The sequence below is a fragment of the Pseudidiomarina aestuarii genome (assembly GCF_003987355.1).
GTDB lineage: Bacteria > Pseudomonadota > Gammaproteobacteria > Enterobacterales > Alteromonadaceae > Pseudidiomarina > Pseudidiomarina aestuarii.
In genome coordinates this window covers 1,037,308-1,928,469 of sequence record NZ_PIPR01000001.1, presented here as the reverse complement: position 1 = coordinate 1,928,469, position 891,162 = coordinate 1,037,308, and the positions used below count along the sequence as shown (strand labels likewise).

The window sequence follows — 891,162 nt, the reverse complement described above, 5'->3', positions numbered from 1 at the left end:
TGTTAAGCACTTTTCCAATCAGTCAGGTGGTTCATTTAAGAACCTTTGTTGTATCCGAAGATACGTTTCTCTGCCTGAATCCGGTAAGTGCCCACACAGTTTGCTTGGCTTGGTATATTGTTAAAGAACATACTGCTTTCCTAAAAAGCAGGCTTGCGTTGCAGCAAGCAAGGCGGCGTATTCTACAGCCTAAGCAGTTTCTGTCAACCCTTACGGGATAATTTTTTATGACGGTAAACTGCTGCTTTTGGCGACTTCATCGTCTGCCTCAAGCGTGGGGCGCATTTTAGAGATTTAACTGCGCCCGTCAAGCGCCTTTTGAGCATTTTGATATGTTTTTTTGCTGACTGCTGCTTTTCTCAACAATGTGATTAAAATTCGTATCATTCGCACGCCACGCAAGCATCTGCTAGGATAATTGACGATGAGTTTTGATCAAAAAGCTAACAATTTAAGAGGTATTGGATCATGAATGGCGATATTCGGAGTTATCGCGGCGTCGAGCCTCAGTTCGGGGAACACGTCTATGTTGATCAAAGTACGGTCATTGTCGGTGATGTACGTGTGGGTGAGCACTGCTCGTTCTGGCCCTTCGTGTCAGCTCGCGGCGATGTGAATACAATTACTATAGGTGCACGTACTAATATCCAAGACAATACAACGTTACATGTGAGTCGAGTCAGTGAGCGAAACCCTGAAGGGCATCCGTTGATTATCGGAGAAGATGTTACGGTTGGACATCAAGTCATGCTCCACGGTTGCGAAATTGGTAATCGCGTTCTGATTGGTATGTCAGCCATTATTATGGACGGTGCAGTTGTCGAAGATGACGTCATTATTGGTGCGGGTAGCTTAGTTCCACCAGGCAAACGTTTAAAAAGTGGACATTTGTACGTTGGTAGCCCAGTCAAAGAGCAACGCCCATTAACTCAGGCAGAGTTAGATTTTCTGCCGGAATCAGCGGCCAACTATGTGTTGCTAAAAGAAGACTACCTCCTCCACGTTTCTCCGGTGTAGGTCAGTTAATGAAAATCTCGCGAGCGATTACTCCGCAATCCAAATGCGCTTAATCGCTCCGTTTCATCTATTAAGTGTCCCGCAATAACATGGATGACCTCACCGTGAATTTCGACGATACCTTTGACCTTTAATAATTGCGCTGTCAGATAAGCTTGTCGAAACTTTCGAGCTGTAGCTAACCAAATCACAATATTCATGTTACCCGTTTCATCTTCAAGCGTGAGGAAGGTGACACCGCTACTGGTTCCTGGACGCTGTCGACAGGTTACAAAACCAGCCACTTGAACAACCTGTTGATGACGACATAAAGCCAATTCACTGGCACGCTTGCAGCCTTTCAGTACACCTTGTTCACGTAATAAAGCCAGCGGGTGTCGTCTAACACTGACGCCCATGGTTCGATAGTCGGCAGCAATATCTGCACACTCTAGCGGTGCGGCTAGCGTATCTATGTCGGTGGTCACCTCATCGACACCGACAAATAATGGCAACTGCTCCACTTGTAAGGTAAGACTTTGCCACTGACTTTGATAGCGATGTCCACTGATGGTTTGTAACGCATCAGCAGCAGCGAGTTCTTGTAATGATGTAGCGGACAAGCCTAACTCACGGACTTGCTCCAACGAGCGGAAGCCTGTTATCGGTCGCTGCTGTAGTAATGCGCGCAGTTCTTCTTCACGTAAGCCTTTAATGAGTCGCAAACCTAAACGCAGGCCTAATTGCTGTTGCATGGGGATCAATTGGTGATCCCAGTCACTCTTTTGAATATCAACCGGTAGTACCGCAATATCATGCCGCCGCGCATCTTGAATCAGTTGATCTGCCGAGTAAAAGCCCATCGGCAAACTATTCAATAGAGCGCAATAAAATGCTGCCGGATAATAATACTTCAGCCACGCTGAAGCATAGGCAAGGTTAGCGAAACTAGCTGAATGTGACTCGGGAAATCCATACTCGCCGAAACCGCAAATTTGATGATAAATGCGCTGCGCGAACTCGCGGTCATAGCCGCGTTGTAACATCCCGTCGATTAACTTATCTTCGAACTGTTTTAACTTACCACTACGCTTCCAATTGGCCATAGCTCGACGCAAACTATCCGCTTCGCCACCAGAAAAGCCCGCAGCAACCATAGCCAGCTTGATGACTTGCTCCTGAAAAATCGGAACCCCCATAGTGCGCTCAAGGACCTGCTGCACAGCTGGGCTGGGGTAGGTAACTGGTTCGATGCCAGCACGACGACGTAAATAAGGATGCACCATGTCACCCTGAATGGGTCCGGGCCGAACAATAGCAATTTGTACGACCAAGTCGTAGAAGGTTCGCGGTTTTAATCGTGGCAACATATTCATTTGCGCACGGGACTCTATCTGAAAAACACCAATGGAGTCGGCTTTTTGAAGCATTTTATAGACTTTAGGATCTTCAGTTGGAATAGTCGCTAGCTGATAAGATTTGCCGTGATGTTGATGTATCAATTGCAGCATTTTACGAATGGCTGTCAGCATTCCCAGCGCTAGAATATCGACTTTAATTAGCTTTAAAGCTTCGATATCGTCTTTATCCCATTGAATCACCGTACGCTCAGGCATACTCGCATTCTCAATAGGTACCAATTCAGATAACGCTCGCGAAGCAATCACAAACCCACCCACATGCTGTGATAAGTGACGGGGGAAACCACGGATCTGCTCAATCAACTCGAGTAGCCAACGTCCTCGAGGTGTTTCTGTCAAACCTGGAATTTGCTCCTGTAATTGTTGCTGCCATGGTGTGTCATGATCACGGCGATCGATACGACTCAAATAGTGGCGTAATTCCTGCTCGCTGTAGCCGAGAGCTTTACCAACATCTCTCACAGCACTGCGTAAGCGATAACAAATAACGGTTGCAGCCAACGCTGCACGATCACGACCATACTTCTGATAGATATACTGGATAATTTCTTCACGCCGCTCGTGTTCAAAGTCCACATCAATATCAGGTGGCTCATCACGTTCTACAGAAACAAAACGCTCAAACAAAACATCGATCTGATCAGGGTTCACCGCCGTGATATGAAGGCAGTAACACACGACTGAGTTGGCTGCCGAACCTCGACCTTGATAAAGAATGCCTCGCTGCTGCGCATACTGAACAATGTCATGAATGGTTAAGAAGAAATATTCATAACGCAGTTGCGCAATGAGCGAGAGCTCCTTTTCAAGCTTATCTTTGACATCATCACGCAGCCCTTTGGGAAAGCGTTGCGCAGCGCCAGCATAGGTTAACTCACGTAAATAGTCAGTCGCGGTACGGCCCGCAGGAACTAACTCGGCTGGATACTCATAACGCAATTCACTCAGTTCAAAGCGACACTGATTCATGACGTTAACAGCCGCTTGACGCCAGGCTAGAGGATAGCAGTGTGCTAACTCCTGTTGGTCACGCAAACGAAATTCTTGGTTGGGTAGGAGCTCCTGACGCACCGTCGCTAGAGGCTTTTGTAAACGTATAGCTGTGAGTACATCGTGCAATGGCTGCCGTTCAGCAATGTGATAGCTCACCTCACAAGCAGCCACGATAGGCAGCCCAGTTTGTTGCTGATACTGTTGATAGCAACGATAGCGCTCCACATCATCGGCTTGATAGTGACGGCTAAATGCCAACCATAAACCATGCTTCTGGAATTGTTGCTGTAGCGGCTTACTATAAAGTTGTACTGCGTTAGTATCGAGCGGACGCCACAAGCATAAGCACTCCTCGAGATGCTGCATGAAATCACTCGCATGCACTTCATAGTGCCCTTTCGGGCAGCGTCCTCGCGCCGTGGTGATTAACTGACATAACTGCGCGTAACCACGCCGATTGCATGCAATCAGAATGCAAATTCCAAGCTCTGGTACATGAAACTCACTGCCAAATAGCAGCTTTAATGGTGTGTCCCGCGCCGCAACATAAGCGCGCACAATACCCGCTACCGAGCATTCATCGGTAATGGCTAACGCTTGATAACCCAACTGGACTGCCGTTTCAATTAACTCATGAGGGTGTGCGGCGCCGCGTAGAAAGCTGTAATTGGTGAGACAATTCAGCGCAATAGGCGGCGTCCGATCAACTGAACCAACCATGCAAAAACCACCCTTGAGGATCATGGTAAATCCAACCTTGACGTTGGAATTCATCAACGGCAATAAAGTAATCACGAACGCACGGCTGGTCATCCCACCAGCCGCTTTGCAAACGCTCAGGCCCCCAATGGAGTTGCCATTGCCGCCGATCAATGGGTTGCGCCTGCGGTAATAGCCAGACTGGCCGACGTTGTGATGGATTTAATGCTGGTGCGGCGGCTTGACTACGGCTCCATGTGGCCAAGCAATGCGCATGCTCAGGACGCCAGTCGGCCTGCACTTGCGGAACCTGAATAGCATGCTCGCCCAGACGAGCTTGCAAGCGACTCACCAAGGCAGCGACCGCAGGCAACTCTTGTTGCACTGGCAGTAAACTATTCGCATGCGCCTGACGGTTTTCTAGCTCACGGACTCGAATACTCAGTTCCAACGCAGGGAAAGGAAGCACTTGCCGCTCGAGATGTAATTGGCACAACTGCAACATGTCGCGCTGCTGCCAAACAGCATGCGCAAACTGAATCACCACCACGGTTGGCGCTTGATCGCGATGATACGCCTGCAAACGTAAGTTACGCGTACTAAGTTGCCGCCCCTGTAAAAACACTTCTAATTGCTGTAACAAGCGTTTTAATGCAAAGACGAGTTGGGGCCAGCTTTCTACCTCGCTAAGTAAGTCAATACGCTGATAAAATTGTGCTGGTGGTCGGTAATAACGCTGTGGTGGCGAAAAATCACCGCGCAGCTCCGCTAAATAATGTGTGATGTCCTTACCAAAGCGTGCACCTAAAGCGCTATTGCTTCGCTGTAACAAGCTTCCTAAGGTGGTCATGCCAACATCCAGTAAGCGTTGCTGCGCACGAGTCTCTAAGCCACTCGCCTGAATAGGTAACTGTGCCAACGCTGCGGTGGTCACTTGTGGATCAGCGCTAAGCACACTGACTTCTGCTTGCGCCAACAGACGTGCAGCCAACGGGCTATACCCACTCGCCCAATAGTAGCGAATAGGAGCCTCTTGTAAGCGTTGTTGCAGTTGCTTCTGCAATGCCTGCCAACCGCCATACAAACGCAACAAGCTACGCACTTCAAACAACAGCCCTTGGGGTGGCTGCAAGGCAATTTGTGCCACATCTTGATACAACAACTGCGCCAGCTGCTGCAGTAACCATTGTTCACGGTTGTGCTGATAATCACGACAAATAAGGTCTGGCACTAAAGTGGTCGCGGTAACCATAGCCATGCCACGCTGAATACCCGCCGTTTGCGCTGCTGCATTTAACTGAACCACACGCGGACCTGTAGAGCCCTGTTGCTGCAATAATACTTGAGGTTGTTCGCGTTCGTTTTCGGCCTGCGCGGCTAACTGCTCATCTAACAACAAGTAGGGGGCATGCACATACAACCAGCCATTTACTCGCGCACTCATAATGTCAACCGGGTAGTCCCTGTGACCGCATGAGAAGTATTGTTATGCGCTGACTTCTTAACTAGCCGCCGTTCTGGAAGTAAGCGTTGTAAAGCACAAGGGAAAGGCGGTAGTGGCCAGCCAAAACGGCGCTTCAATACTTCTATCTGCAACTCATCTTGCCAATGTAACCGGAGTCGATTCACATAAGCTCTCGCCTCAGGCTCTTGCTGGCAATCCGTAAAAATAAACACCAGCTGTTGTGCTTGCTCCGTGACTTGCTGCAACCGACGCACTTGCGCTGCATTAAGCTGCGGCAACCACGCCAGTATCAGTCCAACACTTTGCGACTGAATACATTGCTCTATAGCCCACAGTGCCTTGGTGTGATCAGCTTCTTGAATACACCATTGTTGTTGCGGCACTAAGCCTTGGCTTTGTAAACCAGGGGCGTAAGGCTGGGCAGGTGGATTCACCCAAACATGTGGGCGCTCATTCGAACGTTGCAGCAGGGGCAATACCAAACCTAACTCGCCACGAAAGCCAACTTCAATTTGAATTTCATTCACACTCCCCCGCAGCCAACCACCACCGAGTTGTGCGTTAAGCTCTGGCCAGCCGCTATCTAAAAAATCGGTAGAGGTTTTCTGTAATGGCGTTTGTTGCCCTTGCCAGACCCAGCCTTTTTGCACCAATTGCTGCAGGTTTGTTGCAGTTGCGACCATAGCGATTCACCCCCTCAAAATACTGTATATATATACAGTATAAATTAGCTGTTTTTTTCTCTACTGGCAAGTAAACACGAATGAAGTATCATAGAAATTCATGTCATCTGTGCAAGGAAAGCTATGGGAACCAAGCTCTTACTTCCATTTCGTCTGATCATAAATTTTTGTTTCGGTGCCGTAGCCACAGCGATTATCGGCAGCGCCATTATTGTGATTGGTATTCCGAAGTTGCTGCTCCCTATCCCTGTGGTTCAACGCAGTATTTCGACGGCGGCAAATACACTCTTCCGGGTGTGGGGATATGCGATGTCACTGATGTTTCGTTTGACGCAGCCGATGCGTTGGCACATTGAAGGGGATACGCTGCTGCATCGTGATCGCTGGTACATGATTCTGTGCAACCACCGCAGTTGGGTCGATATTCTGGTATTAATGCACTTAGCCTGTCGCTATATGCCCATGCCGCGCTTTTTCTTGAAGCAACAATTATTTTGGGTACCCGTGATTGGGCTCGGCTGCTGGACGCTGGATATGCCATTTATGCGACGCTACAGCCGCGACGTTATTGCTCGCAAACCGCATCTGCAAGGCAAGGATATTGAAACCACACAGCGCAAATGCGAGAAGTTTCGCCACATTCCCACTACTGTGATCAACTTCTGTGAGGGCACTCGATTTACCCCTGAGAAACATCGCGAGAAGCAGTCGCCTTACCAATATTTATTACCGCCCAAAGCAGGCGGTACTGCTTTCACGCTACAAACAATGGGGCAGCAATTTGATGCTATTTTAGACATCACTATTGTGTATCCGCCAAGTGACCGTCCAACCGTGTGGAACTTGCTTACTGGGCAGCTGCGGGATGTCTACGTGCATGTTGAAACCTTGCCGGTTGAGCAAAGCTTAATTGGTGACTACTTTCAGGATGCAGCCTATAAGAAGCATTTTCAGGACTGGTTGAATAGGCGCTGGGAAGTGAAGGACGAGAAAATAAAAACGACGCTCGCTAAAATAGCAGAGCGCCGTTCATGATAACTATAGGTGTCTGTTACTGATCGAGTTCGAGCAAATAACCGGCTAAACGCAAAAAGTCACCTTGGAAATCTTCAGTACCCTGAAACCCTTGTGGGTTCATTTTGTACTTGCCGTTGACAATAAAGGTTGGCGTTGCGTTCACACGCAGGTTACCCGCATCACGGTCCATTTTATTGGCCATACCGCGTACTGAGAAGCTGTTCATTGCTTTCTCAAGTTCCTCAGCCGACATGTCGATAGCCGCGAATACTTCCGCCAGATCTTCTTTGCTATTGATCATGTCTTGTTGCACAAAGTTGCGATTGAAAATGGCTTGCCCAATTTGATCTTCTTTGCCTAACTGCTTCGCCACTACATAAGCGCGCGACATATCAACACCCATACCGGCGTAATTGATGAAAGACACATGCGCTTTGTCGAAAGCATCAGGGAATTCTGCTTTCATTGCTTGTGCAATTGGCTCAAATCGATAGCAGTGCACGCAGAAATAAGAGAAAAACTCACGAATTTCTGGTTTATCCGTCGCCTTTTCGGAGACGATGTCATAATGCACACCTTCTTCAAATTGTTGCGCTGCCACGGGAAACATCATCAAGGCAACTACCGCAAACAATAACTTTTTCATAAGGATACTTCCTGTTCTTAAGCGTTAACGATTAAAGTTCGGCTGTGCGCCAATTGGCTCATCTTGCAATACGGCGAACTGCTCTTTTAAGGTTAAAATCTGTTGTTCCCAATAGCGTTGCTCAGCAAACCATGGGAATGCCCGACGAAAAGCTGAGTCATCCCAGCGCCGAGCCAACCAAGCCATGTAGTGTAAGATACGAAAAGTGCGTAAGGGTTCAATTAAAGCTGCTTCATTTTCATCAAACTCACAAAACATTTCATAACCACTCAGCAGGGCATCCAACTGCAGGGCCCGCTGATGACGATCATCGCCAGCCAACATCATCCACAAATCTTGCACCGCTGGACCTGTTCTTGCGTCATCAAAATCGACGAACGTCAGCTCTTGGTCGCGTATGAGCATATTGCCTAAATGACAGTCCCCGTGCAATCGTTGCTGTGCAAATGCCTTAAAATCAACGTCGTGCACTGCGGCTGCCAGTGGTTCAGCAATCGCAAAAAAGGCTTCATGTAGGTTCTCGGGTAACAAAGGTGACTGTCGCAAAGTAACGAGAGCATCCGTGACATACTCTTGCCGATTGATACTCAAACGTTCCTTAAACGTGCCTTGCTGAGCCACCGCATGTAAACGTCCAATTTGCTGCCCAATACGCTCGAGCTGCTCTAAGTCACCCGGTTCAACCGCACGGCCACCAATACTGGGGAACACGGTAAAACGATAACCGGCGTACTCATGCAAGGTTTTGCCGTGCAATTGCAGTGGTGTGACTACCGGTACTTCTGCTTCAGCTAGCTCGGCTGTGAACAAATGCTCTTCTAAAATCTGCGCGGTGGTCCAGCGAGCCGGACGATAGAATTTGGCGACATAACGACGCTGATCATCGGCAATAAACTGATACACCCGATTTTCATAGCTGTTCAGCGCCAGTAGCCCCGACATAGGGTCAACCCCGACACTTTCTAGAGCATTGGCGATAACATCAGGCGTCAGCCCACTGAAACTAAAATCTTCATTTTCATTATTCATAAATGAAACTCGTGGTGTGCTCTTGCTGCACGGTTCCATCTGGATTTGTGACTTTAAACGTCACCGACTGCACCCGTTCAGTCACCTCATCTGGATTCACGGCTAAGGTAACTGGAACGGTTGCAACCTCACCGCCTGAAATAGTCAGTTGCGTTTGACCCGTTAACGAGAAGTCGCTGAAACCGCTGACTGTCACGGTAAAGCTTTCTGGCAATTGTGATTTGTTCAAAATCTTTAAGGTGTAAACGTTCTCAACCCAACCATCCATGTTGATAGAGTAGAGTTGATTGCGGTCACGCAAGGTATCGAGCTCAAGCGGCACCCGGGTGGCAATATCCCAGATGAGGAGGGCGGTCATCGCAATCATCACAGTAAAATAGCCAATGGCTTTCGGCCGCAACTTCCGCGTGCGCCCACCTTGTAGGTTGCGCTCTGTGGTAAAACGAATCAGCCCGCGTGCGTAATTCATTTTGTCCATCACACCGTTGCAGGCGTCTACACAGGCACCGCAATTAATACACTCATACTGCAAGCCGTTACGAATATCGATGCCGGTTGGGCACACTTGCACGCACAAGTTACAGTCAATGCAATCACCTAACCCAACGGCTTTCGGATCGACCTTGCGAGCGCGGCCACCCCGCGGCTCACCGCGATTCGCGTCATAACTGACGGTCACCGTATCGCGGTCAAACATAGCCGATTGGAACCGAGCATAAGGACAAATATGCGTGCACATAATTTCACGCATCCAGCCCGCATTACCATAGGTACAAAAAGTGAAGAACAGCACCGAAAACGTTGCCCAAAAACCCGTTTCCAAAGTGAAGAATTCAGCGAACAGCTGGCGGATATCGGTGAAGTAGCCGACAAAAATAAGTGCGGTCAACAGTGCTACCACCAACCACGAGGTGTGTTTCGCTACTTTTCGCACAACCTTATTGGCATCCCAAGGACGACGATCCAGGGTCATGCGCTGATTGCGGCTGCCTTCAATTTTTTTCTCGAACCACATAAAGATGAAGGTCCACGTGGTTTGTGGACACATGAAACCGCACCATACGCGGCCATATAAGGTGGTCACAAAGAACAATGCGAATGCGGCGACAATGGCGATCCACGCAAGAATGGTCAGATCTTGTGGCCACAACGTCATGCCGAAAATACGAAAACGCTGATTACCGATGTCCAGCAATACAGCTTGCTCGCCGTTAAATTGGAGCCATGGGATAAGAATAAAAAGCGCGAGCAGAATAAAACCAAAGCTGCGCCGAAACCATTCAAGGCTACCTTTGACGTCTCGCACATAGATGCGATTACGCGGCGCATAATGATTATCACGCTCGTTTGGATCGGGCCGATGAATTTTAACCTGGTCGGCAGCCAGCACCTTCACTTTCTGTTCCATCGTACAACTCTCATGACAGGACACTATCGCCATTATACCAAACTCTTGGCTCAAATTGGGGGGAAACCCCTATATCAGTGCATGCATGTACTTGTGACGATAAAGGCCGTTTAAATAATACACAATACCGAACGGTAGGGATTCAAGATGAAAAAATTCACTCTCTCGACTATTGCCGCATTGACACTCGCAATTGCACCCGGCCAAGCAGCCGCGGAAGCCGCAATCGGCGAACAACTGCAAGCTAAGTTACCGAGTTTGTCCACGACTGAACAAGTTATGGTGGTAGTTACTTATAACCAACTTGAGCCTGTTTCAGAAGCTCAGTTAACTGAGCTACTGGACCTTGACATTACAGAAGGTGTTCAGTTTTCCTCACTTCCCATTATTGGGGTTCTCGCAACACCACAACAAATCGAGCAAATCGCTAAAAAATCTGACGTCCGCTCAATATGGTTAAATCGCCCGCTGAAATACTTTAACGCGGATGCGCGCCAAATTACTGGCGTAGATCAATTACAAAGCAACGAATTTTTTCAACGCAATAATACGACTTTTGATGGAACAGGGGTCACCATTGTAGTCAATGACTCCGGTATCGATGCAGCACATCAAGATCTTCTGTTTGGCGATACGGTAGTTGAGAATGCGCAGGGTCTAACTCATGCTCAGGCGTTGAGTATAGTTCCCGTAACTGATGGGATCGTTCTCGAAAGCCAAATCAATACCGATACAAACAGTGGGCATGGAACCCACTGCGCGGGAACTATCGCGGGGTCCGGAGTGATGTCTGATGGTAAGTACATGGGTGCAGCTCCAGGTGCAGATTTAGTTGGCTATGGCTCGGGTGCTGCCATCGCTATTCTCGATGCTGTCGGGGGCTATGATTATGCGATCAACAATGTATTTTCTTTCAACTCTCCGATTCGAATTATGAGTAACTCTTGGGGCTCAAGCGGTAAATTTAGTCCAGATGATCCGGTTAGTATCGCATCATATAAGGCATACAAACTCGGGATAATGTCTGTCTTTGCAGCCGGAAACTCTGGCCCTGGTGAGGACAGTCACAATCCTTATGCTCAAATTCCTTGGGGTATGTCGGTTGGCGCAGGAGATAAGTTTGGTAACTTAGCAGGCTTTTCATCTCGCGGATTAAAGGGCGAAAGCGGAAGCTTTACCATGCCTGATAATACCGAATGGACTTATAACAATGAAGTCAGCATTGTTGCTCCTGGCGTGAATATTATCTCTACGCGCGCCAGCACAAACTTAGTCGCAAATGGCGGCGATGCTGACATTGAGGCTATTGAAACAGAGTACTTACCGTTTTATACCATGATCTCGGGAACATCCATGGCTACGCCTCACGTCGCTGGCATTATTGCGTTGATGATGGAAGCAAACCCAGATCTCTCCATTCTTGAAATCAAACAGTTGATACAAGAAACCGCGACTAATATGCCGGGGTTCGAGAAATGGGAAGTTGGTGGTGGATATATTAACGCAAAAGCAGCTGTAGCAGCAGCTCTTGGCGAGAATTTGGACTATGCGTCTAGTGTAAACAACCTGAATACGTTCAATGCCAATGCTATAACAATCAGCTCAGATCGCGTGGAACCATTTGAAGTTCTTTACAGCCCCGTTGGCGAGCCAGAAACGTTTAGTTTTGAAGTCGGCAACGATGTGACATGGGTCAAGGCGAGCGCCGAGAATCTTGCTAATACGACTAAACTCGTACTAGTCGCACCGGATGGAACAGAATTTTCTGGCAATTTAACCTTACCGGCTCTAGATACCGGCATGCGGGTAGCGGCACCTGGTCAATCAGGTACTTGGCAACTCTATGTATTTGGCCTCACATCCTTATCTGGCGTAAATCCTGACCCGCTCGGATTAACGAACGGTCCGGGCGTACCTGAGGTAGTTAGTGGTCAAGTATCATTCGAGCTTGGCGGCGGATACGAAGGAGTCGATGATATTGAGGGACACCCGCTACAAAATGCAATCGAGTTTGCAGTAAGCGAGCGTTTGGTTGATGGTTTAAATAACGGTAAGTTTCAGCCAGACAGAGCGATCTTGCGACAAGACCTTTCGCAATATCTAGTGATGGGCGCGGCGATTCGCCAGTATCGCGATCTACTGAACGAGGATCAACTTGAGCTCTTTAATGTACCCAGAGAGTACACGGCCGTTGCTAAAGCTGTAAGTGCAACTGGCGGGGCACTGAAGGATAATGCGCAAACGCAAGCGCCTGTGTTAGAGAGCACAAATGGCAACTTTGAGCCTCGCGGTACGGTATCCAAACTGGATTTAGCTTATACACTTGTTCAAGTACTTGGATTAGAGGATGTCGCTCGCAGTTTTGACCCTGAGCAAGACATTGTAGTGAATTATCGCGATGACTCTATCGTGCTTGCCGACCAAGATGAAATTCCAGCTGACCGAAAAGGCTATGTGCAGCTTGCAATTCAACTATCACTCTTAAATGTTGACTTTACAGTCGAACAAGGGCCTTTTGACTTGCAGCCGCGACTCACGGCAAGCTTTTCTCCGGGACAAGAGATGACACGAGCAGGGTATGCTTTGACGGCGGGACGATTATATTCGCAATACTTGGGAAGTTTGTAGGGTTGTAAGTCCCTTTGAGGCTCCAATCTGGAGCCTCTTTTTTCTGTTTTATTGAACATGAATAGGTGACTTTTTCACCAAGTAACGCTAAATTGTTTCAAAATATTACAAACGTAACTTTGCAGAATAACTGAATTGAGGTGTCATTATGTCGTTTATAAGACAAATTCTTTTGAAAGTCCGTTTGCCTCTAATCGCATTGCCGCTGCTTTTTTCAGCAAATGCTTTGGCGAATGTTGAATTAACATTTAATCAAGCAGCAAATCAGGTACGCGCTGATATTGAATTGTCATCAACGGTCTCTTTAGATTTTTCAATCAAATTTGATAATGCTATCGGCTTAACACCAGATAACTTTCAGATCACAGCAGAGCTTCTGAGTTTAAACGATCCCAGTTTACTCAGCCGTCTACCTGACAGTTTATTAACTACGTTGCCGGGCACTTTCCCAGTGTTGATTTCGGTTGAACCCGACCCTAACAAAGGATTTGCATTTAGTGGCACCGCAAACATTGAACTGTACACGAAAACGCTGCATTACACAGAGGGAACACCATTACGTTTGTTCCACTCCCATGGAACTGAAGTGTTCGAAGATATTACCACGATGACTGGTTCAGGTAGCTACCGCGTTCGTGGTACAGGTGGGCAGTTTTCCGATTTTATTATCCTCGCTGACCTGCGTTCCGCGGCGACAGTTATCAATGAGAAAGTGAATCGTTTAGATAGTTTCAGCCAGAACGTTGCGGGCTTACTCGATGTCCAAGTGGCAGGACAATTGAGTTCAGCCGTGAGCGCCATCAGTTCTGCTGTTGCGCAGGGTAACACGAATGTTGCGCTACAGGAGGTCACCGCGCTCATTGATGTGCTCGAGGCCGACAATGGAACTTTGTATCCCGATGTTTGGCGCTCATCAGCTGACATCATTAATGTCCGCGGTAGACTTTTGAGTATGACCAGAACGCTACGTTTTAGCTTACGGACGCTACCCTGAGTTATGCCATTAACGTGTCGAATCTTATATCAGGACCGATTTGCAGATCAGCGTTCTCTCTTTGAGCAGCGTTTGTATCTTATCGGTCGCGATAAACACTGCGATATCGTTGTTGATGATCGCAGTGTCTCACGTCGACATGCACATGTTCGTTATCACGATGGCGATTGGTTGATAACTGATTTGAATAGCACTAATGGCTGCTTTTTCGATGAGCGTAAAATATCCGAGCAAATCATTCACGAGCGTTCGGTGATTAAAATCGGCTCCGTCTCACTTGAACTGCAGCCATTAACACATAAACAGCTGACAACCGACTTGCAGCACCGCGCTTGGCAACACAGACAACTGCGAACTATTCGTCAAGATTGTATTCAGTCGCACGACCTGAAAAGACTTCTGACGCAAGCCCAGCAAGGAGCTCAAAATATCTTACATAGTGAACGAGCTGCACTGATTTTACTCAACGACAAGTCACGAATTGATCAATGCATTGGTTTTCCAGATTGGTTGGAGCCGGGACACTTCTCTGGGAGTAAAACACTCATCAAGCAAGCGATCAATTCAAGATCCGTAGTCGCGGTCAATAATGCTCAAACACACCAACACTTACGTGATCAAAGGAGCGTTATTGAGCACTCTATTAAAGCCGCAATAGCGGTTCCTATATCGTATTCGAACTGCATTATTGGCGTTTTCTACGCCGATAATGTGCACCAGCACCACTACTTTACCGACCATGATGTATCGGTTCTCAGCTTATTTGCGCAGCAACTTAGTTCGCAACTAGCTTTTGCACAAATTGACCTGCAACTTCAATGGGTGGAAGAACGCCTCCAACAGCTGCTGGCCGGATAACTAGACTTTCGAAGAGAATTACTGCCGCATCACTATGAACTATGTTATGTTGAAAGTCCCAGACTGCCATTGCCGCCAGCAAGTACCGTGGAGATTCGCATATGTCCGAGAAAACTCAGCAACTCACGAGCGCTGAACAATCGGGTGTAGGCCAAGTACTTGTCGATCGCTTTGAGTTGCTTGCTCTCCTCGGTGAAGGAGGTCAAGCGAGAGTTTACAAAGCTCATGACCGAATACTCGATATTACCGTTGCAATTAAACTCATCCCTCAAGCCAACGTCTTATCATCAAACGCAATTGAGAACTTGCGTAACGAAGTATTGATGGCCCGTCAGTTAAACCATAACCACATTGTGAATGTTTATGAATTTTATCAAACGGCCCATTTAGTATTTTATACCATGGCCTTTGTCAACGGCACACCTTTGCAGACCGCACTAAGTAATAAGCCCGACCAAAATGATGCCGCGCAGTGGATAACACAACTTGTGGACGCATTAAAAACCTGTCATGACAATGATATTATCCACGGCGATATCAAGTTAGATAATATCTTAATAGATACGAGTGGACGCTTAGTACTTCTTGATTTCGGTATTAGTAAATATTTGACCGCTCCTCATCAAGAGCAAGGCTCAATAACTTGGATTGCTCCCGAAGTTCGGAAGCACAGACAAATTTCGGCAGCGAGCGATCTATACAGTCTCGGTAAAGTGATCGAAGCCATATGTTCAACAATGACTCATTCGGATCGCAGCTGGCGACGTAAAATGAGTTCACTTAGCGTCGCACTTCAAGCCATCGATCCTGCGCAGCGCCCTCCTCTCGCTCAAGTACGAAAAGAACTAGATACTTCAATCTCGCACAATCCACAGGGACGAGTTTTAGTCGGAGTTGCGGTGCTTGTTGCGTGTTTAATCGGTGGTATATGGCTGAATGAAACCGACAGTGACTTGACTATTTCAGAGAGTACTCAGACTGATCAACTAAAAACCATCACTATTATCACCGATTATCAGCAACCATCAATGGTCGACTTCGCTCGTTTGATTCATCTTGGTTTACAATCTCACAGTAGTGTTTATTCAATTGACCCACAGCAAGTCCGTCTTGTTGAGGAAAATCTTGGTCTCTCGCCGCTGAGCGATACCTCCGATCGTGCTCGTATTACGCAATTACTAGAGTCAGAGTTTTTGCTGATTATTGAAAGGTACAAGCTCGAGCAAGACAATGTTATTCGCATTTCATTACGAGGTATGCCGGGAGAACGCGATTGGTTTACGCAGACTTATTCTCTCGCGGAATATCGATTAAGCGATATTATTGAGCCGGTGTTGCAAAACATTACAGAGGTTTTGCAAGACGACCCCATATCAGCTCCACTCAACAGTGCTGCAAGTTTTGATTTACAAGAATTACAAAAGGCATTCCGAGAAGATTCCGAAAAAGCTATCGAGGAACAACTCCTTGCATTGCAAACCAGTAGTAAGACTCAGCCTGAAGTTTGGTATTACGTTGCGCAAATAGCTCTTGATTTCGATGCTTCTACAATTGCTTCGGATGCATTGAGTCGGCTGATTGAAAGCCCAACAATAAATAATCTCTGGTTACTCCGCGGACAAGCTTTATTAGCGCAATTAAACGATGACTACGAAACTGCAGCAGCACGTCTTGATGCATTACTTGAACGCACAGAACCTCGTCCTGACCTACTTGCCGAGCGTGCCAACCTAGCATTTTTAATGAACGATTTAACGCAAGCTAAAAACCTCTATCAACAAGCACTTGAGGTCGATGCGAACCAACCTTATTGGTGGTTTGAACTTGCTAGAATTAAGATTATCCAGAGTGAAACGAAATCGGCCATTGAAAATGAGCTCACCCAATCACTCGTTCGATTTCGACAACTACAGGATGATTATGGCCAAGGTCTCGTTCTAAATGCATTTGGCGTTGCTCACCTACGCATGTCCGAATTCTCTACTGCTGGTCGCTACTTTACAGAATCTCTCGAATTCCGCGATGCCACTACGCACCCCCGAGATAGAGCCACTACGCTGGCAAACTTAGCAACAGTTCGGGCTATAGAGGCAAATTACCAAGAGGCTGATGATCTACTTCGCGAAGCCCGAACTGTTCTTGAACAATTGAACGACAAGCTGGCAATAGCACACATTGAGAATGAGCGAGGCTTATTACTCGAAGAACAGGGGCTTTATGTCGCAGCGCTCAAACACTACAAAACATCTTTAGATATACGATTGCAGGAGAGCGATGATTATTTACAAGCGCAAAGCGTCAATAATGTTGCTTTTATGCACTTTCTCTTAGGAGACTTTAGCTTAGCTGAGGTGTATTGGCGCCAAGCAATTCAAGTTTTCAATGAAGTCAAAGATTTAGCTACACTGCACAGTACTCAATTGAGCTATACGCAACTATTATTATTGCGCGGGCAATATCGACAAGCTGAACAAATACTTGTAGACATTCTGCAAAATAAAGAACGCACACCTGAAGCAGAGATTGCCACCTACTTGCTTTTAAGCAGACTGCAGTTTGCTCAAAGTCAACTCAAGGTCGCACGCCAACACATTGATGATGCGATTGCGAGCGCTCGTCAAATTGATGACTCACGAGGACTCGTAGAGGCGCTGTTGTGGGCTGCAGAAATGAGTATCGACTTAGCTGACAAAGAATCGGCTGAGCCCTTTGTTGCAGAACTGATGCAACTTAGTAAACAACTAAACCATGAACAACGGATTGCCCAGCAATGGCTGCAAGCGCGATTAAATCACATCGAAAACACTCAAGAAAAAGGTCCATTAGAGGACGTTTTGACAAGGCTGCTTGACGGTCCTTACAGTCAAGTACTAAAAGCTCGAATTGCTGCTGATATAATCTCTCGTATTGGCATTCCAACCACTCATCCTGCCTGGGATTTTCTAGCTGATTTCGTCTCGCCAACGATGTACGCGACTCGCATGGATTACTTAATTGCGCTCATTCATCAAGATGATACAGCGCTCGCTGAACTTCTTATGCTTTTAAAGCGCTATCCTCTATACTGGCGAAATGCTGAATATTATCAGCGCATCTCAACACACTCGGAACGTGCTATTTTAGAAACCGCGGCCATGGAGGCTCAACAGCGACTTTTTGAGCAAATGACCGATGGACAACAACAACAATATCAAAATTTCCTCAGACAACAATGAACTCCTTTCTCTGCTTACCGAGCTTCGACAGCAGCAGGCAGACTTACGCAAACAATTGATTGGTGAAGAGGAACAATTAAATCAAATAGCTCAGCGCTTATGGTTACAGCAAGAACATGAGCGTGCTCAATTATCAAGAGAACTTCATGATGGTTTAGGCCAAGTTTTAACGAGCCTAAAAACTCAATTACAGCACCTAAACTCCAACGAGCCTCTTCGTGAATCGCTCATTGAAACCGCAACACTTGCCGTCGATTCCGCGCGCGATATCGCGCGCATGCTTCACCCTACCATTCTCAGTGATTTGGGATTGAGTGCTGCAGTTTCTTGGTTGGCTCGACAATTACTCGAGCCAGCAGGAATCACTTATCAAGTTAATGTTGAGTTACCAGAGCGGTTATCCAAAGATCTTGAATTATTCGTGTTTCGACTACTACAAGAAATCTGTGTTAATACAGTCAAACATGCCCACGCAAAAACTATGCAGGTGATCATTCAACGGCAAGCAGGGGGCATTCAAGTGGTTGTTGCTGATGACGGTATCGGGTTTGAGGTTTCATCACACTCAGGTCTCGGATTGCATAGCTTGGCAGATCGATGCCGAGCATTTGGTGCAGAGTTAGATATGCGTTCTGCCCCAGAACAAGGGACTGAGTACTATATTCGCATACCTGGCGAAGGACACTCAGTATGATTCGCATCATCATTGCCGATGATCACACGATGGTACGGCAAGCTATCGCAAGTGCGCTCGAACACAGTGGAGAGTTCAAAGTACTCGCCGAATGCTCCAATGGAGTCGAACTGAGCTTAGCAGTTTTAAGAACCGCTGCTGATGTTGTTCTCCTTGATATTTCTATGCCGGTGATGAATGGTTTCGTAGCGCTCGATAAAATATTGCAACAACGCCCAGATACAAAAATTATTGCTCTCAGTATGCATAGTGAACAAGAGTATGTTGACGCGATGCAACAAGCTGGCGCCTATGGATATGTGCTCAAAGATGCACCTACATCTGAACTTATAAAGGATATTAAGCTCGTAGCAGCAGGTAAAAAAGTCTTTCCTAAAAGCAGTCATAGCGCTTCAAACTTAAGTCACTCTGGGGCTACCGTCATCAATGGACTAACACGACGGGAGCGAGAGGTGTTTCATCTTATGATTGAGGGGCGCTCGACTCGAGATATTGCTGAGTTGCTAGCCATGTCGACTAAAACTGCCGAAAATCACCGTGGTAAAGTCCTAAAGAAAGTCGGTGTAAACAATACCGCCGAACTGATTCACTTTGCTGCTAAACATAAACTACTTAAGTCGTAACCCATTACTTCCTCTCAAATAATTACTAGGCTTTACTAATAGCCTGCACAGTGTCGAGGAGAATATTTGCTCCGGCCTCGACATCACGCCAATGTGACCATTCATCAGGGGCGTGACTGACGCCATTAATGGAGGGGATAAAAATGAGCCCGGCATCCGTCACCTCAGACATAAACTGCGTGTCATGACCGGCACCACTGGGCATGCGTAAATAGCTGTAACCACGATGTTGGGTTTGCTGTTCAATTAAGTCAACCAGGCGCGAAGAACAAGGTTTGGGTGCTAACCAGCTCACTTGCTCATATTCAAACATCAGTCGATGTTTTCGAGCGATTGCCGATAACGCGCGTCGACACGCATTCGCAAGATCAGTCATGATGTCGTTGTCCATATCACGACCGACTATCGTAAAAATAGCTTCACCCGGCACTGTGTGCGGATGCCCTGGCTTTAACTCAACTTTGCCTACAGTAATACGCGACTTGTCGGTGCCATTTTCAGCGATAATTCGCTCGATTTCATGAGCAAAATCAGCCAAACCCATGAACGCGTCACTGCGCATATCCATCGGTGCAGTTCCCGCATGATCCGCTTTGCCTTTTAAATGAACAATCCATTTAAAGACTCCGGAAATCCCCTCAACCACGCCAATTTGTAAGTCTTTTTGAAAGAGAACGGGGCCTTGTTCGATATGTAGCTCCACAAACGCCTTGAGCCGTTCCGGCGGAATTGCAGCTTCGAGCGCCTTCATCACGTCGAGTCCTTGCGCTGCCATTGCGTCTTTTAAATATACGCCGTCTGCGTCATGCGCCTCTTGCAACCAATCAGGGGTCAGCTTGCCGCTCATCGCTTGCGCACCTAACATTCCACCGAACCGACCTTCTTCCTCGGCGGTAGCTACTCCCCAGATGGGGGTATCGAGCTGCGGATAGTGCTCACGCATGGTTTCGATGACTTCCAATGCAGCCATCGCGCCTAACGAGCCATCGAAATAGCCGCCCGCCGGCACAGTATCAATGTGAGAACCCATTAAAATCATTGGTTGGTCACGCGCACCCGTGCCGAAGAAGACGTTGCCTGCGCCATCCATGTAAGTATCGAGCTCAAGACTACGCGCACGCTCCATAAGCCACTGACGACCCTGCATGTCTGCATCGGAAAAGCCGATGCGATAGAACCCTCGATCTTCCGGGTTGTAGCCTATTTCATTGAGGTCGTGGAGGTTTTGCTGGAGTCGTTCGAGGTTGATTTGCATAAGTTTCCTTGACTGAGCTAGCAATAGCAAGAATGCCTCTAGCCTAGCAAAAAAAACCCGTGCTCGCAGGCACGGGTCCAAGGTAACAACCAGATCTCAGGGAAGTCGAGACACACTATAACGGCCAGATGTGACAGCGATGTGACAATGACTAGACAAAAAACAGCCAAAAAACAGGTAAAAAAAAGGTGCCGTATGTAACGACACCAGAGGGCACTATCAGTGTGGGGGAGTGCCTAAATTCAGGGATAAGAACAACATGGATTTCAACAAGGCGCTAAGTATAGAGCGCCGCTTTGATTTGTGAAAACGAATAAAGGGGATTATGATAATCGGAATTATCAATTCATTTTTTTCATCCGATCACGCGAGAGTAACTATGAGTAAATTACCCAGCTTAAAAAACCTCAGCTACTTGCTCGCACTGCATCAGCACCAAAATTTTAATCGTGCGGCGCAAGCCTGTCATGTCAGTCAGTCAACACTGAGCAGCGGCATTCAGAATTTAGAAGAGCAATTAGGCTGCCAGCTCATTGAACGTGATCATAAGTCATTTTTATTTACCGGAATGGGTGAGGAAGTAGTCGATCAGGCTCGCCGAATCTTGACCGCGACCGAAGAATTGCTTTATTTCGCACAAAGCCAAGGCAAAATTATGGAAGGCCCCTTACGGATGGGCTGTATTCCAACCATAGCGCCATTTATTCTCGGCGACTTAAGCAAGAGTTTGCAGCGCAACTACAATAAGTTGAGTTTGAATATTCGTGAAGATACAACGGCAAATTTGCTGCACTTACTTCGAAACGGTGAGCTCGATGTAGTCGTTCTCGCACTACCCATGGATATCCAAGGAAATCAATCTTATGTGCTCGGACGCGACCCGTTTAAATTGGTGATGCACAAACAGCTCGCTGAGTCGTTAGCAGAGCCCATCGATTACTCACAACTACCCGACCAGTCAATCTTTCTGCTGGAACGCGAACATTGTTTAACTGGGCATGCTGTTGCCGCTTGTGAACTCGCCGAGTCGGTGAAAATCAATCCATTTACAGCAACGAGTTTACATAGCCTAGTGCAAATGGCTGACGCCGGCCGAGGTGCCACCTTTATTCCGCAAATGGCCATAGACCGCGGTATCTTGAATGGGACTGATTTGGTCGCCCTGCAGCCCAAAGGACAGCAAGCGAGTCGGGAAATCGGTTTGGTTTATCGGCCGACGACTAATCGCCGTCAAACGTTCAGAAAGCTCGCGGAGTGTATCGCGGATTTGCTACCGGAGCGGTTGCTCCAGTAGCAATAAGCCCAGTTACGGAGCAGTACGAGTGTTTAACTCTTGTTGAATACTCGCTTGATCTGGAGCAGTGCGCGATTCCACTTGCGCTTTACTCAAATCAACCGGTTCACCAACTTCCTTTTCGATAATTTCTTGCAGTTCATTCGGCGTTAAATTCGGATGCGCTTGAACGACGCGTAAACCGTCATCTTCGCCATCCACACTCGTCGAATTTGGCAAGTAAATGGTGCCGTTATTAAAGTCCACGGCAAACGCAATCACGCCCGGTACCAGGAAAAATAACAAGCCGATACCATTTAGCGCAGCGACACCAGCGTCAATCTTTCCACTAACTTGTCCCTTACGTTCTGGATAGAGGATGGTTCCGCAAGCGGCTAGATGCGTAGCGATAACTGCTACGGCGATACTTTTTGCAATACGATTTTGCATGGTCGTGCTCCTTTCTTGTGATAAGAAAATACGAACGTCGAACCGAAACAAAACGACTGAATCGATAAGTCGTCTACCTTACATACTCGGACATTGGACGAATTTATGCCAAGTATTACGTAAAAAATTTAATCCAATTAGGGATTTGCTCTATATTTACAATCACACTTATGACTGTATTCAGCAAGGAGTACCTATGAAGACCATACCAATTCTCAGTAGTTTATTGGCAGCGGCGGTAGCAGCATCAATCGGCACGACGCAAGCAGCCACTCTCGAGACCGAGCGCTATTCTATTGAAGTGAATGCATTAGTTGATGGTTTGGCTAATCCTTGGGGCATGGCTTTTTTGCCTGACAGCAGCTTGCTCATCACCGAAAAAGGTGGCGCACTGAAACACGTGAAACTCGACGGCACGACACGCACTTTAACCGGTGTTCCGGAAGTTGTGGCGGTCGGCCAAGGCGGCTTACTTGATGTCGCGATAGATCCTGACTTCGCCGAAAACCAATTGGTCTATTTAAGCTACTCTGAGGCAGACCCTGCTGGCGGTGACGGCAACAGCACAGCCGTTGCACGCGGCGAACTCGGTGATAATGGTCTCGAAAATGTTGAAGTTATTTTTCGCGGAGCCCCGAAATACAACAGTCGCCAGCATTTCGGCTCGCGCCTCGTGTTCTCACCCGAAGGACACCTCTACATTACCTTAGGTGACCGTGGCTCGCGCATGCAAGATGCGCAAACGCTGGATAATCACCACGGCAAAGTAGTCCGTATATGGCCGGATGGCGGCGTCCCAGAAGATAATCCATTTGTTGATACCGATGGTGCGTTACCTGAAATTTGGTCGTACGGGCATCGGAACGTACAAGGTGCAGCGTTGCACCCGGATAGCGGGGAGTTATGGACAGTCGAACACGGTCCGAAAGGCGGTGATGAGATCAACATCCCTGAGGCTGGCAGTAACTATGGTTGGCCAGTAGTGACCTATGGCGTCAATTATGACAACAGCATCATTACTCGCGAAACGCACAAAGACGGAACCGAACAACCGTTTTATTACTGGGTGCCGTCAATCGCTACCTCAAACATGATGTTCTACACCGGCGACGCGTTCCCGCAATGGCAAGGCGACCTATTTGTTGGTGCGTTACGCGGCCAGCAAGTAGCGCGCTTAGATATGGAAGACGGGCGGATCATGCACGAAGAGGCGCTGCTGACTGACCGCGTCGGTCGTATTCGCGACATTGAGCAAGGTCCCGATGGCTATATTTACGTCATTACCGATGACCGTAATGGCTCATTAGTTCAAATCAAGCCTGCGGAGTAATTATGCGACATGTCCTGATAGCACTGGCTGTTGCCGGTGCTAGTAGTTCTGGATACGCCCAACAACAAGCCGATGAAGTGATTGTGGTGACCGAAGCGGCGCCACAATCACAACGTGATACGGCAGCGGCAGTCAGTAATCTTAGTACTGACGAACAATTGCCCGGATTACGCATTGATGCTGGCGAGCTGCTGCAAGGTATCGCCGGAGTACAGAGTGACCAGCGCGCAAACTATGCGCAAGACACCCGCATTACACTACGCGGTTTTGGCGCCCGTTCTGCGTTTGGCGTACGAGGCGTATTATTGCGTCTGGATGGTATTCCATTATCAATGCCAGATGGGCAAGCACAGACATCCAGCATCTTACTCGACGAAGCCAATAACGTGCAGGTATTACGCGGACCGCTAGCGAGTATCTACGGCAATGCTGCAGGCGGCGTTATTGATTGGCGCAGTCAGACTCCTGAAATAAGCCAACTGCGTGTTGACGCATTAGCTGGCGCAAACTCTACGTCACGCTGGCTGGTACAAAATGATTGGGTAGGTGAGCGCGACGCGATACGTGTGGTTGGCGCTCGACTGCGGACCGATGGTCCGCGTGACCAGAATAGCGCTGAGCGCGATCAGTTAGCACTGCGTTGGTATCGACAACTTACCGACGACATGCGGCTCATTGTCCGCGCTGATGACAATGATGCACCGTTACTCCAAGATCCTGGTTCACTCACCCCAACAGACTGGCGTGCTGACCCTGAGCAAACTTTCGGTGGTGCGAGTCGCTTCAATACCCGTAAATCCATTCATCACCAGCAAGTTTCCGCTACAGTCCTTGGCACTGGTGCAGAGCAACAGTGGCATGTCAGCGCTTGGCGCGGTTGGCGGGACATCGAACAATATCTTCCATTTCCCGGCAGTGACCTCACCAGTTCAGGGGCAGTCATTGATTTGCGGCGTGCGTTTACAGGAATTGATGCGGCAATGACCATGCCGCTCGCGAACACCATTAAGTTAACCATTGGTGGAGCTTGGGCCGACCAAGATGATCGTCGCTTTGGTTATGTAAATGACTTTGGTAGCCGTGGCGATGTGCGTCGCGATGAATTGGGTACTGTTACCAGTCAATCACTGTTTACCCTTGCCGAGTGGCAACAGACCGAAGCTCTTAGCTGGCAAGCAGGGGTGCGCTACAACGAAGTCGACTTCAGTGTTGACGATTATTTTGTGGTGCCTGGTGTGAACCCGGAAGATAGCGGCGCATTGTCGATGCAAGCCACCAGTTGGAGTCTCGGTGCGAGTTACCAGCTCAATGATGACTGGAGTCTATTCATTGCTCGCGGACGCGGGTTCGAAACTCCAACATTGACAGAACTGGCTTACCAAAATGATGCCACTGGTATTAATGAAGACTTAGGTCCCGCCAAGAATCAGCAGTGGGAAGCGGGCATTGAATGGCAGCGTCCCGAATTGCGCGGACAACTCAGTGCCTTTCAAATCGATACCAGCGACGAAATTGTGGTGGATCAGAGCAACGACGGTCGGACGACGTATGTGAATGCTGAACGTACGGAGCGCCGCGGCGTTGAGCTGCAAACCGATTGGACCTTGAGTGACACGCTCGATGCACGTTTCTCCGCCACGTGGTTGGATGCGACCTACAGTGACGGCAATCGTTTACCGGGTATTGCCGAGCAGCAAGCTTATGGGCAGTTGAACTGGCAACCATTGCCGCACCCCCTCCGAGTGCAATTAGCCATGGACTACCGCGGGGATGTTGTTGCAACTGATGATAATGCGGTCATTGCACCCAGTCATGTGCTTTGGCACTTTGCTGTGCAGTACGAGCATGTGGGACAGCAGTGGTCCATATCCCCATGGCTCAAGTTACACAATGTTGGGGATCGAGATTACGTCGGTTCGGTGGTAGTAAATCAGGGCAGTGGCCGCGCTTTCGAGCCCGGTGTCGGGCGCGAACTGCGGGCGGGTGTATCCGTCACCCGCCGCTACTAGCCGAGGTGTTTAGCTGCGGAGTTGTTTGATCAACTCTGCAGCGACAGCCTCCGATGACGCAGGATTTTGGCCTGTGATCAAGCGTCCATCAACAACCGCCAATGGCTGCCAATCCGCAACTTTTTGGTAGTCACCACCTAAGTCACGTAAGCGATTCTCCAGTAAAAACGGCACGACATTTGCCAGTCCAACCGCTTCTTCCTCAGAGTTGGTAAAGCCACTCACTTTTCTGCCCTTCACCAGAGGTTCGCCCGATGAAGCCTTGGCATTCACCAGCACCGCTGGGGCATGACATACCGCTGCAACTGGCTTGTCCTGCTGCCAGAAGTTTTCGATCAAGCGAATTGATTCCTTATTGTCGACTAAGTCCCACAGCGGACCATGTCCACCTGGGTAAAACACGGCATCAAATTCTTTTGCATCCACTTCAGAGAGCTTGAGAGTGGTCGCTAATTGATCCAATGCGGCCTCATCTTCAAATAAACGAACGGTTGCATTGGTCTGTGCATCCGCCTGCTGACTGTTTGGATCAATGGGTGGTTGACCGCCTGTTGGTGAGGCTAATGTAATTTCTGCTCCGGCGTCCTTAAAGGCGTAATAAGGCGCCGCAAACTCTTCTGCCCAAAACCCCGTTTTATGTCCACTGTCGCCTAGTTCAGAATGCGAAGTCAAAATCATTAAGATTTTCATGGGTTACTCCTATCGGTCAGTGATTAAATTGCAGTATGCTCTCTACTACATATGGACGTTCAATAGCGATTCAACCGAGGAAGAGATCAAAATGACGATTGCCTGGCGACATGTTGAGCCTGCTTACCAAAAACAATTACAACTTTTAAGCCTCATTGACATGGTGCTGATCAGTGCCATTTTCCTACCGATTTACTATTTTAATCGCACTGCGAGTTGGTTTGATTCGCTTTGGATAGTTGGCATTATTTGGACTCTGGTCACGCTCTTCTTCACCTTTTTCTGGGCTCCTCGGCGCTATCGCTTTACCGGTTACGCTGAAACTTCTGAAGCCTTGCACCTGCGCCGTGGCGCCTTGTGGCGCAACTCCCGCGCGGTGCCGTTAAACCGCATCCAACACGCCGAAGTTCGACAGGGGCTTACTGACCGATTCTTTGGTTTAGGTCGCGTGGCGGTATTTACAGCCGGTAGCGGCGGTGCCGACTTAAGCATTCCAGGACTCGCACTCGCCGAAGCAGAACGAATCAAAGCGGAATTGATGCAAACTATTGCTCATGAGCCTGAGCCTATCGCAGATGTTGACGAGGCACAGAATGACTGAGCTTGTTTGGCAACGGACACCGCTGGTCACCGTGGTGTTCTTCTTGCTCAAAGCCTTTAAGCAGTTGGTGACAAATTTCTCGAATTTTATTCCGCTACTGACGGTTATCTTAGTTAGTGAACAAAAATGGCTGCCCTACGCGCTAGCTGGTGGCTATATTGTGTTTACCATCATCAATGCTATTTTGACGCATCGCTTTTTCTTGTTTGCAGTAACGGATGACGCTGTGCACATCCGCATGGGGGTATTTAGTAAGAAGAACCTCACCCTTAAGTATGACCGTATTCAGCAAGCGGAATTGCATGAGACTTGGTATTTTCGACCACTTGGCCGCACAGTTCTGCGGGTCGATAGCGCTGGCTCAGCGGGTAAAGAAGTCGAAATCCCCGGGCTGAAAGTCGCGTATGCCCTAGAGTTGCGCCAGCAGATGTTGGCTCAGACCCTTCGCACTGAGACTAGCGAGCAGGGCGAGCAGGTTGATCTCGCTGATAGTGAACAACAGACGTTCAGCGTCGGCGAGCTGATTCGCGCCGGCATTATTGATAACCGTGTGTTCCTATTGCTGGCGCTGTTACTGTACCCGCTTAGTCAACTCGACGACTTTTATGACCAAGCCGGTGACTGGTTGGTGGCTAACTTTAGCTTTTTACAAGAAGGCAATTGGTGGATCTACGGCGGCATAGTAACTGGCTTTATTGCACTGCTCTTTATTGCTGCAATATTTCTCAGTGTCGTTCAGTACCATAATCTTACGGTGTCGGTTCGCGATAATCGCTTTCAGGCACGTGGCGGACTACTGAGTATTCGGACGTTAAGTTTTCGCTACCATAAACTGCAGAAAGTGCGTTTTCATCAGAATTTGCGGGCTCGCTTGTTGGAGCGTTCAACCCTACGAGTAGGACAATTACAGCCCATGGCTGCAGGACAAGGGCAAGCCAAAACACAGTTCACCATTCCGGTTTTGAGACCAGAGCAAGTGCAGCAATGGCGTGATTGGTTGCGCTTACCGGATAGCAACCAGGCAACGTTCCATCGTTTCTCACAACTGAGCCTTATTTCGCCGGCGTTATGGTTGGCCATTCTCTTTGCGGTGGCTGCGGTTATTTTTTACTTCCAAGCGGACTCTTTTGTCCTGGCGCTGACTGTAATTACTGCGGTATGGCTGTTACTACAAGCCTATGCAATAGCGCGCTGGCACTACAAAACCTACGCTGAAATCGATGGCTGGCTGGTGGTTCGCCGCGGAGTGTTTGGCCGCCGTGAAACGTGGTATCCACTTTATAAAGCACAGCATATTGATGTTGCCGAGTCACCTTGGTTACGTCTGCTTGGCTTTGCGGATGTCAAAGTTCATACGGCGGCAGGCTCGGAAACATTGGAGTACTACCCATTGAATCAAGCACTCGAGTTACAAGCTCGGTACGTACATGCTGTTGCTAGCGACCGGCGGCGCTGGATGTAACTCGTCTAATCGGCATCGCGACACAATTCGTCGGGCAATTCAAACTCAATGGTGGTATGCGCCAGCTCAAAAGGTTTAAGCTGGTCCGCCACGTCCTGTTTCAACGCCAGTTGCTGAGCTGCAGTCAGCTCGCTGCGCAGCACCAAGTGTGCGGTACAGACGTGATGTTCACCGTCAAGAGACCAAATGTGCAAGTGATGTACATCAGCGACTGGTTCTAACGCTCGCAACCGTTCCTCAATGGCTGGATACAAAGCTGGATCTGGTGTAGCTTGCAGGAAAATTTTTATCGTCGAGCCCAAAGCCCTTACTACATTGACCAGAATAAACAGGGTAAACGCAATGGATAGAATTGGGTCCAGTATCGGCAGGTCCACAAACATCAATACAATAGACACGACAAGCACAGCGGCCCAACCCAGCACATCTTCAATAAGATGCCAGTTCATGACCCGCTCATTCAGTGTTTTACCTGCGCTGAGCCTATAGGCCGCATAACCATTAACCAGCATGCCTAACACTGCCAGCCACAACATTCCTTGTACATGTGGCATGACCGGATCCCACAGCCGAGGAATCGCAATCGTTAGAATAACGATAGAGCCAACCACCAGCACCACCGCATTAATGAATGCAGCTACTAATGAGAGTCGGCGGTAGCCATATGTGAGTGATTGGTTCGCGTCTTTTTGCCCAAGCTTTTGCAATAACCATGCACTGCCCAGCGCTAGGCTGTCGCCTAAGTCGTGAATGGCATCGGCCATAATTGCAGTGGAGTTGGTTAAGATGCCTCCAATAAACTCAATAATGGTGAAGCACAGGTTTATGACAAAGGCCCAGCCAATGCGTCCGCTAGCAGCATCATGATGATGATGATGATGCCCACCATGATGATGGTGATGATGTGAGCTCATAGGTCTCCTTGCCGCAGCTTGGCCTAGTCAAAAAAGATGCAATAGTTTGTTACGCTTACTATTCGCAGATATGAAACATTCGTGCCAGTATAAAACTGACAGTGGGTATTCGTACATGGCTATGTACCTACCTTATTAGGAGTAAGTATATGTATACCGAAGACGACTTATCCAATGCAGTGCGCGAGGGTGTTGTGCCGGAGGCGACTGCGAGCGCTTTTCGACATTATGTGGAAAAAAATCGCTCAACCTCCATTGCGGATGAAGAGCACTTTCGACTGATCACAGGCTTTAACGATATCTTTGTTGTGATTGCCGCGGTGCTTGCACTCGCCGCATTGTGGACCTTAGGGAATACTGCCGCGCCTTGGCTAGGCGGTCTCTTTGTGCTGGTTGCGGGTTGGGGTATGGCGGAGTATTTCACGCGCATTCGCCGCATGGCACTCCCCTCCATTGTATTCTTGGGCGCCTGTTTAACTGGCGCGTTTTTCGGCACCTTAATGAGCCTGATGCCAGTATTTAGTCAAGAGGGACCTCAAGCACCGCTGGTTGCCTTTATTGTTGCCGCGCTTGTGGCCACTGCACATTGGTTTCGCTTTCAAGTACCCATCACGCTCGCAGCCGGAATTGCTGCCGTCATTGGCGTCATTATGTCTCTATTGGCAATGACTTTTGCGTTTTCCGACACGTTATTGAAGGGAGCACTCTTTGTCTCAGGACTCTTGGTGTTTGCCCTTGCGTTAAAATGGGATCGCTCCGATCTTGAGCGACAAACGCGCCGCTCTGACGTGGCTTTTTGGCTTCACTTACTTGCGGCTCCGCTACTAGTGCACCCAATCTTTAGCACGCTGGCTCAGGGAGACTTCTCTATTGGTGTCACCCAAGCGTTGATCACGATTGCGCTGTATTTGGTGATTGGTTGTGTTTCATTGGTCATTGACCGCCGAGCGCTGATGGTTTCAGCACTGGCTTATGTGATTTACGTATTCAGTAACGTTTTGAATAGCTTTGGTATTGTTGACCTCGGCACCGCGATTATCGGGTTGGTTATTGGTACGGGCCTATTGTTGCTCTCGGTGTTTTGGCATCATGTTCGCGCTGGACTTGTGAACGTTCTGCCACAGCGGCTAACGCTTCAACTACCACCTGCATAAATAGTCAGTCTACTTTCACGCAGCCGCGCCTCCCACTCAACTGGGGAGGCCGGTCTGCCGAAATGAAATCCTTGGTATTTCGCACAACCCATTTCGTTTAAACGCCGAGCTTGTTGAGCCGTTTCGACCCCCTCTGCAATCACCTCCAGCCCCATACTCCGACCTAAGCCAAGAATAGTGCTGACAATAATTTCATCGTTGGTGTCTGTGAGAATGTCACGAATGAATGATTGGTCGATCTTCAATTGGTAAATCGGTAATTGCTTCAAGTAGGACAATGATGCATAGCCTGTGCCAAAATCGTCCAACGAGAAACGCACGCCCCACTCATTGAGTTTGGAAATACGACGAACCGTGTTTTGCACATCCTCGATCAACATGCTCTCCGTGATTTCCAACTCAAGCAATGAAGCATTCACATTAGGTTGCTGAATCAGGCGTTTGATCATGTCGACAAAGCCGGCATGGCGGAACTGCTTCGCACTAATATTCACCGCAACGGTGAGATCACGTAGGAGCGGATCTTCTTGCCAGCGCTGCATGAGGCGTGCAGCCTCACTCAACAACCACTCGCCCATAGGCACAATCAAACCAGTTGCCTCAGCCACTGGAATAAATTCGCTGGGTGGCACATAGCCCAACTCTGCATCAGACCAACGCATTAATAGCTCAACACCAGTGACATGGTGCTGGCTGTCGACCTGGGGTTGCACAAAGAAGTGAAAATGGTTGTTTTCAAGAGCATTGCGCATGGCTGACTCTAAATGCAGGCGTCGACTCACATTTTCTTGCATGGACGGGTTAAAGAACCGAATGGTATGCGGTCCCTCGAGCTTGGCATCGGCTAACGCTAAATCAGCATTTCTCAGTAATACCTCAACGCCGCCTTCGGTGTCTGAAAACATAGCGACGCCAATGCTGACTGACGTGACATATTGTTTGCCCTTTATCTCAATGGGTTCACGTAACAGCTCGATGAGCGCATGAGCCCATTGCCGAGCATCCAGTATCGCTTGCTCGCGATCACCATTGAGATTCTCAAGCACCACCACATAATCATCGGCACCGAGTCGTGCAGCCGTATCTGCCTCGTCAATCAGGCGCTCTATTCGGCGCGCCACTTCTTGCAACAATTGGTCACCGAATTGATGTCCGAAAGCATCGTTCACCACTGAAAAATCATGTAAATCGATCGCTAACAAAGCGCCCTCATAGTGAGTTCGCTGCGCATTTGCTAGCGCATGCTCCAGTCGGTCTAATAGGAGTCGCCGATTCGCTAAGCCTGTAACAGTATCGTAGAAGCGAGCATGATTGAGCTGCTCTTGAATATGCAAATGCTGCGTAATATCGGTTGAGATACCGCTTAATGCGTAAACATTGCCACGGGCATCCATTAACGGAATTTTAGTGGACAAAAATCTACGCTTTTCACCCGTAGCCGTTACGCTTGTCTCTTCGTCAGAGACTCGTTCGCCTTTCTTAATGACCCGCAAATCATTGGCTCGTAAATTGGCGCACGTCTTTTCGTCGAAGAAATCGTTATCTGTCTTACCAATAATATCGGTTTCGGTGGTTTGCAATAGATCAGCTACCATACGATTCGCATATTGGTACCGCAAATCTCGATCTTTGATATAGATGTAGGCCTCGACACTGTTGAGTATGGTGCTGAAGCGGTTTTCCGAAAGCTGAAGCTGAGTGGATTTCACATGCACTCGGCCTCTCAATGTAAACACAAACGCTAACGCACCGATCAGCGCAAGACCAAAAGCGATCAACGCTACAATGACATAGTCTGGAATTGCCGCCGGAGGTGCATACAGTCCCCATTTCTCCAGAGATTGATTGAGGGGTGAACTCGGGTCTTGCTGCCACGCTTCCAAATAACTGTCGATTATGGGTAACAACGGTTCTGCGGGACCACCGCGCGAGGCAGCAAAATAAAGCCTCGACGGCTGAAAAATAACGGGCGTAGCAAATAGATCAAGTTGTCGAGCTCGCATGTCACCGAAATGATGGTTGGCGGCCACTAAGTCGGCACGCCCCTCAACAACAGCTTGAAAGCCTGCTTCAAAACTTGTGACACTGACCCAAATGGTACTTAAATCAAAGCTCTCGGTTAAATTCCGCAAGTACAAGTCTTGGACCGAGTCTTTTAATACCGCAATGCGTAAGTCATCTAAATCGAGCAAGTTACGAACGTTCACATCATCAGAGCCATACAACTGGGACCAACTGCGTAGCACGGGCACCCGATGAAATGCGAACCGACGACTACGCAATTGGTCAATCGCAACATCAGGCATCAGATCAATCTGGCCTTGTTCCAGCATTTCCAAACATTGCTGCCAATCACACGAAACCGGCTCAAGTTGAAAACCCTCGCGCTCAGCCACTGCGAAGATGACATCGCCAAAAATACCGGTCATTTGAAAGTCGGTGTAACTTAATTTAGGTGGGTTTTCATAAACCCCAATACGAATCAAAGGCGTTGATTGTGCTTGCACTGTGCCTGTCAAAAGCAGCACTATGACTATCCAAACTAGACATTTAATTTGGTATAAAAAATAACCGCGCAAGCATAGGTCCTTTCGCTGAATCATGTAGAACTAAGTTATAGCATATGTTGACTTTTTTGCTGCTCAATTTAAGTAAATAGACTAGTCTAAATCAGCACTTAATTACTCTCGGAGATCTATACATGTGGAAGTGGGCACTCGGTATTATCGTTCTAGTGATCCTGTACTTACTCACATGGCCTGTTGCCATTCAACCACAAGCATGGAATGCGCCACAGAACAAAGGCTACACCGGCGCTTTCGAACGAAACTCGGAGCTCACCTCCATTGAGCTCGAGTCTCTTGGTGGCGAGTCGGGGCCGGAGGATTTGGCGCTGGATAGCGACGGAAATCTCTACATTACGGTTAAAAGCGGCGCCATTTTACGTCGCGCTATGAACACCAATGAATGGGAGCTTTTTGCGCAAACCCATGGCCGTCCGCTCGGTATTGAATTTGATCGTAACCAGAGACTGCTGGTGGCAGACGCCTATCGTGGGCTCTTACGGATCACCAACGACCGCGTGGTAGAAACACTGACTAATGAGGCGGAAGGCAGCCCTATTCGCTACGCGGATGATGTGGATGTAGATGCCGAAGGGATGATTTACTTTTCCGATGCTTCGACTAAATTTGGTGCTGAAGAGTTCGGTGGAACTTATGAAGCTAGTTTGCTCGATATCATGGAACACGGCGGGAATGGTCGTTTGCTCCGCTACAATCCGGCCACCAACCAGACAGACGTACTATTGGATGGATTGCAGTTTGCCAATGGTGTGGCGGTAAGCCATGATAGTAACTACTTACTTCTGGTCGAAACCGGACAATACAGGATACTTAAGTATTGGCTGAATGGTCCGCAGCAAGGAACCATGGAGATCATTCTTGATAACCTGCCAGGTTTTCCCGACAACGTGAATCGCGGTAACGACGGTCGCTATTGGGTCGGCTTGGTATCACCACGGAACGATTTCCTCGACAACATGGCGGCATACCCTGGCGTGCGTAAAATTGCACAGCGCTTACCGGCTTTTTTGCGCCCTAAAGCTACAGATTATGCGCACGTGATTGCCATTGATGGCGATGGCCGAGTACTAGAGAACTTGCAAGATCCGGCTACTAACTATCCGCAAACCACGGGGGCAATTGAAGTGGGTGAGCACTTGTATTTGACTAGCTTGACCGCGCCAGCATTAGCTCGCTGGCGCATTGTTGAATCATTAAAACCAGCGTCGGACTGAGTTACAATAGTCAACGTAAGACTCACCAAATAGTTTGGTCATAGCCCGTTCTTCCGGCTCAATTTGAAAGCGGTTGATGAATAGAATAAAGCCAATAAGCCATGGCCATGCGCCAATGTGCTGAAGGTGAATAGCCCAACCAACCAGAATGAGTAACATACCTAAATACATTGGGTTGCGAGTAAAACGATAAATGCCACCCGAAACCAACTGCGTAGATTTGTCGAGATTCAGTGGGTTTACGGTAGTCTTGGCGCGCCGAAACTCCACCACTCCAGCAACAGCAACCAAGGCACCAACCGCCCAAAAGGCGCTCGCAGCACCCTGCAAATCGGTAAAGTGCCAGGCCTCCATCGGGAACCAATGTGCAGTGAGCCACATCAGTAATCCAACAATGACCATAACTATTGGGGGTGGTATTTTATGTTCCATTGCGCTGCCTCGTTTGGTTACACCTTATGCACTTTCGTTCACTGAACCGCGTGCTACCTCATGTTATACTCAGTGCCATTATGTCGCACAATACTATTGAGCAAAATCAACAAGCTCAGCCACTCGATCACCTCGATTCCGTGTGGCTATTCGGCTATGGCTCGTTGATCTACAAAGCCGATTTTCCTTACCTACAGCGACGACCCGCCCGTATTCATGGGTGGGAGCGACGCTTTTGGCAGGGGTCTCATGACCACCGTGGAACACCCGTGTCACCCGGTCGTGTTGCGACTTTAATAGAAGCACCTGAAGCCAACTGTATTGGAATGGCCTATGAAGTCACACCAGCGGTGTTTGCTCATCTCGACCATCGTGAAAAAAATGGCTACCTCAGGTTTTTCACAGAGTTTGAATGGCTTGACGATGGCCAGTCGGTAGAAGGACTTGTTTATGTAGCAGGTCCCGATAATGAGGCATACTTAGGCGCTGCAACGGAAGCGGAAATCGCGGCGCATATTGCACACTCTGAAGGTCCGAGTGGACCCAACAGTGAGTATTTACTGAAACTTGCTGAGGCGCTGCGCGAGCTCGAGGCGCATGATGCGCACGTGTTTGCCATTGAAAGCGAACTCCGTGCGCTGCTTGAGTGAACCTAAGCTTTCTTCACAAATTCGGTTTTCAGTTTCATTGGACCAATGCCATCCACTTTACAGTCAATGTCATGATCACCCTCTTCAGTCAGACGAATATTCTTCACCTTAGTGCCGACCTTTACCACCAAAGACGAGCCTTTTACTTTTAGATCTTTGATCACGGTCACGGTGTCGCCATCCTGCAATTCATTGCCATTGGCATCGCGAAATACCTTTCCTTGAGCAAGAGGCTCGCTCGCATTCCACTCATGTCCACACTCCGGACAAATGAGTAACGCGCCGTCTTCGTAAGCGTACTCAGATCCACATTGGGGGCACGCGGGTAATGCACTCATGACGACTTCCTTGCTGGCTTTTCCGAAATATAAATAGTGATAGTACCGGTAATAACAGTCGTTCCATCTTGCCGATAACCATTCACTGCCACATCGAGATCACCTACTTTCCAGCCATTTGGATCAGCTTCAGCAGTAATACGAATATCACTGTCGGCTTTCGCGGTGTAATTCACAGTCATGCCTTTTGGGATCCAGCGTAAGTGCTTCGGAATACTGGCTTCGGCAACCGCACCCATCGCCATTTCTAGGCCATTACACAGCGCGATAGCATGAACGGTACCAATATGATTTTGAACCGCTTTGCGTTTCGGTATAGTGAGCTCACAGAAATTTGGCCGTAACTCAATAATGAGCGGCTTAATGCTTTTGAAATAGGGCGCTTTACTGGCGAACAGACGCGAAAACAATTGCCGCCCAAAGGGCCATTTCAAGACCTTGTGATAGAGCTTCAATAAGTAATTGTCAGTCATACTGTCACTTATATATTGAGAAGTAGAAATCCAAAACCAATTCGGTTTTGACGGTGATTATAGTCCAGCAAAGATTCGCCATAACCTGAGAATATTTGGATATAAAAACGTAAACCGTCGGGATTCTTTGAACTCACCGGACGCGTGTAATCAACTTGCCAAGAACCACGACTAAAGCTCAAATATGGCGACGTGCGCTTGAGGCTATATGTGCTGGTGCCATTGATCCACGAAAAGGTATTTTCGAAGTTACCTCGGTAGTTCACTAAATCGGGATTATCGTCATCATCACCCGTTTCATTCACTCGCAGCTTGTAAGAGCTCTCCCAGATGACATCACCATATTCCGCGACGCCGCCGAAATGAAAGTAGTTCCAACTGCGACTATCGGGCTTACGCTGACCATTTGATTGATGCGCAAAGCCAAACTTAGCCATCCGCACTTGTGCTTTACCCGGCAAGAAATCGAATTCTTGCGTTACGGGAAGCACATAAAACACATCGGGATTGTAGTCGGTGCTGCGAAACGGCGATGAATCATCCGAGTTATACATTTGCCAGAGTGAGGTCTGTGAATAAGCCACCCAAATATCGCCATTTGGTAGAAAGATATCCTCAAAAATCTTCGTCCGAAGCGATAACTGCAGTTTTACTTCGTTCGGTTTGTAGTTCTCAATGCGTTCTGAGTCACCGCGTGTGGGTGAGGTCGGCTGCTTATTAATATCTGAGCTATGGTGCACCGGCAGGATGAAGTTGGGGCGGTAAGTGCGCAGCTCATAGACACCTCGCTTTTGTTCGGCTCCAAGCTCCCAGAATGTACCAATTAGATCGACCACACTGATTTCTTCTTCGAGTTCTTCAACGCCATCGAACTCCTCTTCAGCAGTATCTTGTGCATGAACGAGTGACGCGTTACCGATGATACCGGCAACCAGTAATCCCAGCAAAAAAGAACGTTTCATAAGAATTCCTTTTTCTTCAATCCTTTATTCTATCGGTCGACGACATAGCGGTTAACTAACTGAGCGCCACAAAGCTTCGACGGTGTATAAAATCCGCCGGTAGGTTGATTGCCAAGCACATGCATTGCGACATCAACGGCTCCACGACTCGTTAGCTTATAGCCGTTCAATACTTCTAGACGCAATGTCTCAACTTGGCCAGCCTGATTGCGAACTTCACCCCAAACGTGGGTGGTCGCATTTTCGAGCTGCTTTTGATCAGGACCTGCGGGTTGTTGTTCAATTTTTTTCTCAAGCCAGCGTTGTACCGGTTTCATGCGCAGCAACCAGCGAAACCAATTCATTCGCTGCAAACGTTTCACCAGCCGCGGTGAGGCTGGAATATACACCTCAATGTTCGGAATAGAAGTCGTATGATAAGCCGTCGATACATCGCCCCACGGAATGGTCATTGCCAATTTTTCGCCACCACCAAAATCAATTTTTCGGGTGCGATAAGCCAATGGCACCGACATGATCTTGCCATCCTTTCGAACGGCGCCGCCGTCACCGAGCTTACGCGCACTGGTTTTTGCTGTGCCTCGGCTCATGCGTGACGCGGAATCAAAACCTAGCGTCAGATGCGTTGCATCAGGCATCTTTTCTTTCAGCTGGGCGGCAACACAATCCGTTGGAATAACATCGAAGCCAACACCGGGACACAGGACAATACCCGCGCGCACTGCATCATCATGACGACTATGCGCGTATTCGAACACATTCAGCTCACCGGTAATATCTAGGTAGTGTGTTTTGGTTTGTAAGCAAGCCTCAATCATCGGTTTGGCGGTGACATCAAAAGGCCCCGCACAGTGAACAACTAAATCAACATCGGTTAAAGCCTTTTGCAGTGCTGCGGTATCGGCTAAGTCAACAACGCACGCTGGTAACTGATGTTGTTCCGCCAGCGCTTCAATAGCTGCGCGATTACGGCCAGCTAATACCGGCTGTTCGCCCAGGGTCTTGGCATATTGCAACACCAGTTCACCCGTGTAGCCATTGGCTCCGTATATCATCCATTTCATGGTAGCGCCCTTTGTTGTTCAGTGAAGGTTCATTGAAGTGCTTATCTTAGCAGGAAATATCTCACTCATAACTTATAACGCGAAGATCCAAAGGATTTTTACGCAGTAAGTTACACTAATCATCTGTCAGTTTGAGTTTGGAGTACGAATACATGCGTCCAATTGTGATCATGCATGAAAATGAAGAATGGGTTGTGCCTCTTCATGCTGCGTTTAAAGCACGCGGCGTGGAAGCCAAAGAATGGTTTTTAGATAGCGGTGTGATTGCGTATGACAGTGTTCCTGACGATGCTGTTTATTACAACCGCATGAGTGCCTCATCACACACTCGTGGCCATAGGTTCGCGCCGGAGTTAACTCGTATGGCGCTCACTTGGTTGGAAAAATATGGTCGAACGGTTGTTAATGGCACCCCAGCATTGGCACTCGAAACCTGTAAGTTGTCGCAATATCGTGCGTTAGAAGCAGCAGGTCTCAAGGTTCCCGCAACGCGCGCCGTAGTTGGGCGCGACCAAATTGTTGCCGCTGCAACTGCATTTAATCAGTGGCCACTCATCTTAAAACCAAACCGTGGCGGAAAGGGCCTTGGCGTTGCACGTTACGACTCATTAGCTGCACTTGAGCAATTTGTCAGTGGCACCGACTACGCCGAACCACTCGATGGAATTTGGTTGTTGCAAGCATACGTACGCCCGCAAGCGCCTTACATCACTCGCGCCGAATTTGTTGGTCGTCAGTTCATTTACACGGTGCAAGTGAATACCGAAGACGGATTTGAATTGTGCCCTGCAGATGTCTGCGATATTGGTGATTCATTCTGTCCGACAACAGAGGAACCTGTAGCCAATGAGCATAAATTTACCCTGACTGATCGCTACAATACCCATGACGTGATCGAGAAGCTCAAAACCTTTATGCAGCAAGCACATGTGGATGTCGCCGGTATAGAGTTTATAGAAGATGAAGCGGGTCAACTGTATGTGTACGACGTCAACACGAATACCAACTACAACAGTGGCGCTGAACAGCGCGCTGGCGGTGAACGAACTGGCATGGGCGCACTTGCAGATTATCTGATTCGTCTGGCGAATACAGCTAAGTAAACGTGAGCGACCGCAAAGAATGGGTAAATATGCTATGACCGAGAGTGGAGTGTCTATACTAAGTAGTAACGTTTTTGATGAACGTGCTTCAAACACAGGAGGTTAGTGATGCAATTTACAAGAATGATCATGATAGTCGGCGCCGTGACCCTCGGTTCATTGGCCCTTGCGGGTTGCAGTGAGGAAGACTCGCAACGCGTGCAAGATACGACCAATGATGCTGCTGAGCAAATTCAGGAAGCAGGTAAAGCTGCTGCTGAATACGCACGTGGCAGTGCAGAAAAAGCCGGTGATTACATGAGTGATGCTGCGATTACCGCTCGGATTAAAACTGCACTCGCAGAAGCTGAACAAGTGAGCGCATTAGATATTAATGTTGAAACCATTAATGGGAATGTGGTTCTAAGCGGTGTTGTCATGAGTGATGCGGAACGTGACTTAGCCGAGCAACTTGCTGAGGGTATCAAAGGTGTCGAGTCAATCTCGAACGATATCGAAGTTCGAAACTAAGAGTTCTCCCTGGAAGCCCGCTTCGGCGGGCTTTTTTATGGGCGCTCTTCGAGTGTTGGCATCGCATATAAAATCAATACGACGACTTGCCCAAACGGTACAATTAATAACAACTGCCACCACGGGCTATGACCACCATCGCGCAAACGCCTCGTCCCCACTGCTAGCAATGGCAATGCCAGTAATAAAGTGACTACGCTGGCTAGCACCACGTTAATCAAATCCGCCACACCTACGGTTATCAACACAAACAAAAAGAACCACCAATACTGCGAGCGACTGCTGCTTCCATTGAACTCAGCATAGTGAGTGAATGCATGCTCAATCGCCTTGCGAAACGCTGCAGGCTTGGTCGCTTGCTCTTCGTCTACAATGAGTGTCGATAAATCGACTTCGAAAACCGCTGCTAGAGCTCGACCTGACTCCAGAGCTGCCACACCACCTTTTTCCAAACGCTGAATCGTCCGCAAGTTGAGTCCGCTCGCTTCGCTCAGCTGCTCTTGTGACCATCCCTTTGCCATACGCAGAGATTTGATCTTATCGCCGTTTAGTCTCATCTGCTTGTTCTCAATAACCCATCAATGCGCTTATGGTATGCCATGAGCTGACCCGTGCGTGACGACTTTATTGCGTCACGCTGCCGACTCGAGCCAGTCTTTCATTGGCTAATTCAGGTAAAAATAGATTTCGCTTGGCACCGATGAAAATATAATTTCTGAAAAATCATCTTCTCGAACTGACTCTATGGGAAGGAGTAATTGCGAGTCTTTTCCCTCGATAGTTTCACCTGCAAAAGTCGCAGTAGGAGCTTCGTCGTTATCAAACATAACAATAAAGCCTGCTAAATCGGGTGCTACTAATCGCGCAAAAAAGCCAAGCTGGTCTCTGATTTCTTGAAACTCCTCGATACTGCCGACGACATCATCTCGTGACCATGTTTCGGTTAATTCAAGTTCGAGTTGATATACCAATATGAATCCTAGAGTTCCGGACGGAGCATTGGTGAGAACCTTGCTACCAATTAGAGTCTTATCAATAGGAAAGTTCGAGGCACCAAGTGCGGGCTCAATTTCCACATCAATGCGCTCACCCTGTGGAGTCTCAATAATCACTGTCAACGTCGATAAATCAAGCTCAGTATCTCTCACGGTAAAGCCTGGCGTTGCTTTGACATACTTACCTTGTTCAGCTCTCGCGACAAACTGCTCGTACATTGCCTCGTATTCAATTGCTCGCATTTCCTCGGCAATCGCCGCAACTCCGAAAGCTAAGGCTGCTAGAAATATCCCCATTTTCCGTAACATGATGCTTTCCCTTTTACTGTTCACTGTTCACTGTTCACTGTTCACTGTTCACTACTAACTTAGCACACAATCCTATTTGCATACCTAGAGCTACTATGTATACTTGCTCTATACATAACAGTGCTAGGTATAAATAATGAATCTATCAAAAGACTTAATGGCCGCATCCTCTACACCTCTAGTGTTGGCCATTATTGCTGAGGGTGAAACGTACGGCTACGAGATTGTGAAGCGAGTAGAAGAGCTTTCGGGCGGAGCGCTCACCTGGACGGATGGCATGATGTATCCACTGCTGCACCGACTTGAACATCAAGGCTACTTACGCTCGCTCTGGCGCGTGGCTGATACGGGCCGCAAACGCAAATACTATGCAATTACCCCAGCGGGAAAGCAGGTCATTGTTGAACAGCGCCAACAATGGGAGCTCGTCAATGAAGCGCTGAATAAAGTTTGGAAAGAGTTTAACGACAAGATGCAAGGAAGTGATGATCATGGCTACCAACCCGCTTAATGCTGATGCTTTTGACCTTGAAACAAAAATTTCCGAGTGGAAGAACTTTTTAGCGCAACGGGCCGTCATTAATGCGCAAGACATTGATGAACTGGAAGACCACTTACGAGGCCAGATTGAACATTTGGGAAACTCCGGTCTCGATGACGATGAAGCGTTCTTGATAGCGGTGAAACGGGTCGGTGATATTGAATCGGTTTCTCGTGAATATGCCGAGGTGCACTCTGGACGCTTATGGCGCAATTTAGTTCTGGCGCCTCAGGAAACTGGGGCGAACTGGTTCAATCTGGAACTTATTGTGGTGCTGATGCTGGCGGTTGGCGCTGCCATCGCTTTTAAGTTGCCTGCTGCTTTTGGAGTGGTTTTTGAAGACCCTTCGACACCACTTTATGCGCACAATTTGCCACTGTTCTGTCTGCCATTTTTAGCGCTTTATTTTGTTTGGAAGCGCCAGCTAGGCAAACAAGGAATAGTGATTTTGGCCGGTATTGTTACCGTGCTAGCGTTAGCCATGAACGGCTTTCCGTTTGAGCCACAAGGCTCGACCGAAATTTTGGCAATATTACACTTGCCAATTGTGATGTGGTTTGCGGTAGGGGTGATGTACAGCGGAGATTGGTGGTGCACGCAATCAAGGCGCATGGACTTTATCCGCTTCTCTGGTGAGTTTGTTATCTATTACGTGCTGATGGCGTTGGGTGGCGGTGTTCTCACGGCGTTTACCATTGGTATGTTTAGTTTCATTGGGTTCGACGTGGAGTGGTTCGCGCAGGAATGGATTCTGCCCGCTGGCGCTATGGGCGCGATTATTGTCGCGGGCTGGCTGGTTGAGTCGAAGCAGGCTGCCATTGAGAATATGGCCCCGGTACTAACGCGAGTGTTTACACCACTCTTTACGCTGCTTTTAGTTGCCTTCTTGGTCACCATGCTAGCCACCGGAAAAGGCTTTGATGTGCAACGTGATGTGCTCATCGGACTCGATTTGTTACTCATTTTAGTTTTGGGTTTAGTGCTTTATGCCGTATCGTCTCGGGATCCGGGTGAACCCACTGGCTACTTTGATGTCCTACTTCTGGCATTAATTATATCGGCTCTGTTGGTCGATGTGCTGGCGCTCCTTGCAATTGCAGGACGAATATTCGATATGGGTTACACCCCGAATCGGGTTGCCGCATTGGGCGAGAATTTGATTTTACTGGTTAGTTTAAGTGGCTATGCATGGCATTACGTACGCTTTTTACGCCATGAGAGTGGGTTCAATTCCATTGAACGTTGGCAAACCAACTACATACCCGTATATGCCATTTGGGCAGCCATTGTGGTATTTGCATTCCCACCATTGTTCGGGTTTGCGTAGGTTAAAACCGGCTTTTAGTAGGATTCTTTGGATTAGGTCTTGAGGGAGAACAGCCAGGGAGATTCTGCTAGAAGATAGGGGCATCGCTTGCGGTGCCCCTATTTTTTTGCTTATTTTTACAGCATTTATTCAGGTGTTTGGCTCATCTTACGACGACGCTTATTTTCATACATTCGCTGATCAGCCACTTCAAGCAACTGGTTAAAGTCGATACCATCGGAAGGCAGCTCAGCGCTCCCAATACTTGCCTGGATCGAAATTAATCGGTCGTTATAGGCTAACGGCTTAGCAAGTGCTTCATGAATGCGAGCGGTAAACGCGGTGAGCTGATCGCTCTTATCGAATGGCAGCAGTAACACCGCGAACTCGTCACCACCAATTCGAGCGACCGTGTCCGTGCTGCGAGTTGCACCCTTCAAGCGTTTGGAGAACTCTAAGATCATGGCATCACCGGCTTGGTGACCTAGCTCGTCATTGACCTGCTTTAAACCGTCCAAATCAAGCATCAACAACCCCAAAGAGGTGTAACCTAGTTCGGTTTGTTGATGACTATTTTTAAGGTTATCCATAAATAGCGAACGATTTGCTAGGCCAGTTAATGAATCGTGGGTAGCGCGGTAAACTAATTTATCAATATCGTATTTCACCGAATAATACATACTGGCTGCGACTAAATCACACAGCATGCCAATGGCTTCGATATCATCCTCTGAAAACTTATCAACACTCGTCGACATCGCTTTTAACACACCCACCGTGGTGTCTTGAAAGGTAAGCGGTAATACAATCATTGAACGCAAATTCATCCGCGCGCAGGCTGCTTTGTCAACACGATCATCGCTTAAGCAATCTGAACAATGCAGGATCTCTCCAGTTTGTACGCAGTGACCCGACAAACTAGTTTCCATGTTGAGACGCAACCCCAAGTGCGGCTCTGCAATTCCAGATGCGGCACGATAGACCATTTGCCCATCTTCGGCTAATTCGATGGCAGCGCCCTCAGCACCGACCAAAGGCAGCGTTTCTTCAACCACGAATTGCATGACTCGACCAAGGTCGAGCCCAAGCTTAGCGGTTTCAGATTGAATTTTGATAACTTGCTTAAGTTGCTGTCGTGAAGGCATAGTCCTGCACTTTTAATGATAATCAGGCGAATTCGATGCTATTGATCTTAGTCACTATGAGACACGAAATTGAGATCTGCAAGTCATACCAGCTAATCTCGTCCTGTCTTTCTTAACTATCAATGTTGGCAACAATATCAGTCACAATATCAATTGCGTTTTGAGCGTTTTCATAAGCAGCATCTAAGTTTGCGCGTTGCTCGTCATCAAGATTGCCATAACGCCGTAAAATTTCAATTTGGTCGAGGTTGTTCTGCAATCGCGCAATCGCCATGTCCGCGGCAATTTGCTCGGTGCCCTCTTCGGCATTTCCGAGGTTTTCGACTAACTTTTCGCGGCTTACTGATTCCAAACTTTTGAGTTGCGCCATGACCATCTTGACTGGAAATTCTTCAAACTCGAGTTGATCTAATTCGCCATTTTTCTCCTGCATAATCATCTCTGTTAGCGCAGCATTTCCCATCACCAGCCCACCACTTAGCATCTCTTTGTGGTCTTCAGGCCCATAACCCAACTCTTTGTACCAAACACTCATAACCTCGGGTTGATCGACCATTGCAATAAAAGTTGAATTCATATCATCGCGATAAAGTTCCGCGCCAGCCGCTAGGAATCGATCAAAATGCTCTACTGTTAAGTTCCCTTGTGTCAGCATGACTGCCATCCCCATCGGGGTCAGTGCTCGATTCCCCCCAAACTCAAAGAGCCGCTCGTCAACACTGATTAAGCCAGCTTCAATCAACAATAAAACATTTTCAACGGTCGACTGAACGTCACCACTGTACTTCATCAGTTCCGACATTAATTCCTGTCCGCTCAACTCCGCAATGGCGGCGAGCTCATCAGGTATTTTTGCTGACGGAGTGGGCTCAGGCGCCACTTTGCTATCACCAGACGCGGTAGATTCAGTTGGCGACTGCTTGACTTGTTCAGCTGTTCCACTTGGAGTCAACGGTTTAAGCTCTGGCGAGGCTACTAACGTGGGTTGCGCAGCATCATTGGTCAGAGATATGTAGATACCGACTGCCAACATCAATGCTAGTACAACACCTATTACAGCTTTCATGATCAAAAATTCCTTCGGTGAAAGTCGAGTTCTGATTGTTGCGAACTTGTTGAAATGTGACCATACCTGATTCCACCGGCCAAAAGCCAGTGGAAACCAGGAATAATTAGGAATATTGGGGAATAATTAGGAATTATTGGGCGGCGTAAGCAACCATGACTTCATTGCGGCGGAAAAAGGGCAATGTCCACGGAGGATCATAACGGGCTAGCTCTGGAGCCGACAATGGCTCAAGTTCACGTTCGGCAAGAAAGGCCATCAACTCTGCCGTTTTCTTCGCGACTTTCTCCTCACCAGCGAAGCCAGAAAACTGAATCACGGCATAATATTTTTCCGGGATTTCGCGCAATTTAACGGCGTCATTGTTCGGTGCAGGTAATGTTTCCATGGTGTACAAACTTGGCATGACAAAATGTACGCGCCAGCGACCCTCTTGCTCTTCCATGGTTACCGGAGCTGTCATGCTAATTTTTTTCGATTCGGGTTCCATAGTAACCGGTGCGGTCATTGGAATTTCGCGTGAACCACCTGCAACAGCTGTATTATTGCCAAAGATATAGTCAGCAATCAGGCGAAAGCCGCGACCGGAAGCGTCATCCATTGAACCGTCAACCCAGGTTTCAGCGACGATCATGGGCTCATACAAACGCAGCTCAATATCACCAAACTTGCCGACCACTTCGTATTTCGGCTCTTCTGTAGCCATTGCCGTGCCCACCATAGTTAGCGTTATCAATGCCATCAACCAACGTATCAGCATACCTTTACCTATTGCTTCAATTGTTCATTGCAATTAATACGCTACATGTTGGATCTTAGCTCAACTCAGTCTTGAGCTTTCGCTTGCTCTGCAAAATGCTCTCGGGCTTTTGCCAGAATTCTCCGCATGATATCGAGGTCACTGAGCATTACAGATTCGGAATGTTCAAGTTGTTCTCTCTGAGACGAGTTCAAATTGCCATAATCTTTCAGCAGTTCAATCCGAGCAATCTTATTCAAATGACGTGTGATAATGGCTTCGAATATTACATCCCCGTATGTCGTTCCCTTTACCAAGTCTGCCAGCTTTTCCTCGTTTAGAGGTTGAACACCTTGATAGTCGTTCATGAAATTCTGCACTGACTCTTTTGAAAGTTGCACTTGATCAAAGCGACCACCCTTATCTACCCAAACTAATTCCGCTAACTCCGCATTTCCCCGTAGTAGCGCCAGGTCAAACATGTATTGATGATCTTCCGGCCCAAGGCCCGCTTCATCGTACCAGGTCGACAGAATATCCTTATTCATCACATACCCGATCTCGTCTTCGTAGAAATCATTGCGCTGCAGTGTTGCACCTAAGTCCAAAAACCGTTGAAACTGTGCTGTTGTAATGTTGCCGCGACTGATCTCAAATGCCACCCAAATGGGTGTAATTGTCTCGTTGCCGACTATCCAGTCTATCGTTTCATTAACGTTTAAATGTTGCTCTTCTATCAGAGCTAACAACAACTCCACACGCTTATGAAAATCAGGTGTCGACCGAACTAGTGCAAGACCTAGATCGGGACCTCGAACATCGATAAATTGCGTCAAATCCAGTTCTTGGGATGGGGGCTTTGGGGACTCGACGGATTTTGGCTCGGCCAGTGTTGGTTGTTCTTCTTGCACAACCGGCTGCGCAATCTGCGCGGTACTAACCGCTGGCTCTTCTGGCGCGCCAAACCACCAACCATAAGCAGCCACTCCAATGACCAACACAATTAGTACAACAATCCATTGTTTCATAGGCATCCTTAACCAAATCTCATCACTATCCGAAATCTTTTCACATTAGATTACATCAACATTAATCAGCTTGCAGTGGGCGTTGATGAACCGCGGTATCCGTATATTGTTGGAACGAAGTGACTTTACCGTCTTTGAACTTCCAGACATGAGCGAATGGCGCTTTGAAACTTTTCCCCGTCGCTTTGTAGGTGCCGCTATATTCGCCTAGCGCGATGACTGTTGCGCCTTCGGTCACAAACTCATTCGGTACGGCTGCGAATCCATCCCACTCACCACCAAGCTTCATAAAGACGTTGTCGAGAACCGCATCTGGACCCACAAAAATGCCACCATAAGGACCACCTTCAGCTTCTACCCAACGAATATCGGCTGCAAAGCCTGCTAACACGGCGGGGATATCGCCCTTCGCGAATGCTTTATAGACATTCTGTGCTAATTCCAAGTTACTAGTCATATCGGTTCCTTTATCTGTCTTCCATCCTATCGCCTATCGAGAGCAATGCACCTCTAATTCAATCTCGACCATGAACTCAGGTAATGCCAGTCCTTTCACTTCAAGCCAAGATCCGGTTGGAAAATGAGTCGTATAGAGCCCACTCCGATAAGCGGACGCCTCTAAAAATTTAGCCATATTCGTAGTAAAGACGTTTTCAACGGTGACATCGTCGAAGGTACAACCAAAGTGCTCCAGAATTTTCTGCAAGTCGGCGTAGACATTCTTCATTTGTTGTTCGATGTCACCAACAGCCGTAGGGTTTCCCTGGTCGTCCATGCTGACGGCACCAGAAATTTTGATGTCATTTCCAATGCGCAACGCATGGGTATACCCGTAAGCTTTCTCCACCTCAGGACGTAAGTGAAAATATTCTCTAGCAACCGCCATAACTGTTTCTCCGACAGGGTGAGCCACGCAAACCGAGGACCGGTTGCAGCCGTTTGATTGACTCTAGCACTAATTGAGGGATTTACATCATTTCAACGACAGGAGTCGAGAGAGGTCTATGAATTGGAAGCCTTGTCAACAGCCAGCACCACGCGATTGCGCCCGTCGCGTTTGCCGGTATAGAGCAGGTCATCAGCACGTTTGATGAGGGCTTCGAGGTCGGTTTCACCGTCTTGTGCGACGGCAATACCTACGGTGATACTGAGCATCAGTTCGCCCATTTCATCTTGCAGAGCTAATGAAGCTATATTCTTGCGCAAGCATTCCGCAAGGAGTTGAGCGTCATCGGCAGCTGTGTCAGGAAGCGCAACCACGAACTCTTCGCCACCAAAGCGACAAATAATATCGGTGGGGCGCATCGAATCAGCGAGGGTTTCAGCAATTTGTTTTAACACGCGATCACCGTGAGTATGACCTAGGGTATCGTTGATTTTTTTGAAGTGATCGACATCGACCATGAACAAGCTGAACGGAATTTTTTCAGCTGCAGCTAGCTGCAGCAGTTCGCCAGCTCGCTGCATAAAATGACTGCGGTTATTCAATCCTGTTAACGCATCTTTCTCAGCTAGCTGTCGCAACTGTGCTTCAAGTGATTTTCTACGCGCTATTTCGGTCAGCAGATGGTCATTCTGCTCGCGCTCTTCTTGCAACAAAGCAAACTGTTTGCGCTGCAGATTTTCCAGTCGTAGCAACGCTGAGAAGCCAACTAAATTGGCCATAACCATAAGTAAACCGATCCGCAAAGTGACCGCAGGAGTGATACCCGCGAATTCGACGGCAGCAACCAAGAAGCCAACACATAAAAACAGACTTGCTGAAGTGGCAACGGTTAATAAGTTGGGGATCAGTAGATAAAACGCCATGGTTGCCACTGCAACCGCCGTAACTTGCGAGCCCAAACTCTCTGGCCGCAACGGCACAATCAGAATAATACCTATGGCGATAATCCATAGGGGCAGCGCATGCAACCATGGACGCTCCGAGTAACTACCCCACCGAGCAATAATGAAGGCGAGAATTACACTTAAGCTGACCACCGTAATACGCATGGCAACCAACAGATAATATTCTCGGGTCAGGCCCAATAAAAAGTAGTCGGTAATTGCGAACATGCCAAAAATACAAGCAGCAAGGATGAGAGCCAAACACGTCTCAAAGCGCACTTGCGCTTGAATAGAGTCGCGGTAATAGCGTTCTTTCTGAGCGTCCCGAAATTGCCCCGTTAACCAGTGCACATTCTCAGGTCTTTTGGGTAGCACCAAAGCGTCATGCTTCCTTTCTACTTATTCTTATTTCGCTATCCTAATCCAGAAACCGCGCAGATGCATCTATATCCTCGTGCCGCAAAAATCAGTGTGACCTTGCATGCTGGAGATTTCATTTTTTCTCTTTCCCTGGGGGTCTAAAATGAATTTCCTTTTTAGGATTCGGTTTTAAATCCGCAAAGTCACTTGAACAATTCGTATCACTATGTGCTCTCCCGGCTAAAGCTGACAATCCAAACATCATCAATATGCCCACAAATAATCCGAAAAATAAGGACTCAATCAGAACTGATAAAATTCCAGATATCTTATCCTGAACAATAAATGACTCGTTGATAAGGTAACTCAAAAAGCCAATTACCGATCCAAAGTAAAACCCATTCGCTCGTTTCATAAAACTTATTTTTCTCTGTGGTGGGAAGAAGTTAGTTGAGACGTTCGGACGGATTACCAGGTGAACTCATCCTCAGCAGTTCAGCCTGCGCAATTTTTTGATCTGATTCGTCTTTCGTCAATGCGCCTTGCTCAACTAACCATTTGAACTTATTGACTTCCTGTTGCAGTTCATTGTTTGGATTTAGGTCGCCATACCACCGAAGTAACTGAGCTTTTCGACGAGAATTAATTTCGTCGATGATTGAATCGTGAAGACCATCTTGAATAACAAATATATTGCCGCTTTCCGCTCGAAATACAGAGTATTTTATTTTTGTTCGTAATTACCACAGCACGCAAGCCGCTCCAACGACTAACCAGAAACCTTTTCCTGACAGCGAGCCATCCGAGTAAATTGCGTAACCGATTTGAAAAATGCCAAGCAAAACCCACAGATAACCAACGTTACGAAGCCATTCGTTTTGTTCGATCTGAACGGATGACTTCTGCGGAAAATCGGCATACTCAACATCAGTATCACCTGAGCCTAACTTCTCTTGATAAGCAAAATTGAAGTGCTCATCGTGAAAAGAAAAGGTGTGCTTAATTGAGTCTTTCTTTTGTATAAGTTCCATCTTCTCTCTCTTTCGTCCAAATAACTCTCTGTCATGCGGAACAGGCGTATATGTTGAGCAATTTCTGCTTTCAAGGTCACAACGAGCTCAATACTTGTATGGTCATAATTATCCGCAGTGTGTTAAAACACCAGCTTTTATATATCCGAAGCCCTCAGTGAAATAGTCTCTACACAGGCGTCAAACATAGCAATCGGAACATCGATTTGATCCGCGCTGACGGGAACACGCTGAGTAATCTGCTGATCAATCACGTGAGTTACCGGTTAATCATGTTGCGTGTGATTCATCCGAAGTTTCCTAAACACACGCATTACACATGCGCTCGCCAGTGCGACGACAAAAAACTGTCCCAGCAAGAGCAGCAAGAGCTTTGGCCAAAAATTTATTTCCTCGGTGAAGAGAGGATGCCAAATGTAGATCAGTGTCAGGTTGCCGGGAGCTAACACAAATTCATAACCGGGTAATGGACCGTCAATTACATCCCACAGATACCAGCTAACCGAAAACATCAAAAGACCCACCATCGCAGCCGCTAACCCCGCATAAATACCAATGGGTAAGACTTTGAGTTGTTTCATTCTTTTTCTAAGCAAAGTCTACCGCTTTTAACAAACAGCGTACCCAAGCCATCTCGCTCAGAGAGAAGAGCCCAATCCGGCTGTCCCGAGTCCGTCATAAAGGAAAGTATACGCAAGCCATTGGACAAACTAATTTGGATCTCAGGAAGAGCGCCAAAAGTATCGACCTCTTGAACAATACCGCCTAATAGCTTTGATATTATTTTCGGCCATCGTCGCTCCGAGCTGCAGCTGCCGCCGAGAATAGAGCGTGGCTTTTCGATACGCCAACTCCATTCAATCATCAACGTAAATTCGCCAACTGGATTTCCGTCAGTACCATCGCGTCTGACTCTGGTTGTCAGCGAACCAAACTCGACAAATAACGCACTCCCGTATCCCACCCAAACGTGAGATACAGGTTTGCCAAGCAAAGCATTTCGGAAGGGGTCAATGAGCAACTTGGGTACTCCGCACCTGGAGACTATTCGTTGTTTGCGGCCGTTGGGCGTAAGTGACTTTCAGCTTTGTGCTATTGCGCCCATTTGGATTGATACTTCGGACTTTTTGTAAGCTAGACACGCTGATCTCGAGCTCATTGTCGCTGATCCATTTTACTTCCAGACCGCTCTCCCGTGGGTGACCGGAAAAACCAAACAGTTTGTCGCCCTGCAGTTCAGGGTTTCCACTAACCACATTCACCGAGCCAAAGAAATCAGTCGTAGCCCCACCGCAATCACCAATAGTAATCTCAGCCACCTGCTCACCATTCGGAGATGCCACACGCTCCACCACCTCGTCATAACAAACTGCGCTGCACCCTTCTAATAACAGCACGAAGAGCCCCCAGATAATCACAATTGAATAGAACGCCCAGGCACCAATCAGAATCAGCGCTTTCTTAAGTTTTATGATCATTTCACTCTCTTCCTTGATGCGTACTTAAATCGGCGAAATACCCAAAAACCCTAGCGTTCTATACAAACATCTAGTCATATTAATGGATTGGTTAATAATTATTCGCCACGTTCATATCGACGAAGCTTGAACTCGTAGTCGTCGCTAACGGCGAGCCTTAGGACGCGCTTCGTGTTGTTGGGTTTGTACTTGCGCCAATCCCATTCGCCGTCGATAAGAACGATATTCGATAACCCGAATCGCTTCATATCTTCGAGCGAATAGTCATATCCAACCGTTGAACCAAAACCGTTCTTAAAGGTGTGAACAATAACGTCCAGAAATCCAATTTCATGCTGACCATAAACGGGAAGCGCATTATCCACATTTAGCTCGGCGTAGAATTGCGTCTCTCGATCTCGCATCGGATCGAGATATTCGTGAAATCCTTTTTCTGCTTCCTCATCCAACCCCCAAACCTCTTGCCACGCACTACCATGCCATAGCAATACAGAGTCCTTTCGCAGATATTTTGTTTTAGCTGCAGGGAAAATATAGTTCGCACAAGACGAGGCGCACACGTCCATAACCTCAACATCAAGATTATTGTCCTTGACCCAGTTGCCGAGCTCTAATCCTAGACCGATTTCTCCACCTCGGCTCGAGACTAATAGGCGCTCAGGTTTATCGGCGGCATTCTCGTATGCCTCAAATAGCGCTTGATTCGCCTCTTTAGAGATGCCACTTCGATACACTAGGTGACCATCTCTAACACCAACAAAGTCAGGTTCAGGCTCGACAGCAGGCTTATCTATTGCTGTAGCGCAGCCACCCAGCAGGAGGAGTGAGATAAAAACAATGAGAAGCTTCATAAGATTAATGTCATCCGTGATTTTGCTTGAACACAATTTTGTTTAAATTATGTAGACAAAAGTACGGTACATTAACTCGCGTTGCAAGGGATTTCACAAGCGGGATTTAGATAGTAAAAGGGGCTCCTTAGAGCCCCTTCAACGTAAATAGTGTTATTCCACGGTGACAGATTTTGCCAGGTTGCGCGGCTGGTCGACGTCGGTGCCTTTGATGATGGCGACGAAGTAGGAAAGCAGTTGCAGCGGGATGGTGTAGACAATCGGTGCAATCAGCTCGTCGCAGTGAGTAACGTTGATGACGCGCATGCTGTCATCACTGGCGAAGTGGGCGTCTTTGTCGGCGAATACGTACATGATGCCGCCACGAGCGCGAACTTCTTCAACATTAGACTTCAACTTCTCGAGCAGTTCGTCATTCGGCGCGACGACAATAACTGGCATGTCTGCATCAATCAGCGCTAATGGGCCATGTTTGAGCTCACCTGCTGCATAGGCTTCGGCGTGAATGTACGAGATTTCCTTCAGCTTTAGTGCGCCTTCCATTGCGATAGGATATTGCGAGCCACGACCTAAGAATAAGCTGTGAAATTTGTCTGCGAATTCAGGCGCAAGGGCTTCAATTTTGTCAGACAGCAACAAGGCTTCTTCGAGTTTGGCTGGCAGCGCTTGCAGCGCATTGACAATGGCGACGCGATGTTCGTCACGCATGCCACGCGTCTGACCTAAAGCAAGCACCAGCATCAAGAAACCAACTAACTGTGTGGTAAAAGCTTTGGTTGAGGCAACGCCAATCTCGGTGCCGGCACGGGTCATGTAGGCGAGGTCGGATTCGCGGACCATCGATGATGTTGGTACGTTACAGATGGTTAAGCTGCCTTTGTAGCCGAGCTGTTTGGATAAGCGCAATGCGGCCAAAGTGTCGGCGGTTTCGCCTGACTGCGAAATGGTGACCAACAGGCTATTCGGATGCACGTATGACTGGCGATAACGGAATTCTGAGGCGATTTCGACATTACACGACACGCCTGCCATAGCTTCCAGCCAATAACGCGCGACCATACCGGCATGATATGAAGTACCACACGCCACAATTTGGACGTGCTTAATGTCTTTCAGCAGTTCCAATGAGCCATGCCCAAAGGCATCTTCGCTTACCGTGCCATCGACAAGGCGCCCGTCTAGTGCATTACGCACTGCAACCGGTTGTTCATGAATTTCTTTCAGCATAAAGTGGCGATAGTTACCTTTGCCACCAGCATCATAGTTACCATCCGACTCAATTACTTCGCGCTCAACACGCTCGCCAGCTTGGTCGTATACTTTAACGTCCGTGCGCGTTACATCAGCCATGTCACCTTCTTCAAGGTACATAAACTTGCGTGTAACCGGCAGCAAAGCCAATTGATCAGACGCAATAAAGTTCTCGCCAATGCCAAGACCAATAACCAAAGGGCTGCCTGAGCGCGCCACGACCAAGCGACCTGGCTCGCGACAATCCATGACTACCGTGCCATAAGCGCCGTCGAGCTGACGCACAGCGGCTTGAACAGCAGCAAAGAGATCTTTATGGGATTTCTGTTCATGATGTACCAAGTGACAAATCACTTCAGTGTCAGTATCCGACACAAAGGTATAACCCAAGCCGCGCAATTTCTCGCGGAGCTTGTCATGGTTTTCAATAATGCCGTTATGGACTACTGCAATGCAGTCCGAAGAAATATGTGGGTGCGCGTTGGCTTCAGTAACACCGCCGTGGGTTGCCCAGCGCGTATGAGCGATACCAGTAGTGCCATCCAGTGGCGAGTCGCCAACCGCATCACGCAATGCCTGTACTTTACCCGTCCGACGAATCGTCTCAATATCACCATCCGCATTGAGGACGGCTAAGCCCGCAGAATCGTAACCTCGATACTCTAAGCGTTTTAGGCCTTCCAGCAAGATATCACTGATCCGGCGTTCTGAGGTTGCGCCAACAATTCCACACATAGAGGTCTTATCCTTTTTTCTGAGGCCGTTGCCAGCCACTTATATTCCGTTGTTTACCACGAGCAATACCTAGCTCGCTATCTTCAATATCTTTAGTCACGGTTGAGCCTGCACCCACGGTCGCGTTTTTACCTATCCGAACCGGTGCCACCAATGAACTGTTGGAGCCAATGAAGGCGCCATCATCAATTTGAGTCACAGACTTATTCACGCCATCGTAATTACAGGTAATGGTACCCGCGCCAACGTTTACGCCTTCACCTATTTCGGCATCACCCAAATACGTCAAATGATTGGCTTTCGAGCCTTTACCCATGCGGGTCTTTTTCATTTCGACGAAGTTGCCCACCTTGGCTCCCTCGGCTAATACTGACCCCGGGCGCAAACGCGCATAAGGACCAACCTCACAGCGTTCGGCAAGCTCGGCCTCTTCAACAATGCTATGGGATTTCACCCGCGAATGAGCACCAATGCGACAGTTACGCAGGATACAATGGCTTTCGATAATCACGCCTTCGCCAAGTTCCACTTCGCCTTCAAAAATAACGTTCACATCAATAACGACGTCATTGGCAATGCTGACGTTTCCGCGCACATCTACGCGAGCTGGATCAAGCAACGTTGCGCCGTTTAGCATGAGCGCTTCTGCCTGGCGCTGTTGGTAAGCGCGCTCTAAAGCTGCCAGTTGCAAACGGTTGTTTGCGCCTTCAACTTCATGAATATCTTGTGGTTGCGTAGAGGCAATCGACACGCCTTCTGCGGCAGCCATAGCAACAATATCAGTGAGGTAATATTCGCCTTGAGCATTGTCATTCGAGAGCTGACTCAGCCATCGCTTGAGCGCCTTACCCTGAGCAACCATCATCCCGGTGTTCGCTTCGTTGACTCTTAATTGTTCAGGATTAGCGTCTTTTTGCTCAACAATGCCGGTAATGTTGCCTGTTGCATCACGCAAAATACGACCATAACCGGTTGGATCCGGTAGGGTGACAGTCAACAGTGCGAGTTCAGTTTGCGCACCTGCTTCAATCAGCGCTTCAAGGGTTTCAACTCGGGTCAGGGGAACGTCACCATAGAGAATAAGCACTTGCTCGTCATCATTGAGATGCGGTAGCACTTGCTGCACCGCATGCCCGGTGCCGAGTTGCTGAGCTTGTTCAACAAAATTGAGTTGTTGATTTTGTAGACGCTCTAACAGTGCGTCAGCACCATGACCGTAAATCACATGAATGGCGTCCGATGCCAAGTGTCGAGCGGCATCAATCACATGTTGCACCATAGCTTTATGAGCAACAGGATGTAACACCTTGGGTAGCGCTGAACGCATACGCGTGCCCTTGCCAGCGGCGAGAACCACTACACTCAATGCCATGAATCCTTCCATCAATCAGTTGTGAATCAGAATGCCCTATTCTAGCGGGATTACAGAAAATTAACAGGCGAAAAAAAGACCCGCAAGCGTGAACTTACGAGTCTTTTCATATTTTTAGCGTTTCACCGATTATTTTTTGATTTTACGAATAATCTGCAACTGCGCCAACGCTCGTGCCAGTTCTGCTGCCGCTTCTGCGTAACTCAGATCAGAACTAGAATCTGCAATTGCTTCTTCAGCATGTTTCTTAGCTTCCAGAGCTTTCTGTTCATCCAGCTCATCACCACGAACTGCTGAGTCAGCAAGCACCGAGACGTTGTGAGGCTGCACTTCCAGCACACCACCAGCAACGTAGATGATTTGCTCCTCGCCACCTTCTTTCACAATACGGACCATACCTGGTTTGATTGTGGTTAGAAGAGGGGCGTGGCCTGGGTAGATACCCAGTTCACCTTCGCTACCGGTCACTTGCACGGTCTCTACTGCACCAGAGAACAAACGTTCTTCGGCACTGACCACGTCAAGCTGTACAGTTTTAGCTGCCATTTAAACCTCCCGGTTCTTACATTTTCTTGGCTTTTTCGGCCGCTTCTTCGATGCTACCAACCATGTAGAACGCTTGCTCTGGCAGGTCGTCGTAGTCACCGTTTAAGATACCTTTAAAACCAGCAATGGTGTCTTTCAGCGACACATACTTACCTGGTGAGCCTGTAAATACTTCAGCAACGAAGAATGGCTGCGATAAGAAACGCTGAATTTTACGAGCACGTGATACGGTCATTTTGTCTTCTTCTGACAACTCGTCCATACCCAAAATAGCGATGATATCTTTCAGTTCTTTGTAACGCTGAAGAACTGACTGAACGCCACGCGCTGTTTCGTAATGCTCTTTACCAATAACCAGTGGGTCCAACTGACGTGAAGTTGAATCCAGAGGGTCAACCGCAGGGTAGATACCCAGAGACGCGATATCACGTGACAATACAACCGTCGCATCCAAGTGGGCGAAGGTGGTTGCTGGTGATGGATCGGTCAAGTCATCCGCAGGTACATAGACCGCTTGGATTGACGTGATTGAACCGGTTTTGGTTGAAGTGATACGTTCTTGCAGTACACCCATCTCTTCAGCAAGAGTTGGCTGATAACCTACTGCTGATGGCATCCGACCCAACAATGCAGATACTTCCGTACCGGCTAGGGTGTAACGATAGATGTTATCAACGAAGAACAGAACATCTCGGCCTTCATCACGGAATTTCTCCGCCATGGTCAAACCGGTCAAAGCCACGCGCAAACGGTTACCCGGAGGCTCGTTCATCTGACCATATACGAGAGCTACTTTGTCCAATACGTTGGAATCTTTCATCTCGTGATAGAAGTCGTTACCCTCACGAGTACGCTCACCAACACCAGCGAATACTGAGTAACCGCTGTGCTCGATAGCGATGTTACGGATAAGCTCCATCATGTTTACGGTTTTACCTACACCGGCACCACCGAACAGACCAACCTTACCGCCCTTCGCGAACGGACAAATCAAATCGATAACTTTGATACCCGTTTCGAGTAGCTCAGTTGCGTTTGATTGCTCTTCGTACGAAGGTGCTGCGCGGTGAATAGACATACGCTCTTCTTCACCAATGGCGCCTGCTTCATCAATTGGCTCGCCCAAGACGTCCATGATACGACCCAGTGTTTGCTTACCCACTGGAACCATAATTGGCTCACCAGTATTTTCAATAGTAATTCCACGACGCAGACCGTCAGTAGTACCCAATGCGATTGTACGCACGATACCGCCACCCAGCTGCTGCTGCACTTCGAGGGTCAAACCCTTGAGGTCACCGTCGGTCACCTTCAGCGCGTCGTAGACCTTTGGCACGCTTGATTGTGGAAATTCGATATCCACAACCGCGCCAATTATTTGCACGACCTTACCTTGACTCATGACATTTCCTCTAACTCTAAAATTCTTGCAAGCTTCGCCTTAAACCGCTTCGGCGCCCGATACAATTTCCGAAATTTCTTGGGTAATTGCTGCCTGACGTGCTTTGTTGTACACCAGTTGCAATTGATCGATCAGGTCTTCGGCGTTGTCGGTAGCGGCCTTCATTGCCACCATCCGTGCTGCCTGTTCACTGGCGATGTTGTCCACTACACCTTGATACACGGTCGCTTCAACGAAACGACGGATCAATAACTCTAAAATTGGCTGTGGATCTGGCTCGTACAAGTAGTCCCAGCTACCTGACTGCACCTCATCGCGAGACTCGGCTTTTGGCAACGGTAGCATTTGCGCTATCGTTGGCTCTTGCCGCATGGTGTTCACAAACTTGTTGTACACCAAGTACAGGCGGTCAATTTTGCCTTCATCGAAAGCATCTAACATTACCTGCACAGTCCCGAGCACATCGTTCACGGTTGGTTTATCACCAAGACCTGAAGTTTGCGCCAGTAAACGGCCACCAAAGCGTTTAAAGAAACCCGTTGCCTTGTTGCCAATAGCTGCAAAGTCAACTTCAACACCATTGTCTTGTTGTGATTTAGCATGCTTTACGACCGCTTTGAATTCGTTCGTATTCAAGCCACCACACAAGCCTCGGTCGGTTGAAATGACAATGTAACCCACTCGTTTCACGTCCCGTTCGTTTAGGTACGGATGACGATATTCCAAGTTTGCATGGGCAACATGGCCGATCACCTTGTAGATGCTGTCCGCGTACGGGCGGCTCGAAGCCATCCGTTCTTGCGCCTTTTTCATCTTAGACGCCGCGACCATTTCCATCGCACTGGTGATCTTCTGAGTATTGTTAATACTCCCGATCTTGGTTTTTATCTCTTTCCCGCCGGCCATGATAAATCTCCTGTTAACTCAACGACGTGTGGCCTCAGCAAGCTGAAGCCACGTTGCGCTTACCAAGACTGCGTTTTCTTGAAGGTTTTCAGGCCTTCATGCAGTTTGGCTTCGATGTCGTCGTTATAGTTGCCAGTTTTATCAATATCAGCCATTAGGTCAGCGTGCTCGCTACGCATGTACGAAATTAACGCACTTTCGAAGTCGAGGATTTTGTCCTGTGCCACATCTTTCAGGTAGCCTTTTTCGGCAGAGAAGATAGACACAGCCATATCAGCCACGCTCATAGGCTCATATTGGTTCTGTTTCATCAGTTCGGTGACGCGCTGACCATGCTCTAACTGAGCACGTGTTGCTTCGTCAAGATCAGATGCGAACTGGGCGAATGCTGCCAACTCACGATACTGAGCCAATGCCAAACGAATACCACCACCCAATTTCTTGATGATTTTCGTCTGTGCTGCACCACCTACACGTGATACCGATACACCAGCGTTCACGGCAGGGCGAATACCCGCGTTGAACAAGTCAGTTTCTAAGAAGATCTGACCATCGGTAATCGAAATTACGTTAGTTGGTACGAAGGCCGATACGTCACCCGCTTGGGTTTCGATAATTGGCAGAGCGGTTAGTGAACCGGTTTTACCTTTCACTTCACCATTTGTAAATTTCTCTACGTAGTCCGCATTTACGCGAGCTGCACGCTCAAGCAAACGAGAATGTAGATAGAAAACGTCACCTGGGTAGGCTTCACGACCTGGCGGACGACGTAATAGCAATGAGATTTGACGATAAGCAACAGCTTGCTTAGACAAATCATCATACACGATTAGTGCATCTTCACCGCGGTCACGGAAGTATTCACCCATGGTACAGCCTGAATAGGCTGCCAAGTATTGAAGTGCTGCAGACTCAGAAGCAGAAGCCGCTACAACAATGGTGTTTTCCATTGCGCCATGCTCTTCTAGCTTACGTACAACGGCTGCGATAGTAGACGCTTTCTGACCGATAGCGACGTACACACACTTAATACCAGAGTCTTTCTGGTTGATAATGGCATCGACAGCCAACGCAGTTTTACCTGTTTGACGGTCACCGATAACCAGCTCACGCTGACCACGGCCGATTGGAATCATCGCATCGATAGATTTATAACCAGTTTGCACTGGCTGGTCGACCGATTGACGTTCAATAACGCCTGGTGCGATTTTCTCAACTGGCTCAAAGCCGTCAGCATCAATTGGGCCTTTACCGTCGATAGGAGCACCCAAGGTGTTCACGACGCGGCCTAACAATGCGCGACCCACCGGAACTTCTAAGATCCGGCCAGTTGATTTAACTTTAACGCCTTCTTGCAGGTCCGCATAAGGACCCATAACCACGGCGCCAACAGAGTCGCGCTCAAGGTTCAAAGCGATAGCGTAACGATTTCCAGGAAGCTCGACCATCTCACCCTGCATACAGTCAGCTAAGCCGTGGATGCGGATGATACCGTCGGTAACCGAGATAATGGTACCTTCGTTACGAGCTTCGCTGACCACTTCGAATTTCTCAATTCGTTTTTTGATCAGCTCTGCGATTTCATTTGAATTCAGTTGCATGCTCAAGTCCCCAATTAGGATTGCAGTGCGTGTGCAAGGCGATCGATCTTGCCGCGCACCGTACCGTCGATGACGGTGTCACCGGCTTTGATATATAAGCCGCCAACAATGTTTTCATCGACAGTGCAATTCAGCTTAACTTTGCGTGAAAAACGTTTCTCTAACGCTTTTACGAGTTCATCCTGCTGCTTTTTCAATAATTTAGTTGCTGAAGTAACCTCTACAACAACTTCTTTTTCGTAATCAGCACGTAACTCACCAAATAAGGCAAGTACCGCAGGTAACGCTTTCAGACGACCATTTTCAGCCATCAAACGGACAAAGTTCTGACCATTTTCATCAAGTTGCTCACCGCAAACCTGAACATAAACGTCAGTTTTCTTCTCCAGCGTTTCAGCGCTGCTCAAAAAAGTAGCCATAGTTGCGTCTGTTGCAACCGCAGCTGCAAACGCAATCATGTCGTTCCACTTTTCTAACGCGCCGTTCTCTACTGCAAAATCAAAAGCTGCTTTTGCATAGGGGCGAGCAACCGTAGTCAATTCTGACATTTGCACAAACCCCTTTGGTTAGAGTTCAGCGACCAGTTTTTCAACAATGTCACTGTGGGCGTTTTTATCAATTTCGCGCCCGATAATTTTGCTTGCACCTGCAACAGCTAAAACAGCCACTTGCTTGCGCAATTCTTCACGTAAGCGATTCCGCTCTGCTTCGACTTCTGCGTGACCTGCAGCAACGACTTTCTCGCGCTCCTGCTCACCACGTTTTTTGCCGTCTTCGATGGTCTCGTCCGCGCGTTTTTTCGCTTGGGCGATGATATCGGCAGCTTGCGCTTTCGCTTCTTTCAGTTCGTCAGCAATTTTGGCTTGCGCCAACTCGAGGTCCTTCTCGGCACGTTCGCCCGCAGCAAGACCGTCAGCAATTTTCTTTTGACGAGCTTCAATCGCATTGTTCAGCGGTGGCCAAACAAACTTCATGCAGAACAGCACAAAGACGATAAACGCGATTAATTCACCGATCAGGGTCATATTAATGTTCATAGACCCACCCTCCTATTCGTTCATTGTTCGAAAATGTGTATCGAGCCTTACAGAACGAACAACAGGACCATGGCGATACCAACACCGATCATTGCTACCGCATCGATCAGACCTGCCAAGATGAACATTTTAACTTGCAGTGAAGGAGCTAATTCTGGCTGACGTGCACACGCTTCCAGGAATTTACCACCCATGTTACCGAAGCCGATAGCAGTACCGATTGCACCGAAACCGATCAACAGAGCAACTGCGATAAATTTAAGACCTAACATTAGTTCCATTGTTTTCTCCAATAAAAGTTAAGAGCTAAAAGTAAAAGTTAAAACACGTAAAACAAAAAACTTAGTGGCTTTCCGAGCTAGCCATGCTCAAGTACACAATCGTCAACATCATGAAGACGAAGGCTTGGAGCACGATGACCAGAATATGGAATACCGCCCAAATGAAGTGCAATGGCAACTGCATTAGGCCGACCGCACCAATCAAAATAAAGATTAACTCACCTGCATAGAGGTTACCGAACAAACGCAGTGCCAGTGAGAACGGCTTCGCGATGAGGGCAATGACTTCCAGCAAGAAGTTAAATGGAATCAGTAAAATTTGTACCGCAATATTATTCGAGCTAAATGGGTGCAACGTTAACTCTTTGATAAAGCCAACTACGCCTTTGAAGCGAATGTTGTAGCCAATCATCAGCAAGAAAACACCAATAGCCAGAGCGGCTGTCATATTAATGTCCGTGGTCGGTACAATCTTCATATAGACATCATGTGAGTCCATACCGAAGAAGGTCGATCCGATCCAACCGGCAAATGACGGTAAGAAGTCAACTGGAATCAAATCCATCAAGTTCATCAAGAAAACCCAGACGAAGATGGTCAATGCCAGTGGGGCAATGAGTTTACTTTTGCCATGGAAGGTGTCGCGTACGTTACCGGCAACAAATTCGACAATGATTTCGATGAAACATTGGAATTTACCAGGCACGCCCATGTCGGCCTTTTTCGCCGCACTACGGAACAACATTAAGAATAAGATACCCAGTCCAATTGACCAGGCGAGGGTGTCAATGTGCCATGCCCAAAACCCTGCATTTTCACATGCCTTATTGAATACAAAGCTGCCGTCATCAGCGACACACATCTTTGCGTTCGTTAAGTGGTGTTGGATATGACTCGTGAGTGTTACCTCTTCTGCAGCCATCTTAATTTCCCACAATTTTAAGTTGATTTTAAAAACAAAATCGGTGCTAGCCACTGCACAAACAGGGTGATGATGTAACCGCTCAAAACCGCACTATACGGGAGCGTGGTAAACACCAACAAAGCCACTAGCAGGGCTACGGCAAGGGTCAGTTTAATCGCCTCACCTGCAAAAAAGTTCGACACAACTTGTTGTGCTGCACGCGCGCCGCCTGAAGCAAATGCACGCCATGCGAAGAGTGCGGTTGGGATCATCACGGCAATGCCGCCGCCAACCACGCCCCAAAAATAAAGATAGCCATTTATTGGCTGCACCAGAGAAAACACACACGCCAATAAAAAAATCGCTCCAGCCTGCACACGAAGCAAGCGAGCAGCGAGTTGTTTTCCAGTGCTATTAATTGTATTCGTCACGGGCCTAAAACCTCGCTGAAAAGCCCGCGATAGTATAAAGATTTGCGGTTTAATTGCAAACTTGTTAGCTGTCGGAAAGCTGCAAATGCTGCAAAATTCCGTCAAGCTCATCCAAATTGCTGTAATTAATCACAACTTTACCTTTACCTTTACGCCCATGGTTGATTGCAACGGCGGCGCCAAGATGTTCACTTAAGCGCTGTTCGAGACGCTGTATGTCGGCATCTGGTTGTTTCGGTTCAGGCTTAGGTTTGCCCGGCTCTAACAAGCTACGGACCAATTTTTCTGCTTCTCTTACGGTCATTGCTTTGGCCGCGATCACACGAGCGGCATCACTCTGTGCATCACCTTGTAAAGCCAATAATAATTTAGCGTGACCCAATTCAATGTCGCCACGTTCAAGCAGAGTTTTACTCTCTTTTTCGAGATTATTCAGACGCAACAAATTGGTTACCGTGGCGCGTGATTTACCCACTGCGTCGGCAACTTCTTGATGGGTCAAACGAAACTCATCCAACAGTCGCTGCAATGCGGTGGCTTCTTCCATCGCGTTCAGATCTTCGCGTTGAATATTCTCAATCAGTGCAATAGCCACTGCCGCTTCATCAGGCACTTGTTTGATGAGCACTGGAACTTCACTTAACCGCGCTAACTGAGCCGCACGCCAACGTCGCTCTCCAGCAATGATTTCAAACCGTTCATGGCTGATTTCGCGCACAACAATAGGCTGAATAATGCCTTGTGCTTTGACTGATGCAGCAAGATCTTCGAGTGCTTCGGGTGACATATCTTTACGGGGCTGATACTTGCCAGGTTGCAGCCATTCGATGGGAAGCTTGCGTAAATCACTTTGTACCGGTGATTCGGTTTGTGGTGCTTCGCTGGACTCAGCATCCCGTGATTGTTTATTGTTGGTTAGCAGGGCATCCAAGCCGCGCCCTAGTCCTCGTTTTTTCACAGACATAGCACTGTTCTTCCTCAGGCTTCAGCCGTTGATTCGGCTTTCTTTTGTTGTTCTGCGCGGCGAATCAATTCGCCAGCCAACGATAAATAGGCTTTGGCACCCGTTGATGATTTATCGTAATACATGGCCGGAGCACCAAAACTTGGCGCTTCTGCTAAGCGCACGTTACGCGGGATTACAGTTCGGTACACTTTATCACCGAAATGCGTTTTCAATTGTTCAGACACGTCATTCGCGAGGCGATTACGCGGGTCATACATAGTCCGTAAAATGCCCTCAATGGTCAGTCGTGGATTCACTGCTGATGCGAGACGCTCGATGGTATCCATCAAGGCCGTTAACCCCTCTAACGCGTAATACTCACATTGCATCGGTACCAACACTGAATCGGCAGCGGCCATGGCGTTAACGGTTAACATTGAGAGCGAGGGCGGACAATCAATAAAAATAAAGTCGTACTGGTCTTGTACGGGTTTCAACGCATTGGTGAGGCGTTGTTCACGGGCAAATGCCTGCATCAATTTGATATCGGCAGCGGTGACATCACCATTGGCAGCAATCAAATGATACTTACCGTTGGTTTCTTTGATGATCACTTCGCTGGCGGGCTTTTCGTCGACCAGTAATTCGTAGGCAGTGTTTTCGACATCGTATTTATCGATGCCACTACCCATGGTGGCATTGCCTTGCGGGTCAAGATCAATCAATAGCACTTTGCGCCGAGTGGCGGCCATGGAGGCAGCCAAATTTACTGCTGTGGTCGTTTTACCGACCCCACCTTTTTGATTGGCTATGGCTATGATTCTTCCCACCGGTATAACCTCTTAGTTTACTTGGCTTGCTTTAGTTCGCAGCTCTAATCAATACCAAATGACGTTCGCCATCGGCTTCGGGAACTTGCAGTTTTTCTATCTGCTCGACCACAAACCCAGTCGGCAATTGAGCCAGTTCTGCGGTTGGGTATTGTCCCTTCAAGGCGTAAAAGCGCCCTTGTTCGGTTGGTAATTGATGACACCAAGTGAGCATATCATTAAGCGAGGCAAAGGCTCTACTTATCACGCCATCAAATTTCTGTTCAGGCTCAAAATCTTCTACTCGGCTTTGTACTGCCGTAACGTTAGTTATTTGATTTTCATGACAAAACTGGCGAATAAAACGGATGCGCTTACCCAGTGAATCTAACAATGTAAAATGGCAATTTGGCATGATAATGGCGAGCGGTAATCCGGGTAAACCCGGGCCAGTGCCGACGTCAATAAACCGCTCTCCTTGGAGGTAAGGTTTGATCACAATACTGTCGACAATATGCCTGCTCAGCATCTGCCGAGGATCACGCACCGACGTTAGATTGTAAGCCTTATTCCACTTGTTCAATTGCTCAACTAAAGTCAGCAGCATCTTGGTTTGTTGCGGCGTCGCTGCCACCCCTGATTGCTCAATCAAGCGGGTTAAAATTTCTAGCATAAGTTTTCTTTTATGCGCTGCGGCGCAACAATCCTTGTTTTTTTAGATGGACCAACAGCATCGAAATCGCAGCAGGTGTAATACCTGAAATTCGAGCGGCTTTACCCACCGTTTCCGGCTGATGCTGATTCAGTTTGGCCACTACTTCATTCGACAAACCTTTGATGGATTTGTAGTCAAAATCAAGCGGAAGTTTAGTATTTTCATGACGTTGCTGCTTGGCTATTTCATCTTGTTGGCGGTGAATGTAACCAGCGTATTTGGTTTGAATTTCCACTTGTTCAGCAGCTTGCTGATCCGTTAAGCCAGGGCCCAAGGCTGGAATAGACATCATGACTGCATAGGTCATTTCAGGGCGACGCAGCAAATCTTCACCGTTTACTTCACGAGTGATTGGCGTTTTGACATGTTCATTCACGGCATCCACCGCTGGATGATCCTTATGGATCCACAAACTGCGCAACCGTTGTTGCTCTTGTTCGATAGCTTCCATTTTCTCGCTAAAGCGTGCCCAGCGAGCATCATCAACCAAGCCCAGTTGTCGACCCTGTTCAGTTAAACGCATATCGGCGTTGTCTTCGCGCAATAACAAGCGATACTCGGCACGTGAAGTAAACATCCGATACGGCTCTTTGGTACCCAGTGTCGATAGATCGTCGATCAACACGCCCATGTAGGCTTGGTCACGCCGCGGCGCCCATGATTCTTTATCTTGCGCTTGCAATGCCGCATTTAAACCCGCCACTAAACCTTGCGCACCGGCTTCTTCGTAGCCAGTAGTGCCGTTAATTTGGCCAGCAAAAAACAGTCCATGAATATATTTGGTTTCGAGTGACTGCTTCAGATCACGAGGATCAAAATAATCATATTCGATGGCATAACCAGGACGGGTAATGTGCGCATTTTCAAATCCTTTTATGGAACGAACCAATTGAACTTGCACATCAAATGGCAGACTGGTTGAAATGCCATTTGGATAGACTTCGTTGGTGGTTAAACCTTCTGGCTCTACAAAGATTTGATGCGAATTCTTGTCGGCAAAACGCATTACTTTGTCTTCAATTGACGGACAATAACGCGGACCAATACCTTCGATCACGCCAGAATACATCGGTGAACGGTCTAATCCACCTTTGATAATGTCGTGGGTTTTTTCGTTGGTATGCGTGATGTAACACGAAATTTGTTGTGGATGATCGGAGCCATCACCCATAAACGAAAATACAGGTGTTGGAGAATCACCCGGTTGCTCTTGCATGACTGAGAAATCGATCGTCTTTGCATCGACCCGTGGTGGTGTACCTGTTTTGAGTCGATCAACACGCAGTGGTAACTCACGCAGACGTTTGGCTAAAGCATTCGCTGGTGGGTCACCAGCTCGACCACCTTGATAATTGTCGAGACCAATATGTATTTGACCACCAAGGAAAGTACCTACGGTTAAAACAACTGTTTTTGCTGAAAACTTTAATCCCATTTGTGTAACGACACCGATTACACGATCGTTTTCTACAACGAGATCATCACAGGCTTGTTGAAACAAACTTAAGTTTTCGTGGTTCTCGAGTTGTTCACGAATAGCTGCTCGATACAGAACTCGATCAGCCTGAGCCCGCGTAGCACGTACTGCCGGACCTTTGGAAGAATTGAGCGTCCGAAATTGAATACCAGCGCGATCGGCTGCAATTGCCATTGCACCGCCTAACGCATCGATCTCTTTGACTAAATGACCTTTACCAATGCCACCAATAGCTGGATTGCAGGACATTTGTCCTAATGTTTCGATGTTGTGCGTGAGCAGCAATGTTTGACAACCCATGCGAGCTGCAGCCAATGCGGCTTCAGTTCCTGCATGACCACCGCCAATGACAATGACGTCATAGTGTTGGTGAAAGTTGTGCTGGTTACTCATAATGGTCCGTCTCAATGTCTTAAAAAATTTGGGATCCCAGAGAGGATCGCAGAGCCGTGTATTTTAGCGTGAATTGATCCAGATCAAAACGCTTAAATGCTGCGGGATTGTAGTGGGTTAGATCTTATAAAAGGTTTTGATCTTGTTTTTGATCTTTTATTACTACTACTACTAGGGAAAGAATTTCTGTGGATAAGCGTTTGTAGCGCATATTCAACAAGGATCACAACGATCTCATTCCCTGTGATCAGATGATGATCGTTCCCGTGATCAAACGGTGGATAAGATCGGTAGTTATCCACAATGACAGTTATACACAGAGTTATCACAGGGGAGTAAACAGAGCTTAGGGGATCTTAAACAGAGGTTATACACATTTACGACTGTTTATTATTTAACCATGTGATTAGTTTTGGAAGCCATTCAGCGGCTTTTTCTTCTGGATCTTCCGTAGCCATATCTATTTCAAGGCGTTCAATTGCGCGTTTCGCATGCAGCTTATCTAACAACGCATCACAATCCCGACCAGCTGAACAAAACGTGTCATAGCAGCTATCGCCAACAGCAATAACCGTAAAATTAAGTTCATCCAGTTGCGGCTTTTCGGCATGCATTTGTTCGGCAAAGTCCAACATTGAGTCGGCATATTCTCCCGCACCATGACTCGCTATACAGCATAACCAGAAGGTTTCTTCGTTGCTTTGCCGCAACGCCTCAAGTAGGTCACTGTAGTCGGGTTCATAATGAAGGCTAGTGGTAAACCCTGCGTGTTGCAGTTGTTCAGCGATTTGATCGGCAAGGTATTCGGTATTGCCGGAGGTGGTGGCGACTAGGATGTCGATATTCATGGTGCTGTAGCTACCTTATTGCGACCGAGATGTTTTGCTCTGCGTAAAGCGTCGTCAGCCCGAATGAGTGCCTGTTGAACTTGTTCATGTGCTTGAAACTCAATCACTCCAAAACTTGCTGTTAGGGGTAATTGTAGCCCATTGACTTCAATAGTAGGTAGGTCACGTTTCAATCGCTGTGCGGTAGCTTCAGCTTCGCTTAAATTCTGGTTGGGCAGTAGAACTAGAAATTCGTCGCCACCAAAGCGACCGACTAAGTCACCTTCGCGAATCAGTTTCTTGATTGCTTGGGCTGCGGAAACGAGCGCTTCATCACCAATCGAGTGCCCATACGTATCATTGATGGTTTTGAAGTGATCGAGGTCGAAAATCAATAAACTTACAGGCTGTCGATTGAGAATCTGTCGTTTCAGCACTTTTTCGGTGCATTCAATAAAATGTTGGCGAGTGATAATACCGGTCAATCCATCGGTAATATTTTGCTGATAGAGCACTTGATTTTGTTGGGCAAGGTTGGGAACTGCCATGCCAAAATAGGCGTTTGCCGCTATCACGCACAGCGCAAATTGATAGGTGATAGCCGAGTCGCTCATACCTAAAAGGCCTACCCACAATGCTATTGCAAGGCTGGTTAAGGCCAAGCTTACTATGGCGCGCCAAGAGCTCTCCGAGTAAACAATCCACATTTGCGGCAAGCTCAAAAAGAAGACTGCAAATGCGAGAGCGGGATTTGCGAGGGAGTTATCTGCAATCATCACCACCGCGAGTAACAATTGCAACACCAAGAGTTTGACTACGAACTGATTTTTGGATGTTACTTTCGGCGCTTTTGTTTGTTGATAAATACCCGTCCAATCGGTCAGTTGTGGCCAGATTTTCATAATGACGATAATAAAGATTGGTGCCATCACAAAAGTGCCAGCTAAATCACCAATCCACCAAGGCAACCAGGTTGTCATGAAATTGATCTGTAGCTGCGGGTCGGCTAAATGAAGAGCAATAATGCCAGAGAATGTCGCCAGTAGAGTGGTTGCTCCTCCGAATAATAGAAAAATATAGATTTGCTTGGGGAAGTTCTGTCGCTGCTCACGTTGTAAAAAGTAGCCGCATAATGTGCCACCGAAACCATAGGCAATAATATGTGCAAATCCGAACCAAATTGCGCTGGTCATTTGTTGCTGAATTGAAACGATGTTGCTGTCTAGCCAATACATCCAAAGTGTTGATAAAAACGAGGCAATAAAGACGGGTAGAAGTGCACGCCAACCGAGTAGCAAAAAAGCAGCGAAACTGAGTCCAGCGGGCGGAAACCAGAGACTCGCATGGGGCTGATATTCCATGAGTACAGAAAGTCGCCAAACCAATAACCACAGAGCGATGAATAAGCTGTAACGTGCAAGCGATTGGGGAGTTAGTGTCATGGGTACGTATAAGTTGTTGTTAAAAAGGTCTAACTCTCGACAAAGTGTCACTTTTTTATGGTTAACGCAATAGTAGGTATGCCATTGAATTGTTATGCTCCAAATTAATAAATTTTTTGTATTACCTACAGGTTTCTTTCATGAACAATTCGACTATTTGGATTGGCGCAAGTGTGCTGATCAGCGCTTTAGTAATGCCGTTTACGGCTGTTGCTGAGTCCGCTATTCAACAAACCAAAGGCAGTTATCAGGATAAGTTTCGCCAGTTGGATGAAACGTTACCAACTCCGAATGTTTATCGCAGTGCGGCGGGTGAACCTGGGGAAAATTACTGGCAACAGCGAGCAGACTACGACATTGATGTCACACTCAATGAAGCGGCACGCAGAATTGATGCTTCGGAAACCATTACGTACCACAACAACTCACCTTACACATTGCGCTATATCTGGATTCAATTAGACCAGAATATCTTTCGCAATGATTCCATGGCAGAGCGCAGCAGTACATTCTCAAGCAGACCAGAGCAGAATTTGAATGGCATTGATAAGCCTGCGCGGATCAGTTTAGGGCAATTGCGTCGGCAGCAGTTTATGGCCGACAACGAGCTCGGCTTCGAAATCAAAAAAATCAGTGATAGCCGTGGTCAAGGTATGGATTTTGTCGTGGTGGGTACCAAGCTTCGACTGGATTTACCACAGCCGTTAAAGCCAGGCCAAAAAACAGAGTTTGGAATTGATTTCGGTTTTAATATCGTTGAGTCCGATGCAGTTGGTGCGCGCTCAGGTTATGAGCATTTTCCGGATGACGAACGCGAAGGTGGAAACGACATTTTCTTAATGGCGCAGTGGTATCCGCGAGTAACCGCATTTACTGACTATGAAGCGTGGACCAATAAAGAATTCTTAGGCAGTGGCGAGTTCACCATGGAATTCGGTGATTTTGAAGTAGAAATCACTGTGCCGGCTGATCATATTGTGTCGGCTTCAGGTGTCTTACAAAATCCACGAGACGTGCTCACGGCAACGCAGCGTCAACGTTTAGACAATGCGAAAGGCGCTGAACGCCCAGTGTTTGTGGTGACGCCGGAAGAAGCACTCGAAAACGAGAAAGAAGCCACTGACGAAATGAAAACGTGGCGCTTTGTGGCCGAGAATGTCCGTGATTTTGCTTGGGCTTCGTCACGTCAATTCATTTGGGACGCACAAGTGTATGAGCAAGGCGGCAAGGTGATGCCGGAAGTATTGGCGATGTCGTTTTATCCCAAAGAAGGGGGTGAGTTATGGGAGAAATATTCGACTGCTTCAGTGATTCACACCATGGAAGTGTATTCTCGCTTCTCATTTGATTATCCCTATCCAACCGCCCAGTCAGTGAACGGCCCCGTCGGCGGTATGGAATACCCAATGATCACCTTTAATGGCCCGCGCACGGAACTTCAAGATGACGGTAGTCGCACCTATTCGTTGGCAGAAAAGCGCTTTTTGATCGGTGTAGTTATTCATGAAATTGGACACATTTACTTTCCAATGATTGTGAATTCCGACGAGCGGCAATGGACCTGGATGGATGAAGGTTTAAACAGCTATTTAGATGCTGTTGCCGGGCGTGAATGGGACCCGGATATTCCTTGGGGCGTTGAAGCGCGTGGCATCATTGATTATATGAAGTCGACTAATCAAGTCCCCATCATGACGCAGTCAGATAGCGTTCTAAATTTGGGCCCCAACGCCTACACCAAGCCCGCAGTTGCGTTGAATATTTTACGTGAAGTGATTATGGGCCGTGAGCTATTCGATTACGCATTTAAAGAATACGCTCGCCGGTGGATGTTCAAACGACCTACACCAGCGGATTTCTTTCGGACTATGGAAGAAGCTTCAGGTGTGGACTTAGATTGGTTCTGGCGCGGCTGGTTCTACTCAACAGACCATGTCGATATCAGTTTGGACCGTGTCTACAAATTACGGATGGATACGAAAGATCCGGATATCGATTGGGAGCGCCGTCGCCAAGAAGAAGCAAATAAACCGACGTCACTTTTCGTGGAACGCAATCAAGCGGAAGGACGTAAAACCTGGGTTGAGTTAAACCCAGATGTAACCGACTTCTACGATGAGAATGACGAGTTTACAGTGACCAACAAGCAGCGGAATGCGTATCAGAGTTTCCTGGAGAAACTTGAGCCGTGGGAACGTCGCGTATTTGATCGAGCTGTGAGCGAAGATAAAAACTATTATGTTCTGGATTTCAGCAATTTGGGCGGACTGGTAATGCCTATCCTACTGGAATGGACCTATGCCGATGGCACCAAAGATTCCATGCACATTCCGGCTGAGATTTGGCGTCGGAACGCGAAGAATGTCAGTAAACTGATTGTGACCGACAAAGAAGTGACTGATTTTGCTGTGGATCCACAATGGGAAACGGCTGATGTGGATATTGTAAATAATTACTATCCGCGCCGAATTATTCCATCGCGCATTGAGGCATTTAAAAGTAATCGTCAGGCTGATCACATTCGTCGCGACTTGATGCAAGAGTCAAAATCAAAGCTGAAGACTGCTGATGATGACGACAAAGATGAAATAGAGAACGACGATCAATGAAGTATTTGATTGAGACCGTGCTCGCTGTAGTGTTGATGGGCAGCGCATCTGCCCATCAACTAAAAACCGCAGTGACAACGGTCTTATTCAACGAACGAACCGGCAACATTGAGGTAATGCATCGCTTCAACCTGCACGATGCCGAGCATGCGGTGAGTGTGCTGTTTGATGCCAAAGGTGCTGATATTCATGATAGTGCAGAAACGCGAGAGCAATTTGCCGGTTATGTGATGGAGCGTTTCCAGCTGGCTACCCTCGCGGGTGAGCGCTTGAATTTGGAACCGGTTGGGCAGCAAATTGATGGCGCTAATATCTGGGTTTATCAAGAGGTTGCTATGCCGAAGTCGCTGGCAGGTCTCAAGTTAAAACACCAAGCACTGCAAGATATCTGGGCGTCGCAGCAAAATCTGGTTAATATTGAAGGACGTGGACCCCTTCAAAGTCTGACATTTCAAGCTGCGGATGACTGGCTGGAAGTGTCATTTTAGGCTGACACATGGGGCGTAGCTTAAATGGGTCCCATCTTTCATTCGAACTCGGAGTCAGCAGTATGATACGAATTGCTCTCGCTTTTCTGGTTGCTTTAGTGGTTGCCAGCATCACCGCTGCAATTATCCAAACCCAATTTAATATTGCAGCGCTGCAGGATTGGTCCGTGGAGATTGACTGGGCGCTCCGAAAAGAAGCCACGTTTCACGATATTATCAACTTTTCGCCGACATTCGCGATTATTCTCGGAACTTCGCTGCTTGTTTCTCTCCCCGTAGCCTATTTTATTGATCGGCGCCGCCCCAATCCTGAACCGATTTGGTTCCTAGTCGGTGGAGCGGTTGGGTTGTGGGTAGCCTTTTTGATTGTCGATGCACTGCTCCCGATGCCCACACTGATAGCCGTGAACCGAACACTTCCGGGCTTAGTGAGTATGGTGGCATGTGGTGGCCTCGCAGGTTATCTATTTGCCAGAGTTAGTAAGATCAGCAGTTATTCAAGCCACCAGAGTGAGGGAGCAGCAGCATGAAGGCACTAGCACTAAGCGTGTTGAGTCTCGCGTTGTACGCTGGCGCAACATTCGCGGACGAAGAGATTACCTTGTCAGTTATTGCGGATGATTTGAACCAACCGTGGGGTCTGGCGCAGCTACCGGACCAAAGTTGGTTGGTGACCGAGCGTGGCGGACGACTCCTACATATCGATGCCAACTCCAATGCGACACAAACTGTCGCGTTAAACCTGCCTAACTTATTTGCTGAAGCTCAGGCCGGACTTTTCGAGGTGTTATTAGCGCCAGACTTTGAGCAAAGTCGAAAAGTGTATTTAAGCTATGCCTGCGGAGTCGCGTCACGTAACACCACCTGTGTGAGTGTTGGAATGTTGAATCAAGAAGCTACAGAAGTGAGCAATCTTGAAGTGATTTTTAGTGGCACTGATAAGAAGGGAGCCGCACATTATGGTGGACGAATGACGTGGCTTCCTGACGCCACGTTACTGCTGACACTTGGTGACGGTTTTGACTATCGGGAGCAAGCACAAAATCTGGATAGTTACTTAGGCAAAATAGTGCGCATGAATGCCGATGGCAGCGTACCTGAAGATAATCCATTTCGGCATAAAGAAGCACCGTTAATCTACAGTTACGGACATCGGAATGTGCAAGGCATTGTTTATGACGCTGAGCGTGATGCGATATGGCAGCATGAACATGGTCCTCGCGGTGGCGATGAACTCAACAAGATTGAGGCGGGCAAAAACTACGGCTGGCCGTTGGTCACTTATGGCATTGATTACACGGGTGCTTATGTAAGTCCCTTGCAAAAATTGCCGGGGACAGTTCAACCGCTATTACAATGGACGCCATCATTAGCGCCTGCGGGTTTAGCCCTGCATAACGGTGATTTATGGGTGGCACATTTGGCTGGTCAGCGCTTGCAACGTTTTCGTTTTGTGGATGGGAAATGGCAACAGTCACAAGACTTTTTACAAGAGCGTGAGACGCGCTACCGCGCTGTGGCGAGCGGCAGCGATGGGCGACTCTACATCCTAGAAGATTCACCAAACGCCAAATTATTAGCTATTAGCTATTAGTTACTTGCTATTAGAAAACCCTGGTTTCGCTCGTTGCGAATAGCCATTAGCCAATAGCCAGTAGCTGTATTGAGGAGTAGTCATGCGACTGATTTTGATTCTTTTGAGTTTGCTTGCATTCAGTCCTGCCGCACAAAGTTATGGTGGTGTTGGGCATGTCGTGTTCTGTCAGATGACCTATGAGTTAGTGTCGCCGGCAACGCGTCAACGCCTCGATGCTATGGTAGCTGAACATCCAGATTATGACTCTTTCGGGGCCATTTGCAGTTGGGCTGACGATATTAAAAGCAATGATAAGTGGGACTGGGCAAAACCTCACCATTACGTCAATTTCGAGCGTACTCAAGCACAAGTGAAAGCAGATGCATGTCCGCCACAGGGCTGCGTTTTGTCGGCTATTCAGCATCATTACAGCGTCCTAAAGAACAACCCAGAAAGTTGGGTTGCGTTGGCATTTTTGGCGCATTTTGTTGGTGATTTACATCAACCTATGCACGTAAGTTTTGCGGATGACTTAGGCGGAAACCGCGCCAATTTATATTACTTCGACGAAGAACGTAATTTGCACTGGTTGTGGGATACCGGCATGTTATTGCGGCGCAATGGTGAGCCACCACACGCTAAAGCCGAGAGCTTGGGTCAAGAGTTAGAGCCGCTAGCGCCTTTGCAGTACAGCGAATCATTGGTGTTGGGATGGGCCAACGAATCGGCTGCAATTACCCGTCGAATCTATTCCGACTACGCACCGCAGCAACGCTTAGGTGAAAACTACACGGCGCAATATGGACCCATTTTAGAGCAACGGATGCAAATGGGCGCGCAGCGTTTAGCGGCGCTCCTCGATGGTATTTATCAGCATTAAGCTTTGGAGTTAATACGCTGAGGGCGAGTCGGTTGATTACCGTCAGAGCCATACAGTTGGCCGCCGCCACTGGCATCACGCAGAATATTGAGCATGTGCTGATTGTGGTGTAGGCGGTGTTGAATAAGCTCGCCGTTTAACTGGTTCATTTTTGCTACGCGTTCGGCCGCCTGCAGCAAAGTTTCCCAAGTATCTAAACAACCGGCCTGATCAGCTGCCTTACGAGCGCCTTTGCTGTCAGTTGCAAATCCGAGTTTCTGTTGAGCGGTGCGGCGCTGTTGCTCAGCGGCTTCGATTTCTTGTTGCAACGCGGTTTTGGCTTGTGCGATACGCTCCAATTCAGCGCCATCGATAGTGCCGGCACTCAACATAGATTGCTCTTGCTCAAGCAATTGCTGCAAATTAGTCAATCGGGTAATTTGTGCGTCTAAATGCGTCTGTAGTCCCATAAATCCTAATCAGAGTTGCTGGATGATTCAGTTAAACTTTGCAACATAGATTCGGCTATTTGGTCAGCACGCATCGTCAGTTGGCCGTCACGAATAGCTTGTCGAATGGATTCGACTTTAGCGGTATCGATATCTTGGCTTTGATCTTGCGGGAGTTGACTAAAATGAGTGACGACGTCCGCTGAACTAGCTGCTTGACTAGCTTCAGTCGAAGGCGCACCCGTTTTCGCCGAACGGTTCGATTCCGTTTGGTTGGTACCGGGCAGTGGCTGAAATCCATTCACTTTCACAGGAAATACCTCACTCATTTATGTCTACCTGAGTTATCGGCAGAGCACCGCCAAACTTTAACCGAATGTGCAAAAAATTCATAGTAATCTATAGAGAAGGTCATGATGCGGGTACCGCACGTCCGGGACCTGTGACTTTGACCGACAGTAAGTTTTTGTTTTCTAAACGGACGCGAATAATCTCATTCACGCCTCCTGCATCAAGCGCTTGTCCCTCTTGGCGCAGCTCAAATCCAGCACCTGAGGCAATCACCGTCACATTTTGGCCTCGTTCTACAACAACAGGCACTTGCAAAAAGCTTTCTTGAATGACCGTGTCAGCAACCAGAGATCGCCGCGTTTGCTGACCAATAATCTGTTCAGGATCGCGTAATGCTTGGTGTGGTAAACGCGTCAGGTCACCTTGCATAGTTTTAATATGCTCGGCTGTGATGCGCGTACCTGCTGAAACTGAATCGGCGAGAACATAATAAGTTCCCAAAAGTTGAATGGTCACGGGCACATAATGCGGACGTGGTGAGTCTTCACAGGTAACCGGTATCAGTGCGCGACCGCGACGCAACTGGGTATCCTCTGGAACTGAGAGACTCGCAACGACACAGTCGTTCAACTGCTGTTTGCGTGTTTCGGACCAACTTAATGTCAATTCGTAGTCGTCCGCTAACCGTTGCAACGGCATCGCGAGCTCCGAGCGCAGTTGACGCTCCCACTGCGGCATGGCTGGTGTGCTCGCTAACAGCGCAGCGCTGTGCAAGCTCAAACCAATCAGTAGTAGTTGGCATAACCTCATGATCACGGATCTCTACTCATACCTCAGTGAAAGGCCAGTATAACGACCTCAAATTTTCTCTAATCGCAGAATTAGGGGTAAAAAAGGCGCTTTTTTGTCCCTTTGTCTTGTCAACAGCAGGTCTAGTCTAGACCGTGAGAAAAAAGCGATCGAAATGAGGATCGCGAGGATCGAGGATACCGGGATGATCGATAAACTGAGTCAGTCTCTGCAGTTTCACCAACAAGCGCTGTCGCTTCGGCAACAGCGGCAGGAAGTGATCGCGAATAATATCGCCAACGCAGATACGCCCAATTTCAAAGCGCGGGATATTAATTTTAGTGCCGAGTTGCAACGGGCGAGTGCGTCACTTCAAGGCACTACTCAACCGACTAAAACGCATGCAGGGCACCTGCAGCTCGGGGCGAGTAACAGCGTGACGGCACAGCTTCAATATCGGACACCAACGCAGTCTCGGCTGGATGGGAATACTGTCGATATGGATATCGAACGCACTCAGTTCCTCGACAATTCACTGCGCTATCAAGCCGATATTCAGTTCCTTGATGATCGCACCAGTGGCTTACGCAAAGCCATGCAACCTGAACAATAACGGAGCATATGATGGCGACTAATTTCTCCATTCTCGATATTGCCGGCTCAGCACTAACAGCGCAGTCACAGCGCATGAACGTGTCGGCGAGCAATATGGCAAACGCCAATAGTGTCGCAGGACCAAATGGCGATCCTTATAAAGCAAAGCAGGTGATCTTCGAACAGCAACTGCAGAACCAAGGTGTGGGTGGTGTGCAGGTTAAGCAAGTGGTTGAATCGGAAGCGCCAGCGCGGCGCGAGTATCAGCCAGGACACCCGCTGGCAGACGACCAAGGTTATGTAACCTTACCCAATGTCGACCCCGTTGCTGAAATGGTCAATATGATTTCAGCGGCGCGGTCTTATCAGGCCAACGTAGAAGTGCTCAATACCAGTAAAGAATTACTGATGCGCACGCTCTCCATCGGCCGCAGTTAAGGAGTAAAACATGTTTGGCAATACTATTGACGCCAGTGTTGTGACTCAAGCCAACCGCGGTGGTGGACAAGTCGCTTCGAATGGCGAAGAGATGCGCAATAACTTTATGACGTTATTGGTTGCTCAATTGAATAACCAAGATCCATTGAACCCAATGGAAAACAATGAAATGACTGCGCAGCTAGCCCAGATCAATACCGTCAGTGGAATTGAGTCGTTAAATGACACGATGCAGAACATCAATGGCCAAATTGATGCGCAGCGTTCATTGCAGGCAGCTGGACTCATCGGCAAAGCGGTGTTGGTTCCAGGTGATCGTTTGTTGGTGGGTGAAGCGGGCGATACTACGCCATTCGGTCTGGAGTTACAGTCACCCGTTGGCGAAATGACAGCCAAAGTATTCAACGAAAGCGGCATGCTCATACGGACTTTTGACTTAGGTCCTGCCAACAGTGGTTCTCACTCTTACACCTGGGATGGCTTGATGGACGACGGCACTGCTGCTCCTCCAGGTTCTTATCGATTTAGTGTTGAAGCCGTCAATGACGGTAAGTCAGTCAGTGTTGAGCAACTGAATTACGCTCAAGTACTGGCAGTCAGTAACTACAAAGACGGTCCACGGCTTGATCTCGGCGGTATTCTCGATCCAGTCCGACTCGAAGATATTCGTCAAATTATTTAAGGAGCTCATTATGGGTTTTTCACAAGCACTTTCAGGTTTACGCGCTGCGGCCATTAATCTTGATGTGATTAGTAACAACGTTGCCAACTCACAAATTGTTGGTTTTAAAAGCTCACGCGCACAGTTTGCAGACATTTACGCCAATGCCGAGGTCGGTTTGGGTACGCGTCTAGCCGGTGTCGTGCAGGATTTCAGTGACGGTAATATTGAGACTACCGATCGTGGTTTGGACTTAGCGGTATCGGGTAAAGGTTTTTTCCGCTTTGAAAGCGCAGGCGAAATTATCTACTCGCGAAATGGTCAGTTGACGATGGATCGCAGTGGCTACTTAACCAACGCATCAGGTGCACGCTTGACGGGTTATCCTGCAGGTATCGACTTCGGTGGTCAGCCACAAGTTATGCAAATACCATCCGTTGGTTTGCCTGCGTATGCGACTAATTCGATCCAAGCCACGTTTAATATGGATACGCGTTCGGCCATTGTTAACCGCGGAGCGGTTCCTTTTGACCCAGCCAATGCCAACTCTTATTCCTACACCAACAGTGTCACGTTATATGACTCGTTAGGTACGCCACATCAAAGTCAGATGTACTTTACGAAAACCGCAATCAATACCTGGGAAGTGCGGCTTGTACGTGACAATGAAGTAGCTCCTGAAATTGGCCAATTGACCTTTGACGGAAATGGCTTATTGGATTCGACGAGTGGTCTTGATGCATTTACGTTTGCTCCACCTAATGGTTCAGACCCAATGACTGTAAGTATGGAGCTCGAAGGTTCGACTCAGTTCGCCAACGAATTCGAACTTGCTGAAATTTTCCAAGATGGTTACGTCTCTGGAACACTCATGCAGGTCAATATCAATGAATTAGGTGAGATTGTCGGTACTTACTCGAATGAGCAGGAGCGGGTACTGGGCACTATTGCTTTGGCGAACTTCCAAAGCCTAGAAGGCCTGCAGCCGGCTGGTGACAACGGTTGGCGCGAAACTACTGAATCAGGACAGCCGATTGTATCGGTGCCTGGGCAAGGTCAGTTCGGCAACATTATGGCCGGTGCAGTAGAAGCTTCGAACGTCGATCTGACACAAGAGCTTGTCGCGATGATCATTGCCCAACGTAACTACCAAGCGAACGCACAAAGCATCAAGTCTCAGGATGAAGCCCTGCAGACCACCATGCAGTTACGTTAATCGTTAACCAGTAAACGTTAAGAGGAACAGCTCATGGATGCCATTTTATATACAGCCATGAATGGTGCGCGGCAAACGTTGGACGAACAGGCGGTGGTGACGAATAACCTCGCCAATGTATCGACCAGTGGCTTTCGGGCTCAGCTCGCTGCCGCGCGCGCTGTTCCGATAAATGGTGCTGGTGTGCACGACACTCGCGTGGCTGCGGTATCGGCAACGGGTCTATTTGATACCAGCTCTGGAACGGTGCAAACCACCGAGCGTGATTTGGATGTCGCGATGCAAGGAAACGCGTGGTTGGCGGTGCAAACCCCAGCTGGCGAGGCCTACACCAAGCGTGGTGATTTACAGGTGAACGCAGAAGGTCAAATGACGGTCGGCGGCATGCCTGTACTCGGTCAAGGTGGCCCCATTCAGGTGCCGTTGGGTACTTCGGTTTCCATTGGTAATGACGGTACGATTTCTGGCATTGGCATGGGTGGTAATCCAACAGAGCTGGTACCGTTGGATCGTTTGAAATTGGTCGATGTCACGGAACCGCAGCAATTGATGCGCAGCGAAGATGGTTGGTTTCGTAGTCCGGTAAATGCACCTTTGGCAGCATCAGAAACAGCACAAGTGCGCTCTGGTGCGCTAGAAGGCAGTAATGTAAACGCTATTGATGCGATGGTTGCGATGATCGATAACCAACGCCGCTATGAACTCAATATGAGTGTAATAAATAAAGCTGACGAGACGGCGCAACAGGCGAATAGCTTGCTGTCTGTGCGTGGCTAACGGGAGAAAGCCATTATGATTAAGTCATTGTGGATTGCAAAAACAGGCCTGACTGGGCAACAGCAACAATTAGACGTAATTACCAACAACCTGGCAAACGTGAATACGACAGGCTTCAAACGTTCACGCGCTGTGTTTGAAGATTTGCTGTATCAAAATATGCGCCAACCCGGTGCTATGAATAATGCGCAAGACGCGCTGCCGTCCGGTTTGCAGGTCGGTACCGGTGTTCGTGCTGCAGCAACCGAACGCTTGCACACACAAGGCAATTTAAGCAATACAGAAAACTCCAATGACTTGGCGATTAACGGCAAAGGCTTTTTCCAAGTTTTACTGCCAGATGGCAACATCGCTTACACCCGTGACGGTAGCTTTCAGATCAACCAAGATGGACAAATGGTGACCGCCAGTGGGCAACCACTCGAGCCTGCTATTTTTCTGCCCGCCAATGCATTGAGTGTGACCATTGGTGAGGACGGTATTGTCTCGGTCAAACAACCGGGTATTGCACAAAACCAGCAAGTGGGACAAATCAGCCTCGCCACCTTTATGAACGACGCGGGCTTGGAGGCTATTGGCGGTAACTTATATATTGAGACGGCCTCATCTGGTGCACCAACCGAAGCGCTACCTGGTGTCAACGGTGCAGGACGCTTGTATCAGGGGTTTGTTGAAGCCTCCAACGTGAACGTGGTTGAGGAAATGGTCAACATGATTCAGACCCAGCGCGCTTATGAAATCAATAGTCGTGCCGTTCAAACTAGCGATGAAATGCTGGCGCGGTTAGGACAACTCTAAGATGAAAGCGGTAGCGGTGGGTATTCTCGCACTCGGATTGGCAGCATGCAGTAGCGTGCCCGATCCGGTTGTTGTCGAGCCCTATGAAGAGGTTTCGATTCCGGATCTGCCGCAAGGCGAAGCGAATGGTTCTATTTACCAAGCGCAACAGGGTTACGTTCCTTTGTTTGAAGATCAACGGCCACGCCGCATTGGTGACATTCTGACAGTTGTGTTGGAAGAGCAAGTCAGCGCGACCAAAAGTGCTTCATCGAATGCATCCAGAACCAGCAACGTGGGGGTTGACCTAGAGGGATTGCCTGACGCTTTAGAAGAACTCGCAGAATACGGTTTTGCCGTTGGCAGCAACAACGACTTTACCGGTAGCGGTGGGTCTAGTGCCAATAACCGATTTTCAGGAACGATTACCGTGACGGTTTTACAAGTGCTCCGTAATGGCAACTTACGGATCCGCGGTGAAAAGCAAATCGCCATCAACCAGGGTACGGAAGTTATTCGTTTCTCGGGCATTGTGAATCCGCGGCAAATCAATCGTAGCAATACAGTGATGTCGACTGCCGTTGCTGATGCTCGCTTGGAATATATGGGTGACGGTTATATCAGCGATGCGCAGCGCATGGGTTGGTTGCAGCGCTTTTTCAATAAAATCGCACCGTTTTAAGAGGATAGATTTGTGCCGAACTTACAATGGACTCGTTTGATTGGAATAGCACTTTTACTCAGTGTGCTAAGCATGCCTGCTACGGCAGAGCGGCTCAAAGATATTGCGAGTTTTGCCGGTGTGCGCAGCAATGATCTGGTGGGTTATGGCTTGGTTGTTGGACTCGACGGTTCGGGTGACCAAACCATGCAGGCGCCGTTTACCGGTCAGAGCATGACGAATATGTTGAACCAGCTTGGTGTCACTATTCCTGCAGGAACCAACATGCAGTTGCGTAACGTCGCGGCCGTGATGGTCACCGCAAAACTGCCAGCTTTCGCACAACCGGGCCAACAGGTCGATGTCGTTGTGAGTTCAATAGGTAATGCGCGCAGTTTACGTGGCGGCACCTTGCTGATGACACCGCTGAAAGGTGCAGACGGAAATGTGTATGCACTCGCGCAAGGCAACTTATTGATTAATGGCATCAGCGCTGAAGCTCAGGGCTCGTCAGCGGTGGTCAACCATCAAGCTGCGGGGCGTATTAGCGCTGGCGCCACCATTGAGCGTAGTGTTGAGCTTGATTTAGGTCGAGATAACGGACTGCTGACGTTGCAACTTGATGAGGCTGATTTCACGACGGCTTTGCGTGTTGTTGAGCGAGTGAATGAGTCGTTTGGCTTTAAGGTAGCGAATGCAATCAATGCGGGCGTGATTCAGCTGCAAGGTCCGCGAGACCCGAATAATCGGGTCGCGTTTATGGCGCAGGTTGAAAACATTGAGGTCAATCCAGGTCAGTCGACCGCCCGTGTGGTATTGAATTCGCGTACGGGTTCCATTGTGTTAACTGGCAACGTCACATTACGTGAGGCTGCGGTTGCTCATGGCAATTTAGCGGTAACAATTCGGTCGCAGCCGTTGGTAAGTCAGCCAGCTCCCTTTAGCCAAGGCGAGACGGTTACAGCGAATGCAGCAGATATCGACATTATTGAAGAAGAAGCTTCGTTGCTTGCGGTCGAGGGGACACAACTCATGGATGTGGTGCAAGCGCTGAATAGTTTGGGCGCCACTCCAGCGGACTTGATGGCTATTTTGCAAGCTCTGAAAGCATCGGGCTCGTTACGTGCCGATTTGGAGATTATCTAATGAGTAGCATCCCCGGCTTAGCCTTTGATTCACAGCAGCTCAATGATTTGAAAACCGCCAGCTCGAAACGGCCCGATCAAGCCGCAGAAGCGGCGGCAAAGCAATTTGAAGCGCTCTTTGTTGGACAGATGATGAAGTCGATGCGCGCGGCAGGTGGCGAGTCCGTATTTTTCGATAGTAATGCCATGAAAACCTACACCGAAATGTTCGACGCACAGTTATCCAACGAATTAGCGAGTAAGGGAATCGGCTTGGCCGATACACTGCTGCAGCAGTTACAGAAAACCCCAAGTAAATAAGCATTTCGCGTGAAATTATACTTAAGTTTTGGCGGTTGATGCCGATAGCTAAAGGTATCAGCAGAAGGATCAGAAATGAGCATTTTTTCGATTGGATTGAGCGGGTTGTCGACAGCACAACAAGCGCTTTACACCACCAGTAACAACATCACCAATGTTTATACGCCCGGCTATAATCGCGAGATCGTGATGATGACCGAGAGTAACGGGAATGGTGTGCGAGTTACGGATGTCCAACGTCAATTTAACCAGTTTGTCGCGACGCGCCTGAATGCCGCTTCCGGAACCCTGTCCTCATTACAAGCGTATCAAAATGAACTTGGACAAATTGATAACTTGCTTTCCGATGAGGCCGCTGGTCTTGCTCCAATGATGCAAAAGTTCTTCTCTAGCATGAGCCAGATGGCCAGTAGTCCCTCTGATCCGGCTTCGCGTGAGGGTGTGATGGGCGCAGCACGCACTATGGTTGCGCAGTTTCGCTCGTTAGATCAGTATGCGGAAGACATCGGGCGTAGCGTCAACCAGCAGTTAGAAGCTGAAGTCGAATTGGTCAACACCTACACGCAGCAAATCGCTGACTTAAACCGAGAGATCGTGTTAGCTCGCGGTTTCGATGGCAAAACTCCGAACAATTTAGCGAATCAACGCGATCAATTGGTGCATGAACTGAGTCAGCGCATCGATATTCGCGTCAATGAAAATAGCTCTGGAGCATATAGTGTCTCTTTGTCCAGCGGCTTACCTCTGGTCAGCGGTGAAAATACATATCAGCTCACCGCGCGCCCTGGGGCCAATGACCCTACTCAAGTAATGGTTGGTTATACCGATCCAGCCGGCAACTTCAGTGAATTACAAGAGCGCAACTTTCAACGCGGAACTTTGGGTGGTTTGATGGAGTTTCGGCGCGACTCGCTCGATAAACTTCAAAACCAGCTGGGGCAATTAGCTTATAGTTTTGCGACTGCTATGAACGAGCAACACACTCAAGGGCTTGATTTGAACCAGCAACCGGGCGCAGAGATGTTTAGCATTGGTTCGCCGCAGGTGTTTATGAATGCCAATAATACCAGCACGGTCACCGCCGCTGCGACAATTACGGATAGCGATGCGTTGCTGGCGACGGGCTTTAATGTGCGCACCAACGACGATGGTTCTTTTACAGTGACGCGAGCTGATAACGGGCGTGAAGTTGCAGCTGCTTTTGACGTAGGGACCAATACTTTGAGTTTCGCGGGTGTGGAAATGACGTTAAGCGGCACCCCCAATACCAACGATGCATTTCGCGTTGAGCCCGTGAAAGGACTGGCGAGCACCTTCTCTTTCGAACTGAATGATGGTGCCGAAATAGCTGCTGCGCAGTCTACTGGCAGCGGTGACAACCGTAATGCGCTCGCGATGTTGGAATTACAGAATCAGAAAACAATTGGTGGTACTGCTACGTTTAACCAAGCCTATGCAGGCATGGTCAGCACGGTTGGCAACAAAATGAGTGTTGTAAAAGCCAATTTAGCTGCGCAAGAGGGGCTGACGTCCCAGCTTGAGGCTCTGCAGCAGTCGGAATCCGGTGTCAACTTAGATGAGGAAGCCGCAAATTTAGTCCGCTTCCAACAATATTATCAAGCTAACGCCAAAGTGATTGAAACGGGCACCACGTTGCTCGATACCATTTTAAGCCTTCGCTAAGTGAAGCACGGAGTGTGACATGCGCATCAGTACGTTAACTATCTACAACCAAAACACTCAGGCCATGAATCGGCAGCAGGCTGACTTCATGAAAGTAGGGCAACAAATTGCCAGTGGTAAGCGCGTGGTAAATATCTCTGATGATCCGCAAGCCATGGCGCAAGCGCTAAATGTCGGTCAATCGAAAGCTGTGACACAACAATATACGGATGCGCGAATTGGCGTGCGTAATGCTCTGGGCCAGGAAGAAAGCGTATTGAATAGTGTGAGCGACATTTACTCGCGAGCCAAAACGCTGATGGTACAAGCATCGAATGGTACTTTGAGTGACGGCGATCGCGATGCCGTAGCGAGTGAGATGCGGGGGTTGTACGAATCGTTAGTGGGTCTCGGTAATAGTCGTGACGGGAATGGGCTCTACTTGTTTGGAGGTTATGAAGATGGCTCTGCGCCATTTATTCGCAACCCAGATGAGACGGTCCAATTTGTCGGTAGCACTGATGTTCGTCAGCAACGCATTGACGGTGACCGTACTATGCCGATTGGGCACAGCGCGGATGACGTGTTTCGCAGTGTACGCGGTGGAACCAATTACTTAGCGGCTGCGGCGGCAACCAACCAAGGCTCGTTGACTTATAGCAGTGTGAATGTGATTGATTCTACTGATCCAAACTACGGTGATACATTTACCGTTGATTTTGGTGGTACTGCGGCAGCACCGACCTATTCCATCAATGGTGGTGCTGCGGTTGCTTATACAGACCCGACCGACCTACAAGTGGGAGGGCTTCAAATCGAGTTGACGGGTGCACCCGAACCGGGTGACCAAGTTACGATTAGTCCGGCTGCAGCAGGCAATACCGACGTATTCCGCACCTTTGAAAAGGCGATTGCTGCCTTAGAAGCTCCGCTGGACACACCGCAAGCCGGTGCAGCACTGCGCAATACGTTAAACACTGTGATGAACGAGTTTGATAACAGTATGGACAACGTATTGACGGTTCGTGCAGAAGTGGGGGCACGTCTCAACGAACTTGATACTTTGGAAACTATCGCCTCAAACCGAATGCTGGCATATGAGCAAACGTTATCGTCACTGGTTGATTTAGATTATGTGGAAGCAGCATCAGAATACAGTATGCGCATGGTTGGATTACAGGCAGCGCAAAAAGCGTTCGTCGATATGAAAGATCTCAGTCTGTTCAATATGCTTCGTTAAATCCAGTCTTTACAGAGTGGCGACGGTCTGCTCGACCATCGCCAATCCCATCCGAAATAGTTTCTGCATATAACCACCTAAATCGGTCATCAACACCATCAGCAAGACTAAACCTAGTAGCAGCGACATTGGAAAGCCCACAGAGAAAACAGTGAGCTGCGGTGCAGAGCGGTTGAGAATGCCCAAGGTCAAATTCACGATCAATAACGCTCCGAATACGGGCAGCGCAAGTAAAATCCCCGAACTAAAAATGACGGTTCCAAAGCGCGCTATTAATTCGAATGCGCCAGCGTTCAGACCTAGACTGCCAATTGGTAGAGTGAAAAACGAGTTGGTGAGGATTTCGATGAGGATCAGGTGGCCATCAATGGCTAAAAACATCAGCATCGAGAACACGTACAGCAAACGCGACAGAATCATCGTATTGGCGCCGCTGTCAGGCGAAAAGAAGGTTGCAAAGGCAAGACCCATCTGCAGGCCGATAAACTCACCAGCAGCCTGTATAGCAGCAAAGATAACCTGCATCACAAAGCCGATGGCCACACCGATGATGATTTGTTCCAACATGATGCCAAAACTGGCCCACGAAAACAGCGGGACATCAGGTAATGCAGGTAATAATGGCCCTATGATGATGGTAAAAATGGCGGCCAGACCCAGCTTTGTCATATTAGGTAGACTACTGTGGCTTAACACTGGCGCAATGAGCAACAACCCACTAAAGCGGCAGAAAGGCCATAAAAACAGACTAATCCAGGCCTCAAGTTGTGCGAAGGTTACGGATACCATCACCGCGACCTACTGAATCATCATGGGAATGTTCGTGAACAGCCGCCGAGTGAAATCGATAATAAGTTGCAAAAGATAAGGTCCGATAGCGACGAGAACCACCACGACCCCTAAAATTTTGGGGATGAATGACAAGGTCATTTCGTTAATTTGTGTCGCTGCTTGGAACAGGCTGATTAGGAGACCTAGTAGCAAAGCTGTGAGCAATAAAGGCCCTGCCAAGTACAACGTCACTTGCATCGCTTGATAGGCAATTGTCATGACCGTTTCTGGTGTCATGTTGCCCCCTACACGTAAAAGCTATTGGCGAGTGAGCCAATCAGCAATTGCCAGCCATCAACCAACACAAACAGCATAAGCTTGAATGGCAGCGAGATAGTTGCAGGTGGAACCATCATCATACCGAGTGCCATAAGTACGCTGGCAACCACGAGATCGATAATGAGAAACGGGATGAAAATGGTGAAGCCGATTTGAAATGCTGTTTTCAATTCACTGGTCACGAATGAAGGCACCAATACATGGAAGGGCACTTCTTCGGGGCTGGCGATTGGACCGACATCAGCAAGGCCAGCGAATAAGGCGAGATCTGGCTCGCGTGTTTGTGCCAACATAAACTCACGCATGGGGCCGGACGCAAGTTCGATAAAAGTCTCAAAATCAATCGCGTCGGTACTGAAAGGCACCCAAGCTGTATCATAAATTTGTCCGAATACCGGCGCCATGATGAAAAACGTGAGAAATAACGCGAGACCGAGCAATACCTGATTCGGTGGCGCAGATTGTGTTCCCATAGCTGTGCGGAGCAAACTCATCACAATAATGATGCGAACAAAGGACGTCATCATCAGCAGCATCGCTGGCAAAAAAGCGAGGCTGGTCAGAAATAGTAATGTTTGCAGCGACAGCGACCATTGTTGGCCGCCATCTTCAGTAGGGGTGGTCACGACACCAGGAATACTTTGTGCCAGTGCATCCAACGGGAGTAACAGCAGTACACAGACAAGCAACAACCATCGCATCATGAGTGCGAATCCTTGCGGTTGCCGGTTTGTTGGCGGAAGGCTTGTTGTAGGCGTGATTTGAAATCACCGGTTGTTACTTCGGGAGTCGCTTGCGGTGGCATTTCATGAAGTTTATTGACACTGCCGTTTGCGACGCCGAGCACCAGCCAAGTATCACCGGCCGCTACAATCACCACACGTTCACGACTACCTACGGCTACACTGCCGACCACTTTCAGTTGCCCTTGAACCCCTTGATACTGCCCGCTGAGTTTGCGAAATAGCCACGCGCAGAGCAAGATCAAACCAATCACGAACAGCAGTACGAGCATGACTTGGCCGGCGTAGGCCATGCCATCGGTACTCAGTTCAGCAGCTTGTGTCGCAGCGCTTGTGCTCATAGCGAATAGCTCTTATCGATTGAGTTTTTGCACACGCTCAGACGGCGTGACGATTTCGGTAATACGAATACCGTACTTGTCATCCAGAACAACGACTTCACCTTGTGCAATCAGGTAGCCGTTAATCAAGATATCCATGGGTTCGCCGGCGAGACCGTCGAGTTCCACTACAGAGCCTTGTGCAAGTTCTAAGAGCTGCTTGATCGTTATACGGGTTCGTCCAAGCTCAACACTCAGCTTGACCGGTATATCCATAATGATATCGAGATCATTGAGCGAGCCCGCTTTAGCTGATGAATCGAGAGGCTTAAAGACATTGCCTGCATCGCCTTCGAGTGGCTGTGTTTGCTCTTCTTCGGCCAGTGCATCAGCCCAAGGATCTTGCTCGTTTGGCTGTTCGCCAATAGGTTCATTAGAATCGTTTGTCATGATCGGACTCCTGCGACTGGAACGGGCTGGAGAACTTTTGATTCTCAAGCACTTTGGTCACTTTCAGGGCACGGTGTGAATTGACGCTACCGAACTCGCACTCGAGAACGGGTAGGTTATTCACCGTAGCGGTGACCTTTTTCGGTAATTCAATGGGAATAACATCCCCTGGTTTAAGCGACATCACTTGCGGTAAGCGCAGCGGAATATCGACGAAATCAGCAACCAAATCAATGGATGAGGATTGCAATTCTTGGCTGATACGCTGACGCCACAGTTTGTCATTACCGCCACCGGCATCAGCTCTTAAATTGGTGAGCTTATCGCGTAGCGGCTCGATCATTGAGTACGGCATGCATATTTTGAAGTTGCTCTCCAAGTTGCCGACTTCGAGGTGAAAGGTGGTGTTGACCACAATTTCACTGGGCGAGCTAGTGATGGCCGCGAATTTTGGCTGCATTTCACTGCGTATAAAGTTGATATCAAGCGGATACACAGAGCGCCAGGATTCTTGATAAGCATCAATTGCAAGGTTTAGGACACGCTGAATAATGCGCTGCTCAGTACCTGTAAACTCACGCGAATCATTGCGCGTAATAAAGCGGCCGTCCCCGCCAAACAGGTTTTCGACAATCATCGAGACCATTGCGTGCGGAAACACGACCAAACCGGTGCCACGCAGAGGTTTCATGGCGATAATGTTGAGGTTGGTTGGTGTCGGAATGGCATCCGCAAAGTCGCTAAAGCGCTGATAACGAACAGACTCGACGGTAATGTCGGCATTGCGTCGTAATAGGTTAAACAAGTTCATGCGAAACTGCCGCGCAAACCGCTCGTTGATAACCTCAAGGGTATGCAGCCGTTCGCGGACAACACGATTCTGGGAACCAGGATCAAAGGGACGTTGTTCTTTCCGATCGCGAGTGTGCACTTCACCGCCGGGACGAGGTTTCGGTGAATCAACCACGACATCATCGTCGGCGTCGCGTTGGCGCGCCTTGCTAGGCTTCTCATCCGGTTGCCCGGCAAGAAGCGCGTCGAGTTCGTCTTGAGTTAAGTCGTGGTCTGCCATAAGTCCTTACTGCACAATAAATTCGGTAAATAACACATCATTAATGGCAATTTCTTCGTCACCTTTGTAAGGCGCCTGTAGCGTCGATTGAATAGAGGCTGCTAGGGTCTTTTTGCCATCGGAATTCACTATTTTCTCTGCATCTTGTCCCGATAAGAGCACCAACAAGCGGTTTCGAACTTGTGGCATATTGGTCAACAGTAACTGTTTCACCTTCTCATCTGGTACTTCTAGCGTTAGGCCTGCGTAGAGCAAACGTGGGCCAAACTGGTCGCTGCGCAAATTCACAGTAAACGGTGAAATGCTGACAAATACCGGTTCAAAAGCTTCTTGCTCTTTTTCCATGACTTCGCCGTTGGCCGCGGCCAGAGCAATGTTTCGTGTATCCATTAACAAGTAGGTATTGGCTCCAGCTACCGCGATAGCGAGAAACAATAAAACATAGATCACTAAGTTGTTGCTGCCGCTTGCTGGAGCGGGAGTATCCGATTTACGCGCCATTGTTACTTATCCTCTGCATAATTGTTCAGCGTATTAGGTGCTAGGCGTAGAGATCCAAAGTTCCCGCTGGCGCTTTTGAGGGAGCCACGGGAGTCGGATCATTATCGGTGTTATCGGCCGCAATCAGCGAATCTGAAGCATTTTCGTGCTGACCTGCCGTATGGCGCTCAGATTGCTGTCCAAAGTCACGAGCAGACTGGCTGCCAACATGGGTTTGGCCTAAGTCGATACCTTGGTTAGCTAATGCATCCCGAAGTTGCGGTAACGCTTGCTCGAGCGCTTGCCGAACTTGTGCGTTGCCGGACTGAATGGAGAGTTGCGCTGCGCCATCTTCAACTTTCATTTGTACCATCAATGAGCCAAGTTCAGCAGGGTGTAACCGCAGTGCCACAGACTGGTCGTTCTGAAGCACCAGTTGCGAGACTTGTTGACTGAGTTGCTGTTGCCACGCTTGAGTTCCTAACTTTGCTGTTAGCTGTGGTGCGGTTCCAGCGGTGTCAGCAATAACGGGTTGCTGTCCGACTGGGGGATTTTGCGCGACAGATTGTGTCGCATTCAAGCTATTTGGATTCGCTGCCTCACCTAAGCTAAATTTGGCGGCCTCAGCTGGTATGGCTTCTTTGGTGACCTGGGCGGCAAGCAACTGTTCCTGAGGAGTTGCAGCCGTTGCATTTTGCCGCATGAGCTCTGGGGTATCGTTCAGTTCAAATGCTAAATCTGCACTCTGTGGCGTCGGTTGAACAGGGGTTGGTGACTGCTGCTGGGTGTTGTTACTCTGCCCAGTTTGCGCTGCAATTGCGGGTTGTTGAGCAGTCGTTTTTAATGGCGTGGCTTCAACTGCAGCGACTTGCGGTGCTGTGGACGCTGTCGAAACAACTTGTTCGAACGAACCAGGTTGATTTGGTTTAAGCGCGGCTTGATTCGTCTGCTTCAACTCAGCATCTGTTAGCGTTGTTAACGCTCGAGCAGCCAATTGCGCAGCCTGAGCTGCAGAATTATGGGGGCTCGACTGCGTCGCAATGGTCGCTGCTGAGGTGACTTGCTCTGCCGTCAATTTCTGCGCTGCAGCATTGGGTTGTTGGGTTGCGTGCTCTTTTTCAACCGGTTGCTCAGCACCGGGTTTGGTTGTGGCGACTGGCGCCGCTTGAATGGGATTCGATACGGCGGTTTTAAGGTCTACCGGAGTCTTATCAGTTGAGCTGGTATTGATCGGTTGCTCGGTCATCGTCGGTTGGCCACTCACCGGTTTGTTAGCCGCGGTTGCCGCTAATTGGGGTGCGGCTGCAGCAATAGCCTGTATTGTTGGCGCAGCGTCGGTTTGGGTCGGATCAATAGGCTGTTCAGTCAACAAAGGTGCCGCTGCTGCAATTGGTGCTGACGTCTGTTGCGAGTCAACCATCGGTGCCTGGCCATTAAACAATGCGAGCCACTTCGGACGATTCTGGTCTTTTGGCGACGAGTCTACCGAGCGTTCAGACGCAGCAGTTGCAGCCTGCTTTGGCGTTTCAGGTTTTGCGGCTTGTGACGCTGCCTGAGCATAGGTTTCAGCAAAGCCTGAAGTAGTCGCCGTGTTGCCAGACGCTGGCGCGGGTTCACGTTGTAGTAATTGTTGAATGCTGGTCATAGAAATCATGCCTCCCACTCCTCAACCATTGCCAGCGCCGACAATGCGGCGAGCGGTTAGGTTGGTTGTAAATTCATCGGCGAGACGTTGCTCCGCGCGAATCCGATCACGCAGCGCCCGACTCGACTGGCGACTTTGCAGCGTGTTAAAGGATTGCAACTTCTGCTGTTGCTGCTGCCAATGATTTTGTGATTTGTCGAGGCGCTGGTCTTGCTGCATTAATGTCGCCTCAGCGCGCTCAATAGCATCCTCAAGACTGGTTAAAAAGGCCCGAAAAGTTGCCACTGTTGCTGGTGCTAAGCCATCTAAAAGTTGTCGTTGCAATTCTCTCGCATAGTCGTTGCGATAGGTTTTAAGCATCTCAAGCTGTTGCGCGATCCGCTGTTTGTTGTGCCGTTCCGTCGCCAGTAATTTGGCTGCATCATCGCGGGCTGTTTTTGCCTGTTCAGTTAAGTAGCTGAGGGTAGACTGGTTCATCATTGACCTCCGATCACTGTAGCCAGTGCTTGTTGCGACTGGCTCAGTTGACATTGTTCTTGCATGCCTTGCTGCAAATAACGCTCGAGTTTCGGAAAGAATTGCACCGCTTTATCGAGCAGAGGGTCGTGTCCCGGGCTATAAGCGCCGACGCTGATTAAATCCCGATTGCGTTGATAAGTTGAAAAGAGCTTCTTTAATTGTTGGGCATGGAGTATTTGTTCCTGACTGACAATCGACGGCATGACTCGACTGATCGAGGCCTCGATATCAATAGCCGGGTAATGCCCGGATTCTGCCAATTCGCGTGAAAGCACAATGTGACCGTCGAGGATCGCCCGAGATGAGTCGGCAATCGGATCTTGTTGGTCATCACCCTCAGTTAAGACGGTATAAAATGCAGTAATCGAACCACCGTTTAGTTCGCCATTGCCGGCGCGTTCCACCAAAGCCGGTAATTTGGCAAACACCGACGGCGGATAACCCTTGGTTGCGGGTGGTTCGCCGATGGCCAAAGCAATTTCTCGCTGGGCCATGGCATAGCGTGTCAGTGAATCCATGATCAGCAACACATGTTGGCCTTGGTCACGGAAATCTTCCGCAAGACGAGTTGCATACGCGGCGCCTTGCAACCTTTGCAATGGAGTCGAGTCGGCAGGTGCAGCCACGACGATAGAGCGAGCCATACCCTCAGTACCGAGGATGTGATCAATAAATTCTTGTACTTCGCGACCACGTTCACCAATCAGACCAACGACAATCACGTCCGCTTTGGTAAAACGACCCATCATGCCAAGTAACACGGATTTACCGACACCTGAGCCGGCAAACAATCCCATTCGTTGTCCACGACCGACGCTCAGTAACCCATTGATAGCGCGAATACCGACATCAATAGGAGTATCGATAGCTGCACGTTTAAGTGGATTAATAGTGGCACCATGCAAGTTACCAAACTCACAACGCTCAGGAAGCGGCTTCCCATCCAGTGGCCGACCAGAGCCATCGAGCACGCGGCCGAGCAGTGCCTTACCGAGCGGGAATCGGCGGTGGTGATCATCGCCACTGTTTAAAGGTAAAACGCGCGCACCGGGCGTGAGACCTTGCACACTATCAATGGGCATCAAAAATGTTTTATCGCCGGCAAAACCGACCACTTCGGCTTCTATGCGTTGCTGGTCAGTTACAATCATACACGCACTACCTACAGCCAATTGCACACCGACAGCTTCAAGTACCATTCCCGTTGCCCGCACCAAGCGTCCGCTGGCTTGCCACGGCGCAACGTGACCCACCCGATCAGATACACTGCGCAGAGCAGCTTGCCAGTTTTCGTGGAGTGATTGAGAGGCGCTCGAGGTCGTCATGTTAGCTGCGGCCTCGTAGTTGTTGTTGAATCAACTGCCAACGAGTTTCCATGCTGGCATCGAGTTCGCCGGCTTTGCTGACCACGCGACAGCCACCACGGGAAAGACGCGGATCAGCCTGAACTTGCCATCGAGCACGTTCTAAGTCAGTAGTCATGTGGGTTTTGACTAAATCTAAATCGTCCGGATGCAAATAAATAATGGCAGGGCTGTATAACGTCTCGTCTTGTTGCAGGAGCTCGCGGACCACCTCCAGAACTGCTTCTGGCTTGGCCTCTAATGCCTCTCCAGCAAGTTGACGACCTGCTTGCAAGGCTAGATGCACAAGATGTTCTGCTACCGCCGTATCGACTTCACGCAATGCTTCTTCAAATGTCTGCACAAGTGCTTGTAGTGGTGCTACGTTCGTTTCTAACTGCTGTTGTAGTTCATGCTGGGCTTGTTCTTGGCCCTCGGCATAGCCATGCTCGAACCCTTCTTTATGACCGGCTTCGCGACCTGCGGTCAAACCTTTACTGTAAGCCTCTTGGTATGCTTGTTCGCGGAGCACGCGCAATTCAGATTGCTGTTCAAACTCAATATCGGTGGCATCTACGTGGACACGCGGAGACTGTGTTTTACGCGTCGTCAAAGCGCCGAGACGCCAACTTTGCCATTGCTCTGGATCGTCGGCTAGTTGCGGAGCGGCCGCTTTATCATCTTGCGCGGTTGCAGTAACGCTGAACGGCTTAAACATAGGTATCGTCTCCGCTGTTGAGCATCACTTCGCCACTGTCCGCTAACCGGCGTACCACCGCCAGAATTGCTTTTTGCTCGGCTTCAACCTGTGACAAGCGAATTGGACCACGCGTCTCCATTTCTTCGCGGATAAGTTGAGCCGCGCGCTGTGACATATTGCGCAAGAACTTCTCGACCAGCGGTTCCTCGGCGCCCTTGAGTGCAACCACCAAAGCGGTCGTTTCGACTTGACGGAGAACCACCTGAATACTGCGGTCATCGAGATCCAGAAGGTTCTCGAAGAGGAACATTTCGTCGACAATTTTCTGGGCGAGCTCATCGTTGTAGGCACGAATATTTTCAAGTGCAGTGTCTTCTTGACCGGCACTCAGCAAGTTCAGGATTTCGGCTGCGGTCCGAACGCCACCCATTTTGCTGCGCTTCAAGTTTTGACCGTCCAACATGCCGCCGAGAACTTCAGTGAGCTCTTGCAAGGCAGCCGGTTGCACGCCAGTAAACGTTGCTATTCTGAGCACCACATCATTGCGTAACCGCTCATCAAATAGCTCAAGAACACCTGCTGCTTGCGAGCGGTCAAGGTGAATCAAAATGGTCGCGATGATTTGTGGGTGCTCATCACGAATCATTTCAGCAACTTCTGGCGTATCCATCAAATTGAGAGCATCAATACCAACGCCGCCATGGCGCTGGTCTAGTACATCTTCAATCAAACTGCTGGCGCGCTCATTGCCCAATGCTTTGGTTAAAACAGAACGAATATAGTCGTCGTAGCGATCCATCGAGGGACTATTGGTCACTTCAGTATGGAAGTCATCTAGAATCATCTTAATGTCCTGATGTGACAAATCACCCAAGCGCGTCATTTCCTTACTGACCTTTTGAATCAGGGTCGGTGGAAAGTGCTTAAACACCTCTGATGCAGCCTCTTCTTCGAGCATAAGGAGCATCACGGCGGCGCGGCGCAAGCCAGTCATTGGTGCTGCGTTAGGAGTTGCCATGTGCGTCATCCTTACTAATCCAATTCTGCAAGATTCGAGCGACTTGCTTGGGGTTTTCTGCTGCGTGCTGCTTGGCTTTGTTTAATGCTCGGGTGTAGTTTGGCTGACTGGTTTTGTCAGGCCAATCCAACTCTTCTTCTTCGCTCGATTCGTTGCTACTGGAGCCATGGCCGGTGCGTCGCTGTCCATCGTTATTATCGTCATCGTCGCCGACGACAGCCCGTAAGTTGCCGCGGCCACTGGCACGAGCGGTACCGGTGCTATCTACTGGTGATTGAATAGGCGATTGCACATGACGATTGAGCAGTGGACGCATGATCAATAAGTAGAACAATAAAATGCCGAGTCCGGCTGCAACATACTTACCAATGGTAAAAGCAAGTTGCTGAGTAGCAGGGTCTTGCCAACCCGACACTTCCACTTCAGTCTCGTCGGCGACAGGCATAAAGCGACTATTTACAACTTCAATTTGATCACCGCGTTCCACGTTAAAGCCGACGGCTTGACGTACCAGGCGATTGATATAGTCCAGTTCTTCTTCACTGCGAGGCACCCAACTGACGATGCCTTCTTCATCAGTGGTTTGACGATGGTTAACTACTACGGCTATTGAAATACGTTCAAGCTCACCGCGCTCATGTTGAACGTGTTCAACTAGACGATCGACCTCATAGTTGACGACTTGGTCCTGTTGCATCGTGTTATTTACAGCGTTGCCATTGGCTACGGTACCTGCGCTGTTCTCGGCTCCAGTTGGATCCGTTTCAATGGGCGATGCTGCAACACCCGGGGGCGTATTCGACAAGGCGCCAGGTACACCGGCTGCCCCATCAGTCATGCCTTGCATTGATAAGTTACGTTGAATACTGCGAATGGCAGCGGTTTCAGGAGTTTGATTCGGACTGTAGCGCTCTGCAGTGGCTTCACGCGTGGCAAAATTGATGCTCGCGGCTACTTGTGCCTGAATATTTTCGCGCCCTAAGAACGGTGCCAAAATACCTTCAATCCGTTCTTGATATGACTTTTCAACTTGCTGGATATAGCTCAGTTTGGTGCCGCTAAGTGCATCATCCCGATTATTGTCGGATAGCAAATTACCATGTTGGTCGACTACGGTGACACTGTCAGGAGTGAGTTCAGGAACGCTGCTCGATACCATGTGAATAATAGCATTTACCTGACCATCACCCATGCTACGACCGGTGTGCAGAGTGAGTACTACAGATGCTTTCGCTGGCTCACGCTCACGCACGAAAACGGATGCTTTGGCCATGGCTAAGTGGACGCGAGCTTTAGCGACTGGTCCTAATGACTCCATTGAGCTGGCTAACTCACCTTCGAGCGCGCGTTGGAAATTGACTTGCTCCGCGAACTGGCTGATACCGAAGGCTTGATTATCCATTAGCGAAAAGCCTGCATTCCCGCCTTGAGGAAGACCTTGCTCGGCCAGTTGTAAACGCAAGCGATGGACTTGATCAGCGGGTACCAGCAACGTATTGGTGCCGTTTAGTTGATAGGGGATCTGGCGTGTTTCAAGTTCATTGACGATGCGACCGCCGTCAGCTTCACTCAAGTTGCTGTAGAGCACGCGGTAGTCCGGTGCGCTGACCCATAACGACAGTGCGATAATAAGCCCAAGAAAGGCAGCGCCGCCTAATAGCAATGGTACCAGGCTGCTCGCTTTGAGCTTCCCGAACCATTGGTTGACGTTGTTGCCAACGCCTGCTGTAGCTGTCTGTGTTGCTTCCATAATCGCTTCTTGCAGAGACTTTTCTGATTGCTATTATGCTTAAGCGGGGTCAAGTCAAAGGGTAGAAAAAGCAACTTTTAGGGCGTTATTTAATCCATTCGCTTTATTGCTGGGCTGTTAAATTAAGCTGCGATAAAAGTGGAGAAAACCCATGAGTGTACCGGCAATTCAAACTGCAATAGCGCAAATGCAGAGCCTGCAAGCGCAAACGAGATCTGAGCCTGTAGCTTCGCCAGCGACCGTTGAAAAGGGCGGATTTGCAGGTGAGTTAAAGCAATCCATCGAACGCATTAACGAACTACAACAAACCGCAGCCGCAAAAACCACGGCATTTCAGTTAGGCGATCCTAATGTATCGTTGAATGATGTCATGATTGACAAGCAAAAGGCTTCTTTAGCCTTTGAAATGGGCGTTCAAGTGCGTAATCGTTTGGTTGGCGCATACAAAGAAATTATGAATATGCAGGTATAAAAAAAGCTGCTTACCTTGTTAAAGAGTAAGCAGCTGAGATGCGTGTTACGGACGCATGGGAGAGGATAGAATTTATCCCAACAGTGACAGCACGCCCTGCGGAACCTGGTTCGCCTGAGCCAATACTGAAGTACCCGCCTGTTGCAAAATCTGTGAGCGCGTCATGTTGCTGACTTCAACCGCGTAATCGGCATCTTCAATACGTGAACGCGCAGCGGACAAGTTAGCGACCGTGGTGCTGATGTTGTCGATAGCAGATTCAAGACGGTTTTGCACCGCACCTAAATTTGAGCGCGTGCTATCCACTGAGCCGATGGCGGTATCAAGTGAAGCTAAGGTGCCAGTGGCAACGTCAAACGTACCGAGGTCAAACGCAGTTGAGGCGAGAGTCGCCGCAGCAATAGTAATGACCTGACCATCTTTTGCGCCCACTTGAATATTGAAATCAGCGGCTGGGTCGAACAGTGCGTTGCCGTTAAATTCTGATTCGCCAACAACTCGAGTAATTTCTGCTAAACGCTCATCGACTTCAGCCTGAATCGACGCAACGTCGTCTGCTGAGTTGGTGCCGTTTTGAGCTTGCACAGTCAACTCACGAATACGCTGCAAGTTGTCGTTGATTTGGTTCAAAGAACCTTCAGCGGTTTGTGCTAGTGAAATACCATCGTTGGCATTTCGTTGAGCTTGCGAGAGACCACGGATTTGGGCGGTCATTTTGTTGGCGATGGCTTGACCAGCAGCATCGTCTTTGGCGCTATTAATACGCAGGCCTGAAGACAGACGCTCCATCGAAGTTTGCAGCGATGACTGCGACTTCTGCAGATTCTGCTGACCAATCAGCGAGGTAATGTTGGTATTGATGACTGACATAGTTACGTTCCTCTTGAACCATTGTTCTGTTGTTAACAATGATTATCGGCACGCTTTCAGACAACTTTAGAATATTTTTTGAAAAAGAAAAAAATCAGCCACCCACGAGTGGATGGCTGATGATGAAGGTCGAATATCAAATGATTGGAATTAACCCAATAGTGACAATACGCCCTGTGGTACCTGGTTAGCCTGAGCTAATACTGAGGTACCCGCCTGTTGCAAGATCTGTGAACGAGTCATGTTGCTGACTTCTACAGCGTAGTCAGCATCTTCGATACGTGAGCGCGCAGCAGACAAGTTAGCTACTGTGGTGCTGATGTTGTCAATCGCTGATTCCATCCGGTTTTGAATCGCACCCAGGTTTGAGCGCGTGCTATCTACCGCTGCGATAGCTGTGTCCAGCGTTGCTAGGGTATCGGTACCCACAGCAAATGCGCCAAGGTCATAGCCTGCTGAGTCACCGACTACAACATCAATCGTTTGTGCATCTTTTGCACCTACTTGGATTGTGAATGTAGTGGCCGCGCCGTTAGTAAATAGCGCATTACCATTGAACTCAGACTCAGTCACAACGCGCGAAATTTCAGCTAAACGCTCATCAACTTCTGCTTGAATCGATGCAACGTCGTCTACCGAGTTCGTACCGTTTTCAGCCTGAACCGCTAACTCACGAATACGTTGTAAGTTATCGTTGATTTGGTTCAATGAACCTTCAGCCGTTTGAGCGAGTGAAATACCGTCGTTGGCATTACGCTGCGCTTGAGTTAAGCCACGAATTTGTGACGTCATCTTGTTCGCGATGGCTTGGCCCGCTGCATCATCTTTGGCACTGTTAATGCGCAAACCTGATGACAAGCGCTCCATAGAAGTCTGCAGAGCTGACTGCGATTTCTGCAGGTTCTGCTGACCAATCAACGAAGTGATGTTGGTATTAATAACTGACATAGTAATGTCCTCTTAGTAAAAGAAGCGCATCACTGTTGGGATTAACCCAACAGTGATAATACGCCCTGTGGAACCTGGTTAGCTTGCGCTAATACCGAAGTACCTGCTTGTTGCAAAATCTGTGAGCGCGTCATGTTGCTGACTTCAACCGCGTAATCGGCATCTTCAATACGTGAACGCGCAGCTGACAAGTTAGCGACCGTGGTGCTGATGTTGTCGATAGCAGACTCAAGACGGTTTTGCACCGCACCTAAATTTGAGCGCGTGCTATCCACTGAGCCGATGGCGGTATCAAGTGAAGCCAAGGTGCCAGTGGCGACGTCAAACGTACCGAGATCAAACGCAGTTGAGGCGAGAGTCGCCGCAGCAATAGTAATGACCTGACCATCTTTTGCACCGACTTGAATATTGAAATCAGCGGCTGGGTCGAACAGTGCGTTGCCGTTAAATTCTGATTCGCCAACAACCCGAGTAATTTCTGCTAAACGCTCATCGACTTCAGCTTGAATCGACGCAACGTCGTCTGCTGAGTTGGTGCCGTTTTGAGCTTGCACAGTCAACTCACGAATACGCTGCAGGTTGTCGTTGATTTGGTTCAAAGAGCCTTCAGCGGTTTGTGCTAATGAAATACCATCGTTGGCATTTCGTTGTGCTTGCGAGAGACCACGGATTTGAGCGGTCATTTTGTTGGCGATGGCTTGACCAGCAGCATCGTCTTTGGCGCTATTAATACGCAGGCCTGAAGACAGACGCTCCATCGAAGTTTGCAGCGATGACTGCGACTTCTGCAGATTCTGCTGACCAATCAGCGAGGTAATGTTGGTATTGATGACTGACATAGTCGTTTCCTTTTGTTTCGAAAAGAGGGCCGCCATAATGGCCTGCCGTCACCTGCTGTTATCGGTCTGCCAAAAAAAACCTTTAATTAATTTTCTGCAACAGGTTAAATCGACCGGCTTTCTAAAGTTTCTGCGCTGTTGGTCGATAATTCGATCGCTACTCTGAATGGATAAGAACTGTGACCGAAATTGAATTTACACCCGTCAATAGTGTGGTAGAGCTTGCGACTTATTATGAGGCGCTGAGTCAACCTGGTGTGGCTTCTATCCAACTGACCACGCAAGGCTCGGATGAACATCCGGTCATTTTGTTGGAGCAGGAAGAAGAGGATTACCTGCTATTCGATCTCACCGCGGTTCGTGACTTAGCACCACCTCTGCGCCGCGGTGTGACCTTCTTATTAAAAGGTTACACACCGGGTGGACTGGTTCGTTCTAATCCAATAAAAATGCGCGAGCTAACTACTGTCGAAGGACGGTTGTTTGCCTATGCCGATTGGCCAACGGAAATCAATGTTCAACAGCGTCGAGCGAGTTTCCGCGCAACCCTACGTATGGGGATGGATGTTGGCGTTATCCTGCGCAGTAGTGACAACGAGCAAGGTGAAGAAGTTGAGTTGCAGGGTGATTTGAAGGACCTATCCGCCACGGGTTGTTTAGCTGAGTTCTTCGCACAAGATGGTGTATCCAAAGTGCTACCGAATTTAGAGACCGGGATTGAACTCTATTTTCCGAATGGAACCCGATTTGAAGTGAAGTCGGTGGTGAAGCACATTCGTACCGACAATGACCGACAAGTGCTAGCGGTTGGCTTCGAGTTCGATAACATCAGTAAAGTGGATGAAAGGCAACTGTGGGATTTCGTTCGTGAGATTGAGCGTGAAGCTAGTCGCAACGCAATCGAGGGCGACAATAACCGGCAACCGTCTGAACTCTTTCAAGTAAAAAATGGTGATGAAAATAAGCTCGGTCGGCGCCAGGGGCATGCGTACGCCACGCCAATGGCGCGACGGCTTGCGCGTATTGCCGGGTATCTCGATAGCCAGATGGTATCGTTGCGTCAGGGACAGCCTGTGAACTCAGGTCAATTGTCGCAGCACGCAGATCGACTGCTCGATATGCTTGATGATAGTCGTGAAGAGACGCTCTTCGCTGTGCATTGTATTCACCGCGAATCGCGATGGATTCGTCATGGTCTGGCAGTCGCGGTTCGTTTGGTTGACCTCCTGAGTTCTACCAAGGTTCCCCGGGATGTGCGCAAAGCGGTAGCTGCGTGCGCAATGATTCACGATATCGGTAAAGGCTTGTTACCCGCTGAAATTTGGCGAGCAACGACACTCAGTACCGAAGTTTATGAGCAAATGCAGACCCATGTTGCCCTGATAATGGACAAGCTTGAAAATTGTAAATGGTTGTCACCAGTCATTCAAAATAATGTGATTGAACAAATCAACGAGCGTTTAAATGGCTCCGGCTACCCCAGTGAGTGTCGCGCAGACAAATTAGGGCAATTGGCTCGCGCTGCGGCGGTAGTCGACGCTATTGATGCAATGCAACGTGGACGTCCAGATCGCAAAGGCTTATCAACCGTTTCAGCGTGGAAGTTCGTGGAAGCGCGCCCTGAAGAATATGATCAAGTTTGGGTCTACAAGTACCAACAACATTTTGGTGGTATTCCAATTGGCACTTTGGTTAAGTTTGAACATGGGCAGTTTGCGTGGGTTGTGGGGTTGGACAAACAACGACGCATTTCCCATGTCCGCGTTGCGCCTCATAAAAGCGCTCCTGACGATAAGCTTGGCGATGTTGTTGAGTTAAGCTCACTCCAAGATGTCGGTCGTATCGTCGACGTGATAGCACCCGATTATTAGTTTTGAATAGTATTTTTACGAGACGGACTTCGCATTTCGAAAAAATTTCTAAAGTTTTGTCCCCGCGTGGTCGATAACTTGAAATGCGTATTTTTAACGCGGTTTTTATTGGCTTTGCTTGATGCAAAAGTCGGGCATCATCAGGTCAGTTAAACAGGAATATGAATTATGGCTTCAATTTCATCACTGGGAGTAGGTTCGGGGTTAGACCTGAACGGATTGCTGAATCAGCTCGAAGCAGCTGAGCGGCAACGCTTACAGCCGATTACTCAACAAAAGCGTAGTGTCGAAGCGCAGATTTCGGCCTACGGCAAGCTTGAAAGTGCACTCTCCGCTTTTCAAGAAGCCGCAACCACGCTCAGCGCTTCTGAGACCTTTGCGGCGACCACCAGTAACTCGTCATTTGATGGAATTACAGTAGCCGCAAACAATACCGCTGCACCGGGTAGTTACGCGGTCACGGTCAATAATCTCGCGCGGAACTACAGTGTTGCAAGCTTTGGTGTTGCCGACGATACCGCTGAGTTGGGCGCTGGCTCGGTTGACGTTGCCTTGGGTAATGGAACCTCATTCAGCGTTGCAGTTGATGCAGCGTCGAGTTCACTCGCTGATGTTCGCGATGCCATTAACGCCCAACAATCCGATGTCCGTGCCTCGATCGTCAACGATGGTTCTGGGACTCCTTATCGTCTGGTTTTAAGTTCGGCACAGACAGGAACAGATTCCGCCATTACCAGTTTGTCTTATACCGGTGACTTGGCCTTATCGATGGGCACTGACGCAAGTACTGAAATTACTGCCCAAAATGCCTCGCTCAGCGTCAACGGCATCACTATTTCCAGCCAAACCAATCAGGTTGAGGGCGCTATTGAGGGTGTCGCACTGAGTTTAACGTCAACCGGTTCAGGCAACGTTAATGTCGTGCGTGATCAAGAGACCATTCAAGGTTCAATCAGTGCATTTGTCGACGCATACAACGAACTTCAAGACACCATCGGTTCATTAAATAACTTTGATGTGGAGACTGGTGTTGCTGGTCAGTTATTGGGTGATAGTGGGCTGCGTTCAGTAGAGAGTGCTTTGCGCTCAATCCTTGGCAACCAGGTTGCGGAAGGTGATTTTAACCGATTGAGTGATTTGGGTATTTCCCGTCAATTGGGTGGCAAGTTAGAAGTCGATGAAGCGCGTTTAGCGGAGCTGAGCTCAACGGATCTAACTAAGGTGACCACCTTTTTTGCTGGTACCGCGACCACCGATGGATTTGCTAAGCAAACATCAACAGCGCTTGAACAATTACTGGACGAAAACGGTCCCATAGCCACACGTACCGAAGGTTTTAAGAGTCAGATTGATCGGCTCGATGACCGTTTTGTGCGCGAGGAAGATTTGATCGCAACCACTGTAGAGCGGTATCGCAAACAGTTTGCGCAGTTGGATAGTTTGATAGCGAGCATGAATTCAACCAGCAATTATTTGGGCCAACAGTTTGCTGCAATGAATGCGCAGCTGGGCGATAGTTAATAGAGAGGACTTCTCATGTACGGAATGCGTGGAGCAGCTGCATACGGTCGAGTTGGTGTCGAGAGTCATGTGCTTTCAGCAAGCCCGCACAAGTTGATTGCGTTGTTATTTGAAGGTGCACAAAAGCAAATCAAAGCAGCCCAACTGCATCTCGAAAATGGCAATATCAGTGAAAAAGGTAAGGCAATTGGTAAAGCCTTAGATATTGTCAATCAAGGCCTACTCGCTGCATTAGATAAAGAAAAGGGTGGCGACATTGCCCTACAACTCGAACAGCTCTATCACTATGTCAGTGACTTATTGCTACGAGCAAACTTGCACAATAATGCGCAATTTTTAGAGGAGGCGGCGCGCCTCTTAAACGATATCGGTTCCGCCTGGCAAGAGATCGGATCCGAGGTAGATGGCGCGTAAGTTCATGAATGCGCAGCCGCAAGTCAAATGTGAATATATGACGCCAATGGAGGTTGTTATGTCGTATCAGGCTCTCTTAGAACATTCCAATCAAATGCTTGCGAACGTTCGCAACGAAGATTGGGATGCGCTGATAGAAACGGAAGTCAACTACGTTCGTGAAGTAGAACGTTTGAGCCAACATGAACCTCATGTCCAGTTGGACGATGATCAGCAACTTCAAAAATTACAGTTGCTACATAAAATAATGGATCAAGACCGTGAAATTCGCGAACGCTTGATTGCCCGTCGTGCAAAACTAGAAGAGACTCTGCTCAGCATGCAGAAAAAGCAAAAGCTCGAGCATAGTTATCGCAATTGAGTAGTATTACACCACTTTTAGATACGCTGGTTCACCAGGTGATGAAGCAGCGTACTGAAGTCGTACTAATGCCTCGCCAAATGCTGCCGGTTCAGGCTGCTGTGCCAACCGGAACTGCAACAGAATTCAGTGCTACTGGTCAACAACTCGCTCGCTTCTTGACGCTCGTCCAACATCATCAACATCAACCCTCCTCTGGATCAGCGCGCGCTCAGCAACCGCAAGGACCACTATTTCCGGGTAGCGAAAATCTTGATGCACCGCGACTATCCTCGCAATTGCGCCAATCCATGGAAAAATCAGGTTTGTTTTATGAACGTGCGGTACAGCAATGGCAGCAAGGTAAGTTACCCATGCCGCAGTTGATGCGACAACCGCAAATGCAGCAACCCGCTGCGCAGAATCAACCATTGCTGCAACAGCAGCTTGAGCTGGTGCAACACGGCGTATTGCGTTGGGATGTTGAACCCTGGCCCCAGGCTCTACTGCAGTTGGCGGTTCAAGTAGATCCGCATCCACTGGTCAAGCGCTGGCGTGAACAAAATGAAACCAGTGCAGAAGTCGAAACACCGACGTGGTCGACACAATTGAAGATTACCCTCCCGCAGTTGGGTGAAGTTCGCGCATCTATCCGCTGGCAACCGCAACACTTGCAATTAAAGTTACAAGTGGCTGATGAGCATGTCAGCGCATTGCGAACTGAACTTGAGTCATTGGAACAGCGACTAAAAACCCTCGGGCTCCAGTTGGAACCTATTGTTGTTGCGGGTTCAACCCAGCGTTCTGGAGACGAGCATGAGTGATTCGGAAAACCGCAAACAACGTGCTATCGCTTTACGCTATCAAGCCTTTGACCAAGCACCAAAGGTTATTGCAAAAGGTGAAGGGGAGCTCGCGAAAAAAATTATCGAAACCGCGCAGGCGCACGGAGTTTTTATTCATGACGATCCGCAGTTAGTCGATTTATTATGTCAATTGGACTTAGATGACTATGTACCGCAAATGCTTTGGGATGTTGTTTCTGAATTGTTAGTTTGGGTACGAAATATCGATAAGAATCAAACCTCTCTCCCAGAATAACCGCAATAATCAACAAATTAGATCAGAATCAGTATGATTAGGATCTTAGAAATCTTTTCTCTTTACGGTTGACCAACATTGTAATTGTTTGGTAAAAGTCACCCTGTATGATCTCGTAATTGTCTAATTGTAGGAATTTTAACCAATGTCTCAGAGTAGAACCCTAGAAGAACTCCAAGATCTGAATCTGAGCTACTTGCTATTAGTGCAAAAACTGATCTTAGAAGATCGTGAGACCGCGATTTTCCGACTCAAAATTGATGCTGATCTGGCGGATCTGCTTGCTAATCTTACCGTTCGTGAGATGACATTATTGGCTCGCCAGCAACAGAGCGTATTGCGACCTCAGTTAGCTTCAGCCCAGCAATTACGTGCTGTATTTGAGAATAAACGTGACACTGGTTTACAGGAAACCCATTTGGCAATGTTGATGGCAACGGCGTAGTAATGACAAGTCAATCTTCCACCAAACTTCTGGACGAATTGAACCAAGTCCAATTAGCTATCGAGCTAATTGAACTGGGTGCTCGTTTACAAGTTCTCGAATCTGAAGTTGCATTAAACCGTGGCCGTTTGGTCAGGTTGTATAAAGAAGTTGCTGGAAAATCACCACCCAAAGGAATGTTGCCGTTTTCTACGGATTGGTTCTTAACCTGGATGCCGAATATACACGCATCGTTTTTCTATACGATTTATGATCGCTTCCACAATCAGCAAGGGTTAGAGCGCATGCAAGCCTTTATTAAGGCCTATCGCATGTACCAAGAACACTTGCGTGGCACGGGTAGTGAAGAAGTTCTAGCACTGACTCGCGCGTGGACATTGGTTCGCTTTTTTGAAAGCGACATGTTTCAACTGTCCACTTGTACCAGTTGTAAGCTCAACTTTGTAAATCATGCGCATACGCCGGATAGCGATTACGTCTGTGGTGTCTGCCAACCGCCCTCTCGAGCAGGCAAGCCGCTTATCAAAGACTGCGAAAAATCTGTAAAAGAAGCTCAAGTTTCTCGCTAGCACGCCGATATAAACAGCATAGAAGACGTTTCATTACTGAAGGAAGACGCTCGTGCTGATACCGATAGGTTTTATCATCGTTATATTTTCGGTGTTTGGTGGTTTTGCGATGGCAGGCGGCAGCTTAGGTCCCCTGTTTCAGCCGCTAGAACTACTTATCATAGGTGGTGCAGGAGTTGGCGCTTTCGTTGCGGCAAACAATGGCAAAGCTATTAAAGCTACATTTAAAGCCTTTGGCCGTTTGAAGCGGGTATCTAAATACAACAGCGAAACCTACCTCGAGTTATTAGCAGTTCTCTACAAGCTCCTCAATAAAATGCGTCGTGACGGCATGTTGGCCGTTGAGCGCGACATCGAGAACCCACAGGAAAGCACCGTTTTTTCTGAGCATCCGGATATTCTTGAAGACGATATGATGCTCAATTTCATCAACGATTATTTACGGTTGATGATTTCCGGCAATATGAACCCACAAGAACTCGATGAGCTCATGTTGCATGAAATTGAGACCTTTGAGCAAGAGGCAGAAATTCCAGCTGAGGCACTCACTAAAGTCGGTGATGCGATGCCAGCGTTTGGTATCGTTGCCGCCGTACTCGGTGTGGTTCGAGCGCTCAGTGCTGCCGATGTTCCACCTGATGTCATGGGCACCATGATCGCGCACGCATTGGTTGGAACTTTCCTCGGTATTTTATTGGGTTACGGATTTATCAACCCAGCTGCGAGTCGACTCGAACACCAAATTGCAGAGGCTGTGAAGGCGCTGCAAACCATTCGCGTCACATTGCTTGCAAGCATGCATGGCTATGCACCTCAACTCGCTGTCGAGTTTGGTCGGAAGGCACTTCACACTGCTGAACGACCAACGTTCAACGAGCTTGAAGATCATGTACGCGGAGCGAAAGCGGAAGCCTAATCATGTCCGATGACAAACGCCCGATAATTATTCGACGCAAAAAGATCGTCAAGAAACACCACGGCGGTAGTTGGAAGATTGCGCTAGCAGACTTCATGACTGCGTTGATGGCATTGTTTTTGACGATGTGGATTTTGTCGATGTCGAGCGAGAAAGATCGACAGAGTATTTCGGAGTATTTTCGGACGCCTTTAGTCGTCGCATTAAGCAGTGGTGACAGAAACTCAGCAGCTGCATCAGCCATCCAAGGGGGTGGTGCAGATCCGTCTCATGCCGAGGGCGAGCAAGCTCGAATCGATTTGCGTCGTGAGACGCGGCCGTCTGACGTTCGCCGTCACTTTCAAAATCTGCGACAGCGCGTTGAGCGCGCCGTAGACGCCGATCCAGAGCTACGCAATATCCGCGATCAGCTGCGCTTTGATATCACCCGAGAAGGGCTAAGAATAATGGTCGTCGACACAGCGCAAAGACCGATGTTCGAGCTAGGAAGCGATGACGTGGCTCCATACATGCGTCAACTGTTGCGAACGATGGCACCATTACTCAATGAAATTCCAAATGAAGTCACAATTAGTGGTCATACCGACAGTATTCCCTATTCTGGTGGTGAAGTTGGCTATAGTAATTGGGAGTTGTCTTCAGACCGCGCAAACGCCTCACGTATCGAGTTAGTGCAGGGTGGCCTCAATTCTGAGAAATTGCTGCTCGTGATGGGCGTAGCGGATCGGATCCCGATGGAGGACGTCGCGTCGGACGACCCGATGAACCGCCGGATTACCCTTGTAGTGCATACGTCTGAGTCGGCAGATTTCATCAAGCAACAGGGTCTTTTCAAAGGTGATCAGTTTGATATCCTCAGCGAGCCTACTGAAGGTGCCGGACCGACCATGACAGCGCCAACTGGGAACAACTAGAAAGCTTGAAATAAGCGACCAAAACAGCCTTATTCCACCATTCATTTTTAATTGCTATGCGGCACACTAGCCAACAGAGTCCCGAATTGTCCCTGTTGGAAAAGTGAGATGGCCGAGCAACAGCAAAGCGATCAGGAAAAAACAGAAGACCCCACACCCCGACGAATTCAAAAGTCGAGGGATGAAGGTCAGGTTGCGCGATCGCGCGAGCTGACCACTTTTGTGTTGCTGTTCGGTGGCCTTATTGCTCTGTGGGGAATGAGTTCCGATATTTATGCACGACTCGGCACGGTCATGGAGCAAGCCTTTCTATTTGAGCGCTTGGCGGTAACAGAACCCGGTCCAATGCTGACGAATACCTTGGGTCTTGCGGAGCAAGCATTATTTGCTCTATTGCCATTATTCGTTGTGATGGTGGTTTTAGCTTTAGTTGCTCCGGCTCTTCTAGGTGGCTGGTTGATCTCTGCCAAATCAATGCAGCCGAAACTCGACAAGCTTAGCCTGGCGAAGGGCCTTAAACGTATCTTCTCAAGCCAGTCGCTTGCCGAGTTAGGTAAGGCTATTGCCAAGACCATTCTGGTCGGAGGCGTGTTATGCCTCTTCTTGTGGTCGAATCGTGAAACCTTCATGGGATTAATGACCTTACCGACCCGAGAGGCGCTCTACAGTGCGCTGGAGCTGGCAGCACTTGCGTGTTTACTGATGGTTATGGTTCTGGTCGTGGTGGTGTTATTCGACGTTCCGTATCAAATTTTTACGCACAACAAAAAGCTGCGAATGACGAAGGACGAAGTAAAGCGTGAGAACAAAGAAACCGAGGGTGATCCCCACTTAAAAGCGAAAATTCGCCAGCAACAACAAGCCATGGCACGACGCCGTATGATGGTCGATGTGCCTACTGCGGACGTGATTGTGACCAACCCGACACATTATGCTGTGGCGCTCAAATATGACGAAATTGGCAGTGGCGCACCCAAAGTGGTAGCCAAAGGAACGGATCTAATCGCACAGCGTATTCGTGAAATCGCCACTGAGCATGACGTGCCATTGTTAGAAGCTGCGCCACTCGCTCGGGCCTTGAATCGTCATGTCGATATTGGGCGTGAAATTCCAGCTGATCTCTACACCGCTGTTGCCGAAGTCTTGGCGTGGGCGTTCCAGTTGAAGAAGGCGACGCGAGGCGATGGTGTATTCCCTCCCACGCCACGAAACATCTTAGTACCTGAAAACATGCAAGTGGAGGCCTCATGAACCTCCTGACGAGCATGGGCAAAATCAATGGGACTCAACTGCAGGTTCTGGTTGGCCCAGTACTGATATTAATGATTTTGGCGATGATGGTTCTGCCATTACCGCCGTTCATTCTCGATTTCCTATTCACCTTCAACATTGCCTTGTCATTGATGGTGCTTTTGGTCAGCATGTTTACCGAAAAGCCGCTCGAATTTGCGGCGTTCCCAGCCATTTTGCTCTTTACTACTTTGCTGCGTCTGTCACTCAACGTCGCCTCAACGCGTGTTGTATTGATGGAAGGACATAATGGCGGTGATGCAGCCGGTAAAGTGATTGAAGCCTTTGGTGAGTTTCTCGTTGGCGGTAACTTTGCAGTCGGTTTAGTTGTCTTCCTGATTCTCGTGATCATCAATTTTATGGTTATTACCAAAGGTGCGGGCCGGATTGCGGAAGTTGGTGCACGGTTTACTTTGGATGCCATGCCGGGCAAACAAATGGCTATTGATGCCGATTTGAATGCTGGGTTGATTGGTGAAGATGAGGCGCGCCGTCGGCGTCAAGAAGTAGGTCAGGAAGCCGAGTTTTATGGATCGATGGACGGTGCTAGCAAGTTCGTCCGCGGCGATGCTGTAGCCGGTATGATCATCATGATTGTTAACATCATCGGTGGCTTGTTGATTGGGACCATGCAGCACGGAATGGGTTTTGGTGATGCGGCTCAAGTCTATATTTTGTTGACCATAGGTGATGGTCTCGTCGCGCAAATTCCAGCATTGATTATCTCCACGGCGGCCGGTGTCACGGTCTCTCGAGTGAATACCGACCAAGACGTCGGGCAACAGCTATTGAAACAGCTGTTTGTGAGTCCGAAGGTATTGTGGCTAGCAGCAGGCGTTATTGGATTACTCGGTGCCATCCCGGGCATGCCAAACTTTATTTTCTTGCTATTCGCTGCGCTGTTGGGCGGTATCGGTTGGTATCTGCATAAAAATCAAACACAACAAGCATTGGTACAAGCGGCTGAAGCAGCTACGCCAGCGCCAAGTTTTAGTTCGCCAGAGGCAAGTTGGCAGGATGTACAATTGGTCGATACGCTGGGCATGGAAGTCGGCCATCGCCTCATCACTTTAGTCGATGATACCCAGCATGGTGAATTACTGGGTCGGATCAAAAGTGTTCGTAAGAAATTTGCGCAAGAAGTCGGATTCTTGCCGCCTGTGGTGCACATTCGCGATAACTTGGAATTGCCACCCACAACGTACTGCATCACCTTGAAAGGCGGTGAAGTCGGGCGCGCTGATATTCAACCAGACCGCTGGTTGGCCATCAACCCGGGTCAAGTTACCGGTTCTGTGGAAGGTATTGCCACCAAAGATCCCGCATTCGGCCTACCGGCGCTGTGGATTCAGTCCGATCAGCGTGAGCATGCGCAAATTTATGGCTACACAGTGGTTGATGCGAGTACCGTTGTTGCCACCCATTTGAATCATCTGTTACAACGCTACGCTGCTGATTTGCTCGGCCGCCAAGAAGTGCAGCAGTTGGTTGATAAGCTGGCTGAAGAGAACAAAGCGCTAGTGGAAGATGTGGTCCCGAAATGTGTGACTGTGACCACGTTACAACGGCTCCTACAGAATTTGTTGAATGAAGATGTATCCATTCGCGATTTACGCACTATTTTCGACACGCTCGCCGAGTTTGAAGGCCAGCAAACCGATGTACACGACCTTACTGCACGTGTGCGTTTGGCGTTAGGACGAGCCATTACGCAGAAATGGTTTGGCGGTACTTCTGAACTTCAAGTGATTGGTTTGGATGTCCAGCTGGAGCAAATGTTGACTCAGGCATTGAATCAAAACAGTTCGTTGGAACCTGGCCTCGCGCATACGTTGGCGCAGCAAACACAACAAGCGATGCAACGACTCGAAACCATGGGGCTCCCAACTGTTCTTGTAGCACCCCATCATTTACGTGGCTTGTTAGCCCATTTCTTGCGCCGTCAATTACCTGATCTGGCGGTGTTATCTCAAGCGGAGATCCCAGACGACCGCACTATTAAGGTCATTAGTGTGATTGGTGCGCAGGCGAATCAAGGTGGTGGTCAATAATGGCTTTGGTGCAAAAGTTTATCGCTGCCAACCAGCGCGAAGCCATGCGGCAAGTTCGCGAGAAGCTCGGTGACGATGCGGTTATTCTCAGCACGCGCCCGAATAGTCAGGGAGTGCTTGTACTCGCTGCTCTTGAGGCAGATTTAGATCAGCTCGCTCCTGAGACCGCGGCTACCTCTGTGGATGTTACTAAGGTCACGCAGCAACTACTCACTGAGATGCAGGCGTTGCGAGCCGAAGTAGCCGAATTACGCTCAACAACAACTGCAGGAACTCAAGACAAAGCACTCGCAGAAGATCAGAAAAGCCGTTTATATCGCCGTTTGCGCATAGGTGGTTTCAGTCATGAGTTATCGCGACAGATTGTGTCGCATATGCCCGGTTCATTGAATGTAGCGTCTGCTAGTCAGGCTGATATCGAGCGTTGGGTTCGTGAACAAATTAGTGCGCGAATAGCCGTGGCTGAGGTGAATTGGCCTATTCTCGATGCTACAGGTGTTGTGGCGTTAGTAGGTCCGACCGGTGTAGGCAAAACGACGACCACGGCGAAGTTGGCAGCTCAATACGTGATGCGCCACGGTGCCGATAGTTTGCTATTGGTCACCACAGATAGTTATCGTGTCGGTGCACAGCAGCAGTTAGAGGTGTACGCAGATATTTTGAATGTCGACATGCATCCGCTGCGCGACGGTGACTCGCTCTCAGCGTTGGCTGAACCGATGAAAGGCAAGCGATTAATCTTGGTGGACACAGTCGGTATGAGCCAGCGCGATCAGCGGTTACCAAGCAAAATAGCGGCGTTACAGCAATCGCAGTCTTCTCAGTTAGTGCTATTGCTCAACGCTGCCGCGCAACCGACAACGCTCGATGAAGTAGCGCGAATATACCGGCGCATAGCGCAAGAAAGTGACCTTCAAATTAACGACTGCATTATTACGAAAGTGGACGAGTGTACGCACAGCGGTGGTGTCCTCGACGTGATTTGTCGGCATCAGTTTCAAGTACAAGCTATTTCCAGCGGCCAGCGTGTGCCAGAAGATTTCGAACCGCCCCATATTGAGAGCTTGCTGAATTGCGCGTTAGGCGATGCAACTCAAGCCAGTGCGCAAGAGCAACAAGCATGGCAGTTGGAGTTGCCGCAGCAGTTCAATGCAAGTCGGCTGGTCGACCAAGGACAAAGTTTGCAATTTGCTTTTGCCAGTTTACAGCAACTGATCCCCGATTTTGCTTTAGTGACCCAAGCATACCAACTCGGACAAGTGCCGCCACCACGTACCGAACGCACGCCGCCAGCGGTTCGATGGGCTGCACCACAGCCACTGCAAGGCTGGTCGCAACGCACGGCTACCGTGGCACTGTCGCAAGGTGGTTTGCCGATGTTGAGTGCGAGCTGGTGCGACGTACCGGAGTTTCAGTCAGCGGAATTGCAACTATTTGATTATTTGCCGGATGTGACAGAGTTGTCCTCCTTAACCAGTCGCGGTTGCGGTTGGCTGGCTACAGTGAATGTAAATCATCGTTTGGCTCAGCAGGGACAAGTAAGATCTGCCAGTGAAATTATTAAGCGCGATGGCGTACCACTGCAGCAAGGCGCCGAAAAATTAGTCTATCGAGGCGAAACGCGGACGTTAAGGCTCAAAATTGCAGCGGTTGATGGCGTTGCTAGCGACGCTCCGTGGCAGCTGTGTTACGGTGAATTACAGGGTGGCAAGGGCAAAGCAGCCGTACAACGCCGTTATTGGATTCTCGACGCGAATGCCAGTGTGGATGACTTGGTCGCGCGGACTACGTATAGTTTACAACTAGAAGAGCTGGGCCGGTTGCAGCGGTTTGCGTGGCAACAGCTCGACGGAGCGCCAAGCGAGCTACGTCAGTGGTTAGCAGCGGCAATCGCTGCAAGTGCCATCCATTTGGAGTATTCGTTGCAGCCCCAAGCGGCTCGATTGCGAGCCGATTTACTTGCTTTAAGTGGTAAACGGGGTCGCGTCGATGGCAGTAAACTAGTGAGTGGAATGATTCGAGTATTATCTGCGCATCAGGCATTGCGTGAAGTATCAGCAGGCATTCAAGCGGAATCAACAAGGGGTTGGTCTCAACATGACTGATCAAGCGGCAGGGTTACGACAGTGGGCACAGGAGCGGGATGACGGTTCCGCGCTTCTGACTGAGCCAGAAGACCTTGTCGTGATTGGCTTACCACAGCTTGGACCTGGACAACTGCAACGAGTTGAAGGCGTGCTAGAACGCTGGCAGCAAGTGGGCAAACGTTGGGTTGGCGATGCCAGTCGGTGGCGAATTATACCAGTAGCCACTGACTATCCTCAGTTGGATAAAGTGGTACAAAGTTACCCTAGATTAGGGCTGTGGATTGATACTGACCTTGATAGCTTTTATCGCGCTTATCAAGCATTGCGCGCACTCTCTGCAGCGGGTGTCCGCAACCAACGAGTATTAGCAGTGCACCCTGCAATGGCGTCTCGCAGAGGGTTATTAAGCAACGTACAACACATTGCGCAAACCTATTTTGATATTGAATTATTGATTATTCGTGAACCGCAGGACGGGTAGGCAAAGGACGATATGTATACGTCTCAAGGCAAAATAAACCGCAACACCATTGTTGAACAATATTACCCTATGGTGCGCCGCCAAGCGTTGGCGTTACAGGTGAGATTGCCGGCTGGAGTTGATACCGACGATTTAATTCAGGCCGGTCTGGAAGGCCTGCTAAATTGTGTCGACCGGTTTGATCCTGAAGCAGGTGTGGCGTTTTCGACCTTTGCTCATCAACGCGTGCGCGGTGCAATGATTGATGAACTGCGCAGTCGCGATTGGATACCACGCAGTGTCCGCCGCAGTGGGCGCGAACTTGAACAAGCAATGCGTCGTTTAGAGCAACGACTTGGTCGTAGCCCTGAAGAGCGTGAAATAGCCGCTGAACTTGAGATGTCTATAGAGGACTATCATCAGTTGCTGCAAGATACGAATAGTGGCTTAGTGCTGTCCTACGACGAAGTTGTGCTAGAAGCTCCGGGCGGCGAAACCACGACTGAAGAGGGCGTGGATACTCCCGCTGAGCAGGTTACCGAAGCTCAGCTGAAGCAATTACTGATTAATGCCATCGAAACTCTCCCAGAGCGAGAGCAACTGGTCATCACTTTGTACTACCAAGAAGAGCTCAACTTGAAGGAAATTGGTGCCGTACTCGACGTGACGGAATCGCGCGTTTCGCAATTACACAGCCAAGCTATTAAGCGGATTCAATCACGAGTACGCAATTTGTAGTTTTTGGCTATACTCAAGCTCGAATCTCCTCTAATAACAACAAGAAGCGAGTATTGAGTCATGAAAAACTATGCTTTAGAAATCAAATGGGGCGTCCTCTTTATGGTCGCCATGCTGCTTTGGATGCTGCTTGAGCGCCTAGCAGGTCTGCACAGCACCCACATCGACCAACACCCTTTCTGGACCAACTTATTTGCCATTATCGCGATATCTATTTATGTGCTCGCTCTGCGACAAAAGCGCAGTCAATTAAACGGAGTGATGACGTGGCAGCAAGGGTTCCTGTCTGGTCTAGTAATCACCATAGTAGTAACGCTATTGACGCCGTTGGGACAGTACCTGACCCATACATTCATTACACCGCACTTTTTTACCAATGCTATTGATTACGCGGTAGCAAACGACAAAATGAGCCAAGCAGATGCTGTCGCTTACTTTTCGTTAGACAGTTATCTCTTGCAAGCCGTTGTTGGCGCCTTCGTTATGGGAATCATCACGTCTGCGGTAGTGGCTTGGTTTGTTCGCAAGCCGCCAGTACAAGAATAGTTGCGAATGTTTGCATCCAAAAGCGCGAGTTATACGAATATTTATATAACCGCAGCAACAAGGATCCCCTGTTATGACGACACCACAAACACTCGAGCGTGATTTACAACAAATCGCGCTCGGCGATACCGCCGCGTTTCGGCGTGTTTACGAGGCCACCTCGGCGAAGTTGTACTCCGTCAGTTTGACAATTGTGCGACGAACCGATTGGGCGGAAGAGGCACTCCAAGACACATTTATTAAGGTCTGGCATCGAGCGGGGGATTATACCGTAGCCAAAGGCTCAGTGATGAGCTGGCTGATTAGCATGGTGCGTTATCGGTCGATCGACCTATTACGTAATCGCGCTAACCAAGAGCTTTCAACTGACGACTTTGATGAGATACCGGCTACCGATACCTTGGATTCCTCCCTAGATTCCCTTGCCGACAGTAAGCAACTTCGGGTGTGTATGGACGAGCTGCAACCGACCACTCGACAGGCCATTCAACTGGCCTTCGTGTATGGGTTAAGCCACCAAGAAGTGAGTGATCACTTACGTGAAGCGCTCGGCTCAGTAAAGAGTTGGATCCGTAGAGGTCTGGAAAGTCTGAAGAGGTGCTTACAACGATGAACTATCAATCAACAGAATTACAGCACCAGCTAGCCGCCCGCTTTGTGGTAGGAAGTATGCGTGGCCTTGCGCGCAGACGTTTTCAACGACTCATGATGGATATTCCGAAACTTCGTGACGAAGTCGCATTTTGGGAAGAGCACCTGCATGAGCTCACCGATACGATTCCCATTCAACAACCTAGTGAGCGTGTGTGGCAACGCATTCAATCGCGTCTAGGATGGGTTCAATCGAAAACTGAAACCACATCGAAGTGGCCTTGGTTCTTTGGCGCGTTCGCCAGCTTATTGCTGATTGTGAATCTGGTTATGTTGATTCCAGCCGATCCGGTTATCGCTCCGTCTATTGAGCGAGTGGCCGTGATTCAAAGCAGTGAAGCACGTACTTTATGGTTAATCGAACAGCGTGAACAGCGTCTTGAGGTAGCCGCAGTGGGTGCTATTGAACGGCTGCCGAATGAGGATTATCAATTATGGATGCTTCCAGTTGATGGTACGCCGCCTATTTCTCTCGGTTTATTGCCACAACAAGGCGATGTTATATTAGATTTGGGTACGCGGATTGATTTAGCGCAAGTAGCCGCATTGGCTGTAAGCCGCGAGCCACTTGGGGGTTCACCTGAACCAGTACCAACGGGTCCAGTGCTCTATACTACTGATCTGATAAGAATGTAAAATTTTTTGCATCCAATATGCCCTCTTGTTCGTTTATAGGTTAGACCCGCCTGAAATTGTCGGGTTTTGACCAATAACCGAAAACGATTAAGAGGGCATTCAGATGAACAAGAAAACTGTTATTGCGACAGCTATAGTTGCAGCCATTGCTAGTGCGACTACTGCGTTTGCATCAAGTCACCGTGAAGCGCCGAATGTTGCGCGCTTCCCTACCGTCGATTCGACGGACTTTTATATCTTTAATAGTTATGAGCCAGGTCGTGAAGACTATGTCACGATCATCGCTAACTATATTCCTTTGCAAGACAGCTACGGCGGTCCAAACTATTTTGCGATGGATCCTGCTGCAGTTTATGCGTTACACGTTGATTCCGATGGTGACGCCGTTGAGGATGTGACTTTTGAATTTCGCTTTAATAATCAAGTAGGCGGCGTCAAGCTTCCCGTTGGTCCTGATGGCGTTGAAGTCAGCGTGCCACTGAAGCATGTTGGTCCTATCGCAGCCGGTAGTAACGGTGCGTTAAACTTCAGCGAAACCTACACGATTGACGTTGTCTCTGGTCCGCAGGATTCGGGTACTAGCAGTGACGTTATGGGCGCGAATGGTGAAAGTGAGTTCGTAAAACCATACGCTTATGTTGGCGAGAAGACCTTCGGTTCAACTGCTGATTATGCGGCCTATGCAGACCAGTATGTCTATGACGTATCGATTCCAAATTGTAGTGCGCCCGGTCGCGTGTTTGTTGGTCAACGCAAAGACCCATTCACCGTAAACTTGGGTGAGACATTCGACTTGGTGAATTATGTGCCGGTTGAAGGCGACAGTACTCCTGGTGCCGGCGACGGTGCTGGATTCCCAGGTGGTATTACGCAGTCGACGGCCAATGACGACTTGAATGATAAAAACGTCAACACTATTGCATTAGAAGTACCGAAATCATGCCTTACGGGTGATGGTAACGGTGTTATTGGTGCATGGACTACCGCGAGCTTACCGCAAGCGCGCATCCTGAATCCAAATGCAACCTTCGACAAACCTGAAGTGAACGGCGGTGCATTGGTACAAGTATCACGGTTAGGTTCACCGCTGGTAAACGAATTGGTAATTGGTATTGATGACAAAGATCGATTCTCATCTGCGCATCCTTCAGAAGACGGGCAGTTCGCAACTTATGTGACCAATCCAACTTTACCAATCATCTTGGACCTCCTGTTCAAAGATGCGGTAAACGCGACTTTGGGTACCGACTTCGAGACTATCGCACCGACTAATTATCCGCGTACGGATTTGGTTGCGGCTTTCTTGACGGGATTTGCAGGTGTGAACCAGCAAGCCACAGTGACACCGTCAGAAATGTTGCGCTTGAATACAGCTATTCCAGCTACCCCGGCTGATTTACAGTCAAACTTTGGTGTTGCCGGTAATGACCTTGCAGGTTTCCCGAATGGTCGCCGTCCTGGTGATGACGTCGTTGATATCGCTTTGCGCGTCGTGATGGGTGCGTTGTGTCATGACATTCCTGTCAATGGCGAGCCAACGAATCTCGGCTTCTGCACGCCTGCGGATGCGAATGTAGGTTTCGCTCCATTTACCGATGGCGCTCCACTTGATGCGAGCTTTGTGGATACAGGGTTCCCATACTTGGTCGCACCATTAGCCGGTTCACCACAGTAAGGAGTTAGACCCATGAATAGCAGCAAAACTCGTATAGCTTTGCTCATTAGTTCGATGCTGGTACTCAGTGCCTGCGGTGGATCGAGTGATGACGAGCCAACTCCGAATAGCACCCCACGTGCGGTTTCGGAAAGTGTAACCACAACTACTGATACGCCTTTGATGGGGCAGTTATCGGCCACAGATCGTGATGGTGATACGCTCACCTTTAGTCTTGGCGATGAACCCATGAACGGTACTGTGACCGTCAGTTCTACCGGTGCATTCACTTATACTCCCGCAGCGGAGTACACCGGTGACGACAGCTTTAGTTTCTCCGTCTCCGACGGTGAGCTGAGCGCCGCGGGCACTATTAGTATTACGGTTAATGTCTTGCAAGTCTCGTTTCGCAGCGCAGTACGTGAAGCCTATGCGCAGGACGCTCAGTCTACACCGTTAGCCGTCAATGGTCGTGAATATGACCAAGACGTCATGGATACCGCTGAGTTTGACGATTTAGTTGCTGCCGGAGAGGTATCTGGCAATGACTAAAAGCACCCTAAGGCTCCTCGTCCTTTTGGTGTTGGCCCCTTGGGGTTGCGGCATTGCCGCAACCCCCTTTTCTGGTGCTGAACGCTACGCTGCGTATGTCGTAGCAGGCAAGGACGAAGCACAACACGAACTGCATGATCGTGCCGCATCGTTATGGAATGACATACAACCGCAACTCACCACATTATCTAATCGAGAGCAGGCCCGCTGGTGGTTAGCACGGGCGGACTTACTTCAATTTGAACATCGTTTTGATGAATCATTGGCTGCTATCGAGACGGTTTTAAAACTTGGCTATGAACAAGAAAACGCTTATTTAATGCAAGCACGAATTGCCTTAACGCGAAATGAACTCGCTGTTGCTGAACGCTCGTGCCAAGCGCTTAGCCAATATTCACCGATGGATGTGGTGGCAACGTGTTTATTAGAGGTGAAAGGACGTGCTGGTGATCTGACGATGAGTTACCCGGCCCTTGTGCGCCTTGAAGAACGCAATCAAGATCCGAGTTCAGCCTTAACTCGCTGGCGCCGACAAATCCTCGCTGAGCAGGCCCAGTTGCTGGGACTTTACAACGATGCTTTACGTTGGTTGGACTACCCGAACTACGCGGAGCAGCCCGTTGTTGCGCAGAAACAAATGATTGATGTACTCATTGCTACCAACCGCCTTGCAGATGTTTTTGCTGTTGTTGGCGAGTGTCCGGCAGTAAACGCAATACCTGTTGATAGTCTATTGGTTCGAATTGCCCATGCAGAGACGCTACAAGGCGCTCAATCCTGCTGGCGCGATGTCACGGCTGAGCGTATTGAGATGCGTGTGCTGCGTGCCGATAAGCTCCACACATCGGATTTGGCTTACTTCTTTACCCATGTTGAGCCAGATGCAGACCAAGCAATGCACTGGGCTGAATTGAACATCGCGGTAGCCCGCGAACCTTTTGATCGCCAACTTTTGGCTGCCGCTGAGGAACTACAACCATGAAGAACTTCTTATTGATTGCCTGTTGTTTACTGTTAGCCACAAGCGCGGAAGCACATCGCTTCAGCACGAGTTTTATCCAAATCGAAAGCGGTGAAGATCACCCGCAGGAGTTCGATTGGAGCTGGCGCATTGTCGAGCATGATTTAGCCGCTTTGGCGCCATTTCTAGTTAACGACGAAGGTCGGCTATTGCCGCTGGATGCTCTAGAAGCGCAGCAACCAAAATTTATGAAATTGATTTCGAGTGCCCTGCAGTTCAATGCGGAGTGCGCGGTTGAAGTGTTGCCGGTGGTGTACGCTACCCGTGAAGTTTACGCAGGCCAAGAATCCGTGCGCATATATGGCCATGGTAGCTGCCCACTGGCGACACTGAATGAAGTGCGCGTGAGCGATTTCTTCAGTGTCATTAAGGACCATAAGGTTATCGTTGAAATCGGCGAGGCCGAACAGCGCGGCGTGCTGAGCGCAGCCGAACCCAACTGGCCAATGCGTTAAATTATTTGCCGATGCAGAAGCTGCTGAAGATTTTGCCGAGCAGGTCGTCGGAGGTGAATTCGCCAGTGATTTCGTTGAGGTGCTGCTGAGTAAGCCGCAGCTCTTCAGCGAGCAATTCTCCGGCAAGAGAGAGCTCGAGATGTTCTTGGCCGGTCAACAAGTGTTGTAAGGCGCGTTGCAGCGCATCAAGATGGCGCCGCCGCGCCATAAAGCTGCCTTCGCTGGTGGCTTGGTAGCCAACGCAATGCTTGAGATGTTCGCGCAGCAGTTCAATGCCGTGGCCGGTTTTAGCGGACAAATGCAGTACGGGAATACCACTGATGTCCTCCAGTGCCACGGGTTCTGCGTTTAAATCCACTTTATTGCGGATAACGGTGTAGGGCAGGTCATCAGGGAGTTGCTCAAAAAACTCAGGCCAAATGTCCGCTGGATGGATGGCTTCTGTTTCGGTGGCGTCGACCATAAACAGCACGCGATCCGCTTGACGAATTTCGTCCCAGGCACGCTGAATACCAATTTGCTCAACCTCATCGGGACTTTCCCTAAGTCCTGCAGTATCAATAATATGCAGCGGCATGCCATCAATTTGAATATGTTCCCGCAAGACATCCCGCGTGGTGCCGGCAATAGCAGTAACAATCGCCGATTCGCGACCTGCCAAAGCGTTTAGCAGACTTGATTTCCCCGCATTGGGTCTGCCCGCGATAACGACTTTCATACCTTCCCGCAACAATGAACCTTGCTTGGCTTGGCGCATTACTTCATGGGTGCGGTCAATAATAGCTTCGAGATCGCTTGCTACTTTGCCATCGCTTAGGAAGTCGACTTCTTCGTCGGGAAAGTCGATGGCAGCTTCAACATACATCCGTAGATGAATTACTGCGTCGACGAGCTGATCAATTTCGTACGAGAAGCCACCCTGCAAGCTCTGTAAGGCCGCTTTTGCGGCTTGCTCTGACGTTGTATCAATCAGGTCAGCAATCGCCTCTGCTTGCGTTAAATCAAGCTTGTCATTGAGGAAGGCGCGTTCGCTGAATTCTCCCGGTCGCGCTGGACGAATATCAGGGAAATCCAGAATAGCTTTGATGATCATGTCGATGAGTACTGGCCCACCATGGCCCTGTAGCTCTAGGACATCTTCACCGGTAAACGAGTTGGGAGCTTGGAAGAAGAGGGCGATACCCTCATCAAGCAGCTCACCATCTAAATTCCGAAACGGTAGGTATTCAGCTTTGCGAGCCGGCGGACAGTGTCCGAGGAGTTGTTCAGCTACTTGTCGTGCCGCAGGGCCGCTAACACGAACAATGCCGACGCCACCACGCCCGGGAGGCGTGGCTTGGGCAACAATAGTGTCGTTGTTGCTAAAGGCGTCGTCCATAGCTTACTTCTTACGGCGTTCCATCATGCCTTTCTTTTCCAATCCTGAGTATATCCACTGCATTTGTGCAATGGTGATCAGGTTGCTCGCCAACCAGTACAGTACCAGACCGGATGGGAACCACAGGAAGAAGAAAGTAAAGATAACCGGCATGTATTGCAGCAACTTCTGCTGCATTGGATCCGTTGCAGGTGTCGGTTGCAGGCGCTGCATGAAGAACATTGATACACCCATCAGTATTGGCAGGATGTAGTACGGGTCTTTCGCCGATAAATCTTCAATCCAGAGGAATAGCGGCGCATGGCGCAATTCCACACTTTCGAGCAGTACCCAGTACAGCGCCAAGAAAATAGGCAATTGCAGCAACATCGGTAAGCAACCGCCCAGAGGGTTCACTTTTTCCTCTTTGTACAGCTTCATCATGGCTTGCGACATCTTCTGACGGTCATCGCCATGACGCTCACGCAGGGCCGTCATTTTCGGCTGAATCATCCGCATTTTCGCCATCGACACGTATTGTGCTTTGGTTAACGGATACAACAGCGCTTTGATGATGACGGTCACGACTATGATTGCTAGACCCCAATTGATCACTAAACTTTGAACCAACTGAAGTAATTTAAAGATGGGTTGTGCTAACCACCATAAGAAGCCGTAATCGACAGTTAGATCAAGGTCTTCGGCCACCAGTGCCATCGCGTCTTGGTCTTTTGGACCAATAAAGAGCGTCGAGGTGATTTCAGCTGTGGCACCAGGTGCAACCATAGTGCTTGGATACAACATACCCATAATCGCTTGGTTACCGCCAATAACCCGCGAGAACAATTGCTTAGTGCCTTCAGTACGAGGTATCCAAGCGGAGACAAAATAGTGCTCCAACATCGCAACCCAGCCCGTGTCAGTGGCACGATTAAGGCGCTGATCTTGCATATCGTCAAAAGCATATTTTTCATAACGGTCTTCATCCCACGAGTAAGCGCCACCGCGATAGGTCGGCATCATCATGTTGCCTGAACCTTCGATAATCACTTGCTTTAACTGAGCATAAAACTGCATTTGCTGGTGTGCATCAGTGTTGTTTTGAATACGGTACGATACTTCGACAGCGTAAGAACCCGGAGTAAAGGTGAATACTTTCTCAAAGACGGTTCCGTCATCAGCGGTGTAGGTCATGGGCACTTCAAGTGTACCGTCAGTCAATTCGTATTGATCTTGTTCCACGTAGAACACAGGACGACCGTCAGCGGAATCGGTACCATTACTTCCCACTAACCCTGACTGCGCAACATAAAGCTCAGCGGGATTCGCGTGTAATAACTGGAAACGCGCTGCAGAGTCTTGAGTTCGGGCAAATTGGGTCAATTCGGCACTGACGATGTCACCTCCACGGGTGTCAATCATCACATCGAGCACGTCAGTTACTACGCGCACTTGGCGCGAGGTCACTTCAGCAGTTTCGGGAGTTGCAGTGCTGGCATTTGCCGCTGGAACCGAATCATCGATCATAGCTTCAGGAACGGCTGCATCTGATGATGTTGCTGCAGGAGTATCCGTGGACGTTTGCTGCTGGGTTTGCTGTGGTTGCTGAATTCCGGCTGGAGCCGTCTCAACTAACCAACTTTGGTAGAGGAAAAAACTCACTACCAAAAATGCAATAAACAAAATGGAACGTGGCGAATTCATAAGTCCTTCGTCTCTGTTTTACTTCGTCTTGTTTTTGTCCGATACAGGTTCGGTACCTGGAACCGGGTCGAAACCGCCGGGATGACCCGGGTGGCACTTTGCTATCCGTTTACTGGCAAGCCAGAAGCCTCGCATCATACCATGCTTTTGGATAGCTTCTATGGCGTACTGCGAACAGGTTGGCGAAAACCGACAACGCGGGCCAATCAGCGGACTGATGACGAGCTGGTAGAGTCGGATGCAGCCAATAGGTATTGCGCGCAACGCTTTGCTAAGGTACGCCATAAATAATCCAAACGCTGTTGCAGAATGTCGTTGTCGATATCGGTGATACCGCTTTTCGCAATAACGATGATGTCGAACGCGGGTATTTTATGCTGTTTCAGTCGAAAATTCTCGCGAATCTTACGTTTCAGTCGATTTCTATCAACTGCTCGTTTCGCGCGCTTTTTAGAAACAGTAATACCTAGCCGAGGGTGGCCAAGTGAGTTGGGTTTTGCAAGCATGGTGAGTTCGGCCGTGACGGCTTTCACCGGGGGATTTTCGAAGACGTACTGAAACTGACTGGGAGTTAACAGTCGTAACTCCCGTCCGTATGCAAGCTGCTTCAATGCAAGCTGCTTTGATTAAGCAGACAGGCTATGACGGCCCTTGGCACGACGACGAGCCAAAACTTGGCGGCCGTTTTTAGTTGCCATACGAGCACGGAAACCGTGAGTGCGCTTGCGCTTTAATACGCTTGGTTGAAATGTTCTTTTCATGACGTTAATCCGTAATCGGGTTGCCTAAAATTAAGAGCGCGAATTCTATCTGTTGTTGGGACTAAAGTCAACGCAAAAAGCTATCCACATTTTGTTCTTGAGAATGATTCTTAGTGTGGATAAATAGTCAGCAGACTGTCGCATATTTTTGTCCGAAAGCTAGCGATCGCGTGCTATTTTCAGTAGAATCGAGAGAACTAAAACAATGGATCTAGACGTTGTTGTGACTCACTTTCAGTGGGCGTTTAGAGACCTAATACCAAGCAGATAATGATAACGATTAAAGCAGGGAGACAGGTGTGAATAAATCGCTTTGGCAACAGTGCGCCGATCGGCTGCAAGGCGAATTGTCGACACAGCATTTCAATACCTGGATTCGCCCTTTGCAGGCGGACCTCAAGGATGACACGCTTACGCTATTTGCTCCCAACATGTATGTTGTTGATTGGGTCAAGGATAAGTACCTGAATCTGATCAATGACTACCTGAGTGACCTTGTGAAAGATAAGGGTGGACGGACACCTAATGTTGCCTTCTCGGTAGGTGGCGTTGAAGGTAATAGCAATAATAATGCGAAGCCGACTCCTGTTCGTCGTTCCTCGACGGTGGGTTCATCACCTATCCCGTCACGTCGTCAACCATGGGATCAAGAAGATTCGCCGGCGCCGGCATTCGAGTGCAATATCCATCCTGAATATACCTTTGATAACTTCGTTGAAGGTAAGTCGAATCAACTTGCACGTGCTGCCGCTTTGCAGGTCGCTGAGAATCCCGGGGGCGTTTACAACCCACTGTTTGTCTATGGCGGCACTGGTTTGGGTAAAACTCACCTATTGCATGCGGTCGGTAACGCCATCATGACGCATAAAAAGGACGCTAAGGTGTTCTACATGCGTGCTGAACGTTTTGTGCAAGACATGGTAAATGCAATTAAGAATAATTCGATTAATGAATTCAAACGGTACTACCGCTCCGTTGATGCATTATTGATAGATGACATCCACTTCTTCGCGAACAAAAAGGGTTCTCAAGAGGAATTCTTCCATACTTTCAATGCGTTACTCGAAGGTAATCAGCAAATCATCATGACCAGCGACTTATACCCTAAGGAAATTGAAGGGGTAGAAGATCGATTACGTTCACGATTTGGTTGGGGTTTGACTATTGCGATAGAGCCGCCTGAGTTAGAAACGCGGGTGGCGATTTTGATTCGGAAAGCGCAAGAGCGTGGTATCACCTTACCTCATGAAGTCGCGTTTTTTATTGCGAAGCGCTTACGCTCGAACGTTCGTGAGTTGGAAGGTGCATTAAACCGGTTGGCTGCAAACGTCAACTTGACCGGCCGACAAATCACTATCGACTTTGTTCGTGAGGCGTTGCGAGACCTGATTGCCGCGCAAGAAAAGTTGGTTACCATAGAGAATATCCAGAAGACAGTGGCGGAGTATTACAATATTAAAATGGCTGACCTACTATCGAAACGCCGCAGTCGTTCTGTTGCGAGGCCTCGCCAGTTAGCGATGGCTTTGTCGAAGGAGTTAACGAACCATAGCTTACCGGAAATTGGTGATGCATTTGGTGGTCGTGATCACACGACGGTTTTGCATGCGTGTCGAAAAATACAAGAGTTGAAAGACGCGCAACATGATATAAAAGAAGACTATCGTAATTTAATTCGGACGCTATCAGCATAAGCCGAGCGAATGAGCTAAATAGCATTCAATAAGATTAAAACGACTCCAAAGAGAGCAATGAATCGACCAACAGGGGAATGTGGGGATGAAATTTACCATCAGCCGTGATGCTTTTTTAAAGCCACTTCAAGTTGTAAGCGGAGCCGTTGAGCGCCGCCATACCATTCCGATTCTATCGAACGTACTGATTCAGGTACGCGATGGTCATGCGCGATTAACAGGGACTGACTTGGAAGTTGAGTTAGTGTCGACCTGTGACATTGCTACCGGCGACGAAGGTGAAGTCACTGTTCCCGCTAAGAAGTTAGTAGATATTGTTCGAAGCCTGCCTGATGGTGCCATGGTTGAGTTTAGCGCGTCAGCGGACAAGGCAACGATTAAATCGAGCCGAAGCAAGTTTACGTTGGCGACACTTCCTGCTGAAGATTTCCCGAATATCGACGACTGGGATAGCGATATTCAACTCGTTACTAGCCAGTCGATATTGAAAGATTTGATGGACAGAACTCATTTTTCAATGGCAAATCAAGACGTTCGTTACTACTTGAACGGTATGTTGTTTGAAACGGATACGAATATTTTGCGCACGGTGGCAACTGATGGTCACCGCCTTGCGATGAGCAGTTGTGAAATTGCGCAACCGAATCTAACGGGTCGACAAGTGATCGTCCCGCGCAAAGGTGTGATGGAACTGCTGCGATTACTCGAAGATGACGACAGTGAAGTGAAAGTCGCTATCGGTAATAATCACATTCGCGTTGAGACTCGCGGCATTTGCTTTACCAGTAAATTAGTCGATGGTCGCTTCCCAGACTATCGCCGAGTATTGCCGCAAGGCGGCGATAAAGTGGTTGTTGCCGACCGCGATATTCTGAAGCAAGCATGTATGCGCGCGTCCATTTTATCAAATGAGAAATATCGTGGCGTACGGGTTAATTTGAGCTCTGGTGAAATGTGCTTAACGGCTAACAATCCAGAGCAAGAGTCCGCTGAAGAAGTCATCGAGGTCGATTATCAAGGTGACAGCCTAGAGATTGGTTTCAACGTGAGTTATTTGATTGACGTTCTGAATACAGTACAAGGCTCACAAGTGAAGTTAACTTTGAGCAATCCTGATGCAAGCGGGCTAGTTGAAGATAACGAAGATGACTCGGCGCTGTATGTCGTAATGCCGATGCGTTTGTAATCGGGTTTATTCGGAATTCAGATGTACTTAGAGGCCCTGGCGCTCACACAATTTAGAAATTTCGCTCAAGCGAAAATTGAGCCCGGCCAAACCATCAATCTAATTACAGGTGATAATGGTAGCGGCAAGACAAGTCTACTTGAGTCGATTTACTGTTTAGGTTTTGGAAGATCGTTTCGGCCAGGGAGTTATCGGCAGCTCATTCAGCACGATCAAAGTCGGTTTACTGTGTTTGCTCGAGTAGTAGAGCAATCAGGTCAAAAGCATACAGTAGGCTATCAGCGTGACGACGTTGGTGAAGTTCAACTTCGTATCGATAGTGAAAAGGAAAAGAAGTTTGCTGCGCTGGCACGAATGGTACCTGTGCAATTGATGACTCCGGAGAGTACGGAGTTGGTATTAGGTGGACCGAAACAGCGTCGTCAGTTTATCGATTGGGGTGTGTTCCACGTGGAACATTCCTTTTATAGTGACTGGGTGAACTTTAGTAAGATACTCAAACAACGAAATAGCCTGCTGAAAATGCGGCGATTCAAAAATGAACATGCGTACTGGGATGAACAGCTCGCAAGTCATGGTGAAAGGATTGCAGATTATCGTGAATCCTACATCGAGGGTTTGAGTGACTATTTATCCGAGCGGTTGAAGACATTTCTCCCTCAATACGAATTTACGGCTGTGTTGAAGGCAGGTTGGGATCGCTCAGGAACGTTGCTTGATGCTTTGAATAAACATCAAGAACAAGATTTACGTTACGGGCACACTACGGTGGGTCCTCATAAGGCCGAGTTGCGAATTCAAGCAAATGGCGATGATGTGAAAAATATACTGTCGAGAGGACAGTTAAAGCTGTTAGTTGCCGCTCTGAAACTTGTTCAGGGTGAATACTTACAGAGGCAAACTGGCGTACAATGTATCTATCTCGTTGATGATATTGCAGCTGAGTTAGATGAACACAGCCAGAAGAAATTTTGTGATGCCTTAATGGCATCCAATTCACAGGTTTTTGTATCAGCGATAGATGTCGGAATTCTGGCAGAACTATTTTCTAGCGCAGATATCAAAATGTTCCACGTGGAACATGGAACCGTCAAGGAACAATAGAGAAGCTTTTTATGGCAGAAAACACTTACGATTCGTCCAGTATCAAAGTCCTGAAGGGACTCGATGCAGTTCGCAAACGCCCAGGCATGTATATCGGTGACACCGATGACGGTACTGGTTTACACCATATGGTATTCGAGGTTGTCGATAACTCGATCGATGAAGCGTTAGCAGGACACTGCAAAGATATACTCGTCACCATACATTCCGATGGTTCGGTATCGGTACGCGACGACGGCCGAGGCATCCCAGTTGATATGCACGAAGAAGAGGGCGTTTCTGCTGCCCAGGTCATCATGACCGTTCTGCACGCTGGTGGTAAGTTCGACGATAACTCCTATAAAGTGTCGGGCGGCTTACATGGTGTTGGTGTATCTGTAGTCAACGCGTTATCTGAAAAGCTTCAACTGACTATACGTCGCCAAGGTCATGTCTATGAGCAGTTCTATAGCTTAGGTGACCCTGATAGCCCATTAAAGCAAATTGGCGATACCGATAAGACGGGTACCGAAATTCGCTTTTGGCCAAGTCCTAAGATCTTTGCAGACATTGAGTATCACTACGATATCTTAGCGAAACGTCTTCGCGAGCTTTCATTCTTGAACTCTGGCGTGTCGATCATTTTGCGTGATGAGCGTTCTGATCGTTCTGACCACTTTAAGTATGAAGGTGGTATTGGTGCTTTCATCGAGTATTTGAATAAGAACAAGACACCTATTCATCAGCAAGTATTCCACTTCGCACAAGAGCGAGATGATGGCATAACTGTTGAAGTTTCCATGCAATGGAACGATTCGTTTAATGAGAATATCTTCTGTTATACGAATAACATTCCTCAGCGTGATGGCGGTACTCACTTAGCTGGTTTCCGAGCAGCCTTGACCCGTACGCTCAACTCGTACATGGAAAAGGAAGGTCTGAATAAAAAGTATAAGACGAACGCTACTGGTGATGATGCTCGTGAAGGTTTAACTGCTGTCATCTCCGTCAAGGTCCCTGATCCTAAATTCTCCTCGCAGACCAAAGACAAGCTTGTTTCTTCAGAAGTGAAGAGTGCAGTTGAACAGTCGATGAATGAGAAGTTAGCTGACTACTTACTTGAGCATCCGAACGAAGCAAAGATCATTGTTGGCAAGATTATCGATGCGGCACGCGCGCGTGAGGCGGCTCGCAAAGCGCGAGATATGACTCGCCGTAAAGGTGCATTGGATCTTGCTGGTTTGCCAGGAAAGCTAGCAGACTGCCAAGAGAAAGATCCGGCGTTATCTGAACTCTACATAGTGGAGGGTGACTCTGCAGGTGGCTCTGCAAAGCAGGGCCGCAACCGTAAGTTCCAAGCGATTTTGCCGTTGAAAGGTAAGATCCTAAACGTCGAAAAAGCACGTTTTGATAAAATGTTGGGCTCGCAAGAGGTCGCGACATTAATCACTGCATTAGGCTGTGGAATTGGCCGTGATGAGTACAACCCAGACAAAACACGGTATCACCGCATCATCATCATGACCGATGCTGACGTCGACGGCTCGCACATTCGAACGTTGCTGTTGACCTTCTTCTATCGTCAAATGCCAGAACTTATTGAACGTGGATACATGTATATTGCTCAACCACCACTTTATAAAGTGAAGAAAGGTAAGCAAGAACAATACATCAAAGACGAAGCTGGCTTAGTGCAATATTTAACGAGCTTGGCTCTAGATGGTGCTTCGTTGCATGTGAATGCCGACGCTCCGGGAATAAGTGGGGCTCACCTTGAAACTTTGGTTACCGACTATCAATTGGCGCAGAACAGCATCAAATTGAGATTATCGCGACGGATGCCAGAGGCGTTCTTGCAGCGCCTCGTCTATGCTCCACGATTGACTGAAGAAATGCTTAAAAATCAAGCATCTATGAATACGTGGGCAGAAACGTTACAAGGTGACCTGACTACTCGTGAAATCAATTCAGCAACCTACACCTTGCGGATTGAACATGACGCAGAACGAAATTTATATCTGCCTGTTGTCGTGGTTCGTCAGCATGGCGTCGATACCGATTATCCAATGAATTACGAGTTCCTGATGGGTCGTGATTACGATCAGCTGGTTTCTATTGGTGAGAAGATCGATGGCCTGGTTGAGGCGGGTGGTTTTGTCCGTCGCGGTGAGAAAGAGAAGCCAGTAGATGATTTTGTTGAAGCTGTTGAATGGCTCATCAACGAATCAAAACGTGGTATCTATGTTCAGCGCTACAAAGGTTTGGGTGAAATGAATCCAGACCAATTGTGGGAAACGACTATGGATCCAGCAACACGTCGTATGCTTCGAGTCACTATTGAAGATGCTATCGCAGCTGACCAGTTGTTCACTACGCTTATGGGTGATGACGTAGAACCACGTCGGAACTTCATCGAGACCAATGCACTGAAGGTAGCGAACTTAGACGTCTAACTCGAAAATCGTTAATGGTTACTGGCAAGTAGCTATTAGAACGGCGTAAATACAAAAAAGCCCTCGCTCTTCGAGGGCTTTCTTTTTGCTAGTAGCGAGTAACCAGTAGCTAAAGGCGCTTTCTGCAGTTAGCCGTTGAGTAGTGATATATCCGCGATTTGTAGGAATTGCTCGCGTAATTGCGCTAACAGTGCTTGACGATTGCTGCGTACAGCCGCATCGTCGGCATTTACCATTACATTGTCAAAAAAGGTATCTACCGGTTGCTGTAAGGCTGCCAAAGCAGTTAATGCAGCAGTGTAGTCATTGTCCGCTAGCGAAGCTTGTGCTTGTGCTGACGCGCTTGTTAGCGCATCGAAAAGCTCGAGCTCTGCAGATTCTGTCAATAACGCCTTATCAACCGTGGACGGGATGGAACCGTCGACCTTGGCGAGTATGTTTCCAACGCGTTTGTTTGCTGCTGCCAGAGCATCTGCCGCGGGAAGCTTGCGGAACTCTGTCACGGCATTTACGCGACGATCAAAATCAAGCGGACGCGTTGGTCGGCGTGCGAGGACCGCTTGAATCACATCGACGCTAATACCTTGCTCCTGATACCACGACCGGAAGCGACCGAGCAGGAAATCAACTACATCACTTTCGACCGAGGCTGAAGTCAGTAAATTGCCAAAACTATCTTTAGCAATGCTAACTAACTCAGCTAAATCCAACGATAGCTTTTTCTCGACAATGATTCGCAACAAGCCAATAGCTGCACGACGCAAAGCGAACGGGTCACGGTCACCTTTAGGAATCATGCCAATACCGAATATACCAACCAAGGTGTCGAGCTTATCAGCAAGTGCGACTGCTGCACCTTCAATGGACTCTGGTAATGCATCACCGGAAAAACGCGGCAAATAATGCTCATAAATCGCTTCAGCAACACCCGCAGCTTCGCCATCGTTGCGAGCGTAGTGCATACCCATCACGCCCTGTGTTTCTGGGAATTCCAGAACCATTTGTGAGCCAAGGTCTGCTTTACACAGCAAGCCGGCACGCTCGGCAACGTCACTCTTACCGTTTAAGCGAGCAGCAATCGCAGCCGCCACATGGGCAATCCGATCACTTTTAGCTTTTATGGACCCAAGGTCCTTTTGGAATAGAACATTATCAAGTGCTGACAGTCGACTCTCTAACGTAACCTTCTTATCGGTTTCGAAGAAGAACTGCGCATCGGCCAGGCGAGGGCGCACGACTTTCTCATTGCCAGAGATAATCTGTTGTGGATCTTTGCTTTCAATATTCGTGATGAAAATAAACTTCGACAGCAAGTTACCTTCTGCATCATGCAGTGGAAAGTAACGTTGGTCGTCTTTCATGGTGACAATCAACGGCTCTTTTGGCACTGCCAAAAATGATTCATTAAAAGATGCTGACAGCGCAACAGGCCATTCAACCAGAGCTGTGACTTCATCCACCAAATCATCATCAGCAATAACATGGCCACCAAGCTCCGACGCTAAGGCTTCAATTTTTGAACTGACGATAGCACGACGCTTCGCAAAGTCGGCGATGACCCACGCTTTCTCCAACACTGCTTCATAGTCATCGGCCTGACTAATCGACGTGCCTTCTGGGCAATGGAATCGGTGCCCCTGTAATTGCGTGCCAGACTGTATTTCCAGAACTTCACCGGCAATAAGTGCGTCGCCATAAAGCATGGTAAGTGTATGTACTGGGCGAATGAATTGCGCATCACTACTTCCCCAGCGCATCGGCTTTGGAATCGGGAGCTGCTTTAAAGCTTGTGCTACCAAACCGGGCAATACCGCCGCTAGGCTTTGGCCTTTTTGTTCCGCTTTGTAGAGCAGCCACTCACCTTTATCAGTAACTAGACGCTCTGCGTCCTTCACATCGATACCATTCCCACGTGCCCAACCTTGGGCTGCTTTGGTCGGTTGACCATCGGCGTCAAACGCCATTTCGACTGCCGGTCCACGCTTCTCAACAACTTTATCAGGTTGTTGCGCGGCGACATTCTTGATCTGCACTGCCAAGCGACGAGCTGACGCAAAAGGGCGCACATCACCAAACGCAAAGTCATTGGACTTTAGTAATTCGGTGAGTCCAGAAGTAAACGCTTCGCTTAGCCCTTTCAGTGCTTTCGGTGGCAGTTCTTCAGTTCCAATTTCTACAAGAAGAGTGTCATGTTGCACGGGTTAAGCTCCTTGCTCAACAAGAGGAAATCCAAGCGCTTCGCGCGCTGCGTAATAAGCTTCGGCACAGCCTTTTGCCATAGTGCGCACACGCAAAATGTAGCGCTGTCGTTCAGTTACCGAAATCGCATGACGCGCGTCTAGTAAGTTAAACGCATGCGATGCACGCATCACTTGCTCGTAGGCGGGTAATGGGAGATTGTTTTCCAGTAGCAACTGGCATTCCGACTCGGCTGCATCAAAACGGTCAAACAATACTTTCGTATCTGCGAACTCAAAGTTGTAGGTCGACTGTTCGACTTCATTTTGATGGAACACGTCGCCGTAGGTTATTTTGCCACGTGGGCCGTCGGTCCAAACCAGGTCATATATACTATCGACTCCTTGAATGTACATGGCTAGACGCTCTAAACCATAGGTGATTTCACCGGCAACTGGCTTACATTCGAGACCACCGACCTGTTGGAAGTAGGTAAATTGAGTCACTTCCATACCATTGAGCCAAACTTCCCAACCAAGACCCCAAGCGCCTAGCGTGGGCGATTCCCAGTTATCTTCAACAAACCGGATATCATGTACCAATGGGTCGAAGCCCAGCAGCTTTAATGAGCCTAAATATAAATCTTGAATGTTGCTCGGCGACGGCTTCAAAATCACTTGAAACTGATAGTAGTGCTGGAGTCGATTCGGGTTTTCACCGTAGCGGCCATCGGTCGGACGGCGGCATGGCTGCACATACGCAAAACTCGCTGGCTCTGGGCCAACGGCACGCAAAAAGGTCATGGGATGAAAGGTACCGGCACCCACTTCCATATCCAGGGGTTGTACTACTGCACATCCTTGTTGCGCCCAATAATCTTGGAGCGCTAGGATGAGCCCTTGAAAGGTTTTTACATCGTAGCTGGCCATGCGGTGATCTCGCGCTGTTTTTTCTAATAAAGTGGCGTAAATTATACCCTGTGTTGACGCTCGGTTACAGGATACCATGCAAATGACAAAACCCAACGACCACGATAACAAGACCCGCTGCAGTTGGTGTGGCTCTGACCCGCAATATGTGGCTTATCACGATGAGGTGTGGGGGCGGCCGGTTGCCGACTCTCGCGAACTCTTTGAAAAGCTCTGTCTTGATGGTCAGCAAGCTGGTTTGAGCTGGATCACAATCCTCAAGAAACAAGCGAACTATCAACGCGCTTTTGCCGACTTTGTTCCCGAGCGAATTGTCGAGTTACCCGAGTCGTACAAGCTGGAATTGATGGAAAATGCAGGCATCGTCCGTAATCGTCTGAAAATAGAATCGATCTTTCGCAATGCTCGAGCGTATCTTGCCATGCAAGAGAAAGGGCAGGATTTTGCCGAGTTCTTATGGCAATTTAGCGATGGAACGCCGCGTATTTTCGCTCGACAGGGGCATGACATACCGACATCAGATGCGGTTTCTGATAGCATGGCCAAAGCGTTAAAAAAGGCGGGCTTCAATTTTGTCGGCACGACTATTTGTTACGCATTTATGCAAGCGGTAGGCATGGTGAACGACCATCGTGTGGACTGCCATTGTTACGAACCTGTGTGCAGGGAAATGCGTAATTTCTCACTGTGAGAAAGCCATTATTCGTATAACTAACGAGAACTCGAAACATTGCTTATGTTAGAAATTACTTTAGCTGATTATCAAAACCCGAAGCATCGCCAAGCTGTTGTTGCCATGCTCGACGATTACGCACGTGACCCCATGGGCGGCGGCGAAGCGCTTCCGGAAACAACCAAAGAAAATCTAGTCGATGAAATGGCGAAGCGAGACTACGTGTTCTCAATTCTGGCATTTGATGACGGCGAGCCAGTTGGCATTGCCAACTGCGTTGAAGGGTTTTCCACCTTTGCCGCGCGTCCAGTCATGAACATCCATGATATTGCTGTTATCGAGTCTCATCGTGGCAAAGGTATTGCTAAGCGGCTTCTCAATGAAGTGGCAACGCTGGCGGAATTCCGTGGCTGCGTGAAGCTCACACTCGAGGTTCTACAAGGCAACGAACCAGCGAAACTGGCCTACGAAAAATTCGGCTTTAAACCTTATCAACTCGACGCATCGATGGGCAAAGCAGAATTCTGGCAGAAGTACCTGTAAATAACTAAAAGCGTGACTGGCTGCTGGATATTAGCTACTAGACAAGAGCCAATCGTGGTTTGCGAGTAACTAGTAGCCAATAGCTAGTAGCGTGTTTCTAGTTGGATCGAGGCGAGATGAGCGACAGCACCTTACCGAAACAAGATATAGCTTCAACGTTGGATACGCTCGGCTTGCGTTGTCCAGAGCCGGTGATGCTGGTGCGTGTCGCTATTCGTAAGCTGCAAGTGGGTGATGTGCTAGAAGTCGTTGCTGACGACCCAGCCACCACGCGTGATATTCCAAGCTTCTGCCGCTTTATGGATCATGAGCTGTTAGCGGCGGAGACGTCTGCTGCTCCTTATCGTTACCTCATCCGGAAGCAGTAACCAACTCCGAAAACGCTATTGGCTATTGGCTACTAGTTACTCGCAAAACCCGATCTGTATTTTCCAGTAACCAATAGCCAGTAACCACTTACGCTTTTAATGTTTTAGCTAGTAGCTTCATTTGGCGAAAAAGCGGCGTTCGATTGCGATGCTGATAATTCCGCCGACGAACAGAAATAAGCCGAGAGCTTGCAGAATGCCATTGATCGGCCTTATTTGTTCAACATTACCAGAACGGTAATAAGTGCGCTGAAAGTCTGGGTTATTTGCTTCTTTTGCTGGAATTGTGAATTGTATGCCGCGATTTTCAGGCAATATTAAGGTGTCAGGATTTTCTCGTTTTGCCATCTCCTTTTGCATCTCGATGACTTCATCGTGCATATAATGCATTTCCCGCCAATTCTTAAATAAATTTGGGTTGTCTCCTGGTAATAGAATTCCGGGGGAGATGTATTGGTAGGCTTGCTCCGGGAATAGAAGCTTGGTGTAGCCGAGATAGAAAAGGGGCACGGAGAGTGCGACCAGTAGACTACACGTCAATAACCATGAGCGGCGATGGCGATGATGGGATGAGGTTTGCTCACGCAGATAGGCATCTACGCTGGGTATCTGTCGGAGTCGGCCTTGCACATAACTGGGGTCAAACTGGGCGATGACAAATTCTAGTGTGATATCCAGAGCGCCGAGCCAAGCATTCAGAATTTCCGTCGAGGGTAGTGAGCGGTCGCTCTCGAGCTTGGATAGATACGATTGTTCAATTCCCATCTGTTCAGCGAGTTCTGCCTGACTGCGATCCAGTTCGATACGTTTTTCTTTGAGGAGTTCACCAAGGGTCATTGCTTCCATTCCTTCTGGTTGATTATTCCAGTTTAGTCTTGGCTATTCTTAGAGACATAAAAACAGGAATATTCAGGAATAGGAAGGAATATTTGAGGAAAAGACTGAAAGCGCTATTAGCTATTAGTTATTGGCTACTAGAAGTGCTTAGATCGAGATTTTCTAGTAGCCAGACATAAAAAGAGCCCAATTCTGAGCTCTTCCAGTAACGAGTAACCAATAGCCAGTAGCGAGTGACCAGTGAACGGTAAATAGAGAACAGAAGACCCACTTACTCTGTTTTCCTATTACCTGTTCACCATTCACTGTTTACTCGAGGAACTAGACCCGCTCGTAGACGGTTGCGATGCCTTGGCCGAGACCAATACACATGGTCGCGAGACCCAGTGTTGCATCTTTGTCTTCCATCAGGTTGATGAGCGTAGTGGAAATCCGCGCGCCTGAGCAACCCAGTGGGTGACCGAGAGCAATGGCACCGCCATTCAGGTTCACTTGGTCTTCCATGATATCGAGAATGCCAAGACCTTTGAGTACTGGCAGCGATTGTGCTGCAAAAGCCTCGTTCAACTCGAATAAATCGATATCTTTAATGCTAAGACCCGCACGCTTCAACGCTTTTTGCGTGGCTGGAACTGGACCGTAACCCATAATGGATGGATCACAACCTGCTACTGCCATAGAGCGAATTTTCACCCGTGGCGTTAAGCCTAATGCTTTTGCTTTATCGGCTGACATAATCAGTACCGCAGCAGCACCATCAGACAAGGCTGATGACGTACCGGCAGTCACGGTACCATTGACCGGATCAAATACCGGACGCAAGGCCGCTAAGCTTTCAGCGGTGGTTTCTGGGCGAATGACTTCATCGTTCTTAATCATGCGCAGAATACCGTCCGCGTCATGGCCTTCAATCGGCAGGATCTCTTTGGCAAAGCGACCTTCGACGGTGGCTGCATGAGCGCGTTGATGCGAACGCGCACCAAATGCGTCTTGCGCAGCGCGGTCAACTTCAAATTTGCGTGCTAGCAGTTCTGCGGTCATGCCCATCATCCCAGCAGCACGAGCAACTGATTTGTTCATGCCCGGATGGAAATCGATACCGTGATCCATCGGTACATGACCCATGTGTTCAACACCACCGGCAATAAAGATTTCGCCGTCGCCAGCCATAATTGCGCGGGTCGCATCGTGAATAGCCTGCATGGACGAACCACACAGACGGTTCACGGTAACTGCAGCAACTGAATGTGGAATACCTGCAATCAGCGCAGCGTTACGCGCCACATTGAAGCCTTGCTCCAAGGTTTGCTGAACACAGCCCCAGTAGATGTCTTCAAGCTCATTAACATCGACCTGCGGATTACGCTCTAGTAAACCTTTCATCAAATGTGCAGAAAGATCTTCTGCACGAACATTGCGGAATACACCGCCTTTCGAACGCCCCATGGGCGTCCGGATACAATCGACAATCACTACGTCTTTCATAATTAACTCCGTAAGCCTGTGTTAGCCCGCAAGGTACGATTTACCTGACTTCGCCATTTCGCGTAAGCCATCGGTCACTTGATACATTTCACCTAAGTGCGCATAACTATCGGCTAATTCAACGAATTTGGCTAAGCCCATGGTCTCGAGATACCGGAATGGACCACCACGGAATGGCGGGAAGCCAAGACCGTACAGCAGCGACATATCGCATTCGGCAGCAGAAGCGACGATACCTTCTTCAAGGCAACGCACGCATTCATTGACCATTGGTACCATGCAGCGCGCAATAATTTCGTCGGCGCTGAGCTCTTTACCACTGATTCCAAGCGTTTCGTAAACTTCTGGGGCTTTCTCTTTGGTGGGGCGACCTTTCTTGTCCACACCATAATTGTAGAAGCCTTTGCCATTCTTCTGACCGTAGCGTTCGGCAGCTGCCAATTTCGCAATCGCGCTGTTTTCACCACGAGGCATCCGTGATGGGAAGCCGTCTGCCATGACCACGGTACAGTGGTCTGCAGTATCAATGCCGACTACGTCTGACAGATACGCTGGACCCATGGGCCAACCATACTGACGCTCCATGACCTTATCGATACCGGCAAAGTCGACGCCTTCGTCAACTATGCCAGCGAAGCCAGCTAGGTATGGGAACAAGACGCGGTTGACCAAAAAGCCTGGGCAGTCGTTGACAACAATAGCGGTTTTACCCATGCGCGACGCATAAGCAACCACTGCAGCAACAGTTTCATCAGACGTTTTTTCGCCACGAATGACTTCAACCAATGGCATTTTGTGCACTGGGTTAAAGAAGTGCATGCCGCAGAAACGCGATGGGTCTTTCAAGTTTTTCGCGAGGCGGTCAATCGAGATAGTTGACGTGTTCGAAACGATAATCGTGTCCGCATCGACCACACTTTCCATCTGTGCCAGAACTTTGCCTTTTACATCCGGATTTTCAACCACAGCTTCAACCACAATATCGACATCCTTCACGCTCTCATCAAGCAACGTGGGGGTAATCGATGACAATACCTGCGCCATTTTCTTATGGTCAACTTTGCCGCGCTGGACCAGCTTCCCGAGAATTTTGCTCGCCTCGTTCATACCTAAATCAAGAGCATCTTGGCGAATATCTTTCATGACGACAGGAACGCCTTTATAGGCAGACTGGTAAGCAATACCGCCACCCATAATGCCCGCACCAAGAACGGCAGCGCGCTTAATTTCCTTAGTCGCAACTTTGGCAGCTTTCTTAGCTTTACCTTTGACCATTTGGTCCGCCATGAAGATACCGACTTGCGCGCGGCAGGCATCAGTCTGCGTCAAGCCAACAAACGCTTCATTTTCAGCATTCAGGGCTTCTTCACGATGGTGGCGTGCACCTTGCTCAATGGCTTTGATAGCTGCATGAGGAGCAGGGTAGTGTTTACCCGCTTTGGCTGCGACCATCGCTTTTGCGGTGACAAACGTCATCGTTAATTCGGTATCGTTGGCTTTTAACGGCTCGAGTTTTGGCTGGCGCTTCGCCTGCCAATTCAAGTCACCGTCAGCCGCTTGTTTAGCAATGGCTAAAGCGGCATCACGGAGTTTCTCTGGTGCCACAACGGAGTCGACTAAACCAAGCTTCAATGCGTCATCGGCACGATTATTTTTGCCCGTGGTGATGCACTCAAGAGCGTTGTCTGGACCAATGATGCGCGGTAAACGCATGGTGCCACCAAACCCTGGGATTAAACCCAACTTCACTTCTGGTAGGCCAATAGTTGCAGTAGTGTCAGCAACACGGTAGTCACAGGCGAGGGTCGCTTCACACCCACCGCCCAAAGCGAAGCCGGTTACGGCAGCAACAGTAGGTACTGGCAGATCTTCAAGTTGATCGAAGACCCGCGAGGCCATGGCAACCCATTTCTTGGTTTGCTCAAGGTCGGCAAAAAGCGTTAGAAATTCGGTAATGTCGGCACCAACAATAAAGGTTGGTTTGCTACTGGTGACAATCACACCGCGTAAATCTTTGGTGTTCGCAAGCGCTGTCAGCGCATTACTGAATTCTTCCAAGGTTTTCTGGTCAAACTTATTAACCGAACCGGCCGCCGCGAATTGCAAATCCGCGATGCCGTCTTCGATAAAGTCGACCCGAATGCTATCACCCTGATAAATCATATTGTTCTCCTACTGATTCTCAGATTGCTTTCGGCTATGCTGTTCTAAAGGTTTGACAGAGTTTGGCCCGAATAGGTCAATTTTTCAATGATTTTTTAAACGAGCGTTTGAAAGTTATGCAGAAGCATCCAGTTGTTTTCGGTCGTACGCTCCTCATGGTATCGCTTGTTAGTACGGCTTTGAGTCTTGTAAGTTCAATTGCGGTAGCGGAGCCTAGAATTAAAGATCCAATCCGAGCTGAATTTCCGCAGCGCGAGCAGCAGCGGGAATGGTTCGTGCAAGCCGAGTATGCGGCAAAGCGCGGGCGCTTGGCGGAATATCAACAACTCCTCGACCAACTCGGCGACTATCCACTGGTTCCGTATTTGGAGCTAACTCGATTACAGCAAGTGGGTTACCTCGCTAACGAAGACCGAGTGTTAGCCTTCCTCGAAGCTTATCGTGACAGCCCAATGGATTGGCAGTTGCGCCAACCGTGGCTTGATTACCTCGCTCGCAAAGGTGAAAAGCAGCGGTTTGTTCGTGATTTTAAGGCGCCGGGCTCTACCGAAAATCAATGTCGGTACTTGCGTTATCAACATGACCTCAAGCTAATCCCGACTGATGCCCTTTATCGCGCTGTCGATCAATTGTGGTTGACCGGCTCATCACTGCCGAAAGCTTGTGATTCTTTATTGAAGCAATGGGCCGATGCAGGGCAACGCTCCACCGATAAAGTTTGGGCGCGACTACAACTTGCTGCTGAAGATGGTAAACATACGCTAGTCCCCTATTTAGGTGGGCTCTTGCCCAAAGATATGGGCTATTTGGCCGAACATTATCACCGTGTTCGTCGTGACCCTTCGCAGGTCACTCGATTCGATTATTTAGCCGGAAAACATCCGGGCCACGAAGCCCAAATTGTGACCTATGGGTTTAGCCGATTGATTTGGCGCGATCCGGATCGAGCACTCAGGTTCATCGAACAGTTACCGAAACATGTCACCTTGTCGGAAGAACAATGGTCCTTTCTCGAGCAGCGATTTGCGGTAGCATTGAGTTCTAAAGATCACAAATACGCTGGCGCTTGGCTGGCACGACTCGATGCCAGTGAGCACACTGACCAAACATTACAGTGGCAACTTGGCGATTGGGTTCGTGAAGGGCAGTGGCAGGCACTTCTGGATTTCACCCAATCAGCCGTAGTCACAGCAGAACAACCCGAATGGCAATATTGGGCAGCCCGCGCAGCAGCAGAGTTAGGGCAAGAAGAGCAAGCGAAAGCGCGCTACCAAAAGCTTGCTGCACAGCGCAATTACTACGGATTTATGGCAGCCGCGCGGCTACAAACGCCGTTCTCACTTGCTGCGGAGCCTGTCGATCTCAGTGCGGACGAAATCGCTTCAGTACGGAATCTCCCAGCCGTTCAGCGTGCCTATGAATTCTTGCAGATGCAGCGCTATATCGATGCTCGGCGCGAATGGTTCAGTTTGCTCGGACACCTGTCCGGTCGCGAACAAATTGCGATGGCGGTATTAGCTGATCAGTGGGGCTGGCACGACCAAGTAATCTATACCTTAGGTCAATTGGGTGAATTCGACGCGGTGGAGCTGCGTTTCCCTGAAGCCTACTTAGATATCCATCAGAATTATGCCGATCGAGTCGGAATTGATATCAACTGGGCGCTTGCGATCTCGCGTCGCGAGAGTGCGTTCCGACATGATGCTGCGTCCGGTGCTGGCGCGCACGGACTGATGCAAATATTACCGAGTACCGCGCGTTACCTTGAGCGTAAGTCACTGTCGGTTTCTGAACTCCATCATGCGCCGACCAATGTGCGCTTGGGTACGCAGTATCTGGCAGAGTTAAAGGGGCGCCTCGGCAACAACTGGATGCTTGGCACAGCAGCCTATAATGCCGGTATATATCGGGTGTTTGAATGGCTTCCAGATGATCCTATCGACGCCGATCGCTGGATAGAAACGATTCCTTTCAAGGAAACTCGCGACTACGTGAAGAATGTGTTGGTCTATCAACAAATCTACCGAACTCTGCGGCAAGACAATGACGAGGCTATTTTCCCTCAAGTTGCTGCCATGCAAATCAGCAAAGCGGGCGCAGGTCGCGATTAATGCAAAAATACTGGGTTCCAGCGCAAGCAGCTGAATCTGAATTGATAGTGAAGAATAGCCGCTTCATTACGTCAGTCGCTCCTGTGCAGTCGGCGGCCGACTGTAAGCAACATCTTCTGGACTGTCAGGCGCGGTGGCCAGGTGCCAGTCATTATTGTAGTGCGGCTATTTATGGGGCGCCTGATGCCAGTCAAACCTACGCCATGAGTGATGACGGCGAACCTAGTGGTACCGCTGGGCGGCCCATGTTGAATGTCTTGTTAGCCAGCGAGCTGGGCAATGTGTCCGCTATTGTAGTGCGCTATTTTGGCGGCGTGAAGCTGGGTACAGGTGGGTTACAGCGAGCGTATACTCAAGGTTTGGTAGAGACGCTCGACATTTTACCAAAAGCAGAAAAATTGATTCGCAATCAAGCTATTATCGACTACGCTTATGCAGATCAAAAAGCGGTTCAGCATTTACTCGAACGCTTTGATGTAACGGTTGAAGAGCAACAATTTGGTGAGCGGATCAGGCTTTCGCTTGAGGTTATAGCGGAAACCCAACATACTTTGGCAAGTGAACTCAAAAATGCGACGCAGGGACGAGTCATCCTGCAGAGCCAACAACAAAAATAAAGAGGACACGCGGTGCATTTTCGCGGCATTCTTCGCATATTAGGGCTACTGATTTGTTTGTTCAGTATCACCTTATTGCCCCCAGCAGCTATTGCGCTTATCTATGAAGATGGCGGTGGTGTAGCCTTTATGCTCGCCTTTGCCGTGTCCATATTTATTGGCTTTATGGTCTGGTATCCCAATCGCAGTGAACGCTCGGACCTGAAAGCCCGTGATGGCTTTTTGTTGACGGTTCTCTTTTGGACGGTGCTCGGCGCTGTCGGTGTTCTCCCCTTCCTATTTACCGAAGAAGTCCCATTATCCATTACCGATGCAGCATTTGAGTCATTCTCGGGATTAACTACTACCGGTGCTACGATTCTTACCGGTATTGAGCATTTACCCCACAGCGTGCTGTATTATCGCCAGCAACTCCAATGGTTAGGTGGTATGGGTATTATCGTGCTGGCCGTCGCCATTCTGCCAATGCTCGGCATCGGTGGTATGCAGTTGTATCGCGCTGAAATACCAGGGCCGTTAAAAGACGCTAAAATGACCCCGCGTATCGCCGACACCGCTAAGCATCTGTGGTACATCTATGTGGCTTTAACCGTTGCGTGTGCCGTTGCATACAAAATAGCTGGTATGAATTGGTTTGATGCGGTCAGCCATTCATTTTCAACCATAGCCGTGGGCGGCTTTAGTACTTACGATGCCAGCATGGGCTATTTTGGTAGCTCCACGATTAATATCATCTGCGTTGTGTTCTTGCTCTTATCTTCACTGAATTTCGCGGTACATTACGCAGCGATTACAGGCCGTACGTTGCGTAGTTACTTTGTCGACCCTGAAGTTCGCGCATTCTTGCTCATTCAACTTGCATTACTATTCATTGTATTTGCCACAGTCCTGACGCATAAGATTTTTGCCGATACCGGCACCGCGTTTAATCAAGCTTTGTTTCAATCCGTATCTATCAGCACCACAGCAGGCTTCGCGACGACTGATTTCTCCGCGTGGCCATTGTTCTTGCCGATATTACTAATCTTTGCCAGTTTCATTGGTGGCTGCGCGAGTTCGACTGCGGGTGGTTTGAAAGTGGTGCGCGTGGTCTTGTTATATCGTCAAGGTATGCGTGAATTGCATCGCCTAGTGCATCCAGCCGGTGTGTTTTCCGTGAAACTCGGTGACCGAGTGCTGCCACCGCGAATTGTCGAAGCCGTTTGGGGCTTCTTCGCCGCTTATGCTCTGGTGTTTGTGGTGATCATGCTGGGGTTGTTGGCTACTGGTTTAGACGACATCACGGCGTTTTCTGCCACTGCAGCTTGCTTGAATAACTTAGGTCCAGGCTTGGGTGAAGTTGCTGCAAACTACGAATCAATTCCAGACGCTGCTAAGTGGCTACTCATTATTGCCATGCTATTTGGGCGTCTGGAAGTGTTCACTATTCTGGTTCTATTGACACCAACCTTCTGGCGTTCTTAGAAGAACAACGCCGAAGGTTGGAACATCCGCTCCACTTCCCGAATGTATTTCTTGTCCACTAAAAACAGAATTACGTGGTCATCTGCATTGATTATGGTGTCATCGTGCGCAATCAAGACTTCATGTCCGCGAACAATAGCACCAATCGTGGTGCCAGGTGGAAGTTTGATCTCGTTAATAGCTTTGCCAATCACTTTGGAGGTTTTTTCATCGCCGTGTGCAACCGCTTCAATAGCTTCAGCGGCACCTTTACGTAGCGAGTAAGCATTGACAATATCGCCACGGCGGATCAAAGAGAGTAACGCTGATACGGTAGCGCGTTGGGGTGAAATCGCAATATCGATCGGTCCGTCTTGCACCAAATCAACGTACGCTTGGCGCTGAATTAATACCATGGTCTTCTTCGCGCCTAGCTTCTTCGCCAGCATGGCGGACATGATATTGGCTTCATCATCGTTAGTGACCGCAATGAACAAATCGACATCTTCGATGTGTTCTTCAATCAGCAAGTTTTGCTCGGATGCGTCGCCCTCAAGAATGGTCGCATGACGAATAGACGCGTTAAGTTCTTCAGCACGCTTCTTATCGCGTTCAATCAGCTTCACGCGATGATTTTCTTCGAGAATTCGCGCTAGGCCAGCGCCGATGTTACCGCCTCCCGCAATCATTACGCGGCGATAATGATGCTCAAGCTTCTGCATCTCTTCCATGACCATGCTGACATAGCGAGTATCGGCAATAAAAAATACTTCGTCGCCGGCTTCAATAATGGTTGTGCCCATCGGCTTGATCGCCTGGCCTTGACGGAATATCGCGGCAACACGCGTGTCGACATTGGGCATGTGGTCTTTGAGAGTCGAGATAGCATGTCCGACTAACTTACCGCCGTAATAGGCTTTGACCGCAACTAAACTGGCTCGACCGCCAGCAAATTCCATCACCTGTAAAGCGCCCGGATAACGCACCAATCGCGCAATATATTCAGTAACTTGCTGTTCTGGAGAGATAACATGATCGACTGGCATATCATCTTTATGGAACAGTTTATCCCCATAACTGGTGTACTCCTCAGAGCGAATTCGGGCAATTCGCTTCGGCGTACGGAATAGTGTGTAGGCAATTTGACACGCCAACATATTCACTTCATCACTGGGTGTTACCGCAATCAACATGTCGGCATTTTCACAACCGGCGTCGCGCAGTATACGAGGGTGGGATGCATGTCCGAGAATGGTGCGGACGTCATTGCGATCGGAAATATAGTCGATACGATCGGGGTCGTTATCTACTACGGTGATATCGTTATCTTCACCCGAGAGGTTTTCTGCGAGTGTTGCGCCAACCTGACCACCACCGAGAATGATTATTTTCATGCACGCTTTTCCAATTTTGCGTAATAGAAGCCATCGCCGGCATGCTCGCCGGGCAACCATTGCCAGTCTACGCTGCCATCGGGATGTGTCGCAAGTCGAATGGCATCCGGATGACGCGCACAGAAATCCTTGATTTGCTCCGCGTTTTCTTGTGGCAGTATAGAACACGTTGCGTACAAAAGAGTGCCACCGACGCGCAAATGTGGCCACAACGCCTCGAGAATCTGACTTTGCAATTGCGCTAGTTCGGCAATATCGCTCGCTCGGCGTAACCATTTGATATCCGGATGGCGACGAATAACACCGGTCGCTGAACACGGTGCGTCGAGCAAAATCCGATCAAAAGGTTCTTTTGGTGCCCATGTAGAGGGCTGACTGGCATCGCCTTGCTGCACGCGAACGTCGAGTTCAGCCAGTTGCAGGCGTTGCAGGTTCTCATGAACACGGGTTAGACGTTGGGCATCGCTATCAATGGCCAGTACTCGCGCTGATGGGGTGCGTTCCAATATATGGGCTGTTTTGCCTCCCGGAGCGGCACAGCAATCAAGAATGGACTCACCAGGTTGAGCATCGAGCAGCCATGCTGCATGCTGAGCTGCTATGTCCTGCACCGATACTGCGCCACTACCAAAGTCAGGAAGTGTGGTGACATCTTGCGCCTCGTCAAGCTGTATTGCCGTGGGTAGGGGGCTATCAGGCGCGTAAGAAATAGCTGCATTATCAAGCTGTTGCCGATAATTGTCGCCCGTGGTTTGGTGTTGATTCACGCGCAACCACAGCGGAGCTTGGTTATTGTTAGCAGCCATGATACTGGATGCTTGGTCCGGATACGCTTGGCTGATTGCATCGGCTAACCAGCGAGGGTGGTTATGCTTGAGGTCTTCACGTTGCGCAAGTTGAGCCAATAATTCATCACGGCGGCGCAGTAAGTTGCGTAATACGCCATTCACTAATCCTGCCAGTGACTTATGCTTTAATAATTTGGCGGCTTCAACGGTCGCGGATACGGCACCATGCTCCGCCACTCGCATCGATACCAGTTGGTAAGTGCCCACTAACATGAGCCATTGGATGATACTGGTTTTATTCTTCAGCGGTTTATCGAGTAGCTGGCTGACTAAAAAATTCAATTCAGGAAGTTGTCGCAGCACGCCAAAACAGAGTTGTTGGCAGAGGGCTTTATCACGTGGTGCTAAATTGCGGGTGACTTGTGGCAGTGCTTGATTCAGTGAACGGCCTTGCTCAAGAACTTGCTGAATGGCCAATGCAGCGGCGGCGCGACTTGCTGCGCCTTGTCCTTCCTTATGACTCATGGGTTGCGCTCGGCGGTAATACGGACCCTACGGTGAACCAATCACTGCGACCATTGAGGAAATCCACTGCTGCCATTGGCTTTTTGCCTGCTGGTTGCAAGGTTTCGAGCACTAGCAGCCCGTGTTTCGTCTGAATCGCGATTCCGTGTTTGTCCGCACGAACGACTGTGCCGGGTGACTTATTCGTCTGCTCATCGAGTACGTGAGAGGCCCATATTTTCACAACTTCGCCGGCTGCCGTCGTCAACCAAGCTATCGGCCATGGATTAAATGCACGAACCCACCGTTCCAGTTCTAGCGCCGTGAGCTGCCAATTTAGTTGGGCTTCTTCTTTGGTCAACTTGTGGGCATAAGTTGCAGCAGAGTCTTGCTGGGGAACAGCGGTTGCCTGTAGCGAATTGAGATTTTGCAACGTGTGGACAAGTGCCGGCGGCCCGAGCTCAGCTAACCGCTGATACAATGTGGCGGATGTCTCGTCGGTTCGAATTGGAGTTGAAACAGCGTAGAGAACTGGACCAGTATCTAGTCCTGCGGCCATTTGCATGACCGCGACGCCTGACTCCGAGTCACCTGCCCAAATGGCACGTTGAATTGGGGCAGCACCACGCCACTTCGGTAATAACGACCCGTGTACGTTAATACAGCCAAATCGCGGCATGTCGAGCACTGCTTGGGGGAGTATCAGTCCGTAAGCCACGACAACCATGACATCGGCTTCATAGCGAGCCAGCTGTGCTTGCGCTTCTTCATTACGCAGCGACAGCGGTTGCTCTACCACCAGTCCGTGTTTCAGCGCGAGCTGTTTGACCGCACTTGCGTGCAGCTTATTGCCGCGGCCAGCAGGGCGATCGGGTTGCGTGTAAACACCCACAATCTCGAACTCGGGCGCGTCGAGCAGTGCTTGCAGATGCTCTGCGGCAAACTCTGGAGTGCCCGCAAACAATACCCGCATCTTAGTTAGCTGCCGCGAGACGTGCTTCTTTTTCAAGCTTTTTACGAATTCGATCACGCTTCAGCGGTGACAAGTAGTCGACAAAAAGCTTGCCATTCAAATGGTCGAGTTCGTGTTGAATGCAGATTGCTAGAAGGCCATCAGTGGTCAGAGTGAACTCAGCACCATTGCGGTCTAATGCTTTTACAGTAATCGTACCCGCGCGTTCTACTTTGGCGTAGACGCCTGGAAAAGAGAGGCAGCCTTCCTCATTGGTGAAAAGGCCTTCTTTCTCTGTAATCTCTGGGTTGATAAACACCAGAGGTTCATTCTGATCTTCACTGCAGTCAGCAACAAACAACCGCTTGTGAAAATTCACCTGGGTTGCCGCTAAGCCAACGCCGTTCGACTCATACATGGTTTCTAACATGTCATCGATTTGTTTGCGCAAGGCATCGTCAACTTCAGTTACGGGCTCTGCCACGGTACGCAAACGCTCGTCAGGATATTTTAAAATTGTTAATTTATGCATAACCTTTCATTCGCTAGTTTCATCTTTGCTAATTTTAACGTAATTTGAGGATGAACACACGGGTTTACAACGGAGGTCATCATGGCCAGTTGGCGATTATCCACGATTGCGGTTATCGGTTTTTTGCTGCTTGCCAGTGCAGGCTCGGCAATGTCAGCCTATGCTCAGTCGACAAGCAGCGGCGACATCTTGCGTTTAAAAGAAGATGCACCCGCTGAGTACGTGGTGAAGAAAGGCGATACATTGTGGGACATCGCTGGTTTTTATCTTGATGATCCATGGTTGTGGACCGAGTTATGGCGCGTCAATGAGTCGGTTGATAATCCACACCTCATATATCCAGGTGACAAACTTTACCTTAGTTGGGTTGACGGCCGTCCTACACTCTCGCGCAAAGTAACAAGAACCGTATTACCTGAAGGTGTTATTGAACCAAAGGGTAATGCATTACGCATGTTCCCCAGCGAGTTAATTGAGCCGTTTATTACTGCACATAGCGTTTATAGTGAGTCGCAATATGAACAAGCACCTCAAGTATTAGGGGATAATCGTGCGGCGCCCCGAGTGAATGGCATGACGCCAGTTTTCGTGACAGGTCAAATGCCTGATGTGAAATACCAAATTTTGACGCCAGTGAAACGACTCGATGATGCTGTATTACTCCGCCACGTTGCCGATGCGCGAGTCCTCATGCAGCAACGCGATATGACGGAGATGGAAATTATCCGTCCACAACGCGAAATTCGACGTGGAGATCGGGTTGTTGAAGCTCAGCAGTTCGAAATGCCTGAACTGCTAGTCCCTGCATCTGGACAAGCAACCGGCGCTATCGTTGCGTCACTCAATGAGCGTCAGCAGCAGGGCAAGTGGGATATCGTGGTACTGAACATTGGCGAACAAGATGGCGTTGAGGCAGGGCAAATGTATCGAGCGATTCGCCCAGGAACGGAAATCTTCATGGATGGTGAGAATCCAGAGGCGGTTCGCGAAACCAAAGCCAGTGATGCGTTATCGCGCTATTGGCGCGCCACAATGGAGCTGCCAGCACATACCACATCAGAACTTATGGTCATCAATACTCAAGCAAAAACGAGTTTTGCCATAGTGCTACGTTCAAATGAATGGTTAAGCATTGGCGCTGAAGTGCTGCCGATGCAGTTGTAGGAATGTCAGTGAATTAAGTAGGACCGACAGGATGTCAGCCCAACCGTTGAGGCCAACTATGAAACGGAAATTGCATGGATGCAGCTCTATTAGCGTTGCTGATGACGGTCAGTATCAGTAAGAAAGCGCTTCAAAAAAGACTTCGCTTACTCAGCACTCTCGCCGCGGTTGAAGCCGCAGTTCGCGAAATTGAGCCACCCCCTCCAGCTTACCAACGGCATGCACAGCAATGGCTGGCGCGTGAAGACCATCATTTATTACACTGGTGGCAACCAAACTATCCTGAGTCACTCCGTAATATCGCCGACCCACCACTGGTTCTGTATTTGCATGGTGATTGTGAGCTCCTCGAACAACCGCAAGTGGCTGTGATCGGCAGTCGCATGGCGAGTGAGGCTGGCGTGCAAGCTGCGACGTTATTTGCAGCCGATTTAACGCGCAACGGCATTCTGGTTTCCAGTGGCTTAGCCGGTGGTATTGACGGAGCCGCACACAAGTCGGCGTTAGAGCACGGCAACACGCTCGCAGTGCTGGGCTGTGGGCCAGATATTGTGTATCCGCCCAAGCATCGACAATTGCAGCAACGGATTGCTCAACAGGGGCTGTTAGTCTCGGAATTTGCCCCGGGCGTGAAAGTCCGTAGTAATCATTTTCCGCGGCGCAACCGTATACTTAGTGGATTAAGTCGCGGCGTGCTTGTTATTGAAGCGAAATTACGTAGCGGCACCCTAATTACTGCGCGCCAAGGCTTAGAGCAAAATCGGAGTGTCATGGCATTGCCAGGATCCATTTGGGACGTCAGCTGCAGCGGTAATCTTAAGGTAATTCAAGAGGGTGCAGCACTGGTGACCTCCGTCGATGATATTTTGAGCGAGTTGAATATCCAACGCAGCATCCCCACATTAATGAATATGGGCGAAAATAACTCGACGGGAAGCTTGGCAAACCTAGAATTGTTGGCTAATGTGGGAAATGAGGTCACACCAATCGACACCATAGTAGCTCGCAGTGGACTACCGGCTGCAATTGTTACCGAGCAGTTGGTGTTATTAGAATTAGAAGGGTGGGTGACTTCAGTTTCTGGTGGTTATATGAAAATGGGGAGGCGCTAACGATGTTTGATATCCTCATGTACCTGTTCGAGAACTACATTCACTCGGATATGGAAGTGGTTGTTAATCACGACGAGCTAACGGATGAGTTAACTCGCGCCGGTTTCCATCGGCAAGAGATCCATAAAGCTTTGGCGTGGTTAGAACGTCTTGCTGACTTACAAGAAAGCGAGACTAAACCTTATCTGAATCGTTCGCCGAATAGTGCTACACGTGTGTACACGACCGAAGAAGTGGCGCGACTGGATGTGCAGAGTCGCGGTTTTCTCTTGTATCTAGAAAATCTTGGTGTCCTCGATTTCACTACGCGTGAAATGGTCGTCGACCGCGTCATGGAACTAGATACTCCGCAATTCTCTCTGGATGATTTGAAATGGGTAATTTTGATGGTCTTGTTTAATGTACCAGGCCATGAAGATGCTTACGATCAAATGGAGGGATTGTTGTTTGAGGAGCCGGAAGGTCTACTGCATTAAATGACCACCGACACACACTTCGAACCACAACCACTGGGCGTTCCTTGCCCCCGGTGTCAAAAAGAACTGCAACTCAAAAAGGGGCGCTACGGCCTATTTGTGGGCTGTAGCGGCTATCCTAACTGTGATTACATGACTGCCGCGGACTTCGATCCAGGCACGGACGTGCATTGTCCTGTATGTGAAGACGGCAAACTCGTACAGAAAACGAGCCGCTTTGGTAATTCATTTTATGCCTGTGATCAGTACCCACTCTGCAAATTTTCCGTTAATCTTCCGCCTGTGGCACAATCTTGCCCCGATTGCGGTTTTGCGTTGCTTTTAAAGAAGCGAACGGCAGCCGGCGAGCGTTTGGTTTGTGCGAGTGAATCGTGCTCATATAAATCGTCCATTCAATAAGCGAATTCAAACAGTGAATTCAGGGAGTATCGAGCTGTGGATACCAATTGGGAAGCTGCGCGCGAGGCTTTTCGTGCAGGCGAAATATTAGCTTATCCAACAGAAGCGGTGTACGGACTCGGTTGTGATCCGCGTAATCAAGCCGCGGTCGAGAAGTTGTTGGCATTGAAGCAACGTCCACAAGACAAAGGCCTCATTATACTTGCTGCGGATTACAGTCAAGCCGTTGCGTTTGTTGACGACAGAGCCATACCACAAGACAAACGGTTTAGTGTCTTTTCGCACTGGCCTGGCCCCATTACTTTATTGCTCCCCGCTGCCGCTAACGTACCTGAATGGTTACGAGGTCAATATCAACAAATAGCGGTGCGAGTCACTGCGTTTGAACCGGCGCGACAGCTCTGCAAAGCGCTCGGCAGCGCGATAGTCTCCACCAGTGCCAATATCTCGGGCCAACCCACATTAACTTCCGCACAAGCTATTCGTGATCAGTTTGGTGATAGGGTCGCGTGGGTCATGGACGCACCACTGGGTGGCGCAACCAAACCATCGAAGATTATTGATCCCATAACAGGCACCGTGATTCGGGATTGATGACTGTTTCAGCCAAAATATCTAGTAGTACCTTATGAGAGAGGGACCCCAGCCACTATGCAAAACGAGATGCTTACTCAAGTAAACGCGTATCTGATGGATCTTCAAGACCGTATCTGTGCAGGTTTAGCCGCCGCCGACGGTGGTGCTGACTTTGCCGAGGAGAGTTGGCAGCGTCCTGGTGGCGGCGGTGGTCGCTCGCGAGTACTTCGTGATGGCGCAGTACTCGAGCAAGGTGGTGTTGGCTATTCCCATGTGTTCGGCGAACAAATGCCAGCATCAGCAACGGCTCATCGACCTGAACTTGCTGGACGCAACTTTAACGCCTGTGGTGTGTCATTGGTGCAACATCCTCGGAATCCGTATATCCCGACCAGTCATGCTAACGTACGCTTTTTTATTGCTGAGAAAGAGAATGCAGATCCGGTCTGGTGGTTTGGTGGTGGGTTCGATCTAACGCCATTTTATCCGATTGATGACGACATTAAGCATTGGCATCAAGTGGCGAAAGCGGCACTCGATCCATTTGGTTCAGAACTTTACCCAGCTTATAAAACCTGGTGCGATGAATATTTCTATCTCAAGCATCGGGGCGAAACCAGAGGTATTGGTGGTCTTTTCTTTGACGACCTCAATGATCGCAGTTTTGAGGAATGCTTCGCTATTACCCGTGCTGTGGGCGATGCATATCTCGACGCCTATCTTCCGATCATTGAACGTCGTAAAAATATGACCTACGGCGAACGCGAGCGAGAGTTCCAGCTCTATCGTCGTGGGCGCTATGTCGAGTTCAATTTGGTTTGGGATCGCGGTACTTTGTTTGGCTTACAGACGGGCGGTAGAACAGAATCGATTTTAATGTCAATGCCGCCCTTGGCGCGCTGGGAATATGGATATGCACCTGAACCCGGGACACCTGAGGCAAAACTCTACTCGGACTACTTGCATGCGCGCGATTGGCTGAAGGAGTTATAGGTTAGTCGCTATTGATCATATGGTGCGCCAGAGCAGTAAATTGCTGGCGCAACTGCATTTTCAACAGTGAATCATTTACCTTCTCTTCGAGTACTTGGTACATACAAAGTAGCCATTGATCACGCATCTTGATGTCAATTTGAAATGGCAAGTGGCGCGCGCGCAGGCGCGGATGGCCATACTTCTCCTCAAATAACGCGGGGCCACCAAACCAGCCGCTTAAGAATTCGAAGAATTTTTGCCGAATAGTGTCGAGCGGTTGAGGATGTAAGGCCAGTAAATCTGCCGCACGCGGATCGGTTTCCATGATATCGTAGAAACGTTCAGCGATAGCTCGGACGGCTGGTTCGCCTCCCAACTGATCGTACAAACTACGCGGCCCTTGCGGAGCGTTCGACTTTTTGAGAAATGACAACATGGCTCGCTTCACCGTTTTCGGAAACCCAGTTCAACACAGTCTATCTCCTTTCATTCATAGCTTGTTTGCACAACAGCTGCATGTGAAGGATTTAGAGTACACGCGCAGTTTAACATCGCCAGCGCAGTTTGCCGCTGCAGTCGCAGAATTTTTTCGCTGCGGCGGTGCTGGCGCGAACGTCACGGTTCCCTTTAAAACAGCGGCTGCACAGTTAGTGACGCATCAAACCGACCGAGCAGCCCGTGCTGGCGCAGTGAATACATTAATACCTCTCGGTCATGGCCAAATTTTGGGCGATAACACAGATGGTTACGGTCTGGTCGCTGATCTGAAGCGCCAGTTGGAATTGTCATCTTTGATCGGCATACATGCCGTTATTCTCGGCGCGGGTGGAGCAGCACGTGGCGTGTTGGGGCCTTTGTGCGAGGCTGGTGTTGAACGAATCATCTTAGCTAATCGGACGCTACCGAAAGCGCAAGAGTTAGTGCGAGCGAATTCCGACTTGCCGCTTGCTTACGCGAGTTGGCAAGACCTCGATGGGTTGTCGGCGCATGATTATATTGTCATCAACGCAACATCAGCATCCCTTCACAAAGCCTCATTACCCTTGTCAAATGCTTTGCTGAGTAAAAGTCGGCTCTGTTATGACATGATGTATGCGAAAACGCCGACGCAGTTTATTCAGCAGGCTCGGACTGCGGGCGCGACGGCATGCGCAGACGGATTGGGGATGTTGGTAGAGCAAGCGGCGCTAGCGTTTGCACTATGGCATACCGGGCAGTTGCCGGAAACTGATGAGGTATTACGAACGGTACGAGCTAAATTATTGAGTAGTTAGTCGCGGATGACTATATCAGGACTGAGATCAACATCGCCTTCGCTATTCACCGTTGCAAATTCATGCCCACGCCGAACCACCGCAATGGGACCGACTTCGGCATTGTTGCGAATAAAGGCTAAGTCGTATCCAAACTTTTGCAGTTGATAGACCCCAAACTTTTGATCCATGGATAGACGTTCCCACCATTCGGACTGGTTCAACGCAATTCGGCGTCGCTCGTAATCCTCTAGTTGTTGTAGCTCATCTTTCGTCAGCTTCATGACCGTCGATTCCATAGGTGCACAATACTCTCTGCTTTCAGCGTAGGTGATATTGCCACTTTTACCAGATAGTTATGACATGCAGTATATAGTAGTTTGCTTCAATTGTTGATTCCTTTTGCGTCTATTGAATCGACAAATTGCGCAAAAATCGTTCTAAAAAATCTGACGAACGGACTAGCTTTCAGCTCCCATTGTGATAGTCTTACTTACCGACTCGAACAGTCTTAGCTGTTAGCAAGAACACTTTCCGAGTCGGATGCAGTAAATCAGTTTCCACAACTGAACCATAAGAAAAATAAAGCTGTTTGGGGTTATCGTAAATACTCGCAACCCCTTGTTTTTCAAAATAATTCAAATCAATTCACATCAGAGATCTTTGATCTTCAGCTGATGCGTGAAGTCGTTCATGCACAGACTTATCCACATGATACCCACAATTCTATTTGAACGCTGACTAGCACCAAACTGCTGCCTATGGCATGCTAGCGCCACGTACTTTAATCCCTCGAATAACAACGAGTAGCAAGAGAATCCTATGGCCGCACAAGTGCCCGAAAATCCCTTTATTTTGGTCGATGGGTCGTCCTATTTATTCCGCGCCTTTTATGCGCCACCGCATTTGACCAACTCAGCTGGCGAACCAACCGGTGCTATTTACGGTGTCGTAAATATGCTGCGGAGTCTAATCAAAAAGTATCACCCGACCCATATGGCCGTTGTTTTTGATGCCAAGGGGTCGACGTTTCGCAATGAAATTTATGCGGACTATAAAGGTAATCGACCGCCGATGCCGGATGACTTACGCAGTCAAATAAAGCCATTGCATGCCATTGTTGAAGCTTTGGGCTTACCGCTGCTATGCATCGACGGCGTTGAAGCAGATGATGTGATTGGCACACTTGCCCAACAGGCTGGCGACGAGGGTCGATTTACACTAATTAGCACGAGCGACAAAGATATGGCTCAGCTCGTGAATGATCATGTGATGCTGATCAACACTATGACCGATACATTGCTTGATGCCGATGGCGTAGTCGGTAAATACGGTATCAAGCCAGAGCAAATGATTGATCTGCTGTCGCTGATGGGTGATAGCTCCGATAACATTCCGGGACTACCAAAAGTGGGGGAAAAGACCGCGTTAGCGATGCTCCAGGGTATGGGCTCGATCGATGCGATGTTGGCCAATCCCGAAAAGATTGCCGATCTAAATTTTCGTGGCGCCAAAACGATGCCAGAAAAGCTTAAAGAGCATGCCGATATTCTCGCTATGTCGAAGGAGCTCGCCACGATTAAGTTAGATGTCGAGCTGGCATTGAAACCAGATGAACTTTCAATTCAAGAACCGAATATCGAGAAGCTGCAAGAGCTTTATACCTACTGTGAGTTTCGGCGTTGGCTAGCAGAATTGGCGGAACAAGGTCCAGTCACTGCACGGTCATCTTCTGCTTCCAATAGTCAGCCAAGTCAGGGGTCGTTGCTCGAACAACCCATTAAGCATGACGATTACATTACGATTCTTGATAAAGAAACGTTTGAAAGTTGGATTGATGAGCTGAAGCAGGCAGATGCTTTTGCATTTGATACCGAAACCACCAGCCTCAATTATATGGAAGCTGAATTGGTCGGCCTGTCGTTTGCAATAGAAGCCGGTAAGGCTGCGTATGTGCCTGTTGCGCATGACTATGCTGGCGCACCGGAACAACTATCACGTGAGTTTGTGCTCAAGCAATTAAAGCCAATTCTCGAAGCTGATAAACCAGGCAAAATTGGTCAGAACCTGAAATATGATGGACATATTTTGCGCCGCTACGGAATCCGTTTGGCGGGTATTGCTAATGACACCATGCTAGCGTCGTATGTTTTTAATAGCGTTGGCTCGCGGCACGATATGGATACGTTGAGCTTGCAGTATCTCGGACACAATCCGATTAAGTTTGAGGATATTGCTGGCAAGGGCGCAAAACAAATCACATTTAATCAAATCGCTCTGGAAGAAGCGGCCCCGTATGCCGCAGAAGATGCTGATGTGACCTTGCAGTTACATCAGCGCTTGTGGGAGGAAGTGTCAGCAGTACCCAGTCTTGAACGAGTTCTTACTGAAATTGAACTCCCACTGGTCCCCATTTTGACCGATATGGAACAGCACGGGGTTCAAATTGACGCTAAATTGCTGGCTGCACAAAGCAAAGAAATCGCGGCAAAGCTGAAAGAGCTTGAAGATAAAGCCTTCACTATAGCTGGACGCGAGTTCAATTTGGGCTCACCAAAACAGCTACAAGAAATTCTATTTGATGAGCTGCAATTGCCGGTGATCAAGAAAACTCCGAAGGGCGCTCCATCAACAGCGGAAGAGGTGTTGCAAGAACTTGCGCACGACTATCCGTTACCTGATGTAATTATGCAGCACCGTGGTCTGAGCAAGCTCAAGTCGACCTACACGGATAAGTTACCCAAGATGATGAATGCTGAAACTCATCGTGTGCACACGTCCTATCATCAGGCGGTAACGGCTACTGGGCGCTTATCATCCAGTGATCCGAACTTACAAAATATCCCGATCCGAACCGCTGAAGGACGCCGTGTTCGGCAGGCTTTCACTGCGCCGCAGGGCTATAAGATTATGGCCATCGATTACAGTCAAATTGAGCTACGAATCATGGCCCATTTGTCGTCCGACCCACAGCTGGTAGATGCGTTTAGTAAAGGTCGCGATATTCATGCCGCGACTGCCGCTGAGGTATTTGGTGTGCAGCTTGATCAAGTGACTACCGAGCAACGTCGTCGAGCTAAAGCGGTCAATTTTGGTCTGATTTACGGCATGAGCGCCTTTGGTTTGTCGCGGCAACTCGATATTCCGCGCCATGAAGCGCAACAGTACATGGATAAGTATTTCGAACGCTTCCCCGGAGTTCTCGAGTATATGGAAAAGACGCGACAACAAGCCAAACGTGATGGCTTTGTTGAAACTATCTTTGGGCGGCGTCTGCATTTACCCGAAATACGTGCACAGAATGGTGCCCGCCGCAAAGCGGCAGAGCGCGCGGCTATCAACGCGCCCATGCAAGGTTCTGCGGCAGACATTATTAAGCGCGCTATGATTGATGTTGCCGGCTACCTAGCGACAGCTGCCAAAGACGGCGAAGCTTATATGATTATGCAGGTTCACGATGAATTGGTATTTGAAATTCGTGAAGACCTTCTGGAGTCCTTTCAACGGAAGCTAGTAGAGGTCATGGAGCAGGCGGTAACGTTGAAAGTTCCTCTTATTGCCGAGGCTGGAGTCGGAAATAATTGGGATGAAGCACATTAAATAGCTCTATAAATCAAATAGATAAAAAGTTAGCAAAAAAAAGAACAGGGATTTCTGAACTTTTGTAAAGACCGCAAGTCTGATTTTATGAAAGGCGCATTAAACGAGTGTTTTGTCCGTTTAACCTTTCGAAGAGATGTTCTCTCTCCCTGGATTGTAAGATGTATTTTCGCCCGGCTTTATGCCGGGCTTTTTCTTTTCCGGTTCGCAATCCACACCCCACTCAGTATGGCGACCATACCTAAAGCATGTTGTAGAAAGAAAGACTCACCATCAGCGACCCCGAGTAAGAGTGCAACAATCGGAATTAAATAGGTCACGGAACTGGTAAAAGTGGTATCAGACATTTTGACAACGGTGTTAAAAATAATGAGCGCACCGGCTGTCCCAATAATACCCAATGCCAGCACAGCCGTGAGCGCGAAGGCGAATTGCGGGTCACCGGTTTGCTCTAGGAATGGTGTCCCAAAGAACAAGTAGACTGCTGCAGGGGGAGCGACAAGAAATAGCGAAACCCCGGTGATGGTAAGTGCTCCGAGGTCAGATATTTTATGCTTGATCAGATTGAGATTTAATCCATAACAAACGGTTGCTGCGATGATTAGTAATCCGTAGGCGTTGAAATCAAGCTCACCGCTTGCAGAAGCAGTAACCAGCAAAATGGTTCCTGCCATACCAATAACAATTCCCAGCCATTGCTGTAACCGCGATGTTTGTTTGAATAACAAAACGCCGATAATCAGCGTTGCCAACGGTGTAAATGTATTGAGTACACCGGTAACTCCGCTAGCGATTTGAGTTTGCGCAAATGCGAACAAGAAAGCAGGGATAAAACTACCCACCATGCCGACGGTGATCAGCTTCGGCCAGTGTTGCCGTTGTACTGTGCGAAATCGGCGTAGAATAAAAGGTAGCAACACAAAACCAGCGGAGGCTATTCGAATAGCCGCAAGTTGATCAGGCCGGAAGGCTAGCAAACCTTTCTTAATCAATAAAAAAGAAGCACCCCAAATCAGGGCCAATAAACCCAGTAACAACCATGCTCGCAGCGGCGGCGCATCGTTACTCGAGGTCATCGCCTTCCTGCTCGCCCGCTTCGGGCTCAGCAATCGGTTGAGTAAACCAATGAGTGAGGTGATCCTCGAGTTCGGAAAGACCAATTTTGGTCAAAGAAGAGAAGACTTCAACGGTCACCTCGCCACCAAACACCATAGCTGCCTCGCGCGCTTTTAAGAGCGTTGATTTGCGGATGCCCGGCTTGAGTTTGTCGGCTTTGGTAAGGAGTATCAGCACTGGAATACCAGACTCGGCGGCCCAATACAGCAATTCTTGATCGACGTCGCGATAAGGATGACGAATATCCATGAGTAGCACTAAGCCACGCAAAGATTCTCTTCGTTGAAGGTACTCACTCAGAGCCATCTGCCATTTTTCTTTAACCGCAATAGGCACTTTGGCGTAACCATAACCTGGTAAGTCAATGAGACGACGCTCTGGCGACACTTCAAATACGTTGATTAACTGGGTGCGACCAGGAGTTTTTGACGTACGAGCTAAACTTTTCTGCCGAGTTAGCGTATTAAGAGCACTGGATTTTCCGGCATTCGAACGCCCCGCAAACGCGATTTCGACTCCCGTGTCGGCTGGAAGTTGGCGAATATCGGCTGCGCTGATAAGAAAAGATGTCGGTTGGAAGTTGATGCGTTCGTTCATGATTTTTCGTTACCGTTCAAGAAAGCGCATAGTAACATGATTAGGCATTTAATCCTTAGTAGTTTTGTGTAAAATAGCGTCTGTTAAAGATTCCAGAGCAGAGATATCGATCATGAAAAAAATCGCATTGTTCGTTGGGCTATATGTAGGACTCACAAGCTTTGCTATGGCTCAGCAAGGTAGTGTCGAAGCGGGTCAAGAAAAGGCAGGTGTCTGTGCAGCCTGTCATGGACCGAACGGCAATTCGCCTTCTGATATGTATCCAAAGATTGCGGGCCAGCACGCTGAATACTTGGCGAAGCAGTTAATGGATTATCGCCTTGCCGCCGAAACCAACGGTGAGCAGGGTCGAGCCAATGCAATCATGCAAGGCCAAGCCATGAATTTGAGCGATCAAGATATTGCAGATTTATCTGCCTACTTTGCCGCCCAAGATGCAGAATTAGGTGAAACACCAGAAGACGTTGTTGCAGCTGGCTCAGCTTTATATCGCGGTGGTGACGAGGCTCGCGGTCTAACAGCATGTACTGCATGTCACGGCCCACGCGGTGACGGTATGGGTTTGGCTAAGTTTCCCGATATTTCTGGCAATCATGTTGCTTACGTGAAACAGCAATTGGAAATGTTCCGTAGCGGTGAACGAGCGAATGACCCGAACGGAATGATGCGCGATGTAGCAGCAAAATTGACTGATAAAGATATCGAAATTTTGGCGAACTACCTCGCCGGATTGTACTAAAACCGCGCTGAAGCGCGACAAAAAGCAGCTTTCGAGCTGCTTTTTTTGTCTCTTAAAGCTGAACTTTACACAAAAAAAACCATGTAAAACCAAGGTATAAAAGAAAAAGTAATAAAAAAGCCTTCTCTTAGATCATAAAAATCATTGATTATAATTTTCGATTCAGTAGTCTGAATGCCATTGCAAATCAGGTAGAACGCTGGGATGGCGCACTACTGAAGCAAATAATAATAATAATCCAGGGAATAATGACTCGGCCAGGAGGCCATTTTTAACCAAGCGAACAACAATAATAAAATGCTCGGTTAATGCGCTTAACGAATAACAATAATAATAAAAAAGCACACGGACGGTATAATTAATAACATGGAAGGCGTTGACAACCGTTCTCGAAGATCGCACGTGCGCTGTGTGACAGTTTGAGAATAAATTAGGCGATGATTTTCATCGCCTTTTTTATTTCCCCACCCAAATCTTGCTCTTAATCTCTCAGTCCACGTTTATTTCTGAAGAAATTCTCTAAATCGGTTAAACTAGCAACATTATCTTTGGTCGTTTATTCAGCATGGAAAGTTTATGACTCGTCGCAAAAAAACGCGCACAACGGGACCTTTGGCGCCCAGTAAAAAGCCACTTGAGCCAAAATCAAAAAAAGCACCAGCAACGCGTACAGGCCCACACAAAGGGCATAAGCCAGGTAGTCGGTTCAATGTTGCGGCTGCGAAGCCAAATACACCGAGTTCTGCGAAGTCTTCAACAGACCCTCGGCATGGTAGCAAGAAGCCGATTAAACTCGTTGATCCGAATCAAGTTACTCCAACACCAGCACGGCAGAAGTTGTTTGACCGGGCTGCGGCATTGGCAGAATTGAATGCGCTGCAAAACGATGCACGTTTACAAAAGCTGCTGGCTAAGTTAGAAGCAGATCAAGAGCTGACGCCAAGTGAACTTGAGTACGTTGATTTACGTACCGACAGGTTCAACCAATTGGCAGAGCAACTCGGCATCGAGATTGATGATGAAGACGATGAAGACTTTGATGGTGAGTATGCTGACGACGAAGATGATTGGGAGTTAGATGAGGATGAGCGAGATTAATCTACCTATGTGGGCTTGGCTTTTAGCCCTTGTTGGTATCGTGATTATTGCGGTACTCGCCTTTTACGCAGGCCGAATGTTGGGGCAGTTGCGCAGACAGAACACACGTCAGCAAGAGCTTATCACTAAACGTAATGAGCGCTTGCACGAGAGCATTGTGACTATTGCGAAGGCGATGGAACAAGATCAATGCCCGTTATCTGAAGGAGCTCTGCGTATTGTGGTATTACTGGACCACCGAGTCGACCAAGAGAAGCTGGATTACGCTGCGAAGTATCCAGCGTTGCATGATATGTACGAGCGCATCAAACACATGCCTACTCACGAAGCACGGAAGCAATATCCGAAGACAGAAATTAAAAAGTTAGACAAAGAGCGCGAAGGCTATGAAAAAGAACTGGCGGAGGTCATTCTTAATGACGTCCGCCAGCTATTACGAGATTTTGCTTAAGCGTTAGTGATGCTATTGCTTATAAACGACACCGTCTTTAAGAACTAAATTGATATCGGCAAGGATGCTAATATCTTCAAGTGGGTCACCGTTTACTGCTACCACGTCAGCACGTTTACCCACTTCAATGGTGCCGATATCATCAACGCCTAATAATTGCGCTGCTTCGTAGGTTGCACTGCGAATGGCTTCGAGAGGCGGCATACCTGCTTCGACCATGTACACAAATTCACGATAGTTTTCGCCATGGTCAAACACACCTGCATCGGTTCCAAAAGCAATCTTTACACCCGCTTTGTAAGCGCGACCAAAAGTGCCCTGAATCAATGGACCAATCTCAGCTGCCTTCGGACGCACTACTTCAGGGAAGTAACCATCAATTTTGGCGCGATCAGCGACCGATCGACCTGCAGTAATGGTCGGTACGTAATAGACGCCTTTTTCTTTCATCGCCGCCATTACTTCTTCGTCCATGTAAGTGCCGTGTTCGATTGAAGCTACGCCAGCCTCGATTGCGCGTAACATGCCTTCTTTACCGTGGGCATGAACAGTCACCTTCATGTCGTAGTCTTTGGCTGTGGCCACTACGGCTTCTAACTCATCCGCCATAAATTGTGGATTACGACCACTCTTAGCTACACTCAATACGCCACCGGTAACGGTAAGCTTGATTAAGTCTGAACCATCTTGATACCGCGCACGCACGGCCTCGCGAGCTTCATAGGGACCGTTCGCAACTCCATCTGCAGGCGTAGGTGATTCATACAATCCCTTTCGCGCACCATTGGTTGGGTCGGCATGACCGCCGGTGGTCGCGATAGACTTACCTGAGGTGTAGATACGTGGACCGGTCACTTTGCCTGCATTAACCGCGTTCCGAAGCGCAATACTGGCATTGAAGGAATCGCCAAGGTCGCGCACGGTGGTAAAGCCTGCCATCAGCGTCGTATTTGCGTAGCGGACAGCATCGAGTGTCACGTCAGGTGCAGATTTCGTGAATCGTTCAATGTAACTACTGGGGCTGCTTTGCGACGTCAAATGCGTGTGCATATCAATAAACCCAGGCATAACTGTACCATTGCGGCGATCAATTACGACATCGCCATCAGCGGCTCGACGGAATCCGCTCTCAATAGCTGTTATTTTTCCGTCATCAATGACCACAGTCATATTTGACTTCGGTTCTGCCTGAGTGCCGTCAATCAGAGTTCCGGCGTACACTAAGGTGTCAGCTAGTGCTGTTTGGCTGCACGCAGCGATAATTGCTAACGCTAAATACTTACGCATAAATAGTCCTTAAAGCGAGGTTTAGGGTGTCTTCCAAGATAGTCCTCAGTTGTAGACATGGTCAATAACAACTGCGACCAAGTACCCGACCAGCAGGTTGATTAACGCACAGCCGTTGAAGTTGATATACTATGACGCTACAGACGCAGTTAGACGATGGACGAAGCCAATCAATGTTTGCACGTATGCGCGAAGATATTCAAAGCGTTTTCAAACGCGACCCAGCCGCTCGCAATAGCTTTGAGGTACTGACAACGTACCCGGGCTTGCATGCCATTTGGTGGCACCGTTTAAGCTATCGCTTGTGGCAGTGGCGTTGGTACTGGTTAGCGCGGATGATTTCACATCTATCGCGTTGGTTGACAGGTATTGAGATTCATCCTGGTGCTCGTATTGGACGTCGATTTTTTATCGACCATGGCATGGGAGTAGTGATTGGTGAGACGGCTGAAATCGGTGATGATGTCACAATTTATCATGGTGTAACGCTGGGCGGTACTAGCTGGGCTCGCGGCAAGCGCCACCCAACCCTTCATAACGGTGTAGTGATTGGTGCGGGCGCCAAGATACTTGGACCTATTGAAGTAGGCCAGAATGCTCGTATAGGCTCCAATGCAGTAGTTGTGAAGAATGTGCCTGCGGATACGACGGTCATGGGCATTCCTGCTCGCGTTGCAAGTTCACCAGAAGATAAAGAAGTCGTAAAACGCCGTGAAGAGATTGCGAAAGAGTATGGGTTTGATGCTTACGCAATTTCCGCCGACAATCCAGACCCAGTAGCTACCGCAATCGGGCGGATGCTCGACCACGTGCACATTCTCGACCAGAAAGTTGCCGATCTATGTCAGGCGGTCAATCAATTAGGTGGTAATGTCTGCGATGAAATTCCAGAGGTCGAGATGGATGATGTGGATTTCATTCATGCCGAGAAAGAAGCAGCCAAACGGCGTAAGCAACCGGAACAGGACTAATAAAAAGGCCGCTCAATGAGCGGCCTTTCTAATTTGAATTCGTTGGCTAAAATCGCGAAGCGATTTCGGCTATTCCTTACATAGGAACAACGTTTTCAGCTTGAGGACCTTTAGGACCTTGAGCGATAGTGAACTGAACGGTTTGGCCTTCAGCCAAAGTTTTGAAACCGTCAGATTGAATCGCGCTGAAATGTACGAATACGTCTGCGCCTTGTTCTTGCTCGATGAAACCAAAGCCTTTAGCTTCGTTGAAGAACTTAACTTTACCAGTAACTGTTGCCATGCTGAAAATCCTCGTAGTGCATGTTAAAACCTAGGGTAATGCTAAAAAATCGTGCATAACTGGGGTCTTACAAAACGAGGTACATTCAGTAGACTTCGTAACAGGCCACAATGAGACAGCCGAATTTATTTAGCGGGAGCAAGTATACGCTGATCTTAGGCACTGTCAAATAAAGAATAATTAACGGTTGATGACAACTTAGCCACGAATCCAATTCTTGGTGATATGCCGGAAGGTATCGGTACCCGAACGGTGTAACCATTCGTAAGCAGCCATCTCTGATGTAATGATAGTCACTCCAGCTTGCTGCAGGCGCCTTAATGCTGTTTGCTTATCAGAGTCGCGCCGCGAGCCCACCGCATCCTCAACCACAAAAACTTCAAATCCTTGTTCGGCCATATCCATAGCTGTTTGCAATACACATACGTGCGCCTCCATGCCGACTAAGAGGATTTGTTTGCGTTCAATTTCGTTGATCGCGTCAACAAAATGAGGTTCCTGCCAGGCACTAAAATGCATTTTCTCAACCACTCGAGCATTCTCGATAACTTTTGCTAAGTCATCTACGCTGATGCCTAAGCCTTTGGGATATTGCTCAGAGACGACAATCGGAACATTTAATTCATTGGCGATTTCACCAAGCCAGCGGATCCGCGCAATAATTTGATCGCGCTGATGAATTACCGGGGCGAGTTTTTCCTGAACGTCTATAATAACAACGGCACTTTGATCGAGCTGAAGAAGCATGGTCTAGCCTACTTTGAATAAAATTTGATAATAGAAACAGTAGCAAAGCTCATTACTGCTGCGCAACGCATTATCTTGCGCAGAGAGAGCTATGCTTTTCAACATTATTCAGGTTAAAGTGTAATCATTCTGTTTCGTACGGAGACACATTATGGATTGGGCCAACGCCTCCAATCTGCCGCAATCGGCAGCGCAATTAAATCTTTGGCAGCATTTTCGATTGCTCGCGATGCGAATCATCTATATCGGTGTTGGCTTGGTTCTTCTCGCTTTCTCCGTCGTATCTATTCTGCAAAGCGCTTGGCTAAATAGCGGCGCACTTGCTCTGGTTGGAGCGGCCTTCTTATTGGTCGGTGTCGTGTATCGGCATGAACTGGCTCCGCAGTGGATTAACTTTCTCTTTATTTGTGCGCTTGGCACATTAGTCAGTATTTCGATGAAATCGAGTGGCATCCTAGGTGTGTATTGGATGTACCCTGTTCTGGCTATGGTCTTTTTCATGTTCGACAAGGCAATATTTGTCCTTGTCATCATGCTGATTTATGCCGCCTTCGCATTTGTTACTTATAAATTTTTGCCATTTGAGTACGCCTGGCGCATTGCTATATCTATGTTGGTATTGATTGGAGTGGGTGCAACATTTCTCGTGCTGATGGCGCGGATGCAAAAGAACTTGTCACGAATTTCAGCAACAGATGCTTTGACGGGTTTCTACAAGCGCGATCAAGTGACCGATATTTTGCAGCAACAAATTGCGGTCGCTCAGAAGCACAAAACGCCCCTTAGTTTGGTCATCCTGGATTTGGACGCGTTTAAAAGTGTGAATGACAAATATGGCTACATGGTCGGTGACCAAGTGCTCCAAGAGACCGCACAACGTGTCAAACGTATAGCGCGACCTCAAGATATATTAGTGCGCAGTAATGGCGCCGCTTTGATGGTTATTTTCCCGAACACACCGTTAAAGCTCGCCGCTGAATTAACCAGCGGCATGTTGGATGTCATGCGGAATGAACCGTTTGCGATTAAATCATTGATGATGACTATTACGGCTAGTGCTGGGGTAGCACAGTGGCAGGTTGGACAAAGTTGGGGGCAATGGCTGGAACAAGCAGATTCTGCCATGGATCGGGCGAAAAGCGGTGGCCGTAATCGGATGAAAGTTGCGCGATAAATTTGCACCTTTTCCTGCACCTGTTTACAATTCGCACCTTTCTAAAAGGAGCAGATGATGGCCCCCGTACTGATTTTGATGGGCTCGCAATCCGACTGGCCCGTAATGCAACACGCCGCCCAAATGCTAAAAGACTTGGGTGTAGAGTGGCGCGCGCAAGTTGTCTCTGCGCATCGCACTCCTGATTTACTTCAAACGACGATGACTCAAGCTGAAGCAGACGGCGTTCCAGTCGTCATTGCTGGTGCCGGTGGCGCAGCACATCTACCTGGTATGCTTGCGGCATTTACCGCTATCCCTGTTTTAGGTGTACCTGTTCCGAGCAAGCAACTGAAAGGACTCGACAGTTTGTTGTCTATTGTGCAGATGCCTAAGGGTGTTGCCGTAGGAACGCTCGCTATTGGTTCTGCTGGTGCAGCCAACGCCGGTTTGTTAGCGGCACAAATTGTCGCCAATCAAGACGCGGGAGTGCGTGAGCGTGTGCAAGCGTTCCGCCAGGCTCAGCGCGACAAAGTAATGAATGGTCCTGACCTCGAACTTCCAGAAGCATGAAGATACTCTTTATCGGTGATGGCCAACTCGGCCAAATGTTAGGCGGCAGCGCCATTAGTCATGGACACGAATGCCTGCTCTACAGCACACGCAGCGAGAAAGTGAAGCCATTGAGTGCGCAAATTGAACTCAGTCGCTCTTTAGCTGAAGCCATTGATTGGGCTGATGTGGTGAGTTGGGAACATGAAGATATTCCCGCTGATGTGATTGCTGCTGCGAACGATAAGTTTTTGATGGACCCAGCGCGCATCAAAGCGCTCACCGATCGTCGCACCGAGAAGAAGTTATTTGATGATTGCCGCGTTGCAACCTCGCCATGGCGCAGTTTCAATACTGCCGATGAACTCGAAAAGTACCTGGCGGACGCTGATCAGCCGCAAGTGATCAAAGCGGCTCGAGGTGGTTATGACGGCAAAGGTCAATGGCGTTTCAAATTGACCGACAATCCCGCAAGTGTTGCACAAGAAGCTGGGCAGCAGCCGGGTATTGTGGAAGCTATGATCCCGTTTAGTAAGGAAGTATCGCTCGTTGGTGCTCGAGCAAAAGACGGCAGTCTGTGCTGTTTCCCGCTCATTACGAACGTTCATGACCGCGGTATTTTAAGTTACAGCTTGGGTGCTATTGATGCAGTCCCAGCTAGTTGGCAAAGCCGCGCGGAAGAGGCCTTTCGAAGCATTACTAACGCACTGAATTATGTGGGTGTTCTCGCCATCGAGTTTTTTGTCGTCGGTGAGGGTGATGCGGCGGATTTGCTCGTGAATGAAATTGCTCCGCGAGTGCACAACTCGGGACATTGGACCATGACTGGCGCCAACTGCAGTCAGTTTGATCTCCACATCCGTGCTTTGACCGGGATGCCTTTGCCTCAACTACGCGTTGAACCCACCTTGATGATCAATGTCATCGGTGCCGAGCAAATTCCAGCCGGCCTTTGGCATCATGCCGATACGCAATGTCATTGGTACAACAAAGATCCGCGACCAGGCCGTAAAGTAGGCCATGTCAATATTCGCACCGCGAATCGTGACACAGCCTTACAATGGGTCGGTTTGTGGGCTGAGAAGCTACAGGTGTTGAGCTAGCCAAGCATTGATGGCGGCAACTTGTTCGCCACAAACTTGATGCTGCATGGCAAAGGTCTGATACGTAACCGGATAACCTCGTTGCTGCAGCCAGTCCCGTGCTTGCTGACCTAAAGATTCAGGTACCACTGGGTCTTGTGAGCCATGCTGAATCAGTATTGGGAGGTCGGCGTTTGCTGGCGCTGTTTGAATGGACGCATGAGTAGCCAGATAGGTAGACAAAGCGAGTAATCCACAGAGCTTTTGTGGATAAGTCAAAGCTGCTTCATAGGCAACTGCGCCCCCCTGTGAGAAACCAGCCAACAATATATGTTCAGGCTTAATACCACGCTCAATTTCACGTTCTATCAATTTATTGACTTCAGCAGCTGATTGGCGTAGTTGTGTCTCGTCTACACGCCTATCAATCGACATTTCTAAAATGTCGTACCATGCAGGCATCCGCATACCACCATTTACTGTGACAGGTATCTGCGGCGCATGAGGAAAAATAAAACGCACATGAGCATGGCTCGGCAGTTGAAGATGTGGCACGAGTGGCGCGAAATCATTGCCGTCAGCCCCCAGTCCGTGCAACCAAATTACACTACGATTTGCAGCTCCGCTGGAGGGTTCAATTTCTACGCAAGGCAAATAGGGCATGTCTACTTCTCTTTTCTGGGTGAACTGGGAAAGTTTCGACTTTTTCCGATACCAGCGCTGATGGTTAGCTGCATCGCGTCAGCTGGTGACATATCGACAGGTTCAACAGAACTGGTCGGAACCATAATCATATAACCACCGACGTTGTATGCCATCGGCAGAAATACAGCAATCTCCTCGTCTCTCAGTAAGTTCGAAAGTCGGTCATCTTTATCGCCAGATTTTTTGGTCACTATGCCCAACAAGCGCAGCTCGCTGCCTGGTAACGTCACCAGCACAACGGATTCTTCCGCAAAGTGTTCACCGCCCATCAAGTCGAAGATATCCGTGATAGTCCCGTAAAGACTGCGCAGTAATGGCATTTGCTCCATAATTTTGCCGGGCAACATCCAGAACTGATTGATAAAAGTCCAACGAGCACTAAAGCCAATGATGGCAGCAATGACAAGAAAGCTGACGAAGGCGAGACCAGGGAAGTAAAATTGATCTCCCAAAATTGCGACCCAGAGCGGTCGCAACCAAGTCTCGATAGTCACGAGCAGCCAGTGAACCACGGCGATTGTTACGACAATCGGCAATAAGATCGCAAGACCCTTTAGTAAGTGCTGTATGGCGTTTTTCATTGTGCTAATCTCTTTGGCAACAAGTGCCTTAGCTTAACGTGTTTTGGGAGTAGGTATGAAGCTTTACGGAAGTTATACATCACCGTTCGTCCGTCATTGTCGCATTGTACTGGCGCTAAATCAGCAGGAGTTTGAATTTATTCCAACAGACCGCGCCGGAGCCGCAACGGGCTCACCCACGCAGCGTGTCCCGTTTTTTCGGCATGACGACGTGAAACTGCACGATTCTGCTGCTATTTTACGATATCTTCGAGAGCGCGCGGAGCAACCTTTTTGCACCGACAGCTCGGATTTTGATTTGTTTTGCTTAGTGAACACGGCGCTTGATACGACCGTAAATCTATTTTTATTAGAGATGGACGGGTTGACTGGCGAACAAAGTAGTTATTTAAAACGGCAAGAGAGCCGAGTGGAAACGGTACTGGCAGAGCTTGAGAAGTATGCGTTGCCAGATGCTGGACCCTACACGGATGGTCAATTACGACTCGCGTGTTATTTGAGTTGGGCGGTATTTCGCAAACGAATCGATATACAGCAGTATCCACGACTGCAACAGTTTTTAGCCGCAATTGATGGGCATGCGTGGTTTGCAAACACTCACCCGGCGCTGAGCTAACGGCCAGCAAAAAGTGAAGAGTAAACAGTAAAGAAAACAATAAAAAATAGTGACGAGGAGCAGAGTGAATTTTCATTTCACTAGTTACTGTTCACTGGTCACCCGGCATTTAATAAGAGGGAATATTATGAAAAAAGTCATTGGTGTTCTCGCCGTAGCCGTATTGGCTGCGTGCTCACCACAACCAGAGGACGAAGCCACTGTGAAGCAGTCAGAGGGCCAAGCCATTACTTATCCAACTACTTACCAAGGTGACGTAGTTGATACCTATTTCGGTACGCAAGTACCTGATCCATATCGGTGGTTAGAAGACGATCGCAGTACCGAAACCGAAGCTTGGGTTAAAGCCCAAAACGAAGTGACGTTTGGTTACCTAGAACAGATTCCTTATCGCCAGGCTATTGAGGATCGCCTGAGCGCGCTATGGAACTACGAGAAGGTGAGCGCGCCATTTAAAGAAGGTGATTACACCTACTTCTACAAGAATGATGGTCTACAGAACCAATCGGTTGTGTATCGCACAGATGCCGATGGCAACACCGAAGTGTTCCTAGACCCGAACACCTTTAGTGAAGATGGAACAACGTCACTGGCAACATTAAGTTTTTCCCGTGACGGCTCATTGGCAGCCTACGCAATTTCAGAAGGTGGTAGTGATTGGCGTAAGATCATCATTATTGATGCTGAGACCAAAGAACAACTTGAGCCTGAACTCATCGATGTAAAATTTAGCGGGATTTCATGGAAGGGCAATGATGGCTTCTTCTATTCAAGCTATGACAAGCCTGAGGGCAGCGAACTATCAGCTAAGACTGATCAGCATAAACTTTACTACCATAAACTAGGCACTGCGCAAGCTGACGATGCGGTTATCTTTGGCGGAACTGAAGAGCAGAAGCACCGTTATGTCGGTGGTTCTGTGAGTGAAGATGATCAGTATCTATTCATTTCGGCTGCAGTATCAACTTCCGGCAACAAGTTGTTCATGAAAGATTTGAGCAAGCCGGACAGCGAATTAGTGACTGTATTAGGTGATACGAATTCAGATACTTATGTTCTCGATAATGTGGGCTCTAAGCTGTATTTGGTGACCGACCTCGACGCACCTAATCGTCGTGTCGTGACCGTTGATGCAAGTGCCCCGCAGCCGGATAACTGGGTCGACTTTATTCCGGAAAGTGAGAATGTGTTGAGTCCGTCAACCGGTGCAGGCTATATCTATGCCGAATACATGGTCGATGCCATTGCTCGTATCGAGCAATACAACTATGACGGCGATAAGGTTCGCGATATCGAATTGCCAGGTGTCGGTAGCATTGGTGGTTTTAGTGGCAAAGATGAAGCTGAAACCATTTACTACACTTTCGCCAACTACAATACGCCAAGCACCATTTATGCGTACGACCCCGATAGCGGTGAGTCGTCTGTGTACGAGGCGTCTAAAGCAGATTTTGATAGCTCAGCCTACGAGTCGAAGCAAGTGTTCTATATGTCGAAAGATGGCACACGAGTACCGATGATTATCACGCATAAGAAAGGTCTTGAGCTTGATGGCACAAACCCAACCATTCTGTATGGTTATGGTGGCTTCAATATCAGCCTGACGCCTTCGTTTAGCATGATTCGAGCTATGTGGCTTGAGCTTGGCGGTGTCTATGCAGTTGCCAACTTACGCGGCGGCGGTGAGTACGGTAAAGAGTGGCACATTGCTGGTACGCAAATGCAGAAACAAAATGTATTTGATGACTTTATCGCCGCTGGTGAATATCTGATTGCGGAAAAATATACCTCCAGCGAACGCCTGGCTATTAATGGTGGTTCTAACGGCGGATTATTGGTCGGTGCTGTCATGACTCAGCGTCCTGACTTAGCTCAAGTGGCATTGCCAGCAGTTGGTGTACTCGATATGTTGCGTTACCACACCTTCACTGCAGGTGCAGGTTGGGCGTATGACTACGGTACCGCTGAAGACAGCCCTGAGATGTTCGAGTATCTGTTAGGTTACTCACCAGTGCACAATGTTGAGGAAGGTGTGAACTATCCGGCTACGTTAATCACCACGGGTGACCATGATGATCGTGTAGTTCCTGCGCATTCCTTTAAGTTTGCTGCGGAGTTGCAAGCGAAGGATGGTGGTAAGAACCCACAATTGATCCGCATTGAAACCAACGCGGGTCACGGTGCGGGTACGCCAGTATCGAAGACTATTGAGCAGTACGCTGATATTTATGGCTTCACGCTCTGGAACATGGGCTTTAAAGAGCTACCGAAACAGTAAAACGAGTTCGTTTTGAATGACAGCCGCGCCTTAAAAAGCGCGGCTTTTTTATTGCTAAACGACTCGTTTGAATGTTAAATTCATGTATCACATTTGAGTAGAATAAGCGAAAACTTCGTTATGAAAGGAAAGATATTGGCTGGTCAGTGGCACTCAGTGTCGGTTTACTTTTGAGTTCTGGAGCCTGGGCACAAGATGCAAAACAAGCATTTCAGCAAGCCTATGCAGATTACCAAGCCATGTTAGATGTATCGGAAACTCCGAGTACCGAGTTATCCGCAGCTGCTTTCGAAGCTTACCAAACGGGTCGAAATTACTTCGGCGACGATTCGATCAATTCGGCCAATCTCGCCATAAATTATTTAAAATCTCCTCATTCAGCCGGACAAGATCGAGACATACTGAAGTCTATGGGCGACCTTATTCTAAGCGTCTACGAAGCGGAGTTAAGCAAGACTGATGCGCGTTGGTTAGATGCGTACGACGCTGCCATGTCGATACCGTATTCGAGTTATAGAAAGCAGGAGCTCCGTGAACGGTATTTAGCATTGATAGCGCCATTACAAAAAGCCAATCCGCAACTCTATGCAGCAACCTTAGTCGATGGTGCTAAATATTGGCATCGCGAAGATATTCCTTTAGCACCTATTCTTGAGCCGGCTCTGGAACAGCTTGAAAGTGAATTGCCCGCCTCAGACCTGAGTGTGCTCACATTACAACTGTACCTAGCGCATAACCATTTTTCGAAGAATCGTCGTAATTCGGCTATTGAACTCTACGAATCGGTTATTGCGAGCGCTAATGCCGACGAAGCTGCAGGTAGACGGTTGAAGCTATTATCCCATGCCGCCCTAGTGGAACTCTATGAGAGGAAGGGCGAGAGCGAACAAGCAACCGAGCATTGTGTTGCTATTGGCGCAGCGCAGCCATGGTCCGAGAATAACGAGCCAGAGCCTTTGTTCCGTGTGAATCCGGTTTATCCAATAAGTTACGCAACGAAGAAGTTATCAGGCAGTGTTACGGTGCAGTTCGATATTGATGAGTCCGGATTTGTAATGAATGCAGAGCCAATTCATTCGGAAGACACGCCGCCAGAGTTTGTCAGAAGTTCAATAGAAGCGGTTGAGAGCTGGCGCTATGCACCCAAGTTTGAGAATGGCGAAGCGGTTGTAGCAACTGATCAGACCGTTCAATTGGATTTTAGTATTCAGTAGGAACGGATTCAAAACGAAAGCGATGGCCCTGCTAGCTCGTTGGAGCTTCAGGGCCTTCTATTGTGGTCACCGAGATAATGTTGCGCGCAATCGCACCCGGCAGGTCGCGCTCAAGTGTCGGTTTGGCTTCTTCAAACGGAATGTTTAACTCCATGACCCCCCAGGCTTGATTGCGTCCATGCACTTTGCCTGCATACAACGCCAAGTCAGCTAACTGGAGAGTCTGCTCCCAGTCCATTTCATTGTTATTCAAATCGGCAAACGGGAAACTAATAAAGCCGGCGGTTGCGGTCACCCGTAGTGGTGTACCCTCACAATCGATGGGTTTCGCACCGATAGCATCGAGAACACGCTTCGTTAAGCGCGGTAGTGCGTCATGCTCAGCCTCTGTGAGGTAGATCAGAAACTCTTCACCGCCCCAGCGAATAATTTTGTCCGTATCGCGTGATATTTCTCGCAGTCGGTTCGCCACTTCAACCAACACTACGTCTCCTGCGGCATGGCCATAATGGTCATTAATACGTTTAAAGTGATCGACGTCGAGTAAGATCATCGCGTCTTCGGTTGTATTGTCTTTGCTACGACGCTGCTTCTGCTGAAGCTCTTGCTGCAACGCGCGACGATTCAATAAACCTGTTAATGGGTCACGGATGGATTGGTCAGCTAATTGCGTGTTCGCTTCAGCAAGTTTGAGGTTAGCGCGGCGCGCAGACCGGTACAGCATAAAAACAATCACGATAGCGAATGCGGCAACCAAAACAAATAAGCCCAGAATCAGTTGTCGCTGCTTCTCGTTTGCTAGCAATTGCTCTCGTAGTTCGTTTTGTTGCTTGAGTAGTTTAATTTGTTGCTCTTTGTCTTTGGTGTCGTATAGGCTCTGCATGTCAGCGATATGGCGTTGTTGTTCCGTATCATAAATAATCTCACGGAGCTCACGTTGCTCTAGCAAAGCCTCGGCTTGCTGCTGATATAAACCCGCTGTACCGTATGCGTCAGCTAACTCACCTAAAGTCTCAGCAACTTCTATACGAATCGCATTTTCACGGAAATAATCCATGGCTTCGGTCATTTTTGGGAAACCTTCTTCAAAGCGCCCTTGTTTGACATCAACCATGCCTAGATTAAATTGCAATAGTTGCAGGGTGTATTCGTCGCCTAACTCTTCAGCAATAAGGTTTGCTCGCATAAGAACATCACGAGCATCCTCATAATCCCCGGTGCGGATATCGATGTCGCCAATGTTATTGAGCACGATCACCAACAGCTCGTTGGAATCAGTGCGCGAAGCATATTGCTCTAAATTGGTGTAAGTGGTGAGTGCGGCTTCGTAGCGGTTCAATGAAGTCTCCACAAAGCCCTTTAACAGCATAAAGTTGCCGTAGTACATATGATTAAGGTTCTGCTCTGCCGTCTCCGTCAAGCCCTCTGAGATGACCTCCAAAGCAGCATCATATTTCTTCAGCTCGGTATACATGGTAGCAATGCTTTGCTTCAAATATAATCGGCGAATAGGTGTACGGTCGTTGTTAGTTTCACCAACGGCCTCATTGGCTGCGATGTAATATTCAAGCGCTCGCTGATACTGGTTACGATCAGCGTAAATACGAGCCAACAAATTATTTGCGTAATAGCGAATTCTGGGCGTCACGGCGTTAACGAGCACTAAATCAATGTCGTTAAGCAAGGCAAAGGCTTTATTGCGCTCACCAGCGAGCAGGTGTATCTCGATACGGCTGGCAATGACTTCCGATTTGATATCAGCCAGAGTTGTGTCATTGATCTGTGCTTCTGCCATTTCAATGTAATTCCACGCCGCCTGAAAATTCTCAGCATAGGCTTCTTCAAAGGCGAGGTATGAATACAGACGAACGCGAGTGGCTAACGGCGTCGATTCGTTTACTCGAGCAAGCAGATTTAAATATTCTGCTTCAAGTGGCTGGGCATTCGTTTCGCTGAGGAGGGCGTCTAATTCTTGCTCAATACGCTCATCAATGGGGGGTATCATTTGTGCACTAGCTGGCGTCAGGCTGCCCAAGCTAAGTGTCAACACTAACATCAAGCAAGTGAAAGAAGCATAGACTCGGCTACAACGAGACTTAGTAGATGAGTGGATGACTTCTGACATGTTTTCTCCGCCGCTAGCTCCGTTCGCGGTATCGCTATCCAAGCGAACAGCAAGCGAACAGAAAACAATCTTTATTTGTACTTATATTGACCCTGAACTATACATCCAAGCAAGTAAAGGTGTAAAGCGATTGTTGAGCTGTGTTATCAAGCTTCGCTTGCTGTTTTGGCGTATATTCTTTACATTTATTACAAGAAGTTAATCGACTCGGGAAGTCTTCAATGAAACCTCTAAATCACATTATTTATCTTGTGGTGATCGCCGCATTGGCTGTTTTTGCTTGGTTTCAATCCAGTTCCAAGGATACCAATGAACCTATAACTCAGGCCGCAATGAGCGACGCTGTCGAAGGGGCTCCAGTCGCTGAGTTATCTCCAGAAGTTGCCGAGTATATCGAACAGCTTGAATTTGAAGTAAATGGTTTACGCCGTGCATTACAAAAAGAAATAGCCGCGCGCGAAGAACGTGAGCAAATGGAACGCGAGGTAAATCCTGGCAGTAGCACCTCATCCACAGTGATGTCCGCGCCAAGCGGGATTTCTGATGGTGCACGCCCCTTTTTGGAAGCCCGCGATGTCCATGCCCAGTTTAAAGACGAGGAAGTCGATCCTGTGTGGTCTGTTGAGCATGAGCAGCGCTTAATAGATTTAATGATTACTGATGAAGGGTTGCGGAAATTCTCAGTTGGTAATGTTGAATGTAAAACAGATACCTGCCGACTCACCTTTGTTGACGATATCGAAGATCCATCGGTGTTTACTCGAGAACTCAGTCGAGCTGTATTCCAAGCAAACTGGGATGACCAACGTTTCGTCACTATTATGCAACAAGTTGAGGGCGAAGAAGATTCATTAAATATTTATTTGAAGAGGATGGAGTAGCTCGGTTGCAAAGTCAGGTTGTCTGCGTCTACGCAAACCTAACAGAGGTTGATGATCAGCTAGGTCGTTATTGTTACGACAGTGATAACCAACCGCAACTGTTGCGTCCGCAATCTCAAGTAACTCGAGCTCTAGTGCGTTGGTGTCTCGAAAAATATTGGTCGGTGTCAGCCGAAGATGTGAATTTTAGTCGTGATCAGCATGGCGCTGTCGAACTCTGGGTTAACAACGAGCAATGGAGTGTATCGGTGAGTCATACCGACCAATGTTGCGCGGTTGCGATTGCTCGTTCGGGAGAGTTGGGGATTGACTGTGAACGTATTCGCGAGCGCCGCCAACGTGAACGCTTACAGCAACGCTTTGCTAAGGGTTATATGCAGGGTGTTAGTTCGTTGGTGCAATTCTTTGAGCGTTGGACGGCAGCAGAAGCAGTGACGAAGGCGAAACGAGGGTCACTGATGCCAACGTTGGCACTATCGTTTGCTGACAAGGAACCTGAGCTCCATTGGCATCGCCATCAAGACTGGCAGATTTGTTGTTACTCGACAGCATCGAACAACCCACCGCAATGGATTGATTTTTCAAAGAACAATCACCTATCTTAGTGTAAGTTAATGTATGAACAGCAAACCTTTGGTCCGTTCGTCCCACAGTTCAACAAGAGAATAATAATGATGAAAACCATGGTATCCCGGAAACTTTATCTACACGCGCTCCTCGGTGGCTTATTGCTTACCGTCAGCGCATGTTCGCCGCAGCCCGAGCAAAAAACAACAGAATCGGTCGAGTCAAAAGCACCGGTTGCGAAACAGATCCCCTATGTTGTCGAGGCCGAATTTGGTAGCCGCCAGGACGAATATTATTGGTTACGTGACGACGAACGCAAAGCACCGGAAGTACTGGCCTATCTAGAAGAGGAAAATGCTTATTACGATGCATACCGTGAAGATTACAGTGCGTTAACCGGTGAGCTTGAACAGGAGATTATTGGTCGCATCAAGCAAGACGATGCGTCAGTGCCGTATACCAAAGGTGACTATCGCTACTCAACCCGTTATGAAGAAGGGAAAGAATATCCAATTCATACACGAACGCATATAGAGACTGGCGAAGAGCAAATTTTACTTGATGTAAATGTGCTCGCCGAAGGCCAGCCGTATATGGCGGTGTCTAATATGCAGGTGAGCCCAGATCAGAACTTGCTCGCTTATGTTGTCGATAACAATGGTCGGCGCCAATACGAATTGCGTATTCGTGATTTAACCACTGGTGAAGATTTACCAGACCGATTAACTGGCTTATCAGCCTCGATTGCATGGGCTCAAGACAATGAAACGCTGTTTGTTATTGAGAATGACCCGCAAACATTGCTTTCGACTCGCGTCCTCAAGCATAAGCTCGGTGAGCCTGCAGAAAACGCTGAGCTCGTATACGAAGAGCAAGACAAAACGTTTTACATGTCGGTCTATAACACCACCGACGATGAGTACGTTGTTATCAATTTGAACCAAACGGTCTCTACTGAGATGCGCGTGCTAGACGCGAGTAAGCCAGACGGTGATTTTGTCGTGATGGCGCCGCGCGAGCGCGATTTCCAATACAGCGCTGACCATATTGATGGGCGTTGGATTATCTCGACTGATTGGAATGCTCCAAACTATCAAATCATGCAAGTTGCAGCAGACCAGATTGGTGATAAGAACAACTGGCAGCCACTCATCCCTCATAATCCAGATGTATTCATCAATGATTTCACGGTATTTCAAAACTATTTAGCATTGAATGAGCGCAGCAATGGACTGCGTCATATTCGCATAGTGCCGTGGAATGACCTCGATAATTCAACCGTCATTGCATCCGATGAAGCGGCGTACGTGACTCGCTTTGAACGCAACGTTGAGCAAGACACCGACGTATTGCGGTATGCCTACACGAGCTTAACCACGCCAAACACTGTTTATGCTTACAATATGGCTACGCAAGAGCGGGAGACATTGAAAGCAACAGAAGTACCGAATTACGATGCATCGCAGTACGAAACTGCGCGTACGTGGGCAACGGCTCGCGATGGTGTCAAAGTGCCCGTGACTTTGCTGTATAAGAAAGGCTTCCAGCAGGATGGTACTGCACCATTATATCAATATGCATATGGCTCTTATGGTTCCTCTTCAGACCCGTATTTCCGCTCTACCGTTTTCTCTTTAGTCGATCGCGGCTTTGTATATGCAATTGCGCATATTCGTGGTGGTCAAGAGATGGGTCGTGCTTGGTACGAAGACGGTAAAATGATGAATAAGAAGAATACCTTTACCGACTATATTGATGTGACTGAGCATTTAGTGAATGAGAAATATGCGCATCCAGATAAAGTCTTCGGCATGGGTGGTAGCGCCGGCGGTCTATTGATGGGCGCCGTAGCCAATATGGCACCAGAGAAATACCGTGGATTGGTGGCTCATGTTCCGTTTGTTGACGTGGTCACGACTATGTTAGATCCAAGTATTCCATTGACCACGAATGAGTGGGATGAGTGGGGTAATCCAATCACCACCAAAGAGTCTTACGAATACATGTTGTCGTATTCTCCTTATGACCAAGTTGCCGAGCAAGACTATCCAGCCTTATTGGTGACGACTGGTTTGCATGACTCACAGGTGCAGTATTTTGAGCCCGCTAAGTGGGTAGCGCGCTTACGTGCGAATAAAACAGATGCAAACCCGTTGATGTTTAAAACGAATATGAGTGCCGGTCATGGTGGTAGTTCAGGTCGTTTTTCACGCTTGAAGGAAGTAGCCGAAGAATATGCTTTCATTCTCGACCTACTCGAAGAGCCTGAGCAATCTGAATAATTGTGACTATGGCACGAACGCTTAGCACACAGTTGCTATCACGTATTACCCTGTGGTCGGCGCTATTGGTGACGCTGACCACAGGTTTTGCGTTCTGGAATACGTATCAGCGCGAAAGCGCAGAACAGGTTGCTGAGCTAGTCGATTCTGCGGAGCAGCGAGTGAGCGCTGGCTCAGCAGTCTTTATTGAGGCAGAAAAAACGACACAAGTATTTGCTGACCGATTTCTAACGCGTTACCAAAAACAAGTAAATCAACCCCATCTGATTGAGCGGTTCGACGCTTGGTTTGAAGAACGCGAACCCGGTGTTTGGCGTTTGCGTACCCCATACTTTGACGGTGCCTTTGCGTTTGAACGATGGTGGCAGTATTTATCTGGATTTGTCGGTCGTTCCGATGCGCCGTTAGATGCTGAGCGCAAAAGCCGAATTATGATGAGCTTGTCGGTTTTGCAAGAATTCGGACCAGCGTGGGAGCATAATTTTGCCAACACACATGTCAGCATGCCTGAAAACGTGTTGTTGAATTACTGGCCGCAAAGCAATTGGGGACAAAGCGCGCGAGCTGACCTCGATATGACCGCATATTCGGTGGTGGGTTCGACCTTACAACAAAACAATCCTGAACGACGGCCCAATTGGACTGGTTTGTATTTTGATGAAACCGCACTAGATTGGGTGATTACTTTTCAGCGTCCCATAGACTGGAACGGGCGACATTTGTTGACTCCCTCCCATGATGTGTTTCTGACTTCAGTCATAGAAACATTCATAGCTAATTCAACCGCTGATCATTTTGTTTTTAACCAAAAAAAGCAATTGGTAGCGGGCTCGCCAGAATTCACTAAGAATAAAGAATATGTGGGTGTAATTGAGCTTGAAGAGACTGAAATCGACGAGTTAGTGACCGTTTATCAGGTTGTTGAACAAGCTGCACCGACCGCGGCGGATCCAGTTAAAATCTATCTCAATGAATTAGCCGATCACATTCTGATAGCTGTTTATGTGCCAGGTACTCAATGGTGGCATGTGACCAGAACGTCAAAAAAATCCTTGCAGGCCGAAGCTGTTGTCGCATCGTTATGGGTAGCTGCTCTGGGCGCTTTTATATTGCTGACGACGGTACTGATTGCTTGGATCTTTATTCGAAATCAAATTACTAAACCGATTCGACAGCTCGAGAAGGCCGCTAACTACATCAAACAAGGTAAGTACGAGAGTATTGCCAATCGCGAAATTCAATTGCCGTTGCAAACTGATAATGAAATTGGCTTGCTAGCGAATACTGTGGTGGACATGTCCAGTCACATAAGCGCGGAACAGGAGTTCCTTGAGCGCGAAGTGAAAAAGCGCACCGCGGAACTCGAGCAAGCGAATCAAAAACTGGCCATGATGGCGCATGCGGATGGACTTACTGCGCTTTTAAACCGCCGTGCTTTGGACCGCGACTTACAGGCTATTTGCCGCGCAGGTGTCGCGCAGAAAACCGCGGTAATCATGGCGGATGTCGACTTCTTTAAACTCTATAACGATACCTACGGGCATGAAGCAGGCGACATTGCGCTGCAGCGTATTGCCGGCGTCTTTATGAATCTAATTGTTGGTGGGCGGGTTTATCGCTACGGTGGTGAAGAGATAGTCGCGCTTGCCACGGTAACCAGCGTCGATGCTGCACTGAAGCGCGCGGAGAAACTCAGAGCTGCAATACAGAATCTGACCATTCCACACTCAACCAGCAGCTATGCAACGATTACCGTCAGCATTGGCGTCACGTTGATTGAAACTGATGACACGCCGGAGACGGTGCTCAGACGCGTTGATAAATCACTGTATGAGGCGAAGAAGGCAGGGCGTAATACGGTTAAAAGTCAATAACAGTGGGAGCTAGTGGCTAGCTCCCACGGCATGATTACCATTGTGCGTTGTGGTAGATGTTTTGTACGTCATCGCAGTCATTTAGCATATTCAAGAACTTCTCCATTACAGCAATATCGTCGCCGCTTAGGTCAGTATGCATTTGCGGTAAGTACTGAATTTCATCTACTTCGAACTCGAGGTCTGGATAGGCCTCCAGCAACGCTAATTTAGCTTTGTGCGACTCGGTATGCGGCGCAAACACCGTGATTTTTCCATCATCACTTTCAATGTCGGTCACTTCCACGTCGGCCATCAGCAGTGCTTCTAATACAGCATCTTCATCATCACCGGCAAAGACAAAAATAGCGCAATGATCGAACATGTGCGCGACACTGCCGGGTGCACCGATTTTGCACTTAGTTTTAGTAAAACAATTACGTACTTCGGTAATGGTGCGATTTGGGTTATCCGTTAATGCTTCTATCATGACCATGCAGTTACCCGGACCATAGCCTTCGTATACTGCTGGCGAGTAATCCTCACCGGCGCCGCCTTTGGCTTTATCGATTGCTTTTTCGATAACGTGGGCGGGAACTTGATCCCGCTTAGCGGCATCAATCATGCTGCGTAATGCCAAGTTGCCAGCGGGATCGATGCCACCCTGCTTGGCAATTACATACAGCTGGCGGCCATATTTACTGTAAACTTTGCTTTTACTGGCGGCTGTTTTCGCCATGGACTCTTTACGGTTTTGGTAGGCACGACCCATACATTACTCTCGATATCTGATTCAGAAAGGCGCAATTTTATACGCAAGCGATGACTGAGGTAAACTTTTCTCGCATTTCAGTTTCCGCTAAAGTACAGCATATGTGTTGAATGATCGAGCAAGGACCCATAAATGAGCGAAACCGATATACAAGTTGAAGCATTTCTCGATAGTGATAGCGAGACTTTTAGCTACGTGGTGTATGAAGCTAAAGACAAACATGCGGTGATTATTGATCCGGTGCTCGACTTTGATATCAAGTCAGGACGAACCGCTACTACTGGTTCCGATAAAATAATTGCGTTTGTTCGTTCGCATCAACTGCAGGTGGAGTGGATTTTAGAGACGCATGCGCATGCTGACCACTTGTCTGCTGCACCCTACCTGCGCGAGCAGTTAGGAGCCAAAATCGGGATTGGTGAGCACATTAAAGATGTGCAGAAAATCTTTAAGACCATCTTCAACCTAGAGAAAGAGTTTCTACCCAATGGTCATCAGTTTGACCGTCTGTTCCAAGACGATGATACCTTTGTTGTGGGGAACATGAAGTTTCGCGTCATGCATACGCCAGGCCATACTCCCGCGGACTTAGCGTATATCGTTAATGAGTCGAAGGCGTTTGTCGGTGACACCTTATTTTTACCAGATGTCGGCACTGCTCGCTGTGACTTCCCTGGAGGCAGCGCTAAAACTTTGTATCAATCGATTCAAAAGTTACTGGCGTTGCCGGATGCCACAGAAATCTATATTTGTCACGACTACCCGCCGGCTGGACGTGACCATGAGTATTGCACCACAGTTGCAGCGCAACGCGCTCATAGTAAGCATGTGCGCGACGGCATCACTGAAGCCGAATTCGTGACTATGCGTGAAGAACGCGATGCGACCTTAGCCATGCCGCGGCTAATTCTACCCTCCATTCAGGTGAATATTCGTGCAGGTGAAATGCCGCCCCCTGAAGCGAATGGGACGGTTTACTTAAAGATCCCCATTAATCAACTCTAAGCAAGGATTCGCGATGAACAAGCCATTGGCTCATCTATTGTTTTGGCTGTTCGGCGCGCTTTGCTTTACGCCTTGGCTATCAGCTCCTGTTGCAATGCTATTGGGCATGGTTGTAGCAGCAACTACTGGTGTTCCAACGGGCATTGATACCAGCGCTTGGGTAAAACGACTCCTCGGCATCGCAATTGTTGCGCTTGGGTTCGGTATGCAAGTCGATAGCGCGTTGCAAGTAACGGGAGACTATCTTGGTCTGATTATCGTCTCTATTGTGGCTACGTTATTGGCGGCATGGGGACTGTGGCGCTGGCTTGGGTTGGATGCAAAAACAGGTGTGCTAATTGGCTCGGGCACGGCTATTTGCGGCGGCAGTGCCATTGCGGCGGTCGCGCCTGCCATCCGTGCGCGTAACGACCAAATAGCTATCGCTATTGGCTGCGTATTCACGCTCAATGCCGTTGCATTGTTAGTGTTCCCAGTGCTGGGCCGACTGTTTGGGCTCAGTCCAGAAATCTTTGGGGTGTGGGCGGCGGTAGCTATCCATGATACCTCTTCGGTGGTTGGTGCGGCCGAGGCATTTCATGATGATGCCCTCGTTACCGCAACCACGTTAAAGCTGGCGCGGGCACTGTGGATTATTCCACTCGCTTTCGGCGCGGCTTGGTTGTATCAGCGTCACCAATCTGTCGCCGAGCGCGCCGTTCGTAAAACATCTGTGCCGTGGTTCTTGGTTGGCTATGTCATTTCCATGCTGATCGCCACTTATCTACCGCAAGGTGAGGTGGTTTATGGGTTCCTATTTAGTGGCGGTAAGCTCATATTAGTTTTTTGCTTGTTCTTGGTTGGCACGCATTTAACCCTCGCTAAAATCCGGCAAGCCGCAGGGAAACCTATGTTACTGGCAACTTTGTTGTGGCTCTTGATTGCCGGTGGTTCCTTGTTGTGGTTGCTGCGCTGAGTAGACACCGCAAATGTCATCAAACCGTCATACTTTTGAGACTGGAAACAGCTAGGATGCTAGCAGGCAAACGATGAGGTCTGCGGTGTCATGAAGTTTTTTGAAAAAGAGCTGAGCTGGTTAGCGTTTAATGAGCGGGTACTGCAAGAAGCTGCTGATGACCATGTTCCAGTGATTGAACGCATTCGGTTCCTCGGCATTTTCTCCAGTAATATGGATGAATTTTTTCAGGTTCGAGTGGCCGATGTCAGACGTCGTATTCATTTCGAAAAACTCGCGGAAGATCGCGACCACGCCAGTTCACTGCTGACCCAAATTCAACAAAAAGTCATTACCCTGCAAGAGCAGTTTGATCGCATTCAAGTACAGGTTATGTCTGCGCTTGCGAAGAAGAATATCTATGTTATCGACGAAGGACAGGTAAAGCCCAATCAGCAGAAATGGTTGCTGCAATACTTCCATGACAAGATTAAACGCCACATCGTCCCGCTACTCATTACCGACCGCACCAATTTGGTCGAGGTCTTGAAAGAAGACCACATCTACTTCTGCGTTCAGTTAGAACAAAATGGCACCACGCACTATGCCGCTGTGGAAGTGCCTACCGATGAACTGAGTCGGTTTATTTTACTACCCTATCACGGCAGTAAGCGGCGCAAAGATGTGATTTTGCTGGATAACATCATCTTGATGTTCATGAGCGAGCTATTTCGCGGCATTATCGCGTTCGATAAAATTCGTGCCTTCTCGTTTAAAATGACTCGGGATGCGGACTACCGTCTTACCTACGACATCGAACAAAGTGTTCTGGAGCGCATGGAAGAGGGTTTAAAGCAGCGTGTAAAAGCTGACCCAGTGCGCTTGGTGTTTGATAAGGCCATGCCAGGAGCGATGCTTCGCTTCCTCTGTGACAAGCTCGATATGGATGCCTACGACTCGCTGGTGGGTGGCGGACGGTATCGAAATACGCGTGACTTTGCCAAGTTTCCCAATATCGGTCGCAAGTCGCTCGAGAATGAATTGTTGCCGCCTATTGAGCATGCCAGTTTCGCCAAATTTGACAACATTTTCGATGCGATTGCTGAACGCGATATTCTGTTGTATTACCCCTATCACAAGTTTGCGCACGTGTCGGAGTTAGTGCGCCAGGCAGCTTATGATCCTGCTGTCAGAACTATACACATATGCATATATCGTGTAGCTCGTTATTCTCGGCTTATTCACTCATTGATGGATGCCGTGCACAACGGCAAACAGGTTGTGGTAATGGTGGAGTTGCAGGCTCGATTCGACGAGGAGGCAAATATCGAATGGGCCAAAGACATGACCGACGCCGGTATTCGTGTCATTTTTGGTATTCAGGGTATCAAAGTTCATTCCAAGCTCTTATTGGTGCATCGCTCCGAAGGTCAGCTTGCGCGGCGCTACGCTTATATCGGAACCGGTAACTTTCACGAGCAAACCGCGCAGGTATATACGGATTTTGGATTAATGACGTGTGCGCCAACCATTTGCCAAGAAGTGGAGCAAGTCTTTCAGTACCTTGAGCAACCTTATCGTCGCTATGAGTTTCGCGAGTTAATGGTGTCACCCTTAAATACGCGTGATCGGCTGGTCAGTCTAATTGAAGATGAGATCAAAGCTGTTCACGAGGGTGGCAAGGGTGAAATCTTCCTGAAGCTCAATAACCTAGTCGATGAAGCCATTATTGTTCAGCTCTATCGAGCCAGTCGCGCTGGTGTGAAAGTTCGCGCCATTGTGCGCGGTATGTGCGCGTTAAGGCCTGGTTTGAGTGGCTTGAGCGAAACGATTCAGGTTCGAAGTATCGTAGATAGGTTCCTTGAGCACCCTCGTGTTTATGTGTTCCATAACCAAGGAAAGCCAAAAGTCTTTATTTCCTCTGCTGATATCATGACCCGAAATATTGATCATCGGGTTGAGGCAACATGCCCTATTCACGATGATGCGGCAAAGCAAATGATTCTTGATATTCTCGAGTTGCAATGGAAGGATAATCAAAAGGCACGCATCATCGACTCGGAACAAATCAATCGTTATGTGAAGCGCGGGAATCGCAAGAAGCTGCGTTCACAAGTTGAGATCTACAAATATCTGCAAGCGGAGCAAAAAGCCAAATGAATGACCCGCACCTAGCGCCCGTCTCAGAATCGGACCTGCCTCAATTTGCCGCGCTGGATTTAGGTTCAAATAGCTTTCATTTGCTCATTGCGCGGGTTGACAATCACAGTTTGCAGCCGCTGCTTCGATTTAAACAGAAAGTTCGTTTAGCGGCGGGTCTCAAGCAAGGCAAACTGAGTAATAAAGCTATGCAGCGAGGTCTTGAAGCGCTCGCTATTTGTGCACAAAAGCTCCAAGGTTTCCGTCCTGACCAAGTACGCGTGGTGGCAACGCACACCTTGCGAGAAGCAGAAAATAGTGACATTTTCCTCGCCAAAGCAGCAAGTATTTTGCCGTTTCCTATCGAAATCATTTCTGGCCATGAAGAGGCGCGCCTGATTTACGCTGGGGTAGCACAAACTACGGCGGGCGAGGGTAAGCGGTTGGTGATTGATATCGGCGGCGGCAGTACCGAATTTGCTGGCGGTACCGATTTACAGACGCAACAGCTCGTATCATTGAGCATGGGGTGTATTAGTTACACCGAGGGATTCTTCAAAAAAGGTGCGATTTCAGCCAAGCGCTTCGACAAAGCAGTGGTAGCAACCAAACGCGAACTGGAGTCTGTTGCCAAGGGTTTGCGAAAATATACGCAAACACAAATATATGGCACTTCGGGTACAATAAAAGCGATTGCGAATTGGGTGCAACATAAAACCCAATCGGCTTTACCGATAATTTCCTTACACCACCTCTATGAGTGCAAAGCGGAGCTCCTGCAGTTTAAAACCATTCAACAACTGCAAATACCTGGATTAGATGAAGAGCGTGCGCCTATCGTTGCAGGTGGCCTCGCCATTTTGATTGGATTAATGGAAGAGCTTAATATAGAGCAATTAGAGGCTCATGATGCCGCGCTGCGCGAGGGCGTTCTCTATGAGCTTGCTGAGCAAGTGCTATACCATGACGACGTACGTCAACGCACCATTGAAAGTATTGCTATTCGCTACAGTATTGATCGCGAGCAAGCTACTCGGGTTCAACAAACCGTCCTCGATTTATATGAGCAGGTAGCTCTTGAGTGGGGATTGCTTGATCCAGAATGGCGTCTACTGCTGAGTTGGGCGGCACTGTTGCATGAGGTTGGTTTACATATCAACTTCAGCTCTCGTCAGCGCCACGCTGGATATATTTTGCAGCATACGGACATGCCGGGCTTCAATAAGGAGCAACAAAAGCTGTTAGCTGCTGTAGTACGGCATTTCCGCAAGAAAGTTTTTATTGAAGATATCCCACCATTACAGCTCTATCATCAGTTTGATGTTGTTCGCGTGCTAGCGCTGTTGCGACTCGCTGTGTTGTTTAATACCGATCGTCAAACGTCCCAACTCCTATTAAAGACCCAGGCTAGTAAAGATGTGTTATTACTCACCCTGACACCGCAGGGCAGAGCGAACCCAACATTGCTTGCGGATCTTGCCAGCGAGGCCTATCACCAGCTGCGGATGGGAATTACATTAAGGTTTGAGTGATCTTTTTGCTAAAGTATGACGTGTTTATGACGATAACCTTATTCTGGTTTCTATAATTATGAGCACTACATGGACTTTCCAGAGTCGATCAAACAACAAACCTGCCGTGACTGCCTGAGCGGTAAGTCATTAGGCTTTGAAATTAAGATGGCGTTCCAGCCAATTATTGACTGGGACCGTAAAACTATTGTGGCGTATGAAGCATTGGTACGTGGTCCCGAAGGGCAAGGCGCCGGTTGGGTTTTTGAGCGTATTAATGACGACAATCGTTACTACTTTGACCAAGCTTGTCGTGTCAAAGCCATCGAAACAGCAGCTCGTTTAGGTTGCAATACTTACCTCAATATCAATTTCTTGCCCAATGCGGTGTATACCCCTGAGAGCTGCATTCGCGCGACGATAGAAGCTGCAGACCTATACGGATTTGATCTCACTAAATTAGTTTTTGAAGTGACCGAAGGTGAGCAGATTATTGATAAGAACCATCTCCAACGTATTTTTAGTAGCTACTCGAAGCGCGGTTTCAAAACAGCAATTGACGACTACGGTGCTGGCTATGCTCGTATGGACTGGTTGACTGATTTACGGCCTGATATTTTGAAACTGGATATGGATTTAATCCGCGATATTCCACAACATCCAGAGAAACAGGCGATTGTCGCCAAAGCGCTCAAGCAATGTCAGTTGCAAGGAACTCAAGTGCTTGCTGAAGGTATTGAGACGAGAGAGGAATTCAACTTCTTGGTGGGACTAGGCATTCGCCTCTTCCAAGGGTACTATTTAGCAAAGCCTGCGTTTGAGGCGCTAGTGCCGGTTCCGTTTGCCGATATTGAAGCGAATGCTATGGCCGGATAGATAACTCTGACTGCTGAATACAATGGGGTAGAACGGATGCGAAATGATGGCATTGGATGGCTTGCGCTTAGCGTAGCTCTATTCCTCATTTCCGTTCCTGCTCCACTATTTGCTCAGTCTTCGGACATTCCAGAAGACACTGTATCGAACTCCTCGCCACTCGTTACCTCGGTGGCATCCAAACCACTGAATCAGCACGCCCTGCGCTCTTGGAGCACACGCGATGGGTTACCGCATAATTCTGTTAATCGCATTGCGCAATCGAATGAAGGCTATCTGTGGCTAGCAACCTGGGAAGGCCCCGTTCGTTATAACGGCCGCGAGTTTGTTGTCTTCGATAATATAGACATCACAAAAATGCCAGAGCAAGGCGCATTAGACCTTGCCATTGATAAGAATACGAATACCGTGATTGTCGGCGGTCCACGCGGTGGTTGGGTTACGTTTGACGGCAAAGAATGGCAACCGAATAACCTGGATAGTGGCTATGTGTTTGAGACCGTCATCAATGATTTAGGCGAGCGTTGGGCAGCAACAGCCAATGGCGTGTTTAGAATTGCTGCAGATGGCTCGCATACCCATTACACCACTGCACATGGACTTCCCGCAGACTTTTCATTTCGACTCTATGCTGCGCCTGACCTTGGCAAACGCCAACCGCGACTGTGGGTGGGAACGGAGAGTGGCGTTGCCTATTACGACGGTGTTTCCGACCAATTTATTCCTGAGCGCTCGATTCCCAGCGTGCAAATTCGCGCACTACGCCTACTTTCCAATGGCATGATGGTTATCGCATCAGATGATGGGATGTTCTTTCAGAATCAACCCGATCAGCCGTTTCGACCATGGCCGTACCCAGTGAATGGCCCCATCACCGCAATTGAAGAAGGACCTGAAGGCTGTTTGTGGGTGGGTACTTTTGAATATGGGCTAGGACGTCTCTGCTCAGATTCACAGGACTGGATTAGTGTCGCTGATGGCTTACCTAATTCGCACGTGCTGGATATTTTCAAAGACCGCGAAAACAACATGTGGGTATCAACACACGGTGGATTTGCGCAACTCAGAGATTCGCTCTTTACCAGCTTCACGCCGAATCAGGGGTTGAAAGGTTCCTATGTGCGCAGTATTAATGTTGATGACAGCGGTCTGCTTTGGGTAGGCACCAACGATGGTGTGAGTCGTCGCGCAGCGCGCGGTTTTGAGGCGGTTGAGAATGATCCACTCCTGGAAGCTTTATCGGTATTATCGATTGAGCCTGTGGGTGAAGATATTGTTTATGTGGGTACATATACCGAGGGCGTATTACAACTCACTAATGGTAAGGTGACTGCTCAGTTGGGACGTCAGCAAGGTCTCACGCATAGCGAAGTTCGGGTAGTGAAAAGTATTCCCGGGACGAGCTTGTTACTGCTGGGGACGCCCAATGGTTTAATTTTGGCTGAGGGAATGCCGGGCAGTATTCGTCCACTGAAACGTTACACGGTTGCCGATGGCATGGCGTCGGATTTTGTGACGTCAATTACCATTGATGGCGAAGGCTCGTTATGGGTCACCTCGACTTCCTCAATGACTTACTTTGCCCTTACCGAGCAACCCTACTCGTGGATTCCCAAGCCTGTTGACCTGGCCTCATTTACCAACGCTCGCAATACCTTTGCCGGTGTATTCCACCAAGATAGCGTCTGGTTTGCAACCGACCAAGGTTTACTAACGCGGTCAATCGAAACGCCCAACTGGCGCTGGTTATCACGCCGCGATGGGCTGCCATTTGACAAGAGTTTCACGATTAACTTTGATGCAAACGAGAATCTTTGGTTGGGCGGCTCTCGAGGTATTTTACGAATTCCTGCCGATGACTTGCAGGCGTGGTTGAAGAAAGAAGTTGATACCGTAGGTTACCAGTTATTTACCGAGGCAGATGGCATGATCACGCGTCAGCTGACCACCGGTGGACCAGCATCCGTTGTTGACCGTGATGGACACATTTGGTTTGCGGCTGCACTGGGAGCGGTAGCAGTTGACCCAACCCAGGTTGAAGATCATGGTGTGCAGTCGCCACCAGCCGTGATTGAGTCAGTGCGAACCGACATGGGTATTCTGGCTAATGGTGGTGAGCTCGATCCGAATAGCAGTCGCGTTGAATTTCGCTATGTTGGCTTAGGTTATTACATGCCTGAACACATTTTGTACCAGGTGCGTTTACGTGGTTTTGACGACAACTGGATAGATCGCGGACGTATTTTAAACACGGAATACACCGCTTTACCTGCGGGTGAATATACATTCTCAGTGCGCACTAAATATCCGGGAGGGCAGTGGTCTTTGCCCACTGATTTCCATTTCCATAAACCGGCGTATTTTTATCAGCAGCCGTGGTTCTGGTTTGTGTTGGTAATGGGCGCACTGACTATTACCGCAAGCTCGGTGCATTGGCGAATTAGGGCGCTAGAGAACACTCGTAAGCGTCTGCAAAAAATGGTCCGAGAGCAAACTCAAGAGCTGGAAACGTTAGCGCTTCAAGACGCGTTAACTGGATTAGCAAACCGCCGTGCATTCGACCAACGATTGGGCGAAGAAGTACGTCGTGGCAAGCGACATCAGACAAGTCTAACGATTGGTTTGCTCGATCTGGACCACTTTAAAGCCATTAACGACCGTTATTTGCATGCCGGCGGAGACCAAATATTGAAGCAAATCTCGCGAATCATCCAAGCGACCGTGCGTGATATCGATGTGGTAGCACGCTGGGGTGGTGAAGAATTTGCGGTGATACTGCCCCATACCAATGTCTATGAGGCACGCCGGATTTTAGAGCGCGTTAGGATTGCCGTTGAGGAAGCACAATTCGAAGATTTTGGTCGTGACGCACAGGTCACAGTCAGTATCGGCATTGCTGAATTGCAGCGCAACGAATCTGCTGAAGAACTGCTGATTCGAGCCGATCGCGCGCTGTATCATGCGAAAGGTGATGGCCGCAATTGCCTGGTTATCGACACTGCGGCACTCAATAGCTGAATTAGACTTTTGCGGATGGACGGCTGTTAATACGGTCGAACCAAGCCTTTAAGTTTGCTTGATCGTCACCGATGCGAATTTTCACCACACGGGCAAATGCAATGGTAGTGTAGGCATTAATGTCGGCTGCGGTGAAGCGGTCGCAACAAATATAGTCTTTGCCTTCCAAATGCTTGTCGAGAAATTTCATGAACTCGCGCACTTGATTTAGACATTCGGCACCGTAATCAGGAAATACCTTCATGCGGTCTTTGAAGTAACCACTGGTGTGCTGAAAGCCCATACCTGTTGGAGTCATAAAATAGAACTCTATCCACCGCAACCACTGCTCAATTAGCGCTTGCTCTTTGGCATCGTTACCAAGCAAGGGCGTTGTTTCGGGATGAGACGCCTCTATATAACGACAAATCGCCATGGTTTCCGCTAAGCAGGTACCATCGTCCAATTGTGCAACGGGTACCTTTTTCATTGGGTTCATAGCAACGAAATCGGGAGTGAGGTTCTCACCCTTCGCGATATCAACTTGAATGCACTCAACCTGATCCAATAATCCTTTTTCTGCTAAAAACATGCGCACCCGACGTGGATTTGGTGCGGTAGCCGTTTCATAGAGTTTCATAGTGAATCCTTGTGTATGTAGTACTGCGATAATCGTTTCGTTTACTATACGCGTAATGTCAGTAAAGCTATCACAAGGTTTCAGCAGTTTCGATGTCGATTATGACCCGTGAGTACTTTCGCAACGGTCCGCCTCACCGCGCGGGTGCAGACGTATCCTTCCAAGATATCCGTTCTATCTTTGGATTCTACTCCATTCGTATCGGACGTTGGGTGACGGCTGCCGAACAGCAACATGCGGCAAACCTGTTTTTTGATGCCTTTTGTGACTTACAAGATATTCTGCAGGTACCGTCACCGGTGATCTCATGCCGCGGTGCCTTAGCTTTGCACTTTGGTATTGGTGGTCGTCCGGGAGCGAGTGCTCACTATCTCTCTAATGGCCGCGTATTAGCACTTGCTAAGAATGCGGGTGGTGGTAGCTTAGCGCATGAATGGTTTCATGCTTTTGATCATTATATTGCGGGCAAGTTATTCGAGAGGCCGCCAGCAACCTCTGTATTTGCAAGCCGTCATTGGCTCACCCATGCACCATTGCATGGTCATCCGTTGAACCAAATTCTGCATCTGGCCTATCGCTGCTTATTTCTGGCGTCGAATGGGCGCGAGCCCAGTGCATTCTTCAAGCATTGCGCAGCCTATGACTTGGCGGCAGGAACTCAGTATTATTCCCAACCGGAAGAAATGGCTGCGCGTGCCTTCGAATGTGTCATTCAGCGCCAATCACTGAAAAATCACTTTCTCGCTTCCGGTACCTTACAGAGTTCCACAGCAAAGGCCGGCTTGTATCCTGACCGAGAATTGGCTGACAAATTAGCAACGCTCTTTCTATCTTACTTCACTAAACTTGGACAAGCCTTTCGTTAAGGCCGCTGATATTGCACGAATTCAGTAAATGACTGTTCGAGTGCAGCGGCAGAGCTGAAGCCAAGAGCTTCGGCTTGCTGATCTGGGTTGCTACCTGCAGTCACAAATTGACTCAGCCATTGCGCGCTGAATGACTCTGTCTTCTGAGAGCTAATAAAGTCGGACATCCAAGCAGACTGTCGATAGAAATGACGTGGTGCATCGTCATCAAGTTGCATGGAAAATACGGCCTGACCCGATTTTTTCTCAGCGTCAGAGCGAGCTGCTAGTTGAGCTTGGATCTGCGCCTTTATCTGTGCATAGACAGGGTGGATCTGAGTCATGTACGTGTGCATTGGGACTAGTTCAAAATCCATAGTGCGGCGCATATTTGCCATTTCAGTTCCTTCACAACCCACTGCAACCACTTCGTCAAACCAATCGGGAATAGCTGAATGTCCATATGCTGGGAGCGGTTGTAAACGCTCCTGTTCAAACCCTTGAGACTTAACCCACTCGATGAACCAAAGATGGCAGACCTCATGTGCCAACACACTTCCCAACGTTTGATTATCGCGCTGTTTCGCAGCTAATACTTGTCGAGCAAAAACCAGCCGCAGCGGAGCCAGTTTAGTTACATCAACGGCTTGCATTGCTTCGATATCTTCGGTGAGCACAACATCAATTAGCTCTGGCTCTCCAAACCATTGAGCGAAACGCTTTTGTGCCGTTGTAAGTGCGCTATCAATTTCAGTTTGGTACGCTTCGGGAGCAATCAAATTGAAGCGTTGGTTATCCTCGTTAGCGAGTGCTTGGGCGCTCAATAAACTCATACCAAATAGGATGCTAGAGATACGCATTTTAACCTCCGTGTTGTAATTCGTGCAGCTATTAGAGCTCACTAGTGACGCTCCAAACCACCAAAAAGTTTAGCTTTTTTGCAAATTAAAAAGGGCGCTCACTGAGCGCCCTTTGTTAGAACATGAAGACCAAGTTTCTATTAGAAACGATCTGCGTCCATAACCTTCGCGAAGGCTTTGGCGAAGTCTTTAGCGAACTTCTCACCTGCATCACTTGAGCCATAGACTTCGGCTAAGGCACGCAGTTCAGAGTTTGAACCGAAGACTAAGTCAACGCGTGTACCGGTGTATTTCACTTCACCCGTTTTACGGTCGCGGCCTTCAAATACTTCTTCTTGATCATCAACAGGTGACCATACAGTACCCATGTCGAGTAAGTTCACGAAGAAATCGTTCGTTAATTGGCCAACACGTGACGTGAATACACCATGCTTAGAGCCTTGGTAGTTCGCACCCAGTGCGCGCATACCACCGACCAGCACAGTCATTTCTGGAGCGGTTAAGCCCAGCAATTGTGCCTTATCAACCAACATTTCTTCGGTTGCTACGGTGAACTTCGCTTTCTGGAAGTTGCGGAAACCATCTGCTTCAGGCTCCATGTACTCGAATGACTCAACATCAGTTTGCTCTTGCGTTGCGTCAGTGCGACCTGGAGTAAATGGTACTTCGACATTGTAGCCAGCGTCTTTCGCGGCTTTCTCAACAGCAGCAACACCACCTAAAACAATCAAGTCCGCTAATGAAACGCGCTTGTTGCCACCCGCTGAGCTATTGAACTCAGACTGAATGCCTTCAAACACTTTCAACGCTTCAGCTAAATGAGCTGGCTCGTTCACTGTCCAATCTTTCTGTGGTGCTAAACGAATACGTGCTCCGTTTGCGCCGCCACGGAAGTCTGAACCACGGAAAGTTGATGCAGAAGCCCACGCAGTATTTACTAAGCGGCTCACTGACAGGCCTGATGCCAAAATCTTGTCTTTCAAAGATTTGATATCTGCAGCGTTCACTAACTCATGATTAACCGCAGGTACCGGATCTTGCCAGACGAAATCTTGTGCAGGGACGTCTTTACCCAAATAACGTGCTTTTGGACCCATGTCACGGTGCAGCAGTTTGAACCATGCATTTGCATACGCTTCCGCAAACTCCGCAGGATTTTCCATGAAGTGACGAGAGATCGGCTCGTAAATAGGGTCATAACGTAGCGCCATGTCAGCAGTAGACATAGTTGGAGCGTAGGTGACACCTTTCTCATGTGCACTTGGCACTGAGTCTGAACCTGCGCCATCTTTTGGCTTCCAAATATGGGCACCAGCTGGGCTCTTTGTTAATTCCCACTCATAGCCGAACAAGGTTTCCCAGTAGCTGTTATCCCACTGAGTTGGAGTCGGCGTCCAAGCACCTTCGAGGCCAGAAGTAATCGTATCTTCTGAATGACCTTTACCGAACTTGTTCTTCCAACCTAAGCCTTGTTCTTGAATTGGCGCGCCTTCAGGCTCTGGCCCTAAGTTTGAATCAGGCGCAGCACCATGCATTTTACCGAAGGTGTGACCACCTGCGACTAGTGCAACGGTCTCATAGTCATTCATGGCCATGCGCTTGAAGGTTTCGCGAATGTCGCGACCTGAAGCAACTGGATCTGGGTTACCGTTTGGACCTTCTGGGTTGACGTAAATCAGACCCATTTGCACAGCCGCCAATGGCATTTCGAGTTCACGATCGCCGCTGTAACGCTTATCGCCCAGCCATTCAGATTCGGTACCCCAGTAAATGTCTTCTTCTGGATGCCAAATGTCAGCACGACCGCCACCAAATCCGACCATTTTCAGGCCCATCGATTCGTGCGCAACAATACCGGTCAGGATGAACAAGTCAGCCCATGATAGTGCTTTGCCGTATTTTTGCTTGATTGGCCATAATAAACGGCGAGCTTTGTCCAAGTTGCCGTTGTCTGGCCAGCTGTTTAACGGAGCAAAGCGTTGGTTACCCGTACCGCCACCCCCACGGCCGTCAGCTACGCGATAAGTACCCGCAGCGTGCCAAGTCATCCGAATAAAGAACGGACCATAGTGACCGTAATCTGCTGGCCACCAGTCTTGCGAGTCTGTCATCAACGCGTGTAGGTCAGCTTTGACTGCATCCAGATCGAGCTTTTTGAATTCTTCCGCGTAGTTAAAATCTTCACCCATAGGGTCAGCTTTGCTTGAATGCTGACGCAGGATGTTAAGGTTTAATTGGTTTGGCCACCAATCCGCATTGGTGGCACCGTTGCCACTCTTTTTGGTTTGTGCGCCGTGCATGACGGGGCAGCCACCCATACCTTTCTTTTCCATAGATCACTCCAGTTGACTGTAGTTGATGATAGGTTCGAACGAATCTGACAAACTACTATTTGTAGCTTTAGAGCATAGACTATAGACAGACTTTGCGCTTATTTGCAGTGTCTTTTTCCGAATAGCTTAATAGATTTTATCTATCAGTGTGCTTGCTTACGATTTAAAACTGCGATTGGTGCAGGGTTGAGAGACGCTTAGACAGCTACAAACAGTACTCCAAAAATCAGTGTAATTCAGGTATTCTTCTATTCTTCAACGTCACCGATTATGCAGGGGCATCATGACACCAGAGCAAGCGCAACAACTCGTCCGTATGCAAATCGCTTTTAACCAAGTGATTGATCCTGACTACCCAGAGAATCCGCAAGTGCAGCGGGACGATGTCAAAGCTATCTTGGTGGAGTTAGGGGAGTACTTCGAACACACCGCCTATAAGTGGTGGAAAAAGCAGACTCCTGACTGGAGCCAAGCCAATATGGAGCTAATCGACATTCTCCATTTTGCGATATCTGATGCAGTTGAAAATGCATGTGATGCCGGTGACAGTACTGAACATGCCTCGCGTTACGTTGCGAGTCTGATTGTAGATGGCGCCAAAGCTAAAAAAGTAGTTACTGATGGCAAAGAGTTGATTTCGGCTTTGGCAGTCGATGGCTCGGGCGGCAAACCTCTGCAATGCGGTCGTGAGTTCTTCAATTCGTTGATGGCGCTTTTGGTGAACGCGTACGGTGATGCTAATACTGTGTATTTAACCTACATCGGTAAAAACGCATTGAACAACTTGCGTCAGCAACGTGGTTATAAGCAGGGAACCTACATTAAAATCTGGAATGGTGAAGAAGACAATGAGGTGATGATGCGTCTGCTTGAACAGCATGAGCATGACATCACATCAGCAGATGAACCACTGACTCACGCGCAGCTTCTACTCATTAGTCATTATGATCAGCGTGTCGCGCTCTGATTTCATGAGAACTAAACGGCAACAGGATTGTCGTACCTCAAACTATTCTTCAAGGGAACTGTAACATGATGACAAATTATCGTTGGCACATTGCTACAGTTCTCGCTGTGATGTTACTGACCATTTGGGCGTTCAGTGCAGAGGATAGCGGCGACACCCAAAATGTTGCGAAGATACCCCAAGCGTTAGCGCCGTTTGATGCGATGTTGGTGTTACCAGAACCCAACACAACGTTTCGCCATGTGGAAGCTCAACGCAAGGTTGTCGAGCCTACAGTAATGGGCAAACTCATTACCCTTAGGGCTGGGCAAAACTTATCGACTTTGCTTGGCCAACAGGGCGTGACCTCCCGACAAGTCACCTTATTGGCGCAGGCTTTAAGACCTCTGCTTAACGTGGGTAAGTTGCAGGCCGGTATTGTGATTGATTTTCATCAGGCAAACGACGAGCAACCGCTCAAACTCCGATTAGCACGGGAATATGGTGAAGTTGTCGAAGCCGTATACAAAGATGACAGTTGGTCGGTTGCTTTAACCGAGGTACCTACATATCAAGAAGTCGATGAGCGAGGATTTACCATCCGTCATAGCTTGTATCGTGATGCTGATGCGGTTGGTGTGCCGCTTGATATTATTAGCAGCGCGATTATGGCGCTGTCTCATTTCATCGACTTTCAACGCCAAGTGCAAGCGAATGATGTAATGGAAGTACGTTATCAACGTACGTTGGTTCAAGCTGATCACGCCTTGTTCAATCATCTGCAAACGCCACTAGAATTAACCTATTTGCGCTTCACTAATGAAGGTGAAGATCACCGATTAATCCGCTTTAACGATTCCTTTTACAGTCCTGATGGCAAGCTGGCCGAAAGCTTCTTATTGAAGACTCCGTTAAATGGTGCGCGTTTGTCGTCCTATTTTGGTAATCGTCGTCATCCCGTTTTAGGTTACAACCGTGCTCACAAAGGTATCGACTTCAGCGCGCCAGTAGGTACTCCAATCATGGCCGCTGGGCGGGGCGTGGTGAAGCGAGCAAACCGCTTTAGTAGTTTCGGCAATACCGTGATCATCGACCACGGTAATGGCTATGAAACTCTCTATGCGCATTTGAATGGCTTTAAAAAAGGCCTACGGGTGGGTGACAAAGTGAAACAAGGTGACGTCATCGGATACCTTGGCAATACTGGTTTGTCTGCAGGTCGTCACTTGCATTACGAAGTGCATAAAGACGGTCGGGCTATTAATCCTCTTAATTTGAAAGCTCCATCAAGCCTGCAATTAAGTGGCGATGAACTGATTGCTTTCGAGCAACACGTCGAACGTCTCTACTCAGTCGGTAGTCGACTAGCGAGTCTTACACCGGACGATGAGCACGCTCAAGGTGCTTCCAGTCGTCTCGCCAAATAGCGCGACCAGTTCCAATTCTGGTCGATAATTTAAGTAGTGACGTACAATTGTGACAAGTCAGTCTTCAATGGTCATAGAGGTACGTTAATGCTGAATATGGATTTCTCGAAACGGGTGGTGGTCCGCACCAACGACGAAGACTGGGTTCCAAGTCCGTCTGCTGGAGTCGACAGAAAATTGTTAGAGCGGGAGGAAGCCGAGCGCGGTCGCGCCACTAGTTTGGTGCGTTATGCGCAGAACTCGCATTTTAAAACGCATCAACATCCTGCTGGCGAAGAGATTTTCGTCCTAGATGGCGTATTTTCTGATGAAAATGGCAACTATCCCGCTGGTACCTATATTCGCAATCCACCTGACTCTAAACATGCGCCCTTTAGTGAAAATGGCTGCGTTTTGTTCGTTAAATTACATCAATTCGATCCAGCCGATACAGCGACTGTCCGCATCAATACCAATGAGGCCGAGTGGTTGCCAGGTTATGGTGGTCTTCAAGTGATGCCGTTGCATAGCTTTGAGGGCGAGCACGTGGCTCTAGTAAAATGGCCAGCCGGTGAAGTTTTCAAACCACATCGCCATTTTGGTGGCGAGGAAATCTTTGTGTTATCCGGTGAATTCATCGACGAGCACGGGCGTTATCCAGCAGGCTCATGGTTGCGCAGTCCCCATGCCAGTGAGCATCATCCCCGCGTTGAACAAGAGACCATCATCTACGTCAAAACCGGCCACCTATTTGGCGCAGCTTGAGCCAAAAAAGCTCCGCAGCATCAATTTAAACAGCCACTTGCCGGCTATTGCTCATTGCTTTGGTCTACGGTTTGAGCTCGGCCAGCGAAGCAATAGTTTGCGTGGGCTGAATCTCCCAAGGGTCGAATAGGGCAGCTTTGGAACGCCGCAACCAAGCGGTGTTCCAACCTGCAGCGGCTGCGCCCAAAACATCAAAGCTGTTACTGGAAATGAGCCAAGTATCTTCAGCGCGGGCGCTAGCCTGATTTAAGAAGTGCTGATACACGTCTGGATTCGGTTTGAAGCTCTCGATATCTTTACAACTGATAACTCCCTCGAACCACTGTGTGATGTTCGCGCTATCGAGTAGTTGAACCACAGCTTCAGCGCTGCCATTAGAAAACGCATAGCAACAAAAGCCGGACGACTGCAGCTTTTGTAGGGTTGCAGATACATCATCAAATGCGGGCAGTTTTGAGTATTGTTCTAGCAATTGCGATTTTTGCTGTGGCGATAGCGCCCGGCCGTGTTTCTGTGTGAATTCAGCATCGGTAAAATCTAGCGCCGCTTTCGTGCAGTATGAGAAGTCACGATACCGACGCATCAAACCAAGCCGAAAGGAATATTCCAATTGCTTGTCGCGCCAGCGATTTGAAAAACCAATCGCTTGCTCATCACCCATAAATTCGGTTAGCAAATCCACCACGCCGTGAGTATCAATTAGGGTTCCGTAAACGTCGAATGCGAGTGTCGTCATGGTGTCCTCGAAATTGTCGCTATGAGCTTTTCACCCTATCGAAGCGTCGAGCCAAATAAAAGGCTATCAAGCCGACGAGTAGCCCCCAAAAGGAACTGTTAATTCCCAAAAGATCAACACCGGAACTGGTTACGATAAACGCCAAAACAGGTGCAACGGCACCTTGTTGATCGGAGCTAAAGGCTTTAAACAAATTGGCGGTAAGCACCGGTAGCAATGCCAAACCAGCGAGAGTTGCGGTGGCTGCGGCTGGCAGCATTAAAAATAATCCGACAATGAGCGAGCTTGCGAGACCAGCAATAAGATAAAAAACTCCGCCTGCCATTGCAGCTTTATAGCGTTGACTCGGATCAGGGTCGACATCAGTAGACTGACAAATTGAAGCCGTGATGGCGGCAAGATTCAATGCAAAAGCACCTAGTGGTGCGAGTATGAGTCCGGTTAAACCGGTTGTGGTCAAGAGAGGAGAAAAGCGCGGTGCATACCCATTGCTTCTCAGCATCATAATACCCGGCAAATTTTGTGAGACCATAGTGACAACGTACAACGGTATTCCTACGCCAATCAGGAGGGTTAGATTAAATTCCGGCCATATCCAAACCCAATGTGGTGCGCTAACACTCAATTGACTTAATTCCAAATCTTTCAGCAATGCTGGTAGGGCGATCGCCGCCAACAAAACCCAAAAGAACACCAAGCGCGGAGTCAAATGACGGAAGACAAAGTAGATGACCACTAAGATGCCTGCAATCAAAGGCTCCTGATTCAGCGCGGGCACTACAGCGAGAACAAATTTAATGAGAATTCCAGCGAGTATTGCTGCGGCAATCGGAATTGGTATGTAGCGAATAATTCGGTCGGATACTCCGCTCAAACCACTCAACACAATAAGTGCGGAAGAGAACACAAAAATGCCCACTGCTTGGGGAATGGAGACCCCATTGAGCGCAACAATAAGTAGCGCAATACCCGGCGTGGACCACGCTGTCAGAATGGGCGCTTTATACTTAAAGGATAAGAAGAGCGAACTAAGCCCCATTCCTAGGCCAAGCGCTAACAACCAAGAACTCTGCAACTCTGGTGAGCCATTCAATGTTTTGACTGCCTCGAGAATGAGTACGACAGCACTGCTGTAACCAACGAATACCGCTGTAGCTCCAGCGCTGATGTGCGAGAACGATATAGCCATAACGAGTTCCAAGGTGGCCTCATGCAGATGATTAAAATATTTACCTATTTTTGAACAAACGACAATGCATAAATTTAGACGTCCAGACGTTCTGATATAGCTAATTGGACTATCTAAGTGAAATCAAATCCTAAGCGGATGCGTGATCGCAGCTTATGATGTAGTCACATTCTTTTCTTTGAATTGATATCAGCTATGGGTCCAGCACAAACGAACTTGTCATTACCGGTATTGAAGCTCTCGCAATGGTTTGCGGGGGGAAGTGCGCGTGATGCATTTATTGAGGAGCTCGGTAAAGCAGCTCGCGAGATAGGCTTTTTCTACCTAACTGATCACGGTATTTCGCATGAGCAGCAACAACAAGTGATGATGCTTGCCAAGCGGTTCTTCCAACTACCTGCTGCAGCTAAAGAGTCGGTGCAAATGCTCAATTCACCACATTTCCGCGGCTACACCAAGCTGCAGGGTGAATTGACGGGTGGGCAGCCTGACTTTCGCGAGCAGTTCGATATCATGCGTGAGCAACTGGCTATCGAGGCACCGCAACTTGAAGCGGACTGGCAGCAGATTATCGGTCCGAATCAGTGGCCAGATGCATTGCCCGAAATGCGTTCAACGTTGCTTGATTGGCAGCAACAACTCACCGATTTGACCGTAATCCTATTGGAAGCTTTTGCGTTAGCATTAAAGCAGCCAGCGGACGCACTTCAGGCAACTATCAAAGATGGTCCTTATACGCATATGAAGCTGATTCGTTATCCACGCCGAACGAACACTCAGCAAACTCAAGGAGTCGGCGCACACAAAGATCCGGGGTATTTAACCTTGGTCTTGCAGGACGACCAGTCGGGCTTAGAAGTAGAAACCGCAGACGGTTGGGTTTCAGCGCAACCTCTTGCTGGCGCTTTTGTTGTTAACATTGGTGAGTTACTCGAGTTAGCTTCAGATGGATACCTGAAAGCAACCTACCATCGAGTAGTGAGCCCACCGGTTGCCGAAGAGCGGCTTTCATGTGCCTTTTTCATGGCTGCACAATTGGATGCTGAGGTTCCGTTATTAGAATTACCACCGGAGCTCGCAGAACTCGCGCAGGGACCGGCTAGCGATCCCGCGAATCCGCTGTTCTATCAAGTTGGCGAGAATGTTTTGAAGGGGCGCTTACGTTCTCACCGCGATGTAGCACAAGCGCATTATCAGCGCCATCACGCTGCCTAGGTCTTATTCGTCATCTGTGCGGGCGATGATAGTAAAGTCGCCCATACTATCTTCCTCAACCCATACTTCAATGGGCTGACAGCAAATCTGGCAATCAACAATTTGCTGCTGGCCGACGTCATTCGCAGCATCAATTTCAATAGAGTTTGGAGCCATGCAGTATGGACAACCAAACTCCGCTTCATAAGTCAGTGACATAGGTTACCTCGCGAAAGTCAGACCATAATTACGTGCTCAGAGTCCGAAATGATCGTATTTAAGCATGATTTCTTTGATCTAACGGGTGTGATTCACGCTATTGCCATTTATAGTAGATAGACTCAAGAACACCAGCTCGGAGATTAGGAACAGTCATGCGCGCACAACTGGCAGTGATAGTACTTTTGGGACTTGGACTCAGTGCCTGTAGTCCTGCGCTCGAGCAACAAAATCAAGATGACGCGAGACCTGTGCGTGTGGTCAATCCGCTGGCGAATGCGCCGCGACCTATGCTGCTCTCCGGTATTGTGAAATCACGCACCGAACTACCTTTGGCGTTTGAGGTGAATGGTCGAGTGGGCGAGCGACTCGTCAACGCGGGTGCAATAGTTACGAAGGGACAACCACTTATGCGGCTGGTGGAGTCCGATCTCGAACAACAAGTACGAGCCGAGCAAGCAACTTTAACGGCTGCTACTGCCGCAGAATCAAATGCAGAAGCCGAGCTACAGCGAGTTCAAGAACTCATCGATGCCAACCTTGTCAGTGAGCAACAACGTGATCAAGCGCAATTGGCGTTGACGCAAGCTCAGCAACAGAGAGCTGCGCAGCAGGCTCGCTTGCAGTTGGCGCGAAAGGCACTTGCTGATGCCCAGTTGTTAGCACCGGCTGACGGTATTCTGATTGAATTTACTGCCGAACGCGGGCAAGTAGTAAGCCGCGGTCAAGCTGTGGCAAGTTTTGCGGTTGCTGACCAAACCGAAATTGAAGTGTTGCTCCCACCGCAGCAATCTCAGCCTATCGACAATTTACAAACGGCAGAGTTGCTGTTGGCAGACGGATCCGTGGTTCCGCTTCAATTGCGTGAGGCAGCTGGAGCATTAGATGCTTCCGGACGCACCTTGCGTGCCCGTTATGCACTTAAGTCAGCGGCCAATTTACCACTCAACAGCGTTGTCAAAGTTCGCTTCGCTGAGTCTACAGCAGCGAATGGCAAGGTACCTATTTCCGCTGTTGATGGACGCTGTAGTGACGAATCACAAAGTTGCACAACCGCACAAGTGTGGGAAGTCCGTGATGGTAAAGTCTATCCACTGCCAGTAACGGTTGTTGCCGTTGATGGTGAATATGCGTTTATCCGAGGAGACCTGACTGAGCAGACTAGGGTTGTCGCTGCGGGCACGCATGTACTGACAGCAGAAGCGGCTGTGCGAGTTCTGCCTCAATGAGTTTCCCAAATTTATCCGCCATTGCCGTTCGCGAGCGCTCCATTACGCTATTTTTCCTGATTCTGTCGGTGTTGGCTGGTGTTATTGCTTTCACATCTATGGGACGCGCTGAGGATCCCGCCTTTACCGTGCGCGCCATGAGTGTGCAGGCGATTTGGCCGGGTGCTACCACGCAGCAATTGCAGGACCAAGTGGTCGATAAGCTCGAAAAAAGTATTCAGGAAGTCGAGTACGTGTACCGGTTAGATACCACGATTCGGCCGGGGTTTGCGTCGATCATCATCGAATTTCAGGAATATTCGCCAGCAGAGATGGTGGATGAACTGTTTTATGAAGTTCGTAAACGGATGATTGATGAACAACGGACCTTACCTGCCGGAGTAATTGGTCCGATTGTGTTAGATGATTTTAATGATGTCTATTTTAGCCTGATTGCGGTGACCGGAGGGCCAACTGAATCAGCGCTACCCATGCGAGAACTCACGCGCGAAACAGAGCGAATCCGTGATCGTCTGCAGCGAGTACCAGGGGTACATAAAGCATTGGTGTTGGCTGAGCGAGCAGAGCGTGTTTATGTCGAGTTCGATCCTGCTGGACTGGTGAATCTGGGCGTCAATCCGCAAGACATATTTGCTGCCATTCAACAACAAAACGAGGTGACCCCAGCAGGTAGAATTGAGACCCGCGGCCCCCGTTTGTATATCCGCGTTGATAGCGTGCTCGAGAATCCTGAGGAACTTGCGCAGGTTCCGATCCCGACCGCTAATGGTGTTGTTCCATTGGGCGATGTCGCTACCATTCGGCGTGGTTACGAAGACCCACCTAGCTATTTTGTGCGCTCACGCGGTGATGATGCCTTATTGCTCGGAGTGGTCATGCAAGCGGGCTTTAATGGGCAAGAATTAGGCGCCAATTTAGCTGAATTTATTGCTGCGGAAACACAACAGATACCAGCCGGTGTGCAGCTTGAGGTGCTCACCAATCAAAGCGATGCCATTAATAAAGCTGTTGGACTGTTCCAGATTAAGTTCCTGATGGCGGTCGCGGTCGTCATGCTGGTGAGTATTATTGCCATCGGTTTTCGTGCTGGTTTGATTGTAGGTCTAGCCGTACCCCTGACCCTTGGTATTACTTTCCTCGTTATGCTGTTAATGGGCATTAATCTTGACCGTATAACGCTAGGTGCGCTGATCCTATCGCTCGGTTTGTTGGTGGATGATGCCATTATCTCGGTGGAGATGATGCTAGTTAAAATTCACGAAGGTTGGGAAAGTACTAAAGCGGCAGCACACGCGTGGACTGTCACCGCTGCGCCCATGTTGTTCGGTACTTTGGTAACCATAGCAGGCTTTTTCCCGATTGGCTTTGCTCAATCTGGCGTCGGCGAATATGCGGGTAATATATTCTGGGTAACGGGAATCGCACTCATCGTATCTTGGTTGGTAGCGGTCATATTTGTGCCTTATTTGGGTGTGCGCCTGATCGGGAATTCGAAGCCGAGCAGGGGTGGGCACGATGACGGTGAGGGTGCTTACAACTCGCGCCTGTATCAGCGTTTGCGCAGGACTGTGCAATGGTGTGTGGTGCACCGGAAGAAAGTTGTTCTCGGGACGGTTGGTTTGCTCGTGCTAAGCGGTGTGGGCATGGCCACTCTGGTACAGAAGCAGTTCTTCCCGAGCTCTGATCGCACGGAAGTGTTGGTGAGTGTGTACATGCCGCAGGGAACTGCCATTGCAGAAACAGATGCTGTCGTCAGGCGCTTAGAATCCTTTATTAATCAACAAGAGCAAGTGAAGTCGCTTGCGAGTTATGTCGGCGGCGGACCGCCACGATTCTTTATTAGTTTAGCGCCCGAGCCCCAAGACCCTGCCTTCGCCAAAGTGGTTGCCGTTATGGAGGATCAGGTCAGCCGTGACGCGTTAATGGCTGCGTTAGAGCAAGAAGTGGCTGCGGGCCAATATCCTGAAGCGCGAGTGCGTGTTTACCGATTACTCTATGGACCACCGGTAAATTGGCCGATCACCTTCCGTATTTTGGGACCCGATATGGACCAGTTGCGTGACATTGGGCATCAAGTGCGTGACCTGATGGCTGTACATCCCAACACGCATAATTCGCACTTAGAATGGGATGAAAAAACACCCATTTATCAGCTCGATATTGACCATAGTGCGCTGCAATTGCAGGGACTGACGCCGACTCTGCTGGCTGATCAGCTGCAACTGCTTCTCGAGGGCGCTCCAATTAGTGCTATGTACGAGGATATTCGTTCGGTCAGTATTACGGTTCGTGGCCGTGAGGCTGGGCAAGCACTTACTCCCCAACGTTTTAAAAGCTTGGAGGTGCTGAATAATCGTGGCGAGAAAGTGTCGCTGGCGCAGCTAGCCACGCTCCAAATCGCTTACGAGGAGCCTGTCATACGACGGTACAATCGCGACAACTATCTGAACGTTATCGCCGATATTCGTGGCGCACAACCCAACACCGTCACCGCCGAATTGTGGGATGAAATGGCAGAAATTCGAGAAAATCTGCCGGTGGAATATCGGATAGAAATTGGTGGCTCGGTTGAACAGTCGAGTCGTGGGGAAGGTTCGTTGCAGAAGTTACAGCCGGTGATGGTAGCGCTGATGCTCATCTTCATCATGCTGCAAATGCGCTCGTTCAGTGGCACCTTCATGGTCTTTGCTACAGCACCGTTGGGATTGATTGGGGCAGTGCTTGCGCTACTTGTATTCAACCAACCCTTTGGCTTTGTGGCATTGCTTGGTTTGACTGGCCTCGCGGGAATACTCATGCGCAATACCCTGATTTTGACGCAGCAAGTGTCTGATAACCTCAAAGACGGGATGGAAACATCGGGTGCTGTCGTTGAAGCCGCGGTGCAACGTGCGCGCCCAGTTATTCTCACTGCGCTTGCTGCCATGCTCGCATTTGTGCCGCTCACTCAAGATAGCTTTTGGGGACCACTTGCCTATGTTCTTATTGGTGGGGTTGGCGTGGGTACTGTGATCACTTTATTGTTTGTGCCCGCGCTGTATGCCTTGTGGTACCGCATTCGGGAATAAATTTGCCGCGCCCTTATTCACCTGTCTAATTTATATTTCATGCAATATGTCGAATATTCATGATCCTTATACTGCGAACTTTACTAAGTAAATGTGTTGTAAGTGCAAATTTTGTTCAATTTGCAGTTACAACCATTCCTACCCACCCTATTGGCTGATGAGTAGTAAATGCCGGGGTGCTTTTTCTTTTATTTAGTTGAGGTGCTTTATGAGCGCAATACTTAAGAAATGGCAAGTTGCTGTCGCTCCGGCGCTACTGATGTTACTGCCGGGAACCGCACACGCTGCAAACCTGCAGCCTGATGACTTTGTTGGTATCAGCTTTTGGTTGATTTCAATGGCGTTAGCAGCTGCGACCGTATTCTTCTTATGGGAAACGCAATGTGTTTCAGGTAAGTGGAAAACATCATTAACCGTATCTGCTTTGGTAACTTTTATCGCAGCATTCCATTACTTCTACATGCGAGATGTATGGGTTGCTACAGGCGAAACGCCAACGGTCTATCGTTATATCGATTGGCTATTGACCGTCCCGTTACTGATGATTGAGTTTTACCTAATTCTACGTGCTATCGGTGCTGCAAGTGCAGGCATCTTCTGGCGCTTACTGATTGGTACGTTAGTGATGCTGATTCCTGGCTACTTAGGTGAAGCAGGTTATATCAACATAACCTTGGGCTTTATTATCGGTATGTTGGGTTGGTTCTACATTCTGTATGAAATCTTCTTTGGTGAAGCAGGTAAAGCTGCAGCAACCAAGGCAAGCCCAGCTGTAAAATATGCTTATTCAGCAATGCGTTGGATCGTAACCATTGGTTGGGCAATCTACCCACTCGGTTATGTCCTCGGTTATATGACCGGAACTGCAGACCAAGATACGTTGAACATCGTCTATAACTTAGCTGACGTGGTTAACAAAATCGCCTTTGGTCTGATGATTTGGTACGCCGCTACCAATGAAAGCAGCCTAAAAGATAACTAAAAAGAAGCGCTGGTAGGGTGAGCATTTCGGTGCTCACCCTCAACGCAATCAGGTCGACTAACGGAGGCTTTATGACGAGCCTAGCACCGGTTGTAGAAACAACAGTAAATCGTTTGGTTGAGTCGTGCGAGAAGATACTACAAGGCTGCATTAGCGCTGACAGGGCATCGTTGTCTTCGGCGTGGAGGCATCAGCTGTCGGCACGCGGCAAACGCCTGCGAATGAAACTTGCTCTACATATTAGTTTGTCTCTCTGTTTATCCGAAGTGCAAGCCGTACAAATTGCAACTGCTTGCGAACTCGTGCATCAAGCTTCCTTGGTACACGATGATTTAATGGATTCTGATCCCTCTCGAAATGGGAAGCCAACGGTATGGCGAGAATATGGCAGTGAGACTGCTGTGTGTTTGGGTGATGCTCTCATTGTTGAGGCCATGTTCCAAGCGCAGTGCATTCCAGTTGACTCCACAGAGCACCATCGTGCCATTGCGCAATTATTTAAAGATTCCATTCAAGCGGCCGCTGAAGGTCAGATAGAGGATTGTGATACGACTGAATTGGCGAATCGCACTTATCAAGATTACTGCTTATCAGTGAAGAATAAGTCTGGAGCGTTGTTCGGGTTACCTGTTCTGGCCGCCATGATTTTGAGTAATTACAAAGCGAATCAGATTCAGCAGGTGAGAAAAGCATTTGCTGAATTCGGTGTCGCGTATCAACTACTCGATGATTTAAATGATCGCCACTTTGATCGGAACCGTCGGCTCAACGGCTACTGGGTTCTGGCTGAGAACAACAGTGATGACACATCGCAAGCTTTGCATTTCGCCGTATCAGACCATTTGAATAATGCGGATTCCATGGTCCAGCGTTTGCCCGAGTCCGTGCAAATGAGCTTTAAGTTCATTCGCGATGCGGTTATGGCAAAGCGACCTAAATTAGAGGCCGTAACTTAATGCGTACTGTCGTCATTGGAGGCGGGTTTGGCGGTATTGCTGCTGCTTTAAGAGCCAGAGCAAAAGGGCATACAGTCACTCTATTAGAAAAAAATGACCAGCTAGGTGGCCGCGCCCGCGTCTTCAAAAGCGATGGGTATACCTTTGATGCAGGGCCGACAGTTATTACAGCGCCCTTTCTATTTGACGAGTTGTTCGAATTGTTTGGTAAAAAACGTTCGGACTACGTGGAATTCGTACCGCTGAATCCTTGGTATCAATTCTATTTTAGTGAAGACGGAACGCGTTTTAACTATGGTGGTACCGTCGAGGATACGCTTGCGGAAATTGCTAAATTTGAACCGAGCGATCAAGAGAACTACTTAAAACTGATCGAACACAGCCGCAAAATATATAAAGTAGGTTTTGAAGACCTAGCCGACCAGCCTTTTCATTCTTTTTGGACCATGCTCAAGCAAATTCCACATCTCGCTCGATTGCGTTCGGATCGAACCGTTTGGCAAATGGTCAGTCGTTATTTGCGGAATGACAAATTGCGCCAAGCGTTCTCCATTCAACCCTTATTAGTAGGTGGTAATCCATTTGATACCACCAGTATCTACGGTTTGATTCACTATCTTGAGCGTGAATTTGGTATTCACTTCGCGATGGGTGGTACTGGAGCCATCGTTGTGGCACTCACCAAACTCATGGTCGAAGAGGGTATTGAGGTGATCACAGAGGCAGAAGTGATTGGTTTCAAACAGTCTGGGCGCCAACTCGACAGTGTGATCACAGCAAATGCCGACAATATCGCTGCAGATTACTTTATTTTCAACGGCGATCCCTTGTTCTTGTATAAGCATTTATTGCCCGAAAGCTATGGCAGTACGCAAGTAAAATTGAAAGTCGAGCATAGTAAGCGGTCGATGGGTCTTTATGTGCTATTTTTTGGTACCAAGAAGCAATATTCAGACGTTGAGCACCACACCATCTGGCTCGGGAAGCGCTACCAAGAGTTGTTAAAGGAAATATTTGCTGAGCGTGATTTGCCGCAGGACTTTTCTCTTTATTTGCATCGCCCAACTGCTACCGATACATCATTCGCTCCAGAGGGCTGCGACAGCTTTTATGTGCTGGCACCGGTACCAAATTTGCGAGGCAACATTGACTGGCAAGTTGAAGAGCCAAAACTCAGAGCGAAAATTATTCGTGCATTGAGTGAAACCTTACTGCCTGATTTAGAAGACAACATTGAAACTATCTTTGCGATGACCCCTGAGGATTTTCAGACTGATTACCTCAGTGTTGATGGCGCAGGCTTCTCTATTGCCCCTAAGTTCACGCAATCCGCCTGGTTCCGTTTCCACAATCGCTCGGAGTACTTCAGTAATTTATTGCTAGCGGGTGCGGGAACGCATCCCGGCGCTGGTATGCCTGGCGTGTTGAGTTCGGCGAAAGTCGTTGACCGGTTGCTTCCCGAGGCTGCCACGGAGGTCTAATGCGCATCGCAATTGAGCCCGCTGACCAAAGTTCCACCCTGAAAGCCAATGGTAAAAGCTTCTATTTGGCGGGTTGGTTTTTGGGCAAAGAGGATTTCAAGCGCGCCACAGCATTGTATGCCTATCTACGTGATATTGATGATCAAATAGACGAGGCTGCAGATAGTGAGACTGCGGCGGGAAACTTGCGAGCAATTTTAGCGGGACTTGATACTCCACTAGATAATCGACAAAGCTATTTGGAGATAGATACTGCAACTATGCATGCCTTTTTGCGCGGCATGGCTTATGACATTGGTGAAGTGGCGGTTCATGATCAGTCGGAGCTGGAAGACTATTGCTATTGTGTAGCGGGGACGGTTGGCGAAATGATGTGTCAAGCGCTTCGCTGCGATGATCCGCGAGCGATTAGCCATGCTATTGACATGGGAGTAGCCATGCAAATGACTAATATCGCGCGCGATGTTTATGAAGACGCCGAACGCGGGCGTATCTATGTGCCGAAAGTATGGCTCGGCGACATTAGCCTTGAGGACATTCTGCAACCTTCAGCTGCTGCGGGACCACAAATTCGCGGCGCAATTCTGCGTCTCATTGCGCTGTCTGAAGAGCGTTACCAAACCGCGCGGCACGGTATTGCGCTCTTGCCACTAAGATCGCGCTTGGCAATTTTGGCAGCCAGCTATATTTATGGAGGTATTGGTCGCGCCATTCGCAAAGAACAAGCTCAGAATTGGCAATCTCGTATGGTGTTATCAAAGCCTCAAAAAATGAAGCTTGCTGTGGTTTCAATTGCAAAATTTATGACCAGTCCCAGCTTGTGGAACTATCGTGACAGTCCCAGTGTTGGTAAACCAGAACAGACGTTGAGGACTATACTCGATGGCTAGCTCGGTACCGTCAACATGGCTAACTATCATCGGTGGTGGATTAGCCGGGTTATCATTGTGTGTTGAGCTTATGAATGTTTATTCGGCGAGAGGCAAACGTCTGCCAGGTCGAATAGTAATCATTGAGCGCCGCGAACAGTATGCAAATGAACAAACCTTCAGTTTCTTCGCGAAGCAGCCAGCGGTTGGTTTGCCCTACACTGAGTATGTATCTTGGACATTCGGGCGCCACAACACGCCTATTCAAGTTCAGCAACAGGGAAATGCATATCGCTATTACCGCCTCGCCGGAGCCGACGTTTTCGCTGAATTACTCGAACAAATCACAAGCCATCCAGCCGTTGAATTAGTGCTGGGTGCTGATGCTGATGCGATGGACCTCCATGGTGATGTTGTCGTAGATACGCGGCCCTGTGCAACATCGGACATCTGGATTCAACAACGCTTTGTTGGTGCTGAAGTTGAATTGGGCGAGGATATTAACCCGAGCCAAGCGCAACTGATGACCAACATGCGACTGCTCGATAATCGCTTTACCTTTGACTATATCCTCCCTTTGGACAAGCGACGTGCGTTAGTTGAAGTGACTCAGTTTGCGGTATCGCCAGCAACCCATGACGAGCTATCCCAAATACTAAGTGATCGCCTTAGTGAACTTGGCGTTTCTGAACCGCCATTGCGGCAAGAATCTGCCACTATCCCGATGGGACTCAAGGTGCGCCCCAATGATCGGCTGGCGTCGCAACAAATTCGCAGTGCAACGGGGTATGGATATTTAGAGACGAAGCGTTGGGCACGTCAAACCGCGCTCAATATATTTATGGATCGAGCACCACAATTTTCTTCTTTTTCTGCTGGGTTGCGTTGGTTTGATGAGCGGATGCTCAGCGTGATTGAGCGAGATCCCGACCAACTCCCAACCATTTTCATGGCGATGGCGGAGAAACTGACCGGTGATGAATTTGCGTCGTTTATGTCGGAGCCCTCAGCGGTCGACTTGTTCAAGGTCATGATGGCAGTGCCGAAACGGACCTTTATGAGGACGTTGTATGGTTGAGTTATCACCATTCGTTGTCATCGCTTTAGTCGCCGCTGTGATTGCTGGTTTACCGCATGGTGCGTTTGATATTTTCATTGCACGGCGGCATGGACTTTGGCAAACACCCAAGCAATTGGGTTGGTGGGTGAGTCAGTATCTTGCCGTGGGCGGACTGACTATAGCGTTGTGGTGGCTGTCACCCGTTGTTGGTTTAGCGCTGTTTCTGTTGGTCTCAGCACTGCATTTTGGTCGTGACTATTTCCCACGCAACGCACTGCAAGCAACCGGTACCGGAACTATTATTCTTGGTTTGCCGATGTTGTTTCATCCACAAGACGTGGAATGGGTGTTTCAGCAATTATTCTTAACCGAGGCTGGAGCAAACGGGTTGGTGTTGCTGTTGAGTGGATTAGCGCTGCTGGGCTTGTTCCAAAGACTTTACTCTGTCGGTCGAAACCTAAGAGCAAATATGAAATGGATAGCGTGGCTACTGATATTTAGTAGTGGCGCATTCATTTTTCATCCACTGATCTACTTCGCATTGTTTTTCGCGTTTTCACACAGCCCAACACACCTCCGCAATCAATGGCGAAGGCTTGAGGCTGAGCATCGAAAGTATGCTATTTGGGTGCTCCTTGGCTTAACCGTTGCGCCTGTTGTTGCGGCGATCTTAATAGGAACTCAGCTCACATTTGACTGGAGCCAATCGGCTCTTGCTCTGGTTTTTATTGGTTTAGCGGCGTTGACGATGCCACACATGATATTGCTGGAGCGTGATTATGGCTCAGCCAAGTGAGGCGCAGTATGGATAGAAAAAAGTCACACATTGATTTAGCCGCAGCACAGCAGAGCAGTCAGTCGACCTTTGACTCGATACAGTTGCAACACTGCGCATTACCAACAATAAACTTCACCGATATTGACCTCAGCACCTCGTTTTTAGGCTTTCAGCTGGCGGCCCCTATTATGATCAGCTCAATGACTGGAGGTACTCGTGAATCCATCGCGATCAACCGTAACCTCGCTGAAGCTAGTCGTGAGTGTGGCATTGCGATGGGCGTTGGATCGCAGCGAATCAGTCTCGAGGGTGTCAGCGATGAAGGGTTGCAGCGAGAGTTGAGAAAGTGGATTGGTTCAGCACCATTATTTGGTAACGTCGGCTTGGCCAATCTCATCAAATGGCGCCAACCAAACTGCCTCAATCAGCTTGCTGAGAGCATTCAAGCAGATGCCATGATCATTCACCTGAATCCGATGCAGGAAATCTTTCAAGACCATGGTGATACAGATTGGTCGGGAAGCTTGGATTGTTTAGCCGCCTGCATTGCCAAGTGTGACATACCAGTCATTGTGAAAGAAGTCGGTATGGGAATCACACCAAGCGTCGCAAAGCTGTGCCAGCAAGCTGGTGCCGCGGCCATCGATATTGCTGGCAGCGGTGGCACCAGCTTCATTGATATCGAAGGGGCCTTGGCACAGGACCCACGCCGTCAGCATGCGGCTCAAGTATTTAGGGAGTGGGGCCATACGACCGCTGAGCTGTTGCGGCATCGCGACTATCAATCTATCAATCTACCTATCATTGCCTCGGGTGGTATTCGTCACGGTTTGGATATCGCTAAAGCTTTGGCTCTAGGCGCCAATCTTACCGGTATCGCCGGGCTCATACTAAATTCGGCACGAGTTTCGACTACTGAATGCATCAACACCATTGAGCAATTGAAGTTTGAGTTGCAGATCGCCTGCTGGGGCACCGGATGTCAGCGCCCCAGCGAGCTAAAAAAGGTACATTTGAGTTAACGAATGCGGTAGCCATTCTTCCAAATCATTGCGGGTGTGAGCAACGATTCTAGGCTGTCGAGTGGTGACTCGGTGAGCACCAGCAAATCAGCTTTGTTTCCTACCTGAATGCGGCCGCGGTCGGTCAATTTGAATGCATCCGCAGGACCAGCTGTCGCTGCAGTAAGCACTGCTTCAGCGGACATACCTGCTTGCTGTAAAAGCAGCATCTCGACTACCAGTGACCAACCATGTGCCGTGTTCGGATTAGGTGCGTCGCTGCCAGCTAGAACTCGGACGCCAGCGTCATGCATGCGTTGCGTCGTCTCCATTAAATTCTCATAGTAGTGCTCAGGAAATCGATTGGTATCTGGGAACGATTGGTTGAGTGTTGATTGAGCCGCTCGGCTAATATCCAGTTGGGATTCGTTAAAAAGAACTTCGTCATTAATCTCACCACGCAACATGCCCTCATAAACCACAGTGGTTGGAATCACAAAGACATCGTTTGCCTGCATCATCGTTAGTAGTTCGTCGGTTATCGGTTGGTTAAAGAAACTATGCACCAGTCCGTCTGCACCTGCCGCCACCGCATCAACCGCGGAGTTATAATCGGCAATGTGAACCACGGCTAATCGTTTCTGCTGGTGAGCAGCAGCAATTGCAGCTTCCAAACCAGCTTTAGAAATAGAAGGCGCATGTTGGTAACCAGCACCCTCAGCCGTGTAGACAATTTTGATGAAGTCCGAGCCCGCATCAATACGTTGTTGAACCAGCTGAGCAGCTTGCTCAGGCGAATCTAGGGTCGATACATCAATGCCGTATTGAGTGCCGTGACCATCGGGCGCGGTCATCAGTAAACCCGCACCATACATATCCGCAGCTGTGGTAAATTCGGTTGTTGCTCGCTGAGCCTGGCTTTGCGCCAAGAAGTTTGGGTCACCAAACATATCAATAACGGTGGTCACGCCCCGTTCGACCGATTGCTCCAGGGCATCACCCCAAGCATGCACATGTGAGTCGATCAGGCCCGGTATAACCCATTGATTGGCGCCATCAACCCAACGCAGCGAAAGGTCGGGCTTGTTGCTGTGTAGCGCGACAATGATGCCTTCGTTGATTTCAATATAGTTTGCTTCAATAACTCGTTCGCCATCAAAAATTCGTACTGGACCCAATACAAAGCTATTGTCGTTGCTCGCATTAGGTTGTTGGGGCGTCGGTAGCAGCAGTAACGTGGCGACAATCAACGTGATGACAGCAAGAATGATGAGTTTCGTTTTCATTGTGTTCATCCTATCGAGAAAGCTTTTGATAGCGCCAGTAAATCACACCAAACATGGCGACACAGAATAGCACCAGATAGGCAATATGAAGCCAAAGGCTTTGCCCTTGGCTAGTACCTATAACCGCATGCGCAAGTTGTGAGTAGTGGTAAGAGGGTAATGCAAAGGCAATATAGCGCACCGTGTCGGGCAAAAACTGAATGGGTACCCACAAACCAGATAGAAACGCCATGGGTAAATAGATTAGATTCACCATCGCCGGTGCTGCTTTGTCGGACAAACACAGCCCCATCAGCAAGCCAATGAGCGCGAACGGTAAAGTGCCGAGCAAAAGAATGACTGACAACGTTCCCCATTGCCATAGGTGCATTTCGACATCTGCAAATAGAGCACCGGTAACGAACAATAGCAGTGCAATACACAATGCAAACACTTGGCTGCTATAAAATTTTGAGGCAACGTATGCGCCTAATGGCATGGGTGAAACCCGTTTGAGTGTCAACCAACCATGGGCGCGGTCACTGGCAACGGCAGTGGCATAGTTAAAGAAGGCTGGACCCATCATGCCAAAGCAAGCATAGGAAACCAGCATGTATTCGCCTTGGGCCGCGCTGAAATTAAAAACAATACCGAAAAAAATATAGAACACGACTGGAAACAATATCGCCGGCAGGAAAAAGCCTGGCGTACGCCATAAACTGACCAAATCATAATGACTTTCTTTGAGGTATATAGCAGTTGCGTTACGCATGGGCTGGCTCCTGAGATGGGACCTGTTTAATGTGGTGTAAGTATGCCGCCTCAAGCGATGGGTGTCCGGCGATGACCTCCGCCAACGTTCCGTAGGCAACAATCTCACCCTCACGCAAAATAGCGACTCGATCAGCAAGTCGTTCGGCTTCTTCAATGTAGTGAGTCGTGAAGACAATGGCGCAGCCAAGTTGGCGACGTTGCTGAATTTGCTCCCAGAGCGCATGGCGGGCCTCAACATCCATCCCTACTGTGGGCTCATCGAGAAATAGTAACTCTGGCTTACCCGCAACGGCGATAGCGAACAGCACCTGTTGGCGTTGCCCACCTGAGAGTTTACCGAATCGTTGTTTGGCGATTTTTGTCAGGCCAAATTGTTCGAGCAAGTCCGCAACCTGTTCGCCATGAGGGTAGTAGCTGCAGAACAAATCCAACTGTTCATAGACGGTTAAGTTGGCGTTCAGTGCTCCAACTTGCATCATGACTCCTACGCGCTGTCGAATATCGAGCGAACGTGATTGCCCGGACATTCGTTCGCCGAGTATCTCGACAACATCTGCTTTATAGCTCTGCAAGCCGAGCACGCTATGAATGAAAGTCGTCTTACCTGCGCCATTTTTGCCGAGCACCGCCAGCACTTCACCAGCATATGCATCCAAATTCAGGCAATGCAGCGCTTGGTTTGAATCGTAACTTTTGCTGAGTCCTTGAACTTTTAAACTGAGTTGACTCATAATTGGTATCCTTGCAGTGTTGATGTATGGGCTTCAGTCTAGGCGTCACGTTGCAATAGCTGCAGTAGCGTTTGTCATGAATATCGAGTTACATTTGTCACTGGTTTGTCTGGCTTGTTGTGCTCATAATGGCGTCATGATTAGGCCAGTATGGGATGAGATAGCGATATGTCAGAATCGCCCTCTAACGATCAAAAGCACGCATGGATCTACCTTTTTAACTTAGGGTTCTATATCCTTCCCATTGTGCTCTTTCCCTACTCAATAACCGAAGTTGTCGTCATGTTGGCGGCAATGTTGGTGTTTATTGGGATCTACTTTTATTGCTTCTCACTGCCGACGGACCGCATGGCATTACCGATACTTGGTATGTTTGCTATTGGTTGTGCAATGACACCGCTGAATCCAGGGTCGGTGGCATTATTCAGTTATGTCGGTTTCTTTGTCGGTTTTGCGTATCGATGGCCAATTGCCTTAGCCTGTGTTGCTGGCGTTGTAGCAACTTTGGCATGGTTCCAATTTGTCCCTGGAACGAGTTGGGATTTTTTTTTTCATTATGGCGCGGTGATAGTCATCACCGTAGCTATATTTGGCCGTGTTGAACGACTGCGGCAGCGTCACGCTCGGGAAAGAGAAAAGAGTGCAGTAGAAATCGAACGTCTTGCTAGAAGTGTCGAACGCGAACGAATTGCACGCGATTTGCACGATATCCTTGGTCATACACTGTCCAGCATTATTCTGAAATCGGATTTAGCCAAGGCGCAGTTAGGCAAACAGCAATACGCTGACGCTGAAAAGCAGTTGGCTGAACTTAGTAACATCGCGCGCAGCAGTTTGTCTCAAGTACGGCAGAGTGTCTCTGGATATAAACATGGTGGCTTGCAACTGGAGCTGAGACGCTTAGAACAACGGCTTCAGGACGCGGGATTTAGCACGACTATTTCAGGCACGCCACCGCTCATGGATTCGCAGCGTGAAACGGCTCTAGTACTCGCCATAACCGAATTGGTGACTAATGTTATACGACATAGCCACGGCGAACGCTGTGTGATTCAGTTCGATGAATCCGCAGACACCTACCGAGTGTCTATTGCTGACGACGGCAACGCCAATCCTATCCAGGATGGCAACGGATTAACCGGCGTTAAACTGCGTATGCAGGAGCTCGGTGGTGAGGTTTCGATTACGACGCAAACAGGGTATGAAGTTGCCCTGATGATCCCGAAACAGATGGAATCAAACGCATGAAGATATTGCTTGCCGAAGATCAGACCATGGTTCGCACAGCACTGGCGAGCTTATTGCGATTAGAAGCGGATTATCAGGTTGATGAAGCGGTCGATGGTGCAGATGCACAACGTAAACTCCAAAACGATTCTTACGATGTATTGCTGAGCGATATCGAAATGCCCAACATAACAGGCCTCGAACTGGTGCAATGGGTGCACGAGCACCAACCTAACGTGCGTTCCGTGATTATAACCACCTTCAACCGAGCAGGTTATATCAAGCGCGCTTTAGATGCTGGGGTACGTGGGTTTCTTCTGAAAGACTCCCCGATCGATGTACTTATCAGTTCATTGCAACAAGTGTGTGCCGGTGAGCAGGTGATCAGCAATGAATTGTTAATCCAAGCGCTTGGCCAGCAGGATCCGCTAACCGATAAAGAACGCAAAGCACTGCGCTTGGCGGGTCAAGGACTCAGTACCCAGGCGATTGCCAAAGCGTTATTTATCGCCGAGGGTACTGCGCGTAATTATCTGTCTGAGGCTATCAGTAAATTGCATGCCAGCAACCGCACCGAAGCTGCACGGATTGCCCATCAAAAGGGTTGGTTATAAGCCTTTATCGCAGCCACAATTTTAGCTAAGTCGCCGTCGTGGTCTTGGTTAAGCTCGAGTTCGATGTCCGGTACAACGCCACCAGCTTTTAAGTCGCCATTTGGACGAATAATATGCGCTTTAGGAAAGCCAACGCTGATACCGCTATGGTCTAATCGAAAAGACTCCATAGACGCATAAGTGGTTGCGAAATCGGCCGTCGTTTCTCCAATCACAGTGGCGAAGCCATAATCTTGTGCGATGGCAGCGACCGAGACCGCATTGCTATATGAGGAGCGATCAATAGCGATATAAACGTCTATGTCATGCCCTAATATGCTTCGGTTGGATGGATTGGGCTGAGCTTCTTCCAGCGGAAACGAGATAATCTCGCCGGGTTCATGGGCCGCATAAAACTTTGCGAGTTTATGGCTAATCGTATTATCAGTGTTCTCATTCTCCAGTCGTGCTTGATTTGCGCGTTTGGCTAGTTCTGACACCTTGACTCGGAAATCAGATGCGAATTTGAATGGACGATCTGCAAACCAAGCAATCATAGGGTCACTAAAACTATTCGTGCCACCTGGGTTATTGCGAACATCGATTAAGATCGTATCGACACCTTCGGCTAAAAAGTGCTGGTAGGCCTCATCGATAAATCTAACGTACTCTTCGGTATCCCATATTTCCTTATCGGACTCTGCGAAAACATTGTAGAACGGTCCTGGCTTCAAATAGCCAATTGCTGAATCAATGATGTCATAGTCGCGTGGTAGTGAAGCAGCATCGGCCTCTGCATTCGAGACCGGTTGTTGCTGGGAATAGGCCAATGTGGGTTGACGTACCTCGTAAACCTCTCCACTTTGCGCAGACCGAGCGCGCAGTAAATAGGAGTCTCGCTCGCCATCATGTAACCAGGTATACGCACCCACTTGCCCACCGAGTAAGCTATTTAAAATGAACTGATCATCCGCGGCAATGTACGCTCCGAGTTGCGCGAGCCACTGGCGAACGTTGGTACCATCTACCGCTATCAGGTGGTCACCAGATTGAATGTTTTCATGCTGACCGAGGTAATCATCAATAACTACAGAAGTATCGGTGATAGTTAGCGTCAGCGGCAGCGTTTTCCCGTCATTGGTCATGAAACCGCGATAATCATCAACGGGAAAATCGATCCGAGTGTGAGCGATGTCAGCCAACGCGGTAAAGCGCATAAATAGCTTCTGTACCTCGAGTGAAGTCATCGGCTCCTGAATAGAATCCAACATCCGCTGATAATCTTGATCGTAAGCGCGTTTTGGATGATTTACGTAAAGGTCATAGCTGCCAGCTTGAAGACCCAGGTATAACTGCTCAAAATCTGCCTTCACTTGCGCTACTGATAATTTTTCTTGAGGCTTTTTCGTGTCAGCTGCGGCTGTATGCAGTATGCTCAATATGCAATACAGCAAGCCAATAAAAATAAGACGAATCATAAAATACTCTCCAGTTTAGTAAGTAACGCATGAGAGGATATTCATGAGTGCTGTAGTCGTCCTGACGAACTCACATGAAATAACGGACAAAAAGCTGACAATTTATAACTAATTGATGATGAACGAATTAACGAACAAAAAAATCCGCATTGGTGAATGGATCGTGGATCTTAATTCTGGTCTTTGTGAGTTTAGCGACTCCACATCAACTGCGCCAGTCGAGACGGCAGAGGTTCGGTTAGAGCCTCGTAGTTGTGATGTGTTGAGAGTTTTGGTCGCACACCATGGGGAGGTTGTGAGTAAAGATGACCTCATCACTTCAGTCTGGACTGGGACTTACGCGAGCGATGATTCACTGTTGCGTACCATCTCGAGATTACGAACAAGTTTAGGTGATAACGCTAAGCAACCTCGTTACATCGAAACTATACCTAAACGCGGATATCGATTGATAGCGCAAGTTTCTGAAATCGTTGTTGAGAGCTCAAAGCTAGCCAAATTAGAGTCTAAGAACTCGAGCAGAAGCCGTTTCGGAACGATAGCAGTGGTGTCGACGGTAATTTTGGCTGCAGCCATATATTTTTATATGCAAACAAATATAAATATCGATACTGAGTCCAATCTGTTACTCGAGCGCGCTGACGATTACTATCATCAAATGCGGTTAGCCGATAACGAGCGTGCCATTGTGCTGTACGAGCAAATAATAGAGGCGAAGCCGAAAACTGCAGAGGCTTATGCAGGTATGGCTAACGCACTAGTGCAGCGGGCTATCCGTTACTCAACGGAAATAACGGGCGACGTTGATGAACCGATTACGCTCACCGACCGAGTCGCCTCAGGACAGCTCGATTCGAACAATGCGAGAGCTGTATTGGCGCGCGCTCAAAGCTTTGCCGATAAGGCCGTTGCTTTAGAACCACAAAACCCAGTCGCATTAAAGGCTTTAGGTTTTGTTTTGTCCGCGCAGGGTAATTATGAAGAAGCCATACAGGTCTATCATAGCGCTCTAGTGAATGACCCCAGCGCTTGGCAGGTGTTGCTGAATCTGGGTGAGTTGTACGAAGAAGAAGGTGACTCTCAGTCAGCGCTCGAAATGTATTCGAGCGCATTTGCTGCGATGGGCGAGCGTTACGAAGAAAATACGGTTCAAATTCGGCCTTGGTATGCGGCGGTTGCGAGGATGCTCGGTGACATTCACTTCGAACAAAACAGGTATTTGGAAGCTGAAACTTGGTACCGCCAGGCGTTGGTCATCGAGCCATTGCATGAAAAGGCTTCGCTGGGTTTAGTGAATGTTTTGATCCGAACCGGTGAAACCATGCGGGCCCGGCAAGTGTGCCAAGAACTGAACGCACGCCTGCAAAGCGCTGTCTGCAATTACACGAATATCTAGCCCTATTAATGTGACATATCGGAACTCACCATGAATGAAAAAGCGATAACTGATGTGCTGCGTATTGCCTATACAAGTGCTGTAAGAGAAGCTGAACACTCTATTCTCAGACACCCAGCTGAGTCTATTGGCACTACCTTGCAAAAACTGGCTAAGCGAGCTGAGGGCCAGCATGCGGATGTGTATGGCTCTGGCGAACTGATTGAAACCTTTGAGCGAGAAGTTGCTGACTTACTCGGTAAACCGGCGGCATTATTCCTGCCCAGTGGGACCTTAGCACAGCCGCTGGCGCTAAAAATTCATAGTGAGCAGTTCGGTAAGTCTGTTGTAGGTTTGCACCCGACCTCTCATCTGGTTCTGCATGAGCAAGACGGCTATCAAAAGCTGTGGGGATTGTCTGGGAAGATGCTAGGGCAGCCGGATAAGGTTTTAGAATATGGAGACTTCGCGCGGCTGTCGGGTGATGAGCTAGCAGCAATCGTTTTAGAATTACCAATGCGTGAAATTGGTGGACAGCTACCCAGCTGGGACGACTTAAATAAACAAGTAGATTGGGCGAAGGAGCGGAATGTCGCTGTGCATTTTGACGGCGCAAGATTGTGGCAGTGCCCGAACTTCTATCAACGCAGTTTGGCTGAAATCAGTGCATTAGCCGATTCGGTTTATGTCAGTTTTTATAAAGATATCGGTGGTATTGCTGGCGCTATATTAGCGGGCGAGGAGGATTTTATCGCAGCAGCGCGTGTCTGGAATCGCCGCGCCGGTGGCAATCTGATATCGATGTATCCTTATGTTCTTGCGGCTCAACATGGCTTGGCAGAAAACTTGGAAAGTGTGACAGAGGCGGCTCGTTATGCCAAACAGCTCGCACCTTTGTTCGCTATGATTGAAGGTGTAACAGTGAACCCAACGACACCTCAAGCTGCCATGTTTCACCTTCACATCGCTCGCGATCAGAACGAGCTTATTGAAGCCGTGACACAGTACGCAGAGCAACACGGCATCGTCGTCTTGTCGCTGCCCCGAGTCTACGACAAGGGTATTAGTATTTGCGAAATTAGCCTCGGTAGAAGTGCGCTCCAGCATTCCCCGGAATTCTGGGCGCAGCACCTACAAGCTTGCTTGAGCGCGAATAATTAAACCTTGGTGAGCCAGCCGTGTGTATCTGCTGCCTTGCCCCATTGAATAGCGTTCAAAGCTCCACGTAACTTGGTGATAGTAGGCGTCTCAGTGCCGCTTCCAACTCGATGCTCTGTGCCGTTATGGATCAGTGTTCCGACTGGAGTCATGACTGCTGCGGTGCCCGATAGGGCCGCTTCGGTTGTCGGCTTTTGAACACGCTCTAATAATTCGTCCACACTGAGTTCGCGTTCGCTAACCTTCATGCCCATATCTCTCGCGAGCGTCAGCAGGGAATCTCGGGTGATACCGTGCAGGAAGCTGGTATCGAGTGCTTTGGTTATGATCTCATCGCCATCAATCAGCAGGAAGTTCGCAGCGCCAGTTTCTTGCACGTCGCCACCCGGACAAAACAACACTTGATCAGCGTTAACCGCAGCTCGTGCTTGTAAAATAGGCTGCAAGGCACTGGCATAATTACCACCACTTTTTACCATCCCCATATGTGGCGCACAGCGACTTCCATTCTCTTCGAGCAATAAGCGCAGAGGGCGAGCACCGCCACTAAAATAATCACCTACGGGGGACAATAATATATACAACATGGATGTTTTACTGGGTGACGCAGCTTTGCCGATAGCCGGTTCGGTACCGATATGCGTTGGCCGAATGTACATCGAACCGGGAGGTACGGGAACCTCATTCGCATAGTGGCGAACAATTCCCGTGATCATAGTTTCAAGCATGTCTGCCGAAAAACTCGGTAACGACAGCAAGCGACTGCTCTGCGATAGACGTTTGATGTTCGCGTCCATCCGAAAAATATGGACGCTACCATCCTCGTGCCGAAAGGCTTTTAGCCCTTCAAAACAGGTACTTGCGTAGTGCAATACATGGGCACCAGGATGTAGACTCAATTGATCCGCAGCAACATGGGTAATGTTACTCCAGCCTTCACCATCAAAAGTGCTCAGCGCCATTTGCGGCATAAACACGCTACCAAAAGCGGCCATAATACTTCTCGATTTGTTGCTTGATTGGTTGTAGCAAGAGTTTACTGGTCACAAGTCCGAACCGCAAAGTTAATTGGGCACTTGTTAAATGTCGGTGAAAAAAATCAACAATTACGTATAATAAACGACATTTGTTAGTTGTCTAGAATCGGGCTATAACTTTGCCCACGTAGCTGAAACATTTAGTTACAACGAGTGGTAACTGGTTGAAGTGCTGAAAGTTGTTTATGGATGTGACTTGCATGGAATGCAGACACTGAGAATCAGAATAATCACTCCTTCGACAACTTATTAATCAAGGCAAGACCATGTTAAAAACAACAAAAATGCTCTCGGTCGCTCTTGCTGTTAGCGCCTGCTTATCCACTGCTCATGCAGAAACATTAGTTTATACAAGTAACTCCTCCGTCACGGCATATGATGAAATTTTACCTGCTGTTGCTTATGCTGACTGGCCAACCCAAGCCTGTAAAATTAATCCAGATGTGACGTTAGACAGCAACTGGCAAAACCCACATCCAAGTTTCGATTTTGGCTTGAATGCGCATCCATGGCAGCCTGGAGCTGGTCTCAGCGCTTCGTGGATTAATGCGTGGAGCGACTTAAATTCACGTGGACCTAGCGGTCATAACTGGACGCGCTATTCAACGGAAGTATCGGGCAATGGACAGTTCGTTTTGAACTTGCTCGCGGACAACTGCTCATGGATTTACGTTGACGGCCAATTGGTTGGTTATCAAGGTTTAACCAGTACCGCATCATCGTATCCAGTCACTCTTGATGGCGACCATACCCTCGACTTCCTCATCTTTGATGGTGGTGGTTTAGCCGGTGGTATGTTCCGTCTGGAGACCAACGTTAATGTTGTATTCGAAGATACCGACAACGATGGTCTCACGGATGCTGAAGAAGTGTTGACTGAAACCGATCCAACCAACCCAGATTCAGATGGTGATGGTTTCTTGGACGGTGAAGAAGTTGACGCTGGTACGAACCCGAACGACGATAGCGACTTCCCGAATGCTGATGCTGACGGTGACGGCGTAAATGATTCTGGTGATCAGTGTTCAGACACTGCTGCTGGTGCAAGCGTTGACCAATTCGGTTGTTCAGGTGCGCAGAATGTAGCTGCTGCATGTGATTGTGCAGGCCCTGCGGAAGATACCGCATGGAAAAACCACGGTGAGTACGTGAGCTGTGTTGCTCATGCGCAAAACGACGCTGTGAACAGCGGCTTGTTGACTGAAGCTGAAGGTTCAGCAATGGTCAGCGCAGCTGGTCAAAGTAGTTGTGGTAAGCCTGCGAAAGCAAAAGGCAAAGGTAAGTAAATAAAACCATTAGTTACTCTAGAAAGCCGAGCATATTGCTCGGCTTTTTTATGTGCTTAAGTACTCACTGAATGAAACATTTCAATACAGATTCGCTGCTGTGATTCTTGCTATGTGCGCACAAATCTAAGGTAAGGTAAGAGCTACTTTGCAAATAGCCTTTGACTAGGGAACAAGTATGCGGATTGAAGTACAGCAGGTCGTGAAGGATTATGCGACCGTAAGAGCGGTTGATGGCGTCAGTTTGACCTCGACAGGTGGAGAGATTTTGGCATTGTTGGGTCCCAATGGTGCTGGTAAATCGTCTCTAGTACGCATGATGGTAGGGCTTACTCGCCCCGATAGTGGCACTATCCAGTATTTCTACAATGACCAAGCAGCTGCGAGTCAACTGGACACAGCTGCGTTCGGTTACCTACCCGAAGACCGCGGTCTCTATCAAGATAGAACCCTCATCGACAACTTACGTTATATCGCCAATTTACGCGGGATGCCGAAACAAGAGGCTGGACAAAGTATCGAGCAGTGGCTGGCCCGATTTTTCTTAACTGATCGTGCAAAGGAGCCGATGCGTCAGCTCTCGAAGGGTAATCAACAGAAAGTACAATTGATTGCCACTTTGCTCCATTCGCCGCAATTAGTCGTGCTTGATGAACCATTCTCAGGACTAGATCCAGTCAACCAAGAGTTTGTCCTTACCGTTCTCGAGGAACTACGTCAGCGCGGTTGTACTGTCATACTTAGCGCACATCAAATGGCGTTAGTTGAGCGCATGGCGGACAAGCTCGTGCTGATGAATAAAGGCCAAGTGATAGCACAAGGCAGTCTTGCGGATGTTCGTGAGCAGTTACAGCAAAAATCTGTTCTGTTTGTCGAATTTGCAGACACTGTGGATTCCGAGCAGTTGTCTCAACTTAGCGGCGTTACAGCCTGTAAAAGCCTCAGTGCGCGTGAATTTGAAATTGTTTGTAGTGAACATAGCCAAGGAGCCGGTCTGCTTGAGCAACTCCAAAACATAGGCGCAGTGAATCAATTCAGTCGGCAACAGCAAAATCTTCATGAACTTTATCTTCAGGCGGTGCAATCATGACTCGTTGGCAACAAGTTATTCGCATTGGTGGCTTCGAGTTCCGCCGGTTTTTCAAATGGAAACAAGAGTTGTTTTCGTTGGTTCTTATGGGCGTGCTCTTCGGAGTTTCTATGGGGTGGGGCCATCTTAAAACAGCGCTTGAAGAAACCCATACTGTCGCCGTTGTTGCACCTTTCGAACTACCAACCTTACCGAATATTGAGTGGCAATTTGTCGATGACCGCGAACAAGCTCTGACAGGTATTGGCGATGAGTTCTCCGGAGTTTTGCGCATTGTTGATGATGCGACTACCGGTTATCGTTCTGATCTTGTGGTGAAAAGTAATGCAGGTTGGCAATCTCGAGTTGAAGCATCCATTCAAGGCTACTTGCAACAACGAAAGCTCGGCGATTTAGAGCTCACTGCAGAACAAATTCAGGTGTTAAATAATCCACCATCATTTGCCATTACTCTGCAAAATGAGGAAGACGAGCGGAGTTCTGCAACCAAGGCCCTTCCGACCATGATTTTAGTCAGTATTATGGTCGCTGTATTTGGCAGTTTTGGCTTAATGATGACCGCAATTACTCAAGAGAAACAACAGCGAGTTACAGAGCAATTATTGACGTTAATCACGCCAAGTCAGTGGATGGACGGAAAGATCTTAGGGGTTACTCTGCACTGCCTGAAAAGCATGGCCACCATTCTCATCTTGATTGTACTTGTAGTTTTAGTGATGAGCGTAGCCAGCGGTGATGAGATGACCTATCCAGCATTTGGCGCTGAGTTAATTATCGTCACGTTGCTTTTTGCCGTATTTGGCTTGGGTATGATTAATGCCATGATGGCTGGATTTGCGGCAACTATCGACGATCCGAATCATTCTGGACGTAGCGCCATGATGTTGTTACCGGCCCTATTTGTCGGAGCTGGTTTTGGCGTAATGGATAGTCCTCAAGGTCTGCTCGCACAAATTTTAAGTTGGTTCCCGCTGACTTCATTCGCGGTCATGCCGATTCGAGTCGCCGATGGCGGCGTTGCTTGGTGGGAATGGTTAGGAAGCTTCGGTGTCTTGCTGCTGACAGTCTATTTCATCCGCTCGGCAGCAGTACGGCTATTCAGCTTGGGCATTACGATGTACGGCAAGGAGCCCACGTGGGGTTCGATGGGCCGCGCATTGATTGGTCGCAAGCAAGTCGATTAGGAAATCCATTGCCGTGGCTTTGCACGTTCGGGCTCCATACGCTATCTTAAACAAATGTTATGGAATCAATCGCTGAATAGAATCAATTGACACATAAACGCTCGTATTCATTTTGGCAGCATATTTCTTTGCGAGCGCAAGTTCTTGCGGGCTTTGTGGTGCCGATTGTCATTGTCGCAGGACTCTCTTGGATTGTATCTGTCAACATGGAAAGTGTCCGCAAACTCTCTGATCGATCTGAATTGTTGATGCAAGAAATAGCGATTCGCAATGGTGTTCTGAAGACAATTATCAATGCGGAAACCGGTGAACGTGGTTTTGTGATAACGGGCAATGAGGAATTCCTAGAGCCCTATCGAGAAGCGCAGATCCAGTTTTTAAGATTCACTAACGAGTGGAACGATGTAGCAGATTCAACTGAGGAAGCCAGCGAATTAAAAAGAATCGAGAATCTATTTCAGCAATGGTTAGACGAAGTTGCTGAACCCGCCGTTTCTGCCCGATCAGAATTTCCACGTGATAAATACGATTACACCTTTCAAGCATTTTATCATTTGAATCGGCTTGAAGATTTTCTATTGGCGGGCGGAATGTTAGACGCTGTAGAGTACGAACATCAGCAATACCAATCTGCATTACAAAGTCTTATTGCAAAATCATCCAGTAAGGAAGTTCGTTCAACTTGGGGCACCATAATTACCTCAAGTGAGCAACTTGAACAGGACATAAACGACTTAGTGGCGACCAATCTACCGTCGAGTTTAGTAAATAATATTAGCGCCCGAGTGCGGCAATTAGAGGCAATGTGGCGGGAAATCACTTTAGATTACCGCACCGCTGAAGGCGTTAGCGTTGCACTCGTTGCATCAGGGCACGGCAAAGCGCTGGTCGATGAGATGCGCGACATTATTCAGGCATCTCTAGCCGAGAAAAACGTGTTGTACGCGCAAGTCAACGCTGAAGTTGAAGAACGCATGCGGTTGCTGGAGTGGTTATCAATGTATTTACCCGTAGTGGGAGTAGGTATAGGGTTGGCGCTCCTTTTGTTTATGCAACTAGGGGTTATCTCTAGTATTGCTAAGCTGCAGGTAACTGCGCGGCGCTTAGAAAGCGGGGATTTGTCCGCTCGAGTTACGGAAGCACGTTCAGATGAGCTTGGTATTCTAGCCAACGATTTTAATCGGATGGCCGAAAAATTAGAAATGACTCAGCGTGAGGGGGTTGTCCTAGCCGGTTTTCAAGCCATGCTGGTCTCTTCAAATAATGAAGATGAGGCTTATGTTGCGACTGCGCGGGCATTGTCAAAATTACTGCCACCCAGCGCCGGTGCGTTGTATCTAATGGCCGCATCCCGCGACTATGTCGAGCTGGCAACCAGTTGGGGTTATGACCAAGATCCAACCGAACGCTTTCACCCTGAGAGTTGCCGAGCATTGCGATTGGGTCGCACCTACCGAGCATCTAAAGACAGTGCCGAGATTTTCTGTGCGCACACGCAATCTGATGCCTTGAAGTACTCCATCTGTATTCCATTGATCACGCGCGATGAAGTGCTTGGTACGATCGTTTTAGCTGGAGTTTCCGAAGCACATGAAGAACTTGACGAGCATAGCTTTGCTCTCGCTAAAACGGTTGCAGAACGTTTGTCTTTGGCGTTAAGTAATATTCGCCTGACTGAGAAATTGCGCAGTGAATCAGTGCGCGACCCACTGACTGGGTTATATAATCGTCGCTATCTGGAAGAGACGCTCGAACGTGAGATGCAGCGTGCCTCTCGAGCTCGATTACCGTTATCGGTTATTACGGCAGACGTTGACCATTTCAAACGATTCAACGACACCTTTGGCCACGAGGCCGGTGACCGAGTGCTCGAAGAACTGGCAACTCAGATGGTTAACATTGCTCGCCCTGGTGACGTTGTCTGTCGCTTCGGCGGTGAGGAGTTTGTCATTATTCTGCCCGAAGCAAGCACTGAAGTTGCAAGTGCTCGTGCAGAAGAGTTGCGGCGCCGAATTGAAACGTTAGATCTTAGTTATGGCGGAAAATCTTTGGGCCGTGTGACGATCTCGCTAGGTATTGCCTCATTCCCCGATCATGCCACGAAAAAAGAAGAGTTATTGCGGCTTGCAGATAACGCTTTGTACGAAGCCAAAAATAAAGGTCGAAACCAAGTTTCGATTCATTCTCTAAATAAACCCTAAGTTACAACAAACTTCCTTTGTGTTTTGCCGCCGAAACACGTAGATTACGCGCCTAATTTTTGTTCGGGTGCTCTAACGTGATTTCTGCTGCAAACATCACCATGCAATTTGGTGCTAAACCTCTTTTTGAAAACATTTCTGTGAAATTTGGCAGTGGCAATCGCTACGGCTTAATTGGCGCAAACGGCTGTGGGAAATCCACATTTATGCGTATTTTAAGTGGTGAATTGGAGCCGTCTGCCGGCAATGTTTCCATAGAGCCCAACATGCGCGTCGGTAAATTACGCCAGGACCAGTTTGCATATGAACAATTTAGTGTGGTGGACACGGTGATCATGGGCCATGAGGAATTATGGCAAGTGAAGTCGGAACGTGACCGTATTTATGGCTTGACGGACATGAGCGAAGACGACGGCATGCGCGTGGCTGATCTCGAAGTCGAGTTTGCCGAAATGGATGGCTACACCGCAGAATCCCGCGCTGGCGAGTTATTGCTGGGCGTGGGTATTCCGGTCGAGGCACATTACGGCTTAATGAGTGAAATTGCGCCTGGCCTCAAGTTGCGCGTCTTGCTGGCACAGGTGTTGTTTTCAGAGCCTGACATCATGCTGCTCGATGAACCGACCAACAACTTGGATATCAATACCATTCGTTGGCTCGAAGACACTCTCAACGAAAGCCAAGCCACGATGATTATCATTTCGCACGATCGCCACTTTCTGAATAGCGTGTGTACGCATATGGCTGACATTGATTACGGCGAACTGCGCGTGTATCCGGGGAACTATGATCAATACATGTTTGCGGCTACTCAAGCGCGCGAACAGTTGCTTAATGAGAATACAAAAAAGAAAGAGAAGATTGCCGAACTGCAGCAGTTCGTGAGTCGTTTCTCGGCTAACGCATCAAAGGCTAAACAGGCCACTTCGCGTGCCCGCCAAATTGAAAAAATTCAATTAGCGGAAGTCAAAGCGTCAAGTCGGGTCAGTCCATTTATTCGCTTTGAGCAAGAAAAGAAGCTCTATCGTTTAGCTCTAGAAATGGAAAAGGTGAATAAGTCCTTTGATGACAACCAAGTACTCAAAAATATCAGCGCGATGATCGAAGTCGGTGAGAAAGTCGCCATTTTGGGTACCAATGGTATTGGTAAATCGACCTTATTGAAGTGTCTGATGGGGCAATATGTACCCAATGGTGGTGTCATTAAATGGTCGGAGAATGTGAATATTGGCTACTACGCACAGGATCATGCGGATTGGTTTAAAGACAAAATCAGCGTGTTTGACTGGATGAGCCAATGGAAGCAGCCGCATCATGACGAGCAAGCCATTCGTGGTGTGCTTGGGCGCATGTTGTTTTCACAAGACGACATCAAAAAGCCAGTCACCATTTTATCTGGTGGCGAGAAAGGTCGCATGATCTTCGGTAAGCTGATTATGCAACGGCCGAACGTGCTGATTATGGATGAGCCAACCAACCATTTGGACATGGAATCTATTGAGGCACTTAACCTTGCGCTCGAAAACTACGACGGCACTATCTTGTTTGTCAGCCATGACCGCGAGTTTGTGTCGTCCGTTGCCACTCGTATTATCGAGCTGACCGACCAAGGTATGCGCGACTTCTCCGGCACCTACGACGATTACCTAAGGCAGCAAATCCAAGCCTAACTAATCAGTAGTTCAGAGCTGCGGGGCATTGAATTGCAGTCCCGCAGCGCTGAGCAGTTTGCCGATATGCAACAACAGTCCTTCCTGATGATGTTTCGCAGCAATCGAAATACCCACCGGTAACCCATTTACATCGTTGCCTGTGGGAACTGTGAGAACCGGTTGCCCACTCAAATTGTATAGCGCGACAAAGGCGAAGCAGTAATCCATATAGGGGATCTGCTGTCCGTCCAGTGCGATGCGTTGATGCTGATGATTGTGTGGGAATGCAGGGCCCATCGACGTGGGACTCAACACTGCATCACACCCGTCAAAAACGCGCATCAATTCAGTGACCACTTCTCGGCGCTCATACAGCGCATGACTGAAGGTTTTGAAATCAAGGTTCAAACCTCGCTTTAAAGATGGAATTAAGTTCATGCTGCTGTCACGCAAAGTCCCACGAAACTTCCAATAAAATAGTTTGCGAATCAACCAAGGTAAGTTCTGCGCGATGGAATAACCGAATAATTCGGCCCAGAGTTGCATGGCTCGTGCGGCTAGTTTGGGATCGATAGTGATTGGTTTTAAGCTGGCGCCTTGAGCGGATGCTAGTTGTTTTAACTTCTCCAGTCCGCTTGAGACCGATTCACCGGCCTGCAGATTATGAAAAGTCTCAAAGTAGCCAAGGGTGTAACCACTCAACGGCTTACTGAACTTCGCTAACTTTTGCTCGGGATATAGAACACGATAGGCAAGCTCTAAATCCTCAACACTGCGTGCCAGCGGTCCCGTGCAATTCATTACACTCATTCCCAACTGATGTTCGGGTAGCGGTGGCACGTGGCCGTCATGGCTGTGACCATTCTCCGTTGGTTTCAAGCCAAATAGACCGCAAAAGCTCGATGGGTTGCGGATGGAGCCGCCGATATCACTGCCAAGCTCCAAAGCGCATAAATCAGCCGCTAGAGCTGCCGCACCACCGCCCGTGCTGCCGCCAGGTGTGCGGGTCGGGTCGAAAGGATTATTAGCCGTTGGATACAAAGGACCAAAGGTTTGCCCATCCGCGAGGAGTTGCGGCACATTGGTCTTGCCGAGAATAACTGCACCAGCATCCACTAAACGTTGCACCAATGGTGAGGTTTGTTTGCCGATATAGTTCTTCAACGGCGGGTAATTAATGGTCGTGGCTGTGCCTTCCAGCAGGTAGCACTCTTTAATCGAAATCGGCACGCCATGCAGCGGACCGCGCTTTGTTTTAACGCTATCAAGCGTTCTGGCTCGCTCTCTTGCCTGTTCCACATAAATCTGTACATAGGCATTGTAGTGAGGATTCAACCTATCAATTCGTTGCAGGTAGTGCTCAGTTATTTGTTCTGAGCTGAGCTCTCCGGCAGCAATGGCGCGGGCTATTTCAGTGGCAGTAAGATAATTCATGCGGCTTCCTTAGTTGATACATCATCGTTGCCGAAGCTGTAAGAAAAGTAAAGATTGCCTCACGAAAGCAGGATGTTAACACCTGAAAAGGTGAGAAATGAAAACGATTGATACCTTAGGGTTGCAAATTGATACCTGTAGGTTATATTATGAGACCTATAGGTATCATATCGATGCCCAAATTGAGGATAATCTTATGTCTAAATGGTCAGCTGAAGCGCAGGCGAAATCGCTTAAATATGGCGCATATGTATCGTTAATTAGTGGTGTCTACTTCGCCATTATGTTGACGGCAAAATGGCTGGAACTCGCTGGTATTAATGCTGGAGAATGGCCCAATATTCTCATGGTTCTGGTCGCCTTACTGTTTATTGGTGTGGTTGCGCGCATGAGTGTTGGTAATCACAAGTTAGTCGGCGGTTGGCGTGAAATGTTCGGCATCTACAATGACGAATTTACACGTGAAACCAGTCGTAAAGCCAATGCGCGAGCATTTGTGGGACTCATTGTGGTGCTAATTCCTGGTGTATTGATCGGTGAGAACTTAGCCGACACAGCTATTGGTAGCTACGTAACGGTGAGCACTTACAGCTTGTCACTGATTGTTGTCGGAACCTTCGTTTGGTCGCTTTCAGTATTGTGGGAAATGCGTGATCAAGGAGACGATGCGAATGGATGATCAAGTGCTAAACACCTTGCCGGCATTCCGTGCCCAACACGGTTTGTCGCAGCAAGAACTAGCCGACGCCATTGGTGTGTCACGCAAAACCATCAGTACGGTTGAAACGCGGCGCTTCACGCCATCGGTTGTTATTGCATTAAAGCTCGCGAGCTACTTTAATGTGCCGGTAGAGGAGCTTTTTTCCTTGGCTTCGGATTCAGCAAGCTGAGATATGGACGGAGGTGAACATGGCAGATCCACAACAAGCATTACAAACGCAGATGAAGAATATTGAAACTCGCACGGGCAAAACCGTAGACGAGCTCAAAGCCCTCGTCCAAAACAGTGGCCTGAGCAAGCACGGTGAAATTGTGAAGATGCTCAAGTCTGATCTAGGCATGGGTCATGGTGACGCCAATACCATTGCGCATTTAGCCAAGAATGATGGGGTCCAGTCACCGTCTGCTACGGATAATCCATTGGATACACTCTATGTTGGCGCCAAGGCAGAATTGCGGCCAATTCATGAACGCCTGCTGGCACAATTGGAGGCACTCAGTGCTTATGAAATGGCGCCAAAGCAAAAATACGTTAGTTATCGCCGGAGTAAGCAGTTTGCCATGATTGGCCCTGCAACCAACACGCGGGTCGAGCTTGGGTTGAATATAAAAGCGTTACCGGAATCACCACGGTTAGAGCCACAAGGTGCGGGTAAAATGTGCAATTATGTCGTTAAATTCACCGATCCTGCGCAAGTTGATGCTGAAGTTGCAGCTTGGCTGAAAGCCGCATACGACTCCGCAGGCTAAGCGCCTGCGGCTGACTACAGCGGCCAGACGATGAGTAGCAGTGGCATGGAGACAACGACTACGAGGATTTGCACGGGTAGCCCGAGTTTCCAGTAATCGCCGAATCGGAATCCGCCAGGGCCGAGTATCAACGTATTATTTTGATGGCCAATCGGCGTGAGGAATGCACAGGAAGCACCAATGGCAACGGCCATCAAGAACGAATCTGGGTTGACGTTCAGTACCGATGCAATGCTGATGGCTATTGGACACATCACCGCAGCAGTCGCGGCATTATTCATCAAGTCAGATAAGAACATGGTCACCAACAAAATAGCCAGTAACCCGACAATAGCGTTGCCTTGCGCAACACTATCCACTATGAATGTGGCGATAAGCGCAGCGGTGCCTGTTGATTCCATAGCTCCTGCAACCGGAATTAATGCCCCTAATAGCACAATAACTGGCCAGTCGACTGCCTCATAGACTTTGCGCAGCGACACCGTTCCCACTGCCATCGAGGCTAATACGCCCAATGTAAACGATACCGCCGCTGGCAGCCAACCCAGCGCAGCAACAGCAATTGCACCGAGCATGATTAAGCTGGCTTGCCAAACCTTGGTTTTGTTCGGAATTCGAAGTTCGCGCTGAGCTAACGGTACGCAGCCATTGTCTGCAGCGAACTCGGCAATGGCCTCCAGAGGTCCTTGCATGAGTAGCAAATCACCAGATTGGAATGTGGTCGCCCGTAGTCGTTTCATGGAACGTTTACCCTCGCGAGAAAATGCGAGCAGGTTAATGCCATAACGGGTGCGCAGCAGAATGTCTTTTGCCGACTGGCCTACTAGCTGCGAGTTCGGTTGTACGACTAACTCCAAGAGAGTAATTTCGCTTTGTTTGCTCTCTTCTTGGTCGTCCTCGCTCTTCTCGTCTTTCGATTCAGCTTGCTCGTCGTTGTTTTCAACCGACTCCTCAAGTTTGAGCCCCAGTATGGAGAGCACATCCTTGAGTGCGTCTGCTTCCGCTTCGAGCATCAATATATCGCCCGCATGAACACGGCGACCCGGGTTTGCGGCAATGATTTTTACTTCACGCTGCACAATTCCGATAATCTGTGCATCAACATCTTTTAGTTCTATTTCAATGTCATGTAATGACAAGCCGTCAGACTTACTGCCTTCTTCCACTCGAACTTCGGTGATGTATGCGCCTGATTCAAACCCCTCGACGCCGGACTGCTTTCGCGCCGGCACCAACCGCCAGCCTATGAGTGCTATGAATAAGACGCCAACAGCCGCGACTGCAAGCCCAATCGGCGTAAAGTCGAACATGCCGAAGCCACCTAAACCAGCCTCGGCTCGAAAGCCAGAAACAATGATATTCGGTGGCGTTCCCACCAGCGTTGTCATGCCGCCCAAAATGGTACCGAAGGCTAACGGCATCAGCACTTGGCCAGCTGTGAGGTCAAGTCGTCGTGATACATGTACCGCAACTGGCATCAACAAAGCCATAGCGCCCACGTTATTCATAAAGCCGGAAAGCAGGGCACCTAACCCGACCAACGCACTGATGCTTACAATTATGCCTGCATTGGCCGGCAGTGCGACTCGTGTCAAAGCATCGACAGCGCCGGAGTTTTGTAGACCTTGGCTCAGTATTAATACACAGGCCACAGTAATAACAGCGGGGTGACCGAAGCCACTAAATGCAGTTGAGCTATCTACGACGCCAACAACAACGCACGCTAACAGTGCTGCTAATGCAACCATGTCGTGGCGCCAGCGGCCAAGCAAAAACATCACTACGGTTGCTAGAAGAATGGCGAGAATAAGCCACTGATCGAACGTCATGAGTCGGTGACTGCCTCTGCTTCAAGTGGATATGCGCCGTCCGGCCCATGTGTTTCTTTGCCGTTCAGCGGCGGGTTGAATACACACGCCAATTGTAATTCTGACTTGGCCTTTAGAATGTGATCGTCATTGTTGTTTAGCATATACACAGTGCCAGGCTGGATCGGGTGTTCAATACCCGTTGCCAAATCGAGAATGGATCCCTCACCACTGATGCAATAAACGGTTTCTAGGTGGTTCTTATAATGAATAGGGGTTTCTGTATCGGCATAGATAGTGGTGATATGAAAGGAGTAGCCCATGTTGTCGTCTTTGAGTGACATTCTGACACTATTCCAGGTTTCACCGTCTACTTTGCGATCTGAGTTTCGGCAATCCTCTAAGGTTCGGACAATCATATGGTTTGCTCCTTGTATGGCCTGTTGGCGTTCATTTCATTAGTTAAAACTAACGCGCTTTCGACCGGGTGTATACAACCAAAGACGTTTATTGAACTTGAAGCAGTGTGTGAGTAAACCTTTCGCAATTTCTTTGCGTCTACTCTCAATCTGACCATAATAATTAAAGTGAACTAGCAAAAGGTAATCAGAATGAAAATAGCAGCATTAGCAGTAGTCGCCGGAACCATGTTGACCGGCTGCGTGGTCTATGCAGATGTTTCAGACGATGGCGGCTTATGGGGCGATAGTGACTTGCAGCATGAAACGCGTAGCTTGTCGTTAGATACAGCGGGTATTGACGAGCTCAAAGCAGACACCGGTGCAGGTAGCTTAGAAATTATCGGTGAATCGGGACGGACAAGCATTGATGTGGTTGCAGAAGTCTACTACCGTGATGCCGACGATATTCGCCTATCACTCGAACAATCAGGTGATGACGCCGTGTTAATCGCTGACTTTGACAACCACTCGTTTCGCGGTGAGAGTCCGTATATTAATCTAGTTGTCCGTGTACCCGCCGAGCTTGAAGTGAAAGTAAATGATGGTTCTGGTTCAATTGTGATGCGCGATATTAGCGGTGATATCGATATTGAAGACGGTTCTGGCAGTATCCATGTCGAGAACGCTGGCAACGTCGAAATCGATGACGGCTCAGGTTCGATTACTGTGCGCAATCTTAGTGGGAACTTGAACGTTGATGATGGTTCCGGTTCTATGGATATTGAAAACGTGATCGGCAAGGTTACTATTGACGACGGTTCGGGCGGCATCGTTGTCCGTAACGTTGGAGAACTCAATATTATCGATGCGGGCTCGGGCAGTGTGCGTACCGAAGGTGTGCGTAGCTCCTCGCAAATGTGACCTTTAGGCTCGAAGTCTACACCTCGAAGTCTTCAAGCAATGCTGAAAGCCGCGCTAACTCCGCGGCTTTATCTTTGCTTCGCTCTGCAAATAATAAGTGCTTACAGCGTGAGCACTGTATCTTAATCTAACGCAAAAGGGAGATAGATTAATCATGAGTCATTTCGGGGCGTGTTTGTGCGGTACCGTAACTTTTGAAGTGAATGGCAATTTCGACAGTTTTTATCTGTGTCATTGCAAGCACTGTCAAAAAGATACTGGTTCGAGCTATGCAGCAAATTTATTCTCCCAAGCTGCAAAAATACATTGGAAGTCGGGGCATGATCATGTGACGTCGTTCATGCTGCCTGACTCTCGTCATAACAAAAGCTTTTGCAATTTGTGCGGCTCTGCTGTGCCGAGCACTCAGATTCCGGGTTTACTGGTTGTGCCTGCAGGTTGCCTGGACTCTGAAGTAGATGTGTTGCCGACTGCGCAAATTTTCACGTCGAGTCGAGCAATTTGGGAAGCCGCGATAGATAAATTACCCAAGTTCGATTTATTGCCTGATTGAGTTGGCGGGCAATATTCGGCTGGATACTGGTAGTTGCTTTCAAACAGGCAGTGCGAGCTGGTATTTGATCCAATCTCAAAAATCCCACGTTGTGCTAATCTAATTTAGGAAGTGCTCAATTACTGAGACTGAATCGTGTGGGGTCTATATGAAAAAGTTCACTGGCTTATTGTTGGCATTGTGCGTAAATGGGTTTGCTGTTCAAACAGCGCTTGCGCAAGACGAAGGAACAGCGCTGGTCCCCTTACCTTCGCTCGACGACTTCACAAAGGGTAAGGACGGCTGGGCTTTTGCTCTAGGTGGTGGGATTGAGTATGAGTCTGCCTATGAAGGGTCGGATGAATTCGGTTTCGAAGTCGATCCTGCTGGCGCGATTCAATGGCGCAAAGGCGACAACATTTTTTACTTTGCTGGTGAGGCACTCGGTTGGCGTGGACGTCGTGATGATGTCTGGTTATTCGAAGCTACCTTGGGTTTCGATGAGGGCCGTGAAGAAGCAGATTCTGATGACGGTCGTTTAGATGGTCTCGGTGACTCAGAAGAAGGTACTGAATTTGTGCTGCAAGCACGCCGAGCGTTCAATTCCGATTGGCGCTATTGGCTTGATGGCCGAGTCGTCACCGGAGATAACGGGTCGCTTGGTATTTTCGGCGTCGGTCGTCGCTTCGGCGAGCAAATGGATGGCACTGGATCCGAATTAGCTCTCGTTGCGGTTTTCCACGACAGCGACCGGGCCAATCAAGACTTCGGTATCACCGCAGCGCAGTCAGCGGCTTCAGGATTGAACCAGACCAACATGAGCAGCGGCCTTCGCTCGTTTGGACTCCACTACAATTACCGCCAGTATTTGAACGAGAATTGGCTACTCTTCGTGGAAGGTCTCTACGAGCGCTACAGCAGCGACGTCTCAGACAGCCCAATTACCCGCAACGATTATGAAGCGGAGCTCGGCATCGGCGTTATCTACATTTTCTAATTTAGGTTCGAAGAAGGTGAGCATTAATACATCTCAAAGGATCCGCTTGCGGGTCCTTTTTGTTTGCCTGAAATTTTTCGTGATTTATTCAGAGTGTGATTAACAAGCCACTGAAGATGATGGTATGCCAAGCATTAGACCATTGCTTGAATTTGTTATAAATGTTACAAATTTAGTGAATCATAACATGGTATTTACATGCGATCCGCGTAACCTACTCGACAAGCTTGAGAAATTTAAGAATGAAAAGTTGCCTCCTATTGCTGTTCTTCACTGTAACCACCTGTGCTTATGCACAAGATGGTCTCAGTGATTTCAAAGTTGATGACCACGGCAAACTGACAGAGTGGACGGTTTCACCAGATGGTGCGGTTTCTTTAGATCCTCAAATGCTCTATGACGGGCGACCAAGCGTCAAATTTGACCGGCGAGACATTACCGTCAATACCGCAAGCTCAATTCTACGCAGGATTCCGATAAATTTTGACGCTCAAGTGGTTGAGTTACGAGCAGCGCTTCGAGCAAAAAATTCAGGTCCATACGCTGGGGCGAATATCGTTCTCAGACAAGACATGAATAAGAAGCCCATAGAATTTATCAACAGCCAGCCATTTGTCACCAGCACGCGTGACACCGACTGGCAGCAAGTTCGGATTTCGCACAAGCTCAATCCGCGCGTTGACTCTCTGGTGATCGGTTCCGTATTGCTAGGCCCTGGCGAAGCGTGGGTGAATGATATTCAGCTATGGGTTGACGGTGAACTGCTGACTACACTGACCGAGATCAGTGATCCTCAAGTCACGAGTGTTGCGAACAATCGAAACGAAATTCCAAGCATTGATATTGATTGGTCCGCCATCACTGAGCATACGGCTAAAGACCTCAGCGCCTTTATTCAGGTGTGGGGCTTTTTGAAGTACTTTCATCCAGACATCGCAATAGGTTCTTACGATTGGGATCGCGAGTTTGTGAAAGCAACGCAAACTCTGGTGATGGGCAGCGAGCTTAACGATGTCTTGATGACCTTGCTCGAGAAAGTCGGCGTGCTCGGCAAACAGACCGATATCGAACGAACTGAGCAAGGTAAAGTGATTGCGACGACGAACTCGCGTTGGTACCTAGATGACAAGGTCTTTAGTCCAGAGGTGATTGCCGCGCTGACCACAATCCAATCACAGAGACATTCTTTCAAAGAGAGTAAATATGCTGTTTCCGATGATCTAGCAATGGCTTCATTTACCGAAGAGGATTATTTTCAAATAGGCCATTTAGAGCAAGAAACTCGGCTACTCGCATTAGCACGCTTATGGAATATTATCGAATACTGGTTTCCGTGGGATGAATTACCAACATCCTGGTACACCGAGCTTCCGGACTTGACTAAACAAGTCATTCAGAGCACTGACCGCTCAGAGTTCTTTTATGTTCTGCAGCGTGTTCTGGGACAGATCAACGACGGGCATGCCCGATTAACTGACTCAGTATTTCGCCAAGGGGCCTGCCGGCTTCCTTTTACGGTTCGTTATATAGAACATCAAGTGGTGATTAACCGGCTGTACAAGGATTTATCCGAACAAGATGTAAAAGTAGGGGACAAAATTGTAGCGCTGGACGGCGAAAGTTTTGACGACTTATTCGAGCGCTGGTTACCGCTATACTCCGCGAGTAATGAACCCGCACGATACTATGGCCTTGGCAACGAGTTACTTTACCGCAGCTGCGAAGAGGCAACGGTAGTCACAATAGATCGACATACAAATCAGCGCGAAGTGAGCATCTCCGAGTACGAAACGATTGCTAGCCCAGACCATAGTCTACCGGGTGATGTCGTCCAGACTTTAGACGATGACGTGACCTACCTTAAAGTCGCAGGTGTTGACTTTGCTGCTGTCGATGAAGCCCTCGAAAGCGCGCAGCAATCGGGAAAACTCATTATTGACGTGCGCGGGTACCCCAGCGAATTTATCCTCTATTACTTGGGGGGCCGACTCACTCAAGAGCCTTTGCCATTTGCGCAGTTAGCGCGAGTTCATCCGCAGTTCCCTGGAAGCGTTACTCTTATCGACTATCTACCGACATTAGAGCCATACGATCCTGTCTTGTTAAACGGTATCGCCATACTTGTGGATGAAACCACACTCAGTCAGTCTGAATTCAGTGTACTGGCGTGGCGTGAGTTACCCAATGCTCAGGTCATTGGAAGCACCACAGCAGGCGCAGTTGGAAACGTGAGCAGAGTCCCATTGCCGAATGGTATGCAAGCTTACTTCACTGGATTAAGAGTGCTCGATAAAGAGGGCCGCGACGTTCAATACACAGGAATTGTTCCAGACATTTATATCAAACCCACAATCGCTGATTTGCAAAATGGACGTGACGTAGTGATTGATAAAGCAATCGAATGGTTGGGTTCAGTAACGAAGTGAAACGCAAGAAACGCCGGATAAATTGAATTACTGTTGCAGTCTGTAACTTAAGGAACGGGATTATATATTATGAATAAAATCATTTTGTTGCTGTTAGCAATTAGCTTCGTCATTGGACTTATTGTGTTTCGCCCGTTTCAACAAGCTTCCACAGACGCAAAACCAATACAGGTTGCCGACGAGTTAGAAATTAGCAGCTCACAATTAGCAGAGTTAGATGAGCGATCATCTCAACCACAATTGGAAGATGAACATATATCAGATCCAGTCGATCGCGGGAACAATCAATCGAACAAGAACGAGGATTCGCCTCGTTTAAGTTCATTAATTGATGACTTATCGGCTGAAGGCGGCCTATCGGATGCGTCAGCCCAAACGGCGTTTAAACTAGAGGATTTTGACGCTCTCGTGTATCAACTTGAAAGTGATCTACCATTTGAACAAACATTGATAGGAGCAGTGAATGAGGTTGCGGGAACCACTAATGGTATGGTTCCGCGGAGCGTCGGTTGTAATGATGAAATATGTGCTGTCGTCGTTGATTATCTTGACCCAGATTCTATTGAACAATTCGCGCAAACGCTCATGGCAGACATCCAGCATCCGGTAAGTTTAGTAACGCAACCCGTTACGGTTCAGGGCATTACTGAGCTACGTTTACTACTCAGTTACAAGAGTGCAAAAATTGTAGCTGATTAGTAGGGTGTAAGTGCCCTGGTGAGCTATAAAGATGGCGTTTCTGTTCGTTACTAGCAAAAGTGGTCGCTTTAATATCGGAGTCTTAACAGTGCTTAACAAACGGTACTTAATAACATTAACTATTTTTAGTTTGTGTTCAGTTACTGCGGCGACAGCAGAGATTGAACCGAGTCAGTTGTTGTCCACAGATACGTGCTTTCGCTCTCCGTTTGGCTCCTATTCAGAGTGGTTGTCAATGATTTCGGCTAACACATCACGGCGCGTCACCGATGAAGCGAAGATTCAAGAATCCCTTAGCAATTTCAAGAGCCTATTCCCTGAGGAAGAATTTGAACATTATCAACAAACGCTCGAATGCCAAACTTTCAGATATCGGTCTGGTGATGCGTTGGTAAATGGGTATGTCATTCACCCGAAAAATTCAGATAGGAAGTTGCCTGTCATTATCTACAACCGTGGTGGGAATGGTAACTACGGTAGTGTGAACATGGCTCGTATGGTGGGTGACTTATTTCCGCTGGCGGCAGAAAATTATATCGTAGTCGGCACGCAATATAGGGGTACTTTTGAAAGGAACCCTGAGCACCAAGACGAGTTTGGTGGAGCTGATGTCAGAGACGTCACCCGCTTGTTCGAGCTTTTGCCTGAAATACCCCTCGCCGCTATAGATCGGATAGGCATGGTAGGTACAAGCCGTGGAGCCATGCAATCGTATCTGGCTCTCAGAAACGATATACCAGTCAAAGCACTAGCGACAATTGCCGGTAACGTTGATCTGTTGAAAGATTTGGAAACGAGACCTGCCATGGAAAAAGTCTATGCCAATCGAATTCCCAATTATGAAAAGAACAAAAAGAATGAGCTGAGAAACCGGTCCGCTATTCATTGGATTTCTGAAATTAGCCCGGAAGTTCCTATTTTATTAATTCATGGAGAAAACGATGAGCGAGTGAATGCAGCCAACTCAATTGCTATGGCTGAAGAGCTCGAGCGGTTAGAGAGGGAGTACAAGTTGGTTATTTACCCCCAAGACGGTCATGATTTGCGTGCTAACAAAGAAGCAGCCTTCAAAGAACTGGTGGAGTGGTTCGATACGCACCTGTAATCGTCTAAGTTAGCCATAGCTCGTTCTTCACGAATCCGTGATCGCAAACTTCTGTGGTGAACTCGTTAGAGATCCGGTCAACCCGCACAAAGTTATTTACAAGCGGATAAGTTTTCACCTATCTTTGCAAAAAAGCCTCGAGCTTAGAAAACGAAAATAAGAGAATGTGACGATGACATCAAAACTTTCCTTTATCTGGCAACAACGCTTCGCACGCTTGCACACCAAGCTATTTCCGAAGCTTATCGGCTTCTTGAGTGCTCAAGTACCGAAGCAAGAAGCTGAAGAAATTGCGCAAGAAGCCTTACTCAAGGTGTATCAGCGTTTGCAGGACGCGCTGGAAAAAAATGAAAAATTGTCAGATGAAAACCTAGCGGCACTGACTTACACCATTGCCAAGAACTTGGTTATTTCTCGCGCGCGGCATTTGAAAATTCGCTGGCAATATCATGAAGAGCAGCGCACGCAGCTCAGTTTGGAAGCTTCGCATAACGCCGAACAAAGTGTTATCAATGATGATATGAATCGTCATTTGCTAGCCGCCATCAATCGGTTACCAGCTATTTGCCGTAACGTGTTTATCTTGCGAAAAATCCATAACAAGCGCTATCAAGATATCGCCACAGAACTAAATATATCGGTGAAGACTGTTGAGAATCATCTCTCGAAGGGTATGAAGCTTTGTCGTCAGTATATGATTGAGTCGGTCAACGAGGAGTCGAAGCAAAGCAGTATGGATTCAACACTATGCAAATAGAAGATTGGATTGTTCACGACATACCCGATGAAATTATCGGACAAGCATCTGACTGGATTGTGCAGTTAGACAAGCTAGAGCACGATGACAGTCAGATAGTGTCACCAGCCATGGCGACGCAAATTCGCCGTGACTTTGATTCATGGTTAAATCACGATCATCTACATCAACTCGCGTTCTTGCAGCTATCCGAAATGTGGGCGAAATCATCGATGCTCCGTCACGTGGAACATTTGATCGATAAATCAGAAGTCATTCACTTCCCGAACTTGCCTTTAACACCTTCTTTTGATGTTGAACCGAGTCCAGTTCTGATTGACCATAACGACACCATTTCTGCGCCAGCGTGGATGTACAACGTCGTTATTGGACTGGTGGTAGTCGGTACTCTTATCCCCTTCTTGCTGTAAGCTTTTCAGAAATTCGGCAACTCCCTCGTGAAAAAAGATTCATTTACGGGTAGGGGTATTTCCGATCTCGTGCGTTTATTACTTGAACTACAGAACTCAGTTAATAAACATACGAGAGACTGCTCATGAATAAATATAATAAATCAGTATCAACCCAGGCTAAGTTAACCAAAGTCGCAGCTGCCGTGGCATTGGTCTTATCCTCACAAGCTTTTGCACAACAAGTTGAAGACGACGCCGAGGCGGCGCAACCAGACAAATCTGTTGAACGCATTACGGTAGTGGGTTCCAACATTAAGAACGCACAGGTATCAGACGCCCTTGCCGTGTCGGTGATCAGTGCCGAAGAAATCGGTGAGTTAGGCGTAGAGTCACTGGACGATTTACTGCAACTTATTCCAGAAAACGGCCAGAACTTCATGAGTGAAGCTGAGAATATTTCTGGTGGTGTAAACTCCGCGCGTGGCGACGTTGGTTCATACAACCTGCGTAATTTGGGTACCGGTAATACGCTCATCTTGTTAAACGGTCGCCGCATGGTGAACTCTGCAACCTATCAAACCGAAGAGGTCGGTGGTAGCTTCGTGCCGGTGAACTCCGCCAACGTCAATATGATTCCAGTGTTTGGTTTGGACCAAGTAGAAGTGTTGCGAGATGGCGCTTCAGCCATTTATGGAGCTGACGCCGTTGCCGGTGTGGTCAACCATGTGGTGAAAAGCGATTTCGTTGGCTTTAACGTGTCTGCGCGCTACTCAGATTTTGAGAATTTCTCCAGCCCGGCACAACAATTACAGGTTGAGTGGGGCGAAGACTTTAATGATGGCCGCACAAATGTCAGTTTCTTTGGTGGCTTCTATAAGCGCGACCGCATTAACTCACAAGATGATGAGCGATGGGCTGATTCTGATTTCCGCAGACTGATTCCAGAGGGTTCTCCGTGGGCTGGTGACACCCGCTTCCGTAACGACAGCGCGAACTCGCTGTATGGACAATATGACTTGATCACCCGCGCGTCTGGAGTAGGCGTCAATGGCTCCATTACTGATAACGCTGGTGAATTCGAAACCTATCCAGTCGGCGACCCCCGTTGTGAATATGATATCAACGAGTACATTTGTGGTGCGGTCGACGGCCAAGGTGTTTATCGCTATAACTTAAACGCTGACCGTGATTTACGCTCGAAAATGGATCGCACCAACTTGTTCCTCTTCGTCAATCACGAATTCGATAATGGCCTCGAGAGCTTCAGTGAAGTCTCGTACTATGCATCGAACACGAACCTACGTCGCCATCCGACATCTCCGTTTAGCGCAGTTAAACTTCGTGTGGGTGCTGAAAACTACTACAACCCATTGGGCCCATGTGGATCGCCTAATCGTCTCCCAGATGAACTGATTCCAGACGTGCCATGTAGTGGCCTAGAGCTAGAAATCGATAACTACCGGTTCGCGGAAATTCCGCGAATCGTCAATAACGATGGTGACTCTTACCGCTTCTTACAAGGTTTCCGAGGAGTTTGGGGTATGTGGGATTGGGAGGGTGCTGTCACGCACTCGAAAGCCACAAAGGATGATGTCACTTCAAACCGAGTATCAAACAACCTGATGGCCGAAGCGCTTTTCGATCCAACACCCAACGCTTATAACCCATTTAGTGGCGGGGTAAACAGCAACATTGAACGCGCTTTAATCGATGTTTATCGCTCGAGTGAAACCGAGCTAACCATGTTTGATTTCAAAATGGCGAACCCAGCAATTTACGAGCTTCCGGCTGGACCTGTTGGCTTTGTTGCGGGTGTCGAGTATCGCGAGGAATCGTTTAAAGATGACCGTGATCCGCGCTTAGACGGTACCATTCAATTTACGAGCTACGACGGGGAGACGTACCCGTTTGTGTCAGATGTGGTGAACTCAAGTCCTACACCTGATAGCAGCGGTGAGCGAGATGTCACGTCGTTTTTCACCGAGCTCCAAATTCCAGTGCTTGAAACGCTCGATGTGCAAGCCGCGATTCGTTACGAAGACTTTTCAGATACTATCAGCACGACAGTCGGCAAAGTCGCCTTCGGTTGGTCTCCGAACGACATGTTTATGTTACGTGGTTCTTGGTCAGAAGCATTCCGTGCACCGAACCTAGTCACCATCAACGAGAGCATTGTTGCCCGAAACAACACGCGCACCGACTACACATGTTTGTACGCAGCAGAATTCGGTGGTGATCCGAATCAGGATGAATTGGATTGCCGTAATTCGGTTCAACGAGTCGCACAAGGTAGTGATCAACTGGTGCCTGAGGAATCAGTAAACACCAACCTTGGTATTGTGTTTAATCCAATGGATGATCTGACGCTAACAGTCGACTATTGGACCATTGAAAAAGAAAACACTATCGGCTTGTTTGGTGAAGAAAACCACACCTTACTCGATTTAGTCATGCGCTTAGAAAACGGTCTAAGCAACTGTGACAGCGCATCATTCAATGCAGCCGTTGCGCGTGGTGACATTGACCCTGGGACCGCTGGCTTCTACGAGGCTGCTGGTATTTGTCCGGCTGGTGAAATCTCACAAATCACAGACCAATATGCCAACCTCGACACGCGGACATTGGCAGGCTTCGACGTCGGCGTCTATTACAGCGTCAATTCTGATTACGGCCGTTTTAGCTTCAAATACAACGGTTCATTCCTAGAAAAATTTGAACAAAGCGCTGGTGGTGATGCGAAGGTATTGGTCGAAGCTCAAGAAAGTGGTTTGCTGCCAGCTTCGTTCCCTGTGACTGGCTTTGCCGATTTGATTGGACGTGATGGCAACCAAGAGCAGCGTCATTCTGCTCGTCTATCTTGGCGTAAAGAGGCATATGCCGCATCGTTGACTGGAAATCGCATTGGTAGCTTCTACCAAAGTGATTTGACTCTCGACGATGGCACGCGATACGTCATTCCTGCTATGACTACGTTCAATGCAACCTTTGATTACACCGTATTATTGAACAATGTCGACACTCGCTTCCGCGTTGGTGTGGTCAACTTGTTTGATGAGCGCGCGCCACTCGCGGATGGCTACTTCGGCTTCTTCTCAGATGCTCACCGTGACTATGGCCGGCAGTTCTATATCGACGTCAGTGCACGATTTTAATTGAACTGAATAATTAGGATGTAATCATGCACGCAACTGAAACACGCGCCCCTGAGCGGGCGCGTTATCAAAACATTGGCCTGTTACTCGGGCCAATCATTTTTTTCGTAATGATGTTGTTCGACCGCACCCAGACCACGATGGATCCAGCCGCATGGCGGGTTGCCGCTGTAGGTTTGTGGATGGCAGCATGGTGGGCGACCGAGGCGGTCTCTGTGCCAGTCACTGCATTTTTACCGATGATCATGTTCCCGTTCTTGGACGTGACCACTATTGCAGATGCGAGTCGGCACTACGCAAATCCCACTATCTACTTGTATTTGGGTGGCTTTATTTTGGCCATTGCCATCGAAAAATGGCAGCTACACAAGCGTATCGCCTTATCGATCTTGTCGGTAACAGGCACTGACGGCAAATTCCTGATTGCTGGTTTTATGGTGGTCGCAGCGTTGTTGTCAATGTGGATGACCAATACCTCAACCACCATGATGCTGATGCCGATAGCATTGTCGGTCGCCAATATGATCGCCGAAGAAAACAGTCATCTCCATCCTGGCGAGCTGAAGTCGTTTCAAAAAGCGATGTTATTGGGCTTGGCCTATGCTGCGACCATTGGTGGCTTGGCAACGCTCATTGGCACACCGCCGAATGCTTTGTTGGCTGCATTTTTGATCGAAAACTACGATATCCAGATCACCTTTGCGAGTTGGATGCTGGTTGGTGTGCCGGTCATGTTGTTCATGTTACCACTTGCTTGGTACTCGCTGACACACTTCACCTACAAGGTAAATATTCCTGCGAACCCTGAGGTCAACGACCACATTAAAAATATGGTGTCCGATCTCGGCCCCATGACCAAAGCCGAAGCTCGAGTTGGTGCGGTCTTTTTGCTAGTAATCACCTTTTGGATTTTGCGCCGTCCTATTTCAGCTTGGCTAGGTATCGACTTTCTTACCGACACGGGCATTGTCATGGCGGCAGCGTTATTGCTGTTCTTGCTACCGAGTGGTTCACAAAAACAAGCACAACTGCTGACATGGGAAAACGTACAAGGACTACCATGGGGCGTGTTAATCCTATTTGGTGGCGGTTTAAGTCTCGCAGCGTCTGTTTCTGACTCGGGTTTAGCCGAATGGCTCGGAGGCAACTTGATGCCGCTTGGCGCGTTTGGTGTGATTGCTCTGGTATTGGCTGCCACCGGTTTGGTTATTTTCTTAACCGAACTGACCAGCAATGTTGCCACCGCTGCAACCTTCTTGCCAGTGGTTGGTGCGGTAGCGTTAGAGCTAGGTGTGTCACCTCTAGTGCTGTGTATTCCAGTCACCCTAGCGGCAAGCTGCGCCTTTATGCTGCCGGTAGCGACGCCGCCGAATGCTATTGTGTTTGCCTCGGGTAAGCTGACCATTCCTGACATGGTCCGCGCTGGCTTAGTACTCAACGTTATCGGCATGGCCTTGCTAACCGTGGTCTCAATTTGGTTAGCGCCCATGGTGTTCCCGACGTAACAAGGAGTCTCTCATGCTGAGGAAACTGTTGGTTGGTTGGATTGTTGCACTGGCTCTGGTCGCGCCAGTGCAGGCTGCGGACAACCCAGAGCGAGTTCTATTTGTTGGCAATAGCTTCAGCTTTTATAGCAACGGCATCCACAATCACTTCGCTAATTTGCTGCGCGCTGAGGGCGCGTGGCAAGCCGGCGAAAACCGAGTGCGATTGCTGACGCTGTCCGGTGGTCATATTCATGAAACTGGTCGCTTGCTCAATAGTTACTTGAGCGCTGGCGACGACAACTGGCATGCAGTGGTTTTGCAAGGGCACAGTAACGAACCGTTGGATAAGAAGAAGTCAGCACGATTCGAAAAGGCCATGGAGCTGATGATTCAGGCTTTGCGCGACCGCGATATACAGCCTGTGCTGTTTATGACGTGGGGGTATCAAAACGAACCTTCGATGAGTCGCAAGCTGCAAGCTGCTTATGAACGCGTTGGCAAACGACATGATGCTTTGGTCGTGCCGGTTGGCGTAGCCTTTGCGGCAGCAGCTGAGCGTCATCCTGAAATCAACTTATTTATGAAAGATGTGCGTGGTGCGGCCGACGAACAGTTACTGTATCGGCGTGATATCAAACACCCAAGTATGGCCGGCACCTATTTAGCTGCATGCGTTATGTATGCAAGCTTGTATCAACGGAGCCCCGAGGGTAACCTCTTTACCGCCGATTTAGATACTGATACTGCGCTAGCTTTGCAACGCTTGAGTTGGCAGGTAGTCGCTGATTATTTTGCATTGACGACAACGGAGCAGGAGTAAAGTCGATGACGATACGTTGGTGGTTGGCGCTCGGACTTTGCTTACCGTCGTTAGCAAGTGCTTGTGACTTTGAAGAAGTAGCGTTTAGTGCTGAATTTGAAGGTGGCAAACTCAGTCAATGTGAGCAGCTTGGTGATGGACATTTTCGTCTGACCACTGTCGCAGAGAACTATCCGATCAATCCTAGCCCTTGGTACGCGTTCACCGTGGTTTCGAAAACTGGAGCGCGAGAGATTGAAATTGAGCTTGTTGCAGAGCAGAGCCGCGCACGCTACATGCCGAAAATCAGTACTGACGGTGATACCTGGGAAACGGTGCCGTTTACTGTTGTCGACCAGCAGTTTCAATTCTCGCTCAAAATTAGTGATCAGCCACTGTACGTTGCCGGTCAAGAATTATGGACCGCCGAAGATTACCAGCAATGGATGACCACGGGCGCGCGTGCTCAACGGTTTAACACCACGGTTATTGGCCAGTCTGTACAAGGCCGCGACATTGTTGCCATGCAAGCGGTTGCCGAAAACAATAAAGAATGGTTATTAGTCATTGGCCGCCAGCACCCGCCCGAGTTAACTGGGGCGATTGGTCTCCTATCTTTTGTGGATTATCTTGCCGCTGATGCGGACTTACAAAATGCATTTTATAACCGTTACAACGTTTTAGTCGTACCCATGGTTAACCCAGATGGCGTCGCCAACGGCCACTGGCGCCATAATGCAGGTGGTAAAGACCTCAACCGCGATTGGGGCGAATTCAGCCAGCCGGAAACTAAGGCTGTAATAGACTATTTGAATCAACAACTCGGTGAGGACGAACGCTTGGCCTTCGCGTTAGATTTTCATTCTACTCAGCAGGATATCTTCTACACGCTTGCGCCTGAATCCGGTGCTCAGCCCACAGATTTTGTGACGCGCTGGCTTGACGCTCTGAAAGCGAGTCGGCTGAGCTCCTTCACCGTCCGCGAGCGAGCCAGCTATCGCGAAGAATCACATGTGTTCACCCATTATATTGGTCGTACTTACGGCGTACATGCCGTAACCTTCGAATTCGGTGACAACACGCCTCGCGAGCTAGTCAGGCACATTGGCCAGCAAAGCGCCCACGAACTGATGCTATTGATGAAAGATTAGTCACAGAGTACCGAATTGAACCTGATACACTCAATTAGTGTCTGAAGTTAAGGCCCAAGTGACAAAATAAGGGTGCGGATTCTTAACAAGGCGGAAGTGTGCTCAAACCCAAGGTCGTGATTCCTCAGCAATTCATCCATGAGCATCCAATTGTTCATGGTGAAGCGTTTGGTGTGCTGTGCTGGAATACTCAGAAATTGACCGAAACGACCCAGTTTCAGCGCACTTTAGCGCGTGTTTTAGCTGACTTCCCTTGTTTATTTTTATTGCTCCAAGAGGCGAAGCTGAGTGCGAAAGATAATTGGTTGTCGCCGCACTGGTCGTACGCGGTTGCGCCCAATATGCAAACACGTCGTTCGACTTATGGCGTGCTTACCGCTAGCCAGTATGCTTTCACAGAGGCTCAAGCTCGACTGAGTAGAAAGCGCGAAGGCATGTTTGCCACACATAAAAGTTATATGCTCTCGTACCATGCACTCGCAGTGGGCGGAACTTTGTTAGTCGTCAACGTCCACGCGATCAACTTTGTTCGCGCCCAGCAGTTTTCACAAGAAATAGACATCATTAAAGAGGAGATTTTAGGTCATAAAGGACCGCTCATTGTGGCGGGTGATTTTAATGTGTGGAGCCGACGCCGGCGCTTACGTTTACTGCAATTCTGTCGCAGCGTAGGTCTCAAGAAAGCTATTATGGCCGACCCCCATCATGTCAAAACCTACCGACAGCACCCGCTGGATTTCATCTTCTACCGTGATCTTTCACTGCAACAAGCGTCCGCGATTGACACCAGCACCGTGTCTGATCACAACCCACTTTATGCGCGGTTTAAGCTGCTGACATAAGTGTCATAAGACGAGGATTTACACATAGCTTTTCTTTGCCTGAAGTTGTTGCTTTTAAGCTCCCGTCTGTTTCAACTTGGCAAGCGTAACGCTAACGAAAATGCACACTCTCGATGCATCGCGCGTTTCGATGAGCCCCAGTTTCGGTGGTAAAACCAGAAAATCCTTACTGAGTTGGTTAGCTTGCAAACTCTGAAAGGCGGTTGTCTGGCTACCACAGGTCAGCCAAGTCAGCTTTGAATGATTTACCAATCGGAACCTTGCGCCCGCTTTTCAGCGTCAGACTGATTGTGTCCCTCGCGATAATATGAGCTTTGTTCACCAAAACAGACTTATGTACCTGCATAAAATCTTCGGACGGAAGTTTTTCTGCAAGAGCCTTGAGAGGCCCGTTAGTGAGACAGCATTGCTGATCCTGCCAGACTTTGACAAAGTTACCGTAACTCTCAAAGCATTCAATACTATCGAGCCACAGTTTTCGGTCTTCACGATCGACGCGGAGGATTAAGCTTTGACGCTCGCTTGCAGACGAAGCGCTGAGAATGCGTTGTCGCACTTTTTCGATTGCCTGCGCAAAGCGCTCCGCACGCACAGGTTTGAGTAAATAGTCAGTCACATCTAGCTCAAAACCTTCGATTGCATACTCCTGAAAGGCTGTACATAGGATAACTTGTGGCTTATTTGCCATCACGCGGAGCATATCGAGGCCTGACAGGCCCGGCATCTTAATATCTACGAACATCAAATCCACTTGATGGTGGGCAAGGTAAGTTAACGCTTCGGTAGCGCTATAGCACTGGCCCACCACAGCGATTTCTTGGTGTTCTTTAATGTAATGTAAGAGCACATCGTGCGCCAGCGGCTCGTCATCGACAATTAGGACTTTCACAATAAAATCCTCAACTCAGCGTGCCATAGTGAGCCGGTTTGTTGGCTCGTTAAATTGTGTTGTCCGGGGTAGGTCAGTTGCAGCCGGCGCTGCAGATTTTCCAACCCAATTCCAGCTTCGTGAGAAGCGTTGGGAATGTCGGCTAGGCTATTGGTGCAGGTAAATACAAACTCGCCGTTTTCGAGGCTGGAATGAATGTCAATCTTTCCAGCAGCAGAAGTCGGTTCTATACCGTGCTTGAAAGCATTTTCGACCAACATAACCAACAATAAGGGAGCGATTTTAGCCTGCGAGTCGTTAATATTAGCCAGCCAAGAAAGCTTGCAGCGATCGCCCAGGCGCATGCGTTGCAATTCAATATAGTTCTTCAAATAGTCCAAGTCCTCTGAGAGTAAAACACGAGACTTTTGCCCCTCATAGACAACATAGCGCAGCAAGTCAGATAAATTTAATAGCATAGTTGCCGCATTCGCAGCGCCGGTTAAACATAACGCGTAGATACTATTTAAGGTATTGAAAAGAAAGTGAGGGTTCACCTGCTGCTGCAGCATTTTAAGCTCAGCCTGAACTTGTTGCTGCTTGATTTCAGCGACTTCTTTTGCGCCTTGTTGTCGCTCAAAAGCCAGAATGAAAGGTGCTGTCAATGCCCAAATAGATCCCGCTGCGAGCAGGTTCATGGCGGCAAAGATATTATGGTCTTCGGACGGTAATAGTGACTGGTCGGGGATGGTAAGCGGTAATTGTAATACCAACCACGCAAATACCGGGTAAGTCAGTAGCAACCATAGCGTGCTACTGAGCACGTAAACGTAAACACCATGCTGCGCAAGAATCTTGCGAATAAAGTGGTAGCGATTCATCCAATAGTAAAAAAAGATAACCGCAGCCATCACACCGAACTGCCAAAAGTAATAGAGCGAGAGCTGCCACTCTTGCAACATAAGAACGGGGTCAAAGACCGGCTCAAGTGGCTGGTTACGCATCGGGTCTGGGTTATAGACAAATAGACTCGTCATAAACAAGGCCCAGACCAGAAGCAACACAACGAGAGCAGCGTCGAGAGAGGCCAAAGAGCGGAGCCAGCCTACCGAAGCATCTGATTGGCTTGATTGTTGCAAAATAAGATGCAGCCAATAGAGAGAAATCAAAACGCCTGTGAGCAAGGAGAAGCGTACCCAACTGAATGCGCCAAGAGCTGATCCGTTCGTCGTTTGCAATGACAGAAAGACTTCAATAGCTAGAGCCGTCAGCAGGGGAAGTAAGACGGCTAAACGATAGTGTTTTAGTCTAGTGAAATTCAGCTCGCTCATGCTTTTGCTCATAAGATTTATTTCTAATCACTTTACTTAGTCTATGCGAAAGTCTCACTTTTTGTCTGACAAAGGCTTCAATTTTAATGACGAAAGGCACCGTTGTCATGAAATCCAGTACCTTCAACACCCTTTACTTTCATCACACCAGGTTGCGCTCTAGTCTCTTGCCCAACAGATAGGAGCGACTATGTTACAACTTGACTCAATCTCGAAAACCTACGCTGACGGAACCCAAGCTTTAAAGCAGATTTCTATGGAGCTAGGCACCGGCATGGTAGGCTTGCTGGGCCCTAATGGTGCAGGTAAATCAAGCTTGATGCGAACGATTGCCACGCTGCAAGACGCTGATAGCGGCTTAATTACAATGAACGGTGTATGTGTGCGTTCCAATCCATTATTTTTGCGCAGTCAACTGGGGTATCTACCGCAGCATTTTGGTGTGTATCCACACATTTCGTGCCGCGCATTGCTTGAGCACATTGCAATCCTCAAAGGGCTTAATGACACGGAGCAACGCCAAGCACAAATTGAGAGCTTGCTGGAGCTTACCAATCTAACAAAAGTCGCTGAACGTCAGGTGCGTCATTTTTCCGGTGGTATGTTGCAGCGTTTTGGGATCGCCCAAGCGCTACTGGGTAATCCGCAAGTGTTGATATTAGATGAACCTACATCAGGGCTGGATCCTGCCGAACGGTTGCGGCTGCATAAAGTGCTACATGAAGTAGCGAAAACCAGATTGTTATTACTCTCTACCCATATCGTTGAAGATATTGAACACCTTTGTGCCAATACCTATATCTTGATTGCAGGTGAGGTTGTTGCCAGTGGTTCCACTGATTCGTTGTTTAAATCGCTGGATGGTAAGGTTTGGCAAGGTGCTATCGATATCGAACAGCTGCCTGCTGACGCTCATGTTTTGACTGAGAACTTGTATTATGGTCGGCAAGTCTATCGTGTGTTCGCTGAGTCGCAGCCGCACCCAGCGATGACACCAGTTAAACCATGCTTACAAGACCGCTACTTTCTCCATTTAAATGGTATTGAATGGGGAGAGTGCTAATGTCTCGTCAGATTCTTAGCTCAGAACTGTACTTGCAATGGCGACAGCCGCTCTTTCTCGTCTTGCTGTTAATCGCGCCTTTGTTCGGTTACTTTGTCGGGCATGGAATTAGCGCCTCCCAAGTAGAATTGTTTCAGCGCTTCCACCTGCAGCAAGTGACCGGAGCGTTGAGTATGATGGCGCTCCCATGGGTGACGGCAATACTGGGCGTCGCAGTGCTCTATCGTGACCAATCGAGCGGTATGACCGAGCTGACCCAAGCTCTGCCCGTCGAGCGAGTGAAGCTGCAAGGCACAGTCGTTGTCGGACTTGTGCTATCGATTTACGCGCTTTGTTTTATCGCCGTGTGTGGATTGTTCGGCGGTATTCTTATGCAAGCTCAAGTGCTACCGTCATTGATGGAGTTAGTGCACGTATTCCTTCATATGCAAGGATTGCTCCTAGTACTAGCGATGCCTGCGCTTGTGCTATTTCTTGCCATGTATTGGTTTTCAACAAATCTGGCAGCGCCGGCTATCGTTATTTATCTATTAGCGCTTATCGTGTTTGTGGCCTATATGGCGTTGTCGAGTGCCAGTGGTTCTCCGCTAATGGCCGGTGCGCAAGCTCCCGATGCTATCTTCAAAGCGGTTTGGAGCTATCTTGATTGGTTTGGTCTGACTGCGTTGTTCGAGAAAGACATTGACTGGCAGGTGTTGTTACTGAATCGAGTATTCATTTTTACGCTTGCCGGAATTTTTGTGGTTTTAGCGTTACGCACGGCAAGCCTGTCGCCTTCGGCGCCTCAAAAAGCGACTGCAAGAGGTAGTGACAAAGCGCAATTGAAGCCGGTAAAAAGGGGATCATCGAAGCTCGGTTTTGTGGCGACTACACCGTATATTACCAAGCAATTCATGACAATAGTGCGCTTCAATTGCGGCCAATTACTGTTGCATCCAGGCGCTTTATTTCTCGGCTTGCTATGGATCATGATTCTGTTTGCTGAAGTGTATCCTGCGCTGGATTTTGCCGAAGTTGGTGCGACCTTGCATGGTTTAAGTATCGATGCCATCAATCGAATTATGTGGGACTTGGTGCCTTTGTTCGGTTCGGTAGTCATGCTTTACGTGAGTTACACACTTACTTGGCGCGATCACCAGTACAATTTTGCCCTTGTCAGCGAAGCACTGCCGGTATCGGAGATAGTGCGATTTGTGAGTCGTCTGGTGATTCTCTTTACAGTTTTAGGTTACTTCTTGGTTTTAACGATTGCAGCTGCAGTTATCAGCCAAGTAATGCAAGGCAGCTCTATACAGTGGTTTGAATACGGGTATTTTATTGTGTTCGCAGGTATACCTTTGGCGCTGAAGGGCATCACGTTTCTTGCGATCTTAGGGGTGATTCAGCAGCGGGTAATTGCGCTTGGCCTTAGCCTGTTGATTTTACTCTTCGAGTTTACGCCGTTACCGACGTTGTTGGGACTTACATACCCGTTATTTGGGTTATTTACTACTCCGCTCAGCAGTGCAGACATGGTGCTGGGTTATGCGGCGAACGAGACTGGATTTTGGGCGTTTAGCATGTTTTGGTTATTGGTAAGTGTTTCCTTGGTGGCTTTGGTGTTAATGCGAAATGTTCCTCCTGCGTCCAAGCAGCGTTGGGTGTCACTAGCCGTGATGGCAATGCTTCTAACGCTCATCAGCTTAAAAGGGTACTCCATTGACCGTGAGCTGGAAAAAGACGGTAAGATGTTGGCCTCGGCTGAGTTGCTGCAGCTACTCGCTGATTATGAGCGCAATTACAAGTCGTTCGCGGGCATGCCAATGCCCAGCATTGAGCACGTCAACACCAAGGTAGATGTTTACCCCCAACAACGCCGTGTGTTGGTCAGTGGCAGCTATACCTTATTAAATCTGCACGACGAACCACTTGATACGATTCTTGTTGGAGAAAATTGGCGTTCTCCGTTACAAGAGCTGGAACTGTTGGCGCCAAGTCAGATGACCTACGACCAAGAACAAGGGCAATATGTTTTTAAATTAGAGGCCGCGCTGGCACCTGGGCAACGAACAACTTTGCGCTTTTCTTTGCAGCTACAACAAAGCGGCTATCAAGCTTTACCGAACCATAAAATAGTGACCTCCGAGTTCGTATATTTGCGAGCTATTCCATACTTCCCTGAGATCGGCTATTTACCTATTCGAGAAATCGCCAATAATGATTTTCGGCGTGACTATGGCTTACCGCCACACATCGAGTTGTCGACTGAGGCAAAACTGCGAGCGCGTGATGCTAGCAAAGATCGCTATGATTGGTCGCAATTGACGACATTGATGAGCGCCCCGCAGGGCTATCAAACCTTTAGTCAGGGCGAACTGGTCGCTGAATGGCAAGAGGGTGAGCGCTTGTATCGAAAGTACACCACGCAAGAACCAGTGCGCCGAGTACAAGCCTTTATCGCAACGCGAGCAGAAATTAGCAAGCAGTCGTTCGATGACCAGATCTTGCAAGTTGCGCACATACCCCAACACCGTGGCAACGTCGCTATGACGCTTGCAGCGATGGAACACACCACAGCGTTCCTTGCTAAGCCGATGGGAAGTTTTCCAGGGAAAACGCTGACCCTTATCGAAACGCCGGATTTGGGGCCTTCTGGTTATGCGCTACCGCAGCTCGTTCTCATTGGTAGTCGTATTGGTTTTCGTGCGCGACAAGATGATGGTCAGCCGTTCAGTCATGCGTATCGCCGCGCCGTGCACGAGACCGCACACCAATGGTTTGGCCACATGCTGGGAAACGGCGTGAAAGAGGACAACTCGTTCCTTATTGAATCGATGGCCAAGTATGTTGAGCTCGCTATGTTGGAGCGCCACTATGGCATAGATGCCATGCAAGCACTTGTCGATTATGAGCGCGAGCGCTATACCCATGCTGAGAATTTGAATAACCAACCGATGGTTAGCCTAGTTAGTGCGGAAAGCCCACATGATAGGTATTCGCGTGCGACCTTAGTTTTTGCGCAGCTGCGCGCGGGAATCGGTGATGAGCCAATACTGGCCGCGCTTGCCGAAGTTGTCAAAAAGCACCGTTATCCGCAGCCACCTGCCAGCTCACTCGATTTTGTTGATGCGTTAGTGGCGCAGGCGCCCAAGTACCGAGCACTCATCGAACGCTTGCTCGTCGAGCCGCAACCTCTTTTAGTGCTGGGCTCAAAAATGTAAACACATGCTTTTTTTCGTTGTTTGATATCGACTTTAATCATTTTTTTCTTTGTCCACAAAGCACTAACCTTATACCGGTCAAAATACTGAATGAGGTTAGCTGTGACTACGATAGAGTTTTTTCATGATGCGGTGTGTGGATGGTGTTACTTGCTGTCACCGCGGTTACGCAAAATCGCTGCGAAATACCCAGTGAAGGTTGTGCATCGCGCTTTCGTGCTGCAGAGCAATCAACTAGAAATGATTGCACGTTTTGGCTCGCTGGCGCAAGCCAAGCGAGAAATCTTGCAACATTGGGAGCAATGTCAGCGCTACGCTGAACACCCAGAACTGATCAATATTGAGCGTATGCGTGCTGCCCCCTTTAATTATCCGACCGGTTATTTAGCGGCGCTTTACGCAAAAGCGATTGAAAAGTTGGGTGGCCAACAAGCGCACTGGGACTTTTTTGATGTGGTGCAACGTGCGCATTTGTATGAAGCGCGTAATATAGCTGACGTTAAAGTGCTTAACGACATTGCCAAAGCCCATGGATTTACTTACCCCGAATTGTTGGCGACTTTGTATTCGCCAGAAGTCAAAAAAGCTGTCATGCACGACAAATTGCGTGCTGAGAACTTTGGTATCCGCACCATTCCCTCATTAGTTATTGATGGCACGAAAGTTGTTTCGCAAACGCTTTCACTCGATCAACTTGAACAACTCATTGCTACGCATGTTGAACGCCAACATGTGGAGGAGGAATCATGAATATTCTATTAAGCGCATTACTTGCTGTCGCTATGCAAGCGACACCAGCACAACAGTATGTGGGCACCAGTCCATGGGGCGAAAATGACGAAATCGGTCGTCTCAATATGATGACGCCGGAGAGCCAAGCAGCAGTCATGGCTAACATTGATGCCCGAAACGTTTACGACCTGTCTGTCGAATATTTTGTCGGCATGCCGAGCTGGCAAGCCGCTGGCGATCCACACTATCAATTCTGGATGACCCATACCCCGCGTGGTGCTGTGGTTGATAACGTGCTCGGTATGGGCGAACAGATCAACCAGCATGTCAGCTACTCTGGTAGCGCCGTGTCTATGTATACGCACACCGGAACGCATATTGATGCTTTCAGTCACTTTGGCTTGGATGGTGAAATCTACAACCATTTCAGCGCTGATGAATACCTTGGCGACAAGGGCTGGCAACGTAGTGGTGCGGAAACCATTCCGCCATTAGTCGCGCGTGGGGTGCTCATTGACCTACCTAAAGCAAAAGGTCTCGACATGCTGCCCGATAACTATCGAGTAACTGTTGCAGATATTGAGCAAGCTCTTGAACAGCAGCAGGTGAAATTGCAGCCGGGTGATGTCGTTTTATTGCGCACTGGACGCATGCATAATTACGAGCAAGCAGCGCAATTCATGGCCAATTCACCGGGTTTAGGTATGGCAGCAGCGACGTATTTAGCTGAAGAGGGTGAGGCGATGATCATCGGTGCCGATAATCTCAGTTTTGAGGCGTTTCCATCAGAGGTCGAAGGCAACTATGTGCCGGTTCACACGTACCTGTTGACCCAAGTAGGGGTGCCTATTATGGAGCTAGTGAATCTGGAAGAACTTGCCGCAGCGGAAGTTTATGAGTTCGCTTTTGTCGGTGGCTCATTGAAGTTACGTGGCGCAGATGCAGCACCGCTGCGACCGCTTGCCTTCCCATTCAAAACGTCGACCACAGAGACTAACGAGGATTAAATCATGGCTATTTTAGAAGCATTGAACTGGCGTTACGCCGTGCGTGAATTTAGCGATAAGCAATTATCGGACGAAACCATAGCTGAACTTGTCGAAGCGACCCGATTAAGCCCCTCTGCTTATGGTCTGCAACCCTATAAGCTGCTGGTGGTTAAGTCACCAGAAATCAAAAACGAGCTATTACCTTATGCGATGGGTCAAACTAAAGTTCGCGACTGTTCTCATCTGTTTATCCTAACGGTGAATACAACGATTGATGCGGATTTTATTGAACAACATTTTGCTCATGTAGAGCGCGAGCGCGGTCTTGAGGCAGGAGCATTGGCTGGTTTCACGCAACACGTAAAAGACGTGATGTTGTCAATGTCTGCTGAGCAACTTCAGCAGTGGGCCGAAAATCAAGTGCATATTGCACTGGGCAACTTATTAACGACTGCTGCACTGAAGCAAGTCGATGCTTGCCCGATGGCTGGCTTTGAAAATCAGGGCTTTGACGAGGTGTTAGGCCTTGCAGAGCTGGGGCTCCGAAGTGCGGTAATTTGCGCTTTAGGTGAGCGCGCGGACACTGATGTGAGCAGCGCTGAACGTAAAGTGCGCCTACCGATTAACGATTTTAGTTTGGAGATCTAGGACATGTTATTGCTAATGGCGTTTTTCGCTGGCGCACTCATTGCACTGCAAGCGGGAATCAACAGTCAGCTAGGTGTTTTGTTGAAGAACTCTTTGATGGCCACCGTGGTTGCATTTGCCTTGAGTGTTTTGGTCAGCGGTCTTGCGCTCATTAGCTTTACTAGTCAATGGCCGAACTGGAGTGATGTTCGTGCGGTGCCTTGGTATCTATGGTTAGGCGGGATTATGAGCGCCACCGGTGTCGGTCTGTTCTACTTTTTGATCCCCAAAATGGGCGTAGGGGCAATGATGTCCTATGCACTTACTGGACAACTCGTTCTGGCGGTAGTCGCGAGTCACTTTGGTTGGTTTGGTTTACCGCAAGTGGCGTTAAACCAAACTAAATTAATCGGGTTAAGTGCAATGGTCGTTGGCCTAGTCTTATTAAATAGGTAATCAAATGAAGACGTACCTTAAGAAAAACTACATGAACTTGCTCGATCTTTGGCGTTGTTATGGTGCGAAGGCACAGAACGGTTTATGGTTTTCGACGAGTTGGCCGCATCGGGTATGGCATGAGTCGCTGGATACGCAACAGACACTGCTGAGTTTGCGACAAAACGAGCTAAACTCAAAGCAGCAGCTAGTATTGATATCCGCGCCGGAAAGTGGCCTGGAAGGGCTGCAAGCAGACGTCAGTCTAACCTTTATGCATTTACTAATCCCGCAGGAACACCAAGCTATTGCTGAGGGAACCGATCTGGAATTACTCGATAGTCATGACGAGGCTGGGATTGGCGCCTTCAAGCAAATGTGCAGTGATGGTTTTGGTTATCCTATGGAAGTTGCTCCTTTGCAACGCGCCGCTCAAGAAGATGGCGTGAAATTAGGTTTTTTACGAGTGCATGGCGAACGGGTGGCGACCGTGCTCCTTTATCGGCAGGGCAAAACCATAGGTGTATTCCAAGTGGCTGTGCCTAGCGCTTTCAGAGGTAAAGGTTACGCGACTGAAGTGATGCTGCATTGCATCAAGTGGGCGCAACAGCAGGGCGCAGAAGTCATGACTTTACAGGCCTCGGAGATGGGGCTCAATCTCTACCGACGTTTGGGCTTTGAGGAAACAGGTTCGATAACCTTTTGGAGAAAGTAATGCATCGTATATCCCTAGAACAGTGGCGTATGTTTATTGCTGTCGTCGATAATGGTGGCTTTGCACAAGCTGGAGATGCGCTTTATAAAACGCAGTCAACGATAAGTCATAGCATCAAAAAGCTCGAGCAAACGGTAGGCAAACCCCTGTTTGAGGTGGTCGGGCGAAAAGCAGTACTTACTCCTTATGGCGAAAGCCTGCTGGCGGCGGCGCGTACGTTGGTAAGTCACGCCGACGCTCTTGAACACGACGCTATCTCTCAGCACACGGAAATTCGCACCACCTTCAATCTGGCCGTGGATATCCTATTTCCTCAACCGCAACTATGGAGAGCCCTGGCTCGACTAGCCGGTGACTTCCCTGAACTAAATGTTCAGCTCCATGAAACCGCACTATCGCGCTGCGGCGAGTTACTTGACGACGGCACTGTTGATGTTGGTATTGCGAGCTCGATCCCGAAAGGTTATGTGTCGCATCTGGCGACGACAGTTGACCTCTGCGCAGTTGCCCATGAAGAACACCCTTTGGTTGATGGTAAAACGCACTCTCTAACTGAGCTAGAACAGCATCGGCAATTGGTCATTCGAGATGCTGGCTTACGCAGTAATGTTAACTCTGGCTGGCTTGGTTCCGTGAGTCGCATGACCGTGAGTCATTTCCAACAGACTTGGCAGGGGGTTGTGCACAAGGTTGGTTTTGCTTGGCTTCCGCTATGGTTTCTAGAACAGAAAGACAACTCTGAGGTCGTTGAGTTGAAGCTTGATAATGGCCACATGCGTACCGTTGCATTGCAGCTTGCTGTTCGTCCTGAGCTTGCGTCGAGTAAAGTGGTTAAAGCGTTTGTAGCGTACTTAACGGAAGAATAAGAGCATGAGCAGTAAAATTTCTCGTTGGCAAGGCGCAGGACTGGTTGCCACAACCTTATTGGGTACCGGTGTTTTTATTTTGCCACAGCTAACAGTTGCCAGTTCGGGCAACGACAGTGCGACAGTTTGGCTGCTCCTGACCATGATGATTATTCCTATAGCATTGGTGATGGGTAAACTTGCCGCGAGCTTTCCTCACGCTGGAGGTCCTGCGCATTACGTCGAAAAGGCTTTTGGGACGCGATTAGGTCGTAGTTTAGGGCTCTTGTTTATTTGTGTGGTGCCTTTTGGGGCACCTGCAGCCATGTTGCTCACTTTTGCTTTCTTTACTGGCTTAACTGGGATCACTGGACCTTCGCTATTGATATGTGAGCTAGTTACGCTGCTAGGTTTGTTCCTGATTAATCGACGCGGGTTAAAGTTATCCGCCGTTGTGCAACTTGGTATTACCTTAACTGTGGTTGCGCTGATTCTAGCTCTAATCTTGGTACCAAACGCAACAGTGAGTGCGCCCTGGCATCCGACTATTCCCGAGCTGGGGCCTCTATTAAAAGGGGTGGGAATTGCCTTCTGGAGTTTCCTTGGACTCGAGGCGATTACCCATCTTGTTGAGGACTTTCGCAGGCCCCAGCGAGATGTCATGCCGGCAATGGTATACGGCTGCCTACTGGTAGGTGGTATCTATGTGGCGACAACCGTTCTGTTATTACTTTATCCGAGCGTAGCTGAAGTCGCGATAATGGGAATTGCCGAATTAAAGTTGGGCAAAGCAGGAGCAGCGCTTATCGGCATACTTGGTGTAGCCGGTGGCTTGGCTACGGTTAACGTCTATCTTGCGAGCCTATCGCGTTTGCTCGCAAGTTTTGCGGAGCAAGGAGTCCTTCCTGCTGCGTTGGGCAGAAAAAATAAGCACACTATGCCGACCTGGGCCATCACTTTTATTTTATCCATCATCGCTGTAATGCTCGTTCTTACCTTTGTTACCAGACTTGATTTGGAGGTTTTGATTACGGCCACAAATGGCGTCTTTGTGCTTATTTATATCGCCACAATGTTCGCAGCATGGCGTTTATTAGCCAAAAAGTATCGTTTGCTGGTTGGAATTGGTTTGCTTCTTCTAACGGGTATTATGTGGAGTATCGGAGTACATATGATTTACGCAGTCATTTGTTTTTTTTCCATCGTTAGTGGCCTTGGAGCATGCGAATGGTATGTTGCAAGAGATAGGAAAATATCATGATTAAATTGGGCATCATCTATTTTAGTGCAACCGGAGCAACTGAAACGTTAGCGCAGCAAATTGAGCAAGGCGCTCTTGCTGTTGATGACGTTGAAGTTATGCGTTTTCGCATCGACAAAAAGAAGCTCGTTGATGGTCGGTTTGTCGAACAGGATGTCCTGACACAATTGGGTACGTGCGACGCAATTATTTTTGGCTCACCAACATACATGGGGGGTGTCGCCAGTCAATTTAAAGCGTTTGCGGATGCGACCAGTGAATTGTGGTGCGAGCAGTTATGGGCAAATAAGCTCGCGGCAGGATTTACCTGCGGCAGTGCCCCGAACGGTGATCAATCAGGCGCCTTACACTATATGTTTACACTGGCCTGTCAGCAGGGCATGTTGTGGGTCAGTATTGACGCAGCGCATGGCTACACCAAGCAAAACGTTAACCGCCTAGGTAGTCAGCTTGGCGTGGTCGCGCACGTCAATGGCGAGGGCGTGCATGAAACAGATAAATCTACCGCCAACTATTTAGGGCAGCGTGTTGCGGTATTGGCAAAAAAATTCAATGAAAGCGAGTCACGATGAAAAAAATAGCGGTTTTCGGTAAGCCAGGAAGTGGGAAGTCGACATTCAGTAAAATATTATCAGCGAGCACTGGCATCGCACTCTACCAGCTGGACTCTATTGTCTACAAAAGTAATGGTGAGTTCGTAGATCGTGAGACATTTGATGAAAAACATAAAAAGATACTTTCATCCGATAATTGGATACTCGATGGGCTGGGTCCGATAAGCGCATTTACAGAGCGTCTAAAAGCTGCCGATACTCTGATTTACCTAAACTTACCTTATCCGGTGAGCTACTGGTTGGTTACGAAACGACTTTTAAAGGGACTCTTTGTGAAGCCAGAAGGTTGGCCTGATGAAAGCTCCGTTATTAAAGGAACTATTGCCAGTTATAAGGCCCTTAAAATGAGTCCGAAATTCTGGAATAACGACTTCGAACATCGATTGAAAACAGAATATTCAGATAAGTCTGTTCATATCATTCGCAGCATCAAGGAGTTAGATAGCTTTATTGAAGAGGCTGGTTCGAAGTGCTGAGGTAAGTGTATGAGCCGAGGGAAGCTGAAATGAAAGTTTTGCTTATCGAAGATAATGCAGTCTTAGCTCGCCAAGTTTCCGAATTTCTTGGGGATAACGGTGTAGTTGTGGACTATGCGATGACGGCTCGGCATGGCACGCAACTTGCTTTAAATGAAACGTATGACTTAGTTATTGTGGATGTCATGCTACCCGACTCGAATGGCTTTGAGGTGACTAAATCAATCAGGGAAAAGTCAGCTATCTACATACCGATTCTTATGCTCACAGCGCGGGATGCGATTGCTGATAAAACCGAGGGCTTTACGTCTGGTGCAGACGATTATTTAACCAAGCCTTTCGACTTACATGAACTGTTGCTGAGATGCCAATCACTGTGTCGGCGGCATCAGTTATATCAGCCAAAAGTCCTGAAAGTCGGGCCGCTTACGCTGGATAGTGTAGCGCGCGTCGCTCATCGAAATGGTCGCCTCCTTCATCTTGGACAAATCCCATTCCAAATACTGGAAACCTTAGTTGAAGCGTATCCTCAGCCCGCGAGTCGGGCTTTACTGATCCATCGAATATGGGGTGATGAGCCCCCTGAAACTGATGCGCTGAAGTCGCATATTTATCAATTACGGCACATTCTCGACAAAGGTTTTGATTATCCAATGTTGAAAACTGTGACAAGCTTAGGTTATCGACTGGATTTGGGAGCGGCTGATGAAGCGTAGCATTCGGCGTAAGGTATTTGTCCTATTGCTAGCTTTTAGCTGCTTTATATCGGTGATGTTCGCTGGTATTGCTTTCGTTGTGAGCTTCGCCACAGAAGATAAAGTTATTGAAAACGTGCTCAATGATGAAGTTGATTATTTACGAGAGCGTTATAAAGACGGGCTGAGTTTGACGCCAAGACTTTCCCACGTTGCGGTATTCACGTCGAATCAACCAATGCCATTGGAGTATCAGGAACTATTGGCTTCTGCATCGTCTGCAGATCAGGAGGTCACCGACAAGCAACAGCGACATTGGCACATTAAGACGTTGACTCTGTCTGAGGATATGACGGCTTATGTCTTTCTTAATGCGACGTCTTGGCTTGCGCTTCCTTCAATCCTGAACGAGGTGTCGCTACTATTATTCCTGCTACTGGTAGCTTCACTAACTATCGCCTTTGCAATAGCCTACGGATTAACGCGCAAAATCACTAGGCCACTGATTCATTTATCTGAACTAGTGACGACTCAGCCAGAGGCAATCTCGTCTTCGCTGGAGGTTGAGCGGCAGGACGAAATAGGAAACTTGGCAAGGTCATTCCAAAGAACACTTTCTTCTTTACAGGGCGCTCTTACACGTGAGAGTGACTTTACTCGCGATGCAGGCCATGAGCTCCGTACGCCGATAGCAGTAATTAAAAACTATCTGACACTTCAGCAGCGTCGGCCGTTAACGCCCGATGAACTGTCGGAGCAGGAAAAGCAAATTAACTACGTGAGCACCTGTGTCGATTCCTTGATGGCCTTGGCAAGAGCTGAAGTGGTCGAGAAGCAAACCTTTTATTTACGGGCGTTGATTGAAGAGACATTGATGAACACGCTTAGTGAGGAGCAACTTGAACGCTTCGACTTTAGAATTGACGTTCCCTATGATCTAAAAATCACTGCGCATAAGGCTTTATGCATTGTTTTGATCCGAAACTTGATAAGCAATGCTGTCAACTATGCGCAAAGTCCCGAGATCAGCATAGAAGCTACGCAAAGTTATTGGCGATTTAGCAATTCAGCAGACTCCGTACCAGAGACTCCGTTGTCGCGTCAGAGCAAAGGCAAGACGAGTGAGGGGATAGGGCAAGGTCTCTACTTGGTCGAGCGCATTGCCGCAGCGCAAGAGTGGAAATGTGACTGTTCTTTGGTTTCGCATAAGTTCTCGATTACTTTTTACTGGTCAATCTAACACCTTCTCCCGTTTTTTGACTTCACCTGTTTTTTACCTCTTTAGCAATAGACTTCATTATTGGTTTCCTTCGATTATTTGAGTAACAGTTATGAAGAAGATATTTGCAGTGATTTTGCTACTCCAGCTGTCGGGCTGTAGTTTAGTTAACGTCTTTAAAATGCGTGCAGAAAATGACGATATTCAACCTGTGTGGCAGGGAGAACAGCAGCAATATGCGTTCGACACCAAGTACATAGGCGTAAAACCTCATGTGCTGATATCGATTGATGGTGAAACGCAGTTCCTTATGCACATTGATACCGGACTTTCGTTCTCCATGTTATTTGACACAGAAAAAGTCCGAAACATGGCCTTCGAGCGCGATTATGAATTGCCAGTTTTTGGTTGGGGTAATGATGAATCTTCGGTGGGATACAAAACCGAGGTTGCCGAGGTAAATATTGGCCCCGTAAGCGTTAAGAATTTTAGTTTTGCCGTGGTCCCAGTAAGCCAAAGTCAATATTTCCTTTCTGGCCAAGAAATGATTTTTGACGGAGTCATCGGTAACGATTTCTTGCAACATTTTGCATGGGTTTTCGATTATCAGGCGGAGCAAGTCACCATTTCAAATGTTCCGTTAGTCCAAAGCCCAGAATCGACAGTTCTTGGATTCGAAACTGGCTCTCGAAAGATCAGTATTCCGGTTACGCTTGATTTTGGCGACCAGAAACAGAACGAAATCGATGTCAAAATCGATACGGGTAGCCGTCACTATTTGAAGATAAACACTGCTTATGTCGAGAACCGAGAGATTCAGTTGCCTTCGCCATTGGTGGAAGCTGCAGACTTTGGTTTGAGTGGTAAAGCGGCGCATCAGCGGTTTCGTCTTCCTAAGTTAAGTATCGGCGACCTTGAACTTGAGGGCGTCAAAACGAACCTCATTGTTGCTGAAGACGAGGATGATCTGAATGTTATCGGGAGCGCACTGTTTGCGCATTATCGAGTTAGCATTGATTATCTAAATCAAACCATTAGCTTTACGCCCTATTCCGAGCAACCTTTCTCAAGTCGCTTTAATCTTTCGGGCCTTGAATTAAGAGAGCAAATCGACGGAAGCTTTATTGTCAGAAACGTTGCCAACGGTTTTCCCACTGAAGGTTCGCCTATTGCAGTTGGTGATGTCATCGAAAGTATGAATGACATTGCTACCAGCGAGATCAGCACATCTCGTTGGTTAGATACGGCAAACACCCCAGGTGAGCTAAAGCTTTGTATTCGCGATAAGCAATGTCACGTCGTTGTGCTTCAACCGATCCCTGGTTTCTCAACACCTTAGCGTTTCACTATTTTTTTACTTCATTGAGGTTACTCTCCTGCTTTATTTAGTAGGAGAGTATCTATGATCAAAAAGTTGATCGTCAGTCTAATCGTTATCATTAGTGTCTTATTCGCTAGCTTTTTGGGGTTACAAAGCTGGATCAAAGGTTTCGTGCCGGACAAAGCGCATATTGAATCAGTAAAGAGCACGCAAAAAAGCGAGCTTGATTACCTCAATTCGGAACGACCAGAGTATCGAGGAAAAATACTCGCGGTGGTGACCAATGTTGGAGAGGCAAACGATGAGATAGAAGCCGGCTTTGAGTTCACCGAACTGGCTCGAGCCTACTGGGTGTTTACGGCGAATGGATTTGAGGTTGATATCGCAAGCCCTGTCGGGGGAAACCCTCCTGCGGTCATGGATAATGACGATATGGACATCTATGACTATGCATTCTTGAATGACCCTGATTCTCAGCACAAATTAAGAAACTCTCTTGCCTTGGCCGATATTGATGCAACTGATTACCAGGCGGTCTATTTCGTTGGCGGCAAAGGCACCATGTTTGACTTCCCAGAAAATACTGACATACAAAGAATCGTCAAAACAATGTACGAAAGTGACCGTGTCGTGAGCGCAGTATGTCATGGCCCCGCCGCACTTTTAAATGCACGGTTAGACGATGGAGGTTACTTGTTGTCTGGCAAAGATGTTAGTGGGTTTACCAATGAAGAAGAGTTATTCATTATTCCAAATGCGAGTGAAGTCTTTCCGTTTCTCTTAGAAGACATGCTGGAAGAGAGAGGTGCCAACTTTATCGAGGGTGCACGCTATCTTGAAAATGTGGCCCAAGACGGAAAGCTTATAACAGGCCAGAACCCCTGGTCGGTCTGGAAAGTCGCTGAGTTAGTGGTAGAAGAGCTTGGCTATACCCCGAAACATCGTCCTCGAACCGAGGAAGAGCGTGCGATTGACGTGTTGATGATCTATGAAGCAAAGGGCTACGAGTTGGCTAGAGGCGAGTTGTTAAACTCTGAACACCGCGTTAAAAGTTTAACAGTTCTTACCCATGCTTTAGTTGCCATGATCGATTTTGAAATCAGCAAAGGAATCGATTTATTGCGCTTGGCGAATGTTTCAAAAAGTCGATAGGTTGAAAACTAGGAGCTTGGCTTTTAGCAGCCAAGCTCTCTGGTTTGACTAAGTTATAAGCCGCTTCTGAATACGTCTTCAACATGGTGGATGGTATAAGTTACGAACTCGTCGTAGCGCTCCAGTCCTTGCAACAGAGATTTGATGTCCTGATGGTCAGCGATCGCGTTAGCAGATAAACCCTCGTGAGCGAGTTTCTGAGACAACTCGCTGAAGCCTTCATAGATGCCAATGATTTTGTTGAGTTCAGCAGCGGAAGTGCTGACCTTTTGTCCTCTATTACTTGGAACAAAGATTGTTGAGTCTGCTTGCTCAAAAGCTATCTCGCGCAAGGCAGAAATGTGCGCCGGCCAGCCGTTGGGACCAGCATAAATAAGCCAGTCGTTACGTAGAGCATCCCCAGCGAAAACGACGTTACTTTTTTCTAAAGTAATGAAGGCGTGATCGAGCGTGTGGGCCGCTGAATGGGTCATGCGAATGGTCTCTGTGCCAGCATCGATAAGAAGCTCCTCTGAGAAGCTAATATCTATCGTTACTCCCTGCGTAGTGAGGTTTTCATGACCAATAATCGTAGCGCCTCGGTCTCGAAAATAGGAGCTGCCATGATGGTGGAAAGGATCCGAATCAATAACTAAAACTTTGGTAATTGGTTTGCCGCTGACGTGCCGCACCAGCTCTTCTACAGACTGAGCATTGCGCCGCATCATGGATGAGATCAACACCACTTCATCGGAACCGACCACTATACCGAAGTTAATTCGCGTTGTACCAAACGCTTGGCTGGCAATAACTACATGTTGGTTAATGCGATTAACTTCGAATAGTTCACCGTCGATTTCGATTTCTATGGCCCAAGAACTCGGGCAGGTGATCATATATGTCAGTACGACCCAAAGAGTCCTGAAATTTTTTTTGAAAGTCATTTTTTTCCATTTTCAATTGTGCGAATTCTAAAGATCTAGCCTTTGACTTAAGGATTTTGCCCGCGCAGCCCACTCTGTTTGATTATTGCGTTCGAACTCTGCAATTATCTGCGTCATGAAGTAAGATTTATGCTCGGATTCTGTGAAGCGCCAGTGTTGCTCAGCTAATTCAAACTTGCCCAACTGAGTGTAGGTTTCGGCTGCTGCGAGTGTTAGCTCTGAAAGCAAAGATGACTCGGGTGCCGCGCCATAGTCGATGGTCCGCTGCTTTAGGATCTCCATTAAGTCTTGAACTTTATAATCGCGTTGCGTGAACTGTTTGTAGCTGGGTAGCTGGTAATCTGAGTGTGCTTGTAAAAGGGCCGCACGCAATCCCGGAATGAGAGCTGATTGGTGGTTTTCTTGTGGTAGAGAAATGATGGATAAGTCGGCGTTGCTCTGAGAATCCAGTAGCGGTTTGTAGAATTGCATAAGTCGGTGACTCTCATTGCCAAACACCACGAAATGTTGACGTAACATATTGTCGTTTGCTAATTCCTCAGGTATATCGCTGATGGAATCAAAAACCGGTGACAAACTAATAATGGTGGTGAAAGGACTTTCGCGAAGTGCGAGAGAGTTCATTAGTCCGCCTGCCGTATACGAAAAACCGACAATACTATTACGCTTGAGAGTTCGGTATTGCTTCGCAATAAGCGGAGCTAGTTCAGAACTGAGCCACTCGCTTAGCATGTTTCGGTCACGTGTGACGTGGCGCCAGAGCTGTTTAACTTCGACATCCACAATAATCGTTTGTGGGAATTCATGAAATTCTTCAAGTCGCCGAATTGCTTCAACGGCTTCATTGAAGTAATCGCCTTTATAGAAAGGGCCGCTATCGACAAGAAAAATTACAGGGTAGCTGCGATTAGAGTCGTTATACGACTGCGGAAGATTTACTGAGTAATGAAAGGGTTCATCGGTGGGCTTTTCCTCGGCGGCACTTGGACTGGATAGGATGCTTAACGCAAATAGAGCCACGGAATACATTAAAAAACTAAATTTATTGTTCATTTTACAGGCCTCGGCTTTCAAGCTCGGCGAAGCAACAGTTGGCTGTAACCAGAGCGTTATTGTTTTCGATGGTCATTTCGACACTGCATTGCTGCGCTTGGCGTACCATTAGAACGCCTAAGTCATCAGTTTGTACCGATAGTATTGAGGCGAGTGCAATGCATGAATTGCCATTCACTGGGTCTTCGCTGATGCCAAGTTGTGGTGCAAACATTCGCCCAATAAAGGCATTGGGTAGATCGGTTGCGGCATAGGCAAAGAATGATTCAATATCAGGAAAAGCGTCGGCGATATCCGTGAAAGAAGAAGCTTGAATCGCTCTGATAGACCGTTCATCGGCGTATTCGATCATCAAACGTAACTTTTGACTGGCTGTTGCTACAGGCCATAGCGACGAGGCGTTTATAAAGTGTTTGCGTAAAACGAGTGCGGTCGTTTGCTCGATGGCTGCTTTTGGGAGCAAAGGGATGCGTAGAGCTAACTCATCATTGACATATTGAGGTTTTAAAATGCCACCTCCAAAATGCAATTCACAATTGAGCCCTTCGTGATGCATGACGTAGCAAGCCGCGAGAGTCGCGTGTAAACACGATTGCATCTCGCATAAAGGCGAAAAAATCCGCAGGGTTGCCTTGTTACCCAATAAGTGAATAAACGCTGTTTCAGAAAGCCCGTTTTCTGCAGCTGCCGATTGCATCTCGCGCTTAGTGAGTTCTTTGCTTACTAAGAAAACAAGACAATGATTGCCAGCATTAGGGGCGCTTGAAAATACGGCGATACGATAGTTTTTCAATATCTTTTTCTCGTAATGTGGCAGTTAGTAAGATGACAGCAGCACCGATGTATGTACTCAGGGTCATCGATTGGTTTAAAAAAACGAACCCTAAAACGCTTGAAAAGATAATCCTCGAGTAGTCGACAGGAAGGACCTTCGCTGCGGGAGCTAGGGAGAACGCTTTCGCCATAAAAATTTGGGCCAAATAGAATGCTGTACCGATAGCTAGTAGCCAAAGTAGCTGTGTGTTCGTCGGGGTAACCCAGCCATCAATTGCCAGCAGGGCAGAGATAGGGACCATCACAAGGTAAGAAACGTACAAAATCGTTTGTGGCGACTCGGTGTCCGACAAACTTTTTACCGAAACGTATGCTACGGCAGTCATAAAGGCGCCAAATAATGCCGCGGCATAGCCAATCGCGTCGCCCTCAGCACTAAAGCCCGTAATAATAAAAACACCAATAAAGCCAACCACTAATTTGAATAGAGTTGCTTTTGTTAGCTTTTCTCCAAGATAGAAAATGCTCAAAACTGTACCAAAAATCGGCGCCAAGAACGTAATCGCAACTGAGTCGGCAACAGGAATTTTGGTAACTGAATAAAAAATACTTAAACCGCCAAGAAGAGTTGCACTCGCACGGAAAAAATGTGCCTTCCATCGTTTAAATGAGGCCAACGGTAGAGCCTTGTTAGCCGAAAATAGAAAAGTAAGCAAAAAGCCCACCAAGTTGCGAGCGAGGAACATGACTGTCACCGCAACGGATTGACTGAGATAGGACACTAAAATCCAGACAATTGTTTGGGATAGTCCGTATCCGACCATGTATAAGTAAGGTTTCACTTGTTCCTCTTTATAATCGGGTAATTAAATTTTAATTACAGCTTTTCGTGCGATTAAAAAGACGCTGGCTTTGTCAGGCATCCAAGCCTGAACTAGCTCAAAGCCAGCATCGGTGACTCGTTTTAAATAGTCGTCTTTAGTTAAAAAATTAATATGGGGAGCACGACCAAGGGCTTGCATCATTTTAATGATCCAACGAACAAAAATAGATTCATTTTTTAAAAGTGGGGTGCTAGATATAAATATCCCATCTGCTTTTAAAACCCGATAAACCTCATTGAGAGTATCTGCGGGGCTATGTATCAAATGCATGATATTGAGACCCAAAACAGCGTCATAGCTATCGGGTTTAAATTTAAAGTCCTCTAATTCACCTACCTTAAACGAGACATTTGAAATATTGGCGGCTTGCGCGCGCTCTTTTGCGATAGTAATCATCCTGGGGGAGATATCCGTTGCGTCAATGCGCTCGACTTTTGGCGCGTGTAGAATTGCAGTGCTACCAGTGCCGCAACCAAACTCGAGTACCACGTCGCTGGCAGATAGGTAATGTTGCGTAAGTTGAATTTTGCGCTGATACACGGCTTCATCAGGCACAGGCTTTTTAGCATACTTGGCTGCTAACTTGTCCCAGAAGAGCGCGGCTGTATATTTTTTGTTCATGTTAATGGTTGCACATGGCACTTAATTTGTTTGGTGAATTGCAAAATACCACTAGCCAAACAGAGGTTCTTCTTTTTTCATTGTTTGCTGGCTATACAAAAATGTATACTGAAATTCATTTTTGGTGACAGAGAATTAGAGTGGACTTCGACTGGGACGATGCAAAAGCTTTTTTAGTGACGGCTGAAACAGGGTCATTAACCGCTGCTGCTAAGTTATTGCGCACAAGTCAACCTACGGTGGGGCGGCGCGTTGCCGCACTGGAAGAAAGCCTAGGTGTGGTGCTATTCGAGCGTAGTAAGAATAGTCTGTTCCTCACCCCGCAGGGGGAGCGTATTCTTGAGGCGTTGCAGGGAATGGAACAGGTTGCCAATAATGTGATATTGGTAGCCAAAGGGGCCACCGAATCCTTAGCGGGAACCGTTACTGTGGCCGTCAGTCAAGTTGATGCCTGCTTCACCATGCCGGCATTAATTAATGAATTAAAACAGCTTGAGCAGACACTCCAGGTTAAGTTAGAGGTTTCCAACGATAGCGCCGATCTCATTCACCGAAACGCCGATATCGCTATTCGAAATTTTAGGCCAACTGAAGAAAACTTAATCATTCGGAAGCTTGGTGATGCAAAAGTGAATCTATTTGGCACACCAGAGTTATGCGCTATCCATTCGGAACGAGATAACGCAGCGTCAACCTTGCCTATAATTGGCTTTCTCGAGACCGATTATTTGACAAAAATTTTGGTCGATGGCGGCATTGCGAAAGAGCGAATTAATTACGTGTGCTTGAGCGACTTCCAGCTCAGTCACATCGAATTAGCCAAACTAGGTCTTGGTTTTGCATTGTTGCCGACCAAACTTGGCAAAAAAGTTCCTGAACTCAATTGTCTATTCCCAAAAGATCACTCCGTTTACGACTACAGCACGTGGCTTGTGTGTCATTCTGAGTTGCGGCATAACCAACGTATACGCTTCGTCTACGACTTTTTGGCGGAACGTCTCAGCCGCTGAATTCGCACGTTGATCACGACATCGTCTCTTTTCATCATACTTTTCTTGAGCAACAGACCGAGCCAACCAAGTATAGACGCACCCAAGGAACGAATTATACGAGGTGCGTAGATGAGGTTTGCTATTCCATTGTGCTGGTTAGGTTTGCTATATGTTTCTATGTCTCAATCCGCAGCGGCAAGTAGTTATAAAGAAGCCGGGGAGGCCCTACTTGAGGGTGAGACGAATACTGCTAAAAGCTTGATCCAAAATCCAGGTTGCGCGGCGTCTCCTAAATGTAATGAGCTCGCGGTTCTATTCCATATATATACTGACGATAGCGATACTGGAATTGAACGGCTTAGCGCTTACGAAGTTAAGTACGCAGACGAAGCCCGAACTCATGCATTTGCCGCAGAGGCTTGGCGAAGTATTGCACACCAAGTTAATATTTTTCGTAAAAGGACCTATTACAATAAGGCACTTCAAGCGAAGTTCCGTGCTGGGGCTGCAGACTCCGCTTTGCCCAGATATAAAGTGCTGCGAGCGTCAGCATTTGGCCAAGAAGGTGACATAGCTGCGCAAAGAAAATTAACTGCTGACATTGTCGTTAATGACGATAAGTGGGGGCGTATCGCGCAACTTAATTTGGCCCAAAATACCGATGATTTTGAGTGGGGGGCTAGTGTGGCTGCAGAAGCAATCGCGAGCTATCCCGATGACTTTTTTATTAATGAACGAGTCGCTCAGTTTTACTGGACATTAGGTAACATTGATAAAGCGCAACAGCACTTTTTAGTTGCCTGTAAGTCAGCTCCTGAAGTGGATTGGTTTGACCGCAAGAAGTGGCTTGATTCGTGCTTTTTGGTTGCTCAGTTTGCTGACCAAGATGGAATGAACCGAGAGGCAGCAGTGGCTGCACTCCGTTTTGTTCTTGCAGAACACCAACTACTGACCAGTGATAATCTTGAATACGCAAAACTTTTGCTCAAAATTGCTGGTGAGAACGAAAGAGCACCGGCGAACGCATTTCTTGAACGAGTGATACGGCAATCGGACGATGAGACATTGGTTGATGCAGCCATCAAAACCCTTAAAACTTATGATTTGAGCCATTAGAGGGATCGTGTTGCGGAATCATGCAAAAATGAATGGTCTTAATGCTCCTCACGAATTAGGAAGCCTGTGGTATAAGCATTTAGCAGTTTGTTTGGCTAGTATAATTAAATAATACGAACTAAAGCGGAATGAACCTCGATGGGCAGACTTAACGATAAAATTATAATCATTACGGGCGCTGCTCGCGGTATTGGTGAGGGTGTAGCGCGTGCTTATCATGAGGAAGGTGCAATTGTCATTTTGACCGACATTTTAGTCGATGAAGTCAACGCAGTGGCGAAAGAATTAGGTGATCGTGCCTATGCTCTTGAATTAGATGTGAGAGAAGAAAACCAATGGCAGGACATAATGCGTTGGGTCGAGAGTAAATTCGGTCGCTTAAATGGCTTATTTAATAATGCTGGCATTACGGGCCTAGAAGCAGCAACAGGCCCTCACGATCCCGAACACGTCTCATTGGAAGATTGGCACCATGTACATGCAGTAAACTTAGACGGCACCTTTTTAGGTTGCAAGCACGCTATCCAGCTCATGCGTCGAACCCAAAGTGCAGGCAGCATCGTCAACATGTCATCACGCTCCGGTCTTGTCGGCATACCGGGCGCTGCCGCATATGCCTCATCGAAAGCCGCCATTCGCAACCACACCAAAACCGTAGCTTTATATTGTGCCCAAGAAGGCTTGCCCATCCGCTGCAACTCAATTCATCCAGCCGCTATCCTGACTCCGATCTGGGACCCCATGCTTGGAGAGGGCCCTCAGCGCGAAAAGAACATTAAAAAAATTGTCGCCGATTGCCCAATGCATCGCTTTGGTGAAGTGAGCGAAGTGGCTGCCGTCTGCGTTTTGCTTGCCTCTGACGAGGCTAACTATATAAATGCCTCAGAGATCATGATCGATGGTGGAGTGCTCGCTGGCAGTTTCAATGCCAGCGCTGGCGAATAAAAGCAGGGGCAGCTCGAAGTCAGAACAGTGCTTCAAGTTTGCTAAGGTTCGAATGCCCCGCAAACTTAACTTTAAACTCTTCGAAAATACCGAGTGCCTGTTCGCGCTGACCTTGCTCAAGTAAGTTAAGAATGAGCTGCGTGTCGTACTCCGGATGCGAGAAGTACTTGCGAATAGTATGCATGAGCTCCAACTCGCGCGCTTTATTTTGCTCATCAGCTAGGCGATAGGCATAAAAACCGTAGAGTGCGAGATAATTCATATCGTAGCTGTCGGCCTCACGAGCAAGCGCAAGATCGAGCATTGTCGAACCCGTTTCGCGAGCCGCTGAAATCAATGCCATGGTCGCTTCATCAGAGAACGGTTGACGCTCTTGCAGTGGCAAGCCAAGAGCTAACACTGTGGCTTCAGCTGCTTTGGCGACAGAGCCGGGATTTTGCGCGGTGATTAGATTTCCATCTATAGAAACATAAGGCAACATTGGTGCATTATTGACGAAGATAGCACCACGTTCTCTTAATTTATCTTCGAGTAAGAATGGGAAGTGTTCGATATGCTCGGCTGAAAACGCATGTTCTTCGGTATTGGTGAAGCTATTCATACGCTTTCCTCCGACGAACCACGAACCGTCTTCGTTTTGCAGATTTACCAGCGCAGCCGGACCGTGACAGACCGCGACAATAGTCATATCTCCATTGACCGCTGAGCTGAGTAGTGCTTGCGTTGCGTCATCTGCAGGCAGGTCAATCATTGCGCCTGAGCCACCAATAACAAAGACGGCATGGTAATCGCTGAGATCTACATCTGTCGGTGCTAGAGTATTCCCGAGTTGCTTCAAAGCGAGCTTTTTGAATCGTTGAATATATGCTAAGTCGTCTTTGTTATTCTTCACCAACACCGCGCCACCTTTGGGGCTCATGATATCGATCCGAATACCATTGTCGTACAGCACCAAATAGGCTTGGGCGAGCTCTTCAAGATCATAACTGAGTTCTGGCGCCTGTTCGGTTCCGTTGCTCGAAATCAGCATGAGTACGCGTTTACCACTGGATTCTTTGCTGACGGTTTGTGCCATGGCACTGCTAAGGCAACAACTGCCCAGTATCAATGCTATTCCGATTAAAAATAAGATTACATTTTTCATTAAAGGTCTCCCGATTAAGATTCTCGAGCATCTTAGTTGGGGAGTCGTCGTGAGAATGTGAAGAAAATTTGGACAGTCTCGACAAAGTCTTCACAAACGTTTGTGTAGCTTATGCACCAAGCTACAGGAGACAACCATGAACACATGTAAAGCGATACTATTTCTCACAATTTTTCTGCTTGGTGGCTGCGCGCAGTCTCATTTGGATATTTTTCCGGAGCTAGAAGACCCAAGCCTGATGGACCGAAAAATCTCGGTCACAGAGCTTCATCAAGATATTGATGCATTCGTCGCTGGCGTTCAGGCACGGCATCCTGACTTCGACGGCTATGCTAACCAGCAAGAGCTACAGCAGAGTGTGCTTAAACTTAAGCAACACATCGATCAACCACTGACTCGTGTGGAGTTTTTTCGTTATGTCGGGCAACTGTCGCATTTGTTCAATGATGGTCACAGTTTTTTAATTTGGCCTTATCAAGAATACGCTGCAGCAGTCGACGCCGGAACGGCGCCATTTCCTTTTGCGGTGAAGGAGCAAGATGGTTCTTTGTATCTGGCTCGTGACTATAATTTAAGTACAGATAGTGAATCTAAAACACTTGTAGCTGGAAGCCGAATTATCTCTATTAATGGCGTTTCAGCTGAACAAATCATAGAACAAGGTCAGCACTTCGTCGGCGGTGAGACGCAACGCCTTCGAGAAGCTTTTGTAGCAGCACGCTTTCCCTATATTTTATGGGCAGTGTTCGGCATGATTGGCAACTTCGAACTGGAAGTGCAACACGAAACCCAAGTAGACTCGATTAAATTGAACAGTACTCAACAATGGCAGTCGCAAACCGCGCAAGTTGCCCACTCAGAATTAGAACTGCAAATTTTAGAGCCTGGCCTCGGCTATTTGCGCGTGAGTTCATTCGATGTCGATCCAGAGCAATTCGCTGATGATATTGCAGAATACTTTTCGACTATCAAGCAGCAAAACATTCAGCATTTGATCATCGATATTCGCGATAACACAGGTGGTAATACTGATACTGCCACGGAGCTTGCAAGCTACCTTGCCGACAAACCTTTTCAGCTAGTGTCGCACGTGACCGAACGACTCAACGAGGACAATCGCGGTTGGTTCGGCTATAAAGGGAGTGTAGGCGACATAATCCGTACGCCATGGACCGACGAAGTGAACCCAAAAAGCGAAGCAAGACGCTTTACCGGCAATGTCTACGTACTGATTGGACCGGTAACCTATTCAGCAGCCATTGTTTTCGCAACGACAGTGCAGGACAACGAAATGGGTACACTCGTTGGTGAGTCAACCGGCGGTTATGCGAATCAAACCGCACAAGGGAATTTATTTAATCTGCCGCACTCGCAGCTGCGCGCTTATGTTGCCACTCGGCTGTTGGTGCGTCCAAACGGTGCGAGAGAGGTAACGACTGTTGTCCCTGACGTTATAGTTCAGCCCGACGTCGCAAGTGGCAGTGACACCGCGCTGACAAAAATTAAGGAGCTGCTGCAATGACCTCATTATCGGTCCTGTTGGTTGAGGATACGCTAGCTATTGCGACTGAGGTTTGTGACTTTCTAGAAGAGCAGGGCGTACAAATCGACTTCGCCGCGACCGGTCGGCACGGCCTGCAGTTAGCGCAAGAGCAGAATTACGACGTTGTGATTCTGGATGTCATGCTGCCTGACATGACCGGTATTCAGGTGTGCGAGAGTATCAAGCTAAGCTGTGACCCAATACCGCCTGTGCTGCTGCTCACGGCGCGCGACAGTATTGCTGATAAATCTGTCGGCTTTGCTGCAGGCGCGGATGACTATTTAACGAAGCCATTTGATTTACAAGAGCTCTACCTGCGTTGCCAAGCGTTGGCTCGTCGCCAGCAGCTGCATCAAGCACAAACGGTGAAGATCGGTGACCTCGAGGTCAATGAGCGTCAGCAGTGGGCGCAGCGCAACGGGCAAGCACTCAAGTTAAGTAGCACGGACTTTGCTATTTTACTGTTACTGGTTCGGGCGTATCCAAATGCTGTCAGTCGGCAGGAGGTCATCAACAAGTTCTGGGGAGATGATATGCCTGATAGCGATGTGTTGCGCTCGCATATTTACACCTTGCGACAAGCCCTGGATAAACCATTTGCCACTCCCATGTTAGCAACCTTACATGGGGTCGGGTTCCGGCTGCATTCCAGTGAGTCGAAATAACACAGTGAAAGCGCAAATGAACGGCACCAATTCGAGTATTAAAAAGACACTACAGATCGCGGTCGTGAGTTTTGCACTGGCGCTCGCAGTTTGCTTAGTGAGCTTGCTCATCGCATATGCCTACGTGGTTGAGGATAATGTCTTTAATCGTCTGGTGAGCAGTGAGGCGAACTATCTTGAGCGAGTTTATGCCGAACAGTCGCAAGTGGTTCAGCCACGCTTTCCGTTTATGACGATTTATTCCAATTGGCAAGAACTGCCAAAGCAGGTCCAAGAATTACGTCAACTCTCATCTGAACGCGTTGAGTTTCCGACAGCAAATGGTGGTACTTTACATCTGCAAACGTTGCAACTAGGCGGCGACGAATGGATTCTGACAGCCGATGTCACTGGCTTAGAAGTTTCGCGCGATTATTTACCGCGCTTGGTGCCATGGATCGGTTTGATCTTTGCCATTGTGATGGGTGCAGCTTGGTTACTTAGTTTTTATTTGGGGCGCAGCATTACCCAGCCACTCACTCGATTAGCGACCCGATTCAAACAATCAAGCGACAGCAGCAGATCTATAGAATTGCCCTCGCAATTACCGCAGAACGAAATTGGCTACCTTGCCGATGTGGTTAAGAACAGTGTCGATAAATTGCAGATCGCTTTGCAACGTGAGGCAGATTTCACTCGCGATATCAGTCACGAACTGCGCACGCCGACCACTGTTTTAAAGTTTCTGGTTGAGCGTCTTGATGACGCGAAAGGGCTGAGTAAACAGCAGAGCAAGCAACTCAAAGAAATGGTTGCGCGAATTGAAGAAACCACGACTGTGTTGCTTGCACTAGCGCGTGAAGAATCGGTCCATACTGAATCATTAGGGCTATTGGCTGAGCTGGAATCCTGCGTTGTGAACCACCGAAAATTAGCTGATCTCGAAGAGTTTGAGCTGCATATTGATGTGCCTAGCAACTATCGAATCAACGCTAATCAGAATCTTCTTCAGTTAATGTTGACCAACCTGATCAATAACGCACTAGAACATGCGAGCAAGCCCAGCTTGCAAATTAAATTACAGAGTAACGCTTTACACTTTACGAATCCAATCGCCGAAACGACACCTGCCGATCTGACAACCGCAAGCGTGCGTGGACCTGCTAGCCAAGGACTCGGACAGGGATTGCATTTGGTGAAGCGGATCTGCCAGTTGAATCAGTGGCAGCTCGAGATCAATTCTATGCCACCACAATTTCAGCTCGAGATCCGTTTTAAGAGTAATTAATAAAGAAAGGCCACCGATTACCTTCTTGACCGCTGTAGCTTTGGGCAAGCTGTTGGTAGACGAGGTCAGCAGTGAGCGCTTCATGAAACGGCAGTAATTCCTCAATACGATAATCGCGCACAATATCTGACTGCGCATTAGAGCGGGCAATAAGCACCATCGAGAACACCAAAACTAAGCCGACGTTCACCTCGATCTTTGCGGTGTTAACCACTAGATGGTCAAGCAGAATATCAACGCTTTTTTGGTAGGTCGCTACGCCGGCCTCACGCATGAAGTTGCTTTCTTGGCTGCGGCCGTACTTATGCGCCAATAGGTTTGCACGGAACAAAAAGATTAGCGTCGCTTCAAAGTCGCAATCACCAAGGCGAAACAGCTGGGCGTCAACAGTGCGGTGCCAGTCGTGTCCTAATAACCGCAATATGATCAGCAGCGAATCGGTGAGTGTTTCGTCGTCAGCAATCAGAGTGGGAACCTGTAGCTTGGGATTGCACTCAGCCAGCCTGGGGTCGTTTGCTAGACTGTCCCAAGTTAGCAAGTGCTCACTATGTTTCATTCCCGTCTTCAACAATAACCACTTAACCGCTCGCGAGAATGGCGAATCGATCACCCATATTAATGTGTTCACAACTGCTCCTCAGGAGTTACAGGTGAGAACTCTAACCAACTCAAGCCCCAGCGATCAAAGTTTTCTCGGAGTATAGTTAGCTCTAATGCGTGACGCCCGGCATCTAAATACACTTTGTGTCTGTTTGAAACCGAGTCATCGATGCCGCGCTCAAAGTCGGCACTGCCGGCAAGTTTGTTGCCCTGCCAGAGCTTAAAAAATTCGCCAGTCTGAAAGCTGCTGCCTTTGTAATTCAGTAGATACCAGCCAGCTTGAGCAACCTGTGTATCAAACCTTAGTGTCACCATATTTTGCTCCGTTAATTTATTGGTTTTAAACACCAAGTAACGCTCAGGTTTATCCTCCTCGGCAGGGAAATAATATAAGGATGCATTATGCAATTGGGTCAGTTGTTGCATATCCAAACGCCCCGGAATAGCAGAGACTGAAGCGGGCGCTGCCTTTACAACGGTTGCAGATGGGAATCCGAACATCTGACCTGCGCGCGCAATAACAATAAAGCTGCCAGCGCTGTCCGGTAAAGTCACTTCCAGTTGGGTGTTATCAGCATCGACAGCATAGGCTTTTTCATAATGCTTCTGGTAAAAGCCGCCAAGCAAATGTGCCTGCTTTATCGTTGAGCGGTAGATGTCATAGCCGGTTACCCGATTATCCGCTGATGGCAGCCAACTCAGTATCAGTTTGCCTTCATCGTTCTCGACCAGTCTCAGCTGAGTTACAGCAGGCAACAATCGTTCACGTTGCGTCAGTCGCTTTTGTTGTGCTTGGTGTAGTTGCTGTTCAAACGTTTGGCTAGAGGGTGCAACGACATCTGAATGTCCATCCATTGCCAGGCGAAAGCCGATACCGGCTGCGACATTCCAACCTTCACGTTTAAAGCGACCGCGGTTGCTATGTGGTTGTGCTGGATAGTGCCAATTGCCGCCGCGGGTAGCTATAAATTCGCATGATTTGGCATCCTGAGAGTTGCGGTCGGTTTGATAACCACTTGGGTCAAAGCACGAATTCAGATACTGGCTGACATTACCTGCCATGTCATACAACCCAAACGGATTGGGCCGATATAGACCGACTATGGCATTGTAGGCCTCACCATCATCACAATTTAAATGTTCGATAAAGCCTTTGTTGCTGTACCCATAAAGTTGGTTATTAACTTGTTCGCCGGTTAGATCTGCAAAGTTACCATACTTGCAGGCCTCTGTTTGCAACGGGTCATCCCCCCAAAAATAGCGACTACGGGTATTGGCTTTGGCGGCATATTCCCATTCCTGCTCGGTGGGTAGTCGATAATGCTGGCCCGTTTGTTCAGACAACCATGTAGCGTAAGCATTGGCATCTTGCCATGAAATACAGGTTACTGGTTGATAGTCGCTGTAGCTGTATCGGTGTTGATCCCAGCGACCGCTGCCGATGTGTTCGGGGCCTCTTAAACCCTCAGAATCAAGAAAATCGTTGCAGGTACTTTCCGTGGTATAACCCGTGGCGGCCGCAAATTTTCGAAACTCAGCGACGGTTACCGTATATTTACCTAGCTGAAATGCGTCCAACTGGACTTTATGCACTGGCCTAGCTTGTCGTTCACCGCCAGTCGTACCCATCATAAACTCACCAGCCGGAATATTAACCATTGGCGGTACAATGTGGTCAACTTGAGCGTGAACCGCTGGCAACAAACCGACCATAGGCATTAACAGAACAAGTATTGTTCGCATCATATGTTCCTTAACCATCTGCACAAATCTCATAACCTGGCGGGCAGGTTTTTGGCGTAAAGTCACGTGTCCATTGCGTGAATTCGTCCATACTGAATTGACGCCAACCACGAATATCTACCAGCTTCTCTACTGCAAGATTGAGCTCGGCAAGTGCGTCAGCGAAGCGCACCATGTCATGATAGATTCGTGGTTTTGCGGCTTTCAAATCAGTGACGAAATGGTCTTCTGCAAGCACCATCTGGGCTGCAGGTAAATAGGCTAATAAATAATGACGGGAGTGTGCGGTAGCAATATCAAATAGCTCTAAATTGCCCAACGCAAATGTTGCTCGTGGTGGGACCGAAATGATCTTGTTGTCGGCCTCGTCGACAGTGATATGGCTTAGAATAGAGTCTCTATGCTGTTCAGCAACCACTAAAGTAGCACCTAAGGTTAAGGCGTTATCTAAGCCTCGCACATTGGCATTGTGATGATGCGTGACGACAAAGTAGTTGAGCGGCTTATCTTGCTGAGACAGCTTTTTTATTTCAGCAAAATTGTCTGCTAGGGCATCCGCCGCTCCCAGTCCTATGTAATGGTCTGACTGCTCAATAAACACCGTAAGTGAGCGACCGGTGCCGGCTTGATACACGCCATCGGAAATCTCTTTGACAGTTAGCTCAGAAGCGTCAATTGTTTCACCCCAAGGAGTAAAATTCTTAAAGCCTTGAAATGCGGCCACGAGATCTGGGTCGAGTTCAATTGCACGGTGTACTGAGGTTAAGCGCAGCTCGCCATTAACAAAGAAGTTCATGTCGCGGGCAAAGGCGACCTTGCTGTCGGTACTATGATTGGAAAAAACATAAAGCAGATCGCCAGCGCGAGGGTGTTGGCGCAATAGCTTGTGGATAAGCCCATTTGCCTTGTCAACGAAGTAGGTATAGCGCTCGCCGGAGTCGGTTTCGTAAGTCAACTTGTGTTGCAGACGGCCACGGAAATAGTCATCGCCAATATAGTCTAGCTGGCCTGTTAGATTCGCCAAGTGCCGAGCATGCAACGTATCGCTGCTGCGTTCAAGTGACGCACCGAGACGTGCAAAGGTAGCCCAGTTTTGCTCGGAGTATTTCTCATGCAGGATGTCATACGCGATAGTTTGTTCACCCTGCTGAATCCACTTTTCCAAGTCGATGGTGGTTCGCGGCACGCGGTAAGACAGCAAACTTTTGCGCTGTCCCACGAAGTCTATCGTCAGTTCTTCATTGATTCGCCATAACTCGGGAATAGTGGGCGTTTCACCCTCGCCAGGCCATGGGCCTTTGTTGTAATCAATTACTCTAATGCTGTCGGCTTGTAAGAGCACATCACCGCCATAGGTCGCGATCACTTTATCGACAATCGCTTGTGTAACAGAATCAGTTGTAGTGTTTGTTTGGGCGGCTGTTGGCGTCAGACTAGCCGAGCTTGATGCAGCGTAGAAACTAAGCGTAGCGAACAGGATGACTACTATTACCTTTTTCATGAATGATCCATTGAAGTTTAGCGAGCCCGTGAGTGTGGCATGCTAAATGTCAGCTTTTTGTGAAGATGAGTGCGGCGATAGTAAGGAGTGCAAACAGGCATTTCGTCCTTCCCACCTAGGAAGGACAGTTAGCATTAGGGGCAATTCGCTCGGTATTCGCTTGGGGTCTGATTTAGGTAGTTTTTAAACGCTTTATAAAAAGCCGAGCGCGAGTTAAAACCGGTCGCATAGGCAATATCTAGTACGGAGTGGTCCGTCGTGGCTAATAACTGTCGTGCATCGTCGATTCTTGCTTTATTGATAAAATCAAAGAAGGTGGTATTGAGGTGCTGTGACAATGTTTGGGAAATATACTGGGGCGGCTCAGCAATATGTTTCGCCAGTTTGACGAGATTCAGGTCTGATTCTAGATGAATCTGGTCTTGCGCTACAGCGGTTTCTATTTTCGCTGCAATTCTTTGCAAATCTTTCTTGCGCAGTGCCGAGCGTTCATAGGCTTGTGCTTTTATCACGTGCGCTATTTCTGTATTCGCCTCTGTTGTCTCACCGAATCCAGTCTGTTGTTTGATGCCGTTGTGAGCCACTAACCACACGATAAGCGACAACAACCCGAGTACTCCCGTCTCTGAAATACCCAAGTGAGCAAGTCTGTTTTCTAGCGCGAGCACAACGAGGGCGTAGACCCACGTCAAGATCATTAGGGCGGACGTAATAATGACCCAGTTCAGTTTACGTCCTGATTCATCCGCGTATATGAGTCGGATGTTTTTGTGATAAGCCAATGTACGACGAAAAATACTGAATACGTAGCCGCAACTGAGCAGGAACCAGACCACTAAGAAGAAAGCAAACGCCATAGCTAACGTGATAAGCCATGGTGTATCGACTGGTTCTGACGCGAAAAACATCTGCTGAAAGTCTTTCGCCGGAAGCAGCGCGAGCGCAATACTCAGGCATAACACAACCGGCACGATGGCAAAGTGCTTCAACATCGATGGTTTCCAACACCATAAATCAGTTGTGATAGTTGCATCGTGGTAAAGCCAAAACGCTGGCAGAAATAGAAAAAATACAACCGGAATAAAACTTACATAAAGGTGTACGAGGTTTGGTGCTAACTCAAACACCACTGCACCCGAGGACAAGTAAAGGAGACAACTTAAAAGCAGCAGCAGAGGTCCCCTCGACCGACGTTTAGGAATATGAAAAATAGCAAAGCCGGCCACTGCCATGGCGAGCGAAGAAAAGAAGATAGCTAACATAGATGTCGATGCACTTACCCTAAAAAATCAGCATAGCACACGGATCGCCAAAACAGTCCTTCCTACGTGGCAAGGACGATTCGTCTTTTGGCGGCAGCTAAGGTCGCACTTCAGCCTTCACGAGATCCTCTAAGTGAGCGTAATAGGCTGGTCTAAATTGCCAAATTACCGACATTTATTGGAGATGAATATGTTTAGTCGTCACGTTGTTTTAAAGCTACTTTTATTAGTATCGGTGTTCTTCTGCAGTGCGGCGGCGTATGCAACTCAGTCGCAGCAAGCACAAAATCGGACTGCTATCACCCAAACGCTTGAGCTGTATTTTTATGGCTCATCACACAGTGACGCTGAAAAGTTGGCGCAGGCCTTTCATCCTGATGCATTGCTTTATTTAGAAAAGGCAGATGCCGCGGTTTGGCAAGTCTCCATCGATGAGTATCTAAGTTGGCATAAAGACGAGAACAAGGGTGTTGATAACGGTCGCATCGGTCGTATTTTGCAGATTGATGTGGAGGGCAACCTAGCGATTGCAAAAGCTGAAATTTTAATGCCGCAAAGGAAACAGCGATTCGTCGATCGCTTTCTCCTTAAAAAAGTAGCAGATAAATGGCAAATTATTAGCAAATCTGCTGCTGGATCCAGCAGTAATGTTAATGGTCAGCGCATTCTTTTTATTCTTTCTAGCGCACACTTTCACGGTGCTTCAAATCTTCCTACTGGGGTGAGCTTTTCTGAAATCGTTAATGCCTACGATGAGTTTATTCGTGCGGGTTACAGCGTTGACTTTGTGAGTCCAGACGGAGGTGCTTTGCCACTAGCGTATATCAATACATCGGATCCGATGCACAAGAAATACTTGTACGACGCCGATTTTATGTATGCGATTGGTAATACCATGAATCCGACTCAGGTTGTTCCGGACGACTACCGCGCAGTCCACTATGTAGGCGGTACCAACGCTATGTATGGCGTGGCTGACAACGCTGAGTTACAACGCATTTCGATGACAATCTATGAGCAACACAACGGCATCATTTCTGCCGTATGCCACGGTACTGCTGGTATTGCGCATTTGCGACTCACGAACGGCGAATACTTGGTCAAAGGTAAACGTATCAGCGGTTATCCAGACGAATATGAGAATCCTGACCGACCGTATTTCAAAGAGTTTCCGTTTCACATCACTAAAACCATCGAAGCGCGCGGCGGTGACTTCTTGTATAGCCCGCGCGGTCAAGAGCATGTAGAGGTTGATGGCCGCATAGTAACGGGGCAAAACTACCAATCATCAGCAGGCGTAGCGAAGGCAATGATTGCGATACTTGAAAGTCAATCTTGATTCGAATACAAAAATACGGAGCTTACTCATGCGTTACTTTCTTATTTTTCAACATGCAGTCTTTGTGGTCGCTTTGCTTGCAATGCCTTGGGCGGGTGCAGAACCTAGCAAAGCACCTTCACAACAGCGACTTTATCCGAATGAGCAGCCTATTACGTTTACTACTATGGATGGGCAAACCACCGATGCGTTTAGCGGTTTTATTAGCGTTCCCGAGAATAGAAACAATGCAACAAGTCGAATAATTAAGGTTCATTATGTTCGCTTCCCAGCAACAACGAGAGAATCAACAACGCCCATTATCTATCTCGCTGGAGGGCCTGGCGGTTCAGGAATTAACACTGCTAAATACCCCAACTTTCGTTTTCCACTCTTTATGGCGATGCGCGAATTTGGGGATGTGATCGCGCTTGATCAAAGAGGGACTGGATTATCTGATGACATGCCAGAGTGCCGCTCGCGGCAACACCTTGAGGGTACGACCGAACAAACCGAGGCGGAGGTTACGCGACTGTATCGTGCCGCGGCACTTGAGTGCGCCGATTTCTGGGCGCAGCATGGCATTGATATCAAAGGCTACAACACGCTAGAAAGTGCCCATGACTTGAATGACTTACGCGAACACCTTAACGCGCCCCAAATGACCTTATGGGGAATATCTTATGGGAGCCATCTTGCCTTCGCAGCTATGAAAGCATATCCCGAGAAAATTCAGCAAGTGGTCATTGCGAGTGCGGAGGGCTTGGACCAAACCGTTAAACTACCGGCGCGAACCGACGCCTACTTCGCGCGGCTTCAAGCAGCAATTAATACGCAAGAAAAGGCGCGTGAATTATATCCTGACATTGTCACTATGATGCATAGCGTGCATGAGAAGTTGGCAAAAGAACCGCTACCAGTCACTTACGAAAATGATTCGGGTAAGCGGACCTTATTGTTTCAGAAACAACACTTGCAGTTTTTGGCGGCAGGTATGATCTCTGATCCGCATCGCGGCGTGCCGTTATTATTACATTTGTATCGAACTCTAGATCGAGAAAACGTTGCCGCTCAAACGAACTTGCTTAGTGATGTTTTAAAGCGCGGCTATTTCGATGATACGCAAATAAGCTTTCGTGCAATGCCTATGGCAATGGACATTGCTTCTGGAATCTCTCAAGAGCGCTTGCAGTTGGTAAAAGACCAGTCAAAAACCAGCTTGCTTGGTTTGTCACTAAACTTTCCAATGCCACAAATGAATGAAGCTATTCCAGAACTTACGCTTGGGGACGACTTTAGAGTCAATCCAACCAGCGCAATTCCAACACTCCTGCTCACGGGGACTTTGGATGGAAGAACTTATCCAGAGGGGCAACTAGAAGCTACTTCGGGACTGAGTCGACTTACACATGTTACGGTCGTCAATGCCGGCCATAACTTATTTATGCGCTCACCCAAGGTGACTGAGGTTATTAGGTCATTTCTTGCAAGTGAGGTGGTTTCCGAAACAGAAATTGTGATTGACCTGCCAGATTTTGCGCGTTGGTAACACGTTGTTGCGCGTCAGAAAGGACGGTTGTTAGCTTGAAAATGGAAGCCACTCGCCCACTTGTTGGGCGGGTGTCCACACTGTCCTTCTTACGTGGCAAGGACGATCGCGCCGAAACCGTCCCGTATTATTGCCTCATAATCATTGGTTCTAGTAACACATTTGAGGTTTGGTATGTCGATTGATCAGTTGAGTGACTCGAAACTATCGCGCTTGGGAGCGCTGGCATTTCTTCTAATGCCCGTTTGCTATCTCGGTATGTTTATTATTTTTGGCGCTTTGCTGGCCATTCCCCAAGGGGCAGATATCAACGAGAGAATTGGTTATGTCGTTGCCGAACAGGGCTTAATTCAATTTGCTTATCTGTTGGGCTATCTAATTTTTGGAGTTTTATTACTGGTATCAGTCCAAGCTATTCATAATAGGTTCTTGGGTGTAAGTCGGCATTTGCTGAATAGTGCCAGCTTATTTGGCTTTATCTGGGTCGTACTCATGATGTGTGCAGGAATGATTGCTTTGGTGGGTATGAACACCATGATCATGCTGTACTCAAAAGATCCGCAAGCAGCAGCAATACTATTTTATAGCTACACCATGGTTGTGAACGCGCTTGGTGGTGGAATTGAACTTGTCGGAGGCATGTGGGTGCTTCTGTTAAGTATTGTTGGTCTGCGGTCTCACATCTTTCCAAGATTGCTATGTTGGGTCGGCTTTTTGGTTGGTGCTTTTGGTGTTCTCACGGTTATTCCAAGTTTGCCATTTATCAAAGAAGTCTTTGGATTAACTCAAATCGTCTGGTTCATATGGGTCGGAACCGTGTTATGTGGCCACAAGGATAGTTAAACATGCGTCATCTGATTTTTTTGCTGACCACTTTGGTCACTGGTGAAGATCTCAACCTCGATTATGACATCCACATCACCAATGGCGGTTCTAATGTGAATTTGTCTGTTATGAACAATGAGTTAGGTGAGCCAATAGTTCGTGTTATCAATGCAGATAACGTCAGCTTCCGGGATGAAATTCAAAGTCTAATACATAACGATAAAGCCGGAGCGTTTGGCAACGTAGACTGTGATCACTTCAAAAAAATGATTCCTGCCAATATTGGCGCGATTAGCGATACCGAGGGCACAAAAACTTTCGCATTTCGGCCGATTCCAACGGCAGATGATGACGCCGACATTTATGAAAATTTGCACGGCATCGCAAAAGTATCAAGTTCAACCGAAAAACTAATAAGCATAACGCTCACGAACGACAGCGCGTTTTCGCCCTCGTTCGGTTCCAAAATTCACCAATTGAGTTTTGCAATTGAGTGCTTTCCCCTGACTGAGCAAACCATGGTTCTTAAAAACTATGAACTTATCGTGCAAGGCTCGGCATTTCTCATGCCTTTTGAGGAGCGGATGAAGCGAACCTACACCAATTACCGATTGTCCAATCCGAGCGCTGCTGATCATGACGATGAAATCTTCACACCTGCTCATTAAACAAGTTGTTTTCAATGTGTTTGTGATGTTGCGGCATACAGCTGTCATCACTGATCGGACAGCGAGACTCTCAACAATGAAGTTACGCAAGATCTTTACGCTTTTGTCATGCTCAACGCTGTTGCTTACGTCAATAGCCTCAGAGGCAGTCGTGATTCGTCATGACAAAGCGGATAGTGCCTATCAGCAACATGCAACCAAGTTTGCACCCTACATTGCATTTTTAGACCGTTGCACCGCGACTGTAATCAATGATTATTGGCTAGTTACAGCCGCTCATTGTGTAAACCCAGAAGAGCAATACCCAGTTAAAATTCAGCACTTAGATCACGACTACTCTGTGGTTAAAATTATCAGGCACCCTGACTTTACCAAAACCGGTGAACCCGACCTGGCATTATTACAATTACGTTGGCCGCTCGAACAGGCAATGCAAGCACCACTGTATGGTAAAAGTGACGAACTGAATAAAGCGATTGCTATTGCCGGTAAAGGAGCGACAGGCAATGGAATTACCGGTGATGCTACGCACGACAATCTGTTGCGAGCAGCGACCAATACCATCACTTCGGTAGATGGAAAGTGGATAACGTTTGACTTTAATCAAGGCAATAGCGCAACAAATTTGGAGGGGGTTAGCGGTTCTGGTGATAGCGGCGGTCCCGCATTCATTCTGGAAAACGGTACTCCTTATCTTGCGGGGGTTAGTTGTTGCCAGGAATCTGAAAAGCCAGGGACTTATGGCGCCACAGAGTACTATTCTCGAATTTCAACTGAAGTGAATTGGCTGGAACAGCAAATTGCTTCTAATGAAGTGCAACCAGCGCCAACATATCCTCTCGTCTCTCTGTTGCGCTCAGACAGTCACAGCGAAGCAGTGGCGTTGATACAACAGGATTCAACTTGGTACCAATCAACAGAAGTACGAGAGGAGGTACTCACATACACCTTCATCAACAATAATTTAGACCTGTTCAAAACATTAATTGCTGCTCAACCGGCTCTATTAGGCACCAAGTTACAAGGGGTACCATTGCTTGATTACGCGCTTAAGCAAGGTAATAGTCCGTTTTTTAACTATTTGATCGGTGCCGGTGCAGACGTCAATCATCTTGGATTTAGAAAGCAGCATTATTTAAGTCGGTTGATGTGGCAGTATTTTCATGACGATGCCAATACGCTCGCAGCTGCGCTGCTGCAGGCGGGATTAGACATCAATCAGCAAGATGAACGCGGTGACTCAGCATTGCATATGGCCGGATTTTACGGCTCGTTGGAACGTATCAAATTCCTGGTCGAACAAGGCGCAGATATCAATTTGCGCGACAAGCAGGGAAATACGGTATTGATGACTGCCAAAAAACGGGAGCAGAAGGATATTGTTGAGTATTTACTGGCAAAAGGCGCTGAACAGACAGATTAAATTTTCGCTCATACGTGTTGAACAAATTCCGAAGTGCGCGCACCAAATACGCAAATACTATTTTTACCTCAAATCACAAGCAAGGAGTTGCATATGAATAAAAGTTTTAAAAGAACAGCTGCATACATCGCTCTAGTTTTAGTCATTGGATGTGTCGCATTTTACGCATCAATGGAAGATTACCAGAAAGAGAACTTTTCTAAGTTAGTCAGCCAAACCTTTTCAAGGTAGATCTTTTACGAAATTAACCTATCGTGACTTTTAAGTGTTGAGCTCTTGGTCAAATGGCCGCAATGCGCGGCCATTCTTCGTCCAACACTAATCACTGAACTTCGATGGGTTGTTCTTCACGACCGATATTTGTAACAAACGGTCGCGTAAACCATGATAACGATGCTTAACATTAGTCTTGGCGCTTACCGACTACTTGGTTACCGTTGATGTTGATCGTCATAGACATTTCATCGACTTTAATCATTACTTCGTCGGTATAAGTGAGACCAAGAAAACCGTTTTCTTTGTCAGCTAATAGCTCATCGTTTAGAAAAAGTCGTCCGTCGATTTCTTGCAGAGTCATGCTGTCGCTGTCAGCCATCAAATGCTTTTTGAGCAAAATAGGATCAAACCGATAAATACCGAGAAAATCTTCATAATGGCTCGGCTTGGCTAGTACTTTTTGATCTGGCAGATCGTAGTCAAGGTCATTAATAATCAAGAATAGCCCGGCCATCAGTTGCAATATCGGTGTGTTGCCCCAGTTCGAGGTCACAGCGATAAAATCATCTGTTGCCGATTGTCTGACCATAACACTTTTGGTGCCGTAGCCACTGCCTGACGCAAACACTAGGGTCTGATTGCCAAATGGTTTGAGTGTCCAGCCATAACTGGCAGCGTCACCACCATCTATTTCAATCTGCGGCTTGAACATTAACTGTGTAGTTTCTGCGGAAAGTAGGCGGTTGTTTTCGAGGGCGACTACAAAGCGATATAAATCATTCACAGTTGAATACATCCCACCCCCTGCATTCTGGCCCAAATGCTTGGCGCGCTGGGCACTGGCAACACCATTGGTGGTAATGCGGTAGGGCACAGCCTGCCTTGGTACTAGCTTACGTCCCTCATACATACCAGTATCGGGAAGTTCGAGCGGCTTTATAATCCGGTTATTGATGTAATTAAAAAAACTCTGACCTGAGACGTTCTCAATAATTCGTCCCAACAGTGTGATGCCAGAGTTCGAATACTCATAGCGAGTGCCCGGAGCAAACAACAAAGTCTGCTTATTGATTAAGTGCTCGACTTGCTGCTCGAGGGTTAGTTCGTCATACCACTGAATTCCGGATTCTCGAGGTAGTCCGCTGCTATGCGTTAATAAGTGATGAACGGTAACTTCATCTTTCCAATCAGCTTTCAGCTCTGGAAGGTAGGCTCCAATACTTTGGTCAAGACTAATGTCGCCGGACTCAACCAACTGCATAACAGCTGTTGCGGTAAAAGTTTTCGATATGGAGTTGATGGAGAATCGATGGTTGATGGCATTGTCGATATTGAAACTTCTATCTGCTAGTCCGTAGCTGCTCTCAACTATCGGCAGACCGTCTTTGACGACCTTAATAGAGCCGGAGAAGCCGTAAACCGACTGATAGGCCCGCGCCAACTCTTCTATTTGCTCCCGATATTGCTGCTTGTCACTTGCTGGTTCCGCAACCGTCATTAAAGGCTGACAAAAGACAACTATTGCCAAAATTTTCATCACTAATTTATTGATCATGCTCATTCCTATTGGTCATCAATTCGAGTACAGTGTACCAAAATATATCTTTGCATGAAGATATAATTGTAACTAGGGATTACAGGTTGATGTTTCGCCAGCGCTAATATTTGGTAATTTCAAAAATCGTTTGGAACTTCGTTATGAGATATTTTTTTGTTTGGTTTCTACTTACTGCTTCATCCTTTGCAGCAGCGACCACTCATCAGCAGCATTTAGAACTTCAAATTGGTACTGAACCGCATAGTGGCAGCGCATTAGTTAATATCACCTTTCAAGGCGATGCTGACGGAACCACAGAGTTGGAGTTTAGTCGCTGGGCGGGTTTAGAAAACCTCTCTGATCATCTGCGGGGCGTTCAGGCTAGTTATTTGGACGGGTCGATTATCGAGCTAAATCAGGATGGCGATGATGGGTGGTTGGTAGATCACGATCCAAACGCCACCATCAGCTTTCAATACCAGATAGCATCTAATAGCCTGCAGCGGGAGGGGGAAGGCCAAGCCTACTTTCGTCCGTTGGTTTCTGCAGAAATGATTCACCTGATTGGCCACTCGGCGTTATTACTACCGAGTCATTACAAACAAGATTTTTCACTCAAGTTCACATGGCTGCCTCATTCGCATACCGCCGCTTTCAACTCTTTTGTCGGCGCTAATGATTTCAAAAAAGATTCAGTTAGTATGAGCGAACTGCGAGGCGCACTTTTTGTTATGGGGGATATTCAAATTGAGCAAAGAGAAGTCGCTGGGCAGCCCCTGTACATCACATTACAACGGAGGCCCGACGAGGGCTTGGATTGGAATTTTAATATCGCGCTTTTAGCAGATCTCGCTGCGTCGATAACACAGGCTGAGCGTGATTTTTTTGGTGACTACGATTTTCCGTTCTACTGGGTCAGTGCAATTTCAGCAGGACAAGCAATGAGTGAAGGCTATATGTTTAGTGGGACACTGCTGCATAATAACTTTGCATTGTTCCTCAATCCATCGACGATATTTGAATTGAATGAACCTAATGGCAGTCCAATCGTGAATCTACTGGCACATGAAATGATGCATGTATGGATTGGAAGTCGCATTTCTCCAGAGCTCAGTACCCCTGTTGGAGAATTAGCATGGTTCACAGAAGGGTTCACCAACTATCTGACAAATAAAGTTTTAGTGCATGCCGAAATTCTGTCGCAGGAGCAATATGTGACGGTCATGAATGAAGCATTTACAGCACTCATTGAAAACCCAGCAAAGAATGCGAGCAACGAAGATATAGCAGAGAAATTCTGGAGCGACTTTGACCATCAAATGCTTCCTTATCAACGAGGGCATTTAGTGGCGTTTTATCTGGATCATAGCCTCCGCTCTACAAACCTTGAGTCACTTATTAAGACCTGGTTAGCCGATGGAACGTGGAATCAAGCCTTTACCTTGGAGCGATTTTTGGCATCAGTGAAACCTCACCTAGCGCCTGCTAATTTAGAGCAGCTTAAAAACTTCATTGAGCAAGGGAGTTTACCGAGTTGGACGTCTCTTCAAACCAGCTGTTTCAAACCTGATGGAGAGAAAAAATTAATCCAAAGCGCACAAGAAAACTGCTTTTAGAGATAAGCCGGCTACTTGTTAGCTTTTTCGATACTCGATAACTGAAACTTGCAAGAGTCGTTCGTCGATAGCGGTTCCTTTCATATTGAGAGTTTTGATTGCGTGTTCATCTTTATCAACAGAGACTTAATGTTTATCGATGTCTTAGCCCCAGGTGGAGGAAAAAATCACCTCCTCAAATACAGAACGGCGACTTGCTTACCGAAGTAAAACTCCTTGGCGCAAGGAGAACATGGAACAACTCTCTCGTTATCGACCTGAAAGTAATATCTTATCTCATTCGACGTTGGTGTGATTAATACACTCCATCCTTTGTCTGTTCTTCTTAGTGGTAACGAGAAGCGATGCCAATTGTTCAGGTCTGCTCTTAAGAATACCGACCTAGCATCTTTATATCCATCGAGGGAGATTTCGATAAGATTGTCATTATTCGGCTGGATCAGACCTTCATGTATTTTTCTCGCATTTTCGGCATTCGGGTTGATGTTTAATACTTGCTCTAGATAGCTTTTCGCGAGTTCAAATTCGCCAATTCTTAGATGAGCAATTGACTTTCCATATAGAACTTCAATTTTAGATAAACCTTTTTCACCTAATGCATCAAATAAGTTAACCGCAAGATCGTGCTCTCCAAACTCCGCAAACATATGAGCAATATTGGCTTGTTCTTCGAGAGGTAAGCTTTCATGATCTATGAAAGATTGATCTTTGATTGCTTTGATAAACTCTGATTTTTCTCCGCATTGATTACACTCGAGCCATGCAAAGAGATTGCTTTCAATAGGCAGAGATGTAAGGCGATGAGTTAGATGTTGATCTAGAGCACTTCCATTTTCGGAGTTTGATAGATAGACCAAGCCGGAGGAATTATTTCCCGCAACTAGCGCTAGAGCTCGAAATCCAGGATTTGATCCTGTATGAGAAACAAACACCGGACTCACTGTATTGTCAATCATCAACCCGAGTCCCCATCCTATAGAAATACTTCCATCAAACTCTTGATTTTGAACGGTAATCATTTGGTTCAACGATTCAACCGAAATTATAGTTCCCGCAATAAGGGCTCTCAAAAATTTTAGATATTCTGAGGAGGTAGTCAAAAGTGAATATGCGGCGGATCCTTGAGTATAAAATGAAGAGGGTAGATCATAGCCGATTACGTTCATGCCGGAGATGGGGGTTACCGAATGGGATGTAAAGCTCGTATGTTTTAGACCTAACGGTCGAAAAATATAATCGGCAGCTAATTCTTCAAGTTCTTTTCCCGAGTAGTTTTCTACGATGAACTGCAATAATTCATAAGCTTCACCAGAATATGAAAATGTCTCTCCTGGCTTTGCCCTAAAATCCAATTCACCGTCGCGCCAGTTAGGCAATCCTGAACTATGATTTAGAATATTTCGAACGGTTAGAAGCTCGAAATACGGATGAGAGTAAATAGAATTATAACGTGGTGGTAGTTCGGCTGGGCTGAAGAGTTTGATTATTTGATCATCGAGGTTTAGATGCTCCTCTTCGATCAATTTAATAACGATGGTGGCAAATACTAATTTGCTCAGTGAGGCTGCTTCAAAAGTAGCTTGTTCGTCAGCTCCAGTAGAGTAACAAGATGAAACCTCTGAATCGGAATTGATCCAGGAAATCGAATAATCGAAAGGAGTGCCCGGATGTGATTGCTTCAATAAGTTCTCACAATATGTGGAATCACTGACTATTGAACAGCTCGTCAGGAGGCTTACGAATAGAAAAAGTTTACAGGACTCTTTAATGATCATTTTTAGGACTCTTAGCTTGAGATGACTATCTGAGGCTGAGTCTTTCTTGACTATTTTTCCATTAAATAAAGATGAAGTTTTCTGAACTTAATGTAAGTGAGACTTCTTCATAAATCATTATCTTTATTTAAAGGACAAATCTCTTTCATTGAAGAAGAATTGGGTTGAAACCACTAACCAATAAGGTATTCCAATGAAAGTTAAAGTGATGTGTATGACGGTTTGTTCATTGATCGTATGCGGTGCCGCCAATGCCAATAGTTTGGATAATATAAGTGCTGCGATTGACATGCTACAACCACAACAACTGAGTAGTGTTCTAGTGATGCGAGATAATGAGCTTGTATATGAGAATTATTACAACGGAACTCTAGCTAATGATCTCCATGATGTTCGTTCGTTAAGTAAATCGCTGACAGGATTAATGTTTGGTAAAGCTATCTCGGATGGTTATTTCGAGTCTGAATTTGCAAGAGTCTTACCGATTTTCGACAACGCAACCGTACTAAATCCGAGTACACATAAAGACGAAATGACTTTTTTCGATCTATTGTCGATGACGAACCCTCTTGAGTGTGACGATATGAACAACCTCTCAGACGGTCATGAGGAAAAAATGTATCTAACCAGAGATTGGGTAAGCTTTTTCTTGAGCCTTCCTGCCCGAGCAAACCCACCATGGGAGGTTCCAATGGACGAACAACCGTATGGAAGAGATTTTGCTTACTGCACCGCGGGTATATCAGTATCCGCAGCCGCTATTGAGGTGGTTACGGGGGAAAAATTCTCTACTTACACAAATACTGCTCTATTCCAACCGTTGGGAATCACAGAGAGTTCATGGCTTTATAACGAGGAAGGCATTACTCAAGGAGGGGGAGGCTTGAAAATAAAGCCTAGAGATTTAATTAAGATCGGGCAGCTAGTGTTAAACAACGGATCATGGTCCGGAAAGCAAATTATTGAATCCGATTGGATTGAGAAGAGCCTTCAATCATACTCAGTATCAATGCCGGAAATGAATGCGACTTACGGACTTACGTGGTGGCACTTTCCGTTTGAGATTGATGGTCGAGTAATAGAGACACATGCTGCGGCTGGCAATGGTGGAAACTACCTGTTTGTTATTCCCGAATTAAATGCAACAGCTGTCATTACGGCGACAGCCTATAATACTCGCTACATGCATCAACAAACACATGCGATTCTCTCAACTGCTATATTGCCTGCTCTATTAAATTAGGGTCAGGTAATGTCGACGTGTTAATTTTGATACGCTCTGTGCTTACAGAGCGTATCATTTGATTGACTAAAGACTCGAAGTCAGGGTCGCCAATTAATGGAGAAAAGACAGGCATTAGCTTTAGATAATCATAATCAAGATAGCCCTCAGAGATAGCTGAAGCTATCGATCTTTTGGCAGCAACGTAATCTGTATCAGCAATTTCTGCAACACTTCTGGCGATATACCAATTTGGCCATACATTACCGCTATTTTTTAGTGGCGGTAGAGGAACAGTATCTTCTGCATAACCTTTTTTGAACAACCAATAATGAAGTGTTTGAGAATAAAAATAATCTTGATCAAGGTTTCTCGCTATTTGAAGCGAGTGGTCCGCCAATTCCCATCGTTCGTCTTTGATCGCTAATTCAGCCAGGGTGGTGTAACTAAAAGCTGTCCCCAAATTAAAGCTATGCAATTTTTCAAGAGCTAAGTAAGCCTCTTCTCGACTCCCCCTAGCATGAAAGTCTTTAGCATATTGCGTGACAACAAATGCGTCGTTTGGAGCTAACTTATAGGCTAATTGGACCCAACGTTTTGACAGTTCATTTGACTGAGATAAATAAAGGATTTCTGCGATCTGCAAAACTGTATAGCCTTGCTGCGCATCGAGTACTGTAAGGTTCAGCTGTAAGCTCTCATATAATCTACCTTTTCGTACATAAAGATATGCTAATGATGCTGCGATTTGATGCACTTCTTCCTCGTTTTGTTCCAGCGATTTTTCATAGTAAAAAATCGCTTGGTCAATCTCTCCTTTGGCATCGTGATAATAAGCCTTTAGTCTCGAGATTTGCCATTCGGGAGCTTCCATCTCAACCAGCTTATCAATGAGCTCTGCAGCAAAATCGAGGAATAGCTCTTCACCTTGAAACTTAACAAATCGCTCTATATAAGCTGTTGCGAGTCCAATATGCGCATCTATATTATCGGGCTCTTTGGTAAGAAATTCCGTGAATAAATCGGTCGCAATAGTATTGCTGGTTGCATTATTTTGTTCGGCGAACTCAAATGCTTTTTGAAGTAAGAGTGGATGTTCATTCAATACGTTATGTTGAGATTCCTGAGGTGTATTCGATTTAACAAACCAAACAAATAACGCTACTAGTATGGTGAGAGTGGCAAATACAACGAATAGTCTTTTGCGCTCTGAATGGATACTCGATAATGAAGCTTTCGCAGCCGCGGGCTCACAATTTAGCTCTACCGGTGCGAGCCATCGATATCCTTCGCTTCTTACTGATTCAATTAGGTCTGACCCCATTGGGGAAAGGGATTTTCGAAGTAATGATATTCTTTGCGCTATAGTCTCATCACTCACATAACTTTTTTTCCAGACACGCTCAGCTAGTTCGGATGTGCTCAAGACTCTTCGCTCTGAGAGTAAGAATTCAATGAGTAACTTGTAGGTTAACCCCCTGATGGCCAAAGTGCGGCCCGCGAACGTGACCTTTTGCATTTGGATATCAACGACCAGACCTGCGGATCTGCACTCCACTACCTCAGTTGAATCTGCTTCTATTGATAAACCATCCATTTTGTTCACTGTTCATAACCGGGCCAAGTTTGTGTAGATAGTATTGCAAAACTTAACCCCAGTTAAAGACGAAGTACAAAGTTCTTTAGAATTCTTTAGAAACCTTCATCGCCGATAACAGATAGACGACATTGATAAATTTGTCATTGTCTCCCCCATATTAAGTAGCATCTATTCGTAGAACTCATGACCGGCTGTGCTAATTGTGTTGGCAGAATGCCTCCGATGGCCGCGTTAAACCGTTGTTTGTTACAAAGCCAAAGCCAAAGCGATTGAGTGGCAACTTCTAGTAAATCTTCGACGCTTTCAACTAGGTGTAAATCGAGCCATTCATGCCGTATTGCTCGATTAAATCGTTCAATATAGGCATTAGTTTGAGTTAAACGGAATTTTCTACTTATAACTACTGCGACTTTTGGAAGGATTACAAATCGAAATTGGATGATGAAGGATTCAATTATCTTCAGATATCTTTAATTTTACGTATACCCAGTAGTTGAGATGATAGCTAACTGAATTGCTAATTCCTTAGTCTGAAAATATTCCAATGGAGAAGAGTATAATGAGGTCACGTATTGGTATAGTCGCTATGCTGTTAACGATTATTTCGACGGCTCAGTCCTATGCCGTTGAAACTAGCTTAGCCTGCAAAGAGGAATTATTTTTTTCAATTGGACATCGCTTTCATGGGTCTGAAAATTATTATAATTCACTGGATTTCATAAAGCAGTGCTTTGAGGCTGAGGGGATTGAAGGATACTGGGTTGAGTCCTTTACCACCAAATTGGGTAATTGGGAAAAGGGCGAAACATATTTAACGTTTAAAGGAAACACCGTTCCAGTAGAGCCGTACCCATATACACCTAATTTTCATTTACTAAACCATGAAAAGTTTTACGTCCTAGACAGTGCTAGTCAACTTGACCAACCCAGCGTCGAACTCTCTGAAAAGCTACATGGATCGATTGTTTTATTAGCAAACACACACAGAGAGCAAAAGTACCCTCAAGTTGAGGGGGAAGGGAAACTAACGAACGAAACTCTCGCTCTAGCTGCTTTAAACACCGATCCTAATAATAGGTTGATTGGTTATCACTCTAGACGCTCGTTGAGATCTGTACTACGTCTCAGACGCGAAGCCAGAGAAGAATTTGAACGCTTTCAGAAACTGGCTAAATCGCTAGGGATTGTTGCTCTTATTCAGTCCTCTAACATTAATGGCGACGTTATTCGAGTTGATGAAAGTAATTTTGTAGCGCTTCCTGACGATAGTAGCTTTAAGCGTTTACCTGTCTTAGTAGTCCCTCATTCTCATTTCGCCCTTATGAAAAGTGATATAGAGCAGGGAAAAATGCTAACTGCCAATTTATCGAGTAAATCTGAAAAGGCCAATTTGGAGATTGAGCCTAATTACTCTTTGTTGGTCCGGATTGATCCTAAACAGGCTAAGTACAAGCAAGAACCCGCGATTCTTGTCGGCGCTCATTTAGATAGCTGGTCTGTTGGGCAGGGAGCCACAGACAATGGTTTAAGCGTTATCAGTTTAATGAACTTAGCAATAACATTAAATAGAAATAATGCTGACTTGCGGCAACCAATAATATTGGCATTTTGGGGAGGACATGAAGTTGGGTTTGAAGGTAGTAAGTCATTTGTCGAACGGCATATAGGGCAATTATTTGGGAAAAGTAAAGCTGAAAAGCAACTAAATATCGCTCTATATTTGAACTTGGACAATGGAGCAGGAAAGATCAGGGGAATATATACAAATGGCAATAAACAGGCAGCTGAAATTTTTAAGGCCATTAGCAACGATATTCCGAAGGGTTTTGTCGTCACAGAGCAGAGCGTTGATCAGACGGAGCATATACTTTTTGAGCATATGGGAATACCTGCTTTTCAATTTATTCAGGATCCAGAAAAGTATATACATCTAACCCATCATACAAATTACGATGTGCTCTCACCGGAACTCCTCCAAAACTCCATTTACAATCAGGAGTTGCTTCAGACGATTCTAATTAAACTTGGGGATAAGGCTAAAGATTTCTCAACGTTAAAGCACAAGTATAACTATCCTCCACTGACAGGAAACGTTAATTTCACTCTTCGTGGATATACTGAGGTTAATGAAGTTTATGTAGTTGGTGACTTCAATAATTGGGATATGTTTGGTATTCCACTGAAAAGAGGTGAAGGTGGTTGGGAAGCAAGGATTAAATTGCCTCAAGGTAGGTATTTATACAAATTTATTGTAGATGGGCGCTGGATTGCAGATCCCCAAACTGACTTAAATAATCTTTATTCAGATGGTAAAGGGCATTCAGGTTTAACGGAGATAATTGTTAGGTAAACTCTTGTAATTGCCGGTTATATAATTTTGCTCAAGCTAAGTCTTAGGCGCGACAAGCTTCCTTCCGCTCGTCGGGTCATACAAAATATAAATCTGGCTATATCGTGGGAGGTCTCGTTAAATATGGCGCACCCGGCAGGAGTCGAACCTGCGACCTCTGCCTCCGGAGGGCAGCGCTCTATCCAGCTGAGCTACGGGTGCGTGTTGTGGGGCTGCTGATGAGCAGGCGGGAATTCTAGGGAAAATCAGGCGCAATGTCCAGCCATAAAAGCCCATCACCGCTGTCGCAAAAACTTCATCAAGTGGTCAAGGCAATTTCACATTGAACGCGGAACATAGACGAAACCCACAGCGGGAGAAGGTTATGCCCCAAGCTCGTCTGCAAGCGCGTACATTGTTTATTTCTGATGTTCATCTCGGCTCGAAGGATTGCAAGGCCGAGTTTCTTCTCCACCTCCTGAAACGAATCGAAGTCGAGCGGCTGTATTTGGTCGGCGACATTGTCGATTTCTGGGCGATGAAAAAGCAGATGTTTTGGCCGGCTGAACACCATCAGGTGTTGCAGCAATTGCTGAAAATGGCGAAGCAGGGTGTCGAGGTTATCTACATACCAGGCAACCATGATGAGGTGATGCGCAAGTATCGGCATCCGGATGTGGCCAGCATTCGCATTCAGAAGCAAGCCATCCACACCACCGCGAAGAATCAACGTCTATTGGTTATGCATGGTGACGCCTTTGACGCCGAAACTTGCCATAGCCAATGGCTGAGTTTGATTGGTGATCACCTTTACGATGTAGTGATGTTTCTGAATCGGCAAACCCATAAGCTGCGTAAGAAATTCGGTCACAACTATTGGTCATTAGCGGCATATGTGAAAAGCCAAGTGGGTAAAGTGGAGCAGGTGATTGGCCACTATCGGACGGCAGCGGTTCGTGAAGCGACGAAACGTAAGCTAGACGGCATTATCTGCGGTCATATCCACCGTCCTGAAATTACGAAAACGGACGGTAAACTCTACGTGAACACCGGTGACTGGGTTGAGAATTGTACAGCTATTTTGGAAAGTGCGGATGGCGAGCTACATCTGCTTCGCTACACCGATGCGACAATGACCAAGTCGGCCGAGGAAGCACAGGTACTGAATCGCGGCCGTGAACAGCAACACGCGACATAACGCCCCAACCATGCGATAAAGCCCGCCACATCGACTTGTCTAATTCAGGTCGTTCAGGCATCTTGTGGTGCAAGTTTTTGATTATCCACAAGAGGGGTTCTTACGTGAAAGCCATCACAACGTTACTGACAGCGTCGATTCTAACGCTGAGCATGCTCGCTACTGCGCCCGCCAAAGCAGCGTCAGCGTGGCAAGACTATCTGCAAACGACCATCAGTTTTGCGGAACAAGCGCCTACCAACCCAGATGTGATGGTAGTATTCGTGCCCGAAGCAGAGACCCTGCAACTGCCATCACGGTTCTCAACGGATGCGCGGAATCAGGTCAGCCGTGTTGCCGATGTCGCCGAGTTTACTGGGAAGTCAGGCCAAGTGGTTGAACTGATTGCACCGGCGGGGCTAGACGCCAAGCGCTTATGGTTAATGGGTACCGGCACTGAAATTGAAGCTACGAAAGCCGAAGAGTTGGGCGCGACTATCGCCGCTAAATTGAGTGACAAAATGACAACGGTGGTGCTAAATGCCAATGGCTTAGATGCACAACAAGTCGCGCATATTGCACACGGCATGGATTTACGTAACTACCGCTTTGACCGCTATAAGAAAGAGCCAAAACCTCGCCCAAACTACGCCGTGACGTGGCAGGTGACTGACGCCAAAGCGACCGAGCAAGCCTACGCGCAAACGCAACCGCTTGCACATGGTGTGTTTGTCGCCCGTGACATTATTAACCTACCCGGCAGCGACGGCTATCCGAAAGCTATTGCGGAACTCGCAAAGGCTGCTGCTGAACCTTACGGCATCAAGGCAACCATTCTTACGCCAGAGCAAGTGAAAGAACTGGGTATGGGCTCGTTGTATGGCGTCAGCCAAGGCAGTCAGCATAAAGCACATATGTTGATTCTCGAGTGGCAAGGTGCCGGCAACGATGAAGCCCCGATCGCTTTGGTCGGTAAAGGCAACACGTTTGATACCGGTGGCTACAACCTCAAGACCAGTGGTGGCTCGATTCTGCGTATGCAGACGGACAAAGCCGGCGGTGCTGCGGTTATTGGTGCCGTGATGGCATTGGCAGGACAAAAAGCTGACGTAAACGTGGCTGGTGTAGTGCCGTTATCGCACAACCTAATTTCTGGCTCAGCAACCTTGCCAGGCGATGTATTGATTGCCGGTGACGGTACCCGCATTGAGGTGACCAGCACCGATGCTGAAGGTCGTTTGATTCTCGCGGATGGCATTTGGTATGCACGGGAGAAACTCAGTGCCCGCGCGATTGCTGATATCGCGACGCTGACCGGCTCAAAAGTGGGCGCGCTCGGCACAGAATACTCAGCAGTTTTCACTCCGGATGAGACCATACTTAACGCCATCAAAGCCGCCGGTGATGAAACTGCGGAACACGTCTGGCAACTGCCATTAGGGCCCTATGACGGCATTATTGATAGTTGGTTAGCGGACATCAAAAATACCGGTAGCCCAGGTGCGCAAGCAGGCGCGCGCTTCCTTCAGCATTTTGCGCAAGATACGCCATGGGTGCATATCGATATGGCGGGCAATGCCTACAGCGAGAGCGCCAAAGGCATTCATCCAGCAGGCGGCAATGGTTACGGCGTGCGCTTACTCACGGAGTGGGTGAAGCAGTACGACGCAGCCACCAGCGCCGACTAACCTTTTACAGAATTACCGCACGAATGGCGAGGCCGACCAGCGTGATCACGATCACGCCGGCGGCCCATAAGCCAATAAACCACGCCAACTGACGCCACTTAGAATCACCCTTAGTCATGGTAACCACTATCAGCGTCAACCTTGCCGCGGAACACCCAGTAGGTGTAGCCCGTGTAGGCAAATATAATCGGAATCAAGACGACCGCCCCTACTAATAAGAACTTCAAGCTGTTATCTGGTGCTGCCGCCTCCCAAATGGTGATTTCGAAGGGCACCAAGTATGGGAAAATACTCACCGCGAAGCCGGCAAATGAGAGCAGAAATAGTCCCAATGCCCACAAATAAGGACGGCCCTCTTGTTGCTTAAACAGCGAGCGCAACAAACCGAAAGTCACACCGGCCAGAACTATCGGCAATACCCACAACCATACCGAGGCAGGGAAGCTAAACCAGCGATCGGCAATGGCGGGATCGTGCCAAGGCAGATACAAACTCACCGCCGCAATTGCTGCAACCAAGAGCAAGGCCGCCTTGCGCGCCAGTGCGTAGCTGCGAGTTTGTAAGTCACCAGTCGTTTTCATCACCAGCCAGCTCGCACCTAACAAGGCGTAGCCCACCACGACCGCCAATCCGCAGAAAATGCTGAACGGCGTAAGCCAATCAAACCAGCCACCGGCATAAGCGCGACCTTCCACCTCAATCCCCTGCAGCATAGCGCCCAGCATAATGCCTTGGCTTAAGGCGGCAACCAGCGAGCCGACAATAAAGGAGATATCCCAAATGGGCTTCGCGCGCTTGGTTTTGAAGCGAAACTCGAACGCGACCCCGCGGAAAATCAGTCCCAACAGCATAGCGATGACCGGCATATATAAGGCAGGCATCAACACGGCGTAAGCAAGCGGGAATACTGCCAACAAGCCACCGCCACCGAGTACGAGCCAGGTTTCATTGCCGTCCCATACCGGCGCGACGGTGTTCATCATAATGTCGCGGTCTTGCTCTTTCTTAAACCAAGGGAAGAGCAGCGCAACACCAAGGTCAAAGCCGTCCAATGCCACGTACGCAAACACCGCAACAGCGATTAAAATGGCCCAAATCAGTGCGTAATCCATTACTTATCCTCCCCTTTAGCCAGCGACTGGTCATCGTCGTCGTAGAACATCCGCTCGACTGCCATGGCATGCTGGCGCTTGGCGTAGTCTGGAATATTCACATGGTCCGGAGAGCCCGCCATTTTGCGAATGATGTAGAAGGTTCCCGCACCAAACACGAGGAAATAAACCACAATAAATGCCAGCAGACTGCCTGCAATGCCTTCCAATGCAATCGGTGAGGCGGCATCGGCGGTACGTAACAGCCCATACACCACCCAAGGTTGACGGCCCACTTCGGTGACTATCCAACCGGCAACTACGGCCACAAAGCCCATCGGTCCCATGAACAGAGCGGCGCGATGCAATAACGGCGAGTCATAAAGCTTGCCACGCCAGCGCTGAATGCCTGACCACACGCCAATCAATACCATCAACAGACCAATCCCGACCATGACTCGGAACGCCCAGAACACAATGGCAACTGGCGGCCACTCATCCCGTGGGAAAGCATCTAGGCCAGTGACTTCGGCGTCAAAATCGTGCTTGAGAATAAAGCTCGCAAGCCCCGGAATTTTCACTGCGTAGTCGACGCTCGCTGTGTCCTCATTCGGTATTCCAAATAGGTACAGTGGCGCTTGGCGCTGGGTCTCGAAATGACCCTCCATAGCGGCCACTTTGGCAGGTTGATGCTCTTGTGTATTCAAACCATGCAAATCACCTACGAACACTTGCAACGGAGCGACGATCAATGCCATCCACATTGCCATGGAGAACATTTTGCGGGCACCCGCATTGGTTTTATCTTTCAGTAAATGCCAAGCAGCAACAGCCCCGACCACAAAGGCCGTGGTCAAATACGCTGCTAGTAGCATATGCGCTAATCGATAAGGGAACGACGGATTAAACACAACTTCAAACCAATCCACGACCACAAATTGGCCGACGTCATTCATGGCAAAACCAGTTGGCGTTTGCATCCAACTATTGACCGACAAAATCCAGAAAGCACTGATGGCGGTACCAATAGCGACCATCAAAGTTGCAAAAAAGTGGAGCTTTTCGCCGACTTTGTTCATCCCAAACAGCATAACGCCGAGGAAACCCGCCTCGAGGAAGAAGGCGGTCAAGACTTCGTAGCCCATCAAGGGGCCAATGACAGGTCCTGCTTTGTCTGAAAACACCGACCAATTGGTACCAAACTGGTAGCTCATGACGATGCCAGAAACGACCCCCATCCCGAATGCAACTGCAAAGATCTTCACCCAATAGCGAAAGAGCTTTTGGTAAACCGGATTGCGTGTCTTCAGGTAAAGACCTTCAAGTACTGCTAGATAGCTGGCAAGACCAATCGTAAATGCAGGAAAAATAATGTGAAAAGCGACGGTGAAAGCAAACTGAAAGCGTGCCAACAGCAAGGCGGTTGGGTCTTGGATAAAACCGCTAGTGATAGCACTAGTTGCGACGAGCGTAAGCATAAACACCTCGAACAGCAATGGGTGTATTTACTATACGCCTCTGGTCACGAAATGTTCAGTGAATGACCGAGACCATTTCTAATGCTCGCCATACTTTAACTAATAGCTATTAGTTACTGGCTATTAGTTATTAGTTACTAGCAATTCGTTTTTCGTTGGTCGTTGGTCGTTGGTCGATAAATATTGCAGGCTTCGACTAACGACTAACGACTAACGACCAACGAGTAACCAGTAGCTAGTAGCCATTAGCTCCTTTTATCTCTGCGAGGCGGGAGTCAATAGCGGCTCGTGAGAGCCATTGCCCGCGAACCATTACACCCTGCGTGTCGCTCAGTCGAGTCATGTCCTCGAGTGGATTGCCATTTACAATCATAAAGTCGGCACGTTGTCCGGCTGCAATCAAGCCAAAGGAGTCTTTCTCGACAAAATATTCGCCGGCGGCAACGGTGGCGGAGCGAATAATCGCATCAGCTGGAATTCCTGCGTCTTGCATAAAGCGAATTTCATGATGCATAGAGAATCCGGGCACACTAAAGAGCTGTGGCGCATCGGTGCCGAAAATAATATCAACACCACCGTCGTACAATGCTTTTAGTAGTTGCTGACGATTAGCGTGTTGCACGGCAGCAGTGGATTCATTGAAGTAGGACGTCGACGGATTTTCGAGAAAGCCTCGCCAACCATCACTGACTTGCTGCGGAACATAAGCCAACTCAGGGTAGGCTAGCAATTCTTCAGAGTTGCCAGCGCCAATGAGGGTAGCCCACAGCGCTTGCGTTGGAACCACGGCGACATCAGCGGCGAGACTCATGTCGACCAGTTGCTGCAGTTCTTCTGTGGTAATGGGACGGTTCATGGCATCGACGAATTCTAAGTATCCATCTAAGTGATCAATTGTGCGTTGCCCTTCATTCAGAGCGTTCGCGAGGCCGACTTCGCTGGGTACATGGCCACCAAATTCCATGTCCGCGTCGCGGGCGGTGCGCGCCATCGCTTGATACTCGGCTAACGTCAATCCGGGATGCACTTTGAGCAAATCCCAACCTTCGTCGCGCTGGTCAATCACGCGTTGGGTGGCCGCTTCGGGCGACTCAATCGAATTGCCGTTGAAGCTAGGTCCAGCCAAGTACAGGGTTGGACCGACCATCTCGCCAGCGGCGATAGATGCTTTGAGATCCAATTGGTGCGGGTAGCCCAACATGCCGCGCACGGTCGTGACACCATTAGCAACATAGAGGAACAACACGTCTTCAAGATAACGCTCAGGTAACTGTCCAAAGCTACTGGCAGGTGGCACATGCCCATGCATCTCAGCAAAACCTGCAACCACATAGCCACCAGCGCCATCAATCACGGTTGCGCCAACAGGAGTCGCAGCGTCAGCCGGCAAAACTGCGGAAATACGGTCATTTTCGATGAATATAGTGCGATCTTCTCCGATTTTCGGAGAAGTTCCTGAAACGTCCACAATGTGTACATTACGTATGACCGTGTCGGCAACGACATCAGAAGCCGCAGCCTTGTCGTTTTGACAACCAGTAAGAAAGAGAATGGATACCAGAAAGAAACTGACCATAAAAGAGAATTGACGCATAGAAACCTCCGTTAAGAGGCGAGCACGACTTGGTTGCGCCCCTGTTTTTTCGCGGTATAAAGAGCAGTATCGGCGTCGATCAGTAAAGCTTGCAAGGCCTCGTGCCGAGATTTGCGATGAATGACCCCAATACTGACGGTCAAATGTATTGGTTGGCTTTGGTATTCAAAAGGTTCGCCACCAATGGCTTCTAGCAACCGGTCAGCGATTGCGATTGCAGCTCTTTCATCGGTTTGCGGCAGTGCTATAGCGAATTCTTCACCACCCACCCGCGCAGCGACATCTTGTTCACGAAGCTGTGAACGAATTTGGCGAGCCACCCAGCGCAAGCAGGCGTCTCCTGCAGCATGACCATACTGATCATTGATTCCTTTGAAATGATCGAGGTCGAGCATTAAAGCGCTAAAGTCCTGCTCATCGAGTTCACTTGCAGCAAAGTAATCTTCAGCCTGTTGGTAGAATGCACGTCGATTAAACAGCTTGGTGAGGTCATCGTAGTTCGCTAATTGAGTCAGTCGATTTTCATTACTCACAAAGACGAGCAATGGGAACACCATCGCAGTGGCGGTGGTAAGCAATAGGTGATTCACCAGTATCCATTCAAGCAAAGGTGCGAAGCTAGGCATCGGACCCTCGCGGAACGAGGTAAAAAGTATACTCGACTGTATGATCATGATCAGAGCATGAGCACCAAAAAGCAGCGCGAGTACCAGTTTAGGTAACGGCGAGCGCGTTGGTACTCGAACCAGCAATAAGGTTGCATAACCGAAAGCTCCTGCGAGTACGATAGAGGTGACAAGTTGAGCGAGAAGCGGCTGGGTATGTAATGGAGCGAGCAATATTGCGCAACAGGCCCAGAGTGCTCGTAAATACACGAAACTACGTGTGTAATGCAGGTATTCTCGCAGCCCTGCTATGGCGAGTAGCGGCGCCAAAATAATCAGTAGATCCGCGCAGTAAACGGTCAGTAGTGGGGCATCAATAAAAGCGCGAAGACTTGCAGTAATAGCTGCAGCGGCGAAGACAAAACAAGCGACTGACCAATAGACAAAACAACGTTGTTGCTGGCGTAATCGAAAGATTACCAACATCAGGATTCCGAGCAGTATGTTCATGACGATACTGACGGCAATGAGAGTCGGAAGATGCAACATCAGACGTCTGCTTCACCCGTAAATGGCAGTAAACAGAAAGCAGCATACGGAATTTACAGAAAATAAACAATCCATTTGTCGATGTCTCATAGTGCTTGGTCGGAAATGTATTGCACACCACACAAGCACTGTTAATCTGATGGCAACCAGCTACTAGTTATCGGTTACTGGTTACTCGGAAACAGAGATCTGTGTTTGCGAGTAGCTAGTAACTAATAGCCAATGACGCTTTCATCTTTAAAAGGATACCGCATGCAGAAATACATATTGATTGGTGCCGCGTTGCTGAGTCTCGGACTCAGTGCCACCGCGTTAGCTGACACGCTTAGTGACACCACAGATACCGCGACCATCCCCGAGGTTAAGCCGACGCTTAGCGCCGAGGACGTGTTTGCGTTGGAGTGGGCGAATAATGTGCAGGTCAGCCCTAATGGTCAGCATGTGGTTTATGTGAGATCTCATTACGACATTATGACCGACGGTACCCGCAACGAATTGTGGCTGATTGATGTCGAGACGGGTGCGCATACGCCGTTGTTTGCCGATCAGTATCAATATGGCAATCCAACTTGGTCACCGGATGGCACCCGACTGGCTTTTACTTCCAATCGAGCCGGTAAAAATCAAATTCATGTGTATTGGTTGGCGCAGCAAAAGCTAACAGCAGTGACCAGCGTGCAGCAAAGCCCAGGTAATTTAAGTTGGTCGCCGAATGGCAAGCAGCTCGCGTTTATGATGAATGAGCCTGCACCCAAAACCGATTTCGCCAAATCCGTGAAGTCTGCCACCAAGCCCAAAGACGCAAAATGGGCGCCTGCGCCAGTTGTAGTTGAGCGAACTTTCTATCAGCGCGATGGGCAAGGCGTTGTGCCATCGGCGTATCGCCAAGTATTTGTGGTTCCAAGTGATGGCGGTACTGCTCGACAGCTAACAGCAGGTGCGTTTGATCACGGTGGTCCTTTAGTCTGGCGCGACAATCAGCACATTATTTTCGGCGCAACCCGTGCGGAAAGCTGGGAATATCAAACCGGTGAGCAAGACTTGTGGCAGGTCAACACCCAGTCGCTGAAACTGACTCAGCTCACTAATCAACCGGGTGGCGAATATTCGGCTAGCCTCTCGCCAGATGGCTCTCAGCTCGCTTTTTTGAGTCGCTCAAGTGCACCCGAGCCGTATCATAACGCCAAGCTTCAGGTCATGAACCTGGGCAATGGCACTATTCAATCGTTGCAAGCTGACTTGGATCGCTCTATTGAGAGCCCACAGTGGCTCGATAATAAGACACTTGCAGTGCAATATGCGGACCGTGGACGCTACAAATTAGCCACAGTGACATTGAATGATCGTCGCACTGATTTGACCGATAAAATCGGTGGAACCAGCATCAGTCGTCCATATTTATTTGGGATGTTCTCCGCAGCGGCTGATTCTGATGTCATTGCGTTTACCTACGGCAGTGAGTCCAGACCAGCCGATGTGGCAGTTTATAACCTCAAGCAGCGTGATGAAGCAAAACGCAAACGTGTTTTGACTGCACTGAACGAGGATGTACTGGGCCATCGCGACTTGGCTCAATTAAATGAATTTACTTATTCATCAAGCTTTGACGGTACTGAAATTCACGGCTGGTATTTAACCCCGCCCAACTACGACCCCAGTAAGGCCTATCCAACCATGGTCGAAATTCATGGTGGCCCGCATTTAGCTTATGGTCCATTTTTCAGCGCCGAACATCAGCGTTATGCGGCGGAAGGCTTTGTCGTGTTCTATAACAATTACCGCGGCAGTACTTCCTATGGCAAAGATTTCGCGATGTTGCTGGATGGCTTTTATTCGTCTGACAACGATTTAGCTGACCATTTGTCGGGCCTTGATGCATTGATTGAGAAAGGTGTCGCAGATCCCAATAACCTCTTTATTGCAGGTGGTTCTGCCGGCGGTATCGCAACCGCATTTGCAGTGGGAACCACCGATCGGTTTAATGCGGCGGCAGCCACGAATCCAGTTATCAACTGGGTAAGCAAAACGCTGACAGCCGATAGCTCGATTGGCCAAATCACCAACCAGTTCCCGGCATTGCCGTGGGAAGACCCGAATCATTACTGGGCTCGTTCGCCATTGTCGCGAGTCGGGAATGTGAAGACGCCGGTACTGATGTTCACCGGTGAAAAAGATCGCCGTACACCTATAGCGGAAACCGAACAGTTTTATCAGGCTTTGAAAATTCGCCAGGTTCCAACTGTGATGGTACGAATTCCGGACGCCTACCATGGCGTCACGGCGCGACCTTCACGCATCAATGCAAAAGTGGACTATACGGTGGCGTGGTTTAAGCGCTATCTCAAGTCAGCGGATGGTGAATAAGCTCTCGCCATGTATCTGAGCATTTTTCTGACTGCATTGCTGGCAGCGACAATCCTGCCCGTGCAGTCAGAAATACTGGTCGTGGCTGCTCAGCAGCAGGGTTATAACCTGTGGTGGTTATGGGTAGTCGCCTCCGCGGGCAACACACTAGGTTCCGTAATCAATTACGTGCTGGGACGATACCTGCTGCAGTTTCAAGATCGACGCTGGTTTCCCTTCAAAGCTAATACCCTAGAAAAAGGCCATTGGTGGTTTGAGCGCTATGGTAAATGGTCGCTGTTACTGGCTTGGACACCGTTTTTGGGCGATCCATTGACCTTCATTGCGGGCATGTTGCGCTTGAGATTCTGGCAATTTCTCATTTTAGTTTTTGTCAGTAAAGCTGGTCGCTATGCGGTGTTGCTTGGTATCATGCAGCTATTCTGGCCGCAGTAGCGAACGAATGAGGAGAATCATGGAACGCTTTTTTGAAAATTTGATGTATAGCTTACGCTGGCTGCTTGCACCCATTTATTTGGGGCTGAGTTTAGCTGTGCTATTGCTCGCAATTAAGTTTTTTCAAGAATTGGTGCATGCGTTTCCGCTGATTCTCAGTACACCGGAAGTCGATTTAATTCTCATGGTCCTGACGCTCATCGACATTGCTTTGGTGGGTGGTTTGCTGGTGATGGTGATGCTGAGTGGTTACGAAAATTTCGTCTCGACGCTGAATATCAACGGCAATACCGAGAAACTGGCTTGGCTAGGTAAAATCGATTCCGGCGGTTTGAAGAATAAGGTAGCCGCCTCTATTGTGGCTATTTCGTCCATTCATTTGCTGAAAGTCTTCATGAACGCTGAAAACTTAGCTGACGACAAGATCAAATGGTACGTCATTATGCACCTGACCTTTGTCGGCTCGGCTTTTGCCATGGGTTACTTGGATAAATTGACGCGGGATAAGTCAGACACCAGCGGTGACTAAATTTCAACTCGCGGTACCCGCGCCGATACCCGGCAGAACAACTCATAACTAATAGTGCCAGCGGCCTCAGCAATGCGGTCGACTGGTAGATTCGGTCCCCATAGCTCAACTTCATCTCCCACTTGAACCGCGTCCAAATCGGTTATATCGATGGTGATCATATCCATCGATACTGTACCTATGAGCGGCACTTCAGTTCCATGAACATATACCGGTGTGCCATCAGGGCAATGGCGGGGATAACCATCCGCGTACCCAATGGCTACGGTCGCGATACGGCTCTTGCGTTTGGCCTGCCAACGACTGCCGTACCCGACGCTGTCGCCCACTGGAATTTCCCGAACAGCAATAACCGGGGCAACCAAACGCATAACCGGACGTAGTGGTATTTTGATGTTTTGATCCGGTGTTCTCGGTGCAACCCCATACAGGGTTAAGCCAGTACGAACCCAATGACCATCGAGCGTACTGAAGTCTTTCGACGAGCTCAAAAGGGCGGCTGAATTGGCAATACTTAAAGATTCAGTAATTGCCGTCTCTGCACATACAGCACTAAATAAATCATTTTGCCGTTGGGTCAGTGGATGCTCACTATCACCGGAATTCGCGTAATGAGACATCAACGTAATCGCGCCGACATTGGGGCTGGCTTCAAGCTCGCGATACACCCGCGCAACGTCTTGCGGATGCCAGCCAAGGCGATGCATCCCGGTGTCGACTTTCAGCCACACGGCAAGCGGACGCACCAGTCGCGACGTGAGTATCGCATCTAACTGAGAAGGCTCATGCACCACCGGTTGTAGATTATGGTGCGCACAAATGGGGAGCTCGGCGGCAGATAAACAGCCCTCGAGTAGAACAATCGGTAAACTAAAACCCGCTTCACGAAGCTGCAACGCCTCGTCAATAAAAGCTACGGCAAAGGCATCCACATGAGCTGCAATAGCATTCGCGGTGCTAATAACTCCATGCCCATACCCATCGGCTTTGATCACACCCAGCACTTTGGCTCCGGCTGCGCTATCGCGGATGAGTTGAGCGTTATGCGCGAATGCATCACGATCGATCTCTGCTCGTGTTGCGCGAAAATGAATCCCGTTCCCCATGTCTTTCCCATGTGTTCGCTGTCGCGAACAGTTACTCGTTACTTGTTATTTGTTACTTGCGTCTTTGTTTTAGTCTTGGCTTTCGCCAGTAGCTAATGGCTAGTAACGATTAGCATGTTTCATTTACCCAATCATCACGAAACTAGCGATAACATAGAGCACAATGGTGATACCGCCGCCAACCAATGCGTAAGGTAATTGCGTTTGTACGTGCTCTAACAAATCACAGCCGGATGCGAGCGATGATACCGCGGTCGTGTCCGATATCGGTGAACAATGGTCGCCGAATACACCACCACCCAATACTGCCGCCAGAAGTAATGGTGCAGGTAAATCGAGCGCGATAATCAATGGCGCAGCAATCGGAATTAGGATTGCGAAGGTACCCCATGAAGTACCGGTCGTAAAAGAAATCAGTGCACCGGCGACAAACAGCATCGGCGCAATAAGTACCAGTGGCAAATAATCACCGACTAAGCCCGCCAAGAAGACACCAGTCCCCAGTTCACGCAAGCTGCTTCCAAGGGCAAGCGACAACAACACGATGGTCACCAGCGGCAGCAGTTCGCCCATACCCTTAAATCCAATATTCACCAAGTTTTGATGGGTTTCACGTTTACTGAGTAACAACATGAGGTATGCAACCAAACAGGCAAGAGCAGTCGCATATAAAACTGCTTTCGAGCCATCGCCTTGGGTAATATCGCCACCGCCGGTACCAATCATAAAGGCAATCATGCCACCGACCATCACCACGAGAGGCACCACCATGTATCGCGCTTTGCTATTGCTTGGCACATGCTCTGGCAAGTCTTGCGTGGGCTGCGGTTGCGCTTCGAGGCGCCGCATGGGGCCATGAACCCGCGTCGAAATAGCGGTATAGAACACCAGCACTAACGTCACCAGCGCATAGAAGTTAAATGGAATAGTACTCCACAGCGTCACCACCGATGAACCCGGTAATTCCTGTTGCTCGAGCATGCTTAACACGTATGCCCCCCAACCATTCAACAGAATTAAGATACAAATTGGCGCGCTGGTGCTATCAATTAAATAAGCCAATCGAGCGCGGCTCATGCCTAATTTTTCAAACAGGCCGCGCGATAAAATACCTGCGGTCAACACACTTAAATTCGATTCAATGAAGATAAAAATACCGGTGAAAACGGTCAACAAACTGGCACTGCGTTTGGTTTTACCCATACCGCGTTTCAGCAAGCCTTCAACCATTGCGGCAACGCCGCCCGACTCGCGAATATAGGCAAGCAACGCGCCGACTAATAAGCTAAATACCAAAATCCGAGTATTTCCCGGTGATTCAAATACGCTGACAATACGTTCTAGTGTGGCAATAAAGGCATAACCAAGCGAGAGCTCAGGCGCCTGCAGGGTCAGCAACAACTCAGAGGTAAAGACCGCGAGTAAGAGTGCGACAATTACTTCCTTGCGCCAAAACACGACAATAATCGCCACCAGAGGCGGTAATATCGATAGCCACGTCATGTTCATTCCTTCACTGATAAGTTGCTGATTCACTCAATGCGATAGTGTGCCAAGAAAACGAGGGGGATGGAAACACAATCCAAAAATCAGTCCTAAATAAAAATTATTCTCATTTAGACTTGATCTATAAATGCGAATCGTTATCATTAGCGCACTTTCAAATTATTCCGTTGTAGGAGCGCTCAGAATGATGGCAACGCAGTTCAAACGAACACTCACCGCAATAGCAATTACCAGTTCTTTAGTTGGCGTTTCATACGCACAAGACTCAACTTCAGTTGAGCCTGATGAGCGTATCGAAATCACCGCAACTCGCACCAATCAACAAGTGAGTGCCATTCCAGCAACAGTGACAGTTATTGATGGTGAAGAGCTGCGCCAACAGCTAGCCGTTGCGGATTCATTGTCTGATGTACTGGGTAATTTGGCGCCATCATTCTCGCCATCTCGACAAAAATTATCGAGTGCGGGTGAAACCTTGCGCGGCCGTGACCCGCTGTACCTGATCGATGGCGTGCCACAATCGAATCCGTTACGAAACGGCTCGCGTGCCGCCTATACCATTGACCCGCTGATGATCGAACGCGTCGAAATTATCCATGGTGCGAGTGCTATTCAAGGTATGGGTGCAAGTGGCGGTATCATTAATATCATCACCAAATCAGCGACCGAAGGCGCTGTTCATGAAGTGACTGCTGGACTCTCCGCACCAACTAGTGAGGTGGGTGACGGACTCTCTTATCGCACCGGCTATTTGTTCCGCGGCGCATCGGGTGACTGGAGCGTCGTGACCGGCGTGCAATTACGCAGCACCGGCATGTATGTGGATGGCAATGGCGACTTTATTGGAACCGACGTCACCCAAGGTGACACTCAAGATTCAGAAAGCTATGACGTATTCGCTAAAATAAAGCGTGACATTGCGCGAGGCGAATCGGTTGAACTCATGGTGAACCATTTCAATATGGAAGGGAACGGCGACTATTCACCGGTTGCTGGTGATCGTGAGGCAGGTATCCCGACCATTGCGGTTGAGCAAGCTTCGGAGGGTGACCCGGCCACCAACAAAGTCACGACAGCACAAATGACCTACCTGAACGCAGACGTTTTAGGTGCAGCTCTAAATTGGCAGTTATTCCTGCAAGACTTCTATGCTTTATATGGCGGTGGACGGTTTGGCGTATTCCAAGATCCCGCGCTCGGTGAAAATTTATTCGATCAGTCACGTAATGATTCACGTAAATACGGTTCACGCTTTACCTTGAACTGGAATGATGTTGCGGATTCTCCAGTAGATGTAACTGCGGGTTTGGATTACCTCAATGACACGACATTCCAAGAGCTTGCCCAAACCGGCCGCAAATGGGTTCCAGAAACCACTTTCAATAACTGGGCGCCATTCGCTCAGGCACGTTACCAACAGGGTGCTCTGACCTTAAGTGGTGGCTTGCGTTACGAATATGGGCAATTGGAGGTCGATGATTTCACTACACTTGGAGGCTACAACAGCACTTTTGTGAAAGGTGGAGAACCGTCATTTAACGAATTACTACCCAATGTGGGTGCTGTATACGCCTTCAACCAAGAGTGGCGTGCCTTTGTCAGCTACTCGGAAGGCTTTAGCATGCCCGACGTTGGACGCGTGTTGCGTGGTATTAGCACGCCGAATCAAGAGATTGATTCGTTTCTCGATTTGCAGCCAGTCATTGCCGACAACCAAGAGATCGGTATTGAGTATCGTGCCCAAGCTTTACAGGTCAGCTTGAGCTACTTCCGTTCGGACTCCGATTTAGGTGCCCGTTTGCAAGCCGATGCAGATGGTATTTTCTCAGTTTTACGTGAGCGCACTGAGATTGATGGTTATGAATTGGCTGCAACCTATAGCCCGAGTTCAAACACCAGTTTTGGTTTGAACTATGCTGACACTGACGGTGAATTTGATAGTGATGGTGACCAACAGGTCGACACGCAACTCGGTGGCCGCAATATTGCCCCGCGTCGTCTAAACCTGCATTGGGAGCAACAATGGAATGGTTGGGTTTCATCACGCCTACAGTGGAATCAATTGTTTGATCGCGATATCTACACAGGTGCCGCCGCAATTAATAACTTTGATGGCTACAACACTTTAGATCTCCAAGTGAGCTTCGAGACCATGGATTATGGTTTATTCTCGGTCGGTGTCGAGAACCTGCTGGATGAATTCTACCTCTCGTATTACGCGCAAACCGCTGGTTCGAATACCAGTAACTTCGCGGGTCGTGGTCGTACGCTGAGCTTGAACTGGCAGTACAGCTTTTAAGGAGCTCTATGCGACAGTGGATGGGTCGGCTACATCGTTGGCTGGGGATTCTAGTTAGCTTATGGTTGGTGCTTGTCGCTTTGACAGGCACCTTTTTGCTTTATAAAACCGAGCTACTGCAGTGGCAATACCCACAGTTGCAACTTGCTGAACTACCCTCTACAGCTACTGCTGGCGCTGTGTTTGATCTATATGACACAGGCTATGCTTACCTACCGCGTGTCGACAAGCCTTGGGTTGAGGTGATCGATGGTGACGGGAATAGTCATTATCACGGCGTGGCCGGCGAACATCTGTTGACTCGTCCAGCACTGGGCGATTGGATTGATATTGCCGTGCAATTTCATCATCACCTATTGCTGCATGACTTGGGTAAGGATGTGATGGGCGTTCTCAGCCTCATCACCTTATTTATTTTGATCTCTGGTATTGTTCGCTGGTGGCCGCGCCGCTGGAGCGTCCGATTGTGGTCGGTGCGTTGGCATTGGCCTTGGCAAACTGGCTTTCAAATGACTCTGTATCAATTCCATAAAACCTTCGGGATCATTCTGTTACCTGGCATTTTGTTGGGTGCCGTGACCGGCACGGCAATTATGTATGCTGCCTCGGTATCGGGAAGTTTGACCACATTACTTCCGCAGCAAGATCAACGTTGGCAGCCAGCAACCACAGCTGTGCAAGCACTCAATTGGAACGAGCGTCTGCAGGCAGCGGAAAAGATCTTCCCAGATATGACACCCGCACTAGTGTCCTTGCCGGTCAAACCCGATGGCACGGTCTCGATGCGCCTGCGCTACGACGGTGAGTGGCACCCAAATGGCCGCAGCTCGCTTAGCTTTTCGACGACAACTGGCGAGCTTGCTACTTGGAGCGATACTCGCAATAGCGCACTCGGCTATCAACTGTCCCAAACCATTTATCCGTTGCATGTTGCGGCGGTGGGTGGCTTGCCGCTGTTTATCCTATTACTGGCAGGTGGCATTATGCTCATTTTATTGCCCGTCACCGGCGTCTGGTTTTGGCTCTGGCGTCAGCGTCGAAAAACCAGTACCGTTAGGGTCTAGCGCCGACTTTAATGAGATTTAATGTGACTGCCACATCTAACGACACAACCCACTACCCTCGCATTGCGACTTTAGGGCCAACCGGTACCTTTTCAGAGCGTGCCGCTCAGCATTGGCTCACAGCTGATTCAAGTAACAAAAATGCGCTGCATTTTTATCCGTCGCTGGCGCGAACGTTGGCGGCAGTGCCCGAGAATTGTGAATTGGCAATAGTGCCAATTGAGAACATCGTCGAAGGCATCGTATCACCAGTAGTGGACTCGTTTGTGAGGCGCCCGTTGCAGATTATCGGTGAGGTGATGGTGCCAATTCAGTTTGCGTATGTCGCCAACCACTCCCAACCCGAGCGGATTTTTGCGCAGTTTGTAGCGCAAGGGCAGTGTAGTGAATTCTTGGCAGGACAGTCGGCACCAGTGCTGACCACGGCCAGCAACAGCGAATCACTGCAACAATTGCTCGACAGTAAACAGCCCGCTGGTGCCATAGTGCCGGCGCATGCGCTGGCGGAACATCACTTCGCTCGTGTGCAGCAAGACGTCACTGATGTGGCGCACAATGAGACACGTTTTATTGCGGTGCGTGAGCCGCGAGAGTTAGAGGCTGCGCAGCCCAGCATCGACTACAAAACGGCCATTCTTATCATTGATGACGCTGACCATCCAGGGCTATTGGTTGAACATCTGCAGGTATTTGCGGCGTATCGTGTCAACTTAACCGCTCTCGTATCGCGGCCTACCGGTCGTCGCTTTGGTCACTACCATTTCTACATTGAGTGCGAGGGTCACGCGCACGATTCGTCGATTCAAGCGGCACTGACTTTGATTCAATTACGCAACCGAGTAACCGTGTTGGGCAGCTTTCCGAAAGCAGAGCAAACCTAAACGTTTATTCTAAATCGAGTTCGAGTTGCAACTGATCATCGGGATCAGGCAAGGCAACGCTGAGTCCAATCAGCCGCACACCGCGGCCTTTACGGCGCTCCCAAGCTTCCCTAACCAGTTGGTAAAACAGGCTAGGCGATGCTTTAGAGCCAGTGCGCGAAACCGTGGTTTGCTGAAAGTCAGCAAATTTCAGTTTCACCGTCTGACTTTTAATGTGGGTGGCTTGCCAGCGTTGAACGCCAAGTCGTTTCAGGAGCTGTGGAAGTAGCACTTGGTCCGCAAACTGTTCGACTTGGCGCAGCGACGTAAAGTCGGTACTCAAGGTTTCCTCTACTCCCACACTTTTACGAACGCGTTCTGTCACGATCTCGCGTGGGTCATTACCTAAACAGCGTTGGTACAAGAGCCAGCCAGATTTCTCTCCTAAGATCGCTTGCACGGTCTCAATGTCACTGCGCTGAATATCAGCACCAGTAAATAAACTGGCATCATGTAGCCGCTCTAAACTCTTCGGGCCGACCCCAGGAATCCGTTTCAAAGGTAACGACGCGATATATGGTACGACTTGTTCGGGTGCGACAACACGTTGGCCATCGGGCTTGTTGTCATCGCTGGCTATTTTGGCAACCATTTTCTGATTCGATATACCCGCTGAACCGGTAATACCGAGCGCCCGAATATCCGCTCGAACCGCTTCCATGATACGAGTCGCACTGCCTTGATGGGTTTCGACGGCGGACAAGTCGAGATAGAACTCGTCTATGGAGGCTGGCTCAATACGGTCGGTGACCGATTGCAAAATAGCGTAGACTTGACGACTTAATAGGCGATAATAGCCATGATCCGGTGACACGAAATGCAAGTGCGGACAAAGACGGCGAGCATGAGAGCCTGACATCGCGCTACGCACGCCAAACTCGCGAGCTAAATAATTGCAGGTTGCGACCACACCACGAGCCCCACCACCGCCCACCGCGAAGGGACGGTTCTTGAGACTGGGGTCGCGCAAGACCTCGGCACTAGCAAAAAAAGCATCGAGATCCAAAAGCGCTATTTTGCGCGTATTTACAGACATGCAACGGAAGTGTTTAATCGTGGCCGAAATCTGGCTATAATCGCAACAACTAAGTGAGCACGCAAGCTCATCAGCTCAGACAGGAGTAAACTGTGAACGTACTGAAAGTAGTAAAATCGAGCCGTGTATTCGTTGCTGTTCTCGCCCTCGTCGTTGGTGGTGCGAGCGCTGCAATGGTGCCTCAAGACAATAGTGCAATTAAAGATCGCATTGCCCCAATTGGTAAGGTGAAGTTAGCGGGTGCGACCCCTGATACCGGCGGCAGCAGTGCTGGAGCCAGCGGCCCACGCTCAGGCGAAGCTGTTTACAATCGTTTTTGTGCAGCTTGCCACACCAGTGGCGTATTAGGTTCACCTAAAATCAATAACGCAGCAGATTGGGAACCGCGCTTAGCGCAAGGTATGGACACAGTATTGAAACATGCGATTGAAGGTTACAACGCAATGCCAGCTCGAGGCACCTGTAACGATTGTAGCGATGAAGAAATTCAAGCGGCAATCGACTACATGACGGCTGAAATTTAAACGTCCAAAAATTCTAAAAACCGCTTCGGCGGTTTTTTTGTGCCTGTTTTTTGATCGCAACGCTTTCAAGTCAAAGAATGTAAAGATATACTCGGGGCAATAATTACAAAAACAAAACACCTGAATGTCACCAATGTCTAGTCGAGATACGTCGGAGAAGAGTACTGAAAAAAGTACTGAAAAAGAGATTGCGCGATTGCGTAAGGCTCTGTCTCGACTACAAAAACTGACATTAAAGTATCGCCAGTCTGAAGTCATCCAGAAAGCCCTTTTCAAAATTTCCGAACTCGCCGCATCGGTGCAAGACATGCAGGAATTCTATTCTGCTGTGCATGCCATTATCGGTGAGTTGATGAATGCAAAGAACTTTTTCATCTGTTTAGCCGATCACGATAACGATACCGTTAAGTTTGTTTACTTTGTTGACGAATATGATGAGATCCCAACCGAAGACAACTTCCCGATGGAGTTGCTGCGTCAGGGCATGACGGGTTATGTGATGCGTACCGGCCGCCCGTTCTTGTACAACGAGAAAGTATTTAAAGAGCTTCTTGCCAGTGGTGAAATTAAGGATTTAGGCTCGCCTCCTGTGGATTGGTTAGGCGTGCCATTGCAGTCAGAAAATCGCATTATCGGCGCCATGGTCGTGCAGAGTTACAACGAAGATCAACGGTATACAGAAGCGGACAAAGACCTTTTTATGTTCGTCTCGCAGCATATTGTGAACGCGCTTGAACGGGTTCGCCAGCGCGAGTTCATGCAAGCGGAGATTGCTCGGCAAACAGCTGCACTGCGTGAAATCAACGATAACCTGACTTTAGAAGTAGGAGAGCGCAAACGCGCTGAAAAGGTGTCCGCCGTCCTCTTCGCCATATCTGAGGTCACCAACACCTCAGATAGCATGGAAAGCTTCTATCACCAATTACATGAGCAAATTGGTCGCTTAATCAATAATGAAAACTTCTTTGTCGCGTTGGTTGATGAAGACAAGCGCAATTTGACTTTCCCTTATTATGTTGATGCCTTCGATACACATCTGCGCAAATTGCGACCGGTAGGTCGCGGTATGACAGAGTTTGTTATCCGGCACAAACAACCGGTGTTCATAAACGCAGAAAAATATGCCGAGCTGATTGCCGCGGGAGAGATTGAAAAGGCTTCTTCGTATTATGGAACGCAGCCGAAGCAATGGTTAGGTTCTCCGCTACTGATTGATGATGAGGTGATTGGAGTTTTGTCGGTGCAAACGTATACCGATGAAGTCACCTACAAACAAGACGATTTAGAACTGTTGAACTTCGTATCGCAGCACGTTGCCGTCGCCATTGAACGCCGCCGTAACGCCGAAGAGGTGCGCCGCGTAAATGCCTACCTTGAGCGCAAAGTTGCCGAACGTACTGAAGAGCTCGTTAACGAAATTGAGCGGCGTAAAAAGATTGAAGAGAAACTCTTCCACGACGCGCATCATGACGCGTTGACAGGATTACCCAACCGCTCCATGTTTACTGAACGTCTCCAACAGACGCTGAAACACAAGCGGCGCTTCCCGCAACACAATTTTGCCGTGCTGTTTGTAGATTTGGATCGGTTCAAAGATATAAACGATACTCTCGGTCATAGCGCAGGCGATGAATTTCTATTGGAAGCCAGTAGGCGTATCGGCGAATGTGTGCGAGATAACGACACCGTTGCTCGCCTCGGTGGAGATGAATTCGTCATTCTGCTCGACATGATTAACCATGTTGAAGACGCCAAAGAAGTCGCAGGGCGTATTATTGAAAAAATGCAGCGACCTTTTGTCTTTGGCGAGAGCGAACATTATTCAGGCGCGAGCGTTGGTATCGCCGAATGTCGTGCGCGCAACGATTCTGCAGAACGACTGTTACGCGATGCTGACGCAGCTATGTACCAAGCGAAGAGCATGGGCCGCGGCCGTTTTGTAGTCTTTGACGAAAGTATTCACAAAGACTTAGTTGCCTCTTTGCACCGCGAATCCGAGCTACGGCACGCGCAGTTCGACCAAGATTTTATTGTGCATCGCTATGATGTGGTCGATATGAATACCGGCGCCGAGCATGCGGCAGAATGGTTATTGCGTTGGCAGCGCGATAATACGCTGTTGCCAGCTGACCGATTCCTCGCTGTCGCTGAAAAAACCGGGATGATCATCACGCTGGATCACTGGATGCTCAAGCGTTGTTGTAGTCAGTTGGCGCAAGAGCCGGAGCATCCGCCCTTATTTGTCTCGCTGTCCACTAAACACCTTTATAAACTTGCGGATGTCCGGGTGTTGATGCAGATCATTAAAGATTCCAAAATCAAAGCGAATCGTTTGATCCTTGAATTTAGCGAAGTGGAGCTCAACTACAGCTCGAAGCGTCAATTGAGTTCACTACGCCAACTCGCCGAATTTGGTGTGGGCTTAGCACTCAACGAGTTTGGTCGCAGCGCCGGTGCGTTGCAATTTATTTTAAGTTACCCGTTCACTCACGTGAAACTCGATCCCAACTTTGTTGCGGACATTGCCAATAGTGACCGTGCCCAGAAGATGGTGCGTAACGTCGTTAATCTCTGCACCGAGCTCGAAATCCAAGTCGTGGCGGCCGGTGTCAATGCACAAGAGCAGCAAGATGCCTTGCTTGCGGTGGGCGTGGTAACTGGTCAAGGTAAACAATTCGGTGAGCCAGTGCGTGTCAGTTTTGATGATGCGGGCGCAGAGCCAACAATAGCTGGCACCAAGTCGGCAAGCGCTTAGTTTTTTTCCAACGCCTTCCTGAGTAGATCCATTCCCGATTGTCGCTGTTGTTCTTTGGCTTCCTCATTGGCAGCGCGTTGTTCTTCCCACTCAATATCGTCTTGCGGTAACTCAAACAAGAAACGACTGGGCTCGGGCTTCATCACATCGCCATACTGGCGGCGTTCTCGTGCCATGGTAAAGGTTAGCGTTTGCTGGGCGCGGGTAATCCCCACGTAAGCGAGACGACGTTCCTCTTCGACATTGCCTTCGTCGATACTGGATTGATGCGGCAGCAAACCTTCTTCCATTCCCACCATAAACACGTGTGGGAATTCTAGGCCTTTGGATGCATGCAGTGTCATCAGTTGCACTTGGTCGGCTTGGTCTTCCTCTTCGTTGCGCGAGAGCATGTCTCTTAAGCAGAGTTTGGCAACGGATTGTTCAAGTGTCAGTGGTTCGTTTTCCGTGTCACCTTTCACCATCTCAGTAACCCAGCGCAGCAGCTCATTGATGTTTTTGTAGCGCATTTCCGCGGCTGCCTGGCTAGGACTGACTTCATACAGCCACTCTTCATAGCCAATTTCTTTCACTAATCCGTACAGCGTACTGGCGACTTCCGGTGGATGGTCACAGCGCCGCGCAGCTTGGCTAATCAGTTGCACAAACTCCTGAACCTGAGCGTACTCGCGTGTCCCAAGTCGCGTTTCGAGTTGGTGGTGCTGTGCTGCCTCATACAATCCGACGTGCAACTCATGCGCCAACTCACCGATTCGCTCGACGGTTTGCGGGCCAATGCCGCGCTTGGGTAAATTGACGATACGAATAAACGCGGTGTCATCACTTGGATTCACCAACAGTCGCAAATACGCCATGATGTCTTTGACTTCGGCACGTGCGAAGAAGCTTTGTCCACCGGTCATGCGGTATGGGATGCGCTGATTCAGCAGAGCCTTTTCAAACACCCGCGATTGGTGATTTCCGCGGTACAGAATGGCGAAAAAGTGGTAGGGCGTGCGTGCTAAAAAGCGTTGCCGAACAATCTCCGCAACCACACGATCTGCTTCATGTTCCTCGTTGCGACCTTTAATCACCCGCAATGGTTCACCTTCGTCCATTTCCGAGAACAGCTTTTTGTCAAACACGTGTGGGTTATTCTCAATGAGAATGTTCGCCGCCTTGAGAATGCGCTTGCAGGAGCGGTAGTTCTGCTCCAACTTAATGACTTGTAGTTGGGGGAAGTCGCGCTGCAGCAGCGCTAGGTTTTGCGGCTGCGCACCGCGCCATGAATAGATTGATTGGTCATCGTCACCCACCACCGTGAAGTTTGCGTCCTTGCCGACCAACAGCCGCACCAGTTCGTACTGACTGGTGTTGGTGTCTTGATACTCATCCACTAATAAATACTGGAATTTCTTCTGCCAGCGTTCACGCGCCGACTCATTAGTCTTGAGCAGCATGGTAGGTAGTAGAATCAGATCATCAAAATCAAGCGCGTTGCAGGCCTGCATGTTTTGCTGATAGCGACGGTAGAATTCGGCAAACATCTGTTCGTCGGGCAATTTGGCTTGCTCGAGGGCTTGCTGCGGCTGCAACATCGCGTTTTTCCAATTGCTGATTTGGCTTTGCAGCAATTTGAGCATCGCTTTATCGGCGTCAATTTCGTCTTCGGTGAGCGCTTTTAATAATGCGAAGCTATCCTGGTCATCAAATAGCGAAAAGCCCGACTTCATACCGAGATTTTTGACTTCTTTGCGAATAATCGTGAGACCGAGCGTGTGGAATGTCGATACGGTTAAGCCACGGGTGTATTCGCGGCCAAGCGTTTGGCCAACGCGCTCTTTCATTTCGCGCGCGGCCTTGTTGGTAAAGGTAACGGCACCTATGTGACGAGCCGGGATAGCGCAGCGGGTAATCAAATGTGCAATTTTTTCGGTAATCACTCGGGTCTTGCCACTACCGGCACCCGCCAACACCAAAACCGGACCGCGGATGGCGTGAACTGCTTCTTGTTGGCTCGGGTTTAACTGCATGGTGACCTTGTTGGACGTGAGAGAAGTCGATCGAGAACAGGGATTTTACCGTAAACTCCTGTTAAGCTAAACGACAATAAGGTCAACGGAGAGAAGCAAATGGATAGCAACAAATTCGATGCATCAAAATTGGAAGAAATTGCCCGTCAAATCAACGATAGCATCCCTGCAGGTGTGAAGGATTTTGCTGGCTCGATGGAAGGCCGAATCAAGACCATCCTTCAGCAGCAGTTGGGCAAACTAGACATGGTCACGCGTGAAGAGTTGGATGTGCAGCAGCAATTATTATTACGCCTACGCCAGCGTGTTGAACAGCTCGAACAACAAGTGGCAAGTCTGCAAAAAGCGCAAGACGACGAATAAGTTTTAGTAGCGAAGAGAGGAGTTGGGCATGGCATTGTGGTTAGACGGTGAAGTCATCGAAAATTACGCGTGGAACCAAGAGTTGTTTAGTCTGCGTGTACGCACCGAGCAACCCTTTGAATTTATTGCCGGACAATTTGTACGTCTCGGATTAGCGCACGAAGATGGACGGGTACAGCGCGCCTATTCCTTAGTCAATGGTCCGGATGATTCGGTCTTAGATTTTCTGGTAAATCGCGTCCACGATGGCTTATTTTCACCCATGTTGCACGGTCTAAAAGCCGGGCAGAAAATTCAAGTATCGCAGCCACCGTCCGGCTTTTTCACGTTGAATGAAGTGCCTGACGGAGATAGCTTGTGGTTGATTGCCACAGGCACCGGCATTGGTCCGTACCTCTCCATGCTGACGACTGACATTCCCTACGAGCGCTTCAAACGTATTCATTTGATTCATGCTGTGCGTTACAGTGCTGACTTAGCTTACCGTGACCTCATTCAGAGCTGGGTCGATAAACACCTTGGTCAATTGCAATACCAACCGATTGTATCCCGTGAAGACTTCGCTGGCGCTTTGCGTGGGCGCGTTCCGGCGTTGATCGAAAGCGGTGCGCTGCAAGCAGCCTGCAAGGATGAGCTGAATGATCGCGCGCAAGTGATGCTCTGTGGTAATCCAGAAATGATTCGCGACGCGAAAGTGTTGCTCGACAGTATGGGCCTACCGAAAAATCTCCGTCGTAAACCGGGTAACGTTACCGTCGAACATTACTGGTAAAGGATTAATTCCATGGCAAGGTGCAAATGGATTGGGACTATCATGATATTGCTGCCATTTACTGTCTTGGCGTTAATGGCGCTGAATGAACTGACGTTCTTTTGGTACTTCTCGGAGCACTACCTCTGGTATAACCTAGCGCTCTCATTTGTTGGGTTGATGTACGTGAACTTCGGTGTTTACATGTTGTTTCCTCGCAGTAAATACTTTGTCATGCTCGGTTTATTTTTGAGCTTCACGTTTTATCAAACCTTCCAATTCGGTTGGCAATCGCCGCGCTTTATCGACAAACATGCCGTCTCTTCGGAATCGACGCTCGTACTTGTAAATACCGCAGTAGGCGGCGCGACTTCGTCTAACCTCAGCGTGAATTTAGTGCAATTCAAATCCGCTGCACTCTTTTTGAAAGAGGAATATCTTAAAAGCTACAGCGATATCCGAAATCTTCGATTTGTTTCGACGAAAGAAGATCTATGGGTAAAGGGAGTCGGAAGCGGCAACGAGCCATTTACAGATCATATTTCGGAGTTGGCTCAGTAACTGAAGCCTAGTTTATGATTTTGAATTCGCCTCTTCCTCGAGCTCTTTCTGTTTGAGGTAGCGCACCCAACTGAAGAAGGCCTCAGCGCAGGCAAACACAATACCGTACCAGAGAGCCATCTCGAGACATCGGATAAACTCAGGATATGTCGCAGGTCCTTTAAATTCGCCGTCTATTAGCATATAGACAGCGCTAATGGCATATAACGTAACCATAATTAATAGCGTCATCGACACCATAGTTTTCAAAAACAAATAGACCTGCCGCAACATCATTCCCCTCCGCTACATTCCCTGAGCTTTCTCAATTCTTCATACTTAGCATAACCATTCCAGATATTTTGATGTGATGCAATCGCACGTGAGAATACGATTTTGGCGTCTTGTGGTTGGTGCTGCTGAGGACTAGGCTGACTCTTGCTGTGTGAACAAGACAGGGAGAGTTGGGATGTCAGCGGAGTTAGCGATTGCGCGGGTTTATACTCGCGCGCTGCAGGGAATTGATGCGCCGCTGGTGACAGTGGAAGTATGTTTGGCGGGTGGACTGCCCGCATTTGCCATCGTGGGATTGCCGCAGACGGGCGTTAAAGAAGCGCGGGACCGAGTGCGTTCGGCGTTGATGGCTAGCGGGTATGATTTTCCTCGCGCGAAGAAAATTACAGTGAATTTAGCACCTGCAGATTTACCCAAGTATGGCGCTCGCTATGACTTGGCGATTGCCGTTGGCATTTTGATTGCGGATGGGCAACTACCGGAGTCGGCAGCGGCCAGTCGTGAGTTCTATGGCGAGCTGAATCTTACCGGTGAATTGTGTGGTGTAAATGGCATTTTGCCGGCTGTACTGGCCTGTCGAAATGAAGGTCGTGAAGCGGTTATCCCACAACAAAACCAAGTGGAAGCAGGGCTGTTAAAACAGCAGCAGTGTGTTGCCGGGATTCATTTACGTGACGTGGTGGAGCATCTGCAAGGACCGCAACGACTGCCGAATATTGCGACACAGAACAATCCTCAAACCGACGACAATCAGCTTCCTACTGGTGTTGGCGATATCTCGGATGTGATTGGCCAAGATCAAGCGAAGCGGGCTTTGCTCCTAGCGGCAGCAGGTGGTCATCATGTACTTTTCGTCGGTCCGCCAGGCACGGGCAAAACCATGTTAGCGCAGCGGCTACTTGGTTTACTGCCGGCACTCGATGAGGAGGAAGCCCTCGAAGTTGCGGCGATTCGCTCGATTTCCGGCACCGCTGAACCGCATCACTGGTTGCAACGACGGCTACGCTCGCCCCATCATTCTTGTTCTGCCGCTGCGCTCGTCGGTGGAGGCAATCCGCCGCAACCGGGGGAGATTTCATTAGCGCACAGGGGGCTCTTGTTCTTGGATGAGATGGCGGAATTTACGCGCTCGGTTTTGGACTGTTTGAGGGAGCCGCTCGAATCAGGCGAAGTCACCATCAGTCGTGCAGCACATCAATTAACATTTCCGGCTCGGTTTCAGATGGTCTGTGCGCTAAACCCATCTCCCTGCGGTAATTTCGACGGTACATTGGCGAGTATCCGCGCCTCGCCAGAACAAGTGAACAAGTATCTTGGACGTATATCGGGACCACTGCTTGATCGTATTGATATGCAGGTGGAGGTTCTACGCCAACCAGACGCATTGCGGCAGCAACGTGAAACGATTCCCGAACCCGAAACACCAAAATGGCGACAACAAGTCACCGAAGCACGATCGTTACAAATAAAGCGCCAAGGCTGCCTGAATACGGATTTACAAGCCAATCAACTTAGTACGTATTGCCGACTCAGCGCTGAGCATCATAAATTCTTAGTCACGGCCATCGAGCGCTTCAATCTGTCGCATAGGGCTTACCATCGCTTGCTCCGACTAGCTCGCACTATCGCGGATATTGAAGGAACAGAGTCCATTCAGCGCGGGCACCTAGCCGAGGCGCTCGGCTACCGCGCCCTCGACCGTCTCCTCAGCCATCTCAAGAGCCTCTAAAGACTGTGACTATATATCGGCCTTGCATCACAATAATTTATTCGCTATTGTTTACCAATAGTAAACTTTAACGATATGCATGTAATCTCAAAACAAGTTTTCCTCGATGCGATGCGGTTACATCCCCAGCAAGGGCAGGCTATTTTAGATTGCTACACCGTATTGAAACGGGGCAGTTTCAATACACCAGCGCAAATGAAACAGGTTTTTAAGTCGCTGGACAACTTTAAATATCGCGACAAGTGGTGGGTCATTAACATCGCAGGAAACCATCTGCGATTGATCGCATTCATATCGTTTAGTGACAATCGAATTTTTGTGAAGCATATCGTCGGACACGCGGCATATGAAAAAATTATCGAGCAACATCGGCGGAGAAGCTCATGAACTCCATTACAGCATCGTCTCCTGTTATCAATGAAGTCATCAATTCGATGAACTCAACAATGCCTTGGTTGCGAGGTATATCATCTGGTGAAGAGCGAGATGAAGCGCTGCTTCTCCTCGAAGAATTGCTCGATGATTATGATAAAAATATCATTCTCATCGATGCAATTACTCATGCAGTTGAACGATATGAAACGAAGCAAGTTGAACTCAAACGTCTGGAATACATGCAGGAACAGAATGATCCGGCAATTGCGACGTTGCGTGTGCTGATGGATCAACACCAACTAAATACAACTGATTTTGAAAATGAAATTGGTAAGCGCAGTATGGTCTCTCAGGTTCTAAATGGTCAAAAGCGCCTCACTTTTGACCATATCAAGAAGCTTTCTAAGCGCTTTGAAATCAGTCCCGCTTATTTTTTCTAGTCATCGCGGACTAGCGCTTGAGGGCTGCGGAGAACGCGGTAATGGTTCGCTCGACATCGGCAGGGCTAATGTTGAGGTGTGTCACCAATCGCATCCGCTGAGCACTGGATGTAAGAATGCCTTGTGAACGCAGACCATCGCTGACGCGCTTGGCAGTGTCAGCCGATTCAAAGTTCACGTACACCATATTAGTGTGCTGAGGCTCGAGCCGGATGCCCGGCAAATCGTGTAAGCCTTCCCATAAATCGCGCGCGTTCGCATGGTCATCGGCAAGCCGATCAATGTGATGGTCGAGTGCGTGATCCATGGCCGCTGCAATAATACCGGCTTGGCGCATACCGCCACCAACCATTTTGCGCCACCGATGTGCGCGCGCAATCAACTTTTTCGAGCCAACCAGTACTGAACCAATCGGCGTACCAAGACCTTTTGAAAAGCAAATGGAAACGCTATCAAATGGACGGCAGAGTTCTTGGGCGCTCAAACCAGTCGCCACGACTGCATTAAAGACGCGTGCACCATCGAGATGCAACTTCAAGCCATGCTTATCAACCAAACGTCGCGCGCGCAGCACGTATTCTTGCGGGATGACCTTACCGGTGTGGGTATTCTCAAGTGCCAATAATCGCGTGATCGGAAAGTGTGGGTCATCGGGTTTGATGCGCTTTTCCACTTGAGCCAAATTCAGCGTGCCATCGGACTCAATTTCGAATGGCTGTGGCACAATACCCCCCAACACTGCAGCACCGCCGGCTTCATAACGATAAGTATGATATTCCTGTCCGACCAAATACTCTTCACCGCGCTGACAATGGGACAGCAAGGCTAACAAATTGGTTTGGGTGCCACTGGCGGCAATCAACGCGGCCTCTTTGCCAAAGAGCTTCGCGACGCGCTCTTGTAAGGCGTTGACCGTGGGGTCATCACCAAATACATCATCACCCACCGGCGCTGCCGCCATAGCGGCGCGCATGGCTTCGGTTGGTTGCGTGACGGTATCACTACGCAGGTCGATCAAGCCCTTACTCACCGCTGTAACCCCAAGCTGGAGGTGGCTCATCTATAGGCTGACTTAAATCAACGTGGACGCGGAAAATACGCCCTGGACGGCGCAACTCATATGCCATGGTTTCGGCGTCGACAAACTCAATAGTCCACGTGTTAGTGACCGATACATCCAGTCCGTTTTCCATGAATAAGGTTTTGCTGGCTTCATCGACAGGAAAAGACTGCATCGTCGATGTTCCCGCATTCGTGGTTTGCCCACCATACGGAGAAACGTCATCGGGTGAGCCATCTTCGTGTAAATGGATATGTTGGAAATCGATGTAATTATCGTGCTTGGTGAGTACCCAGGTGCGTGAGCGATCGTCGCCCACATGGAGCGGCATCCGAATGACATCGTCTTCGCAATCACGAATGTGGACAACAAGAGGATGATCCCAAGCGTCGCTCGGCGCGTTATCTTCGACAATCTCAGCCGCAAAGCTTTGTCCGCAAAAAGGTTCGAATGCAGCAAAGAACTCAGCTTGTGGATTCACCGCGGGCCGCGGATTACAGGCTGCGAGTAGGGTCAGCGTTGCTGCTGACAAAAGAAATGTACGCATAAATGATGAACCTCGTTACTAGAGAATGTGAAACGAATGGCCTACATGATGCCATAGAATAAGTCAGTGTACATTTGTCTAACGGCAAATTGGCATCTAAACGGCGCATCATGGATAATAGCCGCACAGAAATGACTCAAATCCTGATTCAGCAACAAAATTGGACACACCATGAAGGTTTATCAAAACGTGCTTGAAATGATTGGCAATACGCCGATGGTCAAAGTTTCTACTATCGATACGGGACCCTGTGAACTCTATCTGAAAATGGAGTTGATGAATCCGGGTGGCTCGATCAAAGACCGGATTGCGGTGAGCATGATCGAAGCTGCAGAGCGTGAAGGCAAACTGAAGCCGGGCATGACCATTATTGAGGCTACCGCCGGTAATACTGGTTTGGGCTTAGCGCTGGTGGCTGCGAGCAAAGGGTATCCGCTAAAAATTGTGATGCCTGATAAAATGTCGTCTGAAAAGGTCAACAACTTGCGTGCGATGGGTGCCGAAGTTGTACAAACCCGTTCAGACGTGCAAAAAGGTCACCCAGAATACTATCAAGATATGGCAGCGCGAATGGCGCAAGAGCACGGCTATTTCTACGTGAACCAATTTGCTAACCCTGCCAACGTTGCGGCGCATTACAACACCACCGGTCCAGAAATTTGGAAACAAATGGACGGCAAGCTCGATGCGTTCGTCTGTGGTGTCGGTTCTGGTGGTACCTTGAGCGGCATCGGGAGATTCCTCAGAGAAAAAAACAGCGATGTGGATTTAGTATTAGCCGATCCTGAAGGCTCTATTTTGGAGCCGTTGGTCAACCGTAATGAAACCGTCGATGCTGGAAGTTGGTTGGTTGAAGGCATTGGCGAAGACTTTATTCCAGATATTTGTGATATCGACTTGGCATCAAGCGCATACGCGATCAGCGACAAAGAAGCCTTTGCAACCGCCCGCGAATTACTCGTGAAGGAGGGGGTCATGGTGGGCTCTTCCAGCGGTACTTTAATTGCGGCGGCATTGCGTTATTGTCGCGAACAAACAACCCCTAAACGTGTGGTCACATTGGCTTGTGATACCGGTAATCGTTACTTGTCGAAACTTTACAACGACGAGTGGATGAACGAACGTGGTCTATTGGAGAAGTAATCATGGCTGACAGCAAGAAGCAGTTAAAATTTGCGACCCGCACTATTCATGGCGGACAAGCACCGGAGCCGGCCACTGGCGCGGTCATGCCGCCCATTTTCACCAGCTCTACTTATATTCAAGAGAGCCCAGGTGTCCATAAAGGTTTTGAGTACTCGCGTTCACACAACCCAACGCGCTTTGCTTGGGAGCGCTCAGTTGCCAATCTAGAAAGTGGCCGCAAAGGGTATGCCTTCGCCTCCGGTATGGCTGCAACCGCTACCATCATGGAGCTACTCAATGCAGGTGATCACGTGATTGCCATGGATGATTTATACGGCGGCACATTCCGTTTGTTCGACAAGGTTCGTGGTCGCTCTGCAGGCCTCGAGTTCTCGTATGTCGATTTGGTTGATCTAGCAGCTGTTGAGGCCGCAATAACCGCCAAGACACGGATGATTTGGGTCGAAACACCCAGTAACCCCATGCTGAAACTGGTCGACATTGAAGCCATTGTCGCGATTGCCAAACAGCACAACATTATTGTGGTAGTCGATAATACGTTTGCGACACCATTTAACCAGCGTCCAATTGAGCAAGGTGCTGATATCGTCATGCACTCTGCCACTAAGTATCTCAATGGTCATTCAGACATAGTGGGCGGTATCGTGGTTGTCGGTGATAACGACGAACTCGAAGAGCAATTGACCTTCTTGCAGAACGCGGTGGGATCCATTGCCGGTCCTTTCGATTCGTACTTGGCACTGCGTGGTGTTAAAACGCTCGCGTTGCGTATGCAGCATCACAACCAAGCAGCAATGAAACTCGCCGAATGGTTGGATCAGCACCCACAAGTTGAGAAAGTCATTTACCCAGGCTTGCCAAGCCATCCTCAGCATGAACTTGCCAAACGGCAGATGTCAGGCTTTGGCGGCATGATTTCGATTTTGCTCAAAGGTGATATCAACAAAGCGCGTCGCTTCCTCGAATCGGTTGAGATTTTTGCGTTAGCCGAAAGCCTCGGTGGCGTAGAAAGTTTGATTGAACATCCTGCGATTATGACGCATGCGTCGATACCAAAAGAGAACCGGGAAAAGCTCGGAATTTTGGACAACTTTGTTCGTATCTCGGTTGGAATTGAAGATTTGGATGATCTCATCGCTGACCTCGATCGTGCGCTAAGTGCTTAATAATTATTAAATAAGTGATGGCTGTTACACACTTGTGTGACAGCCTTATTTACACTCTTTTACAATTCAAAGAAGATGTTGTAGGCTTAGTCCACAATTAAAAACAGAACAATACAGGACTTTTTTATGCCTCTTAGCCTCTTTATTTTGCAAGGGTTAGTGGCGGCGCTGTTGTTTTATGTGCTGGTCGGTCAACACCACCGTCAGCCGCTGTGGAATATGCTTGCCATGTTAGTTGTAGGAATGTTGCCGCCGGTCAATTGGGCAATTTTATTGGTTGCCGTGGGTGTGCGCATGTGGCGCAAACCAGTCAACATGGTCACTGTCAAAAACTAATTCTTGTGAGGTTGTACGCGTAGTATGCGTTCTCAAATTCAGCCTTTTCATCTGGCGGTACCCGTTAAGGATATCGCCCAAGCGCGCGCCTTTTACGGTGACGTTCTCGGTTTAAGCGAAGGTCGTAGTGCACCTGAATGGGTGGATTGGGATTTCTTCGGGCATCAATTTGTTACCCACCTTGCTCCTGATCAAGTGCCCCAACTGCATCACAATGCGGTCGATGGACATGCCGTGCCGGTGCCACATTTTGGCGTAGTCTTAACTATGGCGGATTGGGAAGCGTTGGCTGAGCGGCTGCGTCAACACAATATTCAGTTTGTGATTGAGCCGCACATTCGCTTTAAGGGAAAGCCCGGCGAGCAGGCCACCATGTTCTTCCACGATTTTTGCGGCAACGCCCTAGAATTCAAAGCGTTTAACGATATGAGTCAGTTGTTCGCTACCTAATTCTTGATCACGTTCCCACCGGAAATAATGACGCCCACGCGTTGCCCTTTAAAGTGCTCCGGGTAACGCTGTAGCGCAGCCAACGCGACTGCCGACGACGGTTCAATCCATAACTCAGTATGCTCAAAACAGAGTTGTTGCGCAGCAGCGGCCTCCTCATCACTCACTAGCAAAATCGCTTCCAGATGTTGTTGCAGCAGTGGGAAAGTGACTGAACCTAAACTCGTTAGCAAGCCGTCACAGATACTTGTGGGCGGCATCGCTGGTTGAATGGCTCCCGCTTTCAGCGACGCGAATCCATCCGCAGCTAATTCCGGCTCGACACCAAACACAGTCATTCCGTGCTGGCGCGCCACAATGCTGGTGCCACTCAAAAGCCCACCGCCGCCTAAGGGTGCCACCAAAACATCCAGTTGCGGTTGTGCCTGCACCAGTTCAAGTGCCGCAGTACCTTGTCCGGCGATAATCCAATCATGATTATAAGGTGGTATAAAAACGCGTCCGTTGCCTTGTTGGGAAGCGACAAAGGCCTCGCGAGCAGCCATCCCAGGTTCGATGGTAACCAGTTCCGCGGCATACTTTTCCATGTTGGCGCGTTTGACCGCAGAGGCATTGCTAGCAACGCCGACACGAACGGGAATGTCCAGTAGCTGACCGGCAGCTGCGAGAGCAGCTCCATGATTACCGCTCGAGACTGTGTATACGCCGGCTGTGCGTTCGGCTTCTGACAGTTGCAAAAGGGCATGCATGGCACCACGAAACTTGAACGCTCCGGTATGCTGCTCTTGTTCACATTTCAGCCAGACGGCGCAGCCCACAGCAGCATCTAATCCAAGCGAATGAATCACAGGCGTGCGTTTAACCCGGTCGCCCAAGCACTTGGCGGCAGCTTTGACCGCGCTGAACTGCTCATCCAAGGTGTTTTGCATGTATACTATTCCGTAACGAAATGAATCGGTTCAGTTTAACAGGAATTTTATGCCAGTTTTGAATACCTTTGAACGCATTCGTGCATTGCCCATGCCATATCAAACCGTGCTTGCTTTGTACTTGTGTGAGCGCATGGTGCCAAACTATGACTTGTTTTACCAAGTCACCGGCTTTGGCGATCCGAAACCGCTGCACAGTGCGTTGAATGCCTGCTGGGACTGGGTATGGCAAGGTAAGAAAGTAAAGGTCAATTTTTCTCGCTGGCAAGAAAAGATCGACGACGTGACGCCAAGTGAACACGGCCACGACATGCTGGGCGTATATCCAGCTATGGATGCGTGCACTGCCGTCAGCACCTTATTGCAAGGGCTCATCGACAGTAGCAGCGCTGAACTTGTTAGCGTGGCAAAAATCTCTCAGGCGAGTGTCGCAAAGTTTCTCGAGCTCACCGAAGGTGCCGAATTGGAGGCGCAAGAGCGGCGGAAATTATTGCGTGAGCATGAACTTACCCAGTATGAAATTGAGGTTCAACAAGCCGTACTGAATTATCTCGAGACAATTTCCAGTGCGCACCCGAAACCATCCAAAGAGTTAGTACAGCAAGTGCGCGGAATGGCTCGTGATGAGGGTATCTCAAACATTGGTGTGAGCGTCGAAGAGTTGGAAGAGCGCGTCAAAGATTAACGCTTGAGCTCTTGTTCGCGTTGCGGTTGAGCATTCAGAATCGCGAACCAGCCGACAATACCAAAAACTACAATTTGCCAGTAATCGCCGCGTCGCCATTGCACGAAGTGGCGATAAGCACTGGCGAACATCAATAATTGCAGCAAGTGAATAGCTAGTAACACAAACAGCAAGATTAAAAAGAGCGCGAAGCCTTTACCAGGGAATGGCCAAACCAAATTCGCCAATAAAGCACCCCAGACCAGCGCAAATAAAAATCGACCTAACCAAATTGCTGCGCTCATTGCTGAACTCCTACTTCAAATAATCGAAACGCCACTTGTCCGGCAACTTTTTCGCGATGCAATCGCCAATGCAACGGGACGTCACCCCGCCAATCATGTTCGGTCTCAATATAGACCCAGCTGCCTTCGTGCACCCATTGGTTTTGGTCCAGTAATGCGACCGTTCGGTCGACCAAATCAAGTCGAAACGGCGGATCCACAAACACAATATCCATGGGTTCAGCTGGTGGTGTAGTCAAGAAGTCTAAAACATCACCGGGCTGAACCAATGCTCGACCTGAGCAAGCCGCACTCAAGGTGCGCGCATGGTCATTTAATAGCTGAGTCGCTTGCCGATCTTGCTCGACTAAGATAACGAGCTGCGCGCCGCGCGATAATGCCTCAAAGCCCAGCGCACCGCTCCCGGCAAAACAATCCAACACTTGTGCATCGGTAAACTCAAATTGGAGCCAATTAAACACCGTTTCTCGAATCCGATCGGTGGTCGGTCGCAAGCCTGGAACGTTGGCAATACTGAGCTTACGACCACGCAACTGCCCACCGATGATACGGAGGCTGCCGGCATTTTTATCTTGCGTTGACTTGTGCGGCTTTCGGGGCATGCTACAGTAGCGCCTAATAAGGTAAACTAGTGTCAATAGATGGGCGCTAGTGTAGCGTAATGTGACTAAGAGTTGTAGAAGAGGCGAGTGTCGGCATGGTGTTTTCGTTGTTCAAGAAAAAGTCCGAGAAGAAGCAGGATTCTGAGCCCGCAGACTTGGAGCAGAAGCAAGAAGAGCAGGTGTCTGAGTCAGCTCCTACAGTTGAATCTGAGCAGCCAACTGCGCAACCTGAGATCTCACCACCCGAGCCGAGCCCCGATGCGACTGAAATTTGCGCACAAGTGACTGCCGAATCCCGAGCTAAGCAACCAGCGAAGCCGACCCAGCAGAGTTTTTGGCAGCGCTTAACCAGTGGTTTAAAGAAGACATCGACGGCCATTGGCGATGGTTTGTGGGGATTATTTAAAGATAAAAAGATTGATGACGAACTATTTGAAGAGCTCGAAACCCAGCTACTCACAGCCGATATTGGCGTGCCGACTACATTGAAAATTGTCGAGCGCTTGACCGCACAAGCCGACCGCCGTCAATTGCAAGATGCGAGCGCACTTTATCAGCTGCTGCAGGACGACATGACGGAAATTCTGACGGCGGTGGAGCAGCCTCTGCAAACCGCAACAGCGAGTCCTTATGTGATTTTGATGGTGGGCGTAAATGGCGTAGGAAAAACCACGACTATTGGGAAACTCGCACAGCAATTTAAACGTGAAGGGAAGTCGGTGATGCTAGCTGCGGGCGACACGTTCCGTGCGGCTGCGGTTGAGCAATTGCAAGTGTGGGGCGAGCGTAACGATATCCCGGTGGTGGCGCAGCATACCGGGGCAGATAGTGCGTCAGTGATTTATGACGCCGTTGAAGCAGCGAAAGCGCGCGGTGTGGATGTGTTAATCGCGGATACGGCGGGGCGCTTGCAGAACAAGGCTCATTTGATGGACGAACTTAAGAAAGTTGTCCGCGTCATGAAAAAGGTCGATCCTGAAGCGCCTCATGAAGTCATGCTGACATTGGATGCGGGCACTGGCCAGAATGCGATTAGCCAAGCCAAGTTATTTACCGAGGCGGTTGGCGTGACCGGAATTACCTTAACGAAGTTGGATGGCACCGCGAAAGGTGGTGTGATATTTGCGATTGCCGATCAGTTCCAAATCCCGATCCGCTACATTGGTGTGGGTGAAGGAATTGATGACTTACGTCCTTTTGTCGCGAAAGATTTTGTAGAGGCCTTGTTTCAAAGAGAAATTCAACGAGAGATCCAAAAAGAGACGCAACCCTAATGATCAAGTTCGAGCAGGTCAGTAAAACCTATCCTGGAGGCTTCCAAGCGCTCAATCAAGTGAGCTTTCATGTGGAACCCGGTGAAATGGCGTTTTTAACGGGTCACTCCGGTGCCGGTAAAAGTACCTTACTGAAGCTGATTGGGATGATGGAACGGCCTACCGCTGGTCGCGTGTTAATCAACGGTCACGACTTGCGTCGCGTCACCGCCAAGCAAATTCCCTATGTGCGCCGCGATATTGGCATGATTTTCCAAGACCATCGGTTATTAATGGACAAAACGGTGCTCGACAATGTCGCTTTGCCACTCTTGATCGAAGGCTATAGCATGCAAGAAGCGCGGAAACGTGTGCAAGCATCGCTGGAAAAAGTCGGCCTCGGTGACAAACTGAAGCATTACCCAATGATGTTATCTGGTGGTGAGCAACAGCGGGTGGGTATCGCTCGAGCTGTCGTAAACAAGCCGCCGCTATTGTTGGCGGATGAGCCAACCGGGAATCTCGATCCTAAATTATCGGCGGAAATCATCAAACTGTTCGAAGATTTTAACCGGGTCGGCGTATCCGTTCTGATCGCAACTCATGATTTAGGTCTCATCGCGCGCTTACGCTATCGTACGTTGTCGTTAAGAGATGGGCGCATGATCAATGACGGTTTGCAGGAGGCTTAATCGATGAGTCTACTGTTTCGTCAGCGCAGCAGCGGCGCTTCCCAAGTAAAAATCTCCGGCTTTCGTCGTTTTGTCATGTTCTTTGTGCACAATGCACAGCAATGTATTGCCAGCCTCGGTGAATTAGCGCGTTATCCGCTCGCCAGTCTAATGACAATGGCGGTACTCGGATTGAGCCTAACCTTACCGGCCACCCTGTATGTGGTCGTAAAAAACACGGAGAAAGTGGGTGGAGATTGGGATCAAGCTGCAGAAATGACGTTATTTTTACGTAATGGTCTGTCTCAGCAAGAGATTGCGACCTTCACCAAGCGTTTGAATCTCTCGGATGACATTGAGTCGGTGCGTTGGATTCCAAAAGATGAAGCGCTCGCTGAATTTCGTGAAGGTTCTGGATTTGGTGATGCGCTGGATGCCTTGCCGGAGAATCCGTTACCCGATGTTTTAGTCGTAGTGCCGGCTGCAGAACGACGCAGTGCTCAAGCTGCACAAGCGTTGTTGTTGGAGCTACAAAAAGAACGAGAAGTGGCTGAAGCTCGGCTCGATTTAACCTGGCTGGAGCGCTTGCAAGCGCTACTAAATCTAGTCCGCGACGGGTTCTTGGCGCTGGCTATTTTATTGTGTCTATCGGTGGTTTTGATCGTCGGGAACACCATTCGCTTGAACATCAATAGCAAGCGTGACGAAATCATCGTGATGAAACTGGTGGGGGCAACAAACAGTTACATCCAGCGCCCGTTTTTATATACCGGAGTATGGTATGGTGTGATTGGTGGAGTGATCGCATGGTTTGCCACCGCCGTACTCATTTGGTGGATTCAAGATGCTGTAGTCGGGATTAGTGAGTTGTACGATTCACAATTTTCTCTCGAAGGCTTGAGCGTCAGTGAAATGGGTATATTGTGGCTGCTAGCAATACTGTTTGGACTGTTTGGTTCGTACCTGGCGGTAAGAAAACACGTCAGTAGTATTGAACCACAATAAATCGTCCTTATATCGAAGGTATAGGCAGCGCTATTGCAACCCTATTTAGCTTTGCTAGAATAACGGAACTTTTCGGACCATTACTGGTCTGATGTGTGTCTGGTAAGCGACTCGGATGGAGCGCTTCAAAGAGGTTCCAGACACAAATTAAAGAGGATGTAATTGCATGAGTGCTGAAATGACAAATATGGCGTTAATGGTTCCCCAGAGCGGAAGCCTGGAGGCCTATGTTCAGTCGGTCAATCGCATTCCTATGCTGAGCGCTGAAGAAGAACGCGAGTTAGCGGAACGTTTAGTTGAAGAAAATGACCTGGAATCAGCTCGTCAGCTGATTATGTCGCACTTGCGCTTTGTTGTGCATGTAGCGCGCGGTTATTCGGGTTATGGTCTGCCACAAGCTGATTTGATTCAAGAAGGTAACATTGGCCTGATGAAAGCGGTTCGTCGCTTTGATCCAAAGGTCGGTGTGCGCTTGGTGTCATTTGCTGTGCATTGGATTAAAGCAGAAATTCATGAATATGTATTGAAGAACTGGCGCATGGTGAAAGTAGCAACCACCAAAGCACAACGTAAATTGTTCTTCAATCTGCGTAAAATGAAAAAGCGTTTGGGCTGGTTTACTCAAGAAGAAGTGAACACAGTAGCCGAGACGTTGGGGGTAAGCACCTCCGAAGTATTGGAAATGGAAGCGCGCATGAGTGCCCATGACCAAGCCTTTGAGTTAAGTTCTGACGACGATGATTCACGTGACGGCACTGCTTACTCACCGGCTCAATATCTGGAAGACAAGCGCTCTGACTTAGCTGAAGAAGTTGAAACTGAGCAGTGGGAAGCGCATACGCAACAACGTTTGTTTGCTGCGATTCGCACGCTTGATGAGCGGAGCCAAGATATCGTTCGAGCGCGTTGGTTGGATGAAGAAAACAAAACCACCTTGCAAGAACTGGCGGACAAATATCAGGTATCGGCGGAACGGGTACGACAACTCGAAGCCAATGCCATGAAAAAACTCCGAATGGCGATGAATTAATAAAAAAGCCGACATCACGTCGGCTTTTTTGTGCCTGCAAGACACTACTAGCTACTAGCTATTAGCGATTAGTTACTAGAGATAAGAGCAGTTCATGGTTAGGGTGTCATTAGTAGCCAGTAGCCAGTAGCCAGTAGCCAGTAGCCAGTAACGCTTTTCGGTTTATCGAGTTAGCTCTGATGCTGGTACTAGCCTGATTCCTCGCTGATCGAGCTCCCCCAGATGTTCCCGCAGAAAGTCGTAAGTCAGATCATGTGGATGTGCGATTGCCACAGCAAAACCACGAGCCACAGCTTGCTTCAGTAGTTCTTCCCAAGCCTTCGATAAACCCTCAGGTGTACGTTCGTGGTCCAGAAATACGTGCCGTCGAGCGGTAGGTACTCCGATTGAACGTGCAGTTGCCTCAGCGACAGTCTCAGCAGTGGTGCGGCTATCGATAAAAAAGAGTTCGCGGTTCGCGAGCTCATTCATCACGGATTTCATGGCTGCGACATTGGTCGTCAACAGGCTGCCCATATGGTTGTTGACGCCACGAGCCTGCGGGATTCTAGCGAGCGCAGCGTTCATGCGTGCTACTAGCTCTTCTTGTGACTCATTCAGCTGTAATGCATCGATACCCGCATCATGGTGTGGACCTGAAGCCATCGGTAAATGCAACATGACTTCATAACCTGCAGTTGCTGCTTGCTGAGCTTGCTCAGCCGCATAAGCAGTGTAGGGCAAAAAAGAAAAAGTGAGCGGCGCAGCAGGTGCAGATAGTTCAATGAAACGCTGGTTGCTACGATGATGACCCATGTCGTCAATAATAATAGCCACTTGCGCTGCCCATGCGCTGGCACTGCTTATGCACATCAGCAATGCAATGACGAATGTTCGCATCAACGCATCCATTGAGTCGGATTCACTGCGTCACCTTTGACGCGTATCTCAAAATAGACACCCGGCTCATTGCGGCCCCCGGACTGACCAACCAAGGCAATAGTGGAACCTTGGCGAACGAGCTCTCCGACTTGAGGAATAATCGTTTGGTTGTGGCCGTACAGACTTAAATAGCCGTCGCCATGATCGAGCACAATCACCAAGCCGAATCCGCGCAGCCAATTTGCGAAGAGTACTCGACCATCAGCTATTGCACGTACAGGTTGTCCTTCACTGCCATTAATAATGACGCCCTTCCAAGTAACTCCGCCACTGCGAGCGACGCCAAATAAACGTTGCACATTTCCGTCTGCAGGCCAAGCTAACTTGCCCTTCAGCTTCCCTAAACCATCGAGGCGTGGCTCGTCCTGCATCGCCGCAATAATGGCTGCAAGCACTTGTTCAAGTGCCTCTTGGTCTTTGCGCAATTGCGAAATGCGTTGCTGATCAGCGGATTGTTCGCGCGCTAATTTGGTGGCGATATTTTGTTGTTCTTTCTGCTGTGACTGCAACACGCCTTGCTGTTGCCGTTGCTCGCGTGCTTGGTTTTCGAGAATTTGCTGTTCGGTGACAATATCCGCTTTGACACTTTCAAGCTGATTCTGTGTTTCGCGCAGCTCTGCAACTTGTTCAAGTCGCGCGCGGTTAAAGTAGCCATAGTAACCGAGCAAACGTTCGAACTTAGCGGGATCTTCTTGGTTCAACACTAACTTCAAATAGTCATGCTCTCCAATACGGTAGGCGGCATCCAGTTGCTTCGCCAGTAATGCTAATTGCTGTGCTTGTTGCTGTTCCAATTCGCTCTGTTGCTGTTGCAGGCTAGCAAGTCGAGCTTCAGTGGCTGCGATGGCGTCCCGTGTTGCATTCAATTCTCCGGCTACCGCGCTCATCTGCAGTTCCAATTGACGCAGCTCATTCTCGGTAATAGACAGCTCTTTGGCGCGCTGTTGAATGGCAGCTTCACGACGTTCTAGCTCTTTTGCTAGGGCTTCCAATCGTGCTTCGGTCGCTGCCTTTTCTTCTGCTGTTGCATTCTCTATCGCATTCTGTTGCCAAGCGTAACTTGGCGCGATCAGCAGTAATAAAAGGACAGCGAACAGAATACGCATTAGTGTTTCAACGTCATGATGGGGGTACCAGTCATGTCGGCTGGTTGCGGTAGCCCGAGCAAATGCAGCATGGTGGGTGCGACATCTGACAAGCGTGCACCATCACGCGGGGTGGCATCGCGCCCTACGTATATAAACGGCACCAACTCGCTCGTGTGAGCGGTATGTGACTGGCCGGTGTCATGGTCATGCATTTGCTCAGCATTGCCGTGATCTGCAGTAATTAAGCACTCACCACCCACGTCTTTGAGAGCGGCAACGACACGACCGATGCTGGTATCAACGGCTTCGATAGCTTTCACAGCTGCATCAAAGTTACCCGTATGACCAACCATATCGCCGTTTGGATAATTGCAGACAATCACGTCAAACTCACCGCCATGAATCGCGTCAACGAGTGCGTCTGTAAGTTGCTCAGAACTCATTTCTGGTTGCAAATCATAAGTCGCAACATTCGGTGATGGAATCAACACACGCTTCTCGCCAGCGAATTCTTGCTCACGGCCACCGCTGAAAAAGAAAGTTACATGCGCATACTTCTCGGTTTCCGAAATGCGGAGTTGCGACTTGTTGTGCTGCGCCAACCAATCACCAAGCACGTTATTGAGTGGCTCTGGCGGATAGGCGATCGGCCCCTGAAGATCTTTAGAATACTCGGTCAACATAACATATGAGCTCAGTTTCGGCTGTCTTGAGCGCGTGAAACCGTTGAAATCACTATCAAGGAACGCGTGTGACAATTCTCGTGCACGGTCGGCACGGAAGTTCATAAAGAACACCGCATCGCCATCTTGCATCGGAGCCGCATCGCCAATGACGGTAGGTTTCACAAATTCATCGTTTTCATTGCGTTCATAGGCGTCAGCCAAACCATCCACCGCGGTCTCAGCTTGGAAGGCACCGTGACCGTCTACAAGTAACTGCCATGCTTGCTCGACGCGATCCCAACGCTTATCACGGTCCATCGCAAAGTAGCGACCGCAAAGGCTAGCAAAACGACCCACGCCCAGCTCCGCAAAGCGACGTTCAAAACGCTCAATGCTCGCTTGTGCCGAGCGCGGCGGTGTATCCCGACCGTCTAAAAATGCATGCACATAAATCTTGCTCGCACCTTGCTGGGCGGCTAATTCAACCATTGCCAGTAAATGCTCTTCGTGGCTATGCACGCCACCTGGTGACAACAATCCCATGATATGCACTGCTCCACCGGCTTGCTGCGCAGCTGTTAACGCGTCAAGAAATACCGAGTTCTGTGAAAACTCACCATCCTGAATGGCTTTACTAATCCGCGTGAAGTCTTGATACACAATACGGCCAGCGCCTAAATTGACGTGGCCTACTTCTGAATTACCCATTTGTCCGTCGGGTAAACCCACCGCCATACCTGAGCCGTCCACTAGCGTGTGCGGATATTCGGCCCAGAGCTTGTCCATGTTCGGCGTGTGCGCCGCAGCAATGGCGTTGTCCTGAGTTTCTTCGCGATATCCCCAGCCATCTAAAATGAGCAGGGCGAGTGGCGCTTTCGCTTGAGTCATAACTGCCTCGACGGTTTCTAGTAATTTCAGAATGTTGCAGCTATTTTATGCGATTTTGCTCTAAATCGCATCCATTGAAAGCTATGAATAGCCGCAAAAATGGGGCAAATTTTACTGGCAACTGCCATTTCAGTAGGTATACTCTGTGGCTTGATTTTTTAGTAGGAGATAACGTCGTATGGAAGACATTCTGGCTTTCGCTGCCAATCACCCCATTATGAGTACGCTCTGGGTGGTGTTATTGATCGCCATTATTGTAACTTCGGTGCAAGCTGCCACGTCAAATATTCAGCAGTTGACGGCTCAGCAAGCGACGTTACTCGTAAACCGCAACGACGGCGTATTTGTCGATATTCGTTCTATGGATGATTATCGCAAAGGCCATATCGCAGATGCGGTGCACCTCACTGCTGAACGAATTCGGAAAAATGAGTTGGGTTCACTTGAGAAATACAAATCTGTCCCCATCGTGTTGGTATGTGCAACAGGGATGACCGCAAAAGGCGTCGCCAGCAACCTCAGTAAAGCTGGGTTTGAGAAGGTTGCCGTACTCCAAGGTGGGATCTCAAGCTGGCAAGCCGCTAGTTTTCCGCTGATAAAGAAATAACCTCAATTTAATAGGAAGTAATGACCATGGCTGACGAGCAGCAAGTAAACGGCGCGGCACAAGACCAAGCGCAAGCGCAACAACAATTCGCAATTCAACGCATTTATGTGAAAGATGTTTCATTTGAAGCGCCAAACACACCTGCTATTTTCCGTAAAGAATGGCAACCAGAGTTGAGCCTCGACTTAAACGTCAAGAACACCAAAATTGAAGACAACACCTACGAAGTCGTTTTGAAAATTACTGCGACCAATAAAGTAGGTGGCGACGTTGCTTTCTTGGCTGAAGTACACCAAGCCGGTATCTTCACAATTGCTGATTCCATCGAAGAAGCACAACGTGCGCACTTAGTTGGTGCATTCTGCCCGAACATTTTGTTCCCATACGCGCGTGAAGTTTTAGCAAGCATGGTAAGCCGTGCTTCGTTCCCGCAATTGAACTTGGCTCCGGTAAACTTTGACGCAGTGTTTGCACAACATTTGCAACAGCGTCAACAGCAAGCCGAAGCGCAAGCTGACGCGTAAGTCGACGACACAGAAACTAGGAACTCTTCTTGAGTAACCATAGTTCGTGTGCCCACTCGCAAGTAACAGTGCTAGGTGCCGGTTCCTACGGAACTGCCCTAGCACTTTGCTTTTCGCGCAAGGGTACCCCCACCTGTTTATGGGGTCGTGACAGCAAACAAATCGCAACCATGCAACACCGGCGCGAGAATCCTCGTTATTTGCCGGGCATTCGTTTGCCTGACTCACTGACACTGACCGATGACCTCACGGCCGCGGTTAAAAACGCTCGCAATATTGTGGTGGTGGTGCCGAGTAATGGCTTTGCGCAACTGCTGCGAGATATTAAGCCCTTGATGCGTGCTGATGCTCGTATTGCTTGGGCTACGAAGGGCCTGGAACCGGAAACCGGTCGTTTATTGTTCGAGGTTGCCGAAGAAATTCTCGGTAGTGATCACACCCTCGCAGTATTGTCGGGTCCAACATTCGCAATGGAAATGGCGAAGGGCTTGCCGACGGCTATTTCGATGTCATCAACGGAGCCGGCGTTCGTTGAAGAACTGTCCGAATTATTGCACTGCGATAAGAGTTTCCGCGTCTACACCAACGATGACTTCATCGGTGTGCAGCTCGGTGGAGCGGTGAAGAATGTTATCGCCATTGGTGCCGGTATGGCCGATGGGATTGGCTTTGGTGCCAATGCACGTACTGCTTTGATCACTCGTGGTTTAGCCGAGCTAACACGACTAGGTCTGAAGCTTGGTGCACGTCCGGAAACCTTTACCGGAATGGCTGGTTTGGGCGACCTCATCCTCACTTGTACCGATAATCAATCGCGGAATCGCCGACTTGGGCTTGCGTTAGGGCAAGGTAAATCGGTTGAACAAGCAATGGCAGAAATTGGGCAGGCGGTAGAAGGTTATCGCAATACGCGCGAAGTGGTTGCGTTGGCTCGTCGCCATGGAGTCGAAATGCCGATTTGTGAGCAACTATACGAAGTGCTCTACGGTGACACCTCGCCACAACAAGCGGCAATCAACCTGTTAAGTCGTGCCCGCACGTCCGAATAGCCGCGCGGGTTCTCTCTTTTAGACGCAACTAGCTCAACAGTTGCTGTGCTATCGTTTCCCATTGCTCATCAAAATGCTCGGTCGGTGCACGTTTAAATTCAGACCGTACGAACTGCGAAATTTTTCCATCCGCATACGCCATCAGCAAATTCGCTAGAATGCCCTCATCGAGTCGAGTCCGCACATTTTCACGTAACCGACGCTCGCGAATCGCTTGCTTTAGATTCGCTTCAATTTTATCAAAGATACCGGTGACACGGCTGCGCAGACGCTCATGTTCACCCATCAGTGCATCGCCGGTTAATACTCGAGTAATACCAGGATTACGTTCGACGAAAGTGAGCACGACTCGAAGCATCATCTGACAACGAACAAGCGTATCTTTCTCGACTTCGAGTACTTGATTGATGCGCGATAGCACTGCGTCTTCGGTAAATTCGATTAAACCTTCAAACATCCGCGCCTTCGATGGGAAGTGTCTATACAACGCGGCTTCTGAAACGCCTAACTCAGCGGCTAAGCGCGCGGTAGTAATGCGCTGTCCAGGGCTGGTCTCGAGCATCGCCGCAAGCGTGGCAAGGATTTGTTCTTTTCTATTCGGCTTGGTCATCAAATATCCTCGTTACTGGCTAATTGCTATTAGCTACTAGCTAGTAGCGTTATTCAGCAGTTGGTTGGCTTGGGTGAGAATGGCTTCGGCGATCGCCGTTTTGCTATCTCGTCCCAGCGCCCGTTGTTGAAGTTCATTATTTTTGTCATGCCAGAGCAACGTCATGGCGTTGTCATCGCTATTGAACCCAATTTGGGTATCGCTGACGTCATTGGCTGCAATGAGGTTTAACTTTTTGCGTGTCAATTTGCCGGCTGCGTAGTTCACTACATCGTTGGTTTCTGCCGCAAAGCCAATCGTAAAGGGTGGCTTTTTGCGAGCGGCAACGGTGGCGAGAATATCTGGATTGCGAGTGAACTCCAGCACCAGACTCTCTGAATTTTTCTTTATTTTGGTCGACCCGACCTTCTGTGGGCGGTAATCCGCAACAGCCGCACAACCGATGAAAATATCCGCCGCATCAATCACAGCTTCAACAGCTTGCAGCATATCGTCGGCACTGATCACATCCACGCGTTCAACGCCGTAAGGTGTGCTGAGTTGACAAGGACCGGCTACTAAAGTGACCGTCGCCCCCAATTGCTGCGCAACTGTGGCGAGCGCAAATCCCATTTTGCCTGAGCTGTGATTACTGATGTAGCGCACCGGGTCTATCGCTTCGCGCGTGGGCCCAGCGGTAATGACAACTTGTTTACCGCTGAGAATCTGCGGCTTTGGGCGCAGCAGAGCGACCACCGCCTCACGTAATTCTGCGGGTTCTGGCATGCGCCCAGCACCGACATCACCACAAGCCTGCGCTCCGCTTGCTGGTTCAATAATATGAACTCCATGGCGGCGCAGTAGTGCCATGTTGTCTTGGACAGCTGGCGCCGCCCACATTTGTTGATTCATTGCCGGAGCAACAGCAATGGGAGCCGGCGTTGCAAGACAGACGGTACTTAACAAATCATCAGCTAAGCCATGCGCTAACCGCCCCAGGGTGCTGGCGCTGGCAGGTGCAATCAATACCAAGTCTGCCCACTTTGCTAACTCAATGTGACCCATCGCAGCTTCAGCCGCCGGATCCAATAAATCATCGTGAACTGGATTACCCGACACCGCCTGCAGGGTGAGTGGCGTGATAAACGCTTTGCCACCTTGGGTCATGACCACACGTACGTCGGCACCAAGATCTTTCAAGCGGCGCACCAGTTCTGGAATTTTATAGGCGGCAATACCACCACTGATTCCAATCAGAACTTTGCTGCCAGACAACGGCAATTCGGGGCTTGTGGTCATAGTAAGTCCTTACCTTTTACGTGATCTTAACCTTATCACGGGAACAGGAACTTGGCGATATAGGAAATGTTACATTTCTGTATTTGCAACGTTCATTTAAACGCGCTAGGTTGGTGAAGTGGTTAGAAAACCACCTTTTTACACAACATATGGAAGATGACATGTACAAAATAGCCTTAGCAGCCGCCGCTGCTCTCTTGTTAGCAGGTTGCCAATCAACGACAGAAGAAGACATGGGCAGTGGTTATGTTCGTGTTGTGAACGACGAAGGTGTCGTCACTCACATCTGTCGTAATGAACAAACTGTAGGAACTAACTTCAAGAAACGCGTGTGTCGTACACCTGCGCAAATGAAAGAAGAGCAAGAAACGGCTCAACGTGAACTGCAAAGAAACCAGCGCGGTCCACTACGTCCTGTCGGAATGAATTAAACTAACTCCGGCAGTGAAATCCGAAGAGCCACCGTCAGGTGGCTTTTTTATGTCTGCCATTTTTTCAGCGAAACCAAGGAGTAGGTTTATGACGATGGTAGCAATTAAAAATATGGCGGCCGAGGAACGTCCGCGTGAACGTATGGCTGCATTGGGAGTGGGTACACTAACTGATGCTGAATTACTGGCGATTCTGTTGGGTACAGGTACGCGCGGACGCGATGTGGTTCAGTTTGCCCGAGAACTATTAGAACAGTTTAATGGAATTGGTGGATTGCTTACTGCATCAGCGGAAGATCTGCTGCAACAACCGGGTGTGGGTCCGGCTCGAGTCATGCAGTTGCAAGTGATCATGGAATTGTCGCGCCGTTATTTAAGTTGGCAACTGCAACGTGATGATGGTTTTACGCAACCTGCTATGGTCCGGGATTATTTAACCGCACAACTGCGCCATCAGGAACGAGAAGTTTTTGTGGTGTTGCTGCTGGATAGTCAGCATCGGTTGCTGAAGTACGTTGAGCTATTTCATGGCACCATTAACGCCGCGCCGGTTTACCCGCGCGAGATTATAAAATTAGTGATGCAACACAACGCGGCGGCAGTCATTTTGGCGCACAATCACCCCTCTGGAGTAGCCGAACCAAGCCAGGCGGATCAGCGTGTGACCGAGCGGCTTAAGAAGGCTCTGAGCTTGATCGACGTGGCGCTACTGGATCACTTTGTTATTGGCTCAGGATCGCCAGTTTCATTTGCCGAACGCGGGTTATTGTAGTAGAGTAGCGCGGCTTCGTTGCGACACTCTCAAGAAAGGTTCAAAAATTCATGAGAGGACGATCGAACGATCTAGAAACGATCAAAAAAACACTGCGATCACTTGATTGCCGGGCTAATTTGCTGTATAAAATGCGCCCTCGGATTCAAGGCAAGGCCGCGATGGGCGACAGGCGAGCTTGAAGCAAATTTTGGAGTAAAAAACGATGTCACGAGTATGTCAAGTTACAGGAAAGCGTCCGGTAGTGGGTAACAACCGCTCGCACGCGAACAATGCGACCAAGCGTCGTTTCCTGCCGAACCTGCAATCTCACCGCTTCTGGGTTGAATCAGAAAAGCGTTGGGTAAAATTGCGCATTACTACTAAAGCAATGCGTATCATTGATAAAAACGGAATCGACTCTGTGCTTGCAGAAATGCGCGCACGCGGCGAGAAAGTGTAAGGAGATAAACCATGCGTGATAAGATTCGTTTAGTTTCTTCTGCCGGTACTGGTTTCTTCTACACTACCGATAAGAACAAGCGCACTATGCCTGAAAAAATGGAAATCAAAAAATTCGATCCAGTGGTTCGTAAGCACGTGATTTTCAAAGAAGCCAAAATTAAGTAATTTTTGCTTCGGCAGACCTGCCGCAAATGCTTTATAAAAAACCCGACTTCGCGTCGGGTTTTTTGTGCCTAGTGATCAAGCTTAGCGGGTGGGATCAATGACGCCGCCAATACTGGCATTGTGCCGATACCAACCGGTAATGCTAAAGCGGTCACGCTGGCCTGGAAGCACTTCATGGACAAACACATCACTTAAAAATAGAACGAGCTTGCCCGCTTCAGGCAATACCTTCTCCAGCACATCACCTTGAGCGTCGTACATGACCAACTCACCGCCATCATTCGTGTCCCACTCCGGATTGAGGTAGAACACGCTGGTCAAAATGCGATTACTACGACCTTTGAATGCATCCAGATGTTTACGATAAAAAGCGCCAGGAGGGTAATGGGCGAGATGACATTCATAGTCGAAGAGCCCCATAAAGAGTTCACGATTAATCTGCACACGTAGCGCATCCATTAATTCCAGATAAGTGGCTTCAGGTGCGCACTCGCGGTGCAGCCAACGGATCTTATCCTGCCGCACAGCCGTATTCGTGGTGTACTGATCAGCGCGTCCAATTCCGGCCTGTTGCCAAGCGTTAGGGTCTAGTGCCACCGCGTAGTCAAACAGTGCTCGGCAATGTTCGGTCGCCAAAAAGTTCGGTACAATCACATAGCCATGAGTCGCCAATTGCGCACAATCGATGGCCTGCGTATTAAACGCATCCAGTTCGATAATTGGCTCAAAATCAGCTGTTGTCATGGGTTTGAATAGATAAAGTTGAATGAATGAAAGTTGCGCGAATATAGGGCAGATTCGCCGTTTGCGCAAGCGCCTCACCACTGAATAAACCGAAGAGATATCGAATGCCAGAGTTACCTGAAGTTGAAGTAAGTCGACGTGGTATTGCACCGCATTTGGAAGGCCACGTGATCAAGCAAGTGATTGTGCGCGATGCACGGCTGCGGTGGCCAGTGCCTGAGACCTTGCAACAACTCACAGGTGCTACCATCACTCAAGTGGAACGGCGCGCCAAATATTTGATTATTCACACCACGCAAGGTTACGCCATCGTGCATCTCGGTATGTCGGGTAAGGTTCGCGTGATTCCGACCGATACCATTGTCGTCAAACATGACCATGTGGATTTAGAACTTGGTAGCGGTTGGTCATTGCGTTTCAATGACCCGCGTCGCTTTGGTTGTTGGTTATTTAGTGAGGAACATCCGTCTCTTGAACACCCGCTACTGCGCGACTTAGGACCTGAGCCGCTGACCGATGATTTTCATTTAGACTACTTGTTTAACGCCTCACGAGGACGTTCACAATCCGTTAAAACCTTCATCATGGACAATCATGTGGTGGTGGGTGTCGGTAATATTTATGCCAATGAATCATTGTTTAAAGCGGGAATTAATCCCAAGCGAGCCGCTGGACGCATTAGCAAAGCTCGTTACGCTAAGTTAGTGCCTATTATTAAACAAACCCTCGCGCGTGCCATTGAGCAAGGTGGCACCACCTTGCAAGACTTCACACAAGCCGACGGTCAACCCGGTTATTTTAAGCAAGAACTTATGGTTTATGGGCGTGGTGGCAAGCTCTGTATGCAGTGCTCGGGACGGCTGAAAGAAATCCGCCTAGGGCAGCGCAGTACCGTTTACTGCCCAAGCTGTCAGCGCTAAAACTTAAGGCTGAGGACGGACAATAAAGACGCTATGATGGTCGTCCTCGTTTTTAATATTAAACTGCGAAGTATAGTCTTCGCTGTACCAAGGTTGCTTAGACAGGGTTTGTTGGACGCGGATCAAGTCTTCAATTCTCATCCCGGATTGATTACTCACTTTGAGCTCGCAAATGGATGTGCGACAGGTTACTGACTGCAGGGGTAAGTCGCCGAGTTCGTCTTTACTTTCAAAGAGTCGCTCCACATCAGACTCCACTAAATAAGCCCAGTCTAGATCAACAGATTCTTGCAACATACGGTCGGGATAGGTCGTGAACTCTCGCAGTTGCGCTGCTATTTTATCGTCCTGTTGTTGTTCTTGCACCGCCTCTGGGACCTCGTCGTCATTAAGACCATTGGTTTCAGCGGCCGTTCTGGTTAAGTCTTTAGACTGCTGCACATCGGTACTCATTTTTCCTTCAGAAGCCTCAACTCTGGCGGTCGCAAAACCTTTAGCGAAGCCTTTTTCGAATGATATTTCTGCCTGTAGGCTCGAGGAAGGATGCTCAGATGAAAAGTTACCAAACCAAAGTAAGGCAAGAATAATGACGATATAAAAAACGTGAAAAAACTTGTGCATGTCCGTTCGCATCCAGTTCAGTGAAACCTAGCTTCAGTCTACGAGTTGTTGGAAATAAATGCACTTATTTGTTGAACAAATGTGGTTGGGTCACTGATAAAGGGTGCATGACTGCAGCGCGGCGAGACAAACTGAGAGCTCGCGGGCGCCAGAGCTTGAACCTGATCCGCAACGCTGGCAGGTACTAGCGCATCGAGGCGACCGTAGAGGCGAAAAAACGGTAAGTCGATGTGCTTCAATTGCTGACGAAGATCAACGGTCGCCAACATATCCAGTCCTGCATCCAGAACCTCCACCGTTGCCATAGGTTTTTCGAAAAGCCACGCTTTGACTTGCCTAACATCCTCTTTCGCATGTGGACTGCCCATCGATTGTAGTGCCAGAAAGCGCTCGACAGTTTTGCGGAAGTCTTTGCTCAGGAGGCGCGCAAAGTTATTCAAAATATGGGGTTCGATGCCGGGCCAGTGGTCTGCTGCTGGGAAATAAGGTGAGCTGGCGACAGTCGTTAAACTTTGCACACGCTCGGGTGCTTGAAGAGCAATTTGTGTCGCAACCAAACCACCCAGTGACCAACCAACCAAGTGAAACCGTTCTGGGAGCGCCGCCAAGGTCAATTCAACCAGGTTGGTGAATGTTATGGGGAGTGTTTCAGGCCACGCCGATTCGCCGTAGCCTGGCAGATCAATCTGATGGAGACGCCCCAGCTCAGACAAGGGCTTGGCAACCGGTGTCCAGATATTGGCGTTCAAACCCCAACCATGGAGTACGACAATATCCGACCCTTGCCCACTGACCTTTGACCAAACCGCAGCTACCATGAATACACCTCTAGACAGACAAGGAAGTGGTTATGGTAGCGATAGCTCGGCAGCTTGCCAAGTGGATTGATTTAACGCCTGGTTTGGCGTGTTGTTGGCTTTGTGAAGAGCCGCTGGAAGTGGGTGAAAAGAGTTTTTGCTCAGTGTGTTTTGCCGACCTGCCGCGGTTACCGCCACGCTGCCAACGCTGGCGCTGTCAACGGCAAGACCTTGCCGCCGGACGATTTTGGTTTGCCGCCTTACGATGGCAACCCGAGGTTCAAAAGTTGATTCAGTATTTTAAGTTCAAGCAAATGCCCGACTTGGCGCGAGTTCTAGCGCCGCTGTTGGGAGCGCAGCTTCATACCTGCTACCAACGTTTTGTTCTGCGTGAAACCAGCCAGCCTGTGCGTTGGCCTGACTTGATTGTGCCGATGCCAATGAGCAAACAACGTTGGTGTGAACGCGGCTATAACCAAGCGGGACTGTTGGCAGGGCAGTTAGGGGAACTCTTGTCCATTCCGGTAGGGTACGGAACGTTACGGCGACTACAACAGGAATCACCGCAGCATCGCTCGAATGCGGCAGAGCGCTGGCAAAATATGAGTCACAGTATGCATTGCACGCGGTCGGTCAAGGGGCTGACCGTCGCGGTTGTGGATGATGTATTAACGACCGGAGCTTCGGTATCAGCCGCAGCTCTGGCACTGCAACGACGCGGTGCGGTAGCGGTAGATGCATGGACATTGGCTTACACCGAACCCCATGCACCCCCGCGGACCACAACAGACTAGTGAGCGGCCTCGGCTGCAGCTTCAGCCGCTGCGGCTGCATCTTCACCCGGATTCGCTGAAGGGCGAATGGCCGGTGCTAAGTAAATGGCATTACTCAACAGTTTCGCCGAGCCATAGAAGAAGGCACGGAAGTTGACATCGTCACTGAAGGCAACCACACGACCTTGACCTAAGCGGTGCGCTAGAACTGCTGTTTTACCGGCGAGCACTTCGCGATTTTCTTTTGCGGCGTAACCACTCAACAGTGGCTCTGCCAAGTATTTCGCTACACTCAAGAATGGCTGCTCTGGTGTTTCCATAGCGTTCAAGCTGTCTTTAAAGACGGGTAGCTGTGCACGCGGGAAACCGAAGCTCAGTGGATGCGATGTATCCAGTTCTACACCGAATATCGCGCCAGCAACGCGCCGCTTGCCGTAGAAGCTATCCATATCGTCGTAGCGGAGATTGGTGGTATCAAATTTGTCTTCGAAGACTTCATCCTCAATAAACTTGGCAGCCAGAACATCGTTCTCGGCTAACCAACGTGAACCACCCTGTTGGCCAATCACGACACCACCGTTGCGAACCCAACGACGTAACCGATCAGCATCGCCCTTATCAAGGTTGTAGTAGCTGCCATCGACCATCACAATGTGGGTATAGCGAGATAAGTCGATACGCCCGAAACGATCGGTATCAATCATCGAGACCGGTACATCCACATGGCGATCTAAGTAGTACCAAGCTTCACCACCCTCATACATGCTGGCACCGTTACCGACCAACATCATCACGCTGACTTTCTCGACTGGGCGCAAGTTACTGCTACCGATATCAATACCTTTAGGTGTTAATCCCGAGGTAATGGCGCTGACTTCGAGATTATTGGCAGCGGCAATGGTTCCCAATTGTGCCTGAACTTCAGCCCAAGGTTTCGATTGGTAGGCGCGGGTCACCACGACTGTACCTGGGTCAAAGGCCACTTCGCCAGTGGTCGTGAGTGCGCTGAAGCTCTTGTCTGCTTGGCGCACATGGATGTCCGCTTCCAGCAAGTTTTGTAATGCGCGCGGGCTGAAGTAGTTATGCCACTCAAACGCATACGCGTAGGCGTCCGCTGGCAATTCGGGAGAGGTCGACTCTGTAGCTGGAGTCCACGCTGTATCGGAGGTGCTGATGCGACGTCCGTTGAAGGTATTGAACGGAACGTTGAACGCCATCGGTAAAGTCCACCCCGAGACATCATAGAAGGTATTGTCTCGGAATGACTTATCGGTAGTAAAAATGGCACGGATCAGCGTGTATTGCTCTTGCTCCAGAGGCACATAGTAACTGCTTCCAGCTGCATAGTTGGTGCCGTCGACTTCTAAGTCGCGCTCCAGTGCATAAGCCTTAATACCATGTTGATGCAAGATGTTGAGCATCTCATGGAGGCGCGCTGGATCGGAGTTGTCGCCCACCACGTACCCATTGAAGTCTGCCTTTTTGGCAGCCGAGTATGCCGCATCAAAGAAGCGCTGTTGATAATCTAAGAACAATTGCTTGTTTTCATGCGCCCCGTACATGGTGGTCAACGAGGTATCAAACTGGTTCTGAATCGTAAACGGAAACTCGACTAAGCCATTGATCGAGTCTTGCGCATGTCCGCGACTCGAGGCCTGCTCAAACAAGATTCCAATAGCGCCTTGTACGTCAGGATAGGTGGAACCTTTGCCAACATAGAAATCGTCAAAAGCTTCCTCAGTGAAATAGAGGCGGCCATCTTCATCGAGTTTGGCTGCGTGGTATTCGGCCAGCTTAGCAGTTAATTCGACGTTCTCTTCTGGCGTGTTTGGGTTCCGGCGCGTCGGAATGCCCGGTTGGAAGAAGAACGTACTGTTGGTGCCCATCTCATGAAAATCAGTCAACACATTTGGACGCCATTTCTGGAAGTTGGCGATACGCGCACGTGATTCTGGATGTTGTAATAACAGCCAGTCACGATTTAAGTCAAACCAGTAATGGTTTACACGACCGCGCGGCGTGCCTTGCACATGTTCGCGATGCTGCGGATCCGCGACCAAATTTTGGCTTTTATGCTGATTAGCCCATTGTGCAAAACGCGCAAGGCCATCTGGATTCAAGCTTGGGTCTAAGAGAATGATGGTATCTTTGAGAAGCTGTTCAATTTTCTCGCCTTGAGCAGCCGCTAAGTAGTATGCATATAACAATGAAGAGTTACTGCCGCTTGGCTCGTCTCCATGAATGCTATACCCCATATAAAGCACGAGCGGAGCGGTCTCTGGATCGCCCTTGCGCTGCGGATCAGCCAAAGCAGTATGTTGTTCGCGCAACTCGTCCAGATTTGCAAAGTTCTCAGGTGCAGTGACCGTCAGCAACAACAAGGGACGTTGCTCATGGGTGCGTCCGGTGTATTCAATCTGGAAGCGGTCGGAGTGCTCAGCCAGTACCTCCATATAACGTACCAGTTGATCATGGCGCACGTGCCATTCACCCACTTCGTAGCCCAGTACATCGGCTGGTTTTGGAACAGATGGGTCATAGGTGACATCATCAGGTAAATAGTCAGCCAAAGTTTTGGCGTGTGCACTTGTTGTCATCAGTATGATGGCAGCTAAAGTAGCAAGCGAGGACAGTAACTTATGCATAGCAGATCCTACATTGAGTCCAAAATAAAGGCTCACCCTAGCAAATAAATGCGGGGTGCGACACTAGCGTTACTATGCAATGTAGGAAATTTGCGATAAGATATACCCTACTAAATTACTCAAGTATAGCAGTTAGGTGGTGAGTATATGATTCGGATAACCGAGAGCGCACAAGAGCATTTCCGTAAGCTTCTAGCCGAGCAACCGGATAACACCAACATTCGTGTGTTTGTCGTGAACCCAGGCACAGCATCTGCTGAGTGTGGGGTATCTTATTGTCCGCCAGACTCTGTTGAGGCGGACGACGAAGTATTGCCATTCAGTGGCTTCGATGCCGTGGTCGATTCAACCAGCGCGCCCTTTCTGGCCGATGCTGTGATTGATTTTGAAGTACAAGATTTAGGTTCGCAATTAACCCTAAAAGCACCGAATGCCAAAGCACGGAAAGTCTCAGACGATGCGCCATTGATCGAGCGCGTTGAATATATGATTCAAGCTGAGATTAATCCGCAATTGGCTAATCACGGAGGCAAAGTGTCGGTTCAGCAAATCACCCCAGACGGTATTGCTGTATTGCAATTTGGCGGTGGTTGTAATGGTTGTTCAATGGTTGATGTGACTTTGAAGGAAGGTATCGAGAAAGAGCTATTGCAGCGCTTCCCGAATGAACTCAACGGCGTACGCGATGTAACTGAACACGAACGTGGTGAGCATTCGTACTACTAACGCCTAACCTGTCTAAATATTGATCTAATGTAAAGAGAGTGATCCCATCCTGATTATCTTTTCGTAACGTTATTTGCCAATAACAAACGAGGAATAAATCATGAATGGGATCACAAAACTGAGTCTTGCTGCAACAGCAGCGTTTGTCTTAGCCGCGTGTGGGAGCAGTAGTACCAATGACGACGATGATGTCGCCGTCCCGCCGCAACCAACACCAACGACCTCATTAAGAGTACACCACAGCGTCGCTGATGCGCCAGATGTTAATGTGCTAGCGAACGGCAATGCTGTCCTTGAAGCCGTTCCTTACGGTGCATCTTCAGGCGTGCTTTCGGTCGATGCAGGTGACTATAGCTTGCAAGTCGACGGTATTTTACCAGATGGTTCTGTCGCAACGGTCATTGGACCCGCTGACGCAACTTTCTCACAAAATACCCGTTATGAAATTTTTGCTATCGGTAGCGCCGCTGACGGCACTATCGAGCCGTTGATCTTCGCAAATATGGATAGCGAAATCGACGCGGGCAACGCGCGCCTGCAGGTCGTTCATGCATCGCCAGCTGCACCAACCGTCGATATCTTCCTTACAGCCCCGGATGCAGATTTAACTGCTGAAGCCCCAGCTGCAACGTTGCAGTTTGGTGATTTTACTGGCCAGCTCGATGTTCCAGCCGGCGAATATCAAGTACGCATTACTGTAGCCGGTGACCCAGCTGCCGTTGCGTATGACAGCGGTGCAATTGAATTACCAGATGGCGCTGACCTCGTAGTAGCAGCTGTTAACAACACAGCAACGGGCGCATCGCCAGTCATGCTGCAGATTGCTGATGGTGAAGGTTCAATGCTGTTACCTGACGTGAATGCGGGTGCTGACATTCGTGTGGTACACGCCAGTGCAGATGCTCCACCAGTCGATGTAACCGTGAACAACGCTGCAAGTCCAGCCATTGCTGGTTTAGCGTTTGGTTCAGGTACTGACTTTATTAACCTGCCAGCAGCCGATTACCTCATTGATGTAGCTGCCGCGGGCGGTACACCAGTAGTTATTGATGACGCACCTCTAAGCCTGGCTACAGGTGATGCATTATCAGTCTACGCAGTAGGTGCATTGGGCGATGGTTCGTTGACCTTAGCCGTTGTGGGTGATGCACAACGTCGCGTAGCGACTGAAGCACAAGTACAACTGGTACATGCTTCGCCAAGCGCTGGTAATGTTGACATCTATGTCACTGCAACCGATGACATTAGCGGTGCTTCACCAGCTTTTGCTGACGTGCCTTTTGACTCAACTGCGTTGGTCTCAACCGGTTATGTCTCTTTGCTGCCAGGTGACTACGTAGTGACTGTTACAGCAGCAGGTACACAAACTGCAGCCATTGGTCCGATTCCATTAACGTTAGAAGGTGGCGGTATCTACACTGCAGTCGCGGTTGATTCTGCAGGTGGTGGTTTACCTCCAGGTCTGATCTTGTTGGATGACCTCGCTCAGTAATGAATTACTTGAGTAGAACTGCGTAGCGTCGCGTCAGCATCCAATATTGACTGACGCCGCGCGCAAGCAGAAATAATGATAACGCCAACCACAAACCATGGTTGGCGTTATTGTTTTCTAAGAGCGCTTGACCTCCCAGCCAAACCGGCACGAACACCAATAACGCGCTAATAGCCATTGTGTCGCGCATCGCTTGGGTTAAGCCAAGGCCAATATAAACACCGTCGAAATAGTAGCTCCAGTGTCCCAGCAGCGGGAGAATCCAGAGCCAAACCAGGTAGCGATTAGCCACGGCAATAACATCTGGCAAATCGGTCAGTGTTTGAATAATCCAAGCGCCTGCTAACCAGAATGTCAGGCTATAGAGACAGGCAAACACACAGGACCAAACCAACGTAAGCCGCATCCAAAAGCGAATCTCGCCACTGTTTTTGCGCCCTCGAGCGGCTCCAACGAGGGCTTCAACAGCATAGGCAATGCCATCCAGACCCAACGAGATCAGGAGTAAGAACTGCATCAGAACGGCATTTGCAGCAACTACGACCGCGCCGAAACGTGCTGCATACCCAGTCATGACAGCCATACAGAGCTGTAATAACAGCGAGCGAATAAACACATCTCTATTCATGCCGGCGAAGCGCCGTAAATGCTCTCGCTGGACTCGCCAGAGCGGGCCAATGGCTGGGAGCAAAGGTTTTAGCATGGCTAAACCGAGCAATGCTGTGGCCACCTCGGCAATAACCGAAGCCCACGCTGCGCCGGCTACAGTCATGCCGAGCCCGATGATTAAAATCAAATCACCGACAACATTCACGGCGTTGGTAAAAATGACCAAAATCATGGCCCGTTTGCTTTGTTGACGCCCGAGGAGAACGCCTAAAACCACCAAGTTCGTCAAAGCAGCGGGAGCTGCCCACAGACGGATGGAGATGTATTGAGACGCGAGCAGCTGCAGTTCTTCTGAGGGTTGGATGATCCACCAAGCTCCCGCAATAATTCCGGGCGCTCCTATCATCAATACCAAGCCAAGTCCCCACGCGAGCCATAAGCCGTGCACGAGAGTCCGTTCCGTTGCGGGTTGATCTTCAGCACCAAAAGCTTGGGCGGCTTCTGCTGTCGTCGTCATCCGTAAGAAAATGGCTAGGAGGAACACAAAGCTGACAACCATGGCGCCTAAAGCCACGGCACTCAGGTAGATCGACTCGGGCAGATGCCCTATGATGGCAGTGTCAACGAGACCTATTAAAGGTGCCGCGATGTTGGAGATGATCATCGGTAGCGCAATGGCAAAAATTCGTCGATGATCGCCACGTGAGCCCCAGCCAAGCCATTGCTGAGAAGAGGAGTGAGTGTCGATGCGAGTTGTTGGTTTGTGGCTAGCCATACTGGTTAGCGTTCCTTTTGTAGTACTAGCGAAGTCGACCGTTGCCACGGGCGTTGCCATTTTACAGTATCACCATATTGGCGATGATACACCGCGGGTTACTTCGGTAACAGTCGCAGAACTCGAAGCGCATTTTGAGTTTCTGGCCGAAAATAATTTCACAGTATTATCGTTGACAGAAGCAGCCGAGCGCATCGAAGCAGGGACTTTGCCTGAGCGTGCCGCAGCTATAACCATTGATGATGGCTGGCGCAATGTCTATAGCGAAGGCTTAGAACTATTCAAGAAGTACAACTACCCCTTTACTATTTTCGTGAATCCAAAGTTGATGGCTGAGACTCCGCGTCTATACATGACGTGGGACCAACTAGAGTCACTTCAAAATTACGGTGCGACCATAGCAAATCATTCACAGTCACATGGTCACATGACCTGGCGTCTCGAGAATGAATCTGAGGCAGAATGGCTTGAAAGACAGCGTAATGAAATTCTTGCCGCTCAAGCAGAAATTGACCAACGGCTCGGGCAGCAACCCAAACTATTTGCGTATCCCTATGGCGAGTACAATCCGCAGTTAGCTGAGTTATTGGTTGAGGAAGGTTTTCTAGCGTTTGCACAGCACTCGGGGCCTTGGGGTAAATACTCACCGGACGGCGCCATTCCGAGATTTCCTGCATCGGCCCAATACGCCAATTTAGAAACACTAAAAACTAAGCTGTTGAGTTTGCCACTGCCCGTGGTGCAGTCGAAGCCGGAATCCATGATTCAGTCTGGGTCTGAGGTAAGACCAACAGTCGAGCTCACTATTGAGCAAAGTGAGCAGTATCGACTCAGTCAGATGAATTGTTTTTATGGCAGTTCGGTGATTCAACCGCAGTGGTCTGAGGTTGGCGACGGTTTAAGCCGAGCGACCATCGAATTGTCGAGCGACTTAACCATAGGCCGATCACGGCTGAACTGTACGGTGCCATCGGCTAAACAGAACGGTCGTTTTTATTGGTACTCCCATCCATTCGTACGACCGGATGAGAATGGACGTTGGCCCGATTAAAATGAATTAGTGATAGCGTCGCGCGATGATTTCAAAATCTTGTGCGAGCTGTTCCATACTTACTGTCGGAATTTCACCAATAACGTGCTCCGCTTTGAAAATAGCCTGCAGATTTCCAGCAGGGTTAACCAATATTATTGCGGCGCTGTGATTGACCAGATAGTCCTGTTCACCTTCATCGGGAATGCTGTACATCAATCCTAACCCATTGACGAATGGATACAGGCGTTGATGTTCGGCTCGTACGCCGTAGAAATTTTCACCGAAAAAGCTCGTGTACTTTTGTATTCTATCGACATCATCACGTTGTGGGTCAACTGAAATCATCCACACCTTTACTGGTACAACGCTGTGCTCTTGCAGTTCAGGTAAGATCTTACGCAAGTCTGCCATGGTTGTTGGGCAGATATCTGGACAGAAGGTATAGCCGGTGAACAATAGTGTCCATTGCCCTTCTAAATTGGAATTGTCAGCCAACTGACCATCGCTACCATCCAGTGTAAATGGCGCTATGGTGCGAGCAGGTTCATAGACCAGAGCTTGCGGTTGCTCCTGTGGCAGCCAGTTATAGATGCCGATACCAGCGACTAGGGCAACCAGAGCAACAATGGAGAGTAGTAACTTTTGCATGAAAATACCCCTTTACAGCATTGCTGCTAGAACCGGTTCTGGACCAACGTAATGATCGACCAGGAACAGCACAAACAGCACCATCAATTGCCAAATAGAGAATTTGAACATGTTGTAGGCAGTAAGTTTATCTGGCGAGAACTTCAGCTTCCAAGCGTAGCCTAAGAACCAGACACTCAGAATGCTTGAACCAATTAGATAGACCACACCGGACATTCCCACCACGTAAGGTAATAAACAGATAACCCCCAGTAGAATGGTGTAGAGCAGAATACAAGTCTTGGTGAATTCGATACCGTGCGTGACCGGTAGCATTGGAATATCCGCTTTAGCATAATCCTTGGCCCGATGGACCGCTAGCGCCCAGAAGTGGGGTGGCGTCCAGGTAAACACAATCATGACTAGTAAAATGGCAAACGGATGAATTTCATTCGTCACTGCCGTCCAACCGAGTAACGGTGGTGCGGCACCAGCAAGGCCGCCAATCACAATATTTTGTGGTGTCGCGCGTTTCAGGTACATGGTGTAGACAATGGCATAACCAACTAGGCTGGCAAGGGTCAGCCAAGCGGTCAGCATATTGACAAACAGAGCAAGAACGACAAACCCTAGCGCACCAACTATGGTTGCGAATGCCAACACACGGCGCGGTGAGAGTGAGCCTGCAGGCAACGGGCGGCGGAGTGTACGTGCCATACGCGCATCGATATGCCGATCAACAAGATGATTCACTGCCGCAGCTGAGCCCGACATCATACCGATGCCGACAATGGCGGGCACCATGATTTGCCAAGGTACCCAAGAGGTTGTCGCTAGACACATACCCACCACCGCAGTCAGTAGCAATAATGCCACTACGCGCGGCTTGGTCAGCTCTAAATAATCGCGCCAGCTAGCGCTGCGTTTGTAGGTCGCCGCAAGTGCCTCATCGGCTGCTTGCATTGAAGTCGGTTCTGTCATCTTTACTTCCTTTCTAATGCTAAGTGCGCACCTTTGTTCTCATTTTTATGCAGGTGCTAAGCGTTGCGCGCTATTTTGTAATTGAGAGCAACTAAACTCACTAAGAGTAGAGCTCCAAACAGGTTATGCGCGACAGCTACCCCTAAAGGTAGCAAAAATACGACATTGGCGAGGCCAAGTAAAAGTTGCACTATGAGTAATAAACTGACCCAATGAAGACTGGTGCGGATGACTGCCGAGCGAGCTTTCCGATACCCAGAAAAGAGCATCAACCCAATAATCACAGTGACCACTATAGCACCGATACGATGTGCAACATGCATGGTCACCCGTTCATCATAATCATGTGCACCATACTGGTAGGTTTCGGCATCTGGAACTGAAAACGCGCCAGCTACATCCAGCTTGCTAACCCAGTCGACCTCACAGATGGGTAATTGGGTGCACGCCATCGCCGCGTAATTCGCAGCGACCCAGCCACCAAGTGCAATTTGCCCAATCACCGCAAGCATGGCTATAAATGCTAGCCCAGCTAGTTTTCGTACTTGCGGATCGCCCATCGGTAAATGAATGCGCTTTAACCTTAGGTGCAGCAACGCCAATAACGAAAAGGTGGTGAATCCACCAAGTAAATGTCCCATTACAATCAATGGTTGGAGGTTCTTAGTCACCGTCCACATGCCGAGCAAAGCTTGAAAGGTTACCATTACGAGCAACAGCAAAGGCAGTTTCACCGGTTGCTCTGGATGCTTACGAACTCGCACCACCGACCAAATAGCAATGGCCAGAATGGTTAAGCCAAGCAAACCTGCTGCATAGCGATGGATCATTTCGTTCCATGCTTTGTTGTACTCAATGGGTGCATCGGGCCATAGTTCTACGGCGCGAGAAATTTGCTCTTCACTTTTGGGGACGGTCAGCGTGCCGTAACAACCAGGCCAATCGGGACAACCCAAGCCAGCATCGGTGAGACGCGTATAAGATCCCAACACTATCACGATAACCACTAAAACAAGGCTAAATTTGACAAGGTTACGCATGGGCTTATCCAATCTTAGATAGTTTTAAGAGAGTCCGGAGGTCCGAAAGTAAATTCTTAGCTTCGAGACGCATCGCTTCTTCATCGGCATGGGTCGGGTAATAAAGCATGGCATTACCCAGAGGATCGACTATGAATAGTTGTTCTTCTGGAAGAGTTGCCATCGCCGCTAGAATTGCTGGACTCACAATATTCTGCACAATCGGCATCTGGTTGAGGTCGACCGTGGTCGGTTCAGCACTAATAAAAACGGGCGTGACGCGGTCGGTTTCTTTACCCAACGCAACATCGAGTTGATTAATCGCATAAAGCCCCTGAATACAGGCTTCAGCGCATTGACCATTATCACGTAAAACAATGCGCCAACCCTCGGGCAGCTCTGAGTTCAAGGCGCCTAATTCAAACGGGGGTACCAGCATCGTACCTTTGTTGGTCGCTGCACCTTGATACCAATTTCCTTGCAGCACTAGGTATGCGCCAAGTACTGGAATCAAAAATGCAATGACAACGCCTACAAATGTGGCGCGTGATTTCTTCACCGATGTCATGTCCGATCCTCTGTTTTTGTTTTTCTGGAGCGACTAGCAAACCAAAAGACGAATCCACAGGCGATAGCCAATGAAAACCACTGCCACGCGTAAGCGCGGTGTTTTTGTGGTGTCATAACCTGCGGTTGCCATTGGCGCGGCCAACCAAAATCAGCAGTGGCTGAGTCAGCTGTTGCGGTCTGATAACCTGCCGAGAGTAGCACCACATAGGGGGCTAAAGGAAGTTGTGTTGCCTCACTTAAGGCGCCGAGTTTGAGCTGCTGAATTCGTTGCGGCCAACTGCCCGCTTCGATAACCTGATCACCGAGCATAAAAGCATCATCCGCGGGTGTATAAAAGAGCCCGCTCATATGTACTTCGCCTTGAGGGAGGTCTAACTCCGGCAAGTAGTTGCGATCAATGCCGGCAGTTACCCAGCCCATATTCACAGGAACTAAATACGGTAGTTCTGTTACTTCAAGTAAGCCGATCACTTGATAACCCACACGCCCTTGCCAGATCTGATTATCGAGCAGAAAATACCGATTATCGGTAAAGGTTCCGGTAATTTCGACCGATTGATAGCGGGCAGGTAAGGGGTCAGGTTGCAGTGTTAAATCGACAGCTTGCGACTGATTTTGCGCAAAGTCATCGAACAAAACTTGTTTTTCGTCGGCACGTTCGAGCTGCCACAATCCAAGGTTGACCAAAATGAAAATTGCCAGCACAGTGAGCGTCACGGCAATTAATTTGCCCCGATTCATTCTGCTGCTCCTCGAAAGGAAGATGTCATGGTTTTTACTGCTAAAGTCATTTTGGTACTACTCATGCTTTTTATGGTCGTGAATCTGTTTCGCGCGTTATTTGCGATGTTACGCGATGATCCGACCAAGCCCTCAATGACACACTACTTGGGCAAACGGGTGATGTGGTCCGGTATTGCCATGGCCATCATTGTGGCGTTACTACTGTCCGGTGTTATTGCACCGAATGAGCGCCCGTATTAACGGGCGCTCGCTGGGTTTAAAGAATATAAACAAAGATAAACAAGCATACCCAAACCACGTCAACAAAGTGCCAGTACCAACTGGTAGCCTGGAAAGCAAAGTGATTGTCATGGGTAAAGTGACCTTTCATGACTCGCAGGAACATGATGATCAGCATGATCGTACCAAGGGTAACGTGCATGCCATGGAAGCCAGTGAGCATGTAGAAGGTATTGCCATAAATACCAGAATCTAGAGTCAAGCCAAGGTCTTGATAAGCGTGCACATATTCCACGCCCTGTAAGTACAAGAAGATACAACCCAGAATGATTGTAATTCCTAACCACACTTTTAGTTGCGTCCGCTTGCCCTTCTCAAGGCCGACATGGGCAAAGTGACAAGTGAACGACGAGATAATCAAAATAATGGTGTTATACAGCGGTAGGCCGAACCAACCCATTTCGCCGGAAGCGGTGCCACCCGGCGTTTCGGTTAATGGCCAATGCGCACTAAACTCGGGCCACAGCACTTCATTGGTCATCGCATTGTTACCAGCGCCACCGAGCCACTCTACGGCAATCACTCGCGCATAAAATAGCGCTCCGAAGAATGCAGCAAAGAACATAATCTCGGAGAAGATGAACCAACTCATCCCCTGGCGATATGACGCGCTCAACTGTTTGCTGTACATTCCCGACATAGATTCATTAATTTGGTCACGGAACCAACCAAACAACATGAATGCAATGACGAGTAATCCGGCGGTGAGGACGTTACTGCCCCAGCCGTCAATACCTTTACTATTTTCGATAACGGTGTGTCCGGCACCAAAAGCAATTAAACCGAGACCAACAGCGCCAACAATGGGCCACGGGCTGGACGCGGGGACATAATATTTTTCGTGTTTCTCTGCCATAACAATTCCTTAGTTTGCCGGCTGCATTTGCGCCAGCACATCCGGTGTAGCATTGGCTGTCATATCGTACAGCGTGTATGACAAGGTCAGCGTATGAATATGTTCGGGAATATCCGGATCTAAATAAAACTGCATCGGCATGGCGGTTTTAGCCCCTGCTTTGAGTGGTTGCTGGTTAAAGCAAAAACACTCGGTTTTATTGAGATACAATGCGGCTTCACCGGGCGCAACAGACGGGATAGCTTGCGCCACCATGTTGCCGCCAGTGGGGTTGTTGGCGAGAAAGTTCACGACTTTCGTTTCACCAGGATGCACGCGAACGCTTTTCACTTCCGGTGCAAAACCCCATGGCATACCACTATTCGTACGCGTAATAAATTGAACGTTGACGGTTCGCGAGGTATCCACTGCACGAGTATTGGCCGCAGCTTGTTCATTTTTAGTGCGGCCGTTAAACCCAGTGATATCACAAAACACTTCATACAGCGGTACCAACGCGTACCCAAATGCAAACATGCATACCACGGTAAGCAATAAGCGGCGCACTACGCGGCCATTATCTGGCCGCTGTGGTGCTGGATTCGAGTTGGTATCAGTCATGCGTCAATTCCTTATTACTTAACCTGTGGCGGTGTTTCAAAGGTGTGGTATGGAGCCGGAGAATCGACTGTCCATTCCAAACCTTCGGCACCTTCCCAAGGTTTCGCAGGTGCTTTTTCGCCACCACGTACACACTTGATGACAAGCCACAGGAAGATCAACTGAGACAGACCGAAGGCAAAACCACCGATACTGACAATTTGGTTGATATCTGCGAACTGCAGGGCGTAATCAGGAATCCGACGTGGCATACCCGCTAGACCAACGAAGTGCATAGGGAAGAACAACACGTTCACGGAAATCAGCGAGCACCAGAAGTGCCAGCGACCTAAGTTTTCGTCATACATGTGACCTGTCCACTTCGGCAACCAGTAGTACGCTGCAGCCATAATGGAGAAGATCGCACCACTGACTAATACATAGTGGAAGTGAGCCACGACGAAGTAGGTGTCGTGGTACTGGAAGTCAACTGGCGTGATAGCGAGCATCAGGCCTGAGAAACCACCAATGGTGAACAAAATAACGAAGGCTAACGCAAACAGCATTGGTGTTTCGAATGAAATCGAACCACGCCACATGGTGGCAACCCAGTTAAATACTTTCACCCCAGTGGGTACCGATATCAACATCGTACAGTACATAAAGAACAGTTCAGCAAACACTGGCATGCCTGTTGTGAACATGTGGTGCGCCCAAACCAAGAACGATAACCCGGCGATAGCTGCGGTGGCGTAAACCATCGATGCGTAGCCAAATAGTGGTTTACGCGAAAATGCCGGAATGATTGCTGAAACGATACCGAATGAGGGCAGAATCATGATGTAAACTTCGGGGTGACCAAAGAACCAGAAAATGTGCTGGAACATAACCGGGTCACCACCGCCAGCTGCATCAAAGAAGCTGGTACCGAAGTACTTGTCGGTTAATACCATGGTTACTGCGCCGGCCAGAACTGGCATGACCGCAATGAGGAGGAAAGCGGTAATAAACCAAGTCCATACGAACAACGGCATCTTCATGTAGGTCATACCAGGTGCACGCATGTTCATAATGGTCACGATCACGTTGATCGCTCCCATAATCGATGAGATACCCATAATATGCACTGAGAATACGAACAATGCAGTTGAATCGCCACTATAGGTGGTCGACAGCGGTGCATAGAACGTCCAACCGAATGCTGGACCGCCGCCTTCCATAAACAATGACGCTAACAAAATGGCGAATGCGAACGGCAGAATCCAGAAGGACCAGTTGTTCATTCGCGGTAATGCCATATCAGGTGCGCCAATCATCAGCGGCACCATCCAGTTTGCTAGACCTGTAAAGGCAGGCATAACGGCACCGAATACCATGATCAAACCGTGTACGGTTGTCATCTGGTTAAAGAAGTGCGGTTCTACCAGTTGTAATCCAGGTTGGAATAGCTCGGCGCGAATAACCATCGCCATAGAGCCGCCAACCAAAAACATGATGAAACTGAACCACAGATATAACGAGCCGATATCTTTATGGTTTGTGGTAAATAGCCAACGGGTAATGCCCGACGGCGCATGGTGGTGATGATCGTGATGATCCATCTCGCCAACTACTGTGCTCATAGTCGAGTCTCCCTTATTGATTCACGTATTCGTTGACATCGGCGGCTTGCACGATGTCTCCGGTATCATTACCCCAAGCATTTCGCTCGTAGGTAACAACCGCAGCGATTTCACGCAACGAAAGCTGGTTAGCAAATGCCTGCATTGCGGTGCCGTTTTTACCGTTCACAACAATGTCGATATGGCCTGGAATGTCGTTCTTGACCATTTCAGTACCTACTAGGCTTGGGAATACGCCCGGGATACCTTGACCATTGGGCTGATGACACGCTGCACAGCTACCTAAATAGACTCGTTCGCCGAGTTCCATCAGTTCTTCCATGCTCATAGACATCGATAAGAGACGTTGCTCTTCTTCTTTGGCTTCGCGCTGAATCGTTTCTTGCTCAGTAATCCAAGCCTCATACTCGGCTGGTTCCTTCGCAATGACCACTACTGGCATATAGCCGTGATCTTTACCACACAGTTCGGCACACTGACCACGATAAATACCGGGCTCATCAACGCGAGTCCAAGCTTCGTTTATGAAGCCAGGGTTTGCATCTTTCTTCACCGCAAATGCAGGTACCCACCAAGAATGGATAACGTCGTCAGAAGTGATGAGGAAACGAACTTTCTTACCAGTAGGGATAACTAACGGACGATCGACTTCAAGTAAGTAATTCTCACCTTTATCGAGCCGATTAGTGATCTGATCACGAGGTGTGGCAAGCAAACTAAAATACTCGACCTCATGGTCAAAATAACGGTAATGCCATTTCCACTGCGAGCCGGTCACTAAAACGGTGACTTCCGATTCGCTCACATCTTCCATAGCAATCAAAGTGGATGTGGCAGGAATGGCCATACCAACCAGAATCAAGAAGGGGACTATGGTCCAAGCGATTTCGACCTTCACGTTCTCATGGAAAGTCGCAGGTTTGCGACCTTTTGATTTGCGATGGCGGAACATGGACCAAAACATGGCCCCAAAAACGATGACGCCGATGATGCAACAAATATAGAAGATGGTCATGTGTAGGTCATACACACGATTACTTATATCTGTGACACCTTGGGTCAAATTGAATTGCGATTGTGCACTAGCAGCCAGGGGTAAACCTGCTACGAGCGCGGTGATGAGTCTCGTTCTCACGCGACATCTCCTCTCATTCTTCCGACGTGGACTACCACGAAAACACCGAAGTGCGAGCCTGAAGAACAAAGAGGTGAGCAGAAAAAGGAACAGCATTTCTGGTAAAGGAAAAATCGCTTTCCCCACTAACCCTTTGTTGTTTTGTATCAGTCTTATTATTTGTTTTTGTGTTAGCAGTAAGCTGCTGAAACAAAATACCATGACGTGACGAAAAAGCCACCGCCAAAGTTAATAAAATTTAAGGATAAGAGAAAAAACATGCATAAAAAAGGGCTGCCGAAGCAGCCCGAAGGACAACCTTCACTCGCAGATTTAGTGGAGTGGGGTAAGTGAAGGAAGCGCATTAAACACAAAACTGTGGGTGTGACTGACTTTGCTCGCCATCTTCAAACGCTGCTGCATGCGCGGCGATAAGTCTTCTAACCAGCTCAATACAACGCTGCTGGTGCTCGCCAATAACGCTTGTTCGGTCGCCCATTCGCGTTGATCTTGCGTTTTACCAGCTACCCAGCGAATGCGAGCACGGCTAATGCCACTTTGTACCATTGCGTCGATAACTTGGCGTGTACCGCCGATGACTGTAATCCACTCGCTTGTGCGCATCGCTAACGCCTGAATGCGTGGCAATACATCATTAAATTGATGCGTCGCTAAATGTGCCGACTCTTGTCCACTCCAAGGCGCACTCTCAACGGTTTCCAAGAATTGTTGTGCTGTGTAAGCTGAATCAAAGTTTCTCATAACCACGCTCCATTACGAATCACGCCAACCGCTAACCCTTCGACCGTAAAATATTGCTGGGTTAAATCCACTTGAATTGGCGAAAACTCTTCGTTCTCTGGGTGTAATAAAATGGTATTCCCCTTACGCTCGAACCGCTTCACGGTAACGTCATCGTCCACACGGGCTACAATGATTTGACCATTTCGAGCTTCTTGAGTCTTATGCACAGCGAGCAAGTCGCCATCCAAAATACCAATATCTTTCATACTCATGCCTTGTACTCGTAAGAGGAAATCAGCATGAGGCCTAAACAAATTCTCATCGACGCGATAATGACTTTCGATATGCTGCTGCGCCAGTATCGGTTCACCTGCGGCTACTTGACCAACTAAGGGTAAGCCTTCAGGCATCTCGTCTTCGTCACCTATGATGCGAATACCGCGTGACATGCCAGGTAGCATCTCTATCACACCTTTCTTAGCAAGTGCTTTTAGGTGTTCTTCAGCGGAATTTGCTGATTTGAACCCCAAGCGTGTTGCTATTTCAGCCCGCGTTGGCGGCATACCAGTGGCATCAAGGTTATCTTTAATAAGGGTCAAGATTTCTTGCTGACGCGGTGTTAAGGGACGCATGTCATTACCTGTTTATCTATACAGTGATACTGTGAGTATATACAGGTGTTTTCATTTCGCAACTTTTTTTCTAGTAAATTTCCAAATATTTAGTCACGACGGTTTTTCTGGCAGAATAGCCAACTATTGGTGCTATGCTGTCACCGTTTACTTTGATGAGGACGTTGAATGAGGTTGCAGGCTTTTTGGCGAACAGTGCTGTACTGGCCGATTCGGCTTTTGACTCGATTTGAGATTATTCTTGATCGTGATACCGAACAATCAGCCGTCGGTACCAAGCAAGTGGTTTACATCATGCGTTCGACGTCCGCCGCGGACCACCTGGTAGCGCGAGCAGCTCTTGCTCAAGCTAATTTGCCAAGTATTGACGAGCCGCTATTGATCAATGGGCAGTCGTTTGCGCGACTTATGTATGTTGCTCCTTCCGAAACTCAGCAGGCCGAAGCCGCTGTCGATGAGTTCCAGCAACTACTGCAAGCCCATGAGCGTGATTCAAGTGTCGCCGTTCAACTCGTACCCGTTGGCGTGTTTTGGGGACGTAAGTCAGGGCAAGAGCGCCGTGAAGGTAAGCCTATGGTCGGTGATTTGGATAACCCCGGCATGTGGCGCAAGTTTTGGTTGGTTCTCTTTTCCGGTCGCAACATTTTGGTTCGCGCGAGTCGCCCAGTCCAGCTCCGTGATATGGCGGATAAGTTCGGCAGTAGCCGCGTTATCGCCCACAAATTAGCGCGGGTTGCGCGGGTGCATTTTGTGCGACTCAGACACGCGGTCGCTGGGCCTAAAGTAACGGACCGTGAGTTGGTGATTGAAAGCCTACTCAATTCTGCAGCGCTGCAAAAAGCGATAGAAGATGAAGCCAAGAGCAAAAAGGTCTCCGTCGAGCAAGCTCGCAAAACTGCCTATAAGTATCTCGATGAAATTGCAGCAAACTATAGCGAAACACTGGTACGTATTCTCGACCGTTTTATGGCGTGGTTGTGGAGTCGTATTTACAACGGTATCCATATAGAAGGTGGTGAGCGGATTCGAGCCTTGGCACAAGCTGGGCACGAAGTTATTTATGTCCCATGTCACCGCAGCCATATGGACTATCTGCTGTTGAGTTACGTGATTTATAAAGAGGGCCTAGTTCCGCCGCATATCGCTGCTGGCGTAAACCTTGATTTCTTCCCGGCGGGTCCACTGTTCCGTCGTGGTGGTGCGTTCTTTATTCGTCGCAGCTTTAAGGGCAATAAACTCTATTCAGCTGTTTTCCGAGAGTATCTCAATCGGCTCTTCCAAAAGGGCTACCCGGTCGAGTATTTCACTGAGGGTGGGCGCAGCCGCACCGGTCGTTTGCTAGCTCCGAAAACGGGCATGATTGCGATGACTGTGCAGGGTATGCTGCGTGGTCAAACTCGACCATTGTCGATTGTGCCGGTGTACCTTGGCTATGAGCATGTCATGGAAGTGGGTACTTACTTAAAAGAGTTAAAAGGAAAGTCGAAGGAGAAGGAATCGGTGTTCCAAGTGCTCAGCACGTTGCGTCATTTGCGTAATTTTGGACATGGTTTTGTGACCTTCGGTGAGCCGATCAATTTAGGCGAAACCTTAGATACTTTGCAGCCAGATTGGCGCGATGCGATTACCCATGGCGCCGAAGAACCATCGCGACCCAAATGGTTAACGCCGACCGTCAATATTCTTGCTGAGCAGATCATGCATCGCATTAATGACGCGGCCGCACTCAATAGTGTGAACCTGTCAGCGTTAGCTTTGCTGAGTGCTGAGCAACATGCGTTGACGCGTGAAGAGCTCATCGCGCAGCTCAATATTTACACCAAGCTACTGAGAGAAGTGCCGTATAGCAAAGACTCATACGTGCCACATCAAAGTGGTGCGGAGTTGTGGCAGTTGGCGAGTATTCATGACAAGTTTTCGGTTGAGCAAGATGAACTCGGTGAGATGATCAAGTTGGAAGGCACGAATGCGATCGCCATGACCTACTACCGAAATAACATCATGCACATGATGATTGTGCCTTGCGTGGTCGCCGCATACGCCACGGCTTACAACCGCTTTACTGTTGCCGAGGTAGCTGACTTATTGGAGCAGATGCAACCCCTCTTGCAGGACGAATTGTTTGTCAGTCACTCGCGAGATCGGATGCAATTGTGGGCGCAAGCTTTGATTGAGCAGTTGCATGAAATGCAATTGTTAGCGCATACAGAATCGCAGCAAGGCGAAGCTATCTACGCGGCGCCCAGTCGTGATAGCCAAGCGTATTTCCAGTTGCAGCTGCTCGCTCGCTCAGCGGGTGAGACCTTGCAGCGTTATGCCATAGTGCTTGAACTGTTGCAGCAAGCTGGTGCGATAAGCCGCAATGATTTAGAGAGTTATGCTGTGCAATTAGCCGAGCGCTTGAGCGCCATGCATGGTGTCAACGCGCCTGAGTTCTTTGACCGAAAAGTTATCAGTGGACTCATCAGCACGCTGAAGTCAGAGGCTTTCATTCTGGTGAATGCGGACGGCCAATTTGAAGCGGACGCGCGCGTGGGTCCATTTAGTGATCGGATTGACTGCATGTTAGAGCCTGCGGTGCTGCAAACTATTCGCCAATCGGTACAACAGGTGCTGCAATTAAAAGCTCTAAGTTCAGAACCAGTAATCGATAGCAATACCTAACGTCAACACGTAACCCACATGATTATTGTGCAGGAACGCCGCGAAACAACGCGGCGGTTCTCGCCACCAGATCATTTTTTGTTGCCAAGCAAAGAGGATGGCAACAATGATCAAGCTTAACCAAAAAATCCAGCCGAACTGCAAATGCCAGCCCAGCCCTGCAAACCCTGCTAGCGTCAGTAATTGCAGTAGGGCAATCATGGCGCGGTCATAACCGCCAAATAAAATCGCTGTCGATTTAACGCCAATTTTCACATCATCTGAGCGGTCTGCCATGGCGTATTCGGTATCGTATGCCGTGGTCCATACAACATTCGTTACGAAGAGTATCCAAGCTGCTATAGGCAAGCCTTGATCGAGAGCTGTGAACGCCATCAGAATGCCAAAACTAAACGCAATGCCCAGCACCAGTTGAGGGAGCTGGGTAAAGCGTTTGCAAAACGGGTACAGGGTTGCTACCGCAACGGCCCCGAGGCTCAGCCACAAGGTTTGCTGATTAAATTGCAGGACAATAAACAGCGCGATAGTCAAAAGGAGTACAAACAACAGGAGTGCCTGCCATGCCACCAACTCACCAGTAGCGAGTGGACGCAGCTGTGTACGGGTGACATGTCCGTCAATTTTACGGTCGGCAAAATCATTAATCACACACCCTGCTGAGCGCATGATAAACACACCTATCATAAACAGCACAACGACGCGTAATGAAGGTTCACCTGATCCCGCAATGAGCAACGCCATGAGGGTTGGCCACGCCAGTAAATAGGTGCCAATAGGGCGATCGGCTCGCATCAAGCGCCAGTATGCATGTAAACGATCCGGTGAAAACCAACGCATAGCTATCCTTGTGATGGTGATTCTGAATACAGTTTAGCAGCGCCAAGAAATACTTCCGCTACCAATACGGTTTGATTGGCTGCGTAGAAGCAGCTGCGACGACCCCATAGTTCGTGTGCCGGATACCCCAGTTGCTGGTGTAACTGACCGACGCGCGAAGTGGGGGTTAAGCGACAGAGCTCAATGGCACTGCGAGCGAGGTCGGGTTGTCGAAACAAATGTTCTCCCAACGGGCTGTCACCGAGCGTACCTAAGCTGAGTTGTTGAGCGGCCAATGCGCTCGGCGGGAACACACTGCGGGCAAAAACCCAGGGTTGTCCATCACACCATAAAATCACTTCGCGTACTGCGGCGCGTTTAACATCACCGAGCCAAGGCTTTTCATCAGCGAGTAACGTTGTTTCACGTTGCCCCAGCACTTGTACTCTAAAGTCGACACTGAGTTCTTTGAGTTTGGCTGTTAACGAGCCAGGGTCGAGTAACCAATTCGCGTGTTGCTGACTCAGAGGCACACGTACTTCAGATGGGGCTAACCATTCAGCCTCTCCGCCGGTGCTGACAACCGGAAATGTGATGGTTGGAAACGGCGTGGTCGACATGAGCTATCGCTTACGTAACGCTAGCAATCGCATGCTTGCACCAAAAACAAGGCCTGCAATAAGTCCAGCCGTATGCGCGGTGTTGGCTACATTGACCCAGAGTAAATCGGTATAGCCAAGCACGAGCCAAACAAGCATAAAACCAATCAGCCCAGGCGGTAAAAAAAGTGGGTGCGATGGGCGTTGCCAGGCCAGGACCACGGCACAACCAAACAGCCCATAGACGACACCAGACAGCCCACCGAAATAGGGGCCACTCACCAAGAACTGTGACACATTAGAAATAATCGCTGTGACGAGCAGGGCTAGCACCAACCACACGGAGCCGTAGAGTTTTTCGAAACGACCGCCGAGATACCACCACCAGAACACATTAAACAGAATATGTAGCAGACTAAAATGAAGTAATGCAGGAGTGACGAGCCGCCAGGGTTGTGTCCACGGCAATACATCAAAATAATCGCTGATACGAAGGGTCGCAAAAAGCGCTTCTGCGGCGGGTGTTTGCAGGCCCAAATAGACTGCAACGACTAACACTGCGAAACCTAGAGTGACTGCACCAGCCTGACTGCGCATTTGGCGCCAGATCGAGGGGCCAGTGCGGTTTGCAGATGAGCGAGTGGGTTGTGATGCAGACGAACTCTCGACGGGTTCGAGGGGCTGCGGATTGTTTTTAAACTCGGTGATCAACTCTTTCGCGAGTGCTTTGTAACTGGACTGCGTTAACCACAGTTCGAGCTGGTTACCATTTTCACTGACGGTGACCGGAATGCCACGTTGCCGAAGATAAGCATGAAGTTCTGCCATCATGGCTGCATTCGACGTCGCCAGTAATTTTTGCATCTAACCGCGCTCCACTGCCTCTGGAAAAAGTTGGCCCCAAGCGGTAAATCCGCCATCTAAACTGCTGACTTGCTCAATACCCTGATGCGCCAAATATTGCGCGGCGCCTTGGCTGCTATTACCGTGGTAACAGACTACCACTACGGCTTCATCATCCTCGAGTGAGTCTAAGAACTCAACGACATTTGCATCGGTCAAACGCAACGAACGTGGAATATGCCCAGCAGCAAATGAACGTTCATCACGAATATCTACGAAGCGGGCGGTTCCCGCTTCCCAGAGTTGATGCGCTGTCTCTGTATTGATGCGCGAAAAATCCGCCATGCTTTAATCCCAGTTTAAGATAACTTTGCCTGATTGACCTGAGGTCATAATGTCGAAGCCTTTTTGGAAATCATCGACTGGCATTTGATGCGTCAGTATCGGTGACAAATCAAGACCAGACTGCAACAAGCTCGCCATTTTGTACCAAGTCTCAAACATCTCGCGACCGTAAATTCCTTTGATCACTAGACCTTTGAAAATAACCTGGTTCCAATCAATCGCAACAGCAGTCGGTGGAATGCCCAACATGGCAATCTTGCCACCATGATTCATGGTTTCCAACATACTTGCGAAGGCAGATGGCACGCCAGACATTTCCAAACCGACGTCGAAGCCTTCTTTCATTCCGAGTTCAGACATGACATCCCGTAATTTTGTTTTCGTCACATCCACCGCACGCGTCGCACCCATTTTTTCGGCGAGCTCGAGTCGATACGGGTTCACATCGGTGATCACAACGTGGCGCGCGCCAACATGTCTGGCGACCGCCGCAGCCATAATACCGATTGGACCGGCGCCTGTGATTAAGACATCTTCGCCGACCAAATCAAAAGCCAGGGCAGTATGCACAGCATTACCAAATGGATCGAAAATGGCAGCAAGGTCATCGCTAATGTCATCCGGCAATTTGAACGCATTATCTGCAGGAATAACCAAGTATTCTGCAAAACAACCTTGACGATTCACACCGACACCAACGGTATTGCGACACAGATGCCGACGTCCGGCACGACAATTCCGGCAATGGCCGCAAGTAATATGGCCTTCACCGGATACGCGGTCGCCTTTCGCGAAACCGCGCACACCGTCACCCATGGCTTCAACAACACCAACATATTCATGACCGACAATCATCGGTACTGGAATGGTTTTCTGTGACCATTCATCCCATTTAAAAATGTGGACATCTGTTCCACAAATAGCCGTTTTCTTGATGCGGATGAGCAGGTCGTTATAGCCGTATTCCGGCTTCTCTGCTTCTGTCATCCAAATGCCGGGTTCGGCGTGCAATTTCGCTAAAGCTTTCATGTTCGACCTCCTTCTGATGGCCGTGACTCATTGGTCTCCGCTAGCAGAGACCAAACCACTAAATAATGTTCAAATCTTTACCGATACGAATAAAGGCATCTATTGCGCGATCAAGTTGTTCGCGTGAATGACCCGCTGACATTTGTGTCCGGATGCGTGCTTTGCCACGCGGAACTACCGGGAATGAGAAACCGACTACATAGATTCCCTCGGCCAACAATCGATCAGACATTTCGCTCGCTAACCGCGCATCACCAATCATGACGGGAATGATGGCATGGTCGGCGCCACTGAGGGTGAATCCCGCAGCGGTCATCTTGTTGCGGAAATGGGCAGCGTTTTCCCAAAGCCGCGCGCGTAGTTCGTCACCTTGTTCGAGCATCTCCAGTACGCGAATCGATGCTTGAACGATCGCTGGCGCAACGGAGTTAGAGAACAAATATGGGCGTGAACGTTGACGGAGCCAATCAATCACATGCTTCTTACCTGAGGTATAACCGCCCGAGGCTCCGCCCAATGCTTTTCCTAGAGTACCGGTGATAATGTCAACACGGCCCATGACGTCACAGTATTCATGGGTGCCGCGACCATTTTTGCCCAAGAATCCGGTAGCATGACAATCATCCATCATCACCAATGCACCATATTGGTCGGCTAAATCACAAATGCCTTTAAGGTTGGCAATCACACCGTCCATTGAGAACACACCGTCGGTTGCAATTAAGATGTGACGGGCGCCATCAGCTTTCGCTTGCTTCAACTGGGCTTCGAGGTCGGCCATATCGTTGTTCTTGTAACGATAGCGCTTGGATTTGCTCAACCGAATGCCATCAATAATACTGGCGTGATTGAGCTCATCGCTGATGATCGCATCTTCTGGACCCATCAAGGTTTCAAATAAGCCGCCATTCGCGTCGAAGCACGATGAATATAGAATGGTGTCTTCGGTGCCTAAAAAGTCGCTGAGTTTGCTTTCTAATGTTTTATGGATATTTTGCGTACCACAAATAAAGCGCACCGAGGCGGTCCCGAAGCCATGCTCGTCAAGACCTTGCTTGGCGGCTTCAATTAATTCATCGGCATTTGCTAAACCGAGGTAATTGTTGGCACAGAAATTGAGAACCGATTCGCCGTTGCCGACTTGAATTTCTGCGGCTTGTTCGCCCAGAATAATCCGTTCATTCTTGTACAAACCCTCTTCACGCAGCTCGTCAAGCTGCTGTTCAAGTTGTTGATAAAAATCTTGCTTCATGTAATTCTCCGCTCATTCAGACCAAACTTGGTCTCGGTCAGATTTATACCGCATAGTTTAACTGATCCGAGGGGCAATCCGCATCCTCATTTGCGGAACTGGAGAAAAATCATGCATAAACGCGCTATTTATCCCGGTACCTTTGATCCGATTACGAATGGGCATGCCGATTTAATCGAGCGCGCAGCGAACCTCTTTAGCGAAATTATCGTGGGCGTAGCTGCAAGTCCGAGCAAACAGCCGATGTTTAGCTTAGCCGAACGCGTTGAGTTAGTGCGCCAGGTCACCCGCGACTTGCCAAATGTAGAAGTGGTAGGTTTTAGCGGTTTGCTCGTTGATTTTGCCAAAGAACATGAAGCCACGGTGTTGATTCGCGGCTTACGTGCGGTTAGTGATTTTGAATACGAATTTCAACTGGCCAACATGAATCGGCGTTTATACGCTGAGTTAGAGAGTGTGTTTCTGACCCCCGCCGAAGAAAATTCCTTTATTTCGTCCACTTTAGTGAAAGAGGTCGCTCTGCATCATGGGGATGTACGACAGTTTACCGCTGCAGAAGTGACGGCTGCGCTTGAGGCAAAAATTAAGCAATCGAAACGCAGCTAAGTGCGACAAAGCGCAGCTTATAACGCCCGTTAGACTAGGAATTTTGTGTGTTTCGATGTAATATCGCGACCCATTAACCGTTTTCTATTCATTTGCACCGATCAGACCTGCAGGAGTCCAGCACATGGCCGATCTGGATTTGAGCCAATACGGCATCACAGACGTCACCGAAATTGTTCACAATCCTTCCTACGAACTGTTGTTCGAAGAAGAAACCCGTAGTGATCTGCATGGGTATGAAAAGGGTACTGTGACAAACCTTGGCGCTGTCGCCGTAGACACCGGAATTTTTACCGGACGCTCACCAAAAGACAAATATATTGTGCGTGATGAAACCACAGAAAACACATTGTGGTGGTCTGATCAAGGTAAGAATGATAACAAAGCTATTTCGCCAGCTATCTGGGCTGATTTGAAAGGCACGGTCACTTCACAGTTGTCCGGCAAACGCTTGTTTGTTGTCGATACCTACTGCGGCGCCAATGAAGATACGCGGTTAGCCGTGCGTTTCATAACTGAAGTGGCGTGGCAAGCACATTTCGTCAAGAACATGTTTATTCGCCCAAGTGCGGAAGAACTGAAAACGTTCAAGGCTGATTTCGTAGTCATGAACGGCGCGAAATGCATCAATCCGAAGTGGCAAGAACATGGCCTCAATTCTGAAAACTTTGTGGCATTTAACCTCACTGAGCGCATTCAATTAATCGGTGGCACTTGGTACGGCGGCGAAATGAAAAAAGGTATGTTCTCGATGATGAACTACTTTTTACCATTGCGCGGTGTGGCGTCTATGCATTGTTCAGCGAACGTCGGTAAAGATGGTGATGTCGCGGTATTCTTCGGTTTATCCGGCACCGGTAAAACCACCTTGTCGACCGATCCAAAGCGTGAGCTTATTGGTGATGACGAACATGGCTGGGATGACGATGGCGTGTTTAACTTTGAAGGCGGCTGTTACGCCAAAACCATCAACCTTTCGCAAGAAGCTGAGCCAGATATCTACAACGCCATCCGTCGTGATGCATTGCTTGAGAACGTCACTGTATTAGATGACGGTACCGTTGACTTCAATGACGGTTCCAAGACTGAAAACACCCGCGTTTCGTACCCGATTTATCACATCGATAACATCGTCAAGCCAGTTTCAAAGGCAGGTCACGCAAAGAAAGTTATCTTCCTAACTGCGGATGCATTCGGTGTGTTACCGCCGGTATCGAAATTGACTGACGCGCAAGCGAAGTATCACTTCTTGTCTGGCTTCACCGCCAAATTAGCGGGTACTGAACGTGGTATTACGGAACCGACTCCAACGTTCTCGAGCTGTTTCGGCGCCGCTTTCCTAAGCTTACACCCAACGCAGTACGCTGAAGTATTGGGCAAGCGTATGGCAGCGTCAGGCGCTGAAGCTTATTTGGTGAACACCGGTTGGAACGGCACTGGCAAACGTATTTCGATTAAAGCAACCCGCGCTATCATTGATGCCATCCTCGACGGTAGCATTGAAGATGCAGATTTTGTGCAGTTGCCCTACTTCAACTTGGCGATGCCAACCAGTCTGCCGGGTGTTGAAGACACATCAATTTTGGATCCACGCAACACTTACGATGATGCTGTGGAATGGGACGTCCGTGCGAAAGACTTAGCACAGCGCTTTGTCGCTAACTTCGAGAAGTTTACCGATAATGCTGAAGGCCAAGCGCTGGTTGCAGCAGGTCCACAGCTATAAGTTATTAAGATTTGTTAGATAAAGAAAAGGCGCCGGATGGCGCCTTTTTTAATGGAGTTATTTCAAATTCTCAGCGTGCGGCAGTTCATGTGCAGGAGCTTCAGTGCCACCCTCTACTAAGAAGTGGTTCATCCAGCGCATCATGCGCATACCATAGTCGAGCTGTGAAGCCACTCGGCGGTTACCATGACCTTCGCCCGGATAAAGTACAAGTCGCACGGGCACATTACCGTGAGTTTTCAGGTAGCGATACAGCTCCATCGACTGGCTCGGATGTACACGGGTGTCTTCTTTACCATGTAAGATCAGTATTGGCGTGCGTGCTTTCTCCGCATGATAAATAGGGCTACGCTCTAAATACCATTGCCATTTCTCCCACGGATAGCTGCGCGCATGAACAGCATGCATTTCTTTCGCAATATCGGTGGTACCAAACTTCGAAATGTTATCGCTGATTCCGACAAACATAACGCTCGCCGCAAAATGCTCAGTCAGTGCAGTGGCACCCCAAGCAGACGCAAAACCACCATATGAACCGCCAGTGATGCCGACCTTAGTACTGTCGACTAAGCCCATTTCAACTAAATGTTGTTTACCATCGACGAGGTCATCGAATTCTTTGCCAGCATAGTCATTCTGACCCAGCTTTGAGAATTCAACGCCACGACCGGTGCTACCACGATAATTCGGGAAGAATAGGGCGTAGCCTTGCTGTGCGGCATGTTTAACCGGGCTGGCATAACGATCCAACCAACCATTGCTGTAATGCGCTTCAGGACCACCATGAACGACCATAATCAAAGGGTATTGCTGACCTTCTTGATAGTCTGTCGGGTAGACCACAATCCCTTCGAGATCGAGACCATCACGAGCCTTGTAGCTAATCGTTTCTTGGCGCGGTAGTGTGATGTCCGCTAACCAAGGGTTGGAATCAGTTAAACGAATCAATTGCTGATTCTGTAAGCGGAACAATTCTGTCGGGTGTGCCGCTGTATGCGCTCGTACATAGACATCGCTTTGCCCTTCAGCAACTTCAATGTCGACCACAATGGCTTTACCGAGTTCTAACAAGGTACGGCTTTCTAACCATTGCATGGTAAGCGCTTGCACTTCACTTTCGGTGCCACGATGGCCTAACCAAACGAGTTCGTCATTACGACGCCAAGCGATATCTTGCACGTGACCCATGTAGTTTGGGAGTACTTCAACGCGCTCGTTTTCTTTTTGCGTATCGTAGACATAGAGGCGACCATCGGCGGGGTCGTTATAATCAGCAGCGCCGATCACTGCGACATAGCGACCATCTGGGGAGAACTCCGCTTTGCCAAGCTTGCCTACCGACTCGAACGAACCGACGGTTTCGCCGCTGTAATCGATGAGGCGATAGCTGCTGCTCATATAGTTGTCATCAACCAGCGCGGTTGGGGCCGCACGAACCAGAAGTTGTTCATGACCAGGACGGAAATCAACGGAGTAAATTTGTTCGTCGTCGGTTATTTGAACCGGATCTGTAGCTTCTGCTTGCGTATCGAACAGCCAAGCATGCGTAAATTTAAATTCTTCTTCGTAGATTTCTGCTTTAAAACCTTTTTTGCTTAACTTTTCGTCAGTTTCATCGGCTTTTGCCCGAGCGCGGAACGCAATGTAACGACCGTCATCGCTCAATGCATAACTACTGATTGCATTTTCATGTGCTAAGACGCGTTGCGCCTCGCCACCAGTAGTAGCAATACGATAGAGGCTGGTGTGCTTATCATCGCCACGCTTCGCAAGAAAATAGATGGCATCGCCATGTACTTGAATCGAACCCAAACTGTGTTTGCCGGTGATGAAAGGCACCGGGTCATTTTCACCAGTGACTGTAAACAACTCGGTATAGTTACTGCCGTCATCATCAACGTAGGGGGTGCGTGGAACATTGCGGGTAAACGCTGCCATCTGGCCATCAGCGGAGACGGCAGTACTGGTTATGGATTGAACCGTGATGGTCTCTTCTAATGTAATGTCACGCGCGAATAGTGGCGCACTTAACGTAAGCGCAGTGGTCGCAACCAAAAGGTTACGCAACAATGTGCTAGCCATTGAATTCTCCTTGTTCTGTTAATTTTTCGGCTCAATCTTAGCAGTAAAACTGTTGACTTCCCACGAAATCAAGCCACTCTATGCTGTTCTATACGCCGATTTGGGTGAAACAGGTTTACTGATGATTGATCAACTATTAATAGGCGCCATATTGCTGATTGCGCTGGTCTTTTTTGTATGGGACCGGTGGCGCTATGACATTGTTGGTATGGGTGCTTTGTTGTTGGCAGCTATTGTTGGGCTGGTTCCTGCACAAGAGGTCTTTGCTGGCTTCGGTAACGCTGCAGTAATTACCGTCGCTGCGGTGCTCGTGATCAGTCATGCACTCTGGCATTCGGGGGTAGTCGATGCCCTTGCGACTTTGGTCAAAAAAGCAGGCGATCGGCCTTGGGTACAAATGCTCGTGCTAACGAGTCTTACGACTTTTGTTTCAGCATTCATTAGTAATACCGGTGCTATGGCCATTATGATTCCGGTCGCGTTGCAATTAGCCCGTGTGAATAATGGAAGTGCCTCACGCGTATTGATGCCTATGGCGTTTGGCTCGCTGCTCGGTGGAACCATTACCATGATAGGTACGCCACCGAATATCATTATCTCGGATATTCGTGCCCAGGCCACCGGTGAGAGTTTTGGTATTTTTGATTTCACCCCAGTGGGTTTATCTGTGGCTGTCGGTGGCTTAGTGCTGATGTGGCTGGTGAGCCGTTGGTTGGTACCTGACAAAGCCGGTAGAAATAAATCGAACTCACCTTACGATTTGACGTCTTATTTGACCGAAATTTATATCCCTCCTGAAAATGATTTGATTGGCAGTACGCTTTACGAATTAGAGTCTAAGGTCAAAGAGAACTTTGCGGTGGTCGCGCTTAAACGCGGCAAAAATCAGATTACGGCACCACCACGCTATCAACGCTTTAAAGCCGAAGATGTTCTCATTGTGGAGGCTGATGCTGATACGTTGCAACAGATCTTGGACATTACGAACTTTGAGCTCAATGCTGACGAAGAAATCGACGAGCGCTTTCTGGTGTCGGATGAAATTAAGGTTATCGAGGGCATCGTTGGCCATGATTCTCGATTGATAGGTCGTTCGGCAGCAGATTTACGCTTGCGCCATCGGTTCGGCGTCAACGTGTTGGCGGTTGCTCGTCATGGTCAAACGCTCAAACCGAGTTTGTCGAATGTCCGCTTTAAGCCCGGCGATGTTCTCTTATTGCAGGGCGACAGTGAGGTACTCAATGATGTCTTCGTCCGTTTTGGCTGCTTTCCGCTGGCGCAACGAAGTCTTCGTATCGGCAACCAAAAGCAATTTATTTTACCTATTACCATCTTTGCGTCTGCTATTTTACTCAGCGCATTAGGGCTGCTATCGGTACCGGTTGCTTTTACCTTGGCGGCTGGACTGATGGTCGTCACCAACGTCATGCCGCTGCGCGAATTATATGAGAATATCGAATGGCCCATCATTGTCCTGCTTGGTGCGACGATACCGCTCGGTGGTGCGCTTGAGCGAAGCGGTGCCGCCGATACCTTGGCTAATGCAGCGCTCGCTATTAGCCAAGATGCGCCTGCTGCGGTCGCGATTATTGTGTTGATGGTGGCGACTATTCTGTTGTCCAATATCGTGAATAATGCGGCTGCCGCAGTGCTGATGGCACCGATTGGTATTAGTATGGCAGGCTCGCTGGGAGCATCGATTGATCCGTTTTTGATGGCCGTTGCTATCGGCGCCGCTTTACCGTTTTTGACGCCTATTGGACATCAATCGAATATTCTCGTGATGGGTCCTGGTGGTTATAGCTTCAGTGATTATTGGAAGTTAGGTTTACCACTCACCGTATTAGTGGTAGCCATGGCGGTGCCGATTATTCTGTGGATGTGGCCGCTGAGCGCGTAGCCGCGGCGCCGCGGGCAACCAGGCGCACTTGCTGAATAGTGCGCTCAGTAATACATTCCCGCTCGTCATCGCTTGCATCAATAACATCAGCACCCGCACTGAAAACAATTCGAACAATAGCGTCGGCTTGTAGGTCTGCCAGTTGACGTGAAAATTGCTGCTCAGCCACTAAGTAATCAACTAATTCAGCGGCAAAATGTTCAACTTCGCGCTGCACAGCCAAACGAAACTCTCGTGAGTTGCCTGATTTTTCCTGCAGTAATAGGCGAAAGATAGCTGGATGGTCCGCAACAAACGCCATAAACGTCATGACCGACGAGCGAATGATCGAGCCACCTTTGGCGATTTGCTGCCGCGATTGCCGTAACAACTGCCGTAGCGCTAACCCGCCCTCATCAACCAAGGTCAAACCAAGTTCGTCCATATTTTGAAAGTGGCGATAGAAGGAGGTGGGGGCAATACCTGCCTCGCGTGCAACTTCACGCAAACTCAAGCTCGCGTAGCCATGCTCAGCACTGAGCTGATTCATTGCTGCTTGAATCAATGCCCGTCGAGTTTTTTCCTTTTGTGCCGCGCGGATACCTGCCATGGCCTGCCTTGTGTAAAGAGTTGAACTGGCGTGCATTATTGCAGTCTCACTACAGAGCTGCAAATAGTCTGTGACCTACACCGAATTTGAAGTCCATTCGTCGCATTTTGGGTTTACTTTCGCGGTGAAGCCAAGTACATTCAGCGTACACGTGTTCGCTAAAATAAATTGATAGCAGTGCGTGATTCTTTTTCTCAGTTATGTGGTTGGTTTTATGTCTGTGTCATCTGCGCCAGAAACGTCTGGTAAGCCCCCGATTATTTGGTTAAACACCTTAGTTTTTGCCATTACTTTTGCAATTTCTGCAATTGGTGTGCCTTGGTATGGCATCACGTATGGTTTTTCTACCGGTATGATTGTTGCGCTACTTGGAACCATTGCGTTCGCGGGTATCTCGATCACCGCCGGCTACCACCGTTTATGGGCGCATAAAACCTATGACGCGCATTGGTCGCTGCGCATTTTATTTGCTTTAGGCGGCGCGCTAGCAGTACAGAACAGTGCGCTGCATTGGTCGTCTGATCACCGTGAGCATCACAAACATGTAGATGACAACGACCACGACCCATATTCAGCGAAGCGCGGCTTTTGGTATTCGCATATTGGTTGGATGCTGCGTGAATATCAGGCATCAAAATACAGCAACTACGATAACGTCAAAGACCTTCAGCAAGACCCTATTGTGATGTGGCAACACCGTCATTATTTGTTGCTCACGCTAATCACGACTATTGGCTGGCCAATTGCCATTGGCTTTATGCTGGGTGATGTTTGGGGAGCAGTCTTATTAGTTGGTTTTGCCCGCTTGGTGATTAACCATCATACGACGTTCTTCATTAACTCGCTGGCGCATATTTGGGGTAAGCAAACTTATACCGATCGCAACACTGCGCGTGACAACGGCTTTTTAGCCTTTTTGACTTTCGGTGAGGGCTATCACAACTATCACCACATTTTCTCAGCCGACTATCGGAATGGTATTCGGTGGTGGCATTTCGATCCGACCAAATGGTTGATTCGGAGCTGCTCATGGTTAGGTTTAACGAAGAACTTAAAACGCACCAACGGCTATCAAATTGAAAAAGCACGATTGGCTATGCAATTTAAGCGGTTACAGGATAAAGCTCCAATTGCGTGTGAAAACACGCGTGAACGTTTGCATGAAGAGTACGATGCACTCATGTTACGGTTGCGTGAGTATTATCAAGCGCGCAAGCAGTTGCTCGATACCAAAGCGAAAGCGCTGGCTGATCAAATGCATTTGATCACTTTGGCCGAACTGCAGCAAAAAGTCATTGAAATGCGTGAAGCGTTGCAGACGCACAAGCGTGAATTTCGACGCTTAATGCAAACCGTGATGCAGCAACGCTCAATCGCGTAACATTTGATTGAAGAAGCGAAGAAGTCGGTTATGACTTCTTCGCTTTCGCAAAGGCATCTGCAAAGGCAGAACCCATTGCAGAATTTGCGGCTGGAGCCGGCTTCGTTGCCGGCTTTTGTTTGTGTTGCGCTGGCGAACTCGAGCGCTTCTCAGCTCGAGCTGCTGGCGCTCCAGTTGCCGCAGGAACTTCATCAGTTAACCGCATCGTCAAGCCGATACGTTTGCGCGGCAAATCAACTTCCAACACTTTGACTTTGACGATATCTCCTGCCTTTACCACTTCGCGCGGGTCTGAGATGAATTTATCAGACAATGCCGAGACATGAACCAAACCATCTTGATGCACACCAATATCCACAAACGCACCAAACGCTGCGACGTTACTCACAACACCCTCGAGAGTCATGCCAGGCTTCAGGTCAGCCATGGTATCGACGTCTTCTTTAAATGAGGCTGTTTTAAACTCTGGGCGCGGGTCGCGACCGGGTTTGTCGAGTTCGCGCAAGATATCTTGAACCGTTGGCAAGCCAAATTGGTCATCGGTGTAGTCTTCAGCGCGCAATTGCTTAAGAAAACTTGAATCGCCAATCAGTTCGGCAACCTGCTTGTTCGCTTGCTGCGCAATCCGTTCAACCACAGGGTAAGCTTCAGGGTGCACCGCCGACGCATCTAAGGGTGTATCACCATGCATAATCCGTAAGAAACCTGCCGCTTGCTCGAATGACTTTGGCCCCATGCGTGCCACTTTCAATAATTGCTGACGAGTAGCAAATCGACCATTGGTATCACGATGGGCGACGATATTTTGCGCCATCGTCCGAGTTAAACCAGCAACCCGAGCAAGCAATGCAACTGAAGCTGTGTTCAGATCAACGCCAACGGCGTTTACACAGTCTTCGACGACCGCATCGAGACTTTGCGCCAGTTGCGCTTGACTCACGTCATGCTGATACTGGCCTACACCAATGGACTTCGGTTCAATTTTCACGAGTTCGGCGAGCGGATCTTGCAGACGACGGGCGATAGACACGGCACCGCGCAAGGAGACGTCTAAATCAGGGAATTCTTGTGCTGCTAACTCAGAAGCCGAGTAAACCGAGGCCCCCGCTTCATTAACGATGACCTTGCTCGCTTTAATATCTGGATTCGCCTTTAGCATTTCAGCGACCAGTTTGTCGGTTTCACGTGAATAGGTGCCGTTACCAATCGAAATCAGCTCAACCTTATGTTGCTTGCACATGCCCGCTAGCGTGCGCATTGATTTATCGACTTGGTTCTGTGGCTGGAATGGGAATACCGTGTTGGTGCCCAGCACTTTACCGGTATTATCGACGACTGCAACTTTAATGCCTGTGCGAACACCTGGATCCAGTCCCATCGTGACTTTGGCACCTGCAGGTGCCGCCATCATGAGGTCTTTTAGATTATTCGCAAAAATCTGAATCGCATCAGTTTCGGCACGTTCCCGAATACTGGCGAATAACTCGGTTTCCATATGCAGCAATATCTTGATGCGCCATGTCCATGCCACGGTTTGTTGTAGCCATGCATCAGCGGCGCGGCCACTGTCTTGAATAGACAAGTGAGCGGCAATCAACTGTTCACCGTAACTGCGCGCTTTCGGGTCGTCTTGTTGTGGGTCTGGATTCAGCTTGAGCTGCAAGATACCCTCATTGCGTCCACGGAATAGTGCGAGCGCGCGATGTGAAGGAATCTTTTTAACCGCCTCGCTGAACTCAAAATAATCGCGATACTTTGCGCCTTCCACCTCTTTACCGGTTGCAACTGTGCTGGTAACTTCGGCGTTATTCCACAAATATTCCCGTATTTTCTTCAATAATGCAGCATTTTCGGCGAACTTCTCCATCAGGATGAAGCGTGCACCCTCTAACACCGCTTTGGTGTCAGCAAAGCCCGCATCAACGTTAATGAATTCTGCAGCAGCTGCTTCTGGGTCAGTCGTCGGCTCTGCCAGTAACCTATCGGCTAACGGCTCGAGTCCCGCCTCAATCGCAATTTGGCCTTTCGTGCGACGTTTTGGTTTAAAGGGGAGGTATAAGTCTTCTAGTTCGGTTTTCGATTGGGTGGTGAGAATCGCATCTCTCAGGTCGTCGGATAGTTTCCCTTGGTCTTTGATACTGGCCAAGATCACCTGGCGGCGATCATCTAACTCGCGCAAATAGGTAAGGCGTTGTGCCAGATTCCGTAACTGTGTGTCGTCGAGGCCGCCGGTGGCTTCTTTTCGATAACGGGCAATAAATGGCACCGTAGAACCGTCGTCGAGCAGCGCAACAACCGCTTGTACTTGTTGTGGTTGTACCGATAATTCTGTTGCGATTTGCTGTGTAATCCAGCTCATAACTTCTCTCTCGCCTAGTCTCATACCCAAAAAAGTGGGCACAAGTATATCAGCCTCTGCGATGAAGCGAAGTCATGCTATGAAAAACTTTACCCAGGTTGGAGGATTAGGACCGGTCAAGCCGTTGAGTCGAGGTAATGGATGGCGACCACATACCATTGTTTGATCCCTGTTGGCGTTGGCACCGCCACCTCGTCGTCGACTGCTTTGCCTAAACAGGCCCGTGCCATCGGCGCGTCAATGGAGATAACATCGTTACGGCCATAAATCTCATCAGGCCCAACAATCCGAAACGTACGCGTATCACCCGCATCATTTTCAATGGTTACTTGCGCACCAAAGAAGACTTTGCCTTCTTGCTGCGGTGCATAATCGACAATCTTCAAATCTTCTAGGCGCTTGCGCAAAAAGCGTATGCGCTTGTCAATTTGTCGCAGCTTCTGCTTGTTGTATTTATAGTCTGCGTTTTCACTGCGATCGCCTAAACTGGCCGCCCAAGCCACCTTCTCAGTGGTCTCACGGCGGTCAACGCGCCACAGTTGATCAAGCTCTTGTTGCAACTGCAGGTAGCCTGCTCGTGTGATTAAATTGGTTCTCATAGCAACTTGAACAATACCCCGAAACGATAGAGCGCATTAGTGTACTGAGGATGCCCAAACTTGAATAGGCTTAATCCGGCTCAGGATAGCCGTAACGTGTGCCCGATAGGACTGGGTGATAACTGTCTAAGCCGCTAATGGCCACTGCATCCAGTTCGGCAATATCCACATATCCATCGGCTTCGATGACTTTTTGCGGACAGCGAACCCAGGCAATTTCGCCGATTACCAACAAAGTACCATTGTGTTTGATAGGGAGTACCTCGACCAATCGCATGCCAATGCTCAATTCGCTCTCAGCCACGAAGGGCGCGGCGAACTTGTCGACATAGCTAGCTGTGAGGCCGACGGCGTCGAACTCCGACACATCGCGAGGGTATTTAGCCGCAGCTTGATGGGCTGCAGGCAACATTTTCGGGCTGACATGGTTATATGTATATACCCCAGTGGCTTGCAGATTATCCAAGCTGTGCCGAGCCACGGTCGTGGGTCGCGTTACGTGCGCAAATAGTGGAGGATTCGCACCCAGATGCACCACCGAACTCAGCATAGCCAAGTTGGTTGAACCATCCGCATCCGCAGTACCAATCAAATTGGCGCTTTTAAATCCAGATAGACTATTAATGAACTGAGCGCGATACCGTGATGGCATAGCATCAATGTCGGCACGATGTAGTGTCTGTGTCATGTCTCATGAACTCGCGTTATGGTATGAGTGTGGTAGTTAGAGCTGATGGATACGTGGATTTGATAGCAGATGATCAATGCTACACAACGAAGGTAGGTACGCGATGAAGTTTCAAACGCATGAGGTAATGAACCAAGCGCCGGAGCTGGAAGACTACAACAGCTTCTTACGAGATCAAGCACTGCAAGATGCCTTGCAGCGCGAGGGCGCAAGTTGGGCGCGAGCCGATGTGGAACGATTTGGCGCAGTAACGGGCAGCGCCGCGAGCATTGCGCTCGGGTATCAGGCCAATGCGCATAAACCGCAGTTGCATACGCATGATCGTTTTGGTCATCGAGTCGATAAAGTTGAGTTTCATCCGGCCTATCATCAACTGATGCAAACGGCGATCGCGGAAGGCTTGCATGCGAGCCCTTGGCAACAGTCACAATTGGGTGCGCATGTGGCACGAGCAGCAAAGTATTATCTGCATACGCAAGTTGAAGCGGCCCATGGTTGCCCAATTACTATGACCTTTGCTGTGGTTCCGGCGCTAAAGCAGCAATCCAATGTCGCGGCGGAGTGGCTGCCTCGTGTTTTGACCAACGAGTATGATCCAAGAGATATCCCAGCTAATCAGAAGCGTGGGATCACATTCGGTATGGGAATGACTGAAAAGCAAGGTGGCTCGGATGTTCGTGCGAATACCACGATCGCTAAAGCGATTGGATCAGCAGGGTCTGGGGAGCTTTATGAGTTGGTCGGACATAAGTGGTTTTTGTCAGCGCCCATGTGCGATGCATTTTTAATGTTGGCTCAAACCAATGTTGGATTGAGTTGCTTCTTGGTACCACGTTGGCGTCCGGATGGAACCAAAAACCCCCTCGAATTGGTGCGCTTGAAAGACAAAATGGGGAATGTCGCGAATGCGTCTAGTGAAGTCGAGTTACGCGGCGCCCAAGGCTGGTTGATTGGTGCCGAGGGCAAAGGGGTACGCACCATCATCGAGATGGTGGCGATGACCCGCTTTGATTGCATGATAGGTTCAGCAGCGGGAATGCGCCAAGCTGTAGTGCAAGCTGTCCACCATTGTCAGCATCGGCGAGCGTTCGGTAGAACACTGGTTGAGCAACCCTTGATGAGTAATGTGCTCGCTGATCTAGCGCTGGAGAGCGAAGCTGCATTAACTCTAACCATGCGGATGGCACGTGCGATGGATCATCAAGAGCAAACGCATGAACAGTTGCTTGCTCGGTTAGCCGTGGCAATAGGTAAGTACTGGATTTGCAAACGTACACCGCAGCATGCTTACGAGGCTATGGAGTGTCTGGGTGGGAATGGCGTTATGGAAAACTGCATCATGCCGCGTCTCTATCGTGAAGCGCCTATCAACGCTATTTGGGAAGGAAGTGGCAATATCCAATGCTTGGATGTGTTACGCGCCATTGAAAAGCAACCTGAAACACTTGAGGCTTATTTTGCTGAAGTCGCGCGTGCTGAAGGTGCGAATAGTGGGTTAGATACGTCCATAAAACAATTAAAAAATTGGTTTAGTCAGCGCTACGAAGTGGAGGAACGGCAAGGACAAGCACGTCGAATTGTTGATCAACTGGCGGTGACGCTACAAGGGGCACTACTGCAACAACATGCGCCGAACGCCATCGCTGATGCGTTCTGTGTCAGTCGTTTAGGAACCGATTGGGGACTGAATTATGGTACGTTACCTATCGGAATAAATAGACAAGCCATCATTGATCGCTGCTTTTCAACGGGATAAGTTGTTGATCAACATCAGCAGAGGATAACAAGGTCATGCAATCTTTTTTCAAAGTCGCGACCCTTTGTGCGGCAACCCTTACGGTTGGCTTAGCGTCAAGTTTGAGCGCAGCAAACCCAGTTAAAATCGACTATCAAGAGCCGGCGCAAGAGATCATTGATATTGTCGATGCAGCGCCATCACCCGGTGGGAGTTTGAGCCCGGATGGTTCGCTGTTGCTAGTTACTGGCTATCCAGCGCTACCGGACATTTATGATTTGGCAGCCGAAGAAATCAAACTTGCTGGACGTCGAATCAACCCCGCCAACTACACCGTCAGCCAAGCGCGATACATTAGCGATGTAAAACTTGTCGATGTAGCCAGTGGTGATAGCCGAGTTATCTCTGGGTTGCCGGATGATCTCAAGGCTTTGGGTGCCGCATGGTCGCCGGATGGAAATTACATTGCGGTAGCGCAGCAAGAGCTGGATCAAGTGCAATTGTGGTTGGTTGATGTGCGCAAAGCCGAAGCCAGCCTATGGTCAAGCACACCGCTGAATGCAGTGTGGGGTGCGCGGTTAGAATGGCGTCATGATAGTGCTGGTCTGTATAGCTATACCGTTGCTTCTGGGCTAACGAAACCCGAAGCGGCAGTCGTACCAAGTGGTCCAGTCATTACCGAAAGTCGTGGACGCACAGCGCCGGGCCGGACCTACCAAGATTTACTTCAAAACAAATATGATGAGTCCTTGTTTGATTATTACTTCACCAGCCGTGTGACTTATTTCGGTCTCAATGGTGATGAACGCGTGTTAGGTGAACCGGCTATTTATAATGGTCTCAGTCTGTCTCCGAATGATGAGTTTTTGCTGACCTCGGTGATTGAACGGCCATACTCTTATGCCGTGCCCCATTATCGTTTTCCGCAAACCACCCGCGTCTGGAATCAACAAGGTGAAGTTGTTTACACCGTGGTCGAGCAGCCGCTTGCCGATAACCTACCAATTGCTTTTGATGCGGTAGTGCAAGGTCGTCGCGATGTTAGCTGGCGGAACGATGCTGATGCAACATTAGTGTGGGCGCAAGCAACCGACCAAGGTGACCCAGCCGTGGAGGCAGAGATTCGCGATCAAGTATTCCAACAGGCCGCGCCATTTACCGAAGAGCCACAGAAGCTCGCTGACTTAACCAAGCGCTATGGTCGTTTGTTGGCTGCCGATGCTGAACATGTGTTGATTTGGGAACGTTGGTGGGCAGATCGTGATGAGAAATTATGGTTAGTGGATGCGACCGGTCAGCGTGAGACTCAACTCGTTTGGGAACGCTCGTGGGAAGACCGCTACAACGATCCAGGTACACCCTTTACCGTGCAAGAAGATGGTCGCCGGCTTCTTTACTTAGATGATGGCGCAATGCTACTCAGTGGCAACGGGGCTTCCGCTGAGGGAGATCGCCCATTTATCGATCGCTACACACTGAGTACCGGTGAAGCGGAGCGGTTATGGCGCAGTGAAGCGCCATATTATGAGTCGCCACGCGCATTGCTCGATCCGACGGAACTGACTTTCCTGACTCAGCGTGAAGGCGTGAATGACCCAGCTGATTTCTTTGTGCGTGATGTGGACGACAATAATCTCGTGGCGCTGACTGATACTCCGCATCCAATGCCACATACACTCGGTATTACGCGTGAATTGATCACGTATGAGCGCGAAGACGGCCTAGCGATGTCAGCGGAGATGTATCTACCTGCTGGCTACAACCCTGAAACCGATGGGCCGCTGCCGACGATTGTTTGGGCCTATCCGCGTGAGTACAAGAGTTCAGCGGCAGCTGCGCAGATTTCTGGTTCGCCATACGAATTTGTGCGGATTAGCTACTGGGCACCGCAATATTTAGCAACTCAAGGGTATGCGGTACTTGATAGCGCCACCATGCCGATTGTCGGTGAGGGCGATGCGAAACCGAACGACACCTTTATCGAGCAATTGGTCATGAACGGTAAAGCCGCTATTAAAGCAGGTGTAGACCGGGGTGTGACCGATCCGGCGCGAGTCGCACTCGGAGGCCATTCGTATGGTGCCTTTATGACTGCCAATATGCTGGCGCACAGTGATTTATTTACTGCCGGTATTGCGCGTAGTGGTGCATATAACCGCAGCTTGACGCCTTTTGGTTTTCAGCGTGAAGAACGCACCGTTTGGGATGACCCTGACCTGTACGTGCAAATGTCACCGTTCTTCCATGCGCACAAAATCAATGAGCCGTTACTGATGATTCACGGCGCCAATGACAACAACTCAGGTACTTTCCCAATGCAGTCTGAGCGTTTGTATCAAGCCGTTAAAGGCTTAGGTGGCACGACACGATTGGTGATGTTGCCATTTGAGTCACACGGTTACCGTGCTCGCGAGTCGGTATTGCACATGCTGTGGGAGCAAACCAACTGGCTGGACGAGTTTGTGAAAAACGCCGAGTAAACGCTAGTCGCAAAGGGCCAGTAGCCAACCGCTACTGGCCCTTTTACATTTTGTTGCAATCAATCCCTTCTGGTTACACCCTGCTGTTTGTGTCGCTTTCAACCATCTTTTATAGTAATTTCAATCAGCGTGAAACGGGTAACAATGGGAGAGCGCCCGCATGACTCAGGAAACCTTTAAAGTTTTAGTAGTGGATGACGATGCACGGCTACGCGGCTTGTTGGAGCGCTATTTAACCGAACAGGGTTTTTATGTTCGTGCTGCGGCTCAAAGTGAGCAGATGGATCGCTTACTGGAACGCGAAAACTTTCATCTCATGGTGCTAGACCTCATGTTACCGGGCGAGGATGGGCTCTCCATCTGTCGTCGCTTGCGTCAGAAAAACAACGATATTCCGATAGTCATGCTGACGGCCAAAGGTGACGAAGTAGACCGCATTATCGGTCTTGAGCTAGGCGCCGATGACTACTTAGCAAAACCTTTCAACCCGCGTGAATTGCTCGCGCGCATTCGTGCCGTGTTGCGTCGTCGTGGTAAAGAGATACCCGGTGCGCCGTCCAGCAGTGACGAAATGATTGAGTTTGGCGAGTTTAAACTTAATCTTGGGACCCGCGAAATGTTCCGTGGTGACGAACCCATGCCACTGACCAGCGGTGAATTTGCGGTACTTAAAGCTTTGGTCACGCATCCGCGCCAACCCATGTCACGTGACAAGCTCATGAATCAAGCTCGCGGTCGTGATTACAGTGCGCTAGAGCGCAGTATTGATGTGCAAGTATCACGGTTACGGCGCATGCTCGAAGTCGACCCGGCGAATCCTCGTTATATTCAAACCGTTTGGGGTTTGGGTTACGTGTTTGTTCCAGACGGCAATACCAAGGCTACTTCCTAACCTATGCGCCTGTTTCCCCGATCAGCGTTTGCGCGAACCGTAGCGCTGATCGCGACCTTATTGCTTATCAACCAAATAATTTCCTATGTCATGGTCGGTTTGTACGTCGTGCAACCGAGCATGCAACAGGTGACTTCAGTGATCGCACGCCAAATAGAGGGCGCGTTGATACTGGATGAATGGATTCGTGAAAGTGATACCTTTCCGCGCGACAAACGTGACTTAGCGCTGCGTTATACCGAAGCCACCGGTATCCAAGGCTTTTCGCAAGAAGATGCTCTAGAAAATGGCTTGCGACAAACCACCAGTTATAGTTTTTTGTCGAACCGCATGCGTGATTTACTCGGCGCCGAAACGGAAGTGCGCGTGTCGCAAGGCGAGCAGTTCTATGTGTGGGTGGAGACTGAGCGGTTGTCAGGCTATTGGCTGCGAGTCGAAGTCGATAGTTTTAATGAATCACGTTTTTCACCCTTGCTGTTTTACCTCATTCTGATCGGTATTTTGAGTGTGCTCGGTGGCATGCTGTTTACGAACTGGCAGAACCGACCGCTGAAAAGCCTCGAGCGTGCGGCACGGCAAATTGGGCGTGGCGATTATCCCGAACAATTGCCTGAGCGCGGCTCCACGGAGGTGATTGCGGTAACGCGTGCATTTAACCAGATGTCGAAAGGTGTGCAGCAATTGGAGCAAGATCGAGCGCTGCTAATGGCGGGTGTGTCTCATGATCTGCGCACCCCGTTAACGCGCATTCGACTGGCCACCGAAATGATGCCACCGAATGAAGATTATTTGGCCGAGGGAATCATCAGTGACATTGATGATATGAATGCGATTATCGATCAATTTATTGATTACGTGCGGGTGGATACATCTGCGGATCAAGATTGCGAAAACCTCAATTTCTTAGTTGAGGATGTTGTTGGTCATTTGCCCGAAACCTGGCACGCGCAAGTGACGGTTAATTATCAGTCCATGCCAGATGTGCCCGTTCGTGCGATTTCGATTAAACGGGTCTTACTCAATTTGCTCGAAAATGCGGAACGCTACGGCAAGGATAAAATCATTATTGATACCGGCTATGACGAGGAATCTGCCAAGGTCTGGGTGGTAGTCTGTGACAATGGGCCGGGTATTCCCGCTGATCAAATTGAGCATTTGTTACAACCCTTTACCCAGGGTGACAAGGCACGCGCAACGAAGGGATCGGGTCTCGGGTTGGCTATCGTCAAGCGTATTGTTGAACGTCACCATGGGCATGTAGTGTTCAGCCGCAGCGAACGCCTTGGCGGCTTATGCGTTCGCGTAGAGCTTCCCGTCACACCTAGTGCCAGTAAACCTATCTAACTCGGTTCAATCCGTTCAACGCTGCGACCCGATACGCTTCAGCCATAGTAGGATAGTTAAAGGTAGTATTGACGAAATACTCGATAGTATTGCCGTCACCTTTTTGTTCCATGATGGCCTGCCCAATGTGGATGATTTCCGCAGCTCGCTCACCAAAGCAATGAATACCCAGCACCTCTTTAGTGTCACGGTGGAAAAGAATTTTTAAATTCCCAACCAACATGTTTGAGATTTGCGCGCGGGCAAGATGTTTAAACTGAGCACGACCAACCTCGTAGGGTACCTTTTGTGCGGTCAGTTCTTCCTCAGTTTTACCGACAGAGCTGATCTCCGGAATAGTGTAAATACCTGTCGGGATATCACTGATCAAGCGTTGCTCACAATCACCATGCAGCATGGCTGTCGCGCAAATACGTCCTTGGTCATAGGCCGCACTGGCAAGGGATGGATAGCCGATGATGTCGCCTACGGCATAGATAGTGTCGACTGAAGTTTGATAGTGCTTGGATACTTCCAATTGGCCACGATAGTTGGGTTCGAGTCCCACTTTATCAACCGCGAGCTCTTCGATATTCCCCGAACGGCCATTCGCAAAGAGTAAACAATCCGCGACAATTCGCTTGCCAGATTCGGTCATCAGAACAACGCCATCGTCAGTGCCTTTGATGGAGGCATATTCTTCGTTATGGCGAATAACCACGCCACTATTGCGCAAATGATACGACAGGGCGTCTGAAATTTCGGCGTCTAAGAATGACAGCAAGCGGTCACGCGTGTTCACCAAATCAACCTTCACACCCAAACCACGGAAGATACTGGCATACTCGCAACCCACCACCCCAGCTCCATAAATAATGATGCTCTTTGGCTCATGTTTCAGATCGAGTACGGTATCGGAGTCATAAATGCGCTCATGTGTGAAATCAACGTCTTTCGGATGGTATGGGCGCGAGCCGCTGGCAATAACTACTTGTTCGGTGGTGACAAACTCCAAGGTGCCATCGGCTTGTTTGATTTGTAATTCGTGGGCGTTGACGAAACTGGCAGTGCCGTGCACCACATCAACACCATTACGTTGATAAAAACCGCTGCGCAGTTGCACTTGTTTGCGAATGACGCCTTGTGCGTGTTTGAGAATTTCGGCAAAGGTCAGGCCACGTTGCACGCGCTCGCCAGAAAATAGTGGATTAGTATTGTACTCAATCAAACGACTGACCGAATGGCGCAACGCTTTCGACGGTATCGTACCCCAGTGAGTACAACCACCACCAATGGATTGATGCTTCTCGATCATCAGCACTTTACGGCCATTTTTGGCAAGTTGCATCGCAGCGCCTTCACCACCTGGACCACTGCCGATCACCACCGCATCATATTGTCTCTGCGTTTTTGTCATCGTTTTACTCCCTAACCACGTTATAGTAGCTTATAGTACCAATAACTGATGACAAATCCGATGTTATGGAAGCGGTAACAGCATGGCGCCAAAGCAGATTCCCGAAATTTTAACCCGCCAAGTAGTAGCGCGTAGTCGTTTACTTAAAATTGAAGCCATAGATTTGCGGTTTAGCAACGGCGTGGAACGTCAGTTTGAGCGCATGCAAAGCAGCGGCCGTGGGGCGGTGATGATTGTTCCATTCATCGATGACGAGACGCTCATGCTCGTGCGCGAATACGCAGCAGGATTGCACAACTATCAGCTTGGCTTCCCCAAAGGCTTAATCGACCCCGGCGAAACGCCAGAAGAAGCAGCTAATCGTGAACTGAAAGAGGAAATTGGGTATGGTGCACGAGAACTCATTCCACTGAAAAGTGTGACCATGGCGCCGCAATTTTTCTCTGCTACCATGCATATCTTTATTGCTAAAAACCTGTATCCGGAAACCCTTGAAGGAGATGAGCCAGAGCCGCTGGAGCAAGTCCCTTGGTTGTTGAGCAAAGCGGATGCTTTGTTAGAGCAAGAAGATTTTACTGAAGCGCGCAGTATTGCTGCGCTGCTCATGACATTGCGAGAGCTGGCCGAATGAGCGGGTATCAAGAGTCTGCAACCACGCCTGAGCAATTGACGCAGTGGCAACGTGGCGCGGAAGACATTGCTATTCGTGCCGGCGACCTTATTCTTGAATTGTATGAAGAGCAGGCTTACGAAACGCTCGAAAAGCATGATCAATCGCCATTAACCAGTGCTGATTTAGCTGCGAACCGATTGATTGTCGACGCCCTTCAGAAATTAACGCCTGACATTCCTGTGTTGTCCGAAGAAAGCGGACATCTAGATTTTGCCCAGCGCAAGCAATGGCCCCGTTATTGGTTGATTGATCCCATCGACGGTACCCAAGAGTTTATTGCACGTAGCGGCGACTTTACTGTCATTGTGGCTTTGGTTGAATTCAATCAGCCGGTGCTAGGTGTGATCTATTGGCCTGCTGGTGATGCGCTCTATTCCGCGCAACGCGGAGCTGGTGTTTACAAGCAAGACATTCATGGTCGTCGTCCCATTGGCATTCGACGCCTGCAAGAGCCGCAACATGAACCTTTGATGCTCGCTATTAGTCGGCGGCAGCCGCGTGAACGTGTGCTCCAACGTATGTCGGCTGATCGTGATTTAGCAACCTACCCAGCGGGCAGTTGCTCACTGAAGGCTTGTTTGATTGCTGAAGGAAAGGCTGACTGCTTTTTACGTGTGGGACCCACTGGCGAATGGGACACCGCAGCCGCAGAAGTGATTGTTGGTGAGGCGGGAGGCTCTATTGTCAGCGAAGATTTTGAGCCATTGACCTACAACAGAGAATCCAATTTGGGGAATCCAAACTTCATTATTTTGGGCGACCCAGCGGTGTCTTGGCGCGATGTTTTTATTAAACACAAAGCCAAAGGTTAAGTGTCTGCGCCCACATCCCCGGCAGGCATAATATTCACCGTTTCATGAAGTTCTGACCACACCAGCACGGCACGGCCATCGTGTAGCTGGGCGCGTACATCTTCGACCTTTTCTGCGAGAGATTTTTCTTCTTCGCCGTAATCAGTGCCTTCACGCAACACAAAAGCTTCGATTAAGCTCTCCAATGTGTCAGGGTCAACGGCTTGCCATGGTATTTGCATTAAGTTTCTTGCGCCTCTTGTAGGGCCTCTTCGGCTTCCAACCACTCAGCTTCCGCTTGCGCGAGACCTTTTTGCAGTTCTGCCTGTTGCTGTAATAGGTCCGTTAGCTCTGCTTTCCGCGCTGCCTCGTAAAGTCCTGTGTCGGCAAGCTTTTCATTGAGCTGCGTGAGCTTGTGCTCATACTCCGCCATTCGTTTTTCAGCGCGACTGATTTGGTCTTTGAGCGGTTTTAATGCTTGTCGCTGCTCCGCTTCTTTACGCTTTTCAGCTTTCCTATCGATCTTGGTTTCAGTTTGACGTTGGCTCGATGCGGCTTGACTCGCCTGGTGTTGCAACCAGTCATGGTAAGCATCCAAATCGCCGGCAAACGGCTGTACTTGTTGGTTGGCCACTAAGTAAAACTCATCCACTGTGGTGCGTAGCAAGTGCCGGTCATGCGCCACAATCACCATCGCGCCCTCAAAATCTTGCAATGCGAAAACCAGCGCTTCACGCATGGTGCTGTCGAGATGGTTGGTGGGCTCATCGAGCAGTAGTAAGTTCGGCTTTTGGTACACAATCAGAGCCAATACAAGCCGCGCTTTCTCGCCACCTGACATCGGTGCAACAGTGCGTGTTGCTTGGTCACCTGAAAAGCCAAAACCGCCGATAAAATCACGCAGCTGTTGCTCAGTCGCACGCTCATCGAGTCGTTGTAGGTGTTGCAATGGGGTCGCGGCTGGATCCAACGTTTCTAATTGGTGCTGGGCAAAGTAGCCCAACCGCACGGCAGGGTTCAATTCAAAGACACCTGCTTGCGGCTTTAACTCACCTGCTAATAACTTAACGAGGGTCGATTTACCAGCGCCATTACGACCCAGCAGACCAATCCGACTTCCCGGAACCAAGTTGAATTGAATGTTCTGCAGCACCACCTTGTCACCATATCCTGCCTGCACCTTGCTGAGCGTGAGGAGCGGATTCGGCAATGCGACCGGCGGTCGGAACGCAAATTGAAAGCCACTGGCAGCCCGCAACGGAGCTGATGCTTGCAGACGTTCGAGTGCTTTAATACGACTTTGCGCTTGTTTGGCTTTGCTGGCTTTATATCGAAAGCGGTCTATGTAGCTTTGTAAATGTTTGCGCTGTGCTTGCTCTTTTTCAAACTGCGCTTGTTGTTGCGCAATTTGCTCGGCTTGCTGGCGCTCAAAACTCGAATAGTTGCCGCTATAACTGGTTGCGGTTTGGTGCTCAATCAGAATGATTTGTTGCGCAATAGCATCCAAAAAGTCGCGGTCATGGGAGATCACTATGAGGGTGCCGGGGAATTTTTGCAGCCAGTCTTCGAGCCAGAATATGGCATCGACATCCAAGTGGTTGGTCGGTTCATCGAGTAATAGTAAGTCAGCACGCGCAATGAGAGCTTGTGCCAAGTTCAGCCGCATCCGCCAACCACCCGAAAAGGATTTGACGGGTTGATAAACTTGTTCGGGGGTAAAGCCTAAACCATTCAGTAGACTGGCAGCACGTGACTCGGCTTCATATCCGCCAATGGTGGCGAGTTGATCGGCCCAATGGCCGATACCATTGCCGTCGTGATTCCGTTCTGCCTCGGCGAGCTTTTGCTGCATATGGCGCAGCTCCGAATCGCCATCGAGCACGTAGTCTAGGGCAGGCTGATCTAACGCTGGGGTTTCTTGTTTCACACTGGCAATACGCCAAGCCGCCGGTAAGTCACAATTCCCTTGTTCGACTTGAAGCTCACCACGAAGAAGGGCGAACAATGACGATTTGCCAGTGCCATTGCGTCCAACCAGACCCACATGGTGGCCTGGGAAAATGGTGATATTGGTTTGTTGGAGCAACGTCGTGCCGCCGCGCATGAGGCTCATGTCGCGAATTGTGATCATGGTTACTATCCAGTGAAAGGCTGCATGTCGTGTGAAATTCTGCGACAATTATACCGCATGCCAACCGAGGTGAATATGGCTACTACACGGAAACGCTTTATCGCGGGCGCTCAATGTCCGCAATGTAAAACGCAAGACACGCTACTGTTGCGCATTGAAACGCGCGACGGACAGGAGTATGAGCAGGTTGAATGCGTGCACTGCGGTCATCAGTTTGCCGACCGCGAAGCAGAGAAAGCATCCCCAGAAAGCAAACCGACACCGAGCAGCTCATTGATTGGCATTTTCAAGCCAGAGTAAGGTCGACAGCCCCCAAGTGCTTGCGCAAATAGTATTTTCCACTTATATAAAGACTGCGGACTAACTTCGGTTCGTGCATGTTTGAGAAGGAAAACACTCATGAGCATGATGCAAGAATTTAAAAAGTTTGCGATGCGCGGTAACGTCGTTGATATGGCGGTAGGTATCATAATTGGCGCAGCATTCGGAAAAATCGTCTCATCCTTTGTTGCCGACATTGTCATGCCACCCATTGGCATGCTGATTGGCGGTGTCGACTTTGCTGACCTAGCTGTAGTTTTACGCGAAGCAACTGCGGATCAAGCCGCTGTTACCATAGGTTACGGAAAATTTATTCAAACGCTGCTGGATTTTGTCATCATTGCTTTTGCTATTTTTATGGTCGTTAAAGGAATGAATTCGATGAAGAAAAAGGAAGAGGCCGCGCCACCTCCAGCGCCACCGAAGCCAACTCCGGAACAAGAATTGCTCACGGAAATTCGTGATTTATTAAAAAATAAATAGCTATGCGGAGGGGGATAAGCATCCCCCTTTCTAATTGTCGTTATTAGAATGAGCGTTATGTCAGCAACCGAACTTACCCGAGCTTGGGTTCAAGATATTATTGTGAAGCATTCCATTTGCCCGTTTGCGAAGCGCGAGGTGGAACGGAACACGATTCGTTATCAGGAGTGTGACGCGGAATCTGCCGCGGACATTCTCGAGCAACTGGTGTTGGAGTGCATGGTGCTGGACCGGCATCCAGAAACCGAAACGACCATCATCATTTTGACGAAGGGTTTCGCTGATTTTCATCAGTACTTACAGCTGGTGGAAACTGCGGAAGATTTAATCGTTGAGTATGATTATGAAGGCATTTATCAAATCGCCTCGTTCCATCCAGATTATTGCTTTGCCGGCGAGCCCGCAGACGATCCAGCCAACTTTACCAATCGCGCCCCATACCCATTACTGCATATTTTGCGCGAAAGTAGTGTCGACAAAGCACTGCAGTATTACCAAGAGCCAGAATCGATTCCAGAGCGAAATATCGAGTTTGCTCGCAGCAAGGGGAGTGACTTTTGGTTAGCCGCGCTCGCTCAACTGAAGTCGAGCCAAGACACCAAATAAACTGGTAAATATCTGCTGACGGACTACGCTAATCCTTAGAACAATAAGGATCAAAAGCATGCTGCGTGGGGATCCATCGTGCCGTTAACCGGTCGCAACTTCCTTTATTTGCTAATCGCCTCGGGAATCTATTTCCTTAGTGCTCGTTTTGCTGTTCTGCTGTTTTCTCTCGAACCTGGCAATATCGCACTGATTTGGCTGCCCTCGGGTATTGGGTTGCTGATGGTATTGAGGTTTGGCTATTGGGCCGTGCCATTTATCGTGGTCGCCAGTTATCTTGCTAACAGTGCCGGTATGGCAGCAGTCTTATCCGAGCTTGCATGGTTGCATACGAGTACTGCTGCATTGTCGAATGGACTTGAAAGTGCCCTAGCTGCAACTTTGATGCGCCGTCTTCTCCCTGAAGGTCTGCAATCCTTTCAAGATATTTTCCCCTTCGTGTTTGGCGTGTGTTTGGTCAGCACAGCGGTCAATTCGACTATTTTGGTTGTCAATCTCGTTATGGCTGGTTTTTTTGCTGTCGAATCCAGTTGGATGATTTGGCTCATTTTGATCGTGACTAACTCTCTGGGAATCCTATTACTGATACCTCTAGCTCAAGCGGTACTGCAAGCGTGGGAAAGCCGCTTGCAGATGCGCTTGGGCGACGCGGCGAGATGTATTGCGCTGTTTATCATATGTACCGGTATGACTTGGCTTGCGTTTGATATGTTTGCAGGCTTTATTTTTCTGATCATGCCAGCCCTGATGTTTCTGGCTGTGCAAGGTCGAAAAGAATCTGTTTATGTGACTTTGACCGTTACGGTCGGGCTTACCGTGGCGCTAGCAGCCGAGAACTATGGTCCGTTTCAATTACAAACAGATGAATGGTCACGTCTGTATCTACTCTCCTATCTCTACTCCTTGATAGTGCTGGTACTTGGCACGGAACTGTATCAACGTGATTTGTTGTCGGAAGTTCAAGCGCGCCAATCGTGGCAGTATCGAGCACATCATGATGCGCTAACATCATTGGGAAATCGGTCGTTATTTATTCCACTTTTGGAAAACGAAATGAAACGCGCTGAACGTATGAACAGAGCGTTTGCCTTGGCATTGATTGATTTAGACAATTTCAAAAGTTTCAATGACAGCTTTGGTCACGCACTGGGTGACAAGGTACTTAAAGAATTTGCCCAGTTAGTCCGCAAAAATTTGCGCGATATCGATGTCGCAGCACGAATGGGTGGCGACGAATTTGCCATCCTCTTTCCCGAAACACCGATGAGTGAGGCGAGGCATGCGGTTGAGCGTTTACGCAAGCAAGTTGAAAAGCTCACGATCAAGTATCATGGCCGAACTATTCAGTTCACCATTTCCAGCGGGTTAGCAGAATTTATTCCACACGAAAAACACACCTCCGACGCGATTCTCGGCCGAGTCGATCAGCTGCTCTACGAAGCCAAGCGTCAAGGCCGCAACCAAGTACAAGCCTAGTATCAATTTCTATGCGTCGCGGGGGAGGCCACGTTCAACGGCGCGGACGAGGCGTAGGACTTGCTTCTCTGTTTTATGTTCAGCTTTGCGCTGGCGCTCAAGCGCCCAATCGATGTGCTCTTGCACCATTTCTGATGCTTCGGATCGACGTGCTTCGAGCGCGTTTATAATGTCATCGTCAGCGGGAGCGTTGCCGAGCGCAACCGCGAGGTTTCGGGACCAGCGTTCAAAACCGATGCGCCGAATGGGTGAGCCTTCGGTCTGCTTGAGGAATGTTGCTTCATCCCAATCCCACAGTTCGAGTAGTTCAGGTGCCAAGAGATTGGCGCGCGGAGAAAAATCATTTTCATCGGTGAGATGTGCGTAACGATTCCACGGGCAAATCAGTTGGCAATCATCACAACCGTAAATACGATTACCAATGAGCGGACGGAATTCCTCTGGAATTGCGTTTTTAAGTTCAATGGTGAGATACGAAATGCAGCGACGGGCATCGAGTACATAAGGCTCGACAATCGCTTGGGTCGGACAGATGGTGATGCAGGCTTTGCAACTGCCACACTTTTCTTCGACGGGTTGATCAACTGGGAGTGGCAAATTCACTAGAAGCTCGCCAAGAAAAAACCAGGAGCCACCGTTTTCATCAAGCACTAACGTGTGTTTGCCTGTCCAACCAAGCCCTGCTTTGACGGCTAATGGACGTTCCATAATCGGCGCCGAGTCCACAAAAGGACGGAAGTCGAGATCCGCGCACGCTTCCCGAATACGGTCGCCGAGCTGTTTCAGGCGTTTGCGCATAACCTTGTGATAATCACGGCCCAAAGCATAGCGGCTGATGTAACCTAGGCGAGGATTTTTCAGAGTTCGCGCAAAACCCGCTTCAGCGGGTAAGTAGTTCATCCGTACTGAGATAGCACGCACGGCGCCTGGGTGCAGTTTATCGGGATTCGCACGCAGCTCGCGATGGCGTTCCATGTAGTCCATTTCACCGTGCATACCTGCATCGAGCCAGCGTTGCAATGCGTCTTGTTCAGCTGCGAGGTCGAGGTCTGTAATGCCAACTTTGTGAAAGCCTAATTCGGCACCCCACTGCTTAATATCTGCAGCCAATTGATGAAAATCCATAGCATTACGCTTAAGCTTAACCAAACATGATTGCACTATAACATAGCCTATTCAGAACGCGATGTGCTGGTGCGTCAGCCGCTAATAGGTAACGGTGACTAAAATGAATCGGGACAATGTCTACACCACGGCGACTATTCGATCCGGTGAACTCGCTGCAGCAGAAGCCTGTGGCTTGGATGCGAAACAGTTGATGCAACGAGCCGCACAAGCTTGCGTACAGAAGTTACAACAGGTGTGTCCAGCGCCGGCGCGCATCTTGGTGTTATGTGGCCCCGGTAACAATGGTGGGGATGCCTGGTTTGTCGCTCGCTACGCTCAGCAAGCTCATTATCAAGCGACTGTGGTCGCGGCTAAACCCAAAAGCGAACTAGCCAAGCAGGCGGCAGCAGCATGGAGTGAGGCTGATGGACGAGTCATTGATTTAGCCGAAACGCTATCCGTGAATGAATTTGATTGGGTTGTCGATGGGTTATTAGGTAACGGTGTGAGCCGCGAAGTAAGTGGTCACTATCAACGTTGGATAGAAACGCTTAATCAATCTGCCATTCCAGTACTGAGCATAGATATTCCCAGTGGGCTCGATAGCGATAGTGGTCAACCGCAGGGTTTGGCTGTGCGAGCGCGAGACACAGTCACTATGATCGCGTGGAAGCCAGGATTGCTGACCGGTGCTGCCGCGGACTATGTTGGCCGCTTAACCCTTGCCGACCTCGATGTCGGCCGCGCGTTTGAACAGCAGCAATCACGGTTAGGACACATTCTCACGGATAACGTTGCTGAACGGCTGTTGCAAGTTACTCGGGCTGACTCTGCAGTGCATCCAAGTAAAGCCAGCCAGCAGAACGTTCATAAAGGAACCTATGGCCATATCGTGATTATTGGCGGTGGCCCGGGTATGGCTGGTGCCGCAATTTTGGCTGGACAGGCAGCGCTGCGGTCTGGTGCCGGTAAGGTCAGCGTTTTATGTCATCCCGATTCACGTGCCATTATTGCTCAAACACAACCCGAACTGATGGTCGAATCGTTCGCTGAGGGGCGTCATCGTCTCGAGCAAGCTACTGTCGTTGCATTGGGTCCGGGTTTGGGTTTTAGCCCAGAGAACTCTCTAGCTCAAGACACCTGGCGACAGGTTATTTCTCATTGTGTTGAGCGCAATGTGCCGCTGGTGCTCGATGCTGACGGTCTCAACTGGTTAGCCCATGCGGACCACCGCTCAATGTCCTTGTCGGCGCATACGGTGCTGACTCCACATCCTGCTGAGGCGGGGCGTCTCTTGGGATGCAGTACAGCTGCAATTCAAAATGACCGAGTTCGAGCGATTCAACAATTGATTGAGAACTTTTCATCGACCATCGTGCTCAAAGGAGCAGGAACGTTGGTGGGCGCGCCGCAACAATCGTTGTGGTTCTGCCGGCGCGGTAGTTCAGCACTCGCAACCGCTGGAACGGGTGATGTGCTCACTGGAATCATAGCAACATTACTGGTGGGACGAACCCCAGTAGAAGCGGCAGCTGCGGCAGTTTGGTTGCATGCGCGAGCAGGAGAAATAGCTGCGCTGGACGGCGAGCGTGGTACAATAGCCAGTGATTTATTACCTTTAATTCGGCAGTTACGTAACGCGCCCAACTATTAACTGTTACCTGTTCACTATTAACTGTTCACTATTAACTACTAACTCGTATCCAGAGAATGATCATCGTGACCGATATGAAAACCTTTGCATTAGCCGATGAGGCGGAGCTGTTAGCATTAGCTGGTCGGCTGGGTTCTAGCCTCGATCAGCAAGCAGCTGCCACAACTATTTATATGTATGGGGAATTGGGGGCTGGGAAGACCACATTTTCACGTGGACTGATTCAGCAACTGGGTCACGACGGCAAGGTAAAGAGTCCAACGTACACACTTGTGGAAAGCTACGAGTTGCCGAATTGGACGGTGCATCATTTCGATTTGTATCGTTTGGCGGACCCAGAAGAACTTGAATTTATGGGCATTCGCGATTACCTTTCCGAAGAAGGCTCAAAAAATACACTGATACTGGCAGAGTGGCCGCAACGCGGTTTGGGTTATCTTCCAGCTGCCGATATAACGATAACAATTGATTTTGCGGGAACCGCACGATCATTGACAATAAAAGCGCTAACCAACAGAGGTAAGGAATTGCTTCTTACCTTGAACTGAAAGATGTTGTGATGAAACAGTGGATTCTGGGGATCATGAGCCTGGTCGTTGTAGTTTATTCTGCAGCGGTCCAAGCCAATTCGAATACTATCGAAAACGTGCGAGTCTGGCCTGCGCCAGATAATACGCGTGTCGTTTTTGACATGGCGGCGACGCCAGAGTTTAGCTATTTCACCATTTACGATAATTTGCCCTACCGCTTAGTCATCGACTTTGAGAATACCGGCCGCAAGGTCGATCTAACCAAAGTAAAGGTCGATTCGCTGTTAATTCGCAAACTCCGCACCAGCACTCCAAAAAGCAAATCCAGTACCCGCATCGTGTTCGAGTTGAGCGAAAAGGTCGATCCGCAAGTGTTTGCGCTGGCAGCCAATGACACCTATGGCGAACGGCTGGTCGTTGATTTGCCGGGACGTTCAATTGAGCGCACCGGCCCCGCTTTAAGCGCAAGTCAACTGCAAGAACGCAAGGTGACCATTGCTATTGATGCGGGCCACGGTGGTGATGATCCGGGTTCCATCGGGCCATCGGGTACCTACGAAAAAAATGTGGTTCTCAAAATTTCTCGTGCTTTGGCAGACATCATTAATGCAGACCCAGCGATGCAAGCCTATTTGGTACGTACCGATGACTATTATTTGAAACATCTCACACGGGTACGCAAAGCCGAGCAGGTAAAGGCCGATATGTTCCTGTCGATTCACGCGGATGCATTTACCTCGCCACAACCACGAGGCGGTTCTGTTTGGGTTCTGTCGAACCGGCGTGCGAATAACGAAATGGGACGTTTGTTAGAGAATAAAGAACGGCTATCCGAGGTGCTGGGTGGTGTTGATGTCAGCGCATCGAGTGATGACAGCAGCAGTTATTTGAGTGAAACACTGATTTCTATGTCGATGGATCACGCAATGGCGAGCGGTTATGAAGCGGCCACCGAAATTATTGATGAAATGGAACGCGTCACCAAGATGCATAAAACCAAGCCGCAGCATGCGAGTTTGGCTGTGTTGACCTCGGCCAACATCCCATCCATGTTGGTGGAAACAGGATTCATCTCGAATCCCACCGAAGAGCAATTATTGCTGAGCAACAAGCATCAACAACAGTTAGCGCGGGCGATTTATCAAGGGGTTCGTCGCTATTTCACGCGCAAGCCACCCGATGGCACTTACTTTGCAACAAACCGCGCAGCGCGGCACGTTGTCAAGTCAGGCGAGTCGCTTTCAGTGTTGGCACAGCGTTATAATACCAGCGTAAACGCGATAAAAGAGCGCAATAACTTACGTAGTAATGTGCTGAAAATCGGTCAAGTACTCGAAATTCCATCAGCGCCATAGAGAACACCATGCCTATTCAGTTACTGCCAGTCAGCCTTGCCAACCAAATTGCGGCAGGTGAGGTGATTGAGCGACCTGCCTCCGTGGTCAAAGAACTAGTCGAGAACAGCCTCGACTCAGGGGCTGATCAGATCATCATTGAAATTGAACAAGGTGGGCGTCGACTGATTCGAATTCGCGACAATGGTAGCGGTATTCCGCGCGACGAACTAGCGCTCGCGTTAAGTCGGCATGCGACATCAAAAATTAGAAGTTTGGCTGACCTCGAAGCGATTTTGAGTTTGGGTTTCCGGGGCGAAGCTTTAGCAAGTATCAGTTCCGTGGCGCGTCTAACGTTAACCTCAAAGCCGGCGACCCAAGCTACCGCCTGGGAAGCTTGGGTTGAGGGTCAAGATATGCGAGCTGAGTTAGCACCGGCAAGTCATCCCACCGGCACTACCGTTACTGTTGAGGACCTATTTTTCAATACGCCGGCCCGACGCAAGTTTATGCGCACTGATAAAACCGAGTTTGCTCATATTGAAGAAGTGGTTAAGCGCATTGCCCTAGCGCGCTTCGATGTGAAATTCCAATTGTTGCACAACCAAAAACAAGTGCGATTGTATCCCGCCATCCGCGCTGAAGCCGATGCAACGCAGCGTATTAGCTCGGTTTGCGGCAGCAGCTTTACCGATACGGCATTACGAGTAGAAGAACAGGCCGGCTCTGTTAGCCTGAGTGGTTGGATCGCGCCAGTGCATGCATGCCGTCATCAAGCCGACGTGCAGTATTTTTACGTCAATGGCCGCATGATGAAGGATCGTCTACTGGCTCACGCTATTCGGCAAGCCTATGGTGAGAGTTTGCAGCAGGGTATTGGCGAAGAACGCAGTCCAACCTATGTGCTTTATCTTGAACTACCCGCACAAGATGTCGATGTGAACGTGCATCCCGCAAAACACGAAGTCCGTTTTCATCAAGCGCGCCAAATTCATGACTTTGTTTTGCATGGGTTGCGTAGTGCGCTTGCTACGGCCGATAGTGCGCAAGAGTTGATGCACTCCGCTGCAGAACACCAGTATCAAGACGTCAATATGCAGGTGTCGGCAGATTTTTTACAACAACAGGAACAGCTGAAGCCGCGCCATGCATCGCCGTTACCCGGCATTATGCATGCGCCAACGAAACCGTCCGCGACGGAATTGCGAGCCACGCAGCAGCTTTATTCGCCAGCGTCTGCAGCACCGCGCTCGCCAGTGCCGGTGGGACCGCGAGCGGCAGTGATGGGGCAATGGCAAGTGTTGAGTGTGGTACAGCAACGCATGGCGCTGCTACAGCAGCAAGATAGCGCAACCCAACCACTGTTTTTATTGGATTTACAGCAGGTTCAGCAACACTGCATTGCCGGCCAATTGGCGCAGCAGTGGACCACTGGACTCGCCGGTCAACCACTACTGATCCCAGTACAGCTGAGTGATGAAAAGGTATTAGCCATGATTAGCGAATTGAAGGAAAACTCGCTAGCCAGGCTTGGTGTGCAACTTGAGTCAACGCGACAACAAGTCATCATCAAACAGGTACCGGCAGCCCTGCGGCAATCGGATGTGAGTCAAAGTATCCCGTATCTTATTCACACCTTAGCTGAGCATGCTGGCGCGGATTCCGATCTACCCCAAAGCTTTTGGCTGTGGCTTGCCACCCATATGGTGCAACGTGACTACAGCGTCACTCAGGCTGAGCATTGGCTGACCAGTTGGCAACAGCAACTTGCCGCTGCACCGACGTTCCTTATGCCCGTGCAACTGCCGACGTTGCCACCGGCGGTACGCTCATGAAGCCCCATGTGATTTGCCTCTATGGCCCTACCGCTGCCGGAAAGACTGGACTCGCGATTGAGCTCACGAAACGCTTGCCGTGTGACATTATTTCAGTCGATTCAGCGTTAATTTATCGCGGCATGGACATTGGCACGGCCAAACCAACGCCTGCGGAGCTTGCACAGGCACCGCACCGTCTGATTGACATCTGTGATCCTGCACAGGTTTATTCAGCGGCGGAATTTGCCCGCGATGCAAAGCGAGAAATTGACGCTATCATCGCCGCGGGTCGCATTCCGCTGCTGGTCGGTGGAACTATGCTGTATTTCAAAGCGCTGCTGGAGGGGATGTCAAAATTGCCAAGCTCGAACCCGGCGTTGCGGGCTGCTTTACAGCACCGTTTGGAACAAGAAGGTGCGGCGGTCCTGCATCAGGAATTACAAGACATTGACCCGGTGAGCGCAGAACGGATTCACCCGCACGACCCACAACGTTTGTTGCGTGCGCTGGAGGTGTATCAAAGCTCAGGTCAATCACTGACAGCGCTAACACAGGAGCGCCACGGAGCACTCACTTATCCGGTCTTGCAACTCGCAGTGGCGCCGTCTCAGCGCTCTACCTTGCACCAGCGCATCGAACTACGTTTTCGCATGATGGTGGAACAAGGGCTGATCGCTGAGGTCGAACAACTGCGACTGAGGTCTGATTTACATCTTGATTTACCTGCCTTACGTTGTGTGGGGTATCGCCAAGTATGGCAGTATCTTGATGGTGAGTTTGGCTGGGATGAAATGATCGACCGTGGCATTTTCGCAACTCGACAACTGGCTAAACGACAACTGACGTGGTTACGAAAATGGCCCAACGTACGGTGGTTTGATAGTGAAGCTGATGATCTGATTGAACAAGCGTTCGCGTATTGTCAGACGGAACCGCGCAGCTTTACCTAATCCTTACCTTGAAAAGAGCCAAATCAGCCCTATATTCAAGTCATTGGACAATTAATTCATGTTGACAGGCTGTTAATTTTGACAGCATGTTCTATAGTTAATGTGGCTGGCAAAGACGGGTAGTTTCGAACGGTCAGTCACAAAACAATAACAAAAAAAGGATGCAAGTTATGGCTAAGGGGCAAACGTTACAAGACCCATTTTTGAATGCGCTGCGCCGTGAGCGCGTACCCGTCTCAATCTACCTAGTGAATGGTATTAAATTACAAGGGCAAATCGAGTCATTCGACCAATTTGTGATTTTGCTGAAAAATACAGTGAGTCAAATGGTCTACAAGCACGCTATTTCAACCGTAGTGCCTGCTCGAATCCCACAGAATTACCTCCCGCAGCAAGATGGTAGCGAAGAGGCAATTGACTAATTGAAAGAGGAGTAGTGATAGCTTGTTTGATAGGTATGAAAGTGGTGAACAGGCTGTCCTCGTGCATGTCGACTTTCCCCAAGAAATCGATCGCGAAGATTTATCTGAACTGAAATTGCTGGTGTCATCAGCGGGCGTCGAAGCGGTTGGTGTTGTGACTGCCAGTCGCAGCACACCGAGTTCGCGTTATTTTGTGGGTTCGGGTAAAGCAGAAGAAATCGCCGATGTCGTGAAGACGCTGGGCGCCAATGTGGTCATTTTTAACCATTCATTGACTCCTACCCAAGAACGTAACCTTGAGAAGCTTTGTTCGTGTCGAGTGCTCGACAGAACCGGCCTTATACTTGATATTTTTGCTCAGCGTGCGCGTACCCACGAGGGTAAGTTGCAGGTTGAACTCGCGCAATTACGTCACATCCAAACGCGCCTCGTTCGCGGTTGGACTCACTTAGAACGGCAAAAAGGCGGTATCGGTCTGCGCGGTCCGGGTGAAACGCAGTTAGAGACTGATCGACGTTTAATCCGCGGTCGTATAAAAAACATCCAAGCTAGGCTCGACAAGGTACAGCGGCAACGTGAACAAGGACGACGGGCACGGCAACGAGCTGAAATTCCAACGGTATCTTTAGTAGGCTACACCAACGCTGGGAAATCGACGTTGTTTAATCGTATCACGGAAGCGGGCGTCTACGCTGCAGATCAACTTTTTGCAACGCTCGATCCAACCTTACGGAAACTAGAGCTGCCAGATGTCGGAACTATTATTTTGGCTGATACGGTTGGGTTTATTCGTCACTTACCGCACGATTTGGTGGCAGCGTTCAAAGCAACGTTGCAGGAAACACAACAAGCCGACTTGCTGTTGCATGTAATTGATGTCACTGATGAGCGGCAAGCGGACAATATTCACCAGGTGACGGAAGTGCTTGATGAAATCGGAGCCTTAGATGTCCCCCAATTGTTGGTGTGCAATAAAATTGATCAGCTCGATGATGGGGTGGCGCGAATCGACACTGATGACGAGGGCAAACCCGTGCGAGTATGGTTATCTGCGCAAAGTGGCGCAGGTATCGAATTGTTACAACAAGCACTGGTACAACGCTTGCGTCCTGCCATGGTTAACGTATCTTTGCGGATACCGCCCTCAATGGGCAAATTACGTGGTAAGCTGTACGCGTTAAAAAGTGTTACCTCAGAGAGTTCGACCGAAGACGGTCAATTAGCGCTTGGAGTGCGGATGTCGGCCGTTGATTGGCAACGTTTGTGCAAACAAGTGGCAGAAGAATATGGCGATAGCTTGCAGGGCTTTGTAGAATAGCTGCAGCATATATATCCCGTAATAACGAATTATTCAGAACCAGAGTTGGAGTAATCAATGGCCTGGAATCAACCGGGGAACGGCAATAACAATGACCGCGACCCATGGAAAAACCAAGGCGGCCGTGAACAAGGCCCGCCTGATCTCGATGAAGCAGTAAAAAACCTGCTCGCAAAGCTTGGCTTTGGGGGTAAAAAAGGTGGTGCTGGTCGCTCTAGCGGCGGAAGCTCAGGTGGTTTACCCACCAAGGGGCTAGGAATTATAGCCGTACTCGCCTTGGTAGTTTGGTTTATTGCTGGTTTCTACACCGTTAAAGAAGCCGAGCGTGGTGTCGTTTTGCGATTCGGCCAATACAGTGACTTGGTTGAGTCAGGGTTGCATTGGCGTCCAGTATTCATCGACTCGGTAGAAACTGTCGACGTGAGTAATGTGCGTCAATTCCAGTCGGATGGTTTCATGCTGACTCAAGACGAAAACGTGGTTCAAGTTGAACTCGACGTTCAGTATCGAGTGGTGAATCCGCGTGACTATTTGTATGCAGTGGAAGATGCCGATAACAGTTTGCAACAAGCCACCGACAGCGCGTTGCGGTTCGTGGTTGGTCATTCAACGATGGATGAAGTGTTGACGGTTGGACGTGAAAATGTCCGCGCGCAAACACTCGAACTGTTGGAAACTATCATTGCCCCGTACCAGCTGGGTATTCAGGTAGTCGATGTGAACTTACTACCAGCACGGCCACCAGAAGCGGTCAAAGACGCATTCGATGATGCTATTGCCGCGCAAGAGGATGAGCAACGCTTTATTCGTGAAGCCGAAGCCTATGCGCGTGAAATTGAACCGCTGGCTCGTGGTCAAGTGCGTCGTTTGTTACAAGAGGCGCAAGCCTACCGTGAGCAAACCGTGCTGCGGGCACAGGGTGAAGTTGCGCGTTTCAACGAATTATTGCCACAGTACAAAGCAGCACCAGAGGTCACTCGTCAACGCCTGTATCTTGAGACGTTGGAGCGGATCTATGCTGAAAATGCCAAGGTCTTTGTGGATGTTGAAGGTAGCAATAACATGATGTATCTGCCGCTCGACAAAATACTTGAGCAGCAGCGCAATCGGCCTACACAGAATCGTTCGAATGATAGTGAAGCGATGATGAATTCGCGCTCACAATCGAATTCGACAAGCAATCAAAGTAGTAGTCAACAGAGCAGCAGTTCGGGCCGCGTCAGCGACCGTTCTGGCGGTCGGGGGTAAACGATGAAAAATTTAATTGGAGTACTTGTCATCGTTGCGGTCATTCTTGGCTTCTCATCACTATTCGTGGTGAAAGAGGGCGACCGTGCCATAGTCGTGCAATTCGGTAAGGTGCAACGTGATGCTGACACCGGCTTACCGATTGTATTCGAACCAGGATTGCACTTTAAACTGCCATTCATCGAGCAGGTCAAAACGCTTGATGCCCGTTTCAAAACCCTGGATGGCAATCCGGATCGTTTCGTAACGAGTGAGAAAAAAGACCTGATTGTTGATACTTATGTGAAATGGCGTATTTCTGACTTTGCCAACTATTACCTGTCGACCAATGGCGGTAATCAAGTGCAAGCAGAAGCGCTCTTAACGCGCCGTATCAATAGCGGATTACGGGCCGAGTTCGGTAGCCGCACCATCAAAGAAATCGTCTCGGGTGAGCGCGACAATTTGATGCGTGAAGCGCTGATTCGCGGTGCTGATAGCGCTCAAGAATTAGGTATCGAAGTTATCGACGTGCGGGTGATGCAAATCAACCTGCCGACCGAAGTCAGCCAATCGATCTTCCAGCGGATGCGCGCAGAGCGTCAGGCCGTCGCAACAGAACACCGTTCAGAGGGTCGTGAGCAAGCCGAATTTATCCGTGCGGATGTAGATGCACGTGTGACGGTTATGTTGGCCGATGCACAGCGCGAAGCGCGCGAAATTCGCGGTCAAGGTGATGCTGAAGCTGCTGGGATTTATGCGAGCACATACAGTAAAGACCGTGAGTTCTTCGCCTTCATTCGTAGCATGCAAGCCTATCAAACGGCCTTCAACGGCAACGATGTGTTAGTACTCGAACCGGATAGTGACTTCTTCAAGTACTTGAAGACACTCCGCCCTGAGTAATTCAGGAGAGCAGTTAACAGTGAATAGTTAACAGTAAAACCCGCCCCAGTGGCGGGTTTTTTGTGTTGCGTATCGGGCTGATCGATATATGCTAGTAACCAATATCTAGTAGCCAATAGCGTCAATTTATGTCATTCAAAGCTCAGTATTCTCGGTTTTTTGCAGCGCACACCGCGCGTCTCCATTGTGCCCCACACAGTCATCATTATTGGCCTGATGTAACTCGTGAAGCGCAATTAGCCTACTGGGACGACAGTGCTCGTGGTGTAGACCACAAATGGGATCAGATCTTTGGTGAACGTGTGCCTGCCGTTCAACGGCAGTTAGCTGAGTTACTCTCGGTGCCAGATCCGTCGCAGTTCGTGTTCGCGGCCAATACGCATGAGCTGCTGTATCGTGTGTTGAGTTGTTTTGATCCAGCACAACCGCTCAGTATTCTCACCACGGATAGCGAGTTTCATAGTTTCTCGCGCCAAGTCAGAAGACTATCAGAGCGCCCAACGGTCAAGGTGCAGGTGATTCCGACCGAGCCGTTTGATACGTTTGCAACGCGCTGGTTAGAGGCGGTGAAGCAACACCAATACCAGCTTATCTTCGCGAGCCAAGTCTTTTATAACTCGGGAGTCATTGGCCCTGAATTAACCGATTGGATTGCGCATGCACATGCCGACGCCACGATTGTTGTTGATGGCTATCACGGTTGTGGTGCGATACCGACGTCATTAGCCAGTGTGGCTGATCGCATTTTCTATGTGGCTGGGAGTTACAAATATCTGCAGGCAGGTGAGGGCTGTTGTTTCATGACGGTGCCACGAAACTGCACGTTACGCCCAGAATATACCGGTTGGTTTGCCGATTTTGCGAATCTAGCCAAGTCGCAGCAGTCGCACGTGGATTATGCCACTGACGGCTTTCGGTTTGCGGGTGCCACTATGGACTATACGGCGTTATATCGGCTGCAGGCGGTGCTCGATTGGTGGCACAAGGACGGTATTACAGTAGCGTCCATTCATGCGCATGTGCAACAACTGCAACAAGCGTTCCGTGACGCATTGACTGAAGCGCAACATCCGTTACTGCAGTGTGAGCAGCTATTGCATCACGACCTCAACCATCATGGTCACTTTTACACCTATCGTCTGCCAACGGCTGAGCAAGTCACCGAACTCGCGGCACAACTTGAACAGCGCGGTATTGCCACGGATTATCGAGCGAATCGATTACGCTTTGGTTTCGCCATGTACCACGACGTTGAGGACTTTACGCTGTTGCGCGATGTATTGGTGCAACTCAAGGCGTAAACTGCTACTTGCCTGGGTCTGGATAAATTCATCGTAGCGAGCACGGCAAGGCTACCGCCTGCGCCGAAGTTCTGCTAAGATCGCCGCCTGTTTTTTCGGCAGCACTGGTTTCAGGTTTTCTGATCCAAACATTCTGAATTTCTCAATCATAGACGAGCATCGGTATCAGCATCATGGGTAAAAACGTCGTAATTCTCGGCACGCAATGGGGTGACGAAGGTAAAGGTAAAATTGTCGATTTATTAACCGACAAAGCATCACTTGTGGTGCGTTACCAAGGTGGTCACAATGCCGGTCATACCTTAGTGATTGAAGGTGAAAAAACCGTCCTGCATCTGATTCCATCAGGTATTTTGCGTGAGAACGTAAAATGCGTGATCGGCAATGGTGTGGTGTTGTCACCAGAAGCTCTTATGACCGAAATCGAAATGCTAGAGGCACGCGGCGTACCGGTACGCAAACGCTTGCTGATCAGTGAAGCCTGTCCGTTAATTCTGCCGTATCACATTGCCCTTGATAAAGCGCGTGAACTCGCGCGAGGAACCAAAGCTATCGGTACCACTGGGCGCGGCATTGGTCCTGCATATGAAGATAAAGTCGCTCGGCGCGGTTTACGAGTCGGTGACCTTTTTAATTTTGAGCGTTTTGAAGAAAAATTACGCGAAGTGGTCGAGTTCCATAACTTCACGTTAGTGCATTACTACAAAGTCGATGCTGTGAATGTTGAAGAAGTACTCGACTATTGCCGTGAAGTAGCCAAATTGCTGCAGCCAATGGTTGCTGATATTCCATCATTATTGGACCAAGCGCGCCGCAACGGCGAGAATCTGATGTTCGAAGGCGCTCAAGGCACCTTGCTAGATATCGACCATGGTACTTATCCGTACGTGACTTCATCCAACACTACTGCTGGTGGCGTGTCCACTGGCGCCGGATTTGGCCCACGTTATATCGATTATGTATTGGGTATTGTCAAAGCCTACACCACACGTGTGGGAAGCGGTCCATTCCCAACCGAGCTGAGCTGTGACGTCGGTGAGCATTTGGGTGTGAAAGGGCATGAGTTTGGCGCCACTACTGGGCGTAAACGTCGTACCGGTTGGTTCGATGCGGTGGCTGCCCGCCGCGCGGTACAGATTAACTCGGTAAGCGGCTTCTGCTTGACCAAATTAGATGTACTCGACGGCTTGAAAGAATTGAAAATTTGTACGGCTTACCAGTTGCCAGATGGCACGATTACAGATTATCCTCCGTTAGCTGCTGAAGATTATGAAACGGTGGAGCCAATTTATGAGACGTTACCAGGCTGGGACACCAGTACTGTAGGAATTACGGAGCATAAAGATCTACCGACGGCAGCGCTGGCTTATATCAAGCGAATTGAAGTACTCACTGGCACGCCAGTGGATATTATTTCAACAGGGCCAGACCGTGCAGAAACCATTATTTTGCGTCATCCGTTTGCTATTTGACCAATCAGACAGAGAAACGGCAAAAAAATGCGTTTTACTATTGCATCATCAAAATCGATCCAATAGAATGCGCTCCACCTAACCGGGGTGCCGGCATAGCTCAGTTGGTAGAGCAACTGACTTGTAATCAGTAGGTCCCGAGTTCGACTCTTGGTGCCGGCACCAACTTAAAAATCTGGTTTTGGAGGGGTTCCCGAGCGGTCAAAGGGATCAGACTGTAAATCTGACGGCTCAGCCTTCGCAGGTTCGAATCCTGCCCCCTCCACCACTTTTTTGCATTTCGAAATGCGGTGAGTCCAGAATGGTTTGAGGTGGCCCGATTCAAGGCATGCGGGTATCGTATAATGGCTATTACCTCAGCCTTCCAAGCTGATGATGTGGGTTCGATTCCCACTACCCGCTCCAATAATCTGTATTGTGCTGATATAGCTCAGTTGGTAGAGCGCACCCTTGGTAAGGGTGAGGTCGGCGGTTCAAATCCGCCTATCAGCACCATTCACGGCCCCCTTTCGAACTTATACCCCGATTAGTAAAAATTTATTAGGTGTTTAACCACCGTATGTTGTCCAAATGAGAGGCTGTCATGGCAAAAGAAAAATTTAATCGCGTCAAGCCGCACGTTAACGTCGGTACTATCGGCCACGTTGACCACGGTAAAACTACTTTGACTGCTGCGATCACTACCGTTTTGGCTAAAACTTACGGTGGTTCTGCGAAAGACTTCGCAATGATCGATAACGCACCAGAAGAAAAAGCTCGTGGTATCACCATCTCAACTTCACACGTTGAGTATGATACTCCGTCACGTCACTACGCACACGTTGACTGTCCAGGACACGCTGACTATGTGAAAAACATGATCACCGGTGCTGCGCAGATGGACGGCGCTATCCTAGTAGTAGCTGCAACTGACGGCCCAATGCCACAAACTCGTGAGCATATCTTGTTGTCACGTCAGGTTGGCGTTCCATTCATCGTAGTCTTCATGAACAAATGTGACATGGTTGACGACGAAGAGTTGTTGGAATTGGTTGAGATGGAAGTTCGTGAACTTCTTTCTGAATACGACTTCCCAGGTGACGACTTACCAGTTATCCAAGGTTCAGCGCTGAAAGCGTTGGAAGGCGACGAGAAGTGGGAAGGTAAGATCCTAGAATTGGCAGAAGCTTTGGATTCATACATCCCAGAGCCAGAGCGTGATATCGATAAGCCGTTCATCATGCCAATCGAAGACGTATTCTCAATCTCAGGCCGTGGTACTGTTGTAACCGGTCGTGTAGAGCGCGGTATCGTTCGCACTGGTGACGAAGTTGAAATCGTGGGTATCAAAGACACGGCTAAGACTATCGTAACGGGTGTTGAAATGTTCCGTAAGCTGCTTGACGAAGGTCGTGCAGGTGAGAACATCGGCGCATTGTTGCGTGGTACAAAGCGTGACGAGATCCAACGTGGTCAAGTATTGGCGAAGCCAGGTTCAATCAAGCCACACACTCAGTTCGAAGCTGAAGTGTATGTATTGACCAAAGAAGAAGGTGGACGTCACACTCCATTCTTCAAAGGCTACCGTCCACAGTTCTACTTCCGTACAACGGACGTAACGGGTGCGGTTCAATTGCCAGAAGGCGTTGAGATGGTCATGCCAGGCGACAACTTGAAGTTTGTTGTTGAACTGATTCACCCAATCGCGATGGACGAAGGTTTACGCTTCGCAATTCGTGAAGGTGGCCGTACAGTAGGCGCAGGCGTGGTCTCTAAGATCATCGCTTAATGCTAGAAGTACCGAAAAAGGGAGCCTAAACGGCTCCCTTTTTTTGTGACCGCTACTAGCTACTGGTAACTGGCTATTAGCAATGGGCTAGTGGCGACTTGCCAGTAACTAGTAGCTAATATCTAATAGCGCAGTCCCCTTGTTTTACAGTCTTTGATCGGTATAATACAGCGTCCGTTTCTGTCACATAGATAGAACCTGCAGGGGTGTAGTTCCAATTGGTAGAACAGCGGTCTCCAAAACCGACGGTTGGGGGTTCGAATCCCTCCACCCCTGCCAACTTGATATTAGCTATTGGATATTAGCTATTTGCGAACAGAGCGTCGCTAATATCGAATAACTATTGTCCATTAGCGCATTTAAACAGGAATTAAGAATGAGTGCACAAACTGAAACGCAAACGAGTTCTTTTGACGGCATCAAGTGGGTCGTCGCCATTGCGTTATTAGCTGCAGCAGTAGTCGGTAACTACTATTATGGCGAACAAGTATCGATTCTGTATCGCGCCATCGGCGTTGTTATTCTTGTTGCAGTTGCAGGTATCGTTGCTGGCATGACCGATAAAGGTCGACGTTTCCGTGCATTCGCTAAAGAAAGCCGCACTGAGGTGCGCCGAGTCGTTTGGCCTACGCGTCAAGAAACGACCCAGACTACGTTAATTATTCTTGTTGCTACTGCAATTGTGTCGCTGATCTTGTGGGGAATGGATGCCATTCTAGTGCGAGTCGTCGGCTTCTTTACCGGACTGGAGTTTTAATCAATGACTGCAAAAAAACGCTGGTACGTTGTTCAAGCTTTTTCAGGCTACGAAGCGCGGGTAGCAAATTCCCTGCGTGAGCACATCAAAATGCACGGCATGGAAGACAAGTTCGGTGAAGTTCTCGTTCCGACTGAAGAAGTCGTTGAAATGCGCGCGGGTCAGCGCCGCAAGAGCGAGCGTAAGTTCTTCCCAGGTTATGTGCTAGTTGAGATGGTCATGGATGAAGATTCATGGCACTTAGTAAAAAGCATCCCACGTGTACTTGGTTTTATCGGTGGCAAGCAAGACCGTCCAACGCCAATTACTCAAAAGGAAGCGGATACCATTTTGAATCGTCTGCAAGAGTCAGTCGACAAGCCGCGTCCGAAAACAATGTTCGAGCCAGGTGAAATGGTTCGCGTGAACGATGGTCCATTCGCGGACTTCAACGGTACCGTTGAAAGTGTCGATTATGAGAAGAGCCGCTTGACGGTGTCGGTTTCTATCTTCGGCCGCGCAACACCCGTAGAACTCGAATTCGTGCAAGTAGAAAAAGCCTAAAAAGAGCTACTAGCTAATAGCTACTAGCAATTCGGAAAAGAAATCGAACCCCAGCTACTAGCTAATATCAAATAGCTAGTAGCTGGGTGTTGCTTTTGGTGGCGATTATGCATATAATTCGCCTCCTTTTTTATATCGGGGAGCCGTTAGAGTAAGTCACCTCTTCGTTTTTACAGGTGCCGAGAGGCAGTAAAAATGGACGATTTACAAGGCGCTAGACCCACAACAAGAGGCAATAAGCAATGGCTAAGAAGTTAAAAGCTATCATCAAGCTGCAAGTAGCAGCCGGTGCAGCTAACCCATCACCACCTGTTGGTCCTGCTTTGGGTCAGCACGGTGTAAATATCATGGAATTCTGTAAGGCATTCAACGCAGCGACTGGCGAACTTGAAAAAGGCGCTCCAGTTCCAGTTGAAATTTCTGTCTTCGAAGACCGTTCTTTCACGTTTATCACCAAAACTCCTCCAGCGGCCTTCTTGCTGAAAAAAGCAGCAGGCATCAAGAGCGGTTCAGGTCGTCCAAACACTGAGAAAGTGGGTACTGTTACCCGTGCTCAGTTAGAAGACATTGCGAAGGTTAAAGAGCCAGACTTAACAGCGGCTAGCCTTGACGCAGCAGTACGTACTATCGCCGGTTCAGCTCGTGCGATGGGCCTGAAAGTGGAGGGTCTGTAAGATGGCTAAATTGAGCAAACGTGCACGTTTAATTCGTGAGAAAGTTGAAGCGCGTGATTATGAAATCAACGAAGCAATCAACTTATTGAAAGAACTGGCAACTGCCAAATTCAAAGAAAGTGTTGATGTCTCAGTAAACCTGGGTATCGACGCTCGTAAATCGGACCAAAACGTCCGTGGCGCAACTGTATTACCAAACGGTACCGGTCGCGAAGTTCGTGTTGCAGTTTTTACTAGCGGCGCGAATGCAGAGAAAGCGAAAGCTGCTGGTGCAGACATCGTCGGTATGGAAGATTTGGCTGAGCAAGTAAAGAAAGGCCAAATGGACTTTGACGTTGTGATCGCTTCTCCAGACGCAATGCGCGTAGTTGGTATGTTAGGTCAAATCTTAGGTCCACGTGGCCTGATGCCTAACCCGAAAACTGGTACGGTTACTCCTGATGTTGCGACTGCAGTACAAAACGCAAAATCTGGTCAGATTCGTTATCGCAACGATAAAGCGGGTATCATCCACGCGACTATCGGTAAAGTTGATTTCGAAAATGACAAATTGAAAGAAAACTTAGAAGCACTGCTCGTTGCATTGAAGAAAGCGAAGCCTTCTTCTGCAAAAGGTCAGTTCATCAAGAAAGTCAGCTTATCAACCACTATGGGCGCTGGCGTTGCCATCGACCAAGGTTCATTGGCTGCTGTTAAGTAAAGGTTTGTGGGTTGGGGCTAACGCTCCCATCCAAGACCGCAGGTGTATCGCGGCTGATTCCTGAGAAGGAATAATAAGCGACACTTAATGTCCTGCGCAGATGGTGATATCCGACTCAGACTCTCTGGGTAGAGATTCACCGTGACAACGTGACAGATGCTGTGCTGGTCTGTCTATGTGTAACGTTAGCCTGAGGCTTTGCCGAAGGCTTAATTAAGAGGTGATATCAGTGGCACTAGGTTTAGCAGCAAAAAAAGCAATCGTTAAAGAAGTTAACGAAGTTGCTTCAAAAGCTCTATCCGTCGCTGTTGCTGAGTATCGCGGAATGGAAGTTGCGGACATGACTGTCCTGCGTCGTCAAGCTCGTGAGCAAGGCGTGTATCTGAAAGTTATTCGGAACACTCTGGCTCGTCGCGCATTTGTCGATACGCAGTTCGAGGACATGGACCCAGCACTGAAAGGTCCTTTAGTTTACGGATTTTCTTTGGACGCGCCTGGTTCTGCTGCGCGTTTGTTCAAAGACTTTTCGAAAGACAACAAGCACCTGAAAGTAACTGCTCTATCAATCGGTAACGGTTTGATGGGTGCAGATAAGCTAGAAGCGGTTGCTTCACTTCCGACTCGCGACGAAGCATTGGCGAAATTGCTGGCCACCTTCAAAGCGCCTGTTAGTAAGTTCGTTCGTACTATCAACGAAGTGCCTACTAAGTTTGTGCGTGTGTTGGCGGCAATTAAAGACGCTAAATAGAAGCGGTTTTTTTAACCAATTTTTTGTAATTTATAACCCAGGAGTTTAGAGTTATGGCTCTTACTAAAGAAGATATTTTGAATGCAATCGCTGAAATGCCAGTAATGGATCTTGTTGATCTTATCGCTGCTGCAGAAGAAAAATTCGGTGTTGACGCATCTGCTGCTGTTGCAGTAGCAGCTGGTCCAGCTGCTGCCGGTGCAGCTGCTGAAGAAGAAAAAACTGAATTTGACGTAATCTTGAAAGCTGCCGGTGCTAACAAAGTTGCTGCTATTAAAGCAGTACGTAGCGCTACCGGTTTGGGCTTGAAAGAAGCGAAAGACATGGTTGAATCAGCTCCAGTAGCAGTGAAAGAAGGCATCGCGAAAGCAGACGCTGAAGCACTGAAGAAAGAGCTTGAAGAAGCCGGTGCGGAAGTTGAACTTAAGTAAGCAACTGCACGAAATAAAAGCGGCCTTTTAGGCCAAGGGCTGGTGACTTTTGGGTCACCAGCCTTTTTGCGCTGTTAAGCATGTATCATTTTTGCCCGTTCTTGGGGTGCATGCTCGCGGTGACAAAAACGGGAACGACAAACTAATACTGGTTTGTTTTTAACTACTGACTCCTTCGGTAGTTAGGGTCATCAATCAGCTAGCTGAGGAACCCCATGGCGTACTCCTACTCTGAGAAAAAACGTATTCGCAAGGATTTCGGTAAACGACCTCATGTACTTGAGGTACCTTACCTGCTGTCAATCCAATTAGATTCATTTAAAAAATTCATCGATCCGGATCCAGATGCTAATTATGGCCTGGAAGCGGCGTTCCGCTCAGTATTTCCGATTACCGCATATTCCGGTAACTCAGAACTACAGTACGTGAGCTATCACTTGGGTGAGCCAGTGTTTGACGTGAATGAATGTCAAATCCGTGGCATTACCTATTCTGCTCCTTTGCGCGTCAAACTGCGCTTAGTTTTGTACGACAAAGAAGCGGCAGCAGGCACTGTAAAAGACATTAAAGAGCAAGAAGTCTACATGGGTGAAATCCCCCTGATGACTGACAACGGTACTTTTGTTATCAATGGTACCGAGCGCGTAATCGTTTCTCAGTTGCACCGTTCGCCAGGCGTATTCTTTGACCATGACAAGGGTAAAACCCATTCGTCAGGTAAAGTTCTGTATAACGCACGGGTTATTCCATACCGTGGTTCTTGGTTAGATTTCGAGTTTGACCCGAAAGATAACGTATTCGTCCGTATTGACCGTCGCCGGAAATTACCAGCGTCGATCATTTTGCGTGCGCTTGAGTACAGCACCGAAGAAATTCTCGATATGTTCTTCGACACGACGTACTTCCAATTCAAGAGCAAGAAAGTGTTCATGCAATTGGTGCCAGAGCGTCTTCGCGGCGAAACGGCTAAGTTTGATATCAAAAACGATGATGGCGAAATCATCGTTGAGAAAGGTCGTCGCATTACCGCACGCCATATCAACCAGATTGCTCAGCTGAACCAACCAGAAATGGAAGTTCCACTCGAATATCTCGTCGGCAAGGTCTTAGCCAAAGACTGCGTTGAGAAGAAAACGGGTGAAGTAGTCGCTACGGCCAACAGCGAATTGACGCTTGAGCTGTTAGCAAAGTTACGTGAAGCTGGCTTTAAGAAATTCGAAACCTTGTTCGTAAATGACTTGGACCATGGTCCATACATGAGCGAAACCTTGCGTATCGACACCACTTCAAATCGCCTCGAAGCTTTGGTAGAGATCTACCGGATGATGCGTCCTGGTGAGCCGCCAACCAAAGAAGCGGCAGAAAACTTATTCGACAACTTGTTCTTCAGTGAAGACCGCTATGATTTGTCAGCGGTAGGTCGCATGAAGTTCAACCGTCGCTTAGGTCGCGATGACTTGACTGGTTCAGGCACGCTGACCAAAGAAGACATTGTTGAAGTCATGAAGAAGCTGATCGAAATCCGTAACGGTCTTGATGAAGTCGATGATATCGACCACTTGGGTAACCGTCGTATTCGTTCAGTGGGCGAAATGGCTGAAAACCAATTCCGTGTTGGCTTAGTCCGTGTTGAGCGTGCTGTAAAAGAACGCTTAAGCCTAGGTGACCTTGACGCCATCATGCCGCAAGATTTGATCAACGCGAAGCCAATCAGCGCCGCGGTGAAAGAATTCTTCGGTTCGAGCCAATTGTCGCAGTTCATGGATCAAAACAACCCGCTCTCAGAAGTTACGCACAAGCGTCGTATTTCTGCATTAGGGCCGGGCGGTTTGACCCGTGAACGTGCCGGTTTCGAAGTTCGTGACGTACACCCAACGCACTACGGTCGGGTCTGTCCAATCGAAACGCCAGAAGGTCCGAACATCGGTCTGATCAACTCATTGTCTACGTTCGCGCGTACCAACGAGTACGGTTTCTTAGAAACCCCATACCGTAAGTTTGAAAACGGTGTGGTCACTGACGACGTCGATTATTTGTCAGCAATCGAAGAAGGCAACTTCGTTATTGCACAGGCAAACGTCGCGTTGAACGAAAAGGGTGAGTTGATTGACGACTTGGTTCCATGTCGTCACAAAAATGAATTTACGCTCATGTCTAAAGAGCAAGTTCAATACATGGACGTTGCCCCGCAGCAAATCGTATCGATTGCCGCGAGCTTGATTCCTTTCCTTGAGCACGATGACGCCAACCGTGCTTTGATGGGTTCAAACATGCAACGCCAAGCAGTACCGACTTTGCGCGCTGACAAGCCGTTGGTTGGTACCGGTATTGAGCGCACGGTTGCCGTTGACTCTGGTGTTACTGTAGTTGCGAAACGTGGTGGTGTAGTCGATAAAGTTGACGCTAGCCGTATCGTCGTGAAAGTAAACGAAGAAGAGATGGTACCGGGTGAAGCAGGTATCGATATTTACAACCTGACCAAATACACCCGTTCAAACCAGAACACCTGTATTAACCAGACTCCAACAGTTAATGTCGGTGAGCCGGTTATGCGTGGTGACGTATTGGCTGACGGTCCGTCAACTGATATGGGTGAATTGGCGTTAGGTCAGAACATGCGCGTCGCGTTCATGCCGTGGAATGGTTACAACTTCGAAGACTCGATCCTCATCTCTGAGCGTGTCGTGCAGGAAGATCGTCTAACCACTATCCACATTCAAGAGCTGAACTGTGTGGCACGTGACACCAAATTAGGCGCAGAAGAAATCACTTCGGATATCCCGAACGTTGGTGAGTCAGCATTGAACAAACTTGACGAGTCAGGTGTTGTTTATGTGGGTGCTGAAGTTAACGGTGGCGATATCTTGGTGGGTAAAGTAACTCCGAAAGGCGAAACTCAGCTCACCCCTGAAGAGAAACTCTTGCGAGCTATTTTCGGTGAGAAAGCGTCTGACGTAAAAGACAGCTCTCTACGTGTACCAAACGGTGTTACTGGAACGGTTATCGACGTTCAAGTATTCACGCGTGACGGCGTTGAGAAAGACAAACGTGCGGTTGCCATTGAAGAAATGCAGCTCAAGCAAGTTAAGAAAGACTTAACGGACGAGTTCAAGATTCTTGAACGCGGTATTTTTGAGCGCGCTCGTACTTTGCTGTTAGCCAATGGTTTTGATGAATCAAAACTGGCCGGCCTAGAGCAGAGCAAATGGCTGACGCAAAACTTGAAGAAAGAAGCTGCACAAAAGTCGCTTGAGCAAATTGCTGAGCAGTATGAAGAATTGCGTGCCGACTTCGACAACAAGTTTGAGAACAAACGTCGCAAAATCACCCAAGGTGATGATTTGGCGCCAGGCGTTCTGAAAATTGTCAAAGTGTATCTTGCCGTTCGTCGTCGTATCCAGCCGGGTGATAAGTTAGCAGGACGTCACGGGAACAAAGGTGTTATTTCAACTATCGTTCCAGTGGAAGACATGCCATATGATGAGCATGGTAATCCTGTCGACATCGTATTGAACCCGTTGGGTGTACCGTCGCGGATGAACATCGGTCAGATCCTCGAGACGCATTTAGGCTTAGCGGCTCGTGGTATCGGTACCAAAATTGAAAACATGTTGAAGCAGCAGGTTAAAGTTGCCGAAATGCGTGAATTCTTGCAGAAGGTTTACGATCTCGGTAATTCACGTCAAGAAGTCGATATTAACGAATTCAGTGATGATGAAGTGCTGCGTCTTGCCGGTAACTTGAAGAAGGGCTTGCCAACGGCAACGCCAGTATTCGACGGTGCCGTCGAGAGTGAAATTAAAGAACTCCTGAAGTTGGGTGATTTGCCAGAGTCAGGTCAGATTACTTTGTATGATGGCCGCACCGGTGACCGCTTTGAGCGTGATGTAACAGTAGGTTACATGTACATGCTGAAACTGAACCACTTGGTCGATGACAAAATGCACGCCCGTTCTACCGGTTCATATAGCTTGGTTACTCAGCAGCCGCTGGGTGGTAAAGCGCAATTCGGTGGTCAGCGCTTCGGTGAGATGGAAGTGTGGGCACTGGAAGCTTACGGTGCTGCTTATACGCTGCAAGAGATGTTGACAGTGAAGTCGGACGACGTGAACGGTCGGACGAAGATGTACAAAAACATTGTCGACAACGATCTGCGGATGGAAGCAGGTATGCCGGAATCATTCAACGTATTGTTGAAGGAAATCCGCTCGCTCGGTATCAACATTGAGTTGGACCAAGACTGAGACACCACCGGACGCAAATTGCCAGGAGATAAATCGTGAAAGACTTATTAAAGTTCTTAAAACCAATGAACCAGACCGAAGAGTTCGATGCTATTCGCATCGGACTCGCGTCGCCGGACATGATCCGCAGCTGGTCATTTGGTGAAGTGAAGAAGCCAGAAACGATCAACTACCGGACGTTTAAGCCGGAGCGTGATGGTTTGTTCTGTGCTCGGATCTTCGGTCCAGTCAAAGACTACGAGTGTTTGTGCGGTAAGTACAAGCGCTTGAAGCACCGTGGCGTGATCTGTGAGAAGTGTGGTGTCGAAGTGACGTTGACGAAAGTTCGTCGCGAACGCATGGGCCACATTGAACTCGCAAGTCCAGTTGCGCACATCTGGTTCTTGAAATCACTGCCAAGCCGTATCGGTTTGATGCTCGATATGACCTTGCGTGATATCGAGCGCGTGCTGTACTTCGAATCTTATGTGGTTACTGAAGCAGGTATGACGTCGCTTGAGCGTGGTCAGATCCTGACTGAAGAAGAATATCTCGATTCATTAGAAGAGCACGGTGACGAGTTCGAAGCGAAAATGGGCGCAGAAGCAATTCTGAGCTTATTGCATCACATTGATATCGAAGCAGATATCAAAGTGTTGCGTGAGGAGCTACCAGAAACCAACTCTGAAACCAAGCGGAAGAAAATCAGCAAGCGTCTGAAATTGCTTGAGTCATTCCACTATTCAGGCAACAAGCCAGAGTGGATGATCCTCAAAGTATTGCCAGTACTGCCGCCTGATTTACGCCCGTTGGTACCGTTGGATGGTGGCCGTTTTGCGACCTCTGACCTGAACGACTTGTATCGCCGTGTGATTAACCGGAACAACCGTCTGAAGCGTCTTCTTGACCTTGCGGCGCCGGATATCATTGTGCGTAACGAAAAGCGGATGCTGCAAGAAGCGGTTGATGCCTTGTTAGACAACGGTCGTCGTGGCCGTGCAATCACTGGTACCAACAAGCGCCCACTGAAATCTTTGGCCGATATGATCAAAGGTAAGCAAGGTCGTTTCCGTCAAAACCTTTTGGGTAAGCGGGTTGACTACTCAGGCCGTTCGGTTATTACCGTGGGTCCTAAATTGCGTCTGCATCAGTGTGGTTTGCCGAAGAAAATGGCCTTGGAATTATTCAAGCCGTTCATTTATGGCAAGCTTGAAGGCCGTGGTTTAGCTACGACCATCAAAGCAGCGAAGAAAATGGTTGAGCGCGAAATCCCAGAAGTTTGGGACGTACTCGACGAAGTCATCAAAGAGCACCCAGTACTATTGAACCGTGCACCAACCTTGCACCGTTTGGGTATCCAAGCGTTCGAACCAGTACTGATTGAAGGTAAAGCGATTCAGTTGCACCCACTCGTGTGTGCGGCATACAACGCCGACTTCGACGGTGACCAAATGGCCGTTCACTTGCCATTGACTCTCGAAGCACAGCTGGAAGCGCGTGCGTTGATGATGTCGACCAATAACGTACTGTCACCAGCTAGTGGTGACCCAATCATCGTGCCTTCACAGGACGTTGTCTTGGGTCTGTACTACATGACGCGTGAAAAGGTAAATGGCAAGGGCGAAGGCATGATCTTCAAGAATGCCAAAGAAGCCGAAAAAGCATATCGTACGGGCGCCGTGCAATTGCACTCACGTGTCAAAGTGCGCTTAGCTGAAACGCTTATCAGCGAAGAAGGTGAAGAATCACATACTTCGACTATCTACGACACCACAGTGGGCCGTGCGATCTTGTCGTTGATTCTGCCTGAAGGTATGCCATTCGACATGATTAACCAGTCGATGGGCAAAAAGCAGATCGGTCGTTTGTTAAACCGTTCTTATCGTGACTTGGGTCTGAAGAAAACTGTTATCTTCGCTGACCAAATCATGTACACCGGTTTCCACTACGCCATGATCGCGGGTGCCTCTGTAGGTATCGACGACATGGTTATCCCAGCAGCGAAGAAAATCATCATCGATGCAGCGGAAGAAGAAGTAGCGGAAATTCAAGAGCAGTTCGAGCAAGGCTTAGTAACTGCTGGTGAGAAATACAACAAAGTTATCGACATTTGGTCTACCGCGAACGAGAAAGTCTCGAAAGCGATGATGGAAAACTTGTCGAAAGAAACCGTTATCAATGCCAAAGGCGAAGAAGAACAGCAAGACTCGTTCAACTCTGTCTACATGATGGCCGATTCTGGTGCTCGGGGTAGCCCCGCGCAGATTCGTCAGTTGGCTGGTATGCGTGGTTTGATGGCGAAGCCAGATGGCTCCATCATCGAAACACCAATTACGGCTAACTTCCGTGAAGGTTTGAACGTACTTCAGTACTTCATCTCAACGCACGGTGCTCGTAAAGGTTTGGCCGATACGGCATTGAAGACTGCGAACTCCGGTTACTTGACGCGTCGTTTGGTTGACGTGGCACAAGACGTGGTTATCGTTGAAGAAGATTGCGGCACTTTAGAAGGTCTCTACATCAAGCCATTGATTGAAGGTGGTGACGTAGTTGAGCCATTGCGTGAGCGTGTATTGGGTCGTGTAGTTTGTGACGACGTGATGATGCCAGGCAACGATAAAGAAGTGCTGATTGCTCGTAACACGCTGCTCGACGAGAAGATGTGTGACTTGCTTGAAGAGCACTCAATCGACGAAGTTAAAGTGCGCTCGGTTATTACCTGTGACACCGACTTCGGTGTGTGTGCCAACTGTTATGGCCGTGACCTAGCACGCGGACACATGGTTAACCAAGGCGAGGCAGTCGGTGTTATCGCTGCGCAGTCTATCGGTGAGCCAGGTACGCAGTTAACGATGCGTACGTTCCACATTGGTGGTGCGGCATCTCGTGACTCTGCAGCGAACAACGTCCAAGTGAAGAACAAAGGTACCTTGAAACTGCACAACGCTAAATACGTTGAGAACAGTGACAAGCACTTGGTGATCACGTCACGTTCAACTGAATTGACACTCATCGACGAGTTCGGTCGTGAGCGCGAGCGCTATAAAGTACCTTACGGTGCGGTTCTGAAGAAGAACGAAGGCGCTGCAGTCGACGCTGGTGAAATCGTAGCCAACTGGGATCCACATACGCACCCAATCATTACTGAGGTTGCGGGCCGTCTGAAGTTTGTTGACTTGATTGATGGTGTCACCATGACCCGTCAAACAGATGAACTGACTGGCTTGTCGAGCATCGTCGTACTGGAAACAGGTCAACGTACCAGTGCCGGTAAAGACATGCGTCCAATGGTGAAATTGGTTGATGCCAAAGGTAAAGATGTGAACATCGTCGGCACCGATATGCCTGCGCAGTACTTCTTGCCAGGTAACGCCATTATCAACTTGGAAGACAACGCGGAAGTGAAGGTTGGTGATACGGTTGCACGTATTCCACAAGAAGGTTCAAAAACACGGGATATTACCGGTGGTCTACCGCGCGTTGCCGACTTGTTCGAAGCACGTCGTCCGAAAGAGCCAGCTATCCTTGCAGAAGTGTCAGGTACAGTGAGCTTCGGTAAAGAAACGAAGGGCAAACGTCGTCTGATCATCACACCACTGGATGGTGGCGATCAGTACGAAGAGATGATTCCTAAGTATCGTCAGCTGAACATCTTTGAAGGTGAGCAAGTGACTAAAGGTGAAGTTATTGCCGATGGTCCAGAAGCTCCGCACGATATCTTACGTCTGCGTGGCGTGAGTGCATTGGCGAATTACATTGTCAACGAAGTGCAGGAAGTTTACCGCTTACAAGGTGTTAAGATTAACGATAAGCACATCGAAACGATTGTTCGTCAGATGCTGCGTAAGGCAATTATCTTAAGCCCAGGTGAGACCGAGCTACTCGAGGGCGAAATGATGGAACTGAGCGAAGTCTTAGCTGCTAACGCAAAAGCGGAAGCAGAGAAGAAAATGCCAGCGACATTCGAGCGTCAGTTGTTAGGTATCACCAAAGCATCACTGTCGACGGAATCGTTTATCTCAGCTGCGTCGTTCCAAGAAACGACTCGCGTGTTAACCGAAGCCGCGGTGCAGGGCAAGCAAGATCCATTACGTGGCTTGAAAGAGAACGTCATTGTGGGTCGCTTGATTCCAGCCGGTACCGGTTTCGCATATCATCGCGAACGCGCGCGCAAGCGTGCTGAAGCAGCAGACATGGTAGCGGCTCCAAAAGTCACTGCTTTAGAAGCTGAGCAGCAACTTGCCGATGCATTGAATGCAGGTAACGATGTCGACACGAGCGACAAAGATACGGACAATAGCGCTGATTAATCAGTAAGCTGTCGGTAAATAGTACAAGAGCCAGCCGGGAAGCCGCGCTGGCTCTTTTGTTTCTATCCTTGACAGTCCAATTATTGACCTATAAAATTCGGCCTCCCCATATTCGGGCGCTTTGCTTGTGCTTAGCGTTTAGGTTCACCCACGAAGCGGGGAAATTGGATTTTTCATTCTGTTGAGTACATCAACATAAGCAGGAGTATTGAATGGCAACAGTTAACCAGCTGGTGCGCAAAGGTCGTCAAAAGCCGGTTGTGAAAAGCAACGTTCCGGCGCTTGAGGCTTGCCCACAAAAACGCGGTGTATGTACCCGTGTTTATACGACCACCCCGAAGAAGCCAAACTCTGCATTGCGTAAAGTATGCCGTGTGCGTTTGACGAACGGGTACGAAGTATCTTCGTACATTGGTGGTGAAGGTCACAACTTGCAAGAGCACAGTGTCGTGTTAATCCGCGGCGGCCGTGTTAAAGACTTGCCAGGTGTGCGTTATCACACAGTGCGCGGCGCACTTGACTGTGCGGGCGTAAACGACCGTCGTCAAGGTCGTTCTAAGTACGGCGCGAAGCGGCCCAAATCTTAACGGTTCTCCGTTAGTAAGGCCAAACACTGTAATTTAAGTTTTGGGTAATACCCTGAATTAATCGGAGAAATTGAGATGCCAAGAAGACGCGTCATAGGTCAACGTAAAATTTTACCAGATCCTAAGTTCGGATCAGAGTTGTTGGCTAAGTTCATCAATGTCGTCATGGTTGACGGCAAGAAAGCAGTAGCAGAAAAAATTATCTACGGTGCATTAGATATCTTGGCTGAAAAGTCGAGCAAATCGCACTTAGACGTATTTGAAACCGCATTGGATAACGTGCGCCCTGCAGTGGAAGTAAAATCACGCCGTGTTGGTGGTTCTACTTACCAAGTGCCAGTGGAAGTACGCCCAGTGCGTCGTAATGCCCTTGCAATGCGTTGGTTAGTTGATGCTGCGCGTACGCGGGGTGAAAAATCCATGGCTCAGCGTCTGGCAGGTGAAATGCTAGATGCGTCAGAAAACAAAGGCTCTGCTGTGAAGAAGCGTGAAGACGTCCACCGTATGGCCGAAGCGAACAAAGCGTTCGCACATTATCGCTGGTAAATTCACAAGTAACCCTAAGAGGTATTTATTGTGGCTCGACAAACTTCGATTGAGCGCTATCGTAATATCGGTATCTGTGCTCACGTAGACGCAGGTAAAACGACCACGACCGAGCGCGTGTTGTTCTACACCGGCCTATCTCACAAAATTGGTGAGGTACATGATGGTGCGGCAACAACCGACTGGATGGAGCAGGAGCAGGAGCGTGGTATCACTATCACCTCAGCTGCCGTTACTTCATTCTGGCGTGGTATGGATGCGCAGTTCCCTGAACACCGCATCAACATCATCGATACTCCAGGACACGTTGACTTCACTATCGAAGTAGAACGTTCACTGCGTGTTCTTGATGGTGCCGTTGTTGTACTGTGTGCGTCTTCTGGCGTACAACCACAAACTGAAACGGTATGGCGTCAAGCCAACAAATACGAAGTACCACGTATGGTATTCGTAAACAAAATGGACCGTGCAGGTGCAGATTTCTTGCGCGTTGTCGGTCAGATCAAATCTCGCTTAGCAGCTGTTCCAGTGCCAATTCAATTACCAATTGGTGCAGAAGACAACTTCAAAGGCGTGATCGACTTGATCAAAATGAAGGCTATCAACTGGAATGAAGAAGACCAGGGTATGACCTTCACTTATGAAGAAATTCCAGCTGAACTGCGTGACGAAGCTGAAGCTTATCATGCTGACCTCGTTGAAGCTGCGGCTGAAGCGAACGAAGAGTTCATGAACAAGTACCTTGAAGAAGGTGACTTGACTGAAGCTGAAATCAAACTTGGCTTGCGTCAGCGTACACTGAACAACGAAATCGTGTTGTGTCTGTGTGGTTCTGCATTTAAGAACAAAGGCGTTCAAGCAGTATTGGATGCAGTTATTGAATATCTCCCATCGCCAACTGAAGTAAAAGCGATTCGCGGTATTCTTGAAAACGGTGAAGAAGGCATTCGTAAGTCAGACGACAAAGAGCCGTTCTCAGCGTTGGCATTCAAAATTGCGACCGACCCGTTTGTTGGTACCTTAACTTTCTTACGCGTTTACTCGGGCGTGCTGGCACAAGGTGACAGCGTATTAAACCCAGTGAAGAGCAAGAAAGAGCGTATCGGCCGTATGGTTCAGATGCACGCGAACGACCGTAAAGAGATCAAAGAGATCTTGGCCGGCGACATCGCTGCAGCAATCGGTTTGAAAGACGTTACTACGGGTGACACTTTGTGTGACCTGAACAACGTGATTACACTTGAGCGTATGGAATTCCCTGAGCCAGTAATCTCTGTTGCTGTTGAACCAAAAACCAAAGCTGACCAAGAAAAAATGGGTATCGCTTTAGGTAAGTTGGCTGCAGAAGATCCGTCTTTCCGCGTGAAAACTGACGAAGAGTCAGGTCAAACGATCATCTCTGGTATGGGTGAATTGCACCTTGATATCATTGTTGACCGTATGAAGCGTGAATTTAAAGTGGAATGTAACGTCGGTAAGCCACAAGTTGCTTATCGTGAAACTATCCGCTCTAAAGTGGAAGTGGAAGGCAAGTTCGTACGTCAATCCGGTGGTCGTGGACAGTTCGGTCACGTCTGGTTGCGTATTGAGCCGATGGAATTCGACGCAAACGACGATGAAACTCCAAACTATCAGTTCGTGAACGAAGTCGTTGGTGGTGTAGTACCGAAGGAATACATCCCTGCGGTCGATAAAGGTATCCAAGAGCAAATGACCAATGGTGTACTTGCTGGATACCCAGTTCTTGGCGTGAAAGCGACTCTGTATGATGGTTCATACCACGATGTCGACTCTTCAGAAATGGCGTTCAAGATCGCTGGTAGCATGGCGTTCAAGAAAGGTGCATTGCAAGCTCGTCCTGCATTGCTCGAGCCGATGATGAAAGTCGAAGTTGTTACTCCTGAAGATTTCATGGGTGACGTAGTAGGTGACTTGAACCGTCGTCGCGGAATCATCGAGGGCATGGAAGATGGTCCTGGTGGTCTGAAAGAAGTTCGCGCTCAAGTTCCATTATCAGAAATGTTCGGTTACGCTACTGACCTGCGTTCGCAGACTCAGGGCCGTGCATCTTATGCAATGGAATTCTTGAAGTACGCTGAAGCACCAAACAACATTGCTGAGCAGGTCATTGCTGCACGTTCAGTGAAAGATTAAGTAGAGTCTGGTCCGGTTCTACATGGGACCGGACTTTTAACTTAAGTTAAGGAAAAGTCATGGCAAAAGAAAAATTTAACCGCGTCAAGCCGCACGTTAACGTCGGTACTATCGGCCACGTTGACCACGGTAAAACTACTTTGACTGCTGCGATCACTACCGTTTTGGCTAAAACTTACGGTGGTTCTGCGAAAGACTTCGCAATGATCGATAACGCACCAGAAGAAAAAGCTCGTGGTATCACCATCTCAACTTCACACGTTGAGTACGATACTCCAGCACGTCACTACGCACACGTTGACTGCCCAGGACACGCTGACTATGTGAAAAACATGATCACCGGTGCTGCGCAGATGGACGGCGCTATCTTAGTAGTAGCTGCAACTGACGGCCCAATGCCACAAACTCGTGAGCACATCTTGTTGTCACGTCAGGTTGGCGTTCCATTCATCGTAGTCTTCATGAACAAATGTGACATGGTTGACGACGAAGAGTTGTTGGAATTGGTTGAGATGGAAGTTCGTGAACTTCTTTCTGAATACGACTTCCCAGGTGACGACTTACCAGTTATCCAAGGTTCAGCGCTGAAAGCGTTGGAAGGCGACGAGAAGTGGGAAGGTAAGATCCTAGAATTGGCAGAAGCTTTGGATTCATACATCCCAGAGCCAGAGCGTGATATCGATAAGCCGTTCATCATGCCAATCGAAGACGTATTCTCAATCTCAGGCCGTGGTACTGTTGTAACCGGTCGTGTAGAGCGCGGTATCGTTCGCACTGGTGACGAAGTTGAAATCGTGGGTATCAAAGACACGACTAAGACTATCGTAACGGGTGTAGAGATGTTCCGTAAGTTGCTTGACGAAGGTCGTGCAGGTGAGAACATCGGTGCATTGTTGCGTGGTACGAAGCGTGACGAGATCCAACGTGGTCAAGTATTGGCGAAGCCAGGTTCAATCAAGCCACACACTCAGTTCGAAGCTGAAGTGTATGTATTGACCAAAGAAGAAGGTGGACGTCACACTCCATTCTTCAAAGGCTACCGTCCACAGTTCTACTTCCGTACAACGGACGTAACGGGTGCAGTTCAATTGCCAGAAGGCGTTGAGATGGTCATGCCAGGCGACAACTTGAAGTTTGTTGTTGAACTGATTCACCCAATCGCGATGGACGAAGGTTTACGCTTCGCAATTCGTGAAGGTGGCCGTACAGTAGGCGCAGGCGTGGTCTCTAAGATCATCGCTTAATGCTAGAAGTACCGAAAAAGGGAGCCTAAACGGCTCCCTTTTTTTGTGACCGCTACTAGCTACTGGTTACTAGCTATTAGCAATGGGCTAGTGGCGACTTGCAAATAGCCAGTAGCCAAGCGCCAGTAACCAATATCAAAAAGGTTGACATCTATTGGGCTTCATTCGACTATAGCTAAATAACCACATAAACTTTACATCTCTGTAGTGATTAAGCATATAACCCCCATAATCTTATTCGTCGTGTCTATGACTGTGGCTGCTCAGCAGACTATTTATGTTGCTGCGTACGAGTTCCCTCCGTATTTCTCTGAAAAGACCGAGAATCATTTGAGTGGTCAATTGATTGCTGCACTGAATTCTGAGCAAGACGAGTATGAATTTGTCCTGCAGCGCGTTGCGCCAAATGCGCGCTATGATGCACTGAGTGAAGACGGCTGTTGCAGTCTGATTCTATTTGAAGATAAAAAATGGGGTTGGGCTGATAAAGCAGATTATACCGTGGCAACAACGCAGCCCATTAAAATTGGGCATGAACGCTTCGTTGCACTGAAACAACCAGGCCGTGATCAATCGTTCTTCGCTCAAACTGGACTCAAATTTGGTGGCTTGGTGGGATACCACTACCCTTTTGCGGGAAATATCACCGACAACGGCGTTTTGGAAAATGAATACGGCATTTATCTCTCGCATTCCCACAGCACGAATCTGAAGATGCTCCTCAACAAACGGCTTGATTTGGTCATGCTGCATGACGACTACATCGACACCATGATCCCAGCAGAAACCCAAGAGCAACTATTGATTGCCAAGGAACACTACGATCGGTTTGAACTCGCTGTAGTGGTCAATGAAAAGAAGGGACTGGCGGCAAGCAAAATCGAACAACTGCTAGAAAGGATAAACCTCAAAGAGCTCGTTACTCGCTACTAGTTAGCAGTTACTAGTAAAACCTAAACCAAAAGCTAATCGCCAGTAACCATTAACCAGTAGCTAGTAGCTAGTAACCAGTAGCTAGTTAGTACACACTCAGTCCTAGATTGTTGGCCAATTCGCGGATCATATACATCCCGCGTGCCGAGTTGCCGTAACTATTCAGCGGTGGGCTCCAGGCACAGATTACGCCGTAGTCTGGCACAATCGCCACAATGCCTCCGCCAACACCACTCTTAGCCGGTAATCCGACCGTAAAGGCAAATTGCCCTGATTGATCGTACATACCGCTCGTGCTGAGCAGTGCGTTGATGCGCTGCGAATCACGATGGGTAGTGATTTGACGCCCACTGTGAGGGCATTTGCCGCGATTCGCCAAAAATGCCATGCCACGCGCCAATTGCTCGGTCGACATGGTTAGCGCACATTGCCAGAAATAGTGGTCGAGGACCTCCTCAACATCAGACTCAATGTTGTTGAAGCTCTTCATCAGGTAGGCGAGGGCAGAGTTTCTGGCTCCGTGCTCGCGTTCTGATTCATGTACGCGATAATCCACGTACACCTCTTCACTGCCACAGAGTCCGCGCACCATGCTCAATAATGCTGACTTACTGGCGGAATAGTGACTCACCAGCACGTCGCTGATGAGAATCGCGCCGGCATTAATCATAGGATTGCGTGGAATACCCTGTTCCCACTCGAGCTGTACAATTGAGTTAAAGGGTTGCCCTGAAGGCTCCATTTGCACGCGTTCCCACAGTGAGTCGCCCACGCGCTCCATGGCTAACATGAGTCCAAACACTTTTGAGATCGATTGAATGGAGAATGCTTTATCCGCGTCACCGACTGACATCACATTACCGTCTAATGTTGCTACGGTTAATGCGCAATAATCCGACTTCACTTCAGCAAGAGCCGGAATGTAATCAGCGACTTTACCATCGTTCACCGTTAGCGCTTGCTGGAGAATGGACTCCAGCAAAGGCTGTAGGTTATCGGGAGCATGAATAGGCTGCCCGCCGCTGATTACATCGTTGGTCATTCTATCCTTTCACAGATTTAGCTAATAATGGCTTCAAGAAACGTGCCGTATGCGAACGCTCACAAGTCACAATATCTTCTGGTGCACCTGCGGTCAAAATCTCACCGCCTCCACCACCGCCTTCAGGACCCAAATCGATAATCCAGTCCGCGGTTTTAATCACATCAAGATTGTGTTCAATAATGACAATGGTGTTGCCGTGGTCACGCAACCGGTGCAATACCGCCAATAACTGTTGAATATCGTGGAAATGCAGTCCGGTAGTCGGCTCATCCAATATATACAGGGTCTTGCCCGTATCGCGCTTGGACAGCTCGCGCGAAAGCTTCACGCGTTGTGCTTCACCACCTGATAATGTGGTTGCAGACTGCCCCAAACGAATGTAACTGAGACCAACATCCATCAACGTTTGCAACTTGCGTGCAATAGCAGGTACCGGCGCAAAGAACTCATGCGCATCTTCGACCGTCATTTCTAACACTTCGTGGATGCTTTTTCCTTTGTATCGAATTTCCAAGGTTTCCCGATTGTAGCGTTTGCCTTTACAGACATCACACGGGACATACACGTCAGGTAAGAAGTGCATCTCTACTTTAATCATGCCGTCGCCTTGGCAGGACTCGCAGCGTCCGCCGCGGACGTTGAAACTAAAACGTCCAACCTTGTAGCCACGTGAGCGCGCTTCTTCAGTGCCTGCAAACAGCTCGCGAATTGGGGTGAAGATGCCGGTATAAGTGGCAGGATTCGAGCGGGGCGTACGGCCAATCGGTGATTGGTCGATATCCACCACTTTATCCAAAAACTGCATGCCATCAATTTTCTTGTAGGGCGCAGGTTCGGTGACGGTTGCTTTATTCAATTCACGATGTGCGATACGGAAGAGCGTATCGTTGATCAAGGTCGATTTCCCTGAGCCCGAGACGCCAGTCACGCAAGTCATCAAACCCATCGGAACCTTCACTTCGACATCTTTGAGGTTGTTACCAGTGGCACCCGACAAAGTCAGCCATTGCTTACCCGGTTTATGACGCTGCTCAGGAATGGCGATAGCCTTACGTCCGGACAAATAATCAGCTGTTAGCGAGCCTTCGACGTTCAGGATGTCCTCATAGCGTCCCTGTGCAACAATTTCACCACCATGCACACCTGCGCCAGGGCCAATGTCAATAACATGGTCAGCGGCGCGTATAGCATCCTCGTCGTGTTCAACCACAATGACGGTATTACCGAGATCGCGTAAGTGCGTCAGTGTTTTCAGTAATCGTTCGTTGTCGCGTTGGTGCAAGCCAATGGAGGGCTCATCCAGAACGTACATGACGCCGACCAAACCAGCACCAATCTGTGATGCTAAGCGGATACGCTGTGCCTCACCACCCGAGAGCGTCTCCGCACTGCGGGAAAGGCTGAGGTAGTTCAGACCGACATTGACCAAGAAGCCGAGACGGTCGTTAATTTCCTTCAGGATTTTTTCAGCAATTTTGGCGCGTTGACCATCTAATTGCAGCGTCTGGAAAAATTCCAAAGCATCACCAATTGAACGATCAACCACTTGTGGTAACGTCGTGTTCTCGACGAAGACATGCCGGGCTTCCTCACGTAAACGTGCGCCACCGCAGCTTTTGCAAGGTTGTGAGGCTAAATATTTAGCCAGTTCATCACGCACCGCTTGTGAGTCGGTTTCACGGTAGCGGCGTTGCATATTCGGGATAATGCCTTCAAAAGCATGACGGCGAACGACGCGGTCGCCACGGTCGTTCATATACACGAATTCAATTTCATCGCGACCACTGCCGAACAAGATGGCTTGCCGTTGTTCATCGGTGAGCGTTTCAAATGGTTTGTTCAGATCAAACTTATAGTGCTTCGCAAGTGACTGCAGCATTTGGTAATAGTAGAAATTGCGCTTGTCCCAACCGCGAATTGCGCCACCAGTCAAACTCAGTTCGGCATTGGTAACCACGCGCTCTGGGTCGAAAAATTGCTCAATACCCAGACCATCACAACTGCCACAAGCGCCGGCGGGGTTATTAAATGAGAACAACCGCGGCTCGAGTTCTTGCATGCTGTAACCACAATGCGGACAGGCAAAGTTAGCTGAGAAAATCATGTTAACCAGCTTCGAGTCGGCATCCATTGGCGCAACAATAGCGGTACCGCCACTCAGCTCTAACGCTGTCTCAAAAGACTCCGCAAGACGTAACTCGAGTCCTTCGCGAACTTTAATCCGGTCCACGACCACTTCGATAGTGTGCTTTTTCTGGAGCTCAAGTTTGGGTGGATCGCTGAGGTCGCAGAGCTCGCCATCAATGCGGGCGCGAATAAAGCCTTGTGCGGCGAGGTTCTCAAGGACTTTGGTGTGCTCACCTTTGCGATCTTGAATAATCGGTGCCAAGATCATGAGCTTTTCGCCCTCAGGCATAGCAATGACCTGATCGACCATCTGTGAGATGGTTTGTGCAGCTAACGCGACATCATGTGTCGGGCAACGGGGTTCGCCGACCCGCGCGAACATCAAGCGCAGGTAGTCATAAATTTCGGTAATCGTTCCTACGGTTGAACGCGGGTTATGTGAAGTCGACTTTTGTTCAATGGAAATAGCGGGCGACAAGCCTTCAATACCATCAACGTCTGGTTTTTCCATCAACGACAAGAACTGGCGAGCATAGGCTGACAATGATTCAACGTAACGGCGCTGGCCTTCGGCATACAACGTATCAAAAGCGAGCGACGATTTTCCGGAGCCTGAGAGGCCGGTAATAACGACTAATTTATCGCGTGGAATAGTGACGTGGATGTTTTTCAGGTTGTGCGTGCGGGCACCGCGTACTTCAATTTTATCCATAGTCAGACTTCTCTCCGGGGGTTCAAGCGAGAACCCGTTGCAAAACAAACGAGCATTATCGCACAGACGGTTGGTTCTGGTACAATCACCAACGATTTTTTCCAGCGTAGTGAGCATGGCATGTCCCGAACCCAATCAGAACTACACCTAACTCCACTCGAGCGGCGAGCAGCGGGAGCGCTCGCGACTGTCTTTGGGTTACGGATGTTAGGGCTGTTTTTGATCATGCCGGTTATTGCTATTTATGGTCGCGCCTATCCGGACTACACACCTCTTTTAATCGGGTTGGCTATCGGTGCTTACGGCTTGACGCAAGCGGCATTGCAAATTCCAGCTGGCCTATTATCTGATCGCATCGGACGACGACCCGTGATTATTGGTGGGCTGTTGATTTTTGCAGCGGGCAGCATGATTGCGGCGACCGCCGATACGCTCACAGGTGTCGTGATTGGCCGTGCGTTGCAGGGTTGTGGTGCTATTGCGGCAGCTATTTTGGCATTAGCAGCCGATGTCTCGCGTGAGTCCCAGCGCCCGAAAGTGATGGCTACTATTGGCATGTTCATTGGTTTGTCTTTTGCGTTAGCCTTAGTGCTCGGTCCACTGTTAGCGGCTAGCATAGGGCTCAGTGGCATCTTCTGGTTTACTGCGGTGTCGGCTTTGTTAGGCATTCTAGTGCTGCAACTCGCGGTACCACGAGTACAAGTGCATGCAGCCAAAGGTGAAGTGTTGCCGGCAACAAATCAACTGCAAGCGTTGCTAAAACACCCGCAGTTGTTGCGATTGAACAGTGGCGTTTTTGTGTTACATGCGCTGCTGACAGCATTCTTTATCGTAATACCAGAGCAATTGGTGACAGCTGGTTTGGCTGTCGAAGATCACGCGTGGCTGTATCTGCCCACGTTATTGTTGTCTTTTGCTTTGATGCTGCCGATGCTGATTCGCGCTGAGCGTAAACGCCAACAGCCGCTATTTTTCCGCGTTGCCATACTGCTGCTGGCACTGGCAGTCGTTGCCAACGCTTTTTTTGCCGCGCATTGGCTGCTTGTTGCAGGGGTAATTGTCTTATTCTTCACTGGATTTAATTTCCTCGAGGCCACGTTGCCATCGTCTTTGACTCGTTTTGCACCCGCAGGAAACAAGGGCAGTGCCAGCGGTTTGTACGCCACCTTTCAGTTTTTAGGCGCATTTGTCGGTGGCGCATTTGGCGGTTGGATACAACAAGAATTTGGCACGATTGGCGTTGGGATTTTTGCGTTGCTGCTGTTACTATGCTGGTTCATGATCACCGTTGGTATGCAGCCGCCGCCCCAGCGGGCAAGTGTCAGTTTCAAGCTCGCCCCACTGGATCAACAGCGTGCTGACTTGTTACTGGAAAACTTAGCAGCACAAACCGGAGTTACCGAAGTACATGTGGTTGCAGCAGAGCAAGTCGTCTATCTAAAAGTAGACAAATCGACATACAATGAAGACCAAGTGAAGTTGGTTTTAGCACCGTATCAAGCGTAAAACAGATTGAATAAAGAGGACTAAGCATGGCAAGTCGCGGCATAAATAAAGTCATTTTGGTGGGCAACTTAGGTGCCGACCCAGAAGTGCGTTACACCCAGAACAGTACCGCTATCGCTAACTTGTCGATCGCAACCAGTGAAGCCTGGAAAGACAAACAAACCGGCGAGCCGCGTGAAGTCACCGAGTGGCATCGCTGTGTAGCTTATCGCCGACTGGCAGAAATTGCTGGCGAATTCCTGAAGAAAGGCTCCAAAGTCTATATCGAAGGCAAGTTACAAACGCGCAAGTGGACCGATCAGAACAACATCGAGCGCTACACGACCGAAATCGTTATCAATGAATTGCAAATGCTCGACAGTCGTCCAAACCAAGGTGGTTACGGCGGTGGTCAAGGCGGCCAAAGCAATCAAGGTGGCGGCTACGGCGGCGGCCAAGGTGGACAGGGCGGGCAGAAGCCACAAGGCGGTCAACGCCAAGCAGCTCCGCAAGGCATGAACCAGAACCAGCAGCGCCCAGCTCAAAATGAGCCAGAGCCGTTCATTCCAGACCAAGACTTCGACGACGACATCCCGTTTTGATTGAATTCAACAGATAATTTTGCAAAACCCCGCTTCGGCGGGGTTTTCATTAGCGCTTTGGCTAGATTCGACTACACTTGTGCTGCGGTAACTTTCTACTACACACAAAGGATCTGCTATGCGAGTTTTTGTCTCTATCAGTACGATGGTTGCCCTCAGCTTTTTTGCAGTAAGCTGCGGCAAAGCACCCGAGAGCCAGGCGCCCACTGAAACGCCAGCGGCAATAACCTTGCCGACTTATAGCGCTCAAACTTTTTTCGACACCACGACACTTTACGGTTCCTCTATCAATCATGATGGTACTGCCGTGCTGGTAACGAGTGATGAGAGTGGCATTTTCAATGTCTACAGCTATCCATTGGATGGTGGTGAGCCCACGCAGTTAACCAACTCTACTGCCGATGCAATGAGAGGCATCAGTTGGTTTCCGAACGACGACCGCATGCTCTTCACCGCGGACCAGGGCGGCAACGAACTCAATCACGTGTACGTGCGCCTTGAAGACGGCACCACGCAGGATTTGACGCCGGGTGAGAACCTCAAGGCGATGGTCGGTGGTTGGCATGAAGATGATATGCATTTTTACGTCATGACCAATGAGCGTGATAATCGTTTCTTTGATGTTTATCGCTACAGCACAGACGATTTCAGTCGTGAGTTAGTGTACGAGAATAACACTGGCTTTAATGTGGAATCGATTAGTCCGAATGGGCGTTATTTAGCGCTAAGCCGTACTAATTCCAACTCCGATTCAGACCTATTTTTAGTCGATCTGCAAACGGCTAATTCTGAGCCTAAACTCATTACGCCAACTGAAGGTAACGTGTCTCACAGCGCTTACACCTTCAACGTCGATAGCACGAAGCTGGTATACGGTACCGATGGTCACGGCGAGTATTATCAAGCGTGGGAATATGACATCGCTCAAGATGCGCATGCACAGGTGTATGAAGCGGCTTGGGATGTTTCGTTTCTGTATTACTCTGAAACCGGGCGTTACCAAGTGGTTGGTGTGAATGCTGACGCACGCACGGAACTATCGATTTATGACCAGTCGACGGGCGAAAAAGTAGCACTACCCGAGCATCCACCTGGGGATTTACGTGGCGTAAATTTCTCAGACGATGAAGACACTATGGTGTTCTATGTCAATTCCGATGTCTCGCCATCGAACTTGATGGTATGGAATGTTGGCAGCGATTCGGTTGAGCAACTGACCAGTACGTTAGCATCAGAAATGGATCCAGACCATTTAGTGCAAAGCACTGTGGAACGCTTCCCAAGCTTTGATGACTTAACGATTCCTGGCTTGCTGTACAAGCCTCACCAAGCTAGTGCCGATAACAAAGTACCGGCGATTATCTTTATTCACGGTGGTCCAGGTGGACAAACACGGCAGGGCTACAGTGCTATGGTGCAGCACTTGGTGAATCACGGTTATGCCATGTTCGGCGTCAACAACCGCGGTTCATCAGGCTATGGTAAAACTTTCTTCCATTTGGATGATAAGCGCCACGGCGAAGATGATCTGCAAGACATCGTGTACGGCAAAAAATATTTGCAGACGTTAGACTGGGTTGATCCAGACCGTATCGCCGTAATGGGCGGAAGTTACGGTGGCTATCTCACCATGGCAGCACTGGCGTTTACCGATGAGTTTGATGCCGGCATCAATATCTTCGGCGTCACCAACTGGGTACGCACGCTCGAAAGCATTCCGCCGTGGTGGGAAAGCTTCCGTCAATCACTGTATGACGAACTGGGTGACCCTGCTACCGATATGGAACGCTTACGTCGCATCTCGCCGTTATTCCACGCCGATAAAATTAAAGCGCCGGTATTAGTGGTTCAAGGTGCGAATGACCCGCGCGTGTTGCAGGTCGAGAGCGATGAAATGGTTGAAGCCATTCGAGCTAATGATGTGCCCGTCGAATACGTATTGTTCGAAGACGAAGGTCACGGCTTTGCAGTCAAAGAAAATCGCATCGAAGCGCAAGAGGCCTATTTGCAGTTCCTGCTTAAACACCTTTAGAGCGTTATTAGCTATTGGTTACTAGTTACTAGCAAAACATAGATCTGTATTTTCTAATCGCTAGTAGCCAGTAGCCAGTAGCCAGTAGCCAGTAGCCAGTAGCCAGTAGCCAGTAGCTAGGTCAGGTTGTGCTTCGCGGCGACGCGATCGAAGTACTCCAAGACTTGTTTCGCATAGGCGCGTTTTGCCACGTAGTCGCCGTGGAAGAAATTCTTCTTGAAGCCATAGGCAACCATGTCTTTGAGACGTTTCAGTGGCACGTCTACCGTACTTAATGCCAGTTCATATTCTTGCGTGACGGTGGTGCGTGATACCAGACGATTGTCAGTACAAATCACCGTCGCGAGACGATTCGCGTACATGTGCTTGAAGTTGTGATTTTTCACATCGCCAATGGCAGGATTGGTTTGCAGGTTACTGGTAATACAGACCTCAATCGCAATGCGACGATCCGCAATAAATGACGCCAACCGGCGTGCATAGTCGTTTTTGTCGGTAATGGCTGGGTCTTGAATCATTTCCGGGGAGAACAATGAGTAGCCGTGACCCAGACGGTCAGCGTAGCATTGTGTCAAGGCTTCAAAAATACTCTCCGCACCGTATGCTTCACCCGCGTGAACCGTTTTCAGTAAAAAGTTTTGATGGGCGTATTCGTACACTTCTTTGAAGTCGTGCGCGGGATAGCCCATTTCCTGACCCGCGATATCAAGACCAACAATGGGCAGTCCTTCTTCATCGCGTAAGCGCACGCTGGCGCGGATCATTTCCATCGCAGCGGCTTTGATGACTTGCTTAGGTTCATGGTCACGCAACATTTGGAACAACTGGGTGTAGTAAGGTGAAAAGCCTTTCTTACCAAACATTCGCATCGCGCAATTGATAATGCCGTAATCGAACGGTGGCTTGTCGCCATTTTTCACCGCAGTAGAATTGTTGTACTCAGCTTTAGCGCGCGCTAGACCGCGATTGGTGGTGTGCATGACTGTATCAAAATCGATTCCGTGTGCTGGATCCATCATTAATTGCGGCGCAAAGCGTACCTCAATGTAATTAACGCCTTCAGCAAGGTTATCGACGGCAAGTTCATAGGAAGCTTGCTCGAGGTTCTCCATATCCCGTAACACGGCACAGGTGTATTGAAAGCCATTCAAATATTCGCCGAGATTGTTGTATGACTCTTTAAAGACCAAGTCATAGAGTCCATCAACGGTATATGAAGGCAGCTCAATGTTGCTGCGCTTTGCCATCTCAATCAAACCTTCCGGACGTAAGCTACCGTCAAGATGCAAATGCAAGTCCGCTTTCGGCATGGCTTGCAAAAATTCACGGGAATATCGTGGTGACTGAGTGGTCATAGCATCTCCTCGGTAGGGTTGGGTCCAATTAATTGCGTCATAATAGCAAATTTCGGCTTTGCAATCATGCGAGAATATCAGTATAAATCGAGGACAATTAACGCTTTTTTTGACAACTTCGATCACACACCATGGCATCTCTCTATTTTACTTACTCGGCAATGAATGCGGGCAAAAGCACATCTTTGCTGCAGGTTGCGCACAACTATGAGGAACGTGATCAACGCGTTCTCCTTTTGACTCCAGCCATTGATGATCGGGCAGGGAACGGCAAAATTGCCTCCCGCCTCGGTATTGATCGGCAAGCGCTGGCTTTTTCCAATACCACTGATTTAGCAGCGTTGATTGAGGCACGCCACCGCCAGCAACCCATTGATTGTGTATTGCTGGACGAAGCGCAATTTCTCTCGGAAGAGCAGGTGTGGCAATTAACTGATGTGGTTGATCGCGTCGATATTCCGGTGATGTGTTACGGCATTCGCACCGACGCATTCGGCCGCAACTTTCCCGGCAGTGCCGTATTACTGGGTGTGGCGGACAAAGTTTCTGAAATGAAAACTATTTGTCATTGTGGTCGCAAAGCAACTATGAATCTGCGCATTGATGCTCAAGGCAATGCTGTAAAAGTAGGTGATCAAATTGCCATCGGTGGGAATGATCGGTATGTCAGCTGTTGCCGTAAACATTGGAAGGAAAAGTTGGATAAGAACTCATGAATCGTTAGTTTTGATGAAGTGTAAATTTTCCAGTTTTATCAAATAGATTGTTCGCTTTTTCAGTGGTTCGGGTCTAGAGTTAGAAGCACAAACTACGAGGACCGCTATGAAGCTGGCGCCTATTCCACATAATGAGCAGCAACGACTCGCGATGATACGTGAGCTCGAACTCATTGACTCTCAGCCAAACCCAGTCATTGATAAGATTGTGCAAATGGCACGGGAGATCTTTCAGGTCGAATTCGCGCTCGTCAACATTATTGATAAAGACCAAAGCTGGTTTAAAGCCACTGCGGGGTATGAAGGCAAGAGCGCGAGTAGAGAAGATTCGTTTTGCAGTCATGCGATTGTCAACGAACAGACGCTCGTCGTATCCGATGCGTTGAAGGATGAACGCTTTCACGACAATCCCTATGTCGCCACAGAAAACGGTGTACGGTTTTACGCAGGTGCGAACCTAACGGTCGAAGGTGATATTCGTATAGGTTCTTTATGCGTATTCGACACGCAGCCGCGACAATTCACGGAACAGCAAATACGTTGGCTTGAAGTTCTCGCTAGTTGTGTAACCGATGAGATCCTCAAAGAATACCAATTTGCAAACTATGCTGCTGAGCGCGATGTTTTAGCTCAAGGCCCAGTGGTGGCTGTGGTCTGGGAGGTCGAACCGACCGTAAATCTGATTTATGTGGCCGAGAATGCTAAACGAATCCTTGGCTACGAGTCCAACTATCTCCTGCGAAAAGATGTTCCTTACGAATCCATTGTGCATCCTGAAGATCGAAAAGAGCTGCTGGACCGCATGCAAAAGCTCATTGACGGTGTAGAGGTATTTCTCGAGATGGATTATCGCGTGGTAACGCCTCACGAAACCATACGCTGGGTTCACCATTTCGCCCGCACGGACAAGGACAATCACGGCAAAGTATCACGCGTTCGCGGTTACCTCTTGGATGATACTAAAGGTAAGCGACTCGAGTTGGAGTTGATAGAGGCTAATAACAGTTTTGATTTAGCGCTCGCTGTTGGAGAGCTATCCACATGGGATTGGGACTTAGAGACCAATGCCGTTGATTTGAGTCATACCTGGGAAGAAATGCTTGGTATCCCTGAGTCTCATGCTGATTCGCGTGGCTGGATGAAACTGTTGCACCCGGACGATATTGAGCCGGCAAGACAAGCTTTGGTAGCGCATATTCGGGATGAAACTGCGCGTTTTGAAACGCGATTTCGATTGCGTCATGCTGATGGGCATTACATCTGGCTGCATTCCGTTGGACGTGTCGTTAAGCGCGACAAACAACACAGGGCGCTGCGCATCGTTGGCATTCATCATGACATCACCGAGCAGGTCGAGAATGAGCAAGTTCGTTCGCAGCAGGAGGCAGTACTGAGTCTAGTCGGTCAAGTACAACATGACTTTTTATTGGTCAAAGACTTTGCTTCGGTTTGTCAAAGTACTCTCGATCGGTTGCTTGACCTGACAGGGAGTCATCTCGGTTTAATCGGTGAACTGCCGCCACAAGCGCGTACACGAAACCTGCTTTATGTCCACGGAATTCGGGGCGTGAATGAACCAACACTGACAAACGAAATCACTGACAAGCTAGTGAGTCAGGGCGTTGATGTAGCCGTATCTGGAGATATCATTAAATCAGTGCTAGTGCGCGGTGAACCCTTTATTTGCAACGAGCCAGTGTCGCTTCTCGAAGCAGAGTTCACGCCATTACAACTCCCTGCATTTCAGAATGCTTTATTTATTCCAGTGTACTTTCAACGCGACGTCATCGGCATGCTGGTGCTCGCTAACGCTGCGTATTATGAGCGCGAACAACTCTATATGCTGCAACCATTGCTGAACACGCTCGGGACGTTGATGCATATGCGGCGCGTTGAAGAAGAACGGGAACATGCCGTTGCCGAGTTACGTCGTTTAGCCACCACTGATGAGTTGACCGGTTGCGTGAATCGACGTGTATTTCTGGAGCAATGTGAACTTCGTTTTGATGAATTAAAACGTTATAAAACCCCCGTCAGTGTTGCGGTGATCGATCTCGATCATTTCAAAAAGGTAAATGACACCTATGGTCACGCTGCTGGTGATGAAGTGTTACGAAAGTTTGCTGACATCGCTCGTGAAGAGTTACGCGAGATGGATGTCCTTGGGCGGCTCGGCGGCGAAGAGTTCGCTATTTTGTATCCGTACACTGATGAGGATCAAGCTTTGCAGGCAACGGATCGTTTGCGCGAGAGACTAGCTGCGCAGATCATTCCTTTTGAGCAGCGTGAGTTAGTTGTCACAATGAGTGCAGGCGTAACGCAGTTGGCGCCAGATGAGGCGGACATTGACCGCTGGTTAGCCCGAGCTGATGCTGCACTCTACGCAGCAAAAAATGCAGGTCGTAATCGCTGTATTGCCGCAGATAAGGTATAATCCCTAGCCATCCGTGATCGCATTATCGAATGATTGATATCGCTTAAACAGAGGCTTCATGACGACCAACCAATTCTCCATTACAACTCCTGATGACTGGCACTTGCACCTGCGCGACGGTGATTTGCTCGCTACGACAGTCCCAGCTACAGCCGCGGTGTTTCAGCGTGCCGTAATCATGCCCAACTTAGTACCACCGGTGACTACCGTAGAGGCAGCGACAGCCTATCGCGAACGAATTTTAGCGCAAGTTCCAGAAGGGCAAACCTTTGAGCCGCTGATGGCGTTGTATTTGACTCAAACGACAACAGTTGAGACCGTTCGTGCTGCAGCAGAGACACCTTTTGTCATTGGCTTTAAACTGTATCCATCAGGAGCGACCACCAACTCTGATGCTGGTGTGACCGATGTAGGTGCGCTTGGTCATCTGTTTGAGGTCATGGCAGAGTTGCAAGTGCCGCTGTTAGTGCATGGTGAAGTGACTGATGGCGATATTGATATTTTCGATCGTGAAAAAGTATTTATTGATCGTCATTTACGGCCGTTGCTAGACCGTCACCCGTCCATGAAGTTAGTTCTTGAGCATATTACGACACGCGATGCAGTCGAATTTGTAAAGAGCATGGGAACCAATGTCGCAGCAACCATTACACCGCAACATTTGTTAATGAATCGTAATGATTTGCTGGTGGGAGGCGTTCGTCCGCATAACTATTGTTTACCTATACTGAAGCGGCGTGAACACCAATTAGCGCTGCGAGAGGCTGCTGCATCAGGTAATTCAAAGTTCTTTTTGGGTACCGACTCAGCACCGCACGCGCAATCTAAAAAAGAGACTGCATGCGGCTGTGCGGGTTGTTACTCAGCTCCAGCTGCGTTACCACTGTATGCGGAATTCTTTGATCAGATGGGCGTTTTAGATAAATTAGAAGGTTTTGCTAGTTTTTATGGCGCGGACTTTTATGGGTATCCACGTGCGACGACGAAGGTTAAATTGGAGCGTAACTCATGGACCGTTCCTGGCCAGGTCGATACAGCCGTCGGCCCCATGGTGCCCTATTGGGCGGGACAGCCTTTAAAATGGAGAGTGGCAACATAATTATAACGAGCTGCTTAACAATATAACAGCGCAAAAAGTCGCTTTGAATCGTGGCGATATGCTTAATTTGTAGGCATACTAGTACTATAACAAGAATTATAAAAAGCACGACGATTCACTCAAGGGAAATAACAAATTGCTGAAGTTATTGCGCGGTCGAAATAAGAACGAACATAGCGTTGTATTCGCACTGTCGAATGCAGCGGTAAAATTCGTTGTGGCTCGCTGGGTTAACAATTCTCCAGAGCTTATCGTTTCTGACCAAATTGAAGTGCCCGCGCAAGACTACGGGGCGGCAATGCTGCAACTGGCGAATCAATATTCGCGTTTTACCAAAGGTAACCCACGGCTCGCAGTTGTATTGGAGCCCAGCTTGTATCAGAGCGTCGCTGCTGATCGACCAAACTTGCAGGAAGAGTCAGAGATTGCAGCTGCATTGAAATACAGTCTACGTGACCTAGTGTCACTGAATGCAGCGGATATCATTGCCGACTATTACGAGCTTCCCATTCAATTACCGAATCAATCGAAGATCAACGCGATTGTTGCCGATCGACAACTGTTACAGCCGTTGGTTGAAGTCGCATTAGATTTGTCATCCGATTTTGTCGGCATATTCCCTGCTGAATTAGCTTTGGCTGCGCTAATCGACACTGCGTCTGAACCTGTTGTGATTGCTTATCAGAGCGGACAAGAGCCTGCTCTTTTGCAGGTGAGTCGCGAATCAACGTTGCAAGTCAATCGTGTAGTGCGGCCATTGGAAAAGCTCAGCGAGTTGAGTTTTGACGAGATTAAGTTGGGCGGTTTACAACCCCTATCCGTCGAAATCCAGCGCTCGGCTGATTATTTTGAGCGACAACTGCGTCAACGGCCGATCAAAAAGGCGGTCCTTGCGGCTGCGCTCCCTAATTTAGCTGAAGTGACTCAACAACTCAGTGATGACCTCGGCTTAACCGTTGAGGTTTGTTCTTATCCTGCTTGGGCGAAAGACTTAGCTGCGGGTGATTTTAGTGATTTCCCAGCACTTGGTGGTTTACTGTTGTTACAACAGGGCCAAGACAAGGCGAAGGAGGATGCAGCGTGAAGTTGATTGCAAACCTCTACGTCAGCGAACTCAAACCGCGTCATGAACGCTTCACACTAGCGTTTGTAGCCGCCATTTGTGGCGGCCTCGCTGTCGTGTTAACCGTTGCTAATATGGTGGGTAGTTGGTGGCTAACCAGTGAGCAAGAAGCGTCGCAATCACTGCAAGTGCAAATTCAAGAACAACAAAAATTACTCACAGTACAGCAAGAGCTCCTCAAGCAGCGGACGAATGATCCGACTTTACTCGCTGAAAAAGAGCAGTTAGAGAATACTATTGCACAGCGCCAACGCTTGCAGCGGCAAATGCAGATCGTCTTGCAGTCAACAGATGATCAAGTTCCTGAGTTATTGGCCGATATAGCAAGAGTGGATGCTGAAGCCATTTGGTTGCAGCGTATTAGTTTGCGTGATGGTGAATTGACGTTAAGTGGATATACCCAACAACCCGCAGAATTACCATTGTGGATTGAACGCTTTGCCAAGCATGAGAGTTTGCAAGATCGGCAATTTGGTGTGTTCGATTTGCGTGTTGCTAATGACAGTGCGCTAGAGTTTACAGTGGGAACACTCCCAGCTGCGACTGCGCAGACTGCTCGCTCTGACAATCCACAAGTGCTTCCGCAGGTGGCTGCTGGGGGGCAACAATGAAAGAACAATGGTTGAAGTGGCAAGAACAGTTTTTAACGTTACCTGAAAATCGCCGTCGCTTTTGGATGCTGTTTGCAATCGGGATTGTACTCTACATCGGTGTGTGGATGAGTTTATTACCCCTGTACAACGAAGTCTCTGCTGTTCAAGCGCGACAACAACAACAGCAGTCACAGCTAGTCGGCATGGAGCGTGAATTGGCATCGATTCAACGTTCATTAGCTGGCGATCCGGCTGCGGCATTGAGGCGTAATGTCGAACAATTACAAGAACGTTTGGCGCGCATTGATACAGAGCTTCAAGCGGCCTCTAGTTACGTGGGTGCGGCAGATAACCGCGAATTTTTGAAACAGTTATTGGCTGCTGCGGACGGTGTCACTATTCAGTCCGCTTTAGCCATGCCGGTGGAGGTGGTCTATCAAGATCAGGATCAACCCGATACCGCTATTTATAAGCATCGGTTGCAAGTGAAGTTGACGGGGTCTTATTTTGCTGTGCAGCAGTATTTTGCCAAGCTCGACAAATTGCCGTGGACGTTTTATTGGCAGAGCATGGATTATAACGTGCGCACACATCCGAATGCCGATGTGTTGATTGAGCTCTATACATTGAGCTTGGAGCGGAATTATGTGGCGAGTTAGCCTCCTGATGCTGCTGAGTACTGCGTCCGTGGCGCAACAACTGAGTGACCCTACAGCTCCGCCGCGGTATAGTGCGGAGATGGCTGTGTCGTCAGTAACGAACTTACAATTACAATCAATTCAATGGTTTGGTGATTCAAAAATGGCACAAATTAGTGGTCAAAGGGTACGCGAGGGCGATAACCTAAACCAATATCAGGTGCTAGAAATTGAACTTCATCAAGTTCGATTGATGAATCGAGAAGAACAACAAGAGGTAACTTTGTCGTTATTTTCTCCAATTAAATCAGATGTGAATGCGCAGTCAGGTCAGCAATCAGGGGAGTTGATTATCCAATGAGACTGCTGACCTACACGTTGATCATACTGCTACTCACTGCATGTGCCTATTCGCCAGACCGAAAGCCGGCTGAATTGCAACGTGCTTTAGAGTCGGGAACTCAAAGTACTCAATCAAAAGTACGGCCACCGTTGCCAGATTCGGTCCGTGCGGCTATCCAAGGTTCACGCGATAATCAATTGCAAGCGCAAGGCGCAGCTCTGCTCGCAGAACCGCGATTCTCAGTATCCGCTAATAATGTTTCAGCGCCTGATTTCTTTGCTGGCTTGGCTGCAGACTCTCCTTATAACATCGTTCTTCACCCTGATGTCAGCGGAACCATTACGGTGAGTTTAAAGGACGTGACATTGCAAGAAACGTTGGCCGTGGTCAGTGATATCTATGGTTACGATATTCGCCAAGAAAATCGGATGATCCGGGTTTTCCCATCAGGCTTGCGTAGCGAAACCTTCACGTTCGATTACTTATCAATGCAACGTAGTGGCTCATCATCCACCAGTATTTCCAATGGTGGTGTGCGCGAAAATGATCGTAATACCACCAATCAAGGCACGAATACCAATGTGAATAACCGCAACCTTGGTAATGAAGGCGGCGGGAATAATAATCAGAATATCAGTGGGCAACAAGCGAATGGTTCCTCGATTTCGAGTAGTTCTTCGACCGATTTCTGGGGCGACATTGAACAAATTATTAAGGGCATTATTGGCGAGGGTGAAGGCCGTCGTGTCGTATCAGCGCCGCAAGCTGGACTGATTACGGTAACGGCATTACCGCAAGAGCTCCGTGCGGTTGGTGAGTTCTTAGCCAACGCTCAGGAGCGTCTTCAACGCCAAGTTATTTTAGAAGCACGAATTGTTGAGGTGTCACTGAACGATGACTATCAGCAAGGCATCAACTGGAGTGACTTATTCCGTATCGGTAACGCAACCGGGACCATTGGTTTTTCGGGCTCCGCTATCGCAGCACCGAATGGTGTGTTTGGTATGTCGTTGGATGTCGGTGACTTTAGTGGCGTTCTCAACTTGCTACAGACCCAAGGGAATGTGCAAGTGCTGTCGAATCCGCGCATTTCCGCATCGAATAACCAAAAAGCGGTGATTAAAATTGGTGAAGATGAATACTTCGTAACCAACGTCTCGACGACAACCGTGACAGGGACGGCAACCACTAGTACACCGAATGTGGAACTGACTCCGTTCTTCTCGGGCATTTCGTTAGACATCACTCCGCAAATCAGCGATTCGCAAACGGTCACGTTGCATGTGCATCCGTCAGTCGTACAAACTACGGCGCAAGAGCGTGTGGTGAAGTTGCAAGATGACACGCTGGTGCTGCCATTGGCGCAAAGTAACATTCGCGAAAGTGACACTATTGTCACTGCTCGCAATGGCGAAGTAGTGGTACTCGGCGGCTTGATGCAAAGTAACTATACTGAGAGTGAAACCAAAGCACCGTTGCTCGGCGATGTTCCTGTCTTAGGTAACTTGTTTAAGAATAAGCAGCGTCGCGAAACTAAAAAAGAATTAGTAATTTTGATTCGCCCTATAATTGTTGGCGCCGATTCATGGAATACGGAGCTCGAACGCTCCTCAGACTTATTAAAACAGTGGTACGGGAACTAGCACACGCATGTATCAGAACCACTACGGGTTGCGTGAACTGCCATTCACGCTAACACCGAATACCAGTTTCTACTGTGATCTCGACGGGCATCGCTCGGCACTCGAGGTCCTTTTGACTGCCTTGGAAACCGGTGAAGGGTTCATCAAAGTTGTGGGTGAAGTCGGTACAGGTAAAACATTGCTCTGTCGTAAGCTACTTAACGAACTACCTGAGCAATTTGTTTCTGCCTATATCCCGAATCCTTACCTTAATCCTGCTGAATTACGCGAGCAAATTGCGCGCGAACTGCAGGTTGAAATTGATGACGAACACAACCAACAGTTGCTGACCCAAGCCATTCAACAAAAGCTGCTGGAAATTAACCAACAGGGCAAAACTGTGGTCATTGTGCTCGACGAAGCACAAGCGCTGCCATCCGAGAGTCTCGAAGCATTACGCCTTATATCCAATTTAGAAACGGAGAGTCGTAAGCTACTACATATTGTGTTGTTTGGTCAGCCCGAACTCGACGAGCGTTTGGCTCAGCGCGAACATCGGCAATTGCGGCAACGTATTTCGTTTAGCTACAACCTTCATGCTATGTCTATTCATGAGTTGGCGCGTTATATTTCGCATCGTCTGCATGTTGCGGGCTACAAAGGCCCTCCTATTTTTAGTGGTAAAGTCGTCCAGCAATTGCATGAAGCGAGCCGAGGTATTCCGCGTCTCGCCAACGTGCTCTGCCACAAGGTTTTGCTGTTGTGTTATGGCGAAGGAACCTATGCTGTTCTCCCTAGGCACGTCAAAACAGCAGTTGCAGACACCGAAGATGTCGAGTTGAATTCAACAGGTTGGGGTGCATGGATTGCCTTAACTAGCGTATTTGTATTTGCCATCGCTGGATTTGTCGCGTACCGCCAAGGCTGGCTTGGAGGTTGGCTGTGAGCGTCATTAATCGGGTGTTACGTGACTTAGATCAACGCCAACAACAACAATCAAAAGGCTCATATACGCCCGCGGCTATGGCACCACAACCATTGCATTGGACCTGGATGATTGGCATTGCCGTAGGTACGGCAGTGGTGATTGTTATTCTTTTAAACCTCTATTGGTGGCTGACTATCGATACTGACCCTGCACTGCAAGTGGTTGAAGCTCCAGTAACGAACCAGCCTACTGTGATTGCCGCAACTGCAGAGGAGTCTGCGGACCAAGCTGTTGAAGAAGTGGAAAGAGGAACTGACGCTGAAAGTGCCAGCAAACCTGCTTTGCAGCGAGGGCCAGTGAAACCGCGCGAGCTTGTTCAAGTTCCCCCATCGCCCACTGAGTCGAGAACTTCCGAACTGGAAGAGGCAGAGGCAACAACTGAGCCAGTAGTCAGCGAAATACCCACAGAGACACTAGCGACAGTTGCGCCAGAGCCTGAAGCCGAAGTTGAAGCGACCGATACCCCATCAACTTTTGCCGTCGAGCGCGTACAATTAAGCCCGAATGAGTTAGCCGAAACCAATCTACAAAAAGCCCGCAGTGCATTGCGGCGCGGTGAGCGTGAGCAGGGCCAAGAGTTATTGGAAAAAGCGTTAACGGTTATGCCTGAGCATGTTGCTGTGCGCAGCGAATTGGCAGCGTATTGGTATGGTCGCGGTTTCGCGACACGAGCTGTCGCAATCCTGCAGCAAGGTCTTGACCGCGTGCCGCAACAGAGCCAGTGGCAACTTCTGCTGGGAAGAATTTTGGAGCGAATGGGGCGGATTGAAGATGCCTACATTGCTCTGCAGTCAGTTGATTCAAGCTCAGCTGAGTATATTGATTTACTCGAAGTGCGTGGTAATGCTGCGAATCAATTGGGTTACTTTAGTGAAGCCGCACAAGATTTTCTGGCACTCGCGAGTTTGAAAAGCGAGGGACGTTGGTGGCTGGCGGCGGCTGTCGCGTTTGAGGACGCAGGCGAACCAGCAGCTGCACTCAGAGCATATCGACAAGCAGCATTCGCTCGTGATCTCGGTGTTGATGCGCGACGTTATGCAGAAGATCGCCTACAAGCGTTAGGAGGCTCTTAATATGCGTCCACGTCTTAAGATGCGCCTCGGCGACTTATTGGTTCAAGAAAAAATCATTAAAGAAGCTCAGCTTGAACAGGCTCTTGCTGACCAAAAGCAAAACGGCCGTAAGCTTGGTGTCACGCTGATCGATTTAGGCTTTATTACAGAACAAGAGTTACTCGAGTTTTTAGCCAAGCAGCTCAATATCCCGTTTATTGAATTATCAGAACGTAAAATTCCGCCTGAGACCGTCAATTTATTGCCAGAAGTTCAGGCCCGTCGACATCGCGCTTTGGTGGTCGAAGCATCTGCGACTGAGGCGACCGTTGCGATGTCGGATCCAGCGGACTTAGCGGCCATTGATGCGATATCGCAGTTTCTATCGCCGCGTGAAGTCAACTTGGTGGTGGTGCCCGACCACGAGCTGCTATCGGCATTTGATAATCTTTACCGCCGCACCAAAGATATCGCACAGTTTGCCAGTCAGTTGCAGACTGAATATGAAGACGCATCTGAGTTTGACCTTGGCTCATTATCCCTCGATGACGACGATGATGACGCAACGGTTGCCAAGCTTTTGCAATCTATCTTTGCCGATGCGGTGCAAGTGCGCGCATCAGATATTCACATTGAGCCGGATAATAACGCGTTACGCATTCGCATGCGGGTCGACGGTGTCTTACAAGAGAATGTCTTACGCGAAACCAATATCGCCAGCGCTCTGTTATTGCGCTTGAAATTGATGTCAGGACTCGATATTTCGGAAAAACGACTGCCTCAAGATGGGCGTTTTCATATAAAAGTACGTGATCACGCTATTGATGTGCGGGTATCGACACTACCCACTCAATACGGCGAATCCTGTGTTATGCGTTTGCTGGATCAATCTGCTGGACTGTTGAACCTAGAGCAGACTGGGATGCCAGATGATATTCTCAAGCGAGTACGGCGCTTAATCCATCGTCCTTATGGCATGTTGATCGTAACCGGCCCCACAGGTTCAGGTAAAACGACTACGCTATATGGCGCACTGAGTGAATTGAACCAGGCTGAAAAGAAGATTATTACGGTCGAGGATCCGGTGGAATATCGTCTGCCTCGAATCACCCAGGTTCAAGTGAACTCCAAAATTGGTTTGAATTTCTCGAACGTACTGCGAACTACCTTGCGACAAGACCCCGATATCATCATGGTGGGTGAGATGCGGGATAGTGAGACCGTCGAAATTGGTTTGCGTGGCTCCATTACCGGTCACTTGGTATTAACAACGCTACACACCAACGACTCGATCACCAGCGCGCTGCGATTGATCGACATGGGCGCTGCACCCTACCTGGTGGGGGCCGCACTGCGTGGTGTGTTGGCGCAACGTCTGATCCGGCGAGTTTGCGAAAGCTGTAAGCAGCCAGAAGAAATCGAGCCACAAGATCTCGCGTTGTTAAGACGTATGCGACCTTCTATTCCAGCGGATGGCAGTGGCTTTGTGCATGGTCGTGGCTGTCGTAATTGTAACCATACGGGCTATAAAGGTCGTGTCGGTGTGTTCGAACTGCTCGAAATGAACGAGGCGATGATCGATGCTTTGCGTGATAGTAATATGCGCGAATTTGCGCAGGCAGCACGAGAGTCGGCAGGATTCCGTCCACTCGCTGATGTGGCCCTCGATTACGCGCGCGACGGTATTACAACGGTTGAAGAAGTATTGTTCTTAGCCGAGACGGTTGAAGAGAAGGAATTGCGCATCGATGCTTCGGTAGCTGCCGAGGCTGAGGAGGGTGATGATGGCTGATTTTAGTTATCGTGGCCGTGGCGCCGATGGCAAACTGGTTTCTGGAATGGTCGATGCTTCGACCGAATCAGGTGCGGCAGAAGTCTTATTAAGGCGTGGCGTAACCCCTATTGAAATAGCTTCGGCAAAACGCAGTGCAGCCACGGAGTCGCAGTCCTTAGAGCTATTCAAACCCAAAGTTCGCACCGAGGACTTAATTGTTTTTACACGTCAAATGTATGCGTTGACGAAAGCCGGTATTCCGATGCTTCGAGCAATGGAGGGTTTGGCAGAGAACACAACGAATAAGCGGTTATCGGAAGTTCTGTTTGATTTAGTCGATCAGCTTGAGAAAGGTCGTCAGCTGTCGGCAGCTATGGCGATGCATCCAAAAGTGTTTCCGCGATTATTGGTCGCAGTCATCCATGTCGGTGAAAACACAGGACAATTGGAAGAATCATTTGAGCAGTTATCGGCCTATTTGGGTAAGGAAGAAGAGACTCGTAAGCAGGTAAAAGAAGCCACACGGTATCCAACCTTCATCTCTATTACCTTGGTCATTGCGGTTTTTATATTAAATATATTTGTGATTCCAACATTTGCGTCGATGTTCGCGCGGTTTGGTGTCGAGCTGCCGCTGGCCACGCGCATCCTGATTGGCACCTCTGATTTTTTTGTGGCTTACTGGCCGGCGATGATCTTGGGTATCGGCGTGGCTTGGTTTGGCGTCGTCAAATATATTGGCACCGCGACGGGTAAACTGAAGTGGGATCACTTTAAGTTGAGAATCCCTTTGATCGGTAGCATCATCATGCGCTCATTACTATCGCGATTTAGCCGTAGTTTTTCCGTCATGCTACGCGCGGGCGTGCCTTTAACACAAGGGCTGTCGTTAGTGGCTGATGCGGTCGACAATTCCTGGATGGGTCGAAAAATCAATGACATGCGGCGAAATATTGAACGTGGTGAAAGTTTAACTCGAGTGACCAAGTCGAGTCTGTTATTCACCCCGTTAGTTTTACAGATGATCGCAGTGGGCGAGGAAACTGGCCGTGTAGATGAAATGTTGACAGAGGTCGCTGACTACTATGAACGAGAGGTTGATTATGACCTCAAAAGTTTGACAGCTAAGATAGAACCCATCATGCTTGCAATCGTAGCGGTAGTTGTGGCTGTGATGGCTTTAGGTATCTTTATGCCAATGTGGGATATGATGAGTGCTTACCAGGGTGGAAGTTAAATAATTTAACATTTATAACACAGAAACCCATAGCTTATATTATTTGAAAAATAGTATAGATGACTAGATAATAAACAATAAGTCGTAAGGGGAAGTACCAAGTGCTACAGAATAGACATTCAGGTTTTACATTAATCGAGCTGATTATTGTAGTCGTGATCCTTGGATTGCTCGCGGCATCAGCACTGCCTCGATTTACCAGTGTCACGGCTGATGCTGAGGACTCAGCACTTGAGGGTGTTGCAGGTGGTTTTGCGACCGCTATTTCCTTGGTGCGTGCGGAATGGGAACTTCGTGGTCGCCCCTCCGGCAATGCTCAAGGTGCTGGCGCTGAGGTTGTCATGGATGGCATTACTGTCAATGTTGATGGCAATACGGGTTTTCCCGTTAGCGGCAACAGTAACCTCGACGCACATGATGAAAATTTAATCGGTGACGATTGTCGCACCTTGATGCAGGCTATTTTGCAAGGCGCACCAACCGCCACAACCAATTTTACCCTACTGGGTGAAAACCGTTATTTCGTGGCTCGCGAAAACAACGGAACGAATGATATTTGCGTGTACTATCTAGCAAATACCATTAAAAGTCGAACCGCTGCACCGGCGGGTGACGACTATTTGAGCGTGGGCAATGCTTTTGTTTACAATCCACGCACCGGTGGGGTAAGCATTTACAGTAATAATGACTGATTTTAAGTTTTATACTTATAACTGAGGAATTTCCTCAAATAATAGAAAGGAAGTGCGTTATGAACTCACAAAAAGGTTTTACTTTGATCGAGCTGATCATTGTGATCGTGGTCTTGGGGATTTTGGCGGTCACTGCTGCACCACAGTTTATCAACTTTGGTGGTGATGCTCGTGAAGGGACTCTGCAGAAAATTCAAGCATCAATGATTTCTGCTGGTGATATTATCTATGGTAAAGCGTCTATCGATGGTATTGAAAATGATGGTATCGACGACAATGGTACCGCTGGTGATACTACCGATGATACCTATCCTTCAACAGATGGATATGATGTTATATACGGTTATCCAGCGCCAACTGCGGCTGGTATCATCAGTGCATTAAATTTGAGTTCGGGTGATTGGGATATCGTTTACAGCGTTGACCAAACCGATCCGGCATCTGACCCAGCAGTGGGTGATTCTGTAAAAATTTCTCCAGTTGGTCGTAACAGTGACGACGATGGTGCAGCAGCGGTCGCCCCAGCAACTGCAGGTGTCGATTTTGACGAAGTGGTATCGTGCTACATCGAATATACGGGTCCAGCTGATTCAGACAGCCAACCAGTAATTACGATTACAAATTTAGATTGTTAATAGCATCTAAGAAAGGCGCTTCGGCGCCTTTTCTTTTCTTCAATATTTGGCTTGTCTTAGCCAGTTCTTGCCACGTATGATTTCTAAACCACTTTCACGCTAGGTTTCGAGCGATGGCAGCAAATCCGCACAGATCCAACCAAGGCTTCACCATCATTGAATTGGTGATTGTGGTCGTTGTCATTGGTATTCTCGCGGTGACTGCGGGACCTGTTTTCTTCGGTCGTGAGGGATTCGACGAGAATTTCTTTCAAGCCCGCCTGCACAGCGTTTTGCGCTTACAGCAGCAACGCGCCATGCAAAATACCACGCAATGCTTCGGGGTGCGCATTGAAGCGGATCGCTTCGGTGCTGTTGATGATTGCGCCGCAGTAGCCATTCCTAACCCATTACCCAGTACTGGCAGCGGTATCTCTACTTCAGAGGCAGCATCGGCCAATGTAACTATTGCCAGCTCCGCCGTGATCGTTCCATACACGCTGGCGTTTAATGCGCTCGGTTGTCCGATTGAAGCCCCAGGCAAATGCGAAGATGCGGTAAATCACGAGTTCACTATTACTGGCGTTAGCAGCCTCAAAGTATGCGTCGGTCGCCAAGGCTATATTGATGTCGGGGCTTGCCCATGACGCAAAACAAAGGCTTCACGCTAGTTGAAATTGTGGTAGGACTCGTGGTTCTAGCCATCGCGCTGGTGGGCATCTCATCAACTTTATTTCAGCAATCAAGAAACTCGGTTGACCCTGTCTATCAGGTGCGAGCAACCGAATTAGGACAGTCTCTGCTGACCGAAATTTTAGCGCTCGACTTTGATCAAGCTAATTCCCAAGGGTCTAGTGCGGGTTCGTGTAATCCCGTTCCCCCACGGCAGTGCTCGACGACGCTCGGGGCAGAAGAGCCCAGTCGTGAAGATTGGAATGATGTCGATGATTTTGATGGTTATACCACTGCTGGTGAACTCCTCAGCGGTGCGACTATCAGTGACTTATACCGTAACTTTGAGGTATCAGTGACCGTTTGCTATGCCGCAACGATCACTGGCAACTGCGGCCCCGATGCCACTATCGAAGACTACAAGCGCATTCAAGTTGATGTAACAACGCCAACCGGACAAGTGATTACCTTTGCTGCGTATCGAGGTAACTTATGATGCGCACACAGAAGCAGCATGGCTTTACCCTGATAGAATTGATTATCGTGATTGTGCTGCTCGGGATTGTGGGTGTCGGTGGGTATCAATTTGTTGGCTTCGGCACGCAAATATATGTGGATGCAGTCGCCCGTGATGAGCAAGTCAGTAAGGGGCGCTTTCTGTTGGAGCGGCTTACTAAAGAACTCGAGAATGTGCTTCCCGCAAGCGTTCGAGTAAGTGCTGACTATCGCTGTATCGAATATATTCCGGTCACAGCAGGTAGTATCTACACACAACTGCCGTTTCAATCCAATCTATTGCAGGTGGTGACACCTTTTCAAGATGACTTTGAGGTGGGGCAACGCATTGCTATTTTTGCTCAAACTGAAACCCATGCCTATGCCGATGACCGTCGCGTCAAGGAAGTAACGGTGATCAATGACGATACGCCAGCTGCGGGCTATACTGAGTTTGAGTTGGATCCGACCACGCGTTTTCAGAGGGAAAGTCCTGCAAAGCGGGTTTATATTCTCGATGATCCTGTCAGTTGGTGCGTGACTACTACGAATCGTCTAGTGCGTTTTAGTGGTTATGGTGTTGAGGCGACTCAGCCGGATTTGTTGACGCTGCCAGGAACAGGTGTGGAAGATGTGATGGCAAATTTTGTGGTGAACAATGTCGCAGTCGCTGCAGAGCGGCCGTTTCAAGAGGTCGCCAATGACGTCCGGCGCAAAACCATCGAGCTCGTACTCATAATTGGCAGTGCGCGCAGCAGCGAGCGTCTGACGATGCATCATGGGGTGACCATTGTTAACCTACCCTAAACACCAGGCCGGCAGTGCACTCGTGGTTGCTATCTTCGTCATCGTCGTCATGGCTTTGATTGCTGCTGCGCTTTACAGTTTATTTGGTAGTGCCAGCAGTGCCACGGTAGCCAATGTGGGTGGTGCCCGCGCTAACTTTGCGGCGAAAAGTGCGACTCAAGAAGCGTTATTAAAGCTATTCCCTGTCGGCGGAGGCGTTGCCGATTGCAGCGTAACGACTATTCCAGCATTTGATTCTGAAGGTTTACGGAATTGCAGTGCTGAAGTCACTTGTGCGGAAATAATCGTGACTGAACTTAGTGCGACTCTCTATCGGCTTGAAGCAGAGGGCAGTTGCGAATTGGGCACAGAGACCTACACCCGCAGAATTTTAACGGAGGCCACCGATGCGAATGACTAAGTGGCTCGCACTTATTGCGCTTCTGCCCGCTATGGCTTGGGCTGACACTTACATCATTCCTGATGATGTGGGCACCGGTGGTGGACAAAACCCAGTCCGCAATTGCTCAGTGCCAGGCACGACGCAAACGATCAATTCAATTACCTATTTAGATGTCATATGTACCGGCAATATTTCACTGATTAACGGCAATAATAATTTCATTGAATTTTCGGAACCTGTGTATTGGACCATCACTGGTAATCTTGATTTGCGGGGAACTGATATCAACGTGGGTGGTAACGCTCTCGATGTGATTGTCGATGTTCAGGGCGATTTGTTGTCCGGAAATAACGGTAACCAAGTGAACGCTCAGATCAATGTCACGGGTTCAATTTTAGCAGAGAACAATACGAACTTTACGGGTAATTTGAACATCACGGGTAATGTCACCATTGGCAACGGCAGCAGCATTGAAGGGAACGTCAACGTTACCGGTAACTTAGAAACGGGTGAGAACGTCACCATCATCGGTAATATTCAAGCCGAAGATATTACATTAGGTCAAAATAATGATGTTACCGGTGACATTACCGGTGACGATATTATTATCTCTGGCGGCAATTCCACCGTTACGGGAACGGTTACCGGTACTGGTAACGTAGTCAACGAAGGAACCGTGGACGGTGATCTAATTGTTAACTGTGATGACTCCGAGGGTGAAACCGTAGTCAATAATGGGCAGATTACGGGAAACGTCAATTCTGGTTGTATCACTGATAACAATGGTGATGTAGACGGTTATGTGAACGCACCAGACGGGAGTGATTATGGCAATCCGGGTGGCGGTGCCTGTGACTTCGGCGTTAACGAGGAAGACCCATGCGCAGACCCGAGCGGCGATGTCGACCATTTTGAAATTGTGCATGATGGCGAGGGATTAACCTGCCTTGCAGAGACCATCACATTGCGGCCTTGTATCGATGCAGCGTGCTCAGCAAATGTTGCTGCAACGGGAACTTATACGCTCACTGCAACCGATGGCGTCAATACCTTCACAGCAACAGGCAGTTTTCCGAGTGGCGCGGCAACCGTTGAGTTAGCCGTCAGTGTGGCGGGACCTTATACCTTATCACTGCAAACCTCCGAGTCTTTTGTCACTCCCAATCAGTGTGACTTGGCTGGAGTTGATAATTGCGCGATCAATTTCGTAGATACAGGATTTTTGTTGAGCGCGCCGACAGCAGCCCAAGCCGGAGTCAGTTTTAATTTGACTGTTGAAGCTATTCGTACCGACAATAATACCGGTGCGTGCGTGGCTGCATTAGATGGCGCACAAGATATCGAATTAGCGATGACCTGTACCAATCCTTTGACTTGTCTGCAGAATGCGACCACCGGTGTGACAACGATTCCCACAGCACCCACGTTTGCAACAGTGAGCACGACCTTTACGGGGGGTATTGCGACTCTGCCTGTCGAGTATCCTGATGTAGGCGCTATCGATTTCACGGCTCGCAAAACAGTGGCTACTGCCGCTGAGCTTACGGGTAGTCTTGCAACGGATGTAATAGTGCGGCCATTCGCATTTGTGATTAGCACCGAGGCTGCAGCCGATGTGTCAGGATTTTCGGCTGATTACAGCCTTGCACCAAAATATAAAATGGCTGGTGAAACCTTCCCGATTGCGGTTACTGCAGTCAATGCGCAGGGTGCGACGACACCGAATTACGGTAATGAATCACCACAACAACGCCCGCAATTAGCTGGAACGCCAAACTACGTCGCCCCAACAGGAGCTGGTGGTGCAGTAACGCTAGATGACAACTTGGCCTTTGATGGCAGTAGTACTGGAACCTATTCCAGTGCAACGGCACGTTATAGTGATATTGGCGTGGTCGAGTTTGTAGCAACGCACACAGGTGGCGCTTATTTAGGCACCGCAGATGTCACTGGCACTAGCGTTCCTATGGGGCGATTCTATCCAGCCTATTTCACCGCAAGTGAAGTGGTTCAGCCGACCTTTTTACCTGCTCAAGATGATTTTACCTACGTGGGACAGCCACTTGAACTCAGTGGTAATTTTCCGCAACTTATTCTGGCACCCAAGAGTGTTCAAGGTGCTCCAGTAACCAATTATCGCGACGACTTCTTTAAATACTCTCCAGACTGGTCGGCGCGCAGTTACACGCATTCCACCAGCTGTGATGCGCAAGGTCCGTTTGCGTTAGCTGGTTTCGGGGCTTCGAGTGCAACAATCAATAGCGGTACCGATACCGATGTGAATGGCGAGTTTACTGTGTCACTCACTACCGAGGCTGGTTTGGCTTACGTGCAAGACCCAGCTACGTACATCGCGCCATTCCAAGCCTGTGCTGAACTGACGCTACCGGCGGCGACGTTGACCGATAGCGATGACGTCTGCGTTAAAACTAACGCAGCGGGGACTTGTCTCAGTTATGTATTCACGCCACTGCAGGGTACCGAACTGTTGGACGGGCGGCTGCGCCTGCTACCCAGCTACGGTCCAGCGAATGATACCTTAGAACTGGATTTCACCATTGAGTATTTTGACGGTGCGGGCTTTGTGAATAACATTCGGGATGACAGTACCTTGTATAGTGATGTTTGGATGCAACCGGAAGCGACGCGCTTTCAGAACTTCGTCTCAGATGAGAGTTTAACCGCTGCAGATCTCGAAGCGCAGGCTCTAGTCGCAACGGCGATGAATGATGGCACTGCCACAACCGCAGAGCCATTATTGTTAGGGCAAACCGCTGTTGAAGGATTGTCTGGAACCTTTGACTGGATTTTGAATCTGAATGACATTGGCTTGCCATGGTTACAGTTTAATTGGGACGACGATTGCAGCCCTGCACTCAGTCCTGAACTCAACCCGTGTGCACCCATTGAGTTTGGCGTTTTCCGCGGCAACGATCGAATTATCTATCAACGTGAATTGGGTTGGTAATGAATCGGTAAAACCGTGGTAATATAGCCCCCTCGCTGCTTGCCGTACGAAGCCCACATTGCTAAAGTGTGGTGATCAACCACTGTGCGCTGCAAAGCAACACCAGAATCACGCATAAAAATTATTAAGTAGGGATTGGCCAGTCCATGTTTAAGAAACTTCGGGGTATCTTCTCCAACGATCTGTCGATCGATTTAGGAACAGCAAACACACTCATCTATGTCAAAGACGAGGGTATTGTGTTGAACGAGCCATCGGTCGTTGCGATTCGTCAAGAGCGTTCAGGCGGCCCGAAAAGTGTCGCTGCAGTCGGCCATGCGGCCAAACAAATGCTCGGTCGTACGCCGGGGAACATCAAAGCGATCCGCCCGATGAAAGACGGCGTGATTGCAGATTTTTATGTCACCGAAAAGATGCTCCAGCACTTCATTAAGCAAGTGCATGACAGCCATTACTTTCGCCCAAGCCCCCGTGTGCTAGTGTGCGTTCCTTGTGGCTCGACTCAAGTAGAACGTCGCGCCATTCGTGAATCAGCACTCGGTGCTGGTGCTCGTGAAGTTCACCTGATTGATGAGCCTATGGCAGCAGCTATCGGCGCCGGTTTACCAGTATCCGAAGCAACTGGCTCCATGGTTGTCGATATTGGTGGTGGTACCACAGAAGTCGCGATTATTTCATTGAATGGTGTCGTTTATTCCTCATCTGTGCGCATTGGTGGCGATAAGTTTGACGAAGCTATCGTCAATTACATACGTCGCAACTTCGGTTCACTGATTGGTGAAGCGACCGCAGAACGTATCAAGCATGAGATTGGATCGGCATTCCCGGGCGATGAAGTTCGCGAAATTGAAGTGCGCGGGCGTAACCTTGCAGAAGGCGTGCCACGGTCATTTACGCTGAACAGCAACGAAATCTTAGAAGCTCTGCAAGAGCCACTGCAAGGTATCGTGAGCGCCGTAATGGTAGCTCTCGAGCAGTCACCACCTGAATTAGCCTCAGATATTTCTGAGCGCGGTATGGTGCTGACTGGCGGTGGTGCATTATTGCGTGACCTTGACCGTCTACTCATGGAAGAGACCGGCATTCCAGTCATTATCGCGGATGACCCGTTGACCTGCGTAGCACGAGGTGGCGGCAAAGCGTTGGAAATGATCGACATGCACGGCGGTGACCTCTTTAGTTACGAGTAGGCGGTTGCATGCAATCGCTGTTTGAACGAGGTCCCACGCTCCGTACTCGCTTGCTGCTCACGCTGGCGTTTGCTGCGTTAATGATTTTTCTCGACCACCGGCTCAATACCATGCAGCCGGTGCGTTCGTTTTTAAGTACCCTCGTTGCTCCTGTGCAATATCTCGCAGTACTACCCGAACAAGTTTTAGACCGATTGGTTTACCTGGCCCAAACCCGCTCGGCGTTGCGTGAAGAAAATGAAGCGTTGTCGCGTGAGTTGCAAGAACTACAAATGGCCGTACAACGGCTCAATTTCCTCGAAAATGAAAATGCGCGTTTGCGCCAGTTACTTGGCTCTGACGTACGTCAAACCTCACGACGTATGGTTGCTGAAGTCGTTGCAGTAGCGACCGACCCATTTTCTCATCAAGTGGTGGTGAATAAAGGGTTTGCCAACGGTGTGTACGAGGGCCAACCAGTGCTTGATGACCAAGGAATTGTTGGCCAAGTACTGAGCGTTGGCCGCAATACTGCACGAATCTTGCTCTTGGCCGATCAAAGTCACGCTATTTCGTTGCGTGCTGAACGCAATGATATTCGAGTGCTGGCGCAAGGTTTTGGTGATTTACAACGCGTCGAATTGAAATTTATACCGCATAGCACCGAACTTGAAGAAGGCGATGTGTTGCTCACCTCAGGTCTGGGTGGTGTATTCCCCGAGGGCTACCCAGTGGCACGAATCGTGTCGATCGACCGTGACGAGCGACTGCAGTACGCCAAAGTGTTAGCCGAGCCTTTCTCTCAACTCGATCGTATCCGTTCCGTATTATTGCTATGGCCTGCTGATGCGACCGAATCACCAGTTTATGATGAGGCTGTTGATACCGAACTCGACACCGAGCTTGAGCCAACAACGGAGGCAGCTAACGATGTGGATTAAGTCTGGCTTACCTCCCTTGTTGTTGAGCTATGTAGTTGCAATGGTGTTGATGGTGATGCCGCTGCCTTCTATGTTGGAAGCGTGGCGTCCTGATTGGCTCAGTCTACTCATTATTTATTGGTTGCTTGCCATACCGCACCGAGTCGGTGTGGGCACCGTATTGATCCTAGGTTTGCTCGCCGATATCTTAATGGGCTCGGTATTCGGTATTTACGCTACTGCGCTCCTGATCATGGCTTATCCCGCCATTCGTCACTTTCAACGGATCCGCAATTACTCCCTAACGCAACAAGCCATTATTGTCGGTATGTTGATACTCGTGAAGCGAGCCATTGTCTACGAACTCGAACATGTTCTGAATGATGCGGTGTTTCAGTTACCCTACCTGTATCCGGTGCTGTCGTCAGCGATTATATGGCCATGGATTTATCTCATCCTGCGTCAGTATCGTCGTCGTTACGCCATTCGCTAGGAAGCCGTTATGGAACTGATCCTTGCGTCTGCATCGCCTCGCCGCCGTGAACTACTGCAACTGCTTGACCGACCGTTTCAGGTTTTGGTCACTCATATACCTGAAGAGCGAGAGTTCGGCGAATCGCCCACTGCTTATGTGCAGCGCTTAGCTGAAACCAAGGCGGCAGCAGGTTTCGCGCTGTGGCAGCAGCAACACCCTCAGCAGGCGGCCATGGTGATCGGCTCCGATACCATAGTGACCGTCGACGAAACCGTGCTCGAAAAACCTCAAGATGAAGCCGATTATCGCCGCATGATGGCGCTACTCTCCGACCGCAAGCACGCTGTTTTGACTGCTGTTGCCGTGACCGATGGCACGCATCAAGAGGTCGCAGTAGTGAGTGCGTCTGTCACCTTCAAAGCATTATCCGAAGCTGAAATAACGAATTACTGGCTCAGCGGCGAACCACATGACAAAGCAGGTGGTTATGGTATTCAAGGGCGCGCTGCCAAGTTCGTGACTCACCTCGAGGGAAGTTACCTGGCTGTGGTAGGATTACCCCTATATGAAACCGAACAATTATTGCAGGCGGTTGAGCGCGCACATGCGGCTGCGAGCTCAACCTCCATCAGTAAAGGATCTTAGCCTGTGAGCGCAGAAATTTTAATGAACGTGACGCCAACCGAGACGCGCGTTGCGTTAATCGAAAATGGCATCTTGCAAGAATTGCATATTGAGCGCCAAGCGAAGCGTGGTTTGGTCGGCAATATCTACGTCGGCAAAGTGTCACGGGTACTGCCTGGGATGCAAGCAGCCTTTGTTGATATTGGGCTTGATAAAGCAGCATTCTTGCATGCCTCAGATATAGTGACCCACATCGAGCAGGTTGAGGAAATTGATGCTAAGCCGATGCGTAGCACCGCTGATATCGCTCAATTGGTGCGGCCGGGGCAGCAAATTCTCGTGCAAGTTATCAAAGATCCTCTGGGTACAAAGGGCGCACGTCTGACGACCGACATCACTATCCCGTCACGGTACATGGTGTTGATGCCGCAATCGCCTCATGTGGGTATTTCACAGCGTATTGAGGATGAAAAAGAACGCGATCGGCTCAAGCGAGCGGCAGAGCCCTATTGCGATAGCGAGGGTGGCTTTATAGTCCGTACCGCCGCCGAGGGCGCCAGTGACGAAGATATAAGCCGTGATGCAGCGTTTTTGCGGCGGCTTTGGGATACCATTCAAAAGCGTCGTAAAGCCATGCGCAAAATTGGCTTGGTGTATGAAGACTTGAATTTATCGTGTCGTATTTTGCGTGATTTTGTCGGCGAACAGATCGAGCGGATCCGAGTCGACTCGCGCGTCACCTTTGACCTACTGAATGAATTTGTGACCGAGTTTATTCCTGAGCTTACCGAAGCGCTGGAGTACTACACCGGTGATCGGCCAATCTTTGATTTATTCGACGTCGAAAATGAAGTACAGCGAGCCTTAGATCGTAAAGTAGAGCTCAAATCGGGTGGCTCCATTATTATTGACCAAACCGAAGCAATGACCACGATTGATATCAATACCGGCGGTTTTGTAGGTCATCGGAATCTCGAAGAAACCATTTTCAACACCAATATTGAAGCGACCCAGGCGATTGCACGACAACTACGACTGCGAAATTTGGGTGGTATCATCATCATCGACTTTATTGATATGCAGAACAACGACCATCGTAAGCGAGTTCTGCACAGCTTAGAGCAAGCACTAGCAAAAGACCGTGCTAAAACCTCGATCAATGGTTTTACCTCGCTCGGTTTGGTCGAAATGACACGTAAGCGCACCCGCGAAAGTCTTGAGCATGTGTTGTGCTCTGAATGCCCAGTATGCAGTGGGCGTGGAAGCATGAAGACTGTGGAGACGGTGTGCTACGAAATTATGCGCGAAATTGTCCGTGTGAATCGAGCGTATGCGGCCGATCATTTTGTGGTTTATGCCTCACCCAAAGTTGCCGATAGTCTCCTCAATGAGGAGTCTCATGCGCTGGCGGAACTTGAGGTCTTTATTGGCAAGCAAGTGCGTATTTCCATTGAACCGCTCTATCACCAAGAGCAATTTGACGTGGTCATGATGTAACTATGTGGCGGCTATCAGCACGTTGGGCTTACCGAACACTTCTATACAGTGTCGCTACTGCGCTGGTGTTGTTTGCTGTGCTACTGACCATTTTGCGCTACTTGTTACCGCAACTCCCGGATTTAACCACTCAAGCTGAAGCCTTCATGCAGCAACGCTATGATGTGCAAGCAACTATCGGCCGTTTAAGTGCCGATTGGCGTACCAGTGGCCCACAAATCGTATTGCACGATTTAACTATGCAACCGTCGTCGCAACAGGCAACCAAAGTGCGACTACCCGAAGCTCGCGTCCATTTGAATTTTTGGGATAGTTTGCGCACGTGGACGTTGCAGTTTGAGCAAATCACTTTAGCCGACGCGAAATTCACCTACGACTTGCGTGACGTTGCTGCGACAGAGGGGTTACCGACCAATGAGCTGATTCCGCGGTTATTGCTGAATCAATTGGACTTGGTCGTGATTGAAGATAGCACTGTCGAGCTGATTAACTTAGTGGGTGTCGAGCGCGTCATCGAGATCGCGCGATTGAGTTGGATGAATGACGGCGTCAATCATCAGGGTACTGGACAATTACGGATTGCCGACTTCACTGAAAACACCCTCGATATTATCATTGATATTGAAGGAAACGACTTGGAAGCCCTTGCGGGGCAAGTGTATGTCAACGCTGAGAACCTAGACATTACTCCATGGTTGCAACAACAAGTCATTGATACAGAGATTGAAACCGCAGAATTTAACTTTACGTTGTGGCTCAACTTTGCCGATTCGACGTTCAATGATGGCAGTCTTCAACTTGGCCGCAACGTGTTGCGTTGGCGGGTGGATGATCGTGACCATCGATTGGTTATTCCTGCTGGCCTACTCAAGCTCAATCCTATCGCTAACGGTTGGTTGGTGAATAGCAATCCAATTACCGTACAGCATGATGATTCCAGTTGGCAGCTACCGTCATTCAGTTGGCAGCGTGATGCGGCAGGGCAGGCAATGAGTATTGAAGCTGCGCCATTAGCTGAACTAGCTCAGTTATTGACCATAACCGGCAGTGCTGGCGCTCAGTTAAGTGATGACTTAGCGGCTCGTCAACTGACTGGACAAGCTGATGTGGTTGCACACTTTCCCATCAACGAATCACCACTGTGGTGGTTAAACAGTGACGATCTCAGTTGGCAAGAAGCAGCGGGCATTCCGGGCCTCACCGGTGTGAATGTGGAATTATGGGGACAGGGCTTTGGCGCTGGCTCAAGTGTGCAGTGGCATTTATTCGGCACCGACAGTGCCATTCGAAGCGAAGCATTGAGTGTCTCAGAGGCATGGGTGTTACCGCACATTGATACGCGTGGGGACCTCAGTTTCAATACTACGCAGCAAACGCCCTGGTGGCGGCTCCAGATCGACCCGTCGAGTCGTATCGAGCTACCCGGTTTACCGTTGCGACTGCAGGGAGCCATTGAGCCTCAAGACGATTCCGTTTATGTGGACTTAGCGTTACATAGCACCAATCAAGCGTCGATGGATGTGTCGGCACTGCGTGACCATCTCCCGATAGTGATGGGCGGTAATCTGCAAGACTATCTCTCAACTGCAATGGTAGAAGCGCAGGTCGATGACCTAGCTATGGTTTGGCGCGGTAAACTGAACGACTTTCCCTATGTTGATGGGAGTGGGGTTTTCCAAGCGCGCACACGCCTCGAACAATTGACCTATCAATTCCGCAGTGAATGGCTGCCGCTGACCGAAAGTAGAACTATTGTGGATTTTCACAATGAGCGGATGCATATCGCGGCCACGGGCAGCCGACTTGGAAATATGCAGTTGCCCATTGTGCATACCCGTATACCCAATCTTATTGCTGAAGTTCCAGAGTTGGTGATTGATGCTGACATCAGCGGTGCAGCCCAGGAACTGCAACCCGTGTTTGCTGAGAGCCCGTTAGCGAACAGTCTGGGCACCACTTTTACCCAACTGAAATTAGCTGGACCATTGAATGGCGAGCTGAAGCTTACCATTCCTCTCAAAGGCGGTGGCGAGGTGCTGGCCGAAGGCTATGCCAATTTGGCGGACAACGATTTGTTTGTCGAACCGCTGCAACAACAATTCCGTGACTTAAATGGAGTAGTTCGATTTCGCAACGCAGAGATTGAAAGTGAAGACTTACTTTTTAGTTGGCTTGGACAGATTGTTGAAGGTGATCTCAGCGGCACGCCAGAGGGTGAGGATTACCGAGTGAACTTCGGGTTAACCGGTGCATGGCAGAATTTTGATAGTGAACTTGTCGCTGGTGTATTTGATTGGACTGGGCGTCTGCAACTGGTGTTAGAGCCGGAGGCGTATTCATTTAACTGGCAACAACGTTCTGATTTAGCAGCACTCGAACTCCGGTTGCCGACGCCACTCCGAAAATCAATTGATGTGCCGGTCCCCTGGCAACTGCAGGTATCCGGTGGTAACGACTCCATTTTGATTAACAGCCAGTATGGTGATGAAGCTTTGTTGGAGCTGCAGCTCGATGGCGCAGCGACTGAATTGCAACAAGGCTTTTTACGCATTGGTGAGGGCGTGCCGAGTGAGCCAAACCCCAATACCTTGCGCTTGAATCCGAACTTTATGGTCGAACTGGGTCATGATGAGATCGTGTTGGAAGATTGGATTGATACCGTGGTGGCTTTTGCCGAATTAGGTGAGCAAGCACCCGTTGAAGGACGGGAGCGCTATCGCTTTCTTCGCCCTGACTACATTGAAGTAGTGACTCCAGCATTTCAGTTCGGTGACCATAGGCTGAGTAATTTTGACGGGATCTTGTGGCCCGTCGATGAGGGCTGGCTATTTCGTGCCAATGCCGACCAAGCGCAACTGGAAGGCAGTTTAGTGGCGAGTGCTGAGACTCCGTTAGCGGTTACAATTAATGCGGATTATCTCGAGTTGGAGCCACCTGTAGAAGCTATTGCCGAGGCAGTGGATGAAGAGGTGGAGTCGATAGCGGAGGTTGATTTAAGCAAGGTGCCACAGCTCGATTTTAGTTGCCAACGATGTCGTTATGGCGACTATCCGTTGGGTGAGGTTGCTTTTTCAGTAGTGCCTGATCCTGCTGGTTTACGGGTTAGCAAATTACGGGTTGCGAATAATGGTCACGTGCTAACGGCAACCGGCTTGTGGCAACAAGGTGAAAACGTTGACACACTGACACGGATGGAAGGTAATTTTAGCAGTGACGACTTGGGTGCGTTTTTAAGCGATTACAATATCACGACCATGGTCCAAGACAGTCCAGCGAGCATGGACTTTGATTTAAGCTGGCAGGGCACACCAGATGCCTACAATCCGGAAACATTGAACGGTCAAGTCGACTGGCGATTGGGCCAAGGCTACCTGAACGAAGTCAGCGATGGTGGTGCAAGAATTTTCTCGCTATTGAGCCTGGAAGGTATTCTGCGCAAACTGCGTTTTGACTTCCGCGATGTGTTCGCCAATGGACTTTTCTACACATCGTTTGGCGGTACCTTCGCGATTGAAAACGGGTTGGTGCGAACCGACAATACAGTGATGAATGGCTCAGCTGGTGATATGGATGTGGCAGGGCAAACCAATTTAGTGACGCGCGATATTGATTATCAACTCTTCTTTGCCCCAAAAGTAACATCGAGTCTGCCTGTTATTCTGGCGTGGATGGTGAACCCACCTTCTGGACTCGCGGCGCTATTGATTGACCGCATGTTGCAGAATGCCCAAGTGATCAGCCGGCTCGAGTACAAAATTAGTGGAACTATGGATGAGCCTGTTGTCGAAGAGGTTGCTCGCTCCAGTCGTGAAGTAACCATTCCACAAGATGAAGAGCCAGCTGCAGAACCCCAAGCTACGGAGGTGAAGGATGACAACAGCAACACCGACAACAACCCCTCAGCAAGCCCTGCAAGTGACGGCAGTGCAAATGACCAGTCAGGCGGAACCGGCGGCTAATTTTGCGACCATTCGTCAATTATTTAAGCAACTTCCAGCGGCACGTCCGCAATTAGTGGTGCTCCCCGAAGCGTGCCTCTGCTTTGGCGCGGGCGACAAACGGCAACGCGAACTTGCCGAGCTGACCGGCGAGGGATCCATGCAAGCCCAGTTGGCGGAGCTAGCCCGTGACTTTGGCGTGTATTTGGTGGCAGGGACCATTCCATTGATTGACGACATGGAGCAAGCCAAATTCACTGCCGCATCGTTAGTTTTCGATCCGCAAGGCACCTGCATTGCACGTTATAACAAAGTGCATTTATTTGATGTAGATGTGGACGATAACACCAAGAGCTATCGCGAGTCGGCGTGGACCGAAGCCGGTGATGAGGTTGTGACCGTTAGTACGGAGTTTGGCGTATTGGGACTGGCAGTATGTTATGATGTGCGCTTTCCAGAGCTATTCAGAGCACTTCGCGAACGAGGCGCTGATCTAATCGTACTTCCGTCTGCGTTTACCCAAGTAACGGGTGCCGCGCATTGGCATGTCCTGACTCGAGCTCGAGCTATTGAGCAGCAATGTGCACTCGTTGCCGCAGCGCAAGTCGGCACCCATGCGAATGGCCGGCAGACATTCGGTCATGCCTTAATCGTGGATGCTTGGGGCAGTATTGTCGCCGAATGTGAGCAGCCTTCAGAGGGCTTGGCGACCGCGTCGATTGAGCTCCACAAACAACAGCAGATTCGGGCAAATATTCCCGTATCGAAACATTATTCAAGTCGTAAACAGGTGTATAAATGACCCTTTCCAGCCGTGTTGAACAACAACTTTTGCAAGCGAATGGTTTAGACCGCACCGCGCTCGTTGACGCGCTCCAGAGTATGTATAGCGGCACTATCGATTTCGCAGATATCTACTTGCAAAGTAGCGTCAATGAGTCCTGGGTACTCGAAGATGGCATTGTCAAAGATGGCAGTTTTCATATCGAAGCGGGTTTAGGCGTGCGCGCCATTCATGGTGAGAAAACCGGGTTTGCCTATGCCGATGATATTTCACCAGCGGCGTTACAGAACGCCGCTGCTGCAGCACGGGGCATTGCTGCTGCCGGAGCACATGGCACCTTACCGCAACTGCAATCGGTTAAAACACCAGAGCGTTATGCAGCAACCAATCCCATTTCGACGCTGAACGAAGCCGCAAAAATTGATCTGTTACGAGAAGTAGATGCCTACGCACGCAGTCTCGACAAGCGAGTTGTGGAAGTCATTGCGAGTATTAGCGGTAGTTACGATGAAGTATTGGTAGCGGGCACCGATGGTATTTTTGCCACCGACTCGCGACCCTTAGTTCGTCTCAATTGCACCGTATTGGTTGAACAAAACGGCAAGCGCGAGCGCGGCAGTGCTGGCGGTGGTGCACGGGTTGGTTATGACTATTTTTTGGCTGCCGAGGGAAGCCTGCAACCACGCTGGCAGGACTACGCAAAAGAAGCCGTTCGGCAGGCATTAGTGAATCTCGAAGCGCAAGCAGCACCAGCAGGTACCATGCCAGTTGTGCTCGGCTCTGGTTGGCCAGGCGTCCTCTTACATGAGGCAGTCGGACACGGTTTGGAAGGTGACTTCAACCGCAAAGGCGCATCCGCCTACTCGGGTAAAATGGGTGAATTGGTGGCCTCCGAGCACTGTACTATTGTCGACGATGGCACTATTGCCGATCGTCGCGGCTCGTTATCGGTGGATGATGAAGGCACGCAGGCGGGCTATAACGTATTAATCGAGAAAGGCCGTTTAGTAGGCTACATGCAGGACAAACTGAACGCGCGCTTGATGGGCGTTGCGCCGACCGGTAATGGTCGTCGAGAGTCGTACGCACACCTACCGATGCCGCGCATGACCAATACTTACATGCTCGCCGGTGAACATGAGCCGAGTGATATTATTGCAAGCGTGAAGAAAGGTATTTATGCACCGCATTTTGCCGGTGGTCAGGTGGATATCACGTCGGGCAAGTTTGTGTTCTCTGCGTCAGAAGCGTATTTAATTGAAGACGGCAAAATTACCGCACCAATTAAAGGCGCAACCTTGATTGGTAATGGCCCAGAAGCCATGTGTCAGGTATCTATGGTCGGCAATGACTTAGCATTAGATGCTGGTGTCGGTGTGTGTGGCAAAGATGGGCAAAGCGTTCCCGTAGGCGTCGGTCAACCGACCTTGAAACTCGACGCCTTAACGGTGGGTGGTACGGCTTAGTCGTGAGCGGCGACTTCGCGTAAATATTTAAACAGTTCGCGAGCGGCGGCAGGCGGTTTACCGGTTTGTTGCTGCTTCACAATTTGTCGGTGCAATTGGCGTAACTTTTGTCGGTCCGCATGCGGATGCGCATCGATAAATTCTTGAATAGCCTCGTCGCCGTTAGCAACGATGGCATCGCGAAATTGCTCTAACTGATGAAAGAGAGCGGTTTGTTGTGAATGCGCTTGCTCTAATTCAGAAACAGCTGCTTCAATCGGCGCTGTGTCACGGACGCGCATCATTTTGCCGACCAGTTGGCGCTGGCGCCGAAAGCCTTCGCGTTTGTTGCGAATACGCTGGGCTAAAAGGATGGCGTCGAGTAGCTCTTCGTCGAGTGGTATTTTCGCTAGTTTGCCCGCGGGCATGGCAATCAGCTGTTCGCCGAGTGCTTGTTGTGCTTCGGCATCACGTTTTAGTTGCGACTTACTCTGTAGGTCGTCGTCAAATTCATTGAAATCGTCGGTCATGAGACTCTTTGTGAGGTTCGTTCATTTGCCATCATTGTAGCAGTGAATGCCAAACTGAACACCGCGTTATGAATAGAAATGAGGAGATTCCTGTTGTCATCAGTTCAATCAGCTAGCAGCGTTGTTACCACCGCTGAATTACATGAAGAAATGCGTGAAGTCGAGACTGCGGTAGCTACTGCGCTCGAACAAGCACAAAAGTTGGGTAGTTCCGCTGCGGAATGTGCGATTAGTCGCAGTCGCGGTATCAACGTTGGCACGCGTTTAGGTGAAGTAGAAACGGTTGAATTTAATCAAGATGGCGCACTCGGTATCACCTTGTATGTTGGCCAGCAAAAAGGCTCAGCGTCGACCACCGACCTGAGCAGCAATGCTATTCGTGCAGCGGTTGAAAAGGCGTTTGATATCGCCCGTTATACTTCGCCCGATCCATACGCTGGCTTGGCACCTGCCGAACTGATGGCAACGGACATTCCTGATCTCGATCTCTGCCATCCAGCCGATCAATCTGCGGACTACGCGCTGGAACAAGCCCTGGCTTGTGAAAATCATGCGCTGCAACTCGACCCTCGTATCGTCAACTCAGATGGCGCAGGCTATAGCAGTCACGTGGGTTATCGCGTGTACGGTAATAGCCATGGTTTCCTCGCAGGTTATCTGCAATCTCGGCATAGCCTGAGTTGTTCTTTAATTGCGAAAAGTGGTGACGCAATGCAACGCGATTACAGCTATACGGTTGCCCGTCACAAAGATGACCTATGGACGCCACAGCAAGTGGCTGAAGACGCGGCACAGTCGACGTTAGCGCGCCTAGACAGTCGCAAAATATCGACGGCTAGTGTGCCGGTCATTTTCCGTGCTGATGTCGCCAATTCTCTGTTTGGTCATTTTGTCGGCGCTATCAGTGGCGGCAATCTATACCGCAAGTCGAGCTTCTTACTTGACCATCTGGGCAAGCAAGTGCTTCCTGAGTGGCTGACCATTACCGAGCAGCCGCATCTACGTGGCGCATTGGGTAGTAGCCCGTTTGACCATGAAGGGCTGGCAACTACCGAAAAAAATATCGTCACCAACGGGGTATTAGAAACCTACCTGCTGACCAGCTACGCCGCCCGCAAAATGCAAATGCAACCAACCGGTCATGCCGGAGGTATCCACAACTGGAGCGTCTCGCATGGCGAGCAATCACTTGCTGATTTGTGTCGCGATATGGGAACTGGTTTGCTCGTGACTGAGCTTATGGGTCAGGGCGTTAACCTTGTGAATGGCGACTACTCGCGCGGCGCTGCCGGTTTCTGGGTCGAAAATGGCGAAATCCAATACCCGGTCGAAGAAATCACCATCGCGGGCAACCTCAAAGACATGCTGAAGAGCATTGTCGCGATCGGTAACGACGTTGATTATCGTCACGGCGTGCGCACCGGCTCAGTCCTCCTCGAAAACCTCAAAATCGCGGGTAACTAATTAGCCGAGGAGGAGGGTGGCGGTGCCGAGGAAGGCAAAGATGCCGACCACATCGGTGACGGTGGTGAGGATAACACCACCGGCTAGGGCTGGATCGATATTGTATTTTTTCAGGATCAGCGGCACGGTGACACCGGCTAAGCCGGCGGCTAGCAGGTTTGCCATCATCGCAAAGGCGATGATTAAACCGATCATCAGATCTTGCTTCCAAAGCGCGACGACACCCGCTATCAGTACGGCCCAAATCACACCGTTCAGTGCTCCAATGGCAAGCTCTTTACCGATCAACCAACGCGAGTTACTCGGGCCGATATGACCCAAGGCCATACCGCGAATCACCAGTGTGAGTGTTTGTGAACCCGCAATACCACCCATACTCGGCACTATAGTGTTCAAAATGGCTAGTATTGCCATCTGCGCCAAGATATCTTCGAACAGCGAGCTGACCATCGCGGCTAACAGGGCCGTGATCAGGTTGACGCCCAACCAAATGGAGCGGCGGCGCGTACTCTTTAAAACTGGGGCGAACGTATCTTCGTCATCATCCAAACCCGCCATACTCAACATCGAGTGCTGAGCATCTTCACGAATAATATCGACCACATCATCGATAGTAATACGACCGAGCAGTCGGTTTTCGTCATCGATAACCGGTGCAGAAATCCAGTCTTGACGTTCAAACAGTTTCGCGACTTCGGTTTCATCCATGTCGACCGGGATGCCTTGAATGTCGCGGTCCATTACATCTTCAACCAGGCGCGTCGGGTCTACGGTCAGTAATCGGCTGATGCCGATTTCACCAATAAACTTATCTTCGCGACTAACGACGTAGAGCTTATCCGTCGCTTCCGGCAATTCGCCTTTCAAGCGCAGGTACCGCAGAACCACATCAATGGTGACATCGGGACGCAGGGTAATGGTGTCGGTATTCATCATACCGCCGGCAGTTTCTTCCTCGTACGAGAGCGCTTGCTCTGCACGCTGCCGATCCTGCTCGTCCATCGACTTCAATACTTCTTGATAGACCTGCTCTGGCAGGCCACGTAAAACGTAGGCTAAGTCATCGGTGTCCATGCCCTCGGTCGCGGCTGCCAGTTTTTCTGGCGCCATTTGACGGATGACGGACTTCTGAACTTCTTCGGAGAGTTCCTCGAGAATATCACCATGCTCGTCGGCATCGACGAGTTGCCAAATCACGGCACGTGATTTCGGTGGAGAGGACTCTAGGAGTAATGCGATATCCCATGCTGGGAGATTATGGAGTTGCCGCCGCGCCTGCACGTACATGCCACGGCTCAACGCTTCAGATACTTCTTGTAAGCGCTGTTCTGTGAACTCTTTTTCGGCGACTTCTAACATGACGAAACTCCCTTTGATATGAGGAGTTTAACTTATTTTTAGAAGTTCGTCAGTAAAGGAAAGTGCAAGCGTGGAATAGGAATTGGTGATTATTGGTCTTCGTCAAAACGGGCGGCAATCAATGCGGCAATGGCTGCAACCGCGTCCTCTGCCTCGGGACCCTCGGCGACCACATCGATCACTTTACCCTGTCCACTGGCCAATAAAAGTAAGCACATCACACTCGATGCATCGACCGTTTGTTCGCCTTGCACAATTGAAACCTTGGCATCAAATTGATGACTCAACTTCGCTAACTTGGTTGCAGCGCGAGCATGCAGACCAAGCTTATTGCGAATCGTGACCGTTTCACGAGCGGTATGCGTCATAATTAGCGATTGGCCTCGCGATGTTTCACTTGCACTTTAAAGGTTTGGTCGGCGAAGCGCTGGCCCAGCTGTTCGGCAATATATACTGACCGATGTTGTCCACCCGTGCAGCCAATACCAATCGTCAGATAGCTACGATTACTGCGTTGGAAGTGGGGCAGCCAAGTTTCTAAAAAGGTCTCGAGCTGATGAATAAACTTGGTGACCAATGGCTGTTGTGCAAAAAAGTGTTGTACTTGAACGTCGGTGCCACGCAACGCTTTGAGCTCAGGTTCCCAATGCGGGTTGGGCAGAATTCGGGCATCAAAGGCGTAGTCGAGATCCGGTGGTAGACCATACTTAAAGCCAAACGACTGAAACACTACAATCAAACGCGATGCGGCTTTGCCTAACACTCGCTCGCTGACTTGCTCACTGAGTTCATGAATACTGAGCTTACTGCTATCGATGCGCCAGGTAGCGCGCTCCGCTAATGGCTCCAGCAACTTCAACTCTTCTTTCAGTGCGTCACCCAATGGCAACTCGTGTCGCGATAATGGGTGCAATCGTCTAGTTTCACCAAAACGGCGCAAGAGCACGGAATCAGAAGAATCAATGTAGAGGATTTCAGGTTTAATTTTGTCAGGCAGAAAGTCGAGCGCGTCAGTCAGTTCGTCTTGTTGATCCGGCAAGTTGCGGACATCGACGCTCACAGCAACGCGATCATATTGCTCAATAACGGCGTGTACGAGGGTTGGTAGCAGCGTGATGGGGAGATTATCGACGCAGTAAAAGCCTAAGTCTTCAAGGACTCGTAATGCAATAGTTTTGCCTGATCCTGAGCGGCCTGTCACTATAATCAACTGCATCGCCATCAATCCTTTCGTTACGTTTCACACTGCGTGAAAATTTCAAACAATTCCATGTCACTGGTGGCTTCACGTAGCGCCCGAGTACACTGCTTATCGTTGAGTCGACCGGCGACGGCAGCAAGGGTTTGTAAGTGTTGCTCGTGTTGATCTTCGGGGACTAGCAAAGCAAAGATAATATCGACCGGTTGATTATCAATCGCATCAAAGTCAATGGGTGCCGACAATGTCATGAGCACGGCGACAGGTTTCGTGGCGCCTTGCACACGGCCGTGCGGAATGGCAACGCCAAGCCCAATACCAGTGCTACCCAAACGTTCGCGATTAAGTAAACTCTCAAAGACATCGAAGCCAGTGACACCTGAGCAGCGACCGGCAGCGAGTTGACCGATGGTTTCTAGAACCTTTTTCTTGCTTGTTCCCGCGACTGCACGACGTGTGCAGTCCGGGGTTAACAATGCGGTTAAATCCATGATGTTAGTGACGTTTCAGCTTTTCTTTATGTTTAATGACTTGCCGATCCAGTTTGTCGATCAGCCCATCGATAGCAGCATACATATCTTGGTGTTCAGAATCTGCGAAAATCTCGCCGCCATGTAAGTGGACGGTAGCTTCCGCTTTTTGGGTCAACTTTTCAACATTTAAAATTACATGGACATTGGTGATATGGTCAAAGTGGCGCTCAAGCTTCGCAAATTTCTCATCCACATAATCGCGCAGTGCTTCGGTAATATCGACATGGTGACCAGTCAAGTTAATTTGCATAACATCTTCCTTCTGTTGTCCAAGATATCAAATTAGACGCTTGCGCTGACTCGAGGGCGGAATTTGCATGGCCTCTCGATACTTTGCAATGGTCCGTCTAGCTACTTGGATGCCCTGCTGTGCCATGAGTTCAGTTAGTTTACTGTCACTCAACGGCTTTTTTGGGTTTTCCGCAGCAACTAGTTTTTTCAACAACGCCCGAATGGCCGTTGAGGAAGCATCTTCACCGCTATCCGTAGATAATTGCGATGAAAAAAAGTATTTCAATTCGAATAATCCACGTGGCGTATGCATAAATTTTTGTGTCGTGACGCGTGAAATGGTTGATTCATGCATATCGACCGCTTGAGCGATATCAGCCAGAACCATTGGTTTCATCGCCTCTTCGCCAAATTCGAAGAACGCTTGCTGCCGCTGCACAATGCTACTGGCTACTTTCAGCAGTGTTTCATGACGGCTCTCAAGGCTGCGGATAAACCATTTGGCCTCTTGCGTTTGTTGGCGTATATACTGCATGTCGTCGCTCGCTTGGCACAAAGATGCGTACACGTCGTTTACCTTTAGTTTAGGCACAGAATTAGCATTTAGCTCAACTATCCACCGACCATTTTTTTTGCGTACCAGCACATCTGGGATCACGTAATCATTATCGTCCCCGCCAAAGCCATCGCCGGGCCTCGGTTGCAGGGCTTGAATGAGTTGAATGACTGCCGTCAAGGCGGCTTCATTGAGTTTGAGTTTACGCGCTAGCGTGCGGTAGTCACGACTACCGAGTAGATCAATGTGTTGTTGGACGGCTTGTATTGCAGCCTCTCTTGCTGGGGTTGTCTCGGGTAACGCCTGCAATTGCAGCAGCAAGCATTCGCGAATGTCGCGTGCGCCGACACCGATCGGGTCGAAGTGTTGGATACGCTTCAAAACAACTGCAATGTCATCACCATCAACCAGCTCTCGAATGCGTGGGTCGAGGCTCTCGTATATTTCGTCGAGTGAGCTGTTGAGGTAGCCTTGCTCATCAATGCTATCAATGATGGCAAGCGCAATCAGTTCATCGGTGGGGGTGAAGTGTGACAAACGCATTTGCCAGAGCAGGTGTTCATGCAGGCTGTCTTGCGTATTGCCTTCAAAAACGCTGTCTTCACCGTCAAAGCTTTGTCCAGGCGCAGAACTGGCATGCGAACTGCAGTCTGCCGAATAACTTTCTTCCCACTCGGTATCTTCAATCTGAGTTTCGCCCTCTACACTCGCGTCTTCAAGTTCGAGTAGCGGGTTTTCGTCCAGCGCTTGTTGAATTTCTTGTTGCAGCTCAAGAGTGGAAAGTTGCAGCAGGCGGATGGCCTGTTGCAACTGTGGTGTCATGGTCAGTTGCTGACTAAATTTGAGCTGTAAGCCCTGCTTCATAGAGTAAATTGTTCACCGAGATAGACGTCTTTCACGTGTTGATTCGCCAAAATGCTCTCTGCATTGCCGCTCGCGATGAGTTCGCCGTGCGAGACAATGTAGGCATGCTCACACACGGAGAGTGTTTCGCGAACGTTGTGATCGGTAATCAACACACCGATGCCACGATTGGCTAAGTGCTCGATTATTTTCTTAATATCCAGTACGGAAATCGGATCGACGCCGGCAAATGGCTCATCAAGGAGTATAAATTCAGGTTCTGCAGCCAATGCACGGGCAATTTCAACGCGACGGCGTTCACCGCCTGACAAACTCATGCCCAAACTGTTCGCTATATGACCGATATGAAACTCCTCGAGCAGGCTATCAAGCTTTTCTTCGCGTGCCGTATCATCAAGCTCTTTGCGAGTTTCTAGGATGGCCATGATGTTGTCGCGAACCGTGAGTTTGCGAAAAATAGACGATTCCTGCGGCAGGTAACCAATACCGCGGCGCGCGCGCTCATGCATTGGCAATAATGAAATATCATCGTCGTCGAGCACAATACGGCCTTTGTCATTGGCGACGAGACCGACAATCATATAAAACGTGGTGGTTTTTCCCGCACCATTAGGGCCGAGTAGCCCAATAATTTGGCCAGACTCAACCGTCAAGCTTACGTCTTTAACTACGGTCCGCTTTTTATAGGTTTTCGCTAAATGTTCAGCGGTTAATCGGCTCATCGTTTTTTTGCTTCGGTAATAAAATGGTAGATACGCGATCAGATTCCTCATCACCGCGGCGCGCGCTCAATTGCTGGGTAGCGAAGTTATACACAATCTCGTTTCCCTGCATGACACTATTGTTCTGTTCAACTTTGACGTTACCACGAAGTGTGAGTAGCTGCTGAGCTTGGTCGTAACGAATCGTTTCAGCTTGCGCTGTAATGACGCTGCCATCGTCTAATTGCTGTTCATAAGTAGCCGGGGTGCCAGTCGCTTCAAACACATCGTTGCCTGGCTCTGCCTCACGAGTAACCTGTAGATGATCGGCGCGGATTTCAAGGGTGCCTTGCTTAATCAAAACGTTTTCATCAAAGGTGGCAATACGATTGGCGATATCAATAAGATCGCGCTCAGCATCAATGCTGACCGGCTGATTGAAGTCTGCTTTACCCTGTGCCACCGCAACCGCAGTGAGACCGATACTACTGAGTAGCAGTAGCGTTGTTACCAAAATAGGTGCTTTCAACATGTTTTTTAAATTCCAACACTTGGGTGCGTAAATCAGCAACCATGCCTTCTCCACGCATGACAAAGTTTTTGCCATAAATGGTGACAGGTTGTTCGGTTTCCATGGTTTCGGTCAGTGTGTTAATCACCAAATAGCTGGTCTCGACCCGATCCATAAAGTCTTCATGATCTAAGCTGTTGATTTGTATATTGCGCTCTAATACTAACGTCTTATCGTCGTAAAATGAGCCTTGTTCAGCAATAATTTGCCAATTCGCAGCCTCACCATCCGCATGCACAATATACACTGGACTGGTTAATTCCGTCAGCCCAATAGGCTCGTAATGCGTCATTTTCTCTGCTGCAATGCGGTGCGCAAGCTTACCATCGGTGTCATAGATACGCATGATCAGACCCGACGCAGTAAAGTCTGGCGCCACCTCGCGGAAGCCCGTTTCTTGCTGCGACTCGTCGCCATCGCCAAAAGGCCGCCAAATCAGCAACGAACCGATGACAAAAATAAGCGCTAAAAACAGCCACACATTTCGATTCAAACGCTCATTCCTCCATGCGTTTGCAAAGCACCTTGACTAAGCAGAATTAAATCACTAATTTCTCGGACCGCGCCAAAGCCGCCGCGCTGACTGGTCACGTAACGTGCTTGTTGCTGAACCCAAGGGTGGGCATCTTGAACGGCAATGCCGACACCTGCATGCTGCAGCAACGCCATATCAGGGATATCGTCGCCAACCCCAACTATTTGAGCTGCAGTCATTTGATATTGTTCCGCCAACTGCTTAAATACACTCAATTTATCCTTACAACCTTGGATAATGTCGTGAACGCCGAGTGCTCGCATGCGCGTCTCTACAATCTTTGAGGAGCGGCCAGTAATGACCGCCACTTTGATCCCATGCTCAATCAGTGCTTTGACACCGAAGCCGTCGCGCGTATGAAAGGCTTTGTACTCCTCGCCGTCATTGCCGAGATAAATACGGCCATCGGAAAAGACGCCATCGACATCAAACATCACCATACGAATAGCTGCGAGCGCCTCAATCAGTGACGCATCGACTTCACCATACCACGTACTAACGGTGGCCATAGCCTGCAATGGAGCATTCATCATAGTACTCCTGCTTTTAATAGGTCGTGCATATTCAATGCGCCTTGCGGATAACCATCAGCATCCACTGCAAACAAGCCATTAATTTTGCGATCTTCCATAAGTTTCAGTCCCTGAGCTGCAAGCACATCGGCACTAATCGTAATGGGCTGACGCGTCATGACTTGTGCAATCGGCGTCTGGTGAACGTCGAGTCGTTGGTCAAGGATGCGACGCAAATCGCCATCAGTGAACACACCTAATAATTTGCCGCCAGCGTCGGTAATCCCGGTCATACCTAGGCCTTTCCGTGACATTTCCAACAAGGCCTGACTGATAGTAGCAGATTCATCCACCAGCGGAATTCGCTCACCTTTGTGCATCACGTCGTGAATATGTAGTAGCAACCGACGGCCCAGACTGCCGCCTGGGTGCGATAGTGCGAAATCATCTGCGGTGAAACCGCGCGCATGCAATAGAGCAACAGCTAGCGCATCGCCCATAACGAGGGTCGCGGTCGTTGATGAGGTAGGCGCTAAACCGAGTGGGCAAGCTTCTTTTTCTACTGCAATACAGACATGTACATCGGCTAAGTCGGCCAAGGTTGATTGCGGGTTACCTGTCATTCCGATCAGTCTCACGCCACGGCGCTTAATCAGCGGTGCAATGCTGAGTACTTCGTTAGTCTCGCCAGAGTTTGAGATAGCAATCACTACATCGGCGGCGGTAATCATCCCTAAATCACCATGACTGGCTTCACCGGGGTGCACAAAGAATGCTGGCGTACCAGTAGATGCCAAGGTAGCGGCTATCTTGCCGCCTATATGTCCAGATTTACCCATACCGATGACAATGACGCGTCCTGTACAAGCGAGTAAAAGCTCGCAGGCATGGGCGAAATCGGCATCAATATAGCGGCGAAGTCCGTCGATTGCTGTCAATTCGGTATCGAGAACATCTAAACCCAAGCGGATGAACTCGTCAGTAGTGGTCTGTGCAGTCGATGTGTGCGTCATAAAGTGCTCTCTTTACAATCTCGCGTCATCATACCCGATCGTTTTTCGAATTGCAGACGTAAAAAGCATGCAGATAAACGATTTGTCACAATTTTAACGCGCTAAATCTAGGGTTGTTGGCTTAGCTGCGGTAAACTATCAACCATCTAAATGAATGGATATGGATTTTCATGAGTTCACAGGATACGCCCCAATCGCCCTATCTGGTGGAAGTCGATGCCATCGACTTTGCCCATGCGCATGGTGCACATCAAGTTTATAGCGGGCTTTCGCTAAAGATTCCACGCGGCAAAATCACAGCGGTGATGGGGCCAAGTGGTATCGGTAAAACCACGCTATTACGTTTGATCGGCGGTCAATTGCGGCCACAGAAGGGTGAAATCAGATTCGATGGCCTGAACATCCCGGAGTTGAGCCGCTCTGAACTGTATTCGGTGCGTAAACGGATGAGCATGTTGTTTCAAAGCGGCGCATTATTTACGGACATGTCGGTTTACGACAATATCGCGTTCCCATTACGAGAAAACAGTTCGTTACCAGAAGAAATTATCGAAACCATCGTTTTGATGAAGTTAGAGGCAGTTGGCTTGCGCGGGGCGCGGCACTTGATGCCAGCAGAACTGTCGGGTGGAATGTCACGACGAGCTGCTTTGGCTCGAGCAATCGCACTGGATCCTGAATTGGTGATGTACGATGAGCCTTTTGCTGGGCAAGACCCCATTTCTATGGGCGTCATCGTCAAGTTAATCAAATCCTTAAATGAATCGATGGGGCTAACCAGTGTTGTGGTAACCCATGATGTTGAGGAGGTTCTCACCATCGCTGACTACGTTTATATCATTGCGGATAAACGAGTCGTAGCGCATGGTTCACCGAAAGATTTGCAAGCGCTGGATGATCCGTTAGTGAAGCAATTTATTCAGGGTGAGGCCGATGGGCCGGTGCCATTTCATTTCAAGGCACCTTCTTTAAACGAAGAATTATTTGGAGACGCGGGAGGTCAGCATGATTGATGCTATCGCGCGTCTCGGCAAGGCCGTTCTCGACTCGATTGCTGGCGCAGGTGCGGCGTTATTGATGTTGCTACGGGCGTTGATCGGAAAGCCACAGCTGCGCAAATCGTTCCCGTTACTGATGCAACAAATGTATTCGGTAGGCGTATTGTCGTTGGTCATTATCATTGTCAGTGGTTTATTTATTGGCATGGTGTTGGGCTTACAAGGCTACACCATTTTGGTCGACTTCGGTGCCGAGCAAAGTTTAGGCCCCATGGTTGCACTGTCGCTATTACGCGAATTGGGGCCCGTAGTTACAGCGCTTTTATTTGCGGGGCGAGCAGGTTCTGCGTTAACTGCAGAAATCGGTTTGATGAAAGCAACCGAGCAGCTTTCTAGTCTGGAAATGATGGCGGTTGACCCCCTGCGGCGCATTATTTCGCCGCGATTTTGGGCTGGCTTCTACAGTATGCCCATATTGGCCATTATTTTTTCAGCGGTCGGTATCTACGGCGGCTATCTAGTCGGCGTGCGTTGGTTGGGTGTCGATGAAGGCGCATTTTGGTCGGTCATGCAATCTCAGGTCGAATGGCACCAAGATATTCTGAACGGCATCATTAAAAGTATTGTGTTTGCATTCGTCGTCACTTGGATTGCACTGCATAAAGGCTACAACTGTGTGCCAACCTCGGTGGGGATCAGCCGCGCGACAACTTCGACCGTAGTGACTGCATCGTTAGCAGTACTTGGACTCGACTTTATTTTAACCGCATTAATGTTTGGGTAATGGATTATGGAATCACGTACAACACAATTAGCAGTCGGTTTGTTCGTCATTATTGGCGTTTTAGCCTTGTTGTTCCTCGGTTTGCAAGCCGCCAACACGAGTGCGGTCAGTAGTGGGGATACTTATAGAATCTACGCGAAGTTCGACAACATTGGTGGCTTGAAAGAGCGTTCGCCGGTGAAGGTGGGTGGCGTTGTTGTGGGTCGTGTCACTCGAATCACGTTGGATGGTGAGTATTACGAGCCTTTAGTCGAAATGACCATTAGTGCAACCTACGATGAATTTTCTGAGACATCGTCGGTCTCAATACTGACATCAGGCTTGTTGGGTGAGCAATATCTTGGTTTAAACCCAGGGTTTATTGATGACACCGTTGAAATGCTCAAAGACGGTGACTATATCTACGACACCAAATCAGCGTTGGTGTTGGAAGATTTGATCGGGCAGTTCCTGTTTAGCCAGGGTAGCGATTAAGAATCACGGTGTAAGGAGTACCGCATGAAAAATTGGTTAATGACATTATTAATGGCAACAACAGTGGCGTGTATTGCGCTTGTCAGCGCAACTGCGAATGCAGATGTGATTCGTGACGAGAATCCGTACAAATTACTCGAAAAGGTTGCGAATGAAACCTTCAATCGAATCGGCGCAGAGCGCGATCAAATTAATGAGAGTCTGGACCATTTCCGGGTCATTATTCGTGAAGAAATGATGCCTTACGTTGATTCTGTCTATGCAGCGAAACGCGTATTGGGTCGTAACTTGAAAGATACGACCGAAGAACAGCGTCAAGAATTCTACAAAGTGTTTCGTGACTATTTAATTGCGACTTATGGTCGTGCGTTCACACAATATGATGAAACCAAGCACACTGTCGAGTTTGATAACGCGAATCGCTTTGAAGAAGGCAGTAAAGCCGTGACGGTTTATACTCGCGTGATTGAGCAAGGTCGTCCGCCTATTCGTATGGACTTCAAAATGCGCTACGACGACAACGATAACCTGTGGAAAGCCTACGACATGGTCGTGGAAGGTGTCAGCTTGTTGAATAGCAAAGCAGCAGAAATCTCTGCCGTAATTCGTTCTCGTGGCATTGACGGTACCATCGAATTGTTGCGTGAAAAGGCGAATGAGCCTATTCGCAATTACGACGGTGATGAGTCTCTCTAATGGCGGCAACAGCAACTTGGTCCCCTCAAGAAGATGCAACAGTGATCGCGCTCAGCGGTCCACTTGATCGCAATTCGGTGCCGGCACTTTGGCAAGAACGTGCAAAGTGGCTGGCAGGCGAGGGTGATTTAACGTTACACTTAGCCGACGTAGAAAAGGTCGACTCTGCTGGTGTGGCATTGCTGATTCAAGCACAAAAAATCCTCAAACAGCAGCGACGGACGCTGAAACTACAGCAAGCAAATCGCCAATTACGGGCGATTGTCGAGGTCAGCGGTGTCGCTGATCTGTTGAATTTCAACGACTAAAGAATCAATCTCATGACTGCTGAAGATATTCGCGCGTTACTCGAGAACGCGCTCCAACTTGACGAACTCATTGTAAAAGCTGAAGGTAGTCACGCGAACATTATTGCGGTGGGCGAAATTTTTGCTGACCTCAGTCGCGTGAAAAAGCAGCAATTGGTGTATGCGCCACTCAAGGCAATTATTGCCGATGGCAGCTTGCATGCTGTAACGATCAAAACCTACACTCCGCAAGAGTGGCAGCGCGAGAAGAAGCTCGCACTGTTAAGCTAAGCAACTGAGTTAATCAAACTATGCAAAAATTTGTAATTCGTGGCGGCCAACCGTTACGTGGTGATGTAACCATTTCTGGTGCAAAGAATTCAGCACTGCCCATTCTTATTGCTTCCCTGCTCGCCACCGACGACGTTGAAATTGATAACGTCCCTGCGTTGCATGATGTGAAAACGACTCTAAAGGTTTTGACTGAACTCGGTGTCGGTAGCGCCATGTTGGGTACGAATAAAGTTCGGATTCAGCCGCAAGGGTTAAATCACCACGTTGCCAGTTACGAATTAGTGAAAACCATGCGCGCCTCGATTCTGGTCTTGGGCCCCTTGTTGGCGCGCTATGGTAAAGCACAAGTGAGCTTACCCGGTGGTTGCGCAATTGGCGCGCGCCCGGTGAATCTGCACATTGAAGGCCTGCGTCAGATGGGCGCGATCATCACAGTTGAAAACGGTTACATCAACGCGCATGTCGAAGGTCGCCTGCAAGGCGCCAATATTTTGATGGATACGGTAAGTGTTACGGGTACCGAGAATCTGATGGCCGCAGCAACGCTTGCCGACGGCATCACTTATATTGAGAATGCAGCGCGCGAGCCAGAAATTGTCGACTTAGCGGCGTTTTTAAACACGCTGGGTGCCGATATTCGTGGTGCGGGCACCGATACAATCGAAGTTCACGGTGTTGATAAGTTGCACGGCGGTCAGTATCGCGTGCAGCCGGACCGTATTGAAACCGGAACCTTTCTGGTTGCGGCGATGGCGACCGGCGGTGATGTCACTTGCCGTGAGACCGACCCAGATATGCTCGATGCGGTATTGAAGAAGTTGACCGAAGCTGGCGCTAAAATTACGCGCGGTGATGATTGGATTCGACTGGAAGCTACGCAACGCCCACGACCAGTCAATATCATTACCGCACCACACCCCGCGTTTCCAACTGATATGCAAGCGCAATTCTGTGCGTTAAACGCTATTGCAGAAGGGGCTGGCTGGGTTCGTGAGACCATCTTCGAAAATCGCTTCATGCATGTACCTGAATTACGTCGTATGGGTGCAGACATCGAACTAGAGGGCAACACGGCTATCTGTAAAGGGGTGCCAAAACTCACCGGCGCACAAGTCATGTGTACCGATTTGCGGGCATCGGCTTCGCTTGTGATTGCGGGTTTAGTCGCAAGTGGTGAAACAGTGATCGAGCGGATCTATCACATCGATCGCGGCTATGAATCCATAGAACGCAAACTAACCGCACTAGGTGCAAATATCCAACGCCTGTAGAAAAGCACGAAAGGCGTGAAAAGCGAATAGCTATTAGATACTAGTTACTAGAAAAGCGCTGTTCTGTTGTTTTCGAGTAGCCAGTAACAAATAGCCAGTAGCGAATTTGTTTTTAGCGGAGTTTTTCGATTAGGACGGTGCGGGTTAGTTCTCGATTGCCGCGGAAGAAGCGTACTTCGATCTCCGTTCCCGGTGGCGTTTGCGCCACTATCGCAATGCCTTCAGAGCCTGACCTTACTGGTTGGCCATTCATCTCAATGATGTAGTCTTCAATTTGCAGGCCTGCTTTTTCGGCAGGGCTACCTGCATCAATGCCGGTCACGAACATACCCGGTTGTTGATACGGGTTGGCGTAAGGGATCTCACCGATACGCACGCCAAAGTAGCCGCGAATGACTTCACCTTCGCGAATCAGAGTATCCAGAATTTGTTTGGCTAATGAGTAGGGCACTGCAAAATAGATGCCGTCGATTCCTTGACCGGTCAGGTCTTGGAACTGAGCATTATTAATGCCCACCAGATAGCCTTGGCTGTTGATCAGTGCGCCACCGGAAGCACCTTCATTGATTACCGCATCCATCTGAATCAGGTCAGCATGTGAACTGATTACGCCCATGCGCCCACCAGTCGCACTGATAATACCTTGGGTAATTGTTTGTCCCAAATTCAGCGGGTTACCGATGGCGAGTACCACATCACCAACGCGGGTACGAATATCGCTGCGTTGGGGAATGATGGGGAGATTATCCGCTTCGATGCGAACCACCGCTAGATCAGTGACTGGATCCGAACCAATCACTTGACCGCTGTATTGACGGCCGTCTTGCAGCGCAACTTGAATTTCATCAACGTCTGCGACTACATGCGCAGCGGTCAGGATGTGCCCACTATTATCCATAATTACGCCAGAACCAAGGCGATATACGGTGCTTGGGCGGCGTGAGTAATAAGAGCCAGGCGTTTCGCCCACACTGTAGATATTTACCACCGCCGGCGCAGCACGATTCACTGCCGTGGAGAACGAGATCGGCATTTCGGTAGCAGGTGATTGTTGCTTGAGATTTTGCAGGTAGGGCATCACCCAAATGACAATAACGGCTACGACCAAGCCCAATCCTATTGAGCGTAAAACCAGCCAAAACCATTCACGTGATGTCATGTGGTGTCCACAGTTTCAAGAAGTTAGATACGCACAGCATATCACTGAAATGTAACGAAGGCAGCATAGTGGAGGTAATCCTCCGACCACACTGCCTTCGCACGTGCGCTGAACGTTTCGCTTTCTCGTCTATTCGGTACCGCGCAGTACCAAGTATAGTGATGAGTTACCGCGACGGATATTTAATGCAATCACGCCTTCGGTATTTTCCAGTACTTGCTTCAACTCAGTGACGGTAGTGACGCGTTGACGATTCACACCAATGATCACATCGTCATCACGCAACCCGTAGCGAGCCGCAATAGAGCCTTCTTCCACATCACTGATCAGAATACCGCCATCGGTAGTTTCCAATGTCACACCTTGCAGTGCTGGATGTAAAGTTTCGGCTTCGACGACAGTGTCATCTGGACTTAATGTGACCGTATATTCACGCTCGCCGCCATCGCGTAGCACAGTGATTTTAACTTCCTTACCTGGACCGATAGTATTTACGCGAGCTGACAGGTCGGCAAAAGTACGAATTTTCTCGCCGTTGACGCCAACAATCACGTCACCAGATTTCAGGCCTGCTTCTGCTGCTGCACCATCGGGCAATACTTCAGCAACAAACGCTCCTTGACTGACATCTAAACCCAACGCTTTGGAGATTTCTTGAGTGAGGTCATTACCGCGCACACCCAATACACCACGGCGAACTTCACCGAACTCAATCAATTGTTGAACTAGGTTGTTCATCATGTCTGACGGAATCGCAAAACCAATCCCGATGTTGCCACCATTTGGGCCTAAAATAGCGGTATTGATACCGACCAATTTACCATCTAAGGTCACCAAAGCACCGCCCGAGTTACCGCTGTTGATAGCAGCATCGGTTTGGATGAAGTTTTCGATTTCTTCAATCCCTAAGCCGCTGCGACCCAGCGCTGAGACAATACCCGAAGTAACCGTTTGCCCCAGACCAAATGGGTTGCCGATAGCCACCACGAAGTCACCAACGCGCAAATCAGCTGACGAGCCGAGTTCAATAGCTGTAAGGTCTTTACCATCTTGGATCTTCAGTAACGCCACATCCGAACGCTCGTCTGTGCCAATCACTTTGGCATCAAACTGACGACCATCCTTCATTGTCACCACAATTTCAGTCGCACTATCGATGACGTGGTTATTCGTCACCACATAACCTTCTTCAGCGTCAATGATGACTCCTGAACCTAAGCCCTGGAACGGACGTTCCTGCACTTGCTCACGCGGCCCATTTGGGCCAAAGAAAAAACGGAACATCTCTGGAATACGCTGACGGACTTCACGTTTACCTTTCACTGAAATATTCACCACCGCAGGGGTCACTTCCTCCAGCATCGGTGCCAGTGTTGGCAATTCATCTTTATCACTACTAAAGAAGGGAATATTCGCACTAACGGGAGTGACAGCGAACACACCCACCACGGCGAGCACAGCAAGAAACTTTGCTTTCATCGGGTTCATACTCCAAGTTTATGTGTGTAATTCAAGTTACGTGTATCACGCAAAGAAAGACCGATAACAAGGATATAAGTTCACCCCCGACATGTTTCAAGGTGTTACAGCTGCTTCGTTATTAGCTACTAGCTACTAGCTACTAGCTACTAGCTAATGGTTACTAGCTACTTGAAAAGCGGAGATCTTTGTTTTCTTGTAACCAGTAACCAGTAACCAATAGCCAATAGCCAATAGCTAAGGTTTGTGTGCCAGCGCCAGGTAGTCGTGCGACTGCATTTCTTGCAGTCGGCTGATGCAGCGCTTGAATTCGAAGCTGAGCTTGCCTTCGCTGTAGATGTTCTCGAGTGGCACTGCGGCGGAGAGGATGAGTTTGACGCGGCGTTCGTAGAACTCGTCGACGAGAGCGAGAAAACGACGTGCGGCGTCATCGTTGTTGCTGCCCATTTGCGGCACATTACTAATTAAAACTGCGTGATATTCGTGGGCGATTTGGATGTAGTCGTATTGGGAACGCGGGCCTTCACAAATAGCCTTAAAGTCGAATAACACGACATCATCGCACTCGAGGCGCACGGGAATGTCACGACCGTTGATGTGCACTGTGCCGTCGGTATTGCGGCTGCAATGATCCGGTGATAACTCGCTGAAATAGCGCTTCAAATTGGTATCCGCGTCGTCGTCCAATGGCGAATGATAAATTTCGGCGCGGGTGAGGGTTCGCAAGCGGTAGTCAATGCCGCTGTCGACATTGATGACTTCGCAATTGGCTTTGATTAACGCAATAGCAGGCAGGAAGCGCTGGCGCTGCAAACCATTCTTGTAGAGTTCGTCAGGCACAATGTTTGACGTAGCGACCAGAACGACATTGCGCTTGAATAGTTCCTGCATCAACGTGCCGAGTAGCATGGCATCGGTGATGTCTTGCACAAAGAATTCGTCAAAACAGATGATTTGCGTTTCTGCTGCCAGCTTATCCGCAATAATCGGCAGTGGATCGCTGCGGCCTTTTAATTGCTTCAGTTCGGCATGCACGCGTTGCATAAAGCGGTGAAAATGCACGCGCATTTTTTCTTCAAAAGGTAGGGCATCGAAAAAAGTATCGACTAAATAGGTCTTGCCACGTCCAACACCACCCCAAAAGTAAATGCCCTGAGGTGGTTGAGGCGATGAACCAAAAAGACGACCGAAAAAGCCACAGTCTGCTTTTGCACGATACTGAATTAGCGCCTCATACAGCTTTTGTAGTGCCTCCACAGCCTTTCGCTGCGCGGCGTCTGGGGTGAAACCACCACTGCTTAAATCGCGCTCATATTTGGCGATAGGGCTAAGTCTTTCGTTTGTCACTACCACTTCCACCTCAAACTGGATTATGCTTATAGGGAAGAGTTTATCATGCGAAGGACGCAGTAAAGGAGTGTTTATGAGCTGGATTATTGGCATTTTATTAGTTGCCGTGGGTGCTGTGATTGGTTTTTTCGTCGCCCGCTACTGGCTGCATGAGCATTCAGAAGAAGCGCGCTTGAGTGAAGAAGTGACGCAAAGTAAGCAACAATTTGCCGCGTATCAGCAAGAAGTTGCAGAACATCTGAGTACCGCCAACGCCTTAGTAGAGCAACTCGAAGAGACGCAAGAGAAGCTGAAAGCCTACTTAGCCAATAGCAGTGAGTTGTTGCAGCGCGAACAAACGCAACCGAGCTTGCCGTTCTTCGCCGAAGACACCATTCGACAAATTCGGATGGCCAACACCACGCGCAGTGATCGCAGCCGTAGTAGCGAGAAAGAAAACGCTAGCGAACCTCCACGCGACTACAGCGACAAAAAGCAAAAGCTGTTCACCAAGGACTAAATGCGTTAACGGCTACTTGCAATGAGTTCCTTGCGATGTGCTGTTGCCATTAGCTAGTAACCAGTAGCTAGTATCGCTTTTGTATTTGATTTTAGCTTTAGTTCGCGTATAATCCGCGCCAGCCCACGTTACAGGTACAACTAACCGAGATTGTGGCACTGAAAAAGTAACCACAGCGGTTGTTGTGGTTCGCGGGGAAGCCCGGGACTACTGTCGTGAACCTTTAAAAAGAGTATGTTTCAATGAGTACATTTGTTGCAAAACCAGAAACTGTTCAACGTGACTGGTACGTAATTGACGCTGAAGGTAAAACTTTGGGTCGTTTGGCTACTGAAGTTGCCCGTCGTTTACGCGGCAAGCATAAGCCTGAATACACTCCGCATGTTGATACTGGCGATTACATTGTCATCATCAACTGTGAGAAAGTAGCTGTTACTGGTCGTAAGGCGCAGGACAAAATCTACTACTCACACTCTGGTTACCCAGGTGGTATCAAAGAAATCAACTTCGAGAAGTTGATTGCTAAGGCACCAGAAATGGTTATTCAGAAAGCGGTGAAAGGTATGTTACCCCGTGGTCCATTGGGTCGTGCCATGTTCCGTAAACTGAAAGTATACGCAGGTGCAGAGCATAACCATGTTGCTCAGCAACCTAAACAACTTGAAATTTAATACGGAGCATTAAGAAAATGGCAGAGAATCAATACTACGGTACTGGTCGTCGCAAAAGCTCTACTGCACGCGTTTTCTTGCGTCCGGGCAGCGGCAACATCAGCATTAACAACCGCACCTTAGAAGAATACTTTGGTCGCGAAACTGCGCGTATGGTCGTTCGCCAGCCACTTGAGTTGGTGGAAATGACTGAGAAGTTTGACTTGTACATCACCGTTGCCGGTGGTGGTTCAAGCGGTCAGGCTGGTGCAGTTCGTCACGGTATTACTCGTGCGTTGATGCAATATGACGAAGCTTTACGTGGCGATTTACGTCGTGCGGGTTATGTAACTCGTGACGCACGTCAAGTTGAGCGTAAGAAAGTCGGCTTGCACAAAGCACGTAAGCGTCCACAGTTCTCGAAGCGTTAATCGCAGCCGAAACTGTTTCGCAGTTCAAAAAAACCCGGCCTTCGTGTCGGGTTTTTTGTCTTTATCCTTGTAAAAATCAGGTCATTTCTTTATCATCTGAAGGCTTTTTTTTGCCGATAGTTCGTATATAGATTTGAAGCACTTGCTGTACGTACGAATCAACGCAGCAGCTAATTACTGACTTCATGGCTATGTTCCATGAAGCGTCCAAACTGGAGAGTAAGTGGATGAGCAATGCGCCTGTAGATAAAGGCCGCCGTCGTTTTCTGACTGTCGCGACTTCCGTCGTGGGAGCAGCTGGCGCGGTGGGTGTTGCTGTTCCTTTCATTGCATCGTGGAACCCGAGTGAAAAAGCGAAAAACGCGGGTGCCCCTGTGGAAGTGAACATCGGAAAGATGGAACCGGGTCAATTGATTCGGAACGAATGGCGAGGCCAGCCAGTCTGGATCGTCCGTCGGACTCCGGAAATGTTAGCCAGCCTTGAAGGCTTAGCGGACCAACTCCGCGATCCAAATTCAGAAGAACCACAACAACCTGAATATGCGAGCAATCTCTATCGATCGCGCAAAGATGAGTTTTTCATCGCGGTTGGTATTTGTACCCACTTAGGGTGCTCTCCACAGTACCTCGAAACCGACTTCGGTGAACAGGTAGAAGGCATTGAAGCAGGTTTCTTCTGCCCATGTCATGGTTCTAAATTTGACATCGCAGGACGCGTATTCTCGGGTGTACCTGCACCATACAACTTGGTCGTACCCCCACATTATTATGTGAATGACAACGTCGTTCTCATTGGTGAAGATGGGGAGCAAGCATAATGAGTAAACTAATTGCTTGGTTTGATGAGCGCATCCCACTGTCGAAAACGTGGAATATCCACCTTGCTCAGTATCCTGCGCCGAAAAACTTTAACTTCTGGTACCTGTTTGGCGTACTCGCCATGTTGGTATTGGTAAACCAAATCCTGACCGGTATTTGGCTGACCATGAACTATGTTCCTTCTGCGGAAGGTGCGTTCGCGTCAGTTGAATACATCATGCGTGACATTGATTACGGTTGGCTATTGCGCTACATGCATTCCACCGGTGCCTCGGCATTCTTTGTCGTAGTTTATCTGCACATGTTCCGCGGCATGATGTACGGTTCCTATCAGAAGCCACGCGAATTGCTGTGGGTATTCGGCATGTTGATCTTCTTGGTGCTGATGGCTGAAGCCTTTATGGGTTACTTGCTGCCATGGGGACAAATGTCGTACTGGGGAGCCCAGGTGATCATTTCACTGTTCGGTGCTATTCCGATTATCGGTGACGACTTAACGCTGTGGATTCGTGGTGATTACGTTATCTCGGGCGCAACGTTAAACCGTTTCTTCGCATTACACGTGATTGCGTTACCTTTGGTACTGGTTATTCTAGTGTTCCTGCACATCATCGCCTTGCATGAGGTTGGTTCGAACAACCCTGAAGGTATTGATATCAAGAAGAAGAAAGGCACTATCCCAGAGTCAGAGAAGCCGAAATTCACCTTCCACGAGCGCTTCACTAAGAAGTATGACGTGGTCGATGCGGTTCCGTTCTTCCCGTACTACGTGGTGAAAGACCTGATCGGTATCGGTATCTTCTTATTCTTGTTCTGCTATGTGATTTTCTTCGCACCAGCTATGGGCGGCTTGTTCTTGGAGCCACCAAACTTTGAAGCAGCGAATCCATTGAAGACACCTGAACACATAGCTCCGGTATGGTACTTCACACCGTTCTACGCCATCTTGCGTGCGGTTCCAGACAAGTTGTTAGGCGTTATCTTGATGTTTGGCGCTATCGTCTTCTTGTTCTTATTACCGTGGATTGATCGTGGCCGTGTGCGTTCGATTCGTTATCGTTGCACGTTCCACAAAATCAACCTGACGTTGTTTGTGATCAGCTTTATTGTGCTGGGTTACTTGGGCCTGAAGCCTGCGACTGAGGTCTACACCTTCTTCGCCCGTGTCTTCACCTTCTTGTATTTTGCGTTCTTTATCTTCCTGTGGTTCTACAGTAAGAATGAGAACACGAAGCCTGTACCAGAGAGGATTACCAAGTGATGAAATCATTTCTTAAAGCGAGTCTGTTAACCGCAGCATCACTTTGGACCGCAGCAACGCTAGCTGCGGGTCCAACGGTCCCACTCGACAAGGCGGAGATCGACCTACACGACAAAGCGTCGTTGCAGCGTGGTGCGCAATTGTTCATGAACTACTGTTTGGGTTGTCACTCAATGCAGTATCAACGCTATAACCGCACATTCCGTGATTTAGAAATTCCGGAAGAGCTGGGTGTTGAGAACTTGCAGTTTACGGGTGAGAAGCCGGGTGACTTGATCACCAACGCGATGCCAACTGAAGCAGCAGGTGCTTGGTTCGGTACTGCGGCACCTGATTTAACGTTGGTTGCTCGCGTACGTGGCGCTGACTGGTTATACACCTACTTCCGTTCGTTCTACGTGGACGAGTCGCGTCCGTTTGGCGTCAACAATGCGGTGTTCCCGAACGTCGGTATGCCGCATGTCTTGCAAGAACTGCAAGGCGTGCCACGCAAAACGCACGAAAAGCGAATGGTTGATGGCGAAATGAAAGATGTCTATGTCGGCATCAAATCTGACGGCAGCGGCATTCTGAGCCCAGCAGAGTATGATCAAGCCATGCTCGACTTAACCAATTTCCTGGTTTATACCGGTGAACCTATGCTGCTCGAACAGCGTCGCTTAGGTTGGTATGTATTCGGGTTCATACTGGTCTTTACAATTCTCGCGTGGTTGTTGAAACGTGAGTACTTCCGAGACCTGAAGTAATCTTATGGAGAATAAAATGTCGGTTGCGGCAAACAAGCGGTCAGTGATGACCTTGTACGCAGGTAAAAATGACTTACGCAGTCATCAAGTTCGTATCGTGCTCGCAGAGAAGGGCGTTGGAGTCGAAATTACATTTGTCGACCCTGACAATCGTCCCGAAGATTTACTGCAGCTCAACCCATACGCAGATGCACTGCCGACGTTAGTTGACCGTGAGTTGGTGTTGTACAACGCCCACATCATCATGGAATATCTCGATGAGCGTTTTCCGCATCCGCCATTAATGCCGGTATACCCAGTGTCACGTGGCACCAGTCGGTTAATGATGTACCGTATTGACCGTGACTGGTATGAGCTTGCTGACAAAATTATGGCCGGTGGTAAAGGTGCTGATGCGGCTCGCCAAGAGCTTCGCGAAGGTATTTTGGCGCTGGCTCCAATTTTTGCGGACACGCCGTATTTTATGAGTGAAGAGTTCAGTTTAGTCGACTGCTACTTGGCACCATTATTGTGGCGTTTACCGATCTATGGCATCACCATTGATGGTACTGGCTCTAAAGCAGTTAAAGCGTACATGGTACGTGTATTTGAGCGCGAATCTTTCCAAGAATCACTCACTGAAATCGAGCGAGATTTGGGTCGATGAGTGAGCAAGCCATGAGCCCTCGTCGCCCGTATTTACTGCGGGCGATGTACGAGTGGCTAGTGGACAATCAATTGACTCCGCACTTAGTTGTGAACGCCAGTATTACTGGCTGCCAATTGCCGTGGGAATTCGTCAAGAACGGTCAAATTGTTCTGAACGTTTCGCCCACCGCGGTTGCACAATTGCAGATGCATAATGAGTTCGTTGAATTTAATGCCCGCTTTTCCGGCAAACCCCACCACGTCGTTGCCCCTATGGCAGCCGTGATGGCGCTGTATGCTCGTGAAAACGGTGCAGGCACCTTGTTTGAAGAAGAAGCGTACTATTCAGAAGAGCGTGATATGAGTCTCACCGATGACGAGCCTACTGCCACTGGCGCGCCACCAGCAGTTGAACCCGCAGCCGAAGCTTCCAACAAACCAAAGCGCAAAACCTCACACCTCAAAGTCGTTAAATAGCGACTGGTGTATTAGCGGATTTCGAAGGCGTCGATGACGCGCGTCACTCCGTTGATGTTACGCGCAATGTCGATAGCGGTTTGTGCTTCTGCACGACTCACGATCCCCATCAAAAACACTTCGCCATTCTCGGTGACGACTTTTACACGTGAACCTTCGACCTCTTTACTGGCAAGTAATTGTGCTTTGACTTTGCTAGTGATCCAGGTGTCTTTGGAAATGGTTTGTACACCAATCACGTCGGCAACTCGAATCTCATTGTGAACCCGAATCACACCGTCAATCGAACGGACCTTGTTGGCCGCGAGGTCACTTAGATTTCGATTCGCCACTTGTCCCATCAGTAAAATCGAGCGATTGAATGAGACGACTTGAATACGGGCATTATCAAGCTTGTCTTCGCGTTGCAGGGCGGTAATGGCTTTAACTTCGATGGCTTGGTCATCTACTTGCGCCCCGACCGTGCGGCTATCGCTCGCTGAAGCAATACCAACCGCAGTAGCGCCGACTAGTGCCGCTGCACAACCACTCAATGACAGGGTAAATACGACAACTAGAGTTGCTCGTTGTAAGGTCTTCATTCGTCTATCTCCTGCGGGAAAATATGTTGTTCAGCAAGATGGCAGAGCATATTCACGAGTTGCAAAATATGTTCGCTAACGCGCGCGGTGTTGCGTGATGGAATACGAATTTCAACATCATCAGGGCCAAGCAAACCTGCGACATCAGTATCGGCATCACTGGTGATTGCGATAATAAACAGATTTCGCGCAACGGCGGCTTCCATGGCTTTGCTAACGCGTGGTGCTTGGGCACCCGAGCTGAGTACGATGAGCAAATCCGCGGCTTGACCAGCAGCAAGAATTTGCTGGGCAAAAATGGCCTCGTGTTCTTTGGCGCCGAAGTCGGCATGCAATGCAGTCACGGGGAATGGTGGCCGCTCAAAGTTCAAACCAGTCAGCATCATGTGACCGAAATGCCTTGCGCTCGCGTGAGCCATATTCTCACCACAGCAATAGATGCGTCGTCCATTCAGTAGCGTATCGACAAGTAACTCGGCGGCACGCAGCAAGGGTTCCTGTAATTGATCAGCAGCGGCGATCTGCGTTTGAATAGCTTCGGTAAAAATACCTTTTACAGAGTCCTGCATCATGGAGTCCTTGTTTTTTCTGGGTATCAGTCAACGCTTAGAACGCGTCGACTAGCCAATGTAATTGGCTTGGATTGTCAACAATAGCCACAACATCAAAGCGCATATGAACACGGTGTTCATCGAGTTGTTGCGACATTAAAAAATACTGGGCTGCACGTCGTATACGTCGACATTGAGCAGCACTAATTTGTTCCACTACCGTTGCGAAATTTTCATCACTGCGGTGTTTGACTTCGACAAACACTAAGGTTTGTTCGTGCTGCATGATGAGGTCAATTTCACCGTGATCACAGCGGTAATTCTGTGCCACCAAACGTAGATCATGCGCTTCTAAATGGGCTATAGCTTGCGCTTCCCCTCGATTCCCGAAGCCTTTTTTGCCGTGGGTTTGAGGCTCGACCAAAACTAGTTAGCGGCTTCTGTATCGGCAACGACTCGATGACCATCATAGCGTGCCCACTGCAGTTCCCGGAGCACACGATTGGTGTCTAAGCGCAATGCGCCTGTGAGTCCATCGACCGTTAATCCGGGGAGCGCGGCTAGCCAGTATCCTTGCTGGGTCAGTAGAACGCTGTCATGACCAAAGGCTGCAAGACGTGCCAAGTTATGACCCCAGTGCTTGCGCAACTCAATCAATTGCTCAAGCTGCTGATGACGGGGATGCTCAGGGAGCAACCAAGGCGCATCGGTAAAATGAACGGCATCCAGGTCATTCTCGCTCAAGTCATTGCGTAAGGTGTGACTGCCAGAATTTGCGTAGACGGGAATCGGTTGCATAAATGGCGCTATGTTGACGTCAATAAACGGCTTCAACAAACGTGTTTGCTCGATGCCACCCACTAAATAAATAGCATCAATATCTGCGCGGCTGCGCGCCTGCGAGTCGACGATGATTTTGCCCGCAGCAATTTTGACTTGCCAAATACGTGCTTCGCTTTGCGTCACTCCTAACTGACTTTGCACCGTAGCCTTCATATCATCAGGTGTTTGGTAGGTGCCAAAGCTCAAGCTGCCGTTGTCCTGTAGCTGTTTCCAAGTATCGCTAAAAACTTGGCTGAGTGATTCACCCCGATTGGATTGCGGAAATAGCACCAAGGGCGATCGATGACCTAAGGCGTGAATGTGTTGTGCGGCTTGACGCACTTCGGTCTCTGTATCCAATGCATAAAATCGCTGCCGATCCAGAGACACCGTTAAATTACCGGCCGGCTCATTCAACGTTAACCACTGTAACTGCGACGGCAATGCGGTGGCATCCACTCGCGGAATGTTGTCCTTCAGCAGCGGGCCTATTAATACATCCGCTTGCTCCTGTTGCAGCAGCTCGGGAATTGTCGCGAAATCGAGACTTTGGGTATCAACAATAGTGATGGCGAGTTCCGGCCGTTGCGCCAATGCCATAATCATGCCGTCGCGAACTGCCTGTCCTTGCTCTGCAAATTGACCGGTTAGGGGCAGTAATACCAGTGCTTTTTGTGGCGAACGTTCACTCGCTTCTGCTAACAATTCTGCCGCCAAGTTGGTGGCAGGATGTTGCTCAAATTGCGCCAACCATCGTTGCCAAAGCGACTGACCAGCGCTAGGGTCTGCCGCAGCCTGATGCAGGGTGACTAACAATTGCTGCCAACCGCGAGTCAATTTCGTCGGCTCGACAAGAGCGAGCGTTTCCGGTTCACGCACATGTTGCAGCAATGACCATACCGCATCGACGTCATCGCTAGCGATGTCACCACGGTCTAACCGTTGCAACTGATAAACAGATGCTTGCTCCCAACGATCTTGTGCGAGCTGACTTCGAATGGCTAGTTGCAAAGCTTCGTCGCCGAAGTGGGTACTTACTCTTGGGGTAAGCAAAGGGCGAATAAATAAATCCACTTGCTGCCATTCACTCTCATGCGCCGCTTGCTGCGCCAACAGGTATTGACGCAAATGTAAGTGCGCTTGTGTTAGTTGACTATTACTGATGTGATTTTGCGATTGCGCTAAGACAGCAGCAGCATGCTGCCATTGACCGGCGCGTTGGAACTGTGCAGCCGCATTGAGTAGTGCCTCGTTGCGTGGGTCACCTTCGCTTTGTTGCGCTAGATCTAGCCATTCACGACTACTGCGTTGAGCACTGATGCCAACTTGTGGCGCAACGTCAGTTACAGTGGGTTGTTCTGGTGTCCGCGGGGAATCTGTCTGGCGCGGCCCAGATGCGCAGGCACTGAGGGTTAGCACAGTGATCACAACCAACAGCTTCTTTGCCGAGTAAATATTTGGCACAATAGCATCCAACTTATCGCTTGCCTGAATGGCCATACTATAAACGTACGCGTGACCTGACACAACGCGCAGTGCGGTCTTTACTAGGGGTTAACATGTCTATTTCGACTCACGGGACGCTCTTTATTGTGCCCACACCCATTGGTAACTTGAGCGATATGACCGAGCGTGCAATTCAAGTCTTACGCGATGTTGCTGCAATCGCGGCAGAAGATACTCGCCATAGCGGACAGCTATTACAGCACTTCGGCATTAAAGCGGAGTTGATTGCATTGCATGAGCACAATGAACGCAACAAGTCGCAGCTATTGATACAACGACTTCAAGCAGGCGAGTCATTGGCACTCATTAGTGACGCTGGGACGCCGCTCATCAGTGATCCGGGTTATGTCCTGGTGCAACAGTGTCGCGCCGCAAATATCCGCGTCAGTGCGCTGCCAGGAGCTTGTGCGATAACGACTGCATTATCGGCGGCGGGGCTGCCGACCGATCGTTTCACATTCGAGGGCTTTTTGCCGGCTAAACCACAACAGCGACGTGCCAAATTAAAAGAACTCGCGGGAGAAGTTCGCACTTTGGTGTTCTATGAGTCGCCACATCGCATCACGCATACGTTGGCGGATTTACGAACCGTGTTTGGTGACGACCGCCCTTTGGTCATGGCGCGCGAACTCACCAAGCAGTTTGAGACGTACTTACATGGCTCTATTGCCGCGGTCGAGGAGCAAGTATTAGCCGATAGCAATCAACAGCGTGGCGAAATCGTTCTGATGCTAGGTGGTGCCGAGCCCGCTGCTGCGGACGACTTAAATCCACAAGCATTAGCAACGTTGCAACTGCTACGCAAAGAGTTACCGCTTAAAAAGGCCGCGGCGCTTGCCGCAGAAATTCATGGCGTGCGCAAAAACGCGCTCTATCAACTGGCTTTAGAGGCCGATCAAGCGTAGAATCCGCCGCGGGAGTCAGCCAGACAATCGCTGCCTAGTGGGAAACTGCTAGGGGGAGGAAAGTCCGGGCTCCATAGGGCAGGGTGCCAGGTAACGCCTGGGCGGCGCAAGCCGACGACTAGTGCAACAGAGAGCAAACCGCCGATGGCCTGCGTAAGCAGGATCAGGTAAGGGTGAAAGGGTGCGGTAAGAGCGCACCGCGCGGCTGGTAACAGTTCGTGGCACGGTAAACTCCACCCGGAGCAAGGTCAAATAGGGGTTCATTGGCGCGGCCCGCGTTGAACCCGGGTAGACTGCTTGAACGCTAGGGTGACTTAGCGGCTAGACGAATGATTGTCCTCGACAGAACCCGGCTTACCGGCTGGCTCCCGACTTCTAACTTTTCTTCAGCTTGCCTTTAGTCTGGTTAAAGGTATGCGCCATTTTGAGAAACTCATCACGCGGCACTGCTTGTCCGTAGAAGAACCCTTGCTGGTAATGACAATCTTGTGCCCGTAAGAAATCGACTTGCGCTTCGGTCTCGACACCCTCTGCAATCACTTGCATGTTCAACGTGTGGGCAATGCGGATCAATACTTCGACGAGAGCGGTTTGCTGACCGTGATACGGCACATCTTGCAAGAAACTACGGTCAATCTTGATCACATCAATGGGATACGAACGCAGGTAGTTCAAGCTCGAGTAACCGGTACCAAAGTCATCGATAGCTAAATGCACGCCGGCGTCGCGCAATTTGCGCAAGTTCATAAACTGGCGTTCTTTATTGCGCATCAGCATCGATTCAGTAATTTCCATCATCAGCTTATCCGCCGGCATACCACTTTCTTTCAAAATTTTGAGCCAGTGATCAGCTGCCTCGCGGTCATTAAATTCTCGAGGTGAGCGGTTGATGGCAATGGTGACATCGAGGTTGTCATCGGCAAAGTATTTCCAATCTTTGACCACCTGCTGCATGACAAATTCGCCCAAGCCAATAATGGCACCGGTTTTCTCAGCAATCGGGATAAACTCCGCTGGCGATACCATACCTCGCTCAGGGTGCTCCCACCGAATGAGCGCTTCACAACGTGTCATTTTATGACTCGCCGTATCAATAACCGGCTGGTAGTAGACGCGGAACTGACCTTCTTCTAAGCCGCGAATGATCTGATGGTGTAACGCAATATGCTTCTCAGTGGTTTGCCGTAACTGCTCGTCAAAGAAGTAAACACTGAGCGAACCTGTAGTTTTGGCTGCGTACATCGCGAGTTCGGCATGTTTCACCAAGGTTTGTACGTCAGTGGCGTCGGTAGGGAACATCGCGATACCAACGCTGGCGGTCATGTTGATATGGTTATGTTCGATGTCGAGTGTGTTCAACAAATCACTCATGATCACTTTGGCTCGTGCTTCGGCTTGTGAGGCATCCTCCAAATCACGCAATGCAATCGCAAATTCATCACCACCGATCCGTGCCAATAGGTCATCAGCGCGAATACTTTGCCGAATTCGACTAGCGACGTTCTTCAACAATTCATCACCAATGTCATGACCCAGAGCGTCATTGATCTCGCGTAAATGGTCGAGATCGAGTAATAACACCGCAAATTGTTGTTCGTGCCGAATCGAGGTACGAATCACACGATCCAGCTGCTGCTGGAAGTAATTACGGTTCGGCAGTTCCGTTAGTGGATCGAAACGTGCTTGAAAGGCGATGGTGCGAATAGCACGACGTAACCGTTGTTGGGTAATCATCAACACCATAAAGGACGAGATGATAAAAGCGGTGAGCGCAATACCGATGGACCAATGCAGGAAGAAGGAATAAGGCTCCTCGACCCAGACTCCTTTGCGTGGGTAAGCGGCCAATTCCCACATGCCTCGCGGTATGCGAACATCGGTAACCATGGCATCTTTATTAAAAATTAGATTAGGGCCTGCGAATGCGGACGCAACATTGTCGGCGTCCTCCATTTTGTGGCGCAACGCAAATACATACTCGGGATGCTGACTAAACTCGACGCCGTCCAATAAATGTTGTGGATTGATGACTAATGACGTCACCCCCCAAAGTTCGCCTTGTTCATCAAATACTGGCATGCGAGCCACAAACGCTTCGCGACCCTGCACCAATTGAATAGGGCCGACCATGGTTATGTCTTGCGCGGCAATGGTGCGCAGAATGTCACCGTACTGTGATGCTGATGTTCGATAATTGAAACCCAGAGCCGACTGGTTACCAGCCAGTGGGTAAACGAAACGAATCACTAAGTCTGGAGCGAGAGCAAGATGCTCGATATCGAGGTCGGTCGAGAGGAATTCGTCCATCAGTCGCTGCAGTCGCAACCGATCTGGAGTGTCTTGCCAGAGAATTTCCGGGCGCAGTGCGCGCAGCACGAGCGTATTAGCGAGAATGCGTTGTTCGAGACGACCGCGCATCGCAGTGAGCTGTTCAACTGCGCGTCGCTTTTCAATTTCAAGTTGCTGTTGGCGCTCGCTATCAACCACTAAGTAGACGGCATACAGAAGGGCCGAAGTAATGAATAACAAGACCACAGCATAACGCACGATGCGCCACTTGGAGCGTTCGCTGCTGCTCCCATCTTGTTGTTCAGTAGTCGCTTGACTCACGACACTACTCTTTAGTTGTCTGCTCATGGTGAAGGACGTTTATTGTTATTCTTATAATGAGTGGACGCGACCTTTACGCATCATCCTGTAGATACAACTTCTCGTCAAGTGCTCAAACGTGCGTCTTTATGGTCAACAAATTGCGCCGCTACACATCGCAAACACCACTTTTTTTCTTGACAGTAGGAAAGATCGACACCTAGACTGTCACCTTGTGGGGATTTGTGGGTAAAAGTGGATCAATTATCATGTTTCGTGGTGCAGCATCATTAAGTCTAGATGAGAAGGGGCGTCTTGCGATACCAGCAAAGTATCGTAAAAGCCTCCTATTAGACTGTGATGGCCAAATGGTTTGCACCATTGATATCAAGCAACCTTGTTTATTGCTGTATCCGTTGCCCGAGTGGCAACTGATTGAACAAAAGCTCACCACCTTATCTAGCATGAACCCCGCAGAGCGTCGTCTCCAGCGGTTATTGCTGGGTCATGCTGAAGATTGCCAGATGGACAAAGCGGGACGCATTTTAATAGCGCCTACGCTACGCCAACACGCGGACTTAAGTAAAAAGATCATGATTGTTGGTCAATTGAACAAGTTCGAACTCTGGTCAGACGCAGCATGGCAAACTCAAGTTGCAGCCGATATGGCCGCAGAACAACAAGACGATTTGGCACTCAGTGAACGACTACAAGACTTCTCATTATAATGACAAAAGCGCCGCAACATGTCTCGGTGCTGTTACAGGAGTCGATTGAGGCTCTTGCGATCAGACCAGACGGACTGTATCTCGATGCTACCTTCGGAAGAGGGGGGCATTCACGGGCGATTTTGTCTCAATTAAATGACCAAGGCCACCTTTATGCACTGGATCGCGACCCCACCGCGATAGCAGCTGCAGCGGAATTGGTTGACGATCCACGCTTTACCATCATCCACACTCCTTTCTCACAACTTGCCGAAGTTGTCGAAACGCACCAGCTTCAGGGGCGCTTGGACGGCATTTTATTCGATCTTGGCGTTTCATCCCCACAGCTTGATGACGCTGAGCGCGGTTTTAGTTTCATGCGTGAAGGCCCACTCGATATGCGCATGGATACCAGCACCGGCCCCACCGCTGCTGATTTTGTGAATACGGCAACTGCCGATGAGATCGCTTTTGTTTTGCGTGAATATGGCGAAGAGCGCTTTGCCTGGCGCATTGCTCAAGCCATTGTGAAGCAACGCGAGGAGCAGCCGTTTACGACTACCAAACAATTGGCGCAACTGATCGACCAAGCGGTGCCATTTAAAGATAAGCACAAGCATCCGGCTACGCGCAGTTTTCAAGCCATCCGCATTCACGTGAACGGAGAGCTGACAGAAATTGAAGCGGGCTTAGCCGCAGCTATTCCAGCATTAAAAGAAGGCGGTCGGTTGGCCGTGATAAGCTTTCACTCACTCGAAGATCGCCTCAGCAAACGTTTCATGCGTGCGCAAAGTCAGGGACGTCCAATCCCCGCTGGCTTGCCCGTGCGTGACGATGAGTTTGACCGCGGGCGGACACTGCGGTTGGTGGGTAAGGCAATCAAGCCCAGTGCTGCAGAAATTAGTGCCAATCCAAGGGCTCGTAGTTCAGTCCTGCGTATCGCGGCGAGGTTAGCTTATGACGACTAGTCGCGTACCTGGCCTTATCAGTGTGTTAGTGGATGATTTACGCCAGCAATTTGTGCTGGTTTTGCTGTTTTTATTAGTCATCGTCTCAGCATTGGCAGTGATCTACGTGTCCCATGCCCATCGACAGCTCACCATTGAGCGCGATGACCTGTTGTCGGCGCGTGATCAACTCGATATCGAATGGCGTCATTTACAAATTGAAGAGACGGCGTTGACCGAGCATAGTCGCGTCGAGCGGATTGCAGAGCAGCGCCTCGACATGGTGCGTCCTGAAGGCGAACAGGAGGTGCTGGTTCCATGGCAATAAAATCTCCTCGCCCTAGTTTAAACAAACGGTTGAAGAAAATTCAGCCGCACTTGGCGCATGGTCGCTTCTACTTTGCGCTCGGTATGCTGTTCTTGGTCTTCACATCGTTGGTTGCTCGTGCAGCTTATATTCAGGTCATTGAACCTGAGCGACTGATTTTTGAAGGCGATCGCCGTTCACTGCGAGCCGATACGACCATGGTGCAGCGCGGCACTATTGTTGATCGTAATGGGCGCGAGTTGGCGGTCAGTGTGCCGGTGCAGACGGTTTGGGCCGATCCGAAACAAGTTCATGACGGTGATGGTCTCGCAGACCGTGAACGTTGGTTGGCACTCGCAGAAGTCTTCCGTGTTGATGTGAATGACCTCATCAGCAAAGTCGAAGATCCAACGCGTCGGTTTGTTTACCTAGAACGCAAAGTGACCCCTGGGGTGGCTGATTTTGTGAAGCAGTTGCGCATTCCCGGTGTGCATTTGAAAACTGAATCACGACGCTTTTACCCCGTTGGTGAAATCGCTGCCCATGTGGTGGGCTTCACCGATATCGATGGCCGCGGTATCGAAGGCCTTGAAGCTATTTATGATCAAGTACTCACGGGTATTCCCGGTGAGCGTGTTTATCGCAAGGATGCGCAAGGACGGGTTGTTGAAGAGATTCGCGTCACCGCTGCTCAAGAACCACAACAACTCACACTGAGTATTGACCAACGTTTGCAATCACTCGCTTATTCCGAACTGAAAAAAGCCGTGCGCTATCACCAGGCAACGTCCGGATCGGCTGTGATTGTCGACGTCAAAACAGGTGAAGTACTCGCGATGGTCAATAGCCCGTCCTTTAACCCTAACAATCGCAACGATATGCAACCGCACAAGCTGCGTAATCGGGCGATTACCGACTCTTACGAACCTGGCTCAACCATGAAGCCTCTGGCTGTATTGGCCGGTCTCGAAGCCGGGGTAATTCGCAAAGATGACATCATTGATACCCATCCGGGCTGGATGCGCTTGGGTGGTCGACGAGTCAGCGATCCGAGAAATCGTGGTGAACTGACCGTAAGCGAAGTCTTAGAAAACTCCAGTAACATGGGGTCGGCCCGTATCGCGTTGGAGGCGGGCATTGACAATATGATGGCTACTTACGCGGCGTTAGGTCTTGGTAATGATACCGGTGTAGCGATGTTGGGCGAGAGCTTCGGCATTTTGCAAAATCGGCGCCGCTGGTCTGACTTTGAAGTGGCGACTTTGTCCTTTGGCTATGGGTTATCGGTAACCACCCTGCAACTAGCCCAAGCTTACGCGATTATTGGTAACGGTGGCGTTAAACGCCCGCTCAGTATTCAACGTCGTGAGGGTATTCCTGAAGGTGAGCAAGTCATCAGTCGGGAGAACGCCGATGCGGTGCTGAGTATGCTTGAAAATGTAGTCATGAAGGGCTCAGCAAAAGAGGCCCGAGTACGCGGCTACCGCGTTGCTGGTAAAACCGGTACCTCACGCAAAGCAGTCGCGGGTGGTTATGGTGATGAATACGTCACACTATTTGCCGGCATCGCACCCGTCAGCGACCCACGTATTGCAGTGGTCGTGACCGTAAACGAACCGAGCGGCGATGAATATTACGGTGGCGATGTATCGGCACCGGTCTTTGCAGAAATTGTCGGAGATGCACTGCGCATCATGAATATCGCACCGGATAACCTCGAAGATACTCAGCCACGCGTGGCTGGCTTTGCTGGTTCCGTAGCGACTGGTGGAGGTGCCGATGATTAAGCTCAGTCATTTATTACCTAACTATCCGTTACCGCTACCCGAGGTTCCGGTTACTGGCTTGAAGTTAGACAGCCGCCAAGTAGCGGGTGGTGATGTGTTTGTCGCGGTCCCAGGCTATCAAAGTGATGGCCGTCAGTTTATCGATGCTGCGTTAGATGCAGGTGCCATTGCGGTGTTGGCTGAATCAGACAGCTACGGGATTGAGCAACGTGGCAGTGCCATCGTGATCGAGGTACCACAACTGAAAAATGAGTTGTCCTTTATTGCTGCTCGGTTCTATCAGCAGCCCGCGCAGCAGATGCGAGTCATCGGTGTGACCGGCACGAACGGGAAAACCTCGGTGACCTATATTGTGGCGCAGTTGCTCGAGGCACTCGGTGAAAAATCGGGTGTTATCGGTACTACCGGCAGTGGTTTCCCTGGTCGTTTGGTCCCGGAAACCCATACCACACCAGACGCGATTGCGGTCCAACAGCGCCTGTCGGCTCTGCGTGCTGAAGGAGCAGTGAATGTTGCGATGGAAGTCTCATCCCATGCGTTGGTGCAGCGCCGCGTAGACGCCATCTCATTTGCCGCCGGCATCGCGACTAATATCAGTCGCGACCATTTAGATTATCACGGCACTATGGCGAATTACGCTGGCGCGAAACGTCGCTTATTTACCGAGTTAGACACCCAAGTGAGTGTATTGAATGCCGACGACAGCGCGGTTGCAGCATGGTTACCTGACCGTACTGATAGCTGGCGCTTTGCAACGACACCACAAAATACCAAGCGCAGCGTCTGGGCAACGGATATTCATTACACCACCACGGGAACCACGTTTAAGGCGCATATTCGCGTAACGGATGAGGTTCAAGAGTTTGCGGTGAGCAGCCCACTATTAGGTGGCTTTAACGTGTTTAACGTACTTGCAGCAATGACCACGTTATGTGCGCTGAAATATTCGTTTGCTCAAGTTGCACAAGCTGTTGCTGAGTTACAACCTATTCCCGGGCGGATGGAATCATTTACCGCCCCCCAACGGCCGTTAGTGATTGTTGATTACGCTCACACACCTGATGCGCTCCAGCAAGTATTGCAGAACCTACGTCGGCATTGTGAAGGCAAATTATGGTGCGTGTTTGGCTGCGGCGGTGATCGTGACCGCGGTAAGCGTCCGCAAATGGGGCAAGTGGCTGCGCAATATGCCGATCAAGTGGTGGTGACGGATGACAACCCGCGCACTGAACCGCCTGAACAAATCGTTCACGACATTATGACGGGCATTCATCAGCGCCAGCATGTGCAGGTTCAGCATGGACGTCGTGACGCTGTAGCTGCTGCTATAGCTGCTGCAGCGCCGCAGGACATTGTCTTGCTGGCTGGGAAAGGTCACGAGGATTATCAAATTATTGGCCGCGAGCGAGTCGACTATAACGAACGCGCGTGGGTTGCTGAGCAGATGCAACAATCAGTCGAGGTGCGCTCATGATAACAGTGAGTTTACAGTGGATAGCTGCCGCCGTAGATGGCGAGTTACAGGGCGAGCATTGCACGATTAATAAAGTGAGCACGGATACCCGCTCACTGCCGCCAGGCTGTTTATTTATTGCCCTGAAAGGGCCGCATTTTGATGCCCACGATTTCATTTCTGATGCTATTGATCAAGGCGCTACAGCTATTATGGTTGAACGCCCAATAGACATGGATACGCGCCGTGGTGTCGCACAAATAATCGTCCCGAACACTCGGCATGCACTGGGGCAACTCGGCGCAGCAGTGAAAGCACAAGTAGCGCCAAAAACTATCGCGATTACCGGTAGTAGCGGTAAAACCAGCGTCAAAGAGATGTTAGCGGCCATTCTGCAAACCCGCGGCGATGTGCTGGCCACACGTGGCAACTTTAACAATGACATCGGTTGCCCACTGACGTTGCTACGACTCGAGCCGCAACATGAATTCGCGGTGATTGAATTAGGCGCAAATCATCCGGGTGAGATTGCTTACACGACGCGCTTGACTATGCCCGATGTCGCTATCATCAATAATGTCGCGCCGGCGCATGTGGAAGGCTTTGGATCGGTGCATGGTGTGTTTCGTGCCAAAACCGAGATCTTCCGCGGTTTAGGGCCTGCAGGAATTGCGTTGACGCCAGCCCACTCCGAGTTTGCCGAATGCTGGCAGCAAGAGCTTGCAGAGCGCACACATTTCACGTTTGGCCGACAGTCGGATGATGTGCAACCGCACATCGCAGCAACGGATGTCGAATTGAATGATCAAGGTTGCGCCAGTTTCACGGCGCATATTCCGGCAGGACTATCGACACTGGAACCGACCGCACAAACCGCTCGAGTGCAGCTGTCATTGCCAGGTTTACACAACGTTGACAATGCTTTAGTAGCCATTGCGGCTGCGCTTGCGGTAGGTTGTGCGCTGGCTGATGCAGCCTCAGCTCTCAACCAATTAACGCCAGTCAGCGGGCGCCTCAATGTGATGACCTTAACACCACAATTGCGCCTTATTGACGACACCTACAATGCCAATGTTGGCTCCGTCAAAGCAGCTCTCGATACGCTTGCTGCGTACCCGGGCTTTCGCTTGATGATTCTGGGTGATATGGGCGAGTTGGGTGCACAAGCCAGACAATACCATGAGGAAGTCGGTGCCTATGCCATTCAAGCGGGCATCGACAATTTATTTACGCTCGGGGTGCTAAGTCAAAGCGCGAGCGAAGTTTTCAATGGTCGCGGTGGACGTCACTTCTCACAGTTCGATGCGCTCATTGAAGGTGTAATTGAAGCCGTACAACAAGCCAAAGCGCCAATGACGATTCTTGCCAAAGGGTCACGCAGTGCGCACATGGAACGTGTCATCGAAGCTTTAACAACGCGCCAGAACGAACTGCAACCCGGCTACACCGAAAAAGGAAAACACGCATGTTAGTGTGGTTGGCGGAGTACTTAACCCAGTACGCGACATTCTTTAACGTCTTTTCGTATTTGACGATGCGCGCCATTTTGAGCGTGTTGACTGCATTATTGATTGCGTTATGGATGGGCCCTGGGTTGATTCGCTGGTTACAGCGCCTGCAAATAGGCCAATCGGTTCGCGATGACGGACCTCAGTCGCATTTAAGCAAAGCGGGCACACCCACTATGGGTGGTGTGCTCATCATTGCCGCAATCGTGATCTCGACATTGCTCTGGGCGGACCTATCCAATCGCTACGTCCAAGTGTTGCTTGGTGTTGTTCTGGGCTTTGGTCTGGTGGGCTTTATTGATGATTACCGCAAAGTCGTGCAAAAGAACTCGAAAGGCCTACCCGCGCGCTGGAAATATTTCTGGCAGTCGGTCATCGCCACCGCAGCAGCAGTGTTTTTATATGCCAACGCCACCGTGGGTGCAGAGACCCAACTGCTCGTACCCTTTTTCAAAGATATCATGCCGCAATTAGGCTTGATGTACATTGTATTGGCTTACTTTGTGGTGGTAGGAACCAGCAATGCGGTCAACTTGACCGACGGTCTCGATGGTCTTGCAATCGTTCCGACCATTATGGTTGCAGCGGCACTTGGAATCTTCGCTTATGCCGCCGGTAACGTTAACTTTGCCGCCTATCTCAATATTCCTCATTTACCGCTCGCCGGTGAATTGATTATCGTCTGCACAGCCATATGCGGCGCCGGACTCGGTTTTCTCTGGTTCAACACTTATCCAGCGTTAGTGTTCATGGGTGATGTTGGCTCTCTCGCGCTCGGTGCGGCACTGGGCATGATTGCTGTGTTGGTTCGTCAAGAATTCGTTTTGTTCATCATGGGCGGTGTGTTCGTGATGGAGACAGTATCGGTGATGCTGCAGGTCGGCTCTTACAAACTACGCGGGAAACGCGTATTTCGGATGGCCCCCATTCATCATCACTATGAGTTAAAAGGTTGGCCAGAGCCGCGCGTGATTGTGCGGTTTTGGATCTTGTCGTTGGTCTTTGTCCTGATTGGACTTGCTACATTGAAACTGAGATAAGGCACCACGCAAATTATGACTGTTCTGCTCAATAAATCGCTAACACAGTATGACACCATTGGTGTGGTCGGAATCGGCCAGACCGGGCTGTCTGTGGTGCGTTATTTATTGGCACAAGGTGTCGAGCCAGTGGTATTCGATACCCGTGAGCAACCCTCTAATTTAGCGGCGTTGACTGAACTGCATGATGGTCTCGAGGTGCATTTAGGCGCTTTAGATCCAGCGTTATTGCTCCAGATGGATGTCTTGGTCGTCAGCCCCGGTGTCGATTTGCGTTTGCCAGAATTGCAGTTGGCGGCCGATGCTGAGATCCCTCTGATTGGTGATATTGATATTTTTGCGCGCCTTGCCACCAAGCCGGTAATCGGCATTACCGGTTCCAATGGTAAGTCAACTGTGACTCGATTAACCGCAGCATTACTGGAAGCCGCCGGCAAGCGTGTGGCCGTAGCAGGAAATATTGGTGTGCCAGTACTCGATGTAGTGGTGAATGATGCTGACTATGACGTGTATGTACTGGAACTTTCGAGCTTTCAGCTCGAGCTGATGGCAAATCTTAGCTTAGCAGCGGCTACCGTGCTGAATGTTTCGGACGATCATATGGATCGGTATTACACCCGCCGCGATTATGCAGATGCCAAGCAACGGATTTATCAAAATGCCCGTTGCGCCGTTTGGAATCGTGAGCAACAGGTCACCGAACCCATGTCCATGGCACCGCGTCAGCATTTCACATTCGGCCTGGATGCAAGCGAGGCTGAGCGCCCACATCTATTCGGAATTGGCGTTGATGGCGGTGAGGCTAGCATTGAATTTAAAGGTCACGCGCTCGCCAAAGCCGCGGAGTTGCAATTAGCGGGGATGCACAACCTAATGAACGTGCAAGCCGCATTGGCTTTGGCATACGCCGTTGGAGTAGAACCGCAACAGGTGATCGCAGCTGTGAAATCATTCAAAGGGCTGCCGCATCGCTGCGAAACCGTATTGGAGCAAGGCGGTGTCGTGTGGATCAATGATTCGAAGGCGACCAACATCGGGGCTGCTGAAGCGGCTATTTTTGGCGTGCGGCGTTTGGTTTCAGGCAAGCTGATTCTGCTTGCCGGCGGCGATGCAAAAGGCGCTGATTTTAAAGCATTTCGTAAGGCGCTTGACCAAGTAGATGTGCTTATCACCTTTGGTCGTGATGCCGATCGGGTCAGCCAGAATTTTGCCCAAGAGCGCCCGCATGTGCGCGTCAAAGATCTACCCGAAGCGGTCAGTGTTGCTGCGCAGCGAGCTACGCCAGGATCCATGGTGTTGTTATCGCCGGCTTGCGCAAGCCTCGATATGTTCCGCAATTATGAAGACCGTGGTGAGCAATTCCGGCAAGCAGTGGAGGCTTATTATGACTAAGTCGATATCAACTGCTGAACAACAATTAGAACTGGGCATCACACAGACTAGTGAACGCAGCCAACCATGGCAGCGTTGGTTGCGTTGGTGGCAACCTGAGTCAGCACCATTGTATGATCGAGTATTGCTGTGGTTGAGCTTGGCGTTGTTGGCCATTGGCTTGGTGATGGTCACTTCGGCCTCATTCCCTGTGGCTGAGCGGTTAACCGATAATCCGTTTCACTTCTTTTTCCGTCACTGCATGTATCTGGCACTGGGTATGGGACTGTTAGCAACCGTCGTGCAAGTACCTATTCAAGTGTGGTTCCGTGGCTCTGCGGTGTTGCTGCTGATTGCGATTGGCATGTTAGTGATGGTGCTGATTATTGGGCATGAGGTGAACGGTGCTAAACGTTGGATCAAAGTCGGCCCACTAACACTGCAAACTGCCGAGCTGGCGAAACTATTTTTTGTCGCTTACGTAGCCAGCTACCTCACCCGTCGTCATGACCAAGTGCAGGAAAATTTACGTGGCTTTATTAAACCCCTAGCGGTCTTGTTCATCTTCGGGTGTTTACTGCTGTTGCAGCCTGACTTCGGTTCGGCGGTGGTGATGACCAGTATCGTGGTGGCCATGTTGTTCTTAGCAGGTGCGCGACTCTGGCAGTTCTTCGCAATTTTTGTCGCTATCAGCTTGTTGCTGACATTTTTGATTTACTTTGAACCTTATCGCATGCGCCGTGTGGTGTCGTTTCTCGACCCGTGGCAGGACCCTTTTGGGAGTGGCTATCAATTGACCCAATCGTTGATGGCTTTCGGGCGCGGTGACTGGTTTGGACAAGGTTTGGGTAACAGTATTCAGAAGCTCCAATATCTGCCCGAAGCACATACCGATTTCATTATGGCTGTGGTTGGCGAGGAGCTTGGTTTCGTCGGCATTCTTACCGTACTCGTGCTGGTTTTTGCACTGGTATTTCGAACGATGCAATTGGGACGCCGCGCATTGGAGCGTGGGCACCAGTTTGGCGGTTTTATGGCCTATGGCATTGGTGTCTGGTTTGCCTTTCAAGCCATGGTCAACATTGGTGCTGCCGCAGGTCTATTACCAACGAAAGGACTGACATTACCATTAGTCAGTTACGGCGGTACCAGTTTGCTGATTAGCTGTATCACCATAGGTATTCTGCTACGACTGGACTATGAAGTTCGCATTGGCTCCATGAAAGTGGCGCCGCGGTCAGGGAGGCGCGCATGAATCGAGTATTGATTGCTGCTGCGGGTACTGGCGGACATGTATTCCCGGCGTTGGCCGTGGCAGAAAAACTGCGCAGCTATGGCTGGCAAGTGCTATGGCTTGGCACCGCTGAAGGTCGACTGGAATCGAAAGTGGTACCCAACGCAGGTTTTCAGCTTGAGACCGTTGGTATGCAGGGGCTGCGAGGACATGGGCTGATGCGCAAACTGAGCATGCCATGGCAGTTACTGAGGGCTGCATGGCAATGTCGTCAGTTGCTCCGCCGCGAGCGAATTCAGTTAGTGGTGACGTTCGGTGGTTATGTCTGTGGACCGGCGGGACTCGCTGCACGTTGGTGTGGGATTCCAGTGCTTGTGCATGAACAAAACGCGGTTGCCGGCATGACTAACAAGTTCTTAGCGCGTTTCGCGAGTCACGTGATGGTTGGCTTTGCCGCAGCTCGAAAACAACTACCCAGAGCCGATGTCACTGGTAACCCATTGCGCGAGCAAGTATTGGAGAATGCACGGCAGCAACGCGCGCAATCGACAACAGAGCGCGTGGGTGTCGCGGCCTTAGTGATTGGCGGCAGCCTCGGTGCCACGGCTTTGAACGAAGCGTTGCCTCGGGTGTTTGCCGAGCTGCAAAAGCAGTTGGGTGACCAACCCATACAGGTGGTCCATCAGTGTGGAGCGGGTCGACAAACAGAAGTAGAGCAGTTGTATGCCGAACAAGCGTTTACCCGCGTGACCGTAGTCGACTTTATTGACGACATGGCAAGTGCTTATGCCGCAGCTGATGTCGTGATCTGTCGTGCTGGCGCATTGACGGTCGCTGAGCTAGCGCTGCTAGGTAAGCCTGCGGTATTGATACCTCTGCCCCATGCCGTCGACGATCACCAAACCGCGAACGCCATGGAATTAGTGCGTGCTGACGCTGGCATTTTGTTGCCACAAACAACACTAGGCAAGACGAGCACTGCGGTGCAGAGATTGGCACCTTTGTTTGCCGATGCTGAGCTGCGTCGCAGTATGCAAAAAAATGCTGCCGCGGTCGCCTATCCGAAGGCTACCGATGCAGTGGTGAATCAATGTGAACGCTGGGCCAACCCAGAAGCAATCAAGGCAGGACGAGTATGACGCAGTTGAAGAGCCAGCCATTTACCGTGGTAAGCGTGCCAGAGATGCGACGAGTTCGTCGTATCCATTTTGTCGGTATCGGCGGCGCCGGTATGGGCGGCATTGCTGAGGTATTGGTGAACCAAGGCTATGACATTGCGGGCTCAGATATTGCCGAAAATGCGAATACCCAACGGTTACGTCAGTTCGGCGCTGAGATATTTATCGGTCACTCGAGCGAGCATGTGAAAGGCGCTGACGTGGTGGTGGTGAGTACTGCAATTCGAGCCGACAACCCTGAGTTAGTCGCTGCTAAAGCAGCGTTTATTCCGATTGTACGCCGCGCCGAGATGTTGGCAGAGCTGATGCGATTCCGACATGGTGTTGCCATTGCTGGAACCCATGGCAAGACCACAACAACTTCACTGATCGCGAGTATTTTTGCTGAGGCAGACTTAGACCCAACTTTTGTCATTGGCGGCTTGCTAAATAGTGCCGGCACCAACGCGCGGCTGGGAACCAGCAAGTACTTGATTGCCGAAGCGGATGAATCGGATGCATCGTTCTTGCACTTACAACCGATGGTTTCCGTGATCACGAATATTGAAGCTGACCATATGGACACCTATGGCGGCGACTTCAACAAATTGTTGGATACCTACGTCGAATTTCTACACAACCTGCCGTTTTATGGTTTGGCAGTGATGTGTGTCGATGACCCTGTGGTCCGCGAGTTGCTGCCACGAGTGGGTCGTCAGCTGATTACTTATGGCTTTAGCGACGATGCCGACGTGCGCGCATCGGATTATCAGCAAGCGCGTGGACAAAGTAGTTTCACCGTGCATCGCGCCGGTCGTGAGCCGCTGCAAGTGACGGTTAATTTACCGGGTAAGCATAATTGCTTAAACGCCTTGGCCGCCATCGCTGTCGCGACCGATGAGGGTATTGATGACGATGCTGTCGTACAAGCGCTCACCAAGTTTGAAGGCATTGGTCGCAGGTTTCAGCATTTGGGCTTGTATCCACTGACTGCTAACGATGCCGAGGGTGATGTGATGTTAGTCGATGACTACGGTCACCACCCATCGGAAGTAGCAGTAACTATTGCTGCCGCCCGTGCTGGATGGCCCGAGCGGCGTCTGGTGATTGCGTTTCAACCGCATCGTTACTCACGCACCCGTGACTTGTACGACGATTTCGTGCAAGTCCTTGCGCAAGCCGACGTGGTGTTGCTGCTCGATGTTTACAGTGCTGGTGAAGCACCGGTGGCTGGCGCTGATAGCCGTGCGTTGGCACGTTCATTACGGATGCGTGGTGGCAACAAACTTGAACCGATTTATGTCGGCAGCCAAGCCGAGTTGAAGCAAACCTTGGCAGACTTATTGCAGCCCGGTGATCTGTTGCTCGCGCAAGGCGCTGGAAATATTGGTGCGTTAGCACGTGATCTTGCTGCTACCGAACTTCAACCTGAACAATTACGCGCGAGTGCGACGCAAGCAGGAGGCCAAGTATGAAGCAGTATGGCAAGGTCGCGGTATTGATGGGCGGTCATTCCGCCGAGCGAGAAGTCTCGCTGCGTTCAGGTGCCGCGGTCTTGGGGGCGTTGCAATCGCAGGGGGTGGATGCTCACGCGTTTGACCCCAGTGAGCAAGCACTCACTCAATTGGTTGACCAGAATTTTAGTCGCGCCTTTGTGGTGTTGCATGGTCGCGGTGGGGAAGACGGAACCGTGCAAGGTGCTTTGGAATACTTGGGTATTCCCTATACCGGCACCGGTGTACTGGGTTGTGCTTTAGCGATGGACAAAGTGCGGACCAAACAAATCTGGCAAGCGCAAGGGTTGCCGGTTGCAGAGAGCGTGGTGATCCGTCGCGGCCAGTCAATTGATCCTGCAGGGTTACTCCGTCAGCTTGGTGGCAAGGTCATGGTGAAGCCAGCCCAAGAGGGATCGAGCATTGGCATGAGTTCGGCGAACACGCCGGAAGCTTTGACGAAGTCCTTGCAATTGGCGCACGAGTACGATGAAGAAGCCTTGGTTGAGGCTTGGTTAGCGGGTCCGGAATATACCATCAGTATTTTGGGTGAGCGTGCGCTGCCGTCTATTCGGTTGCAAACAACACATGAATTTTATGATTATGCCGCCAAATATCAGGCTGGCGATACGCAATATCACTGTCCGGCTGGACTATCGCCGCTGCAAGAGCAGGCTTTACAGCAATTAGCCGTCAGCGCTTTTCGCGCCGTGGCTGGCAGTGGTTGGGGTCGCATTGATGTGATGTGTGACGCCTTGGGTGAATTTAAATTGTTGGAAGCGAATATGGTACCAGGCATGACCGCTAAGAGTTTAGTGCCCATGGCTGCGCGGGCGACCGGACTGAGCTTCGAGCAATTGGTGTTAGAAATTCTCGATTTCAGTTTGACTGAACACGAGGATTAAGGTGGCCGCGGTACGTTGGCAATTTTGGCTCGGCTTCACGTTTTTTGTATGCGTGCTAGCAGGGGCCATTGGTGGTGGGATGTGGTTGTACGACACCGCCATGGATGCCAACGAAGTGCCACTGAAGCGTTTGGTGGTGCAGGGTGAGTTGACCTACGTGACAGCGACTGAAGTGCGAACTGAATTGCAAGGTGCTGAGTTGGGCAGTTTTTTCTCAGCCGATGTCGATGAAATTCGGCAGCGCATTGAAGCGATGGCATGGGTACGCCGCGCTTCAGTACGTAAGGAATGGCCTGATATTTTGCAGGTTTATGTGGTTGAACAGCGGCCACTCGCGCATTGGAATGCCGGCCAACGTAGCGATGCATTGGTGAATGAAGATGGTGAGATTTTTCGCGCGGATAAAAGCGTGCTGACTACCGAGTTGCCCTATTTGGCCGGTCCTGAGCATGCAGTCGATGAGACCATCGAAGCTTATCGACAAGCGCAAGAATTGTTGCAGTTGAACGGCCATAGTGCGGTCAGCCTGCAACTGAGTGAACGCTTTGCGGTAACTGTTATTTTAGCTTCAGGCATTGAATTACGCTTGGGGCGCGAGGGATTACTCGAGCGGATGCAGCGCTTTATTGATTTGTATCCGCGTATTGTCGAGCACAAGCAGCAACCGATTGAATCGATTGACTTGCGCTACGACACCGGAGTTGCAGTGCGGTGGCTGAATTCGGAAAACGATAATAAACAGACGAATAAAAAGTAGAGAGTAAAACATGTCTAAAGCAGCAGAACGGAACATGGTGGTTGGTCTCGATATCGGCACAAGTAAAATTGTTGCGCTGATCGGCGAGATTATTCCCGATGGTGATATCAGTATCATCGGTGTCGGCGCGTCGGCTGCACGTGGCATGGACAAGGGTGGTGTCAACGACCTCAACCTAGTGGTGCAGTCCATTCAACGCGCTGTGGAAGAGGCCGAGCTGATGGCCGATTGCCGCATTGCTTCGGTCTACTTGAATATTTCCGGTCGTCATATTGCCTGCCAAAACGAAAGTGGCATGGTGCCGATCAACGAAGCCGAAGTGACCCAGGATGATGTGGATAGCGTCATCCACGCCGCCAAATCGGTACCCATTGCGCAAGAACGCCGCATTTTGCATGTGTTACCACAAGAATTCGTCATTGATTCACAAGAAAGCATCAAGAGCCCAATTGGTATGTCAGGCGTGCGGATGGAAGCCAAGGTGCACATCATCACCTGTGCCAACGACATGGCAAAGAATATTCAGAAGGCGGTTGAGCGCTGTGGTTTAACGGTTGATCGACTGATTTTCTCGGCGTTGGCATCGAGCTATTCGATTTTGACGGACGATGAAAAGGATCTCGGCGTGGCGTTAGTCGATATGGGTGCAGGTACCATCGACATCTGTATTTATACCGGTGGCGTGTTGCGCCACACCGCGGTCATTCCGGCGGCGGGTAATCAGGTCACCAGTGACATCGCGAAGATTTTCCGGACGCCACTGAATCATGCGGAAGAAATTAAAACCAAGTATGCGTGTGCACTGCGCGACATGGTGAGCAAAGACGACAATATTGAAGTGCCTTCTGTTGGCGGGCGTCCATCGCGGATCATGCAGCGCCATATTCTGGCTGAGGTAGTCGAGCCTCGTTATGGCGAATTGTTCGAATTAGTACGAGATGAAATTCAGCAAAGCGGACTCGAAGATCAAATTGCTGCCGGCATTGTCATGACGGGTGGCAGTGGCCGCATGGAAGGCGCGATTGAGTTTGCGGAAGAAATTTTCCAAATGCCGGTGCGACTCGGTGAGCCGCTGGGTATGCAAGGTCTGAGTGATTATGTGCAGGACCCGACCTATGCGACGGCTGTCGGTTTACTGCGCTATGGGCAAGAAGACGTATTAGCTCGCCAGAAAGAAGCGAGCAGCACCAACGTGATGGGTTTATGGAAGCGCATCCATGGTTGGTTTAAGGGTGAGTTCTAAGAATTAAAATAAGAATTTTTGGAAGAGTTTTGGGGTAGTACAATAAGCAGGTAAAGGAGAAACAACATGTCTGAAGTATTCGAAGTTGTAGACAATTTTGACGCAGATGCAGTCATTAAAGTGATTGGCGTCGGGGGCGGCGGTGGTAACGCCGTGAAACACATGATTCATGCCAACATTGAAGGGGTGCAGTTTATTGCCGCCAATACGGATTCGCAGTCACTGCGTAACCATGGCGCGCATATCACCATTCAATTAGGTAATGACCTCACCAAAGGTCTCGGCGCGGGCGCGAACCCGGAAATTGGTCGCCAAGCTGCTGAAGAAACGCGTGAGCAAATTAAACAACAACTGCAAGGCGCCGATATGATTTTCATCGCGGCTGGCATGGGCGGTGGTACCGGTACTGGTGCGGCTCCCGTGGTTGCAGAAGTGGCGCGTGAGCTCGGTATTTTGACCGTTGCGGTGGTCACCAAGCCATTCCCATTTGAAGGCAAAAAGCGTATGGCTATTGCGGACGAAGGGATTGCGCAGTTGGCTCGTTATGTCGATTCATTGATCACCATCCCGAACGAGAAGTTACTGAAAGTTCTCGGTAAAGGAACCAGTTTGTTGGATGCATTCAGCGAAGCCAACAACGTCCTCTTGGGCGCTGTACAGGGTATCGCTGACTTGATTACTCGCACTGGTTTGATCAACGTCGACTTTGCGGATGTTCGTGCGGTTATGCGTGAGATGGGTACTGCCATGATGGGTACCGGTGTCGCGCGTGGCGAAGACCGTGCTCAAGAAGCTGCAGAAATGGCGATTAACAGTCCATTATTGGAAGATATCGATCTTTCTGGTGCTCGTGGCGTACTAGTCAACATTACTGCGGGTATGGACCTGAGTATCGATGAGTTCGATATTGTGGGTAATACCGTCAAAGCCTTTGCATCTGAAAACGCTACGGTCATTGTTGGTACGGTTATTGATACTGAGATGTCTGAAGAACTTCGCGTCACTGTTGTCGCAACCGGTATCGGCGCTGAGCGCAAGCCAGATATTTCACTGGTCAACAATCAGCAGCAACCGCGTCGTGAATCACTGTATGGTCGTTCGAGCGGCGGCTACGAAGGTGCAGCCACTGCACGTCAATTGATCGAAGAAGAAGAGTATCAAGAACAGATCGAAGACGAAGTGGTGAAACCAGCGGCAAAACCGAAAGCAGGTGCGGGTAAGGATATGGATTACTTAGATATTCCTGCGTTTTTACGTCGCCAAGTGGACTAAACACCACTATTTGACGTAAAAAAGGGGTAAAGGGCCTGAAAAAATTGCGGTTTTTTCAAGTTTTGGGTAAACTATTGCGCCTTTTACTGGTCAGATGACAGGTGAGAAGAAGCTGAAAGATGATTAAACAACGTACGATCAAGCAACCTATTGCAACCACAGGTGTGGGTTTGCATAAAGGGAACAAGGTACAGTTAACACTGCGTCCGGCGCCTGCGAATACAGGTCTGGTGTTTCGTCGTGTCGATCTGAATCCTGCTGTAGATATCGTCGCCAATGCAGAGTTGGTGCGCGACACGCGTATGTGTACCTGTTTAATCAACGAAGACAATGTGCGGGTTTCCACAGTAGAGCATTTGCTTGCTGCTATCGCCGCCATGGGCATTGACAATCTGATCATTGAAGTCGACAGTCACGAAATCCCGATCATGGATGGCAGCTCTCATCCATTTATCTACCTGCTGCAGAGCGCCGGGATTGAAGAACAGTCGTCTGCCAAAAAGTTTATCCGAATTAAGCAACCGGTTCGTGTTGAAGACGGTGACAAATGGGCGGAACTACTACCCCATAATGGTTTCCGCATCGATTTTGCCATCGACTTCGACCATCCGGCCATTGCTGACACCGGTCAGGTGTTTAGCATGGACTTCAGTACCAAAGGTTTCGTGAAGCAAATCAGCCGTGCGCGCACGTTTGGCTTTATGAAAGATATCGAATACCTCCGAGCCAACAATCTAGCGCTAGGCGGTAGCTTCGATAATGCTGTGGTACTGGATGAATTCCGCATCTTAAACAGCGAAGGGTTGCGTTACGACGACGAGTTCGTCAAACACAAAATTCTCGATGCTGTTGGTGATTTGTACATGGGTGGTCACGCTATTCTCGGCCACCTGCGTGCGTTCAAATCAGGCCACGCTCTGAACAACATGCTGCTACGCGAAGTCTTGGCAAATCAAGAGGCGTGGGAGTTTGTAACGTTCGAGGAAGCTGCGGCGAAAGCGCCAATCGCATTCCAACCGGTCACCGCCTAAACCTCAAAAGCGATATTCGCTATTGGTTATTAGTTACTCGCAAACACTCGATCTGTGGTTTCTAATAGCTAGTAGCTAGTAGCTAGTAGCTAGTAGCTAGTAGCTAGTAGCTAGTAGCTAGTAGCGTTATTTTTCGTATTTTGCTGCTAGTGCGAGTAGTTGTGAACGCAGTGGCTCTTCGCACTGTTCAGCTTGTTCCCTTAATTGTTTGACAGTATCGCTCAGCGAATCGCTTGTCGCAGACTGCTTTCGTGGTTCAGCTGGTGGTTGATTGGCGGCTGGTGCGATGCGTAGTTCAAGTCGTTCGACCGCAAGCATAGCTTCATTGCGAAAATACGTTATAATGCGGCTTTGTTGCATTTTCAATCGTGTCGCAATGGCGGCCGATGAAACTTGCATGATTAGGGTTTGTGCGCGGACGTTCAAAACCTGACAATGCTCAGACAAAGGCGACAGCTGCAGTACGTGAAAACAATCACGTAATTGCTGTTGCCAGCGTTTGTGTTGCTCGGTAAAGTCAGCAAATTGCTGAAGCCTTTGACCATCGAGCACATGTTGTAAGGTACGGGGTCGAGAGCGAGCCATAAGTTTCAAAGCAACGAGAGATTGCATGAGTCTAACAGTCTTCTATCGAGGCACCAAAGTAAAATTCGGATTCGAGCTCACGCGGCGCCGACTGCTGTCTTTAGCAGGATTGGCGGCTTTGGGTGTGCTGGCTCTGAGTAAACCCTGGGAATACAGTGGGGTGGATCCAGAAGCTGCGCGGGCCAGTATCAGCGATGAGCAAATTCGATTGGCAGCACAAACGAAAGCAGTTGCCCAATTGAAAGATGAAACCGAGAAAAAGCTCGCAGCAATGACCATTTATTTGGGTGAAATGCAGGCGCAAATGCGTCGGTTGGACGCCTTAGGTCAACGACTGGCCGCGGTGGCTGAGCTCGATAACGGTGAGTTCGAATTTGGCGAACAATCCGCATCACCACTCGTCGGTGGACCAGAAATTTCGATTACGGAAGCGCCGCGTGTCGATGGTCGTGATGTGGTTGATCAAATTGATCGCATGCTCGAACAGCTTTCCGATAAACAAAATCAGCTGTCCCTCCTTGAGTCTGTGATGATGAGTCACCATATCTCTGCAGAGAGCTTTGTGGCAGGTCGACCCATTACGTCAGGTTGGTTGTCGTCACAGTATGGTGTGCGAAAAGATCCGTTCAATGGTACACCAGCCATGCATAAGGGTCTCGACTTTGCCAGTTTGGAAGAAAACGCCGGCGTGTACGCAACCGGTGCAGGAGTAGTTACTTGGTCAGGCGAGCGTTATGGCTACGGCAAGCTCATTGAAATTGACCATGGAGGCGGCTTAAAAACGCGCTACGCCCATTGTAAAGAATTGTTGGTGAAAGAAGGCGATGTTGTCACACGCGGCCAAGAAATAGCCATACTCGGAAGCACCGGACGTTCGACAGGTCCACATGTGCATTACGAAGTGCTCCGCAACAATCGACAAATTGACCCTTATAAATATGTATATCGCGACGCTAATTAAGGCACGCGACAACGACCACAGGATTTTAAATTCTCATGCTTGGAAGTATTTTTCGGAAGGTTTTTGGTAGCCGTAACGATCGTATCCTCAAAGGTTTACAAAAGAATGTACAGCGCATCAATGCGCTTGAACCTGAGTTTGAGGCCTTAAGCGACAGTGAGTTAAAGCAAAAGACTGCTGAGTTTAAGCAACGCCTCGCGCAAGGTGAGACGCTCGACGATATTCTAGTGGAAGCATTTGCGACCGTGCGCGAAGCATCCAAGCGTGTGTTTAACATGCGTCATTTTGATGTGCAGCTGGTTGGCGGCATGATTCTGAATGACAACCGCATTGCCGAAATGCGAACCGGTGAAGGTAAAACTCTCACGGCGACTTTACCCGCGTATCTCAATGCGCTGTCGGGTAAAGGTGTCCACATTGTGACGGTCAACGACTACCTAGCGCGTCGTGATGCCGAAACTAACCGTCCATTGTTCGAATTCCTCGATATGACCGTTGCCTTTAACATCCCTGGGATGAACCCACGGGACAAGAAAGCTGCGTATCAAGCCGATGTGACGTACGGTACGAATAACGAATTTGGCTTCGATTACTTGCGTGACAACATGGCGTTTACGCCACAAGATCGAGCGCAACGCGAGCTGAATTACGCGATTGTGGATGAGGTCGACTCGATTTTAATCGATGAAGCGCGGACCCCACTCATCATTTCTGGTGCCGCTGAAGATAGCTCAGAGCTCTATATTAAGATGAACGAGCTTGTGCCGTTACTGAAAAAGGCTGACAAAGAAGACAGTGAAGAGGGTCGTGTTGAAGGTGACTTCACCATCGATGAAAAAGCACGCCAGTTACATCTGACCGAAGAAGGTCAAGAAAATGTCGAGCAGCTGCTGAAAGAGCGCGGCATGCTAGCCGAAGACGACTCGCTCTATTCGGCTGCGAACATTACCTTATTGCATCACGTGAACGCAGCGTTGCGCGCGCGTCACTTGTTCCATCGCGACGTGGATTACATTGTCAAAGATGACCAAATTGTGATTGTTGATGAGCACACCGGTCGGACCATGGAAGGCCGTCGTTGGTCGGAAGGCTTGCATCAAGCAATGGAAGCCAAAGAAGGCGTCACCATCCAAAATGAAAACCAGACGATGGCGTCGATTACCTTCCAGAACTTCTTCCGTCTGTACAATAAATTAGCCGGTATGACCGGTACGGCCGATACTGAAGCATTCGAGTTTAAATCGATTTACGGCCTGGAGACGGTCGTTATTCCAACCAACCGTCCAATGATTCGTGATGACCGTGCGGATTTAATCTTCCTGACCGCTGAAGAGAAGTTCGATGCGATTGTCGAAGACATTCAGCAATGCCGCGAGGCCGGTCGACCAGCACTGGTCGGTACCATTTCCATCGAAACCTCTGAGCTGCTGTCGGGCTTGTTGAAGAAAAAGAAAATCCCACACAATGTCTTGAACGCAAAATTTCATGCGCAAGAGGCGGATATTGTTGCCCAAGCCGGTTTACCGGGTGCGGTCACTATCGCCACCAACATGGCGGGTCGTGGTACGGATATCGTGTTGGGCGGTAATTTACAGTCTGAAATTGAGAAGTTGAAAGAGCCAAGCCCCGAGCAAATTGAAAAAGTGAAGGCTGCGTGGCAAGAGCGTCACGACGCCGTTATCGCAGCCGGTGGTCTACATATTATTGGTACTGAGCGTCACGAGTCACGTCGTATCGATAACCAGCTCCGCGGTCGTTCAGGTCGTCAAGGTGACCCAGGTTCATCACGCTTCTATTTGTCACTGGAAGATCCGTTGATGCGTATCTTCGCCTCAGAGCGCATGGGTGCCATGATGAAGCGCCTCGGGATGAAACGTGGTGAAGCCATCGAACATCCGTGGGTATCACGCGCTATCGAGAACGCTCAGCGCAAAGTTGAAGGCCGTAACTTCGATATTCGTAAGCAATTGCTTGAATACGATGATGTCGCCAATGACCAACGTAAAGTGGTGTACGAGCAACGTAATGAGTTGCTCGATGAAGGTGATATTTCGGAAACGATTAAAGCCATTCGCGTGGATGTGGTTGAGAATGTGATCAACGAATACATCCCACCGCAATCGCTCGAAGAAATGTGGAATGTTGAAGGCCTAGAAGAACGCCTACGCGCTGATTTCGATGTGCAGTTGCCGGTGCAGAAGTGGTTGGATGACGACGACAAACTGCATGAAGAAACCCTGCGTGAGCGGATCTTCAGCGAAATTGAACAAGCCTATGCAGCCAAAGAAGAACAAGTAGGCTCGCAAGTATTACGTCAGTTTGAAAAGGCGATTATGCTGCAAAGCTTGGATTCGCATTGGAAGGAACACCTAGCGGCGATGGATCATTTGCGCCAAGGTATCCATTTACGTGGTTACGCACAGAAGAATCCTAAGCAGGAATACAAGCGTGAAGCATTTGAACTCTTCACCGATATGCTCGAAGCGCTGAAATTAGAAGTCGTAACGATTCTGAGTAAAGTGCGCGTACGTGCAGAAGAGGACGTCGAAGCAGTTGAAGCTAAGCGCCGCGAGGCAGCCGAGCGAGCGCCAAAGCAATTCACTCATGAGAGCGCCAGTACCAGCGGTAGTCCATCACCTGAGCCAGCAGCGCCTGCAGCTGCGCAGAAAGTGGGCCGCAACGATCCATGTCCATGTGGGTCGGGTAAAAAATATAAACAATGTCATGGCAAAATCTAACGCCATTCATGTTGCCGTCGGTGTCATAGAAAACACCGACGGTGCCATCTTCATCAGCCGTCGCCATCAGCATTTACATCAAGGTGATAAATGGGAATTTCCGGGCGGTAAAGTCGAAACGGATGAGTCCGTCTACGACGCGTTATGCCGTGAGCTGCAAGAAGAGTGCAACATCCAAGTTACCTCGGCAACACCCTTCACAGTGATTCAATTCGATTACCCCGATAAAAGCGTCATTCTAGACGTCTGGCACGTTCATTCGTTCACGGGTACCGTACATCAGCGCGAAGGCCAAGAATGGCGCTGGGTCGATCGCAGCGAACTAGAAGCCTATCCCTTCCCCGAAGCCAACACCCGCATCGTCGACCTCCTAGCTAAGTGAGAGAATCGCTACTAGCTATTAGCTAATAGAAAAGCGCAGATCTGTCTTTGTAGTAGCGAGCAACTAGTAGCTAAAAGCTAGTAACGCTTTTCGCTCTTAAGTGTTTGTAGTAGCCAGTAGCTAGTAGCCAGTAACGCTCTTAGCGCCCTACGGGCATAACGCCAGGCTGAACGTTACGTTTTCCTCGTACGACGCTTTCCCATCGACCGGGGTATAGCGCAGGAAGCGGATGCTGAAGCGGGTTTTGTGGCCACTGATGACCGGGTAGGCAGGAATATCTGCTGGGACTTGTAAGCGCAGTAATGAGAGTGCTTCGGTGGTTTCCTGTAAGAGGCCAGCTGGGGCGACTACATCGCGGAAGATCGCTTGGCCGCGTAACAGTTGCAACTCTAATTGCAGGCTCGATAAGAGTACTTCGAGTTCTTTCCACCAACGTGCGCAATCAGCCGTGCGTAATTCTTGCGGTTGGTGCAGCCAATAATGCAATTGCGGGACATCGAAGTTACAGGTGCCGCCCGGCATGGCAAAGCGCTGGCGAATCACACCCAGCAAACGATCTTGTTTTAAACTACTGCCCACTCGAGTCATTGGTTGAATAGCCGCTAGCGCATCGCGCACGCGGGTTGAGGTGGCAGCCAGTTGATCTTGATTCACGTCTGGATGTTGCGCCCACAATTGCAGTTGTGTTTTACGACGATCTAAGTCTTTTTGAACATCGGTGCGCACATCACTGCGTTCACAGAGTTCTAAAATGGCAAATAAAGCTGAGAAATAGCGCGCGTAATTGGTCGCATCGACCGGACGCTGAGGAGCGAGCATCTGCAGCAAATGCTCCAAGCGCAGGTAAGTACGTACCCGCTCATGAAGTGGATATTCATAATCAATCGTTGCTGCAGTGTTAGCGCTCATGCTCTCTATCATAACGGCTTATCGCGCAGTTGCAATTGTTGTTCGACTTGTTGAAGGTAAAAGCGATGTAAGCGCTCGACGGGCTCTACCAAAGCCTCCGGAGTGCCATTGTTATCCAGCACATCATCAGCTGCTTGCAAGCGTTCAATACGAGAGGCTTGTGCCTGCATAATGGCGCTCACTTGCTGTGCGCTGACGTCATCGCGTTGACGCGTTCGTTCAATCTGCATCGCTTCCGTTACATCTACTACCAAAACGCGATCACACAATGCGGTGAGCTTATTCTCAACCAATAGGGGGGCGGACAAAATTACATAAGGCGATTGTGCCTGTTTTAAAGCAGCAAGAATCTGCTCGCGAATCAGAGGGTGCGTGAGCTGATTCAGCCACGCTTTATCCTCGGGATGGGTAAAAACTCGTTCCCGTAACCAAGCGCGGTTTAACTCACCAGTTTCGAGCAATGCGCGGTCACCAAATCGCTCTTGAACATGCAGTAAGGCATCACTTCCCGGCTGAAAAATGCTGCGGGCGATAACATCTGCATCGACCACATCGATGCCATGGGTTTGAAAGAGATTAGTGACGGTCGTTTTGCCGCTACCGATACCGCCAGTCACGCCCACAACATACATTAGCGTGCCAACCAAGACCAATAGGTGGATAGAATGAGCTCACCCCAGACCATGGTAATGACGCCGCCACAGATCAAGAATGGGCCGAATGGAATCGGTTGGCCAGCTTTGGTTTTGCGCAGCCATTGCAAAGTGAGACCCAATATCGCGCCGCTACCCGCAGCAGCGATAATAATGACAGGGAGATACTGAAAACCAGTCCACGCACCTAAGGCAGCCAGCAATTTGAAGTCGCCATAACCCATACCTTCTTTGCCGGTCAGTAGTTTGAAAATCCAATAAACCGACCACAGGAATAAGTAACCAGCCATAGCGCCAATCACGGCATCTTGCAGACTCACTGGACCGCCATAAATGGCATAACCAAGCCCCAGCCACAAAGCGAATAACGTAAATGGGTCGGGCAGTAGCATGTGGTCGAGGTCAATGAAGAACAAGACAATCAGCAGAGCCGCAAGCAACATATAAATGCCCACATCGACGCTCATTCCGAACTGCCACGCCAACACACCAAATACCGCACCAGTCAGTGACTCTATCAGCGGATAACGCGCAGAAATAGTGGTTCCACAGGAGCGGCATTTTGCTCGTAACAACAGCCAACTAAGCACCGGAATGTTGTCGTACCAGCGAATAGCTGACTGACATTTTGGACAGCGGGAATGGGGCGTCGCTAAATTAAAGGGTTCAGCTTTGGGGAGTTCTTGCTCTTGTAATTGGGCACATTCAGCTCGCCATTGGCGTTGCATCATGACAGGATAACGGCCAATGACCACATTGAGAAAGCTGCCGACAATTAACCCGAAAGCAATACCAAAAGCGGCTGCCCAAGGGGTGTGTGCAGCGTAGAGCGTCATTAAGTCCATAAGGTTCCTTGTCGAATGCAGGCGTAAACGTAAACTCGCCGCGCGAATCGTTAGCCAACCACTTGGCCCAAACTGAAGATTGGCAAATACATCGCAACAATCAAGCCACCGACCAGCACCCCGATAACGACCATAATCATCGGCTCTAATAATGCGGTCAAGTTATCTACTAAATCATCGACTTCGCGCTCATAGATGTTAGCAACCTTCGCCAACATATCATCCAATGCACCTGATTCTTCACCAATGAAGACCATTTGCACCGCCATGGTGGGGAAAAGCTCTGCACTTTGCATCGCAGTATTCATTTGCATACCCGAGCTGACCTCTTCGCGAATCCGTAAAATCGCATCGCGGTAGACAGCATTACCGGATGCGCCAGCAGCGGACTCGAGCGCACTAATCAAGGGTACCCCCGCAGCGAAAGTGGTGGACAAGGTACGCGCGAATCGTGCGACCGCAGCTTTGTTCAAGATAGTGCCGACAATCGCAATCTTCAGCGATAGTTGGTCAACACGATCGCGGAGCTTCTGGCTTTTCTTATAGGCGCGTTTAAACAGCCATCCGGCTGCCGCAATACCGGCAGCAACATACAAGAAATAGGCTTGTACGATTTCAGATAAGGTCACCACAAACCGAGTCATAGCTGGTAGTTCTGCACCGAAGTCTTTAAATACTGCCTCGAACTGGGGTACTACGAACACCAACAGGATGACGGTTACAGCTAATGCCACCACAATAACGGATGCAGGGTAAACCAAGGCCTTCTTAATCTTGGCTTTGAGGATTTCAGACTTCTCGCGATAAGTCGCAATTCGATCATAAATGGTTTCAAGTGAACCCGACTGTTCGCCGGAATCGACAAGATCACAATACAACGAATCAAAGACGTCAGGATGTTTGCGCAACGAGGCGGCAAGCGGAGAGCCGGCTCCGACGTCTGCGCTAATAGTGAGCATGAGGTCGCGAATTCGTGGATTCTCAACGCCTTTAGCAACCATTTCGAGTGCTTGTAGCAAGGGAACACCAGCCTCAAGCATGGTCGCAATCTGTCGAGTAAACAGTGCGATATCAGCGCCGGTGATTTTTTTCTCACCAAACAGCGGCTTTGCCTTTTTCTTGATAGTTTTTGGGGTGACGCCTTGGTCACGAAGTTTGGCTCGAACTTGCTTGTCATTATCGGCACGCATCAGGCCTTTGACTTTGACGCCACGCTTGTTAATGCCGGTCCAATTAAACTCGAGAATTTCTTTTGCTTTCGGGCCTTTACCAGCCACTTTTGTTGCCATAGTTAGTACCCCAAGAAATCGTTATGAGCTTGTCACGCGATTGGCTTCTATTAAACTTACCACTCCGGACGCAACTTTGAGAAGCGCAGATTGACGCAATGAGTTAATTCCTTCATTGCGTGCGGTTTGGGCAATCTTCAGCGCCCCTGCACTGGTCATAATAAGCTCTTGGATGGCGGATGTAATGGGCATAACTTCGTAAATACCAGTACGACCTTTATAGCCACCTGTACACTGATCACAGCCCACCGCTTTGTGGATAGTGAGGTTCGGGATTTGCTCTTCGGTAAAACCTTGCCGCAACAACTCTTCGTGTGGTAACTCTTCCGGTTCTTTGCAGAGGTTACAAAGCCGTCGTGCCAAACGTTGCGCAATAATGAGGGAAACAGAACCTGCGATATTATAGGCAGGAACACCCATATTCATCAGACGAGTCAAGGTTTCAGCCGCAGAGTTGGTGTGCAATGTCGATAGGACTAAGTGACCGGTCTGTGCTGCCTTAATCGCGATTTCTGCGGTTTCCAAGTCACGAATCTCACCCACCATGACCACGTCCGGGTCTTGACGAAGAAATGACCGCAGTGCATCCGCGAAAGTAAGGCCGGCCTTCACGTTAATTTGGACTTGGTTAATACCCATCAAGTTAATCTCAACCGGATCTTCCGCCGTCGAGATATTTCGTTCTGGAGTATTCAGGATATTCAAACCCGTATAAAGCGATACAGTTTTACCTGAACCCGTAGGTCCGGTTACCAAGATCATACCTTGAGGCTTTTCTAAAGCTTCTTCATAGAGCTTCTGTTGATCAGGTTCATAACCTAAGGATTCAATACCAATCATTGCCGCTTGCGCGTCCAAAATCCGCAATACAATCTTTTCGCCGTAAAGTGTGGGCAGGGTGCTGACCCGAAAATCTATTGCTTTGTGCTTTGACAACTTGAGCTTAATCCGACCGTCCTGCGGTAACCGGCGTTCGGCTATATCCAGTTGCGACATAACCTTGAGTCGCGCGGCAATGCGGCCCGCTAATGCTATCGGCGGGCGAGCGATTTCGTGTAATACGCCGTCAATACGGAAACGTACACGATATTCTTGTTCATAAGGTTCAAAATGCAGATCCGATGCGCCTCGCTTGATTGCATCGAGCAGCATTTTATTGATGTAGATAACAATCGGAGCATCGTTTTTGACGTCGGCCATCACTGAGCCGGCGTCTTCTTTAAATTCGTCTGAGGCGTCAATATCACGCAGCTCTTGCTCGTCTTGTTCAGTCACGCCGAGCATCGAGCTTTCATTTTCGAGGAGTTTATCGATCAGCTTTTGCAGCTTATCCTCTTCGACCAATACAGCTTCCGCCTGCAATCGAGTGCGAAATTGAAATTCGTCGAGGGTTTCGATTCGTGTAGGGTCAGATACCGCGATGTAGAGGACATTGCCGCGCTGGTACAAAGGCACCGCGTGGTTCTTACGAATCAGACGTTCGTTGATGTAATCGGTCGGCACCGCATCGATATTAAATGCATCGAGATCAATCCAGGGACAATTCGACTCTTGATAGCAAAATGCTGCTAAATCATTAGGTTTGATGAGCTTGCGATCGAGTAAACAACTGGTAAAGGGGAGCTTCGACTCCCATGCATATTCACTGCAGGCAGTCAGTTTGTCTTCAGGAATCAACTTATCTCGCAGCAAGAGAGCGGCGAGCGAGTGATGCAGCATGGTCGACCTTTTAATAGAAACACGGCCTCCAAAGAGGCCGTGTAAAATATCATATTAGAATTATATATTAGCCTGCTGGTGCAGCTGGACGACCTGGAGCACCGTTAGCAGCATAAGCACAACCGTCTACGCGTGAGTTACCGTCTGCATCGTAGTCTGAGCATTCGATATCCCAGTTCAGGTTAGAACCTTCAGCTGTGTTTGGCACGATTGCAATCGTGATATTTGCACCGTCTGCTTCCGCTACAGCGTCAAGCGTTGCGGTGATGATACCGTCGGTAACACCGGCAGCGTCAAGACCGTTTACTGCATCTGCATCAGCAATTGCTGTCGGGATACGGTTGGTGCCCGCGTCGCAGTCAGTGAGCGAACCTTCGTTCTGGTAGCATAGTGCCACAGCTTGCTTGAATGATGCTAAAGCCGCAACACCCGTACTTGCTTGTGCACGTTGCGTATAATCACTGTACATAGGAATGGCCACGGCGGCCAAGATGCCGATGATTGCAACAACAATCATCAATTCAATTAATGTAAAACCACGTTGGATTTGCGCTTTCATGAAATATCTCCCGAGTATTCCGTAACTTTCTCATTATTGTTGTTGTAATGTGTGGCGCCCATTGCCATTCGACTAGAGTCAATAAACAAACTGCGCGACCACATCGCTACACCAACTAACCAACTGCACTAGCTGAAAGAGCAAGTGGTTTGCGCTAACCGACGTTTCGTCGGGAAGCCACTCCATTCCACCAGACTTTAGCCTGCAGCCCCGCTATCCAAAGTATTTGGACCGGAGGTTTTGCGTCACCGCCTCTCGACGGTTTTGCCTTTTTAAGCATGCCTGGCATGCCGCGACGTCCACTTCGCAGATGCGCATTGCAATATCAAACATAGCACAAACGGTTAAAGCGTCAATATTTAAAATTTACAAATTCGCAATGACAAATCGATTGATTGTATGTTTTTAGTCAGCGCACCGGACGAAATGTAATCAACACCAGTACGCCCGAGTTCAGCCAAACGATCACTGGTAATATTACCTGACACCTCTAATTTGGTTTGTCCCTGACGTCGTTCCACAGCGGTGTATATATCTGCCAACGAGAAGTTGTCTAACATAATAATGTCTGCACCTGCGGTCAGCGCTTCGCTGTATTCTGCAAGGTTTTCCACCTCAACTTCAACGATCTTGTCGGGCTGTAATTGTCGTGCTTGAGTAATGGCTGCTGCAATGCCACCGCAAGCCAAAATATGATTTTCTTTAATGAGATACGCGTCGTACAAACCGACCCGATGATTATGCCCACCGCCGCACACAACCGCGTACTTCAGGGCGGTTCGCAACCCTGGAATTGTCTTACGAGTATCCAACAATCGAGTATGAGAGTGTTCAAGGTTCTTCACATAATGCGCAGTGGTGGTTGCTACACCGGATAATGTTTGCAGAAAATTCAGTGCGGTCCGTTCGCCCGTCAGAATGGCACGCGCCGGTCCGCGCAGCTCAAACAGGGTCTGATCGGCACTGACAGTATCGCCGTCTTTGACGTGCCACCGTAACTCGACGTCACCGCCCAACTGCACAAACACTTCGTTGACCCAGTCGACACCACAAATCACTGCGGGCTCTCGCGTAATCACCCTGGCTTCCGCGCACCGATCCGCTTCAATCAGTTGTGCAGTAATATCCAATTCTGCTGCCGAGCCATTCAGATCCTCACGCAGCGCCAGCTCTACCATGGTGGTTCGGTCACGCTGCAACAATTCAGCATCTACGCGCGTATCCATGTCTACCTAATCCTAACTGTAAAAGAATAGCGCTATTCTACGTCAGCTCTGGACGTAGTGCCAAAAAAGCTGACGGCTCCACCGCTTCGCGCTACGATATGTCTCAGATAAAGGCGCTATTGGCTATTAGCTATTAGTTATTAGAGCGGCGCCGTTCCGTGGTTTTCTAGTAGTTAGTAACCACTAGCCAGCAGCGCTCTTCGAGTAGCTAGTAGCTAGTAACCAATAGCGTTTTTGGGGGTACTTTGATTACCGATGGGAAACTCAGTTATGCGCAGCAGCGGATGTCGCCGCACTGTGATGCGCGCCCGGATGCTACCGATATCAGTGTGTTGATAGTGCATGGCATCAGTTTGCCTGCAGGTGAGTTTGGCGGACCTTACATTGATGATCTCTTCATGGGGCAACTGGATAGTGGTTCGCATCCAGAGTTCCAGCAGTTGGAAGGATTACGGGTCTCTGCGCATTGCCTCATTCGGCGTGATGGTGAGATTATCCAGTACGTGCCTTTTCAGCAGCGTGCTTGGCATGCTGGCCGGTCGCACTATGCTGGGCGCCGACGTTGTAATGACTTTTCGATTGGAATCGAACTTGAGGGAACGGACACAGCCCCCTACACTAAAGAACAATATGATAGGTTGGCAGCTGTCGCTGCAGATCTGATCAGGACTTATCCTAACCTCAACCGGCGTCGTATTGTTGGGCATCAACATGTGGCACCGGTGCGGAAGACAGATCCGGGTCCTGCTTTTGACTGGGCTTATTTTAATCGCTGTTTAACAGCATATATTTCAACTTAGGATCATCATTATGCAATTGCTGGCCATTATTCTTGCATATGCGTTAGAAAGAACCGTAACCGTCGGCAAAAACTGGCATTGGCGTCGTCTGGTCCTGCGTTGGCAGCACCTTGAGTTCGAACACACCGGACTCAAAGAGTGGAAACAAAATGGTCTCGGACAGCTGGTGTGGGCATTGATCCCAGCATTCTTGATAGCTTTCGTGGTGGCACTAAGTGGTAATTTATTACTTCATTTTATAGTCGGTACTGCAGCGATAGTCCTCAGTATTCAATGTCCACAAGCGCGTATTGCTTATAAAGAATATTTAGATAGCGCGAATGCGGGAGACGCTGCTCAAACGGCTGAAGCCCTGCGTCAATTGCGCTTGGCCTCGGGTCGCACTGATGCAGCTCCTGTACATGACTTATTGCTATGGATTCATCTGCGCCAGTATTTCGCGGTACTACTTTACTATGTACTGTTCGGGATTGTCGGTGTACTGGTCTACGCGACCTTACGCGATATGCGTCGTCCACGTCGTACCTCGTCAATCAACTGGCAACGCGCGCAGTTCATGATTGATTGGTTGCCAACTAGGGTGATGACATTGGGCTTTTTGCTCGTCGGTAATTTCTCAAAAGCGGCAGGCGCTTGGCTCAGTTCAGTTGGAAATATTCCTGGCGATAACTTTAGCGCACTCACAAAGATTGCTGCTGCGGCTGAGAATTTAGAACCGGAATCATCCGACGACGTCACTAGCACTGCTCTGACCACTGTCGCACTGCTCAAACGTAACCTGTTGTTATTTATAGTATTCATTGCGGTATTCACTATTAGCGGCTGGCTCTAACAGGAAAATGTTTGGGCTTTGCCGCATCCTGATCTACAATGCGTGGTAAGACCAATGACCCAATGCTCGAAGAGCGTCACTGGCTACTAGCTACTAGTTACTCGAAAGCACAGATCTGCGCTCTTCTAGTAACCAGCAACTAATAGCGAGTAACTAGTAGCAATTAGCAGGCTTTATGGCTTTTGAACGCATCCAACAGACCAAGCTATCCGATGTCATCATGCAACGTATTGAGGGCATGATTGTCGATGGCACGCTCGAAGCTGGCGCGCGCTTGCCGTCGGAGCGTGATCTTGCGCATCAGTTTTCGGTGTCGCGGCCGAGTTTGCGTGAAGCCATTCAAAAGCTGGAAGCGCGCGGGTTGCTCGAGCGGCGCCAAGGTGGCGGCACTTATGTGGTCGACAATTTACAGCAGCGCGTCGCTGAACCTTTATTAGATTTATTGACGAAACACCCGGAGTCACAGTTTGATTTGCTCGAGTTCCGGCATGCCTTAGAGGGTATTTCGTCCTATTACGCTGCGTTGCGCGGAACCGCAGCCGATTTAGAGCGGGTGCAAGTTAGCTTTGAAGCGATTAGTCGTGTCGATGCAACGGACATCGTCGCATTAGCAACAGCGCTCACCGAGTTCAACTTGTGTATTTGTGAGGCATCACACAATGTGATCCTATTGCACTTGGTGCGCAGTATGCAGCCACTGTTACAGAAAAATATTCAACAAAACTTGCAGGATCTCGCACACAAGCCGGGCATCGTGCAACAGTTACACGAACATCGGCAACTGATTGTTGCCGCTATAGCTGCTGGTGAGCCAGAGCAGGCACGGGAAGCGTGTCACCAACTGCTCGCCTACATCGAAAATGCATTGTTGACACTGAATCGCGAGCAATCGCGAATGCTGCGTTCACTGCGCCGCACCAACAATGCCGAACACAAACTGGGTAAGGATAAAGTATGACTGACCACTTAAAAGACGACCTCGATCCGCAAGAAACGCGGGAGTGGCTTGATGCCCTCGAAGTCGTGCTGGAAGAAGACGGCCCTGAGCGGGGTCACTTCCTGCTGGAATCCTTAATCGAAAAAGCGCGCCGCAGCGGGGCCTATTTGCCATACGCAGCGACCACTGCCTATTTAAATACCATACCAGCGAGCCAAGAGCCGACTATGCCGGGCGACCAGAGCATGGAGGCGCGCATTCGTGCTGCGATTCGTTGGAACGCGTTGGCCATGGTCTTGCGTGCGTCGAAGAAAGAATTGGAATTAGGCGGGCATATTTCAAGTTTTGCCTCATCTGCGATGATTTACGATATCGGCTTTAACCACTTCTTCCGTGCACCGACCGAGCAAGATGGTGGTGATTACTTGTACGTACAAGGTCACGCATCACCGGGTATTTATGCGCGAGCCTTCTTGGAAGGCCGAATTTCTGAAGAGCAGTTAAACAACTTCCGTCAAGAAGTCGATGGTAAGGGTGTTTCGTCTTACCCGCATCCGAAATTGATGCCTGATTTTTGGCAGTTCCCAACGGTATCGATGGGCCTTGGCCCTATTCAAGCGATCTACCAAGCACGCTATTTGAAATACCTCACAGACCGAGGCATTAAAGACTGCTCGAAGCAACGTGTGTACTGCTTCTTGGGTGACGGTGAAGTGGATGAGCCAGAGAGCTTAGGTGCGATTGGTTTAGCTACTCGTGAAGGCTTAGATAACCTGACCTTTATCGTGAACTGTAACTTACAGCGCCTGGATGGCCCCGTGCGTGGTAATGGCAAAATCATCCAAGAACTCGAAGGCACCTTCCGTGGTGCTGGTTGGGAAGTGATTAAAGTGATTTGGGGTCGCTATTGGGATCCGTTGCTGTATCGCGACACCGACGGCAAGCTCGCGCAAATTATGCAAGACAGCGTGGATGGCGAGTACCAGAATTACAAAGCGAAAGGTGGTGCTTATACACGCGAACACTTCTTCGGCAAAACCGAAGAAACCAAAGCGATGGTCGCCAACTTATCTGACGAAGATATTTGGCGTTTGAACCGTGGTGGTCACGACCCAGTCAAAGTTTACTCGGCTTATCACAAAGCAGTGAATACCAAAGGCCGTCCACAAGTCATTTTGGCGAAAACGGTCAAGGGCTATGGCATGGGTGCCGCCGGTGAAGGGAAGAACATCGCGCACCAAGTGAAGAAAATGGACATGGAAGCGATCAAACACTTCCGTGACCGCTTCAATATTCCGATTAAAGACAGCGAACTTGAAGATATTCCATTCTACAAATTCCCGGATGACAGTCCGGAAATGAAGTACATGCGCGAGCGGCGTGAAGCCCTCGGCGGCTTTATGCCGGTGCGTCGGCCAGAGAGCGATAAAGAACTCGAAATGCCAGCACTAAAAGCATTTGACGCGGTTCTGAAAGGCTCTGGTGATCGTGAAATCTCAACTACAATGGCGTTTGTTCGCGTGCTGACAGCGCTACTGAAAGATAAGAAAATTGGTGATCGCATTGTCCCAATCATTCCCGATGAAGCGCGAACGTTTGGTATGGAAGGTCTGTTCCGCCAAGTGGGTATTTACTCGAGCCAAGGCCAGAAATATGAGCCGCAAGATGCGGATCAAGTGGCTTACTATCGTGAAGATACTAAAGGCCAAGTGCTTCAAGAGGGTATTAACGAGCTCGGCGCGATGGCGTCATGGGTGGCGGCAGCAACCAGCTACTCCACCAACAATGAGCCAATGATTCCGTTTTATATCTATTATTCTATGTTCGGTTTCCAACGCGTCGGTGATTTGGTGTGGGCGGCAGGCGATAGCCAAGCCCGCGGCTTCTTGGTGGGTGGTACGGCTGGCCGCACCACACTCAACGGTGAAGGTCTCCAGCACCAAGACGGTAGCAGCCATATCTTGTTCAACACGGTTCCGAATTGCGTCACCTATGATCCAACGTTCGGCTATGAAGTGGCTGTGATCGTGCAAGATGGTTTGCGCCGCATGTATGGCGAAGGTGAAAACGTATTCTATTACCTCACCGTCATGAACGAGAACTACCAGCAGCCAGAACTTCCTGAAGGGTCTGAAGAGGGCATCATCAAAGGTTTGTATGAGCTGGAGAAACATGCACCAAAATCAGCCAAAGGCGAAGTCCAGTTGCTCGGTTCAGGCACCATTTTGCAACAAGTTCGTGAAGCGGCGAAATTGCTCGCTGATGACTTTGGCATCAGTGCCACTGTGTACAGCGCAACATCATTCAATGAGCTCGCGCGCGATGGCATGGATGTTGACCGTTACAACATGTTGAACCCGACCAAGAAAGCGAAAACCGCTTATGTCACAGAGGTTTTGAGCAAAGCTAAAGGACCTACTATCGCTGCAACGGATTACATGAAGCTGTACGCGGATCAAATTCGTGCGTGGGTACCGACCGCTTATCGCGTGTTAGGTACTGATGGCTTCGGACGTTCAGACAGTCGCGAAAACTTGCGTCGTCACTTTGAAGTGAATGCGCATTACATTGCTGTAGCTGCACTGAGTGAGTTAGCAAAAGCGGGCACTATTGATGCCAAAGTGGTGACGAAGGCGATTAAAGACTTCGGCATCGATGTGAACAAAATCAATCCACTGTACGCGTAAGCGACGGGAGCGGAGGCACTTATGGCAGATTTAAAAGAAGTCCTAGCCCCGGATGTGGGAGGCGAAGCGGTTGAAGTCATCGAAATTTTGGTGAGCACGGGTGATGAACTCGCAGCAGAAGACTCGTTGATTACCGTTGAGAGTGATAAAGCATCCATGGATATCCCCGCACCTTTTGCCGGCAAGGTTGCCGAAATCAAGGTGAAGGTTGGCGATAAAATTAACGAAGGTGATTTGCTGGCGATGTTTGAAGCCGCAGGTGACGCAGACTCAGGTTCGGAGCCTGAACCTGAGCCAGAACCTGAAGCAGCTCCGGAACCAAAGCCAGAACCAGAGCCAGAGCCGGCTCCAGAGCCTGATTCTGCGCAGGATGAGAGTGCAGGCGAAAGCAAAGTGATTGAAGTGAAGGTTCCCGACATCGGTGAATCTGGCGAAGTGGATGTGATCGAGGTTTTGGTCAAAGAGGGCGATGAGATAGCAGCTGAAGACGGCCTGATCACGCTGGAAACCGACAAAGCAACAATGGATGTACCGGCACCGCAAGCGGGCGTGGTTGAGTCTGTCGAAGTGAAAACGGGCGACAAAGTAAAAGAAGGTTCGTTGGTCATTATGTTGCGGGTGCAGGACAGTGGCAGTAAGAAAGCTGCTGAACCATCGCCGGAACCGGCTCCAGAGCCGCAGCCAGAGACAGAATCAAAGTCCCAGCAGCCAGCAGAGAAGTCGAGCGACAGTAGCGAGCAACGTAAGCCACCGGTTCCTGATCATCCGCTGGATAAGAAAGGTAAAGCCGAAGGTCTCGCTTACGCATCGCCTGCAGTGCGCCGTCTCGCACGTGAATTTGGTGTCGATCTGAATCAAGTGAAAGGTTCAGGTCGTAAAGACCGAATCATGAAAGAAGACGTGCAAGACTATGTGAAATACGAATTATCGCGTCCGAAGGCAAACGCTGGCGCCGCGACGGGTGGTACGGGTGGATTGCAAGTGATTGCGCCACAGAAGGTCGACTTCAGTAAGTTCGGCGAAGTAGAGCAGGTGCCATTGACTCGGATCCAGAAAATTTCGGGGCCTAATTTGCATCGGAACTGGGTCACGATTCCGCATGTAACGCAGTTTGATGAAGCCGATATTTCTGAGCTGGAAGCATTCCGTAAGCAAGAGAATGAGCTGCAAGCGAAGAAGAAGGATGGCATCAAGATCACGCCATTGGTCTTCATCATGAAGGCCGTTGCGAAAGCCTTGCAAGAGTACCCGGTCTTCAACTCATCGCTGCACGAAGATGGCGAAAGTCTGATCATGAAGAAATATATCCATTTGGGTATAGCGGTCGATACTCCAGGAGGCTTGGTCGTACCGGTTATTCGTGATGTCGACAAAAAGGGTATTTATCAACTGTCGGAAGAGCTGATGGACGTCAGTTCACGGGCTCGTGACGGCAAGCTAAAAGCGCAGGATATGCAAGGTGGTTGTTTCTCGATTTCCAGCCTCGGCGGTATCGGTGGAACTGCATTCACGCCGATTGTGAATGCGCCCGATGTCGCTATCTTAGGCGTTTCAAAAAGCGAGATGAAACCGAAGTGGAATGGCAAGGAATTCGAGCCACGTTTGATGTTGCCGCTGAGCCTATCGTATGACCATCGGGTTATCGATGGCGCAGTAGCCGCGCGCTTTAGCGTCTATCTCAGCAATGTATTATCGGATATCCGTAAACTGGTCCTGTAAACAGGCCATGTAGAGTAAACAAATCGCTATGGGGCTGCTATAATGCGCCCCATTTATCGAATCTGGTCAATGAACGAATCAAAGAGGTCGTCATGAGCAAAGAAATTAAAGCCCAGGTGGTCGTACTCGGTGCGGGTCCTGGTGGATATTCAGCCGCGTTCCGCGCTGCTGACTTGGGACTTGAAACCGTTTTAGTCGAGCGCTATAGCACCCTTGGCGGGGTTTGCTTAAACGTCGGTTGTATCCCATCGAAAGCCTTGTTGCACTTGGCGAAGCACATTGAAGATGCCAAGCATTTGGGTGCTGAAGGTGTTGATTTTGGTACGCCAAAAATCGATCTCGACAAGATTCGCGAGCACAAAGAAAAAGTCATCGGTCAATTGACTGGCGGTTTGAGCCAAATGTCGAAAATGCGCAAGGTTACCGTGGTCAACGGCACCGGTGAATTCGCCAGCGACAAGCAATTGAAGGTGAAAGGTGATGACGGCGAAACCGTGATTAACTTTGAACACGCCATTATCGCGGTAGGTTCACAGTCCATTAAGTTACCTTTCGTACCACACGACGACGAGCGTATCTGGGATTCGACAGCAGCACTCGAGTTGCGCTTCATTCCAAAACGCATGTTGGTTCTTGGTGGCGGTATTATCGGTCTGGAAATGGGTTGTGTGTACAGCGCGTTAGGGTCAACCATTGATGTAGTCGAAATGACCGATCAATTGATTCCGCCGGCAGACAAAGATGTCATCAAGCCGTTCATGAAAACCATGAACAAGAAGTTCGACAATATTATGTTGAACACCAAAGCGGCGAAAGTAGAAGCCAAGAAAGATGGTATCTACGTGACGTTCGAAGGCGACAAAGCACCGGACAAACCAGTCAAATATGATGCCGTGCTAGTGGCTGTTGGTCGTGCTCCGAATGGTAAGAAAGTGGGTGCGGAAAACGCTGGTGTGAAAGTGACTGACCGTGGCTTTATTGAGGTCGACAAGCAATTACGTACCAACGTGAAGAATATCTTCGCGATTGGCGACTTGGTCGGTCAGCCTATGCTGGCGCACAAAGCCGTTCACGAAGGTCATGTGGCTGCTGAGGTGATTGCCGGTAAGAAACATTACTTCGATCCGAAAGTGATTCCATCGATTGCTTACACAGATCCTGAAGTTGCGTGGGCAGGTCTCACCGAGAAAGAAGCCAAAGAGCAAGGCATCGAGTACGAAGCAGCGACCTTCCCGTGGTCGGCTTCAGGTCGTGCGATTGCGCAAGGTGCAACAGATGGTTTCACTAAGCTGATTTTCGATAAGAATAACCGCATCATCGGTGGTGCTGTTGTGGGGACTAACGCAGGTGAATTGCTGGGCGAAATTTGTTTAGCAATCGAGATGGGTTGTGATGCTGAAGATATCGCACTCACCATTCATGCGCACCCAACATTGCATGAATCAGTCGGCCTCGCCGCCGAAGTGTTCGAAGGGTCAATCACCGACCTGCCGAACAAAAAGGCTAAGAAAAAGTAAACGATCGTCTAATTTGCGATCAACGACCGGGGACATGCGCTGCATGCCCCGGTTTTTTATTGCCGCGCTCCCACCCATCCGCTATCGTAAACAGCAATTGGCTACTAGCTATTAGTTACTAGCAGTGCGGTTTTGCTCTTCGCTAATATCGAGTAGCTATTATCAAATATCGCTTTTCATTTTTTGGAGTACTCATGAACAAGATTAATACCATTGCGCTTAGTGTCGCACTTGCCCTCGGGGTGGCTGCTTGCTCGCCGCAGCAGAGCACCGAACAACAACAAACTCAAGCTGCAGAGCAGCAACAAGCGCTGACATCAGGTCTGCGTATGGAAGCATTTGATACCAGCGTTCGTCCACAAGATGACTTATTCTCGTATGTGAACGGAACTTGGGTGAAAGAAACTGAAATGCCTGCGGACCGCTCGCGCATTGGCTCGTTCACCGAGTTGCGTGACGAAAACCAAGAGCGTTTGCGTGGCATTATTGAAGCCGCAGCAGCAGCTAACCCAGAGCCAGGTAGCAACGAAGCGAAAATTGGTGATTTCTTCAACAGTTACACCAATGTTGAGCTGCGCGACCGTTTGGGTGTGACGCCAATTGCTGCTGATCTCGAAGCTATTGCACAACTGCAAGACCACAATGCAATTGCCGCGCATTTTGCCAAACTAGCCCAGATGGGTGTTGGCTCGCCGTTTGGTTTTTATGTCTATCCAGATGCGAAGAACCCGGGCATCAATGCCATTTACATGTCGCAATCCGGTTTGACCTTACCAGATCGTGAGTACTATCTCAGTGACGACGAAAAGTTCGTCGAAATTCGAGCGCAATACAAAGACTATCTCGTTGATATTCTCGAGTTAGCGGGTTACGCCTCAGCGGCTGAAGCTGCCGATGCCATTATGGCGTTGGAAACGGACATCGCGACTGCCCACTGGACTCGTGTTGAAAGCCGTAATGCTGATAATACCTATAACAAAAAGTCGATGGATGAGCTCACCGAGTTATTTGGCGACTTCAACTTCGGTGCCTTCACCGAAGCAGCTGGCTTAGCCACTCTGGACGAAGCCATTGTGCGTCAGCCGTCGTATTTCGAAACTTTCGGCGATATGTTTGACGACGTATCAGTCGACACCTGGAAGCACTACATGGCATTGAAAGTAGTGAATCGCTATGCCTCCGCATTAACGACTGAAATGAGCGACCGTCGCTTCGAATTCTTTGGCAAAGTCTTGCAAGGTACGCCTGAACAAGAACCATTATGGAAGCGTGGCGTATCGGCTACAGACAGCGCTCTCGGTGAAGTACTGGGTCAACTCTATGTGGCTGAATACTTCCCACCTGCTGCCAAGGCGCGAATGGAAGAGCTCGTCGCTAACCTGATTACCGCTTATGGTGAGTCGATTGATAACCTTGAGTGGATGACCGAAGAAACCAAGCAGAAGGCACAAGAGAAGCTGAGTAAATTTACGCCGTACATTGGTTATCCGAGCGAGTGGCGCGATTACTCAGACCTCGTTGTGGCGGCAGATGATTTAGTCGGTAACTACAAGCGTTCAGCGCAGTTTGAGTTCAACGACAATTTGAGCAAAATCGGCAAGCCAGTCGATGAAGAAGACTGGGGTATGACACCACAGACGGTCAATGCTTACTACAGCCCAGTGCGCAATGAAATTGTCTTCCCAGCCGGCATTTTGCAGCCTCCATTCTTTAATATGAATGCTGAAGACGCGGTCAACTATGGCGGTATCGGTGCGGTGATCGGACACGAGCTTGGCCATGGGTTTGATGACCAAGGCTCCAAGTATGATGGCGACGGTAACCTCAATAGCTGGTGGACAGAGCAAGATCGTGCAGCGTTTGATGAGCGCGGTACTATGCTAGCAGAGCAATACAGCGAGTATGAGCCGATTGAAGGCCTGAAAATGAATGGTCGCTTAGCCTTGGGTGAGAACATCGGTGACTTAGCGGGTTTAACTATCGCTTACAAAGCCTATGTAGACTCATTGAACGGCGAACCATCGCCAGTGCTGGATGGCTTCACCGGTGAGCAACGTGTGTTCTTAGGTTGGGCTCAGGTGTGGAAAAACAAAGCGCGTGAAGAAGCCATTCGTCAGCAAGTGGCAGTGGGTCCTCACTCTCCAGCTGAGTTCCGTGTGAACGGTACGGTCGTCAACATTCCAGCGTTCTATGAAGCGTTTGATGTGCAAGAGGGCGATGACTTATACGTGGCTCCAGAGCAACGCGTGACTATTTGGTAACGCTTAGGCTATACTTGTCGGCATGAACATCATTATTCGCATGCTTATTGTGTTGCTGGTGCTGGGTTCCCTCGGGACCCCAGCATCCGCTCGTGTGAGTGATGACGGCATGTCGGCAAGTCATACTGCCGCCATGCAGCACACTGTATCGGCTGATGTCGACGCTGACCATTCATGTTGTGACGATGAGTCGACCAGCAGTGAGATTGTGGTCATTCAACATATGGACTGCGACAACACCTGTAGCGATTGTCAGCATCATTGTGCGGGCTCTGCATCGGCACTCACACAATCTGCTTTTACCTTCCCCAGTACCTTGCCTGCGCAAATTTTGCGTGACGATGGTACTGTCATTACCGCTTTACCCGGATATCTCGACCGCCCACCGATGGCCTAACGATCAATTTGCTTTATAGGCGCGCTGTCTCTATCAGTGCTCGCAGCTCTGTCTGCTGAAATTGGTTTTACACAAGGTCATTTGCTATGAATAAATTCTTCTTTAACCGCTTGGTGTGGTTGCTTATGGTTGTCATGACTATGAGTGTGGTAGTGTTTCCGCAGCCATTACGCGCTCAAGAGCATGAACACGAGCATCAGGAACAATCGAATGCTCAAGCATTAGCGCAGCCAGAAATGCTGGAGCAAGATGCTGCAGTTGAATATATCTGCCCTATGCATAGCCATATCGTTCGTGATGAGCCTGGTACTTGCCCCATTTGTGGAATGGACTTGGAAGCTCGCGAACGACAAGAGCAGGTGACGGTGCAAATCAGTGACCAAATGCAGCAGAACCTTGGTATTCAGACGACTGCGGCGTATCGCACTACATTATGGCGTTACTTGGCGACGCTAGGTACGGTCGAATGGAACGACAATGCTCGCGTGCACATTCACCCACGTGCCGATGGTTGGCTGGAAGAGTTGGCGATTCGGAGTGAGGGACAACGGGTCGAAGCCGGTGATTTGTTATATACCATCTACAGTCGTGAACTCGTGGTTGCGCAGCAAGACTTACTACAGGCCGTCGATGGCGCCAATTTGGCCGATAGCCAACGGCAGCGGCTGATCCGTGATGCGCGTTTGCGGCTGGAACTACTGGGAATGACAGCGACACAAACTGACGCCATCATGAAGTCAGGTGAGATTCTCTATCGAGTGCCTGTGTATGCTCCGGCAGCCGGAGTCGTTACCGAGCTCAACGTGGCACAGGGCATGTACGTGCAACCGAGCACTGAGCTACTGACTATTACCGGTGATCAAAGTGTGTGGCTGATTGCCGATGTCCCCGAACGCTACAGCGATTGGCTCCGCGTGGGTGCACCGGCAGACATTACCTTGCCGCAGGCCGATCTGCGCGGCTTTGAAACCGAAATTGATTACATTTACCCGGAATTGGATCGGCAAACACGCAGCCAGCGTGTTCGTATCTTGTTGCCGGAATCGGCCACCACGCCGTTGCAGGTAGGCATGCAGGCACAAGTTGAACTGTTCGGTGGACCACGCCGAGATGTCCTGGCGGTCCCGGTGAGCAGCCTTATTCTGACCGGCTCTGACAATCGCGTCATGGTTCGCAGCACGGATGGCACTTTCGAACAACGGAACGTTGAAATCGGTCTAGTCGTCAATGGCGAAGCGGAGATACTGTCTGGTTTGATGGAGGGTGAAAGGGTGGTCACCGCAGGACAGTTCTTGCTGGATTCGGAAGCGAGTTTATTGCTGAGCCGCCAACAGCGAAAAGATGCACCAGCGGAGGCGCAAGATGCTCACGCAAATCATTAATGCCTCCATTCGCAACCGCCTATTGGTAATTGTCGCAGCTTTTATAGCTGCGTGGTTAGGTTGGCGTGCCATGGTATCGACACCGCTCGATGCAATTCCTGATCTGTCTGATGTTCAAGTTATTGTAAAAACGCCGTATCCAGGGCAAGCGCCGCAGTTGGTCGAAGAACAAGTCACATGGCCGCTTGCCAATATTATGTTGGCAGTACCTGGAGCGACGCAAGTTCGCGGCTATTCGTTTTTCGGCGACTCGTATCTCTATATTCTGTTCGACGATGACACTGACATGTATTGGGCGCGTAGCCGTGTGTTGGAATACCTGAATCAGGCTTCGGATCGTCTGCCTGACGGCGTGACACCGACACTCGGACCTGATGCCAGCGGAGTGGGCTGGATCTATCAATATGCGCTGGTTGACCGCAGCGGCAATCATGACTTAGGTGAGCTCACCAGTTTACAGAATTGGTTTTTGAAGCAAGAGCTACAAAGTGTGTCGGGTGTAGCCGAAGTCGCTACGGTCGGTGGCATGGTTGCTGGCTATCAAGTGGTGGTAGAGCCTCAGCGTCTGCAGGCGTTGAACTTAACCTTAGAGCAGGTGCAATCCGCCATCGTTAACGCCAACAATGAGGTGGGCGGCGGTATCATTGAAATGGGTGAAGCGGAGTATATGGTGCGTGGCACTGGCTACATTCAATCGCTGGAAGACCTGCGTCAGGTGCCACTGCCAGTGATGAATTCGCGAGACGGAACCGTGACGTTGGCTGACGTCGCCACCGTTCGTCGTGGACCTGAACTGCGTCGCGGCATTGCAGAACTTGATGGCGAGGGCGAGGTGGTCGGCGGTATTGTGGTGATGCGCCATGGCGAGAATGCGTTGGCAACTATTGAAAACGTGCGCGCGAAACTCGATTCGATAAAGGCTGGCCTGCCGGATGGTGTCGAAATCGTTTCGACTTATGATCGCTCGCAATTGATCGAACGTGCCGTGGACAACCTGCAAACCAAATTGATTGAAGAGATGGCATTTGTGGCACTGGTGACGGTGCTATTCTTGCTGCACCTGCGTTCCGCACTGGTCGCGATTATCACGCTGCCATTGGCCGTGCTCATGAGCTTCATAGTGATGCGGAGTCTGGGTATCAACGCGAATATCATGAGTCTCGGCGGTATTGCGATTGCCATTGGTGCGCTGGTCGATGCGGCCATTGTGATGGTTGAGAATGCGCACAAACACCTTGAGCGCTTTACTCACCAAGAGCAGCGTCAGCCCAACTCAGGTGAGCATTGGCAACTGGTTGCAAAAGCCAGTGTTGAAGTCGGTCCAGCGCTATTTTTGTCGCTCCTCATCATCACCTTGAGCTTTTTACCTGTCTTTGCGCTGGAAGCGCAAGAAGGTCGCTTGTTTGCTCCTTTGGCCTACACGAAAACCTTCGCGATGGCGGCCGCTGCATTACTCGCTGTGACGTTGGTGCCGGTGTTAATGGGGTATTTTGTTCGTGGCAAGATCATTTCAGAGAACCGGAATCCGCTGACTCGAGGGTTAATTTTTGTCTATCGACCTCTGCTCCGAGGTGTCCTAGCGTGGCCTAAGCTGACTTTAGTTTTGGCTGTTTTAATGGCGGTAAGTGCTTACTACCCATACAGCAAGCTCGGCAGTGAATTTATGCCGACCATGCAAGAAGGGGATTTACTGTATATGCCGACCACGCTTCCGGGTATTAGTCCAGCAACCGTCAGTCAGCTGTTGCAACGAACCGATCGGTTGATTGCCCAAGTGCCAGAAGTGGAGCGAGTCTTTGGTAAAGCAGGGCGCGCTGAAACAGCTACCGATCCAGCACCACTGACTATGCTCGAAACGACCATTCAGTTGAAACCTGAAGAGGAATGGCGCGACGGTGTAACCATTCAAGATATCATCGCGGAACTTGACGCGACCGTCCAAGTTCCGGGTATTACCAACGCTTGGGTGCAACCTATCAAGACCCGTATCGACATGTTGTCCACCGGCTTAAAAACGCCGCTAGGACTCAAAATTGCAGGTCCTGATTTAGCCGAAATTCAGCGGCTTGGACAATCTATCGAGCAAGAGCTCGCTGATGTAACAGGCGTTGCTTCGGTTTACGCTGAACGACCTGCGGCAGGACGATATATTGAAATTCAACCAGATTTAGCACGTGCCGCGCGCTACAACGTGAGTCAAGCTGAGTTGCAGCGAGTTATCCAGTTTGCTATCGGCGGTGGTCGTATCGATGAAACGGTAGAGGGAACGGAACGTTATCCCATTACCTTGCGCTATCCACGTCAGTACCGTGATCATGTCGAAAGTCTGCGACAATTGCCCATAGTGAGTCGCGACGGTGCTTGGGTGACATTGGAACAGTTAGCAACCGTAAGTGTCACCGATGGACCTGCGATGATTCGCAGTGAAAATGCACGACCAACGGGTTGGGTGTTTATTGATGTTGAGAATGATATGGACGTTGGTACGGTGATTACCAATGCACAAGCGGCGTTAGCTGACTTTGAACTACCGCCACGGTATGCATTGACCTGGTCCGGTCAATACGAGCAAATTGAGCGCGTTGAAGCTAAGTTGCAGGAAGTGATTCCTATCACGTTGGCGGTCATTTTGATCTTGTTGTATTTAACGTTCCGCTCGTTCAAACAAGCAATCTTGATCATGGCAACGCTGCCTATTGCTCTGGCTGGTAGCCTTTGGTTCCTTTGGTATTTGGAGTTCAATCTCTCCATTGCCGTGATGGTAGGTATGATTGCACTAGCGGGTGTGGCAGCCGAGTTTGGTGTGGTGATGTTGTTGTACCTCAATAATGCTTGGCGAGACACACAAGAACGCACGCTAGTAGGCTTAGATAAAGCAATCATGGAGGGTGCAGTGATGCGGGTTCGGCCAAAGGCCATGACGGTACTGACCATCATCGCCGGTTTGTTACCGATCATGCTGACGCAGGGCACCGGCAGTGAGGTGATGCAACGCATTGCCGCGCCAATGATAGGCGGAATGATAGCGGCACCACTGTTATCATTGCTGGTGATTCCGGCGGTCTACCACTTGTATTGGCAATGGCAACTGAAGCGCGCGATCCGTTAAGGATCGCGCCCAAAAATACCCACGCCGCGCAGGGCGTCGCCACCGCCCTGTGCCTCAATAATTGACATAATCCCTTCGAATTCAGCACCAACAAAGGTCGCGTCAATTCTACCTGAGTCGAAGAAGCCGCTGCCAATCAGGTCAATAGCGCCGTCCGCCCAGAAAGTGCTGAAATCGACACCCGTGGCGCTCAAACCGCCACTGTCAGTCGCATTCATAAAGGCGAGATTAATATCGACCAGCCCATCATCAAAATTCACCTGGATGTCAGACGTATCGTAATCCATGTCAAACTCGTAGGTACTGCCTTTCAGTGACGAGCCTGCAAACATGGAGTAGGTATGCGTACCACTTAATAAGGTCGTACCCGCAGGCGTTAAATCATTGCTGTACAGATAGTACATACGCGAGTCATTATTTTGCGCGGTAAAACCACTCGGATCTGATGTTTGAACGGTGTAATCATCGGCTTCCCAATACCCCCAATGAATTTGCGGTGTGTCGGGTCCAGCCGAGCCAGGCAGGGCATAATTGTCACTGTAATTGAGTGTATTGCCGCCAATGTACGTGACGCCATCCCAAGCACTATGAAGTCCGAGTGTCGGCTCTGTGCCTGGTGTCGTCAGCAACAGTCGCAAGGCGTCACCACTCATGCGGTACAAGCTATCGGCATTCGAGAACCAAGCAATGCCTAGATTGCCACCTAAATCTCCAAGACTAACTTCATCAAAACCATTGGTGATGCTCAGTTGTTCGAACACCAGTACATCATGGAACCAATCACCGCCGCTGTTGGTGCCGCGGAATTGCGCCATAATGCCTTCGTGCTCAGAGCCAATGAATTGTCCCCATAACGCGCCCGAGCCGCCACTAAAGTAGCCGTCACCGACCAAATCGATTTGCTGTGCAGAGTACAGTGCTGTTAAACCGCTGGTGCCAAAGAAGCTACCGAGTAAGCCAATTGACTCAAAGGTATCGGCATCGAGGAAGTCGATACGGATATCGACTGCTACGAGTTCTTCATCGAAGTCGACAATAATGCGGCTACCGTCGTAATTCGAGATAGCACCATCAACAGCATCATAAGATCGATTCTGTTGTGCCGCAGGCACATAGTGATAGCTTATGGTACCCGTTGGACTCGTTGCAGTAGGAGGAGTGATCACTGATGCTGCCATGTACAGTAACATCGAGTCACCAGCTCCGGAGTTTGGCGGTGATTGAGTGCTGTCGAAGATACTATAGCTACCCGCAGCCCAATAACCCCAGTTTAAGTCAACGCTACCAGCGGTCCAGGTGAACGTGTAGTTGAAAGAGCTTTCTGCATTTCGATTATTAAAGCGCAAACCGTCACCGCGTAATTGCGCCAGCACCGCGGTAGAACCTGAACTATTGAAAAGTCCCGCAGTAATGTCTGTTGCCAGCATGTAATCACGATTGCCAGCAATAATGCCGCCAGTGTTCCATCGGTTTGGATCAATTTCATTGAGCGGGCCAATCGCGACATCACGACCCCATAACAAGAAACCACGATAGATGCTGTCGTCACCGGCATGGTAGCCGTCGAGTAAACCGACAATACCTTGCAGTTCAGCGCCTAACCAATGCGCGTGATAAGTGAGCTCGCTAAAATTGCCCGAACCCCCGCTAAACAAAATGGTGTCCATATCAAACAGCTGTTGCACAGTGGCGCTGGCTGAAAGGTAGTAGACAGTGCCATTACTGGCTTCATCAATTCCGAGGTCGAAGTCGATAGTGCCGCTGATAAAATCAACGTTGGCCGTTCCATCTAAGCCAATCCAGTTGCCCTCGAGGGCATCGAACAAGTAACCAAATTCAACGTTATAACTAAAGTTTTCGAGTGATAGCGAGGAAGTAGGGTCACTAAAGTTCGGGCTCGAAATTCCTCGCAGTACATCGCTGGAAATCCGCTCATTCTGTTGACCAAAGAGCAAATAATCTGAAGGTGGTGCTTCCCAGTAAGAGAAGTAGATATCTTCACCACCTAACTGCACCGAGTAATTCATCACATAGGTAGAGTTGAGGTAGCCCCAGAATTCATAACCAGATTCATTGCTGGCGTAGTTAGGTAAAATAACTTCGCCCACTACTTGTGGTGCTTTGGCGTAAAAATCGGTAGCGTAAAAATGCGTATTAAAGCCGTCACCTGCAATCAAAATGCCGGCATTTGCCATACCCGGGAACTGATCAAAAGTCGCATCGCTGCCGCCTATGGCGGGGAAGCCGTTAAATGAATACCGCGTGAACAACAGGTCTCCAAGCAAGGCATCCGTGCTACCTACCAAATAAGCACGCAATAAAGTGGCTATACCTTCCATCTGAGCACCAACAGGACGTGCCCAAAGTCGATTACCAGTAGCAGCGAAAATGCCATCACCCTGCAGTTCTATACCTTGCGAACCATAAAGATCTGCGAACAAAACTTGCGCCCAGAGTCGACCATCACCGAATGGAAGCTCAAATTCGTCATACTGTTTGAAATCGAGCGAAATGGCTACTTCACCCGTATCAAAGTTGACGCTGAGGAAGCCATCTGTCGAGGATATGTAGCCGCCTCCCAATGAATCGTCGGTAAAATACAGCGAGCTATTGGGTCGCCATGCATGCACACCTGAAATCGACAATGTGCTCAAATCAGTCAATACATCGGCGTAACTGAAATAAAACGGGCTTGTATTGTCGGTGGACTGACTCTGAACATCCTCTGCAGCGTTGATTTGCTCAAAGAGTGCATAGCTGCCGCCGGAAATCCAGCCGGAGAATACCGATGCAGCGACGTTGCCACTGCTGTCATAGACATACCACTCTGACTCACTGCCCGAATACTGCGGCAGTAGCAACAATTGGAACAGCCAATTTTCGGACTGTGCTTGCGCAAGTGTAGAGCCAATGACAGAGGTGTTTTCCGCATTCGAGAAAATTGAAATATTGTCATTTAGACCCAGCATGCCACCGTTGATTGCACCCATTTCAGCAAGGCTTTGACCTAACGAATCGCTCGCTGAGAATACTGCAGCACCAACATAGGTTTGGTCGTAGCCAAATATCCGCAATAATGCAGCGAGTGCGTCTAAGTCCTCTCCAACGAGCGAGGCATACATGACCCCACTGGAGATGATTTCGCCATAGCCGTAGAGCGAGAAACCGTACTCAGAATCGGTGAGTAAACTTGAGATGGCGCTGGACCCTTGCAGGCTCTCGGTGCTCTCGCCAACATCAAACAACAGGGTCACAAAGACCGACTCTTGGCCGAAATCGATAGCGATATTGCCGTCGATCAGATCAATAGTACCGCTCTGGTCGTTGGCAAGTAATGAACCGCCCGCAGCAAATTCGAATGACCGAATTCCAGAGTCGGGCAGTACACTGGGTCCGTCCACATTCGCCCAGACAAAGTGATATGGCAGCAAACTTGCATTGTTGACGTTGTAACTCCATTCCAGTGCATAGTTAGGATCATAGTTCTTGATCATGTAACTACCGGGTTCCCAGTAGCCCCAACGAAACTCGATGGCACCGGATTCGGTGGTAATGGAATAACTATGTGCAGTATCACCACCGACCAAACCGGTTGGATCGAGCACCACAAAGTGAGGTGTGTAGCCGTACATGACATCACTTCGAGCGGCGATCGGAGCCCAAATATCTGCGGCAAATCGATCCCCATCTAACCACAGAGAATCGCCGTTGGGTCGCATGGCTAGATAATCAGCCTGGCCGATAAAAGTAGTACCCGCTAGAGTGATGTTTGCAGGTTGGTAGTTTGCATCGATAAAGTCGCATGGGAAGCTTCGCCAGCAGTAGGTATTCAGTAGACCGATCTGAATCCAGTACCGGACCAACTCGGTTTGCGCAAGTTGACCCAACTCAAGATAGATACCTGCTAGCATGCCGTCGATACCCCAGTCAGGATGACCGGTGAATTGACCGTATAGGCGGCCATCGATAAAGAGTGGATTGCCGCTGTCCTCAGTGAGACTGAGGTAACTGTCATAGAAGTCTTGAATAGTTCCTGCGGCGGACAGATTGAGAGTACCAGCATCCTCATAAAAGAGATTGATTTGCGCATCAATGGTTGCCGCGCTGAAGTCGACATCAATCCACGATGTTTCCTTAATGACATTTAAAATGCCATTGGCTTCACTCGGAACCTGACTAAAGACAATTTCAAAACGCGCTGGCTCTGAGTACAGTGCTGCTTGCGCAATGGCGCTCGCTGCATCGAAATAGATGTGCGGTGCGTAGCTGTAACCAAAGCTCCGACTGTTATCTAAAGGCGCATCATTGTAGGTCAGCGTATAGCTCTCTGGTGCCCACAGGCCCCATGAGAATGTATTGTTTGAGCCGGCAATATAAGAATCAAGCTGCAATGAGTTGAAGCTGACATTACTTTCAGAAATCGATTCAGAAATCGATTCAGAAACCGACTGACTCGTGACATTGTTATTTGGATTCTCGGCGACAAAGACAAACCCCCCGTCCTCAATACGCACTAAAGCGCCACTGTCGTCAAACATGACGCTTGCAGTTTGTGTACCGCCACTAAAACCACCGTCATTTAAACCTGCGCCAGTGGGCGGCAGATCGCTGGGATCGGGCTCGGGTTCAGGCTCCGGCTCAGGTTCGGGCTCAGGTTCCGGTTCAGGCTCAGGCTCTGGCTCGGGCTCTGGTTCAGGCTCCGGCTCGGGCTCAGGTTCAGGCTCCGGCTCGGGCTCAGGTTCAGGCTCCGGCTCCGGTTCAGGCTCCGGCTCCGGTTCAGGCTCCGGCTCAGGCTCCGGCTCAGGTTCAGGTTCAGGTTCAGGCTCCGGCTCAGGTTCAGGCTCCGGCTCAGGTTCAGGTTCAGGCTCGGGCTCCGGCTCCGGCTCTGGCTCAGGTTCGGGCTCAGGTTCAGGCTCTGGCTCGGGCTCAGGCTCAGGTTCTGGCTCAGGCTCTGGCTCAGGCTCTGGCTCAGGTTCAGGCTCTGGCTCTGGCTCTGGCTCTGGCTCAGGTTCCGGTTCCGGCTCTGGCTCTGGCTCAGGCTCAGGCTCAGGCTCTGGCTCAGGCTCAGGCTCAGGCTCTGGTTCAGGCTCTGGCTCTGGCTCTGGTTCAGGTTCCGGCTCCGGTTCAGGTTCAGGTTCAGGTTCAGGTTCGGGCTCTGGTTCGGGCTCTGGTTCGGGCTCAGGTTCTGGTTCTGGCTCTGGCTCTGGCTCTGGTTCAGGCTCTGGTTCGGGCTCTGGCTCAGGTTCGGGCTCTGGTTCGGGCTCTGGCTCGGGCTCAGGTTCTGGTTCTGGCTCTGGCTCTGGCTCAGGCTCAGGCTCTGGCTCGGGCTCTGGTTCAGGCTCTGGCTCGGGCTCAGGTTCTGGTTCTGGTTCTGGCTCTGGCTCTGGCTCAGGCTCAGGCTCTGGCTCGGGCTCTGGTTCAGGCTCTGGCTCAGGCTCAGGCTCAGGCTCGGGCTCAGGCTCAGGTTCAGGCTCTGGTTCGGGCTCAGGCTCAGGTTCTGGCTCGGCTACCTCTTCACCGCGATCCTCGGCATCATCTTGCCCGGCTTGCTCCGGAGGAACGACGGGATCGTTATTACCACTTGGGTCAGTATCAGGATTATTGCTATGGTCACCTAAATCAACAGGCTCGAGCTCATCATCGTTTTCGATACCTTCCTGCTCATCGGTGTTGTCACCTGAATCATTGCTATCTTCGGAAGTATTTTCGGAATCCTCCTCGTAGTCTTCAACGAACTCGATTTCCTCGCCAAATAATTCTTCCACAGCTACCGGTGGATCAGTGGGTTCAGATTGTTCATCTTTAACATATTTAAATCCTCCGGCAGGTACATCGACATCTGCAACCAGAGTTTTCTTGTTGACCATACCCTCCCGTACTAACAAATACACACCGGCCGGTAAGCCATCATATTGATCTTCTTGTCCTACTGGAATGACAAAAATGTGCAGGTCGGTACCGCGAATTCCCATGGTTGCTACTGGCGTTGTAAACTCTACATTTTCATGCTTTGTTTTGCCTATTAAACCGGTAACAGCACGTAATCCGCCGCGCAGCAAATGACTGGAGTGTGCATGATCTGAAGCGTCGTCGGGGTCAAACCGATGGGCAATAATTTCATAGGCAGATTTGGGACGGATAGCGACTAACTGTTGATCATTGAAGCGCATTTGAGCACTGCTGTTCTCATGCGTAACAACTCGATCACCTTCATATAAAGGACTACCGCGTTGCGCCGCAATGATTTCCGCTTCGCGATGAATCTCAACTTGCCCATGTACGAATAACAATCGAGCAATTTCAACCGTCTCAGCTGCACTTAATAAAGGACTGAAACCAGCTGCTGCCAGCACCACCAAAAGCACACTCAATGTGCGTAAACCCAGCCATGCGAGCGTCTGTTTTAATGCGTTAGTAAGCATAAGTCACCGTCCATTGAACCAAGCTCTGGTCCAAATCGAAAAAATCTACGCTTGAGCGCTGGTCGCGGTACTGAGCACTCAGTGCAAGTTGCCAATTGCGAGTTAAGTTGTGTTTCCACTCGCTCCGCAGACTCACCAAGTCATCACTGCGAATGTCCTCTTGACCACGATTAAAAATGGCAAAGCCAGGGTCGTGGTAGCGCAGGCGTCCATAAATAAGTCCCATCGATAGCTTATTGCGGTCATCCCATTGATAGTCAAAGTCAGCGGAGGCGTAGTAGCGAGTCGCATCACCACCGGGGCGAGTAGGACTATTTTTTACTCGCTCTATTTCAGCAGCGCCCCGAAATCGTCCGGTGAGTTCAGCGGAAAACTTGTGTATCCATTCGGCTTCACCCATACCCGAGCGGTAGTCATTGCGGTTATTCTTGAAGTGAAAGTCGCGCAGGCGGGTCGTAGCACGAACCAAATCTTGGTCGTTCATTTGATGTTCGTAGCTCATTTGCAGACCAATATGTGAGCGAAAGCTTTCTTCGTCGAGCCAAATTTTGCTGGCCTCAACACCATATTTAAATTGCTGACGATCATTTACGCGTTCGCCATAAAGTGCAGCGAGTTGAATAATGTTCGTATTAAATGCACCGGCCGCATCCGCTTGGTTGACGCGCGCTTGGCCACTGGCTGTCACTTCAAAGTATTCGCTATCGTTGACCGGCTTTTGGCGAAAATAGCTGCCTCGCAACGTCGCAAACGCAGTCTCATCTGCTTCTAAAATAGCTATCCCTTCGAGAAAGGTTCCCTGAAATAAATCAAAGGTATCAGGATAATTCACATAGTTGCTGTCGTAACCGACATCAGTACCTAACACCACCAAAGAAATGCCATCGCGCGCCCGCTGCTGGCGCTCGGCAATAGCCTCCTCATAACGTTGAATCATGGTTGCCGCGCGCTCAGGAGGATTCAGCGACTTCGCAATGGTCAAATGGTGTTGAGCTCGGTCAACGTTATTTTGTCGTAAGTGAGCGCCTACTAACTCCATATGCGCCCCAGCATGCTTGGCGTTTACTGCAACAACGCGCTGCAGAGCAAGAATGGCCTCGCTGTCTTCACCCGCGCGAAGGGCAATCACGCCGTACCAATAATCGAACTCTGGATCGCCAGCATAGTTATTTTCTAAGGATTGAAGTTCGCTAAACGCAGTCGTTGCATCGCCAGCGGCAGCCGCTTGTTGGGCGCGAGCAATTGCTTCCTGCAGTGTTTGAGCACTCAGATGGGGAGAAGATAAGCACGCGACTAGTACCACGAAAGCCAGTCGTGCGTTCCTGCACAATAGCATCTATCGATCCTTCAGTAAGACTGTAAATATCCTGTGAAGATTAGAACATGCTGAAAAATTGCGCAATGCCATTTCGCTTGTGCGAATGAGGTATGCATCAAGGTTTCGCTGGTGGTTAGTGCTCCAAATAACGCCAAGGATAATCTGCTAACAGTTCGGCCAACTCGGCGCGGATGGCAGGTTCGTAGTTCGGCTTCAAATGAGCCACCAAAATTTCTTTGGGGCGATAGTGCAGCTGGTCGATGAAGCGCTTCAATAGTTCTGTCGTTAAGTGTTTGGAAAGCATTGCCATTTCATGCTGCGCTTGCGGGAAAGAGCATTCGATCACCAGCTGATCGGCAGGCGGTAGTTGATTCAACGCATCAATCAAATTGGCGTTATAAGTCGTGTCGGCACAATAGACCAAGTGATAGGCATCGCTGCGGATACTAAAACCAACCGTCGGGACGGTGTGCTCCATTGTAATCGGCGTCACTTGCAGGTTCTCAATGGTAAATGCTTTACCGGGTTGCAACGGTACCATGTCGATAATGGGTTGCTCGACATTGGGCAACACTGTGAAGTCAGGCCACACTTGCCAATTAAATATATGTTTACGCAGAACTTCCAAAGTAGCGGGTTGTGCATACACACGGACCGCCTGATCTCGATAACCAATCACATTCGATAGAAACGTAGCTAGTGCACTGATGTGATCCATGTGAGCATGCGTCAACAGGATGTGGTCAACTTGGCGCATGGCGTCGAGTGATAACTTCTCTAAACCCGAACCTGCATCAATCAGAATGTTCGGTGTCAATTGGATGCAGGTACTTGGCGTACTGCCGCCGATGCCGCCACTGCAGCCTAAAACATGTAAATTCATCGTGCTGAGTACCCTGGTAATTGCGTTAAATCAACGGTATCTATTTGCTCAGGCTGCAAAAATCGTTGTGCATAGCTCAAATAGACTTGTTTATCGACAAACAACCGGAATAGATCCGCATCGAGATGATTATTCTCGACCATTCGCCCCATAATCGTGAGGCTCTGAGATAGTGGCATCGGCTTCTTGTAGCTGCGTTCAGGTGCAGTCAACGCTTCGAACACGTCGGCAATCCCCATAATGCGTGCGGGTATCGACATTTGTTCTTTCGTGAGCCCGCGTGGATAGCCATTGCCATCCATGCGCTCATGATGGCCACCTGCAAATTCTGGAACCCGTCGTAAATGCTTTGGAAACGGCAGTTTCTCAAGCATGTTGATGGTATGAACCATGTGGTCTTCCATAATTTTGCGCTCTTCTGCGGTAAGCGTGCCGCGCCGAATGGACAAGAACTCGACCTCCTGGGCTGTGAGCAGGGGTTGTTGTTCACCCTCGAGCGTTGGATAGGTGCGTGTTGCAATACGTTGAACCCGCGCAACTTCCTCATCACTCATGAACTCGCTACCGGCATTAGCGACGCGCAGAAACTCTAAGTCGTCGGCGAGTTCCACGCGGCGGTTCGCCCATTCAGGCTGTGCTGCCAATGCCGCGAAGCGCGCTTCAATGGTACCCAGTCGGTCATAGATGGTTTCCAGTTTACGACTTTTTTCAACCACATGCGGAGGCGTGACAATTTTGCCGCAATCATGCATCCAAGCAGCTGTTTTAAGCTCATAACGCTCACGCTCGTCCATTGTAAAGGTCTCAATCCCCGGATACTGAGAGCCGCTCGCTGCATCTGCAATCATCAGAGTCAGTTCTGGGACTCGTCGACAGTGCGCGCCAGTTTGTGGTGACTTGGCATCAATCGCTTCTGCGATGAGTTGGGTAAAACTCTCGAACAAGGTTTCCAACTCGCCAATGAGGCGTTGGTTGGTGAGGGCAATGGCCGCTTGCGACGCAAGTGATTCGGCCAGTTCAATATCATCATCATGGAATGCTTGGGTTGTGCCATTATCCTTTTTATTGATCAGTTGCAGTGCGGCAATGACCTCATTCTCGTGATTGCGAAGCGGTATCACGAGAACCGATTCCGTGTGATAGCCAGTTTTTTCATCGAAGGCACGCGTGCCCGAAAAGTCGAATCCGTCGGCATGGTAGGCGTCGTCGATGACAATCGTTTTTTCGTTTAATACTGCGCTTACGACAATCATGGAATCGTTAGGCTGGCCATTGTTAAACAGTGGCAGTGGCGCAAAATTATCAGAGAGCGGTTCACCGGACCCGCCATAGTGAATCTTGAGTTGATCATTTTGTACGAGCGCGAAATGCAATGTGCGGTCGCGATCTTCACCCTCAATCAGATACAGTGACCCCGCATCGGCGCCGGTGAGTTTGCGCGCACTACTGAGAATCATCTCAAGCAACCGCAAAGGGTCGCGTTCAGCGGTCAGTGCAATACCAATGTGGTTTAAATAGCGAATCCGTTCCACTAAATGTTCAGTACTCATGACCTCGACCTACTTTTGTTGATGCGTAAATACGCCATCCCACTCAGGTAACGGTGGGTTATCCTGATAATAGTTGCAGCGCTCGGCAAAGAGCAAACCGAGCGGATCATTCGCAAGACTATGGTAGGCTCGCTCCGCTTCCGCAAAGTCGCGGTTGCGATAACACTGCCAAGCAAACTGAACTTGGGCAATGGTAGCTTGCTGTTCAGGGTCCAACACTACTTCAAACAGCATAACGGGTGTCTCGCGCCCTTTCACTCGGACCAAGTCAACTGGACGAATACTGAAGTCATGATCATCTCCCAGAGCTTGCAAAGTATCATCACTAATCAGTATTTCGGCACCATAGTTTTTGGTGAGTCCTTCAATACGAGAACCCAAATTTACATTGTCGCCAAGTACGGTATAAGCCATGCGGAAGTCAGAGCCCATATTGCCAACATTCATGACGCCAGTGTGAATACCTATTCCCATAGCCAATTCGGGTAAGCCAGCTGCCATGAATTCTTGATTCGTCCTTCTGAGAGCTCGTTGCATTGCGATGGCAGCTTGAACCGCGTGCAGTGAATGTTTTGGATCAGCTAGAGGTGCCCCCCAGAACGCCATCACGGCATCACCCATATATTTATCAATGGTGCCACGATGTTCGTGAATAGCACGTGTGACTGGTGACAATAATTGATTCATTACTGCGGTTAATTGGGCTGGCGGAATGTTCTCTGCAAACGAGGTGAAGTCGCGAATGTCCGAAAACAACACCGTCAATTCTTTCTCTTGCCCAGTGAGATCTTGCGCATCGGGTGCGGCAACGATATCCGCAACCAATTCAGGTGGCACATACATGCCAAACTGCGAGGCAACTTGGCGTTTCGCTTTGCTCTCCCGCCAAAAATTCAGTGTCAGGTGCCAACCGGTCAACAACACAATCAACAGCACCCCAGAAGCGACCGGTAAAACCAGGCCTTGGCTCCAAGCGAACATGTTCGCGCCAATATGAACAATCAGTACAGCGAGGCTTGTTACCACCAGCGCAAATGCTGGTAGTCGCGGGTACAGCCAACTTAAAATCAGACCTAATAGGAATAAACCGAGGAACGTAATCGCGACCGCATAGCCGGGTTCGCTTTTGAAATTCATGGTAAGCAGACCCGCTAACACCGAAGCGTGAATCTCCATTCCCGGAAACACATTGGCAACGGGTGTGGCGCGCAGGTCCATAAGTCCGGGTGCGGATGTGCCCAAAATGGCAATCCGATCTTGAAGCTTCATCGCAACATCAGGATCGCCGCGCAGAATGGCTGCTGCTGAGACCTTCTCGAACGTATCCAGACCACCATACCACGGCACTAGAACCGCAGCTGACGGGTCAGTTGGATAATAAAAGCCTCCCATATCCAAGCCTTCCAGTTGCCACAATCCACCTTCGAAGTGCGTATCCAGTGTCACCGGAGCTTGGCCCAGAAGGGTTCGGACCATTGCTAATGGCAGGCTCGGGTACAGCTGGTTATTGAATTCTTGCACGAGCGGAACGCGACGGAAGATCCCATCGGCATCGACGGTAGGGTTATCAAAGAAACCGCCAGCCCAAGCGGACTCCTGAAGAACTTTGATGTTACTTGCATACCGGTCGGGACGCACGAGCGGTAATTCGTTGAGAGGAGCTGAAGCGTCGGTGGCGATGACTTCAAGCGGAGTGGGCAACATCCCTGTGCTCGCTGCTGCGGTATCAGAGCGCTCAAAATAGAAACCGGTGACCACCGGGTAACTCGCTATCGCTCGTGCTAAAGCGTCATCACCGGTGGCTGGTAATGGTTCCGATGACAAAACTGGAATACGCTGTTGTAACTGTTGCCATTGCGCAGCGAGTAGATTTTGTTCTTGCTCCGCAAAGACTAAGTCAAAACCGAGCATTTGTAGCTGATAGTCGTCAAAAGACTTTTCAACCAGTGTCGCCAATTGTTGTCGTGGCCAGGGCCACTGACCATAAGCTTGCAAGCTAGCTTCATCAATATCAATCAGCACAAACTCTTGCGGGGCTTGGTTTGACAGTGTTTGGTTGACGCGAATGTCGTAACTCATCCATTCCAAACGTTGCAGTAATTGCGTTGGCCACCAGCCGGTTTGTTCACCAGCTAGCCACAGCACTACGGCAAGACTTCCGACAAGTTGGAACCAGCGCGCCCGAATCATTTCACTCGCATCACCATGGCATACATTAAAGGAACAACGATTAGAGTCAGCATAGTCGCGAAACCTAATCCGAACATAATCACTACTGCCATACTGGCGAAAAAGTCGTCAAACAGCAACGGTAACATGCCAACAATGGTCGTGACCGCGGTCATTGCTACGGGTCGCACACGACTGACCGCGGCATCCACCAAGGCTTTCATTTCAGCTTTGCCAGTTGCGAGCTCGATGCGAACTTGCTCAAGCAACACCACACCATTTTTTATCAGCATACCCGACAAACTAAGAAAGCCAAGCAGCGCCATAAAGCCGAATGGTTGTCCAGTGACTACTAACCCCAAGGTCACACCAATAATACTTAGCGGAACTGTGGTCCAGAGCACACCGGCTTGGCGAATTGAGCTGAACAGCAATACAGTAATGATAAACATCACTAAAAAGGCTAACGGCAGCGCTTGGAAAACCGCTTTGGTGGCTTTTTGTGACGCTTCGAATTCACCACCCCACTGCAACTCATACCCGAGCGGCAAGTCAATCGCTTCAATAGCCGGGCGAACCCGCTGTAAGACTTGCGCAGGCGTTTCATCACCAAAAATATCGTGGTCAGCCATGACCGTCAGTGTGCGTTTGCGATCCCGACGCATGATTAGATTATCCTCAACACCCAGATCAATAGCCGAAACCACTTGACCTAGTGGAATGTATTGATTCAGTGCCGCACTATAAATTTGTAGTTCAGACCAGTCGTTGAGGTCGGTGCGCTCCACCGCAGGGGCGCGCACAACAATGGGTAATAAATCCGTACCATCACGAAATACGCCAACCGTTTGCCCGGAAAAATTTCGTTTGAGCGCATCATTCACATCGGCTTTGGTAATACCTAAACGACGTGCCGATGCCTCGTTGAATTGGGGTTCAAGAATCTTTGTGCGTTGTCTCCAATTATCCCGTAAATTTCGAACACCTGGGTCGGCCGCCATAATGTCGCGCGCTTGCTCACCCAGTTGCCGCAATACGTCTGGATCCGGACCAATAAAACGAGCCTCAATTTTGGCTGCCTGTGCGGGCCCCATCTCGACCGGCTTAAATTTGAATTCGACGTTCGGTTGTTCCGCCTGCAAATGCTGCTCGAAGTCGAGTAGGACTGACTCCAGCGCACCCATATCGGCGCCGCGAAGAATCAACTGCGCATAGCTTTCATAGGCTTTTTCGACCATGTAAGTCAGCGTCATTCGCGGACCACCTTGCCCAATGGTCGTGGCGACAAACTCAAGCTCACCGGAATTGCTATGGCGTTCCAGTAAATAGTGCTCCAACTGCCTTACGAATTGCTCCGTTGCTCGGATGTCAGTGCCTTGCGGATACCACAAATCGACATAGGCAATTGGTGTGGTTGAGGGTGGGAAAAACGACTGCTTCACCGTACTAAACCCAGCCCCAGCTAAAACCAGGAGCCCAAGCATCACCAGCATGGTAGTTTTACGCCAATTTAAAAAGGCCAATAGGGCCCGTTGATAGGCTCGAAAAAACCAATGGTCGTAGACATTGTCATCGTCAGCCAAGTCACTGGCGCGGCGGGCACGCGCATCCGATCGATACAATAAATTGCCGAGAAAAGGGGTGAGCGTGAGTGCGGTAAACCAACTCAAGAGCAGCGAGATGAATAAAACCCAAAATAGTGAGTTGGCATACTCACCACTGGCATCTTTCGACAAGCCAATGGGCGCGAACGCAATAATCGCAATAATGGTTGCACCTAACAGCGGCCACATATTCTGTTGTACCACTTGCGCCGCCGCTTGGATGCGAGTCAACCCGCGCCGAACCCCAACCAGCATGCCTTCAGCAATGACGATTGCGTTATCAACTAACATCCCGAGTGCAATAATGAGTGCTCCAAGAGACACGCGTTGCAGTTGAATATCCGCCAGATACATAAACAAAAAGCTACCCAGCACTGTCAGTAGTAACACGCTGCCAATTAACACGCCGCTGCGCAGGCCCATACTGAGGAGCAGGGCAACAACAACAATGACAACGGCCTCGGCAAGATTAATGAGAAAGCTTTGAACGGAGTTTTCGACTTCAGCAGGTTGGTTATAAATCGAGTGAATAGACATCCCTACCGGCTGCGCGTATTTAAGTTCGTCAAGCTTAGCCTGAATGCGCTCGCCCACGGTGACCACATTGACGTCTTCAGCGAAGGAAATGCCCAACCACAGTGCTTGATCACCTTGATAGCGAACAAGATGCGTCGGTATTTCTTTATATTCGCGACTGATCGTGGCGACGTCACGCAGTAAAATGCGTTCATCGGCACCAGGATTACTGATGAGCAGATTGGCTAAATCATCCACAGTGGCAAACTCGCCGCTGGTTTGAATTCGCAGGCGCTCGCTACCAATCTGAATTCGACCCGCATCACTTACCGCATTCTGGGTCTGGAGAAGGTTTACCACCTGTTGGGGGGCAATGCCCACATTCGCTAACCGAGACCGCGATACTTCGACGATCACTTGTTCATCTTGCTTACCTGCCACGGTCACTTTGCCGATACCTTTTACCAGGACCAATTCGCGCCGCAGAAAGTCGGTATAGTCAGCGATGTCTTGATACGTATAGCCGGCACCGGTCACCGCCAGCGTAATACCATATACATCAGCAAAATCATCCCGAATTATCGGCTCGCCGGTACCCGGGGGGAGATAACGCCGATTGTCCGAAATTTTACGCCGAAGCTGATCCCAAATTTGTGGCATATCCTCCTCTCGATAGGTGGTTTGGATTTCCACTTGAATCTGGCTCAGGCCCGGTTGTGATATCGACGTAATGTGGTCGACCTCACTCATTTCTTGAATCGCGTTCTCGAGTCTGTAGGTGACCTCTTCTTCGACTTGCTGAGCGGTAGCGCCAGGGTAGGGAGTAATAATAAGTGCTTGTTTGAGGGTGAATTCAGGGTCTTCTAAACGTCCCATTTGTTGCAGCGCAAATATGCCACCGAGCAGTAAAATCACCACCAGCAACCAACTGGTGGTGCTGCGTTTAATGCTATAGCGAGCTATATTGATCACAGGCCCCGCTCCCGCAGCCAAGGCCGCACGCGTTGTCCTTCATTGAGTTGATATACACCAGCAGTCACTACTTGCTCACCCGCGCTGAGACCACTGGTGATTTCAACACCTTGGTTGGTCACTGCGCCAGTTTCAACGGCGCGTTTGGCAACAGTGCCTAACTGATCGTTATAGACCCAAACAAAATAACCCTGTGCCTGTTCCACTTCACTCGGAGAGAATAGCGCCGTCGTTGGAACTAACAACGCATTCGTTAACTGTTGTGATACCGCATCCATGTCCACCCTAAGTGTCGCTGACATGCCCGGTAAAACGTTGAATTCAGTTGGACTTGGCAAGGTAAAGACAACCTTATAGGTGTTGGTTGCCGGATCGGCGGTGGTATCGAACTCTTTCAGAGTCGCTGGGTAAGCTTGCTCTGGATCCGCAGCGAAGATGACATCCGGTTGATAGTTATTGTTGGTATTGCGCTGCACTCGTGCAAATAAGCTTTCCGGTACCCGTATACTAATGTCGATGGCATCGCTCATTTGCAGCGTGGCGATTTGCCGCTGTGGTTGCACGGTTTCGAAATTTTCGACAAAAACATGCGCAATCACACCAGCAAATGGCGCTCGTAACTCGGTGTATTGCAGATTCGCTTTCGCGGTTTCTAGATTTGCGCGAGAAACTTCCAAGTTCGCTTTCACCTCATCAAATTGTTGCGGTGAAATGACGCCTTGTTCGACGAGGTTTTCTGTTCTTTGGTACTGCGCGAGAGCCAAGTCATAGCGCGCCTGAGCTTGATCGACGACCAACTGATAATCGGTCGGATCCAACCGCGCGATTAAATCACCTTGCTCCACGTCTGTTCCCGCCCGCGCGGGAAACGCTTGAATCTCACCACCGACTCGAAACGCGAGTTGCGCCACTTGGGCAGCTTCAACAACGGCAGGAAAGTCGCGCAGGCGCTGCCCATCACCCGTGGTGACGGTATGGAGTTTGACCGGTTGAATAACCGGCTCAACCGCATTAGCTGGAGCACCATCGCTGCACCCAACCAGCAGCAACAAAACAAGTCCAAAGAAACGCATGTCTAAATCCCTCAAAACATAAAAGCGCTAGTCGCTAATGGCCACTAGTTACTCGTATGGCGCTTTACGAGTAACCATTAGCTAGTAGCCATTAACGGTAGTGTACTTGGTTTGATATTAAGTTATATTGAATTATTCTAATCAAGATATTAAGTATTAATTATGAAGATTCAGCAGCTACAGATGCTTGATGCATTAGCCGATACCGGCAGCTTACAGGGAGCTGCCGATCAGCTCCATCGTACACAAGCCGCCGTCAGTATGGCTTTAAAGAAGTTGGAGGAGCAGGCTGGATTTCCGCTCTTTGATCGCTCGGGCTATCGATTAGTGCTGACGCCACGGGGCGAGCAGTTTTTACGACAAGCCCGCGAGGTTCTGCGGCAACAACAGCGGCTACAATCGTTGACCCAACAGTTACAGACGGGGGCAGAACCGCAACTTCGCGTGAGCTACGATCACACCTGTTCACCCAGTCTGCTATTCAATGCCATGCGACAAGTGCAGGAGAGCTTTCCGGCTACCGAACTCCTGTTGAGTGGTGAATCGCAATTAAAGTCATTGCGCGCCATTCGTGAAGGTGAGGCTGATCTCGCATTGTGTCCTTGGCTGCCAGTATTTCGGCAACACGGTGATTTTGAAACACGACTGGTACGCCCATTCGAGTTATTTGTGGTGATGTCGCCGCGGCTCGCAGAGCGTTTTGGTGGTGTGCCGACGCATCGTTCAGAGTTGTTAGAGATGCCGATGTTGATGCCACAAGATCAAGATGTTGGAATTAATATGGACCGCATGATGCGTATGCCAGGCCAACAGCGAATTCGCGTGAATGACTCAATCGCTCAACGCGAATTGCTGCTGGCTGACATGGGTTGGGGCATTATCCCAGGTGACTTGGTCGGTGATGCACTCGCACGCGGTGATTTAGTGCGTATCGAAATTCCCGGTTTCATCAACCAAGTACACCTCGAAATTCATTTAGTACGTTCGGCGGAACGGATCGCGGGCCCAGCTGCGAGCCTCATCTGGCGCACTTTCGATGGGTGAAATCAGAAGCGCAACCAAGCCAGTCGATTGCATTTCAGCACCGATGGCTTGCACGTTTTCGTTCGCTTCTATAATCGTATCGATACGCGCATCGGCAATGATCTCGCTGCTCGCGTTCGCAATATCAATTGCCAGCGTTTCCACCTGATTCTCAAGAGAATAGGTATACACATAACGCTGCATTGGTGCTTCGTATTGATACGTTTGAATAGGTGCACTGACTGCTACCGAGCTCATCAATGCCGCTGCAAATACAGATAATAAAGTTAAAGTTTTCATTACTTGGCCCCCCACATGACCGTTACTGCTTAAGATAGATCAAACATGTGAAAGGTTTATGTCAGGGCGATGTAACTTCGCAAGCAAGTGTAAGCAATCGTAAACCAGCTACTGGCTACTAGTTACTAGTTACTCGCGAAAAACAAAAAACAAAAAACGAATAACGAATAACGAATAACGAATAACGAATAACGAATAACGAATAACCAATAGCAAGTAACCAATAGCAAGTAACCAATAGCAAGCAACCAATAGCTAGTAGCCAGTAGCCAGTAGCTAGTGATAGGTGAGGTGCAGCGCCATACCACCGACTAGCCAGAACACGCTGATACCACATAGACCCGACATGATCTTTTCGCCGAGCGATGCTGAGCTGCCATGGTCGTGATGATGATGCTCACTCGCTTTTTGGTGGCGATACCACAGCATCACCATAATCAAACTCAGTAGCAGAAAGATAAGATTCAGAACAAAACCATAGTTGAACTGAAAATGCTCTTGTTCGGCGGGAGAAGACCACTGTGAAGGATCGGGTAACCAGTTCAATGCGAACAAGCCATAATGCATGACCAGTGAAGCGGCAACGAGACAAATAAATAGCATTAGCGCGATGTATAACGCCATTTTCCAACCATAGTAACGAGCATTTATTTTAAGCACTGGGAGCACGACCAAGTCAGAGAAAATAAACGCCATCACACCAGCAAATGCGACTCCCTCGCCATATAAAACAGCGGCTAGCGGGATATTTCCCATGGAGCCGATAAAGGTGAAAAATGCGGCTATGGGTCCGATAATCGCTTGTTGCAGCACCGCCCAAAAGCTGAGTTCACCTTCGCTGCCAACGCCCATAAAAAGCCATTCAAAAAATGCACTGGGTACAAAAGCTGAAATAATACCGGCAACGGTAAAACCTATCAGCACATCCTTCCAGACCATCTGCCATTCCATCACGTATTTCTGTCCGACTTTCTGCCAGGTATCGTGACTGAGCAGATCAGACCATGTGGTTTCATGCTCATGTTGCTCGTCGTCGTCTTCATCTTTGCGAGCGCTGGCTATCAATCGCTGCGGATTTGTTACGGTAATGAATAACCAAACAAAGAAAATCAACAATAAGCCACCGACGTATTCACCCACAACAAATTGCCAGCCGAGAAAAATGGAAATAACAAAGCCAAGTTCAATGACTAGGTTTGTGGACGCCAACATAAATGCCATGGAAGCGCTGAAAGCTGCGCCCTTGTTAAATAGAGCGCGAGTCGTGGAGAGCGCAGCGAAACTACAAGAGCTCGAAATAAAGCCAAAGAATGTCCCCAATGAAATAGACCTCAAATCATTCCGTCCCATGGCGCGGCGCATACGATTTTTGGTGATGAGGACTTGAATGAGGCTACTGACCATGTAGCCGAGGACAAATGCCCACAAAGCCATCCAGAAGAAACCGAGACTCGTGTATGCAGATTCGCCCCAGGTATTCAAAAAGTAATCCATTGACGACCTCCATGAACATCACTGAAAACTGATTGACTGTCTACCATGCCGACCTTTACGCAGAAAGGCAAATAGTTCCCTGTACACGTCGAGATGGCGGTCATCCATGATCTCGACTATGGTTAATTTCAAATCGTCGCTGGACTCACGCATGTCATTTACCCAATCCTTTACTGATTTTTCGGCTTCTGTCGCCGCTATCGTATTTGCCACTATTAATGTAAACGGCGCCGAGATACCACTGGTGGTGATTTGGTTATTCGGCGGAGCTATAGTGTTTACGGTAGGACTCGGCTTTATCAACATCCGCGGTTTCTGGCACGGAGTACAAGTGCTGCGGGGTAAGTTCCGAAAGGAGGATTCAGCGGGTGAGATTAGCCCGTTCCAAGCATTAACAACCGCGCTTTCTGGCACTGTCGGTACGGGTAATATCGCTGGTGTTGCCATTGCCATCACTTTAGGTGGGCCTGGTGCGACTTTCTGGATGATTATCGCAGGCTTGTTCTCCATGGCAACTAAGTTCATGGAGGTTTCGCTCGCAGTTAAATATCGTCAGATCAATCCTGACGGCAGCATTGCCGGTGGCCCAATGTATTACATGCGCGACGCGTTCAAAGCTCGCGGTTGGCCGAAGTTTGGTGCGGTATTAGCAGTCGTTTTCTCTGTTTTTTGTGTATTCGGCTCTATCGCGTTTGGTAACGTCAACCAAGGCTTCGTACAATTCAGTACCGTTACAGGGTTTGATAATTCCATCATTTACGGTGTCATTTATGGCAGTTTAGTCGCGGTGGTTATTATTGGCGGCATCAAGCGAATCGCTGATGTAACCAGTAAATTAGTTCCGAGCATGCTGGCGCTGTATTTCGGTACGTCTTTGTATATTTTGGCTATGAATGCCGGAGCCATACCCGGCGCTTTCGTTCTTATTGTCGAATCTGCTCTGCAACCTGACGCCGCTTATGGCGGCTTTATTGGTGTCATGATTATGGGCATCCGTCGGGCGACGTACTCCAATGAAGCTGGCACTGGCTCGTCACCTATTGCGCATGCTGCCGCCAAAGTTGATGAGCCTATTCAGCAGGGCTTTGTCGCTATGCTCGAGCCCTTTATTGACACCGTTATTATCTGCACTATTACAGCGCTCGTGATCATCGTCACCGGTGCGTATCAAATCGATAATGTCGATGGCATTGCAATTACATCCTATGCATTTACCACCTCATTCAGTTGGTTCCCATGGGTACTTACACTGATTATTCTCTTGTTCGGATTCTCCACCGTCATCAGTGTTTCGTATTATGGCAACAAGGCTTGGGGTTACTTGTTCGGGGAGCGCTACGAAGTGCTCTTGACCCACAAAATCCTCTACTGCATCACCGTCGCGATGGCTGCATCCGTCGATATCCTTGCCATTGTCGATATCACTGACTCGTTGTTCTTCCTGATGGCAGTGCCGAACATCTTAGCGCTCTATTTGCTGCTACCCGAAGTCCGCCGCGACCTAAGGGACTACCGCACAAAACTCTAACCACGTTACTGGTTACTGGCTATTAGCTACTCGCAAAGCGCAGATCTGTGTTTTCTAGCAGCCAGTAACTAATAGCCAATAGCGTATTCATAGGGTTTATAGGCTACATTCTGCTTTATATTGTCCGATGAATTTTATTCTCACCGCAAAACCCCTATAATTGCGCCACTTTTTAACAGCGCAACAGTGAAGGGGTACATCAGTGCTGCAAGATTATCGTAAGCATGTTGACGAGCGGGCCGCAGAAGGCATTCCGCCAAAACCATTAACAGCAGAGCAAGTTGCTGATTTAGTTGAACTATTGAAAAATCCTCCTGCAGGCGAAGAAGATTTCCTCGTCGAGTTATTGGCAGAACGTGTTCCTCCTGGTGTTGATGAAGCGGCTTATGTCAAAGCAGGCTTTTTAGCGGCTATCGTCAAGGGCGAAGCGCAGTCGCCGGTGATCAGCAAAGAAGCAGCGGTGAAATTGCTGGGCAACATGCACGGCGGCTACAATATTGTGACTTTGGTTGAGTTGTTGGATGACGCCGAATTAGCGCCATTAGCTGCGAAAGAACTCAAGCATACACTGCTCATGTTTGACGCATTCCATGATGTCGAAGAGAAAATGAATGCTGGCAATGCCATCGCCAAAGAAGTGGTGGAGTCATGGGCGCAGGCCGAATGGTTTACTGGCCGTAATGAGCTCCCTGAAAAAATCACTGCAACCGTATTCAAAGTCACCGGTGAGACCAATACCGATGATTTGTCGCCAGCACCTGATGCATGGTCACGTCCTGACATCCCATTGCATGCGAAAGCCATGTACAAAATGCCACGCGAAGGCATTACTGACGCCGCGAAGCAAATTGACGAACTGAAAGTCAAAGGCCATCCAGTTGCTTTTGTGGGTGATGTTGTGGGTACCGGATCTTCACGTAAATCAGCGACCAACTCAGTGCTGTGGTTCATTGGTGAAGACATGCCAGGCACGCCGAACAAGCGCGCAGGCGGTATTTGTATTGGTAGCAAGGTCGCACCGATCTTCTTCAACACTATGAAAGACGCCGGAGCTCTGGTGTTTGAAGCAGACGTTGAAAAAATGAACATGGGTGATGTGATTACCATCTATCCATACGCAGGCAAAATCGAAAACGAAGCTGGCGACGTCATTGCTGAATATGATTATGCGTCGCGCGTGATTCTCGATGAAGTGCGTGCCGGTGGCCGTATCAACTTGATCATCGGTCGTGGTTTGACTGAAAAAGCACGTGAATCACTGGGCTTAGGACCATCTGATTTGTTCTTGAAGCCAGAGCAACCGGCGGACAGTGGCAAAGGCTATACGTTGGCACAAAAAATGGTCGGTAAAGCTTGTGGTATGACGGGCGTTCGTCCAGGTACTTATTGCGAACCAAAAATGACCACGGTAGGTTCACAAGACACCACGGGTCCAATGACACGTGATGAACTGAAAGATCTGGCGTGTTTAGGCTTCAGCGCCGATTTGACCATGCAATCATTCTGTCACACGGCTGCGTATCCGAAGCCAGTTGATATCGAAACACAACACACTTTGCCGGATTTCATTATGAACCGTGGTGGTGTGAGCTTGCGCCCAGGTGACGGTATCATCCACAGCTGGTTAAACCGCATGTTGTTGCCAGATACTGTGGGCACGGGTGGTGACTCACACACGCGCTTCCCACTCGGTATCTCATTCCCTGCCGGTTCTGGTTTAGTCGCGTTTGCCGCGGCAACCGGTGTCATGCCGCTGGATATGCCTGAGTCAGTGTTAGTGCGTTTCAAAGGTGAAATGCAGCCGGGCATTACGCTACGTGATTTAGTCCACGCTATTCCATTATTCGCGATCAAAGAAGGTCTGTTGACCGTTGAAAAACGCGGTAAAAAGAACATTTTCTCAGGCCGTATTCTTGAAATCGAAGGACTCGATCATTTGACCGTTGAGCAAGCATTTGAGTTGTCGGATGCATCAGCAGAGCGCTCAGCAGCGGGTTGTACGATTAACTTGTCTGAAGAGTCGGTCGCAGAATATCTGCGTTCGAACATTACCATGTTGCGTTGGATGATCAACGAAGGCTACGGCGATGTGCGTACTTTAGAGCGTCGTGCTCGCAAAATGGAAGAATGGCTCGAGAATCCAAGTTTGATGCGCGCCGATGCTGACGCTGAATACTCACAAGTGATTGAGATCGACTTGGCCGATATTAAAGAGCCCATCGTCTGTTGTCCGAATGACCCTGATGACGCCAAGTTCCTGAGCGAAGTTGCGGGCGATAAAGTGGACGAAGTATTCATCGGTTCATGTATGACAAACATTGGTCACTTCCGCGCCGCGGGTAAGTTGTTGGAGAAAAACCAAGACGAGTTGAATACCCGTCTGTGGATTGCTCCACCGACCAAAATGGACGAAGCACAGTTACGCGAAGAAGGTTACTACAACATCTATGCCAATAATGGCGTACGCACTGAGATGCCGGGTTGTTCATTGTGCATGGGTAACCAAGCCCGCGTTGAAGCCGGTGCAACCGTGCTCTCGACTTCAACTCGTAACTTCCCGAACCGCCTTGGTGACGGAGCGAACGTATACCTAACATCGGCTGAACTTGCGGCTGTTGGCGCCATTTTGGGTAAACTCCCAACGCCAGGGGAGTACATGGAGTATGCGCAAGACATCAACTCGATGGCAGGTGAGGTCTACAAATACCTGAACTTCGATCAGATGGATGCGTTCCGCCAAGCAGAAGCTGCTGCGAAAGCGAACATCATACCGACCATCCAAGTCGCATAAAAAAGGGGCTTCGGCCCCTTTTTTGTTACTAGCTATTAGTTATTAGTTACTAGAAAACACAGATCGAGTCTTTGCTAGTAACTAGTAACCAGTAGCTATTCGCTCTTCACGCTTTTGGGTTTTTCTGTGTTTTTATCCAGTTGTTGATTTCTGCTTCTAGTACATCCAGCGGGATGCTGCCATTGCGCAGAACTACTTCGTGGAACTCGCGTAGATCGAATGCCGTGCCGAGCTCTTGTTCGGCTTTAGCGCGCAGGTCGCGGATCAACATCTCCCCCAGTTTGTACGACAGTGCTTGACCGGGCCAGGTTATGTAACGGTCGATTTCCGTTTTCACGTTGTGCAGGCTCAATGCGGTGTTGCTCGCCATAAAGTCCAATGCTTCTTGACGGGTCCAACCCATGGCATGCATACCGGTGTCGACAACGAGGCGTGCCGCACGCCACATTTCATAGCTTAAGCGACCGAAGTTACTATATGGGTCTTGATAGAAGCCGGCTTCCAAGCCAAGCCATTCGGCATAGAGGCCCCAGCCTTCTCCGAACGCTGAAATGTAAGTTTGTTGACGATAGCTAGGAACGCCCTCCATTTCACGGGCTAATGCGCCTTGCAAATGGTGCCCTGGTACCGCTTCGTGCAATGTCAGAGCTTCCATTTCATAGAGTGGACGACGGTCCAAGGCATAGGTGTTCACCCAATAGAAACTAGCGCGATCATCACGGCTGGTGCCAGCATAACGGCCGGTGGTGTACTTGGGCGCAATTTCAGCCGGGACTGGAGCGATGCCATAAGGCTGACGCGGCAGCGTTTTAAAGAATTGCGGTAGCACGCCGTCAGCTTTCTTCGCAATGAAGGCGGCTTCTTTCAACAATTCTTCAGCCGTTTCTGGATAGAATTGTGGGTCGGTGCGCAGGAATTCGACAAATTCGGCGAAACTACCGTCGAATCCGGTGTCGGCAATCACTTTATCCATTTCGGCACGGATCCGTTTGACCTCTGCTAATCCACGTTCATGAATCGCCTCGGGTGTGAGATCAAGCGTGGTGAAATGACGAATCCGGTTTTGATAATAGTCACGACCCTGAGGTAATTCCGAGGCACCAATGCTGTCACGGCTATTCGGCAAATACTCCATCACCATAAAGTTAAAATAGTCCTGATAGGCAGGTATCACTTGGCGATCGATGATTTGTCGAGCTTCGGCTTGCAGTTCAGTCCATTGTGCTTCGGCTATAAAATTGGGGCGCTGTTTGAATGGATCGTAGAACAAGCTATCTTCAGGACTCTGCGCAATAAAGGCAGTGATGCTGTCTTCAAACCCAACCATTGACGCTTTAGGTTGTGTGTATCCCTCTACTAAACCTAGGCGCTGCCATTCAGTTTGCTGTGCCATATAACGTGGAATAGATGCCAAACGAGACAGGTAATTCTGATAGTCTTCGAGCGAACGCAACGAGCTATTGCGGACCATGAAGCCTAGGTTACTGTGAAATCCGCCCTCTGCATTCAGCGGTTGGTAGTGCTCCTTAAACCGAAAGCCATCGACACTGTTCTGCAGTCGATAGGTGAGCATTCGCCAGTTGATTTGATTTGCGCGTGATAGTGCGTCCACATTGAATTGCTGCAACTCCGCTAACCAGGCTTCTTGCTCGGCAGCACGATTGGCTAGCGCTTCGGCAGACATGTCTGGCAAACTATCCGCGCCGGCCGAGCGGCTCTGCGCTTGCATCTGTTCCCAAATACTATCGGCAAGAGTCGTAAATGCTTGGTCGGCGGTTTGTACCGCTACTTGCGGCTCAGCTTGAGCGGCCGTGGTGTTCTGCGGTGCGGTTGCACAGGCGTTCAAACCCAGTGCCACGAGGATAGCGACAGAAGTATAGGTCAATCGAGTCATCGGTTATGCTACCTTATTCTTTTTGTTCGAATTCTAATTCACTGCGGCCATTGTATGTGACAAACTAACCGCTGCAAGTTGAAACTTCATGCAATTGAGGAAGCTATGGCACGACCCCAAGTCGGCGTGTACGCAGAGCCTAATCTACACGGCTTAACATTATTGATGAATGTGATGACGGATGACGTTGATGCAGTCCGTCGTAAGCTTGCGCGTATTCCGAGTATAGCGAGCGAGTTGGATGATCGCTTCTCAGAATCGATGCTCAGCGTGTTTGTCGCGATTGGTAGTGATTATTGGGACCACTTGTATCCAACCCAGCGCCCGGCGCAGTTGGGAAGCTTCCCAGAATTACGGGACGGTGACCGCCAAGCACCGCGCGAATCTGTTGACTTGTTGCTTTGTATTCGGTCAGACCGTTTTGATGTGAATTTTCAGTCTGCCCGAACCTTCTTAGAGTGGCTCGGGCATGATGTCGAGTTGTTGGACGAAATACGCACGTTTCGATTCATGGATGGCCGTGATTTAACGGGCTTTATTGAGTCACCCGACAACCCGCATGGAATGCGCCGACGCCAATTTGCCACCATTAAAGCAGAAGACGATAAACATTTTGCGGGTGGGGCGTATTTATTGATGCAGAAATTTCGGCATGATTTGCGTCGCTGGGAACAACTCAGTGTCGACATGCAAGAACATGTGATGGGGCGCCAGAAGATTTCTGGTGAGCGCATCAGTGAAGCAGTCCTGAGTTTGGTCACACATGCGCAAAAATCGCGACTGGTGGATGTTCAGGATCAACCCTTATTATTGCTCCGTCAGAATATGCCGTGGGGTGATTTGCGCGAGCAGGGTTTATTGGCGATGTATTTTAGTGGTGACGCACAGCATCTTGTGCAATGGTTGAAGCAACGATACATAGCCGATAGTGATGGCGATTACGATCCATTATTGGATTATGTGGAAGCGGTCGCCAACGGTTCCTATTTTGCCCCGTCGATTGATTTTCTGGAGCAGCTCGGCACTAGCAAACGCTAATCGGCGTTTTCAAATAACTCTTTGACTTTCTGCAGTGTGAAATCAATTTCCGAAACTTTGAGCGGTGCGATAAAGATAGTGTCGTCGCCGGCAATCGTTCCAAGCACACCTTCCTGTTTGCCGACCGAATCGAGTAATCGAGCGATCAGTTGCGCTGCGCCCGGTGTCGTCCGGATGATCACCATCACATCATTGTGCTGAATATCTAAAACAAGCTGAGTCAATGGCGCGCGAGTGGATGGAATGCCCAACTCAGGTGGTAAGCAGTACACCATTTCTTGCCGCGCATTACGGGTGCGAACAGCGCCGTACTTACTCAACAACCTCGATACCTTCGACTGGCTAATATTGCTGAAGCCACGGTCTTTTAGGGCTTCAACGATAGCGGTCTGCGAACCATAGCGCTCTTGTTTTAAGAGCGCTTTAAACGCATCAATTAGTTCATCTGAACGCACAGTAGCTCCGCAATCATAGTGAGTAGATTAAGATTCACAGCAGTGTAACGGAATTCAACTGAAACGCCTAGAGTGGCGGGCTTTGGTTGTAATTTCGGCGGTTCTGGAGTAGTATTTTCGGCCTAAATTTCCCCACATTACTGGATGGAGTCTGAGATGAAAGTTGCAGTTTTAGGTGCAGCCGGCGGTATCGGTCAAGCACTATCATTACTTTTGAAAACCCAATTACCTGCTGGTACTGACCTAGCGTTGTATGACGTTGCACCAGTTGTTCCAGGCGTTGCTGTTGATCTCAGCCACATCCCAACTGCGGTTTCCGTGAAAGGTTATGGGAAAGATGACCTCGCGAGTGCGCTGGTTGGTAGTGACATCGTGTTGATTCCTGCGGGTGTCCCACGTAAGCCGGGTATGGATCGCTCTGACTTATTCAACATCAATGCGGGTATTGTTGCGAACTTGATTGAAGCGATTGCGGATAACTGTCCGAAAGCCTGCATCGGTATTATCACCAACCCAGTGAACACCACGGTTGCGATTGCTAAGCGTGTGCTGGAGAAGAAAGGCGTTTACGACAAAAACAAACTGTTCGGCGTAACCACTTTAGACGTGATTCGTGCTGAAACCTTTGTTGCTGAAATTCATGGCAAAAACCCAGCTGAAGTCACAGTCCCAGTGATTGGCGGACACAGCGGCACCACTATTTTGCCATTGCTGTCACAAACGGGTTTAAGCTTCACTGACGAGCAAATTGAAGCCTTAACGAAGCGCATTCAAAATGCCGGTACTGAAGTGGTTGAAGCGAAAGCTGGTGGCGGCTCAGCGACACTTTCAATGGGTCAAGCAGCTGCCCGTTTCTGTCTGTCACTTGTGAAAGCATTGCAAGGTGACGACAGTGTGGTTGAATGCACTTACGTTGAAACCGATGGTGCTGATGCGTTGTTCTTCGCACATCCGGTTCGTTTAGGTCCAAACGGCATCGCTGAAATCCTCCCATATGGTGAGTTAAGCGCCTATGAGCAATCTGCGAAAGCCGCGATGCTTGACGGTCTCAAAGGCGACATTCAAACTGGTCTGGATTTCGTAAGCTAATATATTTTAATTCAAAGACTTGAAGAGTAGGCCGCCCTGAAGCTTTTGTCAGGGCGGCTTTTTTGTGTCCCATACCCATCATTTCTACGATGAATGGTCAAATCTGTGCGTTTAACGGTTGTTTTTCATAAACATCTGGCGTAAAAGTGTTCATTAGCTATGATCTTATTCATAGCCAATAAGAACAAAGTGACCAGGGAGAAACGTCATGAAACAACAACCTAATCGGCTAGCTACCTCCATCCGGACGGCGCTAGTCTTATGCAGTACCAGTCTTTTTGTAAGTCCGCTGGCAGTTGCGCAACAGCAAGAAGATGCTGAGGCAGAAGCGAAACCTGATGAGCGAATTGCAGTAGTAGGAACGCGCTCAGCACCGCGTTCGGTTGGTGACTCAGCGGTGCCTCTCGATATCATTGGTAGCGAGGAGTTTGAGCGTCAAGGATCGACGGACATGCTAAATATGATGAGCACAGTCGTGCCTTCATTTAACGTCAACGACCAACCGATAAACGACGCATCAACTCTCGTGCGACCGGCGAACTTGCGTGGTTTAGCATCCGACCATACATTAGTGTTAGTTAACGGAAAACGTAAGCATCGAAGTGCGGTTATTACGTTTCTTGGAGGTGGATTATCGGACGGTGCGCAAGGTCCCGATATCTCAACTATTCCTGCATCTGCGCTCAAGCAAGTCGAAGTCCTTCGTGACGGCGCCGCAGCACAGTATGGTTCCGACGCTATCGCAGGGGTCATTAACTTTGTCCTCAAAGATGCTGATGATGGCGGTTCATTTGAAGCACGTTATGGCAGCACTGCTGAGGGCGATGGTGATACTGTACAAGTATCTGGTAACGTCGGCATGCCGTTATCCGAGCGTGGCTTTGCTAACTTTAGTGCCGAGTTTAAAACCGCCGATCCAACGAGTCGAAGTGTTCAACGAGATGATGCCGCGGCTCTGATCGCTGCGGGCAATACGTTCGTTGCAAATCCGGCTCAAATTTGGGGTACCCCTGAAATCAAATACGATTATAAGTTACTCGGTAACTTTGGTCTGGATTTGGGCGGAAATAAAGAAGCCTACCTGTTCGCCAATTATGCCGAGCGCGAAATTGAAGGTGGCTTCTACTATCGGAATCCACATGATCGCGGCGGAGTATACGATGGTGGAACTAACGATGCAGGCGAGAGTTTGTTGCTGGTTGGCGATTTGGATGGTGTTGGACAAGGTATTGAGTGTCCAGAAGTACGAATCGGCAATAACGTTTTGAACTCCCCCGAATATCAGCTCATCGCGAATAATAACACTGCCGTCGGTGCAAACTGTTTTGCTTTTAATGAGATGTTCCCGGGTGGTTTCACACCTCGCTTCGGCGGCATTGTTACTGACACATCATTCGTCGCTGGAACAACGGGCTATTTTGCAAACGATTGGAACTACGATGTGAGCATTGGTGTGGGTTATTCACGCGTCGAGTATCTTATTTCAAACACCGTGAACCCCTCTTTGGGACCAAATAGTCCGACGGAATTTGAACCCGGCTCTGCGTCGCAGCTCGAGAAAAACTTTAATGCGGATTTTTACAAAGGATTTTCAGTCGATGGGTTTTATGATTTGGTTAATGTCGGCGCAGGTATCGAATACCGTCGCGAGACTTTCAAACAGGAAGCAGGAGATCCAGCGTCTTTTGCCGTCGGTTCATTAGCTTTCGACCCAAGAACTGGAACGTCACAAGGGTTTGGTATCGGGTCAAACGGTTTTCCAGGTATTAAGCCTGAAGCCGCTGGTGAATGGAGTCGCGGCAACTGGGCCGGCTATGTGGATATCGAGACATATTTGAGCGCGGACTTTATGATGGGAGTCGCATTCCGATATGAGGATTTTAGTGATTTTGGCTCAACATTTAACGGCAAGTTATCTGCACGTTATCAATTGAACGAGAGTTGGGCTGCTCGCGCAGCGTATTCAACTGGCTTTAAAGCACCGACTGTAGGTCAAAGTAATGTCATAAACGTGACCACCGCATTTGTTGGTACTGAGCTGCAAGATCAGGCTTTGTTACCACCGACAAATCCGATCGCTGCTTTGAAAGGTGCTGTGCCGCTAGAGCCCGAGGATTCTCGGTCGATTAGCTTTGGTGTGGTTGGTGAATTTGATAATGGTCTTTACCTTACAGTTGACTACTTCAACGTTGAAGTAACCGATCGCTTAAGTCGGACCTCCGCCATTCCTTTGACACCTGAAGATATCCAAGCACTTCTCGATCAAGGGATCCGCGATGCGACCAGTTATAGCTCGGTGGTCTATTTTACGAATGACTTTGATACCACCACCCAAGGTGTAGATGTAGTGGCGAACTACAGTCAAGATGCATTCGGTGGCCGCGCAAAATATTCACTCGCATATAACTGGACTGACACGACCGTGGATGATTTTAATCCGGATAACATTAACCTCGCAAAGGTACAAATGTTAGAAGATAACTTACCGGCGCATCGAGCAACTTTCACGGTAGACTTCACCAAAGGTGATTGGAAATCGTTAGTTCGAGTGAATCACTTTGGCGAGTACTATGAGGATCATGTCGACGCAGGTGGTGGTCTCGATATATTCGCTGGAGCAGAAACTACATTCGATCTTGAGTTAGGGTATCAACTCACTGACGGTTGGGAAGTGGCATTCGGTGGCAAGAATATCTTTGATGCTCGTCCTGACGTGAACCCATATGCAGGCTTGGTTGGTTCTCAATATCCACCAACGTCGCCGATGGGGGTCAATGGAGGATTTTATTACGCACGTGGTGTTTATCGCTTTTAAATTGATGATATAAAAGCGTTGACCTCTGCAGCGCCGAGCTTGAAGATAACCTTCAGCTCGGCGTTTTTTATGGGAGTGAGATCGTCCGATGATCAAGTGGAGACAGTGGTGGGTAAATCTGCCGTTTAGCAAAGCAACGCTGATTCCCATCAGTGTGCTGAGCTTGGTTATGCTGATTCTGTATTATTCGGGGCAGTGGACCGCATCACTCGATGAATGGGTCTATCACCGCACGTCGATTCTTGCTGGAGAAAGCTGGCGTTTGCTTACCGGCGCCCTAGTGCATCACGACCAGCCTCATTTGTGGCTGAATATTCTGGGGTTATGGTTGTGGTGGTTATTATTTATCGAACACCTGCCTAGTTGGCGTGACTGGTTGTGGCTGCCGGTGCTCCTGGTAAGTAGTACCTTGGCGATGTTCTGGTTGGACCCACAAACTCAGATTTATGCTGGATTTTCTGGGGCGCTCTATGGCCTTTACGCTTGGGGCGCAGTTGCCGATACTTTCTTACGGCGTTGGAGTGGCACGGCTATTGGTATTGGTTTGTTGGTGAAGTGTACCTATGACACACTCTATTTACCCAGCACTACCGATATTGCTTTTATGGCACATTGGGGCGGCATTGTCGCCGGGATCGCTATCGCTCTATTGCATCAACGTTTGCTGCGGCAGAAGCGGCATTCTGCTGGCCAAAGTCGTTGAAACGCTGCCCCTTACCGTTTTTTTACGGTACAATTCGGACTCCCTCAAGTAACCGTACCAGCAAACGATGAAGTTATCTGAAATCAACACGCTGATGGCAGCCGATATGCAAGGTGTTAATGCATTGATTGGCCGCGAACTACAATCCGACGTTGCCCTGATTAATCAACTGGGTCTGTATATCGTCAATAGCGGCGGCAAGCGGTTACGACCTTTGTTGGCGGTTACGGCTGCGCGCGCTGCAGGTTACACGGGAGCCGGGCATTTAACCTTGGCAACTATCATTGAGTTCATTCACACCGCAACCTTGCTTCATGATGACGTGGTCGATGCCTCTGAGTTGCGCCGTGGCCAGGAAACCGCAAACGCCGTGTTTGGTAATGAAGCAAGCGTGTTGGTCGGTGACTTTTTGTATACACGCGCCTTCCAGTTGATGGTCACGCTAGACTCCATGAAGGTGATGAAAATTCTCGCCGACGCCACCAACATCATTTCTGAAGGCGAAGTGTTGCAGCTGATGAACTGCAATGATCCAGATACCACTGAAAAGAGCTATTTTGCCGTGATCTATGGCAAAACCGGCAAACTGTTTGAAGCCGCAACGCAACTGGGCGCGGTCCTTGCTGCGCAACCTGCAGCAGTTGAAGATGCTCTGGCAGCTTATGGTCGTCACCTCGGCACCGCCTTCCAGTTGGTGGATGATCTACTGGATTACACCGCCGACAGCGATGTGATGGGCAAGCAGGCTGGCGATGATCTCGCTGAAGGGAAGCCGACACTGCCGTTACTTTATGCCATGTGGCACGGCAACGAACACGAAGCAAAGCAAATTCGTCTCGCCATAGAACAAGGTGATGGGCGTGATCAACTTAGCACTATTCTTGCGACCATGCAGCGCACTGGAGCGCTCGAATACACACGTGATCGCGCGCTGAAAGAAGCCCAACTTGCACAAGCACAACTAGCTGCGTTACCGGCTTCGGAATATCGCGATGCATTGCACGCTCTAGCCGACATAGCCGTCACCCGCCTCAACTAAATAATCGCTACTAGCTATTGGTTACTTGCTATTCGAAAACACAGATCTAGGTTTTGCGAGTAACCAGTAGCTAGCAGCCAGTAGCGGTGTTTTATCGCTTTTTACTATTTACTGTTACTCGCAGAATGGGTATACTTCGCGCCCTGATTTAAATATATGGCGTCCCACTGGGACAAATCGGAGAAAACTATGTACGCAGTATTCCAAAGTGGCGGTAAGCAACACCGTGTTACTGAAGGGCAAATCGTCCGCCTGGAAAAGCTGGAAGCGGCCACTGGTGAAGTGGTTGAGTTCGCAGAGGTATTAATGCTCTCGAACGGTGACGACGTGAAAATCGGCGCACCTTTTGTTTCTGGTGGCTCTGTTAAAGCGGAAGTGGTAAACCATGGTCGTGCCGACAAAGTGAACATTATCAAGTTCCGTCGTCGTAAGCACCACATGAAACGTCAAGGTCATCGTCAGTGGTTCACAGAAGTGAAAATCACTGGTATCAACGGTTAATTGAAGGAGTAACGACACATGGCACACAAAAAAGCTGGTGGTTCAACCAAGAACGGTCGCGACTCAGAAAGTAAACGTCTGGGTGTAAAACGTTTTGGTGGTGAGTCAGTATTGGCTGGTAGCATTATCGTTCGTCAACGCGGAACTAAGTTCCACGCAGGTGACAACGTCGGCATCGGTCGTGACCACACTTTATTCGCTTTAGCGGATGGTAAAGTTTCTTTTGCGGAAAAAGGTCCTAAAAACCGCAAATTCGTGAGCATCGTAGCTGAGTAAGACTAGGCTAAAAGCGCACGTTTGAATTAGAAACCCCGTCCGGTGTGACGGGGTTTTTTCATGTTAGCAGGTAGGAAATCATGAAGTTTGTAGATGAAGTCGAAATTCGCGTAGAGGCTGGCGACGGCGGTAACGGCGTGGTGAGCTTTCGACGTGAGAAGTACATCCCTAAAGGCGGCCCTGATGGCGGCGACGGTGGTGATGGCGGCGACGTTTATCTGGAGGCGGATGAGAACCTCAATACGCTGATTGATTATCGTTTTGAACGCATCCATAAAGCTCAACGTGGACAGAACGGTTCTGGTAAAAACTGTACCGGTAAACGCGGCGACGATATTGTCCTGAAAGTACCGGTCGGAACTCGTGCGACGGATGTTGAGACGGGTGAGACCATTAGTGACTTGACGCGTCACGGTCAACGCCGAATGGTTGCCAAAGGCGGTTTTCACGGCTTGGGAAATGCGCGCTTTAAAAGCAGTACCAACCGTGCACCACGCCAAAAAAGTGATGGCACACCCGGTGAAATTCGGTCACTCAAATTAGAGCTGATGTTGCTCGCAGACGTCGGTTTGCTCGGCATGCCGAATGCTGGTAAATCAACGTTCATTCGTTCAGTTTCTGCAGCGAAGCCAAAAGTTGCTGATTATCCGTTCACAACCTTAGTTCCGAATTTAGGTGTCGTTCGTCCGGTTCCGCATGCAAGCTTTGTCATTGCCGATATTCCCGGCTTGATTGAGGGCGCTGCAGAAGGTGCCGGGCTTGGGATTCGCTTCTTGAAACACTTAGAGCGCTGCCGCCTATTGTTGCACCTTGTCGATTTGGCGCCGTATGACAATACCGATCCTGCCGAACAAGCAGTGAAAATTGTGCATGAGCTTGAAAAATACAGTCCAGCTCTTGCAGCGAAACATCGCTGGTTAGTCGTGAATAAGACAGACTTGTTAGATGAGGTCGAAATTGCTGAACGGCTGCAACGCGTGAAAGAAGCGCTCGATTGGGATGGTCCCGTTTATCAAATTTCCGCTTTAGCGAACTTGGGTACCGAAGCCTTATGTAAGGAAATCATGACTTACATTGAAGCGCAGCCCAAACAAACGCCAGAAGAAATGGAAGCGGAAGCAAAAGCAACGACCGAATTCAAATGGGATGATTATCATCAACAACAGCTTGACGCGTATGCGGAAGATGACGACGATGATGATGATTTCGACGACGACGACTACGACGTAGAAGTGGTCTACCAAAAGTGACAGTGAACAGTAAATAGTGAAGAGTGAATAGGAAGTAGTGAACAGAGTTTTTCCGTTCACTTTTCTCTGTTTACTATTCACTCATTGAGGGGGCAGCTTGATAGTCGCACTAGTAGCCGCGATGGCGCAGGACCGAGTGATTGGCAAGGACGGTGACATGCCTTGGCATTTACCTGCGGAACTCCAACACTTCAAAAAAGTCACCCTCGGCAAGCCAGTAGTGATGGGGCGAGCGACCTATGAATCCATTGGGCGTCCGCTTCCCAAGCGCACCAATATCGTGCTCTCGCGACGTCATCAACAACCCTATACGGATGAGCAAGGCGTGATCTGGGTGAACTCCCCAGCATTGGCGCTACAAGCAGCCGGACACAGTGATGAAGTGATGATCATCGGTGGTGGTCACGTCTATCGCGAGTTTCTGCCGCAAGCTGAGCGCTTGTATCTCACTGAAATCGATTTAAAGACAGCCGGTGATACCTATTTCCCCGATTTTCACGCGGCAGGGAACTGGGAGCTGGTTGAAAAAGTTGAGCATCCTAGTGATGCAAACAATCCGCATACATTTTTCACATGTGTGTACCAAAGAGTTAACGACTAGCAACATTAAATTCCGTTGCGAGGCTTGTTTGACAGCGGTAGCATCTGTTTTACGGCAAACCAGCGCCGCAGATTAATTGGTCGCAGCACATGATGAAATGGCTTATTCGAATCACGCTTTCAATCATTATTGGTAGTAGTGGTTATCACATCCCCAGTCAAGCTCAACAGCTGGGTGTCCAGAACGTATCGGCGGACACCGCGTTGGCTATTTGCAGCTTTATCCGGACTAATGATACTCGTGCTTTAAAGCAGAAGCTCCAGTATGAACGAAAACGTCTGCGTGACATCTATACTTCGGTTCGTTGCAATAATCTGTCGTTGATTCAGTTCGCACTCCGACATAATGCCCATGATGTCGGTCGGTTTTTGGCAATCAGTGCTAATCCTGACTCTGTCATGCAAGCCGGTGACATGGAGTGGGCAAAATTGAATAATCTACTCGATACCCCAACCGGAAATGTACTGCGTGAGCGCATGACCTGCGTGCGCAAGAGCCGTGTTAATGGTGCAGAGGAATCGTGTTCTCAGCTATTCAGAAACAACGATTCGCGAACCGAGAATACTCTCTCCTTTCGACGCTAACACTTCTTTACAGTTTAAGCTCTTCTCTGACGTACGGTGAAGCGATACACTATGCCAATTGTTACAATTGGATAACATTCTATGAAGCGTCTACCTCTTGTATTACTCGCATGTTTTGGGGCTATGGCAACCTTGCCAAGTTCAGTAGCAGCGCAGTCTTCGGCTCAACCCAACCCAACGCAGTTAGAGGGTTGCTATTTACGCAATATTTCTGAACAGGTGCGGTGTGGAAAGATTATGGTTCCAGAAAACTATGATCGTCCCGACGGCCGTCAGATCCCGATCAACTTCGCTGTGTTACCAGCAGTCAGCGAGAGCAAAGCTGCGGATCCTTTGCTCATTCTTGCAGGTGGTCCTGGGCAAGCCGCAACAGAACTCGCGGCGATGATTGACCGGATTTTCAAAGATGTCCGCCGCAAGCGCGATATCCTCTTGATTGATCAACGCGGTACGGGTAAATCAAACCCATTGAGCTGCGAAGTCGATCACATGGATGAGCTCGTCAAAAATGATGATGATGTGCAGCTCGATCAAATGGCCGGTGAATGCTTGGCACGTTATGACGAGACTGATCTCACACAGTATCACTCGGTGAATGCGATTCGTGATTTCGAGCGGGTACGCGAGCACCTCGGCTATCAGCAAGTAAATCTGTATGGTGGTTCTTACGGCAGCCGTGCGGGTTTGGTGTATATGCGTGAAGCGCCAGAGTCTGTGCGTAGCGCTGTGCTCGATGCTGTAGCACCAGTTCAAGTTGTCGTGGGTCCATTTGGCAAACATGGAGCTGAGTCGTTCGACAAGCTTTTGACGCGTTGCCGTGAGTCGAGTGCATGTAACAGCGAGTTTCCAAACCTCGAGGAAACCTATCGCAATGTGTTGCAGCAATTAGAAAACGATCCGGTACCTATTACAGTTCCTGATCCTTTGAGTAATGAAGCGACGGATATTCTGGTGACCGCAGGCCGTTTCACCGGAGTCATGCGGGTGTCTTTGTACCATCCAACGACGCGTCAAATGCTGCCCTATGTGATCAATGAGACTGCTCAAGGCAACTATGAGCCTTTGCTTGGCCTCATGGGCGGTGTGATGAATCAATCGCAACTGTATATGGGGTTGATGTTGTCCGTGCTCTGTAGCGAAGACTTACCGCGTGCCACCGATGAGTTACTAGCCAGCGATGGTGACAATGACTTTATTGGCAGCCGTACGGGTGATGCTTTTGTTGACATGTGTTCGGTATGGCCACAAGCGCCGCGACCAGACAGTTGGTTTGAGCCAGTTCAGAGTGACATCCCAACACTGCTGTTGTCGGGCGAATTAGATCCAGTGACACCTGTTGCGTGGGGCGAAATTGCTGCTGAGACGTTGTCGAACAGTCGTCACCTAGTCGCCACCCACGGGTCACATACCATTGTGGGTCACACCTGTGCGAACAAGCTCGCGGGTCAGTTTATTGACCATAATGACTTATCTAAGTTAGACGATGCTTGCTTAACTACGGCTGCGAAGCCAATGCCATTTGTACTCAATGCAAACGGTAAAGGACTCTAGGAGCAGACGATGATTGAAGTAAAACAACTACAAAAAGCCTTCGGAAACGTCAACGCATTAAACGGATTATCTTTCAGTGCTCCTGAGGGCGAGATTACCGGTTTGTTGGGGCCAAATGGCGCGGGTAAAACAACCTGTCTCCGTACCATTTATGGTCTATTACAAGCAGATTCCGGTGAAGCTCTGATTGATGGTATTGACGCAAAAGTCGCGCCATTAGAGGCTCGCAAACGCATTGGTATTTTTCCAGATAAATTCGGCTTGTATGAGCGTCTCACAGCGCGCGAACAAATCGCCTACTTCGCTGCATTGCACGGGATGCAAGGAGCAAAGCAGGCAGAGGCCGTCGCGCATGTAATTGAACGCTTAGATATGACGGCAATTGCAGACCGCAGAGCCACAGGCTTTTCTCAAGGTCAGCGGATGAAAGTAGCACTAGCGCAAGCGATTGTGCATCAACCGAAGCATCTGATACTTGACGAGCCCAGCCGTGGACTTGATGTGATGAGTACGCGGATTTTGCGGGACTTGCTGCGAGAACTGCGGCAGCAGGGCACCAGTATTCTATTCTCGTCACACGTGATGCAAGAAGTTGCAGCGCTGTGTGACAAAGTAGTGGTGATTGCTGCGGGCAAAGTGGCGGCACAGGGCACGACCCAAGAACTCTGCGAGTTAACGGGTGAAAGTGCGCTCGAAGAAGCATTCGTGAAAATTATTGGTACCGATGAGGGGATCGCAGCATGAGCAATCCATTACTGATTGTCTGGCGCAAGGAATTGCGCGATGCCCTACGGGATAAGCGCTCGGTTATGGCGGCTATGTCCTATGCTTTCTTTGGTCCCCTGTTGATGGCGGTCGCTTTTTTTGTGTTAATCTCACAATTGACTGATGAGAGTGACGTCGGCATCAATATCGAGGGCGCGGAACATGCTCCGGCATTTATTGCCCACCTGCAACGGCAAGGTATTGTGGAACGCGAGAAACCATGGCCTGACGGGCAGCAGCCTATTGTCTTAGCTATCAGTGAAAACTGGGCTGAGAATATAGCCAAAGCCAAGCCTATCGAAGTCACACTGACCGCTGATTTTTCTGCGCAAAAGCAACGCACCGACATCAATCGGGTCGAGCGCGCAGTGCAGAGTTATAGCAATCAATTGACCTATATTCGCTTACAGATGCGCGGCATCGATCCTGGCATTATGAACGCTATTGATCTGGTCAAGCACGATACCGCAACCAAGGGGTCACGCGCAGCGTTACTCATGGGTAGTGTGTTGGTGTTTATGCTGTTGTCGGTGTTCTTTTCCGGTATGAACGTAGCCATCGATATCAGCGCTGGTGAACGTGAACGTAACTCACTGGAATTGTTGTTGTCGCAACCGTTAACAGCGCAGCAATTGGTGTGGGGTAAGGCTCTTGCTGCGAGTTGCTTCGCAATATTTGGTGGTATTCTGAGTGTGGTTTTGATTCCGTTTATTTTCAGTTTCCTACCGTTACATAACATCGGAATTAGCATTGCACTCGGTTGGCAGTCGATTCTACTCATCATCGCACTACTATTTCCATTGGCGTTGTTTGCGACCGCGTTACAGCTCTTCGTATCGTTCCGAGCGAAGAGTTTTAAAGAGGCACAAACCTATATTTCTTTCTTGCTGATGCTGCCGATGTTGGCTGTGTTTGGGGTCGAGTTTTCACGTGTGAAGCATCAGGCGTTGTATTACTTGCCGATTACCGGCCAGCATCAGGCCCTACTCGACATCATTAAAGGTGAGGCCTTACAGTGGCTGCCGATGGCATTAAGTGCAGTTGCTACCTTCGCACTGTCGGCGTTGCTGCTGATGCTGATCGGTCGTATGTTGCGCAGCGAGAAGGTTGTTTTCGGTCTCTAAGAAAAACTAGCGGTTGACGTTGGCCTGGTAAAACAACCATTGGCCAACGCGCCGCAAGCCGGCAAACGGAAATTTTGGCAGTTCCGATTGATAGAACGGCAGCGCCGGTAGTTCAGCACCCATCGCGAGTTGCGCGACCCGTTGTCCGGCCAACTGAGTAAAAGTGACTCCTGATCCGCAATAGCCCATGCTCGTGAAAATACCTGAGGCTGGACTGTAAATCCGCGGATAATCATCCAGCGCCACGCTCACCCAACCACTCCAAGAGTAATCCGGTTGTTCTGCTGCAAGATCGTTCAATTGCGGGAAGGTAGCACTGAGCGCTTGCATCAAGTCACGGGTATAACGCGGATTGTTTGCATCTTTGCCACGTATAGCGCCGCGACCACCAAACAATAAACGATTATCAGGAAGCAGCCGGAAATAATATTTCAAAGTGCGCGTATCCATGACCAATTCACGACTGTTTAAATGCGTTTCCGCTAACTCCGCTGGAGTCAGTGGTCGCGTGACGATCACACTGGACAGCACCGGCAGCGTCCGGCCATGAATACTGGGGTGCAAATGATTCGGAGTGTAGCCGTTGCTCGCAATAATGACTTTTTGAGAGCGAATATGACCACGGGGTGTATGCAGACAATGGGAACCATCAGCTTCGGTTTGCCACTGAGAGACTGGTGCATGCTCAACCACTTTCACACCGGCTTCAACCGCTTGCCGAGCAACACTCGTCGTCAATAACACTGGATTAATACCAAAACTCTGCGGAAAGTGAATCGCAGCATGGGCTTGCGGACTCTGGACTCGCGCCTGAATAGCAGCGCGGTCAAGCCACGTTGTGCTGGGTTCATAGCGCTGCAGCGCATCAAATTGCTGACGCAATTCGGCTACCGCTTTGGCTCGATGTGCAATCTTCAGATAACCACCCCGTTGCACCTGAGCGTGCTCAGGGCAGGCTGCGATATGTCGTTCTAAGCGTTCAAATGCGAGCTGATACTCTGCTTGGATACCTCTGGCAACATCGACACCACAACGCTTTTCCCACGCTGCATAGCCCAGTCTGCCAGTGCCCGGCATAGCGAAGCCAGCATTACGCATCGAGCAGCCCCAGCCGAGTTGATTGGCTTCCACCACCACCACTTGTTGCTGGTAGGTCTCAGCCAATTCTAACGCAGCATTAAGCCCGGTAAATCCGGCACCTATCACCACGATATCAGCGGTGGCTGGTAATTCAGTTGCAGTTTGTGGAAATTGTGCGGAGGAGGTCTGTTGTAACCAATAGCTATTTGGGTATGGGCGATGTGGGCCAGGATTTACATCGTGTAATGGGTCGTATTGGCTCACAACGCCTCCGCAGAAGAGTTAACTGAAGTCTTTAAAACGCAGAATCATTTCACCAGCTGCACAGTGACAAACGCCGTCACAAATGGGGCAGTGATAGCCTTCTTCAACCGATAATCGGTACCAGCGATCCGCATGCTCTTTTATAAGCTCGCCACCACAACGGCTGAAATAGGAGTAGGCTGAGTTGTTCGGACTTTGCATCCAAATGTGCGCGAGTCCGGCCTTACAACCTAATTGTCGGGCTGCTTGAATCGAATGGTCTAACAACCCCCGACCAATACCAGCACCACGAATGTTTGCGTCTACAGCGGAGCATTTGAAGTAGCACATTTGCTCCACGGAAACCGGCCATTCAGATGGTGTACAGTACTCGTCGATGTCCCAGTTACCTGGCGCAAAGGTCAAGCGAATACCAGCTAGTTTGCCATCGACAAAAGCGAGCCAATTGAGATTGGTGTCGCCAACAAGGCCTCGCTGAGCATAATCTGCCAAAGATTCAGGAGTGAGGTAATTCTCACCATGAACCTGGTTCCCTAATTCAAGCACGGCCGCGTGATCGGCGGCCGTGAGTTCCTTATAAATAACCGTCATAAAGTTTAGTAACGATAATCGTCCGATTTAAATGGTCCTTCGACGGCAACATGGATGTAGTCAGCTTGCTGCTTGGTGAGCTTGGTAATCACGCCACCAAAACCCTGCACCATATACTTCGCGACTTCTTCATCGAGCTGCTTCGGTAATACTTCGACGCGCAGCTTGGCAGCTTTTTCAGCCGCTGGCAAGTCGGCAAACTTCTCTTCAAACAAGTGAATTTGCGCAAGTACTTGGTTTGCAAAAGAACCATCCATAATACGACTTGGGTGACCCGTCGCATTACCAAGGTTCACTAAACGACCTTCCGATAGGAGCAATAAGTAATCTTGTGGGTCATCGCTGCGGTAGATTTTGTGTACCTGGGGTTTGACTTGCTCCCAGCGCCAATTTTTACGCATGAATGCGGTGTCGATTTCGTTATCGAAATGACCAATATTACAAACCACTGCAGTTGGCTTTAACGCGGCTAGCATGAAGCGGTCACACACATTGACGTTGCCGGTGGTTGTCACTAATAAATCGGTGTTGGCCAGCAAATTCTTATCGATACCCGATTCATCGCCAGTATTAACGCCATTCAGGTATGGAGACACCACTTCGTAGCCATCCATACACGCTTGCATGGCACAAATCGGATCGATTTCGGTGATTTTTACAATCATACCTTCTTGTCTAAGACTTGCGGCAGAACCTTTACCGACGTCACCATAACCAATCACCAACGCTTTCTTACCCATCAATAAGTGGTCAGTACCACGTTTGATAGCGTCGCTTAACGAATGACGGCAACCGTACTTGTTATCATTCTTTGATTTAGTGACTGAGTCATTGACGTTGATAGCTGGAACTTTCAGTGTGCCGTGTTTCAACATCTCAAGCAGACGATGCACGCCCGTGGTTGTCTCTTCGGTAATCCCATGTACTTTATCGAGCATTTGCGGATACTTGTCATGGATCAGGAGGGTTAAATCACCACCGTCATCCAAAATCATATTGGCATCCCACAACTCGCCATCTTTGCGACAGGTCTGCTCCAAGCACCATTCATACTCTTCTTCAGTTTCGCCTTTCCAGGCAAACACCGGTACACCCGCTGCTGCCATCGCTGCCGCAGCATGGTCTTGCGTTGAGAAGATATTACATGATGACCAACGCACTTCCGCACCCAACTCAATCAGAGTCTCAATCAACACAGCGGTTTGGATGGTCATGTGAATACAGCCGATAATGCGCGCACCAGCTAGTGGCTTGCTCGCTGCATATTTACGACGAATGGTCATCAGCGCTGGCATCTCTGACTCAGCGATAGAAATTTCTTGACGGCCCCACTCGGCGAGGCTGATATCGGCGACTTTATAATCTTGCATGACTACCCCTTCAATCGGCTATTAGCTCATGGCTACTAGCTATTAGAAAACACGGATCTTGTCTTTGCTAGTAGCTATTATCTAATAACTATTAGCGCTTTTGAGTATTAGTTGAATTCTGGTTCGTGCTGCAGTCGGATCAGCAGTTGTTGCTGCCGGTCGAGACTCAGCCGCGGTCCAAACTCGGATACCACTTCAGCCGCTGCATGGCTTGCGAGCATGCCGCAGGCAGCTAATGAGTATCCACGAGTCAGACCATACATCATAGCGCCTGCGAACATATCGCCGGCGCCGTTACTGTCTTTCGCAACCACTTTGACACCAGGTACTGCTATTTGTCGGGTGCCGTCAGCGAGTAATGCACCATCTTTGCCAAGCGTAATAGCAACAATGCCAGCATGTTGCTGTAATTGTTGCATCGCAGCTTGCACATCAGCTGTACCGGTGAGCAATTCAGACTCTTCGTGATTACAAAAAAGTACGTCGACACCGCCGTCTAGGATCGTATCGATGCCCTCACGAAAGTATTTCACCATAGCTGGGTCAGAGCAGGTGACTGCAATCTTTGTATTGTTGGCGCGAGCGACTTGTTTGGCATGACGAATAGCCTCCAGAGCAACGGGAGATGTGACCAAGTAACCTTCAATGTAGAGGTACTCAGCATTCGCAATAGCATTATCATCTAACTCTGCAATCGACAAATCAGCGGTAATACCCAAATAGGTCCGCATCGTGCGTTCAGCGTCTGGAGTGACCATCACTAAACAGCGACCTGTTTTGCCTTCATGCTGGCAACTGCCGATGTTCGTGGTAATACCCACACGCTTCATGTCTTCACAGTAGAAAGTGCCCGCTTGGTCGTCAGCGACTTTACAGCAATAGAATGCCTTGCCGCCAAACTGGCTAAACGCTACCAGTGAGTTTGCAGCAGAGCCACCGCCAGATTGCTTCTTCAGTTCACCGCGTTTGGCCAATTCTTTAATCAGGCGCTCTTGGTCAGCGTCCTCGATTAAGGTCATCATGCCTTTTTCGATGTTATGTTGACGGAGAAATTCATCCGTGACTTCAAACTCTTGGTCGACTAGCGCGTTGCCAATCCCGACAATATCAATCGATTTCATAGTTGCTCAAAACAAAAAAATTCCGGCCGAGTAGTATAACTCAGCCGGAATCTGGGGTCGATGAATCAGGCTTTAAAACCGCCCGGTATGCCCTTTGTCGTGATGCTCACCGCGTCATGCGCATGCAATGACTCATAGTGGTTCACTCGAATCCAGAAGTCTGAGTAATCAGGTTGATGATTCAGAGTAAACTGGAGGCGACGTGCAGCATCTTCACAGAACATTAAATTTTGACCGTTTAGACGCGCGAACTCTTGCTCATCTTCACGTTTTACCGCAGCTTGCACTGGCGTCTTCAGTGAACCTTCGATGGCATCAATCAGCGCAATAATTGGAAACTCGGTAATAGCGTCGCCTAGCTTCACTTTTACTTCAGCAATGGAACGCTGACTATGCGGAGTTGCCACAATACCTTGTGTCGTTCCCAACCAACGGTGAACCGCTTCAGCATCCACATCCGCATCCGTACCAAACTGGTTCGCGAATGCCTCTTGGATGAGCTGACGCGCTAATGCGGCTGAACACGGGCACGTTGACGAATACGGCACATCGACAGACAACTCAAGATCGAGTTCGCCTGCGTTGTAACGACCCACTAGGACTACTGGGTACGACTTCCAACCTTGCTTCTTGCTAATCAGCGCTTTTCGACGAATCTGATAATCGAAGCTAAACTTCACATAAGCTTGGTCAGCTAGGCCGTCGTGGCTGGCGATAAAATCGTGCAACAAGCGACGTAACGATTGGTGAGTGAGCATGTCATTATTCGACAACTCCTCAAGCAACAGATACAGTCGAGACATATGAATGCCTTTCGCTTTCGGATCGGTAAGATTCACAAAAGCATCGATCAGCGCATTCACGGGGCGCTCTGGCTCGTTTGCGGCACCGACAACCATCGGCATTTCGATATTACTCATGCCGACCCAATCCAATGCACCTTCGGTTTGTGCTTTGGTTTGATTAGCGATATCTGGCATCATTGTAGGTGTTGCTGTTGGCATGCGTTACGGCTCCAAACGTTGCAAAAATTTAATGTCCCCAAAAAGGGGGCGCTAGTATACTTGATCTTTCTCATTTACGGTAGTTTGCCAGAATGAGTTCAATCAGCGACTGAAAGTTTTCGATTAATGCAATCGAGTCCAAACCACTAAGGATAGCGAAGATGTTGGATGAACGCCTACTTGAACAGTACGCCGAACTTTTGGGCAACGAAGGATTGCTCGAAATGTATGAAACTTTCTCAGATAACATTCGTGGTTATGTGGATACGCTGAACTGGCTTCTGGATAAACGTGATGAAGTAGAGATCCGCCGCCAGGCGCACAAACTGAAAGGAGCTTGCCGTTCGGTCGGTTTGCGTCAGTTAGCGAGAACGATGGAATCGGTTGAGCGCGAAGCTTGGACATGGGAACAAGTAGAGCCGCAAATAAAAGAATGGGTAGCAGAGCTACCCATTCATCAAGCACAACTGAGACACTGGCTATCAGCTCGGGGAATTGAGTGACGGCTGGTCCAAGTGACGAATATTCACTTGGCCAACAAATCGATAGCCTTCGCCGTGAATAGTCGTAATCAGATTTGGAGTATCGCCAAATCCTTCAAAGTGACGACGAATGCGGCGAATGGCGACATCAACTGTGCGGTCATTCGGGCGTAATTCGCGGTCCAACATCTTCTTCACTAAAGTTTCGCGGTCAAGAATTTTTCCCGGGTTCGTAAGGAACAGTTCCATGGCACGATACTCACTCTTCGGCAGCCGGAACATTTTTCCTTCTGGGGAGAATAAGCAGCGGCTATCGCTCTCTAAACGCCAGTTATTGAATTCGTATACGATACTATCGTGACCAATCGTTTTCTCTTGGCTTTTCAGTGCCTCGATACGACGATATAAGTTACGAACGCGAATAATCAGTTCTTTTGGATTGTATGGCTTGATCAGATAATCATCTGCACCCAATTCGAGTGCCAATAAACGATCTTCTTCAGCGTCACGGCCAGTCAGGAAAATGAGACCGATGTTTTGGTTTTCACGCAGCTTCTCAGCCAACTCAATACCGCTCTTGCCAGGTAGGTTGACATCCATAATAACTAAGTCAACTTGTTGACGAGCCATGATGCGCTGCATTTGCATGCCATCTGCCGCATCAAAAACGTCATAGCCTTCTTGTTGAAATAGGCGAGTGAGTGTGTTGCGAGTCACGACCTCGTCTTCAACGATCAGTAATCTTGCACTCATAGTAGTTCCATTAACATATGTTGAAAAGTGGTGAACATTGTTAGTGTAGCAGAAGCTAAAAAAAGATAAATTAATTTTGTGTAAGAAATCGACCAATAACTCGCAAAGCTAGATTAAATGCGGCCGCACTGTTGTAGTGGAATCTCGATTAGGAAGGTAGTGCCGGCATTCAGTTGCGTTTCATACTCAATGTGACCCTCTAATAATTGATTAACGAGGTTATAGACGAGGTGCAATCCGAGGCCGGTTGCACCCAGTCCACGCTTGCTCGTTACGAAGGGGTCAAAGATGCGTCGACCAATCTGTTCTGGAATACCTTCACCATCGTCCGAGTAGGTGATTTTCAAGTGTGCCGGTTGCTCTTCGAGTTTCGCCGTGATGACTTCGAACTGGATTCGGATATGACCATGGTCACGTTCTGCAAACGCGTGCTGCAAGGAGTTCTGTACGAGTTGCATCAGTATTTGAGTGAGTGGTCCTGGCCGACTACACACAACCATATCGGCTGGACACTCGACGTCAATCTGGTGCGCGTCGAGTTGCGGGAAGCGATTATGCAGCGATGCGACGACGTCGGTCACGAAACTGTTGAGTTCAAACTCACGCGGATCTTCAGCGAATTGATCCATCGCCAACTGACCGAAACGCGTAATCAAATCAGCAGTGCGTTTAATATTGCGACTAATCAACTGCAAGTTTTCATCCGTGGCCTGCAGAAAGTCCTCAAATTGCTGGCTGGTAATCTGCCGTTCAGCGAACTTACTCCGCATTGAATCCAATTTATCTTGCAGAATCGATGTCGAGGTAATGGCCAGACCTACCGGCGTATTCACCTCATGCGCGATACCCGCCACCATGTCGCTGAGTGAGGACATTTTCTCCGCTTCAACGAGTTGACGTTGGTATTGATGCAGTTTCTCGAGGGTATTCAGTAATTCTTGGTTGGCATCACGCAGTGCGGCGGTGCGCTGCGTCACCTGTCGTTCCAATTCGGTGTTCAGTTGGCTGGCTTGTTGCTCAGCCAGTTCTTGCCGCCGGATGTGCTGTTGAATGCGCTCTAGCATGGTATTGAAGCTGCTTGAGAGACGCTCCAGCTCATGTAACGAGGCCTCTGGTAAACGCATGGAGTAATCTTTATCTCTCGCGACTTCTTGTAATGAGTCCACCAAATGATCAATCGGCCTCATCAGGTAACGTCGTAATCTGAGTGTGATCAGCCAAGCCAGCAACATGGAACTCAGCACAACAATCAACGACACCACGATGCTGAGCCAAACGAGATTATCAATATCGTCCCGAGAGGCACGCAAATAGACGTACCCAACCACTCGGTCATCAATACTGACTGGCCACGCCGCCTCAATGTAGCGTTCGGCTAAACGTGCGCCTAACAAGCTCTCAACGCGTTCAAACCGAGCTGGAATAGGCGCTAAGCTCTCGCGGTTGTAGCTACCGAAATAGCGCATCATGGCTGAGCTCTCGCCCAACTGATACAAATGGATATGGTCGATATACTTCGTTTCAGCGAGGTTGGCGAGCCACTCGGTCGGATCCCGCCCGCCATCAAACACGATGCTGCGGCTGCCACTAATTGCAATCAAGCGCGTAAACTGTTCAGTGCGCTCCAACAGCCGCTTCTCAACATTCTGAATTAACAGCGTGCTCACCACTAAGCACGCGAGCGTCACTAATAGAGTCGTGGTAGCGACCACCATCAGTGAAATGCTGCGTTTGATAGAGGTGAAGCCGATCATGGTTTAGTGCCGCTTACGATCGCGTGACTTGAGTCGAGCCCGATAGACCGCAAAACGATTGTCTTCTGCAATCCTATCGAAGGTACCAAAAGTTTTCTCCAGCAACTCGGGCCAGGGCAAGAAGCGGTTCGCGACCAGCCAGAGCTCTCCACTGAGGGTGAGATGCTGATGGACGTCCCGTAAAAATTGTTCGCCGATTTTATAATCTGTCGCGAGCCCAGTATGGAAGGGTGGATGACTGACAACATAATCGTAGCGTGGCAAATTAGACGGTAGTCCTTCCTCGGCGAGCAACGTACCGGTCAGGCCGTTTTGCTCGAGGGTCTTGCGGGTCGCCGCTAGTGCCATGCAGCTAACATCAAGATAGCTGACGTCAAGCTCAGGCCCGGCGCGATTTAACCAAGCGCCTAACACACCATGACCACAAGCGAAATCAAGTAACTTCCCGCGCTGCCACTGCGGTAGGTGTTGCAATAACATTGCGCTGCCCGCATCGATGCTTGGGAAGGCGAATACGCCCGGGTAACTGGCTAAGTGAAGGGGTTCTTCTTGACCGGGTTGTGGGAGTTCGCAATGGGTTAAAAACGACTCCAGTGCAAAGGTTGTTTGCTGTTTGACAGCCGTTGCTATCAACAATGAATGATTGCCACTGGTAATTTTTTGCGCAGGCTCGAGACAGTCTGGCAATACCTTATGAATACTCTTAATTCCACTACGATTCTCACCGACGAGCCAGATTGTGCTACCAGCGGGTAGTACACTTGCGAGTGCGCGAACAATATAATCAGTCAGTGGTTTTTCTTTGGGTAACCAGACCAGTGCTGCGGTCGCTTCGCTATGCGGTGGCAGTTCACCAAAGTGATGCAAACCAGCTCCGCGCTGCCAGCGTTTGGCATAGCCTGCGTGCAAGTTCCAAGTAGCTTGGACATCCAGCTCAGCGGCGACTTCAGGATCAGGCGCGTTCACGAGCAACAAGGGTTGTCCAGCAAACCGATCGGCATGCCGGATCACCAGTTGTGACGGTGCCTGTATTCGATTCTTCATGTTGGCTTCCGTTCGTATGCTTCGGTAAAGACATCGACACTCTCAGAAGCATCGTCCATATCTTCATTGTCTTCAAACTGAGCGACATTAAAAAGCGCTTCGCCTTCATTGGCAACTGGAATATTCGAAATGCCAATCACAATACCATGATAAGGACTGCGAATTGGACTGAGTTCCGCGCCGTGTGGGTTGACGGTTTGCGCAATAATCTGACCTTTGGTGATGGTTTGCCCCAGTTCAACTTTTGGAATCACCAAACCGTCTGACTCTGAGCGGATCCAGTTACTGCGATGCGCGACGACAGGCGTGACCTTTTTACGGCTGCGGCGACCTTTCAACATCTTCAGCATCTTCATAACGTTCTGCACGCCGTTCACACCTGCATGAATGGCTGCGTAATCAAACCGCAGTGCTTCACCGGCTTCGTATAAAATCAACGGAATACCGAGCTCTGTCGCAAGCGAGCGCAACGAGCCATCGCGCTCTTTCGAATGCAGAATAACGGGCGAACCAAAACTCTCCGCCATGGCCAGCGCTTCATCGTTGGTGGTATCGACTCGAATTTGCGGCAAATTACTGCGATGAATTGCACCCGTGTGCAAATCAACGATGTGCGTCGCATTCTTGACCAATGTTTCACTGAATAGATGAGCAAGTCGACTGCCCAACGCACCGCGTTCTGAACCTGGGAAGCAACGATTTAAATCGCGCCGGTCAGGGAGGTAACGTGATTGCTGAATAAAGCCAAAGACATTCACAACGGGCACGACTATAAGTGTGCCGGCCAGTTGGAGCGGGTCAATCACGCCCATTAAGCGGCGGCAAACCTCGACACCGTTGAGTTCATCGCCATGAATCGCTGCACAGACAAGTAGTGTGGGTCCCGGCTTCACGCCATGGAAAACTTCTGCATGCAAATCCATCGGCGTATCGTTATACAGGCGCGCTGCCGGAATCTTAATACTATGCCGGGCACCCGCAATGATGCGCTCGCCAGCCAAATGAAATACTTTTACTTTCCCAGCCATGAAACCCCAAGCAAGTGAATAGTGATCAGTGAACAGTGAACATTCTCTTTTCACCGTTCACTTTTTACCGGTAGTTAGCCTCGGCCTTTGGTCCGCGTGCGATGTGCTTTCGCGTGACTTTCAATAAAGCTGATGATTTGACCAGCCACGTCTTTGTTGGTCGACATCTCAATTCCTTCCAGACCCGGTGACGAGTTCACTTCCATAACCAGTGGGCCATGATTGGAGCGCAAGATATCAACACCCGCGACATTTAAGCCCATGGTTTTGGCGGCTTTAACAGCCGTCGCTCGCTCTGCTGGCGTGAGTTTGACCAGACTAGCGCTACCACCGCGATGGAGGTTGGAGCGGAACTCACCGGCTTTGGCCTGACGTTTCATAGCAGCGATAACTTTATCGCCAATGACGAAGCAACGGATATCGGCGCCCCCTGCTTCTTTGATATATTCTTGCACCATAATGTGTGAGCGCAGGCCCATAAAGGCTTCAATCACGCTCTCGGCTGCTTGCCGAGTTTCCGCGAGAACCACACCAATACCTTGGGTGCCTTCGAGCAATTTGATGACAAGCGGTGCACCACCGACCATATCGATTAAATCGGGGATATCTTGCGGCTGGCTGGCAAATCCAGTGATCGGCAGACCAATGCCCTTGCGGCTCAATAATTGCAGCGAACGCAATTTATCCCGGCTGCGCGAAATCGCTACCGATTCATTCAACGGATAAGTACCAATCATTTCGAATTGGCGCAATACAGCCGTGCCGAAGAAGGTCACCGACGCACCAATGCGCGGGATTACGGCGTCAAAGGGGGGTAAATCACTTCCCTTCATGTGAATCGATGATTCACGGGCATTAATGTTCATATAACAACGCAGCGGGTCGAGCACGTGCATCTCGTGCCCGGCAGCCTCACCGGCTTCGACCAATCGCTTGGTTGAGTAAAGTCTTGGGTTTCGCGATAAAATGGCGATTCTCATGAATGCGCTCCAGTCACAGGTTGACCGAGTAAAAAAGATGATTGTGGGTCTACCACAAATTTCCCGCGCATGGCCTGACGACCGAGGAGCATGCGGAATTTCATGGTATCACGATTCGTTAAAGTAAGCTCTATTGGCTCAGCGAAGGCACCTAGCTGCAGATGGCTACGAATCACGTAGCGCAACTCCGTGTGGCCGCCAGAATCGGTTACTTCGCGCTGGTCAGCAATAGGCGCCTCACAGACGTGTTCACGATCACTGTTTTGCTCTGGGTGGAGCCAAATGCGGAGCCATGGCTTACCGTTGCGCTCAAATGGTTCCAATCGGAATGCATGCAGGCACGAGGTCTTTGCACCGGTGTCCACCTTCATTTTAATGGCATCAACTCCCAATTCTGGGAGGGCGCCCCATTCGCGCCAACCAATCGTTTCCATGCATGACTTCCAGTTTAGAATGATGTGGCAAGAATAATGGGCTGACGCTTAAACAGCAAGCATCTAAAGATATTGCTGCCGACTACTCTGCAACTGGCGTAGATACTGAATAAACTCGTCTAGTGGGCGGTCGAGTGCACTGGCGTGAATAAAAATATCGTAGCCCAGTAACTCGCGGAGTTGTTGAGAGCGCACGGCAAACATGGCTTGTAGGCCCTTATATTCGCGGCCACTGCGGCCAATAAAGCGTTCAGGGATATCGTAGTATTGGCTGTAATCACGTAAATCTGGCCGTTCATAACGTAAGCCCAGCGCGAGCAGATGGCGTTGTTCGACAATCACATGTGACATCAGGCGGGGAGAAATGCGTTGTAGTAGTACCTCAATATCTTCCAACCGAAAGCCTAAATAAGGCAAATCTTCCAGGTTCAAGCCACGTTGAACACGTGGTGCATCGAAGCGAGTGATGGCTTCCCACGGCAAGGTCCACTGACCGCGGCGATGTGAATAAGTGATGTCAGCAGGCGTAATAATGAGGCTAGTCTCGGGCTCCAGTAACTTAGCAATACCCAAAAACAGTAGCACTGCGCTCGCAATCCATAACAGTCCGAAGGCCGCAGGAGCCAGCGGTGCCTCCACCAACCAACAGAACATGGCGACGGCGAAGATCAAAACACCGAGCAAGCAAAAAGTCAGCGCGTTTTGGCGCGCTGCGGGACTGATATTACGCTGCAAAGGGCTTGGTGTACTCATGACTCATTAGTACGAGTGTCGTCGAAATCTAGATTGAATGCCTCAGCAATTAACTGCTGCGTAAACTGAGTTTTCAAATAGAAACCGCGGGGCAGCGTTTGGATGACTTCACCATGGCGTCCAATCGCTGCCGTTTTGACACGGCCATTGGCTGCTTTCGGGCGCAATTGCATGACTTCACCCTGGTGCGCACTAATCGATTCGACTTGGCCCAGAGCAATTTTGTCCATGTGCTCCTGCCAATCTGCCTTCAGCTGCGCTTCCTGCTGTGCCGATGGGCGCCATAAAAAAGCAGTACCAACGGTGCGTTGTGCCAGCGGCACATCCCGGCGCCCGTCAATGGGTATCCACAATACACATTGTAATTTATTGCGTACGTTGGATCGTTCCCAAGTCAGTTCATGCACATCCATTAACGGAGTCGTGCAGACAAAGGTCGTTTCCAGTGGTTTCCCGCGTGCGTTCAGAGGAATCGTTTTAAGCTCTACGCCGAGTTCCGGGAAGTCCTGTACCGCTTGCGAACCGGCGCTGGCACCGAGTTGCCTTTCCAGTAATTGCCCGACCCACCCTTTGTGTCGTCGTAAATCGGCTGGTACCGCTAATTTTACTTCGGCGGCTAAGTCGGCAAACGTACGACCAGCGAGCGCGCTGGCGCGATTAAACAGGGTTATCAGGTCTTGCACGGGCGTCCTCTCTGTGCTTTTCCTCTTTTCATCACGCGGCGATTATGGAAGAATCAACTTTAGAAGTCGAATTTAAGAGGATGCTCGCGTGATAGACGCAGAAGGGTTCCGAGCAAACGTCGGAATCATCATCTGTAACGAGCAGGGACAAGTCTTTTGGGCGCGTCGATTTGGACAACACAGCTGGCAGTTTCCTCAAGGTGGCATCGATGACGGTGAAACAGCCGAACAAGCCATGTACCGTGAGTTGTGGGAAGAGGTAGGCTTAAAGCCCGAACAAGTAGAGATCGTCTACACCAGTCGCAACTGGTTTCGCTACCGCTTACCGAAACGTCTTGTGCGACGCGAACAACGACCAACCTGTATTGGTCAGAAACAGAAGTGGTTTTTGCTACGACTCAAATGTGCAGAAGCAGACGTCAACGTGATGTGCTCGTCACATCCAGAATTTGATGACTGGCGCTGGGTCAGCTATTGGTATCCTGTGCGACATGTGGTGTCGTTCAAACGGGATGTGTATCGTCGCGTGATGAAAGAGTTCGCCCCTATTGTCATGCCAACCGCCAGTGGTCAACGACAACAGCATCCGGCGCCGCGCTCAGGACCAGTAAAGAGGCAACGCCACTCCCGTCGTAAACGTTGATGGAGTGCAACCGTGCTACGAGTTTTGCAACGTATTGTCGAGGCCGTGAACCAAGCGCCAGATTTCGAGCTGGCGCTGCAAATCATGGTGCGGCAAGTGAAAGAAGCGTTGCAGACCGACTCGTGCACGATTTATTTGGCTGACCATGATCAGCAGCAGTTTGCACTGGCGGCAACCGATGGCCTCGTTATTCATTCCGATAAACCCATTCATGTGCCTTTTGGCGAAGGGATCATCTCGCTTGCAGCGCAGCGCGAAGAGCCGCTAAATATTGCCAATGCGGCAGACCATCCGAAGTTCCTCAAGCTCGATCAAGTGGATGAAGAACGCTACAAAGCCATGTTAGTAGCGCCCGTTATTCATCGCCGTCGAGTACTCGGTATCCTCACCGTTCAACAAGCTAGTGCGCGGGCTTTCACGCGTGATGAAGAAGCCTTCGTCGTGACACTCGCGGCGCAGCTGGCGGTGGTGGTGGCACATGCCGAAGCGAAAGGACTATTGCGAACCACCAGTCAGTCCCCTTGGTTACACACTTTGAAAGGTTTACCGGCAGCGCCTGGTGTAGCAATAGCTGAAGCCTACGTGGTGCGGCCACGTGCGCGGTTGAGTGAAGTAACGCCAAAGAAAACCGATATGCCGGAGCACGAAATCCGTCGCTTTCGAGCAGCGGTAAAACGGACGCGAACTGAACTGACCGAGCTCAGTGACCGCATGCGTGATCAAGTGGCGGAAGAGAGCCTCGCGATTTTCGAGGTCTATCATGCCATGCTCGATTCTGAGTCGCTGGGTAAAGAGGTCGAAGAGACAATCAGCCAAGGGTGGCGTGCGCAAACCGCGCTGCGTAAGGTGGTCGAGCATTTGGTGAATCAATTTGAAGCGCTCGACGATGAGTATATTCGCGAGCGTGCCAGCGATGTGCGTGACTTAGGGCAGCGTATTTTATCGCACTTGAAGCAACACAATGGCGCACGGCACAACCCACCGGAAAACTGCATTTTGGTGGCTGAAGAAGTCACTCCAACCATGCTCGCTGAGCTTCCCGATGCCAATATTATTGGTATGGTCTCGCTGCGAGGGTCGGGTAGTTCGCACGCAGCTATTATGGCGCGCAGCATGGGAATTCCTGCAGTACTCGGTGTGGATGACCTTGCCCTCGATGAAATTGAAGGGCAAACGCTCATTGTCGACGGTTACAACGGTGATATCTTTATAAATCCGCCGTTGCAGGTCGAGTCGGAATACCGAGAACTCGCTGACGAAGAAGTCTTGCTGCGTGAAAAAGTAGCAACGGCCCGTCATTTGCCTGTCGAAACCTTAGATGGCATTCACATTCAGTTGCAGCTCAACGTCGGTATGTCGATTGAACATGACTGGTTAACCGAGCTGAACGTCCAAGGTGTTGGGCTTTACCGAACCGAAATCCCCTTCATGATGCGCGAGCGTCTACCGACCGAAGATGAGCAAGTCGAGCTCTACACCCAAGTGCTGGATCAGTTTAGTCCGCATCCGGTGGTCATGCGCACGCTGGATGTCGGTGGCGACAAACCCTTACCTTATTTACCGATGAAAGAGGAGAATCCGTTCCTCGGCTGGCGTGGTATTCGCATGACGCTGGATCATCCGGAAATCTTCTTGGTACAGATCCGAGCCATGCTGAGAGCCTCCGTTGGCCGGAACAACCTTCGTATTTTGTTGCCAATGATTACCAATGCTGAAGAGGTGGATGAGTCTGCACGTATGGTCAAGCAGGCTTATCATGAGGTCGCGGAAGAGTATCAATGTGGCGTCGATGAGAGTTTGTTCCAACCTCAACTCGGTGTGATGATTGAAGTGCCCGCCATGATCTATCAGTTGCATGCGGTTGCCGATAAAGTTGATTTCTTTTCGGTCGGGACCAACGACCTAACCCAGTATATGCTGGCGGTCGATCGCAATAATCAGCGCGTCGCGGGGCTCTATGACGCCTATCATCCAGCGGTACTGCATGCGCTTCAACAAATTGCAGAGCGCTGTCGTGAATTGAATAAACCCGTGTCAGTGTGCGGCGAATTGGCGGGCGAGCCGGGCGGTGCGCTATTATTAGCCGCAATGGGTTACCGCACACTGAGCATGAATAGTTACAACATCGATCGAATTCGCTGGATTATCCGGCATGTGGAATCACAGCAACTCGAGCGTATTTTAGCCGCAGCATTAGCGTCTCGCTCGCCGCAGCAAGTGCGGCAAATCATTACTATGGAACTTGAGAAGTTAGGTCTGGGCGGATTTGTGCGTGCTGGCGCCTAATGGCAATCATCTCTCACTGCATTAAGGAACCTTCGTGCTGTTAACAGGCTGGTTATGGTGTTTAGCGGGTGGCGTGCTAGCGGGAACGTTAGCGGGCATGCTCGGCATCGGTGGTGGCCTGATCATTGTTCCATTACTCATCTATCTACTCCCGATTCTTGGCGTTGACCCACAATTAGTGGTGCAAATGGCCGTCGCCACCTCACTGGCCACTATTGTCATGACCACACTCAGTTCCGCACGGTCACACTTACGGCACGGGCAGGTGAGTTTCTTCTGGGTACGACGCTTGATTCCCGGACTCATGGTTGGGGCCGTGTTTGGTGCTTGGTTGGCGACACAATTGAAGCCAGAATGGTTGCAACGAATCTTCGCCATTGTGCTGATGGGGCTGTCGATTCGCATGTTGATTCCGCAACGATCGGGTGAGCCATTGACGGATGTTTCGAAGCGTCTGATGGGCTTAATCAGCGCTGGCATGGGTACTTTGTCGGCGTTAGTGGGTATCGGTGGTGGTTCATTGACCGTGCCGCTACTGCAGCGCTTACACGTACCCATTCGCCAAGCGATTGCGGTATCATCGGTCGGCAGCTTGAGTATCGGCTTGAGTGCTGCCATCGCGTTTATTGTGTTAGGTCAGCAATTGGAAAATAATTCTGGCTTGTTTGGCTATGTGCACTTCGAAGCTTGGTTGGCAATTTCAATTAGTTCGGTATTATTTGCCCCTATTGGTGCATCACTGGCACAGAAAATACCCGTAAAACATTTACAGCGGTTTTTTGCCGCGTTTTTAGTCATTATTGCCATTAAATTAGTTATAGGATAATTCATGTCGACCACCGAGTTTTTGCAGCATCCGAACATCGATCCGATCATTTTTGGCTTCGAGGTATTCGGTTTTGACATCGCGCTGCGGTGGTATGGACTGACCTATTTAGTCGGCTTCTTCTTCGCTTGGTATTGGGGCAACCGACAGTGCAAAATGGCGCACTATAAGGCGCACGGCTGGAACGAGAAAATATTTGGTGATGTGCTGTTCTGGGGCTTTGTTGGCGTCATCTTGGGCGGACGCATCGGTTACGTGATTTTCTATCAATTTGAGTATTTCGTGAGTAACCCGCTGTACCTCTTCAATTTTGGTAGCGGAGGCATGTCCTTCCACGGCGGTATGTTGGGCGTGATTGCGGTGCTGGCGCTCTATGCCCGCAAATTGAATATGTCGCTGCTCAGAGTGGGTGATTTCATTGCACCACTTGTGCCCATTGGACTCGGTATGGGGCGTATCGGGAACTTCATTAATGGTGAGTTATGGGGACGTGTTACCGACGTGCCTTGGGCCATGATTTTTCCTGCTGCGGGGCCAGAGCCTCGCCACCCGTCACAGTTATATCAAGCTACCCTCGAGGGTTTTGTGCTGTTTGCCATCTTGGCTTGGTATTCACGCAAACCGCGTCCAACTGGCGCAGTCGGTGGACTTTTTTTACTCGGCTACGGTGTGGCGCGTTTTGCGGTGGAGTTCGCGCGTCAACCTGATTCGCATTTAGGCCTTTTATCATTAGGAATGTCGATGGGGCAGTGGTTATCGCTACCGATGATTCTGGTCGGTGGGGGTATCATGATTATCGCGCATAAACGTCGGCTTCCAACAACGCCAACCAGTAAGAAGGGCAAGGCATGAAACAATATTTAGAATTATGCCAACGCATCGTCGAGCAGGGCGAGTGGGTCACCAATGAACGCACGGGCAAGCGCTGTTTAACAGTAATCAATGCTGATCTCGAATACGATGTAGCGGGTAATCAATTTCCTTTGATAACGACTCGAAAAAGTTACTGGAAGGCCGCAATTGCCGAGCTGATCGGCTACATTCGAGGTTACGACAACGCCGCTGATTTCCGTCACATTGGCACCAAAACCTGGGATGCGAATGCGAACCTCAATGAAGCTTGGCTCAATAATCCTTATCGCAAAGGTGAGGATGACATGGGTCGGGTCTATGGCGTACAAGGGCGCGCGTGGGCAAAGCCTGATGGCGGCGTTGTTGATCAATTACAAAAGGTCGTCGATAACTTGAGTCGTGGGCTCGATGATCGCGGTGAAATTATTAGTTTCTATAACCCGGGTGAGTTTCACATGGGGTGTTTGCGTCCATGCATGCACACCCATAACTTCTCCCTGTTAGGTGACACGCTCTATCTCACCAGTTTTCAGCGTTCGTGCGATGTCCCGCTCGGCCTCAATTTCAATCAAATTCAAGTGTTCACGTTCTTGGCTCTGATGGCGCAAATAACCGGGCACAAAGCTGGACGTGCGTATCACAAAATCGTCAATGCCCATATATATGAAGACCAGTTGGCGCTCATGCGGGACGTGCAACTCAAACGTGAACCGTACCCATCACCGCAGTTACACATCAATCCGGACATCAAGTCTCTGCACGATCTGGAAACCTGGGTCACTATGGACGACTTTGAAGTAACTGGGTATCAGCACCACGAGCCCATCGCGTACCCCTTCTCAGTCTAAGTGATAGTGAATGGTGAATAGTGATCAGTGAAATCAGTTCAGCGTAATTCACCAACCTTTTGGTATTTTCTATTACCTGTTCACTGTTTACTTTTCACTAGTTTTTGCAGGAGTAGAGCGGTGGCATGCATCGCAAAGGTGGTAGTCACCACCATCGATGCACCAAACCCCGTATTACAGTCCATTCGCATCGAGCCGGCGCCAGGTTTTGCGTGACTCCAGTGACCATCGCCAGTGGGGTAGCGCAACTGCTCAGTCGAATAAACTGCAGTGACACTAAAATTGCGTTGCGGATTTTTACTGAAGTTGTAGTCACGGCGCAGTAATGCACGCACTTTGGCGAGTAAAGGATCTTGAGTGGCTTTGGCGAGATCACTGCTGCGAACTTGACTGGGGTCTACTTGACCGCCAGCTCCACCGCAGGTCACCAACGGCAATTTACGTCGTTTACACCAGGCAATGAGACCGGCTTTTACGGTCACACTATCTACCGCGTCTAGAACCGCTGTCACGGGATCACCCAAGTAGGTGTCGAGATTATCAAGCGTCAAAAAGTCGTCAATCACGCGCACATTGCAATCAGGATTAATATCCCGGACTCGTGCAGCTAGCACCTCGGTCTTCAATTGACCAATAGTGCTATTCAGAGCCGGAAGTTGTCTGTTAATGTTGGTCAGACAAATATCGTCCATATCGATGAGAGTCAGAGCTCCGATGCCCGAACGAGCAAGCGCTTCTACTGCCCAGGAGCCAACTCCACCCAATCCGATGACCGCAATATGCTGGCGCTGAAAAGCCTCCAGTGCTGGAGCACCATAGACACGCTCAATCCCACCAAACCGCATTGTTTATCCCTCAAAATTTAAATACGTTACTAGCTACTAGCTATTCGAAAACCCAGCTCCGCTTTTGTTTTAGCTTTTGCTCTTGCTAGTAACCAGTAACCAATAGCGTTCTCAATCTAGCGCTTTGTTGTAGCTTTTGCTCTTGCTAGTAACCAGTAACCAGTAGCGTTCTCAATCTAGCGCTTTGTTTTAGCTTTTGCTCTTGCTAGTAACCAGTAACCAGTAGCGTTCTCAATCTAGCGCTCTTTGATCGCTTGTACCACCGAGCGGAGACCATTGCGACGCGAGGCCGTCAAGAAGGCTCCCAACCCTACGCGTTGCAGATGTGCATCGAGATCGTAAGCAGCGACCTGTGCGCGCGTGGCGCCATCTAAGGCGCTAGCGATGATCAAAAGCAACGCTTTGACGATGCGTGCCTCACTGTCCACGCCCAGTTGCAGGCGACCCTCTGCCGTGTAATTGACGGTCATCCACACGCGGGCTTCACAGCCAAAACGCTCATTCTCTGGGCTTCGCTCAGTATCGCTCAAAGCGGGCGTCGAACGGCTCAGTTGCACCAAGTAGCGCATACTTTGCTCGCGACCGCCAATCAACCGGGCCTGCTCGGATAGATCGGTTTCGTTCAATTTCCCGTAAACAGACATAGACAAGCTTTTCCTCGTTGATCAGCGCCAAAAATCGCGCGAATAGTACCATTTTTACCCTGAAAAATGTTAATCTGCGCGCTGTTCAAGCAAATTATCTACTGAAGTTAGTTCATTTCAGCAACACAGGAACGACAACATGAAAGTATTAGTGGCGGTAAAACGCGTCATTGATTACAACGTGAAAGTGCGGGTCAAGGCTGACCAATCTGACGTTGATCTCGCAAATGTGAAAATGGCGCTCAACCCGTTTTGTGAAATAGCGGTTGAAGAAGCAGTACGCCTAAAAGAAAAAGGCATCGCTGAAGAAGTCGTCGTCGTCTCAATTGGCCCGAAAGCCGTTCAAGAACAAATGCGCACAGCTATGGCACTCGGTGCTGACCGTGGCATCCATGTTGAGACTGATGACCTTCCCGACAGTCTCGCGGTAGCTAAGTTGCTCAAAGGTGTGGTGGAAAAAGAACAACCGCAACTGATCATCTTGGGCAAGCAGGCGATTGACTCAGATAATAACCAAACCGGACAAATGCTCGGCGCTTTAACTGGCATGCCGCAAGGCACATTTGCGTCGAAAGTTGACGTAGACAGCAATACCGTCAGCGTCACGCGTGAAGTCGATGGCGGCTTGCAAACCGTGAAGCTCCAATTGCCTGCTATCGTAACCACTGATTTGCGCTTAAATGAGCCGCGTTATGCGTCGTTACCGAATATCATGAAAGCAAAACGCAAACCGCTCGATACTCTAACGCCAGATGACCTAGGCGTTGCGGTTAAGCGCACAGTCAAAGTATTAAAAGTCGAAGCTCCAGCCGAGCGCAGCGCAGGTGTGAAAGTTGCTGATGTGGCGGAGCTGGTCGAGAAACTGAAAAATGAGGCAAAAGTGATATGAGCATTCTCGTTATTGCCGAGCACAACAACAGTGAATTAAATCCAGCAACGCTGAAGACTCTGAGTGCTGCGCAGGCCATTGGTGGCGACATCGATGTGTTGGTAGCCGGTGATGGTTGCCAAGCCGTTGCTGAAGAAGCAAGCAAAATTGGTGGCGTGAACAAAGTACTCTGCGCGAGTAACGCCGCTTACGGTCATTTCCTCGCGGAAAACTTAGGCACTTTAGTGGCTGAGTTGGGTAAAGGCTACAGCCATATTTTGGCGCCAGCGACCACCACCGGTAAGAACTTTATGCCGCGTGTTGCTGCTTTATTAGATGTGGCGCAAGTCTCTGACATTATCGCTGTCGAGAGCGCAGATACCTTTAAGCGTCCAATCTATGCCGGTAACGCTATTGCAACTGTGCAGTCGGAAGATGCCATCAAGGTCATCACCGTTCGCGCAACCGCATTTGATGCAGTGTCAGCGGAAGGCGGCAGTGCAAGCGTAGAAACTGTCGATGCTGCGCATGCGAGTGACAAGTCGGAATTTGTTGGTGAAGAGCTGGCACAATCCGAGCGTCCAGAGCTGACTGCCGCGCGCGTGGTTATTTCGGGTGGTCGCGGTATGCAAAACGGCGAAAACTTCCATCTGTTAGAAAAAGTGGCTGACAAATTGGGCGCTGCAGTTGGTGCTTCACGAGCTGCGGTTGATGCGGGCTTTGTGCCAAACGACTACCAAGTGGGTCAAACCGGCAAAATCGTTGCTCCAGAGCTCTACATCGCTGTCGGTATCAGTGGTGCCATTCAACACTTGGCGGGTATGAAAGACTCGAAAGTCATTGTCGCAATCAACAAAGATGAAGAGGCGCCAATTTTCCAAGTTGCTGACTACGGATTAGTCGCAGATTTGTTTGAAGTATTGCCGCAACTCGACCAATCACTCTAAGTTACACAATTCGTAACGTTTAAAATGGGCTGACTATGCAAATAGTCGGCCCATTTTTTCTAACCCACCACTTGCATATTTGTAACTCATCGGACATGATTGACTGCATAACATCCTACATGGATAGGTGGCTAACATGAAAAGAAGAACAACTATGCTGAAAAAATTACCACTCGCAACCGCTATAACGCTGGCCCTGGTTGGTACTGCAGGAGCTCAAGCAGCAGAATTCGAAGTCGGCGATTTTCGTGTCAAATTCGATTCAATTATCTCTTACGGCGCCGCTTGGCGTTTAGAAGAACGCGATATGCGTCTCATCCATCCGGGGAATATGGACGGTGGTATGGGCCAGTCGGGTGTTGCCGATGACGGTAACTTGAACTTCGACAAAGGCGACATGGTCTCCTCAGTCATTAAAGGTGTTCATGACTTAAGCATTGATGGCGGCGATTACGGCGCCTTCGTTCGTTTTAAGTATTGGTATGATGACGTCATCAAAAATGAAGCGGTACCACATGGTCACACCGCTACCAACTATTTCCCAGATGCGACCTTAGATAATGACGCGCTGGACGATTTCTCAACAGGCTCGGGCTTTGAGCTACTCGATGCGTTCGTTTACGCCTACTTTGACCTGGGTGATATGCCAGTCAACTTACGTGTGGGTCGCCAAGTATTGAGTTGGGGTGAGAGTACTTTCATCTTCAACGGTGTCAACGCGATTAACCCGATTGACGTCAACGCTGTACGCCGCCCTGGTGTAGAAATCAAAGAAGCACTATTGCCGGTTGGCATGGTCAACCTGAACTTAGGTCTGACCGACTCAACCAGTTTAGATATGTTCTATCAGTATGAGTGGGACAACACCAAGCTTGATGGTTGCGGTACCTTCTTCTCTACTGTCGACATTTTAGGTGGTCCAGGTTGTGACAAGGTTACTCTGAACCCAACATTGGTCGCAGGGGTCCCTTCTTCTTCACTGAGTGACCGTGAATCAGTGATGTTCGGCACCTATCTTGACCGCTCACCAAACATTGAGCCAGATGATGATGGCCAGTACGGTTTTGCATTGCGTCACTATGCCGTTGATTTAGACGTTGAGTTTGGTGTGTATTACATGAATATCCACAACCAGACGCCAATTATTTCTGCTTACAACTGGAAGTTGCAGCCATCTCCGTCGCGTTCGCACCCAGATGGTATTCCAATTGCTGGTCCGAACTATGCGCTTGAGTACCCAGAAGACCAAGAAATTATGGGTGCCAGCTTCTCAACCAACTTTGGCCTCTGGTCAGTGGGTGGTGAGTATAGTTTCCGTCCTGATCAAGCAGTGCAGATCAATACCACTGAAATCTTGACTGCAGGTTTGCGTGCTGGCGTCCCTAGTACCTTCTTAAACCGACTTGAAGCCGACGCTGATGGCAACTTCACCAATTTGGGTGAGCTTCTTTCGGGTTATGATGAGCTAGACGTCAGTCAGTGGCAGTTAACTGGTATTCGCTTCCTTGATAACGTGATGGGCGCAAGCCGAGTCACCTTTATCGGTGAAGTGGCGATGAACAAAGTTCACTCGCTACCTGGCTTAGACACTCAGCGTTATGGCCGTAACCCAGTGTACGGAAAGTGTTTAACTCGCGCAGACCAAATGATGTTGGGTAACCCAGCGCCAACCGCTGACATTAACTGTGATGGTTTTGTCACTGCGAGCTCTTGGGGCTACCGCGCACGTTTTGTTGCCAACTACAACAACGTTTGGAATGGTTGGAACTTAACGCCAACTTTAGCGCTTGGTCATGATGTCAAAGGTACTTCACCAAACAGCAACTTCTTAGAAGGCCGTAAAACAGTCGGTCTGAGTGTTGATGCGGATTACCTGAGCAACTACAAAGTGAGCGTAGGTTACAACATTAACACTGGCGGTGAATACGAAGCTGCAAGCGACCGTGACTTTGCATCGGTCAGCTTTAGCTACTCGTTCTAATCGCTGCTTCGTTTGAATAGAAATCAAAAACCCGCTTCGGCGGGTTTTTTGTTGGTCGCAATTGCATGGTGATTAAACGAGTATCGACTAGGAAAACTACGATCGAGCGACTATGGTATGTAGACACCGTTTTCTCATCATTGAGGTTAGGCGCATGAAACAACTTTCCTACTTACTATTGGGCTTAGCGTTGGCCGTTCCAACGGTTTACGCCGACGAAAGTGAATCCAAACAAGCCAGTAAAACGCTGCAATTGGAAGACGTCTTTCAATTGGAGTATGCCAGTGACCCGCAAGTACATCCCACCGGTGAGTACACCGTCTTTGTCCGAAACTATATGGACATTATGGAAGATCGCCGTTATGGCAACCTCTGGAAAGTGGAACACAATGGCACGTTGCGCCCGTTAACCGGTGGCATGCACCAAGACCACTCTCCCATTTGGTCGCCTGATGGCAAAACACTGGCTTTCGTCTCGAATCGCAGTGGCAGTCAACAGATTCATTTGTACTGGAACGACACCCGCGAGCACGCGCCTATTACTCGGTTGACGGGATCGCCATCGGGCCTTAGTTGGTCGCCAAATGGTCGTTGGATTGCGTTCAGCATGTTTACGCCGAAGCCGAGCAAACCACCGGTCTCCTTACCAGGGCAGCCGAAAGGTGCAAACTGGGCCGAGCCAGCAAAGTATATTGATAAGGACACCTATCGGGTTGACGGTGGAGGCTATGCGCCGGAAGGCTATCGCCAAATCTACCTAATTCCAGCCAGTGGTGGTACGCCACGTCAGCTGACCTTTGATGACTACAATCATGGCGGCACCTTGGCTTGGAGCGGTGACTCAAAAAAGATTATCTTCAGTGCAAATCGTCGTGACGATGCTTGGCAGCAACCTATCAACAGCGAGCTTTATAGCTTGAATGTGGAATCAGGCGAGATCCAAACATTAACCGATCGCGTGGGGCCTGATAGCTCACCAGCTGTTAGTCCTGATGGTCGTTTTGTGGCTTGGCTGGGCTATGACGACAAGGAATTGAGCTATCAATTAAACCAGCTCTATGTAATGGAACTGGACGGTGGCAAACCACAATTGCTAACCGAAGATTTGGACTACGCCATTGATAGTATTCAGTGGGGCGCCAATAGCCGCACTATCTATGCATCCTATGAAAAACATGGCAATGGTCACGTTGTCAGCATGAATTTGAGTGGTCGACGTACCGAATTAGTCGCCAATATGGGGGGCTTGAGTTACTCGCGTCCTTACAGCGGCGGTGCGTTCTCCGTAGCTGATGACGGGACCTTGATTTATACCTTAGCGCAGCCACAACGGCCTGCTGACTTAATGCTTAAATCGGGGAATCGCGAGCGCAAACTAACGTCACTTAATGACGATGCACTGGCGCACAAAGAACTCGCGCGCATTGAAGAGATTTGGTACGAGTCGAGTCATGACGGAAAACAAATTCAAGGTTGGATTGCATACCCTCCTGGCTTCGATGAAACCAAGAAGTATCCACTCATTTTAGAGATTCATGGCGGACCACATACCGCTTACGCTGGCTCGTTTGCTGCCGAAATTCAGCTGATGGCTGCCAAGGGTTACGTAGTGCTTTATACCAATCCACGCGGCAGTACCAGTTACGGCGAAGCCTTCGCGCAGGAAATTCATCACAACTACCCAAGTCACGACTATACCGACTTAATGGACGGCGTCGATGCAGTGATTGCGAAAGGTTTTATTGATGAAAATCGTTTGCACGTGACCGGTGGCAGTGGTGGTGGCGTGTTGACCGCGTGGATTGTCGGACATACCGATCGCTTCGCATCTGCTGTGGTCGCTAAGCCAGTGATTAACTGGTACAGCTTTGTGTTAACCGCAGATATGTATAACTACTTCACGAAGTACTGGTTCCCCGGTATGCCATGGGACAACCTCGAGCATTACATGAAGTTTTCACCGATTAGTTATGTGGGCAATGTCACTACGCCAACCATGTTGCTGACCGGTGAAGCGGATTACCGCACGCCAATCTCAGAATCAGAGCAGTATTACCAAGCACTAAAACTAAACAACGTGGAAACAGCGATGGTGCGGGTTCCCGACGCACCACATGGTATCTACTCACGCCCCAGTAATCTAATGGCAAAAGTAGCTTACATCCTGCACTGGTTCGAGCAGCACCCCGAAAAGAAATAAGCGATAATGGCTATTGGTTACTAGTTACTCGCTAGTAGCCAGTAGCCAGTAGCCAGCAACCAGTAACGCTTTTAGTGTTTTGAGCGATACCGCTGCTCGTAGAGCTTGGCTTCGGTGAGGAAGAAGTAGAACGCGTCGATGTGTGCTTTGACGAAGCCTCTCCAGCCCGAAAATATCATTCCGCGGAGTAAATAGAACTTCAGAAACATCAGTGGGTATATCAACAACAGTCGCGGTAGAGACACTTTTCGGTTGCGCTCGCTGCGCACGCGCGCTTTCAGTTCAGAGTAGCTATTTAACTTCGCCATGTAGCCATGCACACTGTCATAGCCATAGTGTTTCATGGTGATGTCGGTTTGCTGGGTGGTACCGTCGATGTGAATGTGCTCGTGGACGTACTGTGTGACATCCCAGTGCGCTTTGGTTTTGCGGTAAAAGCGGCAAAATTTGTAGCGCTTGGCGCCGGGGAGTTTGTCTCCGAACCACCAATCGTCGCGTTTTAGCCAATAGCCGTCAGCTTGATTCGATGCCGCTAGTTCGCGCAGTTGCTCGATAGCTCCAGTGGGCAGCACTTCATCGCCATCTAAATTGAGTACCCAATCGTGAGTGCACTGCTCAAGCGCAAAAGACTTCTGTGCTGCAAAGCCAAGCCATTCCTGCTGAATGATGCGGGCGCCGTGGCGCTCTGCAATTAAGAGCGTGTCATCGTCAGACCCAGAATCAACAATCACGATTTCGTCTGCACCACGAACGCTGCTTAGAACCTCATCTAAATAGCGTCCTTCATTGAGCGTGATAAGATAAACACTGATTTTTGGTGCTGCTGACATAGTGATTATGGACCGCCGTTCGAACTGATAGTGATAAAGTTAATCAGAATATTATCGAAGATTTATGACATTTACCAAATCAATACAAAGGCCGATGCAACGATGAGTACTTGGACTGACCTACTTGGCGCAGAAAAGCAGCAACCCTATTTTCAGGAGCTCCTGACTCGCGTCCAAGCGCGAAGAGAGCAGGGCGTGACTGTCTACCCGGCAGCGCAGGAGGTATTTCAGGCATTCAAACTGACAAAGGTCGAGAATTTAAAAGTGGTCATTATCGGACAAGACCCCTATCACGGCCCCGGCCAAGCGCATGGCCTGTGTTTCTCGGTTCCAGTTGGTATTCCCGCACCGCCTTCATTGAAAAATATTTATAAAGCCCTAAGTCATGATTTCGCTGATTTTACCGCACCACAACATGGTAATTTGACTCATTGGGCGGAGCAGGGCGTGCTACTTCTCAATACCGTACTCACGGTTGAGCAAGGACAGCCAAACTCACATGCCAACTGGGGTTGGGAACGATTTACGGATACGGTGATACAGCAAATTAATGAGCACTGTGAGGGCATTGTGTTCTTACTGTGGGGTAGTCATGCGCAAAAGAAGGGGAAAATAATCGACCGACAACGTCACCATGTGTTGACGAGTGTACACCCATCCCCACTTTCAGCTCATCGCGGTTTTTTGACTTGCGGTCATTTCGCGGAGGCGAACCGACTGCTAGGCGCCAATGCAATTGATTGGCACCTGCCACCTGCTACTTAAATTCGATAGCGACTTTTTAGCGTTTAAAAGTCGTCGAGTTCTTCCGCATAACCGTACTCTTCGAGTTCGGCCTGCAAACGACGCTTTTCTTTCAACGCTTCAATTTCACGCCAGCAGCGCTTACCTGCGCTTTTCCCTGATTTACCACTTTCAACATTATCGAGCTCTTCTGAATGATCCATCGGATCCTCCTTGGCTGTTATCGTTGTTTTTAGCGCAACAAATAGATAACACGGTAAAAAAACAAAAGCAAGAACGATATTCGCTATTGGTTACTAGCTACTCGAAAACACAGATCTAGGCTCTTCTAGAAGCCAGTAACCAATAGCTAGTAACGCTCTTGGCATTTGAGAGGTTTTGCAGTATCATGCGCGCCCGAATTCGTTCTTTTACAGCACAGGTACTTTGGTATGCATCCGATGTTAAACATAGCGGTGCGCGCTGCGCGTGCGGCCGGAAAAATCTTAGTGAAGAATTTTGGTGTCGAAGCCGACATTAATGTTCAAGCAAAATCGCAGAACGATTTTGTCTCCGAGATTGACCAGGCAGCCGAAAGCGCGATTATTCGCTCGATTCAAAAAGTGTTTCCTGACCACACGTTTCTCGCTGAAGAAAGCGGTGAGACGGGCGGTAAAGATGCTGACCATCAGTGGATTATTGATCCTCTGGATGGCACGACCAATTACCTGCGCGGTATCCCGCATTTTGCCATTTCCATTGCCTATCAATTCAAAGGTGTTACCCAAGTAGCGGTGATTTATGACCCGTTACGTGAAGAGCTGTTCACCGCAACCAAAGGTGCTGGCGTTCAATTGAATGGCAAACGTTTGCGTGTCAAAGCACGTCGTGATCTGCAAGGTGCTTTGCTCGCCACAGGCTTCCCATTCAAGCGCAAAGACTTACTCGAAACCTATCAGAATGTATTCGCTGCATTGTTTGAAGATGCTGCCGATATGCGCCGTAATGGCTCCGCTGCACTAGATTTAGCCTATGTTGCTGCGGGTCGTATGGATGGCTTCTGGGAATTCTCACTCGAACGTTGGGATATCGCTGCCGGCGCCCTCATGGTGCGTGAAGCGGGTGGCTTGATTACCGACTTCGGTGGCGGCCATGATTACATGACGAGCGGCAACGTCGTTGCTGGCAACCCCAAGGTGGTGCAAGGCATTCTCGGTAAGGCGCGTGCGCATTTACCGAAAGCTATGAAGTAAGGCGACAAGAGGAGAGGCGCGGACATGCTCGATTCCATTCGTATCGTATTGGTGAATACGTCGCATACCGGAAATATTGGTTCGGTTGCTCGTGCCATGAAAACCATGGGACTGTCGCAACTGACCTTGGTTGATCCTGTGCAGGCTCCGGACAGTCATGCGTCAGCATTGGCTGCCGGTGCTACCGACGTTTTACACCGCGCCAACATTGTCGGCAGTTTGGCAGAAGCCATTGCCGACTGTGGCTTAGTCATAGGTACGAGCGCACGCAACCGCACCCTGGACTGGCCGTTGATTGGGCCACGTGAAGCAGCCGCGCAAACCCTCAGAGAAGTATCGCAGTACCCAGTTGCGTTGGTGTTTGGTCGAGAAAGCAGCGGCCTGACTAACGAAGAGCTACAGCAATGTACGCATCATGTGCACATTCCATCGAATCCCGAGTACAGCTCGCTGAATCTAGCCATGGCCGTGCAAACTTTGGCTTACGAAATTCGCATGCAATATCTCGAAGCCGAACAGCAACCCAAACCAGAAACCACCGAGTACCCGCTTGCAGAAGATCTTGAGCGCTTTTATACGCATCTCGAAAGCACATTGCTCGACACCGGCTTCATCATCAAACAACACCCAGGCCAAGTGATGGCGAAACTGCGCCGCATGTTCGCCCGCGCTCGTCCGGAAGTCGCGGAGCTCAATATCCTCCGAGGAATCCTGACTTCAATCGACAAAAGAGTGAAAAGCGGTAAAAGCTAATAGTTACTAGTTACTAGTTACTAGTTACTAGTTACTCGAAAACACAGATCTAAGCTTTTCTAGTAGCCAGTAGCCAGTAGCCAGTAGCCAGTAGCCAGTAGCCAGTAGCCAGTAGCTCTCTGGTTTTAGCATTTCGCTCTTGCTAGTAGCCAATAGCCAGTAGCTAGTAACGCTTACTCGTCCTCTGATAATACTTGACTAAAACAGTCGGGAATGTCACAATTTGCGTAGATTTTTAGGAGAACGCACTATGCGATTAACCTCGAAAGGACGCTACGCCGTGACTGCAATGCTCGACGTTGCGCTCCATACCCAAGATGGCCCAGTTCCGCTCGCCGATATCTCAGAACGGCAGGGTATTTCGCTGAGTTATCTTGAACAATTATTCGCTCGCTTGCGTAAGCAAGGGCTGGTGAGTAGTGTGCGCGGTCCAGGCGGTGGTTATCGTCTCGGGTTAGAGGCGCATGCTATCTCAATCAGCGCAGTGATTCAGGCTGTCGATGAGTCTATCGATGCCACACGTTGCCAAGGTAAAGGCGGGTGCCAGGGTGGTAGCCGTTGCTTGACCCACTCATTGTGGGAAGGTCTGAGTGACCGAATCGAAGATTTCCTAGCCGGCATTACGCTGGCAGAGCTTGTCACCAAGCAAGACATCGCACAAGTTGCCCAGCGTCAAAACCTGCAGGCAGCCGAGCAAAAGAAACGCGAGCAGCAAATCGCTCTCAATTGCCAGATGGGGTAGTACCAATGAAATTACCAATTTATTTTGACTACGCAGCAACCACACCGGTTGATCCGCGTGTTGCCGAAAAGATGATGCAGTTCTTAACGCCAGATGGTCAGTTTGGTAATCCAGCGTCGCGCTCACACCGCTTTGGCTGGCAAGCTGAAGAAGCCATTGACATTGCACGTAGCCAAATTGCTGAGCTCATCAATGCAGATCCACGCGAAATCGTGTTCACGTCAGGCGCGACTGAATCTGACAACTTGGGTATCAAGGGTGCTGCAGAGTTTTACCAGAAAAAAGGCAAGCACATCATCACGGTGAAAACTGAGCACAAAGCCGTATTGGATACCTGCCGCCAGTTAGAGCGTGAAGGTTTTGAAGTCACATACCTTGACGTGCAAGAAGACGGTTTGATTGATATTGATGCTTTCAAAGCAGCACTGCGTGAAGACACTGTAGTGGTAAGCGTGATGCACGTGAACAATGAGATCGGCGTGATTCAAGATATCGAGACTATCGGTAATTTGTGTCGTGCTAACAAAACTATTTTCCATGTCGACGCTGCGCAAAGCGCCGGCAAAGTCGCTATCGATTTAGAGCAACTGCCGGTCGATTTGATGAGCTTCTCAGCGCACAAAATGTACGGTCCGAAAGGTATCGGTGCATTGTATGTACGCCGTAAGCCACGGGTGCGTTTGAATGCGCAGATGCACGGTGGTGGCCATGAGCGTGGTATGCGTTCAGGTACGTTACCAACGCATCAAATCGTAGGCTTCGGTGAAGCAGCTCGTATTGCCAAAGAAGAAATGGCTGCTGAAGGCGAGCGTTTCCGTGCATTGCGTGAGCGTCTTTGGAACGGTGTGAAAGACATTGAAGAAGTCTATATCAACGGTAACCAAGAGCATGGCGTACCGCACATCTTCAACATCAGCTTTAACTTTGTCGAAGGTGAGTCGCTGATCATGGCATTGAAAGACTTAGCGGTATCATCAGGTTCAGCCTGTACCTCCGCAAGCTTAGAGCCATCCTACGTGCTCCGCGCGTTAGGGCGTAACGACGAGTTAGCACATAGCTCAATTCGCTTTAGTTTCGGTCGCTTCACGACTGAAGAGGAAGTGGATCACGCGATTGAACAGATTCAGAAATCAATCGGTCGCCTGCGCGACATGTCACCACTTTGGGAAATGTACAAAGATGGTGTGGACTTGAACAGCGTCGAATGGGTTGCTCACTAAGAGCAGCCACCAAGAGAGGTAGAAATTATGGCTTACAGTCAAAAAGTTATCGACCATTATGAAAATCCGCGCAACGTTGGCGGTTTCGACAAAAATGATCCAAGTATCGCAACCGGTATGGTTGGAGCACCCGCTTGTGGTGACGTCATGAAGTTGCAAATCAAGGTCAATGACCAAGGCATTATTGAAGATGCCAAGTTCAAGACCTATGGGTGTGGTTCAGCTATTGCCTCTAGTTCACTCGTAACTGAGTGGGTAAAAGGCAAATCACTGGAAGAAGCCGCTCAGCTCAAAAATACGCAAATCGCGGAAGAGCTGGCGTTGCCACCAGTGAAGATCCACTGCTCGATTCTAGCCGAAGATGCAATCAAAGCGGCTATTGAGGATTACAAGAAAAAACACGCAGGGTAAGCGATGGGCATCACGATGACTGAAGCGGCCGCGCAACGTGCGCGGGCGTTCCTTGAATCTCGCGGCAAAGGCGTTGGAATTCGTCTTGGCGTGAAAACGACAGGCTGCTCCGGCTTAGCCTATGTCATGGAATTTGTCGATTCAGTAGATGACACCGACTCGGTTTTCGAGGACAAAGGTGTGAAAATCATCATTGATGGCAAAAGCCTAGTCTACCTTGACGGAACCGAATTGGATTTCGTGAAAGAAGGCTTGAACGAAGGGTTCGAATTTAACAATCCAAACGCCAAAGGCGAATGCGGTTGTGGTGAGAGCTTTAACGTCTAAGACGGTGATTGTTTAAGCGTATGAATCATTTTGAATTGTTCGGTCTACCCGCCGCATTTGCTATCGATGCGGCGGAGTTACAACAGCGCTACCGAAAGCTGCAGCAAACGCTGCATCCTGATCGGTTTGCCAATGCGAGTCAACGCGATAAATTACTCGCGGTACAACGCACTTCGCAGCTCAACGATGCCTATCAAACTCTCCGCCGCCCGCTGTCTCGAGCTGAATACATGCTTGAGTTGCGCGGTATTGACTTGCAGCATGAACAACAGACGCTGCAAGATCCTGAGTTCTTGATGGCGCAAATGGAATGGCGTGAACGACTCGAAGACTTGAATTCGGCAACAGACGTGCTCAGCGCTCAATCTGAGCTCGACGATGAAATCAAGCAGCTGCAGACTGAACTCGAATCCTTACTCGAAAGCGAAGATAATGACGCGGCAGCGAACGTCGTACGAAAGCTGAAGTTTATGCACAAGCTCGACTACGAACTCGATGCCAAAGACTTTTAAGAATGTTACTAGCTATTAGCTACTAGTTACTGGTTACTAGAAAAGCGTAGATCTGTGTTTTCTATTAGCTAGTAACTAGTAGCCAATAGCCAGTCGCCATTAGCGAACTCAAAGAGGTAGTATGGCCTTACTCCAGATAGCTGAACCCGGACAGAGCACCGCCCCCCATCAACACCGCCTAGCCGTGGGTATTGATCTCGGTACGACCAATTCGTTGGTTGCGACGGTGCGCAGTGGTAAGGCAACCGTGCTGCGTGACGATCAGGAGCGCGGTATCCTGCCATCGGTTGTGCATTACGGTAGTGAGCGCATACTCACTGGCTATGACGCATTGGCATTGCACGCAGACGCTTCGATTGCCAGCGAAGATACCATTGTTTCTGTCAAACGTTTCATTGGCCGCACAGTGGCTGATGTACAAAAGAATTTCCAAAACCTCCCCTATCATCTCAGTGAAACCGAGAATGGTGTTCCGGTATTTCATACCTCAGCGGGTGCGAAAACCGCGGTCGAAGTGTCAGCAGACATTCTGCGGACGTTGAGTGCGCGCGCTCAAGCAGCGCTCGGCGGCGAGCTCACTGGCGTGGTAATTACCGTGCCGGCGTACTTTGACGATGCACAGCGGCAAAGCACGAAAGACGCGGCTCAATTGGCCGGAGTCAACGTGTTACGGCTACTCAATGAGCCTACCGCTGCTGCTGTCGCTTATGGTCTCGATACCGGGCAAGAAGGCTTAATTGCGGTCTATGACCTCGGTGGTGGAACCTTTGATATTTCGATTCTCCGGTTAACTGGCGGTGTATTTGAAGTGCTGGCAACCGGTGGTGATAGCGCGCTGGGTGGCGACGACTTTGACCAACTCATCGTGCAGCAATTGAAGCAAGCTTGGCAACTTGATGCCAACGTCGACGCTCGGACTGAGCGCACGCTTATCAATGCGGCTAAAGCCGCCAAGGAAGCGCTCACCGATGCTGATGAGACCTTGCTGCAGGTCGAAATTGCCGGGCAACATTACGAATTAACTATCACTCGTGAGCAATTTGACGGTTGGATTGAGCCGCTGGTTCAGAAAACCCTACAAAACTGTCGGCGTGCGCTGAAAGACGCTGAAGTCAGCGCCGATGAAATTTTGGAAGTGGTGATGGTTGGTGGCTCGACGCGGGTGCCGAAAGTGCGTACCGATGTCGGTGCTTATTTTGGTCGCGAACCACTGACGTCGATTGATCCGGATGAGGTGGTTGCGATTGGCGCTGCCATTCAAGCCGACATATTAGCCGGTAATAAGCCAGATTCTGATATGTTGTTGCTCGACGTCATTCCATTGTCCCTGGGACTAGAGACCATGGGTGGTTTGGTAGAAAAAGTCATCGATCGAAATACCACGATTCCGGTTGCCAAAGCACAAGAATTTACCACGTTCAAAGATGGCCAAACAGCGATGATGATTCACGTGGTCCAAGGCGAGCGTGAGTTGGTGGATGACTGTCGGTCGCTGGCACGTTTTGTGTTGACGGATATCCCACCAATGGCCGCTGGCGCAGCACATATCCGCGTCACGTTCCAAGTGGATGCGGATGGTCTGTTGAGTGTCACCGCCATGGAGAAATCCAGTGGTGTTAGCGCGTCAATCCAAGTGAAGCCATCTTATGGCTTGGCGGACGACGATATTGGCGAGATGATTAAAGCATCAATGACCAATGCCAAGCAGGATATGCAAGCGCGCATGCTGCGTGAGCAACAAGTCGAGGCCGATCGCGTTCTTGAGGCACTCAGCAGTGCTTTAGCCGCAGATGGTGATTTACTTGATGTCGATGAACGCGAACTTTTAGACGCGCGCATGCAAGATTTAGATCAAGCTCGCAAAGGCACCGACGTCAAAGCGATTGAAAAGGCCATTGACGCCGTCGATCGCGCCAGTGATGCCTTTGCAGCACGACGGATGGATGCATCGATCCGGAAAGCCCTTACCGGCACCCGAGTCGACGACATGTGAAAAGCGTGAAGAGCGAGTGGCTACTAGTTACTAGCTACTAGAAGAGCTCAGATCTATGTTTTCTAATAGCCAGTAGCCAGTAGCCAGTAGCTAATAGCCAGTAGCGTATTTTAAGGAAGTGAGGTACTTATGCCCAAGATAGTGTTTCTGCCCCATGAAGAGCTCTGCCCCGAGGGTGCAGCAATCGATGCCAACGACGGCGAGACCGTGCTTGATGTGGCCTTGCGTAATGGCATCGGTATCGAGCATGCATGTGAGAAAGTGTGTGCGTGTACCACGTGTCACGTCTATGTCCGAGAGGGCATGGATTCATTACCTGAAATTAATGACAATGAAGATGACATGCTGGACAAAGCTTGGGGGTTAGATCCGGATTCACGCCTGAGTTGTCAGGCTAAAGTAAGTGGTGAGGATCTCGTGATTGAGATCCCCAAATACACCGTCAATATGGTTAAAGAAAACCACTAACTGCACTTCAATCAAATAGGACGGCTGTCTTAGCCGTCCAGTTTGTCAACGAAAGTGCGCTTGAACTTTGCCAGTTTTGGATGCACGACCGCTTGGCAATAGGCGTTCTGAGGATTACGCTCGACATAGTTGTCATGGTACTCCTCAGCGGGCCAAAATTTCTCAAGCGGCTCAACCGTCGTTACAATAGGCGCGTCCCATGTTTGCTCGCGCTCCATTTCTGCAATAATTTCCTCAGCCAATTGTTTCTGCTCATCAGTCTGATAAAAAATCGACGTCCGATACTGTGTCCCCACATCATTGCCTTGACGGTTCACCTGCGTTGGGTCATGCAGCGCAAAGAAAATTTCGAGTATTTCACGTACCGTTAATGCTTGCGGATCGAAGGTAATTTGCACCACTTCCGCGTGCCCCGTTTGACCGGTACACACTTGCTCATAGGTTGGGTCGGCTTGCTGACCACCCGCATAACCAGACTGCGCTTTCAAAACCCCGCGCACTTGCTTAAAAGCGCCTTCAATACACCAAAAACAACCACCACCTAAAGTAATTTGTTGCGTCATAACCACCTCATATATAGACGTCTAGATTGCCATCGAGTCTAACGCAAAACCCACAACAGCGCCAATAGCTATTGGTTACTAGATATTCGTAAACACAGATCGGCACCGTTCGAGTAACGAGTAGCCAATAACCAGTAGCGCTGTTCGTGGTTCGAGCTTTCAACTCGAGCCGCACTCACGTATAATCCGCGCGACTTGTTTTAACCTCAATTTTCTATTTGAAAAATTTGACATCCTTATCGGAGAATCTCATGGCTTTAGAACGTACTTTATCAATTATCAAACCAGATGCTGTTGGCAAAAATGTAATCGGCGCTATCTACAACCGTTTTGAAACAGCTGGCTTCCGCATCGTTGCTGCAAAAATGATGCATTTGAGCACCGAGCAAGCAGAAGGCTTCTACGCAGAACACAAAGAGCGTCCATTCTTCCGCGCATTGGTTGATTTCATGACTTCAGGTCCAATCATGGTACAAGTTCTGGAAGCAGACAACGCTGTGCGTCGTCATCGTGACATCATGGGCGCAACTAACCCAGCTGACGCGTTGGCAGGAACTCTGCGCGCAGACTATGCTGTATCTATCGATGAAAACGCGGTACATGGCTCAGACGCAGTAGAATCTGCAGCTCGCGAAATTGCATACTTCTTCACTGAAGAAGAACTCTGCTCGCGCACCCGCTAATCAAAGCTATTAGTTACTAGCTACTAGCTATTAGAAGAGCCTAGATCTGTGTTTTCTAGTAGCCAGTAGCAAATAGCAAATAACGTTTTTGGTTTTTAAAAGGTTTTTATGAACGCTGTTGATAAGAAAGTGAATTTGCTCGATTTGAATCGTGCCGGCTTACGTGAGTTTTTTCAGGAACTCGGTGAGAAGCCTTTCCGTGCCGATCAGGTTATGAAGTGGATTTATCACTTTTGTGTCGATGACTTTGATCAGATGACCAATCTGAACAAAGCGCTGCGTGAAAAACTGAAGCAAATTGCAGAAATTCGTGCACCTGAGGTGCGGACGCAACAGCAATCGACTGATGGCACCATCAAGTTCGTCATGACCTTGTTCGATGGCCAGGATGTCGAGACCGTCTGGATTCCTGAAACTGACCGAGCGACGTTGTGTGTAAGCTCGCAGGTAGGTTGCGCACTGGAGTGCACGTTCTGTTCCACCGGACAACAAGGCTTTAACCGCAACCTCCGGACCGCTGAAATCATTGGTCAGGTGTGGCGCGTGAGCAAGTTGCTCGGTGCCTTTGGCGAGACCAATGTCAAAGCCGTGACCAATGTGGTCATGATGGGCATGGGCGAGCCGCTCCTCAATCTCAACAACGTCGTGCCAGCTATGGAGTTGATGTTAGATGATTGGGGTTTTGGTCTGTCGAAGCGTCGCGTCACCTTGAGTACTTCAGGTGTCGTACCGGCGCTCGATAAACTCAAAGAACAGATTGATGTGGCATTGGCTATTTCATTGCATGCGCCGAACAACGCGTTGCGTGATGAAATTGTGCCCATTAACAAGAAGTATCCCATTGCCGAATTCTTGGCTGCTAGCCGTCGTTATATTGACGGTTCAAAAGCCAACAAAGCGGTGACGGTTGAGTATGTGATGTTGGATCATGTGAACGATTCGACCGAGCTGGCTCACGAACTCGCGGAAGTGCTGAAAGGTACCCCAGCGAAGATTAACCTCATTCCATTTAATCCTTTTCCCGGTTCCGATTACGGTCGGTCCAGTAATTCACGCATTGACCGCTTTGCCAAAGTTCTGCTAGAACACGGTTATACCGTCATGGTTCGGAAAACTCGTGGTGATGATATCGACGCGGCCTGCGGGCAACTTGTGGGCGATGTCATTGACCGGACCAAGCGGATCCTGAAAAAGCAGCAAGCGCAGCGCGGCGGTAACGAAATTTCTGTCAAAGCCGTGTAAAGCGTTGTTGTGCCCTTTCGCCTGCGCGGCGCTTGGGTTAACATAGTTTTTTTACCGAGGGCTTGGCATGCGTGCAGTCATAATTATCAGTCTCGTTACACTGGTTACGCTCACTGGTTGTGTGAGTAAACGTACCGTTGACGGCAAAGACCAACCTGCCCAGACCTTCAATGCCGAAGAAGCAGCCAGCACACGGCTTGCATTAGGTTTGCAGTATTTACGTTCTGGCAACTTCCAGCAGGCAAAGGCCAACCTTGAGCGGGCGCGCGAGTATCAGCCGAATGACCCCGAAGTGTTTACCGGGCTCGCCTATTACCATCAACAAGTACAAGAGTTTGCGCAGGCTGAGCAATATTATGAGCAAGCCATGCGGCTTGATCCTGATAATGGTGATACGATGAACAATCTCGGCGCTTTACTTTGTACGCAAGGTCGGTATGCCGAGGCGGATAAATATTTTCGTGAAGCGGTTGAACAGCCGCGCTATGTGCGGGTTGCGAGCACCTATGAAAATGCGGCACGCTGTGCTGCAGAAGCAGGGCGCTTGGCGGATGCAGACCGCTATTATCAATTGGCTGTGAACCACAGCTCACGAAACAATCAGATTTTAGAGCGCTACGCGACTTGGTTATTGGAACAAGGCCGCACGGCCGATGCCTTGCGAATGATTGAGCGGCGCGCTCAGCAACCACAACTTTCCGCCCAATATCTGTGGTTGGAAGTTCAACTTGCGCAATATACACAGAATGCCGCTAAGCAACGTCAATTCGGCGACTTATTGCTCGAGCGGTTTCCGCAGTCTCAACAGGCCGAACAATATCGGCAGTTAACGAATTAATGGCACCCACTTTATGACCAACGAGCACGATCCAGTTGAACCAGTAGTCGAACAGCAAGCTTATCAAGGTGATTCGCCGGGTACCCTGCTGCGTAAGGCGCGTGAAGCGCGTGGTCTGAGCCAACAACAATTGGCCGATAGTCTGCGCTTACGTGTGGTTATTGTGCAATATATGGAAACCGATGCGTTTGATAAGTTGGCATCGCCGACCTTTGTCCGCGGTTACTTGCGCTCGTTGTCGAAAGCGCTCGAAACCGATCCAGCGCCGATTTTTGAAGCGTTTGAGAAAATGGGTTTTGACGTACCAACCAACAACAACGTCAAATTGCAGAGCTTTTCGAAGCGTAAAGTTCGCGAGCGCAGTGATTTTCAACTGAAGTGGATCAGCTATGCGTTGATCATCATCGTCATCGGCTTAGCCGTTGCTTGGTGGGCACAACAGAGTGATTTCAGCTGGGATACCATTTTTGGCAGCGATGACGCGCCTAGCTCATCAGAATTTCGTGCATCGCAAGAGGATGGCCGTATTGCCGTGAGTAATCGTCCGTCAAACTCAGCAAGTTCCGCGACCAGTGTCGATGAAGAGCAGGGCACTATTGCTGACGGTGAGGCCGAACCCGTTTTAGAAAGTGACGTGCAAGCCAGTGACCTTTCCACCGCGTCGATGCAAGAAGTGCAGCCCGATAGCGGCGCAGCGGTTGAAGCAGACGAGCAGCCGGCTACTGTGGATACCGCAATAGAAACTGCAATGGATACCGCCATTATTGCACCCGCGGCGACGCCAGCCGTCGACGCCACTGAAATGGCTGAAGATGAACCCGCTATTGACACAGCAGCCACATCACCAGCAGATACTGACACTCTGACCATGGTATTTAGCGACCGCTGCTGGATCCGCGTGATTGATGCTACTGGTGAAACCATTGCCATTGGTGAAAAAGTCATGGGGTACGAGATGCCATTAACGGGCACCGCGCCATTTGATATCATCTTGTGTAAGCCAGAAGCGGTGACATTAACGTATAATGGTGAATCCGTTGATTTGAGCGAGTACCGTCGCAATCGCTCGGTCACCATGACGCTGAACTAATTCACAATAGTAGTAGAGTATGATGCACGAAAGTCCAATCCAACGTCGTAAATCGCGCCGCATCTATGTCGGCAATGTGCCTATTGGTGATGGTGCACCTATTGCTGTGCAGTCCATGACGAACACAGAAACGACTGACGTAGCGGCTACCGTGAAACAAATTCAAGCCATTGCTGATGCCGGCGCCGACATTGTTCGTGTATCGGTGCCTACCATGGACGCCGCTGAAGCGTTCCGGTTCATCAAACAACAAAGCCCCATTCCAGTGGTTGCGGATATCCATTTTGACTACCGCATTGCACTCAAGGTCGCTGAGTATGGTGTGGACTGTTTGCGTATCAATCCAGGCAACATCGGCAATGAACAACGTATTCGTGCCGTGGTCGATGCCGCGCGTGACAAAGGCATTCCGATCCGCATTGGTGTTAATGGTGGGTCGCTCGAGAAAGATCTACAAGAAAAGTACGGCGAGCCAAATCCAGCCGCATTAGTCGAATCAGCGATGCGTCATGTAGATATTTTAGACCGCCTGAATTTCCAAGATTTTAAAGTCAGTGTGAAAGCATCAGACGTTTTTCTTGCCGTCGAATCCTATCGGTTATTGGCGAAGCAAATTGAGCAACCTTTGCATCTCGGTATTACCGAAGCGGGTGGCTTGCGTAGCGGTTCGGTCAAATCAGCGATTGGTTTGGGTATGCTATTAGCCGAAGGCATTGGCGATACCTTACGCATTTCACTGGCCGCGAACCCCGTTGAGGAAGTCAAAGTTGGTTTCGACATTCTGAAGTCACTACGTATTCGCAGTCGTGGCATCAATTTCATCGCCTGCCCGAGTTGTTCGCGCCAAGAGTTTGATGTGATCAGTACTGTTAACGCGCTAGAGCAACGTCTCGAAGACGTCACCATTCCCATGGATGTGTCCATTATTGGTTGTGTCGTCAACGGTCCTGGTGAGGCACTCATCTCGCAAGTTGGCTTGGCTGGCGCCAAAAACAAGAGTGGTTTTTACATTGATGGCGAGCGGCAAAAAGAACGTCTCGACAACAATGACCTCGTGGATCAACTTGAACGTCATATTCGCGCCAAGGTGAAACGCTTAGAAGCTGAGCAGATTCCTGTGAAGCAAAGCTAAACCTGCGGTATACTACCCGCCTAAAATTGATCCCAACTGTGAACAACTGACGAGAAAGTAACAACGTCGTGGCAAAAACTATTCAAGCAATTCGTGGAATGAACGATATTCTGCCTAGCCAAACTCCGGCTTGGCAGTACGTTGAGGGCGTGATTCGCAATACCGCCGCCGCCTACTCCTATCAAGAAATTCGCATGCCTGTGGTCGAAAGTACTGACCTGTTTAAGCGCTCCATCGGTGAAGTCACTGACATTGTCGAAAAAGAGATGTACACCTTCGACGATCGCAATGGTGACAGCCTGACGCTGCGCCCGGAAGGTACCGCAAGCTGCGTACGCGCCGGGAATGAACACGGTTTGCTCTATAACCAAACCCAACGGCTTTGGTACATGGGCCCAATGTTCCGCCATGAACGCCCGCAAAAAGGTCGTTATCGTCAGTTCCATCAATTCGGCATCGAAGCCTTTGGTATGGATGGTCCGGATATTGATGCAGAGGTGATTTTGCTCTCTGCGCGGTTGTGGCAAGCATTCGGTATTCGTGACCAAGTACAGTTACAATTGAACTCGCTTGCGTCCAATGAAGCGCGCGCCAATTATCGAGTGGCACTGCGCGATTATTTACGTGCGCATGAAGCGCAATTGGATGAAGATTCGAAACGTCGTCTCGATACCAATGTGCTGCGCGTTCTCGACAGCAAATCTCCAGAAACCCAAGCTATCCTGGTGGATGCACCGAAACTGAGTGAGTACTGGGATGACGAATCTCGTGTGCATTTTGATGGTTTATGCCAGCGTTTGGATGCAGCCGGTATCGAGTACGTATTGAACGAGAAGCTGGTCCGTGGTCTCGATTATTACAATCGGACTGTGTTTGAGTGGGTCACCACTGAACTCGGCTCACAAGGCACCGTTTGTGCTGGCGGCCGTTACGATGGCTTAGTGGAACAGCTTGGCGGTAAACCAACGCCAGCAGTCGGCTTTGCCATGGGTATTGAACGTCTGGTTTTACTTTTGGAAACACAAGGTCTAATTCCAGCCACGCAGAGCAGCGATTTGTACTTAATTGCCGGTAACGATGACGCGGAACTAAACGTGTTGACCGTTGCCGAACAACTTCGAGACGCACTGCCGACACTTCGCGTTCAGGTGCATAGTGGCAGCCAAGCGCTGAAGAAGAAACTAGCGAAAGCCGATAAATCCGACGCCACCTACGCACTGGTGGTGATGAACGACAATGACAAGTTAAGCTATCAGCTGAAACACTTACGCGAGCGCGAAATCGACTACCCAGTAACGTCGTCACTAAGTGATGTGCTGCAACAACTGGGCACGGAATGAGATAAACAACGCTGATAGCTACTAGATATTAGCTATTAGCAAAAACGAATAACGAAAAACCAATAACGAATAACGATTAACGATTAACGATTAACGATTAACCAATAGCTAGTAGCCAATAGCCAGTAGCTAGTAGCCAGTAACGAGGTATTACCCATGGAAACCGAAGATCAACAAGTCGAACGCATCAAGGACTTTTGGAACGAGCATGGCAAGGGAATCGTCGCCGGATTGGTGATCGGTTTTGCCCTGTTCTACGGCTGGCGCTATTACGATGCGCAAACCATTGCCAAGCAAGAGGCCGCCTCTGAAGCTTACAGTGACGTATTGGTGCAAATGGAAAATGCAGATGAGAGCGCTATTGCAAGTGCGCAAGAGTTTGTGAATGAGCAAGCAGGCACTAGCTACGGTAATCTTGCTGCGCTGGAGTTGGCGCAACAAGCCGTCAACGCAGGTGACTTAGCAACAGCGGTCAGCGCACTGCAAATGGTCCGTGATAATACGCAAGGCGCAATGAATGCGGTAGCAACTGTTCGCCAAGCACGCGTATTGATTGCACAAGATCAATACGATACTGCTATTACTGCATTGCAAAGCATCGAATCGGTTGCTGGTTTTGCTGGTATCGCAGCGGAGTTACGCGGTGATGCATTGCTCGCCAAAGGCGACGCTGCGGCAGCACGAGCTGCCTATGAAGACGCGCTAGCGGTGGTCGATTACAATTCGCCACTGGCTGAAATTAAACTGAAAAGTATCCCGGCGGAATCATGAAATTTTTGAAGTTAACCGCAGTGGCAGTAGCCGCTACTGTGCTCAGTGGTTGTTCTATTTTTGGTGATGACGAAATCACCTATAAAGAGCTACAACCCATCAACGCAACTGTGACGCCACAAGTGCAGTGGACCCGAGAAGTGGGTGACGGCGTTGGTGACTTTTTCTCGCGTCTAAACCCAATTGTTGTTGGCGAGCGAGTTATTGCGGCTGACCGGCGCGGTGTCGTCGCAGCATTTGAACGCAACTCTGGCCAACCGGCTTGGCGTGTTGATGTACGAACGTTGCTCGGTGGTGAAGAAGAAGGCTGGTTATTCCCAGGAGAACCTCTGCGTATCAGTGGCGGCCTCACTTCAGGAGGCAATCGGATTTTCTTCGGCACCGAAAATGGTCAAGTTATTGCTTTAAACCCAGACAACGGCGAGCTTCTGTGGCATACCGAAGTGAAAGGTGAAGTATTAGCAGATCCTGCTGTGGGCGACGGTTTTGTCGTGGTGCAGACTGGCTCTGGAAATATTGTCGGACTGGATGAACGCACGGGTGAAGAGCAATGGACTTTGCGTACTGAAGTTCCGGCACTGACGTTACGCGGAACCTCAGCACCTATCATTACCAATGGTGGCGCTCTATTCGGTACTGCGACCGGTAAACTATCGGTAGCTGTCCTCGAAAATGGTCAGCAAGCATGGGAAGCACGCTTGGCTGTTCCTAAAGGTGCAACCGAGTTACAACGTTTGATCGATGTGGATTCGAAGCCCGTTGTTTATGGCTCGGCAGTATATGCAATTGCATATAATGGCCAAGTGGCATCGGTAGAACTCAATTCAGGTCGCGTTATTTGGCAACGCGAGTACTCGTCGTTCCAGAATATCGATATCGGTGGCGGGCGTTTGTACTTAACAGACGTTGATGACAGTGTCTATGCACTGGATCCACAAGGTGGCGTGGAAGTGTGGAGCAATAATGACCTCAGTGGTCGTGAGTTGACCGCTCCAGTGCGCTATAAAAACACTGTCGTAGTGGGTGACCGCTTTGGCTACCTGCATTTCTTAAATGCCAGTAACGGTGAGTTAATTGGGCGTTTAGAAATGGATGACGAAGCCTATGTGGCGCCGATTGTGAGTGGTGACACTCTCTATGTTCAATTACGCGACGGTAGTTTACTCGCGGTAGGAATTTAAAAGCTATGTTACCTGTTGTGGCCCTGGTCGGGCGCCCGAATGTGGGCAAATCTACCCTGTTTAATCGGCTAACCCGCACGCGGGACGCACTGGTAGCAGACTTTCCTGGACTCACGCGTGACCGTAAATACGGTCAGGCGAATTACGACGGTTTCCAATTCATTGTTATCGACACCGCTGGTGTGCATGGCGATGAAGAAGGTATCGACGCCGAAATGGCATCGCAATCACTGCGCGCTATTGATGAGGCAGATGTTGTGCTGTTCATGGTCGATGCCCGAGATGGTATCACCGTAGCCGACAATGCAATTGCTGAGTACTTGCGCAAAATGAGCAAGAAGTCTTATGTGGTTGCCAACAAAATTGACGGTATTGATGCCAATGCCGCACAAGCTGATTTCTTCGAACTGGGCCTCGGTGATGTTTATGGGATTGCTGCTGCGCATGGACGTGGCGTTGAGCAACTCCTCGAGAAAGCCTTCACCCCTCTACTCGAGACATACCCAGATATTCGCGTTGAACTTGCAGAGCCGGTGCCATTAGTCGATGAAGATGGCAATGTGGTGGTCGATGAAGCCGGCGAAACGATTTATGTCGATCCGAATCAAGACCTCGCACACGACGAAATTGATTATTCCACTTTACCATTGAAGCTCGCGATTGTTGGGCGCCCAAATGTGGGCAAATCAACGTTGATTAACCGTATTCTCGGTGAAGAGCGCGTGGTGGTCTATGACATGCCAGGCACCACCCGTGATTCGGTCTATATTCCGATGGAACGTGATGAGCGCCAGTACATATTAATCGACACTGCTGGTGTGCGGCGTCGCGGTAAAATTGACGAAACGATCGAAAAGTTCTCGGTCATCAAAACCTTGCAGGCGATTGAAGATGCCAACGTAGTGATTGCGGTGATTGATGCTCGTGAAGTGGTGTCTGACCAAGATCTTAACTTGATTGGTTTTGCCCTAAACGCCGGTCGTTCGATTGTAATTGCGGTGAACAAATGGGATGGCCTCAGCCATGATCATCGCGAAGAAATTAAACGCGAACTCGACCGCCGCTTAGGCTTTGTCGACTTCGCCCGTCTGCACTTTATTTCTGCGTTGCATGGTAGCGGCGTCGGTAACTTGTTCGAGTCGGTTCAAGAAGCTTTCGCCAGCGCGACACAGCGCGTCAGTACCGCCAAACTTACTCGCATTCTCGAAATGGCCGTTGATGAACACCAACCACCTTTGGTGAGTGGTCGTCGCGTCAAGCTCAAGTATGCCCATGCCGGTGGTTATAACCCACCACGCATTATTATTCATGGTAACCAAGTAGAACGCTTACCCGGCTCCTACCAACGCTACCTGACCAACTATTTCCGCAAAACCCTCGGCATTATGGGTACGCCCATCAAGGTCGAGTTCCGCGAATCGGTGAACCCCTACGCTGGCCGTAAAAACAAGCTCACCAGCACCCAAGAGCGTAAGCGCAAGCGCCTGATGAAGTTCATTAAGAAGAAGAAATAATCTGAGCCTGCAAATCTGAAAGCTACTGCGCCTTAAACTTAATCAGTTGGCGGCGCTCTTTCTTGTCGGGCTTGTGGTCGGGGTGCGGGTTGTAGAGCGCATTGACGCGTCGTAATTCAGCTTCTTTTTCGCGCCGCGCAATGGATTCTGGGGTTTCTTCGTAGAGCTCTTGCGCCAATGGTGCACTGAGTCGATGCTCGCTAAGTGCGCGAATTACCACATCATAAATGTCATGGCCGCGCGGGCAGCGCACGGTCTGCCCAACGGTAACGGTTTTGGACGGTTTGCAGCGTTGCCCATCGACTTGTACTTTCCCGGATTGTACCAACTGCCGAGCCACCGAGCGCGTCTTGCAAAAACGCGCTGCCCACAGCCATTTGTCGATGCGTACCGGTTCCGAACGAGTGTTCATTACGATTCCAACAAATCCGCTTCAGTAAAGCGATATTCAGTTAAACAATACTCGCAGGTCATGACCACCGCACCATCTTCTCGCAGAATGTCGCGCAGTTCTTCGGGTTGTACCGAAGCCAGAGCGGTCATGGTGCGTTCACGTGAGCAGCCACAGTGAAACCGCACTTGCTGCGCCGGGTAGAGCTCCACTTTTTCTTGGTGATATAAGCGCAATAAAACTTCTTCACCGGGTAAGGTGAACAATTCTGCAGCCGTCATGGTCTCAGTCAAGTGTTCGAGATGCTCAAACGCGGCCAGATCGTGGCCGCTAGCTGGCATTACTTGTAGCAGCATGCCTGCAGCGTGCTCACCGTCTGCGTGCAGCCACAAGCGAGTCTGCAGTTGTTCGGATTGCTGGAAATAGTTTTGGACAACCTCGGCAATAGAACCGCCGCTGGCATCGACAACGCCTTGATAGCGCTCACCGCGCTCGGGTGTTAAGGTGATAACCAATAAGGCTTTGCCAAGCAACTCTGTCAGCCCAGCATCAGTGTCAGCGACTTCCTGACGTAGACGTGCAATACCACGTAAATCTTGATGATGTGAGCCGTTAACTGCGATAAAGTTAACCGGGCCATCGCCCTGTAATTGTAAGTTGATATGGCCTTCGAATTTCAGCGTTGCGCACAACAGTGCGGTTGCCGCCATCAGCTCACCTAGTAAACGTTGCACCGGAGCTGGGTATTGATGGCCCTGCAGCATGCGTTGGTAACTGCTGCTTAGTTGCACCAGTTCGCCGCGAACATCCTGCTCGACAAAGGTGTAACGATGCAATTGATCCATTGGATAATGGCTGGCTTTGGTCATGGAATACGTCTCGAAGTCATGATTGTGTAAAAGAAGGTGGTTATGATACCAAATTCTTCAAATTTTATCTGTTCAGCGGCAATTTGAGTCGCTAGAATGAATTTTCTTAAAGCGACGTCACAAAATTATAACGAAAATGCAGAAGCTACTTGATAACCCAGTGTGGTGGGCTCGCGGACTATGGACGCTTACCGCAATTTGCGCGATTGCCGCCGCACTGTTTGTTGCCCAACTAACCTGGCAATTTTTGACTCCCCCAGCTGCACCTGAAGCCGGGCCGTTGCCGCCAGCGCAAGTGCAGTCGCGTGCTCGCGTGGATGTTGCCGGCATCAACCGGCTCAACTTATTTGGTAGCGCTGCTACGGTTCAACAGGCGTCCACCAACGCGCCGAAAACGCAGTTGAATGTGCGCTTAATGGGTGTATCCGCAGCCTCGACACCTGAGCGTTCTGCAGCCATTATTGAGCAACGCGGTACACAAGAAGTGTTTGCAGTGGGCGAGAAACTCACCGGCACTCAAGTGACCGTGCATGAGATCTATGCCGACCGCGTTATTTTGGATAACAACGGGCGTCTTGAAACCTTAGAGCTCGAAGGTATTGGCGAACTGAGTGAGGGGTTATCGCTGACTATGGAAAATAGTCGTGAACGCGCCGCTGCAAGCACAGCAGAGCAAAGCCGTCCACCGATTAATCGCCGTGCCGCAACGCAGCTCAGTCGCGATCAAGTGCAGCAGGTACGCCAGGCAGGTAGTGCTGGTATTTTGAATTATATTCGGTTTAGTCCGGTACAAGAGGCCGGTGGCATTTCGGGTTTTCGACTCAATCCAGGGCCGCAACCGGAACTCTTTAATGAGGCAGGTTTCCAAGCGGGTGACATCGCAGTCGCCATTAATGGTGAGAACCTGACCGATGCCAGCACCGCCATGCGCATGACCAGTGAATTGGGCAACATGCAGCAGGTAACGGTAACGGTATTACGAAATAACGAGTACATTGATCTTGAACTCAGTGTGCCAACAGAACAATAAAAGCAGAATCAGAATGAAAGGAATACGCATGCGTCACTCCACACTCTCCATCGCGCTGGCATTGAGCCTCGCCGCTGCAGCTAGCTCAGCTGTGAGCTACGCCCAAGCACAACGCAGCGCAGCCGAAGAGCCGGTCGAATACGCCGCGAGCTTTAAGAACACGGACATCACTGAATTCATTCAGGTAGTGGGACGTAACTTGGGTAAAACCATGATTATCGATCCTGATGTGCGCGGTAAAATTGATGTGCGCAGTTATGACGTGATGACGGAAGATCAATATTGGCAGTTTTTCTTGAACGTGTTGGATGTCTACGGTTTTGCCACCGTGCAAATGGAGTCCGGTGTCATAAAAGTTATGCGTGACAAAGATGCGCGCAATGGCGCCATCCCCGTAGTCGATGACAACTCGCTTGGTGGTGATACCTTAGTCACCCGCGTTGTTCCTGTTCTAAATGTTTCTGTGCGTGAATTAGCCCCGTTACTGCGCTTGCTGAATGACGCCAGTGGCGGCGGCAACGTGGTTTCGTATGACCCGTCGAACGTGATTATGTTGACCGGCCGCAGTGAGACCGTGCAACGTTTGGTGGAAATTATTGAGCGTGTTGACCGCGCTGGTAATCAAGACGTTCGCGTCGTGAAGTTGCAGTACGCGTCCGCATCAGAGGTCGTTCGCATCGCCTCTGCGCTGTTTGAGAAAACCGCGGATGGTACGCCAGCATTATTAATCCCGAAAATTGTCGCCGATGAGCGCACCAACTCGGTGGTAGTCAGCGGCGAGCCGCAAGCCCGTGAGCGCGTGGTGAAATTGATTGAGCAGCTCGATAAAGATCTACAAACCGAAGGCAATACGCGGGTGGTGTACTTGAAGTATGCCAAAGCCGAAGAATTGGTCGATGTACTGCAGGGTGTGTCAGATTCTTTGGTTGCAGAACAGCAGCAAGGCGGGCAGGGGCAGCCACAGGGTGCACCGCAGCGCCGTAGTCGTTCGAATAACAATATTAGTATCACCGCGCACGAGGCGAGTAACTCGCTGGTGATTACCGCGCAACCCGATATGTTGATGAATCTTGAAAACGTGATCCGTCAACTCGACATCCGTCGCGCCCAAGTTCATGTCGAAGCCATCATTGTTGAGATATTCGAAGGTGACGGTGTTGATTTTGGCTTGCAATGGATTTCGGAAGATGCGGGTTTGGTGCAATACAACAATGGCAATCAAGTGCCGATTGGGCAGTTGGCTGCAGCAGCGTACTTAGCGCGGGAACAGCCGGGTCGGGTTACGCGTGAAGTCGATAATGCGGGCAACCCACTCGTTACCGAGGAGCCAGCACAGCAAGGTAATGTCGAGTTACTGGCGCAGTTACTGGGCAACGTGAATGGCACCATGATTGGGGTGATTAAAAATGACTGGGGCGCTATTTTGCAAGCGGTCAGCACCACCACCAATTCCAATATTTTGGCCACGCCAAGCATTATGACCGTGGATAATGAAGAAGCCTCATTCTTGGTTGGTCAGTCGGTTCCAACTATCACCGGCTCGACGATTGGTAGCGATAACCAAAACCCATTCCAAACGGTTAATCGTGAAGACATTGGTATCAAGTTGAAAGTGACGCCGCAAATCAATGAAGGTAATGCGGTGCAGATGGTAATCGAGCAAGAAGTATCGAGTCTAAGTGGTGCAACGTCGGTCGATATCACCATTAACAAGCGTGAACTGAAAACGGTGGTTATGGCCGAAGACGGCGACACCATTGTGCTCGGTGGCCTCATCGATGAAGATGTGCAGGAAAGTGTCTCTAAGATTCCGCTACTCGGTGATATCCCGTTTCTTGGCAAGCTTTTCAGCTCAACCTCGACTACTCGCCAAAAGCGTAATTTGATGGTGTTCTTAAAACCTACGATCATACGTGACTCATCTACCGCCACTGGCCTGAGTAGTCGTAAATACAATTTTATTCGCGCCGAGCAACTGAAAGCGCAAGAAGATGGTATTGAACTTATGCCACGCACGAAAGGGCCTCTACTGCCGGAGTTTGATACATCGTTGGCATTACCGCCAGGGTATGAAGAATATCTGCGCGAGAAAGGTGCCATCAAAGATCAGAAAGAAGGGTCTGGCAATGAGTGAAATCGCTGACGTCGCAGCAGTTATAGCGCCGCGACGCTTGCCATTTGGATTCGCCAAACGGCACGGTGTGGTGGTACAAGAAAATCGCAATGAGCCGGATGGTGAGGCAACCTATATTGTTCACACTCGCGCCGACTTTGATCGCGATGCATTAATTGAAGTACGCCGCGTGCTCGGCCAATCGTTCAGCGTACAAAAGCATGACAACGACACCTTTGAAGCGATTTTAACGCAAGCCTATCAGCGCGATTCTTCGGAAGCTAAGCAGTTGATGGAAGACATCGGTAACGAGACGAACCTATTTTCGTTGGCCGACGAACTTCCGCAAACTGAAGACTTGCTCGAAAGCGAAGATGACGCGCCGATTATAAAATTGATCAACGCCATGTTGTCGGAAGCGATTAAAGAAGGCGCGTCAGATATTCATATAGAGACCTTCGAAAAAGATTTATTAGTGCGCTTCCGTATCGACGGCGTGCTACGTGAAGTCATTCGCCCCAACCGCAAACTCAGTTCATTGCTAGTGTCGCGGATCAAAGTAATGGCGCAGTTAGATATCGCCGAGAAACGGGTGCCGCAGGATGGTCGTATTAGCTTGCTGATTGCCGGTCGTGCAGTCGATGTGCGGGTATCGACCATGCCATCGAATCATGGCGAACGGGTAGTATTGCGTTTGCTCGATAAAAATAACGCGCGTTTGAACTTGGCACAGCTCGGCATGACTGAGGCAAACCGCAAAATTTTCGCAGAGCTCATCAAAAAGCCCCACGGCATCATCTTGGTTACCGGCCCAACGGGCTCTGGTAAAAGTACCACTTTGTACGCGGGCTTGAGCGATATCAATTCCAAAGACCGTAACATTTTGACCGTTGAAGACCCGATTGAGTATGCCATTGAAGGTATCGGGCAGATGCAGGTCAATCCAAAAGTCCAGATGACCTTCGCCCGCGGTTTGCGCGCTATTTTGCGACAAGACCCCGACGTAGTCATGGTCGGTGAGATCCGTGATGTCGAAACCGCACAAATTGCGGTGCAAGCGTCGTTGACCGGTCACCTCGTGATGTCGACTTTGCACACCAATACCGCTGCTGGCGCGATTACGCGTCTGGAAGACATGGGCGTCGAACCATTCCTGCTGAGCTCTTCGCTCCTTGCAGTGCTAGCGCAACGACTCGTGCGTACGCTGTGCGACGAGTGTAAAGAAACCTATGAACCCAGTGACGACGAACTCGAATTTTTCAGCAAGAAAGAGCGCAAAACTGCGGTCTTGTATCGCGCCAAAGGTTGCGAGAAGTGCAACCATACCGGCTATCGCGGCCGGACCGGTATTCATGAATTACTGGTGGTTGATGAGAAGGTGCGTGAACTGGTCCACAACGGTCATGGCGAGCAAGCCATCGACAAGTACGTGCGCAAGCATACCCCGAGTATTCGCGATGACGGTTTGAGCAAAGTCGCACTGGGTTTAACCACATTAGAGGAAGTCTTGCGCGTCACGCGTGAGGAATAACGTATGGGTGCATTTGCGTATCAAGCGCTGGATGCCAGTGGGCGCAAAAAAAATGGTGTTCTAGAAGGCGATACCGAACGCCAAGTGCGTCAACTTTTGCGTGAACAGGGCTTGCTGCCAGTATCGGTTGAAGTCGCTGAGCAACAAAATCGAGCCACGAGTGAATCGACTGCCGGTGGTGTTGCGGGTTGGTTTGCGCGAGCGCGAATTCGTCGTATCAAAGCCGCTGATTTAGCTTTGATCACTCGCCAACTGGCAACTCTTGTGCAAGGTGCGTTACCTATTGAGCAAGCGTTATTGGCCGTTGCGGAGCAGACCGATAAGGCACGACTGACCAACTTACTGATGGCAGTACGCTCGAAAGTCGTCGAGGGCTATTCGTTAGCCGAGGCGATGAGCGAATATCCACATGTCTTCGATAAGCTATTCACATCAATGGTGGCTGCGGGCGAGCGCTCAGGGCACCTCGACGAAGTCTTGAATCGACTTGCCGATTACACCGAACAGCGGAATCGCTTGAAAAGCCAACTGACGCAAGCGCTGATTTATCCGATGGTGCTGACATTCGTCGCCATTTGCATCGTGATTTTCTTATTGGTGTCGGTGGTACCGAACATCGTTGAGCAGTTTGTCTCACTGGATCAAACTCTCCCCACAACCACCACGGTGATGCTCGCTATCAGTAGTTTCCTACAAACTTTTGGACCTTATATTTTGGTGGCGTTGATTATCGCCAGCATTGCATTCACGCAAGCGTTGAGAAAGCCTGCGTTTCGCGATAAATACGATGCTTGGGTACTGAAAACACCTTTATTCGGGCGCGTTATCAAAGCAGTGAACACGGCACGCTTTAGTCGTACGCTGAGTATCTTATCAGCGTCGGCAGTTCCTTTGTTGGATGGCCTAAGAATTACTGGTCGGGTACTGACCAACCGCGCCATGCAACAAGCCATCGAAGAAGCGTCCGACCGCGTGCGCGAAGGCTCGTCATTGCGTAACGCTTTGGCGAACACCAAACTCTTTCCGCCGATGATGCTGCATATGATTGCAGCGGGTGAGAAAAGTGGTGAGCTAGAACAAATGCTGGGCCGCGCCGCAGACAACCAAGATCGCGACTTTGAAAACACGATGAATGTGGCTCTGAAAATATTCGAACCGGCCTTGATTGTAACTATGGCGGGGATTGTCCTGTTCATCGTGTTAGCGATTATTCAGCCCATCTTGGCACTAAACCAAGCCATGGGACTCTAAAGCAAATACCGTTATTCGTTTTTCGAACGCTTCGCTTTTCGTTGTTCGAGACTTGCGCTGAGAGTATCGAATACTTCGCTTCAATTTACGAACAACGAACAACGAACAACGAACAACGATTTTTAAGGGGGTTATATGAAACAGAAAGGATTTAGTTTGCTCGAGATTATGGTCGTGATTGCCATACTCGGATTGTTAGCCGCACTCATTGTGCCTAACGTTATTGGTGCGAGTGATTCCGCCAACCGGCAGAAAGCGCGTACCGATATTGTCTCGCTAGAGAATGCGTTGGCGCAATACCGTCTCGATAACGGCGTCTATCCGACTACCGAGCAAGGGTTGCAGGCGCTGATCGAAGAGCCACAGTATGAGCCAGCCCCACGAAACTACCGTCGCGGCGGTTACATTCAACGTTTGCCGACTGATCCATACGGCGAAGAGTACATGATGCTGAATCCAGGCGAATATGGGGATATCGATATCTTCTCTGCGGGTCCGGATGGTCAAGCAGGCACCGAAGACGACATCGGTAACTGGAACTTAGAAAACTAGAGCGTTACTAGCTAATGGCTACTAGCTATGAGAACTGCCTAGATCTTTGTTTTCGAGTAGCCAGTAACTAATCGCTAGTAGCTAACAACAAGGAGTTCCATGCGTCAGCGCGGGTTTACGCTTATAGAGGTGATGGTCACACTGGCGATTATTGCGATTCTCGCAACCGCCGTGACCTTTGTAGTGCCCGACCGCCGTGATGACGACAATGCCGAATTCGTGCAAGAACTCTATTACCGTATGGAATATGCACGTGAGTATGCACTGGTTCGGCATGCCATTTTAGGCTTTCATTTTGATGATGAGAGCTATCGTTTTGTTCGCTGGAATCAAGATAACTTGCGCTGGGAAGCCCTTGATGAGCGTGGCTTACGCGAGCAGCTGTTGCCCACGGACACGCGGCTGACCGTCGATATCCAAGGCATTGGCATGATTGATGATGACCAAGAAGTCATCGAGCTATTCAGTCCTGAGGATAACGACGAGGATACCGAAGCGACAGAGTCAGAAGGACCGGTGTTGTTCCCTCAATTATTTATTTTTGGCAGTGGTGAGTTACCGATCTTTCGTCTGACATTTACTGATTTAGAGCGTCCTGAAGCGCCTGAACTAGGCATCCATAGCCTCGATGGTTTCCAACTCGACTATGGCCGTTTGGATTATCTCGATGTGTTGGCGGAGGAGTACGAAAATGACTACTAAGCCAAACCATCAAACAGGTTTTACGTTGATTGAAGTCATGGCGGCGCTGGCTATTTTCGCGTTAGCTGCCATTGCCGGCATTTCCTCCTCGAGTGGCCATCTCAATGACCTCAGTTACATGCAGGAAAAAACGTTGGCGCGTTATGCCGCCAGCAATGCAGTGGCGCGGATGTCACTGGAGTATCCGCCGCGCGACAATTCCAATGGCACCGAAATTATTGCCGACCAATCGTTTAATTGGACCGTTGAGGTCAGTGACACACCCAACGAAGGTATTTATTACGTGACCGTGCGGGTTGCACCCGCTGACGATCCTGAGCAACGCCCATTGCACCAGATCAGTGTTTATCAAGGGCCGATACGCCAATGAGACGGTCATGCAGCGCCCCACGCAACGGCGGCTTCACTCTAGTGGAAGTGCTGGTAACCATGGCTATATTTGCCATTATTGGTGTGGCTGCCTCGAGTATTGTCAATAGCATGATGCGCACCAGTGAGCAGAGCGAGTCCGCCATTAAAGACCTGCAACAACTGCAATATTCCATGCTCACATTGGAGCGTGATATTCGCTCTATGGTGCCCCGTAAAAACGCTACAGGCCGGTTCTTTTTTGCCGATGATGAGCGCTTTGCTTTTGTCCGCAATAGCTGGCTAAACCCCGGCGCTATGCTGCCGCGCAGTGAGCTCGAGCCAGTTGCCTATTTGCTAAACGACGGTAATTTGGTTCGTGAGAACTTTTACTATGTCGATGTCAGCGCCAGTGAGGATGCGAAGTCACGAATCATTTTCGAAGATGTCGAGTCTATGGAGCTCATGTTTTATCGGCGCCCACCTGCTGATGAAGCTCGTAATAATGCTGGTGCTGGTGCCGCGGGCAGTGATGAATGGCTCGAAGAGTGGGACTTCGCCAATGAGCTCCCCTTGGCTATTGAACTGACATTGGTTACCGAGCGGTGGGGCCGCATTCAACGAGTATTTACCATCAATGGTGGTGATTTTACCGAGCAAGTGCCAGAGCCGATTGAGCAGAACCCAGATGAGAATAACCCGCAGCCGGACACGCCGGATAATCCGAATGGCGGAGAAGGCTAATGCGTAAGCACATGAGCGCAAGCAAACCACAACAACAAGGCGTCGCGTTAATCATCGTGCTGCTGGTGGTGGCGATAGTGGCAGTAGTTGCCATGAGCTTAAGCGAGCGCTTACAAACCAGCGTGCTCCGCACTGCCAACTTGCAGCAGGCTGAACAAGGCCACTGGTACTGGGTGAGCGCAGAGACCATAGTGCGCGACTTACTGCAAACCGAGTTGGTGGAAGATGATTTTACCGCGCACGTGCAGCAAGAGTGGGCACTACAAAGTTCAAGCGGTCAGCGCTACCCCGTTGAAGGGGGTGACATTCAAGGCGTTATTAAAGATCAGCACAGCTGCTTCAACGTGAATAGTTTGCGCCTACCTGAAGACCAGCAAGGTCTTCTCGAACGCCGTAAAACGCAATTTCGCATGCTGCTGATGGCTGTATTAGAAGATGGCGATCAATACACCATCGATACCATTGTCGACAGCACCGTGGATTGGCTTGATGAAGATCAGAACTTGGTCAGCAGTTATGGTGCTGAAGACGCTGATTATGAATCACGAGAGTTTCCTTATCGCGCCGGCAATACCTATTTGGCTGAGTATTCGGAGTTGCGTTTGATTCGCGGTGTCACACCACAAATCTACCAAGTCATGAAGCCGTATCTTTGTATGTGGCCGAACAATGCCAAATGGACCTTGAATCCGAACACTCTACCTGAGAACCGGCCCGAATTGTTGTATGCCGCAACTTTGGGTGCGATGACCGTTGATGATGCGCAGAGCTTCCTCAATAGTCGGCCCGAAGAGGGCTATGAATCAACCGAGAATCTGCGCAATGACAGTGCAATGTCGCGCGCTGAATCGAATCAAATTCGACCGGAGTTTGGTGGCAATGTCCGCCCTGACGCAACGGTTGTCAGTCAATTGGGCGGAGCGCTTGACGATCTGTCCGTGAAAAGTCAGTATTTTGAAGTCACAGCACAAATTAACTTCGGTGATCTAACCTTGCGTGGCCGTTCGTTCTTGCTCATTGGTGAAGAGCAGACACGGGTACTTTACCGAAGCATAGGAGATTAACATGGAAACGCTGTACATTCGGCTGCCCGCAAGCGCTGAGCAACCCGTGCATTGGCTGATTTGGAATAGCACCAGCAGCGAATTAATTGCCAGCGGTACGCTGCCACAGGCCAGTGATTTAGCGCAATTGACCGAGCGTGCGCGCAGTCGCGACGTAGCGGTGTTTGTAGCAGGGCAAGCGGTGAGTATGAAGCAGGCACCGCTACCGGCTGGTTCGCAGCGACTCTGGGCACAGCTTGTTCCTAACGCACTCGAAGATGAGTTCGCGACTGATATCGACAAGCTTCATTTTGCTTGGCCTGCCAATTTTAAAGTTGCCGGTAACGAAGCACCACTGCCGGTTGCCGTGGTTTCCGATACGGCTATGCAAAACTGGCTGGAGTGGTTGCAGGCTGCCGATATTGAAGCCGATCAGCTATACCCTGATTTTTACCTGTTGCCAGCGCCGCCAGCCAATACAGCGCATGCGTTGCAGCTCGGCCACGACGTTATTATTCGCAATGGTGAACAGTCGGGTTTTGCAGTCGAAGCAGAACTGCTCGACAGTCTTGGCCTCGATACTTTCGTGGATGCGGATTGCACCAAAATGGTGCATTTTGGCCCAGTACAAGTGACCAGTGACAAGTTAGAGGCAGCCGACATTGAAGTGCCGCTGAGTATCGTCGCCAGCGCTAACAGCGCAGCGCACAAGCACGCCATCAACTTGCGCCAGAACGACTACAAGGTCACGCGTAAACGTCGCAAGGTAAGCACTCACTTACCATGGCGCCCGTTTGCTATTGCCGCTACGGTATTCATTGCATTGGTGTATGTGCAGCAAGTCGCAACCTACATTCAGCTCGGGCAGCAGCAAGAACAAGTGCGTATCGCCATTGAACAAACTTATCGTGACGTCGTGCCGGGTGAAGGTCCAATTGTGAATGCCGAAGTGCAACTACGTCGCCAACTTGAGGCCGTAGTGGGAACGGCAGCAGTGAGCGGCAATGTGATGCAAGTACTGACTGATTTGCAGCCGGCGTTTCAAGCAGCAGGTGACATGCAACTCGAATTACTCCGCTTTGAGCGCGGTGAACTGCGGTTGCAAGCGCGTGCTGAGCGCTTTAATAGTTTTGAAGCGTTTCGTACCGCAGCACAGCAAGCTGGTGCGTATGACGTGGAGCAGGGCTCTATCAGTAATAACGATAGCGGTGTGAGTGGCACATTAACAGTGCGCGTCAGGTAGCAGGTAGGAGCAACAACAAATGACAGTATTTAACTCACTCAGCCAGCAGACCAAAGCACTGATTGACCCCTATTGGCAGAAAATGAATACCCGTGAGCGCACGCTAGTGAGCATCTTGGGTGGCCTCGCATTGATTGCCATTGTGTATGTGATTGCTTGGCTGCCAGTCGCCAACGGTATTGCAGAGCGTGAACTTCAATTACAGGCGCAACAGCAGGTCCTTGCGAAAGTCCGCGAGCAGGCCGGATTGCTGAAAGCTGCCCGTGACAGTGGCAGCGCTGCTATGACCACCAATCAAGCCAGTGGTAGTTTGACCCAACGGGTGACTCGCTTGGCTGATCAAAGCAATATTAGCGTCACTCGCATGCAGCCGGGACAAGGCGGCTTGTTGGTGGTGATTGATGAAGCACCTTTCAATAACTTAGTGCAAATGCTTAATGCCCTACAAGGGCAAGGTGGCATGGTTATTGAAGCATTGGATGTCGCCGAAGGCAGTGCGCCTGGTTTGGTGCGCGTCCGTAAACTTCAGGTACGTGGCTAATGCGTTGGACTTGGTTACTGTGGCTGATCCCCGTCTACTTGATTGCGTTGGTCGTATTAGCGCCGGCGCGATTGATTGGCTGGACGCTCGCGCAAACACCTGCCGCTGAGCAAGTGAGCCTGCATGGCTTACAGGGCTCGTTATGGAGCGGAAGCGCAGCGAGTGTAGAAACTCGCCTCCCAACAGGAGCACCAATACAACTGCAACAAGTGAGTTGGCAGGTGAGTCCATGGGCACTGGTCACAGGCACGCTCGCAGTCGACTTTAACGTGCCGCAATTAACCAATTTAGTTTTCGGACAAGGTTCACTCAGTGCCACTAGCACGGGGTTGCAAGCCTTTAGTGCTAACCTGAGCGGCGACATTTTACGGGGTGCTCGGGCACTGAATGTGCCGATGTTGGTACCAACGGACGGTCGTTGGAACCTATCCATTCAAGATTACCAAATAGCCGACTGGCAGCAGCCTACGTGGTGCTCGGCTCTTGACGCTACCATTAATGGGAATGCAGTGCAGGTACAACTGGAGAATCGATGGCTCGATTTAGGTGACTTTGCCATGCAACTGCAATGCACCGATGCCGAGGCAATTGCCGTTACGATGCCGAGCTCCAATCGTTTAGGTCTCAGTTTCGAGGCGTTGGTGGAAGGCTCACGACAAATTCCACGTGGCCGCATTGATGGGTTCTTCCAACCCACTATCGAAACGCCTGCAGAGATTCAAGAAGTGCTGCCATTTATTGGGCAACCTGATGCAGCCGGGCGCTACGCATTTGGGTTTCGATTCTAAACCAGCTACACTTTATGACCGTATCATTAGTATAAACTTGATTTAATAGAGGGTTTTATGGACCAAATCATGACTTGGATCAGCGACAACCAATCAACGTTAATTGGTTACGCTGTACAAATTCTTGTCGGTATTGTCATTCTGGTGGTGGGTAAAATCGTCGCTAACAGTATGGCGAAGCTGATGGCTAAAGGAATGCACAAACGCGGTATGGACGGCGCCGTTATCTCGTTCCTCACCGCCATTATCAAAACCGTCATCTTTATTGCCGCGTTACTGATGGCGCTGTCCCAAGTAGGTGTACAAACGACCTCGTTTATCGCTATTTTAGGTGCTGCAGGCTTGGCCATTGGCTTGTCCTTGCAAGGTTCACTCTCGAATATCGCGTCTGGCGTGTTGATTATTATGTTCCGCCCATTCCGCGCGGGTGAGTATGTCGATGCCGGTGGCGTATCCGGTACTGTTGAAGAAGTGAATATCTTCCAGACCATCATGAAAACGCCAGACAATAAAGTGGTGTTTGTGCCTAATGCGCAAATTACCACGCAGCCCATCACAAACTACAATCGTGAAGATACGCGCCGTGTCGATTTACTGATTGGTGTTTCGTACGACGCTGACTTACACAAGTGTAAAGAAGTATTCCAGCAAGTACTGGCGAAAGAGTCACGTATTTTGCCAGAGCCAGCTCCAAATATTCAGGTTCATGCCCTAAACAACTCATCCGTTGATTTCATCGTGCGGCCGTGGGTTAAAGGAACAGATTATTGGGGCGTTTACTGGGATCTCATGCGAGAAATTAAGCTTGCGCTTGATCAAAATGACATCGGAATTCCGTATCCTCAAATGGATGTTCATTTACACAAAGTGGCTTCACAAGAATAAAACATCATGCTAATCTGGCAGCAATCATAGTTGGACAGGAGTCCGACTATCGATTGGCCAATCAAACACATAGAGGTGTATGAAAATGTTAAAACGTACTGCTTTAGCTGTTGCAATTAGCGTGGCGCTTACGCCAGCCGCTATTGCTATGCAAGGTAGTGGTGATGTCGCCCCTGATTCAGCCAACGGTTTTGGCGAAGTAACTCCGAAAGTAGTTATTGCGTCAGCAATCGCGGTTGCTGCGGGTGTCACGTTGTTGGATAGCAGCGACTCTGAGCCGCCGCCTCCACCACCGCCACCGCCACCACCACCGCCACCGCCACCGCCACCACCGCCGCCTCCGCCGCCGGTGACTGAGCCTCCAGTAACTGAACCACCAGTAACTGAGCCTCCGGTGACTACTCCACCAACAACGACTACGGTTACCACAACAACCGTTTCAAACTAAGTTGGTAGAGACTTTATAGATATGAAATACCGCAGGTGCGCACTGCGGTATTTTTTTAAGAGCGTGAGAAATGTTGAAGCTGAATCGAGTTATCCCGCTGGTCTTTCTGTCCAGTGCGCTCGCCCTGAGTGGCTGTAGTGTGCGGGTAAGCAACTTTATGGAAATGGCTGAAACAGCCTTTGCAGAACCAGAAGACTTTGTGTTCACTGAACGTGCACTCAACGACCTCACGTTTGCAACCATCTATCTGAAAACCGAAAGCTCACCACAAATCGCGGCTATCTTGAATCGGGTCAGTGGTGGTGATGTTCAGCCGCAACGCAATTGGGTCTCAGGTGCTCGCGAAGTCATCGTGACCCAGCAAGGGCGTATAGTGGCCTCGAGTGGTTTGAACGCATTTCCTCGTCATATTAGCAATACGCATGCGGATCCATTGCTCTGTTTCACGGAAAAAATGAAGGGACAGCAAGCGCTGACCGATTGTCCGATGCAATGGCAGCGTGAGGCAGAGTTTTTTGGCCATGGCACCTTGCAGGCTCAGCGGGTCTCGATCTCAAGTACTTTCTCCGTAGCCGACACAACGCAAACTTACACGCATCCGGATGGCACTGAGCTCGACGTGATTGAAGTGACTGAGAGTGGAACCTATGCGGAGAACACCCTGTTTGGTCCGCAGACCTTTACCAATACATTTTGGTTAGCGAATGGCCGTACTGTCAAATCCAAGCAATGGCTCTCTCAGCAGCATGGCTATGCGTCGTTGGCTGAGGTAAAACCCTACAGTGGGGACTTAAACTAATGCGCTTTTTATCGGCATTGCTGATTGCCACCTTCGTGGTGATTGCACCGCAATCGCACGCACAAGACCAGGCTCTGGTCACTATCACTGTCGGGCAGCAAACGTTTGCGTTTGATGCGCGCCCGCGGATGAGCCAAGTGTATCAAGTTGCCGACATTCCAGCGGGTACCTATTGGCCAGCAACACGACTCGTGAGTGCCACTAAGCAACAGCAAATTCGCACAGAACAGTCAGAGCTGGTCACTGACTTACTGAGCATGAGTGCCTATTACCGCGATTTTGGCGAGTATCAAGTAGCGGAGTCGATCCGGCAGTTGGCAGCGCAAGTGCGAACCTGGCCGCTGGTTGGTGCAGAGACTATCGGCGTGACGCTAGTTGAAGAGCGCTCGGATATGCAGCCCGGCTATTCCTATGAACGTCCAAGTTTCTATACGTCGGTGGCGGACACGTCTCGTGCCATCAAGCACAATCCTTTGCTACCAGCCGGTCAGTACCAATTCTTTTATCCACCGAGCTCCAATACCGCTATTCCATGGCGGGTAGTCGGTCTTACGCAATCTGGGAATGTTCAAGTTCAGCCGTATGACGCGAAATTATCCGTGCGCAGTGCGTTGCAGCAGCAACAAGCTTTTTCTCGCTATCCCCAGTTGGCGTCGGTTGCCTTAATTGACTTAACCGGACAAATTACCGATATCCCAGTTGCTTATTACAACAATACTAACCAAGTGGCGCCGTATGGAGCCATTATGTTGATTGAAATTCCCCAAGCTTGGCTGATTGACCGCTATCAGGGAATGAATGAACGGTTACGCGCATTGGTGCGCTATTGGAATCCTACTTCATGAAGTTTACGTCTTTAACCTGGCAGCGTTCTGCGCTTGCGACGGCCATTTTGTTAGGCATGAGTAGTGCTCAAGCCGACGAAATGACCACCACCCAAACTGCCTATGGTGGAGTTGGGCTATTGCAAATGCCGACCGCACGTATGGCGCCTTACGGCGAGTTCTCCGGTACCTATTACGATAGTGAAGAATACCGCCGCATGTCGGTGTCGATGCAGTTATTGCCTTGGTTAGAAGCGAATATCCGGTATGTGGATATCCGTCCCATTCTGTATAGCGCCGATCCAAACTTTAGTGGTGATCAAACCGGTAAAGACAAAGGTCTCGACGTTAAGATTAGGCTGCTCGAAGAAAGCTATTATTTACCGCAAGTGAGTTTAGGCTGGCGTGACTTAGCGGGAACCGGGGTTTTTGCGAGTGAATTCTTGGTCGCGAGCAAACGCTACGGCGACTTTGATTTTAGCTTAGGGCTCGGTTGGGGCTATATCGGCAGTGGTGACGACATCTCGAACCCATTTTGTGAGTTGCGGGATAGCTTTTGTACCCGTGACGACGAGTTCCTTGGCGGTGGCGGTAAATTTGAAATCGACAAATGGTTTCGTGGACCCGCTGCTTTGTTTGGCGGCGTGCAATACGACACACCAGTCGACGGACTCACCTTAAAAGCAGAGTATGACGGCAATGATTACAGCAATGAACGTTACTTAGGCAATCTACAAGCCGAGTCACGCTGGAATTATGGTGCCGAATATCAAGTATCGGACAATCTCGCAGTAAAGCTGAGTTATGAGCGCGGCAATACGTGGATGTTTGGCTTTACCCTCAGAACCAATTTCACGACTCTTGGGCAAGTCAAAGTGGACCGCAGTGTGCCTATGCGCGGCAGTGACAAAGCAGTTGAACCTGTCGCTGCGCTGAACGATGAAAAAGAACTCCAACGTCTAGCCCGCGAAATCAATCGCTACGGCGGATTGAATGTGCGTGAAATGCAGTTCTTTAAGCGCAATGCCGAGAGTGAGACCGAAGATACTGCGCGCATCTATGGTTATCAGTCGTATTATCGTGACAATTCGTTTGCCATTGAAAATATTACGCGTACGCTCACATCGGCTCTGCCTGAGTCGATTACGCAATACGAAATCGTGGAAAGCATCGATGATATGCAGATGGCAACCGATGTGGTGGATGTCAAAACCGCTTTGGATGCGATTGAGCGACGCGATATCAACACCACGTTTGCCGATGCCGTCACCCGGGTAGATACGCCACTCAGCGAGCGCGACAACCCTGGTGCCTACGAACGGGATATCCAAATTACTTGGCCCCGCGTCAGTGTGAAGCCATTCTTACGTCAGGCATTCGGTAATCCTGAGAATTTCTACATGTACCAGTTGGGTCTTGATGTTACAAGTGACTGGTGGATAGCCCCGAATACTTTTATTCACGGCACCGTCAGCGGTAATTTGATGACCAACTTTGACGAGTTTAATTTCCTCGTAGATGGCTTCCAATCGCCGTTACCCCGGGTACGCACTTACATTCGCGAGTACGTGACTTTCAGCGACATCTGGATGGAGCGCTTGCAGATCAGTCATCTGGACCAACCCGCCGATAATCTCTACACCGCCTACTACGCCGGTTATATGGAGCGCATGTTTGGTGGCGTTGGAACCGAATTACTGTACCGTGAACTGGATGCCAACTGGGCCGTTGGCGTTGATATGAATTGGGTGAAACAGCGTGACTATGAAAGTCATACTGGTTTTCTCGATTATGATGTCTTTACTGGCCATGTGACGGGTTACTGGCAACCGAACTTTATGCCAAACTCGTTGTTTAAAGTAGCAGCGGGGCAGTTCTTGGCGGGTGATCGCGGGTTGCAGATCAACTTTGAGCACAAGTTCCGCAGCGGCATGATTGTTGGCGCCTTTGCGTCGAAAACCAATGTGTCATCTGCAGACTACGGTGAGGGTAGCTTTACCAAAGGTTTCTACATTAGTATCCCCATCGACTTGTTACAGCTGCAACACAGTCGTAACCGCGGGGCTATTGGCTGGACACCGTTAACACGTGATGGTGGACAAATGCTGCAGCGCAGTATTCAATTGTTTAATTCTACCGACCGTCGTAGCCCGTACTACACTGATTAATTAAAAGATGGAAAGAAAGGACAGAGCAGCATGAAAATGATGAAGGCCAGCAAAGGATTTACGCTTATCGAGCTACTGATTGTGATGGTGATTGTGGGCTTGTTAGCATCTTTGGTGGCACCCCAAATGTTTGGCAAAGTGGACGATTCACGGATTAAAACCGCACAAACACAAATGCGGATGTTAGAAACGTCCATCAGTACGTATCGTTTGGATTTGGGCGCGTTTCCCGCAAACTTGGAGCTGCTTTTGAGTAGCGAGAATGAGCGGTGGCAGGGTCCCTATTTTCCAGAAGATATTCCGGTCGATCCATGGGGCAATGACTATGTGTACAAGATGCCCGGTGAAGAAGATCGCCCTTATACCCTGAAGTCACTTGGTCCTGATGGCCAAGAGGGTAACGACGACATTTATTTACGAAAGTGATCTTATGACTGATGTGAACGCGCTCTTCGTCGAACAATTTCGAGTCAATGCCGACGATGTGAACAAGGCTGTTCAGTTCCAAAGCCGCAATGGTGGCCAGTTGGAGCAAATTCTCGTGCGCATGGGTGCGTTGAGTTCGGAGTTCCTGCCGGATTATTACAGTCAGGTCTACCAACTTGAGCGTGTCAGTGATGAGACCATTGAGCAGTTGCTCGACGATGACGCGGCTTGGCAGGCGCTGCAAGAGCAGTTACCGACGCCATTGCGCGTGACGCTGCGGCAGCATCAGTTACTCCCCGTAGCCGTTGGTGAATCGCTGACCGTGATTTGCACCAATCCGACGACTCCAGCTATTTTGGAACTAGTCGCTAACCAGCAGCCGCAACTCAAACTATTGATAGCCAGTGACGAGCAATACGGACGGCTGCAAAATCGTTATGAGCAAGGCCAAGCGCCACGTGAAGCCAGTAGCAACTTGAGCGTGCTTGAGGAAGATCGCCTGCGCGAACTTGCTTCAGAAGCGCCCACTGTGAACTTACTCAATGCGCTAATCGCCAAAGCGCTGCGCCGCCGTGCGTCGGATATGCATATTGAACCGTGGAAGGGCAAAGGCCGCGTGCGCTATCGTATTGATGGTGTGCTGCATGAAGCTGACTTTATCCCGATGCATATGGTGCTGCCGATTGTCACGCGCTTGAAGCTGCTCTCGAACATGGATATTGCAGAAAAACGTCGGCCGCAAGATGGCAAAATTGAGCTGCGTATTGATGGCATGAATGTCGATGTGCGGGTATCCGCATTGCCGGTGGGCGAGGGTGAGAGCGTGGTGATGCGTTTCTTACTACAAGACAGTTTATCCTATGACGTGAAAGTTCTGGGTATTGAAGCGGATGTTGAACAAGCGTTATTGCATGACATTCAAGCTACATCCGGTGTGGTGTTGCTGACCGGTCCGACCGGTTCCGGTAAAACCACCAGCCTGTACTCGTTTTTATCGCGCCGCAATGACCCCGACGTCAAAATTATTACCATTGAAGATCCGGTTGAATATCAACTCGACGGCATCAACCAGGTGCAAGTACAAAGCGATATTGGCTTTACCTTCGCGAACGCGCTGCGTAGCGTGGTTCGGCAGGATCCTGATATCATCATGGTGGGTGAGATCCGTGATAATGAAACCGCCTCCATTGCGCTGCAGTCAGCCCTGACCGGTCACTTGGTATTCAGTACCTTGCACACCAATGACGCTGCCAGTGCCTACACGCGATTATTAGACTTAGGCGTTGAAGAGTTCTTGCTCGCCGCCGCGATTAAAGTGATTGTGGCGCAGCGATTAGCTCGGAAACTGTGTCCACATTGTAAAACTGCCGATCCAGATGCGACTGAACACTATCACAAGCTGAAGATGGAGTGGTTGGCTGATCGGTTCGACGTAAAGCCACAGTTTATGCAAGCCGTTGGCTGTGAGAAGTGCGCTCATACTGGCTACCAAGGTCGAGTCGCATTGATTGAGTATATGCGTTGTGATGATGACCTCACACAGTTACTCGGGAGCAGTGATTTCCTGCAAAAAGCCCGCGCGCTCAATCGCCAAAAAGGATTCCGCAACTTACTCGAAGATGGCATTTTAAAAGCCATGCGCGGTGAAACTACCATTCAAGAAGTTGTGCGGGTGGCCGGCTAATGCCTCAGTTTAAGTACACCGCGTACAATGCAACCGGGGTGCAACAACAAGGCACCATCGAGGCAATAGACCAACCCGCTGCTCAGCAAAAGCTGCAAGCTCAACAACTGCTGGTGGCGGATATCAAGCCGTTGCAACAAGATGCCATGACCACCTTGTTTGGTGAGCGCTCACTGAATCTCAAAGATGTCGAGTTTTTTACCTCCGAGCTGGCCTTGCTGTTGAACTCAGGTTTGAAGGTCGATAAGGGCCTCGAAATTCTTCTCAATAATGTCGAGAAGCCGGCTTTGCGCGATATGATCCGCAAAGTTCTGGGCGAGTTGAAGCAAGGACACAAGCTGTCCGATGCCCTCAGTCACTTCAAAGTGTTTAATTCGTTGTACTTAGGTTTAGTGCAAATTGCCGAAGAGACCGGTGAGCTGGGAAGTATTTTCACCAAGCTGTCCGACGAGCTGAAATATCAGATCGACTTAGGTGACAAAATTAAACAAGCGCTGGTGTATCCGGGTGTGATCATGACCGTGTGTATACTTGCCATCGTATTTATCTTTAATTTTGTGGTGCCGAATTTAGCCGCTATTTTCCAGAATCAGGAAGGGTTGCCGGGCTATACCCTTGGCTTATTAGCTGTCAGTGATTTCTTTATCAACTACCAGCTTTATTTGTTCTTGGGTCTGGTGATTGTCGGCGTTATTGCCTGGCGCGGACAGGAGCATCCCAGTGTCATCAAAGTGCGCACGTACTGCCGCGAGCGGCTGCCCATTATCAGCGGTGCAAATTTGCTGGTAGAGCGCATTCGTTTTAATTCAGCGCTGCATATTATGCTCGATTCCGGCGTGGCAATTGACCGCAGTCTTAAGCTAGCGCAGAAGACCCTTCGTACACTCTCACTGCGAGAAGAAGTAGCGCGTGCGACCGAAAACATCAATCGCGGCCAAGGATTAGCTGCGAGCCTCGGCGAAACTCGGCTTTATCCGCAGTTCTACGCTGCGTTACTCACTATTGGTGAAGAAAGTGGCGAGCTAGCGCGCGTATTTGGTGAGATTGCCGAGCGTTCTCGCCGCACCTTCTATAACTGGGTCACGCGCTTCACCAGTTTACTTGAACCCGCCATGATTCTATTTATGGGAGCTGTGGTCGGCAGCATCGTGGTGATCATGATGCTCAGTATCTCTGCCGTCACAGACGTCAACATATGATCCCCCGCTGGCGCGGTTTTACGCTGATTGAATTACTGGTGGTGTTGGCCATCGTCGGGGTTGCACTCAGCCTGATTGGTCCGGTTGGCATCAACCAATACGAACGTATGCAAGTGACCGAAGACCGCGAGAAGTTTTTGCGGCAACTGGATGCGATTGAATTCAACGCCTTCACCATGGACGCAGAAGTGGTGGTTGAACTGCAAGGCCAAGCACTGCGGGTGCTAGCCGGTGAACAAGTACTGCAAGCGCGCACATTTGAGCATCTGCGATTCCCCAATCAAGTTCTTACGCTAAATAGTCACGGCTATTGGTCTCCCAATGAAGTCCGTTGGGTTGAGGCTGACTCACCGCGTCGCCAACCACTGAATCCACCTGCTATTCAGGAGGCCTTTGATGCCGACTAAACAGCAAGGTTTCAGTTTAATCGAAGTGCTGATGGCGATGACTATCCTGTTTGCCGCGGTGACCACTGGGCTGGTAGCGTTTCAGAATAGTCAGCAGAGTTCGGCCAAAGCGGCTGAAGTAACGCATATTTTAACCCAGGTGGAAACGCTGCAATCAGCCATTCGCTTTCAATTGCAACAGCCGGTTGCTGAAAATGAGGAGCGTGTTACCGCAGGCGAGTTGCAGATGAACGGCGTGCAAGTGCAGTGGTCCGCCACACCTGTCAATGATTTACCGCCGCCTGCGCGCCTTACCGGCGAAGACATCAATGCAAATCCGTATCAACCACGCTATGAGCTCTTTGAAGTGCTGGTACAGTTGCGATTCGACAGTTCACAACGTGAGTTTATTTATGAGGAGCTGGTATGGGACACCAACGCAGTACCTCAATAAACCGTCAAAAGGGGTTTACGCTCGTCGAAACTCTGATCAGCCTCGTGCTGATCAGTTTGGTGATGCTCAGTGCTGCGCTGGCGTATCAATACTTCACGCAGAATTGGCAGCGTAACCAAAATAAGTTCGCTGAAGTGCGCGAGGATTATCGCACTTGGCAATTGGTACACAAGGTCACCCAAGCCGTCTATCCCAAAGTCGTATTGAGCGACGACGATATTCCTGGCTTCTATTTTCTCGGACGAGATGACGGTTTCACTGGTGTGGCCAGCATCAGTGTACAAGATCCGAATAGTAGCGCTGTATTTCGGATTTTTCGCGAACGGAATAATGAACAAGGTTTTCGCTTAGTCTATGAAGAGGCCCCATTGGGCAGTCAATCGTTAGAGCGTGCGTCGCAAACGCTCCCGTTTAATTTCCGGCGGGTTTTGCTGGAGAACGCTAGCGCTATTCAGTTTCGTTATCAGGGCTGGGAGAATCTGGCAGTACGCAGCATGGCAATCTCCGCCGAGGGTATGACCGACACCATTGCAGAGCCGCAATGGTTTGGCGAATATGATGGCATGCAACGTAGTCTACATCCGCTCGCCATTGAAATTAACGCCGCTGGCGTGGTGTGGTTTATTACCTTGCCGGATAGTGCTGTTGCCGAATTGTCGAGGTATACCGATGATGTCTAGTCGCAGCAAACAAAGGGGCATGGCGCTGTTTCAGGTGCTGCTGATTGTTGCCATCATGGCTATTTTATTGCTCATTATTGTCGCCAATTCAAATAGTGCGGTCAGTCAAACGCAGCGCCTGCAAGAACAAACTGAACAGCGTCTCGCGCTGTATTCCGCACAGAATTATATCGACCAACAATTACTGACGAGTAACTGGGGTATGGTCGATGAAACGAATGAGCAACGGGTGCTTCCCAAGCTGAACTTTTATGGCTATCCACTCGCTATTCCGCTGCCTGAACGAGCCAGTTATGCCGCCTTGGGCGATAGTGTGGAGTTACGCCTGCAGAACTTAGACAGTTTGCTTAGCATCAATAATCCCAGCAGTGAACTCGCTGAAGTACTTGAAATACGAGGCATCAGTAGCGCGAGAGCACAATTGTTGGTAACGAATCTACAAAACTTTTTGCAACGCGAGAATGGCATACACTTGCAGACCATTTGGGATTTGCAGCAAATACCCGAATGGACGCGCGCTGATATCGAGCTTATGAGTGATGTACTCACCGCTCGTGGTGGTATACCCAATTATGCGCATGCGCCGGATGCCTTGTTGCCCGTATTGCTCCGCTCTGGGCTAGCTGCTAGTATCTCGGCAATGCGTGCCAGTGGTACTTATGATCAGAGTCGCTACTCAAACTTAACCAACGAGTTCGGTGATGCGGTTGTCAGTTTATTTCCGGGGAGTGAACAACGCGTCACCATCAGCGATCCACTGAGCGGACTGACCTCGCAACGCGATATGAATTATGACACCTATGGCTTAACGCCATTAACGCGCTATTATGGAACCGTACAGCGACGCTTAGATACTGAGCGCTACAGTGACGAATGGAATGACAACGACAACTAAAACACCATCGACACCCACTTTGACCGGTCTGCAAACCTACCTCGCTAAACTAGCGTGGTGGGTAGACGCCCGTGGCAATCAGCGCAAGCTCACCGACACGACCGTGACCGCAGCGGATGCGCAGCGTCGCCTGCCCGTGTTAGTGGTCGCGCGTGATGGCTATCAAGAGCGCTGGGAACAGTTCTCGATTCGCTCTGAACGGGAACTGAAACGCGTGCTCGCACTGCGTGACGCTGAGCAACCGGTTCAGCACTATATTGGCAAGTTACAGAATGGCCAGCGCCAGGTTTTGACGGTGCGTTGGCACGAAGCCGTATTGGCAACTGTGCAGCAGGCGTGGATTGCATTTCCAGAGAGTCTGGTGTTAGCCGCAGGCATTGAAGCTGGACTGACTCAGATTCAACAAAGCGGAAGTAGCTATTTCTTACTCAAACAGAAAGGCGGACACTGGCAATCGTTGCCGGCGTCCGGATTGGTGGCAACACCAGACCGCGCGTTACTCGCCATGGGTGGCGCTGCGACAACACCACAACAAGTGCTCGATGCTGAGGCGTGGCGATTCGCCTTGTTACGCGGTCTGCAGAAAGTCGGGCTGAGCGCGTGGCAGCAAAGCTGGCAAAGTCAAAGCACCCAGACCGGTTCCGCGGCCAATTTTCCTTGGCGACCAACATTGTTTGGCGCTGGCGCTGTGGTGATTTTGTATGGCGTGCTCTCGACCGCTTATCTTGTGATTGCGACCGAGTCGGCACACAGTCATTTGGAAGCGATCGGTGCGGACCTGGATACAGCGCTTAATGCGCAAGCTACGGTCAATCAGGCCCAACAGCAATTGGCTGGACTTGCTGGACATCAAAGCAATATTGCGGCGGTGGACCAGTTTTGGCAAAGCATCGCCGATAGCCAGTCACTCAATGTATTAGTGAACTCAGCGGTCACAGATTACTCCAGTATCACATTGGCAGCTGAGGGCGTGGGTGCGACCAATGTTCTGACGGAGTTGTTGCAACGTGACTATGTACAGAGCGCTGATTTCACCGCGCCGGTACGATCGCAGCCCAATGGCCTTGAACGTTTCACCATCGAAATTCAATTACAGCCTGCTGGCGTAAACGAGTCAGTTGAGCAGGAGGCGCGGCCATGAGTGCATCCCAAGCGCGCTTGCTGTTAATTGCCGGAGTGCTCGCGGCTATCCAATTTATCGTGCTCCCGCTGGTCAACTATCAGGCTGAGCTACGTGATGAGTTAACGCTGATTCAACGCCAGGTGGTTCGGTCGGAAGCGCTGGTTGAGCAACTGCCCGTGTTAACTTTGCAAGCAGAGAAGCTCGAGGCCGCGGCGAAACGTGTTGCGAATGCGTTTCCGAATGCTAGCAATGCCACCGGGTTCCGCTTGGAAGTTCAGGACCAAATTCAGCGGCTGTTGCGCGAGCAGGGCAATCAGGTCACGTTATTCAGTTGGCTAGCACAGCCGCAAGCTGCAGGGAATGGTATGCAAGTGCAGCAGGCGCGTGTGAATGTCAGTGGAAACTTTAAAAGCCTCGCAGAGGGACAATTACAACTGGCGCAACAGGCTCCTTATATTCGTTTTATCGATGCTAGCTTGCGTCCGCAGAATCGTGATCCCGGTAATAACAAACAGGCTGAGCTGACGTTAATCATCGAAGTGGCTGGCCGCACGGGGGGGCGCAATGCTCAGTAAATCATTCGCTGGCATAACCGACCGCCGCGTGTTGGGTATCCTCATTATCATTGTATTGTTTTGTGTGGTGGACTTTGTACAGCGCGTGCAACCTGCAGTTGATACCGCTGCACTGACGCGTGAGGCTGCCATGCTGGAGACTACTCCTGCGCCGGTAGAGCACACCGTCAGTCCTCGGGTGCGTGACTGGTTGGCGAGTTTAAATACCACAGCGACCAGTTCCCCAGAAGTAGCTACCGAAACTGTCCAGCAAGAACTGCTCAGCGGTGGTACCAATATTGGTGAGAAGCGGGTACGTGTTCGTGCTATTCTCATCGCCAATACAACTCAACAACGCGTCGCACTGATTGAAACACAAGACCGCGAAAGACGTGACGTCGAATTTGTCGAACTTCGCCAAGGCGAAACACTGAGTGGTTATACGATTAGTGCAGTTCAGGTGGATGGGGTGGAATTCACCCCAAACACAGGCGGTGGCGCTGTAGTGCGCGTAAAAGTATTTGAATGAAGGTGATCATACGTATGAATAAGCTGCGAAGCGGAATGCTCTTGTTAGCCTTAGCGGGCATCACGAGCTGTGCTCAATTGCCTGATGAATATCCGGTGAATCCTGATCGGATGCGCTCAGATGCGCCGCAATATCAAGAAAATGAACAAGCGACAGAGGCTAATGAATTAGCTGAGCGGGGTTTTTCACGACTGGATACTCTGGGCTCAGATGCATCGACAATCACAAACGATGAAGACCCGTCACTGCAGTTTCCAACCAATGATAGCCACCAAGTGACTGCCAATGAACTCCCATTGCGTGCGTTGGTACAGTCGGTATTTGGCGAATCTCTGCAACGCAATTATGTGATTGCAGCGGGCGCAGATGTGAGCAAACCAGTGACCATGAATGTTTCTGAACCGGTGAGCTCGCGCCGCCTATTTAGTCTGACGCGCCAATTGTTGATCGATAACGGTATGAGCATTTCATATCGAGATGAAACTTTTTATATCTACCCAACGGATGCCGATGCCCGTGGCAATGTAGTCATTGGCTTGGGACGTCGTGTGCGTGATGTTCCTGAGACGGTCCAGAATATCCTGCAGGTCATTCCCGTGCGGTATGGCATCAAGACCAGTTTTGAGCGAACGTTAAAAGGGCTTACGAGCGCCCGAATTACCGCTGACTTTGAACAGAACGCGTTGTTTGTGCAGGGCAGCCGCAACGAAATTCTGCGTGTGATCGATTTGGTGAGCTTATTGGATGCGCCGTCAACTCGTGGTCGCTTCATTGGCTTGGCAGAACTAACCTTCATTACTGCTGAAGACTATATTGACCAATTAACCGAATTGATGACTGCCGAGGGAATCACCGCAGGCACAAATCCGCAGACCGGTGTCGCGTTGTTGATGGTCGGTATGGATCAAGCCGGCTCCGTGGCTCTCTTTGCCTCCGATGAAGAAGTGCTCAATCGCGCTCAGTACTGGACTAAAAAACTGGATGAGCCGAGCAAAGGAACAGACAAACGTTATTACATGTATCACCCACGGTATGCACGAGCATCGGACCTCGGTCGCAGTGTCGCTGCGTTGCTGACTGGTAACGCCGGCGGTGCTGGCGGGAATCAAGCTCGCGATACGCAGTCAGGCACAGCGGGGAATCGGACCGGTGCAGAAGGCTCGGGTGGTACTATTTCGGCAGGAAATGAAGAAGTGCGAATGACTGTCGATGAGCGTTCCAATACCTTGGTATTTTATTCGACGGGAACGGATTATCAGGCCATTCTGCCGGTGGTTAAGCGCCTGGATATTATGCCCAAGCAAATCTTACTGGATGCGACTATTGCTGAAGTCACCATGACTGACGAGTTCGCACAAGGTTTTGAATTTGCGATTCGTGACGGTAAGGTCGGTGCGTCGACGCTAGGTGCTTTGGGCGTGACTGAAATGGGCGGTTTGCGGCTCGATTGGGCAGACGGTCTGAAGTCAGCTATCGCACGATTATCGGCAAGCACGGGTCTAGTGAACGTGTTGTCGAATCCTACTTTAGTTGTACGCGATGGTGTCTCGGCATCGATTAATGTCGGGAATGATATTCCGACGGTTGGCGCCACCATTACCAATCCAAACTTTGAAAGCCAAACCACCAATGTAGTGTACAGAAAGACTGGTGTGACGCTTACCGTTACTCCGACTATCAATGCACAGGGTTTGGTCATACTGGAGATTGATCAAAATATTTCGAACCAATCGGATAGTGGCCCGTCTTTACAGGGCTCTCCGAGTGTTTTTGAACGTTCAATAAAGACTGAAGTCATTGCGCAAAGCGGACAAACTATCTTGCTCGGCGGGTTAATCTCCGAATCGTCATCAGACGGTAACACAAATGTGCCAGGCTTCTCTGACATTCCGCTTATTGGTGAGTTATTCAAAGGTAAAGACCGTAGCACCGAGAAAACGGAACTGGTAATCTTTATCACTCCGCGAATAATCGACAGTGTAGACCAGTGGTCAGAGATTCGTCGAACCATCGCGGATAGCTTGACAAGTATTAAACTTTCAGACTAATGTGGCGGCAAGCGTTACGAAACTGTGAACATTATACGGGGATCAGAATCGTTAATGCGGAACAACAAGTTGAATAACGTATCGCTTAAACTTAGTGGAAAACACCAGTTTGGGTGCGCTAAAAAACATATAAATGCGATTACTTGTTAAAATGTCAGTAATTCATTGAGATAGGTCATTGACTTATTTCTATGCATTACACATAATCGTTGTGACCGTTTTTGCGGTCGTTTTGTTAACTAAACAATAAAGAGAAAAAGGCACGAGGCCTGTAATCTCTATTTCATGAAATTGGAGAAGAACATGACAAACATGTTTAAGAAATCGCTGGTTGCTCTGGCTATCGCTAGTGCCAGCACTGGTGCGATGGCTGCAGACCTCGCAACCGGAACCGTTACTCGTAACGTGTCAACTGAGTACTTAGAAGTTGCACCTGCGGGTACTTTGACTTCTAACGCTGTGGTACTTGAGTTAGGCGCAGAATATGCGGTTAACGACGTAATCACTTTGACTTTCACTGGTGGCGACGCATTAGACGTTGACTCACTGCCTCCTTTCGTAACTGTAGCTGCTGCAGCTCCAGAGAAAGGTATCACAGTCGGTCTGATTTCTACTTCTGTAGCAGGCGGCACTACTAAAGCTAACTACCGTGTAACTGACGTTACTGGTGGTGCTACTGACACTACTACTGGTATCACTTTAGATTTCGGAACTTTAGATTTCGATTCAACTAAAGCTGCAAACGGTATCAACGTTGCATTCTCTGCTGTTACCAACACTGGTCTGAACTTAGACACAGCTGGTGGCGCATTGCGTAACGAAGACCTGTTCGCAATTGACGATCAGTTCGAAATCACTATCGATACAGCTCTTGACGAAGTAATCGACGTAGAAGACGAGCGTGAAACTTTCGTTGGCGCTTTGACTGCTGACTCTTTAGTGTTCACTTCAGCTGAAACTGCTGTATTTGACTTAGCTGCAGACGTTGACGGTGTTGACTACTCAGTAGCTGGTAACTTCAGCTGGGTAAAAGATACTGACGCAAACACTGCTGGTATCCAAGCAACTGCTGGTACTTTCACTGTGACTCCAACTGGCGCTGCAGTATGTTCAGCTCCAGTAGTAACAGCTACTGCATTAACCTTCAGCTGTGACGTTCTTGACCAGATCACTGTTGATATCGACACTGGTCCACAAGGTTCAGACGTAGTTCTTCCTGCTGGCACCTTCGGTGTTGACACGAACGTACAATACTCGTTCGTTGGCGGTACTGACTCAGACAAAGATCTGGATCGTGCAGCAGCTGGCGCGTGGACTCTGAATGGTTCTGAAACCTTCATTCCATACATGCCTTACAGCCGTGACAACATGAGCCACATCTCTCAGATCATCTACGTGACCAACAACGGTACACAGTCTGGTGAAATCTCTGTAGACGTGATCTCTGCTGACGGTACTACTACTAACTTGTCTAACGCTGACTTGGGCGGTGTTCTTGCAGCTCCAGGCGTAACTAAGTTAACTGGCGCAATCCAATCAGCATTGCTTGACAAAGGCTTGTTGACTGGCGGTTCTGCTACTAAGCAGTTCGCACTGAACGTAGTAGTTAACGACGCTAACGACGTAATCTCAGTCTACTCTGCATACAACGTAAACGGCTCTGACCGTGGTTGGGTACAGAACGACTCAGTAGTTGTTAACCGCGTTAAAAACTAAGATTGCCTTACGGCACAAAAACGCTCCTTCGGGAGCGTTTTTTTTTGCCTAATGTAAAAGTTTTCACTTATTTCATCGAATTTGTTGACATTATGAGCAGAATAGGACTACTTTTAATTGAACATTTTGTGAACAACAACAATGTCCAACAACTTCATGAAATCGGAGAAGAACATGAATAACGTTTTTAGAAAGTCGCTGGTCGCGCTGGCGATTATGGGTACGAGCGCTGGTGCAATGGCAGCTGACATTGCAACTGGAACCGTTACTCGTAATGTCTCAACTGAATACTTAGAAGTCGCTCCTGCTGGAGTTTTAACATCAAATAACGTGGTCCTCGAACTCGGTGCTGAGTACGCGGTCAATGACGTAATTACGCTTACTTTCAGTGGCAACGATGCGCTCGACGTAGCCTCACTGCCGCCATTTGTTACTGTAGCCGCGGCTCCACCTTTGAAGGGTATTACGGTTGGTCTTATTTCGACCAGCGTTACAGCCGGAACTACGCGCGCTAATTATCGGGTGACTGATATTACAGGTGGTGCTTCAGATACCACCACTGGTGTGTCACTCGACTTCGGCGCTCTTGATTTTGATTCAACTAAATCTGGTAACGGTATTAGCGTAACCTTCTCAGCGGTTACCAATACCAACCTTGCGCTGGATACCGGTGGCGGCGCGTTGCGTACGCAAGAGTTATTCGCGATTGAAGATCAGTTTGAAGTCACGGTCGACACCGCGCTTGACGCAGTAGTAGATGTGGAAGCTGAGCGTGAGTTCTTCACTGGGCCAGCAACAGCAGATTCATTAGTGTTTACTTCTGCTGAAACTGCGGTCTTTGATTTATTTGCTGATGTCGATGGCATCAACTACTCAATTGCTGGTAACTTCGCGTGGGTACAAGATACCGATGCCAACACTGCGGGTGTGCAGCCAACCGCGGGTACCTTTACGATTACTCCAACAGGTGCAGCAGTTTGTGGAGCACCGACTGTGACCGCAACAGCACTGAGCTTTAGCTGTGATGTGCTCGACCAAATCACTGTAGACATCGACACAGCTCCACAAGGTTCTGATGCAGTATTGCCTGCAACCACTTTCGGTATCGACGCGAACGTCGAATACTCAGTGGGCGCCAGTGCTTCTGATAAAGACCTTGACCGTGTAGCTGCGGGTGCGTGGACACTGAATGGTTCTGAAACCTTCATTCCATATATGCCATACAGCCGTGATGACATGTCGAACATTTCTCAGATTATCTATGTGACCAACTCAGGTTCACAATCTGGTGAAATCTCGATTGACGTAACGTCTGCTGACGGCACGGTAACAAACTTCACCAACGCAGATTTGGGTGGCATTCTGGCGGCACCAGGTGTGACCAAACTGACAGGCGCCATTGTTGATGCATTGGCTGCTGAAGGCTTATTGACTGGTGGTTCTGCTACCAAGCAATTCGCGCTCAACATTGTCGTAAACGATGCGAACGACGTCATTTCGGTGTACTCTGCATACAACGTAAATGGCAGCGACCGCGGTTGGGTCCAAAACGATTCAGTAGTAGTGAATCGCGTGAAGAACCCATAATCGACCGACAGTTGATAAAGAAAGAAAAAATGTTTGTCATTGTTCAAACGCTCCTTCGGGAGCGTTTTTTTTAGTGTTATCGCAAGCTTGTGAAATTAATGTACAATTATCGGCAGTGCTCAAATATAACAAAAGTGTAAAAAGGATTCTGGGATGAGCTGCAAAATTCAATCGCTTGTGGGTACCGCTCTTGTCGGTACCGGCATTTCTCTTGCGCATGCCGCTGACATTGAAACGCAAACGGTACCATTGAAGGTTTCCAGCGAGTACTTTCAGGTAGCTCCGGCAGGCAAAATCACCACCAACGATATGATTGTGACACTCGGTGCAGAATATGCCGAAGACGATGTCATGATTTTTAGTTTTTCTGGTACCGATAGTCTCGATATCTCCTCGTTACCCACATTTCTCACCTTGGCCGCTGACGGTGTGAATAGTAAGAAAGGGATGACCGTTGGCTTGCTTGCCCAAGAGCGGATCAATGGACGGACGATTATCTATTATCGAGTAACGAATATTACCGGCGGTGAGAGTGATACCACCACCGGCATTACTCTGAATTTTGGGGCTATTGATTTCGAGGCGCTGCGTTCTCAGCAAGGCATCGACGTCATATATACAGCACGTTCGAATGCCGGGTTTCCACTCGATAACTTCACCACCGATCAAAACTCGCAAGTACTCATTGAAGCAACCGACCAGTTTATAGCCACGGTCACTCAGCCACTCGATCAAGAGGTTGATTTTGAGAATGATCGCCAAACCTTTTTAGGTGGAGTAACCAGTGACGTACTAGAGTTTCGTATCGAGAGTGACCCGACGTTGGATATCGGTGTTGACGTGGATGGAGTGACTTACGAGTTATTCGGTGATTTTAGTTGGGTCAAAGACACCAGCCCCAACATCGCAAATATTCAGCCGATGGCGGGCGTATTCACGCTGACTGATCTCAGTGGTACCGCAAACTGCACCAATGTGGCGGTCGCTGCTGATCGTCTGCGCTTTAGTTGTGACACGCTTGATACCTTAACACTTGCCATTGAAACTGCGGCGCAAGGTAGCGATGTGGTGATTCCAACCTCAGAATTTACGGTCGCTGCCGATGTAGATTACTCTGTGGTGGGCGGTACCTTTAATGTGACTGAAATGACACCATTCGATGCAGGGGCGTGGACACTCAATGCGTCACAAACCTTTATCCCATTCATGCCCTACAGCCGTGAAGGCAATAATCAATACTCGCAGATTATTTATGCTACCAATACTGGCGACCAATCAAGCGAGGTCTCGGTTGACGTGTACACCCCAGATGGTCAGCGCGTTACCCTCTCCAATGATGACTTGATGGGGTTGACAGCAACGACCGGAATCACAAAATTGACCGGCTCCATTCTCGAGGCGATTCGTGCACGGGGATTGTTATTAGGTGGCGATGAGGTAAAACACTTTGCGCTCAATGTGGTTGTGAACGATTTAAACGACAATGTTCAGATCTTCTCGTCGTTCAATGACAGTGCTCGCGACCGTGGTTTCGTGCAAAACGATTCGATGGTTGTGAATCGGAATAAGTACTAACTGAATTTTTAAATGATAAAAGCAGCGCTGAAGAATTCCTCATGGTTGGTGAGCGAAAAGTTCGTCACCATGGGGCTCAACCTTTTTGTCACGGTGTGGCTAGCACGTCAATTGGGTGTACAAGTCTACGGTGAGCTAGCCTACGTATTGGCGCTGGTTACACTCGTTACTCCACTCGCTGCTCTTGGCCTCAACGCCATCATTACCCGGGAATTGGTTGAGCGAGACGAAGATGAGCCAAGAATTATGGCGACCACGGCTGCGGTTCGTTTATTCGGTGCGCTGTTTGGCTTTGCCGCCTTATTAACCTGGCTACAGTTCACCAGCACCGTCACGCCAGAAGAGCATATCGCCATTGTTATTATTGGCGCGACCAGCATCCTGCAAGCCTTCCAAGTGGTTGAATACTACTTCCAAGCGAAAGTTAGTGCTCACTACGTGGTAAAGATGCGCACCGTAGTTACCGCCTGTGCCGGAGTGATCAAAATTATCGTGGCGTGGGTGAGTGCTGACTTACTCTCGGTGGCTTATGTGTACGCTGCGGAGTTCCTCTTCTGGGGCCTCGGCTATATTTTTCTCTATCAGAGCCAAGCGCGCGGTTTCCAATTCAAGGCCATCGACTGGCGCTACGGTGGACAGTTACTCAAGCAATCCTTTTGGTTGATTCTATCGGGCGTCGCTGCAGTGCTTTACCTTAAAGTCGACCAAGTGATGCTCGGCCATATGGTCAGTAAGAGCGAAGTTGGTGTATATGCCGTTGCGGTGAAGATGTCAGAGGTTTGGTACTTCTTTGCAACCGCGCTCGCGACATCATTCTTCGCCATGTTACTGACACTGAGAAAAGAGCAGAGCCCCCTTTACGCCACGCGCCTGCAACAACTCTGTGATGCTTTATTTGGCTTAGCCTTGGCGCTGGCCATTGTCGTAAGCCTGCTGGCCGAGCCGATTATCCCTTGGTTGTTTGGTGAAGAATACCGCGCTTCGGCTGCCATTCTCACCATCCATATTTGGGCAAGCTTGTTTATCTACATGCGCGCATTGGCCAGCAAATGGTTAATCGCAGAGCGGTTATTGGCATTTTCGCTTGTGAGTCATGGCCTGGGTGCGGTGGTAAATATACTTGCTAACCTATGGTTAATTCCGCTCTATCAAGGCTTAGGCGCGGCCGTAGCGACCATAATGTCCTACGCAGTAGCATCTTATCTTGCTTTCTGGGTGAGTGGCGCTACGCGGCCGCTGGCGATTGTGATGACGCGCTCGCTTTATTTACCTTTTACCCTCGGCTATCGCCATTGGGCGTTGCTGAAGCGAATCAAGCGCCGCACCTAGTCTGTACGCACGGTTTCTGCGACAATAGCTGCACTTAGGAAAATAGTTATGGAAATGAACGCATCATGAGTATTCGGTCAGTCGCTCGACGTCTGCTACCTGCAACTTTAAAGGGAAGAATTCACGCGTTTAACGCGGCTCTAAATCGACGCATGATGTCGATATTTGCCTTCTCGCGGTTTACCTCGTCATTATTTTACACGTTCTTTAGTCGCGAGTTTGCGCGCGAGCATCAGGCCGTACTGAAGGGGCGCATCGCTTATTGGAAGTCACTAAAAAATATTCAGCGAACCTGTGCATTATTGCGGCGCAATACGCATCGACTCGAAAAGGGATTGATCATGCGTCCGCGGCGAGCCAGCTTTGCCGAAGCCTATATTGGTGAAACCGTCAGTTGTTTTCGCCAAGCAGCTGCGAGTGGTTCGTTAGAACTGAATGAGTTGAAGTGGGCACAGGACGTACTGACGAGTTACTTCGAAGTGGTGACAGACACCCCAATTATTGCGCGTGCACGAGCTGACTTTGAAGGTTTGCTGCAGGAACCGACACAGGATGCACAGCAACGCCGTTCGATTCCTTATCCGCATGCTGAGTTACCACAACCGGACATTTCGCCTGAACAACTGAAGCAATTGTTTGTGCGCAGGCGCAGCGTACGCTGGTATTTGGATAAACCCGTGCCTGAAGCCTTAGTGCGCGAGGCCATCAATATGGCGTCATTGGCGCCGAGTGCTTGCAATAGGCAGCCTTATCAGTTTCATTTTATTAATGAATCAGCGCGCGCCGCTAAAGTTGCCGGTTATGCGGGGGGCACTGTCGGTTTTAATCAGAATCTGCAATCGTTGATAGTGGTGGTGGGGGATTTAAACGCCTATCCCACAGAACGTGATCGGCACTGCATCTACATTGACGGCTCGCTAGCCGCAATGCAGTTAATGCTTGCTTTGGAAACAATGGGTCTATCGACTTGCCCGATCAACTGGCCCGATATTGAATTTAGAGAGAAGTTGATGGAGCAAGAGCTCGATCTGTCGGCACATCAACGGCCGATCATGCTGATGGCGGTTGGGTATGCCGACCCAGAAGGCGGCATACCCTTTTCCGCAAAGAAAACCGACGAGTTACTCGTAAAGCGCTAGTATCGCGTTGAGCACGGTTGGCTGACGCATGTGAATATTGAGTTCGCGCAGACGAATCAAACCATCATCACGTTGTGGGGTCATGACCAGCTCAACATTGTCGCACGGAAGCTCCAATGGTGTGTCAAAGCTCAGCACTGAGGTAAAGGTGTCATAGCCATCCAAGTTATAATCAAAGCCAGTGGTCTGATTGTCAGCTTGGTTGATACCTGCTTGAATCAAAATTCGCTGTTCGCCGCTACACGAGTACACATCAATATTGGCAGGAATATCTGACTCCACCACGCCGGTCAATCGTAAGGCGTCCACTTCAATAGGGGCGTTGTCGGCATTTTGATTATTTAACTGCACATCGAGTCGCTGAGTTGAGCGGTTCGACGACCAGTAGCGCTTCCAAGTCCAATTCGAATCAAATAGCAGGTCTTTGCCATGCGTTGACGGCGCAATGGTGTGAGATGGAATGATGTCATTAATCTTTTTCGAGATGTCATACACGGGACCCATCGTGTACAAACCGCCAGTGTCATATTGCAAAAAGCGCTTCACAGCATCGAGTATCACGTCACTTTGTGAACGCTGATAAACCCAGGCAAGTTGTAGAATATGCAGCTCATGGTAATGATCACCAACTTGCCCTTTGGTAATTGCAATTTGGTTTAAAAACGAATCATCGTAGTACGAGCCAAAGCCCATATCAAAGCGTTCGATGCGCTGTTCCAACGACTCAACACCTTGATCAAAAAGAGCTTTAGCTGTTGCGCTTCCCATCAACTCGTAGGCGTCATAAAGTCCAGCCAGTGAAAATAGGAAACCATTGAGTACATGCGCGGGGTCGGTTTCAGAGCCGTACTCCTCGTACCAAGGCACCCCATCATAATCAGCGACAACCCCTTTTTCTTCAATGGGATAAGAGAAAGCAACAATCGCATCCTTGGCAACGTCTAAATACGATTCATCCTTCGTCCATGCATAAGCACTAATCATCACTGAGATGCTTTGACCCTGTGCCATCGCGGATGTCCAGTTATCAGGCATGCGATAGGCTGGGACATCAAACTCACCTTGCCAGCTGCAAAATGCATAGGTCTCAACGCTTTTACATTGATCTCGCAACCACTCAGCCATGGCTATGAAGCGTGATTCTTGCTCGGCGGTATAGTTGCCTGAACGCAGTCGCGCGTAATAGGTTTGTGCGACCTGCGAAATTTGAATTGGGAAGTAGACCCACGTATTCGTATGGTCGAAGAACATGGGGATCCCAGCCTCGTCATAACGATAATGGTCGAACTTCTCTGTATTGGAATTGGAAAACGGGTACGGGCGACTTAAATCAACCAATTTGCTGGTATCGGTATCGTCTTGTACCGCAATGGTTACCGTTTCCGTATTACTTTGACTGTCTGTCAACGTCAGCGTAAATGACTCCGGAGCTAACGAGAGCGCTGGCGCGATAAAGGAAAAACTATTGTCGACTTCAGACTCCAGTTGCTTGAGTGGAACATCGGTATCTATCGAGCTGATACTGACGGCTGAATCGGTTTTTGAAGTCACACTGATAGAAAAGGTTGCACCATACACCACAGATTCTGGAGCATCGATACTAAAGCCCTGCGCAACGGGCGGCGGTGGTGGAGGCGTTTGTGGCTCGCTGCCACCACACGCAGCGAGTAAAAACAGAGCGGGTAACCAATATAGACACTTCATTATAAAGACCATTTACAACTAAAAGAGAGGCAAAATATAACATTTTTAAAAAATAACTCACAATGGCTTTTTCCTTTTCTTTTCCCGCCAATAAATTGATAAACTGCAACTCTGGAAGTGAGAAGGATACGCCCGTGTTAACTGTTGAAGTGAAAGGAATTAGCTTTGCCAATAAAGGCGCAGAGCTCATGCTGTTTGCAATTATCGACCAATTTCGTCAGCGCGGTGTCGATGCGCGTTTTGTCGTCGAGCCGAATGGGCCGTATCAACGGCGTGCTGATTTTGGCTTATGGCAAAAGACCCGTTATATCCGCAAGCAACTGAACTTGGTTGCGCCCATGAGTTGGTTGCCGTCACGAATTCGCACTATGTTTGGATTGATCAATGAATCCGAAATAGATTTGGTACTGGATGCGTCGGGCTTTTCTTATGGTGATCAGTGGAATCCAGCGGTCGCTCGCGATCGCATCAGTTCAACAGTAGTGGCGTTTAACAAGCGCAATGTTCCGGTGGTGTTGTTGCCGCAAGCATTGGGGCCATTTACAAAGCCAAAGACACGCAAGACCTTTGCTCATATTGCCAAACACGCTGATCTAGTATTCCCTCGTGATGATCATTCGTTTCAATTTACCCAAGCATTATTGACGCACACTGAACAAAAGCACATCAAGCGCTGTCCAGATTTTACGAACTTGATCAAGGGTATGCCGGCAGAAGCGTTTGATGCCGAGCAACATCAAATCTGCTTTATTCCGAATAGCAAAATGGTCGAAAAGCGCGATGATGGGGACAATTACATTACGTTTATGGTCAAGGCTATTGAGGCAGCGCTGCAACAGAATGCCAAACCCTTCATTCTGATTCATGAAGCCGATGCCGACCGGAAACTCACAGCGCAAATTCAAGCACAGTTATCGCAACAGATCCCCGTACTTGACCCACAGCACGCCTTGAAGATTAAGTGGATTATCGGCCAGTCGAAGGTAGTAGTCAGCTCACGCTATCATGGTCTGGTCAGTGCTCTCTCACAAGGAGTGCCAGTTATTGCGACAGGTTGGAGTCACAAATACCAAGAGTTGTTGAGTGACTATAACTGTCAGAATCAGTTGTTTGATGTTACCACCGATGTCACCCAAGCGATTGAGTCGTTACAACTATTGCTGGAAGATGCGGAGCAATACCAAGAGCTTCACAGCGTTATTTCAGCAGCTGGAGAATGGCAACGAGAGGCTGTTGAGCGCATGTGGGACGAGGTCTTTGCTCTGGTCAGTGGCCACGACTAGCGCGCTGTTGCGCGCAACACGTTGTTGATGAAGTGGGTGACAATGACGTTTGGATCGAACGTTGTCCGCACGTACTGTTTGGCTGTGCCACCCAACTCTAATCGGCGGTCGTAACACTCGGTTATGGCCGCGGCCAGAGCCGTGGGGCTTAATTCGTCGACAAGAATTCCGGTCTCATTGTGTTTGACAACGTCGGGTGTGGCTTCATGATTCAATGCGATGACGGGTAATCCTGCTGCCATGGCTTCGATGAAGCCCATTCCAAACGAATCGAATTGTGACGGCAAACAAAATAGCTGGCAACTGCGCAACACCGCTTCCTTTTGCTCGTAATCAATCCAACCCAAGAACTCGACACGATGCGCAAGTTCGAGTTCAGTCACTAATTTTTGCAAGCTAGCTTGTTCTGGACCTTCCCCGGCGATCTTTAAATGAAAATGCTCGGGTAAATAGACCATCGCTCGAATAACATGGTCGACGCCTTTCCCCGCGACGAGGCGTGTCATTGACAGGATAGATACGGTCTCTCCAGAAGAGCTGGGGAGCTGGGGGGCTGCGGCCAGCTTAAGCCATTGTGGTTCGAGCGGATTAGGGACCACATAAACAGGCACATGATTTGCCAAGTATTGATTGACTAGATCCTGCCACCAAGGCGTGAGAACGATGACCCCTGTTGCTTTTCGAGTCATGAGTTTGATGAGAACACGACTCCAACTTTTCTGTAAATAATCTCGTAAAGTGTGCGAATGAAATTGAAAGTACACGTTGGCACCGCGTCTGCGGGCAACCACGGCGAGTAGGTATTTGCGTAATAACGAAAACCACGGGCCGCAATGCAACCAGACATCATCGCCGGGGTGAACCGATTGCCGAATTTGTCGAACGGCTGGCAGAAAAGCTCTTAGTTTATTTCCAGCACGGTGCGACTCGATAACATGAAAGCCATGAGCTTGAAGTTGCGCTGATTCAGTGAAGCCGACCAATGCGGTACTGATACCGCCTCGGCCGTGCTTCACAGCAGTCGCAACAATATGGAGCATCTTAGCCGTCAATCAAGCCGCGGGTATCAACCCACTGCTTGCCTTCAAGTTGCGCGCGGGTGATTGCTTTAAAGGGTTCGTGGTCCACCAGCAATACGATGACTTGAGCGCGAGCGAGCGCCTCATCTAAATCCGTTAAGTCGGCGCTGGCAACAGGACTCAAATCTTGCTCGATATTTGGCTCGACCACTAAAGTAGTACCGGCATGCTCAGCTGCGATACGGCGCGCAATAGCAAGTGCTGGACTCTCGCGCAAGTCATCAATGTTGGCCTTAAAGGCTAAGCCTAAACAGGCAATCGTGGTATCGGCTGGATTGCCGAGTGCTGCAACGGTGGCTTGCACCCGCTCATACACCCACTCCGGCTTGTAGTCGTTGACTTGACGGGCGGTGCGGATCAGGCGTGCTTGCTCAGGTGCAGAGCTGACAATAAACCAAGGATCAACAGCAATACAGTGGCCACCGACACCTGGGCCGGGCTGCAAAATGTTGACCCGTGGATGGTGGTTCGCCAGGCGAATGAGTTCCCACACATTGATGTTGAGCTTGTCGCATATCAACGATAGTTCGTTGGCAAAAGCGATATTTACATCGCGAAAGCTGTTCTCGGTAAGCTTCGCCATCTCCGCTGTGCGAGCGTTAGTCAGCAGACAATCACCTTTCAGAAAGACTTTATATAAGTCAGCGGCCATTTGACTGGCACGCGGTGATAAGCCACCGACCACGCGGTCATTCTGAATGAGCTCATGCATCACATTGCCGGGCAACACGCGCTCTGGACAATAGGCTAGCTGCACATCCGCTTGATCACCCGCGCTCGATGGAAAGGTTAGGTCAGGGCGCGCTGCCGCCAACCAGCTCTCTAACTGCTCGGTAGTGCCAACCGGTGAGGTCGACTCGAGAATCACTAAATTGCCCGCAGCTAGCACTGGCGCCAAGGCTTCAGCGGCGGCACGAATATAGGTCAAATCACCGGTGTAATCGTCATTAAACGGCGTCGGGACGGCAATCACGAAGGCATCAGCCGGCTCTGGCGTGAGCACGGCACGCAGCAGTTTGTCCTGTACCGCACGCTGAACCACGTTCTGCAAACCCGGTTCAACAATGTGAATACGACCTTGATTAATGGTGTCGACCGCTTTGGGGTTTACATCAACACCGACTACTTGCATACCTTGGCGTGCAAACACCGCGGCAGTGGGTAAGCCAATATAGCCTAGCCCAATTACGGAAACCTTTGAGTACGAATTCATAAACGCTTATAACTCCTGCAGCAGCGTCTCAATGATGCGCGCACACGCTTTGCCATCGCCATAAGGGTTATGCGCATGGCTCATCGTGTCATAATAGGCTTGGTCATCCAGTAAGCGACCCACTTCGCTGACAATTAATGCCGAGTCGGTACCCACTAGCTTCACCGTTCCTGCCGTCACCGCTTCGGGGCGTTCGGTCGTGTCGCGCATAACCAACACGGGTTTACCCAGTGACGGAGCTTCCTCTTGAATGCCGCCACTATCGGTCAATATCACCGTTGCTTGGTTCATCAAATAGACAAAAGGCTCATAATCCTGAGGCTCAAGCAGATGTACATTGGCGCTGTTTTTCAACAGTCGTTGCACGGGCTCTTGCACGTTCGGATTTAAATGAACCGGATACACAATCTGTAACTCAGGGCGAGCCGATGCCAGCTCTGCCAACGCGGCGCAGATACGCTCAAAGCCGCCACCAAAGCTCTCACGGCGGTGCCCTGTCACCAACAACATAGGTTGGTCGCTTTGTAAAAAGTCGAATTTCTGTGCGTAAGCCGCACGGCGTTCGGCATCATCACGCAGCTGGTTACTGACTGTTAATAATGCATCTATGACCGTATTTCCGGTTACGTGTATGGATGCTTCTGCAGTTTGTTCGTCGAGCAAATTTTGTTGTGCTTGGGCAGTCGGTGCGAAATGCCAACGGGTAATGCCACCGACGAGTTTGCGGTTGCCTTCTTCAGGCCACGGCGAATAGATATTGTGGGTGCGCAAGCCGGCTTCAACATGTGCTACTGGAATACGGTGGAAGTAGGCCGCAAGCCCAGCAGTCAATGTCGTTAAGGTATCGCCATGCACACAGACCACATCCGGTTTAAACTCAGACAAGACGGGATCAATGCCGGTCAACACTCGCGCAGCCAATTCGCTCAGCGACTGATTCGGACGCATCAGATTTAAGTCAAAATCAGGCGTGAGATTAAACAACGCTAATACCTGATCCAGCATTTCGCGGTGTTGAGCGGTCACACACAGACGCACATCCCAATCATAGGCGGTTTGGACCGCTTGCATTTGCTGCACCAAAGGCGCCATTTTGATGGCCTCTGGACGGGTACCAAACACCACTAAAATCCGTTTTGTCATGAGCTCTTCTTCTGATTATAGGTTGTGCGAAAAGTGAATGCGTATTCTATCTGATGCTCTAGGGGATGTCAGCCAGACCTTCGCGTTCGTGCTAGGAGCAGCCCATAGAGGACTCCAGCTAACCCACCAGATTGACCACTTAAAAAGGCATGGCCAGCCAACATAGCGTGCCCCATAAATAATGAGAGTGCGAGCAACAAAGTAAAACTGATGACGCGTGGGCGAGTGATCCATTGCCAACCAGCGAGCAATAAAAATGCCACATGCCCGAGCGTCACAAACAGAGCAAATGGCATGCCATAGTGACCTCTTAGGTCATACCAATCTTGCTCAACCAATTTGTTGGTGGTGGTGCCGAGCGTATTGTTAAAGGTCACAAAGTATCGCTCACCAACACCTGCGTCGAAACGGTCACCATTGCCAATAAGCGCGAGTTGATCTGGATAATCAGTGAAATGTCGATCGGCGGCTTGAATCAGTTCAGCGCGAGGGTTCTGACCTGCCGCCAGCGCCTGAAATTGCTCAATTTGGTAGCTAATACGATCATAGTTGGGAACGATAATACTGGCTGCGAATGCGACGACGGCAACCATTCCGATCACAGTTGCTCCTTTCAGCATCACACCCACGGATCCTTGCGTCTTTTTGAAGAATAAAAACACGATTAAATAGCTAAATGATACGAGCAATGCTCCAGCCCAACCGGCTTTCGTTCCCATCAAAATAAGACCGCTGAGACAGAATAAAATAGCGCCAAAGCGAAGTGGGGAAGGTTGATAGTAAAGCACACAAAATAAGCAGCACAATGCAAGTAACGCAGCTAGGCCAGTATCATTGCCGGCAAAATAGAAAGACTTGATTCCAAATGCGTGTTCACCGTAGCTTTCGAGGCCTAAGCCAGTAAAGGCTGAAAATACCACAAAAACACCGACAACCCAGCCGTAATGGCCAATGCCCGCTAGTGTTCGTTGACTGAACTGCGGGAAAGTCGATAGCAGCTTGTACGTGAGAAGACCTAGCCCAAATGGATACAGTAATCGCAGAATATGATTCACTTGCGTGACTAGTTCGAGATCCCCAGCTGGCCACGTGAGTACCCAAAGTAGAAATGCCCAGCCCAGCAACATGAACTTCATGTACCAACTTAGGATGTTTTGATAAACAAACATCATCACCAAAATGATGACGGTTATGGTTAGCCGGTATAAGAGGGATACTTTAAGCGCACCAAGCCCAAGAAAACTAAATATGCCAAACAGAGTATCCACCCAAACTGCCGCATAGGTTAGTAAGACGATAGCAATGAAAGCCAGTTGCTGACGCGTAAGCTGGATCATGCAAGCCTCGATGTACGGAAGCGTCGATACCACAGCAGGCCATTGATAAGCAGGGCGCCAAGAACCAGCCATGGTGCTACGGTGGCTAGGAAGACTTTGATGCGGCTGGGATACACCCAACCCGCGGATACTTCAGTTGGCAAAACAATGAATAAACTCTGAAAATCACCGTTCTCAGTGGCCGCTTGTTTACTTTGATAAAGCGCGGTTAATTGGGCTTTGAGTTCTTGCATGGCTTGCGGTGCTGCGCTCAGGTTCATGTTCTGTAATTGTTGCAAGGCAAATTGATAACGCGCCGCCCGACGTTTAGTCATCTCAGCATCGAGCAAGGATAGAATACTGTTGAGCATTCGCTGACTTTCTTCGGCATCGAAGAAATGCCAATGGAAGATGAAGAAATGGTCTTTTTGTAGCCGGTAAATGCGAAAATGATAACGGACGAAGTAGGCTAATGCATTTTCCTCGCTATCGCCGTATGCAGCAATCTGCTCTCGATAGCGCTCAAGAGCCTCACTGTAATTTGTGCGCAGATGCTCGACAATTTGTTGGTTGAATTCAGCGCCGTCGGCATACTCAGCCAAAGCTAGGTCGTGTTGTAAAGCGTTGACTCGGGGAAAGTTTGACTCGGATGTACCGGTCAATACAATCGATGACAGCTGATCGAAGGTGCCCGCATCGGCTGCCTCGGGCTGAAATTGTGTATGAGCAGTCGCGCGATGTAAGCCAGGTATTTGTAAGGTGTAGAAAACCGCAATGCCAACGACAAAGACTGCATAAACAATTGCCATTAACCAGTTGCGACGCAACCAGTTGAGATATTGGAAGAGAGCGATTGGAGCGTTACGCGTGTCAGTCACGTGTAATCCGATAGCTCATTAAAATAGTCACGATCGACATGATAAATACGCCCAGCATCGCCATCAAAATAATCCAAGCAATCAGCGGCAGTCCTGCTACTTGATGCGGTTTAAATGGCGGGTCGATGGTTTCAAACACATGATCTTCATTTACTGCGACTAACATCATTTGTTTGTATTGCTCTTGCAGCAGGCTATAAAGTGCAACTTCAACCTGAGCAATCTCGGATAGCACGGCTTGCTGTTGCAGATAATCAATGCGTTGTTGTATCTGTTGAGTCTCACGCTGGCGCATGACGCTATTAATCTCAGAGACCATATTGGTGAGAAGTTGCGAGGCAAACTCAGGTGATTGGTGCGAGAACGTCAGTGTCACTTTTCCCAGTGCGCGATCATAGTTCACCGTAAAATGCTTCATCAATTCATTGTAAGCACGCCAGATTTCTGGGTACTCTGCCAAGTCCTGCTCATCAATGACTAGACCGTCCTCTTGGCTCCAGTAATCGACGGCAACAAGGGCGGCTTGTAAGTCATATTTTTCGATCAAGCCATACAAAAATTCACGGGACTTCAGCAGCTCAACGGCAAGCATGGTGTTCGTTAACTTTTGGTCACCCAATTGCAAGCCGGCTAAACTGCCGAGACTTCCGAGTCCACCCAACATATCGGACAGACCCCCTGAGCGTTCCTCAGCCGGTGCGAGAATAGTATATGCCTCGTAACGATCCTCGCCCGCAACGTTAATAACAATGGCAAGAGCAACAAGAGCGGCGGGCACAATCAACCAGTACCAACGCAGTTTGTGCAAAGTCGCGCGAAATGCGTCTGACGAAAACGAAATAAAAGCGTCTGAGGAAGAGTCTTGGTTTTGCATAGCAGCCTTGCCGTGTCGATTTACTTAGTTAGATAACGCATATAATGACGTACTTTCTTTAAAATGTAACCTGCAGGCAATGATCGCATTAATTCAATAAACGTCATCGGCTCGCCGATGCGAACTTTGAGCCAAAATGCATGATTGAGTTTATGACGAGTAGTCATCTCGGCTTCATGCTTTTCCAAAAAGCGAGCAAAGCCAGCGCGACTCTTCGTCGGATTAGAGATTCGTTCACCGCCATGGTCCACATAGATATTCTGTGTGGCAGCTGCAATTCGTAACCCAGGACCGAACGCTTTAATCAAACGAGTAAAACAATCCCAGTCTTGCAGGGATACCAATGCTTCATCGAAACCGCCAATAGCAAGCATACGTTCGCGGGTGGTTAGAACTTGGTTAGTGGCATAGTTCGCATCGAGCTGTTGTTCGAGTGTGATGACCTGACGTCGACACATGGTTGCTTTAGCTCGAGTTTCTGTAACCCACCAATACCCAGAGGTCGTGAACGCGTAATCGTCGCGATAAGCTTCCACCAACAGCTGAATGCGATCGGGTAGCATTTCATCATCATCATCAAGCCCTGTGACATAGTAGCCCCTTGCGATGGCAAGGGCTTTGTTGCGAGCTACACAGGCACCGGCGGGAGTTTCATTCCGTAGCACAGAGACACGCGCATCAGTCGCGGCGAGCCGTGTGAGGTATTGCCAAGTGCCGTCCGAGCTGGCGTCATCAACAACAATAAGTTCAATTGCAGGATAACTTTGTGCCAACACTGATTCGACCGAGCGTTTCAATAGTTCGACACGGTTATGTGTTGGCATGTATACGCTGACTAAGGGATAGTCACTCATAGTCGGCCTCGCAGGTGCAACCAAAGGTAACGCACCAAGTTCATTTGGCGGAATATCCGCGACGGTTGTGCACACAACCGATAGAACCATTCGAGGTGCAATTTGCAAAAGAACGCTGGGGCGCGTTTGACGCGGCCAGTGAAGACATCATAAGTGCCGCCGACGCCTTGGTAAAAGGCATCTGGGTACACTGCGCGCAGGCGGGCAATCAACTGCTCTTGACGTGGCGAACCCATGGCAACGCTGACGAGCTGAGGACGTGCCTCCAGCAACACTGCCACCAAGTCGGCTTCATCTTTATAATAGCCATCCACCGCGGCCACCACGTTGACGCCCATCGCGCGCAGGCGCTCGGCAGTTTCGGCGTTCACTTCTGGGCGCGCACCAATTACCATCACACGGGCGCCGCAGGTAGCCGCGCCGGCCATCAGCGCATGCCAGAATTCCACGCCAGGAATACGGGTGTTGGGAACGCCTTTCGAACGAATCGTTTTGACCACGCCCATACCATCCGCAAAGCGCAAGGTGCCGCTATTCAATTGTTCGCGGAGCACTGTATCACGCATGGCCATGATCACTTTTTCTGGATTAATGGCAATACCAAAGCCGGGTTGCACATCACCATCACGGAGTACGTGGGCCACTGCTTGATCCATTGACTGGAAAGGCGTTACGCCAATGCCACCCACCACTACTTCTGCCATTCCTAACTGCCTCATTAAAAAAGTCGAGCCATTCTAATCCCCACCCCAGGAAAACTCAATTTCATACAAGATAAATTCAGCACGAGGATGACACTGTCTCAACAGATGGTTTACACTAACCGCCATAAGCAAGAAGTAAAAAATAAGGCGCTACAGAATTTATGAATATTGCTGTTGCAGGCACTGGCTACGTCGGGTTATCGAATGCCGTGCTGCTGGCGCAACACAATCGCGTCACGCTAGTGGACATTGTGCCCGAGCGCGTTGCGATGGTGAATGCTGGCATGAGTCCTATCCAAGACGCTGATATTGAACATTATCTGGCGCATCAGGCGTTGCAATTGACGGCTACTACTGACCAAGCAAATGCCTACCAACATGCAGATTGGGTGATTATCGCAACACCTACAGATTACAATCCTGAAACCAATACCTTTGATACCAGTAGTGTCGAGGCGGTAATTGAAGCCGTTCTGAAGGTCAACCAGCAGGCACCGATTGTCATCAAATCCACCATTCCTGTTGGCTTTGTTGAACGTGCGCGTAAGCAGTTTAATACACAGCAACTGTTATTCAGCCCGGAATTTCTGCGCGAAGGCAAAGCGCTCCATGACAATCTATATCCGTCGCGGATTATCATCGGTGAACAAAGTGAGCGGGCGGAAGTGTTTGCGAAACTTTTACTGCAGGGCGCGCTCAAAAGCGACGTGACCGTTCAGTATACTGATCCAACGGAAGCCGAAGCGATTAAATTATTTGCGAATACCTATTTAGCCATGCGCGTTGCCTATTTTAACGAGCTAGATACTTATGCCGCGCACCATAATTTGAATACACAGCAGATTATTGAAGGGGTATGTCTCGACCCGCGTATTGGAAACCACTACAATAATCCGTCGTTCGGGTATGGTGGTTACTGCTTACCGAAAGACACGCGACAGTTGTTGGCAAACTTTGATGACGTGCCACAAGTGATGATTGGCGCTATAGTAGAGGCCAATCGAACGCGAAAAGAATTTATTGCCGCCGACGTCCTGAAGCGAAATCCTCGGGTAGTTGGTGTGTATCGACTCATTATGAAATCAGGTTCGGACAATTTCCGTTCGTCTGCTATTCAGGGGGTGATGCGCCGTTTACGCGCCGCCGGAGTCGAAGTCATTATCTATGAACCAGTAGTGAAAGCGGAGTCTTTCGACGGGTTCGTAGTCGAAAAGGACCTTCAACGCTTCAAGCAAACTGCAGATGTGATCATGACCAACCGTCGGGCGGCTGACTTGGTCGATGTTGATCACAAAGTGTATAGCCGCGACATTTTTAATAACGATTAATAAGGTTATTTAATGACGATATGGATTCTAGCAATTGTGGCACTCGTCCTTTCGGCCGTGTTGTGCCAATTGTTGATTCCGTTTGCTTGGCGTACGAACTTGCTTGATGAGCCCTGCAACAGAAAACAACATAACGGGAGCGTACCGCTGGTTGGTGGTATCGCCATTTTCCTCACGACGCTTATATTAGTACCATTTGCAGTACCGATGTCGATGGATGTGCGGCTATTTTTAACTGCTGCCGGCTTTATGGTCTTTATTGGCGTACTGGATGACCGCTTTGATCTCAACGTCGGTCTGCGCTTTACCGCTCAAATGCTGGCTGCAGCAGTGGTAGTGTTCGGTGCTGGCGCGCAAATCAGTCAACTGGGTAATTTAGTCGGTCTCGGCGTGGTTGAGCTGGGTTGGTTCAGCATGCCGTTTACCTTGCTCGCCATGGTCGCCGCCATGAATGCCTACAACATGATTGACGGTATGGATGGTTTGCTGGGTTCACTCGCACTGATTGCTTTTGCCGGTATCGCGGTGCTTGCCGCACTCAATCATCAATACTTACCACTGATGGCCGCCATGATTATTAGTGGCGCGTTGGTCCCCTTCTTGATCCGCAATATGGGTATTCGTAACCGCCTCATTCGTAAAATATTTATGGGTGATGCAGGCTCTATGTTTATTGGCTTTACGGTGGTCTGGTGTTTGATTATTTTGACCCACCCGCAAATTCTGATCGACGGCAGTATCAATAGCACCAATGGCTTAACCGCGGTGCGTCCGGTCGCCGTGCTGTGGATTATCGCGATTCCGCTGATGGATATGATAGCGATTATGATCCGTCGCATGATGAAAGGGCAGTCTCCGTTCAAGCCCGATCGTGAACATTTACACCATATCTTTATGCGAGCCGGCTTCACGCAGCGCCAAGCTTTGCTCATCATCTCGATGATGGCCTTGCTGTTAGCCGCAGTCGGGATTACTCTGGAGCTATTGCAAGCACCAGAACTACTGGTTTTAACTTTGTATATTAGTGTTTTCGCGGTCTACTTGGGCATGCTAAAAAATATTTGGCGAATCGTCTCGTTCATTCGTCAGAAACGCGATGTAGAAGCGGCTCAACACGAGTCGCCATAATAAAAAATCAGGGAGCTCATCACGTGTTGAACAACAAACTGACGGCAGGATTGCTGGCGATAGGATTCGCAGCAATCATCGCATTGAGTACTGGACAGCCTGCTGCTGCGCAGGCACGTGATTTGTCGCAAGTCACGCCAGCGCAAATTGAACAAATTAAGAAGCTACCACGTGCCCAACAAGAAGCCATCGCGCGTCAATTCGGCGTTGATTTAGACACCTTAATGAATGCTCAGTCGGGCAATCGCGGCGCATCCAATCAAGCAGACAATAGTCTGGTTGGTCAACGCCAAGAATCAACTCAGCAACTCGAAGACACCCGTCCATTACGTGAGCTTAGCCCGGATGAACTGGCGGAGCGTTTGGCCGCCAATGACCGCGACCTACAACCCTATGGATACGACTTATTCAAGGGCGCACCGTCAACGTTCGCGCCCGTCAACAATGCACCAGTTCCGGCTGATTATGAGCTGGGTATTGGTGATGAGATTTTCGTACAGTTTTATGGCAAAGAGAACCGCAGTATCAATGCTGTCGTGGATCGTGAAGGCCGCCTCGTCATTGATAACCTCGGGCCGATGCAGGTTGCTGGGCTCAGCTACTCTGAAGTGAAGGCGATGATTCGTAGTCGTGCCAAAGAACGGCTGATTGGTATTGATGTTGCCGTTTCTATGGGCGAACTGCGGAGCATGCAAATTTTCGTGGTCGGTGAAGCCTACAAACCAGGTGCCTACACCGTGAGTTCGTTAACAACGCTCAGTCAAGCTCTGTTCGTGAGTGGCGGGGTCAGCGATATCGCGTCACTGCGTGACATTCAGTTAAAGCGTGATGGCGAAACCGTCGTTCACTTCGACCTGTATGACTTATTGATTAATGGCGATGCGTCGAGCGACGCGCTCTTGCGTCCGGGTGATGTGGTGTTTATTCCGACCCGTGGCGACTTAGTGTCTATTGTGGGTGAGGTATTACGTCCCGCATTATATGAAATTAAGGCCGACGAAACGCTCAACGATGTCCTCGCTATGGCCGGTGGGCTGCTTCCCAATGCTTACCGTGACAGTGTGCGGGTTCAGCGTTATGCGCGCGGCAATCGAGCCATAGAAACCGTCAACATTTCCGAGCGTGGTGGTGATTACGCGTTGCGCGGCGGCGATGTTGTCACGATTCAATCGATGGCTGAAGAAACCGTTGATAGCGTGATGGTTGTCGGTGCCGCAGTGCGTCCGGGACTGTATGAGTGGCGCAATGGGATGCGCATCAAAGATGTCTTACGCAGTGTAGATTCCGCATTACTGCCCGTGACTGATTTGAATTACGGCTTGGTGGTTCATAGTGCGCCAGATCGTCGTAATATCAGCATTAGCCAATTCGATGTCGGGTTGGCAGTGAATGGTGTAGCGGCGGAAAACCTTGAACTGCAACCGCGCGATCAAATTGTGCTGTTCAGTCGCTATGAATCGGCGGAAGCTGAAGCTTCTCAGCTGAGCGCTTGGCTCAAAACCGAAAGCGAAATTCAACGCGAGCAACGTGACAAAGTCTTACGCCAATATCGTCGTCAGTATCTGCAAAATCTGATTGATGATAAGAGCAGAACTGCCGCTATTTTTAATAATGATAATGAAGAAGCATTGGGAGAACTCTCGACTGAGTTGACCAATTTATTTGATACTCGAAATGTAGAAGAGCGCCGTGACGACTATTATGCCAAGTTCTCACGACGTAACTTGTTGCAGCCGATTTTATATAAGTTGCGCAATCAATTTACGGCCAGTGGCGAACTCGCGTTAATTTTTGTTGAAGGTGAGGTGCGCTACCCTGGAGTTTATCCGTTAGCCGCGAATGGTGGTATCAGTGACGCCGTCGCTGCCGCGGGTGGCTTGAAAGAGTCGGCCTATTTAGCACGCTCGGAAATTACTCGCACTGATGTCATACGCGGTGAAGCCGTAACCGATTATCTGCAATTTAGCCTCGAGCAAGCGCTAGCGGGACAGGCCGACATGCCGCTGCAAGGACGCGATCGGTTGCATGTCCTCTCAATTCCACAATGGCAAAATATTATTCAAGTTCGCCTTGAGGGCGAAGTGCGTTTCCCCGGTACGTATGCCATTCGTCGTGGCGAAACCCTCGGTGATGTAATCAAGCGTGCAGGTGGTTTGACCGATTATGCGTTTCCGCGCGGTGCAGTTTTTACTCGGACCGATTTACGTGAGGCTGAGCGCAAGCGACTGCAAGAGTTGTCGCAACAATTGCGACGAGAAATTGCATCCAACTCAATCACTGATAGCGGCAATACCATTGCTTACAGTGAAATGAACCAATTACTGCGTGATTTAACCAATATTGAAGCGGTCGGCCGATTAATTATCGACCTCAACGGCATCATGGCTGCCAATACCGATAGAGCGGACATCCAACTCAAAGACGGCGACCGTTTGTATATTCCGACGGTTCAAAATACTGTGTCGATTATTGGTGAGGTGCAACTGGCGAGCTCGTACCAATATGACGCGAACATAACGCTGGAAGACTATATTGAGCGTGCCGGTGGTACGCGTCAGAAAGCTGATGAAGAGCGCGTGTATGTGGTCAAAGCGGACGGCTCGGTGATGGTGCCAGAGCGCAGCTCATGGTTCAGCGCCCGTGCTACGCAAATTGAACCTGGCGATACCATTATTGTGCCGCTGGATACGCAATATGTGAGCAGTATCGAAACGTGGTCGACAGTAACCCAGATCATGTATCAAGTGGGTGTCGCTTTAGCCGCTATCAGCGGGCTATAAGCCAGTCTGATCAGTTACATGGTACGCAATGGAGTTGCGAGAGAAATATGAGTAGAAGCAAACCGACAACCCGCGTAGGGGCGGCGCTGAAAATTGCGTCGCAAGACCAGCTTCATCTCGACTGGAGCTACCAAGGCCTCAAACCGGATGAGTTGCAGGCATTTGCTGCGAAGCGTTTGCCCGCAGACTTTGACAAGCTGCGTGCCCAATTGATCAAAGGTGAGTTTCATAACCTCACCCAGCAACGCACGGTCTCGCACGTGCTCAGTCGTTCGCGCCACAATGTCGTGAAGGCGGGCAACGGCCGCAATCGCTTTAACGAAATTGTGCGTCTGTTGCGCAGTGGTAACTGGCAGGGCGCGACGGGTAAAGTCATTAAAGATGTCGTCAACATCGGTGTCGGTGGCTCTGACCTAGGCCCCATGATGGGCTCATTCGCACTGCGCGAGTTTGCCGATGACTCGTCATTGCACAACCTCAAAGTACACTTTGTTAGCTCTATGGATGGTGGTCAGTTGCACGCCGTGCTGCCGATTGTCGACCCTGAAACCACTTTATTCGTCATTTGTTCCAAGAGTTTCACCACCGCCGATACCTTTGCCAACGTGGATACCGTGATGGAGTGGGTGGAACCTGCACTTACACATGAGCAGTGGCTGGAAAAACATGTCATTGGCGTATCTGCGAATAACCAAGCTATGGCTGACTTTGGTATTCCACCGGCACAACAACTCAGCTTTGCCGACTCGGTGGGTGGTCGATTCTCACTGTGGTCGTCGGTTGGTCTTGCCATTGCGCTCACTATTGGCTCGCATCAGTTCAGTGTCATGCTGGCTGGCGCCGCCGCGATGGATGATCACTTCTTGAGCGAGCCACTGGAGAACAACATTCCGTTACTGTTAGCGCTGACCGGGTTATACAACCGCGAAGAGCGCGGCATCAATAATCTGGCAGTGCTGCCCTATGACGGGCGTCTGCGTTACTTGCCGAACTATTTACAGCAGCTCGATATGGAGTCGAACGGCAAACAGGCTAATTACCGAGGCGAGCCGATTGATTACCCAACCGGACCGATTATTTGGGGCGGTTTCGGCCCCAACGGTCAACATGCCTTCTTCCAACATTTGCACCAGGGGTTTGACGCTTTTGCCGCAGACTTTGTCGCGGTATTGCATCGCAAAGCGCCAGGCTTCGCACCGGCAGTACAAGACGCGTTGCGTGAACAGCAGCGTTTGGCCGTCGCCAATGCATTAGCCCATCGCCGCCTAATGTGGACGGGTTCTGATCCAGCTACTGACGGCATGCAGGAAGGTGAGGCGACGCATCATTATGTCGGGAATCATCCGTCGAACCTGCTCTTTGTTGACGAGCTGAACCCGCGCAGCTTCGGTGCCTTGATTGCCGCCTATGAGCACAAAGTATTCACGCAAGGTGTGGTGTGGCAGATCAATAGCTTTGATCAGCCCGGTGTCGAGCTAGGTAAGAAAATCGCGACGCGCATTCATGAAGTGATTGACGGTGACCGAGAGGAGCAATTTGATGACTCGACCGACGCCATCATCAGACGGATGCTCTGACGCCAGCACTGACGAGCGTGAGCTTTGGTATGTAGTGCGCTCCAAACCACGCCAAGAAAAACGCGCCTTTGCCCAACTCGATAACCAAGGCATGCAGCCGTTCCTCCCCGAAGTCAAACTGACGCGGGTGCGTCGCGGTAAACGCCAACAAGTCACCGAGCCACTGTTCCCAGGCTATTTGTTTGTGACGCTGAGCAACTACGACGAACAATTCCACAAAATTCGCAATACCTTTGGCGTAGCGAATTTACTGCGCTTTGGCGACAAGCCGGCCACCATTCCCGCAGAGCTGATAGAGCAGCTCAAAGCACTCACCGACGACTGCCCAGCAGTCGAGTACCTCAACAAAGCAGATACGCCGCAAGTGGGCGACCTGATGGAAGTCATCGACGGACCATTTTCGGGCTTGCTCGCGCGCATTGTCATGCTCGATGGGGACGCCCGCTGCGTAGTCTTGCTCGACTGGCTGCAACATGAAGTCCGCGCCACTTTTAGTTACGACGAGCTGCGCCGCACTGAGCGCTGAAAAAGCCTAGTTTAGCAAATTCAAAATTTTCTCGACAATTAACCGAGAATCAGCAATATTTTGTACATCTTTATTTGCGGAAACTTTAGTTATGAAACCACTTGCTAATGCTTTTGTGACCGTCGCATTGTGTGCAGTGACATCCATTTCCCCTGTTTATGCCTTACAACCTCAAACTCCAGTAGAGATAGTCAGGGGACAAACTGAATTGCAGCGCTTTCAGTCGATGGTAAATAATTACAACATTGAACCGTTCGTCACTCCTGCCAGAGAGGCAGCTTTGCAGGCAGCGCGTCAGGCTGATCAAATAATGCAAGCTCATGCCTACAACAACTACATATCACAAGGTCGAACGCTAGACAGAACGATAGAGCAGCGACTGAAGGACTTACGCGATGCATTAGGTGCCAATGATTTGTCGCAAGCACAGCATTATTTTATGAGACTTCAAGTTGCCGAACAAAAGAAGTCACAATTGATCCAAGACTGGATTCGAGCCACTCCCAGCGACTTCTATGTAGGTGAAAGTGAAGTAACTCCAACTGACGGTACTCAACAGCCGCCGCCTCAGCCAGGTCCACCACCACCTCTCGAGGTAACTCCGCCCGGGCCTGAGGTGACTACTACATCGACGACTCCGCCGCCTCCTCCATCCGTATTAGGTGTGTCCCTAACTACTCCGGTGGTGGTGACTTCGGTTGCGGTGGCTGTTGGCGTTGGTGTTGCCGTGAATAAATCCGGTGATGACACCACAGATACGACCGGTGGAAATGAATAAATGAATGGGTCGGCGACGTGCGTTGCGTGCCGACCGAAACCATTTTTATTTGATAAGCCTGCATAAAAGCGTTTCGATACAAAAAACTCGACAATTCCTTTCATTTGTGTGAGGTTCTATACATCTTTAAAAGTTGGACATTTTACTATGAAACTCTTTTTGCTTCTCAGTGTCGCGTTGTTTTCCTTTTTGACTTCAGCCGTTGGTCCTGCATACGCATCGCAAGACGGAGATCGGTTAGATGCTCTTCGGAAGTACGTAGAAAACTATCAAGAGGAGCCGTTCATGAATTCTGAGCGACTGGCTCAACTCGAGGATGCTCGTCGAAGCAAAGATATTATGAGAGTCAATGGCTTCAATCGAGTTCGACAAGAGGCAGCTGCGACTCAAAGAGCGATGGCACGAAGGATAGTCGATTTACGCGAAGCGATCTCAATGGGTAATTTGAGTGAGGCGCAACTCCATTTTAACTCTTTGGGAGTTTTCCAACAGCGTCTTGATCAACAGGCTAAGAATTGGGCAAGTATCAATCCGCAACAAATCTATACTGAGACTCAAATGCGGGACATCGAACCTGTCGATGGCACGCCGCCACCATCACCTTCCGAGGTACCTGCTCCGCCGGGGCCTCCAGGTCCTGAGGTGACTACTACATCGCCGCCTCCGCCGCCGCCTCCTCCATCCGTGTTAGGCTTGTCCCTAACTACTCCGGTGGTGGTGACTTCGGTTGCGGTGGCAGTTGGCGTTGGTGTTGCGGTGAATAAATCCGGTGATGACACGACAGATACGACCGGTGGAAACGAATAACCGAAAGGGAACGGCAAAATAAAAATGGGTGTTTTGTGTAAAAAACATTCAATTTTCTAATTTATGTTATGCAACGCGAAAAATCGCTGCTATGATTATGCGTATTCGAGTTCGAACAAAAGGATAGTTAAGAATGAAGAACGCAATTGCAATTTCCGTATTGTTAATCTCAAGCGCTGCATTCGTTGCAACGCCAGTTAGCTTGGCGGCTCCGCAGTCTGAATCAGGTGGTGCTGTTGGTAGTTCTGGTGGAGCTGGTGGTGCTGGTGCTAGTGGTGCTGGTGGTGCTGGTGCTGGTGGTGCTGGTGCAGGCGCAGGTGCTAGTGGTACTGGTGCAGGCGCAGGAGCTGGTGCAGGCGCAGCAGGTGCTGGCGCAGGCGCAGGCGCAGCGGGCGCAGGCGCAGTAGGTGGAGCAGCGGCCGGAGCCGCAGCGGCAGCCGGTTTAGCAGCGGGTACGCTGGCAACGGTTGCGGTTGTTGGTGGTATCGCGCTAGCAGCGGGCATCGCTGCAGTCGCTGCAACCGGTGGTGATGACGACGAAAACGTGACTGCTACAAGTCTCAACTAAGTTTTCGCCTCAATTCGTTTTTTAAAGCCGCTCAATGAGCGGCTTTTTTGTGTCTGCAAAGCCGCTTGAAACCGCGAAAATAAAGAGCAAAGACGTTAAATTACGGTTGTGTTCATGCGGCCGCTATGGTGAAATACAACCGTCAATTTAATAAAAATTAAACATCCGTTTGCTAACGTGTCGAGCGTAACCTCAACGAGATGTAACGACGCCAATAAAGGCAACAAGGAATTTGCCGCTTCTCAAGTTGTGTAGCTGCTCCATTCCTCGTGTCCCTTTACAGATATGCGACTGCATCCCCATGTTACTGACTATCCATCGTTCGCAATTGAACGGCAATTTGGGAGCGTAGGGCCCGTAACCTAGGGGCGGTAGCGTGCCTGATATCTGCTCAGATTTTTGTTATAGGCCATTTGTTATACCTATCACTATTGATTGTATGACCTATACACAGTAATAAATACAAAGACTTGCAGAACTTCACAATTGAGTATCGTGTCCAGTGATGAAATCTACTAATAAAAATAACTATATCGTCAGCTTTGTCCTGTCCTTTTTAGCACTGAGTGGGCTCTCGGCTTGTAGCAGCTTAGCGGAAGACACCTCTTCGGCTGCGCCCGCCAAGCAAGAACAAGAGCAAGATATCTCAGCGAACTCCACGCCAGCCGGAATCGACGGTATTGTCGATTACCTATTTGCAGATGAGCCGGAATTGCCGGTTAGAGAAGTACTGCAGCAATACCCAATGTCGACTGCGTATGTAACCGCTGGTGAGAATTCAACAGCAGTGATGGTTCTGGGGCCACGGAGCCGGTACGGTGATATCTGGTATGTGGGACCGCAAGCACTGGTATTTGCCCATGGTCGTGTGATTGCCTCGGGTGATGTCACACCGAGTGACCTCATCACAGTAACGAACCTTGAGGCAGACCCCTTACGATGTATGCAACAAGCCTCGCCGCAAACGTGTCCGCGGGAATGGCAGCGCAGTGTCGACGTTCGGCCATCGAAGGTTGTGAATTCAAACTATCAGCGCGGCGATGGAATTGTGAGTTATGAGGTGGCCAGCACCTTTTCTGTGCAAGGTGATACCGTGACGGAGAAAGGTACTGCAACCGGTGCACTTGGCAATGCCTATCCGTTTGAAAATAGCTTTACGCTAAGCGATGGCAGAGTGAGTCAGAGCCGTCAGTGGTTTAGTCCGCAGCTTGGTTACTTAGAGTACGACATCGTAAAAGCCCCAGATATGGCTGCACAAGTGCGGTATGAAGCACCGGCGTTTGCTTTTTCTGCACCAATGGGGAATCGCTTATCTTTATTGTTGGAGAATGCGATTGTGGCGCCACGTTTGAGTGTTGAGCACTACTGGCCGCTGCTGCGTATTCACAATGACAGTTTGCAGCAAAAATTCGAGGCGCGTAAGCAAGGCATGCTGGTGCGCCTACGCTTGTTGCGCGAATACTACAACGGTGAAGGGCAGACTGAATTGGCTGCCGCCACCCAAGAACTTGTCGAAGCCTTCCAGTCGTGGCCATTACGCGCCACCTATCAGCATGGCGTGCAGCCACCCCAAATGTTGATCGATTTTGCCGATAACCCCTATTTGAATCCAGCCGATGCCGGTGCTTCTGGCGAATATACCGTGAGCATTCCGCAACGTCCTGATGCTCATCGCATGGTGGGTTTGAGTGAAAGCAGCGCCGCAGCATTCTCTGTACCTGGTATTTACGATGTACAGCCTAATGGCAGTATCCAAGCGCACACCGCACTAGATCCGATGCTGCTACCGTTGCCTGGTCACGCGACCTTACGCCTGCAAAGTATTCCCGATACGCAGTTACCGCCAGGCTTTCGCGATATGAACTATCAGTTGGCGTTATTCCTACAGCACTGGGATTGGGCTGCTGATGCGGTTGCTGACGGAGGTGCGCAATAATGAAGCACCTTCAAAAATCCTGTCAAACGACACGTATAAGCGGACAAAATACGCAAAAAGAATGTCAATTGACAACAAATGCTCAAGAAGCGAACAGTAAGTGTCAAATGACATTTGAATTGAGTCAAAAAGCTCAAAAAGATAGTCATTTGAATATTAAAGGTCAAAAAATAAACAAAACCTGTCAAATGACAAGGCTTTCACGACAAATTGCTGCAATCTTGCTATTGGGCTTAGGCACAAATGCTGCCGCCGCTGCCGACGAGCAAGTGGAAGTAGAGGGATTTAACACCTATACCCAATCGGATTTTGGTGGGGTCGGTTTACTGCAAACCCCAACGGCACGGATGAACCCCGAAGGCCAGTTCGCGTTGGCTTACAGTGATACCAGTGAGTTCCGTCGGCTAAGTGTGAACTTGCAGTTGTTTGATTGGTTGGAAGCGACGGCGCGGTATACCGATGTGCGGTATCGTTTGTACAGCCTCGATCCAGAATTTAGTGGTGACCAAACCCTAAAAGATAAAGGTTTCGATTTTAAAATTCGGCTGCTGCAAGAAGGCCAATATATGCCCAACTTATCTCTCGGACTTCGGGACGTAGGTGGTACGGGGCAATCATCCAGTGAATTCCTAGTTGCCAACAAAGCGCTTTATACGCGTGACTATGGGCATTTTGACTTTTCACTCGGTGTTGCGACCGGTAATTTGGGAACGAGCGATAATTTCCCCAACCTGTTATGCGAAATCCGCGATAGTTTTTGTGAACGTGAGCGCGGCGCTTCGGGTACAGGTGGTCAGTTCGAAGTGGATCAATGGTTCCGTGGTCCTGCCGCATTATTCGGTGGGGTGCTCTGGCAAACCCCATATGACCCACTCAGCATTAAATTAGAATACGATTCCAATGATTACAGCCGGGAAACCGATGGCTTGCGCACCCCAGGCTACGAAGATTTCGAGTTCGTGCAAGACTCGCCATGGAATATCGGTGCCGAGTATCGCTATAACGAATACGTTACGCTGCGAGCTGCTTACGAGCGTGGCAATACCTTCAGCTTTGGCATGGAGTTCAGCTACAACTTAGCGACGACCACGCAGGGTAAGTTCGAAACGCCAAAACGTCCACCAAGCTACAACCAGCCCCAGCAAATCAGCCAAGTTGAATTTGAGCGTATGAGTGCAGAGTTGCTCAACGAAGCCGGTTATCGCGTGCAGAAAATCTATCAACCGAATGATGCCATTGTAACCGTGGTCGCGGAGCAAGAGCGCTTCCGTGACACTGAACAAGCCGCTGATCGCGCCGCTCGTATTATGGCGACTCATTTGCCTAACAGCGTGCAACGTTTTGAAATTAGTGAAATTCGCAATGACTTCCGTATTGAGCAGGTCAACGTGAATGCTGATTATTTCCGGACCGCCTGGCGCGAAGAACGTTTTTATACTGATGAGCTCGATGCCATTACAGTAGGGGAAGTACGTCCAGATCGTGAGCAGGACAACCTGCTTTATCAAGGCGATCTACGTCATGGGTTGAATTGGTCGGTGTTGCCGGCGTTGTCGCAGTCATTCGGTGGTGCAGAGACCTTCTTTATCTACCAAGTGTCGATAGCCGGAAATGCAAATTATCGGTTTAATAATAACTGGGTGATTGACGGCACCATGAACGTCGACATCGTCAATAACTACGACAAATTCAACTTCTTACTCGATGACCTCGGCTCACCATTGCCACGCGTCAGAACTCGTGCTCGTGAATACTCAATCAACAATGATGTGTGGCTAAATGACTTGCAGGTTACCTATACCGAGCAAATGGCGCGTGATTGGTATGCCAGCGCTTACGGCGGCTACCTTGAGCGGATGTTCGGTGGTGTCGGCGGTGAATTGCTGTATCGACCACTGGATAGCACTTGGGCACTGGGCTTTGACGTGAACTATGTGAAACAGCGTGACCCGTTCTCGTCACTCGGTTTTGATGACTACGATGTGGTTACAGGCCACGCGACACTTTATTGGCAGTTGCCCTATTTGAAAGACTCGATGCTGCAACTCAAAGCCGGTCGCTTCTTGGCCGGTGATGATGGCGTGAACATCGATTTCTCGCACCGCTTCGAGTCAGGCATTATAGCCGGTGCTTATGCCGCATTTACCAACGTATCGGCTGAAGATTTCGGCGAGGGTAGTTTCAATAAAGGCGTATATTTACGCATACCCTTTGACCTATTCTTCTTAACCAATACGCGTGAGTTCGGCAGCATAGGTTGGCAGCCGATTACTCGTGACGGCGGCCAGCTCCTGCGCCGCAAAACACAGCTCTATGACATGACCTCACCACGGTGAGGACGGCTACTGACTACTAGTTATTAGTTATTAGCAAAACAACAAAGCATAAAAATACAATCCGAACTAGAAAAAAGCGTCGCGAGTAACTAGTAACCAATAGCTAGTAGCGGCTCAGAAAAGGAACGACCATGAACATCAAGACATCTCTCTTATTGTCCACTGTAGCGTTAACACTCAGCGCGTGTAGCATGGCCCCCGGCGGGCATATTCCTGACCAGAGCAGCGGTGCTTTGTTTGGCGAAGACTCGCGAACGCAGCAAAACCAAGAGTTTAGCGAGGCAGAGCTGAGTAAGTTAGTAAACACTTACTCAATATCGCCGATGCTGATTGCCGAGCTGAATGCCATGCAGCCGTCACCCAAAACCAACAGTGCGTTAGAAGCTGCGCGAAACGGCTATGACTATCGTATTGGGCGTGGTGATATCCTCAATATCACGGTATGGAATCACCCTGAGTTAACCATTCCAGCCGGCTCGATGCGTAGCGCACAGGAAGCTGGTAACTGGGTACACAATGACGGGACTATCTTCTATCCCTATATCGGCCGCGTCGATGTGGAAGGCAAGAAGGTCACTGAAGTACGTGACACCATTGCCAAACGCTTGGCTGAGTATATCGAAAGCCCGCAAGTTGATGTGACCGTTGCCGCATTTCGTAGTCAGCGTGTTTATGTAACCGGTGAAGTCATGGAGCCCGGTGTTCTGCCGGTGACAAACGTGCCGATGACTCTCATTGAAGCCGTAAATATGGCTGGTGGCGCGAACCCTGAAGCGGATTTGTCCAATGTGACACTGACGCGGGGCGACCAAGAAGTGTCGTACAACCTGAGCGAATTGTATCAAAATGGTAACACCGGCCAGAACGTCATTCTGCAGAAGAACGATGTGCTGCATATTCCACGCAATGACGCGAATAAAGTATTCGTGCTGGGTGAAGTGCGTCAACCAAAGAGCTACATGATGGGTCGCAGCGGCATGACTCTAGCCGAAGCCTTAGCAGATGCTGGCGGTATGTTCGAATCCACAGCCGACGCCTCAGGCATCTTCGTAATCCGCCAAGCCGACCCAGACTCCGGCCGTATTGCGGATGTGTATCAACTGAATGCCAAAAACGCGATTGCACTGGTTCTTGCTGAACAATTCGTCATGGAACCCCGTGACGTCGTATACGTCACGGCAGCACCAGTCGCCCGTTGGAACCGCGTCATCAGCCAGCTACTGCCGTCAATCACCGGTCTATACAGCCTAGGCCGCTTCCAAGACGACGTACGTAACTAATCAAAGAGCGACAATAGCTACTGGTTACTCGTTACTAGAAAAGGCGGTTTTGCTAATATCTAGTAACTAGTAGCCACTAGCGCTCTCATCTACCCAAGTAGCAATAGGCCAAAACAGTCCACCATGTTTAATAGAATTCTAGTCGTCTGCCTCGGCAACATCTGCCGCTCACCCACCGGTGAATTCGCATTGAAGCAATTGCTCCCGAGCAAAACTATTGCTTCAGCTGGGCTGCACGCTATGAAGCATCGATCTGCCGACGGACAGGATGGCAAAGGCTGGGACATGGATGCCACCGCACGTGCGGTAGCTGAGCAGAATGGTTTGGCATGCCCAACCCATGAAGCGCAGCAGCTCACGCGTGAGTTGATTGGGCATTATGATTTGATTTTGGTGATGGAAAACGAACAGCGTAATCATATTGCCAAGCGCTATCCCGAAGCGCATGCCAAAACCATGCTGCTGGGTCAATGGTTACAACCCGGTGGCAAAGATATTCCCGACCCGTATAAAAAAAGCGATGAGGTGTACCAACACGTGTACCAACTTATCGATCAGGCCTGCCAAGCGTGGGCGCAAAAGCTTTAAACATTTTAATGAGTAGGTAGTTCACACATGCAACAGAACCAAACCCAACCCACGGCACCCGCACAGTCACAGCGTAGCGATGACGATGAAATTGATTTAGCGCGCTTGCTAGGGCTACTGATAGACCATCGTTGGTTTATCATCATCACCACAGCCGTGTTTATGGTAATCGGTGTCGCCTATGCGTTATTGGCGACACCTATTTATCAGGCCGATGCGTTGTTGCAGGTCGAAAAGAAATCCAGCGGTTTACCCGCCATTGGTGAAATGTCCGAACTCTTCGCTACTGAAAGCGAAGCCGCCACTGAAATCGAGATTATGAAATCGCGGATGGTAGTCGGTGCCGTTGTCGACCAACTGAAACTCACCAACGTGGTGGAACCGGATTACCTACCAATAATCGGCAACTACCTAGCACGCCGCAGCGGCGAAAAAGATGCTGTACAAGTCGAAATGTTGCAAGTACCGCCTAACCAAGTGGGCAAGGAGCTGCATTTAGAATTTGTGGATAACAACTTCGCGCTATACAACGATGATGGCGACCGTGTATTGGACGGTGTAGTGGGTACGCCAGCCGAGAGCGGTGAGTGGATGTTGCATGTCTCTGCGGTTCAAAATCCGAATACCGACCATTTTAAAGTTAGTAAGACAAGTCATTTAGGAGCAGTAAATTACTGGCAATCAAAGTTGAAGGTATCTGAAAGAGGCAAACAAACGGGAATTCTCAATGCTACTTTGCAGGATTCTGATAGTTCCCTTGCAGTTCAAGTGCTAGATGCGATCTCAAACGAATATATGTTGCAGAATATAAGACGAAATGCTGCAGAAGCAGAGAACAGTTTAGAATTTTTACAAAAACAAATACCAACAATTAAAGATAACTTAAATGACGCTGAAGAACAGCTCAATAAGTATCGTTTGCAGAGCCAATCAGTAGATCTAAGTATTGAAACACAAGGTCTGTTAGACCAAGTAATTGAGATTGAAAGGCGAATTAACGAGCTATCTTTGAAAGAGGCGGAGATTAGTCGACTGTATACAAAGAGCCACCCAACCTATCAAGCATTACTGGAGCAAAAGCAGAATTTAGAGTCAGACTTAAACAAACTTACAGATCAAGTTCAGTTGCTTCCTGAAACACAACAACAAGTGTTGCGTCTAGCTCGCGATGTTGAAGTCAATCAAGAAATTTATTTAGCATTATTGAATAGAATGCAAGAATTGAATGTACTCAAGGCGGGAACCGTTGGGAATGTGAGAATCTTGGATCAAGCGGCGCCAAGTCCTAGAGTTGTATCTCCAAAACGAAATTTAGTAGTTGTCTTAGCAGTTCTTTTGGGTGGAATATCCTCGATTGGCTATATATTTGTATTTGCAGCTTTGAATAGAGGTATAGAACGCGCGGAGCAGCTTGAAGATGAGGGCATCAATGTCTACGCCTCGGTGCCGTTGTCAGAAGTTCAAGAGCAAATGAACGAGAAGTTAACACGACTAGCGCGCCGAAGTCGCGGTGAGTCACTTAAAGCTCCACTCTTAGCCAAAGATGATCCGACAGATTTAGCTATCGAAGCATTACGTGGACTGCGCACCAGTCTGCATTTCGCAATGCTCGAAGCACGCAATAACGTCATTATGATATCAGGCCCAAGTCCTGGCGTGGGTAAGTCATTTGTCACCGCAAACTTAGCTGCTGTATTAGCGCAGAGCGGTCAGAAGGTATTGATGATAGATGGTGATATTCGTCGTGGTTATCTGCATAACATGATGAATTCCAAAAATGATTATGGTCTGTCAGACTTGCTGGCCGCGCGTGACCAAGGCAACACGAAAATCGGTATTGCCAACTATCAGGACATTATTGTTTCGTCGCCTATTGAAAACATGCAGTTTATGCCTCGTGGTACTGCTGCGCCAAATCCATCCGAGCTCCTTATGCATCCGCGAATGACGGAACTACTGGAAGCAGCATCAAATGATTTTGATTATGTGCTTATCGATACACCGCCAGTACTTGCCGTGACGGATGCTTCAATTGTAGGCCGTTATGCAGGCACGACCTTACTTGTGGCTCGCTTCGGCATGACACCGACCAAGGAAATGGTTCAAACCGTGAAACGCTTCAATCAGAACGGCGTAGAAGTGAAGGGCGTCATTCTCAATAGCGTTGAGAGAAAAGCGAGCGCCTATTACGGTTATGGTTACGGTTACCACTATGGTTATTCATATAAAAGCTAATTGCCATTGACGAATACGCCTTGGCACTCACTCGCGTCTTAATTTCATTTTTTATTTCAATGGATAGAAGTAATGCTTAACGAACTGATTCAGAAGCTTAAAGATAGAACCGCAATTATCGGAATAGCCGGTTTAGGATATGTGGGTCAACCCTTGTTACTCCGCTATACAGATATCGGATATAAGGTAATCGGTTTTGATATCGATGAAGGAAAAGTTAACGACCTAAATAATGGGTATAGCCAAATCGAGCATATTTCTGATGATCGTATGAAAAATGCGGTATCAAAAGGCTTTGAGGCAACGTTCGATTTTTCAAGAGCTAGCGAATGCGATGCTCTGATTCTCTGTGTTCCTACTCCGTTAAGTAAGCACCGTGAGCCAGACATGTCCTTTGTTGTTAATACGACAGACATGTTGAAAAAGTACTTTCGTGAAGGGCAAGTGGTTTCACTTGAAAGTACGACTTATCCTGGAACTACAGAGGAAATTCTTTTACCTCGTCTTGAAGAGGGCGGGCTAAAAGTCGGTGAGAATATTTATCTTGTCTATTCGCCAGAGCGAGAAGACCCAGGTAATCCAAATTTCGAAACACGTACGATTCCAAAAGTTGTAGGTGGGCAAACTAAAGCGTGTAAAGAAGTTGGTATCGCACTCTATGAACAAGCTATCGATCAAATCGTGCCAGTAAGTTCGACCAAAGCTGCTGAGCTAACCAAGTTGTTAGAAAATATCCATCGAGCTGTGAACATTGGCCTAGTCAATGAAATGAAGGTTGTAGCTGACCGTATGGGTATCGATATTTTTGAAGTTATTGATGCTGCTAAAACAAAACCTTTTGGCTTTACGGCCTATTATCCTGGTCCTGGGCTGGGTGGTCATTGTATTCCAATCGACCCTTTCTACTTAACCTGGAAAGCTCGTGAGTATGGCTTGCACACACGTTTTATAGAATTATCAGGTGAAGTGAATCGTGCGATGCCTGAGTACGTTGTCTCCAAGCTGATGGATGGCCTTAATGATACGAATAAGTCATTAAGAGGCAGTAAGGTACTAGTGCTTGGTATTGCCTATAAAAAGAACGTTGATGATATGCGCGAGTCACCATCGGTTGAGATTATGGAACTGATTCAGGCAAAGGGAGCTGAGGTTGCTTATAGCGATCCGCACGTTCCTAAATTCCCTAAAATGCGAGAACATTCCTTTAATCTTTCCAGCGTGTCCTTAACTCCAGAGGCATTGGCTTCTTTTGACGCTGTTGTACTTGCGACCGATCACGATAAATTTGATTACGATGCTATCTATGAGCACGCCAAGTTGATAATCGATTCTCGCGGTAAATACCGTCATGTGAATAGTAAAGTGGTGAAAGCATAATGAAGAATTTCGCATTGATTGGAGCTGCTGGTTACATTGCTCCACGCCACATGAAGGCAATTAATGAAACGCGTAATAAGCTTAGCGTAGCTTATGACATCAACGACTCCGTCGGGATTATTGATAGCATCTCCCCCGATAGCGATTTTTTCACCAATTTTGAGCAGTTTTATGAGCATGCTTGGAAGCTGAATCGCGATGAGAATTCGAAGCTTGATTATGTTTCGATTTGCACGCCTAATCATATGCACGCATCGCAGATTGCTGCTGCGCTCCGTCTCGGCTGTGACGTAATTTGTGAGAAGCCACTAGTACCAACCTCAGCAGACTTGGATGAACTCGCTTTGGTTGAGAGAGAAACGGGTAAGCGAGTATTTAACATACTTCAGCTTCGTCATCACCAAGCTATTTTAGATTTAAAAGAAAAAGTTGCTCGCGCAACTTCGGAAAGAAAGCATGAAGTTGAGCTGACTTATATTACTTCGCGAGGCAAGTGGTATATGGAGAGCTGGAAAGGCGATCCAAGAAAGTCATTCGGTGTTGCAACAAATATTGGTGTGCACTTTTTCGATATGCTGCACTTTATTTTTGGCAAGCTACACCGCAACGTGTTGCACTTTGCTAACGATATGAAAGCGAGTGGGTATCTTGAGTATGAACGAGCTCGTGTTCGATGGTTTTTATCGATAGATGCTAGAGATTTACCTGAATCGGTTTCCGGTAAACAATCCACGTTCCGCACGATCACCTGCGATGGTGAAGAACTTGAGTTCTCAGGCGGCTTCACTGATCTGCATACGGTCAGTTATGAAGAGATTTTAGCCGGGCGAGGCTATGGCATTGAGGACGCCCGTCACTGTGTGGAGACCGTTGAGTCTATCCGTGTTCAGAAGCCTCAGGTTGCAGCCCCCAATGAAGCCCATCCTCATCTACAAAACTTATTGGTGGATTAACATGAGCTACTACAAACACGAATCGGCGATTGTCGATGAAGGAGCTGAAATCGGTGAAGGCAGCCGAGTTTGGCATTTCGTGCACGTCTGTAGTGGCGCAAAAATCGGTAAAGGCGTTTCACTTGGGCAGAACGTATTTGTAGGCAACAAGGTTGTTATCGGTGACAACTGCAAAGTTCAAAACAACGTGTCAGTCTACGACAATGTATACCTTGAAGAAGGCGTATTCTGTGGCCCAAGTATGGTGTTCACGAATGTCTATAATCCACGCTCTTTAATCGAACGAAAAGATCAATATTTAGATACTCATGTTAAGAAGGGCGCAACTTTAGGTGCAAACTGCACCATTGTTTGCGGAGTGACTATTGGTGAATATTCATTTGTTGGTGCGGGCGCGGTCGTCAACCGCGACGTGCCGGCTTACGCATTAATGCTTGGCGTTCCCGCTAAACAACGTGGTTGGATGAGTGAATTTGGTGAGCAGTTAGACCTACCTGTTAGTGGCGAAGGCGAAGCAGTCTGTGAACACACCGGTGTTCGATATATTTTGAACGGTAATCAACTTACAAAACTAGTCGCAGGATCATAACCTTTATGATGCAGTTTATAGATTTGGCAGCACAACAAGCTCGAATTAAAGACAAGATTGACGCGGCCATAGCCAGGGTCCTAGCTCATGGACAATATATATTGGGACCCGAAGTCGACGAGTTAGAAGAAAAGCTCGCGGCTTATACTGGAGCCAAACATTGCATTACTGTAGCAAACGGCACTGATGCACTTCAAATTGCGCAAATGGCATTGGGTATAGGACCCGGGGATGAAGTCATTACACCAGGATTCACCTACATCGCCACTGCAGAGACGGTCGCACTGTTGGGTGCTAAGCCCGTTTACGTTGATATTGATCCAAAGACATATAATCTCGATCCAAATTTGCTTGAAGCAGCGATAACGCCGAGAACCAAAGCAATTATTCCAGTTAGTCTTTATGGGCAATGTGCTGATTTTGACGCTATAAATGCAATTGCAGCTAAATATAATATTCCTGTTATTGAAGATGCCGCTCAAAGTTTCGGCGCAACCTATAAAGGGCGTAAGTCATGCAACTTGAGCACAATTGCTTGCACCAGTTTCTTCCCAAGTAAGCCGTTAGGTTGCTACGGAGATGGTGGAGCAATATTCACAAATGATAGTGAATTAGAAACTATAATGCGGCAAATTGCACGTCATGGTCAATCTCATCGCTATCACCATATTCGTGTTGGTGTTAACAGTCGCCTCGACACTATACAGGCCGCAGTTTTAATTCAAAAGTTAGAAGTATTCGACGATGAACTTCTAAAACGAGATATCTTAGCGAACGTATACATCGATCTATTAAATGATTATTCCCATTCCATTCAATTACCTTTTATAACTTCATACAATAACAGTTCATGGGCGCAATTTTCCATTAGGATAAAGAATAGAGATTCTATCCGTAAATGCTTATTAGAGAAGGGAGTCCCTACAGTGGTCCACTATCCAACGCCACTAAATAAGCAACCAGCGGTAGCACAGAGTGGGATAAGTCTCGACGTGGGAGATAAAGTTGCTAATGATATTTTAAGTTTACCAATTAGTCCGTATCTCAAGACAAAAGATCAACTTAAAGTAATTTCAGAAATACAAGGTATAATTCCAAATTAGATGTACGATTTAACTAAATTTAAGAGCTATAAAATATCTACATATTCTCTTCTAGGGATAATATTTCTTAGCATATTAGTTCTCCAGATTAGTCGGAGTATATATATTGATATATATTCAATTGTGGGGACACGGTTAGACTTGTTGGGATACTTGTTAAGTATGATGATTGGTCTTATGTTGTTTTTTTGGGGGATAAAAAAGAACATAGTACGATTGTTTCCAGTTGTACTTTTTTTAATATTTATTATTTTATTAGCATTAAATGTAGAGACCAAATCAGAATATTCATTTAAGTCAATTTTATTTTCTAGGTTTGGATTGTTGACATGGTTTCTATATGGGATATTCACTGCTATTTCTATTGCGGCGATCAAGTCAAAATTTGCATCTCGCCCGGGAAGTATAACTAGAACAATTCCAACTCTTATTCTGATATTAACGTTGCCAGTTGCTTGGTTAACATATACTTATTTAGATGAAAGAGTTTTCACAATTTCTTACCAAGCCGTATCTAATAGCGCTACCATACTAATATTATTACTGATATTCACGTTTTCATCACTTATAAACCTCGAATCCAAAGATAGATTTCTAAATCTTTCAATATACTTTTTCTTGTTGATTTGTACGTGTTTTGTTTATGCGATCTCTTTGATGCAATCTACAAGTATAATCGCATTTTGGCTAGTAGCTCTACCTTTAACATTAGCTACATTGATTTTGAATAAAATAAGTATAAGTAGATTGTTGTCTTTTTTTATTTTTATTCTGCTTGTACTTTTTTTGACCGTGAATTTATTTCTAGATGGTCTATTAAGCGATACGAGATTTTCATCATTAGCTGAGGGCGATTGGGTATTAAGTTCTGTTCAAACCAGATATGAATTACTGCAGAGTTTTTCGTCACAATTTAATGTGGCACCAATTCTCGGTAATTATTCAGCTGAGATAATAGCTGGAAGTGGTGAAGGGAAGTTCATGCACAGTCTTCCACTTTCACTGTTAACACATACGGGTTTGATAGGGTTTGGGTTGTTTTTTGTTATGTTATTTTCAGTTGTAAAATCTGAATACAGCGCTATAGAGTCAAATGGCGATAGCCGAGAAACAGTGATCGGTTTTAGGATGCTTTTATTAATCCTATTTTTATCAACGTCATACACCTTTTTCACATGGATACCATTATGGTTCATGTTAGGTTTCTCATCAATAAAGAAGAACAAGTTTAGTTAAGGCATAAAAATTGATTACAATAATTGACTACGGATTGGGTAATCTGGGCTCTATAAAAAACATGATTACAAAGTTAGGGTTCGAGGCAGAGATATCTTCAAGTAAAAAGGTAATCGAAAAGTCAAAGAAGATTATATTACCAGGTGTCGGCTCTTTCGATACTGGTATGTCCCATTTAATTGAATACGATCTTGTAGATATCCTCAATCATAAAGCCCGAGCAGAAAGGATTCCAATACTCGGTATATGTTTGGGTGCCCAGTTAATGACGAATTCAAGTGAAGAAGGATGTCTATCTGGTTTAGGTTGGTTTGAAGCAGAAACTGTCAAGTTTGATTTATCGTCAATCGAAGGAAAGTGGCACCTACCAAATATAGGTTGGCGAGACGTAAACATATGTAAGGACGTTGATATTTTCGAGGGATTAGGTAGCAATTCCAGATTTTATTTCGTACATAGTTACCATATGTCTACTTTAGATAGTTCTATTATCGCAATGAGATCGACATATGGTCGAGAATTTATTTGTGCTTTGGCTAAAGATAATCTCTATTGCGTACAATTTCATCCGGAAAAAAGTCATAAATTTGGACTGTCTTTGTTTAAAAGATTTGCGGAGTTGTAATGATGAGACATAGAATTATTCCAACCCTGCTCTTGAATAATGGCGGCTTGTATAAAACAAGAAAGTTCAAAGACCCTATATATATTGGTGATCCTGTTAATACCCTTAAAATATTCAATACTAAAGAAGTTGACGAGATTGTTTTACTAGATATCGGTCTGTCACGTACTAAAAAACAACCAAATTTAGATCTATTATCAAATTTAGCTAGCGAGTGTTTTATGCCTTTGAGTTATGGTGGAGGTATAGATAATATCGCTATTGTTAAAGATATATTATCGATTGGCATTGAAAAGGTAATTATTAATTCGGCGGCGTATAGACAGCCGGAGCTTATAACTAACCTATCAGATAAATTCGGTTCATCAACGATTGTCGGTTCGATAGATGTAAGAACAAGTATCTTTGGTGGAAAGCGAGTTTACATAGATGGTGGTACAAGGAAAATTCCTTATTCGCCTGTTGATTGGGCTATTGAACTTGAACGAAGAGGAGTAGGTGAAATTCTAATAAACTCTATTGATAAGGATGGAATGCAATCCGGCTATGATAGTGAATTGATAGCTCAGGTATCGAAGTCAGTATCAGTTCCTGTAATAGCATCAGGTGGTGCGGGTTCTATGAAAGACATACATGATGTAGTAAAGCTATCAGGAGCATCCGCTGCAGCAGCAGGCTCAATCTTTGTTTTTCAAGGTAAACATCGAGCCGTATTAATCAAATACCCTACTGAAGAAGAATCTGAACGTATTTGGGGTCAATAGTTAGTATGATAAAAAGGCAGTTTCTAAGATTGATATCACCCTTAAAGTCTGCTATCGAGAAAAAACATAGAAACTTTGTTGCTTCATCGGCCTTAATTCAATTATTACCGTTGATTACTGCGCCAATCATAGCCCGATTATATTCGCCCTATGACTTTGGTATCTATGCAGTTTATTATGCGATAGCGATTATAATTTCTTCAATATCAACATTAGCTTTTCATAATGCTATTCTAACGGAAAAAAGACATTCATCAATAAAGATTGCTACATTAATAAGTTTAATGTTTTCGTTAATAATTAACTCTGTATTTTTTTTATCAGTTATATTAATAGAAGATTCCTATTTAAGCATTCTTTTAGGCGATGGTATTATCCCATACGTAGGAATACTACCAATCACAACATTCCTAGCATCTAGCTATCTTATATTATACACGTTAGCCATTCGTTGTGAATATTACTCTTTGTTGGGTAGTAATAAAATAATTCTTGGTATATCAACAATGAGCCTTCAAATTTTAATAGGCATTATTGGATTTGGAGCGGCCGGATTTATAGCAGCCAACATAATTGGCTATTCTATAGCTATATTCCTAATGTTAAGAGTTTCTTTTAACATCTTATTTGAAGCTTCTGTTTTTCCTAAATGGTCTCAAACGATATTTGTTCTTATAAAAAATAGGAAATTGGTCTATTATACAATGCCCTCTAACTTGATAAATACGCTTACAACACAAGTTCCTGAGTTAATGATCAACAAGCTTTTTGGTGCTGAAGCCGTTGGTCAATATTCTTTAGCTAATAGAATGATAAATATGCCACTTAGTTTTATATCTAGCTCCGTTCAAGATATATTTAGGCAAAAGTCCAGCAGGGAAACGCAAGATACTGGCAATTGTTCATCAACATTCGACTCATTTCTCCTATTGATGATATGCTTATCGGTATTATTGGTGATACCTCTGGTTATCGTTATGCCATATATATTTCCGATCATTTTCGGTAATAAATGGCAAGAATCTGGTTTACTAATTCAGGCTATGAGCTTCCTGATAGTTACACGTTTTATTTCATCCCCCTTAAGTTATGTTTGGATAGTAAAGCGAAAAGAGGCACATGATCTTCTTTGGCAAACCGGATTATTTGCAATCTCTATTATTTCATTTGTTATAACGGCCTATTCTGAACTAGTAGATAAATTATATTTTACTCTGTTTCTATATAGCTGCTTGTCCAGTCTATGGTATATTTTTTGTATCACCGTTTCCTTTAGGTTTTCAAGGCAAAGATCATGATGTATTACGATAATCCGTACTCGAATTTATTACATAAACGACCACATCAGGAATGTGTCGAATGTGTAATGGATACTTCAGACCCAGACATTAAATTTGACCAGAATGGAGTTTGCAATCACTGTATTAAATACAAAGAATATACTATGTCAATAGGAGATTACAGTGAACGAAGACGTAAGTTAGATGCTCTAGTTGAACGCCTTAAAGCAAAGGGAAGAGGAAGAGATTACGATTGTATTATGGGGCTGAGTGGTGGTGTTGATAGTTCCTATTTGGCTTGGTATGCAGTAAAAAAGCTCGGCCTTAGACCTTTAGTGGTTCACGTTGATACTGGCTGGAATTCAGAACTCGCAGTCAATAATATTCAAAATATAGTACAAAAATTAGATCTGGATTTGCATACATTAGTTATAGATTGGCCAGAGATTAAAGATTTACAAAGGGCCTACTTTTTATCAGGAGTAGCCAATCTTGATGTTCCACAGGATCATGCTTTTATAGCATCATTGTATAATGAAGCAAAAAAATATGGAATTAGTGATATTCTGAACGGTGGGAATATGCAAACAGAGTCTATTCTTCCCTCCGCTTGGGGATATGATGCAAGTGATCCTACAAGTTTAATAGGTATCCACAAACGGTTTGGAAAGCTTAAGAGGCTTAAAAGATATCCGATTCATTCTACGTTTTCTAAGTTTATATATTATCCGTTTATTGCGAAGATGAGAACACACCGTCCGTTGGAATTGATTGAATATAATAAACAAGAAGCCAAGAATATTTTGGTATCAGAGATGGGGTGGAGAGATTATGGTGGTAAGCACTATGAATCTGTGTTTACTAAGTTTTTCCAGGCTCATTACTTGCCTTATAAATTTGGATATGACAAGCGTAAGGCACATCTATCTAGTTTAATTGTGTCGGGTCAAATTTCGAGGGAAGAAGCAGTTAAGGAACTCTTAGAGCCGTTGTATTCAGAGGTTGAACTTAGAGAAGATCGTCAGTTTTTTATGAAAAAACTAGATATTGATTCAGATACATATGAAAGAATCATGTCCTCAGAGCCAGTTTCCTTTAGTCAATATCCAAATAATGTAAAGTTATATAGTTATATGCGAAAGTATTTAGGTATATTCTCGTCTATATATAAAAGATTCAAGTGATTTATGAAAAAATATTCGGTAAATGTTCATATTTTTTTATCAGATTTGACGAATGAATCTAGATTGATTAAAGAAACTAAGTTTACATTGAGTAACGGCATATTTGATAGCGTTGAGGTGATAGGACTTTGGAACTCCGAGCTTCAAGTCAATGAAACAAACAAGTTTGGTTTAAAGATATCTCGAGTACAAACAAGTGTGCGAATTTTACTAGCAAGGGGGAAGCTTAAAAATAGAAGCTGGTTACGGAAAATATTAGCTATAGTCGGACTGCTACAATATGCAAAATTTTGTTTCTTTAAATTACGCGGTATTAATAGAGAATCAATATCTCATATAAGTGTTCATAACTTGTCGCTTCTTCCTTTAGCTTACCTATTATCAGCAGTTTTTAAAGCAAAATTGGTTTATCTTCCACATGAACTGGAGACACAGCGAACCGGATTAAAAGGGTTTTCAAAGCTCTTGTCTAAATTAATTGAAGTTATTTTTATCAGAACTGCTTCTGGTGTAGTCGTTGTATGCGACCCGATTAAAAGTTGGTATCAAAATCGATATAGTTTAGAGAATGTTTACGTTATAAGGAACGTTCCTGAAGCGGCTCCTTTAAATGATTACTTTGAATTAAAAGTTAATCTTAAACAGAAATTTATGAAGAACCATCAAAATATTCTGTATATATATCAAGGTTTGATAGAGGAAAGTCGTGGTGCGGGATTCCTTGTTGAGCAATTTAGAAGGAGTACATGTGATCTAGTATTTATGGGTTATGGTAGTTATTGTGAAGAAATCATTAATTTGAACTTAGAAAACATTCATTATCAACCAGCGGTTCCTGTAGATGATATTGTAGACGTTACTAGAAGTGCCGATGTTGGATTGTTTGTCATAAAAGGCGAACTTTCCTTAAGTTATAGATGGTGCTTGCCAAACAAGTTTTTTGAATATCTGCATGCTGGTTTGCCTGTTGTTGTTAGCGATAATCTAGAGTATTTGTCGACGATTGTTAGGGAAAATAATTTAGGATGGGTAGTTGAGGCGGATAATCTTTTGGATTTAATTCGTACGATAGATAATGATGAAATTGAAAAAATTAAGAAAAATGTTGAACAATACGCCTCCAATGCCTATTGGGAACGTGATGCAGTAGCATACCATAAAGTATATTCTGACAATTAATTGAGAATATTTTATGGCTGATTAAGATAAATTTTGATGTGTATTATTTTAATCATATCTTCTTGTCGGTTATTATTCTACTATATATGAATCGAGGTTTTAGATGCCAAGTGTTACCCATTTGACTTCAGCGCATCCACGATATGATACTCGAATATTTCATAAACAATGCAAATCATTATCAAGAAGTGATTTTCTAGTCTCATTGGTTGTTGCTGATGGTGCTGGAAATGAAGTTTGTGATGGAATTATTATTTATGATGTAGGCCGAGAGACTAGCAGAATTAAGAGGGTCGTATTAACTTCAAGATTGATTTTTAAGAAAGCCGTTGAGATGGATTCAGATATTTACCATATCCATGATCCAGAATTGATTCCTGTCGCTTTGAGGCTCAAAAAACTCGGCAAGATAGTCATATTCGATTCACATGAAGACGTGCCGAAACAAATACTTAGTAAATATTATTTGCATAGGTATGTACGAAGAATTCTATCCTATTTATTTTCGAAATATGAAAGCCGATTTTCACCTAGGTTAGATCTTATTGTTGCAGCGACCCCTTCAATTGGTCATAAATTTCAGAAGCTCGGTGCAAATTCGGTAGTTATTAATAATTTTCCGATTATTGACGAGTTTTTGGTTAACGATTTAACGTGCCGAGATAAAATTGGGAATCAAATCGTTTATATAGGCGGGCTTGAAAAGGTACGAGGCATTCAGGAGATGGTTCTCGCACTCAGCTTTACCTCGTCTCCTATTCGATTGAAACTAGCGGGTAGATTTTCGGATCCAGTATTTGAGAAATTTGTTAAAACTATCGATAGTTGGTCCAGTGTTGACTTTGTTGGTTGGCTAGATAGAAAAGGAATAGAATCAATCCTTCGCCAATCAGTTGTCGGTTTAGTTACTCTTCATCCGAGAGCCAATTATGTAGAATCACTTCCGGTTAAGATGTTTGAATACATGGCAGCTGGAATACCTGTAGTTGCTTCCAATTTTCCTTATTGGGCGCAAATCATAAATGAAGAAAAATGTGGGATTTGTGTGGATCCATTGGACCCAGTTCAGATAGCAAATGCAATTGATTCATTAATTGAATCTCCAGGTACCTCAAGAAAGATGGGGGAGAATGGAAAGCAGGCGATTAAAGAAAAGTATAATTGGGGTATTGAAGAAGGTAAGTTGTTGGAATCATATACATTATTAGATAGGAAAAGGTATTATTAGTTTTACTGGTGTAATAGTAAAAGTTCTCTGATTCTATTGAGGTTAAGTAGACATATAAGTGAGAGACGATGTTATTTAGAAATGTTCTAGTGTTGGCGCCGCATACAGATGACGGCGAACTTGGTGCTGGCGGGTTCATATCGAAGTTAATTGAGATGGGCGCGAATGTCACTTATGTTGCTTTTTCAACTGCGGAAGCTTCGGTACCTAAACATTTGCCACGGGATATTCTGAAAACAGAAGTAAAGGCAGCAACTACCAATCTTGGAATACCATTAGAGAACCTGATCATTTTCGATTACGAAGTAAGGAAGCTTAGTTATGTTCGACAAGAAATATTGGAAGAGTTAATTTCTATTAGAAAGAATAGCAATTTTGATTTAGTGTTAATTCCGTCTTTGAAAGATATTCATCAAGATCATTCCACTATTGCTCAAGAGGGACTCAGAGCATTTAAGAATACATCAATTCTCGGGTATGAACTAATCTGGAATAATTTGTCGTTTGACACTACTTGTTTTATCAAACTGGAGCGTCGCCATATTGTATCTAAGATTCAAGCGTTAAGTTGTTACAGGTCTCAAAGAGAACGAGAATATATGGACGAAGATTTTATCTTTGCTCTTGCAAAGGTTCGAGGTGTACAGATCGGTACCGAGTATGCGGAAAGCTTTGAGGTGGTCAGATGGGTTATAAGTTGAATGGTATTATCGAGTTATCAAAGCTAGCTTCAAACTTAGAGCTAGAGTTTCATGGTTTAGATATTTCAATTAATGGGGTTAGCCCAGCAGACTCGGTGTCATTAAATGAATTAGCCTTTGCAAAGGATTCTTTAGCCAACAAAGTTGGTATCGCATGCATCGTGAGCTGCGCTGAAGAGAACCTTGAGGTAAATTCCTGTGGATACATTTTAAGTAAAAATCCACGGCTTGATTTCATCAGGGCACTGATATATCTCAACGAAAATATTGGATTTTCTACGTGGAGTGATATGCCAATAATTCATCCTACTGCACATATTGGTAAAAATGTCGTTTTCGAAGCAGGTTGCGTAGTTGGTGAACATACAGTTATCGAACACAATGTAGTATTACATTCTGGGACACGTATCGGCGCTAATTGCCTTATTCGCTCGTGTTCGTCTATAGGTGGAGATGGATTTGGCTTCGAGCGAGATTCTACAAATATTCCGTTGAAGTTTCCTCATTTAGGAGGTGTTCTAATCGGCAATAATGTCGAGATTGGTTCTTGTACTGCAATTGCTCGAGGAACACTTGGCGATACGATTATCGAAGATAATGTAAAGGTAGATAATTTAGTACATATTGCTCATAACTGTGTGGTTAAGAAGGGAGCCTTTATTATAGCTTGTGCCGAGTTGAGCGGGGGCGTTACAGTCGGAGAGAATGCGTGGGTTGCCCCAAATAGCTGCACGCATCAGAAAATCTCAATTGGCGCAGGCGCTTTAGTCGGACTTGGAGCAGTCGTTACCAAAGATGTTGATGATTTTTCTGTATACGCTGGTAACCCTGCTAAAAAGCTTAGGGATTTGAAATGAATAAACCGGAAGTTTGGTTTATAAATCATTATGCTTCAACTCCGAGTTGTGGTTTTGGTGGCAGAACATATTATTTTGCTAAAGAACTTTCAAAACGAGGCTATCAAGTTAAGCTGATCATATGTAATCCACATCATCTATTGAGAGATGCAATACCTCAAAATTCTTCTATAGAGGAAAGGTTAATTGACGATGTTAACGTTGTATTCTTGAAAGGAATACAATATCAATCAGCACATAGTCTGTTTAGAATTATTAATTGGTTTGTCTTTTCGGTTCGACTTAGACTTTTACACAAGCGATACAGAGACACACCTCCAAATTTTATCTTTTGCTCTTCCCCATCGTTGATTTCGTTTGAGGGAGCGTATTATCTGAGTAAAAAATTTAAATCGAGACTTATTTTTGATGTTCGTGATATATGGCCAATGACACTTATCGAACTAGGTGGAAAAAGTCCTAAAAATCCTCTCATAAGAGTTATGTCGTTAATTGAGAGGAGAGCATATTTGAAATCGGATTATATTACATCAAACCTAAAGAACTTCGATTTGCATTTAGGTGAACTGCAAATTGATAAATCAAAGTTCAGATGGATTCCAAATGGATTTGATAGATCAGAGTTGTATAAAGATATAAGCAGTTCTGAGAGAGAAAGTGGTCACAAGAACTTTGTGGTTGGATACACAGGTACTTTCGGCTTAGCAAATGCTATAGATTTAATGCTCGAAGCTGCTCTGTTACTGAAAAACCACAAAGATATTATGTTTAAGTTGGTAGGAGAAGGGCGTGAACTACCTGCTATGCAGAGCTTTTGTAAGCTACATAACCTTACTAATGTTGAGTTTTTAGACTTTGTACCTAAAAATAAAATTCATGAAACATTGAGAGATTTTGATGTATTGATGGTCGGAGCAATGAAGTCTTCGTTATATAAGTATGGAGTATCTCCAAATAAGCTTTTTGATTATTTTGCTGCAGGTAAGCCAATAATTTACTACATTGATTCGCCTAATTTTAATCCGATTAAAGATGCCGATTGCGGAATCGAGGTCTCCTCATCAGATTGTGAAGAACTATCGGAGGCTATTTTACAAATCAAGAATATGCCTATTGATGAAAGAACTAAAATGGGGCTTCGGGGGCGTGAGTATGCGAATAAAAATTTTGATTATTCGATTCTTACAGACAAAGTAGAAGCATTAATTTACGACTGATATAGCTAAATTTGGAGTTGTTACTTGCTGCGTATATATGACTTGTGTTTTGCATTTATTGGTTTGCTTGTTAGCAGTCCACTTTTAATGATAATTTTCTTTATTGGAATTCTTGACACCGGTTCACCGCTTTTTCGACAAGAGCGAGTAGGACGCAATGGAAAGCTTTTTACATTGGTAAAGTTTCGGACGATGAGTCTCGATACGGCGTCAGTAGCAAGTCACCTCGCTAACACATCTTCAATTACACCTTTCGGACGTTTCCTGCGCCGCACAAAACTTGATGAACTCCCCCAACTTTGGAACGTGCTAAAAGGTGAGATGAGTTTGGTAGGGCCCCGCCCGTGCTTATTTAACCAAGAAGAACTGATAGACGAGCGCCGTTCGCGTGGAGTGCTAGATGCGCGGCCAGGCATCACTGGATTAGCCCAGGTAAACGACATTGATATGTCTACCCCAGTTCTACTCGCCGAGACCGACGCCCGCATGCTCGCCACTATGTCCCTCAGCAACTACTTCCGCTACATTTTCATGACTGTCCTCGGCCGCGGCCAAGGCGACCGCGTACGCTAGCATTGCATTATAGTTTGGACAGAGACTTACAGTAACCAAGAAAAATAGATGAAAGATACATCGCCAAAACCAGAATCTAAACCAACACCAACACCACCTTTCATAGTCGACTTTTGGGAGACGGTGTTTCGTTGGTTAGGCAAAATTTCTTTGTTTACCTTGGTGCGGAAGGTATTTAAGAGCACGCATGGCAGCGGTCGCTTTGTCGATGCTTGGGCGCTGAGTCATGTGTTTTTGTCGATTGCATCGGTGCCCTTGGTACTTTACGTCCCATCGGTGTGGGTGGGCGGTATTATTGCGGGTTATGCGTTTTTGCGAGTGTTCGAAGTGGTCGTGTATCAGATGAACGTCTTGCTCTTCGACGAATATCGCGCCAAACGAGCTGGCAAGTCCTATGCGCTGCATGGTTACCGACGGATGATTCTGCTCCTCATTCAAAACTACTTCGAAATTATCTTTTGGTTTGCGGCGCAATATGCCTTCTTCAGCCAAATCTTCGACTTTACCGTACCCGGCTCCAACGAGAGCGTGCTTGGCGCGGTGTATACCAGCTTTGTGGTCATGACCAGCTTCGGCTTCTACAACGTCACCCCGCTGAGCGTCCTCGCTTACACCATCGTCATCGCCCAAGCCGTCATCGGCCTCTTCATGACACTCCTCAGCCTAGCCCGCTTTATCGGCCTCATTCCCAACCCCGAAACCATGGACCAAACCGAGAAGCCGTAACTAGTTGCTTAGCGGATAAAGCCGCGGGTGCGGAGCAGGGCAACGACCTGTTGCGCGGCTTCGAGGACTTCGAGTTCTGCGGTTTCGATATGTAGGTCTGGCTCATGTGGCGCTTCGTAGGGCGAGCTAATGCCAGTGAAATCAGGAATTTCTCCCTTCTGGGCGCGCGCATAGAGACCTTTGGGGTCACGATTGGCGCATACGTCTATGGGCGTATCCACGAACACTTCAATAAACTCTCCTGCGCCCAGCATGTCGCGTACGGCGGCACGGTCTGCCTGAAACGGTGAGATAAAGGCTGAGAGCACTATCAATCCCGCATCCACTAGTACTTTAGCGACTGAACCTGCACGGCGTATATTTTCAGCTCGATCTTCCGGACTAAAGCCTAAGTCGGCGCAGAGTCCGGTGCGCATTACATCGCCATCCAATACCAGCGTATGATTGCCATTCTGCAGTAACAACTCTTCCACTGCGCTCGCGAGCGTCGATTTTCCCGCCCCCGATAATCCTGTAAACCACACCACTGCCGGCCTTTGCTGTTTCAACAACGCGCGCCGTGCTGGCGTGACCTGATGGTCGTGCCAATCCACATCACTTGCACTCAAAGCTCCCGATGAAGCCTCTGCTAACGGCTGCGCTACCATGCCTGCGGCAACGGTCGCATTACTGCGCTTATCAATCACAATAAAGGCGCCGGTTTTGCGGTTCACTTTGTATTTGTCGAACACCACGGTTTCACTCAGCACCCAATCGGTCATGCCGACGTCGTTCAGTGCGAGGGTTTCTGCGCCTTGCTCTTGCAGCGTATTCACATCGAGGGTGTGCAGCACTTTTTCGCAGCGTGCGCTAACGGTTTTGGTGCCTAGTTTGACCCAGTATTCACGTCCGGGTAACAGGGTTTGCTCGTGCATCCACACCATGCGCGCTCGAAGCCGATTACTCATATGCGGCAGGGCGTCTTTATCGACAATCAAATCCCCCCGACTCACATCAATTTCATCGTTCAATACCAGTGTGACCGCTTGAGGTGCGATAGCGCGTTCCAGTTCACCGTCATAGGTGGTAATGCTCTCTACCGTGCTAATGGTGCCCGCTGGCAGTATGCGGATGGTATCGCCACGCTTGATAGAGCCTGACACTACCGAGCCCGCATAGCCACGTTTGGCGAGCTCACCGTTCGGGCGGGTCACGTATTGCACCGGGAAGCGGAAATCTTGCGTATTCAGTGCGCGGTCGATGGTCAGCGTCTCTAGATAATTCATCAAGGTACGGCCACGGAACCACGGCATATTGGTGCTCTTTTGCACCACGTTGTCGCCGGTCAGCGCCACGACGGGTACAAAGTGAATATCGGGGATATCCAACTGGCCTGCAAGTTTGAGATAGTCAGCTTGGATAGCCTTGTAGCGCGCTTGGTCATAACCCACCAAGTCCATCTTGTTGACCGCCACAATCACATGCTTGATCCCGAGCAAGCTGACAATATAGCTATGCCGACGAGTCTGCGTGAGCACGCCTTTTTCCGCATCAATCAGGATAATGGCCAGATCACTGGTGCTGGCTCCGGTCGCCATATTGCAGGTGTACTGCTCATGTCCGGGTGTGTCAGCGATGATGAACTTACGCTTGTCGGTACTAAAATAACGATAGGCCACGTCAATGGTAATGCCTTGCTCGCGCTCGGCATGCAAGCCATCGACTAAATGGGCAAAGTCATAAGATTCGTTGGTCTTAACGGCCTCGAGTTGGTCGGCAAAGGTTTTATGGCTGTCATACAGCAGTCGGCCAATGAGGGTACTCTTGCCATCATCCACGCTGCCACAGGTGATGAGACGCAGCAGGCCTTTCCCGTCTTGTGCTTTCGTTGTCGCTTGTAACGCCATCAGAAATACCCGTCCATTTTTTTGCGTTCCATGGAGCTGGCGGCGTCGTGGTCAATGGCCCGGCCTTGGCGTTCGCTGTGTGTGGCTTGCTGAGTTTCGCGGATGATGTCTTGCAGCGTGGTGGCATTACTTTCCACGGCGCCACTCAGCGGATAGCAGCCCAGCGTGCGAAAACGTACTTGTTTCAGTTGAGGCTGTTCGTCGGGCGCGAGTGGCAGCCGCTCATCATCAACCGCAATCCACATATTGTTGCGCCAGATCACCTGACGCTCTTTGGCAAAGTACAATGGCGGTATGGCGATCTGTTCTTGTTCGATGTATTGCCAGATATCGAGCTCAGTCCAATTGCTGAGCGGAAATACTCGAATACTCTCGCCTTTATGCACCTTACTGTTATACAAATTCCATAGTTCAGGCCGCTGATTCTTGGGATCCCAGCGCTGTTGCTGATCGCGAAACGAAAACACCCGCTCTTTGGCGCGTGACTTTTCCTCGTCCCGCCGCGCACCGCCAAAGGCCGCATCGAACTGATGCTCCTTGAGTGCTTGTTTGAGTGCTTGGGTTTTCATTACGTCGGTATACACAGCACTGCTGTGCTCAAACGGACTCAGCTTATCGGGATGGGTATGAATCAATAGCTGATGCTGCTGGGCAATGGCGTCGCGAAACGCATACATTTCCTGAAACTTCCACAGGGTGTCGATATGCAACAGCGGAAACGGCAGTTTGCCGGGTGCAAACGCCTTTTTGGCGAGGTGTAGCAGCACGCTGGAATCCTTGCCAATGGAGTACATCAGCACCGGCTTCTGAAACTCAGCCGCCACTTCTCGAAATATATGAATGGATTCAGCTTCCAACTGCTGTAGATGCGTCAGCATGTAGCTCTCTTATTGTTCTTCTTCTGCGTAAGAGTGTACCGCCTGCACCGCGCGCGGTCTAGCACCCCGCTGAGGGTTCCTTAAATGATTGTCAAATAGCCAATTTGTGGTAACTTGAGGTAAACATTTGTACAACCTTTAACCACAGGTGGCAAACCGTCATGGGAGATTTGCAGGGGCGATTGTTGGTACTCGATGACGATTTTGAGGTCAGTAGTACTATTCGTGAAATGGCGAAAATTGCGGGTTTTGAGGCACGTTCTTGTACCGATGCGAAGGAATTTTTTGCTTGTTTGCATGAGTTTGAGCCGACGCACCTCATTCTTGATCTAGCAATGCCAGGTGTCGACGGCGTTGAAGTGATGCGACAGCTGGTGCTCGAACAATGTGATGCAACCCTGATTATTGTGAGCGGGCTCGGCGAGAAGGTACTGAAGTCAGCACAGACGGCTGCTGCAGAAAGTGGCCTTAAAGTGGCGGGTGTGCTCCCCAAGCCCTTCCGTATGAGCGCGCTGAAAGCACTGCTCAAAGACTACATTGACCATACCAATAGCGCTGCGAGCGCTCCGAGAACTGCAGAACTTACTAGTGAAGAGCTCCAACAAGCGCTCGACCAAAAGCGGTTAGTGGTGTTTTATCAGCCGCAAATATCCTGTCATACCCGGCGCGTGACCGGCTTTGAGGCGTTGGTGCGTATTATCAGTCCTGAGCATGAGCTTATTTCGCCTGACCGTTTTATTCCGCTCGCTGAACGCACCGGACAAATTCACCAACTCACTCAGCAGGTGTTCTCGCAGGCCATTTGTTGGTTTGCCGAGCATTTTCGCGAGAGTCGACTCACATTGGCATTGAATACCTCGCCGAGTATTCTTGCAGAGACCAATTATCCGCAGACCATTCACAAGCTCTGTTCTCAGTGTGGGTTGGAGTCACAGCGTATCAAGTTGGAAGTAACTGAAACCAGTGCTGCGGAGAATCCGTCGATGGCGCTTGAGTTGCTGACCCAACTGCGCGTAAAAGGCTATGGCGTGGCGATTGATGACTTCGGTGTGGGGTATTCGTCGCTAGAGCAGTTGGTACGACAACCTTTTTCTGAACTCAAGCTGGATAAGAACTTTATTATTCCGCTGGCGCGCTCCGAGGAGTCGCGCAAAATTGCGGCGGCACTCATTGCCTTAGCCAAGGCATTGAAACTGACCACCACCGCGGAAGGCGTCGAGAATGAGGAAAGCTTGTCGTATTTGGCGTTGGCGGGTTGTGAGCATGCGCAAGGCTTCTATATTGGCCACCCGATGGCTGGCGATACGCTGTTGATGTGGCTCGCGAACTACCGTCCCGAGGTGCCGGAGCGGGTGTCATGAGTGAGCCATTAGATTACGAACAGTTATTCCTCCAAACGCCCACGTTGTTATTGATTCTGGAGCCACGTGAGTTCCGTATTGTGGCGGCCAGTAATAGTTTTCTCAAAGCCACTATGCGTGAGCGCGAGGACTTGATTGGGCGCTTGCTGTTTGAAGCCTACCCAGCGGATCCAGATGATGCAACCAGCCAGCTCGGCACCCAAACCATCGCCGAGTCACTGAACAAAGTGGTGCGCACCGGCCAGCCCGACACCATGAATGCTGTGCGTTATCCTATTGAACGGCCCCAGTCGGAAGGGGGCGGCTTTGTTGAGAGGTACTGGCAGGTCACCAATTCACCTGTATTCGATTCGCAGGGTCAGGTTGCCTATATTTTACATTCCCCAAAAGACGTCACTGCGCAGATGTTGGCGTTTGACCAAGCTGAGTCCGTCAGCGTGCAATTACGGCATACGCTCGAGAGTATGAGTGATGCCTTTATTATGCTCGACGAAGACTGGAATTTTACCTTTGTAAACTCGCAAGCTGAGAAGCTGTTGATGCGCGAAGCTGATGATTTGATCGGCTGCTCCATGTGGGATGAGTTTCCTGAAGCGGTGGGCTCTGAATTTGAAACGTCTTATCGGCGAGCTGTCGAGAGTGGTGAAACAGTGCGCTTTACTGATTACTTCGTGCCGCTCGATTTTTGGGTGCAGATTGATGCCTATCCGAGCCCCGAAGGCCTGGCAGTGTATTTCCGCGATGTGTCTGCAGAGCGACGCGCAGAGCAGACGCTGAAGCGAGCGAAAGAACGATTCGACTTAGTGACTCGCGCCACCAATGATGTGATTTGGGATTGGGATGTCGCGGCAAATGTATTGTGGTGGAGTGAGGCATACACCGAGCGCTTCGGGCATCCACGCCGTGATGAGGGTGACGATCCCGATGAATCCTGGGTGCAGCATATTTTTGCCGAGGATCGCGAACAGGTGGTGGAAGGGTACTACGCCGCCATGCACGACAAAAACTGTTCGCACTGGAATCATGATTACCGATTTGTGCGTGCCGATGGCTCGGTGGCTTTCGTGAATGACCGTTGTTACATCGCGCGCGATGCAAAAGGCAATGCGGTGCGACTGATTGGCAGTATCTTGGATGTCACCGAACGACGCGAACTCGACGAGCGCTTGTATCAGTCGCAGAAAATGGAAGCCGTCGGTCAGCTCACCGGCGGTATCGCACATGACTTTAATAACTTACTGACGGTAATTCTCGGGAATGCGGAACTGATTTCCGAACAGTTACCTAACGACCACGCCTTAAAGCCACTTGCAGACATGACAGTCAGCGCGTCGGAGCGCGGTGCAGAGCTCACCAACCGTTTGTTGGCGTTTGCGCGGCGACAACCGTTGGAGCCAAAACCGACACAATTGAACGAGTTACTGCACGGCATGTTACCGCTGCTCAAGCGCACGGTAGCCGAAGGCGTTGAAGTAGCATTGCTGACCGAGTCATCGTTGTGGTTGGCGGATATTGACCCCGCGCAATTTGAATCGGCGATTTTGAATCTATCGATCAACGCGCGTGACGCGATGTCCGAAGGTGGCGCACCGGCCAGCGGTAAACTCACGATTGAAAGTCGCAACGTAAAACTGGACGAAGATTACAGCAGTGCCCATGGTGACGTGGTCGCGGGCGATTATGTGCTGGTGTCGGTGTCGGATACCGGCACGGGGATGACACCAGAGGTGATCCAGCATGCCTTTGAGCCATTCTTCACGACCAAAGATCGCGGCAAAGGCAGCGGGCTTGGCCTTAGTATGGTGTACGGCTATGTGAAGCAGTCTAATGGGCACATCAAAATCTATTCAGAACTCCAACACGGCACCACTATTAAGCTGTATTTGCCGCGTGCGGTTGCTGCTGCGGATGAGGTGGTTGCACCTGCTGCTGCGGCTGAGCCAGAGGGCGGGCGTGAGCGCATTTTAATTGTCGAAGACGACGCCTTAGTACGTCAACATGTCATCATACAGCTGGCGGCTTTGGGCTATGACATTGAAGCAGCGAGCTCGGGCCAAGAGGCTTTGTCGATGCTTGAACAAGAGCGCTTCGATTTGCTCTTCACCGATGTGGTGATGCCAGGCGGTATGAATGGTCCGCAACTCGCTGCTGAAGCGCAACGTTTGTACCCAGATATGAAGATACTCTTTACCTCCGGCTACACCGAAAATGCCATCGTTCATCACGGCCGCTTAGATGCCGGCGTCCATCTGTTGAGCAAGCCCTATCGGCGCCAAGAGCTAGCTAGCAAAGTCCGCGAAGTCCTGCTCGCGCCCTAGCGGGCGCTTTACTTAGAAATCGAAGATTTCACCGAGTAGGCTCTTTTTCTTGTACTTTTTATGGCCATAGCCTTGGTTGTAGCCCGGGTGATGACCGTGCTGTGGCTGTTGTTGAGGTTGCGGTGCTGCTGGCGCTGCTGAACGCTCGATAATTTTGTCGAGCTCGCCGCGGTCGAGCCACACTCCACGACAACTTGGACAATAGTCAATCTCGATGCCTTGACGATCCGTCATCATCAGCTTTTCTTCTGGGCATACTGGGCATTTCATAGCGCGACCTCATACATAGAAAGATATAACCTAGACCTCAGCGCTTTTGCGAAGTTCCGACTCCGCGCACGGAGATTTAAGCCTGTGGCTTACAGACAGGCTGGAGCTGTGGAGCTAGGCTTTATGTTTTGGTTGGACGGATGCGCGATGATTGGCTTTGAAGATGAATACTACGATTTCGAAAACAATACGCTATTTGCCGACGAAGCAGAGGAGCTGGCGCGCAAGCTAGGCGAACTGATTCGGCTGGAGCGGCGCCATGTTGCCACGCAAGATGATCTGGCCTTTCTTGCAAACTCAAGTCGCGCCACCATATCGCGCCTCGAACGCGGTCACTCGGTGAGTACCCATTGTCTATTTGTGGTGCTGTATCGGCTGGAACTGTCGCGTCCATTCGTTGAGCTGGTGAACGCCCAGCTGAAAAATCCACCCAGTGCCCGCGAACGCCGCGCTCGCCGCGACGCTTTCCTCAAAGTCATGGCTCCATATCTCTAGCCACTCGCTATTAGCTATTGGCTACTAGTTACTAGCGAAAAGCGAATAACCACTAGCTAATAGCCAGTAGCGAGTAACTGTTTACTATTAACTGTATACCGGTCGTGCGTGTATTCAGAGGGGCTTGAGAAGTTTTGGTTCAGCTGCCGCAGATATGGAAAAACCTGCAGCAGATATGCTTCAACAGTACCCCCCGTTTTTCTCATATTTGATGCGTATGTACACATTTTTCCGAAGGGTTCTCCAACATACGTACTAATCTCCATGATGGGATTTGAGCGCTCCATATCGCCTGTGAATATCCGCGCATGCCCAGCCCAGCGGTTGGTTCTATCGATTGGTAGGAACTGGCTCTATGGTGGAGCCAGAGTGGGTGGCATGGTAATCCTGCATATTTTTTGAACAGGATGCAGGTATAAAGCACATGGGTAGTTCGCTGTTTATGGCCGCGGGTATATTGCTGTTAAGTGGGGATGGTGATACTGGGCGCACGGCCCTGACGGCAACGCAGTTGCTGGGGACGCAGCAGGTGGGGCTGGTGAATTATCAGCATTATGCGGTGCCTGCGGAGGCAGCGAATCCACAGAATACGTTTAGTGGAACATTGACGCTGACGATTGAGGCGGGCACGCTCAGCGAGCAGGGCACTAGCCTAGCGAGTGCGTACACGACGCCAGAGACTCTACCGAGTTTTGCCTATGAGTTCGTGCAGCATGGCACCCATTTGTTGCCGTTGGAGCGGCAGTTGATTCAGACCGGGCATCCGTCCTGGGATTTAATTCTGTCGCCTGGCCGTGTGTGGCAAGAAACGGGTGATCAGGGTTACAGCCGCGTGGCGCTGCCGTTTGCGCTGCAGGAGGTTAATGCCAACTGTATTCACAATGGTGTCATGACGTTTTTGTTTAAGAACGATGGCAGTATTTCCGAGGTGGCGTATCAAGTTGCGCAGGAAACCTGTCAGTACTTCAAGTACAACTTGCATGGCAAGCTCGCAGCCGACTATGACCCGCAAACACTCAGTTTCGCAAGTGCTGTGATCAGTGCCTACGAGGCCGAACAAGCAGCACGCATCCCCGTGAAGCCGCTCAGTGCGTTGGCAACGGATTATCCCAGTGCTGGCGTGAGTGTCAGTGCTATTGGGAGTGATCAGTCTGCCAGCCATCGTAGTGCCTATGGTGTTTATTATGCTGGTGTGCATTATCAGGGTGCTTGTGCCACGCGGCAGGGTGATTACCCCTTCTGTGATGTGATGGCGTTGCCGTCGTATTCCACCGCCAAATCAGTGGTCGGTGGCTACACGTTGATGGCGTTGGAGAATCGCTACAGTGGTTCGCAGAAGGATTTGATTGTCAGTGACTATGTCAGCCAGTGTCCGACTAGCCGCTGGAGTGACGTCACATTTGCCGATGCTCTTGGCATGGTGACCGGCAATTATGACTCCTCTGGTGACTCGGTCGATGAAGGTTCTACAGCAACCGTCAATGACTTCTTCTTAACCGCTACCCATGCCGACAAAATCAGTCATGCCTGTGATTATCCGCGCAAGTCGACACCCGGTTCGTTGTTTGTGTACCACAGCTCCGATACCTATATTCTGAGCGCTGGCATGCAAGCGTTTTATCAGCAGCAAGAAGGCAGCACTGCTGATTATTACAACGACTTGCTAGTTCCTGATTTGTGGCAGCCATTGGAGCTGAGTCCGCTCAGCTATGGCACCCGCCGCAGCTACGACACCGTGGCGATGCCGTGGGCTGGCTTCGGCTTGAGTTTGCTCAGCGATGATTTCCTGAAACTGGGACGCTTTGCCAGTATTGATGACGGTGTAGTCGATTCGCAGCAGGTACTCGATCCCACCATGCTAGCCGATGCCATGCAGACCACCAGCAATGGCGGTGTCACCACCGGTACGTCCAGCAGTCGTTATCGGTATGGTTTCTGGGCCTATGACTTGGGTGCATCCAGTATCATCAGTTGCCCCAACAATAGTTGGGTACCCTACATGTCAGGCTTTGGTGGTATTGGCGTGGTGCTACTGCCCAACGACATGGTGTACTACTACGTGAGCGACAACGACGAATACGGCTTCACCAAAACCGTCAACGAGCTCAATAAAATCAGCCCCGCCTGCCAGTAGCTAGTCAGTGGTGAAGAAGTGCTGGCCGAGGCCGATGCTGCGGGAGGTGAGTGGTTGCCGTACTTGGGCGGCGCTGGCGGTGGTGCTGGCGCTGCTATTGCGGCGGTGGAATTCAAGTACCGCTGGAGTCCAGGTGAGGCCGAGCGCTTCGAATAGCGCGCGGGAAGTGGTTTCAGGCTGTTGGACGAGCTCTTCGTAATCGACCACATGCAAACGCGGCAGTTTGGCGTTCAGCCAGGGCTGCATCATGTCGGTAACGGCATCGTAGTAGGCGCAGCACTCGTCTGTCGAGTAGGACCATGGGTAGGCTTGGGCGAAGAGCTGCTTCAGGATAGCGTAGCAATGGTCTTCGCGTTGCCGGCGTACATAGACAATATGGGCGTCGGGCAGGGCACGCAGAATGTGCTCGATATTGAGTAAATTCAGCGGCAGCTTATCGACAAATGCACGGGTTTCCGCAGGTAGCGATGGTATGTTGGCACGGTAAGCTGCACCCATTGCCGCGGAATCCAACTCATCTGTTAAGCCGACCAGTTCGGCTTTGCGTGGCGGTCGCGAACTGCCATTTTTGGCAATAAAAGCGCGCTTCAACTCTTGTCCCAGTGCCGCGGGAAACTGATTGAGTTCACCAGCCAAGTGCACGCCTTCCGCGCAGCCCAGCATGCGTTCCAGCAAGGTGGAGCCTGCGCGCGGCAAGCTCACTACAAAAATCGGCCGCGCCGCACTAGACGTTGTGGCTGTTGCCGTCATCGAAGGAGCAACGTGCGCCACTCGGTCGCGCAAGCTACGTAAAGTGGCAATGTCGTCGGCGATATCGTATTGAATGTGTTGGCGCCTTAATGCACAGGCGTCGCGCAGCACAGCAAAGCTGTCGGCGAGCAGCGTCAAATCATCTGCGCCGACCGCACAATCTTCGAGTTCTTTGGCAAGGGCAAAGCCCAGTTGCACCCGTGCCTTCACCGCACCCGAAGCAGTGCGAGCCAGCGCCGCCCGCAACTCCGACATGTGGTTGTCAGCAAGCGACCAGCGCCGCAGGCCGCTGCGCAGAAGCCAGGCTTCCGCGTCGTCCGGACGCAGCTCAAGCACTTCATCTAAGCAGTGTTCAGCTCCGGTCAGGTCGCCGGTGATGCGCAGCATCGTAGCGAGGTTGAATAGTAGCGTTGGACGCTCAGCTGCCGCAGCACAAAAAAGAGCGCGGCGATAGAGATCTACCGCCGCGCTATAATGGCCTGCTTCGGAAGCTCGCAGCGCAGCCGCAGCCAAGCTGGAACTATCCTGCATGCTTACCAACCGAAGTTGTAGCTAAACTGAACGCCGATGGTGCGTGGCTGACTGATGTATTGTTTCGAGCTGTTGCCATAGAAGTTCTCGTCCGGGTCCGTGCCCATGTAGCCTTCTGACAACACGCCCGTTACCCCTTCTTCGTTGAAGATGTTTTTCACGAAGAGCGTAACCTTCCAGTCATCCGCGTGCAAGGTCGTTGAAGCGTTGGCAATCCAGAATGACGGTAAATCGATGTCAAACTTTGGATTGTTCCCCAAGGCATTGCGCGAGTCAGATTGATAGTAAGCACTGACATTGCTAACCAAGTAGAAGCCACTGTCCAGATCCATCGAGTGGTTTAAGCCAGCACTAAAGGTGTTCTTCGCCATGCTTGGCAATTGCTCGCCAGCTTCGGCGTAAACGTAGCTTGAAGGATTGGCTTGGTTGCCTGATGGCACCACTAAATCTTTGGTTAGCTCCGCGTCGACATAGGCATAACCGAGGTTGTACTTGATGCTGTCGGTTAAGAAGCCTTTAAACTCCACTTCGACACCCTGGCTGCGCGCTTCGTCGCCATTTACGGCTGCATAGAAACCCCAGTTTGGCGTGGCAATGTTCAGCTGTGGGTCTTCCCAGTCCATGCGGAACAAGCTAATCGAATAGTTATGACGATTCACAGAGCCCTTAATACCTGTTTCGATGTTGACCACGCTATCGGGTTCATAGCTCAGGTATTCTGGGTTTTCCGCAAAGGCGCCAGTCAGTGGAACCGCGCTGGTACCGCCGCGACGATAGCCTTCAGACACTGTGGCGTACCACATCATGTCAGCGGTCACATCATAAGACACGTTGGCTTTGAATAAGGTGCCATTGTCATCAAAGTCAGAGTCGACATTGGCTGGGCCCGGATAAATGGGTAGCTCAATAGTGGTATCGTTGCTGATGTCGTTGTCGAAGTGACGCAAGCCTACCGTGGTGCTGAGCTTGTCGTTGATATTCCAGGTTAACTCACCGTAGAACGAGAGTTCTTTCACACTGCGGTTGTCACGATACAAGAAGTCTTGATCGGTGAGGGTACCGCCCCAACTGGCGAGCGTATCGTCAAAACCGCTGGCTTGTGCCCAAGTTCTAAAGCCTGGCATCAAGCTGTCTTGTCCTGAAGCGGTGTCTTGGTCAAAGTAGAAAGCACCGATAATCCAGTCGAATTCATTGGAGCCATTGGAGACTAAGCGTAGCTCCTGCGTAAAGCCAGAGTCTTCATAGAAACGATTGGCAATGGCCAGCGGTCGTGGGCTACCACCGTAGTACCAAGCAAACCAGTTGTTCTGAGCGTAGAAGCCGCTGTTATCTGATGTTGACGTACCTTCGTGCTCATAGTCGGAGGTGCTCGATGACAAGGTGGCAAAGCCAAGATCCCACTCGAGTTCCAACGAGGTGGCGCTGACTTCACGTTCTGCAGGCTCGCGATGCACCGCACCATTTTCGTAGTCATCGTACGGTTGTTCTGTGCCATCCACCCAGTTGGTGCCGGTGGTGACTTGGCGTCGGCCGCCAATGTCATCGTCTTGGAAATGATGACTGAACAATGCCGAGAAGTTGTCATTCGGCTGCCATAATACGCCGATACGACCGTAGGTGATTTCTGCTGTGTCGGCATCTTCAACCCGTTCAAAGATTGGATCGCCGTTAGCAATATCGCCACCTTGTGCAAGCGGCTCACCGCTGCTATTTAAGGCGTAGACGTTGGCGTAGTCCACAATACCGGCATTGTCGATGCGACCCAAGAAGCCTCGCACCGCCATGGTATCGCTCAGTGGTTGGTTGACCAAAGCAAAGTAGTTTTTGTTAAAGCCGTCAGAACCTTCTGCTTGTGCCAAGCCACCTTCAACGCGCGCATAGCCGCTATATAGGTCTGGCTTGTTCAAGCGATAACGCACCGTACCTGCCAGTGAACCGGAGCCATACAAGGTGCCTTGTGGTCCGCGCAAAATCTCGACCGCATCGATGTCTTTTAAGATGAAATTGGCAAACAAAGGTGTGTCATTCACATAGGTGCTCACCGTCGGTACGGCATTCACAGCGAAGTCACCATTGCCCGCCGAGTCCACGTTCATGCCGCGGATCACGATGTTATTGATCACGCCCGAGTTCCGATAACCGCGGTCGACCACAGTGATCCCTGGGGTTTCGCGCATCACGTCCACTTGGTCGACAATGTTGCGTTCTTCCAGCTCAGAGCCTGAGAGCACCGAGATATTGTAGGGGATTTCATTCACCGTTGTCGGCCGACGAGTGGCGGTCACGGTAATACGTTCGTCAGCCTCAGCACGCGCTTCTGCGTCTTGCTCTTGCGCCGCGAGCGGCTGTGCGAAAGCACCGAGCAGCAGCGCCGAGCTCACGGCAAGCGCGAGCGGTGAGCGACTAAACTCTGGGTTGTGCATGTTGTTCTTGGTTTTAAGTGTGGTTGTCATCGGGCTATCCCCTCTGTTTATTATTATGTCTGAAAAAGTCATGCTGTTTCAGGAAGTTTTTGGTTTTGCGAGCGGTCCGAGTGCATCCAGACTCGCTGAGCGTTGGGCTTGATACTGCGGAAACGAATGTGCAGCATCGCGAAAACTTTTCAGTGGTTGCCCCAAGCTATGCCAGCCGTTTTCACGAACGCGGCGTAAATAGTTGAGGTCCAGGTCAATCAAGATCATTTCATGCTGATCACCGGCTTGGTGAATCACTTCACCGCCTGGGCCGGCAATAATCGAGCGGCCAACACCAATGGTCGCAGCCGCATTCACCGACACCACATAGGCTTGATTGGTGGCCGCGCTCGCGCGGGCAATGGCGAGTTCGGTATCACGGTCGATGGTGTTCGTTAGCGTCGGGTGAAGAATCACTTCGGCGCCTTGCCAAACCAGTGAGCGGGTGGTTTCTGGGAACCAGAGGTCGTAGCAAATCGAAACGCCAAAGGTCGCCACGCCAGGAATAGTAAAGACTTGCGCGTCAGTGCCGGCACTGATCCCTTCTTCATAAGGTAAGAACGGATAGAGCTTGCGATGACGACAGACCACTTCGCCTTGCGGGTTGTAGACGCTGGAGGTGTTGTAGATATGGTCGCCGTCACGTTCAAACAGTGAACCATTGCATAGCCACACACCCGCATCACGGGCCAGTTGTTGAAATTTTTTATCGGTTTTGCAGGGTAATTGGGCCGCATAGCGCGGCGCTGGGCCAAAGGTTGCCAGCTCCGGAATCACCACCATTTGCAGATGCGGATAGCGGCGCTTGGCTGCCATCACTTGGGCTTCGATATGCTCGAAGTTATCCGTATTCGCGCTGAGATTCAGTTGTAACCCAGCGAGGGTAAAAATATTGTCAGACATCCATGACTCCAATTTGGGACATGGATCTACGGTAGTTTTTTAAACTGGCGAGGAATAGGTCCAGTTACGGACGAGTTTAAGAGCCAGTTTCGGCGGGTTTGGTTTCTTTGGCTCCCTAATGCAGGCGATAAAAGGCTGAGTCGACCAGTTTGCCGTCGCGGACCCAGTTAATGCGGTTGTTATCCGTATAGATTTCAAAGCCCAGGGTTTCGCCGTAGCTCCATTCTTGCCATTGGCGGAACCAGCGGTCGCCTTCCAGCCACCATTGCCCAACATCGTGGCGTTCATCTTGATAGCCTTCCCAGCCCACCATACTGCCGTCGGCATGTAACCGTATGCGGTAGGGGTCGCCGAATACGGTGCGGCCGATAAACTCGACGCGGCTAGCAAAGTCGCGCAACTTGGCACCTTGCAGACGTTTACCCCACTGGTCGGCGGTTTGTTGGCGGGTAGAATCTTGCTGTTCCCACTGACGCATCAGCTGCGCTAGGAGTTCGACACCAGCCCGAATCGACTCGGTTTTGATGCTACTGACACCGAGGCGGAAGTAATGATGCGGCTTGGTACTGCCGCCGAAAAAGCGGGTGACCGGTTCAATCAAGATCCCTTGCTTGGCGGCTTCTGCCGCAAACTCGCGACTATCCAGTTGGGTTGGGCCTTCAATCCAACAGGTACTGCCGCCTACCGTGCGACTGGTGACAATGCGCGTGGACAGATAATGATTCAATGCCTCGCGCATCTCTTGCCAACGCTCAGCCAGTTCATGATTGAGCTTACGCAAGGTTTGGTCGTAGTAACCGAGCGAGAGGAACAAGCCCATGACGCGCTGGTTGTTCGCAGGTGGATGGCGCGAGATCAAGGTTCGCAGCTGTCGTGCTTGTTTAATCAACGGTGCTGGCGCGACCATAAAGCCAAGGCGCAGGCCGGGGGCTAGTACTTTGGAGAAGCTGCTGACATAAATCACCCGGCCGTCGGTATCCAAGCTCTTGATAGCCGGATGCGGTTGCGCGACAAAGTTACTTTCACTTTCGTAATCATCTTCAATAATGATGAAGTCGTCGTCGCGTGCTTGCTGAATAATTTGTTCGCGATGCGCCATCGGCATAGTCACTGCCGTGGGCATTTGATGGCTCGGGGTGACGTAGAGCACATCAGTATGCGCGGGTATTTGGCTGGGAATAATGCCGTCTTCATCCACTTCTGCCAAGTGAATGGGGCTGTAAGCTTGCTGTGCCAGCTGGCGAATGCCGGGATAACCAGGCTCTTCAATAGTTACTAGGGTTTGGTTATTCAGAAGTAAACGAGTCAGCAAATACAGCCCATGTTGCGAGCCTAGGGTGACTAAAATCTCATCTTTGTTGGCATAGATCCCTCGCCGGGGTAGCACTTTGGTGCGAATTTCTTCGGTCAGCAAGGTATCGTCGTCGTGGCCGCTGTCCGATGCCCAGTTCTTGATTTCACTGACGTTCAGGCTGAGTTTGGAGCATTCGCGCCATTGTTGGACCGGAAATAAACTCGGGTCGAACTGGCCATCAATAAAGGGATACGGAAACTGTTGCCAGTTGGGCGGATAGGGCGGTGCGAGATGATCCAGCCGCAGTTTGTTTAGGCGGCGTTGCCAGTCGTTTTCTTGCGCTTGTTGCTCGGGTTCGCTGGGTGTTTGCAGTTGTTCGCCGTGAGGCTCAAGTGCGTGTTGATCGTATAAATCGGCACGAACATAAATGCCACTGCGTTCTTTGCTTTCGAGATAGCCCTCGTCGATGAGCTGCTCGTAGGCGGCAACTACGGTATTGCGGGCGATACCCAGTTGTTCGGCGAGTTTGCGACTCGATGGCATTTTACTGCCGCAGGCAAAGTGGCCCATAGAAATGGCCTGCACCAGCTTTTGCATCAGCTGTTGCTGTAAATTGGCCGCTCCGTTACTGGAGGCCTGAGTATCAAGGACAAATAAAGGCTGCATCATGCACGCAGTGTAGAGCTTGTCGACAGCCGCTGTCTAGATGCTTTCGTCTGCAGACTGATTATCGAGAATGCGCGATGGGTACAGAGAAATAAAGGCGGCAGCAATTAACAATACGGTAGCGATAGTGATCAATTGCCCGTATTCGGAATCGGCGACAATAAAGGCGGCGAACATTGGCCCGGAGGCCAGTCCCATTTTTGAGGCAAAGCCACCGAGCGCGGCCATTTGGCCAGCTTTATCGAATTCGCTGCACACGCCCAGCAAGTAGGCAATGGAGAATGCCCAAGTAATACCGACCAGAATATTGGCGAGCCAGAATACCCATTCGTGGAAGCTGTAATGCAAAGCAAAAGTTGCTGCGGCGGTAATTAAAATGCCGCCCAGAATTGGCAAGGTACGGCCAAATTTAGCGCCCATTAAGACGACAAAACCAGAGCCGGCAAGGCCAAGCCAAGCGGATACGCCCAGAGCTGGGCTAATGGTGGAATCGAGATTGAGGCCAGCGACTTCACCCAGGTCAATAATGTAGGCATAGAGCGCCATATTGGCGGCCTGAAATAGAAAGACGGACAGGATGGCAAAGCCGAGCGGGCGCTTCTGGATGGGAGCAATAATCTGCTTGGGATCGCGAATCTTCACCGGATAATCCGGCAGGAATTGCAGCATGATCAGGGAGATGACACAAAAAGCAATGAGCGAAGCGAACAAGATCCAACTTCCCAATACCGGCACCAAAGGTGGCAGTACCATCACGCCCAGCCCGCCTAAGCCAAACTGAACAAACAGCAACATACCAAAGGTTTTGTGTGGGTCTTCAGTACGGGCAATCACAGCAAAGCTAATACCGACCAGGAGGCCGCCGACAAAACCATGCACGGAGCGCATGATCATCATGGTGAGTTCTTGGTCGATCAACATAGAAAAGCCGTCCATGGCGATAAGTACGACCAACAAGAACAAGGCAACGGGCTTCCACTGGATTTTGCGGATAATAAAAATAGCCGCAAAAGCGCCAAAGGCAGCACCGTAGATATTCAAAGAACCGATAAAGCCAGCGTCTTGGTTCGAGAAGCCAAGACCATTGATTAGACCACTGACGATAGCCGGCATTAAATTGACATAGAAGAATCCCGCCGTTGCCAGAAAGGCGAGCATGAGTCGAGCGGTATAGCCGTTCGGTGCAACGGTGGTAGCCACAAATGGCATAGCGAGATCCTTTTTTATTATTATGAATGAGCGTTCGTTAGCCTGATGGATACCTTATCAACTTCAGTTACAGGTACGAGAGCCAGTTTTTAATCATTGATGGTGCCAGTTGACTGCTTTAAGGGCCAACTCAACTTTTTCGGGCTCGCGCGGCTGCCTGCGGGTGACCCAAAATTGCTCGAACGGATAGTGAAAATGCTCGGGTTGAATAAAGCGCAGTTCGCCGGTCGCGATGTAGGGATGCGCCAATGCCTCCGGTAAAAAGCCGAGATAAGCGCCCGATAAAATCAGACTTAAGCGTGCATCGAACTGATATGCCTTGGCTTGTGGTTGGAGTAATTGTAAGAGTTTGCGGCCGTCAGGGTTGATATTGACGCCAGGATGCACCGCTGGAAAGTCTTTGAGTGCGGCTTCGGTAATGTCGGTATCTGGCTGTTTGAATAACGGATGGGCTTTACCACAACATAAATAAATGGGCGTGCTAAACGCTGGCTGATAGGCCAAACCATCCATTTGTCGGTAACCGGGCATGAGCGCCATGTGCGCTTGGTTCTTGAGCAGGGCAAGCTCAATTTGCTGTAGCGGCAGTAAGTCAATACTCACTTCGACGGTAGGGGCCTGCATGTGAATGTAATGCAGCGCCTTGGCTAAGTGCTGCTGGCGCGGCTGATCGAGTTGGTCGCTACAGAGAATGGTCAATTCGCCGCTGAGATCACGGCTGACCTTGGCAATGGCGTGGCGAAAGCTGTCGTGGGCGTCATTGAGTTCGAGGATAGCGGCATACACCGACTGTCCTTCTCGCGTGAGCGCAAAACCTTGCCTGCCGCGTCGACAGAGCGTGAGCCCGAGGCGCGTTTCCAAGTCGCTCATATAAGTGCTGATGGCAGAGAGGCTGACATTGAGCTCGGTTTCTGCGGCACTGAAGCCCCCGCATTCGACCACGGTCCGAAACACCTGCAAAAGTTTGAGATCAAAGTCAGTCAGTTGACGATCTGCGAACATGAACGCCTCTTTAGTTTTGTATTTTAATAAGTATACATTAATAACTTTATATTTAATGAAGTAAAGGGTTTTTGCTTTACTAACGGCATTCTTTGAGTGCTGATGTGGAGCTTAGCCATGAATCCGAAACCCCTGCAGGGTGTAGTAGACAACGATTTGCTCGATGCGACATGGTTCTATGAGGTCGCAGATAGTTTTGCAGTGATGAATCCGGCCACGGGTGAGGACTTTGCTTGGGTGCCCGATGCCTCGGCGGCCGATGCCTCGGTGGCCGTTGCTGCGGCAGCAGCCGAGTTTCCGCGCTGGTCAGGGCTGGCGGCACGCGAACGCGCCAAGGTGCTGTTTCGGTGGGCGGATTTGTTGCTCGAACACCGCGCTGATTTGGGTGCCTTGCTGAGCTATGAGCAAGGCAAACCGGTGGCTGAAGCGATTGGTGAAATTGAGTACAGCGCCTCCTATGTGCAGTGGTTTGCGGAAGAAGCCACACGACTCTACGGCGATACCATTCCTGCTCCCGCAAGCAGCAAGCGCATTTTTGTGACCAAGCAGGCAGTGGGTGTGGTGACAGTGATTACGCCATGGAACTTCCCAATGGCGATGCTAGCGCGTAAAGCTGTAGCAGCCTTGGCTGCAGGTTGTACTTTGGTTGCTAAACCCGCGCAGGAGACGCCGTTATCCGCATTTGCTTTACATCGCTTAGCGGTTCGCGCAGGCCTTTCCGCAGCTGCTTTTGCGGTGGTAGCGGGCACGGCGTCAGCAGCTATTGGCGAGGTGCTGACGCAGCATCAGGCGGTCGCCAAATTCAGTTTTACTGGTTCGACTCGGGTCGGACGCTTATTGGCGGCGCAGTGTGCGTCGACGGTCAAGCGAGTGTCGCTGGAACTGGGCGGCAATGCCCCCTTTATTGTATTTGCCGACGCCGATATAGAAGCAGCACTGGATGGTTTGATGCTGGCGAAATTTCGCAATGCGGGGCAAACCTGTGTGTGCGCGAACCGAGTACTGGTGGATGCTGCCATAGCTGATGAGTTTACTGAGCGTTTGGCGGCGCGTGTTAGTGCGTTGCGAGTGGGGCCCGCGTTTACGGATGATGGCTCGGCGGATGATGTGCAAATTGGGCCACTGATCCATGAACGGGCAGCTACGGGGTTGCGGGAATTGCTGAGTCGCGCGGTGGCAGATGGTGCACGACTCGTGGGTGCTGAGGCGGTGCAAGGTGACGGCGCGTGGTTGCATCCATGTGTGGTTGCGGATGTGCGTAACGATTCTGAATTGGCGCAGTCGGAGCTCTTTGGTCCGGTCGCTCCGGTAATCCGCTTTCGTAATGAAGCCGAGGCTCTGACGTTAGCGAATGCCACTGAATATGGTTTGGCAGCTTACCTGTATAGCCGCGATATCGGCCGCTGTTTACGAGTAGCAGAAGGATTGCAGTTTGGCATGGTCGGCATCAACGATGGCGCGATTTCCAACGCTGCTGCGCCATTTGGCGGCATGAAACAGAGTGGCTATGGCCGTGAGGGCTCGAAGTACGGGCTCGATGATTATGTTGAAACCAAATATTTAAGTATTGGCGGCATTTAAGCCAGCTCTAAGAGAATAAGAAGGAACGAATGATGACAACAAACGCAGAATTACAACAACGTAAATTAGCCGTCTTTGCCCGCGGGCAAGGCAATGTGTATCCGGTTTATGTGGAGCGGGCTCACAACGCGGAAGTATGGGACGTTGAAGGCAAACGCTATATTGATTTAGGCACGGGTATTGCGGTGTGCAATACCGGGCATGCGCATCCAGCAGTCGTGGCTGCGGCAACGCGCCAGTTGGAAGCCTTTTCGCATACCTGCGTGATGGTGAATCCCTATGAAGTAGCGGTGGAACTTGCCGAACGTTTGACGCGCTTAGCACCAGGCCCATCGGCGAAAAAGGCCTTGTTTGTGAGCACCGGAGCTGAGGCGGTAGAGAACTGCGTGAAAATTGCGCGGGCAGCTACCGGCCGCCGTGGTGTGATTGCCTTTACTGGCGGCTTTCATGGGCGCACCAACCTCGCGATGGGATTAACCGGCAAAGTAGCGCCTTACAAAGCCACGTTTGGGCCATTCCCGGCGGATATTTATCATGCGCCGTTCCCCATGACTTCGCATGGGGTATCTGAGCAGACGTCGTTGTCATGCCTGCAGCATATCTTTAAGTCGTCGATAGCAGCCGCGGATGTGGCCGCCATTATAGTTGAGCCGATTCAGGGTGAAGGCGGCTTTTATGCAGCATCACCGGCATTTTTGCAGGCGTTGCGAGGACTCTGTGACGAGCACGGCATTCTGCTGATACTGGATGAAATTCAAACCGGCTTTGGTCGCACGGGACGGATGTTCTGCGCAGAATATAGCGGTGTGGAAGCAGACTTGATGACCATGGCTAAAGGGATTGCGGGCGGTTTGCCATTGGCAGCGGTGGTTGGTCGTAGCGAGATCATGGACGCCGCACATGTGGGCGGCTTGGGCGGTACCTATGGCGGCTCACCGGTGGCGTGCGCAGCCGCACTTGCAGTTTTGGATGTGATTGCAGAGGAGCAACTGATTGAGCGCGCGGTAGCTATCGGCGCTGAATTCTCGCGGGCTTTAGGGGCTCTGCGTACCGACTTTCCGGAGTTGATTCTGGAAGTGCGCCAAGTGGGCGCGATGATTGCGCTGGAGCTGGTGCACGATGGCGATGCTTCGAAGCCGAATACGGGGTTGGTACAAAGACTGATTCAGTTAGCACCAGAACATGGCTTGATCTTGTTGTCCTGTGGCTATTACGGCAACGTGATCCGCTTCCTGCCTGCGCTAACTATGGACGATACCATTCTGGCCGAGGCACTCGAAACCTTCGACGTGCTGTTCCGCAGAGCCGCCTGCTAGTTACTAGCTACTGGCTACTAGCTACTAGCGAAGAGCTGAAAGCCAAGAGCCAGCAGCGTGTGTGTTTGGTATGCCCTGAATAGTTTGGGTTCAGATGCCGCAGATATAGGAAAACCTGCGGCATATATGCTGCACCAGCACCCCCGTTTCTTGCATATTTGATGCATGTGAACACCATTTTTCGAAGGACTCTCCAACATACGTACTAATTTCTGTGATGACTCACGGGTGAAGTATTTTATTTGTGAATGCCTGTTTGATAGTCGTGGGAGCAAGCCGTCACTCTTTGCAGAGCCCCCCCCTCGGAGTGGGGGCTGACACCTGGATTTTTTGGTCTATGATTGATCTTGGTATTGGGATTATGAGGATAAAAACTATGCGGGTAGGGATGTTAATGGTGGTGGTGCTGGCAGCGCTGTCATTCGCTGCCGCGGCGGACGAGTTGATGATGCGGAAAGATCATGAGCAACGGTTGAAAGCTTCGGCGCAAAATAATGGCAATGAAGCCAAGTTGGAGCTGATTTCGTTTTACTTGGAGCCCATGCAAGCGATTGACCGAAATGTGTATGCCTCGCGTGATGGTTATCGCGATTTGTTTGCAGCTTATTGCTGGCAGCAGCAGTTGGCTCCGAATGAGGATGTTGCGGACGAGATATTGTTGAAAGCGGAGACCACGCGGCAAACGTTTCAGCGGGAATATTTTGACGCTTGGGCATTGATGCCTATCCCTGCAAATGGCAACTCCGACTTCATGGAAATGGAGGACATTGAAGCGAAATGGCAGGAGCGCTGGGGCAAGGGTGCTGAACCGCAGTACAATCTTATTGGCAAGACGATTCAGCAAAGTATGCCCGAGTTGGCGGCAATTCAACTCACGAGCCCCGCTGATATTCCCGTTGCTGTTGGTAAAGCGGAGGACCTCGCAAATCAATACCCCGATCGTCCCGAGCCCCGAGCTTTTATTGCGCAGATTCGACAGATGCAAGGCAATATGCAGGATGCCGAGTATGCTGCGAAGAACGCACTGAATCTCAACCGGACGCACTATTTAGGCAATATCATTTTGGCGGGTATTGAGATGCGTCGTTACTATCGTGACCATCCGTGTGATTTCGAAATTGCCTGGCAGCGAATGGTGCAAGCCGATACCGCCAACAGTCCATCATTGTTGATGGTAGGCTGGCTGGGTCAGCTTTATAACGCTGGTCCGTTGCCGCATCGGTTCAATGATCTCGATAGGCAAGTTGCGTTGCATGAGGAACAGATGTCGGCGCTGTCCGCTGAAGAGCAACAAAACCTGAAGCAGTTCCGTCAGCAGTTGGACGCAGTAAAGTCGCAGCAAGCACAGCCTTGACGGCAACGCAGTTGCTGGGGACGCAGCAGGTGGGGGGGGTTATTACTACGTGAGCGACAACGACGAATACGGCTTCACCCAAACCGTCAACGAGCTCAACAAAACCAGCCCCGCCTTCCAATAGCATGGGCTAGGTATTTGACGTGATGGGCTGGAGTTCGCTGCGTTGCCTTGGCAACAACGCGATCTCCAAGCCCATAAGCTTGAAGTACTTTTGTAAACTATCGAGGCGCGGGTTGCCATTATCGTTCTCGATGTCACTGACGACTTGTCGACTGAGCCCAAGCAGCTTGCAGACTTCTTCCTGAGTCATCTGCAAACCTTCCGACCGGATCCGTTTTCCCATTTGCCCCATGCTAATAGTTCCGTCCAGCATTTGCTGCACCAATTCAGCCTTCAGCTTGAACCGATCAATTGGCTGCTTTTTACTCATGCGATAAGCCCCCATCGCCGCAATTTCTCAGGCGTTCTAGCGAGTTGAATCGTTGGAAAGTCGCGGATGGCAGTTGGCACATCAAAAGCGACAGATTGATGCGGGAGGTCACTTAATCGCTCAGCAAATTGGCAAAGTTCTTGTTTGAAGAAGCGCGGGTCGCCGTAGTCGCTCAGTGCATCGCAAAGCGCGAGCCATTCGAATTCGGCACCACGCTCAAATGGTTGTGACCACTTGGTTGTACGAATGATTTGCTCCGGATCCGCTCTCATGGGCGCAAAGTCAAATATTGGCGCTAGCTCGGTCGACGTAGCAGTTTTGATGACTGCAATATTCCGGCCATGATTATCCGTATTGCCGAAAATAACATTCAACAAATCACGCTTCAGATATTCAAGCGCTAGTGCTTGCTTGTCTGCTGTGCTGCAAACACTTGCCAATGTGGCAAGTACATCTTCGTGTCTTAACAAGCTACCGGCTGATCGATTCATTAAAGAGTAAACAGACTCGACTCCGTACCGCTCAACCATAGAGCCATGGGCAGTCTGCTGAAACTGTCGATCAAACCTTGGTAACCAAAGCGAGGGGTGTCGTTGCCCTTCGATCAGCAACATTGCTGAGGTATCAATAGTGTTCATTTGTAACCATTTATCGAGAAGGCGATAGTAGGCTCCTTCCGCGCGCAATATATCTTGATGGATAGATTCTTTGCCCCGCGGAAACTTCACTAAATAGTGCGTATCGGCACTGACATCATCCTGTAATGCGTCTATCCAGACTTCGCAGGATGCGTTCATTCGAATCAATAGTTTGGGGGCAATGCCACCCGCTCCTGTTGCACCGCCCGATAGAGCGCCACGACTCTGGGCATAACTCAAGAAGTCATGATCACGTTCCACCACATCGGATTGACTAAAACGCATGCTTTCGAGATTAAAATCTGTGTCCTCTGAAATGTTGCTGAGTGATTCTTTCACTCGAATATTACCTATAGGACTGATAGCGGCTTTTGTGAGGAGTCCAAGAGCCTGTTCGGACTCAGAGGCATCTACGAGGCTGAGACTCTCAAGCCACCTCGCTCGGGCATATCCAGTCGGGATGATATCGTCAAGCAAAGCAGGCCAACTGTTATAGCGAGCAATATCCATAGGATTCACTTCTTGCTTAGACGTATAACTTAGTGAGTGCTTCTCTCCGAAATAGCGAACAGCATAGTCGCGCACGACTTCAATTCGAACAGGGCTGCGGCGGCCGAGTTCGGGCTGGAGCAGTTGCAACTGAAAGCCATCCTGCCACTGACTATCATTGTAAAGTTGTAGTGTTACTAGCATCGTGAGCCTCAATTCATCCCTGTCTAGTAAATTAGTCAAAAACCACGGAATTGTCAATAAATGTCTAGAATAATAGTCATAAATTGAGATTTTGATTATTTCTGACTAATATAGTAGACGTTAATTGGTTGGTGGTGAACAGTGAATGACAAATCGCTATTCGCTGTTTGCTATTAGCTAGGAGCTAGGAGCGTGTGTGTTTGATGCATGTGAACACCATTTTCCGAGGTGGCCTCCAACATACATACTCATTTGCATGATGGAGCGAGACAGAAACATTTCGATGATGAATATAGCTTCGAACAAGCCCATTCTCTTGCTGCCGCTCGCGGACTGAGCAAAGTTGCATCTGATCGGTGATTTGCCACGTACCTAGAATTTTGGGGAATAGGGAAATCATAGGATGCTTTGGCTAGCAGCGGCTTTATTGGCGGTAGATGTGAGTGGTGCGGCGGTTGCGTCCACGCAGAGTTTGGCGAATTCGAATGCCGCAGAGAGTGAGTGGTTTGTGTCGACCGACTTGGTATTCCAGAGCCAGGCTGGCGCGCATGGGTGGCGGCTGTTCATTGAGGGCAATAGCTCGCCGCACCGCAATGGCGTGAGTGAGCTATTCCCGCAAGCGAATGCGGATGTGGGCACTGCGCTCGATTGTCGAGGTAATGGCCGTCTGCAAGTATCGGAGTTGGTGTATGTATTTCAGCATAACGCTCGTGCTGTTGAAGTGGGTTTGATGGACTTGACCGGCTACTTTGACCTTGGCCGTATTGCGAATGACGAAACCACTCAGTTTATGGCAGCCGATCTCACCAATAATCCGGTTATTGCCTTTCCGGATTACACACTCGGTATTTATGTTGAACAACAGATTACCGATAAGCTCACGTGGAAAACTGCGGTGGCGAGTGCGGTGGGATTGGGTGATACGGCAAAGCGAACCTATGGCGAGCTTTGGGATTTGAATGCCGAGGGGCGGGGTACTTTTGTGATTACTTCACTCGATGCCACTTATCAAAACTGGGAGTTGCGCGGCGGTGCTTGGTTCGCAACCGAGGAGCAAGAGGGCCGAGGCATTTTTGCGACTGCCAGCAGAGCGGTTGGTGCAAGGCATTGGATGATAAGAGCTGGCTTAACGACAAATGACGCCGAACAGAATGACCAATTTGTGGGTATTGCGCATGACTATACGTGGCAACGATGGACGCTCGGTGCTGGTGTGTCGCGTTTGTTCAGTGAATCCGAGGAAAGCCGAACGCAGTTAGAAACCTATCTGCGTTATGCGGCTACCGATGAGCAATTGTTGACGCTGGACGTGCAGCATTTGGATGACGAAATTATTCTGGGTGGTCGACTGACGCTGCTGTGGTGATCAGCAGCGGGCAATGAAAAACGGATTGAGCAGCGAGTCTTTTTGATTGTAGCGCAGCGGTTCACCGGTCAGGTCATGCATGTCGAGCCCGACACCGAGCAAGACCGCATGGGCTGCAGCCGTGTCCCATTCGGAGGTCAGACCCAAGCGCGGGTATAAGTCAGCTAAGCCTTCTGCCAGCATGCAGATTTTGAGGCTACTGCCCATGGGTACGAGTTCATAGGGTTGATCTAAGTGCGACAGAAACTCTGCCATGTCTGGCGATTGATGCGACCGCGAACCTACCACCCGCAGCACCGACCCCGCTGGACGCGGTGCTCGCAGTTCATGGCAGGTGCCGAGTAACGAGTCATTGAGCCAACTGGCTTGACCGCGCACGCCCGAATAGAGTTTGTCTAAAGCAGGGGCGTAGACCACACCTAAAATAGGAACACCGTTTTCAATCAAGGCAATGTTGACGGTGAACTCACCGTTGCGTTTGATAAATTCTTTGGTGCCATCGAGTGGATCGACTAACCAGTAACGATCCCAAGTGCGTCGCTCTGACCAGTCAACGAGAGCCGATTCTTCGGATAACACTGGCAATGCCGCCAGCTCCTTGTCAGCAAGCGCCGCCAAACCTTCTACAATACGATGATGGGCTTGCAAATCGGCTTGCGTGAGCGGGCTATCGTCTCCCTTGACCGATACCGCTGCCCGCTCGGCAAAATCGGGCGCATTATAAATGCCCATAATAGCTTTGCCTGCAGCTACAGCAATGGCTTCGATTCCTTTCAATACATCTGGCTTCTGCATAAAGTCCCTTTCAGCTCGATTCGTTTGGTTAGCTTGAATGTACCATATTTTCGCCGTAGTTGAGGAGGTCTGCGAGCGGCATAGGGCGGGCGAAGTAGTAGCCTTGCATGCGGTCGCATCCGAGCGCAGTGAACATCTCGACTTGCTCTTTGGTTTCGATGCCTTCGACGACGACCCATTGATCCAATTGTTTACAGATCGAGATGATATTACCGACTAGGGTTCGCTGCCGCTCATTGATATCGAGGTCACGGGTGAAAGCGCGATCTATCTTGATGATATTCACCGGCAGCGTATTCAGATAGGACAGGTTCGAGAAGCCCGTACCAAAATCATCAATCGCTAATTGACAGCCCAGAGCACGCAAGCGCTCTAGCAGCGATTCTGTTGATTTCTGTTGCTCGAACATACCACTCTCGGTGAGCTCTAAGCAGAGCCTTTGCGGATTGACTTTGTAGTTGCGTAAGCAACTGCCGAGGAAGTGTGCAAAATCGTATCGTTTCAATTGCTGCGAGGAGACATTGACGGAAACTTGCAGCTGTTGCAGCAGGGGCGTGTTCTGAATGTCCTTCAACACGCGATGCAGCACTTGCTCACCCACTTGGATAATTTGACCGCTTTGCTCGGCAATCGGGATAAACAATGCGGGTGGCATAAACTCGCCATCTTGTTGCCAACGGACCAAGCTTTCCACCCCAATCATTTCGCCAGAGCTGACATCAATGACCGGTTGGTAATAGACTTCCAGTCCATTGCGATCGAGCACTGCTTGCAGCTGATTACGCATCATAAAGGTGCGACGATAGTTCTCCGCCATATCATCGACAAAGTAGCGATAGGTGTTACCGCCCGCATTTTTTGCTTCCGACATCGCAACATCGGCTAATTGCACCAGCTGCTTCGGATCAATGTCGCCTTTATCTGATTCTGCGATACCAATACTGGCCGACACAAAGGCTTCAAAACCATTGACCAAATAGGGCATGCGAATGCGCTTGAGTAGCATCATGGCCAGTACGTCGAGCTGCTCCCGATTGGTATTGCGTACATGCACAATAAATTCGTCAGCACCAAAGCGCGCGATTTGTGCTGAGGGCGGTAAAGACTTCTTAATGCGAGCGCCGACTTCGGCTAATACTTTATCGCCATGTTCGTGACCGAAGCTGTCGTTCAGTGGTTTAAAGCCGTCGAGGTCGATAAAGATAATCGCATTCGCTCGTCGAATGCCTTCTTTACAGGCGCCAACCGCAATAATATCGTCGTGGAACGCGTCTCGCCGCAGTAAGCCAGTAATGTCATCAAAGCGGGCAATATCACTGATGCGTTGCTTCTCAATCCGCAGACGGCGACTGTTGTCGGATGCCAAGATTAATGTGGCGCAGAATGCGATGGTGAACCACAACAACATTTGATTCAGTTGAGCGTTGTCAAAGAGCGCAGAATAATCTGCTACATAACTGTAAAACAAGCCGGGGTCAGCTGAGTTCAGGATAGACTTTTCGCGCACAATGCCGTGTTGATAGCGCTGTGCTATTTCAACATCAGTGACTGCGGTGAGGTCGCCCCCATCCATCGGTAAAAACAGCGTCGGAGTCAGTGCTAAGAAGGTGTGCAATGGCACGGAATGGATGCTCTGGGGGACTTGCACGATTTCGCGAATGTCGAGGAAAAACAGAATAGAATGACGCACGTTTTCTCTCATGATCGGCAACGCCACGATCATCTTGGGTTTTTCCTCAGCCAGCGAGCGCGACACAATAGCTCTGGACAGCTGCGTAAATCCACTGTGTAGCCAGGCTTGCATGGAATCGGTGGATAGGTATCCATTCTCAAGGTAGTTTTTACCTTGGCCTATGTGCATCAAAACTTTGTGTTCATGGCTGAAAATAAGGATGCCGTCGACCGCTTCAAAATCGGTGTCGAACTGCTTTAAATCACTTTCATAACCATCCGGGAAGAACGGTTCATACATCGATTCCAGTCGTTTTTGAATACGCATAAAAGCGTGTTCATTCATGCTCATTCGTTCATCAATACTGCTTGCGATTTCATCGATACGAGCTTCGGTTTGTTGGGTATACAATCGAATATTTTGCGCTGTAATGACATACCAGACTAGCACGCCAACAACTAAAAATAGCAGTGCTGCCGTTATCACTCTTTTCGGAACGTAGCGTGACTTTTCGGGTAACCGTAAGCGTAAAAACAACGCTATTGCGCCGAGGAACATGCAAATACCCGCAATCGCCATTGCGTTGGGGTTACTAACTCGCGCACCACCTTTCAAAGTCTCGACGTTCGAAGGCGTACCATTGCTCACGGATTCAGTGAGTTGAGGAAACCAAAAGAACAACTGCATCGCGAACACACCGAGCAGTGCCAAGCTCGCGGTATAGAGCCAGAGTTTTCTCCCACCATTCTTATGGATCGGGACAAAGAAGCAGGCGGTAGTCAGTGTAGCCAGCGAGAGTGCCAGAATGAGTGGTAAACGCACCAAACCGGCTGAACCAGTCGTCCAAATTTGCACGATGATGTAACTGACAAATACTGCTAGACCCAGTGCCAGTAACACGAGTATACGATTGCGTTCAAAGAATAATGCAGCCAGACCAAGTCCAAAAAACAGCATCGTTGTACTGCTGTATATGGGTAGTACCGGCATGATTAGATGATCACCCCAAAACCAATACTCAGCAGTGCCAATAGCGCCTACCAGGGTAAACAGGCAGGCGATGCACAAGTACATAGCGACGGCGGCGGAACGGCTGATCCGGTTCAGCATGTGATCCCCAGAATTATTAAAGTCTTAATCTGTCAGTTGTTATATCGGGAATTGCGCTGGAAGTGAATACTTGGGCGTAAATATCCTTACAAAACAGGGTTAAAAAAATGTTTTAATTTTGCTGTTGATGTGATTCAATTCACTCATAAAGATTCAAAAGTAGGTTACAAGGCTCTCTAATGATGTGTTCAAAGCTTCGTTCTATACTGTTGAGTGCCTGTACCCTAGGTTTGCTCGCAATCCCCACAACGTCGGCTCTTACCGCTGAATTGGAGTTGGCGCCAAGCGCTTCAATGAGTCAGCTACAAGTCGGCTCAGAAATTCTCATAGAATTAACAAATCAATCTGAGAGTTTTCGGGTTGAGCAAACCATTCTGAATGCGTCTGGCAGTCGAACTGTGATTGCGAAGCCGGTGGATACTTCGCTCTATGGCTTTTATATCGCCACTTTTTCCGACGACTACACCAGCGCACTCATCAATATTGACGGTGTTGCCTACAATTTAGACAGTGTAGGCACGGAAGGTGATTGGTATTCAGGTGCGAAGCTTAGTTTGGTTGAGCCTAAGGTGACGGTGACCTCTCAAGTGAAACCTAATAAGTCACGTGAACCCGATATCGTCGAACACAACACTGGTTCTCCGACTATTTCTATCCATTTTCATTATAACGATGCTGTTCGCTCTAAATATGGTCTTGGAATGAATGCGCGAATTGAGCATATCGTCAATTCTGCAAACTTCTTTTTAGCAGATAGTGGCGTAGATTTTCGAGTGTCAGCAGAGTGGAGTTATCGACGCTACTCAACTTCGTTCGGATTGAAACGTTCGGTGGATGGTTACATTCGTGATGACCGTTCGCTCCGCTCTGGTTTGAATTTTATGTTCCGGAGAGGGTATGACGCGATGTTTTTGCTGACATCGAAAGATGCAGCAAACGGCGAATGCTCTTGGGCTCCACTTGGCGATCCAGTCACCGAAAATTACGTTGATTATGCTATCTCAGTGTTTTCGATTGATTGTGAGGACGAAACTTTTGTTGAAACCCTCGGTAGAACATTAGGTTTGCAAAGTTCCCACTATGCATACGATTCCGTGAATGGCCCGTACCCGTTTGGATTTGGACATGGCGAAAAAGGTAAGTTTTATACTTTAATGGCGAGATTTGGTGACTTTGTAGGTGAAGGAAATACGAGTCCGAAGAAGATATTTCGCTTCTCATCACCAAGACTTGATTGCGAGGGTTCGCCGTGCGGAGTCCCAGAGGGACAGACCTATGCAGCAGACGCTGTCAAAGTTCTCAACCTTGTTGGACATGCTGCCGCTGATTCGAACAAGCCAATAACTAATTTACGACGACTGCCAGATTTACTTGATCAAATACAAGACGAGCAGTTTGAGAAATGTGTGATGGACTACACATTTCGATATCAAAGCTCATATGTAGCAAGTTGGACTGATCCTTTTGAGTGCAATCGGTCGATCAGTGATTTGAGAGGGCTCTCCTTTTTGACCGGACTTAAGTCCCTCAAACTTACGTTGTCTCGCGGAGCCAAGAACACAGAAGAGCTAGCATCATTGACTCAACTGGAAGAACTCGAACTTACAAGTTCATCTTCTTCCACTGAACTGTTTGATGTCGGACAGCTGGTGAATTTAAAGCGTCTTACATTAGTCAGTTTCACAATAAACAACTTAAGTAGTTTGAATCAATTGAAACTCCTCGAGGAACTGACCATTGGGAACGCTCGAATTGACTTCTCTGAGATCTTGAGCCTAGATGGTATGGTCAGCTTGGAGTCTATTATTTTTTATTCGGTGAATTTTTCTGATTTGGGACTCTTTTCAAAACTAAAGAATCTTGAGTCTGTAATGATTACATCTTCGGATATAAGTGATCTAACACCATTACGAAGCTGGGAATCTAATCCAACAGTTATCGACTTTCGGAGCAATGATATTGAATCGCTAGAAGGTCTCGAGACACATGTGCAGCTCGATAGTCTGTACCTCGATTTTAATAGGTATTTGAAGGATATCGATGCAAGCCGCCATTTGGTAAATCTTCGTATATTTGAACTTTACCAATCGAATGTTGACACCATAGAACCAATTAAAGAGCTCACTGAATTGCGTAGACTTAAAATCACATCGAGGAACGAAACTACGCTCGATTCATTGCCGCAGTTTACTAATTTATATCTTTTAAATATTGAACTGAGTAACGAGTTAACCGATGCGGGACCGCTTATTCTCGCGATGCCACAGTTGGTTGAGAACGCTTTAGCTGAAAATCAACAAGCTGAACTCAAGTATGAGATATACCAATCTCCCTGCTGGCAAAGTGATTATGCTGAATTAGTGGCCAACGATATCGGCATTATTTTTGATTCAGCGTCATGTGATGAATACGGGCGTGATGATGATTACGACGGTGACGGTGTGTCGAATCAAGATGAAATTGATTTGGGTAGGAACCCACTGTTGAGTGATTCGGGCGAGCAACTCAAGAAATGAAAATGCCGCAGAGCAGCAGTAAGGAATAATTATGAAGAATTCGATGAAATTTAGTTTGCTAGCGATTGGTGTAAGCCTGTTCGCCAGCCCTGTTTTAGCCGATACGCAGGCATGGACGTTGAGTAAGAATAAGTCTGACTTGCAACAGCAAGCGGAGCTAGCAGACCAATTAAATGCACCGCGAAATCGATTAGCGCAAGTGAAGAATCAGTACTTCGTCGAGTTGAATACTTCTGAATTGAAGAATTTACAGCGTGGAGATGCCTTGAGCGTCCCGTTGCCCAACGGACTGCAAAACTTTGTTGTCACCAAGCGTGAAGTCAATGCAAGCGGCACGCAATCGATTACGGCCCGTCCGCAGAATCTTGCCGATGGTGGCTTTGCAATTATCACGTTGGGTGAGAATATTTTCCATCTGACCGCTCAGGGCAACGATGTCCTCTACACCGGCCGCGGTATCGACTCGGTCGGGTTATTGGTAGCTGAAACTGACTATAAAGAGCTACTACCCGGTCTCGGTAATGATTTTGATGAGCGAGAGGCACCGCGAAGTTCATCAGGGAACACAGTTCCGCAACATATGCAGCGCAGCAAAACTCGTCAGCAGGTTCCGTTGCAGCAAGAAAATATGCAGGAACAGAATGACGAGACGGCTATGATCGATGTGTTGTTTTACTACACGCCAACGACCAACGATTTGTATAACAACAATCCGCAAAGCCGAATTGACCACATAATTACCATCACCAACTTCATTTTTTCGACCTCGAAGGTGAACGCCCAGATTCGTGGGACGAGTCAAGAAATCGACTACGCGGAGTCGACAGTGGGCGAAGGTCTGGATGATATGACCTATGCACGCAACGGATTTGAGAACATCGGTAATGATCGCTTTTTGGCTGGTGCCGATGCAGTTGCTTTACTGCATCCTATCGATCCTGATGATAACGCTTGCGGTGTAGCTTATGTGCTCGACCCGCGGTCTGCGGGTGCTGGGCAATACGCTCTCAGTGCAAACGGTATTGATTGCCAAGACTATGTGGTGGCGCACGAACTGGGCCACAATTTAGGTCTGAGTCACTCGCGTCGTCAAGGTGACTCCGGGGCAGCTTTTGACTACGGTGTGGGTCACGGTGTGGATGATACTTTTCATACCGTTATGGCGTATCGAAGCGCTTATGATACTGATGCTCCAGCAGTTCCGACCGTAAAATATTTATTTTCGTCGCCAGAGTTAAGTTGTGGGCCCGATTTACCTTGTGGTATTCCGGAGGGGGAGCCTGACTCTGCCGATGCTGCCCGCGCCCTGCGCCCAGTAGTCGGAGCGGCCGCCGCAGCTTATGATGCGGACCCAGATACCACGTTAGCCGTGGACGCAATTGCACAAGTTGCAGATGCTAACTTACGCCAATGTTTAACCGATAGTCAGTCGAGTAACTCGAGCCGGTATGCAGCAGGTTGGACCCAGGCAATTTGTTATGGTGTGCGCGTCGCGGACTTAAGCGGATTAGAACAGTTCGATAATTTGCAGTTGTTTGCTGCGATGGTTGATGCCGATCTCGACCTGTCTGTGTTTGCGGGCATGGAAAACTTAAGAGCCTTAGATTTATATGCGGCAACCGATCGTCGTGGCGAAGTAACGGTAAGCAACTTGTCGGCTTTGGCTGATAAAACAGAGCTGTACTATCTTGGTTTGCAGTATTTGGGTCTAACAGATATCAGCTTCATTGCGAACTTGGTTAATCTCGAAATCGTAATGTTAAATGGCAACCCTATTGCAGACTTCTCACCTTTATATGGCTTGCCAGCGGTGGCCAATCTGAATTTATCAGCGACACAATTTCCGGCTGCTGCTATTAGTAACTTAAGCGGCATGACACAGTTGAGCTCGCTGACGTTGTCGAGCAATGGTTATACCGACTTGTCCGGGGTGACATTCCCGACAGCAGTCGAATATTTAGTGCTAAGCAACAACCAAATAACGGCGGCACCGAATGTAAGTTCGGCTGAATACTTACTATCAATCAATTTACGAAATAATCCGCTGACCACCATTGATGCATTGATTAGCGCAACCAATCTACAAATTCTCGATGTAGGTTACACCGAGCTGGAGGATATTGCCGCGCTGTCAGAAATGTCAATGCTGTCTAGCGTGTATTTGGAAGGGACGAATGTCCGTTCAATAGCAGCAGTTGCAGATATCAATTATCTGATTGAGTTCAATATTTCGAACACGTCAGTGACTGATACAGGACCAGTATTGCTGCATCTTAGTCGTAGCAATCCATATGCAACCTATCAAAGCTTTAGCTTGGCGAACCTCAGTGTGCCATGTTGGCAGCAGGCGTACGGCGAGTCCTTTGTGAATGATAATACCTTTGTGAATTTCAGTGGTACGCAATGTTTTACTGACGACGACTACGCCGATTACGATGGCGATGGTATTGCCAATCTGCTGGAAGTCGACAACGGCTTGAATCCACTGCTCGCCGACTCGGACGGCGATGGTGTGAACGATACCTTAGGTTCGTCCAATGTATTAGACGTTGATGGTGACGGCAAAGCGGACTTGTTTGTTCGTAATACCGATACTTTTTACAACTATGGATTAGGCAGTGTCGATGGCTCAACCAAGCGAGTGGTGTTTGGTTTGAACTCAGGCGACATTCCTGTCTATGGTGACTTTGACGGTGATGGCGTCACGGACATCGCGGTGCGTCGTCCTTCGAGCTTCATGTGGTATGTACAGAATTCTTCTGACCCGGGTCCACGTGGTGACTTTATTCAGCGCGTGCAGTTTGGTCTAGCTGCAGAAGATATCCCGGTTCCAGCAGATTACGACGGTGATGGCATTACCGACTTTGCGGTGCGTCGTCCGTCTACAATGATGTGGTATATCCAAACTTCTTCAGGTGAAGGAGGTGACCGTGGTGACGGCATTATGCGCGTTAACTTTGGTCTTGACCCTGATGATATCCCGGTAGTCGGCGACTACGATGGTGATGGCAAAGCGGACATCGCGGTGCGTCGTCCATCCACACAAATGTGGTACATCCTGAATTCATCCAATGGTGAAATTCAGCGCATTCGCTTCGGTTTAGCCGAGGAAGATATTCCAGTGCCAGCCGACTACGACGGTGATGGCATCATCGACTTAGCGGTACGTCGTCCGTCCACACAAATGTGGTATATCCTCAACTCCAGCGGTGAGCCGGGACCTTATGGTGACGGTATTCAGCGCATCAAATTTGGTCTCGACCCAGCAGATATCCCCATCGTCGATGACTACGATGGTGACGGCAAAGCGGATATCGCGGTGCGTCGTGCGTCCACGCAAATGCAGTACATCCTGACCTCAAGTGGCGAGGGGGGTGAGCGTGGTGATGGCATTATGCGAATTCTCTTCGGTTTGCAGGAGAAATATGTGCCGTTCCAAGCACCCATTCATATTCGCATGCAGATGGTGGAAGCGAATAATCGTTAATTGATGAAAGGGAATTCTCAGTGTTGAAAAGTTTGTATTATTTTTTGATGTTGGCTAGTTGGGCTATGTTAAGCCCTGCTAGCCATGCTAATGAAATCAAAGAACCCTGGAAGATTCTTACTAATGCAAATTTGGTCAACAATCCAGTTGCAGAGAATCAGCTCACAACCGATAGCAGATTGTCGCTATTTGAGAAGGACTATAGTTGGCTCAAGCTGCAAACAGTGACTCTTGAATCACTTGAATTGGAGTCTATGCTCACATTTTCGACTCCAAAGGGTAAATTCGAACTTGAAGTTGAGTCTATTTCTCAAACTGCTAATAAGATTCGAACGATTGTGGCTCGAGATCCGATAGATAACGCATCATTTGCTTTGATGACGATTGGGGAAAATAGATTCAACATTACAATTGTTAACCGAACCGGCAATTATTCAGTTTGGGGCGTTGATGACATAGGTGTGATTTTTTCGGAACACGAAGTTCGCGATCTGACTCTGAGTACGAGCACTAATTACTCCAATATAAATAATGTAGGCGTCATTGATTACAATTCGGGTGAAGATAACACAATATATCCACTGATACTTGGCATGTACTACAACAGTGAATTTGATTTATCAGAGGTTGAAGTACGTGTCCGTCATTTAGCCAGTTTGGCAAATGAGGCTCTTACTGCATCTAATACAAATTTGTATATTGAGGATGTCATTTTTGAGTCAGTAGACGGTAATTTCCCGAGACTGGTTTCAGCCTTATCTGACCTAGAAAATCCAAGCGGGAATATTTATGACGGATTAGGCAAAGTACCTCTACATCGAGGGGAATTTGGAATTGATTTTGCGTTTTTTATTGGAGAGCGTGACCATGATGGTACCTGCAGTGCGCAGAATCGAGCATTATCGCCAGAGCAACTAAATACGCGTTTCCACTCGGCTATTGCATTTAACTGTGACGATGCAGTTTTAGCTCATTCTATGGCTGCCGTGTATGGCGTTTTAGCCAGCAGAAGTTCAAGGTTTCCTGACCCGAGTGGGTATCACTACGCATTCGGTGCAAGCAGTGTTTTTTATACAATCGGCACAACTGCAAAACTGTACACAGATTTTATAACCCAGCAACCGCCAGAGTTGGTCTACCGCTTTTCAAATCCTGACCAATTATGTTTTGGAGTGCCTTGTGGGGTCCCAAAGGGCGACACCGAACCCGCTGATTCAGCGGCTTGGTTGCGAGAGCATGCAAATTTTATTGCAACTACCTACGAACCGAGACGAGGGCGTATCAGCGATCATATTGATCAAGTTGAAGATAGCGTTATTCGAAGTTGTATTGAGCGAAATTATTTAGAAAAAGTGGTCTGGCTGGAAGATTTTGAAACACTGGAATGTGGAGGCACAGCTCAAGCTCCTATAAACACTTTATCTGGCTTAGAGCATTTTGAGTTTTTGACTCAAGTTCGGTTGTATCTTCACGCGGAAACAACTGATGTAACACCACTCTCTAAATTGGTTAATTTAGAATCACTAGACCTCCGACTGACCGGAACTATGCCGAACAAGCCGAAGCTGGATGGTACAGATAGTCTTGCTAACCTTATTAATTTGAAGTACCTGACCTTAAATGGGCTAGAACTTGAAAACCTAAATTTCTTGCAAGGTTTAAAATCATTGATTCAATTGGAAATTGATTGGTCTCAGATCGCTAGTTTTGATGGTTTATTATTTGCAGAAACTGTCGAAAACTTAGAAATACGCTCGTCAGGACTAGAAGACTCATCAGTATTATCAAAACTGTTTAATTTAAAGGTGCTTGACTTAACATCCAATAACCTGGATGAACTTAATGGGTTATCTGAATTGATTAACTTGCGAATCCTTAATGCTGAATACAATCAGATTGCTAGTGTTTCAGGTTTAGCCAAACTCAATAATATTGAGGATATAAACCTTAGACGAAATAAATTGACGGCTTTGGTGGGTCTCGATAACAAACCAAACTTGAGGACGTTGAAATTGATCGATTCAGATCTACTCACAGATATTACGTCACTCAATAACTTACCAAAGGCGGAAGAAGTCTTTATTGGTAGCGAAGTTCTAAATGATTTTTCAGCACTTTTGTTGCAGCTAAAGGGCATCGCTGCGGATTCCAATCGATCTTTCCATTTTATTATGGGCGGCCCTGGTTATTGTTGGCAGCAAAATTATGCGAAGCGATACACCGACTATGACTTTGGGCGAATCAGACTTTCTGGTTTGCAGCTTGCTTGTGATAGCTCTGATGAGAGTAATGACTTTGATAGTGATGGTGTTACAAACGCCGAGGAGATTGCGATTGGCACTGATCCGTTTCGTGTTGATCATTCAGAGCCGGAGCCGGAGCCGGAGCCTGAGCCAGAACCTGAACCTGAGCCAGAAATGCCTGCGGCGGTGGTGACAGGGATGTTGGACCGTGACGGTGACGGTAAAGCGGACATTTTCGTGCGCAACACGGACACGTTCTATAACTACGGACTAGCGAGCGCTGATGACGCTATCAAGCGGTTGGTATTCGGACGAAATTCAGAAGATATTCCGCTCTACGGTGATTTTGATGGGGACGGCAAGACGGATATTGCCATGCGTCGCCCGTCTACTCACATGTGGTATGTGGCGAATTCGTCGGATCCTGGTGCGCAGGGCGACTATATCCAGCGCGTGAAGTTTGGATTAGCGGCAGAAGATATTCCGGTGGTTGCGGATTACGACGGTGATGGGAAGACCGACTTTGCGGTGTATCGTCCATCGACCAAAATGTGGTACATCCTGACGTCAAGCGGTGAGGGTGGAAACCGTGGTGATGGCATTATGCGCGTTCGTTATGGCTTGTATGACGGCGACATTCCGGTCACCGGTGACTTTGATGGTGATGGCAAGGCGGATATTTCGGTACGTCGTCCATTTACCCAAACGTGGCATATTCTGCGCTCCAGTGATGGCCAAGAGCAAGTGATTAGCTTTGGCTTAGCGGAAGAAGATATCCCAGTACCAGCCGATTACGATGGCGATGGTATTACGGATATTGCAGTGCGTCGTCCGTCCACACAAATGTGGTATATCCTCAACTCCAGCGGTGAGCCGGGACCTTATGGTGACGGTATTCAGCGCATCAAATTTGGTCTCGACCCAGCAGATATCCCCATCGTCGATGACTACGATGGTGACGGCAAAGCGGATATCGCGGTGCGTCGTGCGTCCACGCAAATGCAGTACATTCTCACCTCGAGTGGTGAGGGTGGTGATCGCGGTGATGGCATCATGCGCGTGCGCTTCGGTTTGCAGGAGAAGTACGTACCGTTCCAAGCTCCGATTCATATTCGCATGCAGATGGTGGCAGCGAATAATTAGTAAAGTGAAAATCAGCAAAATATTAAGACTGTTGGTGAGTGATAGTAAGGAAAAACTATGATCAGTTCGATGAGAGTTGGGTTTACGGCCCTAGTGATATTCGCATGCTTCACGGCCGTTCCAGCATTTGCTGATGTCAAAGTATGGAAGCTAAGTAAAAACCAAGATGAAGTAAAACACGTTAACAAGCTGGTTGAGCAGTTAAACGCTCCATCAAATCGATTAGCTAGAGTAAAAAACCAATATTTTGTTGAGCTAAATACAGCCGAATTAAAGCTCGTGCAGCGTGGAGATCAGTTAACTGTTCCATTACCTAATGGTGTGCAGAATTTGGTAGTGACGAAACGCCAAGTAAACTCGAGTGGAACACAATCACTCACAGCACGAGTAAAAAACTCCTCGGAAAGTGGATTCGTTATCATTACGTTGGGCAAACAAACTTTCCACATAACCGCGCAAGCCAGCGGCAGAACATACACGGGACGCGGCGAGGAGTCTGTTGGAATATTGGTTGCTGAGTCTGACTATCAACAACTTCTACCTGGAGTAGAGCTAGACGAGATAGCGATTACAGATTCGCCTTCACAGATAGAACTTGAGAAGTACTTGCCCTTAACCAGTGCAAGCGGAGACATCTTCACATCTCATGAACTTGATCAGCAGAGCGCAGATGAAACCGTAATTATTGATGTCCTATTTTATTTCACACCCGAAGTTCGCGAATTACTGAACAACGAGCCGCAAAGTCGCATTGATCATTTGATCACTGTCACTAATTTCATTTTCTCGCAGTCTCGGACGAATACTCAAATTCGAGGCCGGAGTATTGAGGTCGACTATTCGGGTATAACAACTCAAGATGGCTTGTCTGATATGTTCCAGAAGCGCAATGGCTTTGAGAATATAGTTGACGACCGATTTTTAAATGGCGCTGATACCGTTGTACTGTTGTTGCCAATCAATTTGAGTGAGGTTAGGTGCAGTGCTGGTTATACTCGCAATCCGCTTGTCAGATACGCTGCCGATTATGCGTTGAGCGCAATGGGTTATGATTGTGGCGATAGAGCGGTTGCACATGGGTTGGGTCATAATTTAGGGTTGATGCACTCACGCGATGAGCAACAAATTGGCGCAGCATTTGAGTTTGGTGTCGGATATGGTGTTGATGATGAGTTTTACACCACAATGGCCTCTGCTCGATTCTTCTATACTGGAATAAGAGAACCCGATTACAAGTTTATTTTTTCAACGCCAGATTTGTATTGCGGTACTAACCTGCCCTGTGGGATAGCAGAAGGTGAGCCAGATTCAGCCGATGCCACTAAGGCCATACGTTTAGTAGCAGACAGAGTTGCTTCATTTTATGATGAGAATCCAGATACCACTCTAGCGACCGACGCGATCGCTCAAGTGGCCGATCCAAATCTAAGAAACTGCTTAATTGAAAATGAATCAAGTAATCAGAGTCAATATGCGGCAGGTTGGCAGTTTCTAGACTGCTACGCATTCCGTATTGCAGACTTATCTGGTCTGGAAAGCTTTAAGAACTTGAGAATATTTACTGCGTACGTTAGCGAGGATATAGATTTATCAGCGCTATCCGGCATGAACAACTTAGAATTTCTATATCTGAGCCCTACTCGAGAGAAGTTGGGTCAAATTACTTTAACTAATCTCGATGCCTTAGCCGGTCTCACCAGTTTGTCTTCTCTTACTCTGGAATACTTTGGCATTACAGATATAAGCTTTTTAACTAATATGAAGCAGCTTGTGTCTGTGGTGTTGCGAGGTAATCCGATTGAAAATTTCGACCCGATTTTTAGTCTCTACAATCTGCAGATACTCGATCTAGCGAGTACCAACTTTCCAAGTTCGCTAGTGGGTAATTTTCGAGATATGACTGAGCTCTTTCAACTCATTCTCTCTCAGAACAATATGACCGAAATAGTGGCTGCTGAATTCCCAAGTAGTCTAGAGAATTTAGATTTGTCAGAAAATCAATTGCTTGAAGTGCCAAATATCGACTCGGCAGAACAATTGCGAGAGTTGCTTCTGACCAGTAATCCATTGATAAATATTGATAATTTAGCCAATGCTGTGAGTCTACGCACGTTGAGTTTAGTTGGCGCGAATATAGATGATATTTCAGTACTGAGCCGATTGAATCAGTTGAGGGCTCTAAGTATTGTTCATACCAAGGTGAGTAATATCGAAGTGGTCCGTAAGTTCACTGAACTTAATCGAATTGTTGTTTCACATACTCCGGTTTCAGATATTAGCCCAGCACTGATTCATCTCAGTGATGACGTTTCACCGAGTTTTTTGAGAGATTATTTTGGTTTTGACTCGCTAGTTATTCCCTGTTGGCAGAAAGCGTATGGTGAAGCATTGCGAAGTGATGTGAAAACTGTGAGCTTCAATAATACATCGTGCATTACTGACGAAGACTATTCTGATCATGATGGGGATGGGATCGCTAACATTGTAGAAGTTAATTTTGGACTCAATCCTCTTTCTAGTGACTCGAATGGCGATGGTATCGACGACACATTAGCTTCCTCTATAAGTTTGGATGCAGATGGTGATGGCAAGGCAGATTTGTTTGTTCGCAACACAGATACTTTTTTTAACTACGGTTTTGCAAGTGAAAATAGTGATATACAGCGTGTAGTTCTGGGTAAAAACTCGAAGGACATTCCGGTATTTGGTGATTTTGACGGAGATGGACGCACTGATATAGGGGTGCGTCGACCGTCCACTTCTATGTGGTATGTCAAGAGTTCGTCTACACCGGGGACGCGCGGTGACTTTATTCAGCGAATAAAGTTTGGATTGGCTCCAGAGGATATACCGGTATTGGCTGACTATGATGGTGACGGTATTACTGATTTTGCTGTATATCGGCCTTCGAATCACATCTGGTACATCAAGCCTTCAAGCGGCGGCGATATTATGGAGATGAGTGTTGGTGCGAATGACGGCGACATTCCTGTTACTGGTGATTTTGATGGTGATGGCAAAGCGGATATTGCGATTCGTCGGCCGTCTACTCATACGTGGCATATTTTACGCTCCAGTGATGGTCAGGAGCAGGTGATTAGTTTTGGTCTAGCGGAAGAAGATATCCCAGTACCAGCGGACTATGACGGTGATGGCATTACGGACTTAGCCGTACGTCGTCCGTCCACACAAATGTGGTACATCCTCAATTCCAGCGGCGAGCCGGGACCTTATGGTGACGGTATTCAGCGCATTAAATTTGGTCTCGACCCCGCGGACATTCCCATCGTCGATGACTACGATGGCGACGGCAAAGCGGATATCGCAGTGCGTCGCCCCTCCACGCAAATGCAGTACATCCTGACTTCGAGTGGTGAAGGTGGTGACCGCGGTGATGGCATCATGCGCGTGCGCTTCGGCTTGCAGGAGAAGTATGTGCCATTCCAAGCACCGATTCATATTCGTATGCAGATGGTGGAAGCAGCGAACGAGCGCTGACATAAAAAGGCCGGCAATGGTGACATTGCCGGCTAAGTTAGAAGTTCGGAGACAGACATTTCAGACAGACATTTCTAATAAGAAACAGCCTCTTTTATTTAGCCCAAAAACTGAACAAATCACAACCTGAAATTCGCACTAATTATTCCAGTGTGTATAACAAAAATGCTGCAATTAGATATGACTCTTATCTGGTTCCTGTGCATTGAATAATGCCCGATTTCATTGTAAAACAAAGACTCATGTTGTAGCTAAAAGGAAGCTTGTATGACGTTAAGGAGTTTATCTCTACGTTTTACCGGCATAGTTGCACTCATGTTTTCCAGTTCTGTTGTTGCAGCAGATTTGTGGTCACTAACAAAGTTAGCGGATACATCACAAACATCGCAACGGGTTGCAGAAGTGGTGATTAACGATGCAGTACTTGAGGCAATCATGGTGGGTGAGTCGGTAACGATACCGATGCCAAGTAAACGCGCAGACTTTCAGTTGTCGATGGTCACGCGTCATCAAGGCGGTGGAACGTCATTTATGGGGTATTCGCCACCAAATCATCGCATTCAATTCAGCAACAGGTTCGGTGATTTTGATGTGAAATTGCAGTCCGGTGATCAAAATTACGTTGTGGTAGCGGAAAATGAGCGACTATTCCTGGTATTACAGTAGACACGGAATCGTCATCTAGCTGGAACAAACTGCTAATAAAGAGCCTATTACTCAAAAAGTGATAGGCTTTTTTGTTTTAGCTCAATGCGTTATTCATTGAATATCATGGCGGCTAGGCGAGAACGACTACTTTTCGGTTGTATTCACAGGCCACGAGTGTAAAATTTCGGTAACGACTGCGTTACAAGCTTGTCGTGGTAAGCTCACGATATCCATACTAGTCAAGAAGATACGCAGTGGCGCTCGATTACGAGTCTTTTTAGGGATTGTTCAGCAGGATGTTGTGCGCGTGAATCTATTGCTCGGGTTGTTACAGTTACCTCGCTCGATCAAGCGAATTGTGTCGGTAGCTATCGACGTTTCGGTTCTCTTGTTCGCTTTGGTCATAGCTTATGGCCTTGAATTCGGTCCGCGCATCCCGCCCGCGTGGGGGCTTTGGCTACTTCTGTATTTGGTGATCGCGCTCAGCTCAACAGTCGTTTTTATTAAATTGGGTTTGTACCGCGCAGTCGTGCGTTATGTCTCTACCCGAGCCCTGTTGCAGGTGCTGATTGGAGTTCTCTTCTCCACATTCGTTTTAGTTGTTGGTTTACTCGTCCTCAAGTTACAACTACCCGCCAATGCCATTATCAATTTCGCGCTGATTTCGTTGCTCTTGATTGGTGGCGCGCGCGTAGCCATGCGTGAGCTTTATCAACGCCTAGTGACCCGCCGCAAAGAAGCGGTATTGATCTACGGCGCGGGTTCAGCCGGTCGGCAATTGGCTCAAGCTTTATTTAATGGCGAACAGTTTCATCCGATTGCGTTTATAGATGACGATGCCACCTTGCAACGTTCTACATTACTCGGCTTAGCGGTCATTGATCCGAGTCAAGTTGAGGCAGTCATTAGTAAGAGCCAAATCAGCCGTATTTTATTGGCACTGCCCAGCAGTAGTCGGAATGTGCGCCGACAAATACTCGAGAGTCTGCAAGGTTTCAACATCAAGATTCAAACCATTCCAGGTATGGCCGATATGGTCAATGGTGAGATGGGTATCGATGAGCTCCGTGACGTCAATATTGAGGATTTGCTCGGGCGGGATCCCGTTGAGCCTGATCCGGTATTGATGCAAAAGCATATTCGCGGGAAAGTGGTGCTTATTACGGGAGCAGGCGGCTCAATCGGCTCGGAGTTGTGTCGCCAAATAGTCTATCTCAAGCCAACCAAATTAGTGCTTTACGATATTTCTGAGTACAACCTCTACGCTATTGATGCCGAATTACGTGAGTTGTGTGTGCGGTTTGGCCAGAAAGTCGAAATTTTCCCCATTATCGGTACCGTGCAGCGTCGCAATCGGATTGAGCGAGTGATGCGTTCGTTTCAAGTGAATACCGTGTTTCATGCTGCGGCCTATAAACATGTGCCACTGGTCGAATTTAATATGGTCGAAGGGGTGCGCAACAATGTGTTTGGTACCTGGCATACGGCAGAGGCCGCATTGGCCGCTGGTGTCGACCAGTTTGTGTTGATCTCGACCGACAAGGCCGTGCGCCCCACCAATGTAATGGGCGCCACTAAACGGATTGCTGAGTTGGTTTTGCAGGGCATGGCGCAGCGCGATATCAGTATGCAAATTTGTATGGTGCGATTTGGCAATGTGCTGGGTTCGTCCGGCTCAGTCGTGCCGTTGTTTAAACGCCAAATTGAGCAGGGTGGCCCGATTACGGTAACCCACCCCGACATTACCCGCTACTTTATGACGATTCCTGAAGCGGCCCAGCTTGTGATCCAGGCCAGTACGATGGGCAACTCAGGCGCGGTGTTTGTGCTCGACATGGGTGAGCCAGTGAAGATTGTGGATATGGCGAAGAAAATGATTCGCTTATCGGGTTTGGAGCTGCGCACCGAAGATCACCCTGTGGGCGACATTGATATTGTCTATACGGGATTGCGGCCCGGTGAAAAGCTGTACGAAGAGTTATTGATTGGCGATAATGTCGAGAAATGCGACCATCCACGCGTGATGCGAGCGAATGAAACTTGCCTACCTTGGCCTGAAATCGCTACACTGCTCGACACATTGGATGGACACTGCAATACATTTGCTATTGAAGCATTGCGTGACACTATTCTTGCGGCCCCAGCAGGCTACGCGCCTACTGATAAAGGTATTAATGATTTGCTTTGGCAACACAGTGATAAACGAGGTTAAACCCGATTATGTTTGCATCTGCAGCCCCGAATTATGATGTATACACGCTGTGCGAAGATCCTCGCGTTCAAGTCGTCGAAAACTTTTTTAATGAATCAGAAGCGAAGCATATTATACAGCTCGCAGAGAACGGCATGGAGCGTGCTCGCGTTAGCGACGATAAAGAAGGCTCGATTTCAGACGCCCGCACCAACAGCCTGTGTTGGGTCAAACACGATAAAAGCATCATCACCTCAAACTTGGCCGATCGTGTAGCGAAGTTTATCCAGATGCCAGTCAGCCACGCCGAGTCATTTCAAGTTATCCGCTATGGACCGACCCAAGAGTACCGCGCTCATTTTGACGCCTACGACCTCAGCACCGAACGCGGTCAGCGTTGTACGGCGCGCGGCGGTCAGCGCTTAGTCACGGTGTTGGGCTACTTAAATGATGTCGAAGCAGGTGGCTCCACAGCATTCCCGCATTTGAATATCAACGTGGTTCCCAAAACCGGGCGCTTATTGATATTTGATAACGTATACAAAGGCACGACGGATATCCACAAACAAAGCCTCCATGCGGGAACACCTGTCGTGAAAGGAATCAAGTGGGCATTCAACCTCTGGTTCCACATCCGCGAATTCAAATAACAGTATTAGCTATTGGTTACTAGTTATTAGTGACTGGCTACTAGAAGAGCATGGATCTGTGTTTTCTAGTAACCAGCAGCTAGCAGCCAGTAACGATTTTAGTTTTTTGAGCGGTAGGCGGTAGCGAACACTTCTTGGTACGGTGCTGCCGGGACGGCCGTATTAACTTGACCGTCGAGTACGCCGGCGATGATAGTTCCGCTCGTGCGACGATCTTTGATTTCGTCGATCACAAGAATGTTAGCGCCGAGATTCGCAGCCTGCAGACGTAACCGCTCAATCGCATCTTCGAGTTTTTCATCAGTGCTGCTGCGAATAGCCATTGCATAATTGGTGGATAACTTTGCAACTTCCTCAGCATTCACTGGAGCTCGATCAACGACTTGCACACTGCGGTAATTTATTGCCGCTGACGTTTCGCCAGTTACTTCAGGACTATAGGTATTGCTGCAAGCAGCCAGTAGCCCAGAAGCGATCAGTACTGCGAAAAGCTTACGAGTAGACATTGTTTTCTCCGATCTATAAGTTAAAAGTGTTGTTTGAATTTTCGCCTATTTATACGGGCAATACTATGAAGTCGATCGCAAATAGCTTGCATTCAAGCGATTTTACAAAAATATTTACAACAATATATGATATTTAGCTCTGTATACTGTTAAATAAACGTATAGACGAGCGTGTTTACTTTCTGTAGATTGTAAAGAGTTCTCGACATGCTAATACCGTGATGCATCTATCAATTTTGTATCACCAAGGACTCTGGAAAGCCATGAACACGGAAAGCGCACGGCAAGTGACAAATCGGCCACGTAAAATAACCTTATTCAATGGGCATGAGACATTGTCCGAATTGGTTATTCCTGTGCAACAATCGAATCGTGACGCCATGCGAGTGATTGAGACTGAGTTAGGGCGTACTCCAGTGCTCACTCATGCTATTTTTCGCGACCGTAACGGCACCGAATGGATGGTCAGACGAGATATCGGAATCCTTCAAAAGCTGCGTATTTTATTGCTCTCCAAGTAGCCTCTCCAAAATGCGGATAGATTTCCGCTGAACAAACACTAGCCACCGCAAATTCTCTGTGGTTATACTGACTCGCATAATAATTATAAAAAATTTTTTGCTGAGGACAGATTGGTATGCAGTTGGCCCTGGTTGATCATCAAGTGCGTGCGGTGCTCCACACCATAGTGGCACTCGCTTTAACGATCGCTGGCATCGCCATTTTGGTGTACCGTTTGGGTGAGCCCACCCAACAACTTATTTATCACTCCGTAAGCTCGTCACTATTAGTTAGCGTCATTGCAACCGGTGCTGCCTTGCTCGCATACGTTAGCCGCATACAACGATGGCATTCTGTTGGACCACGGTTGCTCGGTGCGCTGGTCATCGCTGCGTCGGTAGACGGCATCTTAGGGAGTTACCTCGATTCTTTTGATACACGAATTCATAGCGCTATTTATCTCGGCTTTATCGGTGTTGGTGCTTGGCTGGTAGCGCGTCCGAAATCGACTGTGCTGATGCGGTTACAGCTTGCCTATGGCGTGGTGCTAGTTATTGCTGCTTTAGTATTACTGTTGCTCCATTATGCTTTAGATGAGCCTTTTGTGGCGCGCCATCCCACCGGCAGCTTGATAGCTTGTATTGTCTTATTACTCGCGGGTGTTGCGCTGATCAATTTGGGCGTGGATTCGAATCGAGTGCCACGTGCTGTTGCGCCAATGACGACCGCGATAGCGAGCGTTGGCTTAGTGGCCGTTTTAGTCGTCAGCGTCGCGATGTTCCACAGTGAAATGTCAGGCTTGCGTGCGCAGGGGCAGCAAGCTGCAGATAGTTTGAATGCAAATCGGCGTCTGGCTGGAATTGCGACGATTACCATGTTGGAGCGGATGGCGAATCGATGGCAAAGCTACCCATTCGAAAAACATGACGCGCTGATGCGTGAGGACATTGCTGGGCTGCTGCAGGATGTCGAGTTCATTGAAAGCTTTATACTACTGACGTCTGCGGGACAACCGGTTTGGGAGATTGCCGAGTCTGAGAACGTGAGTTACCAGCATCTGATCTTTGCCGATAAGACTCTCCAACCGCGCTTACAAGAATTTCCAGAGCCTCTGCAATTGCTGGTACCCGCACCTGAATACACGCAAGAAGGCGCGATGTTATTGATTCGACAGCCGGTGCGTTTTCAAGAAGCAGATGGCTATTCGCCCTGGTACTCATTGGTAACGGTGATTGATGTACCGACGATGTTAGCCGCTCAGGTAGCGCAAACGGACTCGCCAATTATGACCTACACAGAGGTGTCCTACGCTTATCTCATGAATAAGTATGGTGAGTGGGTGACCACTGACGAGTTAGAGCGCATTCGTGAGCAAGCCATTTTTCTGCATGGCGATGCGCTGAATACGCCCTACAGCGCCGGTACGCCAATTGTCGCCTACCTGATTGACCTGAGTGATATGCAAGCGATGGCTAACTTACAGGTGTTGGTGGCTATTGCTGGTATCGGCTTGGTGATGTTGGTGTCGCTGACTATTGAGCGTAACCGCACGCTTATGTCGCAAGGACGGCAATTGAAGTTTCAGGCTGAACATGATGCCTTAACGGGATTGTTCAACCGCACGACTATTGAAAGGCACTTGAACGAACGTTTTAATCAGTCGCGGCAGCTGACTGTGATGTTTATTGACTTGGATGGATTTACCCTGATCAATGACAGTCTAGGGTTGCAGGTGGGTGATCGGCTGCTGCAATTGCTCTCACAACGCCTCGAGAATGTGGTCGGTGGCCGGGCACAATTGGCACGTTTTGGTGGTGATGAATTTTTGCTCGTTGCGGAACATTTGCATCACGATACCGATGCGGTAAACGCGCTGACGCAACGCATTCTGAGTGCGGTCGCACAACCCTACAGAATCATGCAGCACAAAATTTATTTAACCGCGAGTATTGGGGTCGCGCATCAAACTAACGATCAATACGCACCGCTAGAACTGGTGCAACGCGCCGACATGGCCATGCATCAAGCGAAACGTTTGGGGCACAACCATGTTCAGGTCTACCAAGACAGCATGTCATTTCAGTTCAAGTCATCGGCAGCTATGCGCAGCAGCTTGCAAGAAGCGATTGAGAAGCAGCAATTACGCCTGCATTACCAGCCCATAGTGCGCTGCAATGATCTCCAAGTTGTGGGTTATGAGGCGCTACTGCGCTGGGAACGTGAACCTGGCAAGTTTGTGTCGCCGAGTGAATTTATCCCCTTAGCTGAAATGACGGGACAGATTATTCCGCTGAGTGAATGGGTGTTCAGACAAGCGTTTATGGATGCTGTTGAGTTTCAGAAGGAAGGGCCACGCAAAATTTCGGTGAATCTCTCAACACTGCATTTTAATCGGTCCGAGTTTGCGGACCATTTGGAACAAACTCTGGTCGAAACCGGATGTAAGCCAGAATGGATTGAGCTCGAATTAACCGAGAGTATTCTGATGGAGAACACCGATTACGCCATTGCTGTGTTGAAGCGGTTGCGCGAACAAAAGTTCTCTATCGCGCTCGATGATTTCGGTACCGGTTTCTCATCGTTGAGTTATCTGAAACGATTACCCATGGATAAAGTCAAAATTGATCGGAGCTTTATACAAGGGATTCGGACTCACAAAAGCGACCGCGTGCTGGTGAGCAGCGTCATTAAAATAGCTCAATCATTAGACTTTGCCGTTGTCGCGGAAGGTGTAGAAACGCCACAGCAAGCGGAGTTCGTGACGGAATTGGGATGTAATTACATGCAGGGCTACTACTTCGGCCGCCCAGTAGCGAAAGAAGACCTCTAAGCAGCGGAGCTGCTTGCTAATAGCTACTGGCTACTAGCTACTAGCAACTAGTAGCCAATAACCAGTAACTAAAAGCGTTTTTCGCTTTAGAAGCTGTACATCGCCATGAAGTGCAGCCGTGTCATATCTCCATCGACGCCAGACTCGATTTCACGTGTTGCTTGTGAAAGCTCAGCGCCAAAGGTGACATTTTTGGCTGGTGAATGCATAACGTTGAAGCCAATCCGTTGAGTGGATTTGGTCACAGCGTTGCCAAGTAGACCGGTGTCGTTATCGGCCCAACCGCGACTGTAAACGAAGTTGCTGCGTGTTTTTTCGTTCCACTGATGCCGATAGGCAAAGGTAATACCCTGGCTGTCAATGGTTTCGAGATCACCGTTGGCATCGATCACCGCGCCATTAAAGGTGTTTAAACCTAAATAGCGACCAAAGCCGGAGCCAGTCGAGGCCGAGAAGCGAATGTCGTTACCATTGCCCAGTACGTACTTGGCCGCAAAGTTGACGCCAAAGCCACCAGCCGTCTCGTCACTACCATCACCATCAACGTCATACGCCAATTGACGTACTAAACCAGCGATGCTGTAGCTGAGGTTACCTGACTTGCCACTGTATTTAGCGGTGAAGTCTGGCATTAAGCCATCACTCGAGGTAATACGACCACCACCACCATTTGGGGTAACTGTCGTTTCTGGATTCTCCAGTGAGAAGCTCCACGAACCTGAGGTATAGCGAACTTGGGGCTGACGCATGAAGATCATACCGTCGGTAGCACCAACAAAGTCGACTGACTCAGGCAAAATGCTCAAATCTTGAAAGTTCGACCAAGCTTGACCAATTAACCAATTATCATACTTGATGTAAGCCTGACGCAGGCGCGGTGCATAAGAGTTGGTAATACGTTCGTCACCGACCGGTACGGTTAAAAAGTCGATTTCGATACGGGCACTGATGTCCTTGCCATTGTCGAGTTTCTGATTCACATCAAAGAAGAAACGCGACTGGCGGGCGTGAATGTCGGTTACTGGGTCATCACCTTGGCCACCGACTGGTGTGGTGCTGGGAATATAAAATTGGCGACCGATAAAGCCACTGGCTGGCGCAGTGCCATCACCATAGTCAGACGCAAATGCGTCGAGCTTGACGTAACCACTAAATTTCCATGTTGGACCTTCGTCCGCCATCACTGGAGCTGATACGATAGCTCCGAGTACTGCACTGGCAATCAGCGATTTCTGTAGTTTGTTATGCAGCATTGCTGTGCTCCTCCCAATAAGAAAGCGTGTGTAAAATGCTTAAAAAGCATCGTTGGGATGGAGTGATTAATCAATCTAGACTATGGTCTAATGGCTTGCAAAACCCATTTCTAGGAAGGTATAAACCCTAAAAGCGTCACTCGCTACTCGTTATTCGCTACTCGAAAAGCGGGGGGATCGAGTTTTCGAATAGCTAGTAACAAATAGCTAGTAGCATATATTGAAGGAGGTTGTATGCAGCATGAGGTTCACAAGGTTCCCGCCGATGCCAAGGCGCGAGCGCACATTGATAACGACACCTATCTCACCATGTACCAAGAGAGCATCAACAACCCAGATGCCTTTTGGAAAGAGCATGGCCAACGGATCAGTTGGTTTAGCCCTTATACTAAGGTTCAGAACACCAGCTTCGCGCCGGGTGATGTCAGTATCAAATGGTTCGAAGATGGGACTTTGAATGCTTGCTACAACTGTGTTGACCGGCATTTAACCGAACGCGCGGACAAAACCGCGATTATTTGGGAAGGTGACGACCCGAGTGTCAGCGAAGAAATCAGTTATCAGCAACTGCACCATGAAGTGTCGCGGTTTGCTAATGGTTTAAAGAAGCTTGGTGTTGAGAAAGGTGACCGTGTAGCGATATACATGCCGATGGTGCCGGAAGCTGCTTACGCGATGCTGGCTTGTGCACGCATCGGTGCAGTGCACACAGTTATCTTCGGTGGTTTTTCACCGAATGCGATTGCCGACCGTGTCAACGATTGTGGTGTCAAAGTAGTCATCACCGCCGATGAAGGGCGGCGCGGTGGCAAAACAACACCATTGAAAGCGAATGTCGATGAAGCATTGAAAAATGATCGTTGTCCATCGGTCAATCATGTGGTGGTTTGTCGAGTAACGCATGCGGATGTCGCGTTTGAGGCGCCGCGCGATGTGTGGCTCGATCAATTGGTGAAAGACGTCGCGAGTGAATGTCAGCCTGAAGTGATGAACGCCGAAGATCCGCTCTTTATTCTGTATACCTCAGGCTCTACCGGTAAACCAAAGGGTGTGCTGCATACCACAGGTGGTTACATGGTATGGGCATCCATGACCCATGAGTATGTCTTCGATTACCACGAGGACGATGTCTATTGGTGTGCCGCCGATGTCGGTTGGATTACCGGTCATAGCTACATCGTCTACGGGCCATTGGCAAATGGTGCAACGACGCTGATGTTTGAAGGCCTACCAACGTATCCCGGTGTTGGGCGTATTGGCGAGATTATCGATAAGCACAGCGTTAACATCCTCTATACCGCGCCAACGGCCATTCGCGCGTTGATGTCGAAGGGTACTGCTGCGGCTGAGACCAGTACTCGGAAGTCGCTACGAACTCTGGGTAGCGTCGGTGAACCGATCAACCCTGAAGCATGGGAATGGTATTACAAAACGATTGGTGATAGCCGTTGCCCGATTGTCGATACGTGGTGGCAAACTGAAACTGGCGGCATCATGATCACGCCATTACCTGGCGCGACGGATTTAAAACCAGGTTCCGCAACACGACCATTTTTCGGTATCCAGCCAGCGCTAGTCGATGCTGAAGGCAATGAGCTGAGTGGTGCTGTTGAAGGTAACTTGGTCATCAATGAATCTTGGCCTGGTCAATCGCGTACGCTTTGGGGCGATCATGAGCGCTTTGAACAAACCTATTTCTCCGCCTACAAGAACCGTTATTTTACCGGCGATGGTGCCCGCCGTGACGAAGATGACTATTTCTGGATTACGGGTCGAGTTGACGATGTGTTGAACGTGTCAGGGCATCGCTTAGGCACAGCTGAAATCGAGAGTGTTTTGGTGGAGCACAAAGCCATTTCTGAGGCTGCTGTGGTTGGCTATCCTCATGACATTAAAGGACAGGGCATCTATGTGTATGTGATTGCGATGTCTGGTACCGAAGTGAATGATGCATTGACGAAAGAAGTGCGTGATTGGGTGCGCTCGGAATTGAGCCCCATAGCTACACCTGACTTTATTCATTGGGCCCCTGATTTACCCAAAACACGGTCGGGTAAAATCATGCGCCGGATCCTGCGCAAGATTGCTGCAAATGAGTTCGAAAACCTCGGTGATACCTCTACGCTTGCTGATCCAAGTGTGGTAGATTCCTTGATAGATAATCGTCTGAATAAGTAGGACAACGGCGCGACTCGGCGCCTCTTCAAGGACTTGCCGGAGCAAGTGATGGGGTTATGGCTAAATTCTTAATTGCTGATGATCATCCGTTGTTTCGCGAGGCGCTGCAAGGCGCTCTCGCGACACATTATCCGCAACTCGAACTTCGGGAAGCAGGTGATCTAGACTCCACTCTGACGGCGCTCGCGGAAGACGATGACCTAGACTTGCTCTTACTGGATTTGCATATGCCCGGTAGCGGTGATTTTTATGGTCTGATTCGCATACGCGAAGACTTTCCATTGCTACCAGTTGCGGTCATTTCCGGCAGTGAAGATGCTGCAGTTGTGGCTAAATGCATTGGTTTTGGGGCGCTAGGATTTATCCCTAAATCACTGCCGTCTGCGCAGATTGCTGAAGCAATAGACGCTATTCTACAAGGCGACGGCTGGGTCCCTGAATCCGTACGTGGCCGATTAGACAACTTGACTGCAGAAGACCAAGAAATCGCCCGTAAAGTGGCTGATTTAACGCCCCAGCAATACCGTGTTCTATACCTTCTACACGAAGGCTTGTTAAACAAGCAGATTGCTTACCAGCTCAATATCACCGAAGCGACTGTCAAAGCGCACATCACTGCGATATTCCGCAAACTAGGTGTCTACAGTCGCACCCAAGCAGTGTTGTTAGCTGAACGTTTGCAGTTGGAAGCACCTGTAAACTAAATAAAATAGACAACTTATCCACTTTGTCACTTTTGATGATTTGTTAACAACAGTTACAATTCGTTACAACCCCTTGTGTAAAACCTGCCCTAAGTTCGTGTGTCCATAGCCTGATGCGTGCTACATTCTTGATGCTCATTACTAAAAAATAACAATTATATTCTGGCGTCGAAACAAGGTCGCCAGGCAGAGTTAATCAGAAAAATAAAGTAAGTAACCAGAGGTTAATACACATGAAAGCAGTTCAATCATTGCTACCCGCGTTCGCGACGCGCAAGCATGTTCTAGCGGTTGCCATTGCGTCGACGCTAGCAACAGGGTCGGTAGTTGCACAGCAACTCACACCGGCACAAGACCAACCGGTTCCGCAGCGTGACCGCGCTGTGTTGGCAGCGAAGAAGTTCGAACGCACGAAGCTTCAACAAGAGTTTCCAACTTATTACATTGTGCAACTGGAAGCCCCAGCCGCCACTTTATACAACGGTGGTATTGCAGGATTGTCGCCGAGCTCAGCCAAAGCGAATGGCTTAGAGCAGTTCGATGCGAGCTTGCCAGCTGCAAAAAATTACCAAGAGTTTTTGCTCCAAGAGCAGCGTAAAGTCATGTCAGCAATGCAGGCAAAATTCCCTGAGTTGCAGGTTAGTCGCCACTTAAGTCTGACCATGAACGGTATGGTGGTGAAGTTGCCAGGCAAAGTCGATGCAAAAGCCGAATTAGCCAGTATTCCTGGTGTGAAGCGCGTATTCGAAAACGAAATGATGTACACGCAAATGGACGCATCCATTGACCTGCTCAATACACCGGAAGTGTGGTCAGTGTTGGGCGGGCAAGATACTGCAGGTGCGGGCGTACGGGTGGCAGTCATTGATGGTGGTATTACACCGACCCATCCTATGTTTGCAGACAATGGGCACACACCATTAACCGAGCCGGCTGCAGATGACGATTACTGTGCGACTGTTGATGCGACCTTCTGTAACGATAAATTGATTGTCGCGCGCTATTACGATCCAACCTTTGAAACGCTGCCTGATGAAGTGCTTACTCCGCAGGATGTCGGTGGACATGGTACGCACGTAGCTGGAACTGCTGTAGGTAATCCAGTTACTTCAACCATCGGCGGCGCTGCTGTCAATGTATCAGGTGTTGCACCGGGTGCTTATTTGATGGCTTATAAGGCATTGTTCCGTAACACCGACAACATCGGTAGTGGTTCGAATGCCATGCTGATTCCAGCACTCGAAGATGCCTTGGCTGATGGCGCTGATGTCATCAACAACTCATGGGGCGGTGGAGCAGGTTCTGCGCCTGAAGACAGTGCTTATAAACCTGTTTTCGAAGCGATTAATGCAGCGGGTGTGTTGACTGTTACCTCTGCAGGTAACTCTGGCCCAGGTGAAATGACGATCGGTTGTCCAAGCTGTATTGAAGACGGTTTGTCGGTAGCTAACACTACACATGGCCGTGACTTCGTGAATCAGTTGAGTGTATCTGGCTTGACAGGTATTGATGCAACTGAAGGCAGCCAAACGTTCCTTGAAGAAGACTTTGTTGCGGAATTGACGGCAACTATTGTGGTTGATGAAGCCAACGCACTTGCTTGTAACGCATTTGCTGAGGGCGCCTTTAATGGTGAGCTCGTGCTGGTGCAACGTGGTGAATGTTCGTTTGAGCAAAAAGCCATCAATCTGGATAACGCAGGCGCAAGCGGTATGTTGTTGTATAACAACGCACCGGGTGCATTGATCATGAACGTCGGTGCGTCAACGCTACCGAGCTTCTCTATTTCGCAAGCTGACGGCGAGGCTGTATTGGCGGCTTGGTCTGCGGGCGATGAGGCAGTGATCACCCCTGCGCAAGCGAAGGTGTATCCAGAGCTTGCTGATTTAATGGCGGGTTCGAGTTCACGCGGTCCTAACGGTAACCCGAACTTCTTGAAACCTGATATCGCTGCGCCGGGCACGAACATTCTGTCTGCAAGCACCACCGGCGGTTTAATGACGATGACCGGAACGTCGATGGCAGCGCCACATGTTGCTGGTGCCGCAGCATTATTGAAAGACGTTTATGGTGACCTGGATGCAGACCAACTGAAGTCAATTTTGATGACTTCTAGCATTGGCGGCATTATCAAACAAGACGGACAGACGCCAAGCGATCCATTTGATGTAGGTGCTGGACGGATGGATATCGCTGCGGCTGCGAATGTCGCTGTCGTAGTCGATAAGCCATCGTTTGCCAATGTATCTTGCGCGATTACCTGTACATTCGACCGGACAATCACCGATATCAGCGGTGCAGCTTCGAATTGGACTGCTTCGGTTGCAATGCGTGACGCTGATGTGACGGCTGAGTTAAACGTGACCAATGTCGACATCGCAGCAGATGGCAGTGCTGAGTTCGAATTGACGGTCGATACCCGTTTTGCAGAAGACGGTTGGTATTTCGGCGAGGTTTTACTGGAGAACAGCGGCAACAGCAGTGATCTGCGTATGCCAATTGCTGTGTATGCGACCAAGTCAGACAACCCCGCTATTGTTAGCGTGGGTCAAACCGCAGGTGAAGCTGTCATTGGTTCGCCATATACCATGACTGCACGTGGTGCTTTAGGTAGCACTGGTGAACCGGTAACGGTTGCAGTTCAAGTGCCAACAGGCGCGACTGTCGTTGAAGGCTCGGTGAATGCAACGGAAACGCGCGCAACAGCGACGAACTTCGGTTTAAGTGATGACGGTTCAACGATTGTTTGGACAGGCACGCAGACCGATGAGGCGAATGAGAGTTATGTGGACGCTTCGGGAAGCTTCCCGTTTGCAGGTGTATCACTCGCTGCAGCAGGCATCGGTTCGTCACTCTGTGCAGCTGGCTGTGATGAAGAAGTGTATACATTCCCGCTGACCAACTTCGGTGGCATTATTGTTGACGGTCAAACGGTGAATACTGTGACCTTAACGATGAACGGTGTGATTGCACCGAACGCACAAACCGGTGCTATGGCGTCTAGCTTTATCAATATGCCAATTCCAGATGAAGCACCGCCACAAGGTGTGATGGCGCCACTGTGGGCCGACTTTGTTGTAGGTGGTATTGCCGGTAGTGAAATCCGCTATGGTGTATTCAATGTGGATGGTGCTCAGTGGTTTGTTTGGGAATATGTCAATGCCCGCTTGTTCGATGAAGTGGGTGACGAAAATGCGAACCAATATACCTTCTCTGTGTGGCTGAAACTGGCGTCTAATGAAGTTTACTTTAACTACATTGATATTCCGGCATCACCTGAATTCGCAACGGTTGGAGTAGAGTCTCTCGACGGTACCTTTGGTACGCAGTTGTACTACGATGGCGAAGGTAGCATCCCAGCCTCCGGAACCGCGTATCGTGCCTTCACTCGCAGTGGCGAAAAAGCAGCTGTGGAAATCGACTACGACTTACAGGTCGATACCATTGGTGAAGCGATTACTGCGCAAGCGAGCGGTGCGAAGAATAACCCACTAACCGTTGACCTTGCAGCCGTTCTTAACACCACGGGTCGTGATGTGCTGACGTTGACTGAAGTCAGCTCAGGTGACCAAAGCTACTCTGCTGCAGCAGTGCAGTCGTTTGATGTCGATGGTGATTTAACACTTGAGGTGGTCTCGCAAGCTGAAGCGGGCGGTACAGCAGCATTTGATGGAACCAACTTGGTCTTTACACCAGATGATGGTTTTGTCGGTACTGCAGTCGTTGAATATCGTGCAGTCGATGCTGCGGGCAGTCCAACAGCGACCGCAACTGCGAGCTTCGAGTTGTTTAACCAAGCTCCAGAAGCTGCGGCAACAACCTCAGCGGTATCAGCGGAGCCAGGTGAGACCATCACGTTGTCTGCTGCAACGTCTGAAGATCCCGACGGTGATGCGTTGACTTACACTTGGGCACAATCAGGCACGACGTCGGTATCACTCAGCTCGACTTCAGGTGCAAGCGTGACTTTCACGTCACCAGAAGTGGATCAAGCGACTACAGTGACCTTTACTGTCACTGCGAGCGATGGTGATTTAACCGATACAGCCACTGTGCAAGTGCGGTTAGAGCCGAAACCATCGAGTGGTGCATTCGGTTGGATTGTAGCACTACTGGTGCTGCCATTAGCCTTGCTGCGCCGCCGTCGCCTAGCGTAAGCTAAGCAATAGTGAATGAACACAGCCCGCGGTGTGCAGCACTGCGGGCTTTTTTTTGAAAGGAGACAAAAGATGCAAAGAATCATTCGTACCACTGCGGTTTTGCTAGCCAGCGCGCTGATGCTCGGGTGTAGTGAAAAGCCAGAAGACTCGCTACAACAAGCTACCGAGCAAGAGCAAATTGTTGAAGCGGAAGCGACCGCTCTCGACAAGATGGATGCCGAACAAGCAGGCGCAAAACTTGCTGAAATGAATAATGCGATTCGCAGTATGGTTGGCGCAGCTGCAGCAACAGACTTGAGCCAGTGCCGCATGCTCGAAGTGGGTGCGCGGCCTTGTGGCGGCCCTGAATATTATATTGCGTACTCCACCGAAAATGTCGATACAGACATCATTGAAACGATGGCGAAAGAGTACACCGAACTGCGCCGCTGGCTGAATGAAGAGCAACAAATGATGGGTACCTGTGAAGTGATTCCAGAGCCCAAACTCAGCCTCCAAGGTGGCGTTTGTCGCGCACTTCCCACAGAAACGATGTAGATCTGTTGCTCCAACAACGTCGCGGTTAGCCGCGACGTTGCTGGATATGTTTGAGCAGTGCCTTGAGCGCAGCCGGTTTGACTGGCTTGGCGAGGAAGTGTAATTGCTGTTCGCGCGCCTGCCGGCGCAAGTTGTCGTCGCGCATGGCAGTAACCAACGCTGCTGGCACAGAATCGCCCCATTGCTCGCGTAAGGCTCGGCATAGGCTGAGCCCATCGTGAGCGTCATCACCCAATTGATAATCCAGTAGCAGCCCATCTGGGCGTTCGTGAGAGCGAGCATAGGCCAACGCGGTATCGCTGGTACAGAACGTTTCGACTTCACAATTCCATTTCTCCAGCAGTGCGCGCAACGCCGCTAGATTTTCTTGGTCGTCATCCACGCAAATGAGTAGGAGACGTTCTGTGGGCGAACTTGCGGTTTCTGTGGGCGGGCGTTCATCAATCAACTCGGCATTACCGAGTGGCACGGTCACCGAGAAACAACTGCCAAACCCTTCGCGCGTTTGCAATTTGAGTGCGCAGCGTAGTTGCTCACTCATTCGTTTGGCGACCGAAAGTCCGAGCCCCACACCTTCCACGCGAGTATTTTGACCGCGGTAAAAGGCATCAAAAATACGGTGCTGTTGCTGTGAAGTAATGCCCGGACCGGTGTCCCAGACCGCAATTTGTAATTGCTCGCCGCGGCGGCGCACACCCAACAAAACCTTGCCATGTTCTTTATTGTACTTAATCGCATTCGACAGAAAGTTTTGAATAATTCGACGCAAGTAGGTGGGGTCGGTAAGGATCACTCCATCAAGTAAGCGCGCCTTAAACTGAATATGTTTTTGCTGCGCCAACACGTTGTACTCGTGGATTAGCGGCTGCAATATCGTATCCAAGCGCACATGGCGGAATGTGGGTTGCAATGCACCTTGGTCCATTTTGGCGATTTGTAGGAGCGTCGACAGCAAGTGTTCGGTCGAGGCGAGCGCTGTATCGAGCTTCTGTAGCAGTTGATCATTGGCTGGCGTCAGGCTGGTCTCATCAACGGCTGACAAATATAAGCGTGCGGCATTGAGGGGCTGCAGGATATCGTGGCTGGCTAACGCTAAGAATCGCGTTTTCGAAGCATTGGCTTCCTCAGCTTCGAGTTTGGCTTGTTTCAGCTCTACTTCTACTTTCCGGCGACGCTCAATTTCCTCAGTCAGTTCATTATTGATTTCACGGATTTTGCGCTGGCGCACATTGATGCGTTGCTCCAGATCGATATTGGCTTCTTCTAAAGCCTGCGCCGTTTCAACGTGCTCAGTAATGTCGGTGAAGGAGGTCACGAAACCACCATTGGGTAGTGGATTACCGACCATTTCAATCACGCGCCCATCACCGCGGCGGCGAATAAAGCGGTGAGGTGAGCCCATCTGCATGTAATTCAAACGCTTGGCAACGAGCTCATCAATTTCTCCTGGACCACATTCGCCGCGCTCCGCGTTATACCGGATTAGAGTCGCAATCGGCTGCCCTGGTTTGACCATTCCTTCTGGATACTCGAAGAGATCTAAGTAGCGCTTATTCCACGCCACCAAGCGCAGCTCGGCATCAACTACTGAAATGCCCTGTGCGAGGTTCTCCAGTGAGCTAAAGAGAATGGATTGCTGGGTTTGCAGCGCTTGGGTGGTGTCGTCAAAGAAATGGACGACTTCCTCAAGGTGCAGTCGGCGGTCACGCAATGCGGCCTCGACTAATGAACGGGCGGTGGCGGCTCCCAGCACACCACTGAGTGAGCGCTCGACAAAGTCAATAAACTCCCGCTTCGCGACGTCCTCACGCATGGCTTCAGTGATTTTCATGCCGCGCTCGGACGCCGCAAAAAACTCCAGTAGCTGGCTAGCGCGTTGCTCGCCGAGGAAAGTTCTCAATAACAGCAGCATATCGCCATTGGTGGCTTGGTGATGACGACCAATGGTGTGCTCTTGCAATGTTGAGCGCGGCTTCACAAACGCGGTAGCTTGGATACGGTCGACAAGGCGTGGCTGAGCGAGCAAAGAGAAGACTATGTAGGCGATGGTATTCACCACCAAACTGACCACAGTGCCCTGAGTAATGATACTGGTGTCACTAATTTGATGGGGTAGGTACATGGGTACTGCCACCGCAAATAACCAAGCGATGAGGCCTGCACCGAGGCCCACGTAGACGCCACGGGCGTGACCTCGACGCCAATAGAGTCCACCCAGTACCGCGGGTAGCAGCTGTAAAACAACCGAGAAGGCTAACAAGCCGATACTGACGAGTCCCGTATTTGCGGCCCAAAAGTAGTAGCACAGATACGACAGCAGCATGATCACGCCAATTGCAATGCGTCGGATCAGGAGCAGGCGTCCTTGGAAACTGCGGGTGTCGGCAAGCACACCAATCGGCGCGCTGCCAGTAAAAGGGAACTGACTCCGACGCTGTAAGATAAACGGCATAATCACGTCATTCGTAATCATGGTGCTGAGGGTCACTGAGGCTATGATGACCATAGCCGTAGCCGCCGAAAATCCGCCAATAAAGATAAATACTGCTAACCAGGGTTGGTCATTCATCATGGGTAACTGCAGCGCGAAGGTCGAGCCGTCCACGCCGTCACCGAAGAAAAACTGCCCACTGACTGCAATCGGCACAATCGCTACGGCGATGATCAACAGATACAGGGGGAAGCCCCAACGGGCGGTCTTGAGATGACTCACATTGACGTTATCGACTACTGCGACGTGAAACTGTCGCGGCAAACACAAAATCACGCCCGCCGCCATAAAGGTCTGCACAATAAAATCAAACTCGAGTAGTGCGCGCCAAGACCAAGCTGCAGAGGGTGGGTTGGCAAGCCGCTGGAACAACTGCTCAGAGCCCACAGAGCTATATAAATGCCATGCAAATACTGCAGCGACTACCAATGCCACGAGTTTGACCAGAGATTCAAAGGCTATCGCCAAGATCATACCGTTGCGATATTCGGTGACTTCGATATGGCGCGTACCAAACCACATGGCAAAGGCGGCCATCAGCGCAGCTGCTAGTAGCTCGTTGATGGATAGCTCGGTGAATGCAGAGGTGTTGTCAGTCAGTACTACAAACGTGAGGCCGACCGCTTTTAGTTGCAGCGCAATATAGGGGATGGTGGCCAAGGCTGCTATCAGCGTCACAAACAGAGCAATGCGCTGGCGCTTGCCATAACGCGACGCAATAAAGTCAGCAATAGAGGTGATATTTTGCTGTTTACTGACTGAGACCAACTTCTCCATCAGCGGCAGTGCAAAGACAAATAATAGAAAGGGTCCTAGCAAGATTGGAATATAGGCCCAGCCCGAGGCTGCAGCATTTCCCACCGCACCGTAGTAGGTCCAACTGGTGCAATAGATAGCCAGCGACATGCTGTACACCAGTGGCTTGTAGCTGAGTCGATTGGCAAAGGTATTGGGCTTGTCACCGTAATGCGCGACAGCAAACAAAAGTGCTATATAAGCCAGTGATACCAGTACCAACACAGCAGTCATATCCAACCCTCTAAAAGCGCAAATAGTTACTAGTTACTAGACAATAGCAAAACAAAGACCCGAGCTGCTATTAGCTATTAGCCAGTAACGATTGTCTAGCTCTCTTAGACCAATGTCTTATTTCTGAGTTGGAGCATGACGACTAGATTGCATAGTGACCCAAACAATAACAACGGAACAACCTGGAGGGCGTATGGCTTTTAAAAGCGAAGAACTCGCGAAAGCCTACTGGCGCGAAAACATCAGCCTAGTATTGAAGTTACTAGTTGTCTGGTTCGTCGTGTCGTATGGCTTTGGCATTATTTTGGCGGATGTACTCAACCAAATTACCTTTTTCGGCTTCAAACTGGGCTTTTGGTTTGCTCAGCAAGGGTCGATTATCACATTCGTTGTGCTGATTTTCGTCTATGTGAATCGCATGGCGGCGCTCGATAACAAATACGAAGTTCACGAAGAGTAGGGGCGACGAGCATGGATATTCAAACTCTCACGTTTATTATCGTCGGCCTGACCTTCGCGCTTTACATTGGTATCGCGATTTGGTCTCGAGCCGGCTCTACGAATGACTTTTACGTAGCCAGTGGTGGTGTTCATCCAGTCATGAACGGGATGGCCACAGCGGCAGACTGGATGTCCGCGGCATCGTTTATTTCGATGGCGGGCATTATTGCGTTTGCGGGTTATGCCGGCAGCGTTTATTTGATGGGCTGGACCGGTGGCTATGTCCTATTGGCTATGTGTTTGGCACCGTACTTACGGAAGTTTGGTAAGTTCACGGTACCTGACTTCATTGGTGACCGCTATTATTCGCAAACTGCACGTACCATTGCGGTGTTGTGTGCGATTATCATCAGCTTTACCTACATTGCCGGACAAATGCGCGGTGTAGGTGTGGTGTTCTCACGGTTCTTGGAAGTTGATATCGCCACCGGTGTTTATATCGGTGCGGCAATTGTTTTCTTCTACACCGTTCTCGGTGGAATGAAAGGGATCACATACACGCAGGTTGCGCAGTACGTAGTGCTGGCTTTCGCGTATTTAGTGCCTGCTATTTTTATCTCCATCTACATGACCGGTCATATTCTGCCGCAAACGGGTTTCGGTGCGACTATTGCCGAGGGTGTGCCAGGTGGCGGTGAGTATTTGCTGCAACGTCTCGACGGGTTGTCAGAGCAACTCGGCTTGGCGGCCTACACCGAGGGTGTGCGCAGTAAAATCGATATGTTCGCGATTACTTGTGCATTAATGGTCGGTACTGCGGGTTTACCGCACGTTATCGTACGTTTCTTCACTGTACCGAAAGTATCAGATGCACGTTTATCAGCAGGTTGGGCACTGGTCTTCATTTCTGTTGTGTATCTCACTGCACCATCCATTGCAGCGTTTGCGAAAACCAACTTAATCAACACGGTAAACGGTCCTGATTTACAGGGTGTGGAGTATGAAGCTGCACCATCGTGGATCAAGAACTGGGAAAAAACCGGCTTGATTTCGTGGGAAGACAAGAATGACGATGGTCGTATGTTCTACTCAGGTGATGCTCGCAACGAAATGACGGTAGACCGCGACATCATGGTTCTCGCAAACCCTGAAATTGCGAATTTGCCGGCCTGGGTGGTGGCATTGGTCGCAGCAGGTGGTGTTGCAGCAGCGTTGTCGACCTCGGCAGGTTTATTGCTGGTGATTTCGACATCCGTTTCACACGACTTGTTGAAACGAACATTGACGCCGAATATTACCGATAAACAAGAACTGTTCTGGGCTCGAGTCGCAGCAGCAGTGGCGGTAACGATATCCACTTACTTCGGTATTTACCCGCCCGGCTTCGTGGCGCAGGTGGTCGCCTTCGCGTTCGGTCTGGCAGCCGCAAGCTTCTTCCCGGCTATTATTATGGGTATCTTCCATAAGCGGATGAACAGCGCGGGTGCGATTGCCGGTATGGTCGTCGGTATCGTGTTTACCTTGGCGTATATCATTTACTTCAAGTTCGTGAACCCAACTGCGAATATTCCTGACAATTGGTTGTTCGGAATTTCGCCTGAGGGGATCGGTACTATCGGTATGATCATCAACTTCATCGTGGCATTAATTGTGCACAAGATGACTGGTGATGCGCCTCAAGCAACGCAAGATTTGGTGGAGTCAATCCGTTACCCACGTGGTTCCGGTGCAGCAACGCATCACTAATCAGGTGTTCTTGATTGTCAAAACCCGCCCTTAGTGGCGGGTTTTTTATCTTTGCCGTAGAGTGAGAGTTATGGGCATTGGAGACCTGTTAGATGAAACAAAACATGCAACCCGATTTTGCTGAGGTCAAACGCTTCCTCCTGGATTGTCCGCCGTTTGATGCACTGACGGACGACCAGCGCAATGGTGCTATCGAGCAACTGAAAGCGGCCTATGTGAATGAACATAACGTGGACAAGTTCTTTAATGACTTCAGCCCCGCTCTTTATATGGTGCGATCAGGGGCATTTGATTTGTTGGCGCCCGATGGGCATCTGATTGAGCGATTGGAGTCGCATGATTTGTTCGGGTATCCATCCTTGTTGAGTGGCCGCTCGGTGGTGAATCGTCTGACTGTCGTCGAAGACGGTATTATTTTCATTGTCCCGCAACCGATATTTGATCGGCTGCGTCGTGACAGTAAGGCATTTGAGCAATACTTTATTCGTGCACATAGCCAACGTTCATTAGAAGAAGTCGCCCGGGGGAAGCCGAATAGCCGCCAACCAGTGACCGTTGACCCGTTGCAAACCAGCATTCAAGAGGTCTTGACCCGACCTCCAGTCCAACTCCCCTCTACCACATCGATTCGGGCCGCCGCGCAGAAAATGAGTGATGAGAAAGTAAGCTCTATTTTATTAGTCGATGACGGCGCTTTGGTGGGCATTTTGACCGACCGTGATTTACGCAATCGGGTGATTGCACCTGGATTGAGTTTTGACTTGCATGTCAATGCAGTCATGACCCAGGCTCCTGCAACGGTGTCAGGCAGACAAACCCTCATGGACGCGTTGACGACCATGACCCAGAACAATATTCACCATCTGCCGGTGCTGGATGAGAATGATCAGCCCATGGGCATGATCACCAATACCGACCTGATGCGACAACAACGCAGCGAACCGGTTATGTTGATCAGCGCTTTGAATAAAACGGTAACGCGCGAGCAACTCATTGCTGAGGCAAAGCAAATACCCGCATATATGCAAGCGTTTGCCTCGCGCGCCGCAAACACGACGGTTGTTGGACGGTTGCTGGCATCTCTCACGGATACTATGACGCGCAAACTGATCGAGTTTTATGAGCGTGAACACGGAGTAGCCCCCGCATCTTATGCATGGCTCGCGTTTGGCTCGCAGGGTCGTGAAGATCAAACCTTAAGCTCTGATCAGGACAATGGATTACTGCTGGCCGATGATCTCAATGAGCGGCAGTTGAGCTGGTTTGAAGGCCTCGGCGATTGGGTCTGCTCTGGGTTGGGCGATTGCGGAATTCCCCTATGTCCGGGCAATATTATGGCATCGAATCCAGAGTGTCGCCGCAGTGTTGCGGGCTGGGTTGAGCGTTTCACCCGCTGGACCGAGAGCCCAACACCTAAAGCACTGATGTATTGCCAAATTTTCTTTGATAGCCGTATGGTGGTCGGCAATAAACGCCTATATCAACGCTATCGAGCTGAAGTGGCTAGGCTGGGTCAAAATGAGTTCTTTCTCGGCAATTTAGCGCGGTTACAACGCAATGTGCAGGTGCCACTGGGACTGTTTAATCGTTTTCGTGGCACCGAGTCAGGCAAAGACAGTGATTTAATCGATATCAAGCGCTACGGCATTGCACTGATCAATGACATCGTCCGCATCTATTCGTTGCAAGCTGGTCTGACAGAACCACGAACCTTAGCGCGTTTGGAGCAGTTGTTGGAAGGGCGGTTATTGAATCGTCGCGATAATCAATCGTTAGCGGAAGCTTGGCAGTTTCTGACGCAGCTCCGCTTGCAACACCAGTTGGAAGTGTGGGGCACGGAACAACCGAAAAATGCACTGGATCCCGATCAACTCAGCACGTTGGTTAGGCGTCAACTAAAGACAGCTTTTCGTATTATCGATGAGTGTCAGCAAGGCGTTGCGATGAAGTTCGGACGGTCAGGTTGATGGCCTGGACTCAAGCCGTGCAGCGCTGGTGGCAGCGGCGTCACTTATTAAATCAGCAATGGACGGATGCTCGCTATGTCGTCGTAGATATCGAAACCAGTGGGTTAGATGCTAATCAGGATGTGATGCTGGCAATAGCTTGGATTGAAGTGCACCCGCCGTGTCTCGATTATCAGTCTGCGCGCTACTTTGTTTTGGATTCAACAGCAGACAAGAACCATGATTTAAAGCAAAGTCCAGTCGTGCATGGCCTCGTTCAGCGTGACTTCAATGAAAGTAGCGACAGTAAGTTAGTTTTACACGAACTCGCGCAAGTATTAGAGGACGCCGTGCTGGTGTGCCACCATACCCATTTGGACTGGCAATTTTTGCAAGTTGCGGCGCGTCATCATGAGATCAAGTTGAGTCCCTTAGGTTGGTTCGATACGCTGCAATTTGAATTACGCCGGCTGCGCAATCAGCAACATCATATTCCGCGCGGGAGTTTGACTTTAGCCGCAGCGCGAGGGCGCTATCGACTGCCTGATTATCATGCGCATCACGCTTTTAACGATGCGGTGGCGTGTGCAGAATTGATGTTGGCACAAGGCTATCAATATGCCGGCAGCGCAAAGGCGAGCGTGAAAAATTTGTTACAAGTCGGACGAGTTCGGCTCTAAAGCACGTCAATCAAGGCATGCCGATGTGCAAAAAAACATCAAAATGACGAAATTTTGGAAACTTAGGGAACTTTTTGTGACGCTATTTTGTTTTCAATTAAGTGATTTAAAACAATGATTTATCGTTATTTTGTCACGTTTCAACCCAAGAAAAAGGCTGTTTATCGTACAAATTCATCAAAAAATATTGATTTTTAGCGACTCCCTAGGTTGCTGAACTCGGCTTTTTTGATTAGTATCGGGTACTGATCGGTTGGTGTTTAATTAGCTTTGCAGCGACTTAGACCCCGATCGGAACGAGCACGAAGAGCGTTCACGTGCCAGTTTAAACCTAGTAAATCACTAATAAAGTGGTCCAGGGAGAAGATATGTATACTAACAATAAATTAGCTAAGTCTATCCGCTTAGCTCTTATGTTCGGTGGCGCATCTCTTGCGTTTTCAGGCTCTGCAATTGCGCAGGATCAGTCTGAAGATGAGCAAGCAGAAGAAGCTCAAGAACGTATCACAGTAACAGGTTCACGCATCAAGCGTACTGACCTGGAAGGCGCGGTTCCTGTAACCGTAATCGACCGTGAAGCGATCGACCTGTCAGGTGACATCTCTGTTGCAGACATCATTCGTAACACCACGTTCAACTCAGTCGGTTCATTCCGTCCACAATCTGGTAGCTCTGCACAGGGTGTTTCTCAGGTAGATTTACGTGGTTTGGGTGCTTCACGCTCACTCGTATTGGTTGATGGCCGTCGTTTGACTATGTCTCCATCAACTGGTTCTAGCCAAGATTTGAACTCAATCCCAATCGGTGCTGTAGAGCGTATCGAAATCCTGTCTGATGGTGCATCAGCGGTATACGGTTCTGACGCAATCGGTGGTGTAATCAACGTTATCACTCGTAAAGATTACAACGGCGCACAGCTGACTTTAGGTGCTGGTGAAGTATCAGTTCCACGTGAAGGCGGTGACCGCGAGCAAGGTAGCGTATTATTCGGTTCTTCTGACGCGAACACCCAAGTATTAGGTGGTGTGTCTTGGAACAACCGTGAAATCGTTTATGAAAACGCATACCCATGGGTTGTACCAGGTTCTTCAACCTACGGTAACAACTGGCGTTCAACTGTTACTGGCGCTTTCCAAGGTATTCCTAGCGGCTGTACAGAAGAAAACTACATCCCGACAACTATCGGCGGCGCGCCTCGTTGTCAGTATAACTTCAACGCGACTAACGCGAACGAAGCGTCTTCAGCGAACGAATCATTGTTCATTAAAGCGCGTCACCAGATCAACAACGATTGGGCTTTCTACAGCAATGCTAGCGTTGCAGAAACTGAATCGTTTGGTCGTTATGCACCAGCTCCAGATTCAAACATCTTCTATGATGGCTTGACTACTCCAGCTGACAGCTACAACAACCCAACGAATCCAAATGCGTGGATTTATGATCCAAACAACCCGAATGCAACCACTTATGATCCGTCATTAGTTGGTCCAAACATTCCTGTTTGGTTCTATCACCGTTTCGCAGCAATGGGTAACCGTGACACCACTGTAACCAACAAAAACAAAGACTTCATGCTTGGCTTCGAAGGAATGCTGGGTGATATGGAAGTTGATTTCGGTTACCGCCGTGTTCGTAACAACACAACTGAAATCGGTAACGGTTACTTAGCAGCACAAACTGCGTGGACTTTCGTAAATGATTTCAACCCAGGTTACTGTGATGATGGTTCATTCAACCCAACCAACTGCCGTTATGGTTATGATTTGCAATTCCCAAGTCAGAACCCAGACAACGTTCTAGCTGGTGGTGTTGTAACCACTTCACGTATCTCTGACTTTGACATCGATGAGTACTATGCAAATACCTCTTTCGACGTAACTGAAACTAATGCTGGTATGATCCAAGCATTCGTTGGTTTCGAGCATCGTAAAGAGCGTTATGCTGACCGTTACGACTCACAGTCAGAAGCTGGCTTAGTTGGTGGTTCTGCTGGTAACTCTGCAGGTGGTGGCCGTACTGTAAACGCAGCCTTCTTCGAAGTATTGGTTCCAGTCACTTATGACTTCGAATTGAACTTCGCAGGCCGTTATGACCGTTACTCAGACTTCGGTGGTAACTTCTCTCCGAAAGTTAGCTTCAAATGGTCTATCAGTGATGACATCATTTGGCGTGGTTCATACGGTGAAGGCTTCCGCGCTCCATCGTTGGATATCCTAACTCAGAAAACTTCGTTCTCTGCTGACTTCATTTTCGATGAGAGAACTTGTACTGTGTTAGCAGGCGACCCGAATGCTCAGTGTCAAACTAACGCGTTCTACATTGCGAACCCTGACCTGTCAGCTGAGAACTCAACTCAGTTCGCTACTGGTTTCGCTGTGAACTTGACTGATACTATCAGCATGGCGATCGATTACTACAACATCGAAATTGAAGATCGTATTCGTTCATTCACTTCGCAAAACCTTATTGATGCGCTTGACGCAGGTGACCCAATTCCAGCTGGTCTTGGTGTAACTCGTGATGCGAACGGTGTTATCACTGAAGTTACTGCTGGTTTTGGTAACGAAGGTACGTTAGGAACTTCAGGTTTCGACTTTAACCTCCGCGCTAACTGGGACTTCGCAGATATGGGTTCATTGACTCAGAACCTGCAAATCGGTCACATCCTTGATTACTCAATTGATGGTGGTCGTAACCTAGTTCGTGACTTGGGTGTACCGCGTAACCGCTTGAACTTCAACAACACCTATACGTTGAATGACTTCACGTTCGCGTGGAACTTGAGCTTAATCGGTGATCAGTACACTGATACCGTAGCAGACGCAAACGGCGCTGACGGTGTGTTACGTACTGGCCACTTAGGCTCTTGGGTAACTCACGATCTGCAAGCGACTTACAACACTGCTTGGGATAACAGCTTCACTCTTGGCGTACAAAACGCATTTGAGAAACTGCCAACTCTTGAGCCGTACGGTGGTCGTGACTACAACTACGGCCTGTACAATGGCTGGGGTCGTGTATTCTACGTACGTTTCCAACAAAACTTCTAATCGACTCGTTCGATCAGAATATGAAACGCATAAGCGGGACTTCGGTCCCGCTTTTTTTATGCCTGCGATTCGCTCTTTTATTCCGTGTGGATTATCCCTACACTAGTGCTCTTCTTGTTACTTAAGCTTAGGAATAAAAGATGCAGCATTGGAGTATGTATTGGCAGACAAGTGGTGTACTAAACAGCTTCGCTGAAGGTGATGCGAACCAAGGCTATACTGGCGCAATCAAAAAGTATTGGGATGAAATGTTTGATTCGATTCCGCAGGGTGCAACAATCGTCGATGCTGGCTGTGGGAATGGTGCCTTAGCGCTGTTAGCTTATGATTTTGGCCGTGCTAATCAAAAGGACTTCGTGATTGAAGGGCTCGACGCTGCAGAAATCAATCCCGTCAAACAATTCGAGAAACAACCGGCAGTTGCCAAAAAGCTTAAAGCGATCAAATTCCATTCAGCGACTCCTATTGCAGCTGCCCCTTACACAGCGGAATCTGTGGACGCGGTCATCAGTCAGTTTGCATTTGAATATGCCGAGCAAGGCCCAGCATTGACCAAGGTCGGTGAGATTTTGAAGCCGGGTGGTATGCTCATTACCATGAGTCATCATGCCAGTAGCAAGCTCGTGAAAGACTCAAAAGTCGGTGTAGAAGTACTGACGGCTATTCTCGAGGGAAGTCCATTATTCCAGCAAGCCGATTTGATTATCGATCTAGCCATGCAAGCAATCCCACAGTTGGGTGATGAGGGTTGGGCAAAGTATTCACACAATCGAATTTTGTCGCAATCAACCAAATGGATAATGGACTCGCTGCTACAACGTTTCGATAAGCCTGAGCAGCAAACCTATGTCAAAGATGCAATAGCGCGGGTCGCACGTGTGTTACAGGCCATGAATGGCTCCAACTTGGAACAGGCACGTAAGCAGCTTACCTATGATTATCACGTGCTGGCTGACCATAAGAAGCGTCTTGATGAACAGTTGCAATCAGCCTATGCCAAGAAAGATATTACGGCACTGAAGAAGGCTGCAACCAAAGCAGGTTTAAAACTAGAAGCGGAACCTTTTGATCTAGATGGTGAAGTATTCGGCTGGACCATAACCGCTGAAAAAGCCTAAAAAGCGTGAAGTGCGAATAGCTAATAGATACTAGTTACTAGCAAAACAAAAACCGATCTGTTTTTTCTAGTAGCTAGTAACTAGTAGCCAATAACGTTTTCAAACGACTTGGCGTCCCCGGCAGGAGTTGAACCTGCGACCTGCCCCTTAGGAGGGGGCTGCTCTATCCAGCTGAGCTACGGGGACTCATCTGGTCGTTAACGAAGGGCCAGATGTTTCGATAGGAAATCAAGAATCTTTTGATTTTCAACGAAGCGCTCTTCTTGCGAATACACCGAGTGTCCACCGTCGTGAACCCAAGTTTCAACACTCTTATCGTGCTTGTTGAGCGCTTCTAACATCACTTCATACTGACTAAACGGTGTCCGAACATCGTTACGACCATGAATGAGCAATATTGGTTTGGTAATTTGGTCTGCGAAGACTACCGGTGATACCGCTTCAAGTGCTTTCATATCCGCACCCATTTGACGGTCGAAAGACTTACGAGCTTGCTCGTTCCCAGCACTGTCTGTCGTCGCCCGCAAAAGTGGTAACGAATAAACACCACCGATTGCGACAGCGCATTGATACATATCAGGTTTTTGTGTCAATGCGAGCATAGCGGAGTATGCACCATAACTGCCGCCACTGATACAAATGCGCTCTTTTGCTGCATGACCTTGTTCGATTGCCCATTGTGTAGCGTCGTAAACATCTTGCTGCATCCGCTTACCCCATTGGCCGTAACCACTTGTCATGAATTCTTGACCATAGCCACCTGAACCACGGAAATTGACTTGTAGTACAGCAATACCGCGGCTGGCTAGAAACTGATTGGTACTGTTAAAACCCCAATAGTCGCGGATGCCCATAGGTCCGCCGTGTACCTCGACAACCAGTGGCGGGGTGCGACCAAAACGATCAGGTTTAGGTACCGTTAAATAACCATGTAACTCGACACCATCGCTAGCTGTAAAGCTAAATGGGCGCATCTCTGCCATATCAGAGGTATTTAAGCGTGGACGGGAAGATGCGATATAACTGGCTTGCAAAGTTTCCGTATTAAACAGATAAAACTCGCCAGGGTTTTTATCGGAACGCACTCTAACCACAGCGTATTTCCCGTCGGCGGTGCCATTGCGCAGAAACACCTGCTGATCTGGAAAGGCTTGTTCAAGTGACTTCAGTAGTTTGGCTGATTGCGTATCGTCGACGTAAATACGCTCATATTTACCTGGTGCAAAAGTAACCGCGATGACTTGGTCGTCTAGGTCTGTCTCATAACCACTCACATCAGAAATCGAGTCGTGGGTGATCATGCTTAATTCACCAGTTTTTGTGTCTAACTCATATACTGCGCTAGTCTTCGTCTCAAAGTTTCCAATTAAAAATGCGCGTCGATTATCCGCCGCAAATCCAATAAAACTGACACTATCACCAGGTTGGTAACCTTCTATGGATAAAGGCTTCCAGGATTCTTCTCCGAGCGGCTTGTAATAAAGAAAGAACTCGGGTGTGAGACCATCGTCTTGCGTCTCGAAACCATGTGCAGCGCGCAGGGTTCCTGTGTTGTCGGCTAGAACTTGATTGACTTCATTGGGTTGATCAGCAACAAAGTAAGTACGTCCATCGTTGATATTGAGACGATGGACTTTCGCTTTAAAACCGTCTGCAAAATGATATTTGCTCACGAGAATATGGTCGGGGTCGTCTGGGAGTAAATGGGTCAGATTCATGACGCTTCGTTCTGAGCGGAATAACTCACGGCGATTACTACCGTCAGCGTTCGCGGCATACCAACTGCCTCGTGACGAGGAACCGTCCAAATACCCTTCAACACGCTGACCGTAAAAAATAAAGCGTTCGTCATTAACCCAAGTTATTTGCGAAAACTCTTGTAGCTCACCAAAAGTAAAATTGGCAGTGACCTGTTTATTAGCACGGTCAAAAATCAGAATATTGTCACTGATGCCTTTGGTCGACTTAATAGCAAAGTACTTACCCGTTGGTGAAATAGCTACGTCACTATAGGCAACATCAGAAAAGAAATCTTCAATAGGGATATCTGCGGGCGAAGCGGCGTTGGAAGAATTGATAAATAACGCGAACGCTATCATGCAGGTAGTCAAAAATTTCATGAACAAGAGCCCCGAAAGATCATTTTCTTAAAATAATGGTTCAACATTATGACAACATTGCATAAGAAGTTGAACCTTTTATGTAGCAACAGGCATAAAAAAACCGACCCAAAGGTCGGCTTTTCGTATTCAATGCGTTAAGCGTTTGTTTTACAGTGCGTTAATTTTTGCACTCAAACGGCTCTTGTGACGCGCAGCTTTATTCTTACCGATAAGACCTTTGGTCGCATAACGGTCAAGAATTGGTTGAAGGCTAGTAAATGCCTGCTGTGCAGTCGCTTTATCGCCTGCTTCTACTGCAGCAGTTACTTTCTTCAACAAGGTACGCATCATTGAGCGACGGCTCGCGTTGTGGCGACGGTTTTTCTCCGACTGTACCGCACGCTTTTTCGCAGACTTAATATTAGCCAAGGTGAACTCCTAAAATTCGTTAACTGATCGCGATTGTTTATTAGGGCGGGGAATATGCCCGTTTTCGCGGCTAAAGTCAAGTACGATATTGGCTAATAGTGACTAGTTACTTGCAAAAGACTGCTAAGCTCAAGATCTCAGGGAGGAGTTTGTTTTCATGTATAGAGACCTTAAGGTAATTGAAAAATCTAACGAACTTTGTTGTTCTGTATACGCATTAACGAGGCGGTTTCCTCGAGAGGAAATTTTTGGGCTTACATCACAAATAAGGCGTGCAGCTGTGTCGATCTCAAGTAATATAGCTGAGGGCTGTGGAAGAGGTTCCTATAGAGACCAACTCCGATTTTTCTACATGGCGAGGGGCTCGCTTTGTGAACTTGAAACACAGTTACGTATTGCATTTATGCTTGGTTATACACGAGAAGTTTTTCCAGAAGAAATTACTATTATCATGAAGCTTCTGAATGGACTTATCAGAAGCACGAAGCGACGGGCGAAAGCCGCGATTAGCTAGTAACTAATAGCTAGTTGCGGTTTTGGGGGCACTATGTGGAAATTTATTAAGTACTCATTACTTGTCATCGTGGTTGCTGCGACAGTACTTGTCGTCAACGCCATTTGGTTTAAGCCATTCTCTATGCGGGTGTTTTATGACCGCGTGATGCTAGAGACCGCGATGGATTCACCGCAGTTGTTGACGCAATTGCGAATTTTGGAAGGCTTTGGTATTCGGGGGCACAATGCTGAGCTTGGCGATTTATCGCCAGAAAGCACGACCGAAAGCTATGCCAAGATGCGTGAAAATTACAAAATGTTTCAGTCGTATGGGCGCGATGGGCGTGAGGGCCAAGACCTCATCTCGTACGATATTTTCGATAACTTTATGGGGCATAGTCTCGAGGGCGAAAAGTGGCGTTGGCACGGGTATCCTGTCAATCAACTCTTCGGTGTCCATACGAATTTGCCGAGCTTCTTATCCGACATGCACCAAGTCAATGATGCAACAGATGCGGAATACTACATTAGCCGTTTGAACGCGGTGGATTCATACTTTGAGGGGTTGATGGTTGATCTCGCCATTCGCGAAGAGAAGGGCATTTTACCGCCGACTTTTGTGGTGGAAGCAGTGATTGCGCAAATGGAGAACTTTACCAGTAGCGAGCCGGCTGAGAATGTTTTGGTATCGAGTTTTGTGCGCAAGTTGGAATCTATCGAACTCACTGAGCAAGAGCGTAATGCATTCATAGAACAGGCTGAGCAAGCGGTCGCAGAAGTTGTTTACCCAGCTTACGCGGGGCTGCAGGGTTATTTTGTTGGTGTGCTACCGCAAACCAATAACGATGCTGGCGTGTGGAAGTTGCCTGATGGTGATGCGTACTATCGTTACCAGTTGAAGCAATACACTACGACGGATATTACCGCTGATGAAGTGCATCAATTAGGTTTGAGTGAAGTGGCACGCATTCATGCTGAGATGCGTGATATTTTTGATGATTTGGGGTATCCCAGTGATGTTGCGATTGGCACTTTGTTGCAGCAGCTCAATGAGGATCCACAATTCCTTTATCCAGATACTGATGCGGGTCGAGAGCAGATTCTCAAGGATTATGCTTTGATTGTGGATGATATTTATACCTATATTGACCCCGCTTTCCGTATGCGTCCGGAAGCCGACCTAGAAGTAGTTCGGGTACCGACTTACGCTGAAAAAAATGCGCCAGGTGCTTATTATCAGCGGCCGGCACTTGATGGTTCGCGGCCAGGACGTTTCTTTGCCAATTTGTACGACATCAAAGCAACGCCAAAATACGGCATGAAAACACTCACTGTCCATGAGGGCGTTCCCGGGCATCATTTTCAAATTGCCTTACAACAAGAGATGACTGGACTACCGCTGTTCCGTTCATTCCTGCCTTATTCGGTTCATACCGAAGGCTGGGCGCTCTATACCGAACAGTTAATGGCTGACTTGGGCTTTTACAATGATGACCCTTACGGTGACATTGGACGATTACAAGCGGAGTTATTCCGCGCTATTCGACTGGTGGTCGATACAGGTATTCATGCCAAACGTTGGACGCGTGAAGAGGCCATTGATTACATGGCGAGCAACGGTGGTATGACCATGTCCGATGTGGTGTCTGAAATTGAGCGCTACATTGTCATGCCGGGTCAGGCGACTTCATACAAAATGGGCATGTTGAAGTTTGTCGAGCTGCGCGCGAAAGCTCGTGACACGCTTGGCAGTCGTTTTGACATCCGTGATTTTCATGATGTGATTCTGAAAAATGGCAGCATGCCGTTGCCGATTTTGGAACGCTTGATTGATAACTATATTGCGGAAAAGTTAGCGGCGAACACTGAGGAAGCTGCGGTTGAGTCGTAAGCTTGCCCGTTCGGGAATTATTGTCAGTGCGATGACGTTTATATCGCGGGTGCTTGGTTTGGCCCGCGACGTCGTCATCGCCAACCTCATGGGCGCTGGTGCTGCCGCTGACGTCTTTTTCTTTGCCAATAAGATTCCCAACTTTCTGCGGCGTTTGTTTGCCGAAGGTGCGTTCGCGCAAGCGTTCGTGCCAGTGTTGACCGAATACAAACAAGGGTTCCCCATTGAGGAGCAACGGTTACTGATAGCTCGGGTTGCCGGCACGCTCGGCACATTAGTGACTATCGTGACGCTAGTGGGAGTGATTGCGTCGCCGGTGGTGGCGGCGTTATTTGGAACCGGTTGGTTTTTGGATTGGTATCACGATGGCCCGCAAGGGCATAAATTTGTGTTGGCTTCCGATCTACTCAGAATTACCTTCCCGTATCTTTGGTTTATCACGTTTACCGCCTTGGCTGGGGCTATTCTCAATACCTTGGGTAAGTTTGCGGTTGCCGCCTTCACACCGGTGTTTTTAAACATCGCGATTATTGCTGCAGCCATTTGGCTCGCACCGACACTTGACCAGCCAGAATATGGTTTGGCGTGGGGGGTGTTCTTTGGTGGCTTGATTCAGTTTTTATTTCAAATTCCGTTTTTAAAGCGCTCAGGATTCCTAGTACGTCCACGCTGGGGTTGGCGTGACCCTGGAGTCACGAAAATCCGTACCCTCATGATCCCGGCATTGTTTGGGGTGTCGGTAAGTCAAATTAACTTACTTCTGGATACCTTTATTGCCAGCTTTTTGATGAGTGGATCGATTAGTTGGCTTTACTACTCGGACCGATTACTCGAATTTCCTCTGGGTCTGTTTGGTATTGCCATTGCTACCGTTATTTTGCCTGCGCTCTCCAGCCGACATGTGGATAAGTCTGCCGAAGAGTTCAGTCGCACACTCGATTGGGGGATTCGTACCGTCATCCTACTCGGTCTGCCTGCGATGGCTGGTTTGATTGTGCTCGCTGAACCTATGTTGATGGTGCTATTTATGCGCGGTGAATTTACCGCCAATGATGCACAGCTCGCGTCCTACAGTTTGTTTGCCTATGGCAGTGGTCTATTGAGCTTTATGCTGGTGAAAGTACTAGCAACGGGATTTTATTCGCGGCAAGACACGAAGCGCCCAGTGCGCTACGGCATTATCGCGATGATCTCCAATATGGTGTTCAACATCGTTTTTGCCATTCCTTATGGCTATGTCGGTTTGGCTATTGCAACGTCAATGTCGGCTGCGCTGAATGCTGGCTTGCTCGGTTACAATTTGTGGCGTGACGGTGTCCTGAAACGCTATCCGGGCACACTCACTTATATTGCCAAAGTTACTGTTGCTGTGGCAGTCATGATTGCTGGGGTTCTCTATCTGAATCCAGCCCGTGATTGGTGGCTACAAGCGACATTACTGGACCGTATTTATCAGCTCACCCTGTTGATTGGGGTAGGTGCAGCGGCCTACGGACTTACCCTCCTCATCACCCGCGTAAAACTTCGCTAAGGCGTAGTCGTAGCGCGGGTGAATTGTTATACTCTGCGCTTTGTTTAATCAGCTTGAGCAGTGATGCAACTTATTCGTGGAATTCACAACATTAGCCGCGACCAGCGCGGCTGTGTGCTGACAATTGGTAATTTTGATGGTGTGCATTTAGGGCATCAGGCTGTGCTTGCGCAAGTGAAGCAACAGGCGTTGCAGCGTGGTGTGCCGTCAACGGTCATGACCTTTGAGCCGCAACCCCAAGAATTATTTCAGCCAGAGCGAGCGCCCGCAAGGCTCACCAATTTTCGTGAGAAGCATTTAGCATTGCGAGCGCAGCAGGTGGATCGGCACATTGTTATTGAGTTCAATCGTCAGTTTGCAAGTCAGCCTGCGTGCGAATTTATTGAGAATGTCTTAGTCGATTTGTTGGGTGTGAAATTTCTCGTGGTTGGCGATGACTTCCGTTTCGGTCGTGGCCGAGAAGGCGATTTTAAACTGCTCCAACAAGCTGGAATTGAGTTTGATTTTGAAGTGGTCGATACCCACAGTTATCGCCAGCAGCAACATCGTGTGAGCAGCACAGCTATCCGTGAATTTTTAAAAGCGGGAGATTTCTCAGCTGCAGCAGCGATGCTGGGACGTCCGTATACGCTGTCGGGTCGGGTTGCGCATGGTGAGAAAAAAGGCAGAACCATTGGGTTTCCCACTGCAAATTTGCAGTTAAAGCGCCTACACTCGCCGTTGCAAGGCGTGTATGCTGTGCAGGTAAAGATGGGTAGCAGAACGCTGCCAGGCGTAGCGAATATCGGACGACGCCCCACGGTAAGTGGAGAGCGCGTGCAGCTCGAAGTTCATCTCTTTGATTTTGCTGAATCTATTTACGGTCAGCACATTGAGGTGACGCCGTTGCACTTTATTCGCGCGGAACACAAGTTTAGTGATTTTAATGCGCTGCGGGAGCAAATAACAAAAGACGCCACCGCCGCCCAAATATTTTTCGCTAATGGCTATTAGTTACTAGCTACTAGAAGTAGCCTTGCTTTGTGTTTGCTGGTAGCCGGCAACCACTAGCTAGTAACCAATAACTAATAGCCAATAGCGAGTAGCTATTATCAGTTAAGGAAGTGCAGGATGACCGATTACAAACACACGCTGAATTTGCCGGAAACCGAGTTTCCTATGCGTGGCAATCTGGCCCAACGTGAGCCACAGATGCTCGAGCAGTGGTATGCCGATGATGTCTATGGCCAGATTCGTCAGGCGAAAGCCGGCAAGCCTGTGTTTATTCTGCATGATGGACCGCCGTATGCGAATGGCCAGATCCACATTGGTCACGCGGTCAATAAGATTCTCAAAGACATGATTGTGAAGGCGAAGACGCTCAGCGACTTTGATGCGCCTTACGTGCCAGGTTGGGACTGTCATGGTCTGCCGATTGAGCTGCAAGTAGAGAAGAAGCACGGTAAGCCCGGCAAAAAATTGACGGTTGCTGAGTTTCGTCAGCATTGCCGCGATTATGCATGGACGCAAGTCCAACAGCAGCGCGATGAGTTCAAGCGTTTAGGCGTATTCGGCGATTGGGAAAACCCTTACCTAACCATGAATCCGCAGCAAGAGGCGGACAGTATTCGCGCACTTGGCAAGATTATCGATAACGGCCATTTGCAGCAGGGTTTTAAGCCTGTGCATTGGTGTACCGATTGCGGGTCAGCACTCGCTGAAGCCGAAGTCGAATATCAAGACAAGCGCTCACCAGCTATTGATGTTGGTTTCCCAGTGGTCGATGAAGCCGATGCAGTGGCTCGCTTCAGCCACCCTGAAGGCCATCCGGGTGAAGGGACTGTCAGTGTAGTGATTTGGACCACAACACCATGGACCATTCCTGCCAACCGCGCCATTGCACTCCATCCAGCGTTGGAATACGCACTAGTGCAAGTAGAAGCCACTGCGGAGCAACCGGCGAAGCGTTTGATTATGGCGACTGACTTAGTGAGTTCTGCGATGGCGCGCTGGAACATCGAGCAGTATCACAAACTTGGCTTTGCTAAAGGTGCAGACCTAGAGCTGGTTGCCGTGCAACATCCATTATTGACCGACCAACAAGTACCATTGATTCTGGGCGAGCACGTGACTACTGAGTCCGGTACTGGTTGTGTTCATACCGCTCCAGGCCATGGTGTGGACGACTTTATTGTGGGCAAGCGGTACGACATCGAAGTGTATAATCCGGTTGGTGACGATGGCGTGTACAAGGCGGATACGCCACTGTTTGCGGGTCAGCACGTCATGAAAGCGAACGATAATATCGTGACTGCGTTGCGCGACTCAGGCAACTTGATTCATCACGAGGCCTACAACCACTCGTATCCGCATTGCTGGCGCCATAAAACACCGATTATTTTCCGTGCTACGCCGCAGTGGTTTATCAGCATGGATAAGCAAGGCTTGCGAGCACAAGCGTTGGCAGAAATTAAGAAAGTGCGTTGGGTTCCAGCGTGGGGACAAAGCCGTATCGAAAGTATGGTCGATGGTCGCCCGGACTGGTGTATTTCGCGTCAGCGTACGTGGGGCAATCCAATCGCTATTTTCGTGCGTCGCGACAATGATGAATTGCACCCGCGTACTCTGGAATTAATGGAAGCGGTTGCGCAACGCGTTGAAAAAGAAGGGATCCAAGCTTGGTTCGACCTCGACGCCGAGGAACTGTTAGGTGATGAGGCGAAAGAGTATCGCAAAGTTACCGATACTTTGGACGTTTGGTTCGACTCAGGGGTTACCCATGAAGCGGTCCTAAATAAGACAGCCGGTTTAAGCTGGCCGGCAGATCTGTATTTGGAAGGCTCGGATCAGCATCGTGGTTGGTTCCAATCGTCATTATTGACCGGCGTTGCGATGTATCAGCAAGCGCCATACAAGCAAGTGCTAACCCATGGTTTCACCGTTGACGGGCAAGGCCGAAAAATGTCTAAGTCCATCGGTAATGTGGTGGCACCGCAAGAAGTCATGAACAAGCTAGGTGGTGACATTCTGCGCTTGTGGGTTGCTGCGACCGACTATTCGGGCGAGATGACGGTTTCTGATGAAATTCTGAAACGTGCCGCAGATAGTTATCGTCGGATCCGCAACACCGCTCGCTTCCTGTTAGCGAATATCAACGAATTTGAGCCCACGCGTGATGCGGTTGCACCAGCAGACATGGTAGCGATTGACCGCTGGATTGTCGCACGCGCAGTAGCCTTGCAAGATGAAATTCTAACGGCTTTGGATGATTACCAATTCCATACCGTGGTGCAGAAAATCATGCATTTCTGTTCAATTGAATTGGGTAGCTTCTACTTAGATGTGATTAAAGACCGTCAGTACACCGCAAAACGTGACAGCGTTGCGCGGCACTCGTGCCAAACCGCGTTGTATCACATTGCTGAAATGTTGGTGCGTTGGTTAGCGCCGATTTGTAGTTTCACGGCGCAGGAAATTTGGACCGCTTTGCCACAGACTGATGCAGCGAGCAACAAGCGTTCTGCTTACGTATTTACCGAAAGCTGGTATACGGCTGCGGCGCAGATTGAAGGCATGGCAGTGAGTGCAGAAGAAAATACGCACTGGCAGCAAGTGCTGGAAGTTCGCGATGAAGTGAATCGTGCTCTAGAGCAAGCGCGCCGCGATGAAAAAATTGGTGGTTCATTGCAAGCAGAAGTAACGCTATCTGTGACTACGAAACTAGCGCCTGCGCTACAAATGCTGGGTGACGAATTACGGTTTGCTTTGTTGACCTCAGCGGCGCAGGTGAATGTAGTTGATGCTGCTCCAGCGGGTGCGCAAGCGACTGAAGTGAAAGGCTTGTGGTTACAGGTTGAGAAATCTGAGCATGCGAAGTGCGACCGTTGTTGGCATCACCGCGCTGACGTCGGTGTAAATGCCGACCATCCAACGTTGTGTCAACGCTGCGTAACCAATGTTGAGGGTGCTGGAGAGGAGCGTCAATTTGCCTAATCAACCTTTAGATTTAAAGAAGCGCGCGAGTGGCTTGCGCTTTCTATGGCTGACTTTGCTGCTGATAGCGCTCGATCAAATCAGTAAGCAGTGGGTCATTCGCGTATTTGATTTGTACGAAAGCATTCAAATCATGCCATATTTGAATTTCACGTACGTGCGAAATTATGGCGCCGCATTCAGTTTTTTGAGTGATCAAGGTGGCTGGCAACGTTGGTTGTTTACCTTCCTAGCGATTGCTATCAGCATTGTTTTGGTGATTTGGTTACGTCGGAATCCAGCTAAATTATGGCGCCAGAACTTGGCGTTTGCGCTGATCCTTGCGGGCGCTATTGGGAACGTCATTGACCGAATTATTTATGGTTACGTCATTGATTTCTTGGATGTTTATGTCAATGAATGGCATTGGCCAGCCTTCAATGTAGCGGATATGGCTATTACTTTGGGTGCGATTTTGATGTTACTGGAAGCGTTTTTTGAGCAGCGCGAGAGCAGTCCGGAGTCGCGTTCATGAAAAGTCGCATGGCGATAGAGCATGGCCGTGAAGTGGTTTTTCATTTCACCATCAAACTGAGCGACAATTCGGTTGCCGATAGTACCAAAATGACGAATAAGCCTGCCAAGTGTCGGATGGGTGACGGCTCGCTAACCGAAAACTTTGAAGCCTGCATGATTGGTTTAAAAGCGGGTGATGAACGCGAATTTGAGCTGGCTCCAAAAGATGCTTTCGGGGAACCCAACCCCGACAATGTATACCAAGTCGATGCGACCAAGTTCCCAGCTGATAATAAACCAGAAGTGGGAAGTATATTCACCTTCCCACAGCCGGATGGAACGGAACTTCCAGGTATCGTTCGGGGCATCAACGAGCAATTTGTCACCATTGATTTTAATCACCCACTAGCTGGACAGAGGGTCATCTTCGCAGTAGAAATACTGGAAGTGAACCCGTAACTTAAAAAGCGCTACTAGCTACTAGTTACTAGCTACTAGTTACTAGTTACTAGTTACTAGTTACTAGTTACTAGTTACTAGTTACTAGCAAAGGCTAGATCTGTGTTTTCTAATAGCTAGTAGCCAGTAGCCAGTAGCCAGTAGCCAGTAGCCAGTAGCCAGTAGCCAGTAGCCAGTAGCCAGTAGCTAGTAGCCAGTAGCCAATAGCTAGTAGCTAGTAGCTAGTAGCCAGTAGCCAGTAGCCAGTAACGGTTTTGAGGAGGTAGTATGCACATTTTGTTGGCCAACCCGCGTGGATTTTGTGCCGGTGTCGACCGTGCGATTACCATCGTCGAGCGGGCGCTCGAGATTTTTGAACCACCCATTTATGTTCGTCATGAAGTGGTGCACAACAAATATGTGGTTGATTCTCTCAAGCAGCGCGGCGCTATGTTTGTGGACGAGCTGCATGAGGTGCCTGATGACAGTATCGTCATCTTCTCGGCTCATGGTGTATCGCAGGCGGTTCGTCAAGAAGCTAAAGACCGTGGCTTGCGCGTATTCGATGCCACCTGTCCGCTGGTGACTAAAGTACATATGGAAGTAACCCGCGCGAGTCGGAAAGGGCACGAGTGTGTGCTGATTGGGCATGCTGGCCATCCAGAAGTCGAAGGCACCATGGGTCAGTACAATAATGAGGCTGGTGGCATCTACTTAGTCGAGTCGGTAGAGGATGTCGCAGCGCTTGAAGTGAAGAATCCACAGCAATTGCATTACATGAGTCAAACGACGCTGTCAGTCGATGATACGGCTGAGGTGATTGACGCACTACGGGCGAAGTTCCCTGATATTGAAGGCCCGCGCAAAGACGATATTTGCTATGCCACACAAAACCGCCAAGACGCGGTGCGCGACTTAGCAACGGAAGTCGACGTCTTGCTCGTTGTTGGCGCCCGAAATAGTTCGAATTCGAATCGGCTTCGCGAATTGTCCGAGAAGATGGGTACCCGCGCTTACTTAATTGATGATGCGACCTGTATTGATAAAAGCTGGTTAGACGCTGTCGAAAAGGTTGGTGTCACTGCTGGCGCTTCGGCGCCTGAAGTGCTGGTGCGTAACGTCATCGATCAATTGAAAGCCTGGGGTGGTCAGTCGGTCAACGAACGCAGCGGCAGAGAAGAAAATATCACCTTCTCAATCCCCCCCGAACTACGAGTACAACAACTCTAGTTGCTACAAAAAACCGATACTGGCTACTGGCTATTAGCTACTCGAAAACACAGATCTGGTTTTTGCTAGTAGCCAATAACTAGTAGCTACTCGCTTTTACGCTTTTCATGATGTTAGTTCCAGCAGTTGGCTGGCGTGCGTTGATCGTTTTGATTCAGGGTGAGTGCTTCGCAGCCTGTGTCGTTCGCTTGTCCACCTGTGGCCGTTGCAGTTAATGTGTAGGTTTCAGCGCCGATGTTGCTGGTACTGAAGTTATAGAACTCGCTATTTACAGTAATTGGCAGATCAGCCAAGTCAGCGTATGCTGCATTCCTTAACCGCCATTCTTCTTGTGCCATCTGCATCGTCAGTAATTGACTGATGGCGTCAGCCCGGCGTGCCTCGCGAACATAGTCAACATACGACGGATAGGCAATTGCGCCAATAATGCCGATAATGGCTATGGCAACCATCAACTCAATCAGGGTAATTCCTCGCAACTTATTTTTAACTTGCATTTATTCGCCTTGTCGTAAAATATGTAGGGTAGTTTGTTACTATGCTTAAGTAGTACGCTATTTTTAGGCCAAACGCAATGAGCGCTAGAATCGCACGATCGACAGGCCGCTTTTTTGGGCAAAAACTGCTGTCAGAACAGCGGCATAGAACCACTCCGCAACGTCCTTCTGGGCGCGGCTTTACCTTGCTCGAATTACTCGTCACTTTAGCTATTCTGAGTATTGTCTTGGGGGCTGGAGTTCCTGCTATGTTGGATGTTGCACGTACCACACGGTTGCAGGGCGCCGCGCAAGAGTCGTATGCCTTACTACAATTTGCTCGCTCGGACGCATTGCGTAGTGGCCAAGATCGATTTGTGGTGTGGACCCAAGACGGCGGCAGTTGGTGTGCCGTGGTGAGTACCGTGAGTGACTGTAACTGCTTAACCTCAGACTGCAGCATTGATGGCATCTTGCGCCAACAGAACAGTGCTGATTTTGCCGGTGTGAATTTGGCGAACGCGGCATTCGCAGGGGGAAGTTTCACTCGGTTTGATGCAATGCGTGGTCTCGCTGAAGGTAACGCGGGTACTGTGAGTTATCAAATTCTCGACGACGGTGACGTTGATGGCGAGGTTCGTGTGATTGTCAGCGTGTTAGGCCGATTAAGATTCTGCCAGATAGGTGACGTCGGGGGGTATCCAGCATGCTGATGCGCAAGCAACAGGGGCTATCGCTCATTGAATTGATGATCACCATCTCGCTGGGTTTATTGTTGATGGCCGCCCTGACAACTGTATTTTCTAATACATTAGGCGTGAACTCTCGTAGTCTCCAGTTGAGTCAATTGCAAGAAGAAGCCACGGCAGTGATGGAACTGATGGTGAGTGATTTGCGCCGAACGGGTTATCGTGCTGATGCGAATGAATTACTCACCGATCCAGACAATGCTTCGACCGCTTTCAACGATAGTATTGTCATTAGCTTATTCCCCGGTGAAGCCGCCAATAGCTGTATCGAGTTTCGTTATGATGCAAATCAGGATGGTGCCTTTAACGGTGCTCCAGAGGCTTTTGGTTATCGAGTGAGAGAAGGGCAAATTCAACGGCGACAAAGCGCAGCAGCCTGTAACTCAGGCGGCTGGCAAACACTGACAAGTGCCGATATGTTGCAGGTCGACAGTCTCCAGTTTGTGTTAACTGAGCGCATGCTTGTGAATGTCAACGAGCAAATTGTGGCGATTCAAATGTCAGTCTCGGCACCGTCCGATGCAACGTTATCCCGTGAGTTTTCAACGGAAGTGGTGATTCGCAATGCATACTAATCACAACCAACGCGGATTCGCGACCCTGACGTTATCCGTTCTGCTGTTGTCGATTATTATTTTGGCAACGCTTTACACCGCACGCTTCAAAGCGCAAGAACAGCGAGTGATGCGTAATCATGCCGCCTCCCAAGAGGCACATTTGGTGGCTGACGCCGCGTTGGAGCAGGTCATCATGCTGCTCGATTCTGACCGCGATAATCTTACCCGAACCATTAATGGCAACATTGCCGGTGCAACTTACACGGCGAATACGGTCGGTACTGCTGTCAATGGAACTCCGCGAGGTGACATCGATTTAGTGGATATTACGGTTGCTGCGCAATCGGCTGATGGCCGCGGTCAAAGAACGTTTCGTCAAAGTATTGCAGTGATGCCGCTCATTCGTTCTGCACCCGATGTACCGATAGCGATTCGTGGAGCGATGAACGTGTCCGGTAGCTTCCAAGTGGTTGCGAACCCGAATGGTGGCGGCGACGGGGTGCCATTGTCGATTTGGACCAGTGATGATGTGGATATCAATGGTAACGGTACCACCTGTGGTCAACAAGAGTTTGACCAAGGTAACTGCGCATCTCTACCCTTCAGTGAGCGCGGCGACCATGGTGTCGATATTCTCGATAATGATCCGAATTTCCCAACTGACTTGATGATGTATTTATTTGGTATTGAAGAGGCGAACTGGACTGATTTAAAAGCGATGGCTACAGCAGAATATGCCAATTGTGACAGTCTAAATGCTGCTTCTACTGGACTCATTTGGATAGCAGGCCCGTGTGAATTAGGTTCAGGACAGATTGGCACCGAGGACAACCCGGTGGCGTTAGTTATTCAAGACGGCGACTTCAGAGTCAATGGCAGTATGGAAATTTTTGGTATGGTGTTCGCGTTCAGAACCCCCGGAAATATTGCAACCTATGACTTTAAGATGAATGGTGGCGCGGTGATTCAAGGAGCCGTTATGGCGAACTTTAATCCCGACTTATCGAACGGTAATCTCACCGCTCGGTATAACGCGCAAGTATTGAATAATGTGGTGACGAACGACGCTTTTCGTCGGGTGTATCGCGTAGGAGGGAGTTGGCATGACTTCTAAGATAACTAAGATGCACGGACGCGGCTTTACCTTTGTAGAGCTTTTGGTCGCCCTCGTAATTATTGCGGTGGGTGTGGCTGGTTTAGTGAGTCTGCAACGAACCTATCTGCAAAGCTCGGTTCGCGCCGCAGAACGGACCGAAGCATTAGAAATAGCACAAGAGCGTCTAGAACTGCTCAGATTCACAGAGTTTGAGGATATCGATTCTGGAACTGATACCGCTCTGCGCGGCGATAAATCTTACGCGGTGACATGGACGGTAGCACCGCAATACTTTAATGGTACTTGGTTAACGACGGGCGATGTGGGTTTACCAAATCCATTACCCGCGCAACCTGATGCCAAATCGGTCGCTTTAAATATTTCCTGGACGACACGTGGAGGCGCGGCTGAAACGGTTGCTATGGAGGCGTGGCTCGGCAGTATAACTGGGCGTGATGGTGGATTGGTGATCACTGAACCGGAGCCGCGCAGTGAGCCACAAGTGACCTACAACCCGGGTGCCGCGCCGGAAGTTATAGCCGTGCGTCTGACTGATGATGACAATGCCAATGTGTTCCAAGTGAAGGAAACCACGCGGCCAACGCCGCAGGTTGAGCGCAGTGGTGATAAACTTTCCGTTCGCTTTGATACCGTTACTTATGACGAAGCGACGCAAACGCAACGTGTCGAAGACTTTGTGACGGTGAATTGTAGTTGCACGATGCGCGGGTTTGGCGAGGGTGCGACACCGAGTCGCCTGATTTTAGAAGACGGTCGACTGGCCCTTGATCCAGACGGCAATCAGCAGGTTACCAAAATCTATGGTGAACCGCTTAATGTTGATCAGTCGGAATTGTGCACGCAATGCTGCCGCGATCACCATGACAATTCGGATATGGCTAACGCCGGTGTGGTGTACAAGCAAGACGATAATCGCACGCCAAGTGGTAATCACCGCCATTACACGCCAGAAAACATCTTTGGTTTTTCCACCCGTGCAACGGTCGGGCAGAACTATGAAGAGTCGTGTCGGATGCGCCGAATTGACGGTTACTATGCCATGTATCCTGATTGGCAACTGCAAGCTTTGACAGTAACCAGCGCCGAATATTTGATTAACTCAGCTGGCGCTGCGGCTTATACCGATTATGTGAGAGCGGTAGTGCGTTCATTAGTGCTCGGAACCGCGTTACCCGCTCCATTGGCTGATCGGGACATCACTGTGGCGCCGGGTGCCTATCAAATGATTGGTCGCGGCATTTATTTGGATACGATGTCCACTGAGCATTTACAGGCAGTGCGTTCAGCAATCAACAACAATGAAGCTGACTGGATCAGCAAAGTCCCGTTTTATGAAGTGAATCTGACATTATTGGGTGAGTGGGATGCGTCGCAACCTGCTGTGGCGAGCGTCACCAATCAGCCTATTGAAACCATTGTTGACCCTGATAATAATTATTACGGCACGTACTCACGTGGCCGTGTTCAAGCACAGGTGAGTGGACAGTCGATAGTCGAGATTGATGTAAGAGGCGGCAATGCTGGTGTGTTGGGTAGTGCTGCATTGCACCCAATAGAGTCGTCGACCGCGAAGTCGAGTAGCCTGACGGTGACCGTCGATAGTGAAGCACAAATCGGTGATGGCGATGGTACCTCATTATTCTCCGTTACCGGAGAAGTGAACTGTTTGTTAATGCAAAATGGTAGTTATCGGTCCTGCACCACCCGTTACTACAACAGTGTGAGTATTACCACCAGTGACCTCAACATTAATTGCACCTATTCGAAGCAAGGTAATGCGGATACAGGCTCCTATTCATGCTCGGGAATACCGGCTGGAACCAGCTTTACTATCTCGTTTAGTAGTGACGCCGGCGGGGTGTTCCAACCGAGCACAATTACAGTGTCCGATTTGCAGCAAAACGAGCAATACAACGTGCTGATGACAGTGGATTAATGTGGTAGGATTGCTAGGTCTTTGCCGTAGCACGAGCCTAGCGATTGAATGACCAGTCTTGACAGTGTCACATCTCATCCGGTTGCCCAACAACAAGGGACCGAAATTTTGCTGCACGCGCAGCATCTGAGCTCGACTCGTGCGAATCGACTGCTATTTCGTGATCTCGAGCTCAGTATTCCCGCCAGTTCAGTGCTCTATGTGGCTGGTCCCAACGGCTCCGGTAAATCGACGCTCTTGCGAATGTTGGCGGGGCTATACGCGCCGAGCTCTGGCACAGTCTCTCGATTTGCCACGGATGACAATGAAACTTGGCAACGCCAAACATTATTCATCGGTCATAAACCAGCCGTTAAACAAGCATTAACCGCGCTGGATAATCTGCAGTTACAAGCGCAACTCGACGGTGCTCAGATCGACGATCCTTGGCAACTACTCGAGACTGTTGGTTTGCTCGGTTTGGAAGATATCCCTGCACAACAATTATCGGCAGGTCAACAACGCCGCATTGCATTAACACGGCTTTGGTATAGTCGTGCTCGACTGTGGATTCTGGATGAACCATTCACTGCGCTGGATCAAGCAGGTATTAACTTGTTGCAAGAACGTTTTGCTGAACACTGCGCAAACGGCGGTGCTTTGGTACTCACCTCGCATCAACCACTGACCTGGCAACCTCAGCAGTTACAGACGCTAACGTTGGGTGGTGGACATGAATAATGTGACCACCTGGCAAGTCATTTCAACGATCATTGCTCGCGATTGGCGGGTGGCGATGCGCCGCCGCAGCGATATTCTCAATCCATTATTGTTCGTCTTAATGGTAGTGACCCTATTCCCCTTGGCGGTTGGTCCCGGGCCTGATGTGTTAGGTCGTATTGCCGCAGGCGTGATTTGGGTCGTGGCGTTGCTATCATCTTTACTCGGCTCTGAGCGTTTATTCCGTGATGACTACCTCGACGGTACCTTGGAGCAGTTGGTGCTGTTGCCGACGCCATTGGCGGTAACGGCGCTGGCAAAAATTATCATTCATTGGTTACTGAGTGGCCTGCCACTAGTGATCTTAACGCCGGTTTGCGCGTTATTATTAAAGTTACCTATGGACGGCTGGGCAACCCTAATGCTGACCTTGTTGTTAGGAACCCCCATCTTAAGTGCTTTAACTGCTATAGGAGCAGCGCTGACCGTAAGTTTAGGTCGGGGTGGCGCGCTGTTGAGTCTGTTGCTGTTGCCACTATTTATTCCACTAATTATCTTTGCGAGCGCAGCCGTAGAAGGTGCATTAGTGGGTGCTCCGATACTGGGACAAGTGTTATTATTGGCTGGTTTGATGGTATTAACCCTAACTTTAGCACCGCTGGCTGTAGCGGCTGCGATTCGAGTGAGTGTGAATTAATATGTGGCGATGGTTACACCCCTACGCAAAAGGCGAAGCGACCTATCGGTTACTCGGGCATTGGCTACCTTGGTTGGCCATAAGTGCCGCGCTGAGTTTGTTGGTGGGCATTGTCTGGGGACTTGCCTTTGCACCGCCAGACTATCAACAGGGCGACAGCTATCGCATCATTTATATTCATGTTCCTGCCGCCATTTTCTCGATGGGTGCCTATACGGGCATGGCCATCACTGCACTGATAGCTCTGGTGTGGCAAATACGTACGGCAGAGTGGGCGATTGCCGCCATCGCGCCAGTGGGCGCGGTGCTCACAGCAGTCTCGTTGTTTACCGGTGCCGTATGGGGCAAACCGATGTGGGGCACCTGGTGGGAATGGGATGCGCGCTTAACGTCGCAACTTATTTTACTGTTTCTATATTTGGGCGTTTTGGCGCTTTATTATGCGTTTGATGATAAGCGCACCGGCGCTAAAGCGGCTGGTATTTTGGCGCTCGTGGGTGTTGTGAACGTACCCATTATTCATTACTCGGTGTACTGGTGGAATACTTTGCATCAAGGCGCGACCATCACCAAATTTGAGAAGCCATCGATGGCAACCAGCATGCTCATTCCACTACTGATTTGCTTGTTAGGATTTGCGTTGTTCACAGCGGCAATGATTTGCTGGCGTTTGCGGCATGAAATATTGCGCCAAGAATTGCATCGGCCGTGGGTTCAACAGGAGTTAATCGGACAGGAGAAATTGAACTGATGGCCTTTTCTTCGTTCCAAGAATTTATTGTGATGGGCGGCTATGGCTTCTTTGTCTGGCTTGCCTTCGGAGGCACTTTTCTCGGCCTTGGCTTATTGGTGTTACGCAGCGTCGTTGCGCGCCGGCACCTTGAAAAAGCCTGTGCTGATCACATGCGTCGCCAAGAGCGCTTGGCACGCCGTCAAAAGCAGGAGCGCAGTCGCTGATGATACCACGTCGAAAGAAACGATTAGTTTGGGTGTTGGTCTTGATTACCGGTGTTGCTTTGTCAGCGGGACTGATTTTGACGGCGCTCAATGAAAATATCGATTTGTTCTATACACCAAGTGAGCTGGTTGAGGGTAAAGGCAAAGACTTGCGTAAACCCGAAGTCGGTCAGCGGTTACGGTTAGGTGGCATGGTGGTTGAAGGTTCGGTACGACGGGATCCCGAAACGCTCGAGGTGAGCTTCCGAGTAACCGACATTGGACCTGAAGTGACGGTGAATTATACGGGTATCCTGCCAGATTTATTCCGCGAGGGACAAGGTATTGTGGCACAAGGGGTGCTAATCGAGCCAACCGTTCTACAAGCCACCGAAGTACTCGCCAAGCACGATGAAGAATATTTACCGCCCGAGATTGCCGAAGCAATGAAAGGTATCAAGCACGTGGATCCAAACTCGGCAGAGGCATTTCCTCGTTCGAGCGAGGCCGAGCAAGATAGCGCGAATGATAGCGAAGGCGGGTATTAAGCATGCTAGCTGAATTTGGACAAATGACGCTAGCCGTAGCGCTAGCCTTTTCATTGATACTAGGTATTTATCCGCTCTGGGGCGCCTACAAAGGCCACAGTGGCGCGATGTTGTTGGCACGCCCGTTAGCCTATGGCCAGTTTATCTTTACGCTACTGGCTTATATTGCGCTGACTTGGGCGTTTGTCGTGAATGATTTCAGTATTTATTACGTCGCAGCCAACTCCAATTCACAATTACCCTTAGCTTACCGAATTACCGCAGTCTGGGGTTCGCATGAGGGTTCATTCCTACTGTGGATGCTGATGCAAGCGGGTTGGATAGCCGCCGTTGCGATATTCTCCAAACGCATGCCGGTGAGCATGATGGCTCGAGTTCTAGCGATTCTGGGATTGATTAGCGTAGGTTTCTACTCGTTCATGATTTCGGTCTCTAATCCGTTTGAACGCACGCTGCCACTTATTCCTGTTGATGGTCGGGACTTGAATCCACTGTTGCAAGATCCGGGTATGATTATACATCCGCCTCTATTGTATATGGGGTACGTCGGGTTTTCGGTAGCTTTCGCCTTTGCCATAGCAGCTTTGTTAACGGGTAAGTTGGATGCTGCCTGGGCTCGCTGGTCGCGACCTTGGGCAACTGCAGCATGGGCGTTTTTGACGCTCGGCATTGCTATTGGCAGTTGGTGGGCATACTACGAACTAGGCTGGGGTGGCTGGTGGTTCTGGGATCCGGTTGAGAATGCAAGCTTTATGCCTTGGCTAGTCGGCACGGCGTTGATGCATTCGTTGGCGGTTACTGAGAAGCGAGGCACCTTTAAAGCGTGGACTGTACTACTTGCGATTTCCGCGTTTAGTCTCAGTTTGCTGGGCACCTTTTTGGTGCGCTCAGGTGTTATTGTTTCGGTGCATGCTTTTGCGACCGACCCCGCACGCGGACTCTTCATTTTGGCATTATTAGTCATCGTGATTGGCGGCTCGCTATTGTTATATGCGTTGCGCGCGAGCTCAGTGAATTCACAGACCAAGTATGATGTCGCTTCACGTGAAGTGTTACTGCTGTCGAACAATATTTTGCTGATTGCCGCGACTGTGGTGGTGCTGGTCGGAACCTTGTTACCGCTGGTGCACAAAGAACTGGGTTTGGGTTCAATCTCCATCGGCGTTCCGTTCTTTAATCAGATGTTTACCTATCTGATTGTTCCATTTGTCTTCTTTATGGGGCTGGGGCCGTTGTTTCGTTGGCGTCGTCAGCAACTCGCGCCGCTGCGCAACGAATTGGTATTGGCGCTGGTGTTAGCGGTTGGTTTGGCATTCTTATTGCCGTCTATTTTGGCCGACACGGTGCAAGGCATGGCGGTCTTGGGCTTGTTATTAGCCTTTTGGATTGTGTTGTGCCTCGTCACCGAATTGAAGCAGCGGATTCAACAACGGGGGCAGGGGCTAGCGAGTTTGACGCGCCTCGGTCGTAGTCATTGGGGCATGGTACTCGGGCATCTCGGTTTTGCTGTGACCTTGATTGGTATTGCTGCAGTGAGTCAATACGAAGTTGAGCGCGATGTGCGTTTAGCGCCCGGTGATTCAGTTACAGTGCAAGGTTATAACTTTGAGTTTCGCGAGCTGAGCCAAGTGCAAGGTCCGAATTACATCGCCGATCACGCCGAATTCATAGTGCGTCGGGACAACCGCATTGTCTCTGAGTTGATTACCGAGAAGCGCTTTTACACCGTACAACGAACCAGTATGACGGAAGTTGGCTTAGACGCAGGATTTACCCGCGACCTCTATGTTGCCTTGGGTGAACCCCTCGACAATAGTGATGCTTGGGCCGTGCGCATTTATGTGAAGCCAATGGTGCGTTGGATCTGGCTCGGTGCCATTTTGATGGCGTTGGGTGGCGCATTAGCTATGAGTGATAAGCGTTACCGTGCCAGTCGCAGAGTAGCAGTGGAGGCGTCGGTATGACAGAAGGACGGGCGATGCGTATCGCGATTCTAGCGATCCCCCTGGTGATATTTATCGTGCTAGTGGGCTTTTTACTGCGCGGTTTGTTCTCAGATCCAACGGAACTTAGTTCAGCGTTGGTTGGCAAGCCGGTGCCCGAGTTTGTGCTACCTGATATTTATCAACCCGAGACTTTGCATGACCAAAGCGTTTTAACCGGTCAGGTTGTCCTGCTGAATGTTTGGGCAACTTGGTGTCCAACCTGCCGCGCTGAACACGAGTACCTGAATCAGCTCGCGGCAAAGGGCGTTGCCATTATCGGGCTCAATTATAAAGATGACTCGCGTGCTAAAGCCGTGAATTGGCTCAATACCTTGGGTGACCCATACCAACTCAATTTGTTCGATGAAATGGGCAGTGTTGCGCTCGACTTTGGGGTTTATGGTGCTCCAGAGACTTTCCTGATTGATGCCGATGGCGTAGTGCATTACCGCCATGTCGGTGACGTCAATGAGCGCGTCTGGGCCGGTGAGCTCGGTCAACGTTATCGGGCTCTCGTGGAAGCGCAATCTGGAGGTGCATCATGACGCGCGTACTCCGTCGGTGTGCGTTGATCAGCGCCGTATTGTTGTCGTTCTCAATAGCAGCGGCAAATCTGGAAACCTATCAATTTGACGATCCAGCAAAAGAAGCTTTATTTCGCGAACTCATCGATGAGCTGCGGTGCCCGAAGTGCCAGAATCAATCCATAGCTGATTCGGATGCGCCGCTCGCGAAGGACCTTCGGGATCGTACCTATGCCATGGTGCAAGCGGGTGCCTCCAAGCGTGACGTCATCGAGTATATGGTGACCCGTTATGGCGATTTTGCGTATTACCAGCCCCCCGTGCAAACCAGCACTTTGGTGTTGTGGGTCTTACCATCAGCAGTGGTCGTTATTGGCGCTTTGGTGATTGTGGTGAGCGTGCGCCGTCGGCAAACACAGGTTGATGATGAGCAGTTAACCGCTGAGGAGCAAGCGCGGTTAGACGCCTTGCGCAAACAGGATTAATACATGAGTTATTATTTGTGGATAGCGGCTGTTGGCACTGGCTTGGTGGGTGCGGCTTGGTTGTTGTTGTCGGGACGTCGGCAACATGAAGAACAACGTACTCGCTTGCAGGTCAATCGTGAACTTTATGAGCAGCGGCAACAGGAAATAGCCAACGAGCAAACCGATGGATTATTGACCGAGAACGCCGCTCGACAAGCGCTGGTCGATTTGGACCGTCGTTTTGTATCGGAGAATAGCGAACTTGAACAGGTGGAAGATATTCAAGTGGGACGATCCATTTGGTTTCCAGCCGCGCTAGTCCTGATATTGAGTGTGGTTTTATATGCCTTTTTTGGTGGCTGGCAGCAGCAACAGCAAGCTGACCAAGCCATTGAAGCACTGCCTGAACTCGGTCGTAAAGTACTCGGCGACTCGGCTGCGCAAACGACCCCCGAAGAGCTACAAACGTTCGCGCTCGGCTTGCGTCAAAAACTAGCGGTAGCCCCCGATGATCCGGTCGCTTGGTTAGTTTATGGGCGCGTGATGACGGCCATGCAACAAACCGAAGAAGCAATAAATGCTTACGAAAAATCCTACCAATTGAACCCGGACCGAGCGGCGACTTTGTTAAACTATGCGCAGTTATTGTTGCAGACGGGCGATGATGAATATTTAGGCCGAGCAGCTCGCTTACTTGCTCGCCTATTAGCGCAAGACCCGACCAACACCGAAGGATTGTCCTTACTCGGTTTTGTCGCATTTCAGCAGCAAGATTGGGCGGAAGCGGCGAGTGCTTGGCGTTTGTTGGCGCGACAGCTCTCGGCAGATAGTGAGCAGGCACAAGCGGTGCAGCAAGCGATTGCCGATGCAGAGCAGCGTCAAGCTGCGGCAAGTTTAGAATTATCGGTTACGGTCACTATTACCGATGCGTTGCGCGACCAAATTCCCAATAACGCAACAATCTTTGTTTATGTGCGTGATCCGAATGGTCCACCCATGCCCGCTGCAGTGGTCAGGCAGTCTCTCGAGCAGTGGCCAGTGCGGGTGACTTTGTCGGATGCGAATGCGATGTTACCGGACATTCGGTTGTCGACATTGAACCAATGGCAGGTGATGGCGCGTATCTCAAGTGATGAACAAATAGACGCGCAACCCGGCGACTTAAACGCGACAGCGGTTTTGATAGAGGCTAAGCCGGGGCAAGCTGTGGAGTTGGTGATTGACCAACGGGTCCCAGCCGCGGCGAAAACGAATTAAACAAAAGGAGTCGATTGTGCGTGATGTAAAACAATTAGGACGTTGGTTGGTGCTTGGTGCCGCCCTAGTACTCGGTGGCTGCGCAACCGCGCCTGATGATCCTTATGCCGATCCGCGCGACCCCTTTGAAGAAACCAACCGCAGTGTATGGAAATTTAATGATGCGCTGGATAAAGCTGTTTTAAAGCCCGCCGCACTTGCGTATGGGAAAATCCCTGAGCCAGGTCGCCAAGGTTTGCGCAACGTGGTGGATAACCTTGAAGAGCCTGCGTCTTTCGTCAACAATTTGCTGCAGGGCAAGGTTAGTGATGCAGGCGTGACCTTATGGCGGTTCACCATCAACAGTACAATTGGATTGGCAGGTCTATTCGACGTGGCAACACCCATGGGATTGACGCAACGCCAAGAAGGTTTCGGTGAGGTGTTAGCAACTTGGGGCGTCGGCTCCGGGCCTTACTTGATGCTACCTTTGGTTGGGCCGACAGTCCCAGTTGATCGCGGTGGTGATGTCGTCGATGGCTTATATTTCCCACTCGACAATTTGAGCGGACCCGTCAGCGCTGGGCGGTGGATCGTGAAAGCGCTCGACACACGGTTGCGACTCATGGAGCAAGACCGGTTAATGGAAAACTCGCTCGATTCGTATAGCTTCTTACGTGAGGCTTACTTCCAAAACTGGCGTAACAAAGTCTACGACGGCAACCCACCTCCAGAACCCGTTCCAGATTATGAAGAGGACCTAGGCGACGACTTTTACGATCAATTCTAGCGTCCTTGACCTTAATATCCCGTGAATTAGCGCGAGAACCTTGCACCTAGCAAGGTTCTTGCGTTATAAAAGCCCGTCATCTCGAAAACGATTCGGTTGTGAAACAACCGCTCGATAATAATAAATCAATTACACAACGAGGAAGTTGTATGAGCCAAGCGCCATCCAATTCAACACTCTGGGGTCATCCGAAAGGCCTTTATATTCTGTTTACCTCTGAAATGTGGGAGCGATTCTCCTACTATGGTATGCGGGCTTTGTTAGTACTCACTTTGGTTGCAGCCACTGAGGGCTTGAACCCTGGTTTTGGTATGAGCGACGCAGACGCACTGTCGTTGTATGCCACCTATACCGGATTGGTTTATTTCACACCGATTATTGGTGGTTGGTTGGCCGATAACTTCTTGGGCCAACGGCTCTCGATTTTACTCGGTGGTATTTTGATGGCGGCCGGTCAGTTTGTGCTCTTTATGGCAACGCCGCACAGTATTGACCTATTTTACGTCGGTTTGGGCTTATTGATTGCCGGTAACGGTATGTTCAAGCCGAACATCTCCACCATTGTCGGTGATCTGTATCCGCGCGGTGATGCGCGTCGAGATAGTGCCTTCTCAATCTTCTACATGGGTATTAACTTAGGTGCCTTTATTGCGCCATTTATTACCTCAACGCTGGGTGAGAGCCCTGACTTCGGTTGGCGTTGGGGCTATTTCGCTGCCGGCGTCGGTATGACGTTAGCGGTGTTGACCCAAGTATTCTTCTTCCAGCGTTATTTGGGTGATGTGGGTAAAATCCCGGGTGCGAAGCAAGACATCGCGAACAGTGGCGGCAAGAAGCAACCCCTGACCAAAATTGAATTTGACCGTTTGCGCGTTATCCTATTTTTGTTCGTTTTCGTCACTGTATTCTGGTTAGCGTTTGAGCAAGCGGGTGGTTTGATGAACATCTACGCTGATCGTTACACCGACCGTAGTTGGGGTGATAGCATTATTCCAGCTGGTTATTTCCAGTCATTAAACCCACTCTTTATCTTATTGTTTGCGCCCATTTTCTCTTTCCTATGGGTGTACTTGAACAAGCGCGACAAGAGCCCAGATGCACCCATTAAAGTGTTCGTTGGTTTGTTGCTCACCGCGCTAGGTTTCGTATTCCTGATTTTGGGTCTATTTGAAATTCAAACCACGGGCAAAGCCAATATGATGTGGCTGGTACTGGCGTACTTATTCCATACCTTGGGTGAGTTATGTATCTCCCCGGTTGGTTTGTCGTTGATGACTAAGCTAGCCCCACTGCGCCTAGCATCGTTGGTCATGGGTATTTGGTTCCTGATGCCAGCTATTGCAAGTAAAATTGCGGGTGAGATTGGCGCATTCTCTGAAACCGCTGATCAACTGACTTTCTCACAAGAGTTAGCGGCTAGCATTGGCCTGAATCCAGAGTATTCTGGCTTGCTGGTCGTGTTCGGTGGTATTGCGGTTGGCTTGGTCGCGTTTGGCTTGGTATTGTGGATGATTTCAGGCATGTTAGTGCGTTGGATGCATGGCGCTGAGCGCATGGAGCCAACCACCACAGCTGAAGGTCTAGAGCAAGAAATGGAAGCGGTCGCTGAGCACGAAGGAATTGGCGACGCGAAAAAATAAAGGACTTTGTATGGTTAAGAAAGTTGTCATACCGGTAGCGGGTCTTGGGACCCGCATGCTGCCAGCCACAAAAGCGATAGCGAAAGAAATGCTACCGTTGGTGGATCGCCCATTGATTCAATACATCATTGAGGAATGCGCGGCGGCAGGCTTGACCGATATTATTCTGGTGACGCATTCGAGTAAGGGAGCTATCGAAAACCATTTCGATACTTACTACGAACTGGAAGCAACGTTAGCAGAACGCAACAAGCAAGCTTTGTTGGACGAAATTCAAAGTCTTCGTCCTCGCGGCGTGACCATTATGCCGGTTCGCCAAGGTGTGGCGAAAGGATTGGGGCATGCTGTGTTATGCGCTCGTCCTTTGGTTGGTGATGAACCTTTCGCGGTTGTATTGCCAGACGTGTTAGTGGACTCGGCGAGCTGTGACTTAACCCGCGATAATTTAGCGGAGATGGTGACGAATTTTAACTCCACCAATGCTGCGCAAGTCATGGTCGAGCAAGTACCTAAACATATGGTCAATCAATACGGTATTGCTGACATTGGCGGCGTGCAGTTGCAAGCGGGCCAAACAGCTGGCATTCAACAGCTGGTTGAGAAGCCACCTGTAGAGTCGGCGCCATCAGACTTAGCTGTGGTCGGGCGTTATGTGTTTCCAGCCCAGTTGTGGTCATTATTGGAAAAGACACCAGTTGGTGCCGGTAATGAGATTCAATTGACGGATGCGATGGCGATGTTATTGAAGCAACAACCCATGTCTGCCTATTATATGAAAGGGCGTAGTCATGACTGTGGCAACAAACTAGGTTATACCAAAGCCTTTATTGAACATGCCTTGCGGCATGGCGGTATTGGTGCAGACCTAAAACGTTGGCTACATGATTTAGTTTAACGCGAGTGTTGTCAGCATCAGTTGATAGAGTAACCGGGCGCAAGGTCCGGTTTTCTCGTTTTTGGGGAGCACTAAATAGAGGCTGCCTTGCCGACGCCGACTGCCCTCAAGAGTCAGTTGCGTCAATCCTGTTCGCTCGCGCGTCACAAATGGGGGTAACCAGCAAAAGCCAATACCAGCCTCGACCAGCTGCAATGCCTCTGCAAAGTGGTCGACGGTCCAGCGCTGCTCAGCTTTGAGCCAACCTTCTTGTTCAATCGGTTCCCGTGCGGTATCACGAATGACGATCTGTAAGAACTGACTTAAGACCTCTGGATTGAGTGGCTGCTCGAGTTGTGCCAGCGGATGCGTATTTGCAACCCATAACTCCAACACATAGCCTTGTATGGGCTCACCGATATAGCCTTTGGGGAGTTGGTGCGTCACAACAATATCAGCCGTTTGTTCACGAATATGTTCAATAGAGCCGGTGAGCACCGTGTCGACAATAGATAATCGGCTGCCGCGACTATGCAACTGAAACTCTTGCAGCACAGGGAGCAACTGCTGGCGATCAAATGCCATCTCCAAGGCCAGGTTAACATGCGGCTCCCAGCCCTGCTTAAGGTTGTCGGCTAGTTGCTCCAGTTCCTGAGCATACACGGTGAGTTGGCGTGAGCGCCGCAACATGACTTCACCATGTGGAGTCAGTTCAGCTTTGCGACCGACGACTCGCAGCAATTCGACCCCGAGTTGCTGTTGTAATTTCGCCACCGCATGGTTCAACGACGACTGACTTTTATTGAGTGTCGCCGCTGCATGGGCATAGCCTCCCTCATCAATGACGGCTTGGAAAGCACGCCATTGTTCTAATGTTGTTTTGGGACGATATGCCATCAATGCTTCCTTTTATTTTTCACAACTCATGTTTCACAACTCATGTTTCACAAATCATGTTTCACAAATAATGACCGCACGACGGGGTGCTGGATAGCCTTCAATCGTTTTGGTTGGGTCATTCGGGTCGAGAAAATCTGCCAGTGATTGCCCCTGCATCCATGGTGTAGCACGTTGCTCGTCAACGGTGGTAAGCGATTCATCAACCACTCGCGCGGATTTAAAGCGGCATCGTTCTAACCAGTGCAGTAACGCCGCAGTGCTGGGGATAAACCAAACATTGCGCATCTTCGCGTAGGTTCTGCCAGGTACGAGCACTTGCTGTTGGTCGCCATCGACCACCAAAGTTTCGAGGACCAGCCGACCGCCCACTTTCAAGCAATCATGCAGCTGCGTGAGAAAATCAATTGGGGAGCGACGGTGATACAACACCCCCATACTGAAAACCGTATCAAAGCTGTGCAACGGACCTAAGTCATCGACTCCCAATGGGAAGTAATGCGCGCGAGCTTGTAACTCCGGTGGCATAAAATGACGGGTAGCGAGAAACTGCGCCATGAATAGTTGCCCGGGGTCGATGCCCCAAACATGCTCAGCTCCGGCTTCAAGCATTCGCCACAGGTGATAACCGCTGCCGCAGCCCACATCGAGTACATGGCCTGACAATGGACCTATGTGTGGGGCGACCCGCTGCCATTTGTAGTCTGAGCGCCACTCCGTATCAATATCCACTCCATGAAAATGAAACGGTCCTTTGCGCCATGGCATTAATTGCTGCAGTAAGCCTTGAATTTGCTGCTGAGCACTCGAGCTGACATCGGCTGCGTTCACCCTAACGGTGTCGGTTAAGGCTACTTCATCCGCAGGCAACTGCGGTAATGCTTTAACGGCGGAAAGCCACCCTTTGAGTTCACCATGTTGCTGTTCGCGTGACCACTGCTCAAGTTGCGCAGGTAACCGCGTCAGCCAGGGATGCAGCGGAGATTGGGCGACTGCTGCGAGGTCGGCTTGGAAATGATCAAGATTCATTGTTCAGTACCGGCTTTCACTGCCAGCATGGCGGCAAAGTTGTAGCATTGAAACCACACTTGGTGATGCGCGAAGCCAGCTTGCTGAAGGCGCTCATGGTGGCGTTCGAGCGTATCAATACGCATCACATTCTCGATGGCAGCCCGCTTTTGACTGATTTCTAACTCGCTGTAGCCATTGGCGCGCTTAAATTCATGATGTAAATCGATCAGAGTAGCGTCCATAGCGGTGTCTGAGCTGTGAAATTTCTCGGCCAAGAGCAGAATGCCGCCTGGCTTTAGCGCGCTGTAAATGCGCTGAATTAGAGCATCGCGTTGTTCAGGTGGCACGAACTGTAAGGTGAAATTCATGACAATCACCGAAGCATTGCTTAATTCAGTTGTTTGCACGTCTTCACAGCGAATCGTGACTGGCACTTGGCTTTTGTAACCTTGCACATGCAATTGGCACCGTTTGACCATGGCAGGGGAATTGTCGACGCCAATAATTTCGATATCGTTGACAGTGGCAACGACGTTGCGCATGGCGAGTGTTGCAGCGCCCAATGAACAACCAAGGTCATACAGTCGTGACTGCGGTTGTGCGTAGCGTTTGGTCAGTTGCCCGATACCATGCAGGATACTTGGATAGCCAGGTACCGAACGGTTGATCATATCGGGAAAGACTTCGACTACGTTGGCGTCAAAGACAAAGTCGGCGACCGCTGTCAGCGGTTCGGAAAAAATAGCATCGCGTTTCGGTGTCATGGTGCGCGTATACTCTCGCGTATTCAGTCGATGGATTGCGCGAAGTTTAGCATAATCCGGCGTCGATTCAGTAACCCAATGATTGTAGACAAGTGCCGCGTAGCTAATGACAATTGCGTGCAGTCCGTTATAATGTTGCGCTTTGTAGAATTCTCATCTGTGGTAGGGAACCGCCCATGCGTAGCCATTATTGTGGACAGCTCGAGACGAGTCTGGTCAATGAAACCATCACCTTGTGTGGTTGGGTTAACAAACGTCGTGATTTAGGTGGGTTGATATTCATCGACATGCGCGACCGCACCGGTCTGGTGCAAGTTGTTTTTGATCCAGATCAGGCTGCTTTGTTTGACACCGCAAATTCGCTCCGCCAAGAGTTCTGTATTCAATTAACGGGTGTGGTTCGAGCTCGACCAGACAGCCAAGTGAATGCCACTATGGCAACGGGTGCCGTGGAAGTGATGGCGACCGAGCTCACGATTTTGAATCGTTCAGCGCCACTGCCAATCGATTTTAACCAGCATGTGAGTGAAGAGCAGCGGTTACGCTTCCGGTATTTGGACCTCCGTCGCCCAAATATGAACCACAACTTACAGTTCCGCGCTCGCGTGACGGCTGCAGTGCGCCGCTTTATGGATAGCGCAGGTTTCCTTGACATTGAAACGCCTATGCTGACGCGGGCAACACCGGAAGGTGCGCGCGATTATCTGGTTCCGAGTCGGACTCACAAAGGTAAGTTCTTTGCACTGCCGCAATCGCCTCAGTTGTTCAAACAGTTGCTGATGATGTCGGGCTTTGACCGTTACTATCAAATTGTGAAGTGCTTCCGCGACGAAGATTTACGTGCGGATCGCCAACCCGAATTTACTCAGATCGATATTGAAACGTCGTTCATGTCGGCTGAGCAAGTGATGGAAGTCACTGAGCGCATGGTACAAAACTTGTTCCGTGAAATGCTTGAGGTAGACCTGGGTGCTTTCCCACAAATGACATGGCATGAGGCTATGCGTCGGTTCGGTAGTGATAAGCCCGATCTGCGGAATCCACTTGAATTGGTCGACGTTGCCGATTTACTGACAGACGTTGAGTTCAAAGTATTCAGCGGTCCAGCTAATGACCCGAAAGGACGCGTCGCGGCGCTGAAGGTACCGGGTCAAGCAGAGTCCATTTCACGCAAAAATATTGATGAGTACACGCAGTTTGTGGGTATCTACGGGGCCAAAGGCTTGGCTTGGATGAAGATCAACGACCGTGCTGCGGGTCGCGATGGTGTGCAATCACCGGTGCTAAAATTCATCCCTGATGCGGCATTAGAGGGTATTCTTGAACGCACTGACGCCAACACAGGCGACATTATTTTCTTTGGCGCTGATTCTGCAACGGTCGTGGCTGAAGCTATGGGCGCTTTACGCCTGAAGTTAGGGCAGGACTGCGGCCTGGTAAGCGACGAATGGAAGCCATTGTGGGTCATTGACTTTCCGATGTTTGAAGAACATGACGGCCAGTTATATGCGATTCACCACCCGTTTACCTCACCGGTCAATACTACTGCTGAAGAATTGAAAGCGAATCCAACAACTGCGCTATCGAATGCTTATGATATGGTCCTGAATGGTGTTGAAGTCGGCGGTGGTTCGGTACGTATTCATGACAGCGAAATGCAGCAAGCTGTATTCGAAATTCTCGGTATCAGCAAAGCTGAGGCACAAGAAAAATTCGGCTTCTTACTTGAAGCCTTGAAGTATGGTACGCCACCACACGCAGGTTTAGCTTTTGGTTTGGACCGTTTAGTGATGTTGATGGTTGGCGCAAGCTCAATTCGCGATGTAATTGCGTTCCCGAAAACCACCACAGCAGCTTGTGTCTTAACCGATGCGCCAGGGCTCGCCAATGCAGATGCTTTGCAAGAATTGAGTATCGCTGTTAGCTTGAAGGAAACTGAGTAACAGGAGCGACTGCATGGCAGGTCATTCCAAATGGGCGAATATTCGCCATCGCAAAGCTGCGCAGGACGCTAAGCGCGGCAAAATCTTTACCCGTCTCATTCGAGAAATCGTCGTCGCTGCTCGCAGCGGCGGCGCTGATCCCGCAATCAACCCGCGTTTGCGCACCGCTATTGATAAAGCACTCGCGCAGAACATGAAAAAAGATACCATCGATACCGCAGTTCAGCGTGGCAGTGGCCAGTTGGATGGTGATAACGTGGAAGAGTTGACCTACGAGGGGTACGGCCCGGGTGGTGTTGCGATTCTTATCGAAACAATGACGGATAACCGCAATCGCACCGTTTCCGAATTACGCTTTGCCTTTAGCCGTCATGGTGGCAACTTAGGTACTGACGGTTCGGTGAGTTACTTGTTCGAGAAACGCGGGGTATTGAGTTTCGCGGCCACACAAGATGAAGAAGAGCTGCTTGCTGCGGCATTGGCAGCCGAGGCGGAGGATGTGGTGGAAAATTCAGATGGTACTTGGGATGTATTCACCACGCCAGAGGACTATGAGCGGGTGCGCAAGGTATTGCTCGATGCGGGGTTACAACCGGTTCATGATGAATGCGGCCTGATGCCCACGAGTCGCAGCGAAATTGGCGAAGCCGATGCACAGCAGTTTATGCAACTCATTGATGCCTTGGATGATATTGACGATGTGCAAGAAGTTTATCACAACGCCGATATTGCCGACGCGATACTCGAGCGACTGCACTAATGACCATTATTCTGGGCATTGACCCAGGTTCGCGTCTCACCGGCTATGGCATTATTCGTCAAGAGAGTAAGCAATTAACCTATTTGGCATCCGGTTGTATCCGTGTGCACTCAGGCGCAAAAGCCGATGCGCCGGGCAGTTTAGACCTTGCTCAAAAACTGAAGGTCATTCATGATGGCATCAGTGAGTTGATTGCGCAGTTTCAACCGGACGAATTTGCGATTGAACAAGTGTTTATGGCACGCAATCCAGATTCTGCGTTGAAGTTAGGACAGGCACGTGGCGCCGCTATTGTTGCCGCAGCTGTGGCTGACTTACCGGTTGCTGAATATGCCGCGCGCTTGGTAAAGCAAGCTGTTGTCGGCACAGGTGCAGCCGATAAAACACAAGTACAGCACATGGTGATGGCGTTGTTGAAGCTGACGCATAAACCACAGGCCGATGCCGCTGATGCGTTAGCTGTGGCTCTGTGTCATGCACATATGCGCAATAATTTAATCCATCAAGCGAGGGGACGGCGGTGATAGGACAATTACGTGGCACTTTGGTAGCAAAACAACCGCCAGAATTATTGATAGATGTGAACGGAATTGGCTACGAAGTGCAAATGCCCATGACCTGTTTTTATGAAGTGCCGGACGTGGGTGAAACGGTGACCGTGATTACTCATTTTGTGGTCCGTGAAGATGCGCAGTTGCTCTATGGTTTTAACACCTTTGCTGAACGCACCTTATTTCGGCAACTCATTAAAGCGCAAGGGGTTGGGCCGAAGTTGGCGTTAACGATTATGTCTGGTATGACCGCAACCCAGTTTGTGCGTGCGGTGACGCATGATGACGTGACGAGCTTAGTAAAGCTGCCGGGAGTCGGCCGCAAAACCGCAGAACGATTGGTGGTTGAAATGCGTGATCGGTTGTCGAAATGGGGTACAGATACACCTGCAACCGACGCAGCACCAATTGACTTCGGCGGTGACAACCCGACTATCCAGGCGAGCAGTACACGCGAAGATGCGTTAAGCGCACTGCTTGGCCTGGGCTATAAGCCAGCTCAAGCTGAAAAAGCGGTAAATGCAGCGTACAAAGGCAATGAGTCGGCACCGAGTGAAGAGCTGATCCGAGCAGCACTGCGGTCGATGACGTAAACACAAAGTGAATAGTTAACAGTGAATAGGGAATAGTGAACGATGAATAGCAAAACATCAGATCGGTTCACTGTTCACTTTTCACCTCAGTTACAGGACCTTACATGATTGAACCGGACCGGATTAACCAACCCCAGAAGCAGCCCGAGGATGAGGCTGTCGATCGCGCTATTCGTCCGAAGCGTTTAGGGGACTACACCGGTCAGAAGCATGTTGTGGAGCAGATGGAGATCTTTATCCAAGCTGCTCGGCAACGTTCGGAAGCGCTCGACCATGTGTTGATTTTTGGACCGCCTGGGCTCGGAAAAACGACGTTGGCGAATATTGTGGCGAATGAGCTGGACGTAAATATTCGGCAAACGTCGGGGCCGGTGCTAGAAAAAGCAGGCGATCTTGCGGCATTGTTGACGAACTTGGAGTCACATGACGTACTTTTTATTGATGAGATTCATCGTTTGAGTCCGGTGGTCGAAGAGATTCTCTACCCAGCAATGGAAGACTATCAGCTCGATATCATGATTGGCGAGGGGCCTGCAGCTCGATCAATCAAATTGGATCTGCCGCCGTTCACCTTGATTGGAGCAACGACCAGGGCTGGCGCATTAACGTCACCACTGCGTGATCGTTTTGGTATTGTGCAACGTCTTGAGTTTTACAGCGTTGAGGAACTGACCATTATCATCGAGCGGTCTGCGCGCTACTTGAATTTGAATTTGAGTGCAGATGGCGCTCTGGAAATTGCGCGCCGCTCACGCGGGACACCGCGAATTGCGAATCGCTTGTTACGCCGCGTCCGTGACTTTGCGGAAGTGAAAAACAACGGTGTCATTGATCAGCCGGTTGCACATGCAGCACTGAAAATGGTGGATGTAGATGAAGCTGGTTTTGATTATATGGACCGCAAGTTATTACTGGCCATTATGGAAAAATTCATGGGTGGTCCAGTGGGCTTAGATAACCTGGCAGCCGCGATTGGTGAGGAAAAAGATACGATAGAAGATGTACTGGAGCCGTATTTGATTCAGCAGGGTTTTTTGCAACGAACACCGCGGGGCAGGATTGCGACGCCGCATGCGTATCGCCACTTCGGCCTCACCAAAAGCGAAGAGCGTTAATAGCTATTGGATATTAGTTACTAGAAGAGCGTGGATCTGTGTTTTCGAATAGCCATTAGCTAGTAGCTAGCAGGCAAAAAAAAGCCCGCTCAGGGAGCGGGCAAAATACAGAACAACAAGGAAGTTAAATCCAGGGAACAATAACAGGAGAAGTGACAACCGGTCTCTTCGTAACTGATATGCTGCGTATTATAGGCAGGACAGACCAGTCTTCAACCGAGAAAAATTGCGCTATCTATTAGAAAAACTAATGTCACGTTTTAACACTTGGTTATTAATTAAACTAAATGAAATTGGTAAGACCAAAAATAAACAATAATTACAATAGCTTTACTGATTGTGGTCTATTTTTAGGCTTAAAAAAATTACTAGCTAAAAAACCAATAAGATAAAATTTTATGGATAAACAAGCTGCATTTATTTGGCCGATTCGCGTCTATTACGAAGATACAGATGCTGGTGGCATCGTATACTATGCCAATTATCTCAAATTCCTTGAGCGAGCGCGGACCGAATGGTTACGCTCACTAGGTATTGAGCAAGACACTTGGTTAGATAATGGCATTGGCTTTGTGGTTCGCTCGGTACAGTTAAATTTATTTCTGCCAGCGCGTTTCAACGATGAACTGCGCGTGACCGTTGTGGTCGAACAACTCAAACGCGCTTCGGTTGTTTTCAGTCAGCAAGTGTTGGCGATCGATGGAACCGTATTATGCCAAGCAGACATCAAAGCTGCTTGCGTGAATTTAAAACATAACGGCGGGGTCAAAGCGATTCCGATGCCGCAAGAAATTTTAGAGGGACTCAAGCGTGCAAGCTGAACTTTCCATTACCGCGTTAATTCTCGAAGCCAGTCTGGTTGTGCAACTGGTGATGTTAATGTTGTTAGCGTTCTCGGTAGGTGGCTGGATGATGATTTTCCAGCGTCGTAAAGTGATTCAGCAGGCGAGCCAAAATGCGCTCGCGTTTGAGGATCGGTTTTGGTCAGGCGTCGATTTAGGACGGCTGTATCAAGAGGTTGGTGCTCGCGCACAAAATGCCTCTGGCATGGAAAAATTATTTCATGCTGGTTTCAAAGAGTTTGCCCGGCTGCGTTCGAATGCGAATTTGCCGCAACAACAAATTCTTGATGCTGCCTATCGCGCGATGCGAGTGGTTCATTCACGTGAACTCGACAAGCTCGAGTCAAATTTAAGTTTGCTCGCCACTATCGGTTCTATCAGCCCTTATGTGGGTTTGTTCGGTACGGTTTGGGGCATTATGAATGCCTTTATTGGTCTAGGCGCAGTGCAACAGGCGACTTTAGCTATGGTGGCACCCGGTATTGCGGAGGCCTTGATTGCAACGGCAATGGGTCTATTTGCGGCAATTCCGGCGGTCATTGCATACAACCGGTTCTCTCATCGGGTCGAAAAAGTCGATAACCAATATTTGAATTTTATGGATGAGCTGCTCGCTATTTTACAGCGGCAGACGAGCGCTCCAGCAAAAGCAGGTACCAGTGCATGATGACGGTCATTCGACGCCGTCGTAAGCCGGTGTCAGAAATTAACGTGGTTCCCTACATCGACGTGATGTTGGTGCTATTGATTATTTTTATGGTCACGGCGCCGCTGATTACGCAGGGTGTTTCGGTGGATTTGCCGAAAGCAACCGCCGAGCCCATGGACCCGAATACGAAGCCACCGATTGTGGCTTCAGTGGATCGTGATGGGCGTTACTATTTGAGTTCGTATGAAGATCCCAATGCAGCGTTATCAGCGCAAGACCTCGCAGTTCGAGTTGCCGCTGAATTGCAAATTGATCCTGAGCGCCAAATTGTGGTGAAAGGCGATGGTGCGGTGTCATACAACCAAGTGATTCAATTGATGGTGTTATTGCAAAAGGCCGGTGTACCGACGGTGGGACTCATGACCGATGGTAGCGGAGAGCAGGGGTAAGTTGTGGCAAAGAAGCAACCTTGGTGGCCAAAAGACTTAACCATGCCGTTGGTGTGGTCGCTGCTCTTGCATGGCGGTATTGTCGCGGTACTAGCGTTGGGCATGATTATAAGCCCAAGCCCGATTAAACCGATTGAAGTGCAATTGTCTGGCTTAGAGCCGCCAACAGATGACATGGAAGAAGCTGAGGAAATCGTGGAGGCTGTAGCTGTCGACCAGTCACAGGTAACGCAGCAAGTGGAAGCCATTCGTGAGCGGGAGCGACAGCAGCGGGTGGCTGAAGAGAACCGTATTAAAGAACTCGAGCGTCGAGCTGCCGAGGCCGAAAGACGCCGCGAACAGGAGCAACAGCGGCAGCGAGAACTCGCACAGCAACAGGAACGCGAGCGTCAAAAGCTGGCGGAAGAGCGTCGCCAAGCTGAGGCAGAAAAAGACCGTATTGAACGCGAACGCAAAGAAGCTGAAGCAGCGGCTCAAGCAGCAGCAGAGCGCCGCAAGCGCGAAGAACAAGCCGCGAAAGAGGCTGAAGAACGTCGGAAGCGTGAAGAGGCGGAACGGCGGAAACGCGAACAAGAAGCACGCGAAAAAGCGGAGCGTGAGCGCCAATTACAAGAACGTTTAGCGCGTGAAGCGCAGGAACGTCGAACGGCGCGGCAGCAACAGATGCAGAGTGAGATCGAACGCTATACCGGTTTGATTACGCAAACCATTCAACGCAATTGGATTGTCGATGAATCGATGCGTGGAAAGAACTGCGAATTGACGATTCGCTTAGCCAGTAGTGGTTTCGTGATTTCAGTGGATACTGGAAGTGGTGATGCGCGAGTGTGTCAGTCGGCTCGCAATGCAGTACTAAAAGCAGGTACACTGCCAGTATCGCAAGATCCAGAAGTGTTTAAAGAGATGAGTACGATCCGATTAACGGTCGCACCAAGTCTGTAACTTAACGAAAAGATGTAGGGCCAATGAAAAAACTATTCGTGACCTTGATGACCGCAGCAATCACCTTGATGGTATTGCAAAATCCAGCCAAAGCAGCGCTCGAGATCGTGATCACTGAGGGCATCGATAGCGCGCGTCCGATCGCGGTGGTGCCGTTTCGTTGGAAGGGCACTGGACCCGCACCGGAGGGGCTGACCGATGTCGTCGCTGCAGATTTAATGCGCAGCGGTAAATTCAATCCGATACCGGTGAATGCGATGCCGCAGCGACCATCGACGGCGAGCGAAATTGATTATTCACGTTGGGCAAGCTTGGGTGTGGAAGCCATTTTGATTGGTACCATTGAACCTTACGCCGTAGATCGTTACACCGTTTCTTTTGAAATTGTCGATATTCTGCGTGGACAAATTACTAGTGGCACCCAGGTGCTACGTAACGGTCAGTTGGTCACCGCCGAAGACCATATTCTAGACGCGCGCAGTAGCGTCATTAGTGGCAATCAATTTCGTCAGTATTCCCATCGAATCTCGGATGTATTTTATGAGACCTTGACCGGACAACGCGGTGCGTTTATGACGCGCATTGCTTATGTCACGGTGAATTACAACCAAGACAAGCCCTATGAATTAGTGGTTGCCGATTACGACGGTTACAACGAAAAAGTACTACTGCGCAGCCCTGAGCCCTTGATGTCACCCGCTTGGTCGCCAGATGGCAACAAATTGGCTTATGTCAGTTTCGAAAGCGGTAAGCCGCAAATTTTTGTCCAGGATATTTACACGACACGCCGTGAAGCGATGACCGATTTCCCGGGTATAAATAGCAGTCCAGTGTGGTCACCAGACGGACGCTCATTAGGTATGGTGTTGTCGAAAGACGGCAATCCTGAAATCTACACCATGAATGTGGCGACCAAAGCGCTCAAGCGAATCACGAATCACTACAGTATTGATACCGAACCCAGTTGGTCACCCGACGGTAAAGCGCTGATTTTTACGTCAGAAAGGGGTGGCAGACCGCAACTATATAGCGTAAATTTAGAGTCAGGACAGGTTCGTCGTCTTACGTTTGAAGGCGAACAGAATTTGGGTGGCGTATTTACACCAGATGGAAAACAGTTCGTCATGGTGAATCGTACCCAAGGCAATTATCATATTGCGAAACAAGATTACCCGAGTGGTGCTTTGCAAGTATTGACGCAAACCGCATTGGATGAGTCTCCGAGCTTGGCACCAAACGGCAGCATGGTGATTTACAGCACCACGCACAACAACCAGCAAGTATTAGCTCTGGTTTCGGTGGATGGACGGTTTAAGGCACGTTTACCAGCTCGCGAGGGTGAAGTGAAGTCGCCGAGTTGGTCACCGTATTTACGCTAGTAACTGAATGTTATAAAAAACACAGAATACCCAGACATTTCTAGAAAATTAAGGACCGCGGACATGAACGCAAACAAACTGTTAAAAACGCTTTTGATCGCATTCCCAATGCTGACTTTGGCGGCTTGTAGCTCAAATCAAGGTGCCGATGAAGCGGCGAATCAGCAAACCAACCAACAATCGCAACAGCAAAGCGGTTCTGGTGTTGAAGTGAATGCTGCTCAGCGTCAAAAGACGCCTGAAGAAATCCGTGAAGAGCGGATGGCTGAATTGCGCATGGAGAATATGGTCTTCTTCGAATTTGATGATTCACGCATCACTTCTCAGTACGCTGAATTGCTACAAGCCCATGCCGATTACTTGGTGAATAACCCAGCTGTTAGCGTGACTATCGAAGGGCATTGCGACGAGCGTGGAACACCTGAGTACAACATTGCGTTGGGCGAACGTCGTGCTAAGGCGGTAGCTCAGTACTTGCAAAACTTGGGTGTGAGCTCAAATCAGATCAGCACAGTATCGTTTGGCGAAGAAAAGCCAATGATTCGTGCGTCTAATCCAGACGCTTACGCGAAGAACCGTCGCGGCGTTTTGGTTTATTAATAGGACTTGGTAGAGCCAATGCAAAAGACTCTCATCGCACTGGCACTTCTGGCATCCGGCGCTGCGTTCGCGCAAGCGCCGGTTCAGAAGCTAGGCAGTGGCTCAATTGAGGAACGTTTAGCGCAGCTGGAACGCGTCATGGACGCACGAAATAAGGCGCAAATGGCCTTACTCGACCAGATGTCAACGTTACAAAATGAAGTCGCTGAATTGCGCGGTAGAACTGAAGAACACGCGTATCAACTGGAACAAGTTTTGCAGCGTCAGCGTGAAATTTATCAGGAGATTGACCGTCGTTTAGCGGCTCCTGCTCCGGCTACGAGTACCTCCGTCACTACTTTAGATCCGATGGCTGGTGACTCGGCGGTATCGAATTACTCTGCCGATTTGAGTGAAAACGATGCCTACGACCAGGCCATTCGATTAGTGCTTGAGGACAAACGTTACGATGCAGCCATTCCGGCATTTCGTAGCTTCCTGCAGCGTTTCCCGAGTTCGACCTACGCGGCCAACGCGCATTATTGGCTGGGCCAACTTTTATTTGCTGATGGTAAATATGATGAGGCGAAGAAAGAGTTTGCGACTGTGGTGGAGTCATTTCCCGATAGTAACAAACGTGGCGATTGCGTCTTGAAGCTGGGCATTATTGCTCAAGAGCAAGGACAAAATCAGTCAGCTCGCAATTATTACCAGCAAGTCATCAATGAATATGCGAACAGCACCGAAGCAGGATTGGCACGCAAGCGCCTAGCTGAGTTGTAAACATCCTGTGTTATTTTCGGGCGAACGTTCGTAAATTGAGCAAACAGACCCGATTTAGGTAATTTGCAGTTGCAACGAGCAGCATTTTCAGTAAACTATGCCGCCGTTGCAATGCAACCTTGTTCATGCCAAACGGTATGAAATCAAAGCAAGGTAGCGGTACAGGTTGGGTCGTTAGCTCAGTTGGTAGAGCAGTTGACTTTTAATCAATTGGTCGCAGGTTCGAATCCTGCACGACCCACCAATCAAACACTGTTAATAGTAAACAGTTAATAGTGAAAAGCGACTAGTGAATAGTGAAATGACAGAGCAATGTTTGTCATGACCATTCGCCCCAATCAAAAAGTTTTATCCCAGTGGGTCGTTAGCTCAGTTGGTAGAGCAGTTGACTTTTAATCAATTGGTCGCAGGTTCGAATCCTGCACGACCCACCACTCTCCTTTTAAAAACGTTAGTAGCTACTTGTTATTGGTTACTAGAAAAACCAAACTCATCATTGCCAGTAGCCAGTAGCCAGTAGCCAGTAGCCAGTAGCCAGTAGCCAGTAGCCAGTAGCCAGTAGCCAGTAGCTAATAGCTAATAGCTCATAGCGCAGCGTTCGGGCCTTTGGTATACTACCCAGACGTGAACCAGACCGTAGTATCGCCATGACCAGTACCGCTGAAATCCACGCCCGTGTGATTGATTCTCTTGATTATGCTTTTCCGCCAAAGCCTAAGCCATTGACTGCTGAGCAAAAGGAAGAGTACAAGGCTAGAATCCGTGATTTGCTGAAAGCCAAGAACGCCGTTCTGGTGGCGCATTACTATACTGATCCAGAAATCCAAGCACTGGCCGAAGAGACCGGTGGTTGCGTGGCTGACTCCCTCGAAATGGCTCGCTTTGGCGCTAATCATGAAGCGGAAACGCTGATTGTCGCTGGGGTGAAGTTTATGGGAGAGACCGCGAAGATATTGACGCCAAACAAACGCGTGTTGATGCCAACGTTGGAAGCGACTTGTTCGCTTGATTTAGGCTGTCCGATTGATGAGTTTTCAGCGTTTTGCGATCAGCATCCTGACCGCACCGTGGTGGTGTATGCCAATACCTCTGCTGCGGTAAAAGCTCGAGCGGATTGGGTGGTGACGTCCTCGATTGCGCTCGACTTAGTCGATCATCTAGATGCGCAGGGCGAGAAGATTTTGTGGGGCCCGGATAAACATTTGGGCAACTACATAGCGAAACAAACGGGCGCCGACATGATTATGTGGCAGGGTGCTTGTATTGTTCATGATGAGTTCAAAACCAAAGCGCTCGAAGATTTAAAGCGTGTTTATCCAGAAGCTGCCGTTTTGGTGCATCCGGAATCACCCGCCGCTATTGTTGATTTGGCCGATGCAGTTGGTTCAACCTCACAGTTGTTAAAAGCCAGTCAAACCCTACCCAATTCGACGTTTATTGTGGCTACGGACCGCGGCATTTTCTATAAGATGCAGCAACTGTCACCGAACAAGCACTTTATTGAGGCACCTACCGCTGGTAACGGTGCGACTTGTAGAAGTTGTGCACATTGTCCATGGATGGCAATGAACGGTCTTGTAGCTATTGCGGAGGCATTAGAAAGTGGTGGCGCTGCGCATGAGATTCATGTGGATCCAACGATGGGCGAACGCGCCCGACTCCCCCTCGATCGAATGCTGGCCTTTGGTAAATAGTGAACTGTAAACCGTGAACAAAAGAGATTAAAAAGAGCGCATCGTTTTCGCTTTGCTGTTCACCGTCCACCATTCACTGTTCACATTCACTGTCAGTATTTTGGTTATATTTGCATCCCTCGTGTGCCTTATCTAAGGTGAAGAGTCCGACGTTTTTCGAGTACGTTGTTCAAAGGATTCGCGCATGAGTTTGTACCACCATGCTGATGTTCGTGATAATTGCGGATTCGGCCTCATTACTCAAATTCAGGGTCATGCTAGTCATGATTTGATTCAGCGAGCTATAACTGGGCTTGCGAATATGCAACATCGTGGCGGTATCAACGCCGATGGCAAAACCGGCGACGGCTGTGGGTTATTGTTGAAGCTGCCTGAATCCTTTTTCCGAAGCTACGCAGAAAAACAGCAGTGGCATCTCAGTAAGAAGTTCGCGGTAGGCATGATGTTCCTCAGTATCGATGAGGACAAGGCCAAGCGTGAACGTGCCGTCATCGAAGCCGAACTCGCCCGAGAAACGCTCAGTATTGAAGGTTGGCGCGTCGTGCCAACGGTCCCCGAGGTGCTTGGGCCACTTGCACTATCAACCTGTCCGCGCATTGAGCAAGTGATTGTCAGTGCGCCACCGGGTTGGCGTAAAAAAGATTTGGAGCGACGACTCTATATGGCTCGTCGTCGAGCTGAGGAGACACTAAGTTCTCACCAAGACTTCTATGTGTGCTCATTGAGTTGCTTAGTTATTGTCTACAAAGGCTTGATGCTGGCTGTCGATCTAGCGAACTTCTTTCTTGATTTGGCCAATTCTGAGCTGACAACATCGATTTGCGTTTTTCACCAAAGATTTTCCACCAATACTCAGCCCCGGTGGCCGCTCGCGCAGCCATTTCGTTTTCTTGCGCATAATGGCGAAATCAACGCCATTCGCGGGAATCGCCAATGGGCACACGCCCGACAGTATAAGTTTCACTCGCCGTTACTTCCTGATTTACAACAGGCAGCGCCTTTCATCAATGATTCAGGCTCTGATTCCTCTGCACTCGATAATATGTTGGAGCTCATGCTCGCTGGTGGCATGGATTTGTTCCGTGCCTTGCGATTACTGATTCCACCTGCATGGCAGGGCGATCCAACGATGGATGATGCTCTGCGTGCATTTTATGAGTTTAACTCGATGCATATGGAACCCTGGGATGGCCCTGCTGGAATTGTGATGAGCAATGGCCGCCATGTGGCCTGTAGTTTGGATAGAAATGGTTTGCGACCGGCGCGCTATATTCGAACTCAGGACGATATTCTGACGGTAGCGTCCGAGGTTGGTATTTGGGATTACGCTGAAGCAGATGTCATCGAGAAGGGGCGCCTTGGACCGGGCCAGATGTTGGCTGTGGATACTTACACTGGCAGAGTCTGGCGCAGTGAAGAAATTGACCAAGAATTACAAAGCCGCCATCCCTATCGGGACTGGCTCAACAAACATGTTCGCAAATTAACGCCGTTCGCCGAGTTAAATGGTGAAAAAATTGGCCAGCGTCTGTTTGATGACGAGCAGATGACGATATTCCACAAACTCTTCCTGTACTCCCATGAAGAATTGCAACAGGTGCTGGGTGTCTTGGCCAATGATGGTCATGAGGCGACCGGTTCCATGGGGGATGACACGCCGATTGCCGTGTTGAGCCGCCAACCACGGCAGCTTTACGACTATTTCCGTCAACAGTTTGCACAAGTGACCAATCCCCCCATCGATCCCATTCGTGAGCGCCATGTAATGTCATTGGCCACATGTATTGGGCGTGAGCAAAATGTATTCAATGAAACCTCGGGGTACGCTGAACGTGTGGTCATCGAATCACCGGTATTGATGTATACCGACCTGCTGCAACTGCGGGAGTTGCCAGAGGAGCATTACAAACCAGTCAAATTGTCCCTGTGTTTTGCGCCTGAGCAGGATAATCTCGAGCAAGCCCTTATTCGTCTGTGCCAAGCTGCGGTTACTACCGTGCGTGACGAAAATGCAGTCGTTGTTATTCTGTCGGATCGTGATATCGCCAAAGGCCACTTGGTCATTCCAGCGCCGTTGGCTGTTGGTGCAGTGCAACAAGCGTTAGTCCGAGCGCAGTTGCGCTGTGACTCCAATTTGATCGTCGAAACCGCATCGGTACGCGACTCTCACCAAATGGCTGTATTAATTGGGCTAGGGGCAACCGCGGTATATCCCTTCTTAGCGTATGAGTCGATTGAGCAATTGGTCGAACGTGGTGATGTGGAAGGGCCGGCACGCGAGGCGTTAGTGCGCTACCGAGCGGGTATTAACAAAGGTTTGCTGAAAATCATGTCGAAGATGGGCATTGCAACCGTCGCGAGTTACCGTGGGGCATGCTTATTCGAGGTGGTAGGGTTAGCGCCTGAAGTCCGCGATCGTTGTTTCAGCCATGCACCTGCTCGAGTCGATGGTGCAGGTTTTCTGGATATTCAGCAGCAACTGCAGCGGTTAGCACGAGATGCCTGGCTGCAACGCAAAATCCTGAGCCAAGGCGGTCATCTGAAGTATGTGCATGGCGGCGAGTATCATGCGTATAACCCCGATGTCGTGACGACATTGCAAAAAGCGGTGATCACGAATGACCCACAAGCCTATCAACTTTTTGCTAAACAGGTGAACGAACGGCCCATTGCGTTTCTCCGCGATCTTGTGAGGCCAATAGCAAGCGCGAATGCCATCGATATCGAGGCTGTTGAGCCCGCTACCGAACTTTATCGACGCTTTGATACCGCAGCCATGTCCATCGGTGCGTTGAGCCCTGAGGCGCACGAGGCACTTGCAGAAGCAATGAATCATATCGGTGGCCATTCCAATTCGGGTGAGGGGGGCGAAGATCCAAGACGATTTGGAACCACAAAAAATTCTCGCATTAAGCAAATCGCTTCAGGCCGGTTCGGCGTGACGCCGCATTACCTGGTGAATGCAGATGTGTTGCAAATCAAAGTGGCGCAGGGAGCCAAGCCGGGTGAGGGTGGTCAACTACCCGGCGAGAAGGTGACTGCGGAAATTGCGCGCCTGCGTTATTCGGTGGCGGGTACAACTTTGATCTCACCACCGCCACATCATGATATTTATTCGATTGAAGACCTCGCTCAGTTGATCTTTGACTTAAAGCAAGTGAATCCGAACGCGTTGGTATCGGTGAAATTGGTTTCGTCGCCAGGTATAGGAACTATCGCGACGGGTGTCGCCAAAGCTTATGCCGACCTGATCACGGTGGCGGGTTACGACGGTGGCACCGGTGCGAGTCCTCTCACCTCAGTAAAGCATGCGGGTAGCCCATGGGAGCTGGGGTTGGCCGAAGTACACGAAGCACTCGTCAGTAATGGCTTGCGCCACAAAGTCCGGTTGCAAGTGGATGGTGGACTGAAGACTGGTTTGGATGTCATCAAAGGCGCAATCTTAGGCGCGGAAAGCTTCGGATTTGGCACCGCGCCAATGATTGCTTTGGGCTGTAAATACTTACGCATTTGTCATCTAAACAACTGTGCAACGGGAGTAGCAACGCAAGATGAGACCCTACGGCGCGAACATTTTACGGGTTTACCGGAACGTGTCGAAAACTACTTCCGTTTTGTTGCTGAAGAAGTGAGAGCATGGCTCGCTAAGCTGGGCGTCAGCCAGTTAACCGACTTGATTGGTCGTGTCGATTTGCTCGAGCGAGTTGTTGGAGCAACCCAGCAACAGCAGCAGGTCGATCTCACTCGCATGTTGAACGCTGCGGGTTGTGAGAGCACTGACCCGAAATATTGCACTGAGAGGAACCCACCTCATGATCAAGGTCAGCTGAATCAGCAATTATTGATAGCGACGGACGAGGCTATTCGCACACGCAGCGGAGGCCATTGGCAATTCGCGATTCGCAATTTTGATCGAAGCGTCGGTGCGGCTGTGAGTGGTGTTATTGCGCAACAGCATGGCAACCAAGGCATGGCTGGTGCGCCTATTACTCTGGAGTTCACCGGTACTGCAGGGCAAAGCCTAGGGGCGTGGAATGCAGGTGGCTTGCGAATCAAGGTGATTGGCGATGCCAATGATTATGTGGGCAAAGGCATGGCGGGCGGCCGGATCACGCTCATTCCACCTTCCGAACGTCGTTATAACGCTTCCGCAGCGGTCATTATGGGAAATACCTGTTTGTATGGTGCCACTGGCGGTAAGTTATTCGCCGCAGGACGCGCGGGTGAGCGCTTTGCCGTGCGTAATTCTGGCGCGACAGCGGTGGTGGAAGGTATTGGCGATCATGGTTGCGAGTATATGACGGGGGGAATTGTCGTGGTGCTGGGTCCCACTGGGATCAATTTCGGTGCAGGCATGACGGGTGGTTTTGCTTATGTGCTGGATACCGATGGCAAATTTCGTGAGCGCCTCAATCCCGAACTCGTTGAAGCTCGCGCCGTAGATACGCCAATTCTGCAGGAGCATTTACGCGGTGTTTTGCATGAACATGTTGAGGCGACTGGCAGCGAACATGGTCACGCGTTATTAAAGAATTTTACTCAGTCAGCGCAACAGTTTTGGATGGTAAAACCTAAACAAACCGATGTAGCGGAATTGTTAGGGCATCGTGCGCGGTCAACGGCCGAATTGCGCGTGGAGGTGATGTAATGAACAAAAACATTTATCAATTCCTCGATGTGCAGCGTATTGATCCGCCGAAGAAGCAATTGCGAGAGCGGCAAATTGAATTTGTCGAAATCTACGAACCTATGGCAGAGCATCAGGCTGCTGGGCAAGCCGATCGCTGTTTAGATTGCGGTAATCCTTATTGTGAATGGAAATGTCCGGTCCATAACTACATTCCACAATGGCTCGAGTTAGCCCAGCAAGGACGGATTTTTGAAGCGGCCGAGTTAAGTCACAAAACCAATAGTTTGCCGGAGGTGTGCGGCCGTGTGTGTCCGCAGGACCGACTGTGTGAGGGCGCGTGTACACTGAACGATGAGTTTGGCGCTGTCACTATTGGCAGTATTGAAAAATATATCAATGATACAGCCTTCGCGCAGGGCTGGCGCCCCGATATGTCGGGTGTTGTTGCGACCGGTAAACGGGTTGCCGTGGTAGGCGCTGGTCCCGCAGGTTTGGCGTGTGCCGATGTGCTGGTTCGAAATGGTGTTACACCGGTCGTGTTTGATCGCTACCCGGAAATTGGTGGTCTGCTGACCTTCGGTATTCCGCCATTCAAATTAGATAAATCGGTGATGACACTGCGGCGTGAGATTTTCACCGACATGGGTATTGAGTTTCAATTGGGTGTTGAGGTGGGAACCGACGTCGACATGAAGCAACTGCTGAGTGAATATGATGCGGTTTTTCTGGCCCTCGGGACCTATAAAGCGCTCGATGGGAAATTGGCTGGCCTGCAACTCGATGGTGTCCATCATGCACTGCCTTATTTGATTGGGAACACGCAGCGTCTGCTCGATTGTGATGTGCCGGATTATCCGTTGATTGATCTGCGGCAGCAGCAAGTGGTGGTGCTCGGTGGTGGTGACACTGCGATGGATTGTGTGCGGACCGCCATTCGACAGCAAGCCACTGCAGTGACTTGTGCGTATCGGCGCGATGAGCACAATATGCCCGGCTCTCGTCGTGAGGTTCAGAATGCACGCGAGGAAGGCGTGAAGTTTGAATTTAATGTGCAACCACTGGCTATTGAGAGTGATGAGCAAGGCAGAGTCAGTGGTGTGCGTATGATCCGCACAGAATTAGGTCCAGCGGATGAGCATGGGCGCCGTCGTCCAGAGCCAGTTGCAGGGTCTGAGTTTGTGTTACCGGCCGATGCTGTAGTGATTGCCTTTGGTTATCAACCCAATCCACCGAGCTGGCTCTCGGAGCACGATGTGAAGCTGAGCGATTGGGGCACGGTTATTGCCACCGGTGATACGGACTATGCGATGCAAACCTCGAACCCGAAAATCTTTGCTGGGGGAGATATGGTCCGCGGTGCGGACTTAGTGGTTACGGCAATCGCCGAAGGTCGGGCCGCCGCCAACGGAATCCTAGACTACTTGGAAGACTAGTGAATAGTGAATGGTGAATGGTGAACAGGAAAACCTAAACCGCGCTCTTCTATTCACTATTCCCTATTCACCGTTCACCAGTGTGTTCGGGTGTCGCAGTGCGTAGCCGGTGCTGCGCATTAGGGCATTGTTGATCCGTTTGTTTCCACGCGGCCCCACGGTATTGCTCCGTTTGAGTTTACTCCCGTCGACGCCGAGCTGATCGGCGTACCACAAATACAACGTTTCTTGCCACACAGGCTCGTCATCACTGACCAGATATACCGGTTCCTGATGTTCAGGGTGCAGTAATAGATAGTGTATAAATCCGGCTACATCATCCGCATGGATCCGGTTGTTATAAACGGGATTAATCACCGCCTCACCTGAGGCGATTTGGCGCTGCAGATAAATCCGACCAGGACCGTAGATACCTGAACAACGCAGGATGCTTACGCTAGCTGCCGCACTTTGAATCACTTGCTCTGCCTGTAATAACATCTCACCACTATCGGTGTCTGGAACGGTCGGCGTTTCTTCAGTAATCCATTCGCCATTGCGCTCGGCGTAGACGCCAGTGCTGGAGATATAGAGAATGCGCGGCGGTCCCGATTCCTGCTGTGGTTCGCTCGCTAAAATCATTTGAATGTGCCGGCAGGGGATGACGTAGCCGTGATGGTAGCCTTCGCGGTCATATCCCGATGGTGTCAATGTAATGACAATCGCGTTGAACTGAGCGAGTCCAAGCCGCCGTAAATCGGCCTCATTGCCAGCGTCGGCTGCAATCAATTGTATGCCCGGCATCGTCGGCTTTTGGTCCGGATGTCGGCAAATACCCGTGACCTGCCAGCCTGATTCTATGAGCAAGCGTGCTGTCCGCTGCGCGATATCGCCGTAACCAATGAGTAATGCGCGCTTCATACGGCAAGCCAAACGTCGAGGAACAACATCACTACCAGACCGACCATTAAACCTGCTGTAGCGCGTCTGTGATGACCACGGCGATGGGTTTCCGGGATAATTTCATGACTGATGACGAACAACATCGCGCCGGCGGCAAAGACCAGTCCCCATGGGAGCAATACTTGCGAAATATTGACGAAAAAGCCGCCAAAGACACCACCAATAGGCTCAATTAGTCCAGTTAACGCGGCAACTAGGAATGCTTCCACGCGGTCGTAGCCAACACTCATTAAGCCCACTGCTACAGCAAGTCCCTCCGGTAAGTTTTGTAAGCCGATCCCTACTGCCAATGCATAGGCGGTGTCTTCTTGACCGCTGCCATAGGCGACCCCGACGGCTAAACCCTCAGGGAAGTTGTGGATAGCAATGGCCAGCACAAATAACCAAACACCAGCAACTTTTTGCGGGTCGGGACCTTCCTGACCGGTAACAAAATGTTGATGTGGAATCAAACGGTCAGCGAGAGCAATAGCTAATGCACCGAGTAAAATACCTACAACAGCAATGGTGGCTGGAAGGGGGCCGGGACCGTACATTTCGGTAGCAACATCAAGCGACGGAATAATTAAAGAAAAGAATGACGCAGCAAGCATGACGCCAGCGGCAAAGCCGAGCAGAGTATCGTTAAAGGTCTCAGAGGGCTTTCGACCAAACAGAACCGGTAATGCACCGACAGCTGTACAGCCACCGGTTATAGCACTTGCGATAAATGCGGTGAGAACGAGCTCCATGAAGACCTCAATAGCAGCAATTGAACATGTGATCAGCTTACCTTAGCTGACGTGAAATTGGCATCGTGAATTCGCCAATCATTTGCGCATCATTCTAAGGTCTGACTGTGACCGTTTCACCAATGGCCAGTAACCGCAGCGTGTCTTCGTTCGCTTGATAGTGCCGGCGTGCATCGGCTAAGTCTTGCTTGGTTTGCGCCAGGCTTTCAGCAGCAAGCTGGTAGGTGCCCCAATGCATCGCATAGGAGCGCTTCGCAGCGATATCATTGTGCATCAGCACCGCTTCCGCAGGATTGATATGTTGAGGCTGCATAAACCAGCGTGGCAAATAGGCACCTATGGGTACCAGCGCATCATCAATATCGGGAAATTGAGTACCGATCTCTTTGAACTGGACTTCGTTATACCCGGTGTCACCGGCAAACCATACTTGCCAGTCGCCAATGGCAAGATGCCAACTGACCCAGAGGCTATCATTTTTATCCCATAGGCTCCGTGCGGACCAATGCTGACTCGGCGTGGCAGTGGCTGATACCGCACCGAATTGCTGCGCTTGCCACCAATCAAACGTATGAACGTTTGCAGCCGGGATGCCAAGATCAGTGAACCACTCGGTTAATCCTAATGGAACTAAATAAGTGACGTCTGGACCGAGTGCAGTGATGGTCTCTGTATCAAGATGGTCGTAATGATTATGGCTGATAATCACCATCTCGATGGGCGGTAGCTCTGCGACTTTGGCAGGAGCTGGTTGTAAGCGCTCGGGTCCAGCAAAACTAAATGGCGAGGCACGGTCGGTCAAAATAGGGTCGGTGAGCACATTGACGCCTTTGTATTGCAACAAAAACGTGGCATGCCCAAGCCAGGTAATCTGTGGAGCAGTGGCAGGCGATCGCAGTAGGGCAAGTGCTATCGGTTGTTGGGGCACCAAATCAGGCTGCGCGGCTAGCTCGCTTTGCTGATCCGCCCAGACTTCATCGCCAAACCAGCGCATCTGAAAAAAATCGATGGCGTTGGTGTCTTTCGGTTCCAGATACGGATTGCGGTCGGCAAAACGGCCTGGGTTATTCATAGCGCTGCATGCTGTAACCAGCACAGCAATAGCTATCACGATAATAATCCACCAACGCACGCATTACCTCCGTCTTAAAATCCTGCCGCGTGACCATCCTTGCGGCTTTCCGAAGCGCCGTAATAGACCGCTTCTTCATGATTACGCCAAATGGCTTGATAACCACCATAAGGGCCCACAGCTTCTTGCAAAGTGTGCCCCATTTTTATCAGTTCACGCCGCGTTGCCGCTGAAAAACCATTCTCAAGACTCAGCACACCACCATCGGTCATGATCTCGCCGGTGGGTTGACTGGAACCCGTGTGCAGAATGCGAGGCGCATCGCCGGCTTCCTGCAAATTCATCCCAAAATCAATCATGTTAATGAGTATCTGCGCATGCATTTGTGGCTGCGTCGCGCCTCCCATTACTCCGTAACTCATCAGCGGTTTGCCGTCTTTCGTCACAAACGCGGGGATAATCGTGTGAAACGGACGTTTACCGGGTGCATAGACATTGGCATGTCCTTCCTCTAGGGCAAACAACTCCCCACGATTTTGAATGACAAACCCCAGTCCTGTCGGCGTGATACCCGAACCCATGCCACGATAATTACTCTGAATCAACGACACCATATTGCCTTGTTGATCCGCGGTGGTGAGATAAATGGTATCGCCCTCAGTGGGCGGGTTACCAGGTTCATACGCGCGCCCAGCTCGATTTGGATCGATTAATTTTGCCCGTTCTTTGGCATAGCCCTTGTCGAGGAGCCCGGTAACTGGAGCCGCACTGAACTCAGGATCCGCGTAGTACTTGGCACGGTCTTCAAAAGCTAGCTTCTTGGCTTCAACAAAATGGTGGATATAGGTCGCACTATCGAACCCCATGGCCGTAAGGTCATAGTTCTCAAGGATATTGAGGATCTGTTGTGCGGCAATGCCTTGAGTATTCGGGGGGAGCTCCCACAAATCGTAACCGCGATAATTCGTCGATACGGGATCGACCCAAGTCGATGTGTGTTCAGCGAGGTCGTCGTAACTCAGAAAGCCACCGTGAGTTTTCACAAACGCATCAATTGTTTTTGCAATTTCACCTTTATAGAAGACATCGCGCCCTTGCTTGGCGATAAGTTCGTAGGTGTTGGCAAGATCGGGATTGCGGAAGCGCTCTCCCTTTTGCGGCGGCTCACCGTCTTTTAGAAAGACTTCGGCGAATCCGGGTTGATCGCCAATCACATCGGCATTGCGCGCAAAGTAGTATGCAATGACCTCAGTAACGGGGAAGCCTTGTCGAGCATACTCAATAGCAGGAGCTAACACCTGTTCCATAGGCAGTGCGCCAAATTTGTCATGCAATTCAAACCAGCCATCAACGGCACCCGGCACGGATAGAGGCAGAACACCACGCGGAGGAATTTTGCTGAGACCTTGCTGTTGAAAATAATCGAGTGTGAGGCTCTTGGGCGAACGTCCTGACGCATTCAGACCATAGAGCTGTTCGGTTTCTGCATCCCAAACAATAGCGAACAAATCACCGCCAATACCATTTCCAGTGGGCTCAACCAACCCAAGCACTGCATTCGCTGCAATGGCAGCATCAATGGCATTGCCACCTTGCTGCATAATATCTAAGGCAACCTGAGTGGCAAGCGGCTGGCTGGTCGCTGCCATTGCATTGGGAGCCATGGCTTCGGAGCGCGTGGCAAAGTGGTGACCCGTAATACGATCAGCAGCACTGACCACAGTGCTGATACCCGCCAGTGCGGTAACTGTTAACGCAACAATGAAAGGTTTCATAGCATGTCCTCGTTAGAATTTTTCTTACTATAACGAGGTCAGTACGCGCTGAATAGCATTCGCGTTCAATGTGGGGTGTGGGGCGATGGGTGGTGGTAATACTAAAAAACCGCCACTAGGGCGGTCCTTTCGTATTTGGCGGAGAGAGAGGGATTCGAACCCTCGATACGCTATTAACGTATACACACTTTCCAGGCGTGCTCCTTCAGCCACTCGGACACCTCTCCAATGCGGGCGCAATGTTAGGTAATTCAGTTGCACAAGTCAATCATGAAGTGTGATGAATGGCAGTGAAAAGTTGTGGGGTTTCGACCTAAGTCGAATGGGAAATGTAGTGATTCGGGTTACTCTTAGAACAGAGCATTCATGGACAGTTGGGGTAGGCATGAGTTATCCGCGGGAGTACGAATCGTCATTGCAGAAGGCTGCTGCGTTTTGGTTAAAGCAGGCGCGCGATTTGCATTGGTTTCGTGAGCCGCAAGTGGGTTATGAATTAAAGACAAATGGCACCGCTGCATGGTATCCCGATGGACAACTCAACTTAGCCTTTATGGCCCTTGATTATCATGTTGATAATGGTCGTGGAGAGCAGGCTGCTTTAATTTATGACTCACCGGTGACGCAATCGAAGCAAGTGTTTACCTACCGTGAACTGCGGGATCAGGTTGCGCAGTTTGCGGGACTCCTGAAAAAGCAGCATGTGAAGAAGGGGGATCGTGTCGTCATCTACATGCCGATGATACCGCAGGCAGCTATCGCGATGCTGGCATGTGCGCGTTTAGGTGCTGTCCATTCCGTGGTTTTTGGGGGCTTTGCCCCGCATGAACTGGCGGTGCGAATTGATGATGCGCAGCCCAAGTTACTGATCACGGCGAGCTGCGGTATTGAGGTCGACAAGGTATTGCCATACAAGCCCCTTGTGGATGCAGCGATTGATAAAGCGACGCACCAGCCACAACAGGTGATTGTATGGCAGCGTGAGCAATGCAGCGCAACACTCCAACAGCCGCGTGATATCGATTGGGCTGAGGCGGTGCGTGCTGTGACGCCAGCTGAATGCACCGTCGTGCAAGCGACAGATCCACTATATATATTGTACACCTCGGGGACCACTGGCAAACCGAAGGGCGTTGTGCGTGATACGGGCGGCTATGCCGTTGCACTCAACTATTCCATGAATTTGGTTTATGGCGTGCAACCCAGCGACGTTCTCTTTACTGCATCTGATGTTGGCTGGGTAGTGGGGCATTCTTATATTGTTTATGGGCCATTGTTGAGCGGTGCCACGTCGGTATTGTATGAAGGAAAGCCAGTCAGAACTCCTGATGCTGGCGCATTCTGGCGCGTGTGTGCGGATTATCAAGTCAATGTGTTGTTCTCTGCTCCCACCGCGTTTCGTGCGATTAAAAAAGAAGACCCACAAGGTCACAAGCTAGCTCAGTACGATTTAAGTAGCTTGAAGCGGATCTACATGGCGGGCGAACGTCTCGACCCGCCAACATTGGAGTGGACTCAAGCAATTACCGGTAAGCCTGTTTATGATCACTGGTGGCAAACGGAGAGTGGTTGGCCCATTTGTGCAAATCCAGTTGGTGTCGCCACTTACCCCATCAAGCCGGGCTCTGCAACCCTACCTGTGCCCGGTTATGACATCCGCATTCTAGCGCCAGATGGTTCTGAAGTGGCTGATAACGAACAAGGTGCTGTGGCGATTAAACTGCCGTTACCGCCGGGGTGTCTCACGACCATTTGGGGTAATGAAGAACGCTTTGTTGCGGGATATTTGACTGAATTTCCAGGCTACTACAGCACGGGCGATGGCGGCTATAAAGATGATGATGGTTACGTTTTTATCATGGGGCGTACAGATGATGTGATCAATGTTGCTGGTCATCGGCTGTCTACCGGTGAAATGGAGGCGGTATTAGCCATGGATTCGGCGGTTGCTGAGTGTGCTGTGATTGGCATTCAGGATGAACTGAAAGGGCAAGTGCCGTTGGGTCTGGTGATCGTCAAAGATGGTGAGCAGGTATCTGCCCAAGCGTTACAAGAACGCTTGGTGCAACTGGTGCGCTCCGAAATAGGAGCTGTGGCTTGTTTAAAGCAGGTATTGATGGTGCCGCGGTTACCGAAAACGCGCTCAGGTAAAATTTTGCGCCGAGTGTTGCGGCAACTCGCCGATGGCACCGAGGTGGTAGTGCCATCGACTATTGATGATCCGAGTTGTATTGACGAATTACGTGAACGTTTGAGCCACCTCGTTGGTCACTAAACTAGGTAGTCGGGGCTTATAGCTCATCGGCGGCATCGTTGTCTGGACGTTTGTTCGGCTTCGACTTGGTGTCGCCTTTTTTCTTATTCTCGGTTGTTTTTACCGCGAATTGACTCGGCATTTCTGCGGTCCACGACTTCACGTGCAGGTCGCGCTGTGGGAATGGAATTTCAATGTCATACTCTGCCAATGAAGTATGAATTTCCCATAGAAATGCAGCTTTGACGGCGCCGGGACGTTTCACTGCCTCGGGTTTTAACCAGACCACAAGCTCGAAATTCAGTGCACTGTCACCGAATTCGGATAGCCAAACTTGTGGGCCATAGCTTTCATTCCCAGATAACGTGTGTGGCACGCGGTCTGCAGCCTCAAGCACAGCTTTGCGAACTAACTCTTTATCGGAGCCATAGGCAACACCGAAGTCAATTTTGATTCGACGAAGCGTGTCACGCATGGTCCAGTTGGTCACGCGGCCGGCAACAAACTCAGAGTTTGGAACAATGATATCGATATTGTCGTTGGTGGTGATCACCGTGCTACGAATATTAATTTCGCGGACCTCCCCCGTCACACCGGACTCGAGTTCGACGAAGTCACCAACCTTCAAGGTCTTATCAAAGAGTAAAATAAGACCGGAACTGAAGTTACTCACTAACGTTTGTAAGCCAAAACCAATACCGACACCGAGTGCACTGGCGAAAATGGCAAACTTGGTTAAATCAATACCAACGGATGCCACCGCGAACAAAAAACCAATCAGCATAATCACATAATGGGTAATGCGATTAAGCGCATACAGCGACGATTCGGATACAGAATTACGGAAATGACCGATGCGGCTCAATGCTTTCTGGACTAGGCGAGAAACCACATAAGCCACAATAATAATGAGAACAAAGGTCAGGACTGACGAGTACGTAACTGCCGTTTCGCCGACTGTAAATAGCTCGGTATCGAGCCATGAAAAAGCTGCGCTTACACTCTGTAGAAATGTATCCATGTGCTGTTAACCCATTTGCGCTTGTAGATACAGCTCCAGACCTAAGCGGTCAATCAATTCAAGTTGCTGACGCAACCAGTAGGCATGGTCTTCTTCGGTATCTCTTAAAATACCGATGAGCATATCGCGAGTGACGTAATCACCGGTCTTTTCGCAAAAGCCAATGACTTCACGGAGGGTACGCGCATTACCATATTCGAGTTCGAGATCATTCTTTAACATTTCAGGTACCTGATGCCCAATTTTGTGTGGCTCACGACCATCCATGTTTGGCTTACCACCTAAAAACAGCATCCGCCGAATCAGCAGATCGGCGTGACCGCGCTCGTCATCGACTTCGTGATTGATGCGCTCATAGAGCTTGTTTAACCCCATGTCCTCATATTGACGCGAGTGCGAAGTGTATTGGTCAATAGAGGTAAGCTCGAAAGCAAGCAGGCGATTGAGTTGTTCGACAATGGCTGATTTATCTAAATTCATTCGTCTACTCCGAATCTAATTTGGTTTGCAGGTAGGTGGCAACGCCCAGGTTTTCTATCAGGCCGAGTTGCGTGTCTAGCCAGTCGTAATATTCTTCTTGCTGCTCAAGAATTTCATTCAACATATCTCGACTCACGTAGTCTTGTGCTTCTTCACACTGCGCCATCACACTTCGGATGACCTGAATATCAGCAAGCTGGACTTTGCAGTCGAGTTGCAGCATCTCCTGTGGATCCTCACCGATATAAAGCTTGCCTAAGTCTTGTAGGTTGGGCAGACCACCTAAAAACAACAACCGCTCGATAATATCATCGGCATGTTTCATTTCTTCGATAGATGCTTTGTAGGCAGCTTTATTCAGTGCAGCAAAGCCCCAGTTTTTATACATACGGGCATGCAGAAAATATTGATTAATTGCGGTGAGTTTATGAGTAAGGACTTTATTCAGCCCTTGCAGGACGCGTGGTTCGCCTTTCATCGGGGTACTACTCCTGTCACTAGATATTGATCTAGCTTAAGTGTAGCACACCGTCATTGGCAAGAGGGGTTGTTGCTTGAAGCGTGCATTGCGTTCGCTGACAGCTTCTTTAAGAACGTCTTTGGCACAGCTAGTACAGCATCCACATTGGGTTGCTACGCCATACTGCTGGCGCAATTCACGCATAGAGCTCACGCCATCTGCGACTGCCGCGCGAATGGTTTTATCTGTGACGCCTTTGCATAAACATACGTACATGGGATGCTCCAATGAAATCTGGAGTAAATGATAACGCAAACAGGAATGATTCGCAATAACAAAAGCAAAAAGCGTTACTGGCTATTGGTTACTAGTTACTCTACGGCGACGATCGTTGTTTTCTAGTAGCCAGTAGCCAATAGCCAGTAGCTATATTAGAGGGAGATGATCAGCAGGATGATGTGTAGTGCTACTACTGTGAAGGTTAACTGTCCGCGCATCGCTAGGTACCACTCGTGTTCGGCGAGGTGGCGACGTTCGTAGTTGAGCCAGAATAAATGTAATACCGCAAGCCAAGCGAGTATGGCGAGCGAGGACAACCAAACGGATGCTGCTAACGCCGCGAAGGCTAGTACTGGTGGCACCATGCACCAACCTAATCGCCGGTTTGTCGCCGCACTGGGTTGGACCATTTGCAGGCCCCAGTGGACGCCGGCGAGGAAGCTAATAATGGCGACACTGTAATAAATGAACCATTGAATGGCCGTGGCGCCATAAACATCGAGCAGACCGGCGAGTGCCAGCAGCAAAAATGGGACGAGGCCTGCGAAGCCTAACCGTTGGGCAAATTGCTGCTGTTGTTCGTTCATACGGCAAATCCTGTTTTCAGTAGGTAAATGGTATAACTGACATAACACAGAATAAAGATCACACCATGCACGCGGTTGAGACGGTTAGGACGACCCACGCGGAAGGCGAATACAGCCAGTAGGAAGGTCAGGATGAACATGGCGACCCAGTCACGACTGACAACGAGAGGTTCCAGACTAATGGGGTGAATGACACCAGCCAAACCGACAACCGCGAGCGTGTTAAATAAGTTCGAGCCAATGACGTTGCCAATGGCAAGGTCATGTTCATTCTTGCGCACGGCAGCTATAGCTGACGCCAGTTCTGGTAATGAGGTACCGATAGCAACGACGGTTAAACCGATGACGAGGTCACTAACACCCAGCGCGGTGGCGATGTCGACTGCGCCCCAAACTAACATGCGCGAGCTGATGATAAGCAGCACCAAACCTAACACCAGCCAAAAAATCGCTTTATTCAGTGGTAACGCATGTTCTTTAAGTTCGGCTTCGAATTCACCGCTTAGGGTATCGTCCTTGCCACGCATGCCCTGATAGATGCTCCAGCCTAAATAACTCGCGAAGAAAGCGAGCATCATCCAACTTTCAGCCGAAGTAATATTGCCATCCCAAATAGGAATCAAAACGCCCAGCGTAAAAAGTAACAAAATCGGCATTTCACGCTTGAGGACTTGGCTACTGACTGCGATGGGTGCGAGCACTGCGGTAATACCTAAAATGAGCGCGATGTTCGTGATGTTGGAGCCAAAGGCGTTACCCAGTGCAAGACCTGGATTTCCCTGTGATGATGCTAAGGCAGAAACCACGAGTTCAGGTGCAGAGGTACCAAACCCAATAATAACCATGCCAATCAGTAAGGGGGGCATGCCCAAGTGGCCAGCGGTTGCGGCTGCACCATCGACAAATTTATCTGCACTCCAGACTAAAATAATCAAACCAACAACGACGGCGCCAATAGCTAACAACATAAAATAATCCGTGAATTAAAAACTGAGCCCTATTGTACGGTGACTGTTCGCGCTTGTGAAATGAGATTGAATACGACTACACTGAATTTATCGAAAAAACGTTTAGGTTTAGAGTGATATGACAACAATTTCAGAGCAAAACCCCAGTCAACGTCCGAGTTTTATGATTGATGCGTGGGACTTTTCCCAGCACCCAGCCGAACCAATCCATCAAGATTTTCATGGTCGGCAAAATAGTTGGTTCCACTTTCAACGAGATATTGCCGACTTAGAGCAATGGTTGATTGCATCTGGCATACCTGAGCCATTAATCGACGCGGTGATAGCGGAAGATACGCGGCCGCGCTACGAGCGAGTGGGGGAGGGCTATTTGCTGATTTTACGGACTGTTAACTTAGCCGAAGGTGCGGAACCTGAGGATATGCTAAGTTTGCGCGTGTTGTTTTATGGCGGCAACATTTTTAGTTTTCGTAAACGCCCGATTAAGTCGGTTGGAATTGTTCAAAAGCGTTTGGAAGAACAGCAAGGCCCAGAATCACTCCATGATTTTCTAGTAATGTTGATAGAGGAAATGAACAATCGAATCGAAGAGTTCATCGATGTGATTGAAGAAGAAATGGAGGCACTCGAAGATGACGATGAAGGAACGACTTCCAGTCGCCAGGCACAGCTGACCAAACTGCATCGGCGCATGCTGCGGCTGACGCGCTTTCTCCGGCCACAATTAACAGCGCTGGAGCGCATGGCCGCCGACGGTTCGAAATGGTTTGATGCAGAGCTGATTCAGTGGTTGCAAAATGAGCGCGATTCGACGCATCGGATACTGGAATCGCTCGACATGTTATTGGAACAAGTGTGGATGTTACGAGAGCATTTACAGCAACAAGTCGCTGAAAAAATGAATAGAAATACCTATTGGCTCTCCATGATTGCAGGTATTTTTCTACCGATCAGTTTTTTAACCGGCTTGTTTGGGATCAATATTGGCGGCATGCCCGGAGTGGAAGACGGAAATGCTTTCTGGATTTTTGTCTACGTTCTGCTCGGGATCGGTATTATCGAATTTCTACTACTACGCCGATTGCGCTTCTGGTAAGGGGCTTACAACTGGGGGCTCGGTTTCAAAGCCGGGCAACTCACAATGGTCAGCTGCAAACACAACGAGGTGATCAAATTCGGGTCGTAAACCAATTTCCATACCGACCTGCAATTGTTCATGGGATGGACTTAGGGTGAGGATTTCGATACCTGGACTCAGCTCAACGCTGTAGAGGTTGTGCGCACCACGGAACCCCCTCGCTTTGATGATACCGCGTAAACGGCTACTGTCATCAGGAACGATATCATCTGGGCGCACTAAAAAGCTGACCGGAGTACCCCCGACAATGTCACGCAATGCCGAATGCTCGAGCATCCCCAGTGGCGATGCGAGAGAACCACTGGTATTCACGACACCTTGCAATAACACCCCATGCCCAATGAAGTCAGCGACCAACTGATGGCGCGGTTGGTGATAGAGTTGGTAAGGCGTTTCCCACTGCAACAGCTCGCCTTGATACATGACACCCGCTTTGTCAGCCATCGCAAAAGCTTCTTGCTGATCATGCGTGACGAGTAACGCTGTAATACCCTCTTGTTTGAGGAGTTGGCGTACTTCAACAGCGAGCTTTTCGCGGAGCTCGGCATCAAGACTCGAAAAAGGTTCATCCAGCAATAGTAGGCTCGGGCGCGGTGCTAATGCACGTGCCAGAGCGATACGCTGTTGTTGGCCACCGGATAATTCGTGTGGGTAGCGCGCTTGATAACCCGGCAGTCCAATACGGACGAGAAGTTCATCGACGCGCTGATTTTTTTCGGCGGTGGTCGCTTTGCGCATTCCGAACGCGATATTTTCAGCGACGGTGAGGTGAGGGAACAATGCGACATCTTGAAACACCATGCCAATACCGCGTGATTCCGGAGCAACAAGTGTTTGTGCAGCGGACATCACCTTGCCCGCGATGGTAATCGTGCCTTGGCGCAGCGGTTGAAAGCCAGCAATGCTACGCAGCAATGTTGTTTTGCCGCAACCACTGGGGCCCAATAAGCAGCCAATTTCGCCGGCTTCCAGCAACAACGATACCGACCGAACAATCGCAGTCTCACCAATATTCACGGTAATGTTATTAAGCTGTAGTTGGGACAAACTCAGGCTCCTTGAGTGCAGGTCGCTGTGATTTTAACATGGCACGCGACAACAGGATAACGGGTATCAGCCCGACTGCAACCATCATCAATGCAGGCGGTCCCGCATCGGCGAGGCGTTCATCACCGGCCATTTCATAGGCCCGTACCGCAAGCGTATTAAAATCAAACGGGCGCAGAACCAGCGTCGCCGGTAACTCTTTGAGAACATCGACACCCACTAGAATCGTAGCCGTGAGCACGCTGGGGCGCAGTAACGGAAGGTGAATACGCCGCAGTACCTGCCAACCACTATAGCCTTGAATACGTGCTGCCTCATCCATGCTCGGGCGAATTTCCGTTAGCCCGGCTTGGATAGTTTGCAGAGATACACTCAGGAAGCGCACGGTGTAAGCAAATAATAGGGCAAATAGCGTGCCACTGAGCAATAATCCTGGATTGTAATTAAACCAGGCTTGGCTGAGCCCGATAACCCAACGATCCACCACAATGAGTGGCACCATCAAACCTACGGCAATCACGAGGCCCGGGATGGCGTACCCCAAGCCAGCAAACTGCACGCTGAAGCGGACCATCGGGGTAGGCAGCTGACGGCGGCCGTAAGCCAACCATAAGGCCAGCAATACCACGATAACTGCCGCAACCACGGCGAGCATGAAGCTATTCAATGCCAGTTGCCAAAATTCGGGTTGCAACCATACCTCCGCGCGCTCGATCGACCAGCCTATAAGCTGCAGAGCCGGTAGAGCAAAGCCCAACAATAGTGGGAGCCAGCAGGCTGCCGCTGCTGCGAAGGCACGCCAACCGCGTAACTGAAAAGGCAGCGCTTTGCGATGATGTTTCTGGTCATAGCGAGCCTGTTTGCGTGACCAACGTTCAAGGAACATCAACACCACCACTGCCAACAACAGCAAACCCGCCAATTGAATGGCGCCAGGCAGGTCACCGAGCCCATACCAAGTCCGGAAAATACCCGTGGTAAAGGTGGTAACGCCAAAATATTGCACCGTACCGTAGTCGGCGAGCGTTTCCATTAAGGCGAGGGTGGTGCCGGTCACAATGGCTGGACGCGCTAGGGGTAGTGCGAGACGACGAAAGCATTGCCATGGCGTGAGGCCGAGACTACGGCCGGCTTCGATGGTCGTTGCAGATTGTTGTAAGAAAGTCGCGCGGGTGATCAGATAAACGTAGGGAAACAGTACCAGCGACAAGACGGTGATCGCGCCGCCGAGACTGCGCACTTGCGGAAACCAATAGTCGCCATAACCCCAGCCGGTTAGGTCACGCAAGGTAGTTTGCACCGGACCGGCAAAATCAAATAAGCCGGTGTAGGTATAGGCGGTGATATAGGCGGGCATCGCCAGCGGCAATAAGAGTGCCCACGTCAGTATAGAGCGGCCCGGGAAGTCACAGCAGGTTGTTAGCCACGCAGTCGTCACGCCTATCGACATGACGCCAATGGCCACACCGATTAACAGCCAAACTGAGTGATTGATATATTCGGGAATTACGGTTTGCCAGAGGTGACTGAGCGTGGACCAGTCGCCACTCCACGGCAAGCTAAGCGTGTTGAACGCAATAACGAATAACGGCAGTCCAATCAGGACTGCCGTGATAAATAGGCTGAGTTGTCTGAACCGCGAGTGTCCAGCCGAACTCATCTGCATGTTATCTCCAGCCTGCGCGGTTCATTAGACGCACCGCTGCGGCATTATTTTTACCGAGATATTCCATGGAGATATCATCCATTTTGAAGGTTCCCCACGACTGCAGTCGTTCACTCCACTCAACACCTTCGACAGCTGGATATTCGTTATTGGTCGCTGCGTACCACTCCTGCGCTGCTGGTGAGAGCAAGAAAGCGATAAGTTGCTGCGCGGCCTCACGATTCTTGGCGTGCTTGGTAATACCGATGCCGCTGACATTGACATGGGTACCGTTACCCCCTTGATCGGGCCAAAATATTTTTACTTTTTCAGCGGCTTCACGCTGCGCATCATCATCCGATGTTTGCATGAGGCCAAAATAATAGGTATTCGCAACAGCTAAGTCACAGACGCCTGCTGCAACCGCTGCGATTTGATCACGGTCACCACCAACAGGCGGTTTCGCAAAATTAGCTACGAGACCAGTCGCCCATTTCTCTGTTTGTTCTTCACCCCAGTGTTTAATCAACGCTGCAGTGAGAGATTGATTGTAAATATTATCTGACGAGCGGATACAGATTTTATTGTCCCACTTCGGATCAGCGAGGTCAGCGTAGCCAGACAGTTCACTTGGATCAACGCGGTCAATCGCATAGTAAATTGGGCGTGCACGCAAGCTTAAACCGATCCAACTGGCGTCGGCACCGTGCAAATAATCGGGTACTTGGTTCAATAATTCTGTTGACGTAATGGGTTGGAATACACCGGCTTCAGCGGCACGATGCAAGTTACCTGCGTCCACGGTCAGAAATAGATCGGCAGGGGTGTTCTCACCTTCATTCTGCAGGCGCGCTAACAGTGCGTCACCACCGCCGGTCAATAGGCGCACCTCAATACCCGTTTCGGCACTGAACTGATCTAACAGAGGTTTGATGAGCGCTTCTTTGCGCGCTGAATAGACATTTACTTCCGCAGCACTGGCTGCTGCGCTTGCAAAAGTTGCTGCGCCGACGAAGGCGACAATGGCTTGGGTAAGTACAGAAAAACGCATTCTCGATACCTCATTGAGCTTGATAATGAAAATTATAACGAAGATTAAAACCAAATGATATTGATTCGCATTCGATCATGAGTATACTATGCCGTAAATGCGAATCATTATCAATACCAATCAATCAATTCAGGAAAGGGTCTCACTATGACATTTCGGTTATCTGCAGTAGCAAGTGCTCTCACACTTGCAGGAATTTTACCGATGATTGCTCAGACTGCATCAGCAGATACGGCAGAATCAGACTTAAGCGGCTTGGAGCGGATTACAATTCTTGGCTCCGCTGCTGCGGTCGATGAATTGCCTGGGTCAGGCTATTACATGAATGCTGAAGAACTGGCTCGATTTGATTTTACCGATATACACCGGGCATTGGCGCAAGTACCAGGCGTTTATGTTCTGGAAGAAGATGGTTACGGATTGCGGGCTAACATCGGTATGCGCGGCACCGGAACCTCGCGCTCTGATAAAATTACGGTGATGGAAGACGGCGTGCTTGCTGCTCCTGCACCTTATGCATCACCGGCAGCTTATTACTTCCCGACATTTGGTCGCATTCAGGCGTTGGAGGTCATCAAAGGCGGTGCCAGTGTTGCTTATGGACCACGAACCACAGGTGGGGTGCTCAATTTAGTCTCACGCTCGATCCCCACGACTGACCTAGCTGGCCAACTGCAAGCTGCTGCAGGTAGCGATGGTTATGGCAAAATGCACGGCTGGATTGGCGGCAGTAGCGATCGTTTCGGTGCGGTCATTGAAGGTTATCGCCAGCAAGCTGATGGTTTTAAAGAACTGCCAAATGGCGCCGACACTGGCTTTTATAAGAATGATTTCTTAATGAAGGCAGCCGCGTTATTGGATGCTGCTGGCAACCATCGGCTGCATGTCAAATTAAAGTATTCCGACGAAGTGTCGGATGAAACCTATCTCGGCTTAACCGCGGCCGATTATGAGTCGACGCCATATCGTCGCTACGGCGCATCGCAGTTGGACCAAATGATGACTGAACACCGTCAATATCAACTGGGTTACGATTGGACACTGAGTTCTGGCTCGACGCTGCGAGCAACTGCGTATCGGAATGAGTTTGACCGGAATTGGTATAAGGTCAGCAGTGTAAATGGTGAGAGCTTAGGTGGCGGTGCAGAGGCCATTGCAAGTGCGTTTGACGCCAACCCTCAGGGCAGCCTTGAGCTGAATGTAAAAGCGAATAATCGAGCTTACCTCAGTGAGGGGATTCAAGCTCAATTTGAGCAGGCGCTTGGTGCTCACCGATTGGTGTTCGGAGCGCGAGTGCATGAAGACGAAATGGATCGTTTCCAGTGGAATGATGTGTGGCAGCTCAATGCGAACTACAGCGCACAACTGCTCAGCGCAGGAGTGCCGGGTACTGATTCCAATCGAATTGATAGTGCTGAGGCACTAGCAGTCTTTGGGCAAGCGTTTCTCAATTTTGGTGACCTCAACATTGATATGGGACTGCGCTACGAGGATATCGACACTTTGCGTCGTGATTGGGGGAAAACGAATCCAGGGCGCGATACAACCCCAACTCAACGCGCAAATAGCACGAGTGAAGTATTACCAGCGCTGGGTCTAACCTACCGCCTTAGTGACGCCTTAGTACTGATCGGTGGTGTGCAGAAAGGTTTTGCACCTGCTGCGCCGGGCAATACGGAGCAAGAAAATGAAGAGTCAGTGAACTGGGAAGTGGGTGCCCGCTATCGTTCAGGCGCTGTGAGCGGTGAAGTCATTGGTTTCCTCAGTGACTACGACAACATGCACGGCAACTGCACGGCAGCACAAGGGTGTGATTTGAATGCTATCGATACGCAATTCAACGCCGGTGAAGTGCGAGTTCAAGGTCTGGAAGTGTTGGGCGAATACGGTCTGACATTCGCACAAAGTGAGCTCATTTTAGGTGCTTCTGCCACCTTCACCGATAGCGAATTTAAGAATAGTTTCAACTCAAGTCTGGGTACGTGGGGCAGCGTTGCCGTGGGTGATGAACTCCCGTATCAAGCAGACACACAGGTTCAGCTCAGCGCTCGCTACTTGCTTGGCGCCTGGGAGCTCAATGCGCAAGCTCGTTATATCGGCGACATGCGTACGCAAGCCGGTCAAGGTGAACCTGACGCTGCGCAACGGATTGATGCGCGCACCGTGGTCGATTTGACGTTAACCTACGCGATTGACCAGCGGCAACAAGTTCGGGCGGGTATTGATAATGCCTTCGATGAAACCTATATGGTGACTCGTACCAACGGCGGAATCCAAGTCGGAAAGCCGCGCACAGCCTTTGTTCAATATAATTATCGCTTCTAGAAAACTAGACGAAGCCACTCTGGGTAGGCTACCGTAGTATGAACTTTTAGCTTATCCAGGGTGGAAATTCTATGTCGAACTTGTCAGCGCTGGCGCTCATTGGTGTGTTGTCGATTGTGTGTCAGTGGGGGGCTTGGCGACTAAAAATTCCCGCAATTTTACCGCTCTTGCTCACGGGTTTGGTGATAGGTCCTTGGTTGGGTCTGCTCCAGCCTGATGCTGTGTTCGGTGACATTCTTTTTCCCTTAGTTTCCCTTTCGGTTGCGATTATCCTGTTTGAAGGCAGCTTAACCTTGCGCTTTGAGGAAATTCGAGGCCATGGGCGTATGGTGACGCACTTAGTCAGCATCGGGATGTTTATCACCTGGGTGTTGATTGCCGTGGCAGCGCACTTTTTGATGGGATTCAATTGGGAGTTATCCGCATTATTTGGGGCTTTGGTCGTGGTGACTGGCCCCACCGTTATTCAGCCTATGTTGCGCTCCGTCCGGCCGTTGTCTCGGTTGGCCAATATCCTGAAATGGGAAGGTATTATTATTGACCCAATCGGCGCATTGCTGGCGGTACTCGTTTACGAGTTTATTATTGCCAGCCAAGGTGCGGGTTGGATGCAAGCGTTACAGGCATTCGGTATCACGATAGGGGTGGGTTTTGCGGTTGGCTATGCAGCCGCCAAAATTCTCGCGCGCGCTCTGATGAAAGGCTGGTTTCCACATTACTTGAGTAACGTAGCTACCCTGGCGGTGGTGTTGGGTGTTTTTGCCTTATCCAACGCTCTGCAGCATGAATCTGGGCTGCTCACTGTAACCGTTATGGGAATGGTGATGGCGAATACACGGGGACTCAACCTCGATGATATCCTAGAATTTAAAGAGACCCTGAGCGTGCTGCTCATTTCGGGTTTGTTTATTATCTTAGCGGCGCGGATTGACGCGAATGCCTTTGACCAATTGGGACTCCCTGCGGTCTTGCTACTCGCTGTGATCATCTTTGTGGTTCGCCCTATCGCCGTCTGGGTTTCCAGCATTGGCACGCAGTTGAACGTTAAAGAAAAAATCTTACTGAGTTGGATTGCGCCGCGCGGTATCGTTGCAGCTGCCGTCTCGGCATTGTTCGCCCTAAAAATGCAGCAGCAGGGGTGGGAAGGGGCTGACTTGTTGGTGCCATTGGTCTTCGTTGTCATCCTGAGTACAGTTGTCCTACAAAGCTTAACGGCGAAACCATTGGCTCACGCATTGACTTTGCGTGAACCGCCGGCAAAAGGGTTCCTGATTTTTGGCGCCAATCCAACTTCACGGTTGATTGCGAAGGCACTTAAAGAGCACGACATTCCGGTGCTGCTTGCAGATACCAACTGGGAGCACATCAAACAGGCGCGTATGGAAGGGTTACCCGTGTACTTTGGTAATCCAACCTCGGAGCATGCTGAAACACACATGGATATGACAGGGATTGGGCGCGTGTTGATCTTATCGCCATACAAACAGCTCAATCCGGTAGTGGCGTTGCATTTTATGGATTGGTTTGAGAGTGCAAAGATTCTCGGTTTGAACAGCACTGAGCATGATGCGTCAGCGCGTAATCAGTTATCCGAAAGCTATCGCGAGCGGTTAAAACTATTCGGTAAAGGGGTCACCTTCTCGAAGTTAGCAAGCTTGACGTTCCAAGGCGCTCAAGTGAAAACGACTGCGCTCACCGATACCTTCGACTATACCGACTACCAAGAGCGTTATGGCAACCGTGCAATTCCGTTGTTTGCATTTGATGAACGCGACCTGTGTCATGTGTTTACGAGCGACCAAACCTTTACCCCCAAAGCGGGCTGGGAAGTCGTTGCGCTCGTTTCTGAGGCTGGCCCGGATACGGTCAGTGCCGCTGAGGAAGAGGATAAACCAGCTAGCTGATACGGTTAAAAGCGCAGCTCGTAGCTGAGCTGCGCGTTAAACCCAGAATCACCGCCGTTCCATTCCGTTTCCCAACGCTCTAAGGTTAAACCCACTAAACCATTTCCGAGTGGACGTTGGTGTTTGACAGCGAGTTGGCTAGTGGCCGCAGTTAACGGCGCAAAACGATCCGTTTGTTGAGCGATCGTAAACGGTGTATCACTCGCATCAAAATCACGCACGGTTAGTTCCCATTGCTCACCTTGCAAGTTAGTCGCGCGCAGTCCTGCACTGATTGCAGTGGCATCATTAGCGCCTAAACGTCCGAGTGGTCGACCCAGGTGGTGGTTAAATTGAAAAAAACCTGCACGGTCTAACTCATCACCAGCGCTCACCTCAGCATAGGCACGAAGTTGATAGCCAGCCCATAGTTGGTAAGCGCTAACTCCAGCCAGCCACATGCTCGAGTTATTTTCTAGATCAGCCCCAAGTTCTGCATACAGAGCGGCACTGGTTTGCGGGCCGAGTACGAGACCGAGTCGACCATCGGCACTCACCGCATGCCAACGCTCATCGGATGCAAGATAAGGGTTATTCGCGCTATCCAACGAACTCATCACATGGGTCAGACCTAATTGGAGGGAGCCATCCGACTGGAATGAAACTCGATTGGCCCAAACCGGTTCGTTGTAATCATCACCAAAGCTACTGCGAGCGCCAATAAAAGACTGAAAATGAAACTGGCTGAGCGCACCGATAATCCGATCCGATTGATAGCTAATACGGAACTTGGGGAGTGGGCGAGCCGCATCGGATAACAGCAGGCTGTGATCGGCAGCAACGCCCCATTGCGTGGATAGTGTATCGATTCCAACGGTGAGGCCGTCAAAACGCCACGCAAGATAAGACTCATCAAGTCCGTAATCTTCATCATCGACCGCGTCTAACCGGGCTTGAACGCTGATGCGCGCGGCAAAGTCACCAGCTGTGTATGCATGCGCAACCTGTAATTCGGCCCGCTGCTGGGTACTGCGTTGATGCCGCGGATACCGTTCATCGTCCTGACTGTTGACCACTATTTTTAATTGTGTGTCGGCAGCATCTCTCGCGGCCGTTTGCAAACGGGCCTGAAGCAAAAACACAGCATCGCGTTCGGCAGCATTGAGGCGCTCGACATCGAGCAATTCCAAATCACGAGCGAGCGCGCGCCATGAAAGCGGGTAGCTGGTAGTGGAAGTACGTAATTTGCCGGCATTGGCGAGCAGTTCGATCCGATCCAATAGAGCGCTGTCGGAACGCTCCACCCATACATTCGCGGATGTCGCTACAGATGCAACAGTAAACGCTAAAGCGCAGCAGGAGGGGAAGACGAAACGGCCAAAATTAGTCATGCAAAACCCACAATTATCAAGAATGCGTATGAGTATACTGCAATGTCTTGAGAAATAAATGCTTAGCTTTTCCGAATAAAAAAAGACAAAAAATTAACTTGTTCTTTAGTAGCTTAGGCTTATGTTTATAAAATGTAATTGAACTATTAAAATCTGTGCGATAGACTCTGTTTAAGGAATTGGAAGTACTCATATGGACTGCAGTACTTCAAACGAACAAGGATGTTCGTACCTCCAAATTCAAAAGCGCGACTGGCTACTAGCTATTAGTTACTAGAAGTGCGCCACCTATGCTTTTCAGCAACCCGAAGTCAATCACTAATTGCTAGTAGCTAGTAGCTAGTAGCTAGTAACCAGTAACTAGTAGCCATTACCTAGTAGCCAACAGCTATTCACTTTCTGTATTTGGGCTCTATACTAGTCCCACTTCATTCATATTGTTCTTGGGTTGGCCACATGCGCTGTTTCGTCTTTGTATCGATTCTTTTCTTGGTGGGTTGTCAGCCTGCGGCAGAACCTACCGATACCAGTGCGCAGGCGCAACTGACCGAACTCGATCAGCAACAACTACCGACGGCGCAATGGCAGTTAACCGTGGATACGCTGCAATTGAGTTTTTGTCGCAGTCGAACCAATGAAGCATTAATGGCCTCATCTGAAGAGTTAAATCGTTGGCGGTTAGTGGCTGAAGCCTCTGCATTCCCACGGCAACGTCAAGAGGGTATTGAAGCGTTAGCGACGTTTGCCCGTGACTACAATATTTATTTGTATCAAGAGTGGGGGACGGTCAGCTCTCAGTTGTATCGGATTGCTTATCGTACCAATGAATCGGCGCCAAATGTATTTAATGCACTGGCGCGGATCGGACGTGACCGCTCGATTTGTTTCAGCAGTCTTGATCAGAGTATGAGTCCGGAGTAACCCATGACACTAGCCGTTCAGATCGAAACCAAATTACGGGAAGCATTGGCCCCCTCGGTATTAGAGGTCATCAACGAGAGTCACATGCACGGCACAGCGAGTTCAGATTCCCACTACAAGCTCGTGATTGTCAGTGCCGAGTTCGATGGTCAACGCTTATTACAACGCCACCGGCGTGTGAACAAATTACTCGCCGCAGAATTAGCCGGCGAACTGCATGCGCTGGCGTTGCATTTATACAGTCCAACGGAGTGGCAGCAACTGCAGCAAGTACCTGAGTCGCCTGTGTGTCGTGGTGGTAGTCAACAGCCTTAGTCAGCCAACTACTCAGATGTCTTTCTGCGCAGAGGTCGGGTACACTGCGCTGCATTCCATAAAAGTAAGAATAGGTAGGTTGAGACAATTATGGTTATTCATCCAAAGATTCGTGGCTTTATTTGTACCAACGCGCATCCAGTCGGTTGTGCGGCTCACGTTCAACAACAAATTGATTTCATTCAGCAACAACCCAAAATCGAAGCAGCACCACAGCGCGTGCTCGTGATTGGTTGCTCGACCGGTTATGGATTAGCGACGCGTATCGCGACAGCGTTCGGCGCTGGCGCGAAAACCATCGGCGTTTGTTTCGAAAAAGAGCCCACTGAAAAGCGCACGGGAACTGCTGGCTGGTACAATACCGCAGCGTTTCATGATGCTGCGAAGGCTACAGGCTTGTATGCGAAGTCGTTCAACGGTGATGCTTTCTCAAATGAGATGAAGGCTGAGGTGATTGAGCAGATCAAAGCGGATTTTGGCCAAGTGGACTTGGTGGTGTATTCATTGGCATCACCGAAGCGCAAAGATCCGAACTCAGATCAGGTGTATAGCTCAACGTTAAAACCAGTTGGACAGGCATATACAACCAAGACTTACGATACTGACCGGGATGAAGTCAAAGAAATTTCGCTCGAACCTGCCAATGACGATGAAATTGCGCAAACCATTAAAGTGATGGGCGGTGAAGATTGGGAACTCTGGCTCGACGCTTTGAATCAAGCTGGTGTGTTAGCACCAAACTGTAAAACCACGGCTTATACCTATATTGGTAAAGAGCTGACTTGGCCGATTTATGGTCATGCCACAATCGGCAAAGCGAAAGAAGACTTAGACCGCGCTGCAGCGGCAATGCGCGCGCGTTATACCAATCTGAATTTAGAAGCCTATGTCTCCTCATTGAAAGCGTTGGTGACCCAGGCGAGTTCAGCCATTCCGGTGATGCCACTGTATATCTCGCTGATTTATGGCGTGATGAAAGAGGAAGGTACACATGAAGGTTGTATTGAACAAATTTATCGGTTGTTGACCGAAGGTTTGTACGCGGCCAACCCGAAGCTGGATGAGGCAGGGCGGTTGCGCATGGACGGCAAAGAAACCAATGATGCAACGCAAGCTAAGATTAAAGCTCTTTGGGACCAAGTGAATCAAGACAACTTCCATCAGTTAGCTGATTACGAAGGCTACCATAGCGATTTCTTGAAATTGTTTGGCTTTGGCATCGCTGGTGTCGATTATGACGCCGACGTTGATCCCGTTGTCAGCTGGTCATAAATTCGCCAGCAGCGTAAAGCAAACTGAACAAAGCCGATGCCTCACCACGCATCGGCTTTTTTAATGCGGTCTGCAGTGAATTTATGAACAGACAATAACCCTAGTGATTTGCTGGAATTTTTGTCCTTCGCAGGTGGCAAGGTGGTCAATAAAAGTGTTAAAATCCCCGCCCTAGGTGAATGCGAGCAAGTTTTCTATTTGATTTATCAGGTTTTCAGTGACTTCACTGATTGAGATTAATCTTCCCTAACGAGTAGTGCAAACGCGTATGATTACGATCAAGAAAGGGCTGGATATCCCGCTGCAGGGATCGCCCCAGCAGACTATCGAAGACGGCCATGCCGTCAAGACCGTTGCCGTACTGGGTGAAGAGTATGTTGGCATGCGTCCGACCATGCAGGTGAAAGCCGATGATCGGGTGAAGAAAGGCCAAGTACTGTTCGAAGATAAGAAGAACCCAGGGGTTAAATTCACAGCACCAGCCAGTGGCGTCGTCAAAGACGTGATGCGCGGTGCTAAACGAGTATTGCAAGCTGTCATCATTGAAGTCGATGGCACAGAGCAAGAGACGTTTGCGCAGCACGAGAGCAGTAAGCTAGCCTCGTTAGGCCGTGACCAAGTGGTTGAGCAACTCAACGACTCGGGTCAATGGGTCGCTCTTCGGACGCGCCCGTTCAGCCGCTCGCCAGCTTTAGATGCAAAACCGGTTGCGATTTTTGTCAACGCGATGGATACCAATCCATTGGCGGCCGACCCAGCGGTCATCATTGCAGAGCATAAGCAGGCGTTTATAGACGGACTGAACGTGCTCACCAATCTCACTGAAGGCAAAGTTTTTGTTGTGAAAGCGGCAGATGCTGAAGTTGATACAGGTGATGCGAAGGTTCAATTGGAGAGTTTTGCAGGTGTGCATCCAGCAGGTCTGGTAGGCACGCATATGCATTTCCTGTCGCCAGTATCCATGACGAAACGAGCTTGGCATATCGGTTATCAAGACGTGATTGCCTACGGTAAGTTATTTACGACGGGTGAAATTTTTACCGACCGAGTCGTTGCGGTTGGCGGCCCAGGTGTCAAAAATCCACGTTTGTTGCGCACCCAATTGGGCGCAAATTTGCGTGAATTGACGCAAGGTGAACTTGCCGAAGGCAAACAACGTATCGTATCAGGATCGGTCTTGAATGGTCATAAAGTTGACGATGCCCACCAATGGTTAGGTCGCTTCCATGTGCAGGTTAGTGTACTGCCGGAAGGTGATAACAAAGAATTCCTCGGCTGGATCAAGCCAGGTGTGAATCAACACTCCGTTACTCGTGCATTTGCAGGTCATTTAAGCCCGAGCAAAAAATACGCCATGACAACATCAACCAATGGTTCTGATCGCGCCATGGTGCCTATTGGTAACTACGAGCGTGTTATGCCGTTAGATATCTTACCAACTGTTTTACTGCGAGATATTCTCTCCGGTGATTCCGAGCAAGCGCAAAAATTAGGTTGCTTGGAGTTGGACGAAGAAGATTTGGCCCTGTGTACTTATGTTTGTCCAGGCAAATACGAGTACGGTCCGGTTCTGCGTAACATGTTGACCGAAATAGAGAAAGAGGGTTAATCATGAGCTTAAAAAACTATATTGAGCGCATTGAACCGAACTTTGAGAAAGGCGGGAAGTATGAAAAGTGGTACGCCCTTTATGAGGCTGTTGCCACAATTCTCTATACGCCAGGCAAAGTAACGAAGAGCATCACGCACGTTCGCGACAACGTTGATTTGAAGCGGATTATGATTTTGGTGTGGATGATGACATTCCCGGCGATGTTCTGGGGCATGTACAATGTCGGTAACCAAGCGTCGATGGCATTGGTCAACGGGTATGAGCTTGCAGACATCTGGCAAGTCGGTCTGTTCCAAATGCTTGGCGGCGACTTAAGCACTGCTGGCTGGGCTGGAAAGCTGTTCTACGGTGCCTGCTTCTTCGTCCCTGTATACGCGACAACCTTTATTGTCGGCGGTTTCTGGGAAGTCTTGTTTGCTTCTATCCGCAAACATGAAATCAATGAAGGTTTCTTTGTCACTTCTGTCCTGTTCGCGTTAACGCTACCAGCGACCATTCCGTTATGGCAGGTCGCACTGGGTATCACGTTCGGCGTGGTTATTGGTAAGGAAGTGTTCGGTGGAACAGGTCGTAACTTCCTGAATCCAGCGTTGACCGGTCGCGCATTCCTGTACTTCGCATTCCCAGCGACTATTTCGGGCGACCAAGTGTGGACAGCGGTTGATGGGTTCTCTGGCGCTACGCTGTTAGGTCAAGCGGCAACCGGTTCGAACTACTTTGCTGACACGGCACTCTGGTGGGATGCATTTTTCGGTAACATCCAAGGTTCTATGGGTGAAGTGTCGACTCTGATGATTCTGATTGGCGGACTTGCGTTGATTTACTTCCGCATCGCCTCATGGCGCATCGTCAGTGGTGTGTTTGTTGGTATGGTCGCCTTGTCATTGCTGTTTAATGCGATTGGCAGCGAGACCAACAATATGTTCCTCATGCCATGGTACTGGCATCTGGTCGTCGGTGGTTTCGCCTTCGGTATGATGTTTATGGCAACCGATCCGGTATCTGCCTCGTTCACCAACAAAGGTAAGTTCGCATACGGATTTTTGATTGGTGCCATGACGGTATTGATTCGTGTCGTAAACCCAGCATATCCCGAAGGTATTATGCTCGCGATTCTATTTGCGAACGTATTTGCGCCACTGTTCGACCACTTTGTAGTTCAAGCGAACATCAAGCGGAGGCTAGCACGTAATGTCTAAGAAGAACGAATCGCTCGGCAAAACGTTATTTGTCGTTGTTGCGCTCTGTCTGGTGTGTTCAATCATCGTTGCTGGTGCAGCGGTTGGTTTGAAACCGTTGCAGGTGAAAAATGCTGCTTTAGATATGCAACGTAACGTCCTCGATGCTGCAGGTCTACTAGAGCCGACGACAGATGTTGTTGCAGTTTTTAATGACCGCGTCGACACGCGTTTGGTGAATCTCAATACGCTTGAATTTGTAGAAGAAGTCGATGGTAAAAATCCAACCGACTACGATCCGATTGCGTCTGCAAAAAAAGCTGGTCTGGGTACCAAACTTGAGAAGTCGAATGATGTGGCGGGTATTGGATCGCGTGAGAATGTCACTAAGGTCTACTTCATCAACAATGCTCAGGATGAGTTGGAAACTGTGGTGTTGTTCATTCGTGGCTATGGTCTTTGGGGCACCATGTTTGGATTGTTGGCGCTCGAGCCAGACATGAACACCATTCGTGGCATCAACTTCTATCAGCACAGTGAAACGCCTGGACTGGGTGGTGAAATCCAGAATCCACAATGGGTGGCTAGCTGGCAAGGTAAAGAAGTGTACGGTGACGAAATGGAGACTGTAAAAATCGACGTGACTAAGAATGTGACCAGCGAAGCGCACGATGTGGATGCTCTGTCTGGCGCAACGTTGACCAGTAATGGTGTTGAAAACACGTTCCAATATTGGTTTAGCGATGCGGCCTACGGTCCGTTACTGGAAAAAATTCGCAAAGGGGAGCTGAATAATGGCTAGTGCAAAAGAAATGAAAGAAGTCCTATTTGGACCGATTTTTGCCAATAACCCGATTGCGCTACAAATCCTCGGTATTTGTTCAGCGTTGGCGGTCACGTCGAAAATGGAAAATACAGTGGTTATGTGTCTTGCACTGACCTTTGTAACTGCGTTTTCGAACTTGTTTATTTCGATTATTCGTAATCACATTCCTTCCAGTGTGCGGATTATCGTGCAGATGACCATCATTGCGAGTTTGGTTATTGTCGTAGACGAAATTCTGCGAGCTTATGCTTACAGTATCGCTAAAGAACTGTCGGTGTTTGTCGGTTTGATTATCACGAACTGTATCGTGATGGGTCGTGCTGAAGCTTATGCCATGAAGAGCACGCCAGGACTGTCGTTTTTAGATGGTATTGGCAACGGTTTAGGTTACTCAGTGGTGCTTCTGACTGTTGGTTTTATCCGTGAACTCTTCGGTTCAGGTAGCTTGTTCGGTTACCAGATTTTGGCGCTCGCGTCAGAGGGCGGCTGGTATCAGCCAATCGGACTCTTGGTGTTACCACCAAGCGCCTTCTTTATTATCGGTGGCTTTATTTGGGTACTGCGTACCTTCCGCACCGAGCAAGTAGAGCCAAAGGAATAAGGAGCCGATCATGGAAGCTTATGTAAGTTTATTTATTAAAGCGATTTTCGTTGAGAACTTGGCTCTATCGTTCTTCCTCGGTATGTGTACGTTTCTGGCAGTATCGAAGAAAGTCACGACAGCCTTTGGTCTCGGTGTTGCGGTTATCGTGGTACTCGGTATTTCAGTGCCAGTGAACAACTTGGTATACCACAATATTTTGGCGCCAGGTGCGTTGACTTGGGCCGGGTTCCCGGATGCCGACTTGAGCTTTTTACGTTTCTTGACGTTCATCGGTGTAATCGCAGCACTGGTGCAAATTCTTGAAATGACCTTGGATAAATATGTACCTGCTCTCTACAACGCGTTGGGTATCTTCCTACCGTTGATTACTGTGAACTGCGCCATCTTTGGTGGGGTTGCGTTCATGGTTGAGCGTGATTACACGTTCGGTGAGAGTGTGGTCTACGGTATCGGCAGTGGTATTGGCTGGGCGCTAGCAATTGTAGCCCTTGCTGCGGTGCGCGAAAAACTTAAATATTCAGACGTACCGGATGGTTTACGTGGATTAGGTATCACGTTTATATCAGTGGGTCTTATTGGCTTGGGCTTTATGTCGTTTTCTGGCGTATCCCTATAAGCACCGGTAACGGTTGAAACGGATTAACAAGAGGTAATAGTCGATGCAAGGGCAAGAGTTAGTACTCGTTGGACTCGGCGTAGGCATGTTTACCTTGATCGTATTGATTTTGGTTGCAGTCATCATGGTGGCAAAGTCGAAATTAGTACCTCAGGGTGACGTCGAAATTTTGATTAATGACGACGATGATAAGAAAATCACCACGCAACCAGGCACGAAACTTCTGGGCGCACTCGCGAATGCCGGGATCTTCGTATCTTCTGCATGTGGCGGTGGTGGTTCTTGCGGCCAATGTCGCGTAGTTATCAAAGAAGGCGGCGGTGAGATCCTGCCTACTGAGCGCGATCATATTAACCGTAAAGAAGCTCGCGAAGGCTGTCGTTTATCTTGTCAGGTGAACGTAAAGCAAAATATGAAGATCGAATTACCAGAAGAGGTATTCGGTATTCGTAAGTGGGATTGTACGGTCAAGTCGAACGACAACGTAGCAACTTTTATTAAGGAATTTGTTGTACAGCTGCCAGAAGGCGAAGATGTACCATTCCGTGCAGGTGGTTATATTCAAATTGAGGCACCGCCGCATCATGTCAAATATAAAGATTTTGATATTGCAGATCGTTTCCGCGGAGATTGGGAGCGCTTCGGGTTCTTTGATGTTGAGTCAAAAGTTGACGAAGAGGTGATTCGCGCCTATTCAATGGCCAACTACCCAGAAGAGAAAGGCATCATTATGTTGAACGTGCGGATTGCGACGCCGCCGCCAAACAACTTGAGCCTGCCTGCGGGTAAGATGTCGTCGTACATCTTTAGTTTGAAGCCAGGTGATAAGGTCACTATTTCGGGTCCATTTGGTGAGTTCTTCGCCAAAGAAACGGAAGCTGAGATGGTATTCGTGGGTGGTGGTGCTGGTATGGCGCCAATGCGGTCACACATTTTTGATCAGTTACGCCGCATTAATACCAACCGGAAAATGTCATTCTGGTATGGTGCACGCTCGAAGAAAGAAATGTTCTATGTTGAAGACTTCGACATGTTGGCACGCGAAAACGATAATTTCGACTGGCATGTGGCGTTATCGGATCCACAGCCGGAAGATAATTGGGAAGGCGACACAGGCTTCATCCATAATGTGTTGTACGAGAATTATCTGAAGGATCATGAAGCTCCAGAAGACTGCGAGTTTTACATGTGTGGACCACCGATGATGAACGCAGCAGTCATCAAATTATTGAAAGACCTTGGTGTTGAAGATGAAAACATCATGTTGGACGACTTTGGTGGTTAATCGCTGATGCAAAAGACATTACTGTCGAATGCTCGAATTTGGCTAGCCCTCGTAGGGCTGGCCTTTTTCGTTTCATGCACTCATGCTCCGCAACAGTTGTCAGTGACTGGCGAAACGATGGGAACTACCTACTCGATTCGCTATGTGACGGCGAATCCCAAGTATGACCCAGAATGGATCAAGGAGCGGGTTGATGGTGTGCTGGAGCAGGTGAATAGCCAAATGTCGACTTATGATCCTGAGTCTGAGTTGTCACTATTTAACGCCAAGCAAACGACCGAGCCTGTGGTCATTTCGCGAGCATTGGAAGTCGTTGTGCGCCGCTCGATTGAAATTGCTGAAGAAACGGGCGGAGTGCTGGACATTACTGTTGGGCCTTTGGTTAATCTGTGGGGCTTCGGTCCAGATGGTCGACCTGTTGATACTCCGACTCCAGCTGCAATCAAGGATGTCCAAGACCAAGTAGGGTATAAACTCCTTCATGTCGATAATCATCAGCTGCGCAAAGATGTTCCAGATCTCTATGTGGACTTGTCGACTATCGCAAAAGGGTACGGCGTTGACCGAGTTGCTTTACTGTTAGAGCAAATGGAAATTCATAATTATCTGGTCGAAATTGGCGGTGAAATGCGCACCAAAGGTCAGAAGCCAGGTGACGAGCCGTGGCGGATTGCCATCGAAAAGCCGATTTCTACGGAACGTGCAGTACAACGTATTGTCGAACCAGGTGACGCAGGTATTGCGACATCGGGTGATTACCGTAACTATTATGAAGAAGATGGACGGCGGCTATCGCATTTGATTGATCCGCGCACTGGGTATCCTATCCAACACAATTTAGTGTCGGTGACAGTGATTGCGGGTACGGCGATGGATGCAGACGCATATGCGACTGCACTATCGGTTATGGGTGCAGAAGAAGCTCTTGCGTTTGCTGAGGAAAAAAGTCTAGCGGTGTTACTCGTCACTCGAGAAGAGGGTAGTTTTAAAGAAGTCGCCAGCTCTGCTTTTGAGCCATTTTTGAACCAGTAATCAACCGCAAGTCGAATCATAGTCAGGAGGTCCGCATGGGATTATTTTTAGCCGTTTTCGCCATCTTTTTGGTGGTGGTGTTAGCCATGTCGGTTGGCTTTATCGTTCAACGTAAATCAATTTCTGGAAGCTGCGGTGGTATTGGTGCCTTGGGCATGGAAAAAGCCTGCGATTGCGATGAACCCTGCGATGAACGTAAAGCTCGGATGGCAAAAGAAGAGCAGTGGCAGCAAAACCGCATCAAATAACGAAGGCGCTACTAGTTACTAGTTACTAGTTACTGGTTACTGGTTACTAGAAGGGCGCAGATCTGTGTTTTCTAGTAGCTAATAGCTAATAGCTAATAGCTAATAGCCAATAGCCAATAGCCAATAGCTAGTAGCCAATAGCTAGTAGCCAGTCACTACAGACACAAAGGAGCAGTCTCTCAGCGATGGTTACCCCCGTTCAGATTCGTCCCAAGACGGCCGAGATTTACCTCGACTGCAACGCCACTACTCCTGTGCTACCGCGCATTGCGAATGCCGTCGAGCATGTCATGGCGCATGTATTTGGTAACCCCAGCAGTAGTCATATCACGGGTCTGCAAGCACGTTATATTTTGGATGATACGAGACGTCTCGGACGTGACGTCGTGGGTGCCGGACAGGGCCATCTGATCTTTACCAGTGGTGCTACCGAAGGGATTCAAACCGCCGTGCTGTCAGCTCTGCAAGCGAGTCAGAAGGATGTGACTGCGAAACGTTGGTTGCTTTATGGTGCCACCGAACACAAGGCGGTTCCCCAAGCGTTGGAGCATTGGCGTTCACTGCTCAATGTCCAAGCTGAGCTCAAAGCTATCCCGGTCGATGCCAATGGTTTACTTGATTACGACTTTATTGCTGCGCACGTTGCTGATGCAGCGATGATTTGTACCATGGCGGTGAATAACGAGACCGGTGTTCAACAAAATCTCGAGACCCTAGAACGGGTGATTCGCGCACACAATCCGACGATTCCATGGATGGTCGATTGCGTGCAAGCGCTGGGTAAGCAGGCGTTGCGATTGTCATCGACCAGTATCGATTATGCGCCATTTAGCGGTCATAAATTATATGGCCCCAAAGGCATCGGTTTTTTATATGTGCGCTCGGGTGCTGCTTTCACGCCGTTGATTATTGGTGGTGGTCAGGAACAAGGACTCCGTTCTGGCACTGAAAACCTGCCGGGTATCGCGGCGCTGCATGCCTTGTTTGAAGTGCTGCTGGAAACCGATGAAAAGACATTCCACCAACATGCTGTTTTGGTGAATTATCGCGACCAATTATTAGCGGCACTGCGTGAAGCGTTTCCGACTCTCGAACTGAACCATGCCCTCGAACACTCAGTCCCGACGACACTGAACTTCTCGGTGCGGGGCGTGCCATCGCGAGACATTATGGATGTCTTTGACGCAGCCAATATTCGTGTGAGCTCCGGCTCCGCCTGCAGTTCGAAGGTTCCACGGAGCTTTGTACTGGATGCGATGGGACTCGAAGATTGGCGGTCACAATCCGCGATTCGATTATCCTTTGGTCCTGCCACCTCGGCAGAAACTATTGCGTCTGCCTGCGAACGAATCAAAGATGCCGCGCGGGCATTACGACAGTCCTGTTTGTTGGTAGCGGATACCAATGAAGACGTCGATTCTGAGCTCGACGGATTAGTACAACTGCGTTTTGATAATCAATGTTGTTACTTAGTCATTGATCGCAGTGCGCGCGAAATGGCTGTCATTGACCCGTTGCCAGAGTTGGCAGAACGGATTGAGAAGCTCGTCGCTTGTCAGCATTACCGTGTCAAAGCAGTGTTGACGACAGCGCCACATGCAGCTTCAAGTCCGGCTGCTATGTTGGCGCAATTGTTGTGTGCTAGCGGTTGCGATGCTGCCCGAGATGCGGTTGGCTGGCCTTTTCACGCCACCTTGATGACCTGTAGTCCACCGGTGGAATGTGAGTTGCCGGTTGAAGGCTGTTTGCTGGTTGGGAATCGCAGGCTGTACCGAGTGGGCTCACGCCAACCGACTTATTTACTGAGTTCACCGATTGCCCCTGGAGCAAAAGCTCATGTGGATTTCGCGTTTATTGGTGAGCAAGCCAATGCCGATTTATTAACGAAATTGGTCCACGAGCAAACTTTATTATGCCCTCGCGATGACGAAGATTTTGCTGTTGCATTTCGAATTGGTGAACTCACGCAGCAGCAGCGCTGTTGCGATCTAGTGGACATTGCTTTGGAAGAGCAGCAAAGCTGGTTACAACGCCCAGAAACGTTGGTGGTCGACGTGCGCGAGCAACAAGAACATCAGGTCAATCCACTGAATTTGCCTGCTGCGGTGGTAAACGTGCCACTGACTCGACTGACCCAATTTATATACGACCATCGTCACGACTATGAACAACGTCCGATCGTCTGTCTCTGTCGCTCGGGCCATCGGAGCGCGGTCGCCGCGCAAGTACTCAGCCGTCACGGATTCTGCCAGGTGAGTCATCTCACCGGCGGAACCGCGCTGCTGAATAGCTACTAGCTACTTGTTACTAGCTATTAGTTACTAGCTATTAGTTATTAGTTACTAGCTATTAGAAGAGCGCAGATCTGGGTTTTCGAGTAACCAGTAACCAGTAACCAGTAACCAGTAACCAGTAACCAGTAACCAGTAGCCAATAGCTAGTAGCCAGTAACTACTCTGTTACTGTGAATTTCCCGATATAGCCTTCTTTGCCGACCAGATAGCAGTGATCAGCTACGCAGGCACTATTCCAGATGTTGGCCTCACTGATCTTTGTCCATTCATTGGTGCTGGCGTTGTGCAGAGCTGCACCGCTTGGGTTGGTGACGAGTACGTCGCTATCCGGCGTGATGGTGAGGCTGTAGAGTGCACCGTCAAGAGGCGGCTCTGGCCAATCGATAAAATCGCCATCTTTGTATTCTGCAATACGCGGGCGCGCTTCTGGATGATTCAGGTCACCACCGACCATGAGCATGTGCTTATCAGAATAGGGCCAAACACTGGCAATGCCGGCGGAGGGGCCAGCAGCTATGGGTGTATCCAGCACTTGAAAGCGTATGCGTGTAACACCCTTATACAGAACTCGCGCGACGGTGGCATTCGCGGTTCCAATGGCCCAGACTTCATTGTTGAAGCGGATACAGCCACCACTCGCAGCTAAACCACCTTCACCGGCCTGTGGTGCTTGTCCAATTGCATTTCGAGCAGTCAGCCAATTGCGGCCATCAGCACTGCGAACCATATCCCAGCGCCCATCAATGGTATCTCCGGTTATCCAAGCTTCGCCACTGGGCGCTGTCGCCATGCAATTGAGGAACTGCTCGCCACTCGCTCGATAGCGTAATAGCCAGCTTTCGCCACCGTTGCTGGTGTAATAAACTCGGGAGTCACCATTTTCGCCGATGCTCAGTGCATAGGCTTGGTTACTATCTAATGCTTCGATATCGCGAAATTCAAGAGCAGTAGTCGATGGTTTACTGATGTTCCATGTCTGACCACCATCGAGACTGCGGCCAATTGTCGCATCGGAGCCACTGACCCAAACCACATCAGGGCTGGGTGCGCTGACACCAATCCAATTAACCGCAGCTGCTGCGGGCAAAGTTTCCACAGTGACACTGGAACTCAGTAGAACGGTTGCGGATAGGAAAGCATTCAATGCCAGCATATAGACTCACTCTTTGACGGTTGAAAGACGGTCTCAATGCTACATGCTACTGCGCGTCGAGACTTTCACCATTGACCTCAACACTGGCATCAGCCATGAGATACACATATAAAGGCATCAAGTCAGCCGGTGTCTTCAATTGTTTTGGGTCTTCTCCTGGATACGCACGAGCACGCATTGTGGTTCGAGTAGCGCCAGGATTAATGACATTAACACGAATAGATGATCCTTCATATTCGTCAGCCATGACCTGCGCTAAGCCTTCCGTAGCGAACTTCGAGACCGCGTAGGGTCCCCAATAGGCGCGTCCTTTGCGACCAACGCCCGATGAGGTAAATACAATACTTGCATGTTCTGCTCGTTTCAAAGCCGGCATCAATGCTTGTGTCAGCATAAACTGGGCCGTCACGTTGACTTGCATTAAGTCATTCCAACTGGGGTGGTCGATATGTTCGAATGGCGACAAGACACCCAGCAGACTGGCATTGTTGAGCAACCCATCAAGACGACCAAACTTTTCAATGATGGTGGCGTTCAGACCTTCATAATGGCTTTTGGTTGCGCCCTTTAAATCCAGCGGCACAATCGCCGGCTCCGGCCCGTCAGCAGCAATAATTTCGTCGTAAACGGCTTCTAGCTTTGTTACCGTTCGTCCCAAGAGAATGACCGTGGCCCCATAACTCGCATAAGCAAGTGCAGCTTGGCGACCAATGCCGTCACCCGCGCCGGTTACTAGGATTATTTTGTTGGTTAGGCAATCTTTTGTCACAGACTCGTTATGCATCTTCGTCATTTTCGGCTTACACTATGGCTAAATTCATGTGCCGATAGTGTACTGGTTTTTCCCATTTTTCTCAGCTTTGAGAAAAGAAAATAGTGAAAAATTGCTTTTAAGTTAGGCGCTAGCGGTGTATAAAATTTTGTTAATTGACACGTCTTGTCGTACCAGTTGAAAAAGGCGATGATAGGCAAGACGAAAAGAAGCATTGAATAGATGCTCAGAATATAACAATACAAACAAGGATCGGGGAAGCCTCATGAAAAAACTCATGCTTGCATCAGCTATCAGCAGTGCACTGCTACTTGCCGGCTGCGGTGGTAGTGGTGACGATGCACCAACAACCGAAATAGAAACACAAGTAAATGCCACCCGCGTGGTGTTTGATCCAAGTAATGGTGCGGTTCCCGTTCCATCGAATATCTTGTTGAGTGGGTCCGTGGATGGCACGTTAAATATCCCAGTTGCAGACCCAACCGACTTTGCTGACCCGCAAGTAGCCATTAACGGCTTAGATGGCTGGGGAACACACTCAACCATGACGTTCAGCTTCTCATTGCCGTTTGACCAAAATGGGAATCAAGTTACTGTCGACAGCGCGTCACTCGAAGCGCCAGGTTCTATCCGTGTGTTTGAAGCGGTGATGGGCGGTACAGCGGTCAATGCAACCTGTGCGGCAGCGAGCCCTGCGGCAACTTGCGCCATCGCGGCCGAGCTCACCCATGGTGTTGACTTCATTGTTTCAGCGACAGGTCCGAAAGGCGTCGCCATTGTGCCACTGAAGCCGTTGAAGCCGAAAACGGGTTATGCAGTCGTGCTCACCTCAAATATCCAAGACTCGTTAGGACGGGATGTACAGCCTTCGCAGACGTATGGTTTGATGAAGCGTAATGCGAGCGAGTTCCCAGTTTCTGGTGACCCAGCAGCAGTAGGACTGCAGCAATTGATTAACAGTCACGAGTCAGCGCTAGAAGCGTTTGGCTTAGACAAAGACGACATCATTTATGTGTCGAGCTATACAACACAATCTACCAGTGATGTATTCGGTGCGATTAAAGGGTTGATGGTGCAACAGTTCAGCACCACAGGTACGCCAGCGCTGATGTCACAAAATACCGGTATTACCGTTGCTGACGCATTAGTGGGTGCAGGGGCTCTACAACCTGATCCAACCAACCCAGCATTCGCTGCGGCGAGCACCGCTGCCCTGTATCAAGGCCAAGTATCGCTGCCGTATTTCCTGCCAGTGCCAACAGCAGAGAATCCAAGAGCACCATTAGAAGGTCGCTGGCGTGCAGCGTGTGACAGTCCAGCGTCTATTCTCGGCGCCATTCGCGCTGGTGCAATTGATCCTGCACAAGTTGGTATTGATCCTGCTGCATTGCAAAATCCAGCGCTGCTGTTACCACCAAATGCCTGCTACGACTTCCCAGGCATCGACAACGAGCGTCATTTGACCAAATATAATCCAATCCCAGCAGCTGTGACCAACGCTAACGTACCAGTTGTGATGTCGGTTCCAAACGCTGCTGCAGTGAACCAAGTTCGTGCTGCACAGGGTTTGGCTCCAATTTCACAACCAGCAAACGGCTGGCCAGTGGTGATTTTCCAGCACGGTATCACGGGTAACAAAACCAATGCCTTTGGCATTATGGGTACGTTGTCGGTTGCCGGTTTTGCCACGGTAGCGATGGACCATCCATTGCATGGTGATCGCGGCTTTGGTGCCATTAATGCGAGCACTGGTAGTCCAACTGCCTACATGAACCTCGGTAGCCTGCTGACAGCGCGTGACAACCTGCGTCAGTCTATCTCGGATATGCTGGGCTTGCGCTTAAGTTTAAATGCGCAACAAGGCGCACCGATTGATGGCTCGCGCGTATTCTTCGTTGGTCATTCTCTGGGCGCAATTACGGGTACTGGCTTTACCGCAATGGCCAACACACCAATGACTGGCGCATTAGCACCAGCTTCCGGTTTGTTTAAAGTGAATGCGAGTTCACTGATGGCTCCGGGTGGTAGTGTTGCGAACCTATTGCTGGGTTCACCATCATTTGGACCTGTGATTAAGAGTCAGTTGCTGTATGCAGCCAATGCTGATTTCGCTGCAGCTGTGAATGCTGCTGCACAAGCCGCAGGTGTGGGTCCAACAAATCCAGCGTTCCAAGGTTTGTTGATTCAAGTCTACGAGCAGTTCTGGGCGAGTTTGACCGATGCACAGCAAGCGCAAATCAATGGTGTATTTGAACAGTTCGCTTTCGCAGCGCAGACAGTCATTGATTCAGCGGATCCAATAAACTACGCTCGCAACGTGGTTGAGACTGAAAGTCCGATTCACTTGATTGAAGTTGTGGGTGGTGGCGACGTGTTACCTGACCAAGTGGTACCGAACACAGTTCCTGGTAAACCATTAGCGGGTACAGAGCCACTGATTGCTGCATTGCAATTACCTGCGGTCACGCAGACTGTTGCTAGTGTTGATGGTGAGCCGGTATCGGGCGCTGTTCGCTTCATTGAAGGTGACCACGGTTCGATCGTGAGTCCAGCGGCATCATTTGCAGCAACGTTTGAAATGCAAATGCAAGCAGCGGGATGGTTCTCAACCAATGCGACAGCGATTCCAGTGACGAACACGAGTGTGATTCTGACCAACTAAAATCGCTTAAATTACGTATACTAAAAGGGCCGCTTGTCGGCCCTTTTTTATCGCTATTTTTGAGCTGCTCATGACGGCAGTTCAACAAGGAGAGATTGCATGGAGTTTCTGATTGATATTGGTAGCTTTGTTGTGAAAGCCGCAATTATCGTATTTGCAGTAGTCATGATTGTTGGTGTGATGGCCAATGCTGCGCAGCGACAGAAGAAGTCGAAGGGTGAGCTGCATCTTGACATGCTGTCCGATGATCTTCGCGAAAGCGCACAATCTCTGAAATTGGAAATGCTGGATAAGAAAGAACGGAAGAAATTAGCCAAGTCACTAAAGCAAGCGGCGAAGTCGAACAAACAAGACGAACGTAAGCGTGTCTATGTCATCGATTTTCATGGCAGCATGGATGCGAAAGAAGTGGATTCGTTGCGCCGTGAGGTCAATGCAGTGGTGAGTATTGCGGAACCAGGTGATCAAGTGTTAGTGCGCTTGGAAAGTGGTGGTGGTGTTGTGCATGGCTACGGCTTAGGTGCTGCGCAACTGCAGCGTTTGCGAGATGCTGATTTGGACGTCATTGTCAGTGTCGACAAGATTGCCGCGAGTGGCGGTTACATGATGGCTGCGGTTGCCAATCATATTCAGGCTGCTCCGTTTGCCATTATTGGCTCAATCGGCGTGCTTGCACAGCTGCCGAACTTCCATCGTTGGTTGCAAAAACACGATATTGATTACGAACAAGTCACCGCTGGTGAATACAAACGAACGTTAACCTTGTTCGGCAAGAATACCGACGAAGGTCGCGAGAAATTCAAAGCAGATATTGAGAATATTCACGAACAATTCAAAGCTCACATTGCCAAGTATCGACCTGAGCTGGATATCGACAAGGTTGCAACCGGTGAATATTGGACCGCACAGCAAGCTCACGAATTGGGCCTAGTTGATAGTCTCATAACGAGTGATGCTTGGTTATTAGAACGAATTGAGAGTCACGAAATTGTGCAAATTCGCTATCAACAGAAGAAACCAATTGGTGAACGCATTGGTCGAAATGTGAGTAGTGGTTTGGCACAACTACGTAACTTTGTGGGAGCGAACCGCTGGTCGTAATTCAAGGTTGATAGTAAGAGAGGTTGGCGATGTCTAAAAACGATGAATTTGAGTTGTTTCGTCGTGAGATGACCGATGTAACACCGCTCACGAGTGATGATGTGGCGGATATACGTACCGCATTTACTCCGACTTTAGCGCAGCTTGAACGGCGCAAAGCCGCGGAACAACAACTGGCTGACGACGTTAATTTTCTCTCGACGGAGTATGTCGAATTAGTGGATCCCGCTGATTTACTCGAGTTTCGTCGTGATGGTGTCCAGCATGGCGTTTACAAGCGTTTACGACTTGGGCAATACACCATTGAGGCTAGCCTCAATTTACACGAACACAGCTTGCGTCAGGCGCGCGTAGCACTGTTTGAGTTTATTCAGGATTGTCATCGCACCGGCGTGCGCTCTGCATTGGTCATTCATGGTATGGGCAAGCACAGCAAGCCACATCCAGCGCTCATCAAAAGCTACGTCAATAAATGGCTGCGGGAACTGGAGCCGGTCATGGCATTCCATAGTGCGCAAAGGCACCATGGCGGAAGCGGAGCGGTATACTTGATGCTGCGTAAGAATGCTGAACAGAAGCTGCTAAACAGAGAGCGCCATCAAAAGCGCTAGGATGAACGATGAAAATTATACTTGGACTGATGACCGTTACTGCTCTGAGCAGCGTCGCGCCAACCTTCGCGGATGAGACGTTATCTGATCGCGTCGGCGGTCTCTTGCAAGAGCAAACGGCTCAGCAATTACAAAGTGACTTATCATTTAGCCGGTTTGAACTTATTACGTTGACCGGTGAACTGCTGATTGATGATTTTGCCTTGGCAACTCGTGTGGATGCATTGGATGCGGGCTTAAACCAAGTGTTGCGAGCCGATACCTTGCGGTTGGAAGGTGATTGGTTAGGGCCACAACAACAGAATCTAGTGGTTGATAAGCTCCACGCGAAAGGTGCACAGTTGACGCTGGCGTACTTTGGAGAAGGACGCTCTAATGTGCATTACTTAATCGATGCGCTACAGCAATCACGTGGTCGTTATAAAACGGCTGAGCAATTTATTTGGCAGGTCGATGAGGTTGTGCTGACCGATGTCGTGGTGAATTTATTTGATCAAGGGTTGCCCATAGTCAGCGCGAAAATTGCTACGCTCCAGTTACCCGCTGTACGCTCAGACGAGAGCGCGAATGATTATATAGCCAAACTACTGCCGCCCATCTTAGACCAAATACAACAGCAAATTCGCGCTGGCGACGTGGAAGCCGTAGTCGATACCCCGCGCCTGTTTCGTTTGCTGTGGCGCGAGGCAATCATCGAGTTTTAAACCTTAAGACAGATCACGCTCGAGTTGATCGGCGTTGGCGTCATTGTAGACCGTCTCGTCAAGTTCATCTTCACTCTTGGCGATGATGACGGATACCATGGCGTCACCGGTTACATTGACCGCAGTGCGCGTCATATCGAGTAAACGATCGACGCCGATGATCAAACCGATACCTTCAACAGGTAAGCCCACTTGGCCGAGTACCATGGCCAACATAATTAAACCTACGCCTGGGACACCAGCGGTGCCTACCGATGCCAATGTCGCAGTCAAGACCACCATCAGATAGTCAGCGATGCTTAAATCGATCATGTATACCTGAGCGATAAACACGGTAGCAACGCCCTGCATAATGGCAGTGCCGTCCATATTGATGGTTGCACCCAACGGCACTGTGAATGACCCCACAGAATTGCTCACACCGAGGCGCTTGGTCACGGCTTCGAGGGTGATCGGCATGGTGGCGTTACTGCTTGCTGTACTAAAACCAAAGATTTGAACTTCACGCAGCTTTTTGAGGAAAATCAGCGGGTTCATTTTGCTGACTGTCTTCAAGATTATGGGGTAGGACACGAGTCCATGGAATAACAGCACCCCGAGCACTAACAGGAAATATTTGCCGAGATTGAGAATGGCGCCAAATTCGGTTTCTGTGAACAACTTAGCCATAAGAGCGAATACGCCATAGGGAGCCAAATTCATAAGAATTAGCACCAGCTTCATAATGACTTCGTTCAGATCTTCGAAGAAACCTTTGAGTCGCTCACCGGGCTTACCCACTAATGCCATTGCGATACCGAATAATAGTGCAAACACGATGATTTGCAGCATGTTACCGGAGGCCATGGCCTCAACTGGGTTGGTGGGGAATAGATCGATAATGACTTGCGCGAGACTCGGAGCTTCCTTCGGTTCGAATACTGCATCGGTTGCTAAATCTAAACCCATGCCCGGTTGAATCAATACCGCAGCAGCGATAGCCAGTGAAATGGCGATGGCAGTGGTCACTAAGTATAAGCCAACCGCTTTCCCACCTAAACGTCCCAATTTACTGGGGTCACTGAGCGAAGATGCGATGAATATTTTACCCACCACATTGAACAGACCATTGGTCAAATAGGCATCGACAAAGGCGCTATCTGGGGCAACGAGCTTCAATAAAACGCCAAGGGCAATACCGGCAAACATGCCGATCACAATGCGCGTAGTTAATCCCATCTTTTTCTTATTTTCGGTCATAACGGAACCTGTAGAGTCACACAAAAGGAATCGCAACAGCCTAGCAGATAATGGCCCAGAGCCAAAGCACTAGTCGGCAAATGGGCGACTTGATGAGTTCGTCATCTGTTTGTCATCAGCATGCCATGGAAATGCAATCCAGCTCTCGTACGCTTTCAATTAACCAAGGAGCTGAGCGATGATTCACGTTGACCAAGTACTGCGCCAAAACTTACCCAAAGTACATGACAATCCATGGCTGCAGAAACCTGCATTATGGCTTCTGCGTGGGCTTTTGCATGAACGTGATATTCAATCATTTGGTGAACGCTATCCTCATGTCAGGGGATTAGAGTTTGTCGAGCAAGTGCTGGACTATTTCCAATTTACTTACACTGCACGTGATAGCGAACTGGATAATATCCCGCGAGAAGGGCGTGTCGTCATTATTGCCAATCACCCTATTGGCTCGCTGGATGGTTTAGCCTTGTTGAAACTCATTAGTGACGTTCGCAGTGATGTGAAAGTGTTGGCGAACGATTTACTACAAGCAGTCGAACCACTCAACGACTTACTCGTGCCGGTTCCAATTTTTCATAAACGTACTGAGCGAGAGCCGTTAAAACGACTCTACCAGCATCTTGAAAATGAAGGCGCGCTGATTGTCTTTCCTGCCGGAGAAGTGTCCCGCCTGCGACCCGCAGGCGTGCGCGATGGTCATTGGCAAACAGGATTCTTGCGAATTGCGCAGCGAACTCAGTCACCATTACTACCGATTTATGTGAAAGCTCACAACTCGGCATGGTTTTATGGTGCATCAATGCTCTATAAGCCTTTAGCGACTGCACTATTGGTGCAAGAGATGTTTAGGCAGCAGGCCGGTCATCTGCACTTCCGAATAGGTGAGTTGATTCCATGGTCGACATTACGCCATGACCCTGCACCGTTAGCTGAGCGCGTGCGGCGCATTCGCAAACACTTGTATCGAATCGGTGCCGATAAACCGGGATTGTTGCCAACTCAACGACCGATTGCACGGGCAGAACAACGGCAGTTGTTGAAGCGCGAAATTGAAACGTGCGAACGACTCGGTGAAACCGCAGATGGGAAGTCGATCTATCGTTATCGCTACCAAGGGAACTCAGCCATTCTGCGAGAAATTGGTCGACTTCGTGAATTTGCCTTTCGCGCGGTTGGCGAAGGAACTGGACAACGGCGCGATCTCGATAATTTTGATACTTGGTATGATCAACTGATTTTATGGGATGTTGATGAGTTAGAGATAGCCGGTGCCTACCGCTTGGTGGATACTAATGAGGTGATACAGCAGCGCGGCAAAGAAGGACTTTACACTCATACCTTGTTCGATTATTCCGATGCCATGCAACCGTATTTTGCCGAAGGACTTGAATTGGGTCGGAGTTTTGTCCAGCCGAAATATTGGGGGATGAGAAGCTTGGATTATTTGTGGCAAGGTATCGGCGCTTTGTTACAAGCAAATCCTCAATATCGTTACCTGTTTGGCGCCGTCACTATGAGTGCAACATTACCAACTTTGGCAAAGGATGCGTTGGTTCAGTTTTTTGGTGAACATTTCCCGGATCCTGAACACTTGGCGGAGTGTCGAACACCCTATCATCCGACCGGACGACCATTGCCACCGGCAACTACCGATTATGCTGCTGATTTCGCTGTGCTCAAGCACACATTGGCGCACCAAGGCGCAGCCGTTCCCACGTTGTACAAACAGTATGCAGATTTGTGCGAGCCAAATGGTGTGCGTCTTTTGGGGTTTAACGTGGATGAAGATTTTGCGAATGCTATTGATGGTTTGGTGATGGTGGACTTGGCGCGATTGAAGTCACAGAAAGCGAAACGTTATCTGAAGCGCTAAAAAAAGAGGAGTGAGCGTCTCGACGAGACGCTCACCATTGTTCCTTAACTGACGTATTGAGGTCCGAAACCATTAGTCCACAATATTGCTGAAGTCACCATCAGCACGACCAGCATAATGAGTCCCGCAGTGACCACTGAACTGGCGTAAATAAAGCCACGCTCTTCTGGGATATGCATAAGAATCGGCACACCGGTATAAAGCAAGTAGACCGAGTAAGCTACCCCAGCTAGAAATGCCATGGTCACAAACCACAACTCAGGATACAACGCGGCAACACCAGACATAATAGCTGGGGTGGCGGTGTAAGCGGCTAATTCCATGGATTGGGTGAAGGTAGGCGCTGCGCCAAATGTTTTCGCCATCCAATGGATGAGATAGGCTAGGGCAAAAGCGGCCACGATAATACCTAAATACATGGCCACACTGAGCGTGATAGCACTACTTTGCGTCAAGAAGGATGCTTCCCGAGCACCAATGCTCCAACCTAAATGAGCGGATGCATAGTAAGCAGCAAGACACGGAATTAGTGCAACTAAGAGGATATGACTCAGTGCAAACGTCATACTTTCATGACGTTGATCAATGGTCTTCCACTCTTCTAGTGGGTGTGCGTATAGGCCCCAAATATGATTCAAAATCATGACAAACCTCTACTTCTGTCGTTGTTCATTCAATTTATTGTTATTATGAGTGTCGAATTATTGCTCCGACTAGTACTCACTATTGGTCGGATTTCAGTCAGAGTCAAGCAGTTTTAAGGGTTCTTCAACGTGCAATCTTTGCTTCAACCAATCCGCAACTTTCTGCAGGTCGAGACGCCTGCTGGTTGGCTTAGTGAAGCCAGCAAACCAGACAACCTCGAAGTGCTGTTAATTGATCATCTAGTGTGCGAATTGAAGGCAGCGCAATCAGCCATGCTGTTGATTCGCCGGTATGCAGTGGACGAAGCGTCCGGACAAGCATTGCTTGACTGGTTGAAGCCGTTCGAAGATTTCACTTATCGGCAAGTGGGTGACTGGCGTGATTTAGCTCGACATCAGAAGTTGAGCAAACATATGCTGCCACGTAATGATGCGCCCTACAGCCATGACCTGATCGACAAAATGGTGCTACTGATCAAAGAAGAACTTCATCACTTCTATCAAGTACTCGAGATTATGGCTGAATTGAATATTCCTTATCGGAATGTGTCATCGAGTCGCTATGCACGCGGGTTACTGAGTCATGTCCGCACGCATGAGCCGGCTACTTTAGTCGATAAGTTAATTTGCGGTGCCTATATTGAAGCGCGGTCCTGTGAGCGTTTCGCTGCGCTGGCGCCGCTAGTGCCAACCCGTTTAGGGCAGTTCTATGAATCTTTATTGCGTTCAGAAGCACGTCATTATCAAGACTATTTGACCTTGGCTGAGAGCCTAGCGGGGGAGTCGATTCAACAGCGGGTGGAGTATTTTGGCAAAATTGAGGCGGACTTAATTCGCAGCGCTGATGACGAGCTACGGTTTCATAGCGGTGTTCCCGCTGCGGCTTAAACCGTGTCGGCTGTGAGTGGTCGATAGATTAAGTCGTAACCGTTGGCATCGACGCGCAATAAGCTGCCTTGTTCGTACCAATCACCGAGTACAATTCGCTCGGCTGTCGCGCCCGTTTTCAGAACGTGCTGATGAATAGCAGGACGATGGGTGTGACCATGAATCATGCGCTGAACGCCGAAGCCTTCAAAAGTCGCTCTGACGGTAGAGTCATTCACATCCATAATACTCAGCTGGGCTGGTGTGAGGGGCTGTTGCGAACTGCTATTGGCGCGAAGTTTACGTGCTATCCAGAGTCTCACTGTCAGTGGTAAGGCTAATAGAGCACCGCTCACCCAAGGATGTCGAATAAAGCGCCGGAAACGCTGATAACGAACATCATCCGTACACAAGCTATCGCCATGGAGTAACAGCGTGGGAACGCCGTAGAGATCGACTACGGTCTCTTCAGGCAGCAGCGTGACGCCAGTTTTTTCGCTAAAGGCTGCGCCCATCAAGAAATCGCGATTGCCGGCAATAAAGAATGTTGGCACGCCCGAACGGGTGAGTTCACCGAGTTCATGTTGCAGCGACTGCGCAAACGCGCTGGTATCGTCATCACCTATCCATGCATCCACTAAGTCACCGAGTATATAAATTGCATCAGCTTGGCGCGCGGTGGTTCGGAAAAACTTGAAGGCCAGCGCGCTGATATCTGGGCGCGCTGGGCTAAGATGTAGATCAGACAGAAACCAGGTTGTCATCAGAACGTTGCTTACTCGGCAACAGTGACCGATTCGATGACAACGTTCTCTAAGGGAACGTCTTGATGAAAGCTGTGGCTGCCGGTACGGACCGCTTCAATGGCGCTGACCACGTCCATGCCTTCAACCACTTCACCGAATACGCAGTAACCCCAACCACCAACGCTTTCATTTTTGAAATTCAGAAATTCGTTATTCGCCACATTGATAAAGAATTGTGCCGTTGCCGAGTGCGGATCTTGTGTACGCGCCATAGCGACGGTGCCCTTGGTATTTTTTAACCCATTATTGGCTTCATTTTGAATCGGTGAATGAGTCGTTTTTGGCATTAACTCTTCGTCCATGCCGCCGCCTTGAATCATAAAGCCTTTAATCACGCGATGAAAAATAGTGCCGTTGTAAAAGCCTTCACGGGCGTAGGTGAGAAAGTTTTCAACGGTCGCGGGGGCCTCTTCAGCGAAGAGTTTGAGGCTAATATCGCCGTGATTGGTGTGTAAGGTCACTTGCATCTGAATAACTCCATAAAATAGCAGACAAATTAACCCACGCAGTGTACCACTGTTTGTGACATGGCTACAGCTTGCGGTATTATGTTTGACTCAAGCAAAGGAGCCTGTAAGCGCATGTTGACCATTTATAATACGTTGTCCCGTCAAAAAGAAGAATTTAAGCCCATCACACCAGGTGAAGTGAAGCTTTATGTCTGCGGGGTAACCATTTACGACTACTGTCATATTGGTCATGCACGCACTTATGTCGCTTTCGACACCGTCGTTCGCTATTTACGTGCGCGTGGTTACAAAGTGACCTATGTCCGCAACATCACCGATGTGGACGATAAGATTATCCGCCGCGCTAATGAGCAAAATATCGCTATTGATGCGGTGACTCAGACCTTCACGCAGGCCATGCACGAAGACTTCGACGCACTGAACCTCCTACGTCCAGACATTGAACCGACAGTAACGGGGCACATGAGCGATATTATTGCCATGATCGAGTCGTTACTAAATAACGGGAATGCCTACGTTGCTGACGATGGTGACGTGTTGTTTGATGTCAGTAGCTTTAATGAGTATGGCCATTTAAGTCGACAAAATTTGGAGCAGCTCCAGGCCGGTTCGCGGGTTGATATAGCGAATAATAAAACCGACCCATTGGACTTTGTGTTGTGGAAACGAGCGAAGCCGGGTGAGCCGAGCTGGTCATCGCCATGGGGCGAAGGTCGACCGGGTTGGCACATTGAATGTTCAGCGATGAATAAAAAACATCTCGGCTCTCATTTTGACATTCATGGTGGCGGTTCTGATCTCATCTTCCCGCATCACGAAAATGAGGTGGCGCAAAGTTGCTGCGCGAATCAAACCGATTATGTCAATGTGTGGATGCATAGTGGCATGGTGCAGGTCGATGAAGTGAAAATGTCCAAGTCATTGGGGAATTTCTTCACGATCCGAGAGGTGTTGAAACAGTATGACGCCGAAACGGTTCGTTTCTTTCTGATGTCCAGCCATTATCGGTCGCAACTCAATTACAGCGCGGATAATTTGACCCAAGCCCGTGCCAGTTTGGAGCGTTTATATACCGCGTTACGTGATGCACCAGTGGGAACCATCGACCCCGAGTTAACGCAAGCCTATGTAGACCGTTTCAACGCGGCGATGGACGATGATTTTAATGTGCCGGAAGCACTACCGGTGCTATTTGAGTTAGCGCGTGAAGCTAACCGTACAGCCGCAGAGAATCCGCAGAAGGCGGCGGCTTACGCGGCGGAGTTACGTGAACTCGCCAGTGTGTTAGGCTTGTTAACGTCAACTCCAGAACAGTTTTTACAGGGGCGTGGCGACGATGTGGCAGCTATTGAAGCACTGATCGCTGAACGCAACGACGCGCGAGCTACGAAAGATTGGGCTCGTGCGGATGCCGCACGGGCAGCTCTGACTGAACGTGGTATTGAGTTAGAAGATACCGCACAGGGAACTCGCTGGCGTCGCCTATAACCATACTAAGCACGTATACAAAACGAAGAGGTAATTATGGCTTTTCCTCAAGTTGAGGTCTTTGAAGACTATCGCGCCGCAGCTGGCGCAGATTTTGATGCGGTCATCGTTTTAGGTGACTTTGATGCCGAGTTACCGGCAGATTTCGCGGATTTTATTGAGCAAGCGCAACAATTTGACCAACGTGTTGGAAAACAAGCGTTGCTAGTGACATGTGATGTTGCCGGTGGTCGACTTATTACGTCACCAACAGGTCCACTGACGCGCGATTATGCGGATGTACGCACCATTGCAGATGCGGCCGCCGCAGCTGCGAAAATTGCTGTACAAGCAGGCGTGAAGCAACCGCTATTGGTCACCTTCGGAATTCCGAGTGAAGGGCGTTATGGACAAGCCGAAGCGGTTGCTTATTGGGGGCTCTGCCAAGCACTTTATGAGCCACTTGAAGCGCGCGAGTTCCATGGTGAGGAAGCTATCGAACCACTGACTAAAGTTGGCGTGATTGGTGCTTTAGACGAGCAATGGCTGCAGGCTGTTGAGGCCGGCAAGCGTGTTGCTCGTGATTTAGCCGGGACTGAGCCAGAACGCATGGCTCCGCCGCGCTTTGCAGAATATTGCCAGCAAGCTTTTGCACATTCTCCGGTAAAAGTAACCGTAATTGATGATATTCAACAACTGCATCATGAGTATCCGTTGCTGATGGCGGTAGGGCGTGCATCATTGGGGGTTGAACGTCATTGGCCGTGTGTTATTCGACTCGAGTATAAAGCTCCGGCGGCTGAGCAAACCCTGATGTTTGCCGGTAAAGGGATTGTTTATGACACCGGTGGTGCTGATTTGAAAGTCGGTGGTCATATGGCCGGTATGAGTCGTGATAAAGGCGGCGCTGCAGGTGTTGCTGGGTTCTTGAAAACTGTCGCTGAAATGCGTCCTGAAACTGTGAATGTGATCGCAGAACTCGGTGTTGTCCGTAATAGCATCGGTGCAGAAGCTTTTGTGTCCGATGAAATCATCACGGGCCACAGTGGCGTGCGTGTACGGATTGGCAATACTGATGC

Annotated in this window: 800 protein-coding genes, 10 tRNA genes, 1 other RNA gene, 3 pseudogenes and 1 riboswitch (1 of these 815 only partly in view); of the genes and pseudogenes, 527 read left to right on the top strand and 287 right to left on the bottom strand. The window is 49.2% G+C overall.

Annotation, left to right across the window (positions count from 1 at the left end; genetic code table 11):
• Together CWE22_RS12100 and CWE22_RS08860 are read left to right on the top strand one after the other, a co-directional pair.
• On the top strand, positions 1-221 hold a 221-nt coding region (locus tag CWE22_RS12100; RefSeq protein ID WP_211618647.1), incomplete at its 5' end, for a hypothetical protein.
• A gap of 247 nt (positions 222-468) precedes the next feature.
• Positions 469-1,017 carry a gamma carbonic anhydrase family protein gene (locus CWE22_RS08860; protein WP_169930957.1) on the top strand — a complete coding sequence of 183 codons (549 nt, stop codon included), beginning with the start codon at positions 469-471 and terminating at the stop codon, positions 1,015-1,017.
• 5 nt (positions 1,018-1,022) lie between these two features.
• On the opposite strand, the gene CWE22_RS08855 is transcribed toward CWE22_RS08860, so the two are convergent.
• The 3 genes from CWE22_RS08855 to imuA are packed head-to-tail and all read right to left on the bottom strand — an operon-like array spanning position 1,023 to position 6,257.
• Complete coding sequence (locus tag CWE22_RS08855) at positions 1,023-4,130, bottom strand: error-prone DNA polymerase (protein ID WP_169931079.1); 3,108 nt, start codon at positions 4,128-4,130, stop codon at positions 1,023-1,025.
• A complete protein-coding gene (locus CWE22_RS08850; RefSeq protein WP_169930956.1) occupies positions 4,114-5,553 on the bottom strand; it encodes a Y-family DNA polymerase in 1,440 nt (479 codons plus the stop codon). The genes CWE22_RS08855 and CWE22_RS08850 overlap by 17 nt, the downstream gene beginning before the upstream one ends.
• Positions 5,550-6,257 carry a translesion DNA synthesis-associated protein ImuA gene (imuA, locus tag CWE22_RS08845; RefSeq protein WP_169930955.1) on the bottom strand — a complete coding sequence of 236 codons (708 nt, stop codon included), beginning with the start codon at positions 6,255-6,257 and terminating at the stop codon, positions 5,550-5,552. The genes CWE22_RS08850 and imuA overlap by 4 nt, the downstream gene beginning before the upstream one ends.
• Positions 6,258-6,380: 123 nt before the next feature.
• Between imuA and CWE22_RS08840 the strand changes: the two genes are divergently transcribed.
• Complete coding sequence (locus tag CWE22_RS08840) at positions 6,381-7,292, top strand: acyltransferase (RefSeq protein WP_169930954.1); 912 nt, start codon at positions 6,381-6,383, stop codon at positions 7,290-7,292.
• Positions 7,293-7,308: 16 nt separating this feature from the next.
• On the opposite strand, the gene CWE22_RS08835 is transcribed toward CWE22_RS08840, so the two are convergent.
• The 3 genes from CWE22_RS08835 to ccoG are packed head-to-tail and all read right to left on the bottom strand — an operon-like array spanning position 7,309 to position 10,357.
• A complete protein-coding gene (locus tag CWE22_RS08835) occupies positions 7,309-7,920 on the bottom strand; it encodes a thiol:disulfide interchange protein DsbA/DsbL (protein ID WP_169930953.1) in 612 nt (203 codons plus the stop codon).
• 24 nt (positions 7,921-7,944) lie between these two features.
• A complete protein-coding gene (locus CWE22_RS08830; protein ID WP_169930952.1) occupies positions 7,945-8,949 on the bottom strand; it encodes a serine/threonine protein kinase in 1,005 nt (334 codons plus the stop codon).
• Entirely contained in the window at positions 8,942-10,357 is a 1,416-nt protein-coding gene (ccoG, locus tag CWE22_RS08825) for a cytochrome c oxidase accessory protein CcoG (protein ID WP_169930951.1), read from the bottom strand. The genes CWE22_RS08830 and ccoG overlap by 8 nt, the downstream gene beginning before the upstream one ends.
• A gap of 147 nt (positions 10,358-10,504) precedes the next feature.
• On the opposite strand from ccoG, the gene CWE22_RS08820 reads away from it, so the two are divergent.
• From CWE22_RS08820 to CWE22_RS08795, 6 genes are all read left to right on the top strand, one after another.
• On the top strand, positions 10,505-12,985 hold the full coding sequence (locus CWE22_RS08820) for a S8 family peptidase (protein ID WP_169930950.1): 2,481 nt from the start codon (positions 10,505-10,507) through the stop codon (positions 12,983-12,985).
• A gap of 148 nt (positions 12,986-13,133) precedes the next feature.
• Entirely contained in the window at positions 13,134-13,979 is an 846-nt protein-coding gene (locus tag CWE22_RS08815) for a DUF6689 family protein (RefSeq protein ID WP_169930949.1), read from the top strand.
• Between the two features lie 3 nt (positions 13,980-13,982).
• Positions 13,983-14,837, top strand: a complete 855-nt coding sequence (locus CWE22_RS08810) for an FHA domain-containing protein (protein WP_169930948.1) — start codon at positions 13,983-13,985, stop codon at positions 14,835-14,837.
• Between the two features lie 101 nt (positions 14,838-14,938).
• Positions 14,939-18,052 (top strand): serine/threonine-protein kinase, encoded by a 3,114-nt coding sequence (locus CWE22_RS08805; protein ID WP_169930947.1) that lies wholly within the window; start codon positions 14,939-14,941, stop codon positions 18,050-18,052.
• Positions 18,009-18,746, top strand: a complete 738-nt coding sequence (locus CWE22_RS08800; protein WP_169930946.1) for a sensor histidine kinase — start codon at positions 18,009-18,011, stop codon at positions 18,744-18,746. Before CWE22_RS08805 ends, CWE22_RS08800 begins: the two co-directional genes overlap by 44 nt.
• Positions 18,743-19,369, top strand: a complete 627-nt coding sequence (locus tag CWE22_RS08795) for a response regulator (protein WP_169930945.1) — start codon at positions 18,743-18,745, stop codon at positions 19,367-19,369. The genes CWE22_RS08800 and CWE22_RS08795 overlap by 4 nt, the downstream gene beginning before the upstream one ends.
• Before the next feature lie 25 nt (positions 19,370-19,394).
• On the opposite strand, the gene CWE22_RS08790 is transcribed toward CWE22_RS08795, so the two are convergent.
• Positions 19,395-20,624 (bottom strand): Zn-dependent hydrolase, encoded by a 1,230-nt coding sequence (locus tag CWE22_RS08790; protein WP_169930944.1) that lies wholly within the window; start codon positions 20,622-20,624, stop codon positions 19,395-19,397.
• 379 nt (positions 20,625-21,003) lie between these two features.
• Between CWE22_RS08790 and CWE22_RS08785 the strand changes: the two genes are divergently transcribed.
• Positions 21,004-21,918, top strand: coding sequence for a hydrogen peroxide-inducible genes activator (locus tag CWE22_RS08785; RefSeq protein ID WP_169930943.1), 915 nt, complete (start codon positions 21,004-21,006; stop codon positions 21,916-21,918).
• Positions 21,919-21,930: 12 nt separating this feature from the next.
• On the opposite strand, the gene CWE22_RS12095 is transcribed toward CWE22_RS08785, so the two are convergent.
• Positions 21,931-22,347, bottom strand: coding sequence for a hypothetical protein (locus tag CWE22_RS12095; RefSeq protein WP_211618645.1), 417 nt, complete (start codon positions 22,345-22,347; stop codon positions 21,931-21,933).
• A gap of 196 nt (positions 22,348-22,543) precedes the next feature.
• Here CWE22_RS12095 and CWE22_RS08775 point away from each other — a divergent pair, with 196 nt between their 5' ends.
• Positions 22,544-23,677: a PQQ-dependent sugar dehydrogenase gene (locus CWE22_RS08775; RefSeq protein WP_169930942.1), complete on the top strand. Its 1,134-nt coding sequence runs from the start codon at positions 22,544-22,546 to the stop codon at positions 23,675-23,677.
• A gap of 2 nt (positions 23,678-23,679) precedes the next feature.
• Positions 23,680-25,686 carry a TonB-dependent receptor family protein gene (locus CWE22_RS08770; protein WP_169930941.1) on the top strand — a complete coding sequence of 669 codons (2,007 nt, stop codon included), beginning with the start codon at positions 23,680-23,682 and terminating at the stop codon, positions 25,684-25,686.
• Between the two features lie 9 nt (positions 25,687-25,695).
• Here the strand turns inward: CWE22_RS08770 and CWE22_RS08765 are convergent, their stop codons facing one another.
• Entirely contained in the window at positions 25,696-26,376 is a 681-nt protein-coding gene (locus CWE22_RS08765) for a type 1 glutamine amidotransferase domain-containing protein (protein ID WP_169930940.1), read from the bottom strand.
• A gap of 91 nt (positions 26,377-26,467) precedes the next feature.
• Between CWE22_RS08765 and CWE22_RS08760 the strand changes: the two genes are divergently transcribed.
• Together CWE22_RS08760 and CWE22_RS08755 are read left to right on the top strand one after the other, a co-directional pair.
• The gene (locus tag CWE22_RS08760) at positions 26,468-26,977 is read left to right on the top strand and encodes a PH domain-containing protein (protein ID WP_169930939.1); all 510 of its coding nucleotides are present in this window, start codon (positions 26,468-26,470) and stop codon (positions 26,975-26,977) included.
• Positions 26,970-28,439 (top strand): PH domain-containing protein, encoded by a 1,470-nt coding sequence (locus CWE22_RS08755; protein ID WP_169930938.1) that lies wholly within the window; start codon positions 26,970-26,972, stop codon positions 28,437-28,439. Before CWE22_RS08760 ends, CWE22_RS08755 begins: the two co-directional genes overlap by 8 nt.
• 5 nt (positions 28,440-28,444) lie before the next feature.
• Here CWE22_RS08755 and CWE22_RS08750 read toward each other — a convergent pair whose 3' ends face one another.
• Positions 28,445-29,353 carry a cation diffusion facilitator family transporter gene (locus CWE22_RS08750; RefSeq protein ID WP_169930937.1) on the bottom strand — a complete coding sequence of 303 codons (909 nt, stop codon included), beginning with the start codon at positions 29,351-29,353 and terminating at the stop codon, positions 28,445-28,447.
• Positions 29,354-29,502: 149 nt separating this feature from the next.
• Between CWE22_RS08750 and CWE22_RS08745 the strand changes: the two genes are divergently transcribed.
• On the top strand, positions 29,503-30,507 hold the full coding sequence (locus tag CWE22_RS08745; protein ID WP_169930936.1) for a hypothetical protein: 1,005 nt from the start codon (positions 29,503-29,505) through the stop codon (positions 30,505-30,507).
• Here the strand turns inward: CWE22_RS08745 and CWE22_RS08740 are convergent.
• Positions 30,489-33,035: an EAL domain-containing protein gene (locus CWE22_RS08740; RefSeq protein WP_169930935.1), complete on the bottom strand. Its 2,547-nt coding sequence runs from the start codon at positions 33,033-33,035 to the stop codon at positions 30,489-30,491. The two genes, CWE22_RS08745 and CWE22_RS08740, sit on opposite strands and share 19 nt — an antisense overlap.
• A gap of 173 nt (positions 33,036-33,208) precedes the next feature.
• Here CWE22_RS08740 and CWE22_RS08735 point away from each other — a divergent pair, with 173 nt between their 5' ends.
• A complete protein-coding gene (locus CWE22_RS08735; protein WP_169930934.1) occupies positions 33,209-34,306 on the top strand; it encodes an SMP-30/gluconolactonase/LRE family protein in 1,098 nt (365 codons plus the stop codon).
• Here the strand turns inward: CWE22_RS08735 and CWE22_RS08730 are convergent.
• On the bottom strand, positions 34,286-34,738 hold the full coding sequence (locus tag CWE22_RS08730; protein WP_169930933.1) for a methyltransferase family protein: 453 nt from the start codon (positions 34,736-34,738) through the stop codon (positions 34,286-34,288). The genes CWE22_RS08735 and CWE22_RS08730 overlap by 21 nt on opposite strands.
• An 80-nt stretch (positions 34,739-34,818) precedes the next feature.
• Here CWE22_RS08730 and CWE22_RS08725 point away from each other — a divergent pair, with 80 nt between their 5' ends.
• Entirely contained in the window at positions 34,819-35,388 is a 570-nt protein-coding gene (locus tag CWE22_RS08725; protein ID WP_169930932.1) for a gamma-glutamylcyclotransferase, read from the top strand.
• A 2-nt stretch (positions 35,389-35,390) separates the two neighbouring features.
• Here CWE22_RS08725 and CWE22_RS08720 read toward each other — a convergent pair whose 3' ends face one another.
• Genes CWE22_RS08720 through CWE22_RS08705 form a run of 4 tightly spaced genes read right to left on the bottom strand, consistent with a single transcriptional unit; the run spans position 35,391 to position 38,225 of the window.
• The gene (locus CWE22_RS08720; protein WP_169930931.1) at positions 35,391-35,726 is read right to left on the bottom strand and encodes a zinc ribbon domain-containing protein YjdM; all 336 of its coding nucleotides are present in this window, start codon (positions 35,724-35,726) and stop codon (positions 35,391-35,393) included.
• The gene (locus CWE22_RS08715; protein ID WP_169930930.1) at positions 35,723-36,199 is read right to left on the bottom strand and encodes a hotdog fold domain-containing protein; all 477 of its coding nucleotides are present in this window, start codon (positions 36,197-36,199) and stop codon (positions 35,723-35,725) included. The genes CWE22_RS08720 and CWE22_RS08715 overlap by 4 nt, the downstream gene beginning before the upstream one ends.
• A gap of 8 nt (positions 36,200-36,207) precedes the next feature.
• Entirely contained in the window at positions 36,208-37,161 is a 954-nt protein-coding gene (locus CWE22_RS08710; RefSeq protein ID WP_169930929.1) for a phospholipase A, read from the bottom strand.
• A 29-nt stretch (positions 37,162-37,190) separates the two neighbouring features.
• Positions 37,191-38,225 (bottom strand): saccharopine dehydrogenase family protein, encoded by a 1,035-nt coding sequence (locus CWE22_RS08705; protein WP_169930928.1) that lies wholly within the window; start codon positions 38,223-38,225, stop codon positions 37,191-37,193.
• Positions 38,226-38,377: 152 nt separating this feature from the next.
• Here CWE22_RS08705 and CWE22_RS08700 point away from each other — a divergent pair, with 152 nt between their 5' ends.
• Both CWE22_RS08700 and CWE22_RS08695 read left to right on the top strand, forming a co-directional pair.
• Positions 38,378-39,328, top strand: a complete 951-nt coding sequence (locus CWE22_RS08700) for an ATP-grasp domain-containing protein (RefSeq protein WP_169930927.1) — start codon at positions 38,378-38,380, stop codon at positions 39,326-39,328.
• A gap of 108 nt (positions 39,329-39,436) precedes the next feature.
• Positions 39,437-39,838, top strand: coding sequence for a BON domain-containing protein (locus CWE22_RS08695; protein WP_169930926.1), 402 nt, complete (start codon positions 39,437-39,439; stop codon positions 39,836-39,838).
• Between the two features lie 35 nt (positions 39,839-39,873).
• Here the strand turns inward: CWE22_RS08695 and CWE22_RS08690 are convergent, their stop codons facing one another.
• Together CWE22_RS08690 and CWE22_RS08685 are read right to left on the bottom strand one after the other, a co-directional pair.
• On the bottom strand, positions 39,874-40,395 hold the full coding sequence (locus tag CWE22_RS08690) for a DUF805 domain-containing protein (RefSeq protein WP_169930925.1): 522 nt from the start codon (positions 40,393-40,395) through the stop codon (positions 39,874-39,876).
• Positions 40,396-40,503: 108 nt separating this feature from the next.
• The gene (locus tag CWE22_RS08685; protein ID WP_169930924.1) at positions 40,504-41,142 is read right to left on the bottom strand and encodes a hypothetical protein; all 639 of its coding nucleotides are present in this window, start codon (positions 41,140-41,142) and stop codon (positions 40,504-40,506) included.
• Between the two features lie 136 nt (positions 41,143-41,278).
• Between CWE22_RS08685 and CWE22_RS08680 the strand changes: the two genes are divergently transcribed.
• The gene (locus CWE22_RS08680) at positions 41,279-41,653 is read left to right on the top strand and encodes a PadR family transcriptional regulator (RefSeq protein ID WP_169930923.1); all 375 of its coding nucleotides are present in this window, start codon (positions 41,279-41,281) and stop codon (positions 41,651-41,653) included.
• Entirely contained in the window at positions 41,634-43,010 is a 1,377-nt protein-coding gene (locus tag CWE22_RS08675; RefSeq protein ID WP_169930922.1) for a permease prefix domain 1-containing protein, read from the top strand. Before CWE22_RS08680 ends, CWE22_RS08675 begins: the two co-directional genes overlap by 20 nt.
• A gap of 125 nt (positions 43,011-43,135) precedes the next feature.
• Here the strand turns inward: CWE22_RS08675 and CWE22_RS08670 are convergent, their stop codons facing one another.
• From CWE22_RS08670 to CWE22_RS08530, 29 genes are all read right to left on the bottom strand, one after another.
• Complete coding sequence (locus CWE22_RS08670) at positions 43,136-44,134, bottom strand: sensor domain-containing diguanylate cyclase (RefSeq protein WP_169930921.1); 999 nt, start codon at positions 44,132-44,134, stop codon at positions 43,136-43,138.
• Positions 44,135-44,246: 112 nt separating this feature from the next.
• Positions 44,247-45,200 carry a hypothetical protein gene (locus CWE22_RS08665; protein ID WP_169930920.1) on the bottom strand — a complete coding sequence of 318 codons (954 nt, stop codon included), beginning with the start codon at positions 45,198-45,200 and terminating at the stop codon, positions 44,247-44,249.
• Positions 45,201-45,333: 133 nt separating this feature from the next.
• Complete coding sequence (locus CWE22_RS08660; RefSeq protein ID WP_211618643.1) at positions 45,334-45,960, bottom strand: SOUL family heme-binding protein; 627 nt, start codon at positions 45,958-45,960, stop codon at positions 45,334-45,336.
• Positions 45,961-46,025: 65 nt separating this feature from the next.
• On the bottom strand, positions 46,026-46,967 hold the full coding sequence (locus tag CWE22_RS08655; RefSeq protein ID WP_169930919.1) for a hypothetical protein: 942 nt from the start codon (positions 46,965-46,967) through the stop codon (positions 46,026-46,028).
• A 61-nt stretch (positions 46,968-47,028) separates the two neighbouring features.
• Positions 47,029-47,424: a nuclear transport factor 2 family protein gene (locus CWE22_RS08650; protein WP_169930918.1), complete on the bottom strand. Its 396-nt coding sequence runs from the start codon at positions 47,422-47,424 to the stop codon at positions 47,029-47,031.
• A 33-nt stretch (positions 47,425-47,457) separates the two neighbouring features.
• Complete coding sequence (locus CWE22_RS08645; protein ID WP_169930917.1) at positions 47,458-47,853, bottom strand: RidA family protein; 396 nt, start codon at positions 47,851-47,853, stop codon at positions 47,458-47,460.
• 116 nt (positions 47,854-47,969) lie between these two features.
• Positions 47,970-49,148: a GGDEF domain-containing protein gene (locus CWE22_RS08640; protein ID WP_244595988.1), complete on the bottom strand. Its 1,179-nt coding sequence runs from the start codon at positions 49,146-49,148 to the stop codon at positions 47,970-47,972.
• 749 nt (positions 49,149-49,897) lie between these two features.
• The gene (locus CWE22_RS12130) at positions 49,898-50,188 is read right to left on the bottom strand and encodes a hypothetical protein (RefSeq protein ID WP_244595986.1); all 291 of its coding nucleotides are present in this window, start codon (positions 50,186-50,188) and stop codon (positions 49,898-49,900) included.
• Positions 50,189-50,454: 266 nt separating this feature from the next.
• Positions 50,455-50,769, bottom strand: coding sequence for a hypothetical protein (locus tag CWE22_RS08630; protein ID WP_169930915.1), 315 nt, complete (start codon positions 50,767-50,769; stop codon positions 50,455-50,457).
• On the bottom strand, positions 50,766-51,209 hold the full coding sequence (locus CWE22_RS08625) for a hypothetical protein (protein WP_169930914.1): 444 nt from the start codon (positions 51,207-51,209) through the stop codon (positions 50,766-50,768). Before CWE22_RS08625 ends, CWE22_RS08630 begins: the two co-directional genes overlap by 4 nt.
• Positions 51,199-51,666 (bottom strand): hypothetical protein, encoded by a 468-nt coding sequence (locus tag CWE22_RS08620; RefSeq protein ID WP_169930913.1) that lies wholly within the window; start codon positions 51,664-51,666, stop codon positions 51,199-51,201. Before CWE22_RS08620 ends, CWE22_RS08625 begins: the two co-directional genes overlap by 11 nt.
• 98 nt (positions 51,667-51,764) lie before the next feature.
• On the bottom strand, positions 51,765-52,517 hold the full coding sequence (locus CWE22_RS08615) for a hypothetical protein (RefSeq protein WP_169930912.1): 753 nt from the start codon (positions 52,515-52,517) through the stop codon (positions 51,765-51,767).
• 153 nt (positions 52,518-52,670) lie between these two features.
• A complete protein-coding gene (glmS, locus tag CWE22_RS08610; RefSeq protein ID WP_169930911.1) occupies positions 52,671-54,503 on the bottom strand; it encodes a glutamine--fructose-6-phosphate transaminase (isomerizing) in 1,833 nt (610 codons plus the stop codon).
• 7 nt (positions 54,504-54,510) lie between these two features.
• Positions 54,511-55,875 (bottom strand): bifunctional UDP-N-acetylglucosamine diphosphorylase/glucosamine-1-phosphate N-acetyltransferase GlmU, encoded by a 1,365-nt coding sequence (glmU, locus tag CWE22_RS08605; protein WP_169930910.1) that lies wholly within the window; start codon positions 55,873-55,875, stop codon positions 54,511-54,513.
• A 129-nt stretch (positions 55,876-56,004) separates the two neighbouring features.
• Positions 56,005-56,421 (bottom strand): F0F1 ATP synthase subunit epsilon, encoded by a 417-nt coding sequence (locus CWE22_RS08600; protein ID WP_169930909.1) that lies wholly within the window; start codon positions 56,419-56,421, stop codon positions 56,005-56,007.
• 16 nt (positions 56,422-56,437) lie between these two features.
• Positions 56,438-57,823, bottom strand: coding sequence for a F0F1 ATP synthase subunit beta (gene atpD, locus CWE22_RS08595; RefSeq protein ID WP_169930908.1), 1,386 nt, complete (start codon positions 57,821-57,823; stop codon positions 56,438-56,440).
• A 39-nt stretch (positions 57,824-57,862) separates the two neighbouring features.
• Positions 57,863-58,729 carry a F0F1 ATP synthase subunit gamma gene (gene atpG, locus CWE22_RS08590; RefSeq protein ID WP_169930907.1) on the bottom strand — a complete coding sequence of 289 codons (867 nt, stop codon included), beginning with the start codon at positions 58,727-58,729 and terminating at the stop codon, positions 57,863-57,865.
• A 59-nt stretch (positions 58,730-58,788) separates the two neighbouring features.
• The gene (gene atpA, locus CWE22_RS08585; RefSeq protein WP_169930906.1) at positions 58,789-60,330 is read right to left on the bottom strand and encodes a F0F1 ATP synthase subunit alpha; all 1,542 of its coding nucleotides are present in this window, start codon (positions 60,328-60,330) and stop codon (positions 58,789-58,791) included.
• Positions 60,331-60,344: 14 nt separating this feature from the next.
• Entirely contained in the window at positions 60,345-60,878 is a 534-nt protein-coding gene (atpH, locus tag CWE22_RS08580; RefSeq protein ID WP_169930905.1) for a F0F1 ATP synthase subunit delta, read from the bottom strand.
• An 18-nt stretch (positions 60,879-60,896) separates the two neighbouring features.
• The gene (atpF, locus tag CWE22_RS08575; protein WP_169930904.1) at positions 60,897-61,367 is read right to left on the bottom strand and encodes a F0F1 ATP synthase subunit B; all 471 of its coding nucleotides are present in this window, start codon (positions 61,365-61,367) and stop codon (positions 60,897-60,899) included.
• Positions 61,368-61,414: 47 nt separating this feature from the next.
• Positions 61,415-61,648: a F0F1 ATP synthase subunit C gene (gene atpE, locus CWE22_RS08570; protein ID WP_108602479.1), complete on the bottom strand. Its 234-nt coding sequence runs from the start codon at positions 61,646-61,648 to the stop codon at positions 61,415-61,417.
• Positions 61,649-61,709: 61 nt separating this feature from the next.
• Complete coding sequence (gene atpB / locus CWE22_RS08565) at positions 61,710-62,570, bottom strand: F0F1 ATP synthase subunit A (RefSeq protein ID WP_169930903.1); 861 nt, start codon at positions 62,568-62,570, stop codon at positions 61,710-61,712.
• A 17-nt stretch (positions 62,571-62,587) separates the two neighbouring features.
• Positions 62,588-62,983 (bottom strand): ATP synthase subunit I, encoded by a 396-nt coding sequence (locus CWE22_RS08560; protein WP_169930902.1) that lies wholly within the window; start codon positions 62,981-62,983, stop codon positions 62,588-62,590.
• Between the two features lie 64 nt (positions 62,984-63,047).
• Positions 63,048-63,947, bottom strand: a complete 900-nt coding sequence (locus CWE22_RS08555) for a ParB/RepB/Spo0J family partition protein (RefSeq protein ID WP_169930901.1) — start codon at positions 63,945-63,947, stop codon at positions 63,048-63,050.
• A 14-nt stretch (positions 63,948-63,961) separates the two neighbouring features.
• Positions 63,962-64,759, bottom strand: coding sequence for a ParA family protein (locus CWE22_RS08550; protein ID WP_169930900.1), 798 nt, complete (start codon positions 64,757-64,759; stop codon positions 63,962-63,964).
• Positions 64,760-64,790: 31 nt separating this feature from the next.
• Positions 64,791-65,411 carry a 16S rRNA (guanine(527)-N(7))-methyltransferase RsmG gene (gene rsmG, locus CWE22_RS08545; protein ID WP_169930899.1) on the bottom strand — a complete coding sequence of 207 codons (621 nt, stop codon included), beginning with the start codon at positions 65,409-65,411 and terminating at the stop codon, positions 64,791-64,793.
• Between the two features lie 10 nt (positions 65,412-65,421).
• On the bottom strand, positions 65,422-67,323 hold the full coding sequence (gene mnmG / locus CWE22_RS08540; RefSeq protein ID WP_169930898.1) for a tRNA uridine-5-carboxymethylaminomethyl(34) synthesis enzyme MnmG: 1,902 nt from the start codon (positions 67,321-67,323) through the stop codon (positions 65,422-65,424).
• A gap of 377 nt (positions 67,324-67,700) precedes the next feature.
• On the bottom strand, positions 67,701-68,171 hold the full coding sequence (locus CWE22_RS08535; protein WP_169930897.1) for a flavodoxin domain-containing protein: 471 nt from the start codon (positions 68,169-68,171) through the stop codon (positions 67,701-67,703).
• Positions 68,168-69,592: a sensor domain-containing diguanylate cyclase gene (locus CWE22_RS08530; protein ID WP_169930896.1), complete on the bottom strand. Its 1,425-nt coding sequence runs from the start codon at positions 69,590-69,592 to the stop codon at positions 68,168-68,170. Before CWE22_RS08530 ends, CWE22_RS08535 begins: the two co-directional genes overlap by 4 nt.
• 140 nt (positions 69,593-69,732) lie before the next feature.
• On the opposite strand from CWE22_RS08530, the gene CWE22_RS08525 reads away from it, so the two are divergent.
• From CWE22_RS08525 to CWE22_RS08505, 5 genes are all read left to right on the top strand, one after another.
• Positions 69,733-72,201: a M1 family metallopeptidase gene (locus CWE22_RS08525; protein WP_169930895.1), complete on the top strand. Its 2,469-nt coding sequence runs from the start codon at positions 69,733-69,735 to the stop codon at positions 72,199-72,201.
• Positions 72,198-72,689: a DUF6702 family protein gene (locus CWE22_RS08520; protein ID WP_169930894.1), complete on the top strand. Its 492-nt coding sequence runs from the start codon at positions 72,198-72,200 to the stop codon at positions 72,687-72,689. Before CWE22_RS08525 ends, CWE22_RS08520 begins: the two co-directional genes overlap by 4 nt.
• 62 nt (positions 72,690-72,751) lie before the next feature.
• A complete protein-coding gene (locus CWE22_RS08515) occupies positions 72,752-73,219 on the top strand; it encodes a hypothetical protein (RefSeq protein WP_169930893.1) in 468 nt (155 codons plus the stop codon).
• Entirely contained in the window at positions 73,216-74,283 is a 1,068-nt protein-coding gene (locus CWE22_RS08510; protein ID WP_169930892.1) for a PQQ-dependent sugar dehydrogenase, read from the top strand. The genes CWE22_RS08515 and CWE22_RS08510 overlap by 4 nt, the downstream gene beginning before the upstream one ends.
• Positions 74,284-74,365: 82 nt before the next feature.
• Positions 74,366-75,145, top strand: a complete 780-nt coding sequence (locus tag CWE22_RS08505) for a S1/P1 nuclease (protein WP_169930891.1) — start codon at positions 74,366-74,368, stop codon at positions 75,143-75,145.
• Here CWE22_RS08505 and CWE22_RS08500 read toward each other — a convergent pair.
• The 3 genes from CWE22_RS08500 to flgA form a co-directional block, all read right to left on the bottom strand.
• Positions 75,142-75,594 carry a flagella synthesis protein FlgN gene (locus tag CWE22_RS08500; RefSeq protein ID WP_169930890.1) on the bottom strand — a complete coding sequence of 151 codons (453 nt, stop codon included), beginning with the start codon at positions 75,592-75,594 and terminating at the stop codon, positions 75,142-75,144. The genes CWE22_RS08505 and CWE22_RS08500 overlap by 4 nt on opposite strands.
• Positions 75,595-75,599: 5 nt before the next feature.
• Positions 75,600-75,902 (bottom strand): flagellar biosynthesis anti-sigma factor FlgM, encoded by a 303-nt coding sequence (flgM, locus tag CWE22_RS08495; protein WP_169930889.1) that lies wholly within the window; start codon positions 75,900-75,902, stop codon positions 75,600-75,602.
• A gap of 82 nt (positions 75,903-75,984) precedes the next feature.
• A complete protein-coding gene (flgA, locus tag CWE22_RS08490) occupies positions 75,985-76,674 on the bottom strand; it encodes a flagellar basal body P-ring formation chaperone FlgA (protein ID WP_244596023.1) in 690 nt (229 codons plus the stop codon).
• A 184-nt stretch (positions 76,675-76,858) separates the two neighbouring features.
• On the opposite strand from flgA, the gene flgB reads away from it, so the two are divergent.
• From flgB to flgL, 11 genes are all read left to right on the top strand, one after another.
• Positions 76,859-77,266: a flagellar basal body rod protein FlgB gene (flgB, locus tag CWE22_RS08485; RefSeq protein WP_169930887.1), complete on the top strand. Its 408-nt coding sequence runs from the start codon at positions 76,859-76,861 to the stop codon at positions 77,264-77,266.
• 8 nt (positions 77,267-77,274) lie between these two features.
• On the top strand, positions 77,275-77,685 hold the full coding sequence (flgC, locus tag CWE22_RS08480) for a flagellar basal body rod protein FlgC (protein ID WP_244595984.1): 411 nt from the start codon (positions 77,275-77,277) through the stop codon (positions 77,683-77,685).
• A gap of 10 nt (positions 77,686-77,695) precedes the next feature.
• Positions 77,696-78,367, top strand: coding sequence for a flagellar hook assembly protein FlgD (locus CWE22_RS08475; RefSeq protein WP_169930886.1), 672 nt, complete (start codon positions 77,696-77,698; stop codon positions 78,365-78,367).
• Positions 78,368-78,377: 10 nt separating this feature from the next.
• The gene (gene flgE, locus CWE22_RS08470; protein ID WP_169930885.1) at positions 78,378-79,562 is read left to right on the top strand and encodes a flagellar hook protein FlgE; all 1,185 of its coding nucleotides are present in this window, start codon (positions 78,378-78,380) and stop codon (positions 79,560-79,562) included.
• Between the two features lie 33 nt (positions 79,563-79,595).
• On the top strand, positions 79,596-80,339 hold the full coding sequence (locus CWE22_RS08465) for a flagellar basal body rod protein FlgF (protein WP_169930884.1): 744 nt from the start codon (positions 79,596-79,598) through the stop codon (positions 80,337-80,339).
• A 15-nt stretch (positions 80,340-80,354) separates the two neighbouring features.
• On the top strand, positions 80,355-81,137 hold the full coding sequence (gene flgG, locus CWE22_RS08460) for a flagellar basal-body rod protein FlgG (RefSeq protein ID WP_169930883.1): 783 nt from the start codon (positions 80,355-80,357) through the stop codon (positions 81,135-81,137).
• A gap of 1 nt (position 81,138) precedes the next feature.
• Positions 81,139-81,798 carry a flagellar basal body L-ring protein FlgH gene (locus CWE22_RS08455; protein WP_169930882.1) on the top strand — a complete coding sequence of 220 codons (660 nt, stop codon included), beginning with the start codon at positions 81,139-81,141 and terminating at the stop codon, positions 81,796-81,798.
• A 12-nt stretch (positions 81,799-81,810) separates the two neighbouring features.
• Positions 81,811-82,923, top strand: a complete 1,113-nt coding sequence (locus tag CWE22_RS08450) for a flagellar basal body P-ring protein FlgI (protein WP_211618641.1) — start codon at positions 81,811-81,813, stop codon at positions 82,921-82,923.
• Positions 82,923-83,222 carry a rod-binding protein gene (locus CWE22_RS08445; RefSeq protein WP_169930881.1) on the top strand — a complete coding sequence of 100 codons (300 nt, stop codon included), beginning with the start codon at positions 82,923-82,925 and terminating at the stop codon, positions 83,220-83,222. Before CWE22_RS08450 ends, CWE22_RS08445 begins: the two co-directional genes overlap by 1 nt.
• Before the next feature lie 75 nt (positions 83,223-83,297).
• Positions 83,298-84,905 (top strand): flagellar hook-associated protein FlgK, encoded by a 1,608-nt coding sequence (flgK, locus tag CWE22_RS08440; protein ID WP_169930880.1) that lies wholly within the window; start codon positions 83,298-83,300, stop codon positions 84,903-84,905.
• 19 nt (positions 84,906-84,924) lie between these two features.
• Positions 84,925-86,124, top strand: a complete 1,200-nt coding sequence (gene flgL, locus CWE22_RS08435; protein ID WP_169930879.1) for a flagellar hook-associated protein FlgL — start codon at positions 84,925-84,927, stop codon at positions 86,122-86,124.
• A gap of 9 nt (positions 86,125-86,133) precedes the next feature.
• On the opposite strand, the gene fliR is transcribed toward flgL, so the two are convergent.
• Genes fliR through fliF form a run of 13 tightly spaced genes read right to left on the bottom strand, consistent with a single transcriptional unit; the run spans position 86,134 to position 97,274 of the window.
• Entirely contained in the window at positions 86,134-86,913 is a 780-nt protein-coding gene (fliR, locus tag CWE22_RS08430) for a flagellar biosynthetic protein FliR (RefSeq protein WP_169931075.1), read from the bottom strand.
• A 9-nt stretch (positions 86,914-86,922) separates the two neighbouring features.
• A complete protein-coding gene (fliQ, locus tag CWE22_RS08425; RefSeq protein ID WP_169930878.1) occupies positions 86,923-87,192 on the bottom strand; it encodes a flagellar biosynthesis protein FliQ in 270 nt (89 codons plus the stop codon).
• 8 nt (positions 87,193-87,200) lie between these two features.
• Positions 87,201-87,938: a flagellar type III secretion system pore protein FliP gene (gene fliP, locus CWE22_RS08420; protein WP_169930877.1), complete on the bottom strand. Its 738-nt coding sequence runs from the start codon at positions 87,936-87,938 to the stop codon at positions 87,201-87,203.
• Positions 87,935-88,318 carry a flagellar biosynthetic protein FliO gene (gene fliO, locus CWE22_RS08415; RefSeq protein ID WP_169930876.1) on the bottom strand — a complete coding sequence of 128 codons (384 nt, stop codon included), beginning with the start codon at positions 88,316-88,318 and terminating at the stop codon, positions 87,935-87,937. The genes fliP and fliO overlap by 4 nt, the downstream gene beginning before the upstream one ends.
• A 12-nt stretch (positions 88,319-88,330) precedes the next feature.
• On the bottom strand, positions 88,331-88,747 hold the full coding sequence (fliN, locus tag CWE22_RS08410; RefSeq protein WP_169930875.1) for a flagellar motor switch protein FliN: 417 nt from the start codon (positions 88,745-88,747) through the stop codon (positions 88,331-88,333).
• A complete protein-coding gene (gene fliM, locus CWE22_RS08405) occupies positions 88,731-89,819 on the bottom strand; it encodes a flagellar motor switch protein FliM (RefSeq protein WP_169930874.1) in 1,089 nt (362 codons plus the stop codon). The genes fliN and fliM overlap by 17 nt, the downstream gene beginning before the upstream one ends.
• Positions 89,820-89,825: 6 nt before the next feature.
• Complete coding sequence (gene fliL / locus CWE22_RS08400; RefSeq protein ID WP_169930873.1) at positions 89,826-90,320, bottom strand: flagellar basal body-associated protein FliL; 495 nt, start codon at positions 90,318-90,320, stop codon at positions 89,826-89,828.
• Positions 90,321-90,360: 40 nt separating this feature from the next.
• Entirely contained in the window at positions 90,361-91,953 is a 1,593-nt protein-coding gene (locus CWE22_RS08395) for a flagellar hook-length control protein FliK (RefSeq protein WP_169930872.1), read from the bottom strand.
• Positions 91,954-91,965: 12 nt separating this feature from the next.
• On the bottom strand, positions 91,966-92,424 hold the full coding sequence (gene fliJ / locus CWE22_RS08390) for a flagellar export protein FliJ (RefSeq protein ID WP_169930871.1): 459 nt from the start codon (positions 92,422-92,424) through the stop codon (positions 91,966-91,968).
• Positions 92,421-93,788 carry a flagellar protein export ATPase FliI gene (gene fliI / locus CWE22_RS08385; protein WP_169930870.1) on the bottom strand — a complete coding sequence of 456 codons (1,368 nt, stop codon included), beginning with the start codon at positions 93,786-93,788 and terminating at the stop codon, positions 92,421-92,423. The genes fliJ and fliI overlap by 4 nt, the downstream gene beginning before the upstream one ends.
• 1 nt (position 93,789) lies before the next feature.
• Positions 93,790-94,524 carry a flagellar assembly protein FliH gene (locus CWE22_RS08380; protein WP_169930869.1) on the bottom strand — a complete coding sequence of 245 codons (735 nt, stop codon included), beginning with the start codon at positions 94,522-94,524 and terminating at the stop codon, positions 93,790-93,792.
• On the bottom strand, positions 94,517-95,524 hold the full coding sequence (fliG, locus tag CWE22_RS08375) for a flagellar motor switch protein FliG (RefSeq protein WP_169930868.1): 1,008 nt from the start codon (positions 95,522-95,524) through the stop codon (positions 94,517-94,519). The genes CWE22_RS08380 and fliG overlap by 8 nt, the downstream gene beginning before the upstream one ends.
• Positions 95,511-97,274, bottom strand: coding sequence for a flagellar basal-body MS-ring/collar protein FliF (gene fliF / locus CWE22_RS08370; RefSeq protein WP_169930867.1), 1,764 nt, complete (start codon positions 97,272-97,274; stop codon positions 95,511-95,513). Before fliF ends, fliG begins: the two co-directional genes overlap by 14 nt.
• Positions 97,275-97,425: 151 nt before the next feature.
• Here fliF and fliE point away from each other — a divergent pair, with 151 nt between their 5' ends.
• Positions 97,426-97,746, top strand: coding sequence for a flagellar hook-basal body complex protein FliE (gene fliE / locus CWE22_RS08365; protein ID WP_169930866.1), 321 nt, complete (start codon positions 97,426-97,428; stop codon positions 97,744-97,746).
• A gap of 72 nt (positions 97,747-97,818) precedes the next feature.
• Here fliE and CWE22_RS08360 read toward each other — a convergent pair whose 3' ends face one another.
• The 3 genes from CWE22_RS08360 to CWE22_RS08350 form a co-directional block, all read right to left on the bottom strand.
• Complete coding sequence (locus CWE22_RS08360) at positions 97,819-98,616, bottom strand: flagellin N-terminal helical domain-containing protein (RefSeq protein WP_169930864.1); 798 nt, start codon at positions 98,614-98,616, stop codon at positions 97,819-97,821.
• Positions 98,617-98,766: 150 nt separating this feature from the next.
• Entirely contained in the window at positions 98,767-99,564 is a 798-nt protein-coding gene (locus CWE22_RS08355; RefSeq protein ID WP_169930865.1) for a flagellin N-terminal helical domain-containing protein, read from the bottom strand.
• A 41-nt stretch (positions 99,565-99,605) separates the two neighbouring features.
• Positions 99,606-100,403, bottom strand: a complete 798-nt coding sequence (locus CWE22_RS08350) for a flagellin N-terminal helical domain-containing protein (RefSeq protein WP_169930864.1) — start codon at positions 100,401-100,403, stop codon at positions 99,606-99,608.
• A gap of 179 nt (positions 100,404-100,582) precedes the next feature.
• Between CWE22_RS08350 and CWE22_RS08345 the strand changes: the two genes are divergently transcribed.
• From CWE22_RS08345 to CWE22_RS08240, 22 genes are all read left to right on the top strand, one after another.
• On the top strand, positions 100,583-102,274 hold the full coding sequence (locus tag CWE22_RS08345) for an HD domain-containing phosphohydrolase (protein ID WP_169930863.1): 1,692 nt from the start codon (positions 100,583-100,585) through the stop codon (positions 102,272-102,274).
• 168 nt (positions 102,275-102,442) lie between these two features.
• A complete protein-coding gene (fliD, locus tag CWE22_RS08340; protein WP_169930862.1) occupies positions 102,443-103,795 on the top strand; it encodes a flagellar filament capping protein FliD in 1,353 nt (450 codons plus the stop codon).
• Positions 103,796-103,810: 15 nt separating this feature from the next.
• A complete protein-coding gene (fliS, locus tag CWE22_RS08335; protein ID WP_169930861.1) occupies positions 103,811-104,209 on the top strand; it encodes a flagellar export chaperone FliS in 399 nt (132 codons plus the stop codon).
• A gap of 58 nt (positions 104,210-104,267) precedes the next feature.
• Complete coding sequence (gene fliT, locus CWE22_RS08330) at positions 104,268-104,570, top strand: flagellar protein FliT (RefSeq protein ID WP_169930860.1); 303 nt, start codon at positions 104,268-104,270, stop codon at positions 104,568-104,570.
• A gap of 41 nt (positions 104,571-104,611) precedes the next feature.
• Positions 104,612-105,373, top strand: a complete 762-nt coding sequence (gene fliK, locus CWE22_RS08325; RefSeq protein WP_169930859.1) for a flagellar hook-length control protein FliK — start codon at positions 104,612-104,614, stop codon at positions 105,371-105,373.
• Entirely contained in the window at positions 105,366-105,650 is a 285-nt protein-coding gene (locus CWE22_RS08320; protein WP_169930858.1) for an EscU/YscU/HrcU family type III secretion system export apparatus switch protein, read from the top strand. The genes fliK and CWE22_RS08320 overlap by 8 nt, the downstream gene beginning before the upstream one ends.
• Before the next feature lie 145 nt (positions 105,651-105,795).
• Positions 105,796-106,095 (top strand): flagellar transcriptional regulator FlhD, encoded by a 300-nt coding sequence (locus CWE22_RS08315; RefSeq protein WP_169930857.1) that lies wholly within the window; start codon positions 105,796-105,798, stop codon positions 106,093-106,095.
• Between the two features lie 2 nt (positions 106,096-106,097).
• Complete coding sequence (gene flhC, locus CWE22_RS08310) at positions 106,098-106,664, top strand: flagellar transcriptional regulator FlhC (RefSeq protein ID WP_169930856.1); 567 nt, start codon at positions 106,098-106,100, stop codon at positions 106,662-106,664.
• Between the two features lie 52 nt (positions 106,665-106,716).
• On the top strand, positions 106,717-107,580 hold the full coding sequence (motA, locus tag CWE22_RS08305) for a flagellar motor stator protein MotA (protein WP_169930855.1): 864 nt from the start codon (positions 106,717-106,719) through the stop codon (positions 107,578-107,580).
• A gap of 2 nt (positions 107,581-107,582) precedes the next feature.
• Entirely contained in the window at positions 107,583-108,494 is a 912-nt protein-coding gene (motB, locus tag CWE22_RS08300) for a flagellar motor protein MotB (RefSeq protein ID WP_169930854.1), read from the top strand.
• 108 nt (positions 108,495-108,602) lie between these two features.
• Complete coding sequence (gene flhB / locus CWE22_RS08295) at positions 108,603-109,745, top strand: flagellar biosynthesis protein FlhB (protein ID WP_169930853.1); 1,143 nt, start codon at positions 108,603-108,605, stop codon at positions 109,743-109,745.
• On the top strand, positions 109,742-111,835 hold the full coding sequence (gene flhA / locus CWE22_RS08290; RefSeq protein WP_169930852.1) for a flagellar biosynthesis protein FlhA: 2,094 nt from the start codon (positions 109,742-109,744) through the stop codon (positions 111,833-111,835). Before flhB ends, flhA begins: the two co-directional genes overlap by 4 nt.
• Positions 111,835-113,940, top strand: coding sequence for a flagellar biosynthesis GTPase FlhF (flhF, locus tag CWE22_RS08285; protein WP_169930851.1), 2,106 nt, complete (start codon positions 111,835-111,837; stop codon positions 113,938-113,940). Before flhA ends, flhF begins: the two co-directional genes overlap by 1 nt.
• A complete protein-coding gene (locus CWE22_RS08280) occupies positions 113,933-114,403 on the top strand; it encodes a hypothetical protein (RefSeq protein WP_169930850.1) in 471 nt (156 codons plus the stop codon). The genes flhF and CWE22_RS08280 overlap by 8 nt, the downstream gene beginning before the upstream one ends.
• A 12-nt stretch (positions 114,404-114,415) precedes the next feature.
• A complete protein-coding gene (locus tag CWE22_RS08275; RefSeq protein ID WP_169930849.1) occupies positions 114,416-115,120 on the top strand; it encodes an RNA polymerase sigma factor FliA in 705 nt (234 codons plus the stop codon).
• A 60-nt stretch (positions 115,121-115,180) separates the two neighbouring features.
• Positions 115,181-115,666: a DUF4199 domain-containing protein gene (locus tag CWE22_RS08270; protein ID WP_169930848.1), complete on the top strand. Its 486-nt coding sequence runs from the start codon at positions 115,181-115,183 to the stop codon at positions 115,664-115,666.
• 73 nt (positions 115,667-115,739) lie between these two features.
• On the top strand, positions 115,740-116,279 hold the full coding sequence (locus tag CWE22_RS08265; RefSeq protein ID WP_169930847.1) for a sigma-70 family RNA polymerase sigma factor: 540 nt from the start codon (positions 115,740-115,742) through the stop codon (positions 116,277-116,279).
• Positions 116,276-116,953, top strand: a complete 678-nt coding sequence (locus tag CWE22_RS08260; protein ID WP_169930846.1) for an anti-sigma factor — start codon at positions 116,276-116,278, stop codon at positions 116,951-116,953. Before CWE22_RS08265 ends, CWE22_RS08260 begins: the two co-directional genes overlap by 4 nt.
• A 103-nt stretch (positions 116,954-117,056) precedes the next feature.
• Positions 117,057-118,628, top strand: coding sequence for a DUF4331 domain-containing protein (locus CWE22_RS08255; RefSeq protein WP_169930845.1), 1,572 nt, complete (start codon positions 117,057-117,059; stop codon positions 118,626-118,628).
• A gap of 12 nt (positions 118,629-118,640) precedes the next feature.
• Positions 118,641-119,159 carry an Ig-like domain-containing protein gene (locus tag CWE22_RS08250; RefSeq protein ID WP_169930844.1) on the top strand — a complete coding sequence of 173 codons (519 nt, stop codon included), beginning with the start codon at positions 118,641-118,643 and terminating at the stop codon, positions 119,157-119,159.
• On the top strand, positions 119,152-120,141 hold the full coding sequence (locus CWE22_RS08245; RefSeq protein ID WP_169930843.1) for a tetratricopeptide repeat protein: 990 nt from the start codon (positions 119,152-119,154) through the stop codon (positions 120,139-120,141). Before CWE22_RS08250 ends, CWE22_RS08245 begins: the two co-directional genes overlap by 8 nt.
• The gene (locus CWE22_RS08240) at positions 120,138-120,635 is read left to right on the top strand and encodes a hypothetical protein (protein ID WP_169930842.1); all 498 of its coding nucleotides are present in this window, start codon (positions 120,138-120,140) and stop codon (positions 120,633-120,635) included. The genes CWE22_RS08245 and CWE22_RS08240 overlap by 4 nt, the downstream gene beginning before the upstream one ends.
• 1 nt (position 120,636) lies before the next feature.
• Here CWE22_RS08240 and mnmE read toward each other — a convergent pair whose 3' ends face one another.
• The 5 genes from mnmE to rpmH are packed head-to-tail and all read right to left on the bottom strand — an operon-like array spanning position 120,637 to position 124,457.
• Positions 120,637-122,013 (bottom strand): tRNA uridine-5-carboxymethylaminomethyl(34) synthesis GTPase MnmE, encoded by a 1,377-nt coding sequence (gene mnmE / locus CWE22_RS08235; RefSeq protein WP_169930841.1) that lies wholly within the window; start codon positions 122,011-122,013, stop codon positions 120,637-120,639.
• Between the two features lie 3 nt (positions 122,014-122,016).
• Complete coding sequence (gene yidC, locus CWE22_RS08230; protein ID WP_169930840.1) at positions 122,017-123,696, bottom strand: membrane protein insertase YidC; 1,680 nt, start codon at positions 123,694-123,696, stop codon at positions 122,017-122,019.
• Positions 123,697-123,714: 18 nt separating this feature from the next.
• Positions 123,715-123,981, bottom strand: coding sequence for a membrane protein insertion efficiency factor YidD (gene yidD / locus CWE22_RS08225; protein ID WP_169930839.1), 267 nt, complete (start codon positions 123,979-123,981; stop codon positions 123,715-123,717).
• Positions 123,903-124,307, bottom strand: coding sequence for a ribonuclease P protein component (gene rnpA / locus CWE22_RS08220; protein WP_169930838.1), 405 nt, complete (start codon positions 124,305-124,307; stop codon positions 123,903-123,905). Before rnpA ends, yidD begins: the two co-directional genes overlap by 79 nt.
• 15 nt (positions 124,308-124,322) lie before the next feature.
• A complete protein-coding gene (gene rpmH / locus CWE22_RS08215; protein ID WP_169930837.1) occupies positions 124,323-124,457 on the bottom strand; it encodes a 50S ribosomal protein L34 in 135 nt (44 codons plus the stop codon).
• 299 nt (positions 124,458-124,756) lie between these two features.
• Here rpmH and dnaA point away from each other — a divergent pair, with 299 nt between their 5' ends.
• From dnaA to gyrB, 4 genes are all read left to right on the top strand, one after another.
• Positions 124,757-126,151, top strand: a complete 1,395-nt coding sequence (dnaA, locus tag CWE22_RS08210) for a chromosomal replication initiator protein DnaA (RefSeq protein ID WP_169930836.1) — start codon at positions 124,757-124,759, stop codon at positions 126,149-126,151.
• Between the two features lie 85 nt (positions 126,152-126,236).
• Entirely contained in the window at positions 126,237-127,337 is a 1,101-nt protein-coding gene (gene dnaN, locus CWE22_RS08205; RefSeq protein WP_169930835.1) for a DNA polymerase III subunit beta, read from the top strand.
• Positions 127,338-127,358: 21 nt separating this feature from the next.
• Complete coding sequence (recF, locus tag CWE22_RS08200; RefSeq protein ID WP_169930834.1) at positions 127,359-128,441, top strand: DNA replication/repair protein RecF; 1,083 nt, start codon at positions 127,359-127,361, stop codon at positions 128,439-128,441.
• An 11-nt stretch (positions 128,442-128,452) separates the two neighbouring features.
• A complete protein-coding gene (gene gyrB, locus CWE22_RS08195; protein WP_169930833.1) occupies positions 128,453-130,873 on the top strand; it encodes a DNA topoisomerase (ATP-hydrolyzing) subunit B in 2,421 nt (806 codons plus the stop codon).
• A 128-nt stretch (positions 130,874-131,001) separates the two neighbouring features.
• On the opposite strand, the gene glyS is transcribed toward gyrB, so the two are convergent.
• Together glyS and glyQ are read right to left on the bottom strand one after the other, a co-directional pair.
• Positions 131,002-133,071 carry a glycine--tRNA ligase subunit beta gene (gene glyS / locus CWE22_RS08190; RefSeq protein ID WP_169930832.1) on the bottom strand — a complete coding sequence of 690 codons (2,070 nt, stop codon included), beginning with the start codon at positions 133,069-133,071 and terminating at the stop codon, positions 131,002-131,004.
• Between the two features lie 3 nt (positions 133,072-133,074).
• A complete protein-coding gene (gene glyQ, locus CWE22_RS08185) occupies positions 133,075-133,980 on the bottom strand; it encodes a glycine--tRNA ligase subunit alpha (protein WP_169930831.1) in 906 nt (301 codons plus the stop codon).
• Between the two features lie 82 nt (positions 133,981-134,062).
• Between glyQ and CWE22_RS08180 the strand changes: the two genes are divergently transcribed.
• The 3 genes from CWE22_RS08180 to tusA all read left to right on the top strand — a co-directional run bounded on the left by CWE22_RS08180 (position 134,063) and on the right by tusA (position 135,564).
• Positions 134,063-134,671 carry a DNA-3-methyladenine glycosylase I gene (locus CWE22_RS08180; protein ID WP_169930830.1) on the top strand — a complete coding sequence of 203 codons (609 nt, stop codon included), beginning with the start codon at positions 134,063-134,065 and terminating at the stop codon, positions 134,669-134,671.
• 45 nt (positions 134,672-134,716) lie between these two features.
• Complete coding sequence (locus tag CWE22_RS08175; protein WP_169930829.1) at positions 134,717-135,196, top strand: GNAT family N-acetyltransferase; 480 nt, start codon at positions 134,717-134,719, stop codon at positions 135,194-135,196.
• 116 nt (positions 135,197-135,312) lie between these two features.
• Positions 135,313-135,564, top strand: a complete 252-nt coding sequence (gene tusA, locus CWE22_RS08170; RefSeq protein ID WP_169930828.1) for a sulfurtransferase TusA — start codon at positions 135,313-135,315, stop codon at positions 135,562-135,564.
• Positions 135,565-135,681: 117 nt separating this feature from the next.
• Here tusA and CWE22_RS08165 read toward each other — a convergent pair whose 3' ends face one another.
• The 3 genes from CWE22_RS08165 to fadB form a co-directional block, all read right to left on the bottom strand.
• Positions 135,682-136,401 carry a helix-turn-helix domain-containing protein gene (locus CWE22_RS08165; RefSeq protein ID WP_169930827.1) on the bottom strand — a complete coding sequence of 240 codons (720 nt, stop codon included), beginning with the start codon at positions 136,399-136,401 and terminating at the stop codon, positions 135,682-135,684.
• Between the two features lie 321 nt (positions 136,402-136,722).
• A complete protein-coding gene (gene fadA / locus CWE22_RS08160) occupies positions 136,723-137,886 on the bottom strand; it encodes an acetyl-CoA C-acyltransferase FadA (RefSeq protein WP_169930826.1) in 1,164 nt (387 codons plus the stop codon).
• A 21-nt stretch (positions 137,887-137,907) separates the two neighbouring features.
• Positions 137,908-140,049, bottom strand: a complete 2,142-nt coding sequence (fadB, locus tag CWE22_RS08155; protein ID WP_169930825.1) for a fatty acid oxidation complex subunit alpha FadB — start codon at positions 140,047-140,049, stop codon at positions 137,908-137,910.
• Positions 140,050-140,165: 116 nt separating this feature from the next.
• Here fadB and CWE22_RS08150 point away from each other — a divergent pair, with 116 nt between their 5' ends.
• From CWE22_RS08150 to CWE22_RS08140, 3 genes are read left to right on the top strand one after another with little or no spacing between them, the layout of a single operon-like run.
• Positions 140,166-142,160 carry a transglycosylase SLT domain-containing protein gene (locus tag CWE22_RS08150; RefSeq protein ID WP_169930824.1) on the top strand — a complete coding sequence of 665 codons (1,995 nt, stop codon included), beginning with the start codon at positions 140,166-140,168 and terminating at the stop codon, positions 142,158-142,160.
• Entirely contained in the window at positions 142,160-142,777 is a 618-nt protein-coding gene (locus tag CWE22_RS08145; RefSeq protein WP_169930823.1) for a YigZ family protein, read from the top strand. The genes CWE22_RS08150 and CWE22_RS08145 overlap by 1 nt, the downstream gene beginning before the upstream one ends.
• Positions 142,778-142,789: 12 nt before the next feature.
• On the top strand, positions 142,790-144,241 hold the full coding sequence (locus CWE22_RS08140) for a TrkH family potassium uptake protein (RefSeq protein WP_169930822.1): 1,452 nt from the start codon (positions 142,790-142,792) through the stop codon (positions 144,239-144,241).
• Here the strand turns inward: CWE22_RS08140 and trkA are convergent.
• Genes trkA through def form a run of 4 tightly spaced genes read right to left on the bottom strand, consistent with a single transcriptional unit; the run spans position 144,238 to position 148,390 of the window.
• On the bottom strand, positions 144,238-145,614 hold the full coding sequence (gene trkA, locus CWE22_RS08135; protein ID WP_169930821.1) for a Trk system potassium transporter TrkA: 1,377 nt from the start codon (positions 145,612-145,614) through the stop codon (positions 144,238-144,240). The genes CWE22_RS08140 and trkA overlap by 4 nt on opposite strands.
• A complete protein-coding gene (rsmB, locus tag CWE22_RS08130) occupies positions 145,611-146,927 on the bottom strand; it encodes a 16S rRNA (cytosine(967)-C(5))-methyltransferase RsmB (protein ID WP_169930820.1) in 1,317 nt (438 codons plus the stop codon). The genes trkA and rsmB overlap by 4 nt, the downstream gene beginning before the upstream one ends.
• The gene (fmt, locus tag CWE22_RS08125) at positions 146,917-147,879 is read right to left on the bottom strand and encodes a methionyl-tRNA formyltransferase (protein ID WP_169930819.1); all 963 of its coding nucleotides are present in this window, start codon (positions 147,877-147,879) and stop codon (positions 146,917-146,919) included. Before fmt ends, rsmB begins: the two co-directional genes overlap by 11 nt.
• Position 147,880: 1 nt before the next feature.
• A complete protein-coding gene (gene def, locus CWE22_RS08120; protein ID WP_169930818.1) occupies positions 147,881-148,390 on the bottom strand; it encodes a peptide deformylase in 510 nt (169 codons plus the stop codon).
• 81 nt (positions 148,391-148,471) lie between these two features.
• Here def and CWE22_RS08115 point away from each other — a divergent pair, with 81 nt between their 5' ends.
• From CWE22_RS08115 to hemF, 6 genes are all read left to right on the top strand, one after another.
• Positions 148,472-149,554 (top strand): LysM peptidoglycan-binding domain-containing protein, encoded by a 1,083-nt coding sequence (locus CWE22_RS08115; RefSeq protein ID WP_169930817.1) that lies wholly within the window; start codon positions 148,472-148,474, stop codon positions 149,552-149,554.
• Between the two features lie 74 nt (positions 149,555-149,628).
• Entirely contained in the window at positions 149,629-150,666 is a 1,038-nt protein-coding gene (dprA, locus tag CWE22_RS08110; protein WP_169930816.1) for a DNA-processing protein DprA, read from the top strand.
• Between the two features lie 2 nt (positions 150,667-150,668).
• The gene (locus tag CWE22_RS08105) at positions 150,669-151,142 is read left to right on the top strand and encodes a DUF494 family protein (RefSeq protein WP_169930815.1); all 474 of its coding nucleotides are present in this window, start codon (positions 150,669-150,671) and stop codon (positions 151,140-151,142) included.
• The gene (locus tag CWE22_RS12190; protein WP_169930814.1) at positions 151,143-151,541 is read left to right on the top strand and encodes a DNA topoisomerase family protein; all 399 of its coding nucleotides are present in this window, start codon (positions 151,143-151,145) and stop codon (positions 151,539-151,541) included. It abuts the gene before it with no gap.
• 36 nt (positions 151,542-151,577) lie between these two features.
• Positions 151,578-152,135, top strand: a complete 558-nt coding sequence (gene tsaC, locus CWE22_RS08095) for an L-threonylcarbamoyladenylate synthase type 1 TsaC (protein WP_169930813.1) — start codon at positions 151,578-151,580, stop codon at positions 152,133-152,135.
• Between the two features lie 57 nt (positions 152,136-152,192).
• Positions 152,193-153,110 (top strand): oxygen-dependent coproporphyrinogen oxidase, encoded by a 918-nt coding sequence (hemF, locus tag CWE22_RS08090; RefSeq protein ID WP_169930812.1) that lies wholly within the window; start codon positions 152,193-152,195, stop codon positions 153,108-153,110.
• A gap of 1 nt (position 153,111) precedes the next feature.
• Here the strand turns inward: hemF and CWE22_RS08085 are convergent, their stop codons facing one another.
• A complete protein-coding gene (locus tag CWE22_RS08085) occupies positions 153,112-153,528 on the bottom strand; it encodes a group II truncated hemoglobin (RefSeq protein WP_169930811.1) in 417 nt (138 codons plus the stop codon).
• Between CWE22_RS08085 and aroE the strand changes: the two genes are divergently transcribed.
• A complete protein-coding gene (gene aroE / locus CWE22_RS08080; protein ID WP_169930810.1) occupies positions 153,527-154,366 on the top strand; it encodes a shikimate dehydrogenase in 840 nt (279 codons plus the stop codon). The two genes, CWE22_RS08085 and aroE, sit on opposite strands and share 2 nt — an antisense overlap.
• Here aroE and CWE22_RS08075 read toward each other — a convergent pair.
• Positions 154,363-154,629 carry a hypothetical protein gene (locus tag CWE22_RS08075; protein ID WP_169930809.1) on the bottom strand — a complete coding sequence of 89 codons (267 nt, stop codon included), beginning with the start codon at positions 154,627-154,629 and terminating at the stop codon, positions 154,363-154,365. The two genes, aroE and CWE22_RS08075, sit on opposite strands and share 4 nt — an antisense overlap.
• Before the next feature lie 538 nt (positions 154,630-155,167).
• Between CWE22_RS08075 and polA the strand changes: the two genes are divergently transcribed.
• A complete protein-coding gene (gene polA / locus CWE22_RS08070; RefSeq protein ID WP_169930808.1) occupies positions 155,168-157,945 on the top strand; it encodes a DNA polymerase I in 2,778 nt (925 codons plus the stop codon).
• 179 nt (positions 157,946-158,124) lie between these two features.
• Here the strand turns inward: polA and CWE22_RS08065 are convergent, their stop codons facing one another.
• Both CWE22_RS08065 and yihA read right to left on the bottom strand, forming a co-directional pair.
• Complete coding sequence (locus CWE22_RS08065; protein WP_169930807.1) at positions 158,125-159,021, bottom strand: DMT family transporter; 897 nt, start codon at positions 159,019-159,021, stop codon at positions 158,125-158,127.
• Positions 159,008-159,661: a ribosome biogenesis GTP-binding protein YihA/YsxC gene (gene yihA / locus CWE22_RS08060; protein ID WP_169931074.1), complete on the bottom strand. Its 654-nt coding sequence runs from the start codon at positions 159,659-159,661 to the stop codon at positions 159,008-159,010. The genes CWE22_RS08065 and yihA overlap by 14 nt, the downstream gene beginning before the upstream one ends.
• Positions 159,662-159,770: 109 nt before the next feature.
• Between yihA and CWE22_RS08055 the strand changes: the two genes are divergently transcribed.
• The 3 genes from CWE22_RS08055 (at position 159,771) to CWE22_RS08045 (ending at position 161,946) form a co-directional block, all read left to right on the top strand.
• Positions 159,771-160,397, top strand: a complete 627-nt coding sequence (locus tag CWE22_RS08055; protein ID WP_169930806.1) for a c-type cytochrome — start codon at positions 159,771-159,773, stop codon at positions 160,395-160,397.
• 576 nt (positions 160,398-160,973) lie between these two features.
• Complete coding sequence (gene yihI / locus CWE22_RS08050) at positions 160,974-161,495, top strand: Der GTPase-activating protein YihI (protein WP_169930805.1); 522 nt, start codon at positions 160,974-160,976, stop codon at positions 161,493-161,495.
• Entirely contained in the window at positions 161,482-161,946 is a 465-nt protein-coding gene (locus tag CWE22_RS08045) for a DUF2489 domain-containing protein (RefSeq protein WP_244595983.1), read from the top strand. Before yihI ends, CWE22_RS08045 begins: the two co-directional genes overlap by 14 nt.
• Before the next feature lie 12 nt (positions 161,947-161,958).
• Here the strand turns inward: CWE22_RS08045 and CWE22_RS08040 are convergent, their stop codons facing one another.
• Positions 161,959-163,233, bottom strand: a complete 1,275-nt coding sequence (locus CWE22_RS08040; RefSeq protein ID WP_169930804.1) for a metal-dependent hydrolase family protein — start codon at positions 163,231-163,233, stop codon at positions 161,959-161,961.
• A gap of 173 nt (positions 163,234-163,406) precedes the next feature.
• On the opposite strand from CWE22_RS08040, the gene cysE reads away from it, so the two are divergent.
• Complete coding sequence (gene cysE / locus CWE22_RS08035) at positions 163,407-164,204, top strand: serine O-acetyltransferase (RefSeq protein WP_169931072.1); 798 nt, start codon at positions 163,407-163,409, stop codon at positions 164,202-164,204.
• A 76-nt stretch (positions 164,205-164,280) separates the two neighbouring features.
• Here the strand turns inward: cysE and CWE22_RS08030 are convergent, their stop codons facing one another.
• Together CWE22_RS08030 and CWE22_RS08025 are read right to left on the bottom strand one after the other, a co-directional pair.
• Positions 164,281-164,487 carry a cold-shock protein gene (locus tag CWE22_RS08030; RefSeq protein WP_169930803.1) on the bottom strand — a complete coding sequence of 69 codons (207 nt, stop codon included), beginning with the start codon at positions 164,485-164,487 and terminating at the stop codon, positions 164,281-164,283.
• A gap of 198 nt (positions 164,488-164,685) precedes the next feature.
• Positions 164,686-165,234, bottom strand: coding sequence for a hydrolase (locus CWE22_RS08025; protein ID WP_169930802.1), 549 nt, complete (start codon positions 165,232-165,234; stop codon positions 164,686-164,688).
• A 151-nt stretch (positions 165,235-165,385) separates the two neighbouring features.
• On the opposite strand from CWE22_RS08025, the gene CWE22_RS08020 reads away from it, so the two are divergent.
• The 3 genes from CWE22_RS08020 to CWE22_RS08010 are packed head-to-tail and all read left to right on the top strand — an operon-like array spanning position 165,386 to position 168,042.
• On the top strand, positions 165,386-166,408 hold the full coding sequence (locus CWE22_RS08020; RefSeq protein WP_169930801.1) for a GGDEF domain-containing protein: 1,023 nt from the start codon (positions 165,386-165,388) through the stop codon (positions 166,406-166,408).
• 57 nt (positions 166,409-166,465) lie between these two features.
• The gene (purE, locus tag CWE22_RS08015; protein WP_169931071.1) at positions 166,466-166,960 is read left to right on the top strand and encodes a 5-(carboxyamino)imidazole ribonucleotide mutase; all 495 of its coding nucleotides are present in this window, start codon (positions 166,466-166,468) and stop codon (positions 166,958-166,960) included.
• Positions 166,957-168,042, top strand: a complete 1,086-nt coding sequence (locus CWE22_RS08010) for an ATP-grasp domain-containing protein (protein ID WP_169930800.1) — start codon at positions 166,957-166,959, stop codon at positions 168,040-168,042. Before purE ends, CWE22_RS08010 begins: the two co-directional genes overlap by 4 nt.
• On the opposite strand, the gene CWE22_RS08005 is transcribed toward CWE22_RS08010, so the two are convergent.
• Positions 168,025-168,684: an alpha/beta hydrolase gene (locus CWE22_RS08005; RefSeq protein WP_169930799.1), complete on the bottom strand. Its 660-nt coding sequence runs from the start codon at positions 168,682-168,684 to the stop codon at positions 168,025-168,027. The two genes, CWE22_RS08010 and CWE22_RS08005, sit on opposite strands and share 18 nt — an antisense overlap.
• A gap of 2 nt (positions 168,685-168,686) precedes the next feature.
• Positions 168,687-169,307, bottom strand: coding sequence for a DUF502 domain-containing protein (locus CWE22_RS08000; protein ID WP_169930798.1), 621 nt, complete (start codon positions 169,305-169,307; stop codon positions 168,687-168,689).
• 55 nt (positions 169,308-169,362) lie between these two features.
• On the opposite strand from CWE22_RS08000, the gene CWE22_RS07995 reads away from it, so the two are divergent.
• The 3 genes from CWE22_RS07995 to CWE22_RS07985 all read left to right on the top strand — a co-directional run bounded on the left by CWE22_RS07995 (position 169,363) and on the right by CWE22_RS07985 (position 173,415).
• Positions 169,363-169,923: a glutathione S-transferase family protein gene (locus CWE22_RS07995; protein ID WP_169930797.1), complete on the top strand. Its 561-nt coding sequence runs from the start codon at positions 169,363-169,365 to the stop codon at positions 169,921-169,923.
• Positions 169,924-170,050: 127 nt separating this feature from the next.
• A complete protein-coding gene (locus tag CWE22_RS07990) occupies positions 170,051-172,201 on the top strand; it encodes a prolyl oligopeptidase family serine peptidase (RefSeq protein ID WP_169930796.1) in 2,151 nt (716 codons plus the stop codon).
• Positions 172,202-172,347: 146 nt separating this feature from the next.
• On the top strand, positions 172,348-173,415 hold the full coding sequence (locus CWE22_RS07985; RefSeq protein WP_169930795.1) for an energy transducer TonB: 1,068 nt from the start codon (positions 172,348-172,350) through the stop codon (positions 173,413-173,415).
• A 31-nt stretch (positions 173,416-173,446) separates the two neighbouring features.
• Here the strand turns inward: CWE22_RS07985 and CWE22_RS07980 are convergent, their stop codons facing one another.
• A complete protein-coding gene (locus tag CWE22_RS07980) occupies positions 173,447-175,420 on the bottom strand; it encodes a tetratricopeptide repeat-containing diguanylate cyclase (RefSeq protein ID WP_169930794.1) in 1,974 nt (657 codons plus the stop codon).
• A 341-nt stretch (positions 175,421-175,761) separates the two neighbouring features.
• Here CWE22_RS07980 and CWE22_RS07975 point away from each other — a divergent pair, with 341 nt between their 5' ends.
• The 4 genes from CWE22_RS07975 (at position 175,762) to CWE22_RS07960 (ending at position 181,144) form a co-directional block, all read left to right on the top strand.
• On the top strand, positions 175,762-176,421 hold the full coding sequence (locus CWE22_RS07975; RefSeq protein ID WP_169930793.1) for a hypothetical protein: 660 nt from the start codon (positions 175,762-175,764) through the stop codon (positions 176,419-176,421).
• Positions 176,422-176,426: 5 nt separating this feature from the next.
• Positions 176,427-177,026: a 4'-phosphopantetheinyl transferase family protein gene (locus CWE22_RS07970; RefSeq protein ID WP_169930792.1), complete on the top strand. Its 600-nt coding sequence runs from the start codon at positions 176,427-176,429 to the stop codon at positions 177,024-177,026.
• Positions 177,027-177,092: 66 nt separating this feature from the next.
• The gene (locus tag CWE22_RS07965; protein WP_244595982.1) at positions 177,093-179,270 is read left to right on the top strand and encodes a S9 family peptidase; all 2,178 of its coding nucleotides are present in this window, start codon (positions 177,093-177,095) and stop codon (positions 179,268-179,270) included.
• An 8-nt stretch (positions 179,271-179,278) separates the two neighbouring features.
• The gene (locus CWE22_RS07960; RefSeq protein ID WP_169930791.1) at positions 179,279-181,144 is read left to right on the top strand and encodes a GGDEF domain-containing protein; all 1,866 of its coding nucleotides are present in this window, start codon (positions 179,279-179,281) and stop codon (positions 181,142-181,144) included.
• 34 nt (positions 181,145-181,178) lie between these two features.
• On the opposite strand, the gene CWE22_RS07955 is transcribed toward CWE22_RS07960, so the two are convergent.
• On the bottom strand, positions 181,179-181,895 hold the full coding sequence (locus CWE22_RS07955) for a YebC/PmpR family DNA-binding transcriptional regulator (RefSeq protein WP_169930790.1): 717 nt from the start codon (positions 181,893-181,895) through the stop codon (positions 181,179-181,181).
• A gap of 132 nt (positions 181,896-182,027) precedes the next feature.
• On the opposite strand from CWE22_RS07955, the gene CWE22_RS07950 reads away from it, so the two are divergent.
• The 6 genes from CWE22_RS07950 (at position 182,028) to CWE22_RS07925 (ending at position 191,378) form a co-directional block, all read left to right on the top strand.
• Positions 182,028-182,900 carry an MBL fold metallo-hydrolase gene (locus CWE22_RS07950; protein ID WP_169930789.1) on the top strand — a complete coding sequence of 291 codons (873 nt, stop codon included), beginning with the start codon at positions 182,028-182,030 and terminating at the stop codon, positions 182,898-182,900.
• Positions 182,901-182,913: 13 nt separating this feature from the next.
• Positions 182,914-183,855 (top strand): YeiH family protein, encoded by a 942-nt coding sequence (locus CWE22_RS07945; RefSeq protein WP_169930788.1) that lies wholly within the window; start codon positions 182,914-182,916, stop codon positions 183,853-183,855.
• A 90-nt stretch (positions 183,856-183,945) separates the two neighbouring features.
• Positions 183,946-185,994: a polyphosphate kinase 1 gene (gene ppk1 / locus CWE22_RS07940; RefSeq protein WP_169930787.1), complete on the top strand. Its 2,049-nt coding sequence runs from the start codon at positions 183,946-183,948 to the stop codon at positions 185,992-185,994.
• Entirely contained in the window at positions 185,991-187,505 is a 1,515-nt protein-coding gene (locus tag CWE22_RS07935) for a Ppx/GppA phosphatase family protein (RefSeq protein ID WP_169930786.1), read from the top strand. The genes ppk1 and CWE22_RS07935 overlap by 4 nt, the downstream gene beginning before the upstream one ends.
• A gap of 69 nt (positions 187,506-187,574) precedes the next feature.
• On the top strand, positions 187,575-188,360 hold the full coding sequence (locus CWE22_RS07930; RefSeq protein WP_169930785.1) for an EAL domain-containing protein: 786 nt from the start codon (positions 187,575-187,577) through the stop codon (positions 188,358-188,360).
• A 36-nt stretch (positions 188,361-188,396) separates the two neighbouring features.
• Positions 188,397-191,378, top strand: coding sequence for a ligand-binding sensor domain-containing diguanylate cyclase (locus CWE22_RS07925; protein ID WP_169930784.1), 2,982 nt, complete (start codon positions 188,397-188,399; stop codon positions 191,376-191,378).
• Between the two features lies 1 nt (position 191,379).
• Here the strand turns inward: CWE22_RS07925 and CWE22_RS07920 are convergent, their stop codons facing one another.
• On the bottom strand, positions 191,380-191,997 hold the full coding sequence (locus CWE22_RS07920) for a glutathione S-transferase family protein (RefSeq protein WP_169930783.1): 618 nt from the start codon (positions 191,995-191,997) through the stop codon (positions 191,380-191,382).
• Between the two features lie 92 nt (positions 191,998-192,089).
• Between CWE22_RS07920 and CWE22_RS07915 the strand changes: the two genes are divergently transcribed.
• On the top strand, positions 192,090-192,863 hold the full coding sequence (locus CWE22_RS07915) for a CLCA_X family protein (protein WP_169930782.1): 774 nt from the start codon (positions 192,090-192,092) through the stop codon (positions 192,861-192,863).
• On the opposite strand, the gene CWE22_RS07910 is transcribed toward CWE22_RS07915, so the two are convergent.
• Together CWE22_RS07910 and katG are read right to left on the bottom strand one after the other, a co-directional pair.
• The gene (locus tag CWE22_RS07910) at positions 192,860-193,702 is read right to left on the bottom strand and encodes a hypothetical protein (RefSeq protein ID WP_169930781.1); all 843 of its coding nucleotides are present in this window, start codon (positions 193,700-193,702) and stop codon (positions 192,860-192,862) included. The genes CWE22_RS07915 and CWE22_RS07910 overlap by 4 nt on opposite strands.
• Positions 193,703-193,842: 140 nt before the next feature.
• A complete protein-coding gene (gene katG / locus CWE22_RS07905) occupies positions 193,843-196,035 on the bottom strand; it encodes a catalase/peroxidase HPI (RefSeq protein ID WP_169930780.1) in 2,193 nt (730 codons plus the stop codon).
• A gap of 283 nt (positions 196,036-196,318) precedes the next feature.
• Between katG and CWE22_RS07900 the strand changes: the two genes are divergently transcribed.
• The 3 genes from CWE22_RS07900 (at position 196,319) to CWE22_RS07890 (ending at position 199,152) form a co-directional block, all read left to right on the top strand.
• Positions 196,319-197,002 (top strand): dUTPase, encoded by a 684-nt coding sequence (locus tag CWE22_RS07900; protein ID WP_169930779.1) that lies wholly within the window; start codon positions 196,319-196,321, stop codon positions 197,000-197,002.
• Between the two features lie 65 nt (positions 197,003-197,067).
• Positions 197,068-198,408 (top strand): M23 family metallopeptidase, encoded by a 1,341-nt coding sequence (locus CWE22_RS07895; protein WP_169930778.1) that lies wholly within the window; start codon positions 197,068-197,070, stop codon positions 198,406-198,408.
• Between the two features lie 87 nt (positions 198,409-198,495).
• Positions 198,496-199,152: a cupin domain-containing protein gene (locus CWE22_RS07890; protein WP_169930777.1), complete on the top strand. Its 657-nt coding sequence runs from the start codon at positions 198,496-198,498 to the stop codon at positions 199,150-199,152.
• Between the two features lie 64 nt (positions 199,153-199,216).
• Here CWE22_RS07890 and CWE22_RS07885 read toward each other — a convergent pair whose 3' ends face one another.
• A complete protein-coding gene (locus CWE22_RS07885; RefSeq protein ID WP_169930776.1) occupies positions 199,217-199,888 on the bottom strand; it encodes a haloacid dehalogenase type II in 672 nt (223 codons plus the stop codon).
• A 19-nt stretch (positions 199,889-199,907) separates the two neighbouring features.
• Positions 199,908-201,089, bottom strand: coding sequence for a benzoate/H(+) symporter BenE family transporter (locus CWE22_RS07880; protein WP_275069058.1), 1,182 nt, complete (start codon positions 201,087-201,089; stop codon positions 199,908-199,910).
• 183 nt (positions 201,090-201,272) lie between these two features.
• On the opposite strand from CWE22_RS07880, the gene CWE22_RS07875 reads away from it, so the two are divergent.
• The gene (locus CWE22_RS07875) at positions 201,273-202,292 is read left to right on the top strand and encodes an isopenicillin N synthase family dioxygenase (RefSeq protein ID WP_169930774.1); all 1,020 of its coding nucleotides are present in this window, start codon (positions 201,273-201,275) and stop codon (positions 202,290-202,292) included.
• A gap of 3 nt (positions 202,293-202,295) precedes the next feature.
• On the opposite strand, the gene CWE22_RS07870 is transcribed toward CWE22_RS07875, so the two are convergent.
• Positions 202,296-202,490, bottom strand: a complete 195-nt coding sequence (locus CWE22_RS07870) for a zinc ribbon domain-containing protein (RefSeq protein ID WP_169930773.1) — start codon at positions 202,488-202,490, stop codon at positions 202,296-202,298.
• Between the two features lie 155 nt (positions 202,491-202,645).
• On the opposite strand from CWE22_RS07870, the gene CWE22_RS07865 reads away from it, so the two are divergent.
• The 9 genes from CWE22_RS07865 to fni all read left to right on the top strand — a co-directional run bounded on the left by CWE22_RS07865 (position 202,646) and on the right by fni (position 213,935).
• Positions 202,646-203,719 carry an efflux RND transporter periplasmic adaptor subunit gene (locus CWE22_RS07865; RefSeq protein ID WP_169930772.1) on the top strand — a complete coding sequence of 358 codons (1,074 nt, stop codon included), beginning with the start codon at positions 202,646-202,648 and terminating at the stop codon, positions 203,717-203,719.
• Positions 203,716-206,787, top strand: coding sequence for an efflux RND transporter permease subunit (locus CWE22_RS07860; protein WP_169930771.1), 3,072 nt, complete (start codon positions 203,716-203,718; stop codon positions 206,785-206,787). Before CWE22_RS07865 ends, CWE22_RS07860 begins: the two co-directional genes overlap by 4 nt.
• Positions 206,788-206,995: 208 nt before the next feature.
• The gene (locus CWE22_RS07855) at positions 206,996-207,769 is read left to right on the top strand and encodes a bacteriorhodopsin-like (protein WP_169930770.1); all 774 of its coding nucleotides are present in this window, start codon (positions 206,996-206,998) and stop codon (positions 207,767-207,769) included.
• 71 nt (positions 207,770-207,840) lie between these two features.
• Positions 207,841-208,725, top strand: a complete 885-nt coding sequence (locus CWE22_RS07850; RefSeq protein ID WP_169930769.1) for a polyprenyl synthetase family protein — start codon at positions 207,841-207,843, stop codon at positions 208,723-208,725.
• Positions 208,725-210,206 (top strand): phytoene desaturase family protein, encoded by a 1,482-nt coding sequence (crtI, locus tag CWE22_RS07845; RefSeq protein WP_169930768.1) that lies wholly within the window; start codon positions 208,725-208,727, stop codon positions 210,204-210,206. The genes CWE22_RS07850 and crtI overlap by 1 nt, the downstream gene beginning before the upstream one ends.
• Complete coding sequence (locus tag CWE22_RS07840; protein ID WP_169930767.1) at positions 210,206-211,096, top strand: phytoene/squalene synthase family protein; 891 nt, start codon at positions 210,206-210,208, stop codon at positions 211,094-211,096. Before crtI ends, CWE22_RS07840 begins: the two co-directional genes overlap by 1 nt.
• Positions 211,089-212,153, top strand: a complete 1,065-nt coding sequence (locus CWE22_RS07835; protein WP_169930766.1) for a lycopene cyclase family protein — start codon at positions 211,089-211,091, stop codon at positions 212,151-212,153. Before CWE22_RS07840 ends, CWE22_RS07835 begins: the two co-directional genes overlap by 8 nt.
• Positions 212,146-212,931 (top strand): Brp/Blh family beta-carotene 15,15'-dioxygenase, encoded by a 786-nt coding sequence (locus tag CWE22_RS07830; RefSeq protein WP_169930765.1) that lies wholly within the window; start codon positions 212,146-212,148, stop codon positions 212,929-212,931. Before CWE22_RS07835 ends, CWE22_RS07830 begins: the two co-directional genes overlap by 8 nt.
• A gap of 8 nt (positions 212,932-212,939) precedes the next feature.
• Positions 212,940-213,935, top strand: a complete 996-nt coding sequence (fni, locus tag CWE22_RS07825; RefSeq protein WP_169930764.1) for a type 2 isopentenyl-diphosphate Delta-isomerase — start codon at positions 212,940-212,942, stop codon at positions 213,933-213,935.
• Here the strand turns inward: fni and CWE22_RS07820 are convergent.
• The 3 genes from CWE22_RS07820 to CWE22_RS07810 are packed head-to-tail and all read right to left on the bottom strand — an operon-like array spanning position 213,932 to position 216,684.
• Entirely contained in the window at positions 213,932-215,200 is a 1,269-nt protein-coding gene (locus CWE22_RS07820; protein WP_169930763.1) for an amidohydrolase family protein, read from the bottom strand. The genes fni and CWE22_RS07820 overlap by 4 nt on opposite strands.
• Before the next feature lie 10 nt (positions 215,201-215,210).
• Positions 215,211-215,951, bottom strand: a complete 741-nt coding sequence (locus CWE22_RS07815; RefSeq protein ID WP_169930762.1) for an ABC transporter permease — start codon at positions 215,949-215,951, stop codon at positions 215,211-215,213.
• Positions 215,944-216,684, bottom strand: coding sequence for an ABC transporter ATP-binding protein (locus CWE22_RS07810; protein WP_169930761.1), 741 nt, complete (start codon positions 216,682-216,684; stop codon positions 215,944-215,946). Before CWE22_RS07810 ends, CWE22_RS07815 begins: the two co-directional genes overlap by 8 nt.
• A 168-nt stretch (positions 216,685-216,852) precedes the next feature.
• Between CWE22_RS07810 and CWE22_RS07805 the strand changes: the two genes are divergently transcribed.
• Together CWE22_RS07805 and CWE22_RS07800 are read left to right on the top strand one after the other, a co-directional pair.
• On the top strand, positions 216,853-217,932 hold the full coding sequence (locus CWE22_RS07805; protein ID WP_169930760.1) for a sensor histidine kinase: 1,080 nt from the start codon (positions 216,853-216,855) through the stop codon (positions 217,930-217,932).
• Positions 217,929-218,525 carry a response regulator transcription factor gene (locus tag CWE22_RS07800; protein ID WP_169930759.1) on the top strand — a complete coding sequence of 199 codons (597 nt, stop codon included), beginning with the start codon at positions 217,929-217,931 and terminating at the stop codon, positions 218,523-218,525. Before CWE22_RS07805 ends, CWE22_RS07800 begins: the two co-directional genes overlap by 4 nt.
• On the opposite strand, the gene CWE22_RS07795 is transcribed toward CWE22_RS07800, so the two are convergent.
• On the bottom strand, positions 218,507-219,982 hold the full coding sequence (locus CWE22_RS07795) for a S41 family peptidase (RefSeq protein ID WP_169930758.1): 1,476 nt from the start codon (positions 219,980-219,982) through the stop codon (positions 218,507-218,509). The two genes, CWE22_RS07800 and CWE22_RS07795, sit on opposite strands and share 19 nt — an antisense overlap.
• A 115-nt stretch (positions 219,983-220,097) precedes the next feature.
• Between CWE22_RS07795 and CWE22_RS12185 the strand changes: the two are divergent.
• The 3 genes and pseudogenes from CWE22_RS12185 to CWE22_RS07785 all read left to right on the top strand — a co-directional run.
• Positions 220,098-220,421: pseudogene (locus CWE22_RS12185) on the top strand (winged helix-turn-helix domain-containing protein); the annotation flags it as partial.
• A gap of 147 nt (positions 220,422-220,568) precedes the next feature.
• On the top strand, positions 220,569-221,378 hold the full coding sequence (locus CWE22_RS07790) for a tetratricopeptide repeat protein (protein ID WP_244595981.1): 810 nt from the start codon (positions 220,569-220,571) through the stop codon (positions 221,376-221,378).
• A 30-nt stretch (positions 221,379-221,408) separates the two neighbouring features.
• Complete coding sequence (locus CWE22_RS07785) at positions 221,409-222,518, top strand: threonine aldolase family protein (RefSeq protein ID WP_169930756.1); 1,110 nt, start codon at positions 221,409-221,411, stop codon at positions 222,516-222,518.
• Here CWE22_RS07785 and CWE22_RS07780 read toward each other — a convergent pair.
• A pseudogene (locus CWE22_RS07780) lies at positions 222,515-223,525 on the bottom strand (branched-chain amino acid aminotransferase); the annotation flags it as partial. The gene CWE22_RS07785 and the pseudogene CWE22_RS07780 overlap by 4 nt on opposite strands.
• 293 nt (positions 223,526-223,818) lie before the next feature.
• On the opposite strand from CWE22_RS07780, the gene CWE22_RS12090 reads away from it, so the two are divergent.
• The 5 genes from CWE22_RS12090 to CWE22_RS07755 all read left to right on the top strand — a co-directional run bounded on the left by CWE22_RS12090 (position 223,819) and on the right by CWE22_RS07755 (position 230,983).
• Positions 223,819-224,838 (top strand): hypothetical protein, encoded by a 1,020-nt coding sequence (locus tag CWE22_RS12090; protein WP_211618636.1) that lies wholly within the window; start codon positions 223,819-223,821, stop codon positions 224,836-224,838.
• Positions 224,839-225,016: 178 nt separating this feature from the next.
• A complete protein-coding gene (locus CWE22_RS07770) occupies positions 225,017-225,928 on the top strand; it encodes an ABC transporter ATP-binding protein (RefSeq protein ID WP_169930754.1) in 912 nt (303 codons plus the stop codon).
• Positions 225,925-227,112 carry an ABC transporter permease gene (locus tag CWE22_RS07765; RefSeq protein WP_169930753.1) on the top strand — a complete coding sequence of 396 codons (1,188 nt, stop codon included), beginning with the start codon at positions 225,925-225,927 and terminating at the stop codon, positions 227,110-227,112. The genes CWE22_RS07770 and CWE22_RS07765 overlap by 4 nt, the downstream gene beginning before the upstream one ends.
• Positions 227,113-227,198: 86 nt before the next feature.
• Positions 227,199-229,313 (top strand): diguanylate cyclase, encoded by a 2,115-nt coding sequence (locus CWE22_RS07760; protein WP_169930752.1) that lies wholly within the window; start codon positions 227,199-227,201, stop codon positions 229,311-229,313.
• Positions 229,314-229,390: 77 nt separating this feature from the next.
• Positions 229,391-230,983 carry an ABC-F family ATPase gene (locus CWE22_RS07755; protein ID WP_169930751.1) on the top strand — a complete coding sequence of 531 codons (1,593 nt, stop codon included), beginning with the start codon at positions 229,391-229,393 and terminating at the stop codon, positions 230,981-230,983.
• A 12-nt stretch (positions 230,984-230,995) separates the two neighbouring features.
• Here CWE22_RS07755 and CWE22_RS07750 read toward each other — a convergent pair whose 3' ends face one another.
• On the bottom strand, positions 230,996-232,399 hold the full coding sequence (locus CWE22_RS07750; RefSeq protein ID WP_169930750.1) for an amidase: 1,404 nt from the start codon (positions 232,397-232,399) through the stop codon (positions 230,996-230,998).
• 196 nt (positions 232,400-232,595) lie between these two features.
• Here CWE22_RS07750 and CWE22_RS07745 point away from each other — a divergent pair, with 196 nt between their 5' ends.
• Genes CWE22_RS07745 through CWE22_RS07735 form a run of 3 tightly spaced genes read left to right on the top strand, consistent with a single transcriptional unit; the run spans position 232,596 to position 233,869 of the window.
• Positions 232,596-233,078: a hypothetical protein gene (locus CWE22_RS07745; RefSeq protein ID WP_169930749.1), complete on the top strand. Its 483-nt coding sequence runs from the start codon at positions 232,596-232,598 to the stop codon at positions 233,076-233,078.
• A complete protein-coding gene (locus tag CWE22_RS07740) occupies positions 233,071-233,289 on the top strand; it encodes a helix-turn-helix transcriptional regulator (protein WP_169930748.1) in 219 nt (72 codons plus the stop codon). The genes CWE22_RS07745 and CWE22_RS07740 overlap by 8 nt, the downstream gene beginning before the upstream one ends.
• Positions 233,290-233,308: 19 nt before the next feature.
• On the top strand, positions 233,309-233,869 hold the full coding sequence (locus tag CWE22_RS07735) for a DUF4287 domain-containing protein (protein ID WP_169930747.1): 561 nt from the start codon (positions 233,309-233,311) through the stop codon (positions 233,867-233,869).
• Between the two features lie 14 nt (positions 233,870-233,883).
• Here the strand turns inward: CWE22_RS07735 and CWE22_RS07730 are convergent, their stop codons facing one another.
• Positions 233,884-235,698 (bottom strand): SLC13 family permease, encoded by a 1,815-nt coding sequence (locus tag CWE22_RS07730; protein ID WP_169930746.1) that lies wholly within the window; start codon positions 235,696-235,698, stop codon positions 233,884-233,886.
• Positions 235,695-236,096 carry an ectoine synthase gene (locus CWE22_RS07725; RefSeq protein ID WP_169930745.1) on the bottom strand — a complete coding sequence of 134 codons (402 nt, stop codon included), beginning with the start codon at positions 236,094-236,096 and terminating at the stop codon, positions 235,695-235,697. The genes CWE22_RS07730 and CWE22_RS07725 overlap by 4 nt, the downstream gene beginning before the upstream one ends.
• 192 nt (positions 236,097-236,288) lie before the next feature.
• Here CWE22_RS07725 and CWE22_RS07720 point away from each other — a divergent pair, with 192 nt between their 5' ends.
• From CWE22_RS07720 to CWE22_RS07660, 13 genes are all read left to right on the top strand, one after another.
• On the top strand, positions 236,289-236,999 hold the full coding sequence (locus CWE22_RS07720) for a DUF4097 family beta strand repeat-containing protein (RefSeq protein WP_169930744.1): 711 nt from the start codon (positions 236,289-236,291) through the stop codon (positions 236,997-236,999).
• A 154-nt stretch (positions 237,000-237,153) separates the two neighbouring features.
• The gene (locus tag CWE22_RS07715) at positions 237,154-237,552 is read left to right on the top strand and encodes a GFA family protein (RefSeq protein WP_338052905.1); all 399 of its coding nucleotides are present in this window, start codon (positions 237,154-237,156) and stop codon (positions 237,550-237,552) included.
• A gap of 148 nt (positions 237,553-237,700) precedes the next feature.
• On the top strand, positions 237,701-238,528 hold the full coding sequence (locus tag CWE22_RS07710; RefSeq protein ID WP_169930743.1) for a MipA/OmpV family protein: 828 nt from the start codon (positions 237,701-237,703) through the stop codon (positions 238,526-238,528).
• 242 nt (positions 238,529-238,770) lie between these two features.
• Positions 238,771-240,954, top strand: coding sequence for a S41 family peptidase (locus tag CWE22_RS07705; protein WP_169930742.1), 2,184 nt, complete (start codon positions 238,771-238,773; stop codon positions 240,952-240,954).
• Positions 240,955-241,023: 69 nt separating this feature from the next.
• Positions 241,024-241,653, top strand: a complete 630-nt coding sequence (locus tag CWE22_RS07700; protein WP_169930741.1) for a hypothetical protein — start codon at positions 241,024-241,026, stop codon at positions 241,651-241,653.
• A 31-nt stretch (positions 241,654-241,684) separates the two neighbouring features.
• On the top strand, positions 241,685-242,758 hold the full coding sequence (locus CWE22_RS07695; protein ID WP_169930740.1) for an alpha/beta hydrolase family protein: 1,074 nt from the start codon (positions 241,685-241,687) through the stop codon (positions 242,756-242,758).
• A 172-nt stretch (positions 242,759-242,930) separates the two neighbouring features.
• Positions 242,931-243,515, top strand: coding sequence for an RNA polymerase sigma factor (locus CWE22_RS07690; protein WP_169930739.1), 585 nt, complete (start codon positions 242,931-242,933; stop codon positions 243,513-243,515).
• Positions 243,506-243,925, top strand: a complete 420-nt coding sequence (locus CWE22_RS07685; RefSeq protein WP_169930738.1) for a DUF4880 domain-containing protein — start codon at positions 243,506-243,508, stop codon at positions 243,923-243,925. The genes CWE22_RS07690 and CWE22_RS07685 overlap by 10 nt, the downstream gene beginning before the upstream one ends.
• A 125-nt stretch (positions 243,926-244,050) precedes the next feature.
• Entirely contained in the window at positions 244,051-247,059 is a 3,009-nt protein-coding gene (locus tag CWE22_RS07680; RefSeq protein ID WP_169930737.1) for a TonB-dependent receptor domain-containing protein, read from the top strand.
• A 26-nt stretch (positions 247,060-247,085) separates the two neighbouring features.
• A complete protein-coding gene (locus CWE22_RS07675; RefSeq protein ID WP_169930736.1) occupies positions 247,086-248,564 on the top strand; it encodes an SLC13 family permease in 1,479 nt (492 codons plus the stop codon).
• 13 nt (positions 248,565-248,577) lie between these two features.
• Positions 248,578-249,366 (top strand): hypothetical protein, encoded by a 789-nt coding sequence (locus tag CWE22_RS07670; protein ID WP_169930735.1) that lies wholly within the window; start codon positions 248,578-248,580, stop codon positions 249,364-249,366.
• Between the two features lie 5 nt (positions 249,367-249,371).
• On the top strand, positions 249,372-250,496 hold the full coding sequence (locus CWE22_RS07665; RefSeq protein ID WP_169930734.1) for a M14 family metallopeptidase: 1,125 nt from the start codon (positions 249,372-249,374) through the stop codon (positions 250,494-250,496).
• A 98-nt stretch (positions 250,497-250,594) separates the two neighbouring features.
• Positions 250,595-251,338 (top strand): endonuclease/exonuclease/phosphatase family protein, encoded by a 744-nt coding sequence (locus tag CWE22_RS07660; protein WP_169930733.1) that lies wholly within the window; start codon positions 250,595-250,597, stop codon positions 251,336-251,338.
• A 211-nt stretch (positions 251,339-251,549) separates the two neighbouring features.
• Here the strand turns inward: CWE22_RS07660 and CWE22_RS07655 are convergent, their stop codons facing one another.
• Both CWE22_RS07655 and CWE22_RS07650 read right to left on the bottom strand, forming a co-directional pair.
• The gene (locus tag CWE22_RS07655) at positions 251,550-252,227 is read right to left on the bottom strand and encodes a LytR/AlgR family response regulator transcription factor (protein ID WP_244595980.1); all 678 of its coding nucleotides are present in this window, start codon (positions 252,225-252,227) and stop codon (positions 251,550-251,552) included.
• A complete protein-coding gene (locus CWE22_RS07650; RefSeq protein ID WP_169930732.1) occupies positions 252,224-253,537 on the bottom strand; it encodes a sensor histidine kinase in 1,314 nt (437 codons plus the stop codon). Before CWE22_RS07650 ends, CWE22_RS07655 begins: the two co-directional genes overlap by 4 nt.
• A 190-nt stretch (positions 253,538-253,727) precedes the next feature.
• On the opposite strand from CWE22_RS07650, the gene CWE22_RS07645 reads away from it, so the two are divergent.
• From CWE22_RS07645 to CWE22_RS07575, 15 genes are all read left to right on the top strand, one after another.
• Positions 253,728-254,600 carry an ATP-binding cassette domain-containing protein gene (locus CWE22_RS07645; protein WP_169930731.1) on the top strand — a complete coding sequence of 291 codons (873 nt, stop codon included), beginning with the start codon at positions 253,728-253,730 and terminating at the stop codon, positions 254,598-254,600.
• Positions 254,600-257,800, top strand: coding sequence for a M1 family aminopeptidase (locus tag CWE22_RS07640; protein WP_169930730.1), 3,201 nt, complete (start codon positions 254,600-254,602; stop codon positions 257,798-257,800). Before CWE22_RS07645 ends, CWE22_RS07640 begins: the two co-directional genes overlap by 1 nt.
• Before the next feature lie 102 nt (positions 257,801-257,902).
• Positions 257,903-258,550, top strand: a complete 648-nt coding sequence (locus tag CWE22_RS07635) for a DsbA family oxidoreductase (protein ID WP_244595979.1) — start codon at positions 257,903-257,905, stop codon at positions 258,548-258,550.
• Complete coding sequence (locus CWE22_RS07630) at positions 258,547-259,539, top strand: cyclase family protein (RefSeq protein WP_169930728.1); 993 nt, start codon at positions 258,547-258,549, stop codon at positions 259,537-259,539. Before CWE22_RS07635 ends, CWE22_RS07630 begins: the two co-directional genes overlap by 4 nt.
• A 3-nt stretch (positions 259,540-259,542) precedes the next feature.
• Positions 259,543-260,169 carry an NAD(P)H-dependent oxidoreductase gene (locus CWE22_RS07625; RefSeq protein ID WP_169930727.1) on the top strand — a complete coding sequence of 209 codons (627 nt, stop codon included), beginning with the start codon at positions 259,543-259,545 and terminating at the stop codon, positions 260,167-260,169.
• Positions 260,170-260,172: 3 nt separating this feature from the next.
• On the top strand, positions 260,173-260,604 hold the full coding sequence (locus CWE22_RS07620) for a DMT family transporter (protein WP_169930726.1): 432 nt from the start codon (positions 260,173-260,175) through the stop codon (positions 260,602-260,604).
• Between the two features lie 4 nt (positions 260,605-260,608).
• Positions 260,609-261,298, top strand: coding sequence for a GNAT family N-acetyltransferase (locus CWE22_RS07615; protein ID WP_169930725.1), 690 nt, complete (start codon positions 260,609-260,611; stop codon positions 261,296-261,298).
• Entirely contained in the window at positions 261,298-262,164 is an 867-nt protein-coding gene (locus tag CWE22_RS07610) for a LysR family transcriptional regulator (RefSeq protein WP_169930724.1), read from the top strand. The genes CWE22_RS07615 and CWE22_RS07610 overlap by 1 nt, the downstream gene beginning before the upstream one ends.
• A 4-nt stretch (positions 262,165-262,168) precedes the next feature.
• The gene (gene yjeH, locus CWE22_RS07605) at positions 262,169-263,404 is read left to right on the top strand and encodes an L-methionine/branched-chain amino acid transporter (protein WP_169930723.1); all 1,236 of its coding nucleotides are present in this window, start codon (positions 262,169-262,171) and stop codon (positions 263,402-263,404) included.
• Positions 263,401-263,976, top strand: a complete 576-nt coding sequence (locus CWE22_RS07600; RefSeq protein WP_169930722.1) for a flavodoxin family protein — start codon at positions 263,401-263,403, stop codon at positions 263,974-263,976. The genes yjeH and CWE22_RS07600 overlap by 4 nt, the downstream gene beginning before the upstream one ends.
• Positions 263,973-264,494: a P-loop NTPase family protein gene (locus tag CWE22_RS07595; RefSeq protein ID WP_169930721.1), complete on the top strand. Its 522-nt coding sequence runs from the start codon at positions 263,973-263,975 to the stop codon at positions 264,492-264,494. Before CWE22_RS07600 ends, CWE22_RS07595 begins: the two co-directional genes overlap by 4 nt.
• Before the next feature lie 29 nt (positions 264,495-264,523).
• Entirely contained in the window at positions 264,524-265,210 is a 687-nt protein-coding gene (locus CWE22_RS07590; RefSeq protein WP_169930720.1) for a response regulator transcription factor, read from the top strand.
• Entirely contained in the window at positions 265,200-266,429 is a 1,230-nt protein-coding gene (locus tag CWE22_RS07585) for a sensor histidine kinase (protein ID WP_169930719.1), read from the top strand. The genes CWE22_RS07590 and CWE22_RS07585 overlap by 11 nt, the downstream gene beginning before the upstream one ends.
• Positions 266,430-266,520: 91 nt before the next feature.
• A complete protein-coding gene (locus tag CWE22_RS07580; RefSeq protein WP_169930718.1) occupies positions 266,521-267,747 on the top strand; it encodes an aspartyl protease family protein in 1,227 nt (408 codons plus the stop codon).
• Positions 267,748-267,810: 63 nt separating this feature from the next.
• Complete coding sequence (locus CWE22_RS07575) at positions 267,811-268,881, top strand: type 1 glutamine amidotransferase domain-containing protein (protein ID WP_169930717.1); 1,071 nt, start codon at positions 267,811-267,813, stop codon at positions 268,879-268,881.
• Positions 268,882-268,934: 53 nt separating this feature from the next.
• Here CWE22_RS07575 and CWE22_RS07570 read toward each other — a convergent pair whose 3' ends face one another.
• The 5 genes from CWE22_RS07570 to CWE22_RS07550 are packed head-to-tail and all read right to left on the bottom strand — an operon-like array spanning position 268,935 to position 273,136.
• Complete coding sequence (locus CWE22_RS07570) at positions 268,935-269,804, bottom strand: MBL fold metallo-hydrolase (protein WP_169930716.1); 870 nt, start codon at positions 269,802-269,804, stop codon at positions 268,935-268,937.
• Between the two features lie 27 nt (positions 269,805-269,831).
• Positions 269,832-270,857, bottom strand: a complete 1,026-nt coding sequence (locus CWE22_RS07565) for an alpha/beta hydrolase-fold protein (protein WP_169930715.1) — start codon at positions 270,855-270,857, stop codon at positions 269,832-269,834.
• Position 270,858: 1 nt separating this feature from the next.
• Positions 270,859-271,650, bottom strand: coding sequence for a PhzF family phenazine biosynthesis protein (locus CWE22_RS07560; protein WP_169930714.1), 792 nt, complete (start codon positions 271,648-271,650; stop codon positions 270,859-270,861).
• Complete coding sequence (locus tag CWE22_RS07555; RefSeq protein WP_169930713.1) at positions 271,610-272,473, bottom strand: DMT family transporter; 864 nt, start codon at positions 272,471-272,473, stop codon at positions 271,610-271,612. Before CWE22_RS07555 ends, CWE22_RS07560 begins: the two co-directional genes overlap by 41 nt.
• A gap of 24 nt (positions 272,474-272,497) precedes the next feature.
• Entirely contained in the window at positions 272,498-273,136 is a 639-nt protein-coding gene (locus CWE22_RS07550) for a class I SAM-dependent methyltransferase (protein WP_169930712.1), read from the bottom strand.
• Between the two features lie 140 nt (positions 273,137-273,276).
• On the opposite strand from CWE22_RS07550, the gene CWE22_RS07545 reads away from it, so the two are divergent.
• The 3 genes from CWE22_RS07545 to CWE22_RS07535 all read left to right on the top strand — a co-directional run bounded on the left by CWE22_RS07545 (position 273,277) and on the right by CWE22_RS07535 (position 276,189).
• Complete coding sequence (locus CWE22_RS07545; RefSeq protein WP_169930711.1) at positions 273,277-274,146, top strand: LysR family transcriptional regulator; 870 nt, start codon at positions 273,277-273,279, stop codon at positions 274,144-274,146.
• Between the two features lie 111 nt (positions 274,147-274,257).
• Complete coding sequence (locus CWE22_RS07540) at positions 274,258-275,244, top strand: Get4 family protein (RefSeq protein WP_169930710.1); 987 nt, start codon at positions 274,258-274,260, stop codon at positions 275,242-275,244.
• 138 nt (positions 275,245-275,382) lie between these two features.
• Positions 275,383-276,189, top strand: coding sequence for an SDR family oxidoreductase (locus CWE22_RS07535; protein ID WP_169930709.1), 807 nt, complete (start codon positions 275,383-275,385; stop codon positions 276,187-276,189).
• A 19-nt stretch (positions 276,190-276,208) separates the two neighbouring features.
• Here CWE22_RS07535 and CWE22_RS07530 read toward each other — a convergent pair whose 3' ends face one another.
• The gene (locus CWE22_RS07530; protein WP_169930708.1) at positions 276,209-277,333 is read right to left on the bottom strand and encodes a type 1 glutamine amidotransferase domain-containing protein; all 1,125 of its coding nucleotides are present in this window, start codon (positions 277,331-277,333) and stop codon (positions 276,209-276,211) included.
• A 136-nt stretch (positions 277,334-277,469) separates the two neighbouring features.
• Between CWE22_RS07530 and CWE22_RS07525 the strand changes: the two genes are divergently transcribed.
• Genes CWE22_RS07525 through CWE22_RS07515 form a run of 3 tightly spaced genes read left to right on the top strand, consistent with a single transcriptional unit; the run spans position 277,470 to position 280,808 of the window.
• Positions 277,470-278,855 (top strand): S41 family peptidase, encoded by a 1,386-nt coding sequence (locus CWE22_RS07525; protein ID WP_169930707.1) that lies wholly within the window; start codon positions 277,470-277,472, stop codon positions 278,853-278,855.
• Positions 278,852-279,541: a response regulator transcription factor gene (locus CWE22_RS07520; RefSeq protein WP_169930706.1), complete on the top strand. Its 690-nt coding sequence runs from the start codon at positions 278,852-278,854 to the stop codon at positions 279,539-279,541. Before CWE22_RS07525 ends, CWE22_RS07520 begins: the two co-directional genes overlap by 4 nt.
• On the top strand, positions 279,501-280,808 hold the full coding sequence (locus CWE22_RS07515; protein ID WP_211618634.1) for a sensor histidine kinase: 1,308 nt from the start codon (positions 279,501-279,503) through the stop codon (positions 280,806-280,808). The genes CWE22_RS07520 and CWE22_RS07515 overlap by 41 nt, the downstream gene beginning before the upstream one ends.
• Here CWE22_RS07515 and CWE22_RS07510 read toward each other — a convergent pair.
• From CWE22_RS07510 to CWE22_RS07495, 4 genes are all read right to left on the bottom strand, one after another.
• Positions 280,795-281,436, bottom strand: a complete 642-nt coding sequence (locus tag CWE22_RS07510; RefSeq protein ID WP_169930705.1) for a glutathione S-transferase family protein — start codon at positions 281,434-281,436, stop codon at positions 280,795-280,797. The genes CWE22_RS07515 and CWE22_RS07510 overlap by 14 nt on opposite strands.
• Positions 281,433-283,154, bottom strand: a complete 1,722-nt coding sequence (locus tag CWE22_RS07505; protein WP_169930704.1) for a formylglycine-generating enzyme family protein — start codon at positions 283,152-283,154, stop codon at positions 281,433-281,435. Before CWE22_RS07505 ends, CWE22_RS07510 begins: the two co-directional genes overlap by 4 nt.
• Positions 283,155-283,161: 7 nt before the next feature.
• Entirely contained in the window at positions 283,162-284,652 is a 1,491-nt protein-coding gene (locus CWE22_RS07500) for a hypothetical protein (protein WP_211618632.1), read from the bottom strand.
• A 134-nt stretch (positions 284,653-284,786) separates the two neighbouring features.
• The gene (locus tag CWE22_RS07495; RefSeq protein ID WP_169930703.1) at positions 284,787-285,644 is read right to left on the bottom strand and encodes a helix-turn-helix transcriptional regulator; all 858 of its coding nucleotides are present in this window, start codon (positions 285,642-285,644) and stop codon (positions 284,787-284,789) included.
• A 460-nt stretch (positions 285,645-286,104) separates the two neighbouring features.
• Between CWE22_RS07495 and CWE22_RS07490 the strand changes: the two genes are divergently transcribed.
• From CWE22_RS07490 to CWE22_RS07470, 5 genes are all read left to right on the top strand, one after another.
• Positions 286,105-287,253 carry a nuclear transport factor 2 family protein gene (locus CWE22_RS07490; protein WP_169930702.1) on the top strand — a complete coding sequence of 383 codons (1,149 nt, stop codon included), beginning with the start codon at positions 286,105-286,107 and terminating at the stop codon, positions 287,251-287,253.
• Positions 287,254-287,281: 28 nt separating this feature from the next.
• Positions 287,282-288,781 (top strand): alpha/beta hydrolase, encoded by a 1,500-nt coding sequence (locus CWE22_RS07485; RefSeq protein ID WP_169930701.1) that lies wholly within the window; start codon positions 287,282-287,284, stop codon positions 288,779-288,781.
• A 174-nt stretch (positions 288,782-288,955) separates the two neighbouring features.
• A complete protein-coding gene (locus CWE22_RS07480; protein ID WP_169930700.1) occupies positions 288,956-289,624 on the top strand; it encodes a DUF4386 family protein in 669 nt (222 codons plus the stop codon).
• A gap of 2 nt (positions 289,625-289,626) precedes the next feature.
• Positions 289,627-290,274, top strand: a complete 648-nt coding sequence (locus CWE22_RS07475; RefSeq protein ID WP_169930699.1) for a hypothetical protein — start codon at positions 289,627-289,629, stop codon at positions 290,272-290,274.
• The gene (locus CWE22_RS07470; RefSeq protein ID WP_169930698.1) at positions 290,243-291,697 is read left to right on the top strand and encodes an ankyrin repeat domain-containing protein; all 1,455 of its coding nucleotides are present in this window, start codon (positions 290,243-290,245) and stop codon (positions 291,695-291,697) included. The genes CWE22_RS07475 and CWE22_RS07470 overlap by 32 nt, the downstream gene beginning before the upstream one ends.
• Before the next feature lie 403 nt (positions 291,698-292,100).
• Here CWE22_RS07470 and CWE22_RS07465 read toward each other — a convergent pair whose 3' ends face one another.
• The gene (locus tag CWE22_RS07465) at positions 292,101-293,468 is read right to left on the bottom strand and encodes a serine hydrolase domain-containing protein (RefSeq protein ID WP_169930697.1); all 1,368 of its coding nucleotides are present in this window, start codon (positions 293,466-293,468) and stop codon (positions 292,101-292,103) included.
• Positions 293,469-293,611: 143 nt separating this feature from the next.
• On the opposite strand from CWE22_RS07465, the gene CWE22_RS07460 reads away from it, so the two are divergent.
• Entirely contained in the window at positions 293,612-295,066 is a 1,455-nt protein-coding gene (locus CWE22_RS07460; RefSeq protein ID WP_169930696.1) for a M61 family metallopeptidase, read from the top strand.
• Between the two features lie 167 nt (positions 295,067-295,233).
• Here the strand turns inward: CWE22_RS07460 and CWE22_RS07455 are convergent, their stop codons facing one another.
• Positions 295,234-296,748 (bottom strand): serine hydrolase, encoded by a 1,515-nt coding sequence (locus CWE22_RS07455; RefSeq protein WP_169930695.1) that lies wholly within the window; start codon positions 296,746-296,748, stop codon positions 295,234-295,236.
• 286 nt (positions 296,749-297,034) lie between these two features.
• Here CWE22_RS07455 and CWE22_RS07450 point away from each other — a divergent pair, with 286 nt between their 5' ends.
• The gene (locus CWE22_RS07450; RefSeq protein WP_169930694.1) at positions 297,035-298,084 is read left to right on the top strand and encodes a serine hydrolase domain-containing protein; all 1,050 of its coding nucleotides are present in this window, start codon (positions 297,035-297,037) and stop codon (positions 298,082-298,084) included.
• Here CWE22_RS07450 and CWE22_RS07445 read toward each other — a convergent pair.
• Both CWE22_RS07445 and CWE22_RS12180 read right to left on the bottom strand, forming a co-directional pair.
• Positions 298,059-299,660 carry a winged helix-turn-helix domain-containing protein gene (locus tag CWE22_RS07445; protein WP_169930693.1) on the bottom strand — a complete coding sequence of 534 codons (1,602 nt, stop codon included), beginning with the start codon at positions 299,658-299,660 and terminating at the stop codon, positions 298,059-298,061. The genes CWE22_RS07450 and CWE22_RS07445 overlap by 26 nt on opposite strands.
• A 143-nt stretch (positions 299,661-299,803) precedes the next feature.
• Positions 299,804-300,031 (bottom strand): annotated as a pseudogene (locus CWE22_RS12180) (integrase core domain-containing protein); the annotation flags it as partial.
• Between the two features lie 191 nt (positions 300,032-300,222).
• Here CWE22_RS12180 and CWE22_RS12085 point away from each other — a divergent pair.
• A complete protein-coding gene (locus tag CWE22_RS12085; protein ID WP_211618630.1) occupies positions 300,223-302,013 on the top strand; it encodes a M28 family peptidase in 1,791 nt (596 codons plus the stop codon).
• A gap of 124 nt (positions 302,014-302,137) precedes the next feature.
• Here the strand turns inward: CWE22_RS12085 and CWE22_RS07430 are convergent.
• Positions 302,138-302,214 (bottom strand) — tRNA-Arg (locus CWE22_RS07430).
• Positions 302,215-302,377: 163 nt separating this feature from the next.
• Between CWE22_RS07430 and CWE22_RS07425 the strand changes: the two genes are divergently transcribed.
• Both CWE22_RS07425 and CWE22_RS07420 read left to right on the top strand, forming a co-directional pair.
• On the top strand, positions 302,378-303,190 hold the full coding sequence (locus CWE22_RS07425) for a UDP-2,3-diacylglucosamine diphosphatase (RefSeq protein ID WP_169930692.1): 813 nt from the start codon (positions 302,378-302,380) through the stop codon (positions 303,188-303,190).
• 104 nt (positions 303,191-303,294) lie between these two features.
• The gene (locus tag CWE22_RS07420; RefSeq protein ID WP_244595978.1) at positions 303,295-304,857 is read left to right on the top strand and encodes a leucyl aminopeptidase family protein; all 1,563 of its coding nucleotides are present in this window, start codon (positions 303,295-303,297) and stop codon (positions 304,855-304,857) included.
• Between the two features lie 110 nt (positions 304,858-304,967).
• On the opposite strand, the gene cydB is transcribed toward CWE22_RS07420, so the two are convergent.
• The 4 genes from cydB to CWE22_RS07400 all read right to left on the bottom strand — a co-directional run bounded on the left by cydB (position 304,968) and on the right by CWE22_RS07400 (position 310,174).
• The gene (cydB, locus tag CWE22_RS07415; RefSeq protein ID WP_169930691.1) at positions 304,968-305,969 is read right to left on the bottom strand and encodes a cytochrome d ubiquinol oxidase subunit II; all 1,002 of its coding nucleotides are present in this window, start codon (positions 305,967-305,969) and stop codon (positions 304,968-304,970) included.
• On the bottom strand, positions 305,969-307,426 hold the full coding sequence (locus CWE22_RS07410) for a cytochrome ubiquinol oxidase subunit I (RefSeq protein ID WP_169930690.1): 1,458 nt from the start codon (positions 307,424-307,426) through the stop codon (positions 305,969-305,971). The genes cydB and CWE22_RS07410 overlap by 1 nt, the downstream gene beginning before the upstream one ends.
• 235 nt (positions 307,427-307,661) lie before the next feature.
• On the bottom strand, positions 307,662-309,020 hold the full coding sequence (locus CWE22_RS07405) for an amidohydrolase family protein (protein ID WP_244595977.1): 1,359 nt from the start codon (positions 309,018-309,020) through the stop codon (positions 307,662-307,664).
• Positions 309,021-309,031: 11 nt separating this feature from the next.
• Positions 309,032-310,174: a GGDEF domain-containing protein gene (locus CWE22_RS07400; protein WP_169930689.1), complete on the bottom strand. Its 1,143-nt coding sequence runs from the start codon at positions 310,172-310,174 to the stop codon at positions 309,032-309,034.
• A 252-nt stretch (positions 310,175-310,426) separates the two neighbouring features.
• Here CWE22_RS07400 and CWE22_RS07395 point away from each other — a divergent pair, with 252 nt between their 5' ends.
• From CWE22_RS07395 to CWE22_RS07385, 3 genes are read left to right on the top strand one after another with little or no spacing between them, the layout of a single operon-like run.
• On the top strand, positions 310,427-312,538 hold the full coding sequence (locus tag CWE22_RS07395) for a S9 family peptidase (RefSeq protein WP_169930688.1): 2,112 nt from the start codon (positions 310,427-310,429) through the stop codon (positions 312,536-312,538).
• Between the two features lie 9 nt (positions 312,539-312,547).
• Positions 312,548-312,973, top strand: a complete 426-nt coding sequence (locus CWE22_RS07390; protein ID WP_169930687.1) for a YqaA family protein — start codon at positions 312,548-312,550, stop codon at positions 312,971-312,973.
• Positions 312,974-312,992: 19 nt separating this feature from the next.
• Entirely contained in the window at positions 312,993-313,502 is a 510-nt protein-coding gene (locus CWE22_RS07385; RefSeq protein ID WP_169930686.1) for a TIGR00645 family protein, read from the top strand.
• Here the strand turns inward: CWE22_RS07385 and alr are convergent.
• Both alr and CWE22_RS07375 read right to left on the bottom strand, forming a co-directional pair.
• Positions 313,499-314,608, bottom strand: a complete 1,110-nt coding sequence (gene alr / locus CWE22_RS07380) for an alanine racemase (RefSeq protein WP_244595976.1) — start codon at positions 314,606-314,608, stop codon at positions 313,499-313,501. The genes CWE22_RS07385 and alr overlap by 4 nt on opposite strands.
• A 123-nt stretch (positions 314,609-314,731) precedes the next feature.
• Positions 314,732-316,111 carry a Na+/H+ antiporter NhaC family protein gene (locus CWE22_RS07375; RefSeq protein WP_169930685.1) on the bottom strand — a complete coding sequence of 460 codons (1,380 nt, stop codon included), beginning with the start codon at positions 316,109-316,111 and terminating at the stop codon, positions 314,732-314,734.
• A 187-nt stretch (positions 316,112-316,298) separates the two neighbouring features.
• On the opposite strand from CWE22_RS07375, the gene CWE22_RS07370 reads away from it, so the two are divergent.
• From CWE22_RS07370 to CWE22_RS07360, 3 genes are read left to right on the top strand one after another with little or no spacing between them, the layout of a single operon-like run.
• Positions 316,299-318,413, top strand: a complete 2,115-nt coding sequence (locus tag CWE22_RS07370; RefSeq protein WP_244595975.1) for a TonB-dependent receptor — start codon at positions 316,299-316,301, stop codon at positions 318,411-318,413.
• 8 nt (positions 318,414-318,421) lie between these two features.
• Entirely contained in the window at positions 318,422-319,477 is a 1,056-nt protein-coding gene (locus CWE22_RS07365; protein ID WP_169930684.1) for a PepSY-associated TM helix domain-containing protein, read from the top strand.
• Positions 319,478-319,500: 23 nt separating this feature from the next.
• On the top strand, positions 319,501-320,358 hold the full coding sequence (locus CWE22_RS07360; protein ID WP_169930683.1) for a prephenate dehydratase: 858 nt from the start codon (positions 319,501-319,503) through the stop codon (positions 320,356-320,358).
• A gap of 4 nt (positions 320,359-320,362) precedes the next feature.
• Here CWE22_RS07360 and dinB read toward each other — a convergent pair whose 3' ends face one another.
• Positions 320,363-321,433: a DNA polymerase IV gene (gene dinB, locus CWE22_RS07355; RefSeq protein WP_169930682.1), complete on the bottom strand. Its 1,071-nt coding sequence runs from the start codon at positions 321,431-321,433 to the stop codon at positions 320,363-320,365.
• Positions 321,434-321,525: 92 nt separating this feature from the next.
• Here dinB and CWE22_RS07350 point away from each other — a divergent pair, with 92 nt between their 5' ends.
• Both CWE22_RS07350 and CWE22_RS07345 read left to right on the top strand, forming a co-directional pair.
• Positions 321,526-321,957 (top strand): c-type cytochrome, encoded by a 432-nt coding sequence (locus CWE22_RS07350; protein ID WP_420821035.1) that lies wholly within the window; start codon positions 321,526-321,528, stop codon positions 321,955-321,957.
• Between the two features lie 124 nt (positions 321,958-322,081).
• A complete protein-coding gene (locus CWE22_RS07345; RefSeq protein WP_169930681.1) occupies positions 322,082-324,712 on the top strand; it encodes a sensor domain-containing phosphodiesterase in 2,631 nt (876 codons plus the stop codon).
• On the opposite strand, the gene rep is transcribed toward CWE22_RS07345, so the two are convergent.
• Positions 324,709-326,724, bottom strand: coding sequence for a DNA helicase Rep (gene rep, locus CWE22_RS07340; protein ID WP_169930680.1), 2,016 nt, complete (start codon positions 326,722-326,724; stop codon positions 324,709-324,711). The two genes, CWE22_RS07345 and rep, sit on opposite strands and share 4 nt — an antisense overlap.
• 99 nt (positions 326,725-326,823) lie before the next feature.
• Here rep and CWE22_RS07335 point away from each other — a divergent pair, with 99 nt between their 5' ends.
• The 3 genes from CWE22_RS07335 to CWE22_RS07325 are packed head-to-tail and all read left to right on the top strand — an operon-like array spanning position 326,824 to position 328,399.
• On the top strand, positions 326,824-327,087 hold the full coding sequence (locus CWE22_RS07335; RefSeq protein ID WP_169930679.1) for an accessory factor UbiK family protein: 264 nt from the start codon (positions 326,824-326,826) through the stop codon (positions 327,085-327,087).
• 28 nt (positions 327,088-327,115) lie between these two features.
• A complete protein-coding gene (locus CWE22_RS07330; RefSeq protein ID WP_169930678.1) occupies positions 327,116-327,859 on the top strand; it encodes a ferredoxin--NADP reductase in 744 nt (247 codons plus the stop codon).
• Positions 327,860-327,871: 12 nt separating this feature from the next.
• On the top strand, positions 327,872-328,399 hold the full coding sequence (locus CWE22_RS07325) for a hypothetical protein (protein ID WP_169930677.1): 528 nt from the start codon (positions 327,872-327,874) through the stop codon (positions 328,397-328,399).
• 12 nt (positions 328,400-328,411) lie between these two features.
• Here the strand turns inward: CWE22_RS07325 and CWE22_RS07320 are convergent, their stop codons facing one another.
• Entirely contained in the window at positions 328,412-328,675 is a 264-nt protein-coding gene (locus CWE22_RS07320) for a hypothetical protein (RefSeq protein ID WP_169930676.1), read from the bottom strand.
• 172 nt (positions 328,676-328,847) lie between these two features.
• Here CWE22_RS07320 and CWE22_RS07315 point away from each other — a divergent pair, with 172 nt between their 5' ends.
• The 3 genes from CWE22_RS07315 to CWE22_RS07305 all read left to right on the top strand — a co-directional run bounded on the left by CWE22_RS07315 (position 328,848) and on the right by CWE22_RS07305 (position 331,216).
• Positions 328,848-330,401: a YifB family Mg chelatase-like AAA ATPase gene (locus CWE22_RS07315; RefSeq protein WP_169930675.1), complete on the top strand. Its 1,554-nt coding sequence runs from the start codon at positions 328,848-328,850 to the stop codon at positions 330,399-330,401.
• Positions 330,402-330,476: 75 nt separating this feature from the next.
• Positions 330,477-330,788 (top strand): type II toxin-antitoxin system HigB family toxin, encoded by a 312-nt coding sequence (locus tag CWE22_RS12125; RefSeq protein WP_169930674.1) that lies wholly within the window; start codon positions 330,477-330,479, stop codon positions 330,786-330,788.
• Complete coding sequence (locus tag CWE22_RS07305; RefSeq protein ID WP_244595974.1) at positions 330,785-331,216, top strand: helix-turn-helix domain-containing protein; 432 nt, start codon at positions 330,785-330,787, stop codon at positions 331,214-331,216. The genes CWE22_RS12125 and CWE22_RS07305 overlap by 4 nt, the downstream gene beginning before the upstream one ends.
• A gap of 10 nt (positions 331,217-331,226) precedes the next feature.
• Here the strand turns inward: CWE22_RS07305 and ltaE are convergent, their stop codons facing one another.
• Both ltaE and CWE22_RS07295 read right to left on the bottom strand, forming a co-directional pair.
• Positions 331,227-332,246, bottom strand: a complete 1,020-nt coding sequence (gene ltaE / locus CWE22_RS07300) for a low-specificity L-threonine aldolase (protein ID WP_275069057.1) — start codon at positions 332,244-332,246, stop codon at positions 331,227-331,229.
• Positions 332,239-332,823: a hypothetical protein gene (locus CWE22_RS07295; RefSeq protein ID WP_169930672.1), complete on the bottom strand. Its 585-nt coding sequence runs from the start codon at positions 332,821-332,823 to the stop codon at positions 332,239-332,241. The genes ltaE and CWE22_RS07295 overlap by 8 nt, the downstream gene beginning before the upstream one ends.
• 171 nt (positions 332,824-332,994) lie before the next feature.
• Between CWE22_RS07295 and CWE22_RS07290 the strand changes: the two genes are divergently transcribed.
• From CWE22_RS07290 to CWE22_RS07275, 4 genes are all read left to right on the top strand, one after another.
• Positions 332,995-333,966, top strand: coding sequence for a PLP-dependent cysteine synthase family protein (locus CWE22_RS07290; protein WP_169930671.1), 972 nt, complete (start codon positions 332,995-332,997; stop codon positions 333,964-333,966).
• A gap of 2 nt (positions 333,967-333,968) precedes the next feature.
• Positions 333,969-335,135, top strand: a complete 1,167-nt coding sequence (locus CWE22_RS07285) for a cystathionine gamma-synthase (protein WP_169930670.1) — start codon at positions 333,969-333,971, stop codon at positions 335,133-335,135.
• Between the two features lie 126 nt (positions 335,136-335,261).
• Complete coding sequence (locus CWE22_RS07280; RefSeq protein WP_169930669.1) at positions 335,262-335,471, top strand: hypothetical protein; 210 nt, start codon at positions 335,262-335,264, stop codon at positions 335,469-335,471.
• A gap of 24 nt (positions 335,472-335,495) precedes the next feature.
• Positions 335,496-335,921: a VOC family protein gene (locus tag CWE22_RS07275; protein WP_169930668.1), complete on the top strand. Its 426-nt coding sequence runs from the start codon at positions 335,496-335,498 to the stop codon at positions 335,919-335,921.
• Here the strand turns inward: CWE22_RS07275 and CWE22_RS07270 are convergent.
• Positions 335,918-336,850, bottom strand: coding sequence for a pyridoxal-phosphate dependent enzyme (locus CWE22_RS07270; protein ID WP_169930667.1), 933 nt, complete (start codon positions 336,848-336,850; stop codon positions 335,918-335,920). The genes CWE22_RS07275 and CWE22_RS07270 overlap by 4 nt on opposite strands.
• A gap of 49 nt (positions 336,851-336,899) precedes the next feature.
• Between CWE22_RS07270 and CWE22_RS07265 the strand changes: the two genes are divergently transcribed.
• Entirely contained in the window at positions 336,900-337,535 is a 636-nt protein-coding gene (locus CWE22_RS07265; protein WP_169930666.1) for a YjaG family protein, read from the top strand.
• Here the strand turns inward: CWE22_RS07265 and CWE22_RS07260 are convergent.
• Together CWE22_RS07260 and rsmD are read right to left on the bottom strand one after the other, a co-directional pair.
• A complete protein-coding gene (locus CWE22_RS07260; RefSeq protein WP_169930665.1) occupies positions 337,532-337,819 on the bottom strand; it encodes a DUF1145 domain-containing protein in 288 nt (95 codons plus the stop codon). The two genes, CWE22_RS07265 and CWE22_RS07260, sit on opposite strands and share 4 nt — an antisense overlap.
• Complete coding sequence (gene rsmD, locus CWE22_RS07255) at positions 337,816-338,421, bottom strand: 16S rRNA (guanine(966)-N(2))-methyltransferase RsmD (RefSeq protein ID WP_169930664.1); 606 nt, start codon at positions 338,419-338,421, stop codon at positions 337,816-337,818. The genes CWE22_RS07260 and rsmD overlap by 4 nt, the downstream gene beginning before the upstream one ends.
• 95 nt (positions 338,422-338,516) lie before the next feature.
• On the opposite strand from rsmD, the gene ftsY reads away from it, so the two are divergent.
• The 4 genes from ftsY (at position 338,517) to rpoH (ending at position 342,380) form a co-directional block, all read left to right on the top strand.
• Positions 338,517-339,695, top strand: coding sequence for a signal recognition particle-docking protein FtsY (gene ftsY / locus CWE22_RS07250; RefSeq protein ID WP_169930663.1), 1,179 nt, complete (start codon positions 338,517-338,519; stop codon positions 339,693-339,695).
• Positions 339,695-340,366 (top strand): cell division ATP-binding protein FtsE, encoded by a 672-nt coding sequence (gene ftsE, locus CWE22_RS07245; RefSeq protein WP_169930662.1) that lies wholly within the window; start codon positions 339,695-339,697, stop codon positions 340,364-340,366. The genes ftsY and ftsE overlap by 1 nt, the downstream gene beginning before the upstream one ends.
• Positions 340,367-340,369: 3 nt before the next feature.
• Positions 340,370-341,350, top strand: coding sequence for a permease-like cell division protein FtsX (gene ftsX, locus CWE22_RS07240; RefSeq protein ID WP_169930661.1), 981 nt, complete (start codon positions 340,370-340,372; stop codon positions 341,348-341,350).
• 166 nt (positions 341,351-341,516) lie between these two features.
• Complete coding sequence (rpoH, locus tag CWE22_RS07235; protein ID WP_169930660.1) at positions 341,517-342,380, top strand: RNA polymerase sigma factor RpoH; 864 nt, start codon at positions 341,517-341,519, stop codon at positions 342,378-342,380.
• A 162-nt stretch (positions 342,381-342,542) separates the two neighbouring features.
• On the opposite strand, the gene CWE22_RS07230 is transcribed toward rpoH, so the two are convergent.
• From CWE22_RS07230 to gpmI, 3 genes are read right to left on the bottom strand one after another with little or no spacing between them, the layout of a single operon-like run.
• Positions 342,543-343,259 (bottom strand): divergent polysaccharide deacetylase family protein, encoded by a 717-nt coding sequence (locus CWE22_RS07230; protein ID WP_169930659.1) that lies wholly within the window; start codon positions 343,257-343,259, stop codon positions 342,543-342,545.
• Positions 343,259-344,407, bottom strand: coding sequence for a murein hydrolase activator EnvC family protein (locus CWE22_RS07225; RefSeq protein ID WP_169930658.1), 1,149 nt, complete (start codon positions 344,405-344,407; stop codon positions 343,259-343,261). The genes CWE22_RS07230 and CWE22_RS07225 overlap by 1 nt, the downstream gene beginning before the upstream one ends.
• A complete protein-coding gene (gene gpmI / locus CWE22_RS07220; RefSeq protein ID WP_169930657.1) occupies positions 344,407-345,942 on the bottom strand; it encodes a 2,3-bisphosphoglycerate-independent phosphoglycerate mutase in 1,536 nt (511 codons plus the stop codon). Before gpmI ends, CWE22_RS07225 begins: the two co-directional genes overlap by 1 nt.
• A gap of 178 nt (positions 345,943-346,120) precedes the next feature.
• On the opposite strand from gpmI, the gene CWE22_RS07215 reads away from it, so the two are divergent.
• Genes CWE22_RS07215 through gpsA form a run of 3 tightly spaced genes read left to right on the top strand, consistent with a single transcriptional unit; the run spans position 346,121 to position 348,122 of the window.
• Positions 346,121-346,549, top strand: a complete 429-nt coding sequence (locus tag CWE22_RS07215; protein ID WP_169930656.1) for a rhodanese-like domain-containing protein — start codon at positions 346,121-346,123, stop codon at positions 346,547-346,549.
• Between the two features lie 26 nt (positions 346,550-346,575).
• A complete protein-coding gene (secB, locus tag CWE22_RS07210; RefSeq protein WP_169930655.1) occupies positions 346,576-347,073 on the top strand; it encodes a protein-export chaperone SecB in 498 nt (165 codons plus the stop codon).
• Between the two features lie 29 nt (positions 347,074-347,102).
• A complete protein-coding gene (gene gpsA / locus CWE22_RS07205; protein ID WP_169930654.1) occupies positions 347,103-348,122 on the top strand; it encodes an NAD(P)H-dependent glycerol-3-phosphate dehydrogenase in 1,020 nt (339 codons plus the stop codon).
• Between the two features lie 28 nt (positions 348,123-348,150).
• On the opposite strand, the gene slmA is transcribed toward gpsA, so the two are convergent.
• Both slmA and coaBC read right to left on the bottom strand, forming a co-directional pair.
• Positions 348,151-348,732, bottom strand: coding sequence for a nucleoid occlusion factor SlmA (gene slmA, locus CWE22_RS07200; protein ID WP_169930653.1), 582 nt, complete (start codon positions 348,730-348,732; stop codon positions 348,151-348,153).
• A 36-nt stretch (positions 348,733-348,768) separates the two neighbouring features.
• Complete coding sequence (gene coaBC, locus CWE22_RS07195; RefSeq protein WP_169930652.1) at positions 348,769-350,010, bottom strand: bifunctional phosphopantothenoylcysteine decarboxylase/phosphopantothenate--cysteine ligase CoaBC; 1,242 nt, start codon at positions 350,008-350,010, stop codon at positions 348,769-348,771.
• A 161-nt stretch (positions 350,011-350,171) separates the two neighbouring features.
• Here coaBC and CWE22_RS07190 point away from each other — a divergent pair, with 161 nt between their 5' ends.
• From CWE22_RS07190 to rpmG, 4 genes are all read left to right on the top strand, one after another.
• Positions 350,172-350,441 (top strand): hypothetical protein, encoded by a 270-nt coding sequence (locus tag CWE22_RS07190; protein ID WP_169930651.1) that lies wholly within the window; start codon positions 350,172-350,174, stop codon positions 350,439-350,441.
• Positions 350,442-350,535: 94 nt separating this feature from the next.
• Positions 350,536-351,213: a RadC family protein gene (gene radC / locus CWE22_RS07185; protein WP_244596017.1), complete on the top strand. Its 678-nt coding sequence runs from the start codon at positions 350,536-350,538 to the stop codon at positions 351,211-351,213.
• Positions 351,214-351,418: 205 nt separating this feature from the next.
• A complete protein-coding gene (gene rpmB / locus CWE22_RS07180) occupies positions 351,419-351,655 on the top strand; it encodes a 50S ribosomal protein L28 (RefSeq protein ID WP_169930650.1) in 237 nt (78 codons plus the stop codon).
• A gap of 11 nt (positions 351,656-351,666) precedes the next feature.
• Positions 351,667-351,822, top strand: coding sequence for a 50S ribosomal protein L33 (gene rpmG, locus CWE22_RS07175; protein WP_086433484.1), 156 nt, complete (start codon positions 351,667-351,669; stop codon positions 351,820-351,822).
• An 81-nt stretch (positions 351,823-351,903) separates the two neighbouring features.
• Here rpmG and CWE22_RS07170 read toward each other — a convergent pair whose 3' ends face one another.
• On the bottom strand, positions 351,904-352,566 hold the full coding sequence (locus CWE22_RS07170; protein ID WP_169930649.1) for a 2OG-Fe(II) oxygenase: 663 nt from the start codon (positions 352,564-352,566) through the stop codon (positions 351,904-351,906).
• Between the two features lie 104 nt (positions 352,567-352,670).
• Here CWE22_RS07170 and mutM point away from each other — a divergent pair, with 104 nt between their 5' ends.
• Positions 352,671-353,486, top strand: coding sequence for a bifunctional DNA-formamidopyrimidine glycosylase/DNA-(apurinic or apyrimidinic site) lyase (gene mutM, locus CWE22_RS07165; protein WP_169930648.1), 816 nt, complete (start codon positions 352,671-352,673; stop codon positions 353,484-353,486).
• 3 nt (positions 353,487-353,489) lie between these two features.
• Here the strand turns inward: mutM and CWE22_RS07160 are convergent, their stop codons facing one another.
• Entirely contained in the window at positions 353,490-354,107 is a 618-nt protein-coding gene (locus CWE22_RS07160; RefSeq protein WP_169930647.1) for a hypothetical protein, read from the bottom strand.
• 38 nt (positions 354,108-354,145) lie between these two features.
• Entirely contained in the window at positions 354,146-354,925 is a 780-nt protein-coding gene (bioH, locus tag CWE22_RS07155; RefSeq protein ID WP_169930646.1) for a pimeloyl-ACP methyl ester esterase BioH, read from the bottom strand.
• A gap of 32 nt (positions 354,926-354,957) precedes the next feature.
• Between bioH and CWE22_RS07150 the strand changes: the two genes are divergently transcribed.
• Entirely contained in the window at positions 354,958-355,698 is a 741-nt protein-coding gene (locus tag CWE22_RS07150; protein ID WP_169930645.1) for a ComF family protein, read from the top strand.
• Here the strand turns inward: CWE22_RS07150 and CWE22_RS07145 are convergent.
• Entirely contained in the window at positions 355,695-358,322 is a 2,628-nt protein-coding gene (locus CWE22_RS07145; RefSeq protein WP_169930644.1) for a M14 family zinc carboxypeptidase, read from the bottom strand. The two genes, CWE22_RS07150 and CWE22_RS07145, sit on opposite strands and share 4 nt — an antisense overlap.
• Positions 358,323-358,469: 147 nt before the next feature.
• Here CWE22_RS07145 and nfuA point away from each other — a divergent pair, with 147 nt between their 5' ends.
• Both nfuA and CWE22_RS07135 read left to right on the top strand, forming a co-directional pair.
• On the top strand, positions 358,470-359,048 hold the full coding sequence (nfuA, locus tag CWE22_RS07140) for a Fe-S biogenesis protein NfuA (RefSeq protein WP_169930643.1): 579 nt from the start codon (positions 358,470-358,472) through the stop codon (positions 359,046-359,048).
• Positions 359,049-359,148: 100 nt separating this feature from the next.
• A complete protein-coding gene (locus CWE22_RS07135) occupies positions 359,149-360,540 on the top strand; it encodes a DUF4397 domain-containing protein (protein ID WP_169930642.1) in 1,392 nt (463 codons plus the stop codon).
• A 4-nt stretch (positions 360,541-360,544) separates the two neighbouring features.
• Here the strand turns inward: CWE22_RS07135 and CWE22_RS07130 are convergent, their stop codons facing one another.
• Positions 360,545-361,924, bottom strand: a complete 1,380-nt coding sequence (locus CWE22_RS07130) for an MATE family efflux transporter (RefSeq protein ID WP_169930641.1) — start codon at positions 361,922-361,924, stop codon at positions 360,545-360,547.
• On the opposite strand from CWE22_RS07130, the gene CWE22_RS07125 reads away from it, so the two are divergent.
• On the top strand, positions 361,896-362,975 hold the full coding sequence (locus CWE22_RS07125; protein WP_169930640.1) for a polysaccharide deacetylase family protein: 1,080 nt from the start codon (positions 361,896-361,898) through the stop codon (positions 362,973-362,975). The two genes, CWE22_RS07130 and CWE22_RS07125, sit on opposite strands and share 29 nt — an antisense overlap.
• Positions 362,976-362,981: 6 nt before the next feature.
• Here the strand turns inward: CWE22_RS07125 and CWE22_RS07120 are convergent, their stop codons facing one another.
• From CWE22_RS07120 to CWE22_RS07100, 5 genes are all read right to left on the bottom strand, one after another.
• Positions 362,982-363,605 carry an SCO family protein gene (locus CWE22_RS07120; protein WP_169930639.1) on the bottom strand — a complete coding sequence of 208 codons (624 nt, stop codon included), beginning with the start codon at positions 363,603-363,605 and terminating at the stop codon, positions 362,982-362,984.
• A 12-nt stretch (positions 363,606-363,617) separates the two neighbouring features.
• Complete coding sequence (gene cyoE, locus CWE22_RS07115; protein ID WP_244596015.1) at positions 363,618-364,547, bottom strand: heme o synthase; 930 nt, start codon at positions 364,545-364,547, stop codon at positions 363,618-363,620.
• A 74-nt stretch (positions 364,548-364,621) separates the two neighbouring features.
• Positions 364,622-365,605 (bottom strand): COX15/CtaA family protein, encoded by a 984-nt coding sequence (locus tag CWE22_RS07110; protein WP_169930637.1) that lies wholly within the window; start codon positions 365,603-365,605, stop codon positions 364,622-364,624.
• 4 nt (positions 365,606-365,609) lie between these two features.
• Positions 365,610-366,152, bottom strand: a complete 543-nt coding sequence (locus tag CWE22_RS07105) for a hypothetical protein (protein WP_169930636.1) — start codon at positions 366,150-366,152, stop codon at positions 365,610-365,612.
• Complete coding sequence (locus tag CWE22_RS07100) at positions 366,149-366,895, bottom strand: SURF1 family protein (protein WP_169930635.1); 747 nt, start codon at positions 366,893-366,895, stop codon at positions 366,149-366,151. Before CWE22_RS07100 ends, CWE22_RS07105 begins: the two co-directional genes overlap by 4 nt.
• Before the next feature lie 27 nt (positions 366,896-366,922).
• Between CWE22_RS07100 and CWE22_RS07095 the strand changes: the two genes are divergently transcribed.
• Positions 366,923-367,138, top strand: coding sequence for a DUF2909 domain-containing protein (locus CWE22_RS07095; protein ID WP_169930634.1), 216 nt, complete (start codon positions 366,923-366,925; stop codon positions 367,136-367,138).
• Positions 367,139-367,154: 16 nt separating this feature from the next.
• On the opposite strand, the gene CWE22_RS07090 is transcribed toward CWE22_RS07095, so the two are convergent.
• From CWE22_RS07090 to lexA, 6 genes are all read right to left on the bottom strand, one after another.
• A complete protein-coding gene (locus CWE22_RS07090; protein WP_169930633.1) occupies positions 367,155-368,033 on the bottom strand; it encodes a cytochrome c oxidase subunit 3 in 879 nt (292 codons plus the stop codon).
• Between the two features lie 9 nt (positions 368,034-368,042).
• Complete coding sequence (locus CWE22_RS07085; protein WP_169930632.1) at positions 368,043-368,633, bottom strand: cytochrome c oxidase assembly protein; 591 nt, start codon at positions 368,631-368,633, stop codon at positions 368,043-368,045.
• A 14-nt stretch (positions 368,634-368,647) separates the two neighbouring features.
• Entirely contained in the window at positions 368,648-370,234 is a 1,587-nt protein-coding gene (gene ctaD, locus CWE22_RS07080) for a cytochrome c oxidase subunit I (protein WP_169930631.1), read from the bottom strand.
• 13 nt (positions 370,235-370,247) lie between these two features.
• On the bottom strand, positions 370,248-371,369 hold the full coding sequence (gene coxB / locus CWE22_RS07075; protein WP_476704279.1) for a cytochrome c oxidase subunit II: 1,122 nt from the start codon (positions 371,367-371,369) through the stop codon (positions 370,248-370,250).
• Positions 371,370-371,681: 312 nt separating this feature from the next.
• Entirely contained in the window at positions 371,682-372,110 is a 429-nt protein-coding gene (locus tag CWE22_RS07070; RefSeq protein ID WP_169930630.1) for a hypothetical protein, read from the bottom strand.
• On the bottom strand, positions 372,107-372,724 hold the full coding sequence (gene lexA / locus CWE22_RS07065; protein WP_169930629.1) for a transcriptional repressor LexA: 618 nt from the start codon (positions 372,722-372,724) through the stop codon (positions 372,107-372,109). Before lexA ends, CWE22_RS07070 begins: the two co-directional genes overlap by 4 nt.
• 168 nt (positions 372,725-372,892) lie before the next feature.
• Here lexA and plsB point away from each other — a divergent pair, with 168 nt between their 5' ends.
• Positions 372,893-375,388 (top strand): glycerol-3-phosphate 1-O-acyltransferase PlsB, encoded by a 2,496-nt coding sequence (gene plsB, locus CWE22_RS07060; RefSeq protein ID WP_169930628.1) that lies wholly within the window; start codon positions 372,893-372,895, stop codon positions 375,386-375,388.
• Here plsB and ubiA read toward each other — a convergent pair.
• From ubiA to CWE22_RS07030, 6 genes are read right to left on the bottom strand one after another with little or no spacing between them, the layout of a single operon-like run.
• Positions 375,359-376,225 (bottom strand): 4-hydroxybenzoate octaprenyltransferase, encoded by an 867-nt coding sequence (gene ubiA, locus CWE22_RS07055; protein ID WP_169930627.1) that lies wholly within the window; start codon positions 376,223-376,225, stop codon positions 375,359-375,361. The genes plsB and ubiA overlap by 30 nt on opposite strands.
• Before the next feature lie 2 nt (positions 376,226-376,227).
• The gene (locus tag CWE22_RS07050; RefSeq protein WP_169930626.1) at positions 376,228-376,824 is read right to left on the bottom strand and encodes a chorismate--pyruvate lyase family protein; all 597 of its coding nucleotides are present in this window, start codon (positions 376,822-376,824) and stop codon (positions 376,228-376,230) included.
• 3 nt (positions 376,825-376,827) lie between these two features.
• Positions 376,828-377,667, bottom strand: a complete 840-nt coding sequence (glpG, locus tag CWE22_RS07045) for a rhomboid family intramembrane serine protease GlpG (RefSeq protein ID WP_169930625.1) — start codon at positions 377,665-377,667, stop codon at positions 376,828-376,830.
• Entirely contained in the window at positions 377,668-377,991 is a 324-nt protein-coding gene (glpE, locus tag CWE22_RS07040; protein ID WP_169930624.1) for a thiosulfate sulfurtransferase GlpE, read from the bottom strand.
• A gap of 3 nt (positions 377,992-377,994) precedes the next feature.
• Entirely contained in the window at positions 377,995-379,020 is a 1,026-nt protein-coding gene (gene tdh / locus CWE22_RS07035) for an L-threonine 3-dehydrogenase (RefSeq protein ID WP_169930623.1), read from the bottom strand.
• A gap of 58 nt (positions 379,021-379,078) precedes the next feature.
• On the bottom strand, positions 379,079-380,272 hold the full coding sequence (locus CWE22_RS07030; RefSeq protein WP_169930622.1) for a glycine C-acetyltransferase: 1,194 nt from the start codon (positions 380,270-380,272) through the stop codon (positions 379,079-379,081).
• A 111-nt stretch (positions 380,273-380,383) separates the two neighbouring features.
• On the opposite strand from CWE22_RS07030, the gene coaD reads away from it, so the two are divergent.
• Together coaD and pckA are read left to right on the top strand one after the other, a co-directional pair.
• Positions 380,384-380,878, top strand: a complete 495-nt coding sequence (gene coaD, locus CWE22_RS07025; protein WP_169930621.1) for a pantetheine-phosphate adenylyltransferase — start codon at positions 380,384-380,386, stop codon at positions 380,876-380,878.
• A gap of 124 nt (positions 380,879-381,002) precedes the next feature.
• Positions 381,003-382,604 (top strand): phosphoenolpyruvate carboxykinase (ATP), encoded by a 1,602-nt coding sequence (gene pckA / locus CWE22_RS07020; protein ID WP_169930620.1) that lies wholly within the window; start codon positions 381,003-381,005, stop codon positions 382,602-382,604.
• Between the two features lie 57 nt (positions 382,605-382,661).
• Here the strand turns inward: pckA and CWE22_RS07015 are convergent, their stop codons facing one another.
• On the bottom strand, positions 382,662-384,686 hold the full coding sequence (locus CWE22_RS07015; RefSeq protein ID WP_169930619.1) for a S9 family peptidase: 2,025 nt from the start codon (positions 384,684-384,686) through the stop codon (positions 382,662-382,664).
• A gap of 121 nt (positions 384,687-384,807) precedes the next feature.
• On the opposite strand from CWE22_RS07015, the gene CWE22_RS07010 reads away from it, so the two are divergent.
• Complete coding sequence (locus tag CWE22_RS07010) at positions 384,808-386,586, top strand: SLC13 family permease (protein ID WP_169930618.1); 1,779 nt, start codon at positions 384,808-384,810, stop codon at positions 386,584-386,586.
• Here CWE22_RS07010 and fabR read toward each other — a convergent pair.
• On the bottom strand, positions 386,555-387,175 hold the full coding sequence (fabR, locus tag CWE22_RS07005) for an HTH-type transcriptional repressor FabR (RefSeq protein ID WP_169930617.1): 621 nt from the start codon (positions 387,173-387,175) through the stop codon (positions 386,555-386,557). The two genes, CWE22_RS07010 and fabR, sit on opposite strands and share 32 nt — an antisense overlap.
• Before the next feature lie 214 nt (positions 387,176-387,389).
• On the opposite strand from fabR, the gene CWE22_RS07000 reads away from it, so the two are divergent.
• Positions 387,390-388,556 (top strand): fatty acid desaturase, encoded by a 1,167-nt coding sequence (locus CWE22_RS07000; protein ID WP_169930616.1) that lies wholly within the window; start codon positions 387,390-387,392, stop codon positions 388,554-388,556.
• Between the two features lie 28 nt (positions 388,557-388,584).
• Here CWE22_RS07000 and CWE22_RS06995 read toward each other — a convergent pair whose 3' ends face one another.
• From CWE22_RS06995 to CWE22_RS06985, 3 genes are all read right to left on the bottom strand, one after another.
• Complete coding sequence (locus CWE22_RS06995) at positions 388,585-390,915, bottom strand: Tex family protein (RefSeq protein ID WP_169930615.1); 2,331 nt, start codon at positions 390,913-390,915, stop codon at positions 388,585-388,587.
• A 116-nt stretch (positions 390,916-391,031) separates the two neighbouring features.
• Positions 391,032-391,514 carry a transcription elongation factor GreB gene (greB, locus tag CWE22_RS06990; RefSeq protein WP_169930614.1) on the bottom strand — a complete coding sequence of 161 codons (483 nt, stop codon included), beginning with the start codon at positions 391,512-391,514 and terminating at the stop codon, positions 391,032-391,034.
• A 70-nt stretch (positions 391,515-391,584) separates the two neighbouring features.
• Entirely contained in the window at positions 391,585-392,202 is a 618-nt protein-coding gene (locus CWE22_RS06985; protein ID WP_169930613.1) for a flavin reductase family protein, read from the bottom strand.
• 103 nt (positions 392,203-392,305) lie between these two features.
• On the opposite strand from CWE22_RS06985, the gene CWE22_RS06980 reads away from it, so the two are divergent.
• From CWE22_RS06980 to envZ, 4 genes are all read left to right on the top strand, one after another.
• Positions 392,306-393,958, top strand: coding sequence for an isovaleryl-CoA dehydrogenase (locus CWE22_RS06980; protein WP_244595973.1), 1,653 nt, complete (start codon positions 392,306-392,308; stop codon positions 393,956-393,958).
• Positions 393,959-393,993: 35 nt separating this feature from the next.
• Entirely contained in the window at positions 393,994-396,417 is a 2,424-nt protein-coding gene (locus CWE22_RS06975; RefSeq protein ID WP_169930611.1) for a S9 family peptidase, read from the top strand.
• Positions 396,418-396,577: 160 nt separating this feature from the next.
• Complete coding sequence (ompR, locus tag CWE22_RS06970; protein ID WP_169930610.1) at positions 396,578-397,309, top strand: osmolarity response regulator transcription factor OmpR; 732 nt, start codon at positions 396,578-396,580, stop codon at positions 397,307-397,309.
• 3 nt (positions 397,310-397,312) lie between these two features.
• A complete protein-coding gene (envZ, locus tag CWE22_RS06965) occupies positions 397,313-398,653 on the top strand; it encodes a two-component system sensor histidine kinase EnvZ (protein ID WP_169930609.1) in 1,341 nt (446 codons plus the stop codon).
• On the opposite strand, the gene sthA is transcribed toward envZ, so the two are convergent.
• Positions 398,646-400,049: a Si-specific NAD(P)(+) transhydrogenase gene (gene sthA, locus CWE22_RS06960; RefSeq protein ID WP_169930608.1), complete on the bottom strand. Its 1,404-nt coding sequence runs from the start codon at positions 400,047-400,049 to the stop codon at positions 398,646-398,648. The genes envZ and sthA overlap by 8 nt on opposite strands.
• A gap of 82 nt (positions 400,050-400,131) precedes the next feature.
• On the opposite strand from sthA, the gene nudE reads away from it, so the two are divergent.
• Both nudE and cysQ (CWE22_RS06950) read left to right on the top strand, forming a co-directional pair.
• Positions 400,132-400,680 carry an ADP compounds hydrolase NudE gene (nudE, locus tag CWE22_RS06955; protein ID WP_169930607.1) on the top strand — a complete coding sequence of 183 codons (549 nt, stop codon included), beginning with the start codon at positions 400,132-400,134 and terminating at the stop codon, positions 400,678-400,680.
• Entirely contained in the window at positions 400,677-401,534 is an 858-nt protein-coding gene (gene cysQ, locus CWE22_RS06950; protein WP_169930606.1) for a 3'(2'),5'-bisphosphate nucleotidase CysQ, read from the top strand. The genes nudE and cysQ (CWE22_RS06950) overlap by 4 nt, the downstream gene beginning before the upstream one ends.
• Here cysQ (CWE22_RS06950) and CWE22_RS06945 read toward each other — a convergent pair.
• Positions 401,531-401,755, bottom strand: coding sequence for a YheU family protein (locus CWE22_RS06945; RefSeq protein ID WP_169930605.1), 225 nt, complete (start codon positions 401,753-401,755; stop codon positions 401,531-401,533). The two genes, cysQ (CWE22_RS06950) and CWE22_RS06945, sit on opposite strands and share 4 nt — an antisense overlap.
• Positions 401,755-403,644: an ATP-binding cassette domain-containing protein gene (locus tag CWE22_RS06940; RefSeq protein WP_169930604.1), complete on the bottom strand. Its 1,890-nt coding sequence runs from the start codon at positions 403,642-403,644 to the stop codon at positions 401,755-401,757. The genes CWE22_RS06945 and CWE22_RS06940 overlap by 1 nt, the downstream gene beginning before the upstream one ends.
• 75 nt (positions 403,645-403,719) lie before the next feature.
• On the opposite strand from CWE22_RS06940, the gene CWE22_RS06935 reads away from it, so the two are divergent.
• From CWE22_RS06935 to CWE22_RS06920, 4 genes are all read left to right on the top strand, one after another.
• Positions 403,720-403,944: a YheV family putative zinc ribbon protein gene (locus CWE22_RS06935; RefSeq protein WP_169930603.1), complete on the top strand. Its 225-nt coding sequence runs from the start codon at positions 403,720-403,722 to the stop codon at positions 403,942-403,944.
• Positions 403,945-404,043: 99 nt separating this feature from the next.
• On the top strand, positions 404,044-404,448 hold the full coding sequence (gene mscL, locus CWE22_RS06930; RefSeq protein WP_211618628.1) for a large-conductance mechanosensitive channel protein MscL: 405 nt from the start codon (positions 404,044-404,046) through the stop codon (positions 404,446-404,448).
• A gap of 57 nt (positions 404,449-404,505) precedes the next feature.
• Positions 404,506-405,054, top strand: coding sequence for a DUF1415 domain-containing protein (locus tag CWE22_RS06925; protein ID WP_244595972.1), 549 nt, complete (start codon positions 404,506-404,508; stop codon positions 405,052-405,054).
• Between the two features lie 78 nt (positions 405,055-405,132).
• Complete coding sequence (locus CWE22_RS06920) at positions 405,133-406,530, top strand: sensor domain-containing diguanylate cyclase (protein WP_169930601.1); 1,398 nt, start codon at positions 405,133-405,135, stop codon at positions 406,528-406,530.
• A 9-nt stretch (positions 406,531-406,539) separates the two neighbouring features.
• On the opposite strand, the gene queG is transcribed toward CWE22_RS06920, so the two are convergent.
• On the bottom strand, positions 406,540-407,655 hold the full coding sequence (gene queG / locus CWE22_RS06915; protein ID WP_169930600.1) for a tRNA epoxyqueuosine(34) reductase QueG: 1,116 nt from the start codon (positions 407,653-407,655) through the stop codon (positions 406,540-406,542).
• Between the two features lie 103 nt (positions 407,656-407,758).
• On the opposite strand from queG, the gene CWE22_RS06910 reads away from it, so the two are divergent.
• From CWE22_RS06910 to CWE22_RS06765, 30 genes are all read left to right on the top strand, one after another.
• On the top strand, positions 407,759-409,291 hold the full coding sequence (locus CWE22_RS06910) for an NAD(P)H-hydrate dehydratase (protein ID WP_169930599.1): 1,533 nt from the start codon (positions 407,759-407,761) through the stop codon (positions 409,289-409,291).
• 56 nt (positions 409,292-409,347) lie between these two features.
• A complete protein-coding gene (tsaE, locus tag CWE22_RS06905; RefSeq protein ID WP_420821034.1) occupies positions 409,348-409,839 on the top strand; it encodes a tRNA (adenosine(37)-N6)-threonylcarbamoyltransferase complex ATPase subunit type 1 TsaE in 492 nt (163 codons plus the stop codon).
• 11 nt (positions 409,840-409,850) lie between these two features.
• Positions 409,851-411,176, top strand: coding sequence for an N-acetylmuramoyl-L-alanine amidase (locus CWE22_RS06900; protein ID WP_169930598.1), 1,326 nt, complete (start codon positions 409,851-409,853; stop codon positions 411,174-411,176).
• Positions 411,177-411,184: 8 nt separating this feature from the next.
• On the top strand, positions 411,185-412,990 hold the full coding sequence (gene mutL / locus CWE22_RS06895) for a DNA mismatch repair endonuclease MutL (protein ID WP_169930597.1): 1,806 nt from the start codon (positions 411,185-411,187) through the stop codon (positions 412,988-412,990).
• Positions 412,987-413,922, top strand: coding sequence for a tRNA (adenosine(37)-N6)-dimethylallyltransferase MiaA (miaA, locus tag CWE22_RS06890; protein ID WP_169931054.1), 936 nt, complete (start codon positions 412,987-412,989; stop codon positions 413,920-413,922). The genes mutL and miaA overlap by 4 nt, the downstream gene beginning before the upstream one ends.
• 170 nt (positions 413,923-414,092) lie before the next feature.
• On the top strand, positions 414,093-414,344 hold the full coding sequence (gene hfq / locus CWE22_RS06885; protein ID WP_169930596.1) for an RNA chaperone Hfq: 252 nt from the start codon (positions 414,093-414,095) through the stop codon (positions 414,342-414,344).
• A 22-nt stretch (positions 414,345-414,366) separates the two neighbouring features.
• A complete protein-coding gene (gene hflX / locus CWE22_RS06880; RefSeq protein WP_169930595.1) occupies positions 414,367-415,662 on the top strand; it encodes a ribosome rescue GTPase HflX in 1,296 nt (431 codons plus the stop codon).
• 57 nt (positions 415,663-415,719) lie between these two features.
• Entirely contained in the window at positions 415,720-416,910 is a 1,191-nt protein-coding gene (gene hflK, locus CWE22_RS06875; RefSeq protein WP_169930594.1) for an FtsH protease activity modulator HflK, read from the top strand.
• A gap of 3 nt (positions 416,911-416,913) precedes the next feature.
• Positions 416,914-417,795 carry a protease modulator HflC gene (hflC, locus tag CWE22_RS06870; RefSeq protein ID WP_169930593.1) on the top strand — a complete coding sequence of 294 codons (882 nt, stop codon included), beginning with the start codon at positions 416,914-416,916 and terminating at the stop codon, positions 417,793-417,795.
• Positions 417,796-417,923: 128 nt separating this feature from the next.
• Positions 417,924-419,096 (top strand): aminotransferase class V-fold PLP-dependent enzyme, encoded by a 1,173-nt coding sequence (locus tag CWE22_RS06865; protein WP_169930592.1) that lies wholly within the window; start codon positions 417,924-417,926, stop codon positions 419,094-419,096.
• Between the two features lie 173 nt (positions 419,097-419,269).
• The gene (locus CWE22_RS06860; protein WP_169930591.1) at positions 419,270-420,568 is read left to right on the top strand and encodes an adenylosuccinate synthase; all 1,299 of its coding nucleotides are present in this window, start codon (positions 419,270-419,272) and stop codon (positions 420,566-420,568) included.
• Positions 420,569-420,657: 89 nt separating this feature from the next.
• Positions 420,658-420,733: transfer RNA gene (locus CWE22_RS06855), tRNA-Thr, on the top strand.
• A gap of 18 nt (positions 420,734-420,751) precedes the next feature.
• A tRNA-Tyr gene (locus CWE22_RS06850) sits at positions 420,752-420,836 on the top strand.
• Positions 420,837-420,898: 62 nt separating this feature from the next.
• Positions 420,899-420,973: transfer RNA gene (locus CWE22_RS06845), tRNA-Gly, on the top strand.
• 14 nt (positions 420,974-420,987) lie between these two features.
• Positions 420,988-421,063, top strand: a tRNA-Thr gene (locus tag CWE22_RS06840).
• An 88-nt stretch (positions 421,064-421,151) separates the two neighbouring features.
• The gene (gene tuf / locus CWE22_RS06835) at positions 421,152-422,336 is read left to right on the top strand and encodes an elongation factor Tu (RefSeq protein WP_169930590.1); all 1,185 of its coding nucleotides are present in this window, start codon (positions 421,152-421,154) and stop codon (positions 422,334-422,336) included.
• Between the two features lie 202 nt (positions 422,337-422,538).
• Positions 422,539-422,615 (top strand) — tRNA-Trp (locus tag CWE22_RS06830).
• Between the two features lie 97 nt (positions 422,616-422,712).
• Positions 422,713-423,093 (top strand): preprotein translocase subunit SecE, encoded by a 381-nt coding sequence (secE, locus tag CWE22_RS06825; protein WP_169930589.1) that lies wholly within the window; start codon positions 422,713-422,715, stop codon positions 423,091-423,093.
• A gap of 3 nt (positions 423,094-423,096) precedes the next feature.
• Positions 423,097-423,636, top strand: coding sequence for a transcription termination/antitermination protein NusG (gene nusG / locus CWE22_RS06820; RefSeq protein ID WP_169930588.1), 540 nt, complete (start codon positions 423,097-423,099; stop codon positions 423,634-423,636).
• A 242-nt stretch (positions 423,637-423,878) separates the two neighbouring features.
• Positions 423,879-424,310 (top strand): 50S ribosomal protein L11, encoded by a 432-nt coding sequence (rplK, locus tag CWE22_RS06815; protein WP_169930587.1) that lies wholly within the window; start codon positions 423,879-423,881, stop codon positions 424,308-424,310.
• A gap of 1 nt (position 424,311) precedes the next feature.
• A complete protein-coding gene (rplA, locus tag CWE22_RS06810; protein ID WP_169930586.1) occupies positions 424,312-425,010 on the top strand; it encodes a 50S ribosomal protein L1 in 699 nt (232 codons plus the stop codon).
• Positions 425,011-425,239: 229 nt separating this feature from the next.
• Entirely contained in the window at positions 425,240-425,758 is a 519-nt protein-coding gene (rplJ, locus tag CWE22_RS06805; RefSeq protein WP_169930585.1) for a 50S ribosomal protein L10, read from the top strand.
• Positions 425,759-425,811: 53 nt separating this feature from the next.
• Positions 425,812-426,189, top strand: coding sequence for a 50S ribosomal protein L7/L12 (gene rplL, locus CWE22_RS06800; protein WP_169930584.1), 378 nt, complete (start codon positions 425,812-425,814; stop codon positions 426,187-426,189).
• 215 nt (positions 426,190-426,404) lie between these two features.
• The gene (gene rpoB / locus CWE22_RS06795; protein ID WP_169930583.1) at positions 426,405-430,433 is read left to right on the top strand and encodes a DNA-directed RNA polymerase subunit beta; all 4,029 of its coding nucleotides are present in this window, start codon (positions 426,405-426,407) and stop codon (positions 430,431-430,433) included.
• Positions 430,434-430,468: 35 nt separating this feature from the next.
• Positions 430,469-434,722 carry a DNA-directed RNA polymerase subunit beta' gene (rpoC, locus tag CWE22_RS06790; RefSeq protein WP_169930582.1) on the top strand — a complete coding sequence of 1,418 codons (4,254 nt, stop codon included), beginning with the start codon at positions 430,469-430,471 and terminating at the stop codon, positions 434,720-434,722.
• 212 nt (positions 434,723-434,934) lie between these two features.
• A complete protein-coding gene (rpsL, locus tag CWE22_RS06785; protein ID WP_126763550.1) occupies positions 434,935-435,309 on the top strand; it encodes a 30S ribosomal protein S12 in 375 nt (124 codons plus the stop codon).
• A 75-nt stretch (positions 435,310-435,384) separates the two neighbouring features.
• Entirely contained in the window at positions 435,385-435,855 is a 471-nt protein-coding gene (gene rpsG / locus CWE22_RS06780; protein WP_169930581.1) for a 30S ribosomal protein S7, read from the top strand.
• Between the two features lie 30 nt (positions 435,856-435,885).
• Positions 435,886-438,009, top strand: a complete 2,124-nt coding sequence (gene fusA, locus CWE22_RS06775) for an elongation factor G (protein WP_169930580.1) — start codon at positions 435,886-435,888, stop codon at positions 438,007-438,009.
• 59 nt (positions 438,010-438,068) lie between these two features.
• Positions 438,069-439,253: an elongation factor Tu gene (tuf, locus tag CWE22_RS06770; protein WP_169930579.1), complete on the top strand. Its 1,185-nt coding sequence runs from the start codon at positions 438,069-438,071 to the stop codon at positions 439,251-439,253.
• Between the two features lie 249 nt (positions 439,254-439,502).
• A complete protein-coding gene (locus CWE22_RS06765) occupies positions 439,503-440,186 on the top strand; it encodes an amino acid ABC transporter substrate-binding protein (RefSeq protein ID WP_169930578.1) in 684 nt (227 codons plus the stop codon).
• An 85-nt stretch (positions 440,187-440,271) separates the two neighbouring features.
• Here CWE22_RS06765 and glsA read toward each other — a convergent pair whose 3' ends face one another.
• Positions 440,272-441,228, bottom strand: coding sequence for a glutaminase A (gene glsA, locus CWE22_RS06760; protein ID WP_169930577.1), 957 nt, complete (start codon positions 441,226-441,228; stop codon positions 440,272-440,274).
• Position 441,229: 1 nt separating this feature from the next.
• A complete protein-coding gene (gene uvrA, locus CWE22_RS06755) occupies positions 441,230-444,070 on the bottom strand; it encodes an excinuclease ABC subunit UvrA (protein ID WP_169930576.1) in 2,841 nt (946 codons plus the stop codon).
• A gap of 120 nt (positions 444,071-444,190) precedes the next feature.
• On the opposite strand from uvrA, the gene CWE22_RS06750 reads away from it, so the two are divergent.
• From CWE22_RS06750 to CWE22_RS06740, 3 genes are all read left to right on the top strand, one after another.
• Positions 444,191-445,576: an MFS transporter gene (locus CWE22_RS06750; protein ID WP_169930575.1), complete on the top strand. Its 1,386-nt coding sequence runs from the start codon at positions 444,191-444,193 to the stop codon at positions 445,574-445,576.
• Positions 445,577-445,602: 26 nt separating this feature from the next.
• Positions 445,603-446,157, top strand: coding sequence for a single-stranded DNA-binding protein (gene ssb / locus CWE22_RS06745; RefSeq protein ID WP_169930574.1), 555 nt, complete (start codon positions 445,603-445,605; stop codon positions 446,155-446,157).
• Positions 446,158-446,275: 118 nt separating this feature from the next.
• Positions 446,276-448,189, top strand: coding sequence for a S9 family peptidase (locus CWE22_RS06740; RefSeq protein ID WP_169930573.1), 1,914 nt, complete (start codon positions 446,276-446,278; stop codon positions 448,187-448,189).
• 116 nt (positions 448,190-448,305) lie between these two features.
• Here CWE22_RS06740 and CWE22_RS06735 read toward each other — a convergent pair whose 3' ends face one another.
• On the bottom strand, positions 448,306-449,544 hold the full coding sequence (locus CWE22_RS06735; RefSeq protein WP_169930572.1) for an adenosine deaminase family protein: 1,239 nt from the start codon (positions 449,542-449,544) through the stop codon (positions 448,306-448,308).
• Positions 449,545-449,675: 131 nt separating this feature from the next.
• Between CWE22_RS06735 and CWE22_RS06730 the strand changes: the two genes are divergently transcribed.
• From CWE22_RS06730 to tldD, 27 genes are all read left to right on the top strand, one after another.
• Entirely contained in the window at positions 449,676-450,260 is a 585-nt protein-coding gene (locus CWE22_RS06730) for a thymidine kinase (protein WP_169930571.1), read from the top strand.
• Positions 450,261-450,366: 106 nt separating this feature from the next.
• Positions 450,367-452,694: a sensor domain-containing diguanylate cyclase gene (locus CWE22_RS06725; protein WP_169930570.1), complete on the top strand. Its 2,328-nt coding sequence runs from the start codon at positions 450,367-450,369 to the stop codon at positions 452,692-452,694.
• Positions 452,695-452,752: 58 nt separating this feature from the next.
• Positions 452,753-453,793, top strand: coding sequence for a dihydroorotase (gene pyrC, locus CWE22_RS06720; RefSeq protein ID WP_169930569.1), 1,041 nt, complete (start codon positions 452,753-452,755; stop codon positions 453,791-453,793).
• Positions 453,794-453,929: 136 nt separating this feature from the next.
• Complete coding sequence (locus tag CWE22_RS06715) at positions 453,930-454,877, top strand: hypothetical protein (RefSeq protein WP_169930568.1); 948 nt, start codon at positions 453,930-453,932, stop codon at positions 454,875-454,877.
• Positions 454,874-455,527 carry a PilN domain-containing protein gene (locus CWE22_RS06710; RefSeq protein ID WP_169930567.1) on the top strand — a complete coding sequence of 218 codons (654 nt, stop codon included), beginning with the start codon at positions 454,874-454,876 and terminating at the stop codon, positions 455,525-455,527. Before CWE22_RS06715 ends, CWE22_RS06710 begins: the two co-directional genes overlap by 4 nt.
• Positions 455,524-456,168, top strand: coding sequence for a hypothetical protein (locus tag CWE22_RS06705; RefSeq protein ID WP_169930566.1), 645 nt, complete (start codon positions 455,524-455,526; stop codon positions 456,166-456,168). Before CWE22_RS06710 ends, CWE22_RS06705 begins: the two co-directional genes overlap by 4 nt.
• On the top strand, positions 456,155-456,508 hold the full coding sequence (locus tag CWE22_RS06700; RefSeq protein ID WP_169930565.1) for a hypothetical protein: 354 nt from the start codon (positions 456,155-456,157) through the stop codon (positions 456,506-456,508). The genes CWE22_RS06705 and CWE22_RS06700 overlap by 14 nt, the downstream gene beginning before the upstream one ends.
• Positions 456,505-458,133 carry a pilus (MSHA type) biogenesis protein MshL gene (gene mshL, locus CWE22_RS06695; RefSeq protein WP_169930564.1) on the top strand — a complete coding sequence of 543 codons (1,629 nt, stop codon included), beginning with the start codon at positions 456,505-456,507 and terminating at the stop codon, positions 458,131-458,133. The genes CWE22_RS06700 and mshL overlap by 4 nt, the downstream gene beginning before the upstream one ends.
• Positions 458,134-458,140: 7 nt before the next feature.
• Complete coding sequence (locus tag CWE22_RS06690; protein ID WP_169930563.1) at positions 458,141-459,058, top strand: ExeA family protein; 918 nt, start codon at positions 458,141-458,143, stop codon at positions 459,056-459,058.
• Entirely contained in the window at positions 459,055-460,173 is a 1,119-nt protein-coding gene (locus tag CWE22_RS06685) for a tetratricopeptide repeat protein (protein ID WP_169930562.1), read from the top strand. The genes CWE22_RS06690 and CWE22_RS06685 overlap by 4 nt, the downstream gene beginning before the upstream one ends.
• A 1-nt stretch (position 460,174) precedes the next feature.
• On the top strand, positions 460,175-461,944 hold the full coding sequence (locus CWE22_RS06680; protein WP_169930561.1) for a GspE/PulE family protein: 1,770 nt from the start codon (positions 460,175-460,177) through the stop codon (positions 461,942-461,944).
• On the top strand, positions 461,937-463,163 hold the full coding sequence (locus CWE22_RS06675; protein WP_169931053.1) for a type II secretion system F family protein: 1,227 nt from the start codon (positions 461,937-461,939) through the stop codon (positions 463,161-463,163). The genes CWE22_RS06680 and CWE22_RS06675 overlap by 8 nt, the downstream gene beginning before the upstream one ends.
• 101 nt (positions 463,164-463,264) lie before the next feature.
• Positions 463,265-463,855, top strand: a complete 591-nt coding sequence (locus CWE22_RS06670) for a prepilin-type N-terminal cleavage/methylation domain-containing protein (RefSeq protein WP_169930560.1) — start codon at positions 463,265-463,267, stop codon at positions 463,853-463,855.
• A 59-nt stretch (positions 463,856-463,914) separates the two neighbouring features.
• On the top strand, positions 463,915-464,490 hold the full coding sequence (locus tag CWE22_RS12160) for a type II secretion system protein (protein WP_169930559.1): 576 nt from the start codon (positions 463,915-463,917) through the stop codon (positions 464,488-464,490).
• Positions 464,491-464,603: 113 nt separating this feature from the next.
• Positions 464,604-465,116 carry a prepilin-type N-terminal cleavage/methylation domain-containing protein gene (locus CWE22_RS12155; RefSeq protein ID WP_169930558.1) on the top strand — a complete coding sequence of 171 codons (513 nt, stop codon included), beginning with the start codon at positions 464,604-464,606 and terminating at the stop codon, positions 465,114-465,116.
• Positions 465,113-465,637: a type II secretion system protein gene (locus tag CWE22_RS06655; RefSeq protein WP_169930557.1), complete on the top strand. Its 525-nt coding sequence runs from the start codon at positions 465,113-465,115 to the stop codon at positions 465,635-465,637. The genes CWE22_RS12155 and CWE22_RS06655 overlap by 4 nt, the downstream gene beginning before the upstream one ends.
• Positions 465,634-466,443, top strand: a complete 810-nt coding sequence (locus tag CWE22_RS06650) for a PilW family protein (RefSeq protein WP_169930556.1) — start codon at positions 465,634-465,636, stop codon at positions 466,441-466,443. Before CWE22_RS06655 ends, CWE22_RS06650 begins: the two co-directional genes overlap by 4 nt.
• Positions 466,427-466,843 (top strand): hypothetical protein, encoded by a 417-nt coding sequence (locus CWE22_RS06645; protein ID WP_169930555.1) that lies wholly within the window; start codon positions 466,427-466,429, stop codon positions 466,841-466,843. The genes CWE22_RS06650 and CWE22_RS06645 overlap by 17 nt, the downstream gene beginning before the upstream one ends.
• Positions 466,830-469,793, top strand: coding sequence for a DUF6701 domain-containing protein (locus CWE22_RS06640; RefSeq protein ID WP_169930554.1), 2,964 nt, complete (start codon positions 466,830-466,832; stop codon positions 469,791-469,793). The genes CWE22_RS06645 and CWE22_RS06640 overlap by 14 nt, the downstream gene beginning before the upstream one ends.
• Positions 469,794-469,939: 146 nt before the next feature.
• The gene (locus tag CWE22_RS06635; protein WP_169930553.1) at positions 469,940-470,983 is read left to right on the top strand and encodes a rod shape-determining protein; all 1,044 of its coding nucleotides are present in this window, start codon (positions 469,940-469,942) and stop codon (positions 470,981-470,983) included.
• A gap of 8 nt (positions 470,984-470,991) precedes the next feature.
• Positions 470,992-471,903 (top strand): rod shape-determining protein MreC, encoded by a 912-nt coding sequence (gene mreC, locus CWE22_RS06630; protein WP_169930552.1) that lies wholly within the window; start codon positions 470,992-470,994, stop codon positions 471,901-471,903.
• Entirely contained in the window at positions 471,893-472,375 is a 483-nt protein-coding gene (gene mreD, locus CWE22_RS06625) for a rod shape-determining protein MreD (protein WP_169930551.1), read from the top strand. Before mreC ends, mreD begins: the two co-directional genes overlap by 11 nt.
• A gap of 9 nt (positions 472,376-472,384) precedes the next feature.
• Positions 472,385-473,002: a Maf family protein gene (locus tag CWE22_RS06620; protein ID WP_169930550.1), complete on the top strand. Its 618-nt coding sequence runs from the start codon at positions 472,385-472,387 to the stop codon at positions 473,000-473,002.
• 3 nt (positions 473,003-473,005) lie between these two features.
• Positions 473,006-474,478, top strand: coding sequence for a ribonuclease G (rng, locus tag CWE22_RS06615; protein ID WP_169930549.1), 1,473 nt, complete (start codon positions 473,006-473,008; stop codon positions 474,476-474,478).
• 2 nt (positions 474,479-474,480) lie between these two features.
• On the top strand, positions 474,481-478,437 hold the full coding sequence (locus CWE22_RS06610; RefSeq protein WP_169930548.1) for a YhdP family protein: 3,957 nt from the start codon (positions 474,481-474,483) through the stop codon (positions 478,435-478,437).
• Positions 478,349-479,218: a carbon-nitrogen hydrolase family protein gene (locus CWE22_RS06605; protein ID WP_244595971.1), complete on the top strand. Its 870-nt coding sequence runs from the start codon at positions 478,349-478,351 to the stop codon at positions 479,216-479,218. Before CWE22_RS06610 ends, CWE22_RS06605 begins: the two co-directional genes overlap by 89 nt.
• Entirely contained in the window at positions 479,215-480,666 is a 1,452-nt protein-coding gene (gene tldD / locus CWE22_RS06600) for a metalloprotease TldD (RefSeq protein ID WP_169930547.1), read from the top strand. Before CWE22_RS06605 ends, tldD begins: the two co-directional genes overlap by 4 nt.
• Here the strand turns inward: tldD and yjgA are convergent.
• Entirely contained in the window at positions 480,663-481,175 is a 513-nt protein-coding gene (gene yjgA / locus CWE22_RS06595; RefSeq protein ID WP_169930546.1) for a ribosome biogenesis factor YjgA, read from the bottom strand. The genes tldD and yjgA overlap by 4 nt on opposite strands.
• A 93-nt stretch (positions 481,176-481,268) precedes the next feature.
• On the opposite strand from yjgA, the gene pmbA reads away from it, so the two are divergent.
• The gene (pmbA, locus tag CWE22_RS06590; protein ID WP_275069056.1) at positions 481,269-482,639 is read left to right on the top strand and encodes a metalloprotease PmbA; all 1,371 of its coding nucleotides are present in this window, start codon (positions 481,269-481,271) and stop codon (positions 482,637-482,639) included.
• Here pmbA and mgtE read toward each other — a convergent pair whose 3' ends face one another.
• From mgtE to CWE22_RS06535, 11 genes are all read right to left on the bottom strand, one after another.
• Positions 482,640-483,998: a magnesium transporter gene (mgtE, locus tag CWE22_RS06585; RefSeq protein WP_169930544.1), complete on the bottom strand. Its 1,359-nt coding sequence runs from the start codon at positions 483,996-483,998 to the stop codon at positions 482,640-482,642.
• 89 nt (positions 483,999-484,087) lie between these two features.
• Positions 484,088-484,366: an HPr family phosphocarrier protein gene (locus CWE22_RS06580; protein ID WP_169930543.1), complete on the bottom strand. Its 279-nt coding sequence runs from the start codon at positions 484,364-484,366 to the stop codon at positions 484,088-484,090.
• A gap of 2 nt (positions 484,367-484,368) precedes the next feature.
• Positions 484,369-485,214, bottom strand: a complete 846-nt coding sequence (gene rapZ / locus CWE22_RS06575; protein WP_169930542.1) for an RNase adapter RapZ — start codon at positions 485,212-485,214, stop codon at positions 484,369-484,371.
• A gap of 17 nt (positions 485,215-485,231) precedes the next feature.
• Positions 485,232-485,687: a PTS IIA-like nitrogen regulatory protein PtsN gene (gene ptsN, locus CWE22_RS06570; protein ID WP_169930541.1), complete on the bottom strand. Its 456-nt coding sequence runs from the start codon at positions 485,685-485,687 to the stop codon at positions 485,232-485,234.
• 4 nt (positions 485,688-485,691) lie between these two features.
• Positions 485,692-485,979 (bottom strand): ribosome hibernation promoting factor, encoded by a 288-nt coding sequence (gene hpf / locus CWE22_RS06565; RefSeq protein ID WP_169930540.1) that lies wholly within the window; start codon positions 485,977-485,979, stop codon positions 485,692-485,694.
• Positions 485,980-486,006: 27 nt separating this feature from the next.
• Positions 486,007-487,380, bottom strand: a complete 1,374-nt coding sequence (locus CWE22_RS06560; protein ID WP_169930539.1) for an RNA polymerase factor sigma-54 — start codon at positions 487,378-487,380, stop codon at positions 486,007-486,009.
• On the bottom strand, positions 487,377-488,102 hold the full coding sequence (gene lptB, locus CWE22_RS06555; protein WP_169930538.1) for an LPS export ABC transporter ATP-binding protein: 726 nt from the start codon (positions 488,100-488,102) through the stop codon (positions 487,377-487,379). The genes CWE22_RS06560 and lptB overlap by 4 nt, the downstream gene beginning before the upstream one ends.
• A complete protein-coding gene (gene lptA, locus CWE22_RS06550) occupies positions 488,083-488,613 on the bottom strand; it encodes a lipopolysaccharide transport periplasmic protein LptA (RefSeq protein ID WP_169930537.1) in 531 nt (176 codons plus the stop codon). Before lptA ends, lptB begins: the two co-directional genes overlap by 20 nt.
• Positions 488,567-489,145: an LPS export ABC transporter periplasmic protein LptC gene (lptC, locus tag CWE22_RS06545; RefSeq protein WP_169930536.1), complete on the bottom strand. Its 579-nt coding sequence runs from the start codon at positions 489,143-489,145 to the stop codon at positions 488,567-488,569. The genes lptA and lptC overlap by 47 nt, the downstream gene beginning before the upstream one ends.
• Positions 489,142-489,696, bottom strand: coding sequence for a 3-deoxy-manno-octulosonate-8-phosphatase KdsC (gene kdsC / locus CWE22_RS06540; protein ID WP_169931051.1), 555 nt, complete (start codon positions 489,694-489,696; stop codon positions 489,142-489,144). Before kdsC ends, lptC begins: the two co-directional genes overlap by 4 nt.
• Positions 489,697-489,716: 20 nt before the next feature.
• Complete coding sequence (locus tag CWE22_RS06535) at positions 489,717-490,712, bottom strand: KpsF/GutQ family sugar-phosphate isomerase (RefSeq protein ID WP_169930535.1); 996 nt, start codon at positions 490,710-490,712, stop codon at positions 489,717-489,719.
• A 170-nt stretch (positions 490,713-490,882) separates the two neighbouring features.
• On the opposite strand from CWE22_RS06535, the gene CWE22_RS06530 reads away from it, so the two are divergent.
• The 7 genes from CWE22_RS06530 to murA are packed head-to-tail and all read left to right on the top strand — an operon-like array spanning position 490,883 to position 495,516.
• Positions 490,883-491,725, top strand: a complete 843-nt coding sequence (locus CWE22_RS06530; RefSeq protein ID WP_169930534.1) for an ATP-binding cassette domain-containing protein — start codon at positions 490,883-490,885, stop codon at positions 491,723-491,725.
• Complete coding sequence (mlaE, locus tag CWE22_RS06525) at positions 491,718-492,494, top strand: lipid asymmetry maintenance ABC transporter permease subunit MlaE (protein ID WP_169930533.1); 777 nt, start codon at positions 491,718-491,720, stop codon at positions 492,492-492,494. The genes CWE22_RS06530 and mlaE overlap by 8 nt, the downstream gene beginning before the upstream one ends.
• 6 nt (positions 492,495-492,500) lie before the next feature.
• A complete protein-coding gene (gene mlaD, locus CWE22_RS06520) occupies positions 492,501-492,968 on the top strand; it encodes an outer membrane lipid asymmetry maintenance protein MlaD (RefSeq protein ID WP_169930532.1) in 468 nt (155 codons plus the stop codon).
• A gap of 24 nt (positions 492,969-492,992) precedes the next feature.
• Positions 492,993-493,664, top strand: a complete 672-nt coding sequence (locus CWE22_RS06515; RefSeq protein WP_244595970.1) for an MlaC/ttg2D family ABC transporter substrate-binding protein — start codon at positions 492,993-492,995, stop codon at positions 493,662-493,664.
• Entirely contained in the window at positions 493,664-493,972 is a 309-nt protein-coding gene (locus CWE22_RS06510; RefSeq protein ID WP_169930531.1) for an STAS domain-containing protein, read from the top strand. Before CWE22_RS06515 ends, CWE22_RS06510 begins: the two co-directional genes overlap by 1 nt.
• A gap of 12 nt (positions 493,973-493,984) precedes the next feature.
• Positions 493,985-494,242: a BolA family protein gene (locus CWE22_RS06505; protein WP_169930530.1), complete on the top strand. Its 258-nt coding sequence runs from the start codon at positions 493,985-493,987 to the stop codon at positions 494,240-494,242.
• A gap of 20 nt (positions 494,243-494,262) precedes the next feature.
• Entirely contained in the window at positions 494,263-495,516 is a 1,254-nt protein-coding gene (gene murA / locus CWE22_RS06500; RefSeq protein ID WP_169930529.1) for a UDP-N-acetylglucosamine 1-carboxyvinyltransferase, read from the top strand.
• A 112-nt stretch (positions 495,517-495,628) separates the two neighbouring features.
• Here murA and CWE22_RS06495 read toward each other — a convergent pair whose 3' ends face one another.
• The 3 genes from CWE22_RS06495 to zapE all read right to left on the bottom strand — a co-directional run bounded on the left by CWE22_RS06495 (position 495,629) and on the right by zapE (position 499,501).
• A complete protein-coding gene (locus CWE22_RS06495; protein WP_169930528.1) occupies positions 495,629-496,675 on the bottom strand; it encodes a trypsin-like peptidase domain-containing protein in 1,047 nt (348 codons plus the stop codon).
• A gap of 129 nt (positions 496,676-496,804) precedes the next feature.
• Positions 496,805-498,154, bottom strand: a complete 1,350-nt coding sequence (locus CWE22_RS06490; protein ID WP_169930527.1) for a DegQ family serine endoprotease — start codon at positions 498,152-498,154, stop codon at positions 496,805-496,807.
• Between the two features lie 237 nt (positions 498,155-498,391).
• Positions 498,392-499,501, bottom strand: a complete 1,110-nt coding sequence (gene zapE / locus CWE22_RS06485; protein WP_244595969.1) for a cell division protein ZapE — start codon at positions 499,499-499,501, stop codon at positions 498,392-498,394.
• Positions 499,502-499,577: 76 nt separating this feature from the next.
• Here zapE and CWE22_RS06480 point away from each other — a divergent pair, with 76 nt between their 5' ends.
• The 8 genes from CWE22_RS06480 to CWE22_RS06445 all read left to right on the top strand — a co-directional run bounded on the left by CWE22_RS06480 (position 499,578) and on the right by CWE22_RS06445 (position 505,014).
• Entirely contained in the window at positions 499,578-500,003 is a 426-nt protein-coding gene (locus CWE22_RS06480) for a Z-ring associated ZapG family protein (protein ID WP_169930525.1), read from the top strand.
• A 242-nt stretch (positions 500,004-500,245) separates the two neighbouring features.
• The gene (gene rplM, locus CWE22_RS06475; RefSeq protein ID WP_169930524.1) at positions 500,246-500,674 is read left to right on the top strand and encodes a 50S ribosomal protein L13; all 429 of its coding nucleotides are present in this window, start codon (positions 500,246-500,248) and stop codon (positions 500,672-500,674) included.
• Positions 500,675-500,691: 17 nt separating this feature from the next.
• Positions 500,692-501,084, top strand: a complete 393-nt coding sequence (gene rpsI / locus CWE22_RS06470; RefSeq protein ID WP_169930523.1) for a 30S ribosomal protein S9 — start codon at positions 500,692-500,694, stop codon at positions 501,082-501,084.
• A gap of 227 nt (positions 501,085-501,311) precedes the next feature.
• Positions 501,312-501,902: a ubiquinol-cytochrome c reductase iron-sulfur subunit gene (gene petA / locus CWE22_RS06465; protein WP_169930522.1), complete on the top strand. Its 591-nt coding sequence runs from the start codon at positions 501,312-501,314 to the stop codon at positions 501,900-501,902.
• A complete protein-coding gene (locus CWE22_RS06460) occupies positions 501,902-503,164 on the top strand; it encodes a cytochrome b (protein WP_420821031.1) in 1,263 nt (420 codons plus the stop codon). The genes petA and CWE22_RS06460 overlap by 1 nt, the downstream gene beginning before the upstream one ends.
• Positions 503,164-503,910 (top strand): cytochrome c1, encoded by a 747-nt coding sequence (locus tag CWE22_RS06455; protein ID WP_169930521.1) that lies wholly within the window; start codon positions 503,164-503,166, stop codon positions 503,908-503,910. The genes CWE22_RS06460 and CWE22_RS06455 overlap by 1 nt, the downstream gene beginning before the upstream one ends.
• A 16-nt stretch (positions 503,911-503,926) precedes the next feature.
• On the top strand, positions 503,927-504,556 hold the full coding sequence (gene sspA / locus CWE22_RS06450) for a stringent starvation protein SspA (protein ID WP_169930520.1): 630 nt from the start codon (positions 503,927-503,929) through the stop codon (positions 504,554-504,556).
• Positions 504,557-504,567: 11 nt separating this feature from the next.
• A complete protein-coding gene (locus tag CWE22_RS06445) occupies positions 504,568-505,014 on the top strand; it encodes a ClpXP protease specificity-enhancing factor (RefSeq protein WP_169930519.1) in 447 nt (148 codons plus the stop codon).
• Positions 505,015-505,025: 11 nt separating this feature from the next.
• On the opposite strand, the gene dolP is transcribed toward CWE22_RS06445, so the two are convergent.
• Genes dolP through CWE22_RS06425 form a run of 4 tightly spaced genes read right to left on the bottom strand, consistent with a single transcriptional unit; the run spans position 505,026 to position 508,468 of the window.
• Positions 505,026-505,595, bottom strand: a complete 570-nt coding sequence (gene dolP / locus CWE22_RS06440; RefSeq protein ID WP_169930518.1) for a division/outer membrane stress-associated lipid-binding lipoprotein — start codon at positions 505,593-505,595, stop codon at positions 505,026-505,028.
• Positions 505,592-506,167: an SIS domain-containing protein gene (locus CWE22_RS06435; protein ID WP_169930517.1), complete on the bottom strand. Its 576-nt coding sequence runs from the start codon at positions 506,165-506,167 to the stop codon at positions 505,592-505,594. The genes dolP and CWE22_RS06435 overlap by 4 nt, the downstream gene beginning before the upstream one ends.
• 34 nt (positions 506,168-506,201) lie before the next feature.
• A complete protein-coding gene (locus CWE22_RS06430; RefSeq protein WP_169930516.1) occupies positions 506,202-506,570 on the bottom strand; it encodes a YraN family protein in 369 nt (122 codons plus the stop codon).
• Between the two features lie 2 nt (positions 506,571-506,572).
• Positions 506,573-508,468, bottom strand: a complete 1,896-nt coding sequence (locus CWE22_RS06425; protein ID WP_169930515.1) for a penicillin-binding protein activator — start codon at positions 508,466-508,468, stop codon at positions 506,573-506,575.
• Between the two features lie 59 nt (positions 508,469-508,527).
• Between CWE22_RS06425 and rsmI the strand changes: the two genes are divergently transcribed.
• Together rsmI and rnpB are read left to right on the top strand one after the other, a co-directional pair.
• Positions 508,528-509,379, top strand: a complete 852-nt coding sequence (rsmI, locus tag CWE22_RS06420; RefSeq protein WP_169930514.1) for a 16S rRNA (cytidine(1402)-2'-O)-methyltransferase — start codon at positions 508,528-508,530, stop codon at positions 509,377-509,379.
• Positions 509,380-509,390: 11 nt separating this feature from the next.
• Positions 509,391-509,752, top strand: an RNA gene (rnpB, locus tag CWE22_RS06415) — RNase P RNA component class A.
• A 2-nt stretch (positions 509,753-509,754) separates the two neighbouring features.
• Here rnpB and CWE22_RS06410 read toward each other — a convergent pair.
• Complete coding sequence (locus CWE22_RS06410; RefSeq protein WP_169930513.1) at positions 509,755-511,989, bottom strand: putative bifunctional diguanylate cyclase/phosphodiesterase; 2,235 nt, start codon at positions 511,987-511,989, stop codon at positions 509,755-509,757.
• Positions 511,990-512,237: 248 nt separating this feature from the next.
• On the opposite strand from CWE22_RS06410, the gene mraZ reads away from it, so the two are divergent.
• From mraZ to lpxC, 16 genes are all read left to right on the top strand, one after another.
• The gene (gene mraZ / locus CWE22_RS06405; protein ID WP_169930512.1) at positions 512,238-512,696 is read left to right on the top strand and encodes a division/cell wall cluster transcriptional repressor MraZ; all 459 of its coding nucleotides are present in this window, start codon (positions 512,238-512,240) and stop codon (positions 512,694-512,696) included.
• The gene (gene rsmH / locus CWE22_RS06400) at positions 512,693-513,643 is read left to right on the top strand and encodes a 16S rRNA (cytosine(1402)-N(4))-methyltransferase RsmH (protein WP_169931048.1); all 951 of its coding nucleotides are present in this window, start codon (positions 512,693-512,695) and stop codon (positions 513,641-513,643) included. The genes mraZ and rsmH overlap by 4 nt, the downstream gene beginning before the upstream one ends.
• A complete protein-coding gene (gene ftsL, locus CWE22_RS06395) occupies positions 513,633-513,950 on the top strand; it encodes a cell division protein FtsL (RefSeq protein ID WP_169930511.1) in 318 nt (105 codons plus the stop codon). The genes rsmH and ftsL overlap by 11 nt, the downstream gene beginning before the upstream one ends.
• Positions 513,941-515,716: a peptidoglycan D,D-transpeptidase FtsI family protein gene (locus CWE22_RS06390; RefSeq protein ID WP_169930510.1), complete on the top strand. Its 1,776-nt coding sequence runs from the start codon at positions 513,941-513,943 to the stop codon at positions 515,714-515,716. Before ftsL ends, CWE22_RS06390 begins: the two co-directional genes overlap by 10 nt.
• Positions 515,709-517,190 (top strand): UDP-N-acetylmuramoyl-L-alanyl-D-glutamate--2,6-diaminopimelate ligase, encoded by a 1,482-nt coding sequence (murE, locus tag CWE22_RS06385; protein ID WP_169930509.1) that lies wholly within the window; start codon positions 515,709-515,711, stop codon positions 517,188-517,190. Before CWE22_RS06390 ends, murE begins: the two co-directional genes overlap by 8 nt.
• Positions 517,187-518,641, top strand: a complete 1,455-nt coding sequence (locus tag CWE22_RS06380) for a UDP-N-acetylmuramoyl-tripeptide--D-alanyl-D-alanine ligase (protein ID WP_169930508.1) — start codon at positions 517,187-517,189, stop codon at positions 518,639-518,641. Before murE ends, CWE22_RS06380 begins: the two co-directional genes overlap by 4 nt.
• Positions 518,635-519,717: a phospho-N-acetylmuramoyl-pentapeptide-transferase gene (mraY, locus tag CWE22_RS06375; protein WP_169930507.1), complete on the top strand. Its 1,083-nt coding sequence runs from the start codon at positions 518,635-518,637 to the stop codon at positions 519,715-519,717. The genes CWE22_RS06380 and mraY overlap by 7 nt, the downstream gene beginning before the upstream one ends.
• 15 nt (positions 519,718-519,732) lie before the next feature.
• A complete protein-coding gene (murD, locus tag CWE22_RS06370; protein ID WP_169930506.1) occupies positions 519,733-521,109 on the top strand; it encodes a UDP-N-acetylmuramoyl-L-alanine--D-glutamate ligase in 1,377 nt (458 codons plus the stop codon).
• Between the two features lie 4 nt (positions 521,110-521,113).
• Entirely contained in the window at positions 521,114-522,343 is a 1,230-nt protein-coding gene (ftsW, locus tag CWE22_RS06365; RefSeq protein WP_169931047.1) for a cell division protein FtsW, read from the top strand.
• Positions 522,340-523,461 carry an undecaprenyldiphospho-muramoylpentapeptide beta-N-acetylglucosaminyltransferase gene (gene murG, locus CWE22_RS06360; protein WP_169930505.1) on the top strand — a complete coding sequence of 374 codons (1,122 nt, stop codon included), beginning with the start codon at positions 522,340-522,342 and terminating at the stop codon, positions 523,459-523,461. Before ftsW ends, murG begins: the two co-directional genes overlap by 4 nt.
• Entirely contained in the window at positions 523,458-524,954 is a 1,497-nt protein-coding gene (gene murC, locus CWE22_RS06355) for a UDP-N-acetylmuramate--L-alanine ligase (RefSeq protein WP_169930504.1), read from the top strand. Before murG ends, murC begins: the two co-directional genes overlap by 4 nt.
• A complete protein-coding gene (locus tag CWE22_RS06350) occupies positions 524,951-525,877 on the top strand; it encodes a D-alanine--D-alanine ligase (RefSeq protein WP_169930503.1) in 927 nt (308 codons plus the stop codon). Before murC ends, CWE22_RS06350 begins: the two co-directional genes overlap by 4 nt.
• Position 525,878: 1 nt before the next feature.
• A complete protein-coding gene (locus CWE22_RS06345) occupies positions 525,879-526,634 on the top strand; it encodes a cell division protein FtsQ/DivIB (RefSeq protein WP_244595966.1) in 756 nt (251 codons plus the stop codon).
• 10 nt (positions 526,635-526,644) lie between these two features.
• On the top strand, positions 526,645-527,877 hold the full coding sequence (gene ftsA, locus CWE22_RS06340) for a cell division protein FtsA (RefSeq protein ID WP_169930502.1): 1,233 nt from the start codon (positions 526,645-526,647) through the stop codon (positions 527,875-527,877).
• A 66-nt stretch (positions 527,878-527,943) separates the two neighbouring features.
• Complete coding sequence (gene ftsZ, locus CWE22_RS06335; RefSeq protein ID WP_169930501.1) at positions 527,944-529,149, top strand: cell division protein FtsZ; 1,206 nt, start codon at positions 527,944-527,946, stop codon at positions 529,147-529,149.
• A gap of 119 nt (positions 529,150-529,268) precedes the next feature.
• Entirely contained in the window at positions 529,269-530,180 is a 912-nt protein-coding gene (gene lpxC / locus CWE22_RS06330; protein WP_169930500.1) for a UDP-3-O-acyl-N-acetylglucosamine deacetylase, read from the top strand.
• Positions 530,181-530,306: 126 nt separating this feature from the next.
• Here lpxC and CWE22_RS06325 read toward each other — a convergent pair whose 3' ends face one another.
• Entirely contained in the window at positions 530,307-530,765 is a 459-nt protein-coding gene (locus CWE22_RS06325; protein WP_169930499.1) for a DciA family protein, read from the bottom strand.
• Between the two features lie 25 nt (positions 530,766-530,790).
• Here CWE22_RS06325 and CWE22_RS06320 point away from each other — a divergent pair, with 25 nt between their 5' ends.
• The 3 genes from CWE22_RS06320 to mutT are packed head-to-tail and all read left to right on the top strand — an operon-like array spanning position 530,791 to position 534,846.
• Positions 530,791-531,726, top strand: a complete 936-nt coding sequence (locus CWE22_RS06320) for a M23 family metallopeptidase (protein ID WP_169930498.1) — start codon at positions 530,791-530,793, stop codon at positions 531,724-531,726.
• A 35-nt stretch (positions 531,727-531,761) separates the two neighbouring features.
• Positions 531,762-534,464: a preprotein translocase subunit SecA gene (gene secA / locus CWE22_RS06315; RefSeq protein ID WP_169930497.1), complete on the top strand. Its 2,703-nt coding sequence runs from the start codon at positions 531,762-531,764 to the stop codon at positions 534,462-534,464.
• The gene (gene mutT, locus CWE22_RS06310) at positions 534,451-534,846 is read left to right on the top strand and encodes an 8-oxo-dGTP diphosphatase MutT (RefSeq protein WP_169930496.1); all 396 of its coding nucleotides are present in this window, start codon (positions 534,451-534,453) and stop codon (positions 534,844-534,846) included. Before secA ends, mutT begins: the two co-directional genes overlap by 14 nt.
• Before the next feature lie 147 nt (positions 534,847-534,993).
• Here mutT and zapD read toward each other — a convergent pair whose 3' ends face one another.
• The 7 genes from zapD to nadC all read right to left on the bottom strand — a co-directional run bounded on the left by zapD (position 534,994) and on the right by nadC (position 542,046).
• Positions 534,994-535,755 carry a cell division protein ZapD gene (gene zapD, locus CWE22_RS06305; protein WP_169930495.1) on the bottom strand — a complete coding sequence of 254 codons (762 nt, stop codon included), beginning with the start codon at positions 535,753-535,755 and terminating at the stop codon, positions 534,994-534,996.
• 8 nt (positions 535,756-535,763) lie between these two features.
• Positions 535,764-536,387: a dephospho-CoA kinase gene (gene coaE / locus CWE22_RS06300; protein WP_169930494.1), complete on the bottom strand. Its 624-nt coding sequence runs from the start codon at positions 536,385-536,387 to the stop codon at positions 535,764-535,766.
• The gene (locus CWE22_RS06295) at positions 536,387-537,253 is read right to left on the bottom strand and encodes a prepilin peptidase (protein WP_211618624.1); all 867 of its coding nucleotides are present in this window, start codon (positions 537,251-537,253) and stop codon (positions 536,387-536,389) included. The genes coaE and CWE22_RS06295 overlap by 1 nt, the downstream gene beginning before the upstream one ends.
• 50 nt (positions 537,254-537,303) lie before the next feature.
• Entirely contained in the window at positions 537,304-538,542 is a 1,239-nt protein-coding gene (locus CWE22_RS06290; protein WP_169930493.1) for a type II secretion system F family protein, read from the bottom strand.
• Positions 538,543-538,563: 21 nt separating this feature from the next.
• Entirely contained in the window at positions 538,564-540,261 is a 1,698-nt protein-coding gene (gene pilB / locus CWE22_RS06285) for a type IV-A pilus assembly ATPase PilB (RefSeq protein ID WP_169930492.1), read from the bottom strand.
• A 67-nt stretch (positions 540,262-540,328) separates the two neighbouring features.
• Complete coding sequence (locus CWE22_RS06280; protein WP_169930491.1) at positions 540,329-540,820, bottom strand: pilin; 492 nt, start codon at positions 540,818-540,820, stop codon at positions 540,329-540,331.
• Between the two features lie 200 nt (positions 540,821-541,020).
• A riboswitch (cyclic di-GMP riboswitch) is annotated at positions 541,021-541,099 on the bottom strand.
• An 80-nt stretch (positions 541,100-541,179) separates the two neighbouring features.
• Complete coding sequence (gene nadC / locus CWE22_RS06275) at positions 541,180-542,046, bottom strand: carboxylating nicotinate-nucleotide diphosphorylase (protein ID WP_169930490.1); 867 nt, start codon at positions 542,044-542,046, stop codon at positions 541,180-541,182.
• A gap of 245 nt (positions 542,047-542,291) precedes the next feature.
• On the opposite strand from nadC, the gene ampD reads away from it, so the two are divergent.
• From ampD to CWE22_RS06225, 10 genes are all read left to right on the top strand, one after another.
• Positions 542,292-542,846, top strand: coding sequence for a 1,6-anhydro-N-acetylmuramyl-L-alanine amidase AmpD (ampD, locus tag CWE22_RS06270; protein ID WP_275069055.1), 555 nt, complete (start codon positions 542,292-542,294; stop codon positions 542,844-542,846).
• Positions 542,847-542,856: 10 nt separating this feature from the next.
• Positions 542,857-543,678 (top strand): regulatory signaling modulator protein AmpE, encoded by an 822-nt coding sequence (ampE, locus tag CWE22_RS06265; RefSeq protein ID WP_169930489.1) that lies wholly within the window; start codon positions 542,857-542,859, stop codon positions 543,676-543,678.
• Positions 543,679-543,853: 175 nt separating this feature from the next.
• Positions 543,854-544,636, top strand: a complete 783-nt coding sequence (pdhR, locus tag CWE22_RS06260; RefSeq protein ID WP_169930488.1) for a pyruvate dehydrogenase complex transcriptional repressor PdhR — start codon at positions 543,854-543,856, stop codon at positions 544,634-544,636.
• Positions 544,633-547,302 carry a pyruvate dehydrogenase (acetyl-transferring), homodimeric type gene (gene aceE, locus CWE22_RS06255; protein ID WP_169930487.1) on the top strand — a complete coding sequence of 890 codons (2,670 nt, stop codon included), beginning with the start codon at positions 544,633-544,635 and terminating at the stop codon, positions 547,300-547,302. The genes pdhR and aceE overlap by 4 nt, the downstream gene beginning before the upstream one ends.
• Positions 547,303-547,323: 21 nt before the next feature.
• Positions 547,324-549,021, top strand: a complete 1,698-nt coding sequence (aceF, locus tag CWE22_RS06250; RefSeq protein ID WP_169930486.1) for a dihydrolipoyllysine-residue acetyltransferase — start codon at positions 547,324-547,326, stop codon at positions 549,019-549,021.
• Positions 549,022-549,113: 92 nt separating this feature from the next.
• Positions 549,114-550,538 carry a dihydrolipoyl dehydrogenase gene (lpdA, locus tag CWE22_RS06245; RefSeq protein ID WP_169930485.1) on the top strand — a complete coding sequence of 475 codons (1,425 nt, stop codon included), beginning with the start codon at positions 549,114-549,116 and terminating at the stop codon, positions 550,536-550,538.
• 194 nt (positions 550,539-550,732) lie between these two features.
• Complete coding sequence (locus tag CWE22_RS06240; protein ID WP_169930484.1) at positions 550,733-552,799, top strand: M13 family metallopeptidase; 2,067 nt, start codon at positions 550,733-550,735, stop codon at positions 552,797-552,799.
• Positions 552,800-552,821: 22 nt separating this feature from the next.
• Complete coding sequence (locus CWE22_RS06235; protein WP_169930483.1) at positions 552,822-553,196, top strand: hypothetical protein; 375 nt, start codon at positions 552,822-552,824, stop codon at positions 553,194-553,196.
• Between the two features lie 86 nt (positions 553,197-553,282).
• The gene (locus tag CWE22_RS06230) at positions 553,283-554,578 is read left to right on the top strand and encodes an efflux RND transporter periplasmic adaptor subunit (protein WP_169930482.1); all 1,296 of its coding nucleotides are present in this window, start codon (positions 553,283-553,285) and stop codon (positions 554,576-554,578) included.
• Positions 554,559-557,687: an efflux RND transporter permease subunit gene (locus tag CWE22_RS06225; protein ID WP_169930481.1), complete on the top strand. Its 3,129-nt coding sequence runs from the start codon at positions 554,559-554,561 to the stop codon at positions 557,685-557,687. The genes CWE22_RS06230 and CWE22_RS06225 overlap by 20 nt, the downstream gene beginning before the upstream one ends.
• Here CWE22_RS06225 and CWE22_RS06220 read toward each other — a convergent pair.
• The 7 genes from CWE22_RS06220 to CWE22_RS06190 all read right to left on the bottom strand — a co-directional run bounded on the left by CWE22_RS06220 (position 557,684) and on the right by CWE22_RS06190 (position 574,194).
• Positions 557,684-564,109: a FecR domain-containing protein gene (locus CWE22_RS06220; protein ID WP_169930480.1), complete on the bottom strand. Its 6,426-nt coding sequence runs from the start codon at positions 564,107-564,109 to the stop codon at positions 557,684-557,686. The two genes, CWE22_RS06225 and CWE22_RS06220, sit on opposite strands and share 4 nt — an antisense overlap.
• On the bottom strand, positions 564,099-565,445 hold the full coding sequence (locus tag CWE22_RS06215; protein WP_169930479.1) for a tetratricopeptide repeat protein: 1,347 nt from the start codon (positions 565,443-565,445) through the stop codon (positions 564,099-564,101). The genes CWE22_RS06220 and CWE22_RS06215 overlap by 11 nt, the downstream gene beginning before the upstream one ends.
• 115 nt (positions 565,446-565,560) lie before the next feature.
• Positions 565,561-566,310, bottom strand: a complete 750-nt coding sequence (locus CWE22_RS06210) for a 3',5'-cyclic-nucleotide phosphodiesterase (protein WP_169930478.1) — start codon at positions 566,308-566,310, stop codon at positions 565,561-565,563.
• A complete protein-coding gene (locus tag CWE22_RS06205; protein ID WP_169930477.1) occupies positions 566,307-567,860 on the bottom strand; it encodes an HD domain-containing phosphohydrolase in 1,554 nt (517 codons plus the stop codon). Before CWE22_RS06205 ends, CWE22_RS06210 begins: the two co-directional genes overlap by 4 nt.
• Before the next feature lie 9 nt (positions 567,861-567,869).
• Positions 567,870-570,050, bottom strand: coding sequence for a CHASE2 domain-containing protein (locus CWE22_RS06200; protein ID WP_169930476.1), 2,181 nt, complete (start codon positions 570,048-570,050; stop codon positions 567,870-567,872).
• On the bottom strand, positions 570,047-573,118 hold the full coding sequence (locus tag CWE22_RS06195; RefSeq protein WP_169931043.1) for an efflux RND transporter permease subunit: 3,072 nt from the start codon (positions 573,116-573,118) through the stop codon (positions 570,047-570,049). The genes CWE22_RS06200 and CWE22_RS06195 overlap by 4 nt, the downstream gene beginning before the upstream one ends.
• The gene (locus CWE22_RS06190; RefSeq protein WP_169930475.1) at positions 573,118-574,194 is read right to left on the bottom strand and encodes an efflux RND transporter periplasmic adaptor subunit; all 1,077 of its coding nucleotides are present in this window, start codon (positions 574,192-574,194) and stop codon (positions 573,118-573,120) included. Before CWE22_RS06190 ends, CWE22_RS06195 begins: the two co-directional genes overlap by 1 nt.
• 162 nt (positions 574,195-574,356) lie before the next feature.
• On the opposite strand from CWE22_RS06190, the gene CWE22_RS06185 reads away from it, so the two are divergent.
• Positions 574,357-575,238, top strand: a complete 882-nt coding sequence (locus CWE22_RS06185; RefSeq protein WP_169930474.1) for a LysR family transcriptional regulator — start codon at positions 574,357-574,359, stop codon at positions 575,236-575,238.
• Here CWE22_RS06185 and CWE22_RS06180 read toward each other — a convergent pair.
• Complete coding sequence (locus CWE22_RS06180) at positions 575,170-575,517, bottom strand: hypothetical protein (RefSeq protein WP_169930473.1); 348 nt, start codon at positions 575,515-575,517, stop codon at positions 575,170-575,172. The genes CWE22_RS06185 and CWE22_RS06180 overlap by 69 nt on opposite strands.
• Before the next feature lie 276 nt (positions 575,518-575,793).
• On the bottom strand, positions 575,794-577,011 hold the full coding sequence (locus CWE22_RS06175) for a permease (protein ID WP_169930472.1): 1,218 nt from the start codon (positions 577,009-577,011) through the stop codon (positions 575,794-575,796).
• A gap of 151 nt (positions 577,012-577,162) precedes the next feature.
• Between CWE22_RS06175 and CWE22_RS06170 the strand changes: the two genes are divergently transcribed.
• Together CWE22_RS06170 and acnB are read left to right on the top strand one after the other, a co-directional pair.
• Positions 577,163-578,539, top strand: a complete 1,377-nt coding sequence (locus CWE22_RS06170) for an alanine/glycine:cation symporter family protein (protein WP_244595965.1) — start codon at positions 577,163-577,165, stop codon at positions 578,537-578,539.
• A gap of 202 nt (positions 578,540-578,741) precedes the next feature.
• Positions 578,742-581,330 (top strand): bifunctional aconitate hydratase 2/2-methylisocitrate dehydratase, encoded by a 2,589-nt coding sequence (gene acnB, locus CWE22_RS06165; protein ID WP_169930471.1) that lies wholly within the window; start codon positions 578,742-578,744, stop codon positions 581,328-581,330.
• Between the two features lie 106 nt (positions 581,331-581,436).
• Here acnB and CWE22_RS06160 read toward each other — a convergent pair whose 3' ends face one another.
• Entirely contained in the window at positions 581,437-583,224 is a 1,788-nt protein-coding gene (locus CWE22_RS06160) for a DUF885 domain-containing protein (RefSeq protein ID WP_169930470.1), read from the bottom strand.
• Positions 583,225-583,329: 105 nt separating this feature from the next.
• Between CWE22_RS06160 and CWE22_RS06155 the strand changes: the two genes are divergently transcribed.
• Positions 583,330-584,262 carry a Dyp-type peroxidase gene (locus tag CWE22_RS06155; protein ID WP_169930469.1) on the top strand — a complete coding sequence of 311 codons (933 nt, stop codon included), beginning with the start codon at positions 583,330-583,332 and terminating at the stop codon, positions 584,260-584,262.
• Here CWE22_RS06155 and argR read toward each other — a convergent pair.
• A complete protein-coding gene (gene argR / locus CWE22_RS06150; RefSeq protein WP_169930468.1) occupies positions 584,259-584,717 on the bottom strand; it encodes a transcriptional regulator ArgR in 459 nt (152 codons plus the stop codon). The two genes, CWE22_RS06155 and argR, sit on opposite strands and share 4 nt — an antisense overlap.
• A 156-nt stretch (positions 584,718-584,873) precedes the next feature.
• Here argR and mdh point away from each other — a divergent pair, with 156 nt between their 5' ends.
• The 12 genes from mdh to CWE22_RS06090 all read left to right on the top strand — a co-directional run bounded on the left by mdh (position 584,874) and on the right by CWE22_RS06090 (position 597,015).
• Positions 584,874-585,806 carry a malate dehydrogenase gene (gene mdh / locus CWE22_RS06145; protein ID WP_169930467.1) on the top strand — a complete coding sequence of 311 codons (933 nt, stop codon included), beginning with the start codon at positions 584,874-584,876 and terminating at the stop codon, positions 585,804-585,806.
• A 208-nt stretch (positions 585,807-586,014) separates the two neighbouring features.
• The gene (locus CWE22_RS06140; RefSeq protein WP_169930466.1) at positions 586,015-588,621 is read left to right on the top strand and encodes a TonB-dependent receptor plug domain-containing protein; all 2,607 of its coding nucleotides are present in this window, start codon (positions 586,015-586,017) and stop codon (positions 588,619-588,621) included.
• Positions 588,622-588,709: 88 nt separating this feature from the next.
• Positions 588,710-589,324, top strand: a complete 615-nt coding sequence (rrtA, locus tag CWE22_RS06135) for a rhombosortase (protein ID WP_169930465.1) — start codon at positions 588,710-588,712, stop codon at positions 589,322-589,324.
• Between the two features lie 67 nt (positions 589,325-589,391).
• On the top strand, positions 589,392-590,363 hold the full coding sequence (gene ispB / locus CWE22_RS06130) for an octaprenyl diphosphate synthase (RefSeq protein WP_169930464.1): 972 nt from the start codon (positions 589,392-589,394) through the stop codon (positions 590,361-590,363).
• Between the two features lie 189 nt (positions 590,364-590,552).
• The gene (gene rplU, locus CWE22_RS06125) at positions 590,553-590,864 is read left to right on the top strand and encodes a 50S ribosomal protein L21 (RefSeq protein WP_169930463.1); all 312 of its coding nucleotides are present in this window, start codon (positions 590,553-590,555) and stop codon (positions 590,862-590,864) included.
• 18 nt (positions 590,865-590,882) lie between these two features.
• Positions 590,883-591,140, top strand: a complete 258-nt coding sequence (rpmA, locus tag CWE22_RS06120) for a 50S ribosomal protein L27 (RefSeq protein ID WP_169930462.1) — start codon at positions 590,883-590,885, stop codon at positions 591,138-591,140.
• Between the two features lie 80 nt (positions 591,141-591,220).
• A complete protein-coding gene (cgtA, locus tag CWE22_RS06115; RefSeq protein ID WP_169930461.1) occupies positions 591,221-592,390 on the top strand; it encodes an Obg family GTPase CgtA in 1,170 nt (389 codons plus the stop codon).
• 97 nt (positions 592,391-592,487) lie between these two features.
• On the top strand, positions 592,488-592,991 hold the full coding sequence (gene folA / locus CWE22_RS06110; protein ID WP_169930460.1) for a type 3 dihydrofolate reductase: 504 nt from the start codon (positions 592,488-592,490) through the stop codon (positions 592,989-592,991).
• Positions 592,992-593,080: 89 nt separating this feature from the next.
• Entirely contained in the window at positions 593,081-593,575 is a 495-nt protein-coding gene (locus CWE22_RS06105; protein WP_169930459.1) for a DUF3718 domain-containing protein, read from the top strand.
• An 81-nt stretch (positions 593,576-593,656) separates the two neighbouring features.
• Positions 593,657-595,126 (top strand): alpha/beta hydrolase, encoded by a 1,470-nt coding sequence (locus tag CWE22_RS06100; protein WP_244595964.1) that lies wholly within the window; start codon positions 593,657-593,659, stop codon positions 595,124-595,126.
• Between the two features lie 9 nt (positions 595,127-595,135).
• Entirely contained in the window at positions 595,136-595,870 is a 735-nt protein-coding gene (locus tag CWE22_RS06095; RefSeq protein ID WP_169930458.1) for an ABC transporter ATP-binding protein, read from the top strand.
• Positions 595,867-597,015 (top strand): ABC transporter permease, encoded by a 1,149-nt coding sequence (locus CWE22_RS06090; RefSeq protein WP_169930457.1) that lies wholly within the window; start codon positions 595,867-595,869, stop codon positions 597,013-597,015. Before CWE22_RS06095 ends, CWE22_RS06090 begins: the two co-directional genes overlap by 4 nt.
• 6 nt (positions 597,016-597,021) lie before the next feature.
• Here the strand turns inward: CWE22_RS06090 and CWE22_RS06085 are convergent, their stop codons facing one another.
• The 5 genes from CWE22_RS06085 to folE2 form a co-directional block, all read right to left on the bottom strand.
• Positions 597,022-598,359 (bottom strand): NAD(P)/FAD-dependent oxidoreductase, encoded by a 1,338-nt coding sequence (locus CWE22_RS06085; RefSeq protein WP_169930456.1) that lies wholly within the window; start codon positions 598,357-598,359, stop codon positions 597,022-597,024.
• An 18-nt stretch (positions 598,360-598,377) separates the two neighbouring features.
• On the bottom strand, positions 598,378-598,950 hold the full coding sequence (locus tag CWE22_RS06080; RefSeq protein WP_169930455.1) for a GNAT family N-acetyltransferase: 573 nt from the start codon (positions 598,948-598,950) through the stop codon (positions 598,378-598,380).
• Between the two features lie 5 nt (positions 598,951-598,955).
• Complete coding sequence (gene ahcY, locus CWE22_RS06075; protein WP_169930454.1) at positions 598,956-600,320, bottom strand: adenosylhomocysteinase; 1,365 nt, start codon at positions 600,318-600,320, stop codon at positions 598,956-598,958.
• Between the two features lie 107 nt (positions 600,321-600,427).
• Complete coding sequence (locus tag CWE22_RS06070) at positions 600,428-601,441, bottom strand: adenosine kinase (protein ID WP_169930453.1); 1,014 nt, start codon at positions 601,439-601,441, stop codon at positions 600,428-600,430.
• Between the two features lie 65 nt (positions 601,442-601,506).
• Positions 601,507-602,445, bottom strand: coding sequence for a GTP cyclohydrolase FolE2 (gene folE2, locus CWE22_RS06065; protein WP_244595963.1), 939 nt, complete (start codon positions 602,443-602,445; stop codon positions 601,507-601,509).
• A gap of 161 nt (positions 602,446-602,606) precedes the next feature.
• Between folE2 and CWE22_RS06060 the strand changes: the two genes are divergently transcribed.
• Positions 602,607-602,948 carry an Hpt domain-containing protein gene (locus CWE22_RS06060; protein WP_169930452.1) on the top strand — a complete coding sequence of 114 codons (342 nt, stop codon included), beginning with the start codon at positions 602,607-602,609 and terminating at the stop codon, positions 602,946-602,948.
• Here the strand turns inward: CWE22_RS06060 and arcA are convergent.
• The 8 genes from arcA to mutH form a co-directional block, all read right to left on the bottom strand.
• Positions 602,928-603,680 (bottom strand): two-component system response regulator ArcA, encoded by a 753-nt coding sequence (arcA, locus tag CWE22_RS06055; protein ID WP_169930451.1) that lies wholly within the window; start codon positions 603,678-603,680, stop codon positions 602,928-602,930. The genes CWE22_RS06060 and arcA overlap by 21 nt on opposite strands.
• A 113-nt stretch (positions 603,681-603,793) precedes the next feature.
• Entirely contained in the window at positions 603,794-605,434 is a 1,641-nt protein-coding gene (locus CWE22_RS06050) for an ATP-binding protein (RefSeq protein WP_169930450.1), read from the bottom strand.
• A gap of 3 nt (positions 605,435-605,437) precedes the next feature.
• Complete coding sequence (locus CWE22_RS06045) at positions 605,438-606,478, bottom strand: class I SAM-dependent methyltransferase (protein WP_169930449.1); 1,041 nt, start codon at positions 606,476-606,478, stop codon at positions 605,438-605,440.
• Positions 606,475-607,506, bottom strand: coding sequence for a succinylglutamate desuccinylase/aspartoacylase family protein (locus CWE22_RS06040; protein ID WP_169930448.1), 1,032 nt, complete (start codon positions 607,504-607,506; stop codon positions 606,475-606,477). The genes CWE22_RS06045 and CWE22_RS06040 overlap by 4 nt, the downstream gene beginning before the upstream one ends.
• 74 nt (positions 607,507-607,580) lie before the next feature.
• Positions 607,581-608,486 (bottom strand): 30S ribosomal protein S6--L-glutamate ligase, encoded by a 906-nt coding sequence (rimK, locus tag CWE22_RS06035; RefSeq protein ID WP_169930447.1) that lies wholly within the window; start codon positions 608,484-608,486, stop codon positions 607,581-607,583.
• Positions 608,483-608,920 (bottom strand): ATP-dependent zinc protease family protein, encoded by a 438-nt coding sequence (locus CWE22_RS06030; protein WP_169930446.1) that lies wholly within the window; start codon positions 608,918-608,920, stop codon positions 608,483-608,485. Before CWE22_RS06030 ends, rimK begins: the two co-directional genes overlap by 4 nt.
• 63 nt (positions 608,921-608,983) lie before the next feature.
• Positions 608,984-609,673: a DUF2982 domain-containing protein gene (locus CWE22_RS06025; protein WP_169930445.1), complete on the bottom strand. Its 690-nt coding sequence runs from the start codon at positions 609,671-609,673 to the stop codon at positions 608,984-608,986.
• The gene (gene mutH / locus CWE22_RS06020) at positions 609,670-610,356 is read right to left on the bottom strand and encodes a DNA mismatch repair endonuclease MutH (RefSeq protein ID WP_169930444.1); all 687 of its coding nucleotides are present in this window, start codon (positions 610,354-610,356) and stop codon (positions 609,670-609,672) included. The genes CWE22_RS06025 and mutH overlap by 4 nt, the downstream gene beginning before the upstream one ends.
• A gap of 88 nt (positions 610,357-610,444) precedes the next feature.
• On the opposite strand from mutH, the gene rppH reads away from it, so the two are divergent.
• From rppH to CWE22_RS05995, 5 genes are read left to right on the top strand one after another with little or no spacing between them, the layout of a single operon-like run.
• Positions 610,445-610,999, top strand: a complete 555-nt coding sequence (gene rppH, locus CWE22_RS06015; RefSeq protein ID WP_169930443.1) for an RNA pyrophosphohydrolase — start codon at positions 610,445-610,447, stop codon at positions 610,997-610,999.
• 12 nt (positions 611,000-611,011) lie between these two features.
• Positions 611,012-613,285 (top strand): phosphoenolpyruvate--protein phosphotransferase, encoded by a 2,274-nt coding sequence (ptsP, locus tag CWE22_RS06010; protein WP_169930442.1) that lies wholly within the window; start codon positions 611,012-611,014, stop codon positions 613,283-613,285.
• Between the two features lie 34 nt (positions 613,286-613,319).
• Positions 613,320-614,111 carry a sulfite exporter TauE/SafE family protein gene (locus CWE22_RS06005; RefSeq protein ID WP_169930441.1) on the top strand — a complete coding sequence of 264 codons (792 nt, stop codon included), beginning with the start codon at positions 613,320-613,322 and terminating at the stop codon, positions 614,109-614,111.
• Between the two features lie 3 nt (positions 614,112-614,114).
• Positions 614,115-614,963, top strand: coding sequence for a prolipoprotein diacylglyceryl transferase (gene lgt / locus CWE22_RS06000; protein WP_169930440.1), 849 nt, complete (start codon positions 614,115-614,117; stop codon positions 614,961-614,963).
• Positions 614,960-615,811 (top strand): thymidylate synthase, encoded by an 852-nt coding sequence (locus CWE22_RS05995; RefSeq protein WP_169930439.1) that lies wholly within the window; start codon positions 614,960-614,962, stop codon positions 615,809-615,811. Before lgt ends, CWE22_RS05995 begins: the two co-directional genes overlap by 4 nt.
• An 80-nt stretch (positions 615,812-615,891) precedes the next feature.
• Here the strand turns inward: CWE22_RS05995 and tcdA are convergent, their stop codons facing one another.
• Together tcdA and CWE22_RS05985 are read right to left on the bottom strand one after the other, a co-directional pair.
• Positions 615,892-616,656 carry a tRNA cyclic N6-threonylcarbamoyladenosine(37) synthase TcdA gene (gene tcdA, locus CWE22_RS05990; protein ID WP_169930438.1) on the bottom strand — a complete coding sequence of 255 codons (765 nt, stop codon included), beginning with the start codon at positions 616,654-616,656 and terminating at the stop codon, positions 615,892-615,894.
• A gap of 236 nt (positions 616,657-616,892) precedes the next feature.
• A complete protein-coding gene (locus CWE22_RS05985) occupies positions 616,893-617,300 on the bottom strand; it encodes a SufE family protein (RefSeq protein WP_169930437.1) in 408 nt (135 codons plus the stop codon).
• A gap of 139 nt (positions 617,301-617,439) precedes the next feature.
• Between CWE22_RS05985 and CWE22_RS05980 the strand changes: the two genes are divergently transcribed.
• The 4 genes from CWE22_RS05980 (at position 617,440) to CWE22_RS05965 (ending at position 623,296) form a co-directional block, all read left to right on the top strand.
• On the top strand, positions 617,440-618,189 hold the full coding sequence (locus tag CWE22_RS05980; protein ID WP_169930436.1) for an electron transfer flavoprotein subunit beta/FixA family protein: 750 nt from the start codon (positions 617,440-617,442) through the stop codon (positions 618,187-618,189).
• Positions 618,186-619,115 carry an electron transfer flavoprotein subunit alpha/FixB family protein gene (locus CWE22_RS05975; RefSeq protein ID WP_169930435.1) on the top strand — a complete coding sequence of 310 codons (930 nt, stop codon included), beginning with the start codon at positions 618,186-618,188 and terminating at the stop codon, positions 619,113-619,115. The genes CWE22_RS05980 and CWE22_RS05975 overlap by 4 nt, the downstream gene beginning before the upstream one ends.
• 136 nt (positions 619,116-619,251) lie before the next feature.
• Positions 619,252-621,096 carry a DUF1302 domain-containing protein gene (locus CWE22_RS05970; RefSeq protein ID WP_244595962.1) on the top strand — a complete coding sequence of 615 codons (1,845 nt, stop codon included), beginning with the start codon at positions 619,252-619,254 and terminating at the stop codon, positions 621,094-621,096.
• A gap of 154 nt (positions 621,097-621,250) precedes the next feature.
• On the top strand, positions 621,251-623,296 hold the full coding sequence (locus CWE22_RS05965) for a S9 family peptidase (RefSeq protein WP_169930434.1): 2,046 nt from the start codon (positions 621,251-621,253) through the stop codon (positions 623,294-623,296).
• A 71-nt stretch (positions 623,297-623,367) separates the two neighbouring features.
• On the opposite strand, the gene CWE22_RS05960 is transcribed toward CWE22_RS05965, so the two are convergent.
• Positions 623,368-624,126, bottom strand: coding sequence for a glycosyltransferase family 2 protein (locus tag CWE22_RS05960; protein ID WP_169930433.1), 759 nt, complete (start codon positions 624,124-624,126; stop codon positions 623,368-623,370).
• Positions 624,127-624,228: 102 nt separating this feature from the next.
• On the opposite strand from CWE22_RS05960, the gene ung reads away from it, so the two are divergent.
• The gene (ung, locus tag CWE22_RS05955; protein ID WP_169930432.1) at positions 624,229-624,891 is read left to right on the top strand and encodes a uracil-DNA glycosylase; all 663 of its coding nucleotides are present in this window, start codon (positions 624,229-624,231) and stop codon (positions 624,889-624,891) included.
• Between the two features lie 23 nt (positions 624,892-624,914).
• Here the strand turns inward: ung and CWE22_RS05950 are convergent, their stop codons facing one another.
• Entirely contained in the window at positions 624,915-625,073 is a 159-nt protein-coding gene (locus tag CWE22_RS05950; RefSeq protein WP_169930431.1) for a DUF3545 family protein, read from the bottom strand.
• Positions 625,074-625,301: 228 nt separating this feature from the next.
• Here CWE22_RS05950 and suhB point away from each other — a divergent pair, with 228 nt between their 5' ends.
• From suhB to fdx, 9 genes are all read left to right on the top strand, one after another.
• Positions 625,302-626,102, top strand: a complete 801-nt coding sequence (gene suhB, locus CWE22_RS05945; RefSeq protein ID WP_169930430.1) for an inositol-1-monophosphatase — start codon at positions 625,302-625,304, stop codon at positions 626,100-626,102.
• Between the two features lie 24 nt (positions 626,103-626,126).
• Positions 626,127-626,855: a tRNA (cytosine(32)/uridine(32)-2'-O)-methyltransferase TrmJ gene (gene trmJ / locus CWE22_RS05940; RefSeq protein WP_169930429.1), complete on the top strand. Its 729-nt coding sequence runs from the start codon at positions 626,127-626,129 to the stop codon at positions 626,853-626,855.
• Between the two features lie 250 nt (positions 626,856-627,105).
• Positions 627,106-627,597, top strand: a complete 492-nt coding sequence (iscR, locus tag CWE22_RS05935; RefSeq protein WP_169930428.1) for a Fe-S cluster assembly transcriptional regulator IscR — start codon at positions 627,106-627,108, stop codon at positions 627,595-627,597.
• A 5-nt stretch (positions 627,598-627,602) separates the two neighbouring features.
• Complete coding sequence (locus CWE22_RS05930; RefSeq protein ID WP_169930427.1) at positions 627,603-628,817, top strand: IscS subfamily cysteine desulfurase; 1,215 nt, start codon at positions 627,603-627,605, stop codon at positions 628,815-628,817.
• A 27-nt stretch (positions 628,818-628,844) separates the two neighbouring features.
• Positions 628,845-629,228, top strand: a complete 384-nt coding sequence (iscU, locus tag CWE22_RS05925; RefSeq protein ID WP_169930426.1) for a Fe-S cluster assembly scaffold IscU — start codon at positions 628,845-628,847, stop codon at positions 629,226-629,228.
• A 3-nt stretch (positions 629,229-629,231) separates the two neighbouring features.
• Positions 629,232-629,555, top strand: coding sequence for an iron-sulfur cluster assembly protein IscA (iscA, locus tag CWE22_RS05920; protein WP_169930425.1), 324 nt, complete (start codon positions 629,232-629,234; stop codon positions 629,553-629,555).
• Between the two features lie 20 nt (positions 629,556-629,575).
• The gene (gene hscB / locus CWE22_RS05915) at positions 629,576-630,067 is read left to right on the top strand and encodes a co-chaperone HscB (RefSeq protein WP_169930424.1); all 492 of its coding nucleotides are present in this window, start codon (positions 629,576-629,578) and stop codon (positions 630,065-630,067) included.
• A 121-nt stretch (positions 630,068-630,188) separates the two neighbouring features.
• A complete protein-coding gene (gene hscA, locus CWE22_RS05910) occupies positions 630,189-632,060 on the top strand; it encodes a Fe-S protein assembly chaperone HscA (protein ID WP_169930423.1) in 1,872 nt (623 codons plus the stop codon).
• A gap of 129 nt (positions 632,061-632,189) precedes the next feature.
• Positions 632,190-632,528 (top strand): ISC system 2Fe-2S type ferredoxin, encoded by a 339-nt coding sequence (gene fdx, locus CWE22_RS05905; protein WP_169930422.1) that lies wholly within the window; start codon positions 632,190-632,192, stop codon positions 632,526-632,528.
• Between the two features lie 29 nt (positions 632,529-632,557).
• Here the strand turns inward: fdx and msrA are convergent, their stop codons facing one another.
• Complete coding sequence (gene msrA / locus CWE22_RS05900; protein WP_420821027.1) at positions 632,558-633,097, bottom strand: peptide-methionine (S)-S-oxide reductase MsrA; 540 nt, start codon at positions 633,095-633,097, stop codon at positions 632,558-632,560.
• 245 nt (positions 633,098-633,342) lie between these two features.
• On the opposite strand from msrA, the gene ndk reads away from it, so the two are divergent.
• The 9 genes from ndk to der all read left to right on the top strand — a co-directional run bounded on the left by ndk (position 633,343) and on the right by der (position 642,882).
• Positions 633,343-633,774, top strand: a complete 432-nt coding sequence (ndk, locus tag CWE22_RS05895; protein WP_169930420.1) for a nucleoside-diphosphate kinase — start codon at positions 633,343-633,345, stop codon at positions 633,772-633,774.
• A 108-nt stretch (positions 633,775-633,882) separates the two neighbouring features.
• The gene (gene rlmN / locus CWE22_RS05890) at positions 633,883-635,016 is read left to right on the top strand and encodes a dual-specificity RNA methyltransferase RlmN (protein WP_169930419.1); all 1,134 of its coding nucleotides are present in this window, start codon (positions 633,883-633,885) and stop codon (positions 635,014-635,016) included.
• A 67-nt stretch (positions 635,017-635,083) separates the two neighbouring features.
• Positions 635,084-635,854, top strand: a complete 771-nt coding sequence (gene pilW, locus CWE22_RS05885) for a type IV pilus biogenesis/stability protein PilW (RefSeq protein WP_169930418.1) — start codon at positions 635,084-635,086, stop codon at positions 635,852-635,854.
• 13 nt (positions 635,855-635,867) lie between these two features.
• Positions 635,868-636,944: a RodZ domain-containing protein gene (locus CWE22_RS05880; RefSeq protein WP_169930417.1), complete on the top strand. Its 1,077-nt coding sequence runs from the start codon at positions 635,868-635,870 to the stop codon at positions 636,942-636,944.
• Positions 636,945-636,963: 19 nt separating this feature from the next.
• Positions 636,964-638,076, top strand: a complete 1,113-nt coding sequence (ispG, locus tag CWE22_RS05875; protein ID WP_169930416.1) for a flavodoxin-dependent (E)-4-hydroxy-3-methylbut-2-enyl-diphosphate synthase — start codon at positions 636,964-636,966, stop codon at positions 638,074-638,076.
• A 68-nt stretch (positions 638,077-638,144) separates the two neighbouring features.
• Positions 638,145-639,416, top strand: coding sequence for a histidine--tRNA ligase (gene hisS, locus CWE22_RS05870; RefSeq protein WP_169930415.1), 1,272 nt, complete (start codon positions 638,145-638,147; stop codon positions 639,414-639,416).
• Between the two features lie 156 nt (positions 639,417-639,572).
• Positions 639,573-640,187, top strand: a complete 615-nt coding sequence (locus CWE22_RS05865; RefSeq protein WP_169930414.1) for a YfgM family protein — start codon at positions 639,573-639,575, stop codon at positions 640,185-640,187.
• Positions 640,184-641,368, top strand: a complete 1,185-nt coding sequence (bamB, locus tag CWE22_RS05860; protein ID WP_169930413.1) for an outer membrane protein assembly factor BamB — start codon at positions 640,184-640,186, stop codon at positions 641,366-641,368. The genes CWE22_RS05865 and bamB overlap by 4 nt, the downstream gene beginning before the upstream one ends.
• Before the next feature lie 5 nt (positions 641,369-641,373).
• A complete protein-coding gene (gene der / locus CWE22_RS05855; RefSeq protein ID WP_169930412.1) occupies positions 641,374-642,882 on the top strand; it encodes a ribosome biogenesis GTPase Der in 1,509 nt (502 codons plus the stop codon).
• Positions 642,883-642,904: 22 nt separating this feature from the next.
• On the opposite strand, the gene CWE22_RS05850 is transcribed toward der, so the two are convergent.
• Together CWE22_RS05850 and hslO are read right to left on the bottom strand one after the other, a co-directional pair.
• Entirely contained in the window at positions 642,905-643,294 is a 390-nt protein-coding gene (locus tag CWE22_RS05850; protein WP_169930411.1) for an RNA-binding S4 domain-containing protein, read from the bottom strand.
• Positions 643,294-644,142 (bottom strand): Hsp33 family molecular chaperone HslO, encoded by an 849-nt coding sequence (gene hslO / locus CWE22_RS05845; RefSeq protein ID WP_169930410.1) that lies wholly within the window; start codon positions 644,140-644,142, stop codon positions 643,294-643,296. The genes CWE22_RS05850 and hslO overlap by 1 nt, the downstream gene beginning before the upstream one ends.
• Positions 644,143-644,278: 136 nt before the next feature.
• On the opposite strand from hslO, the gene gspC reads away from it, so the two are divergent.
• The 33 genes from gspC to CWE22_RS05680 all read left to right on the top strand — a co-directional run bounded on the left by gspC (position 644,279) and on the right by CWE22_RS05680 (position 678,476).
• Positions 644,279-645,172 (top strand): type II secretion system protein GspC, encoded by an 894-nt coding sequence (gene gspC / locus CWE22_RS05840; RefSeq protein ID WP_169930409.1) that lies wholly within the window; start codon positions 644,279-644,281, stop codon positions 645,170-645,172.
• Between the two features lie 13 nt (positions 645,173-645,185).
• Entirely contained in the window at positions 645,186-647,306 is a 2,121-nt protein-coding gene (gene gspD / locus CWE22_RS05835; RefSeq protein ID WP_420821026.1) for a type II secretion system secretin GspD, read from the top strand.
• Positions 647,299-648,816 (top strand): type II secretion system ATPase GspE, encoded by a 1,518-nt coding sequence (gene gspE / locus CWE22_RS05830; RefSeq protein WP_169930407.1) that lies wholly within the window; start codon positions 647,299-647,301, stop codon positions 648,814-648,816. Before gspD ends, gspE begins: the two co-directional genes overlap by 8 nt.
• Before the next feature lie 3 nt (positions 648,817-648,819).
• Positions 648,820-650,067: a type II secretion system inner membrane protein GspF gene (gene gspF / locus CWE22_RS05825; protein ID WP_169930406.1), complete on the top strand. Its 1,248-nt coding sequence runs from the start codon at positions 648,820-648,822 to the stop codon at positions 650,065-650,067.
• 135 nt (positions 650,068-650,202) lie between these two features.
• On the top strand, positions 650,203-650,619 hold the full coding sequence (gspG, locus tag CWE22_RS05820) for a type II secretion system major pseudopilin GspG (RefSeq protein WP_169930405.1): 417 nt from the start codon (positions 650,203-650,205) through the stop codon (positions 650,617-650,619).
• A 99-nt stretch (positions 650,620-650,718) separates the two neighbouring features.
• Positions 650,719-651,321 carry a prepilin-type N-terminal cleavage/methylation domain-containing protein gene (locus CWE22_RS05815; RefSeq protein WP_169930404.1) on the top strand — a complete coding sequence of 201 codons (603 nt, stop codon included), beginning with the start codon at positions 650,719-650,721 and terminating at the stop codon, positions 651,319-651,321.
• Positions 651,311-651,691, top strand: a complete 381-nt coding sequence (gspI, locus tag CWE22_RS05810) for a type II secretion system minor pseudopilin GspI (RefSeq protein ID WP_169930403.1) — start codon at positions 651,311-651,313, stop codon at positions 651,689-651,691. Before CWE22_RS05815 ends, gspI begins: the two co-directional genes overlap by 11 nt.
• Complete coding sequence (gene gspJ, locus CWE22_RS05805) at positions 651,688-652,413, top strand: type II secretion system minor pseudopilin GspJ (RefSeq protein WP_244595961.1); 726 nt, start codon at positions 651,688-651,690, stop codon at positions 652,411-652,413. The genes gspI and gspJ overlap by 4 nt, the downstream gene beginning before the upstream one ends.
• A complete protein-coding gene (gene gspK, locus CWE22_RS05800) occupies positions 652,413-653,477 on the top strand; it encodes a type II secretion system minor pseudopilin GspK (RefSeq protein ID WP_169930401.1) in 1,065 nt (354 codons plus the stop codon). The genes gspJ and gspK overlap by 1 nt, the downstream gene beginning before the upstream one ends.
• 1 nt (position 653,478) lies before the next feature.
• Positions 653,479-654,699, top strand: coding sequence for a type II secretion system protein GspL (gspL, locus tag CWE22_RS05795; RefSeq protein ID WP_169930400.1), 1,221 nt, complete (start codon positions 653,479-653,481; stop codon positions 654,697-654,699).
• Between the two features lie 19 nt (positions 654,700-654,718).
• The gene (gene gspM, locus CWE22_RS05790; protein ID WP_169930399.1) at positions 654,719-655,240 is read left to right on the top strand and encodes a type II secretion system protein GspM; all 522 of its coding nucleotides are present in this window, start codon (positions 654,719-654,721) and stop codon (positions 655,238-655,240) included.
• Positions 655,240-656,028: a type II secretion system protein N gene (locus tag CWE22_RS05785; protein WP_169930398.1), complete on the top strand. Its 789-nt coding sequence runs from the start codon at positions 655,240-655,242 to the stop codon at positions 656,026-656,028. Before gspM ends, CWE22_RS05785 begins: the two co-directional genes overlap by 1 nt.
• A 57-nt stretch (positions 656,029-656,085) precedes the next feature.
• On the top strand, positions 656,086-656,913 hold the full coding sequence (locus CWE22_RS05780) for a mechanosensitive ion channel domain-containing protein (protein WP_169930397.1): 828 nt from the start codon (positions 656,086-656,088) through the stop codon (positions 656,911-656,913).
• Between the two features lie 85 nt (positions 656,914-656,998).
• Positions 656,999-657,361, top strand: a complete 363-nt coding sequence (locus tag CWE22_RS12080) for a hypothetical protein (protein ID WP_211618622.1) — start codon at positions 656,999-657,001, stop codon at positions 657,359-657,361.
• 70 nt (positions 657,362-657,431) lie between these two features.
• A complete protein-coding gene (locus CWE22_RS05770; RefSeq protein WP_169930396.1) occupies positions 657,432-658,160 on the top strand; it encodes a YjbF family lipoprotein in 729 nt (242 codons plus the stop codon).
• Positions 658,160-659,005 (top strand): capsule biosynthesis GfcC D2 domain-containing protein, encoded by an 846-nt coding sequence (locus CWE22_RS05765; protein ID WP_169930395.1) that lies wholly within the window; start codon positions 658,160-658,162, stop codon positions 659,003-659,005. The genes CWE22_RS05770 and CWE22_RS05765 overlap by 1 nt, the downstream gene beginning before the upstream one ends.
• Positions 659,002-661,152 carry a YjbH domain-containing protein gene (locus CWE22_RS05760; protein ID WP_169930394.1) on the top strand — a complete coding sequence of 717 codons (2,151 nt, stop codon included), beginning with the start codon at positions 659,002-659,004 and terminating at the stop codon, positions 661,150-661,152. Before CWE22_RS05765 ends, CWE22_RS05760 begins: the two co-directional genes overlap by 4 nt.
• A 30-nt stretch (positions 661,153-661,182) precedes the next feature.
• Entirely contained in the window at positions 661,183-661,578 is a 396-nt protein-coding gene (gene gspG, locus CWE22_RS05755; RefSeq protein ID WP_244595960.1) for a type II secretion system major pseudopilin GspG, read from the top strand.
• A gap of 4 nt (positions 661,579-661,582) precedes the next feature.
• On the top strand, positions 661,583-663,262 hold the full coding sequence (locus tag CWE22_RS05750; RefSeq protein ID WP_169930393.1) for a GspE/PulE family protein: 1,680 nt from the start codon (positions 661,583-661,585) through the stop codon (positions 663,260-663,262).
• Complete coding sequence (locus CWE22_RS05745) at positions 663,262-664,461, top strand: type II secretion system F family protein (RefSeq protein ID WP_169930392.1); 1,200 nt, start codon at positions 663,262-663,264, stop codon at positions 664,459-664,461. The genes CWE22_RS05750 and CWE22_RS05745 overlap by 1 nt, the downstream gene beginning before the upstream one ends.
• Entirely contained in the window at positions 664,458-664,868 is a 411-nt protein-coding gene (locus tag CWE22_RS05740) for a type II secretion system protein (protein WP_169930391.1), read from the top strand. The genes CWE22_RS05745 and CWE22_RS05740 overlap by 4 nt, the downstream gene beginning before the upstream one ends.
• Positions 664,858-665,301 carry a type II secretion system protein gene (locus CWE22_RS05735; protein WP_169930390.1) on the top strand — a complete coding sequence of 148 codons (444 nt, stop codon included), beginning with the start codon at positions 664,858-664,860 and terminating at the stop codon, positions 665,299-665,301. The genes CWE22_RS05740 and CWE22_RS05735 overlap by 11 nt, the downstream gene beginning before the upstream one ends.
• Positions 665,274-665,981, top strand: a complete 708-nt coding sequence (locus CWE22_RS05730; protein WP_169930389.1) for a PulJ/GspJ family protein — start codon at positions 665,274-665,276, stop codon at positions 665,979-665,981. Before CWE22_RS05735 ends, CWE22_RS05730 begins: the two co-directional genes overlap by 28 nt.
• Positions 665,971-666,876, top strand: a complete 906-nt coding sequence (locus CWE22_RS05725; protein ID WP_169930388.1) for a type II secretion system protein — start codon at positions 665,971-665,973, stop codon at positions 666,874-666,876. Before CWE22_RS05730 ends, CWE22_RS05725 begins: the two co-directional genes overlap by 11 nt.
• Positions 666,860-668,017, top strand: a complete 1,158-nt coding sequence (locus tag CWE22_RS05720) for a hypothetical protein (RefSeq protein ID WP_169930387.1) — start codon at positions 666,860-666,862, stop codon at positions 668,015-668,017. The genes CWE22_RS05725 and CWE22_RS05720 overlap by 17 nt, the downstream gene beginning before the upstream one ends.
• Positions 668,014-668,574, top strand: a complete 561-nt coding sequence (locus CWE22_RS05715) for a hypothetical protein (RefSeq protein ID WP_169930386.1) — start codon at positions 668,014-668,016, stop codon at positions 668,572-668,574. Before CWE22_RS05720 ends, CWE22_RS05715 begins: the two co-directional genes overlap by 4 nt.
• Positions 668,564-669,082, top strand: coding sequence for a hypothetical protein (locus tag CWE22_RS12105; protein ID WP_244595959.1), 519 nt, complete (start codon positions 668,564-668,566; stop codon positions 669,080-669,082). Before CWE22_RS05715 ends, CWE22_RS12105 begins: the two co-directional genes overlap by 11 nt.
• 14 nt (positions 669,083-669,096) lie before the next feature.
• Positions 669,097-671,130 (top strand): secretin N-terminal domain-containing protein, encoded by a 2,034-nt coding sequence (locus CWE22_RS05705; RefSeq protein WP_169930385.1) that lies wholly within the window; start codon positions 669,097-669,099, stop codon positions 671,128-671,130.
• A gap of 303 nt (positions 671,131-671,433) precedes the next feature.
• The gene (locus CWE22_RS05700) at positions 671,434-672,846 is read left to right on the top strand and encodes a hypothetical protein (protein ID WP_169930384.1); all 1,413 of its coding nucleotides are present in this window, start codon (positions 671,434-671,436) and stop codon (positions 672,844-672,846) included.
• 174 nt (positions 672,847-673,020) lie between these two features.
• Positions 673,021-674,433 (top strand): hypothetical protein, encoded by a 1,413-nt coding sequence (locus tag CWE22_RS05695; RefSeq protein WP_169930383.1) that lies wholly within the window; start codon positions 673,021-673,023, stop codon positions 674,431-674,433.
• A 153-nt stretch (positions 674,434-674,586) separates the two neighbouring features.
• Positions 674,587-676,008, top strand: coding sequence for a hypothetical protein (locus tag CWE22_RS05690; RefSeq protein ID WP_169930382.1), 1,422 nt, complete (start codon positions 674,587-674,589; stop codon positions 676,006-676,008).
• A 12-nt stretch (positions 676,009-676,020) separates the two neighbouring features.
• The gene (locus tag CWE22_RS05685; RefSeq protein ID WP_169930381.1) at positions 676,021-677,337 is read left to right on the top strand and encodes a flippase; all 1,317 of its coding nucleotides are present in this window, start codon (positions 676,021-676,023) and stop codon (positions 677,335-677,337) included.
• 65 nt (positions 677,338-677,402) lie between these two features.
• Positions 677,403-678,476, top strand: a complete 1,074-nt coding sequence (locus tag CWE22_RS05680; protein ID WP_169930380.1) for a nitroreductase family protein — start codon at positions 677,403-677,405, stop codon at positions 678,474-678,476.
• Here CWE22_RS05680 and CWE22_RS05675 read toward each other — a convergent pair.
• Positions 678,459-680,180, bottom strand: coding sequence for a D-glucuronyl C5-epimerase family protein (locus tag CWE22_RS05675; RefSeq protein ID WP_169930379.1), 1,722 nt, complete (start codon positions 680,178-680,180; stop codon positions 678,459-678,461). The two genes, CWE22_RS05680 and CWE22_RS05675, sit on opposite strands and share 18 nt — an antisense overlap.
• 134 nt (positions 680,181-680,314) lie before the next feature.
• Between CWE22_RS05675 and CWE22_RS05670 the strand changes: the two genes are divergently transcribed.
• Positions 680,315-681,463: a polysaccharide pyruvyl transferase family protein gene (locus CWE22_RS05670; protein WP_169930378.1), complete on the top strand. Its 1,149-nt coding sequence runs from the start codon at positions 680,315-680,317 to the stop codon at positions 681,461-681,463.
• On the opposite strand, the gene CWE22_RS05665 is transcribed toward CWE22_RS05670, so the two are convergent.
• The 8 genes from CWE22_RS05665 to CWE22_RS05630 form a co-directional block, all read right to left on the bottom strand.
• A complete protein-coding gene (locus tag CWE22_RS05665; protein ID WP_169930377.1) occupies positions 681,460-682,503 on the bottom strand; it encodes a glycosyltransferase family 4 protein in 1,044 nt (347 codons plus the stop codon). The genes CWE22_RS05670 and CWE22_RS05665 overlap by 4 nt on opposite strands.
• Position 682,504: 1 nt before the next feature.
• A complete protein-coding gene (wecC, locus tag CWE22_RS05660) occupies positions 682,505-683,755 on the bottom strand; it encodes a UDP-N-acetyl-D-mannosamine dehydrogenase (RefSeq protein ID WP_169930376.1) in 1,251 nt (416 codons plus the stop codon).
• A 6-nt stretch (positions 683,756-683,761) separates the two neighbouring features.
• A complete protein-coding gene (wecB, locus tag CWE22_RS05655) occupies positions 683,762-684,898 on the bottom strand; it encodes a non-hydrolyzing UDP-N-acetylglucosamine 2-epimerase (RefSeq protein WP_169930375.1) in 1,137 nt (378 codons plus the stop codon).
• A gap of 68 nt (positions 684,899-684,966) precedes the next feature.
• Positions 684,967-686,235: an O-antigen ligase family protein gene (locus CWE22_RS05650; protein ID WP_169930374.1), complete on the bottom strand. Its 1,269-nt coding sequence runs from the start codon at positions 686,233-686,235 to the stop codon at positions 684,967-684,969.
• Positions 686,232-687,092, bottom strand: coding sequence for a GumC domain-containing protein (locus tag CWE22_RS05645; protein WP_169930373.1), 861 nt, complete (start codon positions 687,090-687,092; stop codon positions 686,232-686,234). The genes CWE22_RS05650 and CWE22_RS05645 overlap by 4 nt, the downstream gene beginning before the upstream one ends.
• Positions 687,085-687,966, bottom strand: coding sequence for a GumC domain-containing protein (locus CWE22_RS05640; protein ID WP_169930372.1), 882 nt, complete (start codon positions 687,964-687,966; stop codon positions 687,085-687,087). Before CWE22_RS05640 ends, CWE22_RS05645 begins: the two co-directional genes overlap by 8 nt.
• A gap of 20 nt (positions 687,967-687,986) precedes the next feature.
• Complete coding sequence (locus CWE22_RS05635; RefSeq protein WP_169930371.1) at positions 687,987-688,820, bottom strand: glycosyltransferase; 834 nt, start codon at positions 688,818-688,820, stop codon at positions 687,987-687,989.
• The gene (locus CWE22_RS05630; protein WP_169930370.1) at positions 688,817-689,524 is read right to left on the bottom strand and encodes a WecB/TagA/CpsF family glycosyltransferase; all 708 of its coding nucleotides are present in this window, start codon (positions 689,522-689,524) and stop codon (positions 688,817-688,819) included. Before CWE22_RS05630 ends, CWE22_RS05635 begins: the two co-directional genes overlap by 4 nt.
• Positions 689,525-689,685: 161 nt before the next feature.
• Between CWE22_RS05630 and CWE22_RS05625 the strand changes: the two genes are divergently transcribed.
• The 29 genes from CWE22_RS05625 to CWE22_RS05485 all read left to right on the top strand — a co-directional run bounded on the left by CWE22_RS05625 (position 689,686) and on the right by CWE22_RS05485 (position 722,983).
• The gene (locus tag CWE22_RS05625) at positions 689,686-690,852 is read left to right on the top strand and encodes a nucleotide sugar dehydrogenase (RefSeq protein WP_169930369.1); all 1,167 of its coding nucleotides are present in this window, start codon (positions 689,686-689,688) and stop codon (positions 690,850-690,852) included.
• Between the two features lie 12 nt (positions 690,853-690,864).
• On the top strand, positions 690,865-691,980 hold the full coding sequence (wecA, locus tag CWE22_RS05620) for a UDP-N-acetylglucosamine--undecaprenyl-phosphate N-acetylglucosaminephosphotransferase (RefSeq protein WP_169930368.1): 1,116 nt from the start codon (positions 690,865-690,867) through the stop codon (positions 691,978-691,980).
• A gap of 23 nt (positions 691,981-692,003) precedes the next feature.
• Positions 692,004-694,760 carry an SLBB domain-containing protein gene (locus CWE22_RS05615; RefSeq protein WP_244595958.1) on the top strand — a complete coding sequence of 919 codons (2,757 nt, stop codon included), beginning with the start codon at positions 692,004-692,006 and terminating at the stop codon, positions 694,758-694,760.
• 47 nt (positions 694,761-694,807) lie between these two features.
• Positions 694,808-696,337, top strand: coding sequence for a glucose-6-phosphate isomerase (gene pgi / locus CWE22_RS05610; protein ID WP_169930367.1), 1,530 nt, complete (start codon positions 694,808-694,810; stop codon positions 696,335-696,337).
• A complete protein-coding gene (gene rfaH / locus CWE22_RS05605; RefSeq protein WP_169930366.1) occupies positions 696,300-696,863 on the top strand; it encodes a transcription/translation regulatory transformer protein RfaH in 564 nt (187 codons plus the stop codon). Before pgi ends, rfaH begins: the two co-directional genes overlap by 38 nt.
• 91 nt (positions 696,864-696,954) lie before the next feature.
• The gene (locus tag CWE22_RS05600) at positions 696,955-697,641 is read left to right on the top strand and encodes a hypothetical protein (protein ID WP_169930365.1); all 687 of its coding nucleotides are present in this window, start codon (positions 696,955-696,957) and stop codon (positions 697,639-697,641) included.
• A gap of 147 nt (positions 697,642-697,788) precedes the next feature.
• The gene (locus CWE22_RS05595) at positions 697,789-698,448 is read left to right on the top strand and encodes a hypothetical protein (RefSeq protein WP_169929371.1); all 660 of its coding nucleotides are present in this window, start codon (positions 697,789-697,791) and stop codon (positions 698,446-698,448) included.
• Between the two features lie 133 nt (positions 698,449-698,581).
• On the top strand, positions 698,582-699,016 hold the full coding sequence (locus CWE22_RS05590) for a hypothetical protein (protein WP_169930364.1): 435 nt from the start codon (positions 698,582-698,584) through the stop codon (positions 699,014-699,016).
• 505 nt (positions 699,017-699,521) lie between these two features.
• Positions 699,522-700,952, top strand: a complete 1,431-nt coding sequence (locus CWE22_RS05585) for a YjbF family lipoprotein (protein ID WP_169930363.1) — start codon at positions 699,522-699,524, stop codon at positions 700,950-700,952.
• A 188-nt stretch (positions 700,953-701,140) separates the two neighbouring features.
• The gene (locus tag CWE22_RS05580; protein ID WP_169930362.1) at positions 701,141-703,288 is read left to right on the top strand and encodes a YjbH domain-containing protein; all 2,148 of its coding nucleotides are present in this window, start codon (positions 701,141-701,143) and stop codon (positions 703,286-703,288) included.
• A gap of 131 nt (positions 703,289-703,419) precedes the next feature.
• A complete protein-coding gene (locus CWE22_RS05575) occupies positions 703,420-704,568 on the top strand; it encodes a polysaccharide export protein (RefSeq protein ID WP_169930361.1) in 1,149 nt (382 codons plus the stop codon).
• A gap of 123 nt (positions 704,569-704,691) precedes the next feature.
• On the top strand, positions 704,692-705,156 hold the full coding sequence (locus CWE22_RS05570) for a low molecular weight protein-tyrosine-phosphatase (protein ID WP_169930360.1): 465 nt from the start codon (positions 704,692-704,694) through the stop codon (positions 705,154-705,156).
• A gap of 27 nt (positions 705,157-705,183) precedes the next feature.
• Positions 705,184-707,391 (top strand): polysaccharide biosynthesis tyrosine autokinase, encoded by a 2,208-nt coding sequence (locus CWE22_RS05565; RefSeq protein WP_169930359.1) that lies wholly within the window; start codon positions 705,184-705,186, stop codon positions 707,389-707,391.
• 72 nt (positions 707,392-707,463) lie between these two features.
• Entirely contained in the window at positions 707,464-708,768 is a 1,305-nt protein-coding gene (locus CWE22_RS05560) for a nucleotide sugar dehydrogenase (protein WP_169930358.1), read from the top strand.
• Positions 708,768-709,721 (top strand): Gfo/Idh/MocA family oxidoreductase, encoded by a 954-nt coding sequence (locus CWE22_RS05555; protein ID WP_169930357.1) that lies wholly within the window; start codon positions 708,768-708,770, stop codon positions 709,719-709,721. The genes CWE22_RS05560 and CWE22_RS05555 overlap by 1 nt, the downstream gene beginning before the upstream one ends.
• A gap of 1 nt (position 709,722) precedes the next feature.
• The gene (wbpD, locus tag CWE22_RS05550; protein ID WP_169930356.1) at positions 709,723-710,310 is read left to right on the top strand and encodes a UDP-2-acetamido-3-amino-2,3-dideoxy-D-glucuronate N-acetyltransferase; all 588 of its coding nucleotides are present in this window, start codon (positions 709,723-709,725) and stop codon (positions 710,308-710,310) included.
• Positions 710,311-710,315: 5 nt separating this feature from the next.
• Positions 710,316-711,413, top strand: coding sequence for a DegT/DnrJ/EryC1/StrS family aminotransferase (locus tag CWE22_RS05545; RefSeq protein ID WP_169930355.1), 1,098 nt, complete (start codon positions 710,316-710,318; stop codon positions 711,411-711,413).
• A gap of 162 nt (positions 711,414-711,575) precedes the next feature.
• Complete coding sequence (locus CWE22_RS05540) at positions 711,576-712,649, top strand: hypothetical protein (protein ID WP_169930354.1); 1,074 nt, start codon at positions 711,576-711,578, stop codon at positions 712,647-712,649.
• A gap of 10 nt (positions 712,650-712,659) precedes the next feature.
• Entirely contained in the window at positions 712,660-713,274 is a 615-nt protein-coding gene (gene hisH, locus CWE22_RS05535) for an imidazole glycerol phosphate synthase subunit HisH (protein ID WP_169930353.1), read from the top strand.
• Complete coding sequence (locus CWE22_RS05530; protein ID WP_169930352.1) at positions 713,274-714,038, top strand: AglZ/HisF2 family acetamidino modification protein; 765 nt, start codon at positions 713,274-713,276, stop codon at positions 714,036-714,038. Before hisH ends, CWE22_RS05530 begins: the two co-directional genes overlap by 1 nt.
• Before the next feature lie 5 nt (positions 714,039-714,043).
• The gene (locus CWE22_RS05525) at positions 714,044-715,336 is read left to right on the top strand and encodes an oligosaccharide flippase family protein (protein WP_169930351.1); all 1,293 of its coding nucleotides are present in this window, start codon (positions 714,044-714,046) and stop codon (positions 715,334-715,336) included.
• Complete coding sequence (locus tag CWE22_RS05520) at positions 715,333-716,502, top strand: N-acetyl sugar amidotransferase (RefSeq protein ID WP_211618617.1); 1,170 nt, start codon at positions 715,333-715,335, stop codon at positions 716,500-716,502. The genes CWE22_RS05525 and CWE22_RS05520 overlap by 4 nt, the downstream gene beginning before the upstream one ends.
• A gap of 3 nt (positions 716,503-716,505) precedes the next feature.
• On the top strand, positions 716,506-717,681 hold the full coding sequence (locus CWE22_RS05515) for a glycosyltransferase (RefSeq protein WP_169930350.1): 1,176 nt from the start codon (positions 716,506-716,508) through the stop codon (positions 717,679-717,681).
• A gap of 103 nt (positions 717,682-717,784) precedes the next feature.
• The gene (locus CWE22_RS05510) at positions 717,785-718,909 is read left to right on the top strand and encodes a glycosyltransferase (RefSeq protein ID WP_169930349.1); all 1,125 of its coding nucleotides are present in this window, start codon (positions 717,785-717,787) and stop codon (positions 718,907-718,909) included.
• Between the two features lie 68 nt (positions 718,910-718,977).
• On the top strand, positions 718,978-719,610 hold the full coding sequence (locus tag CWE22_RS05505; RefSeq protein ID WP_169930348.1) for a PIG-L deacetylase family protein: 633 nt from the start codon (positions 718,978-718,980) through the stop codon (positions 719,608-719,610).
• Entirely contained in the window at positions 719,595-720,467 is an 873-nt protein-coding gene (locus CWE22_RS05500) for a UDP-3-O-(3-hydroxymyristoyl)glucosamine N-acyltransferase (protein ID WP_169930347.1), read from the top strand. The genes CWE22_RS05505 and CWE22_RS05500 overlap by 16 nt, the downstream gene beginning before the upstream one ends.
• A complete protein-coding gene (locus CWE22_RS05495; RefSeq protein WP_169930346.1) occupies positions 720,464-721,684 on the top strand; it encodes a glycosyltransferase family 4 protein in 1,221 nt (406 codons plus the stop codon). The genes CWE22_RS05500 and CWE22_RS05495 overlap by 4 nt, the downstream gene beginning before the upstream one ends.
• A 24-nt stretch (positions 721,685-721,708) precedes the next feature.
• The gene (locus tag CWE22_RS05490; protein ID WP_169930345.1) at positions 721,709-722,257 is read left to right on the top strand and encodes a sugar transferase; all 549 of its coding nucleotides are present in this window, start codon (positions 721,709-721,711) and stop codon (positions 722,255-722,257) included.
• Positions 722,258-722,305: 48 nt separating this feature from the next.
• Positions 722,306-722,983: a hypothetical protein gene (locus tag CWE22_RS05485; protein WP_169930344.1), complete on the top strand. Its 678-nt coding sequence runs from the start codon at positions 722,306-722,308 to the stop codon at positions 722,981-722,983.
• An 8-nt stretch (positions 722,984-722,991) separates the two neighbouring features.
• Here the strand turns inward: CWE22_RS05485 and cysN are convergent, their stop codons facing one another.
• The gene (cysN, locus tag CWE22_RS05480) at positions 722,992-724,869 is read right to left on the bottom strand and encodes a sulfate adenylyltransferase subunit CysN (protein ID WP_169930343.1); all 1,878 of its coding nucleotides are present in this window, start codon (positions 724,867-724,869) and stop codon (positions 722,992-722,994) included.
• A complete protein-coding gene (gene cysD / locus CWE22_RS05475) occupies positions 724,869-725,747 on the bottom strand; it encodes a sulfate adenylyltransferase subunit CysD (protein WP_169930342.1) in 879 nt (292 codons plus the stop codon). The genes cysN and cysD overlap by 1 nt, the downstream gene beginning before the upstream one ends.
• Positions 725,748-725,908: 161 nt before the next feature.
• Here cysD and CWE22_RS05470 point away from each other — a divergent pair, with 161 nt between their 5' ends.
• Together CWE22_RS05470 and CWE22_RS05465 are read left to right on the top strand one after the other, a co-directional pair.
• The gene (locus CWE22_RS05470; RefSeq protein WP_169930341.1) at positions 725,909-727,108 is read left to right on the top strand and encodes an EAL domain-containing response regulator; all 1,200 of its coding nucleotides are present in this window, start codon (positions 725,909-725,911) and stop codon (positions 727,106-727,108) included.
• Positions 727,105-729,426 carry a hybrid sensor histidine kinase/response regulator gene (locus tag CWE22_RS05465; protein WP_169930340.1) on the top strand — a complete coding sequence of 774 codons (2,322 nt, stop codon included), beginning with the start codon at positions 727,105-727,107 and terminating at the stop codon, positions 729,424-729,426. Before CWE22_RS05470 ends, CWE22_RS05465 begins: the two co-directional genes overlap by 4 nt.
• 12 nt (positions 729,427-729,438) lie before the next feature.
• Here CWE22_RS05465 and CWE22_RS05460 read toward each other — a convergent pair whose 3' ends face one another.
• Positions 729,439-729,696: a TFIIB-type zinc ribbon-containing protein gene (locus CWE22_RS05460; protein ID WP_169930339.1), complete on the bottom strand. Its 258-nt coding sequence runs from the start codon at positions 729,694-729,696 to the stop codon at positions 729,439-729,441.
• 84 nt (positions 729,697-729,780) lie between these two features.
• On the opposite strand from CWE22_RS05460, the gene CWE22_RS05455 reads away from it, so the two are divergent.
• Together CWE22_RS05455 and CWE22_RS05450 are read left to right on the top strand one after the other, a co-directional pair.
• The gene (locus CWE22_RS05455) at positions 729,781-730,191 is read left to right on the top strand and encodes a helix-turn-helix domain-containing protein (RefSeq protein ID WP_169930338.1); all 411 of its coding nucleotides are present in this window, start codon (positions 729,781-729,783) and stop codon (positions 730,189-730,191) included.
• Between the two features lie 424 nt (positions 730,192-730,615).
• On the top strand, positions 730,616-732,325 hold the full coding sequence (locus CWE22_RS05450) for a serine hydrolase domain-containing protein (protein WP_169930337.1): 1,710 nt from the start codon (positions 730,616-730,618) through the stop codon (positions 732,323-732,325).
• On the opposite strand, the gene CWE22_RS05445 is transcribed toward CWE22_RS05450, so the two are convergent.
• The 6 genes from CWE22_RS05445 to CWE22_RS05420 all read right to left on the bottom strand — a co-directional run bounded on the left by CWE22_RS05445 (position 732,326) and on the right by CWE22_RS05420 (position 741,133).
• A complete protein-coding gene (locus CWE22_RS05445; RefSeq protein ID WP_244595956.1) occupies positions 732,326-733,330 on the bottom strand; it encodes a sulfotransferase family protein in 1,005 nt (334 codons plus the stop codon).
• Between the two features lie 278 nt (positions 733,331-733,608).
• A complete protein-coding gene (locus tag CWE22_RS05440; protein WP_244595955.1) occupies positions 733,609-736,059 on the bottom strand; it encodes a TonB-dependent receptor in 2,451 nt (816 codons plus the stop codon).
• 48 nt (positions 736,060-736,107) lie between these two features.
• On the bottom strand, positions 736,108-736,962 hold the full coding sequence (locus CWE22_RS05435; protein WP_169930335.1) for a carbon-nitrogen hydrolase family protein: 855 nt from the start codon (positions 736,960-736,962) through the stop codon (positions 736,108-736,110).
• Between the two features lie 115 nt (positions 736,963-737,077).
• Entirely contained in the window at positions 737,078-738,925 is a 1,848-nt protein-coding gene (gene pdxR, locus CWE22_RS05430) for a MocR-like pyridoxine biosynthesis transcription factor PdxR (protein WP_169930334.1), read from the bottom strand.
• 33 nt (positions 738,926-738,958) lie between these two features.
• Positions 738,959-740,131, bottom strand: a complete 1,173-nt coding sequence (locus tag CWE22_RS05425) for an MFS transporter (protein ID WP_169930333.1) — start codon at positions 740,129-740,131, stop codon at positions 738,959-738,961.
• Positions 740,132-740,224: 93 nt separating this feature from the next.
• Positions 740,225-741,133 carry a LysR family transcriptional regulator gene (locus tag CWE22_RS05420; protein ID WP_169930332.1) on the bottom strand — a complete coding sequence of 303 codons (909 nt, stop codon included), beginning with the start codon at positions 741,131-741,133 and terminating at the stop codon, positions 740,225-740,227.
• Positions 741,134-741,250: 117 nt separating this feature from the next.
• On the opposite strand from CWE22_RS05420, the gene CWE22_RS05415 reads away from it, so the two are divergent.
• The 3 genes from CWE22_RS05415 to CWE22_RS05405 all read left to right on the top strand — a co-directional run bounded on the left by CWE22_RS05415 (position 741,251) and on the right by CWE22_RS05405 (position 745,384).
• Positions 741,251-742,714 (top strand): NAD-dependent succinate-semialdehyde dehydrogenase, encoded by a 1,464-nt coding sequence (locus tag CWE22_RS05415; protein WP_169930331.1) that lies wholly within the window; start codon positions 741,251-741,253, stop codon positions 742,712-742,714.
• 29 nt (positions 742,715-742,743) lie between these two features.
• Positions 742,744-744,030 (top strand): 4-aminobutyrate--2-oxoglutarate transaminase, encoded by a 1,287-nt coding sequence (gabT, locus tag CWE22_RS05410; protein ID WP_169930330.1) that lies wholly within the window; start codon positions 742,744-742,746, stop codon positions 744,028-744,030.
• A 376-nt stretch (positions 744,031-744,406) separates the two neighbouring features.
• A complete protein-coding gene (locus CWE22_RS05405; RefSeq protein ID WP_169930329.1) occupies positions 744,407-745,384 on the top strand; it encodes a hypothetical protein in 978 nt (325 codons plus the stop codon).
• Positions 745,385-745,514: 130 nt separating this feature from the next.
• Here the strand turns inward: CWE22_RS05405 and CWE22_RS05400 are convergent, their stop codons facing one another.
• Together CWE22_RS05400 and CWE22_RS05395 are read right to left on the bottom strand one after the other, a co-directional pair.
• Positions 745,515-745,817, bottom strand: a complete 303-nt coding sequence (locus CWE22_RS05400) for a helix-turn-helix transcriptional regulator (protein WP_169930328.1) — start codon at positions 745,815-745,817, stop codon at positions 745,515-745,517.
• Positions 745,814-747,148: a HipA domain-containing protein gene (locus CWE22_RS05395; RefSeq protein WP_169930327.1), complete on the bottom strand. Its 1,335-nt coding sequence runs from the start codon at positions 747,146-747,148 to the stop codon at positions 745,814-745,816. The genes CWE22_RS05400 and CWE22_RS05395 overlap by 4 nt, the downstream gene beginning before the upstream one ends.
• Before the next feature lie 403 nt (positions 747,149-747,551).
• Between CWE22_RS05395 and CWE22_RS05390 the strand changes: the two genes are divergently transcribed.
• Complete coding sequence (locus tag CWE22_RS05390) at positions 747,552-748,514, top strand: hypothetical protein (protein ID WP_169930326.1); 963 nt, start codon at positions 747,552-747,554, stop codon at positions 748,512-748,514.
• On the opposite strand, the gene cysQ (CWE22_RS05385) is transcribed toward CWE22_RS05390, so the two are convergent.
• Positions 748,515-749,309 carry a 3'(2'),5'-bisphosphate nucleotidase CysQ gene (gene cysQ / locus CWE22_RS05385; protein WP_169930325.1) on the bottom strand — a complete coding sequence of 265 codons (795 nt, stop codon included), beginning with the start codon at positions 749,307-749,309 and terminating at the stop codon, positions 748,515-748,517.
• A gap of 28 nt (positions 749,310-749,337) precedes the next feature.
• Positions 749,338-752,091: a putative bifunctional diguanylate cyclase/phosphodiesterase gene (locus CWE22_RS05380; protein WP_169930324.1), complete on the bottom strand. Its 2,754-nt coding sequence runs from the start codon at positions 752,089-752,091 to the stop codon at positions 749,338-749,340.
• Positions 752,092-752,489: 398 nt separating this feature from the next.
• On the opposite strand from CWE22_RS05380, the gene CWE22_RS05375 reads away from it, so the two are divergent.
• The 7 genes from CWE22_RS05375 to CWE22_RS05345 all read left to right on the top strand — a co-directional run bounded on the left by CWE22_RS05375 (position 752,490) and on the right by CWE22_RS05345 (position 768,467).
• Complete coding sequence (locus CWE22_RS05375; RefSeq protein ID WP_169930323.1) at positions 752,490-754,607, top strand: leucine-rich repeat domain-containing protein; 2,118 nt, start codon at positions 752,490-752,492, stop codon at positions 754,605-754,607.
• Positions 754,608-754,638: 31 nt separating this feature from the next.
• A complete protein-coding gene (locus CWE22_RS05370) occupies positions 754,639-758,094 on the top strand; it encodes an FG-GAP-like repeat-containing protein (RefSeq protein ID WP_169930322.1) in 3,456 nt (1,151 codons plus the stop codon).
• A gap of 254 nt (positions 758,095-758,348) precedes the next feature.
• On the top strand, positions 758,349-761,480 hold the full coding sequence (locus CWE22_RS05365) for an FG-GAP-like repeat-containing protein (protein ID WP_169930321.1): 3,132 nt from the start codon (positions 758,349-758,351) through the stop codon (positions 761,478-761,480).
• A gap of 57 nt (positions 761,481-761,537) precedes the next feature.
• Positions 761,538-764,978 carry an FG-GAP-like repeat-containing protein gene (locus CWE22_RS05360; protein WP_169930320.1) on the top strand — a complete coding sequence of 1,147 codons (3,441 nt, stop codon included), beginning with the start codon at positions 761,538-761,540 and terminating at the stop codon, positions 764,976-764,978.
• Positions 764,979-765,245: 267 nt separating this feature from the next.
• On the top strand, positions 765,246-765,644 hold the full coding sequence (locus CWE22_RS05355; RefSeq protein ID WP_169930319.1) for a hypothetical protein: 399 nt from the start codon (positions 765,246-765,248) through the stop codon (positions 765,642-765,644).
• A 289-nt stretch (positions 765,645-765,933) separates the two neighbouring features.
• On the top strand, positions 765,934-767,838 hold the full coding sequence (locus CWE22_RS05350) for a polysaccharide biosynthesis protein (RefSeq protein ID WP_169930318.1): 1,905 nt from the start codon (positions 765,934-765,936) through the stop codon (positions 767,836-767,838).
• Positions 767,839-767,846: 8 nt separating this feature from the next.
• A complete protein-coding gene (locus CWE22_RS05345) occupies positions 767,847-768,467 on the top strand; it encodes a 2OG-Fe(II) oxygenase (RefSeq protein ID WP_169930317.1) in 621 nt (206 codons plus the stop codon).
• 98 nt (positions 768,468-768,565) lie between these two features.
• On the opposite strand, the gene CWE22_RS05340 is transcribed toward CWE22_RS05345, so the two are convergent.
• The gene (locus CWE22_RS05340) at positions 768,566-768,973 is read right to left on the bottom strand and encodes a DUF4156 domain-containing protein (protein WP_169930316.1); all 408 of its coding nucleotides are present in this window, start codon (positions 768,971-768,973) and stop codon (positions 768,566-768,568) included.
• Positions 768,974-769,236: 263 nt separating this feature from the next.
• On the opposite strand from CWE22_RS05340, the gene CWE22_RS05335 reads away from it, so the two are divergent.
• Together CWE22_RS05335 and CWE22_RS05330 are read left to right on the top strand one after the other, a co-directional pair.
• Positions 769,237-769,494 (top strand): hypothetical protein, encoded by a 258-nt coding sequence (locus CWE22_RS05335; protein ID WP_169930315.1) that lies wholly within the window; start codon positions 769,237-769,239, stop codon positions 769,492-769,494.
• A gap of 116 nt (positions 769,495-769,610) precedes the next feature.
• Positions 769,611-772,304: a putative bifunctional diguanylate cyclase/phosphodiesterase gene (locus tag CWE22_RS05330; protein WP_169930314.1), complete on the top strand. Its 2,694-nt coding sequence runs from the start codon at positions 769,611-769,613 to the stop codon at positions 772,302-772,304.
• 86 nt (positions 772,305-772,390) lie between these two features.
• Here the strand turns inward: CWE22_RS05330 and CWE22_RS05325 are convergent, their stop codons facing one another.
• The gene (locus CWE22_RS05325; RefSeq protein WP_275069060.1) at positions 772,391-773,575 is read right to left on the bottom strand and encodes a DcaP family trimeric outer membrane transporter; all 1,185 of its coding nucleotides are present in this window, start codon (positions 773,573-773,575) and stop codon (positions 772,391-772,393) included.
• Positions 773,576-773,791: 216 nt separating this feature from the next.
• Between CWE22_RS05325 and acs the strand changes: the two genes are divergently transcribed.
• The 4 genes from acs (at position 773,792) to CWE22_RS05305 (ending at position 781,136) form a co-directional block, all read left to right on the top strand.
• Positions 773,792-775,735 (top strand): acetate--CoA ligase, encoded by a 1,944-nt coding sequence (gene acs, locus CWE22_RS05320; protein WP_169930313.1) that lies wholly within the window; start codon positions 773,792-773,794, stop codon positions 775,733-775,735.
• A gap of 56 nt (positions 775,736-775,791) precedes the next feature.
• A complete protein-coding gene (locus CWE22_RS05315) occupies positions 775,792-776,439 on the top strand; it encodes a response regulator transcription factor (RefSeq protein WP_169930312.1) in 648 nt (215 codons plus the stop codon).
• A gap of 233 nt (positions 776,440-776,672) precedes the next feature.
• The gene (locus tag CWE22_RS05310) at positions 776,673-780,596 is read left to right on the top strand and encodes a S8 family serine peptidase (RefSeq protein ID WP_169930311.1); all 3,924 of its coding nucleotides are present in this window, start codon (positions 776,673-776,675) and stop codon (positions 780,594-780,596) included.
• Between the two features lie 72 nt (positions 780,597-780,668).
• Positions 780,669-781,136: a hypothetical protein gene (locus CWE22_RS05305; RefSeq protein WP_169930310.1), complete on the top strand. Its 468-nt coding sequence runs from the start codon at positions 780,669-780,671 to the stop codon at positions 781,134-781,136.
• A 25-nt stretch (positions 781,137-781,161) separates the two neighbouring features.
• On the opposite strand, the gene CWE22_RS05300 is transcribed toward CWE22_RS05305, so the two are convergent.
• Positions 781,162-784,656 (bottom strand): PAS domain-containing hybrid sensor histidine kinase/response regulator, encoded by a 3,495-nt coding sequence (locus CWE22_RS05300; RefSeq protein WP_169930309.1) that lies wholly within the window; start codon positions 784,654-784,656, stop codon positions 781,162-781,164.
• Positions 784,657-784,849: 193 nt separating this feature from the next.
• Here CWE22_RS05300 and CWE22_RS05295 point away from each other — a divergent pair, with 193 nt between their 5' ends.
• From CWE22_RS05295 to CWE22_RS05270, 6 genes are all read left to right on the top strand, one after another.
• Complete coding sequence (locus tag CWE22_RS05295; protein WP_169930308.1) at positions 784,850-785,116, top strand: DUF4212 domain-containing protein; 267 nt, start codon at positions 784,850-784,852, stop codon at positions 785,114-785,116.
• Positions 785,117-785,127: 11 nt separating this feature from the next.
• Positions 785,128-786,843: a sodium:solute symporter family protein gene (locus CWE22_RS05290; RefSeq protein WP_169930307.1), complete on the top strand. Its 1,716-nt coding sequence runs from the start codon at positions 785,128-785,130 to the stop codon at positions 786,841-786,843.
• Between the two features lie 92 nt (positions 786,844-786,935).
• Positions 786,936-788,810 carry a DUF294 nucleotidyltransferase-like domain-containing protein gene (locus CWE22_RS05285; RefSeq protein ID WP_244595953.1) on the top strand — a complete coding sequence of 625 codons (1,875 nt, stop codon included), beginning with the start codon at positions 786,936-786,938 and terminating at the stop codon, positions 788,808-788,810.
• On the top strand, positions 788,810-789,469 hold the full coding sequence (locus CWE22_RS05280) for a 3'-5' exonuclease (protein WP_169930306.1): 660 nt from the start codon (positions 788,810-788,812) through the stop codon (positions 789,467-789,469). Before CWE22_RS05285 ends, CWE22_RS05280 begins: the two co-directional genes overlap by 1 nt.
• 368 nt (positions 789,470-789,837) lie before the next feature.
• Positions 789,838-792,519, top strand: a complete 2,682-nt coding sequence (locus tag CWE22_RS05275; RefSeq protein ID WP_169930305.1) for a TonB-dependent receptor plug domain-containing protein — start codon at positions 789,838-789,840, stop codon at positions 792,517-792,519.
• 140 nt (positions 792,520-792,659) lie between these two features.
• Positions 792,660-793,637: a class I SAM-dependent methyltransferase gene (locus CWE22_RS05270; RefSeq protein WP_169930304.1), complete on the top strand. Its 978-nt coding sequence runs from the start codon at positions 792,660-792,662 to the stop codon at positions 793,635-793,637.
• Between the two features lie 109 nt (positions 793,638-793,746).
• Here the strand turns inward: CWE22_RS05270 and CWE22_RS05265 are convergent.
• From CWE22_RS05265 to rpsT, 3 genes are all read right to left on the bottom strand, one after another.
• A tRNA-Arg gene (locus CWE22_RS05265) sits at positions 793,747-793,823 on the bottom strand.
• 11 nt (positions 793,824-793,834) lie between these two features.
• Complete coding sequence (locus tag CWE22_RS05260; protein ID WP_169930303.1) at positions 793,835-795,757, bottom strand: alpha/beta hydrolase family protein; 1,923 nt, start codon at positions 795,755-795,757, stop codon at positions 793,835-793,837.
• A gap of 150 nt (positions 795,758-795,907) precedes the next feature.
• Positions 795,908-796,168: a 30S ribosomal protein S20 gene (rpsT, locus tag CWE22_RS05255; RefSeq protein WP_169930302.1), complete on the bottom strand. Its 261-nt coding sequence runs from the start codon at positions 796,166-796,168 to the stop codon at positions 795,908-795,910.
• 157 nt (positions 796,169-796,325) lie between these two features.
• On the opposite strand from rpsT, the gene CWE22_RS05250 reads away from it, so the two are divergent.
• The 8 genes from CWE22_RS05250 to ispH all read left to right on the top strand — a co-directional run bounded on the left by CWE22_RS05250 (position 796,326) and on the right by ispH (position 806,220).
• Positions 796,326-796,682, top strand: a complete 357-nt coding sequence (locus CWE22_RS05250; RefSeq protein ID WP_169930301.1) for a four helix bundle protein — start codon at positions 796,326-796,328, stop codon at positions 796,680-796,682.
• A gap of 33 nt (positions 796,683-796,715) precedes the next feature.
• Positions 796,716-798,554, top strand: coding sequence for a DUF885 domain-containing protein (locus CWE22_RS05245; protein WP_169930300.1), 1,839 nt, complete (start codon positions 796,716-796,718; stop codon positions 798,552-798,554).
• Positions 798,544-800,085: a murein biosynthesis integral membrane protein MurJ gene (gene murJ, locus CWE22_RS05240; RefSeq protein WP_169930299.1), complete on the top strand. Its 1,542-nt coding sequence runs from the start codon at positions 798,544-798,546 to the stop codon at positions 800,083-800,085. The genes CWE22_RS05245 and murJ overlap by 11 nt, the downstream gene beginning before the upstream one ends.
• Positions 800,086-800,148: 63 nt before the next feature.
• Positions 800,149-801,078: a bifunctional riboflavin kinase/FAD synthetase gene (ribF, locus tag CWE22_RS05235; RefSeq protein WP_169930298.1), complete on the top strand. Its 930-nt coding sequence runs from the start codon at positions 800,149-800,151 to the stop codon at positions 801,076-801,078.
• 117 nt (positions 801,079-801,195) lie between these two features.
• A complete protein-coding gene (gene ileS / locus CWE22_RS05230) occupies positions 801,196-804,057 on the top strand; it encodes an isoleucine--tRNA ligase (protein WP_169930297.1) in 2,862 nt (953 codons plus the stop codon).
• On the top strand, positions 804,050-804,571 hold the full coding sequence (gene lspA, locus CWE22_RS05225; protein WP_244595952.1) for a signal peptidase II: 522 nt from the start codon (positions 804,050-804,052) through the stop codon (positions 804,569-804,571). Before ileS ends, lspA begins: the two co-directional genes overlap by 8 nt.
• Entirely contained in the window at positions 804,568-805,011 is a 444-nt protein-coding gene (fkpB, locus tag CWE22_RS05220; RefSeq protein ID WP_169930295.1) for an FKBP-type peptidyl-prolyl cis-trans isomerase, read from the top strand. Before lspA ends, fkpB begins: the two co-directional genes overlap by 4 nt.
• A gap of 267 nt (positions 805,012-805,278) precedes the next feature.
• Entirely contained in the window at positions 805,279-806,220 is a 942-nt protein-coding gene (gene ispH, locus CWE22_RS05215) for a 4-hydroxy-3-methylbut-2-enyl diphosphate reductase (protein WP_169930294.1), read from the top strand.
• A 113-nt stretch (positions 806,221-806,333) separates the two neighbouring features.
• On the opposite strand, the gene CWE22_RS05210 is transcribed toward ispH, so the two are convergent.
• The gene (locus tag CWE22_RS05210; RefSeq protein ID WP_169930293.1) at positions 806,334-806,717 is read right to left on the bottom strand and encodes a type IV pilin protein; all 384 of its coding nucleotides are present in this window, start codon (positions 806,715-806,717) and stop codon (positions 806,334-806,336) included.
• A gap of 77 nt (positions 806,718-806,794) precedes the next feature.
• Between CWE22_RS05210 and CWE22_RS05205 the strand changes: the two genes are divergently transcribed.
• The 16 genes from CWE22_RS05205 to galU all read left to right on the top strand — a co-directional run bounded on the left by CWE22_RS05205 (position 806,795) and on the right by galU (position 821,472).
• Positions 806,795-807,409, top strand: a complete 615-nt coding sequence (locus tag CWE22_RS05205) for a GspH/FimT family pseudopilin (protein WP_169930292.1) — start codon at positions 806,795-806,797, stop codon at positions 807,407-807,409.
• The gene (locus CWE22_RS05200) at positions 807,403-808,020 is read left to right on the top strand and encodes a prepilin-type N-terminal cleavage/methylation domain-containing protein (RefSeq protein ID WP_169930291.1); all 618 of its coding nucleotides are present in this window, start codon (positions 807,403-807,405) and stop codon (positions 808,018-808,020) included. The genes CWE22_RS05205 and CWE22_RS05200 overlap by 7 nt, the downstream gene beginning before the upstream one ends.
• Positions 808,010-809,116 carry a hypothetical protein gene (locus CWE22_RS05195; RefSeq protein ID WP_169930290.1) on the top strand — a complete coding sequence of 369 codons (1,107 nt, stop codon included), beginning with the start codon at positions 808,010-808,012 and terminating at the stop codon, positions 809,114-809,116. Before CWE22_RS05200 ends, CWE22_RS05195 begins: the two co-directional genes overlap by 11 nt.
• A complete protein-coding gene (locus CWE22_RS05190; protein ID WP_169930289.1) occupies positions 809,106-811,055 on the top strand; it encodes a type IV pilus modification PilV family protein in 1,950 nt (649 codons plus the stop codon). The genes CWE22_RS05195 and CWE22_RS05190 overlap by 11 nt, the downstream gene beginning before the upstream one ends.
• A gap of 48 nt (positions 811,056-811,103) precedes the next feature.
• Entirely contained in the window at positions 811,104-811,775 is a 672-nt protein-coding gene (gene ccmA, locus CWE22_RS05185) for a cytochrome c biogenesis heme-transporting ATPase CcmA (RefSeq protein WP_169930288.1), read from the top strand.
• Positions 811,768-812,451, top strand: a complete 684-nt coding sequence (gene ccmB, locus CWE22_RS05180) for a heme exporter protein CcmB (RefSeq protein ID WP_169930287.1) — start codon at positions 811,768-811,770, stop codon at positions 812,449-812,451. The genes ccmA and ccmB overlap by 8 nt, the downstream gene beginning before the upstream one ends.
• A gap of 1 nt (position 812,452) precedes the next feature.
• Positions 812,453-813,202, top strand: coding sequence for a heme ABC transporter permease (locus CWE22_RS05175; RefSeq protein ID WP_169930286.1), 750 nt, complete (start codon positions 812,453-812,455; stop codon positions 813,200-813,202).
• Positions 813,202-813,408 (top strand): heme exporter protein CcmD, encoded by a 207-nt coding sequence (gene ccmD, locus CWE22_RS05170; protein ID WP_169930285.1) that lies wholly within the window; start codon positions 813,202-813,204, stop codon positions 813,406-813,408. Before CWE22_RS05175 ends, ccmD begins: the two co-directional genes overlap by 1 nt.
• Positions 813,408-813,935, top strand: a complete 528-nt coding sequence (gene ccmE / locus CWE22_RS05165) for a cytochrome c maturation protein CcmE (protein WP_169930284.1) — start codon at positions 813,408-813,410, stop codon at positions 813,933-813,935. The genes ccmD and ccmE overlap by 1 nt, the downstream gene beginning before the upstream one ends.
• 2 nt (positions 813,936-813,937) lie before the next feature.
• The gene (locus CWE22_RS05160) at positions 813,938-815,899 is read left to right on the top strand and encodes a heme lyase CcmF/NrfE family subunit (RefSeq protein WP_169930283.1); all 1,962 of its coding nucleotides are present in this window, start codon (positions 813,938-813,940) and stop codon (positions 815,897-815,899) included.
• Complete coding sequence (locus CWE22_RS05155; protein ID WP_211618615.1) at positions 815,896-816,465, top strand: DsbE family thiol:disulfide interchange protein; 570 nt, start codon at positions 815,896-815,898, stop codon at positions 816,463-816,465. The genes CWE22_RS05160 and CWE22_RS05155 overlap by 4 nt, the downstream gene beginning before the upstream one ends.
• On the top strand, positions 816,462-816,929 hold the full coding sequence (locus tag CWE22_RS05150; RefSeq protein ID WP_169930282.1) for a cytochrome c-type biogenesis protein: 468 nt from the start codon (positions 816,462-816,464) through the stop codon (positions 816,927-816,929). Before CWE22_RS05155 ends, CWE22_RS05150 begins: the two co-directional genes overlap by 4 nt.
• A 3-nt stretch (positions 816,930-816,932) precedes the next feature.
• On the top strand, positions 816,933-818,168 hold the full coding sequence (ccmI, locus tag CWE22_RS05145) for a c-type cytochrome biogenesis protein CcmI (RefSeq protein ID WP_169930281.1): 1,236 nt from the start codon (positions 816,933-816,935) through the stop codon (positions 818,166-818,168).
• A 16-nt stretch (positions 818,169-818,184) separates the two neighbouring features.
• Positions 818,185-818,937, top strand: coding sequence for an MlaA family lipoprotein (locus tag CWE22_RS05140; protein ID WP_211618613.1), 753 nt, complete (start codon positions 818,185-818,187; stop codon positions 818,935-818,937).
• Positions 818,938-819,086: 149 nt separating this feature from the next.
• Positions 819,087-820,577, top strand: coding sequence for a peptide MFS transporter (locus CWE22_RS05135; RefSeq protein ID WP_169930280.1), 1,491 nt, complete (start codon positions 819,087-819,089; stop codon positions 820,575-820,577).
• 10 nt (positions 820,578-820,587) lie between these two features.
• Positions 820,588-821,472, top strand: a complete 885-nt coding sequence (galU, locus tag CWE22_RS05130) for a UTP--glucose-1-phosphate uridylyltransferase GalU (protein ID WP_169930279.1) — start codon at positions 820,588-820,590, stop codon at positions 821,470-821,472.
• Here galU and CWE22_RS05125 read toward each other — a convergent pair.
• From CWE22_RS05125 to cmoA, 3 genes are read right to left on the bottom strand one after another with little or no spacing between them, the layout of a single operon-like run.
• Entirely contained in the window at positions 821,464-822,348 is an 885-nt protein-coding gene (locus CWE22_RS05125; RefSeq protein WP_169930278.1) for a LysR family transcriptional regulator, read from the bottom strand. The genes galU and CWE22_RS05125 overlap by 9 nt on opposite strands.
• Positions 822,349-822,402: 54 nt before the next feature.
• Positions 822,403-823,377: a tRNA 5-methoxyuridine(34)/uridine 5-oxyacetic acid(34) synthase CmoB gene (cmoB, locus tag CWE22_RS05120; RefSeq protein WP_169930277.1), complete on the bottom strand. Its 975-nt coding sequence runs from the start codon at positions 823,375-823,377 to the stop codon at positions 822,403-822,405.
• Positions 823,374-824,123 carry a carboxy-S-adenosyl-L-methionine synthase CmoA gene (gene cmoA / locus CWE22_RS05115; RefSeq protein WP_169930276.1) on the bottom strand — a complete coding sequence of 250 codons (750 nt, stop codon included), beginning with the start codon at positions 824,121-824,123 and terminating at the stop codon, positions 823,374-823,376. The genes cmoB and cmoA overlap by 4 nt, the downstream gene beginning before the upstream one ends.
• 176 nt (positions 824,124-824,299) lie before the next feature.
• On the opposite strand from cmoA, the gene aspS reads away from it, so the two are divergent.
• From aspS to CWE22_RS05030, 17 genes are all read left to right on the top strand, one after another.
• Positions 824,300-826,066, top strand: coding sequence for an aspartate--tRNA ligase (gene aspS, locus CWE22_RS05110; protein WP_169930275.1), 1,767 nt, complete (start codon positions 824,300-824,302; stop codon positions 826,064-826,066).
• A gap of 13 nt (positions 826,067-826,079) precedes the next feature.
• Positions 826,080-826,826, top strand: a complete 747-nt coding sequence (locus CWE22_RS05105; RefSeq protein ID WP_169930274.1) for a YebC/PmpR family DNA-binding transcriptional regulator — start codon at positions 826,080-826,082, stop codon at positions 826,824-826,826.
• Complete coding sequence (gene ruvC, locus CWE22_RS05100) at positions 826,826-827,350, top strand: crossover junction endodeoxyribonuclease RuvC (RefSeq protein WP_169930273.1); 525 nt, start codon at positions 826,826-826,828, stop codon at positions 827,348-827,350. The genes CWE22_RS05105 and ruvC overlap by 1 nt, the downstream gene beginning before the upstream one ends.
• Entirely contained in the window at positions 827,347-827,970 is a 624-nt protein-coding gene (ruvA, locus tag CWE22_RS05095; protein ID WP_169930272.1) for a Holliday junction branch migration protein RuvA, read from the top strand. The genes ruvC and ruvA overlap by 4 nt, the downstream gene beginning before the upstream one ends.
• 104 nt (positions 827,971-828,074) lie before the next feature.
• Positions 828,075-829,085: a Holliday junction branch migration DNA helicase RuvB gene (gene ruvB, locus CWE22_RS05090; protein WP_169930271.1), complete on the top strand. Its 1,011-nt coding sequence runs from the start codon at positions 828,075-828,077 to the stop codon at positions 829,083-829,085.
• A 398-nt stretch (positions 829,086-829,483) separates the two neighbouring features.
• Complete coding sequence (ybgC, locus tag CWE22_RS05085; RefSeq protein WP_169930270.1) at positions 829,484-829,906, top strand: tol-pal system-associated acyl-CoA thioesterase; 423 nt, start codon at positions 829,484-829,486, stop codon at positions 829,904-829,906.
• A complete protein-coding gene (gene tolQ, locus CWE22_RS05080; protein WP_169930269.1) occupies positions 829,896-830,594 on the top strand; it encodes a protein TolQ in 699 nt (232 codons plus the stop codon). The genes ybgC and tolQ overlap by 11 nt, the downstream gene beginning before the upstream one ends.
• Positions 830,591-831,025, top strand: a complete 435-nt coding sequence (tolR, locus tag CWE22_RS05075) for a protein TolR (protein WP_169930268.1) — start codon at positions 830,591-830,593, stop codon at positions 831,023-831,025. Before tolQ ends, tolR begins: the two co-directional genes overlap by 4 nt.
• A gap of 3 nt (positions 831,026-831,028) precedes the next feature.
• On the top strand, positions 831,029-831,967 hold the full coding sequence (gene tolA / locus CWE22_RS05070; RefSeq protein ID WP_244595951.1) for a cell envelope integrity protein TolA: 939 nt from the start codon (positions 831,029-831,031) through the stop codon (positions 831,965-831,967).
• A gap of 47 nt (positions 831,968-832,014) precedes the next feature.
• A complete protein-coding gene (gene tolB, locus CWE22_RS05065; protein WP_420821044.1) occupies positions 832,015-833,346 on the top strand; it encodes a Tol-Pal system beta propeller repeat protein TolB in 1,332 nt (443 codons plus the stop codon).
• A gap of 63 nt (positions 833,347-833,409) precedes the next feature.
• On the top strand, positions 833,410-833,946 hold the full coding sequence (gene pal / locus CWE22_RS05060; RefSeq protein WP_169930266.1) for a peptidoglycan-associated lipoprotein Pal: 537 nt from the start codon (positions 833,410-833,412) through the stop codon (positions 833,944-833,946).
• A gap of 18 nt (positions 833,947-833,964) precedes the next feature.
• Positions 833,965-834,708, top strand: coding sequence for a tol-pal system protein YbgF (gene ybgF / locus CWE22_RS05055; protein ID WP_169930265.1), 744 nt, complete (start codon positions 833,965-833,967; stop codon positions 834,706-834,708).
• Between the two features lie 168 nt (positions 834,709-834,876).
• Positions 834,877-834,952, top strand: a tRNA-Lys gene (locus tag CWE22_RS05050).
• Between the two features lie 114 nt (positions 834,953-835,066).
• Positions 835,067-835,142, top strand: a tRNA-Lys gene (locus CWE22_RS05045).
• Between the two features lie 213 nt (positions 835,143-835,355).
• Complete coding sequence (nadA, locus tag CWE22_RS05040; protein WP_169930264.1) at positions 835,356-836,402, top strand: quinolinate synthase NadA; 1,047 nt, start codon at positions 835,356-835,358, stop codon at positions 836,400-836,402.
• A 184-nt stretch (positions 836,403-836,586) separates the two neighbouring features.
• Complete coding sequence (gltB, locus tag CWE22_RS05035) at positions 836,587-841,050, top strand: glutamate synthase large subunit (RefSeq protein WP_169930263.1); 4,464 nt, start codon at positions 836,587-836,589, stop codon at positions 841,048-841,050.
• Complete coding sequence (locus tag CWE22_RS05030; protein ID WP_169930262.1) at positions 841,050-842,465, top strand: FAD-dependent oxidoreductase; 1,416 nt, start codon at positions 841,050-841,052, stop codon at positions 842,463-842,465. The genes gltB and CWE22_RS05030 overlap by 1 nt, the downstream gene beginning before the upstream one ends.
• A gap of 63 nt (positions 842,466-842,528) precedes the next feature.
• On the opposite strand, the gene CWE22_RS05025 is transcribed toward CWE22_RS05030, so the two are convergent.
• From CWE22_RS05025 to CWE22_RS05005, 5 genes are all read right to left on the bottom strand, one after another.
• Positions 842,529-843,365, bottom strand: a complete 837-nt coding sequence (locus CWE22_RS05025) for an NAD(P)H-binding protein (protein WP_169930261.1) — start codon at positions 843,363-843,365, stop codon at positions 842,529-842,531.
• A complete protein-coding gene (locus CWE22_RS05020) occupies positions 843,362-844,138 on the bottom strand; it encodes a ZIP family metal transporter (protein WP_169930260.1) in 777 nt (258 codons plus the stop codon). The genes CWE22_RS05025 and CWE22_RS05020 overlap by 4 nt, the downstream gene beginning before the upstream one ends.
• A 94-nt stretch (positions 844,139-844,232) precedes the next feature.
• The gene (locus tag CWE22_RS05015; protein ID WP_169930259.1) at positions 844,233-845,270 is read right to left on the bottom strand and encodes an MBL fold metallo-hydrolase; all 1,038 of its coding nucleotides are present in this window, start codon (positions 845,268-845,270) and stop codon (positions 844,233-844,235) included.
• A 14-nt stretch (positions 845,271-845,284) separates the two neighbouring features.
• Entirely contained in the window at positions 845,285-846,985 is a 1,701-nt protein-coding gene (gene ggt / locus CWE22_RS05010; RefSeq protein WP_169930258.1) for a gamma-glutamyltransferase, read from the bottom strand.
• A gap of 136 nt (positions 846,986-847,121) precedes the next feature.
• A tRNA-Ser gene (locus tag CWE22_RS05005) sits at positions 847,122-847,212 on the bottom strand.
• A 158-nt stretch (positions 847,213-847,370) separates the two neighbouring features.
• On the opposite strand from CWE22_RS05005, the gene CWE22_RS05000 reads away from it, so the two are divergent.
• A complete protein-coding gene (locus CWE22_RS05000; RefSeq protein ID WP_169930257.1) occupies positions 847,371-849,257 on the top strand; it encodes an acetate--CoA ligase in 1,887 nt (628 codons plus the stop codon).
• 16 nt (positions 849,258-849,273) lie between these two features.
• Here the strand turns inward: CWE22_RS05000 and CWE22_RS04995 are convergent, their stop codons facing one another.
• From CWE22_RS04995 to CWE22_RS04970, 6 genes are all read right to left on the bottom strand, one after another.
• Positions 849,274-850,257: a mechanosensitive ion channel family protein gene (locus tag CWE22_RS04995; protein WP_169930256.1), complete on the bottom strand. Its 984-nt coding sequence runs from the start codon at positions 850,255-850,257 to the stop codon at positions 849,274-849,276.
• Positions 850,258-850,263: 6 nt separating this feature from the next.
• Complete coding sequence (gene bfr / locus CWE22_RS04990; RefSeq protein ID WP_169930255.1) at positions 850,264-850,737, bottom strand: bacterioferritin; 474 nt, start codon at positions 850,735-850,737, stop codon at positions 850,264-850,266.
• A gap of 4 nt (positions 850,738-850,741) precedes the next feature.
• The gene (gene bfr, locus CWE22_RS04985) at positions 850,742-851,215 is read right to left on the bottom strand and encodes a bacterioferritin (RefSeq protein WP_169930254.1); all 474 of its coding nucleotides are present in this window, start codon (positions 851,213-851,215) and stop codon (positions 850,742-850,744) included.
• 36 nt (positions 851,216-851,251) lie between these two features.
• Positions 851,252-851,473, bottom strand: coding sequence for a bacterioferritin-associated ferredoxin (locus tag CWE22_RS04980; RefSeq protein WP_169930253.1), 222 nt, complete (start codon positions 851,471-851,473; stop codon positions 851,252-851,254).
• Positions 851,474-851,628: 155 nt separating this feature from the next.
• Positions 851,629-852,063: a DUF3429 domain-containing protein gene (locus tag CWE22_RS04975; protein ID WP_169930252.1), complete on the bottom strand. Its 435-nt coding sequence runs from the start codon at positions 852,061-852,063 to the stop codon at positions 851,629-851,631.
• Positions 852,060-853,031 carry a calcium/sodium antiporter gene (locus CWE22_RS04970; protein ID WP_169930251.1) on the bottom strand — a complete coding sequence of 324 codons (972 nt, stop codon included), beginning with the start codon at positions 853,029-853,031 and terminating at the stop codon, positions 852,060-852,062. The genes CWE22_RS04975 and CWE22_RS04970 overlap by 4 nt, the downstream gene beginning before the upstream one ends.
• 118 nt (positions 853,032-853,149) lie before the next feature.
• Between CWE22_RS04970 and CWE22_RS04965 the strand changes: the two genes are divergently transcribed.
• Positions 853,150-854,127, top strand: a complete 978-nt coding sequence (locus tag CWE22_RS04965; protein WP_169930250.1) for a zinc transporter ZntB — start codon at positions 853,150-853,152, stop codon at positions 854,125-854,127.
• Here the strand turns inward: CWE22_RS04965 and CWE22_RS04960 are convergent.
• The 3 genes from CWE22_RS04960 to CWE22_RS04950 are packed head-to-tail and all read right to left on the bottom strand — an operon-like array spanning position 854,104 to position 857,912.
• On the bottom strand, positions 854,104-855,216 hold the full coding sequence (locus tag CWE22_RS04960) for an ABC transporter ATP-binding protein (protein ID WP_211618611.1): 1,113 nt from the start codon (positions 855,214-855,216) through the stop codon (positions 854,104-854,106). The two genes, CWE22_RS04965 and CWE22_RS04960, sit on opposite strands and share 24 nt — an antisense overlap.
• A complete protein-coding gene (locus tag CWE22_RS04955) occupies positions 855,197-856,882 on the bottom strand; it encodes an ABC transporter permease (protein WP_244595950.1) in 1,686 nt (561 codons plus the stop codon). Before CWE22_RS04955 ends, CWE22_RS04960 begins: the two co-directional genes overlap by 20 nt.
• Position 856,883: 1 nt before the next feature.
• Complete coding sequence (locus CWE22_RS04950) at positions 856,884-857,912, bottom strand: Fe(3+) ABC transporter substrate-binding protein (protein ID WP_169930249.1); 1,029 nt, start codon at positions 857,910-857,912, stop codon at positions 856,884-856,886.
• Between the two features lie 147 nt (positions 857,913-858,059).
• Here CWE22_RS04950 and CWE22_RS04945 point away from each other — a divergent pair, with 147 nt between their 5' ends.
• Together CWE22_RS04945 and CWE22_RS04940 are read left to right on the top strand one after the other, a co-directional pair.
• Entirely contained in the window at positions 858,060-860,237 is a 2,178-nt protein-coding gene (locus tag CWE22_RS04945; protein ID WP_169930248.1) for a TonB-dependent receptor family protein, read from the top strand.
• A 71-nt stretch (positions 860,238-860,308) separates the two neighbouring features.
• Complete coding sequence (locus tag CWE22_RS04940; RefSeq protein WP_169930247.1) at positions 860,309-862,141, top strand: cation:proton antiporter; 1,833 nt, start codon at positions 860,309-860,311, stop codon at positions 862,139-862,141.
• A gap of 5 nt (positions 862,142-862,146) precedes the next feature.
• Here CWE22_RS04940 and CWE22_RS04935 read toward each other — a convergent pair whose 3' ends face one another.
• On the bottom strand, positions 862,147-863,511 hold the full coding sequence (locus CWE22_RS04935; protein WP_169930246.1) for a capsule assembly Wzi family protein: 1,365 nt from the start codon (positions 863,509-863,511) through the stop codon (positions 862,147-862,149).
• A gap of 456 nt (positions 863,512-863,967) precedes the next feature.
• Here CWE22_RS04935 and CWE22_RS04930 point away from each other — a divergent pair, with 456 nt between their 5' ends.
• The 12 genes from CWE22_RS04930 to CWE22_RS04875 all read left to right on the top strand — a co-directional run bounded on the left by CWE22_RS04930 (position 863,968) and on the right by CWE22_RS04875 (position 875,717).
• Positions 863,968-864,432 (top strand): hypothetical protein, encoded by a 465-nt coding sequence (locus tag CWE22_RS04930; protein WP_169930245.1) that lies wholly within the window; start codon positions 863,968-863,970, stop codon positions 864,430-864,432.
• Positions 864,433-864,435: 3 nt separating this feature from the next.
• Entirely contained in the window at positions 864,436-864,747 is a 312-nt protein-coding gene (locus CWE22_RS04925; protein ID WP_169930244.1) for a BolA family protein, read from the top strand.
• Between the two features lie 90 nt (positions 864,748-864,837).
• Positions 864,838-866,019 (top strand): enoyl-ACP reductase FabV, encoded by a 1,182-nt coding sequence (fabV, locus tag CWE22_RS04920; RefSeq protein WP_169930243.1) that lies wholly within the window; start codon positions 864,838-864,840, stop codon positions 866,017-866,019.
• 268 nt (positions 866,020-866,287) lie between these two features.
• Positions 866,288-867,628 (top strand): Na(+)-translocating NADH-quinone reductase subunit A, encoded by a 1,341-nt coding sequence (locus tag CWE22_RS04915; protein WP_169930242.1) that lies wholly within the window; start codon positions 866,288-866,290, stop codon positions 867,626-867,628.
• A 2-nt stretch (positions 867,629-867,630) separates the two neighbouring features.
• A complete protein-coding gene (locus CWE22_RS04910; protein WP_169930241.1) occupies positions 867,631-868,830 on the top strand; it encodes an NADH:ubiquinone reductase (Na(+)-transporting) subunit B in 1,200 nt (399 codons plus the stop codon).
• On the top strand, positions 868,823-869,611 hold the full coding sequence (locus tag CWE22_RS04905; RefSeq protein WP_169930240.1) for a Na(+)-translocating NADH-quinone reductase subunit C: 789 nt from the start codon (positions 868,823-868,825) through the stop codon (positions 869,609-869,611). Before CWE22_RS04910 ends, CWE22_RS04905 begins: the two co-directional genes overlap by 8 nt.
• A complete protein-coding gene (locus tag CWE22_RS04900) occupies positions 869,604-870,236 on the top strand; it encodes an NADH:ubiquinone reductase (Na(+)-transporting) subunit D (protein WP_169930239.1) in 633 nt (210 codons plus the stop codon). The genes CWE22_RS04905 and CWE22_RS04900 overlap by 8 nt, the downstream gene beginning before the upstream one ends.
• Before the next feature lie 10 nt (positions 870,237-870,246).
• Positions 870,247-870,855 carry an NADH:ubiquinone reductase (Na(+)-transporting) subunit E gene (gene nqrE / locus CWE22_RS04895; protein ID WP_169930238.1) on the top strand — a complete coding sequence of 203 codons (609 nt, stop codon included), beginning with the start codon at positions 870,247-870,249 and terminating at the stop codon, positions 870,853-870,855.
• 43 nt (positions 870,856-870,898) lie between these two features.
• Positions 870,899-872,140, top strand: coding sequence for an NADH:ubiquinone reductase (Na(+)-transporting) subunit F (nqrF, locus tag CWE22_RS04890; protein WP_169930237.1), 1,242 nt, complete (start codon positions 870,899-870,901; stop codon positions 872,138-872,140).
• Between the two features lie 6 nt (positions 872,141-872,146).
• A complete protein-coding gene (locus CWE22_RS04885) occupies positions 872,147-873,172 on the top strand; it encodes an FAD:protein FMN transferase (protein ID WP_169930236.1) in 1,026 nt (341 codons plus the stop codon).
• Between the two features lie 35 nt (positions 873,173-873,207).
• Complete coding sequence (gene nqrM, locus CWE22_RS04880; RefSeq protein WP_169930235.1) at positions 873,208-873,420, top strand: (Na+)-NQR maturation NqrM; 213 nt, start codon at positions 873,208-873,210, stop codon at positions 873,418-873,420.
• 185 nt (positions 873,421-873,605) lie between these two features.
• Positions 873,606-875,717 (top strand): aminotransferase class V-fold PLP-dependent enzyme, encoded by a 2,112-nt coding sequence (locus tag CWE22_RS04875; protein ID WP_169930234.1) that lies wholly within the window; start codon positions 873,606-873,608, stop codon positions 875,715-875,717.
• 154 nt (positions 875,718-875,871) lie between these two features.
• Here CWE22_RS04875 and CWE22_RS04870 read toward each other — a convergent pair whose 3' ends face one another.
• Both CWE22_RS04870 and CWE22_RS04865 read right to left on the bottom strand, forming a co-directional pair.
• Entirely contained in the window at positions 875,872-876,867 is a 996-nt protein-coding gene (locus CWE22_RS04870; RefSeq protein WP_169930233.1) for a WD40/YVTN/BNR-like repeat-containing protein, read from the bottom strand.
• A gap of 46 nt (positions 876,868-876,913) precedes the next feature.
• Complete coding sequence (locus CWE22_RS04865) at positions 876,914-877,651, bottom strand: YciK family oxidoreductase (protein ID WP_169931026.1); 738 nt, start codon at positions 877,649-877,651, stop codon at positions 876,914-876,916.
• Between the two features lie 253 nt (positions 877,652-877,904).
• On the opposite strand from CWE22_RS04865, the gene CWE22_RS04860 reads away from it, so the two are divergent.
• From CWE22_RS04860 to CWE22_RS04845, 4 genes are all read left to right on the top strand, one after another.
• Complete coding sequence (locus CWE22_RS04860; protein ID WP_169930232.1) at positions 877,905-880,301, top strand: VolA/Pla-1 family phospholipase; 2,397 nt, start codon at positions 877,905-877,907, stop codon at positions 880,299-880,301.
• Positions 880,302-880,400: 99 nt separating this feature from the next.
• A complete protein-coding gene (gene sohB / locus CWE22_RS04855; protein WP_169930231.1) occupies positions 880,401-881,402 on the top strand; it encodes a protease SohB in 1,002 nt (333 codons plus the stop codon).
• 29 nt (positions 881,403-881,431) lie between these two features.
• Positions 881,432-882,013: a DNA endonuclease SmrA gene (gene smrA / locus CWE22_RS04850; RefSeq protein ID WP_169930230.1), complete on the top strand. Its 582-nt coding sequence runs from the start codon at positions 881,432-881,434 to the stop codon at positions 882,011-882,013.
• Between the two features lie 8 nt (positions 882,014-882,021).
• Entirely contained in the window at positions 882,022-882,717 is a 696-nt protein-coding gene (locus CWE22_RS04845; protein WP_169930229.1) for a hypothetical protein, read from the top strand.
• A 3-nt stretch (positions 882,718-882,720) separates the two neighbouring features.
• On the opposite strand, the gene CWE22_RS04840 is transcribed toward CWE22_RS04845, so the two are convergent.
• Positions 882,721-883,956 (bottom strand): dicarboxylate/amino acid:cation symporter, encoded by a 1,236-nt coding sequence (locus CWE22_RS04840; protein ID WP_169930228.1) that lies wholly within the window; start codon positions 883,954-883,956, stop codon positions 882,721-882,723.
• A gap of 178 nt (positions 883,957-884,134) precedes the next feature.
• Here CWE22_RS04840 and olsF point away from each other — a divergent pair, with 178 nt between their 5' ends.
• Positions 884,135-885,829 carry a bifunctional ornithine lipid synthase OlsF gene (gene olsF, locus CWE22_RS04835; protein ID WP_169930227.1) on the top strand — a complete coding sequence of 565 codons (1,695 nt, stop codon included), beginning with the start codon at positions 884,135-884,137 and terminating at the stop codon, positions 885,827-885,829.
• Positions 885,830-885,873: 44 nt separating this feature from the next.
• On the opposite strand, the gene CWE22_RS04830 is transcribed toward olsF, so the two are convergent.
• Entirely contained in the window at positions 885,874-886,473 is a 600-nt protein-coding gene (locus CWE22_RS04830; RefSeq protein ID WP_169930226.1) for a Yip1 family protein, read from the bottom strand.
• 129 nt (positions 886,474-886,602) lie between these two features.
• Between CWE22_RS04830 and miaE the strand changes: the two genes are divergently transcribed.
• Positions 886,603-887,361, top strand: coding sequence for a tRNA isopentenyl-2-thiomethyl-A-37 hydroxylase MiaE (gene miaE / locus CWE22_RS04825; protein ID WP_169930225.1), 759 nt, complete (start codon positions 886,603-886,605; stop codon positions 887,359-887,361).
• Here miaE and lpxH read toward each other — a convergent pair.
• The gene (lpxH, locus tag CWE22_RS04820; RefSeq protein WP_169930224.1) at positions 887,358-888,104 is read right to left on the bottom strand and encodes a UDP-2,3-diacylglucosamine diphosphatase; all 747 of its coding nucleotides are present in this window, start codon (positions 888,102-888,104) and stop codon (positions 887,358-887,360) included. The genes miaE and lpxH overlap by 4 nt on opposite strands.
• Before the next feature lie 11 nt (positions 888,105-888,115).
• On the bottom strand, positions 888,116-888,613 hold the full coding sequence (locus CWE22_RS04815; RefSeq protein ID WP_169930223.1) for a peptidylprolyl isomerase: 498 nt from the start codon (positions 888,611-888,613) through the stop codon (positions 888,116-888,118).
• Between the two features lie 114 nt (positions 888,614-888,727).
• On the opposite strand from CWE22_RS04815, the gene cysS reads away from it, so the two are divergent.
• Both cysS and CWE22_RS04805 read left to right on the top strand, forming a co-directional pair.
• A complete protein-coding gene (gene cysS / locus CWE22_RS04810; protein ID WP_169930222.1) occupies positions 888,728-890,104 on the top strand; it encodes a cysteine--tRNA ligase in 1,377 nt (458 codons plus the stop codon).
• A 36-nt stretch (positions 890,105-890,140) separates the two neighbouring features.
• On the top strand, positions 890,141-891,162 hold the 5' portion of the coding sequence (locus CWE22_RS04805) for a M17 family metallopeptidase (protein WP_169930221.1). The gene runs 511 nt beyond the window's last position; only the first 1,022 of its 1,533 coding nucleotides appear in the window; it begins with the start codon at positions 890,141-890,143; the stop codon falls past the right edge of the window.

Coding starts and splice junctions, on each gene's coding strand:
- CWE22_RS08860 (WP_169930957.1), top strand. CDS start 469: ATGAATGGCGATATTCGGAGTTATCGCGGCGTCGAGCCTCAGTTCGGG.
- CWE22_RS08855 (WP_169931079.1), bottom strand. CDS start 4,130: ATGGTTGGTTCAGTTGATCGGACGCCGCCTATTGCGCTGAATTGTCTC.
- CWE22_RS08850 (WP_169930956.1), bottom strand. CDS start 5,553: ATGAGTGCGCGAGTAAATGGCTGGTTGTATGTGCATGCCCCCTACTTG.
- imuA (WP_169930955.1), bottom strand. CDS start 6,257: ATGGTCGCAACTGCAACAAACCTGCAGCAATTGGTGCAAAAAGGCTGG.
- CWE22_RS08840 (WP_169930954.1), top strand. CDS start 6,381: ATGGGAACCAAGCTCTTACTTCCATTTCGTCTGATCATAAATTTTTGT.
- CWE22_RS08835 (WP_169930953.1), bottom strand. CDS start 7,920: ATGAAAAAGTTATTGTTTGCGGTAGTTGCCTTGATGATGTTTCCCGTG.
- CWE22_RS08830 (WP_169930952.1), bottom strand. CDS start 8,949: ATGAATAATGAAAATGAAGATTTTAGTTTCAGTGGGCTGACGCCTGAT.
- ccoG (WP_169930951.1), bottom strand. CDS start 10,357: ATGGAACAGAAAGTGAAGGTGCTGGCTGCCGACCAGGTTAAAATTCAT.
- CWE22_RS08820 (WP_169930950.1), top strand. CDS start 10,505: ATGAAAAAATTCACTCTCTCGACTATTGCCGCATTGACACTCGCAATT.
- CWE22_RS08815 (WP_169930949.1), top strand. CDS start 13,134: ATGTCGTTTATAAGACAAATTCTTTTGAAAGTCCGTTTGCCTCTAATC.
- CWE22_RS08810 (WP_169930948.1), top strand. CDS start 13,983: ATGCCATTAACGTGTCGAATCTTATATCAGGACCGATTTGCAGATCAG.
- CWE22_RS08805 (WP_169930947.1), top strand. CDS start 14,939: ATGTCCGAGAAAACTCAGCAACTCACGAGCGCTGAACAATCGGGTGTA.
- CWE22_RS08800 (WP_169930946.1), top strand. CDS start 18,009: ATGGACAACAACAACAATATCAAAATTTCCTCAGACAACAATGAACTC.
- CWE22_RS08795 (WP_169930945.1), top strand. CDS start 18,743: ATGATTCGCATCATCATTGCCGATGATCACACGATGGTACGGCAAGCT.
- CWE22_RS08790 (WP_169930944.1), bottom strand. CDS start 20,624: ATGCAAATCAACCTCGAACGACTCCAGCAAAACCTCCACGACCTCAAT.
- CWE22_RS08785 (WP_169930943.1), top strand. CDS start 21,004: ATGAGTAAATTACCCAGCTTAAAAAACCTCAGCTACTTGCTCGCACTG.
- CWE22_RS12095 (WP_211618645.1), bottom strand. CDS start 22,347: ATGCAAAATCGTATTGCAAAAAGTATCGCCGTAGCAGTTATCGCTACG.
- CWE22_RS08775 (WP_169930942.1), top strand. CDS start 22,544: ATGAAGACCATACCAATTCTCAGTAGTTTATTGGCAGCGGCGGTAGCA.
- CWE22_RS08770 (WP_169930941.1), top strand. CDS start 23,680: ATGCGACATGTCCTGATAGCACTGGCTGTTGCCGGTGCTAGTAGTTCT.
- CWE22_RS08765 (WP_169930940.1), bottom strand. CDS start 26,376: ATGAAAATCTTAATGATTTTGACTTCGCATTCTGAACTAGGCGACAGT.
- CWE22_RS08760 (WP_169930939.1), top strand. CDS start 26,468: ATGACGATTGCCTGGCGACATGTTGAGCCTGCTTACCAAAAACAATTA.
- CWE22_RS08755 (WP_169930938.1), top strand. CDS start 26,970: ATGACTGAGCTTGTTTGGCAACGGACACCGCTGGTCACCGTGGTGTTC.
- CWE22_RS08750 (WP_169930937.1), bottom strand. CDS start 29,353: ATGAGCTCACATCATCACCATCATCATGGTGGGCATCATCATCATCAT.
- CWE22_RS08745 (WP_169930936.1), top strand. CDS start 29,503: ATGTATACCGAAGACGACTTATCCAATGCAGTGCGCGAGGGTGTTGTG.
- CWE22_RS08735 (WP_169930934.1), top strand. CDS start 33,209: ATGTGGAAGTGGGCACTCGGTATTATCGTTCTAGTGATCCTGTACTTA.
- CWE22_RS08730 (WP_169930933.1), bottom strand. CDS start 34,738: ATGGAACATAAAATACCACCCCCAATAGTTATGGTCATTGTTGGATTA.
- CWE22_RS08725 (WP_169930932.1), top strand. CDS start 34,819: ATGTCGCACAATACTATTGAGCAAAATCAACAAGCTCAGCCACTCGAT.
- CWE22_RS08720 (WP_169930931.1), bottom strand. CDS start 35,726: ATGAGTGCATTACCCGCGTGCCCCCAATGTGGATCTGAGTACGCTTAC.
- CWE22_RS08715 (WP_169930930.1), bottom strand. CDS start 36,199: ATGACTGACAATTACTTATTGAAGCTCTATCACAAGGTCTTGAAATGG.
- CWE22_RS08710 (WP_169930929.1), bottom strand. CDS start 37,161: ATGAAACGTTCTTTTTTGCTGGGATTACTGGTTGCCGGTATCATCGGT.
- CWE22_RS08705 (WP_169930928.1), bottom strand. CDS start 38,225: ATGAAATGGATGATATACGGAGCCAATGGCTACACGGGTGAACTGGTG.
- CWE22_RS08700 (WP_169930927.1), top strand. CDS start 38,378: ATGCGTCCAATTGTGATCATGCATGAAAATGAAGAATGGGTTGTGCCT.
- CWE22_RS08695 (WP_169930926.1), top strand. CDS start 39,437: ATGCAATTTACAAGAATGATCATGATAGTCGGCGCCGTGACCCTCGGT.
- CWE22_RS08690 (WP_169930925.1), bottom strand. CDS start 40,395: ATGAGACTAAACGGCGATAAGATCAAATCTCTGCGTATGGCAAAGGGA.
- CWE22_RS08685 (WP_169930924.1), bottom strand. CDS start 41,142: ATGTTACGGAAAATGGGGATATTTCTAGCAGCCTTAGCTTTCGGAGTT.
- CWE22_RS08680 (WP_169930923.1), top strand. CDS start 41,279: ATGAATCTATCAAAAGACTTAATGGCCGCATCCTCTACACCTCTAGTG.
- CWE22_RS08675 (WP_169930922.1), top strand. CDS start 41,634: ATGGCTACCAACCCGCTTAATGCTGATGCTTTTGACCTTGAAACAAAA.
- CWE22_RS08670 (WP_169930921.1), bottom strand. CDS start 44,134: ATGCCTTCACGACAGCAACTTAAGCAAGTTATCAAAATTCAATCTGAA.
- CWE22_RS08665 (WP_169930920.1), bottom strand. CDS start 45,200: ATGAAAGCTGTAATAGGTGTTGTACTAGCATTGATGTTGGCAGTCGGT.
- CWE22_RS08660 (WP_211618643.1), bottom strand. CDS start 45,960: ATGCTGATACGTTGGTTGATGGCATTGATAACGCTAACTATGGTGGGC.
- CWE22_RS08655 (WP_169930919.1), bottom strand. CDS start 46,967: ATGAAACAATGGATTGTTGTACTAATTGTGTTGGTCATTGGAGTGGCT.
- CWE22_RS08650 (WP_169930918.1), bottom strand. CDS start 47,424: ATGACTAGTAACTTGGAATTAGCACAGAATGTCTATAAAGCATTCGCG.
- CWE22_RS08645 (WP_169930917.1), bottom strand. CDS start 47,853: ATGGCGGTTGCTAGAGAATATTTTCACTTACGTCCTGAGGTGGAGAAA.
- CWE22_RS12130 (WP_244595986.1), bottom strand. CDS start 50,188: ATGGAACTTATACAAAAGAAAGACTCAATTAAGCACACCTTTTCTTTT.
- CWE22_RS08630 (WP_169930915.1), bottom strand. CDS start 50,769: ATGAAACAACTCAAAGTCTTACCCATTGGTATTTATGCGGGGTTAGCG.
- CWE22_RS08620 (WP_169930913.1), bottom strand. CDS start 51,666: ATGATCATAAAACTTAAGAAAGCGCTGATTCTGATTGGTGCCTGGGCG.
- CWE22_RS08615 (WP_169930912.1), bottom strand. CDS start 52,517: ATGAAGCTTCTCATTGTTTTTATCTCACTCCTCCTGCTGGGTGGCTGC.
- glmS (WP_169930911.1), bottom strand. CDS start 54,503: ATGTGTGGAATTGTTGGCGCAACCTCAGAACGCCGGATCAGTGATATC.
- glmU (WP_169930910.1), bottom strand. CDS start 55,875: ATGGCATTGAGTGTAGTGGTTCTCGCCGCTGGCAAGGGCACGCGTATG.
- CWE22_RS08600 (WP_169930909.1), bottom strand. CDS start 56,421: ATGGCAGCTAAAACTGTACAGCTTGACGTGGTCAGTGCCGAAGAACGT.
- atpD (WP_169930908.1), bottom strand. CDS start 57,823: ATGAGTCAAGGTAAGGTCGTGCAAATAATTGGCGCGGTTGTGGATATC.
- atpG (WP_169930907.1), bottom strand. CDS start 58,729: ATGGCCGGCGGGAAAGAGATAAAAACCAAGATCGGGAGTATTAACAAT.
- atpA (WP_169930906.1), bottom strand. CDS start 60,330: ATGCAACTGAATTCAAATGAAATCGCAGAGCTGATCAAAAAACGAATT.
- atpH (WP_169930905.1), bottom strand. CDS start 60,878: ATGTCAGAATTGACTACGGTTGCTCGCCCCTATGCAAAAGCAGCTTTT.
- atpF (WP_169930904.1), bottom strand. CDS start 61,367: ATGAACATTAATATGACCCTGATCGGTGAATTAATCGCGTTTATCGTC.
- atpE (WP_108602479.1), bottom strand. CDS start 61,648: ATGGAACTAATGTTAGGTCTTAAATTTATCGCAGTTGCTCTGTTGATC.
- atpB (WP_169930903.1), bottom strand. CDS start 62,570: ATGGCTGCAGAAGAGGTAACACTCACGAGTCATATCCAACACCACTTA.
- CWE22_RS08555 (WP_169930901.1), bottom strand. CDS start 63,947: ATGTCTGTGAAAAAACGAGGACTAGGGCGCGGCTTGGATGCCCTGCTA.
- rsmG (WP_169930899.1), bottom strand. CDS start 65,411: ATGCTAGAAATTTTAACCCGCTTGATTGAGCAATCAGGGGTGGCAGCG.
- mnmG (WP_169930898.1), bottom strand. CDS start 67,323: ATGAGTAACCAGCACAACTTTCACCAACACTATGACGTCATTGTCATT.
- CWE22_RS08535 (WP_169930897.1), bottom strand. CDS start 68,171: ATGAATATCGACATCCTAGTCGCCACCACCTCCGGCAATACCGAATAC.
- CWE22_RS08530 (WP_169930896.1), bottom strand. CDS start 69,592: ATGACACTAACTCCCCAATCGCTTGCACGTTACAGCTTATTCATCGCT.
- CWE22_RS08525 (WP_169930895.1), top strand. CDS start 69,733: ATGAACAATTCGACTATTTGGATTGGCGCAAGTGTGCTGATCAGCGCT.
- CWE22_RS08520 (WP_169930894.1), top strand. CDS start 72,198: ATGAAGTATTTGATTGAGACCGTGCTCGCTGTAGTGTTGATGGGCAGC.
- CWE22_RS08515 (WP_169930893.1), top strand. CDS start 72,752: ATGATACGAATTGCTCTCGCTTTTCTGGTTGCTTTAGTGGTTGCCAGC.
- CWE22_RS08510 (WP_169930892.1), top strand. CDS start 73,216: ATGAAGGCACTAGCACTAAGCGTGTTGAGTCTCGCGTTGTACGCTGGC.
- CWE22_RS08505 (WP_169930891.1), top strand. CDS start 74,366: ATGCGACTGATTTTGATTCTTTTGAGTTTGCTTGCATTCAGTCCTGCC.
- CWE22_RS08500 (WP_169930890.1), bottom strand. CDS start 75,594: ATGGGACTACAGACGCATTTAGACGCACAAATTACCCGATTGACTAAT.
- flgM (WP_169930889.1), bottom strand. CDS start 75,902: ATGAGTGAGGTATTTCCTGTGAAAGTGAATGGATTTCAGCCACTGCCC.
- flgA (WP_244596023.1), bottom strand. CDS start 76,674: ATGAGGTTATGCCAACTACTACTGATTGGTTTGAGCTTGCACAGCGCT.
- flgB (WP_169930887.1), top strand. CDS start 76,859: ATGATCGATAAACTGAGTCAGTCTCTGCAGTTTCACCAACAAGCGCTG.
- flgC (WP_244595984.1), top strand. CDS start 77,275: ATGATGGCGACTAATTTCTCCATTCTCGATATTGCCGGCTCAGCACTA.
- CWE22_RS08475 (WP_169930886.1), top strand. CDS start 77,696: ATGTTTGGCAATACTATTGACGCCAGTGTTGTGACTCAAGCCAACCGC.
- flgE (WP_169930885.1), top strand. CDS start 78,378: ATGGGTTTTTCACAAGCACTTTCAGGTTTACGCGCTGCGGCCATTAAT.
- CWE22_RS08465 (WP_169930884.1), top strand. CDS start 79,596: ATGGATGCCATTTTATATACAGCCATGAATGGTGCGCGGCAAACGTTG.
- flgG (WP_169930883.1), top strand. CDS start 80,355: ATGATTAAGTCATTGTGGATTGCAAAAACAGGCCTGACTGGGCAACAG.
- CWE22_RS08455 (WP_169930882.1), top strand. CDS start 81,139: ATGAAAGCGGTAGCGGTGGGTATTCTCGCACTCGGATTGGCAGCATGC.
- CWE22_RS08445 (WP_169930881.1), top strand. CDS start 82,923: ATGAGTAGCATCCCCGGCTTAGCCTTTGATTCACAGCAGCTCAATGAT.
- flgK (WP_169930880.1), top strand. CDS start 83,298: ATGAGCATTTTTTCGATTGGATTGAGCGGGTTGTCGACAGCACAACAA.
- flgL (WP_169930879.1), top strand. CDS start 84,925: ATGCGCATCAGTACGTTAACTATCTACAACCAAAACACTCAGGCCATG.
- fliR (WP_169931075.1), bottom strand. CDS start 86,913: ATGGTATCCGTAACCTTCGCACAACTTGAGGCCTGGATTAGTCTGTTT.
- fliQ (WP_169930878.1), bottom strand. CDS start 87,192: ATGACACCAGAAACGGTCATGACAATTGCCTATCAAGCGATGCAAGTG.
- fliP (WP_169930877.1), bottom strand. CDS start 87,938: ATGATGCGATGGTTGTTGCTTGTCTGTGTACTGCTGTTACTCCCGTTG.
- fliO (WP_169930876.1), bottom strand. CDS start 88,318: ATGAGCACAAGCGCTGCGACACAAGCTGCTGAACTGAGTACCGATGGC.
- fliN (WP_169930875.1), bottom strand. CDS start 88,747: ATGACAAACGATTCTAATGAACCTATTGGCGAACAGCCAAACGAGCAA.
- fliM (WP_169930874.1), bottom strand. CDS start 89,819: ATGGCAGACCACGACTTAACTCAAGACGAACTCGACGCGCTTCTTGCC.
- fliL (WP_169930873.1), bottom strand. CDS start 90,320: ATGGCGCGTAAATCGGATACTCCCGCTCCAGCAAGCGGCAGCAACAAC.
- CWE22_RS08395 (WP_169930872.1), bottom strand. CDS start 91,953: ATGATTTCTATGACCAGCATTCAACAATTACTACAACGTGAACCCGCG.
- fliJ (WP_169930871.1), bottom strand. CDS start 92,424: ATGATGAACCAGTCTACCCTCAGCTACTTAACTGAACAGGCAAAAACA.
- fliI (WP_169930870.1), bottom strand. CDS start 93,788: ATGACGACCTCGAGCGCCTCTCAATCACTCCACGAAAACTGGCAAGCT.
- CWE22_RS08380 (WP_169930869.1), bottom strand. CDS start 94,524: ATGTTTAAGCCGTTCAGCGTTACTGCAACCGCGCAAGATGATAAAGCG.
- fliG (WP_169930868.1), bottom strand. CDS start 95,524: ATGGCAACTCCTAACGCAGCACCAATGACTGGCTTGCGCCGCGCCGCC.
- fliF (WP_169930867.1), bottom strand. CDS start 97,274: ATGGAAGCAACACAGACAGCTACAGCAGGCGTTGGCAACAACGTCAAC.
- fliE (WP_169930866.1), top strand. CDS start 97,426: ATGAGTGTACCGGCAATTCAAACTGCAATAGCGCAAATGCAGAGCCTG.
- CWE22_RS08360 (WP_169930864.1), bottom strand. CDS start 98,616: ATGTCAGTCATCAATACCAACATTACCTCGCTGATTGGTCAGCAGAAT.
- CWE22_RS08355 (WP_169930865.1), bottom strand. CDS start 99,564: ATGTCAGTTATTAATACCAACATCACTTCGTTGATTGGTCAGCAGAAC.
- CWE22_RS08350 (WP_169930864.1), bottom strand. CDS start 100,403: ATGTCAGTCATCAATACCAACATTACCTCGCTGATTGGTCAGCAGAAT.
- fliD (WP_169930862.1), top strand. CDS start 102,443: ATGGCTTCAATTTCATCACTGGGAGTAGGTTCGGGGTTAGACCTGAAC.
- fliS (WP_169930861.1), top strand. CDS start 103,811: ATGTACGGAATGCGTGGAGCAGCTGCATACGGTCGAGTTGGTGTCGAG.
- fliT (WP_169930860.1), top strand. CDS start 104,268: ATGTCGTATCAGGCTCTCTTAGAACATTCCAATCAAATGCTTGCGAAC.
- fliK (WP_169930859.1), top strand. CDS start 104,612: ATGAAGCAGCGTACTGAAGTCGTACTAATGCCTCGCCAAATGCTGCCG.
- CWE22_RS08320 (WP_169930858.1), top strand. CDS start 105,366: ATGAGTGATTCGGAAAACCGCAAACAACGTGCTATCGCTTTACGCTAT.
- CWE22_RS08315 (WP_169930857.1), top strand. CDS start 105,796: ATGTCTCAGAGTAGAACCCTAGAAGAACTCCAAGATCTGAATCTGAGC.
- flhC (WP_169930856.1), top strand. CDS start 106,098: ATGACAAGTCAATCTTCCACCAAACTTCTGGACGAATTGAACCAAGTC.
- motB (WP_169930854.1), top strand. CDS start 107,583: ATGTCCGATGACAAACGCCCGATAATTATTCGACGCAAAAAGATCGTC.
- flhB (WP_169930853.1), top strand. CDS start 108,603: ATGGCCGAGCAACAGCAAAGCGATCAGGAAAAAACAGAAGACCCCACA.
- flhA (WP_169930852.1), top strand. CDS start 109,742: ATGAACCTCCTGACGAGCATGGGCAAAATCAATGGGACTCAACTGCAG.
- flhF (WP_169930851.1), top strand. CDS start 111,835: ATGGCTTTGGTGCAAAAGTTTATCGCTGCCAACCAGCGCGAAGCCATG.
- CWE22_RS08280 (WP_169930850.1), top strand. CDS start 113,933: ATGACTGATCAAGCGGCAGGGTTACGACAGTGGGCACAGGAGCGGGAT.
- CWE22_RS08275 (WP_169930849.1), top strand. CDS start 114,416: ATGTATACGTCTCAAGGCAAAATAAACCGCAACACCATTGTTGAACAA.
- CWE22_RS08270 (WP_169930848.1), top strand. CDS start 115,181: ATGAAAAACTATGCTTTAGAAATCAAATGGGGCGTCCTCTTTATGGTC.
- CWE22_RS08265 (WP_169930847.1), top strand. CDS start 115,740: ATGACGACACCACAAACACTCGAGCGTGATTTACAACAAATCGCGCTC.
- CWE22_RS08260 (WP_169930846.1), top strand. CDS start 116,276: ATGAACTATCAATCAACAGAATTACAGCACCAGCTAGCCGCCCGCTTT.
- CWE22_RS08255 (WP_169930845.1), top strand. CDS start 117,057: ATGAACAAGAAAACTGTTATTGCGACAGCTATAGTTGCAGCCATTGCT.
- CWE22_RS08250 (WP_169930844.1), top strand. CDS start 118,641: ATGAATAGCAGCAAAACTCGTATAGCTTTGCTCATTAGTTCGATGCTG.
- CWE22_RS08245 (WP_169930843.1), top strand. CDS start 119,152: ATGACTAAAAGCACCCTAAGGCTCCTCGTCCTTTTGGTGTTGGCCCCT.
- CWE22_RS08240 (WP_169930842.1), top strand. CDS start 120,138: ATGAAGAACTTCTTATTGATTGCCTGTTGTTTACTGTTAGCCACAAGC.
- mnmE (WP_169930841.1), bottom strand. CDS start 122,013: ATGGACGACGCCTTTAGCAACAACGACACTATTGTTGCCCAAGCCACG.
- yidC (WP_169930840.1), bottom strand. CDS start 123,696: ATGAATTCGCCACGTTCCATTTTGTTTATTGCATTTTTGGTAGTGAGT.
- yidD (WP_169930839.1), bottom strand. CDS start 123,981: ATGGCGTACCTTAGCAAAGCGTTGCGCGCAATACCTATTGGCTGCATC.
- rpmH (WP_169930837.1), bottom strand. CDS start 124,457: ATGAAAAGAACATTTCAACCAAGCGTATTAAAGCGCAAGCGCACTCAC.
- dnaN (WP_169930835.1), top strand. CDS start 126,237: ATGAAATTTACCATCAGCCGTGATGCTTTTTTAAAGCCACTTCAAGTT.
- recF (WP_169930834.1), top strand. CDS start 127,359: ATGTACTTAGAGGCCCTGGCGCTCACACAATTTAGAAATTTCGCTCAA.
- gyrB (WP_169930833.1), top strand. CDS start 128,453: ATGGCAGAAAACACTTACGATTCGTCCAGTATCAAAGTCCTGAAGGGA.
- glyQ (WP_169930831.1), bottom strand. CDS start 133,980: ATGGCCAGCTACGATGTAAAAACCTTTCAAGGGCTCATCCTAGCGCTC.
- CWE22_RS08180 (WP_169930830.1), top strand. CDS start 134,063: ATGACAAAACCCAACGACCACGATAACAAGACCCGCTGCAGTTGGTGT.
- CWE22_RS08175 (WP_169930829.1), top strand. CDS start 134,717: ATGTTAGAAATTACTTTAGCTGATTATCAAAACCCGAAGCATCGCCAA.
- tusA (WP_169930828.1), top strand. CDS start 135,313: ATGAGCGACAGCACCTTACCGAAACAAGATATAGCTTCAACGTTGGAT.
- CWE22_RS08165 (WP_169930827.1), bottom strand. CDS start 136,401: ATGACCCTTGGTGAACTCCTCAAAGAAAAACGTATCGAACTGGATCGC.
- fadA (WP_169930826.1), bottom strand. CDS start 137,886: ATGAAAGACGTAGTGATTGTCGATTGTATCCGGACGCCCATGGGGCGT.
- fadB (WP_169930825.1), bottom strand. CDS start 140,049: ATGATTTATCAGGGTGATAGCATTCGGGTCGACTTTATCGAAGACGGC.
- CWE22_RS08150 (WP_169930824.1), top strand. CDS start 140,166: ATGCAGAAGCATCCAGTTGTTTTCGGTCGTACGCTCCTCATGGTATCG.
- CWE22_RS08145 (WP_169930823.1), top strand. CDS start 142,160: ATGCAAAAATACTGGGTTCCAGCGCAAGCAGCTGAATCTGAATTGATA.
- trkA (WP_169930821.1), bottom strand. CDS start 145,614: ATGAAAATAATCATTCTCGGTGGTGGTCAGGTTGGCGCAACACTCGCA.
- rsmB (WP_169930820.1), bottom strand. CDS start 146,927: ATGAGTCATAAGGAAGGACAAGGCGCAGCAAGTCGCGCCGCCGCTGCA.
- fmt (WP_169930819.1), bottom strand. CDS start 147,879: ATGCGGGTATTGTTTGCGGGCACTCCAGAGTTTGCCGCAGAGCATCTG.
- def (WP_169930818.1), bottom strand. CDS start 148,390: ATGCATAAATTAACAATTTTAAAATATCCTGACGAGCGTTTGCGTACC.
- CWE22_RS08115 (WP_169930817.1), top strand. CDS start 148,472: ATGGCCAGTTGGCGATTATCCACGATTGCGGTTATCGGTTTTTTGCTG.
- dprA (WP_169930816.1), top strand. CDS start 149,629: ATGGATGCAGCTCTATTAGCGTTGCTGATGACGGTCAGTATCAGTAAG.
- CWE22_RS08105 (WP_169930815.1), top strand. CDS start 150,669: ATGTTTGATATCCTCATGTACCTGTTCGAGAACTACATTCACTCGGAT.
- CWE22_RS12190 (WP_169930814.1), top strand. CDS start 151,143: ATGACCACCGACACACACTTCGAACCACAACCACTGGGCGTTCCTTGC.
- hemF (WP_169930812.1), top strand. CDS start 152,193: ATGCAAAACGAGATGCTTACTCAAGTAAACGCGTATCTGATGGATCTT.
- aroE (WP_169930810.1), top strand. CDS start 153,527: ATGGCTCGCTTCACCGTTTTCGGAAACCCAGTTCAACACAGTCTATCT.
- CWE22_RS08085 (WP_169930811.1), bottom strand. CDS start 153,528: ATGTTGTCATTTCTCAAAAAGTCGAACGCTCCGCAAGGGCCGCGTAGT.
- CWE22_RS08075 (WP_169930809.1), bottom strand. CDS start 154,629: ATGAAGCTGACGAAAGATGAGCTACAACAACTAGAGGATTACGAGCGA.
- polA (WP_169930808.1), top strand. CDS start 155,168: ATGGCCGCACAAGTGCCCGAAAATCCCTTTATTTTGGTCGATGGGTCG.
- CWE22_RS08065 (WP_169930807.1), bottom strand. CDS start 159,021: ATGACCTCGAGTAACGATGCGCCGCCGCTGCGAGCATGGTTGTTACTG.
- CWE22_RS08055 (WP_169930806.1), top strand. CDS start 159,771: ATGAAAAAAATCGCATTGTTCGTTGGGCTATATGTAGGACTCACAAGC.
- yihI (WP_169930805.1), top strand. CDS start 160,974: ATGACTCGTCGCAAAAAAACGCGCACAACGGGACCTTTGGCGCCCAGT.
- CWE22_RS08045 (WP_244595983.1), top strand. CDS start 161,482: ATGAGCGAGATTAATCTACCTATGTGGGCTTGGCTTTTAGCCCTTGTT.
- CWE22_RS08040 (WP_169930804.1), bottom strand. CDS start 163,233: ATGCGTAAGTATTTAGCGTTAGCAATTATCGCTGCGTGCAGCCAAACA.
- cysE (WP_169931072.1), top strand. CDS start 163,407: ATGTTTGCACGTATGCGCGAAGATATTCAAAGCGTTTTCAAACGCGAC.
- CWE22_RS08030 (WP_169930803.1), bottom strand. CDS start 164,487: ATGGCAACAGTTACTGGTAAAGTTAAGTTCTTCAACGAAGCTAAAGGC.
- CWE22_RS08025 (WP_169930802.1), bottom strand. CDS start 165,234: ATGCTTCTTCAGCTCGATCAAAGTGCCGTTGTTATTATAGACGTTCAG.
- CWE22_RS08020 (WP_169930801.1), top strand. CDS start 165,386: ATGGATTGGGCCAACGCCTCCAATCTGCCGCAATCGGCAGCGCAATTA.
- purE (WP_169931071.1), top strand. CDS start 166,466: ATGGCCCCCGTACTGATTTTGATGGGCTCGCAATCCGACTGGCCCGTA.
- CWE22_RS08010 (WP_169930800.1), top strand. CDS start 166,957: ATGAAGATACTCTTTATCGGTGATGGCCAACTCGGCCAAATGTTAGGC.
- CWE22_RS08005 (WP_169930799.1), bottom strand. CDS start 168,684: ATGCCCTATTTGCCTTGCGTAGAAATTGAACCCTCCAGCGGAGCTGCA.
- CWE22_RS08000 (WP_169930798.1), bottom strand. CDS start 169,307: ATGAAAAACGCCATACAGCACTTACTAAAGGGTCTTGCGATCTTATTG.
- CWE22_RS07995 (WP_169930797.1), top strand. CDS start 169,363: ATGAAGCTTTACGGAAGTTATACATCACCGTTCGTCCGTCATTGTCGC.
- CWE22_RS07990 (WP_169930796.1), top strand. CDS start 170,051: ATGAAAAAAGTCATTGGTGTTCTCGCCGTAGCCGTATTGGCTGCGTGC.
- CWE22_RS07980 (WP_169930794.1), bottom strand. CDS start 175,420: ATGATACCCCCCATTGATGAGCGTATTGAGCAAGAATTAGACGCCCTC.
- CWE22_RS07975 (WP_169930793.1), top strand. CDS start 175,762: ATGAAACCTCTAAATCACATTATTTATCTTGTGGTGATCGCCGCATTG.
- CWE22_RS07965 (WP_244595982.1), top strand. CDS start 177,093: ATGATGAAAACCATGGTATCCCGGAAACTTTATCTACACGCGCTCCTC.
- CWE22_RS07960 (WP_169930791.1), top strand. CDS start 179,279: ATGGCACGAACGCTTAGCACACAGTTGCTATCACGTATTACCCTGTGG.
- CWE22_RS07955 (WP_169930790.1), bottom strand. CDS start 181,895: ATGGGTCGTGCCTACCAAAACCGTAAAGAGTCCATGGCGAAAACAGCC.
- CWE22_RS07950 (WP_169930789.1), top strand. CDS start 182,028: ATGAGCGAAACCGATATACAAGTTGAAGCATTTCTCGATAGTGATAGC.
- CWE22_RS07945 (WP_169930788.1), top strand. CDS start 182,914: ATGAACAAGCCATTGGCTCATCTATTGTTTTGGCTGTTCGGCGCGCTT.
- ppk1 (WP_169930787.1), top strand. CDS start 183,946: ATGAAGTTTTTTGAAAAAGAGCTGAGCTGGTTAGCGTTTAATGAGCGG.
- CWE22_RS07935 (WP_169930786.1), top strand. CDS start 185,991: ATGAATGACCCGCACCTAGCGCCCGTCTCAGAATCGGACCTGCCTCAA.
- CWE22_RS07930 (WP_169930785.1), top strand. CDS start 187,575: ATGGACTTTCCAGAGTCGATCAAACAACAAACCTGCCGTGACTGCCTG.
- CWE22_RS07925 (WP_169930784.1), top strand. CDS start 188,397: ATGCGAAATGATGGCATTGGATGGCTTGCGCTTAGCGTAGCTCTATTC.
- CWE22_RS07920 (WP_169930783.1), bottom strand. CDS start 191,997: ATGAAACTCTATGAAACGGCTACCGCACCAAATCCACGTCGGGTGCGC.
- CWE22_RS07915 (WP_169930782.1), top strand. CDS start 192,090: ATGTCGATTATGACCCGTGAGTACTTTCGCAACGGTCCGCCTCACCGC.
- CWE22_RS07910 (WP_169930781.1), bottom strand. CDS start 193,702: ATGCGTATCTCTAGCATCCTATTTGGTATGAGTTTATTGAGCGCCCAA.
- katG (WP_169930780.1), bottom strand. CDS start 196,035: ATGGAAAAGAAAGGTATGGGTGGCTGCCCCGTCATGCACGGCGCACAA.
- CWE22_RS07900 (WP_169930779.1), top strand. CDS start 196,319: ATGACACCAGAGCAAGCGCAACAACTCGTCCGTATGCAAATCGCTTTT.
- CWE22_RS07895 (WP_169930778.1), top strand. CDS start 197,068: ATGATGACAAATTATCGTTGGCACATTGCTACAGTTCTCGCTGTGATG.
- CWE22_RS07890 (WP_169930777.1), top strand. CDS start 198,496: ATGCTGAATATGGATTTCTCGAAACGGGTGGTGGTCCGCACCAACGAC.
- CWE22_RS07885 (WP_169930776.1), bottom strand. CDS start 199,888: ATGACGACACTCGCATTCGACGTTTACGGAACCCTAATTGATACTCAC.
- CWE22_RS07875 (WP_169930774.1), top strand. CDS start 201,273: ATGGGTCCAGCACAAACGAACTTGTCATTACCGGTATTGAAGCTCTCG.
- CWE22_RS07870 (WP_169930773.1), bottom strand. CDS start 202,490: ATGTCACTGACTTATGAAGCGGAGTTTGGTTGTCCATACTGCATGGCT.
- CWE22_RS07865 (WP_169930772.1), top strand. CDS start 202,646: ATGCGCGCACAACTGGCAGTGATAGTACTTTTGGGACTTGGACTCAGT.
- CWE22_RS07860 (WP_169930771.1), top strand. CDS start 203,716: ATGAGTTTCCCAAATTTATCCGCCATTGCCGTTCGCGAGCGCTCCATT.
- CWE22_RS07855 (WP_169930770.1), top strand. CDS start 206,996: ATGAGCGCAATACTTAAGAAATGGCAAGTTGCTGTCGCTCCGGCGCTA.
- CWE22_RS07850 (WP_169930769.1), top strand. CDS start 207,841: ATGACGAGCCTAGCACCGGTTGTAGAAACAACAGTAAATCGTTTGGTT.
- crtI (WP_169930768.1), top strand. CDS start 208,725: ATGCGTACTGTCGTCATTGGAGGCGGGTTTGGCGGTATTGCTGCTGCT.
- CWE22_RS07840 (WP_169930767.1), top strand. CDS start 210,206: ATGCGCATCGCAATTGAGCCCGCTGACCAAAGTTCCACCCTGAAAGCC.
- CWE22_RS07835 (WP_169930766.1), top strand. CDS start 211,089: ATGGCTAGCTCGGTACCGTCAACATGGCTAACTATCATCGGTGGTGGA.
- CWE22_RS07830 (WP_169930765.1), top strand. CDS start 212,146: ATGGTTGAGTTATCACCATTCGTTGTCATCGCTTTAGTCGCCGCTGTG.
- fni (WP_169930764.1), top strand. CDS start 212,940: ATGGATAGAAAAAAGTCACACATTGATTTAGCCGCAGCACAGCAGAGC.
- CWE22_RS07820 (WP_169930763.1), bottom strand. CDS start 215,200: ATGAAAACGAAACTCATCATTCTTGCTGTCATCACGTTGATTGTCGCC.
- CWE22_RS07815 (WP_169930762.1), bottom strand. CDS start 215,951: ATGCGTAACGCAACTGCTATATACCTCAAAGAAAGTCATTATGATTTG.
- CWE22_RS07810 (WP_169930761.1), bottom strand. CDS start 216,684: ATGAGTCAACTCAGTTTAAAAGTTCAAGGACTCAGCAAAAGTTACGAT.
- CWE22_RS07805 (WP_169930760.1), top strand. CDS start 216,853: ATGTCAGAATCGCCCTCTAACGATCAAAAGCACGCATGGATCTACCTT.
- CWE22_RS07800 (WP_169930759.1), top strand. CDS start 217,929: ATGAAGATATTGCTTGCCGAAGATCAGACCATGGTTCGCACAGCACTG.
- CWE22_RS07795 (WP_169930758.1), bottom strand. CDS start 219,982: ATGATTCGTCTTATTTTTATTGGCTTGCTGTATTGCATATTGAGCATA.
- CWE22_RS07790 (WP_244595981.1), top strand. CDS start 220,569: ATGCAAACAAATATAAATATCGATACTGAGTCCAATCTGTTACTCGAG.
- CWE22_RS07785 (WP_169930756.1), top strand. CDS start 221,409: ATGAATGAAAAAGCGATAACTGATGTGCTGCGTATTGCCTATACAAGT.
- CWE22_RS12090 (WP_211618636.1), top strand. CDS start 223,819: ATGTTAAAAACAACAAAAATGCTCTCGGTCGCTCTTGCTGTTAGCGCC.
- CWE22_RS07770 (WP_169930754.1), top strand. CDS start 225,017: ATGCGGATTGAAGTACAGCAGGTCGTGAAGGATTATGCGACCGTAAGA.
- CWE22_RS07765 (WP_169930753.1), top strand. CDS start 225,925: ATGACTCGTTGGCAACAAGTTATTCGCATTGGTGGCTTCGAGTTCCGC.
- CWE22_RS07750 (WP_169930750.1), bottom strand. CDS start 232,399: ATGAATTATCTTACTGCCACTGAAATAGCCCGCGCCATTGCTGCCGGA.
- CWE22_RS07745 (WP_169930749.1), top strand. CDS start 232,596: ATGTCTAAATGGTCAGCTGAAGCGCAGGCGAAATCGCTTAAATATGGC.
- CWE22_RS07740 (WP_169930748.1), top strand. CDS start 233,071: ATGGATGATCAAGTGCTAAACACCTTGCCGGCATTCCGTGCCCAACAC.
- CWE22_RS07735 (WP_169930747.1), top strand. CDS start 233,309: ATGGCAGATCCACAACAAGCATTACAAACGCAGATGAAGAATATTGAA.
- CWE22_RS07730 (WP_169930746.1), bottom strand. CDS start 235,698: ATGACGTTCGATCAGTGGCTTATTCTCGCCATTCTTCTAGCAACCGTA.
- CWE22_RS07725 (WP_169930745.1), bottom strand. CDS start 236,096: ATGATTGTCCGAACCTTAGAGGATTGCCGAAACTCAGATCGCAAAGTA.
- CWE22_RS07720 (WP_169930744.1), top strand. CDS start 236,289: ATGAAAATAGCAGCATTAGCAGTAGTCGCCGGAACCATGTTGACCGGC.
- CWE22_RS07715 (WP_338052905.1), top strand. CDS start 237,154: ATGAGTCATTTCGGGGCGTGTTTGTGCGGTACCGTAACTTTTGAAGTG.
- CWE22_RS07710 (WP_169930743.1), top strand. CDS start 237,701: ATGAAAAAGTTCACTGGCTTATTGTTGGCATTGTGCGTAAATGGGTTT.
- CWE22_RS07705 (WP_169930742.1), top strand. CDS start 238,771: ATGAAAAGTTGCCTCCTATTGCTGTTCTTCACTGTAACCACCTGTGCT.
- CWE22_RS07700 (WP_169930741.1), top strand. CDS start 241,024: ATGAATAAAATCATTTTGTTGCTGTTAGCAATTAGCTTCGTCATTGGA.
- CWE22_RS07695 (WP_169930740.1), top strand. CDS start 241,685: ATGGCGTTTCTGTTCGTTACTAGCAAAAGTGGTCGCTTTAATATCGGA.
- CWE22_RS07690 (WP_169930739.1), top strand. CDS start 242,931: ATGACATCAAAACTTTCCTTTATCTGGCAACAACGCTTCGCACGCTTG.
- CWE22_RS07685 (WP_169930738.1), top strand. CDS start 243,506: ATGCAAATAGAAGATTGGATTGTTCACGACATACCCGATGAAATTATC.
- CWE22_RS07680 (WP_169930737.1), top strand. CDS start 244,051: ATGAATAAATATAATAAATCAGTATCAACCCAGGCTAAGTTAACCAAA.
- CWE22_RS07675 (WP_169930736.1), top strand. CDS start 247,086: ATGCACGCAACTGAAACACGCGCCCCTGAGCGGGCGCGTTATCAAAAC.
- CWE22_RS07670 (WP_169930735.1), top strand. CDS start 248,578: ATGCTGAGGAAACTGTTGGTTGGTTGGATTGTTGCACTGGCTCTGGTC.
- CWE22_RS07665 (WP_169930734.1), top strand. CDS start 249,372: ATGACGATACGTTGGTGGTTGGCGCTCGGACTTTGCTTACCGTCGTTA.
- CWE22_RS07650 (WP_169930732.1), bottom strand. CDS start 253,537: ATGAGCGAGCTGAATTTCACTAGACTAAAACACTATCGTTTAGCCGTC.
- CWE22_RS07645 (WP_169930731.1), top strand. CDS start 253,728: ATGTTACAACTTGACTCAATCTCGAAAACCTACGCTGACGGAACCCAA.
- CWE22_RS07640 (WP_169930730.1), top strand. CDS start 254,600: ATGTCTCGTCAGATTCTTAGCTCAGAACTGTACTTGCAATGGCGACAG.
- CWE22_RS07630 (WP_169930728.1), top strand. CDS start 258,547: ATGAATATTCTATTAAGCGCATTACTTGCTGTCGCTATGCAAGCGACA.
- CWE22_RS07625 (WP_169930727.1), top strand. CDS start 259,543: ATGGCTATTTTAGAAGCATTGAACTGGCGTTACGCCGTGCGTGAATTT.
- CWE22_RS07620 (WP_169930726.1), top strand. CDS start 260,173: ATGTTATTGCTAATGGCGTTTTTCGCTGGCGCACTCATTGCACTGCAA.
- CWE22_RS07615 (WP_169930725.1), top strand. CDS start 260,609: ATGAAGACGTACCTTAAGAAAAACTACATGAACTTGCTCGATCTTTGG.
- CWE22_RS07610 (WP_169930724.1), top strand. CDS start 261,298: ATGCATCGTATATCCCTAGAACAGTGGCGTATGTTTATTGCTGTCGTC.
- yjeH (WP_169930723.1), top strand. CDS start 262,169: ATGAGCAGTAAAATTTCTCGTTGGCAAGGCGCAGGACTGGTTGCCACA.
- CWE22_RS07600 (WP_169930722.1), top strand. CDS start 263,401: ATGATTAAATTGGGCATCATCTATTTTAGTGCAACCGGAGCAACTGAA.
- CWE22_RS07595 (WP_169930721.1), top strand. CDS start 263,973: ATGAAAAAAATAGCGGTTTTCGGTAAGCCAGGAAGTGGGAAGTCGACA.
- CWE22_RS07590 (WP_169930720.1), top strand. CDS start 264,524: ATGAAAGTTTTGCTTATCGAAGATAATGCAGTCTTAGCTCGCCAAGTT.
- CWE22_RS07585 (WP_169930719.1), top strand. CDS start 265,200: ATGAAGCGTAGCATTCGGCGTAAGGTATTTGTCCTATTGCTAGCTTTT.
- CWE22_RS07580 (WP_169930718.1), top strand. CDS start 266,521: ATGAAGAAGATATTTGCAGTGATTTTGCTACTCCAGCTGTCGGGCTGT.
- CWE22_RS07575 (WP_169930717.1), top strand. CDS start 267,811: ATGATCAAAAAGTTGATCGTCAGTCTAATCGTTATCATTAGTGTCTTA.
- CWE22_RS07570 (WP_169930716.1), bottom strand. CDS start 269,804: ATGACTTTCAAAAAAAATTTCAGGACTCTTTGGGTCGTACTGACATAT.
- CWE22_RS07565 (WP_169930715.1), bottom strand. CDS start 270,857: ATGAACAATAAATTTAGTTTTTTAATGTATTCCGTGGCTCTATTTGCG.
- CWE22_RS07550 (WP_169930712.1), bottom strand. CDS start 273,136: ATGAACAAAAAATATACAGCCGCGCTCTTCTGGGACAAGTTAGCAGCC.
- CWE22_RS07540 (WP_169930710.1), top strand. CDS start 274,258: ATGAGGTTTGCTATTCCATTGTGCTGGTTAGGTTTGCTATATGTTTCT.
- CWE22_RS07535 (WP_169930709.1), top strand. CDS start 275,383: ATGGGCAGACTTAACGATAAAATTATAATCATTACGGGCGCTGCTCGC.
- CWE22_RS07530 (WP_169930708.1), bottom strand. CDS start 277,333: ATGAAAAATGTAATCTTATTTTTAATCGGAATAGCATTGATACTGGGC.
- CWE22_RS07525 (WP_169930707.1), top strand. CDS start 277,470: ATGAACACATGTAAAGCGATACTATTTCTCACAATTTTTCTGCTTGGT.
- CWE22_RS07520 (WP_169930706.1), top strand. CDS start 278,852: ATGACCTCATTATCGGTCCTGTTGGTTGAGGATACGCTAGCTATTGCG.
- CWE22_RS07515 (WP_211618634.1), top strand. CDS start 279,501: ATGGGGTCGGGTTCCGGCTGCATTCCAGTGAGTCGAAATAACACAGTG.
- CWE22_RS07505 (WP_169930704.1), bottom strand. CDS start 283,154: ATGATGCGAACAATACTTGTTCTGTTAATGCCTATGGTCGGTTTGTTG.
- CWE22_RS07500 (WP_211618632.1), bottom strand. CDS start 284,652: ATGAAAAAGGTAATAGTAGTCATCCTGTTCGCTACGCTTAGTTTCTAC.
- CWE22_RS07495 (WP_169930703.1), bottom strand. CDS start 285,644: ATGTTGAAGCACTTTGCCATCGTGCCGGTTGTGTTATGCCTGAGTATT.
- CWE22_RS07490 (WP_169930702.1), top strand. CDS start 286,105: ATGTTTAGTCGTCACGTTGTTTTAAAGCTACTTTTATTAGTATCGGTG.
- CWE22_RS07485 (WP_169930701.1), top strand. CDS start 287,282: ATGCGTTACTTTCTTATTTTTCAACATGCAGTCTTTGTGGTCGCTTTG.
- CWE22_RS07480 (WP_169930700.1), top strand. CDS start 288,956: ATGTCGATTGATCAGTTGAGTGACTCGAAACTATCGCGCTTGGGAGCG.
- CWE22_RS07475 (WP_169930699.1), top strand. CDS start 289,627: ATGCGTCATCTGATTTTTTTGCTGACCACTTTGGTCACTGGTGAAGAT.
- CWE22_RS07470 (WP_169930698.1), top strand. CDS start 290,243: ATGACGATGAAATCTTCACACCTGCTCATTAAACAAGTTGTTTTCAAT.
- CWE22_RS07465 (WP_169930697.1), bottom strand. CDS start 293,468: ATGATCAATAAATTAGTGATGAAAATTTTGGCAATAGTTGTCTTTTGT.
- CWE22_RS07460 (WP_169930696.1), top strand. CDS start 293,612: ATGAGATATTTTTTTGTTTGGTTTCTACTTACTGCTTCATCCTTTGCA.
- CWE22_RS07450 (WP_169930694.1), top strand. CDS start 297,035: ATGAAAGTTAAAGTGATGTGTATGACGGTTTGTTCATTGATCGTATGC.
- CWE22_RS07445 (WP_169930693.1), bottom strand. CDS start 299,660: ATGGATGGTTTATCAATAGAAGCAGATTCAACTGAGGTAGTGGAGTGC.
- CWE22_RS12085 (WP_211618630.1), top strand. CDS start 300,223: ATGAGGTCACGTATTGGTATAGTCGCTATGCTGTTAACGATTATTTCG.
- CWE22_RS07425 (WP_169930692.1), top strand. CDS start 302,378: ATGCCCCAAGCTCGTCTGCAAGCGCGTACATTGTTTATTTCTGATGTT.
- cydB (WP_169930691.1), bottom strand. CDS start 305,969: ATGGATTACGCACTGATTTGGGCCATTTTAATCGCTGTTGCGGTGTTT.
- CWE22_RS07410 (WP_169930690.1), bottom strand. CDS start 307,426: ATGCTTACGCTCGTCGCAACTAGTGCTATCACTAGCGGTTTTATCCAA.
- CWE22_RS07405 (WP_244595977.1), bottom strand. CDS start 309,020: ATGCGTCAATTCTCTTTTATGGTCAGTTTCTTTCTGGTATCCATTCTC.
- CWE22_RS07400 (WP_169930689.1), bottom strand. CDS start 310,174: ATGTTGCATCTTCCGACTCTCATTGCCGTCAGTATCGTCATGAACATA.
- CWE22_RS07395 (WP_169930688.1), top strand. CDS start 310,427: ATGCAGAAATACATATTGATTGGTGCCGCGTTGCTGAGTCTCGGACTC.
- CWE22_RS07390 (WP_169930687.1), top strand. CDS start 312,548: ATGTATCTGAGCATTTTTCTGACTGCATTGCTGGCAGCGACAATCCTG.
- CWE22_RS07385 (WP_169930686.1), top strand. CDS start 312,993: ATGGAACGCTTTTTTGAAAATTTGATGTATAGCTTACGCTGGCTGCTT.
- alr (WP_244595976.1), bottom strand. CDS start 314,608: ATGGGGAACGGGATTCATTTTCGCGCAACACGAGCAGAGATCGATCGT.
- CWE22_RS07375 (WP_169930685.1), bottom strand. CDS start 316,111: ATGACGTGGCTATCGATATTACCGCCTCTGGTGGCGATTATTGTCGTG.
- CWE22_RS07370 (WP_244595975.1), top strand. CDS start 316,299: ATGATGGCAACGCAGTTCAAACGAACACTCACCGCAATAGCAATTACC.
- CWE22_RS07365 (WP_169930684.1), top strand. CDS start 318,422: ATGCGACAGTGGATGGGTCGGCTACATCGTTGGCTGGGGATTCTAGTT.
- dinB (WP_169930682.1), bottom strand. CDS start 321,433: ATGTCTGTAAATACGCGCAAAATAGCGCTTTTGGATCTCGATGCTTTT.
- CWE22_RS07345 (WP_169930681.1), top strand. CDS start 322,082: ATGTCACCAATGTCTAGTCGAGATACGTCGGAGAAGAGTACTGAAAAA.
- rep (WP_169930680.1), bottom strand. CDS start 326,724: ATGCAGTTAAACCCGAGCCAACAAGAAGCAGTTCACGCCATCCGCGGT.
- CWE22_RS07335 (WP_169930679.1), top strand. CDS start 326,824: ATGGATAGCAACAAATTCGATGCATCAAAATTGGAAGAAATTGCCCGT.
- CWE22_RS07330 (WP_169930678.1), top strand. CDS start 327,116: ATGGCATTGTGGTTAGACGGTGAAGTCATCGAAAATTACGCGTGGAAC.
- CWE22_RS07325 (WP_169930677.1), top strand. CDS start 327,872: ATGGCAAGGTGCAAATGGATTGGGACTATCATGATATTGCTGCCATTT.
- CWE22_RS07320 (WP_169930676.1), bottom strand. CDS start 328,675: ATGATGTTGCGGCAGGTCTATTTGTTTTTGAAAACTATGGTGTCGATG.
- CWE22_RS07315 (WP_169930675.1), top strand. CDS start 328,848: ATGTCAGCGGAGTTAGCGATTGCGCGGGTTTATACTCGCGCGCTGCAG.
- CWE22_RS12125 (WP_169930674.1), top strand. CDS start 330,477: ATGCATGTAATCTCAAAACAAGTTTTCCTCGATGCGATGCGGTTACAT.
- CWE22_RS07305 (WP_244595974.1), top strand. CDS start 330,785: ATGAACTCCATTACAGCATCGTCTCCTGTTATCAATGAAGTCATCAAT.
- CWE22_RS07295 (WP_169930672.1), bottom strand. CDS start 332,823: ATGCGTACATTTCTTTTGTCAGCAGCAACGCTGACCCTACTCGCAGCC.
- CWE22_RS07290 (WP_169930671.1), top strand. CDS start 332,995: ATGAAGGTTTATCAAAACGTGCTTGAAATGATTGGCAATACGCCGATG.
- CWE22_RS07285 (WP_169930670.1), top strand. CDS start 333,969: ATGGCTGACAGCAAGAAGCAGTTAAAATTTGCGACCCGCACTATTCAT.
- CWE22_RS07280 (WP_169930669.1), top strand. CDS start 335,262: ATGCCTCTTAGCCTCTTTATTTTGCAAGGGTTAGTGGCGGCGCTGTTG.
- CWE22_RS07275 (WP_169930668.1), top strand. CDS start 335,496: ATGCGTTCTCAAATTCAGCCTTTTCATCTGGCGGTACCCGTTAAGGAT.
- CWE22_RS07270 (WP_169930667.1), bottom strand. CDS start 336,850: ATGCAAAACACCTTGGATGAGCAGTTCAGCGCGGTCAAAGCTGCCGCC.
- CWE22_RS07265 (WP_169930666.1), top strand. CDS start 336,900: ATGCCAGTTTTGAATACCTTTGAACGCATTCGTGCATTGCCCATGCCA.
- CWE22_RS07260 (WP_169930665.1), bottom strand. CDS start 337,819: ATGAGCGCAGCAATTTGGTTAGGTCGATTTTTATTTGCGCTGGTCTGG.
- rsmD (WP_169930664.1), bottom strand. CDS start 338,421: ATGCCCCGAAAGCCGCACAAGTCAACGCAAGATAAAAATGCCGGCAGC.
- ftsY (WP_169930663.1), top strand. CDS start 338,517: ATGGTGTTTTCGTTGTTCAAGAAAAAGTCCGAGAAGAAGCAGGATTCT.
- ftsE (WP_169930662.1), top strand. CDS start 339,695: ATGATCAAGTTCGAGCAGGTCAGTAAAACCTATCCTGGAGGCTTCCAA.
- ftsX (WP_169930661.1), top strand. CDS start 340,370: ATGAGTCTACTGTTTCGTCAGCGCAGCAGCGGCGCTTCCCAAGTAAAA.
- rpoH (WP_169930660.1), top strand. CDS start 341,517: ATGAGTGCTGAAATGACAAATATGGCGTTAATGGTTCCCCAGAGCGGA.
- CWE22_RS07230 (WP_169930659.1), bottom strand. CDS start 343,259: ATGCGAACATTCGTCATTGCATTGCTGATGTGCATAAGCAGTGCCAGC.
- CWE22_RS07225 (WP_169930658.1), bottom strand. CDS start 344,407: ATGCGTATTCTGTTCGCTGTCCTTTTATTACTGCTGATCGCGCCAAGT.
- gpmI (WP_169930657.1), bottom strand. CDS start 345,942: ATGACTCAAGCGAAAGCGCCACTCGCCCTGCTCATTTTAGATGGCTGG.
- CWE22_RS07215 (WP_169930656.1), top strand. CDS start 346,121: ATGGAAGACATTCTGGCTTTCGCTGCCAATCACCCCATTATGAGTACG.
- secB (WP_169930655.1), top strand. CDS start 346,576: ATGGCTGACGAGCAGCAAGTAAACGGCGCGGCACAAGACCAAGCGCAA.
- slmA (WP_169930653.1), bottom strand. CDS start 348,732: ATGACCAAGCCGAATAGAAAAGAACAAATCCTTGCCACGCTTGCGGCG.
- coaBC (WP_169930652.1), bottom strand. CDS start 350,010: ATGACCACAAGCCCCGAATTGCCGTTGTCTGGCAGCAAAGTTCTGATT.
- CWE22_RS07190 (WP_169930651.1), top strand. CDS start 350,172: ATGTACAAAATAGCCTTAGCAGCCGCCGCTGCTCTCTTGTTAGCAGGT.
- radC (WP_244596017.1), top strand. CDS start 350,536: ATGGTAGCAATTAAAAATATGGCGGCCGAGGAACGTCCGCGTGAACGT.
- rpmB (WP_169930650.1), top strand. CDS start 351,419: ATGTCACGAGTATGTCAAGTTACAGGAAAGCGTCCGGTAGTGGGTAAC.
- rpmG (WP_086433484.1), top strand. CDS start 351,667: ATGCGTGATAAGATTCGTTTAGTTTCTTCTGCCGGTACTGGTTTCTTC.
- CWE22_RS07170 (WP_169930649.1), bottom strand. CDS start 352,566: ATGACAACAGCTGATTTTGAGCCAATTATCGAACTGGATGCGTTTAAT.
- mutM (WP_169930648.1), top strand. CDS start 352,671: ATGCCAGAGTTACCTGAAGTTGAAGTAAGTCGACGTGGTATTGCACCG.
- CWE22_RS07160 (WP_169930647.1), bottom strand. CDS start 354,107: ATGCACAAGTTTTTTCACGTTTTTTATATCGTCATTATTCTTGCCTTA.
- bioH (WP_169930646.1), bottom strand. CDS start 354,925: ATGGTAGCTGCGGTTTGGTCAAAGGTCAGTGGGCAAGGGTCGGATATT.
- CWE22_RS07150 (WP_169930645.1), top strand. CDS start 354,958: ATGGTAGCGATAGCTCGGCAGCTTGCCAAGTGGATTGATTTAACGCCT.
- CWE22_RS07145 (WP_169930644.1), bottom strand. CDS start 358,322: ATGCATAAGTTACTGTCCTCGCTTGCTACTTTAGCTGCCATCATACTG.
- nfuA (WP_169930643.1), top strand. CDS start 358,470: ATGATTCGGATAACCGAGAGCGCACAAGAGCATTTCCGTAAGCTTCTA.
- CWE22_RS07135 (WP_169930642.1), top strand. CDS start 359,149: ATGAATGGGATCACAAAACTGAGTCTTGCTGCAACAGCAGCGTTTGTC.
- CWE22_RS07125 (WP_169930640.1), top strand. CDS start 361,896: ATGCGAGTTGTTGGTTTGTGGCTAGCCATACTGGTTAGCGTTCCTTTT.
- CWE22_RS07130 (WP_169930641.1), bottom strand. CDS start 361,924: ATGGCTAGCCACAAACCAACAACTCGCATCGACACTCACTCCTCTTCT.
- CWE22_RS07120 (WP_169930639.1), bottom strand. CDS start 363,605: ATGCAAAAGTTACTACTCTCCATTGTTGCTCTGGTTGCCCTAGTCGCT.
- cyoE (WP_244596015.1), bottom strand. CDS start 364,547: ATGCAAGCAGCCGATGAGGCACTTGCGGCGACCTACAAACGCAGCGCT.
- CWE22_RS07110 (WP_169930637.1), bottom strand. CDS start 365,605: ATGCGTAACCTTGTCAAATTTAGCCTTGTTTTAGTGGTTATCGTGATA.
- CWE22_RS07105 (WP_169930636.1), bottom strand. CDS start 366,152: ATGACATCGGTGAAGAAATCACGCGCCACATTTGTAGGCGTTGTCATT.
- CWE22_RS07100 (WP_169930635.1), bottom strand. CDS start 366,895: ATGAATCGGGGCAAATTAATTGCCGTGACGCTCACTGTGCTGGCAATT.
- CWE22_RS07095 (WP_169930634.1), top strand. CDS start 366,923: ATGGTTTTTACTGCTAAAGTCATTTTGGTACTACTCATGCTTTTTATG.
- CWE22_RS07090 (WP_169930633.1), bottom strand. CDS start 368,033: ATGGCAGAGAAACACGAAAAATATTATGTCCCCGCGTCCAGCCCGTGG.
- CWE22_RS07085 (WP_169930632.1), bottom strand. CDS start 368,633: ATGACTGATACCAACTCGAATCCAGCACCACAGCGGCCAGATAATGGC.
- ctaD (WP_169930631.1), bottom strand. CDS start 370,234: ATGAGCACAGTAGTTGGCGAGATGGATCATCACGATCATCACCACCAT.
- CWE22_RS07070 (WP_169930630.1), bottom strand. CDS start 372,110: ATGAGAAACTTTGATTCAGCTTACACAGCACAACAATTCTTGGAAACC.
- lexA (WP_169930629.1), bottom strand. CDS start 372,724: ATGCGTCCCTTAACACCGCGTCAGCAAGAAATCTTGACCCTTATTAAA.
- plsB (WP_169930628.1), top strand. CDS start 372,893: ATGAGGTTGCAGGCTTTTTGGCGAACAGTGCTGTACTGGCCGATTCGG.
- ubiA (WP_169930627.1), bottom strand. CDS start 376,225: ATGCGTTGGTTTTCACCGGATCGTTTACATGCATACTGGCGCTTGATG.
- CWE22_RS07050 (WP_169930626.1), bottom strand. CDS start 376,824: ATGTCGACCACGCCGTTTCCAACCATCACATTTCCGGTTGTCAGCACC.
- glpG (WP_169930625.1), bottom strand. CDS start 377,667: ATGCAAAAATTACTGGCGACGTCGAATGCAGCCATGATGGCAGAACTT.
- glpE (WP_169930624.1), bottom strand. CDS start 377,991: ATGGCGGATTTTTCGCGCATCAATACAGAGACAGCGCATCAACTCTGG.
- tdh (WP_169930623.1), bottom strand. CDS start 379,020: ATGAAAGCTTTAGCGAAATTGCACGCCGAACCCGGCATTTGGATGACA.
- CWE22_RS07030 (WP_169930622.1), bottom strand. CDS start 380,272: ATGAAGCAAGATTTTTATCAACAACTTGAACAGCAGCTTGACGAGCTG.
- coaD (WP_169930621.1), top strand. CDS start 380,384: ATGCATAAACGCGCTATTTATCCCGGTACCTTTGATCCGATTACGAAT.
- pckA (WP_169930620.1), top strand. CDS start 381,003: ATGGCCGATCTGGATTTGAGCCAATACGGCATCACAGACGTCACCGAA.
- CWE22_RS07015 (WP_169930619.1), bottom strand. CDS start 384,686: ATGGCTAGCACATTGTTGCGTAACCTTTTGGTTGCGACCACTGCGCTT.
- CWE22_RS07010 (WP_169930618.1), top strand. CDS start 384,808: ATGATTGATCAACTATTAATAGGCGCCATATTGCTGATTGCGCTGGTC.
- fabR (WP_169930617.1), bottom strand. CDS start 387,175: ATGGCAGGTATCCGCGCGGCACAAAAGGAAAAAACTCGACGGGCATTG.
- CWE22_RS07000 (WP_169930616.1), top strand. CDS start 387,390: ATGTCTGTGTCATCTGCGCCAGAAACGTCTGGTAAGCCCCCGATTATT.
- CWE22_RS06995 (WP_169930615.1), bottom strand. CDS start 390,915: ATGAGCTGGATTACACAGCAAATCGCAACAGAATTATCGGTACAACCA.
- greB (WP_169930614.1), bottom strand. CDS start 391,514: ATGAGAACCAATTTAATCACACGAGCAGGCTACCTGCAGTTGCAACAA.
- CWE22_RS06985 (WP_169930613.1), bottom strand. CDS start 392,202: ATGACACAGACACTACATCGTGCCGACATTGATGCTATGCCATCACGG.
- CWE22_RS06980 (WP_244595973.1), top strand. CDS start 392,306: ATGAAGTTTCAAACGCATGAGGTAATGAACCAAGCGCCGGAGCTGGAA.
- CWE22_RS06975 (WP_169930611.1), top strand. CDS start 393,994: ATGCAATCTTTTTTCAAAGTCGCGACCCTTTGTGCGGCAACCCTTACG.
- ompR (WP_169930610.1), top strand. CDS start 396,578: ATGACTCAGGAAACCTTTAAAGTTTTAGTAGTGGATGACGATGCACGG.
- envZ (WP_169930609.1), top strand. CDS start 397,313: ATGCGCCTGTTTCCCCGATCAGCGTTTGCGCGAACCGTAGCGCTGATC.
- sthA (WP_169930608.1), bottom strand. CDS start 400,049: ATGACAAAAACGCAGAGACAATATGATGCGGTGGTGATCGGCAGTGGT.
- nudE (WP_169930607.1), top strand. CDS start 400,132: ATGGCGCCAAAGCAGATTCCCGAAATTTTAACCCGCCAAGTAGTAGCG.
- cysQ (WP_169930606.1), top strand. CDS start 400,677: ATGAGCGGGTATCAAGAGTCTGCAACCACGCCTGAGCAATTGACGCAG.
- CWE22_RS06945 (WP_169930605.1), bottom strand. CDS start 401,755: ATGCAAATACCATGGCAAGCCGTTGACCCTGACACATTGGAGAGCTTA.
- CWE22_RS06940 (WP_169930604.1), bottom strand. CDS start 403,644: ATGATCACAATTCGCGACATGAGCCTCATGCGCGGCGGCACGACGTTG.
- CWE22_RS06935 (WP_169930603.1), top strand. CDS start 403,720: ATGGCTACTACACGGAAACGCTTTATCGCGGGCGCTCAATGTCCGCAA.
- mscL (WP_211618628.1), top strand. CDS start 404,044: ATGAGCATGATGCAAGAATTTAAAAAGTTTGCGATGCGCGGTAACGTC.
- CWE22_RS06925 (WP_244595972.1), top strand. CDS start 404,506: ATGTCAGCAACCGAACTTACCCGAGCTTGGGTTCAAGATATTATTGTG.
- queG (WP_169930600.1), bottom strand. CDS start 407,655: ATGGATTTTCATCAATTGGCTGCAGATATTAAGCAGTGGGGTGCCGAA.
- CWE22_RS06910 (WP_169930599.1), top strand. CDS start 407,759: ATGAATCGGGACAATGTCTACACCACGGCGACTATTCGATCCGGTGAA.
- tsaE (WP_420821034.1), top strand. CDS start 409,348: ATGATCATCGTGACCGATATGAAAACCTTTGCATTAGCCGATGAGGCG.
- CWE22_RS06900 (WP_169930598.1), top strand. CDS start 409,851: ATGAAACAGTGGATTCTGGGGATCATGAGCCTGGTCGTTGTAGTTTAT.
- mutL (WP_169930597.1), top strand. CDS start 411,185: ATGCCTATTCAGTTACTGCCAGTCAGCCTTGCCAACCAAATTGCGGCA.
- miaA (WP_169931054.1), top strand. CDS start 412,987: ATGAAGCCCCATGTGATTTGCCTCTATGGCCCTACCGCTGCCGGAAAG.
- hfq (WP_169930596.1), top strand. CDS start 414,093: ATGGCTAAGGGGCAAACGTTACAAGACCCATTTTTGAATGCGCTGCGC.
- hflK (WP_169930594.1), top strand. CDS start 415,720: ATGGCCTGGAATCAACCGGGGAACGGCAATAACAATGACCGCGACCCA.
- hflC (WP_169930593.1), top strand. CDS start 416,914: ATGAAAAATTTAATTGGAGTACTTGTCATCGTTGCGGTCATTCTTGGC.
- CWE22_RS06865 (WP_169930592.1), top strand. CDS start 417,924: ATGTCATTCAAAGCTCAGTATTCTCGGTTTTTTGCAGCGCACACCGCG.
- CWE22_RS06860 (WP_169930591.1), top strand. CDS start 419,270: ATGGGTAAAAACGTCGTAATTCTCGGCACGCAATGGGGTGACGAAGGT.
- tuf (WP_169930590.1), top strand. CDS start 421,152: ATGGCAAAAGAAAAATTTAATCGCGTCAAGCCGCACGTTAACGTCGGT.
- secE (WP_169930589.1), top strand. CDS start 422,713: ATGAGTGCACAAACTGAAACGCAAACGAGTTCTTTTGACGGCATCAAG.
- nusG (WP_169930588.1), top strand. CDS start 423,097: ATGACTGCAAAAAAACGCTGGTACGTTGTTCAAGCTTTTTCAGGCTAC.
- rplK (WP_169930587.1), top strand. CDS start 423,879: ATGGCTAAGAAGTTAAAAGCTATCATCAAGCTGCAAGTAGCAGCCGGT.
- rplA (WP_169930586.1), top strand. CDS start 424,312: ATGGCTAAATTGAGCAAACGTGCACGTTTAATTCGTGAGAAAGTTGAA.
- rplL (WP_169930584.1), top strand. CDS start 425,812: ATGGCTCTTACTAAAGAAGATATTTTGAATGCAATCGCTGAAATGCCA.
- rpoB (WP_169930583.1), top strand. CDS start 426,405: ATGGCGTACTCCTACTCTGAGAAAAAACGTATTCGCAAGGATTTCGGT.
- rpsL (WP_126763550.1), top strand. CDS start 434,935: ATGGCAACAGTTAACCAGCTGGTGCGCAAAGGTCGTCAAAAGCCGGTT.
- rpsG (WP_169930581.1), top strand. CDS start 435,385: ATGCCAAGAAGACGCGTCATAGGTCAACGTAAAATTTTACCAGATCCT.
- tuf (WP_169930579.1), top strand. CDS start 438,069: ATGGCAAAAGAAAAATTTAACCGCGTCAAGCCGCACGTTAACGTCGGT.
- CWE22_RS06765 (WP_169930578.1), top strand. CDS start 439,503: ATGACTGTGGCTGCTCAGCAGACTATTTATGTTGCTGCGTACGAGTTC.
- glsA (WP_169930577.1), bottom strand. CDS start 441,228: ATGACCAACGATGTAATCAGCGGCGGGCAGCCTATTCATGCTCCCGAT.
- uvrA (WP_169930576.1), bottom strand. CDS start 444,070: ATGGATAAAATTGAAGTACGCGGTGCCCGCACGCACAACCTGAAAAAC.
- CWE22_RS06750 (WP_169930575.1), top strand. CDS start 444,191: ATGTCCCGAACCCAATCAGAACTACACCTAACTCCACTCGAGCGGCGA.
- ssb (WP_169930574.1), top strand. CDS start 445,603: ATGGCAAGTCGCGGCATAAATAAAGTCATTTTGGTGGGCAACTTAGGT.
- CWE22_RS06740 (WP_169930573.1), top strand. CDS start 446,276: ATGCGAGTTTTTGTCTCTATCAGTACGATGGTTGCCCTCAGCTTTTTT.
- CWE22_RS06735 (WP_169930572.1), bottom strand. CDS start 449,544: ATGACCACTCAGTCACCACGATATTCCCGTGAATTTTTGCAAGCCATG.
- CWE22_RS06730 (WP_169930571.1), top strand. CDS start 449,676: ATGGCATCTCTCTATTTTACTTACTCGGCAATGAATGCGGGCAAAAGC.
- CWE22_RS06725 (WP_169930570.1), top strand. CDS start 450,367: ATGAAGCTGGCGCCTATTCCACATAATGAGCAGCAACGACTCGCGATG.
- pyrC (WP_169930569.1), top strand. CDS start 452,753: ATGACGACCAACCAATTCTCCATTACAACTCCTGATGACTGGCACTTG.
- CWE22_RS06705 (WP_169930566.1), top strand. CDS start 455,524: ATGAAAGAACAATGGTTGAAGTGGCAAGAACAGTTTTTAACGTTACCT.
- CWE22_RS06700 (WP_169930565.1), top strand. CDS start 456,155: ATGTGGCGAGTTAGCCTCCTGATGCTGCTGAGTACTGCGTCCGTGGCG.
- mshL (WP_169930564.1), top strand. CDS start 456,505: ATGAGACTGCTGACCTACACGTTGATCATACTGCTACTCACTGCATGT.
- CWE22_RS06690 (WP_169930563.1), top strand. CDS start 458,141: ATGTATCAGAACCACTACGGGTTGCGTGAACTGCCATTCACGCTAACA.
- CWE22_RS06680 (WP_169930561.1), top strand. CDS start 460,175: ATGCGTCCACGTCTTAAGATGCGCCTCGGCGACTTATTGGTTCAAGAA.
- CWE22_RS06675 (WP_169931053.1), top strand. CDS start 461,937: ATGGCTGATTTTAGTTATCGTGGCCGTGGCGCCGATGGCAAACTGGTT.
- CWE22_RS12160 (WP_169930559.1), top strand. CDS start 463,915: ATGAACTCACAAAAAGGTTTTACTTTGATCGAGCTGATCATTGTGATC.
- CWE22_RS12155 (WP_169930558.1), top strand. CDS start 464,604: ATGGCAGCAAATCCGCACAGATCCAACCAAGGCTTCACCATCATTGAA.
- CWE22_RS06655 (WP_169930557.1), top strand. CDS start 465,113: ATGACGCAAAACAAAGGCTTCACGCTAGTTGAAATTGTGGTAGGACTC.
- CWE22_RS06650 (WP_169930556.1), top strand. CDS start 465,634: ATGATGCGCACACAGAAGCAGCATGGCTTTACCCTGATAGAATTGATT.
- CWE22_RS06640 (WP_169930554.1), top strand. CDS start 466,830: ATGCGAATGACTAAGTGGCTCGCACTTATTGCGCTTCTGCCCGCTATG.
- CWE22_RS06635 (WP_169930553.1), top strand. CDS start 469,940: ATGTTTAAGAAACTTCGGGGTATCTTCTCCAACGATCTGTCGATCGAT.
- mreC (WP_169930552.1), top strand. CDS start 470,992: ATGCAATCGCTGTTTGAACGAGGTCCCACGCTCCGTACTCGCTTGCTG.
- mreD (WP_169930551.1), top strand. CDS start 471,893: ATGTGGATTAAGTCTGGCTTACCTCCCTTGTTGTTGAGCTATGTAGTT.
- CWE22_RS06620 (WP_169930550.1), top strand. CDS start 472,385: ATGGAACTGATCCTTGCGTCTGCATCGCCTCGCCGCCGTGAACTACTG.
- CWE22_RS06610 (WP_169930548.1), top strand. CDS start 474,481: ATGTGGCGGCTATCAGCACGTTGGGCTTACCGAACACTTCTATACAGT.
- CWE22_RS06605 (WP_244595971.1), top strand. CDS start 478,349: ATGACAACAGCAACACCGACAACAACCCCTCAGCAAGCCCTGCAAGTG.
- tldD (WP_169930547.1), top strand. CDS start 479,215: ATGACCCTTTCCAGCCGTGTTGAACAACAACTTTTGCAAGCGAATGGT.
- yjgA (WP_169930546.1), bottom strand. CDS start 481,175: ATGACCGACGATTTCAATGAATTTGACGACGACCTACAGAGTAAGTCG.
- mgtE (WP_169930544.1), bottom strand. CDS start 483,998: ATGTTAGAAGTCGCCGAAAAAGAGTTCACAGAACAGCGCTTACAAGAA.
- CWE22_RS06580 (WP_169930543.1), bottom strand. CDS start 484,366: ATGACGCATACCGCTCGTGAAACGGTCACGATTCGCAATAAGCTTGGT.
- rapZ (WP_169930542.1), bottom strand. CDS start 485,214: ATGCAGTTGATTATAGTGACAGGCCGCTCAGGATCAGGCAAAACTATT.
- ptsN (WP_169930541.1), bottom strand. CDS start 485,687: ATGGATTTAACCGCATTGTTAACCCCGGACTGCACACGTCGTGCAGTC.
- hpf (WP_169930540.1), bottom strand. CDS start 485,979: ATGCAAATTAACTTGACTGGTCACCATGTCGATATTACCGAAGCACTG.
- CWE22_RS06560 (WP_169930539.1), bottom strand. CDS start 487,380: ATGAAGCAGGGCTTACAGCTCAAATTTAGTCAGCAACTGACCATGACA.
- lptB (WP_169930538.1), bottom strand. CDS start 488,102: ATGAGCCGATTAACCGCTGAACATTTAGCGAAAACCTATAAAAAGCGG.
- lptA (WP_169930537.1), bottom strand. CDS start 488,613: ATGTTGAAAGCACCTATTTTGGTAACAACGCTACTGCTACTCAGTAGT.
- kdsC (WP_169931051.1), bottom strand. CDS start 489,696: ATGGCCACCGTTAGTACGTGGTATGGTGAAGTCGATGCGTCACTGATT.
- CWE22_RS06535 (WP_169930535.1), bottom strand. CDS start 490,712: ATGACGCACACATCGACTGCACAGACCACTACTGACGAGTTCATCCGC.
- CWE22_RS06530 (WP_169930534.1), top strand. CDS start 490,883: ATGAGTTCACAGGATACGCCCCAATCGCCCTATCTGGTGGAAGTCGAT.
- mlaE (WP_169930533.1), top strand. CDS start 491,718: ATGATTGATGCTATCGCGCGTCTCGGCAAGGCCGTTCTCGACTCGATT.
- mlaD (WP_169930532.1), top strand. CDS start 492,501: ATGGAATCACGTACAACACAATTAGCAGTCGGTTTGTTCGTCATTATT.
- CWE22_RS06515 (WP_244595970.1), top strand. CDS start 492,993: ATGAAAAATTGGTTAATGACATTATTAATGGCAACAACAGTGGCGTGT.
- CWE22_RS06510 (WP_169930531.1), top strand. CDS start 493,664: ATGGCGGCAACAGCAACTTGGTCCCCTCAAGAAGATGCAACAGTGATC.
- CWE22_RS06505 (WP_169930530.1), top strand. CDS start 493,985: ATGACTGCTGAAGATATTCGCGCGTTACTCGAGAACGCGCTCCAACTT.
- murA (WP_169930529.1), top strand. CDS start 494,263: ATGCAAAAATTTGTAATTCGTGGCGGCCAACCGTTACGTGGTGATGTA.
- CWE22_RS06495 (WP_169930528.1), bottom strand. CDS start 496,675: ATGACATCACGTGAATGGTTTTGGCTGGTTTTACGCTCAATAGGATTG.
- CWE22_RS06490 (WP_169930527.1), bottom strand. CDS start 498,154: ATGAAAGCAAAGTTTCTTGCTGTGCTCGCCGTGGTGGGTGTGTTCGCT.
- CWE22_RS06480 (WP_169930525.1), top strand. CDS start 499,578: ATGAGCTGGATTATTGGCATTTTATTAGTTGCCGTGGGTGCTGTGATT.
- rplM (WP_169930524.1), top strand. CDS start 500,246: ATGAGTACATTTGTTGCAAAACCAGAAACTGTTCAACGTGACTGGTAC.
- rpsI (WP_169930523.1), top strand. CDS start 500,692: ATGGCAGAGAATCAATACTACGGTACTGGTCGTCGCAAAAGCTCTACT.
- petA (WP_169930522.1), top strand. CDS start 501,312: ATGAGCAATGCGCCTGTAGATAAAGGCCGCCGTCGTTTTCTGACTGTC.
- CWE22_RS06460 (WP_420821031.1), top strand. CDS start 501,902: ATGAGTAAACTAATTGCTTGGTTTGATGAGCGCATCCCACTGTCGAAA.
- CWE22_RS06455 (WP_169930521.1), top strand. CDS start 503,164: ATGAAATCATTTCTTAAAGCGAGTCTGTTAACCGCAGCATCACTTTGG.
- sspA (WP_169930520.1), top strand. CDS start 503,927: ATGTCGGTTGCGGCAAACAAGCGGTCAGTGATGACCTTGTACGCAGGT.
- CWE22_RS06445 (WP_169930519.1), top strand. CDS start 504,568: ATGAGCCCTCGTCGCCCGTATTTACTGCGGGCGATGTACGAGTGGCTA.
- dolP (WP_169930518.1), bottom strand. CDS start 505,595: ATGAAGACCTTACAACGAGCAACTCTAGTTGTCGTATTTACCCTGTCA.
- CWE22_RS06435 (WP_169930517.1), bottom strand. CDS start 506,167: ATGATGCAGGACTCTGTAAAAGGTATTTTTACCGAAGCTATTCAAACG.
- CWE22_RS06425 (WP_169930515.1), bottom strand. CDS start 508,468: ATGGCCATTCAGGCAAGCGATAAGTTGGATGCTATTGTGCCAAATATT.
- rsmI (WP_169930514.1), top strand. CDS start 508,528: ATGTCTATTTCGACTCACGGGACGCTCTTTATTGTGCCCACACCCATT.
- mraZ (WP_169930512.1), top strand. CDS start 512,238: ATGTTTCGTGGTGCAGCATCATTAAGTCTAGATGAGAAGGGGCGTCTT.
- ftsL (WP_169930511.1), top strand. CDS start 513,633: ATGACGACTAGTCGCGTACCTGGCCTTATCAGTGTGTTAGTGGATGAT.
- CWE22_RS06390 (WP_169930510.1), top strand. CDS start 513,941: ATGGCAATAAAATCTCCTCGCCCTAGTTTAAACAAACGGTTGAAGAAA.
- murE (WP_169930509.1), top strand. CDS start 515,709: ATGATTAAGCTCAGTCATTTATTACCTAACTATCCGTTACCGCTACCC.
- CWE22_RS06380 (WP_169930508.1), top strand. CDS start 517,187: ATGATAACAGTGAGTTTACAGTGGATAGCTGCCGCCGTAGATGGCGAG.
- mraY (WP_169930507.1), top strand. CDS start 518,635: ATGTTAGTGTGGTTGGCGGAGTACTTAACCCAGTACGCGACATTCTTT.
- murD (WP_169930506.1), top strand. CDS start 519,733: ATGACTGTTCTGCTCAATAAATCGCTAACACAGTATGACACCATTGGT.
- murG (WP_169930505.1), top strand. CDS start 522,340: ATGAATCGAGTATTGATTGCTGCTGCGGGTACTGGCGGACATGTATTC.
- murC (WP_169930504.1), top strand. CDS start 523,458: ATGACGCAGTTGAAGAGCCAGCCATTTACCGTGGTAAGCGTGCCAGAG.
- CWE22_RS06350 (WP_169930503.1), top strand. CDS start 524,951: ATGAAGCAGTATGGCAAGGTCGCGGTATTGATGGGCGGTCATTCCGCC.
- ftsA (WP_169930502.1), top strand. CDS start 526,645: ATGTCTAAAGCAGCAGAACGGAACATGGTGGTTGGTCTCGATATCGGC.
- ftsZ (WP_169930501.1), top strand. CDS start 527,944: ATGTCTGAAGTATTCGAAGTTGTAGACAATTTTGACGCAGATGCAGTC.
- lpxC (WP_169930500.1), top strand. CDS start 529,269: ATGATTAAACAACGTACGATCAAGCAACCTATTGCAACCACAGGTGTG.
- CWE22_RS06325 (WP_169930499.1), bottom strand. CDS start 530,765: ATGGCTCGCTCTCGACCCCGTACCTTACAACATGTGCTCGATGGTCAA.
- CWE22_RS06320 (WP_169930498.1), top strand. CDS start 530,791: ATGAGTCTAACAGTCTTCTATCGAGGCACCAAAGTAAAATTCGGATTC.
- secA (WP_169930497.1), top strand. CDS start 531,762: ATGCTTGGAAGTATTTTTCGGAAGGTTTTTGGTAGCCGTAACGATCGT.
- mutT (WP_169930496.1), top strand. CDS start 534,451: ATGGCAAAATCTAACGCCATTCATGTTGCCGTCGGTGTCATAGAAAAC.
- zapD (WP_169930495.1), bottom strand. CDS start 535,755: ATGAGCGCTAACACTGCAGCAACGATTGATTATGAATATCCACTTCAT.
- coaE (WP_169930494.1), bottom strand. CDS start 536,387: ATGTATGTTGTGGGCGTGACTGGCGGTATCGGTAGCGGCAAAACGACC.
- CWE22_RS06295 (WP_211618624.1), bottom strand. CDS start 537,253: ATGGACTTAATGACGCTCTACGCTGCACACACCCCTTGGGCAGCCGCT.
- CWE22_RS06290 (WP_169930493.1), bottom strand. CDS start 538,542: ATGGCAACAAAAGTGGCTGGTAAAGGCCCGAAAGCAAAAGAAATTCTC.
- pilB (WP_169930492.1), bottom strand. CDS start 540,261: ATGCTGCATCACTCGCTCGCCGCTCTCTTGCTGCGAGATAAGTTGATT.
- CWE22_RS06280 (WP_169930491.1), bottom strand. CDS start 540,820: ATGAAAGCGCAAATCCAACGTGGTTTTACATTAATTGAATTGATGATT.
- nadC (WP_169930490.1), bottom strand. CDS start 542,046: ATGGATACGCGCGTAGATGCTGAATTGTTGCAGCGTGACCGAACCACC.
- ampE (WP_169930489.1), top strand. CDS start 542,857: ATGCAATTGCTGGCCATTATTCTTGCATATGCGTTAGAAAGAACCGTA.
- pdhR (WP_169930488.1), top strand. CDS start 543,854: ATGGCTTTTGAACGCATCCAACAGACCAAGCTATCCGATGTCATCATG.
- aceE (WP_169930487.1), top strand. CDS start 544,633: ATGACTGACCACTTAAAAGACGACCTCGATCCGCAAGAAACGCGGGAG.
- aceF (WP_169930486.1), top strand. CDS start 547,324: ATGGCAGATTTAAAAGAAGTCCTAGCCCCGGATGTGGGAGGCGAAGCG.
- lpdA (WP_169930485.1), top strand. CDS start 549,114: ATGAGCAAAGAAATTAAAGCCCAGGTGGTCGTACTCGGTGCGGGTCCT.
- CWE22_RS06240 (WP_169930484.1), top strand. CDS start 550,733: ATGAACAAGATTAATACCATTGCGCTTAGTGTCGCACTTGCCCTCGGG.
- CWE22_RS06235 (WP_169930483.1), top strand. CDS start 552,822: ATGAACATCATTATTCGCATGCTTATTGTGTTGCTGGTGCTGGGTTCC.
- CWE22_RS06230 (WP_169930482.1), top strand. CDS start 553,283: ATGAATAAATTCTTCTTTAACCGCTTGGTGTGGTTGCTTATGGTTGTC.
- CWE22_RS06225 (WP_169930481.1), top strand. CDS start 554,559: ATGCTCACGCAAATCATTAATGCCTCCATTCGCAACCGCCTATTGGTA.
- CWE22_RS06220 (WP_169930480.1), bottom strand. CDS start 564,109: ATGCTTACTAACGCATTAAAACAGACGCTCGCATGGCTGGGTTTACGC.
- CWE22_RS06215 (WP_169930479.1), bottom strand. CDS start 565,445: ATGCTATTGTGCAGGAACGCACGACTGGCTTTCGTGGTACTAGTCGCG.
- CWE22_RS06210 (WP_169930478.1), bottom strand. CDS start 566,310: ATGAATTTACATGTTTTAGGCTGCAGTGGCGGCATCGGCGGCAGTACG.
- CWE22_RS06205 (WP_169930477.1), bottom strand. CDS start 567,860: ATGAGTACTGAACATTTAGTGGAACGGATTCGCTATTTAAACCACATT.
- CWE22_RS06200 (WP_169930476.1), bottom strand. CDS start 570,050: ATGATTCGGGCGCGCTGGTTCCAACTTGTCGGAAGTCTTGCCGTAGTG.
- CWE22_RS06190 (WP_169930475.1), bottom strand. CDS start 574,194: ATGCGTTTCTTTGGACTTGTTTTGTTGCTGCTGGTTGGGTGCAGCGAT.
- CWE22_RS06185 (WP_169930474.1), top strand. CDS start 574,357: ATGAAGATTCAGCAGCTACAGATGCTTGATGCATTAGCCGATACCGGC.
- CWE22_RS06180 (WP_169930473.1), bottom strand. CDS start 575,517: ATGAAAACTTTAACTTTATTATCTGTATTTGCAGCGGCATTGATGAGC.
- CWE22_RS06175 (WP_169930472.1), bottom strand. CDS start 577,011: ATGGATTACTTTTTGAATACCTGGGGCGAATCTGCATACACGAGTCTC.
- CWE22_RS06170 (WP_244595965.1), top strand. CDS start 577,163: ATGTCATTTACCCAATCCTTTACTGATTTTTCGGCTTCTGTCGCCGCT.
- CWE22_RS06160 (WP_169930470.1), bottom strand. CDS start 583,224: ATGACTCGATTGACCTATACTTCTGTCGCTATCCTCGTGGCACTGGGT.
- CWE22_RS06155 (WP_169930469.1), top strand. CDS start 583,330: ATGGCACGACCCCAAGTCGGCGTGTACGCAGAGCCTAATCTACACGGC.
- mdh (WP_169930467.1), top strand. CDS start 584,874: ATGAAAGTTGCAGTTTTAGGTGCAGCCGGCGGTATCGGTCAAGCACTA.
- CWE22_RS06140 (WP_169930466.1), top strand. CDS start 586,015: ATGAAACAACAACCTAATCGGCTAGCTACCTCCATCCGGACGGCGCTA.
- rrtA (WP_169930465.1), top strand. CDS start 588,710: ATGATCAAGTGGAGACAGTGGTGGGTAAATCTGCCGTTTAGCAAAGCA.
- ispB (WP_169930464.1), top strand. CDS start 589,392: ATGAAGTTATCTGAAATCAACACGCTGATGGCAGCCGATATGCAAGGT.
- rplU (WP_169930463.1), top strand. CDS start 590,553: ATGTACGCAGTATTCCAAAGTGGCGGTAAGCAACACCGTGTTACTGAA.
- rpmA (WP_169930462.1), top strand. CDS start 590,883: ATGGCACACAAAAAAGCTGGTGGTTCAACCAAGAACGGTCGCGACTCA.
- cgtA (WP_169930461.1), top strand. CDS start 591,221: ATGAAGTTTGTAGATGAAGTCGAAATTCGCGTAGAGGCTGGCGACGGC.
- CWE22_RS06105 (WP_169930459.1), top strand. CDS start 593,081: ATGATGAAATGGCTTATTCGAATCACGCTTTCAATCATTATTGGTAGT.
- CWE22_RS06100 (WP_244595964.1), top strand. CDS start 593,657: ATGAAGCGTCTACCTCTTGTATTACTCGCATGTTTTGGGGCTATGGCA.
- CWE22_RS06095 (WP_169930458.1), top strand. CDS start 595,136: ATGATTGAAGTAAAACAACTACAAAAAGCCTTCGGAAACGTCAACGCA.
- CWE22_RS06090 (WP_169930457.1), top strand. CDS start 595,867: ATGAGCAATCCATTACTGATTGTCTGGCGCAAGGAATTGCGCGATGCC.
- CWE22_RS06080 (WP_169930455.1), bottom strand. CDS start 598,950: ATGACGGTTATTTATAAGGAACTCACGGCCGCCGATCACGCGGCCGTG.
- ahcY (WP_169930454.1), bottom strand. CDS start 600,320: ATGCAAGATTATAAAGTCGCCGATATCAGCCTCGCCGAGTGGGGCCGT.
- CWE22_RS06070 (WP_169930453.1), bottom strand. CDS start 601,441: ATGAAATCGATTGATATTGTCGGGATTGGCAACGCGCTAGTCGACCAA.
- folE2 (WP_244595963.1), bottom strand. CDS start 602,445: ATGCCAACAGCAACACCTACAATGATGCCAGATATCGCTAATCAAACC.
- CWE22_RS06060 (WP_169930452.1), top strand. CDS start 602,607: ATGTTGGATGAACGCCTACTTGAACAGTACGCCGAACTTTTGGGCAAC.
- arcA (WP_169930451.1), bottom strand. CDS start 603,680: ATGAGTGCAAGATTACTGATCGTTGAAGACGAGGTCGTGACTCGCAAC.
- CWE22_RS06050 (WP_169930450.1), bottom strand. CDS start 605,434: ATGATCGGCTTCACCTCTATCAAACGCAGCATTTCACTGATGGTGGTC.
- CWE22_RS06045 (WP_169930449.1), bottom strand. CDS start 606,478: ATGAAGAATCGAATACAGGCACCGTCACAACTGGTGATCCGGCATGCC.
- CWE22_RS06040 (WP_169930448.1), bottom strand. CDS start 607,506: ATGGCTGGGAAAGTAAAAGTATTTCATTTGGCTGGCGAGCGCATCATT.
- rimK (WP_169930447.1), bottom strand. CDS start 608,486: ATGAGAATCGCCATTTTATCGCGAAACCCAAGACTTTACTCAACCAAG.
- CWE22_RS06030 (WP_169930446.1), bottom strand. CDS start 608,920: ATGGAAACGATTGGTTGGCGCGAATGGGGCGCCCTCCCAGAATTGGGA.
- CWE22_RS06025 (WP_169930445.1), bottom strand. CDS start 609,673: ATGAGTACACCAAGCCCTTTGCAGCGTAATATCAGTCCCGCAGCGCGC.
- lgt (WP_169930440.1), top strand. CDS start 614,115: ATGTCGACCACCGAGTTTTTGCAGCATCCGAACATCGATCCGATCATT.
- CWE22_RS05995 (WP_169930439.1), top strand. CDS start 614,960: ATGAAACAATATTTAGAATTATGCCAACGCATCGTCGAGCAGGGCGAG.
- tcdA (WP_169930438.1), bottom strand. CDS start 616,656: ATGCGGTTTGGTGGGATTGAGCGTGTCTATGGTGCTCCAGCACTGGAG.
- CWE22_RS05985 (WP_169930437.1), bottom strand. CDS start 617,300: ATGTCTGTTTACGGGAAATTGAACGAAACCGATCTATCCGAGCAGGCC.
- CWE22_RS05980 (WP_169930436.1), top strand. CDS start 617,440: ATGAAAGTATTAGTGGCGGTAAAACGCGTCATTGATTACAACGTGAAA.
- CWE22_RS05975 (WP_169930435.1), top strand. CDS start 618,186: ATGAGCATTCTCGTTATTGCCGAGCACAACAACAGTGAATTAAATCCA.
- CWE22_RS05970 (WP_244595962.1), top strand. CDS start 619,252: ATGAAAAGAAGAACAACTATGCTGAAAAAATTACCACTCGCAACCGCT.
- CWE22_RS05965 (WP_169930434.1), top strand. CDS start 621,251: ATGAAACAACTTTCCTACTTACTATTGGGCTTAGCGTTGGCCGTTCCA.
- CWE22_RS05960 (WP_169930433.1), bottom strand. CDS start 624,126: ATGTCAGCAGCACCAAAAATCAGTGTTTATCTTATCACGCTCAATGAA.
- ung (WP_169930432.1), top strand. CDS start 624,229: ATGAGTACTTGGACTGACCTACTTGGCGCAGAAAAGCAGCAACCCTAT.
- CWE22_RS05950 (WP_169930431.1), bottom strand. CDS start 625,073: ATGGATCATTCAGAAGAGCTCGATAATGTTGAAAGTGGTAAATCAGGG.
- suhB (WP_169930430.1), top strand. CDS start 625,302: ATGCATCCGATGTTAAACATAGCGGTGCGCGCTGCGCGTGCGGCCGGA.
- trmJ (WP_169930429.1), top strand. CDS start 626,127: ATGCTCGATTCCATTCGTATCGTATTGGTGAATACGTCGCATACCGGA.
- iscR (WP_169930428.1), top strand. CDS start 627,106: ATGCGATTAACCTCGAAAGGACGCTACGCCGTGACTGCAATGCTCGAC.
- CWE22_RS05930 (WP_169930427.1), top strand. CDS start 627,603: ATGAAATTACCAATTTATTTTGACTACGCAGCAACCACACCGGTTGAT.
- iscU (WP_169930426.1), top strand. CDS start 628,845: ATGGCTTACAGTCAAAAAGTTATCGACCATTATGAAAATCCGCGCAAC.
- iscA (WP_169930425.1), top strand. CDS start 629,232: ATGGGCATCACGATGACTGAAGCGGCCGCGCAACGTGCGCGGGCGTTC.
- hscB (WP_169930424.1), top strand. CDS start 629,576: ATGAATCATTTTGAATTGTTCGGTCTACCCGCCGCATTTGCTATCGAT.
- hscA (WP_169930423.1), top strand. CDS start 630,189: ATGGCCTTACTCCAGATAGCTGAACCCGGACAGAGCACCGCCCCCCAT.
- fdx (WP_169930422.1), top strand. CDS start 632,190: ATGCCCAAGATAGTGTTTCTGCCCCATGAAGAGCTCTGCCCCGAGGGT.
- ndk (WP_169930420.1), top strand. CDS start 633,343: ATGGCTTTAGAACGTACTTTATCAATTATCAAACCAGATGCTGTTGGC.
- rlmN (WP_169930419.1), top strand. CDS start 633,883: ATGAACGCTGTTGATAAGAAAGTGAATTTGCTCGATTTGAATCGTGCC.
- pilW (WP_169930418.1), top strand. CDS start 635,084: ATGCGTGCAGTCATAATTATCAGTCTCGTTACACTGGTTACGCTCACT.
- CWE22_RS05880 (WP_169930417.1), top strand. CDS start 635,868: ATGACCAACGAGCACGATCCAGTTGAACCAGTAGTCGAACAGCAAGCT.
- ispG (WP_169930416.1), top strand. CDS start 636,964: ATGATGCACGAAAGTCCAATCCAACGTCGTAAATCGCGCCGCATCTAT.
- CWE22_RS05865 (WP_169930414.1), top strand. CDS start 639,573: ATGGAAACCGAAGATCAACAAGTCGAACGCATCAAGGACTTTTGGAAC.
- bamB (WP_169930413.1), top strand. CDS start 640,184: ATGAAATTTTTGAAGTTAACCGCAGTGGCAGTAGCCGCTACTGTGCTC.
- der (WP_169930412.1), top strand. CDS start 641,374: ATGTTACCTGTTGTGGCCCTGGTCGGGCGCCCGAATGTGGGCAAATCT.
- CWE22_RS05850 (WP_169930411.1), bottom strand. CDS start 643,294: ATGAACACTCGTTCGGAACCGGTACGCATCGACAAATGGCTGTGGGCA.
- hslO (WP_169930410.1), bottom strand. CDS start 644,142: ATGACCAAAGCCAGCCATTATCCAATGGATCAATTGCATCGTTACACC.
- gspC (WP_169930409.1), top strand. CDS start 644,279: ATGCAGAAGCTACTTGATAACCCAGTGTGGTGGGCTCGCGGACTATGG.
- gspD (WP_420821026.1), top strand. CDS start 645,186: ATGAAAGGAATACGCATGCGTCACTCCACACTCTCCATCGCGCTGGCA.
- gspE (WP_169930407.1), top strand. CDS start 647,299: ATGAGTGAAATCGCTGACGTCGCAGCAGTTATAGCGCCGCGACGCTTG.
- gspF (WP_169930406.1), top strand. CDS start 648,820: ATGGGTGCATTTGCGTATCAAGCGCTGGATGCCAGTGGGCGCAAAAAA.
- gspG (WP_169930405.1), top strand. CDS start 650,203: ATGAAACAGAAAGGATTTAGTTTGCTCGAGATTATGGTCGTGATTGCC.
- CWE22_RS05815 (WP_169930404.1), top strand. CDS start 650,719: ATGCGTCAGCGCGGGTTTACGCTTATAGAGGTGATGGTCACACTGGCG.
- gspI (WP_169930403.1), top strand. CDS start 651,311: ATGACTACTAAGCCAAACCATCAAACAGGTTTTACGTTGATTGAAGTC.
- gspJ (WP_244595961.1), top strand. CDS start 651,688: ATGAGACGGTCATGCAGCGCCCCACGCAACGGCGGCTTCACTCTAGTG.
- gspK (WP_169930401.1), top strand. CDS start 652,413: ATGCGTAAGCACATGAGCGCAAGCAAACCACAACAACAAGGCGTCGCG.
- gspL (WP_169930400.1), top strand. CDS start 653,479: ATGGAAACGCTGTACATTCGGCTGCCCGCAAGCGCTGAGCAACCCGTG.
- gspM (WP_169930399.1), top strand. CDS start 654,719: ATGACAGTATTTAACTCACTCAGCCAGCAGACCAAAGCACTGATTGAC.
- CWE22_RS05785 (WP_169930398.1), top strand. CDS start 655,240: ATGCGTTGGACTTGGTTACTGTGGCTGATCCCCGTCTACTTGATTGCG.
- CWE22_RS05780 (WP_169930397.1), top strand. CDS start 656,086: ATGGACCAAATCATGACTTGGATCAGCGACAACCAATCAACGTTAATT.
- CWE22_RS12080 (WP_211618622.1), top strand. CDS start 656,999: ATGTTAAAACGTACTGCTTTAGCTGTTGCAATTAGCGTGGCGCTTACG.
- CWE22_RS05770 (WP_169930396.1), top strand. CDS start 657,432: ATGTTGAAGCTGAATCGAGTTATCCCGCTGGTCTTTCTGTCCAGTGCG.
- CWE22_RS05765 (WP_169930395.1), top strand. CDS start 658,160: ATGCGCTTTTTATCGGCATTGCTGATTGCCACCTTCGTGGTGATTGCA.
- CWE22_RS05760 (WP_169930394.1), top strand. CDS start 659,002: ATGAAGTTTACGTCTTTAACCTGGCAGCGTTCTGCGCTTGCGACGGCC.
- gspG (WP_244595960.1), top strand. CDS start 661,183: ATGAAAATGATGAAGGCCAGCAAAGGATTTACGCTTATCGAGCTACTG.
- CWE22_RS05750 (WP_169930393.1), top strand. CDS start 661,583: ATGACTGATGTGAACGCGCTCTTCGTCGAACAATTTCGAGTCAATGCC.
- CWE22_RS05745 (WP_169930392.1), top strand. CDS start 663,262: ATGCCTCAGTTTAAGTACACCGCGTACAATGCAACCGGGGTGCAACAA.
- CWE22_RS05740 (WP_169930391.1), top strand. CDS start 664,458: ATGATCCCCCGCTGGCGCGGTTTTACGCTGATTGAATTACTGGTGGTG.
- CWE22_RS05735 (WP_169930390.1), top strand. CDS start 664,858: ATGCCGACTAAACAGCAAGGTTTCAGTTTAATCGAAGTGCTGATGGCG.
- CWE22_RS05730 (WP_169930389.1), top strand. CDS start 665,274: ATGGGACACCAACGCAGTACCTCAATAAACCGTCAAAAGGGGTTTACG.
- CWE22_RS05725 (WP_169930388.1), top strand. CDS start 665,971: ATGATGTCTAGTCGCAGCAAACAAAGGGGCATGGCGCTGTTTCAGGTG.
- CWE22_RS05720 (WP_169930387.1), top strand. CDS start 666,860: ATGACAACGACAACTAAAACACCATCGACACCCACTTTGACCGGTCTG.
- CWE22_RS05715 (WP_169930386.1), top strand. CDS start 668,014: ATGAGTGCATCCCAAGCGCGCTTGCTGTTAATTGCCGGAGTGCTCGCG.
- CWE22_RS12105 (WP_244595959.1), top strand. CDS start 668,564: ATGCTCAGTAAATCATTCGCTGGCATAACCGACCGCCGCGTGTTGGGT.
- CWE22_RS05705 (WP_169930385.1), top strand. CDS start 669,097: ATGAATAAGCTGCGAAGCGGAATGCTCTTGTTAGCCTTAGCGGGCATC.
- CWE22_RS05700 (WP_169930384.1), top strand. CDS start 671,434: ATGACAAACATGTTTAAGAAATCGCTGGTTGCTCTGGCTATCGCTAGT.
- CWE22_RS05695 (WP_169930383.1), top strand. CDS start 673,021: ATGAATAACGTTTTTAGAAAGTCGCTGGTCGCGCTGGCGATTATGGGT.
- CWE22_RS05690 (WP_169930382.1), top strand. CDS start 674,587: ATGAGCTGCAAAATTCAATCGCTTGTGGGTACCGCTCTTGTCGGTACC.
- CWE22_RS05685 (WP_169930381.1), top strand. CDS start 676,021: ATGATAAAAGCAGCGCTGAAGAATTCCTCATGGTTGGTGAGCGAAAAG.
- CWE22_RS05680 (WP_169930380.1), top strand. CDS start 677,403: ATGAGTATTCGGTCAGTCGCTCGACGTCTGCTACCTGCAACTTTAAAG.
- CWE22_RS05675 (WP_169930379.1), bottom strand. CDS start 680,180: ATGAAGTGTCTATATTGGTTACCCGCTCTGTTTTTACTCGCTGCGTGT.
- CWE22_RS05665 (WP_169930377.1), bottom strand. CDS start 682,503: ATGCTCCATATTGTTGCGACTGCTGTGAAGCACGGCCGAGGCGGTATC.
- wecC (WP_169930376.1), bottom strand. CDS start 683,755: ATGAATTCGTACTCAAAGGTTTCCGTAATTGGGCTAGGCTATATTGGC.
- wecB (WP_169930375.1), bottom strand. CDS start 684,898: ATGACAAAACGGATTTTAGTGGTGTTTGGTACCCGTCCAGAGGCCATC.
- CWE22_RS05650 (WP_169930374.1), bottom strand. CDS start 686,235: ATGATCCAGCTTACGCGTCAGCAACTGGCTTTCATTGCTATCGTCTTA.
- CWE22_RS05640 (WP_169930372.1), bottom strand. CDS start 687,966: ATGCAAAACCAAGACTCTTCCTCAGACGCTTTTATTTCGTTTTCGTCA.
- CWE22_RS05635 (WP_169930371.1), bottom strand. CDS start 688,820: ATGAGTGACTATCCCTTAGTCAGCGTATACATGCCAACACATAACCGT.
- CWE22_RS05630 (WP_169930370.1), bottom strand. CDS start 689,524: ATGGCAGAAGTAGTGGTGGGTGGCATTGGCGTAACGCCTTTCCAGTCA.
- CWE22_RS05625 (WP_169930369.1), top strand. CDS start 689,686: ATGAATATTGCTGTTGCAGGCACTGGCTACGTCGGGTTATCGAATGCC.
- wecA (WP_169930368.1), top strand. CDS start 690,865: ATGACGATATGGATTCTAGCAATTGTGGCACTCGTCCTTTCGGCCGTG.
- pgi (WP_169930367.1), top strand. CDS start 694,808: ATGAGTAGAAGCAAACCGACAACCCGCGTAGGGGCGGCGCTGAAAATT.
- rfaH (WP_169930366.1), top strand. CDS start 696,300: ATGACTCGACCGACGCCATCATCAGACGGATGCTCTGACGCCAGCACT.
- CWE22_RS05600 (WP_169930365.1), top strand. CDS start 696,955: ATGAAACCACTTGCTAATGCTTTTGTGACCGTCGCATTGTGTGCAGTG.
- CWE22_RS05595 (WP_169929371.1), top strand. CDS start 697,789: ATGAAACTCTTTTTGCTTCTCAGTGTCGCGTTGTTTTCCTTTTTGACT.
- CWE22_RS05590 (WP_169930364.1), top strand. CDS start 698,582: ATGAAGAACGCAATTGCAATTTCCGTATTGTTAATCTCAAGCGCTGCA.
- CWE22_RS05585 (WP_169930363.1), top strand. CDS start 699,522: ATGAAATCTACTAATAAAAATAACTATATCGTCAGCTTTGTCCTGTCC.
- CWE22_RS05580 (WP_169930362.1), top strand. CDS start 701,141: ATGACAAGGCTTTCACGACAAATTGCTGCAATCTTGCTATTGGGCTTA.
- CWE22_RS05575 (WP_169930361.1), top strand. CDS start 703,420: ATGAACATCAAGACATCTCTCTTATTGTCCACTGTAGCGTTAACACTC.
- CWE22_RS05570 (WP_169930360.1), top strand. CDS start 704,692: ATGTTTAATAGAATTCTAGTCGTCTGCCTCGGCAACATCTGCCGCTCA.
- CWE22_RS05565 (WP_169930359.1), top strand. CDS start 705,184: ATGCAACAGAACCAAACCCAACCCACGGCACCCGCACAGTCACAGCGT.
- CWE22_RS05560 (WP_169930358.1), top strand. CDS start 707,464: ATGCTTAACGAACTGATTCAGAAGCTTAAAGATAGAACCGCAATTATC.
- CWE22_RS05555 (WP_169930357.1), top strand. CDS start 708,768: ATGAAGAATTTCGCATTGATTGGAGCTGCTGGTTACATTGCTCCACGC.
- wbpD (WP_169930356.1), top strand. CDS start 709,723: ATGAGCTACTACAAACACGAATCGGCGATTGTCGATGAAGGAGCTGAA.
- CWE22_RS05545 (WP_169930355.1), top strand. CDS start 710,316: ATGATGCAGTTTATAGATTTGGCAGCACAACAAGCTCGAATTAAAGAC.
- CWE22_RS05540 (WP_169930354.1), top strand. CDS start 711,576: ATGATGATTGGTCTTATGTTGTTTTTTTGGGGGATAAAAAAGAACATA.
- CWE22_RS05530 (WP_169930352.1), top strand. CDS start 713,274: ATGATGAGACATAGAATTATTCCAACCCTGCTCTTGAATAATGGCGGC.
- CWE22_RS05525 (WP_169930351.1), top strand. CDS start 714,044: ATGATAAAAAGGCAGTTTCTAAGATTGATATCACCCTTAAAGTCTGCT.
- CWE22_RS05520 (WP_211618617.1), top strand. CDS start 715,333: ATGATGTATTACGATAATCCGTACTCGAATTTATTACATAAACGACCA.
- CWE22_RS05515 (WP_169930350.1), top strand. CDS start 716,506: ATGAAAAAATATTCGGTAAATGTTCATATTTTTTTATCAGATTTGACG.
- CWE22_RS05510 (WP_169930349.1), top strand. CDS start 717,785: ATGCCAAGTGTTACCCATTTGACTTCAGCGCATCCACGATATGATACT.
- CWE22_RS05505 (WP_169930348.1), top strand. CDS start 718,978: ATGTTATTTAGAAATGTTCTAGTGTTGGCGCCGCATACAGATGACGGC.
- CWE22_RS05500 (WP_169930347.1), top strand. CDS start 719,595: ATGGGTTATAAGTTGAATGGTATTATCGAGTTATCAAAGCTAGCTTCA.
- CWE22_RS05495 (WP_169930346.1), top strand. CDS start 720,464: ATGAATAAACCGGAAGTTTGGTTTATAAATCATTATGCTTCAACTCCG.
- CWE22_RS05485 (WP_169930344.1), top strand. CDS start 722,306: ATGAAAGATACATCGCCAAAACCAGAATCTAAACCAACACCAACACCA.
- cysN (WP_169930343.1), bottom strand. CDS start 724,869: ATGGCGTTACAAGCGACAACGAAAGCACAAGACGGGAAAGGCCTGCTG.
- cysD (WP_169930342.1), bottom strand. CDS start 725,747: ATGCTGACGCATCTACAGCAGTTGGAAGCTGAATCCATTCATATATTT.
- CWE22_RS05470 (WP_169930341.1), top strand. CDS start 725,909: ATGGGAGATTTGCAGGGGCGATTGTTGGTACTCGATGACGATTTTGAG.
- CWE22_RS05465 (WP_169930340.1), top strand. CDS start 727,105: ATGAGTGAGCCATTAGATTACGAACAGTTATTCCTCCAAACGCCCACG.
- CWE22_RS05460 (WP_169930339.1), bottom strand. CDS start 729,696: ATGAAATGCCCAGTATGCCCAGAAGAAAAGCTGATGATGACGGATCGT.
- CWE22_RS05450 (WP_169930337.1), top strand. CDS start 730,616: ATGGGTAGTTCGCTGTTTATGGCCGCGGGTATATTGCTGTTAAGTGGG.
- CWE22_RS05445 (WP_244595956.1), bottom strand. CDS start 733,330: ATGTCGGAGTTGCGGGCGGCGCTGGCTCGCACTGCTTCGGGTGCGGTG.
- CWE22_RS05440 (WP_244595955.1), bottom strand. CDS start 736,059: ATGACAACCACACTTAAAACCAAGAACAACATGCACAACCCAGAGTTT.
- CWE22_RS05435 (WP_169930335.1), bottom strand. CDS start 736,962: ATGTCTGACAATATTTTTACCCTCGCTGGGTTACAACTGAATCTCAGC.
- pdxR (WP_169930334.1), bottom strand. CDS start 738,925: ATGATGCAGCCTTTATTTGTCCTTGATACTCAGGCCTCCAGTAACGGA.
- CWE22_RS05425 (WP_169930333.1), bottom strand. CDS start 740,131: ATGCCATTTGTGGCTACCACCGTTGCACCGAACGGCTATACCGCTCGA.
- CWE22_RS05420 (WP_169930332.1), bottom strand. CDS start 741,133: ATGTTCGCAGATCGTCAACTGACTGACTTTGATCTCAAACTTTTGCAG.
- CWE22_RS05415 (WP_169930331.1), top strand. CDS start 741,251: ATGAATCCGAAACCCCTGCAGGGTGTAGTAGACAACGATTTGCTCGAT.
- gabT (WP_169930330.1), top strand. CDS start 742,744: ATGATGACAACAAACGCAGAATTACAACAACGTAAATTAGCCGTCTTT.
- CWE22_RS05405 (WP_169930329.1), top strand. CDS start 744,407: ATGCGGGTAGGGATGTTAATGGTGGTGGTGCTGGCAGCGCTGTCATTC.
- CWE22_RS05400 (WP_169930328.1), bottom strand. CDS start 745,817: ATGAGTAAAAAGCAGCCAATTGATCGGTTCAAGCTGAAGGCTGAATTG.
- CWE22_RS05395 (WP_169930327.1), bottom strand. CDS start 747,148: ATGCTAGTAACACTACAACTTTACAATGATAGTCAGTGGCAGGATGGC.
- CWE22_RS05390 (WP_169930326.1), top strand. CDS start 747,552: ATGCTTTGGCTAGCAGCGGCTTTATTGGCGGTAGATGTGAGTGGTGCG.
- cysQ (WP_169930325.1), bottom strand. CDS start 749,309: ATGCAGAAGCCAGATGTATTGAAAGGAATCGAAGCCATTGCTGTAGCT.
- CWE22_RS05380 (WP_169930324.1), bottom strand. CDS start 752,091: ATGCTGAACCGGATCAGCCGTTCCGCCGCCGTCGCTATGTACTTGTGC.
- CWE22_RS05370 (WP_169930322.1), top strand. CDS start 754,639: ATGAAGAATTCGATGAAATTTAGTTTGCTAGCGATTGGTGTAAGCCTG.
- CWE22_RS05365 (WP_169930321.1), top strand. CDS start 758,349: ATGCTCACATTTTCGACTCCAAAGGGTAAATTCGAACTTGAAGTTGAG.
- CWE22_RS05360 (WP_169930320.1), top strand. CDS start 761,538: ATGATCAGTTCGATGAGAGTTGGGTTTACGGCCCTAGTGATATTCGCA.
- CWE22_RS05355 (WP_169930319.1), top strand. CDS start 765,246: ATGACGTTAAGGAGTTTATCTCTACGTTTTACCGGCATAGTTGCACTC.
- CWE22_RS05345 (WP_169930317.1), top strand. CDS start 767,847: ATGTTTGCATCTGCAGCCCCGAATTATGATGTATACACGCTGTGCGAA.
- CWE22_RS05340 (WP_169930316.1), bottom strand. CDS start 768,973: ATGTCTACTCGTAAGCTTTTCGCAGTACTGATCGCTTCTGGGCTACTG.
- CWE22_RS05335 (WP_169930315.1), top strand. CDS start 769,237: ATGAACACGGAAAGCGCACGGCAAGTGACAAATCGGCCACGTAAAATA.
- CWE22_RS05330 (WP_169930314.1), top strand. CDS start 769,611: ATGCAGTTGGCCCTGGTTGATCATCAAGTGCGTGCGGTGCTCCACACC.
- acs (WP_169930313.1), top strand. CDS start 773,792: ATGCAGCATGAGGTTCACAAGGTTCCCGCCGATGCCAAGGCGCGAGCG.
- CWE22_RS05315 (WP_169930312.1), top strand. CDS start 775,792: ATGGCTAAATTCTTAATTGCTGATGATCATCCGTTGTTTCGCGAGGCG.
- CWE22_RS05310 (WP_169930311.1), top strand. CDS start 776,673: ATGAAAGCAGTTCAATCATTGCTACCCGCGTTCGCGACGCGCAAGCAT.
- CWE22_RS05305 (WP_169930310.1), top strand. CDS start 780,669: ATGCAAAGAATCATTCGTACCACTGCGGTTTTGCTAGCCAGCGCGCTG.
- CWE22_RS05300 (WP_169930309.1), bottom strand. CDS start 784,656: ATGACTGCTGTGTTGGTACTGGTATCACTGGCTTATATAGCACTTTTG.
- CWE22_RS05295 (WP_169930308.1), top strand. CDS start 784,850: ATGGCTTTTAAAAGCGAAGAACTCGCGAAAGCCTACTGGCGCGAAAAC.
- CWE22_RS05290 (WP_169930307.1), top strand. CDS start 785,128: ATGGATATTCAAACTCTCACGTTTATTATCGTCGGCCTGACCTTCGCG.
- CWE22_RS05285 (WP_244595953.1), top strand. CDS start 786,936: ATGAAACAAAACATGCAACCCGATTTTGCTGAGGTCAAACGCTTCCTC.
- CWE22_RS05280 (WP_169930306.1), top strand. CDS start 788,810: ATGGCCTGGACTCAAGCCGTGCAGCGCTGGTGGCAGCGGCGTCACTTA.
- CWE22_RS05275 (WP_169930305.1), top strand. CDS start 789,838: ATGTATACTAACAATAAATTAGCTAAGTCTATCCGCTTAGCTCTTATG.
- CWE22_RS05270 (WP_169930304.1), top strand. CDS start 792,660: ATGCAGCATTGGAGTATGTATTGGCAGACAAGTGGTGTACTAAACAGC.
- CWE22_RS05260 (WP_169930303.1), bottom strand. CDS start 795,757: ATGAAATTTTTGACTACCTGCATGATAGCGTTCGCGTTATTTATCAAT.
- CWE22_RS05250 (WP_169930301.1), top strand. CDS start 796,326: ATGTATAGAGACCTTAAGGTAATTGAAAAATCTAACGAACTTTGTTGT.
- CWE22_RS05245 (WP_169930300.1), top strand. CDS start 796,716: ATGTGGAAATTTATTAAGTACTCATTACTTGTCATCGTGGTTGCTGCG.
- ribF (WP_169930298.1), top strand. CDS start 800,149: ATGCAACTTATTCGTGGAATTCACAACATTAGCCGCGACCAGCGCGGC.
- ileS (WP_169930297.1), top strand. CDS start 801,196: ATGACCGATTACAAACACACGCTGAATTTGCCGGAAACCGAGTTTCCT.
- fkpB (WP_169930295.1), top strand. CDS start 804,568: ATGAAAAGTCGCATGGCGATAGAGCATGGCCGTGAAGTGGTTTTTCAT.
- ispH (WP_169930294.1), top strand. CDS start 805,279: ATGCACATTTTGTTGGCCAACCCGCGTGGATTTTGTGCCGGTGTCGAC.
- CWE22_RS05210 (WP_169930293.1), bottom strand. CDS start 806,717: ATGCAAGTTAAAAATAAGTTGCGAGGAATTACCCTGATTGAGTTGATG.
- CWE22_RS05205 (WP_169930292.1), top strand. CDS start 806,795: ATGAGCGCTAGAATCGCACGATCGACAGGCCGCTTTTTTGGGCAAAAA.
- CWE22_RS05200 (WP_169930291.1), top strand. CDS start 807,403: ATGCTGATGCGCAAGCAACAGGGGCTATCGCTCATTGAATTGATGATC.
- CWE22_RS05195 (WP_169930290.1), top strand. CDS start 808,010: ATGCATACTAATCACAACCAACGCGGATTCGCGACCCTGACGTTATCC.
- CWE22_RS05190 (WP_169930289.1), top strand. CDS start 809,106: ATGACTTCTAAGATAACTAAGATGCACGGACGCGGCTTTACCTTTGTA.
- ccmA (WP_169930288.1), top strand. CDS start 811,104: ATGACCAGTCTTGACAGTGTCACATCTCATCCGGTTGCCCAACAACAA.
- ccmB (WP_169930287.1), top strand. CDS start 811,768: ATGAATAATGTGACCACCTGGCAAGTCATTTCAACGATCATTGCTCGC.
- CWE22_RS05175 (WP_169930286.1), top strand. CDS start 812,453: ATGTGGCGATGGTTACACCCCTACGCAAAAGGCGAAGCGACCTATCGG.
- ccmD (WP_169930285.1), top strand. CDS start 813,202: ATGGCCTTTTCTTCGTTCCAAGAATTTATTGTGATGGGCGGCTATGGC.
- ccmE (WP_169930284.1), top strand. CDS start 813,408: ATGATACCACGTCGAAAGAAACGATTAGTTTGGGTGTTGGTCTTGATT.
- CWE22_RS05160 (WP_169930283.1), top strand. CDS start 813,938: ATGCTAGCTGAATTTGGACAAATGACGCTAGCCGTAGCGCTAGCCTTT.
- CWE22_RS05155 (WP_211618615.1), top strand. CDS start 815,896: ATGACAGAAGGACGGGCGATGCGTATCGCGATTCTAGCGATCCCCCTG.
- CWE22_RS05150 (WP_169930282.1), top strand. CDS start 816,462: ATGACGCGCGTACTCCGTCGGTGTGCGTTGATCAGCGCCGTATTGTTG.
- ccmI (WP_169930281.1), top strand. CDS start 816,933: ATGAGTTATTATTTGTGGATAGCGGCTGTTGGCACTGGCTTGGTGGGT.
- CWE22_RS05135 (WP_169930280.1), top strand. CDS start 819,087: ATGAGCCAAGCGCCATCCAATTCAACACTCTGGGGTCATCCGAAAGGC.
- galU (WP_169930279.1), top strand. CDS start 820,588: ATGGTTAAGAAAGTTGTCATACCGGTAGCGGGTCTTGGGACCCGCATG.
- CWE22_RS05125 (WP_169930278.1), bottom strand. CDS start 822,348: ATGGCATATCGTCCCAAAACAACATTAGAACAATGGCGTGCTTTCCAA.
- cmoB (WP_169930277.1), bottom strand. CDS start 823,377: ATGAATCTTGATCATTTCCAAGCCGACCTCGCAGCAGTCGCCCAATCT.
- cmoA (WP_169930276.1), bottom strand. CDS start 824,123: ATGACACCGAAACGCGATGCTATTTTTTCCGAACCGCTGACAGCGGTC.
- aspS (WP_169930275.1), top strand. CDS start 824,300: ATGCGTAGCCATTATTGTGGACAGCTCGAGACGAGTCTGGTCAATGAA.
- CWE22_RS05105 (WP_169930274.1), top strand. CDS start 826,080: ATGGCAGGTCATTCCAAATGGGCGAATATTCGCCATCGCAAAGCTGCG.
- ruvC (WP_169930273.1), top strand. CDS start 826,826: ATGACCATTATTCTGGGCATTGACCCAGGTTCGCGTCTCACCGGCTAT.
- ruvB (WP_169930271.1), top strand. CDS start 828,075: ATGATTGAACCGGACCGGATTAACCAACCCCAGAAGCAGCCCGAGGAT.
- ybgC (WP_169930270.1), top strand. CDS start 829,484: ATGGATAAACAAGCTGCATTTATTTGGCCGATTCGCGTCTATTACGAA.
- tolR (WP_169930268.1), top strand. CDS start 830,591: ATGATGACGGTCATTCGACGCCGTCGTAAGCCGGTGTCAGAAATTAAC.
- tolB (WP_420821044.1), top strand. CDS start 832,015: ATGACCGCAGCAATCACCTTGATGGTATTGCAAAATCCAGCCAAAGCA.
- pal (WP_169930266.1), top strand. CDS start 833,410: ATGAACGCAAACAAACTGTTAAAAACGCTTTTGATCGCATTCCCAATG.
- ybgF (WP_169930265.1), top strand. CDS start 833,965: ATGCAAAAGACTCTCATCGCACTGGCACTTCTGGCATCCGGCGCTGCG.
- nadA (WP_169930264.1), top strand. CDS start 835,356: ATGACCAGTACCGCTGAAATCCACGCCCGTGTGATTGATTCTCTTGAT.
- gltB (WP_169930263.1), top strand. CDS start 836,587: ATGAGTTTGTACCACCATGCTGATGTTCGTGATAATTGCGGATTCGGC.
- CWE22_RS05030 (WP_169930262.1), top strand. CDS start 841,050: ATGAACAAAAACATTTATCAATTCCTCGATGTGCAGCGTATTGATCCG.
- CWE22_RS05025 (WP_169930261.1), bottom strand. CDS start 843,365: ATGAAGCGCGCATTACTCATTGGTTACGGCGATATCGCGCAGCGGACA.
- CWE22_RS05020 (WP_169930260.1), bottom strand. CDS start 844,138: ATGGAGCTCGTTCTCACCGCATTTATCGCAAGTGCTATAACCGGTGGC.
- ggt (WP_169930258.1), bottom strand. CDS start 846,985: ATGAAACCTTTCATTGTTGCGTTAACAGTTACCGCACTGGCGGGTATC.
- CWE22_RS05000 (WP_169930257.1), top strand. CDS start 847,371: ATGAGTTATCCGCGGGAGTACGAATCGTCATTGCAGAAGGCTGCTGCG.
- CWE22_RS04995 (WP_169930256.1), bottom strand. CDS start 850,257: ATGGATACATTTCTACAGAGTGTAAGCGCAGCTTTTTCATGGCTCGAT.
- bfr (WP_169930255.1), bottom strand. CDS start 850,737: ATGAATTTAGATAAATCAGCCATTGTCGAACAACTCAATCGCCTGCTT.
- bfr (WP_169930254.1), bottom strand. CDS start 851,215: ATGAAAGGCGAACCACGCGTCCTGCAAGGGCTGAATAAAGTCCTTACT.
- CWE22_RS04980 (WP_169930253.1), bottom strand. CDS start 851,473: ATGTACGTATGTTTATGCAAAGGCGTCACAGATAAAACCATTCGCGCG.
- CWE22_RS04975 (WP_169930252.1), bottom strand. CDS start 852,063: ATGAACGAACAACAGCAGCAATTTGCCCAACGGTTAGGCTTCGCAGGC.
- CWE22_RS04970 (WP_169930251.1), bottom strand. CDS start 853,031: ATGTTGTTAGCTATTGGCGCCGTCGTTGTTGGTTTGATTATTTTAGTC.
- CWE22_RS04965 (WP_169930250.1), top strand. CDS start 853,150: ATGACAACAATTTCAGAGCAAAACCCCAGTCAACGTCCGAGTTTTATG.
- CWE22_RS04955 (WP_244595950.1), bottom strand. CDS start 856,882: ATGCAGATGAGTTCGGCTGGACACTCGCGGTTCAGACAACTCAGCCTA.
- CWE22_RS04950 (WP_169930249.1), bottom strand. CDS start 857,912: ATGCGTTTTTCTGTACTTACCCAAGCCATTGTCGCCTTCGTCGGCGCA.
- CWE22_RS04945 (WP_169930248.1), top strand. CDS start 858,060: ATGACATTTCGGTTATCTGCAGTAGCAAGTGCTCTCACACTTGCAGGA.
- CWE22_RS04940 (WP_169930247.1), top strand. CDS start 860,309: ATGTCGAACTTGTCAGCGCTGGCGCTCATTGGTGTGTTGTCGATTGTG.
- CWE22_RS04935 (WP_169930246.1), bottom strand. CDS start 863,511: ATGACTAATTTTGGCCGTTTCGTCTTCCCCTCCTGCTGCGCTTTAGCG.
- CWE22_RS04930 (WP_169930245.1), top strand. CDS start 863,968: ATGCGCTGTTTCGTCTTTGTATCGATTCTTTTCTTGGTGGGTTGTCAG.
- CWE22_RS04925 (WP_169930244.1), top strand. CDS start 864,436: ATGACACTAGCCGTTCAGATCGAAACCAAATTACGGGAAGCATTGGCC.
- fabV (WP_169930243.1), top strand. CDS start 864,838: ATGGTTATTCATCCAAAGATTCGTGGCTTTATTTGTACCAACGCGCAT.
- CWE22_RS04915 (WP_169930242.1), top strand. CDS start 866,288: ATGATTACGATCAAGAAAGGGCTGGATATCCCGCTGCAGGGATCGCCC.
- CWE22_RS04910 (WP_169930241.1), top strand. CDS start 867,631: ATGAGCTTAAAAAACTATATTGAGCGCATTGAACCGAACTTTGAGAAA.
- CWE22_RS04905 (WP_169930240.1), top strand. CDS start 868,823: ATGTCTAAGAAGAACGAATCGCTCGGCAAAACGTTATTTGTCGTTGTT.
- CWE22_RS04900 (WP_169930239.1), top strand. CDS start 869,604: ATGGCTAGTGCAAAAGAAATGAAAGAAGTCCTATTTGGACCGATTTTT.
- nqrE (WP_169930238.1), top strand. CDS start 870,247: ATGGAAGCTTATGTAAGTTTATTTATTAAAGCGATTTTCGTTGAGAAC.
- nqrF (WP_169930237.1), top strand. CDS start 870,899: ATGCAAGGGCAAGAGTTAGTACTCGTTGGACTCGGCGTAGGCATGTTT.
- CWE22_RS04885 (WP_169930236.1), top strand. CDS start 872,147: ATGCAAAAGACATTACTGTCGAATGCTCGAATTTGGCTAGCCCTCGTA.
- nqrM (WP_169930235.1), top strand. CDS start 873,208: ATGGGATTATTTTTAGCCGTTTTCGCCATCTTTTTGGTGGTGGTGTTA.
- CWE22_RS04875 (WP_169930234.1), top strand. CDS start 873,606: ATGGTTACCCCCGTTCAGATTCGTCCCAAGACGGCCGAGATTTACCTC.
- CWE22_RS04870 (WP_169930233.1), bottom strand. CDS start 876,867: ATGCTGGCATTGAATGCTTTCCTATCCGCAACCGTTCTACTGAGTTCC.
- CWE22_RS04865 (WP_169931026.1), bottom strand. CDS start 877,651: ATGCATAACGAGTCTGTGACAAAAGATTGCCTAACCAACAAAATAATC.
- CWE22_RS04860 (WP_169930232.1), top strand. CDS start 877,905: ATGAAAAAACTCATGCTTGCATCAGCTATCAGCAGTGCACTGCTACTT.
- sohB (WP_169930231.1), top strand. CDS start 880,401: ATGGAGTTTCTGATTGATATTGGTAGCTTTGTTGTGAAAGCCGCAATT.
- smrA (WP_169930230.1), top strand. CDS start 881,432: ATGTCTAAAAACGATGAATTTGAGTTGTTTCGTCGTGAGATGACCGAT.
- CWE22_RS04845 (WP_169930229.1), top strand. CDS start 882,022: ATGAAAATTATACTTGGACTGATGACCGTTACTGCTCTGAGCAGCGTC.
- CWE22_RS04840 (WP_169930228.1), bottom strand. CDS start 883,956: ATGACCGAAAATAAGAAAAAGATGGGATTAACTACGCGCATTGTGATC.
- olsF (WP_169930227.1), top strand. CDS start 884,135: ATGATTCACGTTGACCAAGTACTGCGCCAAAACTTACCCAAAGTACAT.
- CWE22_RS04830 (WP_169930226.1), bottom strand. CDS start 886,473: ATGATTTTGAATCATATTTGGGGCCTATACGCACACCCACTAGAAGAG.
- lpxH (WP_169930224.1), bottom strand. CDS start 888,104: ATGACAACCTGGTTTCTGTCTGATCTACATCTTAGCCCAGCGCGCCCA.
- CWE22_RS04815 (WP_169930223.1), bottom strand. CDS start 888,613: ATGCAAGTGACCTTACACACCAATCACGGCGATATTAGCCTCAAACTC.
- cysS (WP_169930222.1), top strand. CDS start 888,728: ATGTTGACCATTTATAATACGTTGTCCCGTCAAAAAGAAGAATTTAAG.